The organism is Bacillus sp. FJAT-44742, assembly GCF_002797315.1.
GTDB lineage: Bacteria > Bacillota > Bacilli > Bacillales > Marinococcaceae > Thalassorhabdus > Thalassorhabdus alkalitolerans.
This window is the reverse complement of the sequence record NZ_KZ454936.1, coordinates 2,496,293-3,397,945: the sequence shown is the minus strand read 5'-3', so window position 1 is coordinate 3,397,945 and position 901,653 is coordinate 2,496,293. Positions and strand designations below refer to the sequence as shown.

General features: G+C 42.0%; 853 protein-coding genes, 7 tRNA genes, 2 other RNA genes, 10 pseudogenes, 4 riboswitches and 6 other annotated features (1 of these 882 running past the window's edge). Of the genes and pseudogenes, 681 read left to right on the top strand and 191 right to left on the bottom strand.

Features of this window, described 5'->3' with window-relative positions; translation table 11 throughout:
* Positions 1-744: 744 nt before the first annotated feature.
* The 20 genes from CEF17_RS16705 to guaB all read right to left on the bottom strand — a co-directional run bounded on the left by CEF17_RS16705 (position 745) and on the right by guaB (position 19,093).
* Positions 745-1,017: a pro-sigmaK processing inhibitor BofA family protein gene (locus tag CEF17_RS16705; RefSeq protein WP_332835308.1), complete on the bottom strand. Its 273-nt coding sequence runs from the start codon at positions 1,015-1,017 to the stop codon at positions 745-747.
* A 324-nt stretch (positions 1,018-1,341) separates the two neighbouring features.
* Positions 1,342-1,560 carry a YaaL family protein gene (locus CEF17_RS16700; protein ID WP_054636230.1) on the bottom strand — a complete coding sequence of 73 codons (219 nt, stop codon included), beginning with the start codon at positions 1,558-1,560 and terminating at the stop codon, positions 1,342-1,344.
* 14 nt (positions 1,561-1,574) lie between these two features.
* Entirely contained in the window at positions 1,575-2,171 is a 597-nt protein-coding gene (gene recR / locus CEF17_RS16695; protein ID WP_100400521.1) for a recombination mediator RecR, read from the bottom strand.
* 17 nt (positions 2,172-2,188) lie between these two features.
* A complete protein-coding gene (locus CEF17_RS16690) occupies positions 2,189-2,500 on the bottom strand; it encodes a YbaB/EbfC family nucleoid-associated protein (protein ID WP_054636232.1) in 312 nt (103 codons plus the stop codon).
* Positions 2,501-2,524: 24 nt separating this feature from the next.
* Positions 2,525-4,228: a DNA polymerase III subunit gamma/tau gene (gene dnaX / locus CEF17_RS16685; RefSeq protein WP_100400520.1), complete on the bottom strand. Its 1,704-nt coding sequence runs from the start codon at positions 4,226-4,228 to the stop codon at positions 2,525-2,527.
* Between the two features lie 163 nt (positions 4,229-4,391).
* Positions 4,392-4,657: signal recognition particle sRNA large type (gene ffs / locus CEF17_RS16680), an RNA gene on the bottom strand.
* A gap of 99 nt (positions 4,658-4,756) precedes the next feature.
* The gene (locus CEF17_RS16675; RefSeq protein WP_083465382.1) at positions 4,757-4,912 is read right to left on the bottom strand and encodes a YycC family protein; all 156 of its coding nucleotides are present in this window, start codon (positions 4,910-4,912) and stop codon (positions 4,757-4,759) included.
* Between the two features lie 64 nt (positions 4,913-4,976).
* Positions 4,977-5,471, bottom strand: coding sequence for a tRNA adenosine(34) deaminase TadA (tadA, locus tag CEF17_RS16670; protein ID WP_100400951.1), 495 nt, complete (start codon positions 5,469-5,471; stop codon positions 4,977-4,979).
* Positions 5,472-5,565: 94 nt separating this feature from the next.
* Positions 5,566-5,658: transfer RNA gene (locus CEF17_RS16665), tRNA-Ser, on the bottom strand.
* Positions 5,659-5,786: 128 nt separating this feature from the next.
* Positions 5,787-6,722 (bottom strand): oligopeptide ABC transporter permease, encoded by a 936-nt coding sequence (opp4C, locus tag CEF17_RS16660; protein WP_100400519.1) that lies wholly within the window; start codon positions 6,720-6,722, stop codon positions 5,787-5,789.
* Between the two features lie 10 nt (positions 6,723-6,732).
* Positions 6,733-7,698, bottom strand: a complete 966-nt coding sequence (locus tag CEF17_RS16655; RefSeq protein ID WP_100400518.1) for an ABC transporter permease — start codon at positions 7,696-7,698, stop codon at positions 6,733-6,735.
* Positions 7,699-7,773: 75 nt separating this feature from the next.
* Entirely contained in the window at positions 7,774-9,555 is a 1,782-nt protein-coding gene (locus tag CEF17_RS16650; protein WP_100400517.1) for an ABC transporter substrate-binding protein, read from the bottom strand.
* Positions 9,556-9,658: 103 nt separating this feature from the next.
* On the bottom strand, positions 9,659-10,711 hold the full coding sequence (locus CEF17_RS16645; protein WP_100400516.1) for an ABC transporter ATP-binding protein: 1,053 nt from the start codon (positions 10,709-10,711) through the stop codon (positions 9,659-9,661).
* A complete protein-coding gene (locus CEF17_RS16640) occupies positions 10,708-11,703 on the bottom strand; it encodes an ABC transporter ATP-binding protein (protein ID WP_100400515.1) in 996 nt (331 codons plus the stop codon). Before CEF17_RS16640 ends, CEF17_RS16645 begins: the two co-directional genes overlap by 4 nt.
* Positions 11,704-11,801: 98 nt before the next feature.
* Positions 11,802-12,254 (bottom strand): Lrp/AsnC family transcriptional regulator, encoded by a 453-nt coding sequence (locus CEF17_RS16635; RefSeq protein ID WP_100400514.1) that lies wholly within the window; start codon positions 12,252-12,254, stop codon positions 11,802-11,804.
* Between the two features lie 379 nt (positions 12,255-12,633).
* The gene (gene serS, locus CEF17_RS16630; protein WP_100400513.1) at positions 12,634-13,908 is read right to left on the bottom strand and encodes a serine--tRNA ligase; all 1,275 of its coding nucleotides are present in this window, start codon (positions 13,906-13,908) and stop codon (positions 12,634-12,636) included.
* A 71-nt stretch (positions 13,909-13,979) separates the two neighbouring features.
* Positions 13,980-14,191 (bottom strand) — a binding site (T-box leader).
* Position 14,192: 1 nt separating this feature from the next.
* Positions 14,193-14,798: a pyridoxal 5'-phosphate synthase glutaminase subunit PdxT gene (pdxT, locus tag CEF17_RS16625; RefSeq protein ID WP_100400512.1), complete on the bottom strand. Its 606-nt coding sequence runs from the start codon at positions 14,796-14,798 to the stop codon at positions 14,193-14,195.
* 55 nt (positions 14,799-14,853) lie between these two features.
* Positions 14,854-15,738 (bottom strand): pyridoxal 5'-phosphate synthase lyase subunit PdxS, encoded by an 885-nt coding sequence (gene pdxS, locus CEF17_RS16620; protein ID WP_100400511.1) that lies wholly within the window; start codon positions 15,736-15,738, stop codon positions 14,854-14,856.
* Positions 15,739-15,874: 136 nt separating this feature from the next.
* Positions 15,875-17,212: a D-alanyl-D-alanine carboxypeptidase family protein gene (locus tag CEF17_RS16615; protein ID WP_232725537.1), complete on the bottom strand. Its 1,338-nt coding sequence runs from the start codon at positions 17,210-17,212 to the stop codon at positions 15,875-15,877.
* 411 nt (positions 17,213-17,623) lie between these two features.
* Positions 17,624-19,093 (bottom strand): IMP dehydrogenase, encoded by a 1,470-nt coding sequence (gene guaB / locus CEF17_RS16610; RefSeq protein ID WP_442857439.1) that lies wholly within the window; start codon positions 19,091-19,093, stop codon positions 17,624-17,626.
* Between the two features lie 269 nt (positions 19,094-19,362).
* Between guaB and CEF17_RS16605 the strand changes: the two genes are divergently transcribed.
* Positions 19,363-20,307: a YaaC family protein gene (locus CEF17_RS16605; RefSeq protein ID WP_100400509.1), complete on the top strand. Its 945-nt coding sequence runs from the start codon at positions 19,363-19,365 to the stop codon at positions 20,305-20,307.
* A 338-nt stretch (positions 20,308-20,645) separates the two neighbouring features.
* Here CEF17_RS16605 and gyrA read toward each other — a convergent pair whose 3' ends face one another.
* The 7 genes from gyrA to dnaA all read right to left on the bottom strand — a co-directional run bounded on the left by gyrA (position 20,646) and on the right by dnaA (position 29,948).
* Entirely contained in the window at positions 20,646-23,207 is a 2,562-nt protein-coding gene (gene gyrA, locus CEF17_RS16600) for a DNA gyrase subunit A (protein WP_100400508.1), read from the bottom strand.
* A gap of 112 nt (positions 23,208-23,319) precedes the next feature.
* Positions 23,320-25,233, bottom strand: coding sequence for a DNA topoisomerase (ATP-hydrolyzing) subunit B (gene gyrB, locus CEF17_RS16595; RefSeq protein ID WP_198509027.1), 1,914 nt, complete (start codon positions 25,231-25,233; stop codon positions 23,320-23,322).
* Between the two features lie 143 nt (positions 25,234-25,376).
* Positions 25,377-25,658, bottom strand: a complete 282-nt coding sequence (remB, locus tag CEF17_RS16590; protein WP_100400506.1) for an extracellular matrix regulator RemB — start codon at positions 25,656-25,658, stop codon at positions 25,377-25,379.
* A gap of 10 nt (positions 25,659-25,668) precedes the next feature.
* Positions 25,669-26,790: a DNA replication/repair protein RecF gene (gene recF, locus CEF17_RS16585; RefSeq protein ID WP_100400505.1), complete on the bottom strand. Its 1,122-nt coding sequence runs from the start codon at positions 26,788-26,790 to the stop codon at positions 25,669-25,671.
* Between the two features lie 11 nt (positions 26,791-26,801).
* Positions 26,802-27,020 (bottom strand): S4 domain-containing protein YaaA, encoded by a 219-nt coding sequence (yaaA, locus tag CEF17_RS16580; protein ID WP_100400504.1) that lies wholly within the window; start codon positions 27,018-27,020, stop codon positions 26,802-26,804.
* A 278-nt stretch (positions 27,021-27,298) separates the two neighbouring features.
* On the bottom strand, positions 27,299-28,441 hold the full coding sequence (dnaN, locus tag CEF17_RS16575) for a DNA polymerase III subunit beta (protein WP_100400503.1): 1,143 nt from the start codon (positions 28,439-28,441) through the stop codon (positions 27,299-27,301).
* A 154-nt stretch (positions 28,442-28,595) separates the two neighbouring features.
* On the bottom strand, positions 28,596-29,948 hold the full coding sequence (gene dnaA, locus CEF17_RS16570; RefSeq protein WP_100400502.1) for a chromosomal replication initiator protein DnaA: 1,353 nt from the start codon (positions 29,946-29,948) through the stop codon (positions 28,596-28,598).
* 965 nt (positions 29,949-30,913) lie between these two features.
* Here dnaA and rpmH point away from each other — a divergent pair.
* The 12 genes from rpmH to CEF17_RS16505 all read left to right on the top strand — a co-directional run bounded on the left by rpmH (position 30,914) and on the right by CEF17_RS16505 (position 42,889).
* A complete protein-coding gene (gene rpmH / locus CEF17_RS16560) occupies positions 30,914-31,051 on the top strand; it encodes a 50S ribosomal protein L34 (RefSeq protein WP_100400500.1) in 138 nt (45 codons plus the stop codon).
* Between the two features lie 123 nt (positions 31,052-31,174).
* On the top strand, positions 31,175-31,561 hold the full coding sequence (rnpA, locus tag CEF17_RS16555) for a ribonuclease P protein component (RefSeq protein WP_100400499.1): 387 nt from the start codon (positions 31,175-31,177) through the stop codon (positions 31,559-31,561).
* A 329-nt stretch (positions 31,562-31,890) separates the two neighbouring features.
* The gene (gene spoIIIJ, locus CEF17_RS16550) at positions 31,891-32,658 is read left to right on the top strand and encodes a YidC family membrane integrase SpoIIIJ (RefSeq protein WP_054636246.1); all 768 of its coding nucleotides are present in this window, start codon (positions 31,891-31,893) and stop codon (positions 32,656-32,658) included.
* Positions 32,658-33,293: an RNA-binding cell elongation regulator Jag/EloR gene (gene jag, locus CEF17_RS16545; RefSeq protein ID WP_100400498.1), complete on the top strand. Its 636-nt coding sequence runs from the start codon at positions 32,658-32,660 to the stop codon at positions 33,291-33,293. The genes spoIIIJ and jag overlap by 1 nt, the downstream gene beginning before the upstream one ends.
* A 643-nt stretch (positions 33,294-33,936) precedes the next feature.
* Entirely contained in the window at positions 33,937-35,313 is a 1,377-nt protein-coding gene (gene mnmE, locus CEF17_RS16540) for a tRNA uridine-5-carboxymethylaminomethyl(34) synthesis GTPase MnmE (RefSeq protein WP_100400497.1), read from the top strand.
* A 42-nt stretch (positions 35,314-35,355) separates the two neighbouring features.
* Complete coding sequence (gene mnmG, locus CEF17_RS16535) at positions 35,356-37,245, top strand: tRNA uridine-5-carboxymethylaminomethyl(34) synthesis enzyme MnmG (RefSeq protein ID WP_100400949.1); 1,890 nt, start codon at positions 35,356-35,358, stop codon at positions 37,243-37,245.
* Between the two features lie 80 nt (positions 37,246-37,325).
* The gene (rsmG, locus tag CEF17_RS16530) at positions 37,326-38,042 is read left to right on the top strand and encodes a 16S rRNA (guanine(527)-N(7))-methyltransferase RsmG (RefSeq protein ID WP_100400496.1); all 717 of its coding nucleotides are present in this window, start codon (positions 37,326-37,328) and stop codon (positions 38,040-38,042) included.
* A 191-nt stretch (positions 38,043-38,233) separates the two neighbouring features.
* Positions 38,234-39,091: a nucleoid occlusion protein gene (gene noc, locus CEF17_RS16525; RefSeq protein WP_100400495.1), complete on the top strand. Its 858-nt coding sequence runs from the start codon at positions 38,234-38,236 to the stop codon at positions 39,089-39,091.
* Positions 39,092-39,264: 173 nt separating this feature from the next.
* A complete protein-coding gene (locus CEF17_RS16520) occupies positions 39,265-40,026 on the top strand; it encodes a ParA family protein (protein ID WP_100400494.1) in 762 nt (253 codons plus the stop codon).
* Positions 40,019-40,873, top strand: coding sequence for a ParB/RepB/Spo0J family partition protein (locus CEF17_RS16515; RefSeq protein ID WP_100400493.1), 855 nt, complete (start codon positions 40,019-40,021; stop codon positions 40,871-40,873). Before CEF17_RS16520 ends, CEF17_RS16515 begins: the two co-directional genes overlap by 8 nt.
* Before the next feature lie 111 nt (positions 40,874-40,984).
* Positions 40,985-42,139 (top strand): aminotransferase class V-fold PLP-dependent enzyme, encoded by a 1,155-nt coding sequence (locus CEF17_RS16510; RefSeq protein WP_100400492.1) that lies wholly within the window; start codon positions 40,985-40,987, stop codon positions 42,137-42,139.
* A gap of 33 nt (positions 42,140-42,172) precedes the next feature.
* Positions 42,173-42,889, top strand: coding sequence for a DUF554 domain-containing protein (locus CEF17_RS16505; RefSeq protein WP_100400491.1), 717 nt, complete (start codon positions 42,173-42,175; stop codon positions 42,887-42,889).
* A 259-nt stretch (positions 42,890-43,148) separates the two neighbouring features.
* Here CEF17_RS16505 and yyaC read toward each other — a convergent pair whose 3' ends face one another.
* Entirely contained in the window at positions 43,149-43,814 is a 666-nt protein-coding gene (gene yyaC, locus CEF17_RS16495) for a spore protease YyaC (protein WP_100400489.1), read from the bottom strand.
* 96 nt (positions 43,815-43,910) lie between these two features.
* On the opposite strand from yyaC, the gene CEF17_RS16490 reads away from it, so the two are divergent.
* The 11 genes from CEF17_RS16490 to CEF17_RS16440 all read left to right on the top strand — a co-directional run bounded on the left by CEF17_RS16490 (position 43,911) and on the right by CEF17_RS16440 (position 55,129).
* The gene (locus tag CEF17_RS16490) at positions 43,911-44,930 is read left to right on the top strand and encodes a YkvI family membrane protein (protein ID WP_100400488.1); all 1,020 of its coding nucleotides are present in this window, start codon (positions 43,911-43,913) and stop codon (positions 44,928-44,930) included.
* Between the two features lie 228 nt (positions 44,931-45,158).
* The gene (locus CEF17_RS16485) at positions 45,159-45,362 is read left to right on the top strand and encodes a DUF951 domain-containing protein (protein WP_100400487.1); all 204 of its coding nucleotides are present in this window, start codon (positions 45,159-45,161) and stop codon (positions 45,360-45,362) included.
* 562 nt (positions 45,363-45,924) lie between these two features.
* Positions 45,925-47,025 (top strand): redox-regulated ATPase YchF, encoded by a 1,101-nt coding sequence (ychF, locus tag CEF17_RS16480; RefSeq protein WP_100400486.1) that lies wholly within the window; start codon positions 45,925-45,927, stop codon positions 47,023-47,025.
* Between the two features lie 119 nt (positions 47,026-47,144).
* Positions 47,145-47,432: a 30S ribosomal protein S6 gene (gene rpsF, locus CEF17_RS16475; RefSeq protein ID WP_100400485.1), complete on the top strand. Its 288-nt coding sequence runs from the start codon at positions 47,145-47,147 to the stop codon at positions 47,430-47,432.
* A 24-nt stretch (positions 47,433-47,456) separates the two neighbouring features.
* A complete protein-coding gene (gene ssb / locus CEF17_RS16470) occupies positions 47,457-47,948 on the top strand; it encodes a single-stranded DNA-binding protein (protein ID WP_054636257.1) in 492 nt (163 codons plus the stop codon).
* Positions 47,949-48,016: 68 nt separating this feature from the next.
* Complete coding sequence (gene rpsR / locus CEF17_RS16465) at positions 48,017-48,244, top strand: 30S ribosomal protein S18 (protein WP_054636258.1); 228 nt, start codon at positions 48,017-48,019, stop codon at positions 48,242-48,244.
* Positions 48,245-48,545: 301 nt separating this feature from the next.
* Positions 48,546-49,487 carry a YybS family protein gene (locus CEF17_RS16460; protein WP_054636259.1) on the top strand — a complete coding sequence of 314 codons (942 nt, stop codon included), beginning with the start codon at positions 48,546-48,548 and terminating at the stop codon, positions 49,485-49,487.
* Positions 49,488-49,498: 11 nt separating this feature from the next.
* On the top strand, positions 49,499-51,469 hold the full coding sequence (locus CEF17_RS16455) for a DHH family phosphoesterase (RefSeq protein ID WP_100400484.1): 1,971 nt from the start codon (positions 49,499-49,501) through the stop codon (positions 51,467-51,469).
* Positions 51,466-51,909, top strand: a complete 444-nt coding sequence (gene rplI / locus CEF17_RS16450) for a 50S ribosomal protein L9 (protein ID WP_054636260.1) — start codon at positions 51,466-51,468, stop codon at positions 51,907-51,909. The genes CEF17_RS16455 and rplI overlap by 4 nt, the downstream gene beginning before the upstream one ends.
* A 167-nt stretch (positions 51,910-52,076) precedes the next feature.
* On the top strand, positions 52,077-53,444 hold the full coding sequence (gene dnaB / locus CEF17_RS16445; RefSeq protein ID WP_100400483.1) for a replicative DNA helicase: 1,368 nt from the start codon (positions 52,077-52,079) through the stop codon (positions 53,442-53,444).
* 395 nt (positions 53,445-53,839) lie between these two features.
* Positions 53,840-55,129, top strand: a complete 1,290-nt coding sequence (locus CEF17_RS16440; RefSeq protein WP_100400482.1) for an adenylosuccinate synthase — start codon at positions 53,840-53,842, stop codon at positions 55,127-55,129.
* Here the strand turns inward: CEF17_RS16440 and CEF17_RS20695 are convergent.
* Both CEF17_RS20695 and CEF17_RS20690 read right to left on the bottom strand, forming a co-directional pair.
* Positions 55,042-55,557, bottom strand: a pseudogene (locus CEF17_RS20695) (transposase); the annotation flags it as partial. The gene CEF17_RS16440 and the pseudogene CEF17_RS20695 sit on opposite strands and share 88 nt — an antisense overlap.
* A 4-nt stretch (positions 55,558-55,561) precedes the next feature.
* A pseudogene (locus CEF17_RS20690) lies at positions 55,562-55,798 on the bottom strand (transposase); the annotation flags it as partial.
* Positions 55,799-56,320: 522 nt separating this feature from the next.
* Between CEF17_RS20690 and CEF17_RS16430 the strand changes: the two are divergent.
* The 12 genes from CEF17_RS16430 to rlmH all read left to right on the top strand — a co-directional run bounded on the left by CEF17_RS16430 (position 56,321) and on the right by rlmH (position 64,977).
* A tRNA-Lys gene (locus CEF17_RS16430) sits at positions 56,321-56,396 on the top strand.
* A gap of 65 nt (positions 56,397-56,461) precedes the next feature.
* Positions 56,462-56,536: transfer RNA gene (locus tag CEF17_RS16425), tRNA-Glu, on the top strand.
* Between the two features lie 16 nt (positions 56,537-56,552).
* Positions 56,553-56,628, top strand: a tRNA-Asp gene (locus CEF17_RS16420).
* 7 nt (positions 56,629-56,635) lie between these two features.
* Positions 56,636-56,711 (top strand) — tRNA-Phe (locus CEF17_RS16415).
* A gap of 281 nt (positions 56,712-56,992) precedes the next feature.
* A complete protein-coding gene (gene yycF, locus CEF17_RS16410; protein ID WP_100400481.1) occupies positions 56,993-57,700 on the top strand; it encodes a response regulator YycF in 708 nt (235 codons plus the stop codon).
* A 2-nt stretch (positions 57,701-57,702) separates the two neighbouring features.
* The gene (walK, locus tag CEF17_RS16405; RefSeq protein WP_100400480.1) at positions 57,703-59,520 is read left to right on the top strand and encodes a cell wall metabolism sensor histidine kinase WalK; all 1,818 of its coding nucleotides are present in this window, start codon (positions 57,703-57,705) and stop codon (positions 59,518-59,520) included.
* A complete protein-coding gene (locus CEF17_RS16400) occupies positions 59,517-60,854 on the top strand; it encodes a YycH family regulatory protein (RefSeq protein ID WP_100400479.1) in 1,338 nt (445 codons plus the stop codon). The genes walK and CEF17_RS16400 overlap by 4 nt, the downstream gene beginning before the upstream one ends.
* Positions 60,841-61,674, top strand: coding sequence for a two-component system regulatory protein YycI (locus CEF17_RS16395; RefSeq protein ID WP_100400478.1), 834 nt, complete (start codon positions 60,841-60,843; stop codon positions 61,672-61,674). The genes CEF17_RS16400 and CEF17_RS16395 overlap by 14 nt, the downstream gene beginning before the upstream one ends.
* 14 nt (positions 61,675-61,688) lie before the next feature.
* Positions 61,689-62,483, top strand: a complete 795-nt coding sequence (locus CEF17_RS16390; protein WP_100400477.1) for an MBL fold metallo-hydrolase — start codon at positions 61,689-61,691, stop codon at positions 62,481-62,483.
* A gap of 352 nt (positions 62,484-62,835) precedes the next feature.
* Positions 62,836-64,047, top strand: a complete 1,212-nt coding sequence (locus tag CEF17_RS16385) for a S1C family serine protease (RefSeq protein ID WP_100400948.1) — start codon at positions 62,836-62,838, stop codon at positions 64,045-64,047.
* A gap of 225 nt (positions 64,048-64,272) precedes the next feature.
* Positions 64,273-64,431, top strand: coding sequence for a CxxH/CxxC protein (locus CEF17_RS16380; protein ID WP_083465384.1), 159 nt, complete (start codon positions 64,273-64,275; stop codon positions 64,429-64,431).
* A gap of 66 nt (positions 64,432-64,497) precedes the next feature.
* The gene (rlmH, locus tag CEF17_RS16375; protein ID WP_100400476.1) at positions 64,498-64,977 is read left to right on the top strand and encodes a 23S rRNA (pseudouridine(1915)-N(3))-methyltransferase RlmH; all 480 of its coding nucleotides are present in this window, start codon (positions 64,498-64,500) and stop codon (positions 64,975-64,977) included.
* A gap of 39 nt (positions 64,978-65,016) precedes the next feature.
* Here rlmH and CEF17_RS16370 read toward each other — a convergent pair whose 3' ends face one another.
* The 3 genes from CEF17_RS16370 to CEF17_RS16360 all read right to left on the bottom strand — a co-directional run bounded on the left by CEF17_RS16370 (position 65,017) and on the right by CEF17_RS16360 (position 69,034).
* On the bottom strand, positions 65,017-66,921 hold the full coding sequence (locus tag CEF17_RS16370; RefSeq protein WP_100400475.1) for an alpha-E domain-containing protein: 1,905 nt from the start codon (positions 66,919-66,921) through the stop codon (positions 65,017-65,019).
* Positions 66,922-68,379: a circularly permuted type 2 ATP-grasp protein gene (locus tag CEF17_RS16365; RefSeq protein WP_198509001.1), complete on the bottom strand. Its 1,458-nt coding sequence runs from the start codon at positions 68,377-68,379 to the stop codon at positions 66,922-66,924.
* 73 nt (positions 68,380-68,452) lie between these two features.
* A complete protein-coding gene (locus CEF17_RS16360) occupies positions 68,453-69,034 on the bottom strand; it encodes a DedA family protein (RefSeq protein ID WP_100400474.1) in 582 nt (193 codons plus the stop codon).
* Between the two features lie 208 nt (positions 69,035-69,242).
* Here CEF17_RS16360 and CEF17_RS16355 point away from each other — a divergent pair, with 208 nt between their 5' ends.
* Complete coding sequence (locus CEF17_RS16355; RefSeq protein WP_100400473.1) at positions 69,243-70,016, top strand: inositol monophosphatase family protein; 774 nt, start codon at positions 69,243-69,245, stop codon at positions 70,014-70,016.
* Positions 70,017-70,120: 104 nt separating this feature from the next.
* Here CEF17_RS16355 and CEF17_RS16350 read toward each other — a convergent pair whose 3' ends face one another.
* A complete protein-coding gene (locus CEF17_RS16350) occupies positions 70,121-71,596 on the bottom strand; it encodes a S8 family peptidase (protein WP_157843069.1) in 1,476 nt (491 codons plus the stop codon).
* 148 nt (positions 71,597-71,744) lie between these two features.
* Complete coding sequence (locus CEF17_RS16345; RefSeq protein ID WP_100400471.1) at positions 71,745-72,026, bottom strand: hypothetical protein; 282 nt, start codon at positions 72,024-72,026, stop codon at positions 71,745-71,747.
* Positions 72,027-72,108: 82 nt separating this feature from the next.
* On the opposite strand from CEF17_RS16345, the gene CEF17_RS16340 reads away from it, so the two are divergent.
* The 3 genes from CEF17_RS16340 to CEF17_RS16330 are packed head-to-tail and all read left to right on the top strand — an operon-like array spanning position 72,109 to position 74,465.
* On the top strand, positions 72,109-72,804 hold the full coding sequence (locus tag CEF17_RS16340; protein WP_100400470.1) for a uracil-DNA glycosylase: 696 nt from the start codon (positions 72,109-72,111) through the stop codon (positions 72,802-72,804).
* Positions 72,791-73,633 carry an aldo/keto reductase gene (locus CEF17_RS16335; RefSeq protein ID WP_100400469.1) on the top strand — a complete coding sequence of 281 codons (843 nt, stop codon included), beginning with the start codon at positions 72,791-72,793 and terminating at the stop codon, positions 73,631-73,633. The genes CEF17_RS16340 and CEF17_RS16335 overlap by 14 nt, the downstream gene beginning before the upstream one ends.
* 10 nt (positions 73,634-73,643) lie before the next feature.
* Positions 73,644-74,465, top strand: a complete 822-nt coding sequence (locus CEF17_RS16330; protein WP_100400468.1) for an SPL family radical SAM protein — start codon at positions 73,644-73,646, stop codon at positions 74,463-74,465.
* 50 nt (positions 74,466-74,515) lie between these two features.
* Here the strand turns inward: CEF17_RS16330 and CEF17_RS16325 are convergent, their stop codons facing one another.
* Positions 74,516-75,010, bottom strand: a complete 495-nt coding sequence (locus tag CEF17_RS16325) for a glutathione peroxidase (protein ID WP_100400467.1) — start codon at positions 75,008-75,010, stop codon at positions 74,516-74,518.
* Positions 75,011-75,488: 478 nt separating this feature from the next.
* On the opposite strand from CEF17_RS16325, the gene CEF17_RS16320 reads away from it, so the two are divergent.
* Both CEF17_RS16320 and CEF17_RS16315 read left to right on the top strand, forming a co-directional pair.
* Positions 75,489-76,691 carry a ParM/StbA family protein gene (locus tag CEF17_RS16320; RefSeq protein ID WP_100400466.1) on the top strand — a complete coding sequence of 401 codons (1,203 nt, stop codon included), beginning with the start codon at positions 75,489-75,491 and terminating at the stop codon, positions 76,689-76,691.
* Positions 76,692-76,703: 12 nt separating this feature from the next.
* On the top strand, positions 76,704-77,135 hold the full coding sequence (locus tag CEF17_RS16315; RefSeq protein ID WP_100400465.1) for a hypothetical protein: 432 nt from the start codon (positions 76,704-76,706) through the stop codon (positions 77,133-77,135).
* Positions 77,136-77,274: 139 nt separating this feature from the next.
* Here the strand turns inward: CEF17_RS16315 and CEF17_RS16310 are convergent, their stop codons facing one another.
* Positions 77,275-78,168, bottom strand: coding sequence for a LysM peptidoglycan-binding domain-containing protein (locus CEF17_RS16310; protein WP_100400464.1), 894 nt, complete (start codon positions 78,166-78,168; stop codon positions 77,275-77,277).
* A 232-nt stretch (positions 78,169-78,400) separates the two neighbouring features.
* Between CEF17_RS16310 and CEF17_RS16305 the strand changes: the two genes are divergently transcribed.
* From CEF17_RS16305 to CEF17_RS16285, 5 genes are all read left to right on the top strand, one after another.
* Complete coding sequence (locus tag CEF17_RS16305; protein WP_100400463.1) at positions 78,401-79,696, top strand: ammonium transporter; 1,296 nt, start codon at positions 78,401-78,403, stop codon at positions 79,694-79,696.
* A 1-nt stretch (position 79,697) separates the two neighbouring features.
* A complete protein-coding gene (locus tag CEF17_RS16300; protein ID WP_198509000.1) occupies positions 79,698-80,714 on the top strand; it encodes a DUF294 nucleotidyltransferase-like domain-containing protein in 1,017 nt (338 codons plus the stop codon).
* Positions 80,715-80,719: 5 nt separating this feature from the next.
* On the top strand, positions 80,720-81,430 hold the full coding sequence (locus CEF17_RS16295) for an exonuclease domain-containing protein (RefSeq protein ID WP_232725535.1): 711 nt from the start codon (positions 80,720-80,722) through the stop codon (positions 81,428-81,430).
* Positions 81,431-81,508: 78 nt separating this feature from the next.
* On the top strand, positions 81,509-81,850 hold the full coding sequence (locus tag CEF17_RS16290; RefSeq protein ID WP_269799465.1) for a MerR family transcriptional regulator: 342 nt from the start codon (positions 81,509-81,511) through the stop codon (positions 81,848-81,850).
* 46 nt (positions 81,851-81,896) lie between these two features.
* Positions 81,897-82,085: a hypothetical protein gene (locus CEF17_RS16285; protein WP_100400459.1), complete on the top strand. Its 189-nt coding sequence runs from the start codon at positions 81,897-81,899 to the stop codon at positions 82,083-82,085.
* A gap of 80 nt (positions 82,086-82,165) precedes the next feature.
* Here CEF17_RS16285 and CEF17_RS16280 read toward each other — a convergent pair whose 3' ends face one another.
* Positions 82,166-82,675 (bottom strand): RsfA family transcriptional regulator, encoded by a 510-nt coding sequence (locus CEF17_RS16280; protein WP_054636279.1) that lies wholly within the window; start codon positions 82,673-82,675, stop codon positions 82,166-82,168.
* Positions 82,676-83,339: 664 nt separating this feature from the next.
* On the opposite strand from CEF17_RS16280, the gene CEF17_RS16275 reads away from it, so the two are divergent.
* The 8 genes from CEF17_RS16275 to CEF17_RS16240 all read left to right on the top strand — a co-directional run bounded on the left by CEF17_RS16275 (position 83,340) and on the right by CEF17_RS16240 (position 87,710).
* On the top strand, positions 83,340-83,630 hold the full coding sequence (locus tag CEF17_RS16275) for a general stress protein (RefSeq protein ID WP_100400458.1): 291 nt from the start codon (positions 83,340-83,342) through the stop codon (positions 83,628-83,630).
* A gap of 93 nt (positions 83,631-83,723) precedes the next feature.
* The gene (locus CEF17_RS16270; RefSeq protein ID WP_100400457.1) at positions 83,724-84,008 is read left to right on the top strand and encodes a general stress protein; all 285 of its coding nucleotides are present in this window, start codon (positions 83,724-83,726) and stop codon (positions 84,006-84,008) included.
* A gap of 87 nt (positions 84,009-84,095) precedes the next feature.
* On the top strand, positions 84,096-84,497 hold the full coding sequence (locus tag CEF17_RS16265) for a glucose starvation-inducible protein B (protein ID WP_100400456.1): 402 nt from the start codon (positions 84,096-84,098) through the stop codon (positions 84,495-84,497).
* A gap of 86 nt (positions 84,498-84,583) precedes the next feature.
* A complete protein-coding gene (locus tag CEF17_RS16260) occupies positions 84,584-84,850 on the top strand; it encodes a KGG domain-containing protein (RefSeq protein ID WP_100400455.1) in 267 nt (88 codons plus the stop codon).
* A gap of 192 nt (positions 84,851-85,042) precedes the next feature.
* A complete protein-coding gene (gene thpD, locus CEF17_RS16255; protein ID WP_100400454.1) occupies positions 85,043-85,972 on the top strand; it encodes an ectoine hydroxylase in 930 nt (309 codons plus the stop codon).
* A gap of 306 nt (positions 85,973-86,278) precedes the next feature.
* A complete protein-coding gene (locus tag CEF17_RS16250; RefSeq protein ID WP_100400453.1) occupies positions 86,279-86,935 on the top strand; it encodes a FusB/FusC family EF-G-binding protein in 657 nt (218 codons plus the stop codon).
* A gap of 60 nt (positions 86,936-86,995) precedes the next feature.
* Positions 86,996-87,295 carry a DUF5327 family protein gene (locus tag CEF17_RS16245; protein ID WP_198508999.1) on the top strand — a complete coding sequence of 100 codons (300 nt, stop codon included), beginning with the start codon at positions 86,996-86,998 and terminating at the stop codon, positions 87,293-87,295.
* 43 nt (positions 87,296-87,338) lie between these two features.
* Positions 87,339-87,710 carry a DUF423 domain-containing protein gene (locus tag CEF17_RS16240; protein ID WP_100400451.1) on the top strand — a complete coding sequence of 124 codons (372 nt, stop codon included), beginning with the start codon at positions 87,339-87,341 and terminating at the stop codon, positions 87,708-87,710.
* 40 nt (positions 87,711-87,750) lie between these two features.
* Here CEF17_RS16240 and CEF17_RS16235 read toward each other — a convergent pair whose 3' ends face one another.
* From CEF17_RS16235 to CEF17_RS16205, 7 genes are all read right to left on the bottom strand, one after another.
* On the bottom strand, positions 87,751-89,904 hold the full coding sequence (locus CEF17_RS16235; protein WP_100400450.1) for an ATP-dependent Clp protease ATP-binding subunit: 2,154 nt from the start codon (positions 89,902-89,904) through the stop codon (positions 87,751-87,753).
* 508 nt (positions 89,905-90,412) lie between these two features.
* Positions 90,413-91,051, bottom strand: coding sequence for a spore coat protein GerQ (gerQ, locus tag CEF17_RS16230; RefSeq protein ID WP_232725534.1), 639 nt, complete (start codon positions 91,049-91,051; stop codon positions 90,413-90,415).
* Between the two features lie 20 nt (positions 91,052-91,071).
* Positions 91,072-91,497 (bottom strand): cell wall hydrolase, encoded by a 426-nt coding sequence (locus CEF17_RS16225; RefSeq protein ID WP_100400449.1) that lies wholly within the window; start codon positions 91,495-91,497, stop codon positions 91,072-91,074.
* Positions 91,498-91,687: 190 nt separating this feature from the next.
* Positions 91,688-92,440: a hydrogen peroxide-dependent heme synthase gene (hemQ, locus tag CEF17_RS16220; protein WP_100400448.1), complete on the bottom strand. Its 753-nt coding sequence runs from the start codon at positions 92,438-92,440 to the stop codon at positions 91,688-91,690.
* Positions 92,441-92,572: 132 nt separating this feature from the next.
* A complete protein-coding gene (locus CEF17_RS16215; protein WP_100400447.1) occupies positions 92,573-93,325 on the bottom strand; it encodes an enoyl-CoA hydratase/isomerase family protein in 753 nt (250 codons plus the stop codon).
* Positions 93,326-93,382: 57 nt separating this feature from the next.
* Positions 93,383-95,308, bottom strand: a complete 1,926-nt coding sequence (locus tag CEF17_RS16210) for an oxidoreductase (protein ID WP_100400446.1) — start codon at positions 95,306-95,308, stop codon at positions 93,383-93,385.
* 74 nt (positions 95,309-95,382) lie between these two features.
* Positions 95,383-95,976: a TetR/AcrR family transcriptional regulator gene (locus CEF17_RS16205; RefSeq protein WP_100400445.1), complete on the bottom strand. Its 594-nt coding sequence runs from the start codon at positions 95,974-95,976 to the stop codon at positions 95,383-95,385.
* Between the two features lie 430 nt (positions 95,977-96,406).
* On the opposite strand from CEF17_RS16205, the gene pta reads away from it, so the two are divergent.
* Both pta and CEF17_RS16195 read left to right on the top strand, forming a co-directional pair.
* Positions 96,407-97,408, top strand: coding sequence for a phosphate acetyltransferase (gene pta / locus CEF17_RS16200; RefSeq protein WP_100400444.1), 1,002 nt, complete (start codon positions 96,407-96,409; stop codon positions 97,406-97,408).
* Positions 97,409-97,604: 196 nt separating this feature from the next.
* Positions 97,605-99,038 carry a PAS domain-containing sensor histidine kinase gene (locus CEF17_RS16195; protein ID WP_100400443.1) on the top strand — a complete coding sequence of 478 codons (1,434 nt, stop codon included), beginning with the start codon at positions 97,605-97,607 and terminating at the stop codon, positions 99,036-99,038.
* A 107-nt stretch (positions 99,039-99,145) separates the two neighbouring features.
* On the opposite strand, the gene CEF17_RS16190 is transcribed toward CEF17_RS16195, so the two are convergent.
* On the bottom strand, positions 99,146-100,006 hold the full coding sequence (locus tag CEF17_RS16190) for an octanoyl-[GcvH]:protein N-octanoyltransferase (RefSeq protein ID WP_100400442.1): 861 nt from the start codon (positions 100,004-100,006) through the stop codon (positions 99,146-99,148).
* A 255-nt stretch (positions 100,007-100,261) separates the two neighbouring features.
* On the opposite strand from CEF17_RS16190, the gene CEF17_RS16185 reads away from it, so the two are divergent.
* From CEF17_RS16185 to CEF17_RS16160, 5 genes are all read left to right on the top strand, one after another.
* Positions 100,262-100,486 carry a DUF1450 domain-containing protein gene (locus tag CEF17_RS16185; protein ID WP_054636317.1) on the top strand — a complete coding sequence of 75 codons (225 nt, stop codon included), beginning with the start codon at positions 100,262-100,264 and terminating at the stop codon, positions 100,484-100,486.
* Between the two features lie 251 nt (positions 100,487-100,737).
* Positions 100,738-101,994 (top strand): dicarboxylate/amino acid:cation symporter, encoded by a 1,257-nt coding sequence (locus CEF17_RS16175; protein ID WP_100400440.1) that lies wholly within the window; start codon positions 100,738-100,740, stop codon positions 101,992-101,994.
* 209 nt (positions 101,995-102,203) lie between these two features.
* The gene (locus CEF17_RS16170) at positions 102,204-103,499 is read left to right on the top strand and encodes an HD domain-containing protein (RefSeq protein WP_100400439.1); all 1,296 of its coding nucleotides are present in this window, start codon (positions 102,204-102,206) and stop codon (positions 103,497-103,499) included.
* A 91-nt stretch (positions 103,500-103,590) separates the two neighbouring features.
* Complete coding sequence (locus tag CEF17_RS16165; RefSeq protein ID WP_100400438.1) at positions 103,591-104,091, top strand: YwgA family protein; 501 nt, start codon at positions 103,591-103,593, stop codon at positions 104,089-104,091.
* Between the two features lie 244 nt (positions 104,092-104,335).
* Positions 104,336-104,884, top strand: coding sequence for a YwhD family protein (locus CEF17_RS16160; protein WP_100400437.1), 549 nt, complete (start codon positions 104,336-104,338; stop codon positions 104,882-104,884).
* Between the two features lie 330 nt (positions 104,885-105,214).
* On the opposite strand, the gene CEF17_RS16155 is transcribed toward CEF17_RS16160, so the two are convergent.
* Positions 105,215-107,311, bottom strand: a complete 2,097-nt coding sequence (locus CEF17_RS16155; RefSeq protein ID WP_100400436.1) for a transglycosylase domain-containing protein — start codon at positions 107,309-107,311, stop codon at positions 105,215-105,217.
* A gap of 352 nt (positions 107,312-107,663) precedes the next feature.
* Here CEF17_RS16155 and speE point away from each other — a divergent pair, with 352 nt between their 5' ends.
* The 4 genes from speE (at position 107,664) to CEF17_RS16135 (ending at position 111,339) form a co-directional block, all read left to right on the top strand.
* Complete coding sequence (gene speE / locus CEF17_RS16150) at positions 107,664-108,491, top strand: polyamine aminopropyltransferase (protein ID WP_100400435.1); 828 nt, start codon at positions 107,664-107,666, stop codon at positions 108,489-108,491.
* A 131-nt stretch (positions 108,492-108,622) separates the two neighbouring features.
* Complete coding sequence (gene speB / locus CEF17_RS16145; protein ID WP_100400434.1) at positions 108,623-109,501, top strand: agmatinase; 879 nt, start codon at positions 108,623-108,625, stop codon at positions 109,499-109,501.
* Between the two features lie 240 nt (positions 109,502-109,741).
* Entirely contained in the window at positions 109,742-110,974 is a 1,233-nt protein-coding gene (locus tag CEF17_RS16140) for a CynX/NimT family MFS transporter (protein ID WP_232725533.1), read from the top strand.
* 176 nt (positions 110,975-111,150) lie between these two features.
* Positions 111,151-111,339, top strand: coding sequence for a hypothetical protein (locus CEF17_RS16135; RefSeq protein ID WP_100400433.1), 189 nt, complete (start codon positions 111,151-111,153; stop codon positions 111,337-111,339).
* Between the two features lie 57 nt (positions 111,340-111,396).
* Here the strand turns inward: CEF17_RS16135 and eutB are convergent, their stop codons facing one another.
* On the bottom strand, positions 111,397-112,380 hold the full coding sequence (gene eutB / locus CEF17_RS16130; RefSeq protein ID WP_100400432.1) for a hydroxyectoine utilization dehydratase EutB: 984 nt from the start codon (positions 112,378-112,380) through the stop codon (positions 111,397-111,399).
* A gap of 481 nt (positions 112,381-112,861) precedes the next feature.
* Between eutB and CEF17_RS16125 the strand changes: the two genes are divergently transcribed.
* The 4 genes from CEF17_RS16125 to argS all read left to right on the top strand — a co-directional run bounded on the left by CEF17_RS16125 (position 112,862) and on the right by argS (position 117,615).
* A complete protein-coding gene (locus tag CEF17_RS16125) occupies positions 112,862-114,052 on the top strand; it encodes a M24 family metallopeptidase (RefSeq protein WP_100400944.1) in 1,191 nt (396 codons plus the stop codon).
* Positions 114,053-114,082: 30 nt separating this feature from the next.
* Positions 114,083-115,078 (top strand): cyclodeaminase, encoded by a 996-nt coding sequence (locus CEF17_RS16120; RefSeq protein WP_332835307.1) that lies wholly within the window; start codon positions 114,083-114,085, stop codon positions 115,076-115,078.
* Between the two features lie 426 nt (positions 115,079-115,504).
* Positions 115,505-115,942, top strand: a complete 438-nt coding sequence (locus CEF17_RS16110) for a YwiB family protein (protein WP_157843067.1) — start codon at positions 115,505-115,507, stop codon at positions 115,940-115,942.
* 2 nt (positions 115,943-115,944) lie between these two features.
* Positions 115,945-117,615 carry an arginine--tRNA ligase gene (gene argS, locus CEF17_RS16105; protein ID WP_100400428.1) on the top strand — a complete coding sequence of 557 codons (1,671 nt, stop codon included), beginning with the start codon at positions 115,945-115,947 and terminating at the stop codon, positions 117,613-117,615.
* 83 nt (positions 117,616-117,698) lie between these two features.
* Here argS and CEF17_RS16100 read toward each other — a convergent pair whose 3' ends face one another.
* Positions 117,699-117,884 carry a hypothetical protein gene (locus CEF17_RS16100; protein WP_054636303.1) on the bottom strand — a complete coding sequence of 62 codons (186 nt, stop codon included), beginning with the start codon at positions 117,882-117,884 and terminating at the stop codon, positions 117,699-117,701.
* Between the two features lie 135 nt (positions 117,885-118,019).
* Between CEF17_RS16100 and CEF17_RS16095 the strand changes: the two genes are divergently transcribed.
* From CEF17_RS16095 to CEF17_RS16075, 5 genes are all read left to right on the top strand, one after another.
* Positions 118,020-118,196 (top strand): XapX domain-containing protein, encoded by a 177-nt coding sequence (locus CEF17_RS16095; protein ID WP_054636304.1) that lies wholly within the window; start codon positions 118,020-118,022, stop codon positions 118,194-118,196.
* Between the two features lie 20 nt (positions 118,197-118,216).
* Complete coding sequence (locus CEF17_RS16090) at positions 118,217-119,005, top strand: alpha/beta fold hydrolase (protein WP_100400427.1); 789 nt, start codon at positions 118,217-118,219, stop codon at positions 119,003-119,005.
* A 193-nt stretch (positions 119,006-119,198) separates the two neighbouring features.
* Positions 119,199-120,623 (top strand): spore germination protein, encoded by a 1,425-nt coding sequence (locus CEF17_RS16085; RefSeq protein ID WP_100400426.1) that lies wholly within the window; start codon positions 119,199-119,201, stop codon positions 120,621-120,623.
* A 22-nt stretch (positions 120,624-120,645) separates the two neighbouring features.
* On the top strand, positions 120,646-121,731 hold the full coding sequence (locus CEF17_RS16080) for a GerAB/ArcD/ProY family transporter (protein ID WP_100400425.1): 1,086 nt from the start codon (positions 120,646-120,648) through the stop codon (positions 121,729-121,731).
* A complete protein-coding gene (locus CEF17_RS16075) occupies positions 121,728-122,861 on the top strand; it encodes a Ger(x)C family spore germination protein (RefSeq protein WP_100400424.1) in 1,134 nt (377 codons plus the stop codon). Before CEF17_RS16080 ends, CEF17_RS16075 begins: the two co-directional genes overlap by 4 nt.
* 319 nt (positions 122,862-123,180) lie before the next feature.
* On the opposite strand, the gene CEF17_RS16070 is transcribed toward CEF17_RS16075, so the two are convergent.
* Together CEF17_RS16070 and CEF17_RS16065 are read right to left on the bottom strand one after the other, a co-directional pair.
* Positions 123,181-124,422, bottom strand: a complete 1,242-nt coding sequence (locus tag CEF17_RS16070; protein ID WP_100400423.1) for a zinc-dependent alcohol dehydrogenase — start codon at positions 124,420-124,422, stop codon at positions 123,181-123,183.
* A gap of 35 nt (positions 124,423-124,457) precedes the next feature.
* A complete protein-coding gene (locus CEF17_RS16065; RefSeq protein ID WP_100400422.1) occupies positions 124,458-125,549 on the bottom strand; it encodes a class II aldolase/adducin family protein in 1,092 nt (363 codons plus the stop codon).
* A 352-nt stretch (positions 125,550-125,901) separates the two neighbouring features.
* On the opposite strand from CEF17_RS16065, the gene CEF17_RS16060 reads away from it, so the two are divergent.
* A complete protein-coding gene (locus CEF17_RS16060) occupies positions 125,902-126,525 on the top strand; it encodes a lysophospholipid acyltransferase family protein (protein WP_100400421.1) in 624 nt (207 codons plus the stop codon).
* A gap of 56 nt (positions 126,526-126,581) precedes the next feature.
* A complete protein-coding gene (locus CEF17_RS16055) occupies positions 126,582-127,466 on the top strand; it encodes a diacylglycerol/lipid kinase family protein (protein WP_100400420.1) in 885 nt (294 codons plus the stop codon).
* Positions 127,467-127,540: 74 nt separating this feature from the next.
* Here the strand turns inward: CEF17_RS16055 and cls are convergent, their stop codons facing one another.
* On the bottom strand, positions 127,541-128,731 hold the full coding sequence (gene cls, locus CEF17_RS16050; protein WP_100400419.1) for a cardiolipin synthase: 1,191 nt from the start codon (positions 128,729-128,731) through the stop codon (positions 127,541-127,543).
* Positions 128,732-129,073: 342 nt separating this feature from the next.
* On the opposite strand from cls, the gene CEF17_RS16045 reads away from it, so the two are divergent.
* The 9 genes from CEF17_RS16045 to CEF17_RS16005 all read left to right on the top strand — a co-directional run bounded on the left by CEF17_RS16045 (position 129,074) and on the right by CEF17_RS16005 (position 143,133).
* Positions 129,074-131,209, top strand: a complete 2,136-nt coding sequence (locus CEF17_RS16045; protein WP_100400418.1) for a heterodisulfide reductase-related iron-sulfur binding cluster — start codon at positions 129,074-129,076, stop codon at positions 131,207-131,209.
* Between the two features lie 302 nt (positions 131,210-131,511).
* Complete coding sequence (locus tag CEF17_RS16040; protein ID WP_100400417.1) at positions 131,512-132,690, top strand: acetyl-CoA C-acetyltransferase; 1,179 nt, start codon at positions 131,512-131,514, stop codon at positions 132,688-132,690.
* Between the two features lie 90 nt (positions 132,691-132,780).
* Positions 132,781-133,632 carry a 3-hydroxybutyryl-CoA dehydrogenase gene (locus tag CEF17_RS16035; protein WP_100400416.1) on the top strand — a complete coding sequence of 284 codons (852 nt, stop codon included), beginning with the start codon at positions 132,781-132,783 and terminating at the stop codon, positions 133,630-133,632.
* Between the two features lie 33 nt (positions 133,633-133,665).
* Complete coding sequence (locus CEF17_RS16030) at positions 133,666-134,808, top strand: acyl-CoA dehydrogenase (protein ID WP_100400415.1); 1,143 nt, start codon at positions 133,666-133,668, stop codon at positions 134,806-134,808.
* A 98-nt stretch (positions 134,809-134,906) separates the two neighbouring features.
* Positions 134,907-136,049 carry an acyl-CoA dehydrogenase gene (locus CEF17_RS16025; RefSeq protein ID WP_100400414.1) on the top strand — a complete coding sequence of 381 codons (1,143 nt, stop codon included), beginning with the start codon at positions 134,907-134,909 and terminating at the stop codon, positions 136,047-136,049.
* A 126-nt stretch (positions 136,050-136,175) separates the two neighbouring features.
* A complete protein-coding gene (locus CEF17_RS16020; protein WP_054637051.1) occupies positions 136,176-136,808 on the top strand; it encodes a TetR/AcrR family transcriptional regulator in 633 nt (210 codons plus the stop codon).
* A 28-nt stretch (positions 136,809-136,836) separates the two neighbouring features.
* Positions 136,837-140,094, top strand: coding sequence for a fused isobutyryl-CoA mutase/GTPase IcmF (gene icmF / locus CEF17_RS16015; protein WP_100400413.1), 3,258 nt, complete (start codon positions 136,837-136,839; stop codon positions 140,092-140,094).
* A gap of 465 nt (positions 140,095-140,559) precedes the next feature.
* Complete coding sequence (gene rpoE / locus CEF17_RS16010; protein WP_157843066.1) at positions 140,560-141,054, top strand: DNA-directed RNA polymerase subunit delta; 495 nt, start codon at positions 140,560-140,562, stop codon at positions 141,052-141,054.
* Between the two features lie 474 nt (positions 141,055-141,528).
* Positions 141,529-143,133, top strand: coding sequence for a CTP synthase (locus CEF17_RS16005; protein ID WP_100400411.1), 1,605 nt, complete (start codon positions 141,529-141,531; stop codon positions 143,131-143,133).
* Positions 143,134-143,229: 96 nt separating this feature from the next.
* Here the strand turns inward: CEF17_RS16005 and CEF17_RS16000 are convergent, their stop codons facing one another.
* A complete protein-coding gene (locus tag CEF17_RS16000; protein ID WP_100400410.1) occupies positions 143,230-143,748 on the bottom strand; it encodes a DUF2529 family protein in 519 nt (172 codons plus the stop codon).
* Between the two features lie 189 nt (positions 143,749-143,937).
* Here CEF17_RS16000 and CEF17_RS15995 point away from each other — a divergent pair, with 189 nt between their 5' ends.
* The 9 genes from CEF17_RS15995 (at position 143,938) to CEF17_RS15955 (ending at position 152,396) form a co-directional block, all read left to right on the top strand.
* A complete protein-coding gene (locus CEF17_RS15995; RefSeq protein WP_100400409.1) occupies positions 143,938-144,300 on the top strand; it encodes a response regulator in 363 nt (120 codons plus the stop codon).
* A 239-nt stretch (positions 144,301-144,539) separates the two neighbouring features.
* Positions 144,540-145,403, top strand: a complete 864-nt coding sequence (fba, locus tag CEF17_RS15990; RefSeq protein ID WP_054637054.1) for a class II fructose-1,6-bisphosphate aldolase — start codon at positions 144,540-144,542, stop codon at positions 145,401-145,403.
* Positions 145,404-145,508: 105 nt separating this feature from the next.
* A complete protein-coding gene (gene fsa, locus CEF17_RS15985; protein ID WP_100400408.1) occupies positions 145,509-146,153 on the top strand; it encodes a fructose-6-phosphate aldolase in 645 nt (214 codons plus the stop codon).
* Positions 146,154-146,339: 186 nt separating this feature from the next.
* Positions 146,340-147,626 (top strand): UDP-N-acetylglucosamine 1-carboxyvinyltransferase, encoded by a 1,287-nt coding sequence (locus tag CEF17_RS15980; RefSeq protein WP_100400407.1) that lies wholly within the window; start codon positions 146,340-146,342, stop codon positions 147,624-147,626.
* A 238-nt stretch (positions 147,627-147,864) separates the two neighbouring features.
* On the top strand, positions 147,865-148,833 hold the full coding sequence (gene glpX / locus CEF17_RS15975) for a class II fructose-bisphosphatase (RefSeq protein ID WP_100400406.1): 969 nt from the start codon (positions 147,865-147,867) through the stop codon (positions 148,831-148,833).
* A gap of 350 nt (positions 148,834-149,183) precedes the next feature.
* Positions 149,184-150,431, top strand: a complete 1,248-nt coding sequence (gene rho / locus CEF17_RS15970) for a transcription termination factor Rho (protein WP_232725597.1) — start codon at positions 149,184-149,186, stop codon at positions 150,429-150,431.
* A 128-nt stretch (positions 150,432-150,559) separates the two neighbouring features.
* Positions 150,560-150,805, top strand: a complete 246-nt coding sequence (locus CEF17_RS15965) for a type B 50S ribosomal protein L31 (RefSeq protein ID WP_054637055.1) — start codon at positions 150,560-150,562, stop codon at positions 150,803-150,805.
* 337 nt (positions 150,806-151,142) lie between these two features.
* Positions 151,143-151,757: a thymidine kinase gene (locus tag CEF17_RS15960; RefSeq protein ID WP_100400404.1), complete on the top strand. Its 615-nt coding sequence runs from the start codon at positions 151,143-151,145 to the stop codon at positions 151,755-151,757.
* A 150-nt stretch (positions 151,758-151,907) separates the two neighbouring features.
* Positions 151,908-152,396 carry a hypothetical protein gene (locus CEF17_RS15955; protein ID WP_100400403.1) on the top strand — a complete coding sequence of 163 codons (489 nt, stop codon included), beginning with the start codon at positions 151,908-151,910 and terminating at the stop codon, positions 152,394-152,396.
* Between the two features lie 184 nt (positions 152,397-152,580).
* Here CEF17_RS15955 and CEF17_RS15950 read toward each other — a convergent pair whose 3' ends face one another.
* Positions 152,581-153,909, bottom strand: coding sequence for an FAD-dependent oxidoreductase (locus tag CEF17_RS15950; RefSeq protein ID WP_100400402.1), 1,329 nt, complete (start codon positions 153,907-153,909; stop codon positions 152,581-152,583).
* A 154-nt stretch (positions 153,910-154,063) separates the two neighbouring features.
* On the opposite strand from CEF17_RS15950, the gene prfA reads away from it, so the two are divergent.
* From prfA to CEF17_RS15910, 7 genes are all read left to right on the top strand, one after another.
* Positions 154,064-155,134 carry a peptide chain release factor 1 gene (prfA, locus tag CEF17_RS15945; RefSeq protein WP_100400401.1) on the top strand — a complete coding sequence of 357 codons (1,071 nt, stop codon included), beginning with the start codon at positions 154,064-154,066 and terminating at the stop codon, positions 155,132-155,134.
* On the top strand, positions 155,134-156,021 hold the full coding sequence (gene prmC / locus CEF17_RS15940) for a peptide chain release factor N(5)-glutamine methyltransferase (RefSeq protein ID WP_100400400.1): 888 nt from the start codon (positions 155,134-155,136) through the stop codon (positions 156,019-156,021). Before prfA ends, prmC begins: the two co-directional genes overlap by 1 nt.
* A gap of 404 nt (positions 156,022-156,425) precedes the next feature.
* On the top strand, positions 156,426-157,028 hold the full coding sequence (spoIIR, locus tag CEF17_RS15935) for a stage II sporulation protein R (protein ID WP_100400399.1): 603 nt from the start codon (positions 156,426-156,428) through the stop codon (positions 157,026-157,028).
* Positions 157,029-157,168: 140 nt separating this feature from the next.
* Positions 157,169-158,224 (top strand): L-threonylcarbamoyladenylate synthase, encoded by a 1,056-nt coding sequence (locus CEF17_RS15930; protein ID WP_100400943.1) that lies wholly within the window; start codon positions 157,169-157,171, stop codon positions 158,222-158,224.
* A 498-nt stretch (positions 158,225-158,722) separates the two neighbouring features.
* Entirely contained in the window at positions 158,723-159,871 is a 1,149-nt protein-coding gene (locus CEF17_RS15920; RefSeq protein WP_100400397.1) for an iron-containing alcohol dehydrogenase, read from the top strand.
* Between the two features lie 33 nt (positions 159,872-159,904).
* Positions 159,905-161,566 carry an ATP-binding protein gene (locus tag CEF17_RS15915; protein ID WP_100400396.1) on the top strand — a complete coding sequence of 554 codons (1,662 nt, stop codon included), beginning with the start codon at positions 159,905-159,907 and terminating at the stop codon, positions 161,564-161,566.
* Positions 161,563-163,038: a sigma-54-dependent transcriptional regulator gene (locus CEF17_RS15910; RefSeq protein ID WP_100400395.1), complete on the top strand. Its 1,476-nt coding sequence runs from the start codon at positions 161,563-161,565 to the stop codon at positions 163,036-163,038. Before CEF17_RS15915 ends, CEF17_RS15910 begins: the two co-directional genes overlap by 4 nt.
* A gap of 263 nt (positions 163,039-163,301) precedes the next feature.
* Here the strand turns inward: CEF17_RS15910 and CEF17_RS15905 are convergent.
* The 3 genes and pseudogenes from CEF17_RS15905 to CEF17_RS15895 all read right to left on the bottom strand — a co-directional run bounded on the left by CEF17_RS15905 (position 163,302) and on the right by CEF17_RS15895 (position 166,797).
* Positions 163,302-163,955: pseudogene (locus CEF17_RS15905) on the bottom strand (carboxymuconolactone decarboxylase family protein).
* A gap of 61 nt (positions 163,956-164,016) precedes the next feature.
* A complete protein-coding gene (adh, locus tag CEF17_RS15900; RefSeq protein WP_100400394.1) occupies positions 164,017-165,537 on the bottom strand; it encodes an aldehyde dehydrogenase in 1,521 nt (506 codons plus the stop codon).
* A gap of 66 nt (positions 165,538-165,603) precedes the next feature.
* The gene (locus CEF17_RS15895) at positions 165,604-166,797 is read right to left on the bottom strand and encodes an iron-containing alcohol dehydrogenase (RefSeq protein WP_100400393.1); all 1,194 of its coding nucleotides are present in this window, start codon (positions 166,795-166,797) and stop codon (positions 165,604-165,606) included.
* 330 nt (positions 166,798-167,127) lie between these two features.
* Between CEF17_RS15895 and CEF17_RS15890 the strand changes: the two genes are divergently transcribed.
* From CEF17_RS15890 to CEF17_RS15685, 42 genes and pseudogenes are all read left to right on the top strand, one after another.
* The gene (locus tag CEF17_RS15890; protein ID WP_100400392.1) at positions 167,128-167,673 is read left to right on the top strand and encodes a manganese efflux pump MntP; all 546 of its coding nucleotides are present in this window, start codon (positions 167,128-167,130) and stop codon (positions 167,671-167,673) included.
* Between the two features lie 225 nt (positions 167,674-167,898).
* Positions 167,899-168,336: a low molecular weight protein arginine phosphatase gene (locus tag CEF17_RS15885; protein ID WP_054637070.1), complete on the top strand. Its 438-nt coding sequence runs from the start codon at positions 167,899-167,901 to the stop codon at positions 168,334-168,336.
* Between the two features lie 14 nt (positions 168,337-168,350).
* Positions 168,351-169,643, top strand: coding sequence for a methyl-accepting chemotaxis protein (locus CEF17_RS15880; protein ID WP_100400391.1), 1,293 nt, complete (start codon positions 168,351-168,353; stop codon positions 169,641-169,643).
* A gap of 78 nt (positions 169,644-169,721) precedes the next feature.
* Positions 169,722-170,159, top strand: coding sequence for a ribose 5-phosphate isomerase B (gene rpiB, locus CEF17_RS15875; RefSeq protein ID WP_100400390.1), 438 nt, complete (start codon positions 169,722-169,724; stop codon positions 170,157-170,159).
* A gap of 133 nt (positions 170,160-170,292) precedes the next feature.
* Positions 170,293-170,865 (top strand): TIGR01440 family protein, encoded by a 573-nt coding sequence (locus CEF17_RS15870; RefSeq protein WP_442857461.1) that lies wholly within the window; start codon positions 170,293-170,295, stop codon positions 170,863-170,865.
* A gap of 143 nt (positions 170,866-171,008) precedes the next feature.
* Positions 171,009-172,250 carry a serine hydroxymethyltransferase gene (glyA, locus tag CEF17_RS15865; RefSeq protein WP_100400389.1) on the top strand — a complete coding sequence of 414 codons (1,242 nt, stop codon included), beginning with the start codon at positions 171,009-171,011 and terminating at the stop codon, positions 172,248-172,250.
* Positions 172,251-172,596: 346 nt separating this feature from the next.
* A complete protein-coding gene (gene upp / locus CEF17_RS15855; protein ID WP_100400387.1) occupies positions 172,597-173,226 on the top strand; it encodes a uracil phosphoribosyltransferase in 630 nt (209 codons plus the stop codon).
* Positions 173,227-173,274: 48 nt separating this feature from the next.
* Positions 173,275-174,423, top strand: a complete 1,149-nt coding sequence (gene wecB, locus CEF17_RS15850) for a non-hydrolyzing UDP-N-acetylglucosamine 2-epimerase (RefSeq protein ID WP_100400386.1) — start codon at positions 173,275-173,277, stop codon at positions 174,421-174,423.
* A 313-nt stretch (positions 174,424-174,736) separates the two neighbouring features.
* Positions 174,737-177,013, top strand: a complete 2,277-nt coding sequence (locus CEF17_RS15845; protein ID WP_100400385.1) for a S8 family serine peptidase — start codon at positions 174,737-174,739, stop codon at positions 177,011-177,013.
* A 481-nt stretch (positions 177,014-177,494) separates the two neighbouring features.
* Positions 177,495-177,728, top strand: a complete 234-nt coding sequence (locus tag CEF17_RS15840; protein ID WP_054637090.1) for an AtpZ/AtpI family protein — start codon at positions 177,495-177,497, stop codon at positions 177,726-177,728.
* Positions 177,725-178,102, top strand: a complete 378-nt coding sequence (locus tag CEF17_RS15835; protein WP_100400384.1) for an ATP synthase subunit I — start codon at positions 177,725-177,727, stop codon at positions 178,100-178,102. The genes CEF17_RS15840 and CEF17_RS15835 overlap by 4 nt, the downstream gene beginning before the upstream one ends.
* Before the next feature lie 77 nt (positions 178,103-178,179).
* Positions 178,180-178,908 (top strand): F0F1 ATP synthase subunit A, encoded by a 729-nt coding sequence (atpB, locus tag CEF17_RS15830; protein ID WP_054637074.1) that lies wholly within the window; start codon positions 178,180-178,182, stop codon positions 178,906-178,908.
* Positions 178,909-178,989: 81 nt separating this feature from the next.
* Complete coding sequence (gene atpE / locus CEF17_RS15825) at positions 178,990-179,199, top strand: F0F1 ATP synthase subunit C (protein WP_054637075.1); 210 nt, start codon at positions 178,990-178,992, stop codon at positions 179,197-179,199.
* Positions 179,200-179,300: 101 nt separating this feature from the next.
* On the top strand, positions 179,301-179,792 hold the full coding sequence (atpF, locus tag CEF17_RS15820; protein WP_054637076.1) for a F0F1 ATP synthase subunit B: 492 nt from the start codon (positions 179,301-179,303) through the stop codon (positions 179,790-179,792).
* Positions 179,789-180,328: a F0F1 ATP synthase subunit delta gene (locus CEF17_RS15815; RefSeq protein WP_100400383.1), complete on the top strand. Its 540-nt coding sequence runs from the start codon at positions 179,789-179,791 to the stop codon at positions 180,326-180,328. The genes atpF and CEF17_RS15815 overlap by 4 nt, the downstream gene beginning before the upstream one ends.
* Before the next feature lie 18 nt (positions 180,329-180,346).
* Positions 180,347-181,858, top strand: a complete 1,512-nt coding sequence (gene atpA, locus CEF17_RS15810; RefSeq protein ID WP_100400382.1) for a F0F1 ATP synthase subunit alpha — start codon at positions 180,347-180,349, stop codon at positions 181,856-181,858.
* 51 nt (positions 181,859-181,909) lie between these two features.
* Positions 181,910-182,767 carry an ATP synthase F1 subunit gamma gene (gene atpG, locus CEF17_RS15805; protein ID WP_100400381.1) on the top strand — a complete coding sequence of 286 codons (858 nt, stop codon included), beginning with the start codon at positions 181,910-181,912 and terminating at the stop codon, positions 182,765-182,767.
* A gap of 36 nt (positions 182,768-182,803) precedes the next feature.
* Complete coding sequence (gene atpD / locus CEF17_RS15800; protein WP_100400380.1) at positions 182,804-184,216, top strand: F0F1 ATP synthase subunit beta; 1,413 nt, start codon at positions 182,804-182,806, stop codon at positions 184,214-184,216.
* A gap of 28 nt (positions 184,217-184,244) precedes the next feature.
* On the top strand, positions 184,245-184,652 hold the full coding sequence (locus tag CEF17_RS15795; protein ID WP_100400379.1) for a F0F1 ATP synthase subunit epsilon: 408 nt from the start codon (positions 184,245-184,247) through the stop codon (positions 184,650-184,652).
* A 514-nt stretch (positions 184,653-185,166) separates the two neighbouring features.
* The gene (locus CEF17_RS15790) at positions 185,167-185,400 is read left to right on the top strand and encodes a DUF1146 family protein (RefSeq protein WP_054637080.1); all 234 of its coding nucleotides are present in this window, start codon (positions 185,167-185,169) and stop codon (positions 185,398-185,400) included.
* A 723-nt stretch (positions 185,401-186,123) separates the two neighbouring features.
* Positions 186,124-187,449: a UDP-N-acetylglucosamine 1-carboxyvinyltransferase gene (murA, locus tag CEF17_RS15785; RefSeq protein WP_100400378.1), complete on the top strand. Its 1,326-nt coding sequence runs from the start codon at positions 186,124-186,126 to the stop codon at positions 187,447-187,449.
* 278 nt (positions 187,450-187,727) lie between these two features.
* Complete coding sequence (gene spoIID / locus CEF17_RS15780) at positions 187,728-188,777, top strand: stage II sporulation protein D (protein ID WP_100400377.1); 1,050 nt, start codon at positions 187,728-187,730, stop codon at positions 188,775-188,777.
* 188 nt (positions 188,778-188,965) lie between these two features.
* Positions 188,966-189,841, top strand: a complete 876-nt coding sequence (locus CEF17_RS15775; RefSeq protein ID WP_100400376.1) for a M23 family metallopeptidase — start codon at positions 188,966-188,968, stop codon at positions 189,839-189,841.
* Positions 189,842-190,262: 421 nt separating this feature from the next.
* The gene (locus tag CEF17_RS20140) at positions 190,263-190,439 is read left to right on the top strand and encodes a hypothetical protein (RefSeq protein WP_198153545.1); all 177 of its coding nucleotides are present in this window, start codon (positions 190,263-190,265) and stop codon (positions 190,437-190,439) included.
* 26 nt (positions 190,440-190,465) lie between these two features.
* Positions 190,466-190,756, top strand: coding sequence for a hypothetical protein (locus CEF17_RS15770; RefSeq protein ID WP_100400375.1), 291 nt, complete (start codon positions 190,466-190,468; stop codon positions 190,754-190,756).
* A gap of 117 nt (positions 190,757-190,873) precedes the next feature.
* Complete coding sequence (locus tag CEF17_RS15765; RefSeq protein WP_054637085.1) at positions 190,874-191,176, top strand: DUF4212 domain-containing protein; 303 nt, start codon at positions 190,874-190,876, stop codon at positions 191,174-191,176.
* Positions 191,177-191,474: 298 nt separating this feature from the next.
* Entirely contained in the window at positions 191,475-193,136 is a 1,662-nt protein-coding gene (locus CEF17_RS15760) for a sodium:solute symporter family protein (protein ID WP_100400374.1), read from the top strand.
* Complete coding sequence (locus tag CEF17_RS15755; RefSeq protein ID WP_100400373.1) at positions 193,117-195,054, top strand: DUF294 nucleotidyltransferase-like domain-containing protein; 1,938 nt, start codon at positions 193,117-193,119, stop codon at positions 195,052-195,054. Before CEF17_RS15760 ends, CEF17_RS15755 begins: the two co-directional genes overlap by 20 nt.
* A gap of 572 nt (positions 195,055-195,626) precedes the next feature.
* On the top strand, positions 195,627-196,289 hold the full coding sequence (locus tag CEF17_RS15750) for a 3'-5' exonuclease (protein ID WP_100400941.1): 663 nt from the start codon (positions 195,627-195,629) through the stop codon (positions 196,287-196,289).
* Between the two features lie 341 nt (positions 196,290-196,630).
* The gene (gene spoIIID / locus CEF17_RS15745; RefSeq protein ID WP_054637802.1) at positions 196,631-196,915 is read left to right on the top strand and encodes a sporulation transcriptional regulator SpoIIID; all 285 of its coding nucleotides are present in this window, start codon (positions 196,631-196,633) and stop codon (positions 196,913-196,915) included.
* Between the two features lie 986 nt (positions 196,916-197,901).
* Positions 197,902-198,666 carry a glycerophosphodiester phosphodiesterase gene (locus CEF17_RS15740; protein ID WP_100400372.1) on the top strand — a complete coding sequence of 255 codons (765 nt, stop codon included), beginning with the start codon at positions 197,902-197,904 and terminating at the stop codon, positions 198,664-198,666.
* Positions 198,667-198,952: 286 nt separating this feature from the next.
* Positions 198,953-199,954: a rod shape-determining protein gene (locus CEF17_RS15735; RefSeq protein WP_054637805.1), complete on the top strand. Its 1,002-nt coding sequence runs from the start codon at positions 198,953-198,955 to the stop codon at positions 199,952-199,954.
* 403 nt (positions 199,955-200,357) lie between these two features.
* Positions 200,358-201,185 carry a flagellar hook-basal body protein gene (locus tag CEF17_RS15730; RefSeq protein WP_100400371.1) on the top strand — a complete coding sequence of 276 codons (828 nt, stop codon included), beginning with the start codon at positions 200,358-200,360 and terminating at the stop codon, positions 201,183-201,185.
* 119 nt (positions 201,186-201,304) lie between these two features.
* Complete coding sequence (locus CEF17_RS15725) at positions 201,305-202,135, top strand: flagellar hook-basal body protein (RefSeq protein WP_100400370.1); 831 nt, start codon at positions 201,305-201,307, stop codon at positions 202,133-202,135.
* A gap of 54 nt (positions 202,136-202,189) precedes the next feature.
* Positions 202,190-202,480 carry a DNA-directed RNA polymerase subunit beta gene (locus tag CEF17_RS15720; protein ID WP_100400369.1) on the top strand — a complete coding sequence of 97 codons (291 nt, stop codon included), beginning with the start codon at positions 202,190-202,192 and terminating at the stop codon, positions 202,478-202,480.
* A 96-nt stretch (positions 202,481-202,576) separates the two neighbouring features.
* Positions 202,577-203,008: a 3-hydroxyacyl-ACP dehydratase FabZ gene (gene fabZ, locus CEF17_RS15715; protein ID WP_100400368.1), complete on the top strand. Its 432-nt coding sequence runs from the start codon at positions 202,577-202,579 to the stop codon at positions 203,006-203,008.
* Between the two features lie 333 nt (positions 203,009-203,341).
* Positions 203,342-204,195: pseudogene (locus CEF17_RS15705) on the top strand (diguanylate cyclase domain-containing protein); the annotation flags it as partial.
* Positions 204,196-204,222: 27 nt separating this feature from the next.
* Entirely contained in the window at positions 204,223-205,080 is an 858-nt protein-coding gene (locus tag CEF17_RS15700) for a putative bifunctional diguanylate cyclase/phosphodiesterase (RefSeq protein WP_442857460.1), read from the top strand.
* 234 nt (positions 205,081-205,314) lie between these two features.
* Positions 205,315-205,728 (top strand): hypothetical protein, encoded by a 414-nt coding sequence (locus tag CEF17_RS20135; protein ID WP_157843064.1) that lies wholly within the window; start codon positions 205,315-205,317, stop codon positions 205,726-205,728.
* A 368-nt stretch (positions 205,729-206,096) separates the two neighbouring features.
* A complete protein-coding gene (locus tag CEF17_RS15690) occupies positions 206,097-206,534 on the top strand; it encodes a hypothetical protein (protein WP_100400364.1) in 438 nt (145 codons plus the stop codon).
* Positions 206,535-206,714: 180 nt separating this feature from the next.
* A complete protein-coding gene (locus CEF17_RS20130; RefSeq protein ID WP_232725532.1) occupies positions 206,715-206,969 on the top strand; it encodes a hypothetical protein in 255 nt (84 codons plus the stop codon).
* A 526-nt stretch (positions 206,970-207,495) separates the two neighbouring features.
* A complete protein-coding gene (locus CEF17_RS15685; protein ID WP_100400363.1) occupies positions 207,496-208,974 on the top strand; it encodes a C40 family peptidase in 1,479 nt (492 codons plus the stop codon).
* 503 nt (positions 208,975-209,477) lie between these two features.
* Here CEF17_RS15685 and CEF17_RS15680 read toward each other — a convergent pair.
* Positions 209,478-210,491: a C40 family peptidase gene (locus tag CEF17_RS15680; RefSeq protein WP_232725531.1), complete on the bottom strand. Its 1,014-nt coding sequence runs from the start codon at positions 210,489-210,491 to the stop codon at positions 209,478-209,480.
* Between the two features lie 572 nt (positions 210,492-211,063).
* Here CEF17_RS15680 and CEF17_RS15675 point away from each other — a divergent pair.
* From CEF17_RS15675 to CEF17_RS15630, 10 genes are all read left to right on the top strand, one after another.
* Positions 211,064-211,849, top strand: coding sequence for an ABC transporter permease (locus tag CEF17_RS15675; RefSeq protein WP_100400361.1), 786 nt, complete (start codon positions 211,064-211,066; stop codon positions 211,847-211,849).
* A complete protein-coding gene (locus CEF17_RS15670; RefSeq protein WP_100400360.1) occupies positions 211,849-212,580 on the top strand; it encodes an ABC transporter ATP-binding protein in 732 nt (243 codons plus the stop codon). The genes CEF17_RS15675 and CEF17_RS15670 overlap by 1 nt, the downstream gene beginning before the upstream one ends.
* The gene (locus tag CEF17_RS15665) at positions 212,577-213,794 is read left to right on the top strand and encodes a glycosyltransferase (RefSeq protein WP_100400359.1); all 1,218 of its coding nucleotides are present in this window, start codon (positions 212,577-212,579) and stop codon (positions 213,792-213,794) included. The genes CEF17_RS15670 and CEF17_RS15665 overlap by 4 nt, the downstream gene beginning before the upstream one ends.
* Before the next feature lie 144 nt (positions 213,795-213,938).
* Positions 213,939-215,219: a nucleotide sugar dehydrogenase gene (locus CEF17_RS15660; RefSeq protein ID WP_198508996.1), complete on the top strand. Its 1,281-nt coding sequence runs from the start codon at positions 213,939-213,941 to the stop codon at positions 215,217-215,219.
* Positions 215,220-215,254: 35 nt separating this feature from the next.
* A complete protein-coding gene (locus tag CEF17_RS15655; protein WP_232725530.1) occupies positions 215,255-216,607 on the top strand; it encodes a nucleotide sugar dehydrogenase in 1,353 nt (450 codons plus the stop codon).
* 14 nt (positions 216,608-216,621) lie between these two features.
* Entirely contained in the window at positions 216,622-218,694 is a 2,073-nt protein-coding gene (locus CEF17_RS15650; RefSeq protein WP_100400357.1) for a glycosyltransferase, read from the top strand.
* 49 nt (positions 218,695-218,743) lie between these two features.
* Positions 218,744-219,499: a glycosyltransferase family A protein gene (locus tag CEF17_RS15645; protein WP_100400356.1), complete on the top strand. Its 756-nt coding sequence runs from the start codon at positions 218,744-218,746 to the stop codon at positions 219,497-219,499.
* A gap of 90 nt (positions 219,500-219,589) precedes the next feature.
* Positions 219,590-220,696 (top strand): acyltransferase family protein, encoded by a 1,107-nt coding sequence (locus CEF17_RS15640; protein ID WP_100400355.1) that lies wholly within the window; start codon positions 219,590-219,592, stop codon positions 220,694-220,696.
* Positions 220,697-220,955: 259 nt separating this feature from the next.
* Positions 220,956-223,064, top strand: coding sequence for a cell wall-binding repeat-containing protein (locus CEF17_RS15635; RefSeq protein WP_100400354.1), 2,109 nt, complete (start codon positions 220,956-220,958; stop codon positions 223,062-223,064).
* A 4-nt stretch (positions 223,065-223,068) separates the two neighbouring features.
* Positions 223,069-224,694 (top strand): cell wall-binding repeat-containing protein, encoded by a 1,626-nt coding sequence (locus CEF17_RS15630; RefSeq protein ID WP_100400353.1) that lies wholly within the window; start codon positions 223,069-223,071, stop codon positions 224,692-224,694.
* A 289-nt stretch (positions 224,695-224,983) separates the two neighbouring features.
* On the opposite strand, the gene CEF17_RS15625 is transcribed toward CEF17_RS15630, so the two are convergent.
* Complete coding sequence (locus tag CEF17_RS15625; protein ID WP_100400352.1) at positions 224,984-227,014, bottom strand: N-acetylmuramoyl-L-alanine amidase; 2,031 nt, start codon at positions 227,012-227,014, stop codon at positions 224,984-224,986.
* A gap of 78 nt (positions 227,015-227,092) precedes the next feature.
* Positions 227,093-229,339: a SpoIID/LytB domain-containing protein gene (locus CEF17_RS15620; RefSeq protein WP_100400351.1), complete on the bottom strand. Its 2,247-nt coding sequence runs from the start codon at positions 229,337-229,339 to the stop codon at positions 227,093-227,095.
* Between the two features lie 165 nt (positions 229,340-229,504).
* On the opposite strand from CEF17_RS15620, the gene CEF17_RS15615 reads away from it, so the two are divergent.
* The 5 genes from CEF17_RS15615 to CEF17_RS15595 all read left to right on the top strand — a co-directional run bounded on the left by CEF17_RS15615 (position 229,505) and on the right by CEF17_RS15595 (position 236,237).
* Entirely contained in the window at positions 229,505-231,472 is a 1,968-nt protein-coding gene (locus tag CEF17_RS15615) for a glycosyltransferase family protein (protein WP_100400350.1), read from the top strand.
* Positions 231,373-232,548 carry a glycosyltransferase family 4 protein gene (locus CEF17_RS15610; protein ID WP_100400349.1) on the top strand — a complete coding sequence of 392 codons (1,176 nt, stop codon included), beginning with the start codon at positions 231,373-231,375 and terminating at the stop codon, positions 232,546-232,548. Before CEF17_RS15615 ends, CEF17_RS15610 begins: the two co-directional genes overlap by 100 nt.
* Before the next feature lie 153 nt (positions 232,549-232,701).
* Positions 232,702-233,922 carry a glycosyltransferase family 4 protein gene (locus CEF17_RS15605; protein WP_100400348.1) on the top strand — a complete coding sequence of 407 codons (1,221 nt, stop codon included), beginning with the start codon at positions 232,702-232,704 and terminating at the stop codon, positions 233,920-233,922.
* Positions 233,915-235,045: a glycosyltransferase family 4 protein gene (locus CEF17_RS15600; RefSeq protein WP_198508995.1), complete on the top strand. Its 1,131-nt coding sequence runs from the start codon at positions 233,915-233,917 to the stop codon at positions 235,043-235,045. The genes CEF17_RS15605 and CEF17_RS15600 overlap by 8 nt, the downstream gene beginning before the upstream one ends.
* 115 nt (positions 235,046-235,160) lie before the next feature.
* Positions 235,161-236,237: a glycosyltransferase family 4 protein gene (locus CEF17_RS15595; RefSeq protein ID WP_100400346.1), complete on the top strand. Its 1,077-nt coding sequence runs from the start codon at positions 235,161-235,163 to the stop codon at positions 236,235-236,237.
* 21 nt (positions 236,238-236,258) lie between these two features.
* Here the strand turns inward: CEF17_RS15595 and CEF17_RS20450 are convergent, their stop codons facing one another.
* Both CEF17_RS20450 and CEF17_RS15590 read right to left on the bottom strand, forming a co-directional pair.
* Positions 236,259-236,429 (bottom strand): hypothetical protein, encoded by a 171-nt coding sequence (locus CEF17_RS20450; RefSeq protein WP_198508994.1) that lies wholly within the window; start codon positions 236,427-236,429, stop codon positions 236,259-236,261.
* A gap of 107 nt (positions 236,430-236,536) precedes the next feature.
* Positions 236,537-237,547: an LCP family glycopolymer transferase gene (locus CEF17_RS15590; protein WP_100400345.1), complete on the bottom strand. Its 1,011-nt coding sequence runs from the start codon at positions 237,545-237,547 to the stop codon at positions 236,537-236,539.
* 216 nt (positions 237,548-237,763) lie between these two features.
* On the opposite strand from CEF17_RS15590, the gene CEF17_RS15585 reads away from it, so the two are divergent.
* A complete protein-coding gene (locus CEF17_RS15585) occupies positions 237,764-238,162 on the top strand; it encodes a VanZ family protein (protein ID WP_100400344.1) in 399 nt (132 codons plus the stop codon).
* A gap of 35 nt (positions 238,163-238,197) precedes the next feature.
* On the opposite strand, the gene CEF17_RS15580 is transcribed toward CEF17_RS15585, so the two are convergent.
* Both CEF17_RS15580 and CEF17_RS15575 read right to left on the bottom strand, forming a co-directional pair.
* Positions 238,198-238,692 (bottom strand): VanZ family protein, encoded by a 495-nt coding sequence (locus CEF17_RS15580; protein WP_157843062.1) that lies wholly within the window; start codon positions 238,690-238,692, stop codon positions 238,198-238,200.
* Between the two features lie 148 nt (positions 238,693-238,840).
* A complete protein-coding gene (locus tag CEF17_RS15575; protein WP_100400342.1) occupies positions 238,841-239,740 on the bottom strand; it encodes an LCP family glycopolymer transferase in 900 nt (299 codons plus the stop codon).
* A gap of 180 nt (positions 239,741-239,920) precedes the next feature.
* On the opposite strand from CEF17_RS15575, the gene CEF17_RS15570 reads away from it, so the two are divergent.
* From CEF17_RS15570 to CEF17_RS15480, 19 genes are all read left to right on the top strand, one after another.
* Entirely contained in the window at positions 239,921-240,670 is a 750-nt protein-coding gene (locus CEF17_RS15570; protein WP_100400341.1) for a YveK family protein, read from the top strand.
* Positions 240,651-241,352, top strand: a complete 702-nt coding sequence (locus CEF17_RS15565; RefSeq protein WP_100400340.1) for a CpsD/CapB family tyrosine-protein kinase — start codon at positions 240,651-240,653, stop codon at positions 241,350-241,352. The genes CEF17_RS15570 and CEF17_RS15565 overlap by 20 nt, the downstream gene beginning before the upstream one ends.
* A gap of 111 nt (positions 241,353-241,463) precedes the next feature.
* Entirely contained in the window at positions 241,464-242,231 is a 768-nt protein-coding gene (locus tag CEF17_RS15560; protein WP_100400339.1) for a tyrosine-protein phosphatase, read from the top strand.
* A 422-nt stretch (positions 242,232-242,653) separates the two neighbouring features.
* On the top strand, positions 242,654-244,441 hold the full coding sequence (locus tag CEF17_RS15555; RefSeq protein ID WP_100400939.1) for a polysaccharide biosynthesis protein: 1,788 nt from the start codon (positions 242,654-242,656) through the stop codon (positions 244,439-244,441).
* A gap of 44 nt (positions 244,442-244,485) precedes the next feature.
* The gene (locus tag CEF17_RS15550; protein ID WP_100400338.1) at positions 244,486-245,793 is read left to right on the top strand and encodes a UDP-N-acetylglucosamine 1-carboxyvinyltransferase; all 1,308 of its coding nucleotides are present in this window, start codon (positions 244,486-244,488) and stop codon (positions 245,791-245,793) included.
* A complete protein-coding gene (gene murB / locus CEF17_RS15545; RefSeq protein WP_100400337.1) occupies positions 245,783-246,661 on the top strand; it encodes a UDP-N-acetylmuramate dehydrogenase in 879 nt (292 codons plus the stop codon). Before CEF17_RS15550 ends, murB begins: the two co-directional genes overlap by 11 nt.
* A gap of 18 nt (positions 246,662-246,679) precedes the next feature.
* On the top strand, positions 246,680-247,978 hold the full coding sequence (locus tag CEF17_RS15540) for an oligosaccharide flippase family protein (protein ID WP_198508993.1): 1,299 nt from the start codon (positions 246,680-246,682) through the stop codon (positions 247,976-247,978).
* A 24-nt stretch (positions 247,979-248,002) separates the two neighbouring features.
* Entirely contained in the window at positions 248,003-249,019 is a 1,017-nt protein-coding gene (locus tag CEF17_RS15535) for a glycosyltransferase (protein ID WP_100400335.1), read from the top strand.
* Between the two features lie 17 nt (positions 249,020-249,036).
* Positions 249,037-250,167, top strand: a complete 1,131-nt coding sequence (locus CEF17_RS15530; RefSeq protein ID WP_198508992.1) for a glycosyltransferase — start codon at positions 249,037-249,039, stop codon at positions 250,165-250,167.
* Positions 250,168-250,186: 19 nt separating this feature from the next.
* The gene (locus CEF17_RS15525) at positions 250,187-251,392 is read left to right on the top strand and encodes an O-antigen ligase family protein (RefSeq protein WP_157843061.1); all 1,206 of its coding nucleotides are present in this window, start codon (positions 250,187-250,189) and stop codon (positions 251,390-251,392) included.
* A 42-nt stretch (positions 251,393-251,434) separates the two neighbouring features.
* A complete protein-coding gene (locus tag CEF17_RS15520; RefSeq protein WP_100400332.1) occupies positions 251,435-252,562 on the top strand; it encodes a glycosyltransferase in 1,128 nt (375 codons plus the stop codon).
* Positions 252,563-252,584: 22 nt separating this feature from the next.
* On the top strand, positions 252,585-253,334 hold the full coding sequence (locus CEF17_RS15515) for a glycosyltransferase family 2 protein (RefSeq protein ID WP_100400331.1): 750 nt from the start codon (positions 252,585-252,587) through the stop codon (positions 253,332-253,334).
* A 27-nt stretch (positions 253,335-253,361) separates the two neighbouring features.
* The gene (locus CEF17_RS15510; RefSeq protein WP_100400330.1) at positions 253,362-254,390 is read left to right on the top strand and encodes a hypothetical protein; all 1,029 of its coding nucleotides are present in this window, start codon (positions 253,362-253,364) and stop codon (positions 254,388-254,390) included.
* Entirely contained in the window at positions 254,284-254,976 is a 693-nt protein-coding gene (locus tag CEF17_RS15505) for a sugar transferase (RefSeq protein WP_332835306.1), read from the top strand. Before CEF17_RS15510 ends, CEF17_RS15505 begins: the two co-directional genes overlap by 107 nt.
* Positions 254,977-255,034: 58 nt before the next feature.
* Positions 255,035-256,072, top strand: a complete 1,038-nt coding sequence (locus tag CEF17_RS15500; protein WP_100400329.1) for an NAD-dependent epimerase — start codon at positions 255,035-255,037, stop codon at positions 256,070-256,072.
* Between the two features lie 103 nt (positions 256,073-256,175).
* On the top strand, positions 256,176-257,069 hold the full coding sequence (galU, locus tag CEF17_RS15495; protein WP_100400328.1) for a UTP--glucose-1-phosphate uridylyltransferase GalU: 894 nt from the start codon (positions 256,176-256,178) through the stop codon (positions 257,067-257,069).
* Positions 257,070-257,083: 14 nt separating this feature from the next.
* Positions 257,084-258,403, top strand: a complete 1,320-nt coding sequence (locus tag CEF17_RS15490) for a UDP-glucose dehydrogenase family protein (protein WP_100400327.1) — start codon at positions 257,084-257,086, stop codon at positions 258,401-258,403.
* Positions 258,404-258,588: 185 nt separating this feature from the next.
* Complete coding sequence (locus CEF17_RS15485; protein WP_100400326.1) at positions 258,589-259,029, top strand: hypothetical protein; 441 nt, start codon at positions 258,589-258,591, stop codon at positions 259,027-259,029.
* Positions 259,030-259,192: 163 nt separating this feature from the next.
* On the top strand, positions 259,193-260,338 hold the full coding sequence (locus CEF17_RS15480; protein WP_100400325.1) for a type II asparaginase: 1,146 nt from the start codon (positions 259,193-259,195) through the stop codon (positions 260,336-260,338).
* A gap of 104 nt (positions 260,339-260,442) precedes the next feature.
* Here CEF17_RS15480 and CEF17_RS15475 read toward each other — a convergent pair whose 3' ends face one another.
* Entirely contained in the window at positions 260,443-260,574 is a 132-nt protein-coding gene (locus CEF17_RS15475; RefSeq protein WP_100400324.1) for an anti-repressor SinI family protein, read from the bottom strand.
* 500 nt (positions 260,575-261,074) lie between these two features.
* On the opposite strand from CEF17_RS15475, the gene CEF17_RS15470 reads away from it, so the two are divergent.
* The 10 genes from CEF17_RS15470 to CEF17_RS15420 all read left to right on the top strand — a co-directional run bounded on the left by CEF17_RS15470 (position 261,075) and on the right by CEF17_RS15420 (position 274,582).
* Positions 261,075-262,604 (top strand): class I adenylate-forming enzyme family protein, encoded by a 1,530-nt coding sequence (locus CEF17_RS15470; protein ID WP_100400323.1) that lies wholly within the window; start codon positions 261,075-261,077, stop codon positions 262,602-262,604.
* 50 nt (positions 262,605-262,654) lie between these two features.
* The gene (locus tag CEF17_RS15465) at positions 262,655-263,425 is read left to right on the top strand and encodes a helix-turn-helix domain-containing protein (RefSeq protein WP_100400322.1); all 771 of its coding nucleotides are present in this window, start codon (positions 262,655-262,657) and stop codon (positions 263,423-263,425) included.
* A gap of 469 nt (positions 263,426-263,894) precedes the next feature.
* Positions 263,895-265,274, top strand: a complete 1,380-nt coding sequence (locus CEF17_RS15460; RefSeq protein WP_100400321.1) for a solute carrier family 23 protein — start codon at positions 263,895-263,897, stop codon at positions 265,272-265,274.
* Positions 265,275-265,301: 27 nt separating this feature from the next.
* A complete protein-coding gene (locus CEF17_RS15455) occupies positions 265,302-266,150 on the top strand; it encodes a 3-hydroxybutyryl-CoA dehydrogenase (protein ID WP_100400320.1) in 849 nt (282 codons plus the stop codon).
* A gap of 12 nt (positions 266,151-266,162) precedes the next feature.
* On the top strand, positions 266,163-266,948 hold the full coding sequence (locus tag CEF17_RS15450) for an enoyl-CoA hydratase-related protein (protein ID WP_100400319.1): 786 nt from the start codon (positions 266,163-266,165) through the stop codon (positions 266,946-266,948).
* A gap of 20 nt (positions 266,949-266,968) precedes the next feature.
* A complete protein-coding gene (locus CEF17_RS15445; protein ID WP_100400318.1) occupies positions 266,969-268,144 on the top strand; it encodes an acetyl-CoA C-acetyltransferase in 1,176 nt (391 codons plus the stop codon).
* A gap of 119 nt (positions 268,145-268,263) precedes the next feature.
* Positions 268,264-269,571: an acetyl-CoA hydrolase/transferase family protein gene (locus CEF17_RS15440; protein WP_100400317.1), complete on the top strand. Its 1,308-nt coding sequence runs from the start codon at positions 268,264-268,266 to the stop codon at positions 269,569-269,571.
* A 402-nt stretch (positions 269,572-269,973) separates the two neighbouring features.
* Positions 269,974-271,920: an N-acetylmuramoyl-L-alanine amidase gene (locus CEF17_RS15435; protein ID WP_100400316.1), complete on the top strand. Its 1,947-nt coding sequence runs from the start codon at positions 269,974-269,976 to the stop codon at positions 271,918-271,920.
* Between the two features lie 246 nt (positions 271,921-272,166).
* Positions 272,167-273,552, top strand: a complete 1,386-nt coding sequence (locus CEF17_RS15425) for a cell wall-binding repeat-containing protein (protein ID WP_198508991.1) — start codon at positions 272,167-272,169, stop codon at positions 273,550-273,552.
* Positions 273,553-273,760: 208 nt separating this feature from the next.
* Positions 273,761-274,582, top strand: a complete 822-nt coding sequence (locus CEF17_RS15420; RefSeq protein WP_100400313.1) for a hypothetical protein — start codon at positions 273,761-273,763, stop codon at positions 274,580-274,582.
* 17 nt (positions 274,583-274,599) lie between these two features.
* Here the strand turns inward: CEF17_RS15420 and CEF17_RS15415 are convergent, their stop codons facing one another.
* On the bottom strand, positions 274,600-277,161 hold the full coding sequence (locus CEF17_RS15415) for a CotH kinase family protein (protein ID WP_100400312.1): 2,562 nt from the start codon (positions 277,159-277,161) through the stop codon (positions 274,600-274,602).
* 203 nt (positions 277,162-277,364) lie between these two features.
* Between CEF17_RS15415 and CEF17_RS15410 the strand changes: the two genes are divergently transcribed.
* The 4 genes from CEF17_RS15410 to CEF17_RS20125 all read left to right on the top strand — a co-directional run bounded on the left by CEF17_RS15410 (position 277,365) and on the right by CEF17_RS20125 (position 280,215).
* Positions 277,365-278,096 carry a polyphosphate polymerase domain-containing protein gene (locus CEF17_RS15410; RefSeq protein ID WP_100400311.1) on the top strand — a complete coding sequence of 244 codons (732 nt, stop codon included), beginning with the start codon at positions 277,365-277,367 and terminating at the stop codon, positions 278,094-278,096.
* A 21-nt stretch (positions 278,097-278,117) separates the two neighbouring features.
* A complete protein-coding gene (locus CEF17_RS15405) occupies positions 278,118-278,795 on the top strand; it encodes a DUF4956 domain-containing protein (protein ID WP_054637608.1) in 678 nt (225 codons plus the stop codon).
* 341 nt (positions 278,796-279,136) lie between these two features.
* Positions 279,137-280,021 carry a helix-turn-helix domain-containing protein gene (locus CEF17_RS15400; RefSeq protein WP_100400310.1) on the top strand — a complete coding sequence of 295 codons (885 nt, stop codon included), beginning with the start codon at positions 279,137-279,139 and terminating at the stop codon, positions 280,019-280,021.
* Positions 280,022-280,053: 32 nt separating this feature from the next.
* Positions 280,054-280,215, top strand: coding sequence for a hypothetical protein (locus CEF17_RS20125; protein WP_157843060.1), 162 nt, complete (start codon positions 280,054-280,056; stop codon positions 280,213-280,215).
* A 3-nt stretch (positions 280,216-280,218) separates the two neighbouring features.
* Here CEF17_RS20125 and CEF17_RS20685 read toward each other — a convergent pair whose 3' ends face one another.
* Positions 280,219-280,398: a hypothetical protein gene (locus CEF17_RS20685; protein WP_100400309.1), complete on the bottom strand. Its 180-nt coding sequence runs from the start codon at positions 280,396-280,398 to the stop codon at positions 280,219-280,221.
* 97 nt (positions 280,399-280,495) lie between these two features.
* Positions 280,496-281,335 (bottom strand): LysM peptidoglycan-binding domain-containing protein, encoded by an 840-nt coding sequence (locus CEF17_RS15390; RefSeq protein ID WP_100400308.1) that lies wholly within the window; start codon positions 281,333-281,335, stop codon positions 280,496-280,498.
* Between the two features lie 375 nt (positions 281,336-281,710).
* Between CEF17_RS15390 and CEF17_RS15385 the strand changes: the two genes are divergently transcribed.
* From CEF17_RS15385 to CEF17_RS15355, 7 genes are all read left to right on the top strand, one after another.
* Entirely contained in the window at positions 281,711-282,367 is a 657-nt protein-coding gene (locus tag CEF17_RS15385; RefSeq protein ID WP_232725593.1) for a GntR family transcriptional regulator, read from the top strand.
* Positions 282,364-283,044, top strand: coding sequence for a DUF2848 family protein (locus CEF17_RS15380; RefSeq protein ID WP_100400306.1), 681 nt, complete (start codon positions 282,364-282,366; stop codon positions 283,042-283,044). Before CEF17_RS15385 ends, CEF17_RS15380 begins: the two co-directional genes overlap by 4 nt.
* Before the next feature lie 11 nt (positions 283,045-283,055).
* Positions 283,056-283,841, top strand: a complete 786-nt coding sequence (locus CEF17_RS15375; RefSeq protein ID WP_100400305.1) for a carbon-nitrogen family hydrolase — start codon at positions 283,056-283,058, stop codon at positions 283,839-283,841.
* 127 nt (positions 283,842-283,968) lie between these two features.
* Complete coding sequence (locus tag CEF17_RS15370) at positions 283,969-285,009, top strand: DctP family TRAP transporter solute-binding subunit (RefSeq protein ID WP_232725529.1); 1,041 nt, start codon at positions 283,969-283,971, stop codon at positions 285,007-285,009.
* Positions 285,010-285,095: 86 nt separating this feature from the next.
* Positions 285,096-285,551 (top strand): TRAP transporter small permease, encoded by a 456-nt coding sequence (locus CEF17_RS15365; protein WP_100400304.1) that lies wholly within the window; start codon positions 285,096-285,098, stop codon positions 285,549-285,551.
* On the top strand, positions 285,548-286,843 hold the full coding sequence (locus CEF17_RS15360) for a TRAP transporter large permease (protein WP_054637846.1): 1,296 nt from the start codon (positions 285,548-285,550) through the stop codon (positions 286,841-286,843). Before CEF17_RS15365 ends, CEF17_RS15360 begins: the two co-directional genes overlap by 4 nt.
* Before the next feature lie 18 nt (positions 286,844-286,861).
* A complete protein-coding gene (locus CEF17_RS15355; protein ID WP_100400303.1) occupies positions 286,862-287,629 on the top strand; it encodes a putative hydro-lyase in 768 nt (255 codons plus the stop codon).
* 97 nt (positions 287,630-287,726) lie between these two features.
* Here the strand turns inward: CEF17_RS15355 and CEF17_RS15350 are convergent, their stop codons facing one another.
* Complete coding sequence (locus CEF17_RS15350) at positions 287,727-288,356, bottom strand: cell wall hydrolase (protein WP_100400302.1); 630 nt, start codon at positions 288,354-288,356, stop codon at positions 287,727-287,729.
* 249 nt (positions 288,357-288,605) lie between these two features.
* On the opposite strand from CEF17_RS15350, the gene CEF17_RS15345 reads away from it, so the two are divergent.
* The 17 genes from CEF17_RS15345 to CEF17_RS15260 all read left to right on the top strand — a co-directional run bounded on the left by CEF17_RS15345 (position 288,606) and on the right by CEF17_RS15260 (position 303,999).
* A complete protein-coding gene (locus tag CEF17_RS15345) occupies positions 288,606-288,767 on the top strand; it encodes an aspartyl-phosphate phosphatase Spo0E family protein (RefSeq protein ID WP_100400301.1) in 162 nt (53 codons plus the stop codon).
* 502 nt (positions 288,768-289,269) lie between these two features.
* Complete coding sequence (locus CEF17_RS15340; protein WP_100400300.1) at positions 289,270-290,697, top strand: ATPase domain-containing protein; 1,428 nt, start codon at positions 289,270-289,272, stop codon at positions 290,695-290,697.
* A gap of 16 nt (positions 290,698-290,713) precedes the next feature.
* Positions 290,714-290,971: a hypothetical protein gene (locus CEF17_RS15335; RefSeq protein WP_100400299.1), complete on the top strand. Its 258-nt coding sequence runs from the start codon at positions 290,714-290,716 to the stop codon at positions 290,969-290,971.
* Positions 290,968-293,106 (top strand): helix-turn-helix domain-containing protein, encoded by a 2,139-nt coding sequence (locus CEF17_RS20445; protein WP_198508989.1) that lies wholly within the window; start codon positions 290,968-290,970, stop codon positions 293,104-293,106. The genes CEF17_RS15335 and CEF17_RS20445 overlap by 4 nt, the downstream gene beginning before the upstream one ends.
* Before the next feature lie 271 nt (positions 293,107-293,377).
* The gene (locus tag CEF17_RS15325; RefSeq protein ID WP_232725528.1) at positions 293,378-293,722 is read left to right on the top strand and encodes a DUF192 domain-containing protein; all 345 of its coding nucleotides are present in this window, start codon (positions 293,378-293,380) and stop codon (positions 293,720-293,722) included.
* A gap of 60 nt (positions 293,723-293,782) precedes the next feature.
* Positions 293,783-293,956: a Flp family type IVb pilin gene (locus CEF17_RS15320; protein ID WP_100400297.1), complete on the top strand. Its 174-nt coding sequence runs from the start codon at positions 293,783-293,785 to the stop codon at positions 293,954-293,956.
* A 71-nt stretch (positions 293,957-294,027) separates the two neighbouring features.
* Complete coding sequence (locus CEF17_RS15315) at positions 294,028-294,543, top strand: A24 family peptidase (RefSeq protein ID WP_100400296.1); 516 nt, start codon at positions 294,028-294,030, stop codon at positions 294,541-294,543.
* Positions 294,540-294,911 (top strand): TadE/TadG family type IV pilus assembly protein, encoded by a 372-nt coding sequence (locus CEF17_RS15310; RefSeq protein ID WP_100400295.1) that lies wholly within the window; start codon positions 294,540-294,542, stop codon positions 294,909-294,911. The genes CEF17_RS15315 and CEF17_RS15310 overlap by 4 nt, the downstream gene beginning before the upstream one ends.
* A 10-nt stretch (positions 294,912-294,921) precedes the next feature.
* Entirely contained in the window at positions 294,922-295,848 is a 927-nt protein-coding gene (locus tag CEF17_RS15305; protein ID WP_100400294.1) for a TadE/TadG family type IV pilus assembly protein, read from the top strand.
* A gap of 11 nt (positions 295,849-295,859) precedes the next feature.
* Positions 295,860-296,786 (top strand): Flp pilus assembly protein CpaB, encoded by a 927-nt coding sequence (cpaB, locus tag CEF17_RS15300; protein WP_100400293.1) that lies wholly within the window; start codon positions 295,860-295,862, stop codon positions 296,784-296,786.
* Positions 296,787-296,803: 17 nt separating this feature from the next.
* Positions 296,804-297,700 (top strand): AAA family ATPase, encoded by an 897-nt coding sequence (locus tag CEF17_RS15295; RefSeq protein ID WP_157843059.1) that lies wholly within the window; start codon positions 296,804-296,806, stop codon positions 297,698-297,700.
* Complete coding sequence (locus CEF17_RS15290) at positions 297,645-299,126, top strand: CpaF family protein (RefSeq protein WP_198508988.1); 1,482 nt, start codon at positions 297,645-297,647, stop codon at positions 299,124-299,126. Before CEF17_RS15295 ends, CEF17_RS15290 begins: the two co-directional genes overlap by 56 nt.
* 3 nt (positions 299,127-299,129) lie before the next feature.
* Entirely contained in the window at positions 299,130-300,071 is a 942-nt protein-coding gene (locus CEF17_RS15285) for a type II secretion system F family protein (protein WP_100400291.1), read from the top strand.
* 5 nt (positions 300,072-300,076) lie between these two features.
* A complete protein-coding gene (locus tag CEF17_RS15280) occupies positions 300,077-300,979 on the top strand; it encodes a type II secretion system F family protein (RefSeq protein WP_100400290.1) in 903 nt (300 codons plus the stop codon).
* A gap of 326 nt (positions 300,980-301,305) precedes the next feature.
* Positions 301,306-302,055 carry a chitin disaccharide deacetylase gene (chbG, locus tag CEF17_RS15270; protein WP_100400288.1) on the top strand — a complete coding sequence of 250 codons (750 nt, stop codon included), beginning with the start codon at positions 301,306-301,308 and terminating at the stop codon, positions 302,053-302,055.
* A 309-nt stretch (positions 302,056-302,364) separates the two neighbouring features.
* A complete protein-coding gene (locus CEF17_RS15265) occupies positions 302,365-302,760 on the top strand; it encodes a hypothetical protein (RefSeq protein ID WP_100400287.1) in 396 nt (131 codons plus the stop codon).
* Between the two features lie 15 nt (positions 302,761-302,775).
* Entirely contained in the window at positions 302,776-303,999 is a 1,224-nt protein-coding gene (locus CEF17_RS15260) for a TcaA NTF2-like domain-containing protein (RefSeq protein ID WP_100400286.1), read from the top strand.
* Between the two features lie 70 nt (positions 304,000-304,069).
* On the opposite strand, the gene CEF17_RS15255 is transcribed toward CEF17_RS15260, so the two are convergent.
* On the bottom strand, positions 304,070-305,365 hold the full coding sequence (locus CEF17_RS15255; protein WP_100400285.1) for a D-serine ammonia-lyase: 1,296 nt from the start codon (positions 305,363-305,365) through the stop codon (positions 304,070-304,072).
* Positions 305,366-305,491: 126 nt separating this feature from the next.
* On the opposite strand from CEF17_RS15255, the gene CEF17_RS15250 reads away from it, so the two are divergent.
* The 7 genes from CEF17_RS15250 to sda all read left to right on the top strand — a co-directional run bounded on the left by CEF17_RS15250 (position 305,492) and on the right by sda (position 313,083).
* Positions 305,492-306,073, top strand: a complete 582-nt coding sequence (locus CEF17_RS15250; RefSeq protein WP_100400284.1) for a glycerol-3-phosphate responsive antiterminator — start codon at positions 305,492-305,494, stop codon at positions 306,071-306,073.
* A 314-nt stretch (positions 306,074-306,387) separates the two neighbouring features.
* On the top strand, positions 306,388-307,233 hold the full coding sequence (locus tag CEF17_RS15245) for an N-acetylmuramoyl-L-alanine amidase (protein WP_100400283.1): 846 nt from the start codon (positions 306,388-306,390) through the stop codon (positions 307,231-307,233).
* A gap of 279 nt (positions 307,234-307,512) precedes the next feature.
* Positions 307,513-309,000: a PTS mannitol transporter subunit IIBC gene (locus CEF17_RS15240; protein WP_100400282.1), complete on the top strand. Its 1,488-nt coding sequence runs from the start codon at positions 307,513-307,515 to the stop codon at positions 308,998-309,000.
* Positions 309,001-309,027: 27 nt separating this feature from the next.
* Entirely contained in the window at positions 309,028-311,133 is a 2,106-nt protein-coding gene (locus tag CEF17_RS15235; RefSeq protein ID WP_100400281.1) for a BglG family transcription antiterminator, read from the top strand.
* A gap of 17 nt (positions 311,134-311,150) precedes the next feature.
* Positions 311,151-311,585 carry a PTS mannitol transporter subunit IIA gene (locus CEF17_RS15230; RefSeq protein WP_100400280.1) on the top strand — a complete coding sequence of 145 codons (435 nt, stop codon included), beginning with the start codon at positions 311,151-311,153 and terminating at the stop codon, positions 311,583-311,585.
* A complete protein-coding gene (locus tag CEF17_RS15225) occupies positions 311,569-312,729 on the top strand; it encodes a mannitol-1-phosphate 5-dehydrogenase (protein WP_232725527.1) in 1,161 nt (386 codons plus the stop codon). Before CEF17_RS15230 ends, CEF17_RS15225 begins: the two co-directional genes overlap by 17 nt.
* A gap of 177 nt (positions 312,730-312,906) precedes the next feature.
* Positions 312,907-313,083, top strand: coding sequence for a sporulation histidine kinase inhibitor Sda (sda, locus tag CEF17_RS15220; RefSeq protein ID WP_100400278.1), 177 nt, complete (start codon positions 312,907-312,909; stop codon positions 313,081-313,083).
* Positions 313,084-313,148: 65 nt separating this feature from the next.
* Here sda and CEF17_RS15215 read toward each other — a convergent pair whose 3' ends face one another.
* Positions 313,149-313,658 carry a sigma-70 family RNA polymerase sigma factor gene (locus tag CEF17_RS15215; RefSeq protein ID WP_100400277.1) on the bottom strand — a complete coding sequence of 170 codons (510 nt, stop codon included), beginning with the start codon at positions 313,656-313,658 and terminating at the stop codon, positions 313,149-313,151.
* Between the two features lie 462 nt (positions 313,659-314,120).
* Here CEF17_RS15215 and CEF17_RS15210 point away from each other — a divergent pair, with 462 nt between their 5' ends.
* The 4 genes from CEF17_RS15210 to CEF17_RS15200 all read left to right on the top strand — a co-directional run bounded on the left by CEF17_RS15210 (position 314,121) and on the right by CEF17_RS15200 (position 317,451).
* Positions 314,121-315,185, top strand: a complete 1,065-nt coding sequence (locus CEF17_RS15210; RefSeq protein ID WP_100400276.1) for an ATP-grasp domain-containing protein — start codon at positions 314,121-314,123, stop codon at positions 315,183-315,185.
* Between the two features lie 277 nt (positions 315,186-315,462).
* Positions 315,463-316,194, top strand: a complete 732-nt coding sequence (locus CEF17_RS15205) for a Bax inhibitor-1/YccA family protein (protein WP_100400275.1) — start codon at positions 315,463-315,465, stop codon at positions 316,192-316,194.
* 155 nt (positions 316,195-316,349) lie between these two features.
* Positions 316,350-316,490, top strand: coding sequence for a hypothetical protein (locus tag CEF17_RS20120; protein WP_157843058.1), 141 nt, complete (start codon positions 316,350-316,352; stop codon positions 316,488-316,490).
* 124 nt (positions 316,491-316,614) lie between these two features.
* Positions 316,615-317,451 (top strand): SGNH/GDSL hydrolase family protein, encoded by an 837-nt coding sequence (locus tag CEF17_RS15200; protein ID WP_100400274.1) that lies wholly within the window; start codon positions 316,615-316,617, stop codon positions 317,449-317,451.
* 51 nt (positions 317,452-317,502) lie between these two features.
* On the opposite strand, the gene CEF17_RS15195 is transcribed toward CEF17_RS15200, so the two are convergent.
* Positions 317,503-318,051, bottom strand: coding sequence for a flagellar basal body-associated FliL family protein (locus CEF17_RS15195; protein WP_100400273.1), 549 nt, complete (start codon positions 318,049-318,051; stop codon positions 317,503-317,505).
* A 160-nt stretch (positions 318,052-318,211) separates the two neighbouring features.
* On the opposite strand from CEF17_RS15195, the gene CEF17_RS15190 reads away from it, so the two are divergent.
* Positions 318,212-318,769, top strand: coding sequence for a YdcF family protein (locus tag CEF17_RS15190; protein ID WP_100400272.1), 558 nt, complete (start codon positions 318,212-318,214; stop codon positions 318,767-318,769).
* 422 nt (positions 318,770-319,191) lie between these two features.
* Here the strand turns inward: CEF17_RS15190 and CEF17_RS15185 are convergent, their stop codons facing one another.
* Entirely contained in the window at positions 319,192-319,593 is a 402-nt protein-coding gene (locus tag CEF17_RS15185; RefSeq protein WP_054636886.1) for a single-stranded DNA-binding protein, read from the bottom strand.
* A complete protein-coding gene (locus tag CEF17_RS15180; protein ID WP_198508987.1) occupies positions 319,594-320,178 on the bottom strand; it encodes an REP-associated tyrosine transposase in 585 nt (194 codons plus the stop codon).
* A gap of 211 nt (positions 320,179-320,389) precedes the next feature.
* Between CEF17_RS15180 and CEF17_RS15175 the strand changes: the two genes are divergently transcribed.
* Together CEF17_RS15175 and CEF17_RS15170 are read left to right on the top strand one after the other, a co-directional pair.
* The gene (locus CEF17_RS15175) at positions 320,390-323,599 is read left to right on the top strand and encodes an efflux RND transporter permease subunit (RefSeq protein ID WP_100400270.1); all 3,210 of its coding nucleotides are present in this window, start codon (positions 320,390-320,392) and stop codon (positions 323,597-323,599) included.
* A 279-nt stretch (positions 323,600-323,878) separates the two neighbouring features.
* Entirely contained in the window at positions 323,879-325,147 is a 1,269-nt protein-coding gene (locus CEF17_RS15170; protein ID WP_100400269.1) for a M20 family metallo-hydrolase, read from the top strand.
* A gap of 206 nt (positions 325,148-325,353) precedes the next feature.
* On the opposite strand, the gene CEF17_RS15165 is transcribed toward CEF17_RS15170, so the two are convergent.
* Together CEF17_RS15165 and CEF17_RS15160 are read right to left on the bottom strand one after the other, a co-directional pair.
* Positions 325,354-325,581: a DUF3953 domain-containing protein gene (locus CEF17_RS15165; RefSeq protein ID WP_198508986.1), complete on the bottom strand. Its 228-nt coding sequence runs from the start codon at positions 325,579-325,581 to the stop codon at positions 325,354-325,356.
* Between the two features lie 525 nt (positions 325,582-326,106).
* Entirely contained in the window at positions 326,107-326,745 is a 639-nt protein-coding gene (locus CEF17_RS15160; RefSeq protein ID WP_100400267.1) for a YigZ family protein, read from the bottom strand.
* 248 nt (positions 326,746-326,993) lie between these two features.
* On the opposite strand from CEF17_RS15160, the gene CEF17_RS15155 reads away from it, so the two are divergent.
* The 14 genes from CEF17_RS15155 to CEF17_RS15090 all read left to right on the top strand — a co-directional run bounded on the left by CEF17_RS15155 (position 326,994) and on the right by CEF17_RS15090 (position 340,014).
* Positions 326,994-328,136, top strand: coding sequence for a sensor histidine kinase (locus CEF17_RS15155; protein ID WP_100400266.1), 1,143 nt, complete (start codon positions 326,994-326,996; stop codon positions 328,134-328,136).
* A 261-nt stretch (positions 328,137-328,397) separates the two neighbouring features.
* Positions 328,398-329,111 carry a response regulator gene (locus tag CEF17_RS15150; RefSeq protein WP_100400265.1) on the top strand — a complete coding sequence of 238 codons (714 nt, stop codon included), beginning with the start codon at positions 328,398-328,400 and terminating at the stop codon, positions 329,109-329,111.
* A 424-nt stretch (positions 329,112-329,535) separates the two neighbouring features.
* Positions 329,536-330,387, top strand: coding sequence for a DegV family protein (locus CEF17_RS15145; protein WP_100400264.1), 852 nt, complete (start codon positions 329,536-329,538; stop codon positions 330,385-330,387).
* A gap of 106 nt (positions 330,388-330,493) precedes the next feature.
* Positions 330,494-332,017, top strand: coding sequence for an ATP-dependent helicase ComFA (locus tag CEF17_RS15140; protein WP_232725526.1), 1,524 nt, complete (start codon positions 330,494-330,496; stop codon positions 332,015-332,017).
* Between the two features lie 215 nt (positions 332,018-332,232).
* Complete coding sequence (locus CEF17_RS15135; RefSeq protein WP_100400263.1) at positions 332,233-333,084, top strand: ComF family protein; 852 nt, start codon at positions 332,233-332,235, stop codon at positions 333,082-333,084.
* Positions 333,085-333,122: 38 nt separating this feature from the next.
* Positions 333,123-333,545: a TIGR03826 family flagellar region protein gene (locus CEF17_RS15130; protein ID WP_100400262.1), complete on the top strand. Its 423-nt coding sequence runs from the start codon at positions 333,123-333,125 to the stop codon at positions 333,543-333,545.
* A gap of 94 nt (positions 333,546-333,639) precedes the next feature.
* Positions 333,640-333,903: a flagellar biosynthesis anti-sigma factor FlgM gene (gene flgM, locus CEF17_RS15125; RefSeq protein WP_100400261.1), complete on the top strand. Its 264-nt coding sequence runs from the start codon at positions 333,640-333,642 to the stop codon at positions 333,901-333,903.
* Positions 333,904-334,071: 168 nt separating this feature from the next.
* The gene (locus CEF17_RS15120) at positions 334,072-334,569 is read left to right on the top strand and encodes a flagellar protein FlgN (RefSeq protein WP_157843057.1); all 498 of its coding nucleotides are present in this window, start codon (positions 334,072-334,074) and stop codon (positions 334,567-334,569) included.
* Positions 334,570-334,671: 102 nt separating this feature from the next.
* Positions 334,672-336,267 (top strand): flagellar hook-associated protein FlgK, encoded by a 1,596-nt coding sequence (flgK, locus tag CEF17_RS15115; protein ID WP_100400259.1) that lies wholly within the window; start codon positions 334,672-334,674, stop codon positions 336,265-336,267.
* 234 nt (positions 336,268-336,501) lie between these two features.
* Complete coding sequence (gene flgL, locus CEF17_RS15110; protein WP_100400258.1) at positions 336,502-337,662, top strand: flagellar hook-associated protein FlgL; 1,161 nt, start codon at positions 336,502-336,504, stop codon at positions 337,660-337,662.
* Between the two features lie 163 nt (positions 337,663-337,825).
* The gene (locus tag CEF17_RS15105) at positions 337,826-338,275 is read left to right on the top strand and encodes a DUF6470 family protein (RefSeq protein ID WP_269799482.1); all 450 of its coding nucleotides are present in this window, start codon (positions 337,826-337,828) and stop codon (positions 338,273-338,275) included.
* Between the two features lie 24 nt (positions 338,276-338,299).
* Entirely contained in the window at positions 338,300-338,749 is a 450-nt protein-coding gene (gene fliW, locus CEF17_RS15100; protein ID WP_100400256.1) for a flagellar assembly protein FliW, read from the top strand.
* Positions 338,749-338,976, top strand: a complete 228-nt coding sequence (csrA, locus tag CEF17_RS15095; protein ID WP_100400255.1) for a carbon storage regulator CsrA — start codon at positions 338,749-338,751, stop codon at positions 338,974-338,976. The genes fliW and csrA overlap by 1 nt, the downstream gene beginning before the upstream one ends.
* A 303-nt stretch (positions 338,977-339,279) precedes the next feature.
* On the top strand, positions 339,280-340,014 hold the full coding sequence (locus tag CEF17_RS15090) for a response regulator transcription factor (RefSeq protein ID WP_232725525.1): 735 nt from the start codon (positions 339,280-339,282) through the stop codon (positions 340,012-340,014).
* A gap of 54 nt (positions 340,015-340,068) precedes the next feature.
* Here the strand turns inward: CEF17_RS15090 and CEF17_RS20115 are convergent, their stop codons facing one another.
* Positions 340,069-340,221 carry a hypothetical protein gene (locus CEF17_RS20115; protein ID WP_232725524.1) on the bottom strand — a complete coding sequence of 51 codons (153 nt, stop codon included), beginning with the start codon at positions 340,219-340,221 and terminating at the stop codon, positions 340,069-340,071.
* 358 nt (positions 340,222-340,579) lie between these two features.
* Complete coding sequence (locus CEF17_RS15085) at positions 340,580-341,068, bottom strand: competence protein ComK (RefSeq protein ID WP_100400253.1); 489 nt, start codon at positions 341,066-341,068, stop codon at positions 340,580-340,582.
* Between the two features lie 312 nt (positions 341,069-341,380).
* On the opposite strand from CEF17_RS15085, the gene CEF17_RS15080 reads away from it, so the two are divergent.
* From CEF17_RS15080 to CEF17_RS15055, 6 genes are all read left to right on the top strand, one after another.
* The gene (locus tag CEF17_RS15080; protein ID WP_100400252.1) at positions 341,381-342,205 is read left to right on the top strand and encodes a flagellin N-terminal helical domain-containing protein; all 825 of its coding nucleotides are present in this window, start codon (positions 341,381-341,383) and stop codon (positions 342,203-342,205) included.
* A 284-nt stretch (positions 342,206-342,489) separates the two neighbouring features.
* Positions 342,490-343,764 (top strand): flagellin N-terminal helical domain-containing protein, encoded by a 1,275-nt coding sequence (locus tag CEF17_RS15075; protein WP_100400251.1) that lies wholly within the window; start codon positions 342,490-342,492, stop codon positions 343,762-343,764.
* Between the two features lie 234 nt (positions 343,765-343,998).
* The gene (locus CEF17_RS15070) at positions 343,999-344,919 is read left to right on the top strand and encodes an HNH endonuclease (protein WP_100400250.1); all 921 of its coding nucleotides are present in this window, start codon (positions 343,999-344,001) and stop codon (positions 344,917-344,919) included.
* A 126-nt stretch (positions 344,920-345,045) separates the two neighbouring features.
* A complete protein-coding gene (locus CEF17_RS15065; protein WP_100400249.1) occupies positions 345,046-346,779 on the top strand; it encodes a sensor histidine kinase in 1,734 nt (577 codons plus the stop codon).
* A 32-nt stretch (positions 346,780-346,811) separates the two neighbouring features.
* On the top strand, positions 346,812-347,546 hold the full coding sequence (locus CEF17_RS15060; RefSeq protein ID WP_100400248.1) for a LytR/AlgR family response regulator transcription factor: 735 nt from the start codon (positions 346,812-346,814) through the stop codon (positions 347,544-347,546).
* Positions 347,547-347,693: 147 nt separating this feature from the next.
* Positions 347,694-349,142, top strand: a complete 1,449-nt coding sequence (locus CEF17_RS15055; protein WP_100400247.1) for a carbon starvation CstA family protein — start codon at positions 347,694-347,696, stop codon at positions 349,140-349,142.
* Positions 349,143-349,194: 52 nt separating this feature from the next.
* Here the strand turns inward: CEF17_RS15055 and CEF17_RS15050 are convergent, their stop codons facing one another.
* Entirely contained in the window at positions 349,195-350,547 is a 1,353-nt protein-coding gene (locus CEF17_RS15050) for a hypothetical protein (RefSeq protein WP_100400246.1), read from the bottom strand.
* A 220-nt stretch (positions 350,548-350,767) separates the two neighbouring features.
* Between CEF17_RS15050 and CEF17_RS15045 the strand changes: the two genes are divergently transcribed.
* The 3 genes from CEF17_RS15045 (at position 350,768) to CEF17_RS15035 (ending at position 354,834) form a co-directional block, all read left to right on the top strand.
* Positions 350,768-352,468, top strand: a complete 1,701-nt coding sequence (locus tag CEF17_RS15045) for a methyl-accepting chemotaxis protein (RefSeq protein ID WP_100400245.1) — start codon at positions 350,768-350,770, stop codon at positions 352,466-352,468.
* Between the two features lie 104 nt (positions 352,469-352,572).
* The gene (gene flaG / locus CEF17_RS15040; protein ID WP_100400244.1) at positions 352,573-352,941 is read left to right on the top strand and encodes a flagellar protein FlaG; all 369 of its coding nucleotides are present in this window, start codon (positions 352,573-352,575) and stop codon (positions 352,939-352,941) included.
* A gap of 105 nt (positions 352,942-353,046) precedes the next feature.
* Complete coding sequence (locus tag CEF17_RS15035; RefSeq protein ID WP_100400243.1) at positions 353,047-354,834, top strand: flagellar hook-associated protein 2; 1,788 nt, start codon at positions 353,047-353,049, stop codon at positions 354,832-354,834.
* Positions 354,835-355,232: 398 nt separating this feature from the next.
* On the opposite strand, the gene CEF17_RS15025 is transcribed toward CEF17_RS15035, so the two are convergent.
* Positions 355,233-355,694 carry a hypothetical protein gene (locus CEF17_RS15025; RefSeq protein ID WP_100400241.1) on the bottom strand — a complete coding sequence of 154 codons (462 nt, stop codon included), beginning with the start codon at positions 355,692-355,694 and terminating at the stop codon, positions 355,233-355,235.
* Between the two features lie 275 nt (positions 355,695-355,969).
* Between CEF17_RS15025 and CEF17_RS20110 the strand changes: the two genes are divergently transcribed.
* The 5 genes and pseudogenes from CEF17_RS20110 (at position 355,970) to CEF17_RS21080 (ending at position 359,403) form a co-directional block, all read left to right on the top strand.
* Positions 355,970-356,116, top strand: a complete 147-nt coding sequence (locus tag CEF17_RS20110) for a hypothetical protein (protein WP_157843055.1) — start codon at positions 355,970-355,972, stop codon at positions 356,114-356,116.
* A 166-nt stretch (positions 356,117-356,282) separates the two neighbouring features.
* On the top strand, positions 356,283-357,140 hold the full coding sequence (locus tag CEF17_RS15020; protein WP_100400240.1) for a glycoside hydrolase family 16 protein: 858 nt from the start codon (positions 356,283-356,285) through the stop codon (positions 357,138-357,140).
* A 98-nt stretch (positions 357,141-357,238) separates the two neighbouring features.
* A complete protein-coding gene (locus CEF17_RS20440; protein WP_198508985.1) occupies positions 357,239-357,421 on the top strand; it encodes a hypothetical protein in 183 nt (60 codons plus the stop codon).
* Positions 357,358-358,464: pseudogene (locus tag CEF17_RS21085) on the top strand (cache domain-containing protein); the annotation flags it as partial. The gene CEF17_RS20440 and the pseudogene CEF17_RS21085, both read left to right, overlap by 64 nt.
* Positions 358,456-359,403 (top strand): methyl-accepting chemotaxis protein, encoded by a 948-nt coding sequence (locus tag CEF17_RS21080; RefSeq protein WP_442857459.1) that lies wholly within the window; start codon positions 358,456-358,458, stop codon positions 359,401-359,403. The pseudogene CEF17_RS21085 and the gene CEF17_RS21080, both read left to right, overlap by 9 nt.
* Positions 359,404-360,249: 846 nt before the next feature.
* On the opposite strand, the gene CEF17_RS15010 is transcribed toward CEF17_RS21080, so the two are convergent.
* Complete coding sequence (locus CEF17_RS15010; protein WP_100400238.1) at positions 360,250-361,386, bottom strand: MerC domain-containing protein; 1,137 nt, start codon at positions 361,384-361,386, stop codon at positions 360,250-360,252.
* Between the two features lie 418 nt (positions 361,387-361,804).
* Here CEF17_RS15010 and fliD point away from each other — a divergent pair, with 418 nt between their 5' ends.
* The 4 genes from fliD to CEF17_RS14990 all read left to right on the top strand — a co-directional run bounded on the left by fliD (position 361,805) and on the right by CEF17_RS14990 (position 365,526).
* Positions 361,805-363,613, top strand: a complete 1,809-nt coding sequence (gene fliD, locus CEF17_RS15005) for a flagellar filament capping protein FliD (RefSeq protein WP_100400237.1) — start codon at positions 361,805-361,807, stop codon at positions 363,611-363,613.
* 495 nt (positions 363,614-364,108) lie between these two features.
* On the top strand, positions 364,109-364,492 hold the full coding sequence (gene fliS / locus CEF17_RS20680; protein WP_232725591.1) for a flagellar export chaperone FliS: 384 nt from the start codon (positions 364,109-364,111) through the stop codon (positions 364,490-364,492).
* Positions 364,492-364,857, top strand: a complete 366-nt coding sequence (locus CEF17_RS14995; protein WP_100400236.1) for a flagellar protein FliT — start codon at positions 364,492-364,494, stop codon at positions 364,855-364,857. Before fliS ends, CEF17_RS14995 begins: the two co-directional genes overlap by 1 nt.
* Positions 364,858-365,151: 294 nt before the next feature.
* Positions 365,152-365,526, top strand: a complete 375-nt coding sequence (locus CEF17_RS14990) for a DUF8042 domain-containing protein (RefSeq protein ID WP_100400235.1) — start codon at positions 365,152-365,154, stop codon at positions 365,524-365,526.
* 95 nt (positions 365,527-365,621) lie between these two features.
* Here CEF17_RS14990 and CEF17_RS14985 read toward each other — a convergent pair whose 3' ends face one another.
* From CEF17_RS14985 to CEF17_RS14975, 3 genes are all read right to left on the bottom strand, one after another.
* The gene (locus CEF17_RS14985) at positions 365,622-366,677 is read right to left on the bottom strand and encodes a DUF6612 family protein (protein ID WP_100400234.1); all 1,056 of its coding nucleotides are present in this window, start codon (positions 366,675-366,677) and stop codon (positions 365,622-365,624) included.
* 302 nt (positions 366,678-366,979) lie between these two features.
* Positions 366,980-367,195: a hypothetical protein gene (locus CEF17_RS14980; RefSeq protein WP_054637852.1), complete on the bottom strand. Its 216-nt coding sequence runs from the start codon at positions 367,193-367,195 to the stop codon at positions 366,980-366,982.
* A 317-nt stretch (positions 367,196-367,512) separates the two neighbouring features.
* Positions 367,513-367,677, bottom strand: coding sequence for a hypothetical protein (locus tag CEF17_RS14975; protein WP_198508983.1), 165 nt, complete (start codon positions 367,675-367,677; stop codon positions 367,513-367,515).
* A 773-nt stretch (positions 367,678-368,450) separates the two neighbouring features.
* Here CEF17_RS14975 and CEF17_RS14970 point away from each other — a divergent pair.
* From CEF17_RS14970 to hpf, 3 genes are all read left to right on the top strand, one after another.
* On the top strand, positions 368,451-369,875 hold the full coding sequence (locus CEF17_RS14970; protein WP_100400932.1) for an NAD-dependent succinate-semialdehyde dehydrogenase: 1,425 nt from the start codon (positions 368,451-368,453) through the stop codon (positions 369,873-369,875).
* A gap of 216 nt (positions 369,876-370,091) precedes the next feature.
* The gene (locus tag CEF17_RS14965; protein ID WP_100400232.1) at positions 370,092-370,289 is read left to right on the top strand and encodes a cold shock domain-containing protein; all 198 of its coding nucleotides are present in this window, start codon (positions 370,092-370,094) and stop codon (positions 370,287-370,289) included.
* 483 nt (positions 370,290-370,772) lie between these two features.
* A complete protein-coding gene (gene hpf / locus CEF17_RS14960) occupies positions 370,773-371,336 on the top strand; it encodes a ribosome hibernation-promoting factor, HPF/YfiA family (RefSeq protein WP_100400931.1) in 564 nt (187 codons plus the stop codon).
* 53 nt (positions 371,337-371,389) lie between these two features.
* Here the strand turns inward: hpf and CEF17_RS20675 are convergent, their stop codons facing one another.
* The gene (locus CEF17_RS20675; RefSeq protein ID WP_232725523.1) at positions 371,390-371,533 is read right to left on the bottom strand and encodes a hypothetical protein; all 144 of its coding nucleotides are present in this window, start codon (positions 371,531-371,533) and stop codon (positions 371,390-371,392) included.
* Between the two features lie 150 nt (positions 371,534-371,683).
* On the opposite strand from CEF17_RS20675, the gene secA reads away from it, so the two are divergent.
* From secA to CEF17_RS20905, 13 genes are all read left to right on the top strand, one after another.
* On the top strand, positions 371,684-374,215 hold the full coding sequence (gene secA / locus CEF17_RS14955; protein ID WP_100400231.1) for a preprotein translocase subunit SecA: 2,532 nt from the start codon (positions 371,684-371,686) through the stop codon (positions 374,213-374,215).
* A gap of 403 nt (positions 374,216-374,618) precedes the next feature.
* Positions 374,619-375,687, top strand: a protein-coding gene (prfB, locus tag CEF17_RS14950) for a peptide chain release factor 2 (RefSeq protein ID WP_442857458.1) whose coding sequence is annotated in 2 segments (ribosomal slippage) — positions 374,619-374,654 and positions 374,656-375,687 — 1,068 coding nt in all. Because the reading frame shifts where the segments join, the coding sequence is not laid out codon by codon here.
* A 148-nt stretch (positions 375,688-375,835) separates the two neighbouring features.
* A complete protein-coding gene (locus CEF17_RS14945; protein ID WP_100400229.1) occupies positions 375,836-377,860 on the top strand; it encodes a transporter substrate-binding domain-containing protein in 2,025 nt (674 codons plus the stop codon).
* A gap of 21 nt (positions 377,861-377,881) precedes the next feature.
* Positions 377,882-379,243, top strand: a complete 1,362-nt coding sequence (locus tag CEF17_RS14940; protein WP_100400228.1) for a sigma-54-dependent transcriptional regulator — start codon at positions 377,882-377,884, stop codon at positions 379,241-379,243.
* A gap of 171 nt (positions 379,244-379,414) precedes the next feature.
* A complete protein-coding gene (locus tag CEF17_RS14935; protein ID WP_100400227.1) occupies positions 379,415-380,434 on the top strand; it encodes a TAXI family TRAP transporter solute-binding subunit in 1,020 nt (339 codons plus the stop codon).
* A gap of 57 nt (positions 380,435-380,491) precedes the next feature.
* The gene (locus CEF17_RS14930; protein WP_198508982.1) at positions 380,492-380,965 is read left to right on the top strand and encodes a DUF1850 domain-containing protein; all 474 of its coding nucleotides are present in this window, start codon (positions 380,492-380,494) and stop codon (positions 380,963-380,965) included.
* 5 nt (positions 380,966-380,970) lie between these two features.
* A complete protein-coding gene (locus CEF17_RS14925) occupies positions 380,971-382,941 on the top strand; it encodes a TRAP transporter permease (RefSeq protein WP_100400225.1) in 1,971 nt (656 codons plus the stop codon).
* A gap of 36 nt (positions 382,942-382,977) precedes the next feature.
* Positions 382,978-383,763 carry an SDR family oxidoreductase gene (locus CEF17_RS14920; RefSeq protein ID WP_100400224.1) on the top strand — a complete coding sequence of 262 codons (786 nt, stop codon included), beginning with the start codon at positions 382,978-382,980 and terminating at the stop codon, positions 383,761-383,763.
* A 299-nt stretch (positions 383,764-384,062) separates the two neighbouring features.
* The gene (locus CEF17_RS14915; protein WP_232725587.1) at positions 384,063-384,890 is read left to right on the top strand and encodes a YitT family protein; all 828 of its coding nucleotides are present in this window, start codon (positions 384,063-384,065) and stop codon (positions 384,888-384,890) included.
* A gap of 36 nt (positions 384,891-384,926) precedes the next feature.
* The gene (locus tag CEF17_RS14910) at positions 384,927-385,274 is read left to right on the top strand and encodes a c-type cytochrome (RefSeq protein WP_100400222.1); all 348 of its coding nucleotides are present in this window, start codon (positions 384,927-384,929) and stop codon (positions 385,272-385,274) included.
* A gap of 593 nt (positions 385,275-385,867) precedes the next feature.
* Positions 385,868-386,554 (top strand): cell division ATP-binding protein FtsE, encoded by a 687-nt coding sequence (gene ftsE / locus CEF17_RS14905; protein WP_100400221.1) that lies wholly within the window; start codon positions 385,868-385,870, stop codon positions 386,552-386,554.
* Positions 386,544-387,437 (top strand): permease-like cell division protein FtsX, encoded by an 894-nt coding sequence (gene ftsX / locus CEF17_RS14900; RefSeq protein WP_100400220.1) that lies wholly within the window; start codon positions 386,544-386,546, stop codon positions 387,435-387,437. The genes ftsE and ftsX overlap by 11 nt, the downstream gene beginning before the upstream one ends.
* 84 nt (positions 387,438-387,521) lie before the next feature.
* Positions 387,522-388,973 carry a murein hydrolase activator EnvC family protein gene (locus CEF17_RS20905; RefSeq protein ID WP_100400219.1) on the top strand — a complete coding sequence of 484 codons (1,452 nt, stop codon included), beginning with the start codon at positions 387,522-387,524 and terminating at the stop codon, positions 388,971-388,973.
* 81 nt (positions 388,974-389,054) lie between these two features.
* On the opposite strand, the gene CEF17_RS14890 is transcribed toward CEF17_RS20905, so the two are convergent.
* The 3 genes from CEF17_RS14890 to CEF17_RS14880 all read right to left on the bottom strand — a co-directional run bounded on the left by CEF17_RS14890 (position 389,055) and on the right by CEF17_RS14880 (position 390,942).
* Positions 389,055-389,699, bottom strand: a complete 645-nt coding sequence (locus CEF17_RS14890) for an STAS domain-containing protein (protein WP_332835317.1) — start codon at positions 389,697-389,699, stop codon at positions 389,055-389,057.
* Between the two features lie 33 nt (positions 389,700-389,732).
* Entirely contained in the window at positions 389,733-389,927 is a 195-nt protein-coding gene (locus tag CEF17_RS14885; protein WP_100400218.1) for a hypothetical protein, read from the bottom strand.
* 259 nt (positions 389,928-390,186) lie between these two features.
* A complete protein-coding gene (locus CEF17_RS14880; protein WP_100400217.1) occupies positions 390,187-390,942 on the bottom strand; it encodes a hypothetical protein in 756 nt (251 codons plus the stop codon).
* A gap of 358 nt (positions 390,943-391,300) precedes the next feature.
* Between CEF17_RS14880 and CEF17_RS14875 the strand changes: the two genes are divergently transcribed.
* The 32 genes from CEF17_RS14875 to CEF17_RS14715 all read left to right on the top strand — a co-directional run bounded on the left by CEF17_RS14875 (position 391,301) and on the right by CEF17_RS14715 (position 424,538).
* Positions 391,301-392,149: a manganese catalase gene (locus CEF17_RS14875; protein ID WP_100400930.1), complete on the top strand. Its 849-nt coding sequence runs from the start codon at positions 391,301-391,303 to the stop codon at positions 392,147-392,149.
* A gap of 237 nt (positions 392,150-392,386) precedes the next feature.
* Entirely contained in the window at positions 392,387-393,595 is a 1,209-nt protein-coding gene (locus CEF17_RS14870) for a pyridoxal phosphate-dependent aminotransferase (protein WP_100400216.1), read from the top strand.
* Between the two features lie 122 nt (positions 393,596-393,717).
* Positions 393,718-394,728 (top strand): methionine ABC transporter ATP-binding protein, encoded by a 1,011-nt coding sequence (locus CEF17_RS14865; RefSeq protein ID WP_198508980.1) that lies wholly within the window; start codon positions 393,718-393,720, stop codon positions 394,726-394,728.
* The gene (locus CEF17_RS14860; RefSeq protein WP_100400214.1) at positions 394,718-395,395 is read left to right on the top strand and encodes an ABC transporter permease subunit; all 678 of its coding nucleotides are present in this window, start codon (positions 394,718-394,720) and stop codon (positions 395,393-395,395) included. Before CEF17_RS14865 ends, CEF17_RS14860 begins: the two co-directional genes overlap by 11 nt.
* Before the next feature lie 372 nt (positions 395,396-395,767).
* Complete coding sequence (locus CEF17_RS14855; protein ID WP_100400213.1) at positions 395,768-397,273, top strand: S41 family peptidase; 1,506 nt, start codon at positions 395,768-395,770, stop codon at positions 397,271-397,273.
* Between the two features lie 405 nt (positions 397,274-397,678).
* Positions 397,679-398,869 carry a PDZ domain-containing protein gene (locus CEF17_RS14850; protein ID WP_100400212.1) on the top strand — a complete coding sequence of 397 codons (1,191 nt, stop codon included), beginning with the start codon at positions 397,679-397,681 and terminating at the stop codon, positions 398,867-398,869.
* Between the two features lie 218 nt (positions 398,870-399,087).
* On the top strand, positions 399,088-399,315 hold the full coding sequence (locus CEF17_RS14845; protein WP_100400211.1) for a DUF2198 family protein: 228 nt from the start codon (positions 399,088-399,090) through the stop codon (positions 399,313-399,315).
* A gap of 173 nt (positions 399,316-399,488) precedes the next feature.
* Positions 399,489-401,465 (top strand): excinuclease ABC subunit UvrB, encoded by a 1,977-nt coding sequence (gene uvrB, locus CEF17_RS14840; RefSeq protein ID WP_100400210.1) that lies wholly within the window; start codon positions 399,489-399,491, stop codon positions 401,463-401,465.
* A gap of 7 nt (positions 401,466-401,472) precedes the next feature.
* Positions 401,473-404,349, top strand: coding sequence for an excinuclease ABC subunit UvrA (uvrA, locus tag CEF17_RS14835; protein ID WP_100400209.1), 2,877 nt, complete (start codon positions 401,473-401,475; stop codon positions 404,347-404,349).
* 338 nt (positions 404,350-404,687) lie between these two features.
* On the top strand, positions 404,688-405,866 hold the full coding sequence (locus CEF17_RS14830; protein WP_100400208.1) for a DUF4097 family beta strand repeat-containing protein: 1,179 nt from the start codon (positions 404,688-404,690) through the stop codon (positions 405,864-405,866).
* Positions 405,867-405,881: 15 nt separating this feature from the next.
* Positions 405,882-406,082, top strand: a complete 201-nt coding sequence (locus tag CEF17_RS14825; RefSeq protein ID WP_054636824.1) for a PspC domain-containing protein — start codon at positions 405,882-405,884, stop codon at positions 406,080-406,082.
* Complete coding sequence (locus tag CEF17_RS14820) at positions 406,082-406,441, top strand: phage holin family protein (RefSeq protein ID WP_054636825.1); 360 nt, start codon at positions 406,082-406,084, stop codon at positions 406,439-406,441. Before CEF17_RS14825 ends, CEF17_RS14820 begins: the two co-directional genes overlap by 1 nt.
* Positions 406,442-406,702: 261 nt before the next feature.
* The gene (gene hprK / locus CEF17_RS14815) at positions 406,703-407,635 is read left to right on the top strand and encodes an HPr(Ser) kinase/phosphatase (RefSeq protein ID WP_100400207.1); all 933 of its coding nucleotides are present in this window, start codon (positions 406,703-406,705) and stop codon (positions 407,633-407,635) included.
* A gap of 163 nt (positions 407,636-407,798) precedes the next feature.
* Positions 407,799-408,677, top strand: a complete 879-nt coding sequence (gene lgt, locus CEF17_RS14810) for a prolipoprotein diacylglyceryl transferase (protein WP_100400206.1) — start codon at positions 407,799-407,801, stop codon at positions 408,675-408,677.
* 60 nt (positions 408,678-408,737) lie between these two features.
* Positions 408,738-409,697: a nucleoside recognition domain-containing protein gene (locus CEF17_RS14805; protein ID WP_100400205.1), complete on the top strand. Its 960-nt coding sequence runs from the start codon at positions 408,738-408,740 to the stop codon at positions 409,695-409,697.
* Positions 409,687-410,334 (top strand): pyrophosphatase PpaX, encoded by a 648-nt coding sequence (ppaX, locus tag CEF17_RS14800; RefSeq protein ID WP_100400204.1) that lies wholly within the window; start codon positions 409,687-409,689, stop codon positions 410,332-410,334. Before CEF17_RS14805 ends, ppaX begins: the two co-directional genes overlap by 11 nt.
* Positions 410,331-410,846 (top strand): acyltransferase, encoded by a 516-nt coding sequence (locus tag CEF17_RS14795; protein ID WP_100400203.1) that lies wholly within the window; start codon positions 410,331-410,333, stop codon positions 410,844-410,846. The genes ppaX and CEF17_RS14795 overlap by 4 nt, the downstream gene beginning before the upstream one ends.
* Positions 410,847-411,370: 524 nt before the next feature.
* Positions 411,371-412,558, top strand: coding sequence for an ATP phosphoribosyltransferase regulatory subunit (locus tag CEF17_RS14790; protein ID WP_100400202.1), 1,188 nt, complete (start codon positions 411,371-411,373; stop codon positions 412,556-412,558).
* Positions 412,551-413,189 (top strand): ATP phosphoribosyltransferase, encoded by a 639-nt coding sequence (hisG, locus tag CEF17_RS14785; RefSeq protein WP_054636827.1) that lies wholly within the window; start codon positions 412,551-412,553, stop codon positions 413,187-413,189. The genes CEF17_RS14790 and hisG overlap by 8 nt, the downstream gene beginning before the upstream one ends.
* Positions 413,186-414,466 (top strand): histidinol dehydrogenase, encoded by a 1,281-nt coding sequence (hisD, locus tag CEF17_RS14780; protein WP_100400201.1) that lies wholly within the window; start codon positions 413,186-413,188, stop codon positions 414,464-414,466. Before hisG ends, hisD begins: the two co-directional genes overlap by 4 nt.
* Positions 414,459-415,049: an imidazoleglycerol-phosphate dehydratase HisB gene (gene hisB, locus CEF17_RS14775; RefSeq protein ID WP_100400200.1), complete on the top strand. Its 591-nt coding sequence runs from the start codon at positions 414,459-414,461 to the stop codon at positions 415,047-415,049. Before hisD ends, hisB begins: the two co-directional genes overlap by 8 nt.
* Positions 415,050-415,119: 70 nt before the next feature.
* Entirely contained in the window at positions 415,120-415,764 is a 645-nt protein-coding gene (gene hisH / locus CEF17_RS14770) for an imidazole glycerol phosphate synthase subunit HisH (RefSeq protein WP_100400199.1), read from the top strand.
* Positions 415,757-416,491: a 1-(5-phosphoribosyl)-5-[(5-phosphoribosylamino)methylideneamino]imidazole-4-carboxamide isomerase gene (gene hisA, locus CEF17_RS14765; RefSeq protein ID WP_100400198.1), complete on the top strand. Its 735-nt coding sequence runs from the start codon at positions 415,757-415,759 to the stop codon at positions 416,489-416,491. Before hisH ends, hisA begins: the two co-directional genes overlap by 8 nt.
* Positions 416,491-417,249 carry an imidazole glycerol phosphate synthase subunit HisF gene (gene hisF, locus CEF17_RS14760; protein ID WP_100400197.1) on the top strand — a complete coding sequence of 253 codons (759 nt, stop codon included), beginning with the start codon at positions 416,491-416,493 and terminating at the stop codon, positions 417,247-417,249. The genes hisA and hisF overlap by 1 nt, the downstream gene beginning before the upstream one ends.
* Complete coding sequence (hisIE, locus tag CEF17_RS14755; RefSeq protein WP_100400196.1) at positions 417,246-417,872, top strand: bifunctional phosphoribosyl-AMP cyclohydrolase/phosphoribosyl-ATP diphosphatase HisIE; 627 nt, start codon at positions 417,246-417,248, stop codon at positions 417,870-417,872. Before hisF ends, hisIE begins: the two co-directional genes overlap by 4 nt.
* Before the next feature lie 163 nt (positions 417,873-418,035).
* Positions 418,036-419,094: a tetratricopeptide repeat protein gene (locus CEF17_RS14750; protein ID WP_100400195.1), complete on the top strand. Its 1,059-nt coding sequence runs from the start codon at positions 418,036-418,038 to the stop codon at positions 419,092-419,094.
* A gap of 124 nt (positions 419,095-419,218) precedes the next feature.
* On the top strand, positions 419,219-420,166 hold the full coding sequence (gene trxB, locus CEF17_RS14745; RefSeq protein WP_100400194.1) for a thioredoxin-disulfide reductase: 948 nt from the start codon (positions 419,219-419,221) through the stop codon (positions 420,164-420,166).
* A 637-nt stretch (positions 420,167-420,803) separates the two neighbouring features.
* Positions 420,804-421,286, top strand: coding sequence for an NUDIX hydrolase (locus tag CEF17_RS14735; protein WP_100400192.1), 483 nt, complete (start codon positions 420,804-420,806; stop codon positions 421,284-421,286).
* A 40-nt stretch (positions 421,287-421,326) separates the two neighbouring features.
* Positions 421,327-422,217, top strand: a complete 891-nt coding sequence (gene rapZ / locus CEF17_RS14730) for an RNase adapter RapZ (protein ID WP_269799464.1) — start codon at positions 421,327-421,329, stop codon at positions 422,215-422,217.
* On the top strand, positions 422,214-423,158 hold the full coding sequence (locus CEF17_RS14725; RefSeq protein WP_100400190.1) for a gluconeogenesis factor YvcK family protein: 945 nt from the start codon (positions 422,214-422,216) through the stop codon (positions 423,156-423,158). Before rapZ ends, CEF17_RS14725 begins: the two co-directional genes overlap by 4 nt.
* A 78-nt stretch (positions 423,159-423,236) precedes the next feature.
* Positions 423,237-424,193: a DNA-binding protein WhiA gene (gene whiA, locus CEF17_RS14720; protein WP_100400189.1), complete on the top strand. Its 957-nt coding sequence runs from the start codon at positions 423,237-423,239 to the stop codon at positions 424,191-424,193.
* 87 nt (positions 424,194-424,280) lie between these two features.
* Positions 424,281-424,538: an HPr family phosphocarrier protein gene (locus CEF17_RS14715; RefSeq protein ID WP_054636835.1), complete on the top strand. Its 258-nt coding sequence runs from the start codon at positions 424,281-424,283 to the stop codon at positions 424,536-424,538.
* A gap of 337 nt (positions 424,539-424,875) precedes the next feature.
* Here the strand turns inward: CEF17_RS14715 and clpP are convergent, their stop codons facing one another.
* Positions 424,876-425,463 (bottom strand): ATP-dependent Clp endopeptidase proteolytic subunit ClpP, encoded by a 588-nt coding sequence (clpP, locus tag CEF17_RS14710; protein ID WP_054636837.1) that lies wholly within the window; start codon positions 425,461-425,463, stop codon positions 424,876-424,878.
* Positions 425,464-425,863: 400 nt separating this feature from the next.
* Between clpP and CEF17_RS14705 the strand changes: the two genes are divergently transcribed.
* The 25 genes from CEF17_RS14705 to CEF17_RS20655 all read left to right on the top strand — a co-directional run bounded on the left by CEF17_RS14705 (position 425,864) and on the right by CEF17_RS20655 (position 450,134).
* Positions 425,864-426,145 carry an amphi-Trp domain-containing protein gene (locus CEF17_RS14705; RefSeq protein ID WP_054636838.1) on the top strand — a complete coding sequence of 94 codons (282 nt, stop codon included), beginning with the start codon at positions 425,864-425,866 and terminating at the stop codon, positions 426,143-426,145.
* 302 nt (positions 426,146-426,447) lie between these two features.
* Entirely contained in the window at positions 426,448-427,800 is a 1,353-nt protein-coding gene (gene rpoN, locus CEF17_RS14700; protein ID WP_100400188.1) for an RNA polymerase factor sigma-54, read from the top strand.
* Positions 427,801-428,127: 327 nt separating this feature from the next.
* Complete coding sequence (locus CEF17_RS14695) at positions 428,128-429,159, top strand: sugar-binding transcriptional regulator (RefSeq protein ID WP_100400187.1); 1,032 nt, start codon at positions 428,128-428,130, stop codon at positions 429,157-429,159.
* A 92-nt stretch (positions 429,160-429,251) separates the two neighbouring features.
* Positions 429,252-430,256: a type I glyceraldehyde-3-phosphate dehydrogenase gene (gap, locus tag CEF17_RS14690; RefSeq protein ID WP_100400186.1), complete on the top strand. Its 1,005-nt coding sequence runs from the start codon at positions 429,252-429,254 to the stop codon at positions 430,254-430,256.
* A gap of 443 nt (positions 430,257-430,699) precedes the next feature.
* Entirely contained in the window at positions 430,700-431,884 is a 1,185-nt protein-coding gene (locus tag CEF17_RS14680; RefSeq protein WP_100400184.1) for a phosphoglycerate kinase, read from the top strand.
* Between the two features lie 160 nt (positions 431,885-432,044).
* The gene (tpiA, locus tag CEF17_RS14675; RefSeq protein ID WP_100400183.1) at positions 432,045-432,803 is read left to right on the top strand and encodes a triose-phosphate isomerase; all 759 of its coding nucleotides are present in this window, start codon (positions 432,045-432,047) and stop codon (positions 432,801-432,803) included.
* Positions 432,800-434,335, top strand: a complete 1,536-nt coding sequence (gene gpmI / locus CEF17_RS14670) for a 2,3-bisphosphoglycerate-independent phosphoglycerate mutase (RefSeq protein ID WP_100400182.1) — start codon at positions 432,800-432,802, stop codon at positions 434,333-434,335. Before tpiA ends, gpmI begins: the two co-directional genes overlap by 4 nt.
* Before the next feature lie 116 nt (positions 434,336-434,451).
* On the top strand, positions 434,452-434,589 hold the full coding sequence (locus tag CEF17_RS20435; protein ID WP_198508979.1) for a hypothetical protein: 138 nt from the start codon (positions 434,452-434,454) through the stop codon (positions 434,587-434,589).
* On the top strand, positions 434,558-435,841 hold the full coding sequence (gene eno / locus CEF17_RS14665) for a phosphopyruvate hydratase (protein ID WP_100400181.1): 1,284 nt from the start codon (positions 434,558-434,560) through the stop codon (positions 435,839-435,841). The genes CEF17_RS20435 and eno overlap by 32 nt, the downstream gene beginning before the upstream one ends.
* Before the next feature lie 145 nt (positions 435,842-435,986).
* Entirely contained in the window at positions 435,987-436,217 is a 231-nt protein-coding gene (gene secG / locus CEF17_RS14660; protein WP_100400180.1) for a preprotein translocase subunit SecG, read from the top strand.
* 227 nt (positions 436,218-436,444) lie between these two features.
* Positions 436,445-437,170, top strand: coding sequence for an alpha/beta hydrolase (locus CEF17_RS14655; RefSeq protein WP_100400179.1), 726 nt, complete (start codon positions 436,445-436,447; stop codon positions 437,168-437,170).
* Positions 437,167-437,922: an alpha/beta hydrolase gene (locus tag CEF17_RS14650; protein ID WP_100400178.1), complete on the top strand. Its 756-nt coding sequence runs from the start codon at positions 437,167-437,169 to the stop codon at positions 437,920-437,922. Before CEF17_RS14655 ends, CEF17_RS14650 begins: the two co-directional genes overlap by 4 nt.
* A 59-nt stretch (positions 437,923-437,981) precedes the next feature.
* Positions 437,982-440,273, top strand: a complete 2,292-nt coding sequence (rnr, locus tag CEF17_RS14645) for a ribonuclease R (protein WP_232725584.1) — start codon at positions 437,982-437,984, stop codon at positions 440,271-440,273.
* Positions 440,274-440,469: 196 nt separating this feature from the next.
* On the top strand, positions 440,470-440,949 hold the full coding sequence (gene smpB / locus CEF17_RS14640) for an SsrA-binding protein SmpB (protein ID WP_054636845.1): 480 nt from the start codon (positions 440,470-440,472) through the stop codon (positions 440,947-440,949).
* A 380-nt stretch (positions 440,950-441,329) separates the two neighbouring features.
* Positions 441,330-441,694: a transfer-messenger RNA gene (gene ssrA / locus CEF17_RS14635) on the top strand.
* A 281-nt stretch (positions 441,695-441,975) separates the two neighbouring features.
* On the top strand, positions 441,976-442,401 hold the full coding sequence (locus tag CEF17_RS20665; RefSeq protein WP_100400176.1) for a nuclease-related domain-containing protein: 426 nt from the start codon (positions 441,976-441,978) through the stop codon (positions 442,399-442,401).
* A 343-nt stretch (positions 442,402-442,744) separates the two neighbouring features.
* Positions 442,745-442,936 carry a hypothetical protein gene (locus CEF17_RS20660; RefSeq protein WP_232725521.1) on the top strand — a complete coding sequence of 64 codons (192 nt, stop codon included), beginning with the start codon at positions 442,745-442,747 and terminating at the stop codon, positions 442,934-442,936.
* 462 nt (positions 442,937-443,398) lie between these two features.
* On the top strand, positions 443,399-443,779 hold the full coding sequence (locus tag CEF17_RS14620; protein ID WP_100400174.1) for a Na-translocating system protein MpsC family protein: 381 nt from the start codon (positions 443,399-443,401) through the stop codon (positions 443,777-443,779).
* A 225-nt stretch (positions 443,780-444,004) separates the two neighbouring features.
* On the top strand, positions 444,005-445,015 hold the full coding sequence (locus tag CEF17_RS14615; RefSeq protein WP_100400173.1) for a sodium-dependent bicarbonate transport family permease: 1,011 nt from the start codon (positions 444,005-444,007) through the stop codon (positions 445,013-445,015).
* A 179-nt stretch (positions 445,016-445,194) separates the two neighbouring features.
* Complete coding sequence (locus tag CEF17_RS14610) at positions 445,195-445,383, top strand: BshB3 potential contributor to bacillithiol synthesis (RefSeq protein ID WP_100400172.1); 189 nt, start codon at positions 445,195-445,197, stop codon at positions 445,381-445,383.
* A 151-nt stretch (positions 445,384-445,534) separates the two neighbouring features.
* Positions 445,535-446,239, top strand: coding sequence for a response regulator transcription factor (locus tag CEF17_RS14605; protein ID WP_100400171.1), 705 nt, complete (start codon positions 445,535-445,537; stop codon positions 446,237-446,239).
* Complete coding sequence (locus CEF17_RS14600) at positions 446,236-447,639, top strand: HAMP domain-containing sensor histidine kinase (protein WP_100400170.1); 1,404 nt, start codon at positions 446,236-446,238, stop codon at positions 447,637-447,639. The genes CEF17_RS14605 and CEF17_RS14600 overlap by 4 nt, the downstream gene beginning before the upstream one ends.
* A 16-nt stretch (positions 447,640-447,655) precedes the next feature.
* Positions 447,656-448,564 (top strand): F510_1955 family glycosylhydrolase, encoded by a 909-nt coding sequence (locus CEF17_RS14595; RefSeq protein ID WP_100400169.1) that lies wholly within the window; start codon positions 447,656-447,658, stop codon positions 448,562-448,564.
* A 233-nt stretch (positions 448,565-448,797) separates the two neighbouring features.
* Positions 448,798-449,745 (top strand): hypothetical protein, encoded by a 948-nt coding sequence (locus CEF17_RS14590; RefSeq protein WP_232725520.1) that lies wholly within the window; start codon positions 448,798-448,800, stop codon positions 449,743-449,745.
* Between the two features lie 5 nt (positions 449,746-449,750).
* Positions 449,751-450,134: a hypothetical protein gene (locus tag CEF17_RS20655; protein WP_232725519.1), complete on the top strand. Its 384-nt coding sequence runs from the start codon at positions 449,751-449,753 to the stop codon at positions 450,132-450,134.
* A gap of 163 nt (positions 450,135-450,297) precedes the next feature.
* Here CEF17_RS20655 and CEF17_RS14585 read toward each other — a convergent pair whose 3' ends face one another.
* The 3 genes from CEF17_RS14585 to purT all read right to left on the bottom strand — a co-directional run bounded on the left by CEF17_RS14585 (position 450,298) and on the right by purT (position 453,944).
* Entirely contained in the window at positions 450,298-451,500 is a 1,203-nt protein-coding gene (locus CEF17_RS14585) for an ornithine--oxo-acid transaminase (protein ID WP_269799480.1), read from the bottom strand.
* A 52-nt stretch (positions 451,501-451,552) separates the two neighbouring features.
* On the bottom strand, positions 451,553-452,464 hold the full coding sequence (gene rocF, locus CEF17_RS14580) for an arginase (RefSeq protein WP_100400167.1): 912 nt from the start codon (positions 452,462-452,464) through the stop codon (positions 451,553-451,555).
* A gap of 304 nt (positions 452,465-452,768) precedes the next feature.
* Positions 452,769-453,944: a formate-dependent phosphoribosylglycinamide formyltransferase gene (gene purT / locus CEF17_RS14575; protein WP_100400166.1), complete on the bottom strand. Its 1,176-nt coding sequence runs from the start codon at positions 453,942-453,944 to the stop codon at positions 452,769-452,771.
* A 469-nt stretch (positions 453,945-454,413) separates the two neighbouring features.
* Between purT and CEF17_RS14570 the strand changes: the two genes are divergently transcribed.
* Positions 454,414-456,462 (top strand): peptidoglycan D,D-transpeptidase FtsI family protein, encoded by a 2,049-nt coding sequence (locus CEF17_RS14570; protein WP_232725518.1) that lies wholly within the window; start codon positions 454,414-454,416, stop codon positions 456,460-456,462.
* 44 nt (positions 456,463-456,506) lie between these two features.
* On the opposite strand, the gene CEF17_RS14565 is transcribed toward CEF17_RS14570, so the two are convergent.
* A complete protein-coding gene (locus CEF17_RS14565; protein ID WP_100400164.1) occupies positions 456,507-457,355 on the bottom strand; it encodes an ATP-dependent DNA ligase in 849 nt (282 codons plus the stop codon).
* A gap of 274 nt (positions 457,356-457,629) precedes the next feature.
* Here CEF17_RS14565 and CEF17_RS14555 point away from each other — a divergent pair, with 274 nt between their 5' ends.
* From CEF17_RS14555 to CEF17_RS14540, 4 genes are all read left to right on the top strand, one after another.
* Complete coding sequence (locus CEF17_RS14555; protein WP_100400162.1) at positions 457,630-458,004, top strand: Na-translocating system protein MpsC family protein; 375 nt, start codon at positions 457,630-457,632, stop codon at positions 458,002-458,004.
* Positions 458,005-458,297: 293 nt separating this feature from the next.
* Entirely contained in the window at positions 458,298-459,320 is a 1,023-nt protein-coding gene (locus tag CEF17_RS14550) for a Nif3-like dinuclear metal center hexameric protein (RefSeq protein ID WP_100400161.1), read from the top strand.
* Between the two features lie 11 nt (positions 459,321-459,331).
* Complete coding sequence (locus CEF17_RS14545) at positions 459,332-460,477, top strand: hypothetical protein (protein WP_100400160.1); 1,146 nt, start codon at positions 459,332-459,334, stop codon at positions 460,475-460,477.
* A gap of 288 nt (positions 460,478-460,765) precedes the next feature.
* Complete coding sequence (locus CEF17_RS14540; protein WP_100400159.1) at positions 460,766-461,845, top strand: acyltransferase family protein; 1,080 nt, start codon at positions 460,766-460,768, stop codon at positions 461,843-461,845.
* Between the two features lie 69 nt (positions 461,846-461,914).
* Here the strand turns inward: CEF17_RS14540 and CEF17_RS14535 are convergent, their stop codons facing one another.
* Both CEF17_RS14535 and CEF17_RS14530 read right to left on the bottom strand, forming a co-directional pair.
* On the bottom strand, positions 461,915-465,217 hold the full coding sequence (locus CEF17_RS14535; RefSeq protein ID WP_100400158.1) for an efflux RND transporter permease subunit: 3,303 nt from the start codon (positions 465,215-465,217) through the stop codon (positions 461,915-461,917).
* Positions 465,218-465,263: 46 nt separating this feature from the next.
* The gene (locus CEF17_RS14530) at positions 465,264-465,713 is read right to left on the bottom strand and encodes a MarR family winged helix-turn-helix transcriptional regulator (RefSeq protein WP_100400157.1); all 450 of its coding nucleotides are present in this window, start codon (positions 465,711-465,713) and stop codon (positions 465,264-465,266) included.
* 245 nt (positions 465,714-465,958) lie between these two features.
* Between CEF17_RS14530 and CEF17_RS14525 the strand changes: the two genes are divergently transcribed.
* From CEF17_RS14525 to CEF17_RS14520, 3 genes are all read left to right on the top strand, one after another.
* Positions 465,959-466,789 carry a pirin family protein gene (locus tag CEF17_RS14525; RefSeq protein WP_100400156.1) on the top strand — a complete coding sequence of 277 codons (831 nt, stop codon included), beginning with the start codon at positions 465,959-465,961 and terminating at the stop codon, positions 466,787-466,789.
* Positions 466,764-466,937, top strand: a complete 174-nt coding sequence (locus CEF17_RS20430) for a hypothetical protein (protein ID WP_198508978.1) — start codon at positions 466,764-466,766, stop codon at positions 466,935-466,937. Before CEF17_RS14525 ends, CEF17_RS20430 begins: the two co-directional genes overlap by 26 nt.
* Positions 466,938-467,052: 115 nt before the next feature.
* The gene (locus CEF17_RS14520; protein WP_232725517.1) at positions 467,053-467,673 is read left to right on the top strand and encodes a protein kinase family protein; all 621 of its coding nucleotides are present in this window, start codon (positions 467,053-467,055) and stop codon (positions 467,671-467,673) included.
* Positions 467,674-467,703: 30 nt separating this feature from the next.
* On the opposite strand, the gene CEF17_RS14515 is transcribed toward CEF17_RS14520, so the two are convergent.
* Positions 467,704-468,759, bottom strand: a complete 1,056-nt coding sequence (locus tag CEF17_RS14515) for an AbrB family transcriptional regulator (protein WP_100400155.1) — start codon at positions 468,757-468,759, stop codon at positions 467,704-467,706.
* 262 nt (positions 468,760-469,021) lie between these two features.
* On the opposite strand from CEF17_RS14515, the gene CEF17_RS14510 reads away from it, so the two are divergent.
* From CEF17_RS14510 to CEF17_RS14440, 15 genes are all read left to right on the top strand, one after another.
* Positions 469,022-469,975, top strand: a complete 954-nt coding sequence (locus CEF17_RS14510) for an ABC transporter permease (RefSeq protein WP_100400154.1) — start codon at positions 469,022-469,024, stop codon at positions 469,973-469,975.
* Entirely contained in the window at positions 469,965-470,918 is a 954-nt protein-coding gene (locus CEF17_RS14505; protein ID WP_100400153.1) for an iron chelate uptake ABC transporter family permease subunit, read from the top strand. The genes CEF17_RS14510 and CEF17_RS14505 overlap by 11 nt, the downstream gene beginning before the upstream one ends.
* A complete protein-coding gene (locus CEF17_RS14500; RefSeq protein WP_100400152.1) occupies positions 470,906-471,664 on the top strand; it encodes an iron ABC transporter ATP-binding protein in 759 nt (252 codons plus the stop codon). Before CEF17_RS14505 ends, CEF17_RS14500 begins: the two co-directional genes overlap by 13 nt.
* A gap of 128 nt (positions 471,665-471,792) precedes the next feature.
* Positions 471,793-472,803, top strand: a complete 1,011-nt coding sequence (locus CEF17_RS14495) for a siderophore ABC transporter substrate-binding protein (RefSeq protein ID WP_100400151.1) — start codon at positions 471,793-471,795, stop codon at positions 472,801-472,803.
* Positions 472,804-473,132: 329 nt separating this feature from the next.
* On the top strand, positions 473,133-473,951 hold the full coding sequence (locus CEF17_RS14490; RefSeq protein ID WP_157843088.1) for a DUF368 domain-containing protein: 819 nt from the start codon (positions 473,133-473,135) through the stop codon (positions 473,949-473,951).
* An 87-nt stretch (positions 473,952-474,038) separates the two neighbouring features.
* A riboswitch (TPP riboswitch) is annotated at positions 474,039-474,143 on the top strand.
* Positions 474,144-474,297: 154 nt separating this feature from the next.
* On the top strand, positions 474,298-475,578 hold the full coding sequence (locus CEF17_RS14485) for an acetylornithine deacetylase (protein WP_100400928.1): 1,281 nt from the start codon (positions 474,298-474,300) through the stop codon (positions 475,576-475,578).
* Between the two features lie 15 nt (positions 475,579-475,593).
* The gene (gene tenA / locus CEF17_RS14480) at positions 475,594-476,268 is read left to right on the top strand and encodes a thiaminase II (protein WP_100400149.1); all 675 of its coding nucleotides are present in this window, start codon (positions 475,594-475,596) and stop codon (positions 476,266-476,268) included.
* A complete protein-coding gene (locus CEF17_RS14475; RefSeq protein WP_100400148.1) occupies positions 476,261-477,049 on the top strand; it encodes an ABC transporter ATP-binding protein in 789 nt (262 codons plus the stop codon). The genes tenA and CEF17_RS14475 overlap by 8 nt, the downstream gene beginning before the upstream one ends.
* Positions 477,046-477,813: an ABC transporter permease gene (locus tag CEF17_RS14470; RefSeq protein WP_100400147.1), complete on the top strand. Its 768-nt coding sequence runs from the start codon at positions 477,046-477,048 to the stop codon at positions 477,811-477,813. Before CEF17_RS14475 ends, CEF17_RS14470 begins: the two co-directional genes overlap by 4 nt.
* Positions 477,810-478,889: an ABC transporter substrate-binding protein gene (locus tag CEF17_RS14465; RefSeq protein ID WP_232725516.1), complete on the top strand. Its 1,080-nt coding sequence runs from the start codon at positions 477,810-477,812 to the stop codon at positions 478,887-478,889. The genes CEF17_RS14470 and CEF17_RS14465 overlap by 4 nt, the downstream gene beginning before the upstream one ends.
* A 628-nt stretch (positions 478,890-479,517) precedes the next feature.
* Complete coding sequence (locus CEF17_RS14460; RefSeq protein ID WP_100400146.1) at positions 479,518-479,745, top strand: hypothetical protein; 228 nt, start codon at positions 479,518-479,520, stop codon at positions 479,743-479,745.
* 141 nt (positions 479,746-479,886) lie between these two features.
* Positions 479,887-480,192, top strand: a complete 306-nt coding sequence (locus CEF17_RS14455) for an antibiotic biosynthesis monooxygenase family protein (protein ID WP_054636145.1) — start codon at positions 479,887-479,889, stop codon at positions 480,190-480,192.
* On the top strand, positions 480,189-480,542 hold the full coding sequence (locus CEF17_RS14450) for a hypothetical protein (protein ID WP_100400145.1): 354 nt from the start codon (positions 480,189-480,191) through the stop codon (positions 480,540-480,542). The genes CEF17_RS14455 and CEF17_RS14450 overlap by 4 nt, the downstream gene beginning before the upstream one ends.
* A gap of 10 nt (positions 480,543-480,552) precedes the next feature.
* Positions 480,553-481,221, top strand: coding sequence for a cobalamin B12-binding domain-containing protein (locus CEF17_RS14445; protein WP_232725515.1), 669 nt, complete (start codon positions 480,553-480,555; stop codon positions 481,219-481,221).
* Positions 481,208-481,966, top strand: coding sequence for an STAS domain-containing protein (locus CEF17_RS14440; RefSeq protein ID WP_100400143.1), 759 nt, complete (start codon positions 481,208-481,210; stop codon positions 481,964-481,966). Before CEF17_RS14445 ends, CEF17_RS14440 begins: the two co-directional genes overlap by 14 nt.
* Positions 481,967-482,012: 46 nt before the next feature.
* Here the strand turns inward: CEF17_RS14440 and CEF17_RS20650 are convergent, their stop codons facing one another.
* On the bottom strand, positions 482,013-482,897 hold the full coding sequence (locus CEF17_RS20650) for an STAS domain-containing protein (RefSeq protein ID WP_232725514.1): 885 nt from the start codon (positions 482,895-482,897) through the stop codon (positions 482,013-482,015).
* A gap of 141 nt (positions 482,898-483,038) precedes the next feature.
* Between CEF17_RS20650 and CEF17_RS14430 the strand changes: the two genes are divergently transcribed.
* Positions 483,039-483,293 carry a DUF2573 family protein gene (locus CEF17_RS14430; protein WP_100400142.1) on the top strand — a complete coding sequence of 85 codons (255 nt, stop codon included), beginning with the start codon at positions 483,039-483,041 and terminating at the stop codon, positions 483,291-483,293.
* Positions 483,294-483,406: 113 nt separating this feature from the next.
* Here CEF17_RS14430 and CEF17_RS14425 read toward each other — a convergent pair whose 3' ends face one another.
* On the bottom strand, positions 483,407-483,742 hold the full coding sequence (locus CEF17_RS14425; protein WP_100400141.1) for a spore coat protein: 336 nt from the start codon (positions 483,740-483,742) through the stop codon (positions 483,407-483,409).
* Positions 483,743-483,757: 15 nt separating this feature from the next.
* Positions 483,758-484,021 carry a YvdQ family spore coat protein gene (locus CEF17_RS14420; protein WP_054636151.1) on the bottom strand — a complete coding sequence of 88 codons (264 nt, stop codon included), beginning with the start codon at positions 484,019-484,021 and terminating at the stop codon, positions 483,758-483,760.
* A 315-nt stretch (positions 484,022-484,336) separates the two neighbouring features.
* Here CEF17_RS14420 and CEF17_RS14415 point away from each other — a divergent pair, with 315 nt between their 5' ends.
* The 20 genes from CEF17_RS14415 (at position 484,337) to yunB (ending at position 505,964) form a co-directional block, all read left to right on the top strand.
* On the top strand, positions 484,337-486,727 hold the full coding sequence (locus CEF17_RS14415) for a 3-hydroxyacyl-CoA dehydrogenase/enoyl-CoA hydratase family protein (RefSeq protein WP_100400140.1): 2,391 nt from the start codon (positions 484,337-484,339) through the stop codon (positions 486,725-486,727).
* A 33-nt stretch (positions 486,728-486,760) separates the two neighbouring features.
* On the top strand, positions 486,761-487,939 hold the full coding sequence (locus CEF17_RS14410; RefSeq protein ID WP_100400139.1) for an acetyl-CoA C-acetyltransferase: 1,179 nt from the start codon (positions 486,761-486,763) through the stop codon (positions 487,937-487,939).
* A gap of 21 nt (positions 487,940-487,960) precedes the next feature.
* On the top strand, positions 487,961-489,745 hold the full coding sequence (locus CEF17_RS14405; RefSeq protein WP_100400138.1) for an acyl-CoA dehydrogenase family protein: 1,785 nt from the start codon (positions 487,961-487,963) through the stop codon (positions 489,743-489,745).
* A 238-nt stretch (positions 489,746-489,983) separates the two neighbouring features.
* A complete protein-coding gene (locus CEF17_RS14400) occupies positions 489,984-490,343 on the top strand; it encodes an arsenate reductase family protein (protein ID WP_100400137.1) in 360 nt (119 codons plus the stop codon).
* A gap of 53 nt (positions 490,344-490,396) precedes the next feature.
* Positions 490,397-490,780, top strand: coding sequence for a glycine cleavage system protein GcvH (gene gcvH / locus CEF17_RS14395; RefSeq protein WP_054636153.1), 384 nt, complete (start codon positions 490,397-490,399; stop codon positions 490,778-490,780).
* A 239-nt stretch (positions 490,781-491,019) separates the two neighbouring features.
* A riboswitch (SAM riboswitch) is annotated at positions 491,020-491,129 on the top strand.
* 215 nt (positions 491,130-491,344) lie between these two features.
* The gene (locus CEF17_RS14390) at positions 491,345-492,370 is read left to right on the top strand and encodes a methionine ABC transporter ATP-binding protein (protein ID WP_100400136.1); all 1,026 of its coding nucleotides are present in this window, start codon (positions 491,345-491,347) and stop codon (positions 492,368-492,370) included.
* Positions 492,363-493,031, top strand: a complete 669-nt coding sequence (locus tag CEF17_RS14385) for a methionine ABC transporter permease (protein ID WP_100400135.1) — start codon at positions 492,363-492,365, stop codon at positions 493,029-493,031. The genes CEF17_RS14390 and CEF17_RS14385 overlap by 8 nt, the downstream gene beginning before the upstream one ends.
* A 16-nt stretch (positions 493,032-493,047) precedes the next feature.
* Positions 493,048-493,959, top strand: coding sequence for a MetQ/NlpA family ABC transporter substrate-binding protein (locus CEF17_RS14380; RefSeq protein ID WP_100400134.1), 912 nt, complete (start codon positions 493,048-493,050; stop codon positions 493,957-493,959).
* 243 nt (positions 493,960-494,202) lie between these two features.
* A complete protein-coding gene (locus CEF17_RS14375; protein WP_054636156.1) occupies positions 494,203-494,580 on the top strand; it encodes a carboxymuconolactone decarboxylase family protein in 378 nt (125 codons plus the stop codon).
* A 568-nt stretch (positions 494,581-495,148) separates the two neighbouring features.
* Positions 495,149-495,940 (top strand): Fe-S cluster assembly ATPase SufC, encoded by a 792-nt coding sequence (sufC, locus tag CEF17_RS14370; RefSeq protein ID WP_100400133.1) that lies wholly within the window; start codon positions 495,149-495,151, stop codon positions 495,938-495,940.
* A gap of 11 nt (positions 495,941-495,951) precedes the next feature.
* On the top strand, positions 495,952-497,262 hold the full coding sequence (sufD, locus tag CEF17_RS14365; RefSeq protein ID WP_100400132.1) for a Fe-S cluster assembly protein SufD: 1,311 nt from the start codon (positions 495,952-495,954) through the stop codon (positions 497,260-497,262).
* Positions 497,262-498,488, top strand: coding sequence for a cysteine desulfurase (locus CEF17_RS14360; protein ID WP_100400131.1), 1,227 nt, complete (start codon positions 497,262-497,264; stop codon positions 498,486-498,488). Before sufD ends, CEF17_RS14360 begins: the two co-directional genes overlap by 1 nt.
* Entirely contained in the window at positions 498,481-498,921 is a 441-nt protein-coding gene (sufU, locus tag CEF17_RS14355) for a Fe-S cluster assembly sulfur transfer protein SufU (RefSeq protein ID WP_100400925.1), read from the top strand. The genes CEF17_RS14360 and sufU overlap by 8 nt, the downstream gene beginning before the upstream one ends.
* Before the next feature lie 109 nt (positions 498,922-499,030).
* The gene (gene sufB, locus CEF17_RS14350; protein WP_100400130.1) at positions 499,031-500,428 is read left to right on the top strand and encodes a Fe-S cluster assembly protein SufB; all 1,398 of its coding nucleotides are present in this window, start codon (positions 499,031-499,033) and stop codon (positions 500,426-500,428) included.
* 153 nt (positions 500,429-500,581) lie between these two features.
* Complete coding sequence (locus CEF17_RS14345; protein WP_100400129.1) at positions 500,582-501,460, top strand: DUF72 domain-containing protein; 879 nt, start codon at positions 500,582-500,584, stop codon at positions 501,458-501,460.
* Between the two features lie 103 nt (positions 501,461-501,563).
* Positions 501,564-502,958, top strand: a complete 1,395-nt coding sequence (locus CEF17_RS14340; protein WP_100400128.1) for a bifunctional metallophosphatase/5'-nucleotidase — start codon at positions 501,564-501,566, stop codon at positions 502,956-502,958.
* A 98-nt stretch (positions 502,959-503,056) separates the two neighbouring features.
* Positions 503,057-503,359 (top strand): YunC family protein, encoded by a 303-nt coding sequence (locus CEF17_RS14335; RefSeq protein WP_054636161.1) that lies wholly within the window; start codon positions 503,057-503,059, stop codon positions 503,357-503,359.
* A 372-nt stretch (positions 503,360-503,731) separates the two neighbouring features.
* Positions 503,732-504,526: a thymidylate synthase gene (locus CEF17_RS14330; protein ID WP_100400127.1), complete on the top strand. Its 795-nt coding sequence runs from the start codon at positions 503,732-503,734 to the stop codon at positions 504,524-504,526.
* Positions 504,523-505,008: a dihydrofolate reductase gene (locus CEF17_RS14325; protein WP_100400126.1), complete on the top strand. Its 486-nt coding sequence runs from the start codon at positions 504,523-504,525 to the stop codon at positions 505,006-505,008. Before CEF17_RS14330 ends, CEF17_RS14325 begins: the two co-directional genes overlap by 4 nt.
* Positions 505,009-505,112: 104 nt before the next feature.
* The gene (gene yunB, locus CEF17_RS14320; protein WP_100400125.1) at positions 505,113-505,964 is read left to right on the top strand and encodes a sporulation protein YunB; all 852 of its coding nucleotides are present in this window, start codon (positions 505,113-505,115) and stop codon (positions 505,962-505,964) included.
* On the opposite strand, the gene CEF17_RS20645 is transcribed toward yunB, so the two are convergent.
* Positions 505,961-506,197 (bottom strand): hypothetical protein, encoded by a 237-nt coding sequence (locus tag CEF17_RS20645; protein ID WP_232725513.1) that lies wholly within the window; start codon positions 506,195-506,197, stop codon positions 505,961-505,963. The two genes, yunB and CEF17_RS20645, sit on opposite strands and share 4 nt — an antisense overlap.
* Before the next feature lie 320 nt (positions 506,198-506,517).
* Between CEF17_RS20645 and CEF17_RS14315 the strand changes: the two genes are divergently transcribed.
* Complete coding sequence (locus CEF17_RS14315) at positions 506,518-508,047, top strand: sodium-dependent transporter (RefSeq protein WP_100400124.1); 1,530 nt, start codon at positions 506,518-506,520, stop codon at positions 508,045-508,047.
* A 5-nt stretch (positions 508,048-508,052) separates the two neighbouring features.
* A complete protein-coding gene (locus CEF17_RS20100) occupies positions 508,053-508,160 on the top strand; it encodes a methionine/alanine import family NSS transporter small subunit (protein ID WP_157843051.1) in 108 nt (35 codons plus the stop codon).
* A gap of 28 nt (positions 508,161-508,188) precedes the next feature.
* On the opposite strand, the gene CEF17_RS14310 is transcribed toward CEF17_RS20100, so the two are convergent.
* Complete coding sequence (locus CEF17_RS14310) at positions 508,189-509,184, bottom strand: M23 family metallopeptidase (RefSeq protein ID WP_100400123.1); 996 nt, start codon at positions 509,182-509,184, stop codon at positions 508,189-508,191.
* A gap of 217 nt (positions 509,185-509,401) precedes the next feature.
* Between CEF17_RS14310 and lipA the strand changes: the two genes are divergently transcribed.
* Complete coding sequence (gene lipA, locus CEF17_RS14305; protein WP_100400122.1) at positions 509,402-510,319, top strand: lipoyl synthase; 918 nt, start codon at positions 509,402-509,404, stop codon at positions 510,317-510,319.
* A 39-nt stretch (positions 510,320-510,358) separates the two neighbouring features.
* Here lipA and CEF17_RS14300 read toward each other — a convergent pair whose 3' ends face one another.
* Positions 510,359-510,988 carry a YhcN/YlaJ family sporulation lipoprotein gene (locus CEF17_RS14300; RefSeq protein ID WP_100400121.1) on the bottom strand — a complete coding sequence of 210 codons (630 nt, stop codon included), beginning with the start codon at positions 510,986-510,988 and terminating at the stop codon, positions 510,359-510,361.
* Positions 510,989-511,179: 191 nt separating this feature from the next.
* Between CEF17_RS14300 and CEF17_RS14295 the strand changes: the two genes are divergently transcribed.
* Entirely contained in the window at positions 511,180-511,461 is a 282-nt protein-coding gene (locus tag CEF17_RS14295; RefSeq protein WP_100400120.1) for a YutD family protein, read from the top strand.
* A 217-nt stretch (positions 511,462-511,678) separates the two neighbouring features.
* On the opposite strand, the gene CEF17_RS20095 is transcribed toward CEF17_RS14295, so the two are convergent.
* The 3 genes from CEF17_RS20095 to glpX (CEF17_RS14285) all read right to left on the bottom strand — a co-directional run bounded on the left by CEF17_RS20095 (position 511,679) and on the right by glpX (CEF17_RS14285) (position 513,303).
* Positions 511,679-511,849 carry a hypothetical protein gene (locus CEF17_RS20095; protein ID WP_157843050.1) on the bottom strand — a complete coding sequence of 57 codons (171 nt, stop codon included), beginning with the start codon at positions 511,847-511,849 and terminating at the stop codon, positions 511,679-511,681.
* A 176-nt stretch (positions 511,850-512,025) separates the two neighbouring features.
* Complete coding sequence (locus CEF17_RS14290) at positions 512,026-512,295, bottom strand: DUF3055 domain-containing protein (RefSeq protein WP_100400119.1); 270 nt, start codon at positions 512,293-512,295, stop codon at positions 512,026-512,028.
* A 33-nt stretch (positions 512,296-512,328) separates the two neighbouring features.
* Positions 512,329-513,303, bottom strand: coding sequence for a class II fructose-bisphosphatase (gene glpX, locus CEF17_RS14285; protein ID WP_100400118.1), 975 nt, complete (start codon positions 513,301-513,303; stop codon positions 512,329-512,331).
* 187 nt (positions 513,304-513,490) lie between these two features.
* On the opposite strand from glpX (CEF17_RS14285), the gene CEF17_RS14280 reads away from it, so the two are divergent.
* The 3 genes from CEF17_RS14280 to CEF17_RS14270 all read left to right on the top strand — a co-directional run bounded on the left by CEF17_RS14280 (position 513,491) and on the right by CEF17_RS14270 (position 515,226).
* Positions 513,491-513,952, top strand: coding sequence for a DUF86 domain-containing protein (locus CEF17_RS14280; protein WP_100400117.1), 462 nt, complete (start codon positions 513,491-513,493; stop codon positions 513,950-513,952).
* Complete coding sequence (locus tag CEF17_RS14275; protein WP_100400116.1) at positions 513,953-514,330, top strand: tautomerase family protein; 378 nt, start codon at positions 513,953-513,955, stop codon at positions 514,328-514,330.
* 131 nt (positions 514,331-514,461) lie between these two features.
* Positions 514,462-515,226: a TIGR01457 family HAD-type hydrolase gene (locus tag CEF17_RS14270; protein ID WP_100400115.1), complete on the top strand. Its 765-nt coding sequence runs from the start codon at positions 514,462-514,464 to the stop codon at positions 515,224-515,226.
* A gap of 254 nt (positions 515,227-515,480) precedes the next feature.
* On the opposite strand, the gene CEF17_RS14265 is transcribed toward CEF17_RS14270, so the two are convergent.
* Positions 515,481-515,975 carry a phosphatidylglycerophosphatase A family protein gene (locus CEF17_RS14265; protein ID WP_100400114.1) on the bottom strand — a complete coding sequence of 165 codons (495 nt, stop codon included), beginning with the start codon at positions 515,973-515,975 and terminating at the stop codon, positions 515,481-515,483.
* Between the two features lie 112 nt (positions 515,976-516,087).
* On the opposite strand from CEF17_RS14265, the gene yutH reads away from it, so the two are divergent.
* From yutH to thrB, 4 genes are all read left to right on the top strand, one after another.
* Complete coding sequence (gene yutH, locus CEF17_RS14260; protein ID WP_100400113.1) at positions 516,088-517,167, top strand: spore coat putative kinase YutH; 1,080 nt, start codon at positions 516,088-516,090, stop codon at positions 517,165-517,167.
* Positions 517,168-517,454: 287 nt separating this feature from the next.
* Positions 517,455-518,750, top strand: coding sequence for a homoserine dehydrogenase (locus tag CEF17_RS14255; RefSeq protein ID WP_100400112.1), 1,296 nt, complete (start codon positions 517,455-517,457; stop codon positions 518,748-518,750).
* Position 518,751: 1 nt separating this feature from the next.
* Complete coding sequence (gene thrC / locus CEF17_RS14250; protein ID WP_100400111.1) at positions 518,752-519,822, top strand: threonine synthase; 1,071 nt, start codon at positions 518,752-518,754, stop codon at positions 519,820-519,822.
* A complete protein-coding gene (gene thrB / locus CEF17_RS14245) occupies positions 519,812-520,738 on the top strand; it encodes a homoserine kinase (RefSeq protein ID WP_100400110.1) in 927 nt (308 codons plus the stop codon). The genes thrC and thrB overlap by 11 nt, the downstream gene beginning before the upstream one ends.
* 217 nt (positions 520,739-520,955) lie before the next feature.
* Here thrB and CEF17_RS14240 read toward each other — a convergent pair.
* Positions 520,956-521,180, bottom strand: a pseudogene (locus tag CEF17_RS14240) (NifU family protein); the annotation flags it as partial.
* Between the two features lie 188 nt (positions 521,181-521,368).
* Here CEF17_RS14240 and CEF17_RS14235 point away from each other — a divergent pair.
* Positions 521,369-521,683 (top strand): DUF1462 family protein, encoded by a 315-nt coding sequence (locus CEF17_RS14235; protein ID WP_100400109.1) that lies wholly within the window; start codon positions 521,369-521,371, stop codon positions 521,681-521,683.
* Positions 521,684-521,742: 59 nt separating this feature from the next.
* Here the strand turns inward: CEF17_RS14235 and CEF17_RS14230 are convergent, their stop codons facing one another.
* Entirely contained in the window at positions 521,743-522,816 is a 1,074-nt protein-coding gene (locus CEF17_RS14230) for an NAD(P)/FAD-dependent oxidoreductase (protein ID WP_385938207.1), read from the bottom strand.
* 402 nt (positions 522,817-523,218) lie between these two features.
* A pseudogene (locus CEF17_RS21075) lies at positions 523,219-523,386 on the bottom strand (TetR/AcrR family transcriptional regulator); the annotation flags it as partial.
* 327 nt (positions 523,387-523,713) lie between these two features.
* Here CEF17_RS21075 and CEF17_RS14225 point away from each other — a divergent pair.
* The 3 genes from CEF17_RS14225 (at position 523,714) to dapF (ending at position 525,246) form a co-directional block, all read left to right on the top strand.
* Entirely contained in the window at positions 523,714-523,950 is a 237-nt protein-coding gene (locus CEF17_RS14225) for a YuzB family protein (protein WP_054636177.1), read from the top strand.
* Between the two features lie 195 nt (positions 523,951-524,145).
* Positions 524,146-524,385, top strand: coding sequence for a hypothetical protein (locus CEF17_RS14220; RefSeq protein WP_100400107.1), 240 nt, complete (start codon positions 524,146-524,148; stop codon positions 524,383-524,385).
* A gap of 9 nt (positions 524,386-524,394) precedes the next feature.
* Complete coding sequence (gene dapF / locus CEF17_RS14215) at positions 524,395-525,246, top strand: diaminopimelate epimerase (RefSeq protein ID WP_100400106.1); 852 nt, start codon at positions 524,395-524,397, stop codon at positions 525,244-525,246.
* 172 nt (positions 525,247-525,418) lie between these two features.
* Here dapF and mqnE read toward each other — a convergent pair whose 3' ends face one another.
* A complete protein-coding gene (gene mqnE / locus CEF17_RS14210) occupies positions 525,419-526,513 on the bottom strand; it encodes an aminofutalosine synthase MqnE (RefSeq protein ID WP_100400105.1) in 1,095 nt (364 codons plus the stop codon).
* 302 nt (positions 526,514-526,815) lie between these two features.
* On the opposite strand from mqnE, the gene CEF17_RS14205 reads away from it, so the two are divergent.
* The 3 genes from CEF17_RS14205 to CEF17_RS14195 all read left to right on the top strand — a co-directional run bounded on the left by CEF17_RS14205 (position 526,816) and on the right by CEF17_RS14195 (position 527,818).
* Positions 526,816-527,022, top strand: coding sequence for an aspartyl-phosphate phosphatase Spo0E family protein (locus CEF17_RS14205; RefSeq protein WP_100400104.1), 207 nt, complete (start codon positions 526,816-526,818; stop codon positions 527,020-527,022).
* A 123-nt stretch (positions 527,023-527,145) separates the two neighbouring features.
* Complete coding sequence (locus CEF17_RS14200; RefSeq protein ID WP_054636180.1) at positions 527,146-527,496, top strand: HesB/IscA family protein; 351 nt, start codon at positions 527,146-527,148, stop codon at positions 527,494-527,496.
* Positions 527,497-527,623: 127 nt separating this feature from the next.
* On the top strand, positions 527,624-527,818 hold the full coding sequence (locus tag CEF17_RS14195) for a hypothetical protein (protein WP_100400103.1): 195 nt from the start codon (positions 527,624-527,626) through the stop codon (positions 527,816-527,818).
* 35 nt (positions 527,819-527,853) lie between these two features.
* Here the strand turns inward: CEF17_RS14195 and CEF17_RS14190 are convergent, their stop codons facing one another.
* Positions 527,854-528,843 carry an NAD(P)/FAD-dependent oxidoreductase gene (locus tag CEF17_RS14190; RefSeq protein WP_100400102.1) on the bottom strand — a complete coding sequence of 330 codons (990 nt, stop codon included), beginning with the start codon at positions 528,841-528,843 and terminating at the stop codon, positions 527,854-527,856.
* Positions 528,844-529,263: 420 nt separating this feature from the next.
* On the opposite strand from CEF17_RS14190, the gene CEF17_RS14185 reads away from it, so the two are divergent.
* The 4 genes from CEF17_RS14185 to CEF17_RS14180 all read left to right on the top strand — a co-directional run bounded on the left by CEF17_RS14185 (position 529,264) and on the right by CEF17_RS14180 (position 531,315).
* The gene (locus CEF17_RS14185; protein WP_442857457.1) at positions 529,264-530,469 is read left to right on the top strand and encodes an NAD(P)/FAD-dependent oxidoreductase; all 1,206 of its coding nucleotides are present in this window, start codon (positions 529,264-529,266) and stop codon (positions 530,467-530,469) included.
* Positions 530,470-530,475: 6 nt separating this feature from the next.
* Positions 530,476-530,607 (top strand): hypothetical protein, encoded by a 132-nt coding sequence (locus tag CEF17_RS20900; protein ID WP_269799463.1) that lies wholly within the window; start codon positions 530,476-530,478, stop codon positions 530,605-530,607.
* 47 nt (positions 530,608-530,654) lie between these two features.
* The gene (locus CEF17_RS20895) at positions 530,655-530,843 is read left to right on the top strand and encodes a YuiA family protein (protein ID WP_198508976.1); all 189 of its coding nucleotides are present in this window, start codon (positions 530,655-530,657) and stop codon (positions 530,841-530,843) included.
* 148 nt (positions 530,844-530,991) lie between these two features.
* On the top strand, positions 530,992-531,315 hold the full coding sequence (locus CEF17_RS14180; protein WP_269799461.1) for a YuiB family protein: 324 nt from the start codon (positions 530,992-530,994) through the stop codon (positions 531,313-531,315).
* 73 nt (positions 531,316-531,388) lie between these two features.
* Here CEF17_RS14180 and CEF17_RS20890 read toward each other — a convergent pair whose 3' ends face one another.
* Positions 531,389-531,523: a hypothetical protein gene (locus CEF17_RS20890; protein WP_269799460.1), complete on the bottom strand. Its 135-nt coding sequence runs from the start codon at positions 531,521-531,523 to the stop codon at positions 531,389-531,391.
* A gap of 121 nt (positions 531,524-531,644) precedes the next feature.
* Between CEF17_RS20890 and CEF17_RS14175 the strand changes: the two genes are divergently transcribed.
* Entirely contained in the window at positions 531,645-532,295 is a 651-nt protein-coding gene (locus CEF17_RS14175; protein ID WP_083465379.1) for a 3D domain-containing protein, read from the top strand.
* 22 nt (positions 532,296-532,317) lie between these two features.
* On the opposite strand, the gene CEF17_RS14170 is transcribed toward CEF17_RS14175, so the two are convergent.
* Positions 532,318-533,139, bottom strand: coding sequence for a cobalamin-binding protein (locus CEF17_RS14170; RefSeq protein ID WP_100400100.1), 822 nt, complete (start codon positions 533,137-533,139; stop codon positions 532,318-532,320).
* 28 nt (positions 533,140-533,167) lie between these two features.
* Positions 533,168-533,650 (bottom strand): divergent PAP2 family protein, encoded by a 483-nt coding sequence (locus CEF17_RS14165; protein ID WP_100400099.1) that lies wholly within the window; start codon positions 533,648-533,650, stop codon positions 533,168-533,170.
* Positions 533,651-534,469: 819 nt separating this feature from the next.
* Here CEF17_RS14165 and CEF17_RS14160 point away from each other — a divergent pair.
* From CEF17_RS14160 to CEF17_RS14150, 3 genes are read left to right on the top strand one after another with little or no spacing between them, the layout of a single operon-like run.
* The gene (locus tag CEF17_RS14160) at positions 534,470-535,015 is read left to right on the top strand and encodes a TRAP transporter small permease (protein ID WP_100400098.1); all 546 of its coding nucleotides are present in this window, start codon (positions 534,470-534,472) and stop codon (positions 535,013-535,015) included.
* A gap of 24 nt (positions 535,016-535,039) precedes the next feature.
* Positions 535,040-536,311 (top strand): TRAP transporter large permease, encoded by a 1,272-nt coding sequence (locus tag CEF17_RS14155; RefSeq protein ID WP_100400097.1) that lies wholly within the window; start codon positions 535,040-535,042, stop codon positions 536,309-536,311.
* Between the two features lie 50 nt (positions 536,312-536,361).
* Positions 536,362-537,450 (top strand): DctP family TRAP transporter solute-binding subunit, encoded by a 1,089-nt coding sequence (locus tag CEF17_RS14150; protein WP_232725512.1) that lies wholly within the window; start codon positions 536,362-536,364, stop codon positions 537,448-537,450.
* A 254-nt stretch (positions 537,451-537,704) separates the two neighbouring features.
* Here CEF17_RS14150 and CEF17_RS14145 read toward each other — a convergent pair whose 3' ends face one another.
* Positions 537,705-538,265, bottom strand: a complete 561-nt coding sequence (locus CEF17_RS14145; protein WP_100400922.1) for a biotin transporter BioY — start codon at positions 538,263-538,265, stop codon at positions 537,705-537,707.
* Between the two features lie 276 nt (positions 538,266-538,541).
* Here CEF17_RS14145 and CEF17_RS14140 point away from each other — a divergent pair, with 276 nt between their 5' ends.
* Entirely contained in the window at positions 538,542-538,934 is a 393-nt protein-coding gene (locus CEF17_RS14140) for a hypothetical protein (RefSeq protein WP_198508975.1), read from the top strand.
* 53 nt (positions 538,935-538,987) lie between these two features.
* Here the strand turns inward: CEF17_RS14140 and CEF17_RS14135 are convergent, their stop codons facing one another.
* Entirely contained in the window at positions 538,988-540,190 is a 1,203-nt protein-coding gene (locus CEF17_RS14135) for an MFS transporter (protein WP_100400095.1), read from the bottom strand.
* A 177-nt stretch (positions 540,191-540,367) separates the two neighbouring features.
* On the opposite strand from CEF17_RS14135, the gene CEF17_RS14130 reads away from it, so the two are divergent.
* The 4 genes from CEF17_RS14130 to CEF17_RS14115 all read left to right on the top strand — a co-directional run bounded on the left by CEF17_RS14130 (position 540,368) and on the right by CEF17_RS14115 (position 542,511).
* On the top strand, positions 540,368-540,796 hold the full coding sequence (locus tag CEF17_RS14130) for a hypothetical protein (protein WP_100400094.1): 429 nt from the start codon (positions 540,368-540,370) through the stop codon (positions 540,794-540,796).
* Positions 540,797-540,844: 48 nt separating this feature from the next.
* Entirely contained in the window at positions 540,845-541,150 is a 306-nt protein-coding gene (locus tag CEF17_RS14125) for a late competence development ComFB family protein (protein WP_157843047.1), read from the top strand.
* Positions 541,151-541,185: 35 nt separating this feature from the next.
* Positions 541,186-541,947, top strand: coding sequence for a glycerophosphodiester phosphodiesterase (locus tag CEF17_RS14120; RefSeq protein ID WP_100400092.1), 762 nt, complete (start codon positions 541,186-541,188; stop codon positions 541,945-541,947).
* A 93-nt stretch (positions 541,948-542,040) separates the two neighbouring features.
* Positions 542,041-542,511 carry an S-ribosylhomocysteine lyase gene (locus CEF17_RS14115; RefSeq protein ID WP_100400091.1) on the top strand — a complete coding sequence of 157 codons (471 nt, stop codon included), beginning with the start codon at positions 542,041-542,043 and terminating at the stop codon, positions 542,509-542,511.
* Between the two features lie 92 nt (positions 542,512-542,603).
* Here the strand turns inward: CEF17_RS14115 and CEF17_RS14110 are convergent, their stop codons facing one another.
* A complete protein-coding gene (locus CEF17_RS14110) occupies positions 542,604-543,260 on the bottom strand; it encodes a cysteine hydrolase family protein (RefSeq protein WP_100400090.1) in 657 nt (218 codons plus the stop codon).
* A gap of 281 nt (positions 543,261-543,541) precedes the next feature.
* On the opposite strand from CEF17_RS14110, the gene CEF17_RS14105 reads away from it, so the two are divergent.
* Both CEF17_RS14105 and CEF17_RS14100 read left to right on the top strand, forming a co-directional pair.
* Positions 543,542-544,036 carry an Lrp/AsnC family transcriptional regulator gene (locus CEF17_RS14105; protein ID WP_054636193.1) on the top strand — a complete coding sequence of 165 codons (495 nt, stop codon included), beginning with the start codon at positions 543,542-543,544 and terminating at the stop codon, positions 544,034-544,036.
* On the top strand, positions 544,033-545,220 hold the full coding sequence (locus CEF17_RS14100) for an aminotransferase (RefSeq protein ID WP_100400089.1): 1,188 nt from the start codon (positions 544,033-544,035) through the stop codon (positions 545,218-545,220). Before CEF17_RS14105 ends, CEF17_RS14100 begins: the two co-directional genes overlap by 4 nt.
* A 417-nt stretch (positions 545,221-545,637) precedes the next feature.
* Here CEF17_RS14100 and CEF17_RS14090 read toward each other — a convergent pair whose 3' ends face one another.
* Complete coding sequence (locus tag CEF17_RS14090; protein WP_100400087.1) at positions 545,638-546,984, bottom strand: sodium-dependent transporter; 1,347 nt, start codon at positions 546,982-546,984, stop codon at positions 545,638-545,640.
* Positions 546,985-547,202: 218 nt separating this feature from the next.
* Between CEF17_RS14090 and yugI the strand changes: the two genes are divergently transcribed.
* Positions 547,203-547,631, top strand: coding sequence for a S1 domain-containing post-transcriptional regulator GSP13 (gene yugI, locus CEF17_RS14085; protein ID WP_054636195.1), 429 nt, complete (start codon positions 547,203-547,205; stop codon positions 547,629-547,631).
* A 224-nt stretch (positions 547,632-547,855) separates the two neighbouring features.
* On the opposite strand, the gene CEF17_RS14080 is transcribed toward yugI, so the two are convergent.
* Complete coding sequence (locus tag CEF17_RS14080) at positions 547,856-548,083, bottom strand: DUF378 domain-containing protein (protein WP_100400086.1); 228 nt, start codon at positions 548,081-548,083, stop codon at positions 547,856-547,858.
* A 256-nt stretch (positions 548,084-548,339) separates the two neighbouring features.
* Here CEF17_RS14080 and CEF17_RS14075 point away from each other — a divergent pair, with 256 nt between their 5' ends.
* The 3 genes from CEF17_RS14075 to CEF17_RS14065 all read left to right on the top strand — a co-directional run bounded on the left by CEF17_RS14075 (position 548,340) and on the right by CEF17_RS14065 (position 551,499).
* The gene (locus tag CEF17_RS14075; RefSeq protein WP_100400085.1) at positions 548,340-549,509 is read left to right on the top strand and encodes an iron-containing alcohol dehydrogenase; all 1,170 of its coding nucleotides are present in this window, start codon (positions 548,340-548,342) and stop codon (positions 549,507-549,509) included.
* Positions 549,510-549,623: 114 nt separating this feature from the next.
* On the top strand, positions 549,624-550,979 hold the full coding sequence (locus CEF17_RS14070; protein WP_100400084.1) for a glucose-6-phosphate isomerase: 1,356 nt from the start codon (positions 549,624-549,626) through the stop codon (positions 550,977-550,979).
* 121 nt (positions 550,980-551,100) lie between these two features.
* Positions 551,101-551,499 (top strand): YugN-like family protein, encoded by a 399-nt coding sequence (locus CEF17_RS14065; protein ID WP_100400083.1) that lies wholly within the window; start codon positions 551,101-551,103, stop codon positions 551,497-551,499.
* Here the strand turns inward: CEF17_RS14065 and CEF17_RS14060 are convergent.
* The gene (locus CEF17_RS14060) at positions 551,496-552,497 is read right to left on the bottom strand and encodes a potassium channel family protein (protein WP_100400082.1); all 1,002 of its coding nucleotides are present in this window, start codon (positions 552,495-552,497) and stop codon (positions 551,496-551,498) included. The two genes, CEF17_RS14065 and CEF17_RS14060, sit on opposite strands and share 4 nt — an antisense overlap.
* 116 nt (positions 552,498-552,613) lie before the next feature.
* Between CEF17_RS14060 and CEF17_RS20090 the strand changes: the two genes are divergently transcribed.
* The 3 genes from CEF17_RS20090 to CEF17_RS14050 all read left to right on the top strand — a co-directional run bounded on the left by CEF17_RS20090 (position 552,614) and on the right by CEF17_RS14050 (position 554,269).
* A complete protein-coding gene (locus CEF17_RS20090; RefSeq protein ID WP_157843046.1) occupies positions 552,614-552,772 on the top strand; it encodes a hypothetical protein in 159 nt (52 codons plus the stop codon).
* A gap of 55 nt (positions 552,773-552,827) precedes the next feature.
* A tRNA-Ala gene (locus tag CEF17_RS14055) sits at positions 552,828-552,903 on the top strand.
* A 268-nt stretch (positions 552,904-553,171) separates the two neighbouring features.
* Positions 553,172-554,269: an AI-2E family transporter gene (locus tag CEF17_RS14050; protein WP_100400081.1), complete on the top strand. Its 1,098-nt coding sequence runs from the start codon at positions 553,172-553,174 to the stop codon at positions 554,267-554,269.
* A gap of 368 nt (positions 554,270-554,637) precedes the next feature.
* On the opposite strand, the gene CEF17_RS14045 is transcribed toward CEF17_RS14050, so the two are convergent.
* Together CEF17_RS14045 and CEF17_RS14040 are read right to left on the bottom strand one after the other, a co-directional pair.
* On the bottom strand, positions 554,638-554,928 hold the full coding sequence (locus CEF17_RS14045; RefSeq protein ID WP_100400080.1) for a YrhK family protein: 291 nt from the start codon (positions 554,926-554,928) through the stop codon (positions 554,638-554,640).
* A 163-nt stretch (positions 554,929-555,091) separates the two neighbouring features.
* Positions 555,092-555,304 (bottom strand): annotated as a pseudogene (locus CEF17_RS14040) (EamA family transporter); the annotation flags it as partial.
* A gap of 399 nt (positions 555,305-555,703) precedes the next feature.
* Here CEF17_RS14040 and CEF17_RS14035 point away from each other — a divergent pair.
* The 33 genes from CEF17_RS14035 (at position 555,704) to CEF17_RS13875 (ending at position 590,007) form a co-directional block, all read left to right on the top strand.
* Positions 555,704-556,207 carry a GNAT family N-acetyltransferase gene (locus CEF17_RS14035; protein WP_100400079.1) on the top strand — a complete coding sequence of 168 codons (504 nt, stop codon included), beginning with the start codon at positions 555,704-555,706 and terminating at the stop codon, positions 556,205-556,207.
* Positions 556,208-556,376: 169 nt separating this feature from the next.
* On the top strand, positions 556,377-556,880 hold the full coding sequence (locus CEF17_RS14030; protein ID WP_100400078.1) for an Lrp/AsnC family transcriptional regulator: 504 nt from the start codon (positions 556,377-556,379) through the stop codon (positions 556,878-556,880).
* 104 nt (positions 556,881-556,984) lie between these two features.
* Complete coding sequence (locus CEF17_RS14025; RefSeq protein WP_100400077.1) at positions 556,985-557,311, top strand: DUF3870 domain-containing protein; 327 nt, start codon at positions 556,985-556,987, stop codon at positions 557,309-557,311.
* Positions 557,312-557,561: 250 nt separating this feature from the next.
* Positions 557,562-558,776, top strand: a complete 1,215-nt coding sequence (gene lhgO, locus CEF17_RS14020) for an L-2-hydroxyglutarate oxidase (RefSeq protein WP_100400076.1) — start codon at positions 557,562-557,564, stop codon at positions 558,774-558,776.
* A gap of 264 nt (positions 558,777-559,040) precedes the next feature.
* Positions 559,041-559,976, top strand: a complete 936-nt coding sequence (gene glaH, locus CEF17_RS14015) for a glutarate dioxygenase GlaH (RefSeq protein ID WP_100400075.1) — start codon at positions 559,041-559,043, stop codon at positions 559,974-559,976.
* Positions 559,977-560,057: 81 nt separating this feature from the next.
* Positions 560,058-561,173 (top strand): ketopantoate reductase family protein, encoded by a 1,116-nt coding sequence (locus tag CEF17_RS14010; RefSeq protein WP_100400074.1) that lies wholly within the window; start codon positions 560,058-560,060, stop codon positions 561,171-561,173.
* Between the two features lie 8 nt (positions 561,174-561,181).
* The gene (locus tag CEF17_RS14005; RefSeq protein WP_100400921.1) at positions 561,182-562,861 is read left to right on the top strand and encodes a sigma-54 interaction domain-containing protein; all 1,680 of its coding nucleotides are present in this window, start codon (positions 561,182-561,184) and stop codon (positions 562,859-562,861) included.
* Positions 562,862-563,046: 185 nt separating this feature from the next.
* Positions 563,047-564,198, top strand: a complete 1,152-nt coding sequence (locus CEF17_RS14000; protein WP_100400073.1) for an acyl-CoA dehydrogenase family protein — start codon at positions 563,047-563,049, stop codon at positions 564,196-564,198.
* Positions 564,199-564,210: 12 nt separating this feature from the next.
* Positions 564,211-565,842 (top strand): long-chain-fatty-acid--CoA ligase, encoded by a 1,632-nt coding sequence (locus CEF17_RS13995; RefSeq protein ID WP_100400072.1) that lies wholly within the window; start codon positions 564,211-564,213, stop codon positions 565,840-565,842.
* Positions 565,843-565,871: 29 nt separating this feature from the next.
* Complete coding sequence (locus CEF17_RS13990) at positions 565,872-566,738, top strand: 3-hydroxyacyl-CoA dehydrogenase family protein (RefSeq protein ID WP_100400071.1); 867 nt, start codon at positions 565,872-565,874, stop codon at positions 566,736-566,738.
* A gap of 38 nt (positions 566,739-566,776) precedes the next feature.
* A complete protein-coding gene (locus CEF17_RS13985; protein ID WP_100400070.1) occupies positions 566,777-567,556 on the top strand; it encodes an enoyl-CoA hydratase/isomerase family protein in 780 nt (259 codons plus the stop codon).
* A gap of 12 nt (positions 567,557-567,568) precedes the next feature.
* Positions 567,569-567,973, top strand: a complete 405-nt coding sequence (locus CEF17_RS13980; protein ID WP_100400069.1) for a PaaI family thioesterase — start codon at positions 567,569-567,571, stop codon at positions 567,971-567,973.
* A gap of 13 nt (positions 567,974-567,986) precedes the next feature.
* On the top strand, positions 567,987-568,760 hold the full coding sequence (locus CEF17_RS13975) for an electron transfer flavoprotein subunit beta/FixA family protein (RefSeq protein WP_100400068.1): 774 nt from the start codon (positions 567,987-567,989) through the stop codon (positions 568,758-568,760).
* 14 nt (positions 568,761-568,774) lie between these two features.
* On the top strand, positions 568,775-569,752 hold the full coding sequence (locus tag CEF17_RS13970) for an electron transfer flavoprotein subunit alpha/FixB family protein (protein WP_100400067.1): 978 nt from the start codon (positions 568,775-568,777) through the stop codon (positions 569,750-569,752).
* A gap of 14 nt (positions 569,753-569,766) precedes the next feature.
* Complete coding sequence (locus CEF17_RS13965) at positions 569,767-570,612, top strand: 3-hydroxyacyl-CoA dehydrogenase family protein (protein WP_100400066.1); 846 nt, start codon at positions 569,767-569,769, stop codon at positions 570,610-570,612.
* Between the two features lie 13 nt (positions 570,613-570,625).
* The gene (locus CEF17_RS13960) at positions 570,626-571,777 is read left to right on the top strand and encodes an acyl-CoA dehydrogenase family protein (protein ID WP_100400065.1); all 1,152 of its coding nucleotides are present in this window, start codon (positions 570,626-570,628) and stop codon (positions 571,775-571,777) included.
* Between the two features lie 46 nt (positions 571,778-571,823).
* Entirely contained in the window at positions 571,824-573,008 is a 1,185-nt protein-coding gene (locus tag CEF17_RS13955) for a thiolase family protein (RefSeq protein ID WP_100400064.1), read from the top strand.
* Positions 573,009-573,129: 121 nt separating this feature from the next.
* Positions 573,130-575,133: a TRAP transporter permease gene (locus tag CEF17_RS13950; protein ID WP_100400063.1), complete on the top strand. Its 2,004-nt coding sequence runs from the start codon at positions 573,130-573,132 to the stop codon at positions 575,131-575,133.
* Positions 575,099-575,854, top strand: a complete 756-nt coding sequence (locus CEF17_RS13945) for a glucose 1-dehydrogenase (protein WP_100400062.1) — start codon at positions 575,099-575,101, stop codon at positions 575,852-575,854. The genes CEF17_RS13950 and CEF17_RS13945 overlap by 35 nt, the downstream gene beginning before the upstream one ends.
* A gap of 30 nt (positions 575,855-575,884) precedes the next feature.
* Positions 575,885-577,339 (top strand): MFS transporter, encoded by a 1,455-nt coding sequence (locus CEF17_RS13940; protein WP_100400061.1) that lies wholly within the window; start codon positions 575,885-575,887, stop codon positions 577,337-577,339.
* 28 nt (positions 577,340-577,367) lie between these two features.
* On the top strand, positions 577,368-578,981 hold the full coding sequence (locus CEF17_RS13935; protein WP_100400060.1) for a long-chain-fatty-acid--CoA ligase: 1,614 nt from the start codon (positions 577,368-577,370) through the stop codon (positions 578,979-578,981).
* 68 nt (positions 578,982-579,049) lie between these two features.
* On the top strand, positions 579,050-580,057 hold the full coding sequence (locus tag CEF17_RS13930; RefSeq protein ID WP_100400059.1) for a TAXI family TRAP transporter solute-binding subunit: 1,008 nt from the start codon (positions 579,050-579,052) through the stop codon (positions 580,055-580,057).
* A 208-nt stretch (positions 580,058-580,265) separates the two neighbouring features.
* Complete coding sequence (locus CEF17_RS13925) at positions 580,266-582,365, top strand: (Fe-S)-binding protein (protein WP_100400058.1); 2,100 nt, start codon at positions 580,266-580,268, stop codon at positions 582,363-582,365.
* 250 nt (positions 582,366-582,615) lie between these two features.
* A complete protein-coding gene (locus CEF17_RS20640) occupies positions 582,616-582,837 on the top strand; it encodes a hypothetical protein (protein WP_100400057.1) in 222 nt (73 codons plus the stop codon).
* 440 nt (positions 582,838-583,277) lie between these two features.
* Positions 583,278-583,673 carry an acyl-CoA thioesterase gene (locus CEF17_RS13915; RefSeq protein WP_100400920.1) on the top strand — a complete coding sequence of 132 codons (396 nt, stop codon included), beginning with the start codon at positions 583,278-583,280 and terminating at the stop codon, positions 583,671-583,673.
* A gap of 220 nt (positions 583,674-583,893) precedes the next feature.
* Positions 583,894-585,468, top strand: a complete 1,575-nt coding sequence (locus tag CEF17_RS13910; RefSeq protein ID WP_100400056.1) for a BCCT family transporter — start codon at positions 583,894-583,896, stop codon at positions 585,466-585,468.
* 437 nt (positions 585,469-585,905) lie between these two features.
* Positions 585,906-587,198, top strand: coding sequence for a hydroxylamine reductase (gene hcp / locus CEF17_RS13905; protein ID WP_100400055.1), 1,293 nt, complete (start codon positions 585,906-585,908; stop codon positions 587,196-587,198).
* 144 nt (positions 587,199-587,342) lie between these two features.
* Complete coding sequence (locus CEF17_RS13900; protein ID WP_100400054.1) at positions 587,343-587,990, top strand: TetR/AcrR family transcriptional regulator; 648 nt, start codon at positions 587,343-587,345, stop codon at positions 587,988-587,990.
* Between the two features lie 30 nt (positions 587,991-588,020).
* On the top strand, positions 588,021-588,860 hold the full coding sequence (locus tag CEF17_RS13895; protein WP_100400053.1) for a GvpL/GvpF family gas vesicle protein: 840 nt from the start codon (positions 588,021-588,023) through the stop codon (positions 588,858-588,860).
* 2 nt (positions 588,861-588,862) lie between these two features.
* Positions 588,863-589,087: a gas vesicle protein gene (locus CEF17_RS13890; protein WP_100400052.1), complete on the top strand. Its 225-nt coding sequence runs from the start codon at positions 588,863-588,865 to the stop codon at positions 589,085-589,087.
* Between the two features lie 36 nt (positions 589,088-589,123).
* Entirely contained in the window at positions 589,124-589,408 is a 285-nt protein-coding gene (locus tag CEF17_RS13885) for a gas vesicle protein K (RefSeq protein WP_385940509.1), read from the top strand.
* Between the two features lie 39 nt (positions 589,409-589,447).
* Positions 589,448-589,786, top strand: coding sequence for a gas vesicle protein (gene gvpJ / locus CEF17_RS13880; RefSeq protein WP_100400051.1), 339 nt, complete (start codon positions 589,448-589,450; stop codon positions 589,784-589,786).
* Positions 589,783-590,007, top strand: a complete 225-nt coding sequence (locus CEF17_RS13875; RefSeq protein ID WP_100400050.1) for a hypothetical protein — start codon at positions 589,783-589,785, stop codon at positions 590,005-590,007. Before gvpJ ends, CEF17_RS13875 begins: the two co-directional genes overlap by 4 nt.
* Positions 590,008-590,140: 133 nt before the next feature.
* On the opposite strand, the gene CEF17_RS13870 is transcribed toward CEF17_RS13875, so the two are convergent.
* Entirely contained in the window at positions 590,141-591,673 is a 1,533-nt protein-coding gene (locus CEF17_RS13870; RefSeq protein WP_100400049.1) for a BCCT family transporter, read from the bottom strand.
* Between the two features lie 520 nt (positions 591,674-592,193).
* Between CEF17_RS13870 and CEF17_RS13865 the strand changes: the two genes are divergently transcribed.
* From CEF17_RS13865 to CEF17_RS13845, 5 genes are all read left to right on the top strand, one after another.
* Positions 592,194-593,264, top strand: coding sequence for an amidohydrolase family protein (locus CEF17_RS13865; protein WP_100400048.1), 1,071 nt, complete (start codon positions 592,194-592,196; stop codon positions 593,262-593,264).
* Positions 593,265-593,266: 2 nt separating this feature from the next.
* The gene (locus CEF17_RS13860; protein WP_100400047.1) at positions 593,267-593,626 is read left to right on the top strand and encodes a Rieske (2Fe-2S) protein; all 360 of its coding nucleotides are present in this window, start codon (positions 593,267-593,269) and stop codon (positions 593,624-593,626) included.
* Between the two features lie 20 nt (positions 593,627-593,646).
* Positions 593,647-594,642, top strand: a complete 996-nt coding sequence (locus tag CEF17_RS13855; RefSeq protein ID WP_100400046.1) for an NAD(P)/FAD-dependent oxidoreductase — start codon at positions 593,647-593,649, stop codon at positions 594,640-594,642.
* A gap of 52 nt (positions 594,643-594,694) precedes the next feature.
* A complete protein-coding gene (gene betB / locus CEF17_RS13850; RefSeq protein WP_100400045.1) occupies positions 594,695-596,164 on the top strand; it encodes a betaine-aldehyde dehydrogenase in 1,470 nt (489 codons plus the stop codon).
* Positions 596,165-596,681: 517 nt separating this feature from the next.
* Complete coding sequence (locus tag CEF17_RS13845) at positions 596,682-598,400, top strand: SulP family inorganic anion transporter (protein ID WP_100400044.1); 1,719 nt, start codon at positions 596,682-596,684, stop codon at positions 598,398-598,400.
* 92 nt (positions 598,401-598,492) lie between these two features.
* Here the strand turns inward: CEF17_RS13845 and CEF17_RS13840 are convergent, their stop codons facing one another.
* Positions 598,493-598,942 carry a hypothetical protein gene (locus tag CEF17_RS13840; protein WP_100400043.1) on the bottom strand — a complete coding sequence of 150 codons (450 nt, stop codon included), beginning with the start codon at positions 598,940-598,942 and terminating at the stop codon, positions 598,493-598,495.
* A gap of 4 nt (positions 598,943-598,946) precedes the next feature.
* Positions 598,947-599,411, bottom strand: a complete 465-nt coding sequence (locus CEF17_RS13835) for a DUF2243 domain-containing protein (protein WP_100400042.1) — start codon at positions 599,409-599,411, stop codon at positions 598,947-598,949.
* 552 nt (positions 599,412-599,963) lie between these two features.
* Between CEF17_RS13835 and CEF17_RS13830 the strand changes: the two genes are divergently transcribed.
* Complete coding sequence (locus CEF17_RS13830) at positions 599,964-600,866, top strand: LysR family transcriptional regulator (RefSeq protein WP_100400041.1); 903 nt, start codon at positions 599,964-599,966, stop codon at positions 600,864-600,866.
* Positions 600,867-600,953: 87 nt separating this feature from the next.
* Here CEF17_RS13830 and CEF17_RS13825 read toward each other — a convergent pair whose 3' ends face one another.
* The 3 genes from CEF17_RS13825 to CEF17_RS13815 all read right to left on the bottom strand — a co-directional run bounded on the left by CEF17_RS13825 (position 600,954) and on the right by CEF17_RS13815 (position 604,009).
* Positions 600,954-601,778: an STAS domain-containing protein gene (locus CEF17_RS13825; protein WP_100400040.1), complete on the bottom strand. Its 825-nt coding sequence runs from the start codon at positions 601,776-601,778 to the stop codon at positions 600,954-600,956.
* A gap of 136 nt (positions 601,779-601,914) precedes the next feature.
* Positions 601,915-602,853 carry an NADP-dependent oxidoreductase gene (locus tag CEF17_RS13820; RefSeq protein WP_100400039.1) on the bottom strand — a complete coding sequence of 313 codons (939 nt, stop codon included), beginning with the start codon at positions 602,851-602,853 and terminating at the stop codon, positions 601,915-601,917.
* A 256-nt stretch (positions 602,854-603,109) separates the two neighbouring features.
* A complete protein-coding gene (locus CEF17_RS13815) occupies positions 603,110-604,009 on the bottom strand; it encodes a LysR family transcriptional regulator (RefSeq protein ID WP_100400038.1) in 900 nt (299 codons plus the stop codon).
* 160 nt (positions 604,010-604,169) lie between these two features.
* On the opposite strand from CEF17_RS13815, the gene CEF17_RS13810 reads away from it, so the two are divergent.
* Both CEF17_RS13810 and CEF17_RS13805 read left to right on the top strand, forming a co-directional pair.
* The gene (locus CEF17_RS13810) at positions 604,170-604,565 is read left to right on the top strand and encodes a CidA/LrgA family protein (RefSeq protein WP_100400037.1); all 396 of its coding nucleotides are present in this window, start codon (positions 604,170-604,172) and stop codon (positions 604,563-604,565) included.
* The gene (locus CEF17_RS13805) at positions 604,540-605,214 is read left to right on the top strand and encodes an LrgB family protein (RefSeq protein WP_100400036.1); all 675 of its coding nucleotides are present in this window, start codon (positions 604,540-604,542) and stop codon (positions 605,212-605,214) included. The genes CEF17_RS13810 and CEF17_RS13805 overlap by 26 nt, the downstream gene beginning before the upstream one ends.
* Positions 605,215-605,274: 60 nt before the next feature.
* On the opposite strand, the gene CEF17_RS13800 is transcribed toward CEF17_RS13805, so the two are convergent.
* From CEF17_RS13800 to CEF17_RS13785, 4 genes are read right to left on the bottom strand one after another with little or no spacing between them, the layout of a single operon-like run.
* Positions 605,275-606,825 (bottom strand): spore germination protein, encoded by a 1,551-nt coding sequence (locus CEF17_RS13800; RefSeq protein WP_100400035.1) that lies wholly within the window; start codon positions 606,823-606,825, stop codon positions 605,275-605,277.
* Positions 606,826-606,850: 25 nt separating this feature from the next.
* Positions 606,851-608,026: a Ger(x)C family spore germination protein gene (locus tag CEF17_RS13795; RefSeq protein WP_157843045.1), complete on the bottom strand. Its 1,176-nt coding sequence runs from the start codon at positions 608,024-608,026 to the stop codon at positions 606,851-606,853.
* 24 nt (positions 608,027-608,050) lie between these two features.
* Positions 608,051-609,169 carry a GerAB/ArcD/ProY family transporter gene (locus CEF17_RS13790; protein ID WP_100400033.1) on the bottom strand — a complete coding sequence of 373 codons (1,119 nt, stop codon included), beginning with the start codon at positions 609,167-609,169 and terminating at the stop codon, positions 608,051-608,053.
* The gene (locus tag CEF17_RS13785) at positions 609,166-609,432 is read right to left on the bottom strand and encodes a hypothetical protein (RefSeq protein WP_054637571.1); all 267 of its coding nucleotides are present in this window, start codon (positions 609,430-609,432) and stop codon (positions 609,166-609,168) included. The genes CEF17_RS13790 and CEF17_RS13785 overlap by 4 nt, the downstream gene beginning before the upstream one ends.
* A gap of 261 nt (positions 609,433-609,693) precedes the next feature.
* On the opposite strand from CEF17_RS13785, the gene htpX reads away from it, so the two are divergent.
* The 3 genes from htpX to CEF17_RS13775 all read left to right on the top strand — a co-directional run bounded on the left by htpX (position 609,694) and on the right by CEF17_RS13775 (position 612,345).
* A complete protein-coding gene (gene htpX / locus CEF17_RS13780; protein ID WP_100400032.1) occupies positions 609,694-610,608 on the top strand; it encodes a protease HtpX in 915 nt (304 codons plus the stop codon).
* Between the two features lie 248 nt (positions 610,609-610,856).
* Positions 610,857-611,021, top strand: a complete 165-nt coding sequence (locus tag CEF17_RS20085; RefSeq protein WP_157843044.1) for a hypothetical protein — start codon at positions 610,857-610,859, stop codon at positions 611,019-611,021.
* Positions 611,022-611,313: 292 nt separating this feature from the next.
* Positions 611,314-612,345, top strand: coding sequence for an NADH:flavin oxidoreductase/NADH oxidase (locus CEF17_RS13775; protein WP_100400031.1), 1,032 nt, complete (start codon positions 611,314-611,316; stop codon positions 612,343-612,345).
* Positions 612,346-612,444: 99 nt separating this feature from the next.
* Here the strand turns inward: CEF17_RS13775 and CEF17_RS13770 are convergent, their stop codons facing one another.
* Positions 612,445-612,903 (bottom strand): hypothetical protein, encoded by a 459-nt coding sequence (locus CEF17_RS13770; protein ID WP_100400030.1) that lies wholly within the window; start codon positions 612,901-612,903, stop codon positions 612,445-612,447.
* 152 nt (positions 612,904-613,055) lie between these two features.
* Between CEF17_RS13770 and CEF17_RS13765 the strand changes: the two genes are divergently transcribed.
* From CEF17_RS13765 to CEF17_RS20420, 17 genes are all read left to right on the top strand, one after another.
* Positions 613,056-614,015, top strand: coding sequence for a calcium/sodium antiporter (locus CEF17_RS13765; RefSeq protein WP_100400029.1), 960 nt, complete (start codon positions 613,056-613,058; stop codon positions 614,013-614,015).
* Between the two features lie 192 nt (positions 614,016-614,207).
* Positions 614,208-614,831, top strand: coding sequence for a TetR/AcrR family transcriptional regulator (locus tag CEF17_RS13760; protein WP_100400028.1), 624 nt, complete (start codon positions 614,208-614,210; stop codon positions 614,829-614,831).
* Between the two features lie 14 nt (positions 614,832-614,845).
* The gene (locus tag CEF17_RS13755; RefSeq protein WP_100400027.1) at positions 614,846-615,760 is read left to right on the top strand and encodes an ABC transporter ATP-binding protein; all 915 of its coding nucleotides are present in this window, start codon (positions 614,846-614,848) and stop codon (positions 615,758-615,760) included.
* Positions 615,760-617,364: an ABC transporter permease gene (locus CEF17_RS13750; RefSeq protein ID WP_100400026.1), complete on the top strand. Its 1,605-nt coding sequence runs from the start codon at positions 615,760-615,762 to the stop codon at positions 617,362-617,364. Before CEF17_RS13755 ends, CEF17_RS13750 begins: the two co-directional genes overlap by 1 nt.
* Before the next feature lie 99 nt (positions 617,365-617,463).
* Positions 617,464-618,330 carry an ROK family protein gene (locus CEF17_RS13745; RefSeq protein WP_100400025.1) on the top strand — a complete coding sequence of 289 codons (867 nt, stop codon included), beginning with the start codon at positions 617,464-617,466 and terminating at the stop codon, positions 618,328-618,330.
* 73 nt (positions 618,331-618,403) lie between these two features.
* Complete coding sequence (locus tag CEF17_RS20885) at positions 618,404-618,535, top strand: hypothetical protein (protein ID WP_269799459.1); 132 nt, start codon at positions 618,404-618,406, stop codon at positions 618,533-618,535.
* A 322-nt stretch (positions 618,536-618,857) separates the two neighbouring features.
* Positions 618,858-619,832: a DUF2971 domain-containing protein gene (locus CEF17_RS13735; protein ID WP_100400023.1), complete on the top strand. Its 975-nt coding sequence runs from the start codon at positions 618,858-618,860 to the stop codon at positions 619,830-619,832.
* A gap of 273 nt (positions 619,833-620,105) precedes the next feature.
* A riboswitch (cobalamin riboswitch) is annotated at positions 620,106-620,302 on the top strand.
* Between the two features lie 188 nt (positions 620,303-620,490).
* Complete coding sequence (locus tag CEF17_RS13730; RefSeq protein WP_100400022.1) at positions 620,491-622,779, top strand: ribonucleoside-diphosphate reductase subunit alpha; 2,289 nt, start codon at positions 620,491-620,493, stop codon at positions 622,777-622,779.
* 26 nt (positions 622,780-622,805) lie between these two features.
* Entirely contained in the window at positions 622,806-623,843 is a 1,038-nt protein-coding gene (locus CEF17_RS13725) for a ribonucleotide-diphosphate reductase subunit beta (protein ID WP_100400021.1), read from the top strand.
* Between the two features lie 6 nt (positions 623,844-623,849).
* A complete protein-coding gene (locus CEF17_RS13720; RefSeq protein ID WP_100400020.1) occupies positions 623,850-624,308 on the top strand; it encodes a flavodoxin domain-containing protein in 459 nt (152 codons plus the stop codon).
* The gene (locus CEF17_RS13715) at positions 624,295-624,858 is read left to right on the top strand and encodes a nitroreductase family protein (protein ID WP_100400019.1); all 564 of its coding nucleotides are present in this window, start codon (positions 624,295-624,297) and stop codon (positions 624,856-624,858) included. Before CEF17_RS13720 ends, CEF17_RS13715 begins: the two co-directional genes overlap by 14 nt.
* 343 nt (positions 624,859-625,201) lie before the next feature.
* Positions 625,202-626,017 carry a flagellar motor stator protein MotA gene (motA, locus tag CEF17_RS13710; RefSeq protein WP_100400018.1) on the top strand — a complete coding sequence of 272 codons (816 nt, stop codon included), beginning with the start codon at positions 625,202-625,204 and terminating at the stop codon, positions 626,015-626,017.
* Positions 625,995-626,744, top strand: coding sequence for a flagellar motor protein MotB (gene motB / locus CEF17_RS13705; protein WP_100400017.1), 750 nt, complete (start codon positions 625,995-625,997; stop codon positions 626,742-626,744). Before motA ends, motB begins: the two co-directional genes overlap by 23 nt.
* A 101-nt stretch (positions 626,745-626,845) precedes the next feature.
* Positions 626,846-627,430 carry a TetR/AcrR family transcriptional regulator gene (locus tag CEF17_RS13700; RefSeq protein WP_100400016.1) on the top strand — a complete coding sequence of 195 codons (585 nt, stop codon included), beginning with the start codon at positions 626,846-626,848 and terminating at the stop codon, positions 627,428-627,430.
* 84 nt (positions 627,431-627,514) lie between these two features.
* Positions 627,515-628,891: an MATE family efflux transporter gene (locus tag CEF17_RS13695; RefSeq protein ID WP_100400015.1), complete on the top strand. Its 1,377-nt coding sequence runs from the start codon at positions 627,515-627,517 to the stop codon at positions 628,889-628,891.
* Positions 628,892-629,067: 176 nt separating this feature from the next.
* Positions 629,068-629,685: a YpjP family protein gene (locus CEF17_RS13690; protein ID WP_100400014.1), complete on the top strand. Its 618-nt coding sequence runs from the start codon at positions 629,068-629,070 to the stop codon at positions 629,683-629,685.
* Positions 629,673-629,816 carry a hypothetical protein gene (locus CEF17_RS20420; RefSeq protein WP_198508974.1) on the top strand — a complete coding sequence of 48 codons (144 nt, stop codon included), beginning with the start codon at positions 629,673-629,675 and terminating at the stop codon, positions 629,814-629,816. Before CEF17_RS13690 ends, CEF17_RS20420 begins: the two co-directional genes overlap by 13 nt.
* Before the next feature lie 351 nt (positions 629,817-630,167).
* Here the strand turns inward: CEF17_RS20420 and CEF17_RS13685 are convergent, their stop codons facing one another.
* A complete protein-coding gene (locus tag CEF17_RS13685) occupies positions 630,168-630,461 on the bottom strand; it encodes an HPr family phosphocarrier protein (RefSeq protein ID WP_054636323.1) in 294 nt (97 codons plus the stop codon).
* Positions 630,462-630,861: 400 nt separating this feature from the next.
* Here CEF17_RS13685 and CEF17_RS13680 point away from each other — a divergent pair, with 400 nt between their 5' ends.
* The 4 genes from CEF17_RS13680 (at position 630,862) to CEF17_RS13665 (ending at position 637,341) form a co-directional block, all read left to right on the top strand.
* The gene (locus CEF17_RS13680) at positions 630,862-633,222 is read left to right on the top strand and encodes a glycoside hydrolase family 31 protein (protein ID WP_100400013.1); all 2,361 of its coding nucleotides are present in this window, start codon (positions 630,862-630,864) and stop codon (positions 633,220-633,222) included.
* Positions 633,223-633,446: 224 nt separating this feature from the next.
* On the top strand, positions 633,447-635,129 hold the full coding sequence (locus tag CEF17_RS13675; protein ID WP_100400012.1) for a glycoside hydrolase family 13 protein: 1,683 nt from the start codon (positions 633,447-633,449) through the stop codon (positions 635,127-635,129).
* A gap of 122 nt (positions 635,130-635,251) precedes the next feature.
* Positions 635,252-636,178, top strand: a complete 927-nt coding sequence (locus CEF17_RS13670) for an EamA family transporter (protein WP_100400011.1) — start codon at positions 635,252-635,254, stop codon at positions 636,176-636,178.
* 110 nt (positions 636,179-636,288) lie between these two features.
* Complete coding sequence (locus CEF17_RS13665) at positions 636,289-637,341, top strand: tetraprenyl-beta-curcumene synthase family protein (RefSeq protein ID WP_100400010.1); 1,053 nt, start codon at positions 636,289-636,291, stop codon at positions 637,339-637,341.
* Positions 637,342-637,387: 46 nt separating this feature from the next.
* Here the strand turns inward: CEF17_RS13665 and CEF17_RS13660 are convergent, their stop codons facing one another.
* A complete protein-coding gene (locus CEF17_RS13660) occupies positions 637,388-638,152 on the bottom strand; it encodes a DUF4397 domain-containing protein (RefSeq protein ID WP_198508973.1) in 765 nt (254 codons plus the stop codon).
* 181 nt (positions 638,153-638,333) lie between these two features.
* Here CEF17_RS13660 and CEF17_RS13655 point away from each other — a divergent pair, with 181 nt between their 5' ends.
* Positions 638,334-639,914: an alkaline phosphatase family protein gene (locus CEF17_RS13655; protein WP_100400008.1), complete on the top strand. Its 1,581-nt coding sequence runs from the start codon at positions 638,334-638,336 to the stop codon at positions 639,912-639,914.
* 183 nt (positions 639,915-640,097) lie between these two features.
* Here CEF17_RS13655 and CEF17_RS20880 read toward each other — a convergent pair whose 3' ends face one another.
* From CEF17_RS20880 to CEF17_RS13645, 3 genes are all read right to left on the bottom strand, one after another.
* Positions 640,098-640,232, bottom strand: coding sequence for a hypothetical protein (locus CEF17_RS20880; RefSeq protein ID WP_269799458.1), 135 nt, complete (start codon positions 640,230-640,232; stop codon positions 640,098-640,100).
* 28 nt (positions 640,233-640,260) lie between these two features.
* Positions 640,261-641,751, bottom strand: coding sequence for an alkaline phosphatase family protein (locus CEF17_RS13650; RefSeq protein ID WP_100400007.1), 1,491 nt, complete (start codon positions 641,749-641,751; stop codon positions 640,261-640,263).
* Between the two features lie 286 nt (positions 641,752-642,037).
* Positions 642,038-642,940 carry a diacylglycerol/lipid kinase family protein gene (locus CEF17_RS13645; RefSeq protein WP_100400006.1) on the bottom strand — a complete coding sequence of 301 codons (903 nt, stop codon included), beginning with the start codon at positions 642,938-642,940 and terminating at the stop codon, positions 642,038-642,040.
* 322 nt (positions 642,941-643,262) lie between these two features.
* Between CEF17_RS13645 and CEF17_RS13640 the strand changes: the two genes are divergently transcribed.
* Both CEF17_RS13640 and CEF17_RS13635 read left to right on the top strand, forming a co-directional pair.
* Positions 643,263-644,456, top strand: a complete 1,194-nt coding sequence (locus CEF17_RS13640; protein ID WP_100400005.1) for an MFS transporter — start codon at positions 643,263-643,265, stop codon at positions 644,454-644,456.
* 116 nt (positions 644,457-644,572) lie between these two features.
* Entirely contained in the window at positions 644,573-644,869 is a 297-nt protein-coding gene (locus CEF17_RS13635; RefSeq protein ID WP_100400004.1) for a hypothetical protein, read from the top strand.
* 46 nt (positions 644,870-644,915) lie between these two features.
* Here CEF17_RS13635 and CEF17_RS20635 read toward each other — a convergent pair whose 3' ends face one another.
* Entirely contained in the window at positions 644,916-645,059 is a 144-nt protein-coding gene (locus CEF17_RS20635; protein ID WP_232725510.1) for a hypothetical protein, read from the bottom strand.
* A gap of 119 nt (positions 645,060-645,178) precedes the next feature.
* Here CEF17_RS20635 and CEF17_RS21070 point away from each other — a divergent pair.
* From CEF17_RS21070 to CEF17_RS13610, 6 genes and pseudogenes are all read left to right on the top strand, one after another.
* Positions 645,179-645,967, top strand: a pseudogene (locus CEF17_RS21070) (cache domain-containing protein); the annotation flags it as partial.
* Between the two features lie 354 nt (positions 645,968-646,321).
* Complete coding sequence (locus tag CEF17_RS21065) at positions 646,322-646,915, top strand: methyl-accepting chemotaxis protein (RefSeq protein WP_442857456.1); 594 nt, start codon at positions 646,322-646,324, stop codon at positions 646,913-646,915.
* A 280-nt stretch (positions 646,916-647,195) separates the two neighbouring features.
* Entirely contained in the window at positions 647,196-647,816 is a 621-nt protein-coding gene (locus tag CEF17_RS13625) for a cell wall hydrolase (protein WP_100400002.1), read from the top strand.
* A 305-nt stretch (positions 647,817-648,121) separates the two neighbouring features.
* Entirely contained in the window at positions 648,122-648,739 is a 618-nt protein-coding gene (locus CEF17_RS13620; RefSeq protein WP_100400001.1) for a TetR/AcrR family transcriptional regulator, read from the top strand.
* Between the two features lie 324 nt (positions 648,740-649,063).
* On the top strand, positions 649,064-649,276 hold the full coding sequence (locus CEF17_RS13615; RefSeq protein ID WP_100400000.1) for an acetyl-CoA carboxylase biotin carboxyl carrier protein subunit: 213 nt from the start codon (positions 649,064-649,066) through the stop codon (positions 649,274-649,276).
* Positions 649,277-649,399: 123 nt separating this feature from the next.
* Positions 649,400-649,591 (top strand): hypothetical protein, encoded by a 192-nt coding sequence (locus CEF17_RS13610; protein ID WP_054636337.1) that lies wholly within the window; start codon positions 649,400-649,402, stop codon positions 649,589-649,591.
* Positions 649,592-649,742: 151 nt separating this feature from the next.
* Here CEF17_RS13610 and bioA read toward each other — a convergent pair whose 3' ends face one another.
* The 5 genes from bioA to bioF all read right to left on the bottom strand — a co-directional run bounded on the left by bioA (position 649,743) and on the right by bioF (position 654,627).
* The gene (gene bioA, locus CEF17_RS13605) at positions 649,743-651,104 is read right to left on the bottom strand and encodes an adenosylmethionine--8-amino-7-oxononanoate transaminase (RefSeq protein ID WP_100399999.1); all 1,362 of its coding nucleotides are present in this window, start codon (positions 651,102-651,104) and stop codon (positions 649,743-649,745) included.
* The gene (bioD, locus tag CEF17_RS13600) at positions 651,083-651,820 is read right to left on the bottom strand and encodes a dethiobiotin synthase (protein WP_157843043.1); all 738 of its coding nucleotides are present in this window, start codon (positions 651,818-651,820) and stop codon (positions 651,083-651,085) included. The genes bioA and bioD overlap by 22 nt, the downstream gene beginning before the upstream one ends.
* 76 nt (positions 651,821-651,896) lie before the next feature.
* On the bottom strand, positions 651,897-652,712 hold the full coding sequence (gene bioC / locus CEF17_RS13595) for a malonyl-ACP O-methyltransferase BioC (RefSeq protein WP_100399997.1): 816 nt from the start codon (positions 652,710-652,712) through the stop codon (positions 651,897-651,899).
* Complete coding sequence (locus CEF17_RS13590) at positions 652,709-653,434, bottom strand: alpha/beta fold hydrolase (RefSeq protein ID WP_157843042.1); 726 nt, start codon at positions 653,432-653,434, stop codon at positions 652,709-652,711. The genes bioC and CEF17_RS13590 overlap by 4 nt, the downstream gene beginning before the upstream one ends.
* Positions 653,431-654,627: an 8-amino-7-oxononanoate synthase gene (gene bioF, locus CEF17_RS13585; RefSeq protein WP_100399995.1), complete on the bottom strand. Its 1,197-nt coding sequence runs from the start codon at positions 654,625-654,627 to the stop codon at positions 653,431-653,433. The genes CEF17_RS13590 and bioF overlap by 4 nt, the downstream gene beginning before the upstream one ends.
* 189 nt (positions 654,628-654,816) lie before the next feature.
* Here bioF and CEF17_RS13580 point away from each other — a divergent pair, with 189 nt between their 5' ends.
* Positions 654,817-655,503, top strand: coding sequence for a futalosine hydrolase (locus tag CEF17_RS13580; protein WP_100399994.1), 687 nt, complete (start codon positions 654,817-654,819; stop codon positions 655,501-655,503).
* On the top strand, positions 655,500-656,327 hold the full coding sequence (locus CEF17_RS13575; RefSeq protein ID WP_100399993.1) for a 1,4-dihydroxy-6-naphthoate synthase: 828 nt from the start codon (positions 655,500-655,502) through the stop codon (positions 656,325-656,327). Before CEF17_RS13580 ends, CEF17_RS13575 begins: the two co-directional genes overlap by 4 nt.
* A gap of 75 nt (positions 656,328-656,402) precedes the next feature.
* On the opposite strand, the gene CEF17_RS13570 is transcribed toward CEF17_RS13575, so the two are convergent.
* A complete protein-coding gene (locus tag CEF17_RS13570; protein WP_100399992.1) occupies positions 656,403-657,659 on the bottom strand; it encodes an MFS transporter in 1,257 nt (418 codons plus the stop codon).
* Positions 657,660-657,780: 121 nt separating this feature from the next.
* Between CEF17_RS13570 and CEF17_RS13565 the strand changes: the two genes are divergently transcribed.
* Positions 657,781-658,368, top strand: a complete 588-nt coding sequence (locus tag CEF17_RS13565) for a nitroreductase family protein (RefSeq protein ID WP_100399991.1) — start codon at positions 657,781-657,783, stop codon at positions 658,366-658,368.
* Positions 658,369-658,440: 72 nt separating this feature from the next.
* Positions 658,441-659,514 carry a branched-chain amino acid aminotransferase gene (locus CEF17_RS13560; RefSeq protein ID WP_100399990.1) on the top strand — a complete coding sequence of 358 codons (1,074 nt, stop codon included), beginning with the start codon at positions 658,441-658,443 and terminating at the stop codon, positions 659,512-659,514.
* Between the two features lie 213 nt (positions 659,515-659,727).
* Here the strand turns inward: CEF17_RS13560 and CEF17_RS13555 are convergent, their stop codons facing one another.
* Genes CEF17_RS13555 through cydS form a run of 3 tightly spaced genes read right to left on the bottom strand, consistent with a single transcriptional unit; the run spans position 659,728 to position 662,222 of the window.
* The gene (locus CEF17_RS13555; RefSeq protein WP_100399989.1) at positions 659,728-660,735 is read right to left on the bottom strand and encodes a cytochrome d ubiquinol oxidase subunit II; all 1,008 of its coding nucleotides are present in this window, start codon (positions 660,733-660,735) and stop codon (positions 659,728-659,730) included.
* Between the two features lie 18 nt (positions 660,736-660,753).
* Positions 660,754-662,088 carry a cytochrome ubiquinol oxidase subunit I gene (locus CEF17_RS13550; protein ID WP_100399988.1) on the bottom strand — a complete coding sequence of 445 codons (1,335 nt, stop codon included), beginning with the start codon at positions 662,086-662,088 and terminating at the stop codon, positions 660,754-660,756.
* Positions 662,085-662,222 carry a cytochrome bd oxidase small subunit CydS family protein gene (cydS, locus tag CEF17_RS20080; RefSeq protein ID WP_157843041.1) on the bottom strand — a complete coding sequence of 46 codons (138 nt, stop codon included), beginning with the start codon at positions 662,220-662,222 and terminating at the stop codon, positions 662,085-662,087. The genes CEF17_RS13550 and cydS overlap by 4 nt, the downstream gene beginning before the upstream one ends.
* A gap of 163 nt (positions 662,223-662,385) precedes the next feature.
* On the opposite strand from cydS, the gene CEF17_RS13545 reads away from it, so the two are divergent.
* The 3 genes from CEF17_RS13545 to CEF17_RS13535 are packed head-to-tail and all read left to right on the top strand — an operon-like array spanning position 662,386 to position 664,124.
* Positions 662,386-662,589 carry a spore coat protein gene (locus CEF17_RS13545; RefSeq protein WP_100399987.1) on the top strand — a complete coding sequence of 68 codons (204 nt, stop codon included), beginning with the start codon at positions 662,386-662,388 and terminating at the stop codon, positions 662,587-662,589.
* A 13-nt stretch (positions 662,590-662,602) separates the two neighbouring features.
* A complete protein-coding gene (locus tag CEF17_RS13540; protein WP_100399986.1) occupies positions 662,603-662,965 on the top strand; it encodes a spore coat protein in 363 nt (120 codons plus the stop codon).
* 22 nt (positions 662,966-662,987) lie between these two features.
* Positions 662,988-664,124: a zinc-dependent alcohol dehydrogenase gene (locus CEF17_RS13535; protein ID WP_100399985.1), complete on the top strand. Its 1,137-nt coding sequence runs from the start codon at positions 662,988-662,990 to the stop codon at positions 664,122-664,124.
* A gap of 350 nt (positions 664,125-664,474) precedes the next feature.
* On the opposite strand, the gene CEF17_RS13530 is transcribed toward CEF17_RS13535, so the two are convergent.
* On the bottom strand, positions 664,475-664,912 hold the full coding sequence (locus CEF17_RS13530; protein WP_100399984.1) for a universal stress protein: 438 nt from the start codon (positions 664,910-664,912) through the stop codon (positions 664,475-664,477).
* A 31-nt stretch (positions 664,913-664,943) separates the two neighbouring features.
* Positions 664,944-665,390 (bottom strand): universal stress protein, encoded by a 447-nt coding sequence (locus tag CEF17_RS13525; RefSeq protein ID WP_100399983.1) that lies wholly within the window; start codon positions 665,388-665,390, stop codon positions 664,944-664,946.
* 195 nt (positions 665,391-665,585) lie between these two features.
* Here CEF17_RS13525 and aroD point away from each other — a divergent pair, with 195 nt between their 5' ends.
* A complete protein-coding gene (gene aroD, locus CEF17_RS13520) occupies positions 665,586-666,359 on the top strand; it encodes a type I 3-dehydroquinate dehydratase (RefSeq protein WP_100399982.1) in 774 nt (257 codons plus the stop codon).
* A gap of 147 nt (positions 666,360-666,506) precedes the next feature.
* Here aroD and fbpA read toward each other — a convergent pair whose 3' ends face one another.
* The gene (gene fbpA / locus CEF17_RS13515) at positions 666,507-666,683 is read right to left on the bottom strand and encodes a Fur-regulated basic protein FbpA (RefSeq protein WP_232725509.1); all 177 of its coding nucleotides are present in this window, start codon (positions 666,681-666,683) and stop codon (positions 666,507-666,509) included.
* Between the two features lie 252 nt (positions 666,684-666,935).
* Here fbpA and CEF17_RS13510 point away from each other — a divergent pair, with 252 nt between their 5' ends.
* The 5 genes from CEF17_RS13510 (at position 666,936) to CEF17_RS13490 (ending at position 671,539) form a co-directional block, all read left to right on the top strand.
* Positions 666,936-667,391 (top strand): MarR family winged helix-turn-helix transcriptional regulator, encoded by a 456-nt coding sequence (locus tag CEF17_RS13510; protein WP_100399981.1) that lies wholly within the window; start codon positions 666,936-666,938, stop codon positions 667,389-667,391.
* The gene (locus CEF17_RS13505; protein ID WP_100399980.1) at positions 667,391-668,770 is read left to right on the top strand and encodes an MATE family efflux transporter; all 1,380 of its coding nucleotides are present in this window, start codon (positions 667,391-667,393) and stop codon (positions 668,768-668,770) included. The genes CEF17_RS13510 and CEF17_RS13505 overlap by 1 nt, the downstream gene beginning before the upstream one ends.
* 310 nt (positions 668,771-669,080) lie before the next feature.
* The gene (locus CEF17_RS13500; RefSeq protein WP_100399979.1) at positions 669,081-670,292 is read left to right on the top strand and encodes an NAD(P)-dependent malic enzyme; all 1,212 of its coding nucleotides are present in this window, start codon (positions 669,081-669,083) and stop codon (positions 670,290-670,292) included.
* 149 nt (positions 670,293-670,441) lie between these two features.
* On the top strand, positions 670,442-670,807 hold the full coding sequence (locus CEF17_RS13495; RefSeq protein ID WP_100400918.1) for a hypothetical protein: 366 nt from the start codon (positions 670,442-670,444) through the stop codon (positions 670,805-670,807).
* A 168-nt stretch (positions 670,808-670,975) separates the two neighbouring features.
* Positions 670,976-671,539 (top strand): shikimate kinase, encoded by a 564-nt coding sequence (locus CEF17_RS13490; protein WP_100399978.1) that lies wholly within the window; start codon positions 670,976-670,978, stop codon positions 671,537-671,539.
* A gap of 41 nt (positions 671,540-671,580) precedes the next feature.
* On the opposite strand, the gene CEF17_RS13485 is transcribed toward CEF17_RS13490, so the two are convergent.
* Genes CEF17_RS13485 through CEF17_RS13475 form a run of 3 tightly spaced genes read right to left on the bottom strand, consistent with a single transcriptional unit; the run spans position 671,581 to position 674,454 of the window.
* Positions 671,581-672,306, bottom strand: a complete 726-nt coding sequence (locus CEF17_RS13485; protein ID WP_100399977.1) for a LutC/YkgG family protein — start codon at positions 672,304-672,306, stop codon at positions 671,581-671,583.
* Complete coding sequence (locus CEF17_RS13480) at positions 672,303-673,730, bottom strand: LutB/LldF family L-lactate oxidation iron-sulfur protein (RefSeq protein WP_100399976.1); 1,428 nt, start codon at positions 673,728-673,730, stop codon at positions 672,303-672,305. The genes CEF17_RS13485 and CEF17_RS13480 overlap by 4 nt, the downstream gene beginning before the upstream one ends.
* A 1-nt stretch (position 673,731) precedes the next feature.
* Positions 673,732-674,454: a (Fe-S)-binding protein gene (locus tag CEF17_RS13475; protein ID WP_100399975.1), complete on the bottom strand. Its 723-nt coding sequence runs from the start codon at positions 674,452-674,454 to the stop codon at positions 673,732-673,734.
* A gap of 297 nt (positions 674,455-674,751) precedes the next feature.
* On the opposite strand from CEF17_RS13475, the gene CEF17_RS13470 reads away from it, so the two are divergent.
* From CEF17_RS13470 to CEF17_RS13430, 10 genes are all read left to right on the top strand, one after another.
* Positions 674,752-675,075 (top strand): hypothetical protein, encoded by a 324-nt coding sequence (locus tag CEF17_RS13470; protein WP_100399974.1) that lies wholly within the window; start codon positions 674,752-674,754, stop codon positions 675,073-675,075.
* Between the two features lie 13 nt (positions 675,076-675,088).
* Positions 675,089-675,214, top strand: coding sequence for a hypothetical protein (locus tag CEF17_RS20875; protein ID WP_269799457.1), 126 nt, complete (start codon positions 675,089-675,091; stop codon positions 675,212-675,214).
* Positions 675,215-675,317: 103 nt separating this feature from the next.
* A complete protein-coding gene (locus CEF17_RS13465; protein ID WP_100399973.1) occupies positions 675,318-675,989 on the top strand; it encodes a phosphatase PAP2 family protein in 672 nt (223 codons plus the stop codon).
* A 41-nt stretch (positions 675,990-676,030) separates the two neighbouring features.
* Positions 676,031-676,690 carry an MOSC domain-containing protein gene (locus CEF17_RS13460; protein ID WP_232725508.1) on the top strand — a complete coding sequence of 220 codons (660 nt, stop codon included), beginning with the start codon at positions 676,031-676,033 and terminating at the stop codon, positions 676,688-676,690.
* Between the two features lie 215 nt (positions 676,691-676,905).
* On the top strand, positions 676,906-678,516 hold the full coding sequence (gene dcuS, locus CEF17_RS13455) for a DcuS/MalK family sensor histidine kinase (protein ID WP_100399971.1): 1,611 nt from the start codon (positions 676,906-676,908) through the stop codon (positions 678,514-678,516).
* A complete protein-coding gene (locus CEF17_RS13450) occupies positions 678,513-679,235 on the top strand; it encodes a response regulator (protein WP_100399970.1) in 723 nt (240 codons plus the stop codon). Before dcuS ends, CEF17_RS13450 begins: the two co-directional genes overlap by 4 nt.
* 371 nt (positions 679,236-679,606) lie before the next feature.
* On the top strand, positions 679,607-681,286 hold the full coding sequence (locus tag CEF17_RS13445) for an SLC13 family permease (protein WP_100399969.1): 1,680 nt from the start codon (positions 679,607-679,609) through the stop codon (positions 681,284-681,286).
* Positions 681,287-681,489: 203 nt separating this feature from the next.
* A complete protein-coding gene (locus CEF17_RS13440) occupies positions 681,490-682,467 on the top strand; it encodes a ring-cleaving dioxygenase (protein WP_100399968.1) in 978 nt (325 codons plus the stop codon).
* A gap of 31 nt (positions 682,468-682,498) precedes the next feature.
* Positions 682,499-683,104, top strand: coding sequence for an alpha/beta hydrolase (locus CEF17_RS13435; RefSeq protein ID WP_100399967.1), 606 nt, complete (start codon positions 682,499-682,501; stop codon positions 683,102-683,104).
* A gap of 62 nt (positions 683,105-683,166) precedes the next feature.
* The gene (locus CEF17_RS13430; protein WP_100399966.1) at positions 683,167-684,159 is read left to right on the top strand and encodes an NADPH:quinone oxidoreductase family protein; all 993 of its coding nucleotides are present in this window, start codon (positions 683,167-683,169) and stop codon (positions 684,157-684,159) included.
* A gap of 41 nt (positions 684,160-684,200) precedes the next feature.
* Here the strand turns inward: CEF17_RS13430 and CEF17_RS13425 are convergent, their stop codons facing one another.
* Positions 684,201-684,731 carry a transcription repressor NadR gene (locus CEF17_RS13425; RefSeq protein ID WP_100399965.1) on the bottom strand — a complete coding sequence of 177 codons (531 nt, stop codon included), beginning with the start codon at positions 684,729-684,731 and terminating at the stop codon, positions 684,201-684,203.
* The gene (locus tag CEF17_RS13420; RefSeq protein WP_100399964.1) at positions 684,728-685,870 is read right to left on the bottom strand and encodes a cysteine desulfurase family protein; all 1,143 of its coding nucleotides are present in this window, start codon (positions 685,868-685,870) and stop codon (positions 684,728-684,730) included. Before CEF17_RS13420 ends, CEF17_RS13425 begins: the two co-directional genes overlap by 4 nt.
* A gap of 88 nt (positions 685,871-685,958) precedes the next feature.
* Between CEF17_RS13420 and nadB the strand changes: the two genes are divergently transcribed.
* The 4 genes from nadB (at position 685,959) to CEF17_RS13400 (ending at position 690,995) form a co-directional block, all read left to right on the top strand.
* Positions 685,959-687,527 (top strand): L-aspartate oxidase, encoded by a 1,569-nt coding sequence (nadB, locus tag CEF17_RS13415; protein ID WP_157843040.1) that lies wholly within the window; start codon positions 685,959-685,961, stop codon positions 687,525-687,527.
* Between the two features lie 5 nt (positions 687,528-687,532).
* Positions 687,533-688,384: a carboxylating nicotinate-nucleotide diphosphorylase gene (gene nadC, locus CEF17_RS13410; RefSeq protein WP_100400917.1), complete on the top strand. Its 852-nt coding sequence runs from the start codon at positions 687,533-687,535 to the stop codon at positions 688,382-688,384.
* The gene (gene nadA / locus CEF17_RS13405; protein ID WP_100399962.1) at positions 688,371-689,474 is read left to right on the top strand and encodes a quinolinate synthase NadA; all 1,104 of its coding nucleotides are present in this window, start codon (positions 688,371-688,373) and stop codon (positions 689,472-689,474) included. Before nadC ends, nadA begins: the two co-directional genes overlap by 14 nt.
* Positions 689,475-689,600: 126 nt before the next feature.
* Entirely contained in the window at positions 689,601-690,995 is a 1,395-nt protein-coding gene (locus CEF17_RS13400; protein WP_100399961.1) for a hypothetical protein, read from the top strand.
* Between the two features lie 220 nt (positions 690,996-691,215).
* On the opposite strand, the gene ilvD is transcribed toward CEF17_RS13400, so the two are convergent.
* Entirely contained in the window at positions 691,216-692,907 is a 1,692-nt protein-coding gene (ilvD, locus tag CEF17_RS13395) for a dihydroxy-acid dehydratase (RefSeq protein ID WP_100399960.1), read from the bottom strand.
* 190 nt (positions 692,908-693,097) lie between these two features.
* On the opposite strand from ilvD, the gene CEF17_RS13390 reads away from it, so the two are divergent.
* Positions 693,098-695,113 (top strand): methyl-accepting chemotaxis protein, encoded by a 2,016-nt coding sequence (locus tag CEF17_RS13390; RefSeq protein ID WP_100399959.1) that lies wholly within the window; start codon positions 693,098-693,100, stop codon positions 695,111-695,113.
* 193 nt (positions 695,114-695,306) lie between these two features.
* Positions 695,307-695,816, top strand: a complete 510-nt coding sequence (locus CEF17_RS13385) for a hypothetical protein (RefSeq protein WP_100399958.1) — start codon at positions 695,307-695,309, stop codon at positions 695,814-695,816.
* Between the two features lie 72 nt (positions 695,817-695,888).
* On the opposite strand, the gene CEF17_RS20075 is transcribed toward CEF17_RS13385, so the two are convergent.
* A complete protein-coding gene (locus CEF17_RS20075) occupies positions 695,889-696,047 on the bottom strand; it encodes a hypothetical protein (RefSeq protein ID WP_157843039.1) in 159 nt (52 codons plus the stop codon).
* A gap of 542 nt (positions 696,048-696,589) precedes the next feature.
* On the opposite strand from CEF17_RS20075, the gene CEF17_RS13380 reads away from it, so the two are divergent.
* From CEF17_RS13380 to CEF17_RS13350, 7 genes are all read left to right on the top strand, one after another.
* Positions 696,590-697,951, top strand: coding sequence for an aminotransferase (locus CEF17_RS13380; RefSeq protein ID WP_100400916.1), 1,362 nt, complete (start codon positions 696,590-696,592; stop codon positions 697,949-697,951).
* 235 nt (positions 697,952-698,186) lie between these two features.
* Positions 698,187-699,077, top strand: a complete 891-nt coding sequence (locus CEF17_RS13375; protein ID WP_100400915.1) for a nitrilase-related carbon-nitrogen hydrolase — start codon at positions 698,187-698,189, stop codon at positions 699,075-699,077.
* A 17-nt stretch (positions 699,078-699,094) separates the two neighbouring features.
* Positions 699,095-700,474: an NAD(P)-dependent oxidoreductase gene (locus tag CEF17_RS13370; protein WP_100399957.1), complete on the top strand. Its 1,380-nt coding sequence runs from the start codon at positions 699,095-699,097 to the stop codon at positions 700,472-700,474.
* Between the two features lie 35 nt (positions 700,475-700,509).
* Positions 700,510-701,793, top strand: a complete 1,284-nt coding sequence (gene preA, locus CEF17_RS13365; protein ID WP_100399956.1) for an NAD-dependent dihydropyrimidine dehydrogenase subunit PreA — start codon at positions 700,510-700,512, stop codon at positions 701,791-701,793.
* Positions 701,794-701,807: 14 nt separating this feature from the next.
* A complete protein-coding gene (gene hydA / locus CEF17_RS13360) occupies positions 701,808-703,226 on the top strand; it encodes a dihydropyrimidinase (protein WP_100399955.1) in 1,419 nt (472 codons plus the stop codon).
* A 129-nt stretch (positions 703,227-703,355) separates the two neighbouring features.
* Positions 703,356-704,846 (top strand): NCS1 family transporter, encoded by a 1,491-nt coding sequence (locus tag CEF17_RS13355; protein ID WP_100399954.1) that lies wholly within the window; start codon positions 703,356-703,358, stop codon positions 704,844-704,846.
* Between the two features lie 63 nt (positions 704,847-704,909).
* Complete coding sequence (locus CEF17_RS13350; RefSeq protein WP_100399953.1) at positions 704,910-705,125, top strand: hypothetical protein; 216 nt, start codon at positions 704,910-704,912, stop codon at positions 705,123-705,125.
* A 133-nt stretch (positions 705,126-705,258) separates the two neighbouring features.
* Here CEF17_RS13350 and CEF17_RS13345 read toward each other — a convergent pair whose 3' ends face one another.
* On the bottom strand, positions 705,259-706,899 hold the full coding sequence (locus tag CEF17_RS13345; RefSeq protein ID WP_100399952.1) for a PucR family transcriptional regulator: 1,641 nt from the start codon (positions 706,897-706,899) through the stop codon (positions 705,259-705,261).
* Between the two features lie 311 nt (positions 706,900-707,210).
* Between CEF17_RS13345 and CEF17_RS20630 the strand changes: the two genes are divergently transcribed.
* The 4 genes from CEF17_RS20630 (at position 707,211) to CEF17_RS13330 (ending at position 710,318) form a co-directional block, all read left to right on the top strand.
* Positions 707,211-708,020, top strand: coding sequence for a C40 family peptidase (locus tag CEF17_RS20630; RefSeq protein WP_232725507.1), 810 nt, complete (start codon positions 707,211-707,213; stop codon positions 708,018-708,020).
* Between the two features lie 277 nt (positions 708,021-708,297).
* Complete coding sequence (locus CEF17_RS13335) at positions 708,298-709,470, top strand: MalY/PatB family protein (RefSeq protein ID WP_100399950.1); 1,173 nt, start codon at positions 708,298-708,300, stop codon at positions 709,468-709,470.
* 104 nt (positions 709,471-709,574) lie between these two features.
* Positions 709,575-709,727, top strand: a complete 153-nt coding sequence (locus CEF17_RS20070) for a hypothetical protein (protein WP_157843038.1) — start codon at positions 709,575-709,577, stop codon at positions 709,725-709,727.
* Positions 709,728-709,823: 96 nt separating this feature from the next.
* Positions 709,824-710,318, top strand: a complete 495-nt coding sequence (locus CEF17_RS13330) for a YwpF family protein (RefSeq protein ID WP_100399949.1) — start codon at positions 709,824-709,826, stop codon at positions 710,316-710,318.
* Between the two features lie 13 nt (positions 710,319-710,331).
* Here the strand turns inward: CEF17_RS13330 and CEF17_RS13325 are convergent, their stop codons facing one another.
* Complete coding sequence (locus CEF17_RS13325; RefSeq protein ID WP_100399948.1) at positions 710,332-710,955, bottom strand: stage II sporulation protein M; 624 nt, start codon at positions 710,953-710,955, stop codon at positions 710,332-710,334.
* A 234-nt stretch (positions 710,956-711,189) separates the two neighbouring features.
* Between CEF17_RS13325 and ytkD the strand changes: the two genes are divergently transcribed.
* Positions 711,190-711,699 carry an RNA deprotection pyrophosphohydrolase gene (gene ytkD / locus CEF17_RS13320; RefSeq protein WP_100400914.1) on the top strand — a complete coding sequence of 170 codons (510 nt, stop codon included), beginning with the start codon at positions 711,190-711,192 and terminating at the stop codon, positions 711,697-711,699.
* Positions 711,700-711,729: 30 nt separating this feature from the next.
* On the opposite strand, the gene CEF17_RS13315 is transcribed toward ytkD, so the two are convergent.
* Positions 711,730-712,080 carry a hypothetical protein gene (locus CEF17_RS13315; RefSeq protein WP_100399947.1) on the bottom strand — a complete coding sequence of 117 codons (351 nt, stop codon included), beginning with the start codon at positions 712,078-712,080 and terminating at the stop codon, positions 711,730-711,732.
* A 90-nt stretch (positions 712,081-712,170) separates the two neighbouring features.
* Here CEF17_RS13315 and CEF17_RS13310 point away from each other — a divergent pair, with 90 nt between their 5' ends.
* Positions 712,171-712,995 (top strand): alpha/beta hydrolase family protein, encoded by an 825-nt coding sequence (locus CEF17_RS13310; protein ID WP_100399946.1) that lies wholly within the window; start codon positions 712,171-712,173, stop codon positions 712,993-712,995.
* On the opposite strand, the gene pckA is transcribed toward CEF17_RS13310, so the two are convergent.
* Complete coding sequence (gene pckA / locus CEF17_RS13305; protein ID WP_100399945.1) at positions 712,985-714,571, bottom strand: phosphoenolpyruvate carboxykinase (ATP); 1,587 nt, start codon at positions 714,569-714,571, stop codon at positions 712,985-712,987. The genes CEF17_RS13310 and pckA overlap by 11 nt on opposite strands.
* A gap of 360 nt (positions 714,572-714,931) precedes the next feature.
* On the opposite strand from pckA, the gene CEF17_RS13300 reads away from it, so the two are divergent.
* Positions 714,932-715,342 carry a thiol-disulfide oxidoreductase DCC family protein gene (locus CEF17_RS13300; RefSeq protein WP_100399944.1) on the top strand — a complete coding sequence of 137 codons (411 nt, stop codon included), beginning with the start codon at positions 714,932-714,934 and terminating at the stop codon, positions 715,340-715,342.
* A gap of 106 nt (positions 715,343-715,448) precedes the next feature.
* Positions 715,449-715,559, top strand: a riboswitch (SAM riboswitch).
* Between the two features lie 203 nt (positions 715,560-715,762).
* Positions 715,763-716,971 (top strand): methionine adenosyltransferase, encoded by a 1,209-nt coding sequence (gene metK / locus CEF17_RS13295; protein ID WP_100399943.1) that lies wholly within the window; start codon positions 715,763-715,765, stop codon positions 716,969-716,971.
* Between the two features lie 182 nt (positions 716,972-717,153).
* Here metK and CEF17_RS13290 read toward each other — a convergent pair whose 3' ends face one another.
* Positions 717,154-718,044, bottom strand: coding sequence for a helix-turn-helix domain-containing protein (locus CEF17_RS13290; protein ID WP_100399942.1), 891 nt, complete (start codon positions 718,042-718,044; stop codon positions 717,154-717,156).
* A 160-nt stretch (positions 718,045-718,204) separates the two neighbouring features.
* On the opposite strand from CEF17_RS13290, the gene CEF17_RS20870 reads away from it, so the two are divergent.
* On the top strand, positions 718,205-718,333 hold the full coding sequence (locus CEF17_RS20870) for a hypothetical protein (RefSeq protein WP_269799454.1): 129 nt from the start codon (positions 718,205-718,207) through the stop codon (positions 718,331-718,333).
* A gap of 144 nt (positions 718,334-718,477) precedes the next feature.
* On the opposite strand, the gene CEF17_RS13285 is transcribed toward CEF17_RS20870, so the two are convergent.
* On the bottom strand, positions 718,478-719,032 hold the full coding sequence (locus CEF17_RS13285) for a gamma carbonic anhydrase (RefSeq protein ID WP_100399941.1): 555 nt from the start codon (positions 719,030-719,032) through the stop codon (positions 718,478-718,480).
* A 126-nt stretch (positions 719,033-719,158) separates the two neighbouring features.
* On the opposite strand from CEF17_RS13285, the gene CEF17_RS13280 reads away from it, so the two are divergent.
* Together CEF17_RS13280 and CEF17_RS13275 are read left to right on the top strand one after the other, a co-directional pair.
* The gene (locus tag CEF17_RS13280) at positions 719,159-719,941 is read left to right on the top strand and encodes an alpha/beta hydrolase (protein WP_100400913.1); all 783 of its coding nucleotides are present in this window, start codon (positions 719,159-719,161) and stop codon (positions 719,939-719,941) included.
* Between the two features lie 69 nt (positions 719,942-720,010).
* Entirely contained in the window at positions 720,011-721,066 is a 1,056-nt protein-coding gene (locus tag CEF17_RS13275) for a tetraprenyl-beta-curcumene synthase family protein (protein ID WP_100399940.1), read from the top strand.
* Between the two features lie 33 nt (positions 721,067-721,099).
* Here the strand turns inward: CEF17_RS13275 and CEF17_RS13270 are convergent, their stop codons facing one another.
* Positions 721,100-721,675, bottom strand: a complete 576-nt coding sequence (locus CEF17_RS13270) for a tRNA 5-(aminomethyl)-2-thiouridylate-methyltransferase MnmM (RefSeq protein WP_100399939.1) — start codon at positions 721,673-721,675, stop codon at positions 721,100-721,102.
* Positions 721,672-722,643 (bottom strand): tRNA modification radical SAM protein MnmL/YtqA, encoded by a 972-nt coding sequence (locus CEF17_RS13265; RefSeq protein WP_100399938.1) that lies wholly within the window; start codon positions 722,641-722,643, stop codon positions 721,672-721,674. Before CEF17_RS13265 ends, CEF17_RS13270 begins: the two co-directional genes overlap by 4 nt.
* 246 nt (positions 722,644-722,889) lie before the next feature.
* Between CEF17_RS13265 and CEF17_RS13260 the strand changes: the two genes are divergently transcribed.
* On the top strand, positions 722,890-724,116 hold the full coding sequence (locus tag CEF17_RS13260) for an MDR family MFS transporter (RefSeq protein ID WP_100399937.1): 1,227 nt from the start codon (positions 722,890-722,892) through the stop codon (positions 724,114-724,116).
* Positions 724,117-724,218: 102 nt separating this feature from the next.
* Positions 724,219-724,442, top strand: a binding site (T-box leader).
* Positions 724,443-724,549: 107 nt separating this feature from the next.
* Positions 724,550-726,967: a leucine--tRNA ligase gene (gene leuS / locus CEF17_RS13255; RefSeq protein ID WP_100399936.1), complete on the top strand. Its 2,418-nt coding sequence runs from the start codon at positions 724,550-724,552 to the stop codon at positions 726,965-726,967.
* Between the two features lie 302 nt (positions 726,968-727,269).
* On the opposite strand, the gene CEF17_RS13250 is transcribed toward leuS, so the two are convergent.
* Positions 727,270-728,556, bottom strand: coding sequence for a BaiN/RdsA family NAD(P)/FAD-dependent oxidoreductase (locus CEF17_RS13250; RefSeq protein ID WP_100399935.1), 1,287 nt, complete (start codon positions 728,554-728,556; stop codon positions 727,270-727,272).
* 181 nt (positions 728,557-728,737) lie between these two features.
* Here CEF17_RS13250 and CEF17_RS13245 point away from each other — a divergent pair, with 181 nt between their 5' ends.
* The 5 genes from CEF17_RS13245 (at position 728,738) to CEF17_RS13225 (ending at position 733,796) form a co-directional block, all read left to right on the top strand.
* The gene (locus CEF17_RS13245) at positions 728,738-729,142 is read left to right on the top strand and encodes a secondary thiamine-phosphate synthase enzyme YjbQ (protein WP_100399934.1); all 405 of its coding nucleotides are present in this window, start codon (positions 728,738-728,740) and stop codon (positions 729,140-729,142) included.
* A 153-nt stretch (positions 729,143-729,295) separates the two neighbouring features.
* On the top strand, positions 729,296-730,927 hold the full coding sequence (locus CEF17_RS13240; protein WP_100399933.1) for a putative polysaccharide biosynthesis protein: 1,632 nt from the start codon (positions 729,296-729,298) through the stop codon (positions 730,925-730,927).
* Positions 730,928-731,133: 206 nt separating this feature from the next.
* Positions 731,134-732,306, top strand: a complete 1,173-nt coding sequence (gene ftsW / locus CEF17_RS13235) for a putative lipid II flippase FtsW (protein WP_100399932.1) — start codon at positions 731,134-731,136, stop codon at positions 732,304-732,306.
* An 84-nt stretch (positions 732,307-732,390) separates the two neighbouring features.
* The gene (locus CEF17_RS13230; RefSeq protein ID WP_100399931.1) at positions 732,391-733,074 is read left to right on the top strand and encodes a hypothetical protein; all 684 of its coding nucleotides are present in this window, start codon (positions 732,391-732,393) and stop codon (positions 733,072-733,074) included.
* Positions 733,065-733,796, top strand: coding sequence for a pseudouridine synthase (locus tag CEF17_RS13225; protein WP_100399930.1), 732 nt, complete (start codon positions 733,065-733,067; stop codon positions 733,794-733,796). The genes CEF17_RS13230 and CEF17_RS13225 overlap by 10 nt, the downstream gene beginning before the upstream one ends.
* 217 nt (positions 733,797-734,013) lie before the next feature.
* Here CEF17_RS13225 and CEF17_RS13220 read toward each other — a convergent pair whose 3' ends face one another.
* On the bottom strand, positions 734,014-734,232 hold the full coding sequence (locus tag CEF17_RS13220) for a DeoR family transcriptional regulator (protein WP_083465399.1): 219 nt from the start codon (positions 734,230-734,232) through the stop codon (positions 734,014-734,016).
* A 261-nt stretch (positions 734,233-734,493) separates the two neighbouring features.
* On the opposite strand from CEF17_RS13220, the gene pepV reads away from it, so the two are divergent.
* Positions 734,494-735,909, top strand: a complete 1,416-nt coding sequence (gene pepV / locus CEF17_RS13215; RefSeq protein ID WP_100399929.1) for a dipeptidase PepV — start codon at positions 734,494-734,496, stop codon at positions 735,907-735,909.
* A gap of 43 nt (positions 735,910-735,952) precedes the next feature.
* Here the strand turns inward: pepV and cysK are convergent, their stop codons facing one another.
* Positions 735,953-736,885 carry a cysteine synthase A gene (gene cysK / locus CEF17_RS13210; RefSeq protein ID WP_100399928.1) on the bottom strand — a complete coding sequence of 311 codons (933 nt, stop codon included), beginning with the start codon at positions 736,883-736,885 and terminating at the stop codon, positions 735,953-735,955.
* 153 nt (positions 736,886-737,038) lie between these two features.
* Between cysK and CEF17_RS13205 the strand changes: the two genes are divergently transcribed.
* From CEF17_RS13205 to CEF17_RS13185, 5 genes are all read left to right on the top strand, one after another.
* Complete coding sequence (locus tag CEF17_RS13205) at positions 737,039-737,689, top strand: HAD family hydrolase (protein WP_198508971.1); 651 nt, start codon at positions 737,039-737,041, stop codon at positions 737,687-737,689.
* Positions 737,690-737,715: 26 nt separating this feature from the next.
* On the top strand, positions 737,716-738,297 hold the full coding sequence (gene thpR, locus CEF17_RS13200) for an RNA 2',3'-cyclic phosphodiesterase (protein ID WP_157843036.1): 582 nt from the start codon (positions 737,716-737,718) through the stop codon (positions 738,295-738,297).
* Complete coding sequence (locus CEF17_RS13195; protein ID WP_100399925.1) at positions 738,297-738,677, top strand: CidA/LrgA family protein; 381 nt, start codon at positions 738,297-738,299, stop codon at positions 738,675-738,677. The genes thpR and CEF17_RS13195 overlap by 1 nt, the downstream gene beginning before the upstream one ends.
* Positions 738,658-739,347 carry an LrgB family protein gene (locus CEF17_RS13190; protein WP_100399924.1) on the top strand — a complete coding sequence of 230 codons (690 nt, stop codon included), beginning with the start codon at positions 738,658-738,660 and terminating at the stop codon, positions 739,345-739,347. Before CEF17_RS13195 ends, CEF17_RS13190 begins: the two co-directional genes overlap by 20 nt.
* A gap of 120 nt (positions 739,348-739,467) precedes the next feature.
* Positions 739,468-740,445 (top strand): NERD domain-containing protein, encoded by a 978-nt coding sequence (locus tag CEF17_RS13185; RefSeq protein WP_198508970.1) that lies wholly within the window; start codon positions 739,468-739,470, stop codon positions 740,443-740,445.
* Positions 740,446-740,488: 43 nt separating this feature from the next.
* Here CEF17_RS13185 and purU read toward each other — a convergent pair whose 3' ends face one another.
* Positions 740,489-741,361, bottom strand: a complete 873-nt coding sequence (purU, locus tag CEF17_RS13180) for a formyltetrahydrofolate deformylase (protein WP_100399923.1) — start codon at positions 741,359-741,361, stop codon at positions 740,489-740,491.
* 178 nt (positions 741,362-741,539) lie between these two features.
* Here purU and pulA point away from each other — a divergent pair, with 178 nt between their 5' ends.
* From pulA to CEF17_RS13140, 8 genes are all read left to right on the top strand, one after another.
* On the top strand, positions 741,540-743,705 hold the full coding sequence (gene pulA / locus CEF17_RS13175; protein WP_157843035.1) for a type I pullulanase: 2,166 nt from the start codon (positions 741,540-741,542) through the stop codon (positions 743,703-743,705).
* Between the two features lie 135 nt (positions 743,706-743,840).
* Positions 743,841-744,650: a phosphotransferase family protein gene (locus CEF17_RS13170; RefSeq protein ID WP_332835303.1), complete on the top strand. Its 810-nt coding sequence runs from the start codon at positions 743,841-743,843 to the stop codon at positions 744,648-744,650.
* 192 nt (positions 744,651-744,842) lie between these two features.
* Positions 744,843-745,493, top strand: a complete 651-nt coding sequence (trmB, locus tag CEF17_RS13165; protein ID WP_100399921.1) for a tRNA (guanosine(46)-N7)-methyltransferase TrmB — start codon at positions 744,843-744,845, stop codon at positions 745,491-745,493.
* A gap of 87 nt (positions 745,494-745,580) precedes the next feature.
* Positions 745,581-746,423 carry a YtnP family quorum-quenching lactonase gene (locus CEF17_RS13160; RefSeq protein ID WP_100399920.1) on the top strand — a complete coding sequence of 281 codons (843 nt, stop codon included), beginning with the start codon at positions 745,581-745,583 and terminating at the stop codon, positions 746,421-746,423.
* 211 nt (positions 746,424-746,634) lie between these two features.
* Positions 746,635-748,179 (top strand): BCCT family transporter, encoded by a 1,545-nt coding sequence (locus CEF17_RS13155; protein ID WP_100399919.1) that lies wholly within the window; start codon positions 746,635-746,637, stop codon positions 748,177-748,179.
* Positions 748,180-748,335: 156 nt separating this feature from the next.
* Positions 748,336-749,094, top strand: a complete 759-nt coding sequence (locus CEF17_RS13150) for a DeoR/GlpR family DNA-binding transcription regulator (RefSeq protein ID WP_100399918.1) — start codon at positions 748,336-748,338, stop codon at positions 749,092-749,094.
* Positions 749,091-750,011 (top strand): 1-phosphofructokinase, encoded by a 921-nt coding sequence (gene pfkB, locus CEF17_RS13145; protein WP_100399917.1) that lies wholly within the window; start codon positions 749,091-749,093, stop codon positions 750,009-750,011. The genes CEF17_RS13150 and pfkB overlap by 4 nt, the downstream gene beginning before the upstream one ends.
* A gap of 21 nt (positions 750,012-750,032) precedes the next feature.
* Positions 750,033-751,928 (top strand): PTS fructose transporter subunit IIABC, encoded by a 1,896-nt coding sequence (locus tag CEF17_RS13140; protein WP_100399916.1) that lies wholly within the window; start codon positions 750,033-750,035, stop codon positions 751,926-751,928.
* 189 nt (positions 751,929-752,117) lie between these two features.
* On the opposite strand, the gene CEF17_RS13135 is transcribed toward CEF17_RS13140, so the two are convergent.
* The gene (locus CEF17_RS13135; RefSeq protein ID WP_054637670.1) at positions 752,118-752,423 is read right to left on the bottom strand and encodes a PepSY domain-containing protein; all 306 of its coding nucleotides are present in this window, start codon (positions 752,421-752,423) and stop codon (positions 752,118-752,120) included.
* Between the two features lie 182 nt (positions 752,424-752,605).
* On the opposite strand from CEF17_RS13135, the gene CEF17_RS13130 reads away from it, so the two are divergent.
* The 3 genes from CEF17_RS13130 (at position 752,606) to CEF17_RS13120 (ending at position 755,838) form a co-directional block, all read left to right on the top strand.
* A complete protein-coding gene (locus CEF17_RS13130) occupies positions 752,606-753,679 on the top strand; it encodes a M42 family metallopeptidase (RefSeq protein WP_100399915.1) in 1,074 nt (357 codons plus the stop codon).
* Between the two features lie 208 nt (positions 753,680-753,887).
* Positions 753,888-755,015: a zinc-dependent alcohol dehydrogenase gene (locus CEF17_RS13125; protein ID WP_054637669.1), complete on the top strand. Its 1,128-nt coding sequence runs from the start codon at positions 753,888-753,890 to the stop codon at positions 755,013-755,015.
* Positions 755,016-755,298: 283 nt separating this feature from the next.
* Complete coding sequence (locus CEF17_RS13120; protein WP_100399914.1) at positions 755,299-755,838, top strand: DUF84 family protein; 540 nt, start codon at positions 755,299-755,301, stop codon at positions 755,836-755,838.
* Between the two features lie 147 nt (positions 755,839-755,985).
* Here the strand turns inward: CEF17_RS13120 and CEF17_RS13115 are convergent, their stop codons facing one another.
* Positions 755,986-756,432, bottom strand: a complete 447-nt coding sequence (locus CEF17_RS13115; protein ID WP_100399913.1) for a YtoQ family protein — start codon at positions 756,430-756,432, stop codon at positions 755,986-755,988.
* Between the two features lie 134 nt (positions 756,433-756,566).
* On the opposite strand from CEF17_RS13115, the gene CEF17_RS13110 reads away from it, so the two are divergent.
* From CEF17_RS13110 to murC, 9 genes are all read left to right on the top strand, one after another.
* A complete protein-coding gene (locus CEF17_RS13110) occupies positions 756,567-757,589 on the top strand; it encodes a PTS sugar transporter subunit IIC (protein ID WP_100399912.1) in 1,023 nt (340 codons plus the stop codon).
* Positions 757,590-757,687: 98 nt separating this feature from the next.
* A complete protein-coding gene (locus tag CEF17_RS13105) occupies positions 757,688-757,915 on the top strand; it encodes a thioredoxin family protein (RefSeq protein WP_332835302.1) in 228 nt (75 codons plus the stop codon).
* 187 nt (positions 757,916-758,102) lie between these two features.
* Positions 758,103-758,903 carry a DUF1444 family protein gene (locus CEF17_RS13100; RefSeq protein WP_100400911.1) on the top strand — a complete coding sequence of 267 codons (801 nt, stop codon included), beginning with the start codon at positions 758,103-758,105 and terminating at the stop codon, positions 758,901-758,903.
* Between the two features lie 78 nt (positions 758,904-758,981).
* A complete protein-coding gene (gene ytpR / locus CEF17_RS13095; protein ID WP_100399911.1) occupies positions 758,982-759,599 on the top strand; it encodes a YtpR family tRNA-binding protein in 618 nt (205 codons plus the stop codon).
* A 167-nt stretch (positions 759,600-759,766) separates the two neighbouring features.
* Positions 759,767-762,589, top strand: coding sequence for a DNA translocase FtsK (locus tag CEF17_RS13090; RefSeq protein ID WP_232725505.1), 2,823 nt, complete (start codon positions 759,767-759,769; stop codon positions 762,587-762,589).
* 166 nt (positions 762,590-762,755) lie between these two features.
* Positions 762,756-762,944 carry a hypothetical protein gene (locus CEF17_RS13085; protein ID WP_054637661.1) on the top strand — a complete coding sequence of 63 codons (189 nt, stop codon included), beginning with the start codon at positions 762,756-762,758 and terminating at the stop codon, positions 762,942-762,944.
* Positions 762,945-763,035: 91 nt separating this feature from the next.
* Positions 763,036-764,136, top strand: a complete 1,101-nt coding sequence (locus CEF17_RS13080; protein WP_100399910.1) for a nicotinate phosphoribosyltransferase — start codon at positions 763,036-763,038, stop codon at positions 764,134-764,136.
* A 13-nt stretch (positions 764,137-764,149) separates the two neighbouring features.
* The gene (locus CEF17_RS13075; RefSeq protein ID WP_198508969.1) at positions 764,150-764,833 is read left to right on the top strand and encodes a hypothetical protein; all 684 of its coding nucleotides are present in this window, start codon (positions 764,150-764,152) and stop codon (positions 764,831-764,833) included.
* Between the two features lie 321 nt (positions 764,834-765,154).
* Complete coding sequence (gene murC, locus CEF17_RS13070; RefSeq protein ID WP_100399908.1) at positions 765,155-766,450, top strand: UDP-N-acetylmuramate--L-alanine ligase; 1,296 nt, start codon at positions 765,155-765,157, stop codon at positions 766,448-766,450.
* Between the two features lie 187 nt (positions 766,451-766,637).
* Here murC and CEF17_RS13065 read toward each other — a convergent pair whose 3' ends face one another.
* A complete protein-coding gene (locus CEF17_RS13065) occupies positions 766,638-767,756 on the bottom strand; it encodes an aminopeptidase (protein ID WP_100399907.1) in 1,119 nt (372 codons plus the stop codon).
* Positions 767,757-767,996: 240 nt separating this feature from the next.
* Between CEF17_RS13065 and CEF17_RS13060 the strand changes: the two genes are divergently transcribed.
* From CEF17_RS13060 to CEF17_RS13025, 8 genes are all read left to right on the top strand, one after another.
* Positions 767,997-768,452: a DUF948 domain-containing protein gene (locus CEF17_RS13060; protein WP_100399906.1), complete on the top strand. Its 456-nt coding sequence runs from the start codon at positions 767,997-767,999 to the stop codon at positions 768,450-768,452.
* Positions 768,453-768,458: 6 nt separating this feature from the next.
* Complete coding sequence (locus tag CEF17_RS13055; RefSeq protein WP_054637656.1) at positions 768,459-768,947, top strand: YtxH domain-containing protein; 489 nt, start codon at positions 768,459-768,461, stop codon at positions 768,945-768,947.
* 19 nt (positions 768,948-768,966) lie between these two features.
* Positions 768,967-769,299, top strand: a complete 333-nt coding sequence (gene ytxJ, locus CEF17_RS13050; protein ID WP_100399905.1) for a bacillithiol system redox-active protein YtxJ — start codon at positions 768,967-768,969, stop codon at positions 769,297-769,299.
* A 281-nt stretch (positions 769,300-769,580) separates the two neighbouring features.
* Positions 769,581-770,657, top strand: coding sequence for a bifunctional 3-deoxy-7-phosphoheptulonate synthase/chorismate mutase (locus CEF17_RS13045; protein WP_054637654.1), 1,077 nt, complete (start codon positions 769,581-769,583; stop codon positions 770,655-770,657).
* 374 nt (positions 770,658-771,031) lie between these two features.
* A complete protein-coding gene (gene ccpA / locus CEF17_RS13040) occupies positions 771,032-772,030 on the top strand; it encodes a catabolite control protein A (RefSeq protein ID WP_100399904.1) in 999 nt (332 codons plus the stop codon).
* A 65-nt stretch (positions 772,031-772,095) separates the two neighbouring features.
* Complete coding sequence (gene motP, locus CEF17_RS13035; protein WP_100399903.1) at positions 772,096-772,908, top strand: flagellar motor protein MotP; 813 nt, start codon at positions 772,096-772,098, stop codon at positions 772,906-772,908.
* A complete protein-coding gene (motS, locus tag CEF17_RS13030) occupies positions 772,898-773,638 on the top strand; it encodes a flagellar motor protein MotS (protein ID WP_100399902.1) in 741 nt (246 codons plus the stop codon). The genes motP and motS overlap by 11 nt, the downstream gene beginning before the upstream one ends.
* A gap of 284 nt (positions 773,639-773,922) precedes the next feature.
* Positions 773,923-774,618, top strand: a complete 696-nt coding sequence (locus CEF17_RS13025; RefSeq protein ID WP_100399901.1) for a 5'-methylthioadenosine/adenosylhomocysteine nucleosidase — start codon at positions 773,923-773,925, stop codon at positions 774,616-774,618.
* 48 nt (positions 774,619-774,666) lie between these two features.
* Here the strand turns inward: CEF17_RS13025 and CEF17_RS13020 are convergent, their stop codons facing one another.
* The 3 genes from CEF17_RS13020 to CEF17_RS13010 are packed head-to-tail and all read right to left on the bottom strand — an operon-like array spanning position 774,667 to position 777,155.
* Positions 774,667-775,830 carry an acetoin utilization protein AcuC gene (locus CEF17_RS13020; protein WP_100399900.1) on the bottom strand — a complete coding sequence of 388 codons (1,164 nt, stop codon included), beginning with the start codon at positions 775,828-775,830 and terminating at the stop codon, positions 774,667-774,669.
* Positions 775,827-776,474, bottom strand: coding sequence for an acetoin utilization AcuB family protein (locus CEF17_RS13015; protein WP_100399899.1), 648 nt, complete (start codon positions 776,472-776,474; stop codon positions 775,827-775,829). The genes CEF17_RS13020 and CEF17_RS13015 overlap by 4 nt, the downstream gene beginning before the upstream one ends.
* A 48-nt stretch (positions 776,475-776,522) precedes the next feature.
* Entirely contained in the window at positions 776,523-777,155 is a 633-nt protein-coding gene (locus tag CEF17_RS13010) for a GNAT family N-acetyltransferase (protein ID WP_100399898.1), read from the bottom strand.
* 209 nt (positions 777,156-777,364) lie between these two features.
* Here CEF17_RS13010 and acsA point away from each other — a divergent pair, with 209 nt between their 5' ends.
* Entirely contained in the window at positions 777,365-779,083 is a 1,719-nt protein-coding gene (acsA, locus tag CEF17_RS13005; RefSeq protein WP_100399897.1) for an acetate--CoA ligase, read from the top strand.
* Between the two features lie 265 nt (positions 779,084-779,348).
* Positions 779,349-779,547 (top strand): annotated as a pseudogene (locus tag CEF17_RS21060) (IS5/IS1182 family transposase); the annotation flags it as partial.
* A gap of 92 nt (positions 779,548-779,639) precedes the next feature.
* Here the strand turns inward: CEF17_RS21060 and CEF17_RS13000 are convergent.
* Entirely contained in the window at positions 779,640-783,251 is a 3,612-nt protein-coding gene (locus CEF17_RS13000; protein ID WP_100399896.1) for a transglycosylase domain-containing protein, read from the bottom strand.
* Positions 783,252-783,387: 136 nt separating this feature from the next.
* Positions 783,388-783,609: a binding site (T-box leader), on the top strand.
* Between the two features lie 231 nt (positions 783,610-783,840).
* Here CEF17_RS13000 and tyrS point away from each other — a divergent pair.
* Entirely contained in the window at positions 783,841-785,115 is a 1,275-nt protein-coding gene (gene tyrS / locus CEF17_RS12990) for a tyrosine--tRNA ligase (protein WP_100399894.1), read from the top strand.
* Between the two features lie 131 nt (positions 785,116-785,246).
* Here tyrS and rpsD read toward each other — a convergent pair whose 3' ends face one another.
* Together rpsD and CEF17_RS12980 are read right to left on the bottom strand one after the other, a co-directional pair.
* Entirely contained in the window at positions 785,247-785,849 is a 603-nt protein-coding gene (gene rpsD, locus CEF17_RS12985; RefSeq protein WP_100399893.1) for a 30S ribosomal protein S4, read from the bottom strand.
* A gap of 299 nt (positions 785,850-786,148) precedes the next feature.
* Complete coding sequence (locus CEF17_RS12980; protein WP_100399892.1) at positions 786,149-786,628, bottom strand: GAF domain-containing protein; 480 nt, start codon at positions 786,626-786,628, stop codon at positions 786,149-786,151.
* A 149-nt stretch (positions 786,629-786,777) separates the two neighbouring features.
* Here CEF17_RS12980 and refZ point away from each other — a divergent pair, with 149 nt between their 5' ends.
* A complete protein-coding gene (refZ, locus tag CEF17_RS12975; RefSeq protein WP_100399891.1) occupies positions 786,778-787,416 on the top strand; it encodes a forespore capture DNA-binding protein RefZ in 639 nt (212 codons plus the stop codon).
* A gap of 9 nt (positions 787,417-787,425) precedes the next feature.
* Here the strand turns inward: refZ and hisJ are convergent, their stop codons facing one another.
* Entirely contained in the window at positions 787,426-788,226 is an 801-nt protein-coding gene (gene hisJ / locus CEF17_RS12970) for a histidinol-phosphatase HisJ (RefSeq protein ID WP_100399890.1), read from the bottom strand.
* A 328-nt stretch (positions 788,227-788,554) separates the two neighbouring features.
* On the opposite strand from hisJ, the gene ezrA reads away from it, so the two are divergent.
* The 13 genes from ezrA to CEF17_RS12905 all read left to right on the top strand — a co-directional run bounded on the left by ezrA (position 788,555) and on the right by CEF17_RS12905 (position 802,607).
* Positions 788,555-790,249: a septation ring formation regulator EzrA gene (ezrA, locus tag CEF17_RS12965; protein ID WP_100399889.1), complete on the top strand. Its 1,695-nt coding sequence runs from the start codon at positions 788,555-788,557 to the stop codon at positions 790,247-790,249.
* Positions 790,250-790,749: 500 nt separating this feature from the next.
* Positions 790,750-791,904 (top strand): cysteine desulfurase family protein, encoded by a 1,155-nt coding sequence (locus CEF17_RS12960; protein WP_100399888.1) that lies wholly within the window; start codon positions 790,750-790,752, stop codon positions 791,902-791,904.
* Positions 791,901-793,109: a tRNA uracil 4-sulfurtransferase ThiI gene (thiI, locus tag CEF17_RS12955; protein ID WP_100399887.1), complete on the top strand. Its 1,209-nt coding sequence runs from the start codon at positions 791,901-791,903 to the stop codon at positions 793,107-793,109. Before CEF17_RS12960 ends, thiI begins: the two co-directional genes overlap by 4 nt.
* A 196-nt stretch (positions 793,110-793,305) precedes the next feature.
* On the top strand, positions 793,306-793,515 hold the full coding sequence (locus CEF17_RS12950; RefSeq protein WP_054635130.1) for an alpha/beta-type small acid-soluble spore protein: 210 nt from the start codon (positions 793,306-793,308) through the stop codon (positions 793,513-793,515).
* A gap of 126 nt (positions 793,516-793,641) precedes the next feature.
* Positions 793,642-795,288, top strand: a complete 1,647-nt coding sequence (locus CEF17_RS12945) for an amidohydrolase (protein WP_232725504.1) — start codon at positions 793,642-793,644, stop codon at positions 795,286-795,288.
* Between the two features lie 2 nt (positions 795,289-795,290).
* Positions 795,291-796,289: a signal peptide peptidase SppA gene (sppA, locus tag CEF17_RS12940; protein ID WP_100399886.1), complete on the top strand. Its 999-nt coding sequence runs from the start codon at positions 795,291-795,293 to the stop codon at positions 796,287-796,289.
* A gap of 15 nt (positions 796,290-796,304) precedes the next feature.
* Positions 796,305-796,811, top strand: a complete 507-nt coding sequence (locus CEF17_RS12935) for an RDD family protein (protein WP_100399885.1) — start codon at positions 796,305-796,307, stop codon at positions 796,809-796,811.
* A gap of 187 nt (positions 796,812-796,998) precedes the next feature.
* Complete coding sequence (locus tag CEF17_RS12930) at positions 796,999-797,700, top strand: DUF2953 domain-containing protein (RefSeq protein WP_100399884.1); 702 nt, start codon at positions 796,999-797,001, stop codon at positions 797,698-797,700.
* 2 nt (positions 797,701-797,702) lie between these two features.
* Positions 797,703-798,143, top strand: coding sequence for a GerW family sporulation protein (gene ytfJ / locus CEF17_RS12925; RefSeq protein WP_054635128.1), 441 nt, complete (start codon positions 797,703-797,705; stop codon positions 798,141-798,143).
* Between the two features lie 194 nt (positions 798,144-798,337).
* On the top strand, positions 798,338-798,838 hold the full coding sequence (gene tpx, locus CEF17_RS12920) for a thiol peroxidase (RefSeq protein ID WP_100399883.1): 501 nt from the start codon (positions 798,338-798,340) through the stop codon (positions 798,836-798,838).
* Between the two features lie 144 nt (positions 798,839-798,982).
* A complete protein-coding gene (locus tag CEF17_RS12915) occupies positions 798,983-800,443 on the top strand; it encodes a metallophosphoesterase family protein (RefSeq protein WP_100399882.1) in 1,461 nt (486 codons plus the stop codon).
* A complete protein-coding gene (locus tag CEF17_RS20625) occupies positions 800,440-800,850 on the top strand; it encodes an ABC-three component system middle component 6 (RefSeq protein WP_100399881.1) in 411 nt (136 codons plus the stop codon). The genes CEF17_RS12915 and CEF17_RS20625 overlap by 4 nt, the downstream gene beginning before the upstream one ends.
* On the top strand, positions 800,847-802,607 hold the full coding sequence (locus CEF17_RS12905; protein WP_100399880.1) for a DUF2326 domain-containing protein: 1,761 nt from the start codon (positions 800,847-800,849) through the stop codon (positions 802,605-802,607). The genes CEF17_RS20625 and CEF17_RS12905 overlap by 4 nt, the downstream gene beginning before the upstream one ends.
* Positions 802,608-802,822: 215 nt before the next feature.
* Here CEF17_RS12905 and CEF17_RS12900 read toward each other — a convergent pair whose 3' ends face one another.
* Positions 802,823-803,710, bottom strand: a complete 888-nt coding sequence (locus CEF17_RS12900) for a cupin domain-containing protein (RefSeq protein ID WP_232725503.1) — start codon at positions 803,708-803,710, stop codon at positions 802,823-802,825.
* 227 nt (positions 803,711-803,937) lie between these two features.
* Here CEF17_RS12900 and CEF17_RS12895 point away from each other — a divergent pair, with 227 nt between their 5' ends.
* From CEF17_RS12895 to ltrA, 4 genes are all read left to right on the top strand, one after another.
* Positions 803,938-804,936: a class I SAM-dependent methyltransferase gene (locus CEF17_RS12895; RefSeq protein ID WP_332835301.1), complete on the top strand. Its 999-nt coding sequence runs from the start codon at positions 803,938-803,940 to the stop codon at positions 804,934-804,936.
* Between the two features lie 246 nt (positions 804,937-805,182).
* Positions 805,183-806,370, top strand: a complete 1,188-nt coding sequence (locus tag CEF17_RS12890) for an acetate kinase (RefSeq protein ID WP_100399878.1) — start codon at positions 805,183-805,185, stop codon at positions 806,368-806,370.
* Between the two features lie 157 nt (positions 806,371-806,527).
* A complete protein-coding gene (locus CEF17_RS12885) occupies positions 806,528-807,370 on the top strand; it encodes an EcsC family protein (RefSeq protein WP_100399877.1) in 843 nt (280 codons plus the stop codon).
* Between the two features lie 894 nt (positions 807,371-808,264).
* The gene (gene ltrA, locus CEF17_RS12880) at positions 808,265-809,500 is read left to right on the top strand and encodes a group II intron reverse transcriptase/maturase (protein ID WP_100400860.1); all 1,236 of its coding nucleotides are present in this window, start codon (positions 808,265-808,267) and stop codon (positions 809,498-809,500) included.
* Between the two features lie 152 nt (positions 809,501-809,652).
* On the opposite strand, the gene CEF17_RS12875 is transcribed toward ltrA, so the two are convergent.
* Complete coding sequence (locus CEF17_RS12875; RefSeq protein ID WP_100399876.1) at positions 809,653-809,958, bottom strand: hypothetical protein; 306 nt, start codon at positions 809,956-809,958, stop codon at positions 809,653-809,655.
* 389 nt (positions 809,959-810,347) lie between these two features.
* Here CEF17_RS12875 and CEF17_RS12870 point away from each other — a divergent pair, with 389 nt between their 5' ends.
* Both CEF17_RS12870 and argH read left to right on the top strand, forming a co-directional pair.
* Complete coding sequence (locus CEF17_RS12870; RefSeq protein ID WP_100399875.1) at positions 810,348-811,553, top strand: argininosuccinate synthase; 1,206 nt, start codon at positions 810,348-810,350, stop codon at positions 811,551-811,553.
* Positions 811,550-812,935 (top strand): argininosuccinate lyase, encoded by a 1,386-nt coding sequence (gene argH, locus CEF17_RS12865; protein ID WP_100399874.1) that lies wholly within the window; start codon positions 811,550-811,552, stop codon positions 812,933-812,935. The genes CEF17_RS12870 and argH overlap by 4 nt, the downstream gene beginning before the upstream one ends.
* Positions 812,936-812,981: 46 nt before the next feature.
* Here argH and CEF17_RS12860 read toward each other — a convergent pair whose 3' ends face one another.
* A complete protein-coding gene (locus CEF17_RS12860) occupies positions 812,982-813,422 on the bottom strand; it encodes a universal stress protein (protein WP_100399873.1) in 441 nt (146 codons plus the stop codon).
* Between the two features lie 144 nt (positions 813,423-813,566).
* Between CEF17_RS12860 and CEF17_RS20065 the strand changes: the two genes are divergently transcribed.
* The 7 genes from CEF17_RS20065 to CEF17_RS12830 all read left to right on the top strand — a co-directional run bounded on the left by CEF17_RS20065 (position 813,567) and on the right by CEF17_RS12830 (position 819,620).
* Positions 813,567-813,719 carry a hypothetical protein gene (locus CEF17_RS20065; RefSeq protein ID WP_157843033.1) on the top strand — a complete coding sequence of 51 codons (153 nt, stop codon included), beginning with the start codon at positions 813,567-813,569 and terminating at the stop codon, positions 813,717-813,719.
* 130 nt (positions 813,720-813,849) lie between these two features.
* Positions 813,850-814,623, top strand: coding sequence for an SDR family oxidoreductase (locus CEF17_RS12855; RefSeq protein WP_100399872.1), 774 nt, complete (start codon positions 813,850-813,852; stop codon positions 814,621-814,623).
* Between the two features lie 45 nt (positions 814,624-814,668).
* Complete coding sequence (locus CEF17_RS12850; RefSeq protein ID WP_100399871.1) at positions 814,669-815,046, top strand: hypothetical protein; 378 nt, start codon at positions 814,669-814,671, stop codon at positions 815,044-815,046.
* A gap of 232 nt (positions 815,047-815,278) precedes the next feature.
* Entirely contained in the window at positions 815,279-815,899 is a 621-nt protein-coding gene (locus CEF17_RS12845; protein WP_332835300.1) for a TRAP transporter small permease, read from the top strand.
* 30 nt (positions 815,900-815,929) lie between these two features.
* Entirely contained in the window at positions 815,930-817,210 is a 1,281-nt protein-coding gene (locus tag CEF17_RS12840; protein WP_100399870.1) for a TRAP transporter large permease, read from the top strand.
* Between the two features lie 208 nt (positions 817,211-817,418).
* Positions 817,419-818,102 (top strand): metal-dependent hydrolase, encoded by a 684-nt coding sequence (locus CEF17_RS12835; protein ID WP_100399869.1) that lies wholly within the window; start codon positions 817,419-817,421, stop codon positions 818,100-818,102.
* A 207-nt stretch (positions 818,103-818,309) separates the two neighbouring features.
* Positions 818,310-819,620, top strand: coding sequence for a CBS domain-containing protein (locus CEF17_RS12830; protein ID WP_100399868.1), 1,311 nt, complete (start codon positions 818,310-818,312; stop codon positions 819,618-819,620).
* A 58-nt stretch (positions 819,621-819,678) separates the two neighbouring features.
* On the opposite strand, the gene CEF17_RS12825 is transcribed toward CEF17_RS12830, so the two are convergent.
* Entirely contained in the window at positions 819,679-819,990 is a 312-nt protein-coding gene (locus CEF17_RS12825; RefSeq protein ID WP_100399867.1) for a YtpI family protein, read from the bottom strand.
* 165 nt (positions 819,991-820,155) lie between these two features.
* On the opposite strand from CEF17_RS12825, the gene CEF17_RS12820 reads away from it, so the two are divergent.
* Positions 820,156-821,103, top strand: a complete 948-nt coding sequence (locus CEF17_RS12820; RefSeq protein ID WP_100399866.1) for a DHH family phosphoesterase — start codon at positions 820,156-820,158, stop codon at positions 821,101-821,103.
* 136 nt (positions 821,104-821,239) lie between these two features.
* Here the strand turns inward: CEF17_RS12820 and CEF17_RS12815 are convergent, their stop codons facing one another.
* The 3 genes from CEF17_RS12815 to CEF17_RS12805 all read right to left on the bottom strand — a co-directional run bounded on the left by CEF17_RS12815 (position 821,240) and on the right by CEF17_RS12805 (position 822,443).
* Positions 821,240-821,449, bottom strand: a complete 210-nt coding sequence (locus tag CEF17_RS12815; RefSeq protein ID WP_198153392.1) for a hypothetical protein — start codon at positions 821,447-821,449, stop codon at positions 821,240-821,242.
* A 152-nt stretch (positions 821,450-821,601) separates the two neighbouring features.
* A complete protein-coding gene (gene ytrI / locus CEF17_RS12810) occupies positions 821,602-822,108 on the bottom strand; it encodes a sporulation membrane protein YtrI (RefSeq protein WP_100399865.1) in 507 nt (168 codons plus the stop codon).
* Positions 822,105-822,443 (bottom strand): sporulation membrane protein YtrH, encoded by a 339-nt coding sequence (locus CEF17_RS12805; protein ID WP_100399864.1) that lies wholly within the window; start codon positions 822,441-822,443, stop codon positions 822,105-822,107. Before CEF17_RS12805 ends, ytrI begins: the two co-directional genes overlap by 4 nt.
* Before the next feature lie 154 nt (positions 822,444-822,597).
* Here CEF17_RS12805 and dnaE point away from each other — a divergent pair, with 154 nt between their 5' ends.
* The 25 genes from dnaE to dnaI all read left to right on the top strand — a co-directional run bounded on the left by dnaE (position 822,598) and on the right by dnaI (position 853,497).
* Positions 822,598-825,921 (top strand): DNA polymerase III subunit alpha, encoded by a 3,324-nt coding sequence (gene dnaE, locus CEF17_RS12800; RefSeq protein WP_157843032.1) that lies wholly within the window; start codon positions 822,598-822,600, stop codon positions 825,919-825,921.
* Between the two features lie 137 nt (positions 825,922-826,058).
* Positions 826,059-827,300, top strand: coding sequence for an NADP-dependent malic enzyme (locus CEF17_RS12795; RefSeq protein WP_100399862.1), 1,242 nt, complete (start codon positions 826,059-826,061; stop codon positions 827,298-827,300).
* A gap of 45 nt (positions 827,301-827,345) precedes the next feature.
* Positions 827,346-828,026, top strand: a complete 681-nt coding sequence (locus CEF17_RS12790) for a FadR/GntR family transcriptional regulator (RefSeq protein WP_232725502.1) — start codon at positions 827,346-827,348, stop codon at positions 828,024-828,026.
* Positions 828,027-828,252: 226 nt separating this feature from the next.
* Positions 828,253-829,110, top strand: coding sequence for an acetyl-CoA carboxylase, carboxyltransferase subunit beta (gene accD, locus CEF17_RS12785; RefSeq protein ID WP_100399861.1), 858 nt, complete (start codon positions 828,253-828,255; stop codon positions 829,108-829,110).
* 13 nt (positions 829,111-829,123) lie between these two features.
* Positions 829,124-830,098 carry an acetyl-CoA carboxylase carboxyl transferase subunit alpha gene (gene accA / locus CEF17_RS12780; RefSeq protein WP_100399860.1) on the top strand — a complete coding sequence of 325 codons (975 nt, stop codon included), beginning with the start codon at positions 829,124-829,126 and terminating at the stop codon, positions 830,096-830,098.
* A gap of 182 nt (positions 830,099-830,280) precedes the next feature.
* Entirely contained in the window at positions 830,281-831,240 is a 960-nt protein-coding gene (pfkA, locus tag CEF17_RS12775) for a 6-phosphofructokinase (protein WP_100399859.1), read from the top strand.
* Between the two features lie 54 nt (positions 831,241-831,294).
* Positions 831,295-833,049, top strand: coding sequence for a pyruvate kinase (gene pyk / locus CEF17_RS12770; protein WP_100399858.1), 1,755 nt, complete (start codon positions 831,295-831,297; stop codon positions 833,047-833,049).
* A gap of 360 nt (positions 833,050-833,409) precedes the next feature.
* Positions 833,410-833,805: an FxsA family protein gene (locus CEF17_RS12765; protein WP_100399857.1), complete on the top strand. Its 396-nt coding sequence runs from the start codon at positions 833,410-833,412 to the stop codon at positions 833,803-833,805.
* Positions 833,806-833,896: 91 nt separating this feature from the next.
* Entirely contained in the window at positions 833,897-834,370 is a 474-nt protein-coding gene (locus CEF17_RS12760) for a DUF441 domain-containing protein (RefSeq protein ID WP_232725501.1), read from the top strand.
* 387 nt (positions 834,371-834,757) lie between these two features.
* Positions 834,758-835,873, top strand: a complete 1,116-nt coding sequence (gene citZ, locus CEF17_RS12750) for a citrate synthase (protein WP_100399855.1) — start codon at positions 834,758-834,760, stop codon at positions 835,871-835,873.
* Positions 835,874-836,021: 148 nt separating this feature from the next.
* Positions 836,022-837,290: an NADP-dependent isocitrate dehydrogenase gene (gene icd, locus CEF17_RS12745; RefSeq protein ID WP_100399854.1), complete on the top strand. Its 1,269-nt coding sequence runs from the start codon at positions 836,022-836,024 to the stop codon at positions 837,288-837,290.
* A 20-nt stretch (positions 837,291-837,310) separates the two neighbouring features.
* Positions 837,311-838,255 carry a malate dehydrogenase gene (mdh, locus tag CEF17_RS12740; RefSeq protein WP_100399853.1) on the top strand — a complete coding sequence of 315 codons (945 nt, stop codon included), beginning with the start codon at positions 837,311-837,313 and terminating at the stop codon, positions 838,253-838,255.
* Between the two features lie 219 nt (positions 838,256-838,474).
* Positions 838,475-839,194, top strand: coding sequence for a response regulator transcription factor (locus tag CEF17_RS12735; RefSeq protein ID WP_100400905.1), 720 nt, complete (start codon positions 838,475-838,477; stop codon positions 839,192-839,194).
* The gene (pnpS, locus tag CEF17_RS12730; protein ID WP_100399852.1) at positions 839,191-840,945 is read left to right on the top strand and encodes a two-component system histidine kinase PnpS; all 1,755 of its coding nucleotides are present in this window, start codon (positions 839,191-839,193) and stop codon (positions 840,943-840,945) included. Before CEF17_RS12735 ends, pnpS begins: the two co-directional genes overlap by 4 nt.
* 322 nt (positions 840,946-841,267) lie before the next feature.
* Positions 841,268-842,362 carry an FtsH protease activity modulator HflK gene (gene hflK / locus CEF17_RS12725; RefSeq protein WP_100399851.1) on the top strand — a complete coding sequence of 365 codons (1,095 nt, stop codon included), beginning with the start codon at positions 841,268-841,270 and terminating at the stop codon, positions 842,360-842,362.
* A complete protein-coding gene (gene hflC, locus CEF17_RS12720; RefSeq protein ID WP_100399850.1) occupies positions 842,362-843,294 on the top strand; it encodes a protease modulator HflC in 933 nt (310 codons plus the stop codon). Before hflK ends, hflC begins: the two co-directional genes overlap by 1 nt.
* Positions 843,295-843,459: 165 nt before the next feature.
* A complete protein-coding gene (gene polA, locus CEF17_RS12715; protein WP_100399849.1) occupies positions 843,460-846,087 on the top strand; it encodes a DNA polymerase I in 2,628 nt (875 codons plus the stop codon).
* A 12-nt stretch (positions 846,088-846,099) separates the two neighbouring features.
* The gene (gene mutM / locus CEF17_RS12710) at positions 846,100-846,927 is read left to right on the top strand and encodes a DNA-formamidopyrimidine glycosylase (protein WP_100399848.1); all 828 of its coding nucleotides are present in this window, start codon (positions 846,100-846,102) and stop codon (positions 846,925-846,927) included.
* Positions 846,928-847,027: 100 nt separating this feature from the next.
* Positions 847,028-847,678, top strand: coding sequence for a sporulation membrane protein YtaF (gene ytaF / locus CEF17_RS12705; RefSeq protein WP_100399847.1), 651 nt, complete (start codon positions 847,028-847,030; stop codon positions 847,676-847,678).
* Between the two features lie 82 nt (positions 847,679-847,760).
* On the top strand, positions 847,761-848,363 hold the full coding sequence (coaE, locus tag CEF17_RS12700) for a dephospho-CoA kinase (protein WP_232725500.1): 603 nt from the start codon (positions 847,761-847,763) through the stop codon (positions 848,361-848,363).
* Between the two features lie 240 nt (positions 848,364-848,603).
* On the top strand, positions 848,604-849,632 hold the full coding sequence (locus CEF17_RS12695; RefSeq protein WP_100399846.1) for a glyceraldehyde-3-phosphate dehydrogenase: 1,029 nt from the start codon (positions 848,604-848,606) through the stop codon (positions 849,630-849,632).
* Between the two features lie 307 nt (positions 849,633-849,939).
* Complete coding sequence (gene speD / locus CEF17_RS12690; RefSeq protein WP_198508968.1) at positions 849,940-850,323, top strand: adenosylmethionine decarboxylase; 384 nt, start codon at positions 849,940-849,942, stop codon at positions 850,321-850,323.
* Between the two features lie 199 nt (positions 850,324-850,522).
* The gene (gene nrdR, locus CEF17_RS12685; RefSeq protein ID WP_100400903.1) at positions 850,523-850,990 is read left to right on the top strand and encodes a transcriptional regulator NrdR; all 468 of its coding nucleotides are present in this window, start codon (positions 850,523-850,525) and stop codon (positions 850,988-850,990) included.
* A gap of 123 nt (positions 850,991-851,113) precedes the next feature.
* Positions 851,114-852,562, top strand: coding sequence for a replication initiation and membrane attachment family protein (locus tag CEF17_RS12680; RefSeq protein ID WP_100399845.1), 1,449 nt, complete (start codon positions 851,114-851,116; stop codon positions 852,560-852,562).
* The gene (gene dnaI, locus CEF17_RS12675) at positions 852,562-853,497 is read left to right on the top strand and encodes a primosomal protein DnaI (protein ID WP_100399844.1); all 936 of its coding nucleotides are present in this window, start codon (positions 852,562-852,564) and stop codon (positions 853,495-853,497) included. Before CEF17_RS12680 ends, dnaI begins: the two co-directional genes overlap by 1 nt.
* A gap of 129 nt (positions 853,498-853,626) precedes the next feature.
* On the opposite strand, the gene CEF17_RS12670 is transcribed toward dnaI, so the two are convergent.
* Positions 853,627-854,724 carry an NAD(P)/FAD-dependent oxidoreductase gene (locus CEF17_RS12670; RefSeq protein ID WP_100399843.1) on the bottom strand — a complete coding sequence of 366 codons (1,098 nt, stop codon included), beginning with the start codon at positions 854,722-854,724 and terminating at the stop codon, positions 853,627-853,629.
* A gap of 392 nt (positions 854,725-855,116) precedes the next feature.
* Here CEF17_RS12670 and mqnC point away from each other — a divergent pair, with 392 nt between their 5' ends.
* The 8 genes from mqnC to CEF17_RS12630 all read left to right on the top strand — a co-directional run bounded on the left by mqnC (position 855,117) and on the right by CEF17_RS12630 (position 862,456).
* Positions 855,117-856,226 (top strand): cyclic dehypoxanthinyl futalosine synthase, encoded by a 1,110-nt coding sequence (mqnC, locus tag CEF17_RS12665; RefSeq protein ID WP_100399842.1) that lies wholly within the window; start codon positions 855,117-855,119, stop codon positions 856,224-856,226.
* Positions 856,227-856,496: 270 nt separating this feature from the next.
* Positions 856,497-857,369, top strand: coding sequence for a sporulation protein YtxC (gene ytxC, locus CEF17_RS12660; RefSeq protein ID WP_100399841.1), 873 nt, complete (start codon positions 856,497-856,499; stop codon positions 857,367-857,369).
* Positions 857,370-857,448: 79 nt separating this feature from the next.
* Positions 857,449-857,678 (top strand) — a binding site (T-box leader).
* 114 nt (positions 857,679-857,792) lie between these two features.
* The gene (gene thrS / locus CEF17_RS12655; RefSeq protein WP_100400902.1) at positions 857,793-859,739 is read left to right on the top strand and encodes a threonine--tRNA ligase; all 1,947 of its coding nucleotides are present in this window, start codon (positions 857,793-857,795) and stop codon (positions 859,737-859,739) included.
* A 142-nt stretch (positions 859,740-859,881) separates the two neighbouring features.
* Positions 859,882-860,013 (top strand) — a sequence feature (ribosomal protein L20 leader region).
* Positions 860,014-860,194: 181 nt separating this feature from the next.
* A complete protein-coding gene (infC, locus tag CEF17_RS12650; RefSeq protein ID WP_100399840.1) occupies positions 860,195-860,716 on the top strand; it encodes a translation initiation factor IF-3 in 522 nt (173 codons plus the stop codon).
* A 95-nt stretch (positions 860,717-860,811) separates the two neighbouring features.
* Positions 860,812-861,009 carry a 50S ribosomal protein L35 gene (gene rpmI, locus CEF17_RS12645; RefSeq protein ID WP_054635099.1) on the top strand — a complete coding sequence of 66 codons (198 nt, stop codon included), beginning with the start codon at positions 860,812-860,814 and terminating at the stop codon, positions 861,007-861,009.
* A 38-nt stretch (positions 861,010-861,047) separates the two neighbouring features.
* Positions 861,048-861,404, top strand: a complete 357-nt coding sequence (gene rplT, locus CEF17_RS12640; RefSeq protein WP_054635098.1) for a 50S ribosomal protein L20 — start codon at positions 861,048-861,050, stop codon at positions 861,402-861,404.
* Positions 861,405-861,572: 168 nt separating this feature from the next.
* The gene (locus CEF17_RS12635; protein WP_100399839.1) at positions 861,573-861,848 is read left to right on the top strand and encodes a DUF1294 domain-containing protein; all 276 of its coding nucleotides are present in this window, start codon (positions 861,573-861,575) and stop codon (positions 861,846-861,848) included.
* A 29-nt stretch (positions 861,849-861,877) separates the two neighbouring features.
* Positions 861,878-862,456: a TVP38/TMEM64 family protein gene (locus tag CEF17_RS12630; RefSeq protein ID WP_054635097.1), complete on the top strand. Its 579-nt coding sequence runs from the start codon at positions 861,878-861,880 to the stop codon at positions 862,454-862,456.
* A 32-nt stretch (positions 862,457-862,488) separates the two neighbouring features.
* Here the strand turns inward: CEF17_RS12630 and CEF17_RS12625 are convergent, their stop codons facing one another.
* Positions 862,489-862,878 carry a sigma-w pathway protein ysdB gene (locus CEF17_RS12625; protein WP_100399838.1) on the bottom strand — a complete coding sequence of 130 codons (390 nt, stop codon included), beginning with the start codon at positions 862,876-862,878 and terminating at the stop codon, positions 862,489-862,491.
* A gap of 203 nt (positions 862,879-863,081) precedes the next feature.
* Here CEF17_RS12625 and CEF17_RS12620 point away from each other — a divergent pair, with 203 nt between their 5' ends.
* On the top strand, positions 863,082-863,567 hold the full coding sequence (locus CEF17_RS12620; RefSeq protein ID WP_100399837.1) for a dUTP diphosphatase: 486 nt from the start codon (positions 863,082-863,084) through the stop codon (positions 863,565-863,567).
* A gap of 145 nt (positions 863,568-863,712) precedes the next feature.
* Positions 863,713-864,798, top strand: a complete 1,086-nt coding sequence (locus CEF17_RS12615; RefSeq protein ID WP_100399836.1) for a M42 family metallopeptidase — start codon at positions 863,713-863,715, stop codon at positions 864,796-864,798.
* 112 nt (positions 864,799-864,910) lie between these two features.
* Here the strand turns inward: CEF17_RS12615 and sspI are convergent, their stop codons facing one another.
* The gene (gene sspI / locus CEF17_RS12610; protein ID WP_054635094.1) at positions 864,911-865,120 is read right to left on the bottom strand and encodes a small acid-soluble spore protein SspI; all 210 of its coding nucleotides are present in this window, start codon (positions 865,118-865,120) and stop codon (positions 864,911-864,913) included.
* 121 nt (positions 865,121-865,241) lie between these two features.
* On the opposite strand from sspI, the gene CEF17_RS12605 reads away from it, so the two are divergent.
* The 17 genes from CEF17_RS12605 to uvrC all read left to right on the top strand — a co-directional run bounded on the left by CEF17_RS12605 (position 865,242) and on the right by uvrC (position 886,288).
* Positions 865,242-865,997 (top strand): TrmH family RNA methyltransferase, encoded by a 756-nt coding sequence (locus CEF17_RS12605; protein ID WP_100399835.1) that lies wholly within the window; start codon positions 865,242-865,244, stop codon positions 865,995-865,997.
* A 238-nt stretch (positions 865,998-866,235) separates the two neighbouring features.
* Entirely contained in the window at positions 866,236-866,658 is a 423-nt protein-coding gene (locus CEF17_RS12600; RefSeq protein ID WP_332835299.1) for a CBS domain-containing protein, read from the top strand.
* A gap of 162 nt (positions 866,659-866,820) precedes the next feature.
* Positions 866,821-867,076, top strand: a binding site (T-box leader).
* Positions 867,077-867,141: 65 nt separating this feature from the next.
* Positions 867,142-868,176: a phenylalanine--tRNA ligase subunit alpha gene (gene pheS, locus CEF17_RS12595; RefSeq protein ID WP_100399834.1), complete on the top strand. Its 1,035-nt coding sequence runs from the start codon at positions 867,142-867,144 to the stop codon at positions 868,174-868,176.
* Positions 868,177-868,189: 13 nt separating this feature from the next.
* Positions 868,190-870,610, top strand: coding sequence for a phenylalanine--tRNA ligase subunit beta (gene pheT / locus CEF17_RS12590; RefSeq protein ID WP_100399833.1), 2,421 nt, complete (start codon positions 868,190-868,192; stop codon positions 870,608-870,610).
* Positions 870,611-870,920: 310 nt separating this feature from the next.
* Positions 870,921-871,184 carry a cell division protein ZapA gene (gene zapA / locus CEF17_RS12585; protein WP_100399832.1) on the top strand — a complete coding sequence of 88 codons (264 nt, stop codon included), beginning with the start codon at positions 870,921-870,923 and terminating at the stop codon, positions 871,182-871,184.
* 2 nt (positions 871,185-871,186) lie between these two features.
* The gene (locus CEF17_RS12580; RefSeq protein WP_100399831.1) at positions 871,187-871,726 is read left to right on the top strand and encodes a CvpA family protein; all 540 of its coding nucleotides are present in this window, start codon (positions 871,187-871,189) and stop codon (positions 871,724-871,726) included.
* An 82-nt stretch (positions 871,727-871,808) separates the two neighbouring features.
* A complete protein-coding gene (gene polX / locus CEF17_RS12575) occupies positions 871,809-873,545 on the top strand; it encodes a DNA polymerase/3'-5' exonuclease PolX (RefSeq protein WP_100399830.1) in 1,737 nt (578 codons plus the stop codon).
* Positions 873,546-873,580: 35 nt separating this feature from the next.
* A complete protein-coding gene (locus CEF17_RS12570) occupies positions 873,581-875,965 on the top strand; it encodes an endonuclease MutS2 (protein WP_100399829.1) in 2,385 nt (794 codons plus the stop codon).
* Positions 875,966-876,000: 35 nt separating this feature from the next.
* Entirely contained in the window at positions 876,001-876,414 is a 414-nt protein-coding gene (locus tag CEF17_RS12565) for a DUF350 domain-containing protein (RefSeq protein ID WP_100399828.1), read from the top strand.
* A 297-nt stretch (positions 876,415-876,711) separates the two neighbouring features.
* Positions 876,712-878,421, top strand: coding sequence for a long-chain-fatty-acid--CoA ligase (locus CEF17_RS12555; RefSeq protein ID WP_100399826.1), 1,710 nt, complete (start codon positions 876,712-876,714; stop codon positions 878,419-878,421).
* A gap of 249 nt (positions 878,422-878,670) precedes the next feature.
* The gene (locus CEF17_RS12550) at positions 878,671-880,389 is read left to right on the top strand and encodes a long-chain-fatty-acid--CoA ligase (RefSeq protein ID WP_100399825.1); all 1,719 of its coding nucleotides are present in this window, start codon (positions 878,671-878,673) and stop codon (positions 880,387-880,389) included.
* Positions 880,390-880,513: 124 nt separating this feature from the next.
* The gene (locus CEF17_RS12545; RefSeq protein ID WP_054635090.1) at positions 880,514-881,122 is read left to right on the top strand and encodes a TetR/AcrR family transcriptional regulator; all 609 of its coding nucleotides are present in this window, start codon (positions 880,514-880,516) and stop codon (positions 881,120-881,122) included.
* A gap of 36 nt (positions 881,123-881,158) precedes the next feature.
* The gene (locus tag CEF17_RS12540) at positions 881,159-881,932 is read left to right on the top strand and encodes an enoyl-CoA hydratase (protein WP_100399824.1); all 774 of its coding nucleotides are present in this window, start codon (positions 881,159-881,161) and stop codon (positions 881,930-881,932) included.
* 30 nt (positions 881,933-881,962) lie between these two features.
* Complete coding sequence (locus tag CEF17_RS12535; protein WP_100399823.1) at positions 881,963-882,736, top strand: electron transfer flavoprotein subunit beta/FixA family protein; 774 nt, start codon at positions 881,963-881,965, stop codon at positions 882,734-882,736.
* 13 nt (positions 882,737-882,749) lie between these two features.
* Positions 882,750-883,721 carry an electron transfer flavoprotein subunit alpha/FixB family protein gene (locus CEF17_RS12530; RefSeq protein WP_100399822.1) on the top strand — a complete coding sequence of 324 codons (972 nt, stop codon included), beginning with the start codon at positions 882,750-882,752 and terminating at the stop codon, positions 883,719-883,721.
* Between the two features lie 193 nt (positions 883,722-883,914).
* Positions 883,915-884,229 carry a thioredoxin gene (gene trxA / locus CEF17_RS12525; protein ID WP_054635088.1) on the top strand — a complete coding sequence of 105 codons (315 nt, stop codon included), beginning with the start codon at positions 883,915-883,917 and terminating at the stop codon, positions 884,227-884,229.
* A 286-nt stretch (positions 884,230-884,515) separates the two neighbouring features.
* Positions 884,516-886,288, top strand: coding sequence for an excinuclease ABC subunit UvrC (gene uvrC / locus CEF17_RS12520; protein ID WP_232725499.1), 1,773 nt, complete (start codon positions 884,516-884,518; stop codon positions 886,286-886,288).
* 16 nt (positions 886,289-886,304) lie between these two features.
* Here the strand turns inward: uvrC and CEF17_RS12515 are convergent, their stop codons facing one another.
* A complete protein-coding gene (locus CEF17_RS12515; protein WP_100399820.1) occupies positions 886,305-886,754 on the bottom strand; it encodes a YslB family protein in 450 nt (149 codons plus the stop codon).
* Positions 886,755-886,869: 115 nt separating this feature from the next.
* Between CEF17_RS12515 and CEF17_RS12510 the strand changes: the two genes are divergently transcribed.
* The 16 genes from CEF17_RS12510 to ilvE form a co-directional block, all read left to right on the top strand.
* Entirely contained in the window at positions 886,870-888,222 is a 1,353-nt protein-coding gene (locus CEF17_RS12510; RefSeq protein ID WP_100399819.1) for a TrkH family potassium uptake protein, read from the top strand.
* Positions 888,223-888,729: 507 nt separating this feature from the next.
* Positions 888,730-889,359, top strand: coding sequence for a succinate dehydrogenase cytochrome b558 subunit (locus CEF17_RS12505; RefSeq protein ID WP_100399818.1), 630 nt, complete (start codon positions 888,730-888,732; stop codon positions 889,357-889,359).
* A gap of 13 nt (positions 889,360-889,372) precedes the next feature.
* On the top strand, positions 889,373-891,154 hold the full coding sequence (gene sdhA / locus CEF17_RS12500) for a succinate dehydrogenase flavoprotein subunit (RefSeq protein WP_100399817.1): 1,782 nt from the start codon (positions 889,373-889,375) through the stop codon (positions 891,152-891,154).
* Positions 891,151-891,912 carry a succinate dehydrogenase iron-sulfur subunit gene (sdhB, locus tag CEF17_RS12495; protein WP_100399816.1) on the top strand — a complete coding sequence of 254 codons (762 nt, stop codon included), beginning with the start codon at positions 891,151-891,153 and terminating at the stop codon, positions 891,910-891,912. Before sdhA ends, sdhB begins: the two co-directional genes overlap by 4 nt.
* A 91-nt stretch (positions 891,913-892,003) precedes the next feature.
* Positions 892,004-892,471 carry an acyl-CoA thioesterase gene (locus tag CEF17_RS12490; RefSeq protein WP_100399815.1) on the top strand — a complete coding sequence of 156 codons (468 nt, stop codon included), beginning with the start codon at positions 892,004-892,006 and terminating at the stop codon, positions 892,469-892,471.
* 190 nt (positions 892,472-892,661) lie between these two features.
* Positions 892,662-892,877: a helix-turn-helix domain-containing protein gene (locus CEF17_RS12485; protein WP_100400900.1), complete on the top strand. Its 216-nt coding sequence runs from the start codon at positions 892,662-892,664 to the stop codon at positions 892,875-892,877.
* Between the two features lie 425 nt (positions 892,878-893,302).
* On the top strand, positions 893,303-893,566 hold the full coding sequence (locus CEF17_RS12480) for a phosphocarrier protein HPr (RefSeq protein ID WP_054635086.1): 264 nt from the start codon (positions 893,303-893,305) through the stop codon (positions 893,564-893,566).
* Positions 893,566-895,284, top strand: a complete 1,719-nt coding sequence (ptsP, locus tag CEF17_RS12475) for a phosphoenolpyruvate--protein phosphotransferase (RefSeq protein ID WP_100399814.1) — start codon at positions 893,566-893,568, stop codon at positions 895,282-895,284. Before CEF17_RS12480 ends, ptsP begins: the two co-directional genes overlap by 1 nt.
* Positions 895,285-895,496: 212 nt before the next feature.
* Positions 895,497-895,943, top strand: coding sequence for a MarR family winged helix-turn-helix transcriptional regulator (locus tag CEF17_RS12470; protein WP_100399813.1), 447 nt, complete (start codon positions 895,497-895,499; stop codon positions 895,941-895,943).
* 53 nt (positions 895,944-895,996) lie between these two features.
* The gene (racE, locus tag CEF17_RS12465) at positions 895,997-896,803 is read left to right on the top strand and encodes a glutamate racemase (protein ID WP_100399812.1); all 807 of its coding nucleotides are present in this window, start codon (positions 895,997-895,999) and stop codon (positions 896,801-896,803) included.
* Positions 896,804-897,147: 344 nt separating this feature from the next.
* Entirely contained in the window at positions 897,148-898,242 is a 1,095-nt protein-coding gene (locus CEF17_RS12460; RefSeq protein ID WP_100399811.1) for a GerMN domain-containing protein, read from the top strand.
* 179 nt (positions 898,243-898,421) lie between these two features.
* Positions 898,422-899,219 (top strand): ribonuclease PH, encoded by a 798-nt coding sequence (gene rph, locus CEF17_RS12455; RefSeq protein ID WP_054635083.1) that lies wholly within the window; start codon positions 898,422-898,424, stop codon positions 899,217-899,219.
* A complete protein-coding gene (locus CEF17_RS12450; protein WP_100399810.1) occupies positions 899,188-899,778 on the top strand; it encodes an XTP/dITP diphosphatase in 591 nt (196 codons plus the stop codon). Before rph ends, CEF17_RS12450 begins: the two co-directional genes overlap by 32 nt.
* Before the next feature lie 16 nt (positions 899,779-899,794).
* Entirely contained in the window at positions 899,795-900,298 is a 504-nt protein-coding gene (locus CEF17_RS12445; protein WP_100399809.1) for a metallophosphoesterase family protein, read from the top strand.
* Positions 900,299-900,409: 111 nt separating this feature from the next.
* Positions 900,410-900,486, top strand: a tRNA-Arg gene (locus tag CEF17_RS12440).
* A gap of 627 nt (positions 900,487-901,113) precedes the next feature.
* Positions 901,114-901,653 carry the 5' portion of a branched-chain-amino-acid transaminase gene (gene ilvE, locus CEF17_RS12435; protein ID WP_100399808.1) on the top strand. The gene runs 366 nt beyond the window's last position, so only the first 540 of its 906 coding nucleotides appear in the window; it begins with the start codon at positions 901,114-901,116; the stop codon falls past the right edge of the window.

Sequence of the window (901,653 nt, the reverse complement as noted above, 5' to 3'; positions counted from 1 at the left end):
GGCTTTCGCGGCTTTCGCCTGATTCCCTACTGCTGCCTCCCGTAGGAGTCTGGGCCGTGTCTCAGTCCCAGTGTGGCCGATCACCCTCTCAGGTCGGCTACGCATCGTCGCCTTGGTGAGCCGTTACCTCACCAACTAGCTAATGCGCCGCGGGCCCATCTCACAGTGTTAGGATAAATCCCAACTTTTACAAGAAGATCATGTGATCTTCTTGATTATCCGGTATTAGCCCCGGTTTCCCGGGGTTATCCCAGTCTGTAAGGCAGGTTGCCCACGTGTTACTCACCCGTCCGCCGCTCATTCCACAAGCTTTGCCCCGAAGGGCGCAGCTTGTTTCCTGCGCTCGACTTGCATGTATTAGGCACGCCGCCAGCGTTCGTCCTGAGCCAGGATCAAACTCTCCGATAAAATGAAGATGTTTGAAACTAACTTAACTTACTTTAATAGAAATTAACTGACGTTTGACTTTCATTCGATTTTCAAAGGACAATCTAGCAATCTATGACTTGCCGCCTCAACAGCGACTCAATTAATATTATCAGAAGTTGATTTTAATGTCAACAACTTTTTAATTATAATTGCTGTCCTCAACAGCGACAAGTAATAATATATCATGTCCTCAAAACACATGCAACACTTTTTTTATTTTGATTGAGACAGGTAAAAAAGAACATTATAAATGGAATACCTTTCATCCATCAAAAAAGCAGGGCCTTTTACGTACCCCGCCTAACCTTTTTCACCCTATGGAAGAATCAATAAATCGACGACTACGAGAAGTGCCACTCCAGGAATGCCCAGCAATCCGGAGATCGAAACTGTAAAGAGGTTTAAAGGGATATGATAACCCACCGCACTCCCAAAGACATTTAAAAAGAATAAAGCAAGAGCTCCGATCATCAAACGTATGACCCCTTTTCCAATCCACCGAAAGGGCTTAAGAGGCCCAGTGACAAATAAAATAAAAAAGACGAGCAAGCCTAATGCTGAAATAAGCAGTATCGGGTCCACTTTCATTCACCTAGCCTTTCCACTCACTTGTTTACTCTATATGTATGTCCATCCTAAAAAATCTTTCCCTTAAAATACCTGTCAGAAGTAAAGGCACTTCAGACTGGTCCTTTACCTTAAAAAACCAGTCCATATCAGGATAAGCTTCCCTTCATTCACCTTCCACAATCAATAAAGTAACGCAGGAGATTGTAAAACAGATATACCGGCTTTACGTCTGCTGACTGCAGTAAAGCGAAAGTGCACAAAAGGGGCCATAAATAATACAAAGAAACCCACGTTTCGATAAAACGTGGGTGCCTCTTCAATATGAAGGATAAAGGTGCTTTTTTACTTACTCACTCCGCTTACCTTCTTTTGTCTGGCTTCTTTTAAGAGAAATAAATACTTTGCTTCTGTAAGCTTAACATCAGCCAATACTTCTCTTGACGGTTCTACACTTTTTGATACAAACGCCTGCTGTCTTTCCAGCTGGTGCTTCATTTCCCCGATTAAACGCACGAGCCTCTCTCTTTCTTTTTGCCGGATTCTTTTCTTTTTAAATAACATCGACATCCTCTTTCCTATAACTCACGTCGTCCCTCAATCGCTCTTGATAACGTTACTTCATCCGCGTACTCCAGATCTCCTCCTACAGGAAGCCCGTGTGCAATCCTTGTTACCTTAATTCCTGTAGGTTTAACAAGGCGGGAAATGTACATGGCAGTGGCCTCCCCTTCAATCGTAGGGTTTGTTGCCACAATGATTTCAGTCACTGTGTCATCTTGAAGTCTTTTAAGAAGTTCAGGAATTTTAATATCTTCAGGCCCGATTCCCTCCATAGGGGAAATTTCTCCATGAAGCACGTGATACAAGCCATGATACTCACGCATCTTCTCCATCGCCATCACATCTTTTGAATCTTGCACTACACAAAGAACTGTTTGATCTCGTTGTTTATCCTCACATATCCTGCATGGATCAGTATCTGTTATATGGTGGCATACTGAACAGTACGTCAAATCTCTTTTTGCGTTAACGAGGGCTTTGGCAAAGTCCAGGACGTCATCTTCCTTCATGTCTAACACGTAAAAAGCAAGACGGCTGGCTGTCTTGGGTCCAATTCCCGGGAGTTTCATAAACCCGTCAATAAGCTTTGAAATAGGGGCAGGGTACTGCACCGAACACTCCTCCTAATTTAGAACATCCCAGGCAGGTTCATCCCTTTCGTGAACTTGCCCATATCTTGTTCTACTAACTCGTCTACTTGTTTTAGTGCCTCATTTGTTGCGGCTAGAACCAAGTCTTGAAGCATTTCTACATCATCTGGATCTACTACATCTTCATCAATTTCAATATCTACAATTCGCTTGTCACCAGAAGCGATAACCTTAACCGCTCCTCCACCTGCTGTCGCCTCAACAGTTTTTTCTTTCAGTTCTTCTTGTGCTTTTTGCATCTGTTTTTGCATCTTTTGCATTTGTTTCATCATACTACCCATATTTTTCATTTCTCACGCCTCCTAATATAGTCACTATTCACTTTCTACAATTTCTATTAAATCAGAACCTACTAATTTAATGGCTTCGTCAACAATCGGCTCCGTTCCTGCCTCGTCTTCTGTCTGGCTGCTGAGCTGGCTCCGCATATAATCTTCCTTAACCTTTTCCCATTGGCCCATAAGAATGGTTATAAGAGTCATCGGCTTCCCGCTGATCGTTTCAATCGCGCTTTCAACTAATGAGCGGAACTTTGAGTCCACCATGTTTCTGTGCATCTCGTTTTGAAATGCCAGGAGCACAGAATCCCCTGTGGCCGCCACCGGCTTAGAATCACTTGCCCAGGCACTGGCCGGGACACTTTCGCTTTTAATTTTATTCATTACTTCCGGCCATTTAGAAGAAATGACTTGAAGTTCCTGTTTCGAAGCCGAACCTAGCATTTCTTTGACCTTGCCCAGTCCGGCTAAATTAACCCCGCCCTGTTTGGAGGAAGAAATAGAAGGCGCCACTCGGGATTTTGGCTGCGATTCTTCTTTTTTTCCTGCAGCGGCAGGTACTCCCTGCTTTTTCAACGTCTCCAGCTCTTTTTCCATCCGGCTGAGCTTCTTGTATAATTCCTGGACCTCTGCAGAGCTTGTTCCTTCAGCCTGGTTTTCTACATAACAAACATTGATTAAAGACAGCTCCAAAAAAATTTTTGGGTGGCTTGCCCACTTCATCTCCTGATGATAGTGGTTCAGCTTATCAATTACTTCATATAACCATGGAGTGTCAATGGACTGGGCTATCTCCTCGAAGCTTTCCTCCACTCTCACACGGTCAAGCACTTCATCCAGCTCCGGTGCTGTTTTATATAAAAGCATATCCCGGAAGTAATAAATTAAGTCTTCCATAAAGCGAAGGGGATCTTTCCCCTCTCTTATTAAAGCATCTGCTGTCTTGATCGCTTTTGCTGTATCTTTGTCCTTTAAAGCCCTGGCTGTATCAGTCAAAAATTGCTGTGACACAGCTCCGGTAATAGCAAGAACGTCAGCAGATGTCACCTTATCTTCAGCAAAAGAAATGGCCTGGTCTAACAGACTCAATGCATCCCTCATACCGCCCTCGGCTGCACGACCAATCAAATGGAGAGCTTCTTGTTCTGCCTCAATATGCTGCTCTTCTAAGATATATTCCATTCGGCCAACGAGGGCCTGGCTGGATATTCTTTTGAAATCAAAACGCTGGCAGCGAGATATAATTGTTAAGGGAATCTTATGAGGTTCCGTTGTTGCCAGTATAAAAACAACATGCTTCGGAGGCTCTTCAAGCGTTTTTAAAAGCGCATTGAACGCTCCTGTAGAAAGCATATGCACTTCATCTATAATGTACACTTTATACCTGATATCTCTGGGTGAAGCCATTACATTTTCACGGATATAGCGGATTTCGTCGACCCCGTTGTTCGAAGCCGCATCTATTTCCATTACATCAACAATTGATCCATCTCCTATCCCCCGGCAAGAAGAACACTCATTACAAGGTTCTTTTACGGGAGCGTGTTCACAGTTGATGGCTTTAGCGATGATTTTGGCTGCGCTTGTTTTCCCTGTCCCCCTGGGCCCAGTAAATAAATAGGCGTGAGAGAACTTTTCCTGGATCAAAGCATTCTGCAGTGTCTTTGTAATATGTTCCTGTCCCACCACATCGCTTAGCTGCCGTGGTCTCCATACCCTGTAAAGCGCCTGGTAGCTCACTCCCGTTCCTCCTTTAACCGGCTGACATTCATCCCTAATTATACCGGTCTCAAGCGCATAATTCAAAGCAAGGATACAACCAATTCCGGACTTTTCTTTTCAATAATTTTATGTACAAAAAAACGACCCCGACGGAGCCGTTTGATCATTTCATTTATTAAAGCCGTGCACCTTCTGTTGATAATGCCTCCATAAGCGTTACCTGAACAGTTAGCTAGACCCAGGCGACTCTGCGGCACACAGAAGTGGCCGCTTACTGCTGCTTCCTTCCGGACCTGACAGGGTTCACGGGTTTCCGTTGCGCAGAACCCGGGCGTCAACACCACTTATTCAGGGCAGACCTTACGGAGACAAAACCTCGAGAAGGGATTAAGCCTCGCTATAGCGGATTGCGAGTACAGGGCACCGCTACCTCCCCGCCTAGCACGACAAATTTGATAACATTGTTAGGCGTCAGCATTTCAGCGACGCATTTCTCATTCTACATACTCTTGATACAAAATGCAAGAGGTTCTTCGTAGAAAATTTTTATTTCTCGTTTGCGGTGTTTTCCTGCTTTTTTTCCAATTCAGCAATCTTAGCCATAATTACATGAGGCGGCGTATGCATGATATGCTCTAGCGGCATATTAAGTTTTTCAGCAAGCCTTTGTGCTGTTTCTAAAGAAAATTGATTCGGTTGCACCGTTCTCCCTCCACTTCTAAAACCTCTAAGGTAACTATATCACGACAAACCAGAGGCAGCCAATCTAAAAAAGGTCAGATTTTTGTCTTTTCTTTTCTTTCTTTTTTTTGCGCAATTCCTGAAAAAAAGAAGTCAATAACATCCCGCACTCCTCTTCAAGGATACCCGCCCTTACCTCAGCCCGGTGATTGAAACGGGAGTCATCAAGAAGGTTCATCAGCGTACCGGCACATCCTGCTTTTGGGTCGACTGCGCCAAACACTACGCGTGGAACTCTGGCCTGAACCAGAGCTCCCGCACACATAGGGCAAGGCTCTAACGTAACGTACAATGTACAATCTTCCAACCGCCAGGAACCCATATATTCACATGCCTTTTCTATAGCAATCATTTCAGCATGAGCATCCGAACGTTGTCTGGTTTCTCTTTCATTATGACCTCTTGCAATTATTTCCCCTTTAAAAACAATGACGGCCCCAATTGGGACTTCTCCCTTTCCCTCAGCTCTAAGAGCCTCATTTATTGCTTCCTTCATAAAACGTTGATCATGTTCCTCCAACAAATGCTCACCACCTCTCTCATCCCAGTAACATTATTTAAGTATAAAAAAGCATACCCTTTGACAAAAGGTATGCTTGTAATAGTAAGTATTATGGCGGAGGAGGAGGGATTCGAACCCCCGCGGGCCGCAAAGCCCCTGGCGGTTTTCAAGACCGCTCCCTTCAGCCGGACTTGGGTACTCCTCCGTGCTTGATTATGTCTTTTTGGCTGACAAGAACTATAATAGCATAAGGTCATAACCCATGCAAGCAGTTTTCTAAAAAAAAATTTAAAATGTAGTAAAAGAGCCGTTCCAACCGGAACAGCTCTTTTACTATCTTTGGCTTTTAGGATCAAACGCATCTCTTAACCCATCACCGACGAAGTTAATAGATAAGACAGTCAGCACAATCAGAAGACCAGGCGGCAGCCAGGCCCATGGCTGATTTGTTAATATATTTAAGCTTGTGGCTTCACTCAGCATAGATCCCCACGTTGGTGTAGGCTGCGGAATTCCAAAACCAAGGAAACTTAATGCAGATTCTAAGATGATCATTTGTGCCATAATGACGGTAGCATTGACGATAATCGGACCGACAGCATTCGGGATCATATGCTTCCCGATAATCCGAAGATCAGAGGCGCCTATTGATCTCGCACTAAGAACGTATTCTTTCTCCCTTAAAGATAAATAATTCCCTCTTATAATACGGGTGATATTTGGCCACGTAATTAAACCTAAAGTCACCACGAATATGAAAATAGTCGTTTCCTCTAAAATAGTTACTACTGTTAACACCATAAGCAAGAATGGAAAGATTAAAAAAAGGTCAGCCAAACGCATAATAGCACTATCCACAATTCCCCCGTAGTACCCAGCTAATGAGCCAAACACAACACCAATCACTGTAACGATAAGGGTAATAAATACCCCTACTTGAATAGACACCTGCCCACCGTACAATAATCGGGCAAAGTTATCTCTCCCTGAACTGTCCGTCCCTAGAAGATTAGTAGAATTTGGCTCAGCGTGTACGTTTAACAAGTCCGTTCTTGTCGGGTCAATGTCTGTTATTAACGGAGCACTAAAGGATACAATAGTTATTAAAATAAAGATAACGAGACCGATAACCGCTAACTTATTGCGGATAAAGCGCCGCAAAGCGAGTTGGGTGGGACTATAGTGCTTTTCCTTTTCTTGTCCTTCGCTCGGTTCAGGTGCACCTGGGTCTGTGTTATCCATTTGTTCTGTAGCTCTTGGATCACTCATGTCTTTCACCTCAATCGTAGCGAATTCGCGGATCAACTACAGCGTAGAAAATATCCGCTAACAAGTTACCGACTAATATCGTAACTCCAACTAATAAATTTATCCCCATTATTAACGGAAAGTCCCTGTTCATTATTCCTGTTAAAAAGAGTTGTCCTAGTCCTGGGAAGTTAAAGGTGGCTTCAATCACTACCGCCCCGCTTAACAGGGTTCCAAACTCAAACCCAAGTAAAGTGATGATTGGAATCAATGCGTTTCGAAGGGTGTGCTTATAAAGAACACTGTTTTCTCCTAACCCTTTAGCACGTGCGGTCCGAATAAAGTCACTTCCCATGACGTCTAGCATTTCAGATCTGATGTAGCGCATATAAATGGCAGTGCTTGCCAATCCCAGGGTGATCCCTGGAAGAACTAAATGATGCAATCGATCAATAAAGGCTTCAAACCCTGTCAAACTCGTCGATGATACCGTTCCCTGTGCTGGAAACCACCCTAATTGGAACGAAAAGAAATAAATCGCCACCAGTGCAGCAAAAAAGTTAGGTGTTGCCAGTCCCAAAAAACCAAATGTAGTAGCAGAATAATCTACTACGGTGTATTGCTTACGAGCTGAATAAATCCCTATAGGCAAACCGACAATAATCGTGACAAATAAAGAAAATACCGCTAAATAAATTGTATTGGGCACCCTCGATATGATAAGCTCCTGTACTGTTCGTCCCGAGTAGTGCAATGAATCGCCCAGGTTCCCTCTTGCCACATTAGAGAGCCAATTTGCATATTGCACATGGGGTGGGTCATTTAATCCCAATGCTTCTCGACGCTGCTCTAAAACTTCCGGGTCAATCGTAGGATCGAGCTGCTGGCCTGTTAAAGGGTCCCCTGGTGCTAAATAGGCTAGGGCAAACACAACAACTGTCACAATAAATAACATCGGAATGAAGACAAGTACGCGCCTTAGTATATACTTGTACATGTTTTCCTCCTTCTCCCTCTCATAGCAATGGCGTGTGGCATATTCACCACACGCCATTTACCATCTTATACAGCCTTATTCGGCGAGGTACCACTCGTGTGTATCTTTGTACATATTGGCAGGGTGTTCAGTAACTCCCTGGAGGCTGTCGACGTATGCAAAGTTATTGATTGGAGACCATAAGAAGACCATAGGAACTTCTTCAGATACATGCTCCGCCCACTCTGCATACACTTCCATTCGGTACTCTTCATCAAATGCTTCTGGAGCTTGTACACCAGCTGCAATGAGTTCGTCACTATGCTCATCATTCCAGCGTGTATAGTTATAAGCAACATCAGACTGGAAATAGACTGCAGGATCCGGATCGCCAGATGCTAAGCTCCAGCCCATCAGGTAAAGATCCATGCTTCTCTCGTCATCCTCAACTCGGTCAGCATGAGCAGAAAACTCACGAGGCTGCTGCACATTTACATTAATACCAATATCCTGAAGGTTCTCCCCGATAACTAAAGCCGCATTCTCACGAGCTTCATTTCCAGTAGGGTATTCAAGGTTCAATACGTATTCTTCTCCATCTGGATCTTCATAGAAGCCATCGCCTGTTACATCTTCAAAACCGGCATCTTCAAGAAGGGCACGTGCCTGATCCGGGTCGTACTCATATTTCACTGGTGCATCTTCATCATATGCCCAGGAAGCTTCCGGGAATGGAGCGTGGAGGACCTCTCCAGAACCATGAAGGAGTCCTTCAATCATCGCTTCACGATTAATACCATAGACAAGAGCTTGACGCACACGCTTGTCTTCAAGTTTTTCGTTAATAATGAAATTATCAGGATCAACTACACCGGCTTCCACATCCTCACTTGGACGGTGAGCCAATTTAAGACCCATGTATTGGTAACCTAAATCTTGAGGCTGGTAAAGGTTCACATTCCCCAGCGCTTCAACACTTTCCACATCATTTGGCACGATTCCGTCTGGTTCAGCCACCATGTGAATCTCACCATTATCCAGTAAACCAGTCATAACAGATTGGTCAACCACTCTCCAGGTCACACTATCGAGATGAGGTCTACCTTTCCAGTAATCCTCAAATGCTTCAAGCTCATAGCGATCCCCTTCTACAGCTGCGGTAAACTCAAACGGCCCTGTTCCAATGATTTCCCCAGGGTTAGAGGAAGCAGAATGTTGTTCCATTTCATCAGCAGGAACATCACCAAACACATGCTCTGGAATAATAAAGAAGCTGGCATCGTATTCTGGTGTTACAGTAGGCTCTTCCCACCGAAATACAACCGTATGTTCATCTACAGCTTCCACACCTTCAAACTCCTCCGTATCACCGGCTTTAAACTCATCATAGCCTAACAGTGAATCTGCATAGCTTGTACGAACACCTGTATATCCTGGGTCAGCGATAGCAGTATAAGTAAACACGACATCGTCTGCAGTAAATGGCTCTCCATCATGCCATACGACATCTTCACGAAGCTGAACAGTCATTTCTGTTTGCTCATCATTTAATTCGTATTCTTCTGCAAGTTCCCCGTAAAATTCAAGGTCTTCGTTCTGTTCAAAAAGCTTTTCATGTGTGAACTCCAGGATATTATTATCATATGAGGATTGATAGTAAATTGGATTAAACTGGTGATCTGGTGCGGAATACATGGCAAGATTTATATTTCCGCCTTCTTGAGGCTCTCCTGCCGTTTCACCGTTTTCTCCATCTGTCTCTGTTTCCGTGCCATCTTCTGCCGGATCTGCACCTTCTTCAAAATCCTCATCGCCGCCATTGCACGCTGACAAGATAAGACCTGTTGATAATAAAAATAACAAACTTTTATTTTTCATCTTTTGTTACCCCCTTTTATTTTGTAAACCAGCAAACTTTTTTGACTCTTCCCTCGCCTCCTATACCCGCGTCACCTCCTGTACAGGTTAAAAACTGAATAGGTTAGTCTTGTTCAGCATTTTCAGCAATTTTAGGTTCAGGCTCGGTGTACAAGTGACAAGCAACATAATGTCCTCCACCCATATCTGTTAATTGAGGCCGTTCTGTTTTGCATCTCTCATGAGCTTCCGGACATCTCGTGTGGAACGGACAACCTGAAGGAGGGTTAGAAGGGCTCGGCAAGTCACCCTCTAAGACCACCCTTTCTTTTTCTTCTTCTACATTGGTTGTCGGCACAGCCGATATTAAGGCCTGTGTGTAAGGATGAAGTGGTTTTTTGTATATTGATTCCTTGGGAGCAATTTCTGCCAGCTTTCCAAGATACATCACAGCCACACGGTCGCTGATATGCTTAACCACGCTAAGGTCATGAGCAATAAAGATGTAAGTTAACCCGTATTCATCCTGTAAATCTTCCATCAGATTAAGAACCTGTGACTGAACTGAAACGTCCAGGGCGGAAACGGGTTCATCACCTATAATCAGCTTGGGACGAGTAGAAAGAGCACGGGCAATCCCTATTCGCTGCCGCTGACCGCCGGAAAATTCATGGGGATATTTGTTCCTTGCACTTTCGTTCAGACCCACTGTTTCAAGAAGATCTATGACTCTTTTTTCCCGTTCATTTTTGCTCATGAGCTTTTGAACGACCATCGGCTCTTCTATGATTTCTCCTACACTCATTCTTGGATTTAAAGATGCGTAGGGATCCTGAAAAATCGTCTGCATTTCTTTTCTTAAATTCCGCATTTTCCGTTGAGAGATATTTGTTATCTCTTGTCCGTCAAAACGGATCTCTCCTTCAGTAGAATCAAGAAGACGAAGGATCATTCTTCCTAATGTGGATTTTCCAGACCCTGACTCTCCCACAATTCCTAAGGTTTCTCCTTTGTAGACGTCAAATGTGATATCATCAACTGCTTTAACATGGGCTACCGTTCTTTTTAAGAACCCTCCCTTGATAGGAAAGTATTTTTTTATATTTTTAACTTCTACTAACTTTTCACGGTTTTGAACGTCATGCTGGTTCTGTTGTTTTTCTTTTGTAGTGTTCATGAATGCTGACCTCCTTGACTATCTTCATAGAGAATACAGCGGACTCTTTGCCCATTCCCTGTATCCCGAAGGTCCGGCACTTCCGTTATACATTCTTTCATCGCGTGCTTACAGCGGGGAGCAAACCGGCACCCTTGAGGAAAGTTATGGGCCGGCGGTACAGTACCAGGTATAGATTCCAGCCGTTCTTTTTCATCATCAAGCTGAGGCATGCTCCCTAACAGACCGACGGTGTATGGATGTTTAGGTTCCGTAAATAATGTCTTCGCATCTGCGTTTTCTACAATTTGACCTCCATACATAACTAGTACTCTATCAGCCATTTCAGCGACGACGCCAAGGTCATGAGTAATCATTAATATGGAAGAATTTGTTCTTTCTTTCACTTCAGCCATCAGATCGAGAATTTGAGCTTGAATCGTGACATCCAGCGCTGTTGTAGGCTCGTCAGCTATTAACAGTTTAGGGTCACAGCTCATAGCGATCGCAATCATCACACGCTGTCTCATCCCCCCGGAAAGCTGATGAGGATATTCATCTATGGTTTCTTCGGCACGAGGAAAACCAACCATTTTCAGCAGCTCAATCGTTTTTTCCCTAGCCTGCTTCTTTTTGTACCCTCTGTGTTTTATCAACGGCTCAGCTACCTGATTCCCAATGGTGAATACTGGATTTAATGAAGTCATTGGCTCCTGAAAAATCATTCCGATTTCATTTCCCCGCACGTTCCGCATTTGCCGTTCCGGAAGATTAACGATTTCTTTCCCCTCTAATTTAATCGAGCCTTCTACAATTTTTCCCGGCGGACTGGGTATCAGACCCATAATAGACATGGAGGTTATACTTTTTCCACTGCCCGACTCCCCTACGATAGCTACTGTTTCCCCTTTGTTAATTTCAAAATCAACGCCATCTACAGCTTTAGCCACCCGGTCTCCAAGATAGAAATATGTTTTTAATCCTTTTACGTTAAGTAATGCTTCATTGCTCATAGGTACACCTCAATTTAGCTCTATTTTCCTTTACTGAAAATTTTAAAAATTTATGCTGAGACCCTGGCTTACCAAAAAACTAGTTTTCTACTATAGGGTTAGGGTATAATGTAGGAAAACGAATCTTTATACTGCTTTAACTCCACGCTTACATCTGCTGTAAGAATACCCTCAATTTGTGATAGTTCTTTGTTTACAAAGTGAACAAGCTCTTCATTGCTTTTGAAATAGGCTTGAATAATCAGGTCATGTTTCCCGGAAAAAGCACCAATAAATCTTACTTCAGGGTACTTTTGCAATTTCCCCGCAATTTCTTCCTGCTTGCCTAGTTGAGTAGAAAAGCCAATAATGGCCTGAACTTTTAAGCCTACTTTATTTGGGTTCGTATGAATGATAAACTCAAATACTCCCTGCTGAAGCATTTTATTTATTCGGGAACGAATGGTTCCTTCACTCACATCAAGACAACGAGCAATCTCACTGTATGATCGCTTTCCATTTTCCTGCAAATACCCTAAAATAGCGAAATCTGTATTATCCAAATGGTTCATTTCTCTCACACTTCTTTTTGTATGGACTCTTCCTAGGCTTGTCCTTTATCCATGCTGATTTTTTCCAAGTATAGGAATGTGTTACGATATCTTCACGCATATGCGTTTTTATTTATAATTTTCGTAAGAATTAAAAGAATGAATTAAGGTTATTATAAGGAAAGTTGTAATTTAATGCAATATTCGTTTTTAGAAAAAAGCAAAATTATTGAAAGATTTTTTAACAATTCTACATATTTCAACGGCTAGAGACCATTTGGTAATATATTCTCAATTTTCTCCCTTGTCTATTTCCTTCGAATTCCGTAATTTCTTTGGGAAATCACGTACATTTTTATAATAAAAAGCACTCTGTCTCGCCAAAGACAGAGTGCTTATTTTATCTAATGTGAGTTTTGTTTTTCATATAAGGCTGCAGAACCTCAGGGATTTTTATTGTCCCGTCTTCTTGCTGATAGTTTTCAAGGATTGCAGCTACCGTGCGGCCCACCGCTAAACCAGAGCCATTTAACGTGTGTACAAATTCTGTTTTAGACTTTGCATCTCTTTTAAAACGTATGTTAGCTCTTCTGGCCTGGAAAGATTCGAAGTTACTGCAAGAGGATATTTCTTTATATTCATTGTAGCTTGGAAGCCAAACTTCAATATCATATTTTTTTGCTGCAGTAAATCCTAGGTCCCCTGTACACATGTTCATGACCCTGTACGGAAGATGTAAGAGCTGAAGCACCTTTTCTGCGTGTCCAGTTAGTTTTTCAAGCTCTTCATAAGAATCTTCTGGTTTAACAAATTTCACCAGCTCCACTTTGTTAAATTGGTGCTGACGAATGAGTCCTCTCGTGTCACGACCGGCGGAGCCTGCTTCAGAACGGAAACAAGCACTAAAAGCCGTATACCCTATCGGAAGTTCTTCACCATTAAGAATTTCATCACGATGTAAATTTGTTACTGGCACTTCTGCTGTCGGAATAAGAAAATAATCTTCTTCTCTAATCTTAAAGGCATCCTCTTCAAACTTTGGAAGCTGCCCTGTCCCCGTCATGCTCGTGCGATTTACCATATATGGGGGCAGTACTTCCTCATATCCATGCTCATCTTCATGAAGATCCATCATAAAGTTGATAAGGGCACGCTCTAAACGGGCTCCTGTCCCCTTATAAAAAGCAAAGCGGCTGCCTGTCACTTTACTTGCTCTCTCAAACTCCACAATTCCTAGCTCTGTTGCCAGATCCCAGTGGGCTTTCGCTTCAAAAGAGAAAGAAGGAATCTCTCCATACCTCCGTATTTCTTCATTATCATCTTCATCACTTCCGACTGGCACACTTTCGTGGGGGATATTGGGAATTGTTAAAAGCAAAGTTTCTAACTCTTCTTCAATTTCCCGCAGCTCCACATCAAGGTCTTTTATTTTTGCAGATGCTTCCTTTGTTTTCTTTATCACATCGTCTGCGTCTTTTTTTTCTCTCTTAAGCTGGGCTACCTGCTGTGACGCTTCATTTCTTTGCTGCTTTAACATTTCTGTTTCTTGAATTAATTCTCTGCGGCGCTTATCCAGTTCCTGGAACCGATCGATCTCTCCAATGTTTTCTCCTCTTTTTTGAAGCTGTTCTTTTATTTCTCCGAAGTTATTTCTAAGTTCTTTAATATCAAGCATCCTCTTTGCCTCCTTTTTCTGTTCGTTCGTCTTCTTTCTGCTATTCTCCATAAAAAAAGCCCTCATCCCTGGTAAGGGACGAGAGCTTTTCCCGCGTTGCCACCCTAAATTGAAGACGCCAGTCTTCCTCTTAGCATCCCATAACGACGGATGAACCGGAAGAACCTACTACATTCAGCCCTTCACTCCAGACTGGATTCCTGCTCATTCTTTACCGATTTTCACCAGCCATCGGTTCTCTGAAAAAGAATAAAACAGTACTAGCGCCTATCTACGATTTAAATTTATGAAGAAATCGCTTGTGTTGCGAACTGTTCTTTGGCTTCTTTTACCATTGTAGCAAAATATCTATGCATACGGCAATCTGTCGTTAATTCCGGGTGAAAGGAGCATGCGAGTAAATGACCTTGTCTGGCTACAACGATCTCTTCGCCGTATTTGGCCAATACTTCCACATTATTACCAACTTCAGAAATAAGGGGAGCACGGATAAAGACAGCCTGTATGTCTTCTCCAATGTCTTTGACAGGCATAAGAGTTTCAAAACTCTCTCTCTGACGGCCAAATGCGTTCCGCTCCACTACCATATCCATCAGTTCTAAATGGCCTTCTCCTTCACCTGCAATTTCCTTTGACATTAAAATCAGCCCTGCACAGGTGCCAAATACTGGTTTGCCTGATTCTGCAAACTTTTTAAGGGGTTCAAAAAAACCGTATTTATCAATTAAACGGCGCATAGTGGTACTTTCCCCGCCAGGAAAAACCAAACCGTCCAAGTCTTCCAGCTGTTCTGTGCGTTTTACAATCGTGACTTCCGTATCCGGAGCAGCTAAACATTCCACGTGTTCCCGCACTGCTCCTTGAAGAGCCAGCACTCCAATTTTCACCATGATAATGCTCCTTTGCTTGTTTGTATTGATAAGCAATGTACTCCGGGATGATTTCTTACCAGCCGCGGTCCTGCATACGCTCTGAGGCGGCCAACGTAGAAATCTCAAGACCTTTCATTGCTGTTCCCAGACCTTTGGATAATTCACCAATCAATTTATAATCTTCATAATGAGTGGTAGCTTCTACAATAGCACGGGCAAATTTTTCAGGGCTTTCGGATTTAAAGATCCCGGATCCTACAAAGACCCCGTCTGCACCAAGCTGCATCATAAGTGCTGCATCCGCTGGTGTAGCAATTCCGCCGGCAGCAAAGTTTACAACTGGAAGCTTACCGTTCTCCTGAATATTTAAAAGCAGTTCGTAAGGAGCACCGATGTTTTTAGCTTCAGTCATTAACTCGTCTTTTGACATGTTAACAACACGTTTAACCTGTGCTTGTACCATTCTCATGTGACGAACAGCTTCTACAATGTTTCCTGTACCTGGTTCACCTTTTGTACGAAGCATTGATGCTCCTTCTCCTACCCGGCGAAGAGCCTCTCCTAAATCTCTTGCTCCACATACAAACGGCACTGTGTAATCTCTTTTGTCAAGATGATACACTTCATCCGCAGGAGTCAAAACTTCACTTTCATCAATGTAGTCTACTCCTAAAGCTTCTAATACGTGAGCTTCAACGATATGTCCGATACGGGCTTTGGCCATTACCGGGATAGAAACGGCTCCCATCACTTCTTCAACAATCGTAGGGTCTGCCATACGGGCAACTCCACCGGCTGCACGGATATCTGCCGGTACTCTTTCTAGTGCCATTACAGCAACAGCGCCTGCTTCTTCCGCAATTTTTGCCTGTTCAGCGTTTACCACGTCCATGATGACGCCGCCTTTTTGCATTTCTGCCATACCACGTTTTACTCGATCAGTACCTCTATCTGCCATGTTTTCCTTTTCCCCCTGCTCATTTTATAACTAGATCATAAACGACCTTATAAATAGTAAGATAATTTTTACTATCATTCCGTTCTATATTGTATCATTATTCTTCGTCATGTTAAAGCAGATAAGAAAAGAGGGATTAAAACCATCCTTTTACTGTATCTGCAACGTTGTTCCACATCCCTGAGAAGAAACCGCCGATACTGCGCATGCCTAAAGAAAACCAACCTGCTTTTTCAACTTCTTCATTAACAATTACAGGGACACGCTTCGCTTCTTCTAATTGTTCACTTAAATATTCTTCACTATTCTCACCAGTATATTCAAAATCAATGTACCCAATGACCTCACCTTGTTCAATAGGTGCTGTCAGCTGATTCTCTTCATCAAGGAATTCTCCGTTAATCGTTAAATTAGGTGTATACGCATCAGCCTCTTCATTGCGATGCAGCAGCAACGTTAAAGGTTCAGCGGTTGAAATAGAAACCTCTGACTCTGTTCCTCTGCTTACCGGCAATGTTTCATGGCCTTCAATTTGGTATCCTTCTTCCGCCACTTCTTCATGTTCATAGTTATCAAAACCATAATCAAGAAGCTTTGCTGTTTCTTCAAAGCGGGCTTCACGAGAATCTGTTCTCATCACAACAGAGATTAAGCGAAGATCCTCTCTTTCTGCTGTGGCAGTAAAGGCATTTCCCGCAAGGTCTGTGTACCCTGTCTTTAAACCGTCAAGACCCTCGTAGGCAAAAGGAAGATCTAATTCAGGAAGCATCCAGTTCCAATTCACCATATCTATTTCATCATCTGTGCCTTCTTTGAAAGACTTACGCCCAATACTTGCTGTCTCCAGCACTTCCGGGTACTCATCCAGCAGGTTATACGCAAGCTTTGCTGTTGCCCGGGCAGACATCATATTCTCTGCATCTGCACCAGTGCCTTCAGGATGCAAGCCTCCCATTGAGTTATTATTCAACCCGCTTGAATTGACAAACTCATATTCATCAAGCCCTAATTCAGCAGCTTTTTCGTTCATTTTATCGACAAACTCTGTTTCAGAGCCGGAAATTAATTCAGCTAATGCAATCGTCGCAGCATTGGCAGAGTATATAGCCATTGATTCATACAGTTCACGGACGGTGTATTCCTCATCAGGTCTTAACGGTACATTTGACAAAGCTCGAACGTGAGAAAGTTCCCTGACCTTATCACTTATAGGAACCGTCTGGTCCCAGGAGATCTCCCCTTCCTCGATAGCTTCATGTACCAAGTATTCTGTCATGATCTTTGTCATGCTCGCAGGGGGCAGTATTACATCTATGTTATCTTGATAAATAATCTTCCCCGTTTCTGCATCAACTAAAATTGCAGCCTCCGCCTCTAGATCCGGTCCGCTTGCTTCCGCCGAACCAGCAAATCCAAAAACTGCTAAACTACTAAGTACAGCGACTGCCCCTGTTCCTAAAAAATTCTTTCCCAACTTGCTACACCTCCATGATGACTTGCACAAAAGATATTCTATCATAAGAATATGGAAAAACATAGATTGCCAGAGACCCTATTCTATCTTTTTTTCACTTATGTTTTTGTTGCTTTTTCACTATTAAACGGCTTTGTTTGCTGCCAGATGCTCCTGAAGACAGAAGACTGCCCACGCAGTTTTCATTCTAAAGGTCAAAGTGGGGAAAATTCAGGAAGGTGACCTTGCTCCAGACTCTTGTTAGTAATAAATCTTACTAACAAAAAGAGCTTTTCCCGGGAAATAAAGGAAAAAGCTCGATTGAAATTGCTTACTTTGTTAACAGCCTTCAACTTCTACTCTCCTGGGCTGCCAAACAGGGGGCCGGAGAACTCAGCCCCTTCCATGGCGTTTTGAAGCCCAGGACTTTGCTTACAAGCTATAGTTTGGTGCTTCTTTGGTAATTTGAACATCGTGAGGATGGCTTTCAATTAAACCAGCGTTCGTTATCCGGACAAATTTTCCGTTTTCTCGTAAATCATCCAGTGTCTTTGTGCCACAATAACCCATGCCAGCCCGAATACCCCCTAATAACTGATGAAGAGTATCGGAAAGCGGCCCTTTATAAGGAATTCGCCCTTCTATGCCTTCAGGTACAAGCTTTTGATTTTTTTCCTGGAAATAGCGATCTTTACTTCCTTGTTCCATTGCTCCTAAAGAGCCCATGCCCCGGTATACTTTAAACTGACGTCCTTGATAAATCTCTCTTTCGCCCGGGCTTTCTGACACTCCTGCCAGCAAGCTTCCGAGCATAACCGCATGTGCTCCGGCAGCAAGTGCTTTTACGATGTCTCCAGAGTATTTAATGCCGCCGTCTGCAATAATAGGCACATTATGCTTGCCAGCTTCTTGTGCACAGTCGTAGACCGCAGTAATTTGAGGGACTCCTACTCCTGCAACAACGCGAGTGGTACAAATAGATCCAGGGCCAATTCCCACCTTTACAATATCAGCGCCAGCTGTAATTAAATCCCTTGTTCCTTCAGCTGTAGCTACATTTCCTGCAATAATTGAAAGATCCGGAAACTCATTGCGAATTTCTTCCACTTTGTTGAGTACTCCCCTGGAATGACCGTGCGCCGTATCAATTACGATGACATCTACCCCCGCGTCCACAAGTGCACTTACGCGTTGAACACTATCTTCTGTCACACCTACGGCTGCTCCGGCAAGAAGACGTCCCTGTTTATCTTTGGCTGAGTTTGGAAACTCGATTACTTTTTCAATATCTTTGATCGTAATTAAACCTTTAAGCGTTCCACCTTCATCAACGAGAGGAAGCTTTTCAATCTTATATTTTTGCAGTGTTTTTTCTGCTTCCTTTAAGGTTGTCCCTACAGGAGCCGTAACAAGATTGTTGCTCGTCATTACTTCTTCAATCTTGATGGAATAATCTTCAATAAACCGAAGGTCTCTGTTTGTTAATATTCCAACAAGCTTTTGATTTTCATTTACAATCGGCACCCCGGAGATACGGTATTTAGCCATTAATTTTTCTGCATCAAATACCTGTCTGTCTGGTGTAAGGAAGAAAGGATTAGTAATAACACCGCTTTCTGACCTTTTTACTAAATCCACAAGCTCTGCCTGCTGTTCAATAGACATGTTCTTATGGATAATGCCAAGTCCCCCTTCACGGGCCATGGCGATGGCCATACCGGCTTCTGTTACTGTGTCCATTCCTGCACTAATGATCGGGAGGTTCAGCGGAAGTTTTTCTGTTAAAGTCGTTTTCACTGATACTTCGCGAGGATGAATTTCAGACCGGTCCGGAACCAGCAAAACATCATCAAACGTCAATCCTTCTTTTTCAAACTTATCTGTGCGCACGATACTTGTCATCCTCTCTATTATGGTCTTCCCTGAATCTAATCAGTCTCTAAATATTATTAAGTAGGGTAACAATTGGGTATCCTACTGTCAAGAAACAAATGCAAAGCTGTCTTCTTAACTAAGAAGACACCATTTCAATGAGTGATTTGAGGACACAAAATGTTATTTTTCATATCTTATCATTTTTTGTCTTTTTTTAATGCTAATTATCTGAAGTTTAAACATTCAAAAAACTATGGACAAAAAAACTTTTTATACTTAAAAAAGGAGTCTCAGGCATGAACTCTCTCGATCAATCCTTTTCTTTTTTTCTCCCTTTAGAAGGGCAGGATATGCTTCAGCGATTTCTATACCAGCACTATAAGTCCAACTCCTTTCGTGAGGCGAAGGCATTTAGTTACAACAACACCACACCTCTTTCCCATTACTGGAAGCTTGGCAGGCTGCTCTTTGAACAGGCTGACTCTTCTCCTTTAGCTCTTCAGCCTTTGCTCTATTTTTATGGATTCGTTGACTTGCTTAAAGGAACCGTCCTTCTCTATGACCCTCACTACCCGAGCTCATCCCATGTGCTGGCCCACGGTGTCAGTACTCGTAAACGCAAGAAAAGAAGCTATTGTTTTTTAGATGATGAAGTAAAAATTCAAAAAAATGGACTCTTTTCACATACAGCCAGCGTTATGTTCCACATGAAACACGTAGAAGGAGAAAAATGGTCAATGGGGCATCTGCTTTTGCAGATCCCTGAGCTTTATGAACTTTTTACTTTTATTCACAATTATCCACCATTGCTGACCGTAGAGTTCTATCCTGAATTCTTTGAGGTTAAAAGCCAGCAGCCAATAGGCCAGACCGAAAGAGAAAATGTAAAAGAATGGATCTCAAAAAAGGAGATGAAAGCTGTACTGAAAGAAGAAAGTTCTTCCGTGCTTTCTTATTCTTCCTCACTTATAAATAATTCTGCCTTTAAAAAAACTCTCCTTCAAGATCATGAAAATCGTTATTACCTTCTTCCTGACGTGGAGAAGCATACTGGTTTACATGAATTACTGGTTCATTATCTTCTTTTGTATAACCTAAGTATGATATGCAGGTATGAAACGGAATGGTGGGGAGAGCTGATCACCCATCAAACAACCAGTGATTTTTCTTTTATAAAAGCTTATCTTGCCCTTGTACGAGAAAAAGTTCCCTATCTTTTTCAGCCCTACTATACCCCTTAGTATCCTGAAGATCTTTATCATGGCCAAACCAATACCTCTTTGATCGTGTGCAGATCTTTTGCAGAAAGCTGAATAACCTTCTCAGTATCTTCCATGCAGATAACAGGGCAAGAAGGTGCTTTTTCATCTATGAACACAATCTTTCCTTTTTTACCGTTGTTAAGGCCAGTTGAATTATCAGATTACGCTCCTTAAACTCTTTGTTATTTCTTCATCATACCTATCAAGGAAATGAAAGGCTATGCTTTTTGATTACAAATAAATAAGATCAACCTCCGGCCCGGTTGGCCGAAAGTTGATCCTTGGTAAATCATTGTTATTCTTTTTGGCTGCCTGTATTATTCTTCTTCCGAATCGATATCTTCTACTTCTTCTACTGCTTCTTCTGCAGACGCATCCGTTTCACTGGTTTCTTTGGCAGCTTCATTTCCTTCTTCAGTTTCTTCCTCTGTTTCATCGAGCTCTTCCTCGATTTCTTCAGGGATTTCCACTGGTGCAACGGTAGCCACTTCTTCACCTTCTCCAACACGTATCAAGGTAACCCCTTGCGCATAGCGGCCTAACCTGGATATTTCCTCTGCACGTATACGAATCAATACCCCATGTACGGTCATAATCATGATATCCTGCTGATCCGCTACAAATCTCAGGGCAACAAGATGGCCTGTTCTTTCGGTAAGAGTCGCTATTTTAAGACCCTTTCCTCCCCGGTTCTGTACTTTGAATTCTTCTGGGAGAGTTCTTTTGCCAAATCCTTTATTTGTAACAATCAGGACATCTTCATTTTCTTTAATGATGTCCATCCCAATGACTTCATCATCTTCTGCAAGGCTGATGGCCTTCACCCCTGTAGCACTTCGGCCCATAAGCCTGACGTCTTTTTCATGGAACCGGATGCCCATTGCATTCTTTGTTCCAATTAGCAGTTCATCATCCCCGTGGGTCAAACGCACGCCATGAAGCTCATCGTCCTCTCTCAGGTTAATAGCAAACAGGCCGCCTTTTCTGATGTTTGCAAATGCTGACAAGGAAGCACGTTTTGCTATTCCTTTTTTTGTAAGGAAGAATAACGACGAATCTTCGCTGAAATCCTGGATTGGAATCACCGTACTGATAAATTCATCCTTTTCAATCTGCAGCAGGTTAATCACTGGAATTCCTTTTGCGGTTCGTCCTAATTCAGGAATTTCATACCCTTTTAAACGATAAACCTTCCCTTTGTTAGTAAAAAAGAGAATGGTGTGATGAGAGTTTGTAGTAAATAAATGCTCTACAAAGTCATCCTCGTTGGTTCCCATTCCTTGTATTCCTCTGCCGCCTCGTTTTTGGCTTTTGTAGGTAGATAAAGGAAGTCTCTTAATATATCCCTGGTGAGTAATACTGATCACTACGTTTTGTTTAGGAATCAAGTCCTCATCTTCAATATGATTGCTGCCTGCAGTAATTTCGGTCCGGCGGCTGTCATTAAATCTTTCTTTAAGCTCAGTAAGCTCTTCGCGGATGATTTCCAGGACTTTTTCTTCACTTGCCAGGATTGCTTTCAGTTCTGCAATTCTGGCCATTAATTCTTTATATTCATTTTCAATTTTATCCCGCTCTAATCCAGTCAAACGTTGAAGACGCATATCAAGGATGGCCTGTGCTTGATCCTGACTTAAAGAGAACCGATCCATTAAACCGTTTCTTGCAATCTCCGTTGTTTGAGAGCTTCTAATTAATTCAATCACTTCATCAAGGTGGTCAAGAGCTATTCGCAGTCCTTCCAATATGTGAGCTCTTGCTTCTGCTTTGCGAAGTTCAAAAGCAGTCCTTCGTTTAATTACCTCTTTTTGATGCTCTAAATAATATGATAAGCATTGTTTTAAGTTCAGCACCTTCGGTTGTCCGTCAACGAGGGCCAGCATATTGATGCCAAAGCTCGTCTGCAATGCTGTCTGCTTGTATAAGTTATTTAACAACACATTAGCATTTGCATCCTTGCGGACTTCAATTACGATTCTAAGGCCCGTGCGATCCGATTCGTCTCTTAAGTCAGTGATTCCTTCAATCTTTTTCTCCCGGACAAGTTCAGCAATTTTTTCTACCAGTCGCGCCTTGTTTACCTGATAGGGAAGCTCCGTTACAATAATTGCTTGTTTTCCATTCGGGCTTTCTTCTATTTCAGCTACCGCACGAATTAAAATGGAACCGCGTCCGGTTAAGTATGCTTTTCGAATGCCGCTTCGTCCTAAAATGGTAGCCCCTGTCGGAAAGTCAGGACCTGGGATATGTTCCATTAATTCTTCAATTGAGATCTCCGGATTCTCGCTTAGCTCGAGCACTCCATTAATCACTTCACCAAGCTGGTGAGGAGGTATATTGGTAGCCATCCCTACGGCAATGCCGGCGGCTCCATTAACAAGGAGGTTAGGGAAACGTGACGGAAGAACAATGGGCTCTCTTTCTGCCCCGTCATAGTTATCCTGATAGTCGATTGTGTCTTTATTTATGTCACGAACCATTTCCATGGAGATCTTGGCCATTCGAGCTTCAGTGTAACGCATGGCAGCTGCTGCATCTCCATCTACGGATCCAAAGTTCCCATGCCCGTCGATAAGCATATAACGGAAACTAAAATCCTGTGCCATCCTTACCATCGTTTCATAAACGGCAGAGTCACCGTGCGGGTGGTATTTCCCTATAACCTCTCCGACGATACGCGCTGACTTTTTGTATGGCTTATCCGGTGTCATGCCTAATTCATTCATAGCAAATAAAATTCTGCGGTGCACAGGCTTTAAACCATCTCTTACATCTGGCAAAGCACGGCTGACAATTACGCTCATGGCATAATCTAAAAAAGACGTCTGCATTTCTTGTCCTATGTTTATTTCTCTTACTCTGGATTCATTCTCTGCCATCCTACTACCTCCATTTCCTTCCGGTAACGTCCTGGCAGTGGGCTTTGGATTCTATTGCCCTGTTACCAATATTAAGCAGGAAAGGGCAGGGTCCTTTTCCCCACCCTCTTGCTTAAACGTCTAGATTCTTAACATAATGTGCATTTTCCTGGATAAAATCTCGCCGTGGTTCCACGCGGTCGCCCATAAGCGTTTCGAAAATTTCATCGGCTTTCATGGCGTCTTCTAATGTAACCTGCAGCGTTGTACGTGTCTCAGGGTCCATCGTAGTCTCCCACAGCTGCTCCGGGTTCATTTCACCAAGGCCCTTATAACGCTGATACCCTGGTTTAGGCTGCTTAGGCAGCTCTTCCAGGATTTGATCTAGTTCCTTTTCATAATACGCATAGTGGATCGCTTTTCCTTGCTGAACCTTGTAAAGAGGAGGCTGGGCAATATATATATACCCTTCTTCAATAAGGGGACGCATGTATCGATAGAAAAACGTTAAGATAAGCGTTCGAATATGGGCGCCATCCACATCGGCATCAGTCATAATAATAATCTTATGATACCTTGCTTTGGAGATATCAAATTCCTCGCCTATCCCAGTGCCTAAGGCAGTGATAATTGAACGTATTTCATTATTTGCAAGGATCTTATCAAGCCTTGCTTTTTCCACATTAATAATCTTACCGCGCAAAGGAAGAATTGCCTGAAAGTGCCGGTCTCTCCCTTGTTTTGCTGATCCTCCGGCTGAATCGCCTTCCACTATATAAATTTCACTGATAGAAGCATCCTTCGTGGAGCAGTCTGCGAGTTTCCCAGGAAGAGAGCTTACTTCCAGGGCGCTTTTTCTTCTTGTAAGTTCCCTGGCTTTTTTCGCTGCTTCCCGAGCCCTTGAAGCCATGAGTCCTTTTTCCACAATCAGCTTTCCAGTGTCCGGGTTTTCAATTAAGAAACGTGAAAAAGCTTCTGAAAACAAGGAATCAGTAATCGTTCTGGCTTCACTGTTTCCTAGCTTTGTCTTTGTCTGCCCTTCAAATTGCGGATCGGGAATCTTCACCGAAATGATAGCTGTCAGCCCTTCTCTTACATCTTCTCCTGTAAGATTAGGATCGTTTTCTTTAAAGAGGCTGTTCTTACGGGCGTAATCATTGATCACACGTGTGAGGCCTGTTTTAAAACCTGACTCGTGTGTCCCGCCTTCATGGGTATTTATGTTATTAGCAAACGAATAAATATTACTTGCAAAGCTGTCATTATATTGGACGGCAATTTCAACCTGAATACCTTCTTTTTCACTTTCAATGAAAATAGGCTTTTCGTGCAAAGTATCACGAGAGCGATTCAAGTATTCTACAAAGGAAGCGATGCCTCCTTCGTAGTAATACTCTACCTTCTTTTCTTCTTCTCTCTTGTCCGTAAAAATAATTCTGAGCCCTTTATTTAAAAAGGCCAGCTCCCGAAGCCTGGTTGCTAATATATCAAAATCAAACTCCTGTGTTTCCTGAAAAATTTCCTGATCAGGCTTAAAATGTATTTTCGTGCCCCGCTTCTCAGTCGTGCCGATCTGCTCTAGATCCTGCTGAGGCACACCTCTTTTATAGCTTTGAAAATAGATTTCTCCTTCTCTGTGCACTTCTACTTCTAAAAGTTCTGACAGAGCGTTCACCACAGAAGCACCTACCCCATGTAAGCCGCCTGATACTTTGTAACCGCCGCCGCCAAATTTACCTCCTGCATGAAGAACGGTCATAATCACTTCAACAGCAGGTCGGCCCATTTTTTCATGCATGCCGACAGGGATCCCGCGCCCGTTATCTTGCACGGTAATACTATTATCTTCTTCCACAGCGATTTCTATTGTGTCACAATATCCGCCCATCGCTTCATCAATACTATTATCAACAATTTCCCACACTAAATGGTGTAGTCCCCGTCCGCTTGTGGAGCCAATATACATTCCCGGGCGTTTTCTAACGGCTTCCAAGCCTTCCAAGACCTGAATTTGACTCTCATCATATGAATGTTGTTCAATGGACAATTTATTCACCTTCACTTCCTATGGAAATATCACAGCTTCCTTGAGCGACTGTGCTTTCCGTTCAGTTACCTCGTCATGCTGAAAAAAAAGATTCGGAAATTTCTTCCTTGCTTATGATCTATTTTTATATGGGAGCTTCCCCATTAATTGTCATGCACGGTTTCTTCTTCACTATAATCCTCAATACCTGACACAACTGAAGCCCTTCTTTTAAGGGTTAATGAGGAAATAGGTGAAAAGTAAAGGATATCGTCAGTTACGACAATCGACTTTTGCAAATCTGCAGAAATTTCTATGATGTCTTTCTTGTCTTTGGTATTTAAAAACTGCTGACTGATTGCTGAAGACTTGTTTGTTTCATAATCTAAGATTGCCACTACGTCTTTAGCGCGGATTACCGTATCACCGCCTAAATGGATAAACATCTTATACCCCTCATTTCTTCTGATGCAAACGACCATCTTCTACATAAAACATGGAAGCTTGCTTTAGTGTCTCATGCTCTATACCTTCAACGCTGGTTGTTGTTACAAAGGTCTGCACCTTGCCCTGGATCGTATTTAAAAGGTGAGACTGACGGTGATCATCTAATTCAGAAAGAACATCGTCTAATAATAAAATCGGGTATTCCCCGATGTTTTCTCGAATTAGTTCTATTTCAGCCAGCTTTAATGACAAAGCGGTCGTTCGCTGCTGTCCCTGTGAACCATATGTTTGCACGTTCCTGTCATTTACCGTTAATTTGATATCTTCCCGGTGAGGACCAACTAGCGTCACACCGCGGCGTTTCTCATTATCTCTTACTTTTCCAAATGCTTGCTTGTATTCTTCTTCTATCATCGACAATTCCATGCCTTCTGATACCTCTGCAGTAGGGACATACGAAAGAATCAGCTCCTCTTTTCCCCGGCTAATTTCTTTATGAATCGTCTTCGCCCATTTTTCCAGCATGTTCAGAAAGTGGAAACGCCTCTCGACTAACTTGGCTGCTGCTTTTATTAATTGCTCAGTCAGCACCTCCAGCATCATATCGGCTTGAGTGCCTGACTTGGAAAACATGTCTTTAAGCAACTGGTTTCGTTGCTTTAGTATCCGGTGATAGACAGCAAGATCATGCAAATAAACCGAACTGATCTGCCCTATTTCCATATCAATAAATCGGCGCCTGACTTGTGGGGCGCCCTTCACTAAATTTAAATCTTCTGGTGCGAACATGACTACATTGCATGCTCCTATATATTCACTTAACTTTCTTTGTTCTAATTCATTATATTTAACCTTTTTTCCCTTTTTTGAAAGGATCACTTCAAGACTAAACGGGCCTGATGATTTCGAAAGCTGGGCCTGGATGCGAGCAAAATCCTCATCCCAGTTTATTAACTCTTTCTCCCTGGGAGTCCGGTGGGATTTTGTAAAAGCAAGCACATAGATAGCTTCCATAAGGTTTGTTTTCCCTTGAGCATTTTCCCCTATTATAACATTGATTTTATTTTCAAATTGCAGGGTCAGCTCTTCATAATTTCTATACTGTTTTAAATAAAGCGATTCAATATGCAAAAAGCATCCCTCTAACTAGGAGCGGAAACAACAAACTTCCCTATCCCTTCAATGACTATTTCATCCCCGTCATAGAGCTTTTTCCCTCTTCGCTGTTCCGGCTCTCCATTTAACTGAATCTCATGTTCAGATAAAAACCACTTGGCCATCCCGCCTGTATCGATAACCCCGGTTTCTTTTAAGAATTGACCAAGAGTAATATATTCCGTTGAAATCTTTACTTGCTCCATCCCTTGCTCCCTCCTTTTGTCACCAGTTTTCAATCAGGAAAATAAGGTCTTTATCAAAATAAACAATGTATGCCTCCGCAAGGCACATGGATACATCTTATATTTTACTAAACTCTCGTCCATACGCCAATAGGCTGTTTGGATTTCTTTTTTCCCTTAAGGCTCTACTCCTTATTGTCTTTACATTTTATTATTTTACCCTTTTTGTTTTTTTCTTTACCAACAGAAAACCCGCTTTTTTGGGAAAGCGGGAATCGGCTGATAACTCAATACTCTTTTTAGTATGTTCTGACGGGTGAAAAAAGGTGAAGCATTTGGTTATGGTCTGTCGGACGGATGACAAAAGGACTCATAGCTCCAGTAAACATGATATCGATCACTTCACTATCAATGACTTTTAAGGCATCCATGATGTTTTTGCCGTTAAAAGAGATCCTAAGTTCTTCTCCTTCAAGCTTTTCGGTCGTAATTTTTTCAGTAACCTTCCCTACTTCTGCAGACACTGAGCTCACTTCTATTGTTGATTGATCAAGCGTCTTTAGGTTAATGACATTGTTTTTTGCTTCCCTGGATAACAGCAGAGCACGTTCGAGTGAATTTAAAAGCTCTTTTGTGTGGATTTCCATGCGCGTTTTTGACTGGCTTGGAATCATATTTTTTGTTACCGGGTACTTTCCATCGAGTAAACGAGAGAAAAACAAAAGGTTCTTAAGTTTAAACAGAACTTGGCTTTCGGTTACTACAATGTCTATATAGTCTTCGCTGTCTTCTATGATCTTACTTAGTTCGTTTAAGCTTTTCCCAGGAATCACAACGTTGCTTATTTCCAGTTCCTCCATGTTTGTTTCCACAGGAGCCGTCCGAAGTGCCAGCCTGTGACTGTCTGTTGCAGTACAGGAAAGTATCTGGTCTTCTATTTCCAGGTTTACACCTGTCAACACGGGGCGTGTTTCCTGAGAGGACACTGCAAAAACTGTTTGCCTGATCATATCTTTCAACAAGCTTTGGGGCAATGAAAACGTCTGATCTTCCTCAAGCTGTGGTAAACGCGGGTACTCTTCAGGATCTAGTCCGTTTAAATTAAACACTACACTTCCTGATCGTAAAGTGGTTGCAAATTGATCTTGAACACTTACCTCTATTTCATTACCAGGGAGTTTTTTAACTATATCAGCGAAGAATTTTGCCTGAAGTACGATGCTTCCTTCATTTTTTACTTCCACATTTCTTTTTTCATCTTCTTCAGATGGAATAAACGCTTCTATGGATATATCAGAATCACTTCCTGTTAAAGTGACGCCTGTTTGTGAAGCTGAAATTTTTATGCCCGTTAATATGGGGATTGTTGTACGGGAAGAAACAGCTTTATTTACATGCTGTACCCCGTGTACAAATTGTTCTCTGTTTATGACAAAATGCATAATTCATCTCCCTTTAACATATATTTATTATTTAATAAAAAAAGTCGTCGTAGTAATAGAGGGTGTTTATACTGTGGATAAGTCAGAAGAGTTCAGGAATGGCAAAGAAATCCACATGTGGATAGTGTGTGTGTAACTTTACTGGTTTTGCACATTATCCTTTAAGCTTGTCGATAATTTCCTGCACCTTTTGCTGTAATTCTTCATCAGACGACATTAATTTTGAAATTTTCTCATGAGCATGAATGACTGTCGTATGATCTCTTCCGCCGAATTCCTCCCCGATTTTAGGCAGAGATGAATCTGTCATTTCCCTTGAGAGGTACATAGCAATCTGTCGTGGAAAAGCGATCGTTTTTGTTCGTTTTTTTGCCATGAGCTCATCTCTTTGAATTTGAAAATGTCCGGCTACCTGCGTCTGGATATCCTGTATGGTCACAATCCTCGGTTTAGCTGTAGGAATGATATCTTTTAAGGCTTCTGCAGCAAGATCGGCATTCATATCCTGGTTAATTAACGATGAATAAGCGACCACTCGAATCAGAGCCCCTTCAAGCTCCCTTATATTTGTATCTATTTGATTTGCGATATAAAGCATGACTTCATTTGGAATATCAAGCTTCTCTGCTTTTGCTTTTTTTCGCAGGATCGCAATTCTCGTTTCCAGGTCTGGAGGCGTAATGTCTGTGATTAACCCCCATTCAAATCTAGAGCGGAGCCGATCTTCCAATGTGGGGATCTCTTTTGGTGGACGATCACTTGAGATCACAATTTGTTTGCTTTCTTCGTGCAGGGCATTAAACGTATGGAAAAATTCTTCTTGAGTCTGTTCTTTCCCCGCTAGAAATTGAATATCATCTATCAAAAGAACGTCAACGTTTCGATACTTGTTTCGAAAGTTAATCGTTTTGTTGTCACGGATAGAATTAATAAACTCATTAGTGAATTTCTCAGAAGATAAATACACCACGCGAGCACTGGGATTATGGTCAATGACGTAATGCCCAATTGCGTGCATCAAGTGAGTTTTCCCAAGTCCTACACCACCGTATATAAATAAGGGATTGTATGCTTTAGCAGGTGCTTCGGCCACTGCTAAAGAAGCAGCATGGGCAAATCGGTTTCCTGAGCCAATGACAAACGTGTTAAACGTATATTTGTCATTTAACATGCTTTTTGGAATTTCTTCTTGTGCAGCCTGGGCTTTAGGAGGGGATTTCTTCAAATCTTCCTCAACTGAAAACTGATCTGTTTCTTCATCATCCGGGATAATAAATTTCACCTGCAAAGTAGCTCCAGTAATGTCCTTTAATGTATCGGAAATAATGTCGGAATATCGGTTTTCAAGCCAGTCCCTGGCGAATTCATTGGGTGCTTTTACAATGATCATATCTTCTTTTATATCTGCTGCTTGAGTTGCCTTCAGCCAGGTTTCAAAACTGGGCTTACTCACTTTTTTTTGAATAAGCTCAAGCGTTTGATTCCACAAATCAGTTATATTCTCCAATCCGTGCACCCTCCTTTTGTCAGTAATATTGTCTTCCCTTCCGAGAAAAACAAGGCAAGAAAGGCTTCCCAACTTCATTGTGAAAATAAGAAGGAAGCCCTCGTAAGGTCAGTTGTATAAGAAATGTTCACCCTGTATGTATAAAAATACTCAAGTACTTATGCACAAAAAATGAGCACAAATAAACATGTATATATAATATAGTAGGAAGAAGGAATGTCCACAATTGGAAGTGAAATGTGGACAAGCATATACAGAGCCTGTGGAAAGTTATCAACACAGTTATCAACAGCTGTGGATAAGAAAAACCTTGTTCACAGTTGTCCAGAGTAAAAACAAATATATCATATCAAAAAAAAAGAGCGTTAGCAACGGGATTATATGTACTTATCCACACAACTCTATCCCTTGTGTACAAAAATTATCCACACCACAAGATAGTGTGTACAACTTGTCGAAAGGATGTCGAAAACTAAAAAAAGGATCACCTAAGTTATCCACAAAGGCAAATTCTGTTACAAGGAACAAAGATTACTTCATTTAGGGAAATTCAATTTTTCAGGCAGGCGGAAAAGAATAAGAAAGGCAGAATTCCTTTTTTTTATGCTCTGATAAAGAGGAATGTTGTTTCTTATAGGAGATAAATACGCATACGCCGTCGGGAATAGCATGATCCACAGATCCCAAAAGGTTTTTCCGAAGGCTATGGCAAACCGAGACATAGAAGACACCGTGAATGCAAATGAAGTGATGCATTAATGGATGTTGCACTTACGTTTAGGATCAAGCGAGCGTAAATAAACAACAAAGTTTTACAAACCCTTTTAATTAGAGGAGTGTTTCCATTTACCTTTGACTTATGTGAATATAAAAAACAGAAGCACCTTGACATGTTTGTCTTTCCTCTATATAATTCTACAGGATGTCTTGTTTATAGAAGATAAACCTCAGGAGGTGCATATAGAATGGGAAAACCAACTTTTAACCCGAATAATCGTAAGCGTAAAAAGGTTCATGGCTTCCGTGCGCGTATGAGCACAAAGAATGGACGTCAAGTATTAAAGCGTCGTCGTCAAAAAGGAAGAAAAGTATTATCCGCTTAAGGCCACTGATTGTGACAGTGGTCTTTTTTTCTCTTTTATTTGTATGTTTTAAAAAGAAGGGGAACTTATAAGTGTGAAATCTACTTTTTTCATTACATATTTTTTGTCTAATGAGGTGCTGGAATGAAAAAGGAGTACAGAATAAAAAAAAATGAAGAATTTAGCGCTGTGTTCCAAAAGGGGACCTCTTTTGCCAATCGGCAGTTAGTAATTTATGTTATGGATAAACCAGGTCAGGAGCACTTTCGAGTCGGGCTTACTGTCAGCAAAAAAGTAGGGAACGCTGTAACCAGAAATCGGATTAAGCGCCACCTTCGTGAGCTTGTCAGGGAATTTAAAGATGACATGCTTCAAGAGAAAGATTACGTAATTATTGCCAGAATTCCTGTAGCCAATATGGATTACCATGAAATAAAGAAGAGCCTTATTCATGTAATGAAAAGGGGAAAGATACTAAGATCATCCAGACAATCAAGGCAGCAATCTCCAAAAAACATAAGAAAAAAATAACAGGAACAAAATTGTTCATAGAATGATATCTTTATTTCTTGTTATCTCTTCGCTACAATAGTAAAAGTAGTGTCTTTTGACCAAAATTGTAGGTTTTTATGAGAAAGATTCTGTGACCTGAAATGTTCGTTTTCTCCAGGAAGAAGCGGGAGTGGACAACTGGGACTGGCAGGGGAGGAAGACTGTGAAAACAATTATGTTTGTGGTCGTGCAGTAAGAACAAGCGGCCAATGGCACGCTGTTTGTTTTCTCATCTCGACACCCAACATGGTGCGGGAATTTTTTTATAAAGCCTGCTCATACTTAGATATAGTCAAGGAGGAAGGGTAGTGAGCAAGAAACTAGGTTTGGCAGCAATGCTTGTTGGTTTAATGGTTTTTTTGACTGGATGTTTCAACATTGAGGATCCGATCACAGCTGACAGCGAAGGTGTTTGGGATTCTTTTTTTGTGTATCCGCTCTCGTGGCTTTTAATTACGATAGCTGAATACTTTCAAGGAGATTATGGGTATGGTCTTTCGATCATTATTGTAACGATTATCCTTCGTATTTTAATTCTGCCGTTAATGATTAAACAAACAAAAAGCGCCAAAGCAATGCAGGAACTTCAGCCTGAAATGCAGAAGTTAAGAGAAAAATACAGTGCAAAAGATCAGCAGACACAGCAAAAGCTTCAGCAGGAAACAATGAAGATGTTCCAGGAACGGGGAGTCAATCCATTGGCGGGCTGTCTGCCTATCTTCATTCAAATGCCGATTCTTATTGCTTTTTACCATGCAATTATGAGAACGAGAGAAATTGAAGGACATGTATTTTTATGGTTCCCTCTCGATTCCCCGGATTTTATCTTGCCGCTGATTGCAGGGGTAACCACATTCATTCAGCAAAAAATGATGATGGTTACAGATAACCCGCAAATGAAAATTTTGCTTTATATGATGCCGATCATGATTACAGTATTTGCTTTCTTCTTCCCGGCAGCACTTGCATTATACTGGGTTATCGGTAACTTATTTATGATTGTCCAAACGTACTTTATTACTGGTCCGAATGTGAAGAAAAAAGCTGATGCTGAAGCAGGAGGAGCGAAAAAGTAGTGAGAACGATTAAGGTCTCCGGTAAAACGATTGAAAAAGCCTTATCTCAAGCACTTAACGACCTTGAAGCACAAAGAGACGAAGTGGAGTACGAGGTACTTGAAGAACCTCAAAAAGGGTTCCTCGGGTTCATTGGAAACAAGCCTGCTTTACTGAAGGTGCAGGTGAAACCTCAGCCAAAAGAAGAAGCTTTATCCTTTTTAAAACAGCTTCTGCAGGACATGGAAGTAAAGGCAGAGGTAGAGGAAAAGGGAGAAGGAAAGGATATTGAATTTCATCTGACCGGGGAAGATTTAGGGTCTCTTATCGGAAAAAGAGGAAAAACGTTAGATGCTATTCAGTATCTTGTTAATCTGGTTGCAAACCGTCACTCGGATCAATATCTTCGGCTTACGGTAGACGCTGAAGGATACCGTGAAAGAAGAAAACAGTCGTTAGAGCATTTAGCATCTCGTCTGGCAAACAAGGCTTTGAAAACAAGGCAAAAGGTAACACTTGAGCCTATGAATGCGAGAGAAAGAAAAATCATTCATCATGCTTTGCAAAAGTCACGTGAGATAGAGACTTTTTCGGAAGGAAAAGAACCTTATCGTAAAGTTACTATCCTTCCTAAGGATCATAGTGGGAAGAGATAGGGACAACGGCCGGAGACGCCGTTGCTCACAAACGAAAGGAGACGCCGTACAGGCGTCTCTTTTTTTATGGTTACGAGCTGCTTGTCGCATCTTCGGATATATTACTGATGCAGAAATTTTCACCAAAAAAAGCTCGCTTTCTTCATTATAGGTAATTAATAAAGAGAGGAAAGCAGTCTACGTCATTTAGATGTTAAAACAATTTCCAGCTCCATATCCCCGCCATGTTTCATACTTACTAAAGGTGGACGATGTGTAGTCTACGTAGAGTCTATATGTAGTCTACATGTAGTAGAAGATACATCCTGTGCGTTAGAAAAGGCTCGTGTATGACTGACCAATAGCCATACCCAGGAGCTCTCCAGCTCCTTCTTTTTAGACAACCAGAATGACTGAGAGCAAAGAAGGAAGGAAACGGAGGAAGATACTGGATAGTAGTCATATTCATGGAAAGCAGTTATCCACTTGTGGATAAATATTCTTTATATCCCTCGTTTTTTGTGATATTCTATTTTGTCAGGAAAGGAATATATCCACAACCTTTTCTGAAAGAAAAAGCTTCTTATCATTTATTAAGACCTTTTTGGCTATACCATAGATAATTACTTTAATTTATATAGAAGAAAACAGGGAGGTGTGTTTCTTGGAATTTGATACGATTACCGCCATTTCCACTCCTTCGGGGGAAGGGGCAATAGCGATTGTGCGGATTAGTGGAGATGCGGCAGTCACGATTGCCGACAATATTTTTAAAGGAAAAACACCTCTGGCAAAGGCTGAGACTCATACAATTCACTACGGCCATTTGATAGAGCCGTCTACAAGTGAAATAATAGAAGAAGTGATGGTCTCTGTACTGAGGGCTCCTCGTACGTTTACAAAAGAAGATATCATAGAGATTAACTGCCACGGGGGAATTGTATCAGTTAACCGGGTTCTTGACCTGGTTCTCAGCCAGGGAGCAAGGCTTGCTGAACCTGGTGAGTTTACCAAAAGAGCCTTTTTGAATGGCCGAATTGACCTTTCCCAGGCAGAAGGGGTTATTGATTTAATTCGCGCGAAAACTGACCGGGCAATGAATGTGGCTTTAAAACAAGTCGAAGGTCGGCTTTCTTCTCAAGTGCGCCGCTTAAGACAAAAGCTGCTGGAAACGGTCGCTCATGTCGAAGTAAATATTGATTACCCTGAATATGATGCAGAAACCGTGACACTTGAGTTATTGAAAGAAAAAGGAGAAGAGGTTCGACAGGAAATCGAGCAGCTTCTGATGACGGCAAAACAAGGGAAAATACTAAGAGAGGGATTGGCAACTGCCATCATAGGGCGCCCTAATGTGGGAAAATCATCTCTTATGAACAGCCTTGTCCATGAAAACAAAGCGATTGTGACAGACATCCCCGGCACTACAAGAGATGTGCTTGAAGAGTATGTGAATGTTCGCGGGGTTCCCCTTCGTTTAATTGATACAGCTGGAATCAGAGAAACAGAGGACATCGTGGAGAAAATCGGTGTAGAACGCTCAAGAAAAGCGTTAGCTGACGCTGAACTCATCCTCTTTGTGTTAAATGCGGCTGAAGAATTATCTAAAGAAGATGAGGCTCTCTTTGAAGCGATACAGGATATGAATGCTGTAGTTGTTTTAAATAAGACAGACCTGGAGATCAAAATAGATACAGACAGGGTAAGCAGCTTAGCAGGAGAGCGGCCTGTGATCAGTACTTCCTTATTGAAAGAAGAAGGCATTGACGAGCTTGAACAAGCGATTGCCCATCTCTTTTTTGATGAAGGTGTGGAAGGGGCCGATTTAAGCTACGTGTCTAACGCTCGCCATATTGCCCTGTTAAAGCAGGCTAAAGGAGCTATTGAAGAAGCACTGGAAGGAGCAGATATGATGCTTCCAGTGGATATGGTTCAAATTGATATTACCCGGGCCTGGGAGCTTCTCGGTGAAGTTATTGGCGATAATGTTCATGAAAGCTTGATCGATCAGCTGTTTTCTCAGTTCTGTTTAGGAAAATAAAGTATGAATGAAAAGAATATAAAAGAAAAAGGAGGATGCAGCATGCAATACCAAGGCGGTAATTATGACGTCATCGTCATCGGAGCGGGGCATGCCGGCGTTGAAGCCGGGCTTGCTGCTGCCCGTATGGGAGCGAACACTCTCGTACTCACTTTAAACTTGGATTCTGTTGCGTTTATGCCATGTAACCCTTCTGTAGGCGGTCCGGCTAAAGGAATTGTAGTCAGGGAAATTGATGCCTTGGGCGGGGAAATGGCACGAAACATTGACAAAACCCATATTCAAATGAGAATGCTTAATACAAGAAAAGGTCCAGCGGTGCGTGCACTTCGGGCTCAAGCTGACAAATTTTTGTACCAGCATGAAATGAAAAAAACGATGGAGGAAGAAGAGAATTTAATCCTTCGTCAAGGCATGGTGGAAGAATTAATTGTAGAAGACGGTGTTTGTAAAGGCGTAATCACTAATACGGGTGCTGCTTACTACGGTACATCAGTCGTTGTGACTACAGGCACGTATTTACGCGGGAAGATCATTCTTGGGGAACTCTCGTATGAGAGCGGTCCAAATAACATGCAGCCATCGGTTAACCTTTCTCATAACTTAAAGGATTTAGGTTTCGACATGGTTCGTTTTAAGACCGGGACTCCGCCGAGAGTCAACGGAAATACCATAGACTATGATAAGACCGAGATTCAGCCAGGCGATGAAGAGCCACGGGCTTTTTCCTATGAAACAACAAAGTATATTACCGATCAGCTTCCATGCTGGCTCACGTATACAGGTGAAGAAACTCATCAAATGATTAATGACAACCTGGGCCGTTCTCCTATGTACTCAGGAATGATTGAAGGTACAGGACCAAGGTATTGTCCATCCATTGAAGACAAGATTGTCCGCTTTAACGATAAACCGAGACACCAGATCTTTTTAGAGCCAGAAGGCCGTAATACGACGGAAGTGTATGTACAAGGATTATCTACAAGCCTTCCGGAAGACGTTCAGTTTAAGATGCTGAAAACCATACCAGGACTTGAAAACGTCCGGATGATGAGACCTGGCTATGCTATTGAATATGATGCAATTGTTCCCACACAGCTTTGGCCGACACTGGAGACAAAGCGTATTGAAGGCCTGTTTACGGCAGGACAGATCAATGGAACCTCAGGATATGAGGAAGCTGCAGGACAAGGGTTGATGGCAGGCATTAACGCTGCGAGAAAATCCCAAGGAAAAGACGGACTCATCCTTGATCGTTCCGATGCTTATATCGGAGTATTAATTGATGATCTTGTGACAAAAGGAACAAATGAACCGTACCGTTTATTAACTTCGAGAGCCGAATATCGACTTATTCTGCGCCATGACAATGCGGATCTGCGCCTTACCGAAACCGGTCGCGATATTGGCCTGATTTCGGAAGAACGCTTTGAAAGGTTTACACGGAAAAAGGAACAAATTGCTGCTGAAAAGGCTCGGTTAGAAAAAGTGATTATTAAGCCGACGAAAGACGTCCAGCGCATGCTTGAAGAAAAAGAAGGAACGCCTATGAAAGAAGCCGTTTCTGCTTCTCATTTACTCAAGCGTCCAGAGCTTGGATACCAGGATGTTGCTCAATTTTCTCCTGCCGAAGCTGCGTTGACACCGGATGTTGCCGAGCAGGTGGAAATCCAAATAAAATATGAAGGCTACATTGCAAAACAGCTTGAACAAATAGAAAAGATGAAGAAAATGGAAGAGAAAAAGATACCAGAAAACCTCGATTACTCAGCGATTTCAGGGCTTGCCACAGAAGCCAGACAAAAGCTGAGTGAAGTAAGGCCCTTATCAGTTGGGCAGGCTTCCAGAGTAGCTGGGGTGAATCCTTCTGACATTTCGATTTTGTTAGTGTATTTAGAGCAAGGAAAGCTGGCAAGAGTAAAAGAAGCTTAATGAAGGTAAACAGGCTCCCTCTGTAATAGATGGGGGCCTGTCATTTACATAAGTACCTACAGAAAAGGTGGAGCAGAGACATGAGTAGACAATTTTTTACAACGTGGCTTGAAAAAGAAGGCCTCTCTTTATCACAACATCAGCAAAAGCAGTTTGATGAGTACTTTCATCTCCTTGTGGAATGGAACAAAAAAATGAATTTAACAGGCATTACCGAAGAAGATGAAGTGTATGAAAAGCATTTTTATGACTCATTAACGGTCGCTTTTTTTCATGATTTCACGAAAGTGAAGAAAGTGATAGATATTGGTGCTGGTGCTGGTTTTCCGAGCCTTCCGTTAAAAATTGCTTACCCCCATCTTGAAGTGGTGATCGTAGATTCTTTAAAAAAGAGAATTACGTTTTTAGAACACGTTGCTGAACAAATTGGCCTAGATAAGGTCCATTTCATGCATGGCAGAGCGGAGGAGCTTGCAAGAAAAAAAGAACTTCGGGAGCAGTTTGATGTGGCTTTGGCTAGAGCAGTAGCCCGAATGCCGGTCCTTACAGAATTGTGCCTGCCATTTGTGCAAAAAAATGGCGCTTTTCTTGCGATGAAGGGTGCAAGCGGGCTGGAAGAAAAAGAAGAGGCAGGAAAAGCAATTTCCCAGCTGGGAGGGAAGTGGGGCGAGGCTTACTCATTAAAGCTTCCAGGAGAAGAAAGTGAGCGTTCTATTTTAAAAGTCGAAAAAGTTAAAGAAACGCCTAAAGCCTATCCTAGAAAGCCTGGAACACCTTCAAGGCAGCCGATAGTATAATTTGTTCCTCTGGACAAAGTCCCTGTTCATGATACAATTGACGCATATTATTCCCGTTTTCTGCTTACGCAAAACTATCATTCTGAATAAAGTGTCAGCATTCTTTTAAAAATATGTTTCAGCAAGGAAGGATTCTCTCTTTTTTTGAAGAAAGTAAATAGATTGTAGCTCCAATAAGGTGGTGTCAGGCAATGAAGCAATCGCTTCAACGGTTGTTTGGCCTCGGCGATCAGCATGAAGGCAAAGAAGAAAATGAAATAGAAAGCTTGGAAGAGATCCAGCAGGAAGAAGTGAAAAATCTTCCAGTAGAGGACATTATACCTAACCCTTATCAACCCCGGACTGTATTCCAGGATGAAAAAATAAAAGAATTGGCTCAGACCATCCGGACTCACGGAGTCTTACAGCCGATCGTTGTAAGGGTGAGAAATGGCCGCTTTGAACTCATTGCAGGTGAACGCCGTCTCCGGGCTGTTAAAAGCTTAGGCTGGGAGGAAATCCCGGCTTTAATTAAGGATTATAATGATGCTCAAACGGCCTCATTAGCGTTAATTGAGAATCTTCAAAGAGAAGGCCTGACAGCGATTGAGGAAGCCTTGGCTTATGATAAGCTCTTACAAATCCATAATTTAACTCAGGAAAGTCTTGCCCAGCGTTTAGGAAAAGGCCAATCAACTGTTGCGAATAAGCTTCGTCTGCTTCACCTTCCTGAGTCTGTTCAAGATGCATTAATGAATAGACTCATTACTGAACGGCATGCAAGAGCCCTCCTTGCTTTAAAAGATGAAGAAAAACAATCAAAGCTTCTTTCAGAAATCTTAGAAAAAGAACTGAATGTAAAGCAGACGGAAGAACGTATCAAAAAGATGCTGGAGGAAGTACCAAAGAAAAAGGCCAAACGAAAGCATTACCCTAAAGATATGAGAGTGGCTATGAATACGATCCGTCAATCTGTCGACATGGTAGAAAAAAGCGGCTTACACATAGATACAGATGAAGAGGAAAATGAAGACTTCTACCAATTCACCATTCGTATTCCTAAAAAATAATCTATCATGGAGACATGGTAGATTTTTTTCTGGGAAGCTTTGAAGACTGTTCCCAGAGAGAATGACACGAAAATGAAAACAAAATTTCCCGGGAAACATGATAAAATAAAACCAGTATTTTTCAATGTTGTTTTTGATAGAAAGAAGTCAGGGGAGAGAAAGTTGGTGAGCCTGTGGCAAAGGTAATTTCGGTTGCTAACCAGAAAGGCGGAGTGGGGAAAACCACGACTGCTGTGAACTTAAGTGCCTGTCTAGCTTACATAGGAAAAAAAGTTCTTCTCATAGATATAGATCCACAAGGAAATGCAACAAGCGGGGCTGGCATAGGTAAAGGCGATGTAGACGAGTGTGTATATAATCTACTGGTGGAAGACATGGATATTAGAGATGTGATTCGTCCTTCTTCAGTTGAAAACCTTGACGTCGTTCCTGCAACGATTCAATTATCAGGAGCAGAGATTGAGCTAGTACCGACAATCTCAAGAGAAATCCGCTTAAAAAAGGCTCTTTCTGACGTGCAGAGTGAGTATGATTACATGATTATAGACTGTCCCCCATCTTTAGGGTTGTTAACCTTAAATGCCTTAACAGCCTCGGATTCAGTTCTGATCCCCGTTCAATGTGAGTATTATGCGTTAGAAGGCTTAAGCCAGTTATTAAACACGATAAGGCTTGTTCAAAAACATTTAAACACAGATTTAATGATTCAAGGGGTTTTACTTACTATGCTTGATGCCAGGACAAACTTGGGCCTGCAAGTCATCGAAGAAGTAAAGAAGTATTTCAGGGAAAAAGTATTCCAAGCCATTGTTCCTCGTAACGTCAGGCTGGGGGAAGCACCCAGCCATGGAAAGCCCATTATCATCTATGATGCGAAATCCAGAGGGGCGGAAGTGTATTTAGAATTAGCAAAGGAAGTGGTTTCCGTTGGGTAAAGGGCTTGGAAAAGGATTGAGTGCATTTTTTCCAGAAGAACTCACTAGTCAGGAAGATGGAGTTCAAGAAGTAAGAGTAAAGGATTTGCGCCCAAATCCTTATCAGCCTAGGAAAGTTTTTTCTAAGGAGGCAATTGAAGAGCTAAGAATTTCAATTGAAAGAAACGGGATTCTTCAGCCTTTGATTGTCAGAAAGAGCATTAAAGGGTACGAAATTGTCGTAGGTGAAAGACGATTTCGGGCGGCACAAGCAGCCAAGCTGGATAGAGTGCCTGCTATCGTTAAGGACCTATCAGATGAAAAAATGATGGAAATCGCTCTTATTGAAAATTTACAGCGGGAAAATTTAAACCCTCTTGAAGAGGCATACGCTTATGAAAAGCTAATGAATTACCTAGAGGTGACTCAAGAACAGCTTTCCAAGCGTCTGGGCAAAAGCAGGCCTCATATTGCAAATCATCTTCGTCTTCTCCAGCTCCCGGCTAAGGTTCAGCAAATGATAGGAGAGAAAGAACTATCCATGGGGCACGGACGGACTCTGCTTGGTCTCAAGGAAGAAAAAGAGATAACAAAAGCAGCGGAAAAAGTATTAAAGGACAAGTTAAGCGTCCGGCAGACAGAGGAGCTTGTACAGCGAATCAATGAAGATGTTTCACGTGGAACGAAGAAAAAGAATGAAGGGAAGCCCTCGGTCTTTATTAAAGCAAAGGAAGAGGAACTTCGTACTTATTTTGGCACCTCGGTTTCGATTAAAAAAGGTAAAAAAAGGGGGAAAATTGAAATTGAATTTTTCTCTGAAGATGACCTTGAAAGGATTCTTCAATTAATGGAGAGTGAGGAAGCTTAATAAAAAGCCTTTACGGTCTCGAAGCCATCAGCATGATGGCTTCTTCTTTGTAGAAAACTGTTTACAGGAGAGCCATCTCCGGCATCGCCAAAGAATGAGGAGGAAATATTTATGATTTATTTAGACCATGCCGCTTCTTCCTACCCAAAACCTGAGATGGTAGCGAAAGAAATGGCTTCAGCTGTAATGGATTACGGAGCCAATCCAGGCAGAAGTGGTCACGAGTTGTCTCGGAAAGCTGCAGAAAAAATTTCAGATACGAGGAAGCTGCTGGCTCGTATGTTTGAGGCCCCTTCGGCTGAATATGTTATTTTCACTCAGGGAGCTACCATGTCTTTAAATATGGCCATAAAAGGGCTGAACTGGGAGCATGGAGATCATGTAATCAGTACAGCTTTTGAACACAATGCTGTTCGAAGGCCCCTTGAGTTTTTAAAAAGAGAGTATGGAGTAAAGATTACTTACATTGAAGCTGATTTAAATGGAAAGATTTCTATTTCTGCCCTGGAGAACAGCATAACGGAGAATACAAAAGCTATTGTAACGACCCATGGGTCAAATGTGACTGGAACAATAGTGGATTTGAGTAACATAGATATGCTGGTCAAAGAAAAAAACCTAACATGGATAGTGGATGCTTCTCAAACAGCCGGAGTTATTCCTCTTTCAATGAATAAGCTTTCCATTGATTTAGCGGCGATCCCTGCTCACAAAGGGCTGCTTGGCCCGCAGGGGGTAGGAGCCCTGTTACTCAGTAAAAAAGTACAAATTGATCCGCTGATTCACGGCGGAACAGGATTATTTTCATCAGAGGAGGACATGCCTGATAAGCTGCCTTTTACTTATGAGGGAGGCACTTTAAATACACCGGGTATTGCCGGGTGGTATGGAGGGTTAAAGGAAGTTGAGAGGCTGGGAGAAAAAGCAATCTATGAGCATGAGAAATCCTTGGCAGAGTTTGTATTACAGGACCTGAAAAAAATGCCCGAATACAAAGCATTTGGACCGGAGCTAGGGAAGGAACGGCTTGGGGTGCTTTCTTTTCTCCTTGATGGAGTTGATTCTCAGGAAATTGCAGCTGTGCTCGATTCTCATTACAACATTGCTGTACGTGGCGGTGTTCACTGCAGTCCTCTCCTTCACCAGCAGCTGGAAACTTCAGACTGCGGTTTAATTCGGGTCAGCTTTGGTCCTTATAATACAAAAAAAGAAGCAGAGGAATTACTTATTGCATTAGAAGAAATAAGGGATGGATTTTTACTGTAACCAGATTGTGCATCTTTATTAGGAGTTAATGAAATGATTCTACTAGGTACTATTGTAAATGGATTAGCTATTATTATTGGCTCTTTACTGGGACTGGGTTTTAAACGGATTCCTGAACGAGTGAAAACAACGATCATGCAGGCCATCGCCTTGGCAGTGATGGTATTGGGAATTCAAATGGGGATGCAAAGCGAACAGTTTTTAATTGTAATTGGAAGCCTGGTGATCGGAGGCTGGATTGGAGAAAGGCTGCAGATAGAGGATCACCTCAACCATCTGGGACAATGGCTGGAGCGAAAGACCGGTGCAAAAGACGGAGAAGGACAAATCGCAAAGGCCTTTGTTACCACAACCCTTATCTATGTAGTAGGAGCCATGGCTGTATTAGGAGCTCTCGACAGCGGCTTAAGAAACGACCACAGCGTATTGTATACAAAAGCTCTCTTAGACGGCTTTTCAGCTTTGTTATTTACCACCACTTTAGGCATTGGAGTAATCTTTTCATTTGTCCCGGTTGTCCTTTATCAAGGAAGCATTGCTCTGCTTGCCGGACAAATTGATCGTCTGCTGCCCAGTGAGCTGTTGGACATGTTTATTGTAGAAATGACTGCCACCGGTGGAGTTATGATTCTTGCCATTGGCTTAAAACTTGCGGGGATTCTTGATATGAGGATTGCCAACCTTCTTCCTGCCATTCTAGTAACAGGCGGGTTAGTCTCCGTTGTTTATTATGTTGATCTTCTCTTTTAGAAAGTGGCTCTGTAAAAAGGGAGAGACAGAAATCCTGCTCACCACCATCACAGGAGGCTGAGGGTATGTTCAGGACAATGGAAAAGGATCGTGAATGGAAGGGAAAGGAGCCTGCACAGGTATCGCCCTTGTGCTAGTAAAGCAAAGGGTGTTACTGACACCCGGGGTCTTAGTGAATGGCTAAAGAGTGAAAACCCGGACCATTTATTACAGTGGTTCGGGTTTTCTTTGAATCTTTGGCTCCTGTCTCTTATCTTTTTTATGATTTTCTAATAGGCTGTACTTCCAGGGACGGGGAAGGAAAGAAGCTCTTTGTAGTCTTTGTGGGAGCGGGAGCTGGTTCAACAGTGCGATCACGGAGACGCAGGTCCGTTTTACGCAAACTTTCGGCAATATGTTCGGCCATGGACATTACAGTGTGGAGCCTTGTATTTTGCAGAACAAAATATTCCATCATTCCGCTGACATTTACAATGGCGGTAATGTGCATGTCACCTACAGCTGGGAGCTTCTTTTTCATAGCAGAACCAGGATGTACTGGACCTTCAGCAACATTAATTTTCCCCACATTTTTCATGCGGCCCAAGCAGGCATCCACAGCTATAATAAAAGGTGAATCGTGGGTGACAGCTATTTGTTCAAGCACACTCTCAAGGTTAAGAGCGTGTACCGGGTCAGCCAATGTGCCGTACACATGAAGCCGCTGGCGTCTTTTCTTGGAAAGTAATGTTCCCGCTAGAGGGCCAAGAGAGTCACCGGTAGATCGGTCTGTGCCGATGCATACGATCACAATGTCTCTGTGTGCCGGAACCTCTTTTAATTGAGAGGTTAAGCTTCGAGTCAGCTGTTCTACCGCTTGCTCATCATCAATATGGACTTGAAAGGAATAGGGTGGCTGGCCAAAACGAATTTTTTTACCAATCATATTTGTCTCTCCTTTGTCATACTAGTCCCATTATAGGGACGCTTTCTTTTTTCTATACTCAGCGAGAAAGTAAAAGTCTGATTTAGGGAGCGATATATGGTAAGTGGCGGACTAAAATGGATGTGCTTAATTATTGGTACGATGATCGGCGCAGGATATGCATCAGGACGAGAATTATGGGAATTTTTCGGCCATGAAAGCGGACTGGCTATTCTTTTATTTACAGTTATGTTTAGTGCTAGCTGTCTCATTATCCTTCACATTAGTTATCAAAGCGGGTCCTCTGATTATGTTGGTGTGCTGCACAAGTTAATGGGACGGAAAGTAACCGTTTTGTACGATGGATTGATTATCATGTACCTGTTTACAACGAGCGGAGTAATGGTTGCCGGCGGCGGAGCCACAATGCAAACCTTCCAAATCCCTTACTGGGTGGGCGTACTTATTATCAGCAGCTTTCTAGTATTATTGTTTGTTTGGGACGTAAATGGGTTAACAAGCGTAAATTCATTGATAATTCCCATCTTGATTACCAGTCTTCTTTTTACGTTAGTGGTCTTTCAATGGGAAAGCGGGAATGCTTTGTTTTTTGAAGAACCAGGCCAAAGAAACTGGCCTGCAGCCTTTACCTTTACAGCGTTAAATATTCTTCCCTTAGTTGCTGTGCTTTCAGCTGTAGGCAACAAAATAAAGCATGAAGGAGAAATCTGGATAGCGAGCATAGGAAGCGGTCTTATACTTGGCGGTCTCTCCTTCCTTTATAATCAATCATTAATTGTAGTTGCCAGCGACATTATGCTTTACGAAATTCCTCTTTTTGCCATACTAAATGCGTACCCATACGGCATGCTGCTGTTTATGGCTTTTCTTCTTTGGATGGCCATCTTTACCACAGCAGCGAGCGGCATATTCGGGTTAGTGAGCCGTGTGAAAAGCTGGCTTCCATGGCCGGCCTGGGTGCTGTCGATTATGTTTCTTATGTTGATGATTCCGATGACGAGCATTGGATTTTCTAATCTTGTGGCGTTCCTATATCCTTTATATGGGTTACTAAATTTATATTTGCTGGGAGCTGTCCTTCTTTACCCTTTTTTACAAGGCAAGAACAGTCTGTAGGCGAAACAGGCTTATTGACAAAAGGTACTTGTTATCTACCTAATCTATTTCCCGGGTAATAGGAGGAAAAAACCACCAAAGGGCATGAGAGAGGTATTTGACATAAGGGAAGGGCTGTTTGCTCTTTTTACAAGGTATGAAAGTCGCTATCTTTGTAAATCAAGTGTAAACTAATAGGAAAAGCAAATAGGAAACTGTGTAGTAAGAAGGTAGAAAGAGGTGAATCAGTTGGCGGATCAGCCTTTTCAATTAAACGATGTAGTGGAAATGAAAAAACCTCATCCATGCGGGGAAAACAAGTGGAAAGTTATCCGTATGGGAGCCGATATCCGGATTAAGTGCCAGGGGTGTGGGCATAGTGTCATGCTGCCAAGAAGAGAATTTAGAAAAAAAATCAAAAAAATAATCGAACGGGCTGAAACCCAAGAGTAGTATTCAGGACTCTTGGTGATAACGGCTCTAAAAGAGCAGGCTTTGTTTTAGAAGTAAATTTACAACAAGATGGTAACCAAGCCAAAGAATAACCAAACGCTTCCGATGCCAAAAAAGAGGGTCGGAAGCGTTTGGTTTGATTTCTTTAGTGTGTAAAAAGCAATACTTCTTGTTCTTTATAATCATGATACGCATAGGAAAAAAGCAGGAGCTGAGGCAGAAGTGCAACGTTCGTTCAATCTTCACGCCAACCGCATGTATGTTGTTTTCTATGTCTCAGTCAGCGCCTCAGCTTCCTCGTAAGCAAAAGTCGCTGACTGCGGGATCATCAGGTAGAAACATCTTTGGATAACCTTATTCGTTTGAAGAAAAAATCATCCTTTTGCGATGACTGGCAACTCCACCTTGTTTTTTACCCTTGATCTCTCTATAATTGTAAAGGTGAAAAAACTGGATTTACAAAAGGTTAAGGCCTTTTTGGCAAATATATAAACGGCTCTAACGCTCTCAGTAAATTGAAATGAGGGCAATATTTTTATGAGAAAAAAGGAAGTGACGTTTCATGGCATTGACAACAGGGATAGTAGGTCTTCCAAACGTAGGAAAGTCCACTTTATTTAATGCTATTACCCAGGCAGGAGCAGAATCAGCAAACTACCCGTTTTGTACCATTGACCCAAATGTGGGGATCGTAGAGGTCCCTGACGAGCGACTTCAAAAGCTGACTGAGCTTGTGAAGCCAAAAAAGACTGTTCCGACAGCTTTTGAATTTACAGATATTGCGGGCATTGTAGAAGGCGCCAGTAAAGGTGAGGGACTTGGAAATCAGTTCTTATCCCATATCCGCCAAGTGGATGCTATTTCACACGTTGTCCGCTGCTTTGAAGATGGCGATATCACTCATGTTTCCGGAAGAGTAGATCCAATCAGTGATATCGAGGTCATTAACCTTGAGTTAATTTTAGCGGACCTTGAGTCAGTAGAAAAACGGCTCACAAAAGTGGCAAAGCAGGCCAAGTCAAAAGATAAAGAAGCAATGGCTGAATATAGTGTCCTATTGAAGCTTAAGGAAGTGTTTGAACAAGAGATGCCGGCACGCAGCCTCGAGCTTACAGAAGAGGAAGAAAAGCTTGTTCACGGTTTTCATCTTCTGACGAAAAAGCCGGTTCTTTATGTCGCTAATGTAAGTGAAGAAGATCTTCTAAGCGAAGAGGATAACGAACATTTACAAAAGGTGAAGGAATTTGCAACCAAAGAAAACTCTGAAGTAATTACTGTTTGTGCAAAGATAGAATCTGAGATTGCTGAGCTCGATGGAGAAGAAAAGGAAGAATTTCTTCAGGAACTTGGGATTTCAGAGTCCGGCCTCGACAAACTCATCAAAGCAGCTTATCAGCTTCTTGGCCTGGAAACCTATTTCACAGCAGGAGAGCAGGAAGTACGAGCATGGACGATCCGTAAAGGCACAAAGGCTCCTCAGGCAGCCGGAGTGATTCATACAGACTTTGAGCGCGGCTTCATCAGGGCAGAAGTAGTTTCTTATGATGACCTGGTAGAAAGAGGCTCTATGGCAGCCGCCAAGGATGCAGGAAAAGTAAGACTTGAAGGCAAAGAATATATTGTTAAAGACGGTGACGTGATTCATTTCCGTTTTAACGTGTAAGGGATATTGCCAAAGGTGAAAGACTCTGCTATAATTGCTAATTGCGAGTGAAAACGATTTGTACGTTTTTTCTCCTTGCTCCTTTACGGAGCCGTAAGACCAGAAGGAGGTGACGCATTATGCGCAAATACGAAGTTCTTTATATCATTGCTCCAGATCTTGATGAAAACGGAACAAAGGAAACAGTTGACCGTTACAGCAACGTTCTTACCAACAATGGAGCAGAGATTGAGAAAGTAGACGAGATGGGAAAACGCCGTCTTGCTTACGAGATCAATGATTATCGCGATGGTTATTATGTAGTGGTATACGCTAACTCTAACACTGAAGCGATTAATGAATTTGATCGTCTTGTAAAGATGGATGACAAGATTCTCCGTCACTTAGTAGTTAAAGACGAAGATTAATGAATGGAACCGGGAGGGGATTCGATGATCAATCGTGTAGTGTTGGTCGGGCGTCTCACCCGTGACCCTGAATTGAGATATACACCAAACGGCGTAGCAGTGACCAATTTTGGAATTGCTGTAAATCGACCGTTTACAAATCAGCAGGGAGAGCGGGATGCTGATTTCTTCAATTGCGTAACGTGGAGAAAACAAGCAGAAAACGTCGCCAACTACTTAAAAAAAGGAAGTATGGTCGGCATAGATGGTCGTTTGCAAAGCAGAAGCTTTGAAAACAATGAAGGTCGTCGTGTAAATGTGGTAGAAGTACAAGCAGAGAATGTGCAATTTTTAGAGCCTAAGAATGCTTCCGGAGGAGCACGTGACGATTTTCGAGGCGGACAACAAGGGTCGTATGGCGCGGCTCAAGGTGGTTATGGCAGCCAAGGAAAACAAGGCTCTTCGAACCTTGATGAAGATCCGTTTGCTAGTGATGGAAAGCCCATCGATATTTCTGATGATGATTTACCGTTCTAGTAACCCTCCCACCACGAGATAAAGAATAGTATATATAAATAAAACCTAAATTAAAGGAGGCGAAATACATGGCACGTCGCAGAGGTAAGCGTAGAAAAGTGTGTTACTTCACGGTGAACAAAATCGAAAAAATCGACTACAAAGATGTTGATCTTTTGAAGAAGTTCATCTCTGAAAGAGGGAAAATTCTTCCTCGCCGAGTAACTGGAACTTGCGCAAAGTATCAACGCCAACTGACTAAAGCAATCAAACGCTCTCGTCAAGTTGCATTGCTACCATACGCAAAAGAGCAATAATATTAGTGGAAAGCATAACAGGTTTACGTCTGTTATGCTTTTTTTGTTCTTTTGTCTACAGTGTATAAGAGCAATGCATGGTTCCTTTTACCTCCTGTTCCTGTAGCCGTCCATAAACGGTATATTGCACAGTTGTCTTCGTGGTATAGGGTCCATGCACTGCCTCTTCCTTTACTTGTTCCCTTTCTTTTTTGATTGGAATGGGATAAAATAGACAAATGAATTTACCAATATCTCACACACTATTTAACAGTAATGATAATGAACAAAGTATAGTTGTAGAACATAATGAGGTGAAACCATGCAGAGAACAAAGGCTCTGACAGAAGGGGCTTTACTTACAGGACTTTTTATTGTTCTTATGCTGATGGCCCTTTGGGTGCCGGTTATTAATATGATTGTTTTATGGTTTCTTCCCCTGCCCTTTATCGTGTACGTAGTTAGACATGGAGTAGGAGCAGGACTGGTAATGTGGGGAGTAGCTTTCTTATTATCTTTCATCATTTCTGGATTGTTTGGTTTTCCTTTCACCTTTTTCTTTGGTGCAGGCGGGATCATAGTAGGGGAAATGATACGCAGGAAAAAAGAAGCGCTGGCTGTGTTAGTAGGTGGAAGTCTTGCTTATATTTTTGGTTTGCTGCTTCTTTACATCGGAAGCATTGTCCTTTTTGATATAAATGTAGTACAAACCTCTCAGGAAATGATGAGGCAGTCCATGGAAACGGCTGAAAATATGCTGGGTGGTTTGGGGCAGGAAACGGACGAGGAAGCAATGGCAGTCTGGAGAGAGGCACTTGATCAGCTGCAGTATCTGATACCGGTTATATTGATTCTAACTGGCATCACGTTCGCTCTTGTTACCCAGTTGATTGCTCATGTGATTTTAAGAAGGCTGAGAGAACCAGTTGAACCTTTTCCTCCTTTTCGAGAGGTGAATTTTCCTCGCTCGCTCCTTTGGTATTATCTGGTAGCGGCGGTGCTGGTAATTGTTGGACTGGAAGAAGGCACATCCATGTATATTGTCGTTGCAAACATATTTCCTATTCTTGAGCTGGCCATGACAATTCAAGGAATAACTGTGATGTTTACTTATACACATGCTAAATCAATGTCTAAGGCTTTACCAATTCTTTTAGTGATCGTGGGAATCTTCCTGCCTTTTATCCTTTATCTCATTCGAATCTTAGGTATAATTGATTTAGGATTTAACTTGAAAAAAAGGATTGAAACTGACAAGAAGTAGGGGTTGACTTTATGCCTAAGTTCTTGATGAAACGGTGGCACGGCTATCATATTATTGCCCTGTTTACGGTAGCCACAGTGTTTATAGGGCTGCTTACCCTTTACCAGTGGGAGCTTGGTTTGCTGGGCTTTTTTCTTCTGGGTCTTTTGCTGTTTTTCACGGTACAAGCGCGAAAAGCTTTTGAAAAAGATCTGGAAGAATACATTTCTACATTGAGCCACAGAGTAAACAAAGCTGGTGAAGAAGCTGTCACGGAAATGCCTATAGGCATGGTGTTATATAATCCGGATTATGCCATTCAGTGGTTGAATCCTTATATGATGTCTTATTTTCCAAATGAATTTCTCGGGGAATCTTTAGATGAGATATCAGATGAGCTCATTCCCTTAATAAAAAAGAAAGAAAGTGAAAAGCAAATCCATATAGGCACCAGGCATTATCACGTGTACTCGCGACCCGAGGAACGTCTCCTCTACTTCTTTGATATGACTGAAACAGTAAGGACAAGAAGTTTATACAGCGAGGAACAAACCGTCATTGGGCTTATATATCTTGATAACTATGATGAGGTAACCCAGGGAATGGAAGATCAAATCCGCAGCAAATTAATGAGTCAGGTGACGTCTTCTTTGAATAACTGGGCCAACCGCCATGAAATTTTATTAAGAAGCACTTCATCTGATCGGTATATCGCCGTATTTAATCAGCGGGCGCTTCATGAAGTGGAAGAAACACGCTTTGATATATTAGATGAGGTCAGAGAGCTTACAGGAAAGGAAAAAGTCTCCATTACGTTAAGTATTGGAATTGGTACAGGGGAGTCTTCTCTCCGTGAAATCGGAGCACTTGCCCAATCCAGTTTAGACCTGGCCTTAGGACGAGGCGGCGACCAAGTGGCGATCAAAGAACAAAACGGGAAGGTACGGTTTTACGGCGGAAAATCCAATGCGATGGAAAAGCGTACCCGTGTGAGAGCCAGGGTTATCTCTCACGCGCTAAGGGATTTTGTTCTTGAGAGTGACCAAATTATTATTATGGGTCATAAAAATCCGGACATGGATGCGATTGGTGCGGCGATTGGTGTCTTGAAAATCGCAGAAGTCAACGATAAGGATGCCTATATTGTAATTGATCCTTCGGATATTAATCCTGACGTCCAAAAGCTCATGGAGGAAGTAGGAAAGCATGAGGATCTATGGGCTCATTTTATTACTCCTGAGGAAGCAATGGATGAGCTTTCTCGCCATACCCTTGTCGTTGTCGTGGATACCCACAAGCCATCTATGGTAATTGAACCGAGAATTGTCGAAGCAGTTGAAAGAGTCGTGGTTCTTGACCATCATAGAAGAGGGGAAGAGTTTATAAAGGACCCTGTTCTTGTGTATATGGAGCCATACGCTTCCTCTACATCAGAACTAGTCACTGAGCTTCTTGAATACCAGCCAAATAAGCTGGAAATGGATACCTTGGAAGCAACTTCTCTGCTGGCAGGAATTATTGTCGATACAAAAAGCTTTGCAATCAGGACCGGGTCAAGGACTTTTGATGCAGCATCTTTCTTGAAAGCAAACGGGGCGGATACGACACTTGTTCAGCAGCTTTTAAAGGAAGATATAGATAAATATGTGAAGCGCTCTAAGCTTATTGAACAGGCATATATTTACCGGGAGGGTCTGGCCATTGCCAAGTCATCTGAAGAAGATACCTTTGGGCAGGTTTTAATTGCTCAGGCTGCAGATACACTTCTAACTATGAATAATGTTCGGGCGTCCTTCGTCATTTCTAAGCGGGAGGATGAGAGAGTCAGTATAAGTGCCCGCTCCTTAGGTGATGTCAATGTTCAGGTGATCATGGAAGCAATGGGCGGAGGCGGTCATTTAACCAATGCCGCCACACAGCTTGAAGATGTGACTCTTGAAGAAGCGAGAGAAGCGCTTGAACTTGCAATAGATGAATTTTTAGAAGGGGGAACACAAACATGAAGGTGATTTTTCAACAAGAAGTCAAAGGGAAAGGCAAAAAAGGGGAAGTGAAGAATGTTTCTGAAGGATATGCAAGGAACTACTTGTTTCCCAACAACCTGGCTGTAGAAGCAACAAAAGGAAACATGAAAAACCTTGAAGCAAAAAAGCAAAGTGATAATAAAAAAGCAGAAGAAGAACTAGAGAAAGCCAAAGAATTCAAGGAAAAGCTCGAAGCAGCCAAAGTGGAAGTCAAAGCAAAAGCCGGGGAAGGCGGCCGTCTCTTTGGAGCGGTATCCACTAAGCAAATTGCTGAAAAGCTAAAGGATATGAATTTAAAAGTAGAAAAGAAAAAGATTCAGCTTGATGAACCTATTCGCAGCCTTGGTGTTACAAAAGTGCCCGTTAAGGTTCATCCAAAAGTAACAGCAACTGTAAATATTCACGTCGTAGAAGAATAAAAAAGAAATGGCTGATATTGTCAGCCATTTCTTTTTTATATCTATCTTGAATACATTGGACGAAAGAGTCATTTCTTTCATATTTCTTTTTCTACAGGCTCGCCTTATAATAGAACATGGCAGGAAAATGAGCCAAGAAAATATTTATACTAGGAAGGCGATGTACGATGAATGAAGTGTTTACAGACCGGACACCGCCTCAAAACATAGAAGCTGAACAAGCTGTGTTAGGGGCGATTTTCTTAGAAGGCGAGGCCCTTGTAACAGCTACGGAACACCTTACCCCTCATGATTTTTACCGGGCTTCACACCAACGAATCTACCAAGTAATGATAAATTTAGCTGATAAAGGTGAGCCAGTTGATTTAGTAACAGTAACCTCTGCCTTGCAGGATGCACAGCTGCTAGAAGAAATAGGAGGCCTTTCCTATTTAACGGATCTGGCTAATTCTGTACCAACTGCAGCAAATGTTGGGTACTACAGCCAGATTGTTGAGGAGAAGTCGTTACTGCGACGGCTTATACGGGCAGCCACAAACATTGCTTCTGAAGGCTATGCAAGTGAAGAAGAGGTAGAAGATATACTAAGTGAGGCTGAAAAATCTATATTAGAAGTTTCTCAGCGTAGAAGTACAAGCGCTTTTGTATCCATCAAGGATGTCTTGATAGAAACCTATGATAATATTGAAATGCTTCAAAACCGAGGAGAAGATGAAGTTACGGGAATCTCCAGCGGATTTGTGGAGCTGGATCGAATGACTGCCGGGTTTCAGCGAAGTGATTTAATTATTGTGGCGGCAAGACCTTCCATGGGGAAGACAGCATTTGCTTTGAATATTGCTCAAAACGTTGCGACCAAAACGGAGGAAAACGTGGCCATTTTCAGTCTGGAGATGGGAGCATCTCAGCTCGTGCAGCGTATGCTTTGTGCAGAAGGAAACATTGACGCACAAAAAATGCGGACAGGGGCTTTGGAGGAAGAAGATTGGGAAAAACTAACTATGGCAATGGGGAGCCTTTCAAGGGCTGGCATTTATATAGATGACTCTCCGGGTATTCGTGTCGGAGACATCCGCGCTAAATGTCGTCGGTTGAAGCAGGAACAAGGCCTTGGAATGATTCTGATTGATTATCTACAATTAATCCAGGGAAGCAGCAAAGGGGGGGAAAGCAGGCAGCAGGAAGTTTCAGAGATTTCCAGAAACCTGAAAGCAATTGCCCGTGAGCTTGACGTCCCCGTCATTGCGTTATCTCAGCTTTCCAGGGGAGTAGAATCCCGCCAGGATAAACGACCAATGATGTCTGACTTGAGGGAATCTGGAAGTATTGAGCAGGATGCTGATATTGTTTCCTTCCTTTACCGTGAAGATTATTACGACAAAGAAGCAGAGAACCAAAACATCATAGAAATTATCATTGCAAAACAGCGTAACGGACCTGTAGGAGCGGTAGAGCTTGCTTTTATTAAGGAGTACAACAAATTTGTTAACCTTGATCGGAGCCATGATGACACCTTTGCTCCTCCGGTAGCTTAGCCAGAACAAGCCTTAAGAGGATCTTTCTCTGTATGTTTTAAGAATCTTAGCTGAAACTAAGGAAGATTCTTTACGATACAGAGGGGATATTTCTTAAGGTTTTTTTCTGTACCGGAAAGAGGAGGAGGAGGAAAATCACGTATTCTCATGGTAGTCTGTGTTTCTCTTCTCATATACATAATTATAACGAACATATAACTTTGTCATTAACAAAAATGTTCGGGTTTTGTTGACTTGCTTATGGTAAGTTGATACAATATGAAAGGGTTTTTAGGAGAAAAAACTTCTTAAATGAATATCTGCCTGCACAGAACCTTTTGGAGAATTTTTCGTAACAAAAGATGTGTTTTGGCTTATAAGAGAGTGGTTGTACATACTTTTTGGAGGTGGACGCTTTGTCGTCAGTAGTTATTGTAGGTACACAGTGGGGAGACGAAGGAAAAGGAAAAATTACAGATTACCTCTCGGAAAATGCAGAGGTTGTGGCTCGATATCAAGGTGGAAATAATGCCGGCCATACGATTGTGTTTGGCGGAAAGAAATATAAATTGCATTTAATCCCTTCAGGAATTTTTTATGATGATAAAGCTTGTGTGATTGGAAATGGAATGGTAATCGATCCAAAAGCGCTTGTGGAAGAGCTGGCTTATCTTCATGAAAGAGGTGTAGACACCAGCAATTTGAGAATCAGCAATCGTGCTCACGTGATCTTGCCTTATCATATTAAATTGGATGCCGTAGAAGAAGAAAGCAAAGGTACCAATAAAATCGGAACGACCCGCAAAGGGATTGGTCCTGCATACATGGATAAAGCAGCAAGAATCGGGATTCGCATTGCCGACCTTCTGGATAAAGAAGAGTTTGAGGAAAAGCTTGAAAGAAATCTTAAAGAAAAAAATCGTCTTCTGGAAAAGATTTATGATGCAGAAGGCTTTAAGATCGAAGACATACTTGAAGAATACTATCAATACGGTCAGCAAATCTCAGAGTATGTGGCTGATACATCTGTTGTGTTAAATGATGCGATTGATGAAGGTCGCCGCGTATTGTTTGAGGGTGCACAAGGGGTTATGCTGGATATCGATCAGGGGACTTATCCGTTTGTCACTTCTTCCAACCCTATTGCAGGTGGAGTGACGATTGGATCAGGTGTTGGTCCTTCCAAGATAGATCACGTGGTAGGTGTGTCTAAAGCTTACACTACACGTGTAGGAGATGGCCCGTTTCCAACTGAATTGCATGATGAAACAGGCGACCAGATCCGTGAAGTTGGTAATGAATACGGAACTACCACCGGACGTCCAAGAAGAGTAGGGTGGTTTGACAGTGTAGTTGTCCGCCATGCAAGAAGAGTAAGCGGACTGACTGATCTTTCTTTAAACTCCATTGATGTATTAACAGGAATTAAAACCTTGAAGATTTGTACAGCATACAAGTACAAAGGAGAGATTATGGAGGAGTTCCCGGCAAGCTTGAAAGTATTAGCTGAATGTGAACCTGTCTACGAAGAACTTCCAGGGTGGGAAGAAGATATTACAGGCGTAAAATCACTCGGAGACCTTCCTGAAAATGCCCGCCATTACATTGAGCGGATTTCTCAGTTAACGAACATTCCTTTAACGATTTTCTCTGTTGGACCAGACCGGAACCAGACAAATCTTGTCCGGGGCGTGTGGGGAAGATAACAAAGTGCAGGAACAAGTGGCTGGGACAAAACAGTCTCTGAAAAGGTATAAAAGGTGTCAGTTATCGATTTTCGATAGCTGGCACCTTTTTGTTGATCAGAAATGGGTTGATGGGGCTTACGGGCGGTGTACTTTCTCAAGTTCACCGCCATTAATACAAATCCAATTTCGTTTTTCACCTGTTTTTTTCCTCTCACCGACATTCGGGTGAAACGCAAATTAGCCTTCAGAAATCCGAAGGTTGGCTCCACATCGACCTTACGCTTCCCATAGATCTCACCGGTTTCCTCGTCTGAAAGCAGTTCTTGAATATAGGCTTTTTGATTTTTCCACTTCTCATTGTAATGAATCTTGCGGTTATTTCCTTCCTTGGCTTTCGTACACTGAGAACAAAATGGACATTCCAAACAATCTTCACTTTCATAAACCCCTTAAACATTTAATCTTTCTTCCTGAGAAAGTGGATTGTGTGTAGGCGCATAGGATCAGCTTTATCATCATTTTTGGATGGTAGGCTGGACAGCCGGTTGAACGCAGGAAGCCACTGAATGCTTCATCTGGTATGGCTTCAACGAGCTCATTGACCGCAAAGGCAACATCATTTTCCTGGAGTTTATAAGAAAGGTCAATCGGCAAAACAACTTGATTCATGTTATAATCTTTAAACATAAGGATACCTCCGATTCTGTTATTTTGTGGTGATTTAACTTTATCAGAAGGTATCCTTTTTGTGTACATATACGTTGGTGGTTCAAACATCACGAGACGCCTGCGGGAAAAGCAAGATCTGAAGATCCGCCGGGGCGGTTTCACCCGGCTAGCTGAAGCCTTGCCCGCTGCATAGAAGACACCGTGAAAGCGAATGAAATGAAGCTGAACGGATGTCGCACTTGTACCTTTAGGTGCATGCGAGTGTATTTTTGAACAATCAACTGTTTAAATACTTCCTATAGCAAAAGCCCTCAACGACGGTGAGGGTCCTTCTATTTAGCTGAGTTTTGTCCCAGCCTCTTGTTTTTTTCATACTTTTCCTTTTCATGGACAGGGCGGAATGTTAAAATAGGTACAGAATTTAAGGAAGAACAAATTTTTTAAAAAAGAATATAGATTTCTCCTTGCATTAAAAAAACACCTGTGATACTATTAATCATGTCGCCGAAAACAAAGCATAACTGCTTGCGAGACATACAGGAGCCATTAGCTCAGTTGGTAGAGCATCTGACTTTTAATCAGAGGGTCGGAGGTTCGAATCCTCCATGGCTCACCATTTAATTACATAGTACATAAGTTTTATGATATGGAAAGTGACATAGAACACTTCTTTTCCTGTAAGGCCCGTTGGTCAAGTGGTTAAGACACCGCCCTTTCACGGCGGTAACACGGGTTCGAATCCCGTACGGGTCACCATTTCATTTCATAAACTGGGCCTGTGGTGTAGCGGTTAACATGCCTGCCTGTCACGCAGGAGATCGCGGGTTCGATCCCCGTCAGGCCCGCCATGTTTTAGGCTCGATAGCTCAGTCGGTAGAGCAGTGGACTGAAAATCCACGTGTCGGCGGTTCGATTCCGTCTCGAGCCACCATTTCATACTCTGTGAGTATGTTTTTTTTATAGGAATAATTGAATGTAGATAAAAATTGACACTGCGCGGTTGGTAAACCGGGCAGTTTTTCAGTAAATAAAGGAATAACCTTAGGATGGTCAATCCTTATAACAGAGAAAAGACGGCAGATAAGGAAGTATTTCATTAACAAGATAACTTCCCCTGCTCGCTATGTTACAATAGAAGCTGAATTAACGATCCAACGCTTCTTTATGCTGGGCGATTAATCTTTTAGTGATGAAGAAATGGAGCGGATGAGGATGGACAAGAAAATTCTTGTTGTCGACGATGAGCAGCCGATTGCTGACATTTTAGAATTTAGTTTAGATAAAGAAGGCTTTGAAGTACAAGTGGCTTATGATGGAAAAGAAGCAGTAGAAAAAGTGCATGAATTTGAACCTGACTTGGTGCTTCTGGATATTATGCTTCCCCATCAGGATGGAATGGAAGTATGCAGAGAAATCCGCAAGCATTTTGAAATGCCTATTATTATGCTTACTGCCAAAGATTCAGAGATTGATAAAGTACTGGGCTTAGAGCTTGGTGCTGATGATTATGTAACAAAGCCTTTTAGTACCCGGGAATTAATTGCCAGAGTTAAAGCTAATTTACGAAGGCATCAAGCCCCTCCTGAAGAAACAGAACAAAAGCAAAAGGAAATTCAATTTGGCGATCTGCTCATTGATCCGGATGCGTATCTTGTTTCAAAGCGAGGAGAGCCTATAGAACTTACACATCGAGAGTTTGAACTGATCTATTATTTAGCAAAGCACATTGGACAAGTTATGACACGAGAGCATTTACTTCAAGCTGTTTGGGGCTACGACTATTTTGGTGACGTACGAACAGTGGATGTAACTGTACGCCGGCTCCGTGAAAAAGTGGAGGATAATCCTAGCTACCCTACGTGGATTATTACGAGAAGAGGAGTAGGCTACTATTTAAAAAACCCTGAACAGGAGAAATAAACATGAAAGCTATCGATTTCTTTAAATCGATTAATTTTAAAATCGTAGTAATCTATGTATTGCTGCTTATTATTGCGGTACAAATTATCGGTGTCTTCTTTACGAATCAGTTAGAAGAACAACTCGTGGATAATCATTTTTCCATGCTGGAGGAACGGGTTAATTTACTTGAGTATAATGTGGCCCAGGAAATGGTCAGAACCAGAGGGGATGATGATAACTCGTTAGAGAGAGATATCAGCATCCTTTTAAATGAGTTTTTTACTATTGATAACGCTACAATTCAAGTTGTTGATGCTAACCAGGTAGTACGGGGCACGTCTCTCAGCCAAAACCTTGTAGGGCAGCTCAACACTGAAGTCAGAGTCAAGAGAGCCCTGCTTGGAACAGAAGATGAAGATATCCTTCTTGATCCTCAGGGAAACCGAATTTATGTGATGGCGCACCCGGTTCGTGTGGACGATACAATTGTGGGAGCGATTTATATCGAAGCTCCTATGGAAGAACTGTATTCAGAGATGCAGGATATTAATAACATTCTAGCTACGAGTACCTTTATTGCCCTGGTCGTGACAATGATTTTGGGAATTTTTGTGGCAAGAACGATTACGAGGCCTATTGTTGATATGAAAAAGCAGGCCAGAGTTATGTCTGAAGGTGATTTCTCTCGTCGTGTAAAAGTATACGGCAACGACGAAATCGGGCAGTTGGCCATTTCCTTTAATAATATGACCAGAAAGTTAAAGGATGCCAACGCTACGACAGAAGGAGAGAGAAAGAAACTAAGCTCTGTGCTTACTCATATGACTGACGGCGTGATTGCAACCGATGAACTGGGCCGTGTTATTTTAATGAATAAGAGAGCAGAACAGCTTTTAAACATATCCAGTGAAGATGTAGAAGGGGCCTCCCTTCCTGATTTGCTCAGGCTGTCTGAAACCATTGCACCAAGTGACCTATATGATTACTCAGATTCAATTTTGCTAGATTTCAGTGAGCGGGAACAAGAGTATCTCCTGGAAGCAAACTTTTCGGTAATCCGTAATGAAGATGGACCGGTAAATGGTTTAATTACTGTTCTTCATGATGTAACAGAACAAGAGAAGATCGATCGTGAACGAAAAGAATTCGTAGCCAACGTTTCTCATGAACTTCGAACACCTCTTACCTCTTTGAAAAGTTACTTAGAAGCTCTTGAGGATGGCGCGATGCTTGATGATAAGCTGAGACAGCGCTTTTTAAAGGTGACCCAAAATGAAACAGAACGAATGATCCGTCTTGTTAATGATCTGCTGCAGCTTTCAAAAATGGACAGCAACGATTTAAAACTTAACTACCAGTCTTCAGATATAGGCAGCCTTCTTCATGAAATCGGCGATCGATTTGAAATGGTGACGAAGGATAAAAACATTCAATTAGAACGAGTGATTCCTTCTTATCCTGTTTACATTGACATGGATCAAGATAAGATGGTGCAAGTGTTTGATAATATCATTTCAAACGCTGTGAAATATTCTCCGGATGGCGGAACAATTACTCTAAAGCTCCATCCACGAGGGCAAAATATAGCAGTAACTGTTCGTGATGAAGGAGTAGGTATACCAAAGGAAAATCAAAAGAAAATCTTTGATCGATTTTATAGAGTAGATAAGGCAAGGGCTAGAAATTTAGGGGGCACAGGTCTTGGGCTTGCTATTGCCAAGGAAATGGTTCAAGCTCACGGTGGTCACATCGGTGTGCGCAGCGAGTGGGAAAAAGGAACGACAATTATCGTTACTCTTCCGTATTCTGTCTATAAAAAAGCAGGTGTTAACGAATGATTGAACGGGTGAAATCTGGCCTCCTGACAATTCTAGTCATTATTAGTTTATTTTTAACGTGGCTCATGTGGACGTACCAGCCTGATTATGATCTTTTGCAAGGTACTGAGCCTATTGAAAGCGACCCTTACGGAGAGGAATTAAACTACGATGAGGTAGTGTGGCCGGAACGCATGATCCTTCATACACAATTGGGGAGCACCATGGTGGACGGTCAGGAATCTTTGTTTGTTTCTTTTTATGAAAACCTTCTTGATGCTGGGTTTGAGGAACTCTCTGTGAGCACCTCTGTAGATACTGAAAACCTGTATGATGTGGAATCAGGAATTGAACTGATATTTCCTGCTCCTATTCCCAGTGAAGTGTTAGGCGAACTATTTGAATTTGAAGAAGATGAGCCTTATTTAACGGTTGGATCGGCAGATCGTTTTCTCTTTACTCACGATGAGGAAAACGAGGAGGTACTGGCACATTTGATTTCATATGAGGAAGATTTAGTGATAGAAGCATCTACCACTTTGAGTGTTTCTGATTTTGAAAACCAGTATTTGAACCGGGCAGGGTCTTACCCTGAGGTATTTGCTCATCATGTGAACGAAGGGAACGAAGAAATACCTCGACTACACTATCTGCCGGAAAACCCTTTAACATATCCGCATGTACAATATACGAGCGTAGAGCTTCAAGCTGAACCTTTTATCGATTACTTGTTTAGTGACCCGACGTATGTAAAGCATTACCGCCAGGAGAATGGCACAGAGTCCTTTACCGACGGGAACAGGATGATGAACTTAACTAGAAATGGCCGGTATTTAAATTATATCAATCCAGTGTTCAGCGACCATGGAACTGCCAGTCAACAACATGTGGTGAACACATCCTTTGACTTCATTAATTCTCATGGAGGGTGGACCGATCAGTATCACCTCTATTCCTGGAGTCAAGATGCGGACCAGGATGAAAGCAGATTTCGCTTGATTATAGAAGGGGTTCCTGTGTTTGAAAGTAATGGAGTGAACAGAACAAGCTTATTTGTTACAAGGTCTGGCACCCAGACCTCTCGTTATTCTAGACCGATGTATGATATAGATGTAGAAGAAGAGCCCATTGAATCCACTCCATATGAACTGCCCGCTGGACAAGAGGTGCTGGACTATATTGATCAGCATACTCCATTTAGCGAAGAGGAAATTGAAAATATTCGGGTAGGCTACCAGATGGACAGGCACAACCTCGTCCTGGCCTTTGAACCCATGTGGTTTGTCAAATACCGAGACTCTTGGTATCCGCTTGAAATTAATAATTCAGAGGGGGAGGAGCATGGACTGGAGTAAAACAAAAACCATCTTCATTGTTACGTTTCTCCTTCTTAATTCTTTTCTGGTCTATCAGCTTATTCAAAAACAAAATGCCAGTGAATTAAACGTAAGAGCTGAAATGACTTTGCAGCAGCGTTTTGAGGACAATAATATCCGCATTACTGAAAACCTTCCCGATGAAATCAATGAAGGACGACACATAGTTGGGAAACGCACACCCGTCCCTCAGGAAGCGATAGATGCAGTAGACGAAGAAGAAATTCTTTTTCCTGATGAACATGCCATGGGGGTCGTCCTGGATGAGCCTTACTCAATTTCCAATGATAATGTGAACGAGGACATTGGGAGCTTTTTAGAATCGGAGGTATATAATGGTGAACAGTACCGCTTTGCCAGCTGGGATCAGGAGAATCAAAATCTGGTATTCTATCAAACCTATCAAGGCAGCACCATATACACTGATCAGGAAGAGCAGCTGGTACTGTTTTTAAATGACGAGGGAGATGTGACGAGCTATCTTCAAAGTTTCTTGGAAGTGGAAGAACACGGTAGAAAGCGTGAGCTCCTTTCTCCTTTAAAAGCAATTGAAAGCTTGTTAAATGAGCAGCTTCTTACGTTCAATTCTGTCGTCAGTCAAGTGGAACTTGGATATTATAGCTATTTCAGCCCTCTTGGAGAATCCCAGGTGTTTGCGCCGATGTACCGCATCGAAATTGATGAAGAGTCTTTTTATCTGGTCAATGCCATAGATGGTGGTATTCAGGAGTTAACTGATTCTGCCCATCAGGAGAATGAAGATACTAGTGAAGAGTCCAGGGAAAATGAAGAGGAATAAACGGAGTGAATACCATGTCTTTAAAGTGTAGTGTACTAGCAAGCGGGAGTACAGGAAACGCCATCTATGTAGAGACAGGAAAACAAAGACTTCTCATTGATGCGGGTCTGAGCGGAAAAAAAGTAGAACAGCTGCTGGCCAAGGTTTCTTGTAACCCAAAAGAGCTGGATGGCATATTAGTATCCCATGAACATAGCGATCATATAAAAGGGGTAGGTGTGCTTGCTCGTAAACATGGCATTCCTGTTTATGCCAACAGCTTAACCTGGAAAGCCATGGACAGCCAGATAGGAACAGTTGATCCAGGACAGAAGTTCCACTTTGAACGAGGAGAAGTGAAAAGCTTTAAAGATCTTGACGTTGAATCTTTTGGAGTTTCCCACGATGCTGCCGACCCGATGTTTTTTGTTTTCCATCATGAGGGAAAAAAGCTGACACTTGCTACCGATATGGGATATGTCAGTGAACATATTAAGGGTACCATTCACAACTCAGACATGCTTATCTTTGAGTCAAACCATGATATGAACATGCTGAGAATGGGGCGTTACCCTTGGAATGTCAAAAGACGAATTTTAGGGGATTTAGGGCACGTATCAAATGAAGATGCTGCTTTGGCTTTGGCGGAAGTAATTGGTGAAAACACATCAAGAGTGTATCTGGCTCATTTAAGCCAGGATAATAACATGAAGGAACTGGCTCGAATGACAGTGTCTCAAATGCTAGAAGAGAAAGGACATGGAGTAGGCAGTGAGTTTCACCTTTTGGATACGGATCCTTATACACCTACGTCCTTAATTGAAGTATAAGCAATGTTACAATAAGAAAAGTGTTTCGCTCTAGTACGGCGGAGACCGCTGTCAGGCTGTTGAGAAAGTTTTCTCAACAGCCGTTTTTATCTTCTTCAGCAACGTGATGTATAAGCAGGTGAACTTTTAAGGAGTAAAATTACAGAGAGTCGGACACCCTAAAATCATAATTATGGAAAATATTCTAAAACGTTTTTGCCATATAGACAAATGAGAGCAACCTTTTTAAAATAAGATCACACCCCTTCCTCATAAGGTTGTCGTCGTTACATTTGTCCATATGGTTTGAATGAACAGAGTCTAAGAAAAAGACTGCAAGAGAAGAACTGGGGAAAGGATGATGATGAGGGTCATGGGTTATTATGATGATCATGCTCACAAAACTAGAAGTGGAAACAAAGGCAGACGCGGGCTGATATGGGCCGGTGTTACAGGGGTAATATTAGGAGCGCTGCTCGTAATGTTTTCGGTTCCTTTTTTTACGACCGATCAGGCTGGCACAGCAGAGAATCAGTCCAGTCCAATCAATAATGAGGAAACGGTTGAAGAAAGTCCTAATCAGCAGCATGTCAGTTTAAACGTCACTTCAGATATAACGGAAGCTGTAGATCAGGTTTCCGGAGCAGTGGTAGGAGTGTTTAATCTTCAGCAGTCAGACTTTTGGGAAGAGTCGGGTATAAATGAAGGGACCGGGTCAGGAGTTATCTATAAAGTAGAAAATGGCCAGGCCTATATTGTTACAAATCACCATGTGATTGAAGGAGCAAGCCAAGTAGAAGTTAGCTTGGCTGATGAAACAAGGATGGAAGCGGAAATAGTAGGTTCTGACATATTAACCGATTTAGCTGTCCTGCGAATTGATGGAGAGCCTGTAGATACAGTAGCAGAGTTTGGTGACTCTGAAGCTCTGCGTGTTGGAGAACCGGCAATTGCTATCGGAAATCCATTGGGATCTTACCTATCAAGCACGGTCACGCAAGGAATTATAAGTGCAACCGAGCGCAGCATTCCTGTAGATTTAACGGGAGACGGTCAAATAGACTGGCATGCGGAGGTGCTGCAGACAGATGCAGCTATTAATCCAGGAAACAGCGGGGGAGCGCTCATTAACATTAACGGCCAATTAGTAGGGATTAACTCAATGAAAATTGCTCAAGCAGCAGTAGAAGGAATTGGATTTTCAATTCCTACCTCAGTGGCGGTTCCTGTTATTGAAGATTTAGAACGATATGGAGAGGTTCAGCGTCCTCAATTGGGTGTAGGGATCAAATCTCTCGCAGAAATACCAAGCTATCACTGGCAAGAAACCTTAAACCTCCCTGAAGAAGTTGAACACGGAGTGTTTATAACGAGTGTAGCAAGCAATTCACCAGCTGAAGAGGCAGGTCTTCAGGAATATGATGTGATTGTCGCCTTAAACGGAGAAGAAATTGTGGACGGTCACAGTTTAAGACAATTTTTGTATTCTGAAGTTGAAGTGGGCGATACGATTGAAGTGGAGTTCTATAGGAACGGAGAGCTTCAAACTATTGAAGTGACTTTGATGGAAGAAGTGCAATTTTAACAGGAAAGAACACGGGGCTGTCTCAATTTGAGCACGGCCCTTTTTTTGTTACAGATCTCTACAGAGAGCGGAACACTTTTCTAAAAGAAATAGGGCTTCGAATGTGGATAATTTATAGAGAGTAAGGGCAGAAAATAAATGGAGGAGTGATGATGGGAACGGCTTTGAACTAGCCATCCCTGTGGATAACTTGTTACAATAATAGAATGGAAAGGAGAGTTACTTTTGATATATTGTTGCGAAACACACGTGGAAATGGCATTGGATGATATTGTCGATCGTTCGGGAGAAATGCCGATATTTGAAAAAATAGAAGAAAATAAATTATCCACAGCTTGTTCCTATTGCAAAAATCTTGCCGCATACACAGTCAGCGAGCAATGAATGGACAGTGGTTGTGCATATGTGGATAACATTTGTGGATAAGTTAAGTAAAGGTGGATAACTCTTGTGAATATAACAATTATTGCTGTAGGGAAATTGAAAGAAGAATTTATGAAGCAGGGGATAGAGGAATATCACAAAAGAATGACAACCCTGGCTAACGTGAAAATAGTGGAAGTGGCTGATGAAAAAGCTCCGGACCAATTAAGCGAAAAGGAGCAAGAGCAGGTCAAAGACAAAGAAGGAGATAGAATTTTAGCTAAGATCCCACAGCAAGCGTATGTAATCGTCTTAGATTTAAAAGGCGAGATGCTGAGCTCTGAAAGTCTGGCAGAGAAGTTAAATCAGTTGGCTTTGCATGGAAAAAGCAAAGTTGTTTTTGTCATTGGCGGATCTTTGGGTATCAGTGAGAGTGTCCGCAGGCGGGCAGATTTCTTATGGTCTATGTCAAAACTTACATTTCCTCATCAGTTAATTCGGGTCATAGTAATGGAACAAGTATATAGAGCATTTCAAATTAATCGCGGATCTTCTTATCATAAATAAGCGGATGCCTGTGTACAAGGCACCCGCTTAAGTGATGTATTATTCTGATGAGGAAACGGTGTTTTGGTCAAGGAGGGTAACTTTAACACTTACATCAAGAGTCTGGTTGCCTCCACGATAAACTCCTTGAAGAGGACTGACATCAGCGTAGTCACGGCCTGTACTAACGCGAATATGATGCTCCAAAGCTTCTACATTGTTTGTGGGATCAAGTCCTACCCAGCCAATACCAGGCACCATCACTTCGACCCATGCATGGGTGGCAGAGTCGCCAATTAAAGCAGAATTTTCGCCTACATAAAGATAACCGCTGACATAACGAGCCGGAATGTTTTTCGCCCGTAAAATACCAAGCATCACATGAGTAATATCCTGGCATACCCCGTTTTTTAAATCAAAGGATTCTCGTGCGGTAGTGTTTACATCCGTTGTTTCACCATTATACGTAAAGGTATCATGCAAATGCTCCATGACATCAATAGAGAATTGAACTGGATTATCCATTTCCCCGACTGCCTTTACAACCTGGTCCACCTGCTCGGGGGTGACATAGGTGTAGTGGGTTTCATTTAAAAATGATAAATAATGAAGGCGGAATAACTCCGAATGAAAGATAGCTTTCATTTCTGGTGAATAATCAATCCGATGAATAAAAGGACTTCGCTGAATACTTACAATTGACGTTGTTTTCACTTCAAGGTGTGTGTGCTGTTCAGGAATAAAAAAGGTTTCCACGTAATTCCCCCACAGATCAACATGCTCTTTTGTTAAAGAAGAAGGCTGGATCTCTGTCCGGTACGACAGCAGACGCTGGACTTCATCTGTGGTAGGCTTAAGCCTGATCGTATTCATGCTCTGGTCTACGACAGTCTCATAATCAAACTTATTTGTATGTTCGATTTGATATTTCATCGATGATCGACTCTCCATATTCTGTTGTTGATGAGGGTGCTGTGTTTTCCCTACTTTATAGGAAGTGTTGACGGGTTCTACTAAATAATACGTCTTTGAAAAAATTTGTCCAATTTCATTGCAGCGATATTGAAAGTGATTTAAGAAGTTACTTAACTCTTGAAGACTTAGCTCTTTAATTCTAACCTCATTAAACTCATCCATCAAGTTATCAAGCGCTGCATACATCTCCCACGAATAGTGTGAAACTTTCCCTTCCTCAAGCTCAAAGATTGCTTCCCGAACATGATCCATACAATACTTAATGGACCTTGGAAAGTTTTCGTCTCCAATTAAAAATGACAGGATTGTTTTTGGGTCCATAATTGGAGGATGCTGCTTTAAGTACGCTTCATAGCCGTTGACAAGCTGAAGAGCGGTTCTCCAGTAATAATAATACTCTTCCTGATATTCGGCATCAGAGGTAGGAATGTTTTTGCAGACACAATTCAGGATTCGTGCCGTTTTGTCAGCTCGCTCGAGCCACTTTCCTATTTTAATCATTCGGTAGGGAAGCCCACGGGACATAGACGACTCAATAACTCCTTGAGCAGTAAGAGAGGCCATTTTCATACGCTGAAGATAATTTTGAATGTCTTTTTTGGACCATTTCTCTTCTTTTGATTCTAGTACGTACAAGTAAAAATCATTCCAGATTTCCCAAAAGTCATTTGGAAGATGATCTCTCGTAATGCGGGCATTTTCCCTGGCCGAGCTTATGCAAGTGGTAATGGAATTAATATTCTCTTCAGAAAAAGCCAGGTAATTGATGAGAACTTCTCCATCGTAAATATCTGAGTGGCTGAATTTTTCGAATTCTTGAATGGAAGCGCATATCTCAAAAATGACTTCCCAATCATGGTTGGCATACGTTTCTTCATCTGAAGCCTCCAGCATTTGGATAAGCTTTACACTTAATATTCTGGCATTGTTTTCTGCCCTCTCGATATTCCGGGACATCCAATATAACGAATCTGCTACACGGCTTAGCATTTACTGATCGCTCCCTTCACCCTTTAATACCCATGTGTCTTTTCCTCCTCCGCCTTGTGAGGAATTAACGACTAATGACCCTTCTTTAAGAGCTACACGTGATAAGCCCCCAGGAACAACGTGGGTGCTCTTTCCCCGTATGACGAAAACCCTTAAATCAACATGACATGGGTAGAATCGATCTCCTTGATAAGCAGGGGCCCGGGATAAATTGATAGTGGGCTGGGCAATGTACTGGTGAGGTTCTTCGATGATTTTTTCTCTGAACATTTCAATTTCTCCTTGTGAGGCGTGAGGGCCAATTAGCATGTCGTATCCTCCGGAAGCTCCAACGTTCTTTACAACCAGCTGCTCCAGGTTCCTAAGCACCCATTCACGCTGGTCAGGCTCACGGAGACGGTACGTATCAACATTTGAAATGATTGGCTCTTCGTTCAAGTAATAGCGGATAATATCAGGGACATAGGCATAGATGGCTTTATCGTCGGCAATCCCATTGCCGATCCCGTTTAAAATGGCCACGTTTCCGCGCCGATAAGCTTCTAATAATCCAGGCACGCCCAGGGCAGAATCCGGACGGAATGCTTTGGGATCCAGAAAGTCATCATCAATGCGCCGGTAAATAATATCCACTCGCTTTAACCCTCGAATCGTTTTCATGTAGACAACATGGTTATTTATAACTAAGTCCCGACCTTCCACCAGCTCAATTCCCATTTGCTGAGCCAGAAATACATGGTCATAATAAGCAGAGTTATACATACCAGGAGTTAACAGCACGGCTCGTGGCTGAGTCCCGCTTTTTGCGGTTTTTGGGACATGTGCCAAGGCTGCTTCATGTAAATGAGAAAGTTGGTGTTCTAGGGTGTGGAGGGAATGATTGGCAAAGAATTCGGGGTATACTTGTCTCATCACGTACCTGTTTTGATAGACATAGGACATCCCGGAAGGGTTTCGTAAATTATCTTCAAGAATCAGGTATTTTCCTTCTTCATTTCTGATAAGATCTATTCCAGCTAAAAAAATATGGTTATTTAAAGGAATCTCCATTCCTTGTACTTGCTTTTGGTAATAATAAGGGTTGTCTACAATAAGCTCTCGAGGAATCACACCATCATTAAGTATTTCCTGCTCATGATAAATATCTTCCAAAAATTGATTCAATGCTTCAGTTCTTTGAATCATTCCTTTCTCTATCAGTGCCCATTCCTCCGGAGGAATGACAATAGGAATGAAATCAAATGGCATGGTTCGTTCTGTGCTTATATTTTCATTGTACACAGTGAAGGTAATTCCTTGCCGTAAAAAGGAAAGCTGGGCTGTCTCATGCTTTTCTCTGAGCTCCATTTCTGAAAAGTTTTGCAATGTATGATAAAAGCGAGAGTAGTGATCCTTTGGATCTCTGTTGGATGTAAACATATGATCAAAAAATGGCTCAGTTTTGTATGAATTGAACAATGTAAGATCACTCCTTTTTTTCCATGATACTGTAAATGTAAATTTGTTCAAGTAGATTTTTGAAACTTTCAAACTATTTTGTAGATGATTGGTATTTTTTGTTACGTTTCAGACGGTACATGAGGTAAAGAGCAATCAAAAGCGCTAGTAAAGAGAATATTGCAAATTGAAAATTTTGGAACCATTCATAAGCAGCTTCAATATTGCCCAGCTGTCCTACATAAAACATGACTAAAGCTGTAGGAAAAATACCTATGAAAGTTAAAACTCCATACCGAAGCGGAGTGATTTGACAAAAAACAGCGACATAAGCAATATATCCCGCACCAAGCATTCTCCCTGCTGCTAAGGCCCAGTCCCCATGTTTTTCTACTAAGCGGACCATTTTCTTAATACTGGGTTTATTAACATGTCGTTTTAAAATGTAATCATAACGCTGAGACAACAAGTATGGGATATAGCTGACAGCCACATAGCATATAGAAACAGCGAAACTCAGGCCGACCAATTCCCACCCACCTGGATCTAAGATGTAACCATAAGCGAGAATGAAAATACCCGCAGGAAAGGGGATCGAAAGAGCCTCTATGGCTACTCCTAAAAATAAACCTATAATGCCGAGCTGTCCTAAAATCTCCAGAGCATATTCAATCATTGGTGTTCTCCTTTAATCAATACGAAATAAATAACATTGCTTTCCTATACCCTTTTTTCTCACGAGTTACCTTAATTAATTTGTAAATAAAAGTTTTCAGTATGTCACTGAGACAATAGATCTGCTTATTGGTAAATACAACTATCTTTGTGCTCTGGCCTACAGTTCGTTAAGATAAGTATGATGTCAAAGGAAGGAGTGTTAGGATATGAGCCTGGAATGGAGAGAGCTATTAGAAAACGCCAAGAAGTGGGCCAAAGAAGCTGGAGAAGAACAGGTCAGACGGCTGGAAGGGCCGATGAAAATGGAATCAAAAACCTCTGATATAGATTTAGTCACAGAAGTGGATGTTTGGTCAGAGGATTTTATTATGAATAGGATTAAAGAAACGTATCCCGATCATGGCATGATTACTGAAGAAAGCGGGGAACATGCTGGTGAAGCCGAATATGAGTGGGTGATTGATCCTATTGATGGTACGGTCAATTATGCAAGGGGCCTTCCTGTTTTTTGCGTGTCTATAGGGATTAGATATAAAGGTGAAACGGTAGCGGGCGTAGTTCATGCACCTAAAATTGGTGAAACGTATGAAGCGGTAAAAGGAGAAGGTGCTCTGTTAAACGGCAGCAAGATTACTGTTTCTAAAACAAGGGAGCTTTCCAAATCTGTGTTGGGGACTGGTTTTCCATATGATAAGGGGACAGACCCTGATAATAATTTGTCCTACTTCAATGAATTACTTCCGAGAATTGGAGGTATTCGGAGAATGGGAGCAGCTGCCATGGATCTTTGCCAGGTCGCTGCAGGACGTTTCGATGGATATTGGGAAATGAAGCTGAAGGCCTGGGATATTGAAGCCGGTGTATTAATCGTAGAAGAAGCGGGTGGAAGCATCTTTGTAAAAGATGAAGAAAAAGGTTTCTTTGTTATCGCAGGAAATGATGAGATTTTTCCACGATTACAGGAAGTGATTCAAAGGTAGCTCATGCAGTTGCAAGCGAGTGTCGTTTAATGATTATCAACAACAAAACAGAACTAAGCTATAAGATTAAAAAGATTCCCCCTGGGTTGCCCAAGGGGAATCTTTTATCTAGCCAGAGTAAAGGAATAGCTAACGTCTTTATTGTCATTAAATTCAGGGTGAGTAACCTGGCCGGAGATAAGGTACTCCCCATAAAAATTTCTATGGAGATCGATTGTACCGGTGTAAGTTCCCTCATCATCTGTAAAGCCTTCTATTTGTTGATCTTTTCCTCTTGGAGCGTTGATAAAGAGGTCAATTTCAGCATCTTGTACCTGTGCCTCCTCGTCATTTTGGTTTGTCGTAGAAATAGTTACATCAAGTTTTCCATTAGCCGGGCTCTCGTGGGAGACTGTTACGTTCATAGAGGGAAGTATATTTTCATCCGCCTGTTCATCATCCTCGATGTCCACTTTTTTATTCTTATGAGGGGCTTGTATGAGTCCATAACCATATCTATTAGTGGAACCGAGGTCAATCGTATAATTGTTTTGAAGCCTTTCTCTTATTTCCTTGTGATCAGCATCAGGATAAGCATTTTTCAACAAAGCCAGGTTTCCGGCTACATAGGGAGCTGCCATGCTTGTGCCGCTTAAGTTTGTGTAGTCCCCTTCCATATAGGTGCTTAGTATTTGAACGCCTGGCGCAGCTGCTTCTAAATCCGGTCCAGTGGAAGAAAAGGATGGCCGTTCATCATTCTGGTTCGTGGCTCCTACTCCAATAACAGACTCATACTTCGCAGGGTACATCACAGTATCATTGTTTCCCCCGCGGTTACCGCTGTTTCCGGCAGAGGCTACAACAAGCACTCCCGCCTCATAAGCCTCATTTACTGCTTTTTCAAGAGCAGTGGAGTGAGAGGATGTTCCAAGACTTAAGTTGATAATATCCATCTCATGTTCTACCGCCCAGTCAACCCCTGCAGCGACATCAGACAAGAAACCAGAGCCGTTTTTATCTAATACTTTTACACCGTAAATCTCGGCTTCATGCGCAATCCCCACTGTGCCAATTTCATTATTTAAAGCTCCTACAATTCCTGCTACATGGGTTCCGTGTCCATTTTCATCCGTGTAGTCCTTGCTTTTTGTTCTGCTTCCTCCAAGAAAGGCAGCACCGCCTGCGATCTCTAAGTCCGGATGTTCAGCGATTCCTGAATCAAGTAATGCAATCTTCACGCCTTCACCTGTAAATCCTGTTTCCCAGTCATTTTCTCCGTAAATACGTGTAAGACCCCAGTCAGCCTTTTGGCTTTGTGAGTGAGCATGGACCAGACTGTCTTTTTCCACAGCTGTGACATGAGGGTTATTTGCAAGCCCGTTTGCCGCATTTTCATTCATTTCTACCACACTTACTGAAAAGGAAGAGAAATCGTGTACCACATCGTGCTGAGGTATATGTACTCTGTCCTTAGCTCCCTGATTTTCAAACGTTACCAGGTATCTTTCTTTTTTCTCCTGTCCGCTGCCATATGCATTTGAATTAAAAACGCTGACTGTTATAAGCAGTACGATTAATAAAATTGAAACGATCACTCTCATATGTGCACCTCCCATTTTCATAGTAACAAAGTATCAATGAATCAGGAAGAATTATCCAATTAATTTTACGAAAAGATGCAGTGGGCAGGGCTGCACTTCCCATAAAGAAATCAGGATAACAATGAATGGCAAATTAGCCTGGTTTTATTTAACCCTGCCTTAGGAGTAAGCCAATAACTAAAATACTGATAAAAAACAAAACAGCAAGAATACTGGTTACTAAGCCTAAAAGGGCAAGTATCAAGCCGCTTTCCTGGTTTTTCTTTATTTTAGCAAGGGAAATAGACCCGAGAATCATCCCTGCTGCTCCTAATAGGAGTCCAAGCAGGGGAACAACAAGCATAAATGCTCCTGCTAACAGGCCAGTAACTAAAGATGCTAATGCTTGTCCATTTAAATGGTTTTGTTGCTGTGTTTTATTTTCTGTCATCGTTACGTTCACCTCTATTTTCTTTATATCCTGGCTACTATGCTACAATGAATTCATCACCCATGCTAGAAGGGGGAAGAGCATGAGCATTCTTCACAATGACTGGGCTCCCCGCTTAGAGAATGAATTTTCTAAGCCGTATTATGTGGAGCTGAGAGAATTTTTGAAAAAAGAATACGAAACCAACACAGTTTATCCGCCTATGGATGACATTTATAATGCCCTCCACCACACAACTTATGAAAATACGAAAGCAGTGATCCTGGGGCAGGATCCTTATCATGGCCCTAATCAGGCTCATGGTCTTAGTTTTTCTGTGCAGCCAGGGGTAACGATCCCCCCATCCTTAAAAAACATCTATAAGGAGCTTGAGGAGGACCTTGGATATTCGGTTCCTGATCATGGCTGTTTGACTCCCTGGGCAGAGGAAGGTGTTCTTTTACTCAACGCGGTTCTAACGGTCCGTGGAGGTGAACCTAATTCTCATCATGGAAAAGGGTGGGAGCATTTCACCAATGAAGTGATACGGCTCGTAAATGAAAAAAAAGAACCGGTTGTGTTTATCTTGTGGGGAAAAAATGCTCAAGCCAAAGAAGAGTTGATTACCAGCGAGCATCATTTGATTATAAAATCTCCCCATCCAAGCCCTTTTTCAGCCAAAAGAGGCTTTTTTGGAAGCAAGCCTTTTTCACAGGCCAATGAGTTTTTAACAAAAGCAGGCCGGCCGGAAATCAACTGGTCTATTCCTGCAAGGGAGGATCTTGATGAAAAGAGATAAATTTTACACTACCCTTCATAACGGCACCAACATGCCCTGGATTGGCCTTGGTGTTTATCAGGCAGAAGAAGGGGAGGAAGTGAAAAATGCTGTAACCACAGCTTTACAACATGGTTACCGAGGGATTGATACTGCCTCTTTTTATGGAAACGAAAGAGGAGTAGGAGAAGGAATTAGAGAAAGTGGTATTTCAAGGGAAGACGTTTTTATTACTACAAAAGTATGGAATGATGAACAAGGATACGAGGAAACCCTTCAGGCTTTTGAAAGAAGCAGAAGAAACCTTGAAGTGGACACAATTGATTTATATTTAATCCATTGGCCTGTCCCCGGTAAATTTGAAGAGACCTGGAAGGCTTTAGAAGAGCTTTATAAGCAGGGGAAGGTAAGAGCGATAGGTGTGAGCAATTTCCAGCAACACCACCTTGAGAAGCTTTTAAAGCAAGCTTCTATAAAACCAATGGTTAATCAGGTTGAATTTCACCCCAGACTTTTCCAAAAGGACCTGCTTGAGTTTTGTAAAAGTCATCTTATTCAGGTAGAAGCGTGGAGACCGCTGGGTAAAGGGAACCTTCTCAGTCACTCTGTTATCCAAAATATTGCTGAAAAATATAATAAAACAACTGCTCAGGTGTTAATTAGATGGTGCCTTGAGCACGAGGTCGCAACGATTCCAAAGTCAGTGACACCAGAGAGAATTAGAGACAATTTTGAGGTGTTTAATTTTTCACTTGATCCTGAGGATGTAAGCTCTATTGACGACTTGAATGAGAACCACCGCTACGGTTATCATCCTGATGAATTTCCTTATGATGATATGCAGGGCTGATGAGCAGTAAATGACAAAGTTAAATATCACGCATAAAAAGCCGTCTCGTCTTCTTACACCTGCCAGTGGATTCTTAAAAGGTTACAGCCATTCCTTAAATCCTTACATTGGCTGCTCTTTTGCTTGCTCATACTGCTATGTAAGACAAATGCCTGTAAACCTGTTCAGAGATGGAGAATGGGGGACATGGGTGGAGGTAAAGGAAGAGTCAGCGGAAATGCTTCGTAAGGAACTTACCCGTGAAAAAAAGAAGCAGAATGTCCGGATTTTTATGTCTTCCAGTACCGATCCCTACCAGGCCGCCGAGGCTAGGGAAAGGATAACTCGCATGCTGCTTGAGGTATTGACCGAAGATCCTCCCGACTTTTTACTGATTCAAACAAGAAGCCCATTAGTACTGAGAGACATAGATCTTGTCAAAAAACTCGAGAACAGAGTAAAGGTCAGTGTTAGTATTGAAACAGATGAGGAAAGTGTCAGAAAAGCCATTACCCCGCAGGCTCCGCCTATTTCTGGAAGGTTAAAAGCGATACAGACCTTACAGCAACATAATATTCCTGTTCAAATTGCTGTCTCTCCTCTTCTTCCCCATTCCTCACGTTTCCCAGCGCTTCTTGGAGAAATTGGAGAGAGGGTAGTGGTTGATGATTACTTTCTTGGTGATGGGAGCGGTGGAAGACGTACAAAAAAGCTGAAAATACCAGAGCTGTACCACAAACATGGGTACGGAGAGTGGTATTCTCCTGAACGTCTTTCTCATTTTCGTAAACAGCTTGAAAAGCAAGTAAAGAAAAGCAGGATTTTTGTTAGTCAGGAAGGGTTTTTGCCATAAGGAAGGGACTGTCTCAAAAGTAAACCTTTTGAGTACAGTCCCTTTCTTTTTTACTTATTTACAGGCTGCTCAAGTCCTGCTTCAATCATACCAGTAATTTGCGGGTCATTTGGCTTTACATCGCTTTTAAAGCTTCCCAGAATTTCTCCGTCTCGTGATATGACAAACTTCTCAAAGTTCCAATCAATGCCTCCATCAGGATCCGTTTTATCAATCAGCCATTCATAAAGTGGGTGTTTGTTTCCACCTTTCGCATGAACCTTATCAAAGACTTCAAAGCTCACGCCGTAGTTACTTTGGCAGAAATTTTGGATTTGATCAATGTTTCCTGGTTCTTGACCGCCAAAATCATTAGAAGGAAAGCCTAATACATGAAAGCCTTTTTTGTGGTACTGTTGATAAATTTCTTCTAGCTGCTCGTACTGTGGCGTATAGCCACATTCAGAAGCTACGTTTACGATCAGCAACACGTCGCCTTTATACTCTGCTAAGCTTTTTTCTGTTCCATCTGCTCGTTTCACATCGATAGTGTAGAGTGTAGACATGTGATTCCATACCTCCTTAGAGACAATACTAGTATCAAATCTTCCCGTCTGTTGTTTTATCAAAACCTCCCTCAAATAGGAAGAGGAAAATCTTTAATTAATACAAACTAATACAAACCAGTACAAAATAGTACAAACTAATACTTAATATTATTTTGTGTGAATAATGTAATACAAAGTATGATTTAATATTAATTTGTATGTTTTTATGCAATAGTAATAAATGGAAACTATTTAATATTACTCAATATTATAAAGTAATATAATGTATTACATTTTGTATTAAACTGTAATACAAAGTAATAATAAGTGTGTGAGTATGTATTACAGTTTAAAAATGGAAAGCGTCTGCCAAGTGTATTACATTGTGCTAACAATGTACTAACTATGTATTAACTCCTATTGACTAAGGGTTTCCGTTTGATAGAATATATATGTACCTTGGAAATTATCACTAATTGAAGGAGTTGTTGGATTCATGACACAACTATTGAAAGCGGGAGCCGATGCTGGTAATAACAGCCTGAAACTATGGGTGAAAGATAAAGAACCTATTAACATACCTACGGTTTACTCTCTTTATATGGGAGAAACGACTGAGTTGATGGATTTAGAGGACATTCCTAAGGAAGATTTACTTAATAATATTGATGTAACAATTAATTCAAAAGCCCTCTCAGAAAATGGCCTTAGATATGCAATCGGAAATAAAGTAATTGATGAAAATTTAGATGCCTTGGAACTTGAAAAGAAATCAGATAAGTCTAAAGATGAAATACCAGTCATTGTAACATTAGCAGGTCTGGCTATTTCAGCAATGAAAGAGAAAGAAAACGAGGATCGCAACCATATTGATGTAACCTACGATCTGTCTGTAGCTCTTCCTGTGAGCACCATTACGAAGGAAAGCGCAGCTCATAACTCAGCTCGATATACAGGAACACATGAAGTTATTTATCATCACCCATCGGGGCGAAATGTGAAAGTAGTTTTAAAAATACAATACTGCAAATGCCTGCCTGAAGGAGCATCCGCAGCCTGGGGCGTAGTGTACGATGAAAATGGCAAACTTACGGAAAGAAAGGTAGAGGCTGACGGAAGAGTAGCAAAGGTGAATTTCGCCGATAAAACACTTCTTCATTTTGATATTGGTTCAGGAACGACTGAGATTGTTGTAACAGAAGGCGTGAAGTTTAATCCAAAGCTTTCTGAAGGACTTGGCTATGGAGTGAAACATGCAATCTCTGAAATTATTAAACGGTGGAATCGGAAGAACCCAAGAAAGAGCATTGATTCAATCGCTGAGTTTAATGAAATTTATTTCGACACAGAGCATCCAAGGCACAGTGCATTGAGAGAAGAATCAAAAACAGGACTCATGCAGCTTTCTAAGTTAATTAGTCAGGCAATCATTAACAAGATCGACGATATGAAAGATGACCCCTATGTATTTATTTACGGCGGAGGAGCTGCAGTCCTTAAAGAGAATCTCCAAAGCATTTTAAGAAGTAAAGACAGAATGGTAAATGTAACCTTTTTAAAGGATCCATTATATGTGAATGCCCGTGGTCTGTTAGTTTATACTTGCTCTCCTCGTTTTACACAGCAAAAAGAAAAGGAATTAGGAGTGGAAACAGCCAGTCCGGCTAATAATTCTTTTAACAAAAAGAAAAACAACTAGGAGCCTTAAAAAATGAGCAGGCGAAAAAAGCAGTACCAACAAGGTGAAAGAGCTACCATATATATAAATAGGGATGTCTCGCCTGAAATGCTTGAGTGGATTAACAAACAGTCTGATCTTTCTAACTTTTTTTTGTATGCAGCGAAAGAACTTTATAAGCAGACAGGTAACATGGACGTAGCAGAAATTCTTCCCAGAAAGATCAACTTTTCACTAGACGAAACGGCTGCTGCCAGTGAACATAATTCCTCCTTTTCGAACTTGAGGTATTTTCCATCTTATGAAGAAAAGGAACCACCAGAAAAAAAGTTACCCATTCTCCTTGATGAAGATGAGGAAGAACAAGAAAAGGCATACGAAGAAGAAGTGGAAGAGGAAGAAAGTGACGGGCAAGATGAAAGCTGGTCCAATTTAGAAATGGATGACGACGATCCCTTTGCCTAATCATCACCCGTAAATAAAAATACAAGGTAAGGCTGCCCCCAGCGGACTGGGGGCAGCCTTCTTTGAGTTTAATGCTTTGCGGTCTGTTCATAAAAGCGTCTATTCAGCGAAAAGGACATTCCCGTAAAAGCTTTGTGATTTATATGGTCCACTCGTCATTAATGATACCGACTACATACCATTCGTCGTTCTCCTGAACCATAGCCAGCCTAAGGCTATCCCAGTCCATTCCTTGATATTCCCCGCTGGAAGGAAAGTGATATTCTACGACAGTAGCGTCAGGGTATACATCGTTGGTATTGTCAATTGTATTTCCTGGTCCTTGTCTTTCATCAACAGCTACCTCTTCTGCATGAGCATAATCTCTGTTATACACAAATTCCTCGTAATATTCAGAAAAAGTATATTTAATAGGATGGCCGCTTCCATCATAGTTTCCCCACAGGTACTCTGTTTCATCGTGCCATAAATCTTCCACTTCTTCAGAAGAAAACACCTGGTCATTTTCTTGGTCTACAAAAGCGTAAGGGCTGAAGCGTACACCATCATCAGGGTGTATATAAGAAGAAACGGCTTCCATATCCTTACTTTGCAAATGGGTAACAACTTGATCTGCTGTTTCCCGGGCGGATTCAGAGTCGTTTTCAGAGTCGTTTTCAATAAGAACAGTAGTGCCAGGCTGAAGGTTGTAAGGATCAAGGTCAGAGTTCTTCTCCATTAGTTGCTGAGCACTGACACCTTCATATTGGGATGCAATGCTGTAAAAGGTTTCCCCCTCTTGAACAGTATGGCTTCCAGTAGAATCTGATTGTTCATTTAGATTAATCATGGTGCCGGGTTGAAGATCGTAAGGGTCAAGGCCGTTATTAATGGTTTGTAAGTCCGTTACGCTTACTCTTTCTGCTTCGGCAATACTCCAGAGTGTATCGCCAGGCTCAACAGTGACAGTGGCAGCATGAGCAGAGAAGCCTGAAACACCAAACACAACTCCTGAGGCTAGAACCGGTGCAAGAATACGCGTGGAATTTCTCAAGATGATCTCCCCCTTTAAAAATCCTTAGTATTCTCTACCATTGTCAAAATGAACTTAAACTATGGATTTTTAAAATTTAGAATAATCAAATAGGATGAAAATTCATTGAAGATATTGTGTTAGATTATCTTACGCAAATGTAGATTACTACGTGTAAAAGAGTAAAATAAGGATTAACGAAAGATGTTAACTAAGTTAACGTCAACTCTGATTAGGAGAAGGGGGAAAAAAGATGGATCCAGTATTTTTAATGAATAATTTGTGGATTTTGATTGCATTTATTCTCGTTATTTTAATGCAAGGTGGATTTATTCTTCTTGAAGCAGGATCTACTCGAATGAAAAATGCCGGTCATATTGCCGGTAAAACAATTTTTACTCTGGGAATAGCCTCAATCATTTTTTGGGCTGTGGGGTATGGACTAATTTACGGCACGAGTGCCGGAGGATTTATTGGAACATCTGATTTCTTCTTTGGTGATTTTACAACAGTATTTGATGGTTTAGCAGGATCAGTAGATTTTATCTTCCAATTAGCATTTGCGGCAATTGCTCTTACAATTGCATTCGGGGGATTTGCTGAAAGAGCAAAGCTTTCCGTTTATATCATATTCGCCGTTCTATTTTCCGCGTTAGTATACCCGGTAGTTGCTCACTGGATTTGGGGAGACGGCTGGATCGGAGGACTTGGCAAGCAGGACTTTGCCGGTTCAACAGTTGTCCATTTAACAGGAGCAATGGGGGCCTTGGCAGCAACAATTTTACTTAAGCCTCGTATTGGGAAATTTAACAAAGATGGCTCTGCTAACGAACTAGCAGGACACAACCAGGTGTTTACCGCATTAGGTGTGCTTCTCTTATGGGTAGGCTGGTTTGGTTTCAATGCTGGAAGTACATTAGGTGTGGATGATGCATTCTTTGGCTTTGTTGCTCTTAACACTCAACTAGGTGCCGCTGCTGGTGCTGTAGCTGCAATGATTATTGCGTGGATTGCCATTGGCAAGCCGGATGTACCTACAATGCTGAACGGTGCATTAGCAGGCTTAGTAGCTATTACAGCATCGTGTGCGTTTGTCGATCCGTGGGCTGCACTTGTTATTGGTTTAATTGCAGGGGTTCTTGTATTCTACAGCATGAAACTTATGGAGAAATTAGGTATCGATGACCCGATCTTTGCCTTATCCGTACATGGGATTGCAGGGATTTGGGGTACACTTTCAACCGGTTTCTTTGCTACCCCGGCACTTGCTGAAATGAATGGAGGAAATGCCGGTTTATTCTATGGCGGAGGGCTGACACAGCTTGGAGTTCAGGCGATCAGTGTTCTAGCCTGCGGGGTGTTCGCTTTTGTAGCTTCCTATATCCTGCTTCTTATCACTCGCGGCCTTACAGGCGGACTCAGAGTTTCTGAAGAAGAGGAAATCATGGGTCTTGATATCAGTGAACACGGCGGATATGGTTATCCAGAATCATTCCAGCCGACAAACACTAATACTACTGCATTCAACTCTTCCAATACGGGAGCCTGACATGGAAAAAATAATATATTCTGAGGAAGAATCCTTTCTTCCTCAGCCTTCTTTCACCACCTATGAACAAATAAAACAAAAGAGAGAGAAAGAGACAAAAGAAGTGACGGGAAACCATGAGCTTCTTAATAAGGCTCACGATGTATGGGTTGCAGAAACCGTTTTGTTAGCTATAGAAAAGGTTAAAAGTGAGCGGGGAAAAGCCCCTGCTCATTTTGCTTTCTTTGTAATGGGCAGTGGGGGCAGACTAGAGCAGTCTACATTTAGTGATCAGGATCATGGAATCGTTTTCCAAGGTGAGGATAAAAGATACCAGGAGTACTTTCTTAAGCTAGGAGAGGAGATTCGTGAAGGCTTAGCGGCAGTAGGATACCCACGTTGTGATGGGAATGTCATGGCTTCTAATCCAAGATGGTGTCATGGAGCAATAGAATGGAAAGAGCAGTTGGATACCTGGATTCAAGCAAATGAGTGGGAAACTTTAAGGTATTTAATTACCTTTAGTGATGCAAGAACTATTGCAGGAAAGGAAAGTCTTCTTTCGGAAGTGAAAAAGCATTTACTAGAGCGGGTAAAGCAGGAGTCGGAACTGAGAAAGAGGATAGGTGAAAACACTTCTGTTCTTCACAAAGGCATCGGAATATTTGGCCAGGTTCTCACGGAAGAAAAAGGACCATACACCGGGTTTTTTAATGTCAAAGAAGCTGCTTTGTTCCCTTATGTGCATGCTGCAAGGATGCTTGCCTTAAAAGAAGGAATAGAAGAACCCTCTACCCTAAGAAGACTAGCCCTCTTAAAAGAAAAATACCCATTTCTTCAGGGGAAGGAAAAGAGTTTTTCACAATTGTTAGAACTGAGAGCATCCTTTTCAGAAAAACACCACCACTATGACGATGTTCATTATATTCCAGTACGCTCCTTGCCAAAAGGTCAAAAGCAACAACTTAAATTATGGATAAAAGAAGGGAAAGAGATGTTAACAGAAGCAAAGAGGAACATGGAAGCGGGTGAAAGGTGATGGGTATGTTTCAGTGGATGCGGCAAGTATCAAAACTAGGCAGTCAGGACCCAGGCGCTATTTTTGAACAAAGCACCCCGCAGCAGCTCTCTTTTATCCGCCAATTGCAAAAAGATTTGAAAAAAGAACAGCCATTAACACGTCAGTTAAAAGACTTGCAAGTAACAGTGTTAGATTTAGAAACGAGTGGTTTTTTTCCGGATAGAGGGGATCAAATCCTTTCTATAGGAGGGGTGAAAATTAAGGAAGGGAAGGTTCAAAATGAAAATGTCTTTTATTCCTTGGTCAATGCTCCTCAGGCTCTTTCTGAAGAAATATCTGAATTAACAGGCTTACGGAAGGACGAATTGGAAATGGCCCCTTCTCTTGCTCGTGCGTTAAACAGCTTTTACCGATTTGCGGGGACAGATGTGCTTGTAGCCCACCACGCCAGCCACGAAAGAAAATTTTTACAGCATGCTACATACCAGGTTCTTGGTTCTCAATTTCGTCACCGCTTGTTAGATACATCTTTTTTGCTGAAAATTGCTGCCCCGGATGTTCCGTTAAAAACGTTAGATGATTGCTGTAACCATTATGGGATTCCAATAGAAAAACGACATCATGCTCTGGAGGATGCTTTAATAACTGCTGAACTGTGGAAATGCATGGTGGAGATCGTAGAGAGGAAAGGGTATCAAACACTTCAAGAAATCTATGCTTTCCTGAATAGCTGAGAGGACTCCTATTTATAAAGTCTTAAGAACGGCGCGAAAAAGAGTTAATAAACACCTGACTGAAAAGGAGGAATGGATGTGAGTGACCATATACCGCGTGAAACCGCTTTTTTTCCCATCAGTGTGGTCCAGGAGATTACTTCATTGACTGCCAGGCAAATTAGGTATTATGAGGAGCAGGGTTTAATTAAACCGGTAAGAAATCGGGGAAACCAACGTCTCTTTTCACTTGAGGACATAGATCATTGTGCAGAGATCAAGAGTTTGATTGATAAAGGATTAAATATTGCAGGGATTAAAGCTATATTAGAAGCAAGGCAAACTGCTCCTGATAAAGCCTCTCCCCGTAAAAAAATAGTAAAAAAAGAAGAAATAGAACATTTATTAGAACAGTGGCAAATGAAAAAAGGATTAAAATAGAGCTGTTTAACATTTCCATTCAAAGGGAAAGTGGAGGATGGAGGTGATGTCATTGGCTTATATTGTCATTGATAATTTACAAATTCCCGCTCAAAAATTTGAAGAGAAAAATGAAGCTCTTAATGTTTCAAAGGATAAAGAAGTTGTAGTGGAAGATAACGATGAAAGATACTGGGTGATTGATGAAGAGAACTACGCAAAAGTAGAGCCCTTTGGATATTCAAAAGTGGAATAAGTGCAGGCAATCATGCGGAACACCGGGAGAAGACCCGGTGTTTTTTATGTGAACTCCCTTGTATGAAAGAAAGGAAAGGATCAGCCGGCATCTCTTTTTCTGGCACGATCCATTAATTCCATTAATGTTTTGTAATCTTTGTACACCGCTTCATATTCTTCCTTTAAGTCGGCAATAATTGCATGAAGCTTTTTATTTTCAAGCTGAAGTTCATTTCGCTGTGTGATGAGCTCTTCAAATTTTTCTTGAGAGAGTCCGTTGACAGACGAGGATATTTCTTCCAAATAAGATATGATATCAGGAATAGTGATAGTAGAAGCAGTTCCCGTTTCAGGAGGGGCTGCAGACTCTTTCCTTTTGTCTTCGGTTCTCATTTTCCTTTCTTTCTTAGCTAATTCAATTTGTTTTTTATTTTTGTCCCGTAAAATCGCATTCCAGCGAAACCCGCAAGCGGAAGATGATCGGTTTAACTCGTCTCCCACTTCCTCAAAAGCCTTTAACTGGGTGCTTCCCTTTTTTATATGCGCAAGAACAGTATCCGTCAGCAGTTGATCTTGTTCCTCTGTCCAGGCATCACGTCGCTTATTCATGCAAATATCTCCCTTCTCCTAGTAATCTTAATATCTATTAATATGAACAAGAAAAACACTTTTAATACTAAATTTTAAAATTTCAGTATCTTTTTCTTCTATAAAGTGTAAAAGGCTATTGATACCGAAAAATTACAGGAAGAGCAAACCTTTGTTTTGGCCGGAATAATAGTCAAATCCCTTGGAATCAGTGAAACGGTGGAGAATTTATTTATGCATGTGGCGTTTCCGGTAGCATGCCAACGTTGATGGCATGGGGGAAGGGTGTTTTAAGTAAGGTATGGAGAAGAGAAGCCAGGATAAGCATTTTGTTAAAGAGGATCTTGCACAAAGTGGGTGGTAGCAGAAATGAAGTGGCTTGATTGACAAGCATTATTAAAACCAGGCAACATCCTGCCCTTTTAAACTTTAAGGGAAAATTAACAATAACCAGGCGAAAAGGTACCCACTGGTGGATTTCTGTTTACAGCTTGTTTCATTTATGAGTTTGAATTTAATTGTAAATGTTTAAGAAGTATTCTCAACGGATAAACAGCTATCAACAACAAAATAAGTCATTAGTAATGAATGTCAGAGGGCTTAGAAAAAGAGTGTTTATGCAATTACAAAAATAGGAATATAAAACATTGTAGTGGAAATGAAAAAATCAAGGAGGATGATTACCATGGCACAAAACAAAAACAATAACAATAATAAAATGAGTCGTGAGGAAGCAGGAAAAAAAGGCGGCGAGAAGGTAAAGGAAAAGTACGGTCAGGAGCACTTTGAAGAGATTGGTAAAAGGGGTGGAGAAAACTCCGGAAGCAGCAACTCTGATAGTAACATGAGCCGTGAAGAAGCAGGAAAAAAAGGCGGCGAGAAAGTAAAGGAAAAGTACGGTCAAGAGCATTTTGAAGAGATTGGCAAAAAGGGTGGAAAGAACTCCGGAAGCCAAAGCTCAGATTCCGAGAAATAAGAAAGAAACTTTATCCCTCATTTCTAAATAAGAAGTTTAGAAGAAACTTCAAGTGGTATAACAGTGAACAATAAACAAAGGAGGATGATTATCATGGCACAAAACAATAACAATAATAAAATGAGTCGTGAGGAAGCAGGAAAAAAAGGCGGCGAGAAGGTAAAGGAAAAGTACGGTCAGGAGCATTTTGAAGAGATTGGTAAAAGGGGTGGAGAAAACTCCGGGAGCAGCAACTCTGATAGTAACATGAGCCGCGAAGAAGCGGGACGTAAAGGCGGCGAGAAAGTAAAGGAAAAGTACGGTCAGGAGCATTTTGAAGAGATTGGCAAAAAGGGTGGAAAGAACTCTGGAAGCAGCAACTCTAACTCAGATAAATAAGATAAACACCCCTCTGTATATTCTTGAAAGTTGTAAGTGAGTGGACGACTTTTATTGAAATAATTACCTTTAAGGAGGATGATTATCATGGCACAAAACAAAAACAATAACAAAAACAATAATAACATGAGCCGTGAAGAAGCGGGACGTAAAGGCGGCGAAACAACAAGCAAGCGCTACGATCAAGAGCACTTTGAAGAAATCGGGGAAAAAGGCGGAAAAACTACCAGCGAAAAATATGACAAACAGCATTTCCAGGAAATCGGGAAAAAAGGCGGCGAAACAACAAGCAAGGAACATGGTCAGGATCATTACGAAGAGATCGGCCAAAAAGGCGGTGAAACGACAAGCCGTGAGCATGGTAAAGATTTCTATGAGGAGATCGGCCAAAAAGGCGGCGAAACAACAAGCCGTGAACATGGAAAAGACTTTTACAAGGATATTGGTCAAAAAGGCGGGGAAAGCAGGTCTAACAACAATAATCGCTAACCCTTGCTAAAGGACTAGTCTATGAACAAGAGCTGTTTCGTGCAACTGAAAAATCATTTGATATTTAAATGAGGAGGAATGTACAGATGGCACGTAATAATGATCGCATGAGTCGTGAAGAAGCAGGACGTAAAGGCGGAGAAAAGACCAGTCGCGAGCACGGCCAGGAATTCTATGAGGAAATAGGCCAAAAAGGCGGGGAAACGACAAGCCGAGAAAAAGATAAAGAGTTCTACGAGGAAATCGGTCAAAAAGGTGGAGAAAAGACAAGCCGTGAGCATGGCAAGGAGTTCTACCAAGACATCGGTCAAAAGGGCGGCGAAAACTCAAACAATAACTCTGACAATCGCTAAGATTTCTGCTTCATATAGGCAGATCCTGCCAATGAACTTGTCTCTTCTCAAAGTAGTTTTTCAGGGTCCTGGTCAGAGGACCCTGATTTCTATTCTAGCATAGAGAATAGGTACAGAAAAGATATAAGCAGGCCGAAAGACCCCCTTTTTATGCATTAAAATTTGAATCTTTTAATTGGAGAGTGTTTAGCAATGCAAAAAGATTTATATCCATCCAGGAAAGGCGAAAACACACGAATAATTGAAAGAAAAGATCCAGTAATTCATTCAGAATCAAGAGATAAAGGCCCTTTAAACCATAAGGATCTTGACTTCTACGAAAACAATGGCTACTTACTCTTTGAGAAGATGTTTAATGATGAAGAAGTAGAAATCATGAAAAAAGAACTGGATAGTACGATGAAAGCGAATGAAAGCAGAGATGCTGACGATGTGATCAAGGAACCTGGAAGCAATGAAATCCGCTCTGTTTTTGAGACTCATAAAGATGGGAACTTCTTTCAAGAGCTTTCAAAAAATGAGCGAATTGTAAAGGTTGCTGAGCAGCTTTTAGGAGACCAGGTGTACATTAACCAATCCCGTATTAACTTCAAGCCCGGTTTCAAAGGGAAAGAATTCTACTGGCACTCTGACTTTGAAACATGGCACGTAGAGGACGGTATGCCGAACATGCGTGCAGTCAGCTGCTCAATTGTTCTTACGGACAACTATGAATACAATGGACCGCTTATGCTGATCCCAGGTTCCCACAAATGGTTTGTTTCCTGCCCTGGTGAAACTCCGGATGCAAACTATAAGAGCTCTCTTCAAAAGCAGGAGCTTGGGGTGCCGGATAATGAAAGCATGAAGTGGCTGGTGGATCAGGCAGGAGGACGCATTGACCGTGCAACCGGTCCGGCAGGATCTGTGTTGTTCTTTGAGTGCAACACGATGCACGGATCTGCAGGGAACATCTCTCCTTATCCGCGAAGCAATGTATTCTTTGTCTATAACTCGATTACCAATAAGCTTCAGGAGCCGTTTTCCGGCAAAGAGCCGCGACCTGAGTTCGTAGCCAACCGTGAAAACGTGCAGCCGATCACACCAATTAGTGGAGATATCTCTTCTAGAATAAAGAAATAAGCAGTTTTGAAAAGGAACCTGAAAAAGGGTTCCTTTTTTAGTAAGCTGACCAGAGTTATTGTTTTAAGGAGAAAAGCTGGAGGAAGTATACCCTGAAAGCACGAGCGCCTAAATCACCCACTATCAGGACCTTCTTCGTAAGGAATCAGGAAAAGAAAGACGCGGAAGTGGAGGATTTCTTACACCCTTTTTTAAATTTAGGAAAAGAGAGGTTTTTACAGGGGAGAATAAAGGGCAGAGATAAGTAGACGCTACAAGAGAGTTCAGGCGGCACCTACATCAGCTTCCAAAAGGAGAGGGAACAACATGGAACCTTTTATTTATAACCACCAATATAACTTTATAAAACAGCAGGCCTTTCAGCTTCAAAAAAATTACCTTCAGGTAAAAGATGAATCGGTTATTAGTGCGGTGAAAGCAAATGCTGAGGAGAAAATACTGGCTCAATTTGAAGGGCTGACAAACCAGCAGAGACAAATGCTCGGCTTGATCATTGATCTGAAACAAGAGCAGGATTTTCACAATTATCTTCATTCCTTATCTTCCTATATCCTTTCGTTTCCATCAGTACCAGAAGAAACACTAAGAAAGTTGTTTAAGAAAAATAAAAAACTAAACCTGCCTGATCTTGAAAAAATAGAGTTTTCAAAACTTACTTATCTAGGGTGGAATGATATTAGCCTGCAGAAAAAATTCATTGTTTATGAACAAAACAGTCAGTGGGTTGGAATTGAAGGAAAGTACACTCCGGTGCAGCATAAAAATATATGCTTTTTCTGTCAGAAGCAGACCAAGGTTTCATTTGTTTCAGCTGTTACAAATGCTACAAGTACAAGTGATCCAAATTATTATAAATCACTAGGGCATTATATATGTGTAGATAGCCAGGAGTGTAATGAAAATATTACACATTTAGCTGCCTTGGAAAATTTCATGGAAAAGGTGAAAGAGCCGACCGTGTAATTCTTCATTCCTTACCCGTCACTTTCCTATGTTATAATAAGGCAAAAATAGAAAGGGCAGGTGAGCAGAGTGAATATTTCAGCTCACACCATTATCCATAAAATACAAACAGAAGCCGCTCGCTTGCAAGAGCGCGGGGACGATGAACAAGCGATAAAAGAGCATGCTCGTCTCATTCGAGCATATTGTGATCTCCTTTTAGAAAGCGAAGAAGAAACGTTCAGCAATAATTCATTGCCTCCAAAAAACTATCAGACCATTCAAAAACCCTTGATGAGTGAGAGCCAGGCGGTTTCCCCTCCTAAACAAAAGAAGTCGGGGGAAACTCCCTCCTCAGAAGGAAGCCTCCTTGAATTTTAATAATCACTGCAATAAAGAAAAAAAGAAGTGAAGGTGACAAGGAATGTGGAAGGTATTTGTAGTACTCGGGGCAATAAATGCAGCTTTAGCTGTAGGATTAGGGGCGTTTGGAGCTCACGGATTAGAAGGAAGGGTTACTGATCGGCTGATGGAAGTGTATCAAACTGGCGTTCAGTATCATGTTATGCATGCACTGGGCCTTTTAGCCATTGGATTGGTAGCCGCTTATGCAGGAGAATCGGCCTTGTTGGCATGGGCCGGGTGGGTGATGTTCGCAGGAATTGTTATTTTTTCTGGAAGCTTGTATACAATGACGTTTACAGGCATGTCCTGGCTTGGAGCAATTACCCCTATTGGCGGCATGGCATTTATTATTTCCTGGATTCTGCTTGTAGTTCATGTAATAAGAGCATAAGAAAAAGGGCTTCCTGATTGTGCAGGAAACCCTTTTTTCGTTATTGTTTTTTAACACGGATCTCATTGTTTTCTGTGATGACTTTAATATTTGTAAGCAGCTCTTCTTCAAGCATTAAGTCAGCGATTCCGTCTTCTACTGTTTCTTCAATGACGCGGCGAAGAGGACGGGCTCCGTATGCAGGATCATATCCCTTCTCTGCCAGAAGCTCTTTGGCTTCTTTGCTGATATGAAGAGTGATTCCTTGTTCAACTGCTGCTTCGATTATATCAGCAAGCATAAGATCAACTATGGCAACTAGGTTTTCTTGGGTTAGTTCTTTAAAGCCTATAATACTGTCAAAGCGGTTTAGGAATTCAGGCTTAAAGTAATCTGTTAGTCCTTCCATAACCTTTTCGTCTGCTTCATCTTTACTGCCAAAGCCTACCGTAATTTTTTTAACGCTTGAGCCTGCATTGGAAGTCATAATAATCACGGTATCTTTAAAGCTTACTGTTCGTCCTTGACTGTCTGTCAGCTGCCCGTCTTCCATAATTTGAAGGAACATATGCTGGACATCAGGGTGAGCCTTTTCAATTTCGTCAAGAAGAACAATAGAGTAAGGTTTGCGGCGGACACGTTCGGTTAATTGTCCGGCTTCTTCATGACCTACATATCCAGGAGGAGAACCAATTAGTTTGGAAACAGAATGCTTCTCCATGTATTCACTCATGTCGAGGCGGATCATTGCTTCTTTATCTCCAAAGATTTCTTTGGCAAGTGATTTTGACAGCTCGGTTTTTCCTACGCCTGTCGGTCCCACAAAGAGGAAAGAACCAATCGGACGGTTTCCTTTACGAAGTCCGGCACGGTTTCGGCGAATGGCTTTTGCCGTTTTCATCACTGCCTCTTCCTGACCAATTACCTTTTTGTTTAAACGCTCAGGAAGATCTTTCATTTTCTGCTGTTCATCCTTTTGCAGGCGGCGGACTGGAATCCCTGTTTTGTTCTCGACAATTTCCTGAATCGTTTCTACGGTGACTGCTGCTTTATTTGAAGAACTGTTATTTTCTTTTTCTGACTCATCTAATTGCTTGGTGAGCTTGGCTTCTTCATCGCGAAGTTTAGCAGCCTTCTCATAATCCTCTTGCCTTGTCGCTTTTTCTTTTTCGCTTGCAATCTGTTCTAATCGTGTTCGGATGTCGCCTGCATCTTCTTCTGTAAAGGAAAGATTAATTTTAGAGCCTGCTTCATCCATAAGATCAATGGCCTTATCAGGAAGGAAACGATCCTGGATATAGCGGTTAGAAAGGGTAACGCACGCTGTTAAGGCGTCATCAGAGTAGGTTACGCTGTGGAATTTTTCATAGTTTTCCTTTAAGCCTTTTAGAATGCTCACTGCATCCTCAGTAGTTGGTTCATTAACCATAACGGGCTGAAAGCGGCGTTCTAACGCTGCATCTTTTTCAATCTTTCGGTATTCTGCAAGAGTCGTAGCTCCAATCACCTGTATTTCTCCTCTGGCCAGTGCAGGCTTCATAATATTGCCTGCATCTGATGAGCCTTCCGCGGAACCTGCCCCAACAATTTGGTGAATTTCGTCAATAAAAAGAATAACGTTTTTCCGTTCCTGCAATTCTGTGATCAGCTGCTTCATTCTTTCCTCGAATTGTCCTCGGATGCCTGTATTGGCGACTAGTGAAGAAACATCAAGCAAGTAAATTTCTTTATTCTTTAATTTTGCAGGGACTTGTCCTTCAGAAATTCGAAGTGCAAGGCCTTCTGCAATCGCTGTTTTTCCCACCCCTGGCTCCCCGATAAGAACCGGGTTGTTCTTGTTTCTTCTGTTTAACGTTTCAATAACTCTTTCAACTTCCTTGTCTCTTCCAATGACAGGATCAATTAATCCAGCGCTTGCAGCATGTGTCAAGTTTTTTCCAAGGCCGTCTAATAGTCCGCCGCCTTGGCCTCCTGTTTGAGAGGCTTTTTCAGAAGGTATATCCTGGCTTCCCATGTTAGATTTCATGATATCTTGGAAAAAGTGGTCAAAAGGATTTGATTGACCGTGTGGATGAAATCCTGACGGCTGTTTCATACTGTTTCTGATTTCCTCGTAGCAATAATTACATAGGGTAAGCTTTTGTTTGTTTCCGTTTATATTCATATGCAATTCAATTTGTGCATGACGCTGTTTGCATTGCTCACACATTTTCATACTATTACCTCCTGCGTAGTTAATGAATTACTGATAGTGGCTTTGTCATTCAACGGGAATGATTTTACGGTAATTTGACCAATGTTGATCTTAACTTTATTATATTTTGACTTTTATTGACTTTCAATCCTTATGCTTTTCCTAAAAAGAATAGCTCTACAACCATAAGTTATCCTGACTATAATGCCTGCTTATTTAAGGAAAGACCAAAGTTTACTCAAAAAGAGGGGAAGAATTTTATTTTTTACCTTATATTTATATTTGACTAACTTTGACCTTAAACACATTATAATTTGATCTTTACTGACTTTCAAGTGTGGAATCAAAATTTTTTTGTCCCGGGTAAGGGAAAGAGGCAGGGCGACCACGGGGCACTGGGATCGGTCGGAATATAAGGCCAAGCGAAGTTTGAGAGGAAACCATGGGAAAAGCTTAAAGAAGAATATAGATCTATAGTTTGAAGAGCACTTTACAATAAAAAAGCTCCCATAGCTGGGAGCTTTACGACCTATCTTGGAGCATATCCGGCAAGAGGAGGGATATCGTTAAATGGATAGTCATATTCAATCTCTTCTTCAAACACAATATAGTCTAAGTAAACCATTAATAATAAATACCACTGGCCGGTTTCAGGGTTACTGAGAACAATATGATCCCGTCCTGCTTCTTCCACAATTCCTTCAAATACCATGGATCCCCAGTCCGGATTCTGTTCAAATGTCATGTACACAGTGACTGGCTTTCCTCGATTCAGACGCAAAATGTTTTCTATATACGACTGTTCTAGAGGAAGCATACCTGGAATTTGCGGAAAGGCGGGCAGCTGTTGTTGTCCGGGCATCATCCCAGGCTGCATGCCAGGCATCATTTGTTGTCCAGGCATCATCCCAGGCTGTTGCATGCCAGGCATCATTTGTTGTTGTCCGGGCATCATCCCAGGCTGCATGCCAGGCATCATTTGTTGTTGTCCAGGCATGGGCTGCTGCATACCAGCCGTCATTCCAGGCTGATGGTGGGCATGCTGGCCTGTTTGGGGGCCCCCAGCCATGGCTGGCTGACCTCCATGGGCTTGAGGACTTGGATATCCAGTGTGCCCTCCTGTCTGTTGCTGAGCTGGACCTTGCCACTGTTGTTCATGACGTTGCATATGCCACACTCCTTTTTCAGTTATCGATAAACTTCTGGACAGTCTTCCGGTCTGGGCGAGTAAAAGCAGTGAGCTTTAAATTGCCCCACAAATGGCTGGCCAAACCATTCATCAGGACACGGGGCATCAGGTCTGAAGAACCACAATGAAGCTTCAGCGGGATGAAATCTTTCTCCATTAATTAACCTGTTTGCAAGCCTGATTTCTTTTTCTCTGGCCCGCTGATAAAAGTAGCCTTTCTGAACAGCTTCAAATCCTCCAGGTGACTGGAAAGCCATTTGCGGGATAGTGCGGATATCTACAAAATCCATACAGTTGGCAAATACTCTGTTCACCATCACATTGCCGGCCAAAAGCATTCCCAGGACTCCTTCCCCTTCTGCTTCAGCCCTCATAAGTCTGGCCATGACTTTCCGATCTTCTTGGTTTGCTTTTATGATTGCCATTACATTCACCTCTTTTAGTTGTTGTTAACTAAATAGGCGCTGATTCAATTTATGCCTACCTCCCATACAATATGCTCGATAATAGGAGGTGGGAATGGATTTTCAAAAAGAGTAATGGATTCATAGGGTATGGATAGATAAGAACCAATAAAAAACCTTCCGTCCCAATAAGGACGGAAGGTAAGTAAAGCTATTTCACATAAAGAAAAGACTCTACTTTTGATGGCTCCAGAAGGTTTCCAACATAAAATGGTCCGAAATCTCCGTAACGAGCAGATACTTCATCAAAACGCATTTCATAGACAAGCTTTTTAAATTGCAGGACATTATGGGCAAAGAGCGTCACACTCCACTCCCAATCATCAAAGCCAGTTGAACCGGTAATAATCTGCTTAACCTTGCCGGCATACTTACGTCCTGTCATGCCATGAGCTCTCATAAGCTCCCGGCGCTCGTCCATCGGAAGAGAGTACCAGTTATCATTTCCTTCACGCTTTTTATCCATAGGATAAAAGCAAATATGATTCCATTTTGGCAGAATCGGATAAATCCTTGCGCGGATCTCAGGGTTCTCTGTTGGATCGCTGCCGTCCTTTGGAGGCATGTAGTTTCCAAGCTCTACCACAGAGACATAGGAATAAGCAGGGATGGTGTAATCTGCAAGGCCGGATTTATTAAAAGCATTTTCGATTTCATTTAGCTCTTCCATGGTAGGGCGAAGAATCATCATCATGAAATCAGCTTTTTGTCCAACGATTGAATAAAGAGCATGGCTGCCTTCTTCATTATCTTCTACTTGCTGCCAGCCTTCTACCATATTTAAAAAATCATGAATAATTCTTTGGCGTTTTTCACTCGGTACTTGTTTCCAGGATGTCCAATCCATCGTGCGGAAGTCGTGCAGGCAGTACCAGCCATCTAAAGTTTGTGAAGCTTGAGCCACGGTTAAACACTCCCTTTGTTAGAATAATCCATGAATACTATACCATAAAGTATTCTCTCGCCGAAACGAGTACGCTTATGATAACCAGCTTCAGGTTCTAAATGAAGGGCTTGCCAATGGTAGGGAGGGAAATTATGATTTCTTTCCTTTCGACATAAAGGAAAGAAGCGCTTGACGGTGTTCCTCTGTCTGCCCGGCCAGACTTTGAGCAGATACTTCCATTTCAAGGACTTCAGCAAGGCTTTTTTCAAACCCTTCAGTCATGTTTTGTTTCATAAGTCCGTATGCTTCAGCCGGTACCGAAGTCAGCTTTTGGGCGAAATCTTCAGCATTACCTATTTTAGTGATGAGATTTATGCGATAGGCTTCTTCAGCAGAAAGGGTTTCTCCAAGGGATAGCTCCATGGCTTTGCTTAATCCTACAAGGCGGGGGAGAAAGTAAGATGCCCCCGCGTCAGGTACGAGACCAATTTTAAGAAAGCTGAGAGCAAGCTTTGAATCATACTCAGCTACCCTGTAGTCACAGGCCAGGGCAATGGATAATCCGGCACCGACAGCTGTGCCGTTTAAGTATGCAACGATTGGTTTTTTAATATCAGCAATAAACAAAATGAGGCGGTTATAGGTTTCACGAAGGTAATGGCCATAATCAAAAAGTTCGTCTTCCTCTACAGGAACGCTTTTTAAATCAGCTCCCGCACAGAAGGAGTCTCCAGAGCCCTGAAGAAGGATCACTTTGACTTCTTCATCGTTGTCAGCTGCATTAAAGCAATCAAACAATTCGTTATGCATGTCCAGGTTCAGTGCGTTTTTCACCTCCGGACGGTTTAAAGTAATGTATGCAATGTTCTCTTTTTTCTCGTATAACACAGTGTTTTGCTTCATGATATGTCTCCTCCTGTATTTTCGTGGTCACCCCGCCTTACTTACGGGGTCATTTTACTATAATGCCCGACCCGTCATCGTCCCTTCATAAATTGCCTTCTTGGCATCAAGGCCAAGAGCGTGCCTGGCTCCCCCAATCACATGCACAGGCTTTCCTGACAGGCTGATCGCTTCGTAAAGAGCAGGGTTTGGAAGCTGCCCGCTGGCGGTAATGACAGTTTCACCTTTGATCACTTTGTCCTCTCCCTCTATGGAGACAAGCACACCTTCAGGTTGAACTTCTTTATAAGTTACGCCACCGAGCATTTGAACTCCTTTCTTTTTTAATTCAAGAATCGTTGCCCACCTTGTCGTTTTTCCAATTCCTTTCGCAAAACGACTGCTTCTCTGAAGCATAGAGATGTCTTTATGGCCTTTTTCATATAAAAAGGAAGCAAGGTCACAGGCAATCCCACCTCCGCCAATGATGATAACAGCTCCTTTTATGTTTGCTTTATCTTCAAATACATCCTGATAGGAAAGCACGTGTGAGTGGTTTATGCCTGTTATCTCAGGAGTGCGGGGAATGATTCCTGCGGCTACTACAATTTCATCAGCCTCTTTGACGAGCGGATGGTCTTCAACAATCGTTTCACCAAGGTGGATCGCGACTTGATTTTTTTCGAGTATTGCTTTGTAGTACCGAATCGTTTCGTTAAACTCTGACTTTCCGGGGACAATCCGGGAGTAGTTTAACTGACCGCCGATTTCAGTTTTATTATCAGCCAGAGTAACCTTATGACCCCGCAAGGCTGCTGTCTTTGCAGCTTCCAATCCAGCTGGTCCGCCTCCAATGACAAGAATGTTCTTAGCCTTGGTTGCGGGAGAAAGTGTGAGTGTAAGCTCCCGGCCAGCTTCGGGGTTGACAAGACAGGAGGCTGATTTCCCCTCAAAAACATGGTCAAGACAGGCTTGATTACAGGCGATACAGGTGTTTATTTCCTGGAGTCGGTTTTCTTTGGCTTTCGTAAGGATCTCAGGGTCTGCCAAGAATGGACGGGCCATAGAGATATAGTCTGCTTTCCTTGATTTGAGAATAGCTTCCGCGTCATCAGGATTATTAATTCGATTAGAAGCAACGACAGGAATAGGGACGCGGGCTTTAATCCCTTCAGCTATATAGACAAAGTTGTTTCTTGGAACCTTCATCGAAATAGTAGGGACCCTTGATTCGTGCCAGCCTATACCGATATTAAGTAAATCCACGTCTGCTTCAGCCAGCTTCTCTGCCCACAATAACGTTTCTTCTTCAGTTGTACTGTTTTCAATTAAGTCAAGCCCAGACATGCGAAAGATGAGGGGATACTCGTTTCCTGTTTCATGTCGGACTGCTTTTGCAATTTCAATGGAAAAACGGGTCCGGTTCTCAAAATTTCCTCCCCAGCGATCCGTGCGTTTGTTAGTGACAGGAGAAACAAATTGATTAATAAGGTATCCTTCAGAACCCATAATCTCAACAGCATCAAATCCGGCTTCCTTTGCCCGCCTGGCAGCAGAGGAAAAGGACTTTATTAATTCTTCAATTTCACTATCTGTTAATTCTCTGGGCTGATCAGGGTTGATAGGAGACTGAAGAGGAGAAGGGGCCACCGGATCAAGTCCGTTTGCGGCTTTGTATGCGTACCGACCGGCGTGAAAAAGCTGCAGCGCAATTTTACCGCCGGCTTCATGAACTTTATCGGTAAGATTTCTCCAATAGGCAATGTCATCATCTTTATATATGGACATAAAGTGAGCGCCGCCGCTTCCTTCCGGACTCACAGCAGCTCCTCCTGTTACAATTAACCCCACATGTTCCTTTGCACGGCGTACATAGAAAGCCGTAAGCTTCTCTAAACCGTTTTCTTCGCCTTCAAGTCCAACATGCATTGACCCCATAATCACTTTACTTTGCATTTCCATTCCTCGAATAGTAGAGGGGGAGAAGAGATGTGAATATGCCATAATCAGCCTCCTATTTTATATTGAATATTCATTATAAAAACGCTTTCAAGTACATTATAGGAACAAGCAAGGTATTAATCAACATATTGTTTGAAAATTCTTATGAATTCATCTTTTAACAAGCTGCTTCTTTCATCCTGGGGCAGGAGCATCCCCTGAAAGGCAAGACCCATCGCCTGGCTTGTAATCATCTGGGAAATTGTTTTTTGCTCTAATGGTGTAAGTCGTCCTTCATTCACGCCATGTTGAAGAATGTCTTCAATAAAGACCTGGAGGTTAATCAGGAATTTAGAGATGATTTGCTTCACATCATCATTGTAAGGAGACTGGGCAAGGTAATTTAAAAGGATGATATAAAAATCAGGGTTGTCCTCAGGAACAGCAGCCACCACTTCTAAATAAGCAGAGAACTTATCCCGGTAGCTGGTCTCTTTAGTCACAGCCTTTCTAACCATAAGTTCCGTTTCCCCAAAGGAGTCCTTCAGCACATGTACATAAAGGTCCTGCTTGTTTTTAAAATAATGGTAAATCACCCCTGTGCTTAACTGAGCTTTTTCTGCTACATCCTTAATTGAAAAGTGATCAAAACCTTTAGAAAGCATGCATGCTTTCGCAGCCTCTATGACTTGTTTGCGTCTGATGGGTTCCATCCCTACTTTTGGGCTCATTGTTTCCCCTCCCTGTAGTTGCCGTCATTTTCCCATTTTACCATAGGGAAGAGTAAGGGGGCGAAAGTGATTCGCTTTCATGGAAAAAACAATTCAGGGAAGACTAATAAAGGAGAAAACAGGGTAGAGAATATGTAAACAAGGCTAAAGAAAACGTGAGCCAGGCATAGAAAAGAGCGCTAATAAAAATAGAAAGTGATCATGACATTATTTTTATTCATTTATTTGTATGAATATAACAATGATTATTGTGTAGTGCCCACCTTCGAGTGCCTGAAAGCGCTTAATAATAAGAATGGCAAAAAAAAGAAAACCTTTAGAAAATTAATACTTTGATTATTTTATACAAGTCGGTTTATTTTTAAGAATAAGAGGAGTATCCTAAAGGTTGACTAAATCGTGTTAAGACTGAAACTAGGAGGAATTGCTTGTGAGCGATCTCTTTAATAAAATTAAAACCAAGGTACAAGAGCATAAACCGGCTATCGTATTTCCAGAAGGAAACGATGAGCGTATTATAAAGGCCGTATCTAAATTACATGAAGATGAGATGGTGAAACCAATCGTCGTCGGAGATAAGGAAGAAATTCATGAAAAAGCAGAAGATCTCGGAGTATCCCTTAAAGGCGTACAGATATTTAATCCGAAAACGTATGTGAATTTTGATAAGCTTGTATCTTCTTTCGTAGAGCGGCGCAAGGGAAAAGAAACAGAAGAATCAGCAAGGAAAAAGCTGTTAGATGCGAACTATTTTGGAACAATGCTTGTCTATGAGAATTATGCAGACGGATTGGTAAGTGGTGCTGCCCATTCCACTGGCGACACTGTTCGCCCAGCGTTGCAAATTATCAAAACCAAGCCAGGTATTCAAAGAACTTCAGGGGTCTTTATTATGGTAAAAGAAGACAAGCAGTTTGTTTTTGCTGATTGTGCTATTAATATCTCCCCAAATGCAGATGAGCTTGCGGAAATAGCGATTTCTACTGCTGAAACAGCTAAAGCATTTGATATCGACCCTAAAGTGGCAATGTTAAGCTTTTCAACAAAAGGTTCAGCTTCTTCTCAGGAAACACAAAAGGTCTCCAAAGCAACTAACATGGCACAAGAATCACGTCCTGATCTTGTTATTGATGGCGAGTTCCAATTTGATGCAGCTTTTGTACCGGCAGTAGCCCAGAAAAAAGCTCCTGACTCCCCGCTCCAAGGTGAAGCAAACGTCTTTATTTTTCCAAGCCTGGAATCAGGCAACCTGGGCTATAAAATTGCCCAGCGATTGGGAGGATACGATGCAATTGGTCCAATTCTTCAGGGGCTGAACAAACCCGTAAATGATCTTTCCCGGGGATGCAGTGTGAATGATGTATACAGCTTGGCTTTGATCACAGCTATGCAGGGAATTATGGAAAAGAAAGTACAAACAACAAGCAATTAATACCAAAGTCTGTCTATTTTACATGGGCAGACTTTTTGTTTCACGTGAAACAAAAAAGATAAACAGTAAACTTTATTTATAAATTTCACTATTATTATTTATTTCTAAATATTAAAACTATAGAATAAAGGAAAGGTACGTTTTAGGTGATATCCCTGAATTAGGAATAAACAATAAAGATAATCGGGTGAACACTATGAATGATAAACTGCAAAGAGGTTACGTAAAGGATGCTAACATTTATGAGGACCGCGCATCTTTTCAAAGTAAGGAATTATTAGATAACCGTTTCATCTTAGAACAATTATATTCATTATTAAGTATCGTCCGAAAAAAAGAGGATACGTTTGTCTTTACGTACTGTGGAGGAAAAGCGGAAGATGAACTAGACGTCGAGCTGAAGGCGATGGAAAACAAGACTGCAGAAGAAATCTTTCCTTTGCACATTGCCACTCGTCTGAAGGATTACTTAGCGGCTGGCTTTGAAGGGAAAAGAGTGGAGTTTGAGAGTCTTTACCTGGATCGTTATTTTTTTACAATCATACATCCTGTGATTAAAGAGGGAGAGATTACGGAAGTGATCATGACCTCTCAGGATATAACGAAGCGAAAGCACGTGGAAAGAGAGGAAAGTGAGAAAACAAAATTGTATTTTTCTGTTTTCCATGAAGCTTCAGATGGCATGTCTTTTTTTAACAATGAGGGGGTGCACTTTGACGTTAATAAAGCCTTGTGCGAAATATTTGGAAGAACGAAAGAACAGGTACAGCAAAAATTAATCAGTTTTTTTACATATAACAAGGATTGGATAAAGGAACTGAACCGCAAAGGAGAAGTCAAAGGGGAATATGTAATTGAGCATTCTAACGGGTCGACCCGGATCATTGAATATGTCGCAAAAGCAAACCTGCTTCCTGGCAAACATTTAGCGATTCACCGTGACATTACAAATAGAAAAACACTTGAAGATCGGTTAATGCAAGCTGAAAAGCTTAAAGTTGTCGGAGAAATGGCAGCGGGTGTAGCTCATGAGCTTAGAAATCCGATGACATCCCTTAAAGGCTTCCTGCAGCTGATGAGGTATGAAAAAGAAACAAACCCCCATTACATAGATATTACCTTGTCAGAACTACAAAGAATGGAAGAAATTATAACTGATTTTATGACGTTGGCAAAGCCTGCAATAAGCGAAAAGGAAGCGAATAACCTTGGAGAGATCCTACGTGAGGCTATCGATGTTCTTCAGCCTGAGGCTTCTTTGAGAAATGTGACGGTACAGCCTCACTTGGGAGAGGACTGCTGGTTCGAATGCACGCGTAACCAAATGAAGCAGGTCTTTATTAATCTAATTAAAAATGGCATGGATGCAATGGAGGATGGAGGCTGCATCAAGTTAACAGCTAAAAAGGAAATGGGAGACATAGTAATCCAGGTAGAGGACGAGGGCTGTGGCATGAACGAAGAAACACTTCAAAGAATAGGGGAGCCTTTTTATACGACAAAAGCAAAAGGGACTGGTTTGGGCCTAATGGTCACCTATAAAATCGTCAATGACCATAACGGGAAGATTGAAATTGACAGCGAGGAAGGGAAAGGTACCGTCTTTCGACTTCTTTTTCCACTTGGATGACTAATGAATGGGAATTTGGCAACAGCCATCTACTCCTGCTTCTTAGCTGCTGCCTTCTTCCGTAAACAAACCAGGAAAGAATTAGAAGAGTACTCCCTGCGCCTTTATTATAAATGATTTGATATATCTTTATTTCTTTCCAGGGCTTTTTTATTTCTTTCTGTAACGCGCTGGACCTGGTAATCAAAAAGGTGGATCTCCTCATTGGTAAGCTGAGACGTTTGAAGGTGCGCTCCGTTGTTTTGAAAAAAAGTAAGAAGGCGGTAAAGAACCTCATTTACAGTGATTTCATTTCCATACAGTTCAGAGAGGGAAGCCATTACTTCCGGCTTGATTTTCGGCCAGAAAAATTTTGGTTTTCCGCCTGCGGCAGCTCTATCATAGAAGTTTTTTAACAAGGACGCTCTTTTTCCCCCGCTTCCTGTCATACATAAATAAATTTGGACAGCAGCCCCTCCGCGGATTCTTCTCTGAGATATACCGGCAAATTTCTGTCCATTGATGCTTAAATCGTAGCTCCCGGGACAATATGACCCTTCGACTTCGTAAGCTTCAATCTTGCCTGGAGAATCTGCAAATACCTCTTGAATCAGTTTCCACATCATGTCATAGCCATAGTCGATGGTGAATTTCTTCTTTTCTGTCATAATCACCGACAAGTTTAGAATGCCTTCATCAAGGACAACCGCTAATCCTCCGGAATTTCTGACTATCACGTCATACCCCTGGTCTTTTAAGTAATGTATTCCAGCCTGGACCGATGGCAGTCTGCTGTCTTGTATGCCAAGAACAATGGTAGGAGAGTGCACCCAGGCCCGTAAAACGGAAGGCGACTTTCCTTCCCCGGTACTTGTACATAGCGTATCATCCATGGCAAAGGACTGAAGGGCATTAAACTGAAGGCCTGAGCTTGAATGGTCGATCCACCGCCATGACTGATTCCTTATCGCGCTTTCTAATATATTCATAATTTGGTACCTCGTTTTTATGGATTTCAGGATACTTCTGTTCTTGTTACAAAAAGAATTTTCTCCTCACTTAGTATAACATGGCGGGGATGAGCAGAGCTTTGTAACAAGAAAGACTTTATAAAGGGTCGGTGCTTCTTTTCTTGTGAATGTATAAAATGCTAATATCTTTCATTGCTTTCAATAGACGATGTGGTATACTATAGCATGCAAAATCATTCCGGGAGAATGACTGATGAAAGGATTGGTAGGAACATGGCTAACGAATTTCGTGTATGTGATGACTGCCAGGCCACCAATTTGAAAACATTGCTGCCAAAGCTAAAGAAGCTTGATTCAAAGGCTACAATAGATATTGGCTGTCAATCTTATTGCGGACCTGGCCGGAAAAAGTCTTTTGCGTTCGTAAATAATCGTCCGGTAGCTGCACCTGATGAAGAGCAGCTTCTAGAAAAAGTCCAACGTCGCATGAAATCATAAATAGGCAAGAACGACCTGTCCTTTGGTTGTAAAGGCAGGCCGTTTTTTTGTTAAGCGACAAAGAGGAAAGATCAGGAAATGATTTGTTTTATTAATATCTGTATCCGCATAGCGGTTGTTTGGTAAGGGGTTTGGCTTCAGGCTGCTGAAGAAAGCAATGAAGTTTAAAAATTTTATAAATAAGGAATTTAGAAGTAAGGAAGCAGCCAAGCAAGCAAACAGACCCCTCGTTTGAGAGAGGAGATATATTTATGAGTTTAACGAAAAAAATATTAATTGCACTGGTATTAGGTGTCGTTGTTGGTTTAGGGCTGAATTTTGTTCCTGCTGACGTGTTTGAAGCACTTGATACGTATGCTTTGACTCCAGTGGGACAGCTGTTCCTCAACCTTATCATGATGCTCGTAGTGCCCATTGTCTTTATCTCTATTGTTTTAGGGGTAGCGGGATTAAATGACCCGGTACAGCTGGGGAGGATTGGCGTCAAAACGATTGGCTTTTACCTGGCTACGACGGCTATTGCACTGGTTATCGGCCTGAGTCTGGCGTATATCGTTCAGCCTGGTCAGGAAGGCCTGTTGGAGCAGGCAGGCGGGGAAGAAGAATTCCAACAAGAAGAAGCACCACCGATTATGGATACGCTTCTGGAAATTATTCCTGATAATCCAATTGAAGCTATGGCAGCCGGTGAAATGCTTCAAATTATTGCTTTTGCCATCTTTATTGGGATTGCCCTTGCGAAACTGGGTAAAAAAACCGAAGGAATTATCAAACTGTTTGAACAGGGAAATGATATCTTCATGTTCCTCGTAACCCTTGTTATGAAGTTCGCTCCGTATGGAGCGTTTGCCCTGATTGCTTCTGCACTGGGGGATGCAGGACTAGAAGCCTTAGGTTCTATGGTGATGTACATTGTCACGGTTATCGGTGCTCTCCTTATACATGCAGTCTTTACGTACAGCCTGGCCATTGGGTTAATTGGAAAAGGAAACCCGTTAAGCTTTTACAAAGGGTTCTTCCCGGCAATGACGTTAGGTTTCAGTACGTCCAGCTCTGCTGCAGCTTTACCGGTATCCATGAAAACAGCCCAGGAGGCATTGGGAGTAAGAAAATCGGTCAGTAGTTTTGTGCAGCCTTTGGGAGCAACCATTAATATGGACGGTACCGCCATTATGCAGGCAGTAGCTACAGTGTTTATTGCTCAGGTATATGGTGTGCAGCTCGGCTTTACAGATTTGGTCCTGGTCGTATTAACTGCTACGTTGGCAAGTATCGGCACGGCAGGTGTTCCTGGGGTAGGGATGATTATGCTGGCCATGGTATTAAACCAGGTAGGCCTTCCTGTAGAAGGAATTGCGTTAATCATCGGTGTGGACCGTCTCCTCGATATGATCAGAACATCGGTTAATATTACAGGTGATGCAACATGCGCCTATGTTGTTTCAAAATCCGAAGACAGAAAAGAGAATTCTGCCGATATCGAAGCAACGAAAGACTCCTCCCGCTAACGGAGGAGTCTTTTTTTTAGGTGCCAGGCACCTCAAGTCTTTGTAACAATTTTGCTCACAATAATCATTGATTTAAAAGAAAAAGCGTAAGAAACAATGTTACAGCCATCTTCGGTGCCAGGCACCATAAATGACAGGTTTCCCTATGTTTCGATCTTAGGTATAATGAGGTATAACAAAAAAGACCGAAGGCAAAGGAAGGGTAGGCCATGGGAAAGGGCAACCGAACGTTGAAAGAAGAAAAGGTATTTAAGGACCCGGTGCACCGTTATATCCATGTGCGTGACGAACTCATTTGGGAGCTGGTTGGAACGAAGGAATTTCAGCGTCTGCGTCGTGTCCGTCAGCTTGGGACAACGTACCTCACGTTTCACGGTGCTGAACACACGCGCTTTAACCATTCACTGGGAGTATATGAAATCATGCGTCGTATTATTGAAGGCTTCGAAGGCAGGCCCCACTGGGATGAGCAGGAAAGGCTCCTTTGTTTATGTGCGGCACTTCTTCATGATATAGGGCATGGCCCGTTCTCTCATTCATTTGAAAAAGTATTTCACACAGATCACGAAACATGGACGAGAAAAATCATTGTAGGAGATACCGAAGTCAACCAGGTTCTTAAAAGGATGGGGGATCATTTTCCCCAGCAGGTTGCTGATGTTATTGAAAAAACCTACCCTAACAAGCTGGTAGTCAGCATGATATCAAGTCAGATTGACGCTGACCGTATGGATTATCTCCAGCGGGACGCTTTTTATACAGGAGTAAGCTACGGCCATTTTGATATGGAACGTATCCTTCGGGTAATGAGACCTACAGAAGACCAGGCTGTTGTAAAATATACCGGCATGCACGCTGTGGAAGATTACATAATGAGCCGCTACCAGATGTACTGGCAAGTATATTTTCATCCAGTCACGAGAAGCGCCGAAGTTATTTTAAGTAAAATATTGCGTCGTGTACGTGTTTTATATGATAAAGGCTACAATTTTAAACAGGAACCCGCCCATTTTAAAGGCTTTTTTAATGAATCCCTCTCTTTAGAAGAGTACCTTCGTTTAGATGAATCTGTCGTATTGTTTTACTTTCAAGCCTGGCAGGATGAAGAGGATGCTATTCTTAAAGATTTGTGCCAGCGGTTTATGAACCGCCGCTTGTTTAAATATGTGGAATTTGACCAGAACTTTGTCATGAATGAATGGGGCGAACTTCAAGAACTGTTCCGTAAAGCAGAAATTGATCCGGAATACTATCTTGTTATTGATTTTTCCTCGGATCTTCCTTATGATTTTTACCGGCCGGGAGAAGAAGAAGAGCGGATGCCTATTCATTTGTTAATGCCAAATGGGAAGCTTAGAGAGTTATCGAGGGAATCAGATGTGGTCGAAGCCATATCAGGAAAAAAAAGAACTGATCACAAGCTGTATTTTCCAGTGGATCTTCTGGAGACAAAAGGCCATGAGAAGGAAAAGAAACGAATTAAAGAAATTTTGTTAGAAACGTAAGAGGAAGGTTTCGCAGGCGAAACAGTAGGAAATAGAAGTGACAAGTATAGATGGCAGAAATGAATTATCTGGGCAGAGGAGGCGCTTGCCAGTGCTGACTGAACACGCGAAAGTAATGGCGTTATTAAAAGACGCAGGAGAAGTCGTAGGACGTAAAAAGCTGCAAAAGATGGTATACATCAGCAAAAAAATGAAGCTCCCTTTTCAAGAGAGATACAATTTCCATATGTTTGGTCCGTACTCTGAGGAACTGACCTTGAGAGTGGAGGAGCTGAGCAATTTAGGATTTGTAAAAGAGGTCAAGGAAAAGAAAGCTGGCTATTACCAATATCGTTATGCCCTTACAGAAGACGGAGAAACATTTTTAAAGAAATTTCCTTTAGAATGGCCCGATGAAAAGGCAAAAGGGATGGTAGAAAGCATGAATACCCATCCTTCAAAGTTTTTGGAGCTTGTATCTACGATTCTTTATTTTGACGACCTTCCTAAGGCAGAAGTGAAGGAAAAGGTATTTACGTTAAAGAAAAAGCAGAATTATTCTGAAGAGGATATAGAAGAAGCATATCATTATATACATTCATTGAAACATTAATGATTCTTTTTTATTACCTGTGATAGTCTGACAGGACAGGCCTCAGGGCTGATACTTACTATTACCGCCTGCTGATACAGCGGGCGTTTTTTAATAGAAGGTGAGTGAAGCCACCTCCTCTCAGTGAAGAAAAAGCGCCAGAAGGAGTGAAAGTCATTTTCCTTCGAGTGGTAGAAAGCAGAACTATTATGATAAACTAAACATTAACTCAAGAAGAAAAAGGCTGTTGAAAGGAGTTATATACATGGACCTTTTCGATAAAAAGAAGAACGAAGAAATAAAAAAGATGGGCGGCCGAAGAGGCGGCGGATTTAATATTTTAAACAGTGATTCCACGGATGGTCATGGCGGGTACGGAGCCGGGACGTTAAACTTAAATAATATTTCCCCGGTCATTGTCGATCCTGAGGGTGGAGATGCCTTTGTGGATATGGGTGCTCTTCATGCTCGTTCTGAGATTGAAAAACGCATTAAGTTTTTAAAGAATAAAGAAGAAGTGCCAAATGGCCGTTTGTACTGGCTTGTGTGGGTGACCGTAGACCACCGTGATGGCAAGCCGTATTACGCCGGAGTAGCAGCCTGTGAAATGACAGTTGATAAAGAGATCCGCCGCGGCTACAAGAGCCTTCCGGAACATGTAAATAACATGGATAGGTCGTTAAAAAGAAAACTTGTCGTCGATAAGATGGACGATAAGTCAAAGCAAATATTAGCCGAGTTTCTGCAAAGTCATAGTGAAGAGATGTGGAAAAATAGTGATGAAGACCTCCACCAGGCTCTGAGTACAACCTGATTTCAGCAGAAAGAAGTGAAAAACCTGTGACCACTCACGAGAAAAGTCACAGGTTTTTTTATAGGTAATATTTAAATATTCATTTGGTAACCCAACATAAAGGTCTGGTTTTGTCCATCCCCCAATTATGCAAACTATGAACGATTTTTGAACAGATGGATTACCTGGTTGTTCTTTTGGAAAAATATAAGTAAACTAGCATTACACACACACGCAATATAGCTAGGACACTAAAACGTGTAAGGGTTTCCGAATCCTTGCACGTTTTAGTTTTATTACAAATATTACAGCTTTACCCAGGGTGCCAGGCACCTAAATTGGCACTTAAATTTATTCACCAAACCAGTTGATAAAGCGGTCGAAGAATTTTTCTTTTTGTTCAGGCAGTTCATCCTCAAGCTGCCCTTCCGGCTTGTCATTATCATCTTCCTCGAGCTCTTCGGTACAGGATTTAATTGGTTCTGTCCCTTCAAGGAAAGCAACTTTTCGCGAGGGGCCGCATGCTTCAGCTCCTAAAAGGCCGGTTTCAAGGTCAATGTCTGCCTCAATGACATCAGGCGGCCTTGAGAAAGAGAGTTTCAGCTCTTCGGCTAGCCCTTCATTCATTGTCCGCGCCCAGATTCGCTTTGCAAACTGTCCTTCATCTCCGTGGTGAAGGGAGCGGTTATCATCATATCCGACCCAGACCCCTGTAAGAAGCTGGGGTGAAAAGCCCACCATCCAGCTGTCTGCTGGTGTAGAGCCGCTTTTTCCTGCAATGGGCCTGTTAATCATGTGTGCGACGGATCTCCCCGTTACTGTGGTATAGGTGTCCATTTCTACATCAAACATCCCAGTCATTAAATCGGTCATAATGTAAGCTAAAGAAGGATCAAACACTTCAACTTTCTCATTTTCCGTTTCCAAAATCACGTTCCCTTCTCCATCTGTCACTTTTTCAACCAAATAAGGATCAATTCGGTAACCGCCGTTTGCAAAAGGACTGTAACTTCCAGTCAGTTCAAGGAGGTTTACGTTTTCTGTCCCAAGCGCAAGAGAAGGAATGGGAGAAAGAGGACTTTCAATTCCCGCTTTTTTGGCCGTTTCCATCAATGCTTCGGGACCAAGAAATAAATGGGATTTGACAGCAAATATGTTATCAGAGACAGCTAAAGCTTCAGCCATCGTAATAAAATCATCGGCATAACGGTTTCCAAAGTTTCCTGGCGAGTATTCATCTTCCCCGTCGTTAAACGGGAATGTACTCTCTTCGCTCACAAAAGAAGTGGTTGGGGTAAACCCGTTCTCAAGAGCCGCATAGTACAAAAAAGGTTTAAAGGTAGACCCTGGAGGACGCATAGCCTGAGTCGCCCGGTTAAAGGCGGATTGTTCATAGTTTTTTCCTCCAACCATCGCTTTGACAGCTCCTGAGCGGGGATCTATGGATACAAGTGACCCTTGAATTTCCGTATCAGCAGGCAGTTCAACCGCCAGCTGGTTTTCAGCCTTTTCTTGAAGCACAGGATCCAGGGTGGTATAGATTTGAAGCCCTCCTTCTTCCACAAGCTGAGGGTCGAGCTCATATTCATCAACAAGAAGCTGCTTTACATAATCCTGAAAAAACGGACCAGTACGGCCATCTGTTACTGTTGCACTGTCGACAAGAGGGAGTGCTTCTTGTTCCGCTTCCTCTCTCTGAGCTCCTGTGATCATTTCTGTTTCTTCCATGGCGGCAAGCACGGTTCTCTGCCGGGATTCCGCTCGTTCAGGTTCCAGAAACGGTGAGTAATAGGTAGGACCTTTTGGAATGGCAGCAAGCATGGCGGATTCTCCTAATGTTAGGTTAACAGCCGATTTATTGAAATAGAGTCTTGAGGCCGCTTCTATTCCGTAGGCCCCGTGACCGTAATAGATCGTATTGACATACCCTTCTAAAATGTCTTCCTTGTCGTAGTGCATTTCCAGACGGAGGGCGTAAAGAGCTTCTTCAATCTTTCTTGACCACGTTTTATCATGAGAAAGAAAGAGGTTCCTTGCATACTGCTGTGTAATTGTACTGGCTCCTTGTGCCTTTGAGCCTGATTTTATGTTAGCTGCCACAGCGGCTCCGATTCTTGTAAAATCAAATCCTTTGTGGCTGTAAAATCTGCGATCTTCAATAGCAAGAGTAGCATCAATAAGGTCAGGCGAAATTTCTTCAACGTTCACCCAGTATCGCTGCTGTCCCCCCTGGCTCTCTCCGATGATGGAACCGTCTTCCCCGTAAAATACTGTCGTCTGTTCTACCTGCAGAGGAGGAGCTCCTGCTCCTAAGGAGTAAAGCACAACCAACAGTGCTCCTCCCATGGCAAAAATGCCTGCCAATAATGTAAGACGAAATCCCATACGAATAAATCCCGGCCGTTTCTTCTGTAGACGCTGCCTTCTTTTTCTTGTTACGACATCCATGCCATTACACCTCTTTTCCTTACAGGAAGATTTAGATAACAAACTCTCTGTTTGATAGAATCTATTTCTAGTTTTGGTTTTTTGAAAGAATTTTAAACAAGGAGTGAAAAATAACCTTGCATTCTCTGCCTTCCTGCGGGTATAACAAAAAGAGGGTTCAACCATTGCTTTTGATAAGGCTTTATTCACAGCCAGGAATTGCTGGCCGGTAGTGAGAGAACTCCCTTACCCTGGATGCTAATTTCCGGACCGGGGTCTGAGTGGTATTCTTTGCGTCAGTGTAAGGCTAAGAACGGGTGAAGACCTGGAAGGAAAGCGGGAAAGAACCTATTTCAAGTTGAGGTGATTTGCAGTGGAATTTTGGTTTACGGAGAAACAAACAGATAAATTTGGTATTACAGCGAAAGTGAAACGAACGCTCCATACAGAAAAAACAGACTATCAACAGCTCGATGTGGTAGAGACGGAAGAGTTTGGGAATATGCTGCTTCTTGACGGAATGGTAATGACCACGGAAAGAGATGAGTTTGTTTATCACGAAATGGTTACGCATGTACCTTTGTTTACTCACCCAGAACCTAAAAGTGTTCTTGTAGTTGGCGGTGGAGATGGAGGAGCAATCAGAGAGGTACTGAAGCATCCATCTGTCGAAAAAGCCACGTTAGTAGAGATTGACGGCAAAGTCATCGAATACTCGAAAAAGTACTTACCAACGATTGCCGGAGCTTTGGATGATGAACGCGTAGAGGTAAAAGTTGGAGATGGGTTTATGCACATTGCAGAAAGCGAAAATAATTACGATGTGATCATGGTCGACTCAACAGAACCGGTGGGACCAGCTGTGAAACTGTTTGAAAAAGGGTTTTACGAAGGTATTTACAAAGCGCTTAAAGAAGATGGAATCTTTGTGGCGCAAACAGATAACCCATGGTTCCAAAGCGATCTTGTGAAAAATGTCTACTCTGATGTTAAAGAAATCTTCCCGGTTACAAGCTTGTATACATGTAATATCCCTACCTATCCAAGTGGCTTGTGGACATTTACCATCGGTTCCAAAAAACATGATCCGTTGAAGGTGCCCGAGGAGCGATTCCACGATATAGAAACCAAGTACTATACAAAAGAACTTCATACAGCAGCCTTTGCCTTGCCCAAATTTGTCACCGACCTCATCAAGTAGGGTGCCTGGCACCCAGCCTGGTTGTAACAAGTTTGTTATAATACTTCAGCGGGAATCGTTGTCCTGCAAGGATTTTATCAGAAATAACACAATGGGGTGCCAGGCACCACAATACAAAGGAGGAAGTTATCATCAGGAATTTTGACCAAGCCTACTCTGGAAAAGTATTTATCGCCAGTTCTCCTTCTTATGAAGAAAGTGACATCGTGTTGTATGGTATGCCGATGGACTGGACGGTCAGCTTTCGGCCGGGATCCCGTTTTGGGCCAGGGAAGATTCGCGAAGCTTCCATTGGTCTTGAGGAATACAGTCCCTATTTAGACAAGCATTTAGAAGATGTTGCCTATCACGACGCAGGCGACCTTCTACTTCCCTTTGGAAATCCACAAAAAAGTCTTGATATGATTGAGCAGACGATAGACATGTTTTTAAAGGATGGAAAGTTTCCAATTGGCCTGGGAGGAGAGCATCTTGTCACATGGCCGATTATTAAGGCGATGTCCCGTAAGTATGAAAATCTTGCCGTGATCCACATTGATGCCCACACGGATTTACGAACAGACTATGAAGGCGAAGAGCTTTCTCATTCTACACCGATCCGAAAGGCTTGCGAGTGGCTGGGACCGGAAAATGTATACTCCTTCGGTATTCGTTCTGGAGAAAGGGAGGAGTTTGAATACGCCAGTACATCAGGAATGCACTTCCACCGGTTTAACGTAGCGGACCCTTTAAAACAGGAACTGCCTAACCTGGAAGGAAGGCCCGTGTATGTCACCATTGATATTGATGTACTTGATCCGGCCTACGCACCTGGAACAGGGACAGCGGAAGCGGGAGGCATTACATCTAAAGAGCTCCTGGAGGCCATTCATTTTATTGCACGGTCAGAGGCGAACGTGGTAGGGGCAGACCTAGTAGAAGTAGCGCCGGCTTATGACGCAAGTGAAAAAACACAAATTGCTGCCGCTAAATTTATTAGAGAAATGATTTTGGGCTGGGCGCAAAAATAACAATCAAAGGGGGCTCTCTTTCTTAGTTGAAAGAAGTCTCCTTTTTCATGCCAACATAAAAAGGGACGGCCATAGGTAAATAAAAATCATGAACCGGTATACACCGTCCATGTAAGGAACTTCTTCTGACCAGCGGAAACTTTATGAGTAAGCACTATTTTTCATAACGTGATAGAGTAATAGAAGCAAAGCTTGCAGAGTTTTGTCAAAAGAAAAAGTGTAAGTACAGGAGTATTACGTATGAATAATCATTCTTTAGTATTTGATAAAGGGATGACTGCAAACAAAGTGATCCTGATCCTTGGTATTCTTTTTGTATCTTTTAATCTGCGCCCGGCTATTACTGCTGTGGGCCCGGTAGTAAGTGCAATCAGGGCTGATCTTCATATTACAAATGGACAAGCTGGTTTCATTACGACTCTGCCGCTTCTTTCATTTGCGGTGTTTTCTTTTATTGCTCCTAAGCTGGGATACCGCTTTGGAAGTGAAGCCATGATATTTGCAGGCATGCTGGCTTTACTTGCCGGTATTCTTATCAGGTCCACGGGAGTATTGTCTGCTTTATTTATTGGAACGGCTCTTGTCGGTGTTGGCATTGCTCTGGCAAACGTATTGCTCCCAAGCATTATAAAAAACAGGTACCCTGCTAAAATCGGTCTGATGACCGGTGTGTACACGGCGTCCATGTCTATTTTCGCAGCGCTTGGCTCCGGGTTTACCATCACGTTAGCGGACGGATTTCAATTAGGCTGGCAGCATTCCCTGATGTTCTGGGGAATTCTTGCCCTCGCTGCACTTATCCTATGGTATCCGCAGATTCATCAGTCATCAGGAAACCAGGCTGATGTAAAAAGAAAAGCTCAAGCCGTTCCTGGAAGTAATATATGGCGCTCGGCTATTGCCTGGCAGGTCACTCTTTTTATGGGCTTTCAATCCTTTCTTTTTTATTGCATGATTGCCTGGCTTCCTGAAATTTTAAGTGGAGCCGGGCTGCCCCTGGCAACAGCAGGGTGGCTTGTCTCTATCATGCAGCTTGCTGGTATCCCGATGGCCTTTTTTATCCCTGTGCTCGCAGGGCGCATTGAAAATCAAAAAGGATTGATATGGCTTATCGGGGCTCTTTATATGACAGGTCTTTGTGGCTTACTAACAGGCGGCAGTGTAGTGCTTATTACTATAAGTGTAATGCTGATTGGTCTTGGGCAGGGATCTTCAATCAGCCTGGCTCTTACATTGCTTGGACTACGAGCAGCAAATCCGAAAGAATCAGCTGAGCTTTCCGGAATGGCCCAGTCTCTTGGCTATGCTTTTGCAGCTACCGGGCCGGTGTTGATAGGATTTTTCCTTGATATGACAGGTTCTCCTTTTGTTCCGTTGTTCATTTTTGTTGGGATTGTAGTCGTCATGGTGATCGCAGGGCTTGGCGCCGGAAGAAACAAAACAATCTTTCAAGTGGAGAGAGGCTCTCTTTAAAAGGGAGCTTCTTTTTTTTGAATCAAAGGCATATACTATTAATTTTGTCTTAAAAGTTAAAAGATTAAAATTAAATAAAAAGGGAATAGGGAATAATAGGAAGTAAAAACCTTAAGAGGTGGTCAGGATCCTTTCTTACATAATGGTTGTATTCTGACTGAAAAAGGAGGATAGCAATGAAAGATCAGCTTCAATATAAGGTTGTGGCGTACAACGATCAAGGAGAGGAATTCAGCGTTTCTCCAAGTCATTTAGAACAGGATGCTATTTTTACAACGAAAGAGGAAGCAGAAAGGGCTTGTGCCGACATGAAAACAGCGTTGCCGGACGATTACACGATAAAAGTAAAAGAAATAGGAATGTAAAAGAAGCCATTGCGTGGAAGCAATGGCTTCTTTTATTACAGTAGTGTTACAACCCCGTTAGGTGCCAGGCACCGTGATATAGGGGTGGACGGCTTTAAAATGGTCTTTGACTCCAACGTTGTTTCCGGTCACTAAGATAACTGTCGGTCCGGTCGGTTGGACGGTTCCGGCAAGCAAAGCCCCCACTCCGACGGCCGCTGCACCTTCTACTACCAGCCGGTGCTTTTCATAAAGATAAGCCATCCCATTTGCGATGGTATCCTCAGACAGCCGGCACCTTTGATCGACATACTGCTCCACACATCTGTACGTGTATTTATTGTTCTGTCCGATGCCTCCAAGCAGGCTGTCCGCATAAGTAGGGTGTTCCGGAATAACAACGGGCTTTCCGGCAAGCAGGCTTTCATCCATTGCAGCTCCCTTTTCTACACAAAGCCCGATCACCTGGGCATCAGGAGCGGTTTCCTTCATCACCATTCCAACACCAGACAGAAGTCCGCCGCCGGACAGTCCGCCCATGACGGTCGTGACCTGTGGCAGTTCCTCGAGTATCTCAAGGCCAATGGTCCCTTGCCCGGCAATGATGTCCGGATGGTCAAAAGGAGGGATCACCGTTAACCCTTCCTCATCCCGAAGACGGTAGCAGGCAGCCTCCGCATCATCCTGTCCCTTTCCTTCAATATGAAGTTCAGCACCGCTTTCTCTTAATGCTTCCACTTTCGATGGGGGCACATTTTCAGAAATACAGATGACAGCTCGAAGTCCTGAGCGAGAAGCTGCAAACGCCACAGCAAACCCGTGATTTCCCGTAGAAAAGGTTGTCACCCCCGTGGCTTTTTCCTCTTCGCTTAGATTATTGATCATATTTGTCGCCCCTCTAAGCTTAAATGAGCCTGTCGGGTGAAGCTGCTCCAATTTTAAGAAGACAGGGACGTTCAGTCGTTTTGATAAAGGCAATGAATAAAGAAGGGGAGTAGAAGAAACCGTGCTTTGAATTCGTTCTTTTGCTTCCCACACGTGTCTTACAGTTAGATCCTTCATCCTATTCCTCCTGCCATTAGGTTCTTACATTATGTCTTTCTGTTTTAAAAAAGAAAATCCTTTCCCTGAACCAAAAAGGTTTTTTTTCTTGCGAAAATCCTGTTTAGGGTCAGCCATTAAATCCCCAGTTCATTTTCCGCCCAAAAGCTCGTCCAAACTTTTTTAAAAAGTAATCATGCTTTCCATTCCTTACATAATATATTGAAAAGTATAAAGCTATTCCTCTTGGCTGATAAAAACCAGCTGGGCAGGCTGCTGCATGGAAAGAATAGCAGAAAGCCGTAAGCTGCTGACCATTGATGACTGTCTGCAAAAGAAAGACTTCCGGCAGCAGGGGAAAGTAAAAGTAAAACAGACTGAAGGGGAATCTTCTCGTGAAATAGATAGGAAAAAGAGCTTACCTTGCAGGGAGGATGGTTGTCTGCAGCTCTTTTCTCAAGGTTGTAAAGTGAACGACAAAGGAGGCAGCCGAATGCGATCAATGACAGCCTTTCCAAAACAAGAATATGACGAGCGTTTGATCAAAGTGAAAGAGGAAATGGAACGAGCAGGGGTGGAGCTGCTGTTAATTAGTGATCCGGCCAATATGAATTACATTACCGGGTATGATGGCTGGTCTTTTTATGTATCACAAATGGTAATGATTTTTATTGATGAACCGGAGCCTTACTGGTTTGGAAGGGGCCAGGATGTAAATGGGGCCAAGGCGACCACGTGGCTTCCTGAAAGTCATTTGCTTTCCTACGGGGACGAATTTGTGCATGCCAAAACCAAGCATCCCATGGATGAAGCGGGACGGTGGCTCAAAAGCAAAGGAAAGCATGCGAAAAGAATCGGAGTAGAACTGGACGCATATTATTTTTCTGCTAAAGCTATGAACCATTTAGAGCAAGCACTTCCTGATGCGGCATTTGCTGATACAACAAACCTGGTTAACTATGTACGAATGATTAAATCAGACAGGGAAATTACTTTTATGAAAAGAGCGGCTGCTATTGCCGAGGAAGCGATGAATGAAGGAATTCGTGCCATTCAGGAAGGAACAAGAACCTGTGACATTGCAGCAGCTATTTCTTCGGCTCAAATTCGGGGAGCAAATGGAATAGGGGGCGATTACCCGGCCATTGTTCCTCTGATCCCTGCGGGAGAGCTTACCTTTGCTCCCCATCTGACCTGGACAGACGAACCGCTGAAAAAGGGAGAACCTATCATCATTGAACTTGCGGGCTGCTACCGTCGCTATCATGCGCCCCTTGCAAGAACGGTCGTACTGGGCAAACCGGATGCCGAGCTGCAAAGGCTGGCTTATGCAGTGACAGAAGGCATCGAAAACACCCTCGATTCCATCCGTCCAGGATTGACCTGTGAGGAGATCGAGGGAGTGTGGAGGAATACGATCTCAAAGCATGGATTTAATAAGGATTCCCGTATAGGCTATTCCATCGGTGTAAACTACCCGCCAGACTGGGGAGAGCATACAGCGTCAATACGACCCGGCGATCATACGATTCTGCAGCCCAATATGGCTTTTCACCTCATTCCTGGTATTTGGCTCGACAATATGGGGGTAGAGATAAGTGAGTCCTTTATTGTAACTGATAAAGGGTGTGAAACCTTAGTAGATTACCCTCGTTCTCTTATTGTTCAGCCAGGTTTTTCAACGGCAATCTAGAAGTATGGTAGAAAGCTGTGAAAAGGAGTGATGGGCTTGTATATTTTTTCAGAGAAAGATATTCGGGACATTGTAAAGGTAGACAAGAAGGCATTGTCATTGATCGAAGAAGGCTTTAAACGATTCGAGGAGGGAGAGGTGACTCTCCCGCCTATTTTACGGGTGGACATTCCTGAAAACAACGGCGAAGTCGATGTGAAGACCGCTTATATTAAAGGAATGGACAAGTTTGCTTTAAAAATATCTTCTGGTTTCTTTGATAATTACAAAATCGGTCTTCCCAGCTTGAGCGGCATGATGCTTCTCTTTAGCACAGAAACCGGTGTACCGGAAGCCGTACTTCAGGATAACGGTTATTTAACGGATGTCAGAACAGCAGTGGCAGGAGCCATGGCAGCCAAATACATGGCAAAGGATGAAATTGATACGGTAGGGGTGATTGGCACAGGCACCCAGGCCCGTTATCAAGTAAAAGCGCTCAGTCTGGTGCGTAATTTTAAGCGGATTGTTGTTTATGGACGAACGCCAGAGCATGTTGAGAAGTATAAAAGAGACATGGAGGAAGAGTTTAAAATCCCTGTGGTAGCCGTAGAAAATCCAGAAGAAGCAGTATCCAAGAGCGATATTCTAATTACAACCACCCCAGCTAAAGAACCGATCATTCAAGCAGAGTGGATAAAGCCGGGGCTTCATATTACTGCTATGGGCTCAGATGCAGAAGAGAAAAATGAGCTTCATCCAGAGGTTTTGAAAAAAGCAGACCTTTTAAGCTGTGATGTGGTAAACCAGGTGTTTACGTTCGGTGAACATCACCATGCAAAAAAAGCAGGTCTGGTTTCTGAAGAGGACTCCATCATTGAGCTTGGAGCACTGGCTGCCGGGAACCAAAAAGGAAGAACAAGTGATGAACAGATAACGGTGACTGATTTAACGGGAACGGGGGTACAGGACACAGCGATTGCTGTATATGGTTATGACCGCCTCCGAGAGCAGGAAAAAGGTGTTTGGTTTGGGGAAAAGGAATAAAGGATACAAAAGCGGGACAGCCATCAAGGCTCCCGCTTTTTACATGGAGCCTGCAGGATAAAACTCCCCTTTCAGAGGATGATAGGATAGCGTATCCTCCCTTAATAACAGGCATATGGCTGCTCTCCGGTGATAAAAGGTTGATACTGTGTATTAGTCAGACATATGGTATCATAGTCGTTACCATCACCTTTCTAAAAGGATCTTCCCATAAAGAAGACGAACATAGTTATTTATGCCATGCCATACATAGGTTGTCCTTTTCTAACATAGAGTGTACAAACGTTTTTTTATTTCACGCATTTGAGGAAGAAGAGGCCGACAGAAAATGGCGCTCCTTAAAGGAAGTTATAAAAAGGAGTGAGGCTCCCCTTGCATGACAAGGTGGGAATCGCTACACTTTTAAAAAGAAAGGTGAGAAAAAACATGCCTATTAATGCAAAAACACCGATTTATGTAGAAATGACAACAAATATAAGCCAAGAAGGGCAAAAGGATCAAATAAATTTAGAGGCTGCAGGAGAACTGTACCGTAAAAATGATTTTATTTATGTGACCTTTACGGAAACCCTCAAGGATATCGGTGAAGTGAATACGCTGTTAAAGGTTGGAGACGAGCAGATCACGGTCATTCGTAAAGGAGCTGTTTCCATGAGACAGCCTTTCTTTCTTGGAGAAGTGACCTCCGGAAGCTATGAAACCCCTTTTGGCAAACTTGCGACAGAAGCGAATACGGATCAAGTATCCATCCATTGGTCTGACGATGGAAACAAGGGAGATATTTCGTTTGGATACGATCTGACACTGCAAGGGTCAGCAGCGGGAAGATATGATGTGAAGATTTCGATTGAGGAGGAGACGTAAGAATGAACATAGCAGAGCAAATGAAGGAGCGGCTCAAAGAAGAAATCATAGCAGCCGTTGAAAAAGCAGGGCTCGCCAGTAGTGGTGAGATCCCTGAAGTTATTTTAGAAACACCTAAAGAAAAAGAACATGGGGACTTTGCAACAAACATGGCAATGCAGCTGGCCCGCATTGCCAAAAAAGCTCCCCGTCAAATTGCAGAGGAATTAACGGCACAGCTTGATAAAGAAAAGGCCTCTATTGAGAAGGTAGACATTGCCGGTCCTGGGTTTATTAACTTCTTTTTAGATAACGGCTATTTAAGAGATCTAATACCAACTGTTATTCAAGCCGGTAAAGAGTACGGCCAAACAAACAGCGGAAAAAACAAAAAGGTACAGGTCGAGTTTGTCTCTGCTAATCCTACCGGGAACCTTCACTTAGGACATGCCCGTGGTGCAGCTGTTGGAGATACGCTGTGTAATATCCTTGATAAAGCGGGTTATGAAGTGACACGTGAATATTATATTAATGATGCGGGAAATCAGATTCAAAACCTCGCTCTTTCTGTGCAGGCTCGTTATTTGCAGGCGATTGGGGAAGACGTGGATATGCCTGAAGACGGGTACCGGGGCGCTGACATTGAAGGCTTTGGCCGGGAGCTTGCCGAAGAGCACGGCGAGAAGCTAAAGGATCTCTCTGAGGAAGACCAGCTTTCTTTTTTCCGTGCGTATGGTCTTAAGAGAGAAATAGACAAGCTAAAGAAAGATTTAGCCGACTTTGGTGTTGAATTTGATGTGTGGTACTCCGAAACCTCTCTTTACGAAAATGGCAATGTAGAGGACACGCTGGAGCTTTTGAAATCCAAAGGAGAAACCTTTGAAGAAGAGGGTGCTGTGTGGTTTAAATCCACGGAGTACGGAGATGACAAGGACCGTGTGCTGGTAAAAAGCGATGGAACATACACGTACTTAATGCCCGACATTGCGTATCACCGTGATAAGTATGAGCGGGGCTTTGAGAAAGTTATTAACATCTGGGGTGCAGACCATCATGGCTACATACCAAGAATGCGTGCTGCAGTACAGGCGCTGGGTTATGATAAAGAGCAGCTTGAAGTGCAGATTATACAAATGGTCAGCCTTTACCAAAACGGTGAAAAGGTAAAAATGAGCAAGCGGACAGGAAAAGCTGTTACGTTACGAGATCTTATGGAGGAAGTCGGCATTGATGCGACCAGGTATTTCTTTGCTATGAGAAGTGCAGACAGCCATCTTGATTTTGACATGGATCTCGCTGTATCCAGCTCAAACGAAAACCCCGTGTATTACGTTCAGTATGCCCATGCGAGACTATGCAGTATTTTCCGCCAGGCTGAGGAAAAAGGAATCAGTCTTGATCTAGAAGCTGACCTTGCTCCCGTTAACACAGAAAAAGAATTTGATCTTCTTAAGAAGATAGGTGAGTTTCCGGAAGTGATTGCATGGTCAGCCGATAAATATGCCCCCCACCGGATCACAAACTACCTTCATGAGCTCTCTTCTGCCTTCCACAGCTTTTACAACGCAGAACGGGTGATTGATGCAGAGAACCCTGAGCAGACCAAAGCACGCCTGGTTCTGGCAAAAGCTGTCCAGACCACGCTTCAAAATGGAATGAAGCTTATCGGCGTGTCTGCGCCTGAAAAAATGTAATAAACGCAGCAAGGTTTTTAATAAGGAAAGCGGGGAATATAACAAAAGGGAGCCTCAGGCTGAGGCTCCCTTTCCCATGGGTGTTAACTGACTTCATTTTTTAAGAGGACGATCCTGTTATAAGGAAACTCCTCTTCTTTTCCAACAAGAGGAAAATCAATGAATTCAGCCACAATTGTCCGGTCGTATTCAGCAATGACTTTCATTTCTTCGCCATCATAGTAGACTGTTTGACCGGTCTCAAATAGTTTAGGCTTTTCTTCTGCCATAGTATCACCTGCTAATAAGTTCGTTAGCTTTGTTATTTCACGTTTACGTGAAGTTTAAACTAACTCCTTAGAATAAAAATTTATCAGGATAGTAAATCCTTTAGAGTAAACCATAGTAACAAGGATGTGATTGAGATGCAAGAGGTTATTTATGCCTTACTTACAGGAGCGGTAGTGGGTTTTTTATTTGCGCTCCTTCGCCTGCCCATACCTGCACCTCCTGCTTTTGCCGGAATTATGGGTATCGTAGGAATTTTTCTGGGGTATAAGATCTTTCAGTGGATTCTCCCTCTTTTTAATGGGGGATCATAAAAGCAGAGGTGAAATAGACGATGCCGTATTTTCATTCGAATGGAGCACATCTATACTATGAAAGCACCGGGAGCGGCCCCCCTCTCATGTTTCTTCATCCGCCTGCGATGGGAGCAGCAGCTTTTTATACCCAGCGGGAGGAGCTGAGTGATCAATTTCAGGTCATTACTTTTGATGCCCGGGGTCATGGAAAGAGCGGAGACGGAGGTAAGAATGATCTTTTGATTGCTGAGTGGGCAGAGGACATGGCAGCACTTGCGGACCACCTGGGAGTGAACCAGATCATTCCATGCGGCTATTCAAGCGGAGCAAACCCGGCTTTGGAGTTTGCGATATCTTACCCGGATCGAACAGCCGGCTTGATTCTTATTAGCGGATATCCTGAAGTCAGCACGAACATTCTTGATAAGCAGATTAAAATTGGAATATGGGGAATGAAAAAGGATCTTAGAGGGATGCTGGCCAAATGGCTTGCTGTCTCTCACACAGGGAACAAAAAACATCAACGCTTTATTGAGAAAACAGCCAAAGCAAGCAATCCGGTTCTGTTAAAAAACCTTTATGCCAATAGCTTGTATTACCAGTGTACCGAGCAGCTTCCCAAGATAAAGTGCCCTGTCGCTGCCATCTATGGAGCCAACGATTATTATATCCACTACTATCAGTATGTGTTTTACAAGTACGTGAGAAACATTCAACTGATTCATATTCAGGACATTGCTCATCAGATTCCAACGAAAAAGCCGAAAGAGCTTCATGGAATTATCCGAAGCTTTGTTGCACAGCATCATTTGAGTTCTATTACCTGAAGATTTATTTGTAAACTCGTCTTCAAGCAGCTTCTTTTCAACCAGAAAGGAAGCTGTTTTTATTTTGCAGCAAAACAGGCAGTACTTTGGAAATCATTCTTTCCTTCGTCGACATGTTTCTTCTTGGTAACGAATGAATATGAAAGAGTGGAGCATAATGAGAAGAAGGATCAGGGTTTGGAGGTGAAGAGATGTGAAGCGGTCACTACTACATCCAAAATCTACTCAGGAACAAGAGAACAGCTCTCCATCTTTAAAAGAAGTGCTTCGTCACTTCGAACGATGTGACGACTTGATTGAACGAAAGACTCCAGATGCTGATACTACTGTTCTTTATTTCAATCACCTTGTAGAAGAAGACAAGCTTGAGAGAAACCTTCTTGGCCCTCTCCGGGAAAAGAAAGAAGCAGACATCAATGAGCTGTTTATTGAAGAACAATCAGCTGTTGGGAAAAAGACTGCTGAAGTGGTCGATGGCATCCTTAGTGGAGAGGCAGCAGTGTTCTGGAAAAATCAAACCTTTTTAATAGATGTATACGGGCCTGAAAGCCGCACCGTACAATCAAGTGAAACGGAGACAGTCGTTTCCGGTCCTCATGACGCCTTTGTAGAGACCTTAGGGACAAACCTTTCTCTTATTAGAAGAAGAATTAAATCGTTTGATTTGAAGATCGAATTTTTTGAGGTAGGAGCAGTCACAAAGACAGATGTGGCCCTTCTTTACATGGAAGGAAGAGCCGAAGAGGAAACAGTAGAGGAAATGAAAAAAAGAATTACCAGCGTGCAAATGGATTCCGTTTTTGAAAGTACAATGTTGGCTCAATATATAGATGATCACCCAAACTCCTTGTTTCCCCAGTTTATGACGACAGAGCGACCAGATCTGATTTCTTCCAAGCTCGTTGATGGAAAAGTAGCAGCCATGGTTGATGGCAGTCCGTCTGCATTGATGACACCTACTAGTTTCTTTGAGTTTTTTGCCTCCCCTGATGACTTTTATCAGCGCTGGATATTAAGTTCAGCAACCAGGCTTCTTCGTTTAGTGGCGTTTTTGATTACACTGACGTTTACTGCCTTTTATGTTGCTGTGATTACTTATCACTACGAGCTTATCCCGGAAGATCTGCTTTTACAGATTGCCTCCTCAAGAGCACAGGTTCCTTTTCCTCCCCTCGTTGAAGCGCTGATGATGGAGTTTACCATTGAGCTGCTAAGAGAAGCAGGGGCCCGTCTTCCTACAAAAATCGGACAGACAATTGGGATTGTGGGAGGAATTGTCATCGGACAGGCTGCTGTGCAGGCAGGCATTGCGAGCGGTATCCTCCTTGTGACGGTGGCGATTTCTGCGATTGCTTCCTTTGTGATACCAAGTTACTTAATGAGCACAGCAATCAGGGTTATTCGTTTTGGGTTAATAATTCTTGCAGGCTTCTTAGGGCACTTCGGCCTCGTAGTCGGTCTGGTTTTCATTATTATTCACCTGGCAAGCTTACAGAATGTTAGAACGTCGTATATGGTTCCTTTAACTCCATTAGTCCTCAGAGATATGCTTTTTACCTTTATTCGAGGTCCGTATTGGGCTCGCCCAAAGGGAACGAGAGAGAAATATATTAAATAAGTCAGCAAACGAGGTATAAGCTATGCTAAGAGAAAAACTGCAAGTTTTTCATGTGATCCTCCTAACGTACATGCTTCAATCAGGAGTTGTGCTGTTCAGCTTGCCCCGCCTTGTGGAAGAAAATCTTGGTCCCAATGGTTGGATTGGACTCCTTGCTGTCTTTCTGATTGTCATAGCCAATGCCTGGCTGATCGCCCTGGCTTTTCAACGTGGGAAAGGAAAGTCTGTATTTGAGATTCTAGAATCAGTTTCTATGTGGCTCGCTTACCCTATATATGTCTACCTGGTTCTTGTGTGGGCTTTTTTAGGGTGTCTCGTTAACGCCCAGTTTGTGTTTATTTTTCAAATGATCAGCTTTCCAACCACCTCACCATGGGTATTTAAAGTGACCATTTTGTTATTAGTTGTACTATACGTCCATACAAAGGCTTACAGTATGGTAAAAGCTGCATCTATGATATTTTTCTTGTCAATTTGGACATTGGGCACGCTTATTTTTCCTATGCAGGAATTTGAATGGGGAAGAACTGAGCCACTACTTTTTCATTCAAATATTGCAAATGTGGAAGGAATGCTGGAGGTATATCCTGCGTTTTTAGGTTTTGAGCTGATTCTGTTGCTGTTTCCCCTGATGTACAAGAAGTTCAGGCTTTTTCAAGCCCTGGTGCTGGGGAATCTCTTTTCTCTTTTTGTTTACATGGCTACAACCATTGTTTCATTAGGCTTCTTTGGCTCACAGTATGTAGTGGAGATTATGTTTCCAGTATTAGACTTAATTGGTTATGTGCGGCTTCCCTTTGTGGAGAGAGCGGAGGCTCTAATCTTTTCCTTTTTTATTGGAAAAGTCGTGGTGACGGTCGGATTTTATTATTGGGCAGCAAAGGAAGCTCTCGAAAGAATATACAAGCCTAAGCGTCCAACCTGGATTGTCGTTTTTCTCATTATCGGTACCTACATTCCGGTTAGAATGCTTGACACTTTTCATCAAATCCAAGAGTACCTTGCACTCGTGGCCATGCATGCTACCGTTATTTCGTTTGGCCTTCCTATATTACTATTAGTTATCTTGTCTTTTAAAAAGCCGGGAAGGAGTGTTCAAAAAGGATGAAGAACCGTATTGTTTTTCTGTTTTTCCTCCTTCTCATGGTGGCTTCAGGATGTGAGGACGAACGAATTTTGGAAGAGCTGGGGGTGATCCATACAATTGGCTATGATATAAACGACGGTGAAGAGGAAGAGAAACTTCGGGTAACTATGAAATTGCCAAAAGCAGGGGAGCTTGAGGGAGCCGAAAGTGAAACCTTAACGATGGAAGCAGCCAGCAGCAGGGATGCTCGTCATCAGCTTTCCAGACAAACAAGTCGTGAGCTGGTAGGAGGACAGATGAGAGTGGCTCTCTTTGGCCTTGATCTGGCGGAAGAAGGAGTATGGGAGACACTCGATACTCTGGTTAGAGACCCGACAATAAGTAAAAGAGTAAAAGTAATCGTCACTCAGGGCACTGCTCATGATTTAATCGTGACTGATTTCCCTGAACATGAGCGAACGGACTATTATCTTGACGGGATCATTGAAAAAGAAACAAGGTCATTTACGCTCCCTCCTGTTGACCTATATAGTTTTGCAAGAGACTTGATAAACGATGGAGTAGATCCTGTGGCCACGCTTGTCAAGGTAGGAGAAAACGAAATAATTTTGGACGGAACTGCTCTTTTTAAAGGTGATCAATATATTTCCAAAATCAACCCTAAAAAAAGCAATATTTTCTTTTTCTTAAGAGACGGAGTACGTATTGGAGAAATAAATGTGAATCTCAGTTCGGAGGGAGAAGAACAGGAAAACATTGTACTTACTGCTGTTACCAGTGATAGAAACCTTAAGGTGGATGTCAGCGATCCCGCACATATCAAGGTAAATTACAAAGCGGATGTAAAAGGATCCCTTCACGAATATCAGGGAGATATGGATATATTTTCACCAGGTGCGCAAAAAGAGCTGGAACAAACTCTTGCTGTATATATTGAAAACATGGTGGAAGAAATAGCCCAGGAGCTTCAGGATCTTAGAGTAGACAGTCTTGGGATTGGAAAGCATGTTAAGAAAAAGCTTGGAACTTTCGAATGGTCCGAAGAAGAGTGGAGAGACGAAATGTTTCCTGCTGTTGATATAACAGCCGACGTAGATGTAACCATTAAAGACACTGGACTCTTTAAAACAGGCCCAAGGAATTTCAAGTAGGCTTTCTACGGGAACCAGCATAGGATACAGAAATAATTAAAAAGAACTCCTGAGCGGTCAGGAGTTCTTTTTCTGTCTTTTAAAGGAAAGATAAAATAATACTAATTACTACAATAAGACCAATAATCATTAAGATTGTACGAAGCATGACATTCATCCTCTCTTAAAAAGGTTTAGTCTACTTTTCCCTTTTCAAGAGAGAGAATAAACAAGTTATTATCTTATTAGAGATTTTCTCACGTTCTGAGTCTAACTACCTAGTAACAATAACATGACATAAGGGCTTTCTAATCACTGCAGCTAATACTTTCTTATGAAACTAAGAAGGGAGCCGGAAAACAGAAGGTTCAAATACCACCTTCATCGTATTTTCTTTTTTCTTATTGGAGGCTGCTCCCAAAGCTTCTTTATAATGCTCAAGGGGGAAGTAATGAGTAACAAGAGGGGAAAGGTCCACCTTTCCAGCTTCCATTATATCCACGGCAATTTGCAGCGTCCGTTTTCTTTCTCCACCAACTTCATCGGTTCCATAGGAAAAACAGCCTTTGATCTCAAGTTCATTCAACCAGATCATCGTCATATCCAGGTTGTCAACAAAGCTTGCCAGGCCAAGAAGAACAATTTTTCCTCCTCTTCGGGTGAAACGGATCGCGTCGTTAAGACTCTTTTTGCTGCCGACACATTCGTAAATGATATCTGCTCCGCCATGAACAATGGGCTCTCCTATGACAGGCTTGAGAACCTCGGCACCGAAAGAATCAGCAATGTCTTTGACGTAATCCCCTCTTAAGTAAAAAATCTCATCGGCACCGTATTTTTTTGCTAACTCTTCTTGAAAAGGATATTTCACAAGAACTTTCACGTGACACTGAAAATCAAGGGCTTTCAGGGCAGCCACAAGACAAATGCCGATGACACCCGCGCCAATCACAAGTACAGAATCATTAGGCTTAGGCGGATTTTGCAAAACGGTATGCAACGCACAGCTGAAGGGTTCAACTAACACACCATTTTTATCATCCACGTTATCAGGGAGCTTAATGATCTGACTCTGGTGAGCAACAAGATACTCTCCCCAGCTGCCGCCTGTATCCTTGCATGTACCAGTTAAAAGACCTGGAGAAATAGTACCATCTTTCATATGGTGGCAAAGATTATAGTTTCCTTGCTGGCATTCATGACACATTGGCTCCATGCCTCGTGCTTCGCATGCGAGTATCGGATCAATCACGATTCGTTCCCCAACTGCTACATCCTTTACGTCCCTGCCGACTTTAGAAACAGTGCCTGTTATTTCATGGCCGATTGTAAATGGAAAGGATATGAATGGAGAGGTAGACGGACTGTCTTTTAAGGAAATCAAATTTAAATCACTGCCGCATATGCCTCCGTACTTCACTTTCACTTCCACCCAATCTTCCTTTGGAAGGGAAGGAGCTTCCACTTCCCTGAGCTGCAAACAGGTAAAGGGCGAGTTGACATAAAAGGAAGGGTTGATTTTTCCCGCCGCTTTACTAAAGGCATACTTTGGTAAATTTAAATCAAACTGTACGGCTTTCATGGCACCACCTGTGTAAGTTAATTTTCCTTGATTCCTTATTGCATAGGAACCTGAGGAATGATCTTCCCTTCAATACGTTCAAAAATATCTTCCAGACTTGTCCCGGTGATCGTTAACCCATGGTTTTTCAATCCCACGACTGTGCGAGAGGGATCTTCTGACTTGCTTACAATATCAGCCACTGCTTCTGCAAGCTCCACTGTTCCGCACGGGTAGTTAAACTCGGTGGCCTCAATGCCGTCCATCCAGGCATGAACATGGACAATCGCTCCAACCTCTGGGTGTTCTTTATAAATCATCCAGTGCTCAATCGCATCAACTGAGGCTCGTTTTGGTGTAATTCGCGGCGGGATGCTTACCTTCATGGTGTTTTTCTCATCATCATAGCCGGTAATATAAAGAAAGTCTTTTCCAACTTCGTTCATATTTCCTTTATCAATGCCGCTTGCACTCATCCAAAAATGATTATTATCTTTACGGGCGCTTAAGTTTCCATAGCTGAGTCCGCCGATGCCATAAAGCTTTTTAAGATGGCGAATGTCCCGGTCAGATAACACCTCTTCCAAAGGAAACGGAGCAGGAAGCAGGTCCATGCTGTCAAGCTTGGCTCCAGAGTCTTTTAAAGACCGGGTGACATGATCACCCTGCCATAATTCCTCGGGCAGGTCTTCAACGAAGTCGTTATCAATGACAAGCTGGGAGGAAGCAAGAGGCTCCAATCTTGTAAATACTCTCTCAATCACAGTATTTTCCTTTTCCTCGGTAGAAAAAGTGAGGCTGTAGCTTCCCTGTTCAGGTGTTAAGAAATGGACTTCTGTTTCCTTATCACCGTGGGCAATATACATCAAGTGATTAGCTAAGCTTCGTACAAGGTAAGGATAGGCTTCCTTGTGAATATCCTCAGGGGAGCTGTTTGTTTCTGCAATGGAAACAACAAATGTTCCCTGGGCTTTTCGCCGAAAAGGACGAGGAGATTCACGGTCAATCACATTGAAGACCAGATTAGTGTTGTCTTCTGGTGCTGTAAGATAAGAGTATCCTTCTTTGGAAAAGACGTCTTTCATTCCATTCAAAAGCCACTCGGTAGTTGGGTGTGTTGGCTGCCCATTAAATGCAAAGGTTTTCATTAATGATCCCTCCGTGTCTAATAGCTGGGTGTATAATAGATGGTGGCGAGTGTATAATGATACTGATTAGGCAGATCATTGTTTCTTTTCCATGTTATAGCAACATTATCTTCAAATCAAAAATGGTTTGTCAAGCAAAGCAAGGGTCTGTGGAGAGAGGAAAGAAGCATTCTGTTCAAAAGCAGTCTTAGAGAAAACTGTCAATATTTCAGCTGAATGGTATATGGCCAGGTTATGATATAACGAAACTCGTATCATCATTATTTTTAACCTTGGTCATTTTTAAACGTCTGTTGTAGAGACAGAGACTAATTTACTATATAATCGAACTAGCAAGTGGGGGGGGACAACGTTGTTTTATACAGTACTTAAATTTATAGCCAAAGTTATTATACCTCTGCGGTTCAGCATAACAATAACAGGGAGGGAAAATGTACCGGAAGATGGTCCGGTGATCCTGTCCTCTAACCATATCAACTTTTTTGACCCTGTCTTTTTAGGAATACTTGTTAAACGCGATATACACTTTCTGGCGAAAATAGAACTGTTCAGCAGTCGCATGACGAGGTCTCTTATGCTAAAGCTCCATACCATTCCTGTAAACAGGCAAAGTGGAAATGCTATTCGTCCTGTAAGAAGAGCTTTGAAGCTTTTGGAAGAAGGTCAGGTTGTCGGTATTTTTCCTGAAGGAACGAGAATTCCAACCGGCAAACGGGTAGAACCCGCCAAAGGTGTAGGTTTTTTTGGAGTGAAAACAGGAGTGCCAATCGTACCAGTAGGGATATCCATTTATAAAAAAAAGAATTCCCTGCGAAAGAAGGTAACGATTCACATCGGGAGTCCGATTGAGGTTTCTACACTTGAGACGGATGACTACAAGGAAGTTGCAAGGCTTGTCATGGACCAGTCAAGAGAGCTTGCCTGGCATCACCCGGAGGCAGCCCTTGAGAGAGGGCATGGAAGAATAGTGGAATAAAGAAGAAAAAAGCACGGGATGGCGATTAGTGAACCGGACGTAAAGGAGAACGCAGCATGTTTGGGTTTATTGTAAATAGAGAGTCAGGAAATGGTTACGGAAAAAAGGTTTGGTCACAGGTAGAAAGCACCGTAATAAAGAGAGACATTGAGTATGTGGTGCGTTTTACAGAAAGGCCCATGCACGCCAAAGAAATTGTAGCTGAGCTCTTAGCAAAGGATGTAGAGACAGTCATTGTCATCGGCGGAGACGGCACAATTCATGAAGTTGTAAATGGTTTAGTGTATAAAAATGTTTCTCTAGGTATTATCCCTGCAGGCTCCGGAAATGATTTCGCCCGGTGTCTCGGTGTTCCTTTAGCATACGAGAAGGCTCTTGAACGTATCTTTGAAAACAGACCGCAGCAGGTGGACCTGTTAAACCTTGGAGAAAGGTACTCCCTTACTGTCGCCGGTATAGGATTTGACGGGCAGGTTGCTAAGAACGTAAATGAGGCACTTTATAAAAAATATCTGAATTTCTTCCGACTGGGAAGCTTATCTTATGCGATAAGTGTGCTTGATACATTAAGAACATATAAGCCCACAAACATGCAAATTACCGTAGATGGAAAAAAGCTGGACTTTGCAGACGTCTGGCTGGCAGCGGCAGCAAATACGACGACATATGGGGGCGGGATCAAGATCAGTCCTCTTTCTTCCCACACGGACGGAAAGCTGGACATTTGCGTCGTGCATGGATTAAGAAGAGGAAAGCTTATACGCCTATTGCCTAAAGCTTTTAAGGGGAAACATATTTCAGCGAAAGAAGTCACCCTCTTAAAAGGAGAAGATATTTATATTAGCTCAGATCCTCCCGTTCTCGTCCAAAGTGACGGTGAACAAGTAAAGCAGACTCCTCTTCATATTACAGTCGAAAAAAGGGCTCTTACCCTGGTGTAAGAGCACCAAGGGGCGGCCTCAAAAGGTACACTTTTGAGGCCGCCCCTATTTAGCGTTCACGAAAGGAACACAACTTAAAGCAGCTCAGAAATCCAGGTAGAAACCCTTTCCTTCCCCCGGTGGAACACGGAGCGGCTGCAGTAGCTTTCCCATGTTAACTGTTCAGATTTCTTCATATCACTGCTAAGCGTTTCCTTAACTACGGATATGAGGTCAGGATGTAAAAGCAGACAGTTAATTTCATTATTTAGATGGAGGCTTCGCTTATCAAAATTGGCTGTACCTACATCACAAAAATGGTCATCGATGACCATAGCTTTGGCGTGATAAAATCCTTTCGGGTAATGAAAAATATTGATACCAGCTTCCATCATATCTTTGAAATAAGGATAGGAGGCTTCCTTGACGAGAGGATGATCTGACTTTTTTGGCAGAAGAATGCTGACTTTCACCCCACGCCTGGCAGCAGTAATCAAGGCTTTTTGCAACGGTTTCCCTGGTATAAAGTAAGGTGAGCCAATATAAATATAGGAATCAGCTTGTTTAATGACTTGAATGAACTTCTTTTCAAGGCCAAGACCGTTTGTCGGCATGAACCGCAGAGGATGGGGCCCCTGTTGCAGCAAGGGGTAATAGCGGTCTTTAGAAGCAGGGATTGTTTGCTGAGACTCTTTCCAGTCAGTAAAGAACTGAGTTTGTAAATCCTGAACGCCATCTCCTGAAATACGAAGCTGAAAATCCCGCCAGAAACCAAACTTCTTTTTTCTTCCTAAGTATTCATCTCCAACATTAAACCCGCCGACATACCCTGTTTTGCCATCTATGATCGTGATCTTGCGGTGATTTCGTCTGTTAAAAGTAAAGAAAAGGTAAGGGGGGGTAATTTTTCGTGTATAGGCAAATTGCACACCCGCTGCCTTCAGTTTTTCAACATCTTTTTTTGAAAGATGAGAACCAAGGCGATCTGCCATGACTCTTACCTCAATCCCGGCCTTTGCTTTTTCGGTCAACAACTCAATAATCTTACTGCCTATGCTGTCACCTCTGAAAATATAAAAAAGAATATGAATATGATCAACAGATTCTTCTATATCTTTAACGTAAGAAGAAAAAAATTCTTTGCCATCATCCATGAACTGTACACGCCCTTGCCTTTTTGGAAAACGAAGGGTATCAATGGTATGTCGGTGATTACGCAGGCCAAGGAGAAAGTCCATACGAATCCATATAAATAAAAGCAATAGGAGTAATAACAACCAAACCATAGAGACACCTCCTTTAGAAAATAAAGAAAAGCAAATGAATAAAAAGGAATTAGAGCAAGAAAGAGAGAATGACTTATATCAACTTCCATCCCTTATTCAGTACTATCGTTACTATGCCCATGAAAAGGAAAAGCAATGAAGGAAGTAATTGGTTAAAAAAATATATAAAAGTTTCAGTGACTGAATGTTCATTCATTAGTTTTTTTGTTATACTTAGACCATAAAACAGAATATTCGATCCACTGAATGACCAGGCGGGCAAGAAGAAAAGCTTTCAGGAAAGGCTTTTGGCCAGATTGTCAGGCAGGAGGAAAGACCCTCAGGGGAAAGGAGAGAGGAAGTATGGAAACGTTTCTTATTGTAAACTGGATCGCTTTTCTGCTGGTTGTAGGTTATGGACTTTATCTATTTGCCAGGCTGGTGCTGACTCGTTATGAATATATCAAGATGGGTAAGAAGGCTGAGTTTGAACATACGGCAAAAGAGCGTTGGAACGCCATTATTGAAAACGTTTTCGGGCAGAAAAAACTGCTCAAGGACAAGAAAAGCGGCATCATTCATGTCATGTTCTTTTACGGCTTTTTGCTTGTTCAGTTTAGTGCCATTGATGTGATTTGGAAAGGGCTGAATCCGGGGTCCCACCTCCCGTTGGGTCCGGTGTACCCTGTTTTCACTTTGTTTCAGGAAGCTGTCGTTGTCATGATTTTGGTGGCGGTCGTCTGGGCCTTTCACCGCCGCTATATTGAAAAGCTTGTCCGCCTGAAACGAAATTGGAAAGCAGGACTGGTCCTGATTTTTATCGGCGGCCTGATGGTGTCAAAGCTGGTCGCCAAAGGAGCGGAAATGGTGTGGCTGGGGAAATCCCTGACCGGGTTTGAGCCGATCGCTTCGGTGATTGGGGCTGCCCTTTCCCCGTTATCGGCCACGGCGGCCGGAGCCATCTTCTACGTGGCCTGGTGGGTTCATCTGCTCATTTTACTGACCTTCCTGGTGTATGTGCCTCAGTCCAAGCACGCCCACTTACTCGCAGGACCGGCAAATGTCTGGTTCGGGCGAACCAATAAGGTGGGACAGCTGTCAAAGATTGATTTTGAAGACGAGTCCCAGGAAGAGTTCGGGGTCGGGCGCATTGAAAACTTTAACCAGAAACAGCTGCTTGACTTATACGCCTGTGTGGAGTGCGGGCGCTGCACGAATATGTGTCCGGCGACGGGCACCGGGAAGATCTTATCCCCGATGGACCTGCTTCTGAAAATGCGGGATCATCTCACCGAGAAAGGCGCGGCTGTCACTTCCAAGTCCCCGTGGCTTCCGGCGTACGCGTTCAGTAACACGAAAGGAAACCAGCTTGCCTCCCAGGGAGCCGAAGAAGCAGCCGCTTCCTTTGAACAGGTGAACCTGATTGGCGATGTCATTACGGAGGAAGAACTCTGGGCCTGTACAACGTGTCGAAACTGTGAGGACCAGTGCCCGGTAATGAATGAGCACGTTGATAAGATTATTGACATGCGCCGTTATCTTGTCTTAACCGAAGGTAAGATGGACTCAGAAGCCCAGCGTGCGATGACGAACATTGAACGCCAGGGGAACCCGTGGGGCATTAACCGCAAAGAGCGTGAGAACTGGCGGGAAAGCCGGGACGATGTCGACGCGCCGACGATCAAAGAAATGAAAAAACGCGGGGAAGAGTTTGAGTACCTGTTCTTTGTGGGATCCATGGGCTCCTATGACAAGAGAAGTCAAAAGATAGCCCAGTCCTTTGCGAAACTGATGAATGAAGCGGGTGTGAAGTTTGCGATTCTTGGAAACAAGGAAAAGAACTCCGGCGACACGCCAAGACGGATTGGAAACGAGTTTCTGTTTCAGGAGCTTGCGACGGCAAACATTGACACGTTCCAGAAAAATGACGTGAAAAAGATCGTCACGATTGATCCTCACGCCTACAATACGTTTAAAAATGAATATCCTGAATTCGGACTGGAAGAAGATGTGCAAGTCTATCACCATACCGAGCTTCTCGCTGAGCTGGTCCGGGAAGGCAAGCTGAAGCCGACCCATGATATCAAGGAAACGATCACGTACCACGATTCCTGTTACCTGGGCCGCTACAATGACGTGTATGATCCTCCAAGAGAAATTTTAAAAGCCATTCCAGGGCTTACGGTCGTGGAAATGGAGCGAAACCGTGAGGACGGTATGTGCTGCGGAGCCGGCGGCGGCATGATGTGGATGGAAGAAGAAGCGGGGCAGCGGGTGAACGTCGCCCGGACAGAGCAGGCGATGGAAGTGAGCCCGTCCATGATTGGAAGCGGGTGCCCGTACTGCCTGACGATGCTAAGTGACGGGACCAAAGCCAAGGAAGTGGAAGATGATATTTCCACCCTGGATATTGCTGAAATTCTTGAACAATCTGTGGTTGGACCAACGAAACCAACTGGGAATAAGGAAGAAGAACCTCAGCCGGCAGCGGAAAGATAGGAATAAAAGGGAGCAGAGTAGATGCTCCCTTTTTTCTGAAAATAAAGATGTCATTTTAAATCTAACTATAAATATTTAGCTATTTAATAAAAAAGGTTGATTTTTCTAAATTTTTTGTATAATTTAATAGTAAGAAGAAAGCGCTTTCAGGTAAGGTCCTTGAACAGCAAATGCAGGACTGCAGAAGAGACAAGAACCATCTAAAGGGTACGAGGTGGTTTTTTGCTATTGGGTGACCGTCTTTTTTTGCAGCCGAAAATAATGAGCGAGCGTTCGATAGGAAAAGGAAAGGGTGGTTTCTGATGAGAAGAACAGTAATTGTGGAAGGTGCAAGAACACCATTTGGTAAGTTTGGCGGGGCGTTGCAGGCATTAACAGCTTCAGAGCTTGGAGGGTATGCCATTAAAGAAGCTGTAGAACGCTCAGGTGTGAATAAAGAGGACATTCAGGAAGTAATTATGGGAAATGTCTTGCAAGGAGGGCAGGGTCAGCTTCCTTCCAGGCAGGCATCTCGCCATGCCGGTCTATCTTGGGAAGTAGAAACAGAAACCATTAACAAAGTTTGTGCTTCTGGGATGAGAAGTGTGACAGCTGCTGATCAAATCATCAGGTCAGGGGACGGTACACTGATCATCGCGGGGGGAATGGAGTCGATGAGCAATGCTCCATACATAGTGCCCAAAGCTCGCTGGGGAGCAAGAATGGGTGATACTCCCATGAAAGATCTCATGGTTCATGATGGCCTCACGTGTTCATTCCAGGGAGTTCACATGGGGGTATATGGAAACACAGTAGCGGACCAGCATGAAATTTCCCGGGAAATGCAAGATGAATGGGCACTGAGAAGCCATGAAAGAGCTGTCAGTGCAACCGACAATGGAAGGCTGAGAAAGGAAATTGTCGGTGTGACCATCCCCCAGCGCAAAGGAGAAGATTTGGTTGTAGAAGAAGATGAAGCTCCTAGAAGAAACGCCGGCATCGAACAAATGAGAAAGCTTTCTTCTATTTTTTCCAAGGATGGAACGATCACTGCCGGGAATGCGCCTGGAGTAAATGACGGAGCTTGCGCAATGGTGCTGATGGAAGAGCAGAAGGCTGAAGAGGCCGGTTTAAATAAGCTTGCAACGATAGTTGGTCATACGGCCCTCGCTTTGGAAGCAGAGAATTTTCCTAAGACCCCTGGTCTTGTTATTCAAAAGCTTCTTAAGAAAACAGGAAAAAGACTGGATGACATCAAGCTGATTGAAATTAACGAGGCTTTCTCAGCAGTGGCATTAACCAGTAACAAAATTGCAGGACTGTCTCCGGAAAAAGTGAACGTAAATGGCGGTGCCGTAGCATTAGGCCATCCAATTGGAGCAAGTGGAGCCAGAATTATTTTAACTCTTGCTTATGAATTAAGAGAAAGAGGAGGAGGTCTTGGCATCGCAGCTATTTGCAGCGGAGGAGGCCAGGGAGACGCTGTTTTAATAGAGGTATAAAAGGCGTAATCACTATTATTTCTGCTTGTATAAGAAGGGCAGGAAACGATCAACTGTCAAAGACCAGCAGCAAGGAGGAAGGGTGTATATATGAAAATACAAAACATTATGGTCGTCGGTGCAGGCCAAATGGGATCCGGCATCGCACAGGTACATGCCGAAGCTGGATATCACGTTTATTTAAACGATATTGATGCAGCGAGAGTAGAAAAAGGATTAGCGGTCATCCGAAAAAATCTATCAAGACAGGTAGAGAAAAAAAGAATGACCGAGGAGCAAAAAGAAGCTGCACTTGCTCATATCCACCTCTCAACCGACTTAGACGATGCCCAAAAAGTGGATCTGGTTATTGAGGCAGCGATTGAGAATATGGAAACAAAAAAGGAGATATTTGCTGCGTTGGACCGGTTAGCGCCGGAGCATGCCATTTTGGCTACGAATACATCTTCTCTTCCGATTACTGAGATTGCAGCTGCCACCAACAGGCCTGAACAGGTAATCGGTATGCATTTCATGAACCCGGTTCCAGTCATGAAGCTTGTCGAAATCATCAGGGGACTGGCCACGACTGATGAGGTATTTGAAAACGTAAAGAACACGGCCGAAGCTCTAAAGAAGGTTCCGGTAGAGGTAAACGACTTTCCCGGGTTTGTGTCCAATCGCATCCTGCTGCCTATGATTAACGAGGCCATCTACACCGTCTATGAAGGTGTAGCGGAGCCAGAAGCCATAGATGAAGTGATGAAGCTTGGCATGAACCATCCGATGGGACCTTTAACTCTTGCTGACTTTATCGGGCTCGATACATGTCTGTATATTATGGAAACGCTTCATGAAGGACTGGGAGATGACAAATACAGACCGTGTCCTCTTCTTAGAAAGTACGTGAAGGCTGGGTGGCTTGGAAAGAAATCAGGAAGAGGTTTCTACCAATACGATTGATTCTCTGAAATGAAAAGCCAAAGGAGGACGGTCATGGAGCTGACATTTACGAGTGAGCAGCAAATGATGAGGAAAATGGTCAGAGAATTTGCAGCGGACCGTGTCCAAGGAGAAGTAAAGAGGATGGAAGAGGAAAAACGTTTTCCGGCAGAACTGATGAAAGAGATGGCTGAGCTGGGTCTTATGGGTATTCCAGTTCCTGAGAAGTACGGCGGGGCGTCCATGGATTTTACCTCTTATGTTATCGCCATTCATGAATTGTCAAAGGTCAGTCCGGCCGTTGGGGTCATTTTGTCGGTTCATACCTCCGTTGGCACAAATCCTATTCTTTACTTTGGGACGGAAGAACAAAAGCAAAAGTACGTGCCAAAGCTTGCTTCAGGAGAGTATCTCGGGGCATTTGCACTCACGGAGCCTGGTTCAGGAAGCGACGCGGCCAGCTTGAAAACTTCGGCTGTGAAAAAGGGGGATTATTATTCTCTAAATGGAAGCAAAGTGTTTATCACAAACGGAGGGGCTGCTGACACTTATATCGTATTTGCATCAACCAGCCCGGAAAAAGGGAAAAACGGCATTACTGCCTTTGTTGTAGAGAAGAACACACCAGGACTGAAGGTAGGAAAACATGAAGAAAAGATGGGCCTTAATGGTTCGAATACAACAGAGTTAATTTTTGAAGAGTGCCAAGTACCTTTGGAAAACCGCCTCGGTAAAGAAGGAGAAGGCTTTACCATTGCCATGGCTAATCTTAATAATGGGCGTGTCGGAATAGCCGCCCAGTCTCTTGGGATTGCCGAAGGAGCCTTTGAAGCAGCGAAAACCTACGCCAAAGAGCGCAAGCAGTTTGGAAAGCCTATAGGATCCCATCAGGGCCTTGCTTTTAAACTGGCAGATATGGCGGTACAGGTGGAAGCAGCTAGACTTTTAACGTATCAGGCAGCCAGCCTGATTTCAAAAAACAAACCAAGCGGCAAGGAATCATCTATGGCTAAGCTTTTTGCCTCCCGTGCTGCCATAAATGTTTCAATCGAAGGGGTTCAAGTATTTGGCGGCTATGGCTATACAAAGGAATATCCAGCGGAACGGTTTTTCCGGGATGCCAAGGTTTGTGAAATATATGAGGGAACGAGCGAAATCCAAAGAATTGTCATTAGTAAAGCCTTGCTGAACCAGTAAAAAAAGAAACAGGGAATGTGCCTGTCATGACTTTCCACTCAGCTTTTGAGGCAGACAAGGCAGGTGCATTCCACAGGATAAATAAGGAGAGATAACAAATGAACTTTTTATTAACAGAAGAGCAGCAAATGATTAGAAAAATGGTAAGGGATTTTGCTGAAAAGGAAGTGGCTCCCACGGCTGCAGAGCGTGACGAAGAAGAACGTTTTGATATGAAGATTTTTGAGAAAATGGCTGAGCTGGGCCTGACAGGCATCCCCTGGCCGGAAGAATACGGAGGGATTGGAGCAGATTATGTCAGCTATGTCATCGCAGTGGAGGAATTATCAAGAGTATGTGCATCCACAGGGGTAACGTTATCTGCCCATTTGTCTCTGGCAAGCTGGCCTGTATACAAATACGGAACAGAAGAACAAAAACAAAAATACTTACGGGCCATGGCGGAAGGAACAAAAATGGGAGCTTACGGACTGACGGAGCCTGGTTCAGGGTCAGATGCAGCAGCAATGAAGACGACTGCTGAGGAAGACGGGGACAATTATATTCTTAATGGTTCTAAAATTTTTATTACTAACGGCGGTATTGCTGATATCTATATCGTTTTTGCTATTACAAGTCCTGAGAAAAAACACAAAGGCATCAGTGCATTTATTGTAGAGAAAGATTTTCCTGGTTTTTCAGTAGGCAAGAAAGAAAAGAAACTGGGAATTCGCTCATCTCCTACCACGGAAATTATTTTTGAAAACTGCCGGGTTCCAAAAGAAAACATGCTCGGAAAAGAAGGGGAAGGCTTCAAAGTAGCAATGAGCACACTCGATGGAGGGCGAAATGGCATTGCGGCCCAGGCCGTCGGTATCGCTCAAGGAGCCCTGGATGCTGCGGCAGACTATGCAAAAGAAAGAAAACAATTCGGCCAGGCTATCGGAAAAATGCAGGGGATTTCTTTTAAGCTGGCAGATATGGCTACAAAGATAGAGGCTTCTAGACTCCTTACCTATCAAGCTGCCTGGAGAGAAAGTGAAGGAATTTCCTATGGGAAAGAATCTGCGATGTCAAAGCTTTTTGCAGGTGATACAGCCATGGAAGTAACAACAGAGGCAGTGCAAGTGTTTGGGGGCTACGGCTACACAAAGGAATATCCCGTTGAAAGGTATATGCGTGACGCCAAGATCACTCAAATTTATGAAGGAACCAATGAAGTGCAGCGCCTTGTTATTTCAAAAATGCTTTTATCTGAGTAAAAAAAGGAGCCGGCACGGAAAACCGTTTTGGGGAGTGCAGGAGCCAATTGGGTGTGAAAGATGTGAGGGAGAGCAGCTTTTCATAAGCTGCACCCCTTTCTTATAAATCAAGGGGAGGTCGTGCTGGTGAAAAAAAAGAAAGTGCCATCGATGGTGAAGGATCAACAGCTCATTAAACATCGACGTGAGCAAATGATACAAGGAGCTATCACGCTTTTTAAGGAAAAAGGTTATCATCGGACCACGACCAGGGAAATTGCGAAGGAATCAGGTTTCAGTATTGGAACACTGTACGAGTATATTGGATCAAAGGAAGACGTTTTGTATTTGGTGTGCGATTCAGTGTATGAAGAAGTAAGGACCCGTCTTGACTCCTTGATCGATACAGAATCCGTTGGTCTTGACCGTCTTAAGTTAATCATAACTTCTCTGTTTAATGTAATGGATGAAATGCAGGATGAAGTGCTGGTGATGTACCAGGAAGTCAAATCGCTCCCGAAAGAGGCGCTTCCGTATGTCCTGAAAAAAGAAGTGGCCATGACGGCCATTATAGAACAGGCGATAAAAGACTGCAGGGAGCCCGGGGTCCTGACCATTTCAGATAAGGAAGCCACATTAATGGCTCATAACATAATGGTAAAAGGACAAATGTGGACCTTTAGGCGCTGGGCTTTAAAGCATTCGTTTACTCTCAAGGAATACACGGATATCCAAATTAAGATGCTGCTCGGTGGAGTGGTATCAGAACAAATGTCTTAATATTTTGAAAAGAAAAGAGGGCATGCAGATGGCACAAGAGGATTTATACCGACCGAAGAACCACGTTCGTTTTGTGACAGCTTCTAGTCTGTTTGATGGACATGATGCCTCAATTAACATCATGAGGAGGCTTTTGCAGGCAGGAGGGGCAGAAGTTGTGCATCTCGGTCATAATCGTTCAGTAGAGGAAGTTGTAAACGCTGCCATTCAAGAGGATGTACAAGGAATCGCTATATCTTCCTATCAGGGCGGTCATATCGAATATTTTAAGTATTGCTATGATCTGTTACAGGAAAAAGGAGCGGGCCATATTCGAATTTATGGTGGAGGCGGCGGAGTGATCACCCCTCCAGAGATTAAGGAGCTTCATGAATATGGAATTGCCCGAATTTTCTCTCCGGAGGATGGAAGGACGTTCGGGCTTCGTGGAATGATTAGTCAAATGCTTGAGGAATGCGATTTTCCTACCATCCAGGATACAACCATGCGGATGGAAGAGGTCAAGGAGAAAAGGGACCAGGCGGTGGCTCGTTTTCTTTCTGTCGTAGAAACAGAAGGAGAAATAAAAAAGGCATGGGAAAAAGCTTTGCAGGAGCTTAAAGGACTTGCAGGAGCAAAGGATGCTCCGGTGCTTGGCATTACAGGAACGGGTGGCTCCGGGAAAAGCTCATTGACTGATGAGCTAGTCAGGCGTTTCATACGTGAATTCCCTGAGAAAACTGTGGCGATATTGTCTATTGACCCCACTAAGCAAAAAACGGGAGGAGCTCTTCTTGGGGACCGTATACGGATGAACTCTATACACCATTCACGGGTGTTTATGAGAAGTCTTGCCACACGGGGCTCAAAGACGGAGATGTCCAACAGCATTGTAGAGGCTATTGAAGTGGCTAAGGCTGCAGGCTTTGATTTAATCATTATTGAGACAAGCGGGATAGGACAGGGTGATGCTGAAATCACAGAGGTTTCTGATGTGTCCATGTATGTCATGACAAGTGAATTCGGTTCCCCTTCTCAGCTCGAAAAGATCGACATGATTGATTTTGCCGATTTAATTGCGGTAAACAAGTTTGACCGAAAAGGGTCAGAGGATGCAAAGCGTGATGTAAGTAAACAATATCAGCGGAGTCACATGCTTTTTGAGCAGGATACAAAAGAAATGCCTGTCTACGGAACAATAGCCAGTCAATTTAATGACCCGGGCACTAATATTTTATTTGCTGCATTAATTGACGCATTAAACAAAAAATGCGGTACAGAGTGGGAAACGGCCATTGATGTAACGAAGGAATCAAAAAAGAAGGACTTAATTATTCCTCCTGAGCGCATTACGTATTTAAGGGAGATTGTCCAGACAGTCAGAAATTATAAAGCTTATGCTGAAAAGCAGTCTGAATTGGCCCGCAAGCTGTTCCAGATTTCCGGAACCATTGATTTGCTTAAGAAGCAGGAGGAAGTAAATGAAGAGATGATAAAAGAGCTGCAGAACATCTACGAGGATATCGAAGATGACCTTGATAAAGATGTACGAAAGCTCTTACGAAACTGGGAAGACTTTAAAGATTCCTACAAACAAGATACCTTTACTACAAAAATCAGGGATAAAGAAATCGTAACCGAGCTTCAGACCGAATCATTGTCAGGTCTGAAAATTCCCAAAGTGGCTCTCCCAAAATACAAGGATTGGGGAGAAATTGTAAAGTGGAGCATGAAGGAAAACGTTCCAGGCAAGTTTCCTTTTACAGCCGGTGTATTTCCGTTTAAGAGAAAAGGAGAAGACCCTAAGAGACAGTTTGCTGGAGAAGGAACACCTGAACGGACAAACCGCCGTTTCCACTATTTATCGAAAGACGATGAGGCCAAGCGTCTAAGCACAGCCTTTGACTCTGTTACATTGTACGGGGAAGACCCGGACCACCGGCCCGATATTTACGGAAAAGTGGGGGAAAGCGGCGTAAGCATATGTACATTGGAAGACATGAAAAAGCTCTATGACGGCTTTGACCTTTGTGCGCCGACTACCTCAGTGTCTATGACGATCAACGGACCGGCGCCAATTATTTTAGCCATGTTTATGAACACAGCCATTGACCAGCAGATCGAGTTTTTTGCTGAAAAGCATGGACGACGCCCGACCGCTGAGGAAGCAGAAGAAATAAAACAATGGGCCCTGTCTACCGTAAGAGGAACAGTACAGGCTGACATTTTAAAGGAAGATCAAGGGCAGAACACATGTATTTTCTCCACAGAATTTGCACTTAGAATGATGGGGGATATCCAAAGCTACTTTATTACAAAGAAGGTTCGAAACTATTATTCCGTTTCGATCTCGGGCTATCATATTGCCGAAGCAGGGGCAAACCCTATCAGTCAGCTTTCTTTTACTCTGGCTAATGCTTTCACCTACGTGGAGTACTATTTAAGCCGGGGTATGGACATTGACGATTTTGCACCGAATCTTTCCTTCTTTTTCAGTAACGGACTTGATCCGGAATATACAGTGATTGGCCGTGTTGCAAGAAGAATCTGGTCAACAGTGATGAAAAATAAATATGATGCCAATGAACGGAGCCAGAAGCTCAAATATCACGTGCAGACGTCCGGACGCTCATTGCACGCCCAGGAAATTGATTTCAATGATATACGTACCACACTTCAGGCGTTAATGGCTATCTATGATAATTGTAACTCACTGCACACGAATGCTTATGATGAAGCAGTCACGACTCCTACAGAGAGTTCGGTAAGAAGAGCCATGGCAATTCAAATGATTATCAGTAAAGAGCTTGGTCTTGCAAAAAATGAAAACTCGCTGCAAGGTTCATTTATTATTGAGGAGCTGACGGAGCTGGTAGAGGAAGCAGTTCTTCAAGAGCTGGAGCGGATCAACGATAGAGGCGGCGTACTTGGCGCGATGGAAACACAGTATCAGCGCGGTAAAATCCAGGAAGAGTCCATGTATTATGAAATGAAAAAGCACACAGGGGAACTTCCGATTATAGGGGTAAACACGTATCTGAATCCGGCCGATGAGGAAGATGAAGATTTCGATATGGAACTGGCCCGGGCAACGAAGGAGGAAAAGGAAAGCCAGATTCAAAACCTGCGGGCGTTTCAGGAAAGAAACAAAGAAGAAGGGGAAAAAGCGCTGAAAAGACTTCAAGAGACAGCAGTAAGCGGCGGGAACATCTTTGAAGAGCTGATGGAGACAGTGAAAGTGGCAAGCCTTGGGCAGATTACCCACGCCCTATATGAGGTAGGGGGACAGTACCGGCGTAATATGTAAGGAAGAAGAGACCGAAAAAAGAATGGAAAGAAGTCCCGAACTACTTGCTATAGTGGTTTGGGATTTCTTTCTTTATTTATAAATGGATGTCGCACTTGTACCTTTAGGTGCAAGCGAGCCTCTTTTAAAGCTTTAACAACAACGAACAACAAAATTAACAAAGCCTTAAGAATAAGAGTAGTCAAAGGGTTTTTACAAAGGTTTAGTGAGGAGTTTTTCCAGCTCTTTCTTTTTTTCTTGAAATCTTTGTTCCTTGCTAGCATAAAGAGGGGAAATGTGTTTATAATGGAAAGTATGATTTTAACGGTTTACTCCCTTTTCATGCAAGGGAATTTCCAATCAGTGATCAGCCTCAAGCGGGGAAGGTCACTCATAGAGAGTTCTAAATAGTTCTTCCTTTCAAACCATGAAAGAAAGAGCATGAGCCGCAAGGCTGAAAAACAATTGGAAAGGAAGTGTTGTTCCATGAGCATCCGCGATTATTCCCGTGAAGAAGTAGAAGAAATGGCAGCGGTGGAAGTGGCTCACATGTTACTGGAGCAAGAAAAGAAACCTTACCCTTATCTTCAGTTAATTGACACCATTGCAAAAGTAAAAGGATTAAATGAAGAAGAGAAGGCATTGCGCCGGACGAAAGTTTTTACTTCAATGAACCTGGATGGACGCTTTGTCCACCTTGGAGAAAACCACTGGGGACTCAAAGCATGGTATCCTGTTGATAAAACAGATGAAGACCTTAGCCACACAGTGACTGATTCCGGAAAAGGAAAAGCTCACGAAGACGGCTTTGATCATTTCGAGGATTATGATGAAGGTCTTGAAGATCTTGAAGATGAGCTGGACGAGCTTTCTCACAGTGAAAGCGGCGACGTTGATCTTGACGAAGATGACGATCTTGGCGGCCGTTTTGAGGATGAAGGCGAAGAGCCGTACCCTCACAAAGACGGAGATGAAGACTAAGTTTTTTTGTTGACCTGATTCTTATGAACACCCAGGTACAAAGACAGTTCAGCTGAGAAAAGTAACGCTTGCAAAATAAAGTTCATTGGTTCTATTTTTCCGCTCTTGACTTTTAAAAGGGCGCTCGGTAAAATCATTTTTGGGCTTTAAAAGGTTAAAAAATTACATTTTGCAAAAGATGAAATTTGATACTAAAACAAAAGTGCGCCCCTCCTATGGGTGAGGTGTCACTTTTGTTTTTTTTATTACCAATACAATGCCGGGGATATAAATTTTGCTTTTAAGTAAAAATGAAAACAGGGCCTTTTTTAAAAGGCAGCAGACTGGCAGGAAGTATCGTAACCCCCCATGTACAAGAACAGAATTAAGTATATATATTTGCGGCCATAGAAAAATGCAGGAATGGCCCGGGGCTTGCAGGAAAAGCCCTCTCACTGCTAACGGACTTATTTTGAAAAAGGAGTAGATGAAAGCATGTCAACTAAATATATTTTTGTAACCGGAGGCGTTGTTTCTTCTTTAGGAAAAGGAATTACAGCTGCATCTTTAGGCCGCTTATTAAAAAATAGAGGATTAAACGTTACCATACAAAAATTCGATCCCTACATCAATGTGGATCCAGGAACAATGAGTCCGTATCAGCATGGAGAAGTGTTTGTGACCCAAGATGGAGCCGAAACAGATCTGGACCTTGGTCACTATGAACGCTTTATCGACATTAATTTAAATAGAAACAGCAATGTGACCACTGGAAAAGTCTATTCATCTGTCATCCGCAAAGAACGCCGCGGCGACTACTTAGGAGGAACCGTACAGGTTATTCCACACATTACCAATGAATTAAAAGAAAGAATTTATCGTGCGGGCCGGGAAACAAATTCAGATGTTGTAATCACTGAAATTGGCGGAACAGTAGGGGACATCGAAAGTCTTCCTTTCCTGGAAGCCATTCGCCAAATTAAAAGTGACGTAGGCGTGGAAAATGTAATGTACATCCACTGTACATTAATTCCTTATCTTGCAGCAGCCGGAGAGATGAAGTCTAAGCCGACCCAGCACAGTGTTAAGGAATTAAGAAGCCTTGGCATTCAGCCTAACGTTATTGTGGTGCGTACAGAAAAGCCTGTGCCTCAAGACATGAAAGAAAAGATTGCTCTTTTCTGTGACATTAATAAAGAAGCAGTTATTGAAGCCCGTGATGCCGACACGCTGTATCAGGTACCTCTTGACCTGCAGGAACAGAAGCTTGATCAGCTGACTTGTCAGTATTTAAACCTGGATTGTCAGGAAGCGGATATGACAGAATGGAAGGCTCTTGTTAACAGAGTGCAGAACCTTTCTGAAAAAACAACGATTGCCCTGGTCGGAAAATATGTTTCACTGCCGGATGCTTATTTGTCTGTAGCTGAATCCTTGAAGCATGCAGGCTACAATTTCGATGCGGACATAGACATTCGCTGGGTTGATTCAGAAGCACTGACAGAGGAAAACGTGAAGGAGCATCTTCAGGATGCAGATGGAATCATTGTGCCAGGCGGCTTCGGTGACCGTGGTATTGAAGGGAAAATCTCAGCAATTAAATATGCTCGTGAACAGTCCGTTCCTTTTCTGGGCATCTGCTTAGGAATGCAGCTTGCATCTGTGGAATTTGCCCGCCATGTTGCCGGCCTTGAAGGAGCTCATTCAGCAGAAATTGATCCGGACACTGAGCATCCAGTCATTGACCTTCTCCCAGAGCAGAAAGATGTAGAAGATATGGGAGGGACGCTTCGTCTTGGGCTGTATCCTTGTAAGTTCACTGAAGGTTCTCATGCAAAAGGAGCTTACGGGGAAGAAATTGTGTATGAACGCCACCGTCATCGCTACGAATTTAACAATTCTTATCGGGACACGCTTGAAAAAGCAGGGTTTGTATTTAGCGGGACCAGTCCGGATGGACGACTTGTGGAGATCGTAGAGATTAAGGATCATCCTTACTTTGTTGCTTCTCAATTTCACCCGGAGTTTGCCTCAAGGCCTACGCGCCCGCAGCCATTGTTCCGTGAATTTATTAAAGCTTCTCTTGAAAACAAGAAATAATGAGAAAAGCCCGATTTCCGTGCTTAGGAGCATGGAGCGGGCTTTTTGCATAGCTGTTGTGGCCATATCACCTGCAAAGCTTCTATTCTACCTGCCTTACTCTAATTCCAGAAGCATTTCATGGAGTGTCAGAAACAAGGACAAAACTGCAAAGAGGGAAACGAGATGTTCTGGATGACCGGTCCGGTTTCCGGCATCATCGGGGACGACTCCCCCTTGGGCAAACGTATTAATATGAAAGTCGCTGCTTTGTTCCAATGCGCCCTCTTGAGTGGTAAGCGGTGAGATACTGACTACCGGAACGTTCACGTTCTGGCATGCTTCTAAAATATTCATGGCTTCAGGATTGCTGTCACTCTCGCTAATAATCAGCACACGATCAGAAGGAGACAGATTTTCTTTTTCGGGAAAGAGAGCTGTCGATTCAGGAGCATCTTGGCTGTAAAGGGCCGAGTGTGCAACTCCTTTCATTTTCTCGGTAGCAAATATATAAATATTTCCTTCGCCTGCTAAGGCTTGTGCCAGCAGTCTCGCGCTGTTTTCGAGTGCTTCCTCCTGCTGATCGGTTATTTTTCGAAATAAGCCTTGAAGCTGTGTTGAAAAGATTTTTAACATACATCAAATCCTCCTATGAGTTATGAGTTATATTGTGCCGGAAAGAGGTAGAAATGAAAACAGGGGAAAGTTTATTTGAAAATAAAAAGGTAATTTGTCAAATAAGTGGAATTATATTTAAAGGGGAAAAGGGAGAGAGTAGATGCAGTCGACGAATGATTAAAAACCTAGTAAAAGGAGAGATAAAGTATGCCAAAAATACTTATCGTCGATGATCAATACGGTATTCGAGTATTGTTAAAAGAAATACTGCATAAAGACGGGTATGAAGTGTTCCAGGCCGCAAACGGCATGCAGGCACTTGAACTGGCCGAAAAAGAGAAGCCGGACCTTGTTCTTTTAGATATGAAAATCCCGGGGATGGATGGCATTGAAATATTAAGGCGTCTCAAAGAAAAAGACCAGAGCATACGTGTGGTGATGATGACTGCTTACGGGGAGCTGAGCATGATTCAGGATGCCAAAAGTCTCGGTGCGCTGACGCACATCGCCAAACCTTTTGATATTGAAGAACTGAGAGAATCGATAAAGGAATATTTACCTTCTTCCTGAGGAGATTGACAGGCGGTGAGATTCTTTCAGCCTTATAAGGATGAAAATCCCTAGTCATGTGGTATAATAACCAAAGATGTTAATGGAGACCCACATGCACCGCCCTCATACATATAGGCACTTTCCTCATATTGAATGAACCCGTCCTGGAATGTCTGTACATGAAAGGGCGTGTCCCTGTTTGCGCTCCATTAGAAAAGACATCCTAATTTCTCAATGTTTATAAGGAGGATTTTGTCATGCCTTTGGTATCAATGAAAGAAATGCTTGATAAAGCAAAAGCAGAAGGGTATGCTGTCGGCCAGTATAACCTGAATAACCTTGAGTTTACTCAAGCGATCCTGCAAGCTGCAGAGGAGGAGCAATCCCCGCTGATCTGCGGTGTGTCCGAGGGAGCAGCTCGTTACATGGGCGGATTTAAGCCTGTTGTTGACATGGTGAAAACCCTGATGGAAGCCTATAACGTGACTGTCCCTGTGGCAATTCACCTTGACCATGGGTCAAGCTTTGAAAAGTGTGTGGAAGCGATCCACGCAGGATTTACGTCTGTCATGATCGATGGCTCCCACTACCCGCTTGCTGAAAACATCGCGCTGACAAAGCGTGTGGTTGATGTTGCTCATGCTGTTGGAGTTTCTGTAGAAGCTGAGCTCGGCCGCATTGGCGGGCAGGAAGATGACCTCATCGTTGATGATGCGGAAGCAGCGTATGCGATTCCGGAAGAGTGCGAAGAGCTTGTCCGTGAAACAAATGTCGATTGCTTTGCTCCTGCTCTGGGATCTGTACACGGGCCATACAAAGGCGAGCCGAACCTTGGGTTTGACCATATGAAGAAGATTTCCGGGCTTGTAGGAGTTCCTCTCGTGCTTCACGGCGGGACAGGCATCCCGACAAAAGACATCCAAAAAGCGATCGGTTACGGCCATGCCAAGATCAACGTAAACACCGAAAGCCAAATTGCTTCCGCCAAAGCTGTGCGTGAAGTATTGGATGAGAAGCCTGAGCTGTATGATCCTCGTAAATACATGGGGCCGGCTCGTGATGCCATTAAAGAAACCGTCAAAGGCAAAATGCGTGAGTTTGGATCTTCCAACAAAGCGTAATTGACAAAGAGCATGCTTGATTGACAGTTTGTCTGGCAGGGGCCCCAGTGCCCCTGCAGACTTCTGTACAAAGAGAAGTACATTGAGAAAATGGGGGAAAACGTAATGAGATTTTTTATTGATACAGCTAACTTAGAAGAGATTAAAGAAGCTCATGAGCTTGGAGTTTTGGACGGAGTAACAACGAATCCCAGCTTAGTAGCAAAAGAAGGCATCGATTTTCATGACCGTCTCCGCCAAATTACTGAAATTGTAAAAGGATCTGTAAGTGCGGAAGTAATTTCCCTTGAAGCGGAAGGGATGATTAAGGAAGGCCGGGAGCTTGCTGCGATTGCTCCAAACATCACTGTAAAGGTTCCAATGACAATGGAAGGTTTGAAAGCGGTTAAAACATTTTCGGACGAAGGAATTAAGACAAATGTAACGCTTGTATTTTCGTCTGTGCAGGCGCTTCTTGCTGCCAGAGCCGGAGCTACGTATGTGTCACCTTTTCTTGGCCGGCTTGATGATATTGGCCATAATGGGCTTGATTTAATTAGTCAGATTTCAGAAATTTTCGATTTGCACGGAATTGAAACCCAGATTATAGCGGCCTCTGTGCGTCACCCGTTACACGTTTCTGAAGCTGCAGCCAGAGGAGCACACATTTCAACAGTGCCGTTGAAAGTCATTTCTCAGCTCGCACAGCATCCCCTTACGGATCAGGGCATTGAGAAGTTCTTAGCTGACTGGGAAAAGCAGCAGAAATAGCCGAAACCCTTTCTCCAGCTGCTTTCCTTTCAAGGGCAGGGCGCCTTCGTTTAAATTTTTCTGGAAAGTTGTAGTTGTTCCTGTCTTTTACATGGTATGGTTGTCAATACTAGGTAAAAAAAGAAAATAAAGAGTTCGTATAAACGGCGGCCTGCAACTAGAATATTTATGAGGAAGTGAGCATACATGGAGAAGTTGATGGTTGAGGGAGGATATCCTTTAAACGGGAAAATACATATAAGCGGTGCGAAAAATAGTGCTGTTGCATTGATTCCTGCAGCTATCCTGGCTGACTCTACGGTAAAGATTGATAACCTCCCTCGAATCTCGGATGTGGAAATACTAGCTGACCTTTTAGAAGATATCGGGGCTGATGTGTCCTATGAAAATCAGGTAATGACAGTGAACCCGGCCGGTGTGATTCCTATGCCGCTTCCTAATGGACGGGTGAAGCGGCTCAGAGCTTCTTATTATATGATGGGAGCTATGCTGGGTAAATTTAAAAGAGCAGCGATAGGGCTTCCGGGGGGCTGTAACCTGGGTCCTCGTCCTATTGACCAGCACATCAAAGGCTTTGAAGCATTAGGCGCAAGAGTAACCAATGAGCATGGGGCTATATACCTGCGGGCAGATAAACTGACGGGAGCTAGGATTTACCTTGACGTTGTCAGTGTAGGAGCGACAATTAATATTATGCTTGCTGCTGTCAGGGCTGAAGGCAGGACGATTATTGAAAACGCTGCAAAAGAACCTGAGATTATTGATGTGGCTACATTGCTTACAAGCATGGGGGCCAGGATCAAAGGAGCCGGTACGAATGTGATCCGCATTGATGGTGTGGAAAGCCTTCATGGCTGTGCCCATCCTATTATTCCAGACCGGATAGAAGCAGGGACCTACATCATTGCGGCGGCAGCAAAAGGCAGCGAGGTCATCATTGATAATGTGATTCCGGATCATTTAGAATCCTTAATTGCCAAGCTTAGGGAAATGGGCGTCCAAATCGACGTAGGCGACGACCAGCTGTTAATCCGTTCTTCCCCTAAGTTGAAAAGTGTAGATATTAAAACACTTGTTCACCCGGGATTTCCCACGGACCTCCAGCAGCCCATTACTTCTCTTTTAACAAAGGCTCAAGGCACCAGCATTGTAACGGATACGATTTATAATGCGCGCTTTAAGCATGTTGATGAACTGCGGAGAATGGGCGCTGACATTAAGGTGGAGGGCCGTTCTGCATTAATTAACGGAAAAACCCGCCTGCAAGGAGCCCGGGTTAAGGCAAGCGACCTTCGTGCGGGAGCGGCCCTGGTCATTGCCGGCCTTATGGCTGAAGGGGTAACGGAAATAACAGGGCTTGAGCATATTGACAGAGGGTATGAAGATTTGGAATCAAAACTCCTCTCCCTGGGCGCCAAGGTATGGAGAGAAGGACTGACAGAAGAAGAAGCAGAGCAGGTCAAAAGCTCATAATAAGCCGAAAAAAAAGAGACAGGTCCTCTGAAAAGAGGCCTTCTCTGTTTATAGAAGCGAGCAAGGCGAAGCGTTTCACATGAAACAGGAAGAGCATAAAGTAGAGCCATAAAGGGCCATTCTTCTTCCTTCGCTTTTTTAACAGGGGAAAAGGCAACAAGCGGCGAATAAATAAAGAGAAGATTTTACATACAAATTGATCAGAAAGAAATTGTGTGGGAAAAGGAGAGGAATCGCTATGGAAAGAAGTTTGTCAATGGAATTAGTTCGTGTTACTGAAGCAGCAGCGCTTGCATCTGCCCGGTGGATGGGAAGAGGGAAAAAAGAAGAAGCTGATGATGCAGCCACAAGCTCCATGAGAGATGTATTCGATACGATCCCGATGAAAGGAACAGTGGTTATCGGGGAAGGGGAAATGGATGAAGCCCCTATGCTTTATATTGGGGAAAAGCTCGGGACAGGATTTGGGCCGCGTGTTGATGTAGCAGTAGACCCTCTTGAAGGAACCAACATTGTTGCTGCAGGTCTCTGGAATGCACTTGCAGTCATCGCTGTTGCTGATCACGGCAACCTGCTCCATGCCCCTGACATGTACATGGAAAAGATTGCTGTCGGACCTGAAGCTGTTGGGAAAGTAAGCCTTGATGCTCCTGTCATTGATAACTTAAAAGCAGTGGCCCAGGCAAAAGGAAAAGATGTAGAGGACGTGGTTGTTACGATCCTCGACCGGGATAGACATAAGAAAATTATTCAGGAAGTACGTGACGCAGGAGCACGAATCAAGCTTATTCATGACGGAGATGTAGCCGGGGCAATTAATACGGCTTTTGATGAAACTGGTGTGGATATTATGCTGGGTTCCGGTGGAGCTCCTGAAGGAGTTCTTGCGGCAGTCGGACTGAAATGCTTAGGCGGCGAACATCAAGGAAGGCTTCTCCCGCAAAATGACGAGGAGCTTGAACGCTGTAAGAAAATGGGAATTGAAGATGTCAACAAAGTACTCATGATGGAGGACCTTGTCGGCGGTGATGATTGTATTTTTGCAGCAACAGGCGTGACCGACGGAGAGCTGTTAAAAGGAGTTCATTACAAAGGGGTCAAAGCAACGACTCAGTCTCTTGTTATGCGCGCCCGTTCAGGAACAGTTCGTTTTGTCGATGGAAAGCATAACGTGAAAAAGAAACCAGATTTTGTGATCCGTCCTTAAACCTTAAATACGGGAATGTCGGAGGCCTTAGACGGCTTTCGGCATTCTTTTCCTTTCTTTCCTCTTGAAGAAGCCGATGATTCCGTTTACAATAAATAAGACTTTACTAATCAAGTGAAGACTTCTTTCTTCCTATTATTCTCTTCGTTTACACCTCTTATGTCCATAACAGGAAATAAATGAAATAACCAAACAGGTAAATGAATTTCTACCCCTCTCCATTGAGACATTTCCAAAACTCTATTGAAAAGCAGATTGTGTTATAGAGGTTTATTTGGTAGATAAAAGCAGTACAAATATGTAGAAAAGTGGTGACATCTTTGAATGTAAATTTAGGTCAATTAGAAAGTATGACACTCCGTGAATTATACGGTTTAGCCAGGGAATATAATGTCTCTTACTATAGCAAGCTGACTAAAAAAGAACTTATTTTTGCCATTTTAAAAGGACAGGCAGAAAAAGACGGCTTTATGTTCATGGAAGGCGTACTTGAAATTATTCAATCCGAAGGCTATGGTTTCCTTCGTCCGATCAATTACCTGCCAAGCTCTGAGGATATATATATTTCCGCTTCCCAGATCCGCCGTTTTGATTTGCGAAACGGGGACAAGGTGTCAGGGAAAGTGCGGCCGCCAAAGGATACGGAAAGGTATCACGGCCTCCTGCAAGTAAATGCGGTAAACGGTGAAGATCCTGATACAGCGAAAGAACGTCCATATTTTCCAGCTTTAACTCCTCTGTATCCTCAGGAAAAAATGACTCTTGAAACCAAACCGGGAAGAATTTCTGCCCGCATTATTGATTTAATTACACCTGTCGGCTTCGGGCAGCGTGGTCTCATTGTGGCTCCTCCAAAAGCAGGGAAAACGTCCCTCTTAAAGGAAGTGGCAAACAGTATAGCCGAAAATCATCCTAATTCTGAACTGATCGTTCTTTTAATTGATGAACGTCCCGAGGAAGTTACTGACATCGAGCGCTCTGTTAAGGGAGATGTTGTCAGCTCCACTTTTGATGAGGTACCGGAAAACCACATAAAAGTTGCTGAACTTGTGCTTGAAAGAGCGATGCGCCTTGTTGAGCACAAGAAAGACGTTGTCATTTTAATGGACAGCATCACTCGCCTTGCACGTGCCTATAACCTTGTGATCCCTCCAAGCGGAAGAACTCTTTCCGGGGGGATTGACCCGGCTGCCTTCCATCGTCCTAAACGTTTCTTTGGAGCCGCGCGAAACATTGAAGAAGGCGGAAGCTTAACGATTTTGGCTACAGCACTTGTGGAGACAGGCTCCCGTATGGATGATGTTATTTATGAAGAATTTAAAGGAACAGGAAACATGGAGCTTCACCTTGACAGACGTCTTGCGGAACGCCGAATCTTCCCATCTATTGATATCCGCCGCTCCAGCACTCGGAAAGAAGAGCTGCTTGTTTCAAAAGAACAGCTTGAAAATCTTTGGGCAATCAGGAAAACAATGAACGATTCACCAGATTTTGTTGATCACTTTATTAAGCGGATCAAGAAAACAAAGACGAATGATGAATTCTTTGAAGAGATGGAAAAAGAGAAAGCAAAGGGAGTAGCAGCAGGAAAAAGTTAAGGTAAAGGTAATTTCCTTGCCAGCATTTTTAAAAAGAGTTGAAAAAAAAAAGACACCTTGATATAATTCTTTTATGTGTGAACAAAGACTCTGATATATATAAGTTCAGGGCGGAAGGAGTGAAAAAAATGAGAGAAGCTATTCATCCAGAATACAGAGAAGTTGTTTTTATGGATACAAGCACTGGTTTTAAGTTTCTAACTGGTTCTACTAAAGGATCAAGCGAAACAATCGAGTGGGAGGACGGCAACACTTATCCTCTAATCAAAGTGGAAATCAGCTCTGATTCCCACCCATTCTACACTGGCCGTCAGAAGAATGCTGAAGCTGGTGGAAGAATTGATAAATTTAAGAAGAAATACAACATGAAGTAATTTTTACTTCGTGGTGTGTTAAGCTTGTAACAGGCAAGGGAACGCCGCTTGCCTGTTTTTTTATTGCTTGAATTCAGTTGCTTGTGCAGAAAGCAGGAACCTTTCTTTAGAATCGGACTTCTTATGTCACGTACACCTCGTGAAAGAGTCTGAGGACGAGGATGCTTGTGCAGGAGAAGATAACACAAACAAATTAATACACTCTGCTTGCTTGGAAAGATCCAGAAAAGCATTTACATAAGAAGCGTTAAACGAGATCACTTCTTTTTCAGAGACTGAACGCAGGGAAAACTGGGGTACACTAGGTAAACCAATAAATATAAGGTGGGGGAAGGCAATGTACGTGGTGAGAAAGGAAGGCTGGATAGAGGTCATTTGCGGAAGTATGTTTTCAGGAAAGTCTGAGGAGCTGATCCGCAGAATCAGACTGGCTTTGTTTGGAAAGCTGAATGTAGCGGTGTTTAAACCTGCCTTGGATAACCGTTATAGTGAAGAGGAAGTTGTTTCTCATAATGGCACAAAGGTGCGGGCAATTGCTGTTGCTCGGTCAAAAGATATTTTGGACGGACTTGAGGAAGACATTCAAATGGTCGCTATTGATGAAACCCAATTTTTTGATGCTGACATTGTGGAAGTCGCCCAGGAGCTTGCTGACAGTGGAATTAGGGTGGTTCTTGCCGGTCTGGACCAGGATTTTAGAGGAGAGCCATTTACCCAGGTGATGAGGCTGATGGCTTTGGCAGAAGACGTGACTAAGCTGCAAGCGGTTTGCCCGGACTGCGGTTCCCCTGCTTCAAGAACGCAGCGCCTCATTGATGGTGAACCAGCTCATTACGAAGATGAAATTATTCTAGTGGGGGCTGATGAAGCATATGAAGCGAGATGTCGTCACTGCCACGAAGTTCCAGGGAAACCAGAGCCTTCACTTACTTTACAAAATGAAGTCCTCTAATAGATACTGTTTCTGGGAGAAGCTGTTTTACTAAGTCAGCTTCAAAAACCTGAGGAGGGTCTGGAGTAACAGGTTACCAGTGTATAAGCTGTGCTTTTGAGAAAGACTATACTTGCAGCAGCTCTGTGTTGCTGCAAGGGGGAGTTAATAGTGAAAAAGCAGCTTTTAACAGGTGTTCTTTGTGCAGCTATCCTTGTGCCGGCAGGGTGCGGAGCCGGTGACGGAGCAACAGAGGCGCAGGGTGGCCATGGAGGAACCCAAGAGCATGGGAACGCCCAGGAAATAACACCAGGTCTTTTTGGTCCAGGCCCGATTAATCACAGAACAATTAATCCTCAGGACCACTCTGATCATCCGTTGAATCAGGGAGAAATCAATAACGGAACCAGCTTTACCACACTGGATGCGGATCGTCCCGACATTGGCGATGATGCAGATAACATGCATTACATTGCCAGAGAAAATGGCTTTACACCTTTGTATGTCCTGTACGGCGGCAGTCATGCCACTGTTTACGTGAACGGAAATCAAGGGTGGAGCAAACAAGAGAGAGATAATAAAGTGAAAGAGCTTAGAACAGCGTATGAACAAAACACGCCTCGGTATAATGTAGAGGTCCACGTATTGAATGACGGCTAATAAGAATGGAAGGCTGTCCCCAAAGGGGGGCAGCCTTTTTTTGAAGGATCGTGTTCGATGGTGGGTCCGCTAATGGTGCAAAGAAGGGGGGAAGGTGTGGTTTTGTTGCTTTGTTTGAGGTGCACGCTGTAACCCCTTGGTTGGGGTTACTATTTTTCTGCAGTGGTATTACTTATGCTCGGTGTTATTTAGCCCGGCGAACAGCCTGTTGAAGAGGATCCCACACCCCGTTGTAAGGAGGCGCATAGGAAAGGTCAAGATCCTCAAATTCTGAGATTGTCATACGGTGAAAAAGAGCAGTGGCCAGAACATCTACCCGCTTGTCCACCCCGGACTCTCCAATGACCTGGCCGCCGATCAGCATATCGTTATCTGTGCGGTATAAAATTTTAATATAAATCGGTTTTTTATCCTCATAATAGCCGGCGATATCTGAGCCTTTATATGTCACAGTTTCGTAAGGGAAATGAAGAGCTGACGCTTCTTTTTCAGAAAGGCCTGTTCTTCCTAGAGTGAGGCGGTGAAATTTCAGAATAGAGCTTCCGACAATACCCTGGAATGCCTTCGGGTTGTTGACCATGTTTAATCCTGCTGCACGCCCCTGTTTGTTGGCGTGAGTTCCCAATGGGATATAGTCGTCTTTTTGTTTAATACGGTGGTATTGTGTGGCGCAGTCTCCTGCTGCATAAATATCATCCACGTTCGTCTGCATGTAGGAGTTGACTTTCACCGCCCCGTTTGTTTCCAAAATCACATCTGTTCCTTTCAGCATATCAGTGTTTGGTCTTACCCCAACTGCAGCAATGACCAGATCTGTTTCATAACGGTTTTTATTTGTCACCACTGCTTCGACACGGTCATTTCCTTCAAAGCCTTCTATTGATTCCTCAAAGCAGGTTTCAATTCCGTTTGCTTCCGCTTCCTTATGGATGTGCTCTGCCATATCTTCATCAAACATCTTTGCCAGCCGGTTACCACGCTCAATCATTCGTACCTGCCGTCCTGTTTCTCGAAAATTTTCAGCCATTTCAAGGCCGATGTACCCGCCGCCAATAATGGTGACATGTTTAACACGGTCAAGATTACTTTTGATTGATTCCAGGTCAGGGATTGTTTTTAACGTATGAATGCCGGGAAGGTCATGATTTTTCCAGGGAGGCAGAAACGGCCGGGCCCCTGTTGCTACCAGGAGCCGGTCATAAGGAATTTCAAATGTCTCATTGCTTTCCAGGTTTGTCCCTGAGACGATCTTTTTCTCTGCATTCACATGGGTTACCTGATGAAATACGCGGGCATCAATCCCGTACTTTTCTCGAAAGGTTGTGACGTCTCTTGCGATCAACTGATCGGTCCCTTTTACTGAGCCGCCGATTACATAAGGGAGACCGCATTGTGCGTAGGAATATATATTTCCCATTTCAAGAACTGTCACGTCAGGGTTTTCGCGGTTGCGGACAATCTGCATCGCTGCACTCATGCCAGCAGCATCGCCGCCAATAATAACAAATTTCATGCTATGTACCTCCTAGTCAGCTTTTATTTATACGATTCCCTTAATTCACATATAAAAACAAGAGTTCTACTCATAATCGCCTATACATTTTGACTGTAAAGTCCTGCTATAATATAATTAGAATGTTATGCAATCATAAATGAGGTGAAAGCCTGTGCTTGAACGTCTACAATCAGTAGAAGATCGTTATGATCATTTAAATGAATTATTAAGTGATCCAGAAGTGATCAGTGATTCCAAGAAACTCCGAGAATATTCAAAGGAACAGTCAGATATCGAAGAAACGGTGCAAACGTACCGGACGTACAAAGAAGTCTCTACCCAGCTTGCCGATGCCAAATCCATGCTTGAAGACAGCCTGGATGACGAAATGGTTGAAATGGTAAAGATGGAGATTTCAGAGCTTAGTGAGAAAAAAGAAGAGCTTGAAGAAAAGCTTAGAGTTCTCCTTCTGCCAAAGGATCCAAACGACGATAAAAACGTTATCGTGGAAATTCGGGGTGCAGCGGGCGGGGACGAAGCCGCTCTGTTTGCCGGAGACCTCTACAAAATGTACTCTCGTTTTGCCGAGCAGCAAGGCTGGAAGCCAGAAGTGATTGAATCAAGCTCCACGGAGCTTGGCGGCTACAAGGAAATCATTTTTATGATTAACGGTGAAGGCGCCTACTCGAAAATGAAGTATGAAAATGGAGCTCACAGGGTGCAGCGTGTGCCCTCCACAGAGTCAGGAGGAAGAATTCACACCTCCACGGCAACAGTGGCTGTACTTCCGGAAGCTGAAGAAGTAGAAGTGGAAGTCCATGAAAAGGATATCCGTGTGGATACCTTTGCTTCTAGCGGACCAGGGGGACAGAGTGTAAATACGACGATGTCAGCGGTCCGTTTAACCCATGAACCAACAGGCATTGTTGTTTCCTGTCAGGATGAAAAATCCCAGATCAAAAATAAGGATAAAGCAATGAAGGTTCTTCGTGCTCGAATTTATGATAAGTTTCAGCGTGAGGCTCAGGCTGAGTACGCAGAAAACCGGAAATCCGCTGTGGGAACGGGTGACCGTTCCGAAAGAATTCGGACGTATAATTTTCCTCAAAGCCGTGTGACAGACCACCGTATTGGCCTGACCGTGCAAAAGCTTGATCAAATTCTGCAAGGAGATCTTCATGAAATCATAGATGCTCTTATTGTGGAAGAACAAGCAGAAATGATGGAAAAGGCGGGCGAATAATGAAAAAGCCTGACTACATTTACGAAGCCCTGTATTGGGCTTCGTCTTTTTTGGAGAAAAAAGGACGGGAAGCGAAAAGCGGGGAGTGGCTCATGCGCCACCACTTGGGGGCAAGCTGGACGCAACTCCACATGAAGCGCCGGGATCCGCTTCCTGAAAAAATCTGGGACGGGTTCCTGGCCGATGTGAAGCGCCACGGAGAAGGAGTGCCAGTACAGCACCTTATAGGACACGAAGAATTTTACGGACGTTCCTTTAGGGTGGATGAACGGGTCCTGATTCCTCGTCCGGAAACAGAAGAGCTGGTTCAGGGCGTGCTTCAGGAAATCAAAGCATGGCCAAGGCGACAGGAAGGAAGTTCACTTGAAGTAGTGGATGTCGGTACAGGAAGCGGGGCTATTGCTGTCAGCCTTGCGCTGGAGGCAGAACATATAAGTGTTACAGCGATAGATGTGGAAGAGCCGGCCTTAGAGGTGGCAGTTTCGAATGCGAGGGCGCTTGGAGCAGATGTTCACTTCCTGCAGGGAGATCTACTTTCTCCCCTGGTTCAACAGGGCAAAAAAGTCGATGTCGTCGTCTCTAACCCTCCTTATATCCCGGAAGAAGATAGAGAGTCCCTTGATACCGTAGTGAAGGATTTTGAGCCGGAGACTGCCTTGTTTGCTGGAGAAGACGGCTTAGTCTGCTACAGGAGACTGGCTGCTGATCTGCCAAAAGTGCTAAAAAAACCAGGCCTTGCCGCCTTTGAAGTAGGGGCGGGACAAGGAGAAACAGTCGCTCGTTTACTACGGGAAGCTTTTTCTGAGGCGTCTGACATAGATGTTACTGTACGTGAAGACATCAACGGAAAAGACCGAATGGTATTTTGCAAAGTGTATCTACACTAAGGGTGCCACGTTAAGGTGCCTGGCACCCTCATAGGTTGTAACATAAGAAATCGTGAAAGAGCTGCGGCTCAAGGGAAAGCGCGGAAAAAAATGTTACAACGCGCTAGGGTGCCAGGCACCGCTCCCAGGTTGTAACAAAAGAAATCGTGAAAGAGCTGTGGCTCAAGGGAAAGCGCGGAAAGAAATGTTACAGCGTGAAGAGGTGCCAGGCACCGCTCCCAAGAAACCGTGAAAGAGCTGTGGCACAAGGGATAGCGCGGGAAAAAATGTTACAGCGCGCAGGGGTGCCTGGCACCTCTCAAGGAACGTATCCCTCTCTTCACCACAATAATTGTCGAACAATTCTAAGTTTAATAACTGGGTTCACTGACCACAATGTGAATACGAAAGGTTGGTGAACCCACATGCAACGAAACGTCTTTATTTATATTATTATTATTATTTTTATTTTGTTAGTAAACTGGGAAGGTCAGCAATTTGCGGCAGTAAATGCAGGGGAAGAAGTGATTCCTGATGATGCAATCCGTCTTAGAATTCTTGCTCACAGTGATGCTCCAGTGCATCAGTTGGTCAAGCGGGAAGTTCGTGATGAAGTCAATGCAGAAATCAGAGAAATTGTTACGGGTCTTGATAATAAAGGAAAAGCAAGAGAAGCAATCAATGAACATCTTCCAGTCATAGAAGAAGAGATTCAAAATGTTTTAGATTCAAGAGACTTAACGATTCCTTTTGAAGTAGAGCTGAGAAAGGATGTAGAGTTTCCAACTCGCGTATACGGTCCTTTAGTTTATCCGGCAGGAGACTATGAAGCCTTGGTAGTGACACTTGGAGAAGGCAAAGGTGAAAATTGGTGGTGTGTTCTATTTCCTCCTCTTTGCTTCCTTGATTTCAGTAAGGAAGACAAAGCTGAAGAAAAGGAACAAGCAGGCAGTGAGTTATCCACAGAAGAACCTGAAGTCGCGTTCTTCTTTGTGGAAAAATTCAAAGAATGGTTTGGTCAATCCTAGGATAACCTGTGGAAATACTGAAGTGAGTGGGTTATAGTTATCAACAAGTTATCCACCTAATGTGGGTAACTTTTTTAGTTTACTTTTTTAACCAGGAAACCCTACAATATAAGGAAAAAAAGACCTCGAAACGGGAGCGGATGTTCGTGGATTATAAACAAACAGAGGTATTGGTTGTGGATAAGTGGATAAGTTTAGAAGAAGATGAGAACGTTCAGAAAGCGGGTGTGTGGATAAGTTGTGGAGAAGTTGTCGCCTTACCCACAGAAACTGTATATGGACTGGGAGGAAATGCTAACAGCGAAGAAGCTATTGATAAAATTTTTCTTGCCAAAGGAAGGCCTAGTGACAATCCATTGATTGTACATATTAGTGAAAGAAAGCAGCTTAGTGAGTTGGTTTCTCATATTCCACTCATTGCTGAAAAGTTCATGAATGCTTTCTGGCCTGGTCCTTTGACATTAATTTTACCAAAAACAGAACAAGTCTCTGAGAAAGTCACAGGGGGATTATCCACAGTTGCCGTACGGATGCCGGACCACCCTGTAGCCCAAGCGGTCATAAAAGCTGCCGGAGTACCTGTAGCTGCTCCAAGCGCCAACCGATCCGGCCGGCCAAGTCCTACGACCGCAGAGCATGTAAGGCATGATCTTGATGGCCGTATTGCCGGAATTGTAGACGGCGGGCCAACCGGATACGGGCTGGAATCAACAGTGGTAGACTGCACCCGTGATGTGCCAATGATTTTGCGCCCGGGCGGAGTGACCAGAGAAGACCTGGAAAAGGTTGCAGGAGTCGTTGAAGTTGATCCTGCCCTTATCAGTGATAATGAAGTACCTCGTTCCCCCGGCTTGAAATATCGCCATTACGCCCCGGATGCTCCTCTAAGCCTGGTGGAAGGATCCTCTGCATTTCTACAGGAAAAAATAAAAGAAGTGGAGGAGGAAGGCTTAAAAGCAGGGGTTATTACAGTGGATGAACTTATTCATGAAATTCATGCGGACCACGTGATTTCTTATGGTTCAAAAGACAACATCAAGGAAGTGGCAGCAAAGCTGTATGATACGCTTAGAAGGGCAGACAAGCTAGAAGCAGATGTGTTGTTTAGCGTGACTTTCCCTAAAAAGGGAGTAGGTACGGCCATTATGAACAGGCTTGAAAAAGCAGCCGGTGGAAGAGTAATAAAAGAGGACTAAAAAGTGCAGGGGACAACCTTGTGCTTTTTTTATTACATCCTCGCTGTGGTGCCAGGCACCGTAAAATGGGTGCTGGAAGAGAAATGCAGTATATCAAGGGATAGAGCCGGAACAAGGTTACAGAAGTGTAACAACGGTGAGGGGTGCCAGGCACCGTAAAATGGGTGCTGGAAGAGAAATGCAGTATATCAAGGGGTAGAGCCGAAACAGGGTTACAGAAGTGTAACAACGGAGAGGGGTGCCAGGCACCGCTTAGTGGGTGCTGGAAGAGAAGTGCAGTATACCAAGGGATAGAGCCGAAACAAGGTTACAGAAGTGTAACAACGGTGAGGGGTGCCAGGCACCCCCAAAAGGTACCCCCAAAAGCCCCCGCATCGCTTCGGAAATGGGGGACACGAGGAAGGAAAACGGTTGTTTTTCTCGAAATACATATCTATGTTCAGGAAAGCGAATACATAGGATTTCCCCCTATATCCAAATAGAAAGAGCTGAGTGTAAATGAAAATGACCAAATTTATCACTCCAGAGATTATTTTTGGCAATGGTTCAATTGAACAGGCAGGAGACAGCTGCCTGCGGCTTGGCGCCAAAAAAGTACTCATTGTAAGTGATCCAGGGGTTATCGAAGCAGGATGGGCAGACAAAGTGATTACGACATGCGAGGAAGCAGGATTATCTTTTTCCACTTTTTTTGAAGTGACCACAAACCCGAGCGATCTTGAAGTTCAAAAAGGTTCTCAAAGATACGTGGAGAATGAGTGTGATGCTGTCATAGGAATAGGCGGAGGGAGCGTGCTTGATGTAGCCAAATCAATTGCCATTATAGCAACAAACGGAGGAGAAATTGCTCAGTATGAAGGAGTCAATCAAATTGCCCATCCTCTGCCGCCATTAGTCATGATCTCAACGACGGCTGGTTCAGGCTCTGAAGTGTCCCAATTTTCAGTTATAGTTGACTCAGAAAGAAAGAAGAAAATGACGATTGTCTCAAAATCTCTTGTTCCCGATATTTCAATTACTGATCCTTTAACCTTAATGACGAAAAGCAGTTACTTAACTGCTTCCACTGGTCTGGATGTTCTGTCTCACGCCATTGAATCCTATGTTAGTGTGGCAGCGACTCCTCTTACCGACGTACAGGCAAAAAATGCAATGAAACTGGTGTCTTCCAATCTTCGGCCTTCCGTTGCATCGAAAACAAATGAAGAAGCAAAGCTTCATATGGCCATGGCAAGCCTCCAGGCGGGAATTGCTTTTTCCAACGCTATTTTGGGGGCGGTTCATGCGATTTCCCATGCGATAGGGGGGCGATTTGAGCTTGCTCATGGCGTCATTAATTCTGTGCTCCTCCCTTATGTAATGGATTTTAATTTGATTGCGTGCCCAAAGCGGTACAAAGAAATTGCTAAAGCAATGGGCAAGGATGTCACCGGACTGTCGGATGAAGAAGCCGGCAGGGAAGCGATAGATATGGTCAGACGGTTATCAAAGGACATAGAAGCTCCTCATACGTTGAGTGCTTTGGGCATTACAGAAGATGACCTCCCGCTTATAGCGGAGGATGCCATTGAGGATGCCTGCATGATCACAAATCCCCGGGATATCTCTACGAAAGATATCATAGCCATTTGCAAGCAGGCGCTGTAATGGTTAGAAAGCAGCTTAGAAGGAGAGAGAGCTATGGAGAATAAGCAGACGATGATTGAGCACCTGACAGGCGTCAAATCTTCGAAAATGAATTATTATACCGAGCTGAAAAAAACAATTCAGGAGCTGGAAAAAAAGAATATTAACCTTGAAATTATGAATGAAAGTCTTAAAAGCTTTAACGTCAACATGGATATTGACGACATGTTAAAAAACGTCCTGGAAAAATTGCAAAGGGTGTACTCGGTTTCAAGGATCAGTCTCAGTCTTCTTGAAGAAGGAGAGTTAATCCTGACAAATGTTTATCCCCTTGACTCCAAGTTTCTTCAGGTAGGCTCAAAGCTTCCATCCGATGAATCTCTTTACTGGGAGGCTACCTATCAAAAGAGGGCCACCTTGTACTCGTTCCCTTTGAAAAAGGAGGAGGTTCCATATATCGAGCGGCACACCTTTGAAAAGCTGGGTATGGAAAGTGTCCTCGCTCTTCCTCTTTTAAGTAAAGAGCGTGTCCTTGGGGTGTTGAGCCTTGGAAGCAAGGAATTTGCAGCCTACAGTGAGGATGATCTTTCCTTTTTTCAGCAATTTGCCGATCAGCTTGCTGTCTGCATAGAGAATTCACGTCTTTACAATGCGGTTCTCCAGGGAAAAAAAGAATGGGAGTCCACCTTTAATGCCGTAGAAGATATGCTGTTTCTAATTAGTGAAGAGGAAAAAATTCTGCGATTTAACCAGGCTGTGTTGAACTTTTTTAAAGTGAAACCTGGTGAAATTATCGGAAGACACTACGCTGACATTCTGTTTCGCCATCCAAAGAGCAAAGGAGAAGAGCTTGATTTCAGCCAGTCCCAGCATGCCCGACTCGTTTTGGAGGAAAATCGAATTTGCGAGATGAATACGTATCCCGTTATCACCGATGATAACCAGCTTCACGGCATTCTTTTATATATAAAAGACGTAACAAAGCGAACACATATTGAAGCTCAGCTCATGCAGTCGGGCAAGCTTGCCGCGATCGGGGAAATGGCTGCGGGAGTTGCTCATGAGCTGAACAGTCCTCTCACCGCCATTCTTGGCAATGCCCAGCTCCTTTTACGCCAGGCCGATCAAAAAGACATAAGCTATGAGCTGTTAACAGACATTCGAAACTGCGGAGACCGCTGCAAGCATATCATTAGAAACTTACTGACATTCTCCAGGCAGGATGAGTACATGTTTCAGGAGTGCTCCTTGAACCAGGCTGTAGAGCAGGTACTGAGCTTAGTAAAATATCAAATTGAACGTCAGCATATACAGGTGACGGTTACCCTTGCTTCTGAGCTGCCTGCGTTTAACGGAAGCATGCAGCAAATTGAGCAGACGATCATCAACCTTTTATTAAACGCCAAGGATGTCCTTTTAGAAGAAGAGAAAGAAGAGAAGTGTATCTTGATTGAAACAAAAGCGATTTTCAAAGAAGGAGAGGAGTGGGTGGAATTAACAGTGTCCGATAACGGCAAAGGAATCCCTCCTCGGCTGCAAACGGAAATCTTTCATCCTTTTTATACGACAAAAGAAACAGATAAAGGAACAGGGCTGGGGTTATCCGTAAGCCTTGGAATTGCAAAGGCCCATGGCGGCATGCTGACTGTAACGAGTGAAGAAGGAAAAGGGAGTTGTTTTACCCTGCTGCTGCCGGCTAAAAGGAGGCACACATGAAGAATATCCTGATTATTGATGATGAACGTGAAATCTGCACTTTTTTATCTCATTTGCTTACATTAAAAACGTATCATGTGACTACAGGGTTAAATGGAACCGACTTTTACAAACACATAAAGGAAAAACAGTTTGATCTCGCCATTTTGGATGTTCGTCTTCCTGATGCTGATGGACTGACACTGTTAAGAGAGTTAAAGCGGGAACAGCCCTCCTGCAAAACATTGATTATGACGGGCTTCAGCACTGTCAAAACAGCTGTAGATGCCATCAAGGCAGGAGCCAATGATTTTGTTGAAAAGCCCTTTGATGATATCGATAAGCTTGAGGAGCAAATAGATGGCTTGCTTGAAAATGGAACAAATCAAATGGAAAAGCATGTGCAAGCCATTGCTGATCAGGCAGGCTTTTTTCTGGGATCCTCTGAGGCCATGAGTTACCTTGCGGCCTTTGCCTATAAAATAGCCCAAAAACAGCTTAGCGTGTTGATAGAAGGAGAAACCGGAAGCGGCAAAGAGGTGCTTGCCAGGTTTATTCATATGGCAAGTCATCGCAGAAAGGAAAGGTTTATTGGGGTAAATTGCGGGGCTCTCTCTGAGCAGCTTTTGGAAAGTGAATTATTCGGCCATGAAAAGGGAGCATTTACCGGAGCCGTGGAAACCAGGAGAGGGCTCTTTGAGCTTGCAAGTCAGGGGACTCTTTTTCTGGATGAAATCGCCGAAGCTTCTCCCCAAACTCAGGTGAAACTTCTTCGGGTGCTTGAAGCAAGAGAGTATTACCCGGTAGGAAGTGAAAAAGTAAAACGAACCAATGCAAGAATTCTGGCCGCAAGTCACCAGGATTTGCAGGAAGCAGTCAAAGAAAAAGCCTTTCGTGAAGACCTTCTCTACCGGCTGAATGTAGTCAAGCTTACGATCCCTCCTCTACGTGAACGGGTGGATGATCTTGATGAGCTCACAGCTTTTTTAGTCAGTCAAAGCGAACGTCCTGACATGACATTCAGCAGCGAAGCCATGTCGAGAATGAAGAAGTACCACTGGCCCGGGAATATCCGTGAGCTGTCTAATGTCATTTCCCGGGCAATTGCCCTTGCAGACGAAGAGACCACAATGATTCCTGTTTCTCTTCTGCCTCATACCTTTCACGCATCTCCAGCAGAAAAGGAAGCCGGTGCCGCTGTGGAGATACCTCAAAAGAAGGAAAGCAGCAGCCACTCCACTGCTGAGTTTGAACGCTACCTTAAAGAATGGACAAGTCATGTACTTTCCTTATGGCATCAGGAGGAACCGCCTCCTCTGGATGAGGTATTAGATAAGGTGAAGGAGCTTGAGCAGGTTACCGGGCAGTCATTTGTAGAGAAAACTCTTCAGCAGACGTATGGAAATCGACGGGAAGCGGCCAGGCAGCTGGACATTACGATGAGAAAGATTCGTTATATATTAAATGAAAAAGGGACTCCATCTTCTGGATAGACCAACGGAAGCATGAATCCTTGGGAGGCTACTGAATATATATTGCAATGTTACCAGGTTGATCTTGAACTAGGCTCGATGTGTTGAACATCTGCTTGAGTTAGTTTCCGAACGTAGGCCTATTGCTTAAATCAGATATCATCACTGTAAGGAAGGAGCCAAGAGACGCTCTCCCAAAGAAAAAGAGGACCGGCAGTGAAAAGCAGCTGCGTTCTGCTTGGCCTCAGTCCTCTGTGTCCCATATGTGATTGTGACTATGCTGGTTACGAATCAAAAGAATTTAAAGCATTCACTCCGTGAGCCAGGGCTGACCCCGCTTTTAACGCGGTAGCGACCATGATCACCTCTGCTACTTCCTCTTTAATTGCACCGGCTTTTCTGGCACCTTCAATGTGAACCTAAATGCAGTACGGGCATCCTGTGGTATGGGCGACCGCCACAGCAATCAGCTCTTTTTCTTTTACAGTAAGCGCCCCTTCCTTCAAGGCTTTTTGGTCAAAATCAATAAAGGAAGCAAAGCTCTCTCCACTCAAATCTGAAAACTCTTTCATCCGTGCAAAATATTCTTTTTTGTAAAGGGAGCCGTCGGATTCTCCGTCATAGGCATTAAGAGCATTTACACCGTGAGCAGCGGCTGAGCCGGCTTTAAGAGCCGTGGCTACAAAAATCGCTTCGCTCATTTCCTCTTTGGTGCCTCCGGCTTCTTTGAGGTTTCCGACATGAACCTCAATGCAGTACGGGCATCCGGTTGTATGAGCAACAGCCACCGCTGTTAACTCTTTAAGCTTAACGGAAAGAATACCATTTTCCATGACGCTTTGGTCAAATTGGATAAAGGCTTGAAAGGACTCTGGTGAAAGTTGTGAAAACTCAAGAATTCGGGAAAAATAAGATTGATCATACAATGCTTCCGTCATAGAATCACCCCGGAATATAGATAGTTTTTTCGAAACAGAAGGATTGCGTGACTAGTACATGTTAAAAGAATCCAAGAGCGTCTTTACTATAGCTTACGAGTAAATTTTTCGTTTGCTGGTAGTGGCTTAGCATCATCAAATGATTTTCCCTCCCGATTCCCGACATTTTGTAGCCGCCGAATGCTGCATGGGCAGGGTAGTCGTGATAGCAGTTCGTCCATACACGGCCAGCCTCAATTTCTCTGCCAAAACGGTAAGAGGTATGGAAATCTCTTGTCCATACACCTGCCCCCAGCCCATAAAGGGTATCATTTGCAATCGATAAGGCTTCCTGATCGTCTTTAAAGGTCGTTACAGATAAGACAGGTCCGAAAATTTCTTCCTGAAAAATACGCATCCTGTTATTTCCCTCAAAAATGGTTGGCTGAATGTAATAGCCATCCTTTAACTCACCGTTCAATTCATTTCTTCCCCCGCCGGTAAGGAGCGTCGCTCCTTCTTGTTTACCAATATCTATATAAGAAAGAATCTTTTCCACTTGTTCTGTTGATGCCTGGGCACCCATCATCGTATTTGGATCAAGTGGATTTCCTGTCTGTATTTCTTTTACACGCTTGAGCGCGCGTTCCATAAAGTCGTCATATATCGATTCATGAATTAAGGCGCGAGAAGGGCAAGTACACACTTCTCCCTGATTTAACGCAAACATAACCATGCCTTCAATGGCTTTATTTAAAAAGGCATCATCCTTTTCCATTACGTCTTCAAAGAAGATATTTGGGGATTTTCCCCCAAGCTCAAGTGTCACAGGGATAATATTTGCTGAAGCATATTGCATGATCAATCGTCCCGTGGTTGTTTCTCCGGTAAAGGCGATTTTATTAATTCTTTTATTTGAAGCAAGAGGCTTTCCCGCTTCGACGCCAAATCCATTTACTACATTTAATACTCCCGGAGGCAGAAGATCCTGAATAAGCTCAAGAATAACCATAAGAGAAGCAGGGGTCTGTTCTGCCGGCTTTAAAACAATGCAGTTTCCGGCAGCCAAAGCAGGCGCCACTTTCCATGTTGCCATAAGGAGAGGGAAGTTCCAGGGAATAATCTGCCCGACCACACCGAGAGGCTCATGAAAATGGTAAGCGACTGTGTCGTTGTTAATTTGGCTGAGGGACCCTTCCTGAGCGCGAATGACTCCGGCAAAATAACGAAAATGGTCAACAGCTAAAGGCAAATCTGCGTTTAACGTTTCACGCACCGCTTTCCCATTGTCCCAGGTTTCAGCTACCGCAAGCTTTTCAAGATTTTCTTCCATCCTGTCAGCGATTCTCTGGAGAAGAAGAGACCGTTCGCCTGCTGATGTTTTTCCCCAGCTTTCCTTTGCTTTGTGAGCTGCATCTAACGCTTTCTCTATGTCCTCAGAAGTAGAACGGGCGACCTGGCAAAAGGTCTGCCCGGTGACTGGAGTATACACATCAAAGTAGTTTCCATTTACAGGGGGTGTCCACTCGCCTCCAATGAAATTATCATATCTTGCTTTAAAGGATACGAGGGCATCTTTTTCTCCTGGCTTTGAATAAATCATAAGTGGACCTCCTTTTTTATAGAAAACCCGGCCTGTAGCTTCCTACCGCCGGGTGTCCTGTTTGTTTTACAATGTCTGCGCTTTTTCGGCCGGCTTTCTGTTATAGGAAGCAGCCACGATTTGTTTTATATCTTCTAAGGTGGCTTTTCGAGGATTGGTTAAGGCGCATGCATCATTCATCGCGTGGATGGCAAGGGTTTCAATATCCTCTTCTTTGGCTCCCATTTCAGCGAAGCCATCTGGGATCCCTACGTCCTTACACAGCGTTTCAATCGCTTCAATCGCTTTTTCTGCAGCAGCACGCTTGGACAGCCCTTCAATGTTTTCACCGAGAGCTTCGGCAATGTCAGCAAAGCGCTCAGGCTTGGACATTAAGTTAAAGCGCTCGACGTGGGGAAGAAGGATCGCATTACACACGCCATGAGGGAAGTTATAAATGCCTCCGAACTGGTGGGCGATCGCGTGCACATAGCCAAGGGATGCATTGTTAAAGGCCATACCAGCAAGGAACTGAGCATATGACATCTGGTTTCTCGCTTCAATATCTTCGCCGTTTGCTACCGCGGCGCGTAAGTACTTGCTGACAAGACGCATCGTTTGCAGAGCGCATGCATCGGTGATAGGAGTAGCATCAGTAGAAACATAGGCCTCCACCGCATGAGTAAGGGCGTCTATTCCTGTAGCTGCAGTAAGTCCTGCCGGCTTTTTCACTGTTAAAATAGGATCATTTATCGAAATTTTTGGCGTCGTATGTTTATCAACGATCGCCATTTTTACTTTTCGCTCTGTATCTGTGATGATGCAGAAGCGGGTCATTTCACTGGCTGTTCCAGAAGTTGTATTGATAGCTACAAGAGGAGGGAGCGGGTTAGTGGATTGATCCACACCTTCATAATCGTGAATTCTTCCTCCATTAGAAGCAACAAGGCCGATGCCTTTCGCGCAGTCGTGAGAGCTTCCCCCGCCAAGAGAGACGATCGAGTCGCATCCTGAAGACTCATACACCTCAAGACCTGCTGCCACATTGAGATCCGTAGGATTTGGTTCGGAACCAGGGAAGATTTCAACATCAACACCGGCGGCTTTAATGATGTTGGCCACATCGTCTGCCACACCCATGTTATAAAGTCCTTCATCCGTTACAATGAGAGATTTTTTCATTCCGAGGTTCTTGATTCTTTCCCCGGCTTCATTCACTGCTCCTACTCCCATTAAGTTGACACTTGGAATAAAGAATCCATACACCTTTTCTTCTACCATTTGATCTCCTCCTCATATAAATCAAAGTTTCACCCCTTTTTCTTGCAAAGAGCATGCCAACTTTCTTTAAAAAAGGAAAAATAGTTTGGTAAGCGCTGTGATTGTAGTCGTTTACCTTGATTGAGGAAGAAAAGAGCTGAGTCATTTTTTAATAGAGAGGCCGAGGATGTGGCTGTGACAGGCCGAAATTTCGGCTCAATCAAGCCAGAGGTTTGGAGGAACGTTTATTTTTGAGACCAGTTTCTCGCAGTACTTATGTCTTAAAAAGCCTGTCTATTCCCATCCCCTCCTGCATAGGGTTATAAAAGCAGATTTGGGGGAGGGGACGGCATGGAAGAATGGATAGTACTGGGCATTATCGCTGTCGCTCTTGGCATGGATGCCTTTTCTATGTCGCTTGCAATGGGAATGAACGGAATCAAAGTAAGGGAAAGGCCGAAAATTGCAAGCACAATCGGAATGTTTCATATATTGATGCCTTTAGCCGGGATTGCCGGCGGCAAATGGATTGCCTCTTCTTTTGAACAGCTGGCTCTTTGGGTGGGAGGAGGGCTTTTAATTTTAATCGGTCTGCATATGATCTGGGCTGGGATCGGGTCCAGCAGCGAAAATAACTCCATTACACCAAGAGGACTTGGGCTGTTGCTGTTTGCCTTGCTTGTAAGCCTGGATTCATTTTCGGTAGGTATTACTCTTGGCATTGTAGGAGCAAAGATTGTAGCGGTCCTTCTTCTTTTTGGCCTTACGAGTGCTGTAGCAACGTGGGTAGGTTTATTTTTAGGCACTCATGCCAAAGGGGTGGTCGGTTCTTACGGCGAAATGCTTGGCGGAGGAATACTCCTTGCTTTTGGTGTAAAGCTTCTTTTACCTCTGTAAAAAAAGATGATAGTGACGGGACGCTCTTTTAGATTTGTGGTCTACATAAGGAGCACAATTCGACATGTAGAGAATAAAGGGTTGAACTTTTGGTGATTCAGTAAGGCTGCTGCTTATCTTGAGGGAGTAACGAATTTTTTGCCGGCTTGCCTATTGCTTCGTATTGAATTATGAATGTTTGTGCTAAAATAATAGAAAAAATGCAGGAAAAGAAAGGGTGCCATCATGAAAAAAATATTGTTTGTTTGCACAGGAAACACGTGCCGGAGCCCGATGGCAGAAGCTTTAATGAAGAAAAAAGCTGGGGAGCAAGTCGAAATAAAATCAGCAGGGGTTCATGCTTTTCCCGGCATGGGAGCCTCTGAAGGGACAACCTCTGTCCTAAATGAAAGAGAGATCCCGCTAAACCATTCTGCCCGACTTGTCGATAGAGAACTAGTAGAGTGGGCAGATTTAATTTTAACAATGACGAAAAGTCATTTTCAGCTTCTGGCTGCAAAGTTTCCGGCCGCTGCAGAGAAAGCTTTTACGATTAAGGAATTTGCTAATGATGAAAATCACGGGGATATTAGCGATCCGATAGGCGGCACGATAGAAGATTACCGGAACACAGCCAGAGAACTGGATGCCCTTCTAGATAAAGTAATACAAAAACTTGACTAGAAAAGGTGGGGGCTATGGGGGGACAGAAGTATGTTTTTAGTATTCGGAAAAAGCTGGTCCTGGGAATCAGCATAGTATCACTAATCACGTACGGGACAAGTGGATTTTTTATCTTTTTTCTCGTGGATGTGATTTCTGAAGCCTGGGGAGTGACCGGTGATTCCTTTATTGTTCTAACACTTGTTTTAGGCTGTTTGTGGAGTATTCTGCTGGCATTCTTGGCAGCTCCGTTCATTACAAAGCCTTTGGCAAGGCTGGAAGCTGCTGCACGAACAGCAGCAGGGGGAAACATTCAGGAAAATGTGGCTGTAACCAAATCGGATGATGAGCTAAGAGCATTAGGCCTTGCTTATAATGAAATGCTTGGCAGTCTGAGAGCCATGGTTCATGATATTGAAACAAATTTTCAGGAAACGAGCCAGAAAGTGGCTGATATTACACTTGCTTCAGAGACGGCATCGAACCGGGCAGCCGGGATTGCCGGCACCATTGATGAAATCTCAGCAGGAGCTGAAAGCTCAGCCTATGCGATCCAAAACACTGCCGACTCTATGGAGGATATCACTAGAATTGCGGAAGAAGTACATAGTAAGGCTGAGTCATCCAAAGAGTCTACGAGAAAAATGGTCGATACCCTGAAGAAAAGCCGGAGTGTAACTGATTCGTTAGTAGGCGGGATTAAGCAAATGGAAAGAGATAATCAAGATTCTCTGCTAGCCGTTGAAGCGCTGGACAAGCAGGCTGGAAAAGTAGAAGAGATTATTTCTCTTGTAGGTGACATTGCCGGCCAGACAAACTTACTCGCTTTAAATGCATCCATTGAAGCAGCAAGGGCCGGTGAACAGGGCAGAGGATTTGCAGTAGTAGCCGAAGAAGTGAGAAAGCTTGCAGACGAAAGCTCTTCAGCTGTCCAAAGTGTATCTGAAGTCATTAAGAACATCCAAGGTGAAGTACAGAATGTGGTCTTTAAAATTAAAGACCAGGTACTGGCGGCTCAGCAAGAGTCCAAAAAAGGAACCGAAACACACCAGGCGATCGGGGAAATGGAAGCATCAGTCGAGGTGGTTGTACAAGCCGTTGATCATATTACAGAATTAATTGATAGGCAGCTGAAGGCCATCCAGGGTACCTCCCAGGAAACGCAGGAGGTTGCCGCCATTGCAGAAGAAACGTCCGCAGGAGCACTCGAAGTGTCTTCGGCTACAGAAGAACAGACACAAGTTATGGAGAAATGTACAGAGAAAGCTCAGGAGCTCTCTGAACAAGCAAAAAAATTGAAGCTCACCATCGATAAATTTACAATATAAATACATGGTGCAATTCATCTCCATAAAGGATATCCTGTATAGGAAAGGGTATCATGAACAACAAGGAGGATTTATTCCATGAAAGTAGCAATTGGCGCCGACCACGGCGGCTATCATTTAAAAGAAGAAATCAAAGGTCTGCTTGATGAGTTAAATATAAGCTTTGAGGATGTCGGCTGTGACTGTACTGACTCTGTGGATTACCCTGATTACGCTTCACCAGTAGCTGAAAAGGTGGCAAGCGGAGAAGCAGACAGAGGCATTCTTATTTGCGGGACAGGCATTGGCATGTCCATTGCTGCCAATAAAGTAAAAGGGATCCGCTGTGCGCTGGTTCATGATTTGTTTAGTGCTAAAGCAACGAGAGCTCATAATGACAGCAACGTTCTTGCTATGGGTGAGCGCGTGATTGGACCGGGCCTTGCACTTGAAATCGCCAAAGTGTGGCTGACGACTGATTATGAAGGCGGACGCCATGCGAACCGTGTTCAAAAGATTACAAATCTTGAAGGCTAAGAGAACAACTGGTTGAAAAGCAACGGGCACGGAGAAAATTCCTGGCGTTCCAGGCTGCGTATGTGGCTGTGCGTTGAAAATAAGAAAATGGGTCCCTTCTCTTATGGATATTCCCTAAGAGGAGGGATTGTTTATAAGGGGTGAAAACGTGAATATCCAAACGGAGATAAGAGAAAGCTTGTCTACGGCACTGCAGGAATTAAGTGATGTCGTCACCCTGAATGATCGCCATATCTTTTTGATTGGTGCCAGTACAAGTGAAGTCCTTGGTAAAAGAATCGGTTCAGCGGGTTCAGAGGAAGCTGCGGAGGAAATATTCAGCGTCTTGCAGGAATTTCAGGAAAAAACGGGTGTGCATCTGGCCTTTCAGGGCTGTGAGCACATTAACCGGGCACTGGTTATTGAAAGCCGTACCGCAGAAAGGTTCTCACTGGAAGAAGTGACAGTCGTGCCTCACGCGAAGGCCGGCGGGGCGATGGCTTCCTATGCTTACCAGCAATTCAGGGATCCGGTAGTCACTGAATTTGTGAAGGCAGACGCGGGCATAGATATAGGTGACACATTGATTGGAATGCATTTAAAACACGTAGCCATACCGGTGCGAAGCTCTATTAAGGAAATTGGAGCCGCACACCTGACTATGGCGAAAACCCGCCCCAAACTTATCGGCGGTTCAAGAGCTCGTTATCCCATAGTAGAAAAATAACTGAATTCTTAATATTTTTTTATAAAAATCAAATAAAATACGTTTTTAAAAGAAAATAACGTGTTACAATAGGTCTTGGTATATAATATGACAGTAAATAACGAACATATTCAAGTAAGGGAACGAAAGGGGACACCATTTTCATGGAGAACGTAAAAAAGCAAGATCCAAAGGTATTTGAAGCGATTCAAGCAGAGCTTGGCCGCCAGCGTGACAAAATCGAACTAATTGCTTCAGAGAACTTTGTAAGCGAAGCGGTGATGGAAGCACAGGGCTCTGTTCTTACGAATAAGTATGCAGAAGGATACCCTGGCCGCCGGTATTATGGCGGATGTGAATACGTAGACGTAGCTGAAGATATTGCCCGTGACCGTGCAAAGGAATTATTTGGGGCAGAGCATGTCAACGTCCAGCCTCATTCAGGTGCCCAGGCTAACATGGCCGTATACTTTACGATCCTTGAGCCAGGAGACACTGTACTTGGAATGAATCTTTCCCACGGCGGCCACTTGACACACGGAAGCCCGGTTAACTTCAGTGGGGTACAGTACAACTTTGTGGAATACGGAGTGACTGAAGACGAGCAGCGTATTGACTATGATGACGTACTTGCTATTGCAAAAGAGAGCAAGCCAAAGCTCATCGTTGCCGGAGCAAGTGCCTACCCGCGTGAAATTGATTTTGCAAAGTTCCGCGAAATCGCTGATGAAGTAGGAGCTTACTTAATGGTCGACATGGCTCATATTGCTGGATTAGTCGCAACAGGAGACCACCCAAGCCCAGTTCCTCATGCTCACTTTGTAACGACAACGACTCATAAGACACTTCGCGGGCCTCGCGGCGGTATGGTTCTTTGCAACGAAGAATTTGCAAAGAAAATAGACAAATCGGTATTCCCTGGCTTGCAGGGCGGCCCCCTTATGCACGTGATTGCAGCAAAAGCAGTAGCTTTTGGAGAAGCTCTTCAGGATGACTTCAAAACCTACGGCCAAAATATCATTAAGAATGCGAAGAAGCTCGGTGAAGCTCTTGTAGAAGGCGGAGTGGATCTCGTTTCCGGCGGCACCGACAACCACTTGCTTTTATTGGACTTGCGCAAGCTTGGCATCACTGGAAAAGTAGCGGAGAAAGCTCTTGATGAAGTCGGCTTAACGACAAACAAAAATGCGATTCCTTACGATCCGGAAAGCCCGTTTGTAACAAGCGGTATCCGTATTGGGACGGCAGCTGTAACCTCCCGCGGATTCGGAGAAAAAGAAATGGAAGAAGTAGGCGCCATCATGGCCCTAACTCTTAAAAACCATGACAATGAGGAAAAACTCCAAGAAGCCAAAGACCGCGTCAAAGCATTAACAGAGCAGTTCCCAATGTACGAAAACCTGTAAAAAAGGTGTATGAGAAAGCAGAAGCCAAAGCAGGCTTCTGCTTTTTTTCGCGATTCTTGCCTTTTTTTTCGGTGCCTGGCACCCTGCCATTCTGTAATATTCCTGTAACATTCCACCTTTTATCCAGCCAGGGTGAGAGGAGAAGTGCAGTGCAGCGGGGAAGCGACCGAAGTGGAAGAGGCCAATTTGCAGGCTGCATGAAAAGACCAACAAGAAAACTGACAAATATTTTCAGAATCATAACGCTTTTTAACATCTCTTGAAGGAAGAGCTCTTTTTCTGTAGAATCTTCAAAGAATATATAATCTGGCACGTAAGCTTTTAAGAAAAAGGAGCGCATGCATTCATGGGTAAAGTACATGTTTTAGATCATCCGTTGATCCAACATAAACTAACATTCATTCGAGACGTAAAAACAGGCACGAAAGAATTTCGCGAGCTCGTAGACGAAGTAGCAGCTTTAATGGCTTTTGAAATCACAAGAAATCTTCAATTGCAGGAAGTGACAGTGGAGACTCCAGTCGGTCCCGCTCAGTCATACACCCTTGCAGGGAAAAAGCTTGGCCTTGTTCCCATTCTTCGTGCAGGACTTGGAATGGTAGATGGAATTCTTGATTTAATACCGGCTGCTAAAGTAGGGCATGTTGGACTTTATCGTGACCCTGAAACTCTCCAGCCTGTTGAATACTACGTGAAACTCCCTAGCGACGTGGAAGAGCGTGAGTTTATCGTTATTGATCCAATGCTGGCTACCGGCGGTTCAGCAGCTGAAGCCATTAACAGTATCAAAAAACGGGGAGCCACCAACATTAAGCTCATGTGTTTAATTGCTGCTCCAGAAGGTGTAGAAGTGGTTCAGGAAGCACATCCTGACGTGGAAATTTACCTGGGGGCTCTTGACCAGAAGCTAAACGAAAAAGGCTACATTGTCCCTGGTCTCGGTGATGCCGGCGACCGTCTTTTTGGAACGAAGTAACATTCATCTATTAGGTACGGCAGACCAATGAACCAAGGAGCGGCGAACGTGGGAAAAAAGATTAAAGTCATGACTGTTTTTGGAACAAGACCTGAAGCCATTAAAATGGCACCTCTTGTTTTAGAGCTGAAAAAATACTCAGAAGAGATTGAGCCGATTGTAACGGTAACGGGGCAGCACCGAGAAATGCTTGACCAGGTGCTGGAGGTTTTTGATATAAAACCAGACTACGACCTGCAAATCATGCAGGCCAGACAGACACTGGCAGGCGTGACGACAAGAGCTCTTGAAGGTCTGGATGATGTCATCAAAAAAGTGGAGCCGGACGTGGTCCTTGTTCATGGGGATACGACTACCACTTTTGCGGCTGGTCTGGCAGCTTATTATAATCAAGTTGCTGTCGGTCACGTAGAAGCTGGTCTGCGAACGTGGGACAAGTACTCGCCTTTTCCTGAAGAAATGAATCGTCAGCTGACAGGCGTCATGGCCGATCTTCACTTTGCTCCTACAGAAAAGGCTGAAAAGAATCTATTAGATGAAAATAAAAAGTCTGAACATGTATATGTTACAGGGAATACAGCAATTGACGCCCTGAAAACAACCGTTTCTGAGGACTACCAGCATGAAGCTCTTGATAAATTGGGTGATGATCGTCTTATTTTAATGACTGCTCACCGCAGAGAAAATCTGGGCGATCCTATGCGGGGGATGTTTAGAGCAATCAAGCGCATTGTGACAGAGCATGAAGACGTACAGGTCATTTATCCGGTTCACTTAAACCCTGCAGTTCGTGAAGCAGCAGACGACATTTTAGGGAATAATCCCCGCATTCACCTGATTGAACCTTTGGGAGTGCTCGATTTCCATAACTTCGCATCAAGGGCAGAGATCATTTTAACGGATTCAGGGGGCATTCAGGAAGAAGCTCCTTCCCTGGGGAAGCCTGTGCTCGTACTTCGAAACACAACAGAGCGACCAGAAGGAATTGAAGCTGGAACCTTGAAGCTTGCCGGAACAGATGAAGAACGGATCTACAGCCTTACAAAAGAGCTGTTAACTGACCGCAACACTTATGAAGGAATGGCAAAGGCATCTAACCCCTATGGCGATGGTGAAGCTTCACGAAGAATTACCGAGGCAATTCTCCATTACTTTGGGAAGAAAGAAGATAAGCCGGATACCTTTCGGCCGTTATAAAAAACTGGTTCATTCAATATTGAGTGAGCCAGTTTTTTTGTGCTGCAACTATTTGTCATCCACCAACAGACTTGCCGTATGTGGTGCCAAGCACCGGAGAGAGACTGTAACACAAAAACTCCTGGAACCTTTGTCGGGAGAGGAGAGCGTCAGTTTGAAATGTTACAAGAGGCTGGGGTGCCAGGCACCCAAAAATGCACTCAAAAACCCCTAAAAATGCACCCCAATATACCCCCCAAACAAGGACCCCGCTTATGAATATTTTTTTCTTGTTTTTGAAAAGATAAGCAAAAAAAGAGGGAGGAGCGCATAAGTGGGTAAACACAAATTGATGATAGTCCTCCAGCTTATTATAATATTCAATTTTGTATGGTCCCCGTTGACAATCTATGATGCCTACGCCGTAGATGACAGGACCACCGTTATAATCTCAGTGGAAAACAGTGAAGACCTGGATGCAGTTAAAGACAGGATTGAGAAGCAGTTGCCGGACACGGAAGTAGGGCAAAGCTACAAAAATGCATTTTATGGTCTGTCCGTTTCTCTTTTTGAAAAAGATATTCCACGTCTAGAATCTATAGAGGGCGTAAAAAACAGCCACCAGGCGGTCGCCTATGAAGCTTCTCTCAACGAAAGCATTCGCTTTATTGGAGCCGAGGATATTAGAAATAAGCTTGATGAAAATGGAGTTCGTCTCACAGGAAAAGGTGTGAAAGTAGGTGTCATTGATACAGGCATCGACTATAATCATCCGGATCTTCAAAAAAACTATAAACAAGGATATGATCTCGTAGATGATGATGAGGATCCTATGGAGACTAAATCCAGGAAGGGGAAGGGAACTCTTCATGGAACACATGTGTCGGGTATTATCGCAGCTAACGGGACAGTACGGGGAGTAGCGCCGGAAGCCGACCTTTACGTATACCGTGCCCTGGGCCCTGGTGGGCATGGTTCAACGGAGCAGATCCTTGCAGCAATAGAAAAAGCCATGGAAGACAAAGTGGACGTTTTAAATCTTTCACTTGGCAGTCCTATAAATGGACCGGACTGGCCGACTAGTGAAGCATTGGATAAGGCGACAGAAGCGGGGATTGTAACCGTCACCTCAAATGGAAACAGCGGACCAGATATGTGGAGCGTAGGTTCTCCAGGAACGAGTGAGAAGGCAATATCGGTCGGTGCTTCCATGCCTCCCTTGAAAATCCCTGTGCTTACTTTGTTTTCGCAAAATGACCGTTCCATTCCTATCTTATCTATTCAAGGGAGTCTGCCGTGGACCTTCCAAAGGGATCTTCCTTTAGTGGAAGGGGGCCTTGGCCTTGAAGATGATTTAACATCTGTAAGGGGGAAGGCGGTTCTAATAGAAAGAGGCGGTATTTCAATTAGCGCAAAAATAAAAAATGCAGAAAAAGCGGGAGCCACAGCTGTTCTGATTTATAACAATGTTTCCGGTCCATTTGCAGCCGGGACAGAACAAGCATCCAACATTCCTGCGATCAGTATTTCCAAGGAAGACGGAGAGTTTTTATCCAAAGCAATAAAAGAAGATCAGGCTGCAAAAGAATCCGCAGCTACAGTGATCCGTACAACTTTTGAAGAAGAAGTGGATCACATGGCACTATTCAGCTCACGGGGGCCAGTTACGCAATCATGGGATATTAAACCGGATGTAGTGGCTCCAGGAGTGGAAATAGACAGCACTGTACCAAATGGCTATCTTGCACTAAACGGCACTAGCATGGCTGCTCCTCACGTAGCTGGTGCCGCAGCTCTTTTAAAACAGGCTCATCCTGACTGGTCACCTCTTCAGATTAAAGCAGCCTTGATGAATACCGCAGTGGCGTTAAAAGATAACGAAGACCATCGATATCCTCCCTTTGTGCAAGGAGCTGGGAGAATAGACATACCAAAAGCGGTGGAAGCTGACACATTAGTACATCCAGGAGCTTTGTCCTTTGGCGTATGGGAGTCAGCCCAGCCTGAAGAGAAACAAAAGCAGAAGGTGACCATTGAAAATCATACAGACCGCAAGAGGACCTACACCTTTTCTGCACCTTCAGGTCTTGGAGTGGGATTGCGGTGGCGCCTGCCGATGCCTGTTATTTTAGAGCCAGGTGAGAAAAAGGAAGTGACGGTTGAACTTGATATTAATCCGGAGCTTGCCTCTTACGAACGCCTTGACGGAGAGCTTTTGATAGAGGGAGGGAAGGAAACCATTCACCTGCCGTTTCTCCTCTTTGTTAATGAACCGAATTATCCGAGAGTCAGTGCTTTTCAACTAGAACCAGAACCAGAAAAAAAAGGCTTCAAATATGAAGTGTACTTGCCAGGAGGGGCAGAGGAGCTGGAAATTGCCCTGTATGACCCGGACACGGCAGCCTACGTTGGCACCCTTGATAAAAGTAAGAATATCAATAAGGGACTATTCGAAAAGGTCATCCCCTTTAATGATCTCCCTGTGGAAAACGGACTGTATATGGCTGTGATCTTTGCAAGACATAAAGACCAGGAAGATGTGTATGAAACACTTATCTTGTTAGATGAAAACGAAATCCTCTTTTCCGACGAAAAAGAGGAGGTACAGTAGATGGCCGGAGGTCTCCAGAAGACCTCCGGCTTTTTTTGCAGGGTGCCTGGCACCTCACCGGTAATGTAATATAAAAATACAAATAATCCTGTCAAAAAAGGATAACAGGATGTCAAATATTACAAAACGACAGAGGTGCCAGGCACCAAAAATTATTGTGAAAAATGTCACGCAATTGACACATTAAATAAAATTGGGGAAACCCTTGATTTAACAGTTTTTTTCTTATTTAACGACATTGACAGATGTTTTTCCCTATTGTACGATGACTAAGGGTATATGAGAGGGTTTACATACAAATCTCTTTAGCTGGTTCAATGAAGCATTATGTGGAATGAAAATCAGTTCTACCCGCAAGGTAAATTCTTAAAGTGCCTGTATTATGCAAAAGCCTGGAAACAGGTGTGTCCTTCGACTTTGTAGGATTGTGCACAAGCAGGAAGGTGCTTTTTCACCTATATTACCGTGTATGGGGGCTGGCATGAGCAATCAAAAGAAACCTCCACAAGACTTTCGGGCCATCGCGCTGATGAGTTCTGTCTTATCTTATCTTGTAGGGCCTCTCCTCGTTGGAATTTTCGGAGGAAGGTGGCTTGATGGCTTGTTGGGCACAGAGCCTCTCTTTTTAGTGTTAGGCATCCTTGGCGGTCTTGGGGCAGGAGTGTACGGACTAGTCCGTCTGCTCGGGCATTACCTGGGAGACGATGATGAATGAAAGATTTTAGCCTAATGATCAAACAGTACACTCAGTACACCCTCTATCTGACCGCATTATATGTGCTTGGCTGGGGATTCACTCCTTATGAGACGCTTTTTCTTAGCCTGAGTTTAGGAGCTTTATTCAGCTTGTACATGCTTTGGAGCATGTACCGTAAGATAACGAAGCTTAATGAAGCAATCGACAAGGGGAAGAAGTTTTTTACAATAGGAACAGTCTCGCGCCTGGCGCTTGCAGGTTTGCTTGCACTCTTAGCAATACGTTATCCTGACACATTCCACATTGTTGGACTTGTTGTCGGTTTGATGACACCTTATATTTTGATTCTTGTCCATGCCTTATTGCAAATCAGACGCTTATCAAAGCAGTAAGCGGTGAAAAAGGGCCAAGCACTAAGAACAAGAATGCTCTAGGCAACAGCAAATTACAGGGAAAGAGGTGAGAACTCGTGGATCACGGTGCACCCATTGTGGAAGGGCTATTTGGTATTGGATGGCTCTCAGTCAACCTTTCAAACATCATGATGATCACAGTGACAGCTATTATTGTGGCATTAATAGGTATCTTCAGCGCAAGAAGTATTCAGATGAAACCAACTGGATTACAAAATGTGTTCGAATGGATCATCGACTTCGTAAGAAACATCATCAACAGTACAATGGACTGGAAGAAAGGTGAAAGATTCTTCGGTCTGGGGATTACTTTATTTCTATTCATTTTCGTAGCAAACATGCTGGGGATCCCATTTATGATCGTAGCTGAACCAGGTCATGAGGTTTGGTGGAAATCTCCAACAGCCGATCCAGTTATTACATTAACCTTTGCGGTCTTTGTAATTGTACTGACCCACTATTACGGTATTAAGATGAAGGGATTCAAAGCATATGGAGCAGATTATTTCAAACCTGTGCCATTCTTATTCCCGCTCAAGCTTGTCGAGGAAGTAGCTAACACCTTGACGCTTGGAATGCGTTTGTTTGGTAACCTTTACGCAAAAGAAATCTTGCTTGCTCTTCTCGCAGGTTTGGGAGGAAGCGGCCTGGTCGGGGCGATGGTTGGTGTAGCTCCAATGGTAGCCTGGCAGGCATTCAGTATTTTCATCGGGGCAATCCAGGCATTTATTTTCTTAATGCTGACAATGGTTTACATGGCCCATAAAGTTGAAGAAGATCACTAGTCATTGGGAATTTGCTCTTTATTCCAAGAGCTTATTAAATATTATATTTTCAAACATACATTTTTAAGGAGGATTTTACTTATGGAAGCTTTAGCAGCTGCAATTGCCGCAGGTCTTGCTGCACTTGGTGCAGGTCTTGGTGTATCTAACATTGTCCGTGCAACAGTCGAAGGGATCGCTCGTCAACCAGAACTACGTGGAACACTTCAAACTACAATGTTTATCGGGGTAGCCCTTGTTGAGGCCCTACCGATCATTGCAATCGTAATCGCATTTATCGCATTATTCTAACAAGCATCTTGATGATTGATGTCAGAACCCAATGGCGGAGTTATATTCTCTAAGAAGCTTCGCCATTCCTTTTGTAATGACTGCTGAAAGGAGTGAATCCTATGCCTGATACAATTACATGGGGCGATACGATATTTTCGCTTGTAACCTTCATTATACTATTGGCTATCCTTCGTAAATTTGCGTGGGGACCTCTCATGAACATGATGAAAGACCGTGAAGAACATATCGCCAATGAAATTGAAACAGCTGAGAAGAATCGTAAAGAATCTGAACAGTATTTAGAAGACCAGCGTAAGGAAATTGAGCGTGCTCGTGAAGAGGCTCAATCCATTATAGAAAATTCAAAGAAAACTGGTGAAAAGCAGGGCGAAGAAATTATTGCCCAGGCGAAGTCAGAAGCAGAACGTATCAAAAACGATGCTGTAGCTGAAATCAGCCATGAAAAGGAACAAGCTATTTCTTCTGTACGTGAACAAGTGGCGTCCTTATCTGTCTTGATTGCAACGAAAGTTATTGAGAAAGAACTTGATGAGAAAGAGCAAGAAAGACTTATCGATGAATATCTCAAAGAAGTAGGCGAGAAAGTATGAGCGCAATAGCAAATCGTTATGGTGTGGCTCTCTTTCAGCTGGCGAAGGAAAAAGGAACACTTACTCAAATTGGTGATGAATTGAATGCAGTGCAAAAAGTATTTCAGGATAACAAAAAGCTGCAAGGCTTATTAAATCACCCAAAGGTGGATATGGAGAAAAAGAAAGAAGTAATTAAAGAAAGCTTTTCCCCACTAAGCAGCACAGTTCGCAATACCCTTCTCCTCCTCCTTGAACGAAACCGCATTGATGAAGTACTGCCAATGGTAGATAAATTCCAGGCATTAGCCGATGATGAACAAGGTGTAGGCAGAGCAATTGTTTACACGGTAAAACCTCTTAATGAGGAAGAACAAAAGAGAATCTCTGAAAGCTTCGCAAAAAAGGTTGGGAAGCAAACTTTATACATTGAAAACAGAATTGATAAAAGTCTCATTGGCGGCGTCAAGCTCCGAATTGGGGACAAAATCTTTGATGGCAGTGTAAAAGGCCAGCTTACCCGCATTGAACGCGAGCTTACCTCCGGAAGACGATAGAAGATAGGGGTGAACGAAATGAGCATTAGACCTGATGAAATTAGCTCTCTCATAAAGCAGCAGATTGAGAATTTTGAATCTGATGTGGAAATGAATGAAGTGGGTACTGTTATCCAAGTCGGTGACGGTATTGCCCGTGCTCATGGCCTTGAAAACGTAATGGCTGGTGAGCTTCTCGAATTTTCAAACGGCATTATGGGCATGGCTCAAAACTTAGAAGAAAACAACGTCGGTATCGTAATCCTTGGACCGTATTCCGAGATTCGTGAAGGCGATGAAGTAAAACGTACAGGCCGCATCATGGAAGTTCCTGTAGGGGAGCAGCTTCTTGGCCGTGTTGTAAATCCACTTGGACAACCTGTAGACGGAAAAGGACCAATTGAAACGTCTAAAAGCCGTCCAATTGAAAGTCCGGCACCTGGGGTTATGGACCGTAAATCTGTTCATGAACCACTACAAACCGGTATTAAAGCGATCGATTCCATGATTCCAGTAGGCCGCGGACAGCGTGAGTTAATCATTGGTGACCGTCAAACTGGTAAAACGGCAATCGCGATCGATACGATCCTTAACCAAAAAGAAGAAAATATGATTTGTATTTACGTTGCAATCGGGCAAAAGGAATCCACCGTTGCAGGGGTTGTGGAAACCCTTCGTCAAAAAGGTGCTCTTGATTACACGATTGTTGTAAATGCAGGTGCTTCTGACCCGGCACCGCTATTGTTCCTTGCTCCATATGCAGGGGTAACAATGGGTGAAGAGTTTATGTACAATGGCAAGCATGTTCTTGTTGTGTATGATGACTTGAGTAAACAAGCAGCCGCTTACCGTGAGCTGTCCTTGCTTCTTCGTCGTCCTCCAGGCCGTGAAGCCTTCCCAGGGGATGTATTCTTCTTGCACTCCCGTTTGCTTGAGCGTTCCGCTAAGCTCAGTGATGCACTAGGAGCAGGTTCATTAACTGCTTTACCATTTATCGAAACACAAGCAGGGGACGTTTCTGCATACATTCCGACAAACGTTATTTCCATCACGGATGGACAGATCTTCCTGCAGTCTGACTTATTCCACTCAGGTGTACGTCCAGCGGTTAACGCAGGTATCTCTGTATCCCGTGTTGGTGGTTCTGCCCAGATTAAGGCAATGAAAAAGGTATCTGGTACGCTGCGTCTTGACCTGGCTGCTTTCCGTGAGCTTGAAGCTTTCGCGCAGTTTGGATCTGATCTTGATAAAGCTACCCAGGCGAAGCTTAATCGTGGGGAGCGGACGGTTGAAATCCTTAAGCAAGGACTTCACCAACCTCTAGCTGTTGAAAAACAGGTTGTCGTGCTTTATGCCCTTACAAAAGGGTTTATCGATGATATCCCAGTTGATGACGTGCGCCGCTTTGAATCAGAAATGCTGACTCATTTTGAGCATAACAATAAAGATCTTCTTGACAGCATTCGTCAAACGGGAAATCTTCCTGACGCTGATGAATTTAATAAAGCGATCGAAGAATTCAAAAAGACGTTTAACGTAACTAAAAAATAATTTGAGAATGTTGTTTGGATGACCAGCCCAGCAAGAAGGTGGTGAACAAAGATGGCCTCTTTGCGCGAAATAAAAACGCGGATAACTTCGACAAAAAAGACGAAGCAAATAACAAAAGCGATGGAAATGGTTTCTGCGGCTAAGCTTAACCGTGCACAATCAAAAGCGCAGTCCTATGATCCATACACGCAAAAAATCCGCGATGTGGTGGCAAGCATCGCATCAAGCAGTACAGATGTAAGCCATCCCATGTTAGAAGAGCGCCCGGTAAAGAAAACCGGATATATCGTAATCTCATCTGACCGCGGATTAGCGGGCGGTTATAATTCTAGCTTGATGCGTGACTTCTTCAACAAAGTAGATGAACGTCACAATTCAACAGACGAGTACGGAGTAATTGTGATAGGACGAATCGGCAGAGACTTGCTGAAAAGAAGAGGAGTACCAATCTTTTCTGAAATCACAGGTCTTGGAGATGATCCTTCCTTTAACGATATCAAGAATTTAACCCGCACTGCGGTAGATATGTTCGCTAATGAAGAAGTCGATCAGCTGTACTTATGGTACAACCATTTTGTCAGCCCGATTTCTCAAATAGTGACTGAAACAAAGCTTCTGCCTCTTACGGATCTAGCAGAAGAAAATATAAAACAGTCATACGAATACGAGCCGTCTGAAGAAGTCATTCTTCAGCAGCTTCTTCCCCAATATGCTGAGAGCTTAATTTACGGGGCATTATTGGACGGAAAAGCGAGTGAGTTCGGTGCCCGGATGACTGCTATGAGCTCGGCAACAGACAATGCCGGCAACATTATTGAGGAATTAACCTTGTCGTACAACCGTGCACGACAAGCAGCGATAACCCAGGAGATCAGTGAAATTGTCGGCGGTGCCGCGGCACAAGAATAGACATTTCACATCTCTATCAGGCTAGGAGGGAAAGAGATGAACAAAGGATACGTCACACAAGTTATGGGTCCAGTTGTTGATGTTAGGTTCGAAAGCGGTAAGCTTCCTGAACTTGACAGCGCCCTGACTGTCGACCAAAAGGCGTCATCTGCTGACTCTGTTGACTTACAGGTTACATTAGAGGTCGCATTGCATCTAGGTGATGACTCTGTGCGTACCGTAGCGATGGGTTCTACAGACGGCCTCGTTCGCGGTGCGGAAGCATTAGATACAGGCGCTCCAATTACAGTGCCAGTTGGAAATGAAACACTCGGCCGTGTATTTAACGTATTAGGAGAAACAATTGATTTGGACGAGCCAATGGCACCAGGAGTGCGCAAGGATCCAATTCACCGTGAATCTCCAAAATTTGAAGAGCTTTCCACACAAACGGAAATTCTCGAAACTGGAATTAAAGTAGTAGACCTTCTTGCTCCTTATGTAAAAGGTGGTAAAATCGGCCTCTTCGGTGGTGCCGGTGTAGGGAAAACCGTATTAATCCAGGAGCTTATCAACAACATCGCGCAAGAGCACGGGGGAATCTCCGTATTTGCTGGTGTAGGTGAGCGTACTCGTGAAGGTAACGACCTTTACTATGAAATGAAAGACTCTGGTGTTATTAACAAAACAGCCATGGTATTTGGACAAATGAACGAGCCGCCTGGTGCACGTATGCGTGTTGCCTTGACGGGCTTAACAATGGCTGAGCACTTCCGTGACCAGGAAGGCGCTGACGTACTTCTATTCGTTGATAACATTTACCGCTTTACACAAGCTGGTTCTGAGGTATCAGCTTTGCTTGGCCGTATGCCATCTGCGGTAGGTTATCAGCCGACACTAGCCACGGAAATGGGTCAGCTTCAGGAGCGGATCACGTCCACAAAGACAGGTTCCGTTACTTCCATCCAGGCGATTTACGTACCTGCGGATGACTATACTGACCCGGCTCCAGCAACTACGTTTGCTCACTTGGATGCTACCACAAACTTAGAGCGTAAGCTTTCTGAAATGGGTATCTACCCGGCGGTGGATCCACTTGCATCTACTTCCCGTGCCCTTTCTCCTGAAATTGTTGGAGACGAGCACTATGAGGTAGCTCGTAATGTGCAGCAGACTCTTCAAAAGTATAAAGAGCTTCAAGATATTATCGCCATTCTTGGTATGGATGAACTATCTGAAGAAGATAAATTGGTCGTACATCGTGCTCGTCGTATTCAGTTCTTCTTGTCCCAAAACTTCCACGTAGCTGAGCAGTTTACAGGACAAAAAGGTTCCTACGTGCAAGTAAAAGACACCATCCAAGGTTTCAAAGAAATCTTAGAAGGTAAATACGATGACATTCCTGAAGATGCATTCCGTCTTGTAGGTCCAATTGACGATGTGCTTGAAAAAGCTAAGGCCATGTCCTAAGCCCGGATGCTGTTAAGGAGGAATTACCATGCCGACTATGAATGTCAATGTTGTAACTCCTGATGGCACAGTATACGAAGGGGATGTGGAAATGGTCAGCGCCCGTGCTCAAAGCGGTGAGCTCGGTATTTTACCTAATCACATTCCGATGGTTGCCCCGTTAGCAGTAGGAGCTATTCGTTTGAAGAAATCTTCAAACGATGTTCAGCTCGTTTCTGTAAGCGGCGGATTTCTAGAAGTTCGTCCAGACAAAGTGACCATTTTGGCTGAAGCTGCTGAACTTCCTTCGGATATTGATGTCGCCCGGGCCCGCGCTGCAAAAGAGCGGGCAGAGCGCCGGCTTGAAAGTGCCAAACAGGACGAAATTGATTTCAAAAGAGCCCAGCTTGCTCTTAAACGAGCAACAACACGGCTTGACGTTGCGAATAACAAATAAATAAAAAAACGTACCTGAACATTAGACGTTCAGGTACGTTTTTTTATTTGCTCTGTAACCTATTTGTAACAATTATGTAACATTTCCGTGGTGCCTGGCACCCGTATTAGTTGTAACATTATTGTAACAATCTTTGAGTTCGCGGAGAAAAAAGCTGTTTTATTCTCTGTCTCGCGGGAAGAGAAGATATAAGAGCAGTTATTAACAATCCTAGAAAGGTATGTATGAGACAGTCTACAGGGACTCCTTCCTGCGAAAGAAAGCGTAGAGCGTAATATGGTATTCTTTTAGTAATGTAAGCATTTCCAATTGATAATATTTTGTGAAACGACAAAAATTATCTATAGATTCTTTAGAAGAGATAGGATATTATGTAAATTGGATTGCTGATTACAAAGAGATTAAGCTTTCTTTAAAAAAAGCAATTTATAGGTAAATGGGCCCTTCTCATATGGCAGAATTTAACCTATGATACTTCTCGGATTGTCAGTTCGACGGTAAGGAGTTTTGAGTTATGGAAGATGCCGCAGGGCAACAGGCTATCATACATATCGTCGTCAATCTCTTTTTCTTGGTGGTTGTTTGGTGGAGCATACAATGCTTCCGATTTGATGTTTTTGTGCGACAGCCAGATGGTCCAAAAGCAAAGATGCTTATGATCCTGGTCACAATCGCACTAGCTCATCTCGTGAGCGCATTTTTCCTGGAGTATTTAAATTGGTCACTCATGCTTCGTTATTTGTTTTAACCAAAGCAAGCCCTCGTATTCGTTCTAAAAAGCGGGTGCTGACTACTTCTTCCATGTATGAGCTCTTATGTTCAGGTCACAATTTAGATAAGGACATAACTCGGCAGAAGAAATAGGCATCGGGAATACGTACAGGTTTGTAAGTTTTGCTGACCATCAGAAGGGGTAAGTGCAGTATGGATGCATGTATTTCCATTATTAGGCAGGAAATCATGAAAGAGGTAAAGAAGCTATGGGTCAAAAGCCAATAATTGCAGCAAGATTGCAGATTCAGTTTTCCTTTATTACTTTCCTGTATTAATCAAGAAAATGAAAAAAGAATGTGAAGAAAGCCTGCGATGAAAAGCGGTGGGGGTTTTACAGAAAGAAGATCATCAAAGGAAGATGCCTTGAAAAAAGGTGAGACAACGCCATTGGTAATTCCCTTTATCCGTTACACAAGTTTGAAATGAAAAGAACAAAAAAAGCAGCTGTCATTACGGACATAATCTAGGACCGTCATTACACTTTATAAATGCAACTGACCAACTACTAAACATTGGGCTAAGAACGTTACCCGTAAAGAGCACGCCCATGTGCCTTTTTGAATACGAATAACAGTAAGGCGAGATTCCTGTCTAACTGTATTGTAGGAAACTATTTTAAAAAGGGCATGCCTCGATCGGGACTTCTAAGAATTGCCTTAAAGATTTAGGATCATTATTGGACGCGGAGGGGAATACGTTGGATAAAATTATTGTACGCGGAGGAAAGCGGCTTAAAGGTACTGTAAAAGCAGAAGGCGCCAAGAATGCAGTGCTGCCTGTTATTGCAGCTTCTTTATTAGCCGAAGAAGGCACAAGCAAAATTTATGATGTGCCATCCTTAGCAGATGTATACACAATGAAAAATGTGCTTGCGCACTTAAACATGGATGTAGAATATAAGGATAATACGTTTGTTGCAAACGCTGAAGGTGCTCTTGGGACAGACGCACCGTTTGAATATGTTAGAAAAATGCGAGCATCTTTTTTAGTCATGGGTCCTTTGCTTGCTAGAAAAGGGCATGCGCATATTGCTCTGCCTGGAGGGTGTGCCATAGGTTCTCGCCCGATTGACCAGCACCTAAAAGGATTTGAGGCAATGGGAGCCAAAGTGGAAATTGGCCAGGGCTACATTGAAGCGAAGGTAAAAGGAAGACTTCAAGGTGCGAAAATTTATTTAGATTTCCCAAGTGTAGGTGCGACGGAAAACATTATGATGGCTGCGTCTCTTGCTGAAGGGACAACAGTAATTGAGAACGTTGCGGAGGAGCCTGAGATCGTTGACTTGGCCAACTATTTAAATGCAATGGGGGCTAAGGTACGCGGTGCAGGTACAGGAAGCATCCGTATTGAAGGAGTAGAAAGCTTAAAAGCTGCTGAGCACACTATTATCCCTGACCGGATTGAAGCAGGAACGTTTATGGTAGCTGCCGCTATTACACGCGGAGATGTATTTGTTGAGGGAGCTCTTACTGAACATCTTCGTCCACTAGTGGCAAAGATGAGAGAAATGGGAGTGAAGATCGAAGAGCACGATAACGGAATGCGTGTGATTGGCTCAGATATTCTTCGCCCGGTTGACCTGAAAACAATGCCTCATCCTGGCTTCCCAACTGATATGCAAGCACAAATGATGGCTTTGCTTACACAGGCAAAAGGGACAGCTGTAGTGACAGAAACAGTATTTGAGAATCGTTTTATGCATGTAGAAGAGTTCCGTCGTATGAACTCCAGTATTAAAATTGAAGGACGCTCTGCGATCATCAGCGGACCAACACGCCTTCAAGGAGCAGAAGTATCTGCAACAGACCTGCGTGCAGGTGCAGCCCTTATTTTAGCCGGGCTTGTTGCAGAGGGCGAGACTCACGTAACCGAGCTTCGTCACATTGACAGAGGCTATGTAAACTTTCACGAGAAACTGAAAAGCCTCGGAGCCCGCATTGAGCGCGTAAAAGTTATTGAAGAAAGCGATATTGAAGAAGACAAAGTTGTATCTATGAACAGCAACAACAAAGCAGTAAACTAATCCTTCCAAAACGACCACTCTACCAAAGGAGTGGTCGTTTTTTTAGGGTGCCTGGCACCACAGCAGTTTGTAATATACCTGTAACATTTCAAGATCCCTCTTTCCTTTCATGAGTATGTTTTTGCCTTCTATCCTTGTTCTATCCCCGACCTAGAATTCATAAGCTGATACAGAAAAAGAAAAGCTTATTTAGTTGTGTCCTGCTGGGAATAAAGGTACAGGCAGGACAAGTTAACACTGGGTTGCATGAAGACTCTTGGCTCATGGGGGAAATTCATATGAAAAAACTGTTATGCTTGGGACTGGTTTTTACTGGTTTATTATTAGTGATGCCGGCTCTGCTGGTCATTGCTTTTTCAGGAAGCGGCGCGGCTCCTGTGGGGTCAGCTGATGGTACAGCACCCTTAACAGAAGCAGAAACAAGTTCCGAGGAGGTCAGCGATATGGCAGATAACCTCGAGGTAAGTGTTTTTAGGAGCAAAAGTGAAATGATTGAGGAGATTCCTTTAGAAGATTATGTAACAGGCGTAGTGGCCTCAGAAATGCCCGCCAGCTTCGAAATGGAGGCATTGAAGGCTCAAGCCCTTACAGCACGAACTTACATCATACAGCAGGTCCTGCAGCCTGTAGACATCAACCTGCCGGACGGAGCCATGGTTTCGGATACTCCCATGCATCAGGTCTACCATAGTAAAGAAGAATTGAAAGAGCAATGGGGCAGCGAGTATGAGTGGAAAATAAACAAAATAGAAGAAGCGGTAAAAGGAACGGCGGGCCAGGTGCTTACATTTGAAGGTGAACCGATTACGGCTGCCTTTTTTTCAACGAGCAACGGATACACTGAGAATTCTGAGGATTACTGGGAAAATGAAATTCCTTATTTACGAAGCGTAGAAAGTCCCTGGGACCAGAAATCTCCTCGATACGAAAATGCGAAAAGGTTTACTCAGTCCGAATTTGAACAGAAGCTTGGCATCACGCTCGGAGAAAGTGCAATTGGAGATATTGTAGAGAGAACAGAGGGAGGACGGGTGTCGGAAGTAGTGATTGGAGAGAGAACCTTTCATGGCCGTGATGTTCGGGAAAAGCTCGAGCTTGATTCCAGTGACTTTACCTTTGAACAGCTTGGAAATGAAGTCGTCGTCTATACGAAAGGCTGGGGCCACGGCGTGGGAATGAGTCAATACGGAGCCGATGGAATGGCCAAAGAAGGAAAAAGTTATAAAGACATCATTCAGCATTATTACCAGGGAGTTTCTGTGGATGTCGTGGATCCATACGTTCCTCGCCTGACAGCTATGGTTACCGGAGAAGAGGATGCTTCATAGATTTATAGGTGCCTGGCACCCCTGGGGTTTGTAATATAATTGTAAACAGTATGAGCTTGTAAGCCCTGTGCTATCAGCCTTTACCTTATTATTACAAAAAGGGTGCCAGGCACCCTTACAAAAAATTTCCAAATTCATGTATATCTTCTCTCAGTTTTGATCAGAATGGTTTTTGAGGTGATGATCAAATGAGAGAAGAAGACAAACAGCACACTGCTGCCCGTGAATCTCAATCCAGGGCATCAAAGCTGCGTGACGCAATGAAAAAATCGTGGGTATGGCCTGCAGTCTATCTAAGTGCATGTGCGATTTTACTAGGTTCGTTCTTTTTCATTCAAGGAACAGGGACCGACCAGGCAGAAGAACCATTGCCGCCAGATGATTTAGAGTGGGGCGAAGAGTCTCAAAATGAAGAAGATGCAGTTGAAGTAGCTTTAGAGACTGAGAATCTACAAATGCCTGTTAGTGATGAAGATAGTGTAGAGATTATTGGCTATTACTACGACCATGAAGCATCCACAGAAGAACAGCAAGCTGCACTCGTATATTACAATAATATGTACTACCACAACAAGGGAATCGATGTAGCGAGAGAAGACAATGAAACTTTTGAAGTAACAGCTGCTGCAAGCGGTGAAGTGGTAAAAGCAGAAAAAGATTCTCTGCTTGGCCATATTGTCGAGCTTGAGCATGAAGATGGATTGGTTACATCTTACAACAGTCTTGAAAAGCTTGAAGTTGAAGAAGGCGATTCTGTATCCCAAGGCGACGTTCTTGGAATGGCCGGCCGTAACCTTTATAACACTGACGCTGGCGTACACGCTCATTTTGAAGTGCGAAGCAATGGAGAAGCATTAAATCCAGTTGATATGCTTCACCAGCCAATGAGTGAAATCGTAAATGCTGATGAGAAGGAAGAAGAGCCAAAAGAAGAGCCAAAAGAAGAAGAAGCTGACACAGAAGATCAAGGCGATGAAGACTTAGAAGAAATGCTTCCTCAAGAGGATGACACTCAAGACGAGGAAGAAGAACAGCCTGAAGAAAACGAAGAAGACGTAGAATAATTTAATTGAACCAATAAAAAAGGGAAGAAGGTAAAGGTGTAACACCTCCGTTCTCCCCTCTCTATTAAGGACTCTGGTAAACATATCCAGGGTCCTATTTATTTTAATTTTCATTATTAAAAGAATTTTTTTAAAATAATTTAAAAAACCTGTTGCTAAGAATCAGAAAATTTGAAATAATGAGTAACATAGAAAGATAGGTAGAAACATAGAGAAAAGAAGAATAAAAGGTTTTCGAATCGATATTTTGAAAACGCATACATTTATTGAAAGACAGGTCTTCACAGCATAGTGGAATAATAACCTCCCAGATACACTAGAGGGGAGGATAATGAGGCGAGTGAACTTTTATGGCAGTCGTTAAGCTGAGCAAGTATTCAGTTTTTACCAGATTAATGAAAAAAAGAAAGGGGTCATCATGATGCTCATTCTCTTATTGACAATAACCTTGCTCTGTATTGTAGGAACCATTTATTTCAAAAAGCCGCTTCTCTTAACTGTACCGTTTGGAGTCATTGGCCTGTATATGGTCGTCCAAATAGCTATGGTGCCGCTGCCTTTTTTTGAAACCATTCGATTTATCTTTAGTCTTCGGTAAGGATGACAAAGAAAGGAGTAACAAGCATGAATGCTAAAGCTTCAAATCATACAATTCGCAATCAGCAGCAAGCTTATGCTGCCTGTCCCAAGTGCGGGAAAGAAGAACTTCTCCTCATTTTAAAATGGAGATACATGTTTTTAACTTCAACGATGCCGATAGTGGCAGCTCTTCTCATAGGATACTTCTTTCATATTATATTTCTTGTGTTTATTCCAGGAATTCTCGTGATGAATTACTTGATTGCTAAAAAGAAAACACCTTTTCTGATCTGCAAGACATGCAGGCACGCGCAACCATCATTTCAGCCAGATTGACTGCTCAGTCATTCATTTCAGGAAAGGTTTGATAATAACTCATATTAAAGGGGGTGGTGCCCTTCTAACCTAAAGGGACGAAGGGGGAAGAAGTGTATTAAATAAGGAGGTGCAATGATGCAAAAAGTAGAAAAAGCGAAAGCAGATGCTTATTTCAAAACAAGGACGACACTTGTGGTAATCTTCCTGGCTATCGGGTTTTTAGTATCATTTGGGGTGGTGGCGTTCGCAGAGTTTTTTGCACAATTTAGCTTTATGGGTATGCCGCTTCACTATTACATGGGGGCGCAGGGAGCTGTAGTCATGTTCGTGGTACTCCTCTTCCTTAACGCAATTATCAGTGACAGAGTTGATAAGAAATTTGGCATTGATGAAGAGTCCAATGTTCGGATTAGCGGTGGAAAGACACTGGATCATTAAATAGAAGAATTTTCGGGGGAGAAAGTAAAAAGCTCGCACGAATGGCCGTTCGTGTGAGCAGTAAATAGAAAAAACTATTCACTTTTATTTTAACAAAATCAGAAGAAAGAGTCATTTCACTTTTAGAAAACAGGATGATGACAAAGGGAGATAGATATAGGGGTTCAGGGAGTTGAAACAACTATGAGGGGCTGCTCCAAAGAAAAAAATACAGCTGACTGGCTGCTAGAACGAAACTTGAAAGTTCCTATCATAATAAAACACATGCTAAAGATTTAAATAGTGAGGGAGGATTACAATGGATGCTCAATCCTTAACGTCCATCGGTCTTATACTTTTAACATTTGCCTTATATATAGGTATATCGATTTATCACCGAGCGAAAGCTACCTCTGATTTCTACGTAGCGAGCCGCGGAGTTCCTCCATTCTGGAATGGTATGGCTATCGGTGGTGACTGGATGAGTGCCGCGTCCTTTATTGGGATGGCCGGTACGGTTATGCTCCTTGGTTATGACGGACTAGCCTACATTATGGGGTGGACAGGTGGTTACTTACTTTTAACCTTCCTATTGGCGCCTCAGCTTAGAAAATACGGACGCTACACGGTCCCTGAATTTATTGGGGACAGATTCGACAGTAACACTGCCAGACTAATTGCCGCAATTGCAACTATTATTATCAGTTTTACCTACATCATCGGGCAACTGTCTGGTTCCGGGGTTGTAATTGGAAGAATCCTGAACATTGATTCTATGTACGGGACAATGATCGGGGTTGTCATTATCGCAATTTATGCAACACTCGGTGGTATGAAAGGTGTAACCTGGACACAGGTAGCCCAGTACATGATCTTAATTGTTGCCTATATTATTCCGATTGTATTTATGTCCTTGCAAATTACTGGAAACCCATTCCCGTGGCTGACGTATGGTAACGTTGTAAGTGAGCTGGGAGCCATTGACGCAGAGCTTGGACTTTCAGAATATTTCGCACCTTTTGCTGAAAGCCAGAAAGCTCAATTTATTGCTCTTATGTTTACGTTAATGGTGGGTACAGCCTCCCTTCCACACGTTATTGTTCGTTTCTACACGGTAACAACAATGAAAGCAGCTCGCTGGAGTGGTGCCTGGGCAATTCTGTTTATCGCACTTCTTTACTTGTCTGCACCGGTATACGCTGCATTTTCCCGCTTTATTATAATGACTCAGGTTGTAGGTCAGCCAATTGATGATCTGCCTGCCTGGACACAGCCTTGGGTAGATACAGGGCGTCTGGAAATCCTCGACACTACCGGTGATGGTGTTCTTCACTGGGAAGACCTGGTAATCAGCAATGATATTGTAGTTATGGCGACACCGGAAATTGCAAACCTTGGATTATTTGTAACTGGCCTTGTTGCAGCTGGTGCCATGGCGGCAGCCTTATCAACCGCAGGCGGCTTGTTGATTACGATTTCTTCCTCCTTTGCTCACGATATTTACTATCGTTTATTGAAGCCAGAGGCTTCCGACCAGAAGCGATTACGTGCTGGACGAATTGCCATTGTAGCCGCTACCGTTGTAGCAGGTATTGTAGCATTGGATCCACCAGGAGTAATCACTCAGATTGTTGCCTGGGCGTTTGGTATTGCCGGCGGTACATTCTTCCCGGTACTCTTCCTAGGGGTATGGTGGAAGCGTATGAACGCAAAAGGTGCGATTGCCGGGATGCTTTCAGGGCTTGGTGTAACTCTAGGTTATATCTTCCTGGCACTGAACGATATCACGTTCTTTGGTATAATTGATACAGGAGCAGGGCTGTTCGGTGTACCAGTTAACTTGATTGTAACGATTGTTGTGTCACTCTTAACTGCGCCTCCTGCCCAGCGCTTACAGGATGAGGTAATGGATCTTCGTTACCCTGAGCAAATGACCTATAAAGACGGAGAGGTTTGGATGGATGAGTCTTCAGGAAAATAATATCTACTATAACCAAATAAATAATCACCCACTATTCAGCGGCGCTTCAGCCGCTGAATTTGGTGCATTCATGGAAGATTGCAATCTTCGGGAATATGAAAAGGGCGACACGGTTCTTTTTTCAAAAACACCTAGAGAAGGACTGCTTTTGATTCTTGAGGGAATGACCGAGGTATATGTAAACACAAAAGAAGGACACTCCAGCCAGGAAGTCCTTGAGGTGTTAGAAGCAGGAGACATCATCGGCTTTTCAAGTCTGGCAGACTTTCTCGGCCAGCCAAGTGAGGTAGAGGTAAACTATACGGTTGAAGTGCAGGCAGTAGAGAAGTCCGTTTGTCTGCAAATTCCTTATTCTGTTCTCGAGAAGCGGTGGGACAAAGAAGAAGTGAGGGAATACGTGCTTCGTCAGGTGTCAGTGCGTTTGAGAGATATTTATGCTTCTCTTGCCGAACAGGTTCAGCTGGCCAGCCAGTGGGGCGAAAGCGAAGCGTTCATCCGCCGTGTTCAGGACATCATGACCACGCCACCAATTGTTGTAGATCAAGAAACAGAAGTCGATGACATAGCAAGAATTATGGTAAAAGAAAGTACAAGCTCCGTTGTAGTAGAAGATGAGGATAGAAAGCTTGTCGGGATTATTACAGAAAAGGATTTGGTTCACAGGGTTGTGGCCAAAGGAATGGCTTCCGGACTAAGAGCCCGCACGATTATGACGCCGCGTCCTTTTACGATTCAGCGTCAGGCCTATTATTATGAAGCTATGTCCAGCTTTTTGATGAACAGAGTGAAGCACCTGCCTGTGGTGGATGAAAACGAGAGTGTAAAAGGAATGCTTACACTTTCTGACCTTCTTCGCCAGCAGAACCGCGGGAAGTTTGAAATTTTACAAGAGGTAGAAGAATCAAATGCAGAGACACTGCCTCATGTGAAAAAAGCAATCTATGAAGTGCTTGGCAATTTGATACAAGATAAGATACCGACTCTGCAAATCTTAAATATCATTACACAGCTCTTTGATCGTCTGGTACGCCATTGTGTCGTTCTTGCTGTGGAAAGTGTAGAGGAAAAAGGGTACGGCAAGCCGCCCGTTGCCTTTTCCTTTTATTTGATGGGCAGCGGTGGACGGGGAGAGCAGTTCATGCTGACAGATCAGGATCACTTCCTCGTCTATGAAGACCCTGAGGACGACCAAGATCCAGATGACATAGAAATGTATTTTCGTATGCTTGGCGGGGAGATTGTACTCTGGCTTGAGAGAGCAGGATACCGGCCGTGCGATGGCAATATGATGGCCAGCGAGCATAGCTGGAGAGGATCTGTCTCAAAATGGGCAGAGCGTCTCCGTACGTGGGGTGTCAGAGCTACAAATGAAAATATTCTTCTGGGACATAATTTCCTGGCCTTTCGTTATCTTTACGGCGAAGAAGCTGTAGACGAGCAATTTACGAAAATGGTTCTGCAGCAGATGGAAAAGTCCCGGATATTCCTATACCGGGCAGCGGAACAGGAAAAAGCCTCCCCGGTGCAAACATTGGACCACCCGATTAGAGCGTTGTTCAGGCTGAAGAAGGAATCTATCGATATCAAAAAGAACGCATTATTTCCCTTCCATCACTCTTTGCAGATTCTCGCAGCTCATCACGGAGTGGTAGGCGGAGTGCCGATAGATCAAATAAAGAAATTAACAAGGAAAGGTGTCTTTACAGAGGCCTTTGAAGATGAATTGCTGTTTGCCTATGAGATCGTATTAAAAATATGGGTAGAGCAGTCATGGAACCGGTATTCCAGAGGAGAGCAAAGCTCAAGCGAAATCAAGTTCACTCACATTAAATCACGGGACAAAGAAGAGCTCATGATCGCCTTGAAAACGATCAGGTCCCTTCAGAACCAGGCCATCGGCGCATTCGGCATGATGTAGGAGCACCCTTAAAAAGGTGCTCCTTTTTTTGGGGGTGCCATTTATTTAGGGTGCCTGGCACCCCATCAGGTTGCAACATAAAAAAATGGGAGAAGCGCGTGTGGTCAGGTGTTTGCGCTGGTGAAATATTACAGGGGCTGTGGGGTGCCAGGCACCCTCCCCGGTTGTAACATAAGAAAGTGTGAGAAGTGCGTGTGGTCAGGGGATTGCACAGATGAAATATTACGGGGTTTGTGGGGTGCCAGGCACCCTCCCCGGTTGTAACATAAGAAAGTGTGAGAAGTGCGTGGCATCAGGTGTTTGCACATATGAAATATTACAGAGGGTTGTGGGGTGCCAGGCATCCTGCCGTCTCAGCCTGAGGCAGCAAAAATAAACAGGTAACTATAAAAGTTGCTGACAAACTAGTCAGTTTTATATATAATCATTGTATAAAGAATTTTCTAATTATTTAAAATTGTAAGCGTTGCCAAAGTTTAAGAGATTTTCTATGGGGAATAAAACATAGGTACTAAAGTTGAAATTAGCCCAAATATCTTGCTTGATCACAAGAGGGGAGATTGCACGTGATGATGTTTTGGAAAAAGAAAAGCCTTCACTACCAACTAGCCAATCAGCTCCCGTTAAACACGCCATTAGAGAACATGTCGTTTACCGTCTTTGACACTGAAACAACAGGTTTTTCTATCGGAGGGAAAGATCGGCTCATTGAAATAGGGGCTGTCCAAGTAGAAAACATGAGTGTCACCGATAGAACCTTTCAAACCTTTGTGAACCCAGAGCGAGAAATACCAGAAAGAATTGTAGAACTAACTGGCATTAATGAAGGACAAGTAAAGGATGCTCCTAATTCTCTGGAAGCTATTGAAGCTTTTTATAAATACGTTGAAGAAAATGACAGCGGAGGATGGGTTGGTCATTATCTAAGCTTTGACGTAATGGTCTTAAAAAAAGAATTACAACGGCATAAATTTACTTTTGATGAACCATTATCAGTCGATACTTTAGATTTGATCGGGTATTTAAACCCATCCTGGGATATGAGAGATCTTGAACATTACGCTAAGCAATTTGGAACAAACATATATCAAAGGCACAGTGCTTTAGGAGATGCTTTAACAACCGCGCATCTCCTTGTGGAGATATTTCATCATCTTAGAATGCGAGGAAAAAGAACACTTGGTGACATCATCGATATAACCTGTAAAGAAAACGGAAAAATACTTCAGTTTTAATAAGAGTAAACCACTGGCTCATGCCAGTGGTTTTTTTACGTATATCGAGGTGCCAGGCACCGCAGGTTGAATGTAACAAAGGGAAGGGAGCGCGCGCCCCAGCTCCAGGGGATACAGCGCGGGGGAGGCGAACATAAGATGACAGCGGCACATAGGTGCCAGGCACCGCACCCCAGAGGCACCGCACCCGGACCACCAGCCCAAGGAGGCACTGCACCGCGATGGTGTCAGCCACCTTATTTAAAGGAAAGCCTTGTCCTGCTTGAGTTTTTGGTATATATGTGCCCACTCGTTAATAAACTGTAACAAATCACCAAGAATGGAGTAGGAGGCGAGTGGTTGTGCACGATTACATCAAAGAACGAACTATCAAGATTGGGAGGTACATTGTGGAGACTCGCAAGACTGTGCGGACGATCGCCAAAGAGTTTGGGGTTTCGAAAAGCACTGTCCACAAAGACCTGACTGAAAGGCTTCCTGAGATTAATCCAGAACTGGCAAACGAAGTAAAGGAAATTCTTGAATACCATAAATCGATCCGCCATCTTCGAGGTGGAGAAGCAACTAAAATTAAGTATAAGAAAACCCAAGATAGATCCTCTGTGCAAACAGAACCTACTATTTAAGTAACAGAACCCTCTCAGTCATCTCCCCTTACTAAGCTTCCAACGTGCCCCCTGCATGCGTCTCCTATGTCCACCATAGGTACGTTCAAAGCTCTTCGTGTGTCCAAACCGTATCTCACCTCTTCGAATAATCAGGCACACAAGACATTAGTATTCTATTAAACATTACGTATGATTAATAATCAGTTACGAAGATTCTTATACAACCATAAAGCCGGGTCTGGCCCTTTTGTCAGGCCCTTTTGCGTGAACAAGAGGTTTCATTTATCACTGAACCAGCCTGTATGAAGGGAACAGAGGATCTTCCAATCCCTTTGCTCCACCCCAAAGATATCTACCATTTGTTCTTACTTCATATATAGATCATTTCCTCTCTTTTATTCCTGACAAATAGAGGACAAGGAAAAAAAGTAGATTAAAAAGATAGAGAACTTAACCTCCTGGGAGGTAAGAGAAAGTCAGGATCCTCCCCTGCCGCTCACATACACCAGAATTTCTGGTCATCCGTATATTTTTGTAAAGCTTACATAGATATACACAGGAGTACAGGTCAATTCTTTACAAAGGAATACAGTATACTATGAGCGCGGTAGAAATGGTGTAAGTCAAAGGGGAAAAGATAAGTTGCCGGTTGCTTCGTGTTCCATTTGACTTTATTCCATGTCGTGCCATCCCTGGCTGGTTTGCCGATCACCCTTTTACAACCCATATTTTCACTCCCTCCTGTCAGGGAGTTTTCTTACGTTTTCAGGTTGATTTCTATAGAAAATCGACATGTAAAAAAGGACCGAAAAGACCGGCATCACGTGCAGCACCAAGCTCTGTTTTTTTCCAAGCAAGGGCCCCGTGATAAAATAGAAGACAGAATCAGCTGCCACTTGCAAGTCTGAAGCGGCTCAAATCAAAATGGGAAAACAACGTAACGACCGGCCTGTCTGCTTAAGACAAGCCCAGCTTTCAAGCCAGAAAGGTAGGTAGAAAAAAGGATGACAAACATTTTCGCCCATAGGGGAGCTTCAATCACTCACCCGGAAAATACAATGGCTGCTTTTCAGGCAGCTGTGGATGCCGGGGCTGAAGGTATCGAACTAGATGTCCAATTAACAAAAGACGAAGAAGTCGTGGTCATTCATGACAATACAGTAAACCGGACGACAGATGGGTTTGGCGCAGTTCATGAGCTGACAGCAAAGGAAATTTCCAAGCTTGACGCTGGTTCATGGAGAGATGCTTCCTTTCGAGGAGAAAAGGTTCCTTTGTTAAAAGATGTTCTGGAATGGCTTACAGACAAAGAGATTCTTATAAATATAGAATTAAAAAAGCATAAACCAGGGTATGAAACTCTGGCCAAAAAAGTAACAGATGTAATCAAGGAGCATAACGTTCAAAAGAAGATCATCCTTTCTTCCTTTTACCATTCAATCATGGTTGACCTTCACCAGAATCACCCTGATATAGAAAGCGCACTTCTTGTAACAGCTGGCCTTTATGATCCCCTGTCTTATATGAAAAGCACCGGCATCACATCTTTACATGCCAATGTAAATACAATAACAGTAAAAGAAATGCAGGAACTTCAACGTCACGGGATAAAAGTGCGAGTGTACACAGTGAACAATCCGATTGAAATCAAATGCTGCATTAAAGCTGGCTTTGATACAGTGATGACAGACGATCCAGCAGCGGCTGTCAAATTACGTAACAGGCATCTAGAAGACATAAAGACTACACAAAACCCCCATGATATCTAGGTCTTTCCTATGAGATATGGAATAAAAGATAATTTTCCCACTGAAGACAATTTTTCAAAATCAATGGTTGACTTTTGTTTCTGTTTCCATTTATTTATGATAAAATTACAGATTAGAGAAGAGCGTATGCCGGTATAAAAACGGAGAGATAAGAAAACAATAACTAAAAAACGCCTTTTTGCATCCTACAGAAGTCACGTTTTTTGTGGTGGCTCCTTTTAGTGATGTGTTTTCAATGAGTATGGATATATTTTGGTTGTAGATAAAGGGAGGAGAGACAAAGAAAATGGCCAGAGATATTGGGATAGATTTAGGAACGGCAAACGTTCTAATACATGTAAAAGGCCGAGGAATTGTACTGGACGAGCCATCAGTAGTTGCAATTGAGAAACAAACAGGACGGGTCATGGCGGTAGGGGAAGAAGCTTTCCGAATGGTCGGCCGTACACCTGGCAACATTGTAGCCATTCGTCCTATGAAAGATGGCGTCATTGCAGACTTTGAACAAACGGAAGCAATGCTCAAGCACTTTTTAAATAAAATTAATGTAAAAAGCATGTTTTCTAAACCAAGAATTCTTATTTGCTGCCCGACAAACATTACATCGGTGGAGCAAAAGGCAATCAGAGAAGCTGCAGAGAAAAGCGGCAGTAAAAATGTGTACCTGGAAGAAGAGCCAAAAGTAGCAGCGGTAGGTGCAGGCATGGATATCTTCCAGCCAAGCGGCCACATGGTTGTAGATATCGGCGGAGGTACAACCGATGTAGCTGTGCTTTCTATGGGCGATGTCGTCACGGCATCCTCTATTAAAGTAGCAGGCGATCAATTTGATCAGGATATTTTAAATTACATTAAAAAGAAATACAAACTGCTTATTGGTGTTCGTACTTCTGAAGCCATTAAGATGGAAGTAGCTACTGTATCTCCAAGCGGACGGGAAGCGGAAATGGAAATTCGCGGACGTGACATGGTCAGCGGTCTGCCACGCACGATTTCTATCACGGCTTCAGAGATTTATGGCTCGCTTATGGAATCAGCAAGTCACATCGTCCAGGCGGCTAAATCGGTATTAGAACGAACTCCTCCAGAACTATCGGCTGATATTATAGACCGAGGGGTGATCTTAACTGGCGGCGGCGCTTTAATTCACGGAATTGATGAGCTGTTAGCTGATGAATTAAAGGTTCCTGTGATGATCGCGGAAGAGCCAATGCATTGCGTGGCAAATGGTACAGGAATTATGCTTGAAAATCTTGACAGACTATCAAACAAGAAAGCAACGTTATAAATTACTCCGGGTCCCTGATGCAATTGGCATGGGACCTTTTTTTATAGGAGAAACGAACGGAAAAGAAGGAAAAACCTTGTTCATTGTCGAAGCATGTAGCAGTATGGTTGTGATTAATCTTTTTTCTCCTTGATTCCTTGAAAAAGTAAGAAGAATAGCCGATATAATAGAAAGGATCTTTTTTCTTACAAAACAAAACACCAGATAGACAAGCCGTATGACATAGGACTTTGTAGATGACAGGTTCCCCATTTCCAGCATGGCGGCTGGGCATATGGCCTGAGCCTGTAGGTGTTGAGCGGGCTAATCCTTACACGCAGACCAAGACTAAATGAATGTACATAGTATTAAAATCTATATCTTAACCATAGATAGCTCGAGAGAACGAAGGAGGACCACATCCATGCTAAGAGGTTTTTACGGAGCTGCTGCCGGAATGATTACTCAGCAGCGCCGCACGGAAATGCTGACGGAGAACATGGCAAATATCAACACACCGGGATACAAAGGGGATCATGCTTCGATTCGGTCTTTTCCGGAAATGATGATTTATGCCCAAAACACAGCAAGTATGCCGCCTAATCAGGCAGCGCCGATTGGGGCGCTTGCCACTGGGGTCTATATGCAGGAAAGAACTCCTAATTTTGCGCAAGGGGACTTGCGGGAAACAGGAAACAGCACTGACATTGCCTTATTGCAGGGGAATATACCGGTAAATGAAGAAACAGGACGCGCGGGTGCCTTATTTTTTAATGTAACAAATGAAAACGGTGAGCAGCGCTACACAAGGAATGGCAGCTGGACTGTCGATGGAGATGGGGCACTGGTCACAGCAGAAGGACATTATATTCTTGGGACTGACGGAAATACCATTAATGTCGGAAATGAGCATTTTATCGTGGGGGAAAATGGGGTAATAGAGACTGAAGAAGGGATTAACGCTGGGCAAATCGGAGTAGCTTTTGCTGGAAATCCTGAATCTCTGGTAAGAGATGGTGGGGGTCTTTACCGTCTTGGTGAAGGAGAAGATGAGCTGCCAAATGCCCTTGAGGTAGAAGAGGTGAATTTTCAGCTGAATCAAGGATTCCTGGAAGGGGCTAACGTAGATGCCGCCCAAACCATGACTGAGATGAACAGCGCTTTTCGAACGTTTGAGGCCAACCAGAAGGTTCTTCAAGCCTATGATCAAAGCATGGACAAAGCAGTCAATGAAGTAGGGCGCCTGGGCTGATCGTAGAGTGAATTTCCCGGGAAATTTACATCTTGGGGGCAAGCATGGCAGTTTTCCTTTGAACAGGAACAAGAGCAGCACAGCAAGACATACTACTTATCCAAAAAGGTGTGACCTTTATGAATACATCAATGATTACATCCTCTGTTACCATGGGCCAGCTTCAGCAGCAGCTTGATACGATCTCCAACAATCTTGCCAATGCTGACCGTACAGGGTATAAGCGGCGAGAACATTCCTTTTCCGATCTTTTGGCCCAGCAGGTTAATAACCAGAGTGCCCAGCAGTATGAAGGAGGACGGTTAACTCCTTTAGGCGTTCGTGTGGGAAGTGGAGCAAAAATAGCACAAACGGCCCTTCGCATGGAGCAAGGCAGCATTCAACAAACAGAACGTTCCTTAGATTTTGCATTAACAGACCGTGAAACCTTCTTTCCTGTTCAAGGAGAGGAAGGGGAAGTCCTCTATACGAGAGACGGGGCTTTCTACCTTTCGCCAGACCCGGCAAACCCTGATCAGCAGGTGATTGTGACAGGCGATGGAAGCGAGCTTCTTTCTGGAGAAGGAACTCCTTTTTTCGTTCCAGCTGGCACCCGAGATTTTCAATTAACGAATGAGGGAATGCTGGAAGCCGTACTTGCTAATGGAGAGTCAGTAAACATTGGAGAAATGGAGCTTGCCCGCATCACGAAGCCCCAGCTTTTAGAAGGAGCAGGAGGCAGTATGTTCAATCTTCCGGACCTTGCTGCTCTTGATATTGAGGCTGAAAATGTGATAGAGTTGGTAGCTGGTAACGAAGCTCAAGTACAGCAGCGTGCACTGGAGCAATCGAACGTTGATTTTTCCAAAGAATTTGCTGATATGCTTAACGCTCAGCGTGCGTATTCATTTAATGCAAGGTCTGTCAGTCAAGGAGATCAAATGATGGGTCTTATCAATAATCTTCGATAGAAGTAACTTGCAGAAAAACTTTGATTTACTAATCAAGGAAGACGAGGAATTGCCATGAGTAACGAAGCGGAAAACAAAGAGGCTCGTTTGCGAGCAGAAAAAAGAGAAGAAAAGGCTAATGTGGAAAGCAAGGACAAAGATGCAAAGTGGTGGTGGAGGATTGGCCCGCGCATTCGCTTAATTCCAATCTGGCTTCGCCTTGTCATCGTTTTTGTGCTTCTTTTTATCAGTTTAATTATCGGCCTTATATTCGGCTATAGTCTTCTTGGAGGCGGAGAACCTACTCAGATTCTGCGATGGGAGACGTGGCAGCGTCTCATTGATTTTATAAATGTTAGGGAATAAAGTGAAACCGTTGCTCACGGAATAAGCAGACAAAAGGAAGACTCCGTGAAAAGGGGTCTTTCTTTTTCTACGATATAAAAAAGGATGTGCTTACATATGTTAAATATTGATGAAATCAAAGAGATTATTCCCCATCGTTATCCCTTTCTTCTTATTGATAAAGTAGAAGAAGTGGAAGAGGGCAAGATGTGTACAGCAATCAAAAATGTTTCTGCCAATGAAGAGTATTTCAACGGTCATTTTCCTGATTACCCTGTGATGCCCGGTGTCCTCATTATTGAAGCGCTGGCTCAAACAGGAGCGGTAGCGATTTTGAAAAAAGAAGAAAACCAAGGCAAAATTGCTTTCTTTGCAGGAATTGACAACTGTCGTTTTAAAGGACAAGTGAAGCCTGGCGATCAGCTCCGCCTGGAAGTGGAGATGACTCGTTTGCGTGGAAAAATAGGAAAAGGAAAAGGGACTGCCAGTGTCGACGGCAAGGTTGTCGCTGAAACAGAATTAATGTTTGCATTGCAGGACGCTGAATAAAACCCAAAACATCTATGTTGATAGCAGTAGCTGTTAACATGGATGTTTTTTATTTAAGGGCTTTTAGCGGGTCTTGTTGATTACTTGGAGCGAGCCGCGTCTTTGGAAATAGCATGAGCTTTTTCACGAGGAAAGGACGCATGATTGGATGCTTAGATGCAAGGGGGGGCGTCCAACAACAAAGTTTGATAAAGCCTTTTATAAAAAAATGGAACCTATTCTAAACTTTGTATATAAAGCTATGACAGTGGTTCATCTTTTCTGCATTTTTACCGATAGTACTATAGAGATCCCTTCTTACTGTGTAAAACAAAAAAAAGAGGAGGAGCCGGTATGAAGCAAGGGCAAAGTCTTCATTTAAATAAAGAAAAGATATTTAAAGAGCTATCCTTTGACTCTGAGAATATTTGGAGAGTATTTTCCCACATGAATGATGGACTTGTCATTACGGATTACAGACAGAGAATCATTATGGTTAATCCAGCTTACGAACAAATGACTGGATATACATACGAAGAAGTTTATGGAAAGAATCCAAAATTTATCAGTTCGGGAAAGACCTCCAAAGAAGCGATTGTTGAAATGTGGGATCACTTGAATACAAAAGGGACGTGGACAGGGGAACTTTTTAATAAAAGAAAAGACGAGGAAGAGTTTTGTTCCTTTATGACGGTCACTCATGTAAAAAAGGAACCGGAAAGCGACTCTTTTTATATAGGGATAATGAGAGATATAACCGAACGAAAAAAAGCAGAGGAAGAAGCATCTTATCTAGCCCATCACGACAGCTTAACCGGCCTGCCCAACCGCATGGCATTTGAACATATGGTAGAAGAAGCGATGGAAGATGGGCAAGAAAAAGGGACAAAGCTTGGGATCTTATTTTTGGATTTAGATCGCTTTAAAAGAGTAAATGATTCCTTTGGCCATCAAAGAGGAGATGTCCTTCTCCAGGAAGTGAGCAGGCGGCTTTACGCAGCGGTTAAAGATCACGGAAAAATCAGCAGGTTTGGCGGGGATGAATTTACAATTCTTATTGAAGACACAGAAGAGAAAGAAGAAACCGGTGTAGTAATAAGCAAGGTTTTTGATTCTCTAAGAGCCCCGGTACGTCTGGACGGTCAGAACCTTTACTGACAACCTCAATTGGTGTCAGTTTTTATCCCGATCATGGACAAAGTGTGGAAGAACTGTTAAATAATGCCGATTTTGCGATGTGCCAGACAAAGGATGAAGGCAGAAATAATTTCAGCTATTATCATGAAGCAATGAAGGATCAATCTATGGAGCAGTTTAAATTGAGTAATCAGCTGCAGGAAGCATTGGAAGCGGAACAGCTGGAAGTCTACTACCAGCTGCAAATGGATGTGTTAAGCGGTGAACCACACGGTGTGGAGGCTTTAATTCGCTGGAATCATCCAGAGAAAGGCACCCTGTCTCCTGCTTTGTTTTTACCCTTGGCAGAAGAGAACGGATATCTTCATGAGTTCGATGAATGGGTGCTGAGAAAAGCGTGCATACAGGTGAAAAACTGGCAGACGGAAGGGTTTTCCGATCTTTCCGTTTCTGTTAATGTTTCTCCTCCTTTTTTTGAAAGTGATCGTTTTGAAACCATTGTTAGCTCTGCTTTACAGGAATCGGGCTTATCTCCGGAATGTCTGTGCATTGAAATCACCGAAAACAATGCCATTGCCAATTTAAAGGAATCCATCAGAAGGATTAAAAGGCTGAAAGATAAGGGGGTCAAAGTGTCTCTCGATGATTTCGGAAAGGGATATTCTTCTCTCACCCAGCTAAAGCAGTTCCCTGTTGATATCGTGAAAATCGATCATTCTTTTGTGAGTCAGAGCAATGGTCACGACGAAAATGCAGCCATAGTGAAAATGGTAATTGATATAGCCAAAATGATGAGGTTGCGAGTTACCTGCGAAGGGATAGAGACCCTGGAACATTATGATCTAGTAAAAAAACAAGGGTGTGACTTTGCACAAGGGTACTACTTTAACCGTCCAGTTAATAGCGATGATTGCCGTAAATTATTAGCATATATGAACAATAATAAGCAATTTTAATATATTTAAAGGATATGTGATGCTTTCAAACTTGAGAAGCATATGAAAGATAAAACACCTTAATATCAGGAATTTTACACAAGATCGTGTGAAAATGTAAAAGACATTCAAAAAGAAGCGGAACTCATAGACGATGAATGCACCCTCTGATAGCATAAGAATCAGCTAATCACACAAGACAGATTAGCCCAACCAAAACAAATCTATTATTAAATATCCAAGGAGGATTATAACATGAATAAAAAATTACTTTATACTGGAGCATCTGCACTACTTGCAATGGGAGTACTAGCTGGCTGTGGAGACGCTGGCGAAGATGAAAACGGTCTTGACGACAACGGTGTAGGTGAAGAAGAAGAAGCAGACGTTGAAATCGAAGAAGGCGACGACGAGCTTGAAATTGAAGATGAAGAAGATGGCGACGACGTTGAGCTTGACGAAGAAGACGACGTAGAGCTTGAAGATGAAGAAGGCGACGAAGAAGAAGGCGAAGCTGACGATCTTGACGTTGACGAAGAAGACGAAGATGAAGAGCTAGAGCTTGACGAAGAAGAAGACGAAGATCTTGACGCTGACGAAGATGCTGACGAAGACGCTGAAGAAGACGAAGACGCTGAGCTAGACCTTGACGAAGACGAAGAAGAGTAATTAATAGTTACCCCCTATTAATGATACAAAGAGGCACCCACCGTGGTGCCTCTTTTTTGTGATCATTTGTGATGGTGCCCTGTGATGGTGCCTGGCACCCCGGGGGAATGTAACATTACTGTAACAAATGAACGCATCTAAACCCTGGTATATAAGGGTTTTCATGTTATTGATACTTTGGGGTGCCAGGCACCTCCACCCTTCACAAACTATCATCCTAGTATATTTCTATAAGAATCGTGTGTGAGAAAGAGGAAAAAGAAGAAAAAGGAATTTTAATATACTCGTAACAGTAATAATTACTTACATTTCCTAAAATTTGTTATATAATATTTCCAAACATACATTCTATAAAAGGGGGACTCATCATGGTCGCTCGTTATGAAACTTCTATTGAAGTAAGCATCAATTGTAAAAGCATCAATGAAGATATATGGGGAGAAATGTATGATCTTCTTTTTAATTATACAAATGATTTACCAAGGGGAAAGAATGACCTTTTTTTCAATACGGACAACACACAGGTTTGGGTGTCTCCCGATAAAATATTTGTAAAAACGCTTCACTCATTTTCCACGGATACAGTCATTATTTATAGGAACCTTATGAAGTATCGCGTAAGTGACTCTCCATTAATTGCACTTGGAGTTTGCAACGAGAAAGGTAAGCTCCTTACTCCTTTTATCATGGATATTATCGTGCTCTTACAAGCTAATCTTCCAAAAGCAATTCTGTGTAAAGGATACTTGCACCCCGAAGATTGGAAGGAATCTATGATGAGGTTACACGACATGGGTTACCTGTAAGAATTAGCAGACCCCTTTTTTCTATGCTGAAAAACTGTAAATCTGCCACTGCCGGTTACGTTTGGGGAGCTTCTACATATACTGTGTTGTATGTTTCACGAACAAGTAACGTGAACAGCGGTAAAAGAGCAAATATACTTTATTCTGTATGTTTACCTTACAGCCTAAAAAGGTAAAAAAGTGATAGATAGAGAGGAATGTGCTAGAATAATAGCAACTCACTTATTACCTTTGAATCAAAGGGGAGACCAGCTACGTATGCTACTGACAAACGAAGATAAAAAACATCTTTTAAAGATACTTGCTCAAAATCAGCGACGTGTAATGGCATCGAAAGAAGATCGTGCTAAGTCAAAGGCCGTTTATGATAAAATTTATCAAAGCATGCGCAATGAAGATATCAATAAAGACCACCAACGTGGCAGAATGCTATAAGCCGGAATCCGCTTCCGGCTTTTTTCTATGTCTTCGTGTTAGGTGCCAGGCACCCGCCCGGGAGTGTAACAAAACTCCCGTGAAAGTGCCGTAGCAAAGGGAAAGGCATATTACAGCGGCCAGAGGTGCCAGGCACCCGCCTGAGGATGTAACAAAACTCATGTGAATCCCCCGCACCAAGGGAAAAGTATATTACAGCGGCCAGAGGTGCCAGGCACCCGCCTGAAGATGTAACAAAACTCCCGTGAAAGTGCCGTAGCAACGGGAAAGGCATATTACAGCGGCCATTGGTGTCAGGCATCCGCAAGAAGAGGCACCCCTAAGAAAGATACCTGGGCTATATGCCTATTTTATCCTTTCAATCTAGCACTCTTGCCACTTTTTCCCCTATAATAGAGACACATAGAATGCATAAGAAGTGTCTTCTTATCTTTACATCAGTGATTAGTGTTAACACTATTTCTAAAGCCAGGTAGTCGTCTGGTTTTTTATTTTTCAAAAAGCTACAGGCAATGGAGGACATAAGATGTTGTTAACTAAAGGGTTAGAAAGCGATGATGTGAGAGAACTGCAGGATATTTTAAAAGAAAAAGGCTATTTTACATACGATGAGTCTACAGGTCATTATGACCAGGATACTGAAGAAGCGGTTAAGGCCTACCAGAGAGATCACGGGCTGCGTATTGATGGCATGGCAGGTCCAGAAACCTTCTATGCTTTGTTAAATGGCGTACAGCCCGTAGATCCTCCTCTGCCGCCTACTAAGCCAAAGGTCCAGCCACAGGCAGCTAGTTCATTTTCTGTGCTGGAACCAGGTTCTGAAGGGAAAATGGTAAAATCCCTTCAACAGAAGCTAAAAGATCTCGGCTATTATAAGCGTAAAATTAGTGGAAGTTTTGGCAGAAGCACAAGTGAAGCGGTGAGGAGCTTTCAAAAAAAGCAAAGCCTTACACCTGATGGGGTAGCCGGACCTGAAACCTTTGCGCTATTACGTGCCATCCACCAGGCGGACCATGGAGGAGAAGTGGAAAGCGATTCAGCGGCGACTGAGCCAATAGAAGAGGAATCTCATTATATACCGGTTCATAATTTTCATACCGAACTTTTGCAGCTAGGAGTAAAGGGAAACGGAGTATCAAGGCTGCAAAACACACTCAAGGAATATGGATTTTATACCTACGCGGTAACAGGTATCTACGGAGATCGAACTGAAAAAGCGGTGAAGGATTTTCAACATGCTGTAGATATAGAAGCAGATGGCATTGTTGGGGAAGAAACTCATGAAAAGCTGGCAGCGTACGAGCCTCCGAAAGATATAGGAGAAAGCCAGGCAGAAGAAATTCCAGAAACCGATGAAAATGAAATAGGAAAAGAATTAAAAGTAGGTTCTCAGGGGGAAGATGTCTCCAAGCTGCAAAAAGCACTGCAAACGTTAGAATATATAAAAATGGAGCCTACAGGCATATACAGCTCAGTAACAGAAAAAGCAATAAAGCTTTTTCAGCGTGAACACGAGGAATTGGTCGTAGACGGTATAGCAGGGGAAAAGACTTTATCAATAATAAACAAGGTTCTTAAAGGAGAAAGTGAAGAAGAGGTTCAAATGAAAGAACCTAACGTTATTCCGCCTCCTAGTAAAAGGTTGAAAGTGGTAGACTTAATTGCGAAAGCTTCCGACTATCTTGGTGTCCCATATGCCAGGGGAGGAAAAGACTCTAATGGGTTTGATGGAGTAGGGTTCGTACAGTGCGTTTTTTATGAACAAGGAACAGAATTGCCAGAAACGATCGAAGGAATGTGGGAAGAAGGAGAAGTAATAGAGAATCCCACAGTAGGAGATGTCATCTTTTTTGAACTGGATGGACCCGGGCCTTCCCAAGTGGGAATTTACATAGGCGGCCGGCAGTTTACCTATGCTGGGTCATCGACCGGAGTGACAATAGCTGACCTGGACTCCATATATTGGAGTGAGCGTTACATAGGAGCAAGAAGATATCATTTCTAAAAAGAAGCAGGCCATCATGGCCTGCTTCTTTTTAGATAGACAGATTTATGAAGGGTGCCAGGCACCCGCGGGAGGGTGTAACAAAAAACAGTGAAACCGCCCGCTGTAGTGGGAAAGATATATTACAGCGATGGATGGTGCCAGGCACCCGCGGGAGGGTGTAACAAAAAACAGTGAAACCGCCCGCTGTAGTGGGAAAGATATATTACAGCGATGGATGGTGCCAGGCACCTGCGGGAGGGTGTAACAAAAACAGGTGAATTCTCCCGCTGCAATGGGAAAGATATATTACAGCGGGTGGAGGTGCCAGGCACCGCTGGGAGGGTGTAACAAAAACAGGTGAATTCTCCCGCTGCAATGGGAAAGATATATTACAGCGGGTGGAGGTGCCAGGCACCCCCCTATAAAAGCTGCAATAAATATAAAAAAGCAGTTTACTCTTCTGCAAAACGGGTATTAAAAAAGTGACTCCCGATTGGAAGCCACTTTGCTTGTTATAGTAATTAGTTTACACGGCCAGCGCCAAGGTACCTTGGTCCCCAGTAAGAGCTGTTCATGCTTGCAGTTGTTACACCAGTAGAAGAACCGGAGTGGATGAACTGTCCATTTCCAAGATAGATACCAGCGTGGGAAGGACCAGTACGAGTTTCAAAGAATACTAGATCTCCACGTTGTGGATTGGATACGCGAGTGGTAGCATTCCACATTTGAGCTACCGTTCTTGGTAAAGATATACCATGCTGGTTAAAAGAATATTGCAGGAAACCACTGCAGTCAAAACCAGTTCTTGGAGAAGTTCCTCCCCATACATAACGAGTACCAGTTAGACCTTGAGCAGTACGGATTACATTTTCATAGCTTGCAGATACACCAGCTACTTGTGAAGAAGAGCTGCTGGAGCTTGAAGAACTGCTGTTAGAAGAGCTGGTTGCGTTGGAAGAAGAACCAGATCCGCCTAGGGCACGGAACGTTTGTGGTCCGGCAATTCCGTCAGCTGCGATACCAGCAGAACGTTGGAAGCTTCTTACAGCACGTTCAGTACGTGGGCCATAAGTAGAACCAGTAGAACCGGAGAAATGTCCGCGCTCTTTCAATTCAATTTGAAGGGCAGCTACAGAGCTGTTTACCGCACCGCGGCGAAGTGTGCCGTTGCTTTGGATTGTACCAATTCTATCGCTTGCAGAAACATTAGAGCTGCTTGAAGAACTGCTGCTGGAGCTTGAAGAAGAAGAGCTGCTTCCATTTACTCCAAGTGCTCCGAACGTTTGTGGTCCAGCAATGCCGTCAACTGTGATACCAGCAGAACGTTGGAAGTCTCTAACCGCTTGACGAGTAATTGGTCCAAAGTAGTTTGTCGTGGTATGGAAATCAAAGTATCCTTCGTCTTTCAACGCTTGTTGAAGTTCTTGAACGTCACTGTGGTTCATGCCTGAACGTAGTGTTTGATCTCCTAAAGCTGCGTCAGCAACCGATACGGTACCAACCATTAAACATGTTGCAAATACTGTCGAAATCATAAATTTTTTCATAATGTGTTTTCCCTGATTTATAACTAAGTTTATGTATAGGATTACTCAACTATTAATCCGTAACTTGTTACAAACCAGGAATTCCCTCCTCTTATTTTCAAAGTTTTTTAGTTTTTAAGTTTAAGTTTCACGTTAAGTGATCTTGTATATATAGGTCTTTAGGTATATTTGCTATGTATAAGACTAGAATTAAATTCCTACGTTTCCTGTTCACGTTACTTATCTTATCCCGAACCCTCGTCTATGGCAATGCTTGCTTGCTATTTGTAAAACAACTGTAATGTTTGTAAAACAAAGAAATATAGTAGCTTAATTTGTAATATAATGTAGAAAGGTAAAGATATCAAACAAAGCACCAACTTATGTTACCAATCATGCTCATTTTACGAAGGGGATAGTTTTAAAATATGAGCACTGTTTTTTCTGTATAGTTTCTTCCATAATATTACGAGCCATCGGGCTCGTATTTAATTTGGTGTTTTGAAACAAAATATACATTGAAACCTTATTTATAAAGTAATATAATTCATTTGTTAAATAACAGAATCGGGAGTAATTAAATGTTTATTCTGAAAAAGTACTTCCGGGATATTAAAGAATCGAAAGATCTAATTTGGTATCTTACAATCTCGGATTTCAAATCACAAAGTGCTCGTACGTATATAGGGTTTATATGGTGGATTCTTGACCCGATCCTATATATGATGATTTTTTACTTCTTAGTTCAAGTCATTTTGCAGCGAGGTGGAGAAGACTATGCTGTATTCTTGTTTGTCGGCTTAATTCCATTAAAATGGACCATGGCCTGTTTAGTCGACTCAACTACGGCTATTTCTTCAAAAGTCAGGATACTTCAACAAATTTACGTACCTAAAATCGTGTTTATTACCGTGCGGCTATGCACCAATACATTAAAATTTTTAGTGAGCTCAGTCATGATGTTTTTGTTCTTGTTAGTGTATGGAGTAGATGTGACGACATTGGCATTTTACTACTTCCTCATAGCCTTCATACAGATGCTTCTCTTGCTGGGATTCATGATGATTTTAGCGCACGTAGGCGTGTTTTTTAGAGATATTAAGAACATGATGCAGTATATTACTCGGACATTATTTTACCTTTCTCCTGTTCTTTACACGCTGGACAGGGTTCCTGAGAACGTAATGCCGTTTCTCTATGTAAATCCGCTCACAACGTTTATTGTTTCGTACCGAAATGTCTTTTTATATGAAGAGCTTCCAATGTTTAGTTTCATGCTCATGTGGCTGGGTGTTGCGATCGTCCTTATATACATAGGTGGGAAAATCCTGCACCGCTTTGAAAATCAATATGCTAAGGTGATTTAATGGCAAATAAAAAAGTAATAGACCTGAAAGATATATGGATTTCTTACCCTGAATCGTCCAATTTTTCCATGAAAAATCTACTTCGTCTCCGAAAAGACGAAGTATTTTGGGCGGTAAAAGGATTAAATTTTGAAATAAACAAAGGAGAAGTGCTGGGGATCATCGGCCGGAACGGCTCTGGGAAAAGCACTCTTCTCAAACTATTGAGCGGTCTGATTCTTCCCGACAAGGGTGAATATAAAGTGTACGGAAAAAGGCCTGTTCTGCTCACGCTAGGGGCTGGCTTTGATGCAGAGTTGTCAGGAATAGACAACATCTACTTAAATGCCTTATACCTTGGCCATAAGAAAAAAGACGTAGACAGAGACCTTGAGGAAATCATTGAGTATTCAGAGCTGGGCGATTTTGTCTACAAGCCTGTACGCACATATTCATCCGGAATGAAGGCAAGACTAGCTTTCTCTATTGCCGTCACACTGGATCCGGAGGTTCTTCTTATCGACGAAGTACTAGGAGTAGGAGACCAGCAGTTTAAGGATAAGTCCAAAGCAACCATTATGGATAAGATCCAGCAAAAACGGACGGTAATTATGGTTACCCACTCAGCAAATCTGGTAAAAGACATTTGTGACCGCGTCGTTTGGATTCATAAGGGAGAACAAATGGAAGTCGGTTCTCCAGAAGAAGTCGTGCCAAAATATCTTGAATTTATGAAAGGGAACAAAAAATGAACGTCTTAATGCTTCTATTTAAGGATCTTCATAATGATGCCAGAGTGGTCAGAGAAGCAAATGCCCTTGCTAAAAAAGGGTACATCGTTCACATTGCCTGCTTACAGGAATATGACCATGAACCCAAGGAAGAGCTTCACGAAAATGTGTACGTAAACCGAATTCCTATTATAAGCAAAAAGGCCAAAAAGTCACTAGGAGGGTACAAGCCCTCCCAAACAAGGAATAAGACTTCCCTTGCCTTTAAAATAATTAGAAGTCCTTATATAAAGCTGGCAAAAGATTTCACGGGTTACGGTGAATTTTACCGGAAAATCCTGAAGTCCTATAACCAGATGAACTTTAAGGTTGTACATTGTCATGACCTTAATACCCTGCCAACGGGGTATTACCTTTCAAGGAAGTTTCAGGCAAAGCTCCTCTTTGATGCACATGAGCTATTTAACGAAATGTCAGGAAGAAACGAACTCGACCGGACCATAGGATACAAACTTGAGGAATATTTCCTGCCAAAAGCAGATCAAGTAATTACAGTAAACCCTTTTATGGAAGAGGAAATGAAAAAGAAATACGGAAACTTTCCTTCGACCATCCTCCAAAACACACCAGAAGATATAGTCGAAGAGGAAGGGCGTGCAGTTCCAGACTTACGGTCCCTCTATGGTTTGTCTAATAATGATATTCTCCTTATTTATCAGGGAGGCCTAAGTCAGCAAAGAGGACTGGATCTATGCATTGAAGCACTGAGAGGCCTTCCAGACGAGTATAAGATGGTTTATATCGGAGACGGTCCCCTTAAAGAAAGCCTTAAGGCAAAAGCTGAGGAAGAAAAGGTAAGCGATCGCTTCTTTCTCCATGAAAAAGTACCAGCAAAAGACTTGCTTCTGTATACGAAGCAGGCTGATATTGGATTAGTGATGTATGAGAATCTCTCCAAAAATAATTACTATTCCACGCCCAATAAGATTTTTGAATACATGCTTGCCGGTATTCCAGCTGTCGCTTCAAACCACCCAGGGAAGAGTTACATTGTAACCGAGGAAGGAACTGGAGTGTGCACCAGTGAGGACGCTCACAGTATTGCTGAAGCGGTCATGAATATAATGGAAGGTTATGAGCATTATAAATCTACATGTTTACGTAAAAAGTCTCGTTTCACGTGGGAAGTCGAACAGGATAAACTGGTTTCTCTCTATAAAACGCTGACAAAATAGGATAAAACACGCAAAAATACACACTTGACAGAGTTTGGTGCTTGAATTGATCACGTAATTGCAATAAAATTCAAAGATAGAGGATTTTTATGTCTCGACATATTTCATGGATTTGAGCGAAATATGTCAAAGGTGGTTATTGGAATGAAAGTATGTGTAATGGGGCTCGGATATATAGGATTGCCAACCGCAGTGATGTTTGCAAGCTGTGGTTTTCGTGTGCATGGGGTGGATATTAACCAGGAAGTCATCAATTCCTTGTCCCTAAAGAAGCCGCACATTGAAGAGCCAGGGCTGGAGGAAACGCTTGGTCATGTTATTGAAGAAGGAAATCTTTCTTTTTCAAAAGAGCCAGAAGAGGCTGATGCCTTTATCATTGCTGTTCCTACTCCTATTACAAAAGAAAAGAAAGCAAACATAGATTACGTAAGAAATGCTATGGAAATGATTGTACCCTGCGTGAAGGAAGGGGATTTAATCATATTAGAATCCACCGTGCCTCCTGGGACAGTGGAAAAGGTAATGATACAGGAACTTCAAAAAACAGGACTTAAAGTAGGAGAAGAAGTATTTGTTTCTCATTCACCAGAAAGAGTCCTGCCTGGAAAATTGTTTGAAGAACTGGTCTCCAATGACCGCATTGTTGGAGGCATTAATCAGGAATCAGCTGACAGGACGGCATCCCTTTACAAGCACTTTGTTAAAGGGACCATTCATATTACAGATGCCAAGACGGCGGAAATGGTAAAATTAATGGAAAATACGTACCGTGATGTAAATATTGCGTTGGCCAATGAGCTTGCCCAGATCTCCGATCAATTAGGCTGCGATGTGTGGGAAGCGATCAGGCTGGCAAACTTCCATCCTAGAGTAAATATTCATCAGCCGGGACCCGGTGTCGGCGGTCACTGTATCGCAGTGGATCCCTGGTTCTTACATGAAGCCTCTCCTGACAAAGCCAAACTGATTGAAACGGCAAGAAGGATCAACGATGAAACTCCTATGTATGTAGGGGGGCTAATTGAACAAATAACAGAATTTATCACAAAGCCGAAGGTTGCTCTTCTTGGCCTTGCCTACAAAGGGAATATAGGGGACATGAGAGAAAGCCCTTCGTTAAAGGTGATATCATATTTAAAGAAGCTTAATGTAGAGTACACCATCTACGATCCTTACGTAGAATCGAAAATGGAAGAGCAGGTCTCTACAGTAGAGGAAGCTGTTAAAGGGGCAGATTGTATAATCATGTTAACAGAGCATTCAGCCTTTAAGGAGCTTGACTACAAGAAGCTTTATGACTTAATGAACAATCATAATATTATAGATACAAAAAATGTGCTTGATGAGAAACTTCTATGTAATATTGGTTTTCAATATAAAAAGGTAGGAAAAGGTGCTTCACAAGTTCCTTACTTATTTTCCTAAGAAAGAAGGGTGTAAGATTAATGTCTAATACATTAATGGAAAAAATCTCAAATAAGAACGCTACTGTCGGGGTGGTGGGCCTTGGTTATGTCGGTCTTCCATTAGCAGTTGAAGTTGCCAAGCAAGGGTTCAATGTATATGGTTTTGATGTTTCTGAGGAAAAAGTAAACCAGCTGAAGGACGGGAATTCATATGTGATGGATGTGTCTGACAGCACATTACAAGACATCATTGATGGAAGCTTTGTACCAACTACAGATTTTTCAAATATCAAGCATTGTGATGCGATCAGCATTTGTGTACCAACACCGTTAAACAAAACAAAAGACCCGGATGTATCCTTTATTAATGCTGTAGTACAAGAACTCATTCAATATATGACGAAGGATACAGTGGTCATTCTTGAAAGCACAACCTACCCGGGAACGACAGAAGAACTCATTAAAAACGTCATTGAGGAAGAAACTGACTATAAGGTCGGAGAAGACGTATTTTTATGCTTCTCTCCAGAGCGTGTAGACCCAGGAAACCCTCAATTTAATACAAAAAATACACCAAAGGTTATCGGTGGTGTAACACCTACCTGCCTGGAAATTGGTTTAAGACTATACAATTCCTTCCTGGAGAACCTTGTTCCAGTTAGTTCCACAAGTGTCGCTGAAATGGTTAAGCTTCTAGAAAACACATTTAGAAGTGTAAATATCGGTCTTGTTAACGAGTTAACAGTGATGTGTGACCGTATGGATATTAATGTATGGGAAGTTATTGACGCAGCAGCAACGAAACCATTTGGTTACATGCCTTTCTATCCGGGACCTGGAATTGGCGGACACTGCATTCCTTTAGATCCAATGTATCTTTCCTGGAAAGCGAAAATGTTTAACTTCTATAACCGCTTTATTGAACTGGCAAGCGACGTCAATGGAAATATGCCAAGATACGTGCTTCAGCAAGTAAGTGATCTCCTTAATGAAAACGAGAAGCCAATCAAGAACTCCAATGTGTTAATTGTAGGGCTGGCTTATAAAAAGGATATAGATGATCTTAGAGAATCACCAGCCGTTGAGCTCTTCCGTTTGTTAGAAGATAAAGGTGCAAATGTGACCTACCACGATCCTTACGTGAAATCGTTCAAAAACCGCGGTGAGGTACTCGAGCCGGTTTCTCTTGACGAAAATACCGTCTCAAACTCTGATATCGTGGTGATTGCAACAAATCATACTGACGTTGATTACCAAATGGTGATTGATAACGCCCAAATTGTTTATGATACACGTAATGTAACGAAAAAGTATAATACTGGGAGCAATGTTGTATTGCTTGGTGGTTCTAAGCATGATGAAGAAGTAAGACTGCTGGAACAGAAATTCGGCTTAACCCCAAAATGATAGGAGTCTAAACAATGTCAGGGAATAATGAATTGAACAACTATTATAATGAAATGGAATTTTGGAGAACATATACCCAGTATTCCGCAAATAAAGCAGCGGGCAAGCAAGTGCTTATTATCGGCTCACAAGAGCCTTTGCCTGATCTTCTTTCCTTGCTTGAACAGAAGGGCTGCTCATCTACTGTCCTGCTAGATCAAGAAATAGAGCCTCCCGTTCAGGCGATTAGCGAAGGACAAGTTCAATTCGTCTACGACCTTAGTGAAATCGATCAAAGTCTCTCATTTACTGATGTTATTGTATACTCCAAAATAACCCGGCAACAAAGCCTAGCCGGGTTATTTACTCTCATTTCTCCTTTTCTTAAGGAACAGACAAAGCTTGTCTATTACTATGATTTCTTAACAGAAGATGATGAGGCAACAATCTCTGAACTTAAAGATTTGTCTTTGGAACAGAAGCTTTCTATTATAGATACAAAGATTCTAGATGAGTATGTATTTTTCACAAGCGAAGTAAATCCATACATAAAAGTCAGTGAAGAGCCTGAAGAAACAGAGACTGGCAAGTGGCTAAGGGTTACTCAGGATATTCTTTCCCATGTGAAAGAAAAATATCAGGATGTAGATAAAGCTGAAGGATCTGAGAGTAATGTTGATCGTTTTATTGAAGCCGAGACGTTGAAAAAGATGGTAAGCTATCGTCTTCAAATGAAAGAACTTGAAGGAATGGTGTCTCATCTTGAGCGCCAAATCGGAAAGGAACAGCAAAAACAAAAGAAACTAAAGAACTTATTAGATAAATCTAATAAAGTCCTTGCCGTACATAAAGAAAATGCATCAGCAAGGTACAGAATCGGCGACGCCATTATTAATTCTATGCGATCTCCCAGGAAGATGCTTGGCTTGCCTCGTACGTTGTATCGTATTTATAAGCAGACAAAAAACGGAGAGATCGTTCCTCGAAATGCGTCTTCCCAGCAGCAGAAGCAAGAAAAGGTGCAGCCAATCTCCGAAACAAAAGAGACGATTGTATTTGTACCAACAAATGGAGCAGGTCTTGGCCACTTAACGAGACTCTTGGCCATTGCCAGACGAGTGAAGAAGCTGGACCCCAATAAAGAGATCGTTTTCCACACGACAAGCTCGGCGATGCACTTGATCCTTCAGGAAGGCTTTTTGGGATATCATTTGCCGTCCAAGATGCTCTTCCCGAAAGAAATGACTGCGAAGCAGTGGAATCAAATGCTGCACAATCATTTAAATGATGTCATTGATCTGCATCAGCCAGAAATGATTGTGTTTGACGGGGCATTTCCCTACGCCGGCTTAGTATCCTCCATGAGAAAAGATGAAGGAATCAAAAAGTACTGGGTAAAACGAGGTCAGCATAAGGAAGGCACAGCTGAGCTTGTTTCTGAGAAAGAAAAGTACTTTGACCGAATTCTTGTGCCAGGAGAAGCGGGAGCAAGCGGCAACATGGAAACACAGGATAAAGTGGTCCACAGTGAACCCGTTATCTATTTGGATAAGGAAGAGCTTGTCGGAAGAGAAATTGTACGGAAAAAGTGGAATATTCCTGAAGATGCAAAGCTTGTTTATGTACAGCTTGGTGCCGGGAATATAAATGATATTAATTCCACGATTTCTATTTTGCTGAGGGAATTGACAAGCCGGGAAAATGTCTATGTAGTCGTAGGTGAATCTATTATTGGAACACGGATTGCTGTAGATATGGAAAGAGTCATGACAATTAGGGATTATCCTAACTCCATGTATTTTGGAGCGTTTGACCTGGCTATTTCAGCTACCGGGTATAATACGTTCCATGAGCTTATGTACTTTGGTGTGCCGTCTATCTTCCTGCCTAATGAGAATACGAAAACAGATGATCAGGTGGCCAGAGCAAATATTGCAGGCGACGCAGGAGCTGCGATCGTATTAAGAGATCCGAGTGAAGATGATTTCAAAGAGGCTATTGACCGTGCATTAGACCCAGAGATTAATGAACAAATGAGAGAAAGCACGAAAAAGCTTGTTCAAATTAACGGTGCAGACCAAATTGCAAGAAAAATCGTGGAAAGCTAGCTTTTACGATGGTAAAGTGAAGAAAAAGCATAGGTAAGGAGGTTCTCTTTTGCCAAAAAAGAAGATATTAGTATCCATTGCTTTTAATAACTGGGGATTACAGGATAAGGAAGAGAAAAGGCTGACAAAAGAGTGGATTGATTACCGGATGGAAGTGTTCCAGACATTCACTTTAAAGAGCTTAAAGAACCAGACCAACCAGGACTTTATTACGTTTGTACAGTACGATCAAAGGTCAGAAGAACTGGTGCAGGATGCATTAAACCAGTATGAAGAACTTCCTGAAAACATAAAGTTTGTTAAGAAATCAGCGTTCAACACGCTTGTAAACAAAGAAGTGGAAGGGCATGACTATTTCTATTTGGTACGAATTGATTCTGATGACATGTATCATAAGGATCATATTGAGTATTTGCACCAGCATGACCCTACAAATAGCGATACAGTAGTGATTACTAATAAAGTCGGCTATATTTATGACGCTCCTCAAGACAGGCTGGCTACAATTGATCTGCCGTCACCGCCATTTTATACAATCATTTATGATGCAAACGAGTACCTTGAAGGTAAAAGAATTAAGCTTAAGGGCCATTTATCTGTCCAAGAGCTTCCTCATGAGGAAATTACCGATAGAAGATACTTAGTCATCATTCACCAGAGCAATACGTCAACAAGCTTTGAAAATGCTTATGACAAACAAGAAATTGAGGATACAGTTGAAAAAGAAGAAATTCTTGAGTGGTTTTTTGGGAAGAAGAAAGTAAGCTGGATGGATAAACTGAAATCCAAGCTTTTTAAAAGATAGTTCATAATTTGTAAGAATTAACAACAGAAACCTTCTTGCTAAATTCTTTAAGATGGTATATCTTATGGAAGCGGAGCAAGGAGGTTTTTTATGAGCAAGAAAAAAGTAGTTAATGAGATTAACTACATCCGGGCGTTTGCGTGTTTGAGCATCGTGTTTATACATGCAGTGACTGTGGCAATAAATAGTGTAGCGATTAGTGGTGAGCTAAGAAGCTGGATGCAGACATTTCAAGTTGCATTGATGTTTGCTACACCTCTTTTTATATTAATTTCTGAGTTTCTGCTGGCATACGCCTACCCTAAACAAGTACCAAAAAATTTCTTTGCTAAAAGGATTCAATTTATTCTTCTGCCCTACATCAGCATAGGGCTCATTTACGGACTGTTTGATATATGGTATGCAGGCGGATCATTATCACTGGCCGGATACTGGGATAAGGTCTGGAACATTCTTGTTTTAGGTTCCTGGTACGGTTATTTTGTCTTGATTATCTTTCAATTTTATATTCTTCATAAATTATTTGCTAAGCATTTATATAAGGCAAACCCTTTGATGATTCTATCAATCTCCTTTTTAGTAAATGCAGCGTATCTCTCAATCTTTTATTTTATGGATCCTGTCGCTGGAATATCGGAAAGGTTTTGGGAGAGGCATTCGATCATTCCATTTCCAGGCTGGGTATTTTATTTTACAGCTGCCTATTACGCAGGGAAAAATTTTGATCAAGTGAAAGCCTGGCTTCAAAAGAATATTGTCTGGGTAACCGCCGGTGGTGCCGGTTTATTGATGTTCTTAGTGTTTAACCACAGAGCAGGCATCGTTACAGACGTCTCTTCCAAGAGAGTGGATTTGCTGTTATATACTTGCGTGGTTATGGCCCTTCTTTATTACGTGTTTACGAAGATCAAGCCCTTTCCAAAATGGGCTGTGCTAATCAGTAACTATTCATTCAGTATTTATCTTATTCACTTTATGATTCTGCGGGCGATACGAAAGCTCACTGATCAGTCGGTTGATATGAACCTTGCGGTGTATACCTTACTATTATTTTTTGTAGGAGTTATAGGATCTATAGTGATTGCATATATGATGAACAAGCTTCCATTTGGATCTTATGTCGTGGGTAAAGTAAATAGAATAAAATACACTCCGCCAGTTCAAAGAGAAGAGCTGCAGAAACCAAAAGCAAGTTAATAATATAGTAGGAGAAGAATACGGTTCGTGCAATGCATGTACCGTGTTCTTTTTTCTTCTATAGAAATAGACTGAAAGGCTCATAGATAATTAGCAAAACAATGTCCCGGTGTACTACTACTTTGTAAGCCGGTGTATTTATTGTTTTTAGCAATTGTCAAAAATGATGTAAAAAAAGACTCACTTAGTTGGTAATAGATGTTAAAATAAAAGGTAGAAAGTAGTTAATAAAATAGATTTTCAGCAAAGAGGAGAAGAAATGAAAAAGAAAATAGTAGCTGCTAGTGTGCTTTTTTTATGCCTTTTTCCACTAGACGATGCTTTCATGGAAGATGGCATGGTAAAGATACTTGTGGAAAAAGAACCGGAAGCTGATGAGACTGTCACACCATTTACCAAGGATAGTAATGAAGAAACACAAAGAATAGATGACCAATACGATATTGTTGAGGTAAGTGAAGAGGAAGTAGAGGAATTTTTAGAAACGAAAGAAGCAGAGAATGTATATGCGGAAGCAGAACAGCCTCTCATTCGTTTCTCTACCCCTAATGACCCGCTGCTGTCCACTCAGGCGGTTGACCTTAACTTAATGAACGCCTACAGTGCCTGGGAGAGCTATCAGCCAACAGGAAAAGCAGTCACAGCGATCTTAGACAGCGGAATATATCAAGCCCATGAAGACCTTGGATCCAATGTGATAAAAGGGAAAAACTTCGTACACAGCAAAGGAAGTGTGGAAGACATAGATGGTCATGGAACTCATGTGGCTGGAATCATCGGGGCAGTCACAAATAACAACAGGGGAATTGCCTCTTTGTCAAAAGGAAAGGTCGATCTCCTTCCCTTGAAAGTGTTAGAGGGGGAAAAAGGAACGACGTTTGATTTGGCTGAAGCAATATTTTATGCCGCGAATCACGGAGCCGACGTGATTAATATGAGCCTGGGCTTTGAGAACTACTCTCGGTATGTAAATGAGGCCGTCCAGTATGCCAATGATCAAGGCATTTTGATGGTCGGCGCGTCAGGGAATAAAGGCATGGATAAAGTAGACTTCCCTGCAGCCTTTCCTGAGGTATTAGCAGTAGGCTCTTTAAATGGAAGGAATACATCCTTATCTTCCTTTTCAAATTTCGGAGCAGAGATTAAGGTAGTCGCACCAGGGTCAGAAATCATGAGTACATATATCGGATTTCCCGGGTCTTATAAGAAAATGAGCGGAACCAGCATGGCTGCCCCTCAAGTTACCTCTCTCGCAGCTATGCTAAAGGCACAAGAGCCTTCCTTAGAAGGGAGCCAGCTTAGAGAGATCATAGAGGTTCCTGCAAAAGACATTGGTCTTAGCCAGAAGTTCCCGTTAATAGATGCGGAGCAATCACTTTCTTACTTACAATCTAAAAATCGAATATACGGAAGCAATGCCATACAAACCTCTATAGAAATTGCCAAAGCAGGCTGGGAAAAGAGCAGTGAGAAGACAGGAAGTTTTCAAGAGAGCGAAGGGAATTTTGCTATTTTAGCTACCAATGCTTCATTCCCAGACTCGTTAACAGGTACAAGGGCTGCCTATGAATTAAACGCACCGATGCTGCTGACAAGGTCAAATCGAGTCAGCCAAGAAACCTTGGGGGTTCTTGAGGAACTTGCCATTGATCACGTTGTACTCCTAGGAGGGCCAAATGCCATATCCCCAGCAGTTGAAACGGCTATCCAAAGAAAAGGATATACTACACACCGGCTGGCCGGGGACAATCGCTTTGAAACAGCCGTTCACATTAATAAAAAGTTAGGAAAGAAAACGAATAAAGTTATTATTGCTTCTGGTGAAAACTTTCCAGACGCGTTATCAGTAGCACCTTACGCAAGTAAGGAGGGGATTCCGATTCTCCTAGTGCGAAGAAATGCCATTCCAGAAAGCACGAAATCCTATTTAGCGGAGCTGAACCCATCTGAAACGATAGTCATTGGAGGTCCTAACGCCATCTCTGAGGAGGTGGTCAGCAGCCTTCCAAATCCTGTTAGAATTGCGGGAAGCAACCGTTATGAAACAGCTAGTAAAGTACACGATTACTTCAAAGGTTCAAGTAAAGAGCTGCTGTTTGCTTCAGGAGAGAATTTCCCTGATGCCTTATCTGGGGCCGCCTATGCTGCCAAACATAACAAGAGTATGCTCCTCGTAAGAAAGGAAAGAGCTACTCCGGAGACGGAACAGTATATTAAAAGCAGAGCAGGCACGGGATTGCAGTATGAAATCCTGGGAGGACCTAATGCGATTTCACCATCAAAGGCATGGAAGCTGGATCGATTGATGGGCAATCCCTTCCCTGCAAAAGAACACACTCAGGATCCAATTAGTAAGGAAGCAGGATAAATAAATGAAAAATCGTTTTAGTATGTTAGTAGTAATGATCAGCATGATCCTTGGGATAGGTGGATTCCTTTCTTTAGAAGCGGAGGGCAAAGAGAGCCATAGAATATACGGTGACAACCGTTTTGAAACAGCAGTGGAAATATCCAAGGAACACTGGGAGACTAGCCGGAAAGTAGTTCTTACGCAAGGTGGCAATTTCCCCGATGCCCTGGCAGGAGCTACTCTTGCCTATAAACAGCAAGCCCCGATCCTCCTGACGAGAAAAAGTTCGTTACCACCAGAAACAAAAAAGGAAATACAGCGACTGCAGGCAGAGGAAGTTATCATCCTGGGAGGCCCCATGGCGGTCTCAAATGAAATAGAAAAAGAATTAATAAATAGTACAGGGGTTTCGGTTACGAGGATCAGCGGAGAAAACAGGATGGAAACAGCTGAATCAATTGCTGATAGATTAGGAAAATATGAAAAAGCTATTCTTGTAAACGGCAGCAACTTTCCAGATGCCCTATCCATTGCCCCGATTGCTGCAGAGGCAGGGTATCCCATCCTTCTCACTCGTAACGGGAAAAGGGTGACCAAAGGCACTGAAAACAAACTAAATAAAGCAGAAGAGGTTTTCGTGATAGGCGGTCCTTCCGTTGTCTCCGAAGAGCTACGAAGACAGTTTTCAGGAACCCGTATCAGCGGAAGTAACCGGTATGAAACAGCGGCGGAAGTCATTAAGGAATTTCACCAGGACAATGGAAATATATTCATTGCTACGGGAACAGACTTTGCTGACGCGTTAACAGGATCAGCGGCCGCAGCAAAACAAAAGGGCGTTACCTTGCTCTCTGCACAAGATAGCTTTCCGTCGGCAAGCAGGAAGGTCTTACATGAAACACCTAAGGTTCATACTACCTTCCTTGGTGGGCCGAATGCCTTATCAGAAAGTGTACTAAACGATGTACAAAGCTTTCCTTCCTATCAAACAAGAGAACAGGGTGGAGACACAGTTATCTACTATTCTCCTCATCCTGATGATGAAATACTAACCATGGGCGTGGGAATAGCGAATGACTTGTACTACGGCCGTGACGTTCATATCATCCTGTTAACGCAAGGCAGGGCATCCGGGACTTACCAAAGAGTCTTAGCGGATCATCCCAGCCTTACTCCTCAAGAGTTCGGACAATCCAGAGTGATGGAGTTTATAGATGCGATGGAAAGACTGGGGCTTCCTGAAAGCAACTATGAAATCTATGACTTTAAGGATGGGCAGCTTCAAGTGGATGAGGTGAAGGAAGTAGTTAGGAAATATGAGGAAAGGTACCCTGGGGCCTATCACAAGACTTTTTCATATTATGATCCCCACCGGGACCATGTAGCTGCAGGAATAGCAGTCAATGAATTATATATCGACAAGGAAATAGAGAAAGCTGAATTTCACGTTTCCTCTTACCAGTTCCAAAATGTAAGTGGGGTTAACCTTCCTGTTTACGACAGGGAACGAGTCATAGATGCAGCTCACGCTTACATGTACTTATCACCCAGAGAAGGACGTTACTCAGTGGGGTACTCCTCAGTTCCCCATTGGTTTGACCGGTTAATTAAGAGACCGCAGGGGAAGGTGCACGGTCCTAATCAATAATGTCGGTGTCTTTTCATGGATCTTCAGCGCTTGCTTTTCCCACTGGCGTCTGATTTTTACCAACTTGATGACTGTGGAATCAGCCTATGACTTCAAGTAAATGATTTCGCTTATTAATGTAAGATAATCTGAAACTCTCTGCGATGATATAGGAAGTGGTTTTTACAGATGACTTTTTGGATGAAGACCTATTTTCATAAATATGATCTATTTTCTCCAAAAAAAATAGCAAAAAAGGTGCCGATTATCTTTATTTGATAATCGGCACCTTTTTCTTTTATGAGACTGTTTAGTTTCTAGGTTGACGGTGGAAATCTAAGATTCCTTGATAAAGAGCATTCGCAGCATCATCTCTAAACTGATTCGTTTTCATTCGGTTGGCTTCAGCGGCATTTGTTACAAAGCCAAGCTCTGCAAGAACTGCAGGCATTTCAGAGTTCAGAAGAACGGCAAAACCAGTGTTGATAAAGGACAAGGAACGATCTTCTTTCGCACCTCTGTCATTTGTCTGGAGAAGATAAATCATACGGCTTTGCACTTTTTCAGCAAGCTCTTTACTCTGCGCAGGCTCATGGCGGTGATTCCAGTAGGTTTCAGTTCCGTGAGCCGCAGAACCGGCAGCATTGGCGTGAATGCTGATAAACGAATGAGCATTTCTATCATTTGCTATTCTAGAACGGTTGCTTAAGGATACAGCGGTATCCGTATTTCTTGTCATGACCACAGTGGCACCGGCGTCTTTTAGCAGCTTCTCTAAACGAAGGCCAACATCAAGAACAAGCTCTTTTTCTTGTAGGCCGTTTGCTACTGCTCCAGGGTCACTTCCTCCGTGGCCCGGGTCAACAGCAATGACATGGCCGCGCAGGAGGTTGTTTTTACCGTCAATGTTCAAGTAGAAGGAATGGACAAAGGCTTTTTGACCTTCATAACGAATTTCTGCCCAGTCGCCGTCAAATGAGTAAATATCTACGGAAGATCCGTTTCTTAAACTTCCCAGGCTGCTTCCATTAGGTGTTCTTCTTACATTTAACGTAGAGGCGGCAACTTTTGCATGTGCCACAATCCCATCAGAAGGTTCAGAGCCTGAATCTCCTGGAGATGTCGTTTGAACATGTAAGAAGTTAGAAGAAACATAAGCCTTTTGCCCGTTATAGCGGATTTCAGCCCAGCTTCCTTCATAGGAATAAATAGAAACCTGACTTCCGTTAGGAAGAGAGCCAATAATTGTACCGCTTGGAGTACTTCTTACATTTAAGGAGCTGGCAGTTACAGTAGCTTCAGCAATCGCATCTTCAGATTCAGGTTCAGGACTCGGAGCTGGAGCCGGAGTAGATGATCCTCCGCTGCCAAGGACTGAATCAGGCAGAGCGTGAGGGCCTCCAAGGGCAAAAAGAGTGCCAGTTCTCCCGTTTAAAAAATTTTGTACGTCACTTCGTGCGCTTGAGTGGTGGCTTAGCACCACGGGAGCATTACGCTTGTGCGAAAGGCTGGCTGCTGCCACGGCATCTGGATAGTCTTCACCGTCGCTGCTCACAGAGGTTCCTCGTACGACAATTGTATCGTTAGAAAAAGAATACTGCTCCAGGGCTTTTAAGTTGGTTTCAAAGCGGTTGTCACCGGCAATTCTATCTACTTGAATTCCCTGCTGCTTTAAAGAGTTTTCAAGACTTGTACTGATCGCGTGAGGACCTCCAAGAATGGTTACATTTCTAACAGAGCTTGGAAGCTCTGTACGCAGGTGGTCAGTATTAGCCAGATAAATAGGTATGTTATTATTGGCTGCAATGCTTGATGCTGAAAGAGCATCAGCAATGGTGACCCCGTTTACCAGAAGGGCGGACTGGCTGTTGCCAAGACCTGCTTTTTTGTTGATTTCAAGGGCAGTTTCAGATCTATTGCTGCCTTCGATGCGTTCTACCGTGTATCCATGTTGTCTAACTCCGGAGACAACGGTGCTGCTGATCGCATCTTCACCACCCAGCACATACACTGTACGGGCGTTTAATCTTTGTAATTCATTAATGGTTTGAGAGTCCACCCGATTTGGGTAAGTCAGAAGGATAGGAGCGTCTTTTTCTCTAGAAAGACTTGAGCTGGCTAGTGCATCGGCAGGCACGTCAGCTCGAGCGAGAATGACAGCTCTATCCCCTGAGAGGCCATTTGGCCACCCTTCTTTTGAAATTTCGATCGCTGTGTCTATCCTGTTGTCACCGGCTAATCTCTTAATCTCACCGTTGGCTTGTGCGAAATGGGTGTTTCCGGCCAAAAGCGAGAGGAGAACAATAAATATAATTCCCAGCATGGGAAGGGGTTTGCGCATTTCTTTCCTCCTTTTCGCGAACGCGAATCATAAATGTACATATCTTTTAGCAAGCATTGCTTGGCTAAAGTAAAAAGCTTACCTTACTAGACTTTCAATTTGTTCTCTGGCAGAAGAATGAATCGCATGGTTTCCGCCAAGATAATAAAGGCTGTTAATCTGACTGCTTTGGTTTCTTAGATACGTAGAAATGACATCAGGAACCTGATTGCTTCTCGTTAATAAAATAGGTGCTCCTTCTTTGGCAGCAAGAGGGGAACCGGATAGTGCGTCGGCATAATCATCGCCTCTGGCGAAGAAAATTTTTTCAGGAGAAAGGTTCCATTGTTCTACGATTTTGATTGCTGTTTCAAAACGGTTATCCCCGGCCACCCGAGTAACTGTTGGTGCCAAGCTTTTCACTTCGTTCTCTATAGAGGACGAAATGGCATTGGGGCCGCCAATTATAAATACTTCCTGAATATTGTTATTTTCAATATAGCGACTGACTTCTTTGTTTACATTGCTGCGGTTGGCCGTGTAGAGAATAGGAATTTGTTCCGTGCCTGCTACGGTGGCAATCGTAAGAGCGTCAGGTGAAGCATTGACTCCTGAACTGTCACTGCCTGCGGTTAGTATCAGTTTATTAGAAGAACTGCCTACCTCATTAGCAATCTCATATGCTGTTTCAAGTCTTGTATCTCCTGCCACTCGAGTAGTAGCAGCGATAGACTGAAGCTCTCTTTCAGCATTTTCGGATATTGCATTAGGACCACCTAGCACATAAATGTGCGATGGAGACAGCCTTTTAATCTCTTCGATTACTTCCTTTCGAACTCTCTTTGTTTCTGACAGCAAAAGAGGAGCATTGTGCTTCTTGGCCAGAACGTTTCCTGTTAGGGCATCCGCTGTGCGATCGCCGCGGCCTACAACGACCGTATCCACTTCACCTGGGTTTTTCCAGCCGTATTGAGAGATTGCCACGCTTGTTTGGAAGCGGTTATCTCCTTCCAGGCTGGTGACTGAAAGAGGAGTAGAAGCTGTTTTTCCTTCAAGAGACGACCCATCATAATAGAAAGCGAGAATGTCCTGATAGCTTTGTCCTGCTTTTGCTCGTTCGTTAGCTCCGTGCTGGCTTAGGCCGACACCGTGCCCGAATCCGTGACCGGAAATGACAATATCACTGCTTCGATTTTGGACGTTTACGAGTGTACTTCTAAATTCCCCGGCACCCATCATAATCCGGAAAGGGTTCATTCTTTGGTTGATATTTTCTGTCATCACTCTAATGTTGTTACTAGAGTCGCGGACAAAGTTTCCTTTATTGTCCTTAGCAATAAAAGATACTCTTAAGGTCGCGTCCGTATGGCGTCCCCCGTCGTACCGGCTGTTTGATAGATTGAGAGATTCAATAGTTGTCAGTTTTATCTCGTAGCCCGAATACGCATTCCTTCCCTTTAGATGATTTTTAACTCCATTGACAAATGCTTTGCCGCTGTCTTTCTCTCTTACTTGCTGCCACCAGTTTTCGGGCTTTTTTAAGTCGCGAGAAGAAAGGTCGATCTGCGTCTTTTGGAGAGTTAAGCTCCAGGCGTTTTTGGGGTCATACGGATCTTCTTTTACGGAAAAGTAAGGAAGAGGGCTGCTTGACCAGACGTTAGCATTTGATTCTGTCATTCCGCCATTACTGGAAGAATAAAAGGTTTCTACTGGAGTGCCGTTATACGTCAGGATTTCTCCTTTTGTAGAATCAACCGCCTCAGAGGTGTTAGGGTGCCAGTCATATCCGCCATATACCTGGTCGGACACCGTGTCAACTAACTCTCTGTTATTACGGCTTGGATGGCTTGCGAACGTACGGGCGGCTACCGTTTGTGCTTTAAGAGCCTCTTTGTGCCAGCTCGCAGGCATTTCTCTAGGAACGACACCTTTTAAGTAATCTTCAAGGGGCAGGGTATTTACAGGGCGTATGTACTGTCCATCGACACGAAATGTCATGCTGCCCAAGTATTTTCTCCCTTCTACCGTGGTATAATGACTGTAATCATACCGTTCGGGAGTAAGGGTGAATTCCGTTCCTAATTCCCTTATCTTGCTTGATCCTCTATACAGCACTAACTGGTTTTGTTCCAGTTTCACTATATAGGACGATCCGCTGCTTAAAGAATCACTGTTTCCTGAGATGTTGTATGGATTGGATACTTGTATGTTTAGACTGTTTTTGTTTTGGATGTAGTTGTGAAGTTGGACGGAGACGTTTTTTTCTTCAGCTAGTAATGAAGTAGGAATTGTGATAAAGATACAAAATGCGACAAGCGAAACAATGAAAATACGAAAATACGGCAAAAACTTACCTCCTTATACAAAATTTTCTTTGAATCATAGATGATAGTACCATATGCTAGAAGAATATTGAAGATATGCATAGGAACATCGTTAGAAATGTACCGGTGACTAAAGTCCAGGTACTTCTTATATATCGGATAAACAACAGGGAGTGTGAAGAAAAAATTGTCAAAAAACAAAATTTTACAGCAGCCATGGTTACAAACAAGAGTAGGCGGAAACTATGTCCTGCTTGTAGGCGGCCGTTTTGAAGAGGGATTGAAGCTGGAAAAGAGTCCGAACGCTGACATTCTGTTTGCCTCCCATTACCACACGTCTGCCTATTTTCATAGAATGTTTTCCGAAGGCAAAGTGGTGAAAACAGGTAACATAGACCTATACGCTTTTTCTGGGAATTTCGACTTGAGTATATATAAAGAGAACCAATTCGACTCTGTGATAGTAGGAGAAGTTCCGCGAGAACTTGATTATGCTGCGCTCCTTTCAGGTATACAAAGAGTTCTGAAGCCAAGCGGGAAATTCATTTGGACAGAAGTGATTCCTTCCTTCCCGACCTTTCCTGTGAAGGAGGGATACGGATTTATAGAGCGGTTTATCCAAGTACAAAAGTATTTCAAAAGGCGAGAGACGAAATTTCTAACAGGCGACAAGATTGGCTATGTAGGATGGAACAAAGAATCATCTGAGTACTCTAAAGACCTTGTCTATAAACTGGCAGTGAAGATTGGAATCGAAGAGTCTGAACGTTATTTTCGTCATCAGGAAAAAGCAGTCCAAGCTCTTAAGGAAGAGAATGAACAGCTGCGCTATTACTTGAACGCATTATTAGAAGACCACTCCAAACTGTTGGAGGCATACGAAACGGAAAGCACATTTTACAATCGAATGAGAAAGTCATTATATAAAGAAACCGTAAGCGAGCTTTCTGGAGATATAATCAAGAAAGCCGAAAAAACTGCTGACATATCGTCTCTGTCGATTGCATCCTCTACGGTTCCTGTAAAAGGAAGCCGGCCTGACCAAAGGATATTGAAGCTCACACCCGCGCCTTCCATGAAGGAACGGCAAAAGGCCATAGGTTATTTCCTTACTGCCTACGGGAAAGACAGGTACCACGGGGTTATTGTCATGTACACTAATGAAGAATTTATAAAAGACAAGAGTGGCACACGAGTGAGTCAGCTTGCTCAAGCATTCTCCTCATTAGGCTGGGGAGTATTTTTCATTTATAAAGGGGAAAAGGAGAGCAAGCATTACCCTGTCTACGCGGGAGGAAACGTCTTTCAAATAGAAGAAAAAGAAGCACTGGACATGCTGTTTCCAAGATTGCTTCAGCACACCTTTGCAGACAGCATGCCTAAAGTGGTGCTAAATACAGCGGCTTCTACTCATGGGGCAAAGTGGCTTAACCAACTTGCTGTCCGGGGCTGGAAAACGTACTATCTGTGGGACAAGCCGGCAAAGGAACAATGGAAAGCAGAAGACTCTTTTCTTCTACATCAGTCCATGAAGACAGTCACGTCAAGTGAAGAAAAAGCGGAAGCACTGAAAAGGAAGGGTATACCCCAGCCGGTGGTGCTTTCCGATGGCATCGATTCTTCCTACTTTCAGTATCCTCGCAACAAAGTGAAAAGCGAGGAGCTGGTGATTGGCTGTGTGGAAGGAAATAAGGAGAGAATTGATTGGGAGTTTTTATTGGCCTTAACGCGGAAATACAAGAATGTAACGATACACGCCGTTTCATCAGACCGGCCTCAGCATGTGAAACAAGAAAAGAGAATTAAGTGGTACCGGCCGCGGGAGGAGCGGGACCTGGTGAACCTTGCGGCAAGGTGGTCTATCGTTGGAGCTTTTTATGAAGACATTATACAAAACGAACCCTTTACAGCTTTTCTCATTTCCCTTGGTCTGCCTGTACTGGGCAATTTCCAGGAATCAGCCGAGGTTTTCCCAAGGGGGATGTTTTTAAACCTGGAAGAGGATATAGACAAACAGATGAACGAAGCAAGGGAGCAGGAGTTTCCCTACTCCACATGGCATCAAAGAATTCAATCCAACAGCTGGGAAGCGAAAGCGGAGCAGCTTGCCGGGCTGCAGGTTCAGAATCCTTTTCAGCCTGTTGTTGTGCAATAAAGAAGGTGAACGGTTTGAAGATTTTATATATCTACAGATATCTCCTGCTCGGAGGAGTCTGCACTCAGCTTTCAAATAGACTGGTGCACCTGAGCAAAAAGTGTGAAGTGCACCTTGCCTTTCTTAGAGATCACGGAGGGGAGACGGCTTTTCGCAAGCATCCACATGTGTATAAGCCAAAGACAGATGATGAATTAAAAGACCTAATCAACAAAAATAACTATGACCTCATCATCAATGTGGATACAGAAGAAGCCTATGAGGTTATTCATGCGTCTTCCTTTCAAGGGAAAGTCATCCATGAAGTTCATGGGACCTCCAAAAGAATTGAATATTTGAAATGGCTTGATGTCTCGACAATCGATGCCCTCATCACTCCGACTCAATACGTCATGGAGGTGTTAAGGAAGGAATACAACGTCTCAACGAGCATTCCGGCGTACGTAACGCCAAATTGCCTGGAGCTTGAACACTTCTATCCACGGAGCGTTTCAGCAGGCGGACAGCCCCGGGTTATGCTCTGGATTGGAAAGATTAACGACCATAAGAACTGGAGAGGATTTATCGAACTGGCTGCTGACTATACCGAAACCTATCCGGACAGTGAAATATGGCTGGCAGGGGGAGAAACAGCAAGTCCCCGTCCTGTGAAAGAACTTCTTTCCTATGTAGAAGAGCACAAGCTAATGAACAAATGGCGCTGGCTTCCAAGAGTGGAATACGAGGCGATGCCTCACCTGTACTCGTTCGTAGCTAAAACAGGCGGGTTTACGATGAGCACCTCAACGAATGAATCCTTTGGGATGACCCTCATTGAAGCGCTTGCCTGTGAGTGCCCGGTCATTGCCCCAAACGTGGGAGGAATCCCTGAAGTACTGCAGGGGTCTCTTCAACGGGCCATGTACCAAGGGAATGATCTTCAAGGAGCACTTTCTTTAGCGGGGAAAATGTCAGGAGACCAACAGTGGCGCAAGGACCTTGCAAAAGAAGGCAGAGAAGAAGTGGCCTCAAGATACGGGGTGGAGCCGGTTGTGGATCATTACTTCTCAACTCTCCAGACGATCGTGAATCAATAATCTCCGCTTTCACATGAGGCCTTCTCATAGTAAAATAGAATAGAAATTCTAAGAGGATATACGGACAAGCGAGAGGTGCAGCAGATGCACCTCTTTTATGTGAATAAATAGAAGAAACAGCCCCAAGAGGATTGGAAGAAAGGGAATCAAACTATGAAAATTCTGTATCTCAGCCAGCACTTTCCGCCAGAAATTGGAGCAGCCCAGGGAAGAGCGTACGATATGGCAAAAAACCTGGTAAAAGAAGGCCATGAGGTCACGGTTCTTACGACGTTTCCAAATCATGAAAAGAACCGTTCACTTTTTAAAAAAGAAACAAAAGAAGGCATAGAGGTTCGCCGTTCCTTTCGTTTTCAGGATACGAAAAAAAGCTCGAAAGCAAGGCTTGCTAACTATTTTTCCTTTATGTTTTCAAGTATCATCAGCGGCTTATTTGTTAGAAAAACAGATGCCGTTTATGCCTCAAGCCCCCATTTGTTTACGGCAGCATCTGGATATGTTCTCAGCCGCCTGCTCAGAAAGCCCTTTATCCTGGAAGTAAGGGACCTGTGGGTTGATTTTGCTAAAATCCTAAGCCAGTTTTCCAATCCGCTCCTGCTCAAATGGGCCAGAAAGCTGGAGAATTTCTTATATCAAAAGGCAGACCATATTATTACAGTTACCCATGGATACAAGGAACATTTGATCAAGCAAGGTGTAGATGGACGAAAGATCAATGTAGTCACAAACGGTGTAGATATAGAAGATATACAGTCGGCTGCCAGTGAAGAAAAGGAAGAGATTCGAAAAAAGCATGAGCTGGGAAATGACCTTGTTGTCTTATACGCAGGAAACATGGGAGCGGCACAGGGACTTGATGTCGTGCTTGACGCTGCTAACCTACTGGGACCAGAAGCAGGAGTAACGTTTTGCTTTATAGGAGAGGGAGTGGAGAAAGACCCGTTGAAGGCAAAAGCAGATTTTGAACACATCCCCAATCTCTTGTTTTTGGACAGTATGAATAAAGAGGAGCTTATGCCGTACTATCAGGCTGCTGATCTGTGCTTAGTCACCTTGAAAAACCACCCTCTTTTTCATATTACCATTCCTTCCAAAGTGTTTGATTGTATGGCAGCTGGAAAACCAGTCTTAATTGGCGTAGGGGGAGAAGCGACGGATATCGTGCTTGAAAATGAAGCTGGGATCGCCTTTGAACCTGGGAACGCAGAAGAACTTGCTGAGGCTGTGAACAAAGCGGTGAAAAATAGAGAGTGGATTAAGGAGCTTGAGAGCAACGTCACCGAAGTCGTGAAACAAAAGTATAACCGTAGAACGCTTGCCAGGAAGCTGAGCAGTATTCTTAAGAACGTGGTAAAGGATGAGAAAAATGACTAAAGCAGTGGTGCTCACAACCGTTCATCCGGCATACGACGGGAGAATTTATTATAAGCAGTGCAGGACCCTTAAGCGAGCAGGATACGACGTAGAACTCATTGCCCCGGAACCGGAAGAGTATGAGGATCAAGAAGTACCTATTATTCCCCTCCCAAAAGCGGGAAGCAGGTTGTCACGTCTTCTTCTTTCATTGAAAGCTGTAAAGATTGCGAGAAAGCAGAATGGTGATATTTATCATTTTCATGATCCTGAGCTGCTTCCTGCAGGTGTCCTCCTGCGAATCTTAACGAGAAAGCCTGTGGTCTTTGATGTTCATGAGCACTACCCAAATGCGATCATGAGCAAGCCTTACCTTTCAAAGCCTGCCAGGGTGATGATGAAAAAGGTGTTCGAAATGACGGAAAAGGTGTTGCTTCCCTTTTTATCGGGTATAGTTGTGACGACCGAGGAAATTGGGGAAAGGTACAGGAAGTACAAGCATTGTAAAGTAGAGAATTATCCATTAAATGAATTGTTTCCTGCGCCTGACCTTTCAAAAAAAGATGCGACACAGCTCGTCTATGTAGGAGGAATTACGGAAATCCGCGGAGCGGCAGAGCTTATTGAGGGCTTTGCCAAAGTGGTAAAGGCCCGTCCTGATGCTCACCTAACCTTTGTAGGGTTCTTTCAATCTGCTGAATTTGAGAAGAGGATCATGGAATTGATCAATTCTCTTGAAATAGAAGACCATGTTACCTTTACCGGAAAAGTATCCTACCAGAAGGTCCATGAATATTTAGAGCATTCTTCTATTGGACTGCTTCCATACCTTCCGGTACCAAACCATGTCGTCTGTCTGCCGAATAAGCTTTTTGAATACATGGCCACCGGGCTTGCAGTCGTTTCCTCAGACTTTCCCAACTACCGAAAAGTAGTGACAGACTACCAGACAGGCGAGCTGGTGAATCCAGAATCCCCGGAGGAAATCGCAGGTGGAATGCTGAAATTAATGGAAGATGAAAAGGAACTGAAAGAAATACAAAAGCGGGCGCTGAAGGCCTTTGAAGAGTCATACAGCTGGAAATCGGAAGGCAGGGTCCTTCTACGATTTTATGAAGAATTGCTTTCAAAGCAGAAGAAATGAAAAAAGCATAGATGTATAAGATTATGGGAAAATAAAATAATGCTTGATTGTACCTGCCTTGCTGATATACTTAGTAATGGTACAATAAAGTATATTATTGAGGAAGGTGTGGACGGTGGAGCCATTATATGAATATTTTATCGCTTTATTTATCGCTTTTATCGTCACGATAGCCACTACACCTTTAGTGAAGAAGCTTGCACTTAAAGGCGGATTTGTGGACCAGCCTTCTCAACGAAAAGTGCATGAAGATTCCATGCCTCGAATTGGCGGAGTAGCGATCGCCTTTGGGGCCGTGGCCGGGCTGATCTATTTACAGCCTCCCTTTGAATTTTTCTGGCCTATTACGATCGGGGCACTTACGATACTCATTCTCGGCTTGATTGATGATAAATATACACTATCCCCAAGCAAAAAGCTGTTTGGGCAGATGGCCGCCGCAACCATTGTGGTAGCAGGCGGATTACAGATTGAATTTATTTCTCTGCCGTTTAACGGCTATATAGAGTTTGGATTATGGAGCTACCCTTTTACAATTTTATGGATTCTTGCCATGGTAAATGCTATTAACTTAATTGACGGGTTGGACGGACTGGCAGCGGGAACCAGTTCAATTGCCTTAACGATTTTGTTTATGATGGCCTTTATGGACGGACAGATCCTTGCTGCAGCCCTTGCCATTGTCTTAGTGGGGAGCGGGCTTGGATTCTTAGTGTTCAACTTTCACCCTGCTAAAATCTTCATGGGTGACACAGGATCCATGTTTCTAGGATATTCGATATCGATTATTTCCATGGTCGGTTTGTTTAAGAACCTGACACTGTTTACCTTGATTATCCCGGTTATTATTCTGGCAGTGCCGATCTTTGATACGTTCTTTGCCATTATCAGGAGACTGCTGAACAAACAGAAGATTTCCGCGCCGGATAAAGGGCATTTGCACTACAGACTTCTTGCTCTTGGTTTCAGCCACAGAACAACCGTATTAATCCTATACGGAGTCAGCATATTCTTTGGGGGCGCAGCGCTCGTCTTTTCAGAAACCGCGTTATGGATGTCTATTCTAATCATTCTCTTTCTGGGGTTATTAACCCAGGTGATGGCCGAATGGATTGGAATACTAGGAGAACGGAAGAAACCAATCTTCAGCCTGGTGAAGAAGTTAAAAAAGAAAACATTGCTGAGGCAATAATAAAAAGGAAGCATCATCTGCTTAGACAGTGATGCTTCCTTTTTCGTATTCTTCAAGGCAGGTCCTTCTTTGATTAGTAAAGAAGAGCCATGCTCGCTTTCCGCAGACGAACGTTCGAGCCTCCTCGGGAAGAGCACCCTGCGGGGTCTCTCTCGCTCGTTTTTCTGCAGGAGTCTCGCTGGTCTTCTTCATTTATTACAATATTAATATCATCTCGACATTTATTATAAAAAGAAGAAGGGTCCCTCATCCCACTAACAATAATTGTGACTAGGATGAGAGACCTTTCTATTTATCGTTTATTCATAATCACTTGCTTCCTGGGCAGAGTAAGTGTGAGGTTCTTCAATCATATCCAAGTGTACCTTCAACCGGTCTCTGGCTTCCTGAAGAGAATCCTCAGATACCTGGTAGTAGTACACACCGTTTTGCGTTAAATCACTTCCAGATAAGTTCACCGTTTCAATGGAATCCAACGACTGAGCATAAGGGTGCAGGCTCAAAATATTTCCCAGGGAAAGATTTGTTGACATGTTGTTTCCAATTTCATCAAGGACATCGTCATATCTGGCGACCGATGAAATCGACCCTGCTCTGCGGATGACAGCTTCCATGACCTCCTGCTGACGTTCACCACGTCCGAGGTCGCCCCGAGGATCCTGCTTTCTCATTCGTACGTAGCCAAGAGCTTCTTCGCCGTCAAGATGTTGGCGTCCTTCTTCGAAGTACACCATATTGGCGCTTCCCTCTGTACCATGGGTTTCAAAGTCAAACGGCACGTCAACTTCTACGCCGCCTAAGGCATCAATGATATCGACAAAGCCATGAAAGTTCATTTTTGTATAAAAGTCTACTGGAATATCCAGCATATTTTCAACGGTATCAATCGTAAGGTCCACTCCGCCAAAGGCATGAGCATGATTGATCTTATCTCTATTCTGGCGTCCTGGAATGTCGACCAGTGAATCCCTTGGGATACTGAGAAGCTTAATGGAGCTGTCTTCTCGATTAAATGTAGCCAGGATCAAAGCATCTGCACGTGAATTCTCGTTTGGATCATCGGTATCAACCCCTAGAAACAGGACCGAGAAATGATCCTTTGAAATATCAACAGCTTCATCACGTTTCTCCGATTTCTCACCACGGGCAAGATCTTCCTGCATATCTGATGCGGTGGTTACCACTTTATATCCTAAATAAGTTCCAAATAAGGTCAGCGGAAGAACAATGACAAGCAGAGGAATGAAAATCCACCGTTTTACTTTCCTCTTCTTCCGAGCCTCTTGCCTTCGTTGTTCCATACGTCCCATAGGCTTAAACGCTCCTTTAAGATTCCTTCGTCCAACGTCCATTTCTTAGGGTATACACTTTACCCTCCGTATATTATAAGAGAATATTATCTATATATCTATAAAAATTTTATCAAATTGTGTAGAAAGGTAGGTCCAGACTATGAATCTGGCGTTGTCAGACAGAAGGAAATCATAGTAAAATAACAGCTTACAATTAACGACAGGTGATTCGTAATGAAGGGAAATAAGAAATGGTGGGTGACAGCGACAGCCTGGTGCCTACTCATAGCAATGGCGACACGTCATACGGGGTTTACAGGTGAATCAACAGGACAATTGCTTGAGAATCCTTTGATTAATCCAGATATACTTAATTATATCATAAGAAAGCTTGTTCATCTTGCAGCCTTTGGGGTGCTTGCTGTCTTCTTTTGGCTTGCGCTTAGAGGGAAAAGGTATCAGTATACATTGGCCTGGGGACTGGCCACAGCCTACGGTGCCATTGATGAATGGCACCAGACCTTCGTGCCGGGAAGAGACGGGGTATTTTCAGACGTCTTGATTAATTCAGCGGGAGCCTTGATTGCGTTAAGCATTGTTTCTGTAATCAATACAAGAGAAGAGAGAAAGTAGAAACCCCCCTGGAGCAGTTTCTAGGGGGGTTTCTTTTAACCAAGTCTTCTTCGCCGGGCCATCCTTGAATTTTCAGGATAAGATGAACTCTTTTCTTTAGGAGCAGACATTAGCCACACAGCCCCTTTATAAAGGAAGAAAGCAGCATAAACTGCCGTAAAATTAATAACCATATCCATAATTAAGCCCGCACGTCCAAAGAAGGGCTGTAGAACCTCCAATATAATAGAAAAGAAGAGGGCAATGGCAAGTGCTAACCTTTGGGATCTAAAAGTAGAAAGAAGGAGCAGGGTTAAGATGAAGAAAGCCACAAAGTGCCCAAGCTTAGAAATGATAAATAAACGGTCTGATAAATCCAGAGCGAAAACCGAAAATTCTGCCCGCCAGCTAATATCACGGTCAATGTGAAAGGAAAAGCCTTCTCGGTGAATGATCAGATCACTAATACTGTTTGTTAAATTGAAAGCGATGAGTAAGAGAATCCAAGAAAGGCATAAAGTGTACATAAGAATCCTGGTTCCTGTCTTCATTTCTTGTTTCCTCCAGCCTTTATTGTTTGTTCCATAAATTGGGTGTGAGCTGTTTGTTTCCTTATTGTACATTATAACGCACGCCATTCCAATACTTGTCACTAGGTATAAAAAAGGCCGTCGAAAGCGCTTCGACAGCCATTTTTTATTAGTCTACATTCAAATGATCTTTCAGTTCTCCTGATATTCGTTGCCGTTCCTCTTCCGGAACCTCCAGGTAATAAACACCGTTAATTCTTGTTCCATTGCCGCTAATCTCAAACTCTTCAAGGTCATGGCGTGCCTGACGGTAATTTGATTGAAGGTCTCTCATTTCCTCAAATGTCAGGTTGGTTCTTACGTTGTTCCCTAAGGCATCTAAAATAGAGCCGGCCTTTGTTACTGAAGAGATCTGAGCTCCTTCATGAATCACAGCATCCACAAGCTGACGCTGACGTGTGTTTCTTCCAAAGTCACCGTTAGGGTCATTCTTTCTCATTCGTACATAAGCAAGGGCTTCATCTCCATCCAGGTTAATCTCCCCTTCGGAAAAATCATACCCTGACTGCTCGAAGGCAAAGGCGTTATCTACAGTCACACCGTCAACCGCATCAACAATATCTTTAAATCCATCCATATTTATGGAAACATAGTAATCGATCGGTATATCTAAAAAGTTTTCCACTGTATCCATGGCCATTTCCGGACCGCCAAAAGCAAAAGCATGGTTAATCTTATCCTCGTTGCCCCGGCCAACCATTTCTGTTCGGGTGTCTCTTGGAATGCTTACCATTTTCATAGACTCGTCTTCAGGATTCACTGTCAGAACAATCATTGTGTCAGAACGTCCTCTGGTCGATTCCTCGGCATCGATTCCAAGAATAAGAAAAGACAAAGGTTCTTGAGAAGAAAAATCAACTTCACGTAAATTATCACTTTCACGAATCAATGGTTCGTGCATGCTGTCGGCAGTATTAGAAATAGATAGGTATAAATAAAGTGCATATCCGCCGATAGCAAGAATGACAGCCCCTGCTAAACTGAATAAAACGATTAGTAATTTCTTCATATGTTGCGTTCCTGCTTTCTGAAGGTAATAGGTCATTCCTTTACAATTATAGGAAGGGGGTTGAGATTATACAAGAAAAATTTACAATAATAGTGAAAGTTGTGATACAATTCATGTATTGTTTTTAGGGAAATGTAACATTATGTAAAATAATATATGAAATAGCATCAGGAGGAAGGTATGGAAGAAACAATCAGCTTGAAAGAGATACTCGAAACGCTAAAAAAAAGAATCGTCATGATTATTGCAATAACTCTGGCAGCTGTGGGAATCAGTGCTGCAATCAGCTTCTTTGTATTAACGCCAATCTATGAAACTTCTACTCAAATTCTCGTAAACCAATCTCCAACTGAACAGCAAACATATTCTACCAGCGATATCGATACAAACCGTGAACTGATCAATACATACAATGTGATAATTAAAAGTCCTACAATTTTAGAGAGTGTAAGGGAAGAGCTTGGTTTAGAACGTTCTTATAACTCATTAAACAATCAAATCAACGTAGCAGCTGAAGGCGACTCACAGGTCGTTTCTATTTCGGTCCAAGATCCAGATCCGGTAATGGCAGTAAATATCGCCAATATGACAGCGAATGTTTTTGAAAGAGATATCGTAAACATTATGAGTGTTGATAATGTTAGTATTCTATCAACAGCTGAACTAACAGAAGAAATGTCTCCTGTCTCTCCTCAACCTATGCTGAATATGGCGATTGCCTTTGTTGTTGGCCTAATGGCAGCAGTGGGATTGGCATTTCTATTAGAATTTCTTGATAACACGATTAAAACAGAACAGGATATCGAAAGAGGTCTGGAGCTTCCGGTCCTAGGAGTTATTCCGGAAATGGATGCCAATGATCAGAAAGCAGCCAAACCATACCGAGAAGAACCAGGGAGTGAGAAGGTTAATGCTCAAAAAATTTCGTAATAAAAATGAACAAGGAACTAAGACAAGAACGTTAATCGCTAAGGAACAGCCGAGGTCACCGATAACAGAGCAGTTTCGCACGATTCGCACAAACATTCAGTTTGCCGCAGTTGATGAAGAAGTGTCTACCATTATGACCACCTCAGCGGGACCAGGGGATGGGAAATCAACAGTCAATGCAAATTTGGCTGTGGTGATGGCTCAGCAAGGAAAAGGGGCTCTGCTAATTGACGCTGATATGAGAAAGCCAACCGTTCATTATACATTCCGTCTTCCTAACCATGTGGGCTTAAGTAACGTTGTAACGAAACAAATGAGCCTGAACGAAGCAGTCCGGCCTACTGACGTGGAAGGGTTAGATGTATTAACCTGCGGACCTATTCCTCCTAACCCATCTGAACTATTAGGGTCAAGAATGATGAAAGAGCTATTAAGCGAAGCAAAGAAGAACTATGAATATGTTATTCTAGATACTCCGCCCCTGCTTGCTGTAACAGATGCCCAAGTACTTGCAAGTATTTGTGACGGTGTGGTGCTTGTGGTAAGCAGCGGGAAAACAGTGAAAGACGAAGCTGAGAAAGCGAAAGAATTGATAGAGAATACGAATGCAAGACTATTAGGTGCTGTTTTAAATAGAAAAGAAAAGAAAACGAGCAACTATATGTATTATTACGGAAGTTAACTTACAGGATATTTAACAAATAACTTCCATTTATTTAACATTTGGTATATACTGTATTTTGTTAGTTTCATAGTAATAGGACTTTTGTATATAAAAAGAGGAGGGTGTTATATGATTGATATTCATTGTCATATCCTTCCGGATACCGACGATGGGGCAGCCCATTTAGAAGAAAGCAAAGCAATGGCTCTAAAGGCATTAGAAGAAGGGGTTACAACAATCATCGCTACCCCCCATCATTACAACGGTACGTACTTAAATCCTAAATTTGATATTTTCCAAAAAACAAAGAAACTAAACGATGCCTTCAAAGCAGAAAACATACCTCTTACTGTATTACCTGGACAAGAAACGAGAATCCATGGGGACTTGCCGAAAGGATTAGAGCTGGGAGAGATATTGACACTTGCTGATGGAGGTCTTTATTTATTTGTAGAGCTGCCTAGTGACCATGTCCCCAGGTATACGCCAAAGATGCTATACGACATCCAGCAGCAGGGTTTGATTCCGATTATTGTTCATCCTGAAAGAAATAAGGAATTGATTGAGCAGCCAGGGATGTTATATGAATTGGTGAAAAACGGGGCAGCCACCCAAGTGACTGCATCCAGCCTTGTAGGCGATTTTGGGAAAAAGGTGAAGAGTTTCAGTATGCAATTAATAGAACATGAGCTTACTCATTTCATTGCCTCCGATGCCCATGGAACCAAGAAACGTCCTTCGCGAATGAAAGCGGCGTTTGAGGAAGTTGAACGAAAGTTTGGTTTGGATGCTTCCTATTTCTTTAGTGAAAATGCTGAATTTCTTGTTAAAGGGCAGTATATATCCATGAATGAACCGCAACGCATAAAAAAGAAGAAAGTATTTGGCTTGTTTTAGTAAGCAATATAACTTTATTTATATAATTAAGTTAGACAAATTTTTGCATTAGTTCTTTAGTCATTAGTATAACCTTTGGCCAAAAGGCTTTAACGTATCGCGCCTGTTCAGGACGTTTGCGCTTTTCTTTTTAGGTGATGTCTCCTTACCTTTAATAACGGAGATACTCGGCCGTGCTGTGGGGTAACACCTTAGGCGCTTGTCGCCAAGGGTGCGGTGTGAGGTTAGGTTAAATGCCTATTTACAAAAGGTGAAAATATAAATAATGCCTGGAAGTGCCAACCATTGGTGGAACCAGGCATTATTTATATTTTTCGTATTAAAAGACAAAAGGAGTGATAGGTTTGAGTTCATCTACATTGGTAAAAGATTCACCAAAGAAAGCAATTCCCTTAACGTATAAAAAAAGAATAGCGACGTTGATGACCATAGATACACTCATTGTACTGACAGCTGTATTTATAGGGGGATATTTATTATACTCGCCTGAATACATCTGGTCAGCCATTCTATTTGCAAGTTCAGCTACACTGGTTATTTCTCATCATATTCTGGCACATTTTTTTAAACTATATAAACGTGCATGGTCTTATGCGAGTGTGAATGAGCTTGTGGCTATCTTCCAAGCTGTTTCGCTGACGATTCTTATTACAGGAATTATGCAATTTACATTTTTCCAGACTCTTCATATAAGAACGTTAATTGTAACCTGGATGTTACATATTTTACTCATTGGGGGCTCTCGCTTTGCCTGGAGAATTTACCGAGATGGCTACCTGAAAGACAACAAGGAAAAAACAAGAACGTTAATTATTGGAGCGGGCGGAGCAGGTACGCTAGTATGCCGAAATATACAGCAGTACAAGGATACAGAAATGCATCCGGTTGCTTTTATTGATGATGATATCACTAAGCAAAATTTAGAAGTGTTAGGCCTTCCTGTAGCTGGCGGGGTCAATGACATTCCAAGAGTAGTTAAAGAATATGAAGCAGAGCACATAGTCATTGCCATTCCTTCTTTAAAGAAAAAAGACTTACAGAGAATCTATGAGGAATGCCAGAAGACAAAAGTGAAAACCCAGATCCTTCCTTCTGTTGAAGGTCTTTTAACTGGAAAGGTTTCAGTAAAGCAATTTAGAGATGTTCAAGTAGAAGACTTGCTTGGAAGAGAGCCAGTTGAACTAGACACTGACAAAATTGGAAAAAAGCTCACTGGTAAAAAAATATTAGTTACAGGAGCTGGGGGTTCAATTGGTTCAGAAATCTGCCGGCAAGTATATAAGTTTGAACCAGCAACCTTAATTCTCCTTGGTCATGGAGAAAACAGTATATACAGCATTGAAATGGAATTAAAGCAATTGAGGGGAGTAACAGATATTGTTACGGAAATCGCTGATGTGCAGGATCGGGAAAGAATGTTTGCTGTAATGGAAAAGCACAGACCAGATGTGGTTTACCATGCAGCCGCTCACAAACATGTTCCACTTATGGAGAGAAACCCACACGAAGCGGTCAAAAATAATGTGATAGGCACGAAAAACACTGCAGAAGCTTCAGAAGCTGTTGGAGTTGCTTCCTTTGTAATGGTATCAACAGACAAAGCAGTAAATCCAACGAGTGTCATGGGTGCCACAAAACGCATAGCAGAGATGGTCATCCAGCATTTAGACATGATAAGTGATACGAAATTTGTTGCTGTCCGCTTCGGCAATGTTCTTGGAAGCAGAGGTAGCGTCATTCCATTATTTAAAAAGCAAATTGAGGCAGGGGGGCCTGTTACTGTTACTCATCCTGACATGGAACGTTATTTTATGACAATTCCCGAAGCTTCTAGGCTTGTTTTACAAGCCGGTTCCCTCGCAAAGGGTGGTGAGATTTTTGTGCTTGATATGGGTGAACCAGTAAAGATTGTTAATTTGGCCAGAAACTTAATTCATCTATCTGGTTTTACAGAAGAAGAAATTGAAATAGTATTTCCAGGAAAGCGTCCAGGTGAGAAATTATTTGAAGAGCTTCTTGGAGATAATGAGGTGCACCAAGAGCAAATCTATCCCAAAATATATCGAGGGAAAACTACATCTGTAGATATTAATGTTATTAACGAATTTATTCTAGAGGTAGAAAAACAAGAAAAAGAAATGGTGAGGGAAAGGGCACTGGATATTGCCCATTTTAAGAAGGGAAATCTAAACCAATTAACTGTTACATGAACTAGGAAGATATACCAAATTTAAAAATAGTAGGTGGGATTTTAATGAGTAACACTATTACAAACATATCAACAAACAAAAATACAACTTATGATTATAAAAATAAAAAAATAGTTATCACAGGTGGTAATAATCTATATGGAGATGTAGAGTTATCAGGTGCCAAAAACGCAGCCTTGCCTATGATTGTTGCTGCTTGTCTTGGGGAAAAAGAGACGAGACTAACCAATGTACCGATAAATTTACGTGATGTGAAAATATTAATTCAAATATTAACTGAGATGGGAGCAAATATTGCCGTAGAAGGTAATATGGTAACATGTAGCAAAGGAGATTTTCCAAATAAAGTGAATGCTCCAAGGGTCTCCAGTAGCATTAGATATTCACTTTTGTTACTTGGTTTAACAAGTGCATTAAAAGAGAAGATAAAATTGCCCCTCCCTGGTGGATGCAAAATTGGGGATAGAAAATATGATTTGCACATATTAGGTTTAAAAAAGCTTGGAGTAGAAGTAGAAGAGTCAGATGAAGGGTTAGGGGTAAATTCACGTGTTTTGAAAGGAAATAACATAGAGTTTTATCTACCTACTACTTCTGGTACTGAAAACATTCTCATAGCTGGTTGTTTAGCAGAAGGAGAAACTACATTGCTAAACGCTAATACCAGGCCTGAAGTCCTACAATTATGCGAATTATTAAAAGCTATGGGGGCAGAGGTAGAATGTAAAAACCGAATACTGAAAATAAAAGGTGTAAAAGAGTTACACGGGGGTGTAACCATGCCAATAATGCCTGGCTGGGATGAAGCCATAACATATGCTGTTGCAGCGGGAGTTACTGAAGGTGAAATTCGTATTCCAAATTTTAATATGGAATATATTAAAGAGGACGTAAGATACTTAAGGCAAGCCGGACTAGAAGTATTTGAATGGGGGGGATCTCTGTTTATATCTGGGAAGGGGGTTAAGAAGCCGTTTGATTTGTTTACTGCTCCATACCCTGGTATAAACTCTGATATGCAGCCAATTTTCGCAACACTGGCCTTATCAGCACAAGGAATAAGCTCTATTGCCGATTTACGTTTCACGGATCGTTTCCAATATGTGAATGAGTTAAAAAAATTTGGTGCTAATATTCATTCCTTTGGTAACACAGCGATAATTGAAGGAAATAAAAAATTAAATGGTGCAAACGTACAGGCTACTGATTTAAGAGGAGGAGCCTCGTGCATCTTGACTGGGCTGTTTTCTGATGGAGAAACGACAATATCAAATGTAGAACAAATATATAGAGGGTATGAAAATATAACTAGTAAATTGCGTAGACTTGGAGCAGAGATACATGTTCAATAGTCTTCAGTGCCAAGTAAAAGAAAACGTTAGTCTAGCCACGTATACAAGTTGGAAAGTTGGGGGTAAATGTAGATACTTTATTGAACCTAATAATAAGGAAGATATCCAAGAAACACTGAGTATATGCAAGAATAATAATACTCCTTATTTCGTAATAGGGAAGGGTTCTAATATTTTAATAAATGACGAAGGATTTAATGGGGCTGTTATATACATTGGCAAAGGGTGTTCGGAATATTCAATATTAGGAAATAGTGTAAGTGTGCAGGCTGGAATGCCACTGCCTAAGTTAGCTTTTACGATGGCTAAATTGGGCTTTGAAGGGTTTGAATTTTACGCTGGCATTCCAGGCACTGTTGGAGGAGCTGTGGTCATGAATGCCGGATCGGCTGGTGAGGAAACAAAAAATATTTTAAAATCAGTTACCTACTTAAATGATTACGGAATTTTGAAAAAGAAAGAATTAAAAGATTTAGAATTAGGCTTTAGATCTTCTTCATTTTTACATTCAAAGTTTGTAATTATAGAAGCTGAATACGATTTACGAGAAGACCTAAATAACAAAGCAATAGAGAAAACAAAAAAGAATGCGGAAAGAAGAAGAACAAAATTCCCACTTAACATCCCTAGTGCTGGAAGTACATTTAAAAGCCCTCCACAGGGGCCTTATCCAGGGAAATTAATTGAAGAAGCTGGGTTAAAGGGATACCGAGTAGGAGGAGCAAGGATTAGCGAGCGACATGGTAATTGGATAGAAAATGTCGATCAGGCAACAGCAAAAGATATTAAGAAGTTAATAAGAGTAGCTAAAAATGAAGTGAAAATTAAACATTCAATTGTAATGGAAGAAGAAGTAATTTGCGTATAACTTATGGAGAGTAGGTCTATGAATAAAGGAAGTACTAGTTTTCAAGTTGTCACAACTTTTGGTACAAAAATAATAATATTGTTTGGTAGCTTTATTATTTCAGTAATTTTAGCAAGGCTATTAGGACCAGAGGGTAAAGGCATTGTAACTGCGGTGTTTGTTGTGCCTAATCTTATTATCACTTTAGCAGACCTAGGTATTAGGCAAGCAACTGCCTATCATATTGGTAAAAAACTCTATAAAACGGAAGAGATTATATCCTCAGTAATGATAGTTTGGCTTATTGCTTCCTTGTTGTCTCTGGCCGTGGCAGTCACCTATTATACTACTGGCTCTGTACAAAGCTATGGTTGGTTAATTATAACGATTGCATTAATAACCATACCATTAAAAATATTATCAAAGTATTTTCAAGGAATTTTACAAGGACAAATTAAAATAGGAACTTTTAATATCAGTGAATTACTTAGTTTTTTTGTAAATTTACTAGGAGTTCTTCTATTGGTTTGGCTTTTTAATTTAGACATCATAGGAGCCGCCTTAGTGCAACTTTTGATGGGGATAGTTATGTTGGTTTACTTAACTATAGTGATTACCAAAAAGTTCAAAATAACCTTTAAATACAATAAGGAAGTATCAAAATCACTCTTTAATCATGGAATAAAATTTGCTTTGGCGTTATTTATATTAACATTAAATTATAGAGTTGATATTATTTTTCTGGAGCAAATGACTTCCCCCGAAAGCGTAGGAATTTATTCTATAGGAACCAACCTATCTGAGTTAATATGGAAGTTGCCTGCCGCTATGGGAATGGTATTATTTGCAAAGAGTGCATCTTCTAAGGTTGGTGATGAAAAGACCTATTTAAGGGCTGTTAAGCTGTTAAGAATGAGCATGCCTTTATTATTATGTATTTGTCTTTTATTGTGGATAATGGCTCCTTTTTTAGTTTCAGTTATATACGGTGAAGAATTTATTTCTTCTGTGGAAGTAATTAGGATCTTATTACCTGGAATTTTTGTTATTGTAATTTCTAAAATTCTTCACCCTGATTTAGCAGGAAGAGGCTTTCCCCTGTACGCGTTTTGGGTGTTCGTGGGACCCTTAATTCTGAATATTATTCTTAATCTTATCTTAATACCAAAGTATGGAATGAGTGGAGCAGCATGGGCCTCGACAATTAGTTATTCTCTAGGTGGATTACTTTTTGGAATAGTTTATTCAAGAAAGGAACAAATTCCATTAAGGACAGTTCTCTTCCTACAACTTAGTGATATAAAAGAGGTTATTAATAAATTTAAAAAAGCAATGTAAACTATTGATAAAGGGAGAATAGGAATGTTAGTTTCTATTATTACAATTTACTACAATAGAGAAGAGAATGTAATTGAATCAATTAACAGTTTACTTAACCAATCATATAAAAATATTGAAATCATTGCGATTGATGATGGTTCCAAAGACAATACGTTAAAAAGGTTAGAATCTATTAAGGATCCGAGATTGAAAGTTTTTACCCAGTGCAACCAAGGGTTCGTTCACTCTATAAAAAAGGCAATTGATTATTGTAAAGGAAAAGTTATAGCTATCCATGGTTCTGGTGATATATCTTACAAAGATAGAATTAAAGAACAACTTAATGTGCTCACAGCAAACCCTACGATAGGGGCAGTAGGTTGTATAGTTGAGAAAGTTAATACTATTAATGGGGTTAAAAGTTACTATAAACCCGATATTAATAAGGGGGAAAAAGCAACAAATCAATTACTAAAAAGTAATATCTTTACACATGGGGAAGTAATGTTTAGAAAAAGTGTGTATCAAAAAGCTGGAGGCTATAGAGAATTTTTTTTGTTTAGCCAAGATTATGACTTATGGATGAGAATGAGTTTGATTAGTAATTTTTCTATAGTTGAAAAAGTTTTGTATAAAAGATATATCCTCCCTAATGGGGTTGGGTCTTCAATCGATAAAATAATAATGCAAAAGTTTTTTGGGGAATTTGCAAGGCAATGCATACAAGAAAGGATTAAGAATAATGTTGATTTTCTAGATAAGCATGGAATACATGCGTCTTTTTACATGAAAAAAAATAAGCGTCTTGCTCTTGAGCTTTGGCAGTTATCATTAACTGCTTTTTTTAACAAGAATTTAGAAAAAAGTTTAGAAGTAAACAGTTTAAGTTTAAATCAACAAAGGTTAATAAGAAATACTTTGTTTCACTTTTTTTATATGTTGTTAAAAAAAGAAAAGAGGTTGGAGAAATTAGCAAGAAAAATAATTAAAAATGTGCGAAAAAGAAATAATTTATATTTGAAAGTTAGATCCATGTGGAAAAAAATTTCAACAAGGTAATGTAAAGGATGAAGTCTATGAATGAAAATAAAAAAACAAAAAGAATATTGTTTCTGTTACCTTACTTAAAAGCAGGAGGGACCGAAAGACAACTTTATTACTTAACTAGAGAACTTAAGGATGAATACTGTGTAGAAGTATGTATTGTTGAAGATACAGGTTCATTCAAGCATTTTTTTAGAGATATTGACTTGAAAATTATCAATACTAAATTTAGTAAAAATAATGCCCTGAAAATTATTTATAAATTAAGACAAATCTTAGTTAGGGGTGATTACGATTTAGTGGTTAGTCGTGGTTGGAATACCAATATGATTGTATCACTAGCAAGTTTGAATCTAAAAGTTAAAACAATGTTGTATATAAGTGGCTCTGTATCGGGAGAGAAAAATTATTTTGAAAAAACATTTCGCTCCTGGTTGTTTAACAGGGCAAACAAAATGATTTCTGTATCCAAGGAAGCAAAAGAAAATTGCATAAAATCATACCAAAATAACCCTGGGAATGTACAGGTTATCCATAACGGAGTAGATTTAGATCTAATTAAAAATTCAACAATTAATCAAAATAATGTTTTAAAGGAAAATAATAAGTTTACTTTATTATTTGTCGGAAGGTTGGAATATAGAAAGGGATTAGATTACCTTCTATGCGCCTTAGAAAAAATTCCTTTTCAAATTAGAAAAAATATGGAGCTGTTGGTGGTTGGAGAAGGCACTAAACTATCACACTATAAAAAGCTAGCTGAAAGTCTGAATCTCATGGAGCAAGTGTTTTTTTTAGGTGAAAAGACGAATCCATTTCCTTATATGAGGTTGGCTGATATATTTTTATTTCCATCAAGGAGTGAGGGCTTCCCTAATGTTTTGTTGGAAGCTATGGCGTTAGGAATGCCTGTAATATCTTCGAATTGTCAAACGGGACCTTCAGAGGTTATTAGACAAATGGAGAATGGAATACTAATAGAAATAGTAGGAGTAGAAGAAGAGAAGGTTTCCCAGGCTTTCGCAGATAAAATAGTGCTGTTATTTCAAGAGGAAGAACTGAGGGAGAAAATAGGTTTACAAGCAAAAAAGGACATAGAAAATAACTTTAAATTAGAAGATAAAATTAAAGAAGTGAAAACATCCATAAATACAATAATTTAGGTAAATAATGGAGATTTCGATGTCAAAAATAAATAGATTAGTTATATACTTTTTTTCTTTTGAATTATTCTTTGCTCTTTTTATACTTTCTGGTCGTTTTAAAGGAAGTGAGTATTTACAATGGGTTCCTATAGATTTAACAGCGTTCTTTTTTATATTAAGTTGTATAATTATGATCTTTGTTTTTTATAAAAGTACCTTTGAATTTTCTAAACAAAGGTTATTATTTTTAAGTATATTTATTGTTTTTATATTTTATTCTGTTCTTAGTTTATTTTGGTCACTCAGTACCGATTATGCGTTAGAAAAAATTTTACATCTAGGAACTCTCACTTTATTTGCTTTTGTAGGTTCTTGTTTTGTAATTAGCACCAACTACTTTAGGTATAGAAAATTTATAATGTTATTATTACTATTTTCATTATTTATATCTATTCAAACCATTATTTTCTTGTTTAACAGTCCAAATTCTTCAGTGGAAATACTAGGAAACAATCATATTAATATAGGAAGGATACTTGGGATGGGAGCTATAGTTACTCTGAGTATTTTACTTTTCAAACAGAGTAACAAGAAGCAAAGATTAGTGTTATGGTTCCTTTTTTTGTTGCAAATAAGTCCTATACTATATATAGGTAGCAGGGGGCCTTTAATATCATTACTATTGGTTGTTGCATTGTTTGCCTTGTGGAAGTGTTTTCATAGAAAGAGAATAAAAAAGAGTTTCATCATATCATCCTCCTTTGTCTTAACAAGTATAATAGTAATCTTACCATTTATAGATATAAACTTTGTTAATTTACAGGCAGTAAACCGATTATTTGGAATTGTTTCTAGCTTCCAATCGGGCGACAGTGGATCAGCTAGTACTCGCCTAGATTTTTATAACCATGCCCTTATTGCCTGGACTAATAATATTTTCGTAGGTAATGGTATTGGTTCTTGGCCTGTTTTATACGGGTTTGGTGATGTAAATTACTATCCTCATAATATCTTACTAGAAATATTAACTGAACTAGGATTAATAGGGTTAGTTATTTTTTTTATATTTATCTCGTTTCCAGTATTAATACGGAGAAAAGTTAGAATAAATAAAATTGCATTTTCTCTTTTCCTCTTTTATTTATTTAATGCAATGTTTACAGGTGATTTAAACGATAACAGGCTCCTGTTTGCTTTCTTAGGTATGAGTTTTAGACTTTATGATCCCGATGACACAAAGTAATGAATAACTTATTATTAGATAAAGATATAAAAAGGAGAGCCTATGACGAAAAAAGTAGTTCATATTACAACGGTACATCACCCATTTGATACACGAATTTTCCATAAAGAATGTAAAGCATTAGCAAAAGAAGGATACCAAGTGAAGTTAATTACAACAGATCACGAAGATTTGAATGCTTCTACTTATGATGGAATTGGTATTATAAAATTAAAGCCAAGAAAAAAAAGATGGAACAGGTTTATATTTGGGACTTTGGAAGCGTACTCTAAAGCCAAATCTTTAAATGCGGATATCTATCATTTTCACGATCCAGAGCTAATGTGGGTCGGGCGGTTATTAAAAAACAGTAAAAACAATGTAATCTATGACGTTCACGAAGACTACAAAACTAGTATTGAGCAAAAAAATTATTTACCTAAAAAAGTTCGTTCTAAACTAGCAAAAGTATTTAGGAGTATTGAGAGACGAATAAGCAGAAACTTTCATATCTGTTTAGCTGAAAAATATTATCAAGATATTTTTCCTAAGGGCCAATTAATACTTAACTATCCACCTATTAGAGAAGAATATAAGCAAGAAAACGTCTTTGGTGATGGTAAACCGTCATTGCTTTATACAGGAAATATAACAGAAGATCGTGGTGCTTTAATTCATGCTAACCTCACTAATCTTAATTTAGATATAAAAATAAGGATGGTAGGAAAGTGTTCAACTAACGTATTTGAGAGAATGAATGAAGCTTCTGGAATGAATAAAGATTACCTAGATATTAAAGGCTTAAATAAATTTATTTCAAGAGAGGAAATTGATAAGGAATATTTCAAGCACTATGTAGCAGGTTTAGCGCTTTTTCCACCTACGGAACATTATAAGAAAAAGGAACTGACTAAATTTTTCGAGTATATGCAGGCGGGACTTCCAATTATTTGTTCTGATTTCCCTAAATGGAAAGAATTTATCAATAAATATAATTGCGGGCTAGTAGTAGACCCTTATAATCATCAGGAAATAAGAAAAGCTATATTATTTTTAATTAATAATCCAGAACAAGCAAAGATTATGGGGGAAAATGGTAGGGAGGCTATAAACAATGAGTTAAACTGGGAGCATGAAGAAGAAAAATTGAAACTTTGGTACAAAAAGATAATAAATAACACAATTAGTTAGGTAGTGAGGTGAATAATAGAGAATGGAAACTTCATTAATATCAGTTATCACCCCTTCTTTTAATTCTGAAAGGTTTATTAAAGAGACCATTCAATCAGTAAAGTCGCAAACCTATAGTAATTGGGAAATGATTATAGTAGATGATGCCTCTACTGATAAAACACGAGAAATTATAGACGAAGAATCAAAAAGTGAAAAAAGAATTAAAGTACTCTATCTAGAAAAAAATAGCGGTCCAGCAGTTTGTAGAAACAAAGCAATTGACATGGCTTGCGGTGATTATTTTGCTTTCCTTGATAGTGATGACATTTGGCATCCAAAAAAGTTAGAAACTCAAGTGAAATTTATGGAAAGAGAAGAACTTGCCTTTAGTTTTACGAGTTATGTAATTGTTAATGAAGATGGAAGCTACACGGGTAAGAGTGTAAAAGTGCCGAGGACAATTACTTACAATAAATTATTAAAAAACACGATAATAGGTTGTTTAACAGTAATGTTAGATGTACGAAAAATTGGTAAATTACATATGCCTAATATAAGAGCAGGACAAGATACCGCCTATTGGTTGAAGATATTAAAAAAAGGATACACAGCTTATGGTTTGAATGAACAATTATCAACCTATAGAAAAGTAAATAATTCGGTTTCTAGTAACAAATTAAAAGCTCTGAGACGAACATGGGTTATTTATAGAAGAGTTGAACAATTAAGTTTCCTAAAAGCTACTTGGTGTTTTGGGAATTATTTGATAAATGCTGCAAAAAAAAGGTAAAAAAATAAAGGAAGGTGGGAGAAATGTTTGAATGTTGACCTAATTAAAAAAGAAATAAAGGACGTAGATAAGAATAACTTAATTATAACTATAGGTACAACCTCTAGAATATCTAACGATTTTAGTATCCTCCCTAGAAGAACCTTGTTATCATACGAAGTAATTAATATATTGGTCTCTTCCTCAGAAACTGCTAGGAAATGTTTAACTTATATTGATGGTAAAGCTTCTAAAATCTTAGTGGATGTTGAAAAAAAACAAATAGATCATTTATGGGAAATTGCACTAAATACTATAAAAATCACTCCCATTTACCAATACAAACCTAATGATATAACAGTGGAAGCAGCTGATTTGCAAATTAACAGTATTTTAGGAAAAGATATTGCCGCTAATAAAATTATTTTGTATGGAAATGGAAATATTGCAGGAAAATTAGCTCTTCGCTTAGCTGAAAGAGGAGTAAAGGTTTACCTATATGGAAGAAACCTAGAAAAAAATAAGTTGTTAGTTGCTGCTTTAAATAGCATACTTCCCAGACATGCTAGTGAAGACCTTATAATTGCAATTGAAAATATATCTGATTTAAAGACAGGGAGTATTGATGGTCTCGTATCCTTTGTTTCTAGTGAACAGGTTATAGGAGAAGAATGGTTAAAACCACTTAAGTTTAGGGGGTTTGTAATTGATGGTGGTATAAACAATTTTTCTCACTCTTTTTACCTTGTTTCAAGAGAATGGGAATTATTATGTCTAAGGTTAGACGTCAGAATCGCTTTTCCTTATGCAGGATTGTGTTTGCAAAAAGAAGTATTAGACTTCTTTGATCTAATTCAAGGTAGTAAAAGAATAGAAGGGGTAAACATAGTTGCAGGAGGGGTAATAGGCGAGAAGGGTGACGTAATAGTAGATCGTTTGGACTTCCCTACCCAATTAATAGGTATAGCAAATGGGATTGGAGGCGTTAAGAGTGGAAATGAAGAAACTACGGCAGACAGAGAGAGAATTGATTTTATCAAAAAGCATATACTACAAAGTAATAAAAAGAACTTTTGATATTTTCATTAGCTCTCTAGGCTTAATAATTTTGTCACCTCTATTTATTCTGGTGTCTATAATTATTTTATTATTCGATGGAAGACCCGTTTTGTTTAAACAACCAAGGAGCGGGAAAAATAATACAGTGTTTTCAATGTATAAATTTAGATCTATGAAACAAGTTAACAGACCTGAAAGGTCAGAGGAAATTCGGTTTAACTGGAAGGAGAAGGTACCAGATAACTTTGTTTTTAAAACTTCAACTTCAAATCCAAATATCACAAAAGTTGGTTATTATTTGAGGAAGTATAGTGTCGATGAGTTACCTCAGTTATTTAATGTGCTGATAGGGAATATGAGCATCATAGGACCTAGACCAGAGATTCCTGAAATTACAGCTTGTTATGATTACCACCAAAGTCAAAGATTAAAGGTGAAACCAGGTATCACAGGTTACGCACAAATAAATGGAAGGTCTGAAATCCCACACGGTGTAAAGATAGAATATGATCTCTATTACGTTAGGAACTGTTCTATATTATTAGATTCAAAAATTTTTCTGAAGACAATCACACAAATAATAACCGGTAAGGGAGCATACTAAAAGCAATGCTTGTTTAACTTGTAGAAATCGTAGTTGTTTTAAAAAGGAGTATTTGAAAATGAATATATTAGTAACCGGGGTAGTAGGTTTTATAGGGATGCACTTATCAAAAGCATTGTTAGAAAAGGGTCATTGTATTATTGGGTATGATAATGTAAATGATTATTATGATACTCAGCTAAAGAAACAGCGATTGCAGACCTTGCAACCTTTTAAATTTTTTACTTTTTATGAAGCAGATCTTGCTAATCGTGAAGCTTTAAATGATTGCTGTGAGACAGAAAACATTGATATTGTAATTAACCTGGCAGCTCAGGCTGGTGTTCGTTATAGCTTAGAGAATCCTCGTGCTTACGTGGATTCTAATTTAGTAGGCTTCGTTAATATACTTGAGGCATGTAGGCATAATAATGTCAAACACTTAATTTATGCTTCTTCAAGCTCTGTTTACGGAGCAAACGTAAAGATGCCTTTCTCAACGTCTGATGAAGTAAACCATCCTGTGAGTTTGTACGCTGCAACTAAGAAATCGAATGAACTTATGGCCCATACCTATAGTCATCTTTATAACATTCCAACTACAGGTCTTCGTTTCTTTACCGTGTATGGTCCTTACGGCCGTCCTGATATGGCCTACTATTCTTTTACAAAGAACATTGTTGAAGGAAAACCGATTAAAGTCTTTAACAATGGTGAAATGATGCGAGACTTTACTTATATTGATGACATTGTCGATGGGATTGTTAGGTTACTGGACAAGCCGCCAAAGGCTGATGAAGCATGGGACCGGGAGAACCCTGATCCAAGTTCAAGCTATGCCCCGTACAAGGTTTATAACATTGGAAACAATCAGCCAGTAAAGCTAATGGACTTTATCCAAAGCCTTGAAAAGCATTTAGGGATTGAAGCGAAGAAGGAATTTCTTCCGATGCAGCCTGGTGATGTAGAAGCAACCTACGCTGATATTGATGACCTCCAGAATGCTACAGGCTTTAAGCCAAGCACAACTATTGATGAAGGACTGAAGAAGTTTGTTGATTGGTACAAAGAATACTACAAGGTTGATTCACCAGCCATTCAACAAGAAAACAAGTAATATCATTTTTCTCTATTTAATTTGGGTATTTTTACCACATTCTTACTAAAGATGTGGTATTTTTATTATATTGATTATTTTACAAAATTAGGAGGGATTTCTCATGCAAGTACGTAAAGCAATCATACCGGCAGCTGGTCTTGGGACTCGATTCCTGCCTGCCACGAAAGCTCAGCCAAAAGAAATGCTCCCTATTGTTGATAAACCGACCATTCAATATATCGTTGAAGAAGCCATTGAATCTGGAATAGAAGACATTATCATTGTAAGTGGCCGTGGCAAGCGTGCGATTGAAGACCATTTCGATAAATCCTATGAACTTGAAGAAACGTTATTAAAAAAACAAAAGATGGAGATTCTTGACGATATTCAAAGCATTTCAAACATGGCTAACATCCATTATATTCGTCAGAAGGAACCTAAAGGATTGGGGCATGCGATTTCTTGCGCCAGCAGCTTTGTTGGTAATGAACCGTTTGCCGTGCTTCTTGGTGATGACATTGTAAAATCTAAGAATCTGCCTTGCTTAAGTCAGTTGATAGGAACATTCGAGCGGTACTCATCTTCTGTCGTAGGAGTTCAGGAAGTAGCCGATGAAGATGTGTCTAAGTACGGCATCATTCAGCCTAAAGGTGAACAGATTGAGCCAGGAGTCATTCACGTATCTGACTTGTTTGAGAAACCAACCTTGGTAGATGCTCCTTCTAACTATGCCATCATGGGTCGTTACGTGCTTCGTCCGGAAATCTTTGATATTTTGGAATCCCTTCCACCTGGAGCTGGAAATGAAATTCAATTGACCGACGCGATTAAGGTTCTGAACTCCCAGCAGGCCGTTCTTGCGTATGAGTTTGAAGGCGAAAGGTATGACGTTGGTGACAAATTAGGCTTTGTGAAAGCAACAGTAGACTTTGCGTTAGACCGAGAGGACCTGCGGGATGATGTACAAGCATATTTAGAAAGTCTTACTAGTGCTGAATTAGTAGGAAAGAAATAGGGGGAAATGAAAAAATGAACATAACAGTCGTTGGAACAGGGTACGTGGGCCTTGTCACAGGTGTTTCTCTTTCAGATATTGGCCATACAGTAACGTGTATTGATCTTGATGAACAAAAAGTAGAAAAAATGAAGCAGGGTTTCTCACCTATCTATGAACCAGGATTAGAAGACCTCATGACAAAAAATATTGCTGCTGGTCGCCTATTCTTCACCTCACAGCATAGTGAGGGCTTCATTGAAGCGGATGCTATTTACATAGCTGTCGGTACCCCGGAGCGCTTTGACGGAACAGCTGACCTGACGTATATCAAAGCGGCAGCCAATGATATTGCCGAGCATATTACGAAGCCAGTTGTCGTAGTCACCAAAAGCACGGTTCCTGTAGGAACGAATGATGTGATTCAAAACATCCTATCCGCTGGGACAGATGTAGAGTGTGAAGTTGTTTCTAACCCTGAGTTTTTACGTGAAGGATCAGCCGTTCATGATACCTTTCATGGAGATCGTATTGTTATAGGGTCTTCCAGTGAAAAAGCAGCAAAGCTGATGGACGACATTTATGCTCCATTTAACATTCCGCTTTTCCATACCAATGTAAAAAGTGCAGAGATGATTAAATACGCCTCCAATGCTTTCCTTGCGACAAAGATTAGTTTTATCAATGAGATTGCCAATCTTTGTGACAGCTTAGGAGCAAACGTGGACGATGTAGCTGCCGGTATGGGACAGGATGACCGAATTGGAAGTAAGTTTTTAAATGCCGGAATCGGCTACGGTGGATCTTGTTTTCCGAAGGATACAAGTGCGTTAGTTCAGATTGCTAGCAATGTAGACCACGAGTTTAATCTTTTGCGTGCCGTGATTGATGTGAATGCTCATCAGCAGGCTCTTCCTGTTCATAAAATAAAAGAGCATTTCGGTGGTTCAGTCCGTGGCAAGAAAATTGCTCTTCTAGGTCTTGCCTTTAAGCCGAATACCGATGACATGCGAGAAGCTGCCTCTACTGTAGTTTCCCAGGAGCTTATTCTTTCTGGAGCAGAAGTAGTCGGGTATGACCCAATTGCCACAGAGAACGCGAAAAAGGTTCTTCCTGAAATTATGAATTACGCTGACTCTCCTGAGGAAGCCATTGAAGGAGCTGATGCGGTGATCATTCTTACGGAATGGGATGAGATTAAACAGCTAGACCTTGGTTTGTTTTCTGAAAAGATGCCAGAGCCCGTTGTATTTGACGGCAGAAACTGCTTTGATCTTGAAGAGGCAGAGAAGCATAATATTGTGTATTATTCTGTTGGTCGCCCGTCTGTGGGTAAAGTGGCCGAAAAAGTGTAATTTATCTATCCCGCCTAGTGTAGGCGGGTACTTTTTTTATTTAATAATTTCAGAATTTTCAATTAAAAATAAAGGTTTGTGAGATTATGTTCCAATGTATGCCTAAAGTCCTGGTTAATATATTAAGATAAGAATATATCAACCATAACATATAAAGTTATTACATTTTGAAAGGACGATGCTAAGTGAAGAGAGCTTTTATTGTAAATACAAACAAATCCTACAATCCAACGAATGAAAAAGAAATGTTACAGGAGATGAAAGTGGCTGCTTATCAATCCCCCTGGAAGTATTACATAAGTGATATCCAGGCCGGTGATATTGTCTTTCTGCACAGCAATACCAATGGCATCATCGCTCGTGGTCTGGCCACTGGAGAGGCTAAAGTGAAGGTTACTAATGGCAGGGAAAGCTATCACTATATGCATTTAAATGAATTTGAAAAAGTAGAACAGCCTGTACCTGCAAGAGATGTGACCTACCTTGCAAGGCAGGTAACCGATCTGTATTTTAGAATGAGGTGGTACCAGGCCATTATGCACGTTCCACACGTTGTAGGCGAACATATATGGGAGCATATCACGAATCATTGCATGGAGAAAGAGGGGTTAATGTATTTTATATAGGATTTTGATCCTAAAAATACTTATGGACCTGTCTTTCTATGAAAGGAACAAGGGAATGGGTTTGCAATAATATATAATGGGAGAAAAGCTGACATACTTTAACTAACTAAATTGCTTCTCTAATATAATAGAAATCAATCTATACATAAAGGATGGGTTTCTTATGCAGGTAAAAAAGAAAAGTAAGTTTGTCATTGGTTCCATCGTTGCCGTATCCGTTGGGTTTGGTTCCTGGTCTATGTATGCAAGCGGGCCAGCCGAGGTAGTGCCTGAAGAGAAGCAGGAAAGCGTTAAAGAAAATGAAGATGTGGCAGTAGAAGGATATGATGAAGAGTTACCGAATGTAGAAATACTAGCCACCGGTGGAACGATCGCAGCAGTCGGAGAAGAGAGAACAGATTTAGCTGATTACACAGCTGGAGAAATTGAGATTCAGGATTTACTAGAACAAGTCCCTGAGCTGGAGGACATTGCAAATGTTACCGGGGAGGATATTACCGGTGTAAGCAGTAATGATATTAATAATGAGATTCTGTTGGAGCTTGCTCATGAAGTGAACGAGCGTCTGGCCTCCGATGATGTAGATGGGATTGTGATTACACATGGGACCAACACATTAGAAGAGACTGCTTACTTTCTAAATCTCGTAGTAGACAGTGAAAAGCCAGTAGTCATGGTAGGTGCCATGAGACCAGATACAGCCATGAGTTCAGATGGCGAACTTAATCTGTATAATGCTGTCCTCTTAGCAGGGCATGAAGAGGCAAAGGATCGAGGAGTCATGATCTCACAAAATGACCGTATCGGTTCAGCTCGTGACGTAAGTAAAACAAATACCATGCAGATTGACACGTTTACTTCTACAGAAATGGGAAACCTGGGAAATATCATTGATGGAGAGCCAAGATTTTATACCGAAACAACACGTACCCATACCGCCAACTCAGAGTTTGACGTTTCAGATGTAGAGGAACTTCCAGAGGTAGATATTATTTACACTCACCAGAGTGACCGCTCTTATATGTTTGAAGCTGCGGCCGATCAAGGAGTAGACGGGCTTATCGTGGCTGGAGCAGGTAACGGAGGCATGTCTTCTAATGCTCGTGAAGGGGCTGAATATGCACACGATAACGGAGTCATGGTCGTGAGATCTTCAAGAGTAGGAAACGGGATAGTGACACCGGATGAAGACAGTGACTTTTTAACATCTGATACTTTAAATCCTGTAAAGGCTCGTATTCTGTTAACCGTGGCCTTGACACAGACAGATGACCCAGAAGAAATACAGAGTTATTTTGATGAATATTAATCATTATACAAGCCAAAAAGAAAGAGCTGACTGGTCGTTAGCTCTTTCTTCATTTGTATCAAGATGAACTTCTGCCTTCTCTACTTATTCCCCACATGATCAGTTTAAAGAGGGACTTTGATAGCCTCTCTCTGAAGAAATTCTTTTACCTCTTTTTTCGTGATTCCTATTTCATAGGCTTCTTTTATCAATTCCAGCCATTCACAATCGATGTTAGACGTTCTTTGTTTCCCCATCCTTATCCCCCTAGGTATTAAATAGTCTTTTATGTGTTGTTGACATTAGAAATAAATATATTTCACGAATAGAATGACAGTTAGTAACGTGATTAACCAGATATGTTAATTATTACTAATATAGTACTATTATACTACTTGTGTCTTTGATTTCAACTATAAACTTAGATAATAAGTTGCGGTAATTGAAACCATAGAAAAGGAAAAGAAGCGTATCTTTACTAGGAAGTAGTTTAGGACTACATTATATAATATAATTCCTATAATTCCAATTGGTTTAATTGATTACTTCTGTATATATTAGCATAATAGTAGCAGAAAAGCGGAGTCTAAAAGGAGGGGGTTGCAATTGAATGGGGAGTAGGCAGTTGGTTGTCCTGCTTAATGCTTTCCTATTATTAACTAGCTGAAAAATGCAGTAAGCTTTATCACAAAACCAAAATAATAATGATAAAATAAGACTATGTCTTAAAGATTTAGAGAGTAAAGGAGGGTTTCCTTTGAACTTAAGCATGCTGTTTGATATCTCCGTCCACCGGCACGCCAGTAAGCCGGCTCTTATTAGCTCAAAGAAAAGCTATACATACAAAGAATTGGAAGAAGAAGTGAACCGTATGGCTTCTTCTTTACAAAAGCTTGGCATTAAAAAGCAGGACCGGTTGATGGTTATTTTAAAAAACAATATTGAAAACGTTATCATTTTTTGGGCCTGTCAGAAGCTCGGTGTGATTTACACACCGGTCAACTTTCGCTTATCGATTGATGACTTTTACTTTTGTGTGAAGGACATTGAACCAAAGGTAGTTGTCTATGAACCGTTTAGTGAGCATCTGGTGAAAAAAGAAGTATTTGCGGAGCGTCCGATTTTAATAGGGGTAAATGGGGCAAAAGCTGATATCAGCTATGAAGAGCTTGTTGACCAGGGGACTTCTTCTTATAGCCAGCCTGATATTTCGTATGAGGACATCGCGATGATTTTGTACACCTCAGGAACCACCGGGGTGCCAAAAGGGGTGCCAAGGACTCATATCAATGAATACACCTCTTCGTTAGCACACATTATTCAGTGCAGGTATAAAACCTTTGACCGGACGTTACTGGCAGTTCCCATGTACCATGTCATAGGCATCAGGTCTTTGCTTGCCGTGTCTCTCCTTAGCGGCTCAGCCGTGTTAATGACAGAGTTTGATCCGAAAGATTCCTTGCAAGCGATAGACGAAGAGAAGGTAACGTGTCTGTTCTTAACTCCTACGTATTATCATGATATGGTGTACCATCTTGACGCTTCCCAGCATGACCTATCTAACGTTCATACGATTTCTTATTCAGGGTCGCCTATGTCTGATGAACTGGTGAGAAAATGTGATGAAATCTTTTCCCCGCAGCGCTTTGTCAATCACTATGGAAGCACGGAAATTTATACATTTACCTATTGTGAGGATATTCGCCTGAAAGGCTCGGGCGGAAAGCCCGGTATTCACCAAAATATCCGTCTTATTTCCCCAAATTCTCGACCGGACTCTATATCAGAGGCAGAGATGAAAGAGGGGGAAGTAGGCCAAATTGTCATCAATATGAACTCTGTGGAAGCTTTTAAAGGGTACTGGAACAGGCCGGATGCGACAAGAGATGCCATTAGCAGCGACTGGTACTATACAGGAGACTTAGGCTATTTCAACAAGGAAGGCAATCTGGTTGTGGTTGGAAGAGCCGATGACATGATAATCTCTGGGGGAGAAAATATTTATCCTTTTCATATTGAAAATGTTCTTAAAGAACATCCCAGAATACGGGAAGTGATCGTGGTTGGAGAAGCGGATAAAAGGTGGGGACAGATCGTGGCTGCTTTTATCGTCCCGGAAGATCCGTCACTCAAAATTCAGGACCTTGACCAGTTTTGTAAAAAGCATCCCCAGTTATCAAACGTGAACCGGCCGCGGAAATATACCTTTGTATCAGAAATTCCTAAAAGCAAGACAGGAAAAATACTAAGAAGAAAGCTGCGAGAGGGATTCTATGAACAGATATAAGTTTTCGTATATTTGCTCGATCGCAAAATAGTGAAAGAAAGGAGGCAGAAATGGCTGAAATTATTCTAATTGATGACGATGTGGAAGCAAGACACTCGATCAAAGAAGTGTTTAAGCAAAGCTCCTACAGCTACCTTTCTTTTGTGGAAGAAGACTCCTTTGAAAAAGGGTTTGAGCTTATCAAGCAGAGAGAACCCATCGTTTTGTTTCTGGAGCTTTCCTTGCCGGATGGAGATGGGATCGAACTGGGGAAAAAGGTGCTGCGTCATTATCCTAACCTACCCATTGTCCTGCTTTCTCAGCTTCAAATGTTTGAGCCTGTCCATGAAGCGATTAATGCCGGGTTCTCCGGTTATTTGCTTAAGCCCGTCACAAAAAGCGAAACCCTCCAGATCCTTGACCGCCTGTTAATAAAAGGTCTCGTCAGAGAAGCGAACGACTATGTCAGGCAGGAGAAGACAGAAGAAGAAAATGACTTTTACCCTGATCGGGCCAATCCGATAGCTACGGCGATGAAATACATTCACCTGAATTATCAGGAGCCGTTAACCTTAAAGGAAGTCACAAACCTTGTGTACTTAAGCCCGTCTCATTTCAGCCGGATGTTTAAAGAGGAAACAGGTGTCAATTTCATCGAGTATTTAAATCAATACCGCATTGAGAAATCGAAGGGCTTTTTGAAGATGACGTCCCTGCCAATCGAAGTCATCGCTAATAACACTGGCTTCTCCAGTGCGGCTTACTTTGCTACGACCTTTAAACGGATAGAAGGAGTGACACCGAGGGAGTACAGAAATCTATTTGGCAATTTTGCTAAATAACGGTGTGGGGGGACAGGGCTTCGGTAACAGGGCATGCTGATTTTTTAAAAGTCATTTGATTGTAGATAAAAGCGCGAGACGCCTTCGGGAATAGCATTAGCCGAAGATCCCGCAGGGTGGTTTTTCCGAGGAAGCTGAGGCAATGCCCGAGGGATAGAAGACACCATGAATGCGAATGAAGTGAAGCATGAATGGATGTCGCACTTGTACCTTTAGGGCAAGCGAGCGTCTTTTAATGAAAATCAACAGCAAAATGTAACAAAGCCTATTAATTTGCAAGAATAGCAAAAATGTAAAAGTAGATTAAGAAAAATATTAAAACATAAGTAGTTAGAATTTTTTTAAGATTGGAATAGAAGATATTTCAGTCTTATTTTTTTGGAGGGTGATGTAAGCGCTTAAATTGTTATAAAGGGAAAAGTTTTACAGCCAGCTATTACATTTTTTTAAAAGAAGGGGGAGGGATTATATGCAATTGTATAAGCGTAAGGAAGGGCAGGAGCAGCCGTTTTGGAAATTTGGCCCTTTTAAAATCAGATTGCCTTTTGTTCACTATCGTTGGGAATCCGCTGAGTTTGTCCAGGCACTTATTATGTTCGTTGTCAGTTTAGGGATGATCCCGCTTCTTCAACAGCATTTGGGATTGCCTTACGAAGTAGCCTTAGCGTACGTATTTATCGGAGGGCTTGGGTTTATGCTTCCTTCCCTGCTGGGGGTCGCTATGGTTCCGGGGTGGATCACGGCAGCGATTCCGGTTGTGGTCATTTATTTAGGGAACTTTGAACCAGGTCCTGAAGCGATACAAGGGCTGTTTGCTCTCCAATTTACCGTGTTCTTAATTTTCTTCATCCTTGGTGTCACAAAGCTCGGTGGAAAACTGGTAGCCGTCGTCCCAAATTCCTTGAAAGCAGGGATATTAATTGGAGCCGGGCTTGCAGCCATTATTGGGGAGATTGAAGCGGGCGGCAGATTGGTTTCTACGCCATTTTCCTTAATTATTGGAAGTTTGATTGCCATATACATTCTCTTCTCTTTATCGTTCAAAGATCTGGTTAAAAAACATAAACTTGCAGCCAAAATTGCTAATTACGGGTTAGTGCCGGCAATGATTATTGCTATGGTTATCGGCTGGATGGTCAGTGAATATCCGGTTCCAAACATTGAGTGGGGTATTACACAGCCAGCATTTGCAGAAATGTGGGGCTACCTTCCATTTGTAGTTGGTTTCCCGGGAATAGATGTATTCCTCCTGGCAATCCCAACAGCATTAATTGCTTATATTATTGCCTTTGGTGACATTATTGTCGGTAACACGCTGTTAGAAAGAGCGAACAAAGTAAGAAAAGACGAGTGGATTGATACAGGAATTGACCGCACTCACTTGGTGACGGCTCTTAGAAACTTGATTCATTCCTTCTTTGCACCGTATCCGGGACTTGCCGGTCCACTTTGGACGCCGGTGCAGGCTACCGTGACCGAACGTTACAAGCATGGCCGCAAAGCGATGGAGTCGATTCACAGCGGAATGGGAACCTTCTGGATTGCAGGTTTCATTGCCTTATTCATTCTGCCGCTGGTCACTATGTTCCAGCCTGTCCTTCCGATTGCTCTGGCTCTGACGTTAATCATTACTGGGTACGTTTGTATCAGTGTCGGAATTGAGCAGGTCCATACGACCACAGAGCGGGGTGTCGCTGGTGTCATGGCCGTCGTATTGGCCATCCATGGTGCGGAATTCGGGTTGCTCGTAGGGATTGCGTTGTACCTCCTTGTCGAAAAGACAAGCTTATTCAAGAAATCTAAGAGTGAAGAGACAGACGAAGAAGCTGAAGAAAAGAAAATTAGCTAGCCGTTGAATAAAGGAGTGGAAAGAATCATGCCAATCGAAAACGTAGCAATCATTGGAGCAGGCCAAATGGGGGCAGGAATCGCCCAGGTGTCAGCGAAACAGGGAAAACAAGTGACATTGCATGATGTAAAAGAAGAATTGGTCGAACGCGGGAAAGAAAGAATCGGGAAAGCATTGGGAAAAGAAGTTGAAAAAGAAAGAATCACAGAGGGAGATAAAGAAGACATCTTAGCAAGAATCAATCCTTCTATCAATCTTCAAGAAGCGGAAGATGCAGACATAGTCATTGAAGCCGCTTCAGAGAATACGGAAATTAAGAAGAAAATTTTTCAGGATCTTGACCGTTTGACAGGAAAAGAAACGATCCTGGCAACAAACACGTCATCGATTTCTATTACTGAGCTGGCAGCAGTGACTGGCAGGCCGGAAAAGGTCATAGGGATGCACTTCTTTAACCCGGTGCCAGTCATGAAGCTGGTGGAAGTGATCAGGGGACTCACAACAGATGACCATACATTTACGGAAGTCAGGGCATTGGCAGAAGAGCTGGGAAAAGAGCCTGTTGATATAAGTGATTACCCTGGATTTGCGGCCAATCGTATTCTTGTTCCCATGATCAACGAAGCCATCTACTGTGTGTATGAAGGGGTGGCCAGCCCGGAGGATGTGGACAAGGTTATGAAATTAGGAGCGAATCACCCCCTCGGCCCCCTTGCGTTAGCTGATTTGATCGGGCTGGATACGTGTTTATCTATTATGGAAGTGCTTCATGACGGATTTGGAGATTCTAAGTACCGTCCATGCCCGCTCCTTTACAAATACGTAAATGCCGGCTGGCTTGGACGAAAAACAGGACGAGGATTCTTTAGCTATTAAAGGAGGATGAAAATGAGCTATCAAAATATAGAAATGAACGTGGAAGAAAAGATTGCTACTGTCACCATTAACCGGCCGAAGGTACTGAACGCATTAAGTTCAGAGGTCATCGAGGAGCTTACAGAGGTCTTTGACGACTTGTCTGCCCGTTCTGATGTGCACGTCGTTATTCTTACCGGTTCAGGAGAGAAGGCCTTTGTCGCAGGCGCGGACATTGGGGAGATGAAAGGGAAATACGCACTGGAAGCCAGAGACTTCTCGGAAAAGGGCAACCGGTTAATGTCAAAGATTGAGAAGTTAAAGCAGCCGGTCATTGCAGCGGTAAATGGATTTGCTCTTGGCGGCGGTTGCGAATTAGCTCTGGCCTGCGATATGAGAGTGGCAAGCGCAAATGCGAAGTTTGGACAGCCGGAAGTGAACTTAGGGATTGTCGCTGGCTTTGGAGGATCTCAGCGGCTGCCAAGATTAGTCGGACCCGCGATTGCCAAAGAGCTTCTCCTGGGAGGAGAGATGATTACAGCACAGCGCGCGTATGAAATCGGGCTTGTGAACCATGTCCTTGACTCTCAGGAGGAAATGCATGAAAAAGCAAGAGACCTGGCAAGATCCATCATTAGCCGCTCTCCTTTAGGTGTCCAGAGAACAAAGCAGCTGGTAAATGAAGGGGCAAACATGGATATAGACAGAGCCATTTCTTATGAAGTCGAAGTATTTGCAAATATGTTCTCAACAGAAGATCAAAAGGAAGGCATGGATGCCTTTTTGAATAAACGAAAGCCGGCCTATACAGAGAAATAAATGCAGAAGGAGAGGGTACAATGAAGGACGTTTTTTTACTAGAAGGAGCGCGGACTCCCTTTGGTTCATTTGGGGGAAGCTTGAAGAATACAGGACCTCTCACGTTAGGGGTCACGGCTGCCAAAGAAGCTGTCAGACGAAGCGGAGTTACAGCAGAAGAGGTGGACATTTCCGTGATCGGAAACGTCATTCCCTCTGAAAAGAATGCCGCTTATCTGAGCCGCCATATTGCCCTTCATACGGGAGTTCCCATTACTTCACCAGCCCTAACTGTCAATCGTTTATGCGGATCCGGCCTTCAATCAGTCATTTCTGTGGCCCAATCATTAACCCTTGATGAGGGTCGCGTAGGTCTTGCCGGCGGAACGGAAAATATGAGCATGTCACCGTATGCTCTTCGAAAAAGCCGTTTTGGCACCGGCCTGAAAAGTCCCCAGATGGACGATATGCTCTGGGAGACATTAACCGATGAGTACTGTGGGTGCGGCATGGGGATCACGGCCGAGAATCTGGCAAAGAAATACGAGATTACTAGAAATGAGCAGGATGAATACGCTTACCTTAGTCACCAGCGGGCAGCAAAAGCGATTGAGGGAGTGTTTACCCAAGAAATTACTCCGGTGGAGCTGAAAAGTAAAAAAGGAACGAAAATGATTGAGTTGGATGAACACATTAGAAAAGACCTTACCCTGGATAATCTAGAAGGGTTAAAGCCTGCATTTCAGGCAGAAGGAACGGTAACAGCAGGAAACGCCAGCGGGATAAATGACGGAGCAGCGGCTGTTATCTTAGCAGGCGAAGATTATGTGAATCAGAGGCAGGAAAAGCCGCTGGCCCGGATTGTTTCCTGGTCTGTGGCAGGTGTTGAGCCAGACATTATGGGGATCGGTCCGGTGCCTGCCATCAGAAAAGCGCTAGAAAGAGCTTCTCTTTCCATTGAAGACATGGACCTCGTTGAAGTGAACGAAGCCTTTGCTTCTCAATATGTAGCGGTAGAAAAAGAACTCGGGTTAAACCGTGAGAAAACCAATGTAAACGGCGGCGCTATCGCCCTGGGTCACCCTGTGGGAGCCAGCGGAACGAGAGTGCTGTACTCCCTGGCCCTTGAGCTTAGAAACAGGAAAGCAAAATACGGAGTCGCTTCCCTTTGCATCGGAGGCGGACAAGGAATCGCAGTGATTCTTGAAAGCTTGTAAGGCTTGATGATGGTCATCACTGGGGCCAAAGCAAAGGAACAATTGCTAGGAAAAGCTGATCAACGAGTCAGCGATCGCAGGCAGAACAACTAGAAGAAAAACTGAGTGGAGGGATAGAAATGAATTTTAAAGCAGATTACGAGATGAAGAAACGAACAGCTGAAGAGGCAGTACAAATGATACAGCCTCAAACAGGAATCGTCGTTCCGGTCATGGCCGGGGAACCGCCGGCACTCCTTGAAGCCTTGCCTTCTCATGAAGGGCTGAAAGGCAACAGCCTCTATCGCATGCTTCCAAGCTACCCTGTGTTGGATATAGAAGAGGACAGGTTAAAGCAGGTATCCTTGTTTCTAAGCGGGATGGACCGCCCCGGTTATCATGAGGGGAAAGTTGATCTGCTCCCTAATCATTTTTCCGATATCCCGGATTTAGTCAGGGAAGCAACCGAGGAAAGAGTCATTATGGCGGCAGTCTCTCCTATGGATGAGGACGGCTACTTTTCTCTCGGAGTAAGCCCTGCCTATACCGCTCCCCTCGTTGAGGATGCTAAGCAAATTATTCTTGAGGTTAATGAGAGAATGCCAAGAACCTATGGAATCAAGAACCAGATCCATATCAGCCAGGTAACGGCTCTCATAGAAAACACCAAAGAGCTCCCGGAGGCTCCGAACCCTCCTTTAAGTGACAAGGACCAGCAGATCGGAAAATATATCGCTGACATCATTAATGACGGAGATACACTGCAAATCGGATTTGGCGCGATGCCAAACGCCGTCATGGACTTTTTGAAGGATCATAAGGATCTTGGGGTGTACACAGAAATGCTTCCAGACAAAATAGTGGACCTTTATGAATCAGGAGCTGTCACGAATGTAAACAAGCCATTATACAAGGGAAAGACGACCATGACCTTTGCGTTTGGTTCCAAGCGCTTGTACGACTTCATGCATGAAAATGAAGACCTTTATTTTATCCCTTGCGACCAGACAAACGATGTCCGTAGCATCTCAAAGTTTACTAATCTTGTTTCCATCAATACGACCGTGGAAGTAGATTTCCTAGGGCAATGTAACTCTGAAACAGTCAAAGGAAAGTACTATTCTTCTTCCGGAGGGCAGGCAGACTTTGCTAAAGGTGTCCGTTTAACCGAGCAAGGCCGGGGGATTATCTGTTTATATTCCACTGCCAAGAATGATACAATCTCTAAAATCGTCCCTGCCTTAGCTACAGGAGCAGTGACCACCACCTCCAAAAACGATGTAGACACCATTGTGACTGAGTACGGTGTGGCACAGTTAAAAGGCAAGACAGTTCGTGAAAGAACGAGAGCCTTAATTGATATTGCTCACCCAAAATTCAGGGAAGAGCTGGAACTTCAAGCGGCAGAAATGGGCCTTCTTCCGAAGAACACTCTTGTATCTAACTAAAAAGGTGCTAGTAGAAAAAGTAAAGTGGCGGGCGAACCGCTTCTTTGCTTTTTTATGTTGAATTAACTGGATGAAAAAAAGTAGGATGTTAGGAAAGGGTAGATCAAGAAATGGGGGATGAAAAGGAAATTGAAAAAAAGTCGAATGCTCTTCCTGAGTGTAGGACTAGGAATATTGTTGTATCCATTCTAAACTGTCAGTTCAACATAAGGCTAAAATAATAGAAAGTCGTCTCCTTCTCTCTAGTTTATTGGGAAAACCATGGCAGAAAGTGACTAGATTGAAATTAGGTCTTTTATTCGTTGAAGTATTTCATTATAGTGAAAATATGACTAAATTTGTCACTTTTAGTGGAGTTTTCTGCCAAAAGGCTCAATTTACTAGTTTATAAAGGGGGACGTAATGATTAATAAGAGGTTACAAGCTTTTCTTATCTTTTCTGTAGCTCTCTTATTCATTTTCAGCTTTTCATCTCAGTCTGCTGAAGCTGCGGAGAGAATCGCTGGTGATAATCGAATAGAGACAGCTATTGAAATTTCACAGTACGGTTGGAATTCAAGTGATCACGTGGTCCTCGCACGAGCGGACCACCCGGCAGACGCTCTTGCATCAGCAAGTCTGTTGTCGACTACAGAGGCGCCGATTCTATTAACAGATAGCAGCAGTATAGATCTGCAGGTAATTAACGAAATACATAGGCTCGGTGCAAGTCATGTATACATACTCGGTGGTCCTCATGCGATAAGTCATGATGTGGAAGGGGCCCTTACTTATGAGGGGCTGCAAGTGACAAGGGTAGAAGGAGATAACCGGTACCAAACCGCAGAGCAAGTGAACCGGGAAGCGGGATACATAAATGAAAGTACAGCGATCCTTGTGAGCGGAGAAGTTGCTGCAGATGCCTTAAGTGCTTCTGGCATGGCTGCCAATGAAGGCTATCCCATTTACTTAAGCAGAGCAACATCAATGCCTGTCGATCTTCCTTCATCCGTATCCAATGTTATAATCTTTGGTGGTCCCAGCGCCATTAGTGAGTCAGTAGAAAATCAGCTGGTCAATGAAGGAAGACAGGTGGAGCGCATTCAGGGAGACAATCGCTACCAGACAAGTGTGGCAGCTGCCGAGCGTGCAAACCTGGCAGGGAACCATAACATTGTTGTCCGTGGGACATCAGTACGAAGCGATACAGAGGATTATCCAGATGCTGTCGCATCTGCAGGATTAGCCAACAGGTTAAATGCTTCGGTCATCCTCACCCATCACGACTCCCCGAGAAATGAAACACTTCACTACGTCCAGAACAGTGGCAATCAAAACCTTGTACTTGGCGGTCCTGCCGCGGTGAGTGATTCTGCCGTGGAGGCATTGTCTGAAACCTCGCCGTCTTCACCTGGAGAAATTACGCAGACAGGGATCATTACAGGGGTGCAAAGCAGCTTGAACGTTCGCAGTCAGCCGAGTACTTCATCAAGTATCTTAGGGGGATTGCCCAACGGAACCGAGATAGATATTTATGAAGAGGATGGAAGCTGGGCGAAAATCGACTTTGGTGGAGATGTGGGCTATGTGAGCATGACCTATGTGTCGATCAGTGAACCCACGTATGAAGCAACGGGAACGGTGAGCGGGGTTCAAAACAGTTTAAATGTCCGCAGCCAGCCGAGTGGTTCTTCAAGCATCATAGGCGGCCTATCAAACGGCACTTCACTGGACATCTATGAAATTGACGGCAATTGGGCTAAAATTGACTATAACGGTGATATCGGTTATGTCAGTATGACGTACGTGTCCTTAAACACTTCTTCAGAGGTGCTTCACGGTCAGACGATTGCTATTGATCCCGGTCACGGAGGCAGGGACCCGGGAGCGGAGGCAAACGGACTTCAGGAGAAGGAAATTGCTCTTGATGTGGGTCTTCGAGTCCAAGAGAAGCTGGAAAGTGCCGGGGCGAATGTCATTATGACAAGAACAACAGATGTATACGTGTCCTTACAAGACCGGGCAACGATTGCAAACAATGCAGATGCAAGTTCATTTGTAAGTATCCATACAAATGCCTTTAATTCGGAAGCTCAAGGAACAGAAACCTATCATTATCCAGGAAGTGAAGATGGTGAAAGGCTTGCTGAAGCCATTCAAGAAGAAATGCTGGCAGCCCTTGAGACAAATGACAGAGGAGTCAAGGACGCCCGTTTCTCTGTTCTTCGCAATACCACCATGCCTGCAGCGCTTGCTGAACTTGCTTTTACAGATCATCCAGATGATGCAGAAAAGCTTCGTTCGAATACATACCGTGAGCGGGCAGCAGACGCTATCGTAAGAGGATTAGAACGCTTTTATAGTGAGTGAGAATAGAAGAAAGGGATAAGGTGAACGATCACCTTGTCCCTTTTTTATATACAAGAAAAAAGTTTCCTCTCTTGCTTGTTTCCTTGCTAACAAAAAAATTTGTTGAATACAAGTCTAAAAAGTGGTTTGAACTTCGCGTAGGATGGGTAAAAGAACGTCCTTTTTTGTCTATTTATACATAATTGGATCGAAACTATTGATTTCATGGTAAGTGATCGTTCGTTTTACCAGGAGAAGGAGAGAAACATGAAGGAAGATTTTAAGTTTGGTACATTCATAGCTTTACTCTTTGGTCTGATCGCTTTTTCACTGTCTCCAGCAGACGTCAAAGCAGTGGATCGAATTCATGGAGATAACCGTATTGAAACGGCCATAGAAATTTCCAAATACGGGTGGAATTCCAGCGGGCATGTGGTCCTGGCTCGTGCTGATCATCCTGCAGATGCGTTGGCTTCAGCAAGTCTTGTAGCCAAGACAGGAGCCCCCATTCTTCTTACAAACAGTGAAACGTTGGATGATGGGATTCTTGAAGAACTAGATCGTTTAGGAACACACACAGTGTATCTATTAGGGGGAGATCAGGCGATTCAGCCGGAAGTAGAAAATACTTTAACAGCTGAAGGCCTGGCAGTGACCCGTGTCGCTGGAGATAATCGTTATAGCACAGCTGAAGCTGTTAATGAAGAAGCTGGATACAGCGGCAAAAGCACGGCCATTCTTGTGAGCGGGGAAGTAGCAGCTGACGCGTTAAGTGCTTCCGGGATGGCTGCTAATCAGGAAAGACCGATATATTTAACTAGACCGGACTCACTTTCGGTGAACCTTCCAGACTCAGTCAATGAGGTCATTATCTTTGGCGGACCAAGTGCAGTAAGTGAAGCAGTGGAATCAGAGCTGCAAAATGATGGGAAGGAAGTTCGTAGAATTCAAGGTGATAATCGCTTTGCTACGAGTGTGGAAGCGGCAAATGCAGCTAATTTACAGGGGACCCATAATATTATTGTCCGGGGAACCTCGGTAAATAGCAGCAAGGAAGATTACCCGGATGCTGTAGCGGCAGCAGGGTTGGCGAACCAGTTGAACGCGCCGGTAGTCTTGTCCCACCACGAGTCGCCCCGTTCTTCTACACTTGATTATGTGAGTGAATCTGACAAACAGCCTATTATTTTAGGCGGACCAGCAGCAGTTAGTGATGAAGCAGCACAATCATTTACTGACGAAGGTATTTACAAAGGAACCAGTGAAAATACTCACAGTGAATTTATTGACGATGTCATTGCAACAGGGGAGAAGTACATAGGGGCGGAGTATGAATTTGGCGCCTCCCCGCACCGCACAGATAAATTTGACTGTTCTTCCTTCACTCAGCGAGTGTTTGCTGAAAATGGTGTAGATATCCCGAGAGTATCAAGGAATCAAATCAATGCCGGAGAAGAAGTATCGACCAATGATCTTCAAAAAGGGGACTTGGTGTTTTTCGATACAGGGGGTAATGGTGTCATTAACCACGTTGCCATCTACGTAGATGAAGATAAACTCTTTCATGCCACGGTTACGTTAGGTGTAGATTATACTGGCTTTACTCCTTACTGGGAGGATGCACTTGTGGGGGCAACGAGAGTCACTCAGTAATCAGGAAAGTATTTGCAGGAAGCTGTCAGGCATTAGGTGCCAGGCAGCTTTTTTTATTGGATGCCCGCTACAGGGTCAATATAGAGGATATAATTACAAGGCGGAGTGAGATGGAATGGAAAGCAGACTTTTTTTCTCTATACCTTTTATCTCAAAGGTACAAATGATGATACAATTTAATAAGTGCAAAAAAAAGAAGGAGTAAGCAATGAATAATAAAAAGCTGTCTCATTTACCAGTCATATTTGTTATAGCTTTGTTAACATTATCTTTTATTCTCATCTTCCTAATTGATGTATGGAATCTATTTGGCGTAAGGGACCTTGTGATTGAATATCGTGACTTCCCGTATTTTTGGTTTCACTGGTTTTTGGTTCCAGTAGAAGTGCTTCAGTGGCCTATGCTTGGGCTATGTATTCTTACCTATGCTTTCATTGCCGGAATAGCTTATAGGAAGGGAGAGAAAGAAATCCTTTCTTTTTGGCTTTTGCTTGGTGCGGGAATTATCCTGATGCTAATGGAAGATGCGGGGGATGTACGTCATATTATCCGTAATGATATTGAAGAGATAACAGGGGAAAGCAGCTACGGCTACATAGGAACAATATTCGAACTAAGTTATTTTGCTTTAGTGGCTCTTATTCCATTGTACGCCATCATTAGGTACCGAAGGGTCTATTGGCCTGTCAAAGCAACAAAGGGGTATTTTCTTCTCGGCTTTTTTTGTTACGGACTGGCTGTCTTTTCTTCCTGGGCAGGAAGCGCTTTCCGATCAGTAACGGAGTTTAATGACCTGTATACCTTTGCAGGGCAATTCATCGTCCGTCCTCTTTTTCATTTAAATGAAGGAGCCAGAGAGCTTTATGAACAAACCAATGCGGAGTTCGCTGAGCGAGGAAATCACTTAGTGGAGTTTTGGTTTATGGACCGAGTGTATGAAGAGTCATTGGAGCTCTTGGGAGCTGGAGCTCTATTAGCTGCTGGCCTGTCTTTTCTATTTTACATGACCAACAAGAAAGACCGTCCCTAAGAGACGGTCTTGTCATGCTATTCAAATACCGGGGTGAGAGTAATATCTTCGTCTACTTGTAAATGAAGTGTGTCCTCATCTTCTTCAAACTCTTCCCATCCAGCAAAAGAGTAGCCTTCTTCAGGGATTGCGGTTACTTCAAGGTTGGAACCTTCAAAATACTCCGCTTCCCATGATTCTTCGACGGTATAATCGTTTATTACGACCTGGCCTTCAGAGGATGAGTTAACAGTGATATCGAAGGTACCTTCAAGGTCAAAATGGTTGATGACGTGTTCTCTCATCGCTTCTGGACGATCTGCAGCAAACTCTCTTCTAATTTCTACTTCTTGTTCCCACCTCTCAAAGGAAGAAGGAGCTCTCCAACGGGCTGACTGTTCTTCCATTTCCGGTTCAATGACACTCGCCATTTCATCAATGCGGTTAACCACATACTCTGGCTCAAAAGCGGTGTTCATTAAGTCTGAAAAACGGGTAACGAACTGTTCACTGAATTCCTCATTTTCAAGAAGATTTCTCAGCAAGGAGGTAGCCCATGGTTCGTTAGGGCCGTCACTATCATCATCGGTAGCCCAGTGGATGGTGTCGTGGGTGTAATCCATAGGGTTTCCGTAATGGTCAGTGCGGTCTGCTGCGTAAATTTGGAAACCAAAGTCTGTATCATATAATAGCCAACGCCATCTTCCGTCATGCCCAGGCTCTGCGTCAGGGGCATAAGAAGTGTTTTTTCTCCACATTGCCAGATTATTGTGAGGCCAATCTGTGTTTCCAAAGTAGATATTGGATACGTTGTAATCGATATAGTTATCTACATCCATAAGTGTCTGTACGTATTCATAGTTTCCAGGATCGGCCATATCATTTCGCTCTACAAAACGAAGCATGCTTTCATAATGTTCTTCATCGCCGGGAGAGCCGTCTGATACAGAGCCGTCAGCATTTAAAATCGTCACATCATTCTGTTCAATGCCGTAGTGGCTTTCAATATACCGGTCATCCTGGCGCTCTCTAATATTGTGCAGCCCCCAGTATTCTCCATTTAATAAAACGACTGCCGGGCGGTACCTTTGTGTATCTACGTCAGTGAAATCTCTTACTAAGCTTTGCAGCATGGCATCCTTAAACATCATGCTGTTCCAGTCGTTCCCTGACTGACGAAGGAGCAGCCGTTCAAATTGCTGAACATCTCCTTCTTCAAAAAACGGGTAGTCAAGGTAGCCTCTTCCGTAATCATGACGAGCATAGAGGCGGAGGGATTTTTGTGGATAACGGCGGGTTAATCCCCCGTGAATCCTTACACCTAAATCTTCAGCCAGCTCACGCTCTCCTTCTTCATTATAAAATTCAAAGCTTGCAGGCCGTTCCCACTCATGTCCTCTCTGGTGGTAGTTTCCGGTATTGTCTGGCCGTTCGGCATTCTCATCATGGTGAATGCCGGGTACGTAGATGCCAGTTTCTTCATGAAAGAAATGCTCCGCATCGGTGGCAAGTGAAATGACAGGAAGAGAGAAGCGGTCTTCTCCTGCTTCATCCACCATGTAAGAATGGGTAATGGTTTCGCTTTTCACGCCATCTGAACGGATAGCTTTGGCTCTTACTATATTGGCTTGAAACAACGATTCAATAGTATGGTCATCCCAGCCCTCTAATACAGTTGTGGTAATGTCTGCCAGGTTTGGCTCTGAGGTAGACAAATCAGAAATAGAGATCGGAGAATCATATACCTCTGAATCAGTAGTAGGTTCAGAGCCATCCAGCGTGTAGTAGACAGTGGAACCTTCCTCAGCTTCAATTTCTAATTGAAATTCATCAGTATAAAATCCGCCTTCGTGTGAGAACGCAGGCGGAGCAGCAGTTAAATCAAAATCAGTTTCATGGATTTCTTCGTAATACTCTTCTATAGGATCTGTCCCTTCAATCGGATTCCCCCGTAAGTAAAGGCGTGTACGAAGCTGATTTAAGTTACGCAAAGGCTCCAGAGAAGTAACATTGTTATTTCTCATATTTAAGTCTTCCAGATCACTAAGGTTGGCAAGCGCAGAAATGTCTTCAATGTAATTATCTCTTATGTTTAATTCTTCCAGGGTATCGAGAGAAGCCAGCAACTCAATATTTACAATCTGGTTATCTCGTAAATTTAAAGAGACTAATTGTTCCAGCTCTTCAATTCCTGACAAGTCTTCAATAAGATTCCCTCTTACGTCCAACTCTCTTAAATTTGATAAGTTGGAAATGGTTTGTACCGATTCAAGATCATTACTTTGGATAGATAATTCCTCAAGGTGTTCCAGTGCTGTAAGCGGCATCAGGTTTTCAATCTGATTGTCACTGAGGTCCAGCCTGCGAAGTTCAGTAAATTGCTGTAATCCATCAATGTTTTGAATATTAGATCCGCTCAGGTCCAATTCATAGACGGTGGTCGGATCAACTGATTGAATTGATTCCCCAGTAGAATCTGTAAAAGAATTCTCTAAATTTTCATCTGCAAATGAAGCCCCATCCGGGGTGATGACAAGGGCCACGTACCATATTATAAGTAAAATTGGCAGTGATATCAGAATAACAAGACCTTTTCTCAAAACAATCCTCCTGTGTTTACAATAAATTAATAGTAAGCTAAAAAAATTATACCGATATTTACGCTTTTCAGCAAACCCAATTTATTGATAAAATCATAGTTTCATTGATTTTTAAAAAATTTGACCTTATAATTATTTACGTGTCATTTACGTAATATTAACAAACTCTAAACATATTCGGTGTATTAAAGGAGGCGGGGCGCTTGTCAAAAGAGATATTTAGCCGGTATGAAGTTAAGTATTTAATTCCTTTCGATAGATATCAAAGATTAGTAGAAGCAATGATGCCCTATATGCGCTTTGATAAATTTGGAAACGAAGGAAGATACAACATAGTCAGCCTTTACTTTGATTCCCCTGATTATAAGATATACTATGAAACTCGTAATAAGCTGCGTTTTAGGCAGAAGCTGAGACTCCGCGTCTACGATAATGTGACGGTGGACGACACGTCCTTTTTGGAAGTGAAACAGAAGTTTAATAATGTGGTTAACAAACGCAGAACCTCCATTAAACTTAAGGATGCTTATAAATACATTTATGAAGGCGAAAAAGAGGACCTTCAGGCATCGAACTTTCAAACCCTCCGTGAGATCGATAACTTTAAGACCCTTTATAATCTGCAGCCAGAGGTTGTTGTAAGTTATGACCGGCAGGCATTCCATGGGTTATTTGAAGACGACCTTCGCGTCACTTTTGATTATAATTTAATGTGCCGAAGCGATGATTTACGAATCGAGAATGGACCGCAGGGAACAAACTTTGTTGACCCGAATTTAGTCATCCTCGAAGTGAAGGTGAATAATAGCGTACCGTTGTGGCTTGCTCGTATGTTAAGCGATTTTGAATGCTCCAGGCAGAGCGTTTCTAAATTCTGCACAAGCATTGACTTAATGACGGGAGAAGAAGAAAAGAAAGCAGTCAGTCAATTTTAGCAGTAGTAAAAGGAGTACTCCATGAATCAATTTAGCGACATTATTAATCAATTTACTGTAACAAGTACTACAACCACTCTTACGGAAGCATTTATGGCAATCATATTAAGCTTTGTCCTAAGTATGATTATTACGGTTCTTTATAAACATACGTACAAAGGGTCTCAATACTCTCAATCCTTTGTCCACACGATCATTATTATGAGTGTGGTCGTTTCTATCGTAATGATTGTGATTGGTAACAATATTGCTGTAGCGTTTGGTTTGGTCGGTGCCTTCTCAATTATTCGCTTTAGAAGTGCCATGAGTGATCCAAAGGACATCGCATTTATCTTTTTTGGAATGGCCGCAGGGATTGCGAGTGGTTTAGGATTCTATATGCTGGCGATTCTTTTTACCTTAACGCTAAGCTTCTTAATTTATGTATTGTATGTCATGGACTACGGAAGCAAAGGCGAAGCCTTGAAGCGTTTACGGATTACTATTCCAGAGAATCTCCATTATGAAGACCTATTTACTGACATCTTTGAGGAAAAGCTGGAGTATGTAGAGCTTCGAAGCGTAGAGACAACAAACCTTGGAACCATGATTCAGCTCGATTATTCTGTTCGTAACAAAGAAGGCGTCCTTGATAAAGAATTAATGGATGCCATTCGCGAACGAAATGCAAATCTAAAAGTCTCGATTAATTTCTCCTAATAAGAAGCACACAGCATGTAATACATGCTGTGTGCTTTTTTTATATATATAGCGTGCCTGGCACCTATAGGGGTTTGTAACATAGAAAACAGTACAAGCTATGATATAGAAGGAAAAAGGCAAACGGAAATGTTACAGCCGAGAAAGGTGCCAGGCACCCACTAGAGGCACCCACTAGGATAAAAGTAGTCCTTCTTAAAATAGGGAATTATAATTAAAATCATAATTTTTCCATTTTCATGCTTAATAACTATAGAAAAATAAGTAAAACATCTTTATGATAGGGGTAAGTTAAAATCGTAGAGAGAACTGGAAGAGAGAAGGGTGGGGGACAATTAGACATGAGTGTAAGGCAAGTAGGACGTGTTTTATCCCATCTCCGTCAAGCAAGAGGCCTGAAAATCGAAGAAGTGTGCCGGGGGATCTGTACGAGAGAAGAATACAGAGACTTTGAGTTATCCCTTCAGTATCCGAGAGTGGATGTCCTGCAGAAGCTCAGCTGCCGGCTGCAGATTGAACTCGAAGACTTTTTTCAAATCAGGAATGAAGAAATTAATGATTACGGCGGTGCCATAGAAAATATTATACGTCGCTTTATTCGCTACCGGGATTATGCCTTTATTTATGAAATCGTGTCACGGGAACTGGAGGATGAACCATTATCCTGGGATAGATACCGTCAGCAGTTTCTGTTGTGGCATATGGGGATTTGCCAATACCACCACCTCGGGAATGCAGACAAGGCACTGGACACATTGGAAGAAGCGTTGCAGTTAACATATTCACAGAACGAACCAATTAAACAGCGCGAAGTTGAGATTATCGTCAGCAAAGCAATTATCCATTGTGAAATAGGGGAACTTGAGAAAGCAATCAGGATTTATAATAAGGCCCTGAATTTGATGGCATCCAGCCCACACTTAAATAACCCTCACATTCATATTCGTGTGTTGTATTCTTTATCCAAAACGTATACGGACGTAGAAGAGTACGAGAAATCTTGTGAATTGATTGAACAGGCCATAGATTTGTGTATTGATAATGAAACGATGTATTTGTTTGGAGAGCTGTATTTCCAGCTTGGTGAAAACTACATTAATTTAGGCAGGATCAAAGATGGTGAAATGATGATTCAACGAGCGATTGTGCTTTTTGAAGCTCAAAAGCATACAGAAATGGTAGAACTATCAAAAAAAGAACTAGGGAATTTGTTAAAAGTAAAGTAATATTATAGGTAGGAATGAAAGGAGGGGGAAATATGAAAAAAGCTGCAAAGACACTTGCTAGTTTTGCCATCGTTGCTTCTCTTTTTAGCTTTGGTCTATTTGGAGGCGTAACAGGTGATTTTGATGAAGCAGTCAAAGGAAAATCTGCCCAAGATGAAGAAGTTAGCGCTTTAGGGTTACCTCACCGTCACTAATACTTAAGTAAAGTAGAGCAGGAACGCCTTTTTAGGTAAAGCCTGTTCTTTTTTTTGAACTTTTAAGGATTTTCTCTTAGAGAGGAAGTAATACAATAGAGCTCCTATGACAATCCAGATCGCCAAGGAAATGATGAGGCCGTTACACAGATCAGTCAGGAAAGAGCCTTCTTTGTGGATCATAAAGGGGTTCCGCGTATTGCCTCTTTAAAGAATGTAATACGTAAAAAAGGACTTCCCCTTTGTTTCAAGGAAAGTCCTTTTCATGGTTAAAGAGTAGTTATCGTTCTGTTGCTTGTACAAGAGCCGGTCTGTCTCCACCTGTTGTATAAGTGATGTTCATTTCCTCTCCTGCATAGAAAGGAATATCGTTGTTATACCCTAGCTTTAACGCTCGTTCTTCTCCGTGTATCTCAACTGCGATCGTATGCATGTCCGAGTAACCAACCATCGTAGCCTGAGCCGTTACTACATCTGGGATGGTCAATCGTTCTCCTATGTTTATATGGTGAGTTGATTTGTTGTTTAAGTCCTGCAATTCCCCTACTGTAGTCCCAAACCGGTTAGCCAGGCTGAACAGCGTATCTCCTGATACCACTCTATATTGGTCATAGGACGGGTCATTTGGTGAGGAAGAATTCTCTTCGCTTGAATCATTGCCAGTACTGCTTTCTAACGTCAGGCTCTGCCCGGGATAAATGGTATTGCTCCCCAGATTATTTGCCTCTTTCACCTCATTTACAGTCATTCCTGCACCAGTTGCAATGCTGTAAAGGGTGTCACCTTGTTCGACGGTATACTCTGTCATACTGCTCGTTTCATCTTCAGAAGCTGGTGAGTCATGTACCGGACCACCTGGAGGTACTAAAAGCTCTTGACCAACTGCGAGATCAGTGGAATGGCCCATTTCATTTTTATTTTGCAGCTGTTCCACCGTGACTCCGTATTGTTGTCCCAGAGAGTAAAGTGTATCTCCTGGCTGCACTTCATAAACCTCACTGCACGCACAGGCGCTGGATGAAGATGCCGCCCCGGCAAAGAGACCAGCAGCTACAACCAAAGATACAACAGCCTTTACAAACGGCCCTCTCTTATGTTTCTCCTTAAAATGATATTTCATAAAAACCAACTCCTACGTGGGTTTACTTATCCCTACCCCTTTTTTCCTAGACCTAATCTAGAAAGTGAGTAATTATCATGGAACAGTTTGGTTGTACAAGTTATGGGAATCATTCTTGTGAAAATTAAACTCTGTTAATGGCTAAGGTTGATTTTATATCTAGTTAGTCGAAGGTTCCGTTGAGTGGTTTTCCTAAGATGTAAGCCTTTTTTATATGTTATTTGAAAAAAAGTAATAAATGAAATTTTATCATTAGTTTGACAATTCTATTAACATAGGATAAAGTACTTAGTAATGAGAGAGTGGTATACCACACACCGCACACCACATATCGGTTTTTTAGAGAGCTAGTAAGGAGTGTTAGTTTTGAAAAAGGTGGGAAAGTTCGTTTCTTACACGGATCAAGTATACAGAGAGATAAAGGCGGCAATTATCAGCCAGGATATTAAGCCGGGTGATACGCTGCAAGAACGAACAATAGCCGATACCTTAGGAGTGAGCCGTACACCGGTAAGAGAAGCATTAAAGAAATTGGAATTTGAAGGCTGGGTGGAGACGATTCCCTGGAAGGGGGTCGTTGTAAAAGAAATCGACAGGCAGGATATACTGGAAGTCTTTCAATGCCGCTGCGCAAATGAAAGTTTTGTCGGCATTCTGATTGCTGAGAGTATAACAGATGAACAAATCGAGGCCCTTGAAGGCTTTTACAAGAAGATGGAGGAGCTTTCCACTCAAAATAAGCAAGAATTTATTAATGAGGACAGAAAGTTTCATATGTATATGGCCCAGCTGACTAATAACAGCCGCTTAATACAGTTTCTTGACCATTTAAGCGATCAGATGCTCAGGTTTGGGATTCGGGCTGTGGACAATGAATTCCGTAAAAAAGAAACACTTGAGGAACACCAGGCAATTTTGCAGGCACTAAAAAACAGGTCTGTCGATGAAACACGCCGGGCTATTGAAGAACACATTAAAAACAGTGAAGAAGTACTGATTAGGCTAGTCGACAAAGAGGAGGGCAAACTATGAGCAGCAATGATACCAGCTTAACGATTACAAGCAGAAATGAAAACAAAGGTCTTTCTATAAACAATGTGCTTTGTATTGGTTACTCAGGAAGAAACCAGGAGAAGGTAAAGGAGCACATCGAGGAGCTTGCAGAGCTCGGCGTACCCCGTCCGGAGCAGACTCCTACTCTTTTTCCTATGAGACTTTCTAGTCTGAACACGACTGGAAAGATGGAAGTAATAGGAGATCAGACCTCAGGGGAGGCAGAGCTTGTCTTTATCTATGGAGACAAGGAAGAGGAAGTGTATGTGACGGTAGGAAGCGATCACACAGATAGAGAGTTAGAGACAGTACATATCGGAAAGTCAAAGCAGGTGTGTGATAAGCCGCTGGCTTCCAAAGTCTGGCCGGTGAAAGATGTAATCGATCATTGGGATGAGTTAGTTTTGAAAACAGAAATTAAAGTGGACGGCCAGTGGCAGTCTTATCAAAACGAGAAGGTAGCAGCAATCATGCCTTACGAAGACATCAAGGAAAATTTAAAATCACGTGGAATTGAGCTTCCTCATTCTGTGTTTTTTGCAGGGACAGTCCCTTTGCTTGACGGCTTCAAGTTTGGCGAAGCCTATGAAATGTCCCTTGAGGATCCGATTAAAGGAGACTCTATTATACTTCATTATGAAGTCCAGGAGCTGTAAGGAGGGATAGAATGAGAATCTTAGTTTTCCAGATTGATATTGTGCCGGGAGAGCCGGAGGCAAACAGAAAGAATATATCCAAATGGTTTAAAGAGCAGGTTTCTAGTGAGAAAACAGATCTGGTTGTTCTTCCTGAAATGTGGACCACAGCCTATACGCTTCCTGATCTTCATAATCAGGCTGAGCCGCCAAATCATGAAACCATTGATTTTCTTAAGAAGCTTGCACAGGAATACGGTGTGCACATTGTCGGAGGCTCTATCGCTGTTAAAGAGGAGAGCGGCATATACAACCGGGCAATCGTGATTGATAAAAAAGGAAGCGTTGTCTATGAATATGACAAGCTGCACCTTGTCCCGATGCTGAAGGAACCAGACTACCTTGCACCTGGTCGTGAAAAAGTGAAAGTGTTTGAACTCGATGGAATTAAAATGGGGATTGTTATTTGCTTTGACCTTCGCTTTCCTGAAATAATGCGCGAGCTTGCCCTTCAGGGAGCCCAGGCCCTGTTTATCCCTGCAGAATGGCCGGATGCAAGAGCAGGTCATTGGGAGGTGCTTCAGCAGGCCAGAGCGATAGAAAATCAAATGTATGTCATATCATCAAATCGAGTCGGCGCGTATGACGGGGTGGAATTTGCCGGCCGTTCGATGATTACAGACCCGTGGGGGAACGTGCTGGCAAAGGGAAGTCAGGGGGAGACAGAGTTTTTAACGGCTTCTCTGGACCTGGAAAATGTGAAAAATGTGAGGAAACAGGTTCCTATTTTTGATAGCAGAGTTCCTCATTTATATTAAATAGATTGCTTTGCCAATTTTTATGCAGGCAGGAAAAAGCATGAGGGAAACTTTCTATATAGATATAATGCATTACTGGTATCCGTATGTACAGAGGTTTTTAATTTTACTAAAGGGGTGACTAACATTGAGAAAAAGATGGACAATGACTATGACTGGAGCAGCGGTGGTACTTGCACTTACAGCATGCGGGGGAAATGGTGACGAACCAGCTGGCGGAGAGGAAGAAGCAGCAGATGGAAACGGAGGAGCAGAGGAAAGCGTAACGCTTCGTCTTGCACACTCGGCTTCAGACTCTCACCAATATCATATTGCAGCGGAACACTTCCGCGATCTAGTGGCGGAAAAAACTGATGGAAGCGTAGAGATTGATATTCATGGCAACGCCACACTTGGCAGTGAAGCGGAAGTTGTAGAGCAGATTCTTGACGGTACCATTGATATGACAACCGTTGCGGCTGACAGCAGCTTTGCAAATACTGTCCCGGAAATGAACCTGTTTGGTATTCCATACATTTTTGAAGATATTGACCACGTCTATGAAACTCTTGACGGTGACATTGGGCAAGAACTCCTTGAAACGGTAAATGAAAAAAATATGGTTGGTCTTGGCTATTGGGAAGTGGGAGAGCGTCATGTGTCAAATAATGAGCGTGAAATTGCCCACCCTGACGACATGGAAGGACTAAGCATACGCGTACAGCCTTCTGCTGTTTGGGAAGCACATATGCAAGCCTTAGGAGCAAGCCCTACACCAGTAGACTTTAATGAATTGTATTCAGCCTTGGATCAGGGTGTGGTTGACGGCCAGGAAAATCCTCTTCCAACTATTGATTCTATGAACTTCTATGAGGTTCAGGATTATGTATCTTTAACTGCTCACACGTATTCTCCGGCTATTGTAGTTATGAGCAATAACGCCCAGGATAACCTTAGTGACGAGCAATTTGCAGCGGTTCAGGAAGCAGTAGATGAAACAACAGAATTCCACCGTGAACACCTTGGCGAGCTTGAAGAAGAAATTCTTGAGCATTTGGCAAATGAAGGTGTAACCATCACCGAAGACCCTGACCGCGACGCGTTCCAGGAAGCTACTTCTGAAGTAAGAGATGTACTTGAGGATCAAGTGCCAAGTTCCCTAGTAGACCGCGTTCTTGAAAGAGAATAGTAGAAAAGTGAAGGGTGTCTTAGCTGGTGTATGGCACCAGCTGGGGCACCTGCTTTTATTGTAAAAGATCCCAAGGGGAGGTCTATATGGCTAAAATTGATTACATCTTAGGGAAAGTGATGGAAGGGCTCCTGTTTTTAGGCTTGTTTCTGACCGCAGCGGTGACACTTCTTCAAGTCGTCTTTCGGTATGTCCTTGGCCAATCATTGGCCTGGTCGCAGGAATTCGTTTTGATCTGCTTTGTTTATACCGTCCTCTTTGGAGCGGTGCTTGGGATTAAAAATAGTGAGCATTTGCAGGTAGACCTTCTTGACAAAGCTCCTGAACCGATAAGAAAAATTTCAGTAATTTTAGAATTTCTCATTGTTATTGCATTGATATCCGTCCTTGTTTATTACGGTTTTCAGCTCTTTTTAAATAATTTGCAGTCGGGGCAGATTGTCGGGATTCTTCCAGTGCCGGTCGCTTACGTGTACCTGGCTATTCCGGTAAGCGGATTATTTATGCTCTACTTCCAAGTTAGGAAGGTGATGAAGAAATGATCTGGCTTATTCCACTTTTATTTGTACTTATTTTACTACGAATCCCGATAGCCTTTGCTCTTGGCTTCGTATCTATGCTGGGCATTTTTCTAACCGATCCCGGTTTATTGATTAACGTGCCTCGAAGGATTTATAACGGAATTGAAAGCTTTACGTTAATTGCTGTTCCCTTGTTTATTCTTGCTGGAGAAATCATGACAAAGGGCGGTATTTCGAACCGTTTAATTCGTTTTTCCCAAATGATTGTCGGCTTTATGCCCGGGGGACTGGCGATGGTCATTGTCGTGGCAAGCATGTTCTTTTCAGCACTGACCGGAACGGCGATTGCAGCAGCTGCTGCAATCGGGGGGATGATGATTCCTGCGATGACTAAGCAAGGCTATGATCCTCGTTTTTCCTCAAGCCTTGTTGCCACATCGTCTACAATCGGACCAATTATCCCTCCTAGTATCGTGTTGATTTTGTTTGGGGTAATGGCAAGTGTATCCATAAGTGATTTGTTTGTGGCGGGAGTTGTTCCTGGTATCTTAATGGGGATTGGCCTGATGGCGTACTGCTTTGTGATCGGCTTAAAAACCAAGGATAAAACAAGGTCCCCTTTTCCAAGTGCAAAGGAGTTTCTCTTTGGATTAAAAGACGCTGTGCTTGCTTTGATCATGCCCATTATTATCCTTGGGGGAATAATTTCAGGTATTTTTACAGCTACTGAATCAGGGGTTATTGCTGTAGCCTATGCGTTGATCATCGGACTCTTTGTATACAGGGATTTAAAGCCAAAGGATCTTATTCCTGTGTTTATCGATTCAGGAAAAACCACAGCCTATATTATTTTCTTAATTGGTAATGCCTCTTTATTTATCTGGCTGTTATCCTATCATTCGATTCCGCAGCAAATGGTAGATATGCTGGGGCCGGTTGCTGAAAATCCGTTTTTGCTACTGCTATTGATCAATGTAATCTTATTAATTGCCGGTACATTTATTGATACAATCAGTGCTGTGTCTATTTTCACACCGCTGTTTTTGCCCCTTGCCTTAGCAGCAGGAATTGACCCTGTACATTTTGGTATTATCCTGGCAGTCAACCTGACAATTGGTATGGTGACACCTCCTTTAGGAGTAGCTTTATTTGTTACGGCACGGATCGCCAATATCAAGGTACCGGAAATGTTTAGATATCTGATCCCTCAGATCGCTATTTTGCTCTTTGTATTGGTTATTGTTACGTATATTCCAGATCTCATCATGTTCTTCCCTGACAACTATGAGCAATGGTTTGGGACAGTTGATTAATATGAAGGAGATGAAGATATGAATACACCAGCAGAGGTTCGCAAGCAAATTCGAGCTGGAAAGTGGAATAAACCAACAACAGGATTCAATTTTGAGACCCTGCAGGCAAATATAGTGATTCTTCCCGTGCAATACGCAGGAGCTTTTAAAGAATATACAAGAAGTAATCCGAAGTCCTGTCCGGTACTCGAAGTGATACATCCTGGTTCTTACGTTTCAGAGCTGGCTGACGGGTCTGATATACGAAAAGATGTGCCAAAATACCGGATTTACAGGCAAGGAGAGTTTGTAGAGCAGGCAGAGGATGTAACAGAGATTTGGCAGAACGATTTTGTCACCTTTCTTATTGGATGCAGCTTTACGTTTGAAAATGCATTGATCGACAGTGGGATCAGGCTGCGTCATATTGAGGAGAAGAAGAATGTAGCCATGTACCGTACGAATATTGAGACGGTGGAAGCGGGCCCGTTCCATGGCCCCATGGTCGTATCCATGCGCCCTGTTCCCCAAGAACAAGCACAGCTGGCAGCCGAGATTACAGAAAAATTTCCCCGGACTCATGGCGGTCCGGTCCATATTGGGGACCCAAGGGAAATTGGAATTCAGAATTTAGATCAGCCTGACTACGGGGAAGCGATTGAACTGAAAGAAGGCGAAGTTCCTGTGTTTTGGGCTTGCGGAGTGACCCCTCAGGAAGCGGTTCTCCGCGCAAAGCTTCCTATTGCGATTACTCATGAACCTGGCCATATGTTTGTTATGGATAAAACATACAATGAATTAGACTGAGCTGGGCTGTGTAAAACCGGAAAATTGTATGGACTGCTATAATTTACACTTAGATAAAAAACCTGTCTCATAAAGATGAGACAGGTTTTGTTCGTTTTTAATTGGCAAATAAATGCTTGCCGATCGTATGACTCGGCGTTCGAGTGAAGATCCACTCTGATGTTGCGATGGCCGGGTTGTAATAATATGTAGCTCCTTTTGAAGGATCCCAGCCTTGATAAGCGTCTCTTACAGCCTGGTACGACGTGCTGTCGGGGGTGAGTGCGTATTGCCCGTCATGAACCGCAGTGAACGCATTCCTCTGATGAATGACTCCCTCGACCGAATTTGGAAACTCAGAGGAGTGGAGGCGGTTTTTCACAACCGCAGCGACTGCAACCTGACCTTTGTACGGCTCTCCGCGTGCTTCACCATGAACGACTCTGGCCATTTTTTCGACCTCTTTCAGTTTGTGGAGAGTACCCGGGCCGGCTATCCCGTCTACACCGAGAGAGAACTCAGCTTGGAATTGACGGACCGCTTCTTCTGTTGCTGAACCGTAATACCCAGTTGGAGAAGTATGTAGGTAATCAAGCTGTACCAGCTTCTGTTGCAGGGTGGTGACAGCAGGGCCTTCAGACCCCTTTTGCAGGACTGATTGGGCTTCTGCCTGTTCAGTCATGGTAGGAAGAAGTAGTAAAGTAAGTGCAAATAAAAAACTGTAAACTATAGTGAACCTTTTCTTCATAAGTAGCCTCCTTTCTCTTTTACTAAACCCTTTCGAAAGCAAGTTAAAACTAGAAATTGAGATATTGAGACAATGGACTTAGTTATCAGAGAGGGATGGTGTGAGTTTTGGTGTCTATGGGTTTAGGTTGTTTCAATTTTATTACATTTAATTGGAAAATATAGTAATTAGGTCGTAGGCTTGTATACTAGTGATAGGACATCAGATAACAGAAAAGATAGAGGGAGAGTATAAAAAGGGGAGTGGAAAATGAATGCATATTGTAGGAAAGTCTTACTGGAAGAAAGAATCAAATGGAATAAAAGAAGAATGCACATCGTGGCAAAAAGGCACGGATTAAGCAGCAGGAAAACAGTGAAATGCAGCCAGAAACTAGACATTTTACTTAACCACTACCAAAAAATCCAATAAGAGTGACTCCATGATAGGGTGCCTGGCACCCTGGCATGGCGAAAAAGGAAGAATCCATTAGTACCAGGGGTTGCGGGGTGTTTCGTGTTACAGCAATATGACATTCTATAGGGGTGCCAGGCACCGTTAAAGGCAGTTAAGGAAGAATCCATTAGTACCAGGGGGGCAGCGTGTTTCGTGTTACAGGGATGTTACATACTGCGGTGGTGTAAGGCACCTTCAAATGTTACAAAAGTATTACATTCGGGGAGGGTGCCAGGCACCGATTATAGGGCGAAGTTATAGTTTTTGGGTCACAACTTTTTGCTTCCAAGTAAAAAGGGTAGAGGGTTTCAAGTACATATTTTTTTACACTTATCGTTCACTTAAGTGAACATTGAAAATAAGAATAGAAGGGGATACTTAATCTGCAGAAGCGGGTTTAACATTAACCTTGTACCATGACAGACCAAACACCTGCAGGAAAGTTTCTATTCCGTTAGTAAGGAGGCTGGTTGAATCTATGACTGGTAAATGTGCTACAGGAATCCATGGTTTAGACGAAATAATAGAGGGAGGCCTTCCGGAAAAATCGGCTGTCATTTTGGAGGGAGCACCAGGCACTGGCAAAACGACGATAGGTATACAGTTCTTACTCCGTGGAATTCAACAAAACGAGCCTGGAATTTACATTACCTTCGAAGAATTTCCTGAACAACTCTACGAGGATATGAAAAGCTATGGATGGGATCTTAGAAAACATGAGATAAATAACAATTTACGAGTCGTGTGCTTGTCTCCTGAGGTGTTAATGGAACAGCTGACAACACCAAAAGGCTTACTTGAAGTAATGGTCCGGGAAATAGGCTGCAAACGCATGGTCATAGACAGTATTAGCTTGTTTAGGTATTTAAGTCAGGAGGGAGAAAGGGACAACCGTAAAATACTTTATACGTTGCGAAACACTTTGAGAAGGCTCGGTCTTACCTCGCTTCTCATACAGGAGCAATCCAGTCTTCAAAGAGAAGACATCCCCTTTGAGCACTTTCTTATGGATGGGGTTATTCGTTTGTATCTTAAGGAGCATAGGAGTATGTTTCGGAAGAGAACCCTTGAAGTCGTTAAAATGCGGGGAGCACGCCTTATTGAAGGAGAGCATGTATACCGCATTACAGAGGAAGGAATTTATGTCATGCTGGCTGCTCAAACGGTGGTTGACAAGCAAATAGATTCAAGAGACAAAAGCGTCAATACAGGCATCGAAAGCCTGGACAGGCTGTTAGGAGGAGGAATGGCCGAGGGGGCGGTTTATATGCTCGATACAAACAGCAAAGCCAACTACAGGCACATCATTGCATCCATCCTTGCTGAACGTCTGAAAGAAGGTTACAGTCTCATCAGCTTATTATCCAGTACACAGACAATAACTGAGTTCGGACCTTTACTGAAGCTTCACAAAGTAGATATTGAAAAAGCTATTAAGGATCAAAGGGTATACTTTATTGAGCACTACGACCGTCCAGTGCCCCCTGACTGGAAGCATGCCGTTTTTCATGTGAAAGATTTATCTAATGAAGAATACAGCCATTTTATCGACCATGAATTAATCGAGCAAATAAAGGACGGTCCGCAAAACAGTGCCGGCTGGTTTGTTTATTACGACTTAAACACGATATTTAATGAAAGAGGAAAAGACTATGTATTAAGGTCTTTTGCCAAGGAGGCGGCGCTGGCCAGGTCGCTCGGGTTGACAATGCTCGTGTTATGCAATTTTAAAGAGGTTGGTGAACAAGCTGCTTCCTTTTTAGAACGGACAACAAACGGAGTGTTTAAAACCTGGGTTGATGGCGCCTACCAATATCTGCAGGTTACCAAATCACCGAACGGTTTAATTTCGGAGCCTTGCTTGCTTGAAAGTAAAAAGGAACATCCATTTATAAGGTTAAGATAGAAGGGGGATACACCCATTGGAAAAAAACGAGTTATTGTCCATGCAACTTGAATGCACCATGCTGTTTCAGTCAAATCCTTATATGGTTGAAACTGTGGAAGGATTAGAAATAAGATTAGGGAGAAACAAAGAAGAGCTGGAGCCAGTTATAGATTCGTTACTCAAGCAGGAAATTATTCAAAAGATAGGAGATGATTCCTTACCCCTTTTTCGTTATAAAGAACCCGCGGTTACGATAGAAATTGACCTGACAAGTGAGCTGAATAAATCATGAGCATGCCAATAGAGCTTATTGAAGAAATACAAGAAACATACGCGGCTCAGTACGACCTTACTATTTTGTTTACTGATGAAAAGGGTGAGCTGATTGCGCCGCCTAAAGGGGAAAATGTCCTGTGTAACAGGCTTCTTACTCTGAAAGAGGGAAATTTATTAGATAAAATTAAAGAAGGCCTGGGAAGTGTTATCTCCCGGCCTTTTGTGTACGATGTTTTGCCGGGTGTCCATGTAGTCATTGCTCCTGTCGGTAAAGAGAATGGAGAAAATATTTACTTATGTGCTGGAGCCATGGTGGAAGAACAGACACAGCAATTTGTAATATCCGAGCTGGGTAAAATATCCAAGAGTGAAGAAGTATGGGAAAAAGCAGTAGATGAGGCGCCTTCTCTTACCCCTGAAAACAAACAGGAATGGATGCGGCGTGCTGGATCTGTCTCAGCCCTTGCCGGCCTCTGTTTTCAGGAAAATAACCAGGAAGGGGCAGCCTCTGTGCAGGCTCAGCTGTTCCGCGAAGCTGCAAAGACAGACCACAAAGACCTTCAACAGCTCCTTGATTATTTTCTTGAAAACAGCAAAGATCTGGATTTTATAGGAACAGCTCAGAAGGAGGAAGACGAGCTTTACCGGGTAGATCATATTGCAGGCAGTGAGGCTCAAGACTTATTAAATGCTACTTTCTCCCCTGGAGAAAGCTTTTTGGGAAGAGTCCTTATTACAGGGAAAGGATCCAGCTGGGAACAAGTTCAAGAGGATCCCCGCTCTCTCTTTTTTAGGAGAAAAGGCGTCAATGTGAAATCGCTTTATTGTTTCCCGATAAAACAGCGGAATGGCTCGATATCTCTTTTGTTTGGAGGAGAGCTTAAAAAGGGAGCTAATTCACAATCAGCTTTAGAACAGGGAAAAACATTAGCTGCCATTTTAGAATCAAGCTTTCACACAACATCCCTGCAGGCTGAACATAAGCAGCAGCTTGCCCGCTTATCATCTCTGGTCGAAATTTCCACCATGCTTGCTTCTACTCCAGAGCTTAAAAGGATCCTCTATATCTTAGTTGATATCAGTCTTAACCTTGTAGAAGGGCCTTTCTCCTGTGTCATCCTAAAAGATCGTGAAACCGACAAAATTCAGCTTGTATCCCGAGGGAATAGGAAAAAAGAAATAAGTGCCTATGCAAAGGAAGCGGCAAAACGTTACTTCCAATCCCCAGGCTCAAGAGATGTTTTTGCGCCAACGGTCCGGGAGACTCAGGAAGCAAGCTATGTTATTGAGTGCCCGCTGTTCCATCGTGACGACCTGTTAGGTATCCTCTGCGTAGGGTGTGACACATTGTCAGAACGGCATCTTCAGGAACATACGGCTTTTTTGCATACATTATCTATTATTGGCGGCGTTTCTTTGCAGCTGGCGAGACAGGAAAACGAAGATCTTGGCGAAGGGCAAGTTCATGCCCTGCACAAAGCCATTGAGCAGTTTGATCCGAAATCTCATTCAGCCTCTCAGCAAGCAGCAAAGATTGCTGGAGAGTTTATTGCAAATATTGGCCTGCCGGTAACATTGATGCGGGATGTGATCAACGCATGCCAGCTCTATCCTTATACACCGGATTTTATTCGAGAAATATTCCCTGAAAGTAAGGTGCCCGATATGCTGGAAGAAGGAAAGGCACTGGCCGGTGGGAAACCGGGGGTTTCGTGGAAAGAGATAGGAGCAGGCAGTCAAGTGCTGGCTGTGATTTTGTCTTATATCGAAAATGGAGAAAGCTTAGAGACTATGAAAGCTTTACTAGGATCAGAGGAAGGAGTTGTTCAGGAATTTATTTCTTTTATAGAAGGCAAAGAAGTCATGGAAGAAGAGTTTACCCTTACAAAGAAAATATTAAAAAGTGAAGAGATTATACCTACTTCAGCGGCAATTAAAACGAATAGCAAGCTTTCACCGCGAGAACAGGAAGTATTGGATTTAGTGGTACAAGGATTGAACAATAGAGAAATCGCTCAAAAGCTTTATATTAGTGATCATACGGTAAAAAATCACGTAACGAAAATCTTTCAAAAGCTTGATGTCACCGACCGGGCTCATGCGATTTCCAAGGTATACAAAATGAAATATGAAGGAACTTCTTCCTCGTAAAATGGCTGTCTCACATGTCGTACTCCGGCGGTGAGGCATTTTTTTGTGCTTCTGGAGCTAAGAGCGTTTAGCAAGACCATTTCTTTCCTATAGGAAGAGATCCCCCCTCGGCTGGACGATAGGAACCGGTTCTTATAAAAAAGAAAAGAGAATGAACAGGAATGGTGGGGGATATTCGGTTTATTTGCTGACAGGCATAATAAGCATTGTAAGTTGTTAGTCACAAGTCAACACCATCACACACAAAGGCAGGGGGTGCTCGCGAATTAAAGTGCTTAATCAGCAATCAAATGAAATTATTGTTGAAAAAGTGCAAGGAGCTTACAGCTTCGGAAAAAGGTTGAAAGGATTAATGTTTACAAAAAGCATCCCAGAAGATCATGGGCTTCATATTGATCCTTGTCCCTCGATCCATACATTCTTCATGAACTTTCCTATCGACGTTTTGTATCTAAACAGGCAAAACAAAATTGTAGGGATAGACGAAGACTTGAAACCAGGAAAAGTCGGAAGAAGAATACCAAAAGCCAGGTCAGTCATCGAGCTTCCGGCAGGAAGAGTTCAGGCTTCTTCCATTGCTGTAGGGCAAACCCTTGTCTTTGTGAATGAAAAGTAGTGTCAGTGAGTCAGGAAGGAAACTAAAAAACTAGTTTTATATAAAAAAGGAGAGATTTACATGTTGGAATTATTTAAAGGGCTATTCATTGAAGAAGAAGGACAAGGCATGACGGAGTACGGTTTAATTCTAGGGCTTATTGCCGTGGTAGCTATTGCTGCTTTAACTTTGTTAGGTGATAACATAAGTGCTTTGCTGGACAACTTAGCCGGACGTTTGCCAGGTGGAAGCTAATAACCGGAAAAATTGGACCCTTTCTTTCCAGAGGGTCCTTTTCTAAACAAAATCAAAACTCGAATGAAAGGATGGCCGCTGTGATTGATATTTTCTTGATTCTTGTTTTAGTCATTTGTGTCGCCACGGATATAAAAAGCCGGAAAATCTATAACAAAGTGATTTACCCAAGCTTGCTGGCTGCTTTTATCTATCATTTAGCAGCTGGCGGCTGGGAAGGGCTGAGCCATTCCTTCATTGGATTTTTGATCGGTATGGGGCTTCTTTTCATCCCTTACGCACTGGGAGGAATGGGTGCGGGAGACGTAAAGCTGCTGGGGCTGATCGGAGCACTTAAGGGAGGCACATTTGTCTTTCATTCTTTCCTTTATATTGCTTTAGCCGGAGCAGTCATGGCTCTTGCTGTCATCTTTTTCCGAAAAGGAGTTCTAAAATCTCTCTTTTATACATTAGCGAGCCGAAAAAGCGGTGTGAGTCTGACAGAGGGAATTTCCATAGGATCCTTAAAGGCGACATACCCCTATGGTGTACCGATAGCCGCCGGAGTCGTAATCACTTTGTTTGTAAATGGATGGACCGTTCTATGATCAAGCGGGAAGACGGCCAATCTCTTGTTGAATTTGCCCTTGTCCTTCCTGTTCTCCTGCTTGTGCTTGTTGGAATCTTTGATTTTGGAAGAGTCATGTATACCCATCTTCAATTGGAAATGGTCACTCAGGAAGCTGTGCGTCTCGGGGGGTTGGGCCAGACAGATGCCGAGATTCGATCGTATGCTTCCGACAAGTTTAATGGGGATTCTTCTAAGCTGGCTATTACAATTTCACCAGGCGGAACACGCCGGGCAGGCACATATGTAACAGTGGAAATGACTTATCCGGAAACTTTTTTTAAACCGTTAGGGAGTGTTTCTATTCCCTATACAGTCACAACAAGTTCGACGATCCGTGTGGAGTGAGGAATGGCTTATGTTGAATTTCTTTAAAAAATTTAGAAAAAGTGAAAGTGGCAATGCTCTTGTACTTGTTACTTTGTCTTTTGGAGCAATTGTAGCGATCCTGGGACTCGTAATTGATGGTGGGCACTTATATACGACCAAAAGCCACTTGCAAAAAACCGCAAACGCAGCGGCGCTTTCCGGCGCACAGGAAATACCAAACAGTGGTGCAAGGGTGCAGAGGGTTGTAGGTGAAGTGCTTGTTTCTCATGAAGAAGGAGGCAGCCTTCTTCGCTCAACTGTGGAAAATAATAGACAGCTGCATGTTGAGTTAGAACGGGACGTGCCTCTCTTCTTTGCTTCTCTATTTGGAAGGGATTCTGTTTCTATTCATGTGGAGGCCAGGGCTTCATTGAACCCCATGGGAGAAGCCAAAGGAGCTGTGCCATTAGGGATTGATGAAAAGGTAGAGTTGAATTATGGAGAGAAATACGAATTAAAAGTAGACTCTGGAGATTCAGAGGCAGGAAGCTTTGGTGTTCTAGCGCTGGCAGGCTCCGGGGCAAATCATTACGGTGAGACATTAAAGCATGGTTTTAAAGATACGATGAAAGTAGGGGATATTATCCCGACTCAAACAGGTAACATTGCAGGAGCTACAAGAGAAGGGATTAACCACCGGATCGACACCTGTCCGTACCCGAACGGAGAGTACAGGGAACGGGATTGTCCAAGGGTAATGCTAGTTGTTGTTTATAAACCTCATGAGAAATCACAAAATCAATTAAGAAGCATCCAGGTTACGGGGTTTGCTTATTTCTATGTTACTGATCGCATGGGAAGAAATGATGATTCTATTAAAGGGACCTTTATTAAGAGAACCGGGCCTGGAATGGCAGGAACGGGAACGACACTTCCACCAGACCGTGGCGCTTACGCTATTAGACTAACAGAGTAGGTGAAACAAGAATGAAAGCTAAGAAACTATTAATGCTGGCGATTTTTTCAGGATTTATTACAACAATCTTCTTTTATATTTTTATAAATCAGGCAGCTTCGACTCCAGCCGAAACGTCTCCAGTAACCGAGGTTATTGTTGCAAGTGAAGATATCGCAAGAAACCAGCAGATTACCGAAGAAAACACAGTTATCGTGGAAATGCAGGAAGACCAGGCTCATCCACAGGCAGTCACTGATCAAGAAATGATTCTTAACCGCTTTGCTTCCGCTGAAATTAAAGAAGGAGAAGTAATCTTGAATCACCGCGTCGAACAGGATGAGGACGCGGACTTTATCTCAAAAAAAATTGAAGAAGGAAACAGGGCAGTTTCTATTAGTGTGGACTACGTAAAATCGGTTTCTAACTTAGTAGAACCAGAGGACTTCGTGGATGTTGTGCTGTCAGAAGAGGAGGATTCACAACATGCAGCTGTCCATACAGAGCTGGTACTAGACAAGGTAAGAGTGTTAGCTGTTGGGGAAAGAATGGTTGATCCGGATGTAGAAGAAGGAGGGACAGAAGAGTACCACGCAGTCACTCTTGAGCTGTCTCCAGAACAATCCATTGAGGTAATCAATGCCAGTGAGAGAGGGACACTTCAACTGGCTTTACACAGCAAAAGGCATACGACAAGTGAGGCAAAATCGGTACAGCAAACTGCCGGGACAGCCTTGGGAGCGGGAGACTATGTGATTCCAATGCCTGACAGCTCTATGATTAGGTCAGAACCGCATATCAATGCTTCCATTATTACTGTGGTTGCAGCAGGAACAGAGCTTCAATTTCTAGATGAGCAGCAAGCGGATAACGACAATAGAGTTTGGTATTTGGTAGAAACGCCGGGGGAGAAACGAGGCTGGATCAGCAGCCGGATAGTAAATGAGAAGGAAGAATAAATAGGAGTGGTGAGACAGTGACAAACCGTGCGTACAAAAAACAGTCGGGCGAAGAGCAGGGAAAAGGGAAGGTAATCGTTGTTTGCAGTGCTGTAGGCGGAACGGGAAGAACCTCTGTCACTGTTAATCTGGCAGTACTCCTGGCCAAGAAAAATTTGAAAGTAGATATTATAGATGGCAACCTCCAGTTTGGAGATACAGCAATGGCTCTTGACCTTCAGCCTTTTTATACCTTAAAAGAGTTAGCGGAAAGAAATGACATCTCAAATGCAAGGGACTACGCAGTACGGCATGAAACAGGAATTCAGTTAATTGCTTCTCCGAAAAGACCTGAATTTGCAGAGCTTATCCCAACTAGCTTCCTTGCTTCTTTAACGAAAGAACTTTCTGAGGAAGCAAATGTGGTCCTTGTTGATGCCCAGCCTGGATTACCTGAATACAACATTGAGCTTATGGAACAAGCAGACAGCCTTCTTGTTGTGACAACGCCAGGCATGGCTGCTGTAAAAAATACAAAGATCTTCATAGAAACGTTGGAGGCTCTTGGTCTTAAAGAAAAAGCTCACTTACTCGTAAATAAAGCAACTGCCCCGTCTGTTATAAAAGGGAAAGAGATAATGGAACTAGTGGTTGTGGATATGGCCTGCTTTCTCCCAGAAGAAAGAAAACGAATGTCTCAGTCAATGGATCTGGGAAGGCCATTAGTGCTTGATGAGCCGCAGCGAGAGTATACAAAAGAGCTTGGAAGAATGATAGATGAACAGATTTTTTTTCAAAATAATGAAACCAGAAAATCTACTTCAAGGGGCTTTGTAAGGAAGGTTGAGGAAAAGTTAAGAGGGACTAGGGGGAAGAGACGTGAGCTTATTAGCAAGACTACAATCAAAGAGCCAGACGGAAGTGAAAGTAACTAATCCAGTCGTAGATAAAGAGGCTGATCACCAAGAAAAAAAGAAAGGAAAAGAGCAGGATAGTGAGCTGAAACAAAGCCAGAAGCTGGAACCAAAAAAAGAGACGGAAAAGAAATCTTCCTCATCCCCCTCTCCTTCGACTCCGAAAAATAAAAAGCAGCAGCGTCCCGCACAGAGAGATGAATATAGTGAAATAAAAACTCTTACGCTAAAGCACATCGTGAAAGAACGAAAAGATGAATCTATTGAGGATATTGTGGCTGATCTGGATTCAATTATTAATGAAGTTCTTACAGAGAATGAGAATTTAAACAGGGTGAAGGAATGGACAAAGCTAAAGGACGAGCTGATTAATGATTTAACAGGCTATGGGCCCATTAATCCACTCCTGCAAAATGAAGATGTTTCAGAGGTTATGGTAAACGGACCAGACAAGGTATACGCCGAGATTGGCGGGAAACTTCAGCTTACTGATGTGACCTTCAGGGATAACGACCATGTGATGGCGGTTCTTGAGAAGATTGTTGCTCCATTGGGGCGGAGAATTGATGAAAGCAGCCCAATGGTTGATGCTCGCCTGCAGGATGGTTCACGAGTGAATGCCATCATTCCTCCTTTAGCGCTGGGTGGTCCAACGGTAACAATCCGTAAGTTTTCAAAGGATCCCTTTACCATTCATGACTTAATTCGCTTTGGCACTCTAACGGAAGAGATGGCTGACTTTATTAAAGCCTGCGTGGAAGCAAAGCTTAATATCTTTGTCAGCGGCGGTACAGGTTCCGGAAAAACAACGACTCTTAACGTATTATCATCATTTATTTCAAATGAAGACCGGATTGTAACCATTGAGGATGCTGCAGAGCTTCAGCTTGGGCAGGAGCACGTCGTTTCCTTGGAAACACGTCCTCCCAATATAGAAGGAAAAGGAGCCATTACGATCCGCGACCTTGTAAGAAACTCTCTGCGTATGCGTCCTGACCGTATTGTCATAGGTGAGGTTCGAAGCGGAGAAGCATTGGACATGCTCCAGGCAATGAATACAGGACATGACGGATCACTTGCTACCGGTCATTCAAACAGTCCCAGGGATATGGTGGCGCGATTGGAAACAATGGTGCTGATGGCGGGTATGGAGCTTCCGGTTAAAGCAATCAGGGAACAGATTGCAGGAGCGTTGAATGTCATTATTCAACAGTCAAGGCTGAAAGACGGATCACGACGGATCACAAATATTACAGAAGTACAAGGACTCGAAGGAGACATTATTGTCCTTCAGGATATTTTTACGTTTAAACAGTTTGGCGTGGATGATAACGGGATGATTCTTGGGAAATTGGTGCCCACAGGAGTGCGGCCGAAATTTTACGAGAGAATGGAATATGAAGGTATATATTTGCCGCCGTCTATTTTCACAGAAAGGGAGGAGTAGAAGATGACCATATTATTGGTACTTTCTGTGTTTTTAACCTCCTTTCTCCTGCTGTTGTCGGTCACTCTTTTTCGTGCGAAAAAAGAAGCCGCAGACGCAGAAGCGGAGAAGATTAGAGAGCCTGTAACGATAAAAGGCTTGCTGAAAAATGGGAACCAGAAACTCAAGCTGCTTATAGTAAAAAAGAAAAAGCCCAGCAAGAAAAAAGATAAACTGGAACAGCAGCTGAGTGTAGCTGGTGTGCCGATAAAGCCTGAGGAATTTATTGTATTTCAAGTGTTTGCTATCTTGATCGCAGGGGGACTGATGCATCTTTTAACCAGTCAGCTGCTTTTAATGGCGGCAGGGGGAATGGTTGGATACTTGATGCCAAAAATGTGGCTGAAGGCTAAACAGAAAAAACGAATGAAGCAATTTAATGAAGGACTCCCTGGAATGATTACATCTATTACTGGCTCCCTGCGAGCCGGTTTCAGCTTTCCTCAGTCTCTGCAAATGGTGGCAGAAGAGTCATATTCCCCTATTAGAGAGGAAGTTCAGCTTGTATTAAAATCCATGCAATACGGAACGACCCTGGAGGACGCACTGGTGGAATGGAAAGACAGAATGCCTAGCGAAGACCTGGATTTACTGGTTGAAGCTATTTTAATCCAAAGGCAGGTTGGCGGAAATCTTGCTTATCTCTTAGACAAGCTTGTGGAAACAACCAGGGAGCGTTCCAAGATAGAAGGGCAGGTTAAGACGTTGACTGCTCAAGGAAGGCTTTCAGGAATCATCATCAGTCTTCTTCCTGTCGGTCTCGGAGTTCTTATCTACATGATGAACCCGGAATATATGGGTACCCTATTTATTCATCCGATAGGGCAAGGAATGCTAGTGGCAGCAGTCATCGGCGGAGTCATCGGCTTTTTCCTCGTTCGAAAAATAACAACGATTGAGGTGTAAGAAAGATGTTTTCCTTATATATGGGGTTCTTTACATTTGCCACTCTTCTTTTCTACGCATTCTTTGCTTTTCGAGCAGAAAGAAAAAGCGTGGAGCAGCGAATAAAGGTCTATTTTTCAGACATAGGCGAAGCAGGGGAAGTAGACGATCGCTCTTTCTATGAGCGGGTGATTGATCCTTTTTGGAAAAATTCGAAGAGAAAATTCCAAAGAAAGCTGAACAAAGAAAAGGCAACGCAATTGGAAATCAGGCTGCTGCAGGCAGGACAGCCTTTTGGCTTTAGTCCGGTCGAGTTTAAGATCTTCCAGCTGGCTCTTCTTATTCTTTTTTCTGCAATGGGAGCAGGGTATGCTTTTTTACTCCGAGCCGATGCCCTATTCTTGTTGCTGATAGCGGCGGCTTCCACAGGAGCCGCTGTCTTACTGCCAAAGCAATATTTGAAGATGAAAGCAAAAAAACGAAGCAAGCTTGCGTTAAAGGAGCTTCCTGATACATTAGACTTGCTGACGATCAGTCTTGAAGCAGGCCTTGGTTTTGACGCTGCGTTGAGTAAAGTGGTGGCGAAGAAAAAAGGGGTGCTGGCTGACGAGATCAAAGTGTGCCTTGAAGAAATAAGGCTCGGGAAAACGAGGAAAGAAGCACTGAGCGGGATTAATGAACGCCTGGATGTAGAAGAGCTGAAAGCTTTCATTTATAACGTCATCCAGGCAGAAAAGTTAGGGATAGGGATGGTTTCTGTGCTGCGAGTGCAGACGGAGGATATTCGGGAAAAGCGTAAACAGCGAGCAGAGGAAGCCGCCATGAAAGCACCAATTAAAATGATGTTTCCTTTAATTCTGTTCATTTTTCCGACCCTATTTATTATTCTCCTAGGTCCCGCAATGCTCCAGCTCCTCGAAAGCTTCTAACGTTGGAACCTGGCGGGGGACATCCAGCGAGGTGCAGCGGGGTGCCTGGCACCTCGCTTGGTCAATTAAGGAGGAATCCATTTGTGCCAGGAGTTGCAGCGTATTGCGTGTTACAAGGATGTTACATACTGCAGAGGTGCCAGGCACCCAAAATGGGAGTGACAGGTAAATGCTTTGGTGGCAAGGGGTACAGGGTTGGGTGCATTACAGCAGTGTTACAACGCGTAGGGGTGCCAGGCACCGAAAAAAGCACCCAAAAAATGGAGCTTGGGACTGGAATCGTGGTAAGATGAACGCATGATTCAGAAAGACGTTCAGGAGGAACCATGACTACATTAATTATAAATGCTGATGATTTCGGTTTGACTCAAGGAGTTAATGATGGAATCATCAAAGCCCATACAGATGGTATCGTCAACTCTACCACTTTGCTTGTGAACATGCCTGGCACAAAGGATGCTGTAAGGAAAATGAAGGATTTTCCCGACCTTGGTGTCGGCATCCATCTTACCTTGTCCTGCGGCAGTCCAGTAAGATCTGATGTTCCTTCCCTTGTTAACGAGGAAGGCAGCTTTAAACTGACAAAGACCTACCGAGAAGTTGATCCAAAAGAGATTAACGTTTCTGACTTGGAAAAAGAATGGCGGGCACAATTACAAACCTTTCTTTCTTTCGGGATCTATCCAACTCACATAGACAGCCACCACCATATTCACGGATGGGACCCTCTCTATCCGGTCATCCATAAGCTTTCCAAGGAATATTCTCTTCCGGTCCGTAATGTGTTCCAGAAAACAAAGCCACAAGGAATTCAGTTTCACACTGCTATTTTCCGCGATGACTTCTATAAAAACGGCACCGGCCTGAAGTATTTTCACGAACTTCAAAAAGAATTGAGCGCAGATGAAATGGTTGAAATCATGGTTCACCCAGGCTTCGTTGACGACGACTTAAGAAAGATTTCTTCGTTTCTGGAAAGGCGTGAAAAAGAGCTTGAACTGTTAACGACTATCCATCTTCCGAAAGGCATGAGGCTCGCTGAAAGAAGAAATAGAGAGAAATTCTGTGCCACATAACATTGCGTTTCAATGAAAACAGATTTCATAATATAAATTTCATATAAATTTCATAATATAAATTTCATATAAAAAGAAGGCTGTCCTGCTGGTATTTACCGCCAAAAGGGCAGCTTTTTTGTATATAAAACCTATATTCCTTTTTTTCAAAAACTTTAATTTCAACAAAGTAGTGAATTTTCATTTCTAAAGTCGTAAAATATAAGTATATTTTTCCATATATATAGGCTGTATTTCTCTGTTAGTGATCTGTCTTTTTTCACAGTCAGCAGGCTTGAAAGTCAAAATCATACATAAGGGGGAAGGGAAATGTCAGAGGAGCAGTCAGTAGAACCGAAAAAGGCCAATGTCTTAGGAATGCAGTTTTGGGTAGGAGCAAGCTTAGGGATAGTGCTTGGGATTGGAATGGCGTTTTTGTTTGAAATGATGGGCGGGGGAATGGAAGCAAGTGGAGCGGATCGAAGCGAGGTATTAAAACAGTCTCAGGAGTTTTATGAGGAGGAGCTGATTGCCCCGTCCACGGCTGTATGGGCACCCATGAATGAATCAGAAGTTGAGTATTTGGGCGGCGACCGTTACCGGGTGGAAAGCCATGTAGATGCACAAAACGAAAATGGTGCACAAATACGAGAAAGATATGAAATGTGGATGCTTTATGATCCTGACAAAGAAGAGTGGGAAATGGAAGTTTACTATAACAACTAAAAGGAGGGAAGAACTGTGGGCGCACTAACGACAATGGAACTTATCTTAATAGGAATCTTTTTACTTGCATGTGCAAGCTTTGCCTCCTTTATTTATTCATTAATTAAAAAACGGTCTTCCATGGGCATCTTTTTATTTGCCACAGTCCTGACAGGAGCGGCGGTTGTGTTCATGTTTTTCCATGAAGATACCTTTCAACCGAGAGTGACTCAAACGGCGGCAGAGGAAACAGCAGAGGAGATAGAAGAAGAGAAGACTGCAGAAGAGGAATCGACTGCACAGGAAGAAGAGGATGAGCCTTCAGAAAATGAAGCTGATGAAAAAGATGAGGAAAAAGCTGAAGAGGAGGCTCCAGGTAACAATAAGAATGAAAGCCGCACACTGGAAGATAACAAAAAAGCAGCTGAGATTAAATATGAAAGAGAGATCGCTGAACATATCGAAGAGATCACATTCGCTTTTGATTTAGTGGATGCGGAAGTCAAGAAGCTGGAAGGAAATAAGTCAGACGCAAATATTCAATCCTTGTTAAACAGGCTGAAAGAAGCGGTTGACGTTCTGGGTGATCATGCATTGATCACGAACCCGCCTGCAGGCTATGTTTCTTTTGATGATCAGTACATGAATGGGGTTTGGTATCTGCAGGAAGCCTGCCTATCCATGCATACAATAATCAGTGATTATTACTATGATTACTATGAAAATCATGCAGCGTTGGAATTACTGTGGGATAATTTGTATTATGCAGAGCTGCATCTTCAGGAAGCATACGACCGGTCGGCGGTTCTTTTTGCCAATCCTCTTGCAGGGCTTGAAAGTCTGGGTACGATAGAAGAAATTGATTTAGATGGTTCCTACCTTCAGGCACATGAAATAGAAACTCCTTCAAAGGAAGAAAGAATTCATAGCTTAGTAGCAAACTATCAATATCACTTTGTGGATGCTGTGAACGCTGGCAATTATGATATCGTAGCTCCATATATTTACCCTGGCAGCAACCTTCAAGATGCCCAGGAAAGCTTAATTAGTAATCTAGCAGAACAAGGGACAAAAGAAGAATTAGTAGAATACGTGATAGAAGACATCTATGAAGAAAATGGAGAAACGTATGTGCAGGTCTTTGAGGTTCATTTAATCATCAGCAGTGACGGTGATGTAAAAGAGGTAGAAAACCTTTGGAAATACGAAGTGAAATCCTATGACGGAGGATTTAGGCTCGCAGATATTGAAAAGCCGTAGCAAAAACAGAAGCTGACCCAGACCTCGGGCCAGCTTTTTCTTTCTATTGACGTAGAAAAGCTGTAGACAGTCAGCTCTTTTTCCCTTTTTCATAACCATCCGTTCTTACCTCTTCCGGTACAAGGGATCCCCCTGTCCCCCAAACGACATGAACAGCATCCTTTTCACCCTGGTTGTTTGTCCGGTATGGCCCGGCCATGCCGGCAAGGGCAGAAGGCTCGAGATAGGTGCCTTCTGTATCCATAAGCATACGTAAATAGTGGTAGAGCACGTCATCTCTTATCGTGTAAATCCCGGAAAGCAGAGGATCCATGACTTTTCCGACAAAGGAAGACGGTGTGCCGACAGCAAGGCCATCCGCTTCTGTTATATTATCCAGACCTACGTCTTGAACAGAAATGTCAGCATGCTTTCCTGTTAACAGCCCAAGGAGCATACAAGGAGATTGCACTGGTTCAGCAAAATAACAATGGACATGTTCACCAAAGACATGCTTCAAGCCATATGCCACTCCGCCCGGTCCTCCGCCGACACCGCATGGAAGATAGACATAAAGGGGCTGCTCTTTACTGATCGTCATTCCCAGTTCTTCTAACTGTTCCTTTACTTCAAGGGCTGCAGCAGAGTACCCTGCAAATAAATGAACAGAATGTTCATCGTCTACGAAGTGACAGCGTGGATCTGCTTCACATTGTTTCCGACCTTGCGCCACGGCAGCACTATAGTCTGTTTCATATTCATGAACGTTCACTCCTTTTTCACGAAGGAGCTCCTTTTTCCACTCTTTTGCGTCCTGTGACATATGCACATCTACGGTAAACCCCAGTTCAGCACTCATAATTCCAATGCTTAAACCCAGGTTTCCAGTCGATCCGACCGCAATAGAATAACGTGAGAAGATCTTTCTGCTTTCTTCATGTAAAAGCTTTGAATAATCATCTTCTTTGCTTGTAAGAATTCCTTCTTTTAAAGCCAGTTCCTCCGCCCAGGTGAAAATTTCATGAAAGCCACCCCGGGCTTTAATAGAGCCTGCAACCGGCAATTCATTGTCACATTTTAAAAACAGTCTCCCTTTGATAGATTCTCCAGTATCCTGTTCTAACGAAGCTTTCATTTGGGGGATTTCTTCTAAGGAGGAAGAAATGATCCCATTAGGAGAAGAGTCAGGAAATGCTTTTGCCATCAACGGTTCAAATCTCTTAAAACGTTTCGCGGCTTCATAGATAATAGATTCATCAAGACCCTGAACAGGCAAAGATGCATAGGGCTCATAGTTTGGGTTGGTCCAGTATACTTCTTTGGCATCTAAAATGGTTTGGAATACAGGGTATTTTTCTATGTAGAATTGCAGCTCAGATTGATTCATAACAGTCACCTCACTTACTTGTATTGTAGCATTCTGGCACGAAGAGAGAGACGAGAAATTGACAACCAGGCTTGAAATCCATACGATAACACCATAACCATAACACGTGATAAAGAGGGGTAATAAATGTCGGAAAAGAAGAAACAGTCATTTACAGACATGATGAAATCACCGATTATTGCGGCAATCAGTTCCCCAAAAAAGCTGGATGAAGCGATGGATAGCAAGTGCAGCATCGCGTTTCTCATGATGGGGGATGTCATGAGCCTCCCTAATTATGTAAAAGCACTGCAGCAAGCGGGCATGAAGGTGTTTGTCCATTTGGATTTTGTAGAGGGAGTGGCCAATGATCGAAGCGGCGTTCGCTATGTTGCCAGACAAGCTAAGCCAGAGGGAATTATTTCGACAAAGAATCAAGTGATTCGCTACGGAAAAGAGGAAGGAATGCTGACCATCCAACGGTTCTTCTTAATTGATAAATCTGCGATTGACAAAGGGATCCAAATGGTAGAATCATCAAGACCCGATGCAGTGGAAATTTTACCTGGCGTGATACCAAAGGTTATAAACAGGCTGTCAGAACAGACCTCACTTCCCCTTATCGCCGGAGGATTAATCGAAACATTGGATGAGATCCAGGAAGCACTGGACGCTGGAGCAGTAGCTGCTTCCTGCGGCAGTAAGAAACTATGGAATTCTAAAGTATAATAAAAAAGTAAATGTGTATGCCCCGTATTCGTTCAGAATGCGGTTTTTTTTTGATAGAAGAAAGTCCCTTTTCCTCATACTGATTCTTTTTACTCAATATTATGGGCAAGTTTAATAGGTAAAAACCTATGAATATACCGACATACCGGCTTCTACTTAATTAATACTGGGGAATTAACGGTAACAGCTACTAGTTTACTAATCTAGCAGGAAGGGCTTCTCCTTATAGATAAAAGCAAGTAGCCTAGTGAGCAGCTAATTCTTTTTTTATATAATATTTCCTTCCAGTATACAAAGTAGAAAGGGAGTTGAAAATGACAAGCAAAATAACGAGGTTTGCCGCCATGCTGCTCATGGTAATTGCTGTCACCTTGACGGGACAAGCAAACCAGGGGAATGCTGCCCAGGATTCACAGCTTGGGACGGTCACAGGTGTGCAGAATGGTTTGAATGTGAGAGCCCAGCCTAATTCTGGTTCAACCATTATCGGGGGGTTATCTAACGGAACACAAGTTACGATCCATAGCATTGATGAACATAATTGGGCACAAATTGACTATAACGGTGGAGTCGGTTACATAAGCATGACTTACGTTACGTTGAATAATGCACCCTCAGCCGTCCAAGGTAAAACGATAGCCATTGACCCCGGGCACGGGGGAAGCGACCCAGGCGCTGAAGCATTTGGACTTCAGGAAAAAGAAATTGCTTTGGATGTCGGGCTGCGCGTAGAGGAGAAGCTTAGGAATGCAGGGGCTGAGGTAGTGATGACAAGAACTGCAGATACATACGTGGGTCTCTCTGAAAGAGCCCAAATTGCAAATCAAGGAGACGCCGACTCGTTTGTAAGTATCCACGCAAATGCCTTTGATGGAAGTGCGGAAGGATCAGAAACCTACCATCACCCAGTTAGCAATGAAGGAAAAGAACTGGCAGAATCCATCCAGGAAGAGCTGATAAGAGAATTAGGCACCACTGATAGAGGCGTACATGACGCACACTTTGCTGTTCTAAATGAAACAGCCATGCCGGCAACTTTGGTTGAAATAGCCTTTGTAGACAATGCTTCTGATGCCGAACAATTAAAAACCAATGGGTTCCGGGAAAAAGCAGCCAATGCCATCGTGCAAGGAATCGAAAATTATTACAACAGCAAATAAATAAAATAGTGTGAGATCTGAGTTCGCGAACTTAGGTCTTTTTTATATGGAGAGAGACATACATGAAAAGACCATTGACCGGGGCATAAGGGGGGGAAATCCAGGGGAAGCTTTCTATACGTAACCCCTTGAATTACAAGATGATTTTTCATTGGCAAGTGCTGTTTTCAATTTTGTCAACAAGCGTGGTGACGAAATCACAATTAGATTACATTGAGAACCATGATGAGAGCGCTTTATTATTAGAGTATAAGTCAAAGAGAAGTAGGAGGAGCAAAAATGGCTAATACTAATACAGCGCCAGAGCAAAGCGGAACTGGGTTAAAAGCGAAAGTTCAGCGTTTTGGCAGTTATTTAAGCGGCATGATTATGCCGAATATAGGAGCGTTTATTGCATGGGGTCTGATTACGGCTCTCTTTATTGAAACGGGCTGGACACCAAATGAGAATTTAGCAGAACTGGTTGACCCTATGATCATTTATTTGCTTCCGCTTTTGATTGCGTTTACAGGCGGACGTATGGTTTATGATTTGCGTGGAGGAGTCGTTGGAGCCACAGCTACGATGGGTGTTATCGTCGGGGCGGATATCCCAATGTTTATTGGGGCTATGATTATGGGGCCTCTTGGTGGTTACCTCATTAAAAAGATTGACCAGTTTTTTGAAGGGAAAGTCAGATCAGGATTTGAAATGCTGGTCAACAACTTTACCGCAGGATTTCTTGCCTTTGGTTTGGTTCTGGTTGCTTATCAAGGAGTAGGACCGGTTGTTGTTGCCTTGAACCAGGTACTGGCTGCAGGCGTTCGTGTGATCGTTGATGCAGGTCTTCTTCCATTAGCGAGTATTTTTATTGAACCTGCTAAGGTGCTTTTCTTAAACAATGCCATTAACCATGGAATCTTAGGTCCTCTTGGAATGCAGGAGGCTACAGAGACCGGGAAATCGATCTTGTTTATGCTTGAATCAAACCCAGGACCTGGTCTTGGAGTATTGCTTGCCTTTATGCTGTTTGGAAAAGGGGCGGCAAAGATGTCTGCAGGTGGCGCAGGGGTTATTCATTTTTTTGGGGGGATTCATGAAATTTACTTCCCATACATCCTCATGAAGCCAATTCTGATTCTTGCTGTAATTGCTGGTGGCATGAGTGGAGTGTTTACTTTCGGACTGTTTAATGTCGGCCTTGTAGCGGTGCCATCGCCAGGAAGTATCTTTGCATATCTTGCCATGACACCTCAGGGAGATCACCTTGGCATGCTGGCTGGTGTTATTGTTTCCACTGCTGTGTCCTTTGTTGTCGGTGCAATCATTCTTAAAACAGTAAAGGACAAATCAGAAGAAGGGCTTGAAGAGGCAACGTCCAAGATGGAAACAATGAAAGGAAAGAAAAGCAGTGTCTCTGGCAGCCTTGTTGGAGAAGAGCAAATGGAAAAGCAGGCAGCAGACGGTGAAGCAACTGAAGTTCATGCTTCAGACCTGTCTCCTGACAAAATTAACAAAATTATCTTTGCCTGTGATGCCGGCATGGGTTCAAGCGCCATGGGTGCTTCCATACTACGGAACAAAGTGAACAAAGCAGGCCTTGATATCGAAGTTACAAATAAAGCGATTAACCAGATTCCAGATGATGCTGATTTAATCATTACCCATAAAGATTTAACAGATCGTGCACGGGCAAAACAGCCGGACAAGCTGCACATTTCTGTGGACAACTTTATGAATGGTGCAAAATACGATGAAATTGTAAGTGACTTAAAAGAGAACGAGTAACGCGCACCTATAAAGCGGGGTGAAATCATGTATGTATCGGCACGAGAACGTAACATTTTAGAGCTTTTGCTAGCCAGTCAAGATGGGATTACAGTAAAAGGTATCGCCGAGGCATTGAAAGTCAGTACCCGTACCATTCACCGCGATTTACAATCAATTGAAGATATTTTAGCAGAGTATGGCCTTACGTTAGAAAAACAGGCAGGAATTGGAGTGAAGCTTGCAGGACCAGAGGGGAAAATCACTCAGTTACAAAGCTTCATTCACGGGGTGGAACCTGTAGAGTACACTCCGGAGGAGCGGCAGCAGCTGCTCCTCTCCATCCTTTTGCAGGAAGGAGAGCCTGTTAAACTGTATACACTGGCTAAGGAATTAAGTGTCACCATTTCTACGATAAGTAATGATTTAAATAAAATGAATAGCTGGCTTCAGCCTTTGAATTTAAAGATGGTCAGGCGCAGAAGCTATGGCATCGAAATTCAAGGGGATGAAAAACAGAAACGACGAGCTCTCCGCCGTTTGATTACAGAACAAATAGGAGAGGAGAAGCTCCTTTCTTTACTGGAAGCTCACCGCAATAGGGAAATCATACAGGAACAGGCTTCTCACAAGCTTCTTCATCTTTTAGATACAAAGGTTATTCAAGAGGTGCTTACCATCCTTCATGAATTACGTGAGGAAGGGGAGTACATTGCTGATGTATCCTTCACAGGCCTGGTTGTGCACTTGAGTCTGGCTGTTGACCGGATACAAAAAGGGGAAAGTATTGAAAAGAATGAGGCTTATTTAGAAAGAGTCCGGAAAGAAACTGAGTACGACACAGCAGAGAAAATTGTAAAACGGCTGGAAGAGCGGTTAACCATTGAAATACCTGAAGTCGAGATCGGCTATGTAGCTATGCACTTGCTGGGGGCAAAGCAAGGTGACGAGGGCTTGAATCTTCTGAAGGAGGATGCACTGGATCTTACACTGAAAGCAAAAAGATTAATAGAGGAAGTGGAAGCAGAGGTCGGAATGCCCCTTGCAAAGGATACGTCACTGCTTGAAGGACTGGTAAGCCATCTAAAGCCGGCTTTGTTTCGAATCGAACAAGGTATGAAGATTTATAACACTTTGCTTGCGGATATAAAAAAAGGGTACGGACCTTTATTTTCTATCTTGCAGGTGAAAATTGAGAAGGTGTTTCCTGAATATGAAATGCCAGAAGAAGAGATCGGGTATTTGGTCATGCACTTTGGATCTGCAATGGAGAGGGCCAGGAATAAACAGCATATAGAGGCTGTCGTTGTATGTTCCAGTGGAATCGGCACATCAAAGCTGCTATCCACAAGGCTTGAACGAGAGATTCCCGAAATCAGCAAGGTGAGCCACATGTCTGCTTTTGACATCAACCAGGCTGCTATATCATCAGATGCTATTGTTATTTCAACCGTTCCTTTACAATCGATAGATCCTTATTTTCTCGTGAATCCATTTTTGTCAGATAAAGAGGTTGAACGGATCAGGAGTTTTATTAGTAAGAAGGAATGGAAAACAAAGAATAACAATATAGAAAAGAATGATGACCCCAACTCTCATGCTTCCGAAGAAACATGGAACAGAGAGGAAGCCCTGACGGATTTTCAAGGGATTCAGCAGGTAAGCAGTCTCATTAACTCCTTGTTAGAGACGTTTGAGTTTAATGAAGTGCCAGCCAATGAAACCGTGCTTGAGATTGTGAAGCATATAAGCAGCCACCAGGAAGACAAAGGATGGGTGAAAGATAAGGATTCGATTACAGAAGCCTTGCTGGATAGAGAGAAAAAAGGCGGCCTTGCCATTCCCGGGACAAGTCTCGCTTTATTTCACACCCGTTCAGAGGATGTAATGAGACCTTCCTTTACCGTCCATCCAATGAAACATCCGGTCATTCTCAGGGGGATGGACAACAAGGATACGGAAGTCACCCGTATTCTCCTCATGCTTGCTCCTGAAAACTGGAGCTCAGAAGGTATTGAGTTAATGAGTTATATCAGCGCATTAATAATTGAAGACGAATCCTCAATTGAAATATTTGAGAATGGAAATGAACAAACACTGTTTTCTTTTTTAGAAAAAAAGCTTAAAGCGTATTTAATGGAAAAATTACAATAATAAGGAGTGGAGAAACCATGGCAAAACAAGTATTAACGGAAGAGAATATCATTATTGGAGAGAATGTTTCATCAAAGGAGGATGCCATTAAGCGCGTTGGCGGACTGCTTAAGGATAATGGGTATGTGAATGATGAGTATGTAAATAAAATGTTTGAAAGAGAAGAAGTGACATCCACGTATATGGGGAACTTTCTTGCCATCCCCCATGGTACGGAAGAAGGAAAAAAAGAAGTATTGGAATCCGGTATTACGATCCTTCTGCTAGAAGAGCCTATTGAGTGGGATGGCAACGATGTGAAGCTGGTAATTGGAATTGCAGGGAAAGGTGATGAGCACCTTAACATCCTTTCAAACATTGCTATAACTTGCTCTGAGGAAGATACCCTTCAGGAAATCTTATCTGCAACAACAAAGGAAGAGCTGATGAACCACTTTGGAGAGGTACAGTAACATGCTGGCTGTCCATTTTGGTGCAGGAAATATTGGAAGAGGCTTCGTTGGGGAAGTATTAAATAACAATGGGTACAAGATTTGTTTTGTTGACGTGCAGCAATCGTTAATTGATGAAATCAATGAAAAAAAAAGCTATCAAATTAAACTAGCCCAGGAAAAAGAAGAAAGTATCGAAATTAACGACGTGTACGCCCTTAACAGCCAGGAAAATAAAGCAGAAGTTGTTGATACCATTGCCAGGGCTGACCTGGTTACAGTATCGGTGGGGGTGTCGATCCTTCCCTTTATTGCACCGGTTCTGGCTGCAGGGCTGGAACAGAGGGCTAAGGCAGAAGGCGGTCCTCTCCACGTCATTGCATGTGAAAATGCCGTTGGGGCCAGCACGACTCTTAAGCATGCGGTAAAAGAAGAATTATCAGAAAGCAGCTGGGCTGGAATTTCTGAGATGACAGGTTTTCCCGATGCCGCAGTGGATCGCATTGTTCCTAACCAAAGAACAGACGGCTCTCTTGATGTGAAAGTAGAACCATTTTTTGAATGGATTGTGGAACAGCAAGGAATGGTAAAGGAAGAGAACCTTACAGGTATAAAGTATGTAAAAGATCTCACGCCTTATATTGAAAGAAAACTTTTTACTGTAAATACAGGACACGCCTGTATTGCTTACCTTGGTTTTATCAATGGACAAGCATCCGTGGCGGAAGCTCTTGCTGATGAAAGCATCCGTGCCCACGTAGAGGGAGCTTTAAAAGAAACAGGCCGACTGTTAGAGGAAAAGTACCAATTTAGCAATGAAGAAATGGAACTCTATCATAAGAAAATTATTGAGCGTTTTGAAAACACACACCTTTCTGATCCAGTAGAAAGAGTGGGGAGAAATCCGTTAAGGAAACTGAAAAGCACCGACCGCTTAATCAGCCCGCTCTACCAGCTCCATCAACGGGAGATAGAAGCGCCTCATCTCATTAAAGTAGCAGCTGCTGCCTTCTTGTTTGACGTTCAAGAAGACGAAGAGAGTGTGAAGCTTCAAGAAATGGTGGATGAACTAGGGATAGAGAAAACGATTCAACAGGTTACTGACCTGCCTGAGGATCTAGTAAGTAAAATTGAAAAAGAATACATGATCTTAAAAAGCCGGTGATCGATCGGCTTTTTTGCAGATTTTTGATTCAAAATTTTATTTTGGGTCATAAATAAAAGAATATAAAAATTTTCCATTTTTTAATTGAATGCCTATAATATTTGCTATAAGATGGTTAAAAAGACTCAGGGAAAGCCGATATAGAAAATAACATAGTAAGGATGGAGGGATACGGCAGTGCACACTATTTCTGACGAATGTTTAGTAGATGCGTTGCAAAAAGCGGTTACGTTTAACCTGGAAATGAATTTTATCTGTTTATTGAAAAAAGAGATAGAACGACGTGGAATAGTGTTAGACAAAGAACTTCTGGAGCAGATAAAAGCCAGGAAGAAGCTTGAAAGAGCTTCCTGAACCGGCTTCTACATAAGATGGGACAAAAAACGATGCCTTGCAGGCATCGTTTTGTTTTACCAAGTTTACAGCATCTTTGGAAGACGCTCTCTTAATTTATGAAGGGCGTTTCGTCGCCATGTTTTTACTGTTGTCGAAGACACACCATGCATAGCTGCTATGTCTCTAATTGAGTAGCCATGGATTACATAAGCTTTAACCCACGTTTTTTCCCGGTCTGACAACATGGAAATGTAGGGCTCGATGGAGGCTTCTTCCCCTCCCGGCTCCAGACTGTGGGGATCAATCATATCAAGCTCTCTTTCTTCCCCTGTTACGGTATGCTTCTCGGCAAACCTTGCTTCTTTCCTTAACAGCATTAGCATTTCTCCTCTTACGTATGAAAAGGCCAGGGAGGAAAAGGTGCCTTTGTCAGCATCAAAAGAGTGATAAGCCTTCCATAAAGCAATTTTTCCTACATGAATAAATTCCTCTTGATTCTTATAAATCCGAAGCCTCTTTATCATGTTGTGTAAGAGGGGAGTGTACTGATCTACAATCACTTCAAAGGACTCTATCGTTTTATCATTCTCCATTTGTAATTCCTTTTTGGAACGGCGCGCCTTCCTGTAATTCCAATTGGTACATTCACTTTAATAGAATGAGCAGCAGAGGACATCTTGCCATAATTTAATAACTTACGAGTGTTTCCTTTCTTATAATCTATAATCTAGTAAAAAATAAAAGCAAAAAAACTCATTTATGATAGTTTCTAGGTGGCCGTCTTGTGCATAGGCTGGGGTAGGGAAAGAAAAGTCGAAAAAACAGGGAATTTCCCGGGAAATAGGACTACAGTCCATACTTTACTTTCCTAAATTTTAAAAGGTTAAAATCGTTAAAAGACGGGGAAGAAGAAGAAGGAAGAGGTACAAAGGAGTTTAAGAAAGCTCCCCTTAAAAGGTAATGAATTTGTAACATTATTTGGTTTTAGAAACTATTTAAACGGGGCATATAAAGATTACCTATTGGAGTGGCAATATATACTAGGAGGAATATACATGAATATTCTATTAACATCAGGAGCAAGACGTATAGATTTTGTAGAATTTTTTCAGCAGGCATTAAAAGAGTCAGGAACATTAGGGAATGTGATCGTAGCCGATCCTGACGATAACGCACCTTCTTTGCAAGTGGCTGATCTTGCATATGTGATCCCTACACAAACTGACGATAATTATATGGATGCAATTTACAATATTTGTGAGGAACACGATATTGATGTATTAATTCCTCTGAACGATCTTGAGGTTCCAAAGATCTCAGAAAATAAGAAAAAGCTTGAGGAAAAAGGGATTACCGTGATTTGTTCAGATCCGGATGTAGTCCTGCAAATAAGAGATAAAGCGTATTACCGAGAGCTGTTAGGAAAATTTGGAGTAAAAGCTCCCCTTACGTATATGAAAGTGGAGGAAGCAAAGGAAGCGGTAGAAAATGGTGAAGTGGAATTTCCCCTCATCGTGAAGCCAAGAAATGGATCTGCTTCCATTGGAATTGAAATTGTGAACACAATAGAAGACTTGGATTCAGCATACAAGCTGGCTATTCAGAAGGTTAAAGAGTCACCGCTGGATGATGCGACGGCAGAAAAAGCAGAGGATAATATCATTATTCAGGACGTTGTCGATGGAGAAAAATACAGCCTGGATATTGTAAATGACCTGGATGGCAACTATTTAACAGCATTTGCAAGAAAACAGCTGGCAATGAGAGCTGGAGATGTTGATCGTACGCTCGTAACAGATGAAGATGAAGTGTTAAATCTGGGAAGAGCGATCGGGAACAACTTAAAGCATGTGGGTTACCTTAATACAGATGTCTTCTATGATGGAAAAGACTACTACGTCATCGACATGAATCCTCGTTTTGGAGGCGGATATTCATTTTCACACGCCGCCGGAGCCAATATTCCGGCAGCATTTGTTGCCCTGGGAACAGGAAAAAAACTGAAAAGTGAATGGTTGAATTCAACACCGAACATGGAACTTGCAAGGCATGATGCAGTAGTGGAAATTCGCAAAGAACAAATTCGGGACGCATCCAGAGGTTCTTCCAAAGCGAAGTAGACAAAGATGATTTCTCTTTGGTAAAAGCGCGAGACGGGGGACAGATGAGACATGCCCGACGTATATGAATGGGTGTCGCCCTAGCATTTTAGTGGCAAGCGAGGAACGAGAATCTACCACTAAATGTAACAAAGCCTTTCTTTAAAACTAGTAAAAGAATCTGCTAGTTTAATAGAGAAAACAGCTCTTTTTAGAGCTTTTAAATAAATGGCCTCTGGGTATTTTATCCAGGGGCCTTTATAATGAAAGTAAGGTTAGTAGAAAGAGGGACGAGAACATGAGAGGAATTTCAAATCCAGTATTAAACCACAAAGTATTTGCTCAACATACAGGCGGTCAGGCAATGACCATCACAGGGACGATAAATAAGACGTTCTTCTTTCTTATTTTAGTCACGATATCAGCGTTTTACGTCTGGCAGCTTTATGCCGCCGGGGAAAACATTCAGCCATACATGGTGATAGGGCTTTTAGGCGCTCTGATTTTAGGGCTGGTTGCCAGCTTTAAGCCTGCTACTGTACCTTTCACCGGACCGCTTTATGCCTTGCTGAAAGGAATGTTGATAGGAGGATTGTCCGCCAGACTGGAACATGAATTTGGCGGAATTGTGATTCAGGCGGCCGCGGGAACCATTGCTGTTTTCTTTGCGATGCTGATTCTTTACCGGCTTCGATTAATCAAAGCGACAAAGAGATTTCGATCTGTGGTACTTACGGCAACTGCAGGCATTTTTCTTCTCTATCTTATCCATATCATTTTGCGTTTTTTTGATTTGGGAGTTCCTGTCATTAGAGACGCTACTCCTCTGGGAATTATTTTCAGCTTATTTGTCATCGTGATTGCAGCATTAAATTTAATCATAGATTTTGACTTTATCGAAAAAGGAGTACAAAGAAGATCCTCTAAAAAGATGGAATGGTACGGGGCTTTTGGCCTGACTGTTACACTGATCTGGCTCTATATTGAAATTTTGAGGCTTTTGGCTAAAATCAGGAGAATGAAAAACTGAGTTTACCCCAAGGGAGGAAGCGGGTAAGAAAGAAAAATAAGAACAAAAATGCGAATATAATATGGTAAAAGTACAAATTTTTTGAAAAGTGATTGTTTTAAAAGACAAATATTGCTATATTTTTATACGTCTAACGTAAGTAAAGGATGGTGCACATGGCAAAGTCTAAGCTTGATCAGGAGTCACTGCTTAAGATCATGGAGTACATATACGAACAGGAAAATGCAGAAAAGAATGAAGTGGAGCTGACAAAAGAAATCGCAGACAAATTGAAACCTTACTATGCAGCAACGTGAGCCTTGTAGAAGGCTCTTTTTTATGGTGAGTTCAGGGAGGGAAAATTTTGTCGTAATTCCTGTACTCTGGAAAAAACTAAGTATATAATAACAGAAGATGACTTATATATAGGAGTTTTCGATCATGAAGTTGTTTTCTTTATTATTTTTCACAGTCGTTTGTCTTGGTATTATTATAGCTGGAAACATTCATTATGATAATAAAGTAGCTTCCAGCGTTCAACCAGAAACCGAATCTGACCAAGGGCAAACGGAACAAGACCTTACAGATAACGTAGAAAGTGTGAGTGCGGGCGAAGGAGAAGGCGTGACAGCTGGTGAGGAGAGTGCTTTACGATACAGCCCGGCAGAGGCAGCAAGTGAACCATTTGCCACCATGATGGAAGAAGCCCTCGGGGATGGAAGAGATCTGCGAATCGTTGTAGCGGGTTCCAACGCAGTCCTCGCTGAAGAAGAAGCGGATAAAGGCTGGCCGCAGATCGTCGAAGAGCAGCTGAGGGAGATGTATTCTACCAGTCAGATAGAAATCGAGGTCGTTTCTTTTGACCAGAAAAGTACGTTTGAAGTAATAGAAAGTGACGGAGACGAGAAACTTGCCGAACTGGCTCCGGATGTTCTTTTATTTGAACCTTTAATTTTGAATGATAATGCAAGAGTAAGCATAGACGATACTCTCTTTAATATTAATAGAATCTTACAGACAGTCAAAAGCTCTAATGACGAAGTGGCTGCTTATATTGTTCCTACCAATCCCATACATCAAGCAGGCTACTACTTAACTCAAATTGAGAAATTAGAAGATTTCGCGGAAGAGGAAGAATGGCCATATATTGACCATTGGGAAAATTGGCCTGATGTAGAGAATGACGATATCTTAACGTATTTGCAAGAATCTGTTCCGAGCCAGGACGGACACGATGCCTGGGCTGAAGCCGTTGTATCCGAATTGACAGGAAGATAATCGAAACCCCGCACCATTGGAAAGTGGTACGGGGTTTTTTAGAGTGCTATTTCAGTCATTTCCAAACGTCTCTGTCACTCCGAAATAGTTTGTATCTCCACTATAATCATTTATCACAATATCAAGGTCGTGGAAGATGCGATGCACCATTCTTAGTTCTTCTGCATTATTGTCTTCGATGGCGGAAGTGATATGAGAGTCTGCTGTTTTAAAATCTTCTTTTAAGGAATCAGTAGCAATTGGCAGAAGTCTGTCTTGTATTTTTTCCTGCTGTTCTTCAAGAGAAGAAGTCGCCTCCTCCATTGATAGACTATCTAATCCGCCGTACCCTGTTAGTTCATTCCAGTATGTATGCTGTCTTGCGATTTCCTCTTTAATTTCTGATTCAATTTCCTCAGAAGTTCTTTCCTCAGAATCATCTGTTTCTTCTTCTACCAGATCGCTCATTTCCTGCTCGCTAATAGCCCCTGCATCCTGGGCCTCGCTTAAAGTTGTTTCGCTGCTGTCTTCAAAGGACCCTGCCAGAAAGGAGTAGGACCCCCAACCGCCTGCTATTAACACTCCTAAAACAATGACTATAATAATTGCTTTTTTTTTCATGGTACCATCCTTTTCCATTATTGGGTCTGTTAGGCTTATGTACTATGATAAAAGTTATAAAGAAGTCTGTAAAGACAAGAGGGAAAAGCTGATATTTTATATGCACCAGTATAAAGTGTAGGATAAAGGGAAGAACCGTGTAGACGGGAAGGAAGTAACTATGAGACTAGGATGTACGATTGGTGTATTACTGACCTTTTTGTTTTTTGTATATTTAACAATTATCGCTTTGCTGCCAAGAAGTATTTTGACTGATCTGCTTTTATACGAAGATGAGCCAGTGAAGAGTGACGTCATTATAGTGTTAAGCGGGGATCAGGATAGATTAGAAAAAGCAGAACACTTATATAGCGAGGGGTACGGGGAAAAAGTGCTAATTTCGAATGCTCTCGATGGCAGTATGACACCTGAAGCAGCAAGGGAGTTTGGGATTGCTGCTGAGGATATTATCGTCGAGGATGAGGCAGGCAGCACTTATGAAAATGCCGAGTACACAAAAGAAATAGTTGAAGAAAAAGGATTTTCATCTGCCATGGTTGTTACCAGTGATTATCATATGAGAAGAACAAAAGTAGTGTTTGACCGTGTATACGGAGATACAGGCGTAAGATTAACTTATGTGCCCTATTACCATGAGTATGAAGATTGGAGCAAAAGGGATAATGAGTTGGCCTGGGAGTATTATAAATGGATAGGAAGCTTAGTTGCCGTTTGGTAAGTTGTGCTGCTGACGAGGAAAAATCGATGTCTATTTGCTATACTTGTACTATGGAAAAGAGCCACATTGCATCAAAGGAGGGTGTTTTGCGTGAGAAGTCAGTTTGGCTGGGGAATGGTTTTAGTCATTGGGGGCTTTATTGCTACCATGGTGTCTACCTTCATTGAAGGAAAGTATTAATAGAGACAGGAAAAAGTCTGGAAGCATATGCTTTCAGACTTTCTTTAATGAGGAGGGGTTTAGAGGGGATGGCCTCCTTTCATATTCTGAAAAACAGAGGGGCGAAGGAAAGGAAGTGCCCTGGGAACGAGGAAGGGTGAACAGAGGAGTGTAGAAGGAAAAATAAATAAGTAGAAAGAATATTGTTCACTAAAATGAACAGAGGAGAAAGAGCGCGTTAGGAATTAGATAAACAAGGGAATCTATAGATTTATAGAGAGGGGTTCTTCTGATGGAGCTTTCTCATGAGGAAGGGGAGGAACATGATTGACGGTTGTATTGCCTGGATTTAGCTTGAGAAACCGTACTTGATCTGTAATGACCTCAATGACAAAGACAGTCCGCTGGTCTTTGTTTTCATAGGTTCTGCTTCGGATTCTTCCGCTTACACCGACAAGTGCACCTTTGTGACAATAAAGAGCAGTATTTTCGGCCTGCTTTCTCCATACAGTACAAGGGACAAAGTCAGCATCAAAATCCCCTTCACCGTTTCGGAAAGTACGCTGAACCGCAAGAGTGAAATTACATACAGCAGTACCTTCTTTCGTATAAGCAAGTTCCGGGTCCTTTGTCAGGCGTCCTACAAGAGTCACTTGGTTAAACAATTAAAATTCCTCCTTTGGTGTTAAGGTTTCACGGTTCATAAACAAAGAATAGTTTTCCTGACTAGGCTGGGGGAAGGCATCTAGTGTGCGTGTAAAGGTGAGGAACGGGTGCTGGGGATGCAAGTAGGCCGGAGTTTCTGCATAGTCCCTGCCGCTGCTCCATCTGTACTCTGCGACAGTTCCCGTAAGGCCCGCTTCTACCGGATTTCGGTGAATATATTTGCTCACCTGGAAAAAGTGTGCCTGATCCCGGATAGGATCGGAATAGTAACGCTTTTCAAAAACGTGGCCTTCTTTCTTATACCGGTGATTGTAATACTTTGCATAGTTGGTCTGGAGCTGGTGCATCGATTTAGATAAAGGGGTTTGGTTAGTCTCAAGGAGAAGATGAAGGTGATTTGGAAGCAGACAATACGCGTGGAGTAAAAAGTGGTGGCTGTCTTTTAAGAGGGATAGATTTAAGAGGTACCGCTTGTAATCGTGGGAGTCGTGAAATAAGGTTCCGCGCCTATTCCCTCGTGCAGTGATATGATACATCATACCCGGAGACCAAACTCTAAGGCGCCTTGGCATATATGCTTTCAACCCTCCTTTCGCGGGAATGAGTCAAATATACCATGAATAAAGTTGTGAAAATATTACATTGCTGTAACATTTCCTGGCGGTGCCTGGCACCCCTGAAAGGGGAAATGGCAGAAAACTAGTAAGAACAGGGGTTACATAAATGATTAGATTACAAAACGGTTACATTCTGTTGGGGTGCCAGGCACCGTAGAAAAGAGAGGGGGACTAGTACATGATTGAGTGGCTTGTGAAAAAGAAAAAGATTACGTTGTTGTTCTTTTCGATGCTGTTTATCGTGGGGGTGCTGTCGTTTTTTCAGCTGCCTCAACGTGAAATCCCTGAAATTGAACCTCAAGTTGCCCAGGTGAGTGTGATTTATCCAGGGGCTTCTGCTGAGCAGGTGGAAGCGAATATAACCGACCTGATTGAAGAGGAGCTTATGGCGGTTCAGGAACTTGCGGAGGTCACTTCGGTTTCCAGTCCGGGATTTTCTTCAATCTCCCTTGAGCTGGAGGAGGGAGTCAATGAGGACAGGGCCTGGAATAACATTCGCCAGCTGGTAAATGATGCTGCGGCTGAATTTCCCGAAGGAGCAGAGACACCAATTTTTGACAACGATTTAAGTGTGCAGGGATTAGCTACATACCAGATTACCTTGGAAAATGAAGAGATTTTACCTGAAGTTGATGAGGTGCTTGACCGGTGGAGAAGTGATTTTGTTCAAATACCGGAAATCTCGGATATGGGTGTCCAGGGGGCACTTGAAGAAGAAATGCGAATCGTTCTGGACCTGGAAGCCCTTGAAGAGAATGATATGTCAGCTTCTCAGATCATGGGAGCAATCTCCGGAGAAACATCACCAACTCCTCCAGGAGAGTGGGAGGCAGATGGAGAAACTCAGAGGATTACTCTGGATACCTACGAAACGGCTGAGGATCTGGAAGGTCTTCCTGTAGGAGCAGATGAAGAAGGGGAGCCCCTTCTCATCAGTGATGTAGGCGAAATTACAGAGACATATCAGCCGGTGGAAGAACTCGTGTATTATGAGGGCGAGCCGGCATTATCTCTCACTTTTTATCTTGCTGAAGGAACGAGTGTCCCCCAAGCTCAAAGCGCTCTTGATCCCTATGTTGAAGAAATGATTGCTGAATTACCGGATGGTGCAGAAGTGGAATTGCTGTATACCCAGGCTGACTTGGTATCAGAGCTTTTCCAGGAGCTTGCCATCGCGTTTCTATTAGCCGTAGCTGCTGTGTTGATCGTTTGTTCATTAGGGCTAAACATTTCAACCGCACTGTCGGTGGCATTAGCAATCCCGGTTTCTTTAAGTTTAGGGATGATTGCATTACCTTTTATAGATGTTGGGCTTAACCAGATTTCTTTAATAGCTTTTATTATTTCCTTAGGGATTCTCGTAGACGATGCCATCGTGGTAAATGAAAACATAGAAAGGCGGCTGCGGATAGGGGAGGATCCTTTTACCGCTTCGATTAAAGGTGTCCGTCAGGTAGCTGTTTCCGTATTGACATCTACGTTGACCGTCGTGTTTACGTTTATGCCTTTGCTGCTGCTTCCAGGCTCAGCGGGAGCTTTTATTCGTCCGCTGCCTGCAGTATTAATTGCTACCATTATCGCCTCAACACTTGTTGCTTTGTTTCTCATTCCCATTTACAGGTCAGTCAGGGAAAAAAGAGTGAACAAAAAGCAAAAGAAAAAAGGAACAGAAAGAAAAGAAAGAAAAGCTCCCGGGCTGGCTGGCGGTCTTATTGATAAAGCCGCAAGGGGCTATGGGAATAAGTTTCTTACTCGCGTGGTAAAAAGACCAGGACTGACAGCAATCATAGGCTTAGGAATAGGAACAGCTGCCTATGGTTTGATTCCTTTTATACCTCTGGAATTTTTCCCGGATACTGACAGGGAGGAAATCTTTATTGAAACGTCTCTCGAGCCGGGGACATTGATTGATGAAACGGAAGATATGGCTGACGAAATTGAAGCCTGGTTATATGAACAGGAAGAAGTACGGTCTGTGTCTACGTATATCGGAGCGGAAATCCCTCGTATATTTGGAGCAGACGGCGGAGGGGGAAGCGCGGAGCAAAACGATGGAAACTTTCTGGTATTTATCCATGGAGACGGTCCCCCATCCCGTGAAGTGATGAATGCCTGGAATGACGACTTTATTGAAGAGTTTCCAGAGCTTGAAAGAGCAAACCTTTCGATTATTGAGTCAGGTCCTCCGGTAGGCGCACCGATTGCCATTGAAATCAGCGGGGAAGACATGGATGTTCTTTTTGACATGGCAGAAAGTGTAGAGGAGTTGCTGGAGGCCGAAGACGGAGTAGGCGGCGTAGAAGTGGATGCCGGCCGCAATTTATCAGGAGTTTCCTTCTCACCGGATCGGGAAGCTCTTGAGGAATACGGAATAGGAAGTGATGAAATCAGCCAGCAGTTAAGGCTGCTTGGAGAAGGGATGCCTCTAGGGCAGCTTCAGCAGGGAAACCGGCTTCTGGATATGAGAATGGTCTATGATACAGAAGGAAGTGTCGAGACGGAGGATTTAGAAAGAGTATTCGTTTCAGGAGGCATGGCGCAAGGAGCAGGTATGCCAGGAGCACAGGAAGAGGAAGGTGGTCCTGGAGGCCCTGGAGATGAGGAAATTCCTGAGGAAGCCGGCGTGGAAGAAGCCGATATGGGGACCACCCTAGATCAGCTCGTGACATGGGAGGAAGGGACCAGTATCGAAGCAATCCCTCATCAAGATATGGTCCGGACAGTAACCGTAAGAGCTTATCCTGGGGAACGTGATGTCGATGAGGTTGTAGCCGATCTTGAAGGTGAGATTGCAGCTGTTGAAGCTAGTGTAGACGGCTATGACATTAACGTTGGCGGGGAAACAGAAGCAAGAACTGATGTCTTTATTGATATCGGGCAGATCTTCGTCATCGTTGTCTTTTTAATCTTAATCATTATTGCCGTTCAATTTTATTCGTTGGTGATGCCTTTCTTAGTACTCAGCGCAGTTTATCTTGCTATCTCAGGAACATTAATTGGGTTGTTCCTTACCCAGACAGGACTTGGATTTATGTCTATGATGGGTGCGGTGAGTTTGGCTGGAATTGTGGTACGAAACGGCATAGTTATGATTGAGTTTTTCGAACAGCGGCGTAACGAAGGGAAAGACTTGATCGAAGCGGTCGTTGAAGTGGGAGAAGAGCGGTTTAGGCCCATCGTGTTAACCAGCTTAACCTCCATAGGAGGGCTTTTGCCGATAGCTCTTGGAGATAACCCATTGTTTCAACCACTCGGAGTCGCCATTGTATCAGGGCTTATCTTCTCGACAGTGTTAACGCTTCTCATCGTGCCGGCATTATATGTGCTGCAGGCAAGATGGAAACAGCGAAGAGCTGAGAAAAAGGGAAGAATTCAGGCACAAAGCTAGAGCTAGATTACAAACATGTTACAACTGAGAATGGTGCCAGGCACCGTTATGAGAGTGGGGGGCGAATGTCCCTCACTTTTTTTCGTGGAGATATTTTTTGTCAGGTATGTTTACTAACTCGTTGATAGGATTTGAAGAAACGTAGTAAAGTGACTAGTACATAAAATTTTCTAAGGGCTAGGGACAGAAGGCGGAAGTTGTAAAAAAAGCTGCCTTTTTGTAAAAGGAAGAGTATGAGATTTTAAGTCTGAATATTCTGTTTTTATAAAGGAGGTATTTATGCAAATAAACAAAGGCAGGCTTAAGGGGACATTTGAGGAGTTAAGCAAGATTGGAAAGGTGGAGGAAACAGGGGTGTGCCGACCTGCCTTATCCTCCCTTGATAAAGAAGCTTCTTTATTGGTGGCAGGCTGGATGGAAGAGGCCGGAATGAGTACACGGTTTGACCACTTTGGAAACCTGATTGGCCGTTTTGACGGAATGAACCCGGACGCACCTATTTTAATGGTCGGTTCTCATATTGACTCTCAGCCTAACGGAGGACGGTTTGACGGAACGGCCGGGGTTCTTTCTGCCTTAGAAGCGGTGGCTGTAATGAGTGAAACAGGAGTGAAACCATACAGGCCTATTGAAGTTGTTGCGTTTTCTGATGAAGAAGGATGGCGTTTCAACAAAGGGCTATTCGGCTCTCGAGGGATTATTGGCGAACTGGAAGAAGGGGAGCTTGCGAGAAAGGACAAAGATGGAATCACCAGAGAGGAAGCTTTACGGGCGTATGGCTGTCAACCTGAGAGATTTGCAGAATCTGAATATGATAGGAAACAAATTCATTCATTTTTAGAGCTTCATATCGAACAAGGACCGGTTTTAGAAGAAAAAGGAATGCCTGTTGGGGTGGTAAAAGGTATTTCGGGACCACTCTGGGCGACCCTAAAGCTGAAGGGAACAGCAGGACACGCTGGTTCTGTTCCGATGAAGCTTCGCCAGGATGCGCTGGCTGGGGCTGCCGAAGTCATAACGGCACTGAATACGATTGTTCAAGACGATCCTGACCAGGTAACAGTTGGAACTGTCGGATCTCTGGAGGTCTCACCTAACTCGAGGAACGTCATTGCAGATGAGGTCGTTCTTACCATTGATTTACGCGATATTGACAAGGCACAGCGAGGTAAATGTGAGGAAAAGCTGAGGAGGAGAATTGAGGAAATCTGTGAAAAACACAACCTTACTTATGAATTAAGGGAGGATTTTAAAAATGAACCGAGTTATTGCTCAGATTGGATTAAAGAAATTATTCATGAAGCATGCAAGACAACAATGGGTACCGATGCCCCGGAAGTAATGAGCGGGCCATTTCACGATGCACTCACAATGTCTAAGGTATGTGATTACGGCATGATATTTGTCCGCTGTAAGAAAGGAATCAGCCATAACCCGGCGGAATTTGCTTCTTATGATGACTTGGCTGCAGGGACAGAAGTCTTGTATCAATCTATGATCCAGATGGCTAAGAAGGAAGTGAAAGGAGAAGACCTGGTTAAGCAGTAAGCTTAAAACATATTATTCTATTCAAATAAAATGTTATGAAAGAACAGAGGATAGTTTACTCTGGAAAAAATATCTTTCTGTAAGGCTCTGTTAAAAGTTGGTGGATTTTTTATAATAAAATGAATTTCCAAATTTATGGAAGTTCATTTTATTATATTCCTTATCGAAATAACGGACCCGTTAGTGTAATAAAACCAGGAACATTCTCACCCTATAACAAGTTGGGTTATAACTCCAATGGCAAAAAACATAGCTGTAGCAATAAATATATAGCCCATCCAATCTTTTTTATTTTCTTTCACTTCTTCAATTCCATTTAGCAAAAACATCACCGACAAAAAGAGAAAAATTACAAATGTCGGTACTGGGATTTCTTCAATTAAAAAATGGTAGATAGCACCACTCAAGACTATAAATGCAATAATAATATTCACTATTCTCAGTAACTTCAAGTTCTCAACCCCTTTATGGTGATATGAATATTATTCAAATTTTTCGAATTTTTACTTCGACAAAAAAAGCCTGCTTACATTAGTAGCTGGCTATCTTCATCACCTCGTTCATCAGTGTTTCTTCTTAATTATTTACCGTGACGCAAACTCTTTGAAACGAAAGAAATATTGCTATTTACCATTCACACCCGTTAGCATAACAAGATTTTATACTTTGATTACGTAACTTATTCATTATTAGAGGTATTTCCTTCAAATCCTCCCCTATGAAACCTGCTTTACCGTCACCCCAGTGAAATAGCGTGAGTCTAGGATCCAGGGTGAGTAAGCAAAGGCCATGCCGGTGGCATAGAAGACAGCGTGTAAAGCATATTTGGATGTTAGTCCAAGGGAGCCACTTTTTAAAATGGAACAATGAAGAAAAGGACCTACCATAGAGTGTAGGTCCTTTTCTTCATTTCCTAGGAAATATTGTCGAATGTAAAAATAGAGAAGGAAATTTCTACCCTATGCCGAAACATCTTCTTCAAGGTATATTTTATCACCTTGAGTAATGGCAGCCTGACCATTAGTCAGGTTTGTCATCCAGCCTTCAAATTGTTCGGACTCGCTAACTGGTACATAAGTGTTGATTTGAACCATTTCGCCATAGTCAATATTCTTAAGAAGGTAGGAAGATTGGTGAAGTTCGTTTTCTACTTTGCCAAGCCATGTATAGTCAACGGTTGTATTGTACTCTTGCATTAGCTTTCGTTCAACGACCCCAGTGGCATTTACCCCTTCAGTAGTGGCGTTTCCGTAGGCACGAATTAAGCCTCCTGCACCAAGTTTGATACCTCCAAAATAGCGTGTGACCACAACGACGGTATCTTTCAATTGGCGTTTCTTTAATACTTCCAGTATAGGCACTCCAGCTGTTCCACTTGGTTCACCATCATCATTTGCTTTTTGGATCTGGTCGTGTTCACCTATCATGTAGGCAGAGCAGTTATGGGTAGCGTTCCAATGCTCTTTTTTAATTTTATTAATAAAATCCTGGGCTTCTTCCTCTGTCTCTGCTCTTTGCACGAAGGCAATAAATCTTGACTTTTGTATGACTATTTCCTTCTCTCCGGATGGTTTGACTGTATAATATGAAGTGAGCATGAAAGACCCTCTTTCTCTCCTAGAATTCAATGTAATTATCCTATAATGTAAGCGTAAAAAATGAAATACCTCTGACATGTTTCCCTGTTTTATGACAGAGCCTGTCATAGTATTGACGTATAATTATGTAATTTCTTGAGAGTTCTCCTTTTTATAGGATAGGTCTACAACCATGTGATAAAATAATCATACTGGATCAGGAGAGTGTGTCAAACGATCTGATTCGTAATTAGGTTGGTGAATACTTGGTGTCAAATAATAATAATCTTGATTTAGTTATTGAGAAGGTATTAAATACAGTAAGTCAAAGTAAAGAACAGATATTTGAAATCAATGAATGCTCTCGGCACGAATATGAATCTCTTGCTAAAGAATTGCAAGATGTGAGAAAAAAAGTAGGACACATTATAGAGGAAACCGATAAGACAGAAGTCCAGGCTCGTCTAAGCCGGAATCGCTTGGCTGAGGTAAGCAAGCAATTCCAACAGTTCTCTAGCGAAGAAGTTCGTTCGGCTTATGAACAAGCTAACGAATATCAGGTGAACTTAGCTGTTCTTCAACAAAAAGAAAAACAATTGCGTAAGCGAAGGGATCAAATTGAGCTTCGGTTAACGCACCTGAGAGAGACAATGGATCGGGCTGAAACTCTTGTTGGGCAAGTGTCTGTTGTATATAACTTTCTTACTGGTGACCTGAAAGAAATGGGAGAATTAGTGGAAGACGCTAAGGAAAAGCAGAAATTTGGCTTAAAGATTATCGAAGCCCAGGAAAAAGAGCGTAAAAGAGTGGCCAGGGAAATCCATGATGGTCCCGCTCAAATGATTGCAAACGTTCTGCTTCGATCTGATCTCGTTGAAAGAGTATACAATGATCAAGGAATAGAAGCAGCTTTAGCTGAAATCAGAGACCTTAAAGGTATGATCAAGAGCAGCCTGTCAGAAGTCAGACGCATTATTTATGATCTGCGTCCAATGGCACTGGATGACTTAGGTCTCATCCCTACTTTAAACAAATACTTGAAAACATTTGAAGAACATTCGGGCATGAACATTACGTTTATGCATTTTGGGAAGGAAATCAGGCTGTCACCTAATTTGGAAGTCGGTTTATTCCGGCTCGTACAGGAAGCCGTTCAAAATGCATACAAGCATGCTGAACCTACTGAAGTAAAAGTGAAAGTGGAAGTAAAAGCCACTGATATTTCTATTGTAGTAAAAGACGATGGCAAAGGCTTTGACAAAAGCGCCAAAACTGAAAATTCCTTTGGGATTATGGGAATGAAAGAGAGAATTAATGTCCTGAAAGGGAGAATGTCTATTGACTCCGCACCTAACAAAGGGACCACAGTCATGATTAAGGTACCTAATCATTACAAAGTCGAGCAGGAGTAACAGGCATTTTAGCGACTACTCACTCTAGTTAACTTATAAAACCAGGGCAGGCATAGATTTTAATTTTTAGCTGGTAAAGGGATACGAGTTCCGATTGTAAGAGGATAAAGCCAGCTGTTACGCTTGCTTATCAACCGAAAACCTTTGTAAGAAACATTGGTGATTTATCAATAGATAAAACTACTTCAATTGTAACTACTAATATAGAACATTCAACATACTGATCAATCACAATTGTAATATTTTGAAAGGATGAGGTTTATGCAGGAACGGGTAGTAGAAAAGATTAAATTGTTACTAATAGATGACCATCAACTTTTTCGTGAAGGGGTAAAGCGAATTCTGGCTATGGAACCAGGATTTGAAATCGTAGCAGAAGGCGATGACGGCCAGTATGCGGTTGAACTGGTCGAGAAACATGAACCAGATGTTGTGTTGATGGACATTAATATGCCGGGTGTGAATGGTGTCGAAGCAACGAAAAACCTGGTTAATCAGTATCCTAATATCAAGGTTCTCATCCTTTCAATCCACGATGACGAGTCCTACGTAACCCATGTGTTGAAGACGGGAGCAGCAGGCTATTTATTAAAAGAAATGGATGCAGAAGCGCTAATAGAAGCAGTGAAAGTAGTAGGGGCTGGAGGAGCGTACATTCATCCAAAAGTCACTCATAACCTTATCAACGAATATCGACGCCTTGCTACTGGCGGCGAGGGCGGTGAAGAGGAAGGAGAAGTGGGCTTTAAGGAAGTTGAGTACCGGAAGCCCCTTCATATTCTAACGCGTCGTGAGTGTGAGGTTCTCCAGCTTATGACTGACGGCTACAGTAACCGAATGATTGGAGAAGCTCTCTACATCAGTGAGAAGACAGTTAAGAACCATGTCAGCAACATATTACAGAAAATGAATGTAAATGACCGGACTCAAGCCGTCGTAGAATCGATCAAAAAAGGCTGGGTAAAAGTAAGATAAGCATAGAAAAAGTGCAAAGGAACAATCCCTTGCACTTTTTTTGATTTCGTTTTTGGAAAGGGGTGCCTGGCACCAAAAAAGGCAGAATATAAGAAATCCTTTCCTATCAGGGGTTAGAGCTGAAATAAGGTTACAGTCCTGTTACAGCGGAGTAGGGTGCCAGGCACCGGACAGGGGGAGCGAAAGAGAAATCCTTTCCTACCAGGGGATAGGGATGAAGAAGAGTTACAGTTCTGTTACAACGGGAAACGGTGCCAGGCACCGTAGTGAGGTGCCGCAGCAGCGCAGTAGTGAGGTGAAGAGGAAAAGCGTTGACGTGCCTTGCTCCGAGGGAATCTTACCTTGCAGAAACGGTCAAGAAAAACTATCATTAAAGAGAGAACAGAGGTTTTAACGAAAATAAAAGAAAAAGCGGGGATAACCTATGCCGAATATTGCGGTCGTAACAGACAGTACAGCCTATTTAAGCCAGGAAACATTGGATAAATACGGCATTACCGTAGTGCCGCTTAGTGTGGTTTTTGGTGAAGAGGCGTACGAAGAAGAAATCGATATAACGACTGATGAATTTTATAAGAAAATGAGTGAAAGTGAAGAGCTGCCTACGACGTCACAGCCAGTAATGGGGACGTTTTTAGAAACGTTCGAAAAGCTTGGAGAGAACCATGATGCGATCATTTCCATCCATCTTTCCAGCGGGATCAGCGGCACGTATTCCACAGCTGTAACTGTGGGCGAAACGGTTGAAGAAGTGGATGTGCATTGTTTTGATTCAGAGGTTAGCTGTGCCCCACAAGGCTATTATGTTATTGAAGCAGCAAAAATGGCCCAGGATGGGCACTCTGTGGATGACATTATGACTCGGTTATCTGAAATGAGAGAAAGCATGCGTGCTTATTTTGTCGTAGATAACTTAAATCATCTCCACCGTGGAGGCCGATTAAACGGCGCGCAAGCAATTGTTGGAAGTCTTTTGAAAATTAAGCCTGTTCTTCACTTTGAAGATAAGCTGATTGTCCCTTTTGAAAAAGTCAGAACAGCTAAAAAAGCCGTGAACCGAGTATATGAGCTCCTAGATGAAGATGCAGCAAAAGGAGAGCCAATCCGCGCTACAGTGATTCATGCCCAAAGGCCGGAAAAAGCTGAGGAAATCAGAAATCATTTGGACCAAAAGTATGATAACCTTGAAATAGATATCAGTTATTTCGGGCCTGTTATTGGTACCCATCTTGGGGAAGGCAGTATTGGAATCGGCTGGTATAAACAGAAAGACTAATTAACATTTTACCCTCGAAGCTGTCTGCTTTCCTTCAAAAGAGGCAGCTTTATTTTATCCTCGAATCCCCCCTACATTAAAAATCTTCAATAAGGAGGCTTTTTTATTGAAATTTGCCCTCGTTGAATGGCCTGACCCCTTTGGCCGAAACCACCCCTATTTCCTCCCGGAAGCCTGGATCCCTTCTTCGGCATTATTAAAAAGCGATCCCCAATCCATTAGTTTTTACCGTGAAACTCCTTCCTTTGAATTAAACCGTGCCTTTACCCCTCAAACTGATATTAGGTCTTTGTTAGCCGGCAAAGAACTCCTCCCGGATGAACTTCCTTTCTCATTCCAGATTCTTCGAGACTCTTACTTCAATGGATATATTTATTTTAAAAAAGGAATCGAAAAAAGCGCTAAAGGATATCACTGTCATCGCTGTGGCAATCATGGAAATATAATTACCTTTGCCCAAGTTCATTGTGCCCGTTGTGAAAGACTTTGTGTGTATTGCAGGAATTGCATCACGATGGGAAGAGTGGCAGAGTGCACTCCTTTGATCGGATGGAAAGGAGCCCCGCCACAGGAAAGCGAAAAGCGTGACTCTCTCTTAGCATGGGAAGGAGAATTTTCACCAGGACAAAAAATAGCAGTCACGGAGATAGAAAACAGAGTAGGGACAGAGCAGGAACTGTTACTTTGGGCAGTCTGCGGAGCAGGGAAAACAGAAATCTTGTTTCCGGGACTAGAGAAGGCTTTGCTGCTTGGACAGCGTGTACTCCTTGCCACTCCTAGAACAGACGTAGTGTTGGAGCTCCTTCCCCGTATGAAAAAAGCTTTTCCAGACGTGAAGGTAACAGGGCTTTACGGAGGCAGTGAGGACCGTGATGTCTGGGGCCAGCTGGTGATTGCTACAACTCATCAGGTTAGGAGGTTTAAGGATGCCTTTGATCTGGTGATCGTAGATGAGGTGGATGCCTTTCCGTATACATTTGATAAAAGTCTGGCCTTTGGCATTCAGAAGGCGAAGAAGAAGACAGCGGCTGTATTCTATTTAACGGCCACGCCCTCTACTGATTTAAAAAAACGAGTCCAGCAGAAGAAGTTAGACGCTGTCAAGATTCCGCGCCGCTATCATGGTCACCCTCTGCCTGAGCCTCGTTTTGCCTGGACAGGAAACTGGAAGAAGACTTTAGAAAAAAAGAAGCTTCCCCATGCTCTGCGGGACTGGTGCGGGAAGCGTCTGGATTCAGGGACACAGGCTTTCGTGTTTGTACCAACAGTCAAGGTATTACATCAAATAACACCGCTGTTGCAAAAGATGAACTCCAACATACAAGGGGTTCATGCGGAGGATGCCGAGCGCCGCGAGAAGGTTCAGGACTTTCGGGAAGGAAAGACTCCTCTGTTAGTGACGACTACGATATTGGAGAGGGGAGTCACGGTGAAAGGAATCGAGCTAGCGGTGTTGGGAGCGGAGGAGACCATCTTCGATGAAAGTGCCCTTGTGCAAATCGCCGGCCGGGCAGGGAGAAGTGCCGATCATCCAACAGGTGACATAGTCTATTTTCACTACGGCAAGAGCAAAGCCATGCTGGCTGCCCGTCGGCATATCAAACAAATGAACAAAGCGAACATCCTGTGACGGTGCCAGGCACCGAAAAAGGGTGATGGCAGTGTAAGCCTGTTGTAAAGGGATTTTCTATGACAAATGTTACAATTTGTGTATTGGTGCCAGGCACCAAAAGGGGTGTTTGCGGGCACAGCCCGATGTAATGGGATTTTCTATGACAAATGTTACAGATTAGGTAGGGTGCCAGGCACCCCCAAACCACCACCCCTAAAAAAGGAGGAGTTTTATTGTCTGTTCTGACGTATCGAAAGCTCGGTGATATGCCCAATTGCTTGTGGTGCGGGACCCCTCATCCCGTCCACGTCACTTGGAGCAATCTTTTATATGAGAAAGAAAAGCCCTTGCTATGTGAGGAGTGCTCAAACCGGCTGGAAAAGCTGGAGGGGAAGCTTTGCCACCTATGCGGCCGTTCATTGGAAACCTTGGATGAAAAATATATTTCCAATGATGATAGGTGTCTCGACTGTACGAGGTGGGAGGCTTCGACTCACTGGAGCGGACTCCTCGACAAGAACCGCTCTCTTTATCACTACAATGATTTTCTTCAAGAGGTCATCGGGCGCTATAAGTTTCGTGGTGATGCCATTTTAAGCTCCCTTTTCACAAAGAGACTCAACGACTATTACCACCAGGAATTTTCCGGTTATCACATCGTCCCTATTCCTTTAAGCATGGAGCGCCTTTCAGAAAGAGGCTTCAACCAGGCTGAACTTCTAGCCGCCACCATAACTCCTGATCAACCGCCTCTGCATTTTCTCCTGCAAAAATCCTTCTTCACGCAAATCTTTTCCTCACTAAAGGGAAATTCTCAAGCTCTCTATCTTCCTGATCTTCTCACCCGCACCCGCCACGAAACAAAACAGAGCAAGAGGTCAAGGGTGGAACGTATGCCACACCCTCACCAAACAGGATCTTCCCCTTTTGCCATCCCTTTTCCTGAATTGTTTTCGATAAAAGATAAACAATTTCTCTTAATTGACGATATATACACTACCGGCAGTACCGTTCGGAAAGCTGCAAAAATCCTCAAAGAGCACGGAGCAGCCGCTGTCTCCTCATTAACCATCGCAAGAGGATAGCAGAGAAATTTCTAGAAACCAAAGAAGAGGGTGATATAATGGCAAGTCTGGAAAATTGCCCAGAGTGCGGAAGTTTATTCGTGAAAAACCTTCGTAGTGTGTGCGATACCTGTCATCAAGAAGTTGAAAAACAATTTGAGCTTGTATACAGCTATATTAAAAAAAGAGACAACCGGACAGCGACAAGAATGGAAGTCTCTGAAAACACCGGGGTAGCGGAATCACTTATCTCCCGTTTTATAAGAGAAGGACGATTGCATCTTACTCACTTCCCTAACATGACCTATCCGTGTACGTCCTGCGGAGAAGAAATTAGAGATGGGAGTCTTTGCCGTTCCTGTAAGGAAAACATCAAACAGGGGCTTGAAGAAGATAGAAAAGACCGGGAACGCAAAGATAGAATAAAAGAAAGAGAAGCAGGAGCATACAAAACCTATCATTCTTTCAACGCAAAACAATAGCTTTTATGAGTAGGTAAGAGAATCTGTTTGCCTTATAATTAAAAAAGGACCATCACTCACCACCGTGAAAAAGAATGAGAAAGAGGTGAACCCGATGAATATCAACCCTTTTGGACCCGTTAATCATACAAACCCTTATCAAAAACAAGCGGAAACACATAAATCTGCACAATCATCTGAAAAAAAACACGACAAGGTTGAAATTTCAGAGGCGGCAAAAGAACTCCAGAAAAAAAGCAGCGTTGAATTGGAGCGTGAAGAAAAAATTCAAGCACTTAAGGAAAAAGTAGAGGCAGGGGAATACAAAGTAGATTCCCATGCTGTCGCGAAAAAATTCTATGAGTTCTGGTCGAAATAGAAATGAAATAGGGGCTGTCCTCGAAGCCGGGTTGGCCGAAAGAATACAAGGAAGCTGAAGCTTTTCTTAAACACCGTGACTGAACCTGAACTGATGGCTGCCCTTGTCTCTGGCCCCCCTTCAGCACACCCCCCTTGATTACATAAAAGAAAAGGAGCTTTTATAACAGTGAAAGAAATTTTTGAGTCACTGGCTGATTTGGTGAAGATTCACCAGCAGATGAATGACATAGCCATTCAGAAAACAGAAGTTATAAAAGAAAATGACATAAAAGGCTTGCAGACTGTGATTCAGCAAGAGACAAAGCTGTTGAAAGCTCTTCAGCTGGCAGAGGGAAAAAGACAAAAAGTAGTTTCCATCTTTCTAACGGAGCACCCTGACTTTGATAAAAAAGATGGAGAAGGCTCAATGAATGACCTTTTTTCAGCGATACCGAAGGATTACCAAAAGCCTCTGCAGACTCTTTATGATGGACTTTTAAAAGAGGTGGACAAACTGTCATCTCAAAATGAACTGAACCAGCAAATGATCCGGGATTCTCTTCAATTTGTAAACCTTTCTCTGGACCTTTTACAGCCGGATCAGGAAACGTTCAGCTACCAGAATCCCCATGAGAAGGGACAGGACAGACAGCTGAATTATTCAGCTTTTGACTCCAGGGCTTAACTATGGCCCGGCCGCGTTCCTAAAAAGACAGCCCAGCCAGGAGTTCATGGAGCCATATTTTAAAAAAAATCAATGAAGCAATTAGAACGGAGGAAGCACGGGATGACTTCAACTTTTCATGGGCTCGAAACAGCCAGGCGGGCAATGACGACCCAGCAGACGGCACTTTATACGACAGGCCATAATATAGCAAACGCCAATACACCAGGGTATACACGACAGCGTGTGAATTTTTCTGCAACGGAGCCTATGCCTCCAGCCTCCTTGAACGCCCCGCGTATTCCAGGTCAGATAGGCACTGGAGTGGAAGCAGGGTCCGTTCAACGGGTGCAGGAACACTTCCTGAATGTTCAGTACCACGGAGAAAGTGCCAAGGCAGGCTACTGGGATTCGGTCTATACTTCCCTTGAAAAGATGGAAGACATCATGAATGAGCCTACCGAGGACGGCATTAACCAGACCCTGGACCGTTTTTGGAACTCTTTGCAGGACTTAAACGCTAACCCGCAGGATTCCGGTGCCCGTGCTGTTGTAAGGCAAAATGGAATCGCCGTGGCAGAGGTTTTTAACTATACAGCTGATTCCTTAAAAGCCATTCAGCGTGACATAAAAGCAGATATCAATACAACAACGAACCAAGTAAATTCCTTGCTCCAGCAAATTAACGAGATTAATAAGCAAGTATCATCTATGGAGCCCCATGGCTACCTCCCAAATGACTTGTACGATGAAAGGGACCGGCTCATTGATGAACTGTCTGCTATTGCAAATATTCAAATAGAGAAGGAACCAAGCGGTGGACAGGCGAAAAGCAGTGCGGAAGGAAGCTTTACCATTTACCTTGCAGACGGGGATGGAAATCAGATCACAAAGCTGGTAGACGGTGCAAATCATGATTTCCGCCAGATGCAGATTCAATACGACAGTGAGGACCGGACCGCTCCTGTCTCAGCTATGACGCTGGCATGGGACAACGGGGACTGGGTGGACGGTGAGGCCCTGGATGGCCCCATAAACGATTTGTCCTTTTTGGATTCTCCGGGAAAAATGAAAGGCCTGGTCGCGGCATACGGATACATGGAAAATGGTGAAGTCAGGGGAACATACCCTGATATGCTGACCGAACTCGACCTTATGGTCACTACTTTTGTAGAAGCTTTTAACGAGGTACATGAGGCAGGCTGGACCCTAAACGACATTAGGAATGAAGAAAAGGGAGAGCCGATCAGCTTTTTCACGTTTGCTGAGCCAACCGCAAATAAAAGTGGCGCATCTCAGCTTTTACAAATTTCAGATGAAATTAAAAACAGCCTGAATCATATCGCTGCGGCTGCACCAACTGGAAATCCAGCAATCGCTTTTGCCGGAGACGGATCCAATGCCTTGGCTCTGGCAAATGTAAAAGACTTGCCTCTTGATTTTGGCGGCAATGACACAAACGTGCAAAGCTTTTATCAAAGTATCATCGGAGATATGGCTGTGGCCACAAACGAAGCCAACCGGATGAAAAATAACTCGGCAGCTCTTCGGGACAACATTGATCATCGCCGTCAATCCGTAAGCAGTGTCTCCCTCGATGAAGAAATGACCAACATGATTCAATTTCAGCACGCATACAATGCCGCTGCGCGAAACATTACCACGATCGATGAAATGCTGGACAGAATTATTAACGGCATGGGCATCGTCGGGCGGTAGATTACAAGATATCATCAATGTGAAAACGATAATTAGGTCAATTTGAGCAATAATTGGGTCAAAATGCAGATAATTGGGTCGTTTTGAACAATAATTGGGTCAAAAACGCAGATAATTGGGTCAAAATCTAAATTATTGGGCCAAAGCAGCAATTATTTCAATCAGCTCAACTCAAAACAGGGCCAGTTCCTAATAAACAGCTACTTCTGAAAAAATAAAGGCAGGTGAAATAGTATGCGTGTTACTCAGTCTATGCTTGCTCATAACTCGCTGGGCCACATCCATAAAGGGTACAACAACCTTGGTAACATCATGGACCAGCTTTCCACGGGAAAAAAGATTACAAGGGCTTCCCAGGATCCGGTTGTTGCGATGAACGGTATGCGGTACCGTACTCAGGTCACTGAGGTGGAGCAGTTCAAGCGCAATTTAAGTGAAGTCTACAACTGGATGGAGTCAGCGGACTCGGCACTTGATACGTCCACCCAGGCGATGCACCGAATACGTGAGCTTGCTATCCAGGCTTCAAACGATACATATGAATCAGGCCAGCGGGCTAACATGGCCAGTGAAATTGAGCAGCTGCTTGAGCATTTGGCATCCATCGCCAATACGAAAACAAATAACAAATATATTTTTAACGGAACCAATACGACAAACCCACCGATAGATATGGACCTGATGAACCTTGAACCGGGCGTACTGTCTGCGCCGGGAGTTAATCAGGATCTCTATGAAATTTCCTATAACGGTGAAATCTATCGCTATGATCCGGAAGCTGGGGAGCCTCTCCACTATGCCAACATCAACGAGGACGCTGACGATTATATCGTATTGGAAAATGAGAGCTTTGCCTACCATTTTCAAGCACCTGTAACGAATGAACAAGGAGTAGTCCAGCCTGGAGAAACGGAAGAGCAGACGCAGAACTTGCGTGCAGAAGACTTCATTGTTTCCCAGCGGAACGCCGTATCAACAAATACCCAGAACGTGGACATTGAGCTGATGAAAGGCATAAATATTCCGGTCAATTCAACTCCCCAGAAAGTATTTTCAAATGCTCTATTCGGTGACATTAAGCACCTGACTCGGGTGTTAGAGGATCCGAGCGCAAAAGGTTCTGACATCTCAAGCCTTATTGGCAGCCTGGATAAGCACATTGACAATATGGTAAACGAACGGGCGGAACTGGGAGCCCGCATTAATAGAGTGGAAATGATGGATACGAGGCTAAATGAACAGGAAGTTATAGCAAAGAGAATCTTGTCAGATAATGAAGATGCAGATTTGGAAAAAGTAATCATAGATTTACAGATGCAGGAAAATGTTCACAGAGCTGCGATGGCAGCGGGAGCAAGAATTATGCAGCCTACGTTAATGGACTTTTTACGATAGGGCAATCAGTGCATGAAAAGGGGAGAATGTGATGGAGATGCCAGTAATTCATATCACCCAGATCCCAGGGGAAACAGGTCGGAGCAGCCACAGACCGCATCTACAGATTCACGCTCTTTTCCCAAACATGCACATTGAGTAGGAGCACCATGACCTTGTCCAGATATCCACTACAGCTTCAAAGCTGTTCATCGACCAAAGTGAAGCTTTCGCCGATGCCGGCTTGAAAACACCCTATCGAGCTGCCACTGAACATATCCAAAAAGCCTCTCAGCAGCCTGCAGAATATATTGCTTTAAAAAATTCCGAAGGCGAACAGCTGAAAAAAATTGAACATGGTACCGGCGCCATACAACGAATTGCAAGGGAAAGGACCCAGCCAGAGCAAAGTGAACTTCACTTAGAATACATGCCGAAACATGCGTTTCGCGTTTCTTTTGATTTTCAGCCATCCACGGTAAGCATCCAGGCAAATCCAAATGAAACGACTGTACATGTGGAAAAAAGGGAACCGGAAATAAAGGTGGATCGCTGGGAAACGCAAGCTTATATGAAACAAAAGCCTTCTCTTTCCTTTCAGGTGGTTGGCAGTCACGTGAACCGCACTATGTAATAAGCCATAGAAAGGTGGAACAACATGAACATACAGTCGAAATATGTAGGGGAGATAGACATCGAGGAGCAGGACATTTTTTCTTTTGAAAAAGGATTGCCGGCATTTGAATCAGAAACACAGTTTGTTCTTCTTCCCTTCGATCAGGACCAGCTGTTTCAGATTCTACAATCTGTTAAAAGTCCGGAAGTTGCATTTGTGGTTGCGAGCCCATTTTCTTTTTTTCAAGATTATCAGGTGAAGCTCCCTGAAAGCCTGCAAGAACAACTTATGATTAAAAAGGAAGAAGACGTGGCAATCTTTACGATTCTTACATTAAAGGAACCTTTTAAAGACACAACGGCAAATCTTCAAGCGCCAGTCATATTTAATGTGAGAGAGAAAAAGGGAAAACAGCTTCTCTTAAACGACAGCTCCTATGATAGAAAGCATCGAATTTTTCCAAAAGAATTAGCTGAGGAGGGACAAAGGTAATGTTGGTGCTTACCCGGAAACCCAACCAGTCCATTCAAATTGGAGAAGACATTGAGATTAAAGTAGTAGCCGTTGATGGAGACCAGGTCAAACTAGGAATTGACGCACCGAGGCATATTGATATTCACCGGAAAGAAATCTTTTTGGCAATTGAAGAAGAAAACAACGAAGCTGCCTCCTCTGATCTTTCATTGTTAGAAAAACTATCACAACAATTGAAAAAGTAGAAATCTAAAATTTGATAGATTTCTACTTTTTTCGTTCTTAAGTTCTAGGTAAAGACTAGCGATATTTTTGTAAATTCGACTTTTTTTTGAAAAAAAATGAAAAAATAATACGATACTATTTCATTTTGTTAACATTTATGGGACAGACGCACCTTGTATAAATCGCTCAAGAAAGGTAATATTTACATTCATAAAGACGAATAAGTAGCAGTGTTAGTTTCAAAACATGTAGACAAAATTTAGGGGATATTGTCGAAAATTGCGGATACACGTGAGTCTGTTGCCAAGGGAAAAGAAACAACGATGAGGAAAGAACGTCAAGAGGGGGATACAGAAGTGAGAGGAATGCACGGTTCTGCAATACATGGGGGGAAGGTCCCCACAGTTTTATTTAATTCCTGCCAAGCGTTTGGAATAGAAACAATTGAAGAGCAGATAGAGGGCACCATTTACAAGTGCCAGGGGGAAGAGCTTTCAACATACTTGCAATCTGGTTTGAGCAAAAACTGCCTGTATTATATTGAAGTAGATCCTGAAGAGATCATAGAAAATATCAAATTAATAACAGATCAGGAGATTCTGTGCAGGCTTGGTGTTAATTTAGGTGAAGAACATGAGGGGAAAACAAACCATTTATTGAAACATCAGGTTTCACTACTATTGTGCGGAGATAGAGAACCCAGGGAATGGGTTGTACATTACCTACGAGCAATGGAATTTATGGTTTATATTGATCCAGTTTTCCAGCCGCGCTTTGTTAATGCTTATCGTTCACTATATAGGATAGAAACAGAATCAGAAAACAAACGGCTTGAGCTGATCTACGAAAAAGCAATGGAGAATTTATCAGAAGCCGAATGCCGGATATTAGAGAAAATCTTAGAAGGCAAAAGCAACCGCAAAATCGCAGAGGAATGCTACTTGGCGGTTGCAACGGTAAATAACCACGTCAGCCATTTAACGAAGAAGATGGCTGCGAATGACCGCACGCATACGATAAAGCGGGCAATTGAAAGCGGTTGGGTAAAAACATCTTAAATAAATAAGTATTATAAAGAGATAGAATAATAGTTTGAGAATAAAAGTTTTGGGTTAGCGATTCGCTTTATAGGCCTCCATTTTGTTGTACTTCCACCGGTTAATCATTTTGTGAGAGCCATTAAAAAATTTAATAAAGTAAATGCCGTCGTCTGTTTTATATAGCTTTACCCCGAGAAACTGCAAAGGGGTCCAAACTTTTCTCATGTTAAAATAAGGCAAGTGATTGTCCTCCTTTACTATTTTTTATAGGTTGAATAATAAAAAAGTCATGTTTCAAACATTGAAAATAAGGGAATAAAAAGAGTTTAAACTCTGATTAAGAACTTATTAATATTTTATAACGAATGACGTTCGTAATCAAGAACTTTTTGGTAATTTAATACCAGAAAGTTCTTTATAAAGCAAAAAAACAGAGAACGATAGGAGTTTCGCTCTCTGTTTGTACTCTATAAAATTATTTTTATCAAAAAATTCTCTTTAGTGAACAAAAATTCCGTCCGTTGAATGCTGGCAATGTCCTTATGTAGTCTCTAGGGAAGTGTAAGGGACAAAAAGAACAAGATTAACTGGCATCATTCTTTGGATTGAATTCTACAATACACGTGTGAGTCCTCTGCATCTGCTGTTTAATAGAATACTTACTCGCCCTTACCGTAAGCTTCTGTTGATCGGAAAAAGTGAGAACAGTCTTTCCTTTGTCTTTTGATGGAGCTGCATGCTCAAAGCCGATTAAATGGTGAATGAATACCCACTCATTGTCCGTCGCCAAATAAGACATGACGGGGAAAGCATAAATCATGTGATCCAGATTCACAGGAACAGGCCGTTTCTTCTGGATATTCGTTCGTTCTCTCACTGCCTTATTTCTCCCTTCAAGAGAAGCCCCGCCAGCAATACAGGCGTCATCGAGGATCTTAAGAGGAGTTTTCTTCGCAAGAATAGGTTTCTTTCCTTTCTCATAAATTAACGTCTTCGCTTCTCCTTTAAAGTATGGTACCAAAGCCAGCGTGTCCTTGTTTACAATATAATTCTCCACAACATCTTGTTCCATTTCTCGTCCTCCTCTAATGTATAATTATGTGAATATTTACTTTATATTTTTATTATACTCATGAAATTCCAAATATCTACAATTTGTCAGGGAATCTGTCATAGTATTTTAGTTTTGGTTACATATACCTAATTGCAGGTGCGGCACAAAAGAAAATTAGAAAAATAGTAAACAGTTTGCTTCATCCTCCGATATTACTTATGTAGGTGATAGCAGCGAGCCCTGGCGGCCGACAGGGAGCTGCTGATCACTAAATAAAAAGTATCCATCCACAAGGACGTGGACGGACAACAATCAAGGAGGATTTTACAAATGATTATCAATAACAATATTCCAGCATTGAACACACATCGTCAAATGGGTATCAATCAAAACAACATGCAGTCTTCAATGGAAAAACTTTCTTCAGGTCTGCGTATTAATCGTGCTGGAGACGATGCAGCTGGTTTAGCTATTTCTGAAAAAATGCGTGCGCAAATTAATGGTTTAGATCAAGCAAGCCGAAACGCACAAGATGGTATTTCTATGATTCAAACTGCTGAGGGAGCTTTAAATGAAACTCACAGTATACTACAACGAATGCGAGAATTAGCGGTTCAAGCTTCTAATGATACGAATGTTGAGGTAGACCGAGCTTCATTGAATGATGAATTCCAGGCACTAATTAGTGAAATTCAGAGAATAGGTGAAGAGACGCAATTTAATGAGCAAGATATATTAGCAGCTGATTTCACTGCTGAAATTCAAGTAGGTGCGAATTCTGGTCAAACTATAACACTTGAGTGGGCTGCTCAATTAAGTACTTCATTGGGTGAAGATGAAATAGATATTAGTGAATTAGATATAACGGACTTTGCTAGTGCACAAACAGCATTAGACACAGTAAGTGATGCGATTGAATCAGTATCTAAGTCTCGTTCAGCAATGGGGGCTCTGCAAAACAGATTAGAACATACTATTGCCAACCTTGATAATGCTTCTGAAAATCTTAGTGCTGCAGAATCTAGAGTTCGTGATGTTGATATGGCTCGTGAAATGATGGAAATGACAAAGTCAAACATCCTTTCTCAAGCTTCTCAATCAATGTTAGCTCAAGCTAATCAACAACCACAATCCGTACTTCAATTACTAGGATAATTCAACAAAAGGGAGCTCTAGCTTAAGCTGGAGTCTCTTTTGTATTCTTATATGGTGTTATTAAATTTTACCCTGGAACGAACTTAAAATAAATTTGAAAACACAGGGCGCTTACGCTTTGTTTTTTAACCTAAAGCCTTCTAATCGAAATTAGTAAAATTCCTTAAATTATAAATTAGTTAAAAAGACCTGATAAAATGCCGATATATAGGAAGAACTTAAAAATATAGAGGGGTTTCCTTCTTCCAGAAAGATATTATTTTGAATACAAAAAGGAGCTTATCATGTCGGTCATTGCTAGTAATATTGCTGCAGTGAATTCTTTAAATAGATTTCAGGATAACCAAGGAAGTGTAGCGAAGGCTCATGAGCGTCTTTCGTCTGGATTAAAAATAAATCGAGCAGTCGATGATGCTGCAGGATTAGCAATATCAGAAAAAATGCGTGGTCAAATACGCGGGTTGGCGCAAGCTCAAAGAAATGTCCAGGATGGTATTTCTTTAACTCAAACAGCAGACAGTGGTCTTGAAGAAATCCAAAGTATGGTGCATCGACAACGTGAACTAGCGGTGCAAGCTGCGAATGATGCGTTGACAGCAGAAGATCGTGAAAAAATCCAAGAAGAAATAGATGAGCTTAAGCATGGGATTAACGATATTGCAAACAATACTCATTTTAACGAAATTAACTTATTAAATAGAACAAGTGACGGGGAAACCGTCATAAGAACAGTAGAAGAGGAAGTTACGAGGACAGAAACTAGTGTAATTGACTTTGTTAGTTGTTATAGCAATAGTTATATAGTAAAAAGCCCTGGTAATGATTTATATGGTTATAACTTTGATTATGAGGAAAGTCAGGATTCAAACAGCCCGTTAGCTGCAGAAATTAACACATCAACAAGTAGAGTAACCATAACATGGGGAGCAAATAATGAGCCTTCTAGCTTAACGGATATTAATGACGTGATAACTGAAGCAGTTAGAGGAGCAAACATAGATACTGAGGTAATCTATGAAACAACGTCAGGCAACAGTTTTTCTTTTACGACCTTTCTTAGTGAACAAGGACAATTTGCAGCCCTGCATGATCGTGGGATCACCGAAGAATATACACGAGAAATAACAGAAACGGTAACAAGTGAGATTGAAGAAATTGTCGAAGGGCATAATGTTATTTTACAAGTAGGTCCCAACTCGCAAAATCATTTTAAGGTAGAATTAACGGATGCAAGAACTGGGTCCTTAGGAATTGATGAGATTGAAGTTGATCCTTTTGAAAGAGCAATGGAAGCAATTGAAAAGTTAGATGAGGGGTTAAAAAAAGTTTCTTCTGAACGAGGGAAATATGGAGCTTACCAAAATGCCCTACAACATATCCATCATAACCTTTCAAACAGTGAGGAGAACCTATCAGCTGCAAAATCTCGTATCCGTGACGTTGATATGGCTGCTGAGATGATGGAAATGACACGTGCAAACATTCTTTCTCAAGCTTCTCAATCTATGCTTGCTCAAGCGAACCAGCAGCCACAATCCGTACTCCAATTACTAGGATAATATCCTCTGCAAAAGCGACTCCAGTTTTAAGCTGGGGTCTTTTTTCTGCCATATTATTTCACGCGGTGTCCGCTGTTTTAAAGATGGGGAGATCACTTATGTTTCCAAAAGAGTAGATCCAATCAGTGATAGCGATGATACCAACCGAATGAGTCTATGTAACTAGTAAAATATGACTACTTACTGTATTATTATAAATAACAGTTGTTGCTTTTTTTGAAGGGAGAGGAATAGATGGGTGTGTTCAGGTCTGTTGGAAAAGGAATCGGCATGGTTGGCGGCGGAGTGATTGGCGGAGCGGTCAAAATTGCCGGGAAGGGTGTTGGGACGAGATTCCCAAAGACAGGGGAATGGATGGGTGAGGTTGGAAATGGTGTATATACAGCCTCAAAAACGATCATGGATAATACCGGACAATTTGTAGACGGGGTTGCCCGGGGCGGATACGGGATCGTGAAAGGGGATGCGTATCACAAAGAGGAAGCATGGTCGGATATGAAAGATTCCACCGGACGGACAGTAAAAGGAATAGGAAAGACGGTTAAATACACAGCAGATGGGGCAAAAGGCGCCTATACCGGATACCGTGATGGTGACAAAGAGCAGGCTATTGAAGGGCTGAAACAGGTTGGTACGGTCGCGGCTGTCTCAACGATGGCTTTTGGCGTGATTGATGTGCTGGATATCGGTGAGGCAGATGCAGCTGCAATGGTTGAGATTGACACTCAGAACTCTCATCTGGAGGGCAAGGTTCATGAAGTGACGGGTGTTCCCTTTGAGCGAAGTGTCATTGATCTTGGGAATGGAGAAACGGGCACCGGAGTGTATCCAGTGTTTGACTATGACTATGCAGCTACGATTCCAGTAGATCAGTATACAGAAAGTAATGGGGTACATATTTCAATTTCTAATGAGCAGCTTTACAATGATATTGTGGCAAATCCTCAGCTCGCAGAGGATATTGGCTTAACAGCGGAGGAGGTAGATCGTCTGGGCCAGGGAGAGACGCCTGAAGGATATGTGTGGCATCATCATGAACAGCCTGGAAGGATGGAAATGATGGACCGTGAAATCCACGATACCACCGGTCACTCAGGAGGATCGAGCCTGTGGGGACCAGACAGTGAAGGCTCTCCTTTTCACCATGCTGAATAACCTTTCCTTGGCCGCTTTATCAGCTCACCCCATATAAAATTGCTATCCACTAAGCTAACCTCTACACTAGGAGGGGTTAGCTTATTTTTATGGCCACACTACATAGCATAAGGAGGAGGTCATCGGATGTGGGAGTTACTGTTGTTAATGTTTGAGCGTCTCGGGATTATTGTAACTCTTGCTTTCATTATGACGAGGCTTCCTTTTTTTCGGCAGCTGCTGGATCAGCGGCAGCTGACAACCGTTCAGGCGTTTAGTATCACAGTGATCTTTGGCTTGTTTGGCATCGTAGGAACCTACACGGGCTTGACCTTCTCTCCGGAAGAGGGAGTGTTTTCGAGCTGGGCTGTTTCTGTGGGCGAGGATGAGGCGATTGCCAACTCAAGAGTAATCGGAGTCGTTGCGGCTGGTCTTCTTGGCGGGATAAAAGTAGGGCTTGGCGCTGGTTTGATCGCGGGCCTTCACCGCTACTCGTTAGGCGGCTTTACGGACTTTGCCTGCGGGCTTTCCTCGGTCATTGCCGGTCTTCTTGCTGGACTGATTCATTCTAAGCTCAAAAAGCAGAGAATTATTTCTGTGCCGGTTGCTCTTTGTGCCGGCGCGGCAGCTGAGGCCATTCAGATGGCTGTGATCTTAGGGGTGGCACGGCCCTTTGATCTGGCGTTAGCGTTAGTGCAGGATATTGGAGTGCCGATGATTGTGGCCAATGGTGCCGGAACGGCTATTTTTATTTTGATCATTCAAAACGTTATTAATGAAGAAGAGAGAATGGGGGCTCTTCAATCGCAGAAGGCGCTGAGGATTGCTGACCGGACGATTAATGATCTGCGCCAGGGGTTAACACCGGATTCAGCCAAGTCTGCCTGCGATATATTATTAAAAGAAGTAGAAGTGAGCGGGGTTGCCATCACCAATAAAGAAAGTATTTTGGCACATAGTGGCTTGGGGGCTGACCATCACGCAGGGAGCAGCCCTATTAAAACAAAGGCGACCCAAGAGGTAATTCAGTCAGGAAAAATGAAGATCGCAAAGGATGGAGAAATTGAATGCCGCGTTAAGGACTGTCCTATCAAAGCGGCCATTATTGCACCTCTTAAGCAAAAAGGAGAAACGATCGGGACGTTAAAGTTTTATTTTGAATCCGAAAAGGAAGTGACACCGTTAAACGTGGAACTCATGAGCGGTCTGTCTCTTCTTCTCAGCAGCCAGCTTGAGCTTGCTGAAGTGGAACATCAGCAGAAATTGGCCAGGGAGGCTGAAATTAAAGCGCTGCAGGCGCAGGTGAATCCTCATTTTTTGTTTAACGCTCTTAATACGATTGTTTCTCTCATACGGACGGATCCTGCAAAAGCAAGAAAGCTGCTGCTGGCTTTATCAAATTTTTTTAGAAAAAATTTGTCAGCTTCTGAGAAAAGCCTCTCGACGTTAAAGGAAGAGCTCAATCAGGTGAAGTCTTACTTAGCGATTGAAGAGGCTCGTTTTTTTGATAAGCTCGAAGTGATTTATGAGGTGGAGGACACTCTTCTCTATAAGGAAGTGCCCACGATGACGCTCCAGCCTCTTATTGAAAATGCCCTTAAGCACGGGCTGAAGGATAAATACAAAGACCGGAAGCTGAAGATTTCCATTCGAAAGGAAGACGGCAGGGCAAAGGTCGCTGTCACTGATAATGGAATGGGAATGACAAAAGAACGACTTTCTCAATTAAAAGAGCAATCGGTGGAGTCAAAAGAGGGAGCTGGCATTGGTGTGTATAATGTGAACCGGAGATTGGAAATGACCTTTGGAGAAGAGTCGGCTCTTCACCTCGAGAGCACTATAGGGGAAGGGACCAGTGTGTTCTTTTATATACGAACGTAAGGAGCAATGATCATGGAAAGGAGAGGCCATTTATGAAAACAGGACGTATTCGTGTCATTGTCGTAGACGACGAACCTCACAGCAGAAGTGAGCTGATCTATTTACTGGAAGAATACAGCCAGATCGAGGTGGCAGGAGAAGCCGATTCTGGACAGAAGGGACTGGAGCTTGTTCTTCAAAAAGAGCCGGATGTCATCTTTTTGGATATAGAAATGAGTCAGATGAATGGCATGGAGGTAGCGGAGCATCTGAAGAAAGTAAAGAAGAGGCCTCTCCTTATTTTTGCGACAGCTTATCCTCATTATGCTGCCAAAGCGTTTAGAATGGAGGCAACGGACTATTTACTTAAACCCTTTGATGAAGAACAGCTGGAAGAAACGATCAAAAGAATCGAAAAGATCCTTCTTTCTGACACTATGCCAGAAAACGCAAGGAAAAAAGGGAAGCTTGCTGTGGAAGGGCAAAATCGAATCGTTTACTTAGCCCCTGAGACCATTGATTATTTGTACCGGGAAGGAAGAGAAACGCTTATTCACAGCCAGGGGCAGCAGTATTCAACGAAAGCTACGTTAAAAGAGGTAAGTGAGAAGCTGCAGGGCTGGCCTTTTTTTCGTATTCATAAAAGCTATATTGTGAACCTTCAAGCTGTAGAGGAATTGATCCCGTGGGTGAATGGGGCCTATCAGCTAAAAATAAAGGGATACCAGGAAGAGCTTCCAGTAAGCAGGAATTTTGTAAAAGCATTACGGGAGGAGCTTGAGCTGTAATCCTTGCAGGTAGGTGACAATGGATGACATGTTACCATCAGTTTTCGACATGATAACCGATTTTTCACAAAAAAGTTACAAATTCATCTATAATGAAACTATGAAAGCGCATACAAACAAGTATACATCATAGATGAGGTGAGACCAGTGATTACTTTTTTGCTCTCTATTGTTATTTTAATTATCGGCTATTTCACGTATGGTAAATTTGTAGAAAAGGTCTTTGGTGTTAAAGATAAACGGATGACTCCGGCGTATTCAGTCAATGACGGAGTGGACTATGTGCCAATGTCCACAAAGAAAAACTCCATGATCCAGCTCTTAAATATTGCTGGGGTGGGCCCTATTTTTGGCCCGATTATGGGTGCACTGTATGGCCCGGTTGCTTTTCTCTGGATTGTACTAGGTGCCATCTTTGCCGGTGCTGTTCATGATTACTTGACAGGGATGATTTCCATTCGTAACAGAGGAGCTCATTTGCCTGAGCTGGCAGGTAAGTTTCTTGGTACGATTATGAAGCATGTTGTAAACGTTTTCGCCATCCTTCTTCTCGTTCTTGTGGGAACCGTATTTGTTTCCGCCCCGGCTGATCTTCTTAGCGGCCTGACGCCAATGTGGGCAACAACTGGTTTATTTATAGCTTTGATCTTTATTTATTATATTTTTGCAACGATGCTTCCAATTGATAAAATCATTGGACGAGTGTACCCGTACTTTGGCGCGCTCCTTGTCATCAGTGCGGTTGGAATTGGTGCAGGGCTAGTGATAACAGGAGCCCCGATTCCTGAATTAAGCTTTACCAATATGCATCCTGACAATCTACCAATCTTTCCACTGTTGTTCTTAACGATTTCTTGTGGAGCATTATCCGGGTTTCATGCAACACAGTCCCCGATCATTTCCCGGACGACGCAAAAAGAAAAACAGGGACGAAAGATCTTTTATGGAATGATGATTACTGAAGCGATTATTGCGATGATCTGGGCAGCAGCAGCGATGAGCCTGTTCTACGGACAGGATCTGAATGAGCTTCTTGCAGCAGGCGGTCCTGCTCTTGTGGTAAGTGAAGTGGCCATCACTATGCTTGGTGCAATCGGCGGTACGTTAGCTGTTCTTGGTGTTATTGTTCTTCCGATTACATCTGGTGACACAGCGTTCCGTAGTGCTCGTATGATTATTGCTGACTACATTAAGGTTGGACAAAAGAAAATCATCAAGCGTCTCATGATTGCCTTGCCGTTGTTTGTCATTTCTGTCGCGTTAACCTTTATTGATTTCCAATTGCTGTGGCGTTACTTCTCCTGGGCAAACCAGTCCACGGCGATGATCGCTCTTTGGGTAGGGGCTATGTACCTGCTCTTACAGCGGAAAAACCACTGGATAGCAAGTATTCCGGCAGTCTTTATGACAATGGTAACCTTCACGTATATCCTGAATGCTGAAATTGGCTTTGGTCTTCCGATGAATTCCGCTTATATCGGAGCAGCCATAGGAACGGCCATTGTGATTGCCTTGTTTACTCGCCGGGCAAAGAGAGAACTGAATGCCGGCCGAATTGATGTGGACGAGGTAGAACAAGATCATAAGGCAGCGTAATGATGAATCGAAAGCAGACCTGGCTTCTAAAAAGTCAGGTCTTTTCTTATTTTTATTTTACAAAGGTATGGTTCAAATGGATCCCGGCGCCGCTCCATTGCCAGCATTCCGACCCTTCCGTAGTGGTAATGGAGTTGCCTTCTTTTACAAACGACATTTGGCATCCAATCTCATCCGCGCTTTGAAGTGCTGTGCTGCCGTCTTTTACCGCATAGCCTTCCACTGAGCCTGCATGGGTGTTAGACACATGGATATCAAAGGTAAAGCCTGCGTCGTCCTCATTGGAAATAGTAAGAGATCCACCGATATCAGAGCTTCCGTCAACAAGCCATGCTCCTTCCCAGGAAGCAGCTGGTTCTTGTTCTGCTGGGACTTCTTCTTCAAGGACTTCCTCTTCAAGGACTTCCTCTGTTGGTACCTCTGCTGCTTGCTCTTCTTCGAAAGTTGGAAGGGTGCCCTTTTGTTCAAATGAGAGTTCTTCAGGCATGAGAACGTGGCTGAATTCAGTGAATTCTTTGGTCCAATCTTCAATTGTTTCTGGTACCAGAATCTCATTATTGGAGTAATACTTCACTTTTTCCTCATCAATAATCGCTGCCCACAAGGCATCTCCGTGGCCATGTATCAGGATCCCTTCCATCATGCCAGGCAGGCCTTGAACCTTCGCAGAGTAAGCCCCTCCATCGAATGAATCAATGATCTCCTCACCCTGGATCAGGTGAAAGGTAGATAAAAATAATTCATACTCATCACCGACCATGGCTTTAAAAAGGTCTTCCTGTTCGTCTGTGAGTACCCCGAGAGAGGATAGCGTATCAGGCTCGACTTCTTCTGCATGACCTTCCCCGTAAAACACTCCGTCGAATGTCACCCCGTTTCCGGAGTAGTATTTGCAATCATCACTCGATGAGACGAGAATGTTGGAATCCTTCCACTCAAAGGTTAAGGAACAGCTGTCAGGACCTTGATAGGTAGCCTGAAAGTCTTCATTCATCTTTGCATTTCCGGAAAGGTGGCCTACATTCGCTCCCTCTGAGACGTGAATCTCAAAAGAAAAAGCCTGGTCACCGTTATCCTGAATATCTAAAAGACCTCCACTTGTATGGCTGATTCTTTCATATGTACCGTCCTGAAAGACCTGTTGTTTCTTATCTTCATCCTCTGTTAGTTGTTGATTATTCTCCTGTGACTCTGGTGAATTGCCGCCTTGCGATGCTTCTTCGGTTTCAGTATTGCTTTCTATCTCTTCATTTTGCTCGGTTTCTGTATCCTCATCGCTGCCCGTGTTTTCCTCTTGCGCCGTTGTATTTTCTGCTGTTGCCCCAGATTCAGAAGGAGAAGGTTGCGTACCACACGCAGACAAAGCAAATAGTAAGCATAAATACATCGTCCAATACCTTTTCATCTGATCCCCTCCTTTCATGACATATGTACTAGGTAAATTATACAAAAAAGAAAGATGGATGCAAATAATTACACCTATGTACCTATAAAGTAATCTAGTAGCTATAAATATTCGTGTACTCTATTAACAATGTACAAAACGGAACGATATTACTTATATTGGCAGGATTTGGTTCGTTGTGCCTACTTCCATAAATATGAGTAAAGAAGGGTGAGCAGTGGTGAAAAGTTTTATTAACAAACTTAAGCTTGGAACGAAACTTAATGTATTAATTGTTGCGATTTTGCTTTGTTTTTCCACGGTGATCGGATTTGTTGTGCAAGGTCAAATTACAAACGGAATTGAAAGAACAGCTGTGGAAAAGGCACAGTCCGATCTTGCCTTAGGATATAGCTATATTGACGCCCAGTACCCGGGTCCGTGGCAGGTTGAGGATGGCGTCCTCTTTAAAGGTGACGTTGAAATTTCCAATAATTTCGACCTGGTTGACGAAGTTGGGGAAATGACAGATGGCACGGTGACAATTTTTCTGGAAGACACACGTGTAACGACGAATGTAATAAATAACGGTGAAAGAGCGGTGGGGACTCAGGCTTCCCAGGAAGTTGCACACACAGTACTGGAAGAAGGAAGCGTATATACAGGTCCAGCTGATGTTGCCGGAGTTACCTATCAAACGGCTTATCAGCCAATTTACGATGCAGAAGGCGAAACCATCGGAATGTGGTATGTAGGAGCATCACAGGAAATATTAGATGAAATTATCGGCCAATCTACCATTGTATTTTTACTTGTCTTAGTAGCAGGAACTCTTGTTTCAGCAGGGGTTGTGCTTTTATTTTCCAGACGTATTACGAAACGGTTATCAGGGGTTTCCGAAGCTCTTGCCTCTGCCGGAGAGGGCGATTTCACGACTGCGTTGTCGGACTCTTCGAAAGATGAAATTGGTTCGTTAGCCCGAAGCTACAACACTATGAAAGAAAGTCTTCGTCAACTCGTCTCTCAGGTTACAGAAAGTTCCCAGCAGGTGGCAGCTTCTTCTGAGCAATTAAGTGCCAGCGCCCAGGAAACCAATGCTGCCACGGAAGAAATCTCAAGTTCCATTCAAGAAATGGCAGCGGGGGCAGAAGAACAGCTGGCCAGTGCGAATTCAACAAATGATGTCGTGATGGAGATTTCAACAGGAATGAAGCAGATTGCAGGAAACATTCAGGAGATCAATGACTCCTCCCAGCAGGCTTCTTCGAAAGCAGAGCACGGTAGAGAAGTCATAGAACAATCTGTAAGCCAAATGAAATTCATTTTTGAAAAGACAAATGATACCTCCTCAATGATTGATCAATTAGGTAAAAAATCTAAGAAAATCGGCGATATCGTTTCTCTGATTACTGCTATTTCGGATCAGACAAACCTTCTGGCTCTTAACGCAGCGATTGAAGCAGCAAGAGCTGGAGAGCATGGAAAAGGGTTTGCGGTAGTAGCTGAAGAGGTGAGGAAGCTTGCTGAACAGTCAGGTGAATCATCAAAACAAATTAGTGAAATGATTCAGGAGATCCAAAAGGATATACAGAAGTCTGTAGAATCCATGTCCGAAGGCAAACAGGCCGTTAACGAAGGAGCTGATCATGTGAACCGGGCAGGCAGTTCTTTTAAAGACATTTCAGAAGCGATCCAATTTGTCAGCACACAAATGGAGGAAGTATCGGCAGCTGTTCAGCAAATATCTGCGAGCACAGAAACCATGTCCTCATCGGTACAGGAAACGGCCAAGGTGGCTGAGGATTCATCTGGTTATACACAGGAGGTGGCAGCCTCAGCGGAAGAGCAGAATGCATCCATGCAGGAAATTACCACTGCTGCCACAACACTTGCAGAAATGGCTGAGGAGCTTCAGGACTCCGTGAAAACATTTAAGTTATAGAAGAGCCGTTCTGGGTGCAGGCAGAAAAAATGGCCGAACCCTTTAACAATCTCCTTTTTTGGCCGATAAAAGAATCAGGTGAAAAAATCGGAGGGTGAATTCTTATGGAAATAAAAGGGACAGGCATACCAGGAGTTCAAGAAGTCATTCATTCCTCTCGCCACTACACACAATCAACCAGTCAGCATGAGAAGGCAGCTACAGATGAAAAGCAAGGCACAGAAGAGCAGCGCAATACCACTACTTTGGATCGTGAGAAGCTGTTGCAGGAAGTGAACGGGTTAAATCAGATGCTCGATGTGAATGCAACGGCTTTGAAGTTCAATGTTCATGACAAGCTGGAAAGGACATATGTCCAGGTGGTGGATCGAAACACGGAGGAAGTGGTACGGGAAATCCCTCCGGAAAAGTTTCTGGATATCGTTGCAGCCATGCTTGAGCATGTAGGGCTGATTGTCGATAAGAAAGTGTAGACCTGTTTATAGAGGTAACAACAGAAAAAGGACAAGAGAACATTCTCTGTCCTTTTTCTTTTTACCGCCATAAGAGTTCACTTTTTAAAAAATGGGGGATCAAACATGAGTGATATGAGGATGACTGGCTTTGCCTCGGGCATGGACATAAATCAAATGGTTTCAGACTTAATGAGAGCCGAGCGGGAGCCATTAAACCGGATGGAACAGGACCGCCAGCTGCTTCTCTGGCAGCAGGAGGCCTACCGGGAAGTGAACCGGCAGTTTGCTGATTTTCGGACAACGACCTTTGATGGAATCATGCGAAGGGCAAACATGACAGCAACAACGGTAAGCAGTACAGACGAAAGCAAGGTAACGGCTTCAGGATCAGCATCATCTGGTGAAGGCTCCTATACACTTTCAAGAGTTGACCGTCTTGCTTCAGCGGCAAGCAATGTCAGCAGTGATGAGATTCTCGGATCAGAAGGAAGACTGGACGGGGATGCTTCCTTATGGAGCCAACTCAGCACCCATGAAGGAATGAACTGGGAGACAAAGGAGCACCAGGAAACGATACAGGTGAACGCGGACAGTGGTATAGCTGTTCTGGAAAGTGGTGCAATTGACCCGGCAAGTGTAGAGGTACCAGGATTCAGTGTAGTCACTTCGGAAGAAGAGTTAAACGAAGGCAGTGTTTTGGTTGATGATGAGACGGGCACTCTTCAATTTCATGATTCATTTGAAGGGGGAGAGAGTCTTGAGGTAACATATCAATCCCACGTCTTTTCCTTTGATGCGACGACGTATGACAGTGAAGGAGAGGAGGTAACAGAGACCTTTGAATTTGCGGGCACAGACAGCTTACAGCAGGTGCTTGGTGACATTAATCGTTCCAGTCTGGGCGTTAACGCCTTTTATGATGAATTTTCTGGCCGGGTGGCGTTGGCCCGCAGTGATACGGGGCAGTATAACGAAGCCAGGGAAGGTGATGAAGCAAGAACCGCTGAAAACGCAGAAATCAAATTCTCTGACGGATTTCTACGTGATGTGCTCCATTTGGATGAGAGTAACGAAAGTGGCGGGGACAATGCTCAATTTACGATAAATGGCCTGGAAACGGAGCGGACTTCCAATTCCTTTACCATTGATGGAGTCAACATTACACTGCATGACACGTTAACGGAAAGACCTGTCATGCTGGGTGTCTCGACTGATACAGAGCAGGTTTTCGACCAGGTAATAGAGTTTGTGGACGAGTACAATGCACTGATCGAACTTGTGGATGGAAAGGTCTCGGAGGAAAGGTACCGGGACTACCAGCCATTAACTGACGAGCAGCGCAGGGAAATGTCTGAGAGAGAACAAGAAATGTGGGATGAGCGGGCGGAAAGCGGGATGCTGCGAAATGACCGCATGTTCTCGGGCGCCCTGGACCAGATGCGTCAGGATATGTACGGATCTGTGGACACAGATCAGGGGACCTTTTCTCATTTGACGGAGCTTGGCATTACGACGACCTCAAATTACCAGGACAGGGGCAGGCTTGAAGTAGATGAAGAAAAGCTTCGGGAAGCGATTGCTCAAGATGCAGAGGGTGTGTTTCAAATCTTTGCAGCGAACGGTGATTCATACGAGGAAAAAGGGGCAGCCCGGCGCTTACGAGAGACCCTTCAAGGCACCATCAAACAGGTGTCGCAACGTGCCGGCGGAGCCTCTGCCGCATCAAACCAGCAGTTTACAATCGGTCGCGAAATTGATCAAATGAATGACCGGATGACGAACTTTGAGCGACGGATGCAGCAGACTGAACAGCGGTACTGGGCCCAGTTTACCAGGATGGAACAGGCCATGGCGCAGGCGAATGCCCAGATGGAACAGTTAATGTCGCAAATGGGCGGCATGGGGATGTAAGGAGTATATATAGTAAAAACCTGTGGCACGAAGAGCTGGCCACAGGTTTTTTTACGAGGGTGGCAGGTGTTGTGCTATTGAACATGCATTTACCCTTTGATCACCGCGCGGCTGATGGGCGGTTTTATATTCCAGTAGTTTCCAGTTAAGGCGAGGAAATACATGTTTGACCCAATTATCGGCAGTTTTGACCCAATTATGATGAAGTTTGACCCAATTATCAGCAGTTTTGACCCAATTCATTCGAAAATCGACCCAATTAAGTCTGCGAATGTCCGAATGAGGTTTTACATCGACCAATTAAGTCTGCGACTGTCCGAAAAGAGGTTTCACATCGGCCTAATCACCTCAAAAACTACCGAATTCCAGTCAGCGTCCCTTTGCTCGGCCGCCGATTATCATTCTTTATAGTCCCAGAGTATCCGCCACTCCCTCTCTTCCTCGGTCACATAGACAAACTGTACAAAGTCAAAGTGACCGTATTTACCGACATAGCTTTTGGTGACCACAATCTCGTATACCTCTTCCAAAGGCTCACTATCTGCAAACATGCGCCATTCTTTTATTTTTTCAGGACTGCTCATTGTAAACTCATAATCTTCTACATCAAAGTGATTTTGAAAAACGTGGGGCCGGTCTGATATATAGCTGTCTCTTGGGAAATGTTCCTGCATGGAGGAATGAAACAGCTCCCAGGAAGAAGAAAATTTTGCTTCCTGCTCCAGTTCATAAAATTCTTCTACTGTCTTGGCGGCCTTTCTGGCATCAGAAGGCAGCAGGGCAGCTGCAAGCAGTACAAGGATGACTAAGCCGGCTGCAACCGGTACAAGGTGCGGGGAAAAAGGGAGTTTTCTTTTCACGAAAGGCCCTCCTTTGCAAGGTGTTTTACACGTATGTGTATTCTGCTGTCCAGGTAATTATTTCAGTTAGGCCGGCTCGTATTTTAAAAGACACGGACTTCGCCTAACGAGAATTTTGTAACAATGTCTTTCTTTTTTTAAAATGAAAAGGAATTTTACTGAGAGAACTAGAAATAACAGAGAATACTAATCTCTTTGACTCAATTTGATTAAAACAACGGAACCTTGGTCATAATGAATTTATGAAAAAGCTAAGCAAATGGGAGGTGACCCCTATGCAAAGTCCAGGGGAAATGAAAGAGATGCTGATCTGTCTGACAGGCATCCCAGGTGAAGTCGTCCAGCATATGTCTGAGGATGAAGTAAAGCGAATGTACAAGGAACGGTTTGTTACAAAGGATTCTATGAAAACAGGTTCATAATCTGAAAACAAGGCAGGAGGCTATGTATCGTAGTCTCTTTTTTTGTGTGTCTTTTTTTGTGTGTCTATGAAAAATATGTTTTCCTGTTCCTTACAATATAGCTTTATATTCCAGCCTAAAGGTCCGATAATAACTTATATACGATAAAAAAAGGGGGGGGAATCACTTGAACAAGTTCACATCGTGCTGTATTGCTGTGCTGGCTGCTGCTTTTTTATGTAGTGAAGAAAAAGGAATGGAGGCTGCCGGCTTGGAGAAGGTAAATTTCAGCGGTTATACCTGGGATGTCAAGCATACGGGAAGTGAATTTACATGGGGGCCGGGTCCTAACCATTGGTCCAGAGATCACGTAAAAGTAGATGACGAAGGCAGGCTGCATATGAAAATCGACCGCCAGGACAATCAGTGGTACAGTTCTGAAGTATCAACAACCGAGACACTGGGCTACGGCGCATATTCTTTTCAAGTCGATTTGAGTATTGCTATAGACAAAAATGCTGTCCTTGGTTTGTTTACCTATGATATGCAATCAGAGGACGCTGTTCAAGCAGAGCACCGTGAAATTGATATGGAATTCACGAAGTGGGGCCTGGAAAGCAACCACAATAGCTACTACACCGTCCAGCCTTATATAAAAGAAGAGAATCAATGCGTGTTTACAATTAGGGAGGAAGCTGCTGAGCCTACGGTTCATTCCTTTACCTGGACTCCTGAGGAAATTGTTTTCCGGTCTGCCACTACAGGAGGCAGGTTGCTGCAAACGTGGACATATTCTGGGGAAGATATCCCTGACAGCCAAAATGAAAAAGTTCATATAAATTTATGGCTCTTTCAAGGTAAAGGACCCAGTAACAACCAGCCTGTAGAAATGGTAATTTCTGATTTTACATTTACGCCGGCAGAAGAAAATGATCAGGAACCCAAGACTTCTGAGGAGAATCAGGCAGAAGAGGAACGTAAAGCCCATCCTAGTCAGAACAGAGGAAACAACGGCCTCAAAAATGGGAATGGACCTTTTAAGTAAAAGAAGCTCTTGCTGGAAATCAGCGAGGGCTTTTTTATCTTCTGGGATTAGTATAAAGAAGTGTTTAAATGTGGAGAAAGAAAGTCGATATAACCAATATGTCCAAAGCTGAAGTGTACGCAGCTAACGGGAACAGAGGGGAAGAAAGGAGTAAGATTTTATATAAACGGTTACGATCAGTCATTCCAATGATTCGCGAGGGGGCAATGAAATCAGAATGGCTTATAGAAGGGGAATTTTTTTCAAACAGGAAAGGAGAAAATATTACGTGCGTTCTTTAAAAACAAAGCTGATCCTCTTGATCAGCGGTCTGGTTTCGATTGCTATTATTTCTGTTTCTGTTTTTATGTACTTTCATACAAGTGAAGAAATATCCTCTGCTACAGAGAGGGAAGCCGCAACGGTTACAACAGAAGTGGAAAGGTTCCTGGGAGCCTATTTAGAGCAATTTTCTTTAGCGCTTCACCGCTATGCCAATGATGGGAGTATTGTTTCTTTTTTAGAAAATGATCCTGAGGAAAACGAAGAGTGGGAGGACATTGCTGAAGATTTTGCTTATTTTGTAGAACTGGATGAACGGGCTGACACTCTATATATCGGAGCGGAAAATGGAGAGATGTTCACCGCGCCTGTGATAGACCTTCCAGATGATTTTGATCCGACTGTCCGGCCATGGTATCTCGCCGCCAGCGAACAGACTAATGATGTCATATGGACCGAGCCTTATGAGGATGCTGGTTCAGGAGATATGGTTATCACAGCGGCCAAGGCGGTAGAAGGCAGTGATGGAGTCATAGGAGTAGTCGGGGTTGATATTTACTTAGATGAATTGTCTGCTATGATGGCAGACATTGACATAAGCTATAACGGTTATATTACTTTACTACATAATGATGGGATGGCTGTTACCCATCCAGATGATACAATTCAGGGCACTCATTTAGGCGAGGAAAGCTTTGTCCAGCAAATGGCAGCTTCTGACGACACAAGTGGACGTGTTTCAACCCATTTTCAAGGGACAGCAAGCACGGTCTTTTATGAAGAAGTGGAAGGAATTGATTGGACGGTTGCAGCAGTTTATTCAGATGCAGAAGTAGCAGCACCGGCAAATGAGCTCCGTAATTTATTTGTTGTTATTTCAGTAGCGGCGATTGGTATTTCTATTGTGATCGCTTATCTTGTCGGGCGCCAAATTATAACCCCGATTCTTTCCCTGCGACGTGATGTGGAGCGGGTTATGGATGGTGACTTCTCTGCACAGGCAAAGGCAAGAGGAAAGGATGAGGTGGCCCAGCTAACTCAAGGGTTTAACCAGATGATCCGGATGCTTCAGGAACTGATAGGTTCTCTGGAGTTATCCTCCAGGCAATCGAGCCAGGAGGCTGCGGAGCTGAGTGCGACTGTTCAGCAATCCACCGCTTCTAGTGAGGAGATAGCGGCAGCTTCTACTGAAGTTGCAAAAAGAGCTGTCCAGCAATCAGATGATGTAAACAGTGTACAAGCTGAAATCGAGAATCTTTCTGTGCAGATTACAAAATCCAATGAACTGGCTGACCATATGAATGAACTCATGGACTCCGTAGCTGTGATGAGTAAGGATGGTCTCTCTCAGGTCGGTGTGCTTCGAGAGAAGTCTTCGGAAAACGATAAAATCATACAAACGATGAATGACATCGTTGAAACATTTACGAAGCAGACGGAGGAAGTAGTCAATGTCGTTCATATGATTCAAGGATTTTCTGAGCAGACAAATCTACTTGCATTAAATGCAAGCATTGAAGCGGCAAGGGCAGGAGAATATGGAAAAGGTTTTGCTGTTGTAGCTGAGGAAGTGAGAAAACTTGCCGAGCAATCAACAGAGGCGACTGGGACAATTCAAAAAACAGTAGGGCGCATTCAGGATGGCGGCCTCCAGGTGAAGGATGAAATGAAGAAAACGATGGAGCTTTCATCTGAACAAGTGGCCGCTGTGAATGACACCGATCAATCCTTTACGAATATTGCAGGTTATATAGATCAAATGGGGAATTTGATTCAGACGTTAGCAGAACAGCTCAAGGCAATGAATGAGGCAAGGAGTGCATCGATTGAAAAGGTTTCAAATATATCCCTCGTCAGTGAGGATACCGCCGCAGCAGCCGAAGAAATATCTGCTTCCACCGAAGAGCTTGTAAGGGGACTCACTGTGCTGAGTGAAGCCTCTGAACGCCTGAATGAAACAAGTGCTGCTGTCCAGGAGCAGGTAAAGGAAATTCAGCAGTAACACGAGATTTGAAGAGACTTTAGTAAAAATTTCAGCAAACACCTGTGAAAAGGTTCCGGTTCTTTTGTTAGGACAAGAATGAGAGATGGGACTCTTCTAAAGCTGAAAAAATTCCTGAAGGAGACATAAAATTTTCACATTTTTTGTAAAAAAAGATCGAATTATCGTTTACACTATATGTAAGGAAACCCAAAAGATATATATAGAATTGCCACCAAAATGGTATCCTGTTATCTTTTTAGAGAAAATTGTTTGTTCGACACCAAAACCCGTCTGATGTTCAGGCGGGTTTTTTCATATTATCGGCACGGAATTTATGTGTGGAAGGAAGTCTGTTTGGCTCACTCGTCAGCACCTTCATAGCACCTGCTCTGGCACGGGCACTTGCCAGAGTAACGAAAAACACGAAATCGTTTTTATGTAATACGGATTTTCCTTTCCTGATTTTTTTATTCTGTTTTTCGTCTAGGATACCAGTTACGAATAACCTGAGGTCCCGCTCCAGTTTTCCGACATAAACCAGTCATAGGGGTACTTTTCCAGGTCTTAAATATGATTTACAAGCATGTACGTTGACTACGTTCCCGCCCAAAAGAAAGTACGCGGTAATTCTTCGTTTTACCACTATTGATAAAATCCCAATCGATCTCTTTTTTGTGTGGATTAATTCATCTTTGTATTTCTCATGGACTTTAGATCAAAAAACTTCTTTTTCTGGATTGAGGGGTAAGCTCATGTTCTCTCTCAAAAAAATAAGCCACTCATTGAGCGGCTTATTAATCCTTATTACCACAGACATATAAATGCCAAGGAAAGGGTACGGACGTTAGTCCGTAACCAGGCTAACTATTCAATCACATCAGCCATGATAGCTGGTACAGTGATCTCCCATCCTGCCTGTGAAGTATAAGAGTGTGACCCCCAGACCTCACCATAAATTGTCACTTTGTCTTCTGTTACAAAATCTGTGTAACCATCATATTCAACCCAAATAATATCACTGTAGAAGTCATCTAGGGCTAGGCGAACAACAGTATATCCATTACTTTCTTGAATCTCTGCAATTTCCCCACTGTAGGTTACATATTCACCAATGTAGCGGTCCGGGTTCTTTTCCAAATGAGCAAAATCGATAGTGTCGGCTGTCTGCTTCTTAAACTCAGCTCTTAAAGCCTTAGCGTCTTCTTCGGTATACGCTCCGCTGATCTCAACATTTTGCTTTGCAATACCTTCAATAATGTATCCTACATCTGTTTCCTTTACGCTGCCATCAATTTTGTAACCTTCTACGAATTCATCATAACTTCCGTAAACATCTAGTAGGTGAGTATTTGTTTTGCTATCACCATCTCTTACAGAAAGACTGGCTGCAAGTTCCCATTCTCCATTTTTAATTGGATATGGTCCGTCCCACTCATCATCAACAGTAGTTAATTTAGCTGACGCTGATCCATCTGCTACCTCAACAGTTTCAATGCTTCCGTTATAAGTATAGTCTTCATCAGGATGCTTTAATGCGAGCGTTACTTTCGTGCCATCCGGCAGGTCTGTACTTACCTCAATATCGAAAGTCTCTGTTTCTGAATTATATTCAGCTTTCTCAAAGGAAAAAGCAATTTCTTCAACAACAACCGGCTCTTCTTCCTCCACTACCTCTTCAGGCTCGTTAGCTTCGTTATTCTCTTCATTGTTACTGGTATTGTTCTCTTCTTCCTCATTGTTATCAATGCTTTCCTCAACAACTTCTTTATCATTATTTACTTCTGCTGTGGCTGGAACTGATTCGTCGGAATCACCAAACACTCTAATAGCAAAAAAGAGGCCGAAGATTACTGAAACAGCAATTCTTAATCCCTTATTATGGTGTCCGTACTTGAACATTAAGAAAATACCTAAAGGGGCAAAGATAATTAATGCCACCCACGCAAACCAGGATTTCTCGTAAAATTTCGTTTTGTTTTCAACACTGTTGCTTTCAGTCATGCAGATACCTCCCAGTAATTTCTATTTTTTTTTATCATTTTTTGTCAAATTTTCTACAATATTTGTAAAATGCTATTACTAATTATCTATTTTTCTCTGAAACCTTCTAATGAAACATCAAAAATCGCTGCTTAATGGGGCTTATGACCCCGTCTGCAAGGATTGATTCTGAAGAACTCGCCGACTCCACCGTGAAAGAGGTGGGAAAGGATTTATGGAAAAGATTCCATTAGTGCTAGGGACCTGTTTTTTTATGGAACTTTTCAGGTAAGGCTGTAAGAATGGTGTGTCATTGACGATAAAAGAAATAAGACATGACCCATCATGGGAAGGTGGCTTGTTCTTTATTAAACAATGAAAATCAGACAAATACATATCGGTAACCAGACAACTAAATAAAGAAAGAAGGCGGAGAGCCATGAGACTTTCAGGTTTTGCGTCCGGAATGGACACTGATCAAATGATTCGGGATTTAATGCGGGTAGAACGTATGCCGATGGATAAAATGTTTCAGCAAAAGCAGATTATTGAGTGGCAGATGGAATCTTACCGTGAAGTCAACCGAATGTTTGATACCTTTCGTACTAATATATTTGACACTCTGATGAGAAGCGCCAATATGCTTGCTCGGACAGTCAGCTCTTCCGATGACAGCCGTGTGACGGCAACGGCGGCTTCAACGGCAGGAAATTCTTCCTTTCGGATCACAGAAGTAAGCCAGCTGGCTTCAGCGGCTTCTCAAAACAGCTCTGATCCTATCTCAGACGGGACTCTTGATGCTTCTGAGGCGTTACATACTCAAGCTTTGTCAGAGGACATGGAATGGAAGCAGGGAGTATTTAATCAAGAAACAAAGCGTGTGGATCAAGCAGGGACAACCTTTTATTTTGAAAAGGAACCTATTAAGGCCGATGCCCTGGAGGATACGGTAGTAAAAATAGGAGGCCGCTCTTATGAGGTTGTCACTGAAGGAGAGGCAGGCAGTCTTTCCAGTGGGCAGGTATTGGTAACGAAAGAGGAAGACGGAAGGCTGCGGCTTGATTTTGCTGACACAGTCAGCAGAGGAGCGCAGGTGAATGTTCAATATATCACTGAAGGAGAAGGCCGATATACGACCGGAAGCATCACAACTTTTACTACTAATGGGGAAGAAGTGAAGAATTCATTTATTGTCAGAGACGGACAGACAATGAATCAGGTGCTTCAGGAGATCAGCCGGTCTAACACAGTTGTCAATGTGTTTTATGATTCTTTTTCAGATAAAGTATCCGTAACCAGGACGCAAACCGGAAGTTTTAATCCAGGGGGAAATGAAATTCTTTTTGAAGGAGATTTTTTCACCCGTGCCCTGAAGCTGTCAAATGATGGCGAGCCGGGCTCTCAAGGAGGGCAGAATGCCGTATTTACCTTAAACGGTCTAGAAACAGAGCGCACGAATAATACGTTTACAATCAATGGAATGACTCTCACGCTAAGGGATACTTTCGGAGTGGACGATCCTCCTGTAACTCTTGCAGCTTCCATTGATACCGACAAAGTGTTTCAGACCATTAAAGGGTTTGTTGATGAATACAATGAGATGTTAGAAAAAGTAAACGGGATGCTGACCGAAACCAGATATCGGGACTACCCCCCTTTAACAGATGAGCAGAAAGAAGCGATGAGCGATCGTGAAATTGAAAAGTGGGAGGAACGGGCCCAAAGTGGAATGATTCGCAATGATCGTGTGATTTCAGGAGCCTTGGATAGATTCCGAACAGATATTTACGGAAGCGTGACTTCTATTCTTGATACGGAATTCCGCCAGCTTGCCACCATAGGTATTACCACTTCCAGGGATTACACGGAACGAGGAAAGCTTGAAATTGATGAAACGAAGCTGAGAGCGGCAATAGAAGCTGACCCAGACGGAGTATTTGCTTTGTTTACAGCAGACGGTCCGACAGCAGCTGAAAAGGGAATTGGCCGCCGGCTCCGTGACTCTTTAGGGCAATCGATTGATCGAATAGCTGATCGAGCTGGCGGTTTGCGGGGAAAAGTGCAAAACCATCAATTTACGTTAGGCAGAAATATCCGGTCCATCGATCAGCGTATTTCTGACTTTGAAAGACGTCTGCAGCAAACAGAAGAACGTTTTTGGAGACAATTTACCGCTATGGAAAAGGCAATGGCACAAGCAAATAACCAGGCTAATATGATTTATTCTCAAATGTTTGGCATGTATTAAGAGGAAATGACAAAACTTTTAAAGAATTATAGAGAGAAACCGTGACAAATGTCGTAAGATGGAAGAAGCTTTATAGAGTAAGCAGGGAAAAAGCGGACGGGAAAAGCCCTGGTGACAATCGAACAAGGACCACACGGATTGAACGTGAAAAAAATTGGAAGAATTTTATATAAAAAGCGAGCTTGGGAAAAAGTAGCAGACCGGCTGATGTGAAGTTTTAAAGAAGCTGGCAAGGAAGGTGACAGGCACATGAGTTTTCAAAATGCACAGGCAGTATACAAGAAAAATATGCAGGAGGCCGAAGCGTACAAAAATGCAGGCAGGCAGGGGCAAAGTCAGCCCGAAGCTGGCAAGGGTGGAGCAGCCATAGGAAGGATTCCAGTGGCTGCAAAAGTGATCGAACGGCCTGGGACAGCGGCAACCGGGGGTGAGGGAGCTTCCCGGCGGAGCGGCAGCCAAGTAAGATCGGGAAATCAAACGGCGAGCACCAGCGCCTTGAACCAATATAAGCAAAATGCTCTGCAAACCGCCTCGCCTGGTGAGTTGACAATGCTTTTGTATAACGCCTGCCTTACATTTATCAAAAAAGGAAGGCTTGCTATTGAAGAAGGAGATGCAGAAGCTAGAAATAAGTTTGTCAGCCGGGCACAGGACATCATTCGTGAGCTGATGGTTACCTTAAAGACGGACAGTGAGGTTGGGCAAAGCATGCTTCAAATGTATGACTTTATTCATCACAGGCTGGTAGAAGCAAATATTAATAATGATGCGAAGGCACTTGATGAAGCAGAACAGTTTGTTGCTGATTTTCGCGACACATGGAAAGAAGTCATTAAGCTTGACCGCCAGCAGCGTCATAATGAAGGCGGGCAAATCTGATGTCAAAAATTACATCCTTATTTCTGGCAACTAAAACATTAGATGATCATCTGAGCAGGGAACTTCCAAAAGGATTGGACGAAAGAGATGAGTATATTATAGCGGTTGAGGATTATTTACAATCGAGGGACCGGCTGCTTAAGGAGATTTTGCAGGAAAAGCCTTCATTTTCCGAAACAGAGCGTAAATTAGGCATGGAAGTCCTGAGTATGAATGGAAAAATTGAAGAGCAAATGGCAAAGATCCAATCGGTCATCAGCGCCGACATCAGAGCGTTAAAAAAGAAAAGAAAGACAGGCCAGAGGTACGAGAATCCCTACCAGGGCACAACCGTTGATGGTGTGTTTTTCGATAGCAAAAAATAGACAAGAGAACTTGCGCAGAGAGATCCCCTGCCAAGTTCTCTTTTTGGTGCCAGGCACCCGGAGAAGGTGTCCGGGGCCGAGACCGGGCGAAACCGCCGCCCCTTGGTGCAGGAGCACGGATTGAACAATTACAAACATGTAACAATCGGTTGTGGTGCCAGGCACCTTTAAAATGTGGTCTGTTTCTATTACCATAGGTGTAGAAGCCAGCGCCTGAAAAAGGCCAGGGAATATTACAGCAGTATTACAAACAGCAGTGGTGCCAGGCACCCCTGATAAAGGGAGGGGATTGGAGTGTCTCAGCAGTTAAGGGAGTCGGAAAGAAAGTTTTTGCGTTTATATATGGAATGGCTGAATACGGTGGAAGAAGGATTGATGTCAGTCAGCTCGTTTTACCGGGAAGGTCACACAGACAGCGGGGATCGGCTGCTTGCTCAAATGATGGAAGGGTTCGTTCCATTTGATGCATCGAATATGACGATGAAGTACATCTTTGGCCGGGAGGAAAAGAATGAAGAAGAGCTTAATCGCTTTCAAGAAGTAGTAGAAAAAGCCTCCGCCATTGAAGAGCTGAATGAGGAGGGAGAGAGGTTTCGTTTTCTGACCAAGGAAATCATCCCTGCTTTTCAACGCTGGAAGCTTATCGTGTGGCAGGTTGCTGGAAAATGAGTTTCCAAGTGAGGTGCCTGGCACCACACAGAGGAGTGTAATATTTGTCATATACAAAAAGCTGACCCAGAGTGAACCTCTGGATCAGCTTTAATTTATTCTTCGTTATCATTCTCTTCCTCATCATCTTCGTTGTCGTCTTCGTCCTGATCGGTGTCCCCGTTTTCGAGCTCGCTTTGGTCAATATCCAAATCATCAAGATCTGTTTCTTCCATGTCCTGAATGCTGCCAAGCTCTTCAAAGTTCAGTTTTTCTGCGTTTTCAACAACGTCTTCTGGAATCTCTATTTCTTCTATTTCATTGTAATTGCTATAGGTCGCTTCCATTTGCTGTGACGTTGTAAAGGAATCGTCACCCTCAAGGTTCATTGTCATTTCCATGTCCATTGTCATGCCTGTTTGATAAAAGGTTTCTTCCTCAATGAACAAAGTATATTCCAAGTGTTCAATTTCCATCATTGCAAACAGCTGGTCAACCATCGTTGAGATATCACCTTCAAGCATCCCTGTCATTTCCAGAGCCAGCTGTTTAAGCTGCTCACTGTCTCCTGATACCTCCAGGATGTATTCACCATCTGCCTGGCTTACCTCTATATTTTCTTCAAACTGAATGAGGAGCTCCAGCTGTTCTTCAGGGCTTTCATAGTGCTGGGCCAGTTCATTGACAGAATCCCTGAAATCATCAGGGAGCTTGAACCATTGGTCTTCAACTGAGTCTTTAAGGAAAAGACCCTCTTCTCCGTAGTAGGTTTGAGCTTCTATTTCTTCCATGCCTTCTTCATCAGATTGCATAATGGTATTTTCATAGTATCTAAGCGGATCAAGCATAATTTCAGAGGAGGTGTTTGTCGTAATGGACATGCTCTCGCCCTGAAAATCCATATCCTGAACCATGGACATATCCATTGCATAGCTTTCTACGTCCGTCATCACTTCTGTTGTGCGGGCCATTATTTCTTCTGCGTGTAAATCACTTTCCGCAGCTGGCTCTTCATTTTCCTCTATTTGTTCTTCTTCTTCTAAATCATCTTGGTCTTCTATTTCGGCAGGATCGGTAGTCACAGCCTCTTCCTGAGTTTCCTCATTACCGCCGCAGGCAGTCAGAAAACCAAGCATAAGCACCAGGGCAATCCATGAGTTAATGGGTTTCATAAAAACTCCTCCCCTTTTTCAATAGCCAAATATGTTCTTTTAAAGCGTACCATATGCGCAGAACTTATTATACAGTCTGCAAAAGAGACACTTTTTTAAGTTTATTCCCTGCTGTTATGTATAATATTGCAATTATTTCCATAGTAATTAAAATACTATATGAGTTGAAGATTATAAATAGCCCCAACGAAAAAGGCTTCAAATTACTCAGTTTAAGTGGGGCTTTGTTAGCGAAAAAACCCCCACAAAAAAAGGGAAACAGAAAAAGCCTTTGCCAGAGTGTCAGGCAAAAGCTTTTTTACTTAGCAAATGTTTTCAGGCGGAGCTCCTCTTAAAACAAAATGGCTTTCTTTGTTTTCCTTCAGCTGCTCCTCTGCTTTTTTAAGGTATGCCAGTGCTTTGTCAAAGTCTTGAGAGACGTACCGTTCAATTGACTTTTCCCCTGCTAATAAACCAAAGAAGCGCCTTTTAGGCTTTACTTCTTCTATAATAAATAGTTTATCGGTAAGGATAATCATCACTCCTTTGAAAATGTTTTATTTATTATCATATGTAAGTAAGAAAATAATTCGTCTACCGTTCATTATTCCAGAATATTTCCAATAGGTCAATGGTCTCGTTTTCGTGATTTGCGTGTTCACCAAACAAAATGAGGTTTAAACCTTGATATAAAGGGATTTTTAATTTTATTAAATAGTAGAAATAATCGATAAACTGGTCTTTTGTCTCAATAATAAGAATACTAGAGTGATTTTATAAAAAAGAAGGTTTTATAAAAGAAGGAAAGGGTATATGGAAAAAGGAAAAGGACCGGCACCGGTCCTTTGCAGTAAATTTATCGGTCGTGCCCTTTTAATATAAGGTGGCTTTGGCTCGGCCCTGTCATTTCCCCTTCAGCATGTTTCATGAATGCTATAGCCTTCTTATAGTCTTCGCTTCCATACCTTTCGATGCGTTTCTTGGTTTCATATAAACCAAACAAGCGACGTTTGACTTTCACTTCTTCAATGATGTAAAACCTTTCTTTTAGAATAGCTCTCACATCCTTCATAAGGTTATAGCATGAGGACAAGGGCACGGTATAAGTATATTATTTCAAAAGGTGAGCGAATAGTCAATAATTATTTTAAATATTTAGATAATTCAATCAAGTGAACGACATGGGGTTCCGGCCGTAAAATAATGGCCGGTTTTTTGGTCGTTCCATTTTTACAGCCTGCTTAAAAGGTGGTGCAGGGAAAAATGGATGAGGAGTATAGAGGGAAAACTTATTGGAAGGGAATCAGGGGCGGTCACTTTGTATGTAGGACCTGTAATATCTACTATAGAACATTTTTTTGAAAAGACAATATATTCTGCTATCTTTGTGCTGTTATTGACGTATGGCCCTGGGATAGTTGACGTTTCCACTAGGGATTTTTCACTTTTCCCAGTGAGATAAGTGAAAAATGGAGAGCTATAAGAAACAAAAATTTCTACTTTTTATCATACTCACTTATGTAAAGGTTCAGTCTTGTGTACGTTTGTCTCCCAGAGCTGATAATGAATAAATCAGTCAGTCCAATTACCTTTTTCGTAGAGATATTTTCGTTACTAAGTCTTTTTACCTGGATAATAGAAGGTCCGTCTCTTTGACAGGAACCTATAAGACCTGCAGTAACATTAGCTTTTTTAATCGAATTGAATATATTTTTTGTGGAGGAAATGGAATGTCCTTTCTATAAGTAGGGTATAGAACTGGAAAATATTTAAGAAATGAGGGATGAGGAAATGATGGAAGGACGTCTATTTATTAACGGGGAGTGGAAAAAGTCGGACAGTGGATCCTTTGATGTGTTTGACCCTGCGACAGGTGAAAAAGTCGGCACCGCGGTAAATGGAGGGAAAAGCGAGACAAAAGAAGCGATTGATGCCGCTCATCGGGCGTTTAAACCTTGGGCGGAAAAGACTGCTGGAGAACGTTCCGAGTACTTAAAAAAAATCTATCGTATTATGATGGAAAAACAGGACGAGCTGGGCGAGCTTATTACAAAGGAAATGGGTAAGCCATTAAAGGAAGCAAAGGGAGAAGTAGCCTATGCTGCCTCGTTTCTGGAATGGTTTGCGGAAGAGGGTAAGCGTGTGTATGGAGAAATGATTCCGGCAAGCTCAAGGGAAAAGCGGTTGATGGTCATCCGTCAGCCCGTAGGTGTTGTCGGAGCTATCACCCCATGGAACTTTCCACTTGCGATGATTACGAGAAAGGTTGCTCCAGCACTTGCTGCAGGCTGTCCCATTATTGTTAAGCCTGCTGAAGATACACCATTTTCAGCGATTCGTTTTGCGGAAATTTGTGAGGAAGCAGGGCTACCAGAAGGGGTTTTCAACCTTGTAACAGGTGAAGCTTCTGAAATTGGCGGAGAAATGATGAGCAATCGCAAGGTAAGTAAGATGACTTTTACAGGATCAACGGAAGTTGGGAAAATTTTAATGAAGCAGGCTTCGGATCAGGTGAAAAAGCTTTCGTTAGAGCTGGGAGGCCATGCACCGATCATTGTTCTGGATGATGCCGATATTAATAAAGCTGTACAGGGAACGATTGCATCTAAGTTTAGAAATGCAGGGCAGACCTGCGTTTGCGGAAACAGAATTTACGTTCAGGAAGGCATCTATGATGATTTTATTGAGGAATTTAAAAAAGAAGTATCAAAGCTAAAGGTGGGGAACGGCTTTGAAGAAGGCGTGGATGTTGGGCCCTTGATCAATCAAGATGGGTATGAAAAAGTTGACCGGCACGTACAGGACGCGAAGAAGCAGGGAGCAGAGATTGTATGCGGTGGTTCTGGGTATGAAGAAAATGGTTCGTACTTTTACAAGCCGACGGTGTTAAAGAATATTACTCATGACATGGTTGTGATGAACGAAGAGACCTTTGGGCCGGTTGCCCCGATCCAGAAAATCTCAAGTGATGAGGAAGGAATTCGTCTGGCAAATGACTCTGTATACGGCCTTGCCGGCTACTTTTTTACAGAGAACTTATCTCAAGGCATGAAAGTAGCGGAGGCCCTTGAATATGGAATTGTCGGGTGGAATGACGGTGTGCCGTCAGCAGCTCAGGCTCCTTTTGGAGGAATGAAAGAAAGTGGGATTGGCAGAGAAGGAGGGCATCAGGGAATAGATGCTTTCTTGGAAACAAAATATATCTCCATGGGCGTTTAGGTGGATAATGGTGCAGCGGAAAAATTTAAGGGAATGTAAATTTAATCAAATTTGTAAAAAACATGCATACATTTCATAGGTAAGGGGTAATATTAAGTAGGCAGTTTAAGATTGGCTTTTGTGCAGGAGCGTAAAGTCCCTGCACAGGTCTCGATCTTAGCTGTGAGCAATGCGGCGCAACCGCAGAATTTTCGAATTTGAAAGGAATGGAAATGTATGCAAGGTAAAGTAAAATGGTTTAACAACGAAAAAGGTTTTGGTTTCATTGAACGTGAAGATGGAGACGACGTATTTGTGCACTTCTCAGCAATTAACACAGAAGGGTATAAGTCTCTGGAAGATGGTCAGGATGTTGAGTTTGAGATTGTTGAAGGTTCCCGCGGGCCGCAAGCTGCTAATGTAGAAAAAATCTAAGGACATTCTGTCAGCTGCCAAAGCTTTCATTCATTAACTCACACAAACAAACCCTGTTTCTTGGTTAGCGCCAAGAAGCAGGGTTTTTCTATATATCAGTTACAGGGATGTGACAATTGGTTGTGGTGCCAGGCACCCGAATGAGGTGCGGTGGGTAGAAAAGGATGCGGTCCGCGCGCAGCAGGCGTCTGGCCAGCGAGTCGTGTTACAGGGATGTGACAACTTGTTGTGGTGCCAGGCACCCGAATGAGGTGCGGTGGGTAGAAAAGGGAGAGAGCCCGCGAGTAGCAGTCGTTTGGCCGGCGAGTCATGTTACAGGAGTGTGACAATTGGTTGTGGTGCCAGGCACCCCCCCAAAAAAAAACGAAAAAAAAGCACCTGAAATTGGGTGTCGAAAAGAAATCTTTGGTTATTTGTCGTTTTAGAAGGGAATGGATGAAGGAATATAGAATTAAAGAGGTATTGAAAGGAGGAGTTCATTTGATGAACTACAACATTCGTGGCGAAAACATTGATGTAACTCCAGCATTAAGAAAATATGTGGAAAAGAAAGTCGGTAAGCTAGAAAGGTATTTTGACACTACCCCAGTAGCAGATGTCCACGTGAATATGCAGGTTCTAAACAGTCAAAACATCATTGAAATTACAATTCCAATGCCTCAACTCCTTTTAAGAGCAGAAGAACGACACACGGACATGTACGCTGCTATTGATCTTGTTACGGAAAAGCTGGAAAGGCAGATCCGTAAGCATAAAACAAAAGTAAACCGTAAGTTCCGTCAAGATGGAAGCGTAAAGTACATGTTCAAAAATGAACTGGAAGAACTCACAGAAGCTAACGGTGAAGCTGTTCCAGAAGATGATGATGAGTTGGAAATCGTCCGTAACAAACGGTTTAACTTAAAGCCGATGGATGCAGAGGAAGCCATCCTGCAAATGGATATGCTCGGTCATAACTTCTTTGTTTTTGCAGATGCAGTAAGTGGTTCCACGAATGTGGTGTACCGTCGCAAAGATGGACGCTACGGATTGATTGAACCAGAATAAAGCGACAAAGAGATCATTTTAAAAAACTACAGAATGAGAGGGCGCAACTGTCACTAGACGGTTGTGCCTTTTAACGCTTTAAAGCTATATTGGCGCAAACCTGTAAAAGGAACTGGCTGACGCTTGGAAGGTGGATTTTCAAGCTCACTCCATTCGATTGTTACAACAACATTACATATCAAAAGGGTGCCAGGCACCTCTTACAGGGGTCTTTCATATAATGACTTCTTCTTCCTTTCTTCACGGTTTCTCCCCCGTTGTAACGAATAAGACAAACTGATAAAATGAAGCATAAGTGCGAGACTTATTTTCATCTGCAGATGAAAGAGAGGACGATGATTTAAATTATGATGGGCTTGCTAAAAAAAGTCATTGGAGATACAAACCAGCGTCAAGTGAAGAAGTTGGAAAAATCAGTGGTCCAGGTAGAATCACTGGCTGATGATATGAAGAAGCTGTCGGATGACGGTCTCCGCCAGAAGACAGAAGAGTTCAAAGAGCGTTACCAAAATGGTGAGTCTCTTGATAAGCTTCTTCCGGAAGCCTTTGCGGTTGTTCGTGAAGCAGCAGGGCGAGTGCTGAACATGACACCGTTTAGAGTCCAGATTATGGGTGCTCTTGTGCTTCATGACGGAGATATCGCTGAGATGAAGACAGGTGAAGGGAAAACGTTGGTTGCCACCATGCCGGTATATCTGAACGCGATTACTGGTAAAGGAGTACACGTGATTACGGTCAACGATTATCTTGCCCGTCGTGACAGTGAACAAATGGGTGATTTATATAGATTTTTAGGGTTAACTGTAGGTTTGAACGAAAAAGGTATGACAAAAGACGAAAAGCGTGAAGCTTATAGCTGCGATATCACCTACGGGACCAATAATGAGTATGGTTTTGATTATTTGCGTGACAACATGGTTCTTTATAAGGAGCAAATGGTGCAGCGGCCACTCAATTTTGCGGTAGTCGATGAAGTCGACTCTATTTTAATTGATGAAGCTCGTACACCTTTGATCATTTCCGGCTCAGTAGAACAGACAACCCAAATGTATGCCGAAGCGGATGCATTTGTACGCTTTTTAAATAAAGAAGAAGATTTTACTTTTGATGAAAAAACAAAGAATGTACAGCTGACCGAAGAGGGCGTTAATAAAGCAGAGCGGCACTTTAACGTTGAGAACCTTTTTGACGCGAAAAATGTTTCCATAACCCACCATATTAATCAGGCTCTTAAAGCCCATGTTGCCATGGTAAAAGACTCGGATTACGTGGTTGATGACGGTGAGGCTGTCATTGTTGACCAATTTACAGGCCGTTTAATGAAGGGACGTCGTTACAGTGACGGCCTTCATCAAGCCATTGAAGTAAAAGAAGGCCTTCAAGTTCAAAAAGAAAGCATGACTTTGGCGTCAATTACGTTCCAGAACTATTTCCGTATGTACCAAAAGCTTGCAGGGATGACGGGAACGGCAAAGACCGAGGAAGAAGAATTCCAAAATATTTATGGAATGAATGTAACTTCTATTCCTACGAATAAGCCGATTGCCCGTGAGGACAACGCCGATTTAATTTACAAGTCTAAAGACGGAAAGTTTAAAGCGGTGGTTGAAAAGATAGAAGAGCTTTATAAAACAGGTCAGCCAGTGCTTGTTGGTACTGTAAGTGTAGAAACCTCTGAACACGTTTCGAAGCTATTGAAAAAGCGTCGTGTTCCACATAATGTCCTTAATGCGAAAAATCATGAAAATGAAGCGAAGATTATTGAAAATGCAGGCCAGAAAGGTGCAGTTACGATTGCAACGAACATGGCGGGACGAGGAACAGATATTAAACTTGGCGAGGGTGTAAGAGAGCTTGGAGGCCTGTATGTTATAGGTACAGAGCGTCACGAAAGCCGTCGTATTGATAACCAGCTCCGGGGACGTTCCGGCCGTCAAGGAGATCCTGGTGTATCTCAGTTTTATCTTTCTATGGATGATGAATTAATGCGCCGTTTCGGCTCGGATAACATGCGGGGCATGATGGAAAAGCTGGGCATGGAAGAAGATCAGCCAATTGAAAGCAGACTAGTCAGCCGTGCAGTAGAAACAGCTCAAAAACGAGTAGAAGGCTCCAACTTTGATACCCGTAAGCAAATCCTTCAATATGACGATGTGATGCGTGAACAGCGTGATATTGTATACGCTCAGCGGATGGAAGTTCTCGAGTCAGAGAATCTGAGTGAAATTGTCATGAAAATGATCAATTCTACCGTTGAACGAGGGGTCAGGGCGCATACACCTGAAGAGGAAGTTCCTGAGGATTGGGATCTTGATGCTATTGTGAACTACCTGAATGGCGTGGCCTTTTCAGAGTACGAAATGACCACAAAAGAAATCTGGGGCAAGGAGCCTGAAGAAATCATTGACCTTGTCATGGAAAAGGTGAAAGAAGAGTACAAGCAAAAAGAAGAAGAGGTCGGCGAAGAGCATATGCGTGAGTTTGAGAAAGTCGTCATGCTTCGCGCTGTGGATCGCAAATGGATGAGTCATATCGATCAGATGGATCAGCTTCGTCAGGGCATTCACTTGCGCGCTTACGGGCAGAATGACCCTCTTCGTGAATATAAGTTTGAAGGCTTTAACATGTTTGAAGAGATGGTAGCATCTATTGAAGAGGAAGTAACAACTCATGTGATGAAAACCAAAATTGAGTCTAATAATTTAGAGCGTGAGCCTGTTGCCCAGGGGAAAGCAGTTCATGGCAACAATACGGAACGAAATGAAAAAAAGCGCCAGCCAGTCCGGAAAGCACAGGAAATAGGACGTAACGCGTCTTGCCCTTGTGGCAGCGGGAAAAAGTACAAAAACTGCTGCGGCGTGGCAAAAGCAAAGGCATAAATCAAGGTGCCAGGCAGCTGCAATGGGTTGTAATATAAAAAGTCTCGCAGTGCCAGGCACCAGCGATGGGTTGTAATATAAAAAGTGCCGCAGTGCCAGGCGCAAAGGGATTTCTTGAAAAAAGAATGTTACAACGAGTCGTGGTGCCAGGCACCAGCGATGGGTTGTAATATAAAAAGTGCCGCAGTGCCAGGCGCAAAGGGATTTCCCGAAAAAAGAATGTTACAACAGGTCGAGGTGCCAGGCACCCCAAATGGGTTGTAATATAAAAAGGGCTGCAATGCCTGGTGCAAAGGGATTTCCCGAAAAAGGAATGTTACAACGGGTCGTGGTGCCAGGCACCCCAAACTAATATGAGGTGACAATTGTGGATTTTGCAGATATAAAGAATGAACTTTCAACTATGGCTAAACGTTTAGCGGACTTCCGGGGGTCTCTTTGACCTCGCTGAAAAGGAAGAACGAATCGCTGAATTAGAAGAAAAGATGACTGAGCCTGGTTTTTGGGACGATCCCGACAAATCAAAGAAAGTTATTGACGAATCTAACGTCCTCAAAGAAACGGCAAATGGCTTTAAGAGCCTTGCTGACAAGTACGAGAATCTTGAAGTAACCTATGAGCTCGTCAAAGAGGAAGAGGATGAAGGGCTGTACGAAGAGCTTGAAGAAGGAGTAAAGGAGCTTAACAAAGAGCTGAATGAATTTGAACTCCAGCTTCTCTTAAGCGAGCCGTATGATAAGAAAAACGCCATCCTTGAGCTCCACCCAGGAGCAGGCGGCACAGAGTCCCAGGACTGGGCCTCCATGCTTTTGCGGATGTACACACGCTGGGCCGAAAAAAGAGGATTCCAAGTGGAAACACTTGACTACCTTCCAGGCGATGAAGCAGGAGTGAAAAGCGTAACCTTATTGATCAAAGGCCATAACGCTTATGGGTACCTGAAGGCTGAAAAGGGAGTTCACCGTCTTGTGCGGATTTCTCCATTTGATTCCTCGGGACGCCGCCATACGTCTTTTGTTTCCTGTGAGGTTATGCCGGAAATGGATGAGGATGTTGAAATCGATGTGCGGACTGAGGACCTTAAAGTCGATACGTACCGGGCGAGCGGCGCAGGAGGGCAGCATGTCAATACGACAGATTCGGCTGTCCGAATTACACACCTGCCCACCAACACGGTGGTAACCTGCCAAAATGAGCGCTCTCAGCTGAAAAACCGAGAGCAGGCTATGAAAATGCTAAAAGCGAAGCTGTATCAGCGCCAAATTGAAGAACAGCAAAAAGAACTGGATGAAATCCGCGGCGAACAAAAGGAAATTGGCTGGGGAAGCCAGATTCGATCCTATGTGTTTCATCCATACAACATGGTAAAGGATCATCGTACAAACCATGAGGTTGGAAACACAGCTTCAGTCATGGACGGCGGCCTTGATGCTTTTATTGATGAGTATTTACGTTCAACGATGAAAACATGATTACGCTGAATCCTTATTACCCTCTGAACTTCTGGACTTAGAAGAGCAGGGGGTTTCTTCTTTTTCATTTCTTTTCCTGCTGCTTCCTATGGTTTCTCATTCCTAAAACGATTACACTGAATATAGGAAAAAAGGAGGTGGGTGAGCGATGTGGAAAGCTGTGACTATGCTATTACTGGTGTTAGGTTTAGCGTTCAGCTTTTCGTATGTAAAAGCTGAAGAAGACCTCCATTATTCACCGGTAACAGAACAGGAATTCATTGTGGCTTATGACCCTGACCTGCCGCCTCTCCATTTGGAAAACGAAAACCTCGAAGGGTTTTCTATTGAAATGTTTAATGAAGTGGCTGAAAGAACTGGCTTACGTATTCAATACATCCCTATGTCAAAGGAGGAATCTCTAGAGGCCATCCGGGAAAGGGAAATTGATATGATTCTTAGTATTAATTTTTCAGAACAGGATGCGGAGTTTATGGAGTTCAGTGAATCCATTCTATCAAGCTCTGTCGGGCTGGTGGTGCCTGCCGAGGAGGAAAACATAGAAGGCATTACAAGTCTTAGCGGGCAAGTCACGGCTTTGCAGAGGGAAACCATTGAATACGGCTTTTTACGAAATGTTCAAGGGATCAGATATCAAGCCACAAGTAATCAGGTGACAGGGCTGGAGCTCCTTGTCAGCGGAAGAGCAGACGCTTTTGTTGGAAACGTTCTCACAGCAGAACACTTTTTTGAGGAACGGGACCTGATTGAAAATTACCAGGTGGTGAATAACTATGTTCTTCCCGTTGAATTTTCTGTTGGAATCCAAGGCGAGGATTATCAGCTTCTACATACAATTAACAGGGGCATCCGTGAGGTGAAAAGCGACGGAACCTATACCCAAATTTATGAAAACTGGTTTGTGGATGAAGAAGAACAATTAATAAGTCAGCTTTGGCGGGCTCTGCAAATCACAGGTGTGCTTTTTTTAGCCATTATTATTTTGCTGCTTCTTGGTGTCCGCTGGAACAGGCAGTTAAAGCGAGAGGTTGATAAGAAAACAAGGGTGCTGAACCGGCTGAATCAGTCTCTTCAATACCAGGTGGAGCAGACAAAAAACAGTACCGAGTTTCAAAGGCAGATCTTAAACTCAAGCCCCCGGGGCATCATTACGATCAATGACAACAGAGAAGTGACGACGATTAACCCGAAAGCGATACACCTTTTAGAAGCAGATGAGGAGATAAAGGGAAAAAGATTCGAAGAGCATCCTCTTCTTAAAAAGCTGTTGGAGGGAAAATATGCACAGGTCATGAAAGGGGAGGGAAGACAGTTTCTTGGGCAGGAAACCATATGGACAAACTCTCAAAATGAAAGCTTATACCTTCGCTATTATGTGTATCCTCTTTATAATTTTGCAAGTGAGATTACTGGAATTATATTTGCCATCGAGGACAATACTGCTGAACAGATGGTGAGGCAGCAAATGTTTGAACAGGAAAAAAATCAGGCTTTAAGCCGGGTTGTTGCCGGGATTGCTCATGAAATCAGAAACCCCCTTTCATCCATTAAAACCTTTGTTGAGCTGATTCCGAAAAAATTTCAGAGTGAACGGTTCCAAAAACAAATAACTACCCATGTCCCCCGGGAAATAGACAGGCTCAATCAATTAATAGAAGGGCTGATAGATTATGCACGACCGAAAACTCAAAGTGTTGAAGTAGTTAATCTTATTTCTATAGTAAAAGATTGTGCAATACTATTTGAAAGAACTGTAAACAATAAAGGATTTCATCTGGAAACAGATTGGCCGGAACAGGTTTGTGTAAAAGCAGATCCTGACCAGCTCAAACAGGTGATCATCAACTTAATGATAAATGGACTGGATGCTATGGAAGAAAGAAAAGACGACAATTCCCTTTCTTTACAGCTTACAGTAAAAAAAGGACCTTCATCCGTGTTTGTTATTGTGAAAGACGAAGGACCGGGAATTACTGAGGAGGCAAAGAAAAAGGTATTCGAACCTTTTTACACCACAAAAGCAAAAGGAACAGGCCTTGGCTTGTCTATTGCTCAGCAATACGTGAAAGAAAACCATGGAAAATTAAGAATTGATGGAGTGAAGGAGAAAGGAACGAAAGTTGAGCTCGAATTTCCGATTGTTCCTTGCAGAGGAGAAGCTTCAAAGGAATAAGACAGGAGGGAGAGATAAGGCATGAAAAGAATACTGATAATAGATGATGAACCGTCTATATGTGCTTCATTGGAATTTGCACTGGAGGACGAATACGAGGTTGAAAGCACAACTGACCCGGATCAGGGAGTTCAATTAATCAAGGAAAGTCATTATCACCTCTGTCTTCTTGACCTAAAAATAGGAAACAGGGACGGTCTGGACGTTTTGCAGGAAATAAAACAAGAAAATCCTGGCATGGTTGTAATTATGATTACGGCCTACGGCACGATTGAATCATCAGTGAATGCCTTGCACCTGGGCGCTTATTCGTACCTTACCAAACCTGTTAACACAGAAGAGCTTACCTCGGTCATACGCCGAGCTCTCCACTACAATGAACTAAATCATCAGGTTGAGTACTTAACTCAAGAGCTTGAAAAGAAATACAGCAAAGATGGGATGATCGGAAGCAGTCAATCTATGGCCAAGGTCTACCAAATGATTGACAAAGTAAAAGAGGTAGATACCAACGTGCTCATTACGGGAGAAAGCGGAACGGGCAAAGAGCTTGTGGCCCGGGCCGTTCATTTTTCCGGAAAGCGGAAGAGGGAGCATTTTGAGGTTGTCAATTGTGCAGCCATCCCGGAGCACCTCCTTGAAAGTGAATTATTTGGCTATGAAAAAGGAGCATTTACAGGAGCAACAGCCAGTAAGCAAGGGAAATTTCAGCTGGCTAATAAGGGGACGATGTTTTTAGATGAAATTGGTGATATGTCACTGGCTTTGCAGGCAAAGTTACTGCGGGTATTACAATTGAAGGAAGTCACTCCCCTCGGTTCAAATCGGACGGAAAAACTAGATGTAAGAGTGATTGCTGCCACCAATAAGGATTTAAGCAAAGCGGTAGCTAACGGTGAATTTAGAGAGGATCTCTATTTTCGGATGAATGTCATTCAAATCGAACTTCCGCCCTTAAGAGAAAGAAAAGAAGATTTACCCTATTTGATCCGGCACTTTTTAAGTATTTACAATAAAGAATTAGGGAAGGGCATCAAAGGCCTGACAAAGCCTGCTGAGACAAGCCTGCTTCAGCACAGCTATCCGGGAAATATCAGAGAATTGGCTAACATTGTGGAAGCTTCAATGGTTATTGCGGAAGGGGACATGATTGAGATTGATGACCTTCCCCCTTATTTGAACGAAGGAAAAGCATTGGAGTTTTCACGGGAGCAAGCAGCTGAAGCTTTTGTCGGCTTAACAATGAAAGAGGTTGAAAAAGAGGTCATTCAGGCAACCTTGAAGAAAATGAAAGGGAGCAGGAAAAATACGGCTTCCATGCTTGGAATCAGTGAACGTGGTCTTCGAGATAAGATAAAACAGTACAATCTTTCCGGTTCATAACCGGCAAAATATGCAGGGCCGGCAGAAAATGCCGGTTTTTTTGTCATATGATTGTAAACGCTTCCTTGTTTTGAAAGCGTTTTAAAGAGTTTAATAACTTGGCACGCTTTTTGCAATATATAATAAGCAGAAATGATTTTTACTTACTATTTTTATAAGGGAGAGATTTATATGAAAAAGAGATGGATATTTGCCTTTTCTACACTGCTGGTTCTTTCTGCATGTGGAGATAATGGAGACGAAGAAACGACTGCGGATGAAAACGGTGGAAATGGAGGAGACGATGGGGAAGTAGAAACAGGAGACATGGACGCTGATTTCATTACTATTGCCACCGGGGGAACCTCTGGGGTGTACTATCCAATTGGAGGAGCGATTTCTAATCTTCTAGAAGGAGAGCTTGGTGCAGACAGCTCTGTGCAATCCACGGGAGCGTCCGTTGAAAATATTAATCTATTAGATACTGACCGTGCCGAATTAGCTATCGTTATGGGAGATGCAGTGTCACAGGCTGTGGAAGGAACAGGTCCGTTTGAGGAGGAAGGTGCCAAGGAGGACTTAACAGCTATTGCTTCCTTATATCCTAACTTTGTACAGGTGGTAACAACAGAGGGCTCCGGAATTGAATCTATTGATGATCTAGCTGGCCATGATGTTGGTGTTGGGGACGCGAACTCAGGTGTGGAGCTAAATGCACGCATGATTTTGGAAGCTCATGATATGTCCTATGACGATATAAATGAAGACTATCTTTCTTACAGTGAAGCGATCGACCAGATCCAAAACGGCATGATTGACGCTGCCTTTGTTACAAGCGGACTTCCGAACGCCACCGTCATCGATTTGTCTACTACGAACGACGCGAAAATCATTCCTATTGAAGGCGAAGGACTGGAGAACTTACAGGAACTGTACCCATTCTTCTCTGAAGGAACAATTCCTGCAGGCACATATGACAATGAAGATGATATTACAACAGCGACAATTGAGAACCTTCTTATTGTAAATAACGAGCTTTCTGATGATGCAGTGTACGACATTACAAGCGCAATTTTTGAAAACATTGAAACCATTCAAGGGTCTCACAATGCTGCAGAAGAAATTACTCTGGATACAGTAGAAGAAGGGCTGCCGATTCCATTCCACCCTGGAGCTGAAAGATACTTTGAAGAGCAGGGTGTTCTTGACTAATTCTTGCAAGGGAGGCAGGAGAGAGGCATCCGTCGTGATGCTTTCTCTCTGCTCTATATGAAAAAAGGCATTCTATTTACCATGATGATCCTGCTTTCAGCTGCTGTAATTTTTCCTGTTTCAGCTTATTATTCTTCCTCCGGATGGGAGCTCGTTATAAGCAGTCAGGAGACAGGTAAAGTGTACAAAAGTCAGGAAGCAGAGCCAGGGGATGAACTTGTCCTGTCGTGGATTCATTCTGTGGAGAAGTCTCCATGGTCTGAACTGTACAAAGTAACAGAGGAAGGAAGCTTGCTGTTGGACGAAACAGTATTTCAATCCTTCGGGGCAGGTGTTCCGCATCAAAAAGGCGACATGTCGGTAGAAAACGGTGAAGTGGTCGTAAGGAATATAAATGAAGAGCATGAGGCTCTGAGGTGGATTCATTCACAAAATGTGGAGTTCACACTGTATGTAAACGGCAAAGAGGTTTTTGATGCCGAAGAACTGCCCCATCATGAAAAAATGGAAATGAAGATTGAAAAGAGGTGAAGGAGATGGAAACCAGGCAGCAATTGGACCATCAGCAAAACTTAGATGAGAATCAAAGAGAAACCCTGGAAAAGTACGATAATGAATCGAGGTTCCGTGTCTTTGACAACCGGAAAATTGCTCTCGTAGTCGCTGGTATTGCTATTATTTTATCTATCTATCATTTATATACATCATACTTTGGCACCCCGCCAACGCTGGTGCACAGATCTTTTCACGTTGCTGTCGTGCTGGCATTAATCTTTATGCTTTATCCGCCCCTGAAAAAGGCAAAACGAAACACCCTTCCGTGGTATGACGCTATATTAGCGTTGCTTGCTCTTTCCACGTCCGTTTATATTTTTATGGAATATGATTCAATAGTTAACCGAGGCGGGCTTCCAAATACATGGGATCTTGTTTTCGGAGCCATTCTTGTACTGCTCGTATTAGAGGGAGCCAGACGGGTAACAGGCTGGGGGCTGCCGACCCTTGCGATATTATTTCTCCTTTACGGGCTGTTTGGCCGGGAAATGGCCGGAATCTTCCGCCACAGGGGCTATGAATGGCAGGATATTGTAAACTTTATGTATGTAACAAATGAAGGGATTTACGGAACAGCGATTGGTGTTTCTGCCACCTATATTTTCTTGTTCATTCTTTTTGGAGCTTTTCTTCAAAAGTCAGGCATGGGTCAGTTTTTTAATGATATGGCTCTTGCGATTGCGGGACAGACAAGAGGTGGTCCGGCAAAGGTTTCTGTTATTGCGTCCGGATTTTTAGGAAGCATTAACGGGGCTGCCGTAGCCAATGTTGTAACCACTGGTTCATTTACCATTCCTTTGATGAAAAAAATAGGCTATAAGAAGAACTTTGCTGGAGCCGTTGAAGCCTCAGCTTCCGTAGGTGGACAGATTCTGCCGCCAATCATGGGTGCTGCCGCTTTTATTATGGCTGAAATTCTTGGAATTCCGTACAGCCAGATTGCGCTTGCGGCCCTTCTGCCGGCACTCCTTTTCTATCTGGGAGTTATCGTTCAGATTCACCTGCGTGCTTCCAAGGAAGGGCTAAAAGGGATCTCCAAAGATAATCTTCCTGCGGTAAAGCAGGTTATGAAAGAACGTGGCCACCTGCTGATTCCATTGTTATTTTTAATGTATATGCTTTTCTTCAGCGGCCGGACTATTATTTATTCTGCTCTGTTGACTATTATCGTGACAGTTATTATTGCCATGATTCGCAAGACAACGAGAATGTCTTTGCGTGATATTTTAGAAGCTCTGGAAAATGGTGCGCGTACAGCTCTTGGAGTGGCAATTGCGTGTGCCGCAGTTGGTCTTATTGTAGGTGTGGCAACACTGACTGGCTTTGGTCTCAGCCTTGCTAATGCAATTGTTACCCTTGGCGGGGAAAGCCTGCTCCTTACCTTAATGTTTACGATGGTAGCATGTATTGTTCTGGGAATGGGGCTTCCGAGTATCCCAACCTACATCATTACAGCCACGATGGCGGCTCCGGCTCTTGTACAGCTAGGCATTGAGCCGCTTGTGGCCCACTTGTTCGTCTTTTACTTTGGTATTTTTGCAAATATTACACCGCCGGTTGCCCTGGCATCCTTTGCTGCTGCAGGGATTTCCGGAGGAAACGCAATGAGGACAGGGTTTGTTTCCATGAAGCTTGCCATTGCAGGGTTTATCGTTCCTTACTTGTTTGTATATAACGATTCTCTCCTCCTGACAAACACAACCTTCGGTGAAGGGGTCCTCGTCGTATTTACTTCTGTGCTCGGAGTAATGATGCTGGGAACTGCAGCAGAAGGGTATTTCATGACTCATATCAACCCTGTGCTGAGGATCCTGCTGTTCGGTGGAGCTTTACTCTTTATGAATCCAAATCTAATGCAGGACGTGATCGGGTTCTCAATCATCGCTGTCGTTATTTTCTTCCAATGGATTCGTGCGAAAAAAGAGGGTGTGGCTTCTTTACGTGCAATATAAATAAAGAGACTTTTTTTGAAAGGGAGAGAAAAGAGTATGGACTTAGGACTTAAAGACAAGGGAGTCGTGGTTCTTGCCTCAAGCAAAGGTTTGGGCAAGGCTTCGGCCAGGCAATTTTCCTTAGAGGGTGCTTCTGTTATGCTTTCTGGAAGACATGAAGAAACACTTCAGCAAGCAGCAGAAGAAATAAGCAGTGAAACAGGAAACAAGGTGTATTGGAAAGTGTGCGATCTTCATAATGAAGAAGACATCTACAGTTTAATTTCTGAAGCGAAAGAAAAGCTGGGCCGTCTCGATGTTCTTGTTAATAACAGCGGAGGACCGACAGCTGGAACCTTTGAATCACTTTCGGATGAAGATTGGAAGAGTGCTTTTGAGCTCACGCTGTTAAGCTTTACTAGAGCAATTCGCAGTGCTCTTCCTCATCTGAAAGAAAACGGCGGACGCATTGTAAATATTGCTTCTTCCTCTGTTAAACAGCCGATTGAAAACTTGATGCTTTCCAATACGTACCGGCTGGGTGTGATGGGAATGGCCAAAACCTTATCAAAGGAGTTGGCCGGTGATGGTATTTTAATAAATACTGTCGGTCCCAGGAGAATTGCAACAGACCGGACGGAAGAGCTGGACAAGAAAAAGGCTGAGAAAAGAGGTCTTGACGTCAGTGAGGTACGATCGGAAAGTGAAGGAAACATTCCACTCGGCCGCTACGGTGATCCCGAAGAGTTTGCGAAAGTCATCGCGTTTCTCGGTTCGGGAGCAAACAGCTATGTAACGGGCCAGACAATCGTAGTGGATGGCGGCATGACGCAAGCCTTCTAAGAAAAGAGCTTCTGCTTGAGTAAAGCAGAAGCTCTTTTTTTTGATGGGGTGCCTGGCACCAAAAAGACCGAATTGGAGAAATCGGCGCAGTGGCGGGATTTAGCATTACATTTAAGTTACATTTCTTTTGGTGCCAGGCACCGTAATCGGCATCGCGTTTACACCAGGGTTTTCCAGTGCTATACTACTGTGAATACAAGGAAGAACGTTAGTAGGAAGGTGTGGCCTGGATGGCTGTAACAAAGAAAGGAAACAGAAAGCGTCAGCCTGTGAACCCCAAAGCTCTGTTTGCGTTGAATATGACGATGATTTTCGCTGGTTCTGCCATTGTAGCGATCGCGTATAACCTTTTTCTTCTCCCTAATCGTATTGCTTCAGGAGGAGTCAGCGGGTTTGCCACTATCGTTTATGATGTGTTTGGCATCGAGCCCGCTATTACGCTCTGGGCTTTTAATATCCCTCTGTTTTTGGCAGGTGTCCTCCTTCTTGGAGGTTTTAAATATGGTGCCAAAACAATTATTGGAACAGCCTTTCTGCCATTGGTTGTTTTACTGACTAGTGAACTGCCGCCAGCGACTCAGGATCCCTTGCTCGGCGCTTTATTTGGAGGAATTGGGGTAGGACTGGGTCTTGGCCTTGTGTTTCGGGCTCAAGCTTCAACTGGCGGAACAGATCTTGCTGCCCAAATACTCAATAAATACACGGGTGTTTCACTAGGCGCGAGTGTGGTCTTTTTTGACGGCCTGATTGTCTTTACTTCAGCTCTTGTATTTAACCTGGAGCTTGCCCTTTATGCATTGATCGGCCTGTATATTACAGGAAAAACGATTGATATTGTCCAAACTGGGGTAGGCTATGCAAAGGTAGCATTAATTATCACGAATGATGAAACACAAGTCCGCCAGGATATTCTTCAGAAGGTGGACAGAGGGGTAACCAGGCTTGAAGGGTATGGCGGGTATACTGACAAAAAGCGACCTGTTTTAATGTGTGTCGTTAATAGAAACGAAGTCACAAAATTGAAACAAGTTGTTCAAGCTGCTGACCCGCACGCATTTGTAATTGTGACAAATGCCACAGAAGTACTTGGAGAGGGTTTCAAAAAGAAAGAAGTAGGGTATAATTGAGCCGTACTGTTTCTATCAAAGGAGGTTGAAAATATTATGAAGAAGTATTTGATGGCAATTGGCGGAAGCCTTGTACTTATTCTTGGTGCCTGTGGCGCTGAGGAAGAAGAACCAGTAGACGAAGAAGCACCACAAGAAGCTCCAGAGGAAGAAGAGCAAGCTGGGGAAACTCATGAGGGTGCCGGAGAAGATATTTATCAAGGAAACTGTGCCAGCTGTCATGGCGGCGACCTTGAAGGCGGATCTGGACCTGCATTAGCAGGTGAAGGATTTAGCGAGGACGAAGTTCTTGACGCCATTGAAAATGGCAGACCTGGTATGCCTGAAGACATCGTTGAAGGTGAAGAAGCAGAACAGGTATCAGAATGGGTAGCTCAGCAGTAATAGATCATCATTTAGGATGCTCTTTACCCTTACATCTATCGATGATTGCAAAGGAAAGGCATCTGCCAAAAAGGACCGGACAAGCTCCGGTCTGCTTACCTCTTACGCATCCCCCTTTGAAACGCATCATCCTTCTATGAACACCTCTTTTTACCTCTTTATATCAAATTACCCCTGTGTAAATTACACCTGTCAGACCTCCCTCACCGTTTGTATATTTTTACTTTGTTACATCCTCGCTGAACCCATGTTTTCACTCTTGTTTCCCTATGTACGTGAAATAAAAATGTAATACAAAGGTAAGCCTATTGCCACGTTGAAGGTGATATAATGTGGAAAGATATCGAATTATGTTGAAAATGTAAGCGTGGTTTGTAATGACAAAATGGGCTGAATGCCGTTTCTCAAGGAAATCATCCCTTGGACAAGTGTATTTTCTGCTGAACTGTCTCGCGGCAGAATAGATCAGGGAAAAGCAAGAACGAACAGCTTGTGCAATCTGCCAAAGAAAGACCTTCCCCGGTACAATTACTCTCCATAGCTGTTTTGACCTGTCCGAAATTCCATCCATTCAGATTCAGGAAGTGATCATTTTGATTGAAATGAAAGATGTTGAAAAAAGGTACCCTAATGGTGTCCGTGCGTTGAACGGGATTGATATCACCATTAAGAAAGGCGAGTTTGTCTATGTCGTAGGTCCCAGTGGTGCAGGAAAATCTACTTTTATTAAGATGATGTACAGAGAAGAAAAGCCATCCAGCGGGACAATCACGATTAATGGTACAAGGTTAGCTGACTTAAAAGAGAAACACGTCCCTCATTTAAGAAGAAATATTGGGGTGGTTTTCCAGGACTTTAAGCTTCTGCCTACGCTGACGGTTTTTGAAAATGTGGCATTTGCCTTAGAAGTTCTTGAGGAAAAAAGAACGGTCATAAAAAAAAGAGTCATGGAGACCTTGGGTTTTGTCGGCCTGAAAAATAAGGCAAGATTCCTTCCGGATGAGCTTTCCGGCGGTGAACAACAAAGGATATCCATTGCCCGGGCTATTATTAATAATCCCAGCGTGCTGATTGCTGATGAGCCGACGGGGAATCTAGACCCTGACACAGCGTGGGAGATCATGGACATACTTGAAGAGATCAATAGCCAAGGAACCACAATTGTGATGGCGACTCACAATAAAGACATTGTGAACACTATCAAAAAAAGAGTGATAGCTGTGGAGAATGGCCGAATTGCCAGGGATGAACGCAGAGGGGGATATGGATATGAAAGGTAGCACCCTCTTAAGGCACGGCAGAGAAGGCTTGAAAAATCTGGGACGCAATGGCTGGATGACATTTGCTTCTATCAGCTCTGTGACGATCATGCTTTTTGTCGTTGGTGTCTTTTTGCTTTTACTATTAAATATTAATGAATTTATGAGTTCTGTAGAAGATGATGTAGAAATCAGGGCTTATGTAGAGTTGACTGCCTCTGCAGAAGAGCAGGAGGAGCTCTACGAAGAACTGCAGGATATTCAGCATATAGAAGGTGTTACATATTTGGATCGTGACCAGGGGCTGGAGGATTTGATCGAAAGCCTCGGGGATCAAGGAGAAAGCTTTGAAAGTCTCCGGGACGAAAACCCACTGAATGATTTGTTTGTTATCTCTGCCGAAGAACCTCAACAGACAGGAGCAGTAGCAGAGGAAGTGGAGGAGCTTCAGAATGTTGAAAGAGTAGATTACGGTCAGCAGGTAGTGGATCAGCTTTTTACATTTACAAATATACTGCGTATTTCTGGCTTGGTTCTTGTTCTCGGACTCATGTTTACCGCGATGTTCTTAATCTCAAATACTATTAAATTAACGATTATCGCCAGAAGAAAAGAAATACAGATTATGAAGCTGGTAGGAGCAACCAATGGTTTTATCCGCTGGCCATTTTTCATAGAAGGGATCCTCCATGGAATGATTGGGTCCATTTTGCCTATTGTTGTATTGGTTACAGGCTATACTTATTTTTATGACTTTTTTAATGATAGATTTCAGCTGTCGTTTATTGAATTACTCAGTGTTTATCCATTAACCATCATCGTTGCTGTCATACTAGCGGGGATTGGTGTCTTCGTAGGCATGTGGGGAAGCATGATGTCTATGAGAAAATTTCTAAAAGTTTAGCAGAATGGCTGACCAAAAGGCCTCCATGCCCTTACTTGTCAGTATTGAAAATAGCAATATCCAAAACAAGGAGGAGACGGAATTGTGAAACAAACACTGGCTCTATGCATTCTGGCTTTTCTGCTCATTTTTTCCGGCTTCTTTCAATCTCCACATTCCAAGGCTGTTTATGCTAATGAAGAGTTAGAAGGAAAAATAGAAGAAATAGAGGGACAGCGTGAGGAAAATCAAGCAGAAGCAGAGAAAACTGAAGAAGAGATAGAGGAAGTTAAAGAAAACATTACAGAGGTAGAGATTGAGATTCGAGAGCTCGACGAAGGTATTGTCGAAGCTAATCAAAAGGTGGAAGAAAAGAAAGCTAGTATTGAAGCTACTAGTAATAGAATTGATGAGTTGAACGAAGAAATTGATAAGCTGCAAGTACGGATCGAGGAAAGGGACGATATTTTAAAAGAACGTGTTCGTGCTATGTACCAAAACGGCGGCTCTGTGAATTACCTGGAGGTGCTTCTTGGAGCGCAAGGCTTTGGAGATCTCCTCGATCGTATAACTGCTCTCACAACCATTGCAGATCAAGACCGATCCATTCTTGAAGCACACAAAGAGGATCATGACCAGCTTGAGGCAGCCCAAAGTGAACTTCAGGGCCAGCTTTCTTCACTTGAATCCCAGCTTGAAGAGTTAGAGAGTTTAATGGTGGAGCTTGAAAACAAGCGTGGGGAAAAAGACGAGCTGATTAACAACTTAGAGGATGAAGAAATAGAGCTTCTCGAACAGCTTGAGGGAATTGAAAATGAAGAGGAAGTATTAGCAAGGCAAAAGGAAGCGGCAGAACAGGAACTAGCCGAGTGGCAACGTCAGGAAGAGCTTCGTGAGCAAAGAGAAGAGGAAGAAAGAGTTGAGCGTGAGGAGGCAGAAAGAAAACGAGAAGAAGAGCAAACCCAGCAGAGTGAACAAGAGGAGCAGGAAAGAAGTGAGAATGCAGTGGCAGCCTCTGCTTCTGCTGCAGAAGCCAATACAGAAGCCAGTCCAGAAGAAATTGCAGAAGGCAGCTCTTCTGAGTCAGAGTCCTCGGGTAATAACGCTGAAGGTTCCGCGAGTGCTTCAGAAACGAGCGCTGCACCGGCAGACAGCGGAACCCGCTTGCACAATCCAGCTACGGGAAGAAGAACGTCGGAATATGGCCCTCGCTGGGGACGAATGCACCACGGCCTTGATATCGGCCAGGGTGGAAGGTCTAATGTACCTATCATGGCAGCAGAGTCAGGGACAGTCATTGAGGCTCGTTATATGAACGGGTATGGAAACACGATAATGATTACTCACAATGTAGACGGTCAGACCTTGACGACTCTTTATGCCCATTTAGATTCGATTGGAGTATCCTCAGGAGAGCGTGTGAGCCGTGGCCAGCAAATAGGCATTATGGGTAACACCGGCCGCTCCACAGGGCCTCACCTTCATTTTGAAGTACATGAAGGCGGCTGGAACAGTGCCAAGTCTAATTCTGTTAACCCAAGAAAATATATTGATTAAAAAAAGCATGGTTGAAGGGGCTGCCTTCATCCATGCTTTTTTATGCTTCCCTTTTCATCAACATAATAGGTGAATTACGCCTTACTGGGTGGCTCTGCTTTCAAGACTTTGAGAAGGATATTTATTTTTTTGCAGAGTAAAGCCAAGAGCTTTCAAAGCGTCAGCAAGGTTCGATTTTACGGTCAGGCCTTTAAAATCAGTATCCTGTTTGACGGCCTCCATCGCAAGGTCAGGGCGTACACCTGTTAAGACAGGTTCGGAGCCGATGAGCCGTAACGATTGTATAATTTGAAATAAATGCACAGCAGATGAATCGTCAAATTGATGTAAACCAGACAGGTCAAGAATAAAATAATCAAGAGAGGAGTCGTGAGCTTCTGCCAACGCCACTTCTAAAATTCTTTCAGCCCGGAGCTGGTCAAATTCTCCTATGATTGGCAGAACCACTACTCCTGGAAATATGGGGACAATAGGAACGGAAAGGGATTGAACTCGCTCGTTTGCGCTGTCTAAATCAATCACATATCCAAGAAGGTCAGCCATGGTTGTGAGCAGTTCAATGTCCTTGTCAGTAAAGGTAACAGGCCTGGTATCCAGTGCACAAAGCGTGCCATAATTTTCCCCGTTGTTTCGCATGATAGGGACGCCGGCCAGGGACCCTCCCCCAAGGTTTTTTGTTACTGCCATATCCTTTGTTACCTCGTCCAGTTCTAAGTGTGAAATGATAAACGGTTCCCGACCGTTTTGAACAATAAATTGTCAGTAAGACTCTTCATAATCTGTTTCGAACCCAGCTTCGATAATAACCCGATCACGATTAAAAGATTTTACGATTTCTACATCTTGTTTATCGTTTTTAGCAATAAACAAAGTGTTTACTTCCATTAGACCGCTAACCATCTTTAGTACATTTTCGGCTGCATGGTCGAATGAGGTGAAGGAATAAGGAGTCATGTGCTCCCTCCTTTCGATTTAGTATAAGAATGTATTTTAAAAATGTTCTGTTTAACTAAAGAAATACGACTAGCGTCCTGTGTCACATCTACTAGGGTAACATTAATACATTCGTTTTATAAACTACTTTCCCCATAAAACAAAAAATAGAAAAGAAGGGGGAGACTCAGGGAGGAAGGAGAGGAATGAGATAAATCCTGAAAAGAGTGCTGCAGCAGAAGGGGAAAAAACGGGGCTGGACGTCTTACCATCCCGTAAACTACAGCTTTTTGCCGTAAGCGTGATAAAACTCTTGTCTTTGTTCTGGAGTCAGTCGTGGACATTTATAACAGTAAGGTTGTTTTGCCCGCTTGTAATTTAAACAGCAGACAGGCTTTGTGTACGTGGTGGAGTTGTCCACAGGATTGAGTATAGGGCGGATATGAAAGTGGAGAGGAGATTGCTTTTCTAGAAAAAACTTTCCTGGATCACCATTTTTTATATAATTCCAATCCTTCTCCAAAAGGTGTTTCACTCTGTCTGATTCACGAGCTGAAGCGAGCTCCAGAAAGTGAGGCACCTGATAGTATAATTGGCCCCAAAGCTCTCGGTTTGGCAATCCAGCAATAGCGGACCACTGTTGAAAGACAGGTGAAAGAACCCTTTGGTAAAAATATTGGATATGAGACAGACGTGCCTGGTGAGAGGAGTCGTGAAAAGTCTCAAAGTCAGGAACGTGATAGGTGAAAATAGGCTCTCTTTTTCGATAGCTGGCAGCGGAGAGAAAAACGCTTTGAAAGTCACAGGAATGTCCTGAAGCTGCGGCCCAGTGGACAAAAGCGGCAAAGCGGCTGATACGGCTGGCTAAAAAGACAGCTGTTACGTCATTTCCGGGTGCATATATTAATGGCTTGTACCATTCAAATAAGGCGGAAGAATCCTCATTCCCTGTTAAATCCAACAGCTTATGGCGGTACGTGCCAATCGTGTGTTTGCTTTTGGTGACGGAGAAGACCTTTAACATATTTTCATTCATACAACCAGACCTTTATGTAGTATTGTGGTGCGATTTTTCTTAGGGTGCCTGGCACCCTGAGGAAATGTAATTCAATTGTAATAGAAAATCAGTCGGAAACAGTGGTACATAGGGAAACCCTGGATTTCACTGTTCAAGGGTGCCAGGCACCAATAGCTGATAATGATTATCATTTAAAAGTGTAAAGGATTCAGAATAAATGGTCAATACAAACCCTTGGCTGAAAAAGGGATTCAGCAGATCAATCACTGCTCCGCTTGTTCTCTCTACGGACTACTATATATGAATAAACATAGAAGGAATAAGACGGGCTGGCTTATATATATAGTGAAGAGGAGGAATGAAAGGAGGGGGCAAGTTGTTTTATCACGTAAAGGAACTGCAGTATCACGCCAAGCCCGATAGGCCGGACCCTATTTTTGCAAAAAAACTGCAGGAAGTCTTAGGCGGTCAGTTTGGAGAAATCTCAGTAGCGCTTCAATATTTGTTTCAGGGCTGGAATACAAGAGGAGATGGGAAATACCGGGATTTATTAATGGATACAGGAACAGAAGAGCTGGCACATGTGGAAATGCTTTGTACAATGATTGCCCGCTTGCTTGACGGTGCCCCTGTTGGAGATTTAGAAGAAGCGGCCAAGGACCCGGTGCTCGGCGCTATTCTTGGCGGAATGAATCCTCAGCATGCGATTGTCTCAGGACTTGGAGCTATGCCTGCTGACAGTGTAGGAAATCCTTGGACAGCAGCCTATATTAACGCAAGTGGAAATCTTCTTGCTGACTTTCGTATGAATTTAACCTATGAATCTCAAGGCCGTTTGCAAGTATGCCGGTTATATGAAATGACAAATGACAGGGGAGTAAAAGATATGCTTTCCTGGCTCATTGCCCGTGATACGATGCATCAAAATATGTGGTATGCTGCAATTTGTGAATTAGAGGAGCAGGAAAATATTGTTGTGCCTTCCACGTTCCCAAGGAAGCTGGAAAAACAAGAGGTGGCTTATACCTATTTTGACCTGTCAAGAGGGACAGAGAGCCGCAAAGGAAGATGGGCCTCAGGGCCGAGCATGGATAGCTTAGGGGAGTTCACCTATGTTGAAAATCCTCCGCCGTTCGGAGAAAAGCCATTTATTCGTCCGGCTCCCCCTTATATGTTTAATACACCTCCGCATGTATTAAAACATATTCCTCCCCACCGGGGCTGAGGTAAGCAAGAAAGCTTTAAAAAGTGATGAATCTTTTATATAAGTAGTAGAGGTGATAGTAATCATTCACATAAATAATTTTTCCAGTAGAGGTTCAGAGGTAGAGGAGATAGCTATTGACCAGAAAAGGGTCAATAGCTTTTTTTACTGGAAAAAAAGAGATAGAATTGACTATTACCAGGATATCTACGAAGATAAAATTAAGAAAACAGCCATTTAAGCGAAAGGTGATTACATATGGACTTTAAGCGCTCAGAAATTATGGATCAACTGCCTAAGCAATACTTCGCACATTTAGTGAAAACCGTAAACGAATTAAAGAATACTGGAGTCGACATTATTAACTTAGGACAAGGAAACCCGGATCAGCCTACGCCTTCTCATATTGTAGATAGTATGAAAAATGCCGTGGAAAAATACGAGAATCATAGATATCCTCCATTTCGAGGACATTCATATGTAAAAGAAGCAGCTGCCTCTTTTTATCAACAGCAGTTTGGAGTTGAACTTGATCCTGAAAAAGAAGTGTGTGTGCTGTTTGGAGGGAAAGGAGGCCTGGTGGAGGTAAGCCAGTGCCTGCTGAATAAGGGAGACACGGCCCTCGTGCCAGACCCTGGATATCCTGACTACTGGTCGGGGGTGGCGTTGGCCGGCGGAAAGATGGAGATGATGCCGCTGATAAAAGAAAATCATTTCTTGCCGGATTTCACGGAGGTTTCTGAAGAATCCTTGAAAAAAGGAAAACTGATGTTTTTAAACTACCCGAATAATCCTACAGGGGCGGCAGCCAATAAAGAGTTTTTTGAAGAAACAGTCAAGGTTGCCCGAGAGCATGACCTGTGTGTGGTACATGATTTTGCCTATGGAAGTATAGGTTTTGATAACAAAAAGCCACTCAGCTTTTTAGAGACAGAAGGAGCGAAGGAAACGGGAATTGAGATTTTCACTTTGTCAAAGACCTATAATATGGCTGGCTGGAGAATTGCTTTTGCCGTAGGGAACGCTTCTGTGATTGAAATGCTTAATTTATACCAGGATCATATGTATGTCAGTATTTTTGGAGCAGTTCAGGAAGCAGCTGCGACTGCATTGACTGGCTCTCAAGATTGTGTGGAGGAGCTTGTGCAGATGTATGAGGAACGCAGAAACACATTGATCAAAGGGCTTCATTCTATCGGATGGCAGGTGGAAGCACCGGCAGGATCATTTTTTGCCTGGCTTCCGTGTCCTGATGGGATGACATCCGATGAAACCGCGGAATTGCTGCTTCACGAGGCCCATGTGGCCGTTGCCCCTGGACGAGGGTTTGGTGAGCACGGAGAAGGGTATATCAGGGTAGCGTTGACTGAGGAGAAAGAGCGAATAGAAGAAGCGGTGGAGCGAATCAAACGCTGCCTTGGTGACCGCGGTGACCGTAGCGGTGCCTGGCACCATTCTCAACCGTAACCTAATTGTAATCTATAATCATGGCAACCCTATTCGGTAAAGGGTTTTCCAGTTAGCTACCATTTTGGTGCCAGGCACCCTACGTAAAAAGGAATGATCTGATGATTAGTCTTAATGAAGTTGTGAAGAATTTTCCGGGGGGAAATAAGAGAGGAAAGTCTGTTTCTGCTTTACGGGAAGTCACTCTTGAAGTGGAAAAAGGAGAGATCTTTGGAGTAACCGGCGCGAGAGGATCTGGAAAGAGCACGTTGCTTCGTTCTGTAAATGTACTGGACCGGCCGACAAAGGGAAGGGTCGTTGTACAAGACAATAATATGATAAAGCTCTCTGCCGAAAGCCTGAGGAAAGCCAGGCAAAATATTGGCATGGTGACGAGGGAAGCTCATTTGCTTGAACGCTCATCAGTCTATGAAAATATTGCCCTTCCTTTAAAACTTACAGGAGTTTCATCCTCTGAAATAAAAAGGAGAACGGAGAAATACCTTGCGTTTACCGGCCTAGAGACTAAACAATCTGCTTATCCACAGGAACTTACTGAATTGGAAAAACAGAAGACCGCTTTAACAAGATCTCTTGCCCTGGAACCGGAAATTCTATTGTGTGACGAAGTGACAGACCTTCTTGATAGGGAAGGGGCAGCGTCACTCATTTCTCTTTTATTAAAAGTAAATAAAGAGTTCCATACAACGATGCTTGTGAGTACTAGAAACATAGAAACCATTTGCAAGCTTTGCGACAGGGCTGCAGTTATGGCTTCTGGAAAAATAGTTGAACAAGCTCCGGTTATTGATTTACTCTCAAACCCGCAAAGTGAAGAAGCTAAAGCTCTTATATCCCGTTTGTTTCCTGTCTGGGCCCCGGAGGAAATGAAACCCGTGGTTACCCAGGCTGGACAGGCTGTCACTCTGACCTATGCCGGAAGAGCCACGATAAAACCTGCGTACGCCCTTGCAGCGAAAAAATATAATGTATTTATGAATATTTTGACTGCCGCCGTTTTACAGTTGAAGAATGAACCCTTTAGTAGAATGGTTGTCCATATCCAGGGAAGTGATAAAGACATATCCTCCTCGTTAGAATTTTTAAAAGGAGAAGGGATTGGCATCGAAAGGTTGGATCCTGATGATTTTTAATATGAACGGACTATTAAACGGGTGGGAAGCCAATCTATCGGAAGCTATCCTGCAGACACTTGCCGCGATAGGAGTCGTCTTTTTAATTTCCTTGCTTTTAGGAAGTGTGTTGGGGCTGTTCCTTGTAACCATGCGTTCAGGGGAGGGCAGCGGAAAAAAAGCAATCTATCACGGAGTTAAAGTCTTACTTGCTTTGTTTTATACCATTCCATTTATTTTGCTGCTGCTTGTTATCCTGCCTGGTGTGCAATTTATCTCAACTCCTTTTGGCTGGTGGGAAGTCAATCTGTTACTTATTCTTATTTTCACTTCTTACATAGGAAGAGCAATAGAGTCTTGTTACGCCGCTGATAATGGAATTACAGAAGCCTATGAGACATTGGGAGTTTCCAAAAAAGATATTCTGCTAAAGGTGCTGTGGAGAGAAAAGCGGCCTATGATCATTCGCAGCGTCACAACAGCTGCCATAGCTGTGACCGGAGCAGTGGTAATTGCTGAAATCATTGGAGGCGGGGGACTTGGCGGCCTTGCCTATCATGTCGGATACGCAGAAGAGGAATTGGGCCTCTTATATATGATTGTCAGCCTGCTTATTTTGTTGGTGCTGCTTCTTAAAGTCGTTGGCCTTGGGCTGGCTGCGACTGGTCCAGGCCGCCGGCGCAGATAAAGGTGCCTGGCACCACATCAGAATGTCATGGATTTGTAACAGAAAAAGGGCTTCATCCCCATTTTAAAGGGATATTTAGGATAAAATGAAATATGGTGCCAGGCACCAATTGTTTTCGCTTCCTTTGTGTGATTTAATGAGTAGAGACAAGTTCATAACATAATGATTGAATGTTTTCATATATATGGTTGCAAGCACTTCGTTGCAAAGCCATACTGCTGAGAGCTCTTCCTCCGCGTTATGTGAAGGTAAGAATTGAGAGTAGAAACGATAGATAAGACGATGGGATTCTAAATAATTAAATGGCAGTGATAAAGCATTACACAGCGAAGTGTGTAATGCTTTTTCTTCCAGTGTAATGAGGTGAAAGGGATGGACATAAGCAGCAAAGCAATGGGACTCATTGCTGCAGTAGCAATTGTGGCTGGAGGGGGAGGCTTATACGCAGGGTCCAACTTTTTGGGCGACAATGAGGATAGGGGCCAGGAGCCTGCTGATGAAGCCGCGACTGAGGCTTCTGTAAATTTGGCAGAGGAACTTAATCCGGGTGGACAAACATCTGACGGGGATTTTGAAAAGGTACATCATGCCTTTGAAATTATCAGTCAGCAATATGTAGAAGAAGTAGATGAAGACCTGTTAATTGAGGGTGCCATTGAGGGAATGGTTGAAAAACTGGAAGATCCCCATTCTGTATACATGGACCAGGAAACGGCAACCCAGTTTACCGAGTCTCTCGATTCTCACTTTGAAGGGATCGGGGCGGAAGTCAGCATGACCGATGGATACGTTACGATTGTAGCACCTTTCAGGGATTCACCGGCAGAAGAAGCGGGACTTCAGCCGAATGACCAGGTAGTGGAAATTGATGGTGAAAGTACAGAAGGGTTATCGCTGTATGAAGCAGTACTGGAGATCCGCGGTGAAAAGGGGACAGTAGTCAATCTTACAATAAGCCGCCCAGGGAATTCAGATTCATTTACTGTTGAGGTGGAACGGGATGAAATCCCTGTAGAAACCGTTCGCAGTGACACATATGAGCATAAAGGACAAACAGTAGGAGTCCTTGAAATTACATCTTTTTCAGAGAACACCTCTCAAGAATTTACAGAACATCTTAAAAACCTGGAGAGCGAAGACATTGACGGGCTTATCGTTGATGTTCGCGGAAATCCTGGAGGATATTTAAACAGCGTAGAGGAAATAGGAGACCAGATTATTCCGCAAGGAGAGTCCATTGTACAAATCGAATCTCGTGAGGGTGAGGTGGCTAGTTACGTTTCTTCCCTTGAAGAAGAAAAAGACTATCCTGTAGTCGGTGTGATTGACCGGGGAAGCGTTTCTGCTTCTGAAATTCTTGCGGGTGCTTTAAAAGAAGCAGGGGACTACGACCTTGTTGGAGAGACAACCTATGGAAAAGGAACGGTTCAGCAGCCAATTCAGCTTGGAGACGGCAGTGAATTGAAATTGTCTCTCTTTAAATGGCTGACTTCTGATGGAAATGACATTAATGAAGTCGGGGTTGAGCCGACAGTGGAAGTCCAGCAGCCCGAGTATTTTTATCTGGCAGCCCTTGCTGTCGACGATGAAGAACCTCTTGAAAGGGATTCAATGGGAGATCAGATCCGGGCAGCCCAGGAAATGCTGACAGGCCTTGGTTATGAAACAGGCCGGACAGATGGCTATTTTGATGCACAGACAGAGCGGGCAGTTCAGGCTTTTCAAAACTCCAGCGACATAGAGGCTACAGGAATCATTGATGAAGAGACAGCAAACGCGATGCACCAGGAATTAGTGGAGCTGGTCCGCGACCCTGATAATGATGAACAGTTAAAAACAGCAATCGAATTGGTTGTAGAACAGAGCAGTGCTGAATAACAGCAGACAGGCTGGGATGTATTCCCTGCCTGTTTTTTTATCAGCATGGAGGAAAGGAGAGAAGGAGTGTCGAAATATAAGGAGAATTGTATGAAAAAGATGATATCATTAAAGGGACCGAACGGATTTTCTATATTGATAAATGCATGGTTCTCATGGCTAAATAAGGGTAGGGCATGTCATATACATGCGTAAGAAAGTCATTTGTTAAAGAACCTACATATAAACACATAAAATGTATCATCCATGTAACAAACAGCGGATGAGGGGCCTGCAGCTCACGGGTAAGCAGAGAGGTACACTGGATACTAATGGGGCAGGCAAATTATTTTAATAGATACTACAACTACACCGTTGCAACCAACTTACACCTAAGCTGCACGGCATAGAAAAGGGGCATCTTTTATGGGAGCGATCGGATGGGAACTACTCATAGCAATTGGACGATTTTTTGCACATCCATTAACCTACATTTTTTTAATAGCAATGATCCTTCTAGGATACAGACGGGTAAAAAAAGAAAGAGCTGATTTTCATACGAGAGTACAGGATACCCTCGATGACTTGCTTACACCAATGGTTCCGGGGCTCCTGGCAGGGGCTGCTGTTTCAATAGCTATTCTTTTGGCAGGGGCTTCTGTTCCGTGGTCATTTTTATTGCTGGTCGGCCTGCTGTACGTTGTATTTCTTCTGACAGGAAGAGCATGGCTGTTATCTCCTTCCTATGTCCTCGGTCTGGCTGTTCTCATTGCATATTTTATCCCTTCACAGCTTGAAATAGGCAATATGACTGTGGATGGGTGGCTGCAGACGTTAGCAGAAGCGAATTTAATGCCTGCTGTTCTTCTTCTTGCTTTGTTCATGCTGGCAGAAGGAATATTAATACTGAAAAATGGTCAGAAGCATACATCTCCACTCCTGAAGAAGAGTACAAGAGGAAAATGGATTGGCGCCCATAAGCTGCAAAGGCTATGGTTTGTTCCACTGCTTGTATTTGTCCCTGGAGGAGAAATCGAAGGACTGGGATGGTGGCCGGTCCTACCAATAGGTGACGGCGGCCTTGCCCTTTGGCTGGTGCCGATGGCGATTGGAACTTCCTTTACCATATATCACACGCTCCCTTGGAAAGCAGCCAGTCTTCATGGCCAGAGAGTCGTTGGGGCAGGAATTCTTGCTCTGGCAGGAGCTGTTGCTGCCTATTTCTATCCGGTATTTGTGCTCGTTACAGCAATCGTGGCAATTGTCCTGAGAATTGCTGCTTCTATTGTTGGAAAAATACAGGAAGACTCTAATCCACCATTTTTTACAATGCAGACCAAAGGGGTAAAGGTACTGGGAGTGATACCTGGTTCACCGGCTGAGAAAATGGAGCTCAAGCCAGGTGAGATCATTATGAGAGTAAACGGCATCCCTGTAAACGGGGAAAAGGATTTCTATAAAGCGCTGCAAAGAAATTCAGCGTACTGTAAGCTTGATGTAGCTGATTTAAACGGAGAAATCCGTTTTGCTCAGTCAACTGTTTTTCATGGTGCTCATCATCATGTTGGTGTATTATTAGTGAAGAGAAAAGAAGCGCCTGAGGAAGAAACCGGATAACATGGGAGGGCCAGATAGGCCCTCCTTTTTACGAAGGCTTTGAATCGTGTGATGGATGACACCAGACACTAAGGATAAGAAAGTTTGACTGTAGCAGAAAAGTACCGTTGGCAGGTCTTGCTCTGCTGTGGCAGCATCCTTGAATACTGTTTTCCCAGGAGTCAGCCTGCTGTACAAAGCAGGATGGAAGTGCTTTGAAAGTGAGAGGAGTATGGTAGTTGTTTATAGAATTACTTGCAGCTTTGGCTTTGCCTTTTTTTCTATTGTTTTTTATGGCCCGTGTGACACATAGTTTTATAGGAACAGTCGCGGTCACTCTCATGGTCCTTCTTGCTTTAGAGCCATGGTCCCGGTCGATTTGGGTGATGCTCTTAGGTCTGGCCTCATTTCTTGGAGGAACGTACCTTGTTTACAGAAAAATACAAAGTCAAAAAACCGGCCCTTAAGCCGGTTTTTTGGTTTCTATTGAGGTGCCTGGCACCTGGAAGAAATGGAATCATAATGTAACAAACGAATGTATGTTCGTTTATTCGTTTGATTTTCACTTTTTTGTGGTATAATGTTAGATATTAGTGTGTGTTAAGGTCCGTGTAATTGTCTAATAAAGTGAGGGATAAATATGAACGAAACTTTTGACCTCGTTTCTAAATATGAGCCCGGCGGTGACCAGCCAAAGGCCATTGAAGAGCTTGTAAAAGGGGTACATGAAGGAAAAGAGCATCAGACTCTTCTCGGGGCGACAGGAACAGGGAAAACATTTACTATCTCCAATGTTGTGAAAGAGGTAAATAAGCCGACTCTTGTTATGGCTCACAATAAAACACTTGCCGGCCAGCTCTACAGCGAGTTTAAGGATTTTTTCCCAAACAATGCAGTAGAGTACTTTGTCAGCTACTATGATTATTACCAGCCTGAGGCGTATGTCCCTCAATCTGATACATTTATCGAGAAAGATGCAAGCATAAATGAAGAAATAGATAAACTCAGACACTCAGCTACCAGTGCTCTTTTTGAGCGGAATGATGTAATCATTGTGGCGAGTGTTTCTTGTATTTACGGCTTAGGTTCTCCAGAAGAATACCGTGAAATGGTCGTTTCTCTCCGCACAGGAATGGAAAAAGAAAGAGACCAGCTGTTACGGGATCTGGTAGATATTCAATATGAAAGAAATGATATCAATTTTGTCCGCGGTACGTTTCGGGTTCGCGGTGACGTTGTTGAAATTTTCCCGGCATCGCGGGATGAGCAATGCATCCGTGTTGAGTTTTTCGGGGATGAAATAGACCGGATGACTGAAGTTGACGCGTTAACAGGAGAGATAAAAGGGGAAAGAAACCATGTAGCCATCTTTCCGGCCTCTCACTTTGTGACCCGTGAAAATAAACTGCTCAGAGCGATCAAAAATATTGAAAAAGAATTAGAAGAGCGCTTAACGGAGCTCAGGGACAATGGGAAAGAGCTTGAGGCACAACGCCTCGAACAGCGAACCAACTATGATATTGAAATGATGAAGGAAATGGGTTTTTGCTCAGGAATCGAAAACTATTCCCGCCATTTAACATTCCGTCAGCCGGGAGACACACCGTACACTCTTATCGATTTCTTCCCGGATGACTTTCTGTTAGTGGTAGATGAGTCCCACGTGACGCTTCCTCAGGTCAATGGGATGTACAAAGGTGACCGGGCCAGAAAGCAGACCCTGGTGGACCACGGTTTCAGGCTTCCGTCTGCGATGGATAACCGGCCACTGAAGTTTGAGGAGTTTGAAAAGAAAACACCTCAGTCTATTTTCGTGTCTGCTACTCCAGGACCTTATGAAATTGAAAAAACTCCTAAAATGATCGAACAGATTATCCGTCCCACCGGGCTCCTTGACCCGACAATTGATGTCAGGCCGATTGAAGGACAGATTGATGACTTAATTGGTGAGATCAATGAAAGAAAAGAAGTAAACGAACGAGTGCTCGTTACGACCTTAACAAAGAAAATGTCTGAGGATTTAACGGATTACTTAAAGGAAGTAGGGATCCGGGTAAAGTATCTTCACTCCGATATAAAAACATTAGAGAGAATTGAAATCGTTCGTCAGCTCAGGATGGGACAATTCGATGTTCTCGTAGGAATTAACCTTTTAAGGGAAGGACTGGATATTCCTGAGGTTTCCCTGGTCGCTATCTTAGATGCTGACAAAGAAGGATTTCTTCGTGCAGAACGTTCGCTGATCCAGACGATGGGGCGGGCAGCCCGGCACGCAAATGGCCATGTCATTATGTATGCTGATAAAATTACAAAATCCATGGACATTGCGATTAGTGAGACGAAACGGCGCCGTTCCCTGCAGGAAGAGTTTAATGAAAAACACAATATTACGCCGCAGACGATACAAAAAGAAATTCCTCAGCTCATCCAGGCAACAGTGGTGAATGAGGAAGATGATGGTCTTGATAAGCCGGCGCTTGCAAAAATGAGCAAGAAAGAAAAAGAAAAAGTGATCGCAGAAATGGAAAGTGAAATGAAGCAGGCAGCAAGAGATCTTCACTTTGAACGAGCTGCTGAGCTGAGAGATATGATTTTAGAGCTTAAAGCGGAAGGATGACGAAGGCATGGCACTTGAAAAACTGCAAGTCAAAGGTGCGCGTTCTCATAATTTAAAAGATATAGATGTGACGATTCCGCGAGATAAACTGGTTGTATTTACAGGGATCTCAGGATCGGGTAAATCTTCTCTCGCCTTTGATACCATATATGCGGAAGGGCAGAGAAGGTATGTAGAGTCTTTGTCTGCCTATGCCCGCCAGTTTCTCGGACAAATGGATAAGCCCGATGTTGACGCCATTGAAGGGTTGTCGCCGGCTATTTCCATTGACCAGAAAACAACAAGCCGCAACCCCCGCTCGACGGTGGGGACGGTAACAGAAATCTATGATTACCTCCGTTTGCTTTTTGCCCGTATTGGCAAGCCGGTCTGCCCAAAGCATGGAACTGAAATTTCCTCCCAGACGGTTCAGCAAATGGTAGACCAGGTAACGGAGTTTGAGGAGCGGACCAAGCTGCAGATTCTGGCTCCTCTTGTTTCCGGACGCAAAGGTGAACACGTGAAGGTTCTTGAAGACCTCAAGAAAAGAGGGTTTGTCCGCGTGCGTGTGGATGGGGAAATCCGTGAGGTTTCCGAAGAAATCACACTTGAAAAAAATAAAAAGCACAATATTGAAGCAGTAGTAGACCGTATTGTAGTAAAAGAAGGCATAGAAACAAGGCTTACGGATTCCATGGAAACGGCGTTAGAGCTCGGAGAAGGGCGCGTTCTCATTGATATTATCGATGGGGATGAACTTCTCTTCAGCCAGCACCATGCCTGTCCCATTTGCGGATTTTCCATTGAAGAGCTTGAGCCCAGAATATTCTCCTTTAACAGTCCATATGGTGCTTGTCCGACGTGTGACGGACTGGGGAGCCAGCTTGAAGTCGATAAAGACCTTGTTGTCCCTGACTGGGACCGGACGTTAAAGGGTCATGCCATTGCGGCGTGGGAGCCTACAAGCTCCCAGTACTACCCCCAGCTTCTGGAATCTGTCTGTCATCATTACGGGATTGACATGGAAACCCCGGTGAAAAACCTTCCAGAGGATCAAATGAATGTCATTCTTTATGGAAGCAATAAGGAGCGAGTAAAGTTCCGATATGAAAATGACCGGGGCCAGGTGAGGGAAAGAAATATTTATTTTGAGGGTGTCCTTAAGAATATTTCCCGCCGTTATCATGAGACCTCCTCTGACTATATCCGTGATCAGATGGAACAATATATGATTCATAAAGCATGCGGCACATGCAAAGGTCACCGCCTGCGTAAGGAGAGCTTGTCTGTCCTTGTAAATGAGAAGCATATCGGACATGTAACAGAAATGTCGGTAAAAGACGCCAAAAGTTTCTTTGAGGGCCTTTCTTTAAATGAAAAAGAACTGGCAATTGCCCGGATGATCCTAAGAGAAATTGAGGAACGCCTTGGCTTTCTGGTCAATGTCGGCCTTGACTATTTAAATCTCAGCCGTTCAGCCGGTACCCTTTCTGGAGGAGAGGCTCAGCGGATCCGGCTGGCCACCCAGATCGGATCGTCTCTTATGGGAGTGTTGTATATTCTTGATGAGCCATCGATTGGCCTTCACCAGCGAGACAACGATAGATTGATCAGAACCCTTGAGCATATGCGTGACCTGGGCAATACGCTGATTGTCGTGGAGCACGATGAAGATACAATGCTTGCAGCTGATCACATTGTGGACATTGGGCCCGGAGCCGGCATGCACGGGGGCTACATTACCTCTCAGGGAAGCCCTGATGAAATAATGGAAGACCCTGAATCCTTGACCGGACAATATTTATCGGGGGAAAAGTTTATTCCTCTCCCTCCTGAACGAAGAAAAGCAGGAGACCGAAAGCTGACCATTAAAGGAGCAAAGGAAAATAACCTTAAAAATACAACGGTGGATATCCCCCTTGGTCTCTTTACAGCAGTAACAGGGGTGTCCGGTTCAGGAAAAAGTACACTTATTAACGATATTTTGCATAAGTCATTGGCTCTTAAGCTCCACCGGGCCAAGGACAAGCCGGGGGCCCATAAAGGAATCGAAGGAATTGATCATATTGATAAAGTGATCGATATTGATCAGTCACCTATCGGACGGACTCCCCGTTCCAACCCCGCAACGTATACCGGTGTTTTTGACGATATCCGTGATGTCTTTGCCATGACGAATGAAGCAAAAATGCGCGGGTACAAAAAGGGGCGCTTCAGTTTTAATGTCCGTGGCGGCCGCTGCGAAGCCTGTAAGGGCGATGGTATTATAAAAATTGAAATGCACTTTCTTCCTGACGTTTACGTTCCATGTGAACAATGTAAAGGAAAACGTTATAACCGGGACACATTAGAAATCCGTTACAAAGGGAAAAACATTGCAGATGTACTGGCTATGACTGTGGAAGAAGGCTTGAGTTTCTTTGAAAATATACCAAAGATCAAGCGCAAGATTCAGACCTTATATGACGTGGGGCTTGGTTACATTAAATTAGGACAGCCTGCGACCACGCTCTCTGGAGGGGAAGCACAACGGGTGAAATTGGCTTCCCAGCTTCACCGGCGTCCAACCGGACGTTCCTTCTATATTCTCGATGAACCAACGACGGGACTTCATGTAGATGACATTGACCGTTTGCTCAAGGTGCTTCAACGGTTAGTTGATAACGGGGACAGCGTGCTTGTGATTGAGCATAACCTGGATGTCATCAAGACGGTGGACCATATCATCGACCTTGGCCCTGAGGGCGGTGACGGTGGAGGGAAATTGGTAGCATGCGGAACACCTGAGAAGGTGGCAGAAGAAAAGGAATCATATACAGGAAGATATTTAAAACCTATATTAGAGAGAGAGCAGAAAAGGATGAAGGAACGGCTGGCGTATGCAGAGAAAGTAGCCGAATCATAAAGAAGCCTCCCTGCTCCGCAAGGAACAAAGAGGGAGAAGGAGATTGTGCTTTCTCCCTTTTTTATATACGTCCGGTTTTATGTGCCTGCTTGTATGCTGAGATCAGTTTGCTTTCAGGAAAGTAACTGACTGGCTGGCAGAGCTTGAAAGATATTGCTCAGGAACTTCAGCGAAGGTATCATGAAAAAGAGAAAATTATTATATTCTATTTTGAAAACTGAAACATTCTTGGGCGATGATGCGTATGAATGGGTAGACTACTGCATAAAAGAAAAACAGGTTGAAGAAGGATCTGTTGTCGGCTTGGCCTAAATAGCAAGGAAGGGCAGGGATCAATCATGGAAGAAGAACGCAAGATGATATTGAAGATGGTTGAAAGCGGAAAGATTTCCGCGGAAGAAGGGGCAAAACTACTGCAAGCCTTAAACCAGGAAGAGAAGAAGCCGGAAAGCAGCACAACTAATGAAGAAAACGTAACTTCTGCGACCGAAAAGGAGAAAGTGAAATCTATTACTGATCACCTGTCAGACCTCTCTACGAAAGTAGATTGGGGAGAGGGTAATAAAAGGTATAATCAGTGGCAGAAGGATAAGGATAAAGATAAGACAGAACCAGGCATGAAAAAGTTCTCGGATTTTATTGAAAACACACTGCAAAAAATAAAAGAGCTTGATCTTGATTTCAATTTTGGTTCTTATATAGAGGTTAATCATATTTTCCAGCATCAAAATATGTTTCAGTCAAAAATAGACGTTTCCCTGGAAAATGGGTCCTTAAATATTGAATCATGGGATGAACCTCATGTACGGCTTGAGACAAAGGCAAAGGTTTATAAAGCAAAGAATCCTGACGAGGCAAGAGAAGAGTTTTTGAAGGAAACAGACTTTGAAGTAGCCGGAGAGGAGCTTCATTTTCATACGAAAACAAAAGCTATTAAAGTAAACGGGACTTTGTATTTGCCGAAAAAGGACTACGCCAGCCTGCAGTTTTACACGTTTAACGGCCATTTTAAAGGGGAAAAACTGAAGGCGCAGTCACTGACAGCAAAGGTCGTAAACGGCAGCATGATTTTTAATGATGTCCACGCTCAAGCGTTTAAAGGGGAAACGGTCAGCGGCCCGGTTACCATTTCAGGAGGCACAATTGACCGGTGTGATGTCCAGACCATGCATGGGACCATTGAGCTTGAAGCGTTGATGAAGGACGTTGAAGCCGAGTCACTTAATGGGACGATTAGTGCCCGCTTGAATATTGCTGAAGATACGAGAGCTAATTTGGCAGCGACCACGGGAAGTGTCTTTGTGACTGTCCCATCCACGATCCGCACTGACGGCATTTTAAAAACAAACATTGGGAATTATAATTGGACGATGCCAAACGTAGAGGTCATTGAGGAGAAGAAAGATTTTGTTCAAAAATCCATTACCTTTGTATCCAATCAAAGCGGATCACCTCGATTAAGGCTTGAGGCAAGTACAAAAACAGGGTCGATCTCCCTTAAAAACATGGAAGGGTAAAAGGAGGGCATTCCTATGAAAAAGTTGTACCGAACGAGAGAAGATCGGAAAATTGCAGGGGTCTGCGGGGGGCTGGCTGCTTATTTTGGTATTGACGCCACGATTGTCCGTGTACTTACTGTCGTTTTAGCTATTGTGACTTCAGGGGTACCGTTTCTTCTAGGTTACTTGCTGCTTGTATTTCTTATGCCAAATGAAGAGGATGCCACCTTTTAATGGGGTGTCTTGTATACCTGCTTGTCAATACGGTCGTCCTAATGACGGTAGCCGGGTTCTTTGGCGAGTATTTTCATCTCTCTGGAATAGGGGCAGCTATTGTTGCCAGCTTGATCCTGTCAATAATCAACACGTTCATCAGGCCGCTGTTAGTCATCCTGACACTTCCTATTACCTTTATTACGTTAGGGATTTTCTTGTTTATCATTAACGCTGGGTTGTTAATGCTTACAGCCGCAATAATGGGAGAGGCTTTTGTCATTTCAAGCTTTTGGATGGCCCTTTTAGCAGCAATTATTATTGCAATACTAAATGCTCTGATTAATTCCTTTGTGGTAGATCCTCTGCGAAAAAAATAGCAGCAAAGCGTGAAGGCCTTGAAAAGCTTTCACGCTTTTTTTGATAGAAAGCCAATGTAGGGAAATGTGATCCACTTGTGGAGGGGTTACCAGGATAAAGCCTCCGATCCTTCTATGAAAGGCGGCTAGGGAGTTTCAAACAAACGTTTAATTAAAACGGGGCAACGCCCTTTTCGTTCTTATTACATTTTCAATATTTCATGCTACAATGGAAAAAGTGAAAAATCCTATATTGCAAGATACAGCTTGGAGGGATGGGAAATGCCTAAGGTAACAGCCAATGACTTGATCGAGCATTTCAATTTAACGTTATTAAGTGGCGAAGACGGGCTCTACAGGGCTATTACGACGAGTGATATATCAAGGCCGGGAATGGAGATGGCCGGTTACTTTACATACTATCCGGCGAAAAGGCTTCAGCTGATTGGGCGGACCGAGCTCTCATTTTTCCAGCAGCTGACTCAGCAGGAAAAGCAGGACCGAATGGAAAAGCTTTGTACATATGACACACCAGGGATCGTTATTTCCCGAGGGATTGAAGCACCTGATGAATTACTTGCAGCTTCACAAAGGACGGGAGTTCCGATCATGAGCTCCGCAACGACTACGACAAGGCTGAGCAGTCAGATTACAAACTTCCTGGAAGCGCGGCTTGCCAAGTCTACTGCCATTCATGGGGTCCTTGTGGATATATACGGGATCGGGGTTTTACTAACAGGAGCAAGTGGAGTAGGTAAAAGTGAAACAGCTCTTGACCTTGTCCGCAGAGGACACCGCCTGGTAGCTGATGACTCCGTGGAAATTCGTCAGGAGCACGGGACAACATTAATAGGAAGAGCACCTGAATTAATTCAGCATTTACTTGAAATTCGCGGACTGGGCATTATTGATGTCATGACTCTGTTTGGCGCGGGAGCCGTTCGGCCATTTAAGCGTGTGGCGTTGGTAATTAACCTGGAGCTCTGGGATCAGACCAAGGCTTATGACCGGCTTGGGATAGAAGAAAACACAATGAAAATTATTGATACTGAAGTACCTATCTATACCATTCCTGTGCGACCAGGACGAAACCTTGCTGTTATCGTTGAAGTGGCTGCCATGAACTTCCGTTTGAAGCGGATGGGGATTAATACAGCCGAAAAATTTTCTGAAAGACTGACGGACGTGATTGAGGAAGGCGAGCAGGATTATTAAACCCAAATCTTCCTCGTTTTTTATGTTAAGAAAAAACCGGTGTTCGCTTTGGTCATAAAAGGGTAGGCTCTGACTCTTGTCAGCATCGGATGGAAGCATAATGAAAGCAGGAAACCGATAAAACAAGTACGTAAAGTGATTGTAGAACAGAGGTGTCACGAATATGATTTTTACAGCGCAGCCTTATGACCGCGTAGCATTTGAAATTGGTCCCCTTACCGTGCATTGGTATGGACTTCTAATAGGGATTGGTGCCTTTTTAGGGTACCTCCTTGTTTCACGGGAATTTGAAAAAAGAGGACTGCCAAAGGATATGTTTGCAGATTTGCTCCTTTGGGCGTTTCCGATAGCAATCGTTTCAGCACGAATTTATTATGTGATATTTGAATGGCAAACCTATATTCATGAACCCCTTCGCGCATTTGCGATCTGGGAAGGCGGGCTTGCCATTCATGGTGGTTTGATTGGTGCCTTTATCACCGTCTATGTTTTTGCGAAAAAGAGAGGCGTTTCCTTCTGGAGGCTGACTGACCTGGTTGTGCCGGGAATTATCCTTGCACAGGCCGTTGGGCGATGGGGTAACTTCATGAACCAGGAGGCCCATGGCGGCCCGGTGACAAGAGAGTTTCTGGAAGGCTTAATGATTCCTGATTTTATTATTAATCAGATGTATATAGACGGTACGTATTACCATCCAACTTTTTTATATGAATCCTTATGGAATCTACTTGTCCTGGCGATTCTTCTCTGGCTCCGCCGGGTAAATCTGCGACAAGGTGAGATGTTCTTTTCCTATCTCATCCTGTATTCAGTAGGACGCTTCTTTATTGAAGGTCTGCGTACAGACAGCCTAATGATTTTTGATCTCCTCCGTACGGCACAGGTAGTTTCTCTCGTATTGATCGCAGGTTCAATTTTCCTGATCTGGTACAGAAGGAAAAAGGGATACGCCGATACACGGTATTTAGATGATGAAGCGGAAGCCCCTAAGAAAACAAGTAACGGTAAAAAGAAAACGACCAAAAAGAAAAAGAAAAAATAAGAAGCCCCCGATCAGGCTGGATGAGTGAATTTCGAAAGGCAAAAGGCAGGTGGTAGAACTTTGTGGCAAACATTGAAAAAAGGGTTACTGGTTGGTCTACAGACTTCTTGGACGTTAGGGAAAATTATTTTTCCCATTACACTGATCGTAACCATTTTAAGCTATACACCTGTTCTTGATTGGATCGCGCGTATACTTGCTCCTATGATGGGGTGGATTGGGCTTCCTGGTGAAGCTGCCATTCCTCTTGTTTTAGGAAATGTACTGAATTTATATGCTGCGATTGGTGCCATTTTAACCATGGATCTCACAGTTAAGGAAGTCTTTATCCTTGCTGTGATGCTGTCTTTTTCTCATAATCTTTTTGTAGAATCGGCCGTAGCGGTAAAAATAGGCATACGGATGTCTGTCGTTCTGGCGGTTCGCCTTGGGCTTGCTTTTTTCTCTGCTTTAATGATTCACTGGCTCTGGCAGGGGGGAGGAGAACAGGCTCAATACGGGTTTGTATCAGGAACGAGCCAGCCTGAGGTAGATGGCTGGATGGGAGTCATCTGGCAGGGGGTTTCCAGCGCTACATTGGGAATTATACAAATTGCTTTGATTGTTATCCCTATCATGATTTTTGTACAGATTATGAAAGACCTTAACTGGCTGCAAGTCTTTTCACGGTGGATGTCTCCCTTTACCAGGATGCTTGGAATTAGGGAAAATACTTCCACCACATTGGCTTCAGGGCTTTTGTTTGGGCTTGCTTTTGGGGCAGGGGTGATGATCCAGGCTGCAAAAGAGGATAAAGTAAAGAAAAAGGATTTATACCTGGTCTTTATATTTCTTGTGGCCTGTCATGCTGTCATAGAGGATACACTAATATTTATTCCTCTTGGCATACCTGTTCTTCCTCTTCTTATTATCAGGCTGGTTACTGCAATTATTCTGACAATGATCATTGCTTACATTTGGAACCGGGTGGAGAAAAAACAAGAATTTGCCGGAAAGGAAACCACATCCTATGAATATTAATACGATTTTATTTGACTTGGACGGAACGTTGGTTAATACAAACGAGTTAATTATTTCTTCCTTTAAACATACACTGGATCATTACAAGCCAGGAACATATGGGCGAGAGGATATTATTCAGTTTATCGGACCACCTTTAACTGAAAGCTTTCGAAAGGTCGATCCTGAGCGAGCGGAAGAAATGATAGAAATGTATCGACAGCATAACCTTGCTTTCCACGATGAACTGATTGAAGAGTATGAAGGAGTTCAGGAAACTGTGGATACTCTTCACAATGAAGGCTTTAAATTAGCTGTGGTGACCACAAAACGAAAGCAGACAGCTTTAATGGGTATTGAAGTGATGGGTCTCAGCCCTTATTTTTCCAGCATTGTGACGTTTGACGATGTGGAGGAAGTGAAACCAAACCCGGAACCTTTAAATCAAGCGATGAAGGCTCTTGGATCCAAGCCGGATAACACTCTAATGGTAGGCGACAGTCATTATGATATTCTCGGCGGCCAGAATGCAGGGACGTACACGGCAGGAGTAGCCTGGTCTATTAAAGGAAAAGAACATCTCAGCTCCTTTAAGCCGGATCTTATGCTTGAAAAGATGCCTGATCTGCTGAAGTATGTAGGAGTTCGAGTACGATGAGGAAAACGGACCGTTATTCTGTAAAAGAGGCAAATTCACTCTGGCAAGTCTATAAGACGGTCCCGTTTTGGAAAGTATCCAAGAATTTTATCGTTATTCAAATGGCGAGGTACACTCCTTTTCTCCCTATGAAAAACTGGCTTTACAAAAGGTTTCTTGGCATGGAGGTAGGAAAAGAAACGTCCTTTGCCTTGATGGTCATGCTTGATGTGATGTTCCCTGAAAAAATTTCAGTGGGGCGAAACACCGTTATCGGTTACAATACAACAATTTTGGCTCATGAGTATTTGATTAAAGAATACCGTCTGGGCGATGTGAAAATTGGGGATGAGGTATTGATCGGGGCAAACACAACAATTCTGCCGGGTGTGACCATTGGTGATGGTGCTATCGTTTCAGCAGCCACTCTCGTGCATAAGGATGTCCCGGCGGGAAGCTTTGTCGGGGGAAACCCGATGAAAGTGATATACACAAAAGAACAATTGGAAGAACGAAGCGAGGGACTTGATTAGACAAGCCTTCGCTTTTTTTGTGGAGATTGCCATTCCATTGGGAAGGGGTGCCAGGCACCGCAGAGGATTGTAATATTAAATTGAGAAGAACGCTGATATAAGAGGGAAACTGCAATTAAAATATTACGGCATGTAACGGTGCCAGGCACCCCCAGCGGGTTGTAATAAAGAAAACGTGAGAAAGGCCGAAAAGATAGGAAAAACCAAATTAAAAATATTACAGTAAGTCGGGGTGCCAGGCCCCCGGTCTCTTGACGATGCAACAAAAGGTGTGTACACTACACCTATGCTCTTTATCTCGATAGTACATTAGCGAACTAAAGCAAAACGCGATAAAGAACCAAGCAAACATTTGATTATATAGGAAATCCTATCTATGATTTATCTAGGTGAAAAACAGTGCATGGAAAAATATGCTGAAACTGCGTATGCAGCAGTTCTTGGCATTTTAATAAAGATTTGACTACATACAGGCTCACACAGCCTGCTGCCCAATATCTTCAGCCCAAAGGAGCGACACACAAATGAGCAAACCCTTTATGTTTGAAAAACCTCTTGGAATGCGAGATACCCTCCCGGCCTTCTACGAAACGAAACGGAACATAAGCAAAAAGGTGGAAGCAGAAACTGAGCGCTGGGGTTACCGACCGATAGAGACACCGACGTTAGAATACTACGATACTGTAGGCGATGCCTCAGCAATTCTAGACCAGCAGCTGTTTAAGCTTCTTGATCAGCAAGGGAACACTCTGGTCCTTAGACCTGATATGACCGCTCCGATTGCAAGAGTTGCCGGCTCCAGTCTAAAGGATCAGCCTTTCCCTTTGCGTCTTTCCTATCAAACTCATTTGTTTCGTGCCCAGCAGCGTGAAGGAGGACGCCCGGCAGAGTTTGAACAAATGGGTGTAGAGCTTGTTGGAGATGGCACGGCAAGTGCAGATGGAGAAGTTATTGCATTAATGATTGCCGCTCTAAAAGAAGCGGGATTGGAAAACTTTCAAGTAGCCGTTGGCCATATTGGCTATGTGAATGCCCTTCTGCTTGATGTTGTAGGCAGCGAGGAGCGGGCAGGCGTTCTTCGTCGTTACTTATATGAAAAGAACTACGTAGGATACCGCCACCATGTAAAGAGTCTTCCTCTTTCCTCTATTGATGAAAAGCGTCTTCTGGGTCTTCTTAAGCTCCGAGGCGGCTACAGTAAAATAGAAGAAGCGAAAGAAATTGTTTATAACGGCGAGGCCTCCAAGGCACTTGAGGACCTGGAGCAGCTGTGGGAAGTTCTCGAAGGATACGGCGTGACCGAGCATTTAAAGTTTGACTTAAATTTAGTGATGCATATGAGCTACTATACCGGTGTCGTTTTTGAAGGCTATGGAAGCAAGCTTGGTTTTCCCCTTTCAAGCGGAGGCCGATATGATGAATTAGTACAGAAATTTAACCGTCCAGCCCAGGCAACAGGCTTTGGTATTCGTCTCGACCTTCTTGTGGAGGCACTTGGAAAAACAGAGGAAGAGCCTAAACAAACATGCATTATTTTTAGCAAAGAACGTAGAAGAGAAGCCATAGAAAAGGCAAGGAACCTCCGTAATGAAGGAAAGCAGGTTGTTCTTCAGGACCTTCAAGGAGTGGAAAGTGTAGATCAATTAAGTGAAACCTTTGAGGACGTCATTTATTTTATCGGCAAGAAAAAAGGAGAGGGAGTCAATGAGTGAGCAACTGACCGTCGCAATGCCAAAAGGCAGGATATTTGAAGAAGCGGCCGACTTGCTTCGTAAGGCAGGTTACGCCCTTCCCCCTGAATTTGATGATTCCAGAAAGCTGATTGTGGAAGCGCCTGAAGCAAATATGAGCTTTATCCTTGCCAAGCCTATGGATGTTCCAACATATGTGGAGCACGGGGTCGCCGATGTAGGGGTGGCAGGAAAAGATGTGATGATTGAAGAGGAACGAGATGTATATGAAGTCCTTGATCTTAAAATTAGTGAGTGCTACATGGCTGTAGCAGGACTTCCTGGTTATAAGAAATCTGATATCAATCCGAAGGTGGCATCTAAGTATCCTAATTTAGCCACACAGTATTTTAAGGAGCAAGGTGAACAAGTCGAAATTATTAAGTTAAACGGCTCCATTGAGCTCGCTCCGTTAGTGGGTCTTGCTGACCGGATTGTTGATATCGTTTCAACGGGCCGGACCCTCAAGGAAAACGGGCTCGTAGAATTAGAAACGATGATTCCTATTACCTCCCGTTTGATTGTAAACCCAGTCAGCTACCGGATGAAGGATGAACAAATTGATGACCTCGTGGAACGACTTGCGGATGTGATGGGAGGAGAGCAGCGGTGAGAATTATTAAAGTTACAAAAGAAGTAAGCCTGGCACGTGATGTGGATACAGGGAACGAAACGCAGCAGGCTTCAGTAGACAACATTCTCGCCCAGGTGCGCGAAGAGGGGGATCAAGCACTAAAAAAACTGACAGAGCAGTTTGATGGGGCAGCCCTGGAAAATCTTCTTGTAACCAAGGAAGAAATGGATGATGCCTATAATGAGGTTGAAGATGAGGTTCTGGAGGCGCTGAGACAGGCAGCTCTTAACATTCGTGAATTTCATGAAAGGCAGACACGTCAGTCCTGGATGGTGACCAAGGAGGACGGAACAATGCTCGGTCAGAAAATCATTCCTCTGGATTCTGTGGGCGTATATGTTCCGGGAGGAAAAGCCTCTTATCCTTCCACAATTATGATGAACGTGATTCCTGCCCAGGTCGCTGGTGTGGAAAACATCGTTATGACGTCTCCTCCTGATAAAAACGGAAACCTTACCCCCGCGGTCCTTGTCACTGCTGCAGAACTTGGGGTCAAAACCATTGTGAAAGCCGGCGGGGCTCAGGCTGTTGCTGCTCTGGCCTATGGAACGGAAACCGTGCCGAAGGTTGATAAAATAGTAGGACCTGGAAATATCTTTGTGGCTCTTGCGAAGAGGGCGGTATTTGGACAGGTTGATATCGATATGATTGCAGGTCCCAGTGAAGTTGTCGTTCTTGCTGATGAAAGAGCACGCCCCGAGTATATTGCTGCAGATCTCCTTTCCCAGGCAGAACATGATGAAATGGCGTCAGCTGTTTTAGTCACACCTTCCGAAACACTTGCTCAAATGACAGCTTCAGAAATTGAGCGCCAGGTCAAGGAGCTGCCGAGAAAAGATATTGCAGAAGCCTCTATTAAAGACTACGGGGCCATCTATTTGACAGAAAACATGGAAGAAGCGATAGAGGCAGTCAACAAGCTTGCTCCGGAGCATCTCGAGATTTTAACGTTAAACCCACATGATCAGCTTGGAAAAATCAAACATGCGGGTGCCATCTTTTTAGGACCGTACAGCCCTGAGCCAGTGGGCGATTATTTTGCCGGGCCGAACCATGTGCTTCCAACGAACGGGACAGCACGATTCTCAAGTCCATTAAATGTCGATGATTTCACCAAGAAATCGAGCATTATTTCATACAGTAAAGAAGCATTCCATAGAGATGCTTCCCATATCACGGCACTTGCACGCCTGGAAGGGCTTGAAGCTCATGCAAGATCCATAGATATTCGAATGGAGGGAAAGAAAAGTGAGTGAACGCAGAGGTTCTATTGAGCGAAACACCTATGAAACACAAATCAAATTAGATTTTGAAGTGGATGGGGAAGGAAAAAGTGATATTGAAACAGGCGTTCCTTTCATGACTCACATGCTGGAGCTTTTCACAAAGCACGGCCACTTTGACTTAACGGTAAAAGCAACAGGGGATACCGAGGTTGATGATCATCATACAACTGAAGACATTGGAATATGCCTAGGGCAGGTATTCAAGGAGGCCCTGGGAGATAAAAAAGGAATCCGCCGTTATGGAAACGCCTTTGTTCCAATGGATGAAACGCTTGCTCAAGTTGTGGTCGATTTAAGCAACAGACCTCACCTTGAATTTCGTGCTGATTTTCCCCAGGCAAAGGTAGGGACCTTTGACACGGAGCTCGTCCATGAATTTCTATGGAAGTTCGCTCTTGAAGCCAGAATGAATCTTCACGTAATTGTCCATTATGGACATAACACTCATCATATGATTGAGGCAATTTTTAAAGCGATGGCAAGGGCCCTTGATGAGGCAACCATGATTGACCCGCGGGTAAAGGGTGTTCCTTCCACAAAAGGCATGCTGTAAAACAGTCAGGTGCGCTATAATTAGAAAATCAGGTCTGGAAAAAAGGTTTCCATAGAAAGGATGAAACAGCATGATCGGTGTGATTGACTATGGAATGGGCAACTTGCACAGTGTGACAAAGGCAATGGAACGGCTCGAGCTTGAGTATTTTTTATCAGAGGATATCCAGGAGCTGAAAAAAGCTGATGGCCTGATTCTTCCTGGAGTTGGGTCCTTTAAAGACGCTATGACCATTCTGGAGGCGAAAGGCCAGGCAGATTTTGTGAAGGAATGGGCAGAGGATGGGAAGCCTTTGCTGGGCATTTGTCTTGGCATGCAGTTATTATTTGAAGGAAGTGAAGAAAATGGGGAAACAGAAGGGCTTAATCTGCTGCCTGGCTATGTGCGCCGTTTTTCTGGTGTGATGGAGGATGGAACGAAGTATAAAGTGCCTCACATGGGCTGGAATAAGGTTTCCTTTCAGCAGCCGGATCACCCCCTTCTTCAATCGCTGAATACGGGACACGTCTATTTTGTCCATTCTTATGTAGTGAGAACGGACGATGAATCGGTGTTAATTGCAACAAGTGAGTATGACGGACCGGTTCCTGCAGTAGTAGGCCGTGATAATGTCATGGGAACACAATTCCATCCTGAAAAAAGCAGTCAAATGGGGATGACTATTTTAAAAAATTTCGGGGCTTTAGTGGCTGGAAAGGTGAGCGTAAATGAGTAAGTTTATAATCTATCCAGCAATTGATATGCGCTGCGGCAAATGTGTGCGCCTGTTACAGGGAGATTATGAGAAGGAAACGGTATACGGAGATTCACCCTTTGATATGGCGAAGCGCTTTGCTGATTCAGGCGCTTCCTGGATACATATGGTAGACCTTGACGGGGCAAAAGAGAAGAAAAGAGTAAACGATAATCATGTGCTGGAGGTGGCCAAAAACCTTGATGTTAAGGTGCAGATCGGCGGCGGTATCCGCACAGAGGAAGACGTGGCGTACTATCTTGAACATGGTGTCGACCGGGTGATTCTTGGAAGTGTAGCAGTGAATAATCCTGAGTTTGCTCAGAAGATGCTGTCATTATACGGGGAGCGAGTAGCGATTGGACTCGATGCAAGAGATGGATATGTAGCCGTAAACGGCTGGGTGGAAACCTCGGAAGTAAAAGCGGTAGACCTGGGAAAAGAGCTTGCTTCTCAAGGCGCAGAAACATTTATATTTACAGATATCTCAAAAGACGGAATGCTCTCCGGGCCCAATGTTAAGGCGATAGCTGAGCTTGCTGAAGCGACAGGAAAAGAAGTGATCGCCTCTGGAGGAGTCAGCAGCCTGGATGATATTAAAGAGCTTGCTGAGTATAAAGAAAAGGGTATCGGCGGAGCCATTGTTGGAAAAGCATTGTACACAGGAAAGGTAGAGCTTGAAGATGCAGTTAGAGAGGTGGAGAAATAATGCTCACAAAACGAATCGTTCCCTGCCTTGATGTGAAGGAAGGACGGGTTGTAAAGGGTGTGCAGTTTGTTGATCTCCGTGATGCCGGGGATCCAGTTGAGCTGGCTGCCTTTTATGATGAGCAGGGCGCCGATGAACTTGTCTTCCTTGATATATCAGCCTCTCATGAAGGTAGAAAAACAATGGTAGAAGTAGTAAAAGAAGTGGCCGGAAAATTAGCCATTCCTTTTACAGTCGGCGGCGGCATTAACTCTCTTGAGGATATGAAAATCATTTTGCGTGCAGGAGCAGATAAAGTTTCTCTGAACACAGCAGCTGTCAACCGTCCTGAGCTGATCACAGAGGGAGCAGCTTATTTTGGTTCTCAGTGTATTGTAGTGGCTATTGATGCGAAATACGATGAGGAACTTGGTTCATGGCGCATATATACTCACGGCGGCCGCACCCCGACAGACTGGGAAGTGAAAGACTGGGCTCGCGAAGTAGTGAAACGAGGAGCAGGAGAAATTCTTTTAACGAGTATGGATGAAGATGGTTCGAAAGCTGGGTTTGACCTTCCTCTGACGGAAGCTGTAAATGAGGTGGTTTCCGTGCCAGTTATTGCTTCTGGAGGAGCCGGTGCAAAGGAACATTTTGTCGATGTGTTCGAAAAAGCAAAAGCGGATGCTGCTTTGGCTGCTTCTATTTTTCATTATAAAGAAACTTCAGTAGAAGAAGTGAAACATCATTTGCGTGAAAAAGGAGTGGAAGTCCGTTGAACCTGGAAGAACTATCATTTGATGAAAAGGGCCTAATCCCTGCCATTGTTCAAGACGCTGTCTCAAAAGAGGTTTTGACACTGGCTTATATGAATAAAGAGTCTCTTGAAAAGTCCATTGAAACAAAAGAAACATGGTTTTACAGCCGCTCCCGCCAGGAGCTGTGGCATAAAGGGGAAACGTCAGGGAACACACAAACGATAGAGGACATCAGGTTTGACTGTGATCAGGATGCCCTGGTGGTTCTCGTACATCCTAAAGGGCCGGCCTGCCATAAAGGCAGCTACAGCTGTTTTGCAGATTCCCTGCTGGATAAGGAAGTAGCAGAGAAGGCCTCGGAACGCTTTGCGATCATCAACCAGCTTGAAGAAACCATTGCCAGGCGTGAAGCCGAAATGCCGGAGGGTGCCTACACTACGTATTTGTTTACTGAAGGTGTAGATAAAATCCTCAAAAAGGTTGGTGAAGAAGCAAGTGAAGTCATCATTGCTTCAAAAAACCGAGATGCCGAAGAACTTAGCATGGAAGCAGCAGATCTTTTGTATCATACTCTTGTGCTGTTCCGTGAACAGAAGCTGCCGATAGACAGTGTTCTGGACGTTCTTAAAAACCGCCACGGCTAAGGTTTTCACAATGAAAGAAGCCACGGAAAAGAATGATGGATAAAAATAAATAACTGTTAAAAAAAAAGGGATGGACCGATAGTCTATCCCTCTTTTTTGGGTTGACAGAAAATGCTATACTTGATACATTGCATTTTTTGTGGACGGAGGTCATAAAAGTCGCATGAAATTATCATCAGAGACGAAGGGACAAGTTATCCCTTTTATACAAAACGGGGAATACTTCTTTAAAAAAGGAGTAGGAGCCTATCAAAAGAAAGAGCTTAACCGGGCTGTGAAATATTTGCGCCGTGCAATAGATATAAATCCCAAAGAAGCTGTCTTTCAATGTCAGCTTGCTGCTATTTTAGCAGATTTAGGAAGGTACGAAGAGTCAAATGACCTTCTTTTACACGTTCTTGACCATGTGGATTCAACGATGTATGACAGCTACTTCTTTTTGGCAAACAATTATGCATACCAGGGTTTGTTTGAGAAAGCCAAAGAAGCAGCAACGAATTATCTTCAATACTGCTCAGAGGGAGATTTTGCAGAGGATGCAAGAGATCTTTTAGAGCTCCTTAAGCTTGACAATGATCAAGGAGAATCCCAGGAACGGGACGGAATTGAAGATGAATTGATTTTAAGTTACGAAAAAGCGTGCCGTTATATGAAGGATGGGCATTATAATAAAGCAGAGGAGCTACTGGAAAATATTATCACAGATTACCCTTCCTTTCGCTCCGCCTATAGTCAGCTGGCCTATGTTCTTCATTTAAAAGGTTATTCCGAAGAGGCACTTGCATTCACAAAGGACCTGTTGGAAGAAGAGCAGTATCTTCCTGCAATTTGCCAGCTTGCCCTTCTTTATTATGATATGGGACGTAAAGAAGAATCAAAGGAAGTAGCTGATTTGTTAAAGCAGGTTGTACCTATGGACAGAGATCATATTTATCGCCTGGGGGCCACTTTTTGTCACCTTGCTGAGTATGAAGAAGGGTACCGCTGGTTTAAGCACCTGGGAAAAAGGTTTGCTCCCGACCATGAGGATTACTTCTTTAAGTATGGTGTGACGGCGTATCAAATAGGGAAAGAATCCTTAGCAAAAAAAATGTGGGAACAGGCTGACCATATGGGGCATCAGGCTGCTGCAGACCTTTTGGAAAAGATGAAGGACGGGATTTTGTCCAAAGGGGACGCCCGTTGTGATTTATACATGGATCCAGGGATTTCTCTTCGCTAACAAAGCGTGAGCAGATTAATGGACTTCCATTTAACCTTTTCGTAGGATAGGATTTGTAACCAGCAGATAAAATAATGAGAGATCATCGAGTTATAAATGTACGGATGAAAAGGAGAGAATCGGTATGACGGAAGAAAAGATTTATGATGTAATTATTGCAGGTGCCGGTCCCGCAGGTATGACAGCAGCTGTCTATACTTCACGTGCCGAGATGAGTACGTTAATGCTTGAGCGCGGCGTTCCTGGAGGCCAGATGGCTAACACGGAGGACGTGGAAAATTATCCTGGGTTTGGTCATATTCTAGGTCCGGATCTTTCAAACAAGATGTTTGAGCATGCCAGAAAATTTGGTGCTGAATATGCTTATGGCGATGTCAAAGAAATCATTGACGGCAAAGAATATAAGATTGTAAAAGCAGGAAATAAAGAATATAAAGCCCGCTCTGTCATTGTGGGAACTGGGGCAGAATATAAACAGCTTGGAGTGCCTGGCGAGAAAGAACTGGGAGGCCGCGGCGTTTCCTACTGTGCTGTCTGTGACGGAGCATTTTTCCGGGATAAAGAAATTGTTGTAGTTGGAGGGGGAGACTCTGCTGTAGAGGAAGCCGTGTATTTAACACGTTTTGCTTCAAAAGTAACAGTTGTTCACCGCCGTGACCAGCTTCGTGCCCAGAAGATTCTTCAGCAGCGTGCCTTTATTAACGAAAAGATAGATTTTAAATGGAATCACATTGTGAAAGAAATCAATGATAATAACGGCAAGGTAGGCAGTGTAACGCTCACAAACCTTGAATCCGGTGAGGATTACGAATTTAAAACGGATGGTGCGTTCATCTATATCGGTATGCTGCCACTGAACAACGCGGTAAAAGAGCTTGGTATAACCAATGAAGAAGGTTATATTGAGACAAATGAGGAAATGGAAACGAAAATCCCTGGTATCTTTGCTGCCGGAGATATTCGTGAAAAATCTCTTCGCCAAATTGTAACCGCGACAGGTGACGGCTCTATAGCGGCACAGACTGCCCAGCATTATGTAGAGCAGCTAAAGGAAATCGTCAAAGCGAACTAAAAGGCTGAAGAAGAAACTTTACCTTTTCGTAAGCCTGTCTTAACGATTTTGTAACAAATTTGAAACATTAAAAGGGTAAGATAGGAATAAGTAATTGACCCCCTTTTATAGATCTTTGTAAGCACAGGTTTTCAGCCTGTGCTCTTTTTTTGTTCAAATGGCTGAAAAGAGGATTGATTGTGATTGGTAAATGTATGGGCATAGTATTACCAAGGTGGTTAGTATTTCCGGAATGCTAAGAAGTGTTGAGTACATTAATCGGCGATTTTGACTTTCATGCCAGTTTGAATTCTCTGAGGGACCAGACGGGAAAGCAAGAGCTGAAGCGTGGTCTTCTTTTTAGAATCCGCCCGACTTATCGCTTTGTTGCTGAACATGTTCTTTCGAGTAATGCAATGTGGAATTCAAATTGGGAAAGCTTTTGGGGCAGGCCTCCTCTTTTTCATTCTTATAAGCTTATTTCTGGAACGTAAGAATTCCTTTCACCGTGAAAGGTTGAGAGGAACGATGAATAGAATGAAAAGAGAGAGGAATTAGTAAGGGTGTTAAAAATGCTCACTTAATTGTTGGTTTCTTTGCATTGTGGGGAACCTGGAATAATTGTATACTTGAAGGGTAGTTACGTGAGGTGATGAGCATGCAACGGGTTACAAACTGTGTGTTAAAAGACGGCAGCCAAGTGCTGATGCTTCAAAAGCCGAGAAGGGGCTGGTGGGTAGTCCCTGGCGGCAAAATGGAAACCGGAGAGTCAACAAGAGAAACGGCAATAAGAGAATTTAGAGAAGAGACAGGGCTACATATCAAAAACCCTGCAATCAAAGGGATTTTTACGATCCTTATAATAGATGAAGATGATGAGTTACTATCCGAATGGATGATGTTTACTTTCCTGGCAACAGAATTTGAGGGAGAGATGCTGGGGAAATCGCCAGAAGGGAAGCTCGCATGGAAGGAAAAAGATGAGATTCTAACACTCCCTATGGCTCCCGGCGATCGGTATATTTTTGAACATATACTCAATCATGAAGATGTTTTATATGGCACCTTTCGTTATACGCCTCAGTTTAAGCTGCTTTCTTATCGCTTGCAAAGTGATACGAACCCAAAAGAGAGCAGCTAGCAGGAGGTATGGTAAGGAGCAAGATAGGGGGAGAAGCATAGTGAAGGAAAAAAAAGAAGATATTCAAGTAGTGATTATTACAGGAATGTCTGGCGCGGGAAAGACAGTGGCGGTGCAGAGCTTTGAAGATCTTGGCTACTTCTGTATTGATAATCTGCCTCCCGCGTTAATCCCGAAATTTATCGATCTGATTGAAAACTCAGGAGGCACCATGAACAAGGTTGCGCTGGTCATTGATCTGAGAGCTCGGGATTTCTTTGATCATTTGCTTGACGCAATTGATAAGTTGAACGAAAAGCCTAACTTGAATCCTCATATTTTATTCCTCGATGCTAAAGATAACACTCTTGTCCAGCGCTATAAGGAAACGAGAAGGTCTCATCCTCTGGCTCCAAAAGGACTGCCCCTTGAAGGCATTAAAAATGAAAGACAAATGCTTGAAGAATTAAAAGGCCGGGCACGCCAGATTATTGATACGAATGATTTAAAGCCCAGAGAGCTGCGGGAAAAGATCATTGATTCTTTTTCAACGCCTGAGAATCACCCTTTTACTGTAAACTTTATGTCTTTTGGGTTTAAATACGGAGTCCCTATAGATGCAGACCTGGTATTTGATGTGAGATTTTTGCCCAATCCTCACTATATTGATCAACTGCGTCCTAAAACGGGACTTCAGGAGGAAGTATCTTCCTATGTGTTAAAATGGAAAGAAACAAAGGATTTTCTCCTAAAGCTGACAGATCTCTTAGAATATATGATTCCCCAATATAAGCGGGAAGGGAAAAGCCAGGTTGTCATCAGTATCGGCTGTACAGGAGGCAAACACCGGTCAGTCACACTTGCTGAGCATTTGGCAGCACACTTTGGGAATGACTATGTGGTGCGCAGCAGCCATCGGGATATAGAGAAAAGAAAGGAAAGTACGTTGTGAAGAAAGCAAACGTGGTTGTCATCGGAGGAGGAACCGGGTTGTCTGTTCTTCTTCGAGGCTTAAAAACCTTTCCTGTTGACATAACCGCCATTGTTACTGTTGCTGATGATGGAGGAAGTTCCGGCAGGCTCCGTAAAGAGTTAAATATTCCACCTCCGGGTGATGTAAGAAATGTTCTGGGGGCTCTGGCGGAGGTTGAACCTATGATTGAAAAGTTGTTTCAGCACCGATTCAATCATGGAAAGGGACTTTCAGGCCATTCTTTAGGAAATCTGTTACTAGCGGGAATGACTTCCATTACTGGCGATTTTGCCAAAGGGATCAGTGAGCTGAGCACTGTGCTTAACGTGAGAGGAAAGGTTCTTCCGGCCTCGAATCAAAGCATCGTTTTACATGCTGAATTATTGGATGGTTCAATTGTCAGTGGGGAATCACAGATTCCAAAGGCAGGGAAAAAGATCAGACGTGTTTTTTTGACGCCTGAAACCATTTACCCCCTGTCTGAGAGTATAAAAGCGATTGAAGAAGCAGACTTGATTGTGATCGGTCCAGGAAGCTTATATACGAGCATATTGCCAAACCTGCTCGTTCCAGGGATTACTGATTCTATCAAAAAGTCCAAGGCAAGAAAGATTTATATATGCAATGTTATGACCCAGGCAGGGGAAACTGATAATTTCAGCGCAGGAGACCATGTTGAAACAATAGAGGCTCATACAGGCAAAGGTGTGATAGATACCGTTTTAATGAACGAGGGTGAAATCCCGCCTTCTATCACTTCCGTTTACAAGAAAGAAGGAGCTTTTCCTGTCATTAGTGATGAAGAGCGAATTGAAAAGATGGGTTTGTCCCTAATTAAGGATGAATTTTTACAGTTTGAAGGCCATCTTCTTCGCCATGACGCGTTAAAAGTTTCCCGCTCCTTGTTAACACAGCTTTAAGCCTGGCAGCATAAAAAGACAGTTCCGGCATAAGGTCAGACGTGACAAAGGAAAAGGGATCGAGAAGGTGGTGAAAACATGTCATCCTTTGCGGCTATGACAAAGAAGGAATTAACACAGCTTGAGACAGATGGCTGCTGTGCGAGAGCAGAGCTTGCTGCTTTAGTACGGATGAATGGATCGATTTCATTGGGAAGCGGAAGAAAAGTCACCCTTGATATTTCTACTGAAAATGCTGCGATCGCCCGCAGAATTTATAAGCTGATCCGCCGTGTGTATGGAAACATAGAAGTCGAACTTCTAGTCAGGAAGAAAATGAGGCTTAAGAAAAATAATGTTTATCTTGTAAGGATTATAGAGGACAGCCAGTCCATGTTAACAAGCTTAGGCATTATGAAAGAAGGGTTCCATTTTACCAGGGTTATTGATTCTGACCTTGTGAAGGAACCATGCTGTAAAAGAGCTTATTTGCGAGGCGCTTTTTTGGCGGGGGGATCCATTAACCACCCTGAAACATCTTCTTATCATTTAGAAGTGTTTTCATTTTATGAAGAACATAACCACTCACTTCAGAAGCTTTTGAAGGAATTTTACCTGGATGCAAAGAGCTTAGAAAGAAAAAAAGGATTTATCCTCTATATTAAGGAAAGTGAAAAGATTACAGAGTTTTTAAATGTAATCGGGGCCCATCAAGCATTATTATATTTTGAGGACATTCGGATTGTAAAAGATATGAGAAACTCAGTAAATCGACTGGTGAATTGTGAAACAGCCAACCTTAACAAAACGGTTGGGGCTGCTTTGCGGCAAGTGGAAAATATCAGGCTTATTGATGACCAGATCGGTTTAGATAACCTTCCTGAAAAGCTGAGGGAAATAGCCGAGCTTCGAGTAGCTCATCAGGATGTAACCTTAAAAGAGTTAGGGGAAATGGTTCAAAGCGGAAAGGTCAGCAAATCGGGTATTAATCACCGCTTAAGAAAAATTGACCAAATCGCAGAAAAGCTAAGAAATGGCGAGTCAGTTAAAGTATAAAACAAGCCAGCTTACAAAGCAGTTTTTCTGCTGGATAATAATGAAAACGATAGCAAAAAAGAGAATTAAATAATGGAGGAGATGGCGGTGCTAGAGAAAACAGTAAATGTCAATTTAAAAACAGGATTGCAAGCTAGGCCGGCCGCCTTATTTGTTCAAGAGGCAAATCGCTTTCAATGTGATATTTTTGTGGAAAAAGCAGAAAAGAAAGTGAATGCGAAAAGTATTATGGGGATTATGAGCCTGGCGGTCAGAACAGGAGCAACCGTGAAGCTTATAACAAGCGGGAGCGATGAAGAAGAAGCGATGGAATCCCTTGAGAAATTTATCTTGAAAGAAGAATAAGGAAGAGCCATTAAAAAGGCATAGCTGTGAAAAGGGGAGTTTCCTGTTTTGAGGAGACTGCTCTTTTTGTTTTCCCAAATAATGAAGTAGAAGGATACATAATAAGGACATTTTTCACCTACCATCGCTACAAAAGCAAGCGGTCGATCTCCGCGTTTCACTTCAAGGGCTTGAGACATTGCTTCTCTTGAGTTGTGCTGCAGTCATTGCCCCAAAATTCCCGGAAATAGATACAAGTGAGCCGCCTGTTTCAGGAAACGGAAACATAGAAAAACCCAGGATACTCCCTATCCTGGGTTTTTCTTGACCTATACGTGCTATTAGACAGTCAAAGAACTTATTTCTTTTCTTTGTTCAAAACTTCATCAATCAGGCCGTACTGCTTGGCATCGTCAGCAGTCATAAAGTTATCGCGATCTGTATCGCGCTCAATAACGTCTAAAGGTTGCCCAGTGCGCTCAGAGAGAATCTGGTTTAGTTTCTCACGCATTTGCAGAATACGCTTCGCGTGAATTTCAATATCAGACGCCTGTCCTTGAGTTCCGCCAAGAGGCTGGTGAATCATGACTTCACTATTAGGAAGGGCAAAGCGCTTACCAGGTTCACCGGCAGCCAGAAGGAATGCACCCATGGAAGCGGCCATACCTACACAAATAGTAGAGACCTTTGGATTGATGTGCTGCATGGTGTCATAAATAGCCATGCCGGCAGTAATGGAACCGCCCGGACTGTTAATGTAAATAGAAATATCTTTGTCTGGATCTTCAGCAGCTAGAAATAGAAGCTGAGCAACGATGGAATTTGAGACATTATCATCGATCCCAGAACCTAGCATAATAATACGGTCTTTTAGGAGACGGGAATAAATATCATAGGCGCGCTCTCCACGGTTTGTTTGTTCAATTACTGTTGGAATGAGATTCATAACTATTCCTCCTCTTCTCTTTTACAAACATTATAAATTAAGTTCTGACATAGGCTGGTCAAAAGAGCTAAGCTGACCCTTTGTAACTTAAGTAAACCCAGCCTTTACCCATGTATGCTGTACACTTGTTATCATCTTACCTTAATAGGTCAGCTAAGGTCAAATCATTCCCCTTGTTCTAGCCTGACAGAGAAGTGATTTTTTTAGAAGCTTACAAATAAGCCTCTCAATAGGTTCTCTTTCTTTCATCAAATCCCTTCCACCATCATAACCGTTTTTTTTACCCTTCAAACTACCTCGTGCTCTCGCCTTTCCCGTGCAAATCCTTTATAATATAATTGAAAGCGCTTTATTTTTAATTTGAAATATTCTTTTACTAGTTCTATGGGGGGGTTGCATCATGTTCGGACAAGAACGGCTGGAGAAACAATTATTGTTTAAGCACAAGGAAAAACAAAGCCTGGAGGAAGCAGCTCGTTTTTTTGAGAATGTGGCAGCGAAGCTTCGCGAAAATGGAGAGTGTTCCTTTATTCAAGACGATGAAGAAGTTTCCTTACGCCCGGCTAAAAATGTAACCTACGAAATAGAATATACTCAAAAAGGGAAAAAGCATTCCTTTGAGTTTGAATTAGAGTGGATAGAAGGAGATGACAGCGAGGATCCGAAACTCCGCATCCGTTAGCAGCTGAAGGTTATAGGAATAATTCGGCAGGGAAAAAGGCGCGTGCCTTTTCCCTGTTCTTCTTTGTATAAAGGGTAAAGGTTGTAAAGGGAAGTGGCGTTTCTTTAAGAAGATTGTCAGAATCAGAAGAAAAAAGATATTATTTAAAAGCTATTTCAATTCCTATCATAATAAAGTATTATAGAAGATGAATTAATTTTAATTTTTCGACAATTATCCAAGAAATACAGACAAACTCGTTCACATAGTATTAATTTAGGAAAGCGCTTTCAATTAAGTGCTTAGAAGGGAGGAGCTATTCTATGAACTTAGAAATGGGCTTGTTCCAACAGCAGACAATGAAGCTTATGATGACGCAGGAATTAAGGCAGGCTATATCACTGCTGCAATACTCTACGATGGAGCTGTCTGAGTATTTAGAAGAACAGGCATTAGATAACCCCCTCATCGATTTGATGGAAGCAAAAGAGAAAGAACAGCCCAATTTGGAAATGCCTGTCCTCTGGCAGGATGACCATGAAGAGTACCATGAGAAAGAAGAGCGGGAATACACTTCCCCCTTTGATAGAATCCCTGAATCAGCAAATAAGCTGTCTGATTATGTGCAGGAAGAAATCAGACTGATGCCGTTGAGCGGTCAAAAGCAGAAGCTGCTGAATTACTTAGCCAGAAACATAGGAGAAGACGGCTATCTAAAAGCCGCCTTTGAAGAGGCAGCTGAAACGTTTTCTGTTACCGAAGAAGAATATGAAGAAGGTGTCATGATCCTGCAATCACTGGAACCGGCAGGAATAGGTGCGAGGTCACTGAAAGAATGTCTCTTAATACAGCTTCAAAGACTGGAGCCAAGACATAAACTGGCTGAAACCCTTGTTGAGCACTATCTCGAAAAGTTAGCTGAAAGGAAATGGAAGGATATTTCTAAGGAAACGCTCGTTTCCCTTGAGGAAATCCAGGAGGTTTATGATTTTATTCAAAAGCTGGAGCCGCGTCCAGGAGCTAACTTCGGAGGGGAGCACCCCGGCCATATTGTCCCTGATGTATTCATAGAGAAAAGAAGCGGCGGAGAATATATGGTTATTTTAAATGATGACGGGCTTCCTCGTATCCGATTAAATAAGCATTACCGTCACCTTCTTGAAGGCAAAAGCAATGACGAAGCTTCAGACTATGCCATGAGAAAATATAAACAGCTGATGTGGCTCTTAAAAAGCATTGATCAGCGTCAGCAGTCGCTGCGCAGTATAAGTGAAGCAATCCTTTCTTATCAGCGGGACTTTTTTGAAAAAGGGCCTTCCTATCTAAAGCCGATGACACTGCGTGATGTTGCAGAAATGGCTGAAGTCCATGAATCTACAGTATCACGGACAACCACTAATAAGTACATGCAGACTCCTCACGGACTGTTTGAGTTAAAATACTTTTTCACTTCTAAAATTGAAAATGGCAGTGGGGAAGAGACGTCTGCTTTTGTGATTAAATCGTTTATCCGGGAAATGGTCGAAAGGGAAGACAAGAAAAAGCCCTTGTCTGACCAGAAAATGGTCGATGCGCTTAAGACTGAAAAGGGAATTACCATATCAAGAAGAGCAGTGGCGAAATATAGAGATGAACTTAACATCCTGTCTTCCTCCAAAAGGAAACGATATGCATAAAGCTGGCTGAGAGGTGGCCGGCTTTTTTTGTTTGTTGAATGTTGGACAGGCTCCTAGGGATAGTGCTGGATAACTCTTCACATATTCTTCAGGAAAACATATTATATGATACCTTTTTATAACTCCATACCCACTTATGTTTATAATTCTTATATATGGGCATAATAAGCTTGAAAGTTTTTTTAAAATGTCGAGTTTGTTTTGTTGCACATGGCTGGGAATATTGGTAGGATGAAATGGAAGGAAAGTCCTTTTTTTATTAATTAGGTGGGACTAAATTTGTCTATGTGGGACTTTGAATGACCCGTAGGCCATCAGGTGATAAAAATGAGAGAACTTGTGGAGCTGCAAAAAAAACTGCAGCCTGACGTGTTAGACGTAATGGGACAGCGTTTCCGCATTCTTCAGTATGTGCGTTTAATGCAGCCCGTTGGACGGAGGACGCTTGCTGCCAGCCTGGAGCTGTCTGAACGTGTACTTCGTGGCGAGGTTACTTTCTTAAAGGAACAGGGCCTGCTTTCTGTGACAGCAGCGGGCATGACGCTTACAGAAGAAGGGCACACTCTTTTAGAAGGTTTAGAAGAGATGATAAAAGAGGCCTTTGGACTGGCTTCTTTAGAAGAGCAGGTATCTACGATCCTCTCAGTGCCTAAAGTAATTGTAGTGTCAGGGAATAGTGACCGGCATTCCTGGGTAAAGAAGGAAATGGGCAGAGCATGCATTCAACAAATGAAGGCTCATCTTACACCAGATGATGTCGTAGCCGTAGCAGGAGGAACTACTTTGGCTTCGGTGGCAGAAATGATGACGCCTGATCCTCGTCTTACATCTGTTACATTTGTTCCAGCGAGAGGCGGATTAGGTGAAAAGGTCGAGATTCAGTCAAGCACAATAAGCTCAGTCATGGGCATGAAAGCCGAAGCAAATTACCGACTTCTTCACGTGCCTGACCAATTGAGTGAGGAAGCACATGACAGCCTGGCTCATGAACCAGAGATTAAAGAGTTACTGGCTCTTATTCGTTCAGCTCGTGTCGTGTTACATGGTATCGGGGAAGGAAAAACGATGGCCCAAAGAAGAAAGGCCAAGCCTGGTATCATGAAGGAATTAGAAAAAAAAGAGGCAGTGGCTGAGGCATTTGGCTATTATTTCGATCGAATTGGCAATATTGTTCATAAGGAAAGAACGATTGGACTTCAGCTCGATGATTTAAATACTAACCAGAAAGTCATTAGTATTGCAGGCGGGGCTTCTAAAGGTGAAGCAATTTGGGCATATATGAGATATAGGCCAAGCGACATTTTGATTACAGATGAAAGTGCTGCCCAGGCTGTCATTGATCACGAGCCGCCAGAGTAATTGGTAAAAACACTGTGTTTTCTTACATTTGCAGAGAGAGAAAACCAGGTTTATATATTAAAGCTTTACTTTATTAAGGGAGGAATTTACAAATGGCAACTAAAGTAGGAATTAATGGTTTTGGACGAATTGGACGTCTAGTATTTCGTGCATCTTTAAATAACGACGAGATCGAAGTGGTAGCAATTAATGACCTTACAGATGCAAATATGCTTGCCCATCTTCTTAAATACGACTCTGTGAATGGCAGACTTGAAGAAAAAGTAGAAGTGAACGGAGATAACCTGGTAGTTGGCGGGAAAGAAATCCGTGTTACGGCAGAAAGAGATCCTGCACAAATCGGCTGGGGAGACCTTGGTGTGGAGTACGTTGTAGAATCCACTGGGCGCTTTGTTGCTCGTGACGACGCTGCCAAGCACTTGGAAGCAGGAGCGAAAAAGGTTGTTATCTCTGCACCAGGTAAAGATGTGGACGGAACGTTTGTTATGGGAGTTAACGAACAAGATTATGACGCTTCTACTCATGATGTTATCTCAAACGCTTCTTGCACAACAAACTGCATTGCGCCTTTCGTAAAAGTACTAAACGACAAGTTTGGCATTAAGCGCGGAATGATGACAACCGTTCACTCCTATACAAATGATCAGCAAATCCTTGACCTTCCGCATAAGGATTACCGCCGCGCCCGTGCAGCAGCAGAAAACATCATTCCAACTTCTACTGGTGCAGCAAAAGCGGTTGCTCTTGTTCTTCCTGAGCTTGAAGGTAAGCTAAATGGCGGAGCGATGCGTGTGCCAACACCAAACGTTTCCCTTGTTGACCTTGTAGCTGAGCTGGACAAGAACGTAACAGCAGATGAACTAAACGAAGCATTTAAAGAAGCTGCAGAAGGAAACTTAAATGGAATCCTTGGATATAGTGAAGAGCCTCTTGTATCCAGCGATTACAACGGTGACAGCCACTCGTCCACAGTAGATGCTCTTTCTACCATGGTAATGGAAGATAACATGGTAAAAGTTATTTCCTGGTACGACAATGAGTATGGCTATTCTAACCGTGTAGTTGACCTTGTTGCTTACATGGCTAAACAACAATAATAAATTGCAGGCTTGCAGGCAGCGAAAAAGGGGGAGAAGAATTAGGTTTCTGCTTCCCCTTTTCCCTGCTTAAAAGAAAGCTTTATATGCCTTTTTTTAGAGAAAAGCAGCAGATCGGGAACATCTTTTCCTGCATTACTGGGAAAGAAGAGGTGTAGCAGGACAAGCCTTGTGAACCCAGGCAGGCGATCCCTTTGCCGAAAGGAAGGGGCAAAGCTTGAGGACAGCCGCGGTTCCCGGTCTGCAAAAAACTGATCAAAAGCTCAAAACGCGCCTTTTACAGAGCAAAAAAGAAGAAATTTGGGAACCTTTGACGATAAGGGCAAAGGTAAGTTTTGTTTCTGGCATTTATGTGGTATCTTCAATCATGTGGCAATATGCAATAACAGGAAAAAAGAATGCCCGATTTATTATTTACTTCTGCCGGAAGAGGAGGATGAGCGATGAACAAAAAGTCAATTCGTGATATTGATGTAAAAGGAAAAACAGTATTTTGCCGTGTTGATTTAAATGTGCCGATGAATGAGGGACTCGTCACTGATGACACTCGGATCCGTGCTGTCTTGCCTACCCTTGAATACTTAACAGAAAGAGGGGCAAAAGTGATCCTGGGAAGCCATTTGGGGCGCCCGAAAGGCGAAGTGGTCGAAGAACTCCGCCTGGGACCTGTTGCTACCCGTCTTTCCGAGCTCACTCAAAGAAATGTCCAGAAGGTTGATGAAGTGTATGGAGACCGAGTAAAACAAGCTGTATCCCAAATGATTGACGGTGAAGTGCTGCTCCTTGAAAATCTTCGTTTTGAACCAGGGGAAGAAAAAAACGATGAGGAGCTGGCGAAAAAGTTAGCCGAGCCTGCAGATGTGTATGTAAACGACGCCTTTGGAGCTGCCCATAGAGCACATGCTTCTACAGAAGGAGTCGCTCATCACCTTCCAGCAGTAGCGGGGCTGCTTATGGAAAAAGAACTTCAGGTGCTTGGCCAGGCTCTGTCAGAGCCAGACCGTCCGTTTACTGCCATTATCGGCGGAGCTAAAGTAAAAGATAAAATAGGTGTAATTGACAATCTTCTTGAGAAAGTAGATAACCTGATTATTGGCGGTGGTCTTGCTTATACGTTTGTGAAAGCCCAGGGGCATGAAATCGGAAAATCCCTTCTTGAAGAAGATAAAATTGACCTTGCCAGGGACTTTATGAAAAAAGCAGAAGACAAAGGTGTTAATTTTTACATGCCTGAAGACGTTGTTGTCGCCGATGACTTTGCAGAAGACGCAAATACCGAGGTTGTCAGCATCGAAAATATCCCATCTGACTGGGAGGCTCTTGATATCGGGCCAAAGACGATTGAAAAGTACAAAGCTGTTATTCAGGACTCCAAGCTTGCCATCTGGAATGGCCCTATGGGAGTGTTTGAGTTTGCTGCGTTTGCAAGTGGGACAAGAAGTGTAGCTGAAGCTCTTGCTGAATCTTCTGAAACATATTCTGTTATCGGAGGCGGCGATTCTGCGGCAGCTGTAGAGAAGTTTGAATTGGCAGATAGAATGAGCCACATCTCAACGGGCGGCGGTGCTTCCCTGGAGTTTATGGAAGGAAAAGACCTTCCGGGCGTTGTAGCGTTAAATGATAAGTAATCAGCACTCCTAGGTGTCAGGTTTCCTGAAGGAGGTGCAGGAGAAGGAGAAGGCTTATGGGTGCTTACCGTTTTTTCTTCTGCTCCCACACCTTTTGGCAGGGATCTCAGCCAAGGGAAGCTGTATTTACATGTGATGATAATTTTTGCGGGGTGAAATCGTGAGAAAACCGATTATTGCAGGAAACTGGAAAATGAATAAGACTCACGGAGAAGCGGTCTCTTTTATTGAAGAGGTAAAGAACCAGGTTCCTTCTAAAGAAGAAGTAGAATCTGTCGTATGTGCTCCTGCGTTGTTTCTTAAAGACATGAATGATGAAGCCAAAGGCAGCGAAGTAGCTGTAGGTGCTCAAAACATGCACTTTGAAGAGAATGGTGCTTTTACAGGGGAAATCAGTCCGGCAGCTCTTGCCGACCTGGAAATTCCTTATGTCATTATCGGCCACTCTGAACGTCGTGATATGTTCAACGAAACCGACGAATCAGTAAATAAAAAGCTTCATGCTGCATTTGCTCATGGTATCACACCAATTATGTGCTGCGGTGAAACAGATGAAGAACGTGAAGCGGGGAAAACAGAAGAAGTTGTAACGGCTCAGGTTGAAAAAGGGTTTGAAGGGCTTTCTGAAGATCAGGCAATGAAAGTAGTCATTGCATACGAACCGATCTGGGCGATTGGAACAGGAAAATCCTCCTCAGCAGAGGATGCAAATGAAACGTGTGGGATTATCCGCCGCTACCTTTTAGATATGTACGGTCAAGAAGTAGCTGAAGCTGTCCGTATTCAGTATGGCGGAAGCGTGAAGCCTGAAAACATTGAAGGTTATATGGCTCAAGAACACATTGACGGAGCTCTTGTCGGCGGTGGAAGCTTGAAAACAGATTCCTTTGTGAAGCTGGTGGAGGCAGGAAAGCAATGAGCAAGTCACCAGTAGCATTAATTATTCTAGATGGATACGGCATGCGTGAAGAGAGCTTCGGGAATGCTGTTGCCCAAGCTGACACTCCTAATTTTGACCGCTACTGGAGCCAATTTCCCCATACAACATTAGAGGCGAAAGGGGAAGCTGTCGGGCTCCCTGAAGGACAAATGGGAAATTCAGAGGTAGGACACCTGAATATTGGTGCCGGCCGCCCTGTCTACCAAAGTCTGTCTCTTATTAACAGAGGAATTAAGGATCGCAGCTTTTATGAAAATGAAACATTTCTCGGTGCTATTGAGAATGCAAAAAAGAATAACAGCCAGCTTCATATTTTTGGCCTGCTTTCTGATGGCGGAGTGCATGGCCATTACGACCATTTAATTGCTCTTCTTGATCTTGCCAAGGAGCATAATGTAGACAAGGTGTTTGTTCACGCCTTTCTTGATGGCCGGGATGTGGAACAAAAAAGCGCGAAAACCTATCTCATCCAGCTTCAGGCGAAGATGAATGAGAGAAGCTCGGGACGCCTGGCTTCTCTTCACGGGCGTTATTATGCGATGGATCGGGACCGCCGCTGGGAGCGGGTTGAAAAAACATACCGTGCCCTTGTCTACGGAGAAGGCCCGACCCATGGTGATGCCCTTAAGGTCGTTGATGATTCCTATGAAAACGAAGTATGGGATGAGTTTCTTATTCCAACGGTACTGACTGAAGAAGACGGTTCGCCGATTGCGACGGTAAAAGATAAGGACAGTGTGATTTTTATGAATTTCCGTCCGGACCGCGCTACTCAGCTCTCACATGTCTTTACCAGCGAGGAGTTTGATGGGTTTGATCGTGGTGAGAAATTTCCAGAAGACATTCACTTTGTAACGATGACCCAATATAGTGATTCTCTTAAAAACTGCAAAGTGGCTTATCCTCCTCAGGAGCTTAAGAATACTCTTGGTGAAGTAGTTTCAAAAGCAGGGCTGAAACAGCTTCGCATTGCAGAAACAGAGAAATACCCTCACGTCACCTTTTTCTTCAGCGGAGGACAAGAGGATGAATTTGAAAATGAAAAACGCATTTTAATTGATTCACCAAAGGTTCCAACGTATGACTTGCAGCCGGAAATGAGCGCCTACGAAGTCACCGATGCCCTTCTTGAGGAAATTAAGAATGACAAGCATGACGTGATCATTCTGAACTTTGCCAATCCTGATATGGTTGGCCATTCAGGGATGCTGGAGCCGACAATTAAAGCAGTTGAGGCAGTGGACGAATGTCTGGGGAAAATCGTAGATCTGATTATTGAAAAGGGCGGGTCTGCGGTAATTACAGCTGACCATGGGAATGCTGATGAAGTGCTGACAAAGACTGGAGAAGCAATGACAGCCCATACGACACGTCCTGTGCCGGTTATTGTAACGAAGGAAGGTCTTGAGCTTCGTGACGGAGGGATTCTTGCTGATCTCTCGCCGACAATTTTAAAGTTGTTAAATTTAGAACAGCCTTCGGACATGACAGGGAAATCACTGATTAAATAAACGTTTGTTTAACTCAGGTGTGCGCAGCCTAAGAGAAAATAACTGGTGTCAGAGCAGGAAAAATAGCTCTTGGCAGCAAACTAGAAATAGAAAGCATAATTAGTTTTTAAGCTTGAATGGAAATAAATGATGAAAAGCAGTGGGAAGAAAGAGTCTTTCAAGGGCCCGAAGGATTTTACTCTTCTCTGCTAAAAATGGAAACAGATAAAGGAGTGTTTAATGATGAGTATGATAACCGATATTTATGCACGTGAAGTACTGGATTCCCGAGGAAACCCAACTGTTGAAGTTGAAGTTTACACAGAAAATGGAGCCATGGGACGCGCCCTTGTACCAAGTGGAGCTTCCACTGGAGAGCATGAAGCGGTAGAACTTCGCGATGGCGGAGAGCGTTATATGGGTAAAGGTGTTACACAAGCTGTAGACAATGTAAATGAGCAAATTGCTCCAGAATTGCTTGGTGCTGAAGTGACAGATCAAACAGGTATTGATGAGCTTCTAATCGAACTTGATGGCACAGAAAACAAAGGGAACCTTGGTGCGAATGCAATCCTTGGTGTTTCCATGGCTGCAGCTCATGCTGCTGCTAATGATCTTGGTGTGCCGTTATATGAGTACCTTGGAGGCTTTAATTCTAAAACACTCCCTGTCCCAATGATGAACATCCTCAATGGCGGAGAGCACGCTGATAACAACGTTGATATTCAAGAGTTTATGGTTATGCCTGTAGGGGCGCAAGACTTCCCTGAAGCCGTGCGGATCGGTGCAGAAATCTTCCATAACCTTAAGAAAGTTCTTCAAGGTAAGGGATTAAACACGGCAGTAGGTGATGAAGGCGGATTTGCTCCTAACCTGGGGTCAAATGAAGAAGCACTTCAAACCATTGTGGAAGCCATTGAAAAAGCAGGCTACAAACCAGGAGAAGAGGTTGCACTTGCTATGGATGCTGCAGCATCTGAAATGTACGAAGACGGCAAGTATAACCTTAAAGGTGAGGGTGTCGTTAAATCAGTAGATGAAATGATTGACTTCTACAAGGACCTTGTAGAAAAATACCCTATCATCTCCATTGAGGACGGTCTTGATGAAAACGATTGGGAAGGCTGGAAGAAGCTTACGGATGCACTAGGTGATAAAGTACAATTAGTTGGTGATGACCTATTTGTGACCAACACATCTAAGCTTTCACAAGGAATTGAGCAAGGTGTAGGGAACTCTATCCTTATCAAAGTGAATCAGATTGGAACACTTACCGAGACTTTTGATGCCATTGAAATGGCTAAGAGAGCAGGCTATACAGCAGTCATTTCCCACCGCTCTGGTGAAACAGAAGATGCAACCATTGCAGACATCGCTGTTGCTACCAATGCGGGACAAATTAAAACAGGAGCCCCATCACGCAGTGACCGTGTTGCGAAATACAACCAGCTCCTTCGTATTGATGACGAGCTTGGCCATACAGCTGTTTACCCAGCTCAAAAAGCGTTCTATAACTTGAGCAAGTAAGACTTTAAAAAAATGCAAGCCTTCCTTAGGACGGGGGAGGGCTTGTTTTTTTGTCGGTTTAGAGAAAGAAAGCGAGGCTGCATTGTCATATGGGACGTGTTGTGATAAATTTATAGAAGCGTAATCCTATGTGGAGGTGTCCTGTTTGGAAACATTACTTTTTGTTCTGTTGGCCATTGTTTCCATCGCTCTCATCACTGTCGTATTGCTTCAATCCGGACGAAGTGCCGGTTTATCAGGAGCGATTTCCGGTGGTGCCGAACAGTTGATGGGGAAACAAAAAGCTCGCGGTGTAGAAGCTTTCTTAAGCAAAATGACGGTTGTGCTTGCCGTTCTGTTTTTCGTATTGACCATATTACTGGCTTACTTCCTGTAAGAAAGGTATAATGACAAAATAGAAGATGAAATTGAGCAGCAGGATGTGCCTGGCTGCTTTTTTTGTGTTTGATTAGAAACCGTAATATTGGGAACCTTTGTAGAGAACCCCAATTCATTCTTATGCTCGGTGCCAGGGAAATATGAAAAAAGGAGACTCGTTTGAGTGAGACATCTTTTTTTCGTAATGTCTGGTATTAAAATAGAAAGTGAAGGTAGATGGAGAACATGATTGGTTGTTTATGCCTGCACGGATTTACCGGAGCGCCATGGGAAGTAGAGCCTGTTGTCAAAAAACTGAAAAAGAATAAAGACTGGCTTATTTATTCTCCTACACTTCCAGGACACGGTCCTGGAGACGATTTAAAAGGAGCTACATACAAAGCTTGGATTTACGCAGCTGACAAAGCATGCGCTGAATTATTTAAATACTGTGAAAAAGTCTATGTAATTGGGTTTTCTATGGGAGGGATGCTGGCATGTTATTTGTCCGCAAGGTATCCTGTCGAAAAGGTAGTCTTATTAGGTGCAGCCGCTTATTACGTGAATCCGCCTCAGCTGTTAAAGGACTTTAAAATCGCAGCAGAAGCCAGGCTGAAGGGAACATTCAATAAAGAAGACCCCTGGTACCAGTTTTACAGTAAGAAAATTCAAGAGACCCCTTTAACTGCGGTGTATGAATTTACAAAAGCTGTAAAAACAGTTCGGCCGTTTGTGAAAGAAATTACGATTCCCTCCTTAATTATGCAGGGGGAGCTTGATGGATTAGTGCCTGTGAAAAGTGCAGAATACTTATTTGAAAACATGGGGTCCCGGGAAAAGCGCCTCTATTTATACAAAGATTCAAGGCATTATTTATGCCATGGTCCTGATAAAAAGCGAGTCTTAGATGACTTAGAACGTTTTTTGAAAAACGAGAATAAACCAAGAATTCAAGGAGGAAATGAGACATGAAAATAGTACCGCCAAAGCCATTTACACTTGAAGGAGGAAAGCGGGCCGTTCTTTTATTACATGCCTTTACTGGTTCACCAGCAGATGTAAGAATGCTTGCCCGCTTTTTAAATAAAAAGGGATATACGTGCCATGCTCCCATGTATAAGGGACATGGTGTTCCACCAGAGGAACTGATGGAAACGTCATGGGAAGATTGGTGGCAGGATGTTGAAAAAGCTTATGACCATTTGAAAAATGAAGGCTACGAGGAAATCGCTGTCTGCGGTCTTTCTCTAGGCGGGTTGTTTTCCTTAAAAGTAGGGTATACCTTTGATGTGAAAGGGATTGTACCGATGTGTGCTCCGATGACAGTACATGGAAATGTTGACCGCCTTCATGCAGGGGTTCTTCAATACGCCAAAGAACAGAAAAAGATGGAAAAGAAAAGTACGGAGCAGATAGAGCAGGAGATGAAAGAATTTAAAGAGCTTCCATTGGATACACTAGAATCTATAAATGAACTCATTGAGGAGATTAAGGATTCTTTGGATATGGTTTTTGATCCAATGATGGTGGTGCAGGCAAAAAACGATGAAATGGTTGAGCTTAAAAGCGCTGAAATTATTCATGATGAAGCGTCGTCTGATCGTAAAGAGTTAAAGTGGTACGAAAACTCCACTCACGTGATTACCTTAGGACCTGAAAAAGACCATCTTCACGAGGAAATCTACCAGTTTTTAGAGAACTTAGATTGGGAAGTGGATAAATAAAGAAAGAAAGGAGAGATGACACCTTGGCCCACGAGCAAAAACAGGAAATACTCACATTTATGAAAGAAGATGCAGAAAAGCCGATGTCAGTGGAAGAGATTAAAGAAGCCTTTGACTCGGAAAGCTCCAGCAAGCTTAAGGACATGATGAAATCTTTAAATGAGCTGGAAGAAGAGGGCCTCATCGTCCGGACAAGAAGCAATAGATACGGTGTGCCTGAAAAAATGAATTTAATGCGAGGGAAGGTACAAAGCCACCAAAAAGGGTTTGCTTTTATCCTACCCGAAGAAAAAGACAGAGATGATGTCTTTGTGCCGCCTAATGAGTTAAATGGGGCAATGAACAAAGACCTTGTTCTCGTTCGCGTAAATTCCTCCTCCTCGGGTTCCCGGGCGGAAGGGACAGTCGTGCGAATATTAGAAAGAGGAACAACAAAGGTTGTCGGAACCTTTATTGATTCTAAATCCTATGGATTTGTCGAGGTTGACGACAAACATATTACAAACGATATTTTCATTCCAAAAGGTAAGGAGCATGGGGCAGTAGATGGCCACAAAGTGGTGGTGGAAATCACGAAATATCCTGAAGGCAGAATGAGTGCTGAAGGCAGCGTAGTAAATATTCTTGGCCATAAAAATGACCCAGGGATCGATATTCTGTCTGTCATTCATAAACATGGCCTTCCTGGTGATTTTCCAGAAGAGGTTACAGACCATGCGAACAGCATTTCCGATCAAATTGATCCGCAAGAGATCGAAGGCCGCCGTGACTTGCGGGATGAAACGATAGTGACCATTGACGGCGCCGATGCAAAGGATCTTGATGATGCTGTTCATGTGAAAAAACTGGACAACGGAAACTACATCCTTGGTGTTCACATCGCTGACGTCAGCTATTATGTGGAGGAAGGCTCTCCGATAGATGAGGAGGCCTTTGAACGAGGAACAAGTGTATATTTGGTTGACCGGGTTATTCCAATGATTCCCCACCGACTGTCTAATGGAATTTGTAGTTTGAATCCTAAGGTAGACCGTCTTACGTTGTCATGTGAAATGGAGATTACTCCCCAAGGAGAGGTTGTAAAACATGACATCTTCGAAAGTGTGATTCGTACAAATGAACGGATGACCTATACAGATGTCCGCCTGATTCTTGAGGAAAAGGATGAAGAAACAAGAGAGAAATATAATGATCTTGTTCCTTTCTTTGAAAGAATGGAAGATCTTGCAGCCATCCTCCGTAAAAAACGCTTTGACCGAGGAGCAATTGACTTTGATTTCAAAGAGGCAAAAGTGCTTGTGGATGAAGAAGGAAAACCAACAGATGTGGTGCTTCGTGACCGTTCGGTCGCAGAAAAGCTCATCGAAGAATTTATGCTTGCGGCAAACGAGACCATAGCTGAGCATTTCCACTGGATGAAGGTTCCTTTTATGTACCGGATTCACGAGGATCCTGACGAAGAAAAGCTTCAGCACTTTCTTGAGTTTGTGACTAATTTTGGATACGTGGTAAAAGGAAGTGCTAACTCTGTCCATCCTCGTTCCCTGCAACAGGTGCTTGAAGAAGTTGCCGGTGAACCGGAACAAGCTGTAATCAGCACGGTCATGCTCCGTTCCATGAAACAGGCAAGATATGATTCTTCTAATGAAGGGCACTTTGGCCTTGCTTCCGATTTCTATACTCATTTTACATCGCCAATCCGGCGGTACCCGGATCTTATCGTGCACAGGCTGATACGTGAGTATCTGGTTAAGAACAAGAATGATCAGACCACCCAGGAAAGCTGGAAGGAAAAGCTTTCAAATATCGCTCAGCACGCCTCTGATATGGAGCGGCGGGCAGTGGATGCTGAACGTGAAGTTGATGACTTGAAAAAGGCTCAATATATGGAAGATAAAGTCGGCGAAGAATTTAGCGGCATAGTAAGCGGTGCCGCCAACTTCGGACTGTTTGTAGAGCTTGAAAATACAATCGAAGGTATGGTTCATGTCAGCTATATGACTGATGATTATTACCATTTCGATGAAAAACAATATGCAATGATCGGGGAACGGACAGGCAACATTTTCCGAATCGGCGATCAGGTCGAAGTGAGAGTCGTCAAGGTTAATGTAGATGAAGCAGATATTGACTTTGAGATTGTCGGCATGAAGGACAATAAGAAAAGAACCCGCAAGGAACGCCCAAAAGTGATTGAAGGTGGAAAGAGAAACGGAAAACCTTCAGATAAGACAGGTTCTTCTGCGGACAAGCCGAAAAAGGGCCGTTCCAAAGTGAAAATGAAGCAAAAAGGAAACAAGAAATTTTATGAAAATGCTCCGAAAAATAAACGGAAAAAGAAAAGAAAGTAAATCCGAGTAAAAAGGAAGCAGGCTTGATATGGGCCTTCTTCCTTTTCGACTTTTACCCGCTGTCTTTAGGGGGGAAGGATTCACACGGCCAAAGACCGGTTTATCAGGAAAGGAAAGGTGTTTTTCCCGTTTATTGACGCTTTGAATCGGCCTTTGGTAAGATTAGATGATAACAGGAGAGAAGGGTGCATTCGTTATGGCAAAGAAAACAGAAGGACAAACCATTGCTCAAAATCGAAAAGCCCGCCATGATTATACGATTGAAGAAACATATGAAGCGGGAATGGTTCTTCAAGGTACGGAAATTAAGTCAATCAGGGCTGGGAAAGCAAACATTAAAGACAGTTTCGCAAGGGTGGACCGAAACGGCGAGGTGTTCCTGCACAACGCTCACATCAGTCCATACGAGCAGGGAAATCGGTATAACCATGATCCTTTGCGAACAAGAAAGCTTCTTTTACACAAGAAAGAAATCTCAAAGCTGATCGGTCAGACTCAGCAGCAAGGCTATTCCCTTATCCCTTTGAAGATGTATATAAAAAATGGTGTAGCCAAAGTTTTAATTGGATTGGCAAAAGGGAAAAAGAAATATGATAAACGCCAGTCCTTAAAAGAAAAGGATGCAAAGCGTGAAATGGATAAAGCGATCGGCCGCAAGATGAAAGGGATGGAATAAGGTTTCCTGTTGAGATAAGGTACTGTCTGGTAATGGGGGTCTGCTCGATAAGAGGAAATTGCGTTGTAAGAGGTAACCGCCTGGGAAAGGGTAAGGGCGGAAAAAGAGGCAAGTGTCTGATATTGGGCAGCTGCTCAGAGCCCTCTTGAAGGTTGAGAGAAAATGTGTTACCTTGCTTTAGTGGCTGTCGCATCAAATGGACAGCACTACTTTAAACAATATTTTTATAAAAAAGGGGTTGTATTTCTCTGGGTATTTGCTATAATAGTATATCCAAAGGGAAAACAACAATACAATTTCATAGATTGTTTATATGTTACTCTGTATTCCCCCCTTTGAAGTGATGATCTTGTTTAAGTACAGACATCCTTTCTAAATATGGGGACGATACGGATTCGACAGGGATAGGTCGAGCTTGAGTAGCGAGCCGAGTCGGCAACCTCGTTAAACTGCCACGCCAATAATAACTGGCAAATCAGAACAAAACCTCGCAGTAGCTGCGTAAGTAGCTTCATGCGGATCCTCCATTCCATCTCCCGTGTGGAATGCTTAGAGGGTCTCACTCATTAGCGGGATACGCTGTCTGGCCACCGTCTGAGGTCAGCAGAAGAGACTAATCAGACTAGCCTCACGGAAGCCGGTTACTGGGCTGAAGTGCAGGCGAATGATAATACAGTAACTACGCTCGTAGAAGCTGAAGTGCCGATATCTCTGGACGTGGGTTCGACTCCCACCGTCTCCACCATACATAATGTAGGGTGGTTTTTTTATTTTGTCGTCTTAATTATGAGGCTGTGCATGATCGGCGTTGGTGAGGTTACAGAGAGTCGGGAGGGGGCGAAAATTGACGAAAGTTGTCGTTTGACCCAATTATCTCGTTTTTGACCCAATTATCTTGAAAAATGACCTAAATAACCAAAAAAGTGACCCAAAAAATCAAATTTTAACCAGATTCACAATTTTACTGCAGGAAATGTCACCGTATAAGTAGAAACAAGTGACCAACACTAGGCAAGGAGGCAAGAAATGATCGTAAAACCCCGTTTAATCCCCCGTTACTTACAGCAATTAGAAGCTCTTCTAAGAAGACTGCCTGAAAATCACCCAAAAAGAGAAGCAATAACCGAAGACTTGGCAAAAAGAAGGGCAGGATACCAAGGTGAAAAAAATATTGACTATCCTTTAAGCTTTTTGCCGGAAAAAGAGTACCATATTTTTCATGACCTGAGGCTTTTTGACGGCTCCCACCATTTTCAAATAGATACGTTAATAGTGTCTCCTCGATTTATCCTTATTTTAGAAGTGAAAAACATTACCGGTACCCTCTTTTTTGATTCAGCATTCAACCAACTTATACGTACCAGGGATTTGAAAGGAAGAAGCATTTCCCGACCCGCTAATCCAGGTCGAACGGCAAAGTCTTCAATTAAAAAAATGGCTGAAGAACAATAACTATGTGAATATGCCGGTAAGTGAACTGGTTGTTATTGGATCCCCGCGAACCCTTCTGAAAACCACCCCCGATAATCAATATATTTACAATAAAGTAATTCTCAGTCCCAAACTTCCTCAAGTAATTAGGAAACTAGAGAAAGCATTCCCCAATAAAGTAATACATTCTAAACGCTTTCTCAAACTTTCTTCCCTCCTCATTGATCACCACTGTCCATTACATGTAAATGTGCTAAAACGTTATGAAATCAGAGAGAAAGAGATCCTTAAAGGAGTGTGCTGCCCACAGTGTGACTATGTTCCAATGACAAGAGCAAGAGGAAAGTGGATGTGCTTTCAATGTTTGCATACCTCCAAGGACTGTTACAAAGAGACATTACAAGATTACAGCCTGTTGATAAACTCCATCATTACTAATAAAAAGGCACGGGAATTTTTGTTGGTTTCTTCCCAGCCAGTAATGAAAAGCCTGTTAGCTAATGCAAACCTCTCTCACAGCGGAACGACGAAAGGAACGCTTTATCATCTCGAATAACATCCTTCTTCCAGCTTGTCTTCTTTACTGTACCTCTGAAACCTTTTTTAAACTTTACCAACGCACCTGCCCTCACCAACTCACTGATGTTGGGACTGTGTAAGTGCTTGAAGAAGTACTGACTGACAGGGAGGACCTGGGTTATTATTTATACAACACATTAGCGCTCGTAAGAGGCATGAAGCATATGATGAGCGTTAATAACAACAGACCAATGGACATATGTAAACGGGGCCTATTCTTCCATATTTTTGGTAAAATTGAAGTGTGCGGAACAGCCCTTTTTTAAAAAGGTATAAAATTTAAATTGACAGATACATATAATTAATAATATAATTCTTTTAACCTCTGATGTTAAGGGGCTCCATCTTGCTAAGGGGCAAATGAGCAGTCTGTTATAAAGGTATTTATGGCATGCTGAAAATTTGTTATCTAAGCTATATTACACGAGTGGAGGAAGCAATGACTTCTCAGCAGCTTCGTAAAAAAGGGATGCTGGAATCCGAAATTAGTAAGGCTTTTACCCAGTGGGAAAAAGACTACTTAGGACGGGGATCAGTAAAAGTAAAAACAGTCCTTGTACGACATATGATTATCGTAGTTGTTAACGGGATTTTAGCGCCTGCGGAACGAGAGCTTGCCAAAGACAGACAGGGCATGCTTTCGATTAAGAAGAGCAGAGCTGACTTGATTGAAACCGGCAACGCTCAACTGAAACAAATTATCTATGATATAACGGGTGAAAACGTGAAAAGCTTTCATACTGACATGAGCATTCCTCAAGGGGAGCGTGTCATTATTTTTATGCTACATTCAGATCTTCAAGCGAAGATCCCTTCATAAAATGGGAGATCATTTAAACGCAGAGAATGCGAGTGAATGATAAACCGACATTCATCTAAAAAGGAAGTGGGCAGCCACCCATGCATCCTTTTTACATGGTGTCGGTTTTTTTATTGCCTTCATCTGCACCGACACTGCTCGAGACACACCGCTTTGAATATAAACAATGCTGCTAAAAAATTTACGAATAAAAAAATGTAATAGATGGAAAGGGTGAAGAAACCGATGGAAATTATCTTACAAAACCTGCTTTCGCCAATTATCTTATTTTTTATCCTGGGCATTGTGGCTTCCTTATTCAAGTCTGATCTTTCGTTTCCCAGCGGGTTAAGTGAAGCACTAAGTATTTATCTATTAATTGCCATTGGGATTAAGGGAGGAATTGAGCTTTCTAATTACTCCTTTCAAACAGTCATCACCCCGCTTGCCGGAACTCTTTTTCTAGGGATTTTAACTCCTGTGTTAACCCTTGTGATTCTAAAAGTTTTCTTTAAAATGGATCTTCATAATGCGATTGGTCTTGCAGCCACCTACGGTTCTGTCAGTATTGTAACCTACGGTGCGGCGATTGCTTTCTTAGGAGATTTTGGTGTCAGCTACGAAAGCTTTATGAGCGCTATGGTTGTTGTCATGGAAATTCCCGCGATATTAGTCGCCCTTATCCTATTTGGGATGGCTCAGAGTAAAAAGAAACAGCAGGAAATGCCTGTACAAGGTGTTGGAATTGTAGCTCAGTCGCCAATTCCTCTCATTGATAAAAGCATTTTGCGGGAAAGCTTCTTTGGGAAAAGTGTTTTGCTTCTGTTAGGGAGCCTTCTTGTCGGCCTCGTAACAGGGGAGGATGCCATCCCGGTTGTTCAACCGTTATTTATGGATATGTATTACAGCGTCTTGATTCTTTTCTTGCTTAACATGGGACTCATTGCCGGAAAGCGATTAAGTGTCATCAAAGAACACGGCATTAAGCTTATCTCACTGGGAGTTGTTATTCCTGTAGTATACGGTGTGCTAGGTATTGTTACAGGATACGTTGTTGGCCTGTCTCAAGGAGGAGCAACCCTGATGGGAGTGTTAGCCGCTTCTGCTTCCTATATCGCAGCACCGGCTGCTCTTCGGGCGTCTGTGCCGAAGGCTAACCCATCTATTTATTTAGGGCTGGCTCTCGGAATAACCTTCCCGTTTAATTTAATTGTCGGCATACCGCTAATGTACGCTATTTCTCAGTGGTTTTATTAAAAAAACTTTCGTACAGCAGTCCGGTCCGGCTCCTTTGAGGAGCCGGATTTTTCTATTCCATCTTGAAGTCTTCATTTTAATTTACTACAATAAAAGCAACCCTTGCAGAATATGTAAGAAACATTTGCAGCTGCATGAACAGGACTATTTTGGAACAATAAGTTTAAAAGGAGTATAGTATGCAGCTTATTCAAATCATCTTTCCCTTACTAGTCTGTATTGCCGCCCTTGTTGTGACCTTGGGGCTCACAAGAAAAAAAGAGGAAAAATACGATCACCATGAAAGCATGTTTAATATGTCATTCATTTATTTAGCTATTATGCCAGCAGTTATTATTATCGTGGCAGGCGTCTTGATATTTTCGTAAGGAAGCCTGATAGGAGCTCACTCATAACGAGTGAGCTTTCATTATTTCTACAAAAATACTGTGCTTTCAAAAATGACAAGTACATATTTTCTTCATAACTGGGCTTTATACTATACATAGCCGTGAGACCTAACATAAGGGAGAAAATGAAATGAAGGACAAAATATTAATTGTAGATGACGAAAGCGAGATGAGAAAGCTTCTTCACGTTTGTATGTCACAGTCACCCTCCTTCCAGGCTGACAGCGTGGAGTCCGGAGAGAAGGCTTTGGAAAAGATTGAGGCAAACCAGTACGATTTACTCCTTCTTGATATTATGATGCCGGGAATGAGCGGCTTAGAGGTAATTACATATTTAAAAGAAAGAAGAAAGAAAGACATTCCAATTATACTCATCTCAGCCTTAGGAGAGACTGATCACGTCGTTGAAGGCCTAAATCTTGGTGCCGACGACTACATTGTGAAACCCTTTGAGCCAAAGGAGCTTCTGGCCCGTGTCTCTTCTGTAATCAGGCGAACGGGAAAAAGACTTCAAGAAAACGGTGTTTTTACCATACATGGGTTGGCTATTAACGTGGAAAAAATGAGGGTGGCCTATAAAAATGAAATTATCTCTTTTACTTCAAAAGAGTTCAGCATCCTTAAAAGAATGGCAATGCATCCGGGAAGGGTGTATACGAGAGAGCAGCTGGTAGAGCTGGAGTGGCAGGATTTTTATGAAGGTGAGCCTAGAAATATTGATACTCATGTTAAAAATATTCGAGAAAAGCTTAAAAAAGCCGGCTGCTCCACATCGGTCATAAAAACAGTGTGGGGCGTTGGATACCAGGTAGCTGAAGAGGATCGGACAAAATGAAGCTTTCCTATAAGATTGTTTTTATTTTTATGAGTGTGCTCCTTGTAACCATCATAGCTATGGCTGTTCCTTTTTATTATATATCAGAATCATTTTATAAAAATCACGTCATACAAGAGGTGGAGAACAGGCTTTCAGCGCACAGCAATGTATTTTTGGATCATCCAAGTGAAACCACGGTTCATCACATAGTAGAAATGGAAAATCAGGAAAAGGTTAATTTTATTTTGTATGATGAACAGCTCAAGCCTGTGGCTCAAACAGATAACATTACCCCTCAGCTGAGAGAAGAGTACAGCCGGTGGGTAACTGAACATGTGCTGGAAATGGAGGCTGGTACCTTCGAAGGAAGGACAGGTCTCGTAGAAATGGAGGGGCAGGCACATATTGCCCATATTTGGTCTATGTACCCTGTCACAGATGATGAAGGGGTCCTTGGCTATATGTTCATTGATCAGGACACAGGGGAGTTTAATGAGCCAAGAGTAAATTTGTTGATTCTCCTACTTGTTATGTGTTTCTTTGTGTTTATTCTTGGTTTTCTCGCTTTTTTGTTCCTATCCAAGCGTTTGACTCAGCCACTGGTGGAAATGGGAGAAATGACACATCAAATTGCTTCTGGAAAATATAATGTGATTTTGGATACAAAAGGTGAGGGAGAAGTAAAAGATCTGGAAAATGATATTCAGAGCATGGCTGATCAGCTTCAGCGCTACAGCCAGAGCAGACGGGAGTTTTTGTCACATATTTCTCACGATTTGCGGACGCCCATCACGTATATTAAAGCCTATTCATCTATTATGAAAGATGAGACGGGGATTTCAAAGGAATGGAGAGAGTACCTCGAAGTCATTTCTCAGCAGTCTAACCGGCTGGAAGGACTGGTTCAGGACCTTTTTCAGTTATCGCGCCTGGAAGAAGGAAAGGTTGAGATTGAAAAAGAGATGACCGAGATAAAACCTTGGCTCAGTGAACTATTGATTCAATATAAGAGGACCTTCAATGAAAAAGATATCACGTGTTCCTTGAAGGCAGACCATCAAAACATAAAGGTCTCTATTGACCCAAAAAAATTCCACCAGATCGTTGTTAACTTGCTGGAAAACAGTCTTAGATATACAGAAGCCGGCGGGAAGATTTCTTTTTTACTTTATGAGAAAGGCAAAGAGGTATCACTCATTATAAGTGATACAGGGAAAGGCATACCTGAAGAAGATCTTCCTCATGTGTGGGAGCGTTTTTACCGAGTGGATAAATCCAGATCTTCAGAAAATGGCGGAAGCGGCCTTGGGCTTGCCATAGTAAAGAAACTTGTTGACCTGCACGGTGGGGAAATTTCGATAAGCAGCACAAAAGGAAAAGGAACAACATTTACAATTACGTTACCAAAAGAAGGTTAGAAATTTGGAGGAAGCAATGAAAAACTTTAGCTTACCTATCGTAGTAATCTTGTTATTAGCTTTAACAGCATGTGGGTCAGCAGAGGAAACAAAAGGTGAGTCTTTGACACATATTTATGGATTATCATATAGCTTGAGTCAGCCGGGTGATCTTTATATCAGTACGCATCGTGGTCTTCTTCATATGTCTCGTGAGCGTGAATGGACGTGGATAGGAGAAGAACATGAGCGGCATGATTTAATGGGGTTTTCCATTATTAATAAAGAAACGATGATTTCAAGCGGCCATCCTGCCCCTTCTTCAGACTTACAAGACCCTCTTGGGATCATTAAAAGCAGCGATGGCGGGCGAACTTGGGAGCCTGTAGCTCTTCATGGAGAAGCAGACTTTCATCTTTTAGAAGCGAACAGTTTAAATAACCGCATGTATGGAATTGATGCGGCAAACTCAGAATTTTTTAGAACAGATAACAGTGGAGAGAGCTGGGAGGCCATTCAAACAGAGGGTTTCCCTGAAGATCTGTATGAGGTAAACGCTCTTGTTTCTCACTATCTTCAGCCAGAACATCTTTTAGCAGGGACAAAGAAAGGGATTTATGAGTCTCTTGATGGAGGAAACTCCTGGGAAAAACTTCATCAGCATAAGACATTTTCCGGTGCGGTCAACGACCGCCATAATTCCGAGCAAGTGTATGCCTACATGCCGGGTAATGGCATGGGCTTAATGAAGAGTAAGGATTTTGGTCACACATGGGTGAGTATGGACTTTAGGCTGAACGACGACGATTTTGTTACATTTATTGATGTGCATCCAGAAAACCCGGAAGAAATCTCAATAGCAACGTCAAATGAATCCATCTATCAAACACAGGATGGAGGTGAAACCTGGGAGGCTCTTATCGTAGACGGAGTTACTCAGGAATAAGTCAACATCGTTACAGGGGCAGTTCTCAAAATGAGAACTGCCTCTTTTTATATACCTTTATTTCTTCAAAATTTTGTTCTTCACATACTAAAACCATAATTTAATCTTATGATGATACAAATGCAGTCATTCTAAAATGCAGATAGGAGCGGGAAGGGCAATTCTCGCAGTCCTGCTGAAGACCAGGGTTGTATAGGAAGAAGGAACAAACTGAAAAAAGGAGAGTTGGAAAAATGAAAAAAAGACTGCTTTACATAAGTGCGCTATCAGGTGTTTTGCTACTTAGTGGATGTAATAGCGAAGAAGAACCACAAACTGATAACGAAACTGCTGGTGGTCATGAAGACCATATGGAAGAAATGGAAGAACTCCATGAAGATCATATTGGAGATGGTCACGGCAGTCATGAGGACCATGGTGAAGGACATGGAGAGCACCACAGTGAAAGCACGGCAGAGGAAATTAAAGCAGAGGCAGGGGAAGAGGTTGGTACATTTAACGAAAGAGCCGAGGATGGTTTGCTTGTAAGTCAGACAAAAAATATAACAAGAATAGAAGAAAATGAATTAGAGGGTTTATCTATTGCGGTTTCACAGACAATTTGGCCATCTACTCATGAAGAAAACCAGCCTGGAACAGTAATAATGGTTCCGAAAGATCATTGGCAAGTTGCCTTAGCGGGATTAAATCTAGTTCATCACCCTAATGACGGGCCTGCTTTATTTACTGGTTCAGACAGCATTTCGGACAGTGTGTTGGCTGAGATAGAACGACTTCAGCCAAAAGGAAATGAGGATGGGACGGAAGTAATTGTCATGGGAGACGTGGATGAAAATGTTCTAGATCAGCTTAATGGATATGAAACTGAACATATCACAGCAGAAACTCCCGCAGCTTTTGCAGCGAAAATAGATGAAGCCTATGCAGAAGTGACAGGGAACATAACAGAAAACATTATTATTGGGTCATTGGAAGACGAGGACCAGACCCTTACTTCTATTGCTGGATACTGGATTGCCCATATGGAAGAAGGCCTGTTGTATGTAGCTGAGAATGAGATTCCGTCAGAAACCATAGAAGCGTTGGAAAAAAGAGAAGGGGAAGCTAACATATATGTATTAGGCTCTGAAACATTATCTCTGAAGAGGTTGCTGACCAGCTTGGTGAATATGGAAATGTAGAAAGAATGGAAGGGGAGACTCCCGCAGAGCTGTCTGTAGAATTTGCTCAGTTTAGAGATGAAGAGAATGAATTCGGCTGGGGGATTGATGAACCAGGACACGGGCTTACCTTTGTTTCAACAAACACACCAGAGCTTGCAATACCTGGAGCAGCATTTGCCCACCTGGGGAAACATACTCCTCTGATTTGGCTCGAAGAAGGGGAATTAGGTGAGGAGATGTATGAGTATTTTTCTCTCTTAAAGCCTGTGTTTGAAAACGATCCTATGGAAGGGCCTTATAACCACGGTTATGTGCTAGGGACTTTTGAAGATATATCCTTTCAGACGCAGGGTATTATTGATGAAAAACTGGAAATCGAAGGACTGCATGGCCACGGCGGGCATTAATCTATAGGATACACTTGGTGGGACGGAGTAACAAGACGTTTCAAAGGATCCTGGAGTAAAAAGGGTCATAAAGGCTTCTGCACCACTTGTGCAACCAAAATTATGTAAACCAAAAGGCTGCTATTAAGTCATAGTCTAGCAGCCTTTTTGTCTCTTTGTTGTTTTATTTTTTATCAAGAACCTTATAAATCTTTTCAATCGCCCAGTCCAGGTCCTTTTTTTCAATGATAAGAGGGGGAGCAAAACGAATCACTTTTTCGTGAGTTTCTTTACAAAGGATCCCTTCTTCTTTCAATTCCTCGCAATATTTTCTTGCAGGCTCTGTCAATTCAAGGCCGATAAACAGGCCTCTCCCCCTTACTTCCTTAATTTTCGGGTTAGAAATTTTTCTTAGCTTCTCTTTTACATATTCACCAAGCTCAAAAGAGCGCTGAATGAGATTTTCCTCTTCAATTACTTCTAAGGCTGCTATGGACACAGCGCAGGCAAGAGGATTGCCTCCAAATGTAGAACCATGGGAGCCGGGTTCAAAGACGCCTAAAATGTCTCTGTCAGCTGCAACCACCGAAATCGGAAACACACCGCCACCTAACGCTTTTCCTAAGATATACATATCAGGTGTTACGTTTTCCCAATCACAGGCAAATCGTTTACCAGAACGGCCGAGACCAGACTGAATTTCATCGGCAATAAAAAGTACATTGTGCTTCCTGCAAAATTCAAGGGCCTTTGACAAATATCCTTCAGGAGGGATCTGGATGCCTGCTTCTCCTTGTATAGGTTCGATCAAAAAAGCAGCCGTGTTTGCAGTGACAGCTTCTTGCAAAGCCGTAAGGTCTCCAAATGGAACCACCTTAATACCTGGAAGCATCGGCCCAAAATTTCGTTTATATTCTTCATTGGAGGAGAGGGACACAGCAGTCATTGTCCTCCCGTGAAAGTTCTCCTCCGCCACAATGATTTCTGCCTGGTTATCAGGTACACCTTTCACCTCATAGGCCCAGCGACGTGCGGCTTTAACCGCCGTTTCTACAGCCTCTGCACCTGTGTTCATAGGAAGAACCATATTTTTGCCGGTCAACTCTGCCACCTTTTTGTAGAAAGGAGCGAGCTGGTCGTTATGGAAAGCACGAGAGGTTAAGGTAATCTTATCGGCCTGGGTTTTGAGAGCGTTGATAATTTTTGGATGACAGTGTCCCTGGTTAACGGCTGAATAAGCACTTAGCATATCAAGATACCGGTTTCCTTCCGGGTCTTTCACCCAGGCACCCTTCCCTTCGGCTATGACAATAGGAAGAGGGTGGTAGTTTTTGGCGCCAATTTTTTCTGTTGTTTCGATGATTCCCTTTGAAGTGGTCACATAGATTCCTCCTTATCGCAGGAGCAGCAGGCTGCTTTTGCTTTTTAAAACTGCTATATCACGTGAGAACCAGCTTTTTTCCCAGCAGAGAAGCAACGAGTTCAGACGCTACATCAGCTGTCCTGTTTTTATCATCAAGAATAGGATTAACCTCTACAAACTCTGCTGAAGTGATTATTTTTGCCTCGGAAAGCATTTCAAGAGCCAGATGACTTTCCCGGTAGGTCAGGCCTCCCATGACCGGTGTACCGACGCCGGGGGCATCCAATGGATCAAGGGCATCCAGGTCAAGGCTTAGGTGAACACCGTCTGTTCTTTGTGATAAATAGTGAATGGTTTCCTCGATAACTTTGGGCATTCCAAGTCTGTCCACTTCGTGCATTGTAAATACTTTAATACCCTTTTCTTTGATTAATAGTTTCTCCCCCTCATCGATTGATCTTGCCCCTATAATCACGATGTTTTCTGCTTTTACTTTTGGCGAGTAATTCCCGATGTTGCGTAAAGAGGAATCGCCAAGTCCCAAATTGACTGCAAGGGGCATCCCATGAATGTTTCCTGATGGTGAGGTCTCACCTGTATTTAAATCAGCGTGGGCATCATACCAGATCAGACCAAGGTTCTCATAATGCCTGCTAATCCCTGAAATGGAACCAATGCTTATACTATGATCGCCTCCTAGAATAAGGGGGAATTTTCCTTCCTGCACAATAAGATTTACTTCTTTTTCAAGCTTTTCACTGGCTGCAAACACTTCTTTTAAGTTTCTCAGGTTCTTTTCAGGATCTTTTTCCTTTTCTGGACGGTCGATTCGGATATCTCCACAGTCCTTCACGTTATATCCTAGACTTGTAATTTGCTCTAGTAAGCCTGCGTATCTCATGGCACTTGGACCCATATCGACACCCCGGCGTCTTTGTCCCAGGTCCATTGGCACCCCAATGACTGAAATATCTTTATGTATAAACATTTTTTCATCCCCTTTATAAAGGTTTTCCTAATGAATTTGTGAGAAAAATAAAAACAATCCGACTAATTATATTATGCAGGAGAACAATTTGAATGGACAATAAAAAATAGTTTACTAGTTTTAGGGAGAAATGGGAGAAAGCGTTTCTTATATTGTATTTTTATCAGTCAAAGGATATGAAAGGGATTGGTGAGAATCAAAGGGGAAGTAAGGGCGCAGCTTTGCCTGCTCATAAAAAAGAATCCTGAAAAACGGAGCTATGTCCTTAGAAAGACTCCGTTATTCCAGGTTCTTTTTAAACAATTTATTTTGTGATGTTAATTTTCCCGGCTGCTTGGTTCGATCTGTCTCTCGCCTGATCGACTGTTTCGCCAGAGCTTAATACGACACCCATCCGTCTGCCTGGCTTTGTCATTGGTTTGCCGAACAGTCTTACTTGGGTGTGAGGGACAGATAAAGCTTCCTCCAATCCTTCAACCTGATAATCTTCTGACTGATGATCAGCCTTTATCGCATAAGTGGTGCCAGCAGTTAAGGTTGAAATCGATGGAACAGGGAATCCAAGAATTGCTCTTACATGCAAAGCGAACTCTGATAAGTCCTGAGTAACGAGAGTCACCATTCCTGTGTCATGGGGGCGGGGAGAGACTTCACTGAAATATACTTTATCTCGTGTAATGAAAAGCTCTACGCCAAATAGTCCGTAACCTCCTAGAGCATCAGTTACTTTTTTGGCCATGGCCTGTGCTTCCTTTAACTGTGCTTCACTCAAATAGGCAGGCTGCCAGGATTCAATATAATCTCCGTCCTGTTGAATATGGCCGATTGGTGAACAATAGGAGGTGCCTGATACCGACCGTACAGTCAGTAGAGTGATTTCAGAGTCAAAGTGAATCATTTCCTCGACAATGACCCGGGTATTTCGTCCTCTTCCTCCTTCAATTGCTTCGTTCCAGGAGGCTTCGGTCTCATCCATGCTTCTGCAGACACTTTGTCCTTTCCCGGAGGAGCTCATAACCGGCTTAATGACACAAGGTGTGCCAATGTCTTTCACAGCTTCTTTGAGTTCTTCCAGGTTGTTCGCAAAGCTGTACTTTGCCGTTAAAATTTCAAGCTCTTCACTGGCTAACCGTCTGATTCCTTCCCGGTCCATTGTAAGCTTCGTAGCATTAGCTGTAGGTACGACATGATACCCTTCCTGCTCAAGCTCTACAAGGGTATCTGTAGCAATCGCTTCAACTTCAGGAACAATACAATCCGGTTTAATCTCCTCAATAAGGTGACGGAGATCTTCTTTATGTAACATATCTACCGTATAGGCATGATGTGCAACCTGCATAGCCGGCGCATCAGCGTAATGGTCAACAGCAATGGTTTCTGCTCCCAGTCGTTGTGCTTCAATTACAACTTCTTTCCCAAGCTCTCCTGAACCTAGAACCATGATCTTTTTGGCATGTTTTTTTAGCGGTGCCCCATACATACTGCTTCCTCCTTGAATGTTAAGAAAATTAAAAGACTATGTAAATCATACCTTTAAAATCCTTGGTGTTCAAGGTTCAAAAACGAACAAAAATATAAATGATTTTATCTTTGTTCGTTTATAGTGCAGGGGTGTGTCTAAGGGAAGCACAAAATTGGTCAAGTCTCAGTTAATATTCTTGACTCACCTGAAACTTCAGCTTCAGGTTTTGATAAGCCATTGTCATAGAGTACAGTCCTTTTTTCTTGACTGGTTCTTATGTTAGGCCTACTCTTTCTAATAGATAAAATGAGGTAAGTGTTTTTTATTTTAAGTACTAATGAGTAATGAAACAGGGTAAAAGAATATTCGGAGAGTTTTATGACAGAAAAAAGTTGAGTGTTTTACCATCCGTTGTGATTATAGGATACACTTCGAGCGTTTTACATTATGGCGCTTGCATGTTAAGACAGCTTAGGAGGACAGGATATTGGCCAGGGAAAAACAACAAAAAAATAAGTTTTATTTAAATATATTATTTATTTTTGTCTTCTTACTTTTCTCCGCTCTCATTCTTCGTCTGGGCTTTCTGCAAATTGTAGAAGGGGATGACTATGTGAGAGAAGTGGAGGAGGAAGGAGAGACAACCGGCATTGATTCTCCCCGAGGATTAATGTATGACAGGCATGGCAACAAGGTAGTAGATAATGAATTGGTGCTTTCTCTTACTTATACGAATAGATCAGGTGTCTCGGATGAAGAGAGGATAGAGATTGCTCGACAATTGAACGAGGTCATTGAAATAGACTTAGAGGAAGAAGAAATAACAGATAGAGATTTACAGGATTTTTGGATTGTGACAAATGATGAAGAGGCGGAGGATCTTGTAAGTGAAGAAGAGATACAAGAGCTTACTGATGATGAATACTATGAGGTTTTGCTGGATCGAATCCCTGAAGAGGAAGTTGAAGGATTTAGTGAACAGGAGACACAAGTTGCGGCCATCTGGAGAGAAATGAATCAAGGTTTTTATGATGAGCCTCACCGAATAAAGCAGGACATTGATGAAGAATCTGCCCATGTTATTGGTGAGCATCTTGATAATTTGCCAGGAGTGGATTTGCTTCGGGATTCTCAAAGAAAATATATGTATGAAGACAGCTTTTCTCGATTTTTAGGCCGTACAGGTGCTATTCCGAGCGAAAGTCTTGATGATTATTTAGCGAGGGGATATGAACGGTCAGATGAGGTAGGCAGAAGCTTTCTCGAACTTGAATATGAGGAAGAACTGCGCGGGGAGAAAAGACTGTTAGAAGAGAATGTGGACGGCACACAAGAAGAGGCAGGACAGCGTGGCAGAGACCTTGTCTTATCTGTTGATATGGATCTTCAGCAAGAGGTTGAAGGCATTATTGAAGAGGAAATCAGCGGCTCTGAATCAGGCTTTATTAATGAGGCGGAAGCGTATGTAGTAATGATGGACCCCAATACTGGTGAACTTCTTTCCGTAGCGGGCTATGACGATCACTTAGGAGCAATTTCAAGCAGCTATGAAATGGGATCTACTGTAAAAGCAGCCTCTGTGATGATCGGCCTCGAAGAAGAAATTATCGAGCCGAATACCATTTTTGAAGACCGGGAAATTTCTCTTCCGGGTACTCCTGATATGAGTTCTGTCACAGACATGGGAGCCATCAATGACCTGACAGCTCTTGAGCGGTCATCCAATATTTACATGGCAGAAATTGCAATGAGAATGGCGGGATATGACTATGAGGAAGAGTGCTGCTGGGATGACATAGGAGGTTCCTATCAAACTTTCAGAAATTATTACAGCCAGTTTGGACTGGGAGAGGAAACCGGGATAGACCTGCCATCTGAATCTTCAGGCATTTCCGGGGACAGCGATTCGGGTGGTAATCTGCTGTATTTAAGCTTCGGACAGTATGACACGTACACGCCCCTTCAGCTGACGCAATACATTTCAACCATTGCCAACGGAGGGTCCAGGCTTCAGCCTAACCTTGTAAATGAGATTAGAGAGCCGAGCCGCGATACTGATGAATTAGGAGCCGTCCGTCAGCAGCATACTCCTAATGTTCTTAACCAGATTGATGTCAGCCCCAGTCATTTAGATAGAGTGCAAGAAGGACTTTGGCGTGTTATGAATGGAGAGGACGGAACGGCCAGAGATGAATTTGAAGATGCAGATTATGTAGCAGCTGGAAAAACAGGAACCGCGGAAGTACGTATCATTGAAGAAAGTACGGGTGATCCCGTAGATGGGAATAACCAGGCTTTGGTTGCCTATGCCCCTTATGATGATCCGGAAGTGGCAGTTAGCGTTGTTGTCCCATATGTATACACTGATGAGGATGGAGGCAGCCCAGGAACTGCTAACAGAATTGCTCGAGAAGCAATGGACGCCTTTTTTGAACTTCAGGAAGAGCGTCAGGAAGATACGGAGGAAGAAGAACAAGAAGAAGATCAAGAAGGATTATCAGAAGAAGAGTTGGATGAATTACTAGAAGAAGAATAAAAGAAAGGCCTGGAGTGCTCCTGGCCTTTCTTTTTATTTATGAATCAATAAGTCTCTTCCTTTTGAAACAGGAAATGGGAAAAGGAAGGGGCTCTTAATTTTCCGCTGTTCGTTTTCGGACGATGAAGCACACGGCACTGTATAATGCCAGGTTCCAGATAGACCACGTCTTCTGTTTCTTTTTGAGTAATTTGATTGGCCGCATAATAAAAGGCTGCTTTTTCCTTTGGACTCATGCCTGTCTCTACTGTTCCTGCTGGCGATCCATCCTCATAAGCAAGGTGGAATCCAAATCCATTTCTTTGATAGCCGTTTACCCACACATCAGTCCGTTCAAGGTTAATGACTTTTACCCAAAAACAGCTTCGCTGACCGAGGGTATATTTGGAATGTTTTTCTTTGAGGACAATGCCTTCCAGCATTCTTTCTTTTACTGCTTCAAACAATGCAGGACCATCACCTACTGTGTACTTTACTTTTGTGAGAGAGGGTGAGTCCTGTGGAATAACATCTGTTAGAATCATTTTTCTTTCAATCAAAGTTAAATTCGTCACATCTCTTCCCTTATAAAGAAGCACATCAAATGCTGCAAACGTAACAGGAAAACAAATCCTGGAGTGGAACCTCTCCAGGAGCCGGTCATAATCCGGGTGTCCATTCTCAGCAGCAGCAATTAATTCTCCGTCTATGGTAGTACCGGGCGGGAGGACAAGGGACTGCAGTTCTGGGAATTGCTCAGTCACTTCTAGTTGATTTCTTGTATAAAGACGAATTCTACGGTCAATGTTTGTTATGATCATACGAATGCCGTCTAGTTTAAGTTCGGCCAGATAATCAGTAGAATCAAATGGTGCATTATTCATTGCTTTATGTAAAAGCATGGGTTGTATCATGTTCGGTCACTCTCCCCAAGACAATTATAATGAGAGAAAGTGCAAAAGTAAGCATGAAATGGCTGGTAATATAATAATTTGTCAGAATATTTAACAAATTGTATTGACCTTCTGCCGGATTTAAAGTAAGCTTGTTTTATAAAGAATTTACTTTTAAAGGCAACGTATTTCTTTGCTGTTGTTATCTCAACGAGCTGGAACATACTTGCCAGGAAGAAGTAAATCATTGGTGATGACCTTCCTGAGGCAAATGTAGATAAGGGGGAGGAAATCTATGAATCATTTAGGAGATTTTAAACAAGAATTAATAAAAGATTATAATGATATTAACCGTCAATTGTTTGATATTGGTGTTAAGCACCAAAAGGTAGAAATTATTGGGGACAAAGTAATTATACTCGCCAATCATAAGAGAATTCCTTCTCTTAAATGTCTTGATGAGTCTAATCGTCTTGTTACAAGGTTAACAGACATATCCATTATAGAAAATTTTAAAGTCCAGCTAAAGAAGACGATTGAAGAAAAATATAATATGAAAATAAATGCGATACTTAAAGATTATGATCCTGCTACCGAATATTCAGGCACCATTATCATTCTCGAAAGGGAAGTAAGTTATTATCTAACAGAGCAATTTATGAAGGTATAGGATAAATGTATAGACTGTTGACTGGTCAAATGAACTCAAAGGAGTGCAGGAAAGCCGTCAACATTAAGCACACAGCAAGACTGTGGGTTTAATGTTGGCGGCTTTTTATATGGAAAAAAGCCGGCCGCTTTCCATTGTGAGTGCAAAACACCTATCTAATACAAGAGGGTTTTCTGGCAGCCTTGAGGTGGATTTTTTAAGAGAAAGGAAGGGATGAATTATTAAATTTCCAAAAAGCAGTGAAAAACCGTACAGGATCAAAGAATATTAACATTTTGGGGAGGAGAAAAATTATGACAAAAAATAAAGATGTGATTCAGGCGTTGGATACACTCACCGGAGGAAGAGTGGTTAAGTCCCTCCACGATATTACAGGGGGAGATCATCCCTTTGTAATCATGAAAAGTTCTAATATTCCAGGGAAGGAAGTCATCGAAATTCCAGGGTTAATTTACGGCAATCCAGAAAAGGAAATAAACAAACTGGCTGTAACCATGACACTGACGGAAGGGTCTATAGAGCTGGCGGGGGCCACAGGGGTTGATGCAATTGTGGCCCACCACCCTATTGCAGAAGCTGCAAATTCAGGCGGAGTCCCATTAAAAAATTATTTAGATCTTTACGATCTTTCAGTGTTTGAGCTTCATGAATCCTTTCATGGTCTTCACCCTGGTATTCCTTTTCTCCATGGTCATAAGGTGCACAGGTCTGAGATCTGTTTTGGCGGTCTCCACGGAAATGTTTTATTTGTCGGACAAGCCTACCCAAAAGTAAATACATTAGGGGATATGTTGTCAAGACTGGATACCTTCATGGGTTTCAAAGAAGAGGAAGAGGTCACAAACAGAGAAAAAGTGATTAAACAAGCAGATTCAACGATAGAAACGACTCTAGTTACCAGAGGGAGAATCCTAATCGGAGAAGAAGAGAGCCCAGTGGAAAATATTCTTCATATTTTCCCTCATACAGGCTTTTCTCCGGATCATCTGCGGCAGGCTGTCAAGGAGCATCCAGAAGCAGACACAGTCCTTGCTTCCATCAGCAGAGTGTATGAGGGCCATGCGTTAATAGAAACGGCAAGGGAGCTGGGTCTTAATTTCATAGTTGGGAACTGTCATGCTTTGGAAATATTAGAAAACGGTCTGCCATTAGCTTATGCCCTGGACAGCCTGCTTCCCAAAGTAGATGTGGTCGTGTTCAGAGAAAGAATTACAAGCACCTCTCTTCATGAGATGGGAAATCAGTATATCAAGGACTACGGTGAAAGTATGGCATCAAAGTATTTAGTTAATAAAGCCACACAGGTTATTTTATAGGAGGGATAAGTATGGAAAATGCAAAGGTCAGATCCGAAGAACAACAGGCGCTTGAAGAAAAAACATTGGAAGAAGAAGTTGAGAACCTTTCTTTTCCCATAGAGAGAAAAAAGCTGACAGGGATTGAAGCCACAGGTTTAGCCTTAGTAATCGCCTCCATGCTTACTCTCTTATTTTCACCAGCTACTCTGGCCGGCCTGTTTGATTCTATCCTTGATAGTGTGGTTCCTGTTGTCGTGGACACGTTTTTAATCGGGACGGTCGGGGTTGCCATAATCATTAGTGTAATTATCGGGCGTACACTAGAACGGTTGGGATTTACTGATGCATTAATGAGAATCTTTGTGCCGTTAATGAAATTTTCAAAAGTGAACTCTTCAGTAGTCGTACCCAGTATTTATAATATTCTCGGAGACATTAATGCTGCTGGTAAAATTGCCGGTCCTATCCTCGTTAAAGCCGGCGCCACAAAAGCGGAACAAAAGATCGCAGTAGCAACGATGGTTCAATCTCAACAGTCGTTTTCTACATTCATGCTTGGTATTGTAGCTTTAACAGCAGCCGGGGTGAATGCTTTTCTTGTAGTGGTTCTGGCAGTGATGGTGCCTGTGCTTATCATGCCTTTTCTTCTATCAAAGACCGTATACCGGGACACCAAACCTGTCGAACTTTCTCATATGCCTTCTTTTACACCAAAAACCAGAGCTTTGCCGACAATTTTCAACGCCGCAAGAGAGGGGGCTGAACTCTTATTCTTGCTTATTATCCCAGCTGTCGCAGTTGTATTTATGTTTATAGGCATTTTGAATTACATTGGCATTTGGTCAGGCATTGAGGCAGGGTTAACCATATTCTTATCTGCTTTATCCATTCATCCAGAAACAGGGATACTGTCTATTCTTGCGAGCCCAACGTTAGGAATGGCTGAACTGACAGAGGTAGCAGCTTCTCTTGATCCAATACTGGTGATCGGCTCTTTTATTCTGGCTTCTTCTGGTTTACCGCTGTCTGCGGTATTCGGCCAAATCCCAGTCATTTGGGCAGCGAATTCTGATCTTAATGAGAGGGAAGCAATGAGTGCAGCATTACTGGGTATTGGCTTACGGTTTGTAACAATCTTTCTAATTGTAGTGTTGCTAGGGCCGTTTCTATTGTAAATTGCTAAAAATAAAAATGATTGTATTTTTAGGGGTGTCCCAGAGACTTTGGGACATCCCGCTCTTTGTTAGGTGGTAAATTTTCCAGAAACTCTTCTTCACAAGATCTTCATAATTAAGGTTTATAGTTTACTTACAGGAAATAAAGTGAAAGGAAATATTGTATTCTATTCACTTGATTCCAGGGCGGATGTAAGGTCGTAATAAGCAGGCTGGGCTTGTTTATTTTTTTTTGAAAAAAAGACTGATTGATCTAAAAGCGAAAGTATAGAGAAGACAAGGGGTTGCATGGGATTGAAAAATGGGTCAGTTATAAATGAAATATTCTGGATCAGAACACTGGCCTGTTTGGCGGTGGTTCTGGTTCACAGCGTGAACACAACTTTGGATAATTATGAACATTCTATAACACAAACGGAAGAGTATTTATTAATTGCTCTGCGGTTTGCTGCTTTTTTTGGCACGCCTGCTTTTATCTTTATTTCTGAGGTACTGCTTGCTCACGCTTATCCTAACCAGGTTCCAAAAGACTTTTTTAAAAAAAGAATAAAGTTTTTACTGGTTCCCTTTGCCTTTATGGCTGTAGTATTTGCGTTTGTTTTAAGTGATTCTTTCATGGGCTTTTGGGAAGAAGTATTGTTTAATCTCTTTTTGGGAGGATATACGGGCTACTTTATTTTAATTATTTTTCAGTTTTATTTACTCCATGTTCTGTTGACAAAGCATCTGCGAAAATGGAATCCGAAGAAGGTACTTTTTTGGGCTTTTATCATCAATACTGCTTATCTCGGATTTTTTCATTTTACAGAGCCGGCCGCTGTGCCCCTGGGAGAGTATATATGGCTTAGAGGCCATTGGGTGCCCTTTATCGGCTGGATTTTTTATTTTGTTTTAGGGTATTATTGCGGACGTAATTATGAACTCTTGAAAAATAAAATTCAAAAGCATAAAAAATTAATTTTCATCTGGCCGACTGCTGCATTCCTGGCAATGGTGTTCCTGGTCAGGGGTGATATTATTGATGTGGTTTCCTCAAAGCGAATTGATAATCTGGTGTATACTACCGGGGTCATTTTCTTCATCATTTTGCTGACGATGAAGGTAAGAAAGGTGCCATCGTTTGTTTCATTAATCAGCAGGCATTCTTTTCATATTTATTTGGTTCATACACTGTTTCTTTATTATCTGCCGCCGATTGAAGGCGTGAATCCACTGGCATACTTTCTTTTGGCTGCTGTCTATTGTGTACTAAGCTCTATTATTACGGCAAAGATTCTATTATCCTTATCTTCAGTAAGCAATCTCTTAATCGGAAAGCCAATTGTCACTCCGCAGGATTTGAGAAAAGCAAATGAAGGTACATCCTGATTTTTAATAAAAAGAAAGGGGCACCAAAAGTCAGCCTTTTGGTACCCCTTCTTTTTTACTTAATGATCCTTACTTTTCATCATCTTTATCCTCTTTTGAATCATTTCTTTGCTTGGAGCGTCTAACTAGCTCTTCAAGGATGTGAACAATTTCATCTTTAGAATAATCTCCACTTTCACTGGTTTCTTTTGTCTCTACAGAAGACTGTTCAGGTTCAGGGAGAGCCTGCTGCTCACTTAATTCATACTCTTCACTGCCTGTTTCTTCTTTTTTCTTAAGATCTCTGGCATAAACGATTTCCCCATCAGGAGTGACAAACTTCTTATTCATCGAGCGCGTTTCTTTATCAAACAGGCTGTATATGACAGGAATGACAAAGAGGGTAAGAAGAGTACTGCTGATAAGTCCACCGATCACTACAATCCCCATAGGCTGCTGCATTTCTGTTCCTTCTCCGATAGCAAGAGCCAGTGGAGTAACCCCAAGAATCGTAGTAAGAGCCGTAATCAGGATTGGTCTCGTACGGTCTTTCACCCCTTCAATAATAGCTTCACGGGAAGGTAACCCTTTTTCTTTCTTCTGATTGATATAATCAACCAGGACGATTGCGTTGTTAACAACAATACCTGCAAGGACAATGACACCAATAAGGGCGATCACACTAATCGGTGTTTGAGTAACTGTTAAGGCAAGCATTACTCCAATAACAAAGAGTGGCACAGTAAACATTATTACAAACGGATACTTAAAGGACTCAAATTGGGCAACCATCACAAGGTAGATAAAAATCAGACCTAATGCGAAGGCCAGCGCCATATTTTCAAAGGCTTCATTCATGAGCTCTTCGTCTCCGCCGATGACAAATTCTGCTTCATCGTCCAGCTCGATGTCGTCAAGAATATCGGCTACCACAGCAGAAGTTTCACCAAGCGTACCGGTTGATTCATAGACCACATCAAAATCCACAGCTGGTGTCATGTCAGCCCGATTAATTGTAGCTGGTGACTCTCCTTCTTCAATGGTTGCGACATCAGCTAGCGTGATATATTCTCCATCCTGGTTTTGGAGCGAAAGGTTTTCAAAGTTCTCAATGCTTTCAAGTACTTCATCCTGGTAACGGACATTGACTTGATAAATATCGTTATCTTCAGTTTCAATAGCTGTTGCTGTCTGCCCATTCGTTGCGTTATTAACAATCTCGGCAATTTGAGCAGGGACTAATCCCTCTTCTAAGGCTGCTTCTTCATCTATGAGAACTTGCAGCTCTGGGGCAGTTTCTTCAAGGCTTGTCTGCACATTACGGATGATGCTTTCATCCTCAAGCTTAGCGACAATTTCCTCAGTTACTTCTTCCAGTCTTTCTGAGTTTCGATCATGAATGCTGAACTGGTACGTGTTTGGTTCGCCAAATCCGGCTTGAGCCATATCCATAACCTGAATGTCTGCTTCATCATCTGCATTTTCAATTTCACGTTCAATGGATTCTGTAAACTCAAAGGTTGAGACATCTCGATCACTGCCTGGAACCATTGTTACGATAACCTCGGCAATGTGAGAATTAGAAGACACACCTCCCATTTGGGCAGTAGAACCAATTGTACTTAAATAATGTTCAACTTCATCGTAATCTTCTAGGAGATCTTCAATTTCTTCCACAGTTTCCTGGGTACGGGCAAGGTTTGTGCCATGGTCATGCTCCACCTCTATGATAAAGAGACCTTCATCTGAATCAGGCATAAAATCGGTTCCAACAGCCGTAAGGCCTGCACCGCCTGTTACAAGGAGGATAAAGGTAATGAGAAGTACAACGATCCGGCGCTTTAACGCCCAGGATACAGATCTTTCAACTCCTTTAATAAATCTGGAATTTCTTCTTTTTTCTTCTGTGTTTTCATCAGGTGCCTTAAGAATTCTGCTTGCAATCATTGGCACAACAGTCAGAGCGACAAAGAGAGAAGCGAATAAACTAAAGGCGACAGCGATAGCGAGGGGAGCAAACAAATCTCCCACAAGACCGGTAACAAATACAATGGGAAGGAATACAGAAACAGTCGTTAAGGTCGAAGCGGTAATCGCTCCTGCTACTTCCCTTGTACCATCGGACGCCGCCTTTTTTGGTGTCTTTTTCATCGAAAGGTGGCGGTAAATATTTTCCACGACAACAATGGAGTTATCAACGAGCATTCCGATTCCAAGCGCTAAACCACCAAGGGTCATGATATTCAGCGTAATGTTGGTAAAGAAAAAGAGCGCAAAGGTTACGATAATGGAAAACGGTATGGCAATCCCGATTATTAAAGGTGTTTTTAAGTTTCTAAGGAAAGCGAACAGGACAACCATGGCAAGGACTCCCCCGCCCACAAGAGCGAGCACTACATTATCGATGGCTTCCTGTATATAATCTCCTTCACTGTACAAAGTCATGACTGCCAGGTCTTCATATTGTTCCTCTTCAAGAAGTTCATCAAGTCTGTCGTTAAAGTCTCTTGCGACCTGCGTGGTATTGGCTTCAGATTCCTGCATCATATTAAGCTGCATAGCCGCTTCCTGATTAGCCCGGGTAATGACTTCCCTGTCTTCTGTTTCAAGGGAGACAGAAGCAATATCTGCTATCGTAACCTCGTCCCCTGTCTCGGGGTTCACAGTAACGACCAGTTCCTCAATATCTTCCCCGGAAGTTAGTTCACTAAGAACACGTGTAGTGATATTTCGTTCATCATCTTGTACGACTCCACCAGGCATTGCAATGTTATGCCCTTGGATGACATTGACAACATCCTCCTGTGACACGCCAGCGTCTTCTAGTTCCTCTTCATCTAGTACGACCTGGTATTCTTCCACAAGAGAACCGTTTTCTTCTATGTCAGCAACGCCTTCTATACGCTGTAATTCACGTTGAAGGTCAAATACATCATCCTGAAAATCAGTTACTTCATCACCATCAGAGCTGACAGCAAGCTGTATGCTTGGGAACATGGATGGATCAAACTGCAAAAACGCAGGGTTTCCGGCCCCATCAGGCAAGTCAGCTTGTGTAATGGTAGTAATAATATCATTTTCTACGTCAGATATAGAGGTATCCCACGAAAACTCAAGAATAATGATGGAAGAGCCCTCTGTGGATTGTGAGGTCATGTTATTCAAACCGGAAATGGTTGATAAATCACTTTCCAGTTCTTCAGTAACATCATTTACAACTTCCTGTGGCCCGGCACCGGGATAACTTGTTGCTACTGCTGCTACAGGCGCTTCAACGTCAGGAAAAAGCTGCAGTGGCAGTCTGCTTAACGAGACAAGACCTAAGAGAAGGAACAAAACCATAATTACTATGGTAAATTTAGGCCGTCTAATCGAAAAATCAGAGAGTTTCATAAGTATTATCACTCTTCCTTTTAGAGATAGGGTTTATTTGCTTTGATTAGAGTTCATTCTTTTGATCCTCTTCTAGTACGAGATTTTCTATTTTGGAGAATAGGTTGCGAGTCTGTCTCAGTTCGTCCAGGTCAATTTTAGAAAGATACTTCTCCACTAGTATTTCCTCTAGCTTTTGAATTTCTTCCTTATACTTTTCACCTGCCTCCCCAGGAGTTAAATTGATTTCCCTCCGGTTGTCTTTATTGATCGCCCGTACAATGATATCCTGTTCTTCAAGCTTATTTAACGCTTGACTCACAGCGCTTTTTGAAATATTAAAGTTGTCTGCAATGTCACCCATCGTGGCATTTTCATTGGTGAAAATATACATAATGATAGCTTCCTGGCGTTTCGTCAGGCTGACATCTGGAATATGCATCTTTCTGATAAGCTCCCGTTCGATTCTTTTAAGTGAATCGGCCATTTCTTTAAATAGCTCTTGATGCTCTTTCATGGACTCCCTCCTTAGATTATATTTTTTAATCAATTTAATAAATTAACAGTAAAGAAACCTAACAGTTTAATTTCTTAACGGTTATACTCTACCATGAAAAAAATAGGAAACCAAGAAAACAAGTGTGAGCATATTGTGAATGTCAGGTACCATATTTGTTGAGAGCGTTTTCCTATACGTGAAAAGGTGTATAGCCTACAATAATGGGTAATTCTTAACAGTGGAAAGAGAAAGGACGTGAATGTATGGAAAGAAAAATTAAAAAGGCGTGGAGTGTCACACACAGGCAGCAAGGAGAGAATCATAAGCAGGGATGGGTACTTGAGCCAGGGAAATGGGCTGAATTTGATCCCTTTTTGTTGATGGCAGAGGATTGGTTCAAGAAGGGAACCTTTGGATTCCATCCCCATCGAGGAATGGAAACAGTAACGTATGTGATTGATGGGGAACTGGAGCATAAGGATAATAAAGGCGGCCAAGGAGTACTTAAAGGAGGAGACGTTCAATGGATGACAGCGGGAAGTGGTATTATTCATGCAGAGGAGCCGGTTGAAGGAAGTACGGTACACAGTCTGCAGCTTTGGGTAAACCTGCCGTCATCCGAAAAAATGACAGAGCCGACGTATCAGGATCTTTATCAAAAGGATATGCCTTTGATAGAAGCAGACGGAGTAAAGGTACGTGTTTTTTCTGGCACGTATAAGGGGCAGAAAGCTTCAACAAAAAATCATGTACCCATTACGATGCTTGAGCTTGAGATTGATGTGGATGCGAAGGCCGCCCCTGAAATACTAGCGAGCTATAATGGATTTTTATTCATCCTAGAAGGAAAAGGGACATTTGGAGAGGACAAAACAACAGGAGGAAAAGGGGACGTTCTTCTCCTTGAAAAAGCAGGAGAAGGTGCAGGTGAAAGCACTGCCGTTTCCATGGAAAGTGATGGGGAGAAGCTGAAGGTACTCCTTTATGCCGGGGAACCGGTAAAGGAGCCAATTGCAGCCCAGGGACCCTTTGTGATGAATACCCACGAAGAAATCAAACAAGCGTTTGATGATTATCGTAACGGGAAGTTTTAGATCAAACGACCGGGTAAAAGACGTGCGTCATAACAAAAAAGCAGGAAGCATTGGTGCAGGTGGAATTTCTGACAAGAAGAATACACATTTACTTGCAGCATCAAGTGAATTTGCCGGTATGATAAGACATAATCACCCTCCGCGGTGAGGATGTCTTTTCTTTTTACCGTAAAACGGGTATAGGAAGAAAAGAATGTTTGTGGGTAGCTTTTATAAAATTGGTCACATATATATTGTATATCCTGATAGAGGAGGAGATTGCAGTGAAGGCTGCTCAGGACCTGGCAGGTAGTATAGTATTTTCCAAGGATAAAAGGGGAATGTATATTGTTAAGTCATTTGCTCCTGAATTAAAAGTAATTGGCATTGGGCGAAGTGCAGCTGCTTTCAGAATACGTGAGACAGACAAAGTTATTAAAGTATTTTTTCCCGAATATACCCACATAGCCAAAGAAGAAGCTGAAATTTATCAGCTGCTCGAAGGGAAATCTTATTTTCCCTGTCTTTATGATTGGGGAGATAATTATCTTGTTGTAGATTATATAGAGGGAAAAACCTTGTTTTCCTGTTTAACAGAAGGGGTTCTTGTGACCTCCGACCAGATTAAGGGAGTTGATGAGGTTATTTCTTACGTAAAGAAGAAAGGGTTAAATCCGTCTGATATTCATCTAAATAACATATTAGTCACCCCAAAAGGGGAAGTGAAAGTGATCGACCTTGCCAGGTTCAGAGAGACAAAGGATTGCAGGCAGTGGAGTGACTTGAGATATGCTTTCTACCATTATTACAGCCGCCCATTGTTTCCTAAAAGGCTTCCTGAATTCTTCCTGAACTTCATCTCATCCTTGTATAAAAAGAATATACTGCGAGTAAAAGGGCTGTAATCAGCCCTTTTATTTTTTGCATAAAAGTAGTTAAGAAAAAGGAGCACGACGATTAAAATACCATTTTAGTAGGGGGACCACCAATAAAATAATAAATATAATTCTGGTTAACTGAAGAGTGATTACAGCTGGCGGATCAGCATCGATATCCTCCGCCAGGAGAATCATTTCAACAATGCCCCCTGGAGACATACTGATCAGGGCAGTGGAAAGAGAGAGGTCAGTGAAAAGAGTCAGAATATACCCAAGGCCAAAAGAAACTGCAATTAAAATAAGTGAGGCGGTGAAATAGAATATTCCGTATTTTCCACCTGCTTTTAAATGGTCAAGATTTGTATTTTTCCCAAGACTCGTTCCTACCATTACTTGAGCAGCAATTAATAAGGATTGGTGCAGAGGGGGGAATGGAACTCCACCCGCATTCATCAGAAATATACATAGCAGTGGAAAAGCGAGAAACTTCAGCGGCCCTTTTTTTCTTACCATAATGGCTGCAGCGATGGGAATCGCATACCAGAAGTAGCTTCCTTCACCGTCAAAGTCCGGAGCGGGCATTTCTCGATCGTCTGTATCAGCTTCAGAGTCGGTAAAGAAATGCACGATAAGAAAAGGAACAATAAATAGAACAGCTAAGCGCCTGATTGTTTGAAAGATAGTAACTAATGACGTTTTTGCTCCGATACTGTCGCTCGATATCACCATCGTGTTCAGCCCGCCTGGGAGTGTGCTTAAAATGCTCGTCTTTGAGTCTATTGTGATCCATCTGGCAAAAAGAATGCTCATCCCAATACTAATAACAATTAAAAACAAGGACAGAAAAAGATAAGGCAGCATATAAGAAGTGGTTCGTAATAACGTCTCCAGAGAAAAGTACAACCCAAAGAAACCGCCCATAATAAGAAATCCTATATTTTTTAAAGGACTCGGTGAATACATTGGGCGTTTTGTGAGTGTCTGCCATAACATAACAAACAATAATGACCCCAGCAGCCAGGGAAGAGGAAAATTCAGCGCATAAAAAGCGGCTCCGCCAGCCGCACCAATGATGAACGTTTCTATTAGTTTTTTCCATGGGATTTGTCTCATAGGCTGTACTCCTTTGGTTGTTAAAGAGATATTTCCACTGAGTCCACCTACTAAAACGTTTTTCCTCCCTGGTTATCATGTGTACCCTTTCGACTGTCTCCTGAGAATTACTAATTGATATTGATTATCAAAACTAGTTGACATTCATTCTCAACTGGAGTAAACTTTTGCTTGTGAAGTTAATTGAAAACGATTATCAATTTCATGTGAAGAGGTTCAATTAACGAGAAGCATTAAATTTTGGCAATAAAGGGACATACCGATGAAGCTCAGATACTTACTTATTTTACTTATTATTCTATCTATCACATCACTATTTGTTGGAGTATCAAGCCTGTCCATACTTAACATATTTAATCTGAGTGAGTATGAGATGCAAATCCTGATGGCAAGCAGGATTCCTCGGCTCGTAAGTATTCTTATAGCCGGAGCGGGGATCAGTATTTGCGGATTGATTATGCAGCAGCTGACACGAAATAAATTTGTGTCACCAACGACAGCGGGGACGATGGACGCAGCAAGACTGGGAATCTTAATTTCCATTCTGTTATTCGGGGCGGCCAGTTTATTGCAGCAGCTGGTATTCGCTTTTGGCTTTGCCTTACTGGGGACCTATGTATTTATGAAAATACTGGATAAAATCAGGTTCCAGGATACAATTTTCATTCCTCTTGTCGGGCTGATGTTTGGAAGTATTCTCAGTTCCATTTCTACTTTTTTTGCTTATCAATTTGATTTAATCCAAAGTATTTCTTCCTGGCTTCATGGTGATTTTTCTCTTATTATTCGCGGGCAATATGAGCTTCTTTATGTGGCTATTCCCGTTATTGCTTTAACTTATTTTTATGCCGATCGTTTTACGGTTGCTGGGATGGGAGAAGATTTTGCAAAGAATTTAGGGTTAAATTACAGGCAGGTCGTTAACATAGGTTTAATGCTTGTATCCCTGGTCACCGCATCAGTCGTATTGACAGTTGGTGTAATTCCATTCTTAGGCCTGATTATTCCTAATATTGTATCTATCTATCAAGGAGACAATATTAGAAAAAATCTATCTCATACAGCGGTTCTTGGAGCAGTTTTTGTACTGGCCTGTGATATCATCGGCCGCTTGATTATATACCCTTACGAGGTTTCGATCAGCCTTACGGTAGGGATATTCGGAAGCGCAATATTTATTTACTTACTGATGAGGAGACAAAAACATGGGCTTTAAAGGACGATTGGTTGTCCTTGCAATCATCAGTGCGGCATTGATCGGGGCATTTGTCTTTATAAATGTCGGCAGCAACTGGGACTACGTGCTTCCAAGACGAGGAATGGCTGTGTACGCCATGATCCTTACCGGGACGGCGATTGCTTTTTCAACCTTGATATTTCAAACCATCACAAACAACCGAATTTTAACACCAAGTATTTTAGGGCTTGATTCCCTTTACATGCTCATTCAGACGTTTATCATTTTTGTATTTGGTTCAATGTCCACCTTAATGAGCAGCAATAGTAACTTTTTGCTTTCAGTAGGGTTAATGCTGATTTTTTCAGCACTTTTATACCGCCTTTTCTTTAAAAAGAATCAGCAGAACATTTACTTGCTTTTGCTGCTTGGTATCATTTTTGGAACCCTTTTTTCCAGCTTGTCAGGTTACATGGAGATGCTGATTGACCCTAACGAGTTCCAAATTGTCCAGGATCGCTCCTTTGCCAGCTTTAACAATGTAAAAACAGATCTGATTTATCTTTCAACTATTTTAATAGTGTTGTGTGCTGTCTATGTTTCCAGGTTTGCAAAATACTTAAATGTACTTTCACTTGGAAGAGAGCATGCGATCAACCTGGGAGTTAATTATGATTATGTAGTGAAAAGGTTACTAATTGTAGTGGTTATCCTAATTTCTGTAGCCACAGCACTTGTCGGGCCAATTACATTTTTAGGCCTGCTGGTGGTTAACGTAGCCTACTCCTTCATTAACACATACAGACATGGCTATCTAATTATTGGTTCCATTCTAATCAGTATCGTTGCTCTGGTCGGAGGACAGCTCGTTGTTGAAAGAGTTCTTGGCTTTTCCGTACCTATCAGTGTAGTAATTAATCTAGTTGGCGGTACCTACTTCATTTATCTTTTATTAAAGGAGAGTAAAAAATGGTCACAGTAAACAGTGTTTCAAAAAAGTATGGTGAAAAAACAGTAGTAGAAGATGTATCCCTTACGATTGAGAAACAAAAGATTACTTCCTTTATCGGTCCCAACGGAGCGGGAAAAAGTACTCTTCTTTCCACGATCAGCCGTTTGATTGCAAAAGACGATGGTGAGATTTTGATAGAGGATGAAAAGGTAGAAAACTGGCAGAGTAGAGAATTGGCCAAGAAAATCTCTATATTAAAGCAGTCCAATAATGTCGGCATCAGGCTCACAGTAAGAGAGCTGGTAGCCTTTGGACGGTTTCCTTACTCTCAGGGAAGGCTGAAAAGAGAAGACCATCGATTTATTGACGAAGCAATTGAATACATGGGGCTCACAGAAATTGAAGATAAGTATCTTGATCAGTTAAGCGGCGGTCAGAGACAACGAGCGTATATCTCTATGGTCCTTGCCCAGGATACGGAATATATTCTTCTGGATGAGCCGTTGAACAATCTTGACATGAAACACTCCGTACAAATTATGAAAATCCTTCGAAAGCTAGTAAATGAACTCGGTAAGACCATTGTTATTGTTCTGCATGATATTAATTTTGCTTCCTGCTACTCTGACAACATCGTTGCAATGAAAGATGGAAAAATTGCTGGAATTGGCAAAAAAGATGACATTATCGACTCCTGTGCGTTGAAGCAAATTTATGATATGGATGTTGACATTAAAGAAATCAATAACAACAAAATCTGTGTGTATTACACATAATTGCTTCAAAACGTAACGCATTAAAGGAGGAGAGGCGAGAGGCATCTAAAGGGCAAGCAGAAGGCATGGTTGGATTTACCTTATATCATAGGCTGATAAATTTTACTTAGAAGAGGTGTAGAAGAGAGATGAAGAAATTATCCTTATTTTTGTTAACCGCTTTGCTATTGCTTGTATTAGCAGCGTGCGGAACTGACGGAGAATCTGAGGAAGCATCGGGAGCTGTGGACGAGGGAGAAGCAGTGGAAGAGGCTGCAGAAGAAAATGAAGAAGCAGAATCAGAGGAAGCTTCTGAAATCACTGTAACCCATGAGCTCGGTGAAACTGTTGTGCCAAAGAACCCTGAATCTGTTGTTGTCTTTGACTTTGGTGTACTTGATACGCTGGACACGTTAGGTGTGGAAGGCATTACTGGGATCCCTCAAGGGGGCAAGGTTCCTGAGTACCTTTCTGAGTATGCTGGAGAAGAGTATGAAAATGTAGGGACACTAGTAGAAGCTGATTTTGAAACTGTTCATGCCCTTGATCCGGAGCTTATCATTATTTCCGGACGTCAATCAGACAATTATGATGAATTTTCTTCTATTGCTCCAACTATCTATTCAGGTGTAGATACTGGCAGGTATGTAGAATCGTTCGAAGAAAATGTTGAAGTGCTGGCTGAAATCTTTGAAAAAGAAGCAGAAGCAGAGGAAGCTTTGGCTGAAGTCCATGAATCTATTGAGGCGTTGAATGAGGATGCAACTGCAGATGACGGGAAATCACTTGTCGTGCTGGCCAATGAAGGAAGCGTAAGTGCATACGGACCTTCCTCTCGTTATGGAATGATCCACGATAACTTTGGATTTGAGCCAGTAGATGAAAATATCGAATCATCCACTCATGGACAAAGTATTTCTTATGAGTATATTTCAGAAAACAACCCAGATTATATGTTTGTGATTGATAGAGGAGCAGCTGTTGGTGATGGAGATGAATCATCTCTAACAAATGTCATTGAAAATGAGCTTGTTCAAACAACAGAAGCATACAAAAATGATAAAATCCTTTATTTAGATCCAGAATTCTGGTATCTTTCCGGCGGCGGTCTTACATCTGTTCAGGAAATGGTAAATGAAGCAGCACAAATGCTAGAATAAAGGAAAAGGTCGGCCCAATGAAAATTGAGCCGGCTTTTTTCTTTAAGGGGGTGCCTGGCACCCTGAGGTTGTTGTAACAAAAGAATCAGGTAAATGGTGGAAAATCAAGTAATACAGCGATTTGAAATATTACAGCGGCAAAGGGTGCCAGGCACCGTAGATGAAAATTCGTGATAAAGACATAGGAAGCGGGGAAAGTTAGTGCTAAAATAAGGAGCAGCGTATTTTTGCATGAGTGATGTTACACTCAATCACTCAACTATGAAAGTAGTTTTACAGAAGGAGAATGTACAGTGTTAAATTGGCGGAATATCGTGCCTGGTGTACTAATGGGCATAAGTGACTTAATCCCGGGAGTAAGCGGGGGTACGATCGCTTTGCTCGTGGGAGTCTATTATCGTTTAATAGCCGCAATAGACGGGATATTTTCCAGGGAGTGGAAGAAGCATCTCATGTTTTTAATTCCTTTAGGAACAGGTGTGGTGCTTGCATTGCTTTCTATGAGCCGGCTCATAGAATGGCTCCTGGCTGACTATCCTCAGCCAACGTTTTTCTTTTTTCTTGGGTTGATTATAGGGATCATTCCTTTTCTTTTAAAAGAAGTTGATTATAAAAAGACCTTTAAAGGAAAACACATAGCTCTCCTGCTTGCAGCTGCTGCCATTGTGGCTTCCACAGCCTTCATAAGGGATGAAGAAATGTCTGCGGTGATGTCTAATTTAACTGCAATGGATTATCTTTTGTTATTTTTCGGAGGATGGGCAGCAAGCAGTGCAATGATATTGCCTGGAGTCAGTGGTTCTTTTGTTTTTTTATTAATAGGAATTTATCCGACTGTTCTTAACGCCATTTCTACGATTAACATCCCTGTCATTATAGTCGTAGGGGCAGGAATAGCTCTTGGTTTAATCATTACAAGCAAAATTATAAAGAAACTGATCAGAAATTATAAGATAGGAACATATGCAGTAATGACCGGTCTGGTCACTGGCTCTATATTCGTTGTCTTTCCTGGAATAGAAGGAAGTATGTTTCTTTTCCTCATAAGTCTTGTAACCTTTTTCGCTGGTTTATTTTGTTCTCTTAAGCTCAGCTCTCTTGGAGAAAAAGCAAAAGCTTCTCAGTTAAAGGTGACAAGAGCTTCATAAATTTATAAAGGAAAATTTTAAAGAATACTCTAACTTTTAAAGGAAAGTATGGTATTTTTATAGTAAGGCATAAAAAACAGAATAAACAGAAACCACTAGGGGTGCTTTGAAAAAGCTGAGAATGACCGTATGGTCTAAACCCTATCACCTGAACTAGGTAATACTAGCGGAGGGAAGTGGCGCCAAGACAAGCCTGATAACAGGTATACTCCCTGTAACTGGCAGTCTTTGTATATATTACTTCGTATATGCGGCCACTCTATTGCTAGAGTGGCTTTTTTTAATGGGTGAAATTACCAATGTCCAGTCAAGACAAGACCTTTTCACGAGAGAGGAAGGAGTGAAGATGTTGCACGAAACGATCACGCATCTTTTAGAGCAGGTAGACAGGAGAAAAGAAGAATTAATTGAACAGGTGGGTGACCTTCTACGTTTCCAAACTCCCAGTCCGCCTGCCCGTAACACAAAAGAGGCACAGCACTACATAGCATCAAAGCTAAACAACCTGGGGTTTGAGGTCGACATGTGGGATGTGTTTCCTGACGACCCGAATGTAGTAGGGACATTAAAAGGAACCAATTCTGGTAAAGCCAACAGTTTAATTATTAATGGTCATATGGATGTGGCTGAAGTCGGGGAAGATCTAACTCAGTGGAAACATGACCCTTTTACTCCTGTTGTAGAAGACGGGCGGTTATACGGGAGAGGGACAGCAGATATGAAAGGCGGAATGGGAGGAGCTCTTTTTGCCGTACAGCTTCTTCGTGAGCAGGGAATCAGCTTGCCTGGCGACCTGATTTTTCAATCGGTGATTGGTGAGGAAGTAGGGGAAGCAGGTACCCTTGAATGCTGTGAACGGGGGTATAAGGCTGATTTGGCAGTGGTTGTAGATACAAGTGATCTTCACATTCAAGGCCAGGGAGGAGTGATTACGGGGTGGATTACAATTAAGAGCCCCCAAACCTACCATGATGCTACTCGCCGGAATATGATTCACGCAGGGGGCGGTCTATACGCAGCTAGTGCCATTGAAAAAATGACGAAAATCATCCAGGGCTTGCAGGAGCTTGAACGGCACTGGGCTGTAACAAAATCCTATCCTGGCTTCCCCCCTGGTATGACAACCATTAACCCCTCTGTGATTGAAGGGGGAAGACATGCCGCCTTTGTGGCTGATGAGTGCCGATTATGGATTACAGTTCATTTTTACCCGGATGAAAATCATGAACAGGTTGTTAAAGAAGTAGAAGAGCATTTAATAAAAGTGGCCGAATCTGATCCATGGCTGAGGGAGCATCCGCCGCTTTTTCGCTGGGGTGGCAAGTCGATGATTGAGGACCGGGGGGAAATCTTCCCTTCACTGGATATTGACCCTGAATCCAAAGAAGTAGCTGCGGTGAAACAGGCTCATCAGCGAATCTTTCAGACCTTTCCCGAAACAGGGATGTCGCCTACCGTAACTGATGGGGGCTGGCTTGGGGATGCGGGCATCCCGACTGTTATTTATGGTCCTGGTGACTTATATAACGCCCATGCAGTTAATGAATCTGTTGAGATCGAACAGCTAGTTCAATTTACAAAGGTCATGATTACTCTGATATACGAGTGGTGTCATAAAGAAAAATAGAAAGGATGAATGCAAATGAAATTTAGTGAACGCTTATACGAAAAGGTCCAGCCAATTTGGAAAAAGAATCATGAACACCCTTTTGTGCAAGGAATGGGAAACGGATCACTTGATAAGGAAAAGTTCCGCTACTATATGATACAGGATTATTTATATTTAATAGATTACTCTAAACTTTTTGCAATCGGCACCGTAAAAGCGAACGATCTAAAAACGATGGGGAAATTTGCTGAACTTCTTGATTCAACGCTGAATACTGAAATGAGTCTTCACCGTCAATATGCAAAGAAGTTCGATATTTCTGAAGAAGAGCTGGAAAACGCAGAGCCTGCTGCAATGACACTTTCTTATTCTCATTACATGCTTCATGTCGGTCAGAACGAAGGGCTGGCAGAGTTAGTGGCCGCCTTGCTTCCATGCATGTGGAGCTATGCTGAGATTGGAAAAGAATTAAGCAAAATACCGGGAGCCGCTGAGCATGAATTTTACGGTGACTGGATCAGCATGTATGCGGACGATGAATTTCAGGAATTAGCGAAGTGGACCATTGATCTTCTTGACGATTTAACAGAAGGAAAACCTGAACATGAGTTAGCTCGGATTGAGGATATTTTCTTAAATACAACCCGATTTGAATTTATGTTCTGGGACATGGCCTACAACCAGGAGATGTGGCCGGCAGATGAGTAGTCAAGCCGCAAGGGATCATCTTTCTTTTTCCAATGTGTCTTTTTCTTACAAAGGAAAACCTCCATCTTCCTTGTCTATCTTTGAAAACGTTACGGTCAGCGTCAAAGAAAAGGAATTTGTAAGCATACTCGGTCCAAGCGGCTCTGGAAAATCTACTTTTTTCCGTCTGGCAACAGGACTGGAACAGCCTGATACCGGAAGCATCTCTATTTATCAAAAAGAAGAAAAAAACAGGCTGGGAAAAGTAGGATACATGCCGCAGCAGGATCTCCTGCTGCCCTGGAGGACGGTTTTGGAAAATGGTGTGCTGCCTTTGGAGCTGCAAGGAGCACCTAGAAAAGAAGCAAAGAAACAGGTGCTCTCTCACATGAAGGAGTTTGGCCTGGAAGGAAAAGAAAATGTCTATCCTCAGCAGCTCTCCGGCGGAATGAGGCAGAGAGTCTCCTTTTTACGGGCCATCCTTGGAGGAGCTGATATTCTTTTATTAGATGAGCCTTTCAGCGCACTCGATTCTATGACTCGTTTTATGATGCAGGAGTGGCTCTTACTGCAGTGGGAAAAGTGGGAAAAGACCATTATATTTATCACTCATGATGTGGAAGAAGCAATCTTTTTATCTGATCGAATTTTTATGCTCACTCCTCCGCCAATACAAACAAAATTTGAGACTATTGATGTCACTCTTCCCAGCCCAAGAACAGAAGAAAGCAGAAGCAGCCCTGTTTTTATGGAGCTTAAACAGAGACTTCTGCAAAAGATGAGGGTAAGGATAGAGCTATGATTTCCGCCAGGTTAAAAAGCTGGGTGTCGTATGGAGGAGCCGGGATACTAGCATTGCTTTTCTTTATTGGCTGGGAAATAGGCGCAAGGATTTACGATAAACCCTATATCCTCCCTGCGCCTTCTGGTATTTTAAGCAGACTTTGGGAATTAAGAGATGTGTTATTTACTGTGCACCTGTGGGCCACATTGCAAATTATCCTGATAGGACTTGGCATTTCAGTTGTATTTGGGACCGGCCTGGCTGTCCTTATGTCCAGGAGCCAGTTGGCCGAAAGGACTTTTTATCCAATTGTTATAGCTTCTCAAACGATTCCGATTATAGCTCTGGCTCCAATTTTTGTCCTCTGGTTTGGATATGACATATGGAGCAAAGTTGCTGTTACGGTACTGATAACATTCTTTCCTATTACGGTCAGTTCATTTGACGGATTGCGATCCACAAGCAGGGAAATTGAAGACTTATTGAAAACGATGGGAGCTTCATCCAGACAGATTTTTTTCAAAGTCCAGGTGCCTTCCGCCCTTCCTTACTTTTTTTCAGGAATGAAGGTGGCCGTTACGTTAAGCGTAATCGGTGCGGCTATTGGAGAGTGGCTTGGAGCGAGCGCAGGACTTGGGTATTTCAGCCGGAGAATGATGACACAAATGGACGGAGCCGGGGTTTTTGCCCCGATTGTGCTGTTATCTGTTCTCGGGATTCTATTGTTTCTTAGCATTAAACTAATAGAAACAGCCACAACAAAATGGAGGAATGTAAAATGACGAAAAGAAAACTACTCACCAGGTCACTGGCTGGAGCTTCAGCTCTCTCTCTCTTTCTGATGGCTGGGTGTAATGGACAGGAAGAAGAAGACACTGAGAGTCCGGAAGAAGTGACAAACAATGGAGAGGAAGAGGAACAGCAGGCAGGAGAAGAATCAAATGAACTGGAGCAAATAGAGGTTATGCTCGACTGGTATCCTAACGCAGTGCACAGTTACTTATATGCAGCTCAGGAACAGGGATATTTTGCAGAGGAAGGTGTAGAGGTGGATCTTATTTTTCCAGCCAATCCTACAGACCCTCTGAATTTAGCTGCTACAGGGGAAGTAACTCTTGGCATTACATACCAGCCTGACGTGATTACAGCAAGGAACGAAGGAATCCCCGTGATTTCTGTTGCAGCTATTGTCCGTTCTCCTCTCAACCATATCGTCTACCTGGAGGACTCGGGAATAGAGTCACCAAGTGATTTAGAAGGAAGGCAGGTAGGATATCCTGGTATACCAGTAAATGAACCTCTTATTGAAACGATGGTTACAGAGGACGGGGGAAACATTGAAGAAGTAGAGCTGATTGATGTCGGGTTTGAACTTGGTTCTTCCATTGTGACAGAACGGGCTGATGCAGTTATCGGGGCCTACATCAACCATGAAGTCCCTGTACTGGAGCATCAGGGGCACGAAGTTGGCTATTTTGATCCAGTAGATTACGGAGTGCCGGCATTTTACGAGCTGGTGATGGTTACAAATGAAGATAACTTTGACGAAAATGAAGACGTCATTCACCGTTTTTGGGAAGCTGCCAGCCGGGGTTATGAATACATGAAAGAGAATCCTGATGAAAGTCTAGATATTCTTTTTGGACATGAAGACCAGGAAAACTTTCCTCTTGTCCGCGAAGTAGAGGAGCAAAGTCTGGACATTTTGCTTTCTCTCATGGAAGAGGAAGGAGAACCTTTTGGGAGCCAGACCGAAGAATCCTGGGAGGAAACTATTGAATGGCTGGTTGAAACTGGTTATATTGATGAACAGCCTTCCACTGAAGATATCTTTGTAAATATCGCAGAAGAAGAATAGATATAAATAGAGCGTGTCCTGAGAAGCAGACTTTGGGGACACTTGGAAAAAGGGCTGCCACGTACCGTAAGGTGCATATGCCAGCTTTGGAGAGGGCTTTTTTTCAGGGTCACACATACAGACTGTCGAAACGGAGTTAGGGACTTTAGGTTATGGAAATTAGAAAGTCTTGGACTACCCAGTTTAATGAAGGAAAAGATGGATCCAATTATTGTAAGTCGATAATAGGGTCCTTTTTTTATTCATAAAACGGTCGATGAAGCTTCCTGGGGGTGCCATTTTTCATCAACGATTAAAAGAAGTCACAAAAAAGTTAAAATATATTATTGACCTATAGGTTTTATTCCTGTATTATTATTAGAAATAACTTAATTTCCTGTTCCGTTTTTTTCCATTTACCCTCGGTAGACAAACGAAAGTATATGAACGATTTATCTCTAAACAACTAAAATCCTCAAAAGTATACTGATTTTTTAGAATATTAAAACTTCAAATGGTTTAATTGAAGGAATATTTTGTTTTCAGAAGAAAAGGTTTAACAGAGGCATTCTAAGGAAATATAAAATACATCTTTTTTGCAGAGAACAACTGTTCATATAATAAATTATTGAAAGAAAGGATGACTACCATGAAAGAACAACCATTGTTTTGGGCCTTATTAATGATGATGTCGTTTGGCTTTTTATTTTTTATAGGTGCCTATCAGTTTACTGAAACAGCACAAATTATACTCCAATCTGTCGGCTTTGGCGGCTTCGTATTTTCGATGCTTTACGGTGTTCTGATTACACAGCACATTGAACAGAAAAAGGCTAGTGAACAAGAGGAACACTATATAAAAAGCCCGTTAAAATAGCGAAGAATAACCGGGGAAAAATCCTCGGTTTTTTTATGTGGATTTCTGCAAAACTCCAAGAAAGGGTTCTTTCTGCAACATATATTATTACGTGATAGAATGGGAAATACAATAGAGAAGATACAATAAAGGAGATTTTTCATGTACATTGTCACCTCAACTGTTACCGTCCCAAGTGAAAAGGCTGATGAAGTAATAGATATCTATCGGAATCGCTCGCGAGCAGTCGACAAGGCTAAAGGGTTTCGAACATTTCAGCTTTTACAAAATGATAAGAAGCCAGGAGAGCTGACAGTCCATCTAGAATGGGAGAGTAAAGCTGATTATCTCTCTTGGGTAACAAGTGATGAATATAAGAAGATTCATGAACTAGAAAAGAAATATCCGGACAAGGAACTAGCTTCGATCGTCCCAAAAGTCGGCCAATATAAAGTAGTAGCTGAATGAGCAAAGAAACCAAAGAAAAGATTGTAAAAGAAGTGTCGGAGGCCATATACAAAGCATACCCCTATTTATGGGAAAAGTTTGGGGAACATGGCAGGATAAAAACAGAGGAAGACAACTATCATCACCTTGATCATTTAGAAACAACATATGAATTAAGGGACAGTAACGTTTTTCTTGACTACACCAAGTGGCTGGAAAACGTGTTAACCAGCCGTAATGTCGGAACTTACTTAATCATAGATAATTTTGAAAGACTCATAAAAGTAATTCCTGGAAAAGTGGATAAGGAAAGAGAACAAGCCTTTCTTATATATCTGCAGCAAGCTATCCAATGGTTGAAAAACAGCTGAGAAAGCAGAGGTGACGGATGTGAACCCGCAACCAGAAAAGCTGGCCCATCTGTTCCTGGAGGGAAAGGAAAAGCAAGCCATAGTGTACTTGCAAGAATTATGTAACGATGATAATAGGCTTTCCATTTATGAAGATATGATCACTCCTGCTATGTATCATATTGGCGAGTTATGGGAATTGAATAAAATATCAGTAGCAGATGAACACTTGGCTACTGGGATATGTGATATGGTTATCTCACAAATGGAAAATGTTTATTTCAGAAATAAAATAACCCTCCCTAACGAAAAAAAGGTTATGTTGCTAGGGGTAGAGGAAGAGCAGCATTATCTAGGATTGAAGATGGCTGCTTCCGTGTTTAAAGATCAAGGGTGGACGGTCCGGTATTTGGGTCCGAACCTCCCTTTACATCATGCGCTGCATTTTATAAATGAATGGAAACCGGAAGTGATAGGCGTATCAGTTGCCCTTTCATACCGTCTGCCAAAGCTGAAAGAATTTTTACAAGCTTTTCAGGAAGTGGATTTTGAGCCTGTAATTATTATTGGCGGACGGATGACAAAAAAGCATGACTTTGATTCTTATTCAGAAAAAAAAGTGATAGTGTTAGAAGATTTAAGAGGCTTGCAATATTGGCTTGATAATGGGAGAGAAGGGGATATAAATGCAACAAGTTAACGAGCAATTGGCGCTTCCTATCTTTATAATAGATAAAAACCTTCAAATTCTTGGCTGCTCTCCCGAAGCCGAAGCGCAATTCAATGTCAATTTCTCATTGCTGGATGTGATTGAGAGGGAGAGCAGAGATAAGGTTAAGCAGCAAGTGCACCCGGATCAGGGGAAAAGGAAGCTGGAAATAAACGTTATTAATCAGAAAGAACAAGTGTTGCTGGCTGATTTATATGCAGGATGGGAAAGTGAGCTGCACGGCAAAGTCTTTATTCATATAAAAGAAGAATCGATAAGAAGAGTTACGGATATGCTGGCTGAGCTTAGAACTCGCCTTCAGGATACTAACTTTGAACTATTAAAGGAAAAAGAAAAGCTTGAGCAAGCATTGATTGAAAATGACAGGCTTTCAGCACCCTTTATTGAGGTTGCCGAAGATTTGGCACTCATACCTTTGTATGGTGAGGTTCATGAGGACAAAATGAACGTTATTCGAGAAAAAATTCTTGCGGCTTCTTACGAACGGCCTGCAACTAATCTTTTATTTGATTTTACAGCTATTGGAGAAATAAAGGGAGAGGGGCTGGCGGTGCTTAAAAACATGTTTCAGTCTCTTACTTACATGGGGAAGAAGGTAGTAATTACCGGAGTGACTCCTAAACAGGCAAAGCGGCTTCATGAGCTTGACGTTCATTTAAATATTACATTTATTCAGTCGTTGGAAGCTGCTGTGAAAAAAGAAAGTAAAAGCTGATCTGGTTGTAACATGAAAAAGGGTGGCCCGTGGGGCTCACCCTTTTTCATATCGATGTCAGCTTGTAGCCTTTTTTTGCACTGAGATATTGAAGCCCAAGGCGGAAATTTGAAAAAGTCTTTGCTTTAATCTGAACACCACTGCCTACAATTTCCTGGGCCAAATGAGTGGAAAAGCCTACGTAAATCGTTTCTACTCCCATTAAACCGAGAGAGGTGGTAATCAAATCAATCTGACGTGCAATTTCAACAAGTGAAAAGTCTTCCTGATTTTTCAAATGAACTCCTGTAAAGTCGATGATTGCAGTGTCGGCCTTATAGGCTTTGATGTTGTTAACTACTTTCTCACGAATTTGTTCTATTCTTTCAGAGTTCAATTGCCCTGTAAGTGGGATCAGGATCGTGTTCGGTACAATTGATGGAATAATAGGAGCGGATAAATCTTTAATCAGCTGCTTGTCTTCCTGTATTTGGATAGTGGCTTTTTCAAGCTCTTCACTATAATAATTGATATATTGTTCGCTATAAGCAATTGTAGTAATATCTATCAGATCACATATCATATCAGTGATTTTAAAAGCTAATCCATAGGACAGGTTGTTGTCTTTAATCTCTTTTTCTGCTTCTTTACAAATTACTTTCCGAAAGAGGGATAAGCTTGATAAAGCTTCAGACAAGGAGCGATTTTCCTGTACAGCCAGCATCCCTGCTTTGTCAGCCCACTCTCTTATATCATTGTTTAATTCTTTTTTTGAAGCAACAAGGCCTTCAGCAATAAGGTTGATTAATTCGAGACGCACATGAAAGAGAGCGCTAGAACTGTCATTTGTTTCTATTGCTTTTTGCTTGTCAATTTTTTCAGTGATTGCTTCTGCCAGGCCGTGGGCGTTATGCTGGAGCCTGCTTTTTAACCTTGAGAGCTCATTTTTCATGGTGTCTCCCCCAATAAAAAAAATAAAATCTAGCACTATTTTACCACAATTTTATAAAATTACAGAGAACTATTTGTCAGGTGTTTGAACAAAAGATGTATTTATGTGTGTAGAAAAGTAAAGAGAAAGGAGGAGGAGGAAATGGATAAACAATTTCAAGAACAGGTGGATGGGTTACTAGAAAAATACACTGAACTCTTGCTTGGAGAAAGTACTCCGGAGCTTAAGAAAAAAGTAGAAACTTGGGCCCTTTATATGCATATTTCTAAAAACATGCCTCCATTAACAAGACATTGGATTGAGTCTTACCCGGATGCAAAGGAAAGCATGAGAGAATTGGCAGGGGAAATCAAAAGGCTGAATGAAGCTAATAGAAAGAAAGAGAAAGAAGATTAATAAGCAGGACAGCCCTTCTTCCGCTCCTACCAAGCCAAAGAGCGATGCAGAAGGGCTGCTTTTGTTTGCATACAGCTTGAAGATTGCAGCTGTTTGCAGGATTATCTTTTTTCTTATTGAGTCAACCCGCCGCTAGGCAGCTGGTTGTTATAACCGGTGAACTGCTGAAAGCTCTGTTGTAAGGAATTTTGCTGAGCGGCATCAAAGCTGTACCACCCTTTTTCGAACATGACATTGAATAAGTGGCGCTGGGAATCCTGAGTTTCATTCATAATGGCAGCCAAGTCCTGATAAAGAGATTCATGACTTGCCTCGTTTAAAGCGATACTGTAAGAGGAAGTCATATACTTTTCCGTAGTCAAAATATCATTTAGGAAGTCCCGGTCATTCATGGCTGGGGACTTAGGAACTTGAGTTTCTTGATTTTGTATTTTACTTTGCTGTGTCATATGTTTCTTGCCTCCTTATTGAGTAGGTTGAATAGGCTGATTGTTAGATTGAAGGTGAGAAAGGATCTGCTGGTAGTGGCGTACGTGCATTTGTGATACACTTTCGAGTGCGCTTTTAACATCAGTATCTGTACACTGTTGTGCAAAATAATGGGACTTTTTGGCGGCTAAAAGATTCCATGACAACATGTCAGTAATGTAAATTTCGTCCTTTGTCGTAACGACATTCGGCGGTTGAGGCATTACCTGCTGCTGATTTTGTTCGCTTTGCTGCTGCATAAAACAACCTCCTTTTTATATAAACACGTATTTAGTTTGAGGAATGGAGGAAGAAGCTATACAAAAAAATTATAAAAGTGAAATAGAAACAATGTTCAAATGTATAGAGTAAAGACAATTTTTCTGTCGACCACAAGAAAAAACAACTATCTTTGTAGAGGACTCAAAAAAATAATAATTTTCTGTAAGCACAGTATTGATATAATCAGGAATATAATTTATAGTAAGGATAGAAATGAACAGCCATTCAGAAAGTGGTTAATTTTTTTGTTTATATTATGAATGAGTATTCATTCAAGGAGAGGGAGGAAGACGATGAAAGGCAGCATTAACAAAGTCGCTGTTCTCGGTTCAGGAGTTATGGGATCGGGCATTGCAGCACATCTTGCAAACATTGGAATATCTGTCCTTCTATTGGACGTTGCGCCAAAGGAACTTACAAATGAAGAAAAAGAAAAAGGCCTGGAGATCGACCATAAACAGGTAAAGAATCGGTTAAGTACAACAGCTGTGAAGAAGCTGTTAAAGCAAAAGCCCGCTCCCCTTACTGTAAAAGAAAATATTACTCTTATTGAACCCGGAAACATGGAAGATGATATGAAACGATTATCAGAGGTTGACTGGGTGATTGAAGTTGTCGTTGAAAATCTTGAAATTAAGAAAAAAGTTTTTGCTGAAGTAGAAGCTAACATTACACCAGGCACCATTGTCAGCTCAAATACTTCAGGAATTTCTATAGAAGCAATGTCTGAAGATTGCTCACCTGAGTTCAGATCCAACTTCCTGGGTACGCACTTTTTTAACCCGCCTCGTTACTTAAAGCTTCTTGAGATCATTCCTACGAAAGATACGAGTGAAGAAGTGCTTTCCTTTATGAAGGAATTTGCCGAAAATACACTTGGGAAAGGCGTAGTGGAAGCGAAAGATACGCCTAACTTCATAGGAAATCGTATAGGAACTTATGGGCTTCTTGTTACAGTTCAGGAAATGTTGAAATCCGGATTTTCTGTCGGGGAAGTAGATTCCATTACAGGTCCGGCAATCGGACGGCCGAAAAGTGCAACCTTCCGAACACTTGATGTGGTTGGATTAGATACCTTCCTGCACGTGGCAAAAAATGTATATGACCAGGTGGAAGGAGAAGAAAAAGAAACTTTTGATCCTCCTCAATTTATGAAAGATATGGCGGAGAAAGGCTGGATCGGAAGCAAGGCAGGGCAAGGGTTCTTTGTGAAGAAGAAGGGTGAAAAAGGCAGTGAGATATTAGAGCTTGATCCCGAAAGCTTCGAGTATGTCCCAAGAAAAAAGGTAAAAACAGCAGCAACTGAACAAGCAAAACAAGCGAAAAAGCTCCCTGATAAATTGAAAGTCCTTGTATATGCAGATGATAAAGCAGGTCAGTTTATATGGAACGTACTTGCACCTGTGCTTATCTATTCAGCTGAAAAAGCTGATGAAATTGCAAATGATCTTCTTGCCATTGATCAAGCGATCAAATGGGGGTTTGGATGGGAAATGGGCCCGTTTGAAACCTGGGATGCCATTGGGCTGGAAAAATCTGTTGAAAAGATGGAGGAAGAGGGAAGAAGTGTTCCTGCATGGGTGAAGGAGATGCTTCAGAACGGTCATACCTCTTTTTACCGTGGCAAAGAAGAGTTTTATCATAACGGAGAATACAAACAGATTGTAAAGAATAAAAAAGCAATTAATTTGAAAACGCTTAAATCAGATGACTCAAATGTCATCATGAAGAATAATGGAGCTTCACTCATTGATATTGGTGACGAGGTAGCTTGTCTGGAATTCCATTCTCCAAATAATTCTATCGGCCCTGATGTGCTGCAGATGATTAACAAATCCATCGATGAAGTAGAAAAGAACTACAAAGGACTGGTTATTGGAAACCACGGGAAGAATTTCTGTGTGGGTGCTAACCTGATGATGATTTTAATGGAAGCGCAAGACGGCGGCTTTTTTGAAATCGACATGGTGATTCGTCAATTCCAAAAGACGATGGCAAGGATCAGGTATGCAAACTGTCCGGTGGTCACTGCTCCCCATGGAATGACTCTCGGAGGTGGAACGGAAATCTGCCTTCCATCAGCAAGCATTCAAGCCTCTTCAGAGACTTACATGGGTCTTGTTGAAGTTGGTGTGGGATTAATTCCTGGCGGCGGAGGTAACAAAGAGCTTTATCTGCGTGGAATTGAAAGCCTTCCGCAAGGTGCGGCAATTGACTTACAGGCTGTGGCAAATGACACATTTGAAAAGATTGCTATGGCGAAGGTTTCCACGTCAGCTGATGAAGCCAGAAAAAATGGATTTTTAAGCTCCCGAGATGGTGTAACTTTTAATGGAGATCATACAATCCACAATGCAAAACAGCATGCCATCTTTTTACATGACGCGGGCTACCGTCCGCCGCAACGTAAAAAGATTCCGGTAGTTGGGGAATCTGGATATGCTGCGATGCTGCTCGGCGCAAAAACCATGCAGTATGGAGGAATGGTTTCTGACCACGACGTGAAAATTGCCCAAAAGCTGGCATTCGTCTTAGCCGGTGGCCGTGTAGCCAAAGGAACTGAAGTAGATGAACAGTACCTGCTTGACCTCGAACGTGAAGCTTTCTTAAGCCTGGTGGGAGAGCCAAAAACCCAGCAAAGAATGCAGCACATGCTGACAAAAGGAAAGCCGTTACGTAACTAGACTGATATATGAAGAAGAATGGAGGGAAGGGTCTTGAAGGAAGCGGTGATTGTGGCTGGGGCACGTACCCCGGTCGGAAAAGCAAAAAAAGGAACACTTGCTACAATGCGCCCTGATGATTTTGGCGCTTTAACCATAAAGGAAACCTTAAAAAGAGCAAATAATTTTGATGCGTCGCAAGTAGAAGATGTAATTATTGGCTGTGCCATGCCTGAGGCGGAACAAGGTATGAACCTTGCACGTAACATTTCTGCACTGGCCGGCCTTCCTGTTAACGTACCTGCGATAACTATAAATAGGTATTGTTCGTCTGGTCTGCAAAGCATCGCTTACGCCGCCGAGCGAATTATGCTAGGAAACTCTGAAACTATCATTGCCGGCGGGGCTGAGTCTATGAGTCTAATCCCGATGGGGGGGCACGTGATTTCTCCTAACCCTACCATCGTAGAGGAAATGCCTGAATATTACATGGGGATGGGTTATACGGCAGAACAAGTAGCCAAGGAATTTGATGTCAGCCGTGAAGACCAGGATGAGTTTGCCGCTGAAAGTCATAATCGGGCATCTCGTGCTATAAAAGAAGGAAAATTTGACGAAGAAATTGTTCCTGTAGAAGTCACCTTGCGTTCAGTAGGGGCGGATCATAAGCTGCAGGAAAAAGCAGTGACATTTTCCAGAGATGAAGGTGTAAGGGAAGGTACGACGAAAGAAACTCTTGCAAAACTGCGCCCGGCTTTTCATCCGAAAGGCTCTGTTACAGCGGGGAACGCTTCACAAATGAGTGATGGAGCAGCATCTGTTCTTGTTATGAATCGTGAAAAAGCAGAAGCCGACGGATTAACTCCGTTAGTCAAATTTAAATCTTTTGCCGTGGCCGGTGTTCGCCCGGAAATCATGGGGGTAGGACCCGTGGAAGCCATTCCAAAGGCAGTAAAGCAAGCGGGACTTGAGCTTTCCGATATTGGGCTGTTTGAGCTAAATGAAGCCTTTGCATCTCAGTCTCTCCATGTTATTCGCAAGCTTGGTTTAGACTACGATAAAGTCAACGTAAACGGCGGGGCAATTGCACTTGGGCATCCTCTTGGCTGTTCCGGTACAAAGTTAACATTAAGCCTCATCCATGAAATGAAACGTCGTGGTGAACAGTTTGGTGTCGTTACTATGTGCATTGGCGGAGGAATGGGTGCAGCTGGAGTCTTTGAGCTTATTTAATATATAGATGGGGGTATGAAAATGAGCAGCACTACAGAGTTAGGGGTTAAAGGCGGAGGATTTTTAATTGAAGAAGTAAGAGCTGACCAGGTATTTACACCAGAGGATTTTAGTGAAGAGCATAAAATGATAGCAAAAACGACAGAAGAGTTTGTTGTGGGGGAGGTTGTTCCTCATATCGATGAAATAGAGAATCACCAGTTTGACATTTCGCGCAACCTGCTGACTAAAGCCGGAGAACTTGGGCTGTTGGGAGCAGATGTGCCCGAGAAGTATGAAGGGCTGGGGCTGGACAAAATCAGTTCCTCTCTTATCACAGAAAAATTCTCCCGTGCTGGAGCCTTTTCTTTAAGCCACGGGGCACATGTTGGAATTGGTTCTCTGCCTATCGTATTTTTTGGAAATGAAGAGCAAAAGAAAAAATATTTACCTCCGCTCTCGTCTGGAGAAAAAATTGCAGCCTATGCTCTGACAGAGCCAAGTTCTGGTTCAGATGCTCTTGGAGCAAAGACCACTGCAGTATTAAATGAAGAAGGTACACATTACATTCTAAACGGGGAAAAGCAATGGATCACGAACTCCGCTTTTGCTGACATCTTTGTGGTATACGCAAAAATTGATGGAGAAAAATTCACTGCTTTTATCGTGGAAAAAGAGTATGACGGAGTAAGCACCGGACCAGAGGAAAAGAAAATGGGGATTAAAGGTTCTTCTACGCGTACCTTAATTTTGGAAGATGCAAAGGTTCCTGCCGAGAATGTCCTTGGCGAAATCGGCCGGGGACACGTGATTGCATTTAATATCTTAAATGTAGGGCGTTATAAGCTCGGGGTAGGATGTGTAGGAGGTTCAAAACGAGGGATTGAGCTGGCGGCTGCTTATGCGAATGAGCGCAAGCAGTTTAAAACTCCGATCGGAAAATTTACTGCCATTCAGGAAAAGCTTGGAACGATGGCTGTGCAGACTTATGCGGCTGAAAGTTCCATTTACCGCACAGGCGGGCTTTTTGAAGAGCAGCTTGGCAAACTTACAGATGAAGAACAGGAAGACGGAGGAAAGGTTGCTACATCAATTGCAGAATACGCCATTGAATGCTCCTTGAATAAATTCTTCGGGTCCGAGGTTTTGGATTATGTGGTTGATGAAGCTGTTCAAATTCACGGGGGCTATGGCTTTATGGCCGAATATGAAGTGGAACGAGCATACCGTGATTCCCGCATCAACCGCATATTTGAAGGCACAAATGAAATAAACCGTATGCTGGTGCCTGGCACCATTATGAGAAAAGCAATGAAAGGAGAACTTCCTCTCCTTGAGAAAGCCCAGGGGCTTCAGGAAGAGCTTATGATGATGATGCCGGAAGATCCTGGTGATGCTGCTTTGGAACAAGAGAAGTATCTCCTAGGCAATGCGAAAAAGATCTTCCTCATGGTGGCGGGAAACGGAGCTCAAAAGTATGCTCAAGACTTGGAAAAAGAGCAAGAGCTTCTGATAAATGTTGCTGACATTGTAAGTGATATCTATGCCATGGAATCTGTCATCCTCAGAACAGAAAAAGCAATTAATAAAAATGGCGAAAGCAAAGAAGGCAACAAGCTTTTGCTAACCCAGGTGTTCTGCCAGGAAGCGATGAACCGGATTGAAGCAAATGCAAAAGAATCTCTGGTTCACATGGAAGAAGGCGATACCCTCCGGTCCATGCTGGGCATTTTACGTAAGCTAGTTCGTCATACTCCAATCAATGTGGTAACGAAAAAGCGGGAAATCGCTGAACGTGTCCTTAAAGAAGAAAAATACGTTGTGTAACTTTGTTATTCAATTTGGGGTTTTATAACCTCAATATAATATATCTCCTTTCTTTGAAAGGTAATCTCCTCTCTGCTAAGTGAGGCAAAGAAGTCCCTATGGGGCTTCTTTGTCCATTTAACAAGCTTTTTACACTGTGCTTTTCCAGGTTCCTTTTACAAATTTACTTATTTCTCTTTCTGCTAAAAGATAAGATATAATAAAGAAGGATTTTATCAAAAAGGGGAGAAAGTAAAAGATGAGCTTAACGTATTATGGGTATCCTACATGCGGCACATGCCGAAAAGCAAAACGTTGGATAGAAGAGCATGGTATCGATTATAATGAGTACCATATCGTCGAAGATCCTCCCAGCCGTGACCAGGTCAAGGAGCTTTATGAAAAGAGCGGACTTGAGCTTCGTAAGTTTTTTAATACGAGCGGCAAGAAATACCGTGAACTTGGCCTAAAGGACAAGGTGAAGACAGCGGGTGAGGACGAGCTTCTGGATATTCTGGCTTCAGACGGTATGCTCCTCAAACGACCCATTGTAACCGATGGAACAAAGGTGTCAGTAGGGTTTAAAGAAGAGCAATTTGAGGAATTATGGAAGAGGTAATGCCTGTCAGGGCAGCCTACTTTCAAAAAAGAAGTTGAAATGGAGGGATAATTATGAATCTGCCAAAAGAATTAAAGTATTCAGAGGAACATGAGTGGGTAAAAGAGGAAGACGGCAAAGTCCGCATTGGAATTACTGACTTCGCACAATCAGAGCTGGGAGACATCGTTTTTGTAGAGCTTCCAGAAGAGGGAGACGAAGTAGAAGCAGACGAGCCTTTTGGAAGCGTTGAGTCTGTAAAAACCGTATCTGAATTGTATGCGCCAGTAAGCGGAAAAGTAGTAGAGGTGAACGAAGACCTTGACGATTCTCCTGAATTTGTTAATGACTCACCTTATGAAAAAGCATGGATGATTGTTGTTGAGCCATCCGACAAAAGTGAGCTTGACCAACTTATGTCCGCTGAAGAGTATGAAGAAATGGTTAGCGAAGACTAATCAACGGTACATAAGCACCCTGTAAATGGGTGCTTTTTTAATTGGTGTCAGGCACCAAGGCCTTGATGTAACACAAATTAGGCCTAACCCCTTAGATAAAGGGGAAGAAATATTACAATAAGCTGAGGTGCCAGGCACCTGACCAGGTAAAATAACCCACCTTGTCATTGTGTTGACACTCTTTATTTCCCGTGCTAATATTCAATTTAGTGTTGAATATTGTAGAAAACAATTTAATGCTCTTATCAAGAGTGGTGGAGGGAAAGGCCCGTTGAAGCCCGGCAACCGTCAATGTGAGTTGATAAGGTGCCAATTCCTGCAATGCCCGCTGAGCGTTGCAAGATGAGAGAAAGGCGCATATACAGGACCTTTCTGCTCACTGATAAGCAGAAGGTTTTTTTCGTTTCTGTGCTGTTTGTTACTTAAAAGAAAACATTAAGAAGCTGCAGAAAGCTTCTTTAATTAAGGTGCACTTGGTTCCTGGAAATCAAGTGCTTATAACGGAAAGGGAACTAAGTTTCCAGATAAGTATAATAGGATTTAAAATACCCAAGGGTGGTCTATATGATTACGTTAAAAAACTTAAAAAAGATTTTTAGTACAAAAAGTGGAACGGTCACTGCAGTTGACGGGGTGAACCTTACAATAGAAGAAGGCGAAATTTATGGTGTCATTGGGTACAGTGGAGCCGGCAAAAGTACATTGATTCGGATGCTTAATATGCTTGAGCGACCAAGTGAAGGCGAGGTCACTGTGGCCGGCAATAATATGTCCAACTTAAAAGGAAGGTCATTAAGAAAAGCCAGGCAGGAGATCAGCATGATATTCCAGCATTTCAATCTGCTTTGGTCCCGAACGGTTGCCGAAAATATTGCTTTTCCTTTAGAAATTGCCGGAGCGCCAAAAGAAGAAAGGCGGGCAAGAGTTAACGAACTTATTAAGCTAGTCGGCCTGGAGGGAAGAGGGGATGCCTATCCTTCTCAGCTTAGCGGGGGACAAAAGCAAAGAGTAGGCATTGCCCGCGCTCTTGCGAATAACCCTAAAGTGCTGTTGTGCGATGAGGCGACGTCCGCTCTTGATCCTAAGACTACAGATTCTATACTTGACTTACTAGTGGATATTAATCAAAAGCTTGGCTTGACCATTGTCCTTATTACCCATGAGATGCATGTCATTCGAAAAATCTGCCACCATGTAGCGGTTATGGAAGGTGGAAAAGTGGTAGAAGAGGGGCCTGTTCTTGATGTCTTCCGCAACCCTAAGCAAGAGATGACCAAAGAATTTGTGAAACAAATTACTGAACCTGAAGAAACAATGGAAGCAATTTCTGAACTGTTAAAAGGAACAGAAGGCGGCCCCATCCTAAAGCTTACCTTTGTAGGTGATGATGCCGAACAGCCTTTAATGACTGAAATCATCCAGAAGTTCCAGGTGAGTGTTAATATTCTTCAAGGAAAGATTTCACAGACAAGGGAAGGGAGCTATGGCACCTTGTTTGTCCGTCTGGATGGAACGGAAAGCAATTTGCAAAGTGCTCTTCAGTTTATTAAAGAGCAGCAAGTGGAGGCGGAGGTGTTAAAAAATGATTGAGACTCTGTTTCCGAATGTACATTGGGAGCGGATGTGGGATGCTACTGTAGAAACGATTTATATGAGTCTTATATCGGTAGCAGCTACGTTTGTTCTTGGTATTTTACTAGGACTTCTCCTTTACCTTACGGGCAAGGGGAACCTGTGGGAAAACAGGTTTATAAACAGCATTATTGCTGGTTTTGTAAATTTATTCAGGTCTATTCCTTTCATTATATTAATTATCCTGCTGATTCCCCTGACAACCATTATAGTAGGGACAATGCTTGGGCCAAGCGCGGCCTTGCCGGCACTTATTATCGGGGCAGCACCATTTTACGCCCGTATGGTTGAAATTGGACTCCGTGAAGTGGATAAAGGTGTCATTGAAGCGGCTCAGTCTATGGGAGCAAATCAGCAGCAGATTATTTTCAAAGTTTTATTGCCTGAGTCGATGCCAGCATTGATTTCCGGTATTACAGTAACAGCAATAGCTTTAGTAAGCTATACGGCCATGGCTGGAGTAATTGGTGCAGGCGGACTGGGAGATTTAGCTTTCCGGGAGGGTTTCCAGCGGAATAATCCCGATGTTACCTTAGTGGCTACCATTGCCATCCTGATTATTGTATTTGTTCTACAATGGATTGGCGATCGGCTTACACATACAATTGATAAAAGATAAAGGAGGAGACACGTACATGAAGTATTTATTGCATGTTTTATCTGTGTTTGCATTAGTACTTGTTCTGGCAGCCTGCGGCACAGCCGAGGAGGACGATACTGCAGGAGATGGTGAAGGTAACGGCACAGAGGTTGACGTAGAAGAAGCAGAAGAGGGCGTTGAAGAAGATGATACTGATGCTACAGAGGAAGAGGAGCAGGAGCTCACAATTGGAGCTTCGAATGTCCCTCATGCTGAAATCTTAGAATTTGCATCTGATCAACTTGAAGAAGAAGGTATTACTCTTGATATTAGAACGTTTAATGATTATATCGTTCCTAACCAGGCGCTTGATCAAGAAGAGCTGGACGCTAACTATTTCCAGCACATCCCATACCTTGAGTCTCAAATTGAGGAGCATGGCTATGATTTTGAAAATGCGGGTGGAATTCATATTGAGCCGATTGGTGTTTACTCTCAGGAGTATGACAGCTTAGATGACTTGCCTGAAGGTGCTGAAATTATCATGAGCAGCTCAGTGGCTGACCATGGAAGAATCTTATCCATGCTTGAAGACGAAGGGCTTATCACCTTAACTGAAGGGGCAGGTGTGGAAGCTACCATTGATGATATTGAAGAAAACCCTAGAGACCTTGATTTTCGTGATAACGTAGAAGCGGCAATGCTTCCACAGGCTTTTGATAATAACGAAGGCGATGCTGTTCTTATTAACTCCAATTATGCGATCGACCACGGCTTATCACCAGCTGAAGATGCTATTGCTATTGAATCTCCAGATGATAACCCATATGTGAATGTTATTGCTGTGCGCAGCGGCGATGAAGATAATGAAGCAATTCAAACGTTAGTCGAAGTGCTTCGTTCTGAAGAGGTTCAAGATTTTATTCTTGAAGAATATGATGGGTCTGTGGTTCCTGTTAACGAATAATAATAGAGTGAAATGCCGGTTCCTTGAAGGAGCCGGCATTTTTTATTATTAATGAACGTATTCTCTTATTTTATATGTATGGTAAAGAAACGGTAAGGTCCTTCCTCACTGAAAAGGGTAGGGCCTGTATTCGCCTGAGAATAAAGGAAAGGCACAGGTTACAGAAAAAGAGCTCTTTGTGTATGAACATGGAATTTTTGTAAACCCTAAAGTTTGATATGGAGATTAAGGAGGAGAACGATAATGAATCAATCGCAGGATAACCAGGAAACATCACTAATTCAACAAGCATTGCATGACTACAAAGCGGGTTTAGGACACTTTACTGAGCAGATTCCTCATATTGCGCGTAAATATAATGCTTTTACTGAAGCGTGTTTTGAAGAAGGGGAATTGTCTCAAAAAGAAAAACAGCTGATTGCTCTAGGCCTAAGTGTATATTCACAAGATGAGTATTGTATTATTTATCATACACAGGGATGTCTGGACCAGGGATGCAGTGAAAAGGAGATATTAGAAGCCTTAGGAGTGACCGCTGCCTTTGGAGGCGGGGCTGCCATGAGTCAGGCAGTGACTCTCGTACAAGAAGCCATTCAGGACCTTCAGCAAAATACTCACTAATTTGAACGCCTTTTCTTAGGCAGTCATGTTACAAGAAGGGAAGGGGTGTCCCGGTTACATGTTTACTTGCGCAAAATTTTCAAAACAGCCTTTCTGTAAGGTGAAGGGTCCTATGGAAGAAGGGTTGTAAGATTGAGCGTATAAACAGAACAGAGCGGCGGTGCCCCTCTGTTCTTTTACGTCCCTTTCTGCCTTAAATATGAAGGACCAGCTGACAGGTTTCTTAAACGCTTCTCTCCTTTTTTGCAAAGATTTGTTACAATAAAAAAATACGTGTTTACAAACATAGAATAAATCCTCACCTTCGGGCAGGAAGGCACATAGTGAGAACTTTTTTAAATATATTCAATCTTCAGGACATATGGTACGATGAAACTTCTTGCCCGCGATAGTTGTAACATAGTAGTTATTCAAGGTAAACTAGGGAAAGATTATGTTTAACAACACAGGGATAGTGGTAACTCCTTGAACTTAGTTTGGATTTGTTATAAAATTATAATGAGAATAAATTGAGAATAAGGGGTATGCAAGTCACCCATTATATTTATAAATATGGAGGTATTTTTAGATGTCAGCACCTAACCTTAAGATCGAAAATCTTCATGTAGCTATTGAAGGAAAAGAAATTATCAAAGATTTTAACCTTGAAATTAACGGTGGGGAAATACACGCAATTATGGGACCTAACGGTACGGGGAAATCTACCCTTGCTTCTGCTATTATGGGGCATCCTAAATATGAAATTACGAGCGGTAAAGTCTTTTTAGACGGAGAAGACGTTTTGGATATGGAAGTAGATGAGCGTGCAAGAGCGGGGCTTTTCCTGGCTATGCAGTACCCGAGTGAAATCGCTGGCGTAACAAATGCTGATTTCATGCGTTCAGCCATTAATGCAGGCCGAGAAGAAGGAAAAGAAATCTCTCTTATGAAATTTATCCGCAAAATGGATGAAAAAATGGACGTTCTTGATATGGACCAGGCTTTCTCCCAGCGTTACCTGAATGAAGGCTTTTCCGGTGGAGAGAAAAAGCGTAACGAAATTCTTCAGCTTCTTATGCTTGAACCAAAGATCGCTATTCTTGATGAAATTGACTCTGGTCTTGATATTGATGCCTTAAAAGTCGTTTCTAATGGAGTTAACGACATGAGAGGGCCTGAGTTTGGCTGTTTAATTATCACTCACTACCAGCGTCTATTGAACTACATCACTCCTGATAAAGTCCATGTCATGATGCAAGGACGTATTGTGAAAACCGGCGGGGCAGAACTTGCTGAGCGCCTGGAAGCAGAAGGCTATGACTGGATTAAAGAAGAGCTTGGCATTGAAGATGAAAAAGTCGGCCAAGAAACGCAAGCGTAGGAGGTTATATCATGTCAGTGGATACTAAGTTGACGTTCGACGAACAATATATCAGAGATTTTTCAAAAGGAAAGGGCGAACCTGAGTGGCTGACTGAACAACGAGTGGCTGCCTATCAGCTTGCGGAAAAGCTTGGTTTGCCAAAACCGGAAAAGACCAATATTACAAAATGGAATTTCACTGAATTTAAACATGAGGGCAAGCCTTCTGAAACTTTTGATAAAGTGGAAGACCTTGATGAAAATATTCAAAAGCTTATCGATAAGAGCTCTGGTGAACAAAATGTAATTGTTTATCGTGACGGGGTTCCGGTTTATAAAAATGTAAGCAGTGCTTTAGAAGAGCAGGGTGTCGTTTTTACCGATATGCAGACAGCAGTCCAAAACCATGGAGAGCTTGTGAAAAAGTACTTTATGGGCAAAGCGGTTGATGTAGATGAGCATCGCTTAACTGCACTTCACGTAGCTCTTATGAATGGCGGTACCTTCCTCTATGTGCCAAAGAACGTAGAGATCACAGTGCCTCTTCAAACGATTAACTGGCAAGAGGACGGGGAAGCTGCTCTTTTCAACCATGTGATTGTGGCTGCTGAAGATAACAGCAAGGTGACATTTATAGAGAACTACGTGTCATTTAATAAAGAAGCTGCAGCTGTAGCAAATAATGTAGCAGAAGTATATGCAGGACCTGGATCCAACATTACATTCTGCGGCGTAGATAATTTCGAAAAAGGCGTGACCACTTACACAAACCGTCGTGGCCACGTAGAGAAAGATGGAAGAATTGACTGGGTGCTTGGCCAAATGAACGAAGGAAATACTGTTTCTGAAAACATTACTCTCCTCGTTGGAGATGGATCCTATGGAGACACGAAAACAGTGACCATCGGACGCGGGGAGCAGAGCCAAAACTTTGTTTCCAATATGGTTCATTACGGCAAGAATTCCCGTGGATATATCTTGACTCATGGAGTCATGAAGGATAAAGCAAGCTCAATCTTCAATGGGATTACAAAGATTGAGCATGGGGCAACTAAGTCTGACGGAGTACAGACAGAACGTGTTCTTATGCTAAGCGAGAAAGCACGGGGAGACGCCAACCCGATCCTTTTGATTGATGAAGATGATGTTACGGCAGGACACGCAGCATCAGTTGGACAAATTGATCCAATGCAAATGTTCTACATGATGAGCCGCGGGATATCCCGTACAGAAGCCGAACGCTTGATTATTTTTGGTTTCCTGGCGCCTGTAGTAAACGAACTGCCTATTGAATCTGTAAGAAACAGCCTTACTGAACTTATTGAAAGGAAGGTTTACTAATGGATGTACGTGAAATCCGCAAGATGTTTCCCATCTTGGATCAGGAGGTCAATGGCCATCCTTTAGTATATTTAGACAGCTCAGCCACTTCTCAAAAGCCTGTACAGGTGATTGAGAAGGTGGATGACTATTACCGCCGGTATAACTCCAACGTACACCGTGGTGTCCACACCCTAGGAACACTGGCTACTGAAGGCTATGAAGGAGCAAGGGAAAAGGTCAGGGCTTTCATTAATGCCAAAAGTACAGAAGAGATCGTGTTTACGAGGGGGGCAACAGCTGCCCTTAACCTGGTAGCTTCAAGCTACGCCCGCGACAACCTCTCAGAAGGCGATGAGATTGTTATTACACAAATGGAGCATCATAGTAATATCATTCCCTGGCAGCAGGCAGCTAAGGCTACAGGAGCCACTTTGAAGTATATTCCTATGCAGGAAGACGGATCCATTTCTCTTGAAGATGTAAGAGAAACGGTTACGGATAATACAAAAATTGTAGCTGTAATCCAGGTTTCCAATGTATTAGGTACAATCAATCCGGTAAAAGAAATTACGTCTATCGCTCATGAAAAAGGGGCAGTATCCGTAATAGATGGCGCACAAAGCATTCCTCATATGAAAGTGGATGTGCAGGATATAGATTGTGATTTCCTGGCATTTTCCGGTCATAAGATGTGTGGGCCAACTGGAATCGGGGTATTGTATGGTAAAAAACAGTGGCTGAATAACATGGAGCCCGTTGAATTTGGCGGCGAAATGATCGATTTTGTTGATTGGCAGGAATCTACCTGGAAGGAGCTTCCGTGGAAGTTTGAAGGTGGAACCCCAATTATCGGAGGAGCCATTGGTCTGGCAGCAGCCATTGATTTTCTGAACGAAATAGGGCTTGATAATATTGAAGAGCATGAAACGAAGCTCGTCAATTATGCAATCGAAAGGCTTCAAGACGAAGTGAAAGGATTGCAGATATATGGTCCGCAAAAACGGGCTGGGATTGTCACTTTTAATGTAGACAACGTCCATCCTCATGACCTGGCAACCGTTCTTGATTCTGAAGGAATAGCAGTCCGGGCAGGCCATCATTGTGCCCAGCCGCTAATGAGGTGGCTGAAGGCGACAGCAACTGCTCGTGCCAGCTTTTATTTATATAACACCGATGAAGATGTTGATGCTCTAGTGAAAGGCCTAATAAAAACAAAGGAGTATTTCGGTGATGTCTTTGCATAGTAACAATCTAGATACCCTATACCGGCAAGTTATCATGGATCACTATAAGAATCCCCGAAACCGCGGAGGTATTGAGGGAGATACGTTAACAGTGAACATGAATAATCCTACATGCGGAGACCGCATTGAACTTCAAATGCAAGTGGAGGATGGAAAGATTTCTGAAGCTAAGTTTTCAGGTGAAGGCTGTTCGATCAGTTTATCCTCTGCTTCTATGATGACTGAAGTAATTAAGGGAAGACCTGTCGAAGAAGCGCTTGAACTAGCAGATATTTTCTCCAAGATGATGCAGGGAGAAGATTATGATGATGAAAAATACGACCTTGGTGATATAGAAGCCCTTCAAGGGGTGCAGAAGTTTCCTGCACGAATTAAATGTGCAACCTTAGCATGGAAGGCCATGGAAAAAGGATTAAATAACGAAGAAGAATAGGAAGAAGGCGTTTTGTACCTGAAGAAGAAAGTTAGGTACAGAAGGCTGACTTCGGGACTTGGGATTTTATAAGCATGCATCGCATGCTACTTTTAAGGAGGGTTTTCACATGGCTAAGAAAATGCCTGAAATCGGCGAATATAAATACGGCTTTCATGACAAAGACGTATCGATTTATCGTTCAGAGCGCGGGCTTACTGAAGAGATAGTCCGTCAAATTTCAAAAATCAAAGAAGAGCCGGAATGGATGCTGAACTTCCGGTTGAAGTCTCTAGAGCAGTTTTACAAAATGCCTATGCCTCAGTGGGGCGGAGATCTTGCAGAATTGAAGTTCGATGAGATCACTTATTATGTTAAGCCTTCTGAGCGCTCCGAAAAGTCTTGGGACGAAGTACCAGAAGAAATTAAGAACACATTTGATAAATTGGGGATTCCTGAAGCAGAACAGAAATATCTTGCTGGTGTATCCGCTCAGTATGAATCAGAAGTGGTCTATCACAATATGCAAGAAGACCTTGAAGCTCAAGGAATTATCTTTAAAGATACGGATACAGCGATGAAAGAGGACGAAGAAATTTTCCGTAAGCACTTTGGTACAGTGATTCCTCCATCGGATAACAAATTTGCTGCCTTGAATTCAGCTGTGTGGTCCGGCGGATCCTTTATCTATGTTCCAAAAGGCGTGAAAACTGATACACCTCTACAGGCTTATTTCCGTATTAACTCTGAGAACATGGGTCAGTTTGAGCGTACACTTATTATTGCGGATGAAGGCAGCTCTGTACACTATGTAGAAGGATGTACAGCGCCAGTTTATTCCACAAACTCTCTGCATAGTGCAGTGGTTGAAATCATCGTTAAAAAGGACGCTTACTGCCGTTATACAACCATCCAGAACTGGGCACCTAACATCTTTAACCTGGTAACAAAGCGTGCAGTTGCTGAAGCTGGTGCTACCATGGAGTGGGTTGACGGTAATATCGGTTCAAAGCTGACGATGAAGTATCCAGCCGTCATTATGAAAGGCGAAGGAGCAAAAGGTACAATTCTTTCCATTGCCATTGCCGGGAAAGGGCAGCATCAGGATGCCGGTGCAAAGGTAATGCATTTAGCACCGAATTGCTCTTCAACCATCGTTTCAAAATCAATTTCTAAACACGGGGGTAAGGTAACGTATCGGGGAATTGCTCACTTTGGACGTAAGTCTGAAGGATCCAAGTCCAAGATTGAGTGTGATACTCTTATCATGGACAACGAGTCTACCTCCGATACAATTCCTTACAACGAAATTCTTAATAACAACATTACTCTTGAGCACGAAGCGACAGTTTCTAAAGTGTCAGAGGATCAGTTATTTTATTTGATGAGCCGCGGAATTTCTGAAGAAGAAGCGACAGAAATGATCGTAATGGGCTTTATCGAACCATTTACAAAAGAACTGCCAATGGAGTATGCGGTAGAGATGAACCGTCTTATCCGCTTTGAAATGGAAGGTTCCATCGGGTAAGTCCATTATGACGGCAGCCATGGAAAAGCGAACCCAGATGGGTTCGCTTTTTCTTATGTTTAAGACTTTCAATTTAAAAAAACAGGTGTATGTATTATACTGCTAAGGGAAAATGAGTGGGAACGATAATCAGCTAATTTGGAGGGGCAATCTATGATTTACGTTGGAGTCACAGGCTGGGGGGATCATGATACCCTTTACAGCAAGGGAACGCGCCCAGGTGAGAAATTAAAAGAGTACGGCAGTCATTTTCCTACTGTTGAAGTAGATGCATCTTTTTACGCGGTGCAACCGCAACGAAACTATGAAAAATGGGTGAGGGAAACACCAGATAATTTCAGATTTGTTGTGAAAGCTTACCAGGGCATGACAGGACATGAACGAAAAGAGATCCCATTTGCTTCAAAAGAGGAAATGTACGAAGCATATCTTGAGTCACTAGGACCGGTCATTGAGAGCGGGAAACTTGCGATGGTACTTTGTCAGTTTCCACCCTGGTTCGACTGTAATAAAGAAAATGTAGAGTTCCTCCGCTACACAAAGGATAAATTAGGAACACTCCCGGCAGCTTTGGAATTTAGGAATAATACCTGGTTTTCACCAGAATATTATAATAAGACCTTAGAGTTTATGGAGCGTGAAGAGTGGATTCACAGTATTTGTGACGAGCCGCAAATTGGAGAAGCTTCCGTGCCGACCGTTTTACACCCCACTCATTCTGAAAAAACTCTTATACGTCTTCACGGAAGGAACCATGAAGCGTGGAAAAAGCCAGCCAAAGGAGATAAGTGGAGAGAAACTCGCTATCTTTATAATTATTCGAGGAATGAATTAAACGAATGGCTGGAGAATATTGATAAAATAAAAGACACAACCAAAGATATTTATATGCTCTTTAATAATAATTCTGGCGGAGATGCAGCACCAAATGCAAAATCGTTTTTGGAATTGGCTGGAATCTCTTATGAAGGACTAAATCCAAAACAGCTGAGCTTGTTTGAAGATCATAAAGAAAGTGGGAAGAGTCCTTGAGAGCACCAATGAAAGGATGGCTGTTGTTTTTGCTCTCCCTCTCACCACTCTGGCTAAGAGTGTAAGGGAAAGGGCATGATTTGAAAACGAAGGCGGTGAAGCTATGGCAGACTATCCAATTTATATTTACCATACTAACGATTTACACAGTCACTTATCTCAGTGGCCTTTGGCTGCGGGGTTTTTGAATCACCAGGATAAGTATCATAAAACTCGTAAAGAAACAGCTCTATTCTTTGATATAGGAGATCATGCAGACCGGGTACACCCTATTACAGAAGGAACAAAAGGGAAGGGCAATGTCAGGCTGCTGAATAAAACGCCTATCCATCATGTAACCATAGGAAACAATGAAGGAATCACTTTTTCAAAGGAAGATTTGGATCATTTATATGATGAGGCAGACTTTACGGTTCTCGCAGCTAACTTGTTTGAAAAGGATGGAAGTCGCCCCAGTTGGGCCAAGCCCTATGATTTCATAACTGTTGAGAATGAGACGGTGATAGGCATCATTGGAGTAACGGTGCCGTTTTATCCATTCTACGACCAATTGGGCTGGCAGATAAAGGACCCGGAGACTCTATTACCATCGCTGGTGAGCGAGGTGAAACAAAAGGCTGATATTATCATTCTCCTGTCTCACCTTGGTTATCATAATGATGAGAAAATTGCCCGGGAACATAAGGATATAGATGTAATCCTTGGTGCTCATACTCATAATCTTTTAAAAACAGCACAGAGTATCAGTGGCACGTTAGTGGCTCAGTGCGGAAAGCACGGTTACTATGCGGGACAGATACGTTTGCTTGTTGACGAGGAAACAAAAAGGGTGAAACACAAGGAAGGAGGAGCCATAGACGTCAGCCACCATCCTATGTGTGAAGATACGCAAGTACTTATGGAAGAGCTGCAGATAGAATCAAGTAAGGTTATGGAAACTCCCATTGTTGAACTTAAGCAGCCATTGGAAATTTCATGGACCGAACCTTCAGAGTTTGCCGATATGCTGGCAACAGGTGTGAGAGAATGGTGCGGCACAGAAGTAGCGATGATTAATTCAGGACTGCTTCTTGAATCATTATCTCCTGGGGTGATTACGAGAAGAGAACTTCATCGGCTCTGTCCTCACCCAATCAACCCTTGTATCGTAAAAGTTAAGGGAGCAGTATTAAAGGAAACAATTCATGCAGCATTTACAGAAAAAATGATCCACCTTCCATTAAAAGGATTTGGATTTCGCGGAGAAATGCTGGGGAGAATGGCTTTCAGCGGAATGGAAGTCCATACCACACCTGGAGGCAATGGACACACGCGTGTAGATGGTATCTACATCAATGGCAAAGCTATCGAATTACAAGAATATTACTCGGTAGCGACTGCTGACATGTTTACGTTTGGTCCCTTGTACCCTGGACTGTCCCAGGCTGAATACAAGGAATACTTCATGCCTGAGTTAATGAGAGATATACTGGCAAAAACACTAAAAGACTACGCCTAGGACCTTTCTCTTTTGTAAACACCTTCTCTGATGGCACGTGAGATGATTACTCTGCATATAGTAGGGGCGAGAGGTGTATAGGAGGGGGGCGTTAAATAATGATGAAAATGGAGCCTGTTGAAATACAAGGAAAACTGTTTAAAGCTGTCACTGTAGATTTACCGAAGACCAAACTAATGGCAGTGACGAATGAAAAAGGATATATTATGTGCGGAGCGCTGGACGTAGGCTTATTAAACGCCAAGTTAAAAGATCGTAAAGTCATAGCTGGCCGAGCCGTGGGAGTCAGGAGCATAGAAGAGCTTCTGGAGGCTCCTCTTGAATCTGTTACAGTCGAAGCAGAGAAGATGGGCATTACGAAAGGCATGCCAGGTAAAGAAGCACTGCTTAAAATGGTATGAATAACTGACCGGTTTATTGAGACCGGTCTTTTCCTTTAGGAAACCACGGTGGTTTCCTATTTTTTATGCCCTTTTAAAGAGGTAGGCACGAGATTCCTTTCAGCTCGCTTGTAACGGTGTCATCTTTGCGGTGGACAGGAGCGGTGGCAGCTGTTTTGCGATCAACAAACGGACTCTCTTTGTCTGTCTGGTAAGCTGGATTTTTTGAAAGCAACGAGCATTTATTTACAGTAGGAGGCCTTTTTTCAAGCGCACGGGGGCAGACAAAATTTGCGAGACTTTGTGTAAAACAGGCAGAGTAAGAGTAGAGAAAAAATTTGTGGCAGGTGTTACAATGGGAAGTAATGATTTAACAGAAGGGCGGTACAAGGCATGCAGCAATATTTGGACCTATGTCGGCATATCTTAGACAATGGAACGAAAAAAGAAGACAGGACAGGAACGGGAACAATAAGCACCTTTGGCTATCAAACCAGGTTTAATCTTCAAGAAGGGTTCCCTGTTATTACAACGAAGAAGCTCCATCTCCGTTCTATCATCCACGAACTCCTCTGGTTTTTAAAAGGGGACACCAACGTGAAATATCTGCAGGATAATAACGTAAGAATTTGGAATGAGTGGGCTGATGAAGATGGTGAGCTTGGCCCTATATACGGAAAGCAATGGAGATCCTGGGAGGGAGCAAACGGACGGACGGTTGACCAAATATCTGATGTAATTAACCAAATTAAAAATAATCCTGACTCCAGAAGATTAATTGTTAATGCATGGAACGCTGCTGAAATTGAGGATATGGCTCTGGCTCCCTGCCACTGCCTGTTTCAATTCTACGTGGTAGACGGCAAGCTTTCCTGCCAGCTGTATCAGCGGAGCGCCGATGTGTTTCTGGGTGTCCCCTTTAATATTGCATCATACGCTCTCTTAACAAAAATGATTGCCCAGGTTTGTGACCTGGAGGCACATGAATTTATCCATACCTTTGGGGATGCGCATATTTATTTAAACCATGTAGAACAAATACAGCTTCAATTAACAAGAGAGCCTCGACCCCTCCCGACAATGGGAATAAATCCAAAGGTAAAATCGATTTTTGATTTTACTATTGATGATTTCATTTTAAAAGGGTACGACCCTCATCCACATATTAAAGGAGAAGTTTCTGTATGATTTCGTTTATTGTAGCGATGGACAAGCAAGGAGTTATTGGGAAAGACAATAAGCTGCCATGGCACCTGCCGGCCGATTTAAAGCACTTCAAAGAGACGACGATTGAATCACCTATTGTCATGGGAAGAAAAACCTTTGAATCCATTGGAAAACCTCTTCCAAAAAGGACAAACGTTATTTTAACCAAAGATGAGAACTATACAGCAGAAGGGTGTGAAATCATTCATTCCCCTGAGGACGTTCATAATTACGGAGATGATCATGGAGAGGTTTTTGTAATTGGAGGAGCTAAGGTGTTTGAAGAGCTCTTTCCTGAAGCTGAAAAATTGTACCTTACAATAATAGATGAGAAATTTGATGGCGATACCTACTTTCCAGACTGGAATGAGGAAGAATGGAAGCTAATCGAGGAAAAGGAAGGAACAGTGGATGAGAAAAATAAGTATCCACACCGGTTTCTAACTTATAAAAGAAAAGGCTAGGATAAAGGGAGATCTTCCCTTTTATACACCATGGTAGGAAAAAGGATAAGTATATACCCCGTCCCCTCTTGCATACACATGAAGTAGGCAAAGGGGGCATTTTTATGGGGAAGCACAGAAGATGGAAAAGACAAAAAGGACCCCTCCCATTTCGGTATGTCTTTTTGCTTTCGTCAATAATCTTTATTGCGCTCACAATTCAGGGATTGTGGCTGGTGGATCAGGGGATCCGTCCAACCTTAATTGCAATTGCAAAAACAGAAACACAAAAAATTGCTACTCAGGCTATAAATGATGCTATTTCAAAGAAAATTGTAGAAAACATTGATATGGAAGAGCTCATGGTCATTGAGAAGGATAACCAAGGAAATATTACATCCGTAGGCTTTAATCCTCAGGTTTCAAACAGGGTGCTTTCTGAAGCTACGTTAAGGGTACAAAAGTATTTAAAAATGGTAGAAGAGGGCAAAATTGAGGATTTAGGTCTCCCGGATGGAATAGAGATGGAGTTTGATAAAGAAACTTTTACTGAAAACGGCATTATTCATATGATCCCCCTTGGGCAGGCGACCAATAATGCCCTGCTCGCTCATTTAGGCCCTAAGGTTCCTGTACGTTTTACAGCGATTGGTGATGTAAAAGCAACGATGACTGAGTCAATTTATGAGTCAGGAATCAATAACACCTATATAAGGGTTTCCCTTGATCTGGAAGTAGACGTCAAAGTCGTTATCCCTTTTGCCACTGATGACGCAGTAGTGCCAACCTCAATTCCTATCGGCATGGTGTTTGTTTCTGGTCAGGTACCGGAGTTTTACAATCAAGGGCAAGGTGATATGCCGGCACCGGCAATCATACAGGAAAAGGATCTTGAAGATATTATCCATCCTAGAGAAGAGAATGAAGAAGAGACTCTTGAAGTTCCTGATCAGGAGATGGAAATAGTCCCTGACTAAAAAGAAAACCATAGGAGATATTTTAAGAGAGTGTCCCAAAAGCGTAAACTTTTGCGGAAAACTCTCTTTTTTTGGTTGTGATATTTGTTATAAAATGCTCCATAAGCATCTAAGGATACAAGCGCGTCAGCCACTCCTGTTTTCTTCATTTGCAATTGCGGTGCCTCGTAAAAACACCCTGGGGAATCCTTGGCGCGTGTTATCTCACAGGCGTCACGCGATTTTACAATCAAATGACTTATTATTGATTTTCCTTTTTTTTGCAAAAAAGGAGGAAAGGTATTAGTTACATAGAACATTTGTAAGGAGGAAGAGTAAGGGATATTTACACAAACATCAAGTCATTTAGAAAAAAACGTTTTGACAATGGTTATAATAAAAAATATAATGAGATAACGAATTGTCAAAAAAAGTCGAAAAGGAGGAAAGTTCACAACTCAAACGCTGTGCAAGGGTGGAAAAAGAAGATAATACATCTAGTCTAACTTGTATTTTTCTGAATATTCTTTATTGTAGTAACCAATCTAAAAAGAGATGAAGGGGGAAGGTTCCCATGAGAGAGCAGTGGGGAACTAGAGCAGGTTTTATTTTAGCGGCCGTAGGTTCGGCTATTGGCCTGGGCAACATTTGGCGGTTCCCGGCAGTAGCATATGAAAACGGCGGCGGGGCATTCTTTATTCCTTATTTATTTGCATTGTTAACTGCAGGTATTCCGTTGTTGATTCTGGAATTTACTATCGGTCACAAGTATCGCGGATCTGCACCGCTGAGTTATGCGCGGATGAACAGAAAGGCAGAATGGATCGGATGGTGGGCTGTATTTGTCTCGTTTGTCATTTCAACCTACTACGCTGTCATTATTGCTTGGGCAATGTCTTACAGTGTTTTCGCCATTAACCAGACATGGGGAGAGGATACTGAAGGATTTTTATTCGGGGATTACTTAAACCTTGCCGAGGTGCCCGGACAGGTAGGAAGCTTTGTCCCTGGTGTTTTAATACCATTAATTATTGTCTGGGTCGTAACACTTGGTGTGTTATTTAGAGGGGTTCAAAAAGGAATTGAGTGGGCTAACCGTATTTTTATTCCAACACTTGTTGTCTTATTCTTAATTATAGTTATTCGTGCGGTTACGCTGCCAGGAGCTGTAGACGGTCTCCAGGCATTTTTCGAACCTAACTTTGAAACTATTACATCAGGAAGTGTATGGGTCGCGGCATACGGACAAATTTTCTTTAGTTTGTCGATAGCCTTTGCCATTATGATCACGTATTCCAGTTATCTTCCAAAGAAATCTGACATCACAAACAATGCCTTTATTACAGGATTTAGTAATTCAAGCTTTGAATTACTTGCAGGTATTGGAGTGTTTGCTGCCCTTGGTTTTATGGCCATGCAGGCAGGCGTTGGTGTATCTGAAGTAGTAGCCGGTGGTATTGGCCTTGCTTTTGTGGTCTTTCCAATGATAATAAATGAGTTTCCGGCTTTAAACGGACTGTTTGGCTTTTTGTTCTTTGCCTCACTTGTCCTTGCAGGTTTATCATCTTTAATCTCAATTTCTGAAACTTACGTCAAAGGGATCTCTGAAAAGTTTGGAATTTCCAGAGCAAAGGCTGTAACGATTGGTGGAGGGATTGCAGCATTGATCTCCTTGGTCTTTGCTACGCAAGGTGGATTGTTCTTCCTCGATGCTGCGGATTACTTTATTAACCAGTTTGGTATAGCCTTTATTGGTCTCGTCCAGGTAGTGGCTATAGCGTGGATCATGCGTAAGCTTAATGTGTTTCAGGATCACGCCAATGGTATTTCGGATATCCGTCTTGGTCTTTGGTGGAAGGTTTGTTTAGGCGTCATTACACCAGTTGTTTTAGGGTACATGATGTTTGATCTCTTCAGAACAAACCTTCTTGGTCTGTTTGATACTGAAACCGGTAACTATGAAGGATATTCAGATGCATTTATTCTTTGGGGCGGTTGGGCTGTAGCTGCCTTTGCAATTATTGCAGGGTTTGTCTTTATGGCAATCCGCTGGAGAGATCGTGACATAATTGATGAAGATGATTCAAAAGAAAGGGAGGGATGATAGCTATGACTGGCAGCGCACTGTTTATGATGATTTTAGGGATGATGATTATCTGGGGCGGTATGGCAGGAAGCATAATCCACGCCCGCAGAGTATCAAAGAATAAACGTTAAAAAAGCAGGGGAGAAAAGCTCCCCTGCTTTATTTTTTTCTTCTTTCTTGCTTTTCCCAGGAACGAAGGTTTGGGTACGGGTCAAAAGACCATTCAGTGTAGCCATTATCCCTATACATCCCGTAATGGAGGTGAGGAGGGAATTTTCCCTGGGTGCCCGGCTTTCCGTATCCGGAGCTTCCGACATACCCAATAACAGTACCTGGTTCAACAAGTGTCCCTTTTTTAATGTCCTTTTCAAAACCGCTTAAATGTGCGTAGTAATGATAAACATTGTTGTTGTCCCTGATTCCAATCCGCCAGCCTCCAAACCTGTTCCAGCCTTTCAGTTCAACGACACCATATGTGGTAGAGCGAACCGGCGTGTTGTACCCTGCAAAAATATCGGTTCCTTCATGTATTCTTCTTCCGCCCCACCCTCTACGATCTCCCCACGTACTGCGGTAACTATAGTTATAGTTTAAAGGGACAGGGAAAACCCGGTCATCGAGGTCAAGCTTTTGATGTTTTTGATATAGATCTGCATGGCCTTTAATGATGTTGACTGCCTGGTCCCGCTGATAGTAGTCCCACAAGCCGATTTCTATATTATCGTCATCATGGCCGTAAGAGGCTAAATAGCTGGCAAAGGTAAATAATATATCCATGTCGTTTGTCCGGGAAGCCTTGCCATCCTGATCTCCATCAAGACCAATCCCTTCAAATAAGGCTAAAGAATAAGGGTCTTCATCTTCCCAATCGGGGTTTAACGGCCCCGCCCACTCTTTGGGAGCATAAAAGATACTGATAAGTCCTTCCGTTTCTTCCCTGTCTTTTCTGGCCCGCCGTATTCCTCTTTCATAAGCGTCTACGGCTGCCAGCCAGTACCAGGGAACGTAAGTAACGGCTTCCATCTGTTTATAAAGGGTCATACGTCCTTTATAAATATCATCAGCTGACATTTCTTCTGCTGCAATACCTTGATGGAGAGGCAAAGAAAGACAAATGATTATAGCTGATATAAAAATAAGGAAAAATCGTTTCATGTCTATACTCCTACCTTTCAGAAACGGTATCTGCTTGTTAGTGTGACCTATTTATTTAAAAAAGATAAAGACAATCATTGGAAACAAACAGGATGTTTGGTAGAAAAGTTCTGAACGTGTTAAAGTATAAAAAGAACAGGAAGCAGAGAGTTCCATTACTGTTACATAGCGCTCTGCCTTTCCTCCAATACAGTACAATTTACTGGAGTGATGAAGCTTGGCTAAGCAAGAAGAATACATTCGGAAACCAGAATGGTTGAAGATTAAGCTTAATACAAACGAATCCTATAAAGGCTTAAAGAAAATGATGCGTGAAAAAAACCTCCATACCGTGTGTGAGGAGGCAAAATGCCCTAATATTCATGAGTGCTGGGCAGAACGAAAAACGGCAACTTTTATGATTCTTGGCGATGTATGTACAAGAGCCTGTCGTTTTTGTGCAGTAAAAACGGGCCTCCCTACTGAATTAGATTGGGATGAACCAGAACGAGTGGCTGAGTCTGTTGAGCAGATGGGGCTTAAACATGCAGTAATTACAGCAGTAGCCCGCGACGATTTAAAGGATGGCGGAGCAGCTGTGTTTGCTGAAACTGTCCGTGCAGTACGCCGGCGGAATCCATACTGTACGATTGAGGTACTGCCTTCTGATATGATGGGAATGGAAGAGAATTTAAAAACTTTAATGGAAGCACGGCCAAATATTTTAAATCACAATATCGAAACGGTAAAACGCCTTACTCCAAGAGTAAGAGCCCGGGCTACCTATGACCGTTCACTTGAATTCCTCCGCTATGCAAAAGAGCTGCATTCTGACATCCCGACAAAATCCAGCTTGATGATCGGTCTAGGGGAAACAAAGGAAGAAATTATTGAAACAATGGACGATCTGCGGGCACACGATGTGGATATTATGACAATCGGACAATATTTGCAGCCATCTAAAAAGCATCTGAAGGTTCAGAAATACTACCATCCAGATGAGTTTGCCGAGCTAAGAGAAATTGCTATGTCCAAAGGATTTAAGCATTGTGAAGCCGGACCGCTTGTTCGTTCGTCCTATCACGCAGATGAACAGGTTAACGAAGCACAGGTGAATGAAGAAGCTCAAAAGTATCAGGCAGAACAGCAATTTTAATCGGATTTCTTTTCTATCTTGAAAAAGAACCGCTCCTATTTATTGAATGGGAGCGGTTCTTGCTAATTCTCCGTCTTCTTCTGCATCAAATCGGTTATCCAAGTACTTTGTAGATGGTGGCTGTTCTGTTGATTCCACCATATCTTCAATGGTTTGGGAGAGGATTTTCTGAATATCTCTTGTTTGCGGGCCTACGGTTTGAAAACGCTCAATGTCTTCCATCATCGCTGGATTATCCGTGATATAGACTTCATAATAGTAGGGCACCATTGCTTCTGCCACCATCTTGGTCTGCTGAGCTACAACATCCCGGTCGTCCCGTTCTGTGTCATATGCAACTAATACATGATGGTTTGTAACAAGAACACATGCTTCCTCTACCGGTGTGGTTTTGACAAGCATTTGACTAATCCCTTCAGCAGATTGCTGGCGATTTATATAATCTGTTGTTTTTGGTGTGTGTTCGAGTGCTTCTTCGTTTTTCTTATGCCTTACCATCCCAAAATGCTGAGGATCTCCCTGGGTTTCGTCGGTGACGTAATTAAGGTGATTCTCCGGCTCATGTACCTGAAGAGGATTGGGTTGAGCTTCTCCCCCGAACATTTGACCACAGCCGCCCAGCATAAGACAGCCAGATAAAACGGCAGCGGTTAAAACTCCTTTTTTCATCTGAAACACCTCCTTACTTGTAGTATTCTTCTCAGTTCAGAAAAACATGATGGTAAATACTAGGACTCAGCATTAATGAGAGAAAGAGACATTGAGCTGTAATGGTAAGTTGCAAAAATAATTAATGAAATCAAAAATTTTAGCAATGAATAGATTGTGGTACAATAGACAAGGTAAGCGAGGTGAGAAGTGTGGTAAGCATTCAAAACCAGCAATATGAAGTGATTAATGATTTCAGGAACGGATGGAATGAGGAAGAGTTTATCGGCCGGTACAGTGAAGTATTAAATAAGTATGACTACATCGTTGGAGACTGGGGGCATAGCCAGCTTCGACTGAGAGGCTTTTTTGAAGATACCCACAAAAAGGCGACATTTGATACAAAAATTAGTACATTAGATGAATATATATATGAATACTGCAATTTTGGCTGTGCTTATTTTGTCTTGAAAAAAATCCGGAACTCCGACTAGGATCCGGGTTTTTTTAGTTAGGCTATGGTAAAGGAGAATTTTTAGATAAACGCGCGAGCCATTAGCGGGAATAGCAGAGCTGAAGATACCCCAAGGTTGTATCCCCTTGGAGCTGAGGCATGCTTTAGGTATAGAAAGACACCATGAATAATGGAATGAAGCATGAATGGACCTCGCGCTCGAACCTTTAGGGCAGTTGAATGTAACAAGCCTTTGGTTAAGAAGTGGTGGGAGGATGATTTGCTCGTTCATACTCAAGGTCTCTATATGGTTCATCCGGCCAGTAGTCCTTACCTGAGACCGATTGTCCATCAGTTCGTTGTTTTTCATGGTTTGAGGGATCTGTATAATACGAGTCCCTCTTTTCAGAATGCGATTGTTTCTTCATAACAGCAGTCTCCTCCATCTTTTTATTCTTATTAGTTAGTCAGGATTAATGAAATTATTCATCAAGCTAAGGAGAGACTGATCCTAGGGTAATATAAGCCTTCCAAGCAGACCCATTTCTTATGTCAAAAAAAGAAGCCTGCGGCAAGTACTTGCTGCAGGCTTCTTTGACCTTTTTTATACAACTTCATATAAGAAAGAGCGGAGTTCAGAAGCTTCTTCTTCATTTAAACGGTAGGCGTGTTCAATATATCCCGGTTCCTCTAAATCATCGGATCCAACAATGGCAAAACGGTTTGATTGCATATCAAGGACAATTTGTTTTCCGTAATGACGGCCGCTTGAAATGATTGCCAGGTCGAAGCGTTGGCTTTCACCCATGAAGCTTACAAATCTCGTTTTTGTTTCTTCGATATCGTCATATAGAAAAAATCTTTCTTCTGACATCTAATGTCCTCCTTTATGAGGGAAAGAAGAGATCTACTCTTCCTCCATAATAAGGTGAGGCTTATTCTCCAGGTGGTGATGTGCTTTAATATATCTGACTGTGCGGGTTTTGGCACGCATGACGATGGAATCTGTTTCGGCAAGGTCTCCGCCTAGAAAGCGGACACCTTGCAGGAGTTCCCCGGATGAAACCCCTGATGCTGCAAAGATAGCATCATCACCTTTTACAAGGTCATTGAGCTGGAGCACCTGAGTGGGATCTTCAAGTCCCATATCCCGGCATCGCTGCTCTTCTTCTTCATTAGATGGCACAAGGCGAGCCTGCATGTCTCCTCCCAATGCTTTGATAGCGGCAGCGGAGATAACACCCTCAGGCGCGCCACCTGTACCCACAAATAAGTCAATTCCCGTTTGGGGCAGGGCAGTTGCAATGGAGGCTCCTACATCACCATCTCCAAACAGCTTGACTCTTGCTCCTTTTTTTCGTACTCGTTCCACAATTTCATCATGACGTTCACGTTCCTGGATAATAACAGTAAGGTCACGAACACGTTTATTATTCATTTTGGCTATAATATCAATTGTTTTTTCAATAGGATCATCGATACGGACAAGGCCGGCAGCTTTTGGACCAACCACGATTTTTTCCATATACATATCCGGAGCATGAAGAAGTGTTCCTCTATCAGCTACAGCAATGACCGCCATAGCGTTAGGGTGTCCTTTGGCAACAATGTTTGTCCCTTCAAGTGGATCAACAGCAATATCCACTTCAGGACCGTTGCCGTTTCCAACTTCCTCTCCTATGTAAAGCATTGGTGCTTCATCAAGTTCTCCTTCTCCAATCACAACTGTCCCCTTACAGCTGACAGAATCAAACATGGTTCTCATGGCAGTTGTTGCAGCGTCATCTGCTTCAATCTTTAATCCGCGGCCAAGCCATTGTGCTGAGGCTAAGGCAGCAGCTTCTGTAACACGTACAATCTCTAATGCTAACTCTCGCTCCACTTTGATACCCTCCGAACTTTATTATAATAAAATGGTTTATTTGTTAGTGAAAGAAGTCATGTCTATCCTACCATAATTTTGTCCCGCGTACGTAATGTCAATGATCTGCTTGTATACATGAGGGGCTAGGTGAGCAAAAAAGTTATGCTATACTTATACATAAATCAATAAGAGAGCGGGGGAGACAATGTATTTTGTGGATCGAAACCAAATTGAAAACAACCTTATATATATAGAAGAGTTACGTCAAGTGTTTCAATCAAATACTCTTACTGATTCTGAGGTTGGAAAATTAGCCTTAGAGCGTATCACTCATGGTTTCATTGAAGCTTTCATTGATGTAGGAAACCAGATGATTGACGGTTTTATCATGAGGGACCCAGGAAGTTATGAAGATATTTTGGATATATTAAACGACGAAAAAGTCATTCCTGAAAACGAGGCGGAATCGTTTAAAGAAGTGATACGGCTGCGAAAAGATCTCGTATCAAGCTACACAAAGATAGATCATCATCACTTTCAACAGGTGCTGGAGAAAAACATAGAAGTCGTGCATGCCTTTCCAGGCCACGTCAGGTCATACTTAGAAAAAGAATTAGGACCGGTTTCTGCTTTTCTGCCTGAGAATGAAAACAAGGAGGGAAAGTAAATGCCATATGTGAGCCTTGCATTAAAGGCGCAACATAACGGACTGTCTGTAAACAAAAAGAACCAGTTAATCAGAAGGTTTACAGAAGTACTCAAAGACACATTGGGGAAAAATCCTGCTACTACACTCGTTGTCATCCACGAAGATGACGAAGAGTCAGCAAATAGGGACAACACCTCCCTTTTATATCAGGTGACAAGTGAAAAAGGACGCCCGACCGAGGATGAAAAAGATACCTTACGCGAAGAAGGTATTCGCATTTTAAAAGAAATTCTTGAGCATGGAGATGATCCAGTCGACATCCAAATTAAAGAAATCAGCACTGATAACTGGGGGCTTGGCGGGGAAAGCATTACGGAAAAAAGAAAAAAAGAATAGAAAGGCTTTAAAACCAACAGCTTTTTTTATAGAGAGCTCTAGTGGGTATGGGAGCGCTGATGACTGGTGATGCAATTACTGGCCAGCTCCCATCAGGTTCAACACATAGCAGATCAGAAAGGAAGAGATAGATGACGGCATACAAGGGATACTTAATCGATTTAGATGGCACTGTGTACAGAGGAAAAGAGATCATACCCGAAGCAGTAGAATTTGTAAGCTCTTTAAAAGAGCAGAATCTTCCTTACTTGTTTGTGACAAACAATTCCTCAGAAACTCCAGAAAGCGTAGCACAAAAACTTCAAAACATGGGCATTCCCTGTGAAACAAAACATGTCTTTACCTCTAGTATGGCTACCGCATCTTATTTAACTGAGCAAAGGGAAAAACAATCCGCCTACGTCATTGGTGAAGATGGTATCCAAAAGGCTCTTGAGCAGGCGGGCATCACTTATGAAGAAGATCAACCAGGGTTTGTAGTGATGGGGATAGACCGGGGCATTACATATGAAAAGCTTGCCAAAGCAGCACTGGCTGTAAGAAATGGAGCTCGTTTTATTGCGACAAACAAGGATGTCTCACTGCCATCTGAAAGAGGACTGCTGCCTGGAAATGGTTCATTTGTGTCAGTTATTTCTCTTTCCACAGGTGTAGAGCCGACAGTGATTGGAAAACCGGAATCCATTATTGTCGAGCAAGCCCTGGAAAGAATAAACTTGTCCAAAGAAGAGGTGCTGATGGTCGGTGACAACTATGATACCGATATCCTGGCAGGTATCAATGGAGGCATTGATACATTAATGGTGCACACGGGTGTTACGACTGCAGAGCAATTAAAGGAAAAACAGGAGCAGCCGACACATGTTGTTTCTTCCTTAAAGGAATGGAAGATTTAAAAAGACAGAGACATTGACAAAGCAAGGTTAAAAAATAAACATTTTGACACAGATCTGTCTTCATGAACCGCTAAAGCAGAAAACCGAACCATTCAAAAAATGGGTCGGTTTTCTGCTTTTTTGTACCAGCCTCGTTCCAACTTGTGCAGGAGGCCATACATTTAAGAGGTCCCCTTCACCGTTGCCATGATTGGAACCGGTGATCCCGGCTTGGCAAAATTAAGGGGTCCAGAAGGCTTCCGGCTTTTAAAAAATTATTCTACATTGGCTGCACGGTGGGCGAGTCTGCTTGAAGCTGCAGCTGCAATAGCCCCGACAATGTCATCGAGAAAAGTATGACATTCACCAGTGGATTTATCATTAAGTTTTTTCAGGATCCCTGGTTTCACTTTGTCGATATAACCGTAGTTTGTAAAACCAATAGAGCCGTAAACATTAACAATTGAAAGAGCAATAATCTCATCAATGCCATACAAGCCTTCGTCGTTTTCTAAGATTTCCTGCAGCGGCTCGGTTATTGCTTTTTTTTCAGTTAATCGATCCAGCTCTATCCCTGTAATAATAGCGTTTTGCACCTCCCGTTTTCCCAATACATGCTCCACGTTGGCTTTGCACGCTTCCATCGTAAGTTCTGGGAAGTATTGAGATTGAAGAAAATGTACTAATTCAGCGATCTTATCCGTCGTGACTCCTCTTTCCTTTAGTAATGAAATTGCTGTTTCCTTAAGAGGATGGTGCTGATAAACCATTTATATCACCTGTCTTTTTTATTCTTTTGCTCTCTGGAATTTACAAGACTCTGCTCTCTTAGTGTGTCTTAATGCAGAGAGGATATCCCTTCTTTGTGAAAGGTTTCCGTGTATGGGTCATAAACTATTATATGAACTAAAAAGGAGAGGTGACCGGGCTTTGTTTGAAAGGAATGTATATGACGGATACGGGCTGTACTGCAGAGAAAGGTTCCAGGCTGGCATGTACGAAGGATTTTCAGCTGACAGCGGAACATACATTTTTGTGCCGAAACTGGAAACAGGAAGAGGAACCCTGAAAGAAAAAATCTCATGGGCGGAAGCACTGAAACAAAACGGCGGCATACAGGTTGCACAGTTTGTTCAATCTGTTAATGGCCGTGAAACGATTCCGATTGATGGCGAACAAAGAATGCTGTTTTATATTCCCGAGGAGAAAAGAACAGTCGGTCACATGACAGAAACCGGCTCTTCCCTGGGGATGTTTCATAAACAAGGGAGTCATCTGGGTACTGCTTCAGATTCTTCGACTGTATCGTTTGGCATGAGATGGAGTCAGTGGTGGGAAATGAGAATTGACCAGCTAGAAAGCTGGTATGCAAAAGTAAGCCAGCAAACTGACTTTACTTCCTTTGACCGCTGGTTCATTTTAACGTTTCCCTATTACCTGGGATTAACTGAAAACGCAATTCAATGGCTGAGGGAGATGGAGAGCAGCCGGGGGTATTCAGCAAAAGAAGGAGGATCATTAAGTCACTTTCGTTTTACAGAGGGAACGTGGCTGACAGTGGATCCGGAAAGAACTGAAGTGAAACTGCCGTCCGACTGGCTCTATGACCACCCTGCAAGAGATGTGGCAGAATGGCTGCGAGAGGCGTTTTTTCAACAGGAGCCAACTCAGCGAATAGAGTCCTTTTTACACCACTACCTTCAGCACAATGCGTTTACAGACCGGGATTGGATGATGGTGTTTGGAAGGCTTGTTTTTCCTTATTTATATATTGAGCAGGTGGAAAAGCACTATATGTATGAAAGCTCCACTCTTGGCAAAGAAATGGAATGGAGTGTTGAGGAGATATGGGAACGAGAAGGTATTTACCTGGAACAGCTCGGGGAGCTTGGTAGAAACCTGGGACGGAATTGGCCGGGTAAAATAGATTGGATTCTTCAAAGAGAGGGACGGCTGCGATAGCCCCTCTTTTTTTTGATCTTACATTACGTAGAGAAATAGAAAGTGCGATAGAAATGGCCAGCATATTTTTCGTTAACAAAAAGTGAGAAAAGTGTCTACCCTCTTGTAAAAAGTACGGGAAAATTCTATAATGTCCATTATAGTGAGACAATTGTTCGTCTCTTATATACATTCTTTCCATTCCGCATAAAATTGACAATGATTTAAGTTATGTGTGATGATATAAATTATTTGCATCAATGGAAAAAAGGAAAGCAGAGATAGATGAAGTAAGGAGTGGGGAGACCATGAATAGCAGAGTTGGTATAGGATTACTTGGGTTAGGGACGGTAGGAAGCGGTGTGATCCAAATTATTAAGGAACACCAGGAAGAGCTTCAACACCAAGTAGGGAGTCCTATTACGATAGAGAAGGTTCTTGTTAAGGACGTAGAAAAACAAAGATCAATAGAGATTGACACAGATAAGTTAACCACTTCACCTGACGAGGTTATTTCCGATCCTGATGTGGATGTTGTCATTGAAGTGATGGGCGGTATTCATGAAGCCAGAGAATACATTCTTAAAGCCCTTCAGCAGAAAAAGCACATCGTGACTGCTAATAAGGACTTAATGGCACTTTACGGGCCGGAATTGTTAAAGGCTGCCTCGGAAAACCAATGTGATATTTTTTATGAAGCGAGTGTAGCAGGCGGCATTCCTGTTATTCGCAGCCTTGTAGAAGGCCTTTCCTCAGACCGCATTACAAAAATTATGGGGATAGTTAATGGAACTACTAATTATATTTTGACAAAGATGAGCCAGGAAGGCAGGTCTTATGAAGAAGTTCTTGCAGAAGCCAAAGAACTGGGCTTTGCCGAAAGTGACCCTACCTCTGATGTGGAGGGACTTGATGCAGCCAGAAAAATCACCATTTTAGCAAACTTAAGTTTTGCAACCAATGTGGATTTGGAAGATGTAGTGGTGAGAGGGATTACGACTGTTACTTTAGAAGACATCGAGTATTGTGAGCAGCTTGGTTATACTATTAAGCTTATTGGTTTAGCCCAGCGTGATGAAGGAAAGCTTGAGCTTACAGTACAGCCGACGCTTATTCCTAGTTCTCACCCTCTTGCCTCCGTCAATGACGAATACAATGCTGTCTACGTTTACGGAGAGGCTGTAGGTGAAACGATGTTTTACGGCCCTGGAGCTGGTTCATTGCCAACTGCTACAGCAGTAGTATCTGACCTGGTTACCGTTGTAAAAAACATGAAGCTTGGAGTCAATGGAAGAAGTATTACCGGGCCTTTGCACAGCAAAGAAATGAAATCAGATGAGGAATCTAAAGCTAAATATTTCCTGCGTCTTCATGTCAAAGATGAAACCGGCACGTTTGCTACTTTGACTTCTTTATTTTCCAAGCATGACGTCAGCTTTGAAAAGTTACTTCAATGGCCGATAAAAGGAGAAGAAACAGCGGAAGTAGTGATCATCACTCATCAGACTACTCGCGCAACTTATGAAGAAATCTACAAGAAATTAGAGGAGCTTGATATTGTACTGGACGTTAAAAGTACTTATCGAGTTGAGGGAGGAAACTAAGATGAGCAGCTGGAAAGGTTTGCTTCACACATACAAAGATTATTTGCCGGTCAATGAAAACACACCAACGCTTTCACTTAATGAAGGGAACACCCCGCTGATCCACCTTGAAACTCTTTCAGAGGAGTGGGGGGTAGAGGCATATGTGAAAGTTGAAGGAGCGAACCCGACAGGCTCTTTTAAGGATAGAGGGATGGTAATGGCCGTCGCTAAAGCAAAAGAAGAAGGCAGTAAAGCAATTATTTGTGCCTCCACGGGGAATACTTCTGCTGCAGCTGCTGCCTATGGTGCTCGTGCTGGACTGCGTTGTATTGTAGTGATTCCTGAAGGGAAGATCGCTTTAGGAAAATTGGCGCAGGCTGTGATGTATGGTGCTGAAGTGTTTGAAATTCAGGGCAACTTTGACAACGCTCTGGATATTGTTCGTTCCATCAGCGAAAAAGAAGCTGTGACTCTCGTAAATTCCGTCAATCCGTACAGAATTGAAGGACAAAAAACAGCTGCCTTTGAAATCTGCGATGTTTTAGGGAAAGCCCCTGATGTACTTTCTATCCCTGTTGGAAATGCGGGGAATATTACGGCCTACTGGAAAGGCTTCAAAGAGTATGATGAGCAAAAGGGGACAGGCCTTCCAAAGATGAGAGGATTTGAAGCGGAAGGTGCTGCAGCCATTGTGAAAAATGAAGTTATTAAAGAACCTGAAACCATTGCAACAGCTATTCGGATTGGGAACCCGGCCAGCTGGTCCCAGGCAGTAAACGCTGCGGAAGAGTCAAATGGTGAAATTGACATGGTGACCGATGAAGAAATTTTAGAAGCCTACCAGCTCCTTGCTCAAAAGGAAGGAATCTTTGCTGAACCAGCTTCATGTGCTTCCATTGCCGGCTTGATGAAGAAAATTAAGAGCGGGGACGTAAAGAAAGGTTCGCAGGTTGTATGCGTGCTGACTGGAAATGGCTTAAAAGATCCAAGTACAGCCATTGATACAGTAACTGTAAAACCAACTGTTCTTCCAAACAAGGAGGAGGCATTTTTAGAACATATTAGAGGAGGTGTAGCTCATGGAAAGTGATATGCTGGTGATTAGAGTACCTGCCAGCTCTGCTAATCTCGGGCCTGGTTTTGATTCGATTGGATTAGCTGTTGACCGTTATATTACGCTAGAAGTTGAGAAAGCAGATGAGTGGCATTTTTCCACGGAATCAAAGGTGCTTGAAGGCGTCCCAACGGGCAAAGATAATGTGATTTATGAAGTTGCGGAGTATGTAGCACGGAAAATGGACCGTGAGCTTCCCCCTTGCCATGTTCATATGATCAGCGATATTCCTTTAGCCAGAGGACTTGGAAGCAGTGCTGCAGCTATTATTGCTGCTATTGAACTTGCTGATCAAATGCTTGGAACAGAACTGACAAAAGCTGAAAAGCTTCGCCTTGCCAGTCTGTGGGAAGGCCACCCTGATAATGTAGGCCCTTGTTTGTATGGCGGTTTAATCGTGGGAACTCATTCTCCGGACAACACTGATATTGTTCCTTGCGGAGTTCCGGATGTTGATATCGTCCTTATGGTTCCCGATAACGAGCTGATGACAAAAGAAGCCAGAGGCATTCTTCCTCGCCAGCTTGAGTTTCATCAAGCGATTAAGGGCAGCAGCTTAAGCAACGTCCTGGTAGCTGCTTTATTAAAAGAGGATTGGGCTCTGCTTGGTAAAATGATGGGCAGAGATGTGTTTCACCATCCTTACCGTTCGAAGCTTATTCCGGGGCTCACTGATATACTGAAAAATGTCAAAGACTACGGAGCGTATGGAGCAGCATTAAGTGGTGCAGGTCCTACAATTATTTGTCTTGCTCCTTTCGGAAAGGGATCTGAAGTTCAAAGAGCTTTACAAGAGGATTTTCCGCAATTTAATGTTGAAACAGCAAGGCCTGCCCCATTTGGTTCAACAGTTAAATACGTAAAAAACCGTAAAAACATCACAGTTTCTTAATAAACAAAAGACCAGCTGTCAGGGGAGACAAGCTGGTCTTTTGTGTTCAGGGTGCCAGGCACCTCAGTTGCGAGTAACAAAGGAGAAATAGACAGAAAGCTTGGTTTCGGCAAGGGGAAGAGTCAATGATAAATGTTACAAAGGCCGGATGTTCTGCTAGGTGCCAGGCACCAAAAAAAGGCCAGGCCTTCTCGGCCTGACCTTTTCTGTTCATATATTAAAATACTTGCTCGATCTCTACTACCCCAGGTACTTCTTCAAGAAGGGCACGCTCAATACCGGCTTTCAACGTAATTGTAGAAGAAGGGCAAGATCCGCAAGCACCCAATAGGCGTACTTTAACAATTCCATCCTCAACGTCTACTAGTTCCACATCACCGCCGTCACGAAGCAAGAACGGGCGTAATTTTTCTAATACTTCTTGCACTTGTGCGTGCATGTCAGTTGTTTCTGGCATTAAGAACAACTCCTTTCTATACTTCTATTATAATATCCACAGATGAAAAAATCTATGAGCTGAGTGACTTATAAAACATTTTACTATCTAAAGATGTTAGATACAATAAAAAAGGGTTAAAACTTTATAAGTATTCCTTTTTCAGAAAAAACGTTAGGGTGAGGGGAAATCATATGAGCAAAGTTCTTACTATTAAAGTGTATGGTGCAGAAAAGAAATGTCCCAGCTGTATTAATATGCCTTCTGCATTTGAGACGAAAGAGTGGCTTGAAGCTGCTTTAACAAGGAAGTACCCGGAGCGGGACTTTGAATTTTTCTATGTTGACATTGAAAACCCTGGGGAAGGGAAAGACAAAGAAGTCGCAAAGCAGATTTTTGAAAATGACTTATTGTACCCTTTAGTAACAATTGAAAATGAAATTGTTGCAGAAGGGGATCCTCGTTTGAACCGAATTTCTAAAAAGATCGAAGAGCTGTACCAGTCCTAAAGTAAAAAAGACATGGCAGAGAAGCCATGTCTTACTTTATTCCACTAAACCAGGCTTGATTATACTCCGGAGTGATGCTTATACATCCAGAGAACCCCGCTTTTTAACAGACGTGCAACTCTTCCGGTTACTGCAGCCTTATCACCCATAAGCCCAAATCCATGCTTTTTCCCCAGGGAGCCTAAAACCCCTTTTAGTTTGATAGTTGGCAAGGTTTCAGGGATGGACTCATTGTTCCATCTCTTTTTCAGTACCATGGCAATCTGTTCTCCCTGGCCTTCAGCAAGCTGGGCGCTTGGGGCATGAGGGAGGCTTGCACAGTCTCCTACCACAAAGACGTTTTCATCCTGTGGCAAGTGATGGTGTGGTGTTAAAACAACTCTTCCCGATTTATCCTTTTCAGTGTCAAGCTCGCGTACAACCTTACCAGGCTGAATGCCGGCAGTCCATATGATGGCCTGGGACTCAATCCGATCCTCATGATTGTATAACGCTCCTTGTTCAACACGAGTAATGTTGGAGTTACTAATAACCTCCACATCATGTTTGATAAACCAATTTTGCACATAAGTACTTAGACGTTGAGGGAACATAGGAAGAATTGTGTCGCCCCGGTCAAACAATTTAATATTTAAGTCGGAACGGCTCTCACGTAACTCACTCGCAAGTTCTACTCCGCTTAATCCTGCACCGACAATGGACACATCAGATCGTGGAGGAAGATTACTCAGTGCTTCATAAGTTCTCCGAGTTTCCTCCATACTTTGGATGCTGTATGTATAGTCCTCTGCGCCAGGTACACCGTGATATTTATCTTCACTTCCAACGCCAATAATTAAGTAATCATATTCCAGTGTATCATCGCCCTCAAAGTGAAGGACTCTGTTCTGAAGATCAATGGATTCAACCGTGCCATAGTGGAGGTTGAGCCGTTCGTGATCTGGAAAAGGCACACGTATCTCCTGGTCTGATTCTGTACCCGCTGCCAGGGCATAATATTCGGTCTTCATACAGTGATACGGCAGTTTATCTATTAAAATTAATTCTACATCGTCAGGTAAATCATTTGGTAATAACCGTTGCATTATTCTCATTCCACCATAGCCACCGCCTAAGATGACAAGCTTTTTCATAGACTGAACTCCCCTTTTCTCTGTAATGGCTTTTAAACTTGTTTGCATAAAGGGAATAAGCTGATTAAGAAACTTTTCCCTTGTAGGCTCTTCACATGTCGCTAAATGATAATAAAAATGACTATTAATAATATGACTCCATCTCGACACGTTTATGGAGGTGTTTAATTCTCCGCGTTTCATTCCCTGCTCAAGAAGCTGCTCCCATCTTCTCAATAATAACGAATCGCTTTCCACAACGTGTCTCCAGACTTGCCGAGTCAGTACTGGATTTATATTATAATCCCCTAATAAATAATTTAGATGAGCCCTTATTTGAGAGGATAAGGACATACGGTACAATCCGTACCTATGTATATATTGATCCACCTGATCGAGGCGCTGCTCTGCCAAAGCCTGCATCACTGATTCTTTAGTTGGAAAATGGTTGAAGAAGGTGCCTTTTGCCACCTCGGCTGCTTCCGTAATTTCCTGAACGGTTGTTTGCTCGAAACCCTTCTCACGAAAAAGATGCACAGCTTCTTTAATTATTTTCTTTCTTGTCTGTTCTTTTTTCTCCGAACGTTTCATTGGTATATCTCTCCATTCCCATTCCAGGCAAAAATAAAAAGGAAAACGGTAAAATTTTTGAGGCGTTTTCACAAAAAGCCTAAAAGGTATGTTGAGGTAAAAAAATAAATGATTTGAGTCTTTATTCCTACAATCCTTCTTGCTATGTAAAAAGTGACCTTAGTCAGTTAAATTATAACGATTTTATGTCAATTTTACAACAAACTTCGTAACTTCTTGCTCCTTAGATTCTTACGTCTTCTTCAAATTAAGGAAAAGGAAGATGGATTGACTTATTCTTGACCTAAGGGTAGGATAATTTGAGAGTAGTAAAGAGGTGAGTGTAAAATGAGACCAATTATAGAATTTTGCTTAAGTAATTTGGCCAGCGGTACTCATAAGGCGATGGAAGAGCTGGAAAAGGACCCTAACCTTGATATTATAGAATACGGCTGTCTTGGAAACTGTGGACAATGTGCAATGGACATGTTTGCTTTAGTGAATGGAGAAGTAGTGACAGGAGAAAGCACCACTGAACTAGTCCAAAATGTTTATCAGTATTTAGAGGAAAACCCAATGTTTTAATGTTAGGCGCCCTTCGCATAAGAAGGCGCTTTTTTTTTTGACAAAGTTCCTCTTTATGCTGCAAAACAGGCGTTCAGCGACAGGGTAAGCAAAAAATTCGGAAGTTAATAATGGAATTACTCTAAGCACCGGCGCTTCCCCTGTTGGCACAGTTTATTTTCTTCGTTATACTTTCAAGAAAAGGAGGGCAGGAAGATGAAGCTGATACCTTTTGAAAATACGTGGCCTTATGACAAAATGATGGAGGATATATATCTTAATGAGTGCCCTTATTGTCACCAGCACAACGTCCTCACCCATATGAGTGTAGAGGATTTGGAACGGGCAAAAGAGGAAATCAAAACAAACATGGTTCTGCCATGCTGTCATACAAAAATGATTATCCTGAAAGCGGATGAGGATTATTTCTGGACCACTGACCACTTGCGGAAATGAGGAATGAAGATGAAATTTACAAAGATGCACGGGCTGGGAAACAGTTATATTTATGTAGATCTTTTTGAAGAGGAGCTTGAGGAGGATAAGCTCTCTTACCTTGCCATGGCAGTTGCTGATAAAAATAAAGGCATCGGTTCAGACGGTTTGATTCTCGTTGGTCCTTCTGAGAGTGCAGATGTGAAAATGCGAATATTTAATGCTGATGGATCCGAAGCCAGAAATTGTGGAAATGGCTTAAGGTGTGTAGCTAAGTTTGCCTTTGAAAAAGGCTATGTAAGTGAAGAACAATTCACGATAGAAACGTTAGGAGGTCTTGTTAATGCTGAAGTTCATCAAAAAGACGGAACGGTGGAGTTAGTAACGATTGACATGGGGCCTCCCCGTCTGAAAAAGAAGGATCTTCCTATGACAGGCAATCCAGAAGAAGAAACGGTCAATGAAGAAGTAGAGGTTATGGGCAAAAAAATGTACATGACAGGCGTGTCCATGGGAAATCCCCATGCCGTCTTTTTTGTGGACAACATCAATGAAGCTCCTGTTGAAACAATTGGACCAGCCCTTGAAAAGGACTCCATGTTCCCGGAATGGGCAAACATTGAATTTGTAGAACAAGTGAGTGAGAATGAGATCCATTTCAGGGTATGGGAAAGAGGATCTGGTATTACACAGGCCTGCGGCACCGGGGCATGTGCAGCTGTCGTTGCTTCCGTCTTAAATGGTGAATCTACAAAAGGAGAAGAAGTAACTGTGCATCTTTTGGGCGGTGATCTCCAAATAACCTGGGCGGAAGACGGACACATCTGGATGACAGGTCCCGCGGTTACAGTGTGTGAGGGAACTTATAGTACAGCTATTTAAAAAGGACGCTGCATAAGCAGCGTTCTTTTTTTGGCTGCTCTCTTCAGGACTAATAATACAAGCCGAAAAGAAAACTGTACTTATGTTTAAGGTAGCAGCAGCTGTGCATTCTTTACCAGTATTAAAAAGAGGGTGACCCATAAGATAAACTTTAGGGACACCCTCGAAAGGCTTAATATTCTTTAATTACATTATAGAAGGTATCACGTTCAATCGGCTGTTTGTTGGCCCCTTTAATGAAGTGAACCAGTTCTTTTCTTGTTAGTCCTTGTGACGTTAACGCTCCTACAGAATGAGAAATACGTTCTTCAATTAATGTTCCGTGTATATCATCAGCTCCGAAGGTAAGAGCCATCTGAGTAAGCTGTGGACCAATGTTGATCCAGTACGCCTTAATGTGGTCAAAGTTATCAAGCATTAAACGGGAAATAGCAACGGTTCTCATATCATCAAAAGCAGTGGTTCTTCTTGTCCAGCTGGCATTTACTGTTCTTGGCTGCATGGCAAGAGGAATAAACACCATAAAACCATTGGTTTTGTCTTGAAGCTGGCGCAGACGGTCCATATGAATCAAGCGTTCTTCAAAGGATTCAATAGAGCCGTATAACATAGTTGCATGAGTTTTCATTCCGAGATCATGAGCAATCTCATGGGCTTCCAGCCACTGGTCAGTGGATGCCTTGTCAGGGCTCATTTTTGCACGGTAACGCTCCGTGAGGATTTCTGCTCCTCCTCCTGGAAGTGTATCTAAGCCGGCCTTTTGTAATTCCTGGAGAACTTCACGCATTGAGAGACCGGAAATTCGTGAGAAAAACTCAATTTCAGCACCTGTATAAGCTTTGATGGCTGCCTGAGGGTAATGCTTTTTAAGAGACCTTATGGTGTCAAGATAATAATCGAAACCGACTTCGGTGTTATGACCTCCGACAATATGAAACTCTTGAATATTGTCATTCCACCGTTCCTCCACATACTTAAGTAAGGCTTCTTCATCCATTGTATAAGCGCCTTCCTGTCCAGGTTTGCGCTTAAACCCGCAAAAGCCGCAATTAGCTTCGCATACATTGGTAGGGTTAATGTACATATTTTCAATAAAGTAGACGTTGTTTCCGTTTTTCTTTTCTGTCACCTGGTTTGCAAGCTGAGCTACTCCAAGCAGGTCTGGAGTATCGTATAAGTAAAGGCCATCTTCTATAGATAAGCGTTCACCACTATGAACCTTATCGGCAATTTCTTTCAAGTTGGTATCATTGAGGATGAGAGACATGATAAACCTCCGTTTTAAATAAAATAAAAAAGATACATTCTTATGCAATGTATAGAGATAATAAATAAGGTATATAACAATCAGATAGTATAATAAGATGTATAAACACATTATACATTTCAAGGCAGGGAAATAAAAGAGAGATGAGTAGAGATACGAAATAATACTTTATGGAAATTCGTATTAATAACCGTTTCCTTACCAATTTTATAATTGTTTTTTTATGGAAATTAATATAAAATTGATGTATTAGTGGATAACTTTGTTAACAGAAAGGAAGATTAATGAAGGGGTGAGAGTAGATGAAAGAAAAAGCCAGTTATGAAAAGCAACAAGTTCAATTGGAAAAGTTGCGTGAGAAGATGGTGAGCGCTGCTCTTACACATGGAATTCATCACCCCATTGTTCTTCATTACAGCAAACAAGTTGATGCAAAGCACAATCTGCTGATGGAAATGGCAAAAGAACAAAATGTGAATTCAACTTTAACTGATTGTCAGATGGTATAAATCGTTTGGGTTGAATCTGTTATCTAAAAACGATACACTTACCTTAATCATAGATGTGTTAAGAAATCTGGTTTTCAAAGCTTGCAGTAAAAGCAGCTGGAAATCCTTAAAGGAGGGTATCCATTGATTAATATTTCAGAAGCAGCAATAAACCGTGTTAAGCAAATGATGGAAGAAGAAGGCGAAAGCCTGAAACTACGCATCGGTGTTAAAGGTGGCGGTTGCAGCGGTTTATCTTATGGAATGGGTTTTGACAATGAAGCCCAAGAAGGAGATACTGAGCTTGAAATTGATGGCTTGCAAGTACTTGTAGATGAAGAAAGCGCGCCTGTTATTAAAGGCTTGCAGATTGATTATAAAGAAAACATGATGGGCGGCGGATTTACGATAGATAATCCTAACGCCATAGCAAGCTGCGGCTGTGGAAGTTCTTTCCGGACAGCTGCTAACGCGGGCACACCTGAAGATTGCTAAATATGGTGTGAAGATGAGGCAAAAAAGATCTGAAGCCTTTCAGCAGAACCTTCTGTTGGAAGGCTTTTTTACTAATGGTTGAGAAATTCACTGTTTAACTAAATTGTGAAGATAAGGAGGGGTAGATGTGAACGAACAGGAAGCAAAAGAAGAGCTAGAGAAAATGCGAACAGGTGAGAAGGAAGAACTTATAGTTACAAAGGAACATTTTCTGTCATTTAGAGAAGTTCTGGTAGCTCAGGATGACTTTCAGGCATTTCGTGGAAGAGCCGGGCACTACGGGAAAGTCATTTATACATATGAGCCTGGATGGACAAAATAAAGGATCCCGCTTTATGGCGGAATCCTTTATTTTATTTAGAACATATGTGAACTGTGTCCAGGCTGAACCTTAGCCCCTGGATCCATGTATGCTTTTGCGTTGTTGACTGCTGTGGGAGCTTCTCCAAAGCCGGAAGCAATAAGCTTGACTTTTCCATCGTAGGTCGTCACATCTCCGGCAGCGTATATCCCTTTAAGGTTTGTTTCCATTTTAGTATTAACTTTAATGGCATTCTTTTCGATTTCTAAGCCCCATTCTTTAATTGGGCCGAGAGAAGAAATAAAACCAAAGTTAACAATCAAAACGTCAACATCTACAGTTTGTTCTCTGTCTCCTTTAACTTCCTTTAAAACAACCTGGTTAATTTTACCTCCTTTTCCCTTAAGCTCTTTAATAGCAAATGGCGTTAAAATATTAACTCCAGAGTTTTCGAGCTCTTGAACGCTATGTTCATGGGCACGGAATTTGCTTCTGCGGTGAACAAGTGTCACGTCAGCAATCGGATCGAGCATATTAGCCCAGTCAACAGCAGAGTCTCCCCCGCCGCAAATCATTACTTTTTGGCCGGCGAACTTCTTAATATCCTGGACGAAGTAATGGAGATTGGATCCTTCATATTCTTCAGCCCCATCAACTTCAAGCTTTCTTGGCTTGAACGCTCCCACCCCTGCGGTAATGATGATAGTACGAGTGTGATGGATTTCTTTATCTGTTTTCACTTTATATGTCTTATCACCAAGCTGTTCCACGTCTTCTACCGCTTGTTCAAGGACGACTGTGGGGTGAAATGGATTCATTTGGGCAATAAGGTTATCTACAAGTTCCTGTGCACGGACTTTGGGGAAGCCGGCAACATCGTAAATATATTTTTCTGGATAAAGAGCCGACAGCTGACCGCCTAATTGAGGCATACTTTCGATAATTTTCACTTTTGCCTGGCGCATTCCACCATAAAAAGCTGTAAAAAGCCCTGTTGGCCCGCCTCCTATAATGGTTATATCATATAGTTCCTGATCTTCTTTCACAATTGCCACCTCCGCTGACGATTCACGTATCTTTTCTTTCTATTGTCATACTTATTGCTATTATAAGCGTATAGACCTTTTATTAAAAGGAAGACGCATAATAGAAGGCTTTAAAGAGGAACCATACGATAGAAGTCAAAGAATGAATGGTTTTAGTGTGAGCACTCGAGAACGAAAAAATAAGAGAATAGTGGAAGTTTTAAAAAACGGTTGAAAAAAGCTCGGAAAACAAATATCATATTAGGTGTGATTTGTGACTATTTTGCGAAAAATTGTCTCTTTGTGCTTTTGTACGTGAAACGATTCACAAGCGCGAGGGATAAGACTTTAAAAGAGAGATCAACCCTATACTTACATGTAATATGGGCAGAGAGAGCAGAGTAATGAAAATATTCATAGGAAAATGGAGATGTGATCAAAGTGGCACGTAAACCAAATATCGTAATTTTAGGGGCGGGATATGCTGGGATGATTACAGCAACTCGCTTGAACAAAGAGTTAGACGCTAACGAGGCAAACGTGACTTTAGTTAACAAGCATGACTACCACTACCAAACAACCTGGCTTCATGAACCGGCAGCAGGAACTCTTCACCCTGAAAAAACACGCATGAAAATCAGTGATGTTCTTAACATGAGCAAAGTGAATTTCGTACAAGATGAAGTGGTGGAAGTAAATCGTGAAGAAAAGAAAGTGGCTTTAAAAGGCAAAAGTGACATTGATTATGATTATCTAGTTATCGGATTAGGAGCTGTACCGGAGACTTTTGGAGTACCGGGAGTGTTTGAACACGCTTTCAGTAAATGGACTGTTGATGGTGTTCGCCAAATTAAAGATCACATTGAGTACCAATTTGCAAAATATAACAATGAAGAAGAGCCAGATGATGCAAGCTTGACGTTTATTGTAGCAGGAGCTGGATTTACCGGTATTGAGTTTATCGGGGAGCTAAGTGAACGTGTGCCCGAGTTATGCCAGGAATACGATATACCTAGAAATAAAGTAAAAATGTATGTTATTGAAGCTGCACCAACAGCACTTCCAGGATTTGACCCTGAGCTTGTTGAGTATGGCATGAATCTCCTTGAAAACCGTGGCGTAGAATTTAAAATTAACACTCCTATCAGTGAAGTGACGTCTGAAGGTGTCGTCTTAAAAAGTGGAGAAGAAATTAAAGCAGGTACGGTCGTGTGGGCTACAGGTGTACGCGGAAACCCTGTTATCGAGAAATCCGGTTTTGAAGCTATGAGAGGCCGTGTGAAAGTTGAAAAGGACCTTAGAGCACCGGAACATGATGATGTCTTCATTATCGGTGACTGTGCATTAATTATTAATGAAGAAATTAACCGTCCTTATCCTCCAACTGCTCAAATTGCCATGCAGCAGGCTGCAGTAGTTGCGAAAAATCTTAAGGCACTTATTAAAGACGATGCTTTGCATGAGTTTACTCCGGAAATTAAAGGAACCGTCGCTTCATTGGGTGGAAAAGAAGCCATTGGTGTTGTAGGGAATAAAAAACTCTACGGAAATTCTGCTAATTTCATGAAAAAAATGATTGATAATCGTTACTTGTTCCTTCTTGGCGGACCAGCCCTAGTCCTCAAAAAAGGAAAGAACCCATTCTAGGATCAGATGAAAGAGGAGTTTACCAAGATTCTTGGTAAACTCCTCTTATTTAGTGTTGTGGAGTTTCCCGTAAAAGACCAGGAACCTTTTGCAGCTATGTCTGGAGAGGATTTGCCAAAGAGATCCTCTAAAGTATGACAGTACTTTTACAATTTCCTTAATGCTCTTTTTTAGAATATAAGTTTATGGTATATTATCAGAAAATTCCAATTACAAGGAGAGAGAAGAGTATGAGCGTAAGCCAGAAAGCAGAAAAGTTTAGTGAAAAGTGTGTATATTGTGAAGGAAGAGGGTACTTTCAGTTAATTCTCGGTGGTTCTGAAACGTGTGATAATTGTGGTGGAAATGGCATCACATCAAATGTAAAAAGGTAGTTGGGATCCGAGAAATGAAGAGGGAGAGGAAAGTCTTTGATAAAAGGTTGAATTACTGTAACAAAATTGGAGAAAAGTCTAGCCTCATAGATATTGACGCTTCTCGTCTCCTTCTGTAAACTAACAGTGACGCGGAGGTGAAAGAGTAGTGATTAGCAGTTTACCCCAGTTGATCATTTCTATGATTTTATTTTTGATTTTGTTTTTTGGGATAGGTTTTTTGCTCAATATGATTTTACGTTCCACCTGGATTATGGCAATTATATATCCGATCATCGTGATTATGATCGTCGATAATATAAGTTTCTATGATTATATTCTTGCTCCTGTTTCTTCATTTGCTGCATTAGGACAGGACCTGGCTGCACTTCACATGGCAGATGTACTTATTTTATCATGTGGCATGGCTGGTGCTGTTATCGCAGGAATTATTATTAGAATGCTTAGAGTCAGAGGGTACCAAATGTTTTAAATGAAAGCTTCTCTATGGGATAGAGAGGCTTTTTTTGTTGTTTTTAAAACAAGGAAGTCTGCATTCTTTTTAACTAAGCTGAAACAGCTGTAGATTTCAGTGGGGAAGCATCAGTCGAAGCAACTACAGTAGCTGAATCTTTCTCTGCAGCTTGGAAGACAATATAAAAGGTGTAAGAGGGTGAATTTGTACCTTTAGAATACTTCATCTGAAAAGCTTTTGGGAAAGTCTCTTTTTTCCTGTTCAAAAAACGAGCTCCTCTTTAAAGAATAAATGTCCGTCAATTTGGGCAGGATGTTTTGATAAGAGGAGTGATTACAATGGAACCCATGAAAACCGTGGGAAGACGAGTAACGATGAGTGTACTGGTACTTGCAGCCTTTATGTTTACTGTCGATCAGATATCAGGTGTAAAGCCCGCTGATATATCAAACTGGCTCGAGGAACAACCTTTGCCTTGGAAGGCTCCTCAGGTTGATCATATAAAAGAAGCAGGCTATAAAAGCAGCAGGCTTAACTATAAAGGAAGTTTTCAAGACCAAACGGGTCTTTCATCTGAAAAAGAGACAATGACCTTAAGTCAACAGCCGCTGAAAAATTATCCTGCCAAACATGTAGTGGCTACCGGCTATACAGCAGGCCCTGAATCTACAGGGAAAAGTCCCGGTCATCCTGCCTACGGCATTACATACTCAGGAGTGGAGGCACGCAGGGATGTTGTCTCGACAATCGCAGCTGACCCGGAACATTTCCCCATTGGGACTGTGCTGTATATTCCTGAATATGGTTACGGAGTAGTGGCTGATACAGGTTCTGCTATAAAGGGTATGAAAATTGACTTGTTCTACGAAACAACTGATGAGGTATTTGAAGAATGGGGAAAGCGTGAGCTTGAAGTCTATGTAATAAGAGAAGGAAAGGGACGCCTTGATGAGCAGGATTATATACAGATTAACAGTCAAATAAAAGCTTCATTATAAAAACTCGCCCACCGGGCGAGTTTTATCTTTTATAAAAGGAAGTATATAAAGGATCTTTGTGATCTACTGGGGGGAAATGCTCAGGATGCAAAAGAGAAGCAAGTTTTTTAAGGCCGATTAACAGGCGGGGAGATGGTCTGCAGTACAAAGGTTCTTCAAGAATATGAATTCTTCCGTTTTGCACAGCCCTCATGTCTTTCCAGTTTGGACGTTTACGTACTATTTTTGGATTAATTTTGGAAGTCTGAACCCCTACCCAAGCCAGGCATATATGGTCAGGGTTCTGCTCTCTTATCTCTTCCCAGGTTATTTGGAGGCTTGGTTCCTTTTTGTGTTCAAATATATTAACCCCTCCGGCAAGCCTGCTGATCGTGGAAAGCCAGTTGCCTCCTCCTGGAGTGAAGACTGGTTTGGGCCACCACTCCCAGTATAGTCTGACCGGCTCAAGCTTTGCGGAACGACTTTTGTAAAAATGAATCACTTCGTCGAAACGTTCATTTATTCTTTTTGCTTCCTGTTCTTTTGAAACTGCCTCCCCAAGCAGAAGCATGTCTTTTTTAATGTCATTTAAAGAATTAGGTTCAAGTACTATAAATGGAATATCCATTTGTTTAAGAGCTTCAACATTTTTTTCCATCCCCGGAACACTGAGGGAGGCAAGAACTAGATCGGGCTTAAGCTTACTTACTTTTTCCATATTAATAGAAAGGTCTGGACCAAGTCGTGGAAGGGATTGGATTGATTCCGGCCAGTCTGAAAAGTCATCCACTCCCACCAAGTAATCAGTCAGTCCAAGGTATGCTGCTAATTCTGTATTACTGGGACAAAGAGAAACAAGGCGCATAATAGCCGCTTCCTTTCTAACGTATTAATTAATAAGGGATTAGTATGGCATTAGCTACTAAAGCAATAATGATTCCAAGAAGGGCTCCAAAGAAAACTTCAATTGGCTGATGTCCCAAAAGCTCTTTTAGCTCTTCTCGCTTCTCTGTTTCCTCTTTTTTCTGCCACGTTTTTGCTTCATTAACAAACTTGTGGAAATCATCAACTAGCTGGTTTAATACGGTTGCATGATAGCCGGCATGTCTTCGGACCCCAGTAGCATCAAACATTACAATTACCCCGAAAATGGTAGTAATTGCAAATAATGAAGAACCAAAGCCATGATCTAATCCGACAGCAGTGGCTAACGCTGTAACGGCAGCTGAATGGGAACTGGGCATCCCGCCAGTACTGGTCACAAGAGTCATATCCCATTTTCTTGTGGCAGCAAAAGCAAGGGGAACCTTGACTGCTTGAGCAAAGATTATAGAAAATAATGCGACCCATAGAGGAAAATTCGAAAGTATTTCCATGAAAGAAGAACGTCCTTTCTTGAAGAAAAATTTAGTGTGAGTGTACATCCCGCTCAAAACGAGAGAAAAAACAGAAAGTGAGGCGTCGTTTCTAGATGTACTTAATGTTTTTTGTTCTCCTCTATAGATACCAAATTATAATAAAGTTAAAACTTTATCATTAAAGGGAGTGCTGGTATACTACTAGAAAGAAAAAATATTCCTATTTGTTAGAATATTTGCTTACTCTGAGGAAGGCTTTATTTTTACGCTTTTTTATAAAGAGGGCTCTATTAAAGGCGAATTTAATTTTTGATAAGTCACTTGATGGAAATAAACAAAGCCTTTATAAAAATAGGGTTTCTACTCAGTATAACATATGCTCGACGGGCTCATCCATGAGGTGATGAAGTAAAGATATGAGGAGAACAAAGCTTTTAGGAGCATATGCGTTAAAAATAGAAAAAATGTGATAAATTTACAAGGGATTTGGCGATTTATGAAGAAGATATCTAGTACTTAAAACATGAATCAATAATTCGGTGTTTTCAAAAAAGAAATTAAGGGAATACCTTATTTCATGTTTTAAACGGGAATTGGGGAGTCAGGGTATTTAGTAGTAGAACTGTTTCACTCATTCGTTAAAACAGCATGACAGAGTTCTTGTGTGCTTAGACGCGTATCACAAGAGCTATCTTACACACAGAGATGGTGATAACACTTATACAAAGGATAAAGAGGATATACCGCATTGAGAAAATTCAGGGCATTTAGTATGATTTTTAGATAGTGCAGGCTACTCCCTGTGCTTTCATGAAGTTAGGAGGCAGAAGACTCTGGATGAATACGTTTAATAGGGTAATCAGCATTCTCGATCGGTCTTTGATGAAAATAGAGGAGCTTATCTTAAGCTTTGCAATTATTGTCATTTCTGTAATGGTTATTGGTAACGTACTTAGCAGAACATTCACGGGAGCAAGCTGGGCGTTTAATGAAGAAATCAGTCGCTTTGCTCTTTTTTTAGCTACTTTTATTGGGATTAGTTACGTAGCAAGAAAAGGAAGGCATATCAGTATGTCAGCTTTTTTCGACCTTGCTCCGCATAAGATCAGGAAAGCTTTGGCAATCATTATCCCTTTAATCACAGCAATTGTATTGTTTGTTCTTGCTTATTATGCTTACGGCTACATGGCTTCTGTCAGGGACTCAGGACGAGTTACCGCCGCTCTGCGTTTCCCTTATTATTGGATGCTGATTGCAGTTCCCCTTGGGTTTGTTCTCGGAGGTATTCAATTTTTACGAAACGCATGGATCAATATCAAAGAGAAGGATGTTTACTTAGCTACTGATAAGAAAGATTATGATCGAACAGATGGAGCAATTTAAAATTTAAAGAGAGAGGAAAGTCTTATGGTTACTACACTCTTAGCCATCATGGTAATCTTTTTATTCCTGGGATTTCCAATGATGATTCCACTGATTCTTGCTCCTCTTGTTGTTGTACTATTCTTTTTTCCAAATGTAGACCCCATATTTATGGTGCAGCAAATGATGGAGGGGATATCATCATACGTGCTGCTCGCTGTTCCACTTTTTATTTTTGCTGCTGACATTATGTCCACAGGGAAAACCTCGAAAAGGCTCCTTGATTTTGTTGGCGCATTTGTGGGGCATTTGCGGGGCGGGTATGCGATAACTACGGCTGCTGCCTGTACCCTGTTTGGCTCTATATCCGGATCGACGCAGGCTACGGTTGTTGCGATTGGTAAGCCAATGAGGGAGAGGCTGCTTAAAGTAGGATATAAGGATTCCAGTGCTATTGCTTTAATCATTAATGCAAGTGATATTGCACTTCTTATTCCGCCAAGTATTGGAATGATCATTTACGCCCTCATTTCGGGTACATCGGTTGGGGAACTGTTTATAGCCGGTATTGGCCCCGGGTTACTGATCTTTTTATTCTTTGCGATATATGCATACATACATGCAAAGATTTTTAACATTCCGTTAGCCGAAAAAACAACATGGAATGCACGATTCAAGCTTACAGGCAAGGCCCTGTTTCCACTAGGTTTCCCAGTTATTATTGTAGGGGGGATCTATACAGGGATTTTCACGCCTACAGAGGCTGCTGGGATATCAGTGCTGTATGCTATAGTATTAGAGGTTTTAATCTTCCGGTCCATCAAAATTACACAAATTCCAAGTATAGCGTTATCAACTGGTCTTGTTACATCCGCTGTGTTTGTTTTAGTTGCCGGAGGACAAGCTTTTGCCTGGGTGATCCAGTTTGCACGAATTCCTCAGTTGATTACTGATGCTTTTCTCGGTGGTGACCCTTCGGCTGTATACGTTCTAGTCATTGTGGCCATTTTCTTCTTTATAGGATGTATGTTTGTTGATCCGATAGTAGTAATTTTAATACTTACTCCAATATTTTATCCTGCAGCTATGCAGGCAGGAGTTGATCCTGTTCATTTAGGGGTGGTTATTACGTTCCAGGCTGCGCTAGGCTCAGCAACACCACCGTTTGGGGTGGACATATTTACCGCAAGTGCGGTGTTTAATAAGTCTTATCTAGACGTTATCCGAGGAACACCGCCTTACATTGTAATGCTGCTGATTGTGTCAATTTTAGTTATTATGTTTGAAGAGATTTCTCTTTTCTATCGCTTCTTATAAGCGGCAGATGTTGAGTTATAGATTAAAGAAAAACATAGGGGGTAATTTAGATGGATTTTAGAAAGAAACCTTGGTTAATGGCAGGCTCAGCTTTTCTCCTTACTGCTGCAATTGCTGGATGCGGGAATGGCGGGGATGACGCTGCCGAAGATAATGGAGATGCTGGCGGCGACGGAGAAACATATGAATGGCGCTTTGTAACTGAAGAGAACCAAGGACAGGTTCAATATGAGTATGCTGAGGAATTTGCTGAAAGGCTAAATGAAAAGTCCGATGGTCAAATTAACATTGATGTCTATGAGTTTGGCGGCCTTGGAAGTGAAGTTGACCAAGTGGAGCAACTTCAAAGCGGCGTTGTTGAATTTGCAATCGTGTCACCAGGCTTTACTGGAACAATGGTAGAAGAGGGTCAATTGTTTGCCCTGCAATTCTTGTTCCCGGATGACGTAGCCGAGACTCAAGAAGTGCTTGAAACAAGTGAAGCGCTCAATACACACCTGGCTGAAAAATACGAAGAACATAATATTAAGCCTTTATCATTCTGGACAGAGGGTGCTATGCAATGGACAGGAAGCACACAGCTGCGTACACCAGATGATTTCCAAGGGTTTGCAATGAGAACACAAGAATCTCCGTTAATTATGGAGTCTTATCGTCAATACGGTGCTGACCCTACAGCCATGAGCTGGAGTGAGCTATATACAGGTCTTCAGCAAGGAACTGTTGACGGCCAGGAAAACCCGATCTTCTTTATTGAGGATGCAGGCTTCCATGAAGTTCAAGATCACATGACTATTTCGAACCACAATAACTATGTAGCTATGACTACAGTAAATCCTGGTTTCTACAATGACCTTCCTGAAGATATTCAAGCAATGATTGATGAAACTGTGGAAGAAATGAAGGAAGTAGGATTTGATCTTCAGGACCAAATGAATGAAGAACTTCTTGATGCGATTATTGAAAATGAAGACTATCCAACTGACGTATATGAGCTTAATGAAGATGAGCGTGAGCAGTTCAGGGAGCTGGCTGAACCTATGCGTGACTACTTCAGAGAGAATGGCGGCGAAGATGCGGCAGAAATTCTAGACATGTTAGAAGAAGAAATCGAAGAAGTTACTGGTGAAGAAGCTTAAATTAATAAAGGGGAGGTGTCTCATAAGGTCACATTGCAGTGGCCTGGATGAGACACTTTCTTTTTTAGAAGAAATATTACATTTGCCGGTATAAAACACGTAAAAGAGTCGCTCTCCTGATCAAAGTGCCAGTTGGCTACGTTAGCGAGTGTAACTTTGAACAACTACCTACTGAAAACAAAAAAAGGGAACTCTCACCGGATTGAGAGTCCCTTATTAATTTAACTGGGTTTAGTCCCAGCTTTTTTTATGGATTATGAAACTGATTGTTGTCTTGGTGATTGAAAGTGGGTGTGACGTTTTCTTATTAGATAATATATTTTATAGCCGGCTCCTGCAGAAAGGACAGTGAAAATAATATCTTTTACTAATGGAGCCGCCATCCAGGCCCAAACCATTGAATAGCTGAAGCCTTCTGGTGCTTCTGCAATAAATAAATAAGCATAATACATGTAATTCGTTCCCAATAGATAATTAATTGTAAGACCGACAAATGCTGCTATGAAAAATGTTGGTAAACCAGGACTTTGTTTGGACTCAATTAATTTTCCGACAACGTAAGCAACGAGAATGAATGAAAGAATAAATCCGAATGTCGGGCTGACAAAGGTTCGCAGTCCCCCGGAAAATTGAGCGAAGACAGGCATGCCTACAAGACCGATTAACGTATAGATAATCATAGATAAGGATCCAAGGCGGCTGCCAAGGACAATACCGGCAAGAATAGCAATGATAGGCTGGAGGGTTATGGGGACACCTCCAACAACGAGAAAAGCCGTGATGTTTGCTCCTACCCCCATGAGAGCAGCAAACATTGCTACTAAAATAATGTCTAGCGGTTTAAATTTCAAGGGACCACCTTCCTTAGTACATTGTCGTATTTTAATCCTACTCAAATATGACTCTTTCGTCAACTTATTTTTTTGTTTGGTTAACAATGCGTTTTTTACTACTTTGTCTGGACGAAAAGCGGTGAAGATTCATGGGGACGTCACAATAGGAAGGGCAAGTGATCTTGCCGCCGAATCACTCTTATGGAATAATACAAGCTGAAAGCCATTTAGAGACTACAAATCATGGGGGAAATAGATTTGAATCGAACTAAATTTTTATTGCAGACTTCAGCTATTTTTGCAGTCATTGGTACAATTATGGGATCACACATGGCAGGCGCGGGATCAATGGCATTACGGCCAATTCATGCTCATATTTTGGTGGTTGGCTGGCTGTCATTATTTGCATTTGCTGCGTATTATCGGATGTTTCCTGTTCCTAAATCCTCAAAGCTTGCAACGGTCCATGTATGGACAGCATTTTTTGGATCAATTGGCCTGAGCGGAGGCATGTGGGCTTATTATTTTATACCAGGCTCTACGGTCACTCTCATGGCGTTTATCATCGGGGGAACAATTCTGGCAGTGAGTTTCATTTTGTTTGCTGTCATGACATTTGTTCACGGTAAGTACATTACAGACGCACAATAAAAAAGGGCTGAGCTCAAAAGTGAATGTTTGAGCTCAGCCCTTTTTATAATGTCTTAAGATCTGACTTTGCCTGCTTCCGCTGAAGGGAGAGGAGAGTGTTGATTGATACGAGATAGGGTAAGCCATAAGACGAAAGCGCTTATGATAAAAAGCCCCCCTGATACGATAAAAACAAATGGGATATGGAAAAAAGAGGCGACTGTTCCCCCCATAACAGGCCCAACAACATTCCCCAGAAACCGGAAGCTTTGATTATATCCCATTACCTCCCCTTGCACAGTTACAGGGCAAGCTTGTCGAATGTAGGCTGTCATGCAAGGGATTAACCCGCCTACCTGCACACCAAACAAAAAACGCAGGAGTACAAGCTGCCATATCTCTGTAACAAAGGCCTGGGGGATAAAAAAGACTGCAGATAAAATAAGCAATATGAGCAGTACCTTTTCATGACCTATTTTGTCTCCGAGCTGTCCCCATTTTCGTGCGGCGACCAAGCTTCCAAGACCAGTTACTGAGAAAACAAAACCAGCCATAAAAGCAATGTTTTCAGTTGAGTTTAACTCATTTACATACAAGGCGAGCAGAGGCTGGACGCTAAAATTAGCTGTTTGCATCACTAGTGAAATAATCATAACGATGAGCAGGACAGGATGGGTAAAAACATGGCGGAAAATTTCTTTTTTACTGTAGGATCTTTCTTCTTCTCCTTCTTCCTTGTACACCACTTCCTTTACTCCGAAAACAACGAGTACTGTCGATAATGCAATAACAATAGATGTAATAACAAAGGTCAACGCAAAGCCAGTCGTATCTGCCAATACTCCTCCCATAAGAGGACCAAGCAGTCCCCCGGCAACCGTGCCAGTCTGCAGGGTGCCGAGCTTTTCACCAGCCGTTTCTTTACTGCTCTGTGCCGAGATCAGGGCAATGGCGGTGGGGATAAAACCTGTAACGATTCCCATGAACAGCCGGAGCAAGAAAAGTCCCATAACGGATTCAACAAAACCCATCAAGAAAATGCTTATGGATATACCGAGTCCCGTGATGACTAAAATCGACTTCCGACCGTAACGATCCCCAAAACGGCCCCATAAAGGAGCAAAAAAGAATGCCACTAAAAAGGTAACACCAAAGACATACCCGGCCCATCGTTGTACATAGGCATCAGAAAAGTCACCGAGTGTTTCTATATATAAAGATATAAAAGGAAGAACCATCGTAGCACTGGCTGCTACAAAAAAATTGGCAAACCACATAATTTTTAAATTGCGGCTTGCAATACGTTCAGAATTAATAAGTAATCACCCTCAAAAATACATCACACATGACTGTGTTTATTTCGTATCACTAAATATTGTACCCTATATAATATTTTATGAAAAGTCTTATGACCTGCTGAGCGTGATATGCTACCATGATAAGGAAAGGAAGGGATGGCTGTGGAAAAAGTGTATCATGCTACAGAATCCAGACCGCTCTGGTTGTTTTTATTTGTACTGACGGTTTGGTATGCATTTTATTTTGAGTTTCAAATTCCCGTTCTACCATACTTATTGCCACTATTACCTGTTTACTTTTTGTTGGTTACATATGAACTTCAAGTAGAAGAGGACATCATCCGCATCAAAACTAAAGTGTTTAATTTTACAATTAAAGAAAAGACAGCTGAGCCTGAAAACATAAAAGAAATGGTCATTTTATACATGAAATGGGCTCAAAAAGGTGTGCTTATCAGATTGCATAAAGGGATGAGGTGGCGTGTGATCCAATATACCCCGACAGATTACGATGAAGCTCTCAAGCAATTTGCCCGAAGCCACCAGGTGCCTGTGATGATTCATGGAGACCCTCCCAACCAATAAGAAACCTGTAAAAAAGGGCTTTCCCTGGGGAAGGAGAGGATGGATGCAATGAAAAACGCAATGGAAGGAATTGTTGCACATATACTAAAGGAACATGTGCATCATTTGTATTTACCATGTACTTGTGAAGAATGTCAGCAGGACGTGGCAGCACTGGCTCTCAATCAACTTCCATCCCATTATGTCCGCTCCACAGAAGGAGAAGCCTATATTAGGGCAAAGTACATGGAGGATCAGGAAAAAGGCTGTTGTCCTGGGAGCACTTGCCAAAGCCGCGATAAAGGTATCAGAAAACACAAGCCATCAGTAATCTCCACCTATAACCAGTGTATTCTTATTAAAATTCGGGGATAGGTAAAGAAAAGGACAAAAAGTGGGGAAGTATCAAAATGATAAAAGAGTTAGCCACGCCAATCATTATTTCTCATCGTGGTGTAACCAATTTAGGCGCACAGGAAAACACGATCGAATCCTTTAACCAGGCGATTGCCGGCGGGGCCGATTATGTTGAAACGGATATTAGACGTACAAAGGATGGTTATTTAGTTTGTTTCCATGATAAGAAATGGAACAAGGTTCCTGTCGGGGCTTTAACCTATAAGGAATGGATCATGCAGACAGGTCTTCTTGGCTGGACTCCTCCTTTATTAGAGGATGTTCTTGACGCATGCAGAGGAAAGATCAGGTTGAATTTGGAAGTGAAAGAACCGGGTCTTGAAAAAGATATCATCAAAACGGCCAGTGGTCGTTTTCCTCTTAAACATCTGTTAATTTCTTCGTTTAATGATGATATTTTAGTAAGGGTAAAAGAAATTGACTCTCAAGTTCCTACGGGACTTTTGCTTGGCAAAAATGTATTTCAACACAGATTCAGGTTGACGGCTTACCAGCAGGACATCTTTCCAGAAAGAAGATTAATTAAAACAAAAGCTGATATAGTATGCCCTAACTACCGTGTCCTCAGGCTGAATTTTTTAAAAAGAATGCATGCCTTACAAAAGCCTGTGTATGTATGGACGGTCAATCATCCAAAAAGAATGGTTGATCTTGTGAATAAAGGGGCAGATGGCCTTATTACCGATTATGTAAAGCTTGCCGGTGAACTGTTTGGCAAAAAGGAAATCACAGAAGATAAAGGAAAAACATCGTAAATGATTGTATTAAGATAGCAAACCATAGTATCATCATAATCACACTAGCATATATAAAGAGGATTTCCTCTTTAAAGAATAAGGAGTGATTTCATGCCAAGCGTAGAAAGTTTTGAGCTTGATCACAATATTGTAAAGGCCCCGTATATTCGCCATGCAGGCGTTCAAAAAGTTGGGAGTGACGGTTACGTTAACAAGTACGATATTCGTTTTTGTCAGCCTAACAAACAAAACCTTCAGCCTCCTGTCATTCATACGCTGGAGCACTTGCTCGCTCTGAATGTCCGTCGTTTCACAGAAGAGTATGATCATTTTGAAGTGATTGACCTTTCTCCAATGGGATGTCAGACTGGCTTTTATCTTATTATGAATGGTGAGCCTTCAATTGAAGAACTTATTGATGTCCTGAAAAAAACTATGGAATATTCTATTGAGCTTGAAGAGGTGCCGGCCGCTAACGAAGAACAGTGCGGGCAGGCTAAGCTTCATAACCTTGAAGGTGCAAAAAAGTGGATGAAGTACTGGCTTGAACAGGATGCCGAATCATTGAAAGAAGTATTTTAAACAAACGTTTGTTTAATGGACGCTTCCTCTCCTGAAGAGGGAGCGTCTTTTATATTGCAAGTATATTACAAACAAGTAAGGTGCCAGGCACCTTACTTTCGTTGCTGTTTAAAGTAATCATTTGCTTTTTGAATAATTTCCACTAGGTCCAGTTCGTCGGAGGAAGTGATGTTTGTTTTTAAGAGAGCGTGCATCATCTCCAAAGAATTCAGGTCACTCTCTTCGGTGTTAGAGGCTGTGCAGTCAGAGGGCACAATGGTTTTGTAGTGGCGCATGTAGGCGTCATTTACCGTAAAGTGAACACACATGTTGCCTGCAAACCCGGCAATAATCAACGTTTTTACTTCTAGATAATCGAGTAGCAGATCAAGAGGAGTAGCAAAAAAAGCTGAGAACTGAGGTTTTAAAACAAAATAGTCATCTTCCTCTGGAAGAAGCAATTCTACGATAGGCTTGCCACGTACATTATTTTCAAGACAATGGTCAACGAGCTGTCTGAAATCACTTTGCCATCTTCCATAATTGTCATTTACATAAATGACAGGAACGTCGTAAGATTTTACTCTTCTTTTTAATTTTGCTATTTTTTTAGCGGCTGGAAGAGACTGTTCAAATAATTTCTCTCCATCTTCAAATTCCATATCATTTATCGTGTCTATTAATAAAAGAGCAACAGAGGCTTTTTCAGGTACATGCTCAGGGTTATCTTCACTTTTTTTTGAAGCATCCACTGGTTTATGTTCTGCCATTTTTCAGTCACCTGCCTTGAGAATAGCAATTTTATAGTAAGGAGCTGGGTATATCATTGTGCAACCGTAACAAGTGTTTTAACACAAATAGAGCGTAGTTTAGTATTCCCCAATAGGTGGAAGAGAAAACGAGAGAAGTCCTCAGAATTTTTAAAAAGGAACCTCAGTTTTTCGTATTAATATGATATGATTAACGATACGAAAACTATTTCCTCTGCGGTTTTAAAAACAGAGAGAAACGGCAGAGGCTGAGAAGCAACGTTGGGAAAGGAGTCAGTGAGATGGAGGAGAAGGAACTAGAAATTTTACATCTTGTTGAAGAAAACGCCAGATTGGATGTACCTACACTGGCCAGGATGGTAGACGTGAGTGAAGAGAAAGTTAATGGAATCCTGGCGAAGCTTCAGGAAGAAAAAATTATCTTAAGCTACAATGCAGTGATCGACTGGAGCAAGGTTGATGATCACCCTGGGGTTACAGCTATGATTGATGTGAAAGTTACACCACAACGAGGAGTAGGCTTTGATGAAGTAGCTGAGCGTATCTACAGATTTTCTGAGGTGAAAGCATTATACCTTGTGTCAGGCGCTTATGACCTTCAAGTAGTCATAGAGGGAAAAACGATGAATGAAATTTCCAACTTTGTCTCAAGTAAGTTATCAACACTTGATTCAGTTATATCCACAACTACACATTTTCAGCTCAAAACATATAAACACGATGGGGTAGTGTTTGATGACGGCGAAGAAGACAAAAGAATCGTGGTTTCGCCATGACTTTCTCATCGGTTAAAAATAAACAGCGCTTATCGGACTCAGTGCAACGAATAAAGCCATCAGGAATCCGGCGTTTTTTTGACCTTGCCTCCACCATGGATAATGTTATTTCTTTAGGTGTTGGGGAGCCTGATTTTGTAACTCCGTGGAATGTTCGTGAGGCAAGCATTAATTCCATGGAGAGAGGGCATACAGCATATACGGCAAATGCTGGCTTACTGGAACTGCGACAGGAAATTTCCAAATATATGAAACAGCGTTTTCAAGTTTCGTACCAGCCTGAGGATGAAGTTCTCGTTACTGTCGGAGCCAGTGAAGGAATAGACCTGGCTGTCAGGGCCATCGTTAATCCAGGTGATGAAGTGATTGTGGTGGAACCCAGCTTTGTCTCCTATGCGCCAATTGTTTCATTGGCCGGTGGTGTGCCAGTACCTATTGGTACAAAAAAAGAGAACGATTTCAAGCTGACACCTTCCCAATTGGAAGAGGCAATTACAGCGAGAACGAAAGCAATCATTCTTTGTTTCCCTAATAATCCAACTGGGGCCACTATGACTGAGAATGAGTTAAAAGAGATTGCTTACCTAGTGGAAAAGCATGACCTTCTCGTTTTATCTGATGAAATTTACGCGGAACTCAGCTATGATGAGCCGCATTATAGTTTCCCGCGCTGTGAAGGAATGTGGGACCGGACGATCTTGATATCTGGGTTTTCCAAAGCCTTCGCTATGACAGGGTGGCGTCTTGGGTTTATCTGTGGACCAGAAGATATCGTTTCAGCTATGCTGAAAATCCATCAGTATACAATGATGTGTGCATCTACACTGGCTCAGCATGGAGCCATTGAGGCTCTTCAAAACGGACAGGAAGATGTAAGTCGTATGGTTACCAGTTATAGACAAAGAAGGAACTATTTAGTGAAGGCTTTCGATGAGATTGGACTCCCTTGTCATTTTCCTGGAGGGGCATTTTATGCTTTTCCGGATATTAGCCCGACAGGAATGAACGCTGAGGAATTTGCTGAGCAGCTTTTAGTAGAAGAACAAGTAGCCGTGGTGCCGGGGGATGTATTTGGAGAAGGCGGTGAAACTCACATCCGCTGCTCTTATGCTACTTCACTCGATTCTTTGCGGACAGCTATCGAACGAATGGGTGCTTTCCTGGAGCGTCACAAAATAAATTAAATAGTGTTAGGAAGAAAGGCCGCACAATAAAGCGGCCTATTTTTTATGAAAAAATGATAAAAAGAAAAAACCGAAGGCTTCACTGCATTTGCATGCAGCAGGCCTTCGGTTTTTTTCCGGTTACTACTTTAAAGCTGGGGGAAGCTTTTAAAGTGTACTACCGGAGAAAGGGGAGAAAAAGATTACTGGATTCACAGCCTCTTCAACAGAGAAAACAAAGCAGCGGGCTTTGCCTCATGAAAGAGGGGGAATAGCATTAATAGTATTCCCGCAATTCTATAAAATAATCCACTATTTTTTAAAAAAGGTGCCTGGCACCAAAATTGGCTGTAATATATTTTTTTCAGCGGGTGCTGTTCCTCTCGCAATCAGGCGACGATGGAGGTTGCAGCTCCAAATATCACTGGCACTTTCAGTTTAGAGTATTCCAAGCACATTTAAGAAAGCAATGGCAATCGCGATTGGGGCAATGTAACGAATAGTTATAAACCACACTTGGAAGAAGCCGGACCCTAAATTAGAACTGCGTAAAAGCTCCTCCTGCAATACTGACTTACTCATTTTTAACGGAACAAATATTGAAATCAGCAATGCGCCAAGAGGCAGAAGAATATTGGAAACTAGAAAGTCTAATTGATTAAAAAAAGTATCTCCAAAAATAAGCCATTCACCAAGAAGTCCAAATGACAAATTAGATGGAATTCCAATCAGGAAAATAATGAGACCCATGCTCCAAGCCATTTTCTTTCGTTTTGCCGGATCGCTTTTAGATGTTGTAGCTACAACAATTTCTAACAGTGAAAAGGCTGAGGTCAAAGTAGCGAATAATAATAAAGCAAGAAACATGGATAAAAACACAGAGCCAAAAGCCATTTCACTAAACACAGCAGGCAGAACAGTGAAAATGAGACTAGGCCCTTCATCTGGTTCAAGTCCAAATGCAAAAACTCCCGGGAATATCGCCAATCCGGCAAGAACAGCGATGAATACACTGAGACCTACTATGGATGCAGCAGAACGGACAAGATCGTCTTTTTTAGACAAGTAGGAGCTGTATGTTACCATAATAGACACCCCAAGGCTTAAGGAAAAGAAAGCCTGTCCCAGTGCAAAAAGAATCGTTTCGCTTGTCACTTCACTCCAATCTGGCTGAAGGAAAAACGTTACTCCTTCCATTGCGCCTTCCAAGGTTACGGAACGAATCACAAGGATAAGAAACAGGATAAACAACAGTGGCATCATCAGGGTGCTCGCCCGTTCAATTCCTTTTTGGATTCCCCCTTGGACAATTAAGATCGTGATGAGCATAAATCCAAGATGGGCCGCACCAACTTCCCAGTGATTTGAGATAATGCTCCCAAATAACTCACCGAAATCTCCGGTTGCCGGATCAGTCAATCCCCCAGTTAAGCTCCGGATAAAGTACGTAAGAATCCAGCCGCCGACCACTGAGTAAAAGGAAAGGAGAAGAAAGGAGGTTACCACTCCAAGTATCCCAATTCCGTGCCACAAGCTGTTGGGAGCAATTTCCTTATACGCTTGAATGGCATTCTTGTTGGTACGCCGGCCAATGACAAACTCAGCCAGTAATAACGAAGTCCCCAATAATAAGGTGAAAAGTAGAAAAATAACAAAAAATGCACCGCCGCCGTTGGTTCCAGCTACATAAGGAAGTCGCCAAATAGCTCCAAGCCCTATGGCCGAACCGGCAGCAGCTAAAATAAAACCGATCTTAGAAGACCATTGTTCTCCTCGATTAGCCATAAAAATATTCTCTCCTTTTGAATTCTCAACATGGTTCACAATAGCTATGTAGAGACTGTTTGTCAACTTTTATATTTTTCCGGGAAGGCACAGCGCAGGCCTTTTACAAAAGGTGTTTACACTACTGGTATTGATGGAATAAGTATTATATCCAAATTGCTGTGTTAAGCCACCTGTGATATACTTTATAGGTTAAAAAATAGTTAGGAGATGTTTTCATGTCGGTACAGCAATATGAAGTAGGTAGTATCGTTGAAGGGAAAGTAACTGGGATTAAACCGTTTGGTGCTTTTGTGGCTCTTGATGACCAGAAACAAGGACTTGTACACATTTCAGAAGTGACTCACGGCTTCGTGAAAGATATTAATGATGTTCTATCCGTAGGAGATGAAGTGCAAGTAAAAATCAAATCAATTGATAATGAGTCAGGAAAGATTTCCCTTTCCATTAAAGATACTCAGCCAGCCCCAGAAGGAAAAGGAGCTCCACGTCGCGAAGGCGGCAATAAGCCAAACAACCGAAGTGGCGCTGCAGCCGGAACTCAACAGAAAAGTCAGGGGTTTAATACCCTTGAAGACAAGCTTAAGGACTGGTTGAAGCAATCAAATGAGATTCAAGCAGACCTGAACAAAAGAGTTCGCAAATAAGCACTATAAAAACGTCCGGGGTGAAAGCTCGGACTTTTTTATTTTATAGTCAGTGTTACAGGAGAGGGAGCAGGGTTGAAGAAAGGGGTGAATCTTGTTTAAATCCCCCCCCGGCACATTTCAGCTCTCAGCTATGCAGAGGAAGAAGAAAAAGCATAAAAGCCCGAAGCGATAGCTCCGGGCGGGCTGTACATAGTGAAGCAGGCATGAACAATTGACAGGCGTTAGCGTTGTGTTTCTGGGCTTCTTTGAAGCTCGCTCTCAGGTTTAAATAAGATAGAGATACAATAGATCCCTGCAATTCCTACAATTGCATAGATTACACGGGAAATGGCTGCTGCTTGACCACCGAAGATTGCTGCGACAAGGTCAAAACCAAAAAATCCAATAAGTCCCCAATTAATTGCTCCGATCATGGCGAGAACCAAAGCTGTACGTTGTATTCCGCTCATTATTCTTCACCTCCCTTTACTTTTTCCACCCTTCATCTTAAAGAAAATAGGACGAAAACTTCCCCCATAAGCAGGGAATAGGGTCTGTAGGTATAGAATGAAATAAAGAGAAGTACTTTATGCATGTAACCTTCATTTTTTTGAGTATCTTATTTTTTTACCCTGTGATTTTATGTAAGAAAGCATTATACAGGGATTGCTTTTCGATTAAAGGTAAGACAGGCACAACCAATATGTCTATTTACTGGAGGCTGCAATGAAAGAATTTACTTTTCAAAACACAACGAGACTGCATTTTGGAAAAGGAATGATTACCAATCTGGGAAAAGAAGCGAAATCTTTTGGTGACAATGTTCTCCTTGTATATGGAGGAGGAAGCATTAAGAAAAATGGAATTTATGATGAAGTGATGAGCGAATTAAAGAGCCAGAACATAAAGGTGACAGAGCTTTCTGGAGTGGAGCCAAATCCAAGACTCTCTACGGTAAATAGAGGGGTGCAGCTTGCAAAAGAAAATAATATCGACCTTCTTCTTGCAGTAGGCGGCGGAAGTGTAATTGATTGCACCAAGGCCATTGCTGTAGGGGCCGCAAGCGATGTTGACGTATGGGATGTCGTCACGAAAAAAGCAAAGCCGGACAAAGCTTTGCCGCTGGGCACAGTGCTCACCTTGGCAGCAACCGGTTCAGAAATGAATCCTAATTCAGTAATTACAAACTGGGAGACGAATGAAAAACATGGGTGGGCCCATCCTCTTGTTTACCCTGCTTTTTCCATACTGGATCCTGTTTATACTTATTCTGTGCCTGCTGATCAAACAGCATTTGGAATTATTGATATGATGAGCCACGTTATTGAAACCTACTTCCATGTGGAAACAAACACACCGGTGCAAGACCAATTGGCAGAATCTCTACTTAGGGTTTGCGTTGAGACAGGCCCTAAATTAATGGCTGAACCAGAAAATTATGAATACCGGGAAACTATTATGTACTGTGGAACCATGGCTTTAAATGGCGTACTTCAAATGGGAGCCCGCGGTGACTGGGGAACACATAACCTGGAGCATGCCGTGTCAGCAGTGCATGATATACCCCACGCCGGAGGACTAGCTGTTTTATTTCCAAACTGGCTTAAGCAGACCATTGAAAAAGAGGTAGGAATCACGCGTATGTCTCGTTTGGCAGAGCAGGTTTTTAATGTAGATAAGAGCAATAAAAGTGAAAGAGATGCTGCATTGGAAGGAATCGATAAGCTCCAGGAATTCTGGGTTAATCTGGGAGCTCCAAGCCGCCTGAAAGATTATAATATTGGAGAAGACAGTTTGGGAACAATAGCAGATAAGGCCTTAATCAATGGCTCGTATGGTTCGTTTTTAACACAGGACAGAGAGGTTGTTGAAAAAATTCTCAGAGACTCATTATAAAGAATAAAATATATTTTAAGCTGAAGACGGTTACAATTGGAAAACGTCTTGATTTGTCAGTTTGGCTTCTTTACATTGATAGAAGACGTTGTTAGAAATAGGAGGGAAAATGCTATGGGCAATCAACTAAACTTGGATTACAGTAATGCTTTGGAATTTGTGAGAGAAGAAGAAATCAGTCAGCTGCAAGGAGCCGTTACCCAGGCTCACGAGGCTCTTCATAATAAAACAGGTGCAGGAAATGACTTTTTGGGATGGGTGGATCTGCCGGCAGATTATGATAAAGGGGAATTTTCACGCATTCAGCAAGCCGCCGACAAAATTAGCGAGGACTCTGATGTACTTATAGTGATAGGTATTGGCGGTTCATACTTAGGAGCCAAAGCAGCGTTGGAGAGCTTACACCATACCTTTAGAAATCAGCTTCCAAAAGAACAGCGTAAAGGCCCGGAAATTTACTTTGCCGGACATCATATTAGTCCTTCTTATGTAAACGATTTGCTTCACATCATTGAAGGGAAGGATGTATCACTGAACGTAATATCTAAATCAGGGACTACGACCGAGCCTGCCATTGCGTTTCGCATTTTCCGTGAGTGGCTGGAAAATAAGTATGGTAAAGAAGAAGCAGCGTCAAGGATTTATGCGACGACCGACAGAGAAAAAGGAGCTTTAAAAACACTTGCTTCTGAAGAAGGGTTTGAATCATTTGTCGTACCAGATGATGTAGGCGGTCGTTATTCTGTCTTAACGGCTGTGGGACTTCTGCCGATTGCTGCGTCCGGTCTTGACATCGAAAGCATGATGAAAGGTGCAGCAGATGCACGAAAAGCTCTTTCCACAGACAGCCTGGAAAAAAATGAGGCGTACCAATATGCGGCCTTACGCCATGCTCTTTACCAAAAAGGTAATACCATCGAGCTTCTTGTAAATTATGAGCCAAGGCTTCAGTATGTATCTGAGTGGTGGAAGCAGCTATTTGGCGAAAGTGAAGGAAAAGATGGAAAAGGATTGTTCCCGGCTTCGGTTAATTTTTCTACAGATCTTCATTCCATGGGACAATACGTGCAGGATGGCCGTCGTCACCTGTTCGAGACTGTCCTGCAAATTGAAGAGCCGGGCAATGACATTACCTTAAAAGAAAATAAAAGCGATTTAGACGGCTTAAACTATCTTTCCGGCGAAACAATGAACTTTGTAAATAAAAAAGCGTTTGAAGGTACTCTTTTAGCTCACACCGATGGAAAGGTACCTAATTTGATTGTTACGATTCCAGAAATGAATGAGTACCATTTTGGTTACCTGGTTTACTTTTTTGAAAAAGCTTGCGCGATCAGCGGCTATCTTTTAGGTGTTAACCCGTTTGACCAGCCAGGAGTAGAGGATTATAAGAAAAACATGTTTGCTTTGCTTGGAAAACCTGGATTTGAAGAGCAGAAGCAAGAGCTTGAAAACCGCTTGAAAAAATAACAGCCAGCCCGGTTCTGAATGATCAGGACCGGTTTTTTTACTGTGGATACGTCCCGTCCTTCTTGATGTATGAAAAAGGATAGAAATGTCGAAGCTAACCAGGTAAAGGGGGTAATCGACAATGATCCAACTGCAGTCAAGAATTGAAGAACATAAATTCAAAATGGAAACATTAAAGGAAAAATTGCATCCATTAGGGTATGGAATTGGAGGAAATTGGGATTATGATCATGGTTACTTTGACTATAAAATAGACGATGACCATGGATACCATTTCCTGAGGCTGCCTTTTCGGGCTATTGATGGAGAGGTTGAAACAAAAGGTGTAACTGTGGAGCTTGGACGCCCGTTTTTATTAACTCATCAATATGAGGAAGGGATTGATGATGTCGTCTACAACTATAATGCCTTATTCAACCAGTTCCAAAAGCCGGTTGTACACGATGCGGCCGTTCCTAACAAGTACTTAGAAACAGGCCGTTTGTTAATAGAAGAGCTGGAAGCCACATTGTTAACTTAATGGTCAACAAAGAGAATGGAGTCTTCCTGGGACACAAAAAAAGGAGCATTAGGATTTAACAGCATTTTCCCCTGTCTTTTTACACCGAGAGGCAGCTTGCCTTCTTTTCTGAATTCGTGTAAAAGCTCTTCAAAGGAAAGCCCAACCCAATCATCCTTTATTTCAGTCATCTTGAGGTTATACTGGTCCTCATGCTCAAGTAAATCGGTTATGATACTTGCTACTCCAGGATAAACCGTACTTCCGCTCATCAAAAGGCTGGTCACATAAGTCGATTCTATGACTTCATCTGCACCGGCTCTTTTTGCATTGGCGAGAAGTTCAGGAGTTAATATTTCAACAGTTACCATTGCCTTATCGTTATTGCTTTTCACTGCCAGAAGAGTCAAGATCGTCCGTGCATCGCTGTCTTGTTCATTCATTGATCTTCCTGCGGTTATGAGTACACTTGCAGCTTTGGAGATATTCGCCTTCTTCAGGGTTTCATCTATGTTAGGATTCCCTTGAATAAAGTGAACACTTGAGTGACGGGGAAAGGGAGGCTGCTGAAGAGTTTCGTCAATGAGGACAATTTCTCTTTGAGCATGTTGCCTCTGCAGCTCTTTGATCACCTGCCTGCTTTTTTCATTCCAGCCAATGACAATGCAGTGGTTCTCATAACGGCAGGAAAGCTTCCCCTGACGCCATTGTGTTTCCTCTGTAACGGTAGTGGCAGCCAAGGATGTAACAAAAAAGGTGACAAATCCAATCCCAAATAAAATAAGGATGATAGCAATAACGCGCCCAATCGTGCTATCAGGTACAAGGTCGCCGTATCCCACTGTAGAAGCACTGACTATGGCCCACCAGACGGCATCAAAGTAAGTGGGAAAGGTATGTGGCTCCAGCCGGTGCATCAGCCAGCTTATACTAATAATAATGATCCCAATTACTAAAAATAGTCTGGTTAGCAAGTGAGACTTAGCAAAATGCTGAGTAAGCTTATGAAAAGGAAGCATTTACATACATCCTCCAGACAAAAAAGAGTAGTAGCTTCAGTATAGCCAACCTCTTGTTCATTCAACCTTCATCTGCTATAGTTAGGAACGGACAGAGAGGAAGCGGGTGATAGAGAATGATTCAAGCACTGATTTTTGGGATTGCCGTTTTTTTAGGGTGGATCCTTCTCGATTGGGTGAAAGAAAAGAAGCTGAGAAAAGAAAAAATAAGAGAAGCGGCGGTTACTGCTGTATTTGGGGTTATTGGCTGGCTGATTCTTGACTTTATTTTATAAATTGACAACTTAAAGAAAACAATATATAATAAAACATATCTGAATAATAGGAAATGGGGCATTAGCTCAGCTGGGAGAGCGCTACACTGGCAGTGTAGAGGTCAGCGGTTCGAGCCCGCTATGCTCCACCATACATAATTACAACGTAACCTTTGAGGTTACGTTTTTTTGTCTTTTTCACTCAGTATATCTTTGTTCGCCCCATACTTGAGACTATATTCGTTACCGTAAGGTGTGTGTTTAATAAATAGGTTTCTTTGCAGAACTTGGTTTCATTGATTTCCTGATCCGATTTGTCATATAGTTAGTTAAAGGTGGAAAATTACTCCTGACTTTAAGGGTATCCTGCTTTTTTAGTTTCTTTGAATACTGTCCTATTTATTTTGCAGGAGTGGTTACATGTATAATAAGTTTTTAAAAACTGGGTCGGCAATTATTATTATTTTTTTAATTATTTATTTAGGGACGCTCATTGACTGGATCTTTATCCCTCTGCTTGTATTCTTCCAAACAGTCTTTTTTCCCATTGTAATAGCAGGAATACTATTTTACATATTTAGGCCTATTGTTCACAGGTTGAGTAAGAAAATACCGAGAACACTTGCGATTTTACTATTATTTTTCGGCTTTGCCGCTTTAATTGTAGCTCTCCTTTCACTTATTGTTCCTGAGATAGAAAATCAAATGAATAGTCTAGTCAACAGCATGCCAGTAATTATTTCTGAAATGCAGCAACTGCTTATACAAATTCAGCAGCATGAACTGGTCCAACGATTTGATTTAACGGAATTCTTTCAAGTTGAAGAGCAGGTAGAGCAAGCAGGATCTATTATTAACAACATTATGTCGAATATTGTACCTAACACTTTAAGCTTTGTCGGTGCCGTGTTTAATGTATTAATCGCCCTGTTTGTTATTCCTTTTATTCTTTTTTACTTGTTAAAAGAAGGGGAAAAGTTTCCAAATAGTATTCTTCGTTTTATTCAGGAGAAAGATAATAAAAAAGAAGCGAGCCGTATTCTTAGTGGTATGGATAAGATGTTAAGTAATTATATCCAAGGAATTCTTATCGTTTGTTCCTTTATAGGAATTCTTTGTTACATTGCATTTACGCTTATTGGGTTGGATTATGCATTAATTCTTGCGCTCTTTGCCATGATTACCAACGTAATTCCATACGTCGGTCCCTGGATTGGTGCGGTGCCTGCCGTTATAGTCGGGATCTTGCAATCTCCATTTATGGCTCTGCTTGTGATTATTATTATTGTGATCATTCAACAAATTGAAAGCATTCTGCTTCAACCACAGGTGATGGGCAAAAAGCTTTCAATGCACCCGGTGACTGTATTGATTTTAGTGCTTGTAGCGGGACAATTTTTGGGTATTGTCGGGATGCTGCTTGCCGTTCCGACGTATGCCGTCAGCAAGGTATTTGTCACCCATCTCCATCGGCTATGGCAAGTGAAACAACAGGAAAATAAGCTTAAAGATACCTAACAATCGTTGTGGGAAAATGAACGGTTGATGAGAGAGTAATCTTAAAAAGATAATTATACAGAACTAAGAAGAGCGGCTGCATTTCCTATGTCACCGCTCTTCTTTGTGTAATTTTATACCTTAACACCCAGTGCAAGTGTCTTTAATATGTAGGCGAGTTTCCTCTCCTTCACCAATAATTTGATACGCCTCGTTTCCTGCGAAACAACCTTTATGGTAACCACCAGGTGTAGAGAACCCTGTGATAAGTAAGAGTTCAACTCACTGTCCTATAAAAGGTGATAAAGAAGAAAGAAGATATTCAGAAGGAGGAAGCTGGGAGGGGTAAGGGCAGATAAAACATAAAAGCAGGACCCTTCAAAACGAAACTAACCGTCTGTGGTATACGTGTCTTTGTCGGTTATATCTTTTCGTAAAGAAGTATTGCGAATCAGTCTAAGAAGAGGGCGGATAAACAAGAAAATACTTCCTAGTAAATAAGCCACCATGCCAAATATTTCTGTTTGAGAAGAAAAGTTCAGCAAACTTCCAATAACAAATAAGATGCCAATGAGCAGGTCGTTAATGACAGTAATGACCTTATATCTTCTATAAAAATACAGCCGAAAGCGTCCTGCTTTTACATCTAGATACTCTTTTCCTTCTTGAATTTGCGGCATAAAATCCTCCTTTCTCAAACTGGACAAGAAGAATAATACCCGTTCAAGAAGGGAAGTAAACTATTTACATGTCTTGAGAAGACAAAGCCAGACGCAGAAGAACTACCATTATATTAATGAAACTACAGAGGACCCGCGTTAATGTGAATTACTGGAAAAATACTCAATTGGACTGCTTCACACTAAATACGGTGATTGTAAGGAGGATGATTACCATTCCAAAAACTTGAATGGTTGTCAAATGATCTCCAAGAAGCAAAACGCCAAATAATGAAGCTGTTACCGGCTCTACCATAGCGACCATCGAAGCAGTTGTCGGGGTAGTCCGCCGAATTCCAATTACATAAAATATAAATGAAAGTCCAGCCCCCACTAAAAGCTTAAGAGAAACAACATATCTTTTTGTTATAATAATTCTTTAAGCCCGTTCTACGGCTCCATCTTCTTAACTGATAAATTAAAATTTCGATATAAAAAGCAAATTAAATTATGAATTAGCTGATGATCATGCTATTGTTTCAATGATAGAAAAAAACTGGAGTTAGTATCGTACTTGAAAGTGTCCTGCCGGCATATGCGGATATCTGTTTGCTTCTTATAGAAGAAGAGAGCTGCAGGGTAAAGACATTGCTGCTTTCAAAAAGGCAATCCCCCCGCATCCAAGAAATCTACCAGGTACGTAGAACAATGCCAATGGTTAGTCAGCTGTAACTTTCACTTTACTGAATAAAAGTTATTTTTGCTTGAATTTTAGTACATAGCACAGGAGGAACTCATGATTGACATACGAGAGGTAAAACCAGAGGAAATTGATAATGTAGCCGCATTTTTGCTCCCCACCATGGCAGAAGTTTATCCTTTTCCTTTAAGCGATAACGCTAAAAAAGATATTACCGAGATGGAAAGACTGTTTATTAATAATGATAAAGCCATTTTTTTAGCAGCTTTTTCTGAAGGGAATGTTTTGGGAACAATTGCTGTCCGGCCATATGACGACAGAATTACCGCTTTACAAGGGCGGTATTGCTTACCGGACACCTGTGAAATTATTAAATGTTACGTAAAAAGTGATAGCCGCAAGCAAGGAATTGGTTCAAGGTTATATGATAGAGCTGTCAGGTTTTGTGTCGAATCCGGCTATCAAACAATGTATCTTCATACACATGAGTTTTTACCTGGAGGACTAACTTTCTGGGAGAAGAAAGGTTTTTTAATTGTGAGAGATGAGAATGACAGGCTGGAGACTGTTCACATGGAAAAAAAGGTAGCTTTCTGCTGAATCCATGTCTGCTTTTTAAGTCTGCCTGTTGCTAAGAGAGTTCGACATTTTTCATAGTGTATTTGTATGTAATAAAAGCGTCAAAAAGTGCCTGGATAATACCTTGTAAGACATAAAATGATTACCTATAATTGTAAATATTACATCCTTTAGATGAGGAGTGGGGAAAATGCAAGAGCTGGATAAAGTGGATTTTTCTATCCTGGGATTTTTGCAGGAAAATGGGAAACGCCCTTACAGTAATATTGCTGATATACTAGGGGTTAGTGAAGGGACAGTCCGTTCCCGCGTTAAAAAAATGCAGGAAAATGGGGTCTTTGAATTTGTGGTTCATACGAATCCTGACAAGGTGGGCCTACATGTTCAGGCAATTATCGGTTTCTCAACACAGCTGGGGAAACAAGAGGATATTGCCATAAAGCTTAAGAGCTTTCAGGAAGTCCGTTTTGTCGGAGCTTTTTCCGGTATGCATGATTTAATTATACAGGCTTATTTTAGAAACAATGAATCCCTCGTTCATTTTGTGAATCATCAATTATCACAATTAGAGGGGATTCAATCAATAGATGTCAGCGTGGAACTAAAGGAATATAAAGATTCTTTTTCATATGTTCTCCCAGAAGGCAAGGATAAGGAGAGCGGCATGGAAGCAGATTCAAAGAAAGCTATCTAACAGTAAAAAGAGCAACTCTCTATAAAACGATTCATAGCAGGCAGAGTAGAGTTGGTTCTCTCCTTTATAATATAGAATAAAAGTGTGGAAAGGAGTAAAAGTACATGGAAAATGGCAACATTGCATTTATTGCCGGCCATGCAAGACTTCCAGAAGGCATGGCGGCGCAAAGTGTGTTTAATACGTTGACAGTTACAGCAGAAGTAGACAGAAAGTATGGAGTGATACTTCAAGCCTCCTGTACTCTGGCGACAGAACATGGAAGGGAATATATTCATCATTTGTTAAGAGGATACAGTCTCAAGGACAGTGTAGAAATTATACTAAGAGCGGTGGAAACCCACTATCATGGAAAAGCAAAGAACGCAATTTTAGCAGCCATTAAAGATCTACATATTCAGTTTCATACACACTTTCTAAGAAATAAGTAAACAAGTCTGAACATTGACATAATTTCAAAAGGAGTATACAGTATTAGGTGGATACTCCTTCTCTTCTAGTCAGGCAGCCCCTGACAGGGCCAGAGAAGGGAAAGGTAAAATTTTTTTAATCATACTGAGTAGCCTATGATTCTTCAGGAAGAGTGAAGAGCATTTACAAATAGGTTATAGCCAGTCACCCCGCCTGAAAAAGGAGAAGACTGGCTTTTTTGCATTTTAATCAGGGAATAGGAGGAAGCTAATGTACGATTATGCGATTATAGGTGGTGGAATTGTTGGCCTTTCTGTAGGGCACTCCCTAACAAAAAGGTTCCCTGGGGCCTCCATTTTAATGATTGAAAAAGAAGAAAGCTGGGCCTCTCACCAAACTGGTCATAACAGTGGCGTTATTCACTCTGGAATTTATTATAAACCAGGAAGCTACAAAGCAAGGTTCGCAAAGGCGGGCAATCAATCGATGGTAGAGTTTTGCCAAGAGCATAACATTGACCATGATGTCTGCGGAAAGGTTATTGTTGCCACTAATGACCAGGAGCTGCCACGTTTAGATAATCTCTACAAACGTGGGTTGGAGAACGGCTTAAACATTAGAAAAATAAGCAGGGAAGAGCTGAAGGAAAAGGAACCTAACGTGAACGGCCTTGCAGCGATTCATGTTCCTTCAGCAGGAATTGTTAATTTCAAGCAGGTCAGTGAGACTTTTGCTTCGCTGATTGAAGAGGGCGGAGGGACAATGCTTCTTAATACTGAGGTTCAAAATATTACAGAGGAGGAGTCCCAGGTAACCATAGAGACACAGCACAGCACCTATCGAGCCAAAACGTTAATTAATTGTGCCGGTCTTCACAGTGATAGAATAGCAAGAAAAACGGGCTATCATACAGACATGAAAGTGATCCCGTTTCGAGGAGAGTATTATACTCTTAAAGAGGAAAAAAGGGGACTTGTTAAAAATCTTGTCTATCCTGTGCCTAACCCAGACTTCCCATTTCTAGGAGTCCACTTTACGAGAATGATAGATGGAGAAGTAGAAGCGGGACCCAATGCAGTTCTTAGCTTTAAACGAGAAGGATACAGAAAGACTGATTTTTTACTTAAAGATTTCATGGAAGTCATGGGGTACAGCGGCTTTTGGAAACTGGCAAGAAATTATGTGAAAGAAGGATCAGAAGAAATGATTCGCTCATTCAGCAAAGCTAAGTTTGTAGAAAGCCTCCAAAAGCTGATTCCTGAAATAACCGGAGATGACTTGGATCCTGCACCGGCGGGAGTAAGAGCACAAGCTTTAAAGGCAGATGGAAGCCTTGTCGATGACTTTCATATTGTGACTGGGAAAAACAGCTTTCACATTTGTAACGCTCCTTCACCAGCAGCCACAGCTTCTATCCAGATCGGTGAAGAAGTGACAAGGTTGATAGGCATGAAGAAAGAAAATGCTCTCACCAGTCAATCATAGTAAATGATAGAATATTTTGAATATATGTTGACATTAGTTTTAAGCTGTTTTACACTGTAATCAGTTACCCATTCACCTTCTCAGGGTAGAACCTGAAGAATCGTGAATGAAGGAATACGCGAATTCACCTATATAACTCTTCAGCTGTTTAGTTACTATGACTCTATTTCCGTAGAGCATAACCAGTAATCTAAAGCCAGTTGTACTGTGCAACCTCACAGTATAGCTGGCTTTTTATGTTTAATTTTAGAGGAGGAATGAACAATGAGTATGCTTGAACAGGATGTAAAAAGAGATTTTGTAAAGGAAGAGAACACGTTTCGAGTAAGTAAGCATCCGCAAAGCAACCGACTGTATCATATTGAAATTAGTGATGCTGTGGTAAGACAATTCTTTTCCGAGCTAAAGGATATGAGCACAGAAAGACTGGAATATGTGCCTTACAACCGATTTATCGCAGCGGCAAAGCTTGAAGAAGTTGCAGGACCCTCTTTTTCCCAAACGATCAACAGTATTCTCCATGACAGGGCATCAGGGGGATTTACTATAGGAGTTAAAGAACAAACGAATGACGTAGCTGAATATATCCTATTCTCCACTGCTTTAAGTCATTTAATAGGAGAGCCCAACTTCGATGCCATGTCAGGAAAGTATTATGCAAGGTTTACCGTGAAGGATACAGATAACAGTGATTCTTATTTAAGGCAGGCTTATAGACGGTTTACCTTACACACTGACGGGACATTTGTAGATGAACCAACTGACTGGCTGCTAATGATGAAAATGGCTGAAGAACATGCGGTTGGAGGAGAATCAAGGCTTCTGCACCTGGATGATTGGAAGGAGCTTGAGCGTTTTACTAAAGATCCTTTAGCTTCTTACGAATTTACTTACAAAGCTCCTGCAAGTAAAAATGTACAAGAAGAAGTAAAACGTAAAACCTTTTTCCTGAAAAATAACAACCCTTGCATTTGCTTTATCGACCAATTTGCTTATCCTGAATCTATTCAACAGGCAAAGTATTTACGTGATCTTTCTTCTTCTATGGAGGAAGATGAAAATGTCATTGAGTTAAACCTTCCTACAGGGAATCTGGTTATGCTGAATAATTTATTCTGGCTGCATGGCAGAGCAGCTTTTGAGAAAAATGTTCACCTTCACAGAGAGCTGCTTCGCCAGCGAGGGCAATTCTTAAAGTAAGTAAATACTGAAGGAAAGCATGCTGGAAGCTTCTGGTATGCTTTTATTTATGGATCTGTAACGGATAAAGGGAAATGTTTTATGGCAGAATCTGCAGGTGCCATACCAGCGTTGTCTCATCTCACCGAGGATGCGAGAGAAAGGCTGGGATGGATTGTCTACTTGAGCCTTTGGGTTCAAAGCAGAGAAGGGCCAGACGAAGATTTTACAAAGATAGATAAAAGGAAATGGTTTCTCCCATATAGAAGAAATGTAAATGACATTTTTAGTCGTAAGGAGGATGCTATGAATATTGCAGTAGTTGGGGCAGGAGCTATTGGAAGTTATCTTGGCGGCATGTTGAGCAATGAAAGAATGAATGTTTCATTGATTGCCAGAGGAGAACATCTTAAGCATATGAAGGAAAATGGTCTGATTTTAAAAACAAACAACCACGAAAAAACCATAAAAGCAACGTTTACTGATTCTATGGATGTCATAAAAGGGGCAGACCTTATTTTGTTTACGGTTAAATCACCGGATACGTTAAAGACAGCCAGGGAAATGATGCCTTTTGTCAAAAAGGAGGCATCAATCCTTACCTTTCAAAATGGAGTGAGCAACGAAGAAGTATTAGCTGATCTTTATGGAGAGAAGCAGGTGTTATCTGGTGCTGCACATATTTCTGCCCAGGTAGATTCTCCAGGCGCAGTGAAACAAGAAGGGAATCATTTATTTTTTATTGGAAGTCTATCAGATGATAACTGTCAAAAAGCGGATGAGGTCGTTCAGTTGTTTGAAATCAGCGGGATCAATACAAGGTCAAGCGACCGCATCATTGAAAGAAAATGGCGAAAGTCTCTTTGGAATGTCACTTTTAATCCTCTGTCTGCTGTAACTGGAGCTGCTGTAGGCGAGATATTAGATTCTCCTGAATTAAATAAAACAGCAGAGCTGGTATTAAAGGAAATCGTAGAAGTAGCAAAGAAAGCAAATATTAAAGTGACTAAAAAAGCAATAGATCAAGTATTCGCTGATGCCGCCTTAGTACGACATCACAAAACCTCTATGCTTCAGGATAGAGAAAAGGGCAAGCCCATGGAGGTTGAAGCATTATGCGGGTATTTCGTTAAAAAGGCGAGAAGGTTAGAAGTGGATACGCCTGTTTTGGAAACGCTTTACTCTATATTGACGTTTATAGATGTAAGGAAAGGCTGATGGCTCCCATGAGTATATTCCATTTCCCGTTTGCTTCATTCACTACTGATCATGAAACTACCATACAGTCCTTAAACGAAGCTGCATTTGAACTTTTCCAGGGGAAAGTCACAGCGGGTGACAACGCTGATTCTGTCTTTTCTGATTTTCGCACTGATCAAGAATCATTTTTAGGGAAACTGCAAGATCAATGTTTTCTATTTTTTATGCGAAAAACAAATTATCCTTCTACTAATGGCATTTTTAACTATATAGCAGTGCCAGGGGAAGAATACGCTGGAATGAAGGAGAAGATTAAGGAACTTAATAAGTCAAACCGTGAGCTCGATGCCATCATTGAAAGCTCCTATGATGGTATATACATCACAGATCATGAAGGAAATACATTAAAAACAAATTCAGCCATAGAAAGAATATCAGGCATCCCCAAACACTACTACATAGGAAAAAACGTCCATGATCTTATGAAAAGAGGGATATTAAAAGAATCCGTCACCACAAAAGTATTGAAAGCAAAAGAAACGGTGAATGTCGTACAAAAGAATTTTAATCAGAAAAAAACGGTAATGACGGGCAGCCCTATTTTTAATGAAAACGGGGAAATTGAGAAAATTGTAACCAACATTCGAGATTTGTCAGAATTAAATGAGCTGCATGAACAACTAAATGAAGTACAGCAATTAAATAAAAAATACGAACAGCAGCTTGAAAGGCTTAAAGCCTATACAAAGGAAGATCCTGAGGTAGTAATTAAAAGCGAAAAGATGCTGGACCTCTTTAACACCGCAGAAAGATTAGCTCATGTAGATACGACGGTGCTCATTTTAGGAGAAACGGGTGTAGGGAAAGATGTATTAGCCAGGCACTTGTATCGCGTGAGCAATCGCTACGACAGTGGAAACTTTATTAAAATTAATTGCGGTGCTCTTCCTAAAGACTTGCTGGAATCTGAATTATTTGGATATGAGGCCGGGGCCTTTTCAGGAGCCAGCCGCTCAGGAAAACCCGGGTTGTTTGAAATGGCAGATAGAGGTTTTTTATTTATGGATGAAGTAGGAGAAATGCCCGAACCACTGCAGGTGAAGTTTCTCAGGGTCCTTCAAGAAAAGGAGATTCAGCGAATCGGTGGAACAAAAACAAAAAAAGTAGATGTTAGAGTAATAGCAGCCACAAATAAGGATTTAAAAAAGATGGTAAAGGAAGGGACGTTCCGAGAAGATCTATATTACCGTCTGCACGTAGTGCCGGTTTTTGTGCCGCCACTCAGGGAGCGAAAAGAAGATATTTTGCCTTTGGTGCAGTCCTTAGTTAATAAATACAACAAAAAATATGAAATGAATAAAACAGCAGACCGTACATTAACAGAATTTTTTCTAAGGTATCACTGGCCTGGGAACGTCAGAGAGTTATCTAATCTGGTTGAACGTATGATGATAACCTGTCCCGCAAAGAGTTTATCCTTTGACGACCTTCCAGACGAATATAAAGAAGGATATGAATATGTCCCCGAGAGTACATTACTTCCTTTAAAGAAAAGCGTGGAAGAAGCAGAAAAAAAGGTATTATCTACAGCGGTAAAAAAATGGTCTACAACTTATGAAATTGCTGAACACCTGGAAACCAGCCAGGCAACAGTCGTAAGAAAACTAAAAAAATATGGACTTTCTATTGATACGGAAACCCTGTAATTCATTTTTGGTTCATAATACAAAAGTGAATTACAGAAAATAGAGTTAATTCAGAAAATAATTCAAAAATGAATCTTCGGTTTTTGCTTGAAATATGAAAGCGCTGTTATATAGCGCTTTTTTATTTGGCACGAATCTTGCTTATATATAAGGTGTATGAAAAAGAACATAAGGAGCGTGTCAAAATGGTAGCTACAGCTAGCGAAGTGTCTCAAATGAAAACGATGATTCGAAACTTTGTGGAAAATGAAGTAGAACCTTATGCTCAGCAAATAGAAGAAGAAGATAAAATACCTCAGCATCTTGTAGAGAAAGCGAAAGAATTAGGGCTTTTTGGCCTCAGCATTCCAGAAGAATACGGGGGAATCGGCCTTGATACATGCGGGAAGGCCGTAGTGCTAGAGCAGTTAGGCAGAACACATAATGGATATGTTTCGTTAATTAGCGCACATACAGGAATCGGCAGCACGGGTTTAGTAAGGCTGGGATCAGACCACCTTAAACAAAAATATCTTCCGGATATGGCATCAGGTAATTTAATAGGAGCGTTTGCCTTGTCAGAACCGGGAGCCGGATCTGATGCAACAAACTTATCCACCCGGGCAGAAAAGGCAGGGAATAAATGGATACTAAATGGAATGAAACATTTTATAACCAATGGTCCCATTGCAGACGTTATCACAGTGTTTGCTGTAACTGATAAGGAAAAAGGAGCCAAAGGCGGCATTACCGCATTTTTAGTTGAAAAAGATTTCCCAGGGTTTAGCGTGGGAGCGGAAGATAAAAAAATGGGTCTCCGAGGTTCTTACACTTCACAGATCATATTTGAAGACTGTGTGGTGCCAGAGGAGAATGTGATTGGTGAAGTAGGAATGGGATATGTCTCTGCGTTAACAATCCTGGGCGAAGGCAGGGTAGGCCTGGCCGCACGAGCTGTAGGATCTTCAGAGAAGCTGATTGAAATGTCAGCTGAATATGCCTTAGAGCGAGTACAGTTTGGACAGCCTATAGCAGATAACCAAGGAATTCAATGGATGCTTGCAGATATGGCTACAGAAACAGAAGCTGCCAAGCAATTAACAATGAATGCGGCAAGGATGATTGATGAAGGTAAAAAAGCAATCAAGGAAGCATCAATGGCAAAAATGTACGCTTCAGAGGTATTTAACAAAGTAGCAGATAAAGCAGTTCAAATTCATGGGGGTATGGGTTACATTGCTGAGTATCCAGTTGAAAGATTTTACCGGGATGCCCGAATTACAAAGATTTATGAAGGAACAAATGAGATTCAGAGAATAATAGTCGCCAAGCACATTCTAAATGAAGCAAAAAAATAAGGAGGAAGAAGATTGAAAAAACGTTGGCATGCTTTTTATCCAGAGGATATTCCTGAAGAAATTGAAATACCTTCTATTAGCCTCTATGAACTCTTAAACAGGTCAGCGAAGGATTACCCGGAACAAGCAGCGATAATTGATGACAATCAAACAATTTCCTATCAGGAGTTTAAGGAAAAGGTAGATTGTCTTGCTGCTTCGTTATCTCAGCTTGGGTTTAAAAAAGGAGACCGGGCTGCACTGATGTTTCCTAACTCAGCTGAATATTGTGTTTGTTATTATGCAGTCCTTCGATTAGGAGGTATTGTTGTCCAGGTTAACCCGATGTATCAAATAGGGGAGCTGGAGTATTTATTAGAAAATTCACGGTCTTCCTGGTTTTTTAGTAACTACTTTCAGCGAGGGAAGATGTCAGAAATAAAAATCTCACAGATTACAAAAAATATTTATACCGTAAACGATGAAAAAGACACTTTAGGTGAAGAAGAATACAGCCTGTATGACTTGATAGAAAGGGGCCAATCTAAGGAGGTTCCTGAAGTATCTATTGCACCGAAAAAAGATTTGGCTGTCCTTCAATATACTGGAGGAACGACTGGAAAAAGCAAGGGTGTAATGCTCACTCACTTCAATTTAGTAGCGAACGTGTATCAAAGCTTCATTTTTACAACAAACGGTTTAAAGCGTCCCGGGGAGAGAGTGTTGGCGGTGTCACCATTTTTTCACGTGTACGGTATGACTAGTTGTTTAAACCTTGGAGTGATGAGGTCCGCTGCAATTATATGTATGAAACGGTTTGATATCGATCATTTTATTGACATTATGAAAAAGCATAAACCCACCCTGTTTTCCGGTGTTCCTACCATGTATATTGCGATCATCAATCATCCTGAAGCATCACCGGAAATCTTACGTTCATTAAAGAGATGTATTTCCGGGTCTGCCCCAATGCCAGTTGAGTTAATGAGAGAGTTTGAGGAGAAAACCAATTCACCAATCATTGAAGGATACGGGTTATCAGAATGTTCACCAGTATCTCACCGGAATCCAGTAGGGGACCATCGAAAGCCGGGAAGCATTGGAATACCGCTGCCTAACACTGAAGCGAAGGTTGTGGAGCAGCATAATGGAGAGGAAGAAGTACCTGTTGGAGAAGTAGGAGAACTCGTGATAAAGGGACCCCAAGTCATGAAAGGCTACTGGAATAATGAAGAAGAAACATCTCTTGCCCTTCGTAATGGCTGGTTGTATACGGGTGATTTGGCCACCATGGATTCTGAGGGATACTTCTATATTGTTGGAAGGAAAAAAGATTTAATTATCGCGAGTGGCTACAATATCTATCCAGCAGAAGTCGAGGAAGTTTTATATGAACACCCTGCGATAAAGGAAGTATGTGTGTTTGGCGTACCAAGCTCTTACAGAGGGGAAACCGTAAAAGCTGTGATTGTACCGAGGGATAACATGAATCCTGAAGAAGAGGAGATTATTGAATGGTGTTCCACAAGACTGGCACGCTACAAAATTCCAAAGGAAATTGCTTTTCGCAGCGAACTTCCTAAAACTACGGTCGGCAAAGTGTTAAGAAGAAAACTAGTAGATGAAGAGATTACCAAGAGCAAGGAACAGATGAATAACCCTTAAGAAGAACAAAAAAATGGAGGGCTGCAACGATGAGTGTTGACCAAATAAAAGAAATCGGTGTCATAGGTTCCGGAGCGATGGGTTCTCAAATTGCAATGGTAGCTGCACTATCTGGATTCGACGTTAAGCTGCAGGACATTAATGAAGAGAGCCTGGGACAAGCCGAAAAAGAGCTGCGGTTCCGGTTAAATAAAAGGGCAGAAAAAGGCAAGGTTTCTGAACAGGAAGTAGAGGAGGCTTTTTCCCGTTTAACCTTTTTATCTTCCCTGGAGGATGCTGTAAAAAACAGTGATTTTGTTATTGAAGCAATTATTGAAAACGTTGAAGTGAAAAAAGAACTTTTCGAAAAGCTGGACAAGCTTGCTCCTCCACATGCCATTTTATCGACAAACAGCTCTACGATTGTCAGTTCTAAAGTTGCCCACCATACTAATCGGCCAGAAAAAGTTTGCAACTTTCACTTTTTTAATCCGGCATTGGTCATGGAAATGGTCGAAGTGGTTCAAGGTCCTCATACGTCAGAAGAAACAGCTCAAACCGCTTTTGAATTAGCGAAGAAATTAAATAAAACACCTATTCTTTTGAAAAAAGAAATATCAGGGTTTGTGGCGAACCGTATCCTTGGAAAGGTAATGAATGAAGCCATTTATCTGTATGAAAATGAAATCGCGACAGCAGAAGAGATCGACCTTGCCTGTACAAAAGCATTAAACCATCCGATTGGTCCCTTTGCATTAATTGATTTAACGGGATTAGATGTTCATTATAGCGTGAGAGAGCAACGATATAAGGAATCTGGCAATGAAGAGGATAAACCCTCACAGATTATTATAGATAAAGTTAACAAAGGAGAGCTAGGGAGGAAGACTGGCAAAGGATTCTATTCTTATAGCTGAAATATTCAAAACTTTCAAAATGAAATCAGGAGGTACAAATGACATTTCAACACATTTTAGTCGAAAAAGAAGAGCAGCTTGCGTTAATTACGATTAACAGGCCGGAAGTTAGAAATGCGATTAATAAAGAAACGTTAGATGAGATTGTGACTTCACTGGAGAGCATAAAAAACGATGATCAAATCAGATGCGTTATTTTTACTGGGCAGGGAGAAAGATCATTCGCTGCAGGCGCAGACATTTCCCAGCTAACAGAGAAAACAGCTTCAGACGCCTTAACAAACAATGGCATGCAGCAAGTTTATGATTACATTGAAAGCTATGAAAAACCAACGATTGCCATGGTAAATGGGTATGCTCTTGGAGGCGGATGTGAGCTTGCAATGGCATGTGATATTCGGGTGGCTTCTACTGCAGCTAAATTTGGATTACCTGAGCTAAACCTTTCAATTATCCCCGGAGCAGGAGGTACACAAAGACTGTCAAGACTTGTTGGAAAAGGGAAGGCCATGGAATGGATTCTTACTGGAAAAATCATTTCCAGCGAGGAAGCCATGCAATTTGGATTAGTAAGTGACACCGCATCTCCTCAGGAACTATTTGAGAAGACAAAGGCCATTGCTGACCAAATCCTCGCAAAGGGCCCATTGGCAGTGAAGCTGGCCAAGCTATCCGTTCACTCAGGTTATGAAACGGACATGAAAACGGGATTGATGATTGAAAAGCTCTCACAGGCAATCTTGTTTAACTCGGATGACAAGAGAGAAGGGACCACAGCATTTTTAGAAAAAAGAAAACCAGAATTTAAAGGTGTATAAGGAGGAGATCCTATGTCCGGTTCGTCGCAGACCCTAAGACAACGCTTTGAAACAAGTCCTTTCTTTTCTCACTTAGGTTTTGAAATATTGGACGCTGGAAAAGACGTCATTTTATTAAAACTGCCAATAAAAAAATATTTGTTAAACACGAACCAGACAGTGCATGGCGGTGTCTACGCTACGATGCTTGATAACATTATGAGCCTGGCAGTGCGGCAGGCTGTGGAGAAAGATATTGTGACCGTTAACATGAATATTAATTTTTTAGCCCCAGTCAAAGAAGGAGATATCGTGGCATCTGCAAAGATTCTTCATCAGGGGTACCGGATTGTAACGTGTGAGAGTGAGATGTACAGCCATGAAGATGTACTGCTGGCAAAAGGCACAGGGACATTTAAAGTGAAAAAATCTACATAAGGAGGTAAATAAGATGAATGTATTTGTAATCATGAAAAGAACCTTTGACACTGAGGAAAAAATAGTAATTAAAAATGGAATGATCGATGATGACGGAGTTGAATTTATTATTAACCCTTATGATGAATATGCGATCGAGGAGGCTATACAGCTTCGAGACAAGCATGGTGGAGAGGTAACAGTAATCACAGCGGGCGATGAAGATGCTGAAAAGGAACTAAGAACGGCTCTCGCCATGGGAGCGGACAAGGCGGTTTTACTAGATACAGAGGATGTAGATGAGGAAATCGACCACTTCACCATTTCTGAAATATTAACAGCCTATTTAAAAGACAAGGACGCAGATATTATTTTAAGCGGGAATGTGGCGGTAGATGACGGGGCAGGACAGGTTGGTCCCCGTATTGCTGAAAGACTGGGCATCAACCAATTAACTACGATCACAAAGCTCGACATTGAGGGACAAGCAGTAACAGCAGAAAGGGATGTTGAAGGGGATATTGAAATTGTTGAAACCTCTCTCCCGTTGCTTGTTACTTGTCAGCAAGGGTTAAATGAACCAAGATATCCTTCCTTGCCAGGGATTATGAAAGCGAAGAAAAAACCATTAGAAACATTGGATCTGGATGATTTAGATCTTGAGGAAGAGGATGTAGAAGCTAAGACTTCCACGACAGGAAGGTTTTTACCCCCGGAAAAAGGAGAGGGCAAAATCCTGGAGGGAGAAATTGAAAATCAAGTCCAAGAGCTTGTAAAGCACTTGAGAGAAGAAGCAAAAGTTATTTAATGGAGGGATTTACTATGAAAAAAATACTAGTATTGGGTGAGATCCGTGATAGAGAGCTTCGTAATGTTTCCCTTGAGGCAGTCGCAGCAGCACGTAAGGCCGTGAACGATGGCGAGGTCGTTGGTATTCTTTTTGGGAACAAGGCGAGCGAGTTTGCCAGTGAAATGATCAAGCACGGAGTGGATCGTATGATTGTTTCCGAGCAGGAGGAACTTGAACAATATACCACAGATGCTTACAAACAAGCATGTCTTCAATTACTTGAAGACGAAAAGCCAGATGGAATGCTATTATGCCATACTTCCTCAGGAAAAGACCTGGCTCCTCGAATAGCCGCCGCCTTAAAAACAGGTCTGGTGTCCGATGTGACTGATATTGAAGGTGAAGGGGAGGATCTCGTCTTTACCCGTCCTATCTATTCAGGAAAAGCGTTTGAACAGAAGAGTATGAAAAGCGATTTGATGCTGGCAACCATTCGTCCTAACAACATTCCCGCTTTGAAAAAAGACGAGTCCAGAGAGGGAGATGTCTCTTCTGTTACTTTCGACATTAAAGATTTGCGGACAGTTATCAAAGATGTTGTAAAGAAAACAAGCGGCGGTATTGATCTATCGGAAGCGAAGGTGATTGTTGCGGGCGGCAGGGGAGTAAAGAGTGAAGAGGGATTTAAGCCTTTAGAAGAGCTTGCTGAGGTATTAGGCGGTGCGGTAGGTGCTTCAAGAGGAGCATGCGATGCTGAATACTGCGATTATTCTTTACAAATCGGCCAGACAGGCAAGGTTGTAACACCTGATTTATATATCGCAGCAGGGTTATCGGGCGCAATACAGCATCTGGCAGGGATGTCCAGCTCTAAAATTATTGTAGCAATTAACAAGGATCCGGAAGCCCCTATATTTGAAGTAGCTGATTATGGAATCGTAGGCGATTTATTTGAAGTGATTCCGCTGCTCACAGAGCAATTCAAGAAGGCATTAATGGCACAAGCTTAATTGGAGGTAGGCTAATGAAACGAATTGGAGTGGTGGGAGCAGGGACAATGGGAAGAGGAATATGCTATGAAGCTGCTCTCGCCGGCTTTCATACAGTTCTTCATGATGTACACTCATCTTCCCTGGAAAACGCTCGAACCTATATTGAAGAGCTTTTCGAGAAAAATATAAAGAAAAACTATATATCTGCTAACCAGGCTGCTGAAGCCCTTGAGAGGATTTCTTATACCACTTCACTAGATGAAGCCGGCTTTGAGGCAGACATAGTCATAGAAGCTGTCCTTGAAATTATGGAGCTTAAAACAGAAATTTTTCAGCAGCTTGATGAGATTACACCCAGCCATACAATATTAGCAACCAACACTTCAACCATGAGCCCTACAGAGATTGGAGCACAAACCAGGCGTCCTGATCGCTGCGTAGCCATGCATTTTTTTAACCCGGTGCATAGAATGAAGCTCATTGAAGTGGTCCGCGGGCTGGAAACGTCGCAGGAGACAGTAGACAAGGTATTTGAAGCAGGGAGACGTATGAAGAAAGAATGCGTTACTATAAACGAGTTTCCTGGCTTTGCTGTCAGCAGGATGAACTGCTTAATTGGAAATGAAGCAATGAATATGGTCATGGAGGGGGTGGCCACTCCAGAAGATATAGATAAATCTATGAAACTAGGATTAAACCACCCTATGGGCCCATTAGAGCTGGCAGATTTAGTCGGATTAGATACACGCCTGCGCAATATGGAGTATTTATACAAAACACTGGGAGAGAAATACCGCCCTTGCCCCCTATTAGTAAAATATGTTAAAGCAGGAAGGCTTGGAAGAAAGACGGGAAGAGGGTTTTATCAATATTCCTGAGGAGTGGTCACACATGAACTTTCAGCTGGATGAAGATCTTGTATTGCTTAAGAAAAACATTAGAGATTTTGTTGCAAATGAAGTTGATCCTTTATCTATGCAAATAGAAGAGGATGACCAAATTCCGGATATAATCGTGGAAAAGTCTAAAGACATAGGATTGTTTGGACTAAGTATTCCAGAAGAATACGGCGGATTAGGAATCGGAATGATAGGTAAGTGCGCTTTATATGAAGAGATCGGGAAAACTCACAACGGCTATACTACGTTAATCGGTGCCCACTCAGGGATTGGATCGGTTGGAATCGTAGAGATGGGAACTGAAGAACAAAAACAGAAATATTTGCCTGACATGGCATCCGGGGAAAAAATCGGCGCTTTTGCACTAACGGAGCCTTCTGCCGGCTCCCACGCTACCAACTTAAAAACTACGGCAGTCAAAAAGGGAGATAAATATATTTTAAATGGCACAAAGCATTATATTACAAATGCCCCCATTGCAGATGTTTTCACTGTCATGGCTGTCACGGATGCATCCAAAGGACCTAAAGGAATCACATCCTTTATTGTAGAAAAAAACTTCCCTGGTTTTAAGGTTGGCGCAATTGAGAAGAAGATGGGACTAAAAGGCTCTCAGTCTGCTGAAATATTTTTTGAAGACTGCGAGGTGCCGGAGGAAAACGTTCTTGGAGAAGAAGGACAGGGGTATGTAAACGCATTAAAGATTCTAGCTAATGGACGGGCCGGTCTGGCGGCACGCAACCTTGGTTCTTGTCAAAAGCTGTTGGATATGTGCATGGAATTTTCTGAAGAAAGAGAACAGTTTAAGGTCCCTATCATTGAGCACCAGGCAGTGGCTCATATGATAGCGGAAATGGCAATGGATATCGAGGCACTACGGTCGTTTACGTATCGCATTGCCTGGATGGTAGAAGAAGGACAAAAAGTAATTAAAGAAGCTGCCATGCTCAAGCTTTTTGGCTCCGAAGTATATCACAGGGTGGCAGATAAAGCTGTTCAGGTGCATGGGGGCATTGGATATATTCAAGAATATCCAATTGAAAGATTCTACAGAGATGCCAGGATAACAAGAATCTATGAAGGAACCTCTGAAATTCAAAAAAATATTATTTCAGGTCAATTGAGAAAGGAATATCAGCGGTAAATCGGAAAAAGGATGAAAAACTGACAAAGGAAGAGGAGGGGTACGAATGAGAGAAGAAGAAATTGTAATAGTCAGTGCAGTGAGGACGGCAATCGGCAGGTACGGAGGTACCCTAAAAGATACTAATTCTGGCTATTTAGCTTCTGCGGTGATTCAAGAAGCGATTAGCCGAGCGGAGCTCTCTCCTGAACAAGTGGATGAAGTCATTTTGGGAGAAGTTAGGCAAACAACTAAATCATCCAACGTAGCAAGAGTAGCGGCTTTAAGAGCCGGTCTTCCTGCAGAAACACCTGGATATACAATTAATAGATTGTGTGCCTCCTCATTGCAGGCAGTGGCTTCCGGGGCACAGCAAATTTTGACAGGGCAGGGAGATATTATTGTTGCCGGGGGAACTGAAAATATGAGCGATGCTCCTCATTACTTAAGAGATGCCCGATTTGGCGGGACCCCCAAACTAGTTGATTCCAATACAGAAAATGGCCAACAGCCAATGGAAATATACGGTGAAGAACTAGGGATGGGAAAAACCGCTGAAAATGTAGCAGAAAGATACAACATTTTACGAGAAGATCAGGATGCTTTTGCTTTGCAAAGTCAGGAAAGAGCTAAAAATGCTCAAGAAGCAGGTATTTTTGAGGAAGAAATTGTACCGGTCAGTGTCCGTGAAAAAAAAGAAACAAAGCTGTTCACTATAGATGAACATCCACGGCCTTCTACAACGATTGACAAATTGAAAAACCTAAAGCCTGCTTTTAAAAAAGATGGCACTGTCACTGCCGGTAATGCTTGTGGAAGGAATGACGGCGCAGCAGCACTTCTGCTAATGAGCCGTTCTAAAGCACAAGAGCTTGGTATAAAGCCGATGGCTAAAATAACCGGCTGGAGTGTGGCCGGAGTAGATCCTGAGGTAATGGGCGTCGGACCGATTCCAGCGGTACAAAAACTTCTGAAACAGACCGGGGAAAGTCTGAATAACATTGGAAGGATTGAACTTAATGAAGCATTTGCCTCTCAAGCATTAGCCGTCATTCGAGAGCTGTCTCTCCCGGCTGAAAAGGTTAATGTAAATGGTGGAGCAATTGCCCTTGGTCATCCGTTAGGAGCGACAGGAGCGAGAATTCTGACTACCTTGCTATATGAATTAAAGCGGAGTGAAGAGAAAAAAGGAATAGCTACTTTATGTGTTGGCGGCGGCCAGGGCATGGCAATGATGGTTGAGACAATTTGACCACATTTATGACAGCGTTTTCAAAGGGTTAACACTATTTTAGCTGAATGAAGAAGGGTATTCAGGCTGCCAGTCTCGTGGAGGGGATTTCATTAGTCCCCAATCAAAGGGGGGATTTTTCATGAAGACTAATGAAACTGACAAGATTGATCTAAGAGTTGATGAGGAGGAACGAAGTAACCTGGAGGAGGTACTTGACCAGGAAAACGGCTGGTCACGTGCCTATCGTACCTGGCGGCTTTTCCTTTCTGCTATTTGTATAGGACTGGCTTTTTACATTCTGTATTCTGCTGCTTTTGGCGGTATGCCAGCGTGGCAGCATAGAGCGGTATTTACTTCCCTTGCCCTTTTCCTCTGTTTCAGTTTTGTTCCTTATAAAAAGGGACGAAATAGATTACATCCTGTGTTTGACCTCGTTCCATTATTATTGTCTGCAGCATTGGTCGCATTTACGTTCCTTGCTTACCCGGAGGTGTCAATGCGCGGAGGGAACGTCTTACCAATGGACATCGCTGCAGGAACTCTAATGATGGCTTTAATTATCGAAGGTGTTAGAAGAACTGTAGGAATTGCTATGGCCTCGCTCACTTTGTTTTTCATTATCTATGTGTTTGCAGGTCCTTATTTTCCCGGTCTGGCTGGTCATCCGGGGTACAGCTTTAACCGACTAATTGACACGATGTTTATTTCTACAAACGGAATTTTTTCAGACCCTATTTACATTGCTTCCACTGTCTTAATTTTGTTCCTGCTTTTTGCATCCATTTTATTGCGGACGGGAGCTGGGCAATTCTTTATTGATTTTGCTTTCTCTCTCACCGGAAGATTACGTGGTGGCCCTGCTCTTGCTTCAGTTCTTTCAAGTGGAATGATGGGGACAATTACAGGAAACGGGGTAGCAAACGCCACCATGACGGGACCTTTTACGATCCCTCTTATGCGGAAAGTAGGATATTCAAGAAACTTCTCAGGCGGTGTTGAGGCAGTAGCCTCCCAGGGAGGGCAGATTATGCCGCCAATAATGGGAGCAGCTGCTTTTATTATGGCAGAGTACACAGGAATTCCTTTTATACAAATTGCGGCTTATGCTCTGATTCCTGCTCTCCTGTACTTCTTCATGGCGAGCTTAATGATTTATTTACAAGCACGAAAGCAGGGGCTTGAAGGCTTGCCGAAGACACAGCTTCCAAACTTTTGGGAAGTCATCTTTAAAAGAGGATATTTAATGCTCCCTCTTATCCTCATTGTGGTCATGATGATCCAAGGTTACAGTCCTATGAGGGCAGGAATGTGGGCAATCGTGTCCTTGTGTTTAATAAGCTTACTCAGAAAAGAAACACGGTTATCATTTGTCAAATTTCTTGGTGCCATTGAACAAGGTATAAAAAACTCCATTTCAACGATTATGGCCTGTGCAGGAGCTGGTATTATCACCGGTGCGGTCATTATGACAGGGTTAGGAACAAGGTTCTCCCGACTCGCAGTTGATCTATCAGGAGGAGAACTGCTGCCACTGCTTCTGTTAATCATGGTGGCGTCTATTATTCTAGGTATGGGGATGCCCACCGTTTCTGCCTATGTTATTTTGGCAACAGTAGCTGTCGGTGGTTTAACACAAGTTGGTGTACCGGTAATTGCAGCTCACCTGTTTGTATTCTATTTTGGAATATTCTCAGGAATTACTCCTCCTGTGGCAATCACGTCCTATATTACGGCGGGGATTGCAAGGGGAGAGCCGATGCGGACATCCTTTCAGTCAATGAGAATAGGGATTGCAGGATTTCTGCTTCCTTATATGTTTATTTATAACCCTACCCTTCTTTTGGAAGGAAGCACACCTACTATTATTTTAGGAGTAGGAACGGCAACGATAGGACTTGTTTCCTTTGCGTGTTTCATACAGGGTTATGCGGTTTCAGCAACTAACCTTTTGCAAAGAATCACATTCCTGGCAGCAGCCCTCCTGCTTGTAGCCTTTGAACCGGTCACAGATGGGCTTGGTATACTTCTCTTTCTTGGAGTCTTTATGTACCAATGGATAAAAAATAAAATGAGCTTCGCTCGAAGTTCACAAGAAGGGAGCAGAAGAAATGGAAGATCTGAAAGGGAAAGTAGCACTGGTTAGTGGTGGTGCAAGGGGCCTTGGATTCGAAATTGCTCTTACTCTGGCGGAAGCAGGCTGTACGGTTTGCGTATGCTCCAGACGTATTGAGGTTGAAGGCCGTGCTGTGCAAGTCTTAAAAGAAACAGGTCAGGAAGTATATGCCGAACCCTGTGACGTCACCCAAAAGGACCAGATTGAACATTTCATTCAGAATATTTTAAATAAATACGAGCGGATAGATATCTTAGTGAACAACAGCGGAGCAACATGGGGGGCCTCTGTTGAAGATATGCCGGAGGAGGCATGGGATAAAGTAATGAACGTAAATGTAAAAGGACCTTTTCTTCTTTCCCAGCGAGTAGGAAAGGTGATGAAAGAACAAGGCTACGGAAAAATCATTAACGTTGCCTCCGTAGCTGGATTAAAAGCAGAGCCTCCTGAAGTACTGGATGCCATAGGGTACAGTACGAGCAAAGCAGCTGTCATTCACTTTACCAAGGACCTTGCAAGAAAGTGGGCTTCTCATAATATTTACGTTAATGCCATTGCACCCGGATTCTTTAAGAGTGACATGACAAAAGGAATTCTTGAAGAAAAAGAAGAGCAAATAAAAAAAGGCATACCACTGCAACGCATTGGTGAGCCGCCTTTATTACGCGGACCCATTTTATTTTTAGCATCTTCAGCGAGTGATTTCGTAACAGGCCATACTCTCCCAGTCGATGGGGGTGCTCATCTATAAAATAGGCAGTAAAGAAAAGAGGATATTGTTTTGCCAAGTCTCAAAGAACGAGAGATAAATCGAGAGAAGCTTTTATCATTTACGCTATTTATCAATGTTCTCATCATGGTAATGAATACATCTATGTTTACCATAGCAGTACCTGAAATTCAATCAGATTTTCAACTCACAGCTTCATTGGCAGCCTGGATGGTTACCAGCTATTCTGTTTGTTTCGCGGTAGGCACACTCTTATATGGCCGCCTTACTGCTTTTTTTTCCATCCCTTCCTTACTCACTATTGGTCTTGGGCTATTAGGCATTGGCTCTGTAGCAGGAATGCTTGGAGACAGCTATCCAGTCCTTGTGGCAGCACGCGTCATTCAGGCAGGAGGAACTTCGGCTATTTCAGCGCTTGGCATTGTAGTCGTTTCCCGTTATTTTCCAATAGGGGAAAGAAACAAGGCAATCGCTATGATAGCCTCTGCCTCTGCCTTGGGATTTGGCCTGGGGCCTTTATTAGGCGGGGTGATTAGTGATTATCTGGGCTGGCGATATTTGTTTACTGTAAGCTTACTTGGAGTTTTAACGATCCCTATTTATCGGCGCTATATTCCCTCTCGTGTAGAGAGGAATGGAAGCTTTGATATTACAGGCTTTCTATTATTCAGTATCTCTATTATTTCACTTTTGTTGGTTGTTTCTTCTGGCGTGCTTTGGTATTTGCTCGGGGCGTTATGCTTTCCTCTTTTCTTATTTCACATTAAAAGAAAACAGGATCCCTTTCTACCACTGTCAATGCTTCAGGATCGTATTTATCAAAAGGCCCTGTTTTTAGCTTTTACCATTTTCTTTATTCACTTTTCTATTTTATTTGTGACCCCTTTGTTACTCGTTCACATACATGGTAAAAGTATAGCCGCTGTAGGCTGGATCGTATTTCTAGGCGCGCTGGCCTCTACTATTGTTATGAAGTTTTTGGGTGAACACGTGGAGAGAATCGGCTTGCCTAGGATTATTGGCTTAAGCGCAGTGTGTATGCTGGCTGGGACGTTCCTCTTTTCAGGCTTTGGAGATCGTTACCCTTTACTTGTCACCTTCTTCTTTTTTGTTTCAAGCACAGGGTTTTCCTGCATCACCATGGGAATGTCCAATTTCATGACAAGATACTTGCACCCAGAACAGATGACATCGGGGTACGGAACGATACAGTTAATTCAGTTTTCTGGAGGAGCTTTTGGTGTGGCACTGACCGGGAAGATTCTGGAAATACCTTTTGCTTCTGATGCTTTGTGGAACGCCTTCTGGCAAGACGGCAGCCAGGCATACAGTAACGCTTATTCCCTGCTCTTCATTGCCGCAATTGTCGCGTTTGCTGTGTTTCTTCCTTTTTATATGCAAACTCATCAAATGAAATTAAATCATAAAAATACAGATTCATTCTCTAAAGAAAATCATGCCTATATGAACAAAAATAAGGTCTCTCGTTCACAGGCTCAGGATTGATTGATCACTTATAAAGAGGAGGGAAAGAATGATTGATCGGCCATGGTATAAACATTATCCGCCAGGGGTTGAAAAAGAGGTTTCTATCCCAACGGCGTCTTTGTCTTCTTTATTAAAAAAAGCTTTTAAAAAAAGGCCCACAAACACGGCTGTTATTGATGGGCCAGTGCGGTGGAGTTATCAGAAGTTGTACGAAAAAGTTCTTTCATTCTCTCATTCCCTGTTTGTAAAAGGGTTTAAGCCGGGTGACCGGGCTTTGATAAAACTTTTTAATAGTAAAGAGTACATCGTCGCTTATTTTGCTGTAATAAGACTTGGAGGGACTGTTGTACAAGCGAATCCTCTTTATACGAGTGAGGAGTTAAGAGAGTTAATTAATGATTCAAAGGCCAGCTGGGCAATCAGCCATGCCGAACATGCTGACAAAATTCAGCGAGCGGATCGCAGGAATAAGCTTGGAGTAGTCCTTGTCTCTGCCGCTCAATCCAGCGGTGATACAGAGTCTTTCGAAGCCATGATCGAAAATGGAAACCCTGCTCTGGCTCCTGAGCATGATATCAACCCTTACGAAGATGTAGCTGTGCTGCAATATACGGGAGGCACGACCGGCAAAAGCAAAGGAGTTATGCTCACCCATCAGAACATTTTCTCCAATGTCTATCAAAACTATCATTTTACTGTGAAAGATATTAGTGAAGAGGGAGAGAAACTGCTTGGTGTATCACCTTTTTACCACGTCTATGGAATGAGTGCTGTCATGCTCCTGGCTGTATTCAGAGGTTCCACCATAATCTGTATTTCCCGCTTTGACCCAAAGAAGTTCCTTGAAATTATTCGAAAAGAAAGACCTACCTTGTTTTCCGGTGTTCCGACTGTTTATGCGGCTCTTTTAAAACAGCCTGAGGCTACAGAAGAAACGATGAAATCTCTGAAATTATGCATGGCTGGTTCTGCCCCTCTTCCGTTGGAAGTAATTAGAGCTTTTGAAGAAAAAACTGGAGCCGTCATTTTAGAAGGATACGGGCTGTCAGAAACCTCTCCGACTACTCATCGGAACCCTGCACAGGGAGTCAGAAAAGCAGGAAGTATCGGCATCCCGGTTCCTAACACGGATTGTAAGATTGTCGATCAGTTTACTGGCGAAAAAGAAATGCCAGTTGGGGAAGTGGGTGAATTAGTCATAAAAGGTCCTCAGGTAATGAAAGGATACTGGCAAAGAGAAGAAGATACAAAGAGGACACTGGTGAACGGCTGGCTGTATACAGGGGACTTGGCCCGAATGGATAAAGACGGCTATTTTTATATCGTAGGACGAAAAAAAGAGTTAATTATTGCCAGTGGGTACAATGTTTATCCTAGAGAAATAGAAAATGTGCTTTATGAACATCCTTCTATTCAAGAAGCAGCGGTGTACGGGATACCAGATGAATACAGGGGGGAAACCGTGCAGGCAGCGGTTGTATTGAAAGATCAAGGTTTCATAGATAAAGAGGAGCTTAGAATGTGGTTAAAAGAAAGACTCGCAGTGTACAAGGTGCCAACAAAGATAGACATTTTACCCTCACTGCCGAAAACAAGCGTAGGAAAAATATTAAAACGAACACTCCAAAATCAAGCGAAAGAAAACCAGCTTTTAAAGTAAGGCTGCGAGACCAGGTTTTCAAGCACTTACAGGGAGCACCCTGAATAACAAAAGAAAGAGGGATAAGTATGAAACGTTATGGATTAATTGCAGGGGCAGCGGGCATGTTGATGATCACTGGATGCGGAGGGGAAAGCGCAGGAGGTAATTCTGAGAGTGATTTGATGCATTCACATATTTCAGGGCCTACAGCTTCTGGCTGGTATCCTCTTTCCACTTTGATGACTGATATATGGATGGATGATATAGAAGGGGCAAATATAACTGTTGTGGAGGGAGGAGCGATAGGAAATATTCGTGATGTGAACCAGGGAACAGAAATGCTGACAGGGATGGCCTTTGCTTCTGATTTTGCCGATGCTATTGAAGGGCGAGGATCGTTTGAAGGAGACCCTCAAGAAAATATAAAAGGACTAGCTGTGCTGTATCCTACGTTATGGAATTTTGCTGTATTGGATTCCAGTCCTTATGAAACAATTGAAGAAGCTCTGGAAAACGGAGCAGACATCATTCCGGGAGAAGCTAATGATGCCAGTTCTCAAACAGCTGAACGTGTGTTTGAGGCAATGGGTTATACGACTGAAGATATTGAAGCAAACGGCGGAAGTGTAACATATAACGGCTACGGAGATGCCAACAACCAAATGAGAGATGGCGGGATTGATATGGTCGTACAAGGAGGGTCACCCTATGTAACAGGATTAAGTGAGCTGGACACGACCAACCCTGTCCGTCCTCTCCCAATACCCGAAGATGCCTTGCAAGAGCTGGATGAAGCAGGATACGGATATAATGTTGAAATGTCAATTCCCGCTGGCTCTTATTCTAATTTAGAAGAGGATGTACCAACTGTTTCAACCATGGCTATGGTAGTCGTAAATGAAGATATGGATGAAGAGACTGTTTACGAGCTCACAAAATCCCTTTGGGAGAACCTTGAACGTTTTCAGGACGAACAGCCAAACAGAGGGGATTATTTTGATCCAGAGCTAGGTTATCACGGCCTGGTAGACCCGGATGAAAACATGCATCCTGGAGCAAAACGATACTACGAAGAGATTGGAGTTGTAGAGTAAGGAAAACACTCCTGACTGTACAAGGATAAATGGGTTGGAGGAGGAGGGGAATTGTTTTTCCCCTCCGATTTTCAGAAAAACACGGATGTTTGTGACCGGCATTTAGGTGAAACAGCCTGCTGGCGGGGTGTTTTCGTTAATAGAAATTTTCCCTTCATTATAGAAACCAACTTGGAATGGATAATAGCAGAAAGTGAGGGAGCAAGGAATGACGACGATTAATTTAATTGGCTTTCTTTTAGTAACTCTATATGCTCTGTATTTATTTTACACTCTAGTAAAAACACGTTACGAATATATTAAACTTGGAAAGAAGGCTGAGTTTGAACATACGGCAAAAGAGCGTTGGAACGCCATTATTGAAAACGTTTTCGGGCAGAAGAAACTGCTCAAGGACAAGAAAAGCGGCATCATTCATGTCATGTTCTTTTACGGCTTTTTGCTTGTTCAGTTTAGTGCCATTGATGTGATTTGGAAAGGGCTGAATCCGGGGTCCCACCTCCCGTTGGGTCCGGTGTACCCTGTTTTCACTTTGTTTCAGGAAGCTGTCGTTGTCATGATTTTGGTGGCGGTCGTCTGGGCCTTTCACCGCCGCTATATTGAAAAGCTTGTCCGCCTGAAACGAAATTGGAAAGCAGGACTGGTCCTGATTTTTATCGGCGGCCTGATGGTGTCAAAGCTGGTCGCCAAAGGAGCGGAAATGGTGTGGCTGGGGAAATCCCTGACCGGGTTTGAGCCGATCGCTTCGGTGATTGGGGGTGCCCTTTCCCCATTATCGGCCACGGCGGCCGGAGCCATCTTCTACGTGGCCTGGTGGGTTCATCTGCTCATTTTACTGACCTTCCTGGTGTATGTGCCTCAGTCCAAGCACGCCCACTTACTCGCAGGACCGGCAAATGTCTGGTTCGGGCGCACCAATAAGGTAGGACAGCTGTCAAAGATTGATTTTGAAGACGAGTCCCAGGAAGAGTTCGGGGTCGGGCGCATTGAAAACTTTAACCAGAAACAGCTGCTTGACCTATACGCCTGTGTGGAGTGCGGGCGCTGCACGAATATGTGTCCGGCGACGGGCACCGGGAAGATCTTATCCCCGATGGACCTGCTTCTGAAAATGCGGGATCATCTCACCGAGAAAGGCGCGGCTGTCACTTCCAAGTCCCCGTGGCTTCCAGCGTACGCGTTCAGTAACACGAAAGGAAACCAGCTTGCCTCCCAGGGAGCCGAAGAAGCAGCCGCTTCCTTTGAACAGGTGAACCTGATTGGCGATGTCATCACGGAGGAAGAACTCTGGGCCTGTACAACGTGTCGAAACTGTGAGGACCAGTGCCCGGTAATGAATGAGCACGTCGATAAGATTATTGACATGCGCCGTTATCTTGTCTTAACCGAAGGTAAGATGGACTCAGAAGCCCAGCGTGCGATGACGAATATTGAACGCCAGGGGAACCCGTGGGGCATTAACCGCAAAGAGCGTGAGAACTGGCGGGAAAGCCGGGACGATGTCGACGCGCCGACGATCAAAGAAATGAAAAAACGCGGGGAAGAGTTTGAGTACCTGTTCTTTGTGGGATCCATGGGCTCCTATGACAAGAGAAGTCAAAAGATAGCCCAGTCCTTTGCGAAACTGATGAATGAAGCGGGTGTGAAGTTTGCGATTCTTGGAAACAAGGAAAAGAACTCCGGCGACACGCCAAGACGGATTGGAAACGAGTTTCTGTTTCAGGAGCTTGCGACGGCAAACATTGACACGTTCCAGAAAAATGATGTGAAAAAGATCGTCACGATTGATCCTCACGCCTACAATACGTTTAAAAATGAATATCCTGACTTCGGACTGGAAGAAGACGTGGAAGTCTATCACCATACCGAGCTTCTCGCTGAGCTGGTCCGGGAAGGCAAGCTGAAGCCGACCCATGAAATCAAGGAAACGATCACGTATCACGATTCCTGTTACCTGGGCCGCTACAATGACGTGTATGATCCTCCAAGAGAAATTTTAAAAGCCATTCCAGGGCTTACGGTCGTGGAAATGGAGCGAAACCGTGAGGACGGTATGTGCTGCGGAGCCGGCGGCGGCATGATGTGGATGGAAGAAGAAGCGGGGCAGCGGGTGAACGTCGCCCGGGCAGAGCAGGCGATGGAAGTGAGCCCGTCCATGATTGGAAGCGGGTGCCCGTACTGCCTGACGATGCTGAGTGACGGGACCAAAGCCAAGGAAGTGGAAGATGATATTTCCACCCTGGATATTGCTGAAATTCTTGAAAAAGCAGTTATAAATACAAAAGAAAGAGATATTGTCGCCACTTGATGAAAAAGTTTGCTTTTATTGTGAATGGATAGGGAAGGGTTCCTATATATAGATTCAGCCTGACACACATGCTTAAATAGAAGAATGAGAAGAGTCATGAAAGGCATGGCTCTTCTTTTTGGGGTAATTGTTGGGGACACGATCCTTTTAGGTGGGAGAAAAACCTATAATAGAATAAAATGTTTCGATTTCATCACTCCCGTTTTCCATGTGCATAGGATATAGCAAAATGTAAACGGAGAGATGAAAGATGGGACAGAGAAAATCAAAAAAGTCAAAAACAGCTGTCAAAGTTTCCCCTGCTGAAAAGCATGCCCATACTATGAAGGTGGTTACCTCTGAAACTTGCTTTTCCTGTAAAAAGCAGTGCGCAAGAGGGATTGCATACATGGAAAAAATGAGTCAACCTGGAGCAATTGGAAAAGGAGTTCCTTGTATTCTGACGAAAGGAAGGGCTCCTGGTAGAAGGTAATGATTCTAAAAAAATGGAGATCTAAACTAAAGGTCTCTGTTTTTTTTATGGTTATTTTTTTGAATCTGATAAAGGTTGATATGGATTGTTAATAAGTTATTTGATTAAAAATCATAGTAGGTATGCCAACGAGAATCGCATGTTTTTTCGAGAAAGCTGTAGCAACCTGAGAATAGAAGACACCATGAAGGCGAAACAAGTGAAACATGAAGGAATGGCGCAATTTCTGGCCTTTTAGGTGCAAGCGAGCATCTATTAATGAAAAACAACAACAAAATGTAACAAAGCCATTTTTTTAAAAGAAGCTATGTAAAGGGGGATTATTTCCTTTTAAACGGAGCATTTCATCAGAAGAAAGGAAATGTCGAAACATATATTGAATCTAATTAAAGAAGAAATTTTTTATGAAGAAGGCAACCTTTCTTAGTGGGGTGATGAAAATGTTTACGAAAGTCATTGAACCCAGGGTTTCAGAAACCGATGGAGCCGGCCATATCAATAACACCACGTTACCAGTGTGGCTGGAATCTGGCAGAGACGAGATCTTTAAGCTTTTCACTCCGGATTTATCTTTTGATAACTGGAGGTGCGTGATACTCAAAATGGAGGTGGAATATGTAAGCCAGATTTATTATGGCTATCCAGTCGAAGTGAGAACGTGGGTTTCTGACGTTGGGAATTCAAGTTTCAAACTCTATGAGGAGATTCATCAAAACAATGAGCTGTGTGCTATAGGAAAAGCAGTCTACGTCAATTTTGATTTCTCTGTGCAGCAAAGTCAGCCGATTTCAAAGGAGATTAGAATAGAGCTGGAAAAACATAAAATCACTCATTAATACGTGTACCGAAAAAACATTTGGCTGTTGGCCAAGTGTTTTTTCAGGTTTTTCTTGGAAATACGAGCGGAGGAGACATAGATATGCCAGGTATTTCAGTTTTTTTTATTTATTCTTTTGTATTCCCATTATTACCTGCGATAAATAGGTTATGAGATTGGTATTAGAGGGAATTCAATAAGGAATAAAGATAGCAAGCAATTTAGTAAGGGGGAGCAGTATGGCTGACAAACCGGATAAGTGGAAGTTTTTAAACCGGACCTTTTGGATCTCATTTTCTATCATTTTCATTTTTGCGATTTGGGGGGCGATAGCTCCAGAAGCACTGGCAGCCAATGCTACGGCAGCCTATGACTTTATCGCTGATACCTTTGGCTGGTTTTATTTAGCTTTTGTGTTTTGTTTAATTATTTTCAACTTGTACTTAGCTTTTAGTAAATACGGAAGAATAAGACTGGGAGGAGATGACACCAGGCCTAAGTATCCGTTTTTTACATGGATTGCCATGTTGTTCAGCTGTGGTTTTGGTGTAAGTATTGTATTTTGGGGTGTAGCAGAACCGATGACTCACTTCGGGAGCCCGCCGCCTTTTGAAGGAGGTATTGAAGCTGGAACAAATGAAGCTGCGAGAGAAGCCATGTGGAGTGCATTTTTTAACAATGGCATTCATCAATGGGCCTCGTTTACTTTCGTTGGACTGGCTATTTCTTATTTTATATACAGACAAGAAGAGCGGAGTCTGATTAGTGACACGATGAATCCTGTGATTGGTGACACTGGCAAAAAGCCGCTTCGAAGTACGATTGATATTATCGCCGTGATTGCTACGGTGATGGGAGTGGCAACAACCTTGGGATTAAGTGTCCTCCAGATAAACGGAGGTTTGTCAGCTGTATTCGATGCTCCGGCAGGAATCGCTACACAGGTCATTATCGTTTTAGTCATGTTTGTTTTCTTTTTAATCTCAACCATATCGGGCCTGGATCGAGGAATTAAATACTTAAGTAACACGAATTTAGCGTTGGCGTTAATTCTTATGGTTACCGTGCTTATCATAGGGCCAACAGGCTATATCCTCAATACCATCACCACTGGAATCGGCGATTACATGCAGAATTTCTTTCAAGCAAGCTTGCGCCTGGATCATTATACTGAAGGAACCTGGGTCCAGGACTGGCCTATCTATTACTGGGCCTGGACTATTGCCTGGTCACCATTTGTCGGCATGTTTGTTGCGCGAATCTCTCGTGGGAGAACGGTAAGAGAGTTCGTCCTTGGCGTTATGGTAGTCCCTCCATTTCTAGGTATTATATGGATTGGGATTTTTGGAGGAACGGCTATGAATATGGACCTTTTTCAGGGGACGGATATAGCAGGGGCTGTTGCTGCGGATGAAACAACTGCTTTATTTTCGATGCTTGAAAACCTCCCTCTGGGAGCCATTCTATCAGTTCTGTCAATCTGCTTATTATTTACCTTTTTAGTAACATCGGCAGACTCAGCGACCTTCGTTCTTGGCATGATGACTTCAAAAGGTGACACAAACCCAACAGTTACCGTAAAAGTAATTTGGGGAACACTTATTGCTTTCCTTGCGGTGGTTTTGATTATAAGTGCAGGCTTAGAAGGACTTCAAACGGCTTCACTGATCGGTGCCTTGCCATTTTCTATCGTATTATTCATTGTTGCTGTTTCTCTGTTTATTTCCATTCAGCAGGACTACCGGGAAACCCGACAAAGGAAGGATATAGAAAAACACCGGAAAATTGCTGAGCATCTTGAAGAAGAAGAGTAAACTTAAAGGATCAGGGCTGCCATAAGTCGTTCATATCGGCTTTAAGGCAGCCCTATTTTTTCGACTCAATTTCATTCGGTTTTTCACTCTATAAATTTGACAGAGCACTATACAGTAAAAGCAGGTACCTAAGAAGGAATCAATCAAGGAGCACTGAACTTTATGAAGAAGGAAACGGTTAAACTTGCCAGGAAGAGGAGTTGAAAATTGTGGAAGAAAAAGTTGGGGAGTGTACGGCTTGTGGTTGTTCCATCTATTGTGAGAACGGCTTTTTAAACGGAGTGAACAGTGAAGAGAGGATGCTTTATTGTTTTGCTTGCTATGAAGGTTGCCAAGAGGGTCAAAGATAACCTGATAAACTATGATCTTTGTCACAGAACCTCCTGTGAAGATCCTTTATCCTTAACGCAGAGGTTAATTTAAGGAGGGGTTCATAGGTGTTTTGTTATCAATGTGAGCAAACTTTAAAAGGCGGCTGCCAGGTGATCGGGGTCTGTGGGAAAAATGAAGACATTGCAAGCATGCAGGATACAATGGTTTTTGCACTAAAAGGAATTGCAGCATATGCCACTCATGCCAGACAGCTAGGGTATAGTGATCCGGAAGTAGATGCCGTCACTCACGAAGCGTTATATATGACGTTAACGAATTCAAATTTTAACATGCAGGAACATATAGATATGGCAATGAAAGTGGGAAGGGCTGCGGTCAAGGTTATGGAGCTTCTCGATCAAGCACACACTGCAAAGCTCGGGACACCAGAGCCTGTTACGGTTTCTCAAAACAAAGTAGAAGGCAAAGCAATTATTGTCACGGGTCATAATCTATTTGCGCTGGAAGAATTGTTAAAGCAATCAGAGGGAAAAGGAATCAATGTTTACACTCATTCTGAGATGCTGCCGGCTCATGGATACCCGGCTTTGAAGAAATATCCCCATTTAAAAGGAAACATCGGAAAGGCATGGTTTGACCAGCGACGCCTTTTCAAAAAATTTAAGGGTGCTATTTTAGCGACTACAAACTGCGTAATGCCTATAAAAGGCAGCTACTCTGATCGTTTCTATTCCTACGATATTGCGGGCTTAGAGGGAGTCCATAAAATAGAAAATGACGACTTCACTCCACTAATTGAAAAGGCTCTATCATTAGAAGACGCAGATATGGAGAGCGAGGCAACATTAAAGACCGGATATCACCATGAAACAGTCATCGGGCTAGGACCAGAAATTATTGACGCAGTCAAAGAAGGGAAAATCAAAAGATTTTTCGTCATCGCAGGCTGCGACGCTCCGGGTCCTGGCGGCGACTATTATAGAGAGTTGGCCACATCCCTTCCAAACAATACCGTAATTATGACAACCTCTTGCGGGAAATTCCGTTTTAATGATGTTGAGTATGGAACCATTGAAGGAACCGATATCCCCAGGTTTATTGATTTAGGTCAGTGTAACAACTCGGTATCTACGGTAAAAATCGCTCTTGCTCTTGCAGAGGCATTTGAATGCGAAGTAAACGAGCTGCCTGTAAGTATCGTTCTTTCCTGGTTTGAGCAAAAGGCCGTGGCTATACTGCTTGGATTGTTTAGTTTAGGCATTAAAGATATTCGTATAGGACCGAAGCCTCCAGAATTTATAACGCCAGGAGTGCTTAGCTTTTTACAGGAATCTTTTGGGTTAAAGCTGATTGGCAATGCGGAAGAAGACATGAATGACATGCTTGCATTCAATTAAAAGTACAGTTCTTTTTGGAGGCCTTTAAACAGGCCTCTTTTTTTATGAGCAAAAATCAAGAGTTTATAAAAAAGCACTGGAGGGTAGAAGGGGAACAAGTCATTTACAAACATACTGTATGTATAACAAAAGGAAGGTGGTTTCATGCGCCGGACAAAGGAGGAAGCTGCGCAGACCCGAGAAGCAATTATTGATGCAGCAGAAGAGTTGTTTATTAAAAGAGGGTATGAGTCAACCTCCCTGACAGACATTGCAAATTCAGCTGGAATAACAAGAGGGGCGGTACATTGGCATTTTCAAAACAAGGAGGGATTGTTAAAAGCGATAAGAGAAAGAATCGAGCTTCCTTTAGAACAGCTTACGGAACTTTTATCAAGCAATGACCTGGTCGATCCTTTGGAGGCGCTGGCAGATACAATAGGATCTATTCTCCATAAATATCAGTCTGACATTCGGCTGAGACAGCTTACAAGACTGCTATTACAGTATGAGCTTAATAGAGAGAATAGTGAGTCGGATGAAAAATCTATGGAACACCACGCGCGTGAGGTAGTAACAGAAGTTCTTGTACGTGCCCAGCGAAAAAGTCCCTTTCCAGTACATTGGACGCCAGAGTCAGGTGCATTAGCTTTTGTAGGGCTGGTCAGCGGACTTCTTTCTGAATGGGTGAGAGGTAACACTGATTATGAGTTGGTACCTCAGGTAGAAAATGTCGTATGTTCGGTTTTGACCACGTGGGGAGCGGAGCTTTCTGGCCTTCCTGAAACTTCAAAAAAAAGTGTTAACGAATAAATAAAAAATACAAGAATAGGAGGAATACACATGCAAACGGAAGCAAATACAAAGGAACTCATTTACTTATATGCTTTTGTCCCGACAAATGAAACAAAGGAAAACTCTCTTTCTTCAATGACAGGGATTGATCCTGATTATGACATAGAATTTATAGAATTCAATGAGGTTACCGCAGTAACTTGTCTCGTAAAAGAGGAAGATTTCTCCGAGGAAGTATTGCAGCGAAAAGTGGATGATATGAAATGGCTCCAAAAGCATGCTTTTCATCATCATGAGAAGATGAATGCTTTAAACGAAATCTACACGGTCATTCCATTGAAATTTGGCACAATCTACGAAGATAAAGAAAGCTTAAAAGAGATAGTAGAGACTCATAAAGAGAATATTACGTCCGTATTTAAGGAGCTTGGCAAAAAAGAAGAATGGAACATCAAGATTTACACCGACAAATCATCCTTTACGAAAGAAGTTGAGGAAAACAGTCCGAAGGTCAAAGAGAAAATAGAGGAAATAAAAGATTTACCAAAAGGTAAACAATTTTTTGAAAAGAAGAAGCTGAAAGATTTTATAGAAAAGCAGGCAGAAAAAGAGATTGATGAATACTGTGAGAGCATTCATGAGCAGCTTGCCGCTTTCAGCAGTGATGAAGAAGTAAAGAAAAACTGGGAGAGAAAGCTTACCGGAAGGAAAGACGATATGTGCTGGAACGGCGCCTACTTATTTCCGAAAGAGGAGGTGGAGAGGGCGTTACAAATCATTGAAACAGAGCGAGAAAAGGCAGATAAAAATGAATCAGATTTCTCCTATGAAGTCACCGGGCCTTGGCCTGCATACCACTTTTCCAATTTTACAGAGAGAGGCGAATAAACATGGCAGGAGAATCTTTGCAGACAAAAGATGTTTCTCTCTTAGATGTTCTTGATGCTGTGCTTGAAAAAGGAGTGGTATTAAAGGGGGATCTCACTATTTCAATTGCAGGTGTTGATTTAGTCTATCTGGATTTAAGAGTGCTGCTGGCTTCCGTAGAAACTCTTGTGCAGGCAAGGGACAAGGAACTGAAGGAGTTCAGAGAGGAAACAATAGATTTTTCATAAATACAAAGGAGGTGTTTCGTAGTGGCAGATCAGGAATTGGTTAATGAACATAAGCCCACGGGAAAAATTGCTTTGGATCCTGAAAAAGCTGAAGAAGGTCTTTCACAGCTTGTGATGACGGTTATTGAGCTGCTTCGCCAGCTCGTTGAGCGTCAAGCCATGAGGCGTGTGGAAAGTGGAAGCCTGACAGAAGAGGAAATTGAAAAAGTGGGAGAAGCATTGATGAATCTAGAGGAAAAAATGGAAGAATTAAAAGAAATTTTTAATTTGGATGATGACGACTTAAATATAGACTTAGGTCCCCTCGGAAATTTGATGTAGCTGTTAGAATCATACCAGCAAGAAAGGAAGCGTGATCGTATGAGCGAGATTCAGCAAGCAGGAAATCACCCGACAAATTTAGTCGGCGGTCTGGTGGATGTTCTGGAAACAGTGTTGGATAAAGGAGTAGTTATAGCAGGAGACATCAAGGTTAATTTAGCAGAAGTGGAGCTTCTAACGATTAAAATACGCCTTCTTGTTGCATCTGTCGATAAAGCTAAGGAAATGGGCATCGACTGGTGGGAAAATGACCCTCACTATTCTTCCAAAGCAATTAAGATGGAAGAAGAAAACAGAGAGCTTCAAGAACGCGTGAAGCAATTAGAAGAAAATATGGAAGGAAATCCAGTTACAAGCAGGGGAGGACAGGAAAGGTGAAAAACAATAACCTGCTAAATGATATCATGCAGCTGGTGCATAGTTTAGAAGATACAGATCATTCCGTAACGAAGCGGGTGGAGGAAAGGAAAATCGGGGAAGGGAAAGATGCTTCTACTATAAAAACCGAGTACACGTTTCAAGCAAAAGCGGGACTTCCTAATGAAGAAGAGATAAAGAAAATAATAAATGATTCATCTCGTACGAAGCGGTTAAAATAAAAAGCTATCCTTTTACTATTAAAGTTCAGGAAACAAAGCAGATGGCATAGAAAAAGCCAGGATATGAGATACCCTGGCTTTTCCTTTACCTATATGCGCTTTTGAGAGAATGTTTTTTTCAATTACATATAAATCACGCAGAATCTGAATACTTTATTTTCGGCCCTTTGTTTTTATTTCTTTTCTTGGCCTGTACTTCTTTGTTAGCAGATAAATAAAAGGAATATCCCATCAGCATGATTACTATGGAGAAAGGAAAAGCTGCAATAATAAGAACGTTTTGCAGGCCGTCTGTTCCTCCAAAGTATACAATGATGGCTGCCATGGCTGATAAGCATAATCCCCAAACAATTTTCACCGATCTTGAAGGGTTTAATGAGCCGGAGGTAGATAGCATACCCAGCACAAATGTTGCAGAATCAGCTGAAGTAATGAAAAAGATGGCAATGACTACGATCGTTAGAAACGATAGAAGGGTCCCTAGCGGATAATGCTCTAGAACAGCAAAGGTGGTCGTTTCCATTGAATAATCGGAAATTGCTGTAATGCCTGATTGCTGGATGTCCAGTGCTGACACGCCGAATACAGCAAAAAAGATAAAGCAGACAAACGCAGGCACAAATAGAACACCAAGCATAAACTCTTTTATCGTACGTCCTTTTGAGATTCTTGCAATAAAAATTCCAACAAACGGAGACCAGGAGATCCACCAGGCCCAATAGAAAATCTTCCAGTTATCAATCCATGTGCGATTTTCCTCGTTTAAAGGCTCCATTTCAAAACTCATATCAAAAAAGTTGGCAATGTATCCCCCGAGTGAATGGGTGAACATGTTCATGATATACACTGTAGGACCCACAATTAATAGTAGAACCATTAGTAAAAAGCCCAGAATCATATTGATGTTACTTAAATACTTAATTCCTTTGCTTAAGCCAGACCATGCTGAAATAATAAATAATACAGTTGCTACCACTAGGATTAGCAATTGAAAGCCATAGTTACTCGGTGTGTTGATGAGATAGGCTAACCCTTCATTGATTTGCGCAGACCCAAAGCCAAGAGTTGCAGCTACCCCTACCACTGTTGCAATGATGGCCAGAGTGTCAATCAACCTCCCCAGGGTCCCCTCCATACGTTCTTTCCCAAAAATAGGAACAAGTGTCGCGCTGATTAAACCAGGATAACCTTTGTGAAACTTAAAATATGCTAACACTAAAGCTACAAGGGCATAGACGGCCCAAGCATGAACTCCCCAGTGAAAAAAAGAATACTGAAGGGATTCTTTAATAGCTTGAGATGTCCCCTCCTCACCGCTGGGGCTGCTTATGAAAGCATGAGAGATGGGTTCAGCCGTTGTCCAAAAAATCAATCCTATTCCCATTCCGGCACTAAACAACATAGCAAACCATGTGGGAAGGCTGAATTCAGGCTTGTCACTGTCCTTGCCTAGCTTTATTTTATTAAATCTTGAAAATATTAAGTAAATGCAAAAGGCTAGTATGACCATAATCAGCAGGATATAATACCATCCAAACCAGTCAGAGATAAAAGCAGTTGTCGTCAGTGTCACACTTTCCAAATGCTCAGGAGCTGCAGCTCCCCAGAGTACAAACAAGCCGCAAATAGCAAGTCCGTACCAAAAAACTAATGTTGCATGTTTCATATACTCACCTCGAAGATAGTTTTATAGTTTTGAAAATCAGAAGAGATGATAGAGGGTTTTTCAGCAACAGTTTCATATGTTACACATCTTTTAAATTGATTGCAAACCGGAATTTATTAAATATTCGACAATAAAAACACATAAAACGACATTAACACTGTTCTGAAGTACATTTGAAATTAATTCTAAGACTTTCCTACTGCCTTACATCCATTCAATACAAAAAAGGCCAAAGGAATCGGCTGAATTCTCCTTCTCTTTTCCACTTCCTTTACCCCTGATGATTGTATCTCCCAACTAAAAGAAAGCCGTCCTCACAAAGCCAGAAAGCCGCCACGAGCTTTATTCAGGAATGCTGATTATTCAAAAATTAAAAAACTGTCACTGGCCTTCACTGGCTTTCACTGAATGTCACTGAGCATTCTAAACCGCACTCACCCGCTCTCAGTGTGTTTGGAGAATCTTTCTAACCACTGGTACTATTTTACTTGCTCGCGAAAACTGTGAAGGAGGAATACCATTGTCTAAAAATAAAATTGCAATTGTAGATACTGATATTCATGAACGTATTCAATATAAAGATATACTAGATTATTTAGATGAGCCGTATAAACATTACATTGCCAACTGTCATTGGATCCAGGAAAAGCATATGCCCTATACACAGCCGGCCACAGCCGGAGTGGACAGAGCTGATGCGATTCTTCCTGACGGCAGGCCGGCCGGAACTGACCTGCCTTTTATGCAAAAGCAGCTATTAGATGATATTGGCCATGAGTTCGGTATTTTAACCGGTGCGTTAGATCCATCTCCATCATCTATGCATGGCTGGTACGAGATGGCTGCAGCTCTAGCTTCAGCTTACAATGATTGGCAAATTGAAAACTGGCTCGAAAAGGATGACCGTTTATATGGATCTGTCCATATTGCGGCCCAGGAACCTCATAATGCTGTAAAAGAGATTGAGAGAGTCGGCTCTCATCCAAAAATGGTTCAGGTACTCCTTCCAATTGATGACATTATGTGGGGAGATCCGTATTATCATCCGATATTTGAAGCGGCTGAAAAACATGACCTAATGATCGGTATGCATCACAATGAACCGCCGGTTTATTACGGCAAATGGCCAAGATACTTCATTGAGTGGCATACGTTAATCCCTACTGCTCACATGAAACAAATCACCAACATGATCTTTAACGGTGTATTTGATAAGTTTCCAAACCTTGGTCTTATCATGATCGAAGGAGGATTCACCTGGGTTCCGCACCTTATGTGGAAAATGGACCAGCAATATCGTGACTTGCGACATGAAGTGCCATGGCTGAAAAGAAAACCTAGTCAAATTATGAAAGAACAAATTCGAGTGACCACTCAGCCTGCAGAAGAGTTGAATAAGAAGGAGTTTATGTCACTTATAGAGCAGATGGGAACGGACGAAATTCTGTGCTTCTCCACTGATTATCCCCACTGGGACTTTGACTCTCCTGACCGTGCGCTTCCAAGTATGGACCCGGAACTTAAGAAAAAAATATTCGCAGACAACGCAAAGGCATTTTATCCTAAGCTGCCTAAGACGAGGGAGGGATAATTATGAAAGAGCAAATCGTTTGTAAAACGTCTGACGTACAGCCTGGTGAAATCAAAGAGTCGTATTTTGGAAAACAAAATATCGTGGTGTGCCGGACACCAGACGGAGAGTTCTATGCCTTTATGAATCAATGCATTCATCAAGGAGCTCGTCTTGAGAAAGGTTTAATATGCGGAGCAACGACAAGTAATAGTAAGCCGGGAAGCTATGACTACTGTCACAAAGGAGAAATTCTACGCTGCCCTTGGCATGGGAGAGAATTTGATATTAAAAATGAAGGCAGAATGCTGGCTGCCCCTGAAAAAAAGCTGGCACATTTTCAAGTACGCGTGGAAGATGAAAACGTCATTGTCTATAAATAACACACAGTAAGGTGATAAAAATGACCCAAGAAAATAACGTAGTGGATGCCATTATTATTGGCGGAGGGCCAGTAGGTTTATTTACAGCTTTCTACGGAGGCATGCGTGAAATGTCCGTGAAAGTCATTGACAGCCTGCCTCAGTTAGGCGGCCAGCTGATGGCTCTTTATCCTGAAAAATATATTTATGATGTGGCTGGTTTTCCAAAAGTGTTAGCCAAAGATCTGATTAACCAGCTAGAAGAACAGGCAAAGCAGTTTAATCCTGAAGTATGTCTGGAGGAAAATGTTCAATATGTTGAGAAACTTGACGAGCAGTTGTTCAAAGTAACCTCCACAAAAGCTGTTCATTACTCCAGGACCGTGATCATTACAGGGGGCGCAGGTGCATTTCAACCAAGGCGTCTTAAAGATGAAAGTTCATATAAGTATGAGGGGAATAATCTTTTTTACTCGATTACAGACCTGCAGGCATATCAGGACAAAAGAGTTTGCGTTGCCGGTGGAGGAGATTCTGCCGTGGACTGGGCACTTATGCTTGAGGATATTGCAAGTGAAGTTACACTTATTCACCGCAGAGATAAATTCAGGGCTCATGAACACAGCGTAAATCAATTGAGGGAGTCAAGTGTACGGATAAAAACTCCCGTAGTGATAGAGGAATTAATAGGCAAGGATGACTACATTGAGACAGTTGTTCTTAAAGAAAGCAAGGGAGAAGACACAGAACACCTTGAAATAGACTCCCTGGTTGTAAACCATGGGTTTTTATCAAGCCTTGGAGCTATTAAAGAATGGGGACTGGAAATCGAAAAGAACTCAATAGTAGTCAACCAGAAAATGGAAACGAATATCCCGGGTATATACGCAGCCGGTGATATTGCTACCTATGACGGGAAAGTAAAGCTAATTGCCTCAGGCTTCGGCGAAGCCCCGACAGCAATTAGCCAGGCAAAGCATTATATAGATCCTGAAACGAAAGTTCAGCCCCCTCATAGTACCAGTGTGATGGCCTAAAGAGGAAAAACCATTAACTCAGCAATATGATTTACACACAAGGAGGTTACCAATGTATCATAAAAAAATGTATATAGACGGAAGCTGGGTGTCAGCCGTATCTGGTCAAACCCGGACCATTATCAACCCCTTTAACCAAGAAGTCATTGCAGAAGTGCCAGAAGGGGATGAGCAGGATACAAAGGCTGCTATTAGTGCTGCAAGAAAAGCGTTTGATTCAGGAGAATGGCGCCGTACAACCGGAACGGAACGAGGCAAATTAGTCACAAAAGTTGCTGAATTCATTGAGAGGGATAAAAAAGAGCTCGCGGAGCTTGAAACCCTGGACACCGGAAAAACGTTGACGGAAAGCTATGCCGACATGGACGATATTATAGAAGTCTTTCGGTACTACGGAGGTCTGGCAGACAAAGATGGCGGGGAAATCATTGATTCCCCTATACCTGATTCTACAAGCAAAATTGTTCGGGAACCAGTGGGTGTGTGCGGGCAAATTACGCCGTGGAATTATCCTCTTCTGCAGGCAGCGTGGAAGATAGCTCCTGCATTGGCTGCAGGCAACACTATTATTGTTAAACCAAGTGAAATTACCCCTCTCACTACCATTAAAGTAACCGAATTAATAGAAGAAACCGGTATTCCAAATGGGGTAGTAAATCTGGTGCTTGGAAACGGAGCAAAAACGGGCCAGACTCTGTCTGAAAGTCATGACGTTGATCTTATTTCCTTTACCGGCGGCATTGAAACAGGCAGAAAGGTAATGACAGCTGCTACGGGAAACTTTAAAAAGATAGCTTTGGAACTTGGAGGGAAAAACCCTAACGTAGTGTTTGAAGATGCTGATTTTGAAACAGCGGTTGACCAGGCATTAAATGCAGTCTTTTTCCATGCTGGCCAAGTATGCTCGGCAGGTGCTCGCCTCCTTGTTCAAGACACGATTCATGATGAATTTGTGGAGGCTTTAGTAAGCCGGACGAAGAATATTAAACTTGGCAGCGGGTTTGTTGACTCTACACAATCTGGTCCACTTATTTCAAAGGAACATCGTGAAAAAGTAGAAAAATATGTTGAAACCGGTCTGAAAGAAGGAGCTAACCTTATTGCCGGCGGAAAACGGCCAGAACAAAAAGAGCTTCAAGGCGGCTTTTTCTTTGAACCTACTATATTTACAAATTGTGATACTTCTATGGAGATTGTACAGGAAGAAACATTTGGTCCTATCTTAACAATAGAGAAATTCAACACGGAGGAACAAGCGGTTACCCTGGCAAATGATTCCAAGTATGGGCTTGCCGGTGCAGTTTGGACAACTGACATAAAAAAAGCTCAAAGAGTATCTAGCCTGCTTCGCATGGGAACAGTTTGGATTAATGATTTCCATCCTTATTTCGCTCAAGCGCCATGGGGAGGATATAAATCTTCAGGGATAGGCAGAGAATTGGGGAAACAAGGGTTAGAAGAATATACCGAAGTTAAACACGTATTTGAGAATACAGCTCCTCAGCCTCTCAACTGGTTCTAATCAGACAAATAGTAAGTTCCAGTTATAATAAATTGTTTTGTGGGGTATCTGTCATATAGGACAGGCCCCTTCAAACTGTAAGGATTCAAATCTTTTATAAGTGACCTTATAGATGATACTAAATATATTCATTTCCCATTTCACGTCAACTCCAAAAAGAGTTGATTTTTATTTTAGGCTCTGTTAAAGGCGAATGATGATTCTTTTTAAGTCATTTGATTGTAGATAAAGCTCGAGGCGCCTATAGGCATAGAAGACACCGTGAAGGGAACTGCGAATGAAGTAGATTTCGCCTGTGGATCTTTAGGTGGATGCAAGCGTCACTTCACAAAAGTCCACAGCAAAATGTAACAAAGCCTTACTGTAAGAAGATGATAGCCATTTGGGCTGTCAGCCATTGTGGAAGACACAATGAATATGTAGAAAACTTTCTAGTAAGAGTTTAACGATTTAGGTTAAAATTAATTTGCTTAGGATATAACATGTATTTAAAGACTATATTAGGGTGGAGAGGGACATGAACAAAAAGCAGCTACACCACTTAGTTCCAAGCTATAATAAAAATTTGTTCAGGCAGGACTTTATAGCCGGTCTTACTCTATTCGTTATGCTTATACCTCAAGGGATGGCTTATGCTATGCTGGCTGGCGTCCCGCCAGAAATGGGTTTGTATGCCTCCACGATCCCTCTTATTATCTATGCCATTTTTGGCTCGTCTAAACATTTGTCGGTAGGACCTGTCGCTGTTTCTTCCTTGCTGGTTTTTACAGGGGTTTCTGTATTTGCAGAACCTGGTTCCGCTGAATATATCTCTTATGTTCTTATTCTTGCTGTTATGGTTGGTTTTATACAACTATTATTAGGGTTATTTAGAGCCGGGTTTATTGTAAAGTTCATCCCTCATTCTGTGCTGAGCGGTTACACATCAGCTGTAGCTATCGTCATTGGGATAAGTCAAATAGAACATATTTTAGGAATAAATTTGGGGAACTATTTGCAGGTACAAGTCATACTACTTGAGTTATTTAATAGATTATCAGACGTTCATTTCACAACAGTAGCTATAGGTCTGGCCAGTATCCTGCTACTATTTATCTTCAAAAAAATTCACCCTCGAATCCCAGGTCCTTTGCTCATTGTTCTCTTGTCAATCGGGGCTGTCTCTGTACTTGGCCTGGAGGATACCGGAATTCAAATTGTAGGGGACGTACCAGGAGGATTTCCTTCCTTGGTATTTCCAAACTTGACTTTGGATAACGTACAATTACTGTTTCCAATGGCTCTTACGATAGCTCTTATTGGCTTTATGGAGTCACTGGCTATTGCAAAGGCAGTGGCCAGTAAAGAAAAATATACAGTTAAGCCAAACAAAGAATTAAAAGCGCTGGGCCTTGCGAATATTGCAGGATCTTTCTTTCAATCTTTTCCTGTAAACGGAAGTTTCTCCAGAACAGCAGTCAACCATGAAACCGGGGGTGCCACTCAGTTTACCTCAGTTATTACCGCCTGTGGTGTTTTGGTTACCTTGCTCTTTTTTACATCTTACTTTTATTATTTACCAAACGCTGTTCTTGCTTCTATTATTATCATGGCCGTATACAAGCTGATCGACACTAAGCAAATGAAATACCTGTTTAAAGTCAAACCTTTTGAAGGCTGGGTATGGGTATTTACCTTTTTTGTGACATTATTTGTTGGAATACAATGGGGAATTATTTTAGGAGCAGTATTCACCCTTCTTATATTAGTTAGGAGAAGTGCTAAGCCTAATGTAGTAGAGGTAGGTTATTTGGAAGAAGAGCAAGCGTTCCGCGCAGTAAATCGTTTTCCTGGAGCAAAAACAGTGAAAAACGTCTTGCTGATAAGAATAGATTCTAATATTCATTTTGCTAATATAAATTATCTGGAGGAAGAAATAAAAAGTCTTCACTTGGAAAAGCCGGAAGCAAAATGGATCATGATGGAAATGTCCGGTGTGAACGATATTGATACAGTAGCAGCGCGGAGCCTGGAAGAGATCGTTGAACGTTTCCAAAGGAAAGGGATACGTTTTTGGTTTGCCAATGTGAAAGGCCAGGTCAGAGATACGATAAACAAAGCTGGCTGGGAAAAACATTTAGAAGAACAAGTAAGTTATCTGCCATTAGATCAGTTGTTAAAGGAAAAGGGAATTAATGATTTTTCAAAGCTTGCAAAGTCCCCTAAGCACGATGCTCACGATGATTATATGATCTAACGAAGGTAGACATAAACACCCACCGCTTAGCATTTAAGTCATAATCAAAAAGGAGCAGACTTCCTCTTCATGAAAAGGGAGCTGCTCCTTTTTTAAGGCACTATAATAACATCCTCAAAAGAAATTTCCTGCCCCCCCTTAATGAGAGTTTCATGATCGTGGCTGACAAGAACGACTTTTATTTGATGTGTCCCTTCATCTAAATGACCTAAATTGTACGTATTTGCATAGATTCTTGCTTCCTGGTTGCCATTAACATAAAGGTGAGCATGCCCTTCCAGAATTTCTGAATGAAGAACAGAAGCGTCACGGCTAAAATGAAAATTTTCAGTTTCAAGCTCTACCAGCCATTGGCCCGCTTCTTGTCCAACAGAACCAGAGATTGCCGGAGGGGGTGCGGTTTCAGGAACTTCTTTTAATGAATGGTGATGGGCATGATCATTTTCACTCATAGACATGACAAAATGACTGTTTAAGGTATAGAAATAAAGTGTGGTTCCAACAAAAGTAAAAAGAACGATAAAGCTGACTATTCGGTACAAAAAATCACCTCTTTCCGTCAACAAGCTTAGGGACGGTTTTTCTTATCAGCAACCCTGCAATAAGCAAAACAGCTCCGCTTGCTAAAAAAGCCAGATCATAAAGCAGTGGATTTTCGGCATCTGGACGAACGCGGTGAATTTGGAGAATATGGTGGTTAATAATCCCTTCAATTAAATTAAAAGTACCGCCGCCAATCAATAATCCGCTTATCACGTAACGAATTCCTTTTGACAGATCTGTCGGTTTTCCTCCTAGCCATAGAATTAAGGCTCCTGCAATCATGGTAATGGTAACGGCAAAATGAAAGATCCCATCACTTATAATTTCTATCGTTCTATCTGGACTTAAGACGACACTATGCCATTGCAGGAGCTGGTGAAAAATAATACCGTCCAAAGCTCCTAAAAAGCCAAATCCAAGCAGGAAACTGCCAACGTTTAAATATTTTTTCCGCACTTCAATTGTCATTCTATTTATTCTCCTCCTTGCGCTAACGCTTTCCTCTTCCATATTTACCCTAATTCTTCTATATGTGCATCTGTATTTCCTTTATGGGGTGCCTGGCACCCAGATAGTCTGTAATATAGAAATCCCTTAATGACTGGATTTTCTATGCTTTTATGTTACAACCGAAGCAGGGTGCCAGGCACTCCAAATTAAAAAAAGACATACTGGAGACAGTATGTCTTTTGCGTAAACAGAATTTCTGTTCTGTACATTATTTAGGTATTCCATTTCCTCTAAAAATATCTTATACTAGAAACAGATCCTCTGTTTAGGATGTCATGCCCTACTCACACACAGGGCGAAGATCTACCAATCTTTTTTTGGGGTATTCCTTTGTGGAATACCTTCTTTTTTTTTCTCTGTCTATATATAGAGCTAATTTTTAAAAGAGCAGTGCTCTTTTCTTTATTATTTCTAAGTTGATTTCATTATATAACTAAATATTAAGCTAAACAATATATTGATTAGATTGAAATGATATCAAAAATAGATTGATTCAAAGGAGCGAGCAGTTTGGAACTAAGACAGATTCAATATTTTATTGAAGTTGCTAAACAAGAACACGTTACTGAAGCTGCTTTGTCACTGAATGTAGCCCAATCTGCTGTTAGTCGTCAAATCTTTAAGCTCGAGGAAGAATTAGGAGTGAACTTGTTTATCCGAGAAGGGAGAAATGTTAAGTTAACTCCAATTGGAAAAATGTTTTTGGAGCATATGGAGGAAGCCATACATGTTATTGATAATGCAAAAAGGGAGGTTCAAGAATATCTGGATCCTGAAAAAGGGATCGCGAGAATCGGCTTTCCAACGAGTATGGCGAATTATACGATGCCGACAGCTATTTCTTCTTTCCGGAAAAAATACCCTCAAGTTAAGTTCGAATTAAAACAAGGTTCTTATTACAATCTGATTGACTCCGTCATAAAGGGAGAAATTGATATGGCTCTTCTTGGGCCATTGCCTAAAAATGAAAAGATAAAAGGAGACATATTGTTTGTAGAAGACATAGTAGCACTCCTGCCATCAGACCATCCACTAGCAGACCAGTCTTCCTTATCTCTTGACCAATTACGAGAGGATTCATTTGTTTTATTCCCACCGGGATTTATATTGCGTGAAATTATTGTAGACGCCTGTCTCCAATTAGGGTTTGAACCTAGTGTTTCCTTCGAAGGTGAAGATGTGGACGCTATAAAAGGATTAGTCTCCGCAGGATTAGGAATAACCCTTCTCCCGGAAATCACTCTAATTGACGGGATTCCAAGGTCCACCGTGAAAGTGCCAATTACAAAACAGAGAGTTACTCGTACGGTAGGAGTCATTGTTTCAAATGAAAGAAAAATCCTTCCGACGGAAAAACTTTTTTATGAGTTTTTAAAAGATTTCTTTTCTATGTTGGGGAGTTTTGGAAAATAATTACACTGGCTCTTACAAGAAGCAGGCAGTATCTACTTTTAAAAAAACCGTGTTTTCTATATAGAAACACGGTCTTTGGACTTTCATTTAAATAGACGAGACCAGGTAATCTTCCAGAGCCTGCTGTAAACTTCCCTTTGTCTTTGCCTGAGAATGAATTTGAATGCCAAGCTTGGTAATTTCCATTACTATTTCTGGTCCAAGCCCTGTAATGACGCATTCGCACCCCATCATTTTAGTTTCATCAATCATTTTCATCAAATGAGAGAGGACTCCTTTTTCCACGGATGTAATTCCTGAAAAGTCCATAATCAATGTTTGGATTCTCAGTCTTTCAATTTCATTTAGAATTTTCTCTTCTATGATATTAGCCCTTGATAAATTAATCTCTCTTATTAACGGAACGACACCAACAGTTGACGTTACAGGTATGATTGGGACAGACAGCTCTTCAACAATCTTCCTCTGTGATTCAATCAACTGGTCCTTATAAGCAGAATAACTGAGAAAAAAGCCGTTTAGGAACTGATCAATGCGGTCATTTACTTGTTCCTCAAGCTCATAGAAGTTTTTATAAGATTCGCCTTCTCTTTCTAAGTCATATCGCTGAAGGAAATTCCACACTGTTCTGCGGATGGCCTGTACCCATTCCAGCTTAAAGGCCAATGTTAAATCTTGAGAGGCCCAGGATATGCCTTCCTTTTGGGCAAATTCGTCAAGGGATTTCAACTCTCCGCTAAGTACGTACATGACTAATGTATGCGCATTGTTGAGAAGATCAATGTTTCCGATTAAAAGAATATCGTGAATTTTTTCCCGGACGTTTACTGCTTCGCTTAATAGTTTTTCTTGAAACGCTGATCTCTGAGAAGTGAAATAATCTATATACTCTTCTTCCAAAATAAGGCCCATTCCGAATCACTCCTATTGTAGATTGAATAGGTATCATTTATTTTATCGTAACAATGTTTGAGTGGAAATACCATTTGAAAAAAAAAAAGCAAGGTGGTCAGAAAAAATTTTCCAACTGGCCTTCTATTTGCAAAAGTTATTCTTTTATTTGAATTACAATCTTTCCGCTCGCATGATGTGACTCACTTAAGCTGTGGGCTTCTTGAAGCCCGTGTTCATGAAAAGGGAATATTTTGTTAATCACCGGCTTTACCTCTCCGGTCTGATACAGGTCAGCAAGCTGCTGAAGCTGCTTTCCATTTTCTTTGAGCCAGTGAAACGAAGCATCCACTCCATACTTCCTCGCTTCCTCCTCGGAGGGAGGTTCTACAATAGAAACAAGCTTTCCATTTTCTTTCAATACTTTGTAGCTCTTTGACTGAACATCTCCACCAACAGCATCCAGGACAAAATCTATGTTTTCAACAGCTTCACTAAAGTCCTCTTCCTTATAGTTGATGGTTTGATCAGCGCCAAGAGATGTAACAAGGTCTTCATTTTTGCCGCTAGCAGTCGTTACCACGTATGCACCGATATGCTTGGCAATCTGAATAGCGAAATTTCCAACCCCGCCGGCTCCTGCGTGAATGAGCACTCTCTGTCCTTCTTGTACTTCTCCTAAATCCTGAATACATTGTAAGGCTGTTAAACCGGCTAACGGGATTGCGGCTCCTTCTTCAAAGCTCATCTCATCAGGCATTTTTGCAAGTCTCTCTTCCTCTACAGCTACATACTCAGCATACGTACCATGCCTGGTCGTTGCAGGGCGAGTAAAAACCCTGTCTCCTTTTTGAAATCCTTTTACTTTGCTCCCTGTCTCTGTAATAATGCCTGCTGCATCCCAGCCAAGGGTAATAGGGAATTCAAATGGAAACATTTCTTTTAAATATCCCTCCCGCATTTTCCAGTCAATAGGGTTCACAGATGTAGCATGTATTTCGACTAAAACCTGATCTTCATTAATCGAAGGGGTGTTAACCGTTGTTTCTTTCAATTCTTCTTTTCCGCCGTATTGGTTAATAACAATTGCTTTCATGTTCATCTCTCCCTCTAATTCATATTTCAGGTAAAAGAGTAGCTTCCCACTTTTTCTTTTATTTTAAACATGATCGCAAAATAAGAAGAAACAGCAAAGAAAAAGTATCATATGGAAGAAAGAAAGACAAATATTCTGGCTCCTGACCGCCAGGGCATTAGTAAATCAGCTGCTGGCGGAAACGAAATGCTTGGCAAGAAAATAACAAGCATGGCAGGAGGGAGAACATGAGAAGGTAATTGAGAAACAGTGTCTTCTACAGGTTTTTATGGAGGTTTACATATTGTTGGGAAACAGTAACAAACTCTTTTACGGCAAAAGATAAATATTTATCCTTTTTCCAAATCATCCCGAGCTCCAGGTTGATGGCGCATTCAGATAAAGGGATACTGGTTACCTCTTTATTATTGATGTCACGGCAAATCCTGCTGGGGAGCAAAGCCACCCCTAACTTTGCTTCCACCATCCCCAACAAGAAGTCTTTTTGAGAACTTTCACACACTACATTAGGGTGAAAGTTGTGTTTAGAGCATTCATTGATGATTTGGTCATATAAAGAGAAGTCTTTGCGGTACAAGACAAAAGGTTCGTCTGCTAACTCGGAAAAAGACACGTCACCTTTTTTAGACAAAGGGTGATCCTTATAAACAACAAGCTCAAGGGGATCCTGTAAGACGTTCACAACTTCGAAGGAAGAACTGTGTGCTGGCAAAGTACATATTAATCCAATATCCAGGGAGCCTTCTTTTACACCTTGTTTAATTTTTTTTGTCCCCACCTCTGTTAAAGTGATTTTTACTAAAGGGTACAGCTCCTTATAATGACTGATTAACTTAGAGAAAAATGCTGCACCAACAATGGGGGGGATACCAATTTTCACTTCTCCGCTCTTAAGGTCCATGACATCATTTAGTTCAGTTGTTAAGTTTCTAAAGGCAGCTAAAACAGTTTTAGCGTTGATAAGCACTGCTTGTCCGGCATCAGTTAAGTCCAGTTGTTTTGAAGATCGGTAAAATAATGGCACGCCTAATTCTTCTTCTAAGTTTTTAATAGCTTTACTAATGGATGGCTGAGAAACATGGAGGGTTTGGGAGGCTTTTGTAAAGCTTAAGTGTTTGGCTACTTCCGAAAAATACTCTAAATGCCTAATGTCCATTGAGTAACACTCCTTTTCCTTTATAGTTAAAATGCATATTGGTAATAACAAATATGTATTTCATTTATAGGTTGTATTCAGTTTATAATAAGTTTCACAAAGGTGCCACCCCAGAAAAAAAGGGTGGAGCTGGGAATGAAGCAGAAAGGAGGAGATCATAATGTGGCGCGATTACAGCTTGCTTATTTTTCAATTATTTCTTTTGTGGCTGATTAATGAGGCAGGGTACCTTTTAGTGGATGTTTTTAATCTTTCTTTACCAGGAAACGTCATGGCGATGCTTATACTTGTCAGTTTATTAGCTTCAGGCATTATTCCTCTGAATTTTGTAGAGAGAGCCGCTAATCTCCTCATTAAACATTTAGCTTTCTTTTTTATACCTATTGCCGTTGGTTTAATGAACTTTGGAGAATTCTTTCTGCAACATGGTCTAATTCTGGTTTTAGGCTTGATTATTAGTACAGGGATAGGAATGTTTATTACGGGATTTATATCGCAATATCTAGCTAAAAAGAAGGAGGGGGCCGGTTATGGTGATACCAGTAACAGCTGCTAGTATACTTCTGACGGTAGGAGTGTATATGCTTTCTAGAAAGGTCGGAAAAAGGTTTCCTTCGCCTTTTACAACACCTGTCTTTTTCAGTACAACGATTCTTATATGTATTTTTCTCTTAGGCGGTGTTTCCTATGAACAGTATGAACCGGCAAAAGAGATCATGACGTATTTGTTAGGTCCGGCGACGGCTGCGCTAGCTGTACCTTTATATAAGAATAGAAAGCTAATCATGGAGTACAGTCTGATTTGGGGGGCAGGCTTGGTTCTGGGCTCATTAGCAGCCATCCTTTCAATCACAGCCATCGCTAAACTATCTGGCCTGTCTGATTCAATTGTTGCTTCTCTAACTGTGAAATCGGCAACTGTGCCTATTGCAGTGGAAACGACGACGCTCATAAATGGGGATCCTTCACTTGCAGCAGCTTTTGTGGTGGCGACAGGAACGATCGGCGGGATGGTCGGGCCCTGGCTGCTAACAAGGTTAAACATTTCCCATCCAGTGTCCCGCGGTCTGTCCATGGGCACGATCGCCCATGGGCAAGGGACAGCTGAAATTGCAAGAGAAGGTCAGCTTCAAGGTGCTATGGCAGGAACAGCTATGGGACTTGCCGCCATATTTATCTCTATCGTAGTCCCTTTACTCTTTTAACTTTCGCTGTGTTGCACTCTTGTGATATAAGTTTCTACAAAAACAATGCCGCGTTCAAGATTACGTTTTTTGGCGTACCTTATCTTTTATAGCAGGTTCCTTGTTTCGCTGCCGAAAATTGCTTAAAGGAAGTCTCAACATCATATCTCCCCATTCAAGAAAACGAAAGGGTGAAAAAGGGGAAAGATAATGACTTCCAAAGCTCTTCAAGCTTGACAGATGAATAAATACAATGATCAATACAATGATTATCCCATAAAGGCCTAGAAACGCTGCGGAAATCATGAAAGCAAACCGAAGAATCCTAATGGCAATACTAATGTTATACACAGGAAGAGTAAAGGAGGCGATAGCTGTTAACGCCACAACAATGATCATAATAGGACTTACAATGCCTGCTCTTACCGCAGCATCACCGATCACGATGCCGCCGACTATTCCAATCGTCTGTCCGACCATGCGGGGCAGCCGGATTCCTGCTTCCCTTAATAGTTCTAGCGTAATTTCCATAACAATGGCTTCCATAAAAGAGGGAAAAGGAACTCCCTCTCTAGAAGCAGCAATTGACAAGGCTAAGGTTGTTGGAATCATACCCTGATGAAAGGACACTAAGGCAATATATAACGCAGGTAAAAAGACAGCGATAAAGACGGCACCAGTACGGAGGGTGCGTATGAGTGTACTGATAATCCAGTTTTCATAATAATCTTCGGGCGATTTAAAAAAGTGCGGAAAAAGAATGGGCTGGATCATCGCATAGGGAGTGCCATCCAATAGAAGAGCGACATGGCCACTGCTGAGAAAGGAAGCAGCCTTGTCGGGACGTTCTGTATAAAGAGAGGTGGGGAAGATAGACAATTGATTGTCTTTAATAAATTCTTCCACCATACCAAGCTCTTGAATGTTATCAAACTCAATGCATTGTATTCTATATCTGATTTCTTCTACCACGTTCTCGTCTGCCAAGCCTTTAATATAGCCAATAGACAGCCTGGTTTTTGAACGTTCACCGACCTTTTCATATTCAAAGGTGAGGTTTGGGTCTTTCAGCCTTCTGCGCAAAAGCATTACATTTGTCTCAATGTTTTCCGTAAATCCGTCTCTGGGCCCTCTTACGACCACTTCTGTTTCAGGCTGCTCCACCGAGCGTTCTGTAAAAGAGATAGCTTCAATGGTAAGAGCTTGTTTACAACCATCAATAATGAGAACAGTGTGTCCTGAAAAAAATTTATCAAGAAGAGAATCAAGCTGCCCTTCTGCTTCTACGGAAGAAACAGGGAGAATATGACTTGAAATTTCAGTTAAGAGGCCCGTTTCATTGTATTTTTCCAGAAGAGTTTCATCCATTTCCATTAGAGGACGAAGGATATCCCGATCAATCAGTTGTTCATCTGCAAGCCCTTCAAGAAAAAACAAACATGCTTTTCTTTTTCCAGCAACGCCGAAATACCGCTGATTTATTTCTTCACTGCTGCCAATAGCTTCTTTTATGAAAGAGCTGTCTTTTTTGAGGTCTCCTGAAAAGCAGAGATCCAGGTCATTTTTCGGTTTTGGTGTTGTCTCTTTTAGTTGGTTTCGTAAAAATTTTCTTCGTTGCAGCAATGTTTTCATTGTATCTCTCTTCCTTGTAAGAGAATTAATCTTTTTCCAATGTTTCAATCAGCATTTGGTGGCGAATCTCCACGTTTGCATCAATTGTAACTGTAGCTTTTGAGAAGCCTCCATCTGGTGTGTCCCATGTATCCTTGACGGCCTGCCAGTAAGAATAGTTACTATGTTTTATTTCAGTTATCATTTCAAAAATATCAATGTGATATTCATCCTGCATTTTATTAATAATATTCTCCGCTTGTTTTTTTATTTTTTCTTCTACTCTCGCTGACATGTGGCGTACTGTTTCTGAGTCACTTAAGTCAATATCATGGCCCCACAATTCAGCAGCATGTCCTTCGGCGGTAATCTTGACATGAAAATGATCGCTGCCGTTTTTTCTTTCATAAGTAATATCACTAGAAGCATCATCAATTTCAAAAACAAATCTTTTACCTTTGCTCCTGTCACCTTTTACTTCAACAATCCCTTTTTCTGCTCCGCCAGTAATCCAGTTGTAACCTTCAATATCTTCATCCAGCAAATAGTCAATAAATTGATTTTTCATTCCATGCATGATTCCTCCTCCTTGAAGAATCAATTCGCCATCCTCTGATTTGAAAATGCAAGGGAGGAGGTAGCTTCTTCGTCCAACGACTCGTTCTAACACCTCACCAACTTCCATTCGTTCTACCATGGGAAGAACAAAAGGGTGATTTTCACTGATGAAATCAATATACTGACTAGGTACTTTTTCAGGAACAGGCCTGGACTGAAGAATGTCACTTGCTTTCTCCTTTGAAATTAACAGGAGTGTTCTGCGCCTCATTTCATGGTCTCTGATAAACAAATCCAGTATCTCCTCCATGTATCCTTCTTCAAGAAGCTTGCGATTAATAATGAGAACCTTTAGATGTTCATAGTTTAATCTTCGGCTTGTCTTTGTATTTAATTTTCGAATGACTTTGAAATTTGTCATCTCTGTGGCAGTTAAATTAATAAATGAATCTTCACCAGGCGGTTCCTCCTGTGCGGTTTCTTCTACGCCAGGTATAGCAACTTGATGAGTCACTTCCAAGCCATTCTCCGCGTCTCCACCTGCCGGGGGATCAAAGCTTACTCCAAGGACAAATCCAATTTCCTCTATTTCACTTCTGTCCCAGCAGGAGGAAAGAAGAATAGAAAGCAGCAGTAATAGTAGACAAGCTGAAATCTTTTTCAAATCCACTCACCTGCATATTTGTTTTTAAGTTGAAAGGCTCTTGTTTTTTTGTTTTTTTCTTACCATAATAGTGAATCCTGTGACCAGCAGCACTGTGAGAATTAATAAGAGTCCCGAGTAATTCAAATATTCAACGAAGCTTTGCAATTCTGCTTCATTTTCAGGAAAAAACGTAACAAGGAAGATAATAAAAGCAAATACACCGGGTAGCCACGGGGTTTGTTTGTTTGTCAAAAAAATCTCTCGAGTGACTTGTACGGACAAAAAGAATAACAGCATAACAGAGGTAAAGATACTTAGTACCCATATCGCTAAAAAAATAGATTCCACCCTTTCAAAGATTCCGCCCAGCTCAATTTCCTTGGCTACTTCAATCGTTGGAAAAACAATGATTTTAGAAGTTTCAACGGAAAAAATGGTGTAGGTTATGATTACAATAATGGAGTAAATGAGGGAAGTAATTCCCATACTCGCCATTAATGGTGTACTTTTTACCTCATTTTTGTGTAAAAAACCGAGTAGAAAAAATAGAGGAACTACTGAGTTTAAGGCAAACAATGGAATAAAGATTCCATCAAACATATGAAATACACCTTCTGGCATCACAGGAAGCACCTTTTCAACTTCAACATTACCTATGTTTAAAATAGAAACACCGATTAACGCTGAAACAATGGTAGGAACAAACAAAATATTTAAAAATATAATCCCTTCAATGCCTTTCGAAGCAGCATAGGCACTTATGACTAACATGGCCATTACAAGCACTTCAGTAGGCGTCTGATCGAGCAGATACATTTTAGAGGCAATCCCAAAATAACGAAGTACTACAGCAGATGTGAAAATAAAATATATAATGAAAATAGGAACCAGGAGAAAAGCTATCCATTTGCTGAAGGGGCCTTTAAGTAAATACTCGAAAACATTTTCCCGGGTGAAATTTTTTTGCAGGGCGACACATAAATAAATTAAGGCCATGATAACAACGCCGGCTAACAGGACAGTCATCCACCCATCTGGGGTATCAAGTCTCGAGGCAAGATCCCTCGGAAGTGTTAAGATCCCTACTCCAAAGCTGTATGATATAAGGGTGCAGCCCAGTTCAGATGCCTTCATTTCAAATTGATGAGGTTTCGTACTCACGATTGGTCATCCGCTTTTTTCTGGTGAGGGATGTTAACAGCTTGAGCTGAAAAGGTTTTGGCGGGCTCTGTGCTTTCATTTTCTTCTCGTTGCCTTCTTCTTTGATTACTTTCTCTCATCCAAGGCAGAAGCGTGGCATTGAACAATTTATTAAACAGGTATTGAGAAGACCAGATAACAAGAGCGGTTACCAGCGCGATTTCAAATACTTCAGCATCAGGTATAATCCTGAGAAAAAGGTAAAAATAAAGAAACTTCTCCATTCTGCTCTCCTCCTTGTTGTATTAAGATGTGTAAATCAGGAATAATTATGCAGGGCATACACCATAGGGAAAATATTACTTCATATTGAGTGCATAATAGAGGGCAGACTAAGCAAGGAACTGCTTCAGAGAGGTAAAAGGGTAGAGAATTACTTCAATTCCACAAAGAGTTTTTGTGTCAATCTAACAAACTCCCTCCCTGAAGGAAGTTAATGTTATAAACTATACTAGGGACATCAACACATAACAGGAGGCATTGGATTGGGTAAACGTATATTTCTTTTCTTAACAACTAATATCATGGTCATAACCACGATTTTTATTGTCTGGTCGCTCATTACTTCTTTTACCGATTTAGAGAGAACATATGATACAGGCGGCCCTGGTCTGGGCATTGATTACGTGTCCTTAATGGCATTCAGCTTATTAGCAGGGTTTTTGGGTTCATTTATATCCTTGGCCATGTCACGTTATATTGCAAAGAAAATGATGAGAGTGAAAGTGCTGGATCCAGATGGTCCATTGTCTTCTCAGGAGAGAGCAGTGGTGGAAAAGGTACACCGTTTTTCGCGGGCTGCGGGGCTGTCCCATATGCCAGAGGTTGGTATTTATCAATCTTCTGAAGTGAATGCATTTGCGACTGGTCCAACAAAGAAGCGTTCTCTAGTCGCTGTTTCATCCGGCCTTTTAAACCATATGGATGATGCAGCAGTGGAAGGAGTCATTGCTCATGAAGTAGCTCACGTTTCAAACGGAGATATGGTAACAATGACATTGCTGCAAGGAATAATAAACACATTTGTCATCTTTTTCGCAAGAATTGCTGCAATTCTTGTTTCCAGGCTGGTTCGTTCAGAAATGCAGACTGTTGTTCGTTTTGCCGCTATCTTTATTTTTCAAATTTTATTTTCCATCCTTGGAAGTCTTGTAGTGACCGCGTACTCCAGGTACAGGGAATTTCATGCAGACCGGGGAGGAGCGGACTTAGCGGGACGTGATAAAATGGCTCATGCCCTGAGATCGTTGAAAACTCATGTTAACCGAGCTCAGGTTAATGACCGTACCGATGATTCGGCCGTACAGACGATGAAAATCAACGGAAAAGGCGGTATGGCAAGGCTTTTCTCGACTCACCCTGATCTTGATGAAAGAATTGCCCGTCTTGAAGAGAGATAGTAGTAAATGTAAGAAGCTGGTCTATGAAAACATAGATCAGCTTTTTTTATAAGAGGAACTACACAAGGCAGTATAAGAATAGTTGTCAAAAGCTAAAGAAGTCCAGTCTATCCTTGAGTTCTAACGCGTCTTTTTATCGGCAAACGATTTTTTGATTTATAATAAATAATATTTTGTTTAAAAAGGGTAGCTGTTACACAGTACGTAATGGTATCATAACGTGGAATATTTCAAAAGCAGGTGATGGATTGGGGTTATTTAGATTATTAATCGTTATTTTAGCTGCGGTTTATTCTGCAGGTTTAGTACGTTTTCAGGAATGGAGCCAGCTATTGTTTTTTTCGGTCTTACTCACAGTGTTTTTAGTTATCACGCAAACCATAGAAGTGAAGAATGAAAATTCCCAAACGTAATTAAGCTATTAAATTAGTTTTTTATTATATCCTCTCTTCCAAAAAAGGAAGGGGGGTTTTTAAAAGTGCTTTAATACGGTAATATTATACACTCTTTAAAACACACATCCTTCCTTTATGAGCAAAGTCAATTCACATAATGTACATAATAATGTTGTCTTTGATTGCTGAAGCTGTTCATTATATTTCTCATTTCTTTTTTGTTAAGATGTTTGTGAAATATGAGGATTAGGCATGAGGTTTCACAAAGCCAGTCAGACACAAACAATAACCTCACAAAGGAGACAAAGTAATGGATCATTTATTCAGTAATTACAAAATAAAAGGATTAGAACTTAAAAATCGAGTCGTTATGCCACCCATGTGCCAGTATTCAGTTACAAAAAAAGACGGTGTGCCAAATGAATGGCATTATATTCATTATGTGAGCAGGGCTGTCGGAGGAACTGGTTTAATTATCATTGAGATGACTGATGTGGAACCGGATGGACGAATATCGGATTATGACCTGGGACTGTGGTCAGATGAACAAATCCCTGCCTTTGCCCGCATTATTGATGAGGCACACAGGCACGGAGCAAAGGCAGGGATTCAAATAGCTCACGCTGGAAGGAAAGCTGAGGATGCAGAAGAGCCGGTTGCTCCCTCGGCGATTCGTTTTAGTGAGAAATATAAGGTTCCCCGGGAATTAACGACAGACGAAGTAAAAGAGATGGTAGAGAAGTTTCGTCTGGCTGTGCGACGTGCTGTCAAAGCCGGAGTGGATACTATTGAAATTCACGGTGCTCATGGATACCTTATTCATCAATTTCAGTCTCCTCTCACAAATAAAAGAACGGATGAATATGGAGAAGACCGAGCCAGGTTTGGCAAAGAAGTTATTAAGGCTGCAAAAAGTGAAATGCCAGAGGATATGCCTTTAATCATGCGAATTTCTGCAATGGAATATGTGGAAGGAGGCTATGGGATCAAAGAGAGCATAAGCTTTTCAAAAGAATATCAGCAAGCAGGGGTTGATATGTTTCACATTAGTGCCGGCGGTGAGGGGGAAATTGCGGCCGCAGGCAAGCCAGGAACCCATGCGGCATACCAGGTCCCTTTAGCCAGAGAAATTAAAGATTCGTTACAGGTGCCTGTTATCGCAGTAGGACGCTTGGATGAACCTCATCTGGCAAACGCTGTTGTTGGAAATCAAGATGGAGACCTTGTGGCCGTGGGAAGAGGAATGCTGAGAAATCCTTATTGGACCCTGGAAGCTGCCGCTGCTTTAAATAAAGAGATAGATGTACCTAAACAGTATTTAACGGGATTTCCAAGTAAATAACGTACCACGTTCAAATAATAAAGCTGCCTCGGGCAGCTTTTTTTTACTAAGGGTGCACAATAATTTTTCATATAGTACCTACCTTGATATGTAGAATAACTACGTTAGGGAAAGCATTTTATATTTCGAAAGGAGGTTTGCATACACCGAGGTTATAACAAAGCCAGCAAGATATATGCCTGAAGTGAAAATGATATTCCAGCCATTCAAATAATGAACTCTTCCGAAAACGAGGGCTATATATTCAAGAGCACTAAAGAGAATTGTGAAAAATACTATTAATGTAATCCTTGAAAATTGATACTTAATGATCGCCGTAACAAATAAGCAAGCCATGAGAGGAAAGTATCCAAGATTCAAAGGAAAGGCAGACAAAGATTCATTTTTTTCAATATAGGGTTCTGTATACCAAAAAATATTCATACCCCAATCATTAGAAACAAAGGCTATGGCAATCCCAAGAGGAACAAAGAGAATAATGACTTCAGGGAATTTTCGCCAAAGAACAAAAAGAATAATCCATGGAAGTACAAACCCGAAGAATATGTTAAAAAGCATAGCGTCCTCCATTTTCACCCAGAAGTAATAAGAATAGTATCCCCCGTTTTTTATAAAAAGATGAGTGAAAAACAAAGGAAAAGACCAGGATAGGATAGGATGAAATCGTACACCTTATCTATATAGAATAGTAAAGGGATGGATAAGGAAATATGGTATATCTATTGCTGGTCCTCGGATTTGTGCTGCTCGTAAAAGGAGCTGATTACTTTGTCGAAAGCACGGCTGCGATCGCAAAGCTGCTCCGAATCTCGCCTTTGCTTGTGGGTCTTACAATCGTAGCATTTGGCACAGGTGCACCAGAAGCAACAGTAAGTATCATAGCTGCATTGGAAGGAAGTGCAGGAGTAACCCTTGGTAATGTGGTAGGAAGCAATATCATTAATATAGCTCTTGTCGTAGGTGTAACGGCATTTCTCTCTCCATTAAAGGTTACAAATGCTACCATTAAAAAGGAGATTCCTTTTGCCTTTCTGGCATGTATTGTGCTGCTTGTTTTGATGAGTGATCAGTATCTTGAAAACACTGCTGTGAACGTCATTACCAGGGGAGACGGCATCATTTTTCTTTTGTTTTTTGCTATATTTTTGTATTACGTCATAGAAGCAGCGAGAAATAATCGCAGCCAAATGGAAAAAGAGATCACCGAACAACCGGATAAACGGAAATGGGGAAGACATATTCTTTTCTCCACAGGAGGACTTGCGGCAATCATTTTTGGAGGATATCTGGTGGTAGAAAGCAGTACTGAAATTGCAATCAGGTTTGGCATGAGTGAAACACTGGTGGGACTGACGATTGTAGCTATCGGCTCATCTTTGCCGGAACTGGTTATTTCAGTAACTGCTGCGTTAAAAAAAGAAAGTGAAATTGCCTTAGGAAACATAGTCGGCAGTTCAATCTTTAATATCCTCTTTGTCCTTGGAGCTGCGTCTCTTATTATTCCTCTTCCAGTAGAAACTAAAATATATTTTGATGTCATTGTTATGTTGATTTTGACGATAGTGTTGTTTATTTTTTCCCGTACTGAATGTAAGGTTGGGAAACTGGAAGGATTATTGCTGGTAGCGGCCTACATTGGTTACCTTGTTTATATTATTATCCGAAATTAAAAATGCTCTGTTTTCTTTTCTTAAAAGAATTCAGGGCATTTTTTTATTTACATTCTTTTGCCTCGTAAAGAAACAAGATAATGGAAAATTCTGATTGACCACTATGGTCGATAGTGTTATGATTTATAGACCATAATGGTCTATTTTGCACAGTAGTGAAATAAATGAGTAAGAGGGGAGATAAATGAAGGCATGTCCGAGACGTTTAACAACTTAGAAGGTGAAAAGCAGCAGCGGATATTAAATGCCGCACTGCAGGAATTTGCTGAGCACGAATTTGATCAGGCTTCTACTAATCGTATCGTAAAAAAAGCAGGGATCGGCAAGGGGATGTTGTTTTATTATTTTAAGAATAAACAAGAATTGTACCGCTACCTTGTAAAGTATAGTCTGGATGTAACAATCAACCGTTATATTAAAAAGATTAATGAAGAAGAAAGAGATTTTATTGAACGATTTAAACATGCTTCGAAGATGAAGATGCAAGCTTTTGCTGATCATCCTCACGTATTTCAATTTATGGGGGCACTGCTGCTGAGTGATAAGGAACAACTGCCAAAGGAATTACATGCCGAAATTTTAAAGCTTCAGACACTTGGCAACTCAATTTTATACAAAAATATCGACTACTCTTTTTTTCGAAAGGATATTGACGTAGACAAGGCATTTAAGCTGATCCGATGGTCGATGGAAGGCTATCAAAATGAACTGCTTAACAAGCTTAAAGGAAAGCCTTTTACCTCAGTGGATATTGAACCTTATTGGGAGGAGTTTGACGAGTATCTGGAGATCTTAAAAACAAGCTTTTATAAGTAAGGGGAGGCAGAAAAATGAATGTTCTGCAAACGAAAAGCTTAACCAAAAGGTTTGGAAAGGTTATGGCACTGGATGGCGTAAATATGGAAGTGAAAGAGGGGGAGGTTTACGGGTTTATCGGCCCGAATGGAGCAGGAAAGTCTACAACGATCCGGATATTATTAGGCGTATTAAAGGCCACAAGCGGTGAGGCCAGGATCTTTGGAAAAGATGCATGGAAAGATGCTGTGGAGCTTCATAAACGACTTGCATATGTACCAGGAGACGTTAATTTATGGCCTAACTTAACGGGAGGAGAGGTCATTGATTTGTTTGTGAAATTACGAGGAGCGGGTGATCAAAGCCGACGGGAGGAATTAATAGAAAGATTTGATTTTGATCCTTCAAAAAAATGCCGAGCGTATTCAAAAGGAAATCGGCAAAAGGTCGCTTTAATTTCTGCGTTGTCCTCGGAAGCGGATCTTTATATTTTTGATGAGCCTACTTCAGGCCTGGATCCATTAATGGAACGAGTTTTTCAAGAATGCGTTCAGGAAGCAAAGACACAAGGGAAAAGTGTCATACTTTCAAGCCATATCCTTTCAGAAGTAGAAAGGTTATGTGACCAGGTAGGGATTATCAGGCAGGGCAAAATGATAGAATCAGGCTCCTTAAAGGAACTTCGGCATTTGACAAGGACCAGTCTTTCAGTGGAAACCAAAGAGCCAATCACAGCAATTGAAGAGGTAAAAGGAGTTTATCATATAGAAAAGAAAGAACAGGCTCTTTCCTTTCAAGTAAATACAGAGGACCTGGACCAAGTAATAAAATATATAAGTCAGTTTGGAGTAGTTAAACTGGAAAGTGCTCCTCCCACACTGGAGGATTTATTTATGCGCCATTATGAAACTTCCTCTTCTTCTCGGGAAAGGAACGGAGGGGAGTCTTAATGAGTGAAAAGCTGTTTAAGAATACAGGAAAGGCAGCCTCCTTTTATTTTAAAAAAGACCGGTTCAGAATTACCGTTTGGCTGATCGCTTTAGCAGGCCTTACCTTTGTGACAGCTTTAGCTTTTACAGACCTTTACCAAAATGAGCAAGAACGGCAGGCCATAGCCGATACAATGCACAATCCAGCTATGACTGCTATGGTAGGCCAGGGATATGGTTTGGATAACTATACTACAGGTGCGATGATGGCTCATCAGATGCTCCTTTTTACTGCTGTTACGGTAGCCATCATGAGTATTCTTCTTCTTGTTCGTTCTACAAGAGCTGATGAGGAAGCCGGGAGGGTAGAACTTATTCGTTCACTTCCTTCTGGAAGATTAGCTCCTACAACGGCAGCGGTTATGGTATTGTTTGTGGTTAATCTGTTGGTAGCGTTAGTGATTGGTCTCGGTCTGTACTCGTTTGGAATTGAGAGCATGGATTTAGAAGGGTCTTTATTATACGGAGCAGCTTTAGGGGCTACAGGAATATTCTTCACAAGTCTCACCGCGATTTTCGCTCAACTACTAAATAACTCAAGAGGTGTGATAGGGTTTTCGTTTGCTGTGCTCGGGCTTTCTTATCTGATTCGGGCTATTGGAGATGTAGGCAATCAGACTTTGTCCTGGGCATCCCCATTAGGGTGGATTTTAGGAACAGAAGTATATGTATCTAACTACTGGTGGCCTATCATAGTCACGTTGGTTATTTCGATTATATTATTCATTGTTGCTCTTTATTTGCAAGCCATTCGTGACATCGGTGCGGGTTTTTTTCCGGAAAGGCCAGGAAAAAGCCGGGGATCAGGCTCTTTGCTTAGTCCATTGGGCCTAGCTTTCAGATTGCAGAGAGTCAGCTTGATTACCTGGGGAGTCGGCATGTTTGTTCTTGGTGTATCCTATGGATCAGTACTGGGAGACTTGGAAGCATTTATTGAAGGGATCGAGATGATGGAAGAAATGCTTCCAGCCATAGAGGGATTTACTTTAACTGAGCAATTTATCACAATGCTGATGGCAATTATGGCTATGATCTCCACGATTCCAGCACTTATGGCAGTTTTAAAAATTGTAAGTGAAGAGAAGAAAAATCGAATAGACCATATACTAAGCCGCAGTGTATCTAGAAACGGCCTCCTTGGCAGTTACTTGCTTATTTCAGTTATTGTTTCTTTTGTTATGATGTCACTTGCTATTACCGGTCTATGGATTGCAGGGAATATTTCTATGGAGGAGGGCCTTGCTTTTGAAACCCTATATAGCGCAGGGATGGTTTACCTCCCGGCAATTTGGTTCATGGTTTCGATTGCTGTACTCCTGATTGGAAAAGCCCCTAATGCTGTGTCGGCTGTTTGGGGTTACTTGCTTTATTCCTTTATTGTTGTCTACCTGGGAGGGCTTCTGCAATTTGAAGAGTGGCTTTCTGCCCTCTCACCATATGGGCATGTGCCACAGCTCCCGGTAGAGGATGTGAATGTTACTGCTCTCGCCACCCTAACCTTTCTAACGGTCCTATGCCTTTGGGCTGGGTATATTGCATATAACAAAAGAGACATTCACGGATAATCATGGTGCCAGGCACCAGAACGGATTGTAACATTCTTTCGGGGAAAAGGTTGAAATAAGGGGGCAGCACATGACAAGGGAAAGTGGTGCCAGGCACCTATGAATACAGTAGGCGTAGACATCGGGGGCACAAATATTCGAGCGGTGTTACTAAATGAGAAACAAGAAATTTTAAATGAAGAAATTAGAAGTACTCATCCCGAAAGAGGGCCTAAAGAGATTATTGAGGAAATTAATGAAATAACAGCATTTGTTAAAGAAAATGAAAAGGTAGGAGGGATAGGGATAGGAAGCCCTGGCCCTTTAGATCCTTGGAAAGGGGTTATAAAGAGTCCCCCAAACCTGCCTGGATGGGAGAACGTTCCCTTAAAAGAAATGATGGAACAATACTGGGGGGTTCCTGTATTGGTTGAAAATGATGCAAATTGTGCTGCTCTTGCAGAAGCTGTGAACGGTATAGGCGCTGATGCTGAAAGTATATTCTACCTTACGGTTAGCACAGGCGTTGGAGGCTCTTATATTGTAAACAAGGAAATCGTTCATGGTAAAGATGGATTTTCAGGAGAAGTCGGTTATATGATGATGAATTCCGGCAAAAGCTTTAAAGATGCAGTAAGTGGAAAAGCATTGGAAAAGCAATGCCATAGAGCGGGTATACCAGGAAATGTAAGAGAACTCTTTTATTTAGCCGAAGTGGAAAAGGAAGAAGTATCAGCAGGAATTGTGGATAAATTTACTACAAACCTGTCTATACTGCTTGCGAATGTCATCTTTTTATTAAACCCCGATAAGCTCATCTTGGGAGGAGGAGTGATGGCTTCTTCATCATACTTTTTAGGCCAGCTCAAGGAAAAGACAAATCATCTGGTCTACCCGAGATTTAAGAAAGAGGCCGAGATTTACGAAGCCTTGTCGGGGCAAAAGGCAGGGGCGATAGGGGCCGCTCTCCTCCCCCATTACAGATAGACCTCACTTATTTTACCTCCTTCAAATAAAATGCGGCTAATAGCTAACATTATATAAGAAGGGGGTGAAGAGGGTGAGCCATAAAAACTCAAAGAAAAGTGGAAGCTCGTTTATAAACGAGGCCTACCGTTCACAAAAAAGCCCAGATGAACCTGGAAGCACAGAGCCGGCAAAAGAAAGATCATTTCAACAAAAAAAGAGGTAAATAAAAAAGGTGGTCTCAATGAAAATCTTTGAGACCGTCTTTTTTTTCATAGGTTCTGTTGAAGATCAAGATTGACTTTTTTTTAATCATTTCAAAGATCGGCCCTTTCGGGAAAAGCAGGAGTCGAACGAAAATAGATAGTAAGCCGAAAGGATATGGGTAAATGTATAATGCCCAAATGAGCTCCTGGTATTCTAAGTCACGTATACCACTACATGGGGCGCACCAATGAAAAAATCGTGGACCTGGGATTATTCTTACACAAAGAAGGGAAAATACAAGCTGGAAATAAGACTTATGATTGAGTAGAAGGGGAGAAACCATGGATAAAAAGGGGACACTGGCAGAGGCTTTATCACTCCATTTTTGGCAGTCGGTAGACCAGAAAATCAGAAAAGATCACACCATACAAAAGGAACTGTATCATTACACCGGTTTAGATAGTTTAATGGGTATGGTAGAAACAAACAATTTGTGGATGAGCAGAGGAACTTTTTTAAATGACTCAAATGAACTTATTTATATAGAAGGAATTATTAATAAAGTATTGGGACAGGTCGAAAATAAGCTGACGGATAATTTCGGGGAAGATACATATATACAGGAACTGAAAAAGTTATTTATTTTAGAATTAAAACAGACCTGGCAAAGGTTTATGGAGAAGATAGACCTTGACGATTTTGAAGTATATATATTCTCCCTGACCGAAAATAAAGACTCTTTGGCTCTATGGTATAACTACGCAAAAGGAGACGGATACAATATCGGCTTTTCCTCTGGTGACATGCTGAAAAAAATTAATGATTTTTCCAGTCATTTTGCTCGTGAATATACCTTAGTGTATGGAAGGGTAATATACGACAGAAGAGAACAAGAACAAATAGTTATGGATTTTCTCATGGAAACCTTTCAATACCTATCACATCTTCACCCTCAGTATACTCTGCAAGAAATAGGGGGAGAGTTGTCAGAACATTTCTTTTCTATACTAGCAACTTGTTCGATCTTTTTTAAGGATGAGGCTTTTAAAAGTGAAGAAGAATATCGAATTGCACTTCCACGAAAGCTCACTACCAAAGAGAGGGGCCCAGAGGTTTTCTTCCGGGCTTCAAATGGAGTAATCATCCCGTTTATTACGATTCATTTTCCAGAGAAACTTCCTATAAAGCGTGTGACAATCGGTCCGAAAAATAACATAGACATTGCTAAAGCAGGAATGGAGTATTACTTAAAAAGTAAGGGATATGAAACGGAGAGGATGGTTATTAGTAAGTCCGTTGCTTCACTGAGGTATTAATTCTTTTATGCAGGGGTTAGATTAGGTAAAATAAATGTATTTTCAGTGAATAAGAAACGAAAAACAGCGCAGCCTTAGATTCTTCGGATCTTACGACAAAATGTGATAATTGATTTCAAATGCTCCCCCATCCAATAGGAGGGATGCTCTACATTTGAAGAAATAAATTAATAATCTATGGATCTATGAACTTGCTAATTTGGGATAAGTCATGTAGTATGAATGTAGAATTTCACAAGATATTGTGTGTTTTGTTATCAATAAAACTATATATTGTTTGCCTTGAGATGAGATGCCGTTTGGCGTAAAAGGGAATTTGGTGAAAATCCAAGACTGCCCCCGCAACTGTAAGTGCTGACGAAATGAGTCGTATCCACTGTATAAATAAACTTCATCGGTTTTTATACGGGAAGGAGCTCATGGACGGAAGACGCACAAGTCAGGAGACCTGTCTTATCTTAAGATGTTTCACCTTCTTCGGGGATTGAGAAGATGAAACGGTGGCACAGGGAAAGACCAAAGTATCTTTCTCCATTACTTGCTATCGTTTCATCCGCTCACATTAATTTGAGCGGATTTTTTTAATTCGAAAAAACATCAGGAGCGGTGAGACGACAACGGCCAGCTTAGTATTAAGCAGGAATAAGGAGGAAGAGAAATGACAGTACATGTTAAAGAGGAATTACATGAAGTGATGGATACAATAGATAAAGCTTTTGATCGTTACAATTTTAATGCAAAGGAAATCAAAGACTACGTCACATCTTTTATCGGAACGGATAAAGACGTGAACCATCAAGCTATGCTCTATGCATTAAACCAAATACAAATGGATCAGCCAGACTGGACGTTTGTTGCAGCACGGCTCTGTTTAAATGAACTATACAAGCAGGCGTCTTTACATAGAGGGTACAGCACGGAGAGACGATATGGAAGTTTGTATAAGCTAATAAAAACGTTACGTGAGAAAGGAATCTATTCCGGTCATTTGTTAGCAGCATATTCTGAACAGGAAATGAAGGAATTAGAACAGGAAATTGAGCCCAAGCGAGATGAGTTGTTTACTTACATAGGTTTATTTTTACTGGCAGATCGGTATTTAGCGAGAGATCATGAGGGGAAAGTATTTGAGCTGCCGCAGGAGCGGTTTATGATCATTGCTATGACCCTTATGCAGAAGGAAGAAAAAACCAAAAGGCTGGAAAAGGTAAAGGAAGCATATTGGGCACTAAGCAATTTGTATATGACTGTTGCGACTCCTACTTTATCTAATGCAGGAAAAAGTTTTGGTCAAATGTCTTCTTGTTTTATAGATACAGTTGATGATTCACTTGATAGTATTTACCTGAATAACTGGGATATTGCCCGCCTCAGCAAGGATGGCGGGGGGATTGGCATTTATTATGGGAAGGTAAGAGCTTTAGGATCAGATATAAAGAAGTTTAAAGGTAATTCCTCTGGAGTGGTGCCGTGGATCAGGCTGATTAATGACACAGCTGTGAGTGTGGACCAGCTGGGACAGCGTCAAGGGGCGGTGGCTATTTATTTAGACTTATTCCACAAGGACATTATGAACGGCTTTCTTGACTTAAAAACAAATAATGGTGATGAAAGAAGGAAAGCTCACGATATTTTTACCGGGGTTACGATACCTGACCTATTTATGCGTAAGTTACAGGAAACAGATGAGAACGGGAGAAGCATAGGCGAATGGCATGTGTTTTGTCCTCACCAGGTGAAACAAATCATGGGCTGGAAGAGTGAAGATGGCACTCCGGTTGGTCTTGAAGACTTTTATGACGAGGAAGATCGCAAATATTTTACGGAAAAGTATGAACAAGCAGTCAATCACCCTCTTCTTCCGCGAAAGACTTACCGAGCCATGGATATCATGGCAAGAATTATGGTGGCACAGCTTGAAACAGGAACACCTTACATGCTCTACCGGGATGAAGTAAATCGTCAAAATCCAAACAAGCATTTGAAAGGGGAGGGAAGAACCTCTATCTATTGCAGTAATTTATGCACTGAAATCACACAGAATATGTCACCTTCTCCCATAAGTCAAGAGTATGAAGACGAAGAGGGAAACATTGTAATTGTCCGTAAACCAGGAGATTTTGTGGTGTGTAATTTATCTTCTATTAATCTTCCTGCAGCAGTAAGGGATGATGTCTTAGAAAGGCTGATACCTATTCAAATGAGGATGCTTGATAACGTTATTGACTTAAACAACATTCCAGTCGGTCAGGCGCAAGTTACCAACAGAAAGTACAGGGCTGTGGGTCTTGGAACGTTTGGCTGGCACCACCTTTTGGCACTAAAAGGAATCCAGTGGGAATCTGAGAAGTCTGTGGAATACGCAGATAAAATATATGAAGACATCGCCTATCTTACGATTCAATCTTCAATGGAACTGGCAAAAGAAAAAGGGGCTTATAGTAAGTTTCAAGGTTCGGAGTGGGAAACAGGTCTTTATTTTGAGCGAAGAGGCTATACGTCAAAACGGTGGCAGGAATTACAGGAAGACGTGGCTGCTACTGGAGTGAGAAACGGATGGATGATGGCTGTAGCTCCTAATTCTTCTACTGCCAAAATCGGTGGATCCACAGATGGAATTGACCCGTTGTACGCAGTGGAATTTGCTGAAGAAAAGAAGAACTTTAAGTTTAAGGTAACAGCACCAGACTTAAATCACCATACGTATCTCTATTACCAACGGGCCCGCCATGAACTGGACCAGATTTGGAGCATCAGGCAAAACGCTGCCAGACAGCGCCATATTGATCAGTCAATAAGCTTTAATATTTATGTCCGTCATGACATTAAGGCTAAAGAGTTGCTCAACCTTCATTTTGAAGCTTGGAAACAGGGCTTGAAAACCACTTATTATGTACGGAGCACTTCCCAGTCAGAAATTGAAGAGTGTGAAGCCTGTCACAGCTAACTTAACCTATTTTAGGAGGGATCGAAATGTCCTCATTGTCAAAAGTGAAATTAATGAATCCAGCAGCCCCGAATAAATCTACAGGCATTATTAATGGACAGTCTTCAGGGCTGCTTAACTGGAATGATATAGCTTATCCACAAATGTATGATCTATATCAGACTCTCCTTTCGAACTTCTGGAAGGCTCAGGAAATTAATATGCAGGATGATATTAAACAGTGGGATCATTTAAGTGAGGTTGAAAAAGATGTCTTCCTGAGAATCAATACTCAGCTTGCCTCATTGGACAGCCTGCAAACGCCAACCATGAGCCAGGTAATGGATTATGTGACAGATTCCAGCTTTAAAGCAATTTTTGCAGTTGTAGCCCAGCAAGAAGCTGTCCATAACGAGTCCTACTCTTATGTGTTGAGTTCCCTTGTTCCTTTACGTGAGCAGAATGAAAGGTTCAACCAGGCCAAAGAGGATCCTATTGTTCGCAAAAGAAATCAATTGATTTTAGAGGCCTACGAGAGTTTTCGAGAAGAGCCGACGCCACAAGCGCTCTTTAAATTAGCCATTAATTCAATTAATTTAGAAGGTATTTATTTTTATGCTGGTTTTGCTTTTTTCTATCACTTGGCCCGTCAGCAAAAAATGCTGAAAACAAGCACGATGATTAGTTATATTCAGCGGGATGAAATGCAGCATGCATACTTTATTTCTCAGTTTGTACGGATTTTGCTGGCGGAAAATCCCGAGCTCCATACAGACAAGAACATTGCCTATGTCTATGACACCATCGGGCATGCCGTCGAACTGGAAAAAGAATGGGCACATTACATTCTTAAAGAGGTCGAAGGTATCGATTTAGATGAATTTGAAGAATATGTAGAGTATTTAGCAAATAAACGTCTGCGTCAATTAGGACTGAACAATCTTTATGAAGAAAAGGACAACCCCATGCCGTGGATCCAAGTATACAGCGATGAAATGATCAATGAAACGAAATCAGATTTCTTTGAACAAAAATCAAGGACCTATTCGAAAGTTACTCAGTCAAATGGATTTGACGAGCTGTAAGATACCATGAAAGCGGCTGTTATTTACGCATCAGTGACCGGGAACACCGAAGAGCTGGCAGAACTGATTAAGAAGTATTTGGAAATGCGAGACATCGACGTAGTCTCTTATCCTTCAGCCCTCTTTCCATTATCACAGCTTCAGGACTTTCAAATCGTAGCAGTTGGGACATACACCTGGGGAAATGGGGAGATTCCTCGTGAAATGAGAGACCTCTATACGGCCTTTGAGGAACATGGAAGCAAGAAACTAACCACTGGGGTGTTTGGAACAGGCGACAGCTTGTTTCCGAGATACTGCGGAGCAGTCAATGAATTCCGGGACATGCTGTACGTATGTACGAATCTCGCTGTCACGTTAAAAGTGGAGCTTACACCTCAGAAAAAGGATGATCAGCGGTGTGAAAGATTCGTAGATTCCCTCGTGAAAAAACAAAGGGAGAGTGAAAGAAATGAGCGTTTTTGAACGTTTGGAAGCAAGGCGGGCAGTGCGAAATTACATACCCAAAGAGGTAGAAAAAGAAAAAATAGAATCCCTGCTCTACGCAGCTACCCTGGCTCCAAATGATAGAATGAGAGAGCCGTGGAGTTTTTATGTGATACAGGGGAAGGCAAAGAAAGAATATGAATCTTTAGCTTATGAATATTTACAAGAACGTTTTCCAACGAAGCCAAAGCTAGTAGACAGTTCCATGAAAGCAGTGACACAAACGCCTGTCATTATTGTTGTCACATCAGACACTCTTCCAAAGGCGTCTGATTCTACAGACAATGAATATGCTGTGTGCTGTGCGATTCATTCAATGTGGCTTGCAGCTGAGGAACAGGGGTTAGGTTTTGTCTGGAGAACAAGGGGAGTTGGTCTTGTCCACGACGAACGTCTTCATCATTTTATAGGTTCGCCACAAGACAAAAAGGTAGTTGGAACGGTATTTTTAGGTTACCCGGAAAACAGCGAGGGAGCAGAAAAAAAGAAGAAACGCACACCATACGAAGAAAAAACTGTATGGCTATAACTATGGTGCCTGGCACCGGCAGGAGCTGTAACACAAAATCCATTTAAAGCCCCAGTATGAGCGGGAAATATATTACAACCGTTTATGGTGCCAGGCACCCCAAAAAGAAGTGTTCAATTTCCTGGAAATTGAACACTTCTTTTTGTTTGAGAAGATAACTCAAGAAAAATGGTTTTATAACGATAATAATGAAAGAGAATACAAAAGGGCTATGTTAAAAAGAGTTGGATTTTGGTTTGCAATGGTTTCAAAGGGTCAATGACAAACAGCGCTGACCCCATCACCTATCCTGTTACTTTTAAACCTTACCATGGCTAATTTACTATAAAGCGGGGGAGCAAAGATGGACAAAACATCTTTTATCGGAATTATTATAGCGATAGCAGCTATTGGAGTAGGAATGGTAATGAAAGGCGTAAGTGCAGCAGCCTTATTTAACCCGGCCGCGTTATTAATCATCTTTGCCGGGACAGCGGCAGCTGTCATTATCGCCTTTCCTATGTCAACTATCAAAAACGTTCCTAACCTTTTTAAAATTATCTTTACACAAAAGAAAGGGCCTGACCTGAAGTCCCTCATCAACACTTTTACTGACATGTCTTCCTTTGTCAGAAGAGAAGGTCTTTTATCATTAGAGCAGGAAATCGAGAAAACAGAGGATCCTTTTTTAAAGTCCGGCCTTAGGCTTGCCGTAGATGGACAGTCTCCAGATTTTATTAGAGACGTATTAACAGAGAAGGTTTATGCCATGGAGGAAAGGCACAAGGAAGGAGCTTCTGTTTTCACACAGGCCGGTACTTACGCACCGACCTTGGGTGTTCTTGGAGCTGTTATTGGGTTAATTGCAGCTTTAGGATATATGGAAGATACGGAAGCCTTAGGGCATGCCATCGCAGCTGCATTTATGGCAACTTTGTTTGGTATTTTTTCAGGGTACATGCTGTGGCATCCTTTTGCTAACAAACTAAAAGAGAAATCTAAGAAGGAAGTGCAGGAAAAGCATCTCATTATTGAAGGGATTGTGTCTATTACCCATGGTGAATCTCCAATGGTCGTTAGAGATAAGCTGGGATCCTTTTTATCTCATTCCGAGTTAAAGAAATTAATTGAGAGTGAAGGAGAAAAGGAGGAAAACAGTGCGGAAACAGAAACAGCATAATGACGAGCACGTTGATGAATCATGGTTAATTCCTTACGCTGATATGCTTACTCTCCTTCTTGCCTTATTTATTGTTCTTTTTGCAGCTAGTGAAATTGAGAGTGAGAAATTTCAGGAAATAGCCCAGGTCTTTCAATCTGAATTTGCAGGTGGAGAAGGGATATTAGATAACGAGCCAACTCCTCCAGAACTGCCAGTATCCTCATCAGACACTCAAGATAAAGAAAGTGATGGTCTGCCGGAGCTTCGAGAGTTGGAATCATTAGAACAAGAAATTAACCAGTACATAGTTAGTAGAAATCTTGAAAATATGCTGGAAACTAATCTTACAGATGAAGGTCTTCTTCTTACTCTGCTTGATAATGTATTCTTTGATACAGGAAGTGCTAATGTCAAATTGGAAGGAGCAGAGGTAGCGAGAGAAATTTCAGAACTTCTGTATACAGAGCCGACTCATGAAGTTGTGGTCAGCGGCCACACTGATGACCGGCCTATTTCCACCAGCGAATTTCAATCAAACTGGGAATTAAGTGTGATAAGAGCAGTAAATTTTATGAGCCTTCTTTTGGAAAACAATAAACTTGATCCCCTTCAATTCAGTGCCAAAGGTTTTGGAGAGCACCGCCCGATCGCCGAGAATGATAGTCCGGAAAACAAGGCGAAAAACAGAAGAGTAGAAGTATTAATTTTGCCTAACCAATCAATAGATACTAATAGTGAGTATTAAGAAAACGTTTCTGAATGGAACGTTTTTTTTATTTTTCCTTTCCGCTCGCGGGTAACCTGTTATAATATTAACGAACGATCGTTAACCGGGAGATGATAAGTGTGAGTGCCCAAAAAATAAAAGATGCCGCCTTACGATCTTTTGCCCAATACGGGTTTGAGGGAGCATCTTTAGCTGTCATTGCTGATGAGACAGGTTTAAAGAAACAATCAATATATGCCCATTTTGAGGGGAAGGACGATTTATTTCTGCAAACCTTGAAAAGTGCTGCAGAAAAAGAACTTCATAAGCTGGAGGTTTTTTTGCAATCCCATTTTGAAGAGCCTCTTCACGATTTCTTATACAAAGTGTTATTAAATTACATTGATAGATACCGCAATGATTGTAATATGAAGTTTTGGCTGCGTGTGTCCTTTTTCCCGCCTTCTCATTTACATCATACGGTTATTGACTATGTTAACAAACACATTGCTAAAGTAGATTTACTATTCCTTGATCGTTTTTTGAAAGCTGTGGAGATAAATGAAGTAAGGTACCAGGACATTGAGTCGATGACCATGGCTTTTTCTTCTTTAATTGATTCTATATGTGTAGAGCTGGTCTACGGAAGCAAAGAGAGGACAGAAAAAAAACTGGAAGCCTCGTGGAGAATATATTGGAATGGAATTGCGGATAACTTTTCATAAGGTAGTTCTTACGCTTGAAAGAAACTTTTGCAAGTAGTATAGATAAGGACGGGGAACCGGCCGTTGGTAATGGAGGACGCAGGTATGTATCACGCCAAGTCTAGGAAAGACAAAATGGCATTATTTTTCACGATTTTCTGGCCGATTATGGTGACACAAGTAAGTTTTTTTGCGATGAATTTAGTTGATACGATGATGTCCGGTCGTGTTGGGACAGACGACTTGGCTGGAGTCGCAATGGGATCCAGTTTGTGGATGCCTATTTTTACTGGAATAAACGGGGTGCTGCTGGCTGTTACTCCTATAGTGGCCCAGCTCATAGGAAAAGGAGACAAGAAAAGCATAACAAACTCAGTGAATCAAGGTCTCTATCTATCCCTTGTGTTAGCTATTCTTGTTATTCTTTGTGGAGCCATGTTTCTTCATCCCATCATCACATTGATGAACCTGGCTCCAGCAGTTGAACATATTACTTTCCATTATTTAGTCGGCTTGTCATTAGGAATTATTCCCTTATTTGCAGCGAATGTTTTACGTTATTTTTTTGACGCTCAAGGTTATACACGCATCACAATGATAATTACTGTCCTGGCCGTACCGTTTAATGTTCTTCTTAACTATGGATTTATCTTCGGTGGATTTGGTCTTCCTATGCTTGGTGGTATTGGTGCAGGTTATGCCACTGCTTTAACCTATTGGATCATTTTTATATTAAGCATATGGATGACGTTTCGAATGGAGGTCATCCGTCGGTATAAGCTATTTGTAAATTGGGCGGTGCCCTCCTGGAAAGCCTGGAAAGAGCAGCTGGCCATTGGCATTCCGATAGGTCTGTCTATCTTTTTTGAAGCCAGCATTTTTTCTGTTGTAACATTGTTAATTGGAACCATGTTCAGCACCATAACTATTGCAGCACATCAAATAGCCTTTAGCTTCACATCACTTATTTTTATGATCCCGTTAAGCATTTCAATGGCCTTAACAATCGTTGTGGGCTTCTCCGTTGGTGGAGAAAGGTGGAGTGCAGCCAGGGAATACGGACGTTTGGGAGTGGTTGGGGCAATAGGAATCCTTGCCATTGGCTCAGTTTTCCTTTTCTTTTTACGTGAACCAATTGCTTATCTCTATACTGATGACCGGACTGTTGTCACCCTTGCAGCCCAGTTTTTTATCTTCGCGATTTTTTATCAGATTTCTGATGCTGCCCAATCAGCTCTTCAAGGAGTATTAAGAGGGTACAAAGATGTAAAAGTCCCTTTTATTACAGCTTTTATTTCATACTGGATCATAGGGATTCCTTCCGGCTATCTCCTTGCATCCTACACACCTTTGGGACCTTTTGGTTTCTGGATTGGCATCACAATAGGTCTTACTTGTGCAGCAGCAGGATTTTTCATACGTTTAAGAGTCATACAAGCAAGGGCTGAACATCTGCCTGAGGGTGAGCAAGCATTGCCCTAGTGATGAACAGTATGTGAAGCCACTCCTTTTTCTAAAGAAGATTACATTTTTATGAATTTGAGAGGGCCTTTACCCAGCTCAACACAACCCTATGGTACAATTAAAAAAATTGATTCTTAGAAACTTTGAAACATATTGAGATTTTCAAAGAGACTTGGCATAAGGGGGAATGAAAGTTGAAGCTTTGGTTTAAGAAGATATCAGTTATCCTTATAACCTTTATGACTCTTGGTGTGTACATTCCTCCTACATACTTGGATTCCAGCTCATCTGCTTCAGCTAAAGAAGAGAAATCAGGCAGTGATGAGCAGCATTATTCTGCCGCTGAAATAGAAGAGTATTCGGAAATCATTGCTCAGGACTATGAAGAAAACATTGAAGTGTTGGATGACGAGCATTTTATAGATATTATTGTTGAACAAGCGAAAGAACAGTCTGTAAAAAAGCTCGGCCCTAAAATTTTAAAACAAGTTGAAGCTGACTTTATGACTGACATTCTCCCTAGTATTGAGAATGTTCTTAAAGACCTGGTAGAAGAAGCAGGGATGGAAGAAAGCAAATCCTATGTCATTACAGAAGAGCCTTCTCAAGGAAGCGGAGAAAAGATATTTAATGTGTATGATGATAAGAATAAAAAAGACATTGCAAAATTTCATGTGAGACGGGATCTTCGTCCTAAAGAAGGATATTGGTTTAATTTTCACTATCACTTACATGAAGATAACTTTGAAGAACACCATCAGATTGGAGACGTATACTGGGATAAAAACACTCCTCCAAAATGGATGACTTAATTGAAAGGACAAGCTGGCGCATGGAGCAGCTTGCCCTTTTTTTGTTTATTACGGATGAATTTATTTATTGCATTAATTGCTGGCAAAGCCCTGAAGCTGGTTTCGCATTTGCAGGCTGCATGGCTGATTAGGGATTGTGTTGAGTAAAGCTTTGGAATTGTGGAGCGCGCTGTCTTGAAAAGCCTTGCTGCAGGTTTAGAAATTTCCTTGCTGGTTAAATGGATGATCCATATGTGAAGACCTCCTAGAATAAGATTCGTTTTACTTATGGAAATAATTTGTGAAATATACGACATAAAAAATGCTGCGTACTGAATAAGAAAAACACCTCCTGGACAGATACCCAGAAGGCGTACTTTTAATTTTCTCCAGGAAGAAAGTGTTTGTGTATTTCGTAACAGGCAGTCAATCTATTTGCCACCGGGGTCCACAGTAGCTTTTGACGTTCAAACCCACTAAGAAGTTACCTTTCATGATAGTTGTTAATTTAATAAAGGATAAGAAGAACGCTCTTCTGTAAAGATTTTCTTTTCAATAAAACCTTGCAGTAATGAAACTGCTTCTTGGGAATCCCTGCCGACTGCCCTTATTGTTATCTTATCCTGAGCTTTTAAAAAAGCAGAAGTGCTTATGAGGCTTTTACAATTAATGACTGTTGTGCTCGTTTCCAATACAATGTAGCTGTCAAATTGATTCGCCGTTTGTACAAGCTGCAGGATCCTTTCATAGCAGATTTTCTCTTTCCCTTCAATGTTAAGTGATGCAGATGCTTCCATACGATCCCTTCCTTTCAAAGGTAAATGTAAAAAACCAGCGGCTTGAAAGAGACAGTGAAAAGAGTAAAAGTGTGGCTTACTCCACACGTGAACCAGGGAAGCAAATTACCTGTTAGTTTTAGCAACAAAATTAACAGGTGTAAGTAATTATAAGCATAAAAAGATCAAAAGAGGGTTATTTCGTAAGGAAATATTCCAATGTTTTGGAATTTGGCAGGACTCATATTGGACAGGCATTGCCTTGACGTTCCCAAAGTACATACAGATTCAGCTTATATTTCATACAGTTCTTACCTGTCAAATATGATTTTACTGATGTATTCACTTTATTTAACAGGATAATGGAATCGTGCAGAGAACCTATGTAGAGGATACCAGATAAAAAGGAGTGGGCTTTTATATGGAGGATACAAGTTTTGCAATACATCCGGGGGCTAAAAAGAAAATAGCAGGAACTGCTTTTAGGGATATAGGCAATCTTATTTCTTATTCCCTCAGCGAGAATAAAAGCTTCATAGGGAAATGTGAGGCAGGGATGATCCAAATTCTTTTTTACAGGGAAGATATTGTCAGAATTATAATGGATCCCAAAAAAGAACCATCTTTATCTTCCAGTCATGCTGTCATTGTGGAACCAGAAAAAGTTGACCTAAGAGTACACGATGAAGACTCGTATGTCACAATCCAGTCACCTTTATTAACACTTTTTTTATATAAAAATCCATTTCGGATTAAGGTTGAGGATAAGAGCGGAAGGACTTTGGTATCAGAAAAAGAAAAAGGAATGGGCCACAGTGCAGGAGGTGAAGTGATCTGTTATAAGGAAATGGAGAGAGAAGACCATTTTTATGGATTTGGTGAGAAAACCAGTTTCCTTGATAAAAGAGGAGAGAAGATGACCATGTGGAATTCAGATGTCTTTGCTCCTCACAATCCTGAAATTGATGCTTTATATGAATCCATCCCATATTTTATGACAGTAAATCAGGGAAAGGCCTATGGCATTTTCTTTGATAACACCTATAAAACTACTTTTGACATGAAGACCTATGAGGAAACGTATTCTTTTTCGGCTGAAGGGGGGCTCATCAATTATTATTTGATGGCTGGACCAGAGCCAAAGGACGTGATTACCCAGTACTCCTATTTAACTGGACGCATGCCCCTGCCACCCAAATGGGCGATAGGATACCATCAGTCCAGGTACAGCTATGAAACAGAAGAAGAAGTAAGGGAACTGGTTAAAAATTTTAAGGAAAAGCAAATTCCATTAGATGCGGTTTACTTAGATATTCATTATATGAATGGATATAGAGTGTTTACCTTTGATGAAGAACGTTACCCGGATCCAGGTAAGTTAATGAATGATTTAAAAAAAGAGGGCATTCATGTTGTACCCATTGTGGACCCTGGAGTCAAAACAGACCCGGAATATCCGTCCTATCTGGAAGGTGTTAAAGGAGACCATTTTTGCAAGTATGTAGATGAAAAAATGTATAACGGGGATGTTTGGCCGGGAAACAGCGCATTTCCAGACTTCACAAATGAAAAAACTCGTAAGTGGTGGGGAGATAAGCACGATTTTTATGTGGACAAGGGAATTGAAGGCATCTGGAATGATATGAACGAACCCGCCGTTTTTAATGAAACAAAAACAATGGATACTGAGGTCATGCATGGAAACGACGGCGATCCTAAAACACACAGGGAACTTCATAATGTTTATGGACTGCTAATGGGGAAAGCGACATATGAAGGAATGAAGGCCCAGTTGAATGGGAAGAGGCCCTTTTTACTGACCCGTGCAGGGTATTCGGGAGTTCAGAGGTATGCAGCAGTTTGGACGGGTGATAATCGAAGTTTTTGGGAGCACCTTCAAATGGCACTGCCCATGTGCATGAATCTAGGAGTCTCCGGAGTTCCTTTTTGCGGGCCGGATGTAGGTGGATTTGCTCATGATGCTACTGGCCAGTTATTAGCACGCTGGACACAAGTAGGAGCCTTCACTCCTTTTTTCAGAAACCACTCAGCATTAGATACCGTAAGGCAGGAACCATGGAGTTTCGGGAAAGAAATAGAAGGTATCGTAAAGAAATATATAGATCTTCGGTATGTTTGGATGCCGCACCTTTATACTCTTTTTAAAGAAGCAAGTACTAACGGAATCCCGGTAATGAGACCCTTATTTTTAGAATACCCGCAAGACAAGGAAACCACCAATTTGTCAGATGAATTTATGATCGGTGACTCTGTCATCGTTGCTCCGATTCTTCAGCCTGATAAAAATCACCGAGCGGTTTACCTGCCTGAAGGAACCTGGATTGATTATTGGACAGGCGAGGAATACCGAGGATCCGATTATCATCTTGTGAAAGCACCCCTAGATATACTTCCTATTTTCATTAAAAAGGGTGCGATAATTGCTCTTGGAGAGAAAAAAATGTCGACTGAACAGAAGGAGGAAAAAATTACTTTTCACGTTTATCCTTCTTCAAACGGCGAAGAGTACTATTTTTATGAAGACGATGGAAGTACATTTAATTACAGGGAAGGAAAGATGTATGAAGGCGTTTTGAGGTACCAGGTAATTGGAAATGTTATTGATCTTACCTTTGAAACAAAAGTAAATGCTTATGAGCCTGACTTTGAATTAGAAGTGGTAATACACAGCGAGAATGAAGAGTTAACGCTAAAGATTAATGGAGAAGAAAAAGGAAAGACAGATGGGCGCTCTCGTATGATTAAAGCCAGCCTGCTGTAAAATATTTATCGGAAGGTCCCTATTCAGGGCTTTCCGGTATTTTTTATGTATGAATAACCTTTTACGGGGCTTTTCTTCTTCTTAGGTAATGTGAGTTTTCATTCGGTACATATATTGGTATAACTGGGAGGAGTCCTCACCACGTTTTGAAGCATGTAGTGTGTCTGTTTGTAAAAATAAAATAGAATGATTTCTTTCGTACTTTTAGCTAGGAGGAATGAGAAATGACCCAAACACCCTGGTGGAAAAAAAGCGTTGTATATCAAATTTACCCAAGAAGCTTTAATGACAGCAACGGAGACGGAATTGGAGACATTCCGGGAATGATTCAGAAGCTTGACTACATAAAGGAATTAGGAATTGACGTTATCTGGCTTTCCCCCGTATATGATTCCCCAAATGACGATAATGGTTACGATATACGAGATTACCAGGCTATCATGAATGAATTTGGAACCATGGAGGATTTTGATCTTCTCCTTCAGCAAATTCATGAACGGGGCATGAAGCTTGTAATGGATCTGGTTGTCAACCATACTTCTGATGAGCATGAATGGTTCATTGAGTCACGCTCTTCTGCAAAAAGTCCGAAACGGGACTATTACATTTGGAAAAAAGGAATAGACGGAAGAGAACCAACCAATTGGGCTTCCAATTTCGGAGGTTCTGCGTGGGAGTATGATGAAAGTACAGAGGAATATTATCTTCATTTATTCAGTAAAAAACAACCGGATTTAAATTGGGAAAACCCTCTTCTTCGTGAAGACATATATCAAATGATGAAATGGTGGCTGGATAAAGGGGTAGACGGCTTTCGAATGGACGTCATTAACTTTATTTCAAAAGACCAGCGCTATCCCGATGGAGAGGTGAAGCCTGGAAACAAGTATGCATCCGGCTCTAGCTACTTCAAAAACGGCCCAAGAATTCATGAGTTTCTTCAGGAAATGTACACAAAAGTTCTGTCCCACTATGACACCATGACGGTAGGAGAAATGCCGGGAGTTGGAGTTGAGGAAGGAAAGCTGTACACAGCCGAAGAAAGAAAAGAACTTAATATGGTTTTTCATTTTGAGCATATGGGTCTTGGTGACGGAGAACATGGGAAATGGTCAGCCCTTTCCTGGAAGCTTACAGATTTGAAGAGAATTATGACAAAGTGGCAAAAAGGGCTGGATCAAAAAGGGTGGAACAGTCTTTACTGGAACAACCACGATCAGCCTCGGGTGGTGTCAAGGTTTGGTAATGATAATGAAAAATTTCGTGAGAAGTCTGCTAAAATGTTGGCAACCTGCCTGCATGGAATGAAAGGCACTCCCTATGTGTATCAAGGAGAAGAAATAGGGATGACAAATGTGGCTTTTCCGACAATTGAGGATTATGAAGACATTGAAACCTTGAATTGGTATAAGGAGCAAAAAGAAAAAGGTATCGAAGAAGCAGAAATGATGAGAGCTATTTATGCCAGGGGCCGGGATAATGCCCGTACACCTATGCAATGGAATGACAGCAAGCACGCAGGGTTTACTACTGGAGTTCCATGGCTTCAAGTTAATCCAAATTATAAAAGGATTAACGTAGCGAACTCTTTAAACGACCCTCATTCGGTTTTTTACTATTACAAAAGCCTAATAGAATTAAGAAAAAAGGATGAAACAATTGTTCATGGGAGCTATCATTTGCTTCTTCCTGATGATGAGGAAGTGTATGCCTACACTCGAACTTACAAGGACGATATGCTTCTTATCGTCTGTAATTTCAGCTCCTCTGTTCAGAATCGGTCATTTAAAGAGCTGGCCGAAAAGAAAGTAGATCGTATTCTTTCAAATGAAGATTCTAAACAAACGTATTCCTTAGAAAACGTGGAGCTCTCACCCTATGAAGCCTTTATTTATCGCCTGACATAACATTCGTGGAAAGACTATGGCAAAGGAATGAGTGCCATAGTCTTTTTGTAAATAAAATTACCTCTGTTATTCACTTCATGATAATCTTGTTAGTATGACAGTCAGGGGAAGGAGAAAAATATATGACTAATCGTCTGGCTTATTTTGCAGTAATGCTAGGGGCAGCTTTATGGGGAAGCACTGGTTTATTTGTCCAAAACTTGTATACATATGGTTTTACTCCCTGGGAAGTTGTGGCAATTCGCTTGCTTTTTTCAGCTCTGCTGATAACACTGGCCTTAGGAATATACAGACGGGATCTGCTTAGGTTTCAGTTAAAGGATATCCCGCTTTTTATTGGTACTGGCATTGTCAGCATTGCCTTCTTTAATTATTTCTTTTTTACTGTAATGGAGGCTGCGTCTGTGTCGCTGGCTGTTGTTCTTTTATACACGGGCCCGGTTTTTGTAGCAGTCATGGCTCGTTTTATTTTTAAAGAGCCTTTCACCGTGACCAAGGCCCTGGCTCTACTTGTTATGGTCCTTGGCTGTGCTTATACAGTAGGAATGCTTCCTCTGGGTTCTGAAAGCATAGGGATCATGGCCATTCTTTTTGGTATTGCTTCCGGATTTTTTTACGCCTTGTACAGTATTTTCGGGAAATTTTTAAGCGGACGATACCACTCTCTGACCATCACTGCATACTCTTTAATTTTTGGCTCTGTTTTTTTACTTTTCACAAGCCCCATTATGAGTAAAGCACACTTATTAACTGAACCAGGAGTTCTTTTAAACGGACTTGGTTTAGCTTTGTTTGCTACTGTTTGTGCTTATTTTCTTTATACAGCGGGTTTAACATATATCGAATCAAGCAGGGCTGCCATCCTTTCAATTATTGAACCGGTAGTGGCAATTGCCATAGGTGTTCTTGTGTTTGGAGATATTCTTTCTGGGTGGCAAACGGTTGGTATTCTTCTGATTTTTGGAGCCATCGCCTTGACAGTGTATGGACACGTTCTCTTTAACATGGCGTTTCCACGCGAAAAAAAGACTAGAACGTTAAATGAATAATGAGGGAACTGTTTGAGGAACAGAGAGAAAAAAGCTATTCCTGCGTTATGGTAATACCTGTATGTAGTCAGGGCATAATACTTTTAAAGGAGTATAAGGAGGTTATTACTTTGAAAGTACCGACTACCCCTTGGACTCTGCTGTCTAAGGTTTATAAAGAAGTGCTCCCCGACGTTCGTTTATGTTTAGGAAGCTGGAGGCAGCGGGCCATGGAAATCCCTAATAATGAATTACGTACCCAGGCCCTGTCCAGTTTAACGGAAAAAGCCTTTCATTGTGAAGGCGGAGCAGTTTACGGGTTATTGGCAGGTGAAGAAAGAAATAAGATTATTACATTTATTGTAGCCTATCAAACCATCAGTGATTATTTAGATAATCTCTGTGACAGAAGCACTTCATTAGATGAAAATGACTTTAGAGCGCTTCATCAGGCTATGTATCATGCGCTAAGTCCAGGAGCAGAACCTGTGAATTATTATAGGTATCGTGAAGATCAAGATGACGGTGGGTATTTACAAGCTCTTGTTACGACATGCCAGAATGTTTTGCGAGAACTCCCTGGATTTCCAAACGTACAAAAAGCGATGCACCATCTGGCGAATTATTATTGTGATCTGCAAGTGTTTAAGCATGTGGAGCCTGAGAAGAGAGTGGGTCTGCTGGAGAGCTGGTTTGCCGATCATAAAGACGACTTACCTTCTATGACCTGGTACGAGTTTTCAGCATGTGCAGGTTCAACGTTAGGGATATTCTGTTTTGCAGCTTATGCTGCAAAAGATCGTTTAAGTCACGAAGAAGTATCCCAGCTGAAAGCAGGATATTTTCCGTGGGTTCAAGGTCTTCATATTCTCCTTGACTATTTTATTGACCAGGAAGAAGACAGAATGGAACAGGATTTAAACTTTGTTTCTTATTATCCAAGTGACGAAGAAATGGTTAAGCGAATGAAGCATATTAAAGAAAAGGCAGAAGAAAGTATTCGAAACCTGCCTGACTGGAAGTTTCACAAGCTTATAAATAAAGGTCTTATTGCTATTTATCTGGCCGATAAAAAAGTACAGAGGGATAAGGAGATTAAGAATAAAGCGAAACAGTTTATTCGTTTTGGAGGCCTTCCCACTCTTTTCTTTTATCTAAACAGCTGGGTATTTCGAAAAGCATAAAGAAAATGCTGTCAGGTGAATATCACTTTGACAGCATTTCTCTTTTTTAAGGCTGTATAATTAGCGTTTCCAGTCTCGGAGTCCCTTCAGCCAATCCCATGGCAGTCACTGAATAAGCCTGCCCTCCACTGAATTGCAAATTACGCAGAGTCATGACCGGCACCGCAGTTCCGGCAGAACGAACTTCAAGCGTGTAAGAACCGGGAGAGAGTTCAGCGTACTCCGTCACCTCACCAAAAGATACATCACTGAAAATAACTTCTCCCTCTTCTTCAGTAATGTCTACAGCAGGTGCGTCTGGAGAGAGATGCCAAAACCTGACCATGGCAGCATCGGCAGGAGCTTCCTGAGCCTCTGTTACCTCATAAAAGTCCAAGTTGTCTAGCGTTCCTCCAACCGCAAAGGTGTAGTGTTCATCCTCTTCTAACGAAACAGTCCCGCTTAAAACTGGTGTTTCTGTCTGTCCTGCCTTATAAATCTCAATTTCATGCTCTCCTTCAGGGAATGTAAGATACCTGCTTAAAATTTGATAAGACACATTATCAAAAACCTGCTCTCCATTCACATATACATCAATGGCCGGGGTGCCAGGAGAAGCGTGAAGGAACCTTACTAACGCTTGGTCCTGTCTTCGTTTATGGTCAAAAGAAGGACCTGGAATCCCTTGCGTTTTGGCCATTAACTGCTGCATGCATTGAAAGTGCAGCTTGTAGTAGTGAATATGCAACCGTGGATCTCTGTACTTATAAAAGTCTGCCATGAGGTTATAACAAAGGCACTGCTGCACAAGAGACGGGTGAAAGGGATACATAAAAACACTCCTTTGTAAAAGAATTGCCCAGAGTAGCATATGCACAAAAAGTGAGGAAGTGTTTCAAATCCCAAAAGAACTTTTTGCATGAAAAGAAAAGGAACAGGCACACTATAGGAAAAATATCCTTTACCTTCCTTTTACTAAATTGAAGATACAGAGAGGATAGAAGGTGAGTACCATGAGGAATGTTTTTCTAGTATTTTTTGTGCTTTTATTATGTTCATGTAGTGGAACTGAAAAAGAAGAATATGAGCCGGATATTCAAGCCAACGATACAAACCCCAGTAAGAATGTTGTTATGATTATCATTGATACGATGATGGGGAGTTCCCTCGATAAAAGCATGGAAGAAGGGAATGTTCCTGCTCTTGAGTTTCTGGTAAATAAAGGTCAGTACTATAAGGATCTGGTAGTGCCTTTTCCCAGTATGTCAGTAACAGTGGAAAGTACTTTAGTTACCGGTGAAATGGCAGATAAACATCGAGTGCCGGGTTTATCCTGGTATGACCAGCAAAGTGACAGGGTTGTTAATTACGGGTCCACTGTTCCTTTTTGGATAAGGAATGGTTTTTCGGAAGGGATATTTGACGTCTTCTACCGGCTGAATAACGAGCATTTAAGTAAAGATGTCAGTACAGTCTTTGAAGAGCTAGAACGCCGAGGACATACTTCAGGAAGCATAAATGCATTAATATACCGTGGGGGTCACCGCCATGAACTGAACATGCCTCCATTAACGAAAGAGCTTACAGATCTTCCATCCTCCATTTACACAAGCGGACCAGACATCTTAGCCTTTGGGCAATTTGAGAAGCCAGGGATTCTAAAAAGAAAGCAGTTTAGTGATGGGGTTTTTCAACGTCTCGGCTTACATGATAAATATACTGTAGAAGTAACTCAGGAGTTAATAAAGGAAAATATCCAGCCTGATTTTATGCTTTTGTTTCTACCTGACAACGATAAAAAAAATCATAAACACGGTCCCCATTACCGACGGGGCCTTGAAGCTGCGGAAGGTCACCTTCAAGACATTTTAAACAGCTATGGCAGCTGGGAGAAGGCTCTGGAAGAGAACATCTTTATCGTACTTGGTGACCACGGGGCAGATAAACTACTTCCTGAAAAAGAGGAAGTGGCCATCGATTTAGACCATTTATTGTCTTCTTTTTCAATTGCCAAACTTGGCCAGCCTGTAAGTGACGGGGACATTGCTCTAGGAGTAAATCAGAGGATGACTTATGTCTATGATGTCCATAACCAGGGAATTCTTCCTGAAGTGATAGAGGCGTCGTTAGAAGAAGAAGGGATCGATTTAGCCGTCTGGGAAGAGGATGGGTGGATGAAAGCTTTCAGCCCTGACCACAAGGGAGAATTAAGATTTAAAAGAGGAGACGTGTGGAAGGATCGCTACAACCAAGGTTGGGAGATAGAAGGCAACGAAGAAATTCTGACGCTTGATCTGGAAAAGGAAAAGAAACAAGTCAAGTACGTTGACTACCCCGACGTCTTGAATCAGCTGGAGTCTGCCCTTGCGAGTCATGAGACACCTAAAGTTATATTGGCGGCTAAGCCAGGACACTCTTTTCTCGCCGAAGGGATTACTGTTCATGAGGATGGCGGAGAACATGGGGGTCTTCATAAAAATGACCTGTTAGCAGCGATGGTGATTGCAGGCACAGAAAAAGAGCCGGCTTCTCTTAGAATGGTTGATCTGAAAGAATACGTTCTTGACCTGTTTGATAATGAAGAAACAAAATAAGCGGCCGGGTGAATAAAGAGACAAAAATATAGAAATCAATGAGCTGCCCTTAACGGATTAGAGTTATGGGGGGGTTATTTACCAAAAGCCAGAGTAGAAATAAAAAAAGCGGCGAAAAAAGCCGCTTTTTTTATTACAATTATGTTACATCCTCTATGGGTGCCAGGCACCGACTGCAGAATGTTACTTTCTTTTTGCTGCTTCTTTGATCATGTCTGTCGTCAGCTCGTCTTCAAAAAGATGCTCGTACTCGAACGCGAAAATTGAGTGTAGAAATTCGCTCATCAAGTCTTTTATATAAAGCAGGGCTTTAAGCAATTTGTCATACCTCCTATAGTAAGTTTATTTATGAACGGGGAACCTGTGGTTGTATGAGTTGGAGAATCCACTTTTTTAAATCAACGATGCGCCGAAATTCAGGTGCTGTATCAGTCCCTGCAACCATCATCGGAATAAGTGAATCGTTCGAATGGAATCCCCCGTGGCTTGCTCCTCCTGCATGGGAAGGAGTACTTTCACTGATGAATTCATAGCCTGGCTTCACAGAGGCTGCAATAAACTCTCCATTATGGGAATGAAGAGCGCTATATAAGCGTGCCAAAGCATCTGGAAACCGGCCAAAGGAAACTGCATTCTCATGTAGGTGTAAATCTAACAGGGAATAATCGCCCTCGATTTCCCATGTTTGATTGTATTCATCAACCCAGGGCCCTTCATACTTAAATTGACAGTTTTTATTATTACCTCCAGCAGTCACTTCAATCCATTCACCTTTTTTCCAGGCAATCATTTCTATTCTTGTATCCTTTTGGAGCTTCTCAACAAGTAGAGAAAGGGGAACCTCAGAAGGAGATAAAGTATAAATAAAGCAGGACCTCAAGTTGGGAGCAAGTACCACTTGGTCTTCCTTCCTGACTCCATTTCTTAGCTTAGTGATTTTTAAGGGAGACAACAGTTTCCGTAAGTCTACTAACGCTGTTTTACTGTCTTCATTTACATGAGATTGTCCGTTATCGCCAATTAAAATCCAAACCGCGCTTTCTAAAGCCTCTTCCCAGGAGGGAAAGGTGTTTAAAATAGTTTCAAGCTGTTTATCCATGTCTTTAATTCCTTGTATGTCCATCGGGCCATGTTTGTGTACATTTTTATCATGGTCAGGTAAATAAACTATGGAAAAAGAAGGCAAGGTCTCATTTTCAATCAAATGAGAAAACTCCTGTACAGAAAAATTATTATTAAATCCGTATTTACTCCAGATCCTCCCGTACTTTCTTAAAGGGCTGAGCTGGGCAAGTCGTCCATAAACAAAAGTAGAGGCGGCGTTTGTAGTGATTTTTTTCTCAAATGCTACAAAAAAACGGATGAGAGAAGGAATAGTAATAGTTTGAGAAGTTTTTCCCCGGTGTACGAGAGGATTTATGGAAGCGGATGATTGTCCCTGTTCGTGAAGTTCTTCATGTATGGTTTTTACTCTTTCATTTAAGTGGGAATTATTAAGGTGGTATAAGACATCGTACATGCTCCTCGTAAGTCCTAGTTTCATCAACTCCATAATATGGGTTCCATAGTTAATGATTCTATTTTCAGCAACGCTGTACCAGGCTAAAGCTGGTACATGATGATGGTTTGAATAATGACCAGTCAGCAAGGTGCTCTCTACGTTTACTGACATGGTAGGATAGGGAGCCACAATGTCTGGATAATAGTTGGCTGTTTCCATAAAGAATGAAAAAGCAGGAAGGTTCTCTTCTTGCAACGCTTTTTGAAAAGGTTTATCCATCAATGTATCAAGCATTATCATAATTACTTTTTTTGATGAAACTCTGTGGGGATTCATTACGATCATCCTTTTTATTAATATAATTTTCTTCAAGATGGAAAATTACATGTTGCGCTGTCTATGTTATTAACGAGTGACCTCCAGTGATTATACCTTCCCCTTAAAATCGGGGACTTTGAGGAAGGGACTTCAGGATGGCTGCTTACGTAAAGATAATGAAGTAAAGATTCCCACAACCTCTAATAAAAGGGAAGAGACCAGATTGTAAGTCATATTTAGTTTGGAACAACAGAAACAAATTATGTAAAAAAAACAGCCTTTATAAAAAGGCTGAAAAGCATCATTATCCAACTGAAGTGAACACTTGAAGATGACGAGGTAAAACCGTAAACTGAAAATCCTTTACTCGATGTTCATCCCCATCCAAGTTCAGGCTGATTTGTTGGGGGATTGTAAAGGAGCCAGCTTGAATGGTCGTATGCTGAATAATGGTCGCTTTATTAGGGACCTGTAAAAGCTCACAAAGAAGAACGAGCAGTAAAGCCGCACGGCTGCTTGCTTTACAAGTCAGGAGATGAAAGTGGGCATCCCTGTTTTTATTACTTTTTATCAAGCGCTCAAAGGGTCCCACCCCATTTCCGTTCATGATTAAAAATAATGAAAGGTCTGAGAGCAGTTCTTGCGAAGGAAGATTAATTGAGATGGGGTAGGATTGTTTAGACATAATAAAGGTTTTTAAGAAACAAAATACATATGCCCATTCTCCAATGTGAGCTTTCAGATAAGACGGAGTTTTATAAGTGATATCAGAAAGCCAGCCAGCTGAAGCGATATTAGCGAAATACTTATCACCGAATTTGCCTATGTCAATCGCCTTTGTCTGTCCATTTCTGATGACTTGGAATACCTCCTCCATTTGTGAAGGCATACCAATATATTTTGCAAATTCGTTGCTGGTTCCTAGAGGGATAACGGCGATAACAGGCCTATGCTGTTCTGTTGCCAGGGTTTGAAGAGAGCTGTTAACTGTCCCGTCACCACCAGCAATAAATATCGCATCCCATTTCTTTTGGCAGGCTTCTTTAATGGGATGTTCAATTTTTTGAAAGTCAGTTAACTGGTGAATTATAAGCTGGTATCCTAATTGGGTCAATCTTTCAACAATAAAAGGAAAGGCGTTGTGTCTCTTTTTCTTTCCTGATTGTGGATTATATATAAATAGTGCTTTTTTGCTTAATGTTTTCATGAATATACCCCGTTTACATTTTAATGAAGTATTCGTATTTTGTTCTATCAAGCATTATTTATAAAGGTTTTAAGGTGAATAATATTGACAAATAAGGAGAAAAAGAGCGGAGAGAGGAACTAAAATACTGTACAGCCAGTTTTAAGGGAAGAAGCAATGATACACGTCCCTCCTCCTCATTGTTAAATTTCTATGTTAGGTTTTATAACATCATCACCCAAATCCATCTTAAGGAACGATAAAATAAAATTTGTCGGGATTTTATTTTAAATATGTATTTTATATACAACAAAAAGTTTCTATGGTATTGGGGTGAGAGTGTATGGAAGAACAACAGAAAATAAGCAGAAGAATATTATTACTGACAACTCTTGCAATGGTTTTCTCGTTTACTGTTTGGGCTTCTTTATCGCCCTTAGCGAATCAATTTGAGACGATTTACGGGTTAACGGCAACGCAGACCAGTGTCTTAGTAGCAATCCCCGTGCTCTTAGGGTCTGTTATGAGAGTGCCGCTTGGAATTCTAACTGACCAGCATGGGGGCAGAAAGGTTTTCACTGCTTTGTTGATTTTTACCGTTATTCCCTTGATAGGCATTGGTTTTGCTGATTCATACTACTCTTTGTTAATTTGGGCGTTCTTTTTAGGTATGTCGGGGGCTTGTTTTGCAGTTTCCATCACCTTTGTAGCAAAGTGGACTCCAACAGAAAAGCAGGGAACGGCATTAGGGATAAATGGAATGGGAAATATAGGAACGGCTCTTGCCGGGGCCGCTTTGCCTACCATCGCTGTGGTGTACGGTGTGCAGTGGGCTTTTTGGATACTGGTTATTCCCATCGTTATGATGGCCTTCATGATTTGGTACTGGACTCCGGAAACCCCAAAGCCAGCTGAAAAGAAAACATTAGCAGGGACACTTTCGGTATTAAAGCATAAAGACAGTATTATTTTTTCTTTGTTTTATTTCGTAACGTTTGGTGCATTTGTAGCTTTTGGTATTTATCTGCCGACGTTATTAATGTCTCTCCACGATCTTAGCGCTGTCGATGCAGGGGCCAGAGCAGCTGGTTTTGTAATTTTAGCGACTCTTGTTCGGCCTTTTGGGGGGTATGCAGGCGATAAAATTGGAGCTGGAAAAGCAATAACGGTTGTATTTATAGGGATTACATTAGGAGGATTAGTACTTACTTTTGGCTTGGAAAACATGGCTTTAATGACGGCTGCCTGCTTGCTGATTGCCCTCATGTGCGGGATAGGAAACGGAGCGATCTTTAAACTCGTACCAGAGAAGTTCCCGAAATCAACGGGTGCGGTAACTGGAATTGTCGGGGCGGCAGGAGGACTTGGGGGTTTTTTCCCGCCAATCCTGCTTGGAATCGTCCAAGACGTAACAGGTACCTATATGCTTGGGTTTCTGCTCCTGTCTATTCTGGCTCTTGTTTGTTTTGTCATTAATATAAAACAATACGACAACACAAAATACACAAGGTTAGTAGATGTAAAAGCTGGCTCCTAGAAATAAACGCTTAATCCTTTATTGAGATTAAGCGTTTTTTTGTATGAATTAGAATCTTCTAAGTGAGAAGGAAGAATACAGACAAGAGAGAATAACATATCCAAGGGAGGTGTGTTATGAAACTGAGCTTTATGATAGCGTCTTTGTCCGCGGTTGTCGTTTTTACTCTTAGTCTGATCACTGGCAGTTGGTACTTCCTTATATATATATCAGGCTCCTTGGGTGTTATGAGCTTGTTCCTGGCTTTATTCGTTTATTTAGATTCGGTATTGCAGGATAACAAAGAATCCTTCTTTTCCGAGTACGGAGTAAAAAAAGATAGAAGGGAAGCGGCGAAAGTACATGCAGCTGCTTCTGTTCCCAACCTGACAGTTGCACTTATATATTTATTTGTCTCCCACTTTATTTTTTAGTAAAGCTTGCGGCTCATCCTCTCCCGAAGGGGTCTTACACGTTTATCTATAATAAAGTGACTTGTGAAAAACATTCACCTTTAACAGAGCCTATAGGAAAAGCCAGAAATGAGGTGTTTTTTGTCACTTCTGGCTTACAATTTTTCTCCTCCGGCGGGCGTTCGATTTCTTCTACTTCACTAAACTTCATCTTTCCTTGCTATTACCTCTCCCATTATTTATTGTAAACGCCTTCAACTTTTAGAAAGAGAAGACGATAAAAAATATAAGGAGTTAGAAAATTCTATATTTTTTGAAGGAGAGAGAATAATGGGATTGAAAGGAAGGCTGCTATTCCTGTGTTTGGTTACATTAATTGTTCCCATGAGTATTTTAGGGTGGGTAAGTTACAAAACCGCAGAAGCTGAACTTACACAAGCAGGCGAGGTCAATTTAGAAAACAATGTTAATCTTGCCATGGAATTAATTAATAGTATGCAAAGGGATGTGGAAGCCGGCGGACTGTCTTCAGAGGAGGCACAGGAGATGGTAAAGGAAAGTCTGGTCGGAGTGTTGCAGGAAGATGGGAGCCGCATGATCACAGAACAAATTGACCTTGGGGAACATGGTTATTTTTACATAATAGACAGGGACGGGACACTGCTTGCCCACCCATTGTTAGAGGGGGATAACATTTGGGGGGAACAAGGAGAAGATGGCTCCTTTTTTATTCAAAATGTTATTGAAGAGGCCGCCACCGGCGGCGGGTTTGTCTCTTATGACTGGCCGCTCCCTGATAATCCGGAGCAATCTGCTCCTAAAATTATTTATTCCAGTCTTGATGAAGAGTGGGGATGGGTGGTTGCAGCAGGCTCCTATTATGTTGATTATAATGGAGGAGCTCAGGGAGTTCTGCATGCTTTATTGCTGACGGTTGTTATTTCTACACTTGTTGGTGGAGGAATCATTTTTTATTTTGCAAACCGTATCTCCAGGCCTGTAAAAGAAATAGAAAAAGAGCTTACGGAAATAGCAAATGGAGTATTGAGCAGAAAAGAGCTAAGAATAACAAGAAGGGATGAAATAGGTTCTCTTGGAACGCAAGTAAACATGATGAAACAGTCTATACGCTCTATTATCAAAAATGTTAATGAAGCAGGTGAACAAGTTTCAGCAATGGCACAGGAGCTTAATGCTGCGACAAATGAAAACACGCGTGCCTCAGAATTGATCTCCTCCTCGATACAGGAGGTAAGTGATTATGCCGGAGAACAAATAGTGGCCAGCAGAACAAATTCTGGAATTATGAATGAAATTAGTAATACCATTGACCAGCTGAATAGAGAAATGACAGCTGTCCGGCAGTCAAATACAAGTGCTAACGCCAACACAGAAACGGGAAAAGAAATGGTGAGAACCCTTGTAGAACAAATGAAAACCCTCCAGGAGACGGCTATTTCTACAAGTAAAGAGATGGAACAACTGAAAGATAAATCCGCTCAAATTAATTATATTATTACTATTATTACTGATATAGCAGATCAAACAAATCTCTTGGCATTAAACGCAGCCATTGAAGCGGCAAGAGCAGGTGAACAAGGAAAAGGATTTGCTGTGGTAGCTGATGAAGTGAGGAAATTAGCAGAACAGTCCAGCGATTCGGCTAAGGAAATCAGGGCATTAATCGGCGATATTCAGGCAGGGGTTGAAAACTCAGTCAAGGCTATCGAAGTAAACAATAAACATGTGGAAGAGTGCCAGACAACCACCGTTCACACGGGTAAAGAATTCAACAGTATAGAAGAGGCTGTGACGTTGATAAATACGCATGTAAACAAAGTAACCTCCTTACTAAGAGAGGTTGTAGGGAAGACTGGCAAATCTTTAGAAAGTATTCAAAAAGCAGAAGAGGGCGTCAGCCACACCGCACAAGAGGTGGAGCAAGTAGCTGCAGCTACAGAAGAGCAAAGCGCTTCAATGGAGGAAATCAATGCTTCAGCTGAGAATTTAAGACAAGTTTCTGAAGACATGCAGAAAACAATTAATAAATTTTCACTAACAAAATAAAAAGGTCTAAAAAAGCACTCTCTAAAATTAAAAAGAGAGTGTTTTTTTTTTTTAACTCTGGTAAAAATATTTTGTTTCTGCTCTATAAGACAGGCTTAAGATTCTTCCATCGCGTACTAGCGGCGGCCTCCAACGAATCGTTGAGCCATTTACCACTTTATCCTATTCTTCTTTTCCAGTGTGCTCTATCTTTTGCTTCCTTGTTGAAGAGATGAGTACTGATTGTTAAGATAAGCATCGTGTTACATTACATCATTACATTTATTGGAGGTTTTATTTAATGCGTAAGTGGGTAGGAGCTCTTTCTGTGTCTATGGCTGTTATAATCTTTGGTGCAAACGAAACGGAGGCATCAAGTTCGCATACAGTGCAAAGCGGTGATACGCTCTGGTCCATTGCAAACAATCATGATGTAAGTGTCGAGGAAATTAAGAATACGAATAATAAAAGTGAGAGCATGATCCACGTTGGTGAATCCTTGCAAATTCCTTCGACTGACAATGAACAGGATCATAGCCCATCAGCGAATGAATATAGCGGTACTGCGAGTGAGGAGGATAAGCGTTTGTTATCCCAGTTAGTTACAGCTGAAGCAACTGGTGAGCCATATGAAGGTCAAGTAGCTGTGGCTGAAGTGGTACTTAATCGCGTAGAAAGCTCTCAGTTTCCAAATACTATTCAAGGTGTCATTCATGAGCAAGGACAATTTACGCCTGTTCAAAACGGATCAATTAACCAGGTCCCTACAGACACTGCAGAGAGAGCAGTAGAAGAGGCGTTGAACAATAGTGGGCAAGGGCATGGTTCTTTATTCTTCTACAATCCTCAAACAGCAACAAACTTATGGAATGCAACAAGAGAAGAGACAAAAACAATCGGCAATCACGTATTTTCAAAATAAATTCTATATCAAAAATCACTAATCAGAGTGTTCAAAGAGAGACTGTCACAAAAGTAATTTTGCTGACAGTCTCTTTTTTGAAGAGGAAAATGAACTCTGGCTGCTTGATCGCTATGTATTCGCGCCAAATACTCTTTATTTACAATCAAATAACTAAAAAGAATTAACAATCGCCTTTAACAGAGCCCAAAAAATTAATAACCTCTGCTCGTAATTTTTAGACACAAGTGATAAAGTAAGTAAATGAAAAAGGGCGAATGTTATGAAAATCTTTTTGTATAAGAACGTAGAGAGAGGTGAAAGAGATGGAGAAAAACCTGGTTCCATCTATTGTAAAAGATCAGCACCTTGTTAAGCGAAGAAGAGAACAAATGGTTAATGCGGCTGTCGTGTTACTGAAAAAGAAAGGTTTTGACAGAATTACAACAAGAGAGATTGCCAAGGAAGCAGGCTTTAGTATTGGGACACTTTATGAATACATAGGAAGAAAAGAAGATATTTTATATCTAGTATGTGATTCAATCTTTGAAGAAGTACGTGATCGCCTTGAAGCCAGTTTGACGAAAGGCGGAAATGGCATTGATTCACTAGAAGAGGTTATTTCTTCTTTATTTAAAGTGATGGATGAAATGCAGGACGAGGTTCTGGTGATGTACCAGGAAACAAAATCCCTCCCCAAAAATGCTCTTCCTTATGTTCTTAAAAAGGACGAGGAGTTAACAAAAATTATTGAAGAAACGATATTAAATGTTAGGGAAGCAGGCGGGATTGCCCTTTCCGATAAAGAGTGCTGGCTCCTTGCTCATAACATTATTGTCAGCGGGCAAATGTGGACCTTCAGACGGTGGGCTCTTCGAAAAACGTGTACCTTGGAAGAGTATACAAAGATGCAGGTTAATTTATTGCTGCATAAATTGGTTTAAACAATAGGATAGCGGGCTGTCCCATGTCCCAAAAGCTTTATCAGCATTGAAAAAATTGCAGCGTCACTATGGGACAACCCCTTTATGACGGGAGAGAACTAGTAGTGCCTGTTTTGATTTCAGATATTTCCCAATTTTGATAATGAAATTTTCTTAATATTATGATATAGTGAGTAAAGATAATATCTCCTTGTACATGTAAGAAATGGTTTTTATTTACCACCAACCTGAACGATTGTTCAGTCTGCAGTCATAAGAGGAGAGTACAAAGTGAGACTAGATTCCAAAATAATGAAAGCCTTTACATAGGCAGGGAGGATTGTTATGAGCAGCATTAAAGCAGATATGGCAGGGAACTTGTGGAAGGTATTAGTCGGGGAAGGGGATCAAGTCAAAGCAGGAGAAGAGGTTGCCATTTTAGAATCAATGAAAATGGAAATCCCTATTGCTGCTGGTAAAGACGGAGTGGTTAAGAAGCTACTTAAGCAAGAAGGTGATTTTATCAATGAGGGTGATGATTTGATAGAGTTAGAGTAAAGGCGGGTCGAGTAAAAGGCCAGAGGAAATGAACATTGCCCCCCCAGAAGAATGACAGGTAGAAATTACTTATGAACTCACTTTCCTTATATTCACACTATAGATTGAGAGAGGTGACAGTTCGTGGAGGATGTAATTAAATTATTAAATTGTTCAATTGATAATTTAAATGAGCTGGAACGGGAAATAAAAGGATTAAATGAAAAAGAGTTAGAAACAGTAGCATCTGCATATCCATTTAACCACCACTTTCTTGAAATGATTGATAGCTTATCCAAATGGAAGAGAGAGATTGAAAAAGTAAACACTAACTAAGGATTATTCATTATAATTTAAGAAGGGATGGTGTTCAAAAGCTTTACTTTTGAACACCATCCCTTCTTTTTAGTTGAGCATGCCAAAGTCTTCTTTTGGCAAGATAAATACCACAATGAAGCCGAAGAGATGTGAACACTTATATATGAACTCAACTCATTTCTGACTTATTAAATATAGTTTCTTCGATAGATTGGTGTATGATTCCTGTCATTTCTTTTATTTCTTGTTCCGATGCACAAAGAGGCGGCATAAAGATCAGCGTGTCACCAAGAGGACGAGACAGCATGCCATTTTTTCTCATCGTTAATGTTGTTTGATAAGCTATTCTGTCTTCAAAAGGAAAAGATTCTTTCGTTTGTTTGTCCTTTACTAGTTCAATTCCCACCATAAAGCCAAGTTGACGTACATCCCCTGCATGAGGGAGCTGTTCTATAGGTTGTAATGTTTCTGATAACACCCCTGCTTTTCTCTGCACACTATCCACGATGTTTTCTTTTTCAAACAGTTCTAAGTTAGCCAGAGCTGCGGCACAGCCAAGCTGGTTTCCAGTATAAGAATGACCATGAAAAAGGGTCTTTAATTTCGTGTAATCATCATAAAAAGCCTGATGAACTTTTTCTGTTGTTAAGGTTGCGGCAATTGGAAGGTAGCCCCCGGTTATTCCTTTTGCAACCGTCATAATGTCAGGCTTGATGTTCTCGTGCTCTACAGCAAACATTTTCCCTGTTCTGCCAAAGCCTGTGGCTACCTCATCAACAATCAATAACACGTTATATTCCCGGCAAAGGCGTTCCACTTCCTTATAGAAACCTTCAGGCATAACTTTCATGCCGCCTGCTCCTTGAATTTTCGATTCCATGATGAGGCCGGCAATTTCTTTATGATGGTTTTCGAAAGTATCCCTGAGAGCCTGCAGGGAATCCTTCATCGCTTCGCCAGCATTTCCGCTAGGATGACGATATACATCAGGAAAGGGCACCTTCAAGCTGTTAAACATCAATGGATTATATATTTTGTGAAAAAGGTCCACAGCCCCTACACTAATTGCACCCACTGTATCGCCATGATAACCGTTAGTAAAAGTTACAAATTTAGTTTTCTTGCCATTCCCCTGGTTGTACCAATATTGAAAGGCCATCTTTAAAGCAATTTCAATAGCTTCTGCTCCGCTGTCGGAATAAAACACCCTTTTTAAATTAGTAGGAGAGAGAGCTATTAATTTTTCTGCCAGTAATGTTGCAGGAACGTTCGAGGCACCTAGCAGGGTAGAGTGGGCAATGGAATCAAGCTGATCTTTAATGGCCTGATCAATTTCCTGTTTCTTATGACCATGAACATTAACCCATAGGGAAGAGTATCCGTCGTAGTATTCTTTTCCGTATATATCTGTTAGCTTTACACCTTCTCCATCTTTAATGATTAATGGATCCTGCTCGTAATCTTTCATTTGGGTAAAAGGAAGCCACAAATATTCCTTGCTTATCTCAATTAGTTTGTCTGGGTTAACCAATTGTTTTCACCTCTCAGTATGTTTACTAATTTTTCTGTTTCAATAAAAGGGGCCAGTGTTGCAAGTAAATCGGCAGAGCCTATTTTTTCTTCTATCTCGCGGACTTCCGGGATCGATCCCAGCACCGGGGCAAACTGCTGAATGTATCGAATGTTTTCTTCTTCTATAAAAGTTTTTTCAGCAGGGACATTGGAGAATATAACCCCCGCTATCGTCAGGCCTTTGGATTTTGCATAAGAGATTGTCTGCAGGGTATGGTTTATGGTCCCTAAATTAGGACGAGCCACAATGAGAAGAGGTAATCCCGCTTCTTTGGCTAAATCGGCCATGTCTTTCTGTTCATTTATAGGGACCGACAGGCCGCCTGCTCCTTCCATAAGAATTGAGTTGTATTTACGAGAAAGATGTCTCATCGTCTCAAAAATGACTGGGAAATCGATTGTTGTACCGGCTAGCCTGCTGGCAAGATGAGGAGAACAGGGTGGTTCAAAAAGATAGGCTGAAAGATTGCTGCTCGCCTCTCTAACACCTGATTTTTTATACATCTCCACGTCAGGAGCAAGAGAGTGTCCTCCATCCTGGGAAATCGTACCCGTTTGTATTGGCTTAAAAGGCACAACATTAAACCCTCTTTCACGCAGTAATTGATAAAGAAGACAGGTAACAATTGTTTTTCCTACTTCTGTGTCTGTCCCTGTTACAAAAAAACCATTCACTGACGTTCCCTCCCTAAATGTAAACTTGAATATATATTTGGTTGACAATAAAGGTATAAAAATTGGTTTCAAGGCTTTAAAGGTCCCTTGTCACATAAAGGTAAAGAGAATGATAGGTAGCTGGAATTCTTTGATCCTCAGTTAGGAAATTGTCATTGTATGTCTCAATCATTTCTTTAAACAAAGAAATGGATTGACTGTAATGGTGGTTGTTGCTGTTTGATGCACCGATTTCTTTTACACTTTTCAAAAACGCTTTTACATCAGGAAAAAGCTCAACGTGCCTTTCTTCTGTTCCGTGGAAGGAGAAATGTTCTTTATCTATACCGGCCTCTAACATAGCAAAGAGATCCTGTAATGAATAAAAATCCTGGCTGACCTTCACTCTTTTGGTATAAGAAAGTCGTTCAACTGCCCATTTCACAGCTTGATTCAGTTCACAAAAGGTAGAGGAGCCGAAGGTGGAAAAAAGAAATAAGCCTCCCTCATTTACATGCCTGCACGTTTTAACGAGAGTTTCCGGAAGGTAATTGAACCATTGAAAAGCGGCATTCGAAATAACTAAGTCATAGGTGTTTTCAATAGTGAACGCTTCAAAATCTGCACAATGAAAGGAAACATTATCATTGGTAACATACCTTTTTGCTGTCTCAACCATTCCTGGAGCCAGATCGACAGCATCAATTGAGGCGTCAGGATACAAATTTGCAAGCTTTTTTGTCATGGTGCCTGTCCCAGAGCCAATTTCTAAAATGGAAAGAGGTTGTTTTTCCAGTTGGTTCTCACAATAATCAAGAAGATGATTGGCCATCTTTCTTTGTACGATTGCATGGTCATTATAGGTTGCTGCTTTGTCGGAAAATCTTTTTTTTACAAGTGTTTTATTTATCATGACACGACCTCACTGGTACAAGTAATAATCTTAGCTGACGTCTCTGGTAATGAGAAAAAAGGTAAGTGGCCGCACTCTAATTCGTGAAATGTACCATCAGGTAAATGACCTGCCAGGTTGATGGCAGCTTCAATTGGTATAATCCTGTCGTATTTTCCATGGATAATGTGTACGGGAACATGTATGCAGTGAAGCTTTTCTCTTACATCTTTTTCAAGTAAATAATCAAGTCCGATCTTCAAATCCGTTAGAGGCTTGTTTCGTTGAGTTTGCTGCTTGAAAAAGGAATCTAAGGAATGCTTTTTTTTATCGGCTCTTGAAAACATTTTCCGGTGAAAGGACTCAAGGACAGTGTCTGCATTTGCTGTTAGACTGTCTCTCATTTTTTCAACCGAGCGATTGCTCCATCCATAAGAAACATTGGCTGCAGAATCTTTTGTGAAGCGGGGTGTTGCGCTAAAAAGATACATGTTTTCTATATTCCCAACTTTCTTTGAAGCTGCCTCGAGGGCTGCAATTGAGCCTAATGACCAAGCAACAAGAGTAACAGAGTCAAATTGTTGCAGTGTATATTCAACTCTCTGGTCAATATCATTGACAGAGGAAAGATGAAACCAGGAAAGGTGCTCTGTATGGACCGTTTTCGGCAGGAAAGGGAGAAGAGGCTCCCAAATGGTCTCGTTCATAGCCCATCCTGTTAAAAAGATAAAAGCTGAACTCATGTTATCACCCCGAGTTCTTTTCCAATTCTTTTTATGACCTGGCATGCGCGTACCAAATCTTCATCACTGTGAACAGCCATAGTGCTTAAACGTATTCTTGCTTCCCCAGGGGGAACGGTAGGAGGTCGGATAGCAACAGCAGATATTCCTTCTTCCATAAGCAAAGAACTAAAGGTGAGCGTGGTTTCATTGTCTCCTGTCAGGATAGGGACAATATGGGAAGCAGATAAACAGGTATTAAAGCCTGCGTCAGTTAGTATGCTTCGTACCATCTTGCTTTTACGAAGCAGGTTCCTTCGTCTTTCTTCATCATTCTGCACCAGAGTGATAGAAGCCTGAATAGCTCCAAGAACAGCAGGCGGGAGACCGGTAGAAAAAATAAAACTTCTCATTTTATTTACCAGGTACTGAATCACAGTCTGGTCCGCCACCACATATGCCCCGAAAGAACCTAAGGCTTTTCCGCAAGTCCCTACAAACAGGTCGATTTCTTCCTCCACCTTTTGCTGGTAGGAGTAACCCCGGCCAAAAGGTCCGTATATACCGCTGCTGTGTGCTTCATCAACAATTAAAAATGCTCCGTAATGTTTTTTTAACGTAACTATGTCCTCTAACGGGGCAAAATCACCATCCATGCTGAAAAGGCTGTCTGTAATAATAATCTTGTTTTCTATATCTTTGTCTTTTTTTAAAAGGCTTTCAAGATGGTTCATGTCATTGTGGTTATAACGTCTTTTCTTTGCTCTGCTTAAAACAATGCCGTCAATGATACTAGCGTGATTTAACTTGTCACTGTAGACAACGGCATTTCTGGAAGCAAGCGCAGATATAGCCCCTACATTTGCAGTGTAGCCGTTATGTACAATTAAAGCAGAATCACGTTGCTTCCATGATGTAATAGCTTGTTCAGTTTCTTCATAAAGTGGGTGGCTGCCCACGATGAGACGAGAGGAGGAAGCACTGGCTCCATAATCATGAATGGCTTGTAAAGCACCTTGTTTTACTTCATCATGGCCGGCTAACCCTAAATAGTCATTAGACGAAAAGTTAAGCATCAGTTTACCATTTCTTCGTATCCACCCCTTTTCTAACGGTTTATGAGAAACAAGACTTCTTGTTAGTGACTGTTTTGCTATGTCTTCTAACTCATTATTGATAGTTTGATAGAGAGGTGACTTTGTCCTTTGCCTCATAGTTTCACCTGCCTTTTCTTCCTATCATACAAGATAAGTTAAATAATGTTAACCTTTAAATTTAAAAGGTTAACAATTAACGATGGAACGGGTAAGAAACTGATTCAGGAATTAGAGACCAGCTCAAAGACATGGTATGATTGAATGGGAAAAATACTTACCTAATAGGCTGCCAGTGGAGGTCGCTTTATGAAACAGAAACAACAAAAGAATCAATCAAGGATAGAAGATAAGCATGTTCTTATCGTTACCTCTGTAGAGGCTGAAAAAGAGGCAGTAAAACGAGGGCTTCAAAATACCGGAAAATTTACCGTCATCTCAGGAGGGGTCGGCCCTATGGCCGCAGCGGCAAGTACTGCGGCAGCTATTGCCGCCCACCCATATGATTATGTAGTAGTGATGGGTATTGCAGGCGGCTTTAAAGGGAGAGCGCCGGTCCGGTCTATTGTTGTAGCGACAGAGTTAATAGCTTCCGATATGGGGGCGGAAACCGAGGATACGTTTTTAAGCCTTGATGACTTAGGCCTTGGTACTTCTTCCATAGAAGCCGATCGTGCTATATCGGAAGACCTTGCCCTTTGCTTTAACCATAGGCAGGTTCCAGTATACCGGGGTGCTGTTTTAACTTCTGCGACCGTTACGGGAACGAAACAGAAAGAAGAGGTACTGAGGAGACGTTATTCCAATGCTGCAGCTGAAGCAATGGAAGGGTTCGGGGCAGCTACTGCTGCCGCGCAAAGGGGCATACCAATTCTTGAAATCCGCTCTATTTCTAATGAAGTTGGGCCAAGAAACAGAGAGGCCTGGGATATAAAAGGAGCGCTCTCTTCCTTAGAGACAGCTGGCGCAGTTTTAAAGGAGGCTTTTTTAAAATGAATATTGCATACTCACCGTGTCCAAATGATACATTTGTATTTCATGCCTGGGCTCATGGATTACTTCCTGAGGCACCAAAGCTTAATGTTACATACGCTGATATTGATAAAACAAACCAGTGGGCTATGAATAATGAAGGGCCTGAGATTATGAAGATTTCCTATGGAGCCCTCCCATGGGTATTAGACGATTACAATCTGATTCCTTGCGGAGGTGCTCTGGGAAGAGGGTGTGGGCCTCTCGTTTTGTTGAAAGACCAAAGTGAAAACCCCGCTTCCCTTTCTGGAAAAAAAGTTGCTGTTCCCAGTGAGAGATCGACAGCTTATTTGCTATTTCGTTTATGGGCCGCGCAAAACGTCCCAGATGGATTGGGAGAAATTGTGGTCCTTCCTTTCAATGAAATTATGCCAGCAGTCCGAGACGGGAAAATTGATGCTGGGCTTGTGATACATGAAGCCAGGTTTACATATCAACACTACAATTTATCCTTGATGGCAGACTTAGGAGAGTGGTGGGAAAAGGATACAGGACTGCCAATACCTTTAGGAGCGATTATTGCCCGTCGTTCCCTTAACGTGGATGACGTAACAAAATGGATCAGAAAATCGGTACAGTATGCCTGGTCCAATCCTGCTGAGTCTGATGCATATGTTATGGAGCATGCTCAGGAAATGTCTGCTGAAGTAGCAAAACAGCACATTGACTTATATGTAAACAAGTTTACTGAAGACTTAGGAGAAGAAGGGTATGCTGCTGTAAGAGCTTTATTAGGAAGAGCTGCCAAAGAAGGACTGGTACCGTCTATAAAGGGAGGTTCTTTGTAACAGGTGAAAAAATCCGGCTCCCTTTGAGTAGAAGCCGGATGATTCTTCCGGTTGTTTGTAGAAAAGCGTGTATGTTCAGAAGGGAGGAGCTGTTTCTTTCCACTGTTTTCTTTGAGAAGCCTGGAGATAGACAGCCCCGGCACCGGCTATGAACGTAAGAACTGCTGAGAGCAGGAAAGCACTTAAGTAAGACTGAGTAAAGTCAATAAGAAAGCCTGTAATAATTGGAGAAATAAGCTGGCCTATGCTGAATAGCAAAGTAATAAATCCCATAGCTACCGGCACAAATTTCACTCTGACATAATCTCCCGCGCTTGCGTTCATTATTGTTGGTACACCCCAGAGCGTTATTCCGTATAAAAGAACCTGTACCAAAATAAGCCCGCTGTGGGTGGAAATGCTCAAAAACACCAGCATAAAAAACTGGATAAAATAAACGAAAGCAAGAGCCGGCATTCTCCCAATTTTGTCAGAGACGGAGCCCCAAATAAAGCCGCTGACTATACTGGCTGCTCCGGCTGCAGCAAAAAACAGTCCAGCCTGGCTGCTGGTAAACCCTCTGTCGACAATAAGGTAATCAACGAGGAAGGTAGAAAAAATTAAGTAGGCAATTCCCCACAAAAAATAGAGTATGCCAATAAACCATAAAGTCTTATTGCGATACACAGTATCCGTTTTTAATACTTCCTCAGCTCCCTCACGATCCGCCGGGTTCTTCTTTTCTTTTCTGGAAGCTATAGGGCTCAGGTTGATATCAGACGGAGTATTTCGTAGAAAAAGAGCATGCAAAACGGCGATTATAATTACTGTGGTGGATAAGATATACCAGCTGAGCCGCCATCCTGAACCGTCAGCAATTTCAACGATAACTGGAACTACTATTCCGCTGAATACAATACCAAAGCCTGCTCCGGCCATGACAATCCCCATTACCATTCCACGCATCTTAGGGGAAAACCATTGGCCGATTAAGCCGAGGGACGGGACATATGCTCCACCGCTTCCTACCCCAATGAAAAAGCAGCCAATGTAAGCTTGAACAAAGGATGAAGCATTTGCAGTAACAATCATTGCTAAACCAATAAGAAGCAAGGAAACTATAATGACTCGTTTGGCTTGAAATCGAATGACAAAATAACCGACACTAGTAACTGAAAGTAAGTATCCTAGAAAGATGGATGAGGCAATGAACCCGGTTTCACGGTAATCAAAGTGAAGGCCTTCTCTCATAAATGGAAGAATGGCTCCAAATGAAAAACGCCCAAATCCTAAGCAGGCAAACACACTGAGTACGATTAGAAACAGGATCAGCCACCCTTTATGTACGCGCATAATTCTCAGCTCCTTACATACTAAGAATAGGTATAATGTGCTGGATTGTCCATTCTTTTAAGCAAGGTTTTGGCAGATAAGAAGACGGGTTAAATTAAACTTTATATGGGAGGGAAACGTAATGGATGTACTTGAAGCAATTAAAACAAGAAGAAGCACAGGTCTGGTTTCACAGGAGCCTGTACCTGAGAGCCTCATTGAACAAATACTTGAAGCAGGAACCTGGGCCCCGAGTCATCACCAGACCGAGCCGTGGAAGTTCTTTGTCATGACAGGGGAGGGGAGAAAGCCTTTAGGAGAAGTGCTGGCAGACATTGCAAAAGAGGGAATGGATGAACCTTCTTCAGAGGAAAATGTAAAAAAGCTTGAGAAAACAAAAGAAAAGCCCTTCAGAGCCCCTGTAGTAATAGCAGTCGCTGTTGAACCTAGCGATAATCCAAAAGCGATTCAAGTGGAAGAGTACGGTGCTGTATTTGCTGCCACTCAAAATATGCTTTTAGCTGCCCATGCTTTAGGGCTGGGAGGGTTCTGGAGGACAGGAAAGCCATGCTACCATTCAAAAATGAAAAAGCTTTTTGGTCTTTCTGAAAATGGTGATATCCTGGGTTTTCTTTACATCGGATATCCTCAAAAAAAGAACCCTGAAGGGAAAAGAAGACCTTACCATGAAAGTACAAAATGGATACAAAAGGAAGATGATTTCAATTAACCAGCAGGGCACTTCCTGCTTGCTTTGATATACTGTTACTCATTGACAACATAATACCGAGGAGTGGAAGTCATGTCCGAACCGATTTTAGATATTACCCAAAACCCACATAAGAAAGCAAAGCCGGATCCTGAACAATTGAGCTTCGGAAAAGTTTTTACCGACCATATGCTTACCATGGAATTTTCGAGAGATAAAGGGTGGCATAGTCCACAAATCGTCCCTTATGAACCTGTGTCTCTTGACCCGGCAGCGATGATCCTTCATTACGGACAAACCGTGTTTGAAGGCCTTAAAGCTTATCGGGGGGCTGATAATCAAATCCTGCTGTTCCGCCCGAAAAAGAACTTTGAACGCTTAAACCGTTCTAGTGACAGGATGAGTATTCCTCCTGTCAATGAAGAACTGATGTTGGAGTACTTAAAGCAGCTGATCAGCCTTGAAAAGGACTGGGTACCGGCAGCGGAAGGTACATCCTTATACATTCGCCCTTTCATTATTGCAACTGAACCAAACTTAGCGGTCGCGCCATCCTATTCGTACACATTAATGATTATTTTATCCCCGGTAGGTTCCTACTACCCGGAAGGGATACATCCAGTCAGCATTAACGTAGAATCTGAATACACAAGAGCAGTTAGGGGCGGCACAGGAACGGCGAAAACAGCCGGGAATTATTCAGCGGCCTACAAAGCTCAGGAAAGGGCAACAGAAAAGGGGCACGCTCAAGTTCTTTGGCTTGATGGCGTTGAAAAGAAATATATTGAAGAAGTAGGCAGCATGAACGTTTTCTTTAAAATCAAGGGTGAAGTTATTACTCCCGAGCTCAACGGCAGTATTTTAGAAGGGATTACCAGAACTTCTATCATTGAGATGCTGAAAGATTGGGAAATACCTGTAAGTGAAAGAAAGATCACCATGGAAGAAATCCACCAGGCTTATGAGGAAGGAACCCTGGAGGAAGCGTTTGGTACTGGGACGGCAGCTGTAATCTCGCCAATTGGTGAGCTTCATTGGGAAGACAAAGCGATGGTGATTAACCACAGACAGACAGGCGAATTATCTAAATCCTTATATGATACGTTAACAAGTATTCAAACGGGCAAGCTTGAAGATCCTTACGGATGGACAATAAAAATAGACTAAAAAAAGAGAACGAGGTGATAACCCTCGTTCTCTTTTTATGCCCAGTGTGTAAGGTTAATGAAAGAAACGGCTGATAAATGATAATAGCATGATCCCGGCAATTACAAAGCAGACAATAACCAGGACTTTTTCTTGATCTGTCGTTTTCTTTCCCTGTTCTGTATTTTCATTCATATAATAACCTCCTGCCATAAGCGTGTGAAAACATTGCTGTTATCTGCCCCGTGCGTATTCAGCATTGAAGATAAACAGTCTCATTAAGAGAAACAAAGAAGGTACGAGGAGAAGAAGACCTGCAAGGAAAGCAAGAATAAGGGATATGCCCATTTCCGGACTGGTAACATTTTCATAAATGGTAATATGCGGGTAGAGAATGTAGGGAAGATGAGTGTATCCATAACCAAAAAATGCAAATCCATATTGGAAACAAACTAAGAGAAAAGCAATCCCCATAAATTTTCTTTTATATATACAGAGGATCGCTGCTAAAAATGCCAGCAAAGATAATACAAACAGCCACCCTTCCTCCACCATAGCCTGAAAATGCTCAGGATTATGGGTGCTTAAGGTTAAAAACACTAAAAAGCTCAAAAAAATGGTAGGTCCTCCCCAAATTAAAGAAAATTTCCTCATGAGTTCAAAGGCATCCTTATCTTTCGCTACGTTGGCGTAATAGGTTAAAAATGAGGCACTGATAAAAAGCACACTGACAATCGCAAGCATAACGACAATCCATGAATACGGACTTACAAACAGTTCACCTAGAAGCAGCTGGACAATTGAATCGTCCACTGTGATAAATCCACCTTCTGAAATGGTTAGGACAGTTGATAAAGCTGCTGGGATCAAAAGCCCGGTGATACCGTACAAAAATAAATATACGTTGCTTTCTCTGGCACCATAGTTTGCAAACGCATAAAATGACCCTCGGATAGCAAGAAGCACTAAAGCAATGCTGCCTGGAACAAGTAGAGCCGTTCCAAAGTAAAAGGCTGAAGCCGGAAAAAAACCGACTAGACCAATCATAAAAAATACAAGGAATACATTGGTGACTTCCCATACAGGAGAAAGGTAACGGTCAATCACCTGCCTGATTGTATGCTTTTTGTTTGTCACCTTGGCATAGTAGGAATAAAACCCAGCTCCAAAATCTATCGAACCGATAATCAGGTATCCATATAAAAACACCCACAAGACGGAAATACCGATTGTTTCTATCACACCGAGCACCTACTTTTTCTATAAAATAATGTTTTGATTTTCGATTTCTGATTCCACGGTCTTCTTTTTAAACAAGCGGATCAGGATGATAGGCAGTAATATAGCAAGGGCTAAATATAAAGAAGAAAAAAGAAGAAGCATTTCAAAAACGTGTTCAGAGGTAGTAGCCGCTTCTGCCACAGTCAGATACCCCCGTAAAATCCATGGCTGTCTGCCTACTTCAGTCATAATCCATCCAAACTCAATAGAAAGAATAGAAAGAGGAGCACAAATGATAATGGCTCGCAGCAACCACTTGTTTAACGAGTTAAACCGATTAAAGTAGTAAAAAACTAAATAGGCAAAAGCCACGGCAGCAAGAAACATACCAATTGTTATCATTAGGTTAAAGAAATAATGGATATAGAGAGGAGGCCAAAGTTCTTCAGGAAAGTCGTTTAACCCAACAACTTCAGCTGTCGGCCGGTTAAACGCCAAGATGCTTAGTGCGTAAGGAATACGTATACCAAACTTTACTTCCTGCTCATCAGGGTCCAGAATTCCTCCTAACAATAAGGTGGCACGATCCTCTGTTTCAAAATGCCATTCCGCAGCAGCCAGCTTTTCAGGCTGATAAACTGCGAGGAATTTTCCTCCAATGTCTCCATTTACAATAGTGGCAATTGAGAATACGAAACATCCAATCATGGCTAAGTGAAGAGCTTTTTTGTAATAGATGTGTGTCTTTCCTCGAAGGATATGAAAAGCTGCGATAGCAGCTAACAAGAAAGCTCCGGTTAAATACGCGGTGGTGAGTACATGGGAAACCTTAGAAGGCATAGCAGGGTTAAACATAGCTACTAAAGGCTGGACGTTCATAATTGTACCTTCTGCCAGATCAAATCCTTGAGGAGTATTCATAAAAGCGTTCACACTTGTAATAAAAAAAGCAGACGCCGATGAACCAATAATGATGGGAATGGATAAAAGCCAGTGGTATATAGGATTCTTGAACCTCTCCCACGTATATAAATAAATTCCCAGAAATATAGCTTCAAAAAAGAAAGCGAAGGTTTCCATAAATAAAGGGAGACTAATGACGTGGCCTGCGGCCTGCATGAAGCTTGGCCACAATAATGATAATTGAAAACCGATGATTGTTCCTGTCACGACCCCAACAGCTACTAATATCGTGTATCCTCTCGTCCACCGGCGTGCCAGCAATATGTAATGGGGGTCCTTTTTTTTGATTCCAACCAGTTCAGCAATGGATATAAAAATTGGCAGGCCTACGCCAATGGTAGCCATCACAATATGAAAGGCCAGGGTCACAAATGTTAATAATCGGCTTAGCACTACCGGATCATCGATCATTCTTCTCCTCCTCCATCGTATTCATTCTCTGTAGCATACGGCTCCTTAGATCTGCTTACCCAAAAGAAAAAAACAGCTAAAGAAATGAAAATTACCATGACGGGCAAGATCATAATCATGAAATTATTGATCACTGTACCATCCTCCTCTTAATGCTCTTAGTATGACTGCATAAATGTGGAAATATGTAGGGTGAGAAAAATCAGGATAGTGGGAGAAGGTTTGTTGCATGTGATGAACTGAATAAAGCTTTCTTTCATTAGAGAAAATAAAAGGGGTTGATCAGGAGGTGAAACGATGAGGGACTCATTTGCCGTTCATGAAGCAATGGAAGCCCATGAAATCCTGAACTTCAAGACTGTCTGTCTGTTAAAGGCCAAAATGATGCAGGGTATTGTCTTTGATCAGGATTTACGGGCGTTGATGGAACAGGATGTTCAACAATCAATTCTGGATATAAAGGAACTGGAGCGTTTGTATCAGGAAGGAAATATGCAGTAAAGGAGAATAAAGGATGAATGAAGATTTTTTAGACCCGATTAATGCTGTTGGAATGCCTGATCAGGCTGATTCAGCTATAGCCTTAGATTTTCTGTTGACTGCTAAAACAGGGGTAAGATACTATTCTATGGCTTTAACAGAAACAGCAACACCAGAGTTAAGGACAGCATTAATTAATCAAATGACAGCCGCGATTAACCTTCATGGGCAAATATCACAGCTTATGATGAATAAGGGTTGGCTTAGGCCGTTTGATGTGAAAGAGCAGTTTGAACTAGATATAAAATCTGCACAAACAGCAGTGGAGATAGCAAATTTAACTCTCTTCCCTAATGATACAGATCGGTTAGGAACGTTTGCGACTCCATATGAATAATTAACCTGTAGGAGGAAGAGGAATGAAAGCAGTGACATATCAAGGGATCAAGGATGTAAGAGTCAAAGAAGTCCCTGCTCCCAAAATCGAAAAACCAGATGACATTATTGTCAAATTAACCACAACTGCTATATGCGGCTCTGATCTTCACCTTATTCATGGAATGATTCCTAATTTTCCAGAAGATTATATTATTGGCCATGAGCCACAGGGTATTGTAGAAGAAACAGGTCCGGAAGTAACCAAAGTTAAAAAAGGGGATCGGGTCATCATTCCTTTTAACGTCAGCTGTGGAGAATGCTGGTTTTGTCAGCATGAATTAGAAAGTCAGTGTGATAATTCAAATGAAAATGGGGACATGGGAGCTTATTTTGGATACTCAGATACAGCAGGTGGGTATCCGGGCGGACAAGCTGAATATATGAGAGTGCCCTATGGAAATTTCGTTCCTTTCAAAATCCCTGAAGATAGTGAAATTGAAGATGAAAAGCTGGTTCTCCTTTCTGATGTCATGCCCACGGCCTATTGGAGTGTTGATAACGCCGGGGTGAAAAAGGGAGATACAGTAATTATTCTTGGGTGCGGACCTGTCGGTCTTATGGCTCAAAAGTTTGCCTGGCTGAAAGGAGCAGAAAGGGTCATAGCCGTCGATTACGTGGATTATCGTCTTCAGCATGCCAAGCGGACAAATAATGTAGAAATCATAAACTTTGAGCAGCAAAAAGAAATAGGGTTACACTTGAAGGAAATGACCAATGGCGGCGCGGAAGTAGTAATTGATTGTGTAGGCATGGACGGTAAGATGACTCCCCTTGAATTTTTGGCGACAGGAATGAAATTACATGGCGGTTCCATGAGTGCGATTACTATGGCAGCTCAGGCTGTGAGAAAAGCAGGTACTATTCAATTAACGGGCATATATGGAATGCGTTATAATGCTTTTCCTCTTGGCGACATATTTCAGCGCAACGTCAATATAAAAACCGGCCAGGCTCCAGTGATTCATTATATGCCTGCCCTTTACAAAATGATTGCTGAAGGAACAGTCGATCCTGGGGATATTATTACTCACGTCCTGCCGTTAGAAGAAGCAAAACATGGGTATGAAGTGTTTGATACAAAAACAGAAGACTGTATAAAAGTCGTATTAAAACCGTAAAAAGAATTGATGTAGAGTATCTCTGGTGCCCAGAGGTGCTTTTTTATTTAATTATTTTTGAAGGGCGTTGTTACATTTTGCTGTTTATTTTCCTCCGCATACGCTGACGGAAGGTACGGTCTTATACAAGGAGTGTAAGTATGATAAAACTACAAACTCTTTATGCTGTGAGAAGCTCTTCTCACAGTTTTTTTTACATAACCTTGGAAATGTACCCTAGGGCTCATCGGCTCACTCGATTCCCAAAGACATTTTGGGCTATATTTATAAAAACAATGCCTGCCATTAACAATACCTTATAAAAATAGCCCCCATTTTACTAAATGAGGGACTTTTAAGTTTCTTTTGCTCTAACGTCTTACGATCAAAACATCACGTTTTGCGTTTCTAGCAACTTGTTCAGAAACACTGCCGATGACAAATCTTTCTACAGCTCCCAGCCCAGTTGCGCCGACAACAATCAAATCAGCCTGCCATTTGTCTGCAATTTCTCTGCCGAGCATGACTTTAGGGGAACCAAAATCCAGGGAGGTTTCTACATTCTCGATCCCGATTTCAACGGCTTCTTTTTTATATTGACCCAAAAGCTGCTGTCCTGTATCTTCTATCCAGTTAGTGAAATTCGGGCTGTATGGCTCGATTCGCGAAAAGGAGCGGAGATCCACGACATGGGAAATGATGAGACGTGCTTTAGACTTTTTGCTAATCTTTAACGCCTTTTCGAAGGCACGTCTTGCCCCTTCTGAGCCATCAACAGCTACTAAAACATTCTTATATTGTAAAGTCATCTTTGTTTCCTCCTATGAAAAATGATATAAACTAATCAGTAGACTTACGAACAATTAATACGTCGCAATCAGCACGACGGGCAATGTTTTCCGAAACGCTGCCAAGAAAGATCCGCTGTGCTGCGTTAATGCCTGTAGCCCCGACTATGATTACGTCAGCTTCATGTTTTCTGGCAATTTCCGTTGGTATTTTCACTTTGGGTGTTCCATACTCAAGGACGGTTTCCACGTTGTTGATTCCACTATTGATTGCTTTTTCTTTATAATTTTCAAGCAGTTCTTCACCGTACTTTTTAGCTCTGAGAAATGCGGCGTCATCATATTGTTCGAGGGAAGAGGTAATTCTTGTATCTACGACATGGGAAATGATCAACTTAGCATCGTTTTCTTTGGCCAGCTCAAATCCTTTTTTGAGGGCTTGAAAGGATTCTTCTGAACTATCAACAGCTGCTAGAATCGATTTATATTCTTGGTCCATGTTTACTGCCTCCTTATAAAAACTCTCTATACTCATATTATAAAAAAAGAGAAGGGAGCAAGGTGTGAGATCTGTCACACTTTATGGGTTTTAATTTTTGTGACCAGAAATATATTTTGAGGCATCTGACTATTCATTGATTAAAAAACTTTTATCCTTTAAAGTAAAAGAATATATTAGTAAGGAGAAATTTATATGAGTGAAATAAAAGGTAAGCTAGAAAACGGGAAAAATGCAGTAGGAAATAAACCTGAGATTTGTGTGCCCTTGATTGGTAAGGAGGAGCAAGAAATCATGCAGGAGCTTGAAAAGATAGTGAAAGATAAACCAGACATTATAGAATGGCGGGCAGATTTCTTTAAGGGCTTATCTAATGTTGAAAAAGTAATTTCCACCCTGCAAAAAATCAAAGAGAGTGGTAATGAAATACCCATTTTATTTACGGTTAGAAGTGAAAAAGAAGGAGGACAACCTGCAAATATTGGGGCAGAGGAGAAAATGGAAGTGTTTGCACAAGTTTGTGCAAGCGGATACGTTTCTTTTGTTGACTACGAATTAGCCAATAATCATGAAAGTATAGCAAGGCTTAGGCGTGTTTCGAAGGAAAATGGTGTTAAACTGCTCATTTCCCACCATAACTTTGAGGAAACCCCGGAATTGTCAGAAATGATCTCCAAATGTAAAGAAGCAGAATTATTACAGGCTGATATTGTTAAAATTGCTGTGATGCCAAATAATATGGATGATGTTCTTTTGTTGTTGGAAGCAACAAATAAATTATCTAAATTGTTAAGTGTCCCATTAGTAACAATTTCAATGGGCAAGTATGGAGCCATAACAAGGATGCTAGGCTGGGTCTTTGGTTCAGCAATGACTTTTGCAGTTGGGGAGCAGAGTTCAGCACCAGGTCAAATACCAATAGAGAAACTTAAAGAAATGATTAAACTAGCAGATGAATCAATGTCTTAACCTTTTATTACCTCCTGTAGTTGGAAAAGAATATTTCCAGCTAGGGAGGATTTTTGTTATGAAAACAAAAACAAAAAGAACTCAATTGGATAATTCCAATGTAAGTTCTCTATTAAGAAAAGTAATAGAGTTTTGTATAAGAGTCTTCTATGCAGAAAAGACAGAAATCGTTTCACCCAAAAGTAAGTAAAGCTCGTTTTCTAACTCTTTCTCTGTTGCCTGATACAGCTGTCTGCCATCAGACATTTTATAAATATTGTGGTGCAAAAGGATATCAATCATTTCATTTTTATTGATGTAGTTTGATGTAACAGTAAAAGACATAGAAATCATACCCCCTAATATGTAAGCGCTTTCAATTTAATTATAGTTTATCTCTATGAACCTGTCAATTTGCAATTACAAAAATTAGTAAATGAATATATTATTTTCTTACTCCATTTTTTCTTCGACATTTTTATTAGCATACTAATAAAAAAGAATAGCTTCTATTACCATATATATATGATGATTATCTCATTTACATTAGGAAAAGAAAGGAGTATACTCGTTAATTGTTTAGGAGGCTAACTATTTATGAAAAAGTTAGAGGAAAATTTGAGCTATAATATAGGAGTGCTGGCTCATCTGTTGCGTAATCACCACAACCAGGTGTTGATGAGTTTTGATCTGAGTTTTTCGCAAGCTAAAGTTCTTTATTTTTTGCATGAGTTTGGCGAGCAAAGCCAATCTTCTCTGCAAAAACGGTTATATATACAGCCTTCATCTATGAATGGCCTGGTAGAATCAATGGTTAAGAAGAACCTTATTGAAAAAAAAGAAAGCCAGCTTGACCGAAGGACAAAGCTCATTTCTTTGACTGAAAAGGGCATAGAAACAGAAGGAAGACTGCGAGAAGTAAGAGAAGAGGTTGAAACCGACCTTGTGAGCGACTTTGAGCCGCCAGAAAGGGAATTGCTTCTTAGCTGGCTTAAGAAAATGACTCTGAGAATGCAGCAAAGAAACGGACAGAATGAAAAGGAGTTAAAGTAATGAAAAAGCAAAGTGACCAGCTTGGAACTGAGCCGATTCCCAAGCTATTAAGAAACATCTCCGTCCCTGCTATGATAGGGATGTTTGTCATGGCTTTATATAACGTAGTTGATACAATCTTTATTTCTCATGGTGTTGGTCTGGATGCGGTAGCAGGAGTGACGATTGCCTTCCCCGTTATGATGATTATGATGGCTGTAGCAGCGGCTTTTGGAATGGGTGGCGCTTCGGTCATTTCACGGCGGCTTGGTGCCCAGAAGAAAGATGATGCGGATAAAGTATTAGGAAATATTCTGTTTATGATTCTTATGATAGGGGCTGTTTCCTTCATAGGAGCTTTCACGATCATTGAGCCGCTTGCCCAATTGTTTGGAGCGACTCCTGAAGTTCTTTCCTATGCAGTAGAGTACCTGTTTCCGATTCTTATTGGGTCCGTTTTCTTTGCTTTTGGTTTTACGGCAAATGCCATTATTCGATCAGAAGGGAATTCCCGTTTTGCCATGTTGACGCTGGTCATCCCTTCGATTCTGAATATTATTTTAAGCCCCATTTTTATTTTTGTATTTAACATGGGTGTAGGCGGGGCTGCAATAGCTACTGTTTTGTCACAAGGAATTATAAGTGTCATCGTTCTATGGTATTTCCTGACAGGACGGAGTACATTAACGATTAAGGTTGAAAATCTGCTTCCTCAATGGGTGATTATCAAGGAAGTGGCTGTTATAGGGTTTCCTGCTTTTGTCCGTCAGTCATCTGGAAGCGTAATGATGATAGCAATAAACACAATGCTTATTCGTTATGGCGGCGAATTTTATGTCAGTGTGTTTGGTATTGTTCAAAGAATAGCGATGTTTACGTTGATGCCAATGATGGGGATTCTTCAGGGGATGCAGCCTATCGTAGGGTATAATTACGGAGCAAAACAATACGGGAGAATGAGGGAAACCATTCTTCTAAGCTTTAAAGTTGTAACAGTTATATCAACTTTTATTTTTGTACTAATGATTGCAGTGCCTGCCCCATTTATGAGAGTCTTTACAAGTGATCCTGCAACGATTGAATCTGGTGTGGAGGCTATAAAAATTATGTTTGCTGCAGCCTTTTTGATTGGAGCGCAGGTGTTAAGCGGCGGATTATACCAGGCATTGGGCATGGCTAAACCAGCTCTTGTGTTATCAATGGCAAGGCAAATATTGTTTTTGATTCCTTTGGTCCTTATCCTGCCATCATTTTTAGGGGTGTATGGTGTATGGATAGCTTTCCCGCTTGCAGATATCCTTGCTTGCGCACTAGCTGCCATTTTCTTATGGAAAGACAGAGACTTGTTTTTTAAGAAAAAAGATAGAGATAATACAATGAAACAGGAAGTAAAAGCCTAGAATAGAAATCTAATAAAAGCTGTATATAAATCCTCCAAAGGGCCGGTCCGATATAAGAACTGGTCCTTTTTTGTAAGGACCAAAGCAGGTTTTCTCCCATTAAGGTAGAGAAAACGACAAGGAATTTAGATTTGCTATAGACAAAAAGTAGAAAAACAAATAAAATAAATATTCAGAATAATTTTTCAAATTATAAGGAGGGAAGGTAAGAGAATAAAAAATAAAATGGGTGATTGTTAAAAAACGTAAGAGAAGTATTCATGCCCTTTTGGCTTTAATATTTCCTTATGAATAAGAAAGGGGAAGAGACATGAGCAATCTTAGGGAGAGAGCTTTAGCTCTGCACAAAGAGCATAGAGGAAAGTTACATGTGAATGTTAAAATGCCTGTTAATGACGGAAATGATCTTAGCCTTGTCTACTCCCCTGGAGTAGCTGAACCGTGTAAAGAAATTGCCGAAGATCCTGAAAAAATTTATGACTATACGAGCAAAAGTAATCTAGTAGGTGTAGTCTCAAATGGTTCGGCCGTTTTAGGATTGGGAAATATTGGAGCAGGAGCTTCCATGCCAGTAATGGAGGGGAAAGCAGCATTATTTAAGGAATTTGCAGGCCTTGATGCCTTTCCAATTTGTTTGGAGGAGTCAGACCCTGAAAAATTAATCCAGACAATTAAAATGCTGGAGCCCACTTTTGGAGGTATAAATTTAGAAGACATTGCTGCACCTGATTGCTTTTTGATTGAGCAAAGGTTAAAAGAGGAAATGAATATTCCTGTTTTTCATGATGACCAGCATGGAACAGCCATTGTGACTGCTGCAGGTCTTATTAATGCCTTGAGGATCGTGGATAAAAAGGTGGAAAATATCAAGGTGGTTATTAACGGTGCCGGATCTGCAGGTGTAGCTGTTACCAAGCTGTTAAGAACAATAGGAATAAATAATATCATCATCTGCGATTCTATCGGGCCGATTTATAAAGGACGGACTGAAAGAATGACCCCGGTAAAAGAGGAATTAGCAGAGTTGACCAATAGTCAGAGCGTGCAGGGCAGTTTGGAGGATGCCATTATCGGAGCCGATGTGTTTATTGGCGTATCGGTGGCGGGAGCCCTCACACAAGAAATGGTGGAAGAAATGAGTGAGGACAGCATTATATTTGCCATGGCTAATCCTGTTCCTGAGATCATGCCTGCTGAAGCAATAGCTGCTGGAGCGAAGGTAATAGGGACAGGCAGGTCTGATTTACCTAACCAGGTAAATAATGTTCTGGCCTTTCCAGGTATTTTCCGGGGTGCACTGGACTGCCGGGCATCTACAATTAATGAGGAAATGAAGCTGGCAGCCGTGTATAGTATAGCGGACCTTATACCAGAGTGGGAGCTATCTCCTGAGTATATTATTCCTCAGCCATTTGATAAAAGAGTGGTGCCAGCGGTGAGGGGGGCAGTAATTGACGCAGCCATCAATTCTGGCGCTGCCCTTCTGAAGAAGGGAAATGAGTGTGTGAAGACAGGAATGTAATCTGTTTGTAAATAGGTGAAAGGAGTTAGAAGGTTTTGTTCTAACTCCTTTCTCTATTTACAGAGTGAAGAGGAAAGTGAATGGATACCAGGTATGAAACAAACACTACATAAAAAAATACAGGGTGATCGGCGTTGAAGAAAAACAAGGTGACTAAGCTGACGAATCATGAACCATTTGAGGTGAACACGATCATTGAAAGATTAGGATTTACAAAAAATTTTCGCTCAGCTACTGCAGAGGAGTGGTATGTATTTATACCCGGCTTTGAAGATCCTTCCCTTGGAGGGGCACCAGCAAAGGTGTTTATCCAATACGATCTACAAGGAAACAGAGATGTGTTTATCAATACCACGATTATAATAAATAACCCCGAACTGCACCAGCAAGAAAAGAGCCTGCTCATTCAGCAGATAGCTGACGAACTGATCAACAGGCTGGTAGGGTACGCAGATACGCTTCTTACAGTACACGCAGGAGAAAATAGTTACGATGCAGAATATATTAAAGAGTAAGTCATAAACATAACGGTCACATCTTAAAAGATTGAGCATACTCATGGAAGAAAAAAGGCACAAATATTTTGGAATGGTCATTTCTGCCTTCTTATTGACTTTCACCATTTACTGCATTAAAATTTTCACCATAATATGTGACCTTCATAAAAAAGGAAGTTGTTATAAATGGGACCAAAAGTTTATCCGTTAAGAGAGCGAAATATTGTTTTAATAGGTTTTATGGGTGTGGGAAAAACAAGTGTAGGTTCTTTGCTTGCCAAAAAGCTGTTTCGTGATTTTATAGACATAGATCAGGAAATAGAAAAAAAGTATAGTATGAAGGTGCCGGATATATTTAAAGAACTGGGAGAAAAGAAATTCAGAGAAATGGAAAGGGAAATGACGATCAGCTGGTGCAGGGATACTCGCTTAAAAGTCATTTCTTTAGGTGGAGGAGCATACGCACAGCCTGATATCAGAAAGGTGTGCTTAGAATCTAATATTGTTATTTCTTTAGATTTGACGTGGGATTCCTGGAAAGACCGGCTTGATCTGATTATAGACAGCCGCCCTGTGCTTCAAAACAAAAGTCTGGAAGAAATTGAAGCTCTATATAAAGAAAGAGAACAAATGTATAAGCTTAACAGCTTTGAAGTAGAAACCGATGAGAAAGACGTTGAAGAGGTTGTTGATTATATCGTAAGCTCGTTAAAGCTAGGTTGGGAATTGTACCAGCCACAGCCGGAATAAATGAGAGGTCCGGGCCTAATATATAGTGGCCCGGACCTCTTTTATTTGTCATCAATAATAATGTAGGTAGCTCTGACAGGACCATGGACGCCGACAACTAAATTTAACTCAATATCAGCACTGTTGCTTGGACCTGAAATGAAGTTGACACATGAAGCTATATTACTGCCTCTTTCGATTTCATGATGAATGAAAGAAGCAGCCTGGGTCATTCTTGGTACAATCGAGCTTTTAGGAATAAGGGCAATATAGTTTGTTGGCAGTAAACTTACTGATCGTCCTTTACCAGAGCCGCTAAACAAAACCACTGTTCCTGATTCGGCCAATGTTATATCACTAAAGGTGATTCCTACGTCAGCTTTTTCAGCCATCTGGACATTTTCTTCTCTTGAAAGGGTGGGCTCCCATGTAAATGAATCTATATCCTGCTCTGGGCATTCTTTTGTAAAAAACTCAGAGAGCCCATATTCGACAAACCGCTCATCTTTCCAGGTGACAAGAGAAGAAGCATTTAGATTCTTTAGTTCTTGGCGTATGGTTTCTTTTAAATCAGACACAGAGGTTTCTACAAGCTGAGTGTGAATAGCTAAGCATTGTTTTTTCAGTACCTCAACAAGCTCCTCCTGGTTGGCATCACTTAACACATCCCACTGGGGAGAGTTTTTCCATACAGGGCGAGCCACTGGGTCAGTTTTACGTGGACGGTCTAATTTATTTGCAATCATTCCTAAAAAGCTGTCTTTGTTTTCCACGGTTCCTTTGTTCATGATTGACCCTCCTTCCGGTGCTTTTTAAACCAATCTCTGAAAGAATCTTTTTTAGGAGCAGGAAGGTCGCGAATATCAGTCCACGGCTTCATTGGTCCCGGGCCTCTGGAAATAATTTCGTTTCTGGCGAAAGGAACAGTCATTTGCGGGGCTGACTTTACACCAATACGATACCAGGTGGAAGAAGTGGCTACCATTTCAAATCCTCTCATTGCCATTCTTTCTCCAAAGCTTGTTTTCTTTTCTTCCTCGACGATCTTTCGACGATGGCTGATTAGAAGCTCATGAAGAGGAATTTTTACCGGACAGGCATCTGTGCATGCAGCGCATAAAGAAGAGGCATAAGGCAATTCTTTATAATCGTCATAGCCCCCCAAAAGAGGTGTAAGCACTGCTCCAATGGGTCCGGGATAGATAGAACCGTAGGAGTGACCGCCTACATGTCTGTAAACAGGGCATACATTAATACAGGCAGCACAACGAATACAGTGAAGGGCAGATTGAAATTCTGTTCCCAGGATATTCGAGCGGCCATTATCAACAATCACCAGGTGAAATTCTTCAGGTCCGTCTGCATCTTGTTCATCTTTTGGGCCTGTAAGTCCTGTAATATAGCTTGTCAGCTTTTGGCCGACAGCGCTTCGGCATAACAAGGAGACCAATATATCAAGTTCTTCCCACGTTGGAACAATTCTTTCCATCCCCATAACAGCAATCTGAGTTTTGGGAAGGGCGGAAACGAGTCTTGCATTTCCTTCATTTGTCACGAGAGAAATGGAACCTGATTCTGCAACGGCAAAATTACAGCCAGTAATACCCAGGTCAGCAGACAAAAATTCTTTCCTAAGCATCTCTCTTGCAAAGAGTGTAAGCTCTTCTGGTTTTTCAGTGTTGGTGTAGCCCTTTTTTTCACGAAAAGTATCACGAATTTGTTCTTTATTTTTGTGGAGAGCCGGGACAACGATATGGGAAGGAGGGTCGTGATCGTCAATTTGAAGAATGTATTCACCAAGATCCGTTTCAATCACTTCACAACCCATCTCTTCCAAGACGTGATTCATGTTGATTTCTTCTGTGACCATGGACTTTGATTTAACGATCTTTTTAGCTTCTTTAGTCTGAGCTACTTTTTTTATATAGTCATTTGCCTCTTCCGGTGTCTGAGCAAAAAAGACATGACCCCCTCGGCTGCTGAGGTTTTCAGCCAGCTGCTCAAGGTAATAATCAAGGTTTTCTAACGTATGTGAACGGATTTCTTCACCAAGCTCCCGCCATTTCTCCCAGTCACCCAATTCTTCAGAGGCTTTCTCACGCCTGTCCTGCATGCGTTCCTGCGCTCCGGCTACAGCTTTTCGCATAAAGCTGTTTTGGATGCCGTCTTCAACCCGTCCAAAAAAATCTTTTTCTCCTATTTTCATTGGCATGTTATTTCACCTCGTTATTCAAAACTTCGGCAATATGCATTACTTTAATTGATTTCCCTAAGCGGTTAATCCGACCGCCGATATTCATCAGACAACCGCAGTCTCCCCCAATGAGAATTTCTGCTCCTGTCTCCTCTATGTGGGCTACTTTCTCATCTACCATTTGTTCGGAAATTGGTGTCATTTTCACAGAGAAAGTTCCCCCGAACCCGCAGCAGTCCTGGCTGTTAGGAAGTTCTTTTATCTCTAAGTCCTCCACTTTTGAAAGAAGGTTTTGGGGAGCGTCAGTCACCTTTAACAGCCGGGTCATATGACAGGATTTATGGTAAGCAGCTGAAGCGGGAAGTCTTGCAGAAATTTCTTCAACCTTTACTACTTCCACGAGAAACTGCGTAAGCTCATATGATTTCCTGCTTAGATTTTTTGCTTTATCCGCCCATTCCTTGTCCTTGCTTAATAAGTGCTCATATTCTTTTACCATGGCTATACAAGAACCAGAGGGAGCTACAACATAATCAGCATCCTCAAACACTTCAATGAAATGTTTAGCGATACTTTTCGACTCTTTATGATAACCGCTGTTATAGGCTGGCTGCCCGCAGCACGTTTGGTTTATTGGGAAATCCACTTCACATCCATACTTTTCAAGCAGCTCGACTGTACTCTTTCCAACGTTTGAGTACATTACATCAGCTAAGCATGTAATAAATAATGAGACTTTCATTCTAATCCCCTCGCCTTTTGAGAAATCGCTTACAAAGATCTTTACAGCCATTTTAACAGAGTAATGTTAGAAAATGCTTTATTTTTTGATAATAATAGATAAAGAATTGTTTTATTCTGGCGTATAACGTGTTTTTTTCTTTATTGACGGTTTCGAAACCTGATTTATACTTAAAGCTATAATGGCAAACTGGGATCTTTTTAACGGAGATAGAAAAGGAAGAAATTATTCATATATGTGAAAGAATGGAACCATAATAAAGTATACTTACTAAGTTTCCTGATAAGGAGGCAGAAGATGAAGCTTTTTCTTCTTTGCAGTTTAGGCATAGTTACTTTCTCTATGACAGCAGGTCTGGATAAAGGTCATAATGTCTTATTACTGCCTTCAGTGGTCTGCAGCGATGGGGAAATCATTCCAGAAGCGTTTGATTTTTTATATGCTCCGGGGAAAACAGGGACACCATATTTCTCCGTTGTAAATATAGAAAAAGCAGTGAATATTGAATTTATATCTGATGAGTCGGTTGCACTTATGTTAAAATATTTATTGTCTTTACCCGTGAAATTCCAGTCTACTTTTATCTTTGATGAGATTGTTGAGAAGTCATATCAAAGGTAAAGGAGGACAACGTATGGAAAGCAGAGCTGGTAATGAAACGAAAGAAGCTCTACGCGGCCTGACTGTAGGGGTTATCTTAATGATCGTTGGTTTTGCGATTGCTCATTATGTTTTCGGTATGCCTTTTTTTCCAAATTAAAAATACAAGAGGAGCTGTTACTTCACATGGCTCCTCTTTCCTTTTAAACGAGCCGTGGATAAGCACCTTTAGATGAATAAGGAGACAAGGAGATTTTTTACATATGATTTTTACTAACAAGAAAATAACAGCTGGACTGGCGTTAATGATGTTTGTTATATCCTTCCTTATCGGTAGTTGGACTTTTGCCATTGATTTTGATATTTTTCATTGGTTTCAAGGGATAACAGAAACAGCGTTCGGCCAGTGGCTCTATAATGCAGCACTCATCTTTTCAAGCCTTGGGGCCCCGGAGATCATTCTATTTGTCACCATATTTTCAGCACTGGTACTCTGGATAAAAAAGTATAGATTTGAAGCTTTGTCATTTGTACTGCTTACCGGTACTGGAATTGTTTTTAATTATCTTTTAAAAGTATTTTTTCAAAGAGAACGGCCGGGAGAAGCGCGAAGCATAGAAGTTTTCCAATTTAGTCTGGATATTCCGTCCTTTAGCTTTCCAAGCGGACATACGATGCGTATTACGCTTTTATGCTTATTGCTTTTTTATGTATGGGACAGGGTCATTAGAAAAGGCGGGATGGTAAAAGGCACCGTCATTCTTCTTCTTTTTGTTATTGCTATTGGAACCTCGCTGGCTCGGGTGGTCCTTGGCTGGCATTACCCAACTGATATCCTGGCCGCTATATTGTTTTCACTTGGTTTATTTCTTTTGTTTTATTCTGGTGAAGAGAAACTTAGAGGTAAATTCCAACAAAGCTTTCTTGTGAAGTAACTAGTCAACAAAGGATATTATTTATGGTGGGAGCTGGTACAGTGGAAAAAGGAAGCGTAGTTTCATTAAATACTGGCAAGGCAAAAAAATTAAGCCATCAAGGGGAAAAAGAAATATTGTCTGGTATCTACAAGGAGGCAGTAAAAGAGAAGGCCCTCTATTTATCCTTTTCTAACCTTGCTGGAGATGAACAGGCTGATCTGGTAAATCATGGAGGAGCAGATAAGGCTGTATGTGTGTATCCATTTGAACACTATAAGTATTGGAAAAACAGGTTTCCAGGCTCTTGGCCATCAGGATCCTTTGGTGAAAATGTAACTTTACAAGGCTATACGGAAACGAATACGTGCATTGGAGATATATTTCGGTGGGGGGAAGCCCTTGTAGAAGTAGCTCAGCCGAGAAAGCCCTGTCATAAGCTGGCCAAACGCCATGGAATTAAAGAACTGCCTTTGGATGTACAAAATACGGGTTATACTGGCTTTTACGTCCGAGTTTTGGAAGAAGGATATGTGTCGAAGAATGATTTGTTTATCCTTAAGGATAGAGGTTCAGATGTCTCAATAGATTTTGTGAATCAAATTACCTACCATCATCAACCTGATCAAAAACGCCTGAAAAGGTTGACTGAGCTTCCACAGCTTACTGATAGTTGGAGACTTTCATTTGAAAAGAAATTAAAAAAATTAGAAGAAATGTAAAACATTACAACGTGGCGTTCAATTCTTTTAAAGTTTTCAATGAATTGAGCGCTAATTTTGTATGATAAAATATAATCAATACGTTGAGAAAAAACATAAAAGCTGAACATTAACCAAAACTTTTGATATAGTGTCTTTAGCAGAAATGCAGAACAGTGGCTGACGGAAAATAAAGTGGTATCCTGCCACCAGTAGTCACAGCCGGGGAGAGTTCCATGCGAGAGATCTTAGAAAGAGTTAGAAAGTCTATTGGGCTCCAAGCCTGGATGACAATATTAATATGCATTGTGCTGGTTGTATCCCTTGCCTTAACCGGAGTGTTCGCGGGCAATTACACGACACATCAAACACGCGAGCATCAGGCTGATAAGGTTATGTCGATAGCGAGAAGTGTAAGTTGGTCGGAAGCAGTACAAGAAAGCTTACATAATGAAGAGGCTGATGAACATGTCCAAGCCTACACTCGTACCGTTCAGGAAGATACAGAGGTAGAATACATTGTGGTTATGAATATGGAAGGTTTACGTTTTTCCCATCCAGTACAAGACAGAATTGGAGAATACTTTGTGGGGAACGATGAATCGAGAGCTTTTACCGGGGAAAGCTATACGTCCATTGCAGAAGGGACATTAGGGGAATCACTACGTGCCTTTGTTCCCGTATGGTCTGGTGACGAGCAAATAGGAGTCGTTTCTGTGGGGATTTTAATTGATAACATTGAGGAAGAAGTGTTAGAGTCTCAATCCGTTGTATTCTTTGGCACATTGATGGGTCTTTTAGTAGGACTTTTAGGAGCTCTTGCTCTGGCCCAAAGAGTGAAACAAACCATGCACGGTCTGGAACCTCAAGAAATTGCTCAGTTGGTTAAAGAACGAGATGCCATGCTTGCATCAGTACGGGAAGGGATTATTGCTGTAAATGATAAAGGTGAAGTCGTCGTTGCGAATGAAGAGGCTAAAGAGTATTTCCAGCGAGCAGGTTTTATGAAAGACCCTATCGGAGAACAAATTGATACCTTTCTCCCTGAGCTCGGAATGAAAAACATTATCGAAAATGAAAAAGGCGAGTATGATCGTGAGGAAACACTAGGCAACATAGATATTATTATCAGCAGGGTTCCTGTCATAACTGATAAAAAGATTGTAGGGGCAGTAGCAACATTTAGAGAGAAAACAGAGCTTACTACATTAATTGACCAGCTTACTGACGCTAAAACTTACGCAGAAACCTTGCGTGTCCATACACACGAATTTATGAACCGTCTTCACGTGATGTCCGCCATGGTTCATACTGAGTCATATGAGGAATTAAAGGAGTATATTGATCAAATCTCCAAGAATTATCAAAAGGAAATCGGCTCTGTTTCCCGCCTTGTAAAGGATCCTGTATTAGCTGGGTATATACTGAACAAAATGAGTCAACTGAGAGAAGAGGGTGTGACCGTAGATCTTAAAGGAGAATATCCGTTACCTGACTTAAAGGATTCAGAGCAGATGGATGGTTTAATTACAATTATTGGGAACTTAAGTGAAAATGCTTATGAAGCAGTTAAAAATCAAGAGGAAAAGAAAGTAACATTTACTGTAAATTATGAAGAGGGTTATTTTTATTTTAATGTCCAGGATAACGGACATGGAATTGACCCTTCCGATAAAGACTATATATTTGAAAAAGGCAGATCAGGAAAAGGACAGAATCGTGGGTACGGCTTGTACTTAACAAAGAGAGCCCTTGATAACTTAAATGGGTCAGTGGAAGTCATATCTGAAAAAGAAGAAGGTACGACATTTACAGTGAAAGTTCCTTATAAAGGGGAAGAAGTATGATAAATGTGTTAATAGTAGAAGACGATCCGATGGTTGCAAAGTTTAATAAAATTTATCTTGAAAAAATTAATGGTTTTCATGCGGCGGGTATTGTTCATAATGTCAAAGAAGCATGGAAGGTTTTGAAACAAGAGAAAATCGATCTTCTTTTATTGGATGTTTACATGACTGACGATACTGGTCTTGATATGCTCGTTGAATTGCGAAGAGAAGGCAGTAATATTGATGCAATTGTCATTACGGCTGCCAATGATAACACCTCTATAAAAACAGCTTTACGCTATGGAGCGGTTGATTATTTAATTAAACCCTTTGACTTTGAAAGATTTAAAGAATCTTTACTTCAATACAAAAAGAAAGCTGAATTAATGAAAGATGAGCAGGCTGTCAGCCAGGAGGATCTGGATGCATTTCTTTTAAGAAAAAAAAGATCTAATTATAATCCCCTGGAACTGCCTAAAGGGCTTACAGAAGTTACTTTTGCTATCATTGCTAAACAAATTCTTGACTGGGAAAAGACATCGTTTTCCACAGCCGATGTGGCCAAAGAAACGGGGATATCACGTGTGTCTACGCGAAAATACTTACAGCACCTTGTGGATATAGAAATATTGCTTGTCCAGGTGAGTTATCAAACGACGGGGAGACCCCTACATAGATATCGCCTGAAATCAGAAAAAAAGGATGTGCTTCAGTCTTTTGTAGCCTCTGTTGACTAGGACTGGATACATTGTGAGAATATCTAAATGTAATGTCAGTACATGCTGTGGAGAAAGGATTTTCAACAGCATGTTTTTACTGTTTAAACCAATTAATTCTATAAGTATACTGTCATATTTTCAAAACAATTTACTTAGACAATCTGTCTGCTCCATGCTTTACTTATCCAGATGCCAGGAATGTACTTGGGTTCATTTTAATAAGAAAAAAATCTGTTACTTGTAACATTTGTTTCTATAAAATTCTTAAAATAAGAAATATATTTGATTTTTTTACTTACAAAAGGTTTGTAATAGTTACAAAAGATATACTTCGACAAAATATTCAATTAATCTTACAGTAAGCGTTTACAGGAAGGGTGAAAAAGCTTATGGAAAAAAGTTCACTTACATCGTCGATTTGGAAAAGTCTATGGGCTTCTTCAACTCAAACAAAGAAATTGTTAACCTTTTCTCAATTTAAGGAAATGGGTAACAAGAAGAACGGTGCTGATTCACAAGAAAAGAATACTGATGCGAACACTTCATCCGGTGGTCCTCAAGGTCCGTCTGGAGATTCAAATAAGCCTGCTTATACTCGTGCACAATTAGTAGGTCTTATTTTAGGGCCATTATTATTTGCCCTGACACTTATGTTTTTCAGGCCGGAAGGATTATCTCCCGAAGGGCTTGCAGTGCTGGCGGTCACAATGTGGATAGCAACATGGTGGATCACGGAAGCCATACCTATTCCGGCTACCTCGCTCCTGCCTATTATTCTCCTGCCTATTACAGGAGCATTAGATGGCGACACGGTTGTATCAGCTTACGGAAATGATATTATTTTCTTATTCCTTGGTGGATTTTTTGTGGCACTGGCTATGGAAAAATGGAACCTTCACAAGCGGATGGCCTTAGCAATTATTGCTCTTATTGGAACAAGTACGCAAAGAATTATTCTTGGTTTTATGCTTGCCACGGGTTTTCTCTCCATGTGGGTTTCAAATACGGCTTCCGTAATGATGATGATTCCTATTGGACTAGCTATCACTTATCAGGTTTCAGAAGCGTTAAAAGGTGATAAGGGCAGTGAAAGTGAAATTAAGAAATTCGAGAAAGCCATCATCTTTGGTATTGGGTACGCAGGGACAGCTGGGGGATTAGGTACGTTGATAGGTACACCGCCAAACATTATCCTTGCTGGTACTGTTAATGAATTATTTGATATGGAAATTACCTTTGCCAGCTGGATGGCATTCGCAGCCCCTTTAGTATTTATATTGCTAATCGGTACATGGTTTTATCTTACGAGAGTTATCTATCCAATCAAACTTAAACAACTGCCAGGTGGAAAAGAGCTTATACAACGTGAAAGAAAAGCCCTTGGCGGAATTACTCACGAAGAAAAAGCAGTACTTGCTGTCTTCTTGTTTGCAGCGTTTATGTGGATTACACGAACGTTCTTATGGGATGCAGATGGAATCGTAGAAATCCCAGGTCTTACGGATGGTATGATCGCTATTACGGCTACCATTTTGTTGTTCTTAATTCCAGCGGGACAAGGAAAAGAAGCAAAGATTTTGGATTGGAAAGATTCAAAAGAGATTCCTTGGGGAATCCTGCTCTTGTTCGGCGGTGGTTTGGCTATAGCTGCCGGCTTTAGTGAAACAGGACTTTCCGGATGGATTGGAGAGCAGCTGACAGTTCTTGAAGGTATGAACTTTATCTTAATTGTCCTTGTAGCAACAGCTTTGGTATTGTTCTTAACAGAAATCACTTCAAATACTGCAACGGGAACGATGATCCTGCCAGTAGTTGCATCTCTTGCGATTGCTTTAAACATCCACCCGTACGCCCTGATGGTACCTTGTGCGATGGCAGCTAACTGTGCATTTATGCTTCCAGTTGGAACACCGCCAAACGCCATTATCTTTGGGACAGGGAAACTGAAGATTATTGAAATGGTAAAGAACGGTTTCTGGATAAATATTGTTGCTATTATTCTCATTGTGCTTGCTGTGACTTTCTGGCTTCCAATGCTATGGGGAATCGATCTCCAGCAGGGGCTCTAATTATAACAAAATAGTCATTACCCTAATAAAACAGGTCCGCCAGGTTGATCATATAACAGCGGGCCTGTTTTTTTTACGTTTGGAAAGCGTATTGGTTTTGTTTTATAAAAATATACGTTATTTTATACTTATGTCACTAAAAAAAGGTTAGTAACGTATGAAAAGTGTAAGGTGACGTTATTCGATAATAAGGAGTGAGAGCTGTGGATCTGAAAGAGCTAAAAGGGGTTCACCATGTTTCAGCTATAACCGGGGACGCAAAGAAGAACTATGAGTTTTATACAAATATTTTAGGCATGAGACTTGTGAAAAAAACTGTAAACCAAGATGACACCTCTGTATATCATTTGTTTTATGCTGATGAAAGAGGAAATCCGGGAACAGATTTAACATTTTTTGAAATTCCGAACGCAGGAAGCACTCATTATGGAACAAACAGTATTTCCACTACCTCCTTACGAGTTGCAACTGATGCATCCTTAGATTACTGGGAAAATCGTTTTAATGAGTATGACGTAGAACATGACGGCATCACACAGCAGTCAGGAAGAGCGGTTTTGCCGTTCCGTGATTTTGAAGGCCAGCGGCTCGTTCTGGTATCAGATGAGAAAAATAAAGGAGTCCCTGCCGGAAAGCCTTGGGAAAAAAGCCCGGTTCCTTCAGAACACGGCATAAGAGGGTTGGGTCCTGTCACGTTGACTGTGTCCAGGCCGGAGCTTACAGCCAGTGTACTAACGGATCTTTTAAGCTTTAAGGAAACAGGAACCTTCACTTCTGCAAAAGGCTCATCCACCATTAGAGTGTTTGAAACCGGAGAAGGAGGAACAGGAGGAGAAGTGTTTCTGGAAGAAAATAATGATCTTCCGAGAGAAAGACCAGGGAGAGGCAGTGTGCACCATGTCGCTTTTCGTGTAGAGAATGAAGAAGAGCTGAGAAAATGGGAACAGTTTTTCAATGATAATAACCTTCCCAATTCTGGATTTGTGGAGAGGTACTATTTCCGTTCATTATATTTTCGGGAAGCAAACGGGATTCTTTTTGAGCTTGCCACAGACGGACCTGGTTTTGAAGGGGATGAGCCGTTTGAAACCTTGGGAGAAAGCCTGGCGCTCCCTCCTTATTTAGAGAATCAAAGAGAATCCATTGAAGCACGACTGAAGCCCCTTGATACAAAACAATAAGTGTTAAAAGGCCAAAGAGAGGAGAACGAGGATGGAACATATTTATAACAAAGGAAGTAACACAGACGCGCCAACATTATTGCTCCTCCACGGAACAGGGGGGGATGAACGTGATTTACTGCCACTGGCACAAATGATAGCTCCAGAAGCTTCTGTATTGGGAGTACGGGGGGACGTGCTTGAAAATGGAATGCCCCGTTTCTTTCGGCGTCTTGCAGAAGGTGTATTTGATGAGGAAGACCTGGTCTTTCGCACCAGAGAACTGCATGAATTTATAGACGAATGTGCAGGGAAATATGGCTTTGATCGTCAAAATGTTGTCGCAGTAGGATATTCCAATGGGGCAAACATTGCAGCAAGTTTGCTGTATCATTATGAAAATTCTCTATCAGGAGCAGCTCTTTTTCATGCCATGGTACCCCGCCGCGGGGTAGAGCTTCCTTCATTAAATAAAATCCCTGTTTTCATCGGGGCAGGCAAACAAGATCCCCTTATTCCTGCTGAGCAGACAAAAGAGCTTAGTCGCCACTTACAGGAGGCGGGAGCTCCAGTTACTGAGTACTGGACAGAAGGTGGTCACCAGCTGATAAGAGAGGAAGTAGAAGAAGCAAAAAAATGGTTTGAACAATATTTTTGATTTAGACCAATAAGTAAACATCTGATAAGCAGAGAAAAGAAAAAGACAGGGAGGGAAGAAGAGTGGAGAATTTCCAGGCATTTGTAATAAATAAGGAAAACGAAAAAGTAACAAGAGACATCAAGACATTAAGCCTGTCAGATTTGCCTGAAGGAGAGGTCACCATCCAGGTTGCGTACTCAAGTGTGAATTTTAAAGATGGGTTTGTTGCCATCCAGGGGCAGTTTGTAGAGAGTTATCCGCTGGTTCCAGGAATCGACCTCGCTGGAAGAGTCATGGAGTCGAAAGATGAGCGATACCAAGAAGGCGATGAAGTTATTGTTACGAGCTATGATCTAGGGACCGGGCACCACGGAGGGTTCAGTGAGGTTGCTCGTGTGCCTGGAGACTGGGTGGTTCCCCTGCCTAAAGGGCTTAGTATGAAAGAAGCAATGATCCTCGGCACGGCAGGATTTACGGCTGGCTTATCCGTTCAGCGCCTGGAAGAGAATAACCTTAAACCGGAAAACGGTCCTGTCTTAGTTGCAGGAGCAACCGGTGGAGTCGGCAGTATTGCTGTCGATATTCTTGCAAACAGAGGATACCACGTGACAGCCAGTACCGGAAAAACAGATGAAAAAGATTACCTGAAGAAGCTTGGAGCCCGGGAAGTTATCCACAGAGAAGAAATTGTGGATAATGAAGGAAATCCAATGCGTGAAGAGCGCTGGGCTGCTGCCGTAGATCCAGTGGGAGGGCAGACTCTTCAGTATATATTAAGCACTCTTCAATATGGAGGCTCTGTTGCTACGAGCGGGTTGACTGGTGGGACAGACGTTTCGACGAAGGTCTTTCCTTTTATATCAAGAGGCATTAACTGGCTGGGGATTGACTCAGTGACGTGTCCTATGGATAGTAGAAAAAAAGTCTGGGAGAGACTAGGGCATGACTTGAAGCCCAGTCACTTAAATGACGAGATTGTAAGTGAAATATCCCTAAATGAACTTCCTCACGTGTTAGAAGATATATTACAAGGGAAAGTCCGGGGACGTACAATTGTTACATTAAACAAATAAAACAGAAAGTCAGGCTGAAAGCCTGGCTTTTTTATGAAAGGTTATAACAGAAACCCGGCTTCCTTTAGTGATTTTTCGGTTTCAATTAGTATTTTTTCCTCAGGGGCTTCAATCGTGTGCAAGTGAACACCACCAGTTAATTCTGAAAGAAGAGTTGCCTCCGTCTCAGTAAATTTTTTTATGAATTCATGTACATCCCTTCTGCATGCAATCATAAGAGAAGCGGTGATATCACCATAAAGCTGATGCTCTACTGTCACATCCAAGACAGTGGCTCCCTGGTCTACAATGATTTGCAGCTCCTCTTGAGTTACATTCTTATCAGCCGAGTGACAGCAGGCTATTTTTTTTCTAAACGCATTCGGTCTTGAAGGAGACATCATAAGATATCCCTGTGAAGTAGAAAGTATAGGAGTATTTCTGGCTTTTAATATAGAAATATCCTGGACAATGACTTGGCGACTTACATTCGTTTTTTTTGCTAAAACGCTACCTGTAATGGGCTCGTGAGCTGTTTTAAGCCACTCTAAGAGAAGCTTTCTTCTATCCTCCCCTATTAATTTTTCTTTCATATTCTCCCCCCTGTCATTTCCCGGCTGGCCAGGTTTTGGATTATTTCCGCGGCTTTTTCAATATCATCTTTTGTTGTGAATTTTCCCATGGAAAGACGGATCAGACCATGTGCTTCCTCTGTTGACCTCCCTAAAGCAATCATGGAGGCTGGTGGAGAAGAGCTCCCCGCACGACAGGCACTTCCAGTAGAAACAGCAATCCCCCGGCGATTGAGCTCAAGCATGATATATTGGCCTTCTCTTTGATCAAAACGCAAAGCAAAGTGTCCTGGAATCCTTTTATCAGGATGGCCTTCTAGGATGATTGATTCCTCCGAGAGCACAGCTTTCGTAAAGTAATCACTCAGCTTCCTTACTTTCTTTACAATATCTGTTTGTATAGAAATAGTTTCCTCGGCTGCAGCAGCAAATGCGGCTATTCCGGCAGTGTCTACTGTTCCGGGTCTCAATCCTTTTTCATGAGACGTATGAGGAAAAAAAGAATCCCAACTCGTTTGCGGGGAGATATAGCAAGCCCCTGCACCCTTTGGTCCGTAGACTTTATGAGAGGAAATAGAGAAGGAATCAAGATGTGCTTCCTTTACTGGTATCATGATTTTTCCAAAGGTTTGGACACAATCACTATGAAACAAGGCTCCATGCTCTTTTACTATGTCACCAATGCTTTCAAGGTCCTGAATGGTACCCAGTTCTGCACTTGCATGTCCGATAGAGACCAAAACGGTCTTTTCCTGTAACAGTTCCTGCAAATGGGATAAACATACTTGGCCATATTCATTTACTCTGACTTTTGAAACAGTAAAGCCTTGTGATTCTAAGTAAGCAAAGGTTTGTAACACAGATGGATGCTCAAGAGGAGTAGTGACAAGCTGTTTTCCTTTATGTCTGTTTCCCTTGGCAAGGGCAATTAAAGCAGAACTGTTAGCTTCTGAACCACAGCCTGTGAAATAAATACTGCGAGGGATGACAGAAAGCAGAGAAGCTATTGTTGCTCGCGCTGATTCGATAATAGAAGCAGCATCTGTTCCGTAGGTATGAAGACTGCTAGCGTTGCCAAAATAATGTGTAGAAACGTGCATATATGTTTTTAAAGCAAGATCGGACATGGGTGTAGCAGCAGAATAATCTAAATAAATCATGATATCACCTTTAATTTTGTCTTGTATTTATTGTAAAGTTGTGTAAACATAAGTGTCAAGACACATGTTAAGATTCGGAGTGAAGGAAATGGAGCATCATGCAGATGTGGTTGTGATTGGAAGTGGTTTAGCAGGATTGGTTGCAGCTGAATCTTTAGGTTCTTCCTGTCAGGTGACCATAATAACAAAGGGAAGAAGGCAGCAAAGCAACTCGTTTTTAGCTCAGGGAGGGATTGCAGCAGCAATAGGAGCAAACGATCACTGGAAGCTCCATTATCAAGATACGCTGTCGGCAGGGGGAGCTCATCAACGAAGAAGAATGGTAAAAAAGCTTGTCCAGAATGGCCCTGATATTACAAAATGGTGCCAGTCGAAAGGGATTATTTTTGATATTGATTCAGCCGGGAACATGGCCCTAGGAAAAGAAGGCGCTCATCAAAGAAGGAGAATCCTTCACGCGGGTGGTGATGCAACAGGGGCCGTCATGGTATCTTCATTTCTAAAAACTGTTGAAGACTATGTTACTTGGCGGGAAGATGAAACAGCCTATGAATTGATTGTCCATGAAGGAGAGTGCCGAGGGGTACGTACGGTTACACCGGAAGGTCATTATCATACATACTTTTCAAAAGCTGTCATATTAGCTGCGGGAGGAGCCGGTCAGTTATATCCAGTCACTTCGAACGGCAAGCAGGCAACTGGGGATGGATATTCCCTTGCTTACATGGGCGGGGCTCTGCTGACTGACTTAGAAATGGTTCAGTTTCATCCCACAGTGACAAGAGGGGACAATGGTAATACTTTCTTAGTTTCAGAGGCAGTGAGAGGGGAAGGGGCACGCCTGATCACAAAAGAAGGAATCCCTATTATGGAAAATCATCCGTTAAAAGATCTGGCACCTCGGGATATTGTGGCAAGAGAAGTAACCAAGTGGAGAAATAATGGGCATAAAGTATTTTTGGACATTCAACATATAGTTGATTTTTCAACAAGGTTCCCAACGATATATAGCTGGTGCAGTGACAACCAAGTTTCATTTTCAGGCGGGAAAATCCCGATAGAGACGGGGGCTCACTTTAACATGGGAGGCGTGGTCGTAAATAGCAGAGGGCAGACAACTCTGCCAGGACTGTTTGCCGCAGGAGAGACAACTTATACAGGTATTCACGGGGCAAACAGGCTTGCCAGTAACTCTCTCCTGGAGGCATGCGGGTTTGCAAGATGGTGTGCCGAAGAAGTGAAGAAAATGGTAGAGATGAAATATGATTTTCCAGGTGAGCCAGCGGAAGAGAGGAAGAAACCTTCCTTCACTAAAAGACATCTTCCATCCAAAGAAGACATAAAACAGAACATGCATGATGGAGCTGGTGTGATCAGGCATGAGCTGGCCATGAAGAGATCGTTAAACTGGTGTAAAAGACATTTACAGGGTATCGGAGACAGCTTTGTGCCCGCAACATCTGAGGAAGCAGAAATAAGGCATATGCTTGTCACCAGCTCTTTAGTATTGGAGAGTGCACTATGTCGTGAAGAAAGCCTCGGGGCTCATTACCGTAACGATAGTCAAAACAGGAAAAGAAAAAAAGAGTGGATGTGTCATAACGGTATGACAAAAACACTGATAAAAGCGAGCAAACCGCCTGAAGGAGGCTTTTGAGAAAAGTGAATAGCATTTTGTTGAGGGAAGAAATAGCTAGATTTTTAAAAGAAGATATTGGGGCACAGGACCTTGCATCGGAAATTATTTTTTCAAAAGAGGATTATTCTAAAGGAACGTGGGTTTGCAAAGAACCTGGCATTGCTGCAGGCCTGGAAGTAGTAAAAGAAGGATACCGGTTCATTTCACATGACATTGAAGTAACCTTTTTCATAAGAGAAGGGGAAGAAATGAAAAAAGGCCAGACGATAGGAGAGGTAGAAGGTCCTGTGCAACTCTTATTAAGCGGAGAGAGAGTCATGCTTAATCTTTTTCAGCGTATGAGCGGAATTGCAACCCTTACAGCACAGGCAGTAAGTAAATTATCCGAAGGGAAGACAAGGGTTTGTGATACAAGAAAAACCACGCCTGGTCTGCGAATGTTTGAGAAAGAAGCAGTTCGCATAGGGGGAGGGTTTAATCACCGTTTTGGTCTCCATGACGCAGTGATGGTTAAGGATAACCATATAAAAGCTGCCGGAGGCATTTCAAAAGCAATAGAAAAAGTAAGGAAACACATTGGGCCGACTGTAAAAGTTGAAGTTGAAACCACAAATCAGAAAGAAATAGAAGAAGCTGTGGTAAGCGGAGCAGATATTATTATGTTTGATAACTTTACCCCTGAAGAGATAGAAAGAACGATATCATTAGTACCTTCCTCCATACTGACTGAAGCTTCAGGAGGAATCAGTTTATCAAATTTAGATAAATACAGTCAGTGCGGTGTAGATTTTATTTCCATGGGATGCTTAACTCATTCAGCCCCATCCCTTGATATTAGTTTTAATTTGGAGGTAAAAGCATATGAGCTTTCTTGAGATGATTGAACAAATCCCTCGTCTACCAGAACATTATTTGCAGATGAATCAGGAAGAACTGCGTGAAAGGGTGATGACACATAAGAAGAGGCTGGGTCAGCGCCTTTATATTCCCGGCCATCACTACCAAAAAGACGAAGTAATAGAATTTGCTGATGACACGGGAGACTCATTGCAGCTTGCCAGGCTGTCTGAGCAAAACAATAAGGCAGAGTATGTGATCTTTTTGGGCGTGCATTTTATGGCTGAAACAGCCGACATTCTTACTTCTGACGATCAAAAGGTAATTCTGCCTGACTTACGGGCAGGCTGTTCTATGGCCGATATGGCCGATATCGACCAGACAGAAAAAGCGTGGGAAAAACTCATGGAGCTTTTTGAAGATACTATTGTTCCTCTGACGTATGTGAACAGCACCGCAGCCATAAAAGCTTTTTGCGGAAAATATGGAGGGGCCACGGTTACTTCTTCTAATGCAGGTGTGATGTTTGATTGGGCACTCAGCCAAAAAAAGAGGGTCCTGTTTTTGCCCGATCAGCATCTTGGGCGCAATACTGCTTATGATAAGGGTATCCCTCTTGAGAACATGGCTGTCTGGGATCCGATCAAAGGCAGCCTTGAATATGAGGGGAGTATTGAAGACATTCAAGTTATTCTATGGAAAGGGCATTGTTCTGTCCATGAAAAATTTACCGTGAACCAAATCCAAACCTTAAGGGCCGCTGATCCGGAAATAAAGATTATCGTTCATCCAGAATGCTCCTGGGAGGTCGTTCAGGCTGCTGACTACAACGGTTCGACGAACAAGATTATAACGACAATAGAGCAGGCTCCAGCTGGAAGCAAATGGGCTGTTGGAACCGAAATGAACCTGGTTCAGCGTCTAAAACATACTCATCAAAATAAAGAAATACATTCCTTAAACCCTGCCATGTGTCCTTGTTTAACAATGAACAGAATTGATCTCCCTCATTTGCTGTGGTCCCTTGATTCAATAGACAGGAACCATCCCCATCACATTATCAAAGTGGATAAGGACACAGCCGCTTTTGCGAAGACAGCATTGGAGCGAATGCTTTCCTTTGCTTAACCAAACAAAGAGCGTAAGCCGTCTCATGAGAGAGACGGCTTACGCTTATTATGAGATAACTGCAAATTATATATATTCAATGGGAGGTGCAGTATGTTATATTTGTGGGAAAGGGAGGGATTTTGAATGGAAAGCTATCTCCTGTGTAACATAAGGGAAAATCAAAAGACAATCACACTTAAAGCTGAGAAACTTGTTATGTATCTTCAAAGCAAATGGATTGAAGCTTTCGATGAGAATGGACATGTGTACTATTTGCTGTTTTACAAAAATGACTATCTCACATGGATGAAGCCAGTCTGCCAAAACAGACATTCCCACCTGGAACAATCCTTTAAAAAGGGTATGACTTTTCCAGCGCCCCACCCTTTTCTCGTTAATCTGCTTTCAACTAAAGAAGCATTTCCGAAAGTGGCTGTATCTCATCTCCCTGAAAAACTCCAAAAAAGCTATACTCCTCATGAAACCTCTCTTATTCTTACCTTCTTAGATTCTTTTGAATCAAAAGAATCTATTTTTAAACCAATCCAGTCAATTTATTATAAATACAGGCGAAACGGCCAAATGTTTGCAGGCTACCGGATCATTCGAATTCTTCAGGACTTTATGCCAGAACACTCCTGGGTGAAAGATATTGCAAGTTCCTTTGAGTTTGAAAAATATAACAGTATGTATCACTTAGTTTCAGAGGAGCTGATGGAAAAGGATCCGTTATTTTCCGAAAAGTCTTTGTTTAAAAGCGCAGAAGAAGAAGATTCTTTTCGCTTATTGGAATTAATGAAGAAAGAAAATCGCCTTCTCGATCACACAGCCCTGTCCCTGGAAGCTTACCGGAAGTTCAAATCATTATCATCCTATACTCTTATGAAATCTTTACTAGAGGACGCTTTTTCAGTGACCGAACAAATTTATATTATAGAAGAGCTAAAGGGTATAAGTGATAAAAACAATCACATCCTTCAAGATCTCTTACACCTCTACCTAAAAGAAAATGAAGTAGAAAAATTGTGTAACTTAATTGCTCAAGATGCCATTACGCTTACGGTTGAACAAAGAAATTCATTTGAGAATATGCTTCTTACTATGGACTTTAAAGAAAACCGGGTACAGGTAGAGAAGCTGAATTCTTATCTTCTTCCTATTTTAAACGCCAACTCCCTCAAAGCCAGTGAGCTTCTTCTAAACTGTGTCAGCCGTCTGCTTTCTGAATATGACATCTCTTATGTCATGGAATGGCTTGAGCCGTTAAAACCCAATGAGGAAGCAGGGAAGCTTTACTATACTTTTGAAAAGATGAGCCGTTTAGTAGATGACCCGGATCAGCAATTTTTGTTAGGGGAACTATATTATGAGTTCCAACGTTTTGACGCAGCGATTGACTGTTTCAGCTGGCAAATGGAGCTGGATAAAACCGATCCTAAACCAGTACAATGGCTTTCAAAGATTTATTTGGAAACTGGGAAAGAAGATGAATCAAAAGCGTATCAGCAGCTTTACCAGGAGATGTCAAAGGAAGCGTAAACAACATCATGGGTCTCCCTTTAGATAGATGGATGGCAGCCTCTTTTAAGAGGACTACACTTTTAATTACGGGGTAATTAATCTAAAGAAAAAGGCGGTTGAGAAGTTGTTCTCAACCGCCTGATTAAAAAAGTGTGGTCACGTAAGCATTTTGTAATATCCTTCAGCTGAAACCGTTTGGGAAAACTCTTTATTCTGCTTTATCAAAGGAATTATTCCTTTACAAGTCTGAATCTGTAACGGCTCCTTTTGCACTCGAAGACACAAGTTTTGAATATTTACCAAGAATCCCTGTTTTGTATTTAGATTCTAATGGTTTCCACTCTCTCATCCTTTTATCAATTTCTTCTGAAGAGATGTTAATATTGATTTCCTGGGTTTCACTGTCGATAACTATCGGATCGCCATCCTTTAATATAGCGATCGGTCCTCCGGCTTGAGCTTCTGGTGCAATATGGCCGATAACGAATCCGTGAGAGCCACCTGAAAAACGGCCGTCCGTGAGGAGGGCAACCTTCCCTCCCAATCCTTTTCCAACAATCATAGAGGTTGGTGACAGCATCTCAGGCATTCCAGGTCCGCCTTTTGGCCCTACATTCCTAATGACCAATACATCACCTTCTTGTATTTCATTGCCCATAATTGCTTCCGTTGCTGAAGCTTCACTGTCAAACACTTTAGCTTTCCCATCAAATCTGGTGATTTCAAGACCTGACATTTTGGCCACCGCTCCTTCAGGTGCGAGGTTCCCGCGGAGTACAACCAGGGGACCTGTTTTTTTGATAGGACGGTCCAAAGGAAAGATAATATCTTGATCTTCTTTTAGAGATGGCGCTTCATCCAGGTTTTCAGCGAGCGTTTTTCCAGTCACTGTTAAGCAGTCCCCATGAAGAAGTTCTTTTTCTAGTAATAGCTTCATCACTCCCGGAACACCGCCGATCTCATATAAGTCCTGCATGACATATTTTCCGCTTGGTTTCAGGTTGGCGATATGCGGCACTTTCTCTCTTATTTTTTCAAAATCCTCGTAAGCAAGATCTATACCGGCTGAATGGGCAATAGCTAACAGGTGTAAGAAAGCATTCGTAGAACCGCCTAACGCCATCACTACAGTAATCGCATTTTCGAAGGCTTTTTTCGTCATGATGTCTTTAGGATAAATATCTTTTTCAAGAAGGCGGACCACCATTTCTCCTGCCTGTCGGCATTCTGTTTCCTTATACTCATAAATAGCAGGAGTAGAAGAAGACCCTGGAATGCTCATACCAAGTGCTTCTACAGCAGCAGCCATCGTATTGGCTGTGTACATGCCGCCACATGCGCCGGCCCCTGGACAGGAATGGCATTCAACCTGGTGAAGCTCTTCGTCATTGATTGTTCCCTGGTGATACTTACCCACAGCTTCAAAGGAAGAGACAATATCCAGGTCCTCTCCGTTTAATTTACCAGGCTGAATGGTGCCTCCGTACACGTAAACGGCAGGAATATTCATACGACCAATGGAAATAAGGCAGGCTGGAGTAGTCTTGTCACAGCCTCCAATGGCTACCACACCGTCAAATCTCTCAGCCCCTGTTACAGTTTCAATTGAATCTGCAATGACTTCTCTGCTCGGTAAGGAAAAATTCATGCCTTCGTGTCCCATGGCAATGCCATCGGAAACAGTAATGGTATTAAAAATTAAGGGAGCACCTCCGCTTTCAGACACTCCTTCTTTTGTTTCGCGAGCAAGCTTATCGATATGTATATTACATGGCGTCACTTCACTCCAAGTGCTCGCTACTCCTATTTGAGGTTTTTTGAAATCCTCGTCTTTGAACCCAACGGCCCGAAGCATAGCTCTGTTAGGGGTCTTGTTCACACCTTCGCTTATCACTTTACTGCGTATGCGCAGATCTTTTTTTTCCGACATATAATCACCCTTTCTGAATTGTTTGAAGTCCCTGTCCCAACCATACTTGAAACAAAATTATCAGTCAATTATATAAGGTTCAAACTTTTCCTCTCAGAGCCGATGAATAATATAGGTGTTAGACACAATAAGAGATATGTACTTCTTCTTTCCAGTGTTTGCACGAAAATTTTTCAGCGGGGGGTCTTACATGAAGAAGAGAATAAGACAGCTGACAGGTGAAGGGTCACTTAGAAAGAAGCTGATAGCCTGTTTTTTGCTAGTTGGTCTGCTTCCTATGATTATTTCTACATATTTTGTCTATCAATCAAGCAGTGATGAAATCGTTGCTAAGGAACAAGAGTCCATGGAAAGCATCGCAGCAGGCACAGCCGATGCTATGGAACGGTGGCTTGACAGACGAATGGGAGAAATAAAACTAACAGCACAGACCGAGGCGATAGAATCATTAGATACACAAGCCCAGCTTCGGCTTATGCACCGTGTCAAAGAACAAAATGAAACCTATGAAACCGTAGTATTTACTGATCCTGAAGGAATAGTAAGGGCACACACTACAGAGGGAAATATTGGACAATTAAATTTAGCTGATCGAGACTACTTTCAAAATGGCATGGATGGAAAAGATACGATTTCCAGTGTGCTGGAATCCAATGCTACCGGGAACAGAATTGTGGTCGTGGCTACACCAGTGAGAGAACAAAGCGGAGAAATTACCGGGGTGTTATCTGCTTCTGTAAACTTTGAAGAATTGATTTATCAGTTTCTTGATGAAGAGTCTTCAAATATTGGTGGACTGCCTCTTCTCATAGACGATCAGGATATCATTCAGCTTTCTCCGGATGAAGAACAGATCGGGCTAGTAACCAATGAAACAGGACTAAGCCAGGAATGGCTCACTGCTTTTGAAAGCGGTAAACAAGAAACAGGGGCTACAGTATTGAGCAGAAATGGGCAAGACGTCCTTTTAGCCTTTGCGCCGATTTCTTTAGCGGGTTATGGTCTATATATGGTTACCCCCATGGAAACCGTGCTGGCTGTATCTTCTGACATTTTTATGCAGACAGTCATTATAATTACCATGGCGGCTTTCATTATAATTTTCATGGCCTGGTTTATTGCTCAAAGAATAAGCAAGCCTGTGAAAGCAGTAACAGAGGAAGTGAGAAAAGTTGCAGCGGGTGATATAAGCGGGCAAAAAATTTCAGTCTCCTCTAATGATGAGATTGGTGAATTGGCGGAAAATGTAAATCATATGACAGCAAATCTCAAGAAGCTGATCAAGCAGGTTGATGAAAGTGCAGAACTTGTAGCTGCATCCTCAGAACAGCTTACTGCAAGTGCTGAACAATCAAGCAAATCATCAGAAGAAATAACGAATGCCATGCAAGAAGTAGCAGCAGGTTCGGAACAGCAAAACACCGGTGTTCAAGAAAGCCAGTTATCAATGGAGGAAGTTACGAAAGGGGTACAGCAGGTCGCAGAATCCTTCGCAGCCATTTCTGAAAGTTCCAATACGACTATTGAAAAAGCAGAAGAAGGAGGGCAATTTGTACAGCAAACCCTGGAGAAAATGGAAACGATCAATACGTCAGTGAATCAATCTAGTTCAATAAATCAATCATTAAGTAATCACTCAAAAGAGATTGAAAAGATATTGGGAGTGATTACTGATATTGCAGAACAAACTAATCTTCTAGCTTTAAACGCTGCCATAGAAGCTGCCCGGGCAGGTGAAGAAGGACGAGGATTTGCAGTAGTGGCTGAAGAAGTGAGAAAGCTGGCGGAAGGATCTCAAAAGTCCTCTAAGCAAATAGCAAGGATTATCGGAGAAATTCAGCGGGACATGGAAAGATCAATTAACTCGATGAGCAAAGTGACTAAGGATGTAGAAGAAGGGTTAGAGGTGGCTAAAGGCACAAAAGAAAAGTTTGAGGATATTATAGAAAACACGACACTAGTGGCAGAACAAATCGAAAATCTGGCTGCCACCTCTGAAGAAATGTCCGCAGGTACTCAGCAAGTGTCTGCTTCCTTTGAAGAGATAGCGAAGGTTATTCAAGACACGACATCAAGCACTCGTCACGTAGCTTCGTCCTCTGAAGAACAACTTGCTTCTGTTCAAGAAATAAATTCATCAGCTCAGTCATTGCGTGATATGTCCATCCGTCTTAATGAAGTGATAAAAGAATTCAAGGTAAAATAAATGACAGAGAGGGGTTGTATTGTCCCATAAGTCAGGGTGGCTGCATTTTTATTTAACTTCATCAGCTGAAAAAGTCTCTTGGGACAGCCCTCTTTCCCTGGTGAGGAGATAAAAAACTTGTTTTGGTTCCATCTTTTAAGGGAACAAAAGACAAAAACAGTTACCTTAGTCTTTAATTAGTTGGAGAGATCATATGGCCATTCAAAAGAAAAGCGTGTTCCTATTCTATCTTGCAAGTATTATTCTTATTGCAGTCAGCTATGCTGCCCATACTCCTGAAATTATCTCACCAGCAGAGGGAGTTACTTTTACATTTAGTGACTTTCTACTCTTATTTGCAATGAAAACATTGCTTTTTGTTCTACTCATTCTTACTTCATTTCTTGGTCTGCCTTTCCTGTTTCTGCCTCTTATCATTTGGCAGATTGGTGCAGCTGGTGCTGAAAGCCCCCTGAGCCCACTAAGCTACTATAGTATGTCATTTGTACCGATAGCATTGAATCTTTTTGTAATGTTTATTGTGTTTATGTTTACCATTTACCATGTCAGGATGCTTTTCCGGTTTTTAAGAGACCGCAGTGAAAAAGAAAACCTGAAAGGATTATACATATCCTTTTCAAAAAGGTATCTCCCTATTATATTTATCCTCATTTTTGTATCTTCAATAGCAGAAGCATTAGTCGCAAATATGCAGTATTTATAGGAAAGTAGATTTTTAAAAGAGAAAAGACTGAGCATGATATCCGATCATGCTCAGTCTTTTCTCTTTTATTATTTATATAGATTGGCGCTCAGAGGTATAAGCTAGTGCATCAGCAATACTGTAAAAGCAAAGCTGAACATCTCTTTTCCCTTCTTTTGCAGATTTAACAAGGCAGTAATGTTCCTCCATTTTTTCAACAGTCAGTTGATCATTAATTTTGTAGTTTTGCATACTTATCACCTCCATTAAGTAGTAGAAATTGAAAATAAAAGGTCTCCGAGAACAGAGGCCCCTATTCATTAAGAGAAAATCTGACCAAAATCTGCATGGAGTTACTCAAGGGGTATTACTTCTTTACACAGGCTCTCTTCTTTATAATTTATATTAACATCATAATTAAGTGAAAATCAATACTAATTTATAACTGTTATTAATAAAAGTGATTTTAAAATAGACATTGTTATGCTAAATAGTTCATGAAACACTATGTAATAGGGTTTATGCATGGAAAACCTTTTCTGGGTGACACAGAAAAAGCACAGTTTCATTCATAGGAATTGATTTAAAGAAGAAAAGTATTTTCATTCACGTTAGTTCATTCCCAATTAGAAAGTATATATCCATTTTTTTCGGTGTCTCCTCTCAGTCTGTGATAGAAGACAAAACGTCTAACTTCTTATGAATTTACTGCACAATTTGTTAAGTGAATGTTCTAACTGCCTGGTGATAGCATTGATAGCAATACAGGTAAAGGAGCTGATGTTTTGACTTACGTGTCTTCTACTAAAGCGAATAATGAAAAGGAAGAGCTGCTGGATATGGACAGGGCCCATCTTTGGCATCATATGTCTCCTCATAATGATCATCCGCATGTTTTTATAGAAGGAAAAGCCAGCTGGATTAAGGATATTGACGGAAATGAGTATTTAGACGGCATGTCTGGCCTATGGTGCGTTAATATAGGGCACGGTCGTGAGGAAGTAGCCAGGGTAGCAGCGGCTCAAATGTCAAAATTAGCATTTGCTCCTTTATCGCAAAGCCATGTTCCTGCAATAGAGTTATCGGGAAAGCTTAATGAATGGCTGCAAGGAGATTATAAAATTTTCTTTTCTAACTCTGGTTCTGATGCCAATGAGGTAGCGTTCAAGATTGCAAGGCAGTATTTTGCACAGACCGGAAAAGGAACAAAATATAAGTTTATATCAAGATACAGGGCGTATCACGGGAATTCTATGGGAGCTATGGGGGCTACTGGACAAGCTGAAAGGAAAGTGAAATATGAGCCGGGCGGTGAAGGGTTTAAGCATGCTGCTCCCCCTTATTGCTATCGTTGTCCTTTTGGACAGGAAAAAGGTCATTGTAAGATGGAGTGCGCTAAAGCGATAGATGAGATGATCGAGTGGGAGGGAGAGGAAACTGTAGCCGGAGTCATCTTAGAGCCTGTGATTACAGGCGGGGGCGTTATCGTTCCGCCGCCAGAATATTTGAAAGAGATTCGTGAAATATGTGATCGGAGGAATGTCCTTTTAATTGTTGACGAGGTGATTTGCGGCTTTGGGCGCTCTGGAGAAAAGTTTGGCCACCAGAACTTTGGGGTGGAACCTGACATTGTTTCAATGGCAAAGGGTATGACCAGCGCTTATGCGCCATTGTCTGCGACAGCTGTTTCCTCACATCTCTATGCACCTTTTAAAGAGAAGGGAAAGACGAATCATTTTCGTCATGTTAATACATTTGGAGGTAACCCTGTTTCATGTGCTATTGCGTTAAAAAATCTGGAAATATTAGAAAGAGAACAATTAATCAAACAGGCAAAAGATAAGGGAAAGTATTTAACAGAGCGCCTTGCCGCACTAACAGAGCTTTCCTTAGTAGGAGATGTTCGCACATTTGGATTAACAGCTGGGATTGAATTAGTAGAAGATAAAAAAACAAAAGTGCCTGCTTCTCTAGAGAAGGTGGCCAATGTGCTGGCAATGTGCAAGAAACATAACATATTAATAGGGAAAAATGGAGATACCGTACCTCACCATAATAATGTCATCACTGTGGCTCCTCCTTTTGTTACGACGAAAGAGGAACTAGATCTTATTGTTGAAACACTATATGTAAGCATTAATAATTCAAGCAAGTAGAAAAAAGGCTGCCTGGGTCAGCCTTTTTTTTATCTTGAAAAAGAGACTGAATATTTAAATATTATTCGTTATGATATCTGACGCTTGAAGCTCCTGAAACTAGTGAGATATTTACACTTTGTACAGAATGCTTAGGACAATCTACACAAAATGTCACATGGAGGATGAAGTGTTTTTTTATAAAATGATCACCAAGATAGTAAGAAACAATTTCTTCTTACAAGGAGTGATTCATTTGTCAGATCAAGTGAAAATAGGGATTATTCAAGCATCTCATGAGGTGCATGGTGATGAACCGGTTGAAGTTCACAAGGAAAAGGCTATTGAAAAGCATATAGAGCTTATAAAAGAGGCTGCCGCTGATGGAGCTCAGATTATAGGGCTGCAAGAAATTTTTTATGGACCATACTTTTGCGCTGAACAAAATACAAAATGGTATGGAGCAGCTGAACAAATACCCGAAGGCCCCACTACTAAACGTTTTCAAGCGCTTGCCAAGGATCTTCAAGTAGTTATCATCCTTCCAATTTATGAAAGAGAAGGTATTTCCACATATTACAATACAGCAGCCGTCATTGATGCAGATGGTACTTATTTAGGAAAATATCGAAAAAATCATATACCTCATGTAGCGGCAGACAACAAAGGACATGGATTTTGGGAGAAGTATTACTTTAAGCCGGGAAATCTGGGCTACCCAGTCTTCGATACTGCTTATGCCAAGGTAGGAGTCTACATCTGCTATGACCGCCACTTTCCAGAAGGAGCAAGGCTTCTTGGATTGCACGGGGCTGAAGTAGTCTTCAATCCATCAGCTACTGTTGCGGGTTTATCAGAATATTTGTGGAAGCTTGAACAGCCCGCTCATGCTGTAGCTAATGGCTACTATCTCGCAGCAATTAATCGAGTGGGAACGGAAACTCCGTGGGAGATGGGAGAATTCTATGGCCAGTCCTATGTCGTAGACCCCCGTGGGAATTTCTTAGCCGTGGCAAGTCGGGATCAAGATGAAGTGGTCATAGCAGAAATGGATAAGAAGAAGATCCGTGAAGTAAGAGACACGTGGCAATTTTACCGTGACCGCCGTCCTGAAACCTACGAGAGTATGACTGCATTAATCCCTTAAGAAAAGGAGTGGAGTATATGGGAGGTCCAAACAAGAAATCATGGATTTCATTGGAGGACATTAAGAAGAATTTTATGGAAGAACGACGGGGGATGCCGGACAAAGAAGCGATGGATGAGGCAAACCGATGCCTCTACTGTTATGACGCTCCTTGTATCACTGCCTGTCCGACGGGTATTGATATTCCTAAGTTTATCAAAAGAATTTCTACAGGAGACTTGAAGGGCTCTTCTAAAACAATAATGGAAGCGAACCCTGTAGGAGCCAGCTGTTCACGAGTTTGCCCAACAGAAGAACTGTGTGAGGGAGCGTGTGTGTTAAATCATGCCTCTACCCCTATAATGATTGGTGACTTACAAAGATATGCCACAGACTGGGCAATGAAAAATGAGCAGGAGTTTTTTAAAAAAGGTGAAGCGCTGGGGAAGAGTATTGCAGTTGTAGGTGGAGGGCCGGCGGGGTTGTCCGCGGCTCGTGAGCTGGCCCGTTTTGGGTATGAAGTGACAATCTTTGAAGCCAAAGAGAAAGCAGGAGGGTTAAATACTTACGGAATTGTATCCTTCAGACTCCCACAAAAAATTTCAGCCTGGGAGGTTGAACAGGTTGAAAAGCTTGGAGTGAAAATCAAAACAGGTGTGAAAGTCGGGAAGAATGTTTCAGCAGAAGAACTCCAGAAGAATTATGATGCTGTCGTGCTGGCAGTTGGAATGAGTAAGGTTCCAGCTTTGGGCATTAAAGGAGAAACTAGTAAGGATGTTTATGATGCTATTGACTTTGTAGAAAAAACAAAAACTGAAGAGTTAACAAATGAACTTTCTGGAAAACGTGTAGCTGTAATCGGGGCCGGAAACACCGCTGTCGACGCGGCAACCTGTGCTAAGAGACTTGGAGCAGAATTGGTCAAAATGGTCTATAGAAGAACCGAAAAGGAAATGACAGCTTACCAGTTTGTATATGAATTTGCTAAACAGGATGGAATAGAGTTTAGCTGGCTCACTTCTCCTCTTTCTATCTTAGAAGGGCCGGATGGTGAAATGAAGGGGCTGGAATGTATAAAGACGGAACTAGGTAAACCTGATGAGGAGGGGAGAAGGCGTCCGGTCCCTATACCAGGAACCGAATTTATATTGGAAGTTGATGTAGTCATTAAAGCTATCGGTCAAACACGGCATTTATCATTAGTAGAACAGTTTGGCCTTTCTCATAATGAGGGTGTGGTTATTGTCGATCATGAAACGATGACAACATCGAAAGAAGGTGTCTTTGCTGCGGGGGATGTGGTATTTGGGAACGGCCAGGGTGAAGCCATGGTAGTGACAGCAGCAGAGCAAGGGAAGAAGGCAGCCTACAATGTGCATAAAAAGCTGATCAATCAGTCAGTAGAGGTTTTAGGATAGTAATGATTAATAAGAAAGAATAAGGAGGAACCACAATGGCAGATTTACAGACCAATCTAGCAGGCATAAAATCTCCTAACCCTTTCTGGCTTGCCTCAGCACCGCCGACAAATAGCGGGTATCAAGTCCAAAGAGCCTTTGAAGCGGGATGGGGGGGAGCTGTCTGGAAAACACTTGGTGATCCTATATTAAATGTTTCATCCCGTTTTGCAGCCACCTCTTTTAATGGTCAAAAAGTTGCCGGTTTTAACAACATTGAGTTAATTACAGACCGTCCCTTGGAAGTTAATTTAAAAGAGATTGAAGAGACGAAGAAAAAGTTTCCTAATCATGCTGTAGTAGCTTCATTAATGGTTGAGCCTAAGCAGGAAAAATGGCATGAAATTGTAAAAAAAGTTGAAGCTGCCGGCGTCGATGGTTTGGAATTGAATTTTGGTTGTCCTCACGGAATGGCAGAAAGAGGCATGGGGGCAGCGTCTGGACAGGTGCCTGAACTTGTACAAAAGCAGACGGAGTGGGTAAAAGAAGTTGCAACATCTCCGGTTATAGTCAAGCTTACTCCAAATATCACGGATATCACTTATACGGCCCATGCAGCTGTGCAAGGGGGAGCAGATGCAGTCAGTATGATTAACACAATTAATAGTCTGGCCGGAGTTGATCTGGATTCATGGGATACTGTACCTAATGTTGCAGGAAAAGGAGCCCACGGAGGGTATTGCGGCCCGGCAGTAAAGCCTATTGCCTTAAATATGGTCGCAGAATGTGCACGACGTTTGGATATAGATGTTCCAATATCTGGAATGGGAGGGGTTTCAAGCTGGAGAGAAGCAGTAGAGTTTATGCTTATGGGAGCCTCAAACGTTCAAGTCTGTACAGCTGCCATGCATCATGGATTCAGAATTGTAGAAGACATGATCGATGGTCTAAGCAACTATTTAGATGATAAAGGAATAGATTCTTTGCAGGGGATAATTGGGAAATCTGTTCCTAACTACTCAGACTGGGGTGATTTGGATTTAAACCACCGTGTTGTGGCCCGTATCAATAATGATACCTGTATTAACTGCAATAAGTGTCATATCGCATGTGAGGATACGTCCCATCAATGTATTGATATGATGACAGACACCGAGGGCCAGTCCGTACTAAAAGTCAGAGAAGAAGATTGTGTAGGGTGCAACCTTTGTTCCATAGTGTGTCCCGTTGATGGAGCGATTGATATGGTGCAGGTACCCAGTAAAACTGGAGAAGGTTCAATGACCTGGAATGAACGCCAGACTGTGTTATCCAAAATGGCTGAAATGCCTGTGAAATAAAAAGGAGGAATTAGATGTCAAAAAAATTGATAACAAATGGGACAATCGTGACAGCCAGTGAAGTGTATGAAGGTGATGTCTTGATCGAAGGAGGAAAAGTTTCAGCTATTGGAAAAAATCTTGCCAGGGAGGGAGCTGAAGTAATTGATGCCAAGCAACATTATTTGTTCCCTGGAGGCATAGATCCTCATACTCATCTTGAAATGCCTTTTGGAGGAACAGTAACAAAGGACGACTTTGAAACAGGAACGATAGCCGCCGCTTTTGGCGGAACCACCACTATTATTGATTTCTGTCTTACTGAAAAAGGAAAACCTCTAAAGGAGGCAATTGATGTTTGGCATAACAAGTCAAAAGACAAAGCAGTGGTTGACTACAGTTTTCATTTAATGATTGGGGAGATAAATGAAGAAGTTCTCAGCCAACTTCCGGAAGTAATTGAAGAAGAAGGCATCACCTCTTTCAAAGTGTTTATGGCGTATAAAGATGTGTTTCAGGCTGATGATGAAACTTTATACCAGACATTAATTGCAGCCAAAGAGTTGGGAGCTCTCGTGATGGTTCATGCTGAAAATGGTGATGTGATCCATTACTTAACGAAGAAGGCTCTTGAAGAAGGAAAGACCGATCCTATCTATCACGCTCTGACTCGCCCTCCAGAAGCTGAAGGGGAAGCGACTGGAAGAGCTGCACAGCTTACACATATGGCTGATTCCCAGCTATATGTAGTCCATGTTTCCTGTAATGAAGCAGTAGAGAAAATTTCCGAAGCGAGAAGAAAGGGGGCCGAGATTTATGGAGAGACATGCCCCCAATACCTGGTTCTTGATCAGTCATATATGGAAAAGCCTGATTTTGAGGGAGCGAAGTATGTATGGTCTCCTCCACTGCGGGATAAATCAAACCAAGAATTATTATGGCGTGCTTTAAAGAATGGAGAGTTACAAACTATTGGATCAGACCAATGTTCCTTTGATTTCAAAGGGCAAAAGGACCTTGGGAGAGGTGACTTTACAAAAATCCCTAATGGCGGACCGATAATAGAAGACCGTTTCAGTCTCCTATATTCAGAAGGGGTTGCCAAAGGAAGGATTTCACTGCAGAAGTTTGTTGAGATTACGTCGACAAATACGGCAAGATTATTTGGCCTTGCACCGGAAAAAGGAACAATCGCTGTTGGAAGTGACGCTGATATTGTAATTTTTAATCCTGATGCTTCAAGAACTATCTCAGCAAAAACTCACCGTATGGCTGTTGACTATAGTGCCTTTGAAGGTATGGAGGTAGAAGGAGAAATCGTTTCAGTATTATCGAGAGGTGATTTCATTGTTAAAAACAAAGAACTCACCGCTGTAGCTGGAAGAGGAGAATTTCTTAAACGGAAAAAATTTAATACTTCAGAGAAATCAGAAGAAAGACTTACTGTCATGTAAAAAGGGATTAGGTCTTTGCTGAATTCCCCCTGCTAAAACTCCCAGCTTGCAAAGATAAATATACACAGATGCCAGCCCGAATGAATGCCCCTTTCATATATCTGAATATTCAGTAATAGGAGGATGAACATGAAAAAAGATAGTTATTTAAAATCTCCGGATTTGCTGCCTGTAAAGCACTCTGGAAAGAAGATAAGCACATTTGGGTTTTCTGTGATGTGGGTAGGAATGGCTGTGGTACTTGCTGCCTTTGCCATCGGGGGTGAAGGGATAATAAATTTACCGCTTGGCATGGTGCTTCTTGCTACGCTTATCGGGACGATTGCGATAGGCTTGTTTATTACAATCGTTGGTGATATTGGAATTGAACATGGACTCTCTTTTCCTGTTTATATGAGAGCGCCATTCGGAACGGTTGGCACCCATCTCCCCTCTATTACCAGAGGGGTAACAGCATCTTTCTGGTTTGGGATTAATACGTTTTTTGGTTCAACAGCTATTAACGGAATATTAAACATTTTGACAGGATTTGATAACTGGCTTCTTTGCTATGCAGTATTTGCCACTGTACAGCTTGTAAATACAGCTATTGGGATCAAAGCAGTAGAAAGATTTGCAGACTTAGCAGCTCCTGTTATTATTCTTATCTCCATATGGATGTTCTATGTGCTTTCAGGATCAGCAACCTCGCAAGGAAATAATATTTGGACATGGGTAGAAGCTCCTGTCTCGGGGACTTCTGCATTGATGGCATTTATCGTGGTTATTTTTGCTAACATGGGTTTTTGGGCAACTCTGGGAGCAGATATCCCCTCAATTTCCAGGTTCATTAAAGCTCCAAAGAATGAAAGAAGCTGGCTGAAAAGAAACAAAGGTACGCTTGTGGGCAGTGTCGTTGTGCTTCCAATCATTCAAACCTTCATCGTCAGCATCGGTGCTGTAGCTTACATTTCACTTGGGGTGTTTGACCCTGTAGAAGCTTTGCAACAGACAGCTACTGGAGCAGCGCTGGCGGTATTACTTCTTATGATAGTCTTTTCTCAGTGGTCAACAAACACATCAGCAAATGTAATTCCTGCTGCAACAATTTTTTCAAACGTAGGTGGCCCTAAAGTTCCGTTTTATGTTGGGGTATTTATGGCTGGGGTGATAGGTACTGTTGTACAGCCCTGGAACCTATTTAATATTCTTGTCCCATTTCTTTTAATTATTGGAGGCATTCTCTCGGCAATAGTAGGGATTTTAATCGTAGACTACTATATTATTCGCAAACGCCGGGTAAATGTCCCTGATTTATATAAAAGTGATGGCCAATACGCTTATTACAAAGGAATTAATGCAGCTGGATTTATCGCATGGACCATCGGCGGAATCAGTGCCTATCTATTCATGGATTTTTCCTTTATTGTCGGTTTGGCAGCTGGAGGCACAAGCTATTACATTCTGGCAAAATACTGGTGGTTTAAGAAGTATAATCAAGCTGAACTTGAAGATGAAAATGATGAGAAGTACCTTGGGATCACTGTGGGAAGAGACTGGGTGATTGAAGAAGAAGCGGTGGGAGCAGAAGATCATGTAGGGGAGGCAGACGAAGAAGTTGCCGGCACGGGGACGGTATAAAAGTTCAGCTTCATAGATTAATGTCTGGGCAGTAAATTCTTAAAATCGGACAGGAGGAATAGGATGAGAGAACATGAGGGATACATGGATGAAAAAAATGAAATCGATAGACTGCTCGAAGAAGGGTATGCAATTTCAGGGGTGATAGAAAACCTTGAAGGAGCTTTTGTAAACTTTACAAAAGATACAGAGATGGTACAGCTTCACATTCAAAATTCAGATGCCAGGAAATACTTCTCCTTTGTGCTGATGAAACAAAAAGAACAATTTAACAGGTAAAGAGGCTGGCACAAATCAGCCTTACTTTAAAAAAAGTGTACCGATTACTCTAATAGGATAATCGGTACACTTTTTATTGGTCATAGACGAGTGGTAATGTGCCGGGCGGTATATGTTTCCACGCTCCTCACCTTTAATTATTAGTGGAATTAAATGAACCGAAACGGTATTCATATGCGTAAAGAGCCATCTCTAATGAGAGACGTTTTGGATTTTCTAATATATCATGGCCTAGGAGTTCTTCAATTTTTTCCAACCGGTTATATAGAGTTTGACGAACAATAAAAAGAGAAGAGGCTGTTTCTTGTTTTGCACCAAGGCAGGATAGATAGGTTTGGAGTGTCTGTAGAAGAACTCTTGATTTATCAGGGCTTTCAAAAAGAAGTGGTTCTAGATATTCATTTATAAAGTCATCCAGCTCTCCCCTTTCATCCATTTGAAGAATGCTGCGATAAATATGAAGGTTTTCATAAAAAGGGATGTTCATAGGGCCGATCTTTTGTTGAATTCGAAGCGTTTCTTTTGCGGTGCTAAAGCTATTTTGTATATCTTTACTTGATGTAACATATTTACCAAAGGCAAGCTGCTCATACATTTTTGCTTGGCCTTCTTGTTCTGTTTTTTGAAGCCTTTTGTAGCATTCATAGACTCGCTGAGGAAAAGATACTGTTGAATTTCCAGCCGTATTAATGAGGACATACACGATGAAATTTTGTAGAATAGCAGGAATAAATAATATCTTCTTTGCTTCAAAATATGATCTGGCTACCATGGATTTTTGGATAAAATAAGAGTCAAAGCTTTGCTGGTTCACATGGATGGAAGTTTTATCAATCACACATACGGAGCCTTCTGTGAAAGAAACACCAGGATGCAATTCCATTAGTTTCGTAGTCAGCTCTTCCTCGTCATGGGATCCCATAAGCCAGTCATGAACCCATGCCTCTTCCTCATATCTTTTTCTCTCTTCTATATAAACAGTGCGCATGACTTCTTGAGCTGCTGCCGTGGCACAGCGATCAGCTGCCAGTTCATTAAATTCTGTTATTTCCTTACCAGGTGAGTAAAAAATCAGATCAGCGAAATGATGTCCTAAAATAGTAACTGGTTTACACAAAATAGAAGATGCTGGAAGAGGTGACTGTTTATTTATCCATTCATTTATGAAATGTTGTTGTTGTTTAGTTGAAAGTGGAGGGAAAAAGTAACTGTCTCCCTGGATAGGTACAAAGAAAACATGAAGTGATGTCAAACGATGAAACTCCTTTAATAGTGCGTAAAGTCCTTTTCCATTTAAAAGACATTCATTAAGTGCAGTAGAAACATTCTCAATATCTTTAAGCATGTAATGATAATGATTAATGAAAAAGCTGTGAAGATCCTGTGTGATATCTATATACCTTACTTCCTCATGAAACAGAATCAGAGGAAAATCATGCTCCTTTGCTAAATTGATCATACTATCGGGCAGTGTAGAAGTGTATGTTCCAAGCTCTATGCATAACCCTGAGGCATTGCTTTCAATTAGCTGCTGCAAAAACGTATAAGAAAGCGTCTCGTCATCATGCCATCCTATACCGGTGGTAAGTATAAGTTCGTTTCCGTTAAGAAGTTCTTTTACTTCCGTAACCTCCATGATATGAACCCAGGAGACAGGGCGAGTAAGGGATTGGTCGTTTCCTATGAGAGACACATGTTGAAAAAGGGGACGGGTTAAAATATCACGAATTGTAATTTGGGTTACGGGCCGAAGTAATTCTGTATTAGTACTCATAAATTCCTCCTTTAAACGATTATGTTCACCAGGTAGAAATTGTACAGGTTGTCTACTAAGTTACATTAATTGGATAATCCTTTTGTTTTAGTGTATATAACAATTAGCTGAATAACAGGCGGTTTGTAATGTATTCTCACAAAAAAATTCAAGATTTAGTAAGCGACAAGTTGTCAATATTTAGGGATGAAAATTAATATTATAAAAGGCTACAAAAGAGAAAAAACAGGAAAAAGTCGAAATCAAATGATTTAAAAGCAAGACTGGATCGGGTAAAATGAATGGGAAATTAAAAGATGGAGTGTGAATCTTTGAAAAAACTTTTACTATTTTGCTTGTTTCTAAGTGTTCCTTCCGCTGTGTATTTATATTATGAAGTCGCTGCAGGAGATGAAGAAGCAATCGTCCGAGTGGAGGGCCATGAGCTGTCTGTTCATCAAAGCCCTCTTATCACTGAGGGAACAGTGTTTCTTCCTGTTAAAGATATAGCAGAGGAAGCAGGTTATGAAATTGATAGACTTTCCGATAATGAAGAGATAGTCATATACAAGGGTGAAAGAGAAATTTCCTTTCGTGTGGGTGGAAATACGGCAAGAGTAAATGAAGAAAATGCAGATCTCCCATCAACTTATGTCAGTGAAGAAGGAAGCCTTATGGCAGAAACAGCTTTTTTTGAAGAAATACTCAAACTTGAGACCGTGTGGGATAGCAGCAGCCTTACTGCTGATCTCTATCTGCCAAGAGAGATGAAAGTAAACGGGGTAATAGAATCAGCAGAACAATATTTGGACACTCCTTATGAATTTGGGGCTTCCCCTCATACAGTCGATTATTTTGATTGTTCCTCTTTTACGCAGAGAGTGTATAAAGAGAATGGTATATCCCTGCCTCGCGTCTCTAGAAACCAAATTAGAGCGGGAGACCAAGTTAACAAAAGTGAAATAAAAAAAGGAGACTTGGTTTTTTTTGATACAGAAGAAGATGATACTATTAATCATGTAGCAATATATATCGATTCAGAAACCTTACTCCATGCTACCGATACGAACGGGGTTGATTATACTCCTTACACCGACTACTGGAAGGATAGTTATGCCGGAGCTGCAAGAGTCATAGATTAGAATTGTGCTGAAAAAAGGAACCCAGATATTAGAGCCCCCCCCCCCGTATTTGACGGGGGGTTATTTTTTCTGTGGTGAAGAAGAGCTCCAGTTCCAACAGTTTGAGAGTCAGCTTCCTTTGGTTTGAGTGAAATTTTTTGTGAAAAAGGTTGAAAAATAGGAGAAAATAGTGTTTCTTGAAAAATCACAAAAATAAGTGCAAACTATTAAGAAATGTGAATTCTGAAATACAGTAAGAAACTGAGTACATAAAGAGGTCCAAGGGAGGCAGCGAGGTATGAATTTTGATGAGGTTTTTGAAAGAAAACAAACAAACTCAATGAAATGGGATTTATTAAAGGAACGATATCAATCAGAAGATCTATGGCCAATGTGGGTGGCTGACATGGACTTTCAAGCTCCACCACCGGTTTTAGATGCGATGAGACAGGTAGTAGACCACGGAATTTTCGGTTACCATGCACGGCCTGGTTCCTTGCGTGAAGTAACAGCCGGGTGGCTGAAGAAAAGATTCCAGTGGAAAGTTCAAAAAGAAGATTTTGTTTTTACGCCAGGAGTAGTCCCTGCAATCAGTCATCTGATTAAGACATTTACTGCTAAAGGGGATCAAGTTATTATCCAAACACCTGTTTATTATCCTTTTTATTCACTTATCAAAAATAGTGAAAGAACTCTTGTAAAAAACCCTCTAAAAGAAACTCAAGAAGGGTTTGTCATGGACCTTGAAGACCTGGAAGAAAAAATGAAGGCTGGAGCTAAGATGCTCCTTTTATGCAGTCCCCACAATCCAATTGGACGTGTCTGGAAAAAAGAAGAGCTAAGAAAAGTTGGGGAATTAGCCGAAAAATACAATGTACTTGTTGTTTCTGATGAAATTCATGCTGATCTTATATTAAAAGGAGAACATGTGCCCTTTGCTAAGGTTAATAACGATTTAGATGTTTCAGTTATTACTTGTATGGCCCCGAGTAAAACGTTTAATTTGGCTGCTCTGCAGCTGTCCTACGTAATATTTCAGGATAGTGAAGAAAGAAAGTCCTATGAAAAACATTTAAGTAATGAATTTGTCGGCATTGATAACCCGTTTGCTACTGTTGCTGCTGAAGCCGCCTACCTTCATGGAGAACCATGGCTTGAAGCACTTCTTGAATACATTAAGGGCAATGTGGAATTAGTTAAGCAAGATATTGAAACAAATATGCCAAAGATAAAAGTAGTTGAGCCGGAAGGTACATATTTAATCTGGCTGGACTTTAGAGAGTTTGGTATGTCCGGATTGGAGCTCCAGGAGTGGCTTAGAAAAGAAGGAAATCTTGCGTTGAGTGATGGGCATATTTTTGGCCCAGAAGGCAGTGGTTTTGCCCGCATGAATCTTGCATGCCCAAGGTCTCATGTGGAGGAGGGTCTTCGTCGACTTAATCAAGCCTATAAATCATATAAAATGAAATAAACAGGGGTTTTAGCAGGAAGGTTCTATTTCTTCCCGAAATAGAATGCGTATAGGCTCGGGAAAGAGAGAACCTGGAGAAAGTTTGTTGTAAAGGGGCTTATAGGATGGAGAAGGAAGTACTGCAGGATTTTATAATCCAACAATGCAAAATAGAATTAAAACGGGACTTAACAACAGGTGAAAAAGAGTTTTTGCAGTGGATGGTCACAAGAAAAGATGCAGGGGATAAAAAGCAAGCATCATTAAGGCTTTGTTAAACAAATAGTAAGAAAAAGGCGGGCTGCAGAGAGAGCCTGCCTTTTTTTAATTATGGTACAATTAAAGAAAAGATACGGTCGTTTAGGAGTGATGGAATGAAGACGTTTCGGCTTGTAGCTATGCAATTGGTACTTTCTGAAGAGGACAAAATTATTCAAGAAGCTCTTCCATTGCAGGATGGATTAATCATAAATCGTGAAGAGAAAAACAGCCTTTGGTTAATTGAAGCAGTGATCCCCAAAGAGAAACAAGAATTATTTGAGAAATGGAAAGAAACTCAGGAAAAGTTTGTGGTAGAAGTTACGATAACTGACGAGAGAAACGACCCCGCCACAATGACTGCTCAGGTAAGGGATGTTATTACATTATCTAATTCTATAAGTGTTTTATTTGATGGGAAAATGGCAGTACAAAAAGATGATGTCTTTAATGTCATTCTTGAAGGCCTCATTGAAGACGGTTTTTCGGGAGAAAATCTTTTAGAGGAGTTCAAGAACAGAAAAGAAGACCAAGGCTCATGGTCTCACAGAGTTGCGGAAAACTTATACAAAGAAGTAAAAGGAGAAAGAAGCGAGGATTCCCGCTCCTAACATCAAATCCCCTTTACTCCATCATGTCGAGAAAATGAGGAGTGACAAATCCTTCAATAAGTGCTGCAATAATAATAAGTGGAACGACCACTCCAAAGTAAGTTTTAAAAGCCTGCCCGATCCTGAGTGTCAACTCAATGGAATCCCTGTTAGGGGAAAAGATTTTCTTGGCAATACTCAGGCTAATATATATTCCTGCTGCACTGCATAAAAACAAGCCGATCATTTCAATTATTCCATGGGGAAGGATCCCTAAAGCGAATACAGAAAGAGGGTTTTCCCCAGCTGCTTGTGTAAAGGCTAACACAACGCTTACGGATAAGCCGGTAATGACAGGGCTGAGAGCTGGCAGGAAAAGGACAGGAATAAATCCAAGGATTATAACGAAGAAAGAAACTTGAAGATTATTTAAAACGATGACCCAAAACAAAGTTGAATGTTCTGCGTCTGGACCCGCTCCCATATTTTCAAATTGCGCTCCCAATTGTTCCATGGCTGCATGAACGATTGGAGGATTGCTTATCAGAAATATATAGCCTCCGGCAGCGATGGCTAACGTAAGAATAAAGACAATGAGAAAAGGGAGTTTATAAATATCTTTAGCTTTCTCCCATTCTTTTTGATAAAACTCTTTCATCGTGAATAACTCCTTTAACAACTCCTTTGCTGAGCATACATACAGGATTAATGAACTGTTCAGCAGGGAAAGAGTAATACTGAAAATCTCGTTCCCTCGTGCTTTAAAAAGCAAACATAACCAGTAAAAAAAGCTTGTTGTATTACGTTACAGTTTAAGTGAATAATCAGGAATGGTATGATGATAAACAAAGTAACGGAATTTTATTTTGGTGCAAGAGATGAGGCAGGTACAATGAATGTTTTTACTTTCCATGATTATTACAACAATCAAGTTAAACTAGCCTTTTCTTCCAATCCTTTTTCAGAGCAGCCAGGCCATGTTTGGGTGATTTGTGTGTATAAGAACCGTTGGCTTCTTACTCATCATCCTAGAAGAGGTCTTGAGTTTCCTGGTGGAAAGGTTGAAGCTGGGGAAACTCCTCAAGAAGCTGCCAAACGTGAAGTGTGGGAGGAAACAGGAGGAGAAGTGAACACCATTGAATACATTGGGCAATATGAGGTAAAAGGGAAAGCTGATACAGTGGTCAAAAATATTTATTTTGCCACCATTGAAGACTTAATTGAAAAAGCTGATTACATGGAAACAAAAGGACCAGTTATATTAGAAAACCTTCCAAGAGACCGGAAGAGCCTTTCAAATTATAGCTTTATTATGAAAGACGAAGTACTTACACATTCTTTGCAATTCTTGTCTGATAATGGATTGCTTCCTGCCTCACAACAAAGAGACCTACCGAGCTAAGAACTCCACCCCAATTGTTAGACACATCATCTAACAATTGGTTTTTTTTATGGCTGAATTTAAGATGGAAGGGAAGTTACAAGTTGTTACTCCTGCTTGAATAGAAACGAGGAATAAAAAGTATCGTATATACCACATCCATTCGTTAAGAGGGAAGTGATCGTTAATGTCTCCGTCCCAAACGATTGGCAGAATAACATTTACCACTTCCTCTTGAAAAAAGCCTTTTTCAATTGCTGTATAAAGGGGAGTATAGAAAATAGGACGAGTTCCCTTGGCTGCTTTAACGGTTTCCTTTGAAGAAGTAAGGATGCGTGCCGTTGCAGGAACAATTGCCGATGGAAACAGAACAAGAGCGCCTTGGTTCAGCAATCCTCTCATAGATACTCCCCGTGAGTGTTTTTAGGATGGTGTTAGGGGAAAAGAGATTGGATGCTGGCCCCTATAATAAAACAAAGGAGAGGATGAACATTGGTTACCTTTCAACAAATACCATCCACGTCTAGTACTGTTAATCTGTATGAAGTGACTTATCAAAGTGGCCCTTATCAAGTAAAAGGGTGCCTGGGAAAGCCTGTTAAACAGACTGCCATATTACCAGGTCTGTTATATCTACGCGGAGGATATAAATCATTCGGCATGGTTAGCAAGGAGTGGGTAACCACACTTGCAAAAGAGGGATATGTAGTGTTTGCCCCATACTACCGGGGAAATGAAGGAGGAGAAGGTTCAGAAGATTTCATTGGGGAGGATCGGGAGGATGCTGCAGCTGCATTTGATATATTAGCCGGTCTTGAGGAGGTTGATGAGAGAAGAATTCATGTAATGGGTTTTTCAAGAGGGGGAGCAATGGCTTTGTTCACAGCCATTTCCAGGCCTCAGTCTTCTTCTGTGATAGTATGGAGCGGTGTAACCGATATGCGGATGACATATGAGGAAAGGGAGGATTTACAAAAAACATTTCGAAAGGTTACAGGTGGCACTCCTGCTCAAGAGCCGGAAGAATATGAAAGGCGGACCCCTTTAAAGTATATTGAAAATTTATCCGTCCCATTGTTAATTATCCACAGCAGAAAAGATGAGAATGTTTCAATCAATCATGCTTACTTACTCCAACGGGAAATGGAAAAATATGAAACCCCATGCGAAGCAAAAATATATAATGATTTTTCTCATCATCTAAATGACCTTGATCGTAAGAAGGTACTTCAAGAGGCTTGTGACTGGATGAAAAAATGGGAGGGAAACAAAAGAAAAGACGCCTCTAAGGCGCCTTTTTCATCATTTAAATTGTAGGTCCCGCATTTTTAATTTCTTCTAGAGTATTTTCAAACTTTGAGAAGTTCTGTTTGAATTTAGAAGCAAGCTCTTTTGCTTTTTTCTCGTAAGCTTCAGGGTCTTCCCACGTTTGCTTTGGCTGCAGGACTTCGTCTGGTACTCCTGGACACTGAACAGGAATATTTAAGCCAAAGATTGGATCTACGGCTGTTTCCACAGAATCAAGCTCACCTTGAAGTGCGGATTGAATCATAGCCCGAGTATAAGGAAGGTTCATTCTCTTTCCGACTCCGTATGGACCGCCGGACCAACCGGTGTTGACTAAGAAAACCTGAACGTTATGCTGAGTGATCTTTTCTCCGAGCATTTCAGCATAGTGAGAAGCTTCTAATGGGAGGAAAGGAGAACCAAAGCATGTTGAGAAAGTTGCTTCAGGCTCCGTTACCCCTCTTTCAGTACCAGCCAGCTTACTCGTATAACCGCTTAAGAAATGGTACATTGCCTGTTCTTTTGTTAACTTGCTGATAGGAGGCAGGACGCCAAACGCATCAGCAGTTAAAAAGATAATCGTTGATGGATGACCGGCCATACTTGGCACAAGAGCATTATCAATATTATCAAGAGGGTAGGCTGCACGCGTGTTTTCCGTCAAAGCAGTATCTTCATAGTCAGGCTTTCCCGTTTTCGCGTCAACCATTACATTTTCAAGAACTGAACCAAAACGGATCGCATCCCAGATTTGTGGTTCCTTGTCATAAGAAAGATTCACACACTTTGCGTAGCAGCCGCCTTCGATATTAAAGACACCGTTATTTGACCAGCCATGTTCATCATCACCAATTAAAAAACGATGAGGGTCAGCTGAAAGAGTCGTTTTCCCTGTACCTGAAAGCCCGAAGAATAATGCTACATCACCTTCTTCTCCTACGTTTGCAGAGCAGTGCATCGGTAGAACATCCTTTTCCGGGAGAAGGTAGTTCATTACTGAAAAGATTGACTTCTTCATTTCCCCTGCGTATTCCGTTCCACCGATCAATACAATTCTCTCTTCAAAAGAAACGATGATAAACGTTTCCGATTTCGTGCCATCAACCTCGGGGTCAGCCTTAAATTCAGGAGCAGAGATAATCGTAAATTCAGCTTCATGGCGGTCAAGTTCGTCTTCAGTTGGACGAATGAAAAGCTGCTTTGCAAACAGGTTATGCCAGGCGTATTCATTTATGATCTGAAGAGGAAGACGGTAAGCAGGGTCAACACCAGCATATCCCCGTGTAACAAATACTTCGTCTTTTTCTTGAAGGTGAGCAAGCACTTTTTTATACAGGTTAGAAAAAATTTCTTTATCAATGGGCTGGTTGACAGGACCCCAGTCCACTTTTTCACGTGCAGGAGACTCATCAACAATATATTTATCTTTAGGAGAGCGGCCAGTATATTTTCCGGTATCTACACTAAGGGCTCCAGAAGCTGTCAGTTTCCCTTCGTTCCTCATTAAAGATTTCTCTACTAATTTAGAAACAGGCAAATCATAAAGGACATTTCCCCCGTGTAACACATTTTTTAATTCGGTAGTGAAGCAAACGGTATTATTCATGGCAGCAAAATCCTTTCTATCCAAAAAGTTAAAATTAAAGTAACCTTTATCCTCTATGTTGAAATTAGTATAACACATTTAAATATATAGTCTATACTATTTTTAAAAATTTAAGTGTGTTTATGATTTTTTTGGAAAAAAGCCCAGTAAAAGCGGCTCTCTGGGGATGGTTTAATATTAGAGTATGGATCACTGTGTTTTATGTACCTTATGTTAGTCCTTTTACCTTTTGTGGAATATGTGGCTACAACGATATTTTTTACTTCCTATAATTAAATGTGCTTTTTGGAAATTATTCTGTTTATTTTCATGATGCTGTGAGGTAGAAAGATACTATAAAAGAAGAGGAAGGTGGACGCTATGGCAGCCAGCTGGTCAAATAAATCTTACATCGTCTTTTATGACAGTTTATGTCCTTTGTGTAAAAAAACAAAGAGATACTTTGAACGTCTGGATTGGTTCAATCGAATGCATTGGGTTTCTATTCATGAACCTGGATTGAAAGAGAAATTTCCATTTTTACAGCAGCAAAAAATTCAAGAAGAGATTCACTTTATTGTCAACGGGACGTACCTGTATACAGGTTTTGAAGCGGTACGAAGAATGATGCTCTTAATGCCGTCTACTTCTCTTATCGGGGCACTTCTGTATTCTCCCGGAATGTTGAAAGCCGGCCGGAGATCCTACAAATGGATTGCAAAAAATCGTTATTCCATGCTGAATGAAACATGTGAAGGCGGTGCTTGCTCGATTCAGCAAAGATCGAATTAAGTTATGCTATTTTTAAAAAAGGTAACGTATTTCTTTGGAACAGCTTATAGATGTTTCTAAGTTGACATCGCAATGTGACTACGTTATGATATGTCGCGAACGGATACTCTTATCCCGAGTTGGTGGAGGGACAGGCCCTGTGAAACCCAGCAACCACCCCAGTGAAATGGGGGAAAGGTGCTAACCTGGCAAGACAGTTTGTCTTGGAAGATAAGAGGCGAAAAAGGTGAAACGATCAAAGCCCTTTTCCTCGCCAAGGAAAAGGGTTTTATGCTATACGATCAGTCTTATAAGATCGTATGAAAATAAGGAGTGCTGACCAAAGCCGCCTTGTTTAGATTTTTCTTTCTCCTTTTACACTTGCCGCATCTGGGAATGAGTGCCGTATTATTCGTAATCGGAAAAGGAGGATATAATTAGATGGAAGCAAAAGGAAAAAGACTTTTCACATCAGAATCTGTAACAGAAGGCCATCCAGATAAAATTTGTGACCAGATCTCAGACGCTATTCTGGATGAAATCTTAAAAGAAGATCCAAATGCAAGGGTAGCATGTGAAACAACAGTTAACACAGGCTTAGTACTGGTGGCAGGTGAAATTACGACATCTACATATGTCGATATCCCTAAAATTGCAAGAGAAACGTTAAAGAACATTGGGTATACAAGGGCAAAGTATGGTTTTGACTATGAGACGTGTGCCGTTTTAACGTCCATTGATGAGCAGTCAGCTGATATAGCCCAGGGTGTGGACAAAGCACTTGAAGCAAGAGAAGGAAGTATGACAGAGGAAGAAATTGAGGCAATTGGGGCCGGAGATCAAGGATTAATGTTTGGTTATGCAGATAACGAAACAAAAGAGCTTATGCCTTTGCCTATTTCACTTTCTCATAAGCTTGCCCGCCGTCTCACGGAGGTACGTAAAAAAGAAATTCTTCCATATTTACGTCCTGACGGAAAGACTCAGGTAACGATTGAATACGGTGAAGATGGAAAGCCAGTCAGAGTGGATACCATTGTTATTTCTTCCCAGCATCATGCGGATGTGACGCTTGAGCAGATTGACCTCGATTTGAAGGAGCATGTCATTGAGCCAGTAGTCCCTGCAGAACTATTAGATGCAGAAACGAAATACTTTATTAACCCTACAGGCCGTTTTGTTATTGGCGGACCCCAAGGTGATGCTGGCTTGACCGGCCGTAAGATTATTGTTGATACGTATGGAGGGTATGCCCGCCACGGAGGTGGAGCGTTTTCCGGTAAGGATCCTACAAAGGTCGACCGTTCTGCTTCTTATGCTGCCCGCTATGTTGCAAAGAACATCGTTGCAGCAGAATTGGCAGACAAATGTGAAGTTCAGCTTGCTTACGCAATCGGAGTAGCACAGCCAGTATCCATTTCAATCGAAACATTTGGCACAGGAAAAGTTTCAGAAGAAACACTTGTAAACGTGGTGCGGGAAAACTTTGACCTGAGACCGGCAGGTATTATTAAAATGATGGACCTTCGTCGTCCCATTTATAAGCAGACTGCTGCCTACGGCCATTTTGGACGGACCGATATCGAGCTTCCATGGGAAAGCACCGATAAAGCAGAAGCGTTGTCATCCATGGCCCAGCAATATGAATAAGTAAAAAAACAGGCTGTTGAGAAGTCTTTCTCAGCAGCCTGTTTTTCAATGAGTCGGCTTATTCAATTCACCAAGTCCGTGCCTGCCAGGATATTGTCTGACTCTTTATCCTGCAGGTATCTGGAACATATGTGAAAGCTCAAAAAAAACCATGATCATATATCATGGTTAAAGGTGAAGTACTATTGATCATAAGATCTTAATTTTTCTCTGAGAAAAGCTTGTTCTTTTTCAACGATTGTCCTGAAATGATCCTGGTTCGTAGCTTTAAAAATTGCAAATGCGTTGTTGCAGCAGGAGAGAGCCTCGTCGTAATCATTGAGTAATACCAGGTTTTTTCCTTTTTGATAATAAAGTTCTCCAAGTATATAAAGACTTCGTGCGTGCAAGGATAAGGTAATACCTTCTTCACAACAAGAAATAGACTCTTCATAATCTTTTACTTTTGTAAGCGATTTAGATAATGTGTACAAAAGTCTGATTGGAATCGATGGATCTTTAATTCTTTGAAACGCCTGTAATTGCTTTAAGGTTTTTTCACAGATTGCAATAGCTTCTTCGCACTTATCCTCAAGGTTGAGAATAACAGCCATGCTATTAAATATTTCCCCTTTTCGTTCTGTAAAAACAGACAGTTCATCTATCCGTAACGATTGCTGAAGCAATGACAGGGCATTAGCTGGATCCTTATCTACATGGTAAGCACAGATTCCTTTGTGCCACAAAAAGAACTGAAGATTAGACCCAGACTGAAAAAGCGGATTATTTCTTTCTTGTTCCATGACATTCCTGACTTCCTTATAATCCTGAGAGGTAATAAGTTCTCTGATCTGATAACACACCTCTTCGGCATAATAGGGCCGGTCAGACCGCAGATCATCAAAAAAGTAATAAATATCGGTGCCCAGGCGTTCAGCAATTTCAAAAAGAGTATTTGAATAAGGGATTATTGTTCCATTTTCTATTTTACTGATTTGAGCTTGAGTACATATTCCTTTGGCTAAGTCTGCTTGGGTCATTTTTTGATATTTTCTTAGTTCGTAGATCTTTCTACCTACTCTTGAGAAATCCATAGGATCCTCACTCCCCCGCTATGCTTAAAATTATTTTACTCTATGTTTTCAAGAGAAGGAAGAAGAAAATTGTGGTTTTTTTAACAGGATGCTGAATAAAAGGGATTTTTCAAAATTATTCAGTGATTATAATAGGAAGTAGGAGAGGGAGGGGAAGAAATTGATCATCTTACCATTTGTATTTATTGGGGGAACGTTTGGCAGTCTTGTGTTACTTAATAAACATATTAATAAAAAGGAAGCTGAGGAGAACAGATCTTCCTTACGTGAGCTGCCTTACTATCATTGATAAAATACAAAAAGAAGAGGAAGGCTGCCCTTCCTCTTCTTTTTGTATTGGCTTTGGTACATCTTGTTGCTGATACTCGTTAAAAGACAACCCCTTGCATTTAAAGAAACGTGCTACAACAATTGATCTTCACTTCATGTGCTATTAAAAAGATGCAGTGACATCTTCTCTGCTAAGCTCCATCTTACTTTCCTGCATTTCTCTGTAATACTGTCCTTTATCCCGATATGATTGCCTGACTCTTTCCATTTCTTTTACATCTTCTTCATTCAGCTCTCTGACAACTTTTGCCGGTCTGCCTAAAGCAAGAGTATTAGGGGGAATTTTCTTCCCAGGCGGAATTAGGCTTCCTGCTCCTACGAAGGCACCTTCACCAACCTCTGCCTTATCAAGTATTTGCGCTCCCATCCCTACGAGGGCTCCTTTTCGTATAATGCAGCTATGTAGAAGAGCCATATGACCTATGGTCACATCATCCTCCAGGAGCAGTGTATTTTCCGGACTCTGATGGAGAACCGAATTGTCTTGTATATTTACTCGGCTGCCGATAATAGTGGGGGCTACATCCCCTCGGATGGCAGTATTAAACCATACACTTGAGTCTTCCCCAATTGTTACATCACCTGTAATAGTCACGTATTCAGAAATATAAGCACTCTTAGCTATCTTGGGCGATTTCCCTTTAAATGGATAAAACATAACATCCCTTCCTTTTTGTAAGATAGTACTGTAAGTGTAGCAAATAACATGTAAAATAAATAGAATAGAGACAGCTGTTATCTAGTAACGCGGAAGTCGACTTTCTTGAAAGGCAGGACAATCCAAATGAAGAAATGGAACAGCGAACATGCTATCGGAGTAGTAATCATAATTCACGGGGCTGGCGAGCATCATGGACGCTATCGCTGGGTCATAGATAAATTTAATAAGGAACGTTTGCATGTGGTAGCAGGTGATTTGCCAGGGCAAGGCCAGACTCGTGGAAAGCGGGGCCATATAGATAGTTTTGATCAATATATAGATACAATTTATAACTGGTATAAGGAAGCTGCTGAATATGACCTCCCGGTATTTTTATATGGTCACAGCATGGGAGGATTAATTGCGATTCGCTCAGTGATGGAGAAGCATATGCCAATGAAGGGAATCATTTTGTCATCCCCTTGTCTTGGCTTATACGAATATCCAGGAAAAATGAAGGAATGGGCAACGAAGCTTCTTCACAGAGTTACCCCTACATGGGGCGGTGAATCAGGGATCCGCACAGAATACGTAACGAGAAGCCCGGAAATCAGAGAAGCCTACAGGAATGATGAACTCCGGGTCACAAAGGTGAGTTACCGCTGGTATCAGGAATTAATTAAAGCAATGAGAATCAGCTTGATGGAAGCTGAGCGCTTCCCGGATGTTCCTCTTCTCACTATGGTTTCCGGTGACGATTATGTAGTTGATAAATATGCCGCTCATCGCTGGTTTAATCAGCTAACAACCAGTGACCGCTCTTTGAGGGAATGGAAAGGGCTATACCATGAACTATTGAACGAACCAGAAAGGGATTTGATCTTCCGGTATGTTATACGATTCATCCATACAAGGTTGGAAGAGTAATCAGTAGTTTTGTGAATCAAAGCATGGTATCTTGATTAAATGAACAAATAAGTTTTAGGAGGACCAACGTTGAAAGTTCCAACTCAACCATGGACGATACTATATAAATTAAACAAAGAAACGATACCAGCCGCTCATTACTTTTTAAAAGAATGGAAGAAAAAAGCCAGCGTAATTCCTAATCAGGAACTAAGAGAGCAAGCTTTGGACAGCCTTTCAAAAAAATATTTTCATTGTGAGGGTGGCTCGGCCTTTGGATTGCTCGCCGGTCAGAGACAAAATCAAGTCATTCAGTTTATGGTAGCCTACCAGACAATCTGTGATTACTTAGATAACTTATGTGATCAAAGTGAATCACTGGACCCGAACGATTTCAGGACTCTCCATGATGCCTTGGACGATGCCTTGACACCTGGTGCAGAGCTTAAAAACTATTACTATTACAGAGAAGAGCAGGAAGACGGCGGTTACCTTCATTCCCTTATTGAAACATGTCAAAATACGTTAAGAACGTTTCCTGGTTTTCCAATGGCACAAGAGGATATGAGAGAGCTGTCTTCTTACTATCAGGACCTCCAGGTTTATAAGCATGTAAAAAAGGAAGAAAGAGAGCCTCTCTTAAAAGAGTGGTATAAGAAACATGAAGACGTAATGCCAGATTTAACATGGTATGAGTTTTCTTCTGCCACCGCCTCCACGCTTGGTGTATATACTCTTGCCGGATATGCGGCCCGCGGGGAAGGAACGCCCTGGCTTTTTTCTAACATTAAAAATGCCTACTTTCCAGCTGTTCAGGGTCTTCATATATTACTAGATTATTTTATCGATCAAGAAGAGGACCACGCGGATGATGAACTTAATTTTATAAACTACTATGGAAATGAAGACGAGATGGTGCACCGTATGCATTTTTTTATGGATAAGGTGAAAACCAGTATTGAGAGACTTCCAGACCAAAAGTTTCATCAATTAATTTACCAGGGAGTTATCGCAATTTATCTAACAGATAATAAAGTCCAGTTGAACAAGGAAATGAAAGAAACAGCCAAACAAATCGTTCGATTTGGCGGCTTGTCATCAAGATTCTTTTATGTGAATAGCTGGGTATTTCGAAAAATTAAATAAAAAAGAAAATTGAAAAAGAGGCTGACTCTGCTGTCAGCCTCTTTTTTCTATTGTCACGATAAAGGGGGGGTTATTCATTTGATTCGTAAACTGGTAACGTAAAACATGAGCTTCCTGCTGATCCAGGCTTTCAGTATAGGACAGAAGCTTATCACGTTCAATTTGTCCTTCTGCATGGCCATGATAAATGACGAGAATAATCAATCCCCCATCAGGCATAATGCGAAGAAGGTTTTTTACTGCGGTGATTGTTGTTTGAGGAGACGTGGTGATTGTTTTATCGCCTCCAGGGAGGTACCCAAGATTAAAGATAGCTGCTTTTAGTTTGGAGTGTTCCGAGTTGGGAATAACGTCTGCTGCCTTGCAATGACTTTGTTGGAGCAGTGTAACGTGACCCTCTAAGCCCGCCTTTTTAAGGCGTTCTTTTGTACTTTGTATCGCTTCTGGCTGAATATCAAAGCTGTAGACTCTGCCACTTTCACCTGTACGTTCAGCCAAGTATAACGTGTCGTGTCCATTCCCGGCAGTGGCGTCAACTGCTATATCGCCTTTCCGGACAACCAAATCTATGAGATGGCGGGCAAAAGGGAGAATGCGGTATAGATTCATGTTCCCCTCACCTCGCTTGGATGAAAGTATTTTCCTTGCCATGTATCCCTTTTTTTAAATTCTGCTTCTATTGCATTTAACACTTTCCATTTGTTCATGCTCCACATTGGACCTACTAATAAATCAGCAGGTGCATCTCCTGTCAGACGATGAACAATCACCTGAGGAGGAAGGAGTTCAAGCTGGTCAACCACAAGACTCACATATTCATCAAAGTCCATAAACTCTACAAGACCTTTTTCATATTGCTTAATCATAGGGGTTTTTTTCATCAGGTGAAGAAGATGAATCTTAATTCCCTGGATATCAAGCTTGGACACTTCTCGGACAGTTTCTCGCATCATCTCATTTGTTTCCAATGGCAGGCCATTGATAATATGGCAGCAAACCCGGATTCCGTGTTTTCTAAGTTTATTGACACCTTCAATATAACAGGCATAATCATGAGCTCTGTTAATAAGCAGAGAGGTTTTTTCATGTACAGTTTGGAGACCCAGTTCTACCCATAAATAGGTGCGTTGATTAAGTTCAGCGAGATACTCTACTACATCCTCAGGGAGACAATCAGGGCGAGTGGCAATGGAAAGGCCGACAACGCCTTCCTGTTGTAAAATGAGTTCATACATTTCTCTTAACTCTTCCACGGGAGCATAGGTGTTGCTAAAGGCTTGGAAATAGCCAATGTATTTTCCATTTTTCCATTTTTTATGCATACGTTCTTTTATCCCATGAAATTGCGTAAGAAGGTCGTCTTTGCGGTCACCTGCAAAATCACCTGAACCTCTTTGGGAGCAAAAAGTACATCCCCCAGACGCTACCTTTCCGTCTCGGTTTGGGCAATCAAATCCTCCGTCCAAAGGTACTTTAAAAATCTTTTCTCCAAAATGGCTGCGAAGCTCATGATTCCATGTATGATAACGTTTATCTCCCCATAGCTGAGGAGTGGTTTGATTAGCATTAATAGACATTATTTTCTCTCCTTGTCAGTGTAATCTTGTCTTCCTTTATTGGTGACAAGAGAGTCCTAGTAGGAACAGTACGTCTTATTGTAGCATGACTGCTTAATGGGAGAAAGTTGATGGGCTGCCTCAAGAGAAAGCAAAACTTTTCAGAAGCAGGCTGCTGTTCGTATCAGTGGACAAGGAAAGCCTTCTTGCTAAACGTCAGCCTTTCCCATACAATCAATTCGAAAGTCGAAATAGGGGAGAGAGGGAATGCCTAAATCGATCTGGCTTTTAACCATCGGCATGATGATTAACGTAACAGGGATATCTTTCATCTGGCCTTTAAACACTATATTTATTCACCAGGAATTAGGCAAGCCTTTAACGCTGGCAGGGCTGGTCCTCGTTTTTAATGCTGGAGCCGGTGTAGTTGGCAGTCTGGCAGGAGGCCGGCTTTTTGATAGAATAGGCGGATATTATACAATCATTTTAGGAATATGTATTACCATTGCCAGCTCCGTTGCTCTATCTCTTTACCATACATTTTATATTTATGCATCGCTTTTGGCGGGCATTGGTCTTGGAACTGGGATGGTTTTTCCTGCCCTTTATGCCCTGGCAGCAAGTGTCTGGCCTGAAGGTGGAAGACGCCCTTTTAACGCGATGTATGTTTCTCAAAATGTCGGGGTGGCAATTGGAACAGCGTCGGCAGGGGTGATTGCCTCTTTGAGAATTGATTTGATATTCCTTGCCACGGCCCTGACGTATGTATTGTTTTTAGGGCTTGTCTTGTACTCATATAATAGATTGTCTGTGAGAAACTCTTCTTTTTCTGGTGTAGCAATAGCAGTTGAATCTGCCCCTGTGAAAAGCAAGAAAAGAATCCGGTCTCTCATTTTATTGTCCAGTGCATTCCTAATTTGCTGGATAGCTTATGTGCAATGGCAGTCAAATATTTCTGTTCATGTGCAAAACCTTGGTATTTCACTGGCAGAATACAGCATGCTATGGACCATTAATGGTGTTATGATCGTTGTTTTTCAGCCATTCATGGCTTTATTTATCAAAAAAGCAGTGAAAAGCTTAAAGGCACAAATAGTAACTGGAATCGTTATTTTTATGATTTCCTTTTACGTTCTTTCCCAAGCCGAGGTATTTACTGCTTTTGTTATCGCTATGGTGATTTTAACCATTGGAGAAATGTTTGTGTGGCCGGCAGTACCTACAGTTGCTCATCAACTGGCACCAAAAGGAAGAGAAGGGTATTATCAGGGTATTATAAACAGCGTAGCTACTGGAGGACGAATGATAGGACCGTTCGCTGGGGGAATAACCGTAGATTTAGTAGGGATTGAATTTTTATTTATTTTGCTGTTGTTCATGTTCTTTATTGCGATAGCAGCCGCAGCCACCTATGATCTTCCCCTTAAGCAAGGAAAAAAGAAACCGCAGCAATACACGGGAAAGATTATGTTTATATCCTTTAGGGTTTGGTGAAAATACTTAAAACCGCAACCTTGACAGGAATTTAGTAAATCCATAAAATATCAAGTATTAGTATGTAAAGCAAAGCTAGTTGTTATACGATTTCATTAATAGACAGCGACGTAGCAGAAGGACTAGTAGCATTGTATCTGGGAGCAGAGAGTTGACGGCTGGTGCGAGTCAATCAAGGAGCAATGTGAACTCACCTTTTAGTCTCAAAAGCGAAAGGGTTAGTAGCTTTTGACGCAGCTCTGCGTTATGGAGGAATAAGTGAGTGCTTTTTTAATAGGCACTAAACAGGGTGGTACCGCGGGAATTGACAGCCTCTCGTCCCTATCGTTTAACGCTAGGGATGGGAGGTTTTTTTACGTGCAAGAAACATGAGTCATAATTTGCCTTTATAAAAAGCTAATAAAATACTTATAAATTTTGAGGAGGACCACACATGGCATTTTCCCATGAAAACATTGAAAAGAAATGGCAGGAATATTGGGAACAAAATAAGACGTTTAAAACAGAAGAAGAAGAAGGAAAGCCTAAATTCTACGCTCTTGATATGTTTCCGTACCCTTCAGGCGCGGGTCTTCATGTCGGGCACCCGGAAGGATACACAGCAACTGACATTTTATCAAGAATGAAAAGAATGCAAGGATATAACGTCCTCCATCCCATGGGATGGGATGCATTTGGACTGCCGGCGGAGCAGTATGCCCTTGATACAGGAAAACACCCTAGAGAATTTACACAGACAAATATAGATAATTTTCGCCGCCAGATTAAATCATTAGGCTTCTCCTATGATTGGGACCGGGAAATTGATACAACAGACCCAAATTATTATAAGTGGACTCAGTGGATCTTTTTACAATTGTATAAAAAAGGGCTTGCCTATATGGATGAAATTGCTGTTAACTGGTGCCCGGCACTTGGTACTGTTCTTGCGAATGAGGAAGTAGTAGACGGGAAAAGTGAACGAGGTGGCCATCCCGTTGAAAGACGTCCCATGAAGCAATGGATGCTTAAAATAACAGCATACGCAGACCGTCTGCTAGAAGATTTAGAGGAACTGGACTGGCCGGAAAGCGTCAAAGATATGCAGCGCAATTGGATTGGCCGCTCTGAAGGAGCAGACGTGCACTTTACCATTGATGGAACAGACAAGTCATTCACCGTATTTACAACTCGCCCTGATACCCTATACGGAGCTACGTACTGCGTCTTTGCTCCTGAACATGAGCTTATTGAAAAAATTGTAACCCCAGAGCAGGCTGATAAGGTAAAAGAATACCAGCAAAAAGTAGCCACAAAAAGTGACTTGGAACGTACAGAGCTTCAAAAAGAGAAAACAGGGGTCTTTACGGGTGCTTATGCAGTGAACCCGGTAAATGGTGAAAAGCTTCCAATCTGGATTGCCGATTATGTACTTGTCAGCTACGGAAGCGGAGCCATTATGGCAGTGCCGGCTCATGACGAGCGCGACTATGAGTTTGCAAAACAGTTTGACCTGCCTATTAGAGAAGTAGTAGAAGGCGGTAATATTGAGGAAGAAGCCTATACGGAAGACGGTCCCCATGTCAATTCTGGTTTCTTAAACGGGCTAGGTAAAGAAGAAGCGATTAAAAAAATGATCGAGTGGCTGGAAGAAGAAAAGAAGGGCACAAAACAAATTACCTACCGCTTACGGGACTGGCTGTTCAGCCGCCAACGGTACTGGGGAGAACCCATTCCAATTATTCATTGGGAGGACGGATCGATGTCTCCTGTTCCAGAAAAAGAGCTGCCTCTTGAGCTTCCTGAACTGGATGAGTTCAAGCCGTCAGGAACTGGTGAATCCCCCCTTGCAAATGCAGAGGGCTGGCTTGAAGTAACAGATCCTGAGACAGGCATGAGAGGCCGCAGGGAAACAAATACGATGCCTCAGTGGGCAGGGAGCTGCTGGTACTATCTGCGGTATATCGACCCACAAAACAGTAAGGAAATCGCTGACCAGCAAAAAGTGAACCGCTGGCTGCCAGTGGATATTTACATTGGCGGGGCAGAGCATGCTGTTCTTCACCTTCTTTACGCCCGCTTTTGGCATAAGGTGCTTTATGATATTGGTGTTGTCCCTACTAAGGAGCCATTTCAGCGATTATATAACCAGGGGATGATCCTTGGGGAAAACAACGAAAAAATGAGCAAATCAAAAGGAAACGTAGTGAATCCAGATGAGATTGTAACCAGCCACGGGGCGGACACCCTTCGTCTGTATGAAATGTTTATGGGACCTCTTGACGCCTCGATTGCATGGTCAGAAAATGGCCTGGATGGAGCAAAACGATTTTTAGACAGAGTGTGGCGCTTGCTTGTGACTGACGATGAGAAACTTAGCAATGCTGTTACTGAAGACGAAGGCAGCAAGGAGTTTGCTCGTACTTATCACAAAGCTGTTCAAAAGGTTACAGAGGAGTTTGAAAACCTCCGCTTTAATACAGGGATCAGTCAGCTGATGGTGTTTATCAATGAAGCCTACAAGCAGGATAAGCTTCCTAAAGAGTATGTGGAAGGCTTTGTTAAGCTTCTTTCACCAGTAGCCCCTCACATTTCGGAAGAGCTCTGGGAAAAGCTTGGCAATAATGAAAGCATCGCCTACCAAGAATGGCCGTCATATGAGGAAAGCATGCTGGTGGAAAATGAAGTAGAAATTGTTCTGCAAGTTAATGGAAAAGTCCGTTCCAAAACAGTTGTTCCTGCAGATGCCGACAGAGAACAAATGGAAGCTCTTGCAAAAGAAGACGAGAAGATTCAAAGTGCAATTGAAGGAAAAGCGATCCGCAAAGTCATTGCGGTTCCAGGGAAACTGGTAAATATCGTTGCTAATTAAGAGAAAAGGCCGCTCGCTAATCGTTTACATTCGTTTAGCGGGCAGCCTTTTTTGTTGAGAAGAAAGTTTATCAGAATAATGGGAAGAGAGAGCCATCTGAAGTTGAATAATCCAAATCTATAGCAGGAACCTGTAATCCCCTCACGTCTATTTTACTGTGTATAAATGAAAGTTATGTGTATAATTTTGTGGGTAACTAAGAAACTTTTGCACAATCTTTAAAAATACTAAGGTTAAACCCTTAAAGTAAGGCATTGCTTATCCACAAAGAAGTAAGATAGTTATCCACATTATGTGAATAACTATCTTGAGGAACCTTGGTTATGCTCGAGAGCCTGCTCAGCAGCACTTTGTCCTGCAGTAAAGCCTGTAGAAAACGCTACCGTTATATTAAAGCCGCCAGTATATCCATGGATATCAAGAACTTCCCCACAAAAGTACAGTCCTTGCTTTAATCTGGATTCCATTCGTTTCGGATGAATCTCTTTTATGGAAACTCCGCCTCCAGTTACAAACGCTTCTTCAATGCTTAACGTCCCATGAACATGAAAACGGAAGTCATGGAGAAGCTGTGCCAGTCTGCGAAGGTCCTGATTATTTGTTTCCCCAAGAGGCACAGATTCCTTAATTTCTGATTGGTGTAAGTAAAATGAAAGCAGACGTTCAGGAGCCATGCCACGCAATGCATTTTTAACAGCTTTGTTTGCCAGCTCTTTCTTTCTTTTGATTAATTCCTGAAAAAATTCTTCTTCATTTTTATCAGGCTCTATGGAGAGCCCCATTTCGATCGAGTCCACCGGAAACTTTTTAAGTGCTTTCACAACATATTGGCTGCAGCGAAGAGCAATCGGACCGGAAACCCCAAAATGAGTAAAAATCATATCACCACGGTGAGATTTAATTGGCTTTCCTTTAGGGTTATACACAGTAAGTTCTGCCCCTTGAAGAGATAAGCCTTGAAGAGATTTTTCTTTAATAAAGCTCTCCTCCGAAGTAATCGGAACTTCTGTAGGGTAGAGCTCTGTAATTGTGTGACCAGCTGCTTTGGCCCATGGATATCCGTCACCGGTTGAGCCGGTATGAGGAACAGATTTTCCCCCTGTAGCGATGATAACTGCATTCGCATCAATCGATTCTTTGTTTTGAAGCGTTATGCCAAGAACTTTTTTATCACTGTACCTGATTTTTTCCACAGGAGTGTCTGTTAAAGTCTCTACCCCAAGTTCCTTCATTTTATTCAATAAAGTTCTTACCACCGTTATTGCCTTATCATTTACCGGAAACATCCGTCCCATGTCTTCCTCTTTTAAAGAGATTCCCATTCCTTCAAAAAATGCGATAATATCCTCGTTGTTAAAAATCGAAAATGGACTGTGCATAAACTTCCCATTGCCAGGAATATGAGCAATCAGATCTTTTGTCTCCATTCTATTTGTGACATTGCAGCGTCCGCCGCCAGAGATAGCAAGCTTTCGACCGAGTTTTTTACCTTTATCAACAAGGAGAACGCTTGCACCATTTTTTGCGGCTCCAATAGAGGCCATCAGTCCTGAAGGGCCTCCCCCAATAACAATTACATCATATTTCATCGATCTATCTCCTTTTCCTGTATAACGGTTACATACCAAGTGTACTATGGTTGCTAAACAATAAATTGTAACGATATCATAACAAAGGAGAGAGAGCATTGCGACTTGAGACATTTTTTATGAAAAACGGGTTGAAGTTGTGGAAAGAAGAGGGTATACAAAAAAGGGGAGGAGGATTAGGATGTTAACAAAACTTTCAATTAATACTGCTACAAGAGACGAAATGACTGATATAACTAGTAAAGTAAAGAACTTCATCAAAGAAAGTAATGTAGTTTCAGGTATTGTGACAGTCTATACAGCCCATACTACAGCAGGCATTACTGTAAACGAAAATGCAGATCCAGATGTCAAACATGATATGCTTATGAGGCTTGACGAGGTGTATCCCTGGGATCATTCTAAGTATCGTCATGCAGAAGGGAATTCAGCCTCACATTTAAAAGCGAGTACAGTAGGAACACAGCAAACGTTAATCATAGAACAGGGAGAAATAATCCTCGGAACGTGGCAGGGAATCTACTTTTGCGAATTTGATGGACCGCGGACCAGAACTGTATATGTTAAGGTTATGAATGAAGAATAAGCCATAATTGGAGAGGGCAAGGGATTATAATCAGTTGTCCTCTCTTTTGTATGGAAGGTCTGCAATATTATAAATTTCCTAGTCGTTTTTATAGTCTTGTTAAGGCAGCACATATAAACCTTTTTGAGAAAGTACATAATTGGAGATGAAGGAATGGGAGATTCAAAATTTTTACGTGGGACGATGATCATGTCGTTGTCTACATTTTTATCTAAGTTCTTAGGAATGATCTATGTCTTTCCTTTTGTTGCGCTTGTTGGAAACCAGGGAATGGCCTTATACCAGTATGGGTACCTTCCATACACTCTCTTATTGAGTTTAGCAACACTAGGAGTGCCGATGGCTGTATCCAAGTTTATCTCCAAGTATAATGCTCTGGGAGATTACCGCACGGGCCAGAGGTTGTTTCAATCAGGGCTTATTTTTATGACGATCACAGGGTTTATCGCATTTATTTTATTATTTATGATGGCGCCAACGGTTGCAGGCTGGATTATTAGTGATCCTGATGATTTAAGCGGTAATGCTCTATCAGATGTTGTATTTACAATTCGAATGGTCAGTGTGGCTCTTCTGATTATCCCTGCTATGGCAGTGATTCGTGGTTACTTTCAGGGGTTTCAATCTATGGGGCCGACAGCTGTATCCCAGGTTGTAGAGCAGATCGTACGAATTATTTTCATATTATCAATGGCTTATTCCATCCTCTATATTTGGGACGGGGAACTTGGAACTGCAGTTGGGTTTGCTACCTTCGGAGCGTTTGTCGGAGGAATTGGAGCGCTGGCTGTTCTGTTGTATTACTGGAAAAAAAGAAAACATTTCATTAACAAAAAAATCGAGGAAAGCACTGTCGATCACAATATTTCCTTGCCGTCTATGTACAAGGAGCTTATTTCCTACGCGCTTCCTATTTCGTTTGTAGGATTAGCCATCCCTTTATTTCAGCTGGTAGACCTTTTTTCTTTCAATAATGCATTAATTAACTCCGGGGCATTTATTCAAGGAGAGGCAGAAACTGCTTTTGGTGCTTACTCTGGTTCAGCGCACAAATTAATTTTAATCCCAGTTGCTCTGGCGACTGCTATGTCTGTCACCTTGATCCCGACTATTACAAACTCCTTTACAAATAAGGACCATAAGCTATTGCAAAGCCAAATCACGCAGACTTACCAAATTATTTTATTTCTGTCGATTCCGGCAGCAGTAGGTTTATCCATTTTGTCTTATCCATCGTTTGGTGTGCTATTTGGTTTTGAAGACGTATCCGTTGGAGGATATATCCTAAGATACTACGCACCGGTAGCTATATTCTTTTCGTTATTTTCAGTAACCGCAGCAATTTTGCAAGGAATGAACTTGCAAAAATTTGCTGTCGTTTCGCTGACCATCGGGGTAGTCTTGAAGTTGTCTTTAAACTACTGGTTTGTATTTATCATGGGGCCTGTTGGAAGCATTATGGCCACTTATATTGGATATGCTGCGGCGATTACGATTAATGTATGGGCAATAGGAAAGTATGCAAAATACGACTATACACTCCTCGTGAAAAGATTCGGCCTTATTGTAGTGCTTGTTGCAGTAATGGGAATAGCCGTCTGGATTGTACAGGGAGGAGCCATGGTCCTCTTTCCATTAGATTCTTGGTTTAATGCATTCCTTATTCTTGCATTTAGTGTCTTTACAGGAGGAGTCCTGTACTTGGCAGCGAGCATGAAAACAGGATTGGCGGGAAAGGTGCTCGGGCATCGTTTTTCTATCTTAAAAACAGGGGACAAGTCATAGAAGGTGCAAGGCGTCATTTATTGTTCACAATAAGGGAGTATCACTTGCAAAGGTAGTGGAAAGGGCTAATGTGCTGACTCCTTTTGTCGAGCGTTAATAGAGGAATAGCCCCTTCATCCTCTTTCTCTAAGTGAAACAGGGTGATATAATAAGACAAACTACAGGTCGTTAATCTGTGGATAGATTGGGAGAAATTGGGGGAGGCCATGAAGTTAGAAAGGTATAAGGATTTTGACTGGATTCTGATTGGAGCGGTCTTTTTATTAAGTTTCTTCGGGATTATCATGGTTTACAGTGCCAGTTACCCACTGGGAATCGACCTTGCCGATGATCCTGCTTATTTCTTTAAAAGACAATTGGTGTGGTTTATCGTAGGAGCGCTTTTATTTCTTGTTGTAATGCATTTTCCTTACCGCATGTATCGTAAGCTGACTCCTTTTATTATAACTGCTTCTATCATTATGCTTGTGCTCGTCCTTTTGGTGGGACTGGAAATTAATGGGGCTCAACGGTGGTTGGGAGTAGGTGGCTTTCGAATTCAGCCCTCTGAATTTGTAAAGCTTGGCATTGTTATATACTTAGCTCAAGTTTATTCTCAAAAGCAGCAATATATCAACTTATTTATTAAAGGGGTTATCCCCCCACTAGTAGTGGTAGTGTTTATTTTTACGTTGATCATGCTTCAACCGGATTTGGGGACAGCCACAGCAATTCTGCTGGTGACCGTTATTATTGTCTTCTTATCAGGAGCTCGTTTCCGTCACCTTGCTGTGCTGGGGGGGCTTTCTGCTGTTGTTGTAGCCTGGCTGGCATTTCAGGCTCCTTACCGGGTCCAGCGTTTAGTAGCCTTTAGAGATCCTTTTGAATTTGCTAGTGATGCTGGCGGCTATCAGTTGGTACAATCATATATAGCCATCGCTCACGGCGGAATAACCGGAACGGGTTTAGGTCAAAGTGTACAAAAACTTCATTATCTTCCGGAGCCTCACACTGACTTTATTCTGGCAGTAATAGCTGAAGAACTAGGAATGCTGGGAGTAGGGTTTCTATTAATCTGTCTCCTCGTTATAGCTGTTAGAGGACTTATGATCGGAATTCGCTGCAAGAACACATTTGGAACGCTGCTTGCTTTGGGTATTATTTTTCAAATGATGAGTCAGGCTATTTTTAATGGCGGGGCAGTAACAGGACTTCTTCCTATTACAGGGATTACCCTTCCTTTTATCAGTTATGGCGGATCATCTCTTTTGGTATCTTTAGTCGCAGCAGGTATATTAGCTAACATCTCCAGAGAGAATTCGAAGGAAAAAAGGCTTGCTGAACAAGAGCCTGCTCATTATTCTAAAAAGCCTCATCAGGCTAAAGCGCATCACCTATAAGTAATCGGAAAGAACGTTGTCAGCCAAAGGCGGACAGCGTTTTTCATTCATTAGGATTCATGATTAAAAAGAGGAGGGTGTAAATTGTTACTGGTAGGATACGGGAAACTGGGAAGAGCGGTAGCTGTATCAAAAAACAATGATCCTGTTAATGTCTATAATCGAACTGAAAGCAAAATAAAAGAAGAGAAAGAGGCTAATCTTATATACTGCGGACCGGAAAAGTTTCACTTATTTTCCAGTGTGCTATTGTGTCTGCCTCCGCAAGCTTATGAGTCTTTCTTTGAAAATTATGGAAGTTATTTTAAAGAGGGAGCCATTATATACCATACAGCAACAGCAATGATGCGAAGTGAAGTCCAGCCTTTAGCTAAAGGGTTGAAGGTAGTCCCATGCAAGTTCGCAGGCCATGCCTTACAATCAATAGAAGACCGAAGTGGCGGCGTATTTGTTATTTCAAGGGGTTACCGGGAGGAGAAAGAAGCGCTGGAGGACTGGCTTTCTTCTTCTTTTAAAGTAATAGAAGGAAAGGAAGAAGATGTCCTTGAAGCAAATAAGGCTTCGACTGAAGAAGCAATGAGAATGGTCTATTCTCTGCAAAAAAGGCTGGAGAAATCCTCTCTTCCTGATGAAGCAGCAAAGCAGATTATTACTCAAATTCCTCGAGGGGTAATTAAGTCGTATTTACAAGGGAATCATGGCCATTTTGCCAAGAAAGTCCTTGATGAGCTAACGAGCGAAGGTGAGGAGAGAAAGGAATGCGATTAGATAAATTACTGGCTAACATAGGCTATGGAAGCCGAAAAGAAGTGAAAAAAATGCTGAAACAAGGAGGTGTTCTAATCGACGGGGTCCCTGCTAAAGGTGGGAATGAACATGTAGAGCCTGAAAAACAGGAGATTAGTGTATTTGGGGAGCCTATTGAATATCAGGAATATATTTATCTAATGATGAATAAGCCCGCTGGTGTGATTTCAGCAACCGAGGATGAGGTCCAGGAAACAGTGATAGATCTTCTAGAATTTGAAGATGCCGTACGAGGAATATTTCCTATAGGGCGCCTTGATAAAGACACAACTGGACTGCTTCTTCTTACGAATGATGGGAAATTTTCACACGCTCTGACTTCACCGAAAAAAGGATTAACCAAAACATATGAAGCGCTGATCAACGAGCCGATAACGGAAGACGATGTGCTTGAATTTCGCGACGGGGTTTATTTAGACGATGGCTATAAAACAAAGCCGGCCGTATTAAGCCGAAAAGAAAATGGCCAGCCCAATGAAATTACACTGGTCATAACAGAAGGTAAGTTTCATCAAGTGAAGCGTATGTTTGAATCAGTGGGAAAAAAGGTGCTGCAGCTTAAGCGTACGCACATTGGATCCTTGCCATTGGACGAAGATCTTGAGCCAGGAGAGTACCGTGAAATGGACAAGGATGATGTAGAAAAGCTTCTCGAAGAAGCGTACCAGAAACCCGCAGATTAATTTTATTGTGCGTTTTTGCGTTGCTGAACTTCTGTTTTCTTTCAGAATTGGCCTCCATTTATCTCATGCTCTACAGAAAAAGAGAAAATAGGCTGGGGGAGAGCTGGTGATCCCCCATCGTGTAGTTGTTTCAAAAGGTTGTACCTGTTAAAAATTAAAACAAAAAAAACCGGCCAGACGGCCGGAATATATATAAGAATCGTTACAAGTATTGTAATCAGGATACTTTTGTTTTCTTTTTGGTTGTGGTCCAGGTCCCTCGTGACGGGCTTTGGACAAGGTTGTTATATTCCAGAACATTCAAGTCGCGCTGTATGGTGCGCGGGGTGATACCGAACTCATCAACCAATTCCCTGGTTGTCACTGACCCCCTTCTCTTAATATAGAGGTAAATGGACTTAATTCGGGTAAGCATACGGTCGGTTGAAGTTCTCAAAAAACCACTCCTTAACCTTTATTATGGTTGGAACAACCTGTTACCTGGGCCTCTCTCTTTTTATTACTATATTGATAAGGAGCTCTAACATGCTTCTTCTTTTGTCCTAATGCATATGACTTATATTTTATGGGACAAAATAGAAAAGCGTATGCACAAGAGCCGATAGTCTTATCAATAGCCCTGGTTACTATTTTATTGTACAATAATTCCGAACATTTGGCAAAAAAATCAACTTATAATTCAGGAAGGATGAAAAAAATGACTATAAATTGGATGGACGAAGTCCTGCAAAGAAAAGAAAAAATTTTAAGTGAAACGAGTGAGTTTCTTTCATTTCCAAGCATATTAGATGAAACGACGGCAGCACCGAACGCTCCTTTTGGAAAAAAAGTGGCTGAAGCACTGGAATACATATTAGAAAAAGGGACGAAAGACGGGTTTTCCACTAAAAATGTAGAAGGGTATGCGGGCCATATACATTATGGTTCATACAAAGAAACTGTAGGGGTGCTATGCCATGTTGATGTAGTGCCACCAGGGGACGGATGGACTAATGATCCATTTAGCCCGGTAATTAAAGACGGTAAACTCTTTGCACGCGGGGCGATTGATGACAAGGGACCGACAATGGCTGCCTATTTTGCTCTGCAGTTGATTAAGGATCTTGAACTGCCACTATCAAAAAACATAAGGTTAATCATCGGGGCGGACGAGGAAAGCGAGTGGAGATGTGTCAAACGCTACTTTGAAGAGGAACCAGTACCTGATACAGGTTTTGCTCCTGATGCTGAGTTCCCTGTTATATTCGCAGAAAAGGGCATTTGTGATTTTTTCTTTAAGGGGGCAGGAAGCAAATCAAAAGATGGGAAAGCTGACTTCCATTTAGATAAATTTAATGCTGGTCACCGCTTGAACATGGTGCCTGAGAAGGCGGAGGCTCACATTACGGCTGAGAGCGAACAGAAAGCATCAGATGTGGCTGAACGTTTTGAATCTTTCCTGAAAAAAGAAGAGGTCACAGGCAGGAAGGAAAGAAGTGGAGATACACTGGTGTTAACACTCGAAGGTAAAGCCGCACATGGCTCTCTTCCTCAGCAAGGAATCAATGCTGGCGTATTAATGGCCCAATTTCTAAATAAGGTACCAATGGATAAACGAGGACGGTCGTTTGTCGAACTCATTAGTACCCATTTTTCCGATTTTGTAGGAGAAAAAGCCGGTATCGAAATAGAAGATGAGGTAAGCGGCCATTTGACAATCAACCCAGGACTCGTCCGGTACAATGAAGAGACAGATGAGCTTGGTGTAAATATTCGCTACCCCGTAAAAGCGTCTTACGAGACAATTAAAGCTCAATTGGAGCACATCGCCCAGAAGTTTGAGAATAAAATAGATGTGGCGGCTCACAAAGGCCCTCATTTTGTTGATCCTGAAGACCCGTTAGTTCAAACTCTCCAAAAAGTGTATGAAAAGTACACAGAGGACAAGTCGTCTCCTATTGCAATAGGAGGGGGGACTTATGCAAGAGCTATGACCTCTGGCGTTGCTTTTGGCCCTCTTTTCCCAGGGAGAGAAGAAGTGGCACACCAAAGAGATGAACATATTTTTGTGGAAGATTTATTGAAGTGCACAGCTATTTATGCGGAAGCGTTGTACGAGCTTTCAAAAAAATAAATGAAGCGCCCGAAAACCGGGCGCTTCATTTATTAGGAGCTGACTAGAATTCAAACAGGTCTGTTGATAAGTAACGCTCTCCTGTATCACAGGTGATAGCAACGACTGTTTCCTCTGGGGTTAGACGTTTAGCAACTTCTAATGCTGCAAAGCACGCTGCACCCGAAGACGGCCCAACAAGTATTCCCTCTTTTGCGGCAAGCTCCCGTGTGGTTTGGTAGGCATCTTCATCGGTTATTTTGAAAATTTCATCGTAAACCTCCTGGTTCAGGACTGGAGGGATAAAGCCTGGGCTGGTGCCTACGAGCTTATGTGGCCCTGGTTTGCCTCCTGATAATACAGGAGACCCAAAAGGCTCCACTACATGAGCAGTCATGCAGGGGAAGAATTTCTTTAATTCCTCGGCTGTTCCCGTAATTGTGCCTCCTGTTCCCGAAGCTGCTACAAATGCACTTAAAGGCTTTTGTATATCTTCTTCTACTGCTTCTTTGATTTCCACAGCCGTTGTTTTTCGATGTGCATTTGGATTGGCTTCATTCTCAAACTGCATAGGCAAATAACTGTTGGGTATTTCTTGTGCCAGCTCGTGAGCTTTGTCAATGGCTCCGGGCATCTTTAGATCTCCTGGGGTTAACACGACTTCTGCCCCGTATGCCTTCAGAAGGTTTATTCTTTCCAAGGACATCGTATCAGGCATGACAAGAATGGACCGATAGCCTCTTGCAGAAGCATTCATTGCTAAGCCAATTCCTGTATTTCCTGAAGTTGGTTCAATAATTGTTGTATGCTGATTTATAAGTCCGGCTTTTTCTCCTTCAACAATCATATTTTTAGCTGCTCTGTCTTTTACACTGCCACTTGGGTTTTGAAACTCCAGTTTAAGGTATACAGAGGCACCAGTATTGCCGGGTAATCTATTCAGTTTTAGAAGAGGAGTATGTCCTACGAGGTCCGACATGTTGTTGACCACTCTCATTATTTCACTTCCTTCTTGGATGCAGCATCTTATAACGTAGAAGAACACTGTTAGTTTGTATATTCTTCAATATTTTATCATAATTGAAATTACAAATCCTATCCCTGATCTGACGTAAGAAAAGAGTAAAGCAAAATGAAAGGCGTGTTGTAAGTGTATAAAGGAGTTATGTTTGATATGGATAATACCTTATTATCCTCTACGATAGATTTTAAAAGAATGAGAAAGGATTGTTTCCAAGTTGTAACCAAATACCATGAGGAAGGCTCAACGCTTTTTTCTCCGGACACTGCCGCTCCTGCTGAAATGATAGAATGGGGAAAAAAGCAAGGAAACAAAACAGGTAACCACGCAATGGTTGAGGAAATGCTGGCCTGTGTAGAGGAATGTGAGAAAGAAGGCATGAAAGAAGCGGCCTTAGAGCCTGGGGCAAAAGAGATTCTTTCTTACCTTTTAACTAAAAAATATCATGTGGTGGTTGTTACTAACAATGCCACAGCCTCAGCCGAGTATGCTTTAAAAAGGACAGGAGTGGACCACCTTTTTAAGGACATCATAGGCAGAGATAAAATGAAAGCTTTAAAGCCATCCTCTGACTCAGTCATGTCTGTTTTAAAAAAGAATCCTGCTATTCCTGCAAAAGGGTGGCTTATGGTGGGGGATTCCTGGATTGACGGGAAAGCGGCAAACGGAGCAGAGGTCCCCTTTATATTGTATAAAGGACAAAGGGAAGAGATAAGAGAAAAAGGGGTAAAACTCTTGTCACATATCCAGCACTTAAATGAATTATACAAAATCTGTTAAGTCAAAATATAAAGGAGGAATGGCCCTTGGCACAGCATCCACATTATTTCATTGGCCTGACTGTCTCTGAGGAAGCAAGGAGAGATCTTCATACGATGGAGCAGCGATACTCACAAACCTTATTATTTAAAAAGTGGGTGCATCCCCAGGATTATCATCTTACATTGGCTTTTTTAGGGGGAAGCTCCGATTCACAAATTGAGAAGGTGAAACAAGAGGTGAGAGAATATGTGAAGGATGTCCCACCTTTCTCCCTGGCTTTAAAAGGAGTTGGAACATTTGGCAAAAAAGAGGAGCCTAGAATATTCTGGGCGGGTGTGACAGACCCAAAAGAACTTCACATCCTGCAGCGGCAGGTTGTTCACGCCTGTGAGACACTTGGTTTTACTTTTGACAATAAGCCCTTTCGTCCTCACATCACACTTTCGAGAAAGTGGAAGGGAAAAGGGTCTTATCAAAAAAATGTAGAAGAATTACAGGTAGAAAAAGATTTAACTTCTAGCTCATGGAAGGTGACAAACTGTGTTCTTTTTCGGACTCACTTAGACCGGACACCGAAATACGAGATCATGGCCACCTTTCCTTTTGGGAACGTGGAGGAGGAATAATGGACGTAATCAGAACGATTTTGCATATTGCTATTTTATACGGTTTTTATGTATTAGGAAGCTGGATTCAGGAATTGTTTAATTTAGTGATACCAGGAAGTATTATAGGAATGCTTCTCCTGCTGTTTCTTTTTTTTACAAAAGTATTGACTCCTAAAATGGTGGAGAGAGGAGCAGTCTCTCTCCTTTCTCATATGCCTATTTTGTTTTTGCCCATTACGATTGGCATTATAGAATTTCTGGATGTTCTTTCGGGAGGTGGAGTGCTGCTGATCATTGTGGCGCTTATTAGTACAGTGATTGTAATGGTCGTTTCATCATTATTCAGTCAAATACTAGCTAAAAGGAGGGAGAGACAGCTTGAACGAATGGTGGATTAGCCTGATTGCAGTGGCTGCTACCCTGGGTACATACCGGCTGGGGATATCTTTGTATCGGATGCTTCCAAGCCCGTTTATGCTGCCGCTGTTAAGCTCTACATTTCTGATTGTAATTTTTCTTTTAATCACCGATATATCCTATGATACATACATGATTGGCGGACAATGGATTGAAAGCCTGTTAGGCCCTGCTATTGTGGCACTCGCATACCCCCTTTATAAGCAGGCGGAAATGTTAAAAAAATATTTTTGGCCAATAATTGGTGGAGTTTTGCTGGGAGCCTTTGTGGGGATTCTGTCAGGGATCTATTTAGCAAGGTTATTTGGTATTGAAGAATTTCTTTTGTTTTCGTTAGTACCAAAGTCTGTAACTACTCCGGTAGCAATGGAAGTTGCAGCTTCAATAGGCGGCGCCCCACCCCTGGCAGCTGTTTTTGTGATGGTTGCAGGGATAGGCGGTGTTGTCCTCTCAGGTTATTTATTCAAACTTTGTAAAATTGATCATTTTCTTGGGAAAGGAATAGGCCTTGGGGCTGCATCTCATGCCATTGGCACGGCGAAAGCTTTGGAAAATAATGAAAAAGAGGGCGCCGCAAGTTCCATTGCTATGACGTTAAGCGCAGTTGTTGTTTCCATCTTAGCCCCGCTTATCATAAGTTTTCTATATTGATTGGCGTCTGCCAGAGAAGAAATAACCAGGTTCTTAGTATCTGGCTGATCAAAAGTTAAATGACTGTATGGTATAATGAGGAAAATCTGAATTGAACAAACTTCGTTGGAGGTTGCATGAGTGGCTCACTTGATTAAGCTAGACGATTACATTTCCAGGTACCAATTAGATTTACAAAGATATCCGAGCCAGTTTACCCGTTTAAAAAAAGAGCGGTGGGAGCTTTTAAAAGGCTCCTGGATCCAAGAAAATACAACAAGGCTTGAGAACAAAAAAGAAGATGTTTACGATGACTGGTTTGAAGACGTCAATAAAGGGTTTGTAGCAAAGACTTTTGAAAAAGTAAAAAAGCTTCGAAAGCCTGTAAAAGAAGATGGTGCGGGAGAAGACACTTCATTCTCCTATTTAAGGGGAAAAACAAAAGAAGATATCAGGGAAATATTTTATTATGAGTTATTTCAATCTCAGTTAAAGTGGGCCAGCTCATCTTTATTAGAAAAGTCAAGAGTTCATCCTCGCTATAGGTATGATTATCGTCTTCGGGATTTTTTAAGAGACTTTCCTGACAATTACTTCTTTATGTATTATCCAGTTTTCGTAGTAAAAGGTGCACCTGTAGAAATGGAAATCATTATTTTGTCACCCACTGAAGTATGGTGTTTATCTATTCTTGAAGGCAAAGACCACAGTGTGTTTGAAGCATCATCTGACCGCTTCTGGGATGAGTACATTGATCAAGAAAGAAAAAAAAGGCTGAGCCCTTTACTCTCTCTAAATCGAATGTCAGCAATTATAAAGGCAGTTATGAAAGAAGAAGGGTTCTTTATGCCTGTCAGGCAAGGAGTACTTGCGCCTTCATCCATGATTGATAATAAAATCATGGGAACCAAGGTAGAAATGATTGATAAACGGACTTATTCCGAATGGCTTACTAAAATGAAGCGACATCCTTCTCCTGTCAAAGGACTGCAGCTTAAGACAGCAGCTGCCTTATTAAAGCATACTCATACTGTAGCTTCAGAGAGAGAAAGTACGGAGGATAAGGAAAATCCTGATGATCACCTTTCCTTTTCTGAAGGATATGGAAATAATAAATAAAAAAGAAAGTCGGTCTCCCTGAAAAGAGAGATGACTTTCTTCATTAGCTGAACACAATTGTTTTATTACCATGAACGAGGACTTTGTCATCGTTGTGCCACTCTACAGCTCTGGCAAGCGCAATTTTTTCAACATTACGGCCTCCAATTTTCAAGTCGGCAATAGAGTATCGGTGGTTTACCCGAAGAACTTCCTGTTCAATGATCGGTCCTTCATCTAAGTCATCAGTCACATAATGAGCCGTGGCCCCAATAAGTTTGACCCCTCGGTTGAAGGCTTTTTTGTACGGATTAGCTCCAATAAAAGCCGGTAAAAACGAGTGGTGGATGTTAATAATTTTATGGGTGAAGTGGGATACAAACTGGGGTGAAAGAATCTGCATGTACCTGGCAAGGACAATGAAGTCAATGTCAAGATCTTTTAATAATTCTATTGTTTCCTCTTCAGCATCGCGCTTATTTCCTTTACTAACGGGAATATGATAAAAAGGGACGCCATACGATTCTACAGTAGCTTGTAAGTCTGGATGGTTGCTGATAATTGCAGGGATATCCACTTGCAGTTCCCCAGAGCGCCATTTCCAGAGCAATTCCAATAGGCAATGATCTTCTTTGGAGACAAAGATTGCCATCCTTTTTATCTTTCTTTCACTTTCAATTCGCCAGCTCATATCGAAACGATCTCCAACCTCACTAAAACGCTCTTGAATCAAAGGGAAGTTGTGATCAAAGTCTTCCAGGTCAAATTCAATCCTCATGAAAAACATACCGCCTTCTGGATCGGTACTATATTGATCAGATTGAACAATGTTAGCATTGTAGTTATATAAGAAATTTGAAACTGCTGAGACAATGCCCGGCTGGTCAGCGCATGATATTAATACTCTAGCACGGTCTTGTTTCTTACTTTGTAGCATTTTTCTATCCTCCGTTATTCTCTTGTATCAGTTACGGGTTATACTATACCACTCCTTATGTTGAAAAAAAAGCGCCCGTTTTTATAAAGCACAGTTTCTTGAAAGGACTGATGCTTTATGTTCACCGCAGACATAGGCAGCCTGAAATAATCCAATGAATTCAACAAGGGGGAAGCCAATGAAAACAGTTCTGCAAAAAAGCAGCCATGCACGTATTAAGGCCTGGTTTGAAACCCTTTCAAAGATAGTGGTGGAAAGCACCTCTCCAATTGAAGAAACACAATGGCAGTTGGTTCAAAAGCAAAAGAACAGCAACCGGGATACTGACATTCTTGCTTCTTTCTCTATTACTGGAAACAGGCTCATCTTTACTCTCGATTATCCTCTTGTTATGGGTGAAGGGTATTTTGTTATTACTCCCTCTGGTGCCCGCATTCGGGTACTGTCGGGCTCAGCTGTGAGAACAGAAGAGTTTGACAGGTTGTATGCTTACCACGGGAATGACCTTGGAGCAGTATGGGGACCGTCTTATACGGAGTTTGCCGTCTGGGCGCCTACTGCTGAAAAGGTATCTCTGCTTTTATACAATGCTGAAGCATCTCGCCCTAAAATCAGTCTGTTAATGAATAAAACAGAGAAGGGAGTATGGAGATATACACTAAAAGGCAACCATGAGGGGCTATTATACACTTACCAGGTGTTTGTTAATGGAGTCTGGCATGAAACGGTTGATCCTTATGCTAAATCGTTGACTGCAAATGGACGCCACGGAGCGGTTATTCGCACATCTGAAGATTCATTAAGGCCTGAGCGCCCGCCATTCATATCTCCTGTTGATGCGATTATTTACGAGGCTCATGTCCGAGATATGACCACCCACCTCAAAAGTGGAGTGAGGGAAAAAGGAAAATACAGCGGGCTGGCAGAACGGGGAACGAGAATAGAAAGAGAAAATATTACTACTGCTCTTGAGCATATTATTGAAATGGGAGTTACGCATGTTCAACTTCTTCCAGTTAATGATTTTGGAAGCGTAGATGAAAACCGTCCGTTTATGAATTATAATTGGGGATATGATGCTACCCACCATTTTTCACCTGAAGGAAGTTATGCTACAGACCCCGATAATCCATTTTCACGTATAGAGGAACTTAAGAATCTTATCCATACATTCCATGAAGCGGGGCTTCGAGTAGTGCTTGATGTTGTATTCAATCATGTTTATATAAAAGAAGATTCTCCATTTGAAAAACTCGTCCCAGGGTACTACTTCAGGTATGATGAACATGGTTTACCATCAGATGGTACAGGAGTAGGAAATGACACGGCTTCCGAGCGGGCAATGATGAGGAAATACATTGTGGATTGTATTTCCTATTGGGCTGAAGAATATCAAGTTGATGGGTTCCGTTTTGACTTAATGGGAATCCATGACATAAAAACGATGAAGGCTGTCCGGCAGGCAGTAAACCAAATCGATTCTTCTATTCTTATCTACGGGGAAGGGTGGGATATGCCTACACCCATTCCCTATGAGGAAAAAGCGATTATGGCCCACGGGAAACATTTGGAAGGGATTGGGTTTTTTAATGATGCTTTTCGAGAAGCGATGAAGGGAAGCTCCTTTAATATAAAAGAACGAGGCTTCATTAATGGGAAGAGAGAAGCAGAAATAGAAGTAGAGAAATACATGCACGGCAGCATCCCACTGCAAACTGGAGCTCCTTCTTTGTTTACAGACCCAGCTCAATCTATTAATTATATAGAATGTCATGATAATATGACTGTTTGGGATCAATTGAAGGTTTCCGTGCCAGAAGCAAATGAAAGACTGTATGAGAAGATGCAAAGGCTCGCCCTTACCGCTGTGCTCACCGCTCAGGGTATTCCTTTTATTCATGCAGGTCAGGAGTTTTGCAGAACAAAACATGGACATGTAAACAGCTACAATGCCCCCGATTGGCTGAATCAAATGGATTGGGAAAGGAAAAAGCAATACCGTAAGACAGTGGAGTACGTAAAAGGACTTATTAAAATTAGAAAAGAAATACCGGCTCTGCGATTAAGGGATCAGGAAGAAATTCAAAAGAGGTTTTCTTATATTCAGACACCCCCGCATGTGGTCGGATTTCATATAAAGAGACTCTCGGAGGAAGAAGATTTTAAAGAACTGATTGTCTTTTTAAATGGGGCATGGGAAAAGGTAGAAGTGTCTTTGCCGAAAGGTATCAAATCTTGTCAAGTTATCGTTGACGATCAAAGAGCAAGTTTGATACCATTAAAAACAATTGACAGCAGTACTATTGCTGTTCCGGCAATAAGTGCTACGATATTGTATCGATAAAGCAGAGTCCTCTTTTTATTGACTCTGCTTCATTATATAATAGACATTTAAGGTTATATTCTCCACGCCCGTTACGGCAAATAATGTATAAAGGATTTCGTCATGAAAAACACGGATTACTATATGAAAACGAGGGTGAAGTTATTGAAACCGCTACTTGGAGAAGGTTGGGATCTCGAACCAGCCGGAGGGGCCACTGGTGAAGCGTACATAGCACATGATGGAGAGAGGAAGCTTTTCTTAAAGAGAAATTCATCTCCCTTTTTAGCTGTGTTGTCTGCTGAAGGAATTGTACCAAAGCTGTTATGGACAAAACGGTTGGAAAATGGAGATGTGATTACCGCTCAACAATGGGTTTATGGACGGGAGTTAAGTGCTCATGAAATGACAAGGGTGGATGTTGCAAAGCTGTTAAGCAAAATCCATTCATCAAGTGAACTGCTGGATATGTTCAAACGAATAGGTAATGAACCTTTAACACCTTCCAGCATTGTAGAAGATTTGCAGAATCAGATTCTTCAGGCGGGACTTTCTCACCCGATGCTCCAGGAAGCTGTCACTTATCTTTCTTCAATGAGAGAAAAAGTCGCTCCTCCTGAAATGGTCGTGTGTCATTGTGATATCAACCATAATAACTGGATTATTAGTGAAAAAGAGCATCTCTATCTTATTGATTGGGACGGGGCAACCGTAGCAGATCCTGCATTGGATCTTGGGTTACTGCTTTATGAATATCTTCCCAAGAACCAGTGGGGAGTATGGCTTAAGTCATATGGCGTTATACTTGATGATCAGCTTGAAGTTAGAATGCATTGGTATGTTATTTCTCATGTATTATCTGCCTTGCTTTTTCATCTCCAGCAAGGCGAAACTGAGGAGATCGAAAGATGGAATAAAGAAATAAGAAAACTATTAACGACCAATCGCTTATTTCCTGAAAAATAAGGTATTTCCCGGGGAATAGAATCATTTCCTGTCGGAAGTCTGTCCTCCTGAATACCAGGAGGCTTTTTGTCTGTCATCCCCTGTTTTATAACTAAAACATGATTGATCCTTAACATTGAAAAAAAACAGGCGGGGACGAAAGAGCAATGGAGAGAGGTTCTTAGAAAAGACGTAAAAAAGGAGGAAATCATAATGAGACTTAGGAATAAGCCATGGGCTATGGAATACTTACAGTCACATCCTGAGTATGTCATCACTAACCCTGAAGATGGTCAATCGTGGCAACAGCATTTTGGGACCGACCATCCCCTGCATGTGGAAGTAGGAACTGGCAAAGGGAAGTTTTTAAAGGATATGAGCGAAAAATATCCTGATATTAATTTTATAGGTGTCGAAAAATATGAGAGTGTTCTCGTTTCCGGTGTCGAGAAAGCAGTAGAAAGTAAGCCTTCAAATCTTGCATTCGTCCATGGCGATGTAAATAACATCTTTGATTATTTTAAAGAAAATGAAATCGACCAATTATATATAAATTTTACTGATCCGTGGCCAAAAGCACGACATGAAAAGAGACGACTAACCTACAAGGATTTCCTGAGTAAGTATAAAAAAGTATTAAAAAACAATGGAGAAATTCATTTTAAAACAGACAATCAGGGACTATTTGAATATTCTATTGAAAGCATGTCCAGCTTTGGAATGATTCTTAAAAATATAAGCCTGGATCTGCATAGAAGCAGCTGGGATGACAATGTAATGACGGAGTATGAAGAAAAGTTCTCCAAGAAAAATTATAGAATTTATCGTTTAGAAGCTCAATTTGAAAAACCCTCCTCTACATAAAAGGAGGGTTTTCGCATGGAGTCGAAGAAATAAGAACTAGAGAGCACCACGTAATAAATGTAAACGAATGTAAAAGGAGGAGAGCAAGTGGAACAATTAACGATTGGAGATTATACGTTAACATGGCTTCGAGGAGGAGTCACACATTTGGACGGCGGAGCCATGTTTGGTGTTGTGCCAAAACCGCTATGGTCAAAGTTATATCCAGCAAATGAGAACAATCAAATTGAACTCAGGTCAGATCCTATTTTGGTTCAAGGCAAGGGAAAGAACTTTCTGATTGAAGCCGGGCTTGGAAACGACCGTTTTTCGAAAAAGCAATTGAGAAATTATGCGATTACCGAAGAATCTCTTATCCTAGAAGGTTTAGACACAATGGGCCTATCTCCGGACGATATTGATGGTGTGTTAATGACTCATATGCATTTTGACCATTGTGCCGGCTTAGTGCATAAAGAAGAAGACAAGGACGTACCTTTTTTTAAAAATGCAGTAATCTATACTTCAGAAATAGAGTGGGAGGAAACAAGAAACCCTAATATCCGATCAAAAAATACATACTGGGAGCAAAATTGGAAGCCCATAGAACACCAGGTTCAAACGTTCAAACAGCAAACAGAGGTGCTTCCGGGCATAACGATGATCCATACGGGAGGTCATAGTGCAGGGCACAGTATTGTTACGATTGAACAGGGGGAGGACATGCTCATTCATATGGCCGATATCATGGGTACTCATGCACATAAAAATGTGCTCTGGGTAATGGCATTTGATGATTATCCAATGGATTCAATTGAAGCGAAGAGAAAATGGATGGATATTGGATATAACAACGAAGCATGGTTTAGTTTTTATCATGATTATAAGTACAGAGCCATTCAATTTGATGGGCAGGGAGAAATAAAGAGTAGTATTACAAGGGAAATATAAAGAGCAAAGTCTGAACAGGAAGCAGAAGCTTCCTGTTTTTTTATGGTTATTTCACCCAGTTTTACAGTTGGATGACTCCATGTTTTTCTCCTATAAAAGGGGAGGGCAATATAAGGAGTCCTGCCACTAAAATTTGTCATTTTGGGCACCTTATAAGTAGAAATGAACGGAAATACATTTCACTTTAAAGGAGAGAAAGAAAATTAGTACAATACGACGCGGAAAAAAAGAAAACTCAAAAGTAGACTGGACAGTATTTGGGTTATCTGGAGGACTATTGCTACTGTTTGCCTTATTATCTTTTATTAGTATGGAGGCAGTAGGTTTATTTGTAAGTGAAACGTTTGCCTGGTCTGCTGCTTATTTTGGGGCATTTTGGCAGGTTCTTATGCTGGCTACGTTTGCAGTTGCTATTGTATTAGCTTTTTCGACCTACGGTAAAGTGCGATTAGGAAATACAAGCTCTCCTGAGTTAAGCAATTTTAAATGGATTTCAATTATCATGGCTACTTTGTTAGCAGGAGGGGGAGTGTTTTGGGCCGCAGCGGAGCCAATGTATCACTTCATGGAAGTACCTCCATTGCGCGGGGGAATTACTGAAGGAACACAGGAGGCGGTAGCACCTGCCTTATCCCAAAGCTTTATGCACTGGGGGTTTTTAGCCTGGGCAATTTTGGGGACCATTAGTGCAGTCGTAATGATGTACGGATATTATCATAAAGGAATGCCGATGAAACCTCGAACTCTCTTATATCCGATGTTTGGGAGAAGGTTAAATGAGAGCGTGTGGGGAAAAGTGATCGATGCTTTTTCCATCATTGCCGTGGCTGCCGGTACGATAGGACCGATTGGTTTTCTTGGACTTCAGGCAAGCTATGGGTTGGAAGCACTTTTTGGGATACCGGATATTTTTATGACGCAGCTCGGCATTATTATTGGAGTGGTAGCTATTTCAACTGTTTCAGCTGTAACAGGTTTGCATAAAGGAATACAGCTGTTAAGCCGGTTTAATGTTACTTTAGCCATTGTTCTAATGCTGGCTGTATTAATTTTGGGTCCGGGAGGCTTTATTATTGATTCTTTTATTTCTTCTTTTGGAACCTATGTTCATCAATTCATACCAATGAGCACTTATCGGGGAGACCAGGGATGGCTCAGCTTTTGGACGCTCTTCTTTTGGGGATGGTTTATCGGGTATGGACCGATGATGGCTATGCTTATCAGCCGGATATCCAGGGGACGGACAATCCGGGAAATTGTCATAGCGGTAGGGATTATTGCTCCGGTCGTAACAACATTCTGGTTTACCATTGTCGGAGGGAGCGGTATCTTTTTTGAATTGAATAACCCTGGTTCAGTTTCTAACGCTCTAAATGAAGCAGGAATGCCGGCATCAATGATCGCCATTACTGAACAACTACCTTTAGCGGTCATAATTTCTCCATTGTTTTTATTGTTAACGGTTTTGTTTGTGGTAACCACAGCTGATTCGATGGCTTACACCATTGCTATGGGAGTTACCGGACAAGGAAATCCTGGCAAAAGCATGAGAATTTTTTGGGCAATCCTCATGGGGACGATTGCGGTTATCCTGCTTTATCTAGGGGAAGGCAGCATTGACGCCCTGCAATCATTTATCGTCGTTACTGCTGTACCGGTCAGTATTTTATTATTCCCTATGTTATGGCTTGCCCCGAGAGCAGCAAGGAAATTGGCTGAAGAACAGGGCCTGGTTACCCCTTCTAAAAGGTCCTAAAAAAATCGCCCCGCTCATAAGGCCTCCTTCCTCAATAGGATGAAAGAGCATGAATGTTTTTGGTTATTTTTGATTGAAATTGACTTAAAATGATTGATCATGATCGGGTGTGGGTATATAATTACAATGTAAGCGATTAAATGAGGGGGGGAGTATATGCTTCATATAGAAAGAAAAGAAATAATTTTGTCTGTATTAAAGAGTAAAGAAGTAGTTTCTGTTCAGGAACTTGTTGATGCAACACAAGCTTCTGAATCAACCATTCGCCGGGACCTTACAGATCTTGAAAAAGAGAACTATTTGAAAAGAGTTCATGGCGGTGCCTCTCTCCTTCGCAAAAAGAAAGAAGAATTAACTGTAGCAGAAAAAAAGGTAAGAAATATAGAAGAAAAAAAAGCCATAGCAGAATATGCTGCCAGCTTAATTAATACAGGAGAAAGTATTTTTTTAGATGCAGGAACTTCCACTATTGAGATGATTCCTCACCTTGCGGAAAAGAAAGTGGTGGTTGTGACAACAGGTGTTTATCATGTTCCTCTCTTGCTTGAACATAACATAGAAACCTATGTAGCAGGAGGCCATCTTAAACAAAATACCGGTGCTTTAGTTGGGACGAAAGCATTGCTTTCACTGAGAGAATACCGGTTTGATAAATGCTTTTTAGGAATTAACGGTGTGCATCCAATACATGGGTATACCACTCCTGATCCTGAGGAAGCAACTGTAAAACAGACTGCCCTGTCGTTAGCAGCTAAAGCATATGTCCTGGCAGATTCATCTAAGTTCAGCGAAGCTGTTTTTGCTTCAGTAGCTCCTATAGAACAGGCAGCTATTGTAACAACTGATTCATTACATGAACATCGAATAGAGGAGTTAATAGAAAAGACAGAAATTAAGGTGGTCAATCAACTATGATTTACACTCTCACTTTAAATCCCGCAGTAGATTACATTGTCAATGTTTCAAATTTTGAAATTGGACAAGTAAACAGGGCATCAAAAGAAAGTAAGTTTGCTGGTGGAAAAGGCATTAATGTTTCAAGGGTGTTAACGAAGCTGGAAAAAGAAAGTACTGCTCTTGGATTTATCGGAGGATTTACCGGCCAATATATTCAAACGGCTTTAGATAAGGAGAAAATCCCCTCTGAATTCATTCAGGTAAACGGTGATACAAGAATTAACATGAAGTTAAAGACAGAAGAGGAGTCTGAAATCAATGGTATTTCACCAGCCATTTCAGATGAAAATATAAACAGCTTGAAAGAGCAGCTTGGCCATCTGAACAATACAGATATGTTGGTGCTTGCAGGCAGTGTCCCGGATACTGTGTCTTCTTCAATCTACACAGAAATTATAGATATGGTAAAAGAAAGAAATGTAAAGGTGTTTGTGGATACGAGCGGACCGGCATTAAATGAAGTAATGAAAACAGGCCCCTTTTTTATTAAGCCGAATCATCATGAATTAGCTGAACTTCTTGATGTACCAGTCAACACAGTAGAAGAGGCAGCCCATTTTGGAAAAAAAGCTCTTGAAAAGTGGGATATTACTCATCTTTTAATTTCAATGGCTGGTAAAGGAGCCGTTTATATTTCAAAAAATGAGCTTATGCATGCCACTGTCCCTTCAGGTAATGTAGTTAACTCGGTAGGGGCTGGAGATTCTATGGTTGCTGGATTTATAGCCGGCTTTGAAGAAGGACTTCCCATAGAAGAAGTTCTGGCAACAGCGGTAGCCGCTGGCAGCGGGACAGCTTTTTCAAATGGTTTTTGTACAAAGGATCTCGTACATTCATTGAAAAAGAACATTAAGATTACATCTCTCCAACAATAAATACTAGAGAGGATGAAAGAGATGAAAATTACAGAGCTTCTCAAAGCTGATACGATACAGCTCGACTTGCAAAGCTCTTCAAAAGAAGAAGTTATTGATGAATTAATTGGTACTCTTGATAAAGCGGGGCGTTTACATGACCCTAAAGGATATAAAGAGGCCATTGTCGCCCGTGAAGAACAGAGCAGCACAGGAATAGGAGAAGGAGTAGCCATTCCTCATGCGAAAACAAGTGCTGTAAAAACACCTGCCATTGCTTTTGGGCGATCTCAAAGCGGACTGGATTACGATTCTTTGGACGGCCAGCCTGCTCATTTATTCTTTATGATTGCTGCCAGTGAAGGGGCAAATCAAACACATTTAGAAACGTTATCACGTTTGTCCACCCTGCTGATGGACCAGGATTTCCGTTCCATCCTGTTGAAAGCTTCAACAAAAGAAGAGATTCTGATTGCCATTGATGAAAAAGAAAAAGAAAAGCTTGGCGGAGAAGAAGAAGAGGAAACAGGTACGCCTAAGGAAGAGTCTGGAAAAAGGATTCTTGCAGTTACGGGCTGCCCTACAGGGATAGCCCACACGTATATGGCAGCTGATGCCTTGAAAGATAAAGCAAAAGAACTGGGTATTTCTATTAAAGTAGAAACAGCTGGCTCAGGCGGAGTGAAAAACAAATTAACTTCTCAGGAAATTGAGGAAGCTGACGCGATTATTGTAGCAGCTGATACGAAAATTGAGATGGAGCGTTTCAGCGGCAAGCCGGTCATTCAAACAGGAGTGACCGATGGAATTCGTAAACCACATGACCTTCTTGAAAAAGCTGTCAAAGGAGAGGCTCCTATCTATAAAGGGAGCGGAGAAGGAGAAAAGTCCGAGGAAGGGGAACAAACTCGAGGAGGGTTTGGACGAGGCATATACAAGCATCTTATGAACGGTGTTTCCAACATGCTTCCTTTTGTTATCGGCGGTGGTATTTTAATTGCAATATCCTTCTTCTTTGGAATTGAATCAGCAGACCCTGCCCACCCTGACTACAATCCTTTTGCTGCAGCCTTGATGTCGATCGGCGGTGATCATGCCTTTGGACTAATGGTGGCGGTTCTTGCTGGTTTTATCGCCATGAGTATTGCTGACCGCCCGGGGTTTGCTCCTGGTATGATAGGCGGGTTTATGGCAACAACTGGAGATGCAGGGTTTTTAGGCGGTTTAATTGCAGGTTTCTTAGCAGGTTATGTCGTCATCGGCGTTAAACGACTTTTGGCTAATCTTCCAAAAGTCTTTGATGGGATTAAAACCATTCTTTTTTACCCATTGATTAGCATTTTTGTTGTTGGTATTCTCATGTATTTTGTGATTATAGGGCCAATCAGTGCTTTTAATACGTTCTTGGAAGGATGGCTGGGCGGCATGGGTACAGGAAACATCGTTCTTCTTGGTATTATCCTTGGAGGAATGATGGCTGTGGACATGGGCGGGCCAATTAATAAAGCAGCCTTCACCTTCGGAATTGCAATGATTGAAGCCGGAAACTTCGGTCCCCATGCAGCAATTATGGCTGGCGGTATGGTTCCTCCTCTGGGACTTGCCTTAGCAACTACATTCTTTAAAAGCAAGTTCACAAAAGATGAAAGAAATGCCGGGGTAAGTAACTATTTCCTTGGGTCCTTCTTTATAACTGAAGGGGCGATTCCTTTTGCAGCTGCAGATCCAGGACGAGTGATTCCTTCGATCGTGATCGGTTCAGCAACTGCTGGAGGACTGGCCATGTTCTTTAATGCCGGGCTGCCGGCCCCTCATGGCGGGATCTTTGTTATCCCGACAATCCAAGGAAGTCCTCTTGCTTATTTATTAGCCATCGTCATTGGAGCGGTAGTAACTGCGCTGTTAGTCGGATTCTGGAAAAAACCAGTTACTAAGTGATAAAGAAAAGGTGTCTCCATAAGGTCATACTGATTAGTGACCGGAAGAGACACCTTTTTCTATTGCCTGTTGGTAAGAAAAGGCCATGAGTTCGAATGAAGCATGGATATGTATTACAGACGTACGAAATATAAAGCAAAAAGAGAGTGTCGCGAAAAGTCAGGCTTTTGGCGACACTCTCAATAATAATTATGAAGATAACTCAAGAATGGTTCCTGTTTTTGCATCTACTACAAAATCCATTTGCTTTGTTTCGTCCTGTTCAGTGCTGGATATTCCGCCGCGATAGACTTTATAAACAAGGTTATCTTTATTGTATTTTTCGGGAGTCATATGGATCCATGATCCGTTAACCGGGATGTGGTCCTGCACGTTTTGTTTAACTACTTTAAGCGCTTTTTCAGGAGAAATATGTTCCCCGCCAATTTTGTCTTTCAGCAGGTAGCCTGCTAAAAAGCCAAGTCCTACACCAATAAGAATATCTCTGATTTTCATGCTTTCCCACCCTTTCTTATCAAGTAATTTCAAGTATAACTCACATCTATTAAATTTCCAATTAAATGCTTTATTACTATTCCTTTTTTTTCCTGTGTTGTCGAAGAGCAGGAAGGAAAGTAGATAAAAAACTATTATTTCTGTAAAATGGTAAAAGAATATTTAGATGAAGGGAGCTTATTATGAATCAAGAAACTCGTGAGATGTTTAAGACATTAACTGAATTACCTGGAGCCCCTGGGTTTGAACATGAGGTACGGAAATACGTTCGACAAGAACTTGAAAAATATAGTGATGAAATCGTGCAGGATCGCCTCGGAGGAATCTTTGGGGTAAAGAAAGGAAATGAGGAAGACCCAAAAGTCATGGTGGCAGGTCACATGGACGAAGTGGGCTTTATGGTTACTTCTATTAGTGAGAAAGGACTTATTCGCTTTCAGACCCTTGGAGGATGGTGGAGCCAGGTTCTTTTAGCGCAGCGTGTTGAAATTATTACGGAACAAGGGCCTGTTATAGGAGTAATAGGGTCAACGCCGCCTCATCTGTTAGAAGAGGCACAGCGTAAAAAACCGATGGACATCAAAAAAATGTACATAGATATTGGTGCAGATAATAAAAAAGATGCAGAAAGCATCGGTATCAAGCCTGGTCAGCAAGTCGTGCCTGTCTGTCCTTTTACTCCTATGGCCAATGAAAAGAAAATTCTTGCAAAATCGTGGGATAATCGGTATGGTGTTGGGCTGTCAATTGAACTTTTAAAAGAGCTGAAAGATGAAGCCATTCCTAACACTCTATATTCCGGCTCTACGGTACAGGAAGAAGTGGGGCTTCGTGGGGCGGCAGTAGCTGCGCAAATGATAAAGCCAGACATTTTCTATGCTCTTGACGCCAGTCCTGCAAATGATGCTACAGGCGGAAAGCAAGCCTTTGGTCATTTGGGTAAAGGAGCGTTAGTACGAATTTATGATCGTACAATGATTACTCACCGTGGCATGAGAGAGTTTGTTCTTGATACGGCAGAAAGCAACAATATCAATTATCAGTTCTTTATCTCTCAAGGAGGTACAGATGCAGGAAGAGTCCATATGTCTAATGATGGCGTTCCATCAGCCGTAATAGGAGTATGCTCTCGATATATCCATACAGCAGCATCAATTCTTCATATCGATGATTATGCCGCTGCTAAAGAACTCATTACCAAGCTAGTGCGAACAACCGACAAGAATGCTTTGGAACAGATCCGCAGCCAGGTTTAATATAGTTGCTTCCCAGGAAGACCGCTCCTAAAGCGGTCTTTTTTTTTGAAGGGTCAGTTTTTCTAATAACACGACTTCTTGGTGACAGAGCCTTTTGGAAAAGCCCTTGATGAGCGTTAAGAAAACCGTAAGGCTCCTGCTTCATACGTTTAACCTTTGAATAAATCGGTAAAGAGATAACTAATCTTTATGGAAGGGTGTGTAAACTTTGAAAGCAGTTACTTATCAAGGGCTCGATGATATTCAAGTAAAGGAAATGGAAGACCCTAAAATACAAACAGGTGACGACATGGTTATTCGGATAACGGCATCAGGGATCTGCGGATCAGATTTACATCTTTATAAGAATGGGATTCCTTTGGAAGAAGATTACATTATAGGGCACGAGCCAATGGGGATCGTGGAGGAAGTTGGTCCGGAAGTAAAGAACTTGAAAAAAGGTGACCGAGTTGTTATTCCTTTTAATGTGAGCTGCGGAACTTGCTTTTATTGTGAGCACCAAATGGAAAGTCAATGTGATGAAGCAAACCCTCATGCGGATAATGGCGGCCTTTTTGGATACTCTAAGCAATTCGGAAACTATCCTGGCGGACAGGCTGAGTTTTTAAGAGTGCCTTATGCAGACCAGACTTCATTTAAAGTTCCAGAAAGCAGTGAGCTGGATGATGAAAGTGTCTTATTTTTGTCTGATGTAATTCCGACTTCCTGGTGGAGCGTGGAAAAGGTTAAAAAAGGTGATACTGTCCTTGTGCTGGGCTGCGGTCCTATTGGGCTCATGACTCAAAAGCTGGCCTGGATAAAAGGAGCAGAAAGGGTAATTGCAGTGGATCATGTGCCGCACAGACTAGAGCACGCAAGAAGAACAAACAATGTGGAAGTTTATAATATGAAGGAAACAAAGGAAATAGGAGCACTGCTTCATGAAGAAACAAAAGGCGGTGCTGATGTAGTGGTGGATTGTGTAGGGATGGACGGAACCGTTCACCCAGAAGAGGAGTTCGGTTCTGATGCTGATAACCAGGCTGGTACAATCAGTCCAATTGTGACAGCTTCTCAAGCTGTCAGGAAATTTGGTTTGATTCAGTTAACAGGTGTATATGCTTCGGCAGCTAACGATTTTCCTCTAGGAGATTTATTTGGACGAAACGTGTCTCTAAAAATGGGGCAGGCACCAGTGGTTCATATGATGCCTAAGCTATATGAAATGGTTGAAAATCGTGAGTTTGACCCAACGGATATTATCACTCACCGGATGTCCATTGATGAAGCTCCCGAAGCATACAAGATTTTTGACAAAAAAGAAGACGGCAACATTAAAGTAGTGTTGAAGCCGTAAACTCAGAATCCCTTTATAGGGATTTCGGGGCTGTTGAGAAATTCTTCTCAACAGCCTTTTTTGAATTAATAAATCGATTATTCAGATAAATAAAGTGTATTTAAGGTAACTAATCCATTAGAAAAACAATCCATATTTTTCAAGTGCTACAGACGGACACTTGTACCTTTAGGTGCAAGCGAGTGTATAACTGAACAATCAACTAAATTTTTTGTTTAAAGTTAGTCTATACTTTTAGTACATGGAGTTTAGTAATCACGCTTAATGTGTGAGGGGGAGTATTATGCTTATAGGAGTCGGTTCAACGAATAAAGCGAAAATAAAAGCTGTGGAAGATGCTCTTCAAGAGTGCAGGATTGATATTCAGGGAATAAACGCGCCATCTCAAGTCAGAGACCAGCCGTTAACTGATGAAGAAACAAAAGAGGGGGCAGTAAACAGGGCGATTTACTGTATTAAGCAAAATAAAGATATAGTGATAGGAATTGGACTTGAAGGGGGGGTCACGAAGATGGAAGACGGCTTGTTTTTGTGTAATTGGGGAGCACTTGCGGACCAGGAGGGGAGAATTATTACAGCCTCCGGGGCAAGAATCTTACTACCGGAAAATGCTGAGGAAGACATAGAGGCAGGTCTTGAATTAAAAGATATAATAGAAAAGATTACAGGAAGAAAAAATGTACATCAAAGCGAGGGAGCTGCAGGGCTTTTGACAGCTGGATTCGTACATAGAAATGAGTTGTTTTCCCATGTTATCAGACTCCTGTATGGACAATGGGTGTATCAAAAAGCGGAAGTAGAAGGTGACCAGAGGGGGAGATAAACACTACCAGCTCCCTCTGTGAGCAGTCATTGCTCACGAGGAAGCTGATGTGTTGTCTAGGACATAACAGGCATCGTGAAGGCAAATGGCAGCTTGATCAAATTCTGCCATTTCCTTCTGATAAAGCGTTTAGAAGCTAGGTACTTTTTAATTGGCTTCAAAAACGTAGGAAAGAGCTTTTAAAGCTTGTTCTTTTGTTTCAACTACAACATTTGCTTTGTTTGCAAGCTCTTTTACAGGGTGATGGAGCTCTTTAGGTCTTACGATAATTAATGGCTTATTTAAAGCTATGGCTGTAGCAGCGTCCATAGCTGTGTTCCATTGTTTGTACTTCTCTCCAAACAATGCGATTACCACATCTGCTTTTTGCAGAAGGATTTGAGTACGGAGATTATTAAATGCTGATGCAGCTTCATCCTTAAAGATGTTGTCTGGCTGTTCACCTAGAATTTCTTCTCCAATATTATCGGACCGGTCATGATTTTCCATAGGGCCAAAAAATTGTAAAGGAAGCTCCAATTCACTGGCAGCCTTTCGAAATTCTTCCCGCCAGTTATCATGGATTTGTCCTGCTAAGTATACATTAAGTTCCAAAAGTGGTTCCTCCTCATTTTCGTATTTTTCTGATTCCATCTAACTATAATATTCTTGTAAAGGTATTTGCAAACAAGTATGATAATAATCAGGCACATAAATTGTCACATTTACAATAAAGGGAGAGGAAAGGCATGAAGGACTTTTTTTTACGTAAAGGTGTAAAGTTATCTGTAAAGACATACGGGGTGACTGCACTGAGTTTCATGGCTTTGGGGCTTTTTTCCTCTTTAATCATAGGTTTAATCATGAGAACGTTAGGGGAGCAGTTAGGAAACTATCCTATTGGTCCTTTTTTTGAGGATATGGGCACACTGGCCATGGGATTAATGGGACCGGCTATCGGTGCAGCTGTGGCCTATGGGTTAAATGCTCCTCGTCTGGTTTTATTTGCGGCTATTGTGAGCGGCGCCGCGGGCGCAGAACTGGGCGGGCCTGCTGGAGCTTTTATCGCTGCACTGTTGTCAACAGAAATAGGAAAGCTTGTTTCCAAAGAAACGAGAGTAGATATCATTGTTACGCCCTTTGTGACTATTTTAACTGGGTTTACGGTTGCGAACTGGCTCGGACCGGTGATTAATTCAGGATTAGTTCAGTTCGGCCAGTTAATCATGTGGGCAACAGAACAACAGCCCTTTGTGATGGGTATTCTTGTAGCCAGTTTAATGGGACTTGCCTTAACAGCTCCTATTTCAAGTGCTGCTATAGCCATTATGCTGGAGCTTGAAGGTCTGGCAGCGGGGGCTGCTACAGTAGGCTGTGCGGCACAGATGGTTGGGTTTGCTGTAAGCAGTTACAGAGAAAATGGAATGTCAGGGCTAGCTGCACTAGGGATCGGCACCTCTATGCTTCAGGCACCCAACGCATTAAAAAACCCTCTCATCCTCATTCCTCCTACTATAGCAGGAGCTGTTCTTGCACCGCTTTCAACGATGGTCTTTTTTATGGAGAATAATGCCGCTGGAGCTGGAATGGGGACAAGCGGACTTGTTGGGCAGATCATGACCTTTTCTGTCATGGGGTTTTCAGGTGATGTTCTGTTAGCGGTTCTTCTTCTGCATGTTGCAGGGCCTGCCATTATTTGTTTACTTGTTTCCGAGTGGATGCGAAAGAAAAATTGGATTAAACTAGGAGATATGAAAATCGAACAAGGATAAGAAGGAGGGCTATTAACGGTGGAAGCTTTACTTACAGAAAGTGATTTTGAAAAAGCGATACAAGGAGAAAAAGTAATTGTTCTGTTTTCTGCTGATTGGTGTCCGAACCTGTCTTACCAGGCATAGAAGAGAAATATCGTGATTTTACTTTTTACCATGCCGATCGCGATGAATTAATAGAAATCTGCCAGGAATATGATGTGTATGGTATCCCTAGTTTTATTGCTTTCCATCGTGGGAAAGAAGTTCATCGTTTTGTAGATAAAAAAAGAAAAACAGAAGAGCAAATTATTGAATTTATAAAAGATACAATAGAAAAGCTTTAACAAAAAGACTCTCCGTGCTTTCCGGCAGCCGATTTTGGGAGAGTCTTTCTCAATGGCCAAATCTTCTTGTGAGCCGGCTGCTGGCATACTGGATACAGGCCGGGGCCACAATAGTTGGGAATGGAATTTACACATGTTAAAATAAACCGATAGACGGATCCGGACAATTGAGGTGAGATGATTGAGTATTAAAGACATAAATGATTTAAAAGAGGTTTTAGAGAAAAGACTGGGAGGAAAAGATAAGTCGATCAGCTTTGATAAGGAGCAAAGTGTGCTCCGGGTAGAATATCTCCCCCTTAAAAAAGGGGTAGACCTTGACTTAAACAAACTTTTAGCAAAATACGAAAACAAGCAGGAAAAAGCAATAGATGAAATTGTCTATTACATTACCACTTCCTTTGAAGCAATGAACAAAAGAATTACGTTAAAAGGGAAAGAATCCTATATATATCCAGTGATTCGTTCCACTTCCTTTCCTATAGAAACAAAAGACGGACACCCGCTTTTAAATGAAGAGCATACAGCAGAAACGAGAATTTACTATGCTCTTGACATGGGGGAAGCTTATACGATGCTTGACAAGGGAACATTGGAGCGGGAAGGAATGAGCTTTGAGGAAATCAAAGAAACAGCACAATTTAACCTGCGTGCCTTATCCTACAACATTAAAGAAGACCAGGTAGCGGGAAATCGTTTTTATTTTATTAATTCTAATGATGGATATGATGCAAGCAAGATCCTGAATGAGGCGCTTTTAGAAAAGCTAGAGAGAGACGCAGAAGGTGATTTGGCTTTAGCAGTCCCTCACCAGGATGTTCTGATTGTGGCTGACATTCAAAATGAACAAGGGTATGATGTTCTTGGACAGATGGCCTTTAAGTTTTTTGGAGAAGGCCGGGTTCCTATTACAGCACTTCCTTTTCTTTATGAGAAAGGTCGTTTAGAGCCAATCTTCATCCTTGCCCGCAAGAAGCCTAAGGAGTAGGAAATGAGCTGTAAGTATGTGTTACAATATACCTTGGCTTAATAACTGAATATACGGCATAAAAAGGAGTTTTTGAAGATGAATATTTTTTACAATGGCACAGGAATAGGAGACGTGCTCCTTGTTTCACTAAAAGAAATCCCTAAGGAAGAACGTTTAGTAGAGCGTAAGGGAGATGTAGCACGTTTATTTGACAAAAGAAACGGTCAAACAGTGGGCTTTAATATATTTAACATTTCTAACATCAAATCCATTAATGGTACGGGAATGCTTCCTCTTACTGATGAATTGCTTGAAGCGATAAATAAAGCACTGGAACACAACGAATTTGAGGAAACAATAGAAGCTCCAAAGGAATCAAACTTTGTAGTAGGTTATGTGAAGGAAAAAAGTAAACACCCTGACGCTGATAAGTTAAGTGTCTGCCAGGTAGACGTTGGAGAAGAAACACTTCAGATTGTGTGCGGAGCACCAAACATTGAAGAAGGCCAAAAGGTACCTGTTGCAATGGTTGGAGCCTCTATGCCAACGGGAATGAACATTAAAGCTGCAAAGTTAAGAGGCGTGGAATCAACTGGAATGATCTGTTCTGCCAAAGAATTGGTTCTTCCGGATGCACCACGCGAGAAGGGGATATTGGTTCTGGATGATCGCTTTAAAGTTGGAGAGGATTTTCTAGAGCAGTATCACGGTTAAGTGAAGATACGACTTATGTATGAGTTTTCAAAAAAACCATTGGCAGGGGCTAGTGGTTTTTTTTGTCCTTCGTTAAAATAAGAGTACCTCTGTCAGTGCTGGTGAGGGAGAAGGAATAGGTTAAAAAAGAATATGATTAACAATAACTATAGAAAAAGAAACGGGTGATGAAAGACGTGCCTTTTAGCTTTCAAGAAATGATGAAAAAAATGCAGAAGTTTTTTTTCGGAGAAGAGGAGAGCACTTTTCCCTCTTCAAAGCAGGAACAAAAGCCCGAACGATCCTATGGAAGGGTTCATTCTGAAGGTGAAGTAGGAGCAAAAATGCTTCACCAGTATCCTGAAAAAGGGAATTTCCGTTTTCCATTGAACGTTGATGATACCCATCCGCCCCGGAATCGAAAGCCAGTTACCCAAAAGACGAATAACAGTCCTTCCCCTATTAAGGACAGGAAAATTTCAAATAGTAAGGGAGCAGATGCCAACTCTACCAATATATTTCGCAATCCTGCAGATAAAGAGGTTTTTCAGAAAAGGAATATCAAAAAGAAGAATGATGAAATAGGGGAAATAAAAAAAACGGAGCAGGTACAAAGGAAAGAAGAAAATGACAGTGCCCAGAACAAATCGTTGTTTTCCGGAACAAACTTTGAGCCGCAAAGCATACCTTCACCGGTTTTTGGCTATGAAAAGGTTCCTCTCCATCAAGATTACTTAAAAAAGAGATCGGGGAAAATGTCCTACCAAACATCTGAAAGAAGTATACCCTCCCCTTCGATTTCAAGTGAAAAAGAAGAAGGGTATCTTGCTGAGAGAAAAAAAGAGAAGACAGGAAGAGTATATAATACAGCAGCTACTTCAATAGAAGAGGTCGCAGTCATCTCCGAATTGCTCCACAGAGCTCAAAGGCCGAACCCAGAGCCTAGAAAGGTAGAAAGATACTATGTAGGGAGCCTTGAGGAAGGAAAAATAACCCGCCCGCCTGAAAGGGATTCTGAAGAGGGTCCAGAAGAAAGCTTTCACAAAGAGAGTTTCCAAGAGTCAGAGAAGGAGTATGTAAGCCAAATACGTGCAGAAAAAGCAGAGGGGTTTAACGATTCTGCTTGGCAAACGACCGAAGATCAAACAGCTTTAGAAGCTCACGAGGAGGAGACCCTGCAAGAGAGCGTGGAAAGCTCTTATTTTGGAGAAGAGAAATCCATCTCTAAGTTAGAAGGAGAGGTTTCTACACAAGAAGAAGGAAAAGAAAAAAAGCACACCGCTTTTGATCAAGCTTCCAGCTTCCCTGAAGTGGAAACACCCTCTCCTCATAAAAGCGAACCGGTGATTGCTCAGAAAGATACCATTGAAAACGGACTGAGTAATTCAGGGAAAGAAACGGCTCCTCAAGCCGCCAGGAAAGCAGCAACAGAAGTTCGTTCTTTACAAAAGGGAGAAAAAACGAACATGGCGAAAAGGAAGAATGAGACTGGGCAACCATCTGTTCCTTTCAACGTCCTTATGTATCCAAAAGACCGCATGAAATCAGAGAAGAAAAAGAACTCTCACTCCGGGAGAGGCAGTAATGGATATACAAAGCCAAGTATACAATTGTTAAATATCCCGCCTAGAAAAGAGAGCTCGGGTGAAAATGCTTTAGCTGAGCAGCGAGAACTTCTGGAAAGAACCCTTCATAACTTTAATGTTGATGCAAAGGTGGTAGAAGTAACACAAGGACCTTCTGTAACGAGATTTGAAGTACAGCCAGCTCCAGGAGTAAAGGTAAACAAAGTAACCAACCTGACAGACGATATAAAAATGGCAATGGCTGCAAAGGATCTCAGAATGGAAGCTCCGATACCAGGGAAGAATGCAATCGGTATAGAAGTGCCTAACCCTGAAAGCACCCCGGTGTTTCTCCGTGAAATATTAAGGCATGAATCTTTTATAAGAAATGAGTCTCCTTTAGCAGTTGCCTTGGGACTGGATATTTCTGGGGGTCCGATCGTAGCTGATTTACAGAAGATGCCCCACGGGTTAATAGCTGGAGCTACTGGTTCTGGAAAGAGTGTGTGTATAAATTCCATATTATTAAGTCTTCTGTTCAAGGCTTCACCGGAAGAAGTAAAGCTTATGCTTATTGATCCTAAGATGGTTGAACTTGCTTCGTATAGGGAAATCCCTCATTTAGTCACTCCTGTCATTAATGACGCGAAAGAAGCAACAGCAGGATTGAAATGGGCTGTTCAGGAAATGGACACTCGTTATGAGAAACTGGCTCACGAAGGTGTTAGGGATATAAAGAAATACAACGAAAAAGTTACAAAAAAAGGACGCCCTGAAGATAAAATGCCTTATATGGTCATAATCATCGATGAGCTTGCAGACTTAATGATGGTCTCGCCTCAGGATGTAGAGGATGCAGTTTGCCGAATTGCCCAAAAGGCAAGGGCGTGTGGCATGCACCTGCTTTTAGCTACTCAAAGACCTTCTGTGGATGTCATTACAGGATTAATTAAGGCCAATATTCCAACCAGGGTTGCCTTTTCAGTTTCCTCCCAGGTCGATTCAAGGACGATTCTTGATATGAGCGGGGCTGAAAGATTAATAGGAAAGGGGGATATGCTTTTCCACGCAAATGGAGCCTCCAAGCCGTTACGCGTCCAGGGAACCTTTGTATCAGATGAAGAAATTGACCTGGTAACAGAGCATGTACGCCGTCAGCAAAAACCTGCGTATTTCCTTAAAAGAGAAGAGCTTGTCAAAAAATATCAACGCCAGGAAGTAGAGGACGATTTATTTATGGATGCCTGTGAGTTTGTAACAGAGCAGGGCAGTGCCTCTTCATCACTTCTGCAAAGGCAGTTCTCCATTGGATTTAACCGGGCGGCAAGGTTAATTGATATGATGGAAGCAAAAGGAATTATATCGGAAGCAATGGGTACAAAGCCAAGGAGAGTGCTGCTTTCTATGGAGGATATCGAAGAGAAGGTTCTTCAGGAGGAAGCATAAAAAGGAAGAGAACTTGTCTTCTTCTCAAAGGTTCTATATGATAGATATTAACACAAAATAATCCTACTAACTGTTGCAGCATCTAATCAGTAATGTTCACGAACTGCTCTTTTGTGTAGATAGAAATGAACACCATTTGACGATACTTCCTAAAGGGGGCAATCTCATGGAGCAGATTCAGTTGAACGACCTTTTAGAATTCTTCTCCCCAGAATGGATATCCCTTCTGAGTGTTGAAGAGCGAGATGTACCAATAGTGTTACAAGATGGATTAGGGAATTTAGAAAAGAAGGACTTACTTGAAATTGTAGAAGCTGTCATTATGCAGCAAGGTGAGCGCACGGTCCAAAATTAGCTTACAAGATTTTCTTTAAAGCCCGTGACATTATGTTGTTCACGGGCTTTTACCAATGAAATATGCAGACAAGGCTAAGGAGTAGGAACTTATGAAGGAAATTGGATTGAAGCTAGAGGGAAAAATCAAGCGTTTAACGAATAAAACGTTTAAATTTGATGAAAGAGTAGGAGAAGGCTGGTTTTCTGCTGTTTATTTTCTGAAAACACGTGAAATAGCGGAAAAATATAAGCCTGACAGTCAGGTTACAATGCAGTTCTTTCAAAAGCAGCATGCTGTATTGTGCGGTACCGATGAGGTAATAGCTTTAATCAAGACTTTTGCCAAAGACCCGGAAGAGCTTGAAATTCGTTCACTTGAAGATGGAGATAAAATTAAGCCTTATGAAACAGTCCTGACGATTACAGGTGCTTATCAGAATTTTGGCTTTCTAGAAGGCATTATTGATGGAATTTTTGCCCGCCGGACTTCTGTTGCTACAAATGTTTATAATGTCGTGAAATCAGGGCGTAAATCTGGTATTCAGAAACCCATTATTTTCATGGGAGACAGGGATGATCATTTTACCCAGCAAGCAGGTGACGGATATGCAGCTTATATCGGCGGATCGAGAGCACAAGCAACCCATGCGATGAATGAATGGTGGGGGAAAAAAGGCATGGGCACAATGCCTCATGCATTAATTCAACTATTTAACGGAGACCTTGTTGAAGCTGCAAGAGCATATAAAGAAACGTATCCTGATGACGATTTAATTGCGCTGGTTGATTATAACAATGATGTGGTTACCGATTCCTTAAAAGTGGCCAGGGAATTTGGCTCGGAGTTAAAAGGAGTAAGAGTCGATACTTCTAATAATATGGTAGACCAGTATTTTTGCCGAAATCCCGAAGTAATGGGCTCCTTTGATCCTAGAGGAGTTAACCAGGAATTAATTTTTGCTCTCCGCCGTGCGTTAGACAATGAGGGATATGATCATGTGAGGATTATGGCGAGCGGCGGCTTTACAGCTGAAAGGATTGCTTCCTATGAAGCCGCAGAAGTTCCAATTGATATATACGGGGTAGGGAGCAGCCTGCTGAAAATAAACATAGGCTTCACTGGTGATAATGTAATACTAAATGGAAAACATGAGGCTAAAGCAGGAAGAGAACTGAGAGAAAACCCTAGACTGGAACTCATTGATTATTAAAGATGGTAATGGTATGAAGGAGGTCTCGGAATATATGCAGCAGGACGTTTCAAATTTCAAAGCGTACCGGGACCAAAAACAAACAGAAGCTGATCAGGCCTTACATGAATTATATGAAAGCTATTTTTCCTGGCTCGAGAAAAATACGAATCTGCGCGAAAAAGTTCGTGCCAAACACATTTTCAAAGAAAAGACTGACATGCACCCTGATAAATTGAATGAGACGTCCTGGCTTCTTCAATTTGAACATTGGTTCGCTTTTGATTATGTTACAGTCATAGGTTCTAAAATGTTCGATTTATACGTCCGAAAAAACCAAGGATATATGACCAAAAAGATGTTGGAGCTTTCCGGCCTTATTATGACTTCGGCGATCCAGCCTTTTCAAACGACTGTCAACGAAAGAGAAAGAGGGTTTGTAAAGGGAGTAGATCCTGTAACTGGGATCAAGTTAACAGTCTATTCCTTAGACTGGCTTCCATTAGGCGATTTAAAGGAGGGAGACTACAGTCTTCTCAGGTATATTCGCTGTGGTTTTCGGGATACATTAATTGCTCCACCTGCTCCTATAAAAAATGCCAAACAAGCTTTTGTGATCCAACAGATGAAAGAGCAGCACGGGTTACATGAGAATCTCCAATGGCTGCGTTTTCTGAAAGAAGGGGGAGTTTCTTACCTCGCTTACATGAAAGAGTGATCCAATTCAGAGCAGTAAGGTATATTTCATTCATACCCGGCTTTTCATTCTTTGAAAGACCTCTCGGGCAGAGAGCCCTGAGGTCTTTTTATGCAACAAATCACATTGCTTAATTAAATGAATATAATTAGAAATATAAGGGTAAAGGAAGAGCAGTTTTGCATTAACCATGACTAAAGACAGGGGGTATCCCTCATTTGTTAAGAGCTCAGTTTTTGCTATAATAGTAAAGGTTCACTTACATACAGGAGATATTTACTCAACAGCAGTGTACTTTCCTGTACTTTTAAAGAGCAGGATTGAAGATGGAGGTCCAGTATTATGACTAATTATCACTTTATAGGGATTAAAGGCTCCGGGATGAGCGCTTTAGCTCAAATCCTTTACGATATGAAAGAAAACGTACAGGGTTCAGATGTGCCTAAACGCTTTTTTACGCAGGTTCCCTTAGAAAACAAAGGGATACCAATTTATGAATTCAGCAGTGACAACATCAAGGAAGGCCAGACGTTAATTGCCTCTCCTGCTTATGGAAGTGATCATGAAGAGGTACAGAAAGCAGAGGAGTTAAACATTCCGGTACATCTTTATCCTACTTTTTTAGGTCAATTCATCAAGAATTTCACTTCTGTAGCTGTTACCGGTTCTCACGGGAAAACATCTACAACAGGTTTGCTTGCTCATGTATTAGAAGAGTATAAGCCAACATCCTATCTTATTGGTGATGGAACAGGCAAAGGTGAAGAGAACAGTAACTTTTTTGTATTTGAAGCATGTGAATATAGAAGGCACTTTCTTAATTATGAGCCGGATTACGCTATCATGACTAATATAGATTTTGATCACCCTGATTATTTTGAAGATGTGGATGACGTGGTAAGCGCTTTCCAGGAAATGGCACGCCAAGTGAACAAAGCGATTATCGCCTGTGGAGATGATGATCACCTGCAGGCTTTAAATGCAAATGTACCTATTGTGTTTTATGGTATTGAAGGAAAGCACGATTTTAATGCAGAGAACATCAGAACAGGTGAAAAAGGGACCACTTTTGATGTTCTCATCCGCGGAGACAGATTTGGCACCTTCACGATACCTGGGTTTGGCAATCATAATGTCTTAAATGCCTTGGCTGTTATTGCCTTGTGTCACTATGAAGAAGTCCCGGCCCAAGTACTCAAAGAAAGGCTTGCAACCTTTCCAGGAGTAAAACGGCGTTTTACAGAGAAGGAAGTAGGACACCAAATCTTAATAGATGATTATGCCCATCATCCGACAGAAATTAAAGCTACACTGGAAGCAGGCCAGCAAAAGTATCCAGAGAGAGAGGTAGTGGCAGTGTTCCAACCTCATACTTATACCAGGACCAGCAGGTTTTTGGATGAGTTTGCTGAAAGCTTAAAGGTTGCAGATTCTGTGTATTTGTGTGATATTTTCAGTTCTGCTCGGGAACAAAATGGGAAGCTCACCATTGAAGATTTACAGGATAAGATTCCTAACTCCAAGCTAATTACTGAAAAAACAATTGATCAGCTGAAAAAGCATGAAGATGGTGTGCTCTTGTTTATGGGAGCTGGAGACATCCAAAAGTTTCAAAAGGCTTATGAAGAAGTTTTATAACGTCAAAGAAGGCAGGCTCAAAAATAATAGCCGGCCTTCTTTTTTGTTTATTTTATGAACGATTAGGGGGCCGGGAGGCGGGATGCCTTCAGCTTTATCCGCCCTTTCAAAGAGCAAGGTGAACGCAGCGAGGAAATGCTTATTTATTTTATAAAAGCTTATCATTTCCTTTATTACCGGAAAAAGACTATCCTTTTAAGTTTTCAGGGTTTAACTGCTCCAGTTCAGGAAGGACAAACCGTCCGTCTTTGCGAATGAGTTTGTCGTCGAAATACATCTCCCCTCCTCCGTAATCGCTTCGTTGTATGGCAACAATATCCCAGTGGATAGCTGAGTCGTTGCCATTCGGAGCTTCGTCGTAACATTGGCCAGGGGTAAAATGAAAGCTTCCATCAATCTTTTCGTCAAATAATATATCTTTCATCGGATGCTGTATATAGGGGTTAACTCCGATAGCAAACTCCCCGATATAGCGGGCCCCTTCATCTGTATCAAGGATTTCATTCAGGCGTGCAGTATCATTAGCACTGGCTTGTGTGATTTTTCCTTCCTCAAACGTAAAGGTGACATTTTCAAATGTTTTACCTTGATAAGGAGAAGGAGTATTATAGGTAATGACACCGTTCACAGAATGTTTGACTGGTGCTGTAAAGACTTCTCCATCAGGAATATTAAATTCTCCAGCACATTTAATAGCAGGAATGTCTTTAATAGAAAAGGACAGGTTGGTTCCTGGGCCGGTAATTCTTACATTGTCTGTTTCATTCATTAACGAGACAAGTGCATCCATTGCCTGGTCCATCTTCTGATAGTCAAGGTTACAGACATCAAAGTAGAAATTTTCAAATCCTTCTGTGCTCATGTTCGCAAGCTGCGCCATAGATGAAGTAGGGTAGCGAAGAACACACCATTTAGTTTGAGGCACCCGAATATTTCTATGTACTTTGGTTTGAATCGTTCTTCCTTGCAGAGACATCTTATCAGCCGGGATATCTGACAATTCGGCAATATTATCTCCAGCTCTAAGACCAATATAAGCATCCATCTTTTCCATCACTGCTGCTTCAAAATCGGCCATCAATTCATACTGTGCCTCTGTTCCTTCCATGAGCAGAGCACGGTCTATTGTATAGTCCTTAAGCGTGACAAAAGGCTGCCCGCCAACCGAGTATGCTTCTTTTACAAGAGATTTGACGAGGGGAGGCTGAAGACCGAAATTTTCAATGAGCAGCCTTTCTCCCTTTTGCAGACGAACAGAATGCTGGATAAGATTTTTAGCTAATTGTTGAATACGTGGGTCGTGCATAATTTTATCCCCCCTGAAATGTATCTTTTGTGGCTAAGCAGACAAGATTATTTTACCAAATAACAAGAAAGTCGATACCTTTTAAATACTGTAAAAAATAATTGTGACTTTTAACAGGATTTAGAATGTTATTGTAGAATTGATTTTTAACCTTCTTTTTGAGAAGCTGTATTTCTAGACAACTTGGGTTTTGAAAAGTAATAATTGTGGTAAATGTTTGAGTAGGAGGTGCTATCAGTCATGGAACTAGTTTACATAAGTGCTCTTATTGTTGCACTTGCCTTTGCAGCGCTTGTTGTGTATGTTATAAAAACACTTAAAGCAGCGAATAGTACCATTGATCGTGTAGCTAATACACTAGACAATTTTGAAAAACAGATCAAGGGGATTACAACTGAAACAGAACATCTGATGGAAAAAACAAATAAAATAGCTGATGATGTGCAGTATAAATCTGACTCATTGAATAGTTTATTTGTTTCTTTAAAGGATGTTGGAGATTCCTTGCAGACTATGAATCGTTCCTTCAAGGATGTTTCCACTACCGTTTCACAACAATCCCAGCAGCGTTCTGAGGAAGTAGCCAAGGTTGTCCAATGGGGAAATGCAGCAATCGATTTATATGCAAAATGGAAGGATAAAAAAAGGCAGAAAGACTTAGAAAAACAGCTGAAAGAAACAAAACCAAGGGGGTAACTTATCATGGCAGAAATTAATACTAAGGATTTTCTTATTGGAACATTAATCGGTGGAATTGTAGGAGCTTCCGCGGCTTTGTTGACAGCTCCAAAGGCAGGCAAGGAATTGCGTACAGATCTAACAGATGGAGCACAGTCTGCTAAAGAAAGAACCAGTAACTATGCAAATAACGCTTACCAAAAAGGAAATGAGTGGGCAAGCTATGCCAAAGAAAAATCAAACAATATTGCCCAAACAGTTACCGACCAGTCTAACCAGATTTACGGAAGAGTAAAAGAGGCTGCCGGAACATTGAAAAAAGAAGCTGAGGATACACAAAAAACAGCTGAAGAACTTGCTCAGGATCTTGCAAACGACATGAAAGAATCTGGAGAGGAAATTGACCAAACTGTCCAAAGCGAAGTAAAAGATATTCAACAGTCCATTGAAGAAGAAGCTGAGCAAAGCTTAAAGGGTACGGAAGAAAACAAAGAAGAACCTAACCGTTACTAACAGACAGGGAGAGACAAGCATGAGCTTAGTCAAGCTGAATGAGGTCGAAGAATTTAATAACGCCTTATCGAACGAGGAGAAGGTGCTTATCTTTAAGAATAGCGTTACGTGTTCTATAAGTGAGGCAGCATTTAAGGAATTAGAAGCGTTCACAAAGGACCATCCTGAAAGCCGTTTTTTTTATCTCAATGTTCAAGATGCACGCCCCTTATCTGACCATATAGCTGAAACCTTTGATGTGAAGCATGAATCTCCACAGGCCTTGATTATTCGAAGAAACAATGTAGTATGGCATGATTCCCATTGGAGAGTGACATCTCAAATGTTAGATCAAAAATGGGAAGAGGCATAAGAGTCATAAAAAGGCATTCCTTACTGGGTGACTACCTGTTCAGTAATGGAATGTTTTTTTTGATGTATCTGCCTGGCAGAAGAAAAAAGCGGCCCACTGTGTCTGATCATTGTTTAGTGTTTTTTGTTGTTTAAGGAGCTACATAAAAGGATAAAACACTTTATCGCTTAAAAGCGTTTAATTAATAAAGAAAAAAAGGATGACATGGTCCGCTTCATCGTTTATAATAATCCCTAACACCAAAAAGGCATACCGCAGAAAAAAAGGGAGTGGAGTAGAGAATGAGTAACGAACGATTGGACAATTTAAGGGAACAACTAGATGACGTTAACTTAAAATTACTTGATTTAATTAATGAAAGAGCAAAACTAGCTCAAGAAATAGGGGAAGTAAAAAGCAGATCTGGACAGAAACGTTTTGACCCGGTTAGGGAAAGAAAGATGTTGGATCTTATTGCTGAAAATAATGAAGGCCCTTTTGAGACTTCGACTCTTCAGCATTTATTTAAACAAATATTTAAAGCAAGCCTTGAGCTTCAAGAAGATGATAACCAAAAAGCCTTGCTTGTTTCCAGAAAGAAGCATCCTGAAAATACAATTATAGACCTAAAAGGTGAAACATTAGGAAACGGGCAGCAGCGTTTGATTATGGGACCTTGTTCGGTAGAGAGCTATGATCAAGTATATGCTGTAGCAAAAGCAATGAAAGAGCAAGGGTTAACATTGCTACGTGGGGGTGCGTTTAAACCTCGTACTTCTCCTTACGATTTCCAGGGGCTTGGAGAAGAAGGATACCAAATTCTGCGTCAGGTAGCAGATGAGCTTGATATGGTTGTTATTAGTGAGGTAGTCAGCCCAGCACACGTAGAAATGGCTGTAAAGTACGTAGATGTTATCCAAATTGGCGCAAGAAACATGCACAGCTTCGAGCTTTTAAAAGAAGTGGGTAATGTAAATAAACCAGTTCTCTTAAAAAGAGGTCTTTCTGCAACAATTGATGAATTCATTAAAGCAGCAGAATATATCATTGCCAATGGAAATGAACAAATTATTCTTTGTGAAAGAGGAATCCGCACATACGAAAAAGCAACAAGAAATACGTTAGATATTTCTGCAGTACCAATTCTTAAACAGGAAACTCATTTGCCTGTGGTAGTCGATGTAACTCACTCCACCGGACGCCGCGATTTATTGCTTCCAACAGCAAAAGCAGCTCTGGCTATTGGGGCAGATGCGGTTATGGCTGAGGTTCATCCTGACCCTGCGGTTGCTCTTTCCGACTCCGCTCAGCAAATGGATATTCCAACCTTTGATAAGTTTGTCAAAGACCTTCGTGAACAAGGATTATATAAAGGATAAAGGTAAGAAGGGCGTCCCAAAAGTCTGGCTTTTGGTGACGCCCTTTTTTTGATAAGGAATAGGTTAAAGCAAGGGAAAAGGGACAATTCCTCTACGTTAAGGAGGGAGGCTGACGTTTTCAGCTCACTTCATCACACTCGGTTACCTTCGTCGGAAGCAAACATCTCAAGACCTTAGAGAAAATAAAAATATAACGAATGTTTCAAAAGAGAGACAGATTGAAACAGCAGAAAGTGATTTTTTTGAAAAAAACTCTGTAAAAATAATAAAAATTACCGATATAACGGGGGAAGGAATTGCGGAACCTCCTTAAGTTATAATATGATAACACTACGTGAGTAAGTGCTTTTAAGGAAAAAAGAGGAGGATTTCTAGTGAATACAACCATTTATGATGTAGCACACGAAGCAGGAGTATCCATGGCCACGGTATCTAGAGTCGTAAATGGCAATCCCAATGTTAAACCTGCAACGAGAAAGAAAGTGTTAGATGCCATTGAGCGGCTTGGCTACCGGCCTAACGCAGTGGCACGTGGGCTTGCCAGTAAAAAAACAACAACGGTTGGCGTGATTATCCCAGACATCTCCAGTATCTTTTTTGCAGAACTAGCTAGAGGGATAGAAGATATCGCCACGATGTATAAGTATAATATTATTCTTTGTAACTCCGACCAAAATAAAGATAAAGAAATTCATCTCATTAATACTCTTCTGGAAAAACAAGTTGATGGAATCTTATTTATGGGTGGAGAAATTACTGATGAGCACGCGGAACAATTCAAACTGTCTCCTGTTCCAGTTGTTTTAGCCGCAACTCTTGATGAAAAAGGAGAAATCCCTTCTGTAAATATTGATTATCAGCAAGCGGCCTTTGATGCGGTAACTGCTTTAATTGAAAAGGGGCATCAAAGAGTAGGCATGGTGTCAGGATCTTTAGAAGATCCAGTCAACGGTTACCAGAAATTCAGCGGATACAGAAAAGCTCATGAAAACGCAGAAATTGAATTTGATGAAACATTAGTAGCTGTCGGAGATTATTCATATCACGCAGGAATGGATGCAGCAAAATCATTAAATAAGCAGGAAAACCCTCCTACCGCTGTATTTGCAGCAACGGATGAAATGGCATTAGGTGTTATCCACGGTTTTCAGGATGAGGGGATAAAAGTTCCTGAAGATGTAGAAGTAGTGGGCTTTGATAACACTCGTTTAGCAACCATGGTTAGGCCTACGTTAACAACTGTAGTGCAACCTATGTATGATATCGGTGCTGTTTCTATGAGACTCCTGACTAAATTCATGAATAAAGAAGAAGTAGACGACCAGATTGTGGTTCTTCCCCATCGTATCGAATATCGACAGTCTACAAAATAAGCATTCATGGAACACTTGTTGTAATTTTACCCTTTAATCATTGTGTTCCAGACAGGGAGAAGTTTATGAAAAAACTTGATCTTTTAACCCCGATAGGGATATTTTTGGGGATTACAACAATTTTATTTGCCATATTTACAAATGCGGGAATTGGATCTGTAGTTTTTTTCATACAGTTAGCTGCTTTCCTGATTGTGATTGGTGGATTGTTCGCGGCTTTACTCATTAATTTTTCGATACAGGATATCAAGGCGCTGCCAAAAGTAATGAGAGAGGTATTTCGTCATGAGCCTCAGAATCTTAGAGACTTAATAAATACATTTACACATCTGTCAACAGTAGCAAGAAGAGAGGGTCTCCTTGCTTTGGAAGCAAGCTCTGAAGAGGTGGAGGACCCTTTTATCCGAAAGGGAGTTATGCTGTCTGTTGATGGACTGGAGCCCGAAGTAATAAAAGATATTATGACAGCCGAAATTATTGCTATGGAAGAGCGCCATAGAAAGGGAAGGCTTATATTTCTTAAAGCAGGGGAGTATGCCCCTGCCTGGGGTATGATCGGTACGCTGGTCGGTTTGGTGCTTATGCTTCAGCAGCTGGAAGATCCGGCAAGCCTGGGGCCAAATATGGCTCTTGCACTCATTACTACGTTGTATGGAACAATCCTTGCTAATCTGGTTTTTTTGCCTATGGCAAGCAAGCTCGCCCAGAAATCAGAGGATGAAATTTTTTCCAAACAAATAGTTATTGAAGGAATCATTGGCATTCAATCAGGCCAAAACCCCAAAATACTTGAGGAAAAGCTTAGTGCCTTCGTTCACTACGATAAGAAAAAGGAAGAATCCGAGAATGAAGGGGAGGAACTTGTAAATGAGGCGTAGGAGACAAGAAGAAGAGGAAAAAGGGTCTCCCAGGTGGATGACTACTTTCTCGGATATGATTTTGCTAGTTCTTGTTTTCTTCGTGATGCTGTTCTCTATGTCGGTAGTAGATGCACAAAAATTCAGAAGTCTGGCGGAATCCTTCCAGCAAAATGATATACTCGATCATCAGTCATCTATCATTGATTTAAATGACCAGCTTGACGAGTCCTCAGCAACTGAAAGTGAAGAAAAAATTGAAGGCGTGGAAGACGAAGAATCTGAAGGGTATACTTTGGAGTCTTTGTTAGAAGAGGTTGAACAATACTTAGAAGACAATGACTTAGATGAAATGATTACCGCAAGGCAAGAGGAAAGAGGAGTGGTTCTTACTTTACAGGAAAGATTGTTGTTTGAAACAGGAGAAGCTGACATTATTGAAGATGCTGCACCTTTCCTAAAAAAAGTAGGTACGTTACTAACCTCTCTTCCTAACGAAGTAACTGTGGAAGGACATACGGACAACCGTCCGATTTCAACCTATCGGTACCCTTCAAATTGGGAGTTATCCGGAGCAAGAGCCAGCAGCGTTATTCGTCATATTCTTCAAGAAAATGAATTGGATGATGAACGTTTTTTAGCGATCGGGTATGGAGACACACGGCCGGTAGCACCAAACGATACGCCTGAGAACTTACAAGAAAACAGGCGGGTGGTTATCATTATCTCCGACCCCTCATATGAAGAGTAAAAGTCCTGGGAAAACGTCCAGGATTTTTTGTTAGGCTTTGTTAAATGTTGTTGAATTTCTTTAACAGACGCCCTTGCACTCAAGGTACTCCGGTCTGCCCTTAGCTTCCTCGGGAAAACAACCCTGTGGGGTCTTTGGCATATGAGATTTTCGAAGACGTCTCTGCTTGATTACAATCAAGTGGCTTATAATCATCATCCTTGGCCTGTAGCAGAGCCTTTTATTCAAAAAATTTTTGTTTATAATATGTAACATCACGTACTAAAGAGCAGGAGAGTGAAAAAATGAACTGGGGCATTATCGGAGCTATGGATGAAGAAGTAGCCGAGCTTAGAAAAGAAATGAATATAGAGGTAACCCAACAAATTGCTCATGTAATGTTTTACAAAGGAACCCTTAACGGAAGAGATATCGTATTATGCAAATCAGGTGTCGGAAAGGTGAATGGGGCGCTGACCGCTCAATTACTCATCGATCACTTTCAAGTAAACGTAATTGTCTTTACTGGAGTAGCTGGTGCTTTAGATCCAAAATTAAATATAGAGGATATAGTAATCTCATCTTCCTGCCAGCAGCATGACCTGGATGCTACCGCCTTAGGATTCAGCCGGGGAGAGGTTCCGATGTTTTCACGGGAATCGGTGTTTAAAGCTGATGAAATGCTGATTAATCAAGCACTCGCTGCTGGAAAACATTTGTCAGACGTGGAGGTATATACCGGCAAAATACTGAGCGGGGACCAATTTATTGCGGACAAGAAAGAGGTTGAGGACCTTTTTTTGACTTTTGGCGGGAAATGCGTAGAAATGGAGGGAGCTGCAGTAGCTCATGCAGCTGTTGTAAATGAGGTACCTTTCTTAATTATCAGATCAATGAGTGACAAAGCAGATGGAGAAGCTACCATAAATTTTGCTGAATTTACAAAGAGAGCGTCAGCCCGTGCAGTCAGCATCATTAAAGGAATGTTATCAGAAAGGTAAGAAACGCAGCCCCAAAATATATTTTTTTCAGGGCTGCGTCCCGTATTTCTACTTTTTTTCGTTTCGGATATGATAAAGAGCCTTCTCCAGGTTTTTATGGTTTTTTTCAGTGATTTCGCTTTTTCTCGGGATAGGTGCGTACATATTCATAGGGTCTTCCCATTTGACCGGAAGGGGGACAGGAGATTTTTCCTTCCATTTTTGAATCCAGCCTTCAGGAAGAGATCCTTCAGCTGTATGAAGGGAATTAATCATTTCAAGCCAAATCATAGACCAGGCCCTGGGAACAACACGCCAAATATCGTAGCCTCCGCCTCCAACAGCAATCCATCGTCCTTCACAGTATTCATGGGCCAGCTTATGAGCGATCCTTGGTATTTCTTTGTAGATACGAATAGTTGATGACAAGTGTGTCAAAGGATCAAGGTAATGAGCATCTGCTCCATTTTGGGTGAGAATGACATCAGGCTTAAAGAATTCAATGACTTCTCGAAAAGAGGTTTCATATACTTCAAGAAAGGATTCGTCTTCTGTAAACGCATCCACGGGAACGTTAATGGAAAAACCAAACCCTTGTCCTTGCCCTTTTTCGTTCACACTTCCCGTACCAGGAAAAAGGTATCTTCCTGTTTCATGGATGGAAAGAGTACATACATCTGATTCCTCATAAAACGCCCATTGCACTCCGTCCCCGTGATGGGCATCTGTATCCACATAAAGAACTCTTGCCCCATATTTTTTTCGCATATATTCAATTGCTATAGAACTGTCATTATAAATACAAAATCCCGATGCTTTTCCCCTGAATCCGTGGTGAAGGCCTCCGCCAAGATTTAACGCATGTAAAGACTTACCTTCCATAACTAAGTCAACGGCAGTTAACGTGCCTCCCACAAGTAAAGCTGCTGCCTCATGCATATTTTTAAATATAGGAGTGTCGTCTGTTCCAATTCCGTAATTATTAGCTATTCCGAGACTGAGCTCACCTTTCCCTGCTGCTTTGACAGCATCCATGTAGCCTTTATCATGGATAAGACCAATTTCTTCATCTGTGGCCATTCTAGGGGGGACAATTTCGTTTTTCTGAATGGCACCAAGCTCTTTTAATAAATCAAATGTTAAATTTAAACGAACATGGTTAAAGGGATGGTCTTCGCTGAATTTATACGTGAGCTGATCTTCTGAGTAAACAAACAAAGCTTCGTGCATCATAAGCCAGGCTCCAGTTGGATAGGCCAGTATATTTCAAATCCTTTGGATTTAATAGCCTTGATAACCCCCCTTGGGTCCATTGTCTGTACGCGAACAGTAATAATCTTATAGCTTACGTCCTTGTGTGGATATACAAGGACACTGGTGACATTTACGTTGTTTTCTCTTAAAATATTAGCAATTTCTGCAAGTTGGCCAGATATATTTGGTACCTTAATTTCTATTTGTGAGCTTGGCTGGTGAGCCCCTGTTAATTCAACCAATGTATGCAGAATATCAGTACCAGTAATAAGCCCTAAAAATTTATCGTCTTCTGCTGCAATCGGGAGGCAATTGATCTGGTGTTCGTACAAAACCGATGCTACTTCTTCCACAAAATCAAGAGGATGAGCAGTAATAACCGGGTATTTCATAATAGTTGAGACTGGTTTCTGATAGTCTTCTAAATGTTCATTCGTATGGAATATAGAAGGACTGGCATCTCGGACATCTCGATCGGAAACAATTCCTGCAATCGTATTATCTTCTTCTAAGATTGGAATGTGACGTATTCTATGCTTTTCAAGAAGAAGCATAGCCTCTTCAATTGTTGCATCTTTACCAAGAGTAACAGCATCTTTCTTCATAATTTCTTCTACCAACATAGTCATCACCTCTTTAAAGCGCTTTCAGATCCATAATAGGTTGAGTAATTAATACATAAACCTGTTTGTAAACCGTACAGCATCAAATTCTTGAATGTCATTGGTTTTAACTCTGCTCCCGATTCTGACCATCAGGCAGTTTGCAGGATGGGAGCTGATTTCAGGGTCATCTGTAGCCATCCATTCAAGTCCCCCGGCATTCATCATTTTTTCCATTACTTTTCGGTATTCCCAAACTGAGAGCCCGCTGCCTTTTAAATCCCAGTGCCAATAATATTCAGTTGTAATAACAATATAATCTTCCATTGCATCATCAAGCATGGACAGTTCAAGCAGGCCAGTGCCCAGCTTCGCTCCTCTGTAGCCATCAGCCACTTCTATGGCGCCTAATTCTAATAAATTATCCATTTTCGCATTCGACCAGCGTTCCATAGGATCTGGATAAACAAACGTCACATATCCTATGACTGTGTTTCCGTCTACAGCTACATTAATGCGGCCTTCAGGAAGGTCGGCAATCCCAATCAGTGCTTTCTTTTGTTCTTCAGGCTTTCGAAAAGCTATTAACCCTTCGTGAAATTCGTATTCATTAAGTTTTTTTCCAGAAATCGGTCCTTCAAGTAAAATGGTTCGATCTTGGAAATTCACCTCATTTGAATAGTATCTTTTCTTATGGATCATGGAAGTACCACCTTTTATGATTGGTAAGATGTGAACTATCACAATTATACATGACTAGATTTTCTATGGTTACATTTTACCGAAATTCGGTTACAAGATACACAATTTTGACAAAATTCCACTTATCTTTGAATTTAAAATTGAAGAAAAATTCATAATATATTATACTACTTATGAAGAGAGAACTTCAAAAGAGAGGAAGATGGTATATGAACGTGCAAACGCTTCCACCAAAGGATGGAAAATTCAATCTTGAAAGTTACGAAGAAGCGGCTAAGAACTTTAATTGGTCAGAAGCAGAGAAAAATTTCTCCTGGAGTGATACAGGAAAGGTTAACTTGGCCCATGAAGCCATCGATCGCTATGCTGACTCTCCTGATAAAAAAGATCAGGTCGCTTTATATTATAGTGATGCTAATAGAGACGAAAAGTATACTTTCTCCGAAATGAAAGAAATGACAAATAAGGCTGCAAACATTTTTAAGGAAGCAGGTATCACAAAAGGTGATCGCTTGTTCATCTTTATGCCCCGTTCTCCAGAGCTTTACTTTGCGGTCCTTGGTGCTATAAAGCTAGGGGCAATTGTCGGCCCATTGTTTGAAGCATTTATGGAAGGTGCTGTCCGGGACAGACTAGAAGACAGTGACGCCAAAGCACTGGTTACTACACCAGATTTGCTTGAACGTGTTCCTGTTGATGATCTTCCAAACTTAAATACAGTATTTATCCAAGGGGATAATGTAAAAGAAGAAGGTCCTTACTTAGATTATAGTGCTCGTCTTGACAAGGCAAGCGGCGAATTTGAAGTTGAATGGGTTGATCGTGAGGATGGACTAATCCTTCACTATACTTCGGGATCTACCGGTAAACCAAAAGGTGTACTTCATGTACACAATGCAATGCTTCAACATTACCAGACAGCTAAATGGGTTCTTGATCTTAAAGAAGACGACGTGTACTGGTGCACAGCGGACCCTGGCTGGGTCACAGGAACATCCTATGGTATTTTTGGACCTTGGCTCGTAGGTGCTACTAACGTAGTAAGAGGAGGCCGCTTTAGCCCGCAGGATTGGTATTCCACGTTAGAAAAATACAAGGTGACAGTCTGGTATAGTGCTCCTACAGCATTCCGTATGCTTATGAGTGCAGGTGATGAACTGATGAAAGAGTATGACTTATCTTCTCTTCGTCACATCTTGAGTGTAGGGGAGCCATTAAATCCGGAAGTAGTTCGCTGGGGTGAAAAAGTCTTTAACCTTCGGATTCATGATACATGGTGGATGACTGAAACTGGGGCTCAAATGATTTGTAACTATCCTAGCATGACAATTAAGCCTGGATCCATGGGCAAGCCTATACCAGGTGTGAAGGCTGCAATCATTGATGACCAAGGGAATGAGTTGCCGCCAAACCGGATGGGGAACCTTGCGATTGAAAAAGGATGGCCATCCATGATGAGAACGATCTGGAATAATGAAGAGAAGTATAATAGTTACTTTGAGATTGATGGATGGTATGTCTCCGGGGATTCTGCTTACATGGATGAAGACGGATACTTTTGGTTCCAGGGTCGTATTGACGACGTCATTATGACAGCTGGAGAGAGAGTTGGTCCGTTTGAAGTAGAAAGTAAACTGGTGGAACATCCAGCAGTTGCTGAAGCTGGTGTTATTGGTAAGCCTGATCCTGTCCGGGGAGAAATTATTAAAGCATTTGTAGCATTAAGAGACGGCTATGAAGTTACAGAAGATTTAAAAGAAGAAATCCGTACCTTTGTGAAAAAAGGGTTGGCTGCTCATGCTGCGCCTAGGGAGATCGAATTCCGAGATAAGCTTCCTAAAACACGCAGTGGTAAGATCATGCGCCGCGTATTGAAAGCTTGGGAGCTTGATTTACCAACAGGTGATTTATCTACAATGGAAGATTAATGGGAAAGCGCTGGGGACAAAACCCAGCTAGAGAAGAGCCTTCACCATCGGTGAGGGCTCTTTTTTTGATTACAGTATTCTAATGGGTGATTGTTCAAAGGTACACTTATGTTTACCTAAAAGGCACAAGTGCTCGTCCGTTCAAGCTTCCTTTCATTTGCTTTCACGGTGTCTTCTATGCACCTAAAAGGCACAAGTGCGACATGCGTTCAAGCTTCATTTCATTCGCCTTCACGGTGTCTCGCCGGCAAGGGTTTGGCTAACCACAGGCGAGATATACGGGAAGCGTAAGATCGACGTGGAGCTGAGCCAGTCACGAGAATTCTGAAGGATAATTTGCATGTCCTCGGATGTCGATGGGAGGCAAGGAAAAAGTGAAAAGCGAACTAGAGTTTGCCCTGATGGCGGTGAACTTGAGAAAGTACACCCTCCAGTCGGGTAATCAAACAGTATTGAATCCATAAATAAGGCTCCAATTATCAAAAGACGATAATGGAGCCTTATTTCCTTAGGTGAGACATGTTTGTTCCAGTCACTTTTTCTGCAAAAAATATAGTTAGTCGTCTTCATCATCCGATTCTGATCCGTCTTCACTGTTTTCCTGATCTTCAGCATTGGTATCCGCTTGATTTTCCTCGTTGTCAGCGTCTTCGTCATCTGACTCTTCTGCACCGTTATCAGCGGAATTGGAAGAAGCCTCTTCTTCTCCATTCGTATCGGAGGATGAGGCTTCTTCTTCATTGTTGTCCGAGCTGGTGTCATCTGACTCTTCTGGACTGTTATCAGCGGAATTGGAAGAAGCCTCTTCTTCTCCATTCGTATCGGAGGATGAGGCTTCTTCTTCATTGTTGTCCGAGCTGGTGTCATCTGACTCTTCTGCACTGTTATCAGAGGAATCGGAAGGAGCCTCTTCTTCTCCATTCGTATCGGAGGATGAGGCTTCTTCTTCATTGTTGGAACTTGTGTCATCTGACTCTTCTGCACCGTTATCAGAGGAACCGGAAGAAGCCTCTTCTTCTCCATTCGTTTCGGATGGTGAGGGCTCTTCTTCATTGTTGTTCGAACTGGTGTCACTTGACTCTTCCGTACCATTGCTATTTGTATCGGAGTTCTGATTCTCCTCGCTTGGTTCTGATGAGGAGCTTTCTTCATCACTGCTGTCGGAGCTGGTGTCACTGGATTCACTTGTAGGATTTTCTGATGAGTTATCCTCCTGGCCGCTGTCAGCAGCGGCGGAGGAATCCTCTTCATTATTTGAAGAGTTGCTTGTGTCTCCTTCTCCTTCGTTTATATTGGATTCTTCTTCATTGTTTTCCTCAGACTCTGAAGAGTCGCCTGTTTCGTCTGCTTCTTCGTTATTATTATCAGTTTCTTCTTCTGAATAGTTATTCCCTTCATCATCGTTATTGCCATTAGAGCCGTTGTCTTCAGAGTCCTCATCCTCTGTAGAGCCGCTGCTTCCTGATCCTTCTCCAACTGCAGTAGAGGAGGAAGAGGACTCTCTTCCCGCAGAATCTACAGCGGTGACATAATAAGCACTACTACCAGAGCCTAAATTGTACGAGGTGTTTGTATTCCCTTTAGAAACACCGACTGGTGAAAAAGATCCGCTCTCTGAAGACGCCTGGTAGATGCGGTAGCCTACAATGTCGTTATCAGAATGCTGGGACCAGGTGAGTTCTCCGCTGTTGATAGAAATATTTGATACAGAGGAAGGAGTGCGTCCATTATCAGGAGCTTCCACGTCCGGAATAACGTTATCCCAGTTGTCAGGTAAATAATCACTAATATCCTCATCTTCATCAATATCAAAATATTCTTCTTTAACAGCAATGCCGTTGTCAGTAAACTCTGATGGCGTATCATCAAGGGCCCGGTATGGAGTGCCATCAATCGTTACGTACTCTACTTCACTTAAACTGTCATCTTCTTCAGTCGGGAGAAATTCTTCATTAAATAAATCTTCTGTTACCAGGTCTGCTTCCTCACACAGATCGGAAGGCAGCATGCCTGATATCCCGCAAATCTCCTGACTTACAACACCATCTGGCTGTTCAAAAGTATCTTCTATTCCCAATGCTTCTGGATCACCTTCATAGGCAGCGTTCATGAAGTCTGCCCATATCCTTTGGGTTCTCCAGCTATAGCCTCTGCCGTTATGTCTTTCAGCAAGGGATTGAGGAATATCATAGCCCAGCCACACACCAAAGGTCACATTTGGGTTAAAGCCAACAAACCAGGCATCATGGATTTCATTTGTCGTTCCTGTTTTTCCAGCCCAGTCACCTTCAAAGTCTAACATGTCCGGAAGGGAAGTGGCTGTTCCTTCCTCTGTGCCCAGCACGTCTCGTAAAATGTCCAGCATAAGATAAGCAGTTTGGGCAGAAAACACTTCTCTAGGTTCCGGTTCATGCTCATATATCACTTCGCCGTCATGGGTTTCAATTCGGTCGATAATATACGAATCGTTATATTGTCCGTCGTTAGCAAATAAGCTGTAAGCAGCCGTGTTCTGCTCCACGGTTGCACCGTTGGTTAAACCACCAATAGCGCCTGACTCGTATGGATCATTCTCGTCTAGATTTGTAAATCCCATATTGATCAAGTCTTCCCGGGCATCTTCATGCTCTACACGCTGCAATGCTTTTACAGCAGGGATATTTTGAGAACGAACCAGTGATTCACGAACAGGGATAAATCCTTCGTATTCATCGCTGTTGAAGTTTGTGATCTCATCACCAGTACTATAGGTGCTGGGTACGTCAGGCACAATGGTTCCAGGCTGAAGTTCTCCCCGGTCCATAGCTGGTCCATATGCTAAAAGGGGCTTCATGGTGGAACCGTTTTGTCTAAACCCTTGGGTGGCATGATTCATGCTTTCTCTTGAGTGATCGCGCCCTCCGACAAAACTAATAATAGCGCCTGTGCGATTATCTATCATAACAGCTCCGACTTCCTCTGGTTCTACTTCACCATCTTCTCCTTGCCTGTCCGGGCCAAACCATTCAACATTATCCACGGCTTCCTGCATATTATCATAAATATCCTTGTTTACAGTGGTATGCACTTGATACCCGCCGTTAGCAAGTTTCACTCGAGCATCCTCATGGTAGGATAATATTGTTTCCTGCCGTTCTTCTTCGTCCATTCCTTCTATATCTACACCGTCTTCTTCAATCAATTGTTCTCTTATAATTTGGATAGCACGGCGCTGTGCTTCATTAGTTAAATAAGGATATTCATCGAATGTTCTCGGGCGAGGGTCAGCCAGGCTTTCTTCAATGTCATAAGCCTGTGCTTCCTCGTATTCCTCTTCTGTAATATAGCCGCTGGCTTTCATTCTGTTTAAGACTGTCTGCATGCGGTTAAGACCGGCATCAAAGCTGTCTTTCACTTCACCTGTTGATGTAAACGGGGTATATCCAAAAGGGTTTTGGGGCAGACCTGCTATAAAAGCTGCTTGTGGAATATTTAGTTCAGCAGCGTCTACACCGAAAATTCCTTCTGCAGCTGCTTGTACGCCCGCAATATTTTGTCCGTTAGAGTTTCGGCCGAAAGGCACGATGTTTAAGTATGCTTCAAGAATATCTTCCTTTTCAAAGAATTCTTCCATTCTCATCGCTAGCATTATTTCTCTCGCCTTGCGGTCAAAGGAAACTTCATTGCTAAGCATTTGGTTTTTTACGATTTGCTGTGTTAACGTACTTCCTCCTGTTTGATTGGCTGCTCCAGTGATTTCTTGGAAAGTCGCTCGCATGATTGCTTTCGGTACGATACCATCATGTTCGAAAAAATATTCATCTTCTGTGGCGATGATAGCATTCACCAGATTATCAGATACTTCGTCAACTTCTATATCTCGCCTTTCCAAATCAGAACTAATTTCTCCTAAGTAAACCTCGTCGGCAAAATAAATTTCACTGGTTTCTTCATAGTCATAGAGCTCTTCTTCCATTTCGTCAAAGGAGCGAGCTGGCTCGTCTTCAACCAGGGAAACAAAATACCCGGCACCTGCTCCCCCAATAAAAAACGTTCCCATAAGTAAAAGGACAAAAAGAATTAAAATAAGATTCCAGACAACATAAGATGTTATATTCAGTCCTCTGACGACAGGAAGGTCTTTCCATTCATCGGTTTTTGCATTTAACCTCTCAAAAAAACTTTTCATTCTTGTATTCCCCCCAAAAAACATCAATCGTATTATAGCATAGACCATACATTCCTACATGAAGTGAAAGTAGGCTTTACAACCAGTTTGACAATCATTTAGAGATTTGGTACAAAAGGATTATCTACATAAAAATATTGAAGTGATGACAGATTGAAGTAGCATAGATTTCCCTGTTACAGAGAGCCGGCGGCTGGTGAAAGCTGGTACATAAATCTTTTTGCGAAATACGTTCTTGAGCTTCCTCGCCCTTATTGATAGGGGAGAGGACGGGATTGTTCCCGATATCTAAACGAAGTGGAAAGCAGGCACTTTCAGCTTTCAAAAAGGGTGGTACCGCGGCCAACTCGTCCCTTGTCTTGGGACGAGTTTTTTGTATTATTCTTGGCTCTCTTAAAGGTGATGGCACTAACAGCACGCTGTCCGTCTTTCGAATAAGACGTTTCTTACGGGAGTTTGTGCAGAAATATCATATAAGGCTAACTGTGCATATGAAGAAGATATATGTACTACTTTGTAACTAAGTATCCTTCTATACTTATACCCGATAATATACCCGATAATCTTACTTTTTAAAGGAGAGAAGATGATGAACATTTTAGAGGAACTAGAATTCAGAGGTCTTGTAAACCAGGTAACGGACAGGGAGGGGCTGGAGTCTCTGCTTAAGAAAGAGCAAGTAACGCTCTACTGTGGGTTTGACCCGACAGGAGACAGTCTGCATATTGGACACTTGCTGACAATTATTACCCTGCGCCGCTTTCAGCTGGCAGGTCATAAACCGCTGGCTCTTGTTGGCGGGGCAACGGGCCTGATCGGAGATCCAAGTGGGAAAAACGCTGAAAGAACACTAAATGAAGAGGAGATAGTTAAATCCTACAGCGACAGAATTAAAGGGCAGCTGGAAAAGTATTTAAGCTTTGATGGCGGAGATAAAGCAGAACTTGTGAATAACTATGACTGGATCGGTGAAATGAACGTAGTTCAGTTCCTGCGTGATGTCGGTAAGCATTTTGGGCTTAATTATATGCTTGCAAAAGAATCAGTAGAGTCAAGAATTAAGACAGGTATTTCTTTTACGGAGTTCAGCTATCAAATACTACAATCATATGACTTCTACAGACTCTATGAGGAAAAAGGCTGTAAACTTCAGCTCGGAGGAAGTGATCAGTGGGGCAATATCACTGCAGGGCTTGAGTTGATCAGAAAGATGAAAGGCCAGGAAGAAGAGGAAAGAGCCGAAGCTTTCGGATTTACTATTCCCCTTGTAACCAAAGCTGATGGTACGAAATTCGGCAAGACTGAAGGAGGTGCCATCTGGCTTGATCCTGAAAAAACATCGCCTTACGAGTTTTATCAATTCTTAATCAATACTGACGATCGAGATGTATTGAAGTTCCTAAAATATTTTACGTTTCTTTCAGAGGAAAAATTGTCTGCTTTAGAAAAAGAAGCAGCAGAACGTCCTGAGGAGCGCGCTGCCCAAATTAGGCTAGCCGAAGAAGTCACACGCTTTGTCCACGGAGAGGAAGCATTACAGCAGGCTCAAAACATCAGTCAAGCATTATTTGGCGGAGGGGATTTAAAAACCTTAACAGCTAATGAAATCAAGCAAGGTTTTAAAGATGTTCCTACCTTTGTGGCAGAAGAAGAAGGGTACGGACTAATAGATCTTCTTGTGGAAGCAGGAATTTCTTCCTCGAAAAGACAAGCTAGAGAGGATATTAAAAACGGAGCCGTCTACATTAATGGTGACCGCTGCCAGGATATGCAAAAGACCATCAGTCAGGGAGACAAAATCGATGGAGCGTTTACAATTATTAGAAGAGGGAAGAAGAAATACTTCTTAATACAATATGCTTAAAAAAGAGGAGGCCGTTTCATCATCTCCTTCATAAAGAAGAAAAGAGCCAGTAATCCTGAAGCTGCTGGCTCTTTTCTATTTTTCTATTGAATTGAAAAGAAAAAACCTGCCGTAATGGCAGGTTTTTGATATTAACGAGAGTAGAACTCAACGATAAGAGCTTCAGTGATTTCAGCTGGAAGCTCAGAGCGCTCAGGGTAGCGGGAAAAGCTGCCTTCAAGCTTCTCTTCGTCGAAAGTAACAAAGTCAGGAACGAAGTTGTTAGCTTCTACTGCTTCTTTAATAGAAGAGTTGTTGCGAGATTTTTCACGAACACCGATAACTTGTCCTGGAGCTACACGGTAAGATGGAATATCTACACGTCCGCCATCAACAGTGATATGACCGTGGTTAACAAGCTGGCGCGCTGCACGACGAGTGCGGGCAAGTCCTAAACGGTACACAAGGTTGTCCAGACGGGACTCAAGAAGGATCATGAAGTTTTCACCATGAACACCTTTCATTTTGCCTGCAATATCAAATGTGCGACGGAATTGACGCTCATTTAAGCCGTACATAAAACGAAGCTTCTGCTTTTCTTGAAGCTGCTGGCCGTACTCAGAAAGCTTTTTCCGTTGAGTAGGTCCGTGCTCACCTGGTGCATATGGGCGTTTTTCTAATTCTTTTCCTGTGCCGCTCAAAGAAATTCCAAGACGGCGGGATTTTTTCCAAGATGGTCCTGTATAGCGTGCCATACAAAGACTCCCCCTTTATATTTTAAAGTTATGGAAAAAAGAACAACAATGATAATCTCCTGACATGCTCATTTTGTTTTCATGCACCTTCGCCTCGACAGCTAGAGGTTACCTGATACACCTCAACCCGTTTTCAGCCGCTGGGTTAAGAGGAACAAAATGATGAGGGTTAACACATCAAGTTTATCCAGGCTGTCTTTTTTTACACAAGGGAGATTATATAATGAATAAGAAGGAAAGTCAATCATCCTGGACAACTATCTTTATAGAAGGCTGGAAGGTCGTTGTCTTCATTCTCACTAAAGGTGACGGATCAGGACGTCCACAAACTCCTCTAGATAGAGTGTCTCTTCTTCTGTAAAACGGTTTTTTTCCGGGCTGTCGATATCTAAGACTCCAAGTAATTCTCCTTCTTTGAGCAGTGGAACAACAACTTCAGAACGTGAAGCAGCATCACAGGCGATATGCCCTGGAAAAGCATGCACGTCATCTACTCTAATCGTCTTACGTTCAGCGGCAGAAGTTCCGCACACACCCTTTCCAAGTGGAATTCTTACACAGGCAGGAAGACCATGAAACGGGCCGAGTACAAGTTCTCCTTCTTTATAAAGATAAAAGCCTGCCCAGTTCACCCGGTCCAGAAATTGATTTAATAAAGCTGAAGCATTTGCTAAATTAGCAGTCATGTCCCTTTCTCCGCTCAGGAGAGCATCAAGTTGTTTGTTTAAGGTGGTGTAGCTGTCTTTAAGAGAATCATTATATTGTACTGGTTTAAACATTTTTTTCACCTGCTTTATAGTTTTTTAATACCTTTCGTAGAGAAATCTGACTAAAAGAGGGCAGAACTGTCGAGAAGTTTCAAAAGGAAATAAAAGTAAGAAACAGAATATATACTTTATGAAACTGAGCTGGAAAGGGAGGACCTTCCATGAGTAAAAAAGAAGGAATGACGAAAAGAAAAGTGATGGATGCAGCTACCTTTCTCTTTAACACCAAAGGATTTCACGGCACTTCTGTGAGGGCAATTGCTGAGAAAGCAAACATTAATGTTTCCTTAATTTCTTACTACTTTGGAGGAAAGCAAGGTCTCCTTGAAAATTTAATGACCGATTATCTTGAAGGGTATTTGCACACCCTTGAAAAAGAAGCGGAAAGGCTTACTGAGCTAGGGGCCAGGCGAACATTGCTAAATATTATGGAAAGCTCTCTTGAATACATGCAGAAAAACCATCAACGTTCCCGCTTTGTTCTTCGGGAAATGACATTGGATTCAGTGCTGGTCAGAGAACTTATGAGCACCTATTTTATGAAAGAAAAGCACATGTACTCACTAGTGATTCAACATGGCATTAAGCAAGGGATCTTTGCCAGGGCTCCTTTAGACTGGACAGTAATGTATGTCAGGGGAATGGTGACAATGCCCTTTCTCCATCCACAGTATATTAGAGAAGTATTTCATTTGCAGCCCCAGGAATCTTATTTCCTGAAAGTATATCTGAAAGAATTGTCTCACTGGGTCGATCATCATTTAATCCATGATATCGAAACATCAGCAGCTTCCTTATAGAGCCCCTGATCAGAGCAGCTGGCTGCTGCCCTGCATCATTTCCTTTGCCTGGTGAGCATCCGATCCATAGATCAAGGGAATGTTTCGTTTCATTGCTTCATCAGCAACCCAGGAAGGGGGATAAGGCTCCCTGCATAAAGGCTTTGCTGTCCCAGCCCCATTATAATCCAATTCATACCCCTGGTCCTGGATCGCATTCAATATAGCAAGGATAGGTTCTTTAGGAGCTGTGTTGCCAGTAAACTTTTTCTGGAATTTGCGTACTAAAGTCATGTGTCCGATTCGGCCAGGCTTGTAAGCGCCAAGATCGCTGTATATCGACTTTAGTACGGTTTCGTAGTATTTATCAGCTACACCTTCTACGCTCCCAAATATAGTAGTTAATTCCTGAAAAGAATCAGGGCTGTAGTCAAGACATATGTATTCGTTTTTCTGTTTTTTTTTCAAAAAGTGCACGGAGAGAATAGCATCATCCAAACGAGGGCCGAATTCATTTAAAAAAGCCTTGACTTCGCTCTCAAAACCCTCAATATAATCAACTTCCAGTCCTGTCTTGATCAGGATGTCAGATGTATATTTCATTTTTACTCTTTCGATCTCTTGGAAATAAGAATCCAGCTGTCGGAATTCCATTGCACTGTCTTTCTCGGGAACAGGGTCTTCAAAGTTTAGAGGAAGGGGAGCATGCTCGGCAAAAGTGATGGTTTTCAGACCGGCTTTCATCGCTTCTTCTACATATTTCTCCAAGGGATCCAGTGTTCCATGGGGACAAAATGGTGTGTGAACATGGCCGTCACGATCAACAATCATAGTGTTTACCTCCCATTTTATTTCCCTTTACAGGCGAAGGGAATTTTTTCGTTTGTTTACATGGAAATGACTTCAAAAATAATCTTATCATGTTATCATTATAATAAGTGTATTCTTCTATGATCTTTTATAAAGAACGTTTCTGTTCTTTGTGAGTTTTTTATAGAAGAAGAAGGAATTTGATGTTTTATGTAGAAAAAAATCAACTTAATGAGTTTTGATAGGTAAAACTGCTTTACAGCAGCTCGGAATATAATAAGTGTTAAAAGTCAGTCAATCAAGAGATTGTGCCTACCTTATTGGTGTGGAGAAACTGGAGTGAGGTCATATGATATATGTGGTTATCAGCATTGCTGTTATCTTTGCGGTAGTGATTATCAGCGGTTCGGTTTTACGGAAAAATATTTATAAAGAAGTAGACCGAATAGAACGCTGGAAATCAGACGTTACAAATCGTCCCGTTGCTGAAGAAATATCCAGGGTAAAGGGATTAACGATTTCAGGAGAAACAGAAGAAAAGTTTGAGTCCTGGCGAAAGGATTGGGATGATATCATTGATGTCCATCTTCCGGACATAGAGGAAGCTCTCTTTGATATTGAAGAATGGGCAAATAAGTATCGTTTCAAAAAATCAAAAGAGCTGATAAAGGCTGTAGAGGTCCAGCTTGAGGAAATTGAAAACCAGATTGATAATATAATGACAGATGTAAATGAACTAGTACATAGTGAAGAGAAGAACCGCTCAGACATAGGCGAAGTTAAGGAAAAATACCAGGATGTCAAAAAGTACATTTCTCTTCATTGGCGTTCGTTTGGCAAGGCAGGTAATCACTTTGAAAAGAAGTTAAAGGAAGTAGAAGAAGGTTTCTCCCATTTTGAAGAAGAGACATTGGATGGGAATTACCTTCAGGCCAGGACAGTCCTTACCAATGTGAAAGAAGAGCTTTCTTTAATGAAAGAACAATCAGAAGAAATTCCTTCGCTTTTAATCGAAATTGAATCGGATTTTCCAGCCGAGCTGAAGGATATTGAAGCTGGCATGGAGGATATGAGAGAAAAAGGATACCAGCTTGATAACTTTTCTTTTGAAAAGGACATCCAGGCATATCGCGAAGAACTTCCAAAGCTGGTCAAAGATGTAGAAAATTTAGAGCTTCAGAAAGTGAGAGACCGGCTGGAGGAGCTTCATCGCAATCTTGAGGGAATCTACACGTCCCTGGAAGAAGAAGTCGATGCAAGAGAGTATGTTGAATCCACGATCCTAAGCATTAAAAATGACGTGGAAAGACTTCAATACCAGCTGCAGGAGCTGGGCCATGAACGAGGAAAGGTAGAACTAAGCTACCGCATCCCTGAAGATGAGGTTAATCGTCAGCAAAAAGTAAAAAAAGAGTTTGAACAAGCTGATAAATCATGGCGTGTCTTTAAGGATTTATTCGAGAACAAAAAGCAGTCCTTTACATCCTTAAAGAATATGCTTAAAGACTTAAGCAGTGACCTCAGCCAAATTGATAAAATGATTCGTGCGTCAAAAGAGACGCTTTATACGTTAAGAAAAGATGAGCTAAAAGCTCTTGATAATTTGAAGGAGCTTCGTAAACAAATGGTTCAGGAAAAACTGGCTCTTCAAAAGAGCAGGCTTCCATACGTTCCAGGATCTCTTGTCGATGAAATGGAAAAAGCTGATGAGATGTTGTCTCTTGCTTCTAAGCGTCTTCAGGATCTTCCGTTAGAAATGAATAAAGTATATGAGGAAGTAGAAAAAGCAAGCTTGCAGCTTCAAAAAGCTTCAAATTATTTAAGAGAAACCATTGAGAAGGCAGAGCTCTCAGAGTCACTGATTCAATACGGTAATCGCTTCAGACGACAATCACCTGAAGTAGAGGAAGCTTTAATGCATGCTGAACAAAAGTTTCGTCAAGGCTCCTATGAAGCAGCTGTGAATCTAGCATTGCCTGCGTTAGAGAAAAAAGAGCCACAAGTGCTGGAAAAAGTAAAGGAACGAGCAAAGGAGAGGGCATAAAGCCTTCTCTTTTTTATTTCTTTCACTAAAAGTAATACGGGAAGGAATACATACTGTGTTATTCGTAGTTTCCTGCGGTATACTAAATGTAACAATGAGGATGCTTATGAAAAAATCTGCCTCAAGGAGGCAGAAATGATTTGGCTCCTGATGGTACCACGCTTTTGCAGATGAAATGCTTAACGGGATAGAAGAACAGGAGTAACAGAAAAGTCCTTTGCAGTTTGGGGAGGTCCCTTTACCTGAAGTAAATCCAGATTGATAAAAGAATTTTTTTCTAATTTTGAAGCATGTGAAGTACTATACTTATTTGAGTTAAAACAGGAGTAGTGCAATAAATTCCTGCTGAAAGAAACCTTGTAGAACGGTCCCTGTAGAGCGCAGAAGCGCTTTTTTTCTTTAAGACGGGAAAAGACTTACTATCTCGAATATAAAGATGAATTATGCTATTATATATTGTTGCAAACTAGACCATGCATAACCTAAAAGGGGTTTTTACAATGATATATTTGGATAATAGTGCCACCACATCACCTTATCCAGAAGCAGTAAATACATTCACCCAAGTATCTCAGCAATTTTTTGGAAACCCTTCTTCTCTTCATTCGGTAGGGCTGGACACAGAGATGCTATTAACCAAGGCAAGAAGCTCGATAGCCAGGCTTCTTCATATTACCCCTTCAGAATTAATCTTCACCTCTGGAGGAACTGAGGGGAACAATCTTGCTATTAAAGGAGCTGCATTGGAACACCAAGGAAGAGGAAGACATGTAATTACTACAGAAGTAGAACATCCTTCTGTGAAAGAAGCTTTTTCTCATTTGGAGAAAATTGGATTTGAAGTAACCTGGCTTCCGGTGAATAAGGATGGGCGGTTGGAGGTCGAAACTCTGGTTGAATCACTAAGAGAGGATACCATTCTTGTGTCTGTCATCCATGTGAATAATGAAATGGGGACAATTCAGCCAATTGAAGAAATCGGCACAGTTTTAAAGGACTGGCCCAAAGCTGTTTTTCATGTGGATCATGTACAGGGAATGACCAAAGTTCCTTTATCGTTTAAAGAGGCCCATATAGATTTATGTACTTTTTCAGCTCATAAGTTCCATGGGTTAAAAGGAACAGGAGCAATCTATATTCGAAGTGGCGTAAAGCTGTCACCTCTTTTTCATGGGGGCAGTCAGGAGCTTGCTCATCGTCCTGGGACAGAAAATGTAGCTGGCATTGCTGCTATGGCGAAAGCATTAAGGCTCTCTCTGGAAAAAAAGGAAAAAGAGAGAGACAAAATGGAGCGGCTGAAAGAAAAATTGATGAATGCATTGGATAGAGTAGAAGGAGTATATGTTAATACTCCACGGAAAGGGAGTGCCCCTCATATTGTTAATTTTTCCATACCAGGGGTGAAGCCTGAGGTGCTCATCCAGGCACTGACCAAAAAAGATATACATGTTTCAACAAGGTCAGCTTGTTCTTCGCGATTACATGAACCGAGTGAGGTACTACTTGCAGCAGGTAAGAGTAGAGCACGGGCAGAGAGTGCCATTAGAGTGAGCTTTTCTTTGGAAACGACAGAAGCGGAAATTGAAGCTTTGTTAGGGGAATTACATTTTCAAATACCAGAATTATTGAAAGTTATGGGAGCGAATAAAAAATGATTTATGACCACATTTTAGTGAGATATGGTGAACTGGCTTTAAAAGGAAAAAACAGAACTGCTTTTGAAAAGCAGCTGCAAAGAAATATTAAGCATGCCCTGACGGCTCACCCGACGAGCAAGATCAAACGTACTTTTGGCCGTATGTTAATAGAAATTCATGATGAAGATCCAAATGAAATGCTCGAAAAGCTGAAGCATGTGTTCGGAATTTCTTCCTTCTCTTTAGCCATAAAAACTGAAAATGAGGAAGGGAAAATAAAAGAGGGGGCCCTTCAGGCCTTCTTAAACCACATTCCCAAGGCTGCTACATTTAAAGTCAGTGCACGTCGTACGTATAAACCTTTTCCGATCCCTTCCCAGCAGTTAAATCCTGTGGTAGGAGCTCATATTCTAAGAAATACAGAAGGGGTAACAGTAGATGTACACAACCCGGATGTTGAAATTACAGTTGAAGTAAGAGAACAAGGCACGTATATAAGCTGTGGAAGAATAGAAGGAGCGGGAGGACTTCCTGTTGGAACAAGCGGAATGGTTATGCTAATGCTTTCCGGCGGGATAGACAGTCCGGTGGCCGGGTATATGGCCCTTAAACGAGGAGTGGACCTGGAAGCCGTTCATTTTCACAGTCCTCCTTACACAAATGAACGAGCACGCAAGAAGGTGGAGGACCTTACACAGATCTTGACGAAATTTGGGGGGAAGATTAAGCTTCACATTGTCCCTTTTACAGACACGCAAAAAGCGATCCATCAACATATTCCTTCAAGCTATGCAATGACTGTGATGAGAAGGATGATGCTGAGAATTACTGCTCAAATTGCTGAAAATAGAGGAGCAAAAGCGATCGTTAATGGGGAAAGCCTAGGACAGGTTGCCTCCCAGACGCTTGACAGTATGCATTCTATCAATGAAGTGACGAACCTTCCCATTCTGCGCCCCCTTGTCACCATGGATAAGCAAGAAGTCATTCAAATTGCCCATCAGATTGACACGTATCAGACATCAATTCTGCCATACGAGGATTGCTGTACAATCTTTTTGCCTTCTGATTCTAAAACGAAGCCAAACAGGGAAAAATCAAATCGTTTTGAAAACCGCTTTGATTTTCAGCCTTTTATCGAAGAGGCTGTGCAGAAGGTAGAAACGATTGAAATGGGCCCTGCTTCTGGCAAAAAAGAAAATGTGCTCGATGACTTATTATAAGATTCTCTAGTAAGAAAAAAGGGTGCAAAAAAACAAAAAAACATTTTGGTAATCTGAATGGTGTTACATTTTTCGTAATGATGGCATTCGTTCTCTTCGTTGTCTGAAAAATCCTTTTCATTCATGAATTACCTATATTTTTACTACATGAACAAGGGGCTCCAGGTAAAGGCTAGTTGATGAGGAGGTGAGAAAGATGGCTAACAATAACTCATCAAATCGCTTGGTTGTACCTGGAGTCCAACAAGCTCTTGACGAAATGAAATATGAGATTGCTCAAGAATTCGGAGTGAACTTAGGAGCTGACACTACTTCCAGAGGCAACGGTTCTGTTGGCGGAGAAATTACAAAGCGTTTAGTTCAAATGTCCGAACAGCAATTTAGCAATGGACAGCAGCAACAATAAAAATTGAATAATATGGCTATATAAGGAGAAGGCATGGCCTTCTCCTTTTGTGAGTTTATGCATTTTCTAAGAAGAACAGCAACGCAGTATCCTTTTGAGTTGAAAACCCTGCTTACTTTTGGGAAGATGAAGACTAGAACACGAAGATACGGGGTGAGAAGAGCGGTGGGCACACTTTGGTATAACGGCAAGATTTATACAATGAATGATGAGAGTGAATCAGTAGAAGCCGTTGTTACACATAATGGACGAATTAAGGCTGTTGGTACTAAAAACGAAATGAAAAATAAATGGAACGAAACGATTACCACATACGTAGATCTTAAAGGAGGCGTTGTATTCCCCGGGTTTGTCGACAGTCATTTACATATGATTGGTTATGGTGAGAGTATGCTTCGCCTGGATTTATCTCAATTGAAGTCTGCTGACGATATGAAAAAAGCTCTGCTTGAAAAAGCAAGGGAGTTAAAACGGGGGCAGTGGCTTTTAGGAGAGGGGTGGAATGAAAACAATTTTCCGGACAGAAAAATTTTTCACCGTCAAGAACTGGATGAAATTGCTCCTGACAATCCAGTAGTTCTTACAAGAGTATGCCGTCACGCAATCCTGGCGAATTCTAAGGCCCTTGAACTTGGCGAGGTTACTGCAGAGACAGAAAATCCTTCTGGAGGGGTTATTGTAAGAGATAATGAGGGAGAGGCGACAGGTTATTTACTGGATGCAGCTCAGGAACTAGTAAGAGAAGCAGTACCAGAAGTAACCGATGAGTATTTAGAGGCAGCTTTAACGGCAGCATTGGATGATATGGTGAAAAAAGGACTTGTGGGCGGCCATACAGAGGATTTGAATTATTACGGAGGGTTTGCTCAAACATTTGATACCTTTACTAAGGTGATCGATGGCAAGAAAAGAAAATTCAGAGCCCATTTACTCGTGCATCATGAAGTGATCGAAGATATGAAAAACAAAGGGTTTACATATGGAGAAGTAAATGAATATCTTTCCTTTGGCGGGATGAAAATCTTTGCCGATGGAGCCCTTGGCGGCAGAACTGCCTTGTTACGACAACCTTACAATGATGCACCTGAAACTTCTGGTGTAGCCATGCATACGAGAGATGAATTAAAAGAGCTTGTTAAAAAAGCCCGATCTTTTGAAATGCCAGTTGCCATCCATACGATTGGAGATTTGGCATTGGAATATGCGATAGAAGCAGTGGAGGAGTATCCGGCTCCCCCACATACAATGGACCGCTTTATCCACCTGCAGATTGCTCCATCAGACCTTAGGGAACGACTTAAAAGCCTTCCGGTTGCATTAGATATTCAGCCGAGGTTTGTCGCTTCTGATTTTCCTTGGGTCGAAGAGCGCCTTGGTACATGGAGGCTGCCATATTCTTTTGCATGGAAAACTCTTCTTAAGGAGGGATTAAACTGTGCTGGAGGATCGGATGCTCCCATTGAACCAGTGGATCCCCTGTTAGGAATACATGCAGCAGTCACCAGAAAAAGCCCGGGGGAAGACCATGAAGGTTATATGCCGGAGCAGAAACTGACTCCCTTCGAAGCAGTCAGCTTGTTTACAACAGGAAGCGCCAAAGCCATTGGAAAAGAAGAAACCTACGGAAAAATACTTCCAGGTTATGCAGCGGATTTCACGGTATTAGATAAAGATATTCTTACTGCTCAACCTGATGAGATTTTGACTGCCAGTGTGCTTCAGACTGTTATAGATGAGACAATAGTATATCAAAAAGAGGAAGAGGAGGATTAAATATGAATGGGAAACGTTGGATAGCTTTGGGCATTGCCGCATTATTGTTACTAGTCTCTGTGTCCTTTCAATTTGTTTCAACAATAGCAACAGGTAACTTTGAAGGGATGTTTGAGGCAGGAGATGAGCCATGGGAAGAGCATATTGTAGAAGATGGCAGTGAGCTGGGAAGAATCGCTGTGATCGACCTTGAAGGCGTTATTCAAGATACAGGTACAGACCAAGGATTGTTTTCTGGAGGGTATAACCATAGAGAATTTCTTTATATGCTTGAACGTGCCGGAGAAAACAACGATATTGAAGGGATAATAATTAATGTGAATACGCCTGGCGGAGGGGTCGTTGAAAGTGCAGAAATTCATGATCGCATCGTAGAAATCCAGGAAGAACAGGGGAAACCCGTGTATGTGACGATGGGCAACCAGGCTGCTTCTGGCGGCTATTACGTGGCTGCCCCGGCTGATCGAATCATAGCTCATCCTGCAACCATTACCGGTTCCATTGGCGTGATTATGCAAAATATAAATATAACAGAACTAGCTGATGATCTAGGAGTAGACTTTACAACAATCCAAAGCGGACCATACAAAGACATTATGTCAGCGACCAGGGAAATGACTGACGACGAAGAAGAAATTTTGCAAAGCATCATTGATGAATTTTACGATGATTTCGTTACAGTTATTGATAATGGCCGAGATAATCTGACGGAACAAGAGGTGCGAGAGTTAGGAGATGGCCGCATCTATTCCGGCACCCAGGCTCACGAAGTAGGCTTAGTTGATGACTTAGGAACACTTGCAAATGCCATTGACATCATGAAAGAGGAATATGGTTTAGAAGGAAGCCAGGTTGTCCGTTTTGAGCCGACTTTTCGTTTTAACCAGTTTTTAGGAGTAACAGCCAGAAATTTAGTTGTCAGTGATATGGAGCTGCTTGGGATAAATAAACTTCTCACCGAACCTAATGCTCCTAGAGCCATGTATTTGTACACGGAATAGGAGGGGGAAGTGACTATGGATACTACGTATAACGGAGAGGAAACAAGATCTCCTGAACGAGAAGAAAGCCTAAGACAGGAGGCAGTCTTAGAGGAAAGCCAAAGATATGCAGGGTTTTGGATGAGATTTTGGGCTTACATTACAGATCTCATTATTGTATTTAGTATCAACGGACTTCTGCTCATACCATTTGCCTTTACAGAAGGAAATAACATGAACCTGTTTGGTTTTTTAACAGCCCAAGGAATTATTTCGAGTTTGTCAGCATATATATACTTCCTTTTGATGACAAAATACTTAGGGCAGACTCTTGGAAAGATGCTTTTTGGTTTGAGGGTTATAAAAAAAGACAATGGTGTTTTAAAATGGTCTGATGTCCTGTTTAGGGAAGTGGTCGGACGGTTTATTCACAGGAGCCTTGTTATTACTAATATTCTATATATCGTGGTGGGCTTCACAAATGAAAAGCAAGGAATTCATGATATGTTCTCCGATACACGGGTCATTCATGAAAGAAAGTAAGAGAGGGGCACAGCCGCTCTCTTTTTTACGTTCAATGAAAAGTTACGCTGCCTGGTTAAGCAGTGGGGCAGCCATACCATATGTCAACAAAGCACCTTTTGATGGAAATATGAAATAAATGCAATTCGTTTTACAAAACCAAAGACAAAATGGCAAACAAGTTTAAAGAAAATATTGGTTGTCAATAATGAAGGAAAAAAAGGTGGATATTATGATATGGATGTGGTGGGCGTTAGGCATAATAGTAGCACTGCTAATCTTGCTATTAATCACCCCAATTCGTCTTGATGTTACATATTGGCATAATGGGGACGATGACCAGCTCACGATAAAAATAACAGTGTGGAAGGTCATTTCCAAAACCATTGAAGTCCCTGTTATTGCTATAGACAAAGAATCCCCCTCCTTGGTTTTTAAAGAAGAGGTAAAAGGAGCGGGCGGGGACAAAGAATATATCCGAAAAGAAACGCCAAATGAATTAGTAGAGCAAGTACGTGAGCTTAACCGGTGGCTGCAGCAGATTGTCGGTCTGCACCGAATTGCCCGCCGCTTTTTAAAACATGTAAAAGTTAAACGATTTAACTGGAGCAGCAGCCTTGGGGCTGGGGATGCCAGCACGACCGGATGGCTTTCCGGACTGATTTGGTCCATAAAAGGATCAATGGCGGGTCTGTTGTCTTCATATCTTACGTTAAAATGTATTCCGGAGCTTAAAGTAGACCCCATTTTTCAGGGATGGGCTTCAAAAACTCATTTAGAATGCATGGTAACTCTTCAATTAGGGCATGCTATTTTTGCGGGAATATTAGTTGTGCGTCACACAAAAGGAGAATTCAGTTCGCTTTTTGTAAAGCACAGGCGTTCGGAATCACATAAAAAGGAGGCATAACAGTGTCTGAACATCCAATACAAGGTCTTATGAAAACAGCGATGGAAAATTTAAAAGGGATGGTAGACGTTAACACCATTGTTGGCGATCCCGTTGAAAGTCCTGACGGAAGTGTCATTGTCCCTGTTTCAAAAGTAGGTTTTGGTTTTGCTGCCGGAGGAAGCCAGTTTATCATGTCTGAGAAGAATGAAGAAGTAGAAATCCCTTTTGGCGGTGGTAGCGGGGGCGGAGTTTCAATTACTCCTATTGCTTTTCTCGTTGTTAACTCTACAGGGATAAAAATGATTCACCTGGATAATAGTACCCACCTTTATGAGAAGCTAATGGAGTTCGCTCCGCAGGTGGTAGAAAAAATTCAGCAAATGGTAAACAGCGGTCAAAATCAAAGCGGCGGAATGACCCCGCCAACACAGTCTCAAAATAATCAAACCCCGCCTTTATAAGAAAAATGGCCTGTCCTTCATGCAGGCCGTTTTTTTATACGTTTTGTTACATGTTGTGGTTGACTAAAGACGTTCGCTTACACATTTATTAAATAATTATCCTAAAAAGTGATGACCCTAAAATGGTAAATGCTTGAAACAGGGGCGGCTGTCATTCTAAGATGGACAGGAAGATATTTCAGGGAGGAGATCATATGGCAAAAGTAACTTTTAAAGGCAACCCGATGACATTACTAGGAGAAGAAGTAAAAGAAGGGGACACCGCTCCGGACTTTACAGTATTAGCAAACGATTTGAGCAAGGTTTCGCTCATGGACTCAAAAGGAAAGGTAAGACTGATTAGTGTTATCCCCTCTATTGATACAGGAGTATGTGCAGAACAGACTCGCCGATTTAACGAAGAAGCAGCCAATCTGGATAATGTAGAGGTACTCACTATCAGCTGTGACCTTCCTTTTGCACAGAGACGCTGGACGGCAGATAAGGATATCGAAAATGTCCAGACACTGTCCGATCATAAGGATCTTTCATTCGGAAAGGCTTATGGCGTTGTTATGGAAGAGTTAAGGTTGTTGGCTCGATCTATTTTTGTAATCGACAGCAACGATAAAGTAACGTATACGGAGTACGTTTCAGAAGGTACAGATCACCCTGATTATGCCGCTGCAATAGAGGCAGTAAAAAAAAGTGGGTAAAAGTTATCCCCTAGAAAAAAGAGATTTGAAAAAAAGCGTTCTTTAGGGACGCTTTTTTTTTGAAATAATGTTTTTGTAGAATCCTAAAAATTAGGTTTAATATGGTAGAATTAAGATAAATTGTCTAGTGGAAGGGTTGTTTTAATGAAAGTTCGTTACTTGCAAATTTCTGATCTTCATTTTCAGTTTCTTAATTATGATACCGAGGTAATGAGAGATAAGTTAATTAATTATTTAATGGAATTAAAGAGTAAAGGAGAATTTAATTTTCTTTTAGTCACGGGAGATATTGGTCACCGTGGAGACAATTACAATGTGGATATAAAGGATTATTTATATAAGATAATTGAAGGGCTTAATTTATCCAAAAAAGACGTTCACTTAATACCTGGTAATCACGATATAACAAGAAATCAACCTAGATCATTAATAATTAATCAGATTGTAAAAGATTGTAAAAACCCTTCAGAAGAGATTGAAAATTTACAAGAGGATACTTATAACCTTTTGTTAAACGGTCAAAAACAATTTTTTGATTTTTACAAGGATTTTATGGGAATAGAATATCCAAAAGATGATTTACATTTCGTTTCACATTCTGATAATTGTAATATTTTATTAATGAATACTTGTTTAGTCTCTCACAAAAAAGGTGAAGAAGGAGAACTCTTAATCAATAGAAGAAAATTTTATAAGGCAATAAAGAACATGGGGCAAGGTAGTAAAGGGGTTAGTTCCTTAAATGTTGCTATTGGTCATCATACATTAGATTGCTTAAATCAAATAGATAGAAAAGCTATTATGGCACATTTTGAAGATTACAACATTGATATTTATATGGCTGGGCATGTTCATGATCCTTCTTACAATATTACTTCAAACCAAAGTGATAATCCATTCTTAGAATTGGTTAGTGGAGCAATTACAGCGGATGAATACGCAGTACCTGGCTTTCTTGTAGTAGAGGTAGATTTGAAGAATGGAGATACAGAAGCTAATTATCATATTTGGAATAAGGCACATCAATATTGGACAACAAATAATCAAGTGGGAAGAAAAACTCGTCAAGATGGTAAGTTGTCTTACACAATTGAAAGACTAAAAAATAACAACTTTAATGAAAAAGAAGTACTAGAAGAAGAAAGTGAAATAATAGATGAAGATGAATTTAAGCAATTTATTGTTGATTTTCATGAAAAGAATGCAGTAAACAAAACAACAGGTCAGACCACGTTGGAGAATAGGGTTGAATTAGAAAAAAAATTTTATGATATGAAGTGTGGAGAAACGTTTAAAAATAAGTTTGAGAGCTATTCAAAGTATTTTGGTGTTATTAATCAAATTATGGAATCCACTTCATATGTTAGCGCTGATAAAAAAGATTTGATTGCAGAAATAGTAATTGATAAGTATTTAGAATTTCATAACCATTATAGTAATGGGGATGAGATATTTATTAAAATCTTAAGTGAAATTCATGAAGAGAATTGGGAATTATTCCCTTACTCAAAAGCGTTAACAAAAAAATATGTTAGAATACTTATTTGCTGGTGTATTTATGAATGTGAGATTTTTAATGATAATAAAAGGAATTTAATAGAATGAACGTTACCGAATTTGAATGTTCCTCAAATGTCCTTGTTGGTTCTTGTCTTTTATATAAACATAAAGATAATTTTATTGAATTTGGCGGCGATTTAATTTCTCTTAAGGAGGTAGCTCTCAAGGAAGGTAATTTTAGGAGGATAAGCATGAATTATTTTTTATTAACCAAATACCACTCAGTTGAAGAAAATGTATTATTCACTTCTAAAATTCTGTATGAGTTGTTAGAGCATGAAAAACACATTGATCAGCTTTTTTTAGATTTTGCTAATAAAAGGAATATAAAAATCAACATCAATATAGAGAGAATCCTCTACTTGTCTTTAACATTTTTGTTTTCCTTAGGAAAGGTAAAGTTTAATGACCATATGATAAAAAGAATAGATACTGGAGAAGAATGGATATGATTTTAAAAGAACTGTATGTGTTTAATGCTAGTGAAGAGCGTTTAATAAAAAATATTAAATTTAATGAGATAGGTGTGAACATAATACTTGGGGAAAAGAGGGAGGATGAAGATGAAACAAATGGAGTCGGCAAATCAACGATGGTTGACTGCTTATCTTTTCTAATCGGAAAATCTATACCAGAATTTTATTCTAACAACGAGCAATTACTCAAAAGAAACATTATTATTATTTTAGAAGTTGAAGCGGGTGATAGAAAGTTATTTTTGGCAAGAGCCTTTAATTCCCCTAAGTACGGATATTATTTAGATGCGCCCTCTATATCCTTTGATCTCATTGAATGGGAAAAATATGGGATAAAAAAATACAAACAATTGGTCGAAGAAATAATGTTTGCTAATAGCAAAGAGGAAGATATTAGTTTTTCAGCTTTACGTGAATATATAATTAGAGATGAAAAAACAGGGTTTAATGATATTTTTCTTTCCAACAGGAATGCACTAAACCAACATAGGTTACTTAGTTATTTATTTACCCTCCCTTATAAGGCTGAAAAAAATATTAAAAGTTATAAAGATCAAATAGAGAAGTTGAATAACGAAATAAAATTAATAGAATCTATGCATATAAATCTAGGTGAATTAAAGGTAAAGGAAGAAGAGTTGACCAACGTAATTAGTGAGTACGATAAACTAATTAAAGAAGCAAAAACTTCAGATCAATACAATGAAGATTCCAATAAGTATTCTGCAATCAAAAAACAATTAAACAAAACACAAAGTGAAATATTTGAAAGTGAGCATATAAGAAGACAATATTTAAAAAACATCAGTGATTTAAAGGAAAAAGTCAATGAAATTAAGCAACTTGAAAATATTGAAGGTTTCTATCAGGATTTGGTAGGTTATTTCCCAGAGGAAGTAAAACTAAATTATGAACAAGTTAAAGAATTTTACGATTTTATGGTCGAAAGTAGAGGGAGTTATTTCCAAGATAAAATTTCTAAACTGAACTCAAATTTAAAAAAACTCTACTTAAAAAAAGAAGATCTTGAAAGGGAACTAGAAGAAAGGTCTAAAATTTTTAAAAGTAATACTTTTATAGAAGATATTTCCATTGTGATGGATAACAAGAGAAGAAGTGAGATTCAATTAGCTGAAGTGAGGGTTAGAATTAACGATTACAACAAAAAAAATCAACTTTTTGATAAGATAAATGACATACAACAAGAAATTTTTAGAGTAAATTCAATGCACTATGAGGAATTTCAAGCCTACGCATATAAAAAAGAGCAGATCAAAAGCCTGTTTAATGAACTAATGGAAGTTACATATGATCAAAGTGGTTTTTTAGAGTTTGAATATGACAACCGAATTGGTAATTCTAAGAAAACAACAACAGGAAGAATAAAAATAACTTGTTCTATTCCAGATGAGCGATCGCACGGTAGGCTTCACATGAAAATAAATATATTTGACCTAAGTTGGTTTTTATACAGGTGTCTTAATAATTTTAAATTAAATTTTTTAATCCATGATGGGTCATACTCTAACCCTGACCCTTATGTAAAGGGAGCTTTACTGAAGTATATTGATAAAAAGCTGAGGCAAAATTTAAGAGGGCAATATTTTGTAACGATAAATAAAACAGAGCTTTTAGAAAAAGATTTAATAGAGTTTGAAGAACAAAAATTAATTGTGGCGAAGCTAGATAGACTAGATGAAAATAATAATAGATTTTTTGGATTTAAATTTTAAATACTTCTGTAAACCACATAATATTAGGGTTTTAAATTTGTTGGTTACATGAAGGCTTTACAGCTACATTGAATCACACACTCCTGATTATGAAGCTGTGTTAAATCATTTAAAAGAGCATACAAACGGGTAGGTACCCATAAGTTGTGCATAGGTGTTTCCTTTTCAGGAAACACCTTGTTACTTTATCCAGGACCTTATGGCGTCAATATCGCTTAGTGATGTTCCTCAGCCATGGCTATGGCCTTTGTTTCATGCACGGTTCCAAAAGGGTGCTCTGGAGGTGCATAGATAGTGTAAAGCTTTAGAGGTTGGTTCCCGGTATTGGTTAGATTGTGCCACATTCCTGCAGGTACCATGATAGCGTAGTCTGCAAAAGCTTCTTCTTCAAAATCCAATTGATCTTCGGTTTCTCCCATTTGAACGAGTCCTTGCCCCTCTTCTATGCGTAGAAATTGATCAACATCAGGGTGCACTTCCAATCCAATATCATCACCAACATCGATGCTCATAAGAGTTACCTGCAAGTGCTCCCCTGTCCATATGGCTGTTCGAAAGTTATTGTTTTCTTCCACAGCTTCTTCAATATCAACGACGAACGGTTCCTTTCCATAGTCATTTATCCGCGTATCTGCCTGGTCTCTTAAAAAGCCAAGTTGAGCCGTTTGTGCTTGATTCTCGTATAAAACCCGGGCAAGAGTATTTTGAATAAATGGGTGAAGAGTAAGTAAACAACTCTTTTGATATGCATCTTCCCCCTTGATTTCTTTTTCATAAGCTTTTTCGAGTCCTTCTTGATAGTTGTTAAATGAATCCTTTTCAATTTGGTACACAGGCTTCTTGCCAGTGATAGCGGTATAAAGAGAGGTGAGTTCCCTTACGTGTCGTCTTTTGTTTTCTGCAGCTTGAAAAAGGTCATTCCTATTTTTTTGGTTTGGCGCTATCTGAGCTAAACGGCTGTAAAGATCAGTAGTAGAAGCTTCTCCTTTTATCCCAGCAAGCAAGGCTTCCAGTACTTGACGATTTGTTCCTTGGGGCTCTTGCCATTTAGAGCGTAAGGAATGTCTTGCATTTTCAACATAATAAGGGCTCTGATATACCATAGGCACATAATACATATTGGATCATCCTTTCACCGTTTATGAAAGTATCATATGCCTAATTCATAAGAACGTACTTCTATAAAACATGTGTGATGTAAAAACCTGCATGTTTCGTGTTTCCCTCTGCTGTAAGGGTCTCACGTCTCACTTCTAAAAGGTTTCTTTTCAAAGGAGGTTTTGCTATACTGTCGAAATGGATAAGTATCGGAGAGTAGAGGAAAGGAAAGATGAAAATGGAACCGACAACGAAAGTTGAAAAGCTCTATGCTTTAATAGATGATATGGCAGTAACAATACAGGAGCACACTGATCGAACGTACCTGGAGTCGCTGGCGGAAGCAGGCGAAAATTTATTCCAGGGGAAAGTGGTACAAGAGATTCCAGAGAACCATAAAGATAAACTGGAAAAACAGCTTCAAGAAGAAACTCCAGAAGAAATCAAAAGAGAAGAAATCAGAAAAGCATTTCAGCTTGCAGTGATTAAAGGAATGAAAGAGGCAGTGCAGCCCCACCATGCCATGACGCCGGATGCTGTTGCGTTATTTATGGGATATCTTGTCCAAAAGCTGGTAAAGAAAAAGGAACATGTGACCCTTCTGGACCCGGCGCTTGGAACCGCCAACTTAACAACAGCAGTATTAAACCAGTTGAGCAAGGAAGCAGTAACGTATGGAGTGGAGGCAGATGAAACGCTGTTAAAACTGGCTTTTGTTATTTCCAACCTCCAGGAATATGAGGTGGAGCTATTTCATCAAGACAGCATCGAGCAGCTTTCGGTCCCTCCTGTAGATGTAATTGTTTCAGATCTTCCAGTGGGGTATTATCCTAAAGAGCATGTAGCTGAAAACTTTGAGCTTAAAGCAAAAAAGGGGCAATCCTATGTTCATCATTTAATGATTGAAAAATCAGTGCAATCATTAAAAGAAAGCGGTTATATGGTCCTTCTTATTCCAAACTTTATGTTTGAAAGCGAAGAAGCTTCCGCGTTAAATGAATATATAAAGAAACATGCTATCACTTTGGGGCTGCTGCAGCTTCCAAGTTCCATGTTTAAATCAGAACAATTTGGAAAAAGCATCTGGATTTTACAAAAGAAAGGGAAAGAGGCTGTCCAGCCTCGCCAGGCCCTGCTCGCAGAGCTTCCGTCTTTTACACGCCAGGATGCTTTACTGGATATGGTGCGCCAAATTGATAAGTGGTTCAGAGATGAATTAAATATTGACTAATAACTATGGGTCTTTCTTTATGAAGAAAGGCCTTTTTATTTTTGTTCGCGCTTACTTGTCTGAATATCAAGAAAGGTATGAATATGGTTGATATAGCAGGGGTTTTCTTGCATTTTATTTCTACAGGTGTTTACAATGATGAAAGGAAATTCTGGATAAAAGAGTAGATAGTTGATATCTGGAGAAATTATTTCTATAAACTATATTTTATTTAAAACATGCGGGGTAAAAAAGGAGCGTCAATCTATGTCAAAAATCATGGCAATTAATGCAGGAAGTTCTTCTCTTAAATTTCAGCTTTTAAATATGCCTGAAGAAGAAGTACTAACAAAAGGCCTGGTAGAGAGAATAGGGCTGGACAATCCACAGCTGACAATCGAAGTGGAAGGTGAAAAGAAAAAAGAGACATTTTCTATTCCTGACCATGAAGCTGCTGTAAAGAAGCTGCTCGACAGCCTTACTGCTAATGGGATTATTCAATCTCTAGATGAGATTGATGGAATCGGCCACCGTGTCGTTCATGGGGGCGAAAAGTTTTCTGATTCTGTTTTGATTAATGAGGAAGTTCTTGCAGGCATTGAGGAAGTTTCCGAATTGGCTCCTCTTCATAATCCAGCTAATATTGTAGGCATTCGTGCTTTTAAAGAAGTCCTTCCGGAGGTTCCGGCAGTGGCAGTGTTTGATACAGCTTTCCATCAAACCATGGAAAAAGAAAAATACCTATACAGCATTCCTTATGATTATTATGAAAAATACGGAATCCGTAAATACGGATTCCACGGTACCTCACATAAATATGTAAGCGAAAGAGCAGCAGAGCTACTTGATAAGCCTGCCGAAGACTTGAAGCTCATTTCTTGTCATATCGGCAATGGAGCCAGCATTACAGCAATCGATGGGGGGAAGTCTGTGGATACATCCATGGGGTTTACACCGTTAGCTGGTGTGACCATGGGGACGCGTTCCGGCAACATTGATCCAGCTTTAATTCCTTATCTTATGGAAAAGACAGGAAAAGAAGCAGGAGAGATCGTTAACATCTTAAACAAGGAAAGTGGGATGCTTGGTTTAAGTGGTTTTTCAAGTGACCTTCGTGATATTGAAGAAAAAGCAGGTCATGGTGATAAACAAGCACAGACTGCCTTAAACATTTTTACTACCCGCATTCATAAGTATATCGGCACCTACGCAGCGAGTATGAATGGCGTGGATGCAGTGATCTTTACAGCCGGCGTTGGAGAAAATAGTGATGTGGTCAGAAAAAAGGTACTAAAAGGATTTGAGTTTCTTGGCCTCTATTTTGATGAATCAAAGAACAATGTACGCGGCCAAGAGGCTTTCTTAACGACAGAGGAATCCCCGGTAAAAGCCCTTATTATTCCTACAAATGAAGAGGTTATGCTGGCGCGTGATACAGTTCGGCTGAGCAGCTGATTAAACAAAAGATCCTTGTGATACCACAAGGGTCTTTTCACGTATAATAAAAGTAGAGGGAAAGTGTATGTATGGTAAAGTTGAAGGGCTATGCTTTTTAAACTATACACATTGTGATATGAATAATATAGTGTTATCAGACAAAGGAGGGTAACCAGTGACCTTAACCAATTTAGAAGAAAAGCGCCTCTATGAAATAGAACGGTGGGAGGATGAATTCTTTTCACACGTGCCCACTGATTTTGAAGTTACATATCAAAGGCTTTACAGAGAAGGCTTTAAAAAGCTGCCAGAAAAGAGAAAACAAAAGTTACTTGATACCGTAGATAAATTTTTATTTTATGCTCAGTCTTTAACCTTGAATTCTCGTTTTCACCAAGAAGCAACAGAGCGAATTATTACTCAAGCAAGGATATTTAATGAAGAAGTTAAGGAAATTCAAGATATGAAGAGCTTAAAGCTTCATCAGCTCCATTTTATCCATTCGCAGCAGGCGGCGAAGCAGCGTCTCATTTCTTTAGGGCAAGGGGGACTGTCGGGGGCCGGAGGAGTACTGCTTATCGGTGCTGACCTTCCTGCTATGCTTATTATTAATTTACGGGCCGTGCAGCTTACGGCGTTAACTTTTGGCTATGACTTACGAAAACCTTATGAAATGATGCTTGCGATCAAAGTATTCCATGTAGCATCTTTGCCAAAAGGCATGCAAAAGAAAGCTTGGGAAGAGGTGTTACTGGAGTTGGAAGAAGAAGATCCAGATTATCCTTTCTTCTACGGAGGAAAAGAAGAAGTCATTAATCCTTCCTGGTTCCAGCAGCCGTTAAGGCAAGTCGGGAAAGCGGCTGTCATTACCTTAGCGAGGAAGAAGCTGATTCAAGGCATACCTGTTGCCGGCATGTTGATCGGTGCAGCGGTAAATTATAATTTTTCGTGCCAGGTAACTGAAGTTGCAAAAAACTTCTACGAAAAACGCTATTTATATGAAAAAAGCCGTATGTAGGCAAGAAGCTGCTTTTCTTTAAAAGGCAGGTGCTGAAGATAGAGGCTGGGATAAAACACGGCTAAGAGAAGAGACTCTGAAAAGTAATATAAGGTGTCAGCCGGCAAAACGACTTGATTCATGTTATAATCTTTAAACATAAGGATACCTCCGATTTTGTTAGGTTGTGGTGATGTAACTTTATCAGAAGGTATCCTTTTTGTGTACATACACGTTGATGGTTCAAACATCACGAGATGCCTGAACGGATGTCACACTTGTGCCTTTAGGGTCAAGCGAGTGTATTTTTAACAATCAACCAACAGAATTATAATATAAGTAAGGGCCCTCACCGACGGTGAAGGCCTTTCTATTGTGTGCCCGGCATGGGTATAAACTCTAGGGTTAAAGTCCCGAACGGTGAAGGTCGTTGTAACCGCTAGTCAAAGGCAAGGGTGTCCAGGGTGACCTGGAATCTGAAGGAAGCCGGAGACAAACTTCCGCCCCGAGGAATACGAACCTCATAGAAGGCTGTCTGTCTGGGATGAGTCTGCAATACAAGACAAAGCCCCAACGACCAAAGGGATAGACAGTAAATGAGGCGGGGATATGGAAGGGAAGTTTATGCCCTTACCCGGGGAGGTCTGATGGGAACGCCGCACACATGCGGTAACCGATTCTCAAAGAATCGCTGAACCATCAGAAGTCAGCCGAAGCCATAGTACCTTACCTTCCGGAAGGTAAGGGAAGGGCTGAATCATAAAATGAGTACCATTTCCCTGGCGTACGCGTCATCCGCTGACACAGAATAGACCAACTACCTACGAAAGAGAAGTGAAGTCTTCGAGGGCGCAGGTAGGGTGGAGGATGGTCGCCACACAAAAGAACGAAATGGTCACGTGGAGGGTGAGCAACATGTTGGAACACATTCTACACCGAAACAATCTGAATGCCGCCTACTACAAGGTGACAAAGAATAAAGGAAGTCACGGCGTTGATGGAGTTCCCACTTCCGAACTGAAAGCTCAGATTTCGGAAGAATGGGACACCATCCACGACCAACTTCTGAAGGGTACGTACCAACCGTCTCCCGTCCGTCGAATCGAAATCCCGAAAACGAACGGAGGCAAACGGAAGTTAGGTATCCCTACGGTGATGGATCGTACGATCCAACAAGCGCTCAACCTCTATCTTCAATCGATGTATGACCCTAAGTTTTCTCCGCAAAGCTATGGGTTCCGACCAGGAAAGCGAGCACATGATGCGGTGAGACAGGCGAAAGCCTATATCAATGAGGGGTACACCTGGGTGATAGACATCGACCTCGAGAAATTCTTCGACCAGGTTAACCATGACCGGTTGATGCGAACGCTAAGCTTCCGCATTAAAGACCCCCGGGTGCTTCGTCTTATCCGAAAATACCTCCAAGCAGGCATTATGGAAGGTGGGCTCACGACCCCAAACCGAAAAGGAACACCACAGGGAAGTCCATTAAGCCCACTCCTTTCTAATATTGTGCTCGATGAACTGGATAAAGAATTGGAATCCAGAGGGCTTCGCTTCGTTCGGTTTGCCGATGACTGCCAAATATATGCAGGTTCTAAACGAGCCGCCGAGCGAATCCTCAGGAATATGACAACTTTCATCGAAAAGACGTTAAAACTCAAGGTAAACCGAGAGAAAAGTGCGGTGAGCCGCCCGTGGAAACGTAAGTTTCTCGGATTCAGCTTTACACCTTCGGTGAAAGGTAAGGCTAGAGTGCGTGTCCATAATGATTCGGTTCATAAGGCTAAGGAACGTCTGCGTCAACTGACAAGTCGAAAATGGAGTACCGATATGAAATACCGAATTGAGAAAATCAATACATTTCTTACAGGATGGTATAACTACTTTCAGTTGGCAGAAACGCCATCCATTTTCAAAAGACTGATGGAATGGTTGAGAAGAAGACTCCGAATGATTCGATGGAAGGAATGGAAGCTGCCCAAAACAAAGGTGAAGAATCTGATGGCACTGGGAGTGACAAAGGCGAAAGCCTTGGAATGGGGAAACACAAGAAAAGGCTACTGGCGTATAGCCAGCAGCCCTATTCTCCATCGCACACTCAATGACCATTATTGGCAGCGTATGGGTTTGAAATCATTGAATTAACGTTAGAATTTTATGAAACCGCCGTATACGGAACCGTACGTACGGTGGTGTGAGAGGACGGAGGTTAGTCACCTCCTCCTACTCGATTAACTGAGTTTTGTCCCAGCTTCTTTTTAGTAACTTTTTATTATCTATTCGATTCAAAGCGAGCTTTAATGTAACGTGATGTGCTGAGTTGTTCGATACCAGATCCAAAGATCATTTATAATTGAAGCCAATTCCGCGATTTCCAGATTCAGCCTGCAAGAGGTTTCAAAGTCTTCTTCCTTATCAAGCATTGCTTGTTTCTTATTAATGATGTTCTCAATTTCTTGTATACGCTCAGGAATTTTCCCTCGTATTTCCTCCCACTTTTCCAGGATTACTTCCTGACAGGCTGGAGAATAATTCTCCCACTCAGTTTCTAATTGAGGAAGAGAAATGCCGAGTCTTTGATCATGAATAAATCGGTATGGCAACGGGAACCCTCCTAACTGTACACGTTTTTGCTATTTTATCATAAACAACCAAAAGCTTGGACAAAGCAAGGAACAACTTCAATAAAAAGAAATGAAATTCTCTGTAGACTTTTTTACCTGCCTGATTATATGATAAAGAAGGCTTGCGACATTGCAGCGGGCAAGGGCAGGGAGCAAGTTGAATTAACAGGATTTATATTTTTTAAAATTTTTTCTCGATACCTATTGCAAAAATATAAGTATGTGGTAAAGTATTGAATAAACATAAGTTGAATTGAAAAAACATGCATTAAAAACAAAGAGGAGCTTCCTCTTATTTCTTTGAAAATGAATGTATAAAAATAATTACTAAGGTATTTATATTCACGATATACACGGAGGGATTATTAATGAGTAAAAAGAAAGTAGTACTTGCATATTCTGGAGGATTAGATACATCAGTAGCGATCCGGTGGCTTACTGACCAAGGATGGGACGTAGTAGCGGTAGGACTTGACGTCGGTGAAGGAAAAGATTTGGATTTCGTAAAAGAAAAAGCGTTGAAGGTAGGCGCTATTCAGTCTTATACAATTGATGCAAAGAAAGAATACGCGGAAGACTTCGTTCTTCCTGCACTTCAAGCACATGCATTATATGAGCAGAAGTATCCGCTTGTATCGGCTTTGTCCAGACCTCTCATTTCTAAAAAGCTTGTAGAAATTGCTGAACAGACAGGAGCCGATGCTGTGGCTCATGGATGTACTGGAAAAGGGAACGACCAGGTAAGGTTTGAAGTATCTATCCAGGCACTAAATCCAGACCTTGAAGTCCTTGCACCTGTAAGAGACTGGGGCTGGTCAAGAGATGAAGAAATCGAATACGCCAAACAAAACAATGTGCCTGTACCCGTGAATTTAGACAACCCATACTCTGTCGACCAGAACCTTTGGGGAAGAAGTAATGAGTGTGGAATTCTTGAAGACCCATGGGCAACGCCTCCAGAAGGAGCTTATGAGCTGACCAAGCCTCTAGAAGAGACTCCTGACGAAGCGGAAGTCATTGAAATTGAATTCCAGCAAGGGAAGCCTGTAGCCATTGATGGTAAAGCTTATCAGCTTGATGACCTTATCCTTTACTTGAATGAGATAGCCGGCAAGCACGGTGTTGGCAGAATCGACCATGTAGAAAACAGAATGGTAGGGATTAAGTCAAGAGAAGTATATGAGTGTCCGGGTGCTATGACGTTAATTAAAGCACACAAAGAACTAGAGGACCTTACTCTTGCTAAAGAAGTAGCACATTTTAAGCCCATGATTGAACAAAAGCTTACAGAAGTTATTTATAACGGCCTATGGTTCTCTCAGCTTACTCCAGCCCTTCAAGCATTCCTTGCTGAGACGCAAAAAAACGTCACTGGCGTAGTCAGAGTGAAATTGTTTAAAGGGCATGCAGTAGTAGAAGGCAGAAAGTCAGAATTCTCCCTGTACAATGAGAAGCTTGCAACCTATACACCAGATGACGAGTTTGACCATAGTGCGGCAGTAGGGTTTATTTCCCTATGGGGTCTGCCTACCAAGGTTCAAAGCATGGTAAATAAAAAGGGTGTAAACGTATGACCAAGCTTTGGGGAGGACGTTTCACAAAGAGTGCAGAAGAGTGGGTGGATGCCTTTGGGGCATCCATCCCTTTTGATCAAAAGTTAGTGGAAGAAGACATCCAGGGAAGTCTTGCTCATGTAAAAATGCTGACAAAGTGTGAAATCCTTTCTAAAGAAGAAGGAGAAAAGATTCAACAAGGATTACATACGCTTTTAAAAAAAGCAAAAAATAATGAGCTTGAATATTCTGTGCAAAATGAAGATATTCATTTAAACCTGGAAAAGCTGCTGATTGATGAAATAGGTTCCGTAGGAGGCAAGCTTCATACGGGAAGAAGCAGAAACGATCAGGTAGCTACAGATATTCACTTATATTTACGAAACCATACAAAAGAAATTATGGAACTTATAAAACAGTTTCAAAAAGCCATTCTCGGCCAGGCTGAGGAGCATGTCGAGACGTTAATTCCAGGGTATACACATTTACAGCGTGCACAGCCTGTTTCTTTCGCTCATCATTTAATGGCATATTTCTGGATGCTTGAGCGTGATTACTCACGCCTTGAAGATGGCCTGAAAAGAATAAATGTGTCCCCTCTGGGGGCAGGTGCCCTGGCAGGTACTACTTTCCCTATTGATCGTGTATTTTCTGCTGAGCTTTTAGAGTTTGACGGCATTTATGAAAACAGCCTGGATGCTGTAAGTGACAGGGATTTTATTATTGAGTTTCTCGGTACGGGTTCAACGATTATGATGCACCTTTCCCGTTTGGCAGAAGAGTTTATTCTCTGGTCAACCCAGGAATTTCAGTTTATAGAGCTGGATGACACGTTTGCGACTGGAAGCAGTATTATGCCTCAAAAGAAAAACCCGGACATGGCTGAATTGATTCGGGGCAAAACCGGTCGGGTATATGGAAGCCTGTTTTCTTTATTAACAACGTTAAAAGGACTGCCTTTAGCTTATAATAAAGACATGCAAGAGGATAAGGAAGGCGTATTTGATGCCGTTACTACACTTACTGGTTCACTGAAAATCTTTACTGGCATGGTTGAAACGATGACTGTTAATAAAGAGAAAATGATAAACGCCACTCATTCTGATTTTTCCAATGCAACTGAGCTGGCTGATTATCTTGCCGGAAAAGGAATGCCGTTTAGAGAAGCACATGAGGTTGTAGGGAAGCTTGTCCTTCAATGTATTCAACAAAACAAATATCTTCTGGATCTTTCCTTTGATGAATATAAGGATGCAAGTACGTTGTTTGAAGAAGACATTTACAATGTTCTTCAGCCCAAGACTGTTGTGGAGAGAAGAAACAGTGCTGGAGGAACGGGCTTTGAACAAGTCAAAAAAGCGATTGAATCAGGCAAAGAAAAAGTTAATCAAAAAGAACAATAAAAAACGGGTGTCCAAAAAGGACATCCGCTTTTTTACATCATGTACATTATGAGTCTTTACGTACGATAAGAACATCGCATTTTGCGTGGCGTGCGATCGCTTCTGATACACTGCCGATTAACATGCGCTCCACCGCATTTAATCCAGTTGCTCCAGTGATAATAAGATCTGCCTCCACTTTTTTTGCTACGTCTTTTGGGATTTTCACTTTAGGTGAACCAAAATCGACGATTGTGCTGACGGTTTCCACACCGGCAGCCTCAGCTTCTGTTTTATATTGATCCAACAGGTCTTTTCCATACATTTCTGCCCTGCTGACCACTGTGCGGTCGTATTGTTCAATAGTAGCAAAGGTACGTGTATCAATAATATGAGCGATCACTAATTCTGCCTTGTTTTCTTTAGCGAATAAATAAGAACGCTGTAAAGCCCTTTTGGCTTCTTTCGAACCATCCACGGCGACTAAAATTTTTTTGTATTGAGACATGTTACCTTCACCCCCTTTGTGATATACCCATTCTATTAATCTATTATACCATGTAAGGGGTTACATTTTGAACTGTCATAAAAAAACTGATAGTAGCTCATCTTATAAAACGAGGGAACCATCCTCAGAAGGGAGAGATGAAGAGTGGATAAACAACAAAAGCAGCAATTTCACTATGAGCATGAAGGGGAAGAATATGTCCATAATCAACTTTTGGACTATTACCATGTTGGCTCGGACACTTCTCAGCGTCTTGAGACCAATGAAGAAGGCCACTCTGCAAACATGAAAGCATAGAGTGGACAAGCCCTCTGTCTTCAGAGGGCTTTCTTACTAGGGAAGAGTGAATATTTGAATTTAAAATTTAACTCATAGTATGATTTAAGAAAGAGAGAACTAGGAACGCTGGGTCGAAGGAGGAGCTTCCATGCGTCATGCAATTATCACTGCAGGCTCAAAAGGCTTGGGGAGAAAAGTCACGGAGACGTTTTTAAATAAAGGGTACGCTGTGACCGTGAGTTACCGAAGCGACATACGGGCAGTGCAGGCCTTAAAAGAGCAATACCACGATAAGCTTGGTCAAATACATATCGTTCAGGGAGATGTAACAAAAAAAGAAGATTTAGCACGGATTGTAAGTGAAGGAGTAAACCGGTTTGGACGAATTGATGTGTTAGTGAATAATGCTGGACCTTATGTATTTGAACGGAAAAAGTTAATGGATTATAAGCCGGAAGAGTGGCATGAAATGGTAGACGGGAACCTGACTTCTATGTTTTATCTATTTCAGCATGTTGTTCCCCACATGCGCGAGCAGAAGTATGGAAGGATCATTACATATGGGTTCCAGGGGGCCGGCGACGCACCTGGATGGCTGTACCGTTCTGCTTATGCTGCGTCCAAAGTAGGTCTTGTTTCTCTAATGAAGTCAGTTGCACTGGAAGAAGCCGAAAATGGTATCACCGTGAACATGGTTTGTCCAGGGGTAATTACTGAAGAGAATAAAGAGGCAAGTATTCAGGAGGCGAAAGGGAAAACCGATAACATAACACCGGTAGGGAGGCCGGGAACCGGTGGAGACATTGCAAGGACGATTGCGTTCTTATGCGAGGAAGATTCGGATATGATCACAGGATCAGTAATAGAAGTAACAGGGGGAGTAGACGTTCTGCATAAATACAGGGGAAAAGCAGAGGAATAAGTATAAAATAAAAAAATATCGGCAAATTATGGATGAGGTGATTTCATGAGAAGCTTGCCGGTATTTTTGACAATGGCATTTCTGCTTTGTGGTATTTTTGCTCCATCAGTAGTCTATGCCGATGAATTAATGGAAAATTTCTCTTTTCGGGTAACTCTTGAGGCTGATGGAGACGTTTATCATTGGGAATTTGACAGCCCAGGAACATATGAATGGCATCATGGTGACAAAGTCCTTCATGGTGAGAAGGCGAAACCTAATGTAGAAAAAGTTTTTGCTTTGCTTGATTTATCTGAAGAAGCAGAGGCTGAAGAGTTAGCAGTCCGCCTTAAAAACGGTCCCTTTCCGGATTTAGAGCGTTTTGATATACGGTGGAGAAACGGAGAAAGCCAGTTATACAGCTGGGTTTGGGAAAAGAATTAAAAAGAAAAGAGCCTTTATACCTGATATGATGTAAATAAATGAAAATACCTCTTTCCTCTAATGTTTACAGTGAGGGAAGAGGTATTTTTTATTACTGTTGCAGGCTTTGATTTCTAAAAATTCATTGAAAAACAAATTTTTTGTCATATAATAATGTAAGGAAAAACCCCAACGTCATAGTGGATGCAGCCGAGGGAATGGAGACTGCTTATTTAGTAGTGGAAACGCCTTCGTGTCAGCAGAAACGGGAGAAATTGTCCTGTTTAAAGGAGGCAAAGTGATGAGAATCGTTACATATTTAGATAAGCACCTGGAGGAACTGCTACTTGTCATATTTACAGGTATTATGGTAGGTGTTATTGCTCTCCAGGTGTTTATGCGGTATTTTTTAGGCAGTTCATTAGCATGGTCTGAAGAGCTGGCAAGGTACTGCTTTATCTGGCTAGTTTATATCGGGATAAGTTATGGAGTGAAAAAACAGAGACATATTAAAGTTGATGTCTTGCTTTTACTTTTAAAAGAAAGAGGCAAGATTTTATTACACATGGCAGCTAATCTATGTTTCTTATCATTTGCCGTGTTTGTAGTAATATATGGCTATAGAATAACGGAAAGCTTATTATTGTTTGGGCAAACATCACCTTCCTTGAACCTGCCTATGGGAGTGGTATACGCGGCTGCGCCAATTGGGATGAGCTTAACAGCTGTCAGGATCATTCAGCAAATGTATTTGCAGCTAAAGGCCCTATTAGGAAAAGAAGAGTTTTACGTAAAAACAGAACTTGATGACGCTTTAGAAAGAGGAGATGTAGAACAACCCCTGCCTGAGAAATTTAAAGGAAGCAGAGGCTAAGAATGACCTCAAAGGAAGGGAGGAAATATATTGACTACTTTAGTTTTATTTGGCAGCTTTGCTTTCTTTTTGCTCCTTAGCGTTCCTATTGGGATCGCTTTAGGTCTTGCTTCGTTAATAGCTATTATTTATTCAGGGACATTGCCAGTTGAGTTTTTAGTCCAAGGACTAATTACTTCGATAGATTCATTTCCGTTAATGGCTGTGCCTTTTTTTATACTAGCTGGCGAAATTATGGGGAAAGGCGGGGTGTCTGAAAGGTTATTTAATGTAGCCAATTCTCTTGTAGGAAACAAAACAGGAGGATTTGCTATTGCCACAATTATTACTTGTATGTTTTTTGCAGCAATTTCGGGTTCTGGACCCGCTACAGTTGCAGCTATAGGGGGAATTATGATTCCTGCTATGGTAAGGCAGGGATATGATAAAAAGTTCGCAACGGCTACCGTAGCTGCAGCCGGCTCACTTGGAGTCATTATTCCCCCGAGTATACCTATGGTTATATACGGGGTAACAGGAAGTACTTCAATCGGCAATTTATTTATTGCGGGGATTATCCCCGGTTTACTTGTAGGAGGAGCTCTTATTCTTTATGCTTACTTATATTCCAAAAAGATGGGATACAGGGGCCTTGAGAAAAAAACTTCAATAAAAGGAATAGGAAAAGCTGTATGGGATGCTAAATGGGCTTTGTTAATTCCTGTTATTATTTTAGGAGGAATTTACGGGGGAGTTTTCACTCCTACTGAAGCAGCTGTTGTCGCTGTGGTTTACGGGTTGTTTGCCGGGATCGTGCTTTACCGGGAACTTAAGCTTACAATGCTTCCTAAGGTATTTGCTGATGCGGCTTTAACTACGGCTACCGTCCTTATTATAGTAGGGACTGCTACTGCCTTTGGACGCCTGCTAACAGTTGAACAAATTCCTAATCAAGTAGCTGAAGGCATGATGTCAGTATCTCAAAACCCACTTATTATCATACTTATGATAACAGTACTCCTTCTTGTTGTAGGGTGCTTCATGGATACGCTCGCTGCTATAATCATACTTACCCCTATTTTACTTCCGATTGCCGTTAATTTAGGGTATGATCCTGTTCATTTCGGAATTATTATGATTGTTAACTTAGCAGTAGGATTTATTACTCCTCCCCTTGGGGTTAATTTATTTGTAGGAGCGGGGATCTCCGGCCTTTCAATTGAATCACTGTCCAAGGCTGTAGTCCCTTACTTTGTCGCTATGATTTTAACTTTACTAATTATTATCTTTATTCCGGAACTTTCCACCTACTTGCCGCAATTTAGAAACTAGAATACAAGACAAGCTGAACTGAACCCAATTGTTCGTAACATATTACAATTGGGAGCAGTTTTTTTATGCAAAACTAGTAACCGGGTTTGACAAAAGGAGAGGTTTAACCTTTGAATTGAAAAGGAAACTTTGAAATAGAGGGAAAATTATGTTAAGTAAGGAATAGGGAATTTTTCCACTATACTATGAAAGTAAGGGAGTGTTTCGAATGAAAGTTACTTATCATGGACATTCTGTTGTAGCTATTGAAACGAACGGAAAGAAAATCATAATTGATCCTTTTATTACAGGGAATGGTATGTGTGATTTAGAAGCGGGAAACGTAGAGGCAGATGTGATCCTGCTTACCCATGGACATAATGATCATGTAGGAGATACGGTAGAGTTAGCAAAAAAGAATGATGCACTCGTAGTAGCTCCTTTTGAATTGGCTACTTATTTAGGATGGCAAGGGGTAAATACCCATCCAATGCACATTGGCGGGGGCCACGATTTTGATTTCGGTCATGTTAAGCTTACACAAGCCTTCCATGGCTCTGCTTACACAGAAGAAGAAAACCAGCGCATTGTATATACAGGCATGCCGGCAGGAATCCTATTTACAGCAGAAGGGAAAACAATCTACCATATGGGGGATACAGGGCTTTTCTCTGACATAAAATTAATTGCAGAACGCACAAAAGTAGATTTGCTGTTTGTGCCTATTGGTGACAACTTCACCATGGGACCGGAAGATGCCAAGACAGCTGTAGAATGGATTAGCCCTGAGTACACCGTTCCTATGCACTATAACACTATGCCTGTGATTAAACAGGACCCCAAGAAATTCGTAGATTCTCTTGAAGATACGAAAGGGAAAGCATTAGAAGCTGGAGAATCTATCGAACTGTAGACTTTTCCCCAGCAATAGCCCTCTGCTCTTAAAGCAGAGGGTGTCTTTTTGTGTATTTTTAAAGACACTTAATCAACCTGATATAAAACAACGTAAGGTTGGTTCTTCCGTGTCTTGATTTACAAGACCCCCAACTTTATAATGAAAAGTAGTACAGTGACCGCATTTTAATGAAACAGATCAGATAACTGACAAGGGGGGCTTCCAGTGGCAACCAAGCACGAACAAATTTTACAGCATATTACTGAACTTGGCGTGGGAGAGAAAATTTCAGTGCGCCAAATTGCAAAGTTTCTGAATGTAAGTGAAGGAACAGCTTACAGGGCGATTAAGGATGCAGAAAATCAAGGCCTGGTAACAACCATTGAGCGAGTGGGGACAATTAGGATAGAAAAGAAGCAAAAGGACAATATTGAAAAACTGACATACGCTGAAGTTGTTAACATAGTGGACGGGCATGTACTTGGAGGAAGGAATGGACTGCACAAAACGTTAAATCGGTTTGTCATCGGCGCGATGAAGCTTGAGGCAATGATGAGGTACGTAGAAGCAGGAAATCTTTTAATTGTAGGGAACCGTTATCAAGTACATAAGCTTGCTCTCGAGGCAGGCTCGGCTGTTCTCATTACAGGAGGGTTTGATACAAACGAAGATGTGATTGAACTGGCGGATGAGCTTGAACTGCCTGTCATTACAACGAGCTATGATACCTTTACTGTCGCTGCAATGATTAATCGGGCGATATATGATCAGTTGATTAAAAAGGAAATTGCAGTCGTTGATGACATTTTAATTCCTCTTCAGGATACCTACTTTATGACCACAGAGAATACAGTAGAAAAGTGGCATGAACTAAACGAGCGGACAGGCCACAGCCGCTATCCTGTCATAGATGAAGACATGAAAGTAAAAGGAATGGTTGCAGCCAAGGATGTACTGGGAGCTCAGTATCACATTCCTATCGAAAAAGTAATGACTAAATCGCCAATTACAGTGAATGAAAGAACATCCATTGCTTCCGTAGCTCATGTGATGGTTTGGGAAGGAATTGAACTGCTTCCTGTTATTGATCACCACAGTAAGCTTCTTGGTGTCATCAGCAGACAAGACGTGTTAAAAGCTTTGCAGATGATCCAACGGCAGCCCCATGTTGGTGAAACGATTGAAGATACAATTACAAGCAGGTTTCATGATACAACTACAGGCTCTGAATATGACTTCCAATGTGAAGTTTCTCCTCAAATGACCAATCACCTAGGTATGCTTTCATACGGTGTTATTACCACCCTCGTTACAGAAACAGGCAGCAGAGTCCTCCGGCAATACAAAAGAGGAGACCTGGTTGTAGAAAATATTACACTGTATTTCATTAAGCCTGTCCAGATAGAAAGTACCATTGAAACAAAAGGAAGAGTGCTTGAAGTAGGGAGAAAATACGGGAAAATGGATGTAGAGTTGTACCATGAAGGAAAGATTGTAGGTAAAGCTTTGTTAATGGCACAGCTTTTAGAAAGATAGAATAGAAAAAAGCATGAGCCGGCGTCTTAGCTGCCGGTCATGCTTTAAAAACGTAGCCTTATGCTTTCACACGTGCATCTTCTGCTTCTTTTTCGACAAAAGGAAGGTAGTGCTTATAGCCTTTGTATCCTAGTAAAACATTTGCTCCTCCAAGCAGGATGAATACGAGGCCAATAATCAATTCGAGATTGCTTCTTGGCGTTAAGGCAAGGTTTAAACCAAAAGCTGCGACAAACGTTCCCAAAGCCATCGTGGCTTTCATTTGCTGCCACCTTTTCTCGGCGGGAGCTTTCGTTCGGATAACTTTTGCTTTATAAAATATATACATAGCAACAGCTAGGACAATTATCACGACAAGTATTTGTGTCATAGGACCCCTCCTGGATGTTTTCTGTCTTTCATTTTACCTTCCCCGACTCAAAATGCCAAATGCTTTTTAAGAAAAGCCGACTTGGCAGCATGAAATTTGTGTGACAAGATATAGTAAGTAATCAGGGCCGTCATTGGTTGTAACGAATGAAAGTGAGGGGTATTGATGAAAAAAGAGATAATAGAAATGATCAACATGTATAACAAGATCATTATTCACCGCCACGAAAGCCCGGATCCTGATGCCCTTGGTTCACAGGGAGGGCTTGCCCGGCTGCTAAAAGACACCTTTCCAGAAAAAGAGGTCTATGTGACTGGGGAGGAAGAGCCTTCCTTAACCTTTCTCCTGAAGATGGATACTGTGGAAGATAAAACATATCAAGGCTCCCTTGTCATTGTATGTGATACAGCAAACCAGGAGAGGGTCAGTGATAAGCGATATAGGCTAGGTGATAAAATCATTAAAATTGATCACCACCCAAATGATGAGCCCTATGGCGACATCGTATGGGTAGATACTTCTGCAAGCTCCACCAGTGAAATGATCACCGAGCTGTACATGGAGGTTCAGGAGGAATGGAACCTGACAAAGGAGTCAGCCCGTCTTCTTTATGCAGGGATTGTGGGGGACACAGGTCGTTTTCGATTTCCTAACACGACAGCAAAGACCCTCCAGTTTACAGCGGAACTTATAAAAATTGATTTTGACAGAACTGAGCTATATACAAAGATGTATGAAAAGCCGGAAAATCTGGTTCGTTTTCAAGGAAGAGTGCTGCAGGATTTTGAAATGCGGAAAAGCGGATTAGGGATATCGTATTTACCTCAAAGTCTCCTGAAAGAATGTAAGGTGTCTTTAAATGAATCTTCGGCAGTGGTGAACTCATTTAGTGAAGTAGAAGGAATCAAGGCCTGGGTCTTTTTTGTAGAAAACGAAGATGGAAGTTATCGTGTGCGGCTTCGTTCAAAAGGGCCGATCATTAATAAGGTCGCTGCACAATTTGATGGGGGAGGACATCCTATGGCTGCAGGGGCAAAGGCAAGGAATACAGCCGAAACAAAAGAAATTATCTCTCTTCTTGAAAAAGAGTGCCTGCAATACTCCTTTATATAGGAGCCTTTGCTTCTCATCGCCAGTACTGTTAGTTTTTTGAGTGGTATTGTTAAGTGAGAGGAATTTTACAAAGGGGAAACACTTGGTCTTACAGAGCCAAAAATGAAAGAATCCCGGCAGATAAGCCGGGGTTCTATTATTCTTTTTTATTGCTCGGTATAAACCAGGACCCTAAATCTGTAATATCCTCGTACACATCAATTCCTTGTTTTTGAAGTTCTTTTCGTATCATGGCTGTAACTTCCTTCGATTCCGCAAAAGCAGAGTATCCTGCTTTAATCTTATCTACTTTCTGAAGCGCGAGTTCTTTTCGGTTCATGACCATTTCCTTACCAGTCATATCCAAACCAACACACCTCCTCTAAGTGAATGGTAGGTTCAAGGGAAGGCAACATTTGATAAACAAGGGTGCCTCTTCTACATTATACTCTTCCCTCTATTATAACTAAAATATCAAGTTTTGTAGCCTGTTTTTATTATTTTTTAAAACGATTGTGCTTAGCGGTTTTTGGGGTTGATTTTTAGATGTAGTTCTAATGTAGTGTACATATATATTTGTTCCACTTTTACATGGTACAACTGCTCACCTACTAAGAATTCTTTGTTTTCAATCGTCTTTATCATTAGTTCTTTATTTGTAACCACACTTTCTATGTCACTATTTTTTATGCCTTTCAGCTCATTTTCTATTTGCTGTCTAAGTTCATGGAGAGTGAGTTCGCTTAAACGGATTCTTTCTTCGTTTGTGAAATATACAAGGATTTCTTGAATGGTTAATTTCTTTTCGTTTTCTTCGTTTAATTTTTTTTCTTCACTTCTAAGCATTTCAATCGTTTCCTGTTGGGCTTCAATAGTAAGCTGCTGTTTTTTTAAATCTATAATCAATTTTTCATGAATTGCACCAAATTCATATAAAAAAAAACCCCATCCAAAGAGAGCGCCTATTACGAAGCCAGCAAATAGACGCTGCCACCCAGGGTGTTTGTAGTAGGGAGGAATTCTCATGGGCTTAAATGCTCCTGCGTAATCCACTGAATAAGAACTGTGCCAGTGTTAGCTCCTCCTAAGGCTGCAAGAATCATAAAAATCGTCCGGTACATGTCATCATGTGTGCCGTAAAAGAGTCCTCTTTCTAATGACGTAATGGCATCAAATGTACCGCCGATAGCTGCTACCAGAGCCCAGATTTTCAAGCTTGCGGCCAAGTCATGAATAGTTGATAAAGGAGGCTTTCCGATAAGGAACGCGCCAATTCCTCCAATAATAGCACCGCCTATAATGACGCCAAAGGCGACGAAGAAATCAATCACCAGAGTAGCAATAAAGTCACGGTTCAGCATTGCTATTGCTCCTTTCTATTCCTCACAATTTATGGGGAAGGGGACAAGGGTCCTTTTACTAAATATAGTTGCCTGTTTAGAGGAATATGCTTGTTTTCAAAGAGGAAGCTCTTCATACTTATAGTAATAACCGAGAAAGAAAGGGCGGATTGATTTGGCTTTCGTCCATTTACATATTCATACAGAATACAGTTTATTAAAAAGTACGGCCAGGATAGATGAACTTGTACAAAGAGCTAAGAAACTAAATATGGGCGCTTTAGCGATCACAGATAAAAACGTCCTCCATGGAATTGTCCCTTTTTATAAAGCTTGTAAAAAGGAGGGTATTAAGCCTTTAGCAGGCATTGAACTGGACATTCAAATAGGCCGAGAAAATGCCTATCCACTGGTATTTCTAGCAGAAAACCAAAGTGGATATCAAAACCTTTTGCAGCTGGCTACAACAGCTAATAAGCAAGCAGCAGAACCATTTCTTACATTCGAAGAACTTCAAGGAAGCCTGGAAGGAGTCATATGCCTGATTCCCTGGGGCGAAAGTGAACTGTTTTTTTCCATTCAGCAGAGGGAAAAAGAAAGGATCCTTTCCCTTGTGGACAAACTCAAACACTTATTTTCTGAAGGTTACCTGTATATGGAATGGTCCCCTCAGGGAACAGAGAGAGAAAAACGAACCTGGGAAAAAGCAGCGGAAAGGTTTGAGATTCCCATGGCAGCTGGGGCTAACGTTCATGTCATTGACGAAGATGAAAATGAAACCAGATCTGCCTTGGAAGCAATTAAAGAAGGAAAGAGTCTAAAAGAAGTTAAAGAGAATGCAGACCCTTCTCGAGGAAGGTTTTGTACAGAAGAGGGAATCAGAAAAAGAGGCGCTCCAGAAAAAGCCCTGCAAAACACAGAAAACATTGCAAACCGATGCAGCTGGGAGCTTCCTCTTGGTGAACTGAACATGCCAAGATTCCCTCTTCCACATGGAATAAGCACAGAAAAAGAGCTGAAAAGGCTGTGTGAAGAGGGGGCTGTGAAGAGGTACGGCAGCCTGAATGAAGAGATAAGAAAACGCCTTCAAAAGGAACTGGAAACGATTAACGAGATGGGGTTTGCCGATTACTTCCTCATTGTATGGGACTTTATCTCCTATGCAAAAAATAGGGGGATTCTTGTGGGCCCTGGGAGAGGATCGGCAGCAGGATCTCTAGTAGCTTATGTATTGTTTATCACAGAAATAGATCCATTGAAATATAACCTGATCTTTGAACGTTTTTTAAACCCGGAGAGAATCTCACTTCCCGACATTGATATAGATTTTCCTGATTATCGCCGGGAAGAAGTGATTTCTTATGTTGTTGAAAAATATGGAAAAAACCACGTGGCACAGATTGTGACGTTTGGGACATTTGGGGCTCGTGCTGCGATAAGAGATGTTGGTAAGATTCTGGAGACTCCTCAAGGCTTAATCGATCGATTAGCCTCTATGATCCCGCCTGAAAGTACAAGCTTACCTAAAGCGGCTGAGGAAAATCCTGAGCTGCTCGAGATATTGCGAAAGGATAAAGAGGCCAAGGCTGTTTTCGCTTTAGCTTCAAAAGTTGAGGGCCTGCCAAGGCATACATCTATTCATGCTGCTGGAATAGTGATGAGTCAGACACCGCTTTATGAGATTACAGCACTTTCAGAGAGGAAAAATGATACGTTAGTTACCCAATTTCCGATGAATGATCTCGAAGAGCTGGGACTTCTGAAGATGGATTTTCTCGGATTAAAAAACCTAACGCTTATAGAGAAAATCATTCTCTCTGTGAAACGAAGAACAGGCAAAACAATGATCATAAATGAGATACCATTAAACGATTCACTCACCTTTGAGTATTTAGCAAAGGGGGATACTACAGGAGTCTTTCAACTGGAGTCAGAAGGAATGAGGCAAGTGCTGAAAAACCTTCACCCAACTTCCTTTGAGGATATAGTCGCTGTCAATGCACTTTACAGGCCAGGTCCCATGGAGAACATTCCTGTCTATATTGACGGTAAACACAGCAAAAGACCAATAACATATCCTCATGAAAAGCTGCGCTCAATTCTGGAACCAACTTACGGAGTAATCATTTATCAGGAACAAATCATGAAAATAGCAGAAGAACTTGCAGGATATACCTTAGCGGAAGCCGACCTTTTACGCCGGGCGGTGAGTAAGAAGGATAGAGAAATACTTGAAAAAGAACGCCTTCATTTCGTAGAGAGGGCAGCCAAACAAGGTATTAGCAATGAGACTGCTGAAAGAGTTTACAGCTTAGTTGTTCGTTTTGCTGATTATGGCTTCAACCGGAGCCATGCAGTTGCATACAGTTTCATTGCATATCAGTTGGCTTATCTTAAAGCTCACTATCCGGCAGACTTTTATGCAGCACTCATTACTACGAATATAAATAACTCTCAAAAGGTAGGACTGTACTTAAGAGAAGCCAAGCATCATGGGCTGCAAGTTACGCCTCCTTCAATCAACAAAAGCCAATTGGGATTTTCGGCTGCTGGGGAAGAAATAGTGTTTGGCTTAATAGGAATTAAACATCTAGGGAAAAATGGAGTCAAAGCAATCCTTCAAGCAAGGATGAAGGGGAATTTTAAAAGCTTCATCGATTTTTTTATGAAGGTGGATGCTGGCAGTATTGAACGCAGGGGGATAGAATCCTTGATTAAGGCTGGTGCATTCGATGAGCTGGGGAAGGATAGGGCTGTTTTACTGGCTTCTTTGGATGCAGCTATTGAATTTGCGGAATTTCAGAGGGATATTGGCAGTTTATTTGAACAGGGAGAAGCCGATTTTCGCTATATAGATCAGGAGCCCTTTACAGACATTGAAAAATATGAAGGAGAAAAAGAAGTGACAGGGTTTTACCTAAGTGGCCATCCCCTTTCCCAGTATCAGAAAGTAATTGCCCCGTTTCAGCCAGTGCCCCTTGCAGAGAACCTTGGTGGCGACAGGGGAACAAAAGCTTTGGCAGGGATTATCGAACAACTGTCAACCATCCGCACTAAAACTGGACAGAAAATGGCTTTTTTGAGTATGACTGATGGTGAAGGAGTCTGTGACGTTGTAGTCTTTCCAGACCTTTACCGCAGAGCAGGTTCATTGCTTACCCTTCAGTCTCCCATACTGGCCGTTGGGGTTCCGGACAAAAAAAGCCAGGGAAATAAACTTCTTGCAAACAGCATCTTTCACCTTGATGACCTTTTAAAAGATGCAAGCAAGAATTTATATTTAAAAATCAGTCCCGAGCAGGACAACCATCAAATCCTTCAGCAGGTGAAGAAGGTGATAAATTCTTACCCGGGACCTGTGCCTGTTCAACTCTTTTATGAAAAAGAAAAAAAAATGATCCAGCTGTCCGATGAAAACCGCGTGAATGCTACAGAGAGGTGCATTTCACAGTTACAGTTTATTTTATCTTCTGAACACGTTGTTTTAAAAGCAGAGTAAAAGGGTGAACAACTCCTTTAGTTTTGTTATAATAAGGACAGTTTTTCAAGTGGTCTGACCAATATGGATCAGAATGGGACGGATAGTCCCTTATATACTTATGAATTGCTTAAACACATAAAAGGAGAGTGGAGAGTGTGTCTACGTTAAGAGAAGAAGCTTTACATCTTCATAAAGTAAATCAAGGAAAATTGGAATCGAAAGCCAAGGTGCCTGTCCAAAATGCACGTGACTTAAGTTTGGCGTATTCCCCGGGAGTTGCTGAGCCATGCAAAGCAATCTTTGATGACCAGCAGAAAGTATTTGATTATACAATGAAAGGCAATATGGTTGCTGTAGTTTCTGATGGTTCAGCTGTACTGGGTCTTGGAAATATTGGTGCTGAAGCATCCCTGCCTGTAATGGAAGGAAAAGCTGTTCTCTTTAAGTCCTTTGCAGGAGTGGACGCTTTCCCTATCTGCCTTGGTACCTCTGATGTCGATAAAATTGTAGAGACAGTAAAACTCCTTGAGCCGACATTTGGTGGTGTGAATTTAGAGGACATTGCAGCTCCAAATTGCTTTATTATCGAAGAAAGATTAAAAAAAGAGGCAAATATTCCTGTGTTCCACGATGACCAGCATGGAACAGCAATTGTGACTGCCGCTGGCTTAATTAACGCTTTGAAGGTAACTGGAAAATCATTATCAGAAATTCGTGTCGTTATCAATGGAGCTGGTTCAGCAGGTATTGCTATTATCAAGCTGCTACAGCGTCTCGGAGTTCGTGATGTCATTTTATGTGACTCAAAGGGAGCCATTTTTGAAGGCCGTTCATACGGGATGAATGATGTGAAATCTGAAATTGCTAAAGTTACAAATAAAGATAATGCAGAAGGATCACTAGAGGACGTTGTTAAAAACACTGATGTATTTATTGGTGTATCCGTAGCTGGGGCGTTAACCGAAGAAATGGTTAAATCTATGAACCAGGATCCGATCATCTTTGCCATGGCTAATCCGGACCCTGAAATTCTTCCGGACACTGCAAAAGAAGCAGGAGCAAGTGTCGTCGGTACTGGACGCTCCGACTTTCCTAACCAAGTGAACAACGTTCTTGCATTCCCGGGAATTTTCCGCGGAGCCTTGGATGTAAATGCAACCCACATTAACGAAGAAATGAAAAAAGCAGCTGTTTATGCAATTGCAGAACTTATTGATGAAAGAGACGTGACTCCTGATTACGTTATCCCGGCGCCATTTGATGGCAGAGTTGCCCCTGCAGTGGCTGCCGCTGTAGCAAAAGCAGCTATGGAAACAGGAGTGGCCAGAAAGAACGTGGATCCTGAAAAAGTAGCTGAGAAAACTAGAGAACTTTCAATTATTGACAAAGAGCAATAAAATGATTCGATAATAAAGATGTTTTCCTGGTTGAAAAATTGAAATATGGCGGTGATGATGATTATGTCATCACAAGAAAAGGTATACATTGAAGTTATTAAGGAAATAAATCGAATGATTCATACGAATGGCTTAAAGAGCGGAGACAAACTTCCCTCGGAACGAGAAATGAGTGATCGGCTTCATGTCGGTCGCTCTTCTGTTCGTGAAGCCTTCCGATCCCTCGAACTTCTTGACCTGATCGAAACTAGGCGTGGAGAAGGTACGTTTATGAAAGAGGCAGGAGGAAAGCGCCTTGTAGAAATAATTGCTTCTTTTATTCTTAAGGATGAAAAAGCCCGCCGTGACCTTGCAGAAACAAGAAAAGTAGTAGAAGTCGAAGCGCTTCGTCTAGCCTGCTGCAGAGCAAGGCAAGAGGAAATCGAAGAGCTTGAGGATTTGCTTGCTTCATATGAGGGAAAAGTGAAGTGTGGTACGCTTCCTTTTGAGGAAGATTATCTTTTTCATAAAAAGCTTGTTAAACTTTCAGGAAATCATTTAATGCATCAAATATGGATTCCCTTAGTAGAGTACACAAAAGCTGCGTTAAAAGAATCTTTATCCAGGCCTGGAAGACCCTCTCATTCCTATGAAGAACATGTCCAGATTTACAAAGCACTTAAATCCAGAGATGAGAATAAAGCGATTAAAGCACTAAGTGATCATTTAGAAAATAGTGCATTTTAGGCTCCAAGAATTTTTTATGGGTAAAACAACTCCTTTTTCTACAATTTCCCCTATGCTGAGTACATAAAAACAGGCTGGGTGTGAACAGGGCGAAAAAAGGGAAGATCTGTCCCCTTTAGGGGAAAGAGTTGTTTTTTTAAAGCGATATGATAATCTATCTAATAACCTTTTTAATTGCTAAATAGAATGGTGAGGAGTCATTACGTATAGATAAGGAGGTGTCTGTGTGCTAAAAGATTTTTTCTCTAAAAAAAGAAAGTATGCCACGGTTCCATCTGAACGAGAACAGCCGAGGAAGATGAATGAAGGAGTTATGACAAAGTGTCCTGAATGCAAAACGATCGTGTATTCAAAAGAGTTAAAGAAAAATGACATGGTCTGTCAAAGTTGTGCACATCATTTTTCTATGACTGCTTACGAACGAATCGAGTGTTTATGTGATGAAGGCACCTTTGTGGAATTAAACGGATATTTGTCATCTGCCAATCCACTTTCTTTTCCTGACTATGAAGAGAAGCTTGAAAAAGATAAACAAAAAACAGAATTAAATGAAGCGGTCGTTACGGGAGAAGGGTTAATTCAGGGGTATCGCTGCATTATTAGTGTAATGGACTCAAGGTTTCGAATGGGAAGTATGGGCTCTGTGGTCGGTGAGAAAATTACACGTGCAATAGAACAGGCCATTGATAAGCGGCTTCCATTTATTATGTTTTCTGCTTCAGGAGGAGCTCGGATGCAGGAAGGTGTACTAAGCTTGATGCAAATGGCAAAAACGAGTTCTGCATTGAGAAGACTGTCAGAAGAAGGACTTTTATATATTTCTGTATTTACTCATCCGACAACAGGCGGTGTTTCTGCCAGCTTTGCGTCCTTAGGAGATTATAACCTATCAGAACCAAAGGCTTTAATTGGGTTTGCCGGAAGAAGAATTATCGAGCAGACCATTAGAGAGGAGCTTCCGCAAGACTTTCAAACTGCAGAGTTTTTATTAAAACACGGACAGCTCGATAAAGTGGTACCCAGGGGGGAAATGCGGGAAACTCTGGCAAAAATACTAGATCTGCATACACCGGATACAGAGTAAGGAGGTGGAAGCATTGAATGGCAACTTGCCTTTTGAAAAACCAGTGGTTGAATTAAGAGAGAAGATCAAAGAGCTTAAATCCTTTACCGAAGAAAAAGATATCGATTTAAGCGGTGAAATTGAAACATTGGAAGCACGGCTTGTTCAGCTGGAAAAAGATGTCTATGGAAACCTGAAGCCGTGGGAGCGGGTGCAAATTGCCCGTCACGGAGAAAGACCTACAACTATGGAATACATAGAAGAGTTGTTCACGGACTTTCTTGAACTCCATGGAGACCGTCTTTATGGAGACGATGAAGCGATCGTTGGCGGAATTGCGAAGTACAAGGGCCGTCCTGTTACGGTAGTGGGTCATCAACGGGGAAAGGATACTAAAGAAAACATCCGCAGAAACTTTGGTATGCCCCACCCTGAAGGTTATCGAAAAGCGATCAGGCTTATGAAGCAAGCAGAAAAATTTAACAGACCTATTATTTGTTTTATTGATACGAAAGGAGCCTTTCCCGGTAAAGCAGCAGAGGAGAGAGGTCAAAGTGAAGCGATTGCGCGCAATCTGTTTGAAATGGCTGGATTGACTGTTCCTGTCGTCTGTATTGTTATTGGGGAAGGGGGAAGTGGCGGGGCCCTTGCCCTAGGTGTAGGCAACCATATTCATATGCTGGAAAACTCCACATACTCTGTCATCTCACCGGAAGGAGCAGCTTCTATTTTGTGGAAAGACTCCTCCTACGCCCAAAAAGCAGCAGAAACAATGAGGATTACAGCACCGGATTTAAAAGAGTTAGGTATCTTGGAGGAAGTGATTTCTGAGATACAAGGTGGAGCGCACCAGGATTTAAAGAAACAGGCTGCATTGATCGATGAGACTCTGTTTCGTTCGTTAGAGGAACTTTCATCTCTGAAACCTGAAGAACTTGTTTCTCAGCGCTATGAGAAGTACAAAGCAATTGGACAGTTAGCTGATGACAACGTCATAATTGACAGTTAAATTTGGAAAGTGCTTACTCGTAGCAAGAGAAGCACTTTTTTCTTTGCATGAAAGGCTTTTCAAATGATTAAATGTTATAGGGATGTATGAAAGTTGTTTTCATTTCCCTGATAAATGGGGAAAATTGGATAGGGTCAGCCTTTTTTTGTACAATAAAGAAAAGATAACCGAGGAGGTTAATAATGAAGCGTATTGGAGTACTTACCAGCGGTGGAGACTCTCCTGGAATGAATGCAGCGGTCAGAGCTGTTGTTCGTAAAGCAATCTTTAATAATGTGGAAGTATACGGAATTTATTATGGATACGCCGGTTTAATTTCAGGAGACATAAAAAAATTGGAAATCGGTGACGTAGGTGATATTATTCACCGAGGCGGCACGATGCTTTATACAGCTCGCTGTGAGGAGTTTAAAACAGAAGAGGGCAGAGAGAAAGCCGTCGCCCAATTAAAAGAATTTGGTATTGAAGGTTTGGTTGTGATTGGAGGAGACGGTTCTTTCAGAGGAGCTGAAAAATTATCTGAACTAGGGTTTCCTACCATAGGGGTGCCGGGAACTATTGATAATGACATCCCTGGTACTGACTTTACCATTGGCTTTGACACAGCTCTCAACACAGTAATCGATGCAATTGACAAAATCAGGGATACGGCAACTTCTCATGAGAGGACGTATGTAGTGGAAGTGATGGGGAGAGATGCGGGCGACCTTGCTTTATGGGCAGGACTGGCCGATGGGGCCGAATCTATTATCATTCCTGAAGAGCCCTATAATATGGACAGGATTGTAGAGCGCCTAAAAAGAGGACATGAACGCGGGAAAAAGCACAGTATTATAATCGTAGCAGAAGGCGTGGGCAGCGGGCCCGAATTTGGTAAAAAAATTCAGGACGCCACGAGCTTTGAGACCAGAGTCACGGTTCTTGGCCATATTCAGCGGGGCGGATCACCTACCGGCTTTGACCGAGTACTGGCAAGCCGACTTGGCGGAAAAGCCGTTGAAATTCTATTAGAGGGTGCAGCAGGCCAGATGGTCGGTATCAAAAATAACAAGGAATATTACCAGTCGATCTCATCTGCCTTATCCGAGAAGCGTGAGCTAGACCTTGAACTGTATCGGCTTTCTCAGGAACTTTCAATTTAAGGCTCACAGCAGGTAAGCGAATAAGTAATCGTGTATAGATAAAAGGAGGATAACATGAGAAAAACGAAAATTGTATGTACTATCGGTCCAGCCAGTGAACAGGTTGATACGCTGGTAAAGCTGATTGAAGCAGGCATGAATGTCGCACGCTTGAACTTTTCCCACGGCGATTTTGAGGAACACGGCGCACGCATCAAAAATATTCGTGAAGCCTCAAAAAGAACAGGGAAAACCGTTGCTATTCTATTGGATACAAAAGGACCGGAAATCCGCACTAATACCATGGAAAACGGAGCTATTCATCTAGAAAAAGGACAGAACCTTCTTGTTTCAACAGATGAAGTTATTGGAACACCTGAAAAGATTTCTGTTACTTACAAAGGGATTACAAATGATTTGGAAAAAGGAAAGAAAATTCTCCTTGATGATGGTTTAATTGAACTTGAGGTTCTGGAAGTCAGAAACACAGAAGTCCTTACAAGGGTGCTAAATAATGGGGAGCTTAAAAATAAGAAAGGAGTTAACCTTCCGAATGTGAAGCTTAACTTGCCTGGAATAACAGAAAAGGATGCTGAGGATATCGTTTTTGGCATTGAACAAAAAGTAGACTTCATTGCAGCGTCTTTTGTTCGGAGAGCTGAAGACGTCCTTGAGATCCGTGAGCTACTTGAACAAAGGAAAGCAGAAGACATTCACATCATCCCAAAGATTGAAAACCAGGAAGGCATTGATAATATTAATGAAATTCTGGAAGTTTCTGACGGCCTGATGGTTGCCCGTGGAGACATGGGTGTAGAGATTCCGCCTGAAGAGGTTCCTCTTGTACAAAAAAGCTTAATCAAGAAGTGTAATACGATTGCAAAACCGGTAATAACAGCCACACAGATGCTTGATTCCATGCAGAGAAACCCACGGCCGACACGGGCAGAAGCAAGTGACGTAGCTAATGCTATTTTTGATGGTACGGATGCTATTATGCTGTCTGGGGAAACAGCGGCGGGAGATTACCCGGTGGAAGCTGTGCAGACGATGAGTGATATTGCTACACGAGCCGAATCTGCACTTGATTACAAAACAATCCTAGACAAACGCACGAAAGAAAGCCGCACGTCTATTACGAACTCAATCAGTCAATCTGTCTCTCATACAGCATTAAACCTAAATGCCTCCGCAATCCTTTCAGCAACAGAAAGTGGGCACACGGCAAGAATGGTTTCCAAGTATCGTCCTAAGTCCCGGATCATCGCTGTCACAAGCAATGAGCACGTGATGAGACGTCTTTCCCTTGTATGGGGAGTCATTCCAGTAATGGGGACTGAAGCAGCCAGCACTGATGAAATGCTTGATATTACCGTACAGGAAGCATTGAAATCTGGAAATGTGGATCACGGGGACCTTGTAGTGATTACGGCTGGAGTCCCTGTTGGTGAATCAGGTACAACAAATATTATGAAAGTACACGTTATTGGGGAAATTGCCGCTAAAGGACAAGGCATTGGAAGAAAAACAGCTGCAGGGAAAGTGATTGTGGCGAGAACTGCAGAAGAAGCGAACCAAAAAGCGACACCTGGCTGCATTCTTGTGACCTACAGCACTGATAAAGATTTAATGTCTGCTTTTGAAAAAGCTGCAGCTGTGATTACAGAAGAAGGCGGTCTCACTTCTCATGCAGCAGTGGTGGGAATTAATCTGGGGATTCCGGTTGTAGTTGGAGTGGAAAATGCTCTTCAGCTTTTCGAGGATGGAGAAGAAGTAACGATAGATAGTGCGCATGGAGATATTTATAGAGGGCACGCCAGTGTGCTCTAATACATGGGAGAAGGCAGATGCCTTCTCCTTTTTCCTGAGCTCTGTGAAAGGCGAATGGTTCATTTTTATAAGTCATTTGAGTGTAGATAAACGCTCGAGACGCCTTGAAGAATACTAAGAGTCGAAGATCACGCAGGGCGGTTTTCCCGAGGAAGGCAATGCCCTGGGAATAGAAGACAATTGAATGCCGCATTTTACTTCGGGTGTAAAGGAAGCGTCTTTCTCAAAAGCCAACAACAATATGAACAAAGCTAAAGAGAAACCCGGGTTAAAACTTAGGAATAAGAAATGATAAAAGGTATACTTGGGTATAGATAAGATCACTCTTCAAAGGGAAGAACAAGAAAGCGGGGAACAAATATGGGGAAAATATTAGTTTTGTTATTGATTATAGTGCCGGCCTTGGAAATCGGAGTACTGCTTCTTTCAGGAAATTACCTTGGCGTATGGCCTACAGTTCTTCTTGTTATTTTAACAGGCGTGCTTGGCGCCTGGCTTGCCAAAAGAGAAGGACTACAAACCATTCGCACAGCACAGCTGCAAATGCAGCAGGGTGAGGTACCGAGCAATCTGATTTTGGACGGCCTCTGCATTCTTGTGGGCGGGGTGGTACTTCTCACGCCAGGGTTTATTACCGACGCCCTCGGCTTTTTACTATTAATACCTTTCACAAGAGGGTATTTTAAGGGAGTGTTCCAGAGAGTATTCTCAAAGCTTACCCAATCAGGAAACATCGTGTTTATACGCAGGAAATGAATCGGTTCTTCCTGGCGCTTCAAAAGTGAAGTGATTTATAAAGTGTGGTACGATAAATGAGAAAGACTATGGGGAAGGATGTTACAACAACTTGATATCACAGGCAACAATATTCATGCTTATCCTGCTGGCCATTGGAGTAATCGGAAAGAACCAATCCCTTGTTGTGGCAATCCTGGTATTACTGGCACTGAAATGGACTGGTGCAGGAGACAAGGTGTTTCCTTTTATGCAGGCAAAAGGAATTAATATAGCAGTCACCATTTTAACAATAGCTGTCCTTGTTCCTATCGTAACTGGTGAAATCGGCTTTAAGCAGTTAGGTGATGCAATGAAGTCAGTTTATGCCTGGGTAGCTCTGGGAGCAGGAATTACAGTCGCTCTTATTGCAAAGGGAGGAGTGGATCTTCTTCAGAACGACCCTCATATTACTGCTGCGCTTGTGATTGGGACGATACTGGCAGTTGCTCTTTTCAACGGTGTAGCTGTAGGCCCTTTAATTGGTGCAGGAATAGCTTATTATGCAATGAAAGCGGTCGAAATTTTTTCAGGCGGAGGCGGCTGAAAAAAGGCAGAAGCAGGAGCGGGCAGGAACCAAAGTAATGGTATTCTCCCGCAATCCAAACTTATCTGAATAATTAAATTAGTTAAACTTTTTCGAGAGTTAAAGTTAATTCTCATGAATAAGTTCACAAAAGTTTAAAAAATGTTTATAATTGATACTGGGTGTAATGTTCTTCCTACATAGCCTATTGATTAAGCACGTTCAATTAGGCGGGGTACATGAAGGAACGACTTTGGTCGAATTCTTCCTGAAACAGACTAAGCAGTCTAAACTCTTCGGTTACGTAGGTATGATAGGGTTCCCCCTTGCTGAACGTGAAAATGTAAGCATTTACGATTTTCAAACCTTTTGGAAATCGCAAACTTTTTCGGTGAAGGAGAGGTTGAAATGAGCACAACTCGTGGTCTTGAAGGCGTTGTTGCAACAACTTCCAGTGTTAGTTCAATTATCGATGATGTATTAACTTATCAAGGGTATGACATTGATGATTTAACTGATAATGCTAGCTTTGAGGAGGTTATTTACCTCCTTTGGAACGGTCGTCTACCAAAGAAAGATGAATTGGAAGAGTTGACGAAAAATTTAGCAAGTGATATGGAAGTCCCTAAAGAAGTGTTTGACTATATGAAGTCTTACCCTATCGATAAGGTACACCCTATGGCAGCTCTTCGCACAGCTGTTTCACAGCTTGCTTTATACGACGAAGAAGCTGATGAAATGACTGAAGAGGCTAACCGTCGCAAAGCAATTCGCCTGCAAGCAAGAATTCCTGCAATCGTTACAGGCTTTGCCCGTATCAGAAATGGCAAGGAGCCTATTTTGCCTAAAAAGGAACTCAGCTTTGCAGCAAACTTCTTATACATGCTTAATGGAGAAGAACCAGATGAAATTTCAGAGACTGCTTTTAACAAGGCGTTAGTCCTTCACGCTGATCATGAGCTTAATGCTTCTACTTTTACAGCTCGTGTGTGTGTAGCTACATTGTCTGATGTGTACTCCGGTATTACTTCTGCCATCGGAGCCTTAAAAGGCCCGCTTCATGGCGGAGCTAATGAACGCGTCATGTCAACACTTATGGATATTGGGGAAGTTGACAACGTGGAGCCATACATCCGTAAAGCTCTAGATAATAAAGAGAAGATTATGGGATTTGGACACCGGGTATACAAGAATGGGGACCCTAGAGCAAAACATTTGCGTGACATGTCCAAAAAGCTCACAAGTATCACTGGAGAGTCAAAATGGTATGATATGTCTGTAAAGGTAGAAGAAATGGTAGTGGGTGAAAAAGGCTTACTTCCTAACGTTGATTTCTATTCTGCTTCTGTGTACCACAGCCTGGGAATCGATCATGATTTGTTTACCCCTATCTTTGCAACGAGCCGTGTTTCTGGCTGGCTTGCCCATATTCTTGAGCAGTACAGTGATAATCGTTTAATTCGCCCAAGAGCTGAGTATGTCGGGCCTGACAAACAAGCGTACGTCCCCTTAAACGAACGCTAGTGTTTAAGAGAGAGTATTCTCTCTCTTACTACATATAGTAAGTAAGAATTTAAGACAGCTGGCTGCTAAACAAGTGATCAATCAGCTGAGCTCTTTTGTATCACCAAGGAATTAACAAGTTAACAATTTAGCTAGGAGGAATGTAACAATGTCTAATGGAGAGAAGATTACCACAAATAATGGAGTTTTAAATGTACCTAATAACCCTGTGATCCCTTTTATTGAAGGTGACGGAATTGGCCCGGATATTTGGGCAGCTGCACAGAAAGTTTTAGATGCGGCCGTTGAGAAAGCATATAATGGCGAGAAAAAAATTGAGTGGAAAGAAATCCTTGTAGGGGAAAAAGCCTACAACAACACAGGTGAGTGGCTTCCAGAGGAATCCCTGGATGCAATCCGTGAGTATCTGATTGCTATTAAAGGACCTTTAACAACTCCTATCGGAGGCGGGATTCGTTCTTTAAACGTAGCGCTTCGTCAAAAGCTTGACCTTTATACTTGCTTGCGCCCTGTACGCCACTTTACTAACGTACCTTCTCCTGTTAAACGCCCAGAAGAGGTAGACATGGTAATTTTCCGTGAGAATACTGAGGATATTTATGCGGGAATTGAGTTTAAAGAAGGCACGGATGATGTGAAAAAAGTAGTTGATTTCCTAATTAACGAAATGGGCTCTAACAATATTCGTTTCCCAGAAACTTCTGGTATCGGAATTAAGCCTGTCTCAAAAGAGGGTACAGAGCGAATCGTTCGTTCTGCTATTAACTATGCCCTTCAAGAAGGTCGCAAAAGCGTAACACTTGTTCATAAAGGAAACATCATGAAGTTTACAGAAGGTGCTTTTAAGAACTGGGGCTACGAGCTTGCTGAGCGCGAGTTTGGGGATAAAGTATTCACATGGGCTCAGTACGATGAAATTGTAGAAAGAGAAGGAAAAGAAGCAGCCAATAACGCACAAGACGAAGCTGAAAAAGCTGGAAAGATTATCATTAAAGACTCTATTGCTGATATCTTCTTACAGCAAATCCTTACTCGTCCAAAGGACCATGATGTAGTTGCTACAATGAACTTAAACGGTGACTATATTTCTGATGCTTTGGCAGCACAGGTTGGCGGTATCGGAATCGCTCCTGGAGCAAACATTAACTACGATACGGGCCATGCGATTTTTGAAGCCACTCATGGAACTGCACCTAAATACGCCGGCCTTAACAAAGTAAATCCTTCTTCTGTTATTTTGTCTGGAGAATTATTGCTCCGTCATCTTGGCTGGACAGAAGCTGCTGAATTAATCTTAGGTGCAATGGATAAGACAATTGAAAGCAAAGTAGTTACCTATGACTTTGCACGCCTAATGGATGGTGCAAAAGAAGTTAAGACTTCTGAGTTTGGTGAAGAGCTAATTAAAAATATGTAATTCCTGGGGAGGTACTGCACATGGCAATTAAACGCAGAAAAGTATCTGTGATCGGCGGAGGTTTTACTGGTGCAACAACAGCCCTAATGGTTGCTCAGAAGGAATTAGGAGACGTAGTGCTTGTGGACATTCCTGATATGGAAGGACCAACAAAGGGGAAAGCACTTGATATGCTCGAATCTACTCCAGTTCAAGGAGTGGATTCCAACGTAGTCGGGACCTCAAAATATGAAGACACTGCTGGATCTGATGTAGTTGTTATTACTGCAGGTATTGCAAGAAAACCTGGCATGAGCCGTGATGACCTTGTAAATACAAATGCAAAAATCATGAAGTCAGTGACAAAAGAAGTAGTAAAGTATTCCCCTGATTGTTATATCATAGTACTTACTAATCCTGCTGACGCTATGACGTATACTGTGTTTAAAGAGTCAGGTTTCCCTAAAAACCGCGTAATGGGACAATCCGGTGTATTGGATACTGCACGTTTCCGTACCTTTGTCGCTCAAGAACTGAATATTTCTGTCGAAGATATCCAGGGGTTTGTTCTAGGGGGCCATGGAGACGACATGGTACCATTAATTCGCTATTCAAGTGCGGGGGGAGTTCCTTTAACTAAGCTTCTGCCTCAAGATCGTATTGATGCGATTGTAGAACGCACTCGAAAAGGCGGCGGGGAAATCGTTCAGCTTTTAGGCAACGGAAGTGCCTATTATGCGCCAGCTGCCTCCTTGACTCAAATGGTTGAGGCCATTTTGAAAGACAAGAAACGTGTTCTCCCATCAATAGCTTACCTAGAAGGGGAGTATGGATATGAAGACTTGTATGTCGGAGTTCCTACCATTCTAGGTGGCGATGGTGTAGAAAAAATTATTGAGCTCGATCTTACTGAGGAAGAAGCAACAGAGCTTTCTAAGTCAGTAGAATCTGTAAAAAGCGTGATGACTGCATTGCCAAAAGATTAATGAGCAAAGCTTGTTCGGGAAGTTTTCCGGGCAAGCTTTTTTTCATATTCAGTCAACTGTGTAAATGCCCTTGGCAGATAGAAGGGAAGATAGGAGAGTATTGTTTATCTATAATAAGGATAGTAAGATAAAGAAAGAATAGGGGATTATATTTCTTGCCGTTAAGATCATGTTCTGGTGACAGGGGTGCCAGATACAGATGGAGGAGAATTACATATTATGGCTCAGCGGTTACTTGTAGTAGATGATGAAGAGTCGATTGTTACCTTGATTAAATTTAACCTTGAACAAGCAGGATACAAGGTAGACACAGCTATGGACGGTTCAGAGGCTTTTAGTAAGGCCCAGAATCAAGAGTTTGACCTTATCGTACTTGATTTAATGATACCAGAAATGGACGGACTTGAAGTGTGCAGGCAAATTAGACAAGAGAAGATTAATACTCCCATCTTAATGGTGACAGCAAAAGATGAGGAATTCGATAAAGTCCTGGGTCTGGAGCTTGGTGCTGATGATTACATGACCAAGCCGTTCAGCCCCCGAGAGCTCGTAGCAAGGGTCAGAGCAATATTAAGAAGAGTTGAAAACAGAAGCAATAATAGTTCCTATGGAAATCAAGCATCCAAGGAAGAAATCAAAATTGGTCATTTGCTAATATACCCTGAAAATTATCAAGCCTTGGTTAATAAGGAGCCATTAGAATTAACGCCTAAAGAATTTGAGCTGCTTCTTTATTTAGCTGTGAATAAAGAAAGGGTACTAACCCGGGATCAACTGTTAAACGCTGTCTGGAACTATGAATTTGTTGGAGATACGAGAATTGTGGATGTGCATATCAGTCATCTTCGAGAAAAAATTGAACCTAATACAAAGAAGCCTGTGTATATTAAAACCGTGAGAGGTCTTGGATATAAATTAGAGGAGCCTTCTTCCTTATGAAAAAACTTAGAACAAGATTAATGATAGGCTTTCTCTCTGTCATTTTTCTTGTCCTTGTTATTCTAGGTTTCTTAGTGGGCGAAGTCGTAAAAAGCTCCTATCTGGACCAGCTTACAGATAGACTTGAGAGAGAAGCCGAGCTGGCAGCTCTAACGATTTCTGAACGAGGTGGTGATGAGTGGCAGTCCCTTGCTGTAGACATTAGCGAGAGCCTTGGGACTAGAGTTACCATATTGAACTCAGCAGGCACAGTCATTGGCGAATCAGAGAGAACACCGGTGGGAATGGAAAATCATTCAGACCGCCCTGAAATAATGAATGCGGGAGAAAGCGGTACTCACCATGTTCGTTATAGTACGACTGTTGAGGCAGAACTTCTTTACTTTGCACTTCCTCTTGAATTAAATGGAGAGGTGGAGGGATATTTAAGACTTGGGCTGCCCGTAGAGCATGTAAATGAAATGAATCGTCAGATCTGGATTTTTATTGGACTTACATTTACTGTCGCTTTTTTCGTTATTCTATCCCTTAATTACCGGATTGCCAGCCAGCTTACGAAGCCTATCGGGCAAGTAACAAAGGTTGCAAATGAGTTAGCAAAAGGAAACTTTAACGCCAGAACGTATTCTGGGTCAAAGGATGAAGTCGGACAGCTTACGAGATCCATTAATGTTCTTGCTTATAACCTGGGTCAGATTACAAAAAGGTATCAGACGCAGCAGGAGCGTTTAGAGGCTTTAATTGATAATATGGGCAGCGGATTAATATTTATTAATGATCGTGGTGATATTACACTCATAAATCAGGCTTGTAAGGACATTTTTAATGAAAATACAGATGAATGGCAGGATGTTTTGTATTATGAAGTGATTCATGAAAAAGAGCTAATAAAATTCATTCAAAGTGTTCTCTTAACTGAGCAAAAAGACAGGCAGCAGGTAACCATTTCTGCTCCTTTGGAGATGAAATATTATGACGTTTACGGAGCACCGGTCATTGGTGCACGTAATAAACTGCGAGGGATTGTTCTGGTTCTTCATGACATCTCCGAGCTGAAAAAATTAGAACAAGTACGAAAAGATTTTGTTGCTAATGTTTCTCATGAATTAAGAACCCCTGTTACCTCTGTAAAGGGATTCGCTGAAACTCTCCTTGATGGTGCCATGGAAAACCCTGAGCTTAGGAAACAATTTCTTGATATTATTTGGAAAGAAAGTGACCGGCTGCAGGACTTGATAAGTGAGCTGCTGGAGCTGTCAAAGATTGAGCAGGAGCACTTTCTGCTGCATGTACAGCAGGTAAATATTGCAGCCCTTACTAAGGAAGTGACAGATCTTCTTCTCCCTAAGGCCAAAGAGAAAGATATCACTGTAACTAGTAAGGGAGATGGAAAAGCTCTTATGAATGGAGACCCTGCTCGCTTAAAACAAATTTTAATAAATATTATTAATAATTCCATTGTTTACACCCCTGTTAAAGGCAACATCCTTGTAGAAGTAACGAGTGAAGACAAACAGATCAAGGTCTCAGTTACTGATACTGGCATTGGGATTAGTCAAGAACATATAAAACGAATTTTTGAACGCTTTTACAGAATAGAAAAAGCAAGAAGCCGAAATTCAGGAGGGACAGGACTGGGGTTAGCCATTGTTAAACACCTGGTAGAGGCTCATCAAGGGAAAATTGAAGTAGATAGCACATTAGGTAAAGGGACCACATTTACTCTAACCTTTCCAAAAGAATTGATATAAAGTAAATTTTACCTAATCTTTACTTTCTCTTCATATCTCCTTAACAAATTAACGGTAGGATAATAATAGAACGGCTCATATTTCCTTTATTGGACGAAAGCCCCCCTTGGCCTTCGTCCTTATTTGTGTCTGAATATTACTTTAGGTGTAAAGAAATCCATATTCAGTAAAAGGTTTTCATAATTTAGGAGAAAATTTGATAGAAACATAGGACCCTACTCTTCTTTGTTCTATAATAGAAAGGTATATCTTATTTATAAAAAAAGAGATGAAATCATAAATAGGATACATAAGGTTATAAGGAAAGACAGGGGGGAATGAAGTGGTAACCATTAAGCAGTTAATCCTAGGTTTTTTTGCACTGATTGGTGTTGTTATCTTAGCTTTATTTTTAATTACAGGCTGGTATACGGTCGATGAATCAGAACAAGCAGCATTAATTACCTTTGGAGCAGTGGAAGAAACAGTCTCAGAGCCGGGTCTGAACTTTAAGCTGCCTTGGCCGGTGCAAAGGGTAGAAATACTTCCTATTTCTACGAACAGCCTAAGGGTTGGGTATGTGGAAGAGGATGGAGAAGTGACCGAATACACAGATGAGGCAAAAATGATCACCGGGGATGAAAATATCCTATTTGCCGATTTAGTCGTGCAATGGAGAATAACGGATGTGGAGAGGTATTTATTTAACGTCGATGATCCTGAACGAATTTTACATAACGCTACCTCTGCATCTTTACGTGGGGTCATTGGAAGCTCACTAATCGATGATGTATTAACAGATCAACGGCCGGAAGTAGAAGGGAAAGTCTTTGATAATTTAACTGGGCTTATTGACCACTATGACATTGGGATCACCGTCCTCGATGTAAAGCTTCAGGACGTAGAACTTCCAACTGAAGAGGTAAGACGTGCCTTTACTGAAGTAACTGATGCGAGAGAAGAACGGTTAACAAAGATTAATCAGGCTAATAGATACAGGAACCAGGAAATAAATGAAGCTGAAGGGGAACAGGATGCGATAATTTCCCGTGCTGAGGGACAGCGAGCAGAAAGAATAGAAAGAGCCAGAGGGGATGCTTCACGTTTTAACGCTCTCTACGAAGAATATCAAAATAATCCTGAAGTTACGAGGCAGAGGCTTGTTTTAGAAACGCTCGAAGATGTGCTTCCAGGCACAGATATTTTTATTCTGGACAGCAATCAGGACACAGTAAACTACTTGCCTCTCCGTCCTATGGAGCAACGTGAAGAGGAAGCTGTACTGGCTGATCAAGGAAGAAGCAATGATTCGGAGGAAGTGGAAGAGCCTGAAGAACCTGTGGAAGAGCCTGATGAGGAAGAACTACAGGAAAACGTAGATGAAGAAGAACCAGATTCAGTGGAAGAAGACGAACAGGAGGAAGGAGGGAACAGCTGATGGGAGACAATAATATAGTAAACTTTAACGAAAAAAGAGGGCCTGAAAATATAGGGAAATGGATTAAGAAGGCTATTGTCCTTGTTGTTTTGCTTGCCCTTCTTATCATAGGAATTTCTAACCTGTTTATCGTGGAACAAGGGGAGTACAAAGTAGTACGGCAGTTTGGAGAGGTTGTGAGAATTGAAGAAGAGCCGGGGCTTAATGTGAAAATCCCCTTTATCCAGACTGTTTCTTCTCTTCCAAAATATCAAATGAGCTACGATGTCAATCCTGCTGAAATAAACACAAGGGATAAAAAGAGAATGCTGGTTGATAATTATGCTGTATGGCGTGTGGAGGACCCACGGGCTATGATTGGAAATGCCAGAACCATAGAAAACGCAGAATCTATTATGTCTAATTTTATTTTTTCAGTCATTAGGGCAGAATTAGGGCAGATGGATTATGATGAAATAATAAATGAGGAAGAGTCAGGCCGGGGTGACTTTAATGAACGGGTGACAGAAAGAGTAAATGAGCTTCTAGCCCGTGATAATTACGGCATTATTATTACAGATGTAAGGATGAAGAGAACGGACCTTCCTGAAGACAACGAGCTGGCTATTCATCGGCGGATGATCTCTGAAAGGGAGTCTACAGCACAGGAGTACCTTTCACAAGGGGATGCAGAGGCCAACCGTATACGTGCAAATACGGATCGGGAAGTCCAGGAAATAATCTCAACGGCTGAAGCGGATGCAAGTGAGATTATTGGTGAAGGTGAAGCAGAAGCAGCCAGAGTATATAATGCGGCTTTTGGAAGGGACACGGAATTTTATGAACTATACCGTACTCTTGAAAGCTACCGTACTACAATTGAAGATGAAACGGTCATTACTTTGCCAGCCGATTCACCATATGCCCGAATACTGATGGGTTATATAGACTAAGTAAAAAAGCTCTCTTCCTATAACAGGCAGAGAGCTTTTTAAAACGTCTGGCAAACGAAAAACAGAATGAGTTCCTGAGTCTGACCTGAGGGGAACGGATATGATAAAATAACTCTACATGAGATGTGAAACATTGTAACTTATACAGAGAGAGGAGCTTTCTCCATGAGTAAGCTTATTTTAATTGACGGAAACAGTATTGCCTACCGGGCTTTTTTTGCACTGCCCCTTTTAAATAATGAAAAAGGGGTATACACCAACGCGGTTTACGGGTTTACTACGATGCTACTGAAAGTAATTGAAGAAGAAAAGCCGTCTCATATGCTTGTAGCGTTTGACGCAGGCAAGACAACTTTTCGTCATAAGACTTATGAAAAATACAAATCCGGGCGCCAAAAGACTCCACCTGAGCTTTCTGAGCAGCTTCCTCTTATTAGAGAGGTGCTGGATGCGTTCAACATATCAAGGTTTGAAATTGAGAACTATGAAGCTGACGACATTATTGGTACTCTGTCGAAGGAAGCAGAAACACAAAATTGGGAAGTGAAAGTTTACTCAGGAGATAAAGATCTGCTTCAGCTCGTTAGTGAAAAGACGAATGTCGCTTTAACCAGAAAAGGGATTACCAATGTAGAAACGTATGACATGAATGCGATAGAAGAGAAATATGGCTTCCATCCCGAGCAAATTATCGATATGAAGGGTCTTATGGGGGATAGTTCTGATAACATCCCTGGTGTTCCCGGAATAGGAGAAAAGACAGCCATTAAATTACTCAAACAATTCGGCACGATTGAAAAAGTACTTGACTCGATCAACGAAATTTCTGGAAAAAAAATGAAGGAGCGTCTTGAGGAAAATAAAGACCAGGCAATTATGAGCAAAGAGCTGGCTACCATTGATCGTGACTCACCTGTTGATGTGGACCTTTCCACAGTCACATTTGGTGAGTATGATTCAAAGGAGGTTACAAGGATTTTTAAAGAACTTGAATTTTCAAGCCTCCTTGAAAGGTTTGATGACGGAGAAACGGAAGTTCAAGAGGATTTAAAGGATGTTACCTACAGCAGCGTGGAGGAAGTAACAAAGGACATCCTGGTTTCTCCTTCAGCGTTAGTTGTTGAAGTGCCTCAAGAAAACTATCACCAGGCTGATATATGGGGCATAGCCCTGGTAAATGAAAAAGGACGGTATTACATTCCTGCAAAGGTTGCCATGGAATCTGAAGTTTTCAGAGAGTGGGCAGCCGATGAGACCACAGAGAAACTAATGTTTGATACGAAACGGGCAGTCGTAGCCCTTGGCTGGAAAGGTATTGTTCTGGCCGGTGTCAATTTTGACATGTTAATTGCTTCCTATTTAATTGATCCTTCATCCTCCTCACATGAGCTTGCGGATATCGCTTCTAGATACAAGAAAAAAATTGTCGACCAGGATGACGCTGTTTACGGAAAAGGAGCAAAGCGGGCAGAACCAAAAGAAAATATTCTGGCAGAGCACCTAGTTCGTAAAGGTGAAACAATATTTACTTTAAAAGAAGAACTTGAGAAAGATCTGAAAGAAAACGAGCAGCATGACCTTTTTTCAAATCTTGAATTACCTTTGTCGCTGATTCTTGGGAACATGGAAACGACAGGTGTACAGGTTGATGCAGAGCAGCTTGAAAAAATGGGGACGGAATTAGATAAAACATTAAAGGAGCTTGAAAAAGAAATTCATGCCCTGGCGGGAACTGAGTTTAATATTAATTCACCGAAACAGCTTGGACCTATCCTTTTTGAAAAATTGAATCTTCCTCCTATCAAGAAAACAAAAACAGGGTATTCTACGTCAGCTGACGTTTTAGAGAAGCTTCAAGACAGGCATGAAATTATTCCTAAGCTTCTTCATTACCGTCAGGTTTCTAAATTGAAATCAACGTATGTAGATGGGTTGTTAAAGGTTATTCATCCTGAGACAAACAAAATTCATACGACCTTTAATCAGGCAATTACCCAAACGGGACGGTTAAGCTCAACAGAGCCCAACCTGCAAAATATCCCAATTCGTTTAGAAGAGGGCAGAAAGATTCGCAGAGCTTTTGTCTCGTCGGAAGATAATTGGGTCATACTTGCAGCTGACTATTCACAGATTGAACTGAGAGTTTTAGCTCATATGGCAGGGGATAAAGGATTACTGGAAGCTTTTCAAAACAATATGGATGTGCATACAAAGACAGCGATGGATGTTTTTCACGTGGAAGAAGACGGAGTTACTGCTGACATGAGAAGAAGTGCCAAAGCAGTTAATTTTGGAATCGTCTATGGTATCAGCGATTATGGTTTATCTCAAAGCCTTGGTATAACTCGTAAAGAGGCTCAGGAATTCATAGATCGTTATTTAGAAAGCTATCCCAAAGTGAAGGAATACATGGAAAACAGTAAAGAAGAAGCAAGAGAAAAGGGTTTCGTCACAACACTTATGCACCGCCGCCGCTATCTCCCTGATATTACAAGCCGCAATTTCAACCGCAGAAGCTTTGCCGAGCGGACGGCTATGAATACACCAATACAGGGAACGGCTGCTGATATTATTAAGAAAGCAATGGTGGATGTAAGTGAGCGAATGGAGCAGGAAAAGGTGAAAAGCCGCCTGCTTTTACAGGTGCACGATGAACTGATTTTTGAAGTGCCATCTGAAGAACTGGAGATCATGAAAGAGCTTGTTACAGAAGAAATGGAACAAACCATTTCACTTGAGGTGCCATTAAAGGCAGACGTTTCATACGGAGATACCTGGTATGATGCAAAATAAGGAGAGAGATACATGCCTGAACTTCCTGAGGTAGAAACAGTAAAAGAAACGCTCACCCAGCTTATCAAAGGGAAAGAAATCAAAGAGGTTACCATAACCTGGCCAAAAATTATAAAAAGACCCGATGATCAGGAAGCTTTTCGGACTCTTATTCATGGGCAAACAATTCATGAAATTACAAGACGAGGTAAGTTCTTAAAATTTCATCTGGACGATCTCGTTCTTGTTTCCCACCTTCGAATGGAAGGCCGTTACGAAATGTCTGATGGACAAGAAGCAGATAAACATACACATGTGCGCTTTTTATTTACCGATGGAACTGAGCTCAGATACAGGGATGTACGTAAATTCGGAACCATGCATCTTTTTGAAAAAGGGACGGAAGAGGCTGCTCTTCCCCTTGCTCAGCTCGGTCCTGAACCTCTAACGCCGAACTTTACACCTGATGTATTGAAAAGGTCATTTGAAAAAACGACCCGCAATGTTAAAGCGGTCCTTCTTGATCAAAAAGCAGTAGCTGGACTTGGGAATATTTACGTGGATGAAGCCTTATTTAAAGCTGGAATCAGACCTAATGCCAAAGCAAGCACCTTAAATGATGAGAAGTTAAGAAGACTTCATCAAACCATTGTGGAGACACTTCAGGAAGCTGTAGATAAGGGTGGAAGCTCCGTTCGCTCATATGTAAACAGCAAAGGTGACATGGGCATGTTTCAGCTTCATCTCTATGTATATGGAAGGCAAGGGGAAGAATGCAGAAACTGTATGACTCCAATCGAAAAGCTGGTTGTAGCTGGCAGAGGCACTCATTTTTGCCCTGAATGCCAGCCAGAAAAATAAATGTTGAAAATAGGAAGTGACTTTTGTTTGCCGATGAACATCGGATAGGCTCCTGCCATATACTTATCGTAAAGTATGCGATGGAGAGGAGCTTATCTGTATGGCAGAAGTCCTTTCATTGTTGGTGCTTGCCTTCGCCGTAAGTTTAGATAGCTTTGGAGTCGGGTTAACCTATGGGTTGAGAAAAATGAAGCTTCCATTAAGAGCTCTCATTTTTATCGCCGGATGTTCAGCAGTATCAGTGCTTATAGCCTCAGGATTTGGCACGATCATTCAGCGCTATGTATCATCAGACTTTGCTGAATCTGTCGGAGGCATAATATTGATCATGATTGGCGTCTGGGCAATTTATCAAGTACTTAAACCATCAGAAGGGAAAGAAGAGCAACAGAAGACAGTCAAAGAAAAAGACGGGTTTTTCATAAATTTTGAAATTAAATGGCTGGGACTTGTAATTAGCATACTAAAAAAGCCTACAGCTGCAGATGTGGATGGGTCAGGGACTATCAGTCTCCGTGAAGCATTTTTATTAGGAATCGCTTTATCACTGGATGCGTTTGGAGCAGGGATTGGTGCCTCTTTAATTGGAATCAGCCCTATTTTTCTTGCTGGTACTGTAGCTTTTATGTGTGCTTTTTTTGTAACACTTGGTATGAAAGGCGGTTACAGGCTGTCAGGAGTAAACTGGGTGAAAAGCATGTCTTTTCTCCCCGGGGTGCTGTTGATTGTGCTTGGTGTTTTAAACTTGTAACAGGACTTTCTTTCCATTGCGGCAAGAGAGTCTTCTTTACATAAATTGTACCTGCCGTTCACAAAGAAAGGAGGGGGTTCATGTGATTATAGGATTAACAGGCGGAATTGCAAGCGGTAAAAGCTTTGTTGCTGGTTTGATGGAAGAATGGGGACTTCCGGTTGTCGATGCTGATAAAATAGCACGGGAAGTAGCCGAACCGGGAGAGCAGGCTTATGAACAAATTATAGAAGCCTTTGGCTCAAATATTGTAAACATTGACGGAACTATCAATCGCAAATCCCTTGGTAAATTAATTTTTGAAGATGATAAACGCCGGGAGATTTTAAACCAAATTATGCACCCGGCCATCCGTTCTAAAATGATTGAAGAGAAAGAGATACTTCAGGATAAAGGACATGAGCATATCGTATTTGACCTTCCGCTTCTAATTGAAAACCAGCTTCACTTCATGGTGGATAAAGTGCTCCTGGTATATGTGGAAGATGAAATTCAGCTTGCACGTTTAATGGAGAGAGATCAATCAAGCGAAGAGGATGCGCTTAATCGAATACGGTCGCAAATGCCTTTAATTAAAAAAAGAGAATTTGCCGATAAAGTGATCGATAATGGCGGTTCAAGAGAAGATACTAAAAAACAGTTGAAGAATGTATTAGCGAATTGGAAACTCCCTATAGTTGACTAGAAAAAAGCTTTAAATTCTAAGGTTTTCCTTGGTTTTTAAAGCTTTTTTTTGTTTCTCGTACATACTATAGAAAGAAAAGACTAAAAGATGAGATTCTTTACATATCTCGTTTCAGAAAAAATTGTCATCTTTATCGTACCGTTTTCATAAAAACTATAGTCCGATGAAACCTCTTTGTGTTATACTAATTTTAACAAAAGGTTATTTAGTATATCACAAATAACAGAGGAGGCTTCCTTTATGACGGTTAAGGTAGCAGTAAATGGGTTTGGAAGAATTGGAAGAATGGTTTTTAGAAAAGCAATCCTTGATGACAAATTAGATATGGTGGCCATTAACGCAAGTTATCCTGCGGAAACATTAGCCCACCTTTTAAAATATGATACGATTCACGGCGTTTTTGATGCGGAGGTTATTGCGAAAGACGATAAATTATTTATAAATGGAAAAGAGATTGTACTTCTTCAAAAGCGTGATCCAAAAGAGCTTCCATGGAAGGAGCTTGGTGTAGATATCGTTATTGAAGCAACCGGGAAGTTCAAGTCAAAAGAAACAGCTGGGCTTCATATTGAAGCAGGAGCAAAGAAAGTCATTATTACAGCCCCTGGAAAAAATGAAGATGTAACGATCGTAATGGGTGTAAACGAAGAAGACTATAACCCTGAAAAACATGATGTTGTGTCCAATGCGTCCTGCACTACTAACTGCTTGGCACCTGTCGTAAAAGTACTGGAAAAACAATTTGGAATTGAAACAGGAATGATGACTACCGTACATTCTTATACAAATGACCAAAAGAACATTGATAATCCTCACAAGGATTTAAGAAGAGCAAGAGCCTGCGGCCAGTCAATCATCCCTACTTCTACAGGAGCTGCTAAAGCACTTTCAAAAGTCCTTCCTGAACTTGAAGGGAAAATGAATGGCATGGCTTTAAGAGTTCCGACCCCTAACGTCTCTCTTGTTGACTTAGTTGTCGACTTGAAAAAGAATGTAACAGTTGAAGAGGTAAACAAGGCATTTGAAACAGCTGCAAACGGTGAATTGAAAGGAATACTCGCTTATAACAATGATCCTCTTGTTTCTGTTGATTATAATGGAAATGAGAACTCCTCCATTATCGATGGCTTGTCTACGATGGTAATGAATGACAGACAAGTAAAGGTGCTTGCATGGTATGACAATGAGTGGGGATATTCCTGCCGGGTTGTTGATCTTGTGAACCATGTAGCGAACGGAATTAATAAAACATCACCGGTTGGGGCATAAATATACAAAGAGCATCAGGAAGCCTGGTGCTCTTTTACTGATTTTCTGCATAATCATCCATTATAAAAAAATGAAGTAAAACGTATGAATAAGGAGAAAATTAAAGAAAATATAAAAATATCATTACGTTATTGCAAAAATTGAGTAAAGGAAGTATACTAAATTTCGTGAACTTCGACTAAGCTGTATAAGGAACTGTTGTTACTGAAAGGGTTAGGGCCTCTGAGAACTAACTTTCCCCCGTAGTAACGATTTCCTCCATGCTTGAGTATGCATGAAGTATTTTTAAATGAGGGGGATGCCGCTTATGGATACAATGGGAAGACATGTCATTGCGGAACTTTGGGGTTGCAGTATTGAGAAATTAAACGATTTAAATTATATTGAACAGGTCTTTGTAGATGCAGCTTTACGGGCAGGTGCCGAAGTAAGAGAAGTGGCTTTTCATAAATTTGCTCCACACGGTGTAAGCGGGGTAGTGATTATTTCCGAATCTCATCTTACAATCCACAGCTTTCCAGAACATGGGTATGCAAGCATTGATGTATACACATGTGGAGATCGCATCGATCCAAATGTGGCTTCAAATTATATTTCTGAAGCGCTCGGTGCCGAAACTCAAGAAGTAGTAGAAGTCCCAAGAGGAATGGGACCTGTACAAGTAAAGAAGCCAATCGCAAAAGTATTATAACCTATAAATAAAAAGGGGTGCCTTCGTGGCACCCTTTTTCATATTTTTCCTTACCTATGAAAAAGTTGTCTAACTCCAATAGAAAATGGGTGTGTTTGCTTCCTTTCCAAACCTCTTGTATGAATGATATGATAGTATGAAGAGAATTGGAGAAGAAGGTCACCTGGGTAGCAACCAGGGTCAAACTGGAGATGATGTTATGCTTTGTCCAGCATGCCATTCAAACGCAACCAGAGTATTGGACTCAAGGCCAAGCAATGAAGGCCGTTCAATTCGCCGCCGAAGAGAATGTGAATCCTGCCACTACCGTTTTACGACTTTTGAAGTGGTTGAAGAGCTTCCCTTGATTGTAGTCAAAAAAGGCGGGGAAAGAGAAGAGTTCAGCAGGGAAAAGATTCTTCGTGGGCTGATAAGAGCCTGCGAGAAGCGTCCGGTTGCGCTTGAAACATTGGAAGCAATAGTAAATGACGTAGAGAAACAATTACGAGGAGACGGAAAATCAGAAGTGATGAGTGAAGAAATTGGAGAGCTGGTTATGGAAAGACTGGCTTCAGTGGATGATGTCGCTTATGTAAGGTTTGCTTCTGTGTACCGTCAATTTAAAGATATTAATGTATTTATTAATGAACTTAAGGAATTAATTAACAAGGATGAAAAAAAAGAGTAAGACGACGGAGCTTAGGGCGCACCGCTTTAGCTCCTTTTTTTGTATGTGATATTTTTTCATAGATGCAATAATAAATTTATAATAACAAGCTTTCAGTGAAAGGAATAAATAAGGGGGAGGAACATGAGCTGGCATTGGAAAGAGCTACTTCCTATCGACCGCTATTGTGTCCGAACAGATGAAAAGCCATGCGAAGGAGATCAAAAAGTATTAAGTCTATTATATCAGCCTTTAATCGGTTCCATGGCAGTAAGTCTGTACATGACACTTGCGAGCAAACTGGAGAAAGATTCCTACTGGAGCGATGAGTCAAACCATCAAGAGCTGATGCTGGTAATGGGAGCTGCGTTAAACCAGATATTTGAGGAAAGGCGAAAACTGGAAGGGATAGGTTTGCTTCGTACCTATAAGCAAGCTGAAGATGGTTCATCACTGTTTATCTATGAACTGCAGGCTCCAATGTCTCCCAAGCAATTTTTTCAAAATGACGTGCTTAGTGTTTTCCTTTACAATAGATTAGGAAAAGAGAAGTACCGAAAGACGAGAGACCGTTTTATGTTAGATACGATAGATGAATCCTCGTGCACAGAAATCACGTCTTCTTTTAACGAAGTATTTGCATCCTTGCATCATTCAGAAATGGTAATGCAAAATCAGGAAGCACAAGAAATGATCATGGCAGAAGAAAAGGGAAAAGGCTTTGCTCAGCGCCCGGCAGGAAAGGATCCATTTCTGGATCAAAGCAGCTTTGACTTTGAGCTTCTTAAAGCAGACTTGCCGGCATTTATCAAGACAGAAGACATACTCAGTGAAGAAGCCAAAGATGCGATTGCCCGTCTTGCTTTTGTATATCGGCTTGGTCCCTTAGAGATGAGCAAGCTGATTCAACAGTCTCTTGTTGGCGGGGAAACGTTGGAAATTAATGAACTAAGGAAGAAGGTTCAGGACTGGTATCGTTTTGAGTATGGTCCTGAGCCGCCTGCTTTAGCATATAGAACCCATCCTGCCAAACATCGTATAATGGAAGAAAAAGAGCCTGTAACAGAGGAAGAAAAGATGATTCACTTTTATGAATCGACTTCTCCGGTGATGCTCCTTGAAAGCATATCAGACGGGGCAAAGGTGCCCCTTGCTGATATTAAAATTGTAGAATCCTTAATCCTGGAGTATCGCCTGCAGCCTGGTGTGGTAAATGTCCTTATTGATTATGTAATGAAAACGAACAATATGAAGCTTAACAAAACCCTAATCCAAAAGATAGCAGGTCACTGGTCGCGTAAGCAATTAAACACGGTGAAAGAGGCCATGAACCTGGCTAAGGAAGAAAACAAATCGAAAAAAGCGTTAGCTGAAAAAGCAAATACAAAGCAAGGTGCTGCCTCCGGAAACAGTCGTCCTTATCGTCAGCAAGTTCGTAAAGACAAACTGCCTAAATGGCTGACGGAGGAGCAAGAATCCAAGGAAAAGGTTTCTACAGATTCTGGTCGAAAAGAAATGGAAATCGAAAAGCAGCGTTTTGAAGAGATGATGAAAAAAAGGCAGGAGAACCGTAAGAATAGAGGTGAATCATAATGAATTCCATCCGGTCAGCTCTTGAAAATATAATGAAGGATCAAAAATGGGAAAACCGGTATGATCGTCTTAAGCAGGATGTTTACCAATATTCTCGAGTCCAAGAGTTCTTACGAAAGAATGAGGAGATCCCGGAAAAAGAGCTTGAGAACAATATTGGAAAATTATACGAGTTTAAAAAAGAGTGGGAAAATTGTGATGCATGTCCTGGTCTTGAGCATTGCCCAAACCTTCTAACTGGGTACCAGCCGGCACTTTTTACGGAGAGAGGGAAGCTGGAAATCAGATATAACTCTTGCCAGCTGAAGCAGCGGGAGGATGAACGTAAACGACTGCAAAAACTTATCAAAAGCCTGTATGTACCAAGAGACATTTTAGATGCTACCTTTGAACAAGTAGAACAGGATCATGATACCAGATTGACTGCTAGTAATGCAGCCTTAGCCTTTGCATTAAATGCGCAGCCTGGAGAAAACGGCAGAGGGTTATATTTATACGGAAAGTTTGGAGTAGGCAAAACCTATTTAATGGGAGCAGTAATGAATGAACTGGCTCAGCGTCATATTGCAAGCATGATTGTGTATGTGCCTGATTTCTTCAGGGAGATGAAGCAATCAGTTTCTGATGGGACAGTTCAGGAAAAGCTCGATGAAGTGAAAAGAGCTCCTGTGCTAATATTGGATGACATTGGTGCGGAAACCATGTCCGGCTGGGTGAGGGATGATATTTTAGGTGTGATATTACATTATCGAATGATGGAAAAGCTTCCAACCTTATTCACATCTAATTATGATTACGAAGAGCTTGAAGAGCATTTAGCCTATTCCCAAAAAGGCGGAATTGAACAGTTAAAGGCAAAGAGAATCATGGAAAGAATTAAACCGTTAACCACTCCAGTTTTTATTGAAGGAAAGAATCGAAGAGAATATAGCTGACATCCCACATTAATTTGAGCTTTCCAGTGGAAGATGGATAGGAGCTGTTAAGATTTTTTCTTAACAGCTCTTTTGCGTAGGCAGCGACAAGAAGACTAGCTGAAAACAGCCGTTGTCTGGGTAATGTTTTTATTTTCGAGACAGACTTGCTGTTTTCACCAGGGGAGCGGCAAGCATAGATGCTACCTTTGCTGAATTTAACTTACTGTTTATTGCTTTTTCAAATAAACGAGTGCCGGCAATTTTTGTTAGACGGTCGTATCCTCTGTTATCCAATTGTTCCCAGGCTCTTCTAAGAACTAAGGAACGATGGTAACTTTTTCGCAAAGGCTTTGTTAATTCCTCGTATTTCCCTTTGCCAATAATATCCTGGGCAGCGTAGATCCCTGTCAGAATAGACGAAAATTGTCCAAAACCGAGAAATGGCATAACGCTTCCAAAGCAATTTCCAGTAAGGAAGGTGTTTCCTATTCTGGGGTAGTGGCATATCCCAAGCTTGTAATGATTCACCTCAAACCTGTCCTTCATCACTAGATCCTGTTTCAGAGCTTTGGTTGCTTTATTGTGAAACCGTGATAGTAAAGCATGTGAATCATATGTGGTTGTTGATTTATATTCAGGGTACCCAAGTGCCATGTGAGCTTCATCCTTGGAAAATGGAATAATATAGGCGTAGGATAGCGGTGAAATGTTGTTATCCAGCCATATCAGAGGAGTACCAGGATCAAAGTTTCCCGATATCATTCCACCAGTAAGGGTGACATTTATGTCATTTTGAAATTCTGAGATATCCATAGCATAATCAGCATCCCCTGTAGCTAAAATGACATGGGTATAACCTTGTACTAGATCTTTATAGGAGCAGGTGGAGTGAAAACGTACAGGGGTTTTTACTTGTTCTTCCAGCTGCTTTTCTAAGGAGTAAGATGCCCTTCCTCTTTTAATGGTGTGTCCAAAATGCCCGTGGATTTCAGCTTGCTTCTCCGGAGAAGTAATAATAATTTTTTTAATATGTGACTCGGGTTTTATGTAAATATTATGACTTTCCGCTAAGTAAGTGATGCAATCGGTAACAGGAGTTAATAAATTTAAAAATATCTCGCCGTTTACAAAACGATCTCCTGTCTCTCCTCTTTTTTCATAAATGTCAAAAGGAATTCCATTTCTTTCGAGGATAATAGCACTGGTTAGTCCCGCGACTCCCGCCCCCATAATTGCGACTTTCATTAATGTCCTCCTTATACTCTTGCTCTTTATTGCCCTCCTTAGGCTTAACGATTTTCATTTTCCTTATTCTCTATTATTTTCGTAAAGCTGAATAACTACTTATACCTGATTAAAAGCAGAAAGTATTTCTGCACAAAAACGGATTTAGTTTGTACATTAAGGGCTTACAGTTGAGTCTTCTCCTATTTATCTTAAAAGAGACAGAAAGGACGTTTATACGATGCGTCTTGTTTTCTCTGTTAGGTAATCTTCACGTTTTTGTGATACGATTAACGTAATGTTCACATAACCATTACTACTATTGATTCAGATATCCATAGAAGGCTCCATACCCAGCCTTTTCCTTGCCGGGCTGGACAGACAATCAATGTAAGCAGTTGGGGGAATGAAAGATGAGTATAGATGCAATTTTAGAAAAAGCTGTAAACGGAGAGCGTTTGACTCAAGAAGATGCGGTTCGTTTATATGAGAGTGATGAAATTGAAAAAATGGGAGCGGCCGCTAATGAAGTGATGAAAAAGTGGCATCCCGAACCAATCACAACGTTTGTGATTGGGAGGAATGTCAATTACACCAATTTCTGTGATACGTACTGCCGTTTTTGCGCTTTTTATAGAGCACCCGGTTCTTCTGAAGGATACGTATTAAGTGATGAAGAAATTTTTCAAAAAATCCAGGAAACCCAGGACGTTAATGGAACTGAAATTTTAATGCAAGGCGGCACAAACCCGGACCTTCCATTTAGTTATTACACTGACCTTCTTCGTAATATTAAGAAGCGCTTCCCTGGAATAACTATGCATTCTTTTTCTCCTGCAGAGATTTTTAAAATGGTTGAAGTTTCTGGTCTGACTCTTGAAGAGGTCTTAAGAGATCTCCATGAAGCAGGCCTGGATTCAGTACCTGGCGGAGGTGCAGAGATTCTTACCGAAGAAACTCGCAAAAAGGTCAGCAGACTGAAGTGTACCCACGATCAGTGGCTTGAATGCATGAAAACCGTAAAGAAAGTCGGTATGCATGGGACAGCGACAATGGTAATAGGATTAGGGGAATCCAATGAAGAAAGAGCTCTTCATTTGCAAAGAATTCGTGATGCACAGGATGAAGCCGATTGTTTCCTGGCTTTCATTTCATGGACATTCCAGCCAGATAATACAAATATGAAGGGCGAGAAAATCACTCCAGAAGGTTATTTGAAGAATGTGGCTATCTCTCGCCTGTTCCTTGACAATATTGCTAATTTCCAGTCCTCTTGGGTTACAATGGGGCCGGAAGTCGGAAAGAGATCTCTTGAATTCGGCTGTAATGATTTTGGGAGTACAATGATGGAGGAAAACGTTGTTTCAGCAGCTGGAACAACTCACAAAGTAAATACTAATGAAATCCTTCAGCTTATCAGAGAAGCAGGGAAAATCCCGGCTCAGCGTGATACAAAGTATAATACTCTTAAAGTCTTTGAAGGAGACCAGTCTGCTGAGAAAGATTTCATTATGCAAAACTAACTAAAAAAAGCGCCTATTCAGGCGCTTTTTTTAGTTACTAGTCTGATTGATTCAGAGACTGACGAAAGCTCTTACCCTAAAGGGAACGACAGTGATTACGAACAATTGTATATAAGGGACCGGGCTGTGAAAAAGCCTTCCTAAAACGAAGGGAGATGGGGTTCAAAAAAACGGCATGTTTCTCAGCATGTCCCCATATGTATATAACAGGAACCAAGACTGTACATACGAGAGGATGACTGGAGCCTGTGGGGGCAAGGAGGTATTAACATGTTTTCAATCATGTTTAATTGTAAAGAAGAGAGCAGTCACGTATACAATCTATTCGAAAAAGAAGTATCCGAGTTTGAAGAAAAAGGATTAAATATAGGAAGTATAACAAAAAAGGACAGCACTCTGTTTTGGTCCTATAATGGAACAAAAGAAGAATGGGAACATGGGATTCTCCCATATATTTCAGCCGTACTCACTAAGCATATTGTAGATACAAAGGAGTCTGAATGGCTTCTTACAAACATTCAGGAGGTCTTTTTATACAACGATGTGGAAGTAGCTGCCGAAATTTTGGAGATGGCTTTTTCCGTTCTGGACGGAAAAAAAGCCGAAATGCCGGTTTATTCTCATTTTTATCATAGAGAATGTTTTATTTATCAGCCCCTGCTGGAGGATTTGAGAAGAAATAAACAGCTGCAGTGGGAACCTTTCCTGACGTTTAGAATCGGGAAGTACTTTTCCTGTCTTCTACACGCCCTTGAATGTACGATTGATGAGTATAAATGGGAACAGGAATATCAGACAATGGTTGAAAGTTTTCGGGATTTCGTTAATAGAACGGTCCCGGCCGTACCTGTGGTTCACCTGGTGTACGGTGAAAAAGTGAGATTTTTTGATGAAAACTATAATGAAATTACTACACAAATGAGGATGCGCTGTCTCGTTAAAGACTTGGTATTTGAGAAAGAGCTTCTCCCGGAAGAAATGGTTATCAGTCCTCTTGTCAGCATGGCTCCGGAACTGCTGCATATTTATAGTAACTCGGACGAACACGGAGTCATTCAAACATTGCAGGCTGTATTTCAGGAAAGGGTAAAGGTATACCCTCTTCATTTCATGAGCAGTCTAAATTTAAAGCAAATCCAGTAAGGGACATGAATTTCTCTTCAGAATTGTGCTTGATTTTATTTTTTAATCTCTCTATAATTACTACCATAATGAATGACGGGAAAATGTAGGGAAGAGGACAAGAGATGTAATGTACGGATGACAGAGAGGGAAGCCTGTGGCTGGAAGCTTCCTATCGCGGAATTGCTTCTTACCACCTCTGAACATCAGCAGGGAACAGACTGTCTTAGTAACTGCTGACGCCTGCCAGGCGTTATCTGGTCTTGAGCTGCTTTTTTAGTTAAAGAAGCGGAAAAAAGGGTGGAACCACGGGCCACACTCGTCCCTTATGAGGGACGAGTGTTTTTTTTTGTGTCTGAAAATCTTTCTTTTCCATTTCAATTGTTAAGTGAATACATTATTTCCCAGTCCATGTATGTGAACGATTTAAGAGGAGTGAAGAGAATGTCTGAACAAGTAAAAATTACCTTTCCAGACGGCACTGTAAAAGAATTTGAACATGGAGTGACAACAGAGGAAATTGCCTCTTCTATCAGTCCAGGGCTGAAAAAACAGGCTGTAGCTGGTAAATTAAGCGGCCAGGAGATTGATTTACGTACCCCTATAAAAGAGGACGGGGAAATTGAAATCATTACCCTGAAGAACCAAGAAGGAATAGAAATTCTCCGTCACAGTACGGCTCATCTTATGGCTCAGGCTCTAAAGCGTTTATATAAAGATGTAAAGCTTGGTGTAGGGCCAGTCATAGAAAATGGCTTTTACTATGATATTGATATGCCTGAAACCATCCACCCAGAGGATCTTCCAAAAATAGAAAAAGAGATGCAAAAAATCATTGATGAAAATCATGAAATTATACGTAAGGAAGTGTCCAGGGAAGATGCAAAGGAAATGTACCAGGAAATCGGTGATGACCTGAAGCTTGAGCTGATTGATGCAATTCCTCAAGGAGAGACTGTAACGATTTATGAACAGGGTGAATTCTTTGATTTGTGCCGGGGTGTCCATGTGCCAAGTACCGGAAAATTAAAGAAATTTAAGCTGATGAATATATCTGGTGCCTATTGGCGCGGAGACAGCAACAATAAGATGCTGCAGCGTGTATATGGAACTGCTTTTCCAAAGCAGAATGAGCTTGATGAGTATTTGAAAATGATCGAAGAAGCAAAAGAAAGAGATCATCGTAAGCTTGGAAAAGAGCTTGATATCTTTGCCGTCAGTCAAAAAGTAGGGCAAGGTCTCCCTCTTTGGCTGCCAAAAGGAGCTACGGTCCGCAGAGTAATTGAACGCTACATCGTTGACTTGGAAGAGCGATTAGGCTACGAACATGTGTATACGCCTGTACTGGGAAGCGTAGAGCTTTACAAAACCTCAGGCCACTGGGATCACTATCAAGATGACATGTTTCCTACTATGGAGATGGATAACGAAGACTTAGTCCTGCGCCCAATGAATTGTCCTCACCATATGATGATTTATAAGAACCAGCTTCACAGTTACCGGAACCTTCCAGTCCGAATCGCCGAGCTTGGTACGATGCATCGCCATGAGATGTCAGGTGCTCTTGCCGGCCTCCAGAGAGTCAGGGCCATGACATTGAATGATGCTCATATTTTCTGCCGGCCGGACCAGTTGAAAGATGAATTTGTACGGGTAGTTGAACTTGTCCAAAACGTATATAAAGACTTTGGTATTGAGGATTACTATTTCCGTCTTTCCTATCGCGATCCGGAAGATAAAGAAAAGTATGTGGATAATGATGAAATGTGGACAAAGTCCCAGGCTCTTCTTAAAGAAGCAATGGATGACATGAACGTGGAATACGTGGAAGCAGAAGGAGAAGCGGCATTTTATGGACCAAAGCTTGATGTGCAAGTGAAAACGGCTTTAGGGAAAGATGAAACGCTCTCTACCGTACAGTTAGATTTCCATCTGCCGAATCGTTTTGACTTAACATATATTGGTGAAGATGGCCAGGAACATCGTCCTGTTGTTATCCATCGCGGGGTAGTATCAACCATGGAGCGTTTTGTTGCTTTCTTAATTGAAGAGTACAAAGGCGCATTTCCAACGTGGCTTGCTCCAGTGCAAGCAAAGGTGATTCCAGTATCTGCCCAGGTTCATATGGAATATGCCAAACAGGTAGAGGATAAGCTGCGTCAAGCCGGAGTGCGGGTAGAAGTGGATACAAGAGATGAAAAAATCGGTTATAAAATCCGTGAAGCTCAAATGAAGAAAGTGCCTTATATGCTTGTCCTCGGAGATAAAGAGATAGAGGCCGAAGGTGTTAATGTACGCAAATATGGTGAGCAAAAATCTGAGTCAGTTTCATTAAAACAGTTTATAGAAAAAATCACTACTGAGATTTCTGATCGTTCAAAGAAGCAATAAAAATATACTTGATTTATGTGACAGATTAAGATAATATATTTTCTTGGGACATCATTCCCTATTGAACCCATTGAAATTAGAAATGAATTGACACCTTCAGTTCATTATGATAATGTTAGATGGTAATGAATAAATAAGGAACCAAAGCAAGCAGAAGCGCCCGCTTCTCACCTGATTGACGCACAAGGCTGTTGACAGGTATGGTGGTATTAATACTGCGTATTATACAGACATCATGTGGGCGCCCTATGTGCGCCTGCATTTTTTTTGCCCAAAGGGCTGATGTTCTGTAGAGAAAAGAAGGGTCATCCTTCTGACACAGCCAGCCATAAAAAAGAACGGTAAACCTGCTGATTGATAAGTGACGTCTAGACTGACATTCGCAATTTGGCGTTTGTGCTTATGAATGCTTTGATTCACAAATTCTTTGGAGGTGGCTCATTATTCGTAAAGATATGAAACTCAATGACGGAATTCGCGCTCGCGAAGTACGCCTCATTGATGCAAGTGGCGAACAACTTGGGGTAAAGTCCAAAAGTGAAGCTTTAGAAATGGCTCAAAATGCAAACCTTGACCTAGTTATGGTGGCTCCAAATGCTAAGCCTCCGGTATGCCGGATCATGGATTACGGCAAGTACCGCTATGAGCAGCAAAAGAAAGAAAAAGAGGCTCGGAAGAAGCAAACTGTTATTAACATTAAGGAAGTGCGTTTAAGTCCTAACATTGAAAAGCATGACTTTGACACAAAGCTTCGAAATGCACGGAAGTTTTTGACCAAGGGAGATAAGGTGAAAGCAGCGATTCGTTTTCGCGGCAGAATGATCACCCACTCGGAGATCGGAAAAGAAGTTCTCGAGCGCTTGGCAAAAGAGTGTGAAGATGTGGCCACAGTAGAAACAAAGCCTAAGATGGAAGGCCGGAGCATGTTCTTGATTCTTGCTCCAAAGAATGAAAAGGATAAGAAAGATAACGAGTAATATAGAGCTGGTTTAACGTCTGCTACAGACATAAGCAGCAAGTGATTACATTTATTATCCAAGGCTCAACACAAAGATTTAAGGAGGAAATTACGATGCCTAAAATGAAAACGCACAGCGGCGCAGCGAAGCGCTTTAGAAAAACAGGAAATGGAAAGTTAAAGCGCAGCCATGCTTTCACAAGCCATATGTTCCGTAATAAATCTGAAAAGCAAAAGCGTAACCTAAGCAAAACTGGTTATGTGGATGAAAGTGACCAAAAGCGTATCAAAGACTTAATGCCTTACAAGTAAAACTATAATAAATTGATTTAATAAAGGAGGGGTTTACGATGCCAAGAGTTAAAGGCGGATATGTCGCTCGTCGTCGTCGTAAGAAAGTATTAAAACTCGCAAAAGGATATCATGGTTCTAAACACCGTTTATTTAAGACTGCACAAGGACAAGTAATGAAGTCTTTGGAGTATGCTTATCGTGACCGTCGCCAAAAGAAACGTGACTTCCGTAAGCTTTGGATTACACGTATCAATGCGGCAGCTCGTACAAACGGTCTATCCTACAGCCGCTTAATGCATGGCCTTAAGCAAGCTGATATCAATATTAACCGTAAAATGCTTGCTGATATTGCTGTAAATGATGAGAAAGCTTTTGCAGAATTAGCTGATAAAGCAAAATCAAGCTTGAAGTAATCTATCTTTCATAGCTTATTTTAAAAAGGCGCCCCGGTTTGGCGCCTTTTTGCTTTGGAAGAAAAGGTACTGCTAATCGGTATCTGCTTTCATAAGCAGAGAATGATTTTCTGAAAAAATTTCACAACTGTGAAAAATAACCATTCATTAGAAAGAATGAAGAGTATAATGGAATATATAGCAGGAAGTTATATCTTTATCATGAACGTAATTGCAGGGTCGCTTTTTATAATAGATAAACAAAGAGCGCGTAAAAAAGGAAGAAGGATTCCAGAGAAAACCTTGTTTCTGTGTGCTTTTTTAGGCGGGACTCCGAGTATTATATTTCTTATGTACGTTATTCGCCATAAAACCAGAAAGAAGAAGTTTTCAACAGGCATACCTGTTCTCCTGTTATTTCAGGTGTTACTAATAACAGCTGCAGTGGTTGCCACGGTAGTTTAAGCATAGATATGTATAAAGGAGGGCAGCCAATGGAGAGCAACATAGAATCTATACTTTATTACATCGAAGTGAGCGGCTGGTTAGCTCCTGTTCTTTTTATTGTTTTCCATGTTATCAGACAGTTCTTTTTTATTCCGGTGGCAGTAGTATGCATCATTGGCGGAATGCTTTTCGGTACAATCTATGGAACGATTTATTCTGTTGTGGGACTCCTTGCTGTAAGTATCGCTTTTTATGGAGTAGTGTCCTTTTTTCCATTTATTAGGGAGAAGATAAGGTATTGGAAAGAAAAATGGCTCGGAGGGAAAGAGGAAATTACGATTCCGGAAATTATGCTGCTCAGAATGATGCCTTTCATTCATTTTCATTTACTTAATGCCTATGTTATGGAAATGACAGGAAGCTTCCGCGGGTATGTGAAGTTAGCGTTTTTTGCCAGTATCCCACCTGCTCTGGTTTATACTTCTTTTGGCCATGTGATGAGAGAAATGCCATGGTATGCAAGTCTTTTTATGACAGCTGTTCTTATTTCTTTATTTTTTATTTCACGAAACAAGCATTTATTTTATAAGGTGAAAGAGTTTCTGCCGAATCGTTCTGCCTCATAAAAAAACTTGCTGCTTCTCCTAAGCAGCAAGTTTTATTTTTCAGTTTTTCGAAGAAATTCTTTTACCGGACTTTTCCACTCCACAGAGGCATGGGGATATTCTGAAAGTATTTCTCGTTCAATAAACTCAAAGTCTTTACGATCCAGGCCTTTGAGCCTGTCGATATTTTTAGGCCACATGGAGACAGAAATGACTTCAAAAGCATCTTCAGTGGTTCCCAGGAATTTTTCCCCCTCAAACATAACGCCTTTGTAAGTGAGAGAAAAGTTTTTGCGGACGTCTTGTTTGTCATCCAGAAAGTAAAAATCTCTTTTTTCATGGGCGAGTTCAAGCTTTCGCTTGGGATTGAAAATATATTTTATTAAAGCATAGATAAGAATTATAATCGCAATGATAATAATGGCACGAAAGAGCAAAGCCATATTGGTTTTCTCCTTCCTATAACATATTGATGACTCAAAACAAAGCAGGCACAGTCCGCAAAGTGGACAAGCAGTATGCCGAACATTGTTTGTCCTGTTCCTTATTGTATACGAAAATAAAGTAAGATAGTTTCACTTTTGATTAAATTTGAAATTTCTTCACGGCTCATTTAAATCTCTCTTGTGATAAAGGAGTGTACATAATGAATATTACCCGACTTTTTACTTTGCAAAAACAATTAGATGATCGAATTCTAGAAGAGCATCGTTTGAAGAGAGAGGATCTTTTTTCTTCAAAAATTCTTGCTCTGGAAGTTGAGATTGGTGAATTGGCTAATGAAACAAGATGTTTTAAGTACTGGAGTCAAAAACCGCCTTCTTCAAAAAGTGTTATTTTGGAAGAATATGTCGATGGTCTACATTTTATTTTGTCCCTTGGTATTGATGGAGGATGGCAAAGAGATACTATAGAAGCAGGAGAGCCTTCTTCCACCTTGACAGAGAATTTTCATAAGGTGTTTGAAGCAATTTTTTCCTTAAGACAAGAACCGAAAAAAGAGTCCTTTGTGACCTTGCTGGTTGTATACCTGGGTTTAGGTAAGGCCCTTGGTTTTTCTCCAGAAGAAGTAAAAGAAGCCTATATAGAAAAAAACCAAAAGAATCACGAAAGACAAAATGAAGGGTATTAATCGTGGTTGGTAAATCTACGTATTACAGGAAAAATATTTGAGTCACTCACAAAATATCGTTATACTGAATGCAGGGTTTTCTAAGCGTGGACTTAGTAATGATCCGGCTGCTTTTTGCAGTTGAGATACATAAGGAGGTTTCTATATGACAAAGCTTGATGAAACTCTTGAAATGTTAAAAGAACTTACGGATGCAAACGGTATTCCAGGAAACGAGCGTGAGCCTCGGGAAGCAATGAAGAAATTCATTGAGCCGTACGCTGATGAAATAACAACTGATAATTTAGGAAGCTTGATTGCCAAAAAAGTTGGAAAAGCAGGTGGTCCTAAGATAATGGTAGCCGGCCACCTCGACGAAATTGGATTTATGGTAACGAGCATTGATGATAATGGTTTTGTGAAGTTTCAAACCGTCGGCGGCTGGTGGGAACAGGTGATGCTTGCTCAACGTGTTACCATCATGACTTCTAAAGGGAATATCTCCGGTGTCATAGGTTCAAAGCCTCCACACATCCTTCCGGCAGATCAGAGAAAGAAACCGGTTGATAAGAAGGATATGTTTATTGATATAGGAGCGACAAGCAAGGAAGAAGCTGAGGAATTTGGAGTGAAACCGGGAGACTCTATTGTTCCGGTGTGCGATTTTACAGTGTTAAAAAATGAAAAAATGCTTATGGCTAAAGCATGGGATAATAGAATAGGGTGTGCCATTGCGATAGAAGTATTAAAGCAGCTGGAAGGTGAATCCCATCCAAATGAAGTATATGGAGTAGGGACCGTTCAAGAAGAGGTAGGTCTTAGAGGAGCGCGGACCTCTGCTCATGCTATTAAACCAGACATTGGCTTTGGGGTTGATGTAGGCATTGCTGGCGATACACCAGGGGTAACAGAAAAAGATGCCCTTGCTAAAATGGGGAAGGGTCCCCAGGTGCTCGTTTATGATGCCTCTATGGTATCTCATAAAGGGGTTCGCGACTTTGTCACGGAAACGGCAGACGAACTAGGTATTCCTTATCAGTTTGATGTCGTTGCAGCCGGAGGCACAGATTCGGGGGCGATTCATTTAACTGGAGAAGGTGTCCCTTCTTTATCGATCACTGTGCCTACTCGGTATATCCATACTCATGCCGGCATTTTGCATAGAGATGATTTTGAAAATGCTGTAAAACTCATCGTAGCTGTCATTAAAAAGCTGGATGCAGATAAAGTTAAAGAAATTACTTTTGGCTAAAAAGAAAGAGAACGCACCTGGATATTGAAGGGGGCGTTCTCTTTCTTTTATGAAACAGTATGAAAAAAATGAAAAACTTCACATCGCCATTGAGGAAGTGCCATGTACTTCCTTACTGCTGCAGACCTTCACTGATCTGCTGAATGACTTGTTCTTTGTCATCCTCACTTGCCTGACGCCAATATACTTCAAAGAGCACTCCTAGACCTGGGAGCATTTTTTCTTCCCCGTTTTGAAGTGCATCAGAAATTGTAGCCTCAACTTCCTGTTCGCTGCTTCCAGAAACATTAGCTAAAATCGCTTGACGTAAATTAAAGGACATGTAAGCTTCCTCCCTTTTTTGATAGTATTAGATATGTTACTTATTAAAGATAGCCATAGTATTCCTAAATAAAGGGTAAATATGTAATAGAAGAAAAAATTCACATAAGGAGCGGCTTGTTATGAAAAGGATTGAGTCAGCAAAAAATCCAAAGATTAAACATATAAAAAGACTTCATAAACGAAAACAGCGTGAAAAAGATAATCAATTTTTTATAGAGGGTCCCCACTTAGTGGAAGAAGCATTACATTATGATGCCACGGTTCAGGAAGTTTTTTTAGAGGAGGAATTTAGTGTTCCTTCCTCGTGGGATTTTAAAGATATACCAGTTACTTTTGTCCCGGAAGCTGTAATGAAAGAGATGAGTGCCACTGAAACGCCTCAAGGAGTAGCGGCGGTTTGCAATATGACGTCTGTCTCCAACTTAACGCTGGAGCAGGGTCGTTACCTTTTTATTGACGGCATTCAGGACCCTGGGAATCTAGGGACAATTATTCGCACTGCAGATGCTGCCGGGTTGACCGCTGTCATTTTGGGAGAGGGGACAGTAGATCTCTATAATGATAAAGTTCTTCGATCTACCCAGGGCTCCGTATTTCACCTTCCAATCGTAAGAGGAGACCTGGAAGACTGGGTAGAGAAATGCAAGAAAAAGAATATTCCGGTGTTTGGGACGGGAATTGAGATGGGTACTACTCACACAGCTATTGAACCCCAGGAAACTTTTGCCCTGCTAATTGGTAATGAAGGAAGCGGAGTTAGTGAATTCCTGCTGGCCAAATCCGATCAGAATTTATATATACCGATTCACGGAAAAGCCGAGTCTTTAAATGCTGCTGTAGCAGCGGGAATTTTACTGTATCACCTGAAGGGGTAGTATTTATTTGCAGGCTTTCATTGATTGGGGAATTAAATTTTTCAGTGGATATCACGCTTTTACCTACAATCAAATTAAAAAATCAACATTCTCCTGTTACAGAGCTCTTTTAGTAAAAAGGAGAAAGAGAGAGGAGGCAAATTTTCCTATCTTTTGGGGAGGGTTGGTTTTTTAGTTTTAACTCCTTTTCACTCTGGGAAAGGCATTATTGAAACCATTCCAGAGGAGGCATGTAATCATGAATGTAAGAGAAGTTATGAGTACCAATGTTGATGTATGCCAAGTGAATGATAATGTAGCTGATGTTGCAAAGAAAATGAAGGAACTGAATGTAGGTTCTATTCCGGTAGTGGACAACAATAAACTTGTAGGGACTATTACCGACCGGGATATCGTTATTCGTTATGTGGCGGAAGATTCACCTTCTTCCCAGGCTGGAGATATCATGAGTTCTGAGCTGGTGACGGCTTCACCAGAAATGGATGTTAAAGAAGTAGCACAGCTAATGGAAGAACACAAGATCCGTCGCCTTCCTGTGAAAGAAAATGACGATATCGTGGGTATCATCACATTAGGTGACATAGCTGTTGATGAACACACGAAAGAACAGGCAAAAGCAGCGCTGGATGATATTATGCAAGGGTCAAAGCGTGATCAATAATTAGATACGGAGTACCAGTGAATGCTGGTACTCTTTTTTAATGGAATGAATGATCCCGAGGCGTCTGGTCATTGGGCTGAGAGAAGTCCTGGATAAATGAATGGAAAGGAAAGCTTGCAATGGAGGCTAAACTTTTCTATAATTGAATCACAATTTAAACCCCTAAAGACTGCGACGGAGAGTAGTAGGCAGGAATTTGCTCATACAGGGAGGAAATGTTATAAACTGGAAGCATTTCTATGAACAAGCTGTTGAATTCACTCCTGAGTCGGCGCCGGATGATGAGTTCCTTGAGCTTATTAAGGCAGCATCGGTTTTATACAAACCGTTATCAAAATGAAGCGAACCGTTTACATAGAATAAGCTGAAGCAAACGGTTAAAAAGGGTGGTACCGCGACCGAAACCTTCGTCCCTTTCTAGGGAGGGGGTTTTTTTTGTGGGAAATTATAGTATACGAAATGAGATAAAGGAGGCAAGCAGCCTTGATTGAGCGATTAGAAGAGTTAGAAGAAGAAGCATTACAACAGGTAGAAGAAGCTGCGAGTGTAAAAGAGTTAGAAGCCGTGCGAGTGAAGTATCTTGGGAAAAAAGGTCCTATTACAGAAGTGCTGCGGGGAATGGGAAAGCTCTCAGCAGAAGAGCGTCCTAAGGTCGGCCAAAAGGCAAATGAAGTTCGAGAAGCTATACAGGCAAGACTGGAGGAGAGAACAAAAGGACTCGAAGAGAAAGCATTAGAGGAAAAGCTTTCATCAGAGAGCATAGATGTTACTCTTCCTGGGCGCCCGATAAAAAAAGGAGCTCGCCATCCGTTAACAGCAGTGGTTGAAGAGGTTGAGGACATTTTTATTGGCATGGGATTTAAAGTGACAGAAGGTCCGGAAGTAGAAACTGATTATTATAACTTTGAAAAGTTAAATCTCCCGAAAGATCATCCTGCCCGTGATATGCAGGATTCATTCTATATTACACCGGATTTGCTGCTGCGAACCCAAACTTCTCCGGTACAGGCAAGAACAATGGAAAAGCATGAGGGCAAAGGCCCGGTAAAGATCGTTTGCCCGGGTAAGGTCTACCGACGAGACGATGATGATGCCACTCATTCTCACCAGTTTATGCAAATCGAAGGATTGTACGTCGATAAAGATGTAAAGATGAGTGACCTTAAAGGGGTATTAGAGACATTTGTAAAGAAATATTTCGGTCCAGACCGCAGTATCAGGCTTCGCCCTAGTTTTTTTCCATTCACAGAACCATCTGTAGAAGTAGATGTCTCTTGCGGTTTGTGCCAGGGACAAGGATGCCGGGTTTGTAAGCATTCAGGATGGATTGAAGTGTTAGGAGCCGGAATGGTTCATCCACGCGTGTTAGAAATGAGTGGATTTGATCCAGAGGAGTACAGTGGCTTTGCATTTGGGATGGGTGTAGAACGATTTGCTCTTCTTCGCTATGGAATCGATGACATCAGACATTTTTATACAAACGATTTACGGTTTTTAGAACAGTTCAAACGCTCATAAGGAGGAAATACGCATGTTAGTCTCATATCGCTGGTTACAGGATTATATAGATTTATCTGATATGACTCCGTCTGAAGTCGCTGAAAAGCTGACAAGAGGCGGGATAGAAGTAGATATTCTTCATGAATTAAACCAAGGAGTTGAAAACGTAGTTATAGGTAGTGTGACTTCTTGTGAACAACATCCAAATGCTGATAAATTAAATCTTTGTCAGGTTAAAATTGGGGAAGATGTTTCTCAAATTGTGTGCGGGGCTCCTAACGTGGCTGCAGGCCAAAAGGTGGCCGTTGCAAAGCCAGGCGCTAAACTGCCTGGAGGAGTAAAAATAAAACGAACAAAGCTTAGAGGCGAATCATCAGAAGGAATGATCTGTTCCTTGCAGGAGCTTGGTATAGAACCAAAATTAGTGGCAAAAGAGTTTGCAGACGGTATTTTTGTTTTTCCTCAGGAGTGCGAAGAGGGTGCTGATGCTCTTGAGGCATTGAGCCTGAATGATACTGTGCTGGAGCTTGATTTAACACCTAACCGTGCTGATTGTTTAAGCATGATAGGTGTAGCTTATGAGATGGCTGCCCTGTTAGATCGTCAAGTAAAATTGCCGGATACCACCCATCATGAAGATGAAGAGAAGGCTTCAAACTTCGTGTCAGTTGAGGTGGAAAATAGTGAAGACAACCCATACTATGGTGCTAAAGTGATAAAGGATGTAACCATCTCCCCTTCTCCCCTTTGGCTGCAAAACCGTCTGGTTGCTGCTGGAATCAGACCGATTAATAATGTAGTGGACATTACTAACTTTGTGCTATTAGAATACGGTCAGCCTCTACACGCTTTTGATTATGACCGCTTTGGTTCTTCTGAGATTGTTGTACGCCGGGCCAAAGAAGGAGAGAAAATAATTACTCTTGATGAGGAAGAAAGAATATTATCGCCGGATCATTTGGTTATTACAAATGGCAAGGAAGCCACAGCCTTAGCTGGGGTGATGGGAGGAGCTTTTTCAGAGGTGACAAATGAGACAAAGACTGTCCTTTTGGAAGCCGCGTACTTTAACCCATCTTTAGTTCGAAAAGCTTCAAGGGACCATAGTCTTCGGAGTGAATCGAGCAGCAGATTTGAAAAAGGAATTGATCTATTCCGGGTAGAGCAGGCAGCAGAAAGAGCAGCAAAGCTTATGGAAGACCTTGCAGGCGGCAAAGTCCTTGAAGGGATAGTAGAGAAAGATAGCCGTGACAAATCAAAGCCTGTGATTACCACTACAGTTACTCGTATAAACAGTCTTTTAGGAATGGAACTGTCTCAAAGTGATATGATTGATATTTTCAGACGCCTTCGCCTTGATGTTACCGAACAAGGGCATTCTCTTGAAGTCAGCATTCCATCAAGACGGCCTGATTTAAGAATTGAAGAGGATCTAGTGGAGGAAGTCGCACGTTTGTATGGTTATGACTATATTCCAACAACACTGCCGGCAGGAGCCACGACACCAGGTTCCCTTACCGACTATCAGGCAAAAAGAAGACAGGTCCGCAGATATTTAGAAAGCAGCGGACTTCATGAAACGATTAACTACTCATTAACAAGTCCTGAAAAAGTGAACCGGTTTGCGACCGAAAAAACAAAACATACTGTAAATGTTTCAATGCCTATGAGTGAAGAACGAAGTGTAATGAGAACAAGTCTCCTCCCTCATATAATAGATGCCATTCAGTATAATCATAATCGGCAGCTTCACAATACTGCTATCTTTGAGATAGGTTCTATTTTCCTGACTGATCAGGAACAGCTGGCAGAACAGCCTGAAGAAAAGGAGATGCTCGCTGGTGCCATTACTGGTCTGTGGGAAACTCATATGTGGCAGGGAGAGAAGAAGGAAGTTGACTTTTATGTCCTTAAAGGAATACTGGAAGGTATGTTCGAAGAACTGGGCCTGGAAAATGAAATATCATTCAAGCCGCTGAAACTTGAAGATATGCATCCAGGAAGAACAGCAGAAATACTGCTTGGTGGAGAACATGCAGGTTTTATAGGACAAGTTCATCCTTCACTCGAAAAATTGTACGATATTAAAGCAACGTACGTTTTCCAGGTAAATCTCCAATTTATTCTTTCTTTTAAAGGCGAAAACCTTCGTTATCAAACGCTTCCTCGCTATCCTTCGATAGGAAGAGATATCGCCCTGGTCCTTAATGAGGATGTACCTGCTGGTGAAGTGAAAGCAGTTATTAGAAAAGCTGGAGGTTCTCTCCTGCGAAAGGTAAGTCTTTTTGATTTGTATCAAGGCGAGCATATGGAAAAAGGAAAGAAATCTCTTGCCTTTTCACTGCTCTACCTTGATCCTGAACGGACATTGACTGATGAAGAAGTAACAAAGGTACATGAACATGTCCTTGAAGAATTAAAAAGTAACGTAGGCGCTGTGTTAAGAGCATAAGGAATCATAAGTAAAAAAGCTTCCTCCTTTGATTGGAGGAAGCTTTTTTATTGTTTCAGCAGTCATCCTTGAAGAAAGAAAGGATTTAAGAGATGGATGTCGAAAAAGAGTAAAAATGGAGTAATTTTGTCTTAGTGAACGTTTACCCTATGGTAAAATAATAGATAAGTGAAGATGAAAATGATTTAACATGTATTAAGCAGGGAAATACATCTCTTAGCACGTGACGGAAAGGAGAATAATTTTCATCCTTTCTTTTATTCTGTTATGATAAAAGCTAGGGATTTTGGAGAGAATAGGGGGCTTATCGGTGTCTGAAGGAAATAAAAAACAAAAAACAACAGTTAGTATATATGGCCAGCAATATACCATTGTCGGCAAAGAATCATCAAGCCACGTAGTACGTGTTGCAGAATACGTGGATCATAAGATGAGAGAAATAAAGAACAGTAATCCCTACTTAGATACGACAAAGCTTGCGGTACTCACTTCCATAAATTTAGTTGATGAGCATTTAAAGCTCTTAGAGAAACTAAAAGAGTATGAAAATGAAGAGAATGAAAAGGATCGATAATTATGCTTAGTTTGTTAATTATATTATTTTTGTTTATGAGCTTTTTGATAGGTCTCCGGCGTGGATTCGTGCTGCAGCTGGTTCACCTTGTCAGTATATTTATTTCTTTCTTTGTTGCTTATATTTTTTATAGAGATGTTGCTGAATTCCTAAGATTGTGGCTTCCTTATCCGCATTTCTCTACTGATAATGGTACTGTAGCCATGTTGATCTCATCTTTTGACTTTGAATCAGTCTATTATGCAGGGATCTCTTTCGTTTTGCTTTTTTTTATCACCAAGATTCTTTTGCAAATCATAGGCTCCATGCTGGATTTTGTCTCTCACATCCCTATTCTTCGCACCTTTAATCGCTGGCTTGGGGGCGTTCTTGGTCTGTTGGAAACATACTTGATTATTTTTATTCTTTTAATTGCCGCAGCACTGCTGCCTGTTGATTTTATCCAGGAAAGTATCGCTAATTCTTCCATGGCCAGATTAATGGTTGAAAATACACCTATATTGTCTGATTGGCTTCAAAATTTATGGTCTCAGGGTATATAGATAACAATGCTTCTCTCGCAGGTGAGAAGCTTTTTCATGTATTAAGATAGCAAATAGACCAAGATTATGAGTAGAAAAGGGGATCAGGATGAATAAAAAGGAAATGATTCAGCTTTTGGAAAAAATAGCTGTTTATATGGAAATCAAGGGTGAAAATCCATTTAAAGTATCCGCTTACCGGAAAGCTGCCGGAGCTCTTGAAAAAGATGAACGGACACTTGGTGAAATTCACGATCCTTCTGAACTGTCCGGCATCGGCAAAGGGACGGCTTCTGTTATTGAAGAATTAAGAGAAACAGGTACCTCCGAGCTTTTAGAAGAGCTGAAAAAGGATATACCAGAAGGACTTCTTGCTTTGTTAAAGCTTCCAGGTCTTGGAGGGAAAAAGATTGGACGGCTATATCAAGAACTTGGTGTGGTAGATGTGCAGACATTAAAAGCAGCGTGTGAGGAAGAAAAGGTGCAAAAACTTTCCGGGTTTGGCGCGAAGTCTGAGGAAAAAATATTGGCTACGATTGAGGAAGTCGGATCGAGACCGGAGCGGCTGCCTCTGGCATATATGATGGAGATCGCGGATTGGGTGGACACAAGGCTGGAAGGCCTAAAAGGAATAATTAGGTATGAAAGAGCAGGGAGTCTTCGGCGTATAGAAGAAACTGTCAAGGATCTTGATTACATTATTGCAGTAGAAGATGCAGAAGAGGTAAGAAGACAGCTTGTAGAAATGGAGAGTGTAACCAATATTATTGCTGATGGGACCTCAAAGGTTTCTTTGGAAGTTTCATTTGATTTTACCGTTGGAATTGACTTTCGCTTAGTAAAGGATGAAGAATTTGCCACCACCCTTCATCATTTTACAGGATCAAAAGAACACAACGTTCTTATGAGGCAGCTCGCGAAAGCACAAGGAGAGAAAGTGAGTGAGTATGGAGTTGAATCTCTGGATTCAGGTAAAGTGAAAACCTTTGCTTCAGAAAAAGAATTTTATAAGCATTTTAACCTGTATTATATCCCTCCCGAAGCGAGAAGCGGCCTTCATGAAACAGAAATTTTTAAAGAACCAAAGGAATTACTTCAAATAAATGATATACGCGCTGACCTTCATATGCATACAACGTGGAGTGACGGTGGTTATTCAGTAAAGGAAATGGCAGAGGCAGCACGTGAAAGAGGTTATGAATATATTGCGATTACCGATCATTCTAAATTTCTTCAGGTAGCTAATGGCCTGAATGAAGATCGATTGAAAAGGCAGCAAGAAGAAATTCAACGTGTTAACGAAACGATGGATGATATCACGATTTTTTCTGGAATTGAAATGGATATTCGACCCGATGGTACTTTGGACTTTGAGGACGAGACATTAAAGGAGATTGATTTTGTCATTGCTTCCATTCATTCCTCTTTTTCTCAAAAAAGAGAAACGATTATGAAAAGGCTGGAAACTGCTTTAACAAATCCTTACGTCAATCTGATTGCTCATCCTACGGGAAGGTTGATCGGACGCCGTGAAGGTTATGATGTAGATGTAGAGCAGTTAATTGAAAAAGCCGCCAAGACAGGAACAGCCTTAGAATTGAATGCGAACCCTCACAGGCTGGATTTATCTGCTAAGTGGCTGAAATTGGCGGCTGAAAAGGGAGCTGTCATTTCTATCAATACGGATTCCCACCAAACCAGCACCTTTACGTATATGGAGGTTGGAGCAGGGTTTGCACGTAAGGCTATGCTGACAAAAGATCAAGTTCTGAACACCTGGTCAAAAGACGACTTTCTATCGTTTGTAAATAAAAAGCAAAACAACTCAGGAGAGAAGTAAAAGAATATGACAACTAAAGAAAACAAACGTTTGAAATGCTGGAAAAGGAGGAGGCTTTTTTGTTAGAAAGAGTGCTGCGTGTATTAGAATATGACAAAATGAAACAACAGCTTAAAGCTCATATTGCTTCTTCTCTTGGAAGAAAAAAAGCAGAGGAACTACAGCCTTTAACGGATCTTGAAACCGTGAAGAAAGAGCAAAAGCGGACGTATGAAGGTACAAAAGTTCTTCGTTTAAAGGGACAGGCTCCTCTTGGAGGGATCCATGATATCCAGCCACAAATTAAGCGTGCGAACATTGGTGGTATGCTCAACGCCGAAGAGTTACGGGATGTAGCAGATACTATCTATGGCGGCAGACGCTTGCGCACATTCATTCAAAACATGGTTGAGGAGGAAGTGTCTTTACCTTTATTAGATGAGTTAACAAGCGCCATCATTCCATTAACAGAGGTTGAAAAAAACATTAAACAGTGTATTGATGAGCATTCTGAGGTTCTTGATTCTGCAAGTGATTCTTTGAGAAATATAAGACAAAATATTAGAAGTCATGAATCTTCGGTGCGATCCAAGCTGGATCAAATCATTCGGTCTTCCAGCAATCAAAAGAAACTGTCTGACACGATAGTGACGATAAGAAATGATCGGTATGTGATTCCAGTAAAGCAAGAATACAGAGGGGCTTTTGGAGGAATCGTTCACGACCAGTCAGCATCTGGAGCAACATTATTTATCGAGCCTCAATCTGTGGTTTCAATCAATAACCTGCTAAGAGAAGCACGAGTGAAAGAAAGACAGGAAATTGAACGGATACTCATGGAGTTATCAGGATTAATAAATGAGCATGGGGAGGAGCTGCTCAGCAATATTGAAGTGCTTGCTGAGCTTGATTTTCTTTTTGCGAAAGCTTACTATGCAAAAGAAATTAAGGGCACGCAGCCTTCTTTAAATGAGGAGGGCCGCCTTGAATTTCTGAAAGCCCGTCATCCTCTTCTTTCCGAAGAGGAGGTCGTTCCTATTGATGTAGAGCTTGGAGGTTCATTTTCTTCCTTGATCATAACCGGTCCGAATACCGGAGGAAAGACAGTCACTTTGAAAACAGTAGGCCTGCTGTCTTTAATGGCTCAATCCGGCCTTTTCCTTCCGGTAGAGGAAGGGTCGGAAGCTTCAGTTTTTTCTCAGGTTTTTGCTGATATTGGAGATGAACAGTCTATTGAACAAAATTTAAGCACATTTTCTTCCCATATGACTAATATCGTAAACATTTTAAAACATGTCGATCATAAAAGCCTGGTTCTATTTGATGAAATAGGGGCAGGAACTGATCCGACGGAAGGAGCTGCCCTGGCTGTTTCAATTCTGGACTATGTGTACAGTACTGGTGCTAAGTTAGTAGCGACTACCCACTACAGTGAACTCAAGGGATATGCTTACAATCGAAAAGGCGTAATGAATGCAAGTGTGGAATTCAATGTTGAAACCTTAAGCCCAACGTATCGTCTCCTTATCGGTGTGCCGGGCCGAAGTAACGCTTTTGCGATTTCCCGGCGCCTCGGGCTGGATGAATCGATCATTGCAGCTGCAGAGAACGAAGTAACAGCTGATTCACGTCAAGTGGAGCAGATGATCACCTCACTTGATGAAAGACGAAAAGCTGCTGAAATGGAAAGAGAGGAAGCTGAGGCTCATCGTAGGGAAGCAGAAAAGCTTCATGAAGAGCTTGAGCATAAGCTGGCAGAAGTGGAAGAGAAAAGGTCAGGTATTTTACAGGAAGCTGAAGATAAAGCTGAAAAAGAAGTGAAAAAGGCACGAAAAGAAGCAGAAAGCATTATCAGTGATCTGCGGCGTTTACAAAAAGAAGGATTGTCTGTTAAAGAGCATGAACTTATCAGTGCAAAAAAACGAATGGATAAAGCAGCACCCGAACTTACTACCAAAACAAAACAAATAAAAAAACAAGCTAAGAAAAAAGAAGCTCTTAACCCCGGAGATGAGGTAAAAGTATTGAGCTTCGGCCAAAAGGGGCAGATTATTAAGCAGGTAAACGAGACGGAGTTTCAGGTCCAATTAGGAATTATGAAAATGAATGTAAAAAAAGAAGATATGGAGAAGGTTAAAGGAGAAAGGGCTAAATCTCAGCCTAAGCCGATAGCTTCCGTGTCTTCGGCAGGACAAGCAGTAAAACCAGAACTGGATCTGCGTGGAGAACGCTTCGATGAAGCGATGAGAAAAGTAGAGAAGTATTTAGATGAGGCTGTTCTTGCCGGGTACAACCAGGTTCATATTATTCACGGAAAAGGAACGGGGGCTTTGCGTAAAGGCGTAAAGGACTTGTTAAAGAAACACCCGAGTGTGAGCGGAACTCGTGACGGAGGTATGAATGAGGGCGGGCTTGGTAATACAGTGGTTGATTTAAAATAATAGCCTTGTACACTTATAGAGGGCTGGTGGCAGACGTGGAGGAGCTATTTGAAAATCCATTTATACAAACAGCAGGCCAATACAGTGTAGCGGTATTGGCGTTGATCGTATGCCTGACTATTTTCGAATTTTTAACTCCCTATAAAAATTGGGAAGAAATCAAAGCTGGAAACATGGCCGTAGCTCTAGCCACAGGCGGGAAGATATTTGGGGTAGCAAATATCTTCCACTTTTCTATTTTGCATAACGATTCTATTTTGGTCATGTTAGTATGGGGGGCATTCGGGTTTGCTTTGCTTATGTTAGGATATATGATATTTGAATTCTTAACTCCAATGTTTAAAGTGGATGAGGAAATAGAAAATGGGAATAAGGCAGTAGGGTTTATCGCCTTTGTTTTGTCAACAGGGCTTTCTTTTGTTATCGGGGGAGGAATTAATTCGATGTAACGAAAGAGAGCTTGATTTAGGATGAGGAGGATCAGTTGTGGAAACACTATGGAAAGTCTTAATTGTTTGTTGTATCGGATTTATGTTGGCAGGGGTTATTTACTTAACATTTTTCGTATAATTATGGAAATTCAGGGAGGGGAGTCCTCCTTTCATCTTATTATTTCGAATATTCATTATAATTTGTCAAAAATTTTAAATAACCAGTTTAAAATTGTAAACGCTTCCATTAGAATGTAAGTATAAGGGAGGAGTTTTAAAAAGAAGGAGGACTTTAAAATAAAAGGAGATGGGGAAATGGTAAAGGAAAAATTATGGCTGGAAAGTTACCCGCAGGAGATACCTTCAACTCTAGAGTATGAAAATCGTTCTTTGCAATCATTTTTACAAGAAGCAGCACGAGAGAATCCTGAAAAACAAGCTTTTCATTTTATGGGTAAGGATATGACCTATAAAGAGGTCTACGGAGATGCTCTGAGATTTGCAAATCAACTGCAAAGCCTTGGAGTGAATAAGGGAGATCGTGTTGCCATTATGCTTGCCAACACCCCTCAATCGGTTATTTGTTATTACGGTGCTTTATTAGCAGGGGCCGTCGTAGTACAAACAAATCCATTATACGTCGAACGGGAGATCGAGCACCAAATGATCGATTCTGGTGCAAAGGTTATGGTATGTCTTGATATTCTTTACCCCAGAGTAGAAAAGGTATGGAAAAAAACTTCTTTAGAATATGTAGTGGTAACTAGTATTAAGGATTACCTGCCTTTCCCTAAAAATGTAATTTATCCTTTCGTGCAGAAAAAGAACACCGGTATCAAGGTTAATATTTCGTATAACAGCAAAACACTCCATTTTCCGTCTCTTCTTTCAGAGGGGGAAGAGAAGGAGCTTGATATACCGATTGACCCAAAAGAAGATCTTGCTTTATTACAATACACCGGGGGGACCACCGGACCGGCAAAAGGTGTGATGCTTACTCATTACAACCTGGTAGCAAATACGCTTCAATGCAGGGCATGGATGTACAAAATGAAAAAAGGAGAAGAACGGGTTCTGGCTGCATTACCGTTTTTTCATGTGTACGGTATGACCGTTGTAATGAATTTATCTATCATGTATTTGACGAAAATGATTATCCTTCCTAAATTTGACCCGAAACAAGTGTTAAAGGCGATTCAAAAACATAAGGTAAGTCTGTTCCCTGGAGCTCCTACTATGTATGTCGGTCTTATTAATGAACCTGATATCGAGAAATATGATCTCTCTTCTATCGAAGCATGTCTCAGCGGTTCGGCTCCTCTTCCAGTGGAGGTTCAACAGCAGTTTGAGAAGCTGACTGGCGGAAAACTGGTTGAGGGATATGGATTAACAGAAACCTCCCCAGTAGCTGTCTCCACCCCGATTTGGGGGAAAAGAAAAGCCGGAAGCATAGGGGTGCCATGGCCTGATACCGAGGTGACCGTTCTTTCGGCAGAAACAGGTGAAACAGCTGAGCCAGGTGAAATAGGTGAACTTATGATCAGGGGACCGCAGGTAATGAAAGGCTATTACAACAAGCCTGAGGATACAGCTGCATCTTTTAAGGAAGACTGGTTTTTAACAGGCGATATGGGTTACATGGATGAAGAAGGGTACTTTTATATCGTAGATCGGAAAAAAGACATGATTATTGCTGGTGGCTTTAACATTTATCCAAGAGAGATAGAGGAAGTGCTGTACGAACATGAAGCCGTTCAGGAAGCAGCCGTAATCGGTGTGCCTGACACGTATAGAGGAGAAACCGTGAAAGCATTTGTCGTACTAAAAAAAGGAAAAAACGTAACAGAAGAAGAACTTGAAAAGTTCTGCCGGGAAAATTTAGCTGCATTTAAAGTGCCTCGTTTATATGAATTTAAAGAAGAGCTTCCAAAGACAATGGTTGGAAAAATCCTTCGTCGGGCGCTTGTGGAAGAGGAAGAAAAAAAGCGTAAAGAAAATGAGGATTCATTAAAAAAAGGAAGCTAATGATGTAAGCCGCCGTACCATCGGCGGTTTATTTATTGCAGATGGAGAAGGTGCCAGGCACCAATTTGGGACTGTAACAAGTTCAAGGGGGCATCTCGTGTCATGGGAAAGTAATATGACAATGAGAGCTGGTGCCAGGCACCATTATAAAAAAATTGTAAAAAAGGATTTAAAAATGAACGACTATTCAGTACAATGGGGATAGAGGAGAAATACCTTTAGAGAGGAGAGGGTGAGGGAGGATCTTGAATGGTAAAAGAACTGCAGAGAAAATGGGAATCTAAATATCCGCCTGAAATTTCAACAAATATTGAATATCCAAAAAGAACTCTTCAATCCTTTTTAAAACAAACGGCAGAAGAGTATCCAAATCATAAAGCCCTGTATTTTTATGGGAAAGAGTGGACATATTTGGAGCTCTATGAAGAGTCTGTTACATTTGCCGGCCAACTTCAAGACCTGGGTGTAAAGAAAGGTGATCGGGTAGCCATCATGCTTCCTAACACTCCCCAGTCTGTCATTAGTTATTATGGAACATTGTTAGCAGGAGCAGTGGTAGTGCAGACCAATCCCCTTTACATGGAGCGGGAGCTCTTACATCAGATGACTGATTCAGGAGCTAAGGTTATGATCTGCCTGGATCTACTTTACCCCCGTGTGATGAAAGTTAAGGAAGAGACACAGCTTGAACATATTGTCGTAACAAAAATAAAAGACTGCCTGCCTTTCCCAAAAAATGTGTTATACCCACTAACGCAAAGAAAAAGTGCAAAGGTTAAAGTAGACATTTCCTACAATCATTTTATCCACTCTTTTTCATCCTTGCTGAAAAAAGGATCCTTTAAGGAAATCGAGGATGAGGTGGATCCAGTTGAAGATCTAGCCCTTCTACAATATACCGGAGGGACTACTGGCCTTGCGAAAGGTGTTATGCTATCGCACTATAACTTAGTAGCTAACACTACTCAATGTTTAAGCTGGATGTATCAAATGGAAAAAGGAAAGGAAAAAACATTAGCTGTTCTGCCTTTTTTCCATGTTTACGGTATGACAGTTTCCATGAACCTTTCGGTTATGAATGGATCACAAATGGTGATTCTCCCTAAGTTTGACCCAAAAGAGGTTCTACAAATGATTCAGAAACATAAGATAACCACCTTCCCAGGTGCGCCAACGATGTATATTTCACTTTTAAATCACCCTGACCTTGAGAAATTCGACCTATCGTCTATTAAGGCATGTATCAGCGGTTCTTCTCCGCTTCCCGTTGAAGTACAGCACCAATTTGAATCTGTGACGGGCGGCAAGCTTGTAGAGGGATTTGGATTAACTGAAAGTTCCCCGGTAACGCATTGTAATTTAATCTGGGGGGAGAGAAAAGAAGGAAGCATTGGTCTTCCGTGGCCCAATACGGACGCTGCAATCCTTTCACAGGAAAGTGAAGACTTCGGCGAGCCTGGAGAAATTGGGGAGTTAATTATAAGAGGACCGCAGGTAATGAAGGGATACTGGAACCGTCCAGAAGAAACAGCTGCTACTTTCTTTGACGAATGGCTGAAAACGGGAGACATGGGTTACATGGATGAAGAGGGTTTTTTCTACATTGTTGACCGGAAGAAGGATATGATTATTGCCAGTGGATTTAATATCTATCCTCGTGAGATTGAAGAGGTACTGTATGAACATCATGCAGTTCAAGAAGCTGTAGTGATTGGAGTGCCTGACCCGTACCGCGGGGAAACGGTAAAAGCATTTATCGTAACAAAGGAAGGAATGACTCTCACGGAAGGCGAACTTAACAAGTATTGCAGAGAGAATCTTGCTTCCTACAAAGTTCCAAAGATATATGAATTTCGAAGTGAGCTTCCTAAGACTATGGTGGGAAAGGTTCTCCGCCGGGTTCTTGTGGAAGAGGAAAAAGAGAAACGAGCACAGGCTAAAGAAAAGAGTCATCAGAAAACTTCCTGAAATCCTGGAATTAAGATTGACAGTTTATAAATGTTTTCATAAAATAAAAGAAAGATGAATGAACGGTCATTCATTACATCGTGAATTACATCGCAAAGAATGAATGGGAGAAAGGAAGACTAAGATGAGTAAACGAAAAGGACCGAAATACGAACAAATTATAGAAGCGGCCGTTCGTGTTATTGCAAAAAATGGCTACCACCACGCACAAGTTTCAAAAATCGCCAAAGAGGCAGGTGTAGCAGACGGCACCATTTATCTCTACTTTAAAAATAAAGAAGACATCCTCATTTCACTTTTTGACGAAAAGATGGGCACGTTCGTCAGTAAAATCAGAGAGGAATTGTCAACAGTGGAGTCAGCTGCAGAAAAGCTGTCGGTCCTAATCAAGCTTCATTTTAAACAATTGGCCGCTGACAAGCATTTAGCTGTGGTTACCCAATTAGAATTAAGGCAGTCTCACAGCGATTTGCGTCAGCAGATCAATGAAATATTGAAAGATTACTTATCTTTAATGGAAGAAGTAATCATAGAAGGCAAGGAATCTGGAAGCTTTTCTTCTTCGTTGAACGAAAAGCTATCAAGACAAATGGTCTTTGGAACTTTAGATGAAGTGGTAACAAACTGGGTTATGAAAGAATGTAAATATGATCTGGAAGAATTAGCTGAACCTGTTTATTCTATGCTTTTAAATGGTTTTAAAACCAATGCTGAAAGCACGGTAGAAATGTAACAGCTATAAGAAACGAAGAGGGGGACAGCCTTTGTTATGTCATATTTGTCTATAAGAAAGGAACATAAGATTGGGTATATTACCATAAATCGGCCCCCGGCTAATGCTCTAGCCAAAGCATTGCTGGAAGACTTTGAGAAAGCAATAGAAGAGCTTGAACAAGATACAGAGGTAAAGGTTATTATTTTACATGGGGAAGGTAAATTCTTTGCAGCGGGAGCTGATATTAAAGAATTTACACAGGTGAAGAATGAAGAAGAGTTCGCCCGGTTAGCAAAAAACGGGCAGCTTTTATTCGAACGATTGGAAGCCCTTACAAAACCGGTGATCGCGGCTATCCATGGAGCTGCTCTGGGAGGGGGATTGGAGCTTGCCATGGCTTGCCACATAAGGATCGCAACCGAAGAAGCAAAGCTCGGGCTGCCAGAGCTTAACCTTGGAATCATTCCTGGTTTTGCCGGCACCCAGAGGCTGACCCATATAGCAGGCAGTGCAAAAGCAGCTGAAATGATGCTGAGCGGCGAGCCCATAACAGGGAGAGAAGCAAAGGCCGCAGGACTAGTAAATCAAGTATGTGCAGAAGGCGAGCATTTGGAAACAGCTGTAAAGCTTGCAGAAAAGATAGCTTCCAAGAGTGCCGTGAACATTCGCATGATTATGGAGCTGCTCTCTTACAGCAAAGGAGAGGACTTTAGAAAAGGAGTCGAAAGAGAAGCAGAGCTTTTTGGAGAATCGCATGGAACACATGACAGTAAAGAAGGAATCACTGCTTTTCTTGAAAAAAGGAAACCTCAATTTAAAGACCACTAAGCAAATTTATTTTACTAGGGAGGGATAGTAATGAATATTTTTGTCATTATGAAACGCACATTTGACACGGAAGAGAAAATTGTAATTAACAACGGGGCAATTGATGAAGAGGGAGCAGAGTTTATCATTAATCCCTATGACGAGTACGCTATAGAGGAAGCCATTGTTTTACGAGAAGCTCATGGCGGGGAAGTGACAGTCATAACTGTAGGGGATGAGGAAGCAGAAAAGGAGCTCCGTACCGCTCTGGCAATGGGAGCAGACAAAGCCGTTTTACTGGACATTGAGGATATTGATGGTGAAATTGATCATTTCAGTGTCTCAACTATGCTCACGGCATACTTAAAAGACCAGGAGTATGACATTATCCTGGGGGGAAATGTTGCCGTTGATGATGGAGCTGGACAGGTAGCACCTCGTGTAGCCGAAGGTCTTGGAATTAATCAAGTAACAACGATTACAAAGCTTACAGTCGATGGAGATAAAGCAACAATTGAAAGGGATGTAGAAGGGGACATCGAAATTGTAGAAACTGCTCTTCCTCTTCTGGTGACTTGCCAGCAAGGGTTGAATGAACCAAGGTATCCATCACTTCCAGGGATTATGAAAGCAAAGAAAAAGCCATTAGAGACGCTTGACCTGGATGATTTAGATCTTGAGGAAGAAGACGTAGAAGCAAAGACTAAAACGACTGACCGCTTTCTCCCTCCGGAAAAAGGAGAAGGGAAAATTCTTGAAGGCGATGTTAACGATCAGGTAAAGGAATTAATTGACCTATTGAAAAATGAAGCAAAAGTTGTCTAAGGAGGGATTTAGAATGGCTAAAAAAGTAATTGTTCTGGGAGAAACCCGCGATGGGGAAATTAGAAATGTAACCTTTGAAGCAATCGCAGCAGCTAAAAAGGTTGCTGATGGAGGAGAAGTAGTCGGTGTTCTCTTTGGAGAGAACGCGAGTGGCTTTGCGAATGAAATGATTCATTACGGGGCAGACCGTGTGCTGACTTCAGAGCATTCAGACTTAAAGCAGTATACCACTGACGCTTATCAGCAGGCAATTTTACAAGTGTGTGATCAAGAAAGCCCAGAGGGGATTATCTTTGGCCATACTTCTTCAGGGAAGGATCTTGCTCCCCGACTGGCTGCTAAACTTGGGTCAGGACTTGTATCCGACGCTGTGGACATAGAGATAGAGGGAGGCACGGCGGTTTTTACCCGTCCTATTTATTCAGGTAAAGCTTTTGAAAAGAAATCTATCGAGGATGGGCTCGTATTTGCTACCATTCGCCCCAACAATATCGCTTCTTTAGAGAAAGATGAGGCAAGAAGCGGAGAGGTACAGTCTATTGACGTAGATATCAAGGATTTACGCACCATCATTAAAGAGGTAGTGAAGAAAACGGCCGGCGGCGTAGACTTATCTGAAGCGAAGGTCATTGTTGCCGGCGGCCGTGGAGTTAAAAGTGATGAAGGGTTTAAGCCACTTTATGAACTTGCTGAAGTGTTAGGCGGGGCTGTAGGGGCATCCCGGGGTGCCTGCGATGCCGAGTATTGTGACTACGCTTTGCAAATTGGGCAGACAGGTAAAGTGGTAACTCCTGACCTTTACATTGCGGCTGGTCTTTCCGGGGCTATTCAGCATTTGGCGGGAATGTCCAATTCCAAGGTCATCGTTGCGATTAACAAAGATCCTGAAGCGCCTATTTTTGAAGTAGCAGACTATGGTATAGTAGGCGACCTGTTTGAAGTTATTCCGCTTCTTACTGAAGAGTTTAAGAAAGTTACAGCGTAAGACAAAGAAGGGTGTCCCAAAAGCCTGCTTTTGGTGCTACCCTTCTTTTTGTTTCCTGTTCAGGGCACATAGAATGTCCAGTTTTATATTTTTATTTTCGGGTATTCTAACTAGTGCAAGTTATTCGCTTCTATCATTTGGCAATGCTATAATGCATATGTGTAACTAAAGTGTTGACCAAAGGAGGATTATAATGGCAATTGTAAATGTAACTGATCAAAACTTTGCGGAAGAAACATCTGCGGGGGTAGTTCTTGCAGATTTTTGGGCTCCGTGGTGCGGACCTTGTAAAATGATTGCGCCTGTTTTAGAGGAACTTGATTCTGAAATGGGAGACAAAGTGAAAATTGCTAAACTTGATGTAGACGAAAACCAGGAAACTGCTGGGAAATATGGGGTAATGAGTATCCCGACTCTCCTTGTATTCAAAGAAGGAGAAGTAGTCGAGCAAGTGGTTGGATTCCAGCCAAAAGAGCAATTGGAAGAACTGCTTAATAAACATCTGTAAGAAAAAACGAACTGGTGGCAGAAGACGTTTGCCACCAGTTTTTTATGTGAATTAATATGTTTACATTGCACTCTTCTTTTTTAAAAGGCTTTGTTAAAGGCTGATGTGGATTTTATAAGGCCTTTGATTGTAGATAAAAACGCTCGACACCATTGGGATAAGCCGAAGATACAATTGACTGAATAGTATTACTTGCTGTTCCTCCTTTATAAGACAGCTTTTATGCAGTATGATTAAGCCGGGAATAATAAATAGCCTCTCAAGAAAATACAAAGAGGTGGAAGCTATGAGTCAACTTAAAGAGAAGCTGGCAGTCTTGCCTGATCAGCCAGGCTGCTATTTGATGAAAAATAAAAACAAAACTGTAATCTATGTAGGAAAAGCAAAGGTACTGAAGAATAGAGTTCGCTCCTATTTTACTGGTTCTCACGATGGAAAAACTCAAAGACTGGTTAGCGAAATCAGAGACTTTGAATATATTATCACTTCTTCAAACCTGGAAGCTCTCATACTAGAGATGAACTTAATAAAGAAATATGAACCAAAGTACAACGTCTTGTTAAAAGATGACAAATCGTATCCTTATTTAAAAATCACTAACGACACTCATCCTCGTTTACTTACAACAAGAAAAGTAAAAAAGGATGGCGGGAAATATTTTGGTCCCTATCCAAATGCTTTTGCAGCAAACGAAACAAAGAAGTTACTGGACCGTCTGTATCCCTTAAGAAAATGCAGGACGCTGCCAGACAGGGTGTGCCTCTATTATCACATAGGCCAGTGCCTTGCCCCATGTGAATTTCCGGTCAGTAAAGAGCAAAACAAGGAAATGGTTCAGGAAATTGTACGCTTTTTAAATAATGGCCATCAGGACGTAAAGGCTGAACTGCAGGAGAAAATGAATGTTGCTGCAGAGGAGCTGAACTTCGAACGCGCCAAAGAACTAAGAGACATGGTGCAGCACATCGATTCGGTTATGGAAAAACAAAAAATGATGATTAAAGACCAGACTGACAGAGATATCTTTGCTTATTCCTTTGACAAAGGTTGGATTTGTGTGCAGGTTTTCTTTGTGCGTCAGGGGAAATTGATTGAAAGGGATGTTTCGGTATTTCCTTATTATCAAGATGCAGAGGATGCATTTTTAACCTTTCTTGGACAATTCTATTTAAAGGCAGAGCACATTAAGCCAAAGGAAATTTTTATCCCTGCCCATTTAGATCGAGAAATGGTTGAAAAGCTGCTTGAAGTGAAGGTATATCAGCCTAAGCGGGGAGAAAAGCTGGAATTGGTAAAGCTTGCCGAAAAGAATGCAGAAGCCGCTTTAAAAGAACGTTTTGCTCTTATAGAACGGGATGAAGAGAGAACAATTAAAGCGGTGGAGAAGCTGGGGGAAGCTTTAGGAATAGATACTCCTCATCACATCGAAGCGTTTGATAACTCGAATATTCAAGGAGCCGATCCGGTTGCTGCCATGGTAACGTTTATAGATGGAAAGCCGAGTAAGAAAGATTACCGGAAATATAAAGTACGAAGTGTAAAAGGTCCTGATGATTATGCCTCTATGAAAGAAGTAGTACGAAGGAGATATCTGCGACTGTTGAAAGAGCAGTCTCCCCTGCCTGATCTCATTGTTATTGATGGAGGAAAAGGCCAGCTTTCAGCAGCCCAAAGTGTTTTAAAGGATGAACTTGACCTATTGACCCCTGTTGTTGGTCTGGCAAAGGATGAAAAGCATAAAACGGCCCAGCTGGTTATGGGAGACCCTCCTGAGTTTGTCACACTTAAACGGGACAGCCCGGAGTTTTACCTCTTGCAGCGGGTGCAAGATGAGGTCCATCGCTTTGCTATTACCTTCCACAGACAGAAACGAGGCAAAACAATGTTTACCTCTGTTTTGGATGATGTTCCAGGGGTGGGGGAAAAGAGAAAACGAAGCTTGTTAAAGCATTTTGGTTCTGTAAAGAAAATGAAAGAGGCCTCTTTGGAGGATTTTCGCCATGCCTCTATCCCAGACAAAGTTGCAAAAGATATTATGCAGCGATTAAATGAAGAATAAGAGCAGCGGTCCCTTTTCAGGATCCACTGCTCTTTTTTCTTGTTTTTCTTGTTTCTCTTCCGAAGTAATCCTTAGGATCCCAATGAACTTCAAAGAGTACTTTGGTTTTTTTATCAGTAATAAATGTTTCGGCAGGGCAGCTGGTTAACCGCTCTAGCTGCTCAGCCAGAAAGCCCGCTTCCAGGTGGCGGTCAAACGAAGCTTTTTTTCCTCCTGCCAGGTGTGGAAGTTCTAGTTCTATAAGAATTTCGCTTTTCTTTTCTTTTAATATATGAACTTCTCCCCATCCGGCTTTCACGAAAAACTCTTTAATTTCATCAATGGATTCCAATGGGAAATTCCTTGCCAGGGATTTCCCGCCCCAATATAGTATCTCGCTATGTTCTTTTCCTAAAAGCTCAGGAAGAAGAGTGTCGCGGATAAGCTCATATCCAAACTCTGTATATGACTGATTCTCTTTTTCCATAAAAGGCCCCCACTTTCTCTATCTATATTATAGCGGGTTTCAGCTATTTTCTCTATAGAATCTCGGCAGGATAAATGGTATACTTAGGCCCGAAACTTGTCGGAGGTTGAACATAATGAAAACACGTCTAGCAAAGTTCATGTCGCCATTTCGCTTTATTATAGTTGCATATATTATTACTATGTTTTTAATCAGTCTCCTTCTATGGATGCCGATTTCTCAGCAGCCAGGTGTTAACCTGACTTATTTTGAAGCGCTGTTCACCTCCATATCGGCTGTAAGTGTAACTGGATTGACAGTGGTAGATGTTTCTCAGACCTATAGCTACGTAGGTGTCTTTTTTTTGGCTGTGGCCATTCAGCTGGGCGGAATCGGCATTATGACTCTGGGCACTTTTGTCTGGCTGTTGTTTGGACAGAAGATTAATCTTTCAAGAAGATTATTAATTATGGTGGATCAGAACCAGTATCAATTTTCAGGCATGGTGAAGCTGATGCGTGGAATTTTGCTGACCGCCCTTGCCATCGAATTAATAGGTGCCTTAATCCTGGGGACATATTACATCCAATACTTTGATTCTGTGGGACAGGCATATTATCAGGGGGCCTTTGCTGCATTATCAGCGTTTACCAATGCTGGCTTTGATGTGACAGGGCAATCATTAATTCCATTTGCTGACGATTATTATGTTCAATTTATAGTTATATTGCTTATCTTTTCCGGTGCTATCGGATTTCCTGTTTTAATGGAGTTGAAAGAATACTTTTCCTCAAAAGACAGGCAATTTAAATTCAGCTTATTTACAAAAGTAACTGTTACTACTTATTTTCTTGTCTTCATTATTGGGGTATTTGGTCTTTGGGCTTTTGAGCGAAATTATTACTATGTAGGTATGGAGTGGCACCAGCAGCTGTTTTTTAACCTGTTTAATTCAGCAACAGCAAGAAGTGCAGGACTGGCCACAATGGATATATCTGAGTATACGCTCCCGACGCTTCTTTTTCTCTCCGCTTTGATGATTATAGGGGCGAGTCCTTCAAGTGTGGGCGGGGGGATCCGAACGACCACACTGGCCGTTATGTTTTTAACCATTCGAAGCTTTGCACTTGGAAAAAGTGACGTTAAAGTATTTGGCAGAGAGGTTCACCCAGAAGACAGGCAGAAAGCGTTTATTGTGTTATCCTTCTTTTTCGTTGGACTTGTCTCCGCAGTAACCATGATCACAGCCCTGGAGAGAGAAAATCAAAATGTCGAGCTTATAGATGTTATTTTTGAAACCAGTTCTGCTTTTGGAACATGCGGCCTGTCCACTGGGATAACAGCAGACTTGAGCATGCCGAGTCAAATTATCCTCCTGTTCCTCATGTTTGTCGGTAGAGTGGGAATTCTAGTATTTTTATTTTCTGTAAAGAAAAAAGATACAAAGACTCATTATAAATATCCAACAGAACGAATGATTATCGGATAAAAAGAGGAAATGGAAGGTAAACAGAGGGCTGTCACCCTCTGTTTTTCTATTAGTGGATAATCAATGCATAACAGGAAGAAAAATAGGTATACGCTTTCTTGACGAGCATGGAAAGTGGGAGTACAATAAATTTGTCAGATTTATGGCGAAATTAGAGACATATATGCAAGTGAACAGGTCTCTAAAGTGGTTTTTAACTGTAGCTTTTTGTGCGTTAAAGTAGAAAAGAGAATCAGGTGAGCATTCGCTCATTCTATGATCCTCACAAAGGCTGAGAGTACTTGGATGTAATTATTGATGTGGAAGGCAATTTATCAGGAGAGCATACATAACCGCTTAATTGCAGTAAACTGATTTGCATCGGCAAACTAACTGCTTTTTCTTTAGCTCCCCAGTTCGTTCTTCCATACTCAAACAGGGAGGTTGTTTCATAGAGGAAAGTATAGAGAGAATAGTAGGAGAAACGACAACAAAGGTTAAAAAAACATTTTGTGGGGGGACACAGGCATGGCAGGGAATCGTGAATTTTTCAATCGTCGACTGCATTCATTGCTAGGAGTTATTCCAGTTGGGATCTTTTTAATTCAACACTTAATTGTTAACCACTTTGCGGTGTATGGAGCAAGCTCATTTAACCAGGCTGCTCACTTTATGGAAGGGCTTCCCTTTAGATATGCACTTGAACTGTTAATCATCTTTATTCCACTTCTATATCATGCAATTTATGGACTGTACATAGCATTCCAGGGCAAAAGTAATACAAGGCGCTATGGGTATTTTCGTAACTGGATGTTTTTACTTCAAAGAATCACTGGAGTATTCCTTCTTATTTTCATTGCGTGGCACGTATGGGAAACGAGAATACAAGCAGCTCTGGGCGTGGAAGTAAATTATGATATGATGGCGGACATTTTAAGCAGCCCGTTTATGCTTGTTTTCTATATAGCCGGTGTGGTAGCTGCAACGTTCCACTTTTCTAATGGGCTTTGGTCTTTCTTGGTATCTTGGGGAATTACAATCACCCCTCGTTCCCAAAAAATTGCAACCTACGCAACAATCGGTGTTTTTGTCATTTTAACGTTCATCGGCGTGCGTGCAATCTTTGCATTTATCAACCCTGAATTAGCGAATATTTAAGGAGTGAGTGGACATGAGCAATGGAAAAATTATCGTAGTGGGTGGCGGTCTTGCTGGTCTTATGGCGACCATCAAAGCTGCAGAAGCAGGTGTCCAGGTAGACCTTTTATCCTTGGTTCCTGTTAAACGTTCTCACTCTGTATGTGCACAAGGCGGAATTAATGGTGCAGTAAATACAAAAGGGGAAGGGGATTCTCCTTGGGAACACTTTGATGATTCTGTTTACGGTGGAGACTTTCTTGCAAATCAGCCTCCGGTAAAAGCAATGACAGAAGCGGCACCTGGCATTATTCATCTTATGGATCGCATGGGTGTAATGTTTAACCGTACTCCGGAAGGTCTTCTAGATTTCCGCCGTTTTGGTGGAACCCAGCATCACAGAACGGCCTTTGCAGGAGCGACTACTGGTCAGCAGCTTCTTTATGCATTGGACGAGCAGGTCCGTCGTTATGAAGTAGCTGGCCTTGTTACAAAGTATGAGGGCTGGGAATTTCTTTCAGCCGTAATGGATGATGAAGGTGTTTGCCGAGGCGTTACCGGTCAAAACCTTCAAAGCATGGAAATTCAAAGCTTCCGCGGTGACGCTGTTATTATGGCAACGGGCGGACCAGGAATCATCTTTGGAAAGTCAACGAACTCCATCATCAACACAGGCTATGCAGCAGCTGCTCTTTATAAGCAGGGCGTCTACTATGCTAATGGAGAATTTATTCAAATTCACCCGACTGCTATTCCGGGAGACGATAAGCTTCGTCTAATGAGTGAATCAGCACGTGGTGAAGGCGGACGCGTCTGGACCTATAAAGACGGTAAACCTTGGTATTTCCTGGAAGAGAAATATCCTGCATATGGTAACTTGGTACCTCGTGATATTGCTACTCGTGAAATTTTTAATGTCTGTGTGGAGCAGAAGCTTGGCATTAACGGGGAAAACATGGTTTATCTCGACCTCTCTCATAAAGATCCTAAGGAGCTTGATATCAAACTCGGTGGAATTATGGAAATTTATGAAAAGTTCATGGGAGATGATCCTCGTAAGGTTCCTATGAAAATATTCCCTGCGGTTCACTATTCAATGGGCGGCATGTGGATTGATTACGACCAAATGACAAATATCCCGGGATTGTTTGCTGCGGGTGAGTGTGATTATTCACAGCATGGTGCGAACCGCTTAGGGGCTAACTCTTTATTATCAGCGATTTATGGCGGAATGGTAGCCGGACCGAAAGCTGTGGAGTACATGAAAGGCCTTGATAAATCGGCTGAAGATATGTCCTCTTCTATTTACGAGTCACAAGTGAAGAAAGAAGAAGAACTTCATGATAAAATAATGAATATGGATGGCGAAGAAAATGCCTACGTCCTTCATAAAGAACTTGGCGAATGGATGACTGACAATGTGACAGTAGTGCGTGAGAATGAAAATCTCCTAAAAACTGATGAAAAGATTCAGGAACTGCTTGAGCGTTGGGAAAACATTAATATGAGTGACACAGCAAAATGGAGCAACCAGGCTGCTACATTTACACGCCAGCTTCATGGGATGCTTCATCTTGCCAGAGTGATTACACTTGGTGCTTATAACCGTAATGAATCACGTGGAGCTCACTATAAGCCTGAGTTCCCAGATCGGAACGATGAAGAATGGTTGAAAACAACTAAGGCTAAATATAACCCAGCGAAGGACGCTCCTGATTTCGAATATGAAGACGTCGATGTATCTCTTATTACACCGCGGAAGCGTGATTATTCAAAAGCAAAAGCGGGCAACAAACAAGGAGCTGGTAAATCATGAGTGAAGATAAAAAAATTCGCTTGATCGTCACCCGCCAAGAAGGACCGGATAAGGAGCCATTTGAGGAAGAATTTGAAGTCACCCATCGCCCGAACATGAATGTGATTTCTGCATTGATGGAGATTCGCAGAAATCCTGTAAATAAAAACGGCAAAGAAACAAATCCAATAATCTGGGACATGAACTGCCTTGAAGAAGTATGCGGGGCATGTTCTATGGTGATAAATGGTAAGCCGCGTCAATCATGTACGGCATTAGTGGATCAGCTTGAACAGCCAATTCGCTTGGAGCCTATGAAAACCTTCCCTGTCATCCGTGACTTAATGGTAGACAGAAGCCGGATGTTTGATTCTTTGAAAAAGGTGAAGGCATGGATTCCTATTGATGGAACATACGATTTAGGACCTGGGCCTCGAATGGCAGAAAACAAGCGCCAATGGGCTTATGAGCTTTCAAAATGTATGACGTGCGGAGTTTGTTTAGAAGCATGTCCGAATGTAAATGAGCGCTCTAACTTCATCGGGCCGGCTCCACTTTCCCAAGTTCGTTTGTTTAATGCTCACCCAACTGGTGAGATGAATAGTGCTGAACGTTTAGAAACAATTATGGGAGATGGAGGACTAGGAAACTGCAGTAATTCTCAAAACTGTGTACAATCTTGTCCAAAGGGTATTCCTTTAACAACTTCCATTGCGGCTCTAAACCGTTCTTCAACAGTGCAGTCTTTCAAAAACTTCTTTGGCAGTGACAAGCAGTAATTCAGTAATTGTATAATTATAAGAAGGCCTCTTTCATAGAGGCCTTGCTTAATTTATAGATTCATATACTTAAAGAGAAAGGGTTAACGAGATGGCCAAAACAATACCGTATATAAAAAATTTTAATGAGTGGGTGAATGAGTTCTCATTCAGTGCAGAAGTGAAAGTCCGTTTTTCGGAAACTGATGCTTTTGGGCACTTAAATAATACAAACGCATTTGTGTATTTTGAAGAAGCCAGAATTGATTTTTTTAAGCATTTAGGTTTAATGGATGAGTGGTTGAAAGAAGAAAGTGCCACGATTGTGGTTACTGCCGACCTCCAGTGCAATTACTTGAGACAGGTTTTCTTTGATGAGAAATTATCCGTGTATGTAAAAGTCAACCATGTTGGAAACACATCACTTGATATACACTATCTTGCTGTGAATAACGAGGGCTCCTACTGTTTAACTGGACGTGGAGCAATCGTTCAAATTTCAAAATTCAGCGGTAAGCCGGTGCCCTGGGATGTGGAAGTGCTCTCAGATCTAAAAGAGAAGCAGGCAAGCCTCCAATAAGAAAAGATTATAGGTACCAGCTTATTTTTTATAATAAATGATGGCTATGTTTGAGAACAGGTAACGGTTAAACAATTGATAACATAGGATATGGGTGACTAAGTTCTTTCTTCAATGATATGCACCTCTAAGAAAACCAGGTTAGAGGAGACTGCAGTCTATGCCAGAAAGGGTGACATCATTGAAAGAAATGGAACGCGGCCCGCGCTCTCTTCTTACCAAGCGGGAGCGAGAAGTATTTGAACTTCTTGTTCAAGATAAAACAACAAAAGAAATCGCCGGCCAATTATATATTAGTGAAAAAACGGTCAGAAACCACATCTCAAATACGATGCAAAAACTGGGGGTAAAGGGGCGCTCCCAGGCCGTAATTGAATTAATCAGGCTTGGCGAGATTCAAATTTAATAAGTGCCGGCTGCTCTCTTTGAGGGGCCGGTGTTTTTTATTGGGTAAAAGCGGCCCAGGACCATTATTTGGTCAAAATATGTAATATTACCGAAAGAGTGTTTAATACTTGTTTGGATAAATGCACAATGCTATAATAACTTTGAAATAAGGGTTATTGCCTAAACTGAAAACGCAAACATGATTTACGTGTTACTGATACGATCAGGCATGAGTAAATAAGTGATTGACCATATAAAGAATCATTTTCGCTTCTTTATAAGGTTCATTCATTTTACTCATGCCTTTTTTTATGCTTTCAGCTCATCTTTTAGGTTGAAAACCGCATGTTTGTGGTAACGTAAGTAAAGGACATTATAAATAACAGGAAGGCTTCCTTATTCCTTACTCACTAAAATAAAACAAATAGTAAAGGGGTTATTATCATGCAAGAGCAAACGTTTACAATTACTGATGAAACTGGAATTCATGCACGGCCGGCAACCCAGCTTGTCAATAAAGCAGGTCAGTACTCTTCTGACATTACCTTGGAATACAACGGTAAATCTGTGAACTTAAAATCAATCATGGGCGTCATGTCTCTTGGAGTTGGCAAAGGAGCAGAAGTCACAGTGAAAGCAGAAGGCTCTGATGAAGAAGAAGCGCTTAACGGTGTGGCAGAAGTAATTAAAGAGGGGTTAGGAGAATAATGTCTTTAAACCTTACTGGTATTGCCGCCTCTAAAGGCATTGCCATTGCCAAAGCATTCTTATTGGAAACACCGGAAATGGATCTTTCAAAGAAGGAAGTAACAGATACGGATCAAGAGATTAAGCGTTTTAACGACTCCCTTGATAAAGCCAAAGAAGAACTCCAGCTCATCAAAGAGAAGACGTTAAAAGAGATGGGAGAAGACAAGGCTGAGATTTTTTCAGCTCATCTTCTTGTCTTATCAGATCCGGAAATTATCGATGGAGTCACGAACAAAATTAAAGAGGACAACGTGAACGCTGAATTTGCGATGAAAGAAGTTTCTGACACGTTTGTTTCCTTGTTTGAAAACATGGATAACGAATACATGAAAGAACGGGCTGCCGATATCCGTGATGTATCTAAACGTGTTCTTCTTCACCTTTTAGGTGTGGAGAACACAAGTTTAGCCACAATTGATGAAGAAACAGTAGTAATCGCTGAAGATTTAACGCCTTCAGATACTGCCCAATTAAACTTAACATACATTCGCGGGTTTGCTACGGACATTGGCGGTCGTACGTCCCATTCTGCTATCATGGCTCGTTCCATGGAAATCCCTGCCGTGGTAGGAACAAAAAATGCCACAGAGACAGTGAAAAACGGAGATCTTGTTATTGTAGACGGCTTGGAAGGCGATGTGCTGATCAACCCGGAAGAAGAGGTAGTCAAACAATACCGGGAAAAGCTTGAAACATTCAACGCTCAACGAAAAGAATGGGAAAAGCTAATCAATGAACCATCAGAAACAAAGGACGGCCATGAAGTAGAGCTGGCAGCCAACATTGGGACTCCAAATGATATGGAGGGTGTGCTAAGCAATGGAGCTCAAGGAATTGGGTTGTACCGTACCGAGTTTCTGTATATGGGAAGAGACCAGCTTCCAACAGAAGAAGAGCAGTTTGAAGCGTATAAAACAGTAGTCAAAAAGATGGAAGGCAAACCGGTAGTCATCCGAACCCTTGATATTGGAGGAGACAAAGAGCTCCCATATCTTGACCTTCCAGAAGAAATGAATCCATTTTTAGGATTTAGAGCGATACGACTATGCTTGGAACGGACAGATATTTTCCGTACACAGCTTCGTGCTCTTTTACGGGCAAGCTCTTATGGAAACTTGAAAATCATGTTTCCAATGGTAGCCACCCTAGAAGAAGTTAGGCAGGCTAAAATGATTTTAGCAGAAGAAAGAGAACAGCTGATTGAAGAAGCAATCGCTGTTTCCGAGGATATTGAAGTAGGAATCATGGTTGAGATCCCTTCCACAGCTGTGGCAGCAGAACTGTTTGCAAAAGAAGTTGACTTTTTCAGCATCGGCACTAATGATTTGATTCAGTATACACTTGCTGCTGACCGTATGAGTGAAAAAGTATCACATTTATATCAGCCTTACCATCCTGCCATTTTACGACTGGTGAAAAGTGTAATTGAAGCAGCTCACAAGGAAGGAAAATGGGCTGGAATGTGTGGTGAAATGGCTGGGGAAGAAACGGCTGTTCCCCTTTTATTAGGTCTAGGACTGGATGAATTTAGTATGAGTGCTACTTCTGTGCTTCCAGCCAGATCACAAATCAGAAGCTTAACTAAAAAAGATGCAGAAAAGCTAGTAGAGGAAGCTTTAACGTTATCTACAGCTGATGAAGTGGCAGAGTTAGTGAAAGAAAAGGGTTTTATCTAGTTCAATCCTTCCTCATTTAGGATATCCTGCAGAGTACCATGCCGCCTGAAGTAAGCAGGCGGCATTTTTTTTGGGTGAAATGACTTTTTTTTCGCCGCTGCATATAGTGATAGTAAGACTCGGAGTTCACGTAATGTTCCTCTTAAAGGCTTGCAATTTCAAAGGAAAACAGAGAAAATAAAACCAGATTGTGAATCTCGGGAGGCTGTAGAATGGCGGACATAACCCAAGTTGCAGATATAGAAAAATCCTTGCGAAGAGTATCGTATATTGTTAAGCAGCGCGGCAGGGAAATATTAGACCAGTTTCCTATTACCCCCCCTCAATTTGTAGCCTTGCAATGGCTCCATGAAAGTGGGGATATGACCATAGGAGATCTATCTAACAAAATGTACCTTGCCTGCAGCACCACAACTGATTTGGTTGATCGAATGGAGAAGAATGAACTTGTTGAAAGAGTCAAAGATACAAAAGACCGTCGTGTTGTCAGGATTCATCTTCTTGAAAAAGGGGAAAGTATTATCCGGGAAGTCATACGGAAACGGCAGGAGTATTTAGCAGATGTACTCATCCATTTCTCCGAAGAAGAAGTGAACTCACTAGAGAAGAACCTTTCGTCCCTTCACCAGGTGATGATAGATAATGACCAGAGAGGGTGATAAATTTTCCTTCTCGTAAGTGGTAAAATCATATAGAAATTGAGGGAATGTAAGTGGACCAACCAATTGGTGTAATTGATTCAGGGCTTGGCGGCTTAACTGTTGCAAAAGAGATAGCAAGACAGCTGCCTAAAGAAAAGATGATATATATTGGGGATACTGCTCGCTGTCCATACGGGCCTCGTCCTACTGAAGAAGTGCGTACATATACGTGGCAAATGATTGACCGGTTGATGGACAAGGATATAAAAATGCTTGTGATTGCCTGTAATACAGCCACAGCTGTGGTTCTTGAGGAAGTAAGACAGGAACTTCCTATTCCCGTGGTCGGCGTTGTTCAGCCTGGTGCCATTGCAGCACTAAAGCTAACTCAGACAGACCACGTGGCAGTGATAGGAACAAACGGTACGATAACGAGCCGGGCATATGAACGGGCGCTTAAGACAATAAACGCACAAATAAAAATAGAAAGCTTGGCGTGCCCTCCGTTTGTTCCTCTTGTTGAGCAAGGAATGTGTGAAGGGGAAGAAGCTTTAACTATTGTAAAGCAAACATTGGCTCCGTTAAAAGGGAAATCATTTGATACTTTAATTCTGGGGTGCACCCATTATCCACTTCTTTACGATGTCATCCAACAAGCCGTCGGGGATGATATTATACTCATTTCTTCTGGAGATGAAACGGCCAGGGAAGTAAGTACTTTGCTTTATCACAATGGTCTTCAGTTTACAAGTGACCGTGAGCCTGAACATATTTTTTATACGACAGGGTCTTCTGAACAGTTTCGCACGATCGCGAACCGCTGGCTGGATGTAAAAATAGATAAGGTGAATCCTATTACTTTGGAAGCCATATCATAATAGGATTAAGGGTTTAGAGGATTTCCCAACAGTTTATCTTGTTGGCGAAACCCTCTTTTTTATTACCATATTACCAATCGGTGGCGTCTTTTAATAAGTTCGAGCTTATAGGGCATAAGCATGTTCTAAGCCCCGTCTTTTTCATTCCCATCACGGTTTCTTTTGCTCGGAGGCAGCATAGCAGTTTGTTAGCCCGCATCTCTTTCCTCTTTTTTGTGACTATACCTGTTAAGCCCTGGAAAGTTTTTTTGCTATCAATACGGCCCCTATATAAAATGCTTGGTCTATTTCAACCTGATACTCGTATACATAAAAGTACAAACAGGTATGGGAGGGAATAGATCATGAAGAGAGCAATCATCAAAGGGGTGTCTGGAGCAGCTGTCCTTGGTCTGTTGTTAAGCGGGTGCGGCTTTGGGAATAATGAAGCTGGTCAAGAAATGGACTCCCCTCAAATTGATTATATAGATGAGGGGACTGAATTAGAAATGGAGGCAGGAAATGAGGTCGAGGGCACCTCTGAAGAAGAGGGATCAGAATCAGAAGAGGGATCAGCAGAAATAAGTGAGGAAACAGTTGATAGAGAAATATATTTGTTAGACGAAGATGGGATGGTTGTTCCCCAAACCTTGTCGCTGCCAAAAGAGGAGGGCGCGCTTAGACAGGCGTTAGAATACCTGGTCATTGATGGCCCTGTTACTCAAATGATTCCAAATGGCTTTCAAGCCGTACTGCCTCCTGGCACAGAGATAGATGTTCATTTAACAGAGGACGGAACAGCAGTGGCGGACTTTTCTCCAGAATTTGAAGAATACCCGGCAGATAAAGAACTATCCATCCTTCAATCCATTACATGGACATTGACACAATTTGAGAACGTAGAGGAAGTTCAAATTAGGATTAATGGCTATGATCAAGAAGTAATGCCTGTAAATGAAACGCCTATTGGGGATGGGTTAAGCAGGTCGAATGGGATCAATCTTGAAACAGGAAACGCAAGCGATCTTACCCAAAGTGAAAGTGTTTCGGTGTATTTCCTCTCTCAAAAGGGAGAGGAAGTATACTACGTCCCAGTCACTCGCAGGGTAGACCGGGAAAAAGACCAAATGGAGAGTGTGGTTGAAGAATTGTTGGAGGGACCTGAGCACAAGAGTTCTTTGTTATCGGACTTTAGAAATGGAGTAGAGTTAACAGAGGAACCGACTGTTGAAGATGGCGTTGTCTCCCTTACTTTTAATGATCAAATTTTAAGCGAACTTGAAGGCACCGCTATTTCAAATCATGTGTTGAACACTCTGGCACTTTCCTTTACTGAACTAGAGGGTATCGAGGAAGTAGCAGTCAGTGTAGATGGTACAGATGAAGTTCTAACTACTTCTGGCGAGGTTTTGGCCGAGCCTGTTTCCAGACCTGCCCAGGTCAATACAGGAGAATTTTAGAACTTCTAATCAAAGTCTGCTATAATCAATTAGGAATCAGAGAAGGTGGCTCTGCTTAAGCTGCCTTCTTTCATTTTCGTAAGCGGAAATTTCCTGTTTTTTCTTGCTGGAGATAGTGTAATACATATACATAAGGCGATCAAAAGAAAGAGATACTTGAAGACGAGGAGGCAAACAAGATGACAAGGATAGACGGCAGAGAAACAAACCAGTTACGACCTGTAACAATAGATAATGACTTTTTAAAACACCCGGAAGGTTCCGTGCTTATAACGATTGGAGATACGAAAGTTATCTGCACAGCCAGTATTGAGGAACGGGTGCCTCCATTTATGAGAGGAGAAGGGAAAGGCTGGGTAACCGCTGAGTATTCCATGCTTCCAAGGGCTACGGAACAAAGAAACATACGAGAAGCAGCAAAAGGCAAGCTTACAGGAAGAACAATGGAAATCCAAAGGTTAATTGGGCGGGCTCTTCGTTCTGTAGTGGAACTTAGCAAGCTTGGAGAAAGAACGGTCTGGGTAGACTGTGATGTAATTCAGGCAGATGGCGGTACAAGAACGGCATCAATCACCGGAGCATTTGTTGCAATGGTCCTTGCACTGAAAGGTCACGTGGATAATGGCAAACTGAAAGAGCTTCCTGTAAAGGAATATTTAGCTGCTGTTTCTGTAGGAGTTGACCCTGAAAGAGGCGAGTTGCTAGACTTATGCTATGAAGAGGATTCCGCTGCGGACGTAGATATGAATATCGTAATGACCGGTAATGGTGAATTTGTAGAGCTTCAAGGTACAGGAGAAGAAGCTACATTCTCCAGAGCGCAGCTTAATCACCTGCTGGAGCTGGGGGAAAAAGGGATAAAGGAATTATTTCTTATCCAAAGAGAAGCAATTGGAGATGCTTCTGCGTTAATTAACACGAAAACAAAGAATGAGGAATCAACGGATGAAAAAGATCATTCTAGCTTCAAAAAATAAGGGAAAGATTAAAGAACTGGAAGAAATGCTTGAAGGGGAAAATATAAAAGTCACTTCATTGTTAGACGTGGAATTTGAAGATATAGCCGAAACAGGAGAGACCTTTGCTGAAAATGCTAAGATCAAAGCAGAGGCAGCAGCACAAGCTTTTCATTCCCCTGCAGTGGCAGATGATTCCGGCTTGGAAATAGATGCATTACAGGGCAGGCCTGGTGTCTATTCTGCAAGGTATGCAGGTGAAGAGAAAAGTGACGAAAAAAACATGGATAAGGTTCTGCAGGAATTGCAAAACGTTCCGGTTAACCAAAGAAGTGCCCGCTTTGTTAGTACCATTGCTGTAGCGGTGCCTGGCAAGGAGACTCTGATTGTAGAAGGTATAGTTAATGGCGTAATCACTGACAAAAAGCAAGGGGACAAGGGATTTGGATACGATCCGATCTTTTACGTGCCAGAGCTGGGCAAGACGATGGCAGAGCTGCCTCCTGAAGAGAAAAACAGAATAAGTCACCGGAAACGAGCGTTAGAAAAATTGCAAAAAAGATGGAAAGATATTCTTTAAAAAGTGAGGGTTATGTGTGAAGCTGCTAGTAATGAGTGACAGCCATGGGGTCAAAAAAGAAGTAACAGAGGTAAAGATGCGCCATCAGGAAGTGGAGCATGTTATTCATTGTGGTGATTCTGAATTGTCGACGGACGCTCCTGAACTTAAAGGAGTGCTGGCTGTAAAGGGGAACTGTGACATAGGGGATTTTCCTGAGGAACGAGTTGAACAATTAGGGGATCTGACGGTTTTTGTAGCTCATGGCCATTTATATAACATCAAAATGAGTCTTGCTTCTTTGACTTACCGGGCAGAAGAAGCAGGAGCAAATGTTGCTTTTTTTGGCCATTCGCATCAAGCAGGTGTACTTGAGGAGAATGGAGTCGTTTATGTTAATCCAGGCAGCCTGCTTTTGCCTCGCGGCTATCCAGTCGCTTCGTATGCTATCGTAGAAGCTGAGAATAATAAGGTTTTATCAGTTTCTTTCTATGAGCAGGGAAGCGGAAAAGAAATAACGGAATTATCCAGAAAATTTTAGTTCAAAGGGAAAAGGAGATTTTTTTATTTTCTCCTTTATTTCCCCCTTGACTGTTAGCGGCTGATGAGTTATATTAATATATGTCGCCGATGAGTTCTTGCTTATTTTCATGTCCCAGTAGCTCAGCAGGATAGAGCAACGGCCTTCTAAGCCGTCGGTCGGGAGTTCGAATCTCTCCTGGGACGCCACTTATATTGCTTACATAATATTTTAGCCTTCCTTACACAACAAGGAAGGCTTTTTTAGTTTTGGCTCTAATAAAGGTGATTGTTAATTTTTAAAAGTCATTTGATTATAAATAAGAGCGCGAGACGCCTTCGGAAATAGCATTAGCAGAAAGGGAAAACCAACAATAAAAGGTAACAAAGCCTTTATTTTGTCATTTCATGCTTTACGTGCGAGTTATTAAGCAATTACCCCAGAGTCTGTACGGTCTCTTTTCATAAAACTATATTGATATTATATCCCTTCCCCTCTCTCTATGTTTTTCATGACCTTACAACTAGGAAAGTATTTTTTCTTTTTACACAACATTCAATTAATGAATATAAAAAAATGAAGACATTGAACCCTTTAACAATAATACTGAAAGCGTTATCATAAGAAATTATATAATTTGAATCGTCGGATAATTTTTAAAAAGTGGTTGACCACTTACCCTAATGGGCGTATTATAAACGTCAAACACATTTTGTAGTCAAGAGAAGAACAATTGCCCTCTGCAGGAGAACAAAAGGGCAATAATGATATAATTTGTGAACCTATTATCAGTTAGATTTTTTCGAATATTTAAGCAGACATCAGGGGTGATTAGAGTGGGTGAACAATGGATCTATTTAAACGGAGAGTTTGTAAAAAAGGAAGATGCTAAGATCTCTGTTTATGATCATGGCTTTCTTTATGGAGATGGAGTGTTTGAAGGGATACGCGTATATCATGGGAATGTCTACAAACTAGAAGAGCATTTAGAGCGTCTCTTCAATTCAGCTAAATCAATTATGCTGAATATTCCATACACAATGGATGAATTAACAGACATTATTGTTCAAACCCTCAAAAAAAATGCATTGCGGGATGCATATATACGCCTGGTGGTCTCTCGTGGAGTAGGAAACCTGGGGTTAGATCCAACTACCTGTGCAAAGCCGCAGCTGATTGTAATAGCTGAAGAGCTTGCCATATATCCTAAAGAATTATATGAAAGAGGGCTTGAAATTGTCACAGTGGCTACCCGGCGGAACCGACCGGATGTATTGAGCCCAAAAGTGAAATCTCTAAACTATTTAAATAATATATTAGTTAAGATAGAAGCCAGTCTGGCAGGAGTAAGTGAAGCATTAATGCTGAACAATGAA

Bases quoted from the DNA above. Each gene is read 5' to 3' on its own strand.
- CEF17_RS16705 (WP_332835308.1), bottom strand. From the start codon at position 1,017: ATGAAAGTGGACCCGATACTGCTTATTTCAGCATTAGGCTTGCTCGTC.
- CEF17_RS16700 (WP_054636230.1), bottom strand. From the start codon at position 1,560: ATGTTATTTAAAAAGAAAAGAATCCGGCAAAAAGAAAGAGAGAGGCTC.
- CEF17_RS16690 (WP_054636232.1), bottom strand. From the start codon at position 2,500: ATGAAAAATATGGGTAGTATGATGAAACAAATGCAAAAGATGCAAAAA.
- opp4C (WP_100400519.1), bottom strand. From the start codon at position 6,722: ATGAGTGATCCAAGAGCTACAGAACAAATGGATAACACAGACCCAGGT.
- CEF17_RS16655 (WP_100400518.1), bottom strand. From the start codon at position 7,698: ATGTACAAGTATATACTAAGGCGCGTACTTGTCTTCATTCCGATGTTA.
- CEF17_RS16650 (WP_100400517.1), bottom strand. From the start codon at position 9,555: ATGAAAAATAAAAGTTTGTTATTTTTATTATCAACAGGTCTTATCTTG.
- CEF17_RS16645 (WP_100400516.1), bottom strand. From the start codon at position 10,711: ATGAACACTACAAAAGAAAAACAACAGAACCAGCATGACGTTCAAAAC.
- CEF17_RS16640 (WP_100400515.1), bottom strand. From the start codon at position 11,703: ATGAGCAATGAAGCATTACTTAACGTAAAAGGATTAAAAACATATTTC.
- CEF17_RS16635 (WP_100400514.1), bottom strand. From the start codon at position 12,254: ATGAACCATTTGGATAATACAGATTTCGCTATTTTAGGGTATTTGCAG.
- serS (WP_100400513.1), bottom strand. From the start codon at position 13,908: ATGCTTGATATTAAAGAACTTAGAAATAACTTCGGAGAAATAAAAGAA.
- pdxT (WP_100400512.1), bottom strand. From the start codon at position 14,798: ATGGTGAAAATTGGAGTGCTGGCTCTTCAAGGAGCAGTGCGGGAACAC.
- pdxS (WP_100400511.1), bottom strand. From the start codon at position 15,738: ATGGCAGATAGAGGTACTGATCGAGTAAAACGTGGTATGGCAGAAATG.
- guaB (WP_442857439.1), bottom strand. From the start codon at position 19,093: ATGACAAGTATCGTGCGCACAGATAAGTTTGAAAAAGAAGGATTGACG.
- CEF17_RS16605 (WP_100400509.1), top strand. From the start codon at position 19,363: ATGAACTCTCTCGATCAATCCTTTTCTTTTTTTCTCCCTTTAGAAGGG.
- gyrA (WP_100400508.1), bottom strand. From the start codon at position 23,207: ATGGCAGAGAATGAATCCAGAGTAAGAGAAATAAACATAGGACAAGAA.
- remB (WP_100400506.1), bottom strand. From the start codon at position 25,658: ATGTTTATCCATTTAGGCGGTGATACGGTAATCCGCGCTAAAGACGTA.
- yaaA (WP_100400504.1), bottom strand. From the start codon at position 27,020: ATGGAGCAAGTAAAGATTTCAACGGAATATATTACTCTTGGTCAATTC.
- dnaN (WP_100400503.1), bottom strand. From the start codon at position 28,441: ATGCATTTTGTCATAAACAGAGAACAATTTGTACACGGGGTACAGCAT.
- rpmH (WP_100400500.1), top strand. From the start codon at position 30,914: ATGGGAAAACCAACTTTTAACCCGAATAATCGTAAGCGTAAAAAGGTT.
- rnpA (WP_100400499.1), top strand. From the start codon at position 31,175: ATGAAAAAGGAGTACAGAATAAAAAAAAATGAAGAATTTAGCGCTGTG.
- mnmG (WP_100400949.1), top strand. From the start codon at position 35,356: ATGCAATACCAAGGCGGTAATTATGACGTCATCGTCATCGGAGCGGGG.
- rsmG (WP_100400496.1), top strand. From the start codon at position 37,326: ATGAGTAGACAATTTTTTACAACGTGGCTTGAAAAAGAAGGCCTCTCT.
- noc (WP_100400495.1), top strand. From the start codon at position 38,234: ATGAAGCAATCGCTTCAACGGTTGTTTGGCCTCGGCGATCAGCATGAA.
- CEF17_RS16510 (WP_100400492.1), top strand. From the start codon at position 40,985: ATGATTTATTTAGACCATGCCGCTTCTTCCTACCCAAAACCTGAGATG.
- CEF17_RS16505 (WP_100400491.1), top strand. From the start codon at position 42,173: ATGATTCTACTAGGTACTATTGTAAATGGATTAGCTATTATTATTGGC.
- yyaC (WP_100400489.1), bottom strand. From the start codon at position 43,814: ATGATTGGTAAAAAAATTCGTTTTGGCCAGCCACCCTATTCCTTTCAA.
- CEF17_RS16490 (WP_100400488.1), top strand. From the start codon at position 43,911: ATGGTAAGTGGCGGACTAAAATGGATGTGCTTAATTATTGGTACGATG.
- ychF (WP_100400486.1), top strand. From the start codon at position 45,925: ATGGCATTGACAACAGGGATAGTAGGTCTTCCAAACGTAGGAAAGTCC.
- rpsF (WP_100400485.1), top strand. From the start codon at position 47,145: ATGCGCAAATACGAAGTTCTTTATATCATTGCTCCAGATCTTGATGAA.
- ssb (WP_054636257.1), top strand. From the start codon at position 47,457: ATGATCAATCGTGTAGTGTTGGTCGGGCGTCTCACCCGTGACCCTGAA.
- rpsR (WP_054636258.1), top strand. From the start codon at position 48,017: ATGGCACGTCGCAGAGGTAAGCGTAGAAAAGTGTGTTACTTCACGGTG.
- CEF17_RS16460 (WP_054636259.1), top strand. From the start codon at position 48,546: ATGCAGAGAACAAAGGCTCTGACAGAAGGGGCTTTACTTACAGGACTT.
- CEF17_RS16455 (WP_100400484.1), top strand. From the start codon at position 49,499: ATGCCTAAGTTCTTGATGAAACGGTGGCACGGCTATCATATTATTGCC.
- rplI (WP_054636260.1), top strand. From the start codon at position 51,466: ATGAAGGTGATTTTTCAACAAGAAGTCAAAGGGAAAGGCAAAAAAGGG.
- dnaB (WP_100400483.1), top strand. From the start codon at position 52,077: ATGAATGAAGTGTTTACAGACCGGACACCGCCTCAAAACATAGAAGCT.
- yycF (WP_100400481.1), top strand. From the start codon at position 56,993: ATGGACAAGAAAATTCTTGTTGTCGACGATGAGCAGCCGATTGCTGAC.
- walK (WP_100400480.1), top strand. From the start codon at position 57,703: ATGAAAGCTATCGATTTCTTTAAATCGATTAATTTTAAAATCGTAGTA.
- CEF17_RS16400 (WP_100400479.1), top strand. From the start codon at position 59,517: ATGATTGAACGGGTGAAATCTGGCCTCCTGACAATTCTAGTCATTATT.
- CEF17_RS16395 (WP_100400478.1), top strand. From the start codon at position 60,841: ATGGACTGGAGTAAAACAAAAACCATCTTCATTGTTACGTTTCTCCTT.
- CEF17_RS16390 (WP_100400477.1), top strand. From the start codon at position 61,689: ATGTCTTTAAAGTGTAGTGTACTAGCAAGCGGGAGTACAGGAAACGCC.
- CEF17_RS16385 (WP_100400948.1), top strand. From the start codon at position 62,836: ATGGGTTATTATGATGATCATGCTCACAAAACTAGAAGTGGAAACAAA.
- CEF17_RS16370 (WP_100400475.1), bottom strand. From the start codon at position 66,921: ATGCTAAGCCGTGTAGCAGATTCGTTATATTGGATGTCCCGGAATATC.
- CEF17_RS16360 (WP_100400474.1), bottom strand. From the start codon at position 69,034: ATGATTGAATATGCTCTGGAGATTTTAGGACAGCTCGGCATTATAGGT.
- CEF17_RS16355 (WP_100400473.1), top strand. From the start codon at position 69,243: ATGAGCCTGGAATGGAGAGAGCTATTAGAAAACGCCAAGAAGTGGGCC.
- CEF17_RS16350 (WP_157843069.1), bottom strand. From the start codon at position 71,596: ATGAGAGTGATCGTTTCAATTTTATTAATCGTACTGCTTATAACAGTC.
- CEF17_RS16345 (WP_100400471.1), bottom strand. From the start codon at position 72,026: ATGACAGAAAATAAAACACAGCAACAAAACCATTTAAATGGACAAGCA.
- CEF17_RS16340 (WP_100400470.1), top strand. From the start codon at position 72,109: ATGAGCATTCTTCACAATGACTGGGCTCCCCGCTTAGAGAATGAATTT.
- CEF17_RS16335 (WP_100400469.1), top strand. From the start codon at position 72,791: ATGAAAAGAGATAAATTTTACACTACCCTTCATAACGGCACCAACATG.
- CEF17_RS16330 (WP_100400468.1), top strand. From the start codon at position 73,644: ATGACAAAGTTAAATATCACGCATAAAAAGCCGTCTCGTCTTCTTACA.
- CEF17_RS16325 (WP_100400467.1), bottom strand. From the start codon at position 75,010: ATGTCTACACTCTACACTATCGATGTGAAACGAGCAGATGGAACAGAA.
- CEF17_RS16320 (WP_100400466.1), top strand. From the start codon at position 75,489: ATGACACAACTATTGAAAGCGGGAGCCGATGCTGGTAATAACAGCCTG.
- CEF17_RS16315 (WP_100400465.1), top strand. From the start codon at position 76,704: ATGAGCAGGCGAAAAAAGCAGTACCAACAAGGTGAAAGAGCTACCATA.
- CEF17_RS16305 (WP_100400463.1), top strand. From the start codon at position 78,401: ATGGATCCAGTATTTTTAATGAATAATTTGTGGATTTTGATTGCATTT.
- CEF17_RS16300 (WP_198509000.1), top strand. From the start codon at position 79,698: ATGGAAAAAATAATATATTCTGAGGAAGAATCCTTTCTTCCTCAGCCT.
- CEF17_RS16295 (WP_232725535.1), top strand. From the start codon at position 80,720: ATGTTTCAGTGGATGCGGCAAGTATCAAAACTAGGCAGTCAGGACCCA.
- CEF17_RS16285 (WP_100400459.1), top strand. From the start codon at position 81,897: ATGTCATTGGCTTATATTGTCATTGATAATTTACAAATTCCCGCTCAA.
- CEF17_RS16280 (WP_054636279.1), bottom strand. From the start codon at position 82,675: ATGAATAAGCGACGTGATGCCTGGACAGAGGAACAAGATCAACTGCTG.
- CEF17_RS16275 (WP_100400458.1), top strand. From the start codon at position 83,340: ATGGCACAAAACAAAAACAATAACAATAATAAAATGAGTCGTGAGGAA.
- CEF17_RS16270 (WP_100400457.1), top strand. From the start codon at position 83,724: ATGGCACAAAACAATAACAATAATAAAATGAGTCGTGAGGAAGCAGGA.
- CEF17_RS16265 (WP_100400456.1), top strand. From the start codon at position 84,096: ATGGCACAAAACAAAAACAATAACAAAAACAATAATAACATGAGCCGT.
- CEF17_RS16260 (WP_100400455.1), top strand. From the start codon at position 84,584: ATGGCACGTAATAATGATCGCATGAGTCGTGAAGAAGCAGGACGTAAA.
- thpD (WP_100400454.1), top strand. From the start codon at position 85,043: ATGCAAAAAGATTTATATCCATCCAGGAAAGGCGAAAACACACGAATA.
- CEF17_RS16250 (WP_100400453.1), top strand. From the start codon at position 86,279: ATGGAACCTTTTATTTATAACCACCAATATAACTTTATAAAACAGCAG.
- CEF17_RS16240 (WP_100400451.1), top strand. From the start codon at position 87,339: ATGTGGAAGGTATTTGTAGTACTCGGGGCAATAAATGCAGCTTTAGCT.
- CEF17_RS16235 (WP_100400450.1), bottom strand. From the start codon at position 89,904: ATGAAAATGTGTGAGCAATGCAAACAGCGTCATGCACAAATTGAATTG.
- gerQ (WP_232725534.1), bottom strand. From the start codon at position 91,051: ATGCAACGTCATGAACAACAGTGGCAAGGTCCAGCTCAGCAACAGACA.
- CEF17_RS16225 (WP_100400449.1), bottom strand. From the start codon at position 91,497: ATGGCAATCATAAAAGCAAACCAAGAAGATCGGAAAGTCATGGCCAGA.
- CEF17_RS16215 (WP_100400447.1), bottom strand. From the start codon at position 93,325: ATGAAGCAAAACACTGTGTTATACGAGAAAAAAGAGAACATTGCATAC.
- CEF17_RS16210 (WP_100400446.1), bottom strand. From the start codon at position 95,308: ATGGCATATTCACATCTCTTCTCCCCCTCTACTATTCGAGGAATGGAA.
- CEF17_RS16205 (WP_100400445.1), bottom strand. From the start codon at position 95,976: ATGAGCCCAAAAGTAGGGATGGAACCCATCAGACGCAAACAAGTCATA.
- CEF17_RS16195 (WP_100400443.1), top strand. From the start codon at position 97,605: ATGAATGATAAACTGCAAAGAGGTTACGTAAAGGATGCTAACATTTAT.
- CEF17_RS16190 (WP_100400442.1), bottom strand. From the start codon at position 100,006: ATGAATATATTAGAAAGCGCGATAAGGAATCAGTCATGGCGGTGGATC.
- CEF17_RS16185 (WP_054636317.1), top strand. From the start codon at position 100,262: ATGGCTAACGAATTTCGTGTATGTGATGACTGCCAGGCCACCAATTTG.
- CEF17_RS16175 (WP_100400440.1), top strand. From the start codon at position 100,738: ATGAGTTTAACGAAAAAAATATTAATTGCACTGGTATTAGGTGTCGTT.
- CEF17_RS16170 (WP_100400439.1), top strand. From the start codon at position 102,204: ATGGGAAAGGGCAACCGAACGTTGAAAGAAGAAAAGGTATTTAAGGAC.
- CEF17_RS16160 (WP_100400437.1), top strand. From the start codon at position 104,336: ATGGACCTTTTCGATAAAAAGAAGAACGAAGAAATAAAAAAGATGGGC.
- CEF17_RS16155 (WP_100400436.1), bottom strand. From the start codon at position 107,311: ATGGATGTCGTAACAAGAAAAAGAAGGCAGCGTCTACAGAAGAAACGG.
- CEF17_RS16140 (WP_232725533.1), top strand. From the start codon at position 109,742: ATGAATAATCATTCTTTAGTATTTGATAAAGGGATGACTGCAAACAAA.
- CEF17_RS16135 (WP_100400433.1), top strand. From the start codon at position 111,151: ATGAAAGATCAGCTTCAATATAAGGTTGTGGCGTACAACGATCAAGGA.
- eutB (WP_100400432.1), bottom strand. From the start codon at position 112,380: ATGAAGGATCTAACTGTAAGACACGTGTGGGAAGCAAAAGAACGAATT.
- CEF17_RS16125 (WP_100400944.1), top strand. From the start codon at position 112,862: ATGACAGCCTTTCCAAAACAAGAATATGACGAGCGTTTGATCAAAGTG.
- CEF17_RS16120 (WP_332835307.1), top strand. From the start codon at position 114,083: ATGGGCTTGTATATTTTTTCAGAGAAAGATATTCGGGACATTGTAAAG.
- CEF17_RS16110 (WP_157843067.1), top strand. From the start codon at position 115,505: ATGCCTATTAATGCAAAAACACCGATTTATGTAGAAATGACAACAAAT.
- argS (WP_100400428.1), top strand. From the start codon at position 115,945: ATGAACATAGCAGAGCAAATGAAGGAGCGGCTCAAAGAAGAAATCATA.
- CEF17_RS16100 (WP_054636303.1), bottom strand. From the start codon at position 117,884: ATGGCAGAAGAAAAGCCTAAACTATTTGAGACCGGTCAAACAGTCTAC.
- CEF17_RS16095 (WP_054636304.1), top strand. From the start codon at position 118,020: ATGCAAGAGGTTATTTATGCCTTACTTACAGGAGCGGTAGTGGGTTTT.
- CEF17_RS16090 (WP_100400427.1), top strand. From the start codon at position 118,217: ATGCCGTATTTTCATTCGAATGGAGCACATCTATACTATGAAAGCACC.
- CEF17_RS16080 (WP_100400425.1), top strand. From the start codon at position 120,646: ATGCTAAGAGAAAAACTGCAAGTTTTTCATGTGATCCTCCTAACGTAC.
- CEF17_RS16075 (WP_100400424.1), top strand. From the start codon at position 121,728: ATGAAGAACCGTATTGTTTTTCTGTTTTTCCTCCTTCTCATGGTGGCT.
- CEF17_RS16070 (WP_100400423.1), bottom strand. From the start codon at position 124,422: ATGAAAGCCGTACAGTTTGATTTAAATTTACCAAAGTATGCCTTTAGT.
- CEF17_RS16065 (WP_100400422.1), bottom strand. From the start codon at position 125,549: ATGAAAACCTTTGCATTTAATGGGCAGCCAACACACCCAACTACCGAG.
- CEF17_RS16055 (WP_100400420.1), top strand. From the start codon at position 126,582: ATGTTTGGGTTTATTGTAAATAGAGAGTCAGGAAATGGTTACGGAAAA.
- cls (WP_100400419.1), bottom strand. From the start codon at position 128,731: ATGGTTTGGTTGTTATTACTCCTATTGCTTTTATTTATATGGATTCGT.
- CEF17_RS16045 (WP_100400418.1), top strand. From the start codon at position 129,074: ATGGAAACGTTTCTTATTGTAAACTGGATCGCTTTTCTGCTGGTTGTA.
- CEF17_RS16040 (WP_100400417.1), top strand. From the start codon at position 131,512: ATGAGAAGAACAGTAATTGTGGAAGGTGCAAGAACACCATTTGGTAAG.
- CEF17_RS16035 (WP_100400416.1), top strand. From the start codon at position 132,781: ATGAAAATACAAAACATTATGGTCGTCGGTGCAGGCCAAATGGGATCC.
- CEF17_RS16030 (WP_100400415.1), top strand. From the start codon at position 133,666: ATGGAGCTGACATTTACGAGTGAGCAGCAAATGATGAGGAAAATGGTC.
- CEF17_RS16025 (WP_100400414.1), top strand. From the start codon at position 134,907: ATGAACTTTTTATTAACAGAAGAGCAGCAAATGATTAGAAAAATGGTA.
- icmF (WP_100400413.1), top strand. From the start codon at position 136,837: ATGGCACAAGAGGATTTATACCGACCGAAGAACCACGTTCGTTTTGTG.
- rpoE (WP_157843066.1), top strand. From the start codon at position 140,560: ATGAGCATCCGCGATTATTCCCGTGAAGAAGTAGAAGAAATGGCAGCG.
- CEF17_RS16005 (WP_100400411.1), top strand. From the start codon at position 141,529: ATGTCAACTAAATATATTTTTGTAACCGGAGGCGTTGTTTCTTCTTTA.
- CEF17_RS16000 (WP_100400410.1), bottom strand. From the start codon at position 143,748: ATGTTAAAAATCTTTTCAACACAGCTTCAAGGCTTATTTCGAAAAATA.
- CEF17_RS15995 (WP_100400409.1), top strand. From the start codon at position 143,938: ATGCCAAAAATACTTATCGTCGATGATCAATACGGTATTCGAGTATTG.
- fba (WP_054637054.1), top strand. From the start codon at position 144,540: ATGCCTTTGGTATCAATGAAAGAAATGCTTGATAAAGCAAAAGCAGAA.
- fsa (WP_100400408.1), top strand. From the start codon at position 145,509: ATGAGATTTTTTATTGATACAGCTAACTTAGAAGAGATTAAAGAAGCT.
- CEF17_RS15980 (WP_100400407.1), top strand. From the start codon at position 146,340: ATGGAGAAGTTGATGGTTGAGGGAGGATATCCTTTAAACGGGAAAATA.
- glpX (WP_100400406.1), top strand. From the start codon at position 147,865: ATGGAAAGAAGTTTGTCAATGGAATTAGTTCGTGTTACTGAAGCAGCA.
- rho (WP_232725597.1), top strand. From the start codon at position 149,184: ATGACACTCCGTGAATTATACGGTTTAGCCAGGGAATATAATGTCTCT.
- CEF17_RS15965 (WP_054637055.1), top strand. From the start codon at position 150,560: ATGAGAGAAGCTATTCATCCAGAATACAGAGAAGTTGTTTTTATGGAT.
- CEF17_RS15960 (WP_100400404.1), top strand. From the start codon at position 151,143: ATGTACGTGGTGAGAAAGGAAGGCTGGATAGAGGTCATTTGCGGAAGT.
- CEF17_RS15950 (WP_100400402.1), bottom strand. From the start codon at position 153,909: ATGAAATTTGTTATTATTGGCGGCGATGCTGCTGGCATGAGTGCAGCG.
- prmC (WP_100400400.1), top strand. From the start codon at position 155,134: ATGAAAAAGCCTGACTACATTTACGAAGCCCTGTATTGGGCTTCGTCT.
- spoIIR (WP_100400399.1), top strand. From the start codon at position 156,426: ATGCAACGAAACGTCTTTATTTATATTATTATTATTATTTTTATTTTG.
- CEF17_RS15930 (WP_100400943.1), top strand. From the start codon at position 157,169: ATGTTCGTGGATTATAAACAAACAGAGGTATTGGTTGTGGATAAGTGG.
- CEF17_RS15920 (WP_100400397.1), top strand. From the start codon at position 158,723: ATGAAAATGACCAAATTTATCACTCCAGAGATTATTTTTGGCAATGGT.
- CEF17_RS15915 (WP_100400396.1), top strand. From the start codon at position 159,905: ATGGAGAATAAGCAGACGATGATTGAGCACCTGACAGGCGTCAAATCT.
- CEF17_RS15910 (WP_100400395.1), top strand. From the start codon at position 161,563: ATGAAGAATATCCTGATTATTGATGATGAACGTGAAATCTGCACTTTT.
- adh (WP_100400394.1), bottom strand. From the start codon at position 165,537: ATGATTTATTCAAAGCCAGGAGAAAAAGATGCCCTCGTATCCTTTAAA.
- CEF17_RS15895 (WP_100400393.1), bottom strand. From the start codon at position 166,797: ATGGTAGAAGAAAAGGTGTATGGATTCTTTATTCCAAGTGTCAACTTA.
- CEF17_RS15890 (WP_100400392.1), top strand. From the start codon at position 167,128: ATGGAAGAATGGATAGTACTGGGCATTATCGCTGTCGCTCTTGGCATG.
- CEF17_RS15885 (WP_054637070.1), top strand. From the start codon at position 167,899: ATGAAAAAAATATTGTTTGTTTGCACAGGAAACACGTGCCGGAGCCCG.
- CEF17_RS15880 (WP_100400391.1), top strand. From the start codon at position 168,351: ATGGGGGGACAGAAGTATGTTTTTAGTATTCGGAAAAAGCTGGTCCTG.
- rpiB (WP_100400390.1), top strand. From the start codon at position 169,722: ATGAAAGTAGCAATTGGCGCCGACCACGGCGGCTATCATTTAAAAGAA.
- glyA (WP_100400389.1), top strand. From the start codon at position 171,009: ATGGAGAACGTAAAAAAGCAAGATCCAAAGGTATTTGAAGCGATTCAA.
- upp (WP_100400387.1), top strand. From the start codon at position 172,597: ATGGGTAAAGTACATGTTTTAGATCATCCGTTGATCCAACATAAACTA.
- CEF17_RS15840 (WP_054637090.1), top strand. From the start codon at position 177,495: ATGAGCAATCAAAAGAAACCTCCACAAGACTTTCGGGCCATCGCGCTG.
- CEF17_RS15835 (WP_100400384.1), top strand. From the start codon at position 177,725: ATGAAAGATTTTAGCCTAATGATCAAACAGTACACTCAGTACACCCTC.
- atpE (WP_054637075.1), top strand. From the start codon at position 178,990: ATGGAAGCTTTAGCAGCTGCAATTGCCGCAGGTCTTGCTGCACTTGGT.
- atpF (WP_054637076.1), top strand. From the start codon at position 179,301: ATGCCTGATACAATTACATGGGGCGATACGATATTTTCGCTTGTAACC.
- CEF17_RS15815 (WP_100400383.1), top strand. From the start codon at position 179,789: ATGAGCGCAATAGCAAATCGTTATGGTGTGGCTCTCTTTCAGCTGGCG.
- atpA (WP_100400382.1), top strand. From the start codon at position 180,347: ATGAGCATTAGACCTGATGAAATTAGCTCTCTCATAAAGCAGCAGATT.
- atpG (WP_100400381.1), top strand. From the start codon at position 181,910: ATGGCCTCTTTGCGCGAAATAAAAACGCGGATAACTTCGACAAAAAAG.
- atpD (WP_100400380.1), top strand. From the start codon at position 182,804: ATGAACAAAGGATACGTCACACAAGTTATGGGTCCAGTTGTTGATGTT.
- CEF17_RS15795 (WP_100400379.1), top strand. From the start codon at position 184,245: ATGCCGACTATGAATGTCAATGTTGTAACTCCTGATGGCACAGTATAC.
- CEF17_RS15790 (WP_054637080.1), top strand. From the start codon at position 185,167: ATGGAAGATGCCGCAGGGCAACAGGCTATCATACATATCGTCGTCAAT.
- spoIID (WP_100400377.1), top strand. From the start codon at position 187,728: ATGAAAAAACTGTTATGCTTGGGACTGGTTTTTACTGGTTTATTATTA.
- CEF17_RS15775 (WP_100400376.1), top strand. From the start codon at position 188,966: ATGAGAGAAGAAGACAAACAGCACACTGCTGCCCGTGAATCTCAATCC.
- CEF17_RS20140 (WP_198153545.1), top strand. From the start codon at position 190,263: ATGCTCATTCTCTTATTGACAATAACCTTGCTCTGTATTGTAGGAACC.
- CEF17_RS15770 (WP_100400375.1), top strand. From the start codon at position 190,466: ATGAATGCTAAAGCTTCAAATCATACAATTCGCAATCAGCAGCAAGCT.
- CEF17_RS15765 (WP_054637085.1), top strand. From the start codon at position 190,874: ATGCAAAAAGTAGAAAAAGCGAAAGCAGATGCTTATTTCAAAACAAGG.
- CEF17_RS15760 (WP_100400374.1), top strand. From the start codon at position 191,475: ATGGATGCTCAATCCTTAACGTCCATCGGTCTTATACTTTTAACATTT.
- CEF17_RS15755 (WP_100400373.1), top strand. From the start codon at position 193,117: ATGAGTCTTCAGGAAAATAATATCTACTATAACCAAATAAATAATCAC.
- CEF17_RS15750 (WP_100400941.1), top strand. From the start codon at position 195,627: ATGTTTTGGAAAAAGAAAAGCCTTCACTACCAACTAGCCAATCAGCTC.
- CEF17_RS15740 (WP_100400372.1), top strand. From the start codon at position 197,902: ATGACAAACATTTTCGCCCATAGGGGAGCTTCAATCACTCACCCGGAA.
- CEF17_RS15735 (WP_054637805.1), top strand. From the start codon at position 198,953: ATGGCCAGAGATATTGGGATAGATTTAGGAACGGCAAACGTTCTAATA.
- CEF17_RS15730 (WP_100400371.1), top strand. From the start codon at position 200,358: ATGCTAAGAGGTTTTTACGGAGCTGCTGCCGGAATGATTACTCAGCAG.
- CEF17_RS15725 (WP_100400370.1), top strand. From the start codon at position 201,305: ATGAATACATCAATGATTACATCCTCTGTTACCATGGGCCAGCTTCAG.
- CEF17_RS15720 (WP_100400369.1), top strand. From the start codon at position 202,190: ATGAGTAACGAAGCGGAAAACAAAGAGGCTCGTTTGCGAGCAGAAAAA.
- fabZ (WP_100400368.1), top strand. From the start codon at position 202,577: ATGTTAAATATTGATGAAATCAAAGAGATTATTCCCCATCGTTATCCC.
- CEF17_RS15700 (WP_442857460.1), top strand. From the start codon at position 204,223: ATGTGCCAGACAAAGGATGAAGGCAGAAATAATTTCAGCTATTATCAT.
- CEF17_RS20135 (WP_157843064.1), top strand. From the start codon at position 205,315: ATGAATAAAAAATTACTTTATACTGGAGCATCTGCACTACTTGCAATG.
- CEF17_RS15690 (WP_100400364.1), top strand. From the start codon at position 206,097: ATGGTCGCTCGTTATGAAACTTCTATTGAAGTAAGCATCAATTGTAAA.
- CEF17_RS15685 (WP_100400363.1), top strand. From the start codon at position 207,496: ATGTTGTTAACTAAAGGGTTAGAAAGCGATGATGTGAGAGAACTGCAG.
- CEF17_RS15680 (WP_232725531.1), bottom strand. From the start codon at position 210,491: ATGATTTCGACAGTATTTGCAACATGTTTAATGGTTGGTACCGTATCG.
- CEF17_RS15675 (WP_100400361.1), top strand. From the start codon at position 211,064: ATGTTTATTCTGAAAAAGTACTTCCGGGATATTAAAGAATCGAAAGAT.
- CEF17_RS15670 (WP_100400360.1), top strand. From the start codon at position 211,849: ATGGCAAATAAAAAAGTAATAGACCTGAAAGATATATGGATTTCTTAC.
- CEF17_RS15665 (WP_100400359.1), top strand. From the start codon at position 212,577: ATGAACGTCTTAATGCTTCTATTTAAGGATCTTCATAATGATGCCAGA.
- CEF17_RS15660 (WP_198508996.1), top strand. From the start codon at position 213,939: ATGAAAGTATGTGTAATGGGGCTCGGATATATAGGATTGCCAACCGCA.
- CEF17_RS15655 (WP_232725530.1), top strand. From the start codon at position 215,255: ATGGAAAAAATCTCAAATAAGAACGCTACTGTCGGGGTGGTGGGCCTT.
- CEF17_RS15650 (WP_100400357.1), top strand. From the start codon at position 216,622: ATGTCAGGGAATAATGAATTGAACAACTATTATAATGAAATGGAATTT.
- CEF17_RS15640 (WP_100400355.1), top strand. From the start codon at position 219,590: ATGAGCAAGAAAAAAGTAGTTAATGAGATTAACTACATCCGGGCGTTT.
- CEF17_RS15635 (WP_100400354.1), top strand. From the start codon at position 220,956: ATGAAAAAGAAAATAGTAGCTGCTAGTGTGCTTTTTTTATGCCTTTTT.
- CEF17_RS15630 (WP_100400353.1), top strand. From the start codon at position 223,069: ATGAAAAATCGTTTTAGTATGTTAGTAGTAATGATCAGCATGATCCTT.
- CEF17_RS15625 (WP_100400352.1), bottom strand. From the start codon at position 227,014: ATGCGCAAACCCCTTCCCATGCTGGGAATTATATTTATTGTTCTCCTC.
- CEF17_RS15610 (WP_100400349.1), top strand. From the start codon at position 231,373: ATGGCATCAAAGAATTCAATCCAACAGCTGGGAAGCGAAAGCGGAGCA.
- CEF17_RS15605 (WP_100400348.1), top strand. From the start codon at position 232,702: ATGAAAATTCTGTATCTCAGCCAGCACTTTCCGCCAGAAATTGGAGCA.
- CEF17_RS15600 (WP_198508995.1), top strand. From the start codon at position 233,915: ATGACTAAAGCAGTGGTGCTCACAACCGTTCATCCGGCATACGACGGG.
- CEF17_RS20450 (WP_198508994.1), bottom strand. From the start codon at position 236,429: ATGAAGAAGACCAGCGAGACTCCTGCAGAAAAACGAGCGAGAGAGACC.
- CEF17_RS15590 (WP_100400345.1), bottom strand. From the start codon at position 237,547: ATGGGACGTATGGAACAACGAAGGCAAGAGGCTCGGAAGAAGAGGAAA.
- CEF17_RS15585 (WP_100400344.1), top strand. From the start codon at position 237,764: ATGAAGGGAAATAAGAAATGGTGGGTGACAGCGACAGCCTGGTGCCTA.
- CEF17_RS15580 (WP_157843062.1), bottom strand. From the start codon at position 238,692: ATGAAGACAGGAACCAGGATTCTTATGTACACTTTATGCCTTTCTTGG.
- CEF17_RS15575 (WP_100400342.1), bottom strand. From the start codon at position 239,740: ATGAAGAAATTACTAATCGTTTTATTCAGTTTAGCAGGGGCTGTCATT.
- CEF17_RS15570 (WP_100400341.1), top strand. From the start codon at position 239,921: ATGGAAGAAACAATCAGCTTGAAAGAGATACTCGAAACGCTAAAAAAA.
- CEF17_RS15565 (WP_100400340.1), top strand. From the start codon at position 240,651: ATGCTCAAAAAATTTCGTAATAAAAATGAACAAGGAACTAAGACAAGA.
- CEF17_RS15560 (WP_100400339.1), top strand. From the start codon at position 241,464: ATGATTGATATTCATTGTCATATCCTTCCGGATACCGACGATGGGGCA.
- CEF17_RS15555 (WP_100400939.1), top strand. From the start codon at position 242,654: ATGACCATAGATACACTCATTGTACTGACAGCTGTATTTATAGGGGGA.
- CEF17_RS15550 (WP_100400338.1), top strand. From the start codon at position 244,486: ATGAGTAACACTATTACAAACATATCAACAAACAAAAATACAACTTAT.
- murB (WP_100400337.1), top strand. From the start codon at position 245,783: ATGTTCAATAGTCTTCAGTGCCAAGTAAAAGAAAACGTTAGTCTAGCC.
- CEF17_RS15540 (WP_198508993.1), top strand. From the start codon at position 246,680: ATGAATAAAGGAAGTACTAGTTTTCAAGTTGTCACAACTTTTGGTACA.
- CEF17_RS15535 (WP_100400335.1), top strand. From the start codon at position 248,003: ATGTTAGTTTCTATTATTACAATTTACTACAATAGAGAAGAGAATGTA.
- CEF17_RS15530 (WP_198508992.1), top strand. From the start codon at position 249,037: ATGAATGAAAATAAAAAAACAAAAAGAATATTGTTTCTGTTACCTTAC.
- CEF17_RS15525 (WP_157843061.1), top strand. From the start codon at position 250,187: ATGTCAAAAATAAATAGATTAGTTATATACTTTTTTTCTTTTGAATTA.
- CEF17_RS15520 (WP_100400332.1), top strand. From the start codon at position 251,435: ATGACGAAAAAAGTAGTTCATATTACAACGGTACATCACCCATTTGAT.
- CEF17_RS15515 (WP_100400331.1), top strand. From the start codon at position 252,585: ATGGAAACTTCATTAATATCAGTTATCACCCCTTCTTTTAATTCTGAA.
- CEF17_RS15505 (WP_332835306.1), top strand. From the start codon at position 254,284: ATGGGATTGGAGGCGTTAAGAGTGGAAATGAAGAAACTACGGCAGACA.
- CEF17_RS15500 (WP_100400329.1), top strand. From the start codon at position 255,035: ATGAATATATTAGTAACCGGGGTAGTAGGTTTTATAGGGATGCACTTA.
- galU (WP_100400328.1), top strand. From the start codon at position 256,176: ATGCAAGTACGTAAAGCAATCATACCGGCAGCTGGTCTTGGGACTCGA.
- CEF17_RS15490 (WP_100400327.1), top strand. From the start codon at position 257,084: ATGAACATAACAGTCGTTGGAACAGGGTACGTGGGCCTTGTCACAGGT.
- CEF17_RS15480 (WP_100400325.1), top strand. From the start codon at position 259,193: ATGCAGGTAAAAAAGAAAAGTAAGTTTGTCATTGGTTCCATCGTTGCC.
- CEF17_RS15475 (WP_100400324.1), bottom strand. From the start codon at position 260,574: ATGGGGAAACAAAGAACGTCTAACATCGATTGTGAATGGCTGGAATTG.
- CEF17_RS15465 (WP_100400322.1), top strand. From the start codon at position 262,655: ATGGCTGAAATTATTCTAATTGATGACGATGTGGAAGCAAGACACTCG.
- CEF17_RS15460 (WP_100400321.1), top strand. From the start codon at position 263,895: ATGCAATTGTATAAGCGTAAGGAAGGGCAGGAGCAGCCGTTTTGGAAA.
- CEF17_RS15455 (WP_100400320.1), top strand. From the start codon at position 265,302: ATGCCAATCGAAAACGTAGCAATCATTGGAGCAGGCCAAATGGGGGCA.
- CEF17_RS15450 (WP_100400319.1), top strand. From the start codon at position 266,163: ATGAGCTATCAAAATATAGAAATGAACGTGGAAGAAAAGATTGCTACT.
- CEF17_RS15445 (WP_100400318.1), top strand. From the start codon at position 266,969: ATGAAGGACGTTTTTTTACTAGAAGGAGCGCGGACTCCCTTTGGTTCA.
- CEF17_RS15440 (WP_100400317.1), top strand. From the start codon at position 268,264: ATGAATTTTAAAGCAGATTACGAGATGAAGAAACGAACAGCTGAAGAG.
- CEF17_RS15435 (WP_100400316.1), top strand. From the start codon at position 269,974: ATGATTAATAAGAGGTTACAAGCTTTTCTTATCTTTTCTGTAGCTCTC.
- CEF17_RS15425 (WP_198508991.1), top strand. From the start codon at position 272,167: ATGAAGGAAGATTTTAAGTTTGGTACATTCATAGCTTTACTCTTTGGT.
- CEF17_RS15420 (WP_100400313.1), top strand. From the start codon at position 273,761: ATGAATAATAAAAAGCTGTCTCATTTACCAGTCATATTTGTTATAGCT.
- CEF17_RS15405 (WP_054637608.1), top strand. From the start codon at position 278,118: ATGAATCAATTTAGCGACATTATTAATCAATTTACTGTAACAAGTACT.
- CEF17_RS15400 (WP_100400310.1), top strand. From the start codon at position 279,137: ATGAGTGTAAGGCAAGTAGGACGTGTTTTATCCCATCTCCGTCAAGCA.
- CEF17_RS20125 (WP_157843060.1), top strand. From the start codon at position 280,054: ATGAAAAAAGCTGCAAAGACACTTGCTAGTTTTGCCATCGTTGCTTCT.
- CEF17_RS20685 (WP_100400309.1), bottom strand. From the start codon at position 280,398: ATGATCCACAAAGAAGGCTCTTTCCTGACTGATCTGTGTAACGGCCTC.
- CEF17_RS15390 (WP_100400308.1), bottom strand. From the start codon at position 281,335: ATGAAATATCATTTTAAGGAGAAACATAAGAGAGGGCCGTTTGTAAAG.
- CEF17_RS15380 (WP_100400306.1), top strand. From the start codon at position 282,364: ATGAGCAGCAATGATACCAGCTTAACGATTACAAGCAGAAATGAAAAC.
- CEF17_RS15375 (WP_100400305.1), top strand. From the start codon at position 283,056: ATGAGAATCTTAGTTTTCCAGATTGATATTGTGCCGGGAGAGCCGGAG.
- CEF17_RS15365 (WP_100400304.1), top strand. From the start codon at position 285,096: ATGGCTAAAATTGATTACATCTTAGGGAAAGTGATGGAAGGGCTCCTG.
- CEF17_RS15360 (WP_054637846.1), top strand. From the start codon at position 285,548: ATGATCTGGCTTATTCCACTTTTATTTGTACTTATTTTACTACGAATC.
- CEF17_RS15355 (WP_100400303.1), top strand. From the start codon at position 286,862: ATGAATACACCAGCAGAGGTTCGCAAGCAAATTCGAGCTGGAAAGTGG.
- CEF17_RS15350 (WP_100400302.1), bottom strand. From the start codon at position 288,356: ATGAAGAAAAGGTTCACTATAGTTTACAGTTTTTTATTTGCACTTACT.
- CEF17_RS15345 (WP_100400301.1), top strand. From the start codon at position 288,606: ATGAATGCATATTGTAGGAAAGTCTTACTGGAAGAAAGAATCAAATGG.
- CEF17_RS15340 (WP_100400300.1), top strand. From the start codon at position 289,270: ATGACTGGTAAATGTGCTACAGGAATCCATGGTTTAGACGAAATAATA.
- CEF17_RS20445 (WP_198508989.1), top strand. From the start codon at position 290,968: ATGAGCATGCCAATAGAGCTTATTGAAGAAATACAAGAAACATACGCG.
- CEF17_RS15320 (WP_100400297.1), top strand. From the start codon at position 293,783: ATGTTGGAATTATTTAAAGGGCTATTCATTGAAGAAGAAGGACAAGGC.
- CEF17_RS15315 (WP_100400296.1), top strand. From the start codon at position 294,028: ATGGCCGCTGTGATTGATATTTTCTTGATTCTTGTTTTAGTCATTTGT.
- CEF17_RS15310 (WP_100400295.1), top strand. From the start codon at position 294,540: ATGATCAAGCGGGAAGACGGCCAATCTCTTGTTGAATTTGCCCTTGTC.
- CEF17_RS15305 (WP_100400294.1), top strand. From the start codon at position 294,922: ATGTTGAATTTCTTTAAAAAATTTAGAAAAAGTGAAAGTGGCAATGCT.
- cpaB (WP_100400293.1), top strand. From the start codon at position 295,860: ATGAAAGCTAAGAAACTATTAATGCTGGCGATTTTTTCAGGATTTATT.
- CEF17_RS15285 (WP_100400291.1), top strand. From the start codon at position 299,130: ATGACCATATTATTGGTACTTTCTGTGTTTTTAACCTCCTTTCTCCTG.
- CEF17_RS15280 (WP_100400290.1), top strand. From the start codon at position 300,077: ATGTTTTCCTTATATATGGGGTTCTTTACATTTGCCACTCTTCTTTTC.
- chbG (WP_100400288.1), top strand. From the start codon at position 301,306: ATGACTACATTAATTATAAATGCTGATGATTTCGGTTTGACTCAAGGA.
- CEF17_RS15265 (WP_100400287.1), top strand. From the start codon at position 302,365: ATGTCAGAGGAGCAGTCAGTAGAACCGAAAAAGGCCAATGTCTTAGGA.
- CEF17_RS15255 (WP_100400285.1), bottom strand. From the start codon at position 305,365: ATGAATCAATCTGAGCTGCAATTCTACATAGAAAAATACCCTGTATTC.
- CEF17_RS15250 (WP_100400284.1), top strand. From the start codon at position 305,492: ATGTCGGAAAAGAAGAAACAGTCATTTACAGACATGATGAAATCACCG.
- CEF17_RS15245 (WP_100400283.1), top strand. From the start codon at position 306,388: ATGACAAGCAAAATAACGAGGTTTGCCGCCATGCTGCTCATGGTAATT.
- CEF17_RS15240 (WP_100400282.1), top strand. From the start codon at position 307,513: ATGGCTAATACTAATACAGCGCCAGAGCAAAGCGGAACTGGGTTAAAA.
- CEF17_RS15235 (WP_100400281.1), top strand. From the start codon at position 309,028: ATGTATGTATCGGCACGAGAACGTAACATTTTAGAGCTTTTGCTAGCC.
- CEF17_RS15230 (WP_100400280.1), top strand. From the start codon at position 311,151: ATGGCAAAACAAGTATTAACGGAAGAGAATATCATTATTGGAGAGAAT.
- CEF17_RS15215 (WP_100400277.1), bottom strand. From the start codon at position 313,658: ATGGAGAATGATAAAACGATAGAGTCCTTTGAAGTGATTGTAGATCAG.
- CEF17_RS15210 (WP_100400276.1), top strand. From the start codon at position 314,121: ATGAATATTCTATTAACATCAGGAGCAAGACGTATAGATTTTGTAGAA.
- CEF17_RS15205 (WP_100400275.1), top strand. From the start codon at position 315,463: ATGAGAGGAATTTCAAATCCAGTATTAAACCACAAAGTATTTGCTCAA.
- CEF17_RS20120 (WP_157843058.1), top strand. From the start codon at position 316,350: ATGGCAAAGTCTAAGCTTGATCAGGAGTCACTGCTTAAGATCATGGAG.
- CEF17_RS15200 (WP_100400274.1), top strand. From the start codon at position 316,615: ATGAAGTTGTTTTCTTTATTATTTTTCACAGTCGTTTGTCTTGGTATT.
- CEF17_RS15195 (WP_100400273.1), bottom strand. From the start codon at position 318,051: ATGAAAAAAAAAGCAATTATTATAGTCATTGTTTTAGGAGTGTTAATA.
- CEF17_RS15190 (WP_100400272.1), top strand. From the start codon at position 318,212: ATGAGACTAGGATGTACGATTGGTGTATTACTGACCTTTTTGTTTTTT.
- CEF17_RS15175 (WP_100400270.1), top strand. From the start codon at position 320,390: ATGATTGAGTGGCTTGTGAAAAAGAAAAAGATTACGTTGTTGTTCTTT.
- CEF17_RS15170 (WP_100400269.1), top strand. From the start codon at position 323,879: ATGCAAATAAACAAAGGCAGGCTTAAGGGGACATTTGAGGAGTTAAGC.
- CEF17_RS15160 (WP_100400267.1), bottom strand. From the start codon at position 326,745: ATGCTCACTTCATATTATACAGTCAAACCATCCGGAGAGAAGGAAATA.
- CEF17_RS15150 (WP_100400265.1), top strand. From the start codon at position 328,398: ATGCAGGAACGGGTAGTAGAAAAGATTAAATTGTTACTAATAGATGAC.
- CEF17_RS15145 (WP_100400264.1), top strand. From the start codon at position 329,536: ATGCCGAATATTGCGGTCGTAACAGACAGTACAGCCTATTTAAGCCAG.
- CEF17_RS15130 (WP_100400262.1), top strand. From the start codon at position 333,123: ATGGCAAGTCTGGAAAATTGCCCAGAGTGCGGAAGTTTATTCGTGAAA.
- flgM (WP_100400261.1), top strand. From the start codon at position 333,640: ATGAATATCAACCCTTTTGGACCCGTTAATCATACAAACCCTTATCAA.
- flgK (WP_100400259.1), top strand. From the start codon at position 334,672: ATGACTTCAACTTTTCATGGGCTCGAAACAGCCAGGCGGGCAATGACG.
- flgL (WP_100400258.1), top strand. From the start codon at position 336,502: ATGCGTGTTACTCAGTCTATGCTTGCTCATAACTCGCTGGGCCACATC.
- fliW (WP_100400256.1), top strand. From the start codon at position 338,300: ATGAACATACAGTCGAAATATGTAGGGGAGATAGACATCGAGGAGCAG.
- csrA (WP_100400255.1), top strand. From the start codon at position 338,749: ATGTTGGTGCTTACCCGGAAACCCAACCAGTCCATTCAAATTGGAGAA.
- CEF17_RS15090 (WP_232725525.1), top strand. From the start codon at position 339,280: ATGAGGAAAGAACGTCAAGAGGGGGATACAGAAGTGAGAGGAATGCAC.
- CEF17_RS20115 (WP_232725524.1), bottom strand. From the start codon at position 340,221: ATGAGAAAAGTTTGGACCCCTTTGCAGTTTCTCGGGGTAAAGCTATAT.
- CEF17_RS15085 (WP_100400253.1), bottom strand. From the start codon at position 341,068: ATGGAACAAGATGTTGTGGAGAATTATATTGTAAACAAGGACACGCTG.
- CEF17_RS15080 (WP_100400252.1), top strand. From the start codon at position 341,381: ATGATTATCAATAACAATATTCCAGCATTGAACACACATCGTCAAATG.
- CEF17_RS15075 (WP_100400251.1), top strand. From the start codon at position 342,490: ATGTCGGTCATTGCTAGTAATATTGCTGCAGTGAATTCTTTAAATAGA.
- CEF17_RS15070 (WP_100400250.1), top strand. From the start codon at position 343,999: ATGGGTGTGTTCAGGTCTGTTGGAAAAGGAATCGGCATGGTTGGCGGC.
- CEF17_RS15065 (WP_100400249.1), top strand. From the start codon at position 345,046: ATGTGGGAGTTACTGTTGTTAATGTTTGAGCGTCTCGGGATTATTGTA.
- CEF17_RS15060 (WP_100400248.1), top strand. From the start codon at position 346,812: ATGAAAACAGGACGTATTCGTGTCATTGTCGTAGACGACGAACCTCAC.
- CEF17_RS15050 (WP_100400246.1), bottom strand. From the start codon at position 350,547: ATGAAAAGGTATTGGACGATGTATTTATGCTTACTATTTGCTTTGTCT.
- flaG (WP_100400244.1), top strand. From the start codon at position 352,573: ATGGAAATAAAAGGGACAGGCATACCAGGAGTTCAAGAAGTCATTCAT.
- CEF17_RS15035 (WP_100400243.1), top strand. From the start codon at position 353,047: ATGAGTGATATGAGGATGACTGGCTTTGCCTCGGGCATGGACATAAAT.
- CEF17_RS20110 (WP_157843055.1), top strand. From the start codon at position 355,970: ATGCAAAGTCCAGGGGAAATGAAAGAGATGCTGATCTGTCTGACAGGC.
- CEF17_RS20440 (WP_198508985.1), top strand. From the start codon at position 357,239: ATGTCCAAAGCTGAAGTGTACGCAGCTAACGGGAACAGAGGGGAAGAA.
- CEF17_RS21080 (WP_442857459.1), top strand. From the start codon at position 358,456: ATGATCCGGATGCTTCAGGAACTGATAGGTTCTCTGGAGTTATCCTCC.
- CEF17_RS15010 (WP_100400238.1), bottom strand. From the start codon at position 361,386: ATGACTGAAAGCAACAGTGTTGAAAACAAAACGAAATTTTACGAGAAA.
- fliD (WP_100400237.1), top strand. From the start codon at position 361,805: ATGAGACTTTCAGGTTTTGCGTCCGGAATGGACACTGATCAAATGATT.
- CEF17_RS14995 (WP_100400236.1), top strand. From the start codon at position 364,492: ATGTCAAAAATTACATCCTTATTTCTGGCAACTAAAACATTAGATGAT.
- CEF17_RS14985 (WP_100400234.1), bottom strand. From the start codon at position 366,677: ATGAAACCCATTAACTCATGGATTGCCCTGGTGCTTATGCTTGGTTTT.
- CEF17_RS14980 (WP_054637852.1), bottom strand. From the start codon at position 367,195: ATGATTATCCTTACCGATAAACTATTTATTATAGAAGAAGTAAAGCCT.
- CEF17_RS14970 (WP_100400932.1), top strand. From the start codon at position 368,451: ATGGAAGGACGTCTATTTATTAACGGGGAGTGGAAAAAGTCGGACAGT.
- CEF17_RS14965 (WP_100400232.1), top strand. From the start codon at position 370,092: ATGCAAGGTAAAGTAAAATGGTTTAACAACGAAAAAGGTTTTGGTTTC.
- hpf (WP_100400931.1), top strand. From the start codon at position 370,773: ATGAACTACAACATTCGTGGCGAAAACATTGATGTAACTCCAGCATTA.
- secA (WP_100400231.1), top strand. From the start codon at position 371,684: ATGATGGGCTTGCTAAAAAAAGTCATTGGAGATACAAACCAGCGTCAA.
- CEF17_RS14945 (WP_100400229.1), top strand. From the start codon at position 375,836: ATGTGGAAAGCTGTGACTATGCTATTACTGGTGTTAGGTTTAGCGTTC.
- CEF17_RS14940 (WP_100400228.1), top strand. From the start codon at position 377,882: ATGAAAAGAATACTGATAATAGATGATGAACCGTCTATATGTGCTTCA.
- CEF17_RS14935 (WP_100400227.1), top strand. From the start codon at position 379,415: ATGAAAAAGAGATGGATATTTGCCTTTTCTACACTGCTGGTTCTTTCT.
- CEF17_RS14930 (WP_198508982.1), top strand. From the start codon at position 380,492: ATGAAAAAAGGCATTCTATTTACCATGATGATCCTGCTTTCAGCTGCT.
- CEF17_RS14925 (WP_100400225.1), top strand. From the start codon at position 380,971: ATGGAAACCAGGCAGCAATTGGACCATCAGCAAAACTTAGATGAGAAT.
- CEF17_RS14920 (WP_100400224.1), top strand. From the start codon at position 382,978: ATGGACTTAGGACTTAAAGACAAGGGAGTCGTGGTTCTTGCCTCAAGC.
- CEF17_RS14915 (WP_232725587.1), top strand. From the start codon at position 384,063: ATGACGATGATTTTCGCTGGTTCTGCCATTGTAGCGATCGCGTATAAC.
- CEF17_RS14910 (WP_100400222.1), top strand. From the start codon at position 384,927: ATGAAGAAGTATTTGATGGCAATTGGCGGAAGCCTTGTACTTATTCTT.
- ftsX (WP_100400220.1), top strand. From the start codon at position 386,544: ATGAAAGGTAGCACCCTCTTAAGGCACGGCAGAGAAGGCTTGAAAAAT.
- CEF17_RS14885 (WP_100400218.1), bottom strand. From the start codon at position 389,927: ATGACTCCTTATTCCTTCACCTCATTCGACCATGCAGCCGAAAATGTA.
- CEF17_RS14880 (WP_100400217.1), bottom strand. From the start codon at position 390,942: ATGAATGAAAATATGTTAAAGGTCTTCTCCGTCACCAAAAGCAAACAC.
- CEF17_RS14870 (WP_100400216.1), top strand. From the start codon at position 392,387: ATGGACTTTAAGCGCTCAGAAATTATGGATCAACTGCCTAAGCAATAC.
- CEF17_RS14860 (WP_100400214.1), top strand. From the start codon at position 394,718: ATGATTTTTAATATGAACGGACTATTAAACGGGTGGGAAGCCAATCTA.
- CEF17_RS14855 (WP_100400213.1), top strand. From the start codon at position 395,768: ATGGACATAAGCAGCAAAGCAATGGGACTCATTGCTGCAGTAGCAATT.
- CEF17_RS14850 (WP_100400212.1), top strand. From the start codon at position 397,679: ATGGGAGCGATCGGATGGGAACTACTCATAGCAATTGGACGATTTTTT.
- uvrB (WP_100400210.1), top strand. From the start codon at position 399,489: ATGAACGAAACTTTTGACCTCGTTTCTAAATATGAGCCCGGCGGTGAC.
- uvrA (WP_100400209.1), top strand. From the start codon at position 401,473: ATGGCACTTGAAAAACTGCAAGTCAAAGGTGCGCGTTCTCATAATTTA.
- CEF17_RS14830 (WP_100400208.1), top strand. From the start codon at position 404,688: ATGGAAGAAGAACGCAAGATGATATTGAAGATGGTTGAAAGCGGAAAG.
- CEF17_RS14825 (WP_054636824.1), top strand. From the start codon at position 405,882: ATGAAAAAGTTGTACCGAACGAGAGAAGATCGGAAAATTGCAGGGGTC.
- CEF17_RS14820 (WP_054636825.1), top strand. From the start codon at position 406,082: ATGGGGTGTCTTGTATACCTGCTTGTCAATACGGTCGTCCTAATGACG.
- hprK (WP_100400207.1), top strand. From the start codon at position 406,703: ATGCCTAAGGTAACAGCCAATGACTTGATCGAGCATTTCAATTTAACG.
- lgt (WP_100400206.1), top strand. From the start codon at position 407,799: ATGATTTTTACAGCGCAGCCTTATGACCGCGTAGCATTTGAAATTGGT.
- ppaX (WP_100400204.1), top strand. From the start codon at position 409,687: ATGAATATTAATACGATTTTATTTGACTTGGACGGAACGTTGGTTAAT.
- CEF17_RS14795 (WP_100400203.1), top strand. From the start codon at position 410,331: ATGAGGAAAACGGACCGTTATTCTGTAAAAGAGGCAAATTCACTCTGG.
- CEF17_RS14790 (WP_100400202.1), top strand. From the start codon at position 411,371: ATGAGCAAACCCTTTATGTTTGAAAAACCTCTTGGAATGCGAGATACC.
- hisG (WP_054636827.1), top strand. From the start codon at position 412,551: ATGAGTGAGCAACTGACCGTCGCAATGCCAAAAGGCAGGATATTTGAA.
- hisH (WP_100400199.1), top strand. From the start codon at position 415,120: ATGATCGGTGTGATTGACTATGGAATGGGCAACTTGCACAGTGTGACA.
- hisA (WP_100400198.1), top strand. From the start codon at position 415,757: ATGAGTAAGTTTATAATCTATCCAGCAATTGATATGCGCTGCGGCAAA.
- hisF (WP_100400197.1), top strand. From the start codon at position 416,491: ATGCTCACAAAACGAATCGTTCCCTGCCTTGATGTGAAGGAAGGACGG.
- CEF17_RS14750 (WP_100400195.1), top strand. From the start codon at position 418,036: ATGAAATTATCATCAGAGACGAAGGGACAAGTTATCCCTTTTATACAA.
- trxB (WP_100400194.1), top strand. From the start codon at position 419,219: ATGACGGAAGAAAAGATTTATGATGTAATTATTGCAGGTGCCGGTCCC.
- CEF17_RS14735 (WP_100400192.1), top strand. From the start codon at position 420,804: ATGCAACGGGTTACAAACTGTGTGTTAAAAGACGGCAGCCAAGTGCTG.
- whiA (WP_100400189.1), top strand. From the start codon at position 423,237: ATGTCATCCTTTGCGGCTATGACAAAGAAGGAATTAACACAGCTTGAG.
- clpP (WP_054636837.1), bottom strand. From the start codon at position 425,463: ATGAATCTCATTCCAACAGTAATTGAACAAACAAACCGTGGAGAGCGC.
- CEF17_RS14705 (WP_054636838.1), top strand. From the start codon at position 425,864: ATGTTCGGACAAGAACGGCTGGAGAAACAATTATTGTTTAAGCACAAG.
- rpoN (WP_100400188.1), top strand. From the start codon at position 426,448: ATGAACTTAGAAATGGGCTTGTTCCAACAGCAGACAATGAAGCTTATG.
- CEF17_RS14695 (WP_100400187.1), top strand. From the start codon at position 428,128: ATGAGAGAACTTGTGGAGCTGCAAAAAAAACTGCAGCCTGACGTGTTA.
- gap (WP_100400186.1), top strand. From the start codon at position 429,252: ATGGCAACTAAAGTAGGAATTAATGGTTTTGGACGAATTGGACGTCTA.
- CEF17_RS14680 (WP_100400184.1), top strand. From the start codon at position 430,700: ATGAACAAAAAGTCAATTCGTGATATTGATGTAAAAGGAAAAACAGTA.
- gpmI (WP_100400182.1), top strand. From the start codon at position 432,800: ATGAGCAAGTCACCAGTAGCATTAATTATTCTAGATGGATACGGCATG.
- CEF17_RS20435 (WP_198508979.1), top strand. From the start codon at position 434,452: ATGGAAATAAATGATGAAAAGCAGTGGGAAGAAAGAGTCTTTCAAGGG.
- eno (WP_100400181.1), top strand. From the start codon at position 434,558: ATGAGTATGATAACCGATATTTATGCACGTGAAGTACTGGATTCCCGA.
- CEF17_RS14655 (WP_100400179.1), top strand. From the start codon at position 436,445: ATGATTGGTTGTTTATGCCTGCACGGATTTACCGGAGCGCCATGGGAA.
- CEF17_RS14650 (WP_100400178.1), top strand. From the start codon at position 437,167: ATGAAAATAGTACCGCCAAAGCCATTTACACTTGAAGGAGGAAAGCGG.
- rnr (WP_232725584.1), top strand. From the start codon at position 437,982: ATGAAAGAAGATGCAGAAAAGCCGATGTCAGTGGAAGAGATTAAAGAA.
- smpB (WP_054636845.1), top strand. From the start codon at position 440,470: ATGGCAAAGAAAACAGAAGGACAAACCATTGCTCAAAATCGAAAAGCC.
- CEF17_RS20665 (WP_100400176.1), top strand. From the start codon at position 441,976: ATGATCGTAAAACCCCGTTTAATCCCCCGTTACTTACAGCAATTAGAA.
- CEF17_RS14620 (WP_100400174.1), top strand. From the start codon at position 443,399: ATGACTTCTCAGCAGCTTCGTAAAAAAGGGATGCTGGAATCCGAAATT.
- CEF17_RS14615 (WP_100400173.1), top strand. From the start codon at position 444,005: ATGGAAATTATCTTACAAAACCTGCTTTCGCCAATTATCTTATTTTTT.
- CEF17_RS14610 (WP_100400172.1), top strand. From the start codon at position 445,195: ATGCAGCTTATTCAAATCATCTTTCCCTTACTAGTCTGTATTGCCGCC.
- CEF17_RS14605 (WP_100400171.1), top strand. From the start codon at position 445,535: ATGAAGGACAAAATATTAATTGTAGATGACGAAAGCGAGATGAGAAAG.
- CEF17_RS14600 (WP_100400170.1), top strand. From the start codon at position 446,236: ATGAAGCTTTCCTATAAGATTGTTTTTATTTTTATGAGTGTGCTCCTT.
- CEF17_RS14595 (WP_100400169.1), top strand. From the start codon at position 447,656: ATGAAAAACTTTAGCTTACCTATCGTAGTAATCTTGTTATTAGCTTTA.
- CEF17_RS14590 (WP_232725520.1), top strand. From the start codon at position 448,798: ATGAAAAAAAGACTGCTTTACATAAGTGCGCTATCAGGTGTTTTGCTA.
- CEF17_RS20655 (WP_232725519.1), top strand. From the start codon at position 449,751: ATGGAAGGGGAGACTCCCGCAGAGCTGTCTGTAGAATTTGCTCAGTTT.
- rocF (WP_100400167.1), bottom strand. From the start codon at position 452,464: ATGTTTATACATAAAGATATTTCAGTCATTGGGGTGCCAATGGACCTG.
- purT (WP_100400166.1), bottom strand. From the start codon at position 453,944: ATGTATGGGGCACCGCTAAAAAAACATGCCAAAAAGATCATGGTTCTA.
- CEF17_RS14565 (WP_100400164.1), bottom strand. From the start codon at position 457,355: ATGATACAACCCATGCTTTTACATAAAGCAATGAATAATGCACCATTT.
- CEF17_RS14555 (WP_100400162.1), top strand. From the start codon at position 457,630: ATGAATCATTTAGGAGATTTTAAACAAGAATTAATAAAAGATTATAAT.
- CEF17_RS14550 (WP_100400161.1), top strand. From the start codon at position 458,298: ATGACAAAAAATAAAGATGTGATTCAGGCGTTGGATACACTCACCGGA.
- CEF17_RS14545 (WP_100400160.1), top strand. From the start codon at position 459,332: ATGGAAAATGCAAAGGTCAGATCCGAAGAACAACAGGCGCTTGAAGAA.
- CEF17_RS14540 (WP_100400159.1), top strand. From the start codon at position 460,766: ATGGGATTGAAAAATGGGTCAGTTATAAATGAAATATTCTGGATCAGA.
- CEF17_RS14535 (WP_100400158.1), bottom strand. From the start codon at position 465,217: ATGAAACTCTCTGATTTTTCGATTAGACGGCCTAAATTTACCATAGTA.
- CEF17_RS14530 (WP_100400157.1), bottom strand. From the start codon at position 465,713: ATGAAAGAGCATCAAGAGCTATTTAAAGAAATGGCCGATTCACTTAAA.
- CEF17_RS14525 (WP_100400156.1), top strand. From the start codon at position 465,959: ATGGAAAGAAAAATTAAAAAGGCGTGGAGTGTCACACACAGGCAGCAA.
- CEF17_RS20430 (WP_198508978.1), top strand. From the start codon at position 466,764: ATGATTATCGTAACGGGAAGTTTTAGATCAAACGACCGGGTAAAAGAC.
- CEF17_RS14515 (WP_100400155.1), bottom strand. From the start codon at position 468,759: ATGAGACAAATCCCATGGAAAAAACTAATAGAAACGTTCATCATTGGT.
- CEF17_RS14510 (WP_100400154.1), top strand. From the start codon at position 469,022: ATGAAGCTCAGATACTTACTTATTTTACTTATTATTCTATCTATCACA.
- CEF17_RS14505 (WP_100400153.1), top strand. From the start codon at position 469,965: ATGGGCTTTAAAGGACGATTGGTTGTCCTTGCAATCATCAGTGCGGCA.
- CEF17_RS14500 (WP_100400152.1), top strand. From the start codon at position 470,906: ATGGTCACAGTAAACAGTGTTTCAAAAAAGTATGGTGAAAAAACAGTA.
- CEF17_RS14495 (WP_100400151.1), top strand. From the start codon at position 471,793: ATGAAGAAATTATCCTTATTTTTGTTAACCGCTTTGCTATTGCTTGTA.
- CEF17_RS14490 (WP_157843088.1), top strand. From the start codon at position 473,133: ATGGGCATAAGTGACTTAATCCCGGGAGTAAGCGGGGGTACGATCGCT.
- CEF17_RS14485 (WP_100400928.1), top strand. From the start codon at position 474,298: ATGTTGCACGAAACGATCACGCATCTTTTAGAGCAGGTAGACAGGAGA.
- tenA (WP_100400149.1), top strand. From the start codon at position 475,594: ATGAAATTTAGTGAACGCTTATACGAAAAGGTCCAGCCAATTTGGAAA.
- CEF17_RS14475 (WP_100400148.1), top strand. From the start codon at position 476,261: ATGAGTAGTCAAGCCGCAAGGGATCATCTTTCTTTTTCCAATGTGTCT.
- CEF17_RS14470 (WP_100400147.1), top strand. From the start codon at position 477,046: ATGATTTCCGCCAGGTTAAAAAGCTGGGTGTCGTATGGAGGAGCCGGG.
- CEF17_RS14465 (WP_232725516.1), top strand. From the start codon at position 477,810: ATGACGAAAAGAAAACTACTCACCAGGTCACTGGCTGGAGCTTCAGCT.
- CEF17_RS14460 (WP_100400146.1), top strand. From the start codon at position 479,518: ATGAAAGAACAACCATTGTTTTGGGCCTTATTAATGATGATGTCGTTT.
- CEF17_RS14455 (WP_054636145.1), top strand. From the start codon at position 479,887: ATGTACATTGTCACCTCAACTGTTACCGTCCCAAGTGAAAAGGCTGAT.
- CEF17_RS14450 (WP_100400145.1), top strand. From the start codon at position 480,189: ATGAGCAAAGAAACCAAAGAAAAGATTGTAAAAGAAGTGTCGGAGGCC.
- CEF17_RS14440 (WP_100400143.1), top strand. From the start codon at position 481,208: ATGCAACAAGTTAACGAGCAATTGGCGCTTCCTATCTTTATAATAGAT.
- CEF17_RS20650 (WP_232725514.1), bottom strand. From the start codon at position 482,897: ATGAAAAATGAGCTCTCAAGGTTAAAAAGCAGGCTCCAGCATAACGCC.
- CEF17_RS14430 (WP_100400142.1), top strand. From the start codon at position 483,039: ATGGATAAACAATTTCAAGAACAGGTGGATGGGTTACTAGAAAAATAC.
- CEF17_RS14425 (WP_100400141.1), bottom strand. From the start codon at position 483,742: ATGACACAGCAAAGTAAAATACAAAATCAAGAAACTCAAGTTCCTAAG.
- CEF17_RS14420 (WP_054636151.1), bottom strand. From the start codon at position 484,021: ATGCAGCAGCAAAGCGAACAAAATCAGCAGCAGGTAATGCCTCAACCG.
- CEF17_RS14415 (WP_100400140.1), top strand. From the start codon at position 484,337: ATGAAAGGCAGCATTAACAAAGTCGCTGTTCTCGGTTCAGGAGTTATG.
- CEF17_RS14405 (WP_100400138.1), top strand. From the start codon at position 487,961: ATGAGCAGCACTACAGAGTTAGGGGTTAAAGGCGGAGGATTTTTAATT.
- CEF17_RS14400 (WP_100400137.1), top strand. From the start codon at position 489,984: ATGAGCTTAACGTATTATGGGTATCCTACATGCGGCACATGCCGAAAA.
- gcvH (WP_054636153.1), top strand. From the start codon at position 490,397: ATGAATCTGCCAAAAGAATTAAAGTATTCAGAGGAACATGAGTGGGTA.
- CEF17_RS14390 (WP_100400136.1), top strand. From the start codon at position 491,345: ATGATTACGTTAAAAAACTTAAAAAAGATTTTTAGTACAAAAAGTGGA.
- CEF17_RS14385 (WP_100400135.1), top strand. From the start codon at position 492,363: ATGATTGAGACTCTGTTTCCGAATGTACATTGGGAGCGGATGTGGGAT.
- CEF17_RS14380 (WP_100400134.1), top strand. From the start codon at position 493,048: ATGAAGTATTTATTGCATGTTTTATCTGTGTTTGCATTAGTACTTGTT.
- CEF17_RS14375 (WP_054636156.1), top strand. From the start codon at position 494,203: ATGAATCAATCGCAGGATAACCAGGAAACATCACTAATTCAACAAGCA.
- sufC (WP_100400133.1), top strand. From the start codon at position 495,149: ATGTCAGCACCTAACCTTAAGATCGAAAATCTTCATGTAGCTATTGAA.
- sufD (WP_100400132.1), top strand. From the start codon at position 495,952: ATGTCAGTGGATACTAAGTTGACGTTCGACGAACAATATATCAGAGAT.
- CEF17_RS14360 (WP_100400131.1), top strand. From the start codon at position 497,262: ATGGATGTACGTGAAATCCGCAAGATGTTTCCCATCTTGGATCAGGAG.
- sufB (WP_100400130.1), top strand. From the start codon at position 499,031: ATGGCTAAGAAAATGCCTGAAATCGGCGAATATAAATACGGCTTTCAT.
- CEF17_RS14345 (WP_100400129.1), top strand. From the start codon at position 500,582: ATGATTTACGTTGGAGTCACAGGCTGGGGGGATCATGATACCCTTTAC.
- CEF17_RS14340 (WP_100400128.1), top strand. From the start codon at position 501,564: ATGGCAGACTATCCAATTTATATTTACCATACTAACGATTTACACAGT.
- CEF17_RS14335 (WP_054636161.1), top strand. From the start codon at position 503,057: ATGATGAAAATGGAGCCTGTTGAAATACAAGGAAAACTGTTTAAAGCT.
- CEF17_RS14330 (WP_100400127.1), top strand. From the start codon at position 503,732: ATGCAGCAATATTTGGACCTATGTCGGCATATCTTAGACAATGGAACG.
- CEF17_RS14325 (WP_100400126.1), top strand. From the start codon at position 504,523: ATGATTTCGTTTATTGTAGCGATGGACAAGCAAGGAGTTATTGGGAAA.
- yunB (WP_100400125.1), top strand. From the start codon at position 505,113: ATGGGGAAGCACAGAAGATGGAAAAGACAAAAAGGACCCCTCCCATTT.
- CEF17_RS14315 (WP_100400124.1), top strand. From the start codon at position 506,518: ATGAGAGAGCAGTGGGGAACTAGAGCAGGTTTTATTTTAGCGGCCGTA.
- CEF17_RS20100 (WP_157843051.1), top strand. From the start codon at position 508,053: ATGACTGGCAGCGCACTGTTTATGATGATTTTAGGGATGATGATTATC.
- CEF17_RS14310 (WP_100400123.1), bottom strand. From the start codon at position 509,184: ATGAAACGATTTTTCCTTATTTTTATATCAGCTATAATCATTTGTCTT.
- CEF17_RS14300 (WP_100400121.1), bottom strand. From the start codon at position 510,988: ATGAAAAAAGGAGTTTTAACCGCTGCCGTTTTATCTGGCTGTCTTATG.
- CEF17_RS20095 (WP_157843050.1), bottom strand. From the start codon at position 511,849: ATGAAGAAACAATCGCATTCTGAAAAGAGGGACTCGTATTATACAGAT.
- CEF17_RS14290 (WP_100400119.1), bottom strand. From the start codon at position 512,295: ATGTCAGAAGAAAGATTTTTTCTATATGACGATATCGAAGAAACAAAA.
- CEF17_RS14280 (WP_100400117.1), top strand. From the start codon at position 513,491: ATGTATTTTGTGGATCGAAACCAAATTGAAAACAACCTTATATATATA.
- CEF17_RS14275 (WP_100400116.1), top strand. From the start codon at position 513,953: ATGCCATATGTGAGCCTTGCATTAAAGGCGCAACATAACGGACTGTCT.
- CEF17_RS14270 (WP_100400115.1), top strand. From the start codon at position 514,462: ATGACGGCATACAAGGGATACTTAATCGATTTAGATGGCACTGTGTAC.
- CEF17_RS14265 (WP_100400114.1), bottom strand. From the start codon at position 515,975: ATGGTTTATCAGCACCATCCTCTTAAGGAAACAGCAATTTCATTACTA.
- yutH (WP_100400113.1), top strand. From the start codon at position 516,088: ATGGGTCATAAACTATTATATGAACTAAAAAGGAGAGGTGACCGGGCT.
- CEF17_RS14255 (WP_100400112.1), top strand. From the start codon at position 517,455: ATGAATAGCAGAGTTGGTATAGGATTACTTGGGTTAGGGACGGTAGGA.
- thrC (WP_100400111.1), top strand. From the start codon at position 518,752: ATGAGCAGCTGGAAAGGTTTGCTTCACACATACAAAGATTATTTGCCG.
- thrB (WP_100400110.1), top strand. From the start codon at position 519,812: ATGGAAAGTGATATGCTGGTGATTAGAGTACCTGCCAGCTCTGCTAAT.
- CEF17_RS14235 (WP_100400109.1), top strand. From the start codon at position 521,369: ATGAGCAAAGTTCTTACTATTAAAGTGTATGGTGCAGAAAAGAAATGT.
- CEF17_RS14230 (WP_385938207.1), bottom strand. From the start codon at position 522,816: ATGAAAAAGCTTGTCATCTTAGGCGGTGGCTATGGTGGAATGAGAATA.
- CEF17_RS14225 (WP_054636177.1), top strand. From the start codon at position 523,714: ATGAGACCAATTATAGAATTTTGCTTAAGTAATTTGGCCAGCGGTACT.
- CEF17_RS14220 (WP_100400107.1), top strand. From the start codon at position 524,146: ATGAAGCTGATACCTTTTGAAAATACGTGGCCTTATGACAAAATGATG.
- dapF (WP_100400106.1), top strand. From the start codon at position 524,395: ATGAAATTTACAAAGATGCACGGGCTGGGAAACAGTTATATTTATGTA.
- mqnE (WP_100400105.1), bottom strand. From the start codon at position 526,513: ATGTCTCTCATCCTCAATGATACCAACTTGAAAGAAATTGCCGATAAG.
- CEF17_RS14205 (WP_100400104.1), top strand. From the start codon at position 526,816: ATGAAAGAAAAAGCCAGTTATGAAAAGCAACAAGTTCAATTGGAAAAG.
- CEF17_RS20900 (WP_269799463.1), top strand. From the start codon at position 530,476: ATGAAAGAGGAGTTTACCAAGATTCTTGGTAAACTCCTCTTATTTAGT.
- CEF17_RS20895 (WP_198508976.1), top strand. From the start codon at position 530,655: ATGGTATATTATCAGAAAATTCCAATTACAAGGAGAGAGAAGAGTATG.
- CEF17_RS20890 (WP_269799460.1), bottom strand. From the start codon at position 531,523: ATGAAGTATTCTAAAGGTACAAATTCACCCTCTTACACCTTTTATATT.
- CEF17_RS14175 (WP_083465379.1), top strand. From the start codon at position 531,645: ATGAAAACCGTGGGAAGACGAGTAACGATGAGTGTACTGGTACTTGCA.
- CEF17_RS14170 (WP_100400100.1), bottom strand. From the start codon at position 533,139: ATGCGCCTTGTTTCTCTTTGTCCCAGTAATACAGAATTAGCAGCATAC.
- CEF17_RS14165 (WP_100400099.1), bottom strand. From the start codon at position 533,650: ATGGAAATACTTTCGAATTTTCCTCTATGGGTCGCATTATTTTCTATA.
- CEF17_RS14160 (WP_100400098.1), top strand. From the start codon at position 534,470: ATGAATACGTTTAATAGGGTAATCAGCATTCTCGATCGGTCTTTGATG.
- CEF17_RS14155 (WP_100400097.1), top strand. From the start codon at position 535,040: ATGGTTACTACACTCTTAGCCATCATGGTAATCTTTTTATTCCTGGGA.
- CEF17_RS14150 (WP_232725512.1), top strand. From the start codon at position 536,362: ATGGATTTTAGAAAGAAACCTTGGTTAATGGCAGGCTCAGCTTTTCTC.
- CEF17_RS14145 (WP_100400922.1), bottom strand. From the start codon at position 538,265: ATGTTTGCTGCTCTCATGGGGGTAGGAGCAAACATCACGGCTTTTCTC.
- CEF17_RS14135 (WP_100400095.1), bottom strand. From the start codon at position 540,190: ATGTGGTTTGCCAATTTTTTTGTAGCAGCCAGTGCTACGATGGTTCTT.
- CEF17_RS14130 (WP_100400094.1), top strand. From the start codon at position 540,368: ATGGCTGTGGAAAAAGTGTATCATGCTACAGAATCCAGACCGCTCTGG.
- CEF17_RS14125 (WP_157843047.1), top strand. From the start codon at position 540,845: ATGAAAAACGCAATGGAAGGAATTGTTGCACATATACTAAAGGAACAT.
- CEF17_RS14120 (WP_100400092.1), top strand. From the start codon at position 541,186: ATGATAAAAGAGTTAGCCACGCCAATCATTATTTCTCATCGTGGTGTA.
- CEF17_RS14115 (WP_100400091.1), top strand. From the start codon at position 542,041: ATGCCAAGCGTAGAAAGTTTTGAGCTTGATCACAATATTGTAAAGGCC.
- CEF17_RS14110 (WP_100400090.1), bottom strand. From the start codon at position 543,260: ATGGCAGAACATAAACCAGTGGATGCTTCAAAAAAAAGTGAAGATAAC.
- CEF17_RS14105 (WP_054636193.1), top strand. From the start codon at position 543,542: ATGGAGGAGAAGGAACTAGAAATTTTACATCTTGTTGAAGAAAACGCC.
- CEF17_RS14100 (WP_100400089.1), top strand. From the start codon at position 544,033: ATGACTTTCTCATCGGTTAAAAATAAACAGCGCTTATCGGACTCAGTG.
- CEF17_RS14090 (WP_100400087.1), bottom strand. From the start codon at position 546,984: ATGGCTAATCGAGGAGAACAATGGTCTTCTAAGATCGGTTTTATTTTA.
- yugI (WP_054636195.1), top strand. From the start codon at position 547,203: ATGTCGGTACAGCAATATGAAGTAGGTAGTATCGTTGAAGGGAAAGTA.
- CEF17_RS14080 (WP_100400086.1), bottom strand. From the start codon at position 548,083: ATGAGCGGAATACAACGTACAGCTTTGGTTCTCGCCATGATCGGAGCA.
- CEF17_RS14075 (WP_100400085.1), top strand. From the start codon at position 548,340: ATGAAAGAATTTACTTTTCAAAACACAACGAGACTGCATTTTGGAAAA.
- CEF17_RS14070 (WP_100400084.1), top strand. From the start codon at position 549,624: ATGGGCAATCAACTAAACTTGGATTACAGTAATGCTTTGGAATTTGTG.
- CEF17_RS14065 (WP_100400083.1), top strand. From the start codon at position 551,101: ATGATCCAACTGCAGTCAAGAATTGAAGAACATAAATTCAAAATGGAA.
- CEF17_RS14060 (WP_100400082.1), bottom strand. From the start codon at position 552,497: ATGCTTCCTTTTCATAAGCTTACTCAGCATTTTGCTAAGTCTCACTTG.
- CEF17_RS20090 (WP_157843046.1), top strand. From the start codon at position 552,614: ATGATTCAAGCACTGATTTTTGGGATTGCCGTTTTTTTAGGGTGGATC.
- CEF17_RS14050 (WP_100400081.1), top strand. From the start codon at position 553,172: ATGTATAATAAGTTTTTAAAAACTGGGTCGGCAATTATTATTATTTTT.
- CEF17_RS14045 (WP_100400080.1), bottom strand. From the start codon at position 554,928: ATGCCGCAAATTCAAGAAGGAAAAGAGTATCTAGATGTAAAAGCAGGA.
- CEF17_RS14035 (WP_100400079.1), top strand. From the start codon at position 555,704: ATGATTGACATACGAGAGGTAAAACCAGAGGAAATTGATAATGTAGCC.
- CEF17_RS14030 (WP_100400078.1), top strand. From the start codon at position 556,377: ATGCAAGAGCTGGATAAAGTGGATTTTTCTATCCTGGGATTTTTGCAG.
- CEF17_RS14025 (WP_100400077.1), top strand. From the start codon at position 556,985: ATGGAAAATGGCAACATTGCATTTATTGCCGGCCATGCAAGACTTCCA.
- lhgO (WP_100400076.1), top strand. From the start codon at position 557,562: ATGTACGATTATGCGATTATAGGTGGTGGAATTGTTGGCCTTTCTGTA.
- glaH (WP_100400075.1), top strand. From the start codon at position 559,041: ATGAGTATGCTTGAACAGGATGTAAAAAGAGATTTTGTAAAGGAAGAG.
- CEF17_RS14010 (WP_100400074.1), top strand. From the start codon at position 560,058: ATGGCAGAATCTGCAGGTGCCATACCAGCGTTGTCTCATCTCACCGAG.
- CEF17_RS14005 (WP_100400921.1), top strand. From the start codon at position 561,182: ATGAGTATATTCCATTTCCCGTTTGCTTCATTCACTACTGATCATGAA.
- CEF17_RS14000 (WP_100400073.1), top strand. From the start codon at position 563,047: ATGGTAGCTACAGCTAGCGAAGTGTCTCAAATGAAAACGATGATTCGA.
- CEF17_RS13990 (WP_100400071.1), top strand. From the start codon at position 565,872: ATGAGTGTTGACCAAATAAAAGAAATCGGTGTCATAGGTTCCGGAGCG.
- CEF17_RS13985 (WP_100400070.1), top strand. From the start codon at position 566,777: ATGACATTTCAACACATTTTAGTCGAAAAAGAAGAGCAGCTTGCGTTA.
- CEF17_RS13980 (WP_100400069.1), top strand. From the start codon at position 567,569: ATGTCCGGTTCGTCGCAGACCCTAAGACAACGCTTTGAAACAAGTCCT.
- CEF17_RS13975 (WP_100400068.1), top strand. From the start codon at position 567,987: ATGAATGTATTTGTAATCATGAAAAGAACCTTTGACACTGAGGAAAAA.
- CEF17_RS13970 (WP_100400067.1), top strand. From the start codon at position 568,775: ATGAAAAAAATACTAGTATTGGGTGAGATCCGTGATAGAGAGCTTCGT.
- CEF17_RS13965 (WP_100400066.1), top strand. From the start codon at position 569,767: ATGAAACGAATTGGAGTGGTGGGAGCAGGGACAATGGGAAGAGGAATA.
- CEF17_RS13960 (WP_100400065.1), top strand. From the start codon at position 570,626: ATGAACTTTCAGCTGGATGAAGATCTTGTATTGCTTAAGAAAAACATT.
- CEF17_RS13955 (WP_100400064.1), top strand. From the start codon at position 571,824: ATGAGAGAAGAAGAAATTGTAATAGTCAGTGCAGTGAGGACGGCAATC.
- CEF17_RS13950 (WP_100400063.1), top strand. From the start codon at position 573,130: ATGAAGACTAATGAAACTGACAAGATTGATCTAAGAGTTGATGAGGAG.
- CEF17_RS13945 (WP_100400062.1), top strand. From the start codon at position 575,099: ATGGAAGATCTGAAAGGGAAAGTAGCACTGGTTAGTGGTGGTGCAAGG.
- CEF17_RS13935 (WP_100400060.1), top strand. From the start codon at position 577,368: ATGATTGATCGGCCATGGTATAAACATTATCCGCCAGGGGTTGAAAAA.
- CEF17_RS13930 (WP_100400059.1), top strand. From the start codon at position 579,050: ATGAAACGTTATGGATTAATTGCAGGGGCAGCGGGCATGTTGATGATC.
- CEF17_RS13925 (WP_100400058.1), top strand. From the start codon at position 580,266: ATGACGACGATTAATTTAATTGGCTTTCTTTTAGTAACTCTATATGCT.
- CEF17_RS20640 (WP_100400057.1), top strand. From the start codon at position 582,616: ATGGGACAGAGAAAATCAAAAAAGTCAAAAACAGCTGTCAAAGTTTCC.
- CEF17_RS13915 (WP_100400920.1), top strand. From the start codon at position 583,278: ATGTTTACGAAAGTCATTGAACCCAGGGTTTCAGAAACCGATGGAGCC.
- CEF17_RS13910 (WP_100400056.1), top strand. From the start codon at position 583,894: ATGGCTGACAAACCGGATAAGTGGAAGTTTTTAAACCGGACCTTTTGG.
- CEF17_RS13900 (WP_100400054.1), top strand. From the start codon at position 587,343: ATGCGCCGGACAAAGGAGGAAGCTGCGCAGACCCGAGAAGCAATTATT.
- CEF17_RS13895 (WP_100400053.1), top strand. From the start codon at position 588,021: ATGCAAACGGAAGCAAATACAAAGGAACTCATTTACTTATATGCTTTT.
- CEF17_RS13890 (WP_100400052.1), top strand. From the start codon at position 588,863: ATGGCAGGAGAATCTTTGCAGACAAAAGATGTTTCTCTCTTAGATGTT.
- gvpJ (WP_100400051.1), top strand. From the start codon at position 589,448: ATGAGCGAGATTCAGCAAGCAGGAAATCACCCGACAAATTTAGTCGGC.
- CEF17_RS13870 (WP_100400049.1), bottom strand. From the start codon at position 591,673: ATGAAACATGCAACATTAGTTTTTTGGTACGGACTTGCTATTTGCGGC.
- CEF17_RS13860 (WP_100400047.1), top strand. From the start codon at position 593,267: ATGAAAGAGCAAATCGTTTGTAAAACGTCTGACGTACAGCCTGGTGAA.
- CEF17_RS13855 (WP_100400046.1), top strand. From the start codon at position 593,647: ATGACCCAAGAAAATAACGTAGTGGATGCCATTATTATTGGCGGAGGG.
- betB (WP_100400045.1), top strand. From the start codon at position 594,695: ATGTATCATAAAAAAATGTATATAGACGGAAGCTGGGTGTCAGCCGTA.
- CEF17_RS13845 (WP_100400044.1), top strand. From the start codon at position 596,682: ATGAACAAAAAGCAGCTACACCACTTAGTTCCAAGCTATAATAAAAAT.
- CEF17_RS13835 (WP_100400042.1), bottom strand. From the start codon at position 599,411: ATGACAATTGAAGTGCGGAAAAAATATTTAAACGTTGGCAGTTTCCTG.
- CEF17_RS13825 (WP_100400040.1), bottom strand. From the start codon at position 601,778: ATGGGCCTTATTTTGGAAGAAGAGTATATAGATTATTTCACTTCTCAG.
- CEF17_RS13820 (WP_100400039.1), bottom strand. From the start codon at position 602,853: ATGAAAGCAATTGTTATTAACCAATACGGCGGAAAAGAAGAATTGAAA.
- CEF17_RS13815 (WP_100400038.1), bottom strand. From the start codon at position 604,009: ATGGACATTAGGCATTTAGAGTATTTTTCGGAAGTAGCCAAACACTTA.
- CEF17_RS13810 (WP_100400037.1), top strand. From the start codon at position 604,170: ATGTGGCGCGATTACAGCTTGCTTATTTTTCAATTATTTCTTTTGTGG.
- CEF17_RS13805 (WP_100400036.1), top strand. From the start codon at position 604,540: ATGGTGATACCAGTAACAGCTGCTAGTATACTTCTGACGGTAGGAGTG.
- CEF17_RS13800 (WP_100400035.1), bottom strand. From the start codon at position 606,825: ATGAAAACATTGCTGCAACGAAGAAAATTTTTACGAAACCAACTAAAA.
- CEF17_RS13785 (WP_054637571.1), bottom strand. From the start codon at position 609,432: ATGGAGAAGTTTCTTTATTTTTACCTTTTTCTCAGGATTATACCTGAT.
- CEF17_RS13775 (WP_100400031.1), top strand. From the start codon at position 611,314: ATGGATCATTTATTCAGTAATTACAAAATAAAAGGATTAGAACTTAAA.
- CEF17_RS13770 (WP_100400030.1), bottom strand. From the start codon at position 612,903: ATGCTTTTTAACATATTCTTCGGGTTTGTACTTCCATGGATTATTCTT.
- CEF17_RS13765 (WP_100400029.1), top strand. From the start codon at position 613,056: ATGGTATATCTATTGCTGGTCCTCGGATTTGTGCTGCTCGTAAAAGGA.
- CEF17_RS13760 (WP_100400028.1), top strand. From the start codon at position 614,208: ATGTCCGAGACGTTTAACAACTTAGAAGGTGAAAAGCAGCAGCGGATA.
- CEF17_RS13755 (WP_100400027.1), top strand. From the start codon at position 614,846: ATGAATGTTCTGCAAACGAAAAGCTTAACCAAAAGGTTTGGAAAGGTT.
- CEF17_RS13750 (WP_100400026.1), top strand. From the start codon at position 615,760: ATGAGTGAAAAGCTGTTTAAGAATACAGGAAAGGCAGCCTCCTTTTAT.
- CEF17_RS13745 (WP_100400025.1), top strand. From the start codon at position 617,464: ATGAATACAGTAGGCGTAGACATCGGGGGCACAAATATTCGAGCGGTG.
- CEF17_RS13735 (WP_100400023.1), top strand. From the start codon at position 618,858: ATGGATAAAAAGGGGACACTGGCAGAGGCTTTATCACTCCATTTTTGG.
- CEF17_RS13730 (WP_100400022.1), top strand. From the start codon at position 620,491: ATGACAGTACATGTTAAAGAGGAATTACATGAAGTGATGGATACAATA.
- CEF17_RS13725 (WP_100400021.1), top strand. From the start codon at position 622,806: ATGTCCTCATTGTCAAAAGTGAAATTAATGAATCCAGCAGCCCCGAAT.
- CEF17_RS13720 (WP_100400020.1), top strand. From the start codon at position 623,850: ATGAAAGCGGCTGTTATTTACGCATCAGTGACCGGGAACACCGAAGAG.
- CEF17_RS13715 (WP_100400019.1), top strand. From the start codon at position 624,295: ATGAGCGTTTTTGAACGTTTGGAAGCAAGGCGGGCAGTGCGAAATTAC.
- motA (WP_100400018.1), top strand. From the start codon at position 625,202: ATGGACAAAACATCTTTTATCGGAATTATTATAGCGATAGCAGCTATT.
- CEF17_RS13695 (WP_100400015.1), top strand. From the start codon at position 627,515: ATGTATCACGCCAAGTCTAGGAAAGACAAAATGGCATTATTTTTCACG.
- CEF17_RS20420 (WP_198508974.1), top strand. From the start codon at position 629,673: ATGGATGACTTAATTGAAAGGACAAGCTGGCGCATGGAGCAGCTTGCC.
- CEF17_RS13685 (WP_054636323.1), bottom strand. From the start codon at position 630,461: ATGGAAGCATCTGCATCACTTAACATTGAAGGGAAAGAGAAAATCTGC.
- CEF17_RS13680 (WP_100400013.1), top strand. From the start codon at position 630,862: ATGGAGGATACAAGTTTTGCAATACATCCGGGGGCTAAAAAGAAAATA.
- CEF17_RS13675 (WP_100400012.1), top strand. From the start codon at position 633,447: ATGACCCAAACACCCTGGTGGAAAAAAAGCGTTGTATATCAAATTTAC.
- CEF17_RS13670 (WP_100400011.1), top strand. From the start codon at position 635,252: ATGACTAATCGTCTGGCTTATTTTGCAGTAATGCTAGGGGCAGCTTTA.
- CEF17_RS13660 (WP_198508973.1), bottom strand. From the start codon at position 638,152: ATGTATCCCTTTCACCCGTCTCTTGTGCAGCAGTGCCTTTGTTATAAC.
- CEF17_RS13655 (WP_100400008.1), top strand. From the start codon at position 638,334: ATGAGGAATGTTTTTCTAGTATTTTTTGTGCTTTTATTATGTTCATGT.
- CEF17_RS13650 (WP_100400007.1), bottom strand. From the start codon at position 641,751: ATGAATCCCCACAGAGTTTCATCAAAAAAAGTAATTATGATAATGCTT.
- CEF17_RS13645 (WP_100400006.1), bottom strand. From the start codon at position 642,940: ATGAAAACATTAAGCAAAAAAGCACTATTTATATATAATCCACAATCA.
- CEF17_RS13640 (WP_100400005.1), top strand. From the start codon at position 643,263: ATGGAAGAACAACAGAAAATAAGCAGAAGAATATTATTACTGACAACT.
- CEF17_RS13635 (WP_100400004.1), top strand. From the start codon at position 644,573: ATGAAACTGAGCTTTATGATAGCGTCTTTGTCCGCGGTTGTCGTTTTT.
- CEF17_RS20635 (WP_232725510.1), bottom strand. From the start codon at position 645,059: ATGAAGTTTAGTGAAGTAGAAGAAATCGAACGCCCGCCGGAGGAGAAA.
- CEF17_RS21065 (WP_442857456.1), top strand. From the start codon at position 646,322: ATGGAACAACTGAAAGATAAATCCGCTCAAATTAATTATATTATTACT.
- CEF17_RS13625 (WP_100400002.1), top strand. From the start codon at position 647,196: ATGCGTAAGTGGGTAGGAGCTCTTTCTGTGTCTATGGCTGTTATAATC.
- CEF17_RS13620 (WP_100400001.1), top strand. From the start codon at position 648,122: ATGGAGAAAAACCTGGTTCCATCTATTGTAAAAGATCAGCACCTTGTT.
- CEF17_RS13615 (WP_100400000.1), top strand. From the start codon at position 649,064: ATGAGCAGCATTAAAGCAGATATGGCAGGGAACTTGTGGAAGGTATTA.
- bioC (WP_100399997.1), bottom strand. From the start codon at position 652,712: ATGATAAATAAAACACTTGTAAAAAAAAGATTTTCCGACAAAGCAGCA.
- CEF17_RS13590 (WP_157843042.1), bottom strand. From the start codon at position 653,434: ATGAGTTCAGCTTTTATCTTTTTAACAGGATGGGCTATGAACGAGACC.
- bioF (WP_100399995.1), bottom strand. From the start codon at position 654,627: ATGAGGCAAAGGACAAAGTCACCTCTCTATCAAACTATCAATAATGAG.
- CEF17_RS13580 (WP_100399994.1), top strand. From the start codon at position 654,817: ATGAAACAGAAACAACAAAAGAATCAATCAAGGATAGAAGATAAGCAT.
- CEF17_RS13575 (WP_100399993.1), top strand. From the start codon at position 655,500: ATGAATATTGCATACTCACCGTGTCCAAATGATACATTTGTATTTCAT.
- CEF17_RS13570 (WP_100399992.1), bottom strand. From the start codon at position 657,659: ATGCGCGTACATAAAGGGTGGCTGATCCTGTTTCTAATCGTACTCAGT.
- CEF17_RS13565 (WP_100399991.1), top strand. From the start codon at position 657,781: ATGGATGTACTTGAAGCAATTAAAACAAGAAGAAGCACAGGTCTGGTT.
- CEF17_RS13560 (WP_100399990.1), top strand. From the start codon at position 658,441: ATGTCCGAACCGATTTTAGATATTACCCAAAACCCACATAAGAAAGCA.
- CEF17_RS13550 (WP_100399988.1), bottom strand. From the start codon at position 662,088: ATGATCGATGATCCGGTAGTGCTAAGCCGATTATTAACATTTGTGACC.
- CEF17_RS13545 (WP_100399987.1), top strand. From the start codon at position 662,386: ATGAGGGACTCATTTGCCGTTCATGAAGCAATGGAAGCCCATGAAATC.
- CEF17_RS13540 (WP_100399986.1), top strand. From the start codon at position 662,603: ATGAATGAAGATTTTTTAGACCCGATTAATGCTGTTGGAATGCCTGAT.
- CEF17_RS13535 (WP_100399985.1), top strand. From the start codon at position 662,988: ATGAAAGCAGTGACATATCAAGGGATCAAGGATGTAAGAGTCAAAGAA.
- CEF17_RS13530 (WP_100399984.1), bottom strand. From the start codon at position 664,912: ATGACTTTACAATATAAGAATGTTTTAGTAGCTGTTGATGGCTCAGAA.
- CEF17_RS13525 (WP_100399983.1), bottom strand. From the start codon at position 665,390: ATGGACCAAGAATATAAATCGATTCTAGCAGCTGTTGATAGTTCAGAA.
- aroD (WP_100399982.1), top strand. From the start codon at position 665,586: ATGAGTGAAATAAAAGGTAAGCTAGAAAACGGGAAAAATGCAGTAGGA.
- fbpA (WP_232725509.1), bottom strand. From the start codon at position 666,683: ATGTCTTTTACTGTTACATCAAACTACATCAATAAAAATGAAATGATT.
- CEF17_RS13510 (WP_100399981.1), top strand. From the start codon at position 666,936: ATGAAAAAGTTAGAGGAAAATTTGAGCTATAATATAGGAGTGCTGGCT.
- CEF17_RS13505 (WP_100399980.1), top strand. From the start codon at position 667,391: ATGAAAAAGCAAAGTGACCAGCTTGGAACTGAGCCGATTCCCAAGCTA.
- CEF17_RS13500 (WP_100399979.1), top strand. From the start codon at position 669,081: ATGAGCAATCTTAGGGAGAGAGCTTTAGCTCTGCACAAAGAGCATAGA.
- CEF17_RS13490 (WP_100399978.1), top strand. From the start codon at position 670,976: ATGGGACCAAAAGTTTATCCGTTAAGAGAGCGAAATATTGTTTTAATA.
- CEF17_RS13485 (WP_100399977.1), bottom strand. From the start codon at position 672,306: ATGAACAAAGGAACCGTGGAAAACAAAGACAGCTTTTTAGGAATGATT.
- CEF17_RS13480 (WP_100399976.1), bottom strand. From the start codon at position 673,730: ATGCCAATGAAAATAGGAGAAAAAGATTTTTTTGGACGGGTTGAAGAC.
- CEF17_RS13475 (WP_100399975.1), bottom strand. From the start codon at position 674,454: ATGAAAGTCTCATTATTTATTACATGCTTAGCTGATGTAATGTACTCA.
- CEF17_RS13470 (WP_100399974.1), top strand. From the start codon at position 674,752: ATGAAGCTTTTTCTTCTTTGCAGTTTAGGCATAGTTACTTTCTCTATG.
- CEF17_RS20875 (WP_269799457.1), top strand. From the start codon at position 675,089: ATGGAAAGCAGAGCTGGTAATGAAACGAAAGAAGCTCTACGCGGCCTG.
- CEF17_RS13465 (WP_100399973.1), top strand. From the start codon at position 675,318: ATGATTTTTACTAACAAGAAAATAACAGCTGGACTGGCGTTAATGATG.
- dcuS (WP_100399971.1), top strand. From the start codon at position 676,906: ATGCGAGAGATCTTAGAAAGAGTTAGAAAGTCTATTGGGCTCCAAGCC.
- CEF17_RS13450 (WP_100399970.1), top strand. From the start codon at position 678,513: ATGATAAATGTGTTAATAGTAGAAGACGATCCGATGGTTGCAAAGTTT.
- CEF17_RS13445 (WP_100399969.1), top strand. From the start codon at position 679,607: ATGGAAAAAAGTTCACTTACATCGTCGATTTGGAAAAGTCTATGGGCT.
- CEF17_RS13435 (WP_100399967.1), top strand. From the start codon at position 682,499: ATGGAACATATTTATAACAAAGGAAGTAACACAGACGCGCCAACATTA.
- CEF17_RS13425 (WP_100399965.1), bottom strand. From the start codon at position 684,731: ATGAAAGAAAAATTAATAGGGGAGGATAGAAGAAAGCTTCTCTTAGAG.
- CEF17_RS13420 (WP_100399964.1), bottom strand. From the start codon at position 685,870: ATGATTTATTTAGATTATTCTGCTGCTACACCCATGTCCGATCTTGCT.
- nadB (WP_157843040.1), top strand. From the start codon at position 685,959: ATGGAGCATCATGCAGATGTGGTTGTGATTGGAAGTGGTTTAGCAGGA.
- nadA (WP_100399962.1), top strand. From the start codon at position 688,371: ATGAGCTTTCTTGAGATGATTGAACAAATCCCTCGTCTACCAGAACAT.
- CEF17_RS13400 (WP_100399961.1), top strand. From the start codon at position 689,601: ATGGAAAGCTATCTCCTGTGTAACATAAGGGAAAATCAAAAGACAATC.
- ilvD (WP_100399960.1), bottom strand. From the start codon at position 692,907: ATGTCGGAAAAAAAAGATCTGCGCATACGCAGTAAAGTGATAAGCGAA.
- CEF17_RS13390 (WP_100399959.1), top strand. From the start codon at position 693,098: ATGAAGAAGAGAATAAGACAGCTGACAGGTGAAGGGTCACTTAGAAAG.
- CEF17_RS13385 (WP_100399958.1), top strand. From the start codon at position 695,307: ATGGCCATTCAAAAGAAAAGCGTGTTCCTATTCTATCTTGCAAGTATT.
- CEF17_RS20075 (WP_157843039.1), bottom strand. From the start codon at position 696,047: ATGCAAAACTACAAAATTAATGATCAACTGACTGTTGAAAAAATGGAG.
- CEF17_RS13370 (WP_100399957.1), top strand. From the start codon at position 699,095: ATGGGAGGTCCAAACAAGAAATCATGGATTTCATTGGAGGACATTAAG.
- preA (WP_100399956.1), top strand. From the start codon at position 700,510: ATGGCAGATTTACAGACCAATCTAGCAGGCATAAAATCTCCTAACCCT.
- hydA (WP_100399955.1), top strand. From the start codon at position 701,808: ATGTCAAAAAAATTGATAACAAATGGGACAATCGTGACAGCCAGTGAA.
- CEF17_RS13355 (WP_100399954.1), top strand. From the start codon at position 703,356: ATGAAAAAAGATAGTTATTTAAAATCTCCGGATTTGCTGCCTGTAAAG.
- CEF17_RS13350 (WP_100399953.1), top strand. From the start codon at position 704,910: ATGAGAGAACATGAGGGATACATGGATGAAAAAAATGAAATCGATAGA.
- CEF17_RS13345 (WP_100399952.1), bottom strand. From the start codon at position 706,899: ATGAGTACTAATACAGAATTACTTCGGCCCGTAACCCAAATTACAATT.
- CEF17_RS13335 (WP_100399950.1), top strand. From the start codon at position 708,298: ATGAATTTTGATGAGGTTTTTGAAAGAAAACAAACAAACTCAATGAAA.
- CEF17_RS20070 (WP_157843038.1), top strand. From the start codon at position 709,575: ATGGAGAAGGAAGTACTGCAGGATTTTATAATCCAACAATGCAAAATA.
- CEF17_RS13330 (WP_100399949.1), top strand. From the start codon at position 709,824: ATGAAGACGTTTCGGCTTGTAGCTATGCAATTGGTACTTTCTGAAGAG.
- CEF17_RS13325 (WP_100399948.1), bottom strand. From the start codon at position 710,955: ATGAAAGAGTTTTATCAAAAAGAATGGGAGAAAGCTAAAGATATTTAT.
- ytkD (WP_100400914.1), top strand. From the start codon at position 711,190: ATGAATGTTTTTACTTTCCATGATTATTACAACAATCAAGTTAAACTA.
- CEF17_RS13315 (WP_100399947.1), bottom strand. From the start codon at position 712,080: ATGAGAGGATTGCTGAACCAAGGCGCTCTTGTTCTGTTTCCATCGGCA.
- pckA (WP_100399945.1), bottom strand. From the start codon at position 714,571: ATGAATAATACCGTTTGCTTCACTACCGAATTAAAAAATGTGTTACAC.
- CEF17_RS13300 (WP_100399944.1), top strand. From the start codon at position 714,932: ATGGCAGCCAGCTGGTCAAATAAATCTTACATCGTCTTTTATGACAGT.
- metK (WP_100399943.1), top strand. From the start codon at position 715,763: ATGGAAGCAAAAGGAAAAAGACTTTTCACATCAGAATCTGTAACAGAA.
- CEF17_RS13290 (WP_100399942.1), bottom strand. From the start codon at position 718,044: ATGGATTTCTCAAGAGTAGGTAGAAAGATCTACGAACTAAGAAAATAT.
- CEF17_RS13285 (WP_100399941.1), bottom strand. From the start codon at position 719,032: ATGTTTTATCCATTTAAAGGGAAATCGCCCAAGATAGCTAAGAGTGCT.
- CEF17_RS13280 (WP_100400913.1), top strand. From the start codon at position 719,159: ATGAAGAAATGGAACAGCGAACATGCTATCGGAGTAGTAATCATAATT.
- CEF17_RS13270 (WP_100399939.1), bottom strand. From the start codon at position 721,675: ATGAATCTATACCGCATTCTCCCTTTTGCCCGCCATCTCATAGATTTG.
- CEF17_RS13265 (WP_100399938.1), bottom strand. From the start codon at position 722,643: ATGTCTATTAATGCTAATCAAACCACTCCTCAGCTATGGGGAGATAAA.
- CEF17_RS13260 (WP_100399937.1), top strand. From the start codon at position 722,890: ATGCCTAAATCGATCTGGCTTTTAACCATCGGCATGATGATTAACGTA.
- leuS (WP_100399936.1), top strand. From the start codon at position 724,550: ATGGCATTTTCCCATGAAAACATTGAAAAGAAATGGCAGGAATATTGG.
- CEF17_RS13250 (WP_100399935.1), bottom strand. From the start codon at position 728,556: ATGAAATATGATGTAATTGTTATTGGGGGAGGCCCTTCAGGACTGATG.
- CEF17_RS13245 (WP_100399934.1), top strand. From the start codon at position 728,738: ATGTTAACAAAACTTTCAATTAATACTGCTACAAGAGACGAAATGACT.
- CEF17_RS13240 (WP_100399933.1), top strand. From the start codon at position 729,296: ATGGGAGATTCAAAATTTTTACGTGGGACGATGATCATGTCGTTGTCT.
- ftsW (WP_100399932.1), top strand. From the start codon at position 731,134: ATGAAGTTAGAAAGGTATAAGGATTTTGACTGGATTCTGATTGGAGCG.
- CEF17_RS13225 (WP_100399930.1), top strand. From the start codon at position 733,065: ATGCGATTAGATAAATTACTGGCTAACATAGGCTATGGAAGCCGAAAA.
- pepV (WP_100399929.1), top strand. From the start codon at position 734,494: ATGACTATAAATTGGATGGACGAAGTCCTGCAAAGAAAAGAAAAAATT.
- cysK (WP_100399928.1), bottom strand. From the start codon at position 736,885: ATGAGAGTGGTCAACAACATGTCGGACCTCGTAGGACATACTCCTCTT.
- CEF17_RS13195 (WP_100399925.1), top strand. From the start codon at position 738,297: ATGGACGTAATCAGAACGATTTTGCATATTGCTATTTTATACGGTTTT.
- purU (WP_100399923.1), bottom strand. From the start codon at position 741,361: ATGCTACAAAGTAAGAAACAAGACCGTGCTAGAGTATTAATATCATGC.
- pulA (WP_157843035.1), top strand. From the start codon at position 741,540: ATGAAAACAGTTCTGCAAAAAAGCAGCCATGCACGTATTAAGGCCTGG.
- trmB (WP_100399921.1), top strand. From the start codon at position 744,843: ATGAGACTTAGGAATAAGCCATGGGCTATGGAATACTTACAGTCACAT.
- CEF17_RS13150 (WP_100399918.1), top strand. From the start codon at position 748,336: ATGCTTCATATAGAAAGAAAAGAAATAATTTTGTCTGTATTAAAGAGT.
- pfkB (WP_100399917.1), top strand. From the start codon at position 749,091: ATGATTTACACTCTCACTTTAAATCCCGCAGTAGATTACATTGTCAAT.
- CEF17_RS13140 (WP_100399916.1), top strand. From the start codon at position 750,033: ATGAAAATTACAGAGCTTCTCAAAGCTGATACGATACAGCTCGACTTG.
- CEF17_RS13135 (WP_054637670.1), bottom strand. From the start codon at position 752,423: ATGAAAATCAGAGATATTCTTATTGGTGTAGGACTTGGCTTTTTAGCA.
- CEF17_RS13130 (WP_100399915.1), top strand. From the start codon at position 752,606: ATGAATCAAGAAACTCGTGAGATGTTTAAGACATTAACTGAATTACCT.
- CEF17_RS13120 (WP_100399914.1), top strand. From the start codon at position 755,299: ATGCTTATAGGAGTCGGTTCAACGAATAAAGCGAAAATAAAAGCTGTG.
- CEF17_RS13110 (WP_100399912.1), top strand. From the start codon at position 756,567: ATGAAGGACTTTTTTTTACGTAAAGGTGTAAAGTTATCTGTAAAGACA.
- ytpR (WP_100399911.1), top strand. From the start codon at position 758,982: ATGAATATTTTTTACAATGGCACAGGAATAGGAGACGTGCTCCTTGTT.
- CEF17_RS13090 (WP_232725505.1), top strand. From the start codon at position 759,767: ATGAAAGACGTGCCTTTTAGCTTTCAAGAAATGATGAAAAAAATGCAG.
- CEF17_RS13085 (WP_054637661.1), top strand. From the start codon at position 762,756: ATGGAGCAGATTCAGTTGAACGACCTTTTAGAATTCTTCTCCCCAGAA.
- CEF17_RS13080 (WP_100399910.1), top strand. From the start codon at position 763,036: ATGAAGGAAATTGGATTGAAGCTAGAGGGAAAAATCAAGCGTTTAACG.
- CEF17_RS13075 (WP_198508969.1), top strand. From the start codon at position 764,150: ATGAAGGAGGTCTCGGAATATATGCAGCAGGACGTTTCAAATTTCAAA.
- murC (WP_100399908.1), top strand. From the start codon at position 765,155: ATGACTAATTATCACTTTATAGGGATTAAAGGCTCCGGGATGAGCGCT.
- CEF17_RS13065 (WP_100399907.1), bottom strand. From the start codon at position 767,756: ATGCACGACCCACGTATTCAACAATTAGCTAAAAATCTTATCCAGCAT.
- CEF17_RS13060 (WP_100399906.1), top strand. From the start codon at position 767,997: ATGGAACTAGTTTACATAAGTGCTCTTATTGTTGCACTTGCCTTTGCA.
- CEF17_RS13055 (WP_054637656.1), top strand. From the start codon at position 768,459: ATGGCAGAAATTAATACTAAGGATTTTCTTATTGGAACATTAATCGGT.
- ytxJ (WP_100399905.1), top strand. From the start codon at position 768,967: ATGAGCTTAGTCAAGCTGAATGAGGTCGAAGAATTTAATAACGCCTTA.
- CEF17_RS13045 (WP_054637654.1), top strand. From the start codon at position 769,581: ATGAGTAACGAACGATTGGACAATTTAAGGGAACAACTAGATGACGTT.
- motP (WP_100399903.1), top strand. From the start codon at position 772,096: ATGAAAAAACTTGATCTTTTAACCCCGATAGGGATATTTTTGGGGATT.
- motS (WP_100399902.1), top strand. From the start codon at position 772,898: ATGAGGCGTAGGAGACAAGAAGAAGAGGAAAAAGGGTCTCCCAGGTGG.
- CEF17_RS13025 (WP_100399901.1), top strand. From the start codon at position 773,923: ATGAACTGGGGCATTATCGGAGCTATGGATGAAGAAGTAGCCGAGCTT.
- CEF17_RS13020 (WP_100399900.1), bottom strand. From the start codon at position 775,830: ATGATGCACGAAGCTTTGTTTGTTTACTCAGAAGATCAGCTCACGTAT.
- CEF17_RS13015 (WP_100399899.1), bottom strand. From the start codon at position 776,474: ATGTTGGTAGAAGAAATTATGAAGAAAGATGCTGTTACTCTTGGTAAA.
- CEF17_RS13010 (WP_100399898.1), bottom strand. From the start codon at position 777,155: ATGATCCATAAGAAAAGATACTATTCAAATGAGGTGAATTTCCAAGAT.
- acsA (WP_100399897.1), top strand. From the start codon at position 777,365: ATGAACGTGCAAACGCTTCCACCAAAGGATGGAAAATTCAATCTTGAA.
- CEF17_RS13000 (WP_100399896.1), bottom strand. From the start codon at position 783,251: ATGAAAAGTTTTTTTGAGAGGTTAAATGCAAAAACCGATGAATGGAAA.
- tyrS (WP_100399894.1), top strand. From the start codon at position 783,841: ATGAACATTTTAGAGGAACTAGAATTCAGAGGTCTTGTAAACCAGGTA.
- rpsD (WP_100399893.1), bottom strand. From the start codon at position 785,849: ATGGCACGCTATACAGGACCATCTTGGAAAAAATCCCGCCGTCTTGGA.
- CEF17_RS12980 (WP_100399892.1), bottom strand. From the start codon at position 786,628: ATGTTTAAACCAGTACAATATAATGATTCTCTTAAAGACAGCTACACC.
- refZ (WP_100399891.1), top strand. From the start codon at position 786,778: ATGAGTAAAAAAGAAGGAATGACGAAAAGAAAAGTGATGGATGCAGCT.
- hisJ (WP_100399890.1), bottom strand. From the start codon at position 788,226: ATGATTGTTGATCGTGACGGCCATGTTCACACACCATTTTGTCCCCAT.
- ezrA (WP_100399889.1), top strand. From the start codon at position 788,555: ATGATATATGTGGTTATCAGCATTGCTGTTATCTTTGCGGTAGTGATT.
- CEF17_RS12960 (WP_100399888.1), top strand. From the start codon at position 790,750: ATGATATATTTGGATAATAGTGCCACCACATCACCTTATCCAGAAGCA.
- thiI (WP_100399887.1), top strand. From the start codon at position 791,901: ATGATTTATGACCACATTTTAGTGAGATATGGTGAACTGGCTTTAAAA.
- CEF17_RS12950 (WP_054635130.1), top strand. From the start codon at position 793,306: ATGGCTAACAATAACTCATCAAATCGCTTGGTTGTACCTGGAGTCCAA.
- CEF17_RS12945 (WP_232725504.1), top strand. From the start codon at position 793,642: ATGAAGACTAGAACACGAAGATACGGGGTGAGAAGAGCGGTGGGCACA.
- sppA (WP_100399886.1), top strand. From the start codon at position 795,291: ATGAATGGGAAACGTTGGATAGCTTTGGGCATTGCCGCATTATTGTTA.
- CEF17_RS12935 (WP_100399885.1), top strand. From the start codon at position 796,305: ATGGATACTACGTATAACGGAGAGGAAACAAGATCTCCTGAACGAGAA.
- CEF17_RS12930 (WP_100399884.1), top strand. From the start codon at position 796,999: ATGAAGGAAAAAAAGGTGGATATTATGATATGGATGTGGTGGGCGTTA.
- tpx (WP_100399883.1), top strand. From the start codon at position 798,338: ATGGCAAAAGTAACTTTTAAAGGCAACCCGATGACATTACTAGGAGAA.
- CEF17_RS12915 (WP_100399882.1), top strand. From the start codon at position 798,983: ATGAAAGTTCGTTACTTGCAAATTTCTGATCTTCATTTTCAGTTTCTT.
- CEF17_RS20625 (WP_100399881.1), top strand. From the start codon at position 800,440: ATGAACGTTACCGAATTTGAATGTTCCTCAAATGTCCTTGTTGGTTCT.
- CEF17_RS12905 (WP_100399880.1), top strand. From the start codon at position 800,847: ATGATTTTAAAAGAACTGTATGTGTTTAATGCTAGTGAAGAGCGTTTA.
- CEF17_RS12900 (WP_232725503.1), bottom strand. From the start codon at position 803,710: ATGGTATATCAGAGCCCTTATTATGTTGAAAATGCAAGACATTCCTTA.
- CEF17_RS12895 (WP_332835301.1), top strand. From the start codon at position 803,938: ATGAAAATGGAACCGACAACGAAAGTTGAAAAGCTCTATGCTTTAATA.
- CEF17_RS12890 (WP_100399878.1), top strand. From the start codon at position 805,183: ATGTCAAAAATCATGGCAATTAATGCAGGAAGTTCTTCTCTTAAATTT.
- ltrA (WP_100400860.1), top strand. From the start codon at position 808,265: ATGTTGGAACACATTCTACACCGAAACAATCTGAATGCCGCCTACTAC.
- CEF17_RS12870 (WP_100399875.1), top strand. From the start codon at position 810,348: ATGAGTAAAAAGAAAGTAGTACTTGCATATTCTGGAGGATTAGATACA.
- argH (WP_100399874.1), top strand. From the start codon at position 811,550: ATGACCAAGCTTTGGGGAGGACGTTTCACAAAGAGTGCAGAAGAGTGG.
- CEF17_RS12860 (WP_100399873.1), bottom strand. From the start codon at position 813,422: ATGTCTCAATACAAAAAAATTTTAGTCGCCGTGGATGGTTCGAAAGAA.
- CEF17_RS12855 (WP_100399872.1), top strand. From the start codon at position 813,850: ATGCGTCATGCAATTATCACTGCAGGCTCAAAAGGCTTGGGGAGAAAA.
- CEF17_RS12850 (WP_100399871.1), top strand. From the start codon at position 814,669: ATGAGAAGCTTGCCGGTATTTTTGACAATGGCATTTCTGCTTTGTGGT.
- CEF17_RS12835 (WP_100399869.1), top strand. From the start codon at position 817,419: ATGAAAGTTACTTATCATGGACATTCTGTTGTAGCTATTGAAACGAAC.
- CEF17_RS12825 (WP_100399867.1), bottom strand. From the start codon at position 819,990: ATGACACAAATACTTGTCGTGATAATTGTCCTAGCTGTTGCTATGTAT.
- CEF17_RS12820 (WP_100399866.1), top strand. From the start codon at position 820,156: ATGAAAAAAGAGATAATAGAAATGATCAACATGTATAACAAGATCATT.
- ytrI (WP_100399865.1), bottom strand. From the start codon at position 822,108: ATGAGAATTCCTCCCTACTACAAACACCCTGGGTGGCAGCGTCTATTT.
- CEF17_RS12805 (WP_100399864.1), bottom strand. From the start codon at position 822,443: ATGCTGAACCGTGACTTTATTGCTACTCTGGTGATTGATTTCTTCGTC.
- CEF17_RS12790 (WP_232725502.1), top strand. From the start codon at position 827,346: ATGGCGGTGATGATGATTATGTCATCACAAGAAAAGGTATACATTGAA.
- pfkA (WP_100399859.1), top strand. From the start codon at position 830,281: ATGAAGCGTATTGGAGTACTTACCAGCGGTGGAGACTCTCCTGGAATG.
- pyk (WP_100399858.1), top strand. From the start codon at position 831,295: ATGAGAAAAACGAAAATTGTATGTACTATCGGTCCAGCCAGTGAACAG.
- CEF17_RS12765 (WP_100399857.1), top strand. From the start codon at position 833,410: ATGGGGAAAATATTAGTTTTGTTATTGATTATAGTGCCGGCCTTGGAA.
- citZ (WP_100399855.1), top strand. From the start codon at position 834,758: ATGAGCACAACTCGTGGTCTTGAAGGCGTTGTTGCAACAACTTCCAGT.
- icd (WP_100399854.1), top strand. From the start codon at position 836,022: ATGTCTAATGGAGAGAAGATTACCACAAATAATGGAGTTTTAAATGTA.
- mdh (WP_100399853.1), top strand. From the start codon at position 837,311: ATGGCAATTAAACGCAGAAAAGTATCTGTGATCGGCGGAGGTTTTACT.
- CEF17_RS12735 (WP_100400905.1), top strand. From the start codon at position 838,475: ATGGCTCAGCGGTTACTTGTAGTAGATGATGAAGAGTCGATTGTTACC.
- pnpS (WP_100399852.1), top strand. From the start codon at position 839,191: ATGAAAAAACTTAGAACAAGATTAATGATAGGCTTTCTCTCTGTCATT.
- hflC (WP_100399850.1), top strand. From the start codon at position 842,362: ATGGGAGACAATAATATAGTAAACTTTAACGAAAAAAGAGGGCCTGAA.
- polA (WP_100399849.1), top strand. From the start codon at position 843,460: ATGAGTAAGCTTATTTTAATTGACGGAAACAGTATTGCCTACCGGGCT.
- mutM (WP_100399848.1), top strand. From the start codon at position 846,100: ATGCCTGAACTTCCTGAGGTAGAAACAGTAAAAGAAACGCTCACCCAG.
- ytaF (WP_100399847.1), top strand. From the start codon at position 847,028: ATGGCAGAAGTCCTTTCATTGTTGGTGCTTGCCTTCGCCGTAAGTTTA.
- CEF17_RS12695 (WP_100399846.1), top strand. From the start codon at position 848,604: ATGACGGTTAAGGTAGCAGTAAATGGGTTTGGAAGAATTGGAAGAATG.
- speD (WP_198508968.1), top strand. From the start codon at position 849,940: ATGGATACAATGGGAAGACATGTCATTGCGGAACTTTGGGGTTGCAGT.
- nrdR (WP_100400903.1), top strand. From the start codon at position 850,523: ATGCTTTGTCCAGCATGCCATTCAAACGCAACCAGAGTATTGGACTCA.
- CEF17_RS12680 (WP_100399845.1), top strand. From the start codon at position 851,114: ATGAGCTGGCATTGGAAAGAGCTACTTCCTATCGACCGCTATTGTGTC.
- dnaI (WP_100399844.1), top strand. From the start codon at position 852,562: ATGAATTCCATCCGGTCAGCTCTTGAAAATATAATGAAGGATCAAAAA.
- CEF17_RS12670 (WP_100399843.1), bottom strand. From the start codon at position 854,724: ATGAAAGTCGCAATTATGGGGGCGGGAGTCGCGGGACTAACCAGTGCT.
- mqnC (WP_100399842.1), top strand. From the start codon at position 855,117: ATGAGTATAGATGCAATTTTAGAAAAAGCTGTAAACGGAGAGCGTTTG.
- ytxC (WP_100399841.1), top strand. From the start codon at position 856,497: ATGTTTTCAATCATGTTTAATTGTAAAGAAGAGAGCAGTCACGTATAC.
- thrS (WP_100400902.1), top strand. From the start codon at position 857,793: ATGTCTGAACAAGTAAAAATTACCTTTCCAGACGGCACTGTAAAAGAA.
- infC (WP_100399840.1), top strand. From the start codon at position 860,195: ATGAAACTCAATGACGGAATTCGCGCTCGCGAAGTACGCCTCATTGAT.
- rpmI (WP_054635099.1), top strand. From the start codon at position 860,812: ATGCCTAAAATGAAAACGCACAGCGGCGCAGCGAAGCGCTTTAGAAAA.
- rplT (WP_054635098.1), top strand. From the start codon at position 861,048: ATGCCAAGAGTTAAAGGCGGATATGTCGCTCGTCGTCGTCGTAAGAAA.
- CEF17_RS12635 (WP_100399839.1), top strand. From the start codon at position 861,573: ATGGAATATATAGCAGGAAGTTATATCTTTATCATGAACGTAATTGCA.
- CEF17_RS12630 (WP_054635097.1), top strand. From the start codon at position 861,878: ATGGAGAGCAACATAGAATCTATACTTTATTACATCGAAGTGAGCGGC.
- CEF17_RS12625 (WP_100399838.1), bottom strand. From the start codon at position 862,878: ATGGCTTTGCTCTTTCGTGCCATTATTATCATTGCGATTATAATTCTT.
- CEF17_RS12620 (WP_100399837.1), top strand. From the start codon at position 863,082: ATGAATATTACCCGACTTTTTACTTTGCAAAAACAATTAGATGATCGA.
- CEF17_RS12615 (WP_100399836.1), top strand. From the start codon at position 863,713: ATGACAAAGCTTGATGAAACTCTTGAAATGTTAAAAGAACTTACGGAT.
- sspI (WP_054635094.1), bottom strand. From the start codon at position 865,120: ATGTCCTTTAATTTACGTCAAGCGATTTTAGCTAATGTTTCTGGAAGC.
- CEF17_RS12605 (WP_100399835.1), top strand. From the start codon at position 865,242: ATGAAAAGGATTGAGTCAGCAAAAAATCCAAAGATTAAACATATAAAA.
- CEF17_RS12600 (WP_332835299.1), top strand. From the start codon at position 866,236: ATGAATGTAAGAGAAGTTATGAGTACCAATGTTGATGTATGCCAAGTG.
- pheT (WP_100399833.1), top strand. From the start codon at position 868,190: ATGTTAGTCTCATATCGCTGGTTACAGGATTATATAGATTTATCTGAT.
- CEF17_RS12580 (WP_100399831.1), top strand. From the start codon at position 871,187: ATGCTTAGTTTGTTAATTATATTATTTTTGTTTATGAGCTTTTTGATA.
- CEF17_RS12570 (WP_100399829.1), top strand. From the start codon at position 873,581: ATGCTGGAAAAGGAGGAGGCTTTTTTGTTAGAAAGAGTGCTGCGTGTA.
- CEF17_RS12555 (WP_100399826.1), top strand. From the start codon at position 876,712: ATGGTAAAGGAAAAATTATGGCTGGAAAGTTACCCGCAGGAGATACCT.
- CEF17_RS12550 (WP_100399825.1), top strand. From the start codon at position 878,671: ATGGTAAAAGAACTGCAGAGAAAATGGGAATCTAAATATCCGCCTGAA.
- CEF17_RS12545 (WP_054635090.1), top strand. From the start codon at position 880,514: ATGAGTAAACGAAAAGGACCGAAATACGAACAAATTATAGAAGCGGCC.
- CEF17_RS12540 (WP_100399824.1), top strand. From the start codon at position 881,159: ATGTCATATTTGTCTATAAGAAAGGAACATAAGATTGGGTATATTACC.
- CEF17_RS12535 (WP_100399823.1), top strand. From the start codon at position 881,963: ATGAATATTTTTGTCATTATGAAACGCACATTTGACACGGAAGAGAAA.
- CEF17_RS12530 (WP_100399822.1), top strand. From the start codon at position 882,750: ATGGCTAAAAAAGTAATTGTTCTGGGAGAAACCCGCGATGGGGAAATT.
- trxA (WP_054635088.1), top strand. From the start codon at position 883,915: ATGGCAATTGTAAATGTAACTGATCAAAACTTTGCGGAAGAAACATCT.
- uvrC (WP_232725499.1), top strand. From the start codon at position 884,516: ATGAGTCAACTTAAAGAGAAGCTGGCAGTCTTGCCTGATCAGCCAGGC.
- CEF17_RS12515 (WP_100399820.1), bottom strand. From the start codon at position 886,754: ATGGAAAAAGAGAATCAGTCATATACAGAGTTTGGATATGAGCTTATC.
- CEF17_RS12510 (WP_100399819.1), top strand. From the start codon at position 886,870: ATGAAAACACGTCTAGCAAAGTTCATGTCGCCATTTCGCTTTATTATA.
- CEF17_RS12505 (WP_100399818.1), top strand. From the start codon at position 888,730: ATGGCAGGGAATCGTGAATTTTTCAATCGTCGACTGCATTCATTGCTA.
- sdhA (WP_100399817.1), top strand. From the start codon at position 889,373: ATGAGCAATGGAAAAATTATCGTAGTGGGTGGCGGTCTTGCTGGTCTT.
- sdhB (WP_100399816.1), top strand. From the start codon at position 891,151: ATGAGTGAAGATAAAAAAATTCGCTTGATCGTCACCCGCCAAGAAGGA.
- CEF17_RS12490 (WP_100399815.1), top strand. From the start codon at position 892,004: ATGGCCAAAACAATACCGTATATAAAAAATTTTAATGAGTGGGTGAAT.
- CEF17_RS12485 (WP_100400900.1), top strand. From the start codon at position 892,662: ATGGAACGCGGCCCGCGCTCTCTTCTTACCAAGCGGGAGCGAGAAGTA.
- CEF17_RS12480 (WP_054635086.1), top strand. From the start codon at position 893,303: ATGCAAGAGCAAACGTTTACAATTACTGATGAAACTGGAATTCATGCA.
- ptsP (WP_100399814.1), top strand. From the start codon at position 893,566: ATGTCTTTAAACCTTACTGGTATTGCCGCCTCTAAAGGCATTGCCATT.
- CEF17_RS12470 (WP_100399813.1), top strand. From the start codon at position 895,497: ATGGCGGACATAACCCAAGTTGCAGATATAGAAAAATCCTTGCGAAGA.
- CEF17_RS12460 (WP_100399811.1), top strand. From the start codon at position 897,148: ATGAAGAGAGCAATCATCAAAGGGGTGTCTGGAGCAGCTGTCCTTGGT.
- rph (WP_054635083.1), top strand. From the start codon at position 898,422: ATGACAAGGATAGACGGCAGAGAAACAAACCAGTTACGACCTGTAACA.
- CEF17_RS12450 (WP_100399810.1), top strand. From the start codon at position 899,188: ATGAAAAAGATCATTCTAGCTTCAAAAAATAAGGGAAAGATTAAAGAA.